This is a genomic window from Lysobacter niastensis, assembly GCF_031457115.1.
GTDB classification, from domain to species: domain Bacteria; phylum Pseudomonadota; class Gammaproteobacteria; order Xanthomonadales; family Xanthomonadaceae; genus Lysobacter_J; species Lysobacter_J niastensis_A.
Genome location: NZ_JAVDVY010000002.1, coordinates 167,769 through 1,071,921, shown reverse-complemented (window position 1 = coordinate 1,071,921; position 904,153 = coordinate 167,769). Strand labels below are relative to the sequence as shown.

Annotated in this window: 844 protein-coding genes, 9 tRNA genes, 1 other RNA gene, 9 pseudogenes and 2 riboswitches (2 of these 865 only partly in view); of the genes and pseudogenes, 543 read left to right on the top strand and 320 right to left on the bottom strand. The window is 66.1% G+C overall.

What is annotated here, in order from left to right; all coding sequences use genetic code 11:
- The 4 genes from J2X06_RS14215 to J2X06_RS14200 form a co-directional block, all read left to right on the top strand.
- On the top strand, window positions 1–792 hold the 3' portion of the coding sequence (locus J2X06_RS14215; protein ID WP_310063456.1) for a two-component system sensor histidine kinase NtrB. It extends 261 nt beyond the left edge of the window; the window shows 792 of its 1,053 coding nt (coding positions 262–1,053); its start codon lies beyond the left edge, outside the window; it ends in the stop codon at window positions 790–792.
- 35 nt (window positions 793–827) lie between these two features.
- Window positions 828–2,252, top strand: a complete 1,425-nt coding sequence (gene ntrC, locus J2X06_RS14210; RefSeq protein ID WP_310063454.1) for a nitrogen regulation protein NR(I) — start codon at window positions 828–830, stop codon at window positions 2,250–2,252.
- Window positions 2,253–2,357: 105 nt separating this feature from the next.
- Window positions 2,358–2,951: a superoxide dismutase family protein gene (locus J2X06_RS14205; RefSeq protein WP_310063452.1), complete on the top strand. Its 594-nt coding sequence runs from the start codon at window positions 2,358–2,360 to the stop codon at window positions 2,949–2,951.
- A gap of 4 nt (window positions 2,952–2,955) precedes the next feature.
- The gene (locus J2X06_RS14200) at window positions 2,956–3,456 is read left to right on the top strand and encodes a GNAT family N-acetyltransferase (protein ID WP_310063450.1); all 501 of its coding nucleotides are present in this window, start codon (window positions 2,956–2,958) and stop codon (window positions 3,454–3,456) included.
- Between the two features lie 7 nt (window positions 3,457–3,463).
- Here the strand turns inward: J2X06_RS14200 and J2X06_RS14195 are convergent, their stop codons facing one another.
- Together J2X06_RS14195 and J2X06_RS14190 are read right to left on the bottom strand one after the other, a co-directional pair.
- A complete protein-coding gene (locus J2X06_RS14195; RefSeq protein WP_310063656.1) occupies window positions 3,464–3,790 on the bottom strand; it encodes a low molecular weight protein tyrosine phosphatase family protein in 327 nt (108 codons plus the stop codon).
- A gap of 28 nt (window positions 3,791–3,818) precedes the next feature.
- Window positions 3,819–4,721, bottom strand: a complete 903-nt coding sequence (locus J2X06_RS14190; protein WP_310063448.1) for a hypothetical protein — start codon at window positions 4,719–4,721, stop codon at window positions 3,819–3,821.
- 109 nt (window positions 4,722–4,830) lie between these two features.
- On the opposite strand from J2X06_RS14190, the gene J2X06_RS14185 reads away from it, so the two are divergent.
- The gene (locus J2X06_RS14185) at window positions 4,831–6,108 is read left to right on the top strand and encodes an acetyl-CoA C-acetyltransferase (protein WP_310063447.1); all 1,278 of its coding nucleotides are present in this window, start codon (window positions 4,831–4,833) and stop codon (window positions 6,106–6,108) included.
- An 80-nt stretch (window positions 6,109–6,188) separates the two neighbouring features.
- Window positions 6,189–6,983 carry a DUF2071 domain-containing protein gene (locus J2X06_RS14180; protein ID WP_310063445.1) on the top strand — a complete coding sequence of 265 codons (795 nt, stop codon included), beginning with the start codon at window positions 6,189–6,191 and terminating at the stop codon, window positions 6,981–6,983.
- A gap of 20 nt (window positions 6,984–7,003) precedes the next feature.
- Here J2X06_RS14180 and J2X06_RS14175 read toward each other — a convergent pair whose 3' ends face one another.
- The 3 genes from J2X06_RS14175 to J2X06_RS14165 are packed head-to-tail and all read right to left on the bottom strand — an operon-like array spanning window position 7,004 to window position 10,057.
- A complete protein-coding gene (locus J2X06_RS14175; protein WP_310063443.1) occupies window positions 7,004–8,254 on the bottom strand; it encodes a heme biosynthesis protein HemY in 1,251 nt (416 codons plus the stop codon).
- A 10-nt stretch (window positions 8,255–8,264) separates the two neighbouring features.
- The gene (locus J2X06_RS14170) at window positions 8,265–9,251 is read right to left on the bottom strand and encodes a uroporphyrinogen-III C-methyltransferase (RefSeq protein ID WP_310063441.1); all 987 of its coding nucleotides are present in this window, start codon (window positions 9,249–9,251) and stop codon (window positions 8,265–8,267) included.
- Between the two features lie 50 nt (window positions 9,252–9,301).
- A complete protein-coding gene (locus J2X06_RS14165) occupies window positions 9,302–10,057 on the bottom strand; it encodes a uroporphyrinogen-III synthase (protein ID WP_310063440.1) in 756 nt (251 codons plus the stop codon).
- Window positions 10,058–10,118: 61 nt separating this feature from the next.
- Here J2X06_RS14165 and J2X06_RS14160 point away from each other — a divergent pair, with 61 nt between their 5' ends.
- The 5 genes from J2X06_RS14160 to J2X06_RS14140 all read left to right on the top strand — a co-directional run bounded on the left by J2X06_RS14160 (window position 10,119) and on the right by J2X06_RS14140 (window position 13,366).
- Window positions 10,119–10,577, top strand: coding sequence for a YiiD C-terminal domain-containing protein (locus tag J2X06_RS14160; protein ID WP_310063438.1), 459 nt, complete (start codon window positions 10,119–10,121; stop codon window positions 10,575–10,577).
- Window positions 10,574–11,056, top strand: a complete 483-nt coding sequence (locus tag J2X06_RS14155) for a hypothetical protein (RefSeq protein ID WP_310063436.1) — start codon at window positions 10,574–10,576, stop codon at window positions 11,054–11,056. The genes J2X06_RS14160 and J2X06_RS14155 overlap by 4 nt, the downstream gene beginning before the upstream one ends.
- A gap of 79 nt (window positions 11,057–11,135) precedes the next feature.
- On the top strand, window positions 11,136–11,573 hold the full coding sequence (locus tag J2X06_RS14150) for a rhodanese-like domain-containing protein (protein WP_310063435.1): 438 nt from the start codon (window positions 11,136–11,138) through the stop codon (window positions 11,571–11,573).
- Window positions 11,574–11,812: 239 nt separating this feature from the next.
- Entirely contained in the window at window positions 11,813–12,325 is a 513-nt protein-coding gene (secB, locus tag J2X06_RS14145) for a protein-export chaperone SecB (RefSeq protein ID WP_310063433.1), read from the top strand.
- Window positions 12,326–12,337: 12 nt separating this feature from the next.
- Window positions 12,338–13,366, top strand: a complete 1,029-nt coding sequence (locus J2X06_RS14140) for an NAD(P)H-dependent glycerol-3-phosphate dehydrogenase (RefSeq protein ID WP_310063431.1) — start codon at window positions 12,338–12,340, stop codon at window positions 13,364–13,366.
- A gap of 420 nt (window positions 13,367–13,786) precedes the next feature.
- On the opposite strand, the gene J2X06_RS14135 is transcribed toward J2X06_RS14140, so the two are convergent.
- The 3 genes from J2X06_RS14135 to J2X06_RS14125 all read right to left on the bottom strand — a co-directional run bounded on the left by J2X06_RS14135 (window position 13,787) and on the right by J2X06_RS14125 (window position 16,582).
- On the bottom strand, window positions 13,787–14,410 hold the full coding sequence (locus J2X06_RS14135) for an outer membrane beta-barrel protein (protein ID WP_310063429.1): 624 nt from the start codon (window positions 14,408–14,410) through the stop codon (window positions 13,787–13,789).
- A gap of 267 nt (window positions 14,411–14,677) precedes the next feature.
- Window positions 14,678–15,277, bottom strand: a complete 600-nt coding sequence (locus tag J2X06_RS14130; protein ID WP_310063428.1) for a diffusible signal factor-reguated Ax21 faimly protein — start codon at window positions 15,275–15,277, stop codon at window positions 14,678–14,680.
- 291 nt (window positions 15,278–15,568) lie between these two features.
- A complete protein-coding gene (locus J2X06_RS14125) occupies window positions 15,569–16,582 on the bottom strand; it encodes a homocysteine S-methyltransferase family protein (protein WP_310063426.1) in 1,014 nt (337 codons plus the stop codon).
- 172 nt (window positions 16,583–16,754) lie between these two features.
- On the opposite strand from J2X06_RS14125, the gene J2X06_RS14120 reads away from it, so the two are divergent.
- Window positions 16,755–18,200 carry an alpha/beta fold hydrolase gene (locus tag J2X06_RS14120; protein ID WP_310063424.1) on the top strand — a complete coding sequence of 482 codons (1,446 nt, stop codon included), beginning with the start codon at window positions 16,755–16,757 and terminating at the stop codon, window positions 18,198–18,200.
- A gap of 14 nt (window positions 18,201–18,214) precedes the next feature.
- Here J2X06_RS14120 and J2X06_RS14115 read toward each other — a convergent pair whose 3' ends face one another.
- Window positions 18,215–18,694, bottom strand: a complete 480-nt coding sequence (locus J2X06_RS14115; RefSeq protein WP_310063422.1) for a tRNA (cytidine(34)-2'-O)-methyltransferase — start codon at window positions 18,692–18,694, stop codon at window positions 18,215–18,217.
- Between the two features lie 21 nt (window positions 18,695–18,715).
- Window positions 18,716–19,441, bottom strand: a complete 726-nt coding sequence (locus tag J2X06_RS14110; protein ID WP_310063421.1) for an SDR family oxidoreductase — start codon at window positions 19,439–19,441, stop codon at window positions 18,716–18,718.
- A 191-nt stretch (window positions 19,442–19,632) separates the two neighbouring features.
- Between J2X06_RS14110 and J2X06_RS14105 the strand changes: the two genes are divergently transcribed.
- The 3 genes and pseudogenes from J2X06_RS14105 to J2X06_RS14095 all read left to right on the top strand — a co-directional run bounded on the left by J2X06_RS14105 (window position 19,633) and on the right by J2X06_RS14095 (window position 24,279).
- The gene (locus tag J2X06_RS14105) at window positions 19,633–22,476 is read left to right on the top strand and encodes a M16 family metallopeptidase (protein WP_310063419.1); all 2,844 of its coding nucleotides are present in this window, start codon (window positions 19,633–19,635) and stop codon (window positions 22,474–22,476) included.
- Between the two features lie 135 nt (window positions 22,477–22,611).
- Window positions 22,612–22,920, top strand: a pseudogene (locus tag J2X06_RS14100) (DUF4156 domain-containing protein); the annotation flags it as partial.
- A gap of 336 nt (window positions 22,921–23,256) precedes the next feature.
- A complete protein-coding gene (locus tag J2X06_RS14095) occupies window positions 23,257–24,279 on the top strand; it encodes a 3-oxoacyl-ACP synthase III (RefSeq protein WP_310063417.1) in 1,023 nt (340 codons plus the stop codon).
- 113 nt (window positions 24,280–24,392) lie between these two features.
- Here the strand turns inward: J2X06_RS14095 and J2X06_RS14090 are convergent, their stop codons facing one another.
- Window positions 24,393–24,710, bottom strand: a complete 318-nt coding sequence (locus J2X06_RS14090; RefSeq protein ID WP_310063416.1) for an antibiotic biosynthesis monooxygenase family protein — start codon at window positions 24,708–24,710, stop codon at window positions 24,393–24,395.
- 68 nt (window positions 24,711–24,778) lie between these two features.
- On the bottom strand, window positions 24,779–25,120 hold the full coding sequence (locus J2X06_RS14085) for a helix-turn-helix domain-containing protein (protein ID WP_310063414.1): 342 nt from the start codon (window positions 25,118–25,120) through the stop codon (window positions 24,779–24,781).
- An 89-nt stretch (window positions 25,121–25,209) separates the two neighbouring features.
- Here J2X06_RS14085 and J2X06_RS14080 point away from each other — a divergent pair, with 89 nt between their 5' ends.
- The 5 genes from J2X06_RS14080 to J2X06_RS14060 all read left to right on the top strand — a co-directional run bounded on the left by J2X06_RS14080 (window position 25,210) and on the right by J2X06_RS14060 (window position 29,110).
- A complete protein-coding gene (locus J2X06_RS14080; RefSeq protein WP_310063413.1) occupies window positions 25,210–25,506 on the top strand; it encodes a hypothetical protein in 297 nt (98 codons plus the stop codon).
- Window positions 25,503–26,420, top strand: a complete 918-nt coding sequence (locus J2X06_RS14075) for an alpha/beta fold hydrolase (protein WP_310063411.1) — start codon at window positions 25,503–25,505, stop codon at window positions 26,418–26,420. Before J2X06_RS14080 ends, J2X06_RS14075 begins: the two co-directional genes overlap by 4 nt.
- Window positions 26,421–26,728: 308 nt before the next feature.
- Entirely contained in the window at window positions 26,729–27,217 is a 489-nt protein-coding gene (locus tag J2X06_RS14070) for a GNAT family N-acetyltransferase (RefSeq protein ID WP_310063409.1), read from the top strand.
- Window positions 27,218–27,433: 216 nt separating this feature from the next.
- Entirely contained in the window at window positions 27,434–27,859 is a 426-nt protein-coding gene (locus J2X06_RS14065) for an EF-hand domain-containing protein (protein WP_310063407.1), read from the top strand.
- 183 nt (window positions 27,860–28,042) lie between these two features.
- The gene (locus J2X06_RS14060; protein ID WP_310063405.1) at window positions 28,043–29,110 is read left to right on the top strand and encodes an HAD family hydrolase; all 1,068 of its coding nucleotides are present in this window, start codon (window positions 28,043–28,045) and stop codon (window positions 29,108–29,110) included.
- Window positions 29,111–29,125: 15 nt separating this feature from the next.
- On the opposite strand, the gene J2X06_RS14055 is transcribed toward J2X06_RS14060, so the two are convergent.
- Window positions 29,126–29,494, bottom strand: a complete 369-nt coding sequence (locus J2X06_RS14055; RefSeq protein ID WP_310063403.1) for a YkgJ family cysteine cluster protein — start codon at window positions 29,492–29,494, stop codon at window positions 29,126–29,128.
- 104 nt (window positions 29,495–29,598) lie between these two features.
- Between J2X06_RS14055 and oleC the strand changes: the two genes are divergently transcribed.
- From oleC to J2X06_RS14025, 7 genes are all read left to right on the top strand, one after another.
- Entirely contained in the window at window positions 29,599–31,281 is a 1,683-nt protein-coding gene (gene oleC / locus J2X06_RS14050; protein WP_310063402.1) for an olefin beta-lactone synthetase, read from the top strand.
- Window positions 31,260–31,499, top strand: a complete 240-nt coding sequence (locus J2X06_RS18080; protein WP_430539586.1) for a DUF559 domain-containing protein — start codon at window positions 31,260–31,262, stop codon at window positions 31,497–31,499. The genes oleC and J2X06_RS18080 overlap by 22 nt, the downstream gene beginning before the upstream one ends.
- A gap of 52 nt (window positions 31,500–31,551) precedes the next feature.
- Complete coding sequence (oleD, locus tag J2X06_RS14045; RefSeq protein ID WP_310063399.1) at window positions 31,552–32,562, top strand: 2-alkyl-3-oxoalkanoate reductase; 1,011 nt, start codon at window positions 31,552–31,554, stop codon at window positions 32,560–32,562.
- 79 nt (window positions 32,563–32,641) lie between these two features.
- Window positions 32,642–32,800 carry a DUF1328 domain-containing protein gene (locus J2X06_RS14040; RefSeq protein WP_194929683.1) on the top strand — a complete coding sequence of 53 codons (159 nt, stop codon included), beginning with the start codon at window positions 32,642–32,644 and terminating at the stop codon, window positions 32,798–32,800.
- A gap of 73 nt (window positions 32,801–32,873) precedes the next feature.
- On the top strand, window positions 32,874–33,524 hold the full coding sequence (locus J2X06_RS14035) for a ubiquinone biosynthesis accessory factor UbiJ (RefSeq protein WP_310063398.1): 651 nt from the start codon (window positions 32,874–32,876) through the stop codon (window positions 33,522–33,524).
- Entirely contained in the window at window positions 33,521–35,197 is a 1,677-nt protein-coding gene (ubiB, locus tag J2X06_RS14030; RefSeq protein ID WP_310063397.1) for a ubiquinone biosynthesis regulatory protein kinase UbiB, read from the top strand. Before J2X06_RS14035 ends, ubiB begins: the two co-directional genes overlap by 4 nt.
- Before the next feature lie 59 nt (window positions 35,198–35,256).
- Window positions 35,257–35,982 carry a pseudouridine synthase gene (locus J2X06_RS14025; protein ID WP_310063655.1) on the top strand — a complete coding sequence of 242 codons (726 nt, stop codon included), beginning with the start codon at window positions 35,257–35,259 and terminating at the stop codon, window positions 35,980–35,982.
- Window positions 35,983–35,987: 5 nt separating this feature from the next.
- Here the strand turns inward: J2X06_RS14025 and J2X06_RS14020 are convergent, their stop codons facing one another.
- Window positions 35,988–36,302 (bottom strand): DUF2059 domain-containing protein, encoded by a 315-nt coding sequence (locus J2X06_RS14020; protein ID WP_310063396.1) that lies wholly within the window; start codon window positions 36,300–36,302, stop codon window positions 35,988–35,990.
- 53 nt (window positions 36,303–36,355) lie between these two features.
- Between J2X06_RS14020 and J2X06_RS14015 the strand changes: the two genes are divergently transcribed.
- The 3 genes from J2X06_RS14015 (at window position 36,356) to J2X06_RS14005 (ending at window position 37,712) form a co-directional block, all read left to right on the top strand.
- A complete protein-coding gene (locus J2X06_RS14015; RefSeq protein ID WP_310063394.1) occupies window positions 36,356–36,607 on the top strand; it encodes a hypothetical protein in 252 nt (83 codons plus the stop codon).
- A gap of 10 nt (window positions 36,608–36,617) precedes the next feature.
- Entirely contained in the window at window positions 36,618–37,037 is a 420-nt protein-coding gene (gene arfB, locus J2X06_RS14010) for an alternative ribosome rescue aminoacyl-tRNA hydrolase ArfB (RefSeq protein WP_310063392.1), read from the top strand.
- 66 nt (window positions 37,038–37,103) lie between these two features.
- Window positions 37,104–37,712 (top strand): lysophospholipid acyltransferase family protein, encoded by a 609-nt coding sequence (locus tag J2X06_RS14005; RefSeq protein WP_310063390.1) that lies wholly within the window; start codon window positions 37,104–37,106, stop codon window positions 37,710–37,712.
- A gap of 290 nt (window positions 37,713–38,002) precedes the next feature.
- Here J2X06_RS14005 and J2X06_RS14000 read toward each other — a convergent pair whose 3' ends face one another.
- Complete coding sequence (locus J2X06_RS14000; protein WP_310063389.1) at window positions 38,003–39,001, bottom strand: tetratricopeptide repeat protein; 999 nt, start codon at window positions 38,999–39,001, stop codon at window positions 38,003–38,005.
- Window positions 39,002–39,148: 147 nt separating this feature from the next.
- On the opposite strand from J2X06_RS14000, the gene J2X06_RS13995 reads away from it, so the two are divergent.
- The 5 genes from J2X06_RS13995 (at window position 39,149) to J2X06_RS13975 (ending at window position 46,426) form a co-directional block, all read left to right on the top strand.
- Window positions 39,149–40,201: a HEAT repeat domain-containing protein gene (locus tag J2X06_RS13995; RefSeq protein ID WP_310063387.1), complete on the top strand. Its 1,053-nt coding sequence runs from the start codon at window positions 39,149–39,151 to the stop codon at window positions 40,199–40,201.
- A complete protein-coding gene (locus J2X06_RS13990; protein ID WP_310063386.1) occupies window positions 40,198–41,664 on the top strand; it encodes a glycosyltransferase family 2 protein in 1,467 nt (488 codons plus the stop codon). The genes J2X06_RS13995 and J2X06_RS13990 overlap by 4 nt, the downstream gene beginning before the upstream one ends.
- A gap of 43 nt (window positions 41,665–41,707) precedes the next feature.
- The gene (locus J2X06_RS13985; RefSeq protein WP_310063384.1) at window positions 41,708–43,003 is read left to right on the top strand and encodes a YaiO family outer membrane beta-barrel protein; all 1,296 of its coding nucleotides are present in this window, start codon (window positions 41,708–41,710) and stop codon (window positions 43,001–43,003) included.
- Window positions 43,004–43,007: 4 nt separating this feature from the next.
- Complete coding sequence (locus J2X06_RS13980) at window positions 43,008–45,377, top strand: LTA synthase family protein (protein WP_310063382.1); 2,370 nt, start codon at window positions 43,008–43,010, stop codon at window positions 45,375–45,377.
- A gap of 71 nt (window positions 45,378–45,448) precedes the next feature.
- Window positions 45,449–46,426: a hypothetical protein gene (locus J2X06_RS13975; protein ID WP_310063380.1), complete on the top strand. Its 978-nt coding sequence runs from the start codon at window positions 45,449–45,451 to the stop codon at window positions 46,424–46,426.
- A gap of 65 nt (window positions 46,427–46,491) precedes the next feature.
- Here the strand turns inward: J2X06_RS13975 and J2X06_RS13970 are convergent, their stop codons facing one another.
- Window positions 46,492–47,460, bottom strand: a complete 969-nt coding sequence (locus tag J2X06_RS13970; RefSeq protein ID WP_310063378.1) for a LysR family transcriptional regulator — start codon at window positions 47,458–47,460, stop codon at window positions 46,492–46,494.
- 121 nt (window positions 47,461–47,581) lie between these two features.
- On the opposite strand from J2X06_RS13970, the gene aceB reads away from it, so the two are divergent.
- The 4 genes from aceB (at window position 47,582) to J2X06_RS13950 (ending at window position 54,489) form a co-directional block, all read left to right on the top strand.
- On the top strand, window positions 47,582–49,219 hold the full coding sequence (aceB, locus tag J2X06_RS13965; protein WP_310063376.1) for a malate synthase A: 1,638 nt from the start codon (window positions 47,582–47,584) through the stop codon (window positions 49,217–49,219).
- A 75-nt stretch (window positions 49,220–49,294) separates the two neighbouring features.
- A complete protein-coding gene (gene aceA, locus J2X06_RS13960; RefSeq protein ID WP_310063375.1) occupies window positions 49,295–50,593 on the top strand; it encodes an isocitrate lyase in 1,299 nt (432 codons plus the stop codon).
- Between the two features lie 224 nt (window positions 50,594–50,817).
- The gene (locus tag J2X06_RS13955) at window positions 50,818–51,873 is read left to right on the top strand and encodes a diguanylate cyclase domain-containing protein (protein WP_430539584.1); all 1,056 of its coding nucleotides are present in this window, start codon (window positions 50,818–50,820) and stop codon (window positions 51,871–51,873) included.
- Between the two features lie 3 nt (window positions 51,874–51,876).
- Complete coding sequence (locus J2X06_RS13950) at window positions 51,877–54,489, top strand: putative peptide modification system cyclase (protein ID WP_310063373.1); 2,613 nt, start codon at window positions 51,877–51,879, stop codon at window positions 54,487–54,489.
- Here the strand turns inward: J2X06_RS13950 and J2X06_RS13945 are convergent.
- Window positions 54,444–54,773, bottom strand: a complete 330-nt coding sequence (locus J2X06_RS13945; RefSeq protein ID WP_310063371.1) for an NHLP-related RiPP peptide — start codon at window positions 54,771–54,773, stop codon at window positions 54,444–54,446. The genes J2X06_RS13950 and J2X06_RS13945 overlap by 46 nt on opposite strands.
- A 192-nt stretch (window positions 54,774–54,965) precedes the next feature.
- Window positions 54,966–55,343: an NHLP-related RiPP peptide gene (locus J2X06_RS13940; protein WP_310063369.1), complete on the bottom strand. Its 378-nt coding sequence runs from the start codon at window positions 55,341–55,343 to the stop codon at window positions 54,966–54,968.
- Between the two features lie 105 nt (window positions 55,344–55,448).
- Here J2X06_RS13940 and J2X06_RS13935 point away from each other — a divergent pair, with 105 nt between their 5' ends.
- The 5 genes from J2X06_RS13935 (at window position 55,449) to J2X06_RS13915 (ending at window position 59,104) form a co-directional block, all read left to right on the top strand.
- Window positions 55,449–56,618: a putative peptide maturation dehydrogenase gene (locus J2X06_RS13935; RefSeq protein ID WP_310063367.1), complete on the top strand. Its 1,170-nt coding sequence runs from the start codon at window positions 55,449–55,451 to the stop codon at window positions 56,616–56,618.
- Window positions 56,619–56,994: 376 nt separating this feature from the next.
- Window positions 56,995–57,450 (top strand): hypothetical protein, encoded by a 456-nt coding sequence (locus J2X06_RS13930; RefSeq protein ID WP_310063365.1) that lies wholly within the window; start codon window positions 56,995–56,997, stop codon window positions 57,448–57,450.
- A 160-nt stretch (window positions 57,451–57,610) separates the two neighbouring features.
- Window positions 57,611–58,072 (top strand): hypothetical protein, encoded by a 462-nt coding sequence (locus tag J2X06_RS13925; protein ID WP_310063363.1) that lies wholly within the window; start codon window positions 57,611–57,613, stop codon window positions 58,070–58,072.
- 46 nt (window positions 58,073–58,118) lie between these two features.
- The gene (locus J2X06_RS13920; protein WP_310063362.1) at window positions 58,119–58,613 is read left to right on the top strand and encodes a hypothetical protein; all 495 of its coding nucleotides are present in this window, start codon (window positions 58,119–58,121) and stop codon (window positions 58,611–58,613) included.
- Between the two features lie 29 nt (window positions 58,614–58,642).
- Window positions 58,643–59,104 (top strand): hypothetical protein, encoded by a 462-nt coding sequence (locus J2X06_RS13915; RefSeq protein ID WP_310063359.1) that lies wholly within the window; start codon window positions 58,643–58,645, stop codon window positions 59,102–59,104.
- Between the two features lie 213 nt (window positions 59,105–59,317).
- Here the strand turns inward: J2X06_RS13915 and J2X06_RS13910 are convergent, their stop codons facing one another.
- The gene (locus J2X06_RS13910; RefSeq protein ID WP_310063357.1) at window positions 59,318–60,835 is read right to left on the bottom strand and encodes a YifB family Mg chelatase-like AAA ATPase; all 1,518 of its coding nucleotides are present in this window, start codon (window positions 60,833–60,835) and stop codon (window positions 59,318–59,320) included.
- Between the two features lie 12 nt (window positions 60,836–60,847).
- Window positions 60,848–61,117 (bottom strand): ubiquinone biosynthesis accessory factor UbiK, encoded by a 270-nt coding sequence (gene ubiK, locus J2X06_RS13905; RefSeq protein ID WP_310063355.1) that lies wholly within the window; start codon window positions 61,115–61,117, stop codon window positions 60,848–60,850.
- 253 nt (window positions 61,118–61,370) lie between these two features.
- Between ubiK and J2X06_RS13900 the strand changes: the two genes are divergently transcribed.
- The gene (locus J2X06_RS13900; RefSeq protein WP_310063354.1) at window positions 61,371–61,709 is read left to right on the top strand and encodes a P-II family nitrogen regulator; all 339 of its coding nucleotides are present in this window, start codon (window positions 61,371–61,373) and stop codon (window positions 61,707–61,709) included.
- A 244-nt stretch (window positions 61,710–61,953) separates the two neighbouring features.
- Window positions 61,954–62,478 carry a DUF421 domain-containing protein gene (locus J2X06_RS13895; protein ID WP_310063352.1) on the top strand — a complete coding sequence of 175 codons (525 nt, stop codon included), beginning with the start codon at window positions 61,954–61,956 and terminating at the stop codon, window positions 62,476–62,478.
- Between the two features lie 3 nt (window positions 62,479–62,481).
- On the opposite strand, the gene hemF is transcribed toward J2X06_RS13895, so the two are convergent.
- Window positions 62,482–63,486 carry an oxygen-dependent coproporphyrinogen oxidase gene (gene hemF / locus J2X06_RS13890; RefSeq protein WP_310063350.1) on the bottom strand — a complete coding sequence of 335 codons (1,005 nt, stop codon included), beginning with the start codon at window positions 63,484–63,486 and terminating at the stop codon, window positions 62,482–62,484.
- 106 nt (window positions 63,487–63,592) lie between these two features.
- On the opposite strand from hemF, the gene J2X06_RS13885 reads away from it, so the two are divergent.
- The 4 genes from J2X06_RS13885 (at window position 63,593) to J2X06_RS13870 (ending at window position 68,607) form a co-directional block, all read left to right on the top strand.
- The gene (locus tag J2X06_RS13885) at window positions 63,593–64,963 is read left to right on the top strand and encodes a DUF3300 domain-containing protein (protein ID WP_310063349.1); all 1,371 of its coding nucleotides are present in this window, start codon (window positions 63,593–63,595) and stop codon (window positions 64,961–64,963) included.
- A gap of 12 nt (window positions 64,964–64,975) precedes the next feature.
- Window positions 64,976–65,875, top strand: coding sequence for a DUF2950 domain-containing protein (locus J2X06_RS13880; protein ID WP_310063348.1), 900 nt, complete (start codon window positions 64,976–64,978; stop codon window positions 65,873–65,875).
- Between the two features lie 181 nt (window positions 65,876–66,056).
- Window positions 66,057–67,685: a DUF3300 domain-containing protein gene (locus J2X06_RS13875; protein ID WP_310063346.1), complete on the top strand. Its 1,629-nt coding sequence runs from the start codon at window positions 66,057–66,059 to the stop codon at window positions 67,683–67,685.
- 10 nt (window positions 67,686–67,695) lie between these two features.
- Window positions 67,696–68,607 carry a DUF2950 domain-containing protein gene (locus J2X06_RS13870; protein WP_310063344.1) on the top strand — a complete coding sequence of 304 codons (912 nt, stop codon included), beginning with the start codon at window positions 67,696–67,698 and terminating at the stop codon, window positions 68,605–68,607.
- Window positions 68,608–68,678: 71 nt separating this feature from the next.
- Here the strand turns inward: J2X06_RS13870 and J2X06_RS13865 are convergent, their stop codons facing one another.
- A complete protein-coding gene (locus J2X06_RS13865; protein WP_430539582.1) occupies window positions 68,679–71,090 on the bottom strand; it encodes a prolyl oligopeptidase family serine peptidase in 2,412 nt (803 codons plus the stop codon).
- Between the two features lie 401 nt (window positions 71,091–71,491).
- Between J2X06_RS13865 and J2X06_RS13860 the strand changes: the two genes are divergently transcribed.
- The 4 genes from J2X06_RS13860 (at window position 71,492) to J2X06_RS13845 (ending at window position 77,684) form a co-directional block, all read left to right on the top strand.
- On the top strand, window positions 71,492–72,904 hold the full coding sequence (locus J2X06_RS13860) for a cytochrome ubiquinol oxidase subunit I (protein ID WP_310063342.1): 1,413 nt from the start codon (window positions 71,492–71,494) through the stop codon (window positions 72,902–72,904).
- Complete coding sequence (gene cydB, locus J2X06_RS13855) at window positions 72,904–73,917, top strand: cytochrome d ubiquinol oxidase subunit II (protein ID WP_310063340.1); 1,014 nt, start codon at window positions 72,904–72,906, stop codon at window positions 73,915–73,917. Before J2X06_RS13860 ends, cydB begins: the two co-directional genes overlap by 1 nt.
- Window positions 73,918–74,116: 199 nt before the next feature.
- The gene (locus tag J2X06_RS13850; protein ID WP_310063338.1) at window positions 74,117–74,386 is read left to right on the top strand and encodes a YcgL domain-containing protein; all 270 of its coding nucleotides are present in this window, start codon (window positions 74,117–74,119) and stop codon (window positions 74,384–74,386) included.
- Complete coding sequence (locus J2X06_RS13845; RefSeq protein WP_430539581.1) at window positions 74,379–77,684, top strand: ankyrin repeat domain-containing protein; 3,306 nt, start codon at window positions 74,379–74,381, stop codon at window positions 77,682–77,684. The genes J2X06_RS13850 and J2X06_RS13845 overlap by 8 nt, the downstream gene beginning before the upstream one ends.
- A gap of 61 nt (window positions 77,685–77,745) precedes the next feature.
- Here the strand turns inward: J2X06_RS13845 and J2X06_RS13840 are convergent, their stop codons facing one another.
- A complete protein-coding gene (locus J2X06_RS13840) occupies window positions 77,746–79,575 on the bottom strand; it encodes a monovalent cation:proton antiporter-2 (CPA2) family protein (protein ID WP_310063336.1) in 1,830 nt (609 codons plus the stop codon).
- A 226-nt stretch (window positions 79,576–79,801) separates the two neighbouring features.
- On the opposite strand from J2X06_RS13840, the gene J2X06_RS13835 reads away from it, so the two are divergent.
- A complete protein-coding gene (locus J2X06_RS13835; RefSeq protein WP_310063334.1) occupies window positions 79,802–80,572 on the top strand; it encodes an energy transducer TonB in 771 nt (256 codons plus the stop codon).
- Window positions 80,573–80,696: 124 nt separating this feature from the next.
- On the top strand, window positions 80,697–81,470 hold the full coding sequence (locus tag J2X06_RS13830; RefSeq protein ID WP_310063332.1) for an energy transducer TonB: 774 nt from the start codon (window positions 80,697–80,699) through the stop codon (window positions 81,468–81,470).
- Between the two features lie 79 nt (window positions 81,471–81,549).
- Here the strand turns inward: J2X06_RS13830 and rho are convergent, their stop codons facing one another.
- Together rho and trxA are read right to left on the bottom strand one after the other, a co-directional pair.
- Window positions 81,550–83,238, bottom strand: coding sequence for a transcription termination factor Rho (gene rho, locus J2X06_RS13825; protein ID WP_310063330.1), 1,689 nt, complete (start codon window positions 83,236–83,238; stop codon window positions 81,550–81,552).
- A gap of 219 nt (window positions 83,239–83,457) precedes the next feature.
- The gene (gene trxA / locus J2X06_RS13820; protein WP_310063329.1) at window positions 83,458–83,784 is read right to left on the bottom strand and encodes a thioredoxin TrxA; all 327 of its coding nucleotides are present in this window, start codon (window positions 83,782–83,784) and stop codon (window positions 83,458–83,460) included.
- A 285-nt stretch (window positions 83,785–84,069) separates the two neighbouring features.
- On the opposite strand from trxA, the gene rhlB reads away from it, so the two are divergent.
- The 6 genes from rhlB (at window position 84,070) to rpoH (ending at window position 90,572) form a co-directional block, all read left to right on the top strand.
- On the top strand, window positions 84,070–85,824 hold the full coding sequence (gene rhlB / locus J2X06_RS13815) for an ATP-dependent RNA helicase RhlB (protein ID WP_310063327.1): 1,755 nt from the start codon (window positions 84,070–84,072) through the stop codon (window positions 85,822–85,824).
- Window positions 85,825–86,257: 433 nt separating this feature from the next.
- A complete protein-coding gene (ftsE, locus tag J2X06_RS13810; protein WP_310063325.1) occupies window positions 86,258–86,944 on the top strand; it encodes a cell division ATP-binding protein FtsE in 687 nt (228 codons plus the stop codon).
- The gene (gene ftsX / locus J2X06_RS13805; RefSeq protein ID WP_310063323.1) at window positions 86,941–87,897 is read left to right on the top strand and encodes a permease-like cell division protein FtsX; all 957 of its coding nucleotides are present in this window, start codon (window positions 86,941–86,943) and stop codon (window positions 87,895–87,897) included. Before ftsE ends, ftsX begins: the two co-directional genes overlap by 4 nt.
- 1 nt (window position 87,898) lies before the next feature.
- Window positions 87,899–88,741, top strand: coding sequence for a response regulator (locus J2X06_RS13800; protein WP_310063321.1), 843 nt, complete (start codon window positions 87,899–87,901; stop codon window positions 88,739–88,741).
- On the top strand, window positions 88,738–89,508 hold the full coding sequence (gene ung / locus J2X06_RS13795; RefSeq protein ID WP_310063319.1) for a uracil-DNA glycosylase: 771 nt from the start codon (window positions 88,738–88,740) through the stop codon (window positions 89,506–89,508). The genes J2X06_RS13800 and ung overlap by 4 nt, the downstream gene beginning before the upstream one ends.
- A 173-nt stretch (window positions 89,509–89,681) precedes the next feature.
- On the top strand, window positions 89,682–90,572 hold the full coding sequence (rpoH, locus tag J2X06_RS13790; protein WP_310063317.1) for an RNA polymerase sigma factor RpoH: 891 nt from the start codon (window positions 89,682–89,684) through the stop codon (window positions 90,570–90,572).
- An 87-nt stretch (window positions 90,573–90,659) separates the two neighbouring features.
- Here rpoH and J2X06_RS13785 read toward each other — a convergent pair whose 3' ends face one another.
- The 4 genes from J2X06_RS13785 to tal all read right to left on the bottom strand — a co-directional run bounded on the left by J2X06_RS13785 (window position 90,660) and on the right by tal (window position 95,432).
- Window positions 90,660–91,925 carry an NAD(P)/FAD-dependent oxidoreductase gene (locus tag J2X06_RS13785; RefSeq protein ID WP_310063315.1) on the bottom strand — a complete coding sequence of 422 codons (1,266 nt, stop codon included), beginning with the start codon at window positions 91,923–91,925 and terminating at the stop codon, window positions 90,660–90,662.
- Window positions 91,926–91,935: 10 nt separating this feature from the next.
- Window positions 91,936–93,003: a hypothetical protein gene (locus tag J2X06_RS13780; RefSeq protein WP_310063313.1), complete on the bottom strand. Its 1,068-nt coding sequence runs from the start codon at window positions 93,001–93,003 to the stop codon at window positions 91,936–91,938.
- Window positions 93,004–93,123: 120 nt separating this feature from the next.
- Entirely contained in the window at window positions 93,124–94,473 is a 1,350-nt protein-coding gene (locus J2X06_RS13775; RefSeq protein WP_310063311.1) for an MFS transporter, read from the bottom strand.
- 5 nt (window positions 94,474–94,478) lie between these two features.
- Window positions 94,479–95,432, bottom strand: coding sequence for a transaldolase (gene tal / locus J2X06_RS13770; RefSeq protein WP_310063309.1), 954 nt, complete (start codon window positions 95,430–95,432; stop codon window positions 94,479–94,481).
- A gap of 159 nt (window positions 95,433–95,591) precedes the next feature.
- Between tal and J2X06_RS13765 the strand changes: the two genes are divergently transcribed.
- From J2X06_RS13765 to J2X06_RS13755, 3 genes are all read left to right on the top strand, one after another.
- Window positions 95,592–96,353, top strand: coding sequence for an NYN domain-containing protein (locus J2X06_RS13765; protein WP_310063307.1), 762 nt, complete (start codon window positions 95,592–95,594; stop codon window positions 96,351–96,353).
- A gap of 123 nt (window positions 96,354–96,476) precedes the next feature.
- The gene (locus tag J2X06_RS13760) at window positions 96,477–97,217 is read left to right on the top strand and encodes a protein-L-isoaspartate(D-aspartate) O-methyltransferase (RefSeq protein ID WP_310063305.1); all 741 of its coding nucleotides are present in this window, start codon (window positions 96,477–96,479) and stop codon (window positions 97,215–97,217) included.
- A 2-nt stretch (window positions 97,218–97,219) separates the two neighbouring features.
- A complete protein-coding gene (locus J2X06_RS13755; protein ID WP_310063304.1) occupies window positions 97,220–99,757 on the top strand; it encodes a hypothetical protein in 2,538 nt (845 codons plus the stop codon).
- On the opposite strand, the gene J2X06_RS13750 is transcribed toward J2X06_RS13755, so the two are convergent.
- Window positions 99,691–101,901, bottom strand: a complete 2,211-nt coding sequence (locus tag J2X06_RS13750) for a primosomal protein N' (protein WP_310063302.1) — start codon at window positions 101,899–101,901, stop codon at window positions 99,691–99,693. The two genes, J2X06_RS13755 and J2X06_RS13750, sit on opposite strands and share 67 nt — an antisense overlap.
- Window positions 101,902–102,341: 440 nt before the next feature.
- Between J2X06_RS13750 and J2X06_RS13745 the strand changes: the two genes are divergently transcribed.
- Together J2X06_RS13745 and J2X06_RS13740 are read left to right on the top strand one after the other, a co-directional pair.
- Window positions 102,342–103,349 (top strand): hypothetical protein, encoded by a 1,008-nt coding sequence (locus tag J2X06_RS13745; protein WP_310063300.1) that lies wholly within the window; start codon window positions 102,342–102,344, stop codon window positions 103,347–103,349.
- Window positions 103,333–103,989 carry a DUF3106 domain-containing protein gene (locus tag J2X06_RS13740; RefSeq protein WP_310063298.1) on the top strand — a complete coding sequence of 219 codons (657 nt, stop codon included), beginning with the start codon at window positions 103,333–103,335 and terminating at the stop codon, window positions 103,987–103,989. The genes J2X06_RS13745 and J2X06_RS13740 overlap by 17 nt, the downstream gene beginning before the upstream one ends.
- 21 nt (window positions 103,990–104,010) lie before the next feature.
- Here J2X06_RS13740 and J2X06_RS13735 read toward each other — a convergent pair whose 3' ends face one another.
- Both J2X06_RS13735 and J2X06_RS13730 read right to left on the bottom strand, forming a co-directional pair.
- Window positions 104,011–104,334, bottom strand: coding sequence for a DUF4286 family protein (locus tag J2X06_RS13735; RefSeq protein WP_310063296.1), 324 nt, complete (start codon window positions 104,332–104,334; stop codon window positions 104,011–104,013).
- Window positions 104,335–104,338: 4 nt separating this feature from the next.
- Window positions 104,339–105,838: a DUF3667 domain-containing protein gene (locus J2X06_RS13730; RefSeq protein WP_310063294.1), complete on the bottom strand. Its 1,500-nt coding sequence runs from the start codon at window positions 105,836–105,838 to the stop codon at window positions 104,339–104,341.
- 225 nt (window positions 105,839–106,063) lie between these two features.
- On the opposite strand from J2X06_RS13730, the gene J2X06_RS13725 reads away from it, so the two are divergent.
- A complete protein-coding gene (locus J2X06_RS13725) occupies window positions 106,064–107,482 on the top strand; it encodes an MATE family efflux transporter (RefSeq protein ID WP_310063292.1) in 1,419 nt (472 codons plus the stop codon).
- A 124-nt stretch (window positions 107,483–107,606) separates the two neighbouring features.
- Window positions 107,607–109,490, top strand: coding sequence for a signal peptide peptidase SppA (sppA, locus tag J2X06_RS13720; protein ID WP_310063290.1), 1,884 nt, complete (start codon window positions 107,607–107,609; stop codon window positions 109,488–109,490).
- Window positions 109,491–109,638: 148 nt separating this feature from the next.
- On the opposite strand, the gene J2X06_RS13715 is transcribed toward sppA, so the two are convergent.
- Window positions 109,639–109,857 (bottom strand): hypothetical protein, encoded by a 219-nt coding sequence (locus J2X06_RS13715; RefSeq protein WP_310063288.1) that lies wholly within the window; start codon window positions 109,855–109,857, stop codon window positions 109,639–109,641.
- A 91-nt stretch (window positions 109,858–109,948) separates the two neighbouring features.
- On the opposite strand from J2X06_RS13715, the gene J2X06_RS13710 reads away from it, so the two are divergent.
- On the top strand, window positions 109,949–110,725 hold the full coding sequence (locus J2X06_RS13710; protein WP_310063286.1) for an SDR family oxidoreductase: 777 nt from the start codon (window positions 109,949–109,951) through the stop codon (window positions 110,723–110,725).
- An 18-nt stretch (window positions 110,726–110,743) separates the two neighbouring features.
- Here J2X06_RS13710 and J2X06_RS13705 read toward each other — a convergent pair whose 3' ends face one another.
- The 11 genes from J2X06_RS13705 to J2X06_RS13655 form a co-directional block, all read right to left on the bottom strand.
- Window positions 110,744–111,415, bottom strand: a complete 672-nt coding sequence (locus tag J2X06_RS13705; protein ID WP_310063284.1) for a TVP38/TMEM64 family protein — start codon at window positions 111,413–111,415, stop codon at window positions 110,744–110,746.
- A gap of 88 nt (window positions 111,416–111,503) precedes the next feature.
- On the bottom strand, window positions 111,504–112,130 hold the full coding sequence (locus J2X06_RS13700) for a DUF4124 domain-containing protein (protein ID WP_310063282.1): 627 nt from the start codon (window positions 112,128–112,130) through the stop codon (window positions 111,504–111,506).
- Entirely contained in the window at window positions 112,130–112,825 is a 696-nt protein-coding gene (locus J2X06_RS13695) for a DUF4124 domain-containing protein (protein ID WP_310063280.1), read from the bottom strand. The genes J2X06_RS13700 and J2X06_RS13695 overlap by 1 nt, the downstream gene beginning before the upstream one ends.
- 107 nt (window positions 112,826–112,932) lie before the next feature.
- Complete coding sequence (locus tag J2X06_RS13690; protein WP_310063278.1) at window positions 112,933–113,532, bottom strand: DUF1579 domain-containing protein; 600 nt, start codon at window positions 113,530–113,532, stop codon at window positions 112,933–112,935.
- A 99-nt stretch (window positions 113,533–113,631) separates the two neighbouring features.
- On the bottom strand, window positions 113,632–114,195 hold the full coding sequence (locus tag J2X06_RS13685; protein ID WP_310063276.1) for a Sua5/YciO/YrdC/YwlC family protein: 564 nt from the start codon (window positions 114,193–114,195) through the stop codon (window positions 113,632–113,634).
- Between the two features lie 87 nt (window positions 114,196–114,282).
- Complete coding sequence (locus J2X06_RS13680) at window positions 114,283–116,796, bottom strand: DNA topoisomerase I (protein WP_310063274.1); 2,514 nt, start codon at window positions 116,794–116,796, stop codon at window positions 114,283–114,285.
- Window positions 116,797–117,004: 208 nt separating this feature from the next.
- Complete coding sequence (locus tag J2X06_RS13675; protein ID WP_310063272.1) at window positions 117,005–117,940, bottom strand: RDD family protein; 936 nt, start codon at window positions 117,938–117,940, stop codon at window positions 117,005–117,007.
- Between the two features lie 37 nt (window positions 117,941–117,977).
- Window positions 117,978–118,712 (bottom strand): GYF domain-containing protein, encoded by a 735-nt coding sequence (locus J2X06_RS13670; RefSeq protein WP_310063271.1) that lies wholly within the window; start codon window positions 118,710–118,712, stop codon window positions 117,978–117,980.
- A 78-nt stretch (window positions 118,713–118,790) separates the two neighbouring features.
- Complete coding sequence (locus J2X06_RS13665) at window positions 118,791–119,279, bottom strand: DUF494 family protein (RefSeq protein ID WP_310063269.1); 489 nt, start codon at window positions 119,277–119,279, stop codon at window positions 118,791–118,793.
- A gap of 63 nt (window positions 119,280–119,342) precedes the next feature.
- The gene (dprA, locus tag J2X06_RS13660) at window positions 119,343–120,476 is read right to left on the bottom strand and encodes a DNA-processing protein DprA (RefSeq protein WP_310063267.1); all 1,134 of its coding nucleotides are present in this window, start codon (window positions 120,474–120,476) and stop codon (window positions 119,343–119,345) included.
- A 78-nt stretch (window positions 120,477–120,554) separates the two neighbouring features.
- The gene (locus J2X06_RS13655) at window positions 120,555–121,706 is read right to left on the bottom strand and encodes a LysM peptidoglycan-binding domain-containing protein (protein ID WP_310063647.1); all 1,152 of its coding nucleotides are present in this window, start codon (window positions 121,704–121,706) and stop codon (window positions 120,555–120,557) included.
- Between the two features lie 154 nt (window positions 121,707–121,860).
- Here J2X06_RS13655 and def point away from each other — a divergent pair, with 154 nt between their 5' ends.
- The 4 genes from def to J2X06_RS13635 all read left to right on the top strand — a co-directional run bounded on the left by def (window position 121,861) and on the right by J2X06_RS13635 (window position 126,675).
- Window positions 121,861–122,376 carry a peptide deformylase gene (def, locus tag J2X06_RS13650; protein ID WP_310063265.1) on the top strand — a complete coding sequence of 172 codons (516 nt, stop codon included), beginning with the start codon at window positions 121,861–121,863 and terminating at the stop codon, window positions 122,374–122,376.
- A 4-nt stretch (window positions 122,377–122,380) separates the two neighbouring features.
- Window positions 122,381–123,310, top strand: coding sequence for a methionyl-tRNA formyltransferase (gene fmt / locus J2X06_RS13645; RefSeq protein ID WP_310063262.1), 930 nt, complete (start codon window positions 122,381–122,383; stop codon window positions 123,308–123,310).
- A gap of 249 nt (window positions 123,311–123,559) precedes the next feature.
- Complete coding sequence (gene rsmB / locus J2X06_RS13640; protein WP_310063260.1) at window positions 123,560–124,855, top strand: 16S rRNA (cytosine(967)-C(5))-methyltransferase RsmB; 1,296 nt, start codon at window positions 123,560–123,562, stop codon at window positions 124,853–124,855.
- A gap of 116 nt (window positions 124,856–124,971) precedes the next feature.
- Window positions 124,972–126,675 (top strand): ArnT family glycosyltransferase, encoded by a 1,704-nt coding sequence (locus tag J2X06_RS13635; protein WP_310063258.1) that lies wholly within the window; start codon window positions 124,972–124,974, stop codon window positions 126,673–126,675.
- A 320-nt stretch (window positions 126,676–126,995) separates the two neighbouring features.
- On the opposite strand, the gene J2X06_RS13630 is transcribed toward J2X06_RS13635, so the two are convergent.
- Window positions 126,996–127,850, bottom strand: a complete 855-nt coding sequence (locus tag J2X06_RS13630) for a glycosyltransferase family 2 protein (RefSeq protein ID WP_310063256.1) — start codon at window positions 127,848–127,850, stop codon at window positions 126,996–126,998.
- Window positions 127,847–128,602, bottom strand: coding sequence for a glycosyltransferase family 2 protein (locus J2X06_RS13625; protein WP_310063645.1), 756 nt, complete (start codon window positions 128,600–128,602; stop codon window positions 127,847–127,849). The genes J2X06_RS13630 and J2X06_RS13625 overlap by 4 nt, the downstream gene beginning before the upstream one ends.
- Before the next feature lie 100 nt (window positions 128,603–128,702).
- Between J2X06_RS13625 and J2X06_RS13620 the strand changes: the two genes are divergently transcribed.
- Window positions 128,703–129,761, top strand: a complete 1,059-nt coding sequence (locus tag J2X06_RS13620; RefSeq protein ID WP_310063643.1) for a CDP-glycerol glycerophosphotransferase family protein — start codon at window positions 128,703–128,705, stop codon at window positions 129,759–129,761.
- 63 nt (window positions 129,762–129,824) lie between these two features.
- Here J2X06_RS13620 and J2X06_RS13615 read toward each other — a convergent pair whose 3' ends face one another.
- The 4 genes from J2X06_RS13615 to J2X06_RS13600 all read right to left on the bottom strand — a co-directional run bounded on the left by J2X06_RS13615 (window position 129,825) and on the right by J2X06_RS13600 (window position 134,299).
- Window positions 129,825–131,264: a PH domain-containing protein gene (locus tag J2X06_RS13615; RefSeq protein ID WP_310063641.1), complete on the bottom strand. Its 1,440-nt coding sequence runs from the start codon at window positions 131,262–131,264 to the stop codon at window positions 129,825–129,827.
- A gap of 85 nt (window positions 131,265–131,349) precedes the next feature.
- Window positions 131,350–131,865 (bottom strand): PH domain-containing protein, encoded by a 516-nt coding sequence (locus J2X06_RS13610; RefSeq protein WP_310063255.1) that lies wholly within the window; start codon window positions 131,863–131,865, stop codon window positions 131,350–131,352.
- Entirely contained in the window at window positions 131,862–133,331 is a 1,470-nt protein-coding gene (locus J2X06_RS13605) for a tetratricopeptide repeat protein (protein ID WP_310063252.1), read from the bottom strand. Before J2X06_RS13605 ends, J2X06_RS13610 begins: the two co-directional genes overlap by 4 nt.
- A gap of 35 nt (window positions 133,332–133,366) precedes the next feature.
- A complete protein-coding gene (locus J2X06_RS13600; protein ID WP_310063250.1) occupies window positions 133,367–134,299 on the bottom strand; it encodes a lauroyl acyltransferase in 933 nt (310 codons plus the stop codon).
- Window positions 134,300–134,379: 80 nt separating this feature from the next.
- Between J2X06_RS13600 and dtd the strand changes: the two genes are divergently transcribed.
- On the top strand, window positions 134,380–134,820 hold the full coding sequence (dtd, locus tag J2X06_RS13595; RefSeq protein ID WP_310063248.1) for a D-aminoacyl-tRNA deacylase: 441 nt from the start codon (window positions 134,380–134,382) through the stop codon (window positions 134,818–134,820).
- 97 nt (window positions 134,821–134,917) lie between these two features.
- Window positions 134,918–136,774 carry an RNA polymerase sigma factor RpoD gene (rpoD, locus tag J2X06_RS13590; protein WP_310063246.1) on the top strand — a complete coding sequence of 619 codons (1,857 nt, stop codon included), beginning with the start codon at window positions 134,918–134,920 and terminating at the stop codon, window positions 136,772–136,774.
- Between the two features lie 193 nt (window positions 136,775–136,967).
- Here the strand turns inward: rpoD and J2X06_RS13585 are convergent, their stop codons facing one another.
- Window positions 136,968–137,339 carry a nuclear transport factor 2 family protein gene (locus J2X06_RS13585; protein ID WP_310063245.1) on the bottom strand — a complete coding sequence of 124 codons (372 nt, stop codon included), beginning with the start codon at window positions 137,337–137,339 and terminating at the stop codon, window positions 136,968–136,970.
- A gap of 167 nt (window positions 137,340–137,506) precedes the next feature.
- Between J2X06_RS13585 and J2X06_RS13580 the strand changes: the two genes are divergently transcribed.
- From J2X06_RS13580 to J2X06_RS13520, 14 genes and pseudogenes are all read left to right on the top strand, one after another.
- A complete protein-coding gene (locus J2X06_RS13580) occupies window positions 137,507–139,894 on the top strand; it encodes a GH92 family glycosyl hydrolase (RefSeq protein ID WP_310063244.1) in 2,388 nt (795 codons plus the stop codon).
- 59 nt (window positions 139,895–139,953) lie between these two features.
- Window positions 139,954–140,029, top strand: a tRNA-Ile gene (locus J2X06_RS13575).
- 472 nt (window positions 140,030–140,501) lie between these two features.
- Window positions 140,502–141,788, top strand: coding sequence for an LssY C-terminal domain-containing protein (locus tag J2X06_RS13570; RefSeq protein WP_310063242.1), 1,287 nt, complete (start codon window positions 140,502–140,504; stop codon window positions 141,786–141,788).
- Window positions 141,785–143,023, top strand: a complete 1,239-nt coding sequence (locus tag J2X06_RS13565) for an LssY C-terminal domain-containing protein (protein ID WP_310063240.1) — start codon at window positions 141,785–141,787, stop codon at window positions 143,021–143,023. Before J2X06_RS13570 ends, J2X06_RS13565 begins: the two co-directional genes overlap by 4 nt.
- Before the next feature lie 49 nt (window positions 143,024–143,072).
- Entirely contained in the window at window positions 143,073–144,140 is a 1,068-nt protein-coding gene (locus J2X06_RS13560) for an esterase/lipase family protein (RefSeq protein WP_310063238.1), read from the top strand.
- A gap of 250 nt (window positions 144,141–144,390) precedes the next feature.
- Complete coding sequence (locus J2X06_RS13555; protein ID WP_310063237.1) at window positions 144,391–144,639, top strand: DUF1272 domain-containing protein; 249 nt, start codon at window positions 144,391–144,393, stop codon at window positions 144,637–144,639.
- A gap of 46 nt (window positions 144,640–144,685) precedes the next feature.
- The gene (locus tag J2X06_RS13550) at window positions 144,686–146,248 is read left to right on the top strand and encodes a sigma-54-dependent Fis family transcriptional regulator (protein WP_310063235.1); all 1,563 of its coding nucleotides are present in this window, start codon (window positions 144,686–144,688) and stop codon (window positions 146,246–146,248) included.
- A 196-nt stretch (window positions 146,249–146,444) separates the two neighbouring features.
- Window positions 146,445–147,278 (top strand): hypothetical protein, encoded by an 834-nt coding sequence (locus J2X06_RS13545; protein WP_310063234.1) that lies wholly within the window; start codon window positions 146,445–146,447, stop codon window positions 147,276–147,278.
- A gap of 29 nt (window positions 147,279–147,307) precedes the next feature.
- Window positions 147,308–148,300: an amidohydrolase family protein gene (locus J2X06_RS13540; protein WP_310063233.1), complete on the top strand. Its 993-nt coding sequence runs from the start codon at window positions 147,308–147,310 to the stop codon at window positions 148,298–148,300.
- A gap of 155 nt (window positions 148,301–148,455) precedes the next feature.
- Window positions 148,456–148,643: pseudogene (locus tag J2X06_RS18075) on the top strand (hypothetical protein); the annotation flags it as partial.
- Window positions 148,644–148,647: 4 nt separating this feature from the next.
- Complete coding sequence (locus J2X06_RS13535) at window positions 148,648–149,013, top strand: cupin domain-containing protein (RefSeq protein WP_310063232.1); 366 nt, start codon at window positions 148,648–148,650, stop codon at window positions 149,011–149,013.
- A 136-nt stretch (window positions 149,014–149,149) separates the two neighbouring features.
- Window positions 149,150–150,634, top strand: coding sequence for a ComEA family DNA-binding protein (locus tag J2X06_RS13530; RefSeq protein WP_310063231.1), 1,485 nt, complete (start codon window positions 149,150–149,152; stop codon window positions 150,632–150,634).
- 16 nt (window positions 150,635–150,650) lie between these two features.
- A complete protein-coding gene (locus J2X06_RS13525) occupies window positions 150,651–151,343 on the top strand; it encodes an aspartate/glutamate racemase family protein (RefSeq protein WP_310063230.1) in 693 nt (230 codons plus the stop codon).
- A gap of 47 nt (window positions 151,344–151,390) precedes the next feature.
- A complete protein-coding gene (locus J2X06_RS13520; RefSeq protein WP_310063229.1) occupies window positions 151,391–152,398 on the top strand; it encodes an NADPH:quinone reductase in 1,008 nt (335 codons plus the stop codon).
- A gap of 176 nt (window positions 152,399–152,574) precedes the next feature.
- On the opposite strand, the gene J2X06_RS13515 is transcribed toward J2X06_RS13520, so the two are convergent.
- Together J2X06_RS13515 and J2X06_RS13510 are read right to left on the bottom strand one after the other, a co-directional pair.
- On the bottom strand, window positions 152,575–152,886 hold the full coding sequence (locus J2X06_RS13515; RefSeq protein ID WP_310063226.1) for a YkgJ family cysteine cluster protein: 312 nt from the start codon (window positions 152,884–152,886) through the stop codon (window positions 152,575–152,577).
- Entirely contained in the window at window positions 152,883–153,734 is an 852-nt protein-coding gene (locus J2X06_RS13510) for a class I SAM-dependent methyltransferase (protein ID WP_310063224.1), read from the bottom strand. The genes J2X06_RS13515 and J2X06_RS13510 overlap by 4 nt, the downstream gene beginning before the upstream one ends.
- 59 nt (window positions 153,735–153,793) lie before the next feature.
- On the opposite strand from J2X06_RS13510, the gene J2X06_RS13505 reads away from it, so the two are divergent.
- The 3 genes from J2X06_RS13505 (at window position 153,794) to J2X06_RS13495 (ending at window position 156,065) form a co-directional block, all read left to right on the top strand.
- Complete coding sequence (locus J2X06_RS13505) at window positions 153,794–154,057, top strand: hypothetical protein (RefSeq protein WP_310063222.1); 264 nt, start codon at window positions 153,794–153,796, stop codon at window positions 154,055–154,057.
- A gap of 23 nt (window positions 154,058–154,080) precedes the next feature.
- The gene (locus J2X06_RS13500; protein ID WP_310063221.1) at window positions 154,081–154,275 is read left to right on the top strand and encodes a hypothetical protein; all 195 of its coding nucleotides are present in this window, start codon (window positions 154,081–154,083) and stop codon (window positions 154,273–154,275) included.
- Between the two features lie 113 nt (window positions 154,276–154,388).
- Entirely contained in the window at window positions 154,389–156,065 is a 1,677-nt protein-coding gene (locus J2X06_RS13495; protein WP_310063219.1) for an ABC1 kinase family protein, read from the top strand.
- Window positions 156,066–156,346: 281 nt separating this feature from the next.
- Here the strand turns inward: J2X06_RS13495 and J2X06_RS13490 are convergent, their stop codons facing one another.
- Window positions 156,347–157,120: a hypothetical protein gene (locus J2X06_RS13490; protein ID WP_310063217.1), complete on the bottom strand. Its 774-nt coding sequence runs from the start codon at window positions 157,118–157,120 to the stop codon at window positions 156,347–156,349.
- A 216-nt stretch (window positions 157,121–157,336) separates the two neighbouring features.
- Here J2X06_RS13490 and J2X06_RS13485 point away from each other — a divergent pair, with 216 nt between their 5' ends.
- Together J2X06_RS13485 and J2X06_RS13480 are read left to right on the top strand one after the other, a co-directional pair.
- Window positions 157,337–157,546 carry a hypothetical protein gene (locus tag J2X06_RS13485; protein ID WP_310063215.1) on the top strand — a complete coding sequence of 70 codons (210 nt, stop codon included), beginning with the start codon at window positions 157,337–157,339 and terminating at the stop codon, window positions 157,544–157,546.
- 385 nt (window positions 157,547–157,931) lie between these two features.
- Entirely contained in the window at window positions 157,932–158,177 is a 246-nt protein-coding gene (locus J2X06_RS13480; protein ID WP_310063214.1) for a hypothetical protein, read from the top strand.
- Between the two features lie 73 nt (window positions 158,178–158,250).
- On the opposite strand, the gene J2X06_RS13475 is transcribed toward J2X06_RS13480, so the two are convergent.
- Both J2X06_RS13475 and J2X06_RS13470 read right to left on the bottom strand, forming a co-directional pair.
- Window positions 158,251–159,015 carry an SDR family oxidoreductase gene (locus J2X06_RS13475; protein ID WP_310063213.1) on the bottom strand — a complete coding sequence of 255 codons (765 nt, stop codon included), beginning with the start codon at window positions 159,013–159,015 and terminating at the stop codon, window positions 158,251–158,253.
- Window positions 159,016–159,025: 10 nt separating this feature from the next.
- Window positions 159,026–159,775: an SDR family oxidoreductase gene (locus J2X06_RS13470; RefSeq protein WP_310063212.1), complete on the bottom strand. Its 750-nt coding sequence runs from the start codon at window positions 159,773–159,775 to the stop codon at window positions 159,026–159,028.
- A 105-nt stretch (window positions 159,776–159,880) separates the two neighbouring features.
- Here J2X06_RS13470 and J2X06_RS13465 point away from each other — a divergent pair, with 105 nt between their 5' ends.
- Both J2X06_RS13465 and J2X06_RS13460 read left to right on the top strand, forming a co-directional pair.
- Window positions 159,881–160,798: a LysR family transcriptional regulator gene (locus J2X06_RS13465; protein WP_310063211.1), complete on the top strand. Its 918-nt coding sequence runs from the start codon at window positions 159,881–159,883 to the stop codon at window positions 160,796–160,798.
- A 103-nt stretch (window positions 160,799–160,901) separates the two neighbouring features.
- A complete protein-coding gene (locus tag J2X06_RS13460) occupies window positions 160,902–161,264 on the top strand; it encodes a hypothetical protein (RefSeq protein ID WP_310063210.1) in 363 nt (120 codons plus the stop codon).
- Here J2X06_RS13460 and J2X06_RS13455 read toward each other — a convergent pair.
- Complete coding sequence (locus J2X06_RS13455; RefSeq protein ID WP_310063209.1) at window positions 161,261–162,697, bottom strand: PLP-dependent aminotransferase family protein; 1,437 nt, start codon at window positions 162,695–162,697, stop codon at window positions 161,261–161,263. The two genes, J2X06_RS13460 and J2X06_RS13455, sit on opposite strands and share 4 nt — an antisense overlap.
- Before the next feature lie 182 nt (window positions 162,698–162,879).
- Between J2X06_RS13455 and J2X06_RS13450 the strand changes: the two genes are divergently transcribed.
- Together J2X06_RS13450 and J2X06_RS13445 are read left to right on the top strand one after the other, a co-directional pair.
- Complete coding sequence (locus tag J2X06_RS13450) at window positions 162,880–163,320, top strand: carboxymuconolactone decarboxylase family protein (protein ID WP_310063208.1); 441 nt, start codon at window positions 162,880–162,882, stop codon at window positions 163,318–163,320.
- Between the two features lie 8 nt (window positions 163,321–163,328).
- The gene (locus J2X06_RS13445) at window positions 163,329–163,757 is read left to right on the top strand and encodes a cupin domain-containing protein (RefSeq protein ID WP_310063207.1); all 429 of its coding nucleotides are present in this window, start codon (window positions 163,329–163,331) and stop codon (window positions 163,755–163,757) included.
- Window positions 163,758–163,794: 37 nt separating this feature from the next.
- Here J2X06_RS13445 and J2X06_RS13440 read toward each other — a convergent pair whose 3' ends face one another.
- Window positions 163,795–164,961: a serine hydrolase domain-containing protein gene (locus J2X06_RS13440; RefSeq protein WP_310063206.1), complete on the bottom strand. Its 1,167-nt coding sequence runs from the start codon at window positions 164,959–164,961 to the stop codon at window positions 163,795–163,797.
- A gap of 313 nt (window positions 164,962–165,274) precedes the next feature.
- Between J2X06_RS13440 and J2X06_RS13435 the strand changes: the two genes are divergently transcribed.
- Window positions 165,275–166,276, top strand: coding sequence for an alpha/beta fold hydrolase (locus tag J2X06_RS13435; RefSeq protein WP_310063204.1), 1,002 nt, complete (start codon window positions 165,275–165,277; stop codon window positions 166,274–166,276).
- A 308-nt stretch (window positions 166,277–166,584) separates the two neighbouring features.
- Window positions 166,585–167,352, top strand: a complete 768-nt coding sequence (gene fnr / locus J2X06_RS13430; protein WP_310063202.1) for a fumarate/nitrate reduction transcriptional regulator Fnr — start codon at window positions 166,585–166,587, stop codon at window positions 167,350–167,352.
- A gap of 30 nt (window positions 167,353–167,382) precedes the next feature.
- Here fnr and J2X06_RS13425 read toward each other — a convergent pair whose 3' ends face one another.
- From J2X06_RS13425 to J2X06_RS13370, 12 genes are all read right to left on the bottom strand, one after another.
- On the bottom strand, window positions 167,383–168,102 hold the full coding sequence (locus J2X06_RS13425) for a sulfite exporter TauE/SafE family protein (protein WP_310063201.1): 720 nt from the start codon (window positions 168,100–168,102) through the stop codon (window positions 167,383–167,385).
- Window positions 168,092–168,346 carry a cbb3-type cytochrome oxidase assembly protein CcoS gene (gene ccoS / locus J2X06_RS13420; RefSeq protein WP_310063199.1) on the bottom strand — a complete coding sequence of 85 codons (255 nt, stop codon included), beginning with the start codon at window positions 168,344–168,346 and terminating at the stop codon, window positions 168,092–168,094. Before ccoS ends, J2X06_RS13425 begins: the two co-directional genes overlap by 11 nt.
- Window positions 168,343–170,739 (bottom strand): heavy metal translocating P-type ATPase, encoded by a 2,397-nt coding sequence (locus J2X06_RS13415; protein WP_310063197.1) that lies wholly within the window; start codon window positions 170,737–170,739, stop codon window positions 168,343–168,345. Before J2X06_RS13415 ends, ccoS begins: the two co-directional genes overlap by 4 nt.
- Before the next feature lie 4 nt (window positions 170,740–170,743).
- Entirely contained in the window at window positions 170,744–171,238 is a 495-nt protein-coding gene (locus J2X06_RS13410) for a FixH family protein (RefSeq protein ID WP_310063196.1), read from the bottom strand.
- A gap of 13 nt (window positions 171,239–171,251) precedes the next feature.
- Complete coding sequence (locus tag J2X06_RS13405; RefSeq protein ID WP_310063195.1) at window positions 171,252–172,787, bottom strand: 4Fe-4S dicluster domain-containing protein; 1,536 nt, start codon at window positions 172,785–172,787, stop codon at window positions 171,252–171,254.
- Window positions 172,788–172,797: 10 nt separating this feature from the next.
- Complete coding sequence (locus J2X06_RS13400; protein ID WP_310063193.1) at window positions 172,798–173,094, bottom strand: hypothetical protein; 297 nt, start codon at window positions 173,092–173,094, stop codon at window positions 172,798–172,800.
- Window positions 173,091–174,038, bottom strand: a complete 948-nt coding sequence (gene ccoP / locus J2X06_RS13395) for a cytochrome-c oxidase, cbb3-type subunit III (RefSeq protein ID WP_310063191.1) — start codon at window positions 174,036–174,038, stop codon at window positions 173,091–173,093. The genes J2X06_RS13400 and ccoP overlap by 4 nt, the downstream gene beginning before the upstream one ends.
- Window positions 174,035–174,187, bottom strand: a complete 153-nt coding sequence (locus J2X06_RS13390; RefSeq protein ID WP_310063189.1) for a cbb3-type cytochrome oxidase subunit 3 — start codon at window positions 174,185–174,187, stop codon at window positions 174,035–174,037. The genes ccoP and J2X06_RS13390 overlap by 4 nt, the downstream gene beginning before the upstream one ends.
- 1 nt (window position 174,188) lies before the next feature.
- Window positions 174,189–174,803 (bottom strand): cytochrome-c oxidase, cbb3-type subunit II, encoded by a 615-nt coding sequence (gene ccoO, locus J2X06_RS13385; protein WP_310063187.1) that lies wholly within the window; start codon window positions 174,801–174,803, stop codon window positions 174,189–174,191.
- A 7-nt stretch (window positions 174,804–174,810) separates the two neighbouring features.
- Complete coding sequence (gene ccoN, locus J2X06_RS13380) at window positions 174,811–176,262, bottom strand: cytochrome-c oxidase, cbb3-type subunit I (RefSeq protein ID WP_310063185.1); 1,452 nt, start codon at window positions 176,260–176,262, stop codon at window positions 174,811–174,813.
- Between the two features lie 182 nt (window positions 176,263–176,444).
- Window positions 176,445–177,836, bottom strand: a complete 1,392-nt coding sequence (gene hemN / locus J2X06_RS13375; protein WP_310063183.1) for an oxygen-independent coproporphyrinogen III oxidase — start codon at window positions 177,834–177,836, stop codon at window positions 176,445–176,447.
- A gap of 202 nt (window positions 177,837–178,038) precedes the next feature.
- Window positions 178,039–178,626, bottom strand: a complete 588-nt coding sequence (locus J2X06_RS13370) for a hypothetical protein (RefSeq protein ID WP_310063182.1) — start codon at window positions 178,624–178,626, stop codon at window positions 178,039–178,041.
- Between the two features lie 202 nt (window positions 178,627–178,828).
- On the opposite strand from J2X06_RS13370, the gene J2X06_RS13365 reads away from it, so the two are divergent.
- From J2X06_RS13365 to J2X06_RS13345, 5 genes are all read left to right on the top strand, one after another.
- Window positions 178,829–179,527 (top strand): alpha/beta hydrolase, encoded by a 699-nt coding sequence (locus J2X06_RS13365; protein WP_310063181.1) that lies wholly within the window; start codon window positions 178,829–178,831, stop codon window positions 179,525–179,527.
- A gap of 2 nt (window positions 179,528–179,529) precedes the next feature.
- Window positions 179,530–180,609, top strand: coding sequence for a histidine kinase (locus J2X06_RS13360; protein ID WP_310063180.1), 1,080 nt, complete (start codon window positions 179,530–179,532; stop codon window positions 180,607–180,609).
- A gap of 25 nt (window positions 180,610–180,634) precedes the next feature.
- A complete protein-coding gene (locus J2X06_RS13355) occupies window positions 180,635–181,363 on the top strand; it encodes a LytR/AlgR family response regulator transcription factor (RefSeq protein ID WP_310063179.1) in 729 nt (242 codons plus the stop codon).
- Between the two features lie 65 nt (window positions 181,364–181,428).
- Window positions 181,429–182,349, top strand: coding sequence for a hydroxymethylbilane synthase (hemC, locus tag J2X06_RS13350; protein WP_310063177.1), 921 nt, complete (start codon window positions 181,429–181,431; stop codon window positions 182,347–182,349).
- Between the two features lie 60 nt (window positions 182,350–182,409).
- Entirely contained in the window at window positions 182,410–182,799 is a 390-nt protein-coding gene (locus J2X06_RS13345) for a YybH family protein (protein ID WP_310063175.1), read from the top strand.
- A 25-nt stretch (window positions 182,800–182,824) separates the two neighbouring features.
- Here J2X06_RS13345 and J2X06_RS13340 read toward each other — a convergent pair whose 3' ends face one another.
- The 6 genes from J2X06_RS13340 to J2X06_RS13315 all read right to left on the bottom strand — a co-directional run bounded on the left by J2X06_RS13340 (window position 182,825) and on the right by J2X06_RS13315 (window position 189,279).
- Entirely contained in the window at window positions 182,825–183,481 is a 657-nt protein-coding gene (locus J2X06_RS13340; protein WP_310063173.1) for a DUF481 domain-containing protein, read from the bottom strand.
- A 109-nt stretch (window positions 183,482–183,590) separates the two neighbouring features.
- Entirely contained in the window at window positions 183,591–184,547 is a 957-nt protein-coding gene (locus J2X06_RS13335) for a dimethyl sulfoxide reductase anchor subunit family protein (protein ID WP_310063172.1), read from the bottom strand.
- A gap of 24 nt (window positions 184,548–184,571) precedes the next feature.
- Window positions 184,572–185,414, bottom strand: coding sequence for a 4Fe-4S dicluster domain-containing protein (locus J2X06_RS13330; protein WP_310063170.1), 843 nt, complete (start codon window positions 185,412–185,414; stop codon window positions 184,572–184,574).
- Between the two features lie 10 nt (window positions 185,415–185,424).
- Complete coding sequence (locus J2X06_RS13325) at window positions 185,425–185,646, bottom strand: hypothetical protein (protein ID WP_310063168.1); 222 nt, start codon at window positions 185,644–185,646, stop codon at window positions 185,425–185,427.
- The gene (locus J2X06_RS13320) at window positions 185,643–188,585 is read right to left on the bottom strand and encodes a molybdopterin oxidoreductase family protein (protein WP_310063166.1); all 2,943 of its coding nucleotides are present in this window, start codon (window positions 188,583–188,585) and stop codon (window positions 185,643–185,645) included. The genes J2X06_RS13325 and J2X06_RS13320 overlap by 4 nt, the downstream gene beginning before the upstream one ends.
- 52 nt (window positions 188,586–188,637) lie before the next feature.
- Window positions 188,638–189,279, bottom strand: a complete 642-nt coding sequence (locus J2X06_RS13315; RefSeq protein WP_310063164.1) for a hypothetical protein — start codon at window positions 189,277–189,279, stop codon at window positions 188,638–188,640.
- A gap of 186 nt (window positions 189,280–189,465) precedes the next feature.
- On the opposite strand from J2X06_RS13315, the gene J2X06_RS13310 reads away from it, so the two are divergent.
- From J2X06_RS13310 to J2X06_RS13255, 12 genes are all read left to right on the top strand, one after another.
- Window positions 189,466–190,434, top strand: coding sequence for a helix-turn-helix transcriptional regulator (locus J2X06_RS13310; protein WP_310063162.1), 969 nt, complete (start codon window positions 189,466–189,468; stop codon window positions 190,432–190,434).
- 164 nt (window positions 190,435–190,598) lie between these two features.
- Window positions 190,599–190,952 carry a hypothetical protein gene (locus J2X06_RS13305; protein ID WP_310063160.1) on the top strand — a complete coding sequence of 118 codons (354 nt, stop codon included), beginning with the start codon at window positions 190,599–190,601 and terminating at the stop codon, window positions 190,950–190,952.
- Between the two features lie 157 nt (window positions 190,953–191,109).
- The gene (locus tag J2X06_RS13300) at window positions 191,110–193,155 is read left to right on the top strand and encodes a prolyl oligopeptidase family serine peptidase (RefSeq protein ID WP_430539579.1); all 2,046 of its coding nucleotides are present in this window, start codon (window positions 191,110–191,112) and stop codon (window positions 193,153–193,155) included.
- Window positions 193,156–193,342: 187 nt separating this feature from the next.
- On the top strand, window positions 193,343–195,520 hold the full coding sequence (locus J2X06_RS13295; RefSeq protein WP_310063158.1) for a S9 family peptidase: 2,178 nt from the start codon (window positions 193,343–193,345) through the stop codon (window positions 195,518–195,520).
- Between the two features lie 253 nt (window positions 195,521–195,773).
- Window positions 195,774–196,196 (top strand): YbaN family protein, encoded by a 423-nt coding sequence (locus J2X06_RS13290; RefSeq protein WP_310063156.1) that lies wholly within the window; start codon window positions 195,774–195,776, stop codon window positions 196,194–196,196.
- Between the two features lie 67 nt (window positions 196,197–196,263).
- Entirely contained in the window at window positions 196,264–196,527 is a 264-nt protein-coding gene (gene lptM / locus J2X06_RS13285) for an LPS translocon maturation chaperone LptM (RefSeq protein WP_310063154.1), read from the top strand.
- Window positions 196,520–197,377, top strand: coding sequence for a diaminopimelate epimerase (gene dapF / locus J2X06_RS13280; RefSeq protein WP_310063152.1), 858 nt, complete (start codon window positions 196,520–196,522; stop codon window positions 197,375–197,377). The genes lptM and dapF overlap by 8 nt, the downstream gene beginning before the upstream one ends.
- Window positions 197,374–198,048 (top strand): DUF484 family protein, encoded by a 675-nt coding sequence (locus tag J2X06_RS13275; RefSeq protein ID WP_310063150.1) that lies wholly within the window; start codon window positions 197,374–197,376, stop codon window positions 198,046–198,048. Before dapF ends, J2X06_RS13275 begins: the two co-directional genes overlap by 4 nt.
- A 144-nt stretch (window positions 198,049–198,192) precedes the next feature.
- Entirely contained in the window at window positions 198,193–199,125 is a 933-nt protein-coding gene (xerC, locus tag J2X06_RS13270; RefSeq protein ID WP_310063148.1) for a tyrosine recombinase XerC, read from the top strand.
- 253 nt (window positions 199,126–199,378) lie between these two features.
- Complete coding sequence (hslV, locus tag J2X06_RS13265; protein WP_310063147.1) at window positions 199,379–199,930, top strand: ATP-dependent protease subunit HslV; 552 nt, start codon at window positions 199,379–199,381, stop codon at window positions 199,928–199,930.
- A 133-nt stretch (window positions 199,931–200,063) separates the two neighbouring features.
- Window positions 200,064–201,434, top strand: a complete 1,371-nt coding sequence (gene hslU, locus J2X06_RS13260; protein ID WP_430539601.1) for an ATP-dependent protease ATPase subunit HslU — start codon at window positions 200,064–200,066, stop codon at window positions 201,432–201,434.
- A 266-nt stretch (window positions 201,435–201,700) separates the two neighbouring features.
- A complete protein-coding gene (locus J2X06_RS13255; protein ID WP_310063145.1) occupies window positions 201,701–204,463 on the top strand; it encodes a TonB-dependent receptor in 2,763 nt (920 codons plus the stop codon).
- Between the two features lie 111 nt (window positions 204,464–204,574).
- On the opposite strand, the gene J2X06_RS13250 is transcribed toward J2X06_RS13255, so the two are convergent.
- The 6 genes and pseudogenes from J2X06_RS13250 to J2X06_RS13225 all read right to left on the bottom strand — a co-directional run.
- Window positions 204,575–205,657: a hypothetical protein gene (locus J2X06_RS13250; protein WP_310063144.1), complete on the bottom strand. Its 1,083-nt coding sequence runs from the start codon at window positions 205,655–205,657 to the stop codon at window positions 204,575–204,577.
- A gap of 41 nt (window positions 205,658–205,698) precedes the next feature.
- Complete coding sequence (locus tag J2X06_RS13245) at window positions 205,699–206,439, bottom strand: AraC family transcriptional regulator (RefSeq protein WP_310063142.1); 741 nt, start codon at window positions 206,437–206,439, stop codon at window positions 205,699–205,701.
- A gap of 30 nt (window positions 206,440–206,469) precedes the next feature.
- Entirely contained in the window at window positions 206,470–206,925 is a 456-nt protein-coding gene (locus J2X06_RS13240; RefSeq protein WP_310063639.1) for a nucleoside deaminase, read from the bottom strand.
- Between the two features lie 103 nt (window positions 206,926–207,028).
- The gene (locus J2X06_RS13235) at window positions 207,029–207,535 is read right to left on the bottom strand and encodes a GNAT family N-acetyltransferase (protein WP_310063140.1); all 507 of its coding nucleotides are present in this window, start codon (window positions 207,533–207,535) and stop codon (window positions 207,029–207,031) included.
- A gap of 107 nt (window positions 207,536–207,642) precedes the next feature.
- A pseudogene (locus J2X06_RS13230) lies at window positions 207,643–208,736 on the bottom strand (HlyD family secretion protein).
- A gap of 49 nt (window positions 208,737–208,785) precedes the next feature.
- A pseudogene (locus J2X06_RS13225) lies at window positions 208,786–210,404 on the bottom strand (MFS transporter); the annotation flags it as partial.
- 90 nt (window positions 210,405–210,494) lie between these two features.
- On the opposite strand from J2X06_RS13225, the gene ubiE reads away from it, so the two are divergent.
- The 6 genes from ubiE (at window position 210,495) to J2X06_RS13195 (ending at window position 216,881) form a co-directional block, all read left to right on the top strand.
- Complete coding sequence (gene ubiE / locus J2X06_RS13220; RefSeq protein WP_310063138.1) at window positions 210,495–211,298, top strand: bifunctional demethylmenaquinone methyltransferase/2-methoxy-6-polyprenyl-1,4-benzoquinol methylase UbiE; 804 nt, start codon at window positions 210,495–210,497, stop codon at window positions 211,296–211,298.
- 183 nt (window positions 211,299–211,481) lie between these two features.
- A complete protein-coding gene (locus J2X06_RS13215; protein WP_310063136.1) occupies window positions 211,482–213,431 on the top strand; it encodes a M1 family metallopeptidase in 1,950 nt (649 codons plus the stop codon).
- A gap of 180 nt (window positions 213,432–213,611) precedes the next feature.
- Window positions 213,612–214,586: an alpha/beta fold hydrolase gene (locus J2X06_RS13210; RefSeq protein ID WP_310063134.1), complete on the top strand. Its 975-nt coding sequence runs from the start codon at window positions 213,612–213,614 to the stop codon at window positions 214,584–214,586.
- The gene (locus J2X06_RS13205; RefSeq protein WP_310063131.1) at window positions 214,583–215,323 is read left to right on the top strand and encodes a hypothetical protein; all 741 of its coding nucleotides are present in this window, start codon (window positions 214,583–214,585) and stop codon (window positions 215,321–215,323) included. Before J2X06_RS13210 ends, J2X06_RS13205 begins: the two co-directional genes overlap by 4 nt.
- 211 nt (window positions 215,324–215,534) lie before the next feature.
- Window positions 215,535–216,002: an aminoacyl-tRNA deacylase gene (locus tag J2X06_RS13200; protein ID WP_310063130.1), complete on the top strand. Its 468-nt coding sequence runs from the start codon at window positions 215,535–215,537 to the stop codon at window positions 216,000–216,002.
- Between the two features lie 141 nt (window positions 216,003–216,143).
- Entirely contained in the window at window positions 216,144–216,881 is a 738-nt protein-coding gene (locus tag J2X06_RS13195) for a glycoside hydrolase family 16 protein (RefSeq protein ID WP_310063129.1), read from the top strand.
- A gap of 82 nt (window positions 216,882–216,963) precedes the next feature.
- On the opposite strand, the gene J2X06_RS13190 is transcribed toward J2X06_RS13195, so the two are convergent.
- Window positions 216,964–217,896, bottom strand: a complete 933-nt coding sequence (locus tag J2X06_RS13190) for a carbohydrate kinase family protein (RefSeq protein ID WP_310063127.1) — start codon at window positions 217,894–217,896, stop codon at window positions 216,964–216,966.
- A gap of 304 nt (window positions 217,897–218,200) precedes the next feature.
- On the opposite strand from J2X06_RS13190, the gene J2X06_RS13185 reads away from it, so the two are divergent.
- The 8 genes from J2X06_RS13185 to J2X06_RS13150 all read left to right on the top strand — a co-directional run bounded on the left by J2X06_RS13185 (window position 218,201) and on the right by J2X06_RS13150 (window position 228,193).
- Window positions 218,201–219,247, top strand: a complete 1,047-nt coding sequence (locus tag J2X06_RS13185; RefSeq protein ID WP_310063125.1) for a rod shape-determining protein — start codon at window positions 218,201–218,203, stop codon at window positions 219,245–219,247.
- A 190-nt stretch (window positions 219,248–219,437) separates the two neighbouring features.
- Window positions 219,438–220,553 carry a rod shape-determining protein MreC gene (gene mreC, locus J2X06_RS13180; protein WP_310063123.1) on the top strand — a complete coding sequence of 372 codons (1,116 nt, stop codon included), beginning with the start codon at window positions 219,438–219,440 and terminating at the stop codon, window positions 220,551–220,553.
- Window positions 220,550–221,038 carry a rod shape-determining protein MreD gene (gene mreD, locus J2X06_RS13175; protein WP_310063121.1) on the top strand — a complete coding sequence of 163 codons (489 nt, stop codon included), beginning with the start codon at window positions 220,550–220,552 and terminating at the stop codon, window positions 221,036–221,038. Before mreC ends, mreD begins: the two co-directional genes overlap by 4 nt.
- Window positions 221,039–221,299: 261 nt before the next feature.
- The gene (gene mrdA, locus J2X06_RS13170; RefSeq protein ID WP_310063119.1) at window positions 221,300–223,330 is read left to right on the top strand and encodes a penicillin-binding protein 2; all 2,031 of its coding nucleotides are present in this window, start codon (window positions 221,300–221,302) and stop codon (window positions 223,328–223,330) included.
- On the top strand, window positions 223,327–224,439 hold the full coding sequence (gene rodA, locus J2X06_RS13165; RefSeq protein WP_310063117.1) for a rod shape-determining protein RodA: 1,113 nt from the start codon (window positions 223,327–223,329) through the stop codon (window positions 224,437–224,439). The genes mrdA and rodA overlap by 4 nt, the downstream gene beginning before the upstream one ends.
- Window positions 224,440–224,561: 122 nt before the next feature.
- Entirely contained in the window at window positions 224,562–225,698 is a 1,137-nt protein-coding gene (gene mltB / locus J2X06_RS13160; protein ID WP_310063637.1) for a lytic murein transglycosylase B, read from the top strand.
- Window positions 225,695–226,921 carry a septal ring lytic transglycosylase RlpA family protein gene (locus tag J2X06_RS13155; protein WP_310063115.1) on the top strand — a complete coding sequence of 409 codons (1,227 nt, stop codon included), beginning with the start codon at window positions 225,695–225,697 and terminating at the stop codon, window positions 226,919–226,921. The genes mltB and J2X06_RS13155 overlap by 4 nt, the downstream gene beginning before the upstream one ends.
- 54 nt (window positions 226,922–226,975) lie before the next feature.
- Entirely contained in the window at window positions 226,976–228,193 is a 1,218-nt protein-coding gene (locus J2X06_RS13150; RefSeq protein WP_310063113.1) for a D-alanyl-D-alanine carboxypeptidase family protein, read from the top strand.
- A 159-nt stretch (window positions 228,194–228,352) separates the two neighbouring features.
- Here the strand turns inward: J2X06_RS13150 and J2X06_RS13145 are convergent, their stop codons facing one another.
- Window positions 228,353–228,556, bottom strand: coding sequence for a hypothetical protein (locus J2X06_RS13145; protein WP_310063111.1), 204 nt, complete (start codon window positions 228,554–228,556; stop codon window positions 228,353–228,355).
- Window positions 228,557–228,651: 95 nt separating this feature from the next.
- On the opposite strand from J2X06_RS13145, the gene J2X06_RS13140 reads away from it, so the two are divergent.
- The 5 genes from J2X06_RS13140 to J2X06_RS13120 all read left to right on the top strand — a co-directional run bounded on the left by J2X06_RS13140 (window position 228,652) and on the right by J2X06_RS13120 (window position 234,205).
- The gene (locus tag J2X06_RS13140) at window positions 228,652–228,930 is read left to right on the top strand and encodes a DUF493 family protein (RefSeq protein WP_310063108.1); all 279 of its coding nucleotides are present in this window, start codon (window positions 228,652–228,654) and stop codon (window positions 228,928–228,930) included.
- On the top strand, window positions 228,918–229,613 hold the full coding sequence (lipB, locus tag J2X06_RS13135; RefSeq protein WP_430539578.1) for a lipoyl(octanoyl) transferase LipB: 696 nt from the start codon (window positions 228,918–228,920) through the stop codon (window positions 229,611–229,613). Before J2X06_RS13140 ends, lipB begins: the two co-directional genes overlap by 13 nt.
- A 109-nt stretch (window positions 229,614–229,722) precedes the next feature.
- Complete coding sequence (gene lipA / locus J2X06_RS13130) at window positions 229,723–230,742, top strand: lipoyl synthase (RefSeq protein WP_310063107.1); 1,020 nt, start codon at window positions 229,723–229,725, stop codon at window positions 230,740–230,742.
- Window positions 230,743–231,012: 270 nt separating this feature from the next.
- A complete protein-coding gene (locus J2X06_RS13125) occupies window positions 231,013–233,193 on the top strand; it encodes a carboxy terminal-processing peptidase (RefSeq protein WP_310063634.1) in 2,181 nt (726 codons plus the stop codon).
- A 181-nt stretch (window positions 233,194–233,374) separates the two neighbouring features.
- The gene (locus tag J2X06_RS13120; protein WP_310063106.1) at window positions 233,375–234,205 is read left to right on the top strand and encodes a methylated-DNA--[protein]-cysteine S-methyltransferase; all 831 of its coding nucleotides are present in this window, start codon (window positions 233,375–233,377) and stop codon (window positions 234,203–234,205) included.
- A gap of 93 nt (window positions 234,206–234,298) precedes the next feature.
- On the opposite strand, the gene J2X06_RS13115 is transcribed toward J2X06_RS13120, so the two are convergent.
- On the bottom strand, window positions 234,299–234,790 hold the full coding sequence (locus tag J2X06_RS13115; protein WP_310063105.1) for an Lrp/AsnC family transcriptional regulator: 492 nt from the start codon (window positions 234,788–234,790) through the stop codon (window positions 234,299–234,301).
- 201 nt (window positions 234,791–234,991) lie between these two features.
- Between J2X06_RS13115 and yedA the strand changes: the two genes are divergently transcribed.
- From yedA to J2X06_RS13100, 3 genes are read left to right on the top strand one after another with little or no spacing between them, the layout of a single operon-like run.
- Window positions 234,992–235,930, top strand: a complete 939-nt coding sequence (yedA, locus tag J2X06_RS13110; protein ID WP_310063104.1) for a drug/metabolite exporter YedA — start codon at window positions 234,992–234,994, stop codon at window positions 235,928–235,930.
- The gene (gene rarD / locus J2X06_RS13105; protein WP_310063103.1) at window positions 235,927–236,844 is read left to right on the top strand and encodes an EamA family transporter RarD; all 918 of its coding nucleotides are present in this window, start codon (window positions 235,927–235,929) and stop codon (window positions 236,842–236,844) included. Before yedA ends, rarD begins: the two co-directional genes overlap by 4 nt.
- Before the next feature lie 21 nt (window positions 236,845–236,865).
- Window positions 236,866–237,411: a DinB family protein gene (locus J2X06_RS13100; protein WP_310063102.1), complete on the top strand. Its 546-nt coding sequence runs from the start codon at window positions 236,866–236,868 to the stop codon at window positions 237,409–237,411.
- Window positions 237,412–237,526: 115 nt separating this feature from the next.
- Here J2X06_RS13100 and J2X06_RS13095 read toward each other — a convergent pair whose 3' ends face one another.
- The 3 genes from J2X06_RS13095 to J2X06_RS13085 all read right to left on the bottom strand — a co-directional run bounded on the left by J2X06_RS13095 (window position 237,527) and on the right by J2X06_RS13085 (window position 240,897).
- Complete coding sequence (locus J2X06_RS13095) at window positions 237,527–238,126, bottom strand: hypothetical protein (protein WP_310063100.1); 600 nt, start codon at window positions 238,124–238,126, stop codon at window positions 237,527–237,529.
- 10 nt (window positions 238,127–238,136) lie between these two features.
- Window positions 238,137–240,335, bottom strand: a complete 2,199-nt coding sequence (locus J2X06_RS13090; RefSeq protein WP_310063099.1) for a xanthine dehydrogenase family protein molybdopterin-binding subunit — start codon at window positions 240,333–240,335, stop codon at window positions 238,137–238,139.
- Window positions 240,336–240,432: 97 nt separating this feature from the next.
- Window positions 240,433–240,897: a (2Fe-2S)-binding protein gene (locus J2X06_RS13085; protein ID WP_310063098.1), complete on the bottom strand. Its 465-nt coding sequence runs from the start codon at window positions 240,895–240,897 to the stop codon at window positions 240,433–240,435.
- A gap of 131 nt (window positions 240,898–241,028) precedes the next feature.
- Here J2X06_RS13085 and J2X06_RS13080 point away from each other — a divergent pair, with 131 nt between their 5' ends.
- Entirely contained in the window at window positions 241,029–242,024 is a 996-nt protein-coding gene (locus J2X06_RS13080; RefSeq protein ID WP_310063097.1) for an XdhC family protein, read from the top strand.
- Window positions 242,021–242,647 carry a nucleotidyltransferase family protein gene (locus tag J2X06_RS13075; protein WP_310063095.1) on the top strand — a complete coding sequence of 209 codons (627 nt, stop codon included), beginning with the start codon at window positions 242,021–242,023 and terminating at the stop codon, window positions 242,645–242,647. The genes J2X06_RS13080 and J2X06_RS13075 overlap by 4 nt, the downstream gene beginning before the upstream one ends.
- A gap of 97 nt (window positions 242,648–242,744) precedes the next feature.
- Here J2X06_RS13075 and J2X06_RS13070 read toward each other — a convergent pair whose 3' ends face one another.
- From J2X06_RS13070 to J2X06_RS13055, 4 genes are all read right to left on the bottom strand, one after another.
- Window positions 242,745–243,923 (bottom strand): ABC transporter permease, encoded by a 1,179-nt coding sequence (locus J2X06_RS13070; protein WP_310063093.1) that lies wholly within the window; start codon window positions 243,921–243,923, stop codon window positions 242,745–242,747.
- Window positions 243,924–243,934: 11 nt separating this feature from the next.
- Window positions 243,935–245,092: an ABC transporter permease gene (locus J2X06_RS13065; RefSeq protein WP_310063091.1), complete on the bottom strand. Its 1,158-nt coding sequence runs from the start codon at window positions 245,090–245,092 to the stop codon at window positions 243,935–243,937.
- 28 nt (window positions 245,093–245,120) lie between these two features.
- The gene (locus J2X06_RS13060; protein ID WP_430539600.1) at window positions 245,121–245,801 is read right to left on the bottom strand and encodes an ABC transporter ATP-binding protein; all 681 of its coding nucleotides are present in this window, start codon (window positions 245,799–245,801) and stop codon (window positions 245,121–245,123) included.
- Between the two features lie 88 nt (window positions 245,802–245,889).
- Window positions 245,890–247,119, bottom strand: a complete 1,230-nt coding sequence (locus tag J2X06_RS13055) for an efflux RND transporter periplasmic adaptor subunit (RefSeq protein WP_310063086.1) — start codon at window positions 247,117–247,119, stop codon at window positions 245,890–245,892.
- Window positions 247,120–247,347: 228 nt separating this feature from the next.
- Here J2X06_RS13055 and J2X06_RS13050 point away from each other — a divergent pair, with 228 nt between their 5' ends.
- The 4 genes from J2X06_RS13050 to J2X06_RS13035 all read left to right on the top strand — a co-directional run bounded on the left by J2X06_RS13050 (window position 247,348) and on the right by J2X06_RS13035 (window position 251,009).
- The gene (locus J2X06_RS13050) at window positions 247,348–248,244 is read left to right on the top strand and encodes an ABC transporter ATP-binding protein (RefSeq protein ID WP_310063084.1); all 897 of its coding nucleotides are present in this window, start codon (window positions 247,348–247,350) and stop codon (window positions 248,242–248,244) included.
- Window positions 248,244–249,026 (top strand): ABC transporter permease, encoded by a 783-nt coding sequence (locus tag J2X06_RS13045; RefSeq protein ID WP_310063082.1) that lies wholly within the window; start codon window positions 248,244–248,246, stop codon window positions 249,024–249,026. The genes J2X06_RS13050 and J2X06_RS13045 overlap by 1 nt, the downstream gene beginning before the upstream one ends.
- 74 nt (window positions 249,027–249,100) lie before the next feature.
- Entirely contained in the window at window positions 249,101–250,327 is a 1,227-nt protein-coding gene (locus tag J2X06_RS13040; protein WP_310063080.1) for a sensor histidine kinase, read from the top strand.
- Window positions 250,328–250,391: 64 nt separating this feature from the next.
- Window positions 250,392–251,009 (top strand): response regulator transcription factor, encoded by a 618-nt coding sequence (locus J2X06_RS13035; protein WP_310063079.1) that lies wholly within the window; start codon window positions 250,392–250,394, stop codon window positions 251,007–251,009.
- Between the two features lie 133 nt (window positions 251,010–251,142).
- On the opposite strand, the gene J2X06_RS13030 is transcribed toward J2X06_RS13035, so the two are convergent.
- The 8 genes from J2X06_RS13030 to J2X06_RS12995 all read right to left on the bottom strand — a co-directional run bounded on the left by J2X06_RS13030 (window position 251,143) and on the right by J2X06_RS12995 (window position 258,179).
- The gene (locus J2X06_RS13030) at window positions 251,143–252,531 is read right to left on the bottom strand and encodes a leucyl aminopeptidase family protein (protein WP_310063077.1); all 1,389 of its coding nucleotides are present in this window, start codon (window positions 252,529–252,531) and stop codon (window positions 251,143–251,145) included.
- Complete coding sequence (locus J2X06_RS13025; RefSeq protein ID WP_310063076.1) at window positions 252,528–253,274, bottom strand: HAD family hydrolase; 747 nt, start codon at window positions 253,272–253,274, stop codon at window positions 252,528–252,530. The genes J2X06_RS13030 and J2X06_RS13025 overlap by 4 nt, the downstream gene beginning before the upstream one ends.
- Window positions 253,275–253,496: 222 nt before the next feature.
- Complete coding sequence (locus J2X06_RS13020) at window positions 253,497–254,612, bottom strand: AI-2E family transporter (RefSeq protein ID WP_430539599.1); 1,116 nt, start codon at window positions 254,610–254,612, stop codon at window positions 253,497–253,499.
- The gene (locus J2X06_RS13015; RefSeq protein WP_310063073.1) at window positions 254,612–255,016 is read right to left on the bottom strand and encodes a hypothetical protein; all 405 of its coding nucleotides are present in this window, start codon (window positions 255,014–255,016) and stop codon (window positions 254,612–254,614) included. The genes J2X06_RS13020 and J2X06_RS13015 overlap by 1 nt, the downstream gene beginning before the upstream one ends.
- Window positions 255,017–255,023: 7 nt before the next feature.
- Window positions 255,024–255,578, bottom strand: coding sequence for a phage holin family protein (locus tag J2X06_RS13010; RefSeq protein ID WP_310063072.1), 555 nt, complete (start codon window positions 255,576–255,578; stop codon window positions 255,024–255,026).
- Between the two features lie 6 nt (window positions 255,579–255,584).
- Complete coding sequence (locus tag J2X06_RS13005; RefSeq protein WP_310063071.1) at window positions 255,585–255,950, bottom strand: hypothetical protein; 366 nt, start codon at window positions 255,948–255,950, stop codon at window positions 255,585–255,587.
- Between the two features lie 43 nt (window positions 255,951–255,993).
- On the bottom strand, window positions 255,994–257,430 hold the full coding sequence (locus tag J2X06_RS13000; protein WP_310063069.1) for a Do family serine endopeptidase: 1,437 nt from the start codon (window positions 257,428–257,430) through the stop codon (window positions 255,994–255,996).
- Between the two features lie 218 nt (window positions 257,431–257,648).
- Window positions 257,649–258,179 (bottom strand): hypothetical protein, encoded by a 531-nt coding sequence (locus tag J2X06_RS12995; protein ID WP_310063067.1) that lies wholly within the window; start codon window positions 258,177–258,179, stop codon window positions 257,649–257,651.
- A gap of 125 nt (window positions 258,180–258,304) precedes the next feature.
- On the opposite strand from J2X06_RS12995, the gene J2X06_RS12990 reads away from it, so the two are divergent.
- Entirely contained in the window at window positions 258,305–260,188 is a 1,884-nt protein-coding gene (locus J2X06_RS12990) for a winged helix-turn-helix domain-containing protein (RefSeq protein ID WP_310063065.1), read from the top strand.
- Between the two features lie 31 nt (window positions 260,189–260,219).
- Here the strand turns inward: J2X06_RS12990 and J2X06_RS12985 are convergent, their stop codons facing one another.
- Window positions 260,220–262,154 (bottom strand): autotransporter outer membrane beta-barrel domain-containing protein, encoded by a 1,935-nt coding sequence (locus tag J2X06_RS12985; protein ID WP_310063063.1) that lies wholly within the window; start codon window positions 262,152–262,154, stop codon window positions 260,220–260,222.
- A 743-nt stretch (window positions 262,155–262,897) separates the two neighbouring features.
- Between J2X06_RS12985 and J2X06_RS12980 the strand changes: the two genes are divergently transcribed.
- The 4 genes from J2X06_RS12980 (at window position 262,898) to J2X06_RS12965 (ending at window position 267,438) form a co-directional block, all read left to right on the top strand.
- Window positions 262,898–265,051, top strand: a complete 2,154-nt coding sequence (locus J2X06_RS12980; protein ID WP_310063061.1) for an adenosylcobalamin-dependent ribonucleoside-diphosphate reductase — start codon at window positions 262,898–262,900, stop codon at window positions 265,049–265,051.
- Between the two features lie 251 nt (window positions 265,052–265,302).
- Complete coding sequence (locus tag J2X06_RS12975) at window positions 265,303–265,839, top strand: hypothetical protein (RefSeq protein ID WP_310063059.1); 537 nt, start codon at window positions 265,303–265,305, stop codon at window positions 265,837–265,839.
- Between the two features lie 126 nt (window positions 265,840–265,965).
- Window positions 265,966–266,763, top strand: coding sequence for an NrdJb (locus J2X06_RS12970; RefSeq protein WP_310063057.1), 798 nt, complete (start codon window positions 265,966–265,968; stop codon window positions 266,761–266,763).
- A 123-nt stretch (window positions 266,764–266,886) separates the two neighbouring features.
- Window positions 266,887–267,438, top strand: a complete 552-nt coding sequence (locus J2X06_RS12965) for a flagellar basal body-associated protein FliL (protein ID WP_310063055.1) — start codon at window positions 266,887–266,889, stop codon at window positions 267,436–267,438.
- 165 nt (window positions 267,439–267,603) lie between these two features.
- Here the strand turns inward: J2X06_RS12965 and J2X06_RS12960 are convergent, their stop codons facing one another.
- Window positions 267,604–269,898: a choice-of-anchor Q domain-containing protein gene (locus tag J2X06_RS12960; RefSeq protein WP_310063053.1), complete on the bottom strand. Its 2,295-nt coding sequence runs from the start codon at window positions 269,896–269,898 to the stop codon at window positions 267,604–267,606.
- Between the two features lie 289 nt (window positions 269,899–270,187).
- A complete protein-coding gene (locus J2X06_RS12955; protein WP_310063051.1) occupies window positions 270,188–270,406 on the bottom strand; it encodes a hypothetical protein in 219 nt (72 codons plus the stop codon).
- Between the two features lie 142 nt (window positions 270,407–270,548).
- On the opposite strand from J2X06_RS12955, the gene J2X06_RS12950 reads away from it, so the two are divergent.
- Together J2X06_RS12950 and J2X06_RS12945 are read left to right on the top strand one after the other, a co-directional pair.
- On the top strand, window positions 270,549–270,863 hold the full coding sequence (locus J2X06_RS12950) for a hypothetical protein (protein WP_310063049.1): 315 nt from the start codon (window positions 270,549–270,551) through the stop codon (window positions 270,861–270,863).
- Window positions 270,864–271,141: 278 nt separating this feature from the next.
- Complete coding sequence (locus tag J2X06_RS12945; RefSeq protein ID WP_310063047.1) at window positions 271,142–271,756, top strand: response regulator transcription factor; 615 nt, start codon at window positions 271,142–271,144, stop codon at window positions 271,754–271,756.
- A gap of 48 nt (window positions 271,757–271,804) precedes the next feature.
- Here the strand turns inward: J2X06_RS12945 and J2X06_RS12940 are convergent, their stop codons facing one another.
- A complete protein-coding gene (locus tag J2X06_RS12940; protein WP_310063045.1) occupies window positions 271,805–272,224 on the bottom strand; it encodes a transposase in 420 nt (139 codons plus the stop codon).
- 310 nt (window positions 272,225–272,534) lie between these two features.
- On the opposite strand from J2X06_RS12940, the gene J2X06_RS12935 reads away from it, so the two are divergent.
- Both J2X06_RS12935 and J2X06_RS12930 read left to right on the top strand, forming a co-directional pair.
- Window positions 272,535–276,842, top strand: coding sequence for a transporter substrate-binding domain-containing protein (locus J2X06_RS12935; RefSeq protein WP_310063044.1), 4,308 nt, complete (start codon window positions 272,535–272,537; stop codon window positions 276,840–276,842).
- Window positions 276,843–277,037: 195 nt separating this feature from the next.
- A complete protein-coding gene (locus J2X06_RS12930; protein ID WP_310063042.1) occupies window positions 277,038–277,436 on the top strand; it encodes a hypothetical protein in 399 nt (132 codons plus the stop codon).
- Window positions 277,437–277,503: 67 nt separating this feature from the next.
- On the opposite strand, the gene J2X06_RS12925 is transcribed toward J2X06_RS12930, so the two are convergent.
- The gene (locus J2X06_RS12925) at window positions 277,504–277,938 is read right to left on the bottom strand and encodes a fasciclin domain-containing protein (protein WP_310063040.1); all 435 of its coding nucleotides are present in this window, start codon (window positions 277,936–277,938) and stop codon (window positions 277,504–277,506) included.
- A 602-nt stretch (window positions 277,939–278,540) separates the two neighbouring features.
- On the opposite strand from J2X06_RS12925, the gene J2X06_RS12920 reads away from it, so the two are divergent.
- Window positions 278,541–278,975, top strand: coding sequence for a hypothetical protein (locus tag J2X06_RS12920; RefSeq protein WP_310063039.1), 435 nt, complete (start codon window positions 278,541–278,543; stop codon window positions 278,973–278,975).
- 127 nt (window positions 278,976–279,102) lie between these two features.
- Here the strand turns inward: J2X06_RS12920 and J2X06_RS12915 are convergent, their stop codons facing one another.
- The 3 genes from J2X06_RS12915 to J2X06_RS12905 all read right to left on the bottom strand — a co-directional run bounded on the left by J2X06_RS12915 (window position 279,103) and on the right by J2X06_RS12905 (window position 282,006).
- Window positions 279,103–280,254, bottom strand: a complete 1,152-nt coding sequence (locus J2X06_RS12915; RefSeq protein ID WP_310063036.1) for an FAD-dependent oxidoreductase — start codon at window positions 280,252–280,254, stop codon at window positions 279,103–279,105.
- A gap of 337 nt (window positions 280,255–280,591) precedes the next feature.
- Window positions 280,592–281,263 carry a hypothetical protein gene (locus J2X06_RS12910; protein WP_310063034.1) on the bottom strand — a complete coding sequence of 224 codons (672 nt, stop codon included), beginning with the start codon at window positions 281,261–281,263 and terminating at the stop codon, window positions 280,592–280,594.
- Between the two features lie 371 nt (window positions 281,264–281,634).
- Complete coding sequence (locus tag J2X06_RS12905) at window positions 281,635–282,006, bottom strand: RcnB family protein (protein ID WP_310063032.1); 372 nt, start codon at window positions 282,004–282,006, stop codon at window positions 281,635–281,637.
- Window positions 282,007–282,328: 322 nt separating this feature from the next.
- On the opposite strand from J2X06_RS12905, the gene J2X06_RS12900 reads away from it, so the two are divergent.
- A complete protein-coding gene (locus J2X06_RS12900) occupies window positions 282,329–284,077 on the top strand; it encodes a GAF domain-containing protein (protein WP_310063030.1) in 1,749 nt (582 codons plus the stop codon).
- Here the strand turns inward: J2X06_RS12900 and J2X06_RS12895 are convergent.
- Window positions 284,074–284,256 (bottom strand): hypothetical protein, encoded by a 183-nt coding sequence (locus J2X06_RS12895; protein WP_310063028.1) that lies wholly within the window; start codon window positions 284,254–284,256, stop codon window positions 284,074–284,076. The two genes, J2X06_RS12900 and J2X06_RS12895, sit on opposite strands and share 4 nt — an antisense overlap.
- Before the next feature lie 88 nt (window positions 284,257–284,344).
- Here J2X06_RS12895 and J2X06_RS12890 point away from each other — a divergent pair.
- Together J2X06_RS12890 and J2X06_RS12885 are read left to right on the top strand one after the other, a co-directional pair.
- Window positions 284,345–284,509: pseudogene (locus J2X06_RS12890) on the top strand (lipid A-modifier LpxR family protein); the annotation flags it as partial.
- 371 nt (window positions 284,510–284,880) lie between these two features.
- The gene (locus tag J2X06_RS12885; RefSeq protein ID WP_310063027.1) at window positions 284,881–285,294 is read left to right on the top strand and encodes a hypothetical protein; all 414 of its coding nucleotides are present in this window, start codon (window positions 284,881–284,883) and stop codon (window positions 285,292–285,294) included.
- Between the two features lie 348 nt (window positions 285,295–285,642).
- Here J2X06_RS12885 and J2X06_RS12880 read toward each other — a convergent pair whose 3' ends face one another.
- Window positions 285,643–285,921: a hypothetical protein gene (locus J2X06_RS12880; protein WP_310063025.1), complete on the bottom strand. Its 279-nt coding sequence runs from the start codon at window positions 285,919–285,921 to the stop codon at window positions 285,643–285,645.
- Window positions 285,922–286,469: 548 nt separating this feature from the next.
- Here J2X06_RS12880 and J2X06_RS12875 point away from each other — a divergent pair.
- Both J2X06_RS12875 and J2X06_RS12870 read left to right on the top strand, forming a co-directional pair.
- On the top strand, window positions 286,470–288,365 hold the full coding sequence (locus J2X06_RS12875) for a putative bifunctional diguanylate cyclase/phosphodiesterase (RefSeq protein ID WP_310063023.1): 1,896 nt from the start codon (window positions 286,470–286,472) through the stop codon (window positions 288,363–288,365).
- 124 nt (window positions 288,366–288,489) lie between these two features.
- A complete protein-coding gene (locus tag J2X06_RS12870) occupies window positions 288,490–288,747 on the top strand; it encodes a hypothetical protein (protein WP_310063022.1) in 258 nt (85 codons plus the stop codon).
- A 112-nt stretch (window positions 288,748–288,859) separates the two neighbouring features.
- Here J2X06_RS12870 and J2X06_RS12865 read toward each other — a convergent pair whose 3' ends face one another.
- Window positions 288,860–289,543, bottom strand: coding sequence for an alpha/beta fold hydrolase (locus J2X06_RS12865; protein WP_310063020.1), 684 nt, complete (start codon window positions 289,541–289,543; stop codon window positions 288,860–288,862).
- A 407-nt stretch (window positions 289,544–289,950) separates the two neighbouring features.
- Between J2X06_RS12865 and J2X06_RS12860 the strand changes: the two genes are divergently transcribed.
- Complete coding sequence (locus J2X06_RS12860) at window positions 289,951–290,316, top strand: hypothetical protein (RefSeq protein ID WP_310063018.1); 366 nt, start codon at window positions 289,951–289,953, stop codon at window positions 290,314–290,316.
- A 45-nt stretch (window positions 290,317–290,361) separates the two neighbouring features.
- Here J2X06_RS12860 and J2X06_RS12855 read toward each other — a convergent pair whose 3' ends face one another.
- Complete coding sequence (locus tag J2X06_RS12855) at window positions 290,362–291,186, bottom strand: S1 family peptidase (RefSeq protein ID WP_310063016.1); 825 nt, start codon at window positions 291,184–291,186, stop codon at window positions 290,362–290,364.
- 632 nt (window positions 291,187–291,818) lie between these two features.
- Here J2X06_RS12855 and J2X06_RS12850 point away from each other — a divergent pair.
- Window positions 291,819–292,028, top strand: a complete 210-nt coding sequence (locus J2X06_RS12850; protein WP_310063015.1) for a hypothetical protein — start codon at window positions 291,819–291,821, stop codon at window positions 292,026–292,028.
- Between the two features lie 69 nt (window positions 292,029–292,097).
- On the opposite strand, the gene J2X06_RS12845 is transcribed toward J2X06_RS12850, so the two are convergent.
- The 7 genes from J2X06_RS12845 to J2X06_RS12815 form a co-directional block, all read right to left on the bottom strand.
- Window positions 292,098–292,313, bottom strand: a complete 216-nt coding sequence (locus J2X06_RS12845) for a hypothetical protein (protein WP_310063013.1) — start codon at window positions 292,311–292,313, stop codon at window positions 292,098–292,100.
- Between the two features lie 267 nt (window positions 292,314–292,580).
- On the bottom strand, window positions 292,581–293,090 hold the full coding sequence (locus J2X06_RS12840; protein ID WP_310063011.1) for a hypothetical protein: 510 nt from the start codon (window positions 293,088–293,090) through the stop codon (window positions 292,581–292,583).
- A 96-nt stretch (window positions 293,091–293,186) separates the two neighbouring features.
- Complete coding sequence (locus J2X06_RS12835) at window positions 293,187–293,462, bottom strand: hypothetical protein (RefSeq protein WP_310063010.1); 276 nt, start codon at window positions 293,460–293,462, stop codon at window positions 293,187–293,189.
- The gene (locus tag J2X06_RS12830) at window positions 293,459–294,706 is read right to left on the bottom strand and encodes an MBL fold metallo-hydrolase (protein ID WP_310063009.1); all 1,248 of its coding nucleotides are present in this window, start codon (window positions 294,704–294,706) and stop codon (window positions 293,459–293,461) included. The genes J2X06_RS12835 and J2X06_RS12830 overlap by 4 nt, the downstream gene beginning before the upstream one ends.
- Window positions 294,699–295,382, bottom strand: a complete 684-nt coding sequence (locus J2X06_RS12825) for an NAD-dependent epimerase/dehydratase family protein (RefSeq protein ID WP_310063007.1) — start codon at window positions 295,380–295,382, stop codon at window positions 294,699–294,701. Before J2X06_RS12825 ends, J2X06_RS12830 begins: the two co-directional genes overlap by 8 nt.
- On the bottom strand, window positions 295,379–295,537 hold the full coding sequence (locus J2X06_RS12820; protein ID WP_310063006.1) for a hypothetical protein: 159 nt from the start codon (window positions 295,535–295,537) through the stop codon (window positions 295,379–295,381). The genes J2X06_RS12825 and J2X06_RS12820 overlap by 4 nt, the downstream gene beginning before the upstream one ends.
- Before the next feature lie 81 nt (window positions 295,538–295,618).
- A complete protein-coding gene (locus J2X06_RS12815) occupies window positions 295,619–296,191 on the bottom strand; it encodes a TetR/AcrR family transcriptional regulator (protein ID WP_310063003.1) in 573 nt (190 codons plus the stop codon).
- 241 nt (window positions 296,192–296,432) lie between these two features.
- On the opposite strand from J2X06_RS12815, the gene J2X06_RS12810 reads away from it, so the two are divergent.
- Together J2X06_RS12810 and J2X06_RS12805 are read left to right on the top strand one after the other, a co-directional pair.
- Window positions 296,433–297,854 carry an MBOAT family O-acyltransferase gene (locus J2X06_RS12810; RefSeq protein WP_310063001.1) on the top strand — a complete coding sequence of 474 codons (1,422 nt, stop codon included), beginning with the start codon at window positions 296,433–296,435 and terminating at the stop codon, window positions 297,852–297,854.
- Window positions 297,829–299,043, top strand: a complete 1,215-nt coding sequence (locus tag J2X06_RS12805; RefSeq protein WP_310063000.1) for a hypothetical protein — start codon at window positions 297,829–297,831, stop codon at window positions 299,041–299,043. The genes J2X06_RS12810 and J2X06_RS12805 overlap by 26 nt, the downstream gene beginning before the upstream one ends.
- Window positions 299,044–299,073: 30 nt before the next feature.
- Here J2X06_RS12805 and J2X06_RS12800 read toward each other — a convergent pair whose 3' ends face one another.
- The 4 genes from J2X06_RS12800 to J2X06_RS12785 form a co-directional block, all read right to left on the bottom strand.
- Window positions 299,074–299,898, bottom strand: a complete 825-nt coding sequence (locus J2X06_RS12800) for a DUF2182 domain-containing protein (RefSeq protein ID WP_310062999.1) — start codon at window positions 299,896–299,898, stop codon at window positions 299,074–299,076.
- 8 nt (window positions 299,899–299,906) lie between these two features.
- On the bottom strand, window positions 299,907–300,539 hold the full coding sequence (locus tag J2X06_RS12795; protein WP_310062997.1) for a DUF1326 domain-containing protein: 633 nt from the start codon (window positions 300,537–300,539) through the stop codon (window positions 299,907–299,909).
- Window positions 300,540–300,664: 125 nt separating this feature from the next.
- Window positions 300,665–300,787 carry a hypothetical protein gene (locus J2X06_RS12790; protein WP_310062995.1) on the bottom strand — a complete coding sequence of 41 codons (123 nt, stop codon included), beginning with the start codon at window positions 300,785–300,787 and terminating at the stop codon, window positions 300,665–300,667.
- Between the two features lie 224 nt (window positions 300,788–301,011).
- Window positions 301,012–301,806 carry a class I SAM-dependent methyltransferase gene (locus tag J2X06_RS12785; RefSeq protein WP_310062993.1) on the bottom strand — a complete coding sequence of 265 codons (795 nt, stop codon included), beginning with the start codon at window positions 301,804–301,806 and terminating at the stop codon, window positions 301,012–301,014.
- Between the two features lie 343 nt (window positions 301,807–302,149).
- Between J2X06_RS12785 and J2X06_RS12780 the strand changes: the two genes are divergently transcribed.
- Window positions 302,150–302,821, top strand: coding sequence for a protocatechuate 3,4-dioxygenase (locus J2X06_RS12780; protein ID WP_310062991.1), 672 nt, complete (start codon window positions 302,150–302,152; stop codon window positions 302,819–302,821).
- A gap of 774 nt (window positions 302,822–303,595) precedes the next feature.
- Here the strand turns inward: J2X06_RS12780 and J2X06_RS12775 are convergent.
- Window positions 303,596–304,579 carry a hypothetical protein gene (locus J2X06_RS12775; RefSeq protein WP_310062989.1) on the bottom strand — a complete coding sequence of 328 codons (984 nt, stop codon included), beginning with the start codon at window positions 304,577–304,579 and terminating at the stop codon, window positions 303,596–303,598.
- A 344-nt stretch (window positions 304,580–304,923) separates the two neighbouring features.
- Here J2X06_RS12775 and J2X06_RS12770 point away from each other — a divergent pair, with 344 nt between their 5' ends.
- From J2X06_RS12770 to J2X06_RS12760, 3 genes are all read left to right on the top strand, one after another.
- Entirely contained in the window at window positions 304,924–305,877 is a 954-nt protein-coding gene (locus tag J2X06_RS12770) for an NmrA/HSCARG family protein (protein ID WP_310062987.1), read from the top strand.
- Between the two features lie 72 nt (window positions 305,878–305,949).
- Window positions 305,950–306,858 (top strand): phosphogluconate dehydrogenase (NAD(+)-dependent, decarboxylating), encoded by a 909-nt coding sequence (gene gnd, locus J2X06_RS12765; RefSeq protein WP_310062985.1) that lies wholly within the window; start codon window positions 305,950–305,952, stop codon window positions 306,856–306,858.
- Window positions 306,859–306,971: 113 nt separating this feature from the next.
- Window positions 306,972–307,478, top strand: coding sequence for a DUF1993 domain-containing protein (locus tag J2X06_RS12760; RefSeq protein WP_310062983.1), 507 nt, complete (start codon window positions 306,972–306,974; stop codon window positions 307,476–307,478).
- A 45-nt stretch (window positions 307,479–307,523) separates the two neighbouring features.
- Here J2X06_RS12760 and J2X06_RS12755 read toward each other — a convergent pair whose 3' ends face one another.
- Window positions 307,524–308,915 carry a short-chain fatty acid transporter gene (locus J2X06_RS12755; protein ID WP_310063632.1) on the bottom strand — a complete coding sequence of 464 codons (1,392 nt, stop codon included), beginning with the start codon at window positions 308,913–308,915 and terminating at the stop codon, window positions 307,524–307,526.
- A 227-nt stretch (window positions 308,916–309,142) separates the two neighbouring features.
- Between J2X06_RS12755 and J2X06_RS12750 the strand changes: the two genes are divergently transcribed.
- Window positions 309,143–309,877, top strand: coding sequence for an N-acetylmuramoyl-L-alanine amidase (locus tag J2X06_RS12750; protein WP_310062981.1), 735 nt, complete (start codon window positions 309,143–309,145; stop codon window positions 309,875–309,877).
- A gap of 235 nt (window positions 309,878–310,112) precedes the next feature.
- Entirely contained in the window at window positions 310,113–310,283 is a 171-nt protein-coding gene (locus J2X06_RS12745) for a hypothetical protein (RefSeq protein ID WP_310062979.1), read from the top strand.
- 128 nt (window positions 310,284–310,411) lie between these two features.
- On the opposite strand, the gene J2X06_RS12740 is transcribed toward J2X06_RS12745, so the two are convergent.
- Genes J2X06_RS12740 through J2X06_RS12715 form a run of 6 tightly spaced genes read right to left on the bottom strand, consistent with a single transcriptional unit; the run spans window position 310,412 to window position 317,097 of the window.
- Window positions 310,412–311,692: a dicarboxylate/amino acid:cation symporter gene (locus J2X06_RS12740; protein WP_310062977.1), complete on the bottom strand. Its 1,281-nt coding sequence runs from the start codon at window positions 311,690–311,692 to the stop codon at window positions 310,412–310,414.
- 36 nt (window positions 311,693–311,728) lie between these two features.
- Entirely contained in the window at window positions 311,729–312,520 is a 792-nt protein-coding gene (locus J2X06_RS12735; protein WP_310062975.1) for a L,D-transpeptidase family protein, read from the bottom strand.
- A gap of 18 nt (window positions 312,521–312,538) precedes the next feature.
- Window positions 312,539–313,387 carry a MurR/RpiR family transcriptional regulator gene (locus J2X06_RS12730; RefSeq protein ID WP_310062974.1) on the bottom strand — a complete coding sequence of 283 codons (849 nt, stop codon included), beginning with the start codon at window positions 313,385–313,387 and terminating at the stop codon, window positions 312,539–312,541.
- 16 nt (window positions 313,388–313,403) lie between these two features.
- Entirely contained in the window at window positions 313,404–314,501 is a 1,098-nt protein-coding gene (locus J2X06_RS12725) for a dipeptide epimerase (RefSeq protein ID WP_310062972.1), read from the bottom strand.
- Between the two features lie 43 nt (window positions 314,502–314,544).
- A complete protein-coding gene (locus J2X06_RS12720) occupies window positions 314,545–315,939 on the bottom strand; it encodes an SH3 domain-containing protein (protein WP_310062970.1) in 1,395 nt (464 codons plus the stop codon).
- A gap of 3 nt (window positions 315,940–315,942) precedes the next feature.
- Window positions 315,943–317,097: a DUF819 domain-containing protein gene (locus tag J2X06_RS12715; protein WP_310062969.1), complete on the bottom strand. Its 1,155-nt coding sequence runs from the start codon at window positions 317,095–317,097 to the stop codon at window positions 315,943–315,945.
- Window positions 317,098–317,355: 258 nt separating this feature from the next.
- On the opposite strand from J2X06_RS12715, the gene J2X06_RS12710 reads away from it, so the two are divergent.
- The 7 genes from J2X06_RS12710 (at window position 317,356) to J2X06_RS12680 (ending at window position 327,033) form a co-directional block, all read left to right on the top strand.
- A complete protein-coding gene (locus J2X06_RS12710; protein WP_310063630.1) occupies window positions 317,356–318,759 on the top strand; it encodes a transglutaminase-like domain-containing protein in 1,404 nt (467 codons plus the stop codon).
- Between the two features lie 47 nt (window positions 318,760–318,806).
- On the top strand, window positions 318,807–321,761 hold the full coding sequence (locus tag J2X06_RS12705) for a TonB-dependent receptor (RefSeq protein WP_310062967.1): 2,955 nt from the start codon (window positions 318,807–318,809) through the stop codon (window positions 321,759–321,761).
- Between the two features lie 108 nt (window positions 321,762–321,869).
- Window positions 321,870–323,129, top strand: coding sequence for a diaminopimelate decarboxylase (gene lysA, locus J2X06_RS12700; RefSeq protein ID WP_310062965.1), 1,260 nt, complete (start codon window positions 321,870–321,872; stop codon window positions 323,127–323,129).
- The gene (locus J2X06_RS12695; protein ID WP_310062964.1) at window positions 323,126–324,697 is read left to right on the top strand and encodes a serine hydrolase domain-containing protein; all 1,572 of its coding nucleotides are present in this window, start codon (window positions 323,126–323,128) and stop codon (window positions 324,695–324,697) included. Before lysA ends, J2X06_RS12695 begins: the two co-directional genes overlap by 4 nt.
- Window positions 324,657–325,409, top strand: a complete 753-nt coding sequence (locus tag J2X06_RS12690) for a M15 family metallopeptidase (protein ID WP_310062962.1) — start codon at window positions 324,657–324,659, stop codon at window positions 325,407–325,409. Before J2X06_RS12695 ends, J2X06_RS12690 begins: the two co-directional genes overlap by 41 nt.
- 107 nt (window positions 325,410–325,516) lie before the next feature.
- Entirely contained in the window at window positions 325,517–326,278 is a 762-nt protein-coding gene (locus J2X06_RS12685) for a lytic transglycosylase domain-containing protein (RefSeq protein ID WP_310063628.1), read from the top strand.
- A gap of 236 nt (window positions 326,279–326,514) precedes the next feature.
- Window positions 326,515–327,033, top strand: coding sequence for a hypothetical protein (locus J2X06_RS12680; protein WP_310062960.1), 519 nt, complete (start codon window positions 326,515–326,517; stop codon window positions 327,031–327,033).
- A 30-nt stretch (window positions 327,034–327,063) separates the two neighbouring features.
- On the opposite strand, the gene J2X06_RS12675 is transcribed toward J2X06_RS12680, so the two are convergent.
- Window positions 327,064–327,564, bottom strand: a complete 501-nt coding sequence (locus J2X06_RS12675) for a hypothetical protein (RefSeq protein WP_310062958.1) — start codon at window positions 327,562–327,564, stop codon at window positions 327,064–327,066.
- 166 nt (window positions 327,565–327,730) lie between these two features.
- Between J2X06_RS12675 and J2X06_RS12670 the strand changes: the two genes are divergently transcribed.
- The 7 genes from J2X06_RS12670 to J2X06_RS12640 all read left to right on the top strand — a co-directional run bounded on the left by J2X06_RS12670 (window position 327,731) and on the right by J2X06_RS12640 (window position 331,842).
- Complete coding sequence (locus J2X06_RS12670; protein WP_310062956.1) at window positions 327,731–328,216, top strand: hypothetical protein; 486 nt, start codon at window positions 327,731–327,733, stop codon at window positions 328,214–328,216.
- Window positions 328,217–328,231: 15 nt separating this feature from the next.
- Entirely contained in the window at window positions 328,232–328,420 is a 189-nt protein-coding gene (locus J2X06_RS12665) for a CPXCG motif-containing cysteine-rich protein (RefSeq protein ID WP_310062954.1), read from the top strand.
- A 279-nt stretch (window positions 328,421–328,699) separates the two neighbouring features.
- A complete protein-coding gene (locus tag J2X06_RS12660; RefSeq protein ID WP_310062952.1) occupies window positions 328,700–329,053 on the top strand; it encodes an EF-hand domain-containing protein in 354 nt (117 codons plus the stop codon).
- Between the two features lie 110 nt (window positions 329,054–329,163).
- The gene (locus J2X06_RS12655; protein ID WP_310062950.1) at window positions 329,164–329,883 is read left to right on the top strand and encodes an HAD family hydrolase; all 720 of its coding nucleotides are present in this window, start codon (window positions 329,164–329,166) and stop codon (window positions 329,881–329,883) included.
- A gap of 161 nt (window positions 329,884–330,044) precedes the next feature.
- The gene (locus J2X06_RS12650; protein WP_310062949.1) at window positions 330,045–330,542 is read left to right on the top strand and encodes a hypothetical protein; all 498 of its coding nucleotides are present in this window, start codon (window positions 330,045–330,047) and stop codon (window positions 330,540–330,542) included.
- Between the two features lie 235 nt (window positions 330,543–330,777).
- Window positions 330,778–331,422, top strand: coding sequence for a hypothetical protein (locus tag J2X06_RS12645; RefSeq protein ID WP_310062948.1), 645 nt, complete (start codon window positions 330,778–330,780; stop codon window positions 331,420–331,422).
- 9 nt (window positions 331,423–331,431) lie between these two features.
- On the top strand, window positions 331,432–331,842 hold the full coding sequence (locus J2X06_RS12640) for a GFA family protein (RefSeq protein ID WP_310062947.1): 411 nt from the start codon (window positions 331,432–331,434) through the stop codon (window positions 331,840–331,842).
- A gap of 45 nt (window positions 331,843–331,887) precedes the next feature.
- Here J2X06_RS12640 and J2X06_RS12635 read toward each other — a convergent pair whose 3' ends face one another.
- Entirely contained in the window at window positions 331,888–334,662 is a 2,775-nt protein-coding gene (locus J2X06_RS12635; protein ID WP_310062946.1) for a galactose oxidase-like domain-containing protein, read from the bottom strand.
- 220 nt (window positions 334,663–334,882) lie between these two features.
- Between J2X06_RS12635 and J2X06_RS12630 the strand changes: the two genes are divergently transcribed.
- From J2X06_RS12630 to J2X06_RS12605, 6 genes are all read left to right on the top strand, one after another.
- Window positions 334,883–335,371, top strand: a complete 489-nt coding sequence (locus tag J2X06_RS12630) for a GNAT family N-acetyltransferase (protein ID WP_310062945.1) — start codon at window positions 334,883–334,885, stop codon at window positions 335,369–335,371.
- A 170-nt stretch (window positions 335,372–335,541) separates the two neighbouring features.
- Window positions 335,542–336,612 (top strand): tRNA dihydrouridine(20/20a) synthase DusA, encoded by a 1,071-nt coding sequence (gene dusA, locus J2X06_RS12625; RefSeq protein WP_310062943.1) that lies wholly within the window; start codon window positions 335,542–335,544, stop codon window positions 336,610–336,612.
- On the top strand, window positions 336,609–337,520 hold the full coding sequence (locus J2X06_RS12620; RefSeq protein WP_310062942.1) for an arginine deiminase-related protein: 912 nt from the start codon (window positions 336,609–336,611) through the stop codon (window positions 337,518–337,520). The genes dusA and J2X06_RS12620 overlap by 4 nt, the downstream gene beginning before the upstream one ends.
- A 153-nt stretch (window positions 337,521–337,673) precedes the next feature.
- On the top strand, window positions 337,674–338,027 hold the full coding sequence (locus J2X06_RS12615) for a PepSY domain-containing protein (protein ID WP_310062941.1): 354 nt from the start codon (window positions 337,674–337,676) through the stop codon (window positions 338,025–338,027).
- Window positions 338,028–338,074: 47 nt separating this feature from the next.
- Entirely contained in the window at window positions 338,075–338,758 is a 684-nt protein-coding gene (locus tag J2X06_RS12610) for a response regulator transcription factor (RefSeq protein WP_310062939.1), read from the top strand.
- Between the two features lie 122 nt (window positions 338,759–338,880).
- Window positions 338,881–340,278 carry an ATP-binding protein gene (locus J2X06_RS12605; RefSeq protein WP_310062937.1) on the top strand — a complete coding sequence of 466 codons (1,398 nt, stop codon included), beginning with the start codon at window positions 338,881–338,883 and terminating at the stop codon, window positions 340,276–340,278.
- 28 nt (window positions 340,279–340,306) lie between these two features.
- On the opposite strand, the gene J2X06_RS12600 is transcribed toward J2X06_RS12605, so the two are convergent.
- Both J2X06_RS12600 and J2X06_RS12595 read right to left on the bottom strand, forming a co-directional pair.
- A complete protein-coding gene (locus tag J2X06_RS12600; RefSeq protein ID WP_310062935.1) occupies window positions 340,307–340,990 on the bottom strand; it encodes a zinc-dependent peptidase in 684 nt (227 codons plus the stop codon).
- 84 nt (window positions 340,991–341,074) lie between these two features.
- A complete protein-coding gene (locus tag J2X06_RS12595) occupies window positions 341,075–341,338 on the bottom strand; it encodes a hypothetical protein (RefSeq protein WP_310062933.1) in 264 nt (87 codons plus the stop codon).
- Window positions 341,339–341,607: 269 nt separating this feature from the next.
- On the opposite strand from J2X06_RS12595, the gene birA reads away from it, so the two are divergent.
- The 8 genes from birA (at window position 341,608) to J2X06_RS12555 (ending at window position 349,113) form a co-directional block, all read left to right on the top strand.
- Window positions 341,608–342,645 carry a bifunctional biotin--[acetyl-CoA-carboxylase] ligase/biotin operon repressor BirA gene (birA, locus tag J2X06_RS12590; protein ID WP_310062931.1) on the top strand — a complete coding sequence of 346 codons (1,038 nt, stop codon included), beginning with the start codon at window positions 341,608–341,610 and terminating at the stop codon, window positions 342,643–342,645.
- Complete coding sequence (locus J2X06_RS12585) at window positions 342,642–343,382, top strand: type III pantothenate kinase (protein WP_310062929.1); 741 nt, start codon at window positions 342,642–342,644, stop codon at window positions 343,380–343,382. Before birA ends, J2X06_RS12585 begins: the two co-directional genes overlap by 4 nt.
- Window positions 343,383–343,391: 9 nt before the next feature.
- Window positions 343,392–344,090, top strand: a complete 699-nt coding sequence (locus tag J2X06_RS12580; RefSeq protein WP_310062927.1) for an SPOR domain-containing protein — start codon at window positions 343,392–343,394, stop codon at window positions 344,088–344,090.
- 41 nt (window positions 344,091–344,131) lie between these two features.
- Window positions 344,132–344,207 (top strand) — tRNA-Thr (locus tag J2X06_RS12575).
- Window positions 344,208–344,380: 173 nt separating this feature from the next.
- Complete coding sequence (locus tag J2X06_RS12570) at window positions 344,381–345,598, top strand: tyrosine-type recombinase/integrase (protein WP_310062925.1); 1,218 nt, start codon at window positions 344,381–344,383, stop codon at window positions 345,596–345,598.
- Between the two features lie 1,476 nt (window positions 345,599–347,074).
- A complete protein-coding gene (locus J2X06_RS12565) occupies window positions 347,075–347,482 on the top strand; it encodes a DUF6088 family protein (RefSeq protein ID WP_310062924.1) in 408 nt (135 codons plus the stop codon).
- Window positions 347,472–348,413 carry a nucleotidyl transferase AbiEii/AbiGii toxin family protein gene (locus tag J2X06_RS12560; RefSeq protein ID WP_310062922.1) on the top strand — a complete coding sequence of 314 codons (942 nt, stop codon included), beginning with the start codon at window positions 347,472–347,474 and terminating at the stop codon, window positions 348,411–348,413. Before J2X06_RS12565 ends, J2X06_RS12560 begins: the two co-directional genes overlap by 11 nt.
- A gap of 16 nt (window positions 348,414–348,429) precedes the next feature.
- On the top strand, window positions 348,430–349,113 hold the full coding sequence (locus tag J2X06_RS12555; RefSeq protein ID WP_310062921.1) for a competence protein CoiA: 684 nt from the start codon (window positions 348,430–348,432) through the stop codon (window positions 349,111–349,113).
- Window positions 349,114–349,458: 345 nt separating this feature from the next.
- On the opposite strand, the gene J2X06_RS12550 is transcribed toward J2X06_RS12555, so the two are convergent.
- From J2X06_RS12550 to J2X06_RS12525, 6 genes are all read right to left on the bottom strand, one after another.
- A complete protein-coding gene (locus tag J2X06_RS12550; RefSeq protein ID WP_310062919.1) occupies window positions 349,459–349,884 on the bottom strand; it encodes a hypothetical protein in 426 nt (141 codons plus the stop codon).
- 357 nt (window positions 349,885–350,241) lie between these two features.
- Window positions 350,242–350,838, bottom strand: coding sequence for a PIN domain-containing protein (locus J2X06_RS12545; protein WP_310062917.1), 597 nt, complete (start codon window positions 350,836–350,838; stop codon window positions 350,242–350,244).
- Window positions 350,839–350,911: 73 nt separating this feature from the next.
- Entirely contained in the window at window positions 350,912–351,355 is a 444-nt protein-coding gene (locus J2X06_RS12540) for an SHOCT domain-containing protein (RefSeq protein WP_310062915.1), read from the bottom strand.
- A 32-nt stretch (window positions 351,356–351,387) separates the two neighbouring features.
- The gene (locus J2X06_RS12535) at window positions 351,388–351,657 is read right to left on the bottom strand and encodes a hypothetical protein (RefSeq protein ID WP_310062914.1); all 270 of its coding nucleotides are present in this window, start codon (window positions 351,655–351,657) and stop codon (window positions 351,388–351,390) included.
- A gap of 598 nt (window positions 351,658–352,255) precedes the next feature.
- Complete coding sequence (locus tag J2X06_RS12530) at window positions 352,256–353,626, bottom strand: alpha/beta hydrolase family protein (protein ID WP_310062913.1); 1,371 nt, start codon at window positions 353,624–353,626, stop codon at window positions 352,256–352,258.
- A gap of 572 nt (window positions 353,627–354,198) precedes the next feature.
- Window positions 354,199–356,310, bottom strand: coding sequence for a catalase (locus tag J2X06_RS12525; protein ID WP_310062912.1), 2,112 nt, complete (start codon window positions 356,308–356,310; stop codon window positions 354,199–354,201).
- Window positions 356,311–356,521: 211 nt separating this feature from the next.
- On the opposite strand from J2X06_RS12525, the gene J2X06_RS12520 reads away from it, so the two are divergent.
- Together J2X06_RS12520 and J2X06_RS12515 are read left to right on the top strand one after the other, a co-directional pair.
- Window positions 356,522–356,713, top strand: coding sequence for a hypothetical protein (locus J2X06_RS12520; protein ID WP_310062910.1), 192 nt, complete (start codon window positions 356,522–356,524; stop codon window positions 356,711–356,713).
- A gap of 459 nt (window positions 356,714–357,172) precedes the next feature.
- Window positions 357,173–358,357 carry a hypothetical protein gene (locus tag J2X06_RS12515; RefSeq protein WP_310062908.1) on the top strand — a complete coding sequence of 395 codons (1,185 nt, stop codon included), beginning with the start codon at window positions 357,173–357,175 and terminating at the stop codon, window positions 358,355–358,357.
- Between the two features lie 105 nt (window positions 358,358–358,462).
- Here J2X06_RS12515 and J2X06_RS12510 read toward each other — a convergent pair whose 3' ends face one another.
- Complete coding sequence (locus J2X06_RS12510; protein ID WP_310062907.1) at window positions 358,463–359,191, bottom strand: aldo/keto reductase; 729 nt, start codon at window positions 359,189–359,191, stop codon at window positions 358,463–358,465.
- On the opposite strand from J2X06_RS12510, the gene J2X06_RS12505 reads away from it, so the two are divergent.
- From J2X06_RS12505 to J2X06_RS12480, 6 genes are all read left to right on the top strand, one after another.
- Window positions 359,123–359,374, top strand: coding sequence for a hypothetical protein (locus J2X06_RS12505; protein ID WP_310063665.1), 252 nt, complete (start codon window positions 359,123–359,125; stop codon window positions 359,372–359,374). The genes J2X06_RS12510 and J2X06_RS12505 overlap by 69 nt on opposite strands.
- 784 nt (window positions 359,375–360,158) lie before the next feature.
- The gene (locus tag J2X06_RS12500) at window positions 360,159–360,398 is read left to right on the top strand and encodes a hypothetical protein (RefSeq protein WP_310062905.1); all 240 of its coding nucleotides are present in this window, start codon (window positions 360,159–360,161) and stop codon (window positions 360,396–360,398) included.
- A gap of 174 nt (window positions 360,399–360,572) precedes the next feature.
- Entirely contained in the window at window positions 360,573–361,103 is a 531-nt protein-coding gene (locus J2X06_RS12495; RefSeq protein ID WP_310062903.1) for a hypothetical protein, read from the top strand.
- 144 nt (window positions 361,104–361,247) lie between these two features.
- A complete protein-coding gene (locus tag J2X06_RS12490; protein ID WP_310062901.1) occupies window positions 361,248–361,628 on the top strand; it encodes a hypothetical protein in 381 nt (126 codons plus the stop codon).
- A gap of 157 nt (window positions 361,629–361,785) precedes the next feature.
- Entirely contained in the window at window positions 361,786–362,220 is a 435-nt protein-coding gene (locus J2X06_RS12485) for a post-PEP-CTERM-1 domain-containing protein (RefSeq protein WP_310062899.1), read from the top strand.
- 1 nt (window position 362,221) lies between these two features.
- Window positions 362,222–363,913: a PA domain-containing protein gene (locus J2X06_RS12480; RefSeq protein ID WP_310062898.1), complete on the top strand. Its 1,692-nt coding sequence runs from the start codon at window positions 362,222–362,224 to the stop codon at window positions 363,911–363,913.
- 857 nt (window positions 363,914–364,770) lie between these two features.
- On the opposite strand, the gene J2X06_RS12475 is transcribed toward J2X06_RS12480, so the two are convergent.
- From J2X06_RS12475 to J2X06_RS12465, 3 genes are read right to left on the bottom strand one after another with little or no spacing between them, the layout of a single operon-like run.
- Window positions 364,771–366,270: a DUF1254 domain-containing protein gene (locus J2X06_RS12475; RefSeq protein WP_310062896.1), complete on the bottom strand. Its 1,500-nt coding sequence runs from the start codon at window positions 366,268–366,270 to the stop codon at window positions 364,771–364,773.
- Entirely contained in the window at window positions 366,267–367,745 is a 1,479-nt protein-coding gene (locus J2X06_RS12470; RefSeq protein ID WP_310062895.1) for a DUF1254 domain-containing protein, read from the bottom strand. The genes J2X06_RS12475 and J2X06_RS12470 overlap by 4 nt, the downstream gene beginning before the upstream one ends.
- Window positions 367,742–368,005, bottom strand: coding sequence for a hypothetical protein (locus J2X06_RS12465; protein WP_310062893.1), 264 nt, complete (start codon window positions 368,003–368,005; stop codon window positions 367,742–367,744). The genes J2X06_RS12470 and J2X06_RS12465 overlap by 4 nt, the downstream gene beginning before the upstream one ends.
- Window positions 368,006–368,490: 485 nt before the next feature.
- Between J2X06_RS12465 and rocF the strand changes: the two genes are divergently transcribed.
- The 4 genes from rocF (at window position 368,491) to J2X06_RS12445 (ending at window position 370,433) form a co-directional block, all read left to right on the top strand.
- The gene (gene rocF / locus J2X06_RS12460) at window positions 368,491–369,414 is read left to right on the top strand and encodes an arginase (RefSeq protein WP_310062892.1); all 924 of its coding nucleotides are present in this window, start codon (window positions 368,491–368,493) and stop codon (window positions 369,412–369,414) included.
- Between the two features lie 163 nt (window positions 369,415–369,577).
- Window positions 369,578–369,712: an entericidin A/B family lipoprotein gene (locus J2X06_RS12455; RefSeq protein ID WP_310062891.1), complete on the top strand. Its 135-nt coding sequence runs from the start codon at window positions 369,578–369,580 to the stop codon at window positions 369,710–369,712.
- Window positions 369,713–369,829: 117 nt separating this feature from the next.
- The gene (locus tag J2X06_RS12450) at window positions 369,830–369,970 is read left to right on the top strand and encodes an entericidin A/B family lipoprotein (RefSeq protein ID WP_310062890.1); all 141 of its coding nucleotides are present in this window, start codon (window positions 369,830–369,832) and stop codon (window positions 369,968–369,970) included.
- Between the two features lie 262 nt (window positions 369,971–370,232).
- A complete protein-coding gene (locus J2X06_RS12445) occupies window positions 370,233–370,433 on the top strand; it encodes a CsbD family protein (RefSeq protein WP_310062889.1) in 201 nt (66 codons plus the stop codon).
- Between the two features lie 130 nt (window positions 370,434–370,563).
- Here the strand turns inward: J2X06_RS12445 and J2X06_RS12440 are convergent, their stop codons facing one another.
- A complete protein-coding gene (locus J2X06_RS12440) occupies window positions 370,564–371,370 on the bottom strand; it encodes a hypothetical protein (protein ID WP_310062887.1) in 807 nt (268 codons plus the stop codon).
- Between the two features lie 96 nt (window positions 371,371–371,466).
- Between J2X06_RS12440 and J2X06_RS12435 the strand changes: the two genes are divergently transcribed.
- On the top strand, window positions 371,467–372,792 hold the full coding sequence (locus J2X06_RS12435) for a tryptophan--tRNA ligase (protein ID WP_310062885.1): 1,326 nt from the start codon (window positions 371,467–371,469) through the stop codon (window positions 372,790–372,792).
- A gap of 198 nt (window positions 372,793–372,990) precedes the next feature.
- A complete protein-coding gene (locus J2X06_RS12430; RefSeq protein ID WP_310062884.1) occupies window positions 372,991–374,082 on the top strand; it encodes a GGDEF domain-containing protein in 1,092 nt (363 codons plus the stop codon).
- Between the two features lie 69 nt (window positions 374,083–374,151).
- On the opposite strand, the gene J2X06_RS12425 is transcribed toward J2X06_RS12430, so the two are convergent.
- The 6 genes from J2X06_RS12425 to J2X06_RS12400 all read right to left on the bottom strand — a co-directional run bounded on the left by J2X06_RS12425 (window position 374,152) and on the right by J2X06_RS12400 (window position 382,382).
- The gene (locus J2X06_RS12425; RefSeq protein WP_310062883.1) at window positions 374,152–374,538 is read right to left on the bottom strand and encodes a VOC family protein; all 387 of its coding nucleotides are present in this window, start codon (window positions 374,536–374,538) and stop codon (window positions 374,152–374,154) included.
- Between the two features lie 61 nt (window positions 374,539–374,599).
- The gene (locus tag J2X06_RS12420; RefSeq protein WP_310062881.1) at window positions 374,600–375,982 is read right to left on the bottom strand and encodes a dihydrolipoamide acetyltransferase family protein; all 1,383 of its coding nucleotides are present in this window, start codon (window positions 375,980–375,982) and stop codon (window positions 374,600–374,602) included.
- Between the two features lie 105 nt (window positions 375,983–376,087).
- On the bottom strand, window positions 376,088–376,441 hold the full coding sequence (locus J2X06_RS12415) for a peptide-binding protein (RefSeq protein WP_310062878.1): 354 nt from the start codon (window positions 376,439–376,441) through the stop codon (window positions 376,088–376,090).
- A gap of 3 nt (window positions 376,442–376,444) precedes the next feature.
- Window positions 376,445–377,476: an alpha-ketoacid dehydrogenase subunit beta gene (locus tag J2X06_RS12410; RefSeq protein ID WP_310062877.1), complete on the bottom strand. Its 1,032-nt coding sequence runs from the start codon at window positions 377,474–377,476 to the stop codon at window positions 376,445–376,447.
- The gene (gene pdhA, locus J2X06_RS12405) at window positions 377,473–378,546 is read right to left on the bottom strand and encodes a pyruvate dehydrogenase (acetyl-transferring) E1 component subunit alpha (protein WP_310062875.1); all 1,074 of its coding nucleotides are present in this window, start codon (window positions 378,544–378,546) and stop codon (window positions 377,473–377,475) included. The genes J2X06_RS12410 and pdhA overlap by 4 nt, the downstream gene beginning before the upstream one ends.
- A gap of 152 nt (window positions 378,547–378,698) precedes the next feature.
- On the bottom strand, window positions 378,699–382,382 hold the full coding sequence (locus J2X06_RS12400; protein WP_310062873.1) for a Calx-beta domain-containing protein: 3,684 nt from the start codon (window positions 382,380–382,382) through the stop codon (window positions 378,699–378,701).
- 175 nt (window positions 382,383–382,557) lie between these two features.
- Between J2X06_RS12400 and J2X06_RS12395 the strand changes: the two genes are divergently transcribed.
- The 3 genes from J2X06_RS12395 (at window position 382,558) to J2X06_RS12385 (ending at window position 385,530) form a co-directional block, all read left to right on the top strand.
- Window positions 382,558–383,439 (top strand): tryptophan 2,3-dioxygenase, encoded by an 882-nt coding sequence (locus tag J2X06_RS12395; RefSeq protein WP_310062871.1) that lies wholly within the window; start codon window positions 382,558–382,560, stop codon window positions 383,437–383,439.
- A 4-nt stretch (window positions 383,440–383,443) separates the two neighbouring features.
- Window positions 383,444–383,860: an NUDIX domain-containing protein gene (locus tag J2X06_RS12390; RefSeq protein WP_310062869.1), complete on the top strand. Its 417-nt coding sequence runs from the start codon at window positions 383,444–383,446 to the stop codon at window positions 383,858–383,860.
- 161 nt (window positions 383,861–384,021) lie between these two features.
- Window positions 384,022–385,530, top strand: a complete 1,509-nt coding sequence (locus tag J2X06_RS12385) for a peptide MFS transporter (protein ID WP_310062867.1) — start codon at window positions 384,022–384,024, stop codon at window positions 385,528–385,530.
- Between the two features lie 223 nt (window positions 385,531–385,753).
- Here the strand turns inward: J2X06_RS12385 and J2X06_RS12380 are convergent, their stop codons facing one another.
- Window positions 385,754–386,236: a MarR family winged helix-turn-helix transcriptional regulator gene (locus J2X06_RS12380; RefSeq protein WP_310062865.1), complete on the bottom strand. Its 483-nt coding sequence runs from the start codon at window positions 386,234–386,236 to the stop codon at window positions 385,754–385,756.
- A 126-nt stretch (window positions 386,237–386,362) separates the two neighbouring features.
- On the opposite strand from J2X06_RS12380, the gene hppD reads away from it, so the two are divergent.
- From hppD to J2X06_RS12345, 7 genes are all read left to right on the top strand, one after another.
- On the top strand, window positions 386,363–387,433 hold the full coding sequence (hppD, locus tag J2X06_RS12375) for a 4-hydroxyphenylpyruvate dioxygenase (RefSeq protein ID WP_430539598.1): 1,071 nt from the start codon (window positions 386,363–386,365) through the stop codon (window positions 387,431–387,433).
- A gap of 53 nt (window positions 387,434–387,486) precedes the next feature.
- Window positions 387,487–387,885, top strand: coding sequence for an endonuclease domain-containing protein (locus J2X06_RS12370; protein ID WP_310062861.1), 399 nt, complete (start codon window positions 387,487–387,489; stop codon window positions 387,883–387,885).
- Between the two features lie 13 nt (window positions 387,886–387,898).
- Window positions 387,899–389,209 (top strand): homogentisate 1,2-dioxygenase, encoded by a 1,311-nt coding sequence (gene hmgA / locus J2X06_RS12365; protein WP_310062859.1) that lies wholly within the window; start codon window positions 387,899–387,901, stop codon window positions 389,207–389,209.
- 127 nt (window positions 389,210–389,336) lie between these two features.
- A complete protein-coding gene (locus tag J2X06_RS12360; protein ID WP_310062858.1) occupies window positions 389,337–389,963 on the top strand; it encodes a hypothetical protein in 627 nt (208 codons plus the stop codon).
- Between the two features lie 97 nt (window positions 389,964–390,060).
- Complete coding sequence (locus J2X06_RS12355; protein WP_310062856.1) at window positions 390,061–391,017, top strand: sodium:calcium antiporter; 957 nt, start codon at window positions 390,061–390,063, stop codon at window positions 391,015–391,017.
- A gap of 50 nt (window positions 391,018–391,067) precedes the next feature.
- Window positions 391,068–392,309 carry a Na+/H+ antiporter NhaA gene (gene nhaA / locus J2X06_RS12350; RefSeq protein ID WP_310062855.1) on the top strand — a complete coding sequence of 414 codons (1,242 nt, stop codon included), beginning with the start codon at window positions 391,068–391,070 and terminating at the stop codon, window positions 392,307–392,309.
- Window positions 392,309–393,199, top strand: coding sequence for an NAD-dependent epimerase/dehydratase family protein (locus J2X06_RS12345; protein WP_310062853.1), 891 nt, complete (start codon window positions 392,309–392,311; stop codon window positions 393,197–393,199). Before nhaA ends, J2X06_RS12345 begins: the two co-directional genes overlap by 1 nt.
- Before the next feature lie 54 nt (window positions 393,200–393,253).
- Here J2X06_RS12345 and J2X06_RS12340 read toward each other — a convergent pair whose 3' ends face one another.
- Entirely contained in the window at window positions 393,254–394,141 is an 888-nt protein-coding gene (locus tag J2X06_RS12340) for a DMT family transporter (RefSeq protein WP_310062852.1), read from the bottom strand.
- 547 nt (window positions 394,142–394,688) lie between these two features.
- Here J2X06_RS12340 and J2X06_RS12335 point away from each other — a divergent pair.
- The 4 genes from J2X06_RS12335 to J2X06_RS12320 all read left to right on the top strand — a co-directional run bounded on the left by J2X06_RS12335 (window position 394,689) and on the right by J2X06_RS12320 (window position 401,177).
- Complete coding sequence (locus J2X06_RS12335; RefSeq protein ID WP_310062850.1) at window positions 394,689–397,457, top strand: hypothetical protein; 2,769 nt, start codon at window positions 394,689–394,691, stop codon at window positions 397,455–397,457.
- A 35-nt stretch (window positions 397,458–397,492) separates the two neighbouring features.
- Window positions 397,493–399,193, top strand: coding sequence for an aspartate:alanine exchanger family transporter (locus tag J2X06_RS12330; RefSeq protein WP_310062849.1), 1,701 nt, complete (start codon window positions 397,493–397,495; stop codon window positions 399,191–399,193).
- Window positions 399,194–399,277: 84 nt separating this feature from the next.
- The gene (locus J2X06_RS12325) at window positions 399,278–400,663 is read left to right on the top strand and encodes an OprD family outer membrane porin (protein WP_310062847.1); all 1,386 of its coding nucleotides are present in this window, start codon (window positions 399,278–399,280) and stop codon (window positions 400,661–400,663) included.
- A gap of 37 nt (window positions 400,664–400,700) precedes the next feature.
- Window positions 400,701–401,177: an FUSC family protein gene (locus J2X06_RS12320; RefSeq protein ID WP_310062845.1), complete on the top strand. Its 477-nt coding sequence runs from the start codon at window positions 400,701–400,703 to the stop codon at window positions 401,175–401,177.
- Between the two features lie 17 nt (window positions 401,178–401,194).
- On the opposite strand, the gene J2X06_RS12315 is transcribed toward J2X06_RS12320, so the two are convergent.
- From J2X06_RS12315 to J2X06_RS12305, 3 genes are all read right to left on the bottom strand, one after another.
- Complete coding sequence (locus tag J2X06_RS12315) at window positions 401,195–401,689, bottom strand: DUF962 domain-containing protein (protein WP_310062843.1); 495 nt, start codon at window positions 401,687–401,689, stop codon at window positions 401,195–401,197.
- A 539-nt stretch (window positions 401,690–402,228) separates the two neighbouring features.
- Window positions 402,229–402,564 (bottom strand): DMT family transporter, encoded by a 336-nt coding sequence (locus J2X06_RS12310; RefSeq protein WP_310062841.1) that lies wholly within the window; start codon window positions 402,562–402,564, stop codon window positions 402,229–402,231.
- 2 nt (window positions 402,565–402,566) lie between these two features.
- Window positions 402,567–403,487: a phosphoribosylaminoimidazolesuccinocarboxamide synthase gene (locus tag J2X06_RS12305; protein ID WP_310062839.1), complete on the bottom strand. Its 921-nt coding sequence runs from the start codon at window positions 403,485–403,487 to the stop codon at window positions 402,567–402,569.
- A gap of 159 nt (window positions 403,488–403,646) precedes the next feature.
- On the opposite strand from J2X06_RS12305, the gene J2X06_RS12300 reads away from it, so the two are divergent.
- The 15 genes from J2X06_RS12300 to J2X06_RS12235 all read left to right on the top strand — a co-directional run bounded on the left by J2X06_RS12300 (window position 403,647) and on the right by J2X06_RS12235 (window position 417,196).
- The gene (locus J2X06_RS12300; protein WP_310062837.1) at window positions 403,647–403,979 is read left to right on the top strand and encodes a J domain-containing protein; all 333 of its coding nucleotides are present in this window, start codon (window positions 403,647–403,649) and stop codon (window positions 403,977–403,979) included.
- An 11-nt stretch (window positions 403,980–403,990) separates the two neighbouring features.
- On the top strand, window positions 403,991–404,665 hold the full coding sequence (gene rpe, locus J2X06_RS12295) for a ribulose-phosphate 3-epimerase (protein ID WP_310062835.1): 675 nt from the start codon (window positions 403,991–403,993) through the stop codon (window positions 404,663–404,665).
- Entirely contained in the window at window positions 404,662–405,135 is a 474-nt protein-coding gene (rraA, locus tag J2X06_RS12290) for a ribonuclease E activity regulator RraA (RefSeq protein ID WP_310062832.1), read from the top strand. Before rpe ends, rraA begins: the two co-directional genes overlap by 4 nt.
- Before the next feature lie 364 nt (window positions 405,136–405,499).
- A complete protein-coding gene (trpE, locus tag J2X06_RS12285; RefSeq protein ID WP_310062830.1) occupies window positions 405,500–406,990 on the top strand; it encodes an anthranilate synthase component I in 1,491 nt (496 codons plus the stop codon).
- A gap of 269 nt (window positions 406,991–407,259) precedes the next feature.
- Window positions 407,260–407,979, top strand: coding sequence for a hypothetical protein (locus J2X06_RS12280; RefSeq protein ID WP_310062828.1), 720 nt, complete (start codon window positions 407,260–407,262; stop codon window positions 407,977–407,979).
- Window positions 407,980–408,186: 207 nt separating this feature from the next.
- Window positions 408,187–408,396, top strand: coding sequence for a hypothetical protein (locus tag J2X06_RS12275; protein ID WP_310062826.1), 210 nt, complete (start codon window positions 408,187–408,189; stop codon window positions 408,394–408,396).
- 185 nt (window positions 408,397–408,581) lie between these two features.
- The gene (locus J2X06_RS12270; protein WP_310062824.1) at window positions 408,582–409,259 is read left to right on the top strand and encodes a response regulator transcription factor; all 678 of its coding nucleotides are present in this window, start codon (window positions 408,582–408,584) and stop codon (window positions 409,257–409,259) included.
- Complete coding sequence (locus J2X06_RS12265; RefSeq protein WP_310062822.1) at window positions 409,256–410,620, top strand: sensor histidine kinase; 1,365 nt, start codon at window positions 409,256–409,258, stop codon at window positions 410,618–410,620. Before J2X06_RS12270 ends, J2X06_RS12265 begins: the two co-directional genes overlap by 4 nt.
- A gap of 521 nt (window positions 410,621–411,141) precedes the next feature.
- A complete protein-coding gene (locus tag J2X06_RS12260; RefSeq protein WP_310062820.1) occupies window positions 411,142–412,443 on the top strand; it encodes a tyrosine-type recombinase/integrase in 1,302 nt (433 codons plus the stop codon).
- 144 nt (window positions 412,444–412,587) lie between these two features.
- Window positions 412,588–412,959, top strand: coding sequence for a hypothetical protein (locus J2X06_RS12255; RefSeq protein ID WP_310062819.1), 372 nt, complete (start codon window positions 412,588–412,590; stop codon window positions 412,957–412,959).
- A 160-nt stretch (window positions 412,960–413,119) separates the two neighbouring features.
- On the top strand, window positions 413,120–414,241 hold the full coding sequence (locus J2X06_RS12250) for a hypothetical protein (protein WP_310062817.1): 1,122 nt from the start codon (window positions 413,120–413,122) through the stop codon (window positions 414,239–414,241).
- A gap of 47 nt (window positions 414,242–414,288) precedes the next feature.
- Window positions 414,289–414,729, top strand: a complete 441-nt coding sequence (locus J2X06_RS12245) for a hypothetical protein (RefSeq protein ID WP_310062815.1) — start codon at window positions 414,289–414,291, stop codon at window positions 414,727–414,729.
- Window positions 414,726–415,130, top strand: a complete 405-nt coding sequence (locus J2X06_RS18070; RefSeq protein ID WP_430539576.1) for a helix-turn-helix domain-containing protein — start codon at window positions 414,726–414,728, stop codon at window positions 415,128–415,130. The genes J2X06_RS12245 and J2X06_RS18070 overlap by 4 nt, the downstream gene beginning before the upstream one ends.
- Before the next feature lie 1,257 nt (window positions 415,131–416,387).
- Entirely contained in the window at window positions 416,388–416,738 is a 351-nt protein-coding gene (locus J2X06_RS12240) for a hypothetical protein (RefSeq protein ID WP_310062813.1), read from the top strand.
- Between the two features lie 17 nt (window positions 416,739–416,755).
- Window positions 416,756–417,196, top strand: coding sequence for a hypothetical protein (locus J2X06_RS12235; protein ID WP_310062811.1), 441 nt, complete (start codon window positions 416,756–416,758; stop codon window positions 417,194–417,196).
- A gap of 191 nt (window positions 417,197–417,387) precedes the next feature.
- On the opposite strand, the gene J2X06_RS12230 is transcribed toward J2X06_RS12235, so the two are convergent.
- Window positions 417,388–418,065, bottom strand: coding sequence for a hypothetical protein (locus J2X06_RS12230; protein WP_310062809.1), 678 nt, complete (start codon window positions 418,063–418,065; stop codon window positions 417,388–417,390).
- 128 nt (window positions 418,066–418,193) lie between these two features.
- On the opposite strand from J2X06_RS12230, the gene J2X06_RS12225 reads away from it, so the two are divergent.
- From J2X06_RS12225 to J2X06_RS12195, 7 genes are all read left to right on the top strand, one after another.
- Window positions 418,194–418,961 carry a hypothetical protein gene (locus tag J2X06_RS12225; RefSeq protein WP_310062807.1) on the top strand — a complete coding sequence of 256 codons (768 nt, stop codon included), beginning with the start codon at window positions 418,194–418,196 and terminating at the stop codon, window positions 418,959–418,961.
- Window positions 418,962–418,975: 14 nt separating this feature from the next.
- Window positions 418,976–419,476, top strand: coding sequence for a type II toxin-antitoxin system VapC family toxin (locus J2X06_RS12220; RefSeq protein WP_310062805.1), 501 nt, complete (start codon window positions 418,976–418,978; stop codon window positions 419,474–419,476).
- A 200-nt stretch (window positions 419,477–419,676) separates the two neighbouring features.
- Window positions 419,677–420,255 (top strand): anthranilate synthase component II, encoded by a 579-nt coding sequence (locus tag J2X06_RS12215; RefSeq protein ID WP_310062803.1) that lies wholly within the window; start codon window positions 419,677–419,679, stop codon window positions 420,253–420,255.
- A 5-nt stretch (window positions 420,256–420,260) separates the two neighbouring features.
- A complete protein-coding gene (trpD, locus tag J2X06_RS12210) occupies window positions 420,261–421,301 on the top strand; it encodes an anthranilate phosphoribosyltransferase (protein ID WP_310062801.1) in 1,041 nt (346 codons plus the stop codon).
- Window position 421,302: 1 nt separating this feature from the next.
- Window positions 421,303–421,704 carry an antibiotic biosynthesis monooxygenase family protein gene (locus tag J2X06_RS12205; RefSeq protein WP_310062799.1) on the top strand — a complete coding sequence of 134 codons (402 nt, stop codon included), beginning with the start codon at window positions 421,303–421,305 and terminating at the stop codon, window positions 421,702–421,704.
- 2 nt (window positions 421,705–421,706) lie between these two features.
- Window positions 421,707–422,498 (top strand): indole-3-glycerol phosphate synthase TrpC, encoded by a 792-nt coding sequence (trpC, locus tag J2X06_RS12200; RefSeq protein WP_310062797.1) that lies wholly within the window; start codon window positions 421,707–421,709, stop codon window positions 422,496–422,498.
- Window positions 422,495–423,238, top strand: coding sequence for a haloacid dehalogenase-like hydrolase (locus J2X06_RS12195; protein ID WP_310062795.1), 744 nt, complete (start codon window positions 422,495–422,497; stop codon window positions 423,236–423,238). The genes trpC and J2X06_RS12195 overlap by 4 nt, the downstream gene beginning before the upstream one ends.
- Before the next feature lie 89 nt (window positions 423,239–423,327).
- On the opposite strand, the gene J2X06_RS12190 is transcribed toward J2X06_RS12195, so the two are convergent.
- Together J2X06_RS12190 and crp are read right to left on the bottom strand one after the other, a co-directional pair.
- A complete protein-coding gene (locus J2X06_RS12190) occupies window positions 423,328–423,789 on the bottom strand; it encodes a GNAT family N-acetyltransferase (protein WP_310062793.1) in 462 nt (153 codons plus the stop codon).
- Window positions 423,790–423,792: 3 nt separating this feature from the next.
- Window positions 423,793–424,452: a cAMP-activated global transcriptional regulator CRP gene (gene crp / locus J2X06_RS12185; protein WP_310063626.1), complete on the bottom strand. Its 660-nt coding sequence runs from the start codon at window positions 424,450–424,452 to the stop codon at window positions 423,793–423,795.
- Between the two features lie 253 nt (window positions 424,453–424,705).
- Between crp and speD the strand changes: the two genes are divergently transcribed.
- Entirely contained in the window at window positions 424,706–425,500 is a 795-nt protein-coding gene (speD, locus tag J2X06_RS12180; RefSeq protein ID WP_310062791.1) for an adenosylmethionine decarboxylase, read from the top strand.
- Window positions 425,501–425,581: 81 nt separating this feature from the next.
- On the opposite strand, the gene coq7 is transcribed toward speD, so the two are convergent.
- Together coq7 and J2X06_RS12170 are read right to left on the bottom strand one after the other, a co-directional pair.
- Window positions 425,582–426,223, bottom strand: a complete 642-nt coding sequence (gene coq7 / locus J2X06_RS12175) for a 2-polyprenyl-3-methyl-6-methoxy-1,4-benzoquinone monooxygenase (RefSeq protein WP_310062788.1) — start codon at window positions 426,221–426,223, stop codon at window positions 425,582–425,584.
- Window positions 426,224–426,232: 9 nt separating this feature from the next.
- Window positions 426,233–427,426 (bottom strand): (Fe-S)-binding protein, encoded by a 1,194-nt coding sequence (locus J2X06_RS12170; protein ID WP_310062786.1) that lies wholly within the window; start codon window positions 427,424–427,426, stop codon window positions 426,233–426,235.
- A gap of 167 nt (window positions 427,427–427,593) precedes the next feature.
- Here J2X06_RS12170 and rplM point away from each other — a divergent pair, with 167 nt between their 5' ends.
- From rplM to maiA, 5 genes are all read left to right on the top strand, one after another.
- Complete coding sequence (rplM, locus tag J2X06_RS12165) at window positions 427,594–428,022, top strand: 50S ribosomal protein L13 (protein ID WP_115859514.1); 429 nt, start codon at window positions 427,594–427,596, stop codon at window positions 428,020–428,022.
- Window positions 428,023–428,031: 9 nt separating this feature from the next.
- Window positions 428,032–428,424 (top strand): 30S ribosomal protein S9, encoded by a 393-nt coding sequence (gene rpsI, locus J2X06_RS12160; protein WP_310062781.1) that lies wholly within the window; start codon window positions 428,032–428,034, stop codon window positions 428,422–428,424.
- 27 nt (window positions 428,425–428,451) lie between these two features.
- A tRNA-Gln gene (locus J2X06_RS12155) sits at window positions 428,452–428,526 on the top strand.
- A gap of 296 nt (window positions 428,527–428,822) precedes the next feature.
- On the top strand, window positions 428,823–429,812 hold the full coding sequence (locus tag J2X06_RS12150; RefSeq protein WP_310062778.1) for a fumarylacetoacetate hydrolase family protein: 990 nt from the start codon (window positions 428,823–428,825) through the stop codon (window positions 429,810–429,812).
- Between the two features lie 62 nt (window positions 429,813–429,874).
- Window positions 429,875–430,537: a maleylacetoacetate isomerase gene (maiA, locus tag J2X06_RS12145; protein ID WP_310062776.1), complete on the top strand. Its 663-nt coding sequence runs from the start codon at window positions 429,875–429,877 to the stop codon at window positions 430,535–430,537.
- Between the two features lie 23 nt (window positions 430,538–430,560).
- On the opposite strand, the gene J2X06_RS12140 is transcribed toward maiA, so the two are convergent.
- The gene (locus J2X06_RS12140) at window positions 430,561–431,682 is read right to left on the bottom strand and encodes a PilT/PilU family type 4a pilus ATPase (protein WP_310062774.1); all 1,122 of its coding nucleotides are present in this window, start codon (window positions 431,680–431,682) and stop codon (window positions 430,561–430,563) included.
- Between the two features lie 172 nt (window positions 431,683–431,854).
- Here J2X06_RS12140 and J2X06_RS12135 point away from each other — a divergent pair, with 172 nt between their 5' ends.
- The 5 genes from J2X06_RS12135 to J2X06_RS12115 all read left to right on the top strand — a co-directional run bounded on the left by J2X06_RS12135 (window position 431,855) and on the right by J2X06_RS12115 (window position 436,083).
- Window positions 431,855–432,157, top strand: coding sequence for a DUF4398 domain-containing protein (locus tag J2X06_RS12135; RefSeq protein WP_310062772.1), 303 nt, complete (start codon window positions 431,855–431,857; stop codon window positions 432,155–432,157).
- Entirely contained in the window at window positions 432,154–433,029 is an 876-nt protein-coding gene (locus J2X06_RS12130; RefSeq protein WP_310062770.1) for an OmpA family protein, read from the top strand. The genes J2X06_RS12135 and J2X06_RS12130 overlap by 4 nt, the downstream gene beginning before the upstream one ends.
- Window positions 433,030–433,367: 338 nt before the next feature.
- Window positions 433,368–433,586 (top strand): YdcH family protein, encoded by a 219-nt coding sequence (locus J2X06_RS12125; protein WP_310062768.1) that lies wholly within the window; start codon window positions 433,368–433,370, stop codon window positions 433,584–433,586.
- Window positions 433,587–433,762: 176 nt separating this feature from the next.
- The gene (locus J2X06_RS12120; protein ID WP_310062766.1) at window positions 433,763–435,139 is read left to right on the top strand and encodes a pyridoxal-phosphate dependent enzyme; all 1,377 of its coding nucleotides are present in this window, start codon (window positions 433,763–433,765) and stop codon (window positions 435,137–435,139) included.
- Entirely contained in the window at window positions 435,139–436,083 is a 945-nt protein-coding gene (locus J2X06_RS12115; protein ID WP_310062764.1) for a 2OG-Fe(II) oxygenase family protein, read from the top strand. Before J2X06_RS12120 ends, J2X06_RS12115 begins: the two co-directional genes overlap by 1 nt.
- A 17-nt stretch (window positions 436,084–436,100) precedes the next feature.
- On the opposite strand, the gene J2X06_RS12110 is transcribed toward J2X06_RS12115, so the two are convergent.
- The gene (locus J2X06_RS12110) at window positions 436,101–437,129 is read right to left on the bottom strand and encodes a hypothetical protein (protein WP_310062762.1); all 1,029 of its coding nucleotides are present in this window, start codon (window positions 437,127–437,129) and stop codon (window positions 436,101–436,103) included.
- A 52-nt stretch (window positions 437,130–437,181) separates the two neighbouring features.
- Between J2X06_RS12110 and J2X06_RS12105 the strand changes: the two genes are divergently transcribed.
- The 11 genes from J2X06_RS12105 to J2X06_RS12055 all read left to right on the top strand — a co-directional run bounded on the left by J2X06_RS12105 (window position 437,182) and on the right by J2X06_RS12055 (window position 450,474).
- On the top strand, window positions 437,182–438,369 hold the full coding sequence (locus J2X06_RS12105) for a cystathionine gamma-synthase (RefSeq protein WP_310062760.1): 1,188 nt from the start codon (window positions 437,182–437,184) through the stop codon (window positions 438,367–438,369).
- Between the two features lie 11 nt (window positions 438,370–438,380).
- Window positions 438,381–439,202: an ABC transporter permease gene (locus tag J2X06_RS12100; RefSeq protein ID WP_310062758.1), complete on the top strand. Its 822-nt coding sequence runs from the start codon at window positions 438,381–438,383 to the stop codon at window positions 439,200–439,202.
- A complete protein-coding gene (locus J2X06_RS12095) occupies window positions 439,192–440,586 on the top strand; it encodes an ABC transporter ATP-binding protein (protein WP_310062756.1) in 1,395 nt (464 codons plus the stop codon). Before J2X06_RS12100 ends, J2X06_RS12095 begins: the two co-directional genes overlap by 11 nt.
- Window positions 440,583–441,167 carry a CatB-related O-acetyltransferase gene (locus tag J2X06_RS12090; protein WP_310062754.1) on the top strand — a complete coding sequence of 195 codons (585 nt, stop codon included), beginning with the start codon at window positions 440,583–440,585 and terminating at the stop codon, window positions 441,165–441,167. Before J2X06_RS12095 ends, J2X06_RS12090 begins: the two co-directional genes overlap by 4 nt.
- A 27-nt stretch (window positions 441,168–441,194) precedes the next feature.
- A complete protein-coding gene (locus J2X06_RS12085) occupies window positions 441,195–443,000 on the top strand; it encodes a class I SAM-dependent methyltransferase (protein WP_310062752.1) in 1,806 nt (601 codons plus the stop codon).
- A gap of 4 nt (window positions 443,001–443,004) precedes the next feature.
- Window positions 443,005–445,626 carry a rhamnan synthesis F family protein gene (locus J2X06_RS12080; protein ID WP_310062750.1) on the top strand — a complete coding sequence of 874 codons (2,622 nt, stop codon included), beginning with the start codon at window positions 443,005–443,007 and terminating at the stop codon, window positions 445,624–445,626.
- A 45-nt stretch (window positions 445,627–445,671) separates the two neighbouring features.
- Window positions 445,672–446,532, top strand: coding sequence for a class I SAM-dependent methyltransferase (locus J2X06_RS12075; protein ID WP_310062748.1), 861 nt, complete (start codon window positions 445,672–445,674; stop codon window positions 446,530–446,532).
- A gap of 192 nt (window positions 446,533–446,724) precedes the next feature.
- Window positions 446,725–447,642, top strand: a complete 918-nt coding sequence (locus J2X06_RS12070) for an NAD-dependent epimerase/dehydratase family protein (RefSeq protein ID WP_310062746.1) — start codon at window positions 446,725–446,727, stop codon at window positions 447,640–447,642.
- Between the two features lie 67 nt (window positions 447,643–447,709).
- Complete coding sequence (locus tag J2X06_RS12065) at window positions 447,710–448,288, top strand: hypothetical protein (protein ID WP_310062744.1); 579 nt, start codon at window positions 447,710–447,712, stop codon at window positions 448,286–448,288.
- A gap of 138 nt (window positions 448,289–448,426) precedes the next feature.
- Window positions 448,427–448,951, top strand: coding sequence for a hypothetical protein (locus J2X06_RS12060; protein WP_310062742.1), 525 nt, complete (start codon window positions 448,427–448,429; stop codon window positions 448,949–448,951).
- Between the two features lie 8 nt (window positions 448,952–448,959).
- A complete protein-coding gene (locus J2X06_RS12055) occupies window positions 448,960–450,474 on the top strand; it encodes an ArnT family glycosyltransferase (protein WP_310062741.1) in 1,515 nt (504 codons plus the stop codon).
- An 18-nt stretch (window positions 450,475–450,492) separates the two neighbouring features.
- Here the strand turns inward: J2X06_RS12055 and J2X06_RS12050 are convergent, their stop codons facing one another.
- The 9 genes from J2X06_RS12050 to J2X06_RS12010 all read right to left on the bottom strand — a co-directional run bounded on the left by J2X06_RS12050 (window position 450,493) and on the right by J2X06_RS12010 (window position 459,134).
- Window positions 450,493–450,891, bottom strand: a complete 399-nt coding sequence (locus J2X06_RS12050; RefSeq protein ID WP_310062738.1) for a GtrA family protein — start codon at window positions 450,889–450,891, stop codon at window positions 450,493–450,495.
- The gene (locus J2X06_RS12045) at window positions 450,888–452,195 is read right to left on the bottom strand and encodes an NAD(P)/FAD-dependent oxidoreductase (protein ID WP_310062736.1); all 1,308 of its coding nucleotides are present in this window, start codon (window positions 452,193–452,195) and stop codon (window positions 450,888–450,890) included. The genes J2X06_RS12050 and J2X06_RS12045 overlap by 4 nt, the downstream gene beginning before the upstream one ends.
- Window positions 452,196–452,214: 19 nt before the next feature.
- Window positions 452,215–453,159, bottom strand: a complete 945-nt coding sequence (locus J2X06_RS12040; protein WP_310062735.1) for an NAD-dependent epimerase/dehydratase family protein — start codon at window positions 453,157–453,159, stop codon at window positions 452,215–452,217.
- 35 nt (window positions 453,160–453,194) lie between these two features.
- Window positions 453,195–453,866, bottom strand: a complete 672-nt coding sequence (locus tag J2X06_RS12035; RefSeq protein WP_310062733.1) for a class I SAM-dependent methyltransferase — start codon at window positions 453,864–453,866, stop codon at window positions 453,195–453,197.
- A 13-nt stretch (window positions 453,867–453,879) separates the two neighbouring features.
- Entirely contained in the window at window positions 453,880–454,611 is a 732-nt protein-coding gene (locus tag J2X06_RS12030; RefSeq protein ID WP_310062731.1) for an SDR family oxidoreductase, read from the bottom strand.
- 3 nt (window positions 454,612–454,614) lie between these two features.
- Window positions 454,615–455,907: an FAD-binding oxidoreductase gene (locus J2X06_RS12025; RefSeq protein ID WP_310062729.1), complete on the bottom strand. Its 1,293-nt coding sequence runs from the start codon at window positions 455,905–455,907 to the stop codon at window positions 454,615–454,617.
- The gene (locus J2X06_RS12020; RefSeq protein ID WP_310062727.1) at window positions 455,907–457,343 is read right to left on the bottom strand and encodes a UbiA family prenyltransferase; all 1,437 of its coding nucleotides are present in this window, start codon (window positions 457,341–457,343) and stop codon (window positions 455,907–455,909) included. Before J2X06_RS12020 ends, J2X06_RS12025 begins: the two co-directional genes overlap by 1 nt.
- A 103-nt stretch (window positions 457,344–457,446) precedes the next feature.
- Window positions 457,447–458,388, bottom strand: a complete 942-nt coding sequence (locus J2X06_RS12015) for an electron transfer flavoprotein subunit alpha/FixB family protein (protein ID WP_310062725.1) — start codon at window positions 458,386–458,388, stop codon at window positions 457,447–457,449.
- Window positions 458,388–459,134, bottom strand: a complete 747-nt coding sequence (locus tag J2X06_RS12010) for an electron transfer flavoprotein subunit beta/FixA family protein (RefSeq protein WP_310062723.1) — start codon at window positions 459,132–459,134, stop codon at window positions 458,388–458,390. The genes J2X06_RS12015 and J2X06_RS12010 overlap by 1 nt, the downstream gene beginning before the upstream one ends.
- A gap of 191 nt (window positions 459,135–459,325) precedes the next feature.
- Between J2X06_RS12010 and J2X06_RS12005 the strand changes: the two genes are divergently transcribed.
- Window positions 459,326–460,738 (top strand): mannose-1-phosphate guanylyltransferase/mannose-6-phosphate isomerase, encoded by a 1,413-nt coding sequence (locus J2X06_RS12005; RefSeq protein WP_310062721.1) that lies wholly within the window; start codon window positions 459,326–459,328, stop codon window positions 460,736–460,738.
- A 32-nt stretch (window positions 460,739–460,770) separates the two neighbouring features.
- Here the strand turns inward: J2X06_RS12005 and J2X06_RS12000 are convergent, their stop codons facing one another.
- Window positions 460,771–461,691: an ATP-grasp domain-containing protein gene (locus tag J2X06_RS12000; RefSeq protein ID WP_310062719.1), complete on the bottom strand. Its 921-nt coding sequence runs from the start codon at window positions 461,689–461,691 to the stop codon at window positions 460,771–460,773.
- Window positions 461,692–461,820: 129 nt separating this feature from the next.
- Between J2X06_RS12000 and J2X06_RS11995 the strand changes: the two genes are divergently transcribed.
- The gene (locus J2X06_RS11995) at window positions 461,821–462,543 is read left to right on the top strand and encodes a CoA transferase subunit A (protein ID WP_310062717.1); all 723 of its coding nucleotides are present in this window, start codon (window positions 461,821–461,823) and stop codon (window positions 462,541–462,543) included.
- Between the two features lie 25 nt (window positions 462,544–462,568).
- Window positions 462,569–463,195: a CoA transferase subunit B gene (locus J2X06_RS11990; protein ID WP_310062715.1), complete on the top strand. Its 627-nt coding sequence runs from the start codon at window positions 462,569–462,571 to the stop codon at window positions 463,193–463,195.
- A 33-nt stretch (window positions 463,196–463,228) separates the two neighbouring features.
- On the opposite strand, the gene J2X06_RS11985 is transcribed toward J2X06_RS11990, so the two are convergent.
- Entirely contained in the window at window positions 463,229–466,069 is a 2,841-nt protein-coding gene (locus J2X06_RS11985; RefSeq protein ID WP_310062713.1) for a rhamnan synthesis F family protein, read from the bottom strand.
- A gap of 32 nt (window positions 466,070–466,101) precedes the next feature.
- Window positions 466,102–467,721 carry an electron transfer flavoprotein-ubiquinone oxidoreductase gene (locus J2X06_RS11980; protein WP_310062711.1) on the bottom strand — a complete coding sequence of 540 codons (1,620 nt, stop codon included), beginning with the start codon at window positions 467,719–467,721 and terminating at the stop codon, window positions 466,102–466,104.
- A 91-nt stretch (window positions 467,722–467,812) separates the two neighbouring features.
- On the opposite strand from J2X06_RS11980, the gene J2X06_RS11975 reads away from it, so the two are divergent.
- On the top strand, window positions 467,813–468,403 hold the full coding sequence (locus J2X06_RS11975) for an alpha-ketoglutarate-dependent dioxygenase AlkB family protein (protein ID WP_310062710.1): 591 nt from the start codon (window positions 467,813–467,815) through the stop codon (window positions 468,401–468,403).
- Window positions 468,404–468,425: 22 nt separating this feature from the next.
- On the opposite strand, the gene J2X06_RS11970 is transcribed toward J2X06_RS11975, so the two are convergent.
- The 4 genes from J2X06_RS11970 to J2X06_RS11955 are packed head-to-tail and all read right to left on the bottom strand — an operon-like array spanning window position 468,426 to window position 471,955.
- Window positions 468,426–469,100 (bottom strand): ABC-type transport auxiliary lipoprotein family protein, encoded by a 675-nt coding sequence (locus J2X06_RS11970; protein WP_310063625.1) that lies wholly within the window; start codon window positions 469,098–469,100, stop codon window positions 468,426–468,428.
- A complete protein-coding gene (locus tag J2X06_RS11965; protein WP_310062708.1) occupies window positions 469,100–470,026 on the bottom strand; it encodes an MlaD family protein in 927 nt (308 codons plus the stop codon). Before J2X06_RS11965 ends, J2X06_RS11970 begins: the two co-directional genes overlap by 1 nt.
- Window position 470,027: 1 nt before the next feature.
- Window positions 470,028–470,834, bottom strand: a complete 807-nt coding sequence (locus J2X06_RS11960; protein ID WP_310062706.1) for an ABC transporter ATP-binding protein — start codon at window positions 470,832–470,834, stop codon at window positions 470,028–470,030.
- Window positions 470,834–471,955 (bottom strand): ABC transporter permease, encoded by a 1,122-nt coding sequence (locus J2X06_RS11955; RefSeq protein ID WP_310062704.1) that lies wholly within the window; start codon window positions 471,953–471,955, stop codon window positions 470,834–470,836. The genes J2X06_RS11960 and J2X06_RS11955 overlap by 1 nt, the downstream gene beginning before the upstream one ends.
- Window positions 471,956–472,074: 119 nt before the next feature.
- Here J2X06_RS11955 and J2X06_RS11950 point away from each other — a divergent pair, with 119 nt between their 5' ends.
- The gene (locus tag J2X06_RS11950; protein ID WP_310062702.1) at window positions 472,075–473,325 is read left to right on the top strand and encodes a threonine/serine ThrE exporter family protein; all 1,251 of its coding nucleotides are present in this window, start codon (window positions 472,075–472,077) and stop codon (window positions 473,323–473,325) included.
- A 411-nt stretch (window positions 473,326–473,736) separates the two neighbouring features.
- Here the strand turns inward: J2X06_RS11950 and J2X06_RS11945 are convergent, their stop codons facing one another.
- The 4 genes from J2X06_RS11945 to J2X06_RS11930 form a co-directional block, all read right to left on the bottom strand.
- Window positions 473,737–474,105: an H-NS histone family protein gene (locus J2X06_RS11945; RefSeq protein WP_310062700.1), complete on the bottom strand. Its 369-nt coding sequence runs from the start codon at window positions 474,103–474,105 to the stop codon at window positions 473,737–473,739.
- 112 nt (window positions 474,106–474,217) lie between these two features.
- Window positions 474,218–475,951: a proline--tRNA ligase gene (locus tag J2X06_RS11940; protein ID WP_310063623.1), complete on the bottom strand. Its 1,734-nt coding sequence runs from the start codon at window positions 475,949–475,951 to the stop codon at window positions 474,218–474,220.
- Between the two features lie 70 nt (window positions 475,952–476,021).
- Window positions 476,022–476,297 carry a DUF4124 domain-containing protein gene (locus tag J2X06_RS11935; protein ID WP_310062699.1) on the bottom strand — a complete coding sequence of 92 codons (276 nt, stop codon included), beginning with the start codon at window positions 476,295–476,297 and terminating at the stop codon, window positions 476,022–476,024.
- A gap of 4 nt (window positions 476,298–476,301) precedes the next feature.
- The gene (locus tag J2X06_RS11930; RefSeq protein WP_310062698.1) at window positions 476,302–476,736 is read right to left on the bottom strand and encodes a DUF4124 domain-containing protein; all 435 of its coding nucleotides are present in this window, start codon (window positions 476,734–476,736) and stop codon (window positions 476,302–476,304) included.
- Window positions 476,737–476,817: 81 nt separating this feature from the next.
- Here J2X06_RS11930 and pssA point away from each other — a divergent pair, with 81 nt between their 5' ends.
- From pssA to J2X06_RS11910, 4 genes are all read left to right on the top strand, one after another.
- Window positions 476,818–477,594 carry a CDP-diacylglycerol--serine O-phosphatidyltransferase gene (gene pssA, locus J2X06_RS11925; RefSeq protein ID WP_310062696.1) on the top strand — a complete coding sequence of 259 codons (777 nt, stop codon included), beginning with the start codon at window positions 476,818–476,820 and terminating at the stop codon, window positions 477,592–477,594.
- The gene (locus tag J2X06_RS11920; protein WP_310062694.1) at window positions 477,591–477,962 is read left to right on the top strand and encodes an alanine acetyltransferase; all 372 of its coding nucleotides are present in this window, start codon (window positions 477,591–477,593) and stop codon (window positions 477,960–477,962) included. Before pssA ends, J2X06_RS11920 begins: the two co-directional genes overlap by 4 nt.
- The gene (rimI, locus tag J2X06_RS11915; RefSeq protein ID WP_310062692.1) at window positions 477,959–478,450 is read left to right on the top strand and encodes a ribosomal protein S18-alanine N-acetyltransferase; all 492 of its coding nucleotides are present in this window, start codon (window positions 477,959–477,961) and stop codon (window positions 478,448–478,450) included. The genes J2X06_RS11920 and rimI overlap by 4 nt, the downstream gene beginning before the upstream one ends.
- 75 nt (window positions 478,451–478,525) lie before the next feature.
- On the top strand, window positions 478,526–478,984 hold the full coding sequence (locus tag J2X06_RS11910; RefSeq protein WP_310062690.1) for a hypothetical protein: 459 nt from the start codon (window positions 478,526–478,528) through the stop codon (window positions 478,982–478,984).
- Window positions 478,985–479,053: 69 nt separating this feature from the next.
- Here J2X06_RS11910 and J2X06_RS11905 read toward each other — a convergent pair whose 3' ends face one another.
- From J2X06_RS11905 to J2X06_RS11895, 3 genes are all read right to left on the bottom strand, one after another.
- Window positions 479,054–481,831 (bottom strand): valine--tRNA ligase, encoded by a 2,778-nt coding sequence (locus J2X06_RS11905; protein ID WP_310062687.1) that lies wholly within the window; start codon window positions 481,829–481,831, stop codon window positions 479,054–479,056.
- A 119-nt stretch (window positions 481,832–481,950) separates the two neighbouring features.
- Window positions 481,951–482,373, bottom strand: coding sequence for a DNA polymerase III subunit chi (locus J2X06_RS11900; protein WP_310062684.1), 423 nt, complete (start codon window positions 482,371–482,373; stop codon window positions 481,951–481,953).
- A 5-nt stretch (window positions 482,374–482,378) separates the two neighbouring features.
- Complete coding sequence (locus J2X06_RS11895) at window positions 482,379–483,857, bottom strand: leucyl aminopeptidase (protein WP_310062681.1); 1,479 nt, start codon at window positions 483,855–483,857, stop codon at window positions 482,379–482,381.
- A gap of 154 nt (window positions 483,858–484,011) precedes the next feature.
- Between J2X06_RS11895 and lptF the strand changes: the two genes are divergently transcribed.
- Entirely contained in the window at window positions 484,012–485,103 is a 1,092-nt protein-coding gene (lptF, locus tag J2X06_RS11890; RefSeq protein WP_310062678.1) for an LPS export ABC transporter permease LptF, read from the top strand.
- On the top strand, window positions 485,100–486,200 hold the full coding sequence (gene lptG, locus J2X06_RS11885; RefSeq protein WP_310062675.1) for an LPS export ABC transporter permease LptG: 1,101 nt from the start codon (window positions 485,100–485,102) through the stop codon (window positions 486,198–486,200). The genes lptF and lptG overlap by 4 nt, the downstream gene beginning before the upstream one ends.
- Window positions 486,201–486,355: 155 nt before the next feature.
- Here lptG and J2X06_RS11880 read toward each other — a convergent pair whose 3' ends face one another.
- Window positions 486,356–486,832, bottom strand: coding sequence for an RDD family protein (locus J2X06_RS11880; RefSeq protein ID WP_310062672.1), 477 nt, complete (start codon window positions 486,830–486,832; stop codon window positions 486,356–486,358).
- A gap of 24 nt (window positions 486,833–486,856) precedes the next feature.
- On the opposite strand from J2X06_RS11880, the gene xerD reads away from it, so the two are divergent.
- From xerD to purL, 3 genes are all read left to right on the top strand, one after another.
- Window positions 486,857–487,810: a site-specific tyrosine recombinase XerD gene (xerD, locus tag J2X06_RS11875; protein ID WP_310062669.1), complete on the top strand. Its 954-nt coding sequence runs from the start codon at window positions 486,857–486,859 to the stop codon at window positions 487,808–487,810.
- 332 nt (window positions 487,811–488,142) lie between these two features.
- Window positions 488,143–489,009: a DsbC family protein gene (locus tag J2X06_RS11870; RefSeq protein WP_310062666.1), complete on the top strand. Its 867-nt coding sequence runs from the start codon at window positions 488,143–488,145 to the stop codon at window positions 489,007–489,009.
- Window positions 489,010–489,164: 155 nt separating this feature from the next.
- Entirely contained in the window at window positions 489,165–493,079 is a 3,915-nt protein-coding gene (purL, locus tag J2X06_RS11865; protein WP_310062662.1) for a phosphoribosylformylglycinamidine synthase, read from the top strand.
- 89 nt (window positions 493,080–493,168) lie between these two features.
- Here purL and J2X06_RS11860 read toward each other — a convergent pair whose 3' ends face one another.
- Both J2X06_RS11860 and J2X06_RS11855 read right to left on the bottom strand, forming a co-directional pair.
- Entirely contained in the window at window positions 493,169–497,392 is a 4,224-nt protein-coding gene (locus J2X06_RS11860; RefSeq protein ID WP_310062660.1) for an HYR domain-containing protein, read from the bottom strand.
- 109 nt (window positions 497,393–497,501) lie between these two features.
- Window positions 497,502–498,173 carry a helix-turn-helix transcriptional regulator gene (locus tag J2X06_RS11855; RefSeq protein ID WP_310062657.1) on the bottom strand — a complete coding sequence of 224 codons (672 nt, stop codon included), beginning with the start codon at window positions 498,171–498,173 and terminating at the stop codon, window positions 497,502–497,504.
- A 214-nt stretch (window positions 498,174–498,387) separates the two neighbouring features.
- Between J2X06_RS11855 and gspE the strand changes: the two genes are divergently transcribed.
- The 13 genes from gspE to J2X06_RS11790 all read left to right on the top strand — a co-directional run bounded on the left by gspE (window position 498,388) and on the right by J2X06_RS11790 (window position 511,302).
- Window positions 498,388–500,106 (top strand): type II secretion system ATPase GspE, encoded by a 1,719-nt coding sequence (gene gspE / locus J2X06_RS11850; RefSeq protein ID WP_310062656.1) that lies wholly within the window; start codon window positions 498,388–498,390, stop codon window positions 500,104–500,106.
- A 105-nt stretch (window positions 500,107–500,211) separates the two neighbouring features.
- On the top strand, window positions 500,212–501,429 hold the full coding sequence (xpsF, locus tag J2X06_RS11845; RefSeq protein WP_310062654.1) for a type II secretion system protein XpsF: 1,218 nt from the start codon (window positions 500,212–500,214) through the stop codon (window positions 501,427–501,429).
- A gap of 278 nt (window positions 501,430–501,707) precedes the next feature.
- Window positions 501,708–502,142, top strand: a complete 435-nt coding sequence (gene gspG / locus J2X06_RS11840) for a type II secretion system major pseudopilin GspG (protein ID WP_310062652.1) — start codon at window positions 501,708–501,710, stop codon at window positions 502,140–502,142.
- Window positions 502,143–502,167: 25 nt separating this feature from the next.
- Complete coding sequence (gene xpsH, locus J2X06_RS11835) at window positions 502,168–502,626, top strand: type II secretion system protein XpsH (RefSeq protein WP_310062649.1); 459 nt, start codon at window positions 502,168–502,170, stop codon at window positions 502,624–502,626.
- Complete coding sequence (gene xpsI / locus J2X06_RS11830; RefSeq protein ID WP_310062646.1) at window positions 502,623–503,069, top strand: type II secretion system protein XpsI; 447 nt, start codon at window positions 502,623–502,625, stop codon at window positions 503,067–503,069. The genes xpsH and xpsI overlap by 4 nt, the downstream gene beginning before the upstream one ends.
- Window positions 503,066–503,731, top strand: coding sequence for a prepilin-type N-terminal cleavage/methylation domain-containing protein (locus J2X06_RS11825; protein WP_430539575.1), 666 nt, complete (start codon window positions 503,066–503,068; stop codon window positions 503,729–503,731). The genes xpsI and J2X06_RS11825 overlap by 4 nt, the downstream gene beginning before the upstream one ends.
- Window positions 503,728–504,636 carry a general secretion pathway protein GspK gene (locus J2X06_RS11820; RefSeq protein ID WP_310062643.1) on the top strand — a complete coding sequence of 303 codons (909 nt, stop codon included), beginning with the start codon at window positions 503,728–503,730 and terminating at the stop codon, window positions 504,634–504,636. Before J2X06_RS11825 ends, J2X06_RS11820 begins: the two co-directional genes overlap by 4 nt.
- Window positions 504,637–504,641: 5 nt before the next feature.
- Window positions 504,642–505,793 carry a PilN domain-containing protein gene (locus J2X06_RS11815; protein WP_310062641.1) on the top strand — a complete coding sequence of 384 codons (1,152 nt, stop codon included), beginning with the start codon at window positions 504,642–504,644 and terminating at the stop codon, window positions 505,791–505,793.
- On the top strand, window positions 505,777–506,397 hold the full coding sequence (gene gspM / locus J2X06_RS11810) for a type II secretion system protein GspM (protein ID WP_310062640.1): 621 nt from the start codon (window positions 505,777–505,779) through the stop codon (window positions 506,395–506,397). Before J2X06_RS11815 ends, gspM begins: the two co-directional genes overlap by 17 nt.
- Entirely contained in the window at window positions 506,387–507,223 is an 837-nt protein-coding gene (locus tag J2X06_RS11805; protein WP_310062638.1) for a hypothetical protein, read from the top strand. The genes gspM and J2X06_RS11805 overlap by 11 nt, the downstream gene beginning before the upstream one ends.
- A 10-nt stretch (window positions 507,224–507,233) precedes the next feature.
- Entirely contained in the window at window positions 507,234–509,489 is a 2,256-nt protein-coding gene (gene gspD / locus J2X06_RS11800) for a type II secretion system secretin GspD (RefSeq protein WP_310062636.1), read from the top strand.
- Window positions 509,490–509,503: 14 nt separating this feature from the next.
- Entirely contained in the window at window positions 509,504–510,361 is an 858-nt protein-coding gene (locus J2X06_RS11795; protein WP_430539597.1) for a glycosyltransferase family 2 protein, read from the top strand.
- 50 nt (window positions 510,362–510,411) lie between these two features.
- Window positions 510,412–511,302, top strand: coding sequence for a glycosyltransferase family 2 protein (locus J2X06_RS11790; RefSeq protein ID WP_310062632.1), 891 nt, complete (start codon window positions 510,412–510,414; stop codon window positions 511,300–511,302).
- Between the two features lie 44 nt (window positions 511,303–511,346).
- Here the strand turns inward: J2X06_RS11790 and pyrF are convergent, their stop codons facing one another.
- The 3 genes from pyrF to ettA are packed head-to-tail and all read right to left on the bottom strand — an operon-like array spanning window position 511,347 to window position 514,233.
- Window positions 511,347–512,162: an orotidine-5'-phosphate decarboxylase gene (gene pyrF / locus J2X06_RS11785; RefSeq protein WP_310062630.1), complete on the bottom strand. Its 816-nt coding sequence runs from the start codon at window positions 512,160–512,162 to the stop codon at window positions 511,347–511,349.
- Window positions 512,159–512,575, bottom strand: a complete 417-nt coding sequence (locus tag J2X06_RS11780; protein WP_310062628.1) for a hypothetical protein — start codon at window positions 512,573–512,575, stop codon at window positions 512,159–512,161. Before J2X06_RS11780 ends, pyrF begins: the two co-directional genes overlap by 4 nt.
- Window positions 512,572–514,233, bottom strand: a complete 1,662-nt coding sequence (ettA, locus tag J2X06_RS11775) for an energy-dependent translational throttle protein EttA (RefSeq protein WP_310062627.1) — start codon at window positions 514,231–514,233, stop codon at window positions 512,572–512,574. The genes J2X06_RS11780 and ettA overlap by 4 nt, the downstream gene beginning before the upstream one ends.
- A gap of 290 nt (window positions 514,234–514,523) precedes the next feature.
- Here ettA and glyA point away from each other — a divergent pair, with 290 nt between their 5' ends.
- The 10 genes from glyA (at window position 514,524) to thiL (ending at window position 523,126) form a co-directional block, all read left to right on the top strand.
- Window positions 514,524–515,777 (top strand): serine hydroxymethyltransferase, encoded by a 1,254-nt coding sequence (gene glyA / locus J2X06_RS11770; RefSeq protein ID WP_310062625.1) that lies wholly within the window; start codon window positions 514,524–514,526, stop codon window positions 515,775–515,777.
- A 42-nt stretch (window positions 515,778–515,819) separates the two neighbouring features.
- Window positions 515,820–516,341 (top strand): transcriptional regulator NrdR, encoded by a 522-nt coding sequence (gene nrdR / locus J2X06_RS11765; RefSeq protein WP_310062623.1) that lies wholly within the window; start codon window positions 515,820–515,822, stop codon window positions 516,339–516,341.
- The gene (gene ribD / locus J2X06_RS11760) at window positions 516,341–517,435 is read left to right on the top strand and encodes a bifunctional diaminohydroxyphosphoribosylaminopyrimidine deaminase/5-amino-6-(5-phosphoribosylamino)uracil reductase RibD (RefSeq protein WP_310062621.1); all 1,095 of its coding nucleotides are present in this window, start codon (window positions 516,341–516,343) and stop codon (window positions 517,433–517,435) included. The genes nrdR and ribD overlap by 1 nt, the downstream gene beginning before the upstream one ends.
- Before the next feature lie 51 nt (window positions 517,436–517,486).
- Window positions 517,487–517,948, top strand: a complete 462-nt coding sequence (locus tag J2X06_RS11755; protein ID WP_310062618.1) for a cupin domain-containing protein — start codon at window positions 517,487–517,489, stop codon at window positions 517,946–517,948.
- Between the two features lie 57 nt (window positions 517,949–518,005).
- Window positions 518,006–518,767: a class I SAM-dependent methyltransferase gene (locus J2X06_RS11750; protein ID WP_310062615.1), complete on the top strand. Its 762-nt coding sequence runs from the start codon at window positions 518,006–518,008 to the stop codon at window positions 518,765–518,767.
- A 98-nt stretch (window positions 518,768–518,865) separates the two neighbouring features.
- Window positions 518,866–519,045, top strand: a riboswitch (FMN riboswitch).
- A 154-nt stretch (window positions 519,046–519,199) separates the two neighbouring features.
- Complete coding sequence (locus J2X06_RS11745) at window positions 519,200–519,805, top strand: riboflavin synthase (RefSeq protein WP_310062614.1); 606 nt, start codon at window positions 519,200–519,202, stop codon at window positions 519,803–519,805.
- Window positions 519,806–519,871: 66 nt separating this feature from the next.
- Window positions 519,872–520,984, top strand: a complete 1,113-nt coding sequence (ribB, locus tag J2X06_RS11740) for a 3,4-dihydroxy-2-butanone-4-phosphate synthase (protein ID WP_310062611.1) — start codon at window positions 519,872–519,874, stop codon at window positions 520,982–520,984.
- Between the two features lie 103 nt (window positions 520,985–521,087).
- A complete protein-coding gene (gene ribH, locus J2X06_RS11735; RefSeq protein ID WP_310062608.1) occupies window positions 521,088–521,555 on the top strand; it encodes a 6,7-dimethyl-8-ribityllumazine synthase in 468 nt (155 codons plus the stop codon).
- Window positions 521,552–522,010: a transcription antitermination factor NusB gene (gene nusB / locus J2X06_RS11730; RefSeq protein WP_310062605.1), complete on the top strand. Its 459-nt coding sequence runs from the start codon at window positions 521,552–521,554 to the stop codon at window positions 522,008–522,010. The genes ribH and nusB overlap by 4 nt, the downstream gene beginning before the upstream one ends.
- Window positions 522,011–522,178: 168 nt before the next feature.
- Entirely contained in the window at window positions 522,179–523,126 is a 948-nt protein-coding gene (gene thiL, locus J2X06_RS11725; RefSeq protein ID WP_310063621.1) for a thiamine-phosphate kinase, read from the top strand.
- Window positions 523,127–523,171: 45 nt separating this feature from the next.
- Here the strand turns inward: thiL and J2X06_RS11720 are convergent, their stop codons facing one another.
- From J2X06_RS11720 to J2X06_RS11705, 4 genes are read right to left on the bottom strand one after another with little or no spacing between them, the layout of a single operon-like run.
- Complete coding sequence (locus J2X06_RS11720) at window positions 523,172–524,557, bottom strand: FAD-binding oxidoreductase (protein ID WP_310062602.1); 1,386 nt, start codon at window positions 524,555–524,557, stop codon at window positions 523,172–523,174.
- Window positions 524,557–525,096, bottom strand: coding sequence for a metal-dependent hydrolase (locus tag J2X06_RS11715; RefSeq protein WP_310062599.1), 540 nt, complete (start codon window positions 525,094–525,096; stop codon window positions 524,557–524,559). The genes J2X06_RS11720 and J2X06_RS11715 overlap by 1 nt, the downstream gene beginning before the upstream one ends.
- Window positions 525,097–525,099: 3 nt before the next feature.
- Window positions 525,100–525,501 carry a YraN family protein gene (locus J2X06_RS11710; RefSeq protein WP_310062597.1) on the bottom strand — a complete coding sequence of 134 codons (402 nt, stop codon included), beginning with the start codon at window positions 525,499–525,501 and terminating at the stop codon, window positions 525,100–525,102.
- A gap of 9 nt (window positions 525,502–525,510) precedes the next feature.
- Window positions 525,511–526,926 carry a penicillin-binding protein activator gene (locus tag J2X06_RS11705; protein WP_430539574.1) on the bottom strand — a complete coding sequence of 472 codons (1,416 nt, stop codon included), beginning with the start codon at window positions 526,924–526,926 and terminating at the stop codon, window positions 525,511–525,513.
- Between the two features lie 70 nt (window positions 526,927–526,996).
- On the opposite strand from J2X06_RS11705, the gene rsmI reads away from it, so the two are divergent.
- Both rsmI and rnpB read left to right on the top strand, forming a co-directional pair.
- Window positions 526,997–527,851, top strand: coding sequence for a 16S rRNA (cytidine(1402)-2'-O)-methyltransferase (gene rsmI, locus J2X06_RS11700; RefSeq protein WP_310062594.1), 855 nt, complete (start codon window positions 526,997–526,999; stop codon window positions 527,849–527,851).
- A 178-nt stretch (window positions 527,852–528,029) separates the two neighbouring features.
- An RNA gene (gene rnpB / locus J2X06_RS11695) (RNase P RNA component class A) lies at window positions 528,030–528,399 on the top strand.
- A 79-nt stretch (window positions 528,400–528,478) separates the two neighbouring features.
- On the opposite strand, the gene J2X06_RS11690 is transcribed toward rnpB, so the two are convergent.
- Window positions 528,479–528,976 (bottom strand): hypothetical protein, encoded by a 498-nt coding sequence (locus J2X06_RS11690; RefSeq protein ID WP_310062591.1) that lies wholly within the window; start codon window positions 528,974–528,976, stop codon window positions 528,479–528,481.
- A gap of 561 nt (window positions 528,977–529,537) precedes the next feature.
- Here J2X06_RS11690 and mraZ point away from each other — a divergent pair.
- The 15 genes from mraZ to lpxC all read left to right on the top strand — a co-directional run bounded on the left by mraZ (window position 529,538) and on the right by lpxC (window position 546,523).
- On the top strand, window positions 529,538–529,984 hold the full coding sequence (gene mraZ / locus J2X06_RS11685; protein WP_310062589.1) for a division/cell wall cluster transcriptional repressor MraZ: 447 nt from the start codon (window positions 529,538–529,540) through the stop codon (window positions 529,982–529,984).
- Window positions 529,981–530,943 carry a 16S rRNA (cytosine(1402)-N(4))-methyltransferase RsmH gene (rsmH, locus tag J2X06_RS11680; protein WP_310062586.1) on the top strand — a complete coding sequence of 321 codons (963 nt, stop codon included), beginning with the start codon at window positions 529,981–529,983 and terminating at the stop codon, window positions 530,941–530,943. The genes mraZ and rsmH overlap by 4 nt, the downstream gene beginning before the upstream one ends.
- Window positions 530,940–531,206, top strand: a complete 267-nt coding sequence (gene ftsL / locus J2X06_RS11675) for a cell division protein FtsL (RefSeq protein ID WP_310062583.1) — start codon at window positions 530,940–530,942, stop codon at window positions 531,204–531,206. Before rsmH ends, ftsL begins: the two co-directional genes overlap by 4 nt.
- On the top strand, window positions 531,203–533,131 hold the full coding sequence (locus tag J2X06_RS11670) for a peptidoglycan D,D-transpeptidase FtsI family protein (protein ID WP_430539573.1): 1,929 nt from the start codon (window positions 531,203–531,205) through the stop codon (window positions 533,129–533,131). Before ftsL ends, J2X06_RS11670 begins: the two co-directional genes overlap by 4 nt.
- Window positions 533,128–534,606: a UDP-N-acetylmuramoyl-L-alanyl-D-glutamate--2,6-diaminopimelate ligase gene (locus tag J2X06_RS11665; protein ID WP_310062580.1), complete on the top strand. Its 1,479-nt coding sequence runs from the start codon at window positions 533,128–533,130 to the stop codon at window positions 534,604–534,606. The genes J2X06_RS11670 and J2X06_RS11665 overlap by 4 nt, the downstream gene beginning before the upstream one ends.
- Window positions 534,603–536,027: a UDP-N-acetylmuramoyl-tripeptide--D-alanyl-D-alanine ligase gene (locus tag J2X06_RS11660; RefSeq protein WP_310062577.1), complete on the top strand. Its 1,425-nt coding sequence runs from the start codon at window positions 534,603–534,605 to the stop codon at window positions 536,025–536,027. Before J2X06_RS11665 ends, J2X06_RS11660 begins: the two co-directional genes overlap by 4 nt.
- Window positions 536,017–537,102, top strand: coding sequence for a phospho-N-acetylmuramoyl-pentapeptide-transferase (mraY, locus tag J2X06_RS11655; RefSeq protein ID WP_310062575.1), 1,086 nt, complete (start codon window positions 536,017–536,019; stop codon window positions 537,100–537,102). Before J2X06_RS11660 ends, mraY begins: the two co-directional genes overlap by 11 nt.
- Window positions 537,102–538,436 carry a putative lipid II flippase FtsW gene (ftsW, locus tag J2X06_RS11650; protein ID WP_310062573.1) on the top strand — a complete coding sequence of 445 codons (1,335 nt, stop codon included), beginning with the start codon at window positions 537,102–537,104 and terminating at the stop codon, window positions 538,434–538,436. Before mraY ends, ftsW begins: the two co-directional genes overlap by 1 nt.
- Window positions 538,433–539,548, top strand: a complete 1,116-nt coding sequence (gene murG, locus J2X06_RS11645) for an undecaprenyldiphospho-muramoylpentapeptide beta-N-acetylglucosaminyltransferase (protein ID WP_310062571.1) — start codon at window positions 538,433–538,435, stop codon at window positions 539,546–539,548. Before ftsW ends, murG begins: the two co-directional genes overlap by 4 nt.
- Complete coding sequence (murC, locus tag J2X06_RS11640; RefSeq protein WP_430539572.1) at window positions 539,545–541,014, top strand: UDP-N-acetylmuramate--L-alanine ligase; 1,470 nt, start codon at window positions 539,545–539,547, stop codon at window positions 541,012–541,014. Before murG ends, murC begins: the two co-directional genes overlap by 4 nt.
- Window positions 541,011–542,009 (top strand): D-alanine--D-alanine ligase, encoded by a 999-nt coding sequence (locus J2X06_RS11635; RefSeq protein ID WP_310062569.1) that lies wholly within the window; start codon window positions 541,011–541,013, stop codon window positions 542,007–542,009. Before murC ends, J2X06_RS11635 begins: the two co-directional genes overlap by 4 nt.
- Window positions 542,006–542,761, top strand: a complete 756-nt coding sequence (locus tag J2X06_RS11630; protein ID WP_310062567.1) for a cell division protein FtsQ/DivIB — start codon at window positions 542,006–542,008, stop codon at window positions 542,759–542,761. Before J2X06_RS11635 ends, J2X06_RS11630 begins: the two co-directional genes overlap by 4 nt.
- Entirely contained in the window at window positions 542,758–544,008 is a 1,251-nt protein-coding gene (gene ftsA / locus J2X06_RS11625) for a cell division protein FtsA (RefSeq protein ID WP_310062565.1), read from the top strand. Before J2X06_RS11630 ends, ftsA begins: the two co-directional genes overlap by 4 nt.
- A gap of 139 nt (window positions 544,009–544,147) precedes the next feature.
- The gene (ftsZ, locus tag J2X06_RS11620) at window positions 544,148–545,365 is read left to right on the top strand and encodes a cell division protein FtsZ (RefSeq protein WP_310062561.1); all 1,218 of its coding nucleotides are present in this window, start codon (window positions 544,148–544,150) and stop codon (window positions 545,363–545,365) included.
- Window positions 545,366–545,614: 249 nt separating this feature from the next.
- Window positions 545,615–546,523 carry a UDP-3-O-acyl-N-acetylglucosamine deacetylase gene (lpxC, locus tag J2X06_RS11615; RefSeq protein ID WP_310062559.1) on the top strand — a complete coding sequence of 303 codons (909 nt, stop codon included), beginning with the start codon at window positions 545,615–545,617 and terminating at the stop codon, window positions 546,521–546,523.
- 251 nt (window positions 546,524–546,774) lie between these two features.
- Here lpxC and J2X06_RS11610 read toward each other — a convergent pair whose 3' ends face one another.
- Window positions 546,775–547,203 (bottom strand): DUF721 domain-containing protein, encoded by a 429-nt coding sequence (locus J2X06_RS11610; protein ID WP_310062556.1) that lies wholly within the window; start codon window positions 547,201–547,203, stop codon window positions 546,775–546,777.
- A gap of 55 nt (window positions 547,204–547,258) precedes the next feature.
- Here J2X06_RS11610 and J2X06_RS11605 point away from each other — a divergent pair, with 55 nt between their 5' ends.
- From J2X06_RS11605 to J2X06_RS11595, 3 genes are all read left to right on the top strand, one after another.
- Complete coding sequence (locus J2X06_RS11605) at window positions 547,259–548,134, top strand: M23 family metallopeptidase (protein WP_310062553.1); 876 nt, start codon at window positions 547,259–547,261, stop codon at window positions 548,132–548,134.
- Between the two features lie 627 nt (window positions 548,135–548,761).
- Entirely contained in the window at window positions 548,762–551,491 is a 2,730-nt protein-coding gene (gene secA / locus J2X06_RS11600; protein WP_310062550.1) for a preprotein translocase subunit SecA, read from the top strand.
- A 177-nt stretch (window positions 551,492–551,668) separates the two neighbouring features.
- Window positions 551,669–552,655 (top strand): Nudix family hydrolase, encoded by a 987-nt coding sequence (locus J2X06_RS11595; RefSeq protein ID WP_310063617.1) that lies wholly within the window; start codon window positions 551,669–551,671, stop codon window positions 552,653–552,655.
- Window positions 552,656–552,778: 123 nt separating this feature from the next.
- Here J2X06_RS11595 and coaE read toward each other — a convergent pair whose 3' ends face one another.
- From coaE to pilB, 4 genes are all read right to left on the bottom strand, one after another.
- Complete coding sequence (gene coaE, locus J2X06_RS11590) at window positions 552,779–553,399, bottom strand: dephospho-CoA kinase (RefSeq protein ID WP_310062547.1); 621 nt, start codon at window positions 553,397–553,399, stop codon at window positions 552,779–552,781.
- A 248-nt stretch (window positions 553,400–553,647) separates the two neighbouring features.
- The gene (locus J2X06_RS11585; RefSeq protein WP_310062544.1) at window positions 553,648–554,511 is read right to left on the bottom strand and encodes a prepilin peptidase; all 864 of its coding nucleotides are present in this window, start codon (window positions 554,509–554,511) and stop codon (window positions 553,648–553,650) included.
- Window positions 554,512–554,530: 19 nt separating this feature from the next.
- Complete coding sequence (locus J2X06_RS11580; protein ID WP_310063615.1) at window positions 554,531–555,730, bottom strand: type II secretion system F family protein; 1,200 nt, start codon at window positions 555,728–555,730, stop codon at window positions 554,531–554,533.
- A gap of 75 nt (window positions 555,731–555,805) precedes the next feature.
- On the bottom strand, window positions 555,806–557,530 hold the full coding sequence (gene pilB / locus J2X06_RS11575; RefSeq protein ID WP_310062541.1) for a type IV-A pilus assembly ATPase PilB: 1,725 nt from the start codon (window positions 557,528–557,530) through the stop codon (window positions 555,806–555,808).
- A gap of 115 nt (window positions 557,531–557,645) precedes the next feature.
- On the opposite strand from pilB, the gene J2X06_RS11570 reads away from it, so the two are divergent.
- Genes J2X06_RS11570 through J2X06_RS11530 form a run of 9 tightly spaced genes read left to right on the top strand, consistent with a single transcriptional unit; the run spans window position 557,646 to window position 567,381 of the window.
- Window positions 557,646–558,506 (top strand): glycosyltransferase family 2 protein, encoded by an 861-nt coding sequence (locus tag J2X06_RS11570; RefSeq protein ID WP_310062539.1) that lies wholly within the window; start codon window positions 557,646–557,648, stop codon window positions 558,504–558,506.
- A 34-nt stretch (window positions 558,507–558,540) separates the two neighbouring features.
- Window positions 558,541–559,623 (top strand): GDP-mannose 4,6-dehydratase, encoded by a 1,083-nt coding sequence (gene gmd / locus J2X06_RS11565; protein WP_310062536.1) that lies wholly within the window; start codon window positions 558,541–558,543, stop codon window positions 559,621–559,623.
- Window positions 559,624–559,628: 5 nt separating this feature from the next.
- On the top strand, window positions 559,629–561,137 hold the full coding sequence (locus J2X06_RS11560) for a lipopolysaccharide biosynthesis protein (RefSeq protein ID WP_310062533.1): 1,509 nt from the start codon (window positions 559,629–559,631) through the stop codon (window positions 561,135–561,137).
- A gap of 35 nt (window positions 561,138–561,172) precedes the next feature.
- On the top strand, window positions 561,173–562,024 hold the full coding sequence (locus J2X06_RS11555) for a hypothetical protein (protein WP_310062529.1): 852 nt from the start codon (window positions 561,173–561,175) through the stop codon (window positions 562,022–562,024).
- A gap of 10 nt (window positions 562,025–562,034) precedes the next feature.
- Window positions 562,035–563,069 carry a glycosyltransferase family 2 protein gene (locus J2X06_RS11550; protein ID WP_310062527.1) on the top strand — a complete coding sequence of 345 codons (1,035 nt, stop codon included), beginning with the start codon at window positions 562,035–562,037 and terminating at the stop codon, window positions 563,067–563,069.
- Window positions 563,069–564,034: a GDP-mannose 4,6-dehydratase gene (locus J2X06_RS11545; protein WP_310062525.1), complete on the top strand. Its 966-nt coding sequence runs from the start codon at window positions 563,069–563,071 to the stop codon at window positions 564,032–564,034. Before J2X06_RS11550 ends, J2X06_RS11545 begins: the two co-directional genes overlap by 1 nt.
- A complete protein-coding gene (locus J2X06_RS11540) occupies window positions 564,031–565,284 on the top strand; it encodes a class I SAM-dependent methyltransferase (protein WP_310062522.1) in 1,254 nt (417 codons plus the stop codon). Before J2X06_RS11545 ends, J2X06_RS11540 begins: the two co-directional genes overlap by 4 nt.
- Window positions 565,285–565,286: 2 nt before the next feature.
- Entirely contained in the window at window positions 565,287–566,474 is a 1,188-nt protein-coding gene (locus J2X06_RS11535) for a glycosyltransferase WbsX family protein (protein WP_310063613.1), read from the top strand.
- A gap of 7 nt (window positions 566,475–566,481) precedes the next feature.
- On the top strand, window positions 566,482–567,381 hold the full coding sequence (locus J2X06_RS11530; RefSeq protein WP_310062520.1) for an FkbM family methyltransferase: 900 nt from the start codon (window positions 566,482–566,484) through the stop codon (window positions 567,379–567,381).
- 33 nt (window positions 567,382–567,414) lie between these two features.
- On the opposite strand, the gene J2X06_RS11525 is transcribed toward J2X06_RS11530, so the two are convergent.
- From J2X06_RS11525 to J2X06_RS11490, 8 genes are all read right to left on the bottom strand, one after another.
- Complete coding sequence (locus tag J2X06_RS11525) at window positions 567,415–568,461, bottom strand: glycosyltransferase family 2 protein (RefSeq protein ID WP_310062517.1); 1,047 nt, start codon at window positions 568,459–568,461, stop codon at window positions 567,415–567,417.
- Window positions 568,434–568,589 carry a hypothetical protein gene (locus J2X06_RS11520; RefSeq protein ID WP_310062514.1) on the bottom strand — a complete coding sequence of 52 codons (156 nt, stop codon included), beginning with the start codon at window positions 568,587–568,589 and terminating at the stop codon, window positions 568,434–568,436. The genes J2X06_RS11525 and J2X06_RS11520 overlap by 28 nt, the downstream gene beginning before the upstream one ends.
- A complete protein-coding gene (locus tag J2X06_RS11515; protein WP_310062512.1) occupies window positions 568,586–569,698 on the bottom strand; it encodes a glycosyltransferase family 4 protein in 1,113 nt (370 codons plus the stop codon). The genes J2X06_RS11520 and J2X06_RS11515 overlap by 4 nt, the downstream gene beginning before the upstream one ends.
- A 20-nt stretch (window positions 569,699–569,718) precedes the next feature.
- Window positions 569,719–571,629: a hypothetical protein gene (locus tag J2X06_RS11510; protein WP_310062508.1), complete on the bottom strand. Its 1,911-nt coding sequence runs from the start codon at window positions 571,627–571,629 to the stop codon at window positions 569,719–569,721.
- A complete protein-coding gene (locus tag J2X06_RS11505; RefSeq protein ID WP_310062505.1) occupies window positions 571,626–573,596 on the bottom strand; it encodes a tetratricopeptide repeat protein in 1,971 nt (656 codons plus the stop codon). Before J2X06_RS11505 ends, J2X06_RS11510 begins: the two co-directional genes overlap by 4 nt.
- 86 nt (window positions 573,597–573,682) lie before the next feature.
- Complete coding sequence (locus tag J2X06_RS11500; RefSeq protein WP_310062501.1) at window positions 573,683–574,123, bottom strand: pilin; 441 nt, start codon at window positions 574,121–574,123, stop codon at window positions 573,683–573,685.
- A gap of 313 nt (window positions 574,124–574,436) precedes the next feature.
- Window positions 574,437–575,855 (bottom strand): sigma-54-dependent transcriptional regulator, encoded by a 1,419-nt coding sequence (locus tag J2X06_RS11495; RefSeq protein WP_310062499.1) that lies wholly within the window; start codon window positions 575,853–575,855, stop codon window positions 574,437–574,439.
- A 61-nt stretch (window positions 575,856–575,916) separates the two neighbouring features.
- On the bottom strand, window positions 575,917–577,512 hold the full coding sequence (locus J2X06_RS11490; protein WP_310063611.1) for a sensor histidine kinase: 1,596 nt from the start codon (window positions 577,510–577,512) through the stop codon (window positions 575,917–575,919).
- A gap of 352 nt (window positions 577,513–577,864) precedes the next feature.
- Between J2X06_RS11490 and sucC the strand changes: the two genes are divergently transcribed.
- The 3 genes from sucC (at window position 577,865) to J2X06_RS11475 (ending at window position 581,769) form a co-directional block, all read left to right on the top strand.
- A complete protein-coding gene (gene sucC / locus J2X06_RS11485; protein ID WP_310062497.1) occupies window positions 577,865–579,031 on the top strand; it encodes an ADP-forming succinate--CoA ligase subunit beta in 1,167 nt (388 codons plus the stop codon).
- A 14-nt stretch (window positions 579,032–579,045) separates the two neighbouring features.
- Window positions 579,046–579,921 (top strand): succinate--CoA ligase subunit alpha, encoded by an 876-nt coding sequence (sucD, locus tag J2X06_RS11480; protein ID WP_310062494.1) that lies wholly within the window; start codon window positions 579,046–579,048, stop codon window positions 579,919–579,921.
- Window positions 579,922–580,134: 213 nt separating this feature from the next.
- The gene (locus J2X06_RS11475) at window positions 580,135–581,769 is read left to right on the top strand and encodes an NAD+ synthase (RefSeq protein WP_310062492.1); all 1,635 of its coding nucleotides are present in this window, start codon (window positions 580,135–580,137) and stop codon (window positions 581,767–581,769) included.
- A 287-nt stretch (window positions 581,770–582,056) separates the two neighbouring features.
- On the opposite strand, the gene J2X06_RS11470 is transcribed toward J2X06_RS11475, so the two are convergent.
- Window positions 582,057–582,902, bottom strand: a complete 846-nt coding sequence (locus J2X06_RS11470) for an outer membrane protein assembly factor BamD (RefSeq protein ID WP_310062489.1) — start codon at window positions 582,900–582,902, stop codon at window positions 582,057–582,059.
- Window positions 582,903–582,982: 80 nt separating this feature from the next.
- Between J2X06_RS11470 and rluD the strand changes: the two genes are divergently transcribed.
- From rluD to J2X06_RS11445, 5 genes are read left to right on the top strand one after another with little or no spacing between them, the layout of a single operon-like run.
- Window positions 582,983–583,957: a 23S rRNA pseudouridine(1911/1915/1917) synthase RluD gene (gene rluD, locus J2X06_RS11465; protein WP_310062486.1), complete on the top strand. Its 975-nt coding sequence runs from the start codon at window positions 582,983–582,985 to the stop codon at window positions 583,955–583,957.
- 3 nt (window positions 583,958–583,960) lie between these two features.
- Window positions 583,961–584,722 (top strand): peptidoglycan editing factor PgeF, encoded by a 762-nt coding sequence (gene pgeF, locus J2X06_RS11460; RefSeq protein WP_310062484.1) that lies wholly within the window; start codon window positions 583,961–583,963, stop codon window positions 584,720–584,722.
- A complete protein-coding gene (locus J2X06_RS11455; protein ID WP_310062482.1) occupies window positions 584,719–585,270 on the top strand; it encodes a DUF4166 domain-containing protein in 552 nt (183 codons plus the stop codon). The genes pgeF and J2X06_RS11455 overlap by 4 nt, the downstream gene beginning before the upstream one ends.
- Window positions 585,260–585,682, top strand: coding sequence for a thiol-disulfide oxidoreductase DCC family protein (locus tag J2X06_RS11450; protein WP_310062479.1), 423 nt, complete (start codon window positions 585,260–585,262; stop codon window positions 585,680–585,682). The genes J2X06_RS11455 and J2X06_RS11450 overlap by 11 nt, the downstream gene beginning before the upstream one ends.
- 14 nt (window positions 585,683–585,696) lie before the next feature.
- Entirely contained in the window at window positions 585,697–586,131 is a 435-nt protein-coding gene (locus J2X06_RS11445) for a DUF3574 domain-containing protein (protein ID WP_430539596.1), read from the top strand.
- Between the two features lie 84 nt (window positions 586,132–586,215).
- Here the strand turns inward: J2X06_RS11445 and J2X06_RS11440 are convergent, their stop codons facing one another.
- Window positions 586,216–587,526 (bottom strand): OmpA family protein, encoded by a 1,311-nt coding sequence (locus J2X06_RS11440; protein WP_310062476.1) that lies wholly within the window; start codon window positions 587,524–587,526, stop codon window positions 586,216–586,218.
- A gap of 338 nt (window positions 587,527–587,864) precedes the next feature.
- Between J2X06_RS11440 and J2X06_RS11435 the strand changes: the two genes are divergently transcribed.
- Window positions 587,865–589,481 (top strand): hypothetical protein, encoded by a 1,617-nt coding sequence (locus tag J2X06_RS11435; RefSeq protein WP_310062473.1) that lies wholly within the window; start codon window positions 587,865–587,867, stop codon window positions 589,479–589,481.
- Between the two features lie 56 nt (window positions 589,482–589,537).
- A complete protein-coding gene (gene gloA / locus J2X06_RS11430) occupies window positions 589,538–590,068 on the top strand; it encodes a lactoylglutathione lyase (RefSeq protein ID WP_310062471.1) in 531 nt (176 codons plus the stop codon).
- A gap of 69 nt (window positions 590,069–590,137) precedes the next feature.
- On the opposite strand, the gene otsA is transcribed toward gloA, so the two are convergent.
- The 3 genes from otsA to otsB all read right to left on the bottom strand — a co-directional run bounded on the left by otsA (window position 590,138) and on the right by otsB (window position 594,170).
- Window positions 590,138–591,502 (bottom strand): alpha,alpha-trehalose-phosphate synthase (UDP-forming), encoded by a 1,365-nt coding sequence (gene otsA, locus J2X06_RS11425; RefSeq protein WP_310062467.1) that lies wholly within the window; start codon window positions 591,500–591,502, stop codon window positions 590,138–590,140.
- A gap of 112 nt (window positions 591,503–591,614) precedes the next feature.
- On the bottom strand, window positions 591,615–593,408 hold the full coding sequence (locus J2X06_RS11420; RefSeq protein WP_310062465.1) for a glycoside hydrolase family 15 protein: 1,794 nt from the start codon (window positions 593,406–593,408) through the stop codon (window positions 591,615–591,617).
- A gap of 9 nt (window positions 593,409–593,417) precedes the next feature.
- Window positions 593,418–594,170: a trehalose-phosphatase gene (gene otsB / locus J2X06_RS11415; RefSeq protein WP_310062462.1), complete on the bottom strand. Its 753-nt coding sequence runs from the start codon at window positions 594,168–594,170 to the stop codon at window positions 593,418–593,420.
- Window positions 594,171–594,299: 129 nt separating this feature from the next.
- Here otsB and clpB point away from each other — a divergent pair, with 129 nt between their 5' ends.
- The gene (gene clpB / locus J2X06_RS11410) at window positions 594,300–596,885 is read left to right on the top strand and encodes an ATP-dependent chaperone ClpB (protein ID WP_310062459.1); all 2,586 of its coding nucleotides are present in this window, start codon (window positions 594,300–594,302) and stop codon (window positions 596,883–596,885) included.
- Window positions 596,886–596,954: 69 nt separating this feature from the next.
- Here clpB and J2X06_RS11405 read toward each other — a convergent pair whose 3' ends face one another.
- Both J2X06_RS11405 and ybaL read right to left on the bottom strand, forming a co-directional pair.
- Window positions 596,955–597,617: a YceH family protein gene (locus J2X06_RS11405; protein WP_310062455.1), complete on the bottom strand. Its 663-nt coding sequence runs from the start codon at window positions 597,615–597,617 to the stop codon at window positions 596,955–596,957.
- Window positions 597,618–597,640: 23 nt separating this feature from the next.
- The gene (ybaL, locus tag J2X06_RS11400; protein WP_310062453.1) at window positions 597,641–599,323 is read right to left on the bottom strand and encodes a YbaL family putative K(+) efflux transporter; all 1,683 of its coding nucleotides are present in this window, start codon (window positions 599,321–599,323) and stop codon (window positions 597,641–597,643) included.
- Between the two features lie 133 nt (window positions 599,324–599,456).
- Between ybaL and J2X06_RS11395 the strand changes: the two genes are divergently transcribed.
- Entirely contained in the window at window positions 599,457–601,313 is a 1,857-nt protein-coding gene (locus J2X06_RS11395) for an ABC-F family ATP-binding cassette domain-containing protein (protein WP_310062450.1), read from the top strand.
- 363 nt (window positions 601,314–601,676) lie between these two features.
- Here J2X06_RS11395 and J2X06_RS11390 read toward each other — a convergent pair whose 3' ends face one another.
- Window positions 601,677–602,582, bottom strand: a complete 906-nt coding sequence (locus J2X06_RS11390; protein ID WP_310062447.1) for a PhzF family phenazine biosynthesis isomerase — start codon at window positions 602,580–602,582, stop codon at window positions 601,677–601,679.
- A gap of 207 nt (window positions 602,583–602,789) precedes the next feature.
- Here J2X06_RS11390 and J2X06_RS11385 point away from each other — a divergent pair, with 207 nt between their 5' ends.
- The 22 genes from J2X06_RS11385 to terL (J2X06_RS11280) all read left to right on the top strand — a co-directional run bounded on the left by J2X06_RS11385 (window position 602,790) and on the right by terL (J2X06_RS11280) (window position 621,182).
- On the top strand, window positions 602,790–603,125 hold the full coding sequence (locus J2X06_RS11385) for an FmdB family zinc ribbon protein (RefSeq protein WP_310062446.1): 336 nt from the start codon (window positions 602,790–602,792) through the stop codon (window positions 603,123–603,125).
- Between the two features lie 308 nt (window positions 603,126–603,433).
- Window positions 603,434–605,212, top strand: coding sequence for an aspartate--tRNA ligase (gene aspS, locus J2X06_RS11380; protein ID WP_310062443.1), 1,779 nt, complete (start codon window positions 603,434–603,436; stop codon window positions 605,210–605,212).
- 23 nt (window positions 605,213–605,235) lie between these two features.
- Complete coding sequence (locus J2X06_RS11375; RefSeq protein ID WP_310062440.1) at window positions 605,236–605,520, top strand: DNA primase; 285 nt, start codon at window positions 605,236–605,238, stop codon at window positions 605,518–605,520.
- Entirely contained in the window at window positions 605,520–606,044 is a 525-nt protein-coding gene (locus J2X06_RS11370) for a GNAT family N-acetyltransferase (protein WP_310063605.1), read from the top strand. Before J2X06_RS11375 ends, J2X06_RS11370 begins: the two co-directional genes overlap by 1 nt.
- Window positions 606,045–606,222: 178 nt before the next feature.
- On the top strand, window positions 606,223–606,858 hold the full coding sequence (locus J2X06_RS11365; RefSeq protein WP_310062437.1) for an esterase/lipase family protein: 636 nt from the start codon (window positions 606,223–606,225) through the stop codon (window positions 606,856–606,858).
- Window positions 606,859–606,936: 78 nt separating this feature from the next.
- Window positions 606,937–607,668 carry a YebC/PmpR family DNA-binding transcriptional regulator gene (locus J2X06_RS11360; protein ID WP_310062434.1) on the top strand — a complete coding sequence of 244 codons (732 nt, stop codon included), beginning with the start codon at window positions 606,937–606,939 and terminating at the stop codon, window positions 607,666–607,668.
- A gap of 18 nt (window positions 607,669–607,686) precedes the next feature.
- The gene (gene ruvC, locus J2X06_RS11355; RefSeq protein WP_310062431.1) at window positions 607,687–608,214 is read left to right on the top strand and encodes a crossover junction endodeoxyribonuclease RuvC; all 528 of its coding nucleotides are present in this window, start codon (window positions 607,687–607,689) and stop codon (window positions 608,212–608,214) included.
- On the top strand, window positions 608,211–608,801 hold the full coding sequence (gene ruvA, locus J2X06_RS11350; protein ID WP_310062428.1) for a Holliday junction branch migration protein RuvA: 591 nt from the start codon (window positions 608,211–608,213) through the stop codon (window positions 608,799–608,801). Before ruvC ends, ruvA begins: the two co-directional genes overlap by 4 nt.
- A 34-nt stretch (window positions 608,802–608,835) precedes the next feature.
- Entirely contained in the window at window positions 608,836–610,770 is a 1,935-nt protein-coding gene (locus J2X06_RS11345) for a potassium transporter Kup (protein WP_310062426.1), read from the top strand.
- 98 nt (window positions 610,771–610,868) lie between these two features.
- Window positions 610,869–611,909 (top strand): Holliday junction branch migration DNA helicase RuvB, encoded by a 1,041-nt coding sequence (gene ruvB, locus J2X06_RS11340; RefSeq protein WP_310062422.1) that lies wholly within the window; start codon window positions 610,869–610,871, stop codon window positions 611,907–611,909.
- Between the two features lie 130 nt (window positions 611,910–612,039).
- Window positions 612,040–612,477, top strand: a complete 438-nt coding sequence (gene ybgC, locus J2X06_RS11335; protein WP_310062419.1) for a tol-pal system-associated acyl-CoA thioesterase — start codon at window positions 612,040–612,042, stop codon at window positions 612,475–612,477.
- Complete coding sequence (gene tolQ, locus J2X06_RS11330; protein ID WP_310062416.1) at window positions 612,474–613,265, top strand: protein TolQ; 792 nt, start codon at window positions 612,474–612,476, stop codon at window positions 613,263–613,265. Before ybgC ends, tolQ begins: the two co-directional genes overlap by 4 nt.
- Before the next feature lie 51 nt (window positions 613,266–613,316).
- Entirely contained in the window at window positions 613,317–613,781 is a 465-nt protein-coding gene (tolR, locus tag J2X06_RS11325) for a protein TolR (protein ID WP_310062413.1), read from the top strand.
- Window positions 613,781–614,731, top strand: coding sequence for a cell envelope integrity protein TolA (locus J2X06_RS11320; protein ID WP_310062411.1), 951 nt, complete (start codon window positions 613,781–613,783; stop codon window positions 614,729–614,731). Before tolR ends, J2X06_RS11320 begins: the two co-directional genes overlap by 1 nt.
- Window positions 614,732–614,826: 95 nt before the next feature.
- Window positions 614,827–616,179, top strand: a complete 1,353-nt coding sequence (gene tolB, locus J2X06_RS11315; RefSeq protein ID WP_310063603.1) for a Tol-Pal system beta propeller repeat protein TolB — start codon at window positions 614,827–614,829, stop codon at window positions 616,177–616,179.
- A 51-nt stretch (window positions 616,180–616,230) separates the two neighbouring features.
- Window positions 616,231–616,743, top strand: coding sequence for a peptidoglycan-associated lipoprotein Pal (pal, locus tag J2X06_RS11310; protein ID WP_310062408.1), 513 nt, complete (start codon window positions 616,231–616,233; stop codon window positions 616,741–616,743).
- An 18-nt stretch (window positions 616,744–616,761) separates the two neighbouring features.
- Window positions 616,762–617,568, top strand: a complete 807-nt coding sequence (gene ybgF / locus J2X06_RS11305; RefSeq protein ID WP_310062405.1) for a tol-pal system protein YbgF — start codon at window positions 616,762–616,764, stop codon at window positions 617,566–617,568.
- A 51-nt stretch (window positions 617,569–617,619) separates the two neighbouring features.
- Complete coding sequence (gene queE, locus J2X06_RS11300; protein WP_310062403.1) at window positions 617,620–618,297, top strand: 7-carboxy-7-deazaguanine synthase QueE; 678 nt, start codon at window positions 617,620–617,622, stop codon at window positions 618,295–618,297.
- 113 nt (window positions 618,298–618,410) lie between these two features.
- A complete protein-coding gene (gene queC / locus J2X06_RS11295; RefSeq protein ID WP_310063602.1) occupies window positions 618,411–619,109 on the top strand; it encodes a 7-cyano-7-deazaguanine synthase QueC in 699 nt (232 codons plus the stop codon).
- Between the two features lie 155 nt (window positions 619,110–619,264).
- A tRNA-Lys gene (locus J2X06_RS11290) sits at window positions 619,265–619,340 on the top strand.
- Between the two features lie 602 nt (window positions 619,341–619,942).
- Complete coding sequence (locus tag J2X06_RS11285) at window positions 619,943–620,602, top strand: hypothetical protein (protein ID WP_310062400.1); 660 nt, start codon at window positions 619,943–619,945, stop codon at window positions 620,600–620,602.
- Window positions 620,562–621,182 carry a phage terminase large subunit gene (terL, locus tag J2X06_RS11280; RefSeq protein WP_310062397.1) on the top strand — a complete coding sequence of 207 codons (621 nt, stop codon included), beginning with the start codon at window positions 620,562–620,564 and terminating at the stop codon, window positions 621,180–621,182. The genes J2X06_RS11285 and terL (J2X06_RS11280) overlap by 41 nt, the downstream gene beginning before the upstream one ends.
- A gap of 321 nt (window positions 621,183–621,503) precedes the next feature.
- On the opposite strand, the gene J2X06_RS11275 is transcribed toward terL (J2X06_RS11280), so the two are convergent.
- The 5 genes from J2X06_RS11275 to J2X06_RS11255 form a co-directional block, all read right to left on the bottom strand.
- Complete coding sequence (locus J2X06_RS11275; protein ID WP_310062395.1) at window positions 621,504–622,064, bottom strand: flavin reductase family protein; 561 nt, start codon at window positions 622,062–622,064, stop codon at window positions 621,504–621,506.
- A 30-nt stretch (window positions 622,065–622,094) separates the two neighbouring features.
- Window positions 622,095–622,403, bottom strand: a complete 309-nt coding sequence (locus tag J2X06_RS11270) for a putative quinol monooxygenase (protein WP_310062392.1) — start codon at window positions 622,401–622,403, stop codon at window positions 622,095–622,097.
- A gap of 72 nt (window positions 622,404–622,475) precedes the next feature.
- On the bottom strand, window positions 622,476–623,222 hold the full coding sequence (locus J2X06_RS11265; protein WP_310062389.1) for an SDR family oxidoreductase: 747 nt from the start codon (window positions 623,220–623,222) through the stop codon (window positions 622,476–622,478).
- Between the two features lie 131 nt (window positions 623,223–623,353).
- Entirely contained in the window at window positions 623,354–624,259 is a 906-nt protein-coding gene (locus J2X06_RS11260; RefSeq protein WP_310062386.1) for a helix-turn-helix domain-containing protein, read from the bottom strand.
- 18 nt (window positions 624,260–624,277) lie between these two features.
- Window positions 624,278–625,246 carry an AraC family transcriptional regulator gene (locus J2X06_RS11255; RefSeq protein WP_310062383.1) on the bottom strand — a complete coding sequence of 323 codons (969 nt, stop codon included), beginning with the start codon at window positions 625,244–625,246 and terminating at the stop codon, window positions 624,278–624,280.
- 307 nt (window positions 625,247–625,553) lie between these two features.
- On the opposite strand from J2X06_RS11255, the gene J2X06_RS11250 reads away from it, so the two are divergent.
- Genes J2X06_RS11250 through J2X06_RS11235 form a run of 4 tightly spaced genes read left to right on the top strand, consistent with a single transcriptional unit; the run spans window position 625,554 to window position 627,434 of the window.
- A complete protein-coding gene (locus tag J2X06_RS11250) occupies window positions 625,554–626,291 on the top strand; it encodes an SDR family oxidoreductase (RefSeq protein ID WP_310062380.1) in 738 nt (245 codons plus the stop codon).
- A 5-nt stretch (window positions 626,292–626,296) separates the two neighbouring features.
- A complete protein-coding gene (locus J2X06_RS11245) occupies window positions 626,297–626,671 on the top strand; it encodes an Atu4866 domain-containing protein (protein ID WP_430539570.1) in 375 nt (124 codons plus the stop codon).
- 39 nt (window positions 626,672–626,710) lie between these two features.
- Entirely contained in the window at window positions 626,711–626,998 is a 288-nt protein-coding gene (locus J2X06_RS11240; protein WP_310062377.1) for a DUF1330 domain-containing protein, read from the top strand.
- Window positions 626,999–627,029: 31 nt separating this feature from the next.
- The gene (locus tag J2X06_RS11235; RefSeq protein WP_310062374.1) at window positions 627,030–627,434 is read left to right on the top strand and encodes a carboxymuconolactone decarboxylase family protein; all 405 of its coding nucleotides are present in this window, start codon (window positions 627,030–627,032) and stop codon (window positions 627,432–627,434) included.
- Between the two features lie 59 nt (window positions 627,435–627,493).
- Here the strand turns inward: J2X06_RS11235 and J2X06_RS11230 are convergent, their stop codons facing one another.
- The 4 genes from J2X06_RS11230 to J2X06_RS11215 all read right to left on the bottom strand — a co-directional run bounded on the left by J2X06_RS11230 (window position 627,494) and on the right by J2X06_RS11215 (window position 630,289).
- Complete coding sequence (locus J2X06_RS11230; RefSeq protein WP_310062371.1) at window positions 627,494–628,282, bottom strand: SDR family NAD(P)-dependent oxidoreductase; 789 nt, start codon at window positions 628,280–628,282, stop codon at window positions 627,494–627,496.
- Window positions 628,283–628,294: 12 nt separating this feature from the next.
- Window positions 628,295–628,888, bottom strand: a complete 594-nt coding sequence (locus tag J2X06_RS11225) for an NADPH-dependent F420 reductase (RefSeq protein ID WP_310062369.1) — start codon at window positions 628,886–628,888, stop codon at window positions 628,295–628,297.
- A 53-nt stretch (window positions 628,889–628,941) separates the two neighbouring features.
- Window positions 628,942–629,361, bottom strand: coding sequence for a DoxX family protein (locus tag J2X06_RS11220; protein ID WP_310062366.1), 420 nt, complete (start codon window positions 629,359–629,361; stop codon window positions 628,942–628,944).
- A 67-nt stretch (window positions 629,362–629,428) separates the two neighbouring features.
- A complete protein-coding gene (locus tag J2X06_RS11215; protein ID WP_310062364.1) occupies window positions 629,429–630,289 on the bottom strand; it encodes a pirin family protein in 861 nt (286 codons plus the stop codon).
- Window positions 630,290–630,384: 95 nt separating this feature from the next.
- On the opposite strand from J2X06_RS11215, the gene J2X06_RS11210 reads away from it, so the two are divergent.
- From J2X06_RS11210 to J2X06_RS11150, 13 genes are all read left to right on the top strand, one after another.
- Window positions 630,385–631,272: a LysR family transcriptional regulator gene (locus J2X06_RS11210; RefSeq protein WP_310062362.1), complete on the top strand. Its 888-nt coding sequence runs from the start codon at window positions 630,385–630,387 to the stop codon at window positions 631,270–631,272.
- 103 nt (window positions 631,273–631,375) lie between these two features.
- Window positions 631,376–634,363: a sensor histidine kinase gene (locus J2X06_RS11205; protein WP_310062359.1), complete on the top strand. Its 2,988-nt coding sequence runs from the start codon at window positions 631,376–631,378 to the stop codon at window positions 634,361–634,363.
- 40 nt (window positions 634,364–634,403) lie between these two features.
- A complete protein-coding gene (locus tag J2X06_RS11200) occupies window positions 634,404–635,069 on the top strand; it encodes a response regulator transcription factor (protein WP_310062356.1) in 666 nt (221 codons plus the stop codon).
- Window positions 635,070–635,219: 150 nt separating this feature from the next.
- A complete protein-coding gene (locus J2X06_RS11195; protein WP_310062353.1) occupies window positions 635,220–635,882 on the top strand; it encodes a hydrolase in 663 nt (220 codons plus the stop codon).
- A gap of 78 nt (window positions 635,883–635,960) precedes the next feature.
- Window positions 635,961–636,560: an NAD(P)H:quinone oxidoreductase gene (wrbA, locus tag J2X06_RS11190; RefSeq protein ID WP_310062350.1), complete on the top strand. Its 600-nt coding sequence runs from the start codon at window positions 635,961–635,963 to the stop codon at window positions 636,558–636,560.
- A 77-nt stretch (window positions 636,561–636,637) separates the two neighbouring features.
- Complete coding sequence (locus J2X06_RS11185) at window positions 636,638–637,072, top strand: ester cyclase (protein ID WP_310062348.1); 435 nt, start codon at window positions 636,638–636,640, stop codon at window positions 637,070–637,072.
- 34 nt (window positions 637,073–637,106) lie between these two features.
- Window positions 637,107–637,661, top strand: coding sequence for an ester cyclase (locus tag J2X06_RS11180; RefSeq protein WP_310062344.1), 555 nt, complete (start codon window positions 637,107–637,109; stop codon window positions 637,659–637,661).
- Entirely contained in the window at window positions 637,658–638,428 is a 771-nt protein-coding gene (locus tag J2X06_RS11175; protein WP_310062342.1) for an SDR family NAD(P)-dependent oxidoreductase, read from the top strand. Before J2X06_RS11180 ends, J2X06_RS11175 begins: the two co-directional genes overlap by 4 nt.
- Before the next feature lie 53 nt (window positions 638,429–638,481).
- Window positions 638,482–638,907, top strand: a complete 426-nt coding sequence (locus tag J2X06_RS11170) for a DoxX family protein (protein ID WP_310062339.1) — start codon at window positions 638,482–638,484, stop codon at window positions 638,905–638,907.
- 193 nt (window positions 638,908–639,100) lie between these two features.
- Entirely contained in the window at window positions 639,101–640,054 is a 954-nt protein-coding gene (locus J2X06_RS11165; RefSeq protein WP_310062337.1) for a quinone oxidoreductase family protein, read from the top strand.
- 259 nt (window positions 640,055–640,313) lie between these two features.
- Complete coding sequence (locus J2X06_RS11160) at window positions 640,314–640,745, top strand: ester cyclase (protein ID WP_310062331.1); 432 nt, start codon at window positions 640,314–640,316, stop codon at window positions 640,743–640,745.
- A 140-nt stretch (window positions 640,746–640,885) separates the two neighbouring features.
- A complete protein-coding gene (locus J2X06_RS11155; protein ID WP_430539595.1) occupies window positions 640,886–641,935 on the top strand; it encodes a lipid A deacylase LpxR family protein in 1,050 nt (349 codons plus the stop codon).
- 406 nt (window positions 641,936–642,341) lie between these two features.
- Window positions 642,342–642,812: a hypothetical protein gene (locus J2X06_RS11150; RefSeq protein WP_310062329.1), complete on the top strand. Its 471-nt coding sequence runs from the start codon at window positions 642,342–642,344 to the stop codon at window positions 642,810–642,812.
- Window positions 642,813–642,830: 18 nt separating this feature from the next.
- On the opposite strand, the gene J2X06_RS11145 is transcribed toward J2X06_RS11150, so the two are convergent.
- A complete protein-coding gene (locus J2X06_RS11145; RefSeq protein WP_310062326.1) occupies window positions 642,831–643,505 on the bottom strand; it encodes a type 1 glutamine amidotransferase domain-containing protein in 675 nt (224 codons plus the stop codon).
- Window positions 643,506–643,568: 63 nt separating this feature from the next.
- Between J2X06_RS11145 and J2X06_RS11140 the strand changes: the two genes are divergently transcribed.
- Window positions 643,569–643,811, top strand: a complete 243-nt coding sequence (locus tag J2X06_RS11140; protein ID WP_310062324.1) for a hypothetical protein — start codon at window positions 643,569–643,571, stop codon at window positions 643,809–643,811.
- 111 nt (window positions 643,812–643,922) lie between these two features.
- Here the strand turns inward: J2X06_RS11140 and J2X06_RS11135 are convergent, their stop codons facing one another.
- The 6 genes from J2X06_RS11135 to J2X06_RS11110 form a co-directional block, all read right to left on the bottom strand.
- The gene (locus tag J2X06_RS11135; RefSeq protein WP_310062320.1) at window positions 643,923–645,284 is read right to left on the bottom strand and encodes an OmpP1/FadL family transporter; all 1,362 of its coding nucleotides are present in this window, start codon (window positions 645,282–645,284) and stop codon (window positions 643,923–643,925) included.
- An 84-nt stretch (window positions 645,285–645,368) separates the two neighbouring features.
- The gene (locus J2X06_RS11130) at window positions 645,369–645,749 is read right to left on the bottom strand and encodes a hypothetical protein (RefSeq protein ID WP_310062318.1); all 381 of its coding nucleotides are present in this window, start codon (window positions 645,747–645,749) and stop codon (window positions 645,369–645,371) included.
- Between the two features lie 252 nt (window positions 645,750–646,001).
- Window positions 646,002–647,003, bottom strand: coding sequence for an NADP-dependent oxidoreductase (locus J2X06_RS11125; protein WP_310062316.1), 1,002 nt, complete (start codon window positions 647,001–647,003; stop codon window positions 646,002–646,004).
- A gap of 44 nt (window positions 647,004–647,047) precedes the next feature.
- Window positions 647,048–647,899, bottom strand: coding sequence for an oxidoreductase (locus J2X06_RS11120; protein WP_310062314.1), 852 nt, complete (start codon window positions 647,897–647,899; stop codon window positions 647,048–647,050).
- Between the two features lie 155 nt (window positions 647,900–648,054).
- Window positions 648,055–648,777 (bottom strand): TetR/AcrR family transcriptional regulator, encoded by a 723-nt coding sequence (locus tag J2X06_RS11115; protein WP_310062312.1) that lies wholly within the window; start codon window positions 648,775–648,777, stop codon window positions 648,055–648,057.
- 174 nt (window positions 648,778–648,951) lie between these two features.
- The gene (locus J2X06_RS11110) at window positions 648,952–649,803 is read right to left on the bottom strand and encodes a right-handed parallel beta-helix repeat-containing protein (protein ID WP_310062311.1); all 852 of its coding nucleotides are present in this window, start codon (window positions 649,801–649,803) and stop codon (window positions 648,952–648,954) included.
- Window positions 649,804–650,488: 685 nt separating this feature from the next.
- Here J2X06_RS11110 and terL (J2X06_RS11105) point away from each other — a divergent pair.
- Window positions 650,489–651,457, top strand: a complete 969-nt coding sequence (gene terL / locus J2X06_RS11105; protein ID WP_310062309.1) for a phage terminase large subunit — start codon at window positions 650,489–650,491, stop codon at window positions 651,455–651,457.
- A 571-nt stretch (window positions 651,458–652,028) separates the two neighbouring features.
- Here terL (J2X06_RS11105) and J2X06_RS11100 read toward each other — a convergent pair.
- From J2X06_RS11100 to J2X06_RS11070, 7 genes and pseudogenes are all read right to left on the bottom strand, one after another.
- Complete coding sequence (locus tag J2X06_RS11100) at window positions 652,029–652,289, bottom strand: DUF6522 family protein (protein WP_310062308.1); 261 nt, start codon at window positions 652,287–652,289, stop codon at window positions 652,029–652,031.
- A 2-nt stretch (window positions 652,290–652,291) separates the two neighbouring features.
- A complete protein-coding gene (locus J2X06_RS11095) occupies window positions 652,292–652,507 on the bottom strand; it encodes a hypothetical protein (RefSeq protein WP_310062306.1) in 216 nt (71 codons plus the stop codon).
- Between the two features lie 175 nt (window positions 652,508–652,682).
- A complete protein-coding gene (locus J2X06_RS11090; RefSeq protein ID WP_310062303.1) occupies window positions 652,683–653,162 on the bottom strand; it encodes a carboxymuconolactone decarboxylase family protein in 480 nt (159 codons plus the stop codon).
- 133 nt (window positions 653,163–653,295) lie between these two features.
- Window positions 653,296–653,709, bottom strand: coding sequence for a cupin domain-containing protein (locus tag J2X06_RS11085; RefSeq protein ID WP_310062301.1), 414 nt, complete (start codon window positions 653,707–653,709; stop codon window positions 653,296–653,298).
- A gap of 232 nt (window positions 653,710–653,941) precedes the next feature.
- Window positions 653,942–655,422 (bottom strand): annotated as a pseudogene (locus tag J2X06_RS11080) (catalase).
- A 138-nt stretch (window positions 655,423–655,560) separates the two neighbouring features.
- Window positions 655,561–656,397: an alpha/beta fold hydrolase gene (locus tag J2X06_RS11075; protein WP_310063598.1), complete on the bottom strand. Its 837-nt coding sequence runs from the start codon at window positions 656,395–656,397 to the stop codon at window positions 655,561–655,563.
- Between the two features lie 231 nt (window positions 656,398–656,628).
- Window positions 656,629–657,420, bottom strand: coding sequence for a cysteine hydrolase (locus J2X06_RS11070; RefSeq protein WP_310062298.1), 792 nt, complete (start codon window positions 657,418–657,420; stop codon window positions 656,629–656,631).
- A gap of 207 nt (window positions 657,421–657,627) precedes the next feature.
- On the opposite strand from J2X06_RS11070, the gene J2X06_RS11065 reads away from it, so the two are divergent.
- The gene (locus tag J2X06_RS11065) at window positions 657,628–658,275 is read left to right on the top strand and encodes an alternative oxidase (RefSeq protein ID WP_310062296.1); all 648 of its coding nucleotides are present in this window, start codon (window positions 657,628–657,630) and stop codon (window positions 658,273–658,275) included.
- A 137-nt stretch (window positions 658,276–658,412) separates the two neighbouring features.
- Complete coding sequence (locus J2X06_RS11060) at window positions 658,413–659,387, top strand: GlxA family transcriptional regulator (RefSeq protein WP_310062293.1); 975 nt, start codon at window positions 658,413–658,415, stop codon at window positions 659,385–659,387.
- A 178-nt stretch (window positions 659,388–659,565) separates the two neighbouring features.
- On the opposite strand, the gene J2X06_RS11055 is transcribed toward J2X06_RS11060, so the two are convergent.
- Together J2X06_RS11055 and J2X06_RS11050 are read right to left on the bottom strand one after the other, a co-directional pair.
- On the bottom strand, window positions 659,566–659,793 hold the full coding sequence (locus J2X06_RS11055; protein ID WP_310062290.1) for a hypothetical protein: 228 nt from the start codon (window positions 659,791–659,793) through the stop codon (window positions 659,566–659,568).
- Window positions 659,794–659,801: 8 nt separating this feature from the next.
- A pseudogene (locus tag J2X06_RS11050) lies at window positions 659,802–660,175 on the bottom strand (transposase); the annotation flags it as partial.
- Window positions 660,176–660,450: 275 nt separating this feature from the next.
- Here J2X06_RS11050 and J2X06_RS11045 point away from each other — a divergent pair.
- The 4 genes from J2X06_RS11045 to J2X06_RS11030 all read left to right on the top strand — a co-directional run bounded on the left by J2X06_RS11045 (window position 660,451) and on the right by J2X06_RS11030 (window position 665,815).
- Window positions 660,451–661,029, top strand: coding sequence for a fimbrial protein (locus J2X06_RS11045; protein WP_310062288.1), 579 nt, complete (start codon window positions 660,451–660,453; stop codon window positions 661,027–661,029).
- A gap of 77 nt (window positions 661,030–661,106) precedes the next feature.
- Window positions 661,107–661,853, top strand: coding sequence for a fimbrial biogenesis chaperone (locus J2X06_RS11040; RefSeq protein WP_310062285.1), 747 nt, complete (start codon window positions 661,107–661,109; stop codon window positions 661,851–661,853).
- A gap of 187 nt (window positions 661,854–662,040) precedes the next feature.
- On the top strand, window positions 662,041–664,653 hold the full coding sequence (locus J2X06_RS11035; RefSeq protein WP_310062283.1) for a fimbria/pilus outer membrane usher protein: 2,613 nt from the start codon (window positions 662,041–662,043) through the stop codon (window positions 664,651–664,653).
- A gap of 7 nt (window positions 664,654–664,660) precedes the next feature.
- Window positions 664,661–665,815 carry a fimbrial protein gene (locus tag J2X06_RS11030; protein WP_310062281.1) on the top strand — a complete coding sequence of 385 codons (1,155 nt, stop codon included), beginning with the start codon at window positions 664,661–664,663 and terminating at the stop codon, window positions 665,813–665,815.
- A 904-nt stretch (window positions 665,816–666,719) separates the two neighbouring features.
- On the opposite strand, the gene J2X06_RS11025 is transcribed toward J2X06_RS11030, so the two are convergent.
- Window positions 666,720–667,088, bottom strand: a complete 369-nt coding sequence (locus tag J2X06_RS11025; RefSeq protein WP_310062278.1) for a hypothetical protein — start codon at window positions 667,086–667,088, stop codon at window positions 666,720–666,722.
- A 567-nt stretch (window positions 667,089–667,655) separates the two neighbouring features.
- On the opposite strand from J2X06_RS11025, the gene J2X06_RS11020 reads away from it, so the two are divergent.
- Both J2X06_RS11020 and J2X06_RS11015 read left to right on the top strand, forming a co-directional pair.
- The gene (locus J2X06_RS11020) at window positions 667,656–668,174 is read left to right on the top strand and encodes a hypothetical protein (RefSeq protein ID WP_310062275.1); all 519 of its coding nucleotides are present in this window, start codon (window positions 667,656–667,658) and stop codon (window positions 668,172–668,174) included.
- Between the two features lie 5 nt (window positions 668,175–668,179).
- Window positions 668,180–668,344, top strand: coding sequence for a hypothetical protein (locus J2X06_RS11015; protein ID WP_310062272.1), 165 nt, complete (start codon window positions 668,180–668,182; stop codon window positions 668,342–668,344).
- A 210-nt stretch (window positions 668,345–668,554) separates the two neighbouring features.
- On the opposite strand, the gene J2X06_RS11010 is transcribed toward J2X06_RS11015, so the two are convergent.
- Window positions 668,555–669,547 carry an AraC family transcriptional regulator gene (locus J2X06_RS11010; protein WP_310062270.1) on the bottom strand — a complete coding sequence of 331 codons (993 nt, stop codon included), beginning with the start codon at window positions 669,545–669,547 and terminating at the stop codon, window positions 668,555–668,557.
- Between the two features lie 779 nt (window positions 669,548–670,326).
- Between J2X06_RS11010 and J2X06_RS11005 the strand changes: the two genes are divergently transcribed.
- Window positions 670,327–670,740 carry a transposase gene (locus J2X06_RS11005; protein ID WP_310062269.1) on the top strand — a complete coding sequence of 138 codons (414 nt, stop codon included), beginning with the start codon at window positions 670,327–670,329 and terminating at the stop codon, window positions 670,738–670,740.
- A 278-nt stretch (window positions 670,741–671,018) separates the two neighbouring features.
- On the opposite strand, the gene J2X06_RS11000 is transcribed toward J2X06_RS11005, so the two are convergent.
- A complete protein-coding gene (locus J2X06_RS11000) occupies window positions 671,019–675,362 on the bottom strand; it encodes an ATP-binding protein (RefSeq protein WP_310062267.1) in 4,344 nt (1,447 codons plus the stop codon).
- 56 nt (window positions 675,363–675,418) lie between these two features.
- Complete coding sequence (locus J2X06_RS10995; protein ID WP_310062265.1) at window positions 675,419–675,577, bottom strand: hypothetical protein; 159 nt, start codon at window positions 675,575–675,577, stop codon at window positions 675,419–675,421.
- Between the two features lie 274 nt (window positions 675,578–675,851).
- Between J2X06_RS10995 and J2X06_RS10990 the strand changes: the two genes are divergently transcribed.
- A complete protein-coding gene (locus J2X06_RS10990; RefSeq protein WP_310062262.1) occupies window positions 675,852–676,493 on the top strand; it encodes a response regulator transcription factor in 642 nt (213 codons plus the stop codon).
- A gap of 293 nt (window positions 676,494–676,786) precedes the next feature.
- Here the strand turns inward: J2X06_RS10990 and J2X06_RS10985 are convergent, their stop codons facing one another.
- Both J2X06_RS10985 and J2X06_RS10980 read right to left on the bottom strand, forming a co-directional pair.
- Window positions 676,787–677,410, bottom strand: a complete 624-nt coding sequence (locus tag J2X06_RS10985; protein ID WP_310062260.1) for an OmpW/AlkL family protein — start codon at window positions 677,408–677,410, stop codon at window positions 676,787–676,789.
- A gap of 266 nt (window positions 677,411–677,676) precedes the next feature.
- Window positions 677,677–677,970, bottom strand: a complete 294-nt coding sequence (locus J2X06_RS10980) for a hypothetical protein (protein ID WP_310062258.1) — start codon at window positions 677,968–677,970, stop codon at window positions 677,677–677,679.
- A gap of 197 nt (window positions 677,971–678,167) precedes the next feature.
- Here J2X06_RS10980 and J2X06_RS10975 point away from each other — a divergent pair, with 197 nt between their 5' ends.
- The 11 genes from J2X06_RS10975 to J2X06_RS10925 all read left to right on the top strand — a co-directional run bounded on the left by J2X06_RS10975 (window position 678,168) and on the right by J2X06_RS10925 (window position 700,765).
- A complete protein-coding gene (locus J2X06_RS10975; protein WP_310062256.1) occupies window positions 678,168–678,683 on the top strand; it encodes a hypothetical protein in 516 nt (171 codons plus the stop codon).
- A 5-nt stretch (window positions 678,684–678,688) separates the two neighbouring features.
- On the top strand, window positions 678,689–680,617 hold the full coding sequence (locus J2X06_RS10970) for a tetratricopeptide repeat protein (RefSeq protein WP_310062255.1): 1,929 nt from the start codon (window positions 678,689–678,691) through the stop codon (window positions 680,615–680,617).
- Complete coding sequence (locus J2X06_RS10965; RefSeq protein WP_310062253.1) at window positions 680,614–683,796, top strand: tetratricopeptide repeat protein; 3,183 nt, start codon at window positions 680,614–680,616, stop codon at window positions 683,794–683,796. Before J2X06_RS10970 ends, J2X06_RS10965 begins: the two co-directional genes overlap by 4 nt.
- Before the next feature lie 76 nt (window positions 683,797–683,872).
- Window positions 683,873–684,427 (top strand): tetratricopeptide repeat protein, encoded by a 555-nt coding sequence (locus J2X06_RS10960; RefSeq protein ID WP_310062251.1) that lies wholly within the window; start codon window positions 683,873–683,875, stop codon window positions 684,425–684,427.
- Window positions 684,427–684,774, top strand: coding sequence for a hypothetical protein (locus tag J2X06_RS10955; RefSeq protein WP_310062248.1), 348 nt, complete (start codon window positions 684,427–684,429; stop codon window positions 684,772–684,774). The genes J2X06_RS10960 and J2X06_RS10955 overlap by 1 nt, the downstream gene beginning before the upstream one ends.
- Window positions 684,775–684,835: 61 nt before the next feature.
- Window positions 684,836–685,513, top strand: a complete 678-nt coding sequence (locus tag J2X06_RS10950; protein ID WP_310062245.1) for a MotA/TolQ/ExbB proton channel family protein — start codon at window positions 684,836–684,838, stop codon at window positions 685,511–685,513.
- A gap of 22 nt (window positions 685,514–685,535) precedes the next feature.
- Window positions 685,536–686,042, top strand: coding sequence for an ExbD/TolR family protein (locus tag J2X06_RS10945; RefSeq protein WP_310062243.1), 507 nt, complete (start codon window positions 685,536–685,538; stop codon window positions 686,040–686,042).
- On the top strand, window positions 686,039–686,545 hold the full coding sequence (locus J2X06_RS10940; RefSeq protein ID WP_310062239.1) for an ExbD/TolR family protein: 507 nt from the start codon (window positions 686,039–686,041) through the stop codon (window positions 686,543–686,545). Before J2X06_RS10945 ends, J2X06_RS10940 begins: the two co-directional genes overlap by 4 nt.
- Before the next feature lie 10 nt (window positions 686,546–686,555).
- Window positions 686,556–687,953: an AgmX/PglI C-terminal domain-containing protein gene (locus J2X06_RS10935; RefSeq protein WP_310062236.1), complete on the top strand. Its 1,398-nt coding sequence runs from the start codon at window positions 686,556–686,558 to the stop codon at window positions 687,951–687,953.
- A 57-nt stretch (window positions 687,954–688,010) separates the two neighbouring features.
- Window positions 688,011–688,100: riboswitch (cyclic di-GMP riboswitch) on the top strand.
- 75 nt (window positions 688,101–688,175) lie between these two features.
- The gene (locus tag J2X06_RS10930; protein WP_310062233.1) at window positions 688,176–695,651 is read left to right on the top strand and encodes an isopeptide-forming domain-containing fimbrial protein; all 7,476 of its coding nucleotides are present in this window, start codon (window positions 688,176–688,178) and stop codon (window positions 695,649–695,651) included.
- Window positions 695,652–695,671: 20 nt separating this feature from the next.
- On the top strand, window positions 695,672–700,765 hold the full coding sequence (locus J2X06_RS10925; RefSeq protein WP_310062230.1) for an OmpA family protein: 5,094 nt from the start codon (window positions 695,672–695,674) through the stop codon (window positions 700,763–700,765).
- Between the two features lie 186 nt (window positions 700,766–700,951).
- Here the strand turns inward: J2X06_RS10925 and J2X06_RS10920 are convergent, their stop codons facing one another.
- Complete coding sequence (locus J2X06_RS10920; protein ID WP_310062227.1) at window positions 700,952–701,578, bottom strand: SOUL family heme-binding protein; 627 nt, start codon at window positions 701,576–701,578, stop codon at window positions 700,952–700,954.
- A 1,055-nt stretch (window positions 701,579–702,633) separates the two neighbouring features.
- On the opposite strand from J2X06_RS10920, the gene J2X06_RS10915 reads away from it, so the two are divergent.
- The gene (locus J2X06_RS10915) at window positions 702,634–703,077 is read left to right on the top strand and encodes a fasciclin domain-containing protein (RefSeq protein WP_310062224.1); all 444 of its coding nucleotides are present in this window, start codon (window positions 702,634–702,636) and stop codon (window positions 703,075–703,077) included.
- 198 nt (window positions 703,078–703,275) lie between these two features.
- On the opposite strand, the gene J2X06_RS10910 is transcribed toward J2X06_RS10915, so the two are convergent.
- Genes J2X06_RS10910 through J2X06_RS10900 form a run of 3 tightly spaced genes read right to left on the bottom strand, consistent with a single transcriptional unit; the run spans window position 703,276 to window position 706,820 of the window.
- Entirely contained in the window at window positions 703,276–704,796 is a 1,521-nt protein-coding gene (locus J2X06_RS10910) for a DHA2 family efflux MFS transporter permease subunit (RefSeq protein ID WP_310062221.1), read from the bottom strand.
- Window positions 704,797–704,846: 50 nt separating this feature from the next.
- On the bottom strand, window positions 704,847–705,956 hold the full coding sequence (locus J2X06_RS10905; protein ID WP_310062218.1) for an HlyD family secretion protein: 1,110 nt from the start codon (window positions 705,954–705,956) through the stop codon (window positions 704,847–704,849).
- Window positions 705,957–706,013: 57 nt separating this feature from the next.
- Entirely contained in the window at window positions 706,014–706,820 is an 807-nt protein-coding gene (locus tag J2X06_RS10900) for an SDR family NAD(P)-dependent oxidoreductase (RefSeq protein ID WP_310062214.1), read from the bottom strand.
- A gap of 108 nt (window positions 706,821–706,928) precedes the next feature.
- On the opposite strand from J2X06_RS10900, the gene J2X06_RS10895 reads away from it, so the two are divergent.
- Together J2X06_RS10895 and J2X06_RS10890 are read left to right on the top strand one after the other, a co-directional pair.
- Window positions 706,929–707,870 (top strand): GlxA family transcriptional regulator, encoded by a 942-nt coding sequence (locus tag J2X06_RS10895; RefSeq protein ID WP_310062211.1) that lies wholly within the window; start codon window positions 706,929–706,931, stop codon window positions 707,868–707,870.
- A 233-nt stretch (window positions 707,871–708,103) separates the two neighbouring features.
- Window positions 708,104–709,072, top strand: coding sequence for a nitrilase-related carbon-nitrogen hydrolase (locus J2X06_RS10890; protein WP_310062208.1), 969 nt, complete (start codon window positions 708,104–708,106; stop codon window positions 709,070–709,072).
- A gap of 61 nt (window positions 709,073–709,133) precedes the next feature.
- Here J2X06_RS10890 and J2X06_RS10885 read toward each other — a convergent pair whose 3' ends face one another.
- On the bottom strand, window positions 709,134–709,625 hold the full coding sequence (locus tag J2X06_RS10885) for a glycosyltransferase (RefSeq protein WP_310062205.1): 492 nt from the start codon (window positions 709,623–709,625) through the stop codon (window positions 709,134–709,136).
- Window positions 709,626–709,819: 194 nt separating this feature from the next.
- On the opposite strand from J2X06_RS10885, the gene J2X06_RS10880 reads away from it, so the two are divergent.
- On the top strand, window positions 709,820–710,083 hold the full coding sequence (locus tag J2X06_RS10880; RefSeq protein WP_310062203.1) for a hypothetical protein: 264 nt from the start codon (window positions 709,820–709,822) through the stop codon (window positions 710,081–710,083).
- A 94-nt stretch (window positions 710,084–710,177) separates the two neighbouring features.
- On the opposite strand, the gene J2X06_RS10875 is transcribed toward J2X06_RS10880, so the two are convergent.
- Window positions 710,178–710,819 (bottom strand): helix-turn-helix domain-containing protein, encoded by a 642-nt coding sequence (locus J2X06_RS10875; protein WP_310062201.1) that lies wholly within the window; start codon window positions 710,817–710,819, stop codon window positions 710,178–710,180.
- A gap of 206 nt (window positions 710,820–711,025) precedes the next feature.
- Here J2X06_RS10875 and J2X06_RS10870 point away from each other — a divergent pair, with 206 nt between their 5' ends.
- From J2X06_RS10870 to J2X06_RS10835, 8 genes are all read left to right on the top strand, one after another.
- Window positions 711,026–713,071 carry a serine hydrolase domain-containing protein gene (locus tag J2X06_RS10870; RefSeq protein WP_310062198.1) on the top strand — a complete coding sequence of 682 codons (2,046 nt, stop codon included), beginning with the start codon at window positions 711,026–711,028 and terminating at the stop codon, window positions 713,069–713,071.
- 55 nt (window positions 713,072–713,126) lie between these two features.
- The gene (locus J2X06_RS10865) at window positions 713,127–714,143 is read left to right on the top strand and encodes a dipeptide epimerase (protein WP_310062195.1); all 1,017 of its coding nucleotides are present in this window, start codon (window positions 713,127–713,129) and stop codon (window positions 714,141–714,143) included.
- The gene (locus J2X06_RS10860; RefSeq protein WP_310062193.1) at window positions 714,140–715,456 is read left to right on the top strand and encodes a peptide MFS transporter; all 1,317 of its coding nucleotides are present in this window, start codon (window positions 714,140–714,142) and stop codon (window positions 715,454–715,456) included. Before J2X06_RS10865 ends, J2X06_RS10860 begins: the two co-directional genes overlap by 4 nt.
- Before the next feature lie 55 nt (window positions 715,457–715,511).
- The gene (locus tag J2X06_RS10855) at window positions 715,512–716,654 is read left to right on the top strand and encodes a dipeptidase (protein WP_310062190.1); all 1,143 of its coding nucleotides are present in this window, start codon (window positions 715,512–715,514) and stop codon (window positions 716,652–716,654) included.
- Window positions 716,655–716,691: 37 nt separating this feature from the next.
- Complete coding sequence (locus J2X06_RS10850) at window positions 716,692–719,043, top strand: TonB-dependent receptor (protein ID WP_310062187.1); 2,352 nt, start codon at window positions 716,692–716,694, stop codon at window positions 719,041–719,043.
- A 180-nt stretch (window positions 719,044–719,223) separates the two neighbouring features.
- Window positions 719,224–720,210, top strand: coding sequence for a DUF1611 domain-containing protein (locus tag J2X06_RS10845; RefSeq protein ID WP_310062184.1), 987 nt, complete (start codon window positions 719,224–719,226; stop codon window positions 720,208–720,210).
- On the top strand, window positions 720,207–721,376 hold the full coding sequence (locus J2X06_RS10840; RefSeq protein WP_310062180.1) for a YkvI family membrane protein: 1,170 nt from the start codon (window positions 720,207–720,209) through the stop codon (window positions 721,374–721,376). The genes J2X06_RS10845 and J2X06_RS10840 overlap by 4 nt, the downstream gene beginning before the upstream one ends.
- Before the next feature lie 2 nt (window positions 721,377–721,378).
- Window positions 721,379–722,968, top strand: a complete 1,590-nt coding sequence (locus tag J2X06_RS10835) for a serine hydrolase (RefSeq protein ID WP_310062178.1) — start codon at window positions 721,379–721,381, stop codon at window positions 722,966–722,968.
- A 65-nt stretch (window positions 722,969–723,033) separates the two neighbouring features.
- Here J2X06_RS10835 and J2X06_RS10830 read toward each other — a convergent pair whose 3' ends face one another.
- Window positions 723,034–723,348: a PilZ domain-containing protein gene (locus tag J2X06_RS10830; RefSeq protein WP_310062175.1), complete on the bottom strand. Its 315-nt coding sequence runs from the start codon at window positions 723,346–723,348 to the stop codon at window positions 723,034–723,036.
- Between the two features lie 96 nt (window positions 723,349–723,444).
- The gene (locus J2X06_RS10825) at window positions 723,445–724,374 is read right to left on the bottom strand and encodes a LysR family transcriptional regulator (RefSeq protein WP_310062172.1); all 930 of its coding nucleotides are present in this window, start codon (window positions 724,372–724,374) and stop codon (window positions 723,445–723,447) included.
- Between the two features lie 118 nt (window positions 724,375–724,492).
- On the opposite strand from J2X06_RS10825, the gene J2X06_RS10820 reads away from it, so the two are divergent.
- Together J2X06_RS10820 and J2X06_RS10815 are read left to right on the top strand one after the other, a co-directional pair.
- Complete coding sequence (locus tag J2X06_RS10820; protein ID WP_310062169.1) at window positions 724,493–725,254, top strand: 3-oxoacyl-ACP reductase family protein; 762 nt, start codon at window positions 724,493–724,495, stop codon at window positions 725,252–725,254.
- A 29-nt stretch (window positions 725,255–725,283) separates the two neighbouring features.
- Window positions 725,284–725,883, top strand: coding sequence for an NADPH-dependent F420 reductase (locus tag J2X06_RS10815; RefSeq protein WP_310062165.1), 600 nt, complete (start codon window positions 725,284–725,286; stop codon window positions 725,881–725,883).
- A gap of 120 nt (window positions 725,884–726,003) precedes the next feature.
- Here J2X06_RS10815 and recQ read toward each other — a convergent pair whose 3' ends face one another.
- Entirely contained in the window at window positions 726,004–727,821 is a 1,818-nt protein-coding gene (gene recQ, locus J2X06_RS10810; protein ID WP_310062161.1) for a DNA helicase RecQ, read from the bottom strand.
- Window positions 727,822–728,024: 203 nt separating this feature from the next.
- On the bottom strand, window positions 728,025–728,567 hold the full coding sequence (locus tag J2X06_RS10805; RefSeq protein ID WP_310062159.1) for a Dps family protein: 543 nt from the start codon (window positions 728,565–728,567) through the stop codon (window positions 728,025–728,027).
- A gap of 95 nt (window positions 728,568–728,662) precedes the next feature.
- On the opposite strand from J2X06_RS10805, the gene hrpA reads away from it, so the two are divergent.
- Window positions 728,663–732,787, top strand: coding sequence for an ATP-dependent RNA helicase HrpA (gene hrpA / locus J2X06_RS10800; RefSeq protein ID WP_310062156.1), 4,125 nt, complete (start codon window positions 728,663–728,665; stop codon window positions 732,785–732,787).
- Window positions 732,788–732,824: 37 nt separating this feature from the next.
- On the opposite strand, the gene J2X06_RS10795 is transcribed toward hrpA, so the two are convergent.
- Both J2X06_RS10795 and J2X06_RS10790 read right to left on the bottom strand, forming a co-directional pair.
- Window positions 732,825–733,304, bottom strand: a complete 480-nt coding sequence (locus J2X06_RS10795; protein WP_310062154.1) for a hypothetical protein — start codon at window positions 733,302–733,304, stop codon at window positions 732,825–732,827.
- Window positions 733,305–733,354: 50 nt separating this feature from the next.
- Window positions 733,355–733,843: a hypothetical protein gene (locus J2X06_RS10790; RefSeq protein ID WP_310062150.1), complete on the bottom strand. Its 489-nt coding sequence runs from the start codon at window positions 733,841–733,843 to the stop codon at window positions 733,355–733,357.
- A gap of 66 nt (window positions 733,844–733,909) precedes the next feature.
- On the opposite strand from J2X06_RS10790, the gene J2X06_RS10785 reads away from it, so the two are divergent.
- On the top strand, window positions 733,910–736,084 hold the full coding sequence (locus J2X06_RS10785; protein WP_310062147.1) for a RelA/SpoT family protein: 2,175 nt from the start codon (window positions 733,910–733,912) through the stop codon (window positions 736,082–736,084).
- 82 nt (window positions 736,085–736,166) lie between these two features.
- On the top strand, window positions 736,167–737,717 hold the full coding sequence (locus J2X06_RS10780) for a hypothetical protein (protein ID WP_310062145.1): 1,551 nt from the start codon (window positions 736,167–736,169) through the stop codon (window positions 737,715–737,717).
- Between the two features lie 5 nt (window positions 737,718–737,722).
- On the opposite strand, the gene J2X06_RS10775 is transcribed toward J2X06_RS10780, so the two are convergent.
- Window positions 737,723–739,825, bottom strand: coding sequence for a glycosyltransferase (locus J2X06_RS10775; protein WP_310062142.1), 2,103 nt, complete (start codon window positions 739,823–739,825; stop codon window positions 737,723–737,725).
- Between the two features lie 128 nt (window positions 739,826–739,953).
- Here J2X06_RS10775 and mrcB point away from each other — a divergent pair, with 128 nt between their 5' ends.
- Genes mrcB through tsaB form a run of 4 tightly spaced genes read left to right on the top strand, consistent with a single transcriptional unit; the run spans window position 739,954 to window position 745,881 of the window.
- Window positions 739,954–742,344, top strand: a complete 2,391-nt coding sequence (mrcB, locus tag J2X06_RS10770) for a penicillin-binding protein 1B (RefSeq protein ID WP_310062138.1) — start codon at window positions 739,954–739,956, stop codon at window positions 742,342–742,344.
- Entirely contained in the window at window positions 742,341–742,919 is a 579-nt protein-coding gene (locus J2X06_RS10765; protein WP_310062136.1) for a tetratricopeptide repeat protein, read from the top strand. Before mrcB ends, J2X06_RS10765 begins: the two co-directional genes overlap by 4 nt.
- A gap of 50 nt (window positions 742,920–742,969) precedes the next feature.
- A complete protein-coding gene (locus tag J2X06_RS10760; RefSeq protein WP_310062134.1) occupies window positions 742,970–745,090 on the top strand; it encodes an ATP-dependent DNA helicase in 2,121 nt (706 codons plus the stop codon).
- Window positions 745,091–745,140: 50 nt separating this feature from the next.
- Window positions 745,141–745,881 (top strand): tRNA (adenosine(37)-N6)-threonylcarbamoyltransferase complex dimerization subunit type 1 TsaB, encoded by a 741-nt coding sequence (tsaB, locus tag J2X06_RS10755; RefSeq protein WP_310062132.1) that lies wholly within the window; start codon window positions 745,141–745,143, stop codon window positions 745,879–745,881.
- Between the two features lie 70 nt (window positions 745,882–745,951).
- Here tsaB and J2X06_RS10750 read toward each other — a convergent pair whose 3' ends face one another.
- Together J2X06_RS10750 and gshB are read right to left on the bottom strand one after the other, a co-directional pair.
- Window positions 745,952–746,845, bottom strand: coding sequence for an energy transducer TonB (locus J2X06_RS10750; RefSeq protein WP_430539568.1), 894 nt, complete (start codon window positions 746,843–746,845; stop codon window positions 745,952–745,954).
- Window positions 746,842–747,798 carry a glutathione synthase gene (gshB, locus tag J2X06_RS10745; RefSeq protein ID WP_310062129.1) on the bottom strand — a complete coding sequence of 319 codons (957 nt, stop codon included), beginning with the start codon at window positions 747,796–747,798 and terminating at the stop codon, window positions 746,842–746,844. Before gshB ends, J2X06_RS10750 begins: the two co-directional genes overlap by 4 nt.
- 296 nt (window positions 747,799–748,094) lie before the next feature.
- Between gshB and pilG the strand changes: the two genes are divergently transcribed.
- The 5 genes and pseudogenes from pilG to J2X06_RS18065 all read left to right on the top strand — a co-directional run.
- Window positions 748,095–748,496, top strand: coding sequence for a twitching motility response regulator PilG (pilG, locus tag J2X06_RS10740; RefSeq protein ID WP_310062127.1), 402 nt, complete (start codon window positions 748,095–748,097; stop codon window positions 748,494–748,496).
- A gap of 18 nt (window positions 748,497–748,514) precedes the next feature.
- Window positions 748,515–748,880, top strand: a complete 366-nt coding sequence (locus J2X06_RS10735) for a response regulator (RefSeq protein ID WP_310062125.1) — start codon at window positions 748,515–748,517, stop codon at window positions 748,878–748,880.
- Window positions 748,881–748,887: 7 nt separating this feature from the next.
- Window positions 748,888–749,448 (top strand): chemotaxis protein CheW, encoded by a 561-nt coding sequence (locus J2X06_RS10730; protein WP_310062122.1) that lies wholly within the window; start codon window positions 748,888–748,890, stop codon window positions 749,446–749,448.
- Window positions 749,449–749,501: 53 nt separating this feature from the next.
- Complete coding sequence (locus J2X06_RS10725; RefSeq protein ID WP_310062119.1) at window positions 749,502–751,523, top strand: methyl-accepting chemotaxis protein; 2,022 nt, start codon at window positions 749,502–749,504, stop codon at window positions 751,521–751,523.
- A gap of 81 nt (window positions 751,524–751,604) precedes the next feature.
- Window positions 751,605–753,815: pseudogene (locus tag J2X06_RS18065) on the top strand (Hpt domain-containing protein); the annotation flags it as partial.
- A 1,057-nt stretch (window positions 753,816–754,872) separates the two neighbouring features.
- On the opposite strand, the gene J2X06_RS18060 reads toward J2X06_RS18065, so the two are convergent.
- Window positions 754,873–755,517 carry a pentapeptide repeat-containing protein gene (locus J2X06_RS18060; RefSeq protein ID WP_430539594.1) on the bottom strand — a complete coding sequence of 215 codons (645 nt, stop codon included), beginning with the start codon at window positions 755,515–755,517 and terminating at the stop codon, window positions 754,873–754,875.
- Between the two features lie 83 nt (window positions 755,518–755,600).
- Here J2X06_RS18060 and J2X06_RS18055 point away from each other — a divergent pair, with 83 nt between their 5' ends.
- The 4 genes from J2X06_RS18055 to J2X06_RS10705 are packed head-to-tail and all read left to right on the top strand — an operon-like array spanning window position 755,601 to window position 761,047.
- A complete protein-coding gene (locus J2X06_RS18055) occupies window positions 755,601–758,009 on the top strand; it encodes a response regulator (protein ID WP_430539593.1) in 2,409 nt (802 codons plus the stop codon).
- Entirely contained in the window at window positions 758,002–759,441 is a 1,440-nt protein-coding gene (locus J2X06_RS10715) for a chemotaxis protein CheB (protein WP_310062113.1), read from the top strand. The genes J2X06_RS18055 and J2X06_RS10715 overlap by 8 nt, the downstream gene beginning before the upstream one ends.
- A gap of 11 nt (window positions 759,442–759,452) precedes the next feature.
- Window positions 759,453–759,929 carry a chemotaxis protein CheW gene (locus J2X06_RS10710; protein ID WP_310062110.1) on the top strand — a complete coding sequence of 159 codons (477 nt, stop codon included), beginning with the start codon at window positions 759,453–759,455 and terminating at the stop codon, window positions 759,927–759,929.
- The gene (locus J2X06_RS10705; RefSeq protein ID WP_310062107.1) at window positions 759,926–761,047 is read left to right on the top strand and encodes an acyltransferase family protein; all 1,122 of its coding nucleotides are present in this window, start codon (window positions 759,926–759,928) and stop codon (window positions 761,045–761,047) included. Before J2X06_RS10710 ends, J2X06_RS10705 begins: the two co-directional genes overlap by 4 nt.
- A gap of 95 nt (window positions 761,048–761,142) precedes the next feature.
- Here J2X06_RS10705 and J2X06_RS10700 read toward each other — a convergent pair whose 3' ends face one another.
- Together J2X06_RS10700 and bioA are read right to left on the bottom strand one after the other, a co-directional pair.
- Window positions 761,143–761,880: a 16S rRNA (uracil(1498)-N(3))-methyltransferase gene (locus J2X06_RS10700; protein WP_310062105.1), complete on the bottom strand. Its 738-nt coding sequence runs from the start codon at window positions 761,878–761,880 to the stop codon at window positions 761,143–761,145.
- On the bottom strand, window positions 761,871–763,322 hold the full coding sequence (bioA, locus tag J2X06_RS10695; RefSeq protein ID WP_310062103.1) for an adenosylmethionine--8-amino-7-oxononanoate transaminase: 1,452 nt from the start codon (window positions 763,320–763,322) through the stop codon (window positions 761,871–761,873). Before bioA ends, J2X06_RS10700 begins: the two co-directional genes overlap by 10 nt.
- A 68-nt stretch (window positions 763,323–763,390) precedes the next feature.
- Between bioA and nudE the strand changes: the two genes are divergently transcribed.
- From nudE to J2X06_RS10675, 4 genes are read left to right on the top strand one after another with little or no spacing between them, the layout of a single operon-like run.
- The gene (gene nudE, locus J2X06_RS10690; protein WP_310062100.1) at window positions 763,391–763,939 is read left to right on the top strand and encodes an ADP compounds hydrolase NudE; all 549 of its coding nucleotides are present in this window, start codon (window positions 763,391–763,393) and stop codon (window positions 763,937–763,939) included.
- The gene (cysQ, locus tag J2X06_RS10685) at window positions 763,936–764,733 is read left to right on the top strand and encodes a 3'(2'),5'-bisphosphate nucleotidase CysQ (protein WP_310062099.1); all 798 of its coding nucleotides are present in this window, start codon (window positions 763,936–763,938) and stop codon (window positions 764,731–764,733) included. Before nudE ends, cysQ begins: the two co-directional genes overlap by 4 nt.
- A gap of 29 nt (window positions 764,734–764,762) precedes the next feature.
- Window positions 764,763–765,590 carry a nucleoside triphosphate pyrophosphohydrolase gene (gene mazG, locus J2X06_RS10680; RefSeq protein WP_310062096.1) on the top strand — a complete coding sequence of 276 codons (828 nt, stop codon included), beginning with the start codon at window positions 764,763–764,765 and terminating at the stop codon, window positions 765,588–765,590.
- 39 nt (window positions 765,591–765,629) lie between these two features.
- Window positions 765,630–765,935, top strand: a complete 306-nt coding sequence (locus J2X06_RS10675) for a DUF962 domain-containing protein (protein ID WP_310062094.1) — start codon at window positions 765,630–765,632, stop codon at window positions 765,933–765,935.
- Between the two features lie 68 nt (window positions 765,936–766,003).
- On the opposite strand, the gene J2X06_RS10670 is transcribed toward J2X06_RS10675, so the two are convergent.
- Window positions 766,004–766,345, bottom strand: a complete 342-nt coding sequence (locus J2X06_RS10670; RefSeq protein WP_310062091.1) for a DMT family protein — start codon at window positions 766,343–766,345, stop codon at window positions 766,004–766,006.
- A 114-nt stretch (window positions 766,346–766,459) separates the two neighbouring features.
- On the opposite strand from J2X06_RS10670, the gene J2X06_RS10665 reads away from it, so the two are divergent.
- From J2X06_RS10665 to J2X06_RS10640, 6 genes are all read left to right on the top strand, one after another.
- The gene (locus J2X06_RS10665) at window positions 766,460–767,170 is read left to right on the top strand and encodes a response regulator transcription factor (RefSeq protein WP_310062088.1); all 711 of its coding nucleotides are present in this window, start codon (window positions 766,460–766,462) and stop codon (window positions 767,168–767,170) included.
- 11 nt (window positions 767,171–767,181) lie between these two features.
- Window positions 767,182–768,456 carry a sensor histidine kinase gene (locus tag J2X06_RS10660; protein ID WP_310062085.1) on the top strand — a complete coding sequence of 425 codons (1,275 nt, stop codon included), beginning with the start codon at window positions 767,182–767,184 and terminating at the stop codon, window positions 768,454–768,456.
- 205 nt (window positions 768,457–768,661) lie between these two features.
- Window positions 768,662–770,143 (top strand): efflux RND transporter periplasmic adaptor subunit, encoded by a 1,482-nt coding sequence (locus J2X06_RS10655; RefSeq protein ID WP_310062082.1) that lies wholly within the window; start codon window positions 768,662–768,664, stop codon window positions 770,141–770,143.
- Window positions 770,140–770,844, top strand: a complete 705-nt coding sequence (locus J2X06_RS10650; RefSeq protein WP_310062080.1) for an ABC transporter ATP-binding protein — start codon at window positions 770,140–770,142, stop codon at window positions 770,842–770,844. The genes J2X06_RS10655 and J2X06_RS10650 overlap by 4 nt, the downstream gene beginning before the upstream one ends.
- Window positions 770,841–772,082 carry an ABC transporter permease gene (locus tag J2X06_RS10645; protein WP_310062077.1) on the top strand — a complete coding sequence of 414 codons (1,242 nt, stop codon included), beginning with the start codon at window positions 770,841–770,843 and terminating at the stop codon, window positions 772,080–772,082. The genes J2X06_RS10650 and J2X06_RS10645 overlap by 4 nt, the downstream gene beginning before the upstream one ends.
- 244 nt (window positions 772,083–772,326) lie before the next feature.
- Window positions 772,327–773,373, top strand: a complete 1,047-nt coding sequence (locus J2X06_RS10640) for an isoaspartyl peptidase/L-asparaginase family protein (protein ID WP_430539567.1) — start codon at window positions 772,327–772,329, stop codon at window positions 773,371–773,373.
- Window positions 773,374–773,418: 45 nt separating this feature from the next.
- On the opposite strand, the gene J2X06_RS10635 is transcribed toward J2X06_RS10640, so the two are convergent.
- Both J2X06_RS10635 and J2X06_RS10630 read right to left on the bottom strand, forming a co-directional pair.
- Window positions 773,419–773,886, bottom strand: a complete 468-nt coding sequence (locus J2X06_RS10635) for a VOC family protein (protein ID WP_310062074.1) — start codon at window positions 773,884–773,886, stop codon at window positions 773,419–773,421.
- A 49-nt stretch (window positions 773,887–773,935) separates the two neighbouring features.
- A complete protein-coding gene (locus J2X06_RS10630) occupies window positions 773,936–774,238 on the bottom strand; it encodes a putative quinol monooxygenase (protein ID WP_310062072.1) in 303 nt (100 codons plus the stop codon).
- A gap of 265 nt (window positions 774,239–774,503) precedes the next feature.
- On the opposite strand from J2X06_RS10630, the gene J2X06_RS10625 reads away from it, so the two are divergent.
- The 8 genes from J2X06_RS10625 to J2X06_RS10590 all read left to right on the top strand — a co-directional run bounded on the left by J2X06_RS10625 (window position 774,504) and on the right by J2X06_RS10590 (window position 780,167).
- Window positions 774,504–774,881 (top strand): diacylglycerol kinase, encoded by a 378-nt coding sequence (locus tag J2X06_RS10625; RefSeq protein ID WP_310062067.1) that lies wholly within the window; start codon window positions 774,504–774,506, stop codon window positions 774,879–774,881.
- Between the two features lie 68 nt (window positions 774,882–774,949).
- Window positions 774,950–775,687 carry a TerC family protein gene (locus J2X06_RS10620; RefSeq protein ID WP_310062064.1) on the top strand — a complete coding sequence of 246 codons (738 nt, stop codon included), beginning with the start codon at window positions 774,950–774,952 and terminating at the stop codon, window positions 775,685–775,687.
- A gap of 84 nt (window positions 775,688–775,771) precedes the next feature.
- Window positions 775,772–776,470: a LemA family protein gene (locus tag J2X06_RS10615; RefSeq protein WP_310062061.1), complete on the top strand. Its 699-nt coding sequence runs from the start codon at window positions 775,772–775,774 to the stop codon at window positions 776,468–776,470.
- 55 nt (window positions 776,471–776,525) lie between these two features.
- The gene (locus J2X06_RS10610) at window positions 776,526–777,377 is read left to right on the top strand and encodes a TPM domain-containing protein (RefSeq protein WP_310063593.1); all 852 of its coding nucleotides are present in this window, start codon (window positions 776,526–776,528) and stop codon (window positions 777,375–777,377) included.
- A 25-nt stretch (window positions 777,378–777,402) separates the two neighbouring features.
- The gene (locus tag J2X06_RS10605) at window positions 777,403–777,891 is read left to right on the top strand and encodes a TPM domain-containing protein (RefSeq protein ID WP_310062058.1); all 489 of its coding nucleotides are present in this window, start codon (window positions 777,403–777,405) and stop codon (window positions 777,889–777,891) included.
- A 100-nt stretch (window positions 777,892–777,991) separates the two neighbouring features.
- Window positions 777,992–778,870 carry a prolipoprotein diacylglyceryl transferase gene (gene lgt, locus J2X06_RS10600; RefSeq protein WP_310062055.1) on the top strand — a complete coding sequence of 293 codons (879 nt, stop codon included), beginning with the start codon at window positions 777,992–777,994 and terminating at the stop codon, window positions 778,868–778,870.
- A 6-nt stretch (window positions 778,871–778,876) separates the two neighbouring features.
- Window positions 778,877–779,671 carry a thymidylate synthase gene (locus J2X06_RS10595; RefSeq protein WP_310062053.1) on the top strand — a complete coding sequence of 265 codons (795 nt, stop codon included), beginning with the start codon at window positions 778,877–778,879 and terminating at the stop codon, window positions 779,669–779,671.
- A gap of 4 nt (window positions 779,672–779,675) precedes the next feature.
- Window positions 779,676–780,167 (top strand): dihydrofolate reductase, encoded by a 492-nt coding sequence (locus J2X06_RS10590; RefSeq protein ID WP_310062051.1) that lies wholly within the window; start codon window positions 779,676–779,678, stop codon window positions 780,165–780,167.
- Window positions 780,168–780,291: 124 nt separating this feature from the next.
- On the opposite strand, the gene J2X06_RS10585 is transcribed toward J2X06_RS10590, so the two are convergent.
- The 9 genes from J2X06_RS10585 to J2X06_RS10545 all read right to left on the bottom strand — a co-directional run bounded on the left by J2X06_RS10585 (window position 780,292) and on the right by J2X06_RS10545 (window position 789,663).
- Window positions 780,292–781,263, bottom strand: coding sequence for a symmetrical bis(5'-nucleosyl)-tetraphosphatase (locus J2X06_RS10585; RefSeq protein WP_310062049.1), 972 nt, complete (start codon window positions 781,261–781,263; stop codon window positions 780,292–780,294).
- A 1-nt stretch (window position 781,264) separates the two neighbouring features.
- Window positions 781,265–781,648, bottom strand: a complete 384-nt coding sequence (gene apaG, locus J2X06_RS10580) for a Co2+/Mg2+ efflux protein ApaG (RefSeq protein ID WP_310062046.1) — start codon at window positions 781,646–781,648, stop codon at window positions 781,265–781,267.
- 82 nt (window positions 781,649–781,730) lie between these two features.
- Window positions 781,731–782,537: a 16S rRNA (adenine(1518)-N(6)/adenine(1519)-N(6))-dimethyltransferase RsmA gene (gene rsmA / locus J2X06_RS10575; protein WP_310062044.1), complete on the bottom strand. Its 807-nt coding sequence runs from the start codon at window positions 782,535–782,537 to the stop codon at window positions 781,731–781,733.
- Window positions 782,534–783,517: a 4-hydroxythreonine-4-phosphate dehydrogenase PdxA gene (gene pdxA / locus J2X06_RS10570; protein WP_310062041.1), complete on the bottom strand. Its 984-nt coding sequence runs from the start codon at window positions 783,515–783,517 to the stop codon at window positions 782,534–782,536. The genes rsmA and pdxA overlap by 4 nt, the downstream gene beginning before the upstream one ends.
- A 1-nt stretch (window position 783,518) precedes the next feature.
- A complete protein-coding gene (locus tag J2X06_RS10565) occupies window positions 783,519–784,874 on the bottom strand; it encodes a peptidylprolyl isomerase (RefSeq protein WP_310062038.1) in 1,356 nt (451 codons plus the stop codon).
- Window positions 784,871–787,315, bottom strand: coding sequence for an LPS assembly protein LptD (gene lptD, locus J2X06_RS10560; protein ID WP_310062035.1), 2,445 nt, complete (start codon window positions 787,313–787,315; stop codon window positions 784,871–784,873). Before lptD ends, J2X06_RS10565 begins: the two co-directional genes overlap by 4 nt.
- Before the next feature lie 185 nt (window positions 787,316–787,500).
- The gene (locus J2X06_RS10555; protein WP_310062032.1) at window positions 787,501–788,424 is read right to left on the bottom strand and encodes a histone deacetylase family protein; all 924 of its coding nucleotides are present in this window, start codon (window positions 788,422–788,424) and stop codon (window positions 787,501–787,503) included.
- Between the two features lie 45 nt (window positions 788,425–788,469).
- Window positions 788,470–789,024 carry a cob(I)yrinic acid a,c-diamide adenosyltransferase gene (locus J2X06_RS10550; RefSeq protein WP_310062029.1) on the bottom strand — a complete coding sequence of 185 codons (555 nt, stop codon included), beginning with the start codon at window positions 789,022–789,024 and terminating at the stop codon, window positions 788,470–788,472.
- 63 nt (window positions 789,025–789,087) lie between these two features.
- On the bottom strand, window positions 789,088–789,663 hold the full coding sequence (locus J2X06_RS10545; protein ID WP_310062027.1) for a DUF6580 family putative transport protein: 576 nt from the start codon (window positions 789,661–789,663) through the stop codon (window positions 789,088–789,090).
- 42 nt (window positions 789,664–789,705) lie between these two features.
- Here J2X06_RS10545 and ubiH point away from each other — a divergent pair, with 42 nt between their 5' ends.
- Complete coding sequence (gene ubiH / locus J2X06_RS10540) at window positions 789,706–790,992, top strand: 2-octaprenyl-6-methoxyphenyl hydroxylase (RefSeq protein ID WP_310062024.1); 1,287 nt, start codon at window positions 789,706–789,708, stop codon at window positions 790,990–790,992.
- Complete coding sequence (locus J2X06_RS10535; RefSeq protein WP_310062021.1) at window positions 790,989–792,221, top strand: FAD-dependent oxidoreductase; 1,233 nt, start codon at window positions 790,989–790,991, stop codon at window positions 792,219–792,221. The genes ubiH and J2X06_RS10535 overlap by 4 nt, the downstream gene beginning before the upstream one ends.
- Before the next feature lie 116 nt (window positions 792,222–792,337).
- On the opposite strand, the gene J2X06_RS10530 is transcribed toward J2X06_RS10535, so the two are convergent.
- The 5 genes from J2X06_RS10530 to J2X06_RS10510 all read right to left on the bottom strand — a co-directional run bounded on the left by J2X06_RS10530 (window position 792,338) and on the right by J2X06_RS10510 (window position 797,133).
- Window positions 792,338–793,096: an EF-hand domain-containing protein gene (locus J2X06_RS10530; protein WP_310062019.1), complete on the bottom strand. Its 759-nt coding sequence runs from the start codon at window positions 793,094–793,096 to the stop codon at window positions 792,338–792,340.
- Between the two features lie 125 nt (window positions 793,097–793,221).
- The gene (rlmM, locus tag J2X06_RS10525) at window positions 793,222–794,292 is read right to left on the bottom strand and encodes a 23S rRNA (cytidine(2498)-2'-O)-methyltransferase RlmM (protein ID WP_310062017.1); all 1,071 of its coding nucleotides are present in this window, start codon (window positions 794,290–794,292) and stop codon (window positions 793,222–793,224) included.
- Between the two features lie 116 nt (window positions 794,293–794,408).
- A complete protein-coding gene (locus J2X06_RS10520) occupies window positions 794,409–794,984 on the bottom strand; it encodes a nucleoside deaminase (RefSeq protein WP_310062014.1) in 576 nt (191 codons plus the stop codon).
- A complete protein-coding gene (locus J2X06_RS10515; RefSeq protein WP_310062012.1) occupies window positions 794,984–795,376 on the bottom strand; it encodes a hypothetical protein in 393 nt (130 codons plus the stop codon). Before J2X06_RS10515 ends, J2X06_RS10520 begins: the two co-directional genes overlap by 1 nt.
- Before the next feature lie 11 nt (window positions 795,377–795,387).
- Complete coding sequence (locus tag J2X06_RS10510; protein ID WP_310062010.1) at window positions 795,388–797,133, bottom strand: glutamine--tRNA ligase/YqeY domain fusion protein; 1,746 nt, start codon at window positions 797,131–797,133, stop codon at window positions 795,388–795,390.
- Window positions 797,134–797,247: 114 nt separating this feature from the next.
- On the opposite strand from J2X06_RS10510, the gene J2X06_RS10505 reads away from it, so the two are divergent.
- The gene (locus tag J2X06_RS10505; protein ID WP_310062007.1) at window positions 797,248–797,517 is read left to right on the top strand and encodes a DUF2007 domain-containing protein; all 270 of its coding nucleotides are present in this window, start codon (window positions 797,248–797,250) and stop codon (window positions 797,515–797,517) included.
- A gap of 118 nt (window positions 797,518–797,635) precedes the next feature.
- On the top strand, window positions 797,636–798,154 hold the full coding sequence (locus J2X06_RS10500; RefSeq protein ID WP_310062004.1) for an adenine phosphoribosyltransferase: 519 nt from the start codon (window positions 797,636–797,638) through the stop codon (window positions 798,152–798,154).
- Between the two features lie 34 nt (window positions 798,155–798,188).
- Here the strand turns inward: J2X06_RS10500 and J2X06_RS10495 are convergent, their stop codons facing one another.
- From J2X06_RS10495 to ahpC, 4 genes are all read right to left on the bottom strand, one after another.
- Window positions 798,189–798,833, bottom strand: coding sequence for a hypothetical protein (locus J2X06_RS10495; protein ID WP_310062001.1), 645 nt, complete (start codon window positions 798,831–798,833; stop codon window positions 798,189–798,191).
- Window positions 798,830–799,765: a LysR substrate-binding domain-containing protein gene (locus tag J2X06_RS10490; RefSeq protein ID WP_310061998.1), complete on the bottom strand. Its 936-nt coding sequence runs from the start codon at window positions 799,763–799,765 to the stop codon at window positions 798,830–798,832. Before J2X06_RS10490 ends, J2X06_RS10495 begins: the two co-directional genes overlap by 4 nt.
- Window positions 799,766–800,000: 235 nt before the next feature.
- Window positions 800,001–801,605, bottom strand: coding sequence for an alkyl hydroperoxide reductase subunit F (ahpF, locus tag J2X06_RS10485; protein ID WP_310061995.1), 1,605 nt, complete (start codon window positions 801,603–801,605; stop codon window positions 800,001–800,003).
- Window positions 801,606–801,803: 198 nt separating this feature from the next.
- The gene (ahpC, locus tag J2X06_RS10480; protein ID WP_310061992.1) at window positions 801,804–802,367 is read right to left on the bottom strand and encodes an alkyl hydroperoxide reductase subunit C; all 564 of its coding nucleotides are present in this window, start codon (window positions 802,365–802,367) and stop codon (window positions 801,804–801,806) included.
- Between the two features lie 209 nt (window positions 802,368–802,576).
- Here ahpC and prmC point away from each other — a divergent pair, with 209 nt between their 5' ends.
- The 3 genes from prmC (at window position 802,577) to J2X06_RS10465 (ending at window position 806,001) form a co-directional block, all read left to right on the top strand.
- Window positions 802,577–803,401, top strand: coding sequence for a peptide chain release factor N(5)-glutamine methyltransferase (prmC, locus tag J2X06_RS10475; protein ID WP_310061989.1), 825 nt, complete (start codon window positions 802,577–802,579; stop codon window positions 803,399–803,401).
- Between the two features lie 92 nt (window positions 803,402–803,493).
- On the top strand, window positions 803,494–804,435 hold the full coding sequence (pip, locus tag J2X06_RS10470) for a prolyl aminopeptidase (RefSeq protein ID WP_310061986.1): 942 nt from the start codon (window positions 803,494–803,496) through the stop codon (window positions 804,433–804,435).
- A gap of 150 nt (window positions 804,436–804,585) precedes the next feature.
- On the top strand, window positions 804,586–806,001 hold the full coding sequence (locus tag J2X06_RS10465; protein WP_310061984.1) for a sugar porter family MFS transporter: 1,416 nt from the start codon (window positions 804,586–804,588) through the stop codon (window positions 805,999–806,001).
- Window positions 806,002–806,069: 68 nt separating this feature from the next.
- On the opposite strand, the gene glpK is transcribed toward J2X06_RS10465, so the two are convergent.
- The 4 genes from glpK to J2X06_RS10445 all read right to left on the bottom strand — a co-directional run bounded on the left by glpK (window position 806,070) and on the right by J2X06_RS10445 (window position 809,963).
- On the bottom strand, window positions 806,070–807,557 hold the full coding sequence (gene glpK / locus J2X06_RS10460) for a glycerol kinase GlpK (RefSeq protein WP_310061982.1): 1,488 nt from the start codon (window positions 807,555–807,557) through the stop codon (window positions 806,070–806,072).
- A 272-nt stretch (window positions 807,558–807,829) separates the two neighbouring features.
- Window positions 807,830–808,384, bottom strand: a complete 555-nt coding sequence (locus J2X06_RS10455; RefSeq protein WP_310061978.1) for an NUDIX hydrolase — start codon at window positions 808,382–808,384, stop codon at window positions 807,830–807,832.
- A 77-nt stretch (window positions 808,385–808,461) separates the two neighbouring features.
- Window positions 808,462–809,394, bottom strand: a complete 933-nt coding sequence (locus J2X06_RS10450; protein WP_310061975.1) for a 5'-3' exonuclease — start codon at window positions 809,392–809,394, stop codon at window positions 808,462–808,464.
- Window positions 809,391–809,963, bottom strand: coding sequence for a nitroreductase family protein (locus tag J2X06_RS10445; protein WP_430539566.1), 573 nt, complete (start codon window positions 809,961–809,963; stop codon window positions 809,391–809,393). The genes J2X06_RS10450 and J2X06_RS10445 overlap by 4 nt, the downstream gene beginning before the upstream one ends.
- Before the next feature lie 140 nt (window positions 809,964–810,103).
- Between J2X06_RS10445 and J2X06_RS10440 the strand changes: the two genes are divergently transcribed.
- Together J2X06_RS10440 and J2X06_RS10435 are read left to right on the top strand one after the other, a co-directional pair.
- On the top strand, window positions 810,104–812,284 hold the full coding sequence (locus tag J2X06_RS10440) for a DUF1631 family protein (protein WP_310061972.1): 2,181 nt from the start codon (window positions 810,104–810,106) through the stop codon (window positions 812,282–812,284).
- Window positions 812,285–812,330: 46 nt separating this feature from the next.
- Window positions 812,331–813,449, top strand: coding sequence for an NAD(P) transhydrogenase subunit alpha (locus tag J2X06_RS10435; RefSeq protein ID WP_310061969.1), 1,119 nt, complete (start codon window positions 812,331–812,333; stop codon window positions 813,447–813,449).
- A 179-nt stretch (window positions 813,450–813,628) separates the two neighbouring features.
- Here the strand turns inward: J2X06_RS10435 and J2X06_RS10430 are convergent, their stop codons facing one another.
- Genes J2X06_RS10430 through J2X06_RS10415 form a run of 4 tightly spaced genes read right to left on the bottom strand, consistent with a single transcriptional unit; the run spans window position 813,629 to window position 815,450 of the window.
- A complete protein-coding gene (locus J2X06_RS10430; RefSeq protein ID WP_310061967.1) occupies window positions 813,629–814,096 on the bottom strand; it encodes a DUF3106 domain-containing protein in 468 nt (155 codons plus the stop codon).
- Window positions 814,097–814,098: 2 nt separating this feature from the next.
- Window positions 814,099–814,473 (bottom strand): hypothetical protein, encoded by a 375-nt coding sequence (locus tag J2X06_RS10425; RefSeq protein WP_310061964.1) that lies wholly within the window; start codon window positions 814,471–814,473, stop codon window positions 814,099–814,101.
- Window positions 814,470–815,045: an RNA polymerase sigma factor gene (locus tag J2X06_RS10420; RefSeq protein WP_430539592.1), complete on the bottom strand. Its 576-nt coding sequence runs from the start codon at window positions 815,043–815,045 to the stop codon at window positions 814,470–814,472. The genes J2X06_RS10425 and J2X06_RS10420 overlap by 4 nt, the downstream gene beginning before the upstream one ends.
- A 45-nt stretch (window positions 815,046–815,090) precedes the next feature.
- Complete coding sequence (locus J2X06_RS10415; protein WP_310061958.1) at window positions 815,091–815,450, bottom strand: hypothetical protein; 360 nt, start codon at window positions 815,448–815,450, stop codon at window positions 815,091–815,093.
- Window positions 815,451–815,578: 128 nt separating this feature from the next.
- On the opposite strand from J2X06_RS10415, the gene J2X06_RS10410 reads away from it, so the two are divergent.
- Together J2X06_RS10410 and J2X06_RS10405 are read left to right on the top strand one after the other, a co-directional pair.
- Window positions 815,579–815,884, top strand: coding sequence for an NAD(P) transhydrogenase subunit alpha (locus J2X06_RS10410; RefSeq protein ID WP_310061956.1), 306 nt, complete (start codon window positions 815,579–815,581; stop codon window positions 815,882–815,884).
- Window positions 815,881–817,272 (top strand): NAD(P)(+) transhydrogenase (Re/Si-specific) subunit beta, encoded by a 1,392-nt coding sequence (locus J2X06_RS10405; RefSeq protein ID WP_310061955.1) that lies wholly within the window; start codon window positions 815,881–815,883, stop codon window positions 817,270–817,272. Before J2X06_RS10410 ends, J2X06_RS10405 begins: the two co-directional genes overlap by 4 nt.
- An 82-nt stretch (window positions 817,273–817,354) precedes the next feature.
- Here the strand turns inward: J2X06_RS10405 and J2X06_RS10400 are convergent, their stop codons facing one another.
- The 3 genes from J2X06_RS10400 to J2X06_RS10390 all read right to left on the bottom strand — a co-directional run bounded on the left by J2X06_RS10400 (window position 817,355) and on the right by J2X06_RS10390 (window position 819,390).
- Window positions 817,355–817,828 (bottom strand): hypothetical protein, encoded by a 474-nt coding sequence (locus J2X06_RS10400; protein WP_310061952.1) that lies wholly within the window; start codon window positions 817,826–817,828, stop codon window positions 817,355–817,357.
- A 109-nt stretch (window positions 817,829–817,937) separates the two neighbouring features.
- A complete protein-coding gene (locus J2X06_RS10395; protein WP_310061949.1) occupies window positions 817,938–818,483 on the bottom strand; it encodes a hypothetical protein in 546 nt (181 codons plus the stop codon).
- A gap of 352 nt (window positions 818,484–818,835) precedes the next feature.
- Complete coding sequence (locus J2X06_RS10390) at window positions 818,836–819,390, bottom strand: hypothetical protein (RefSeq protein ID WP_310061946.1); 555 nt, start codon at window positions 819,388–819,390, stop codon at window positions 818,836–818,838.
- A 142-nt stretch (window positions 819,391–819,532) separates the two neighbouring features.
- Here J2X06_RS10390 and J2X06_RS10385 point away from each other — a divergent pair, with 142 nt between their 5' ends.
- Window positions 819,533–820,966 (top strand): PLP-dependent aminotransferase family protein, encoded by a 1,434-nt coding sequence (locus J2X06_RS10385; protein WP_310061942.1) that lies wholly within the window; start codon window positions 819,533–819,535, stop codon window positions 820,964–820,966.
- An 18-nt stretch (window positions 820,967–820,984) separates the two neighbouring features.
- On the opposite strand, the gene J2X06_RS10380 is transcribed toward J2X06_RS10385, so the two are convergent.
- Window positions 820,985–821,407: a hypothetical protein gene (locus tag J2X06_RS10380; protein WP_310061937.1), complete on the bottom strand. Its 423-nt coding sequence runs from the start codon at window positions 821,405–821,407 to the stop codon at window positions 820,985–820,987.
- A 206-nt stretch (window positions 821,408–821,613) separates the two neighbouring features.
- Here J2X06_RS10380 and sufT point away from each other — a divergent pair, with 206 nt between their 5' ends.
- From sufT to J2X06_RS10365, 3 genes and pseudogenes are all read left to right on the top strand, one after another.
- On the top strand, window positions 821,614–822,171 hold the full coding sequence (gene sufT / locus J2X06_RS10375) for a putative Fe-S cluster assembly protein SufT (RefSeq protein ID WP_310061935.1): 558 nt from the start codon (window positions 821,614–821,616) through the stop codon (window positions 822,169–822,171).
- 553 nt (window positions 822,172–822,724) lie between these two features.
- Window positions 822,725–824,452: pseudogene (locus J2X06_RS10370) on the top strand (S8 family peptidase); the annotation flags it as partial.
- An 87-nt stretch (window positions 824,453–824,539) separates the two neighbouring features.
- The gene (locus tag J2X06_RS10365; RefSeq protein ID WP_310063590.1) at window positions 824,540–824,812 is read left to right on the top strand and encodes a proprotein convertase P-domain-containing protein; all 273 of its coding nucleotides are present in this window, start codon (window positions 824,540–824,542) and stop codon (window positions 824,810–824,812) included.
- Between the two features lie 297 nt (window positions 824,813–825,109).
- Here the strand turns inward: J2X06_RS10365 and J2X06_RS10360 are convergent, their stop codons facing one another.
- The 3 genes from J2X06_RS10360 to wrbA (J2X06_RS10350) all read right to left on the bottom strand — a co-directional run bounded on the left by J2X06_RS10360 (window position 825,110) and on the right by wrbA (J2X06_RS10350) (window position 826,640).
- Window positions 825,110–825,598, bottom strand: a complete 489-nt coding sequence (locus J2X06_RS10360; protein ID WP_310061933.1) for an asparaginase domain-containing protein — start codon at window positions 825,596–825,598, stop codon at window positions 825,110–825,112.
- Between the two features lie 122 nt (window positions 825,599–825,720).
- Window positions 825,721–826,050 (bottom strand): DUF2069 domain-containing protein, encoded by a 330-nt coding sequence (locus J2X06_RS10355; protein ID WP_310061930.1) that lies wholly within the window; start codon window positions 826,048–826,050, stop codon window positions 825,721–825,723.
- On the bottom strand, window positions 826,047–826,640 hold the full coding sequence (gene wrbA / locus J2X06_RS10350; RefSeq protein WP_310061928.1) for an NAD(P)H:quinone oxidoreductase: 594 nt from the start codon (window positions 826,638–826,640) through the stop codon (window positions 826,047–826,049). The genes J2X06_RS10355 and wrbA (J2X06_RS10350) overlap by 4 nt, the downstream gene beginning before the upstream one ends.
- A 270-nt stretch (window positions 826,641–826,910) precedes the next feature.
- Between wrbA (J2X06_RS10350) and J2X06_RS10345 the strand changes: the two genes are divergently transcribed.
- From J2X06_RS10345 to J2X06_RS10335, 3 genes are read left to right on the top strand one after another with little or no spacing between them, the layout of a single operon-like run.
- Window positions 826,911–828,179 (top strand): YihY family inner membrane protein, encoded by a 1,269-nt coding sequence (locus J2X06_RS10345; protein WP_310061926.1) that lies wholly within the window; start codon window positions 826,911–826,913, stop codon window positions 828,177–828,179.
- Window positions 828,180–828,183: 4 nt separating this feature from the next.
- Complete coding sequence (locus J2X06_RS10340) at window positions 828,184–828,798, top strand: TlpA family protein disulfide reductase (protein ID WP_310061924.1); 615 nt, start codon at window positions 828,184–828,186, stop codon at window positions 828,796–828,798.
- Window positions 828,795–829,064, top strand: a complete 270-nt coding sequence (locus J2X06_RS10335) for an acylphosphatase (RefSeq protein ID WP_310061921.1) — start codon at window positions 828,795–828,797, stop codon at window positions 829,062–829,064. The genes J2X06_RS10340 and J2X06_RS10335 overlap by 4 nt, the downstream gene beginning before the upstream one ends.
- 48 nt (window positions 829,065–829,112) lie before the next feature.
- On the opposite strand, the gene ppk2 is transcribed toward J2X06_RS10335, so the two are convergent.
- From ppk2 to hemA, 7 genes are all read right to left on the bottom strand, one after another.
- Window positions 829,113–829,889: a polyphosphate kinase 2 gene (gene ppk2 / locus J2X06_RS10330; protein WP_310061918.1), complete on the bottom strand. Its 777-nt coding sequence runs from the start codon at window positions 829,887–829,889 to the stop codon at window positions 829,113–829,115.
- Window positions 829,886–830,239, bottom strand: coding sequence for a helix-turn-helix domain-containing protein (locus J2X06_RS10325; RefSeq protein WP_310061915.1), 354 nt, complete (start codon window positions 830,237–830,239; stop codon window positions 829,886–829,888). Before J2X06_RS10325 ends, ppk2 begins: the two co-directional genes overlap by 4 nt.
- Window positions 830,240–830,276: 37 nt before the next feature.
- Complete coding sequence (gene moaB / locus J2X06_RS10320; protein ID WP_310061912.1) at window positions 830,277–830,798, bottom strand: molybdenum cofactor biosynthesis protein B; 522 nt, start codon at window positions 830,796–830,798, stop codon at window positions 830,277–830,279.
- Between the two features lie 26 nt (window positions 830,799–830,824).
- The gene (locus J2X06_RS10315; RefSeq protein ID WP_310061909.1) at window positions 830,825–832,567 is read right to left on the bottom strand and encodes a UDP-N-acetylglucosamine-peptide N-acetylglucosaminyltransferase; all 1,743 of its coding nucleotides are present in this window, start codon (window positions 832,565–832,567) and stop codon (window positions 830,825–830,827) included.
- Between the two features lie 4 nt (window positions 832,568–832,571).
- On the bottom strand, window positions 832,572–833,036 hold the full coding sequence (locus J2X06_RS10310; protein ID WP_310061906.1) for a GNAT family N-acetyltransferase: 465 nt from the start codon (window positions 833,034–833,036) through the stop codon (window positions 832,572–832,574).
- 37 nt (window positions 833,037–833,073) lie between these two features.
- Window positions 833,074–834,159 carry a peptide chain release factor 1 gene (gene prfA / locus J2X06_RS10305; protein ID WP_310061903.1) on the bottom strand — a complete coding sequence of 362 codons (1,086 nt, stop codon included), beginning with the start codon at window positions 834,157–834,159 and terminating at the stop codon, window positions 833,074–833,076.
- Between the two features lie 81 nt (window positions 834,160–834,240).
- Window positions 834,241–835,512, bottom strand: a complete 1,272-nt coding sequence (hemA, locus tag J2X06_RS10300) for a glutamyl-tRNA reductase (RefSeq protein ID WP_310061900.1) — start codon at window positions 835,510–835,512, stop codon at window positions 834,241–834,243.
- A gap of 112 nt (window positions 835,513–835,624) precedes the next feature.
- Here hemA and J2X06_RS10295 point away from each other — a divergent pair, with 112 nt between their 5' ends.
- The 54 genes from J2X06_RS10295 (at window position 835,625) to J2X06_RS10030 (ending at window position 878,358) form a co-directional block, all read left to right on the top strand.
- Window positions 835,625–837,346 carry a tetratricopeptide repeat protein gene (locus tag J2X06_RS10295; protein ID WP_430539591.1) on the top strand — a complete coding sequence of 574 codons (1,722 nt, stop codon included), beginning with the start codon at window positions 835,625–835,627 and terminating at the stop codon, window positions 837,344–837,346.
- A 32-nt stretch (window positions 837,347–837,378) separates the two neighbouring features.
- Complete coding sequence (lolB, locus tag J2X06_RS10290) at window positions 837,379–837,972, top strand: lipoprotein insertase outer membrane protein LolB (RefSeq protein WP_430539590.1); 594 nt, start codon at window positions 837,379–837,381, stop codon at window positions 837,970–837,972.
- On the top strand, window positions 837,969–838,844 hold the full coding sequence (gene ispE / locus J2X06_RS10285) for a 4-(cytidine 5'-diphospho)-2-C-methyl-D-erythritol kinase (RefSeq protein ID WP_310061894.1): 876 nt from the start codon (window positions 837,969–837,971) through the stop codon (window positions 838,842–838,844). The genes lolB and ispE overlap by 4 nt, the downstream gene beginning before the upstream one ends.
- A gap of 45 nt (window positions 838,845–838,889) precedes the next feature.
- Window positions 838,890–838,966 (top strand) — tRNA-Gln (locus tag J2X06_RS10280).
- Between the two features lie 83 nt (window positions 838,967–839,049).
- Complete coding sequence (locus J2X06_RS10275; RefSeq protein ID WP_310061891.1) at window positions 839,050–840,009, top strand: ribose-phosphate diphosphokinase; 960 nt, start codon at window positions 839,050–839,052, stop codon at window positions 840,007–840,009.
- Window positions 840,010–840,132: 123 nt separating this feature from the next.
- A complete protein-coding gene (locus J2X06_RS10270; RefSeq protein WP_310061888.1) occupies window positions 840,133–840,786 on the top strand; it encodes a 50S ribosomal protein L25/general stress protein Ctc in 654 nt (217 codons plus the stop codon).
- Between the two features lie 65 nt (window positions 840,787–840,851).
- Window positions 840,852–841,433, top strand: a complete 582-nt coding sequence (pth, locus tag J2X06_RS10265; RefSeq protein WP_310061885.1) for an aminoacyl-tRNA hydrolase — start codon at window positions 840,852–840,854, stop codon at window positions 841,431–841,433.
- Window positions 841,434–841,502: 69 nt separating this feature from the next.
- Entirely contained in the window at window positions 841,503–842,594 is a 1,092-nt protein-coding gene (ychF, locus tag J2X06_RS10260) for a redox-regulated ATPase YchF (protein ID WP_310061883.1), read from the top strand.
- 105 nt (window positions 842,595–842,699) lie between these two features.
- A tRNA-Tyr gene (locus tag J2X06_RS10255) sits at window positions 842,700–842,785 on the top strand.
- A gap of 123 nt (window positions 842,786–842,908) precedes the next feature.
- Window positions 842,909–842,982: transfer RNA gene (locus J2X06_RS10250), tRNA-Gly, on the top strand.
- A gap of 35 nt (window positions 842,983–843,017) precedes the next feature.
- Window positions 843,018–843,093, top strand: a tRNA-Thr gene (locus J2X06_RS10245).
- Between the two features lie 91 nt (window positions 843,094–843,184).
- Window positions 843,185–844,375 carry an elongation factor Tu gene (gene tuf, locus J2X06_RS10240; RefSeq protein WP_310061855.1) on the top strand — a complete coding sequence of 397 codons (1,191 nt, stop codon included), beginning with the start codon at window positions 843,185–843,187 and terminating at the stop codon, window positions 844,373–844,375.
- Window positions 844,376–844,530: 155 nt separating this feature from the next.
- Window positions 844,531–844,606: transfer RNA gene (locus J2X06_RS10235), tRNA-Trp, on the top strand.
- A 90-nt stretch (window positions 844,607–844,696) separates the two neighbouring features.
- A complete protein-coding gene (gene secE, locus J2X06_RS10230; RefSeq protein WP_310061880.1) occupies window positions 844,697–845,068 on the top strand; it encodes a preprotein translocase subunit SecE in 372 nt (123 codons plus the stop codon).
- Window positions 845,069–845,072: 4 nt separating this feature from the next.
- Window positions 845,073–845,642 (top strand): transcription termination/antitermination protein NusG, encoded by a 570-nt coding sequence (nusG, locus tag J2X06_RS10225; protein ID WP_310061877.1) that lies wholly within the window; start codon window positions 845,073–845,075, stop codon window positions 845,640–845,642.
- Between the two features lie 212 nt (window positions 845,643–845,854).
- On the top strand, window positions 845,855–846,283 hold the full coding sequence (gene rplK, locus J2X06_RS10220; protein WP_137835422.1) for a 50S ribosomal protein L11: 429 nt from the start codon (window positions 845,855–845,857) through the stop codon (window positions 846,281–846,283).
- Between the two features lie 3 nt (window positions 846,284–846,286).
- Window positions 846,287–846,985: a 50S ribosomal protein L1 gene (gene rplA / locus J2X06_RS10215; RefSeq protein ID WP_310061874.1), complete on the top strand. Its 699-nt coding sequence runs from the start codon at window positions 846,287–846,289 to the stop codon at window positions 846,983–846,985.
- A gap of 334 nt (window positions 846,986–847,319) precedes the next feature.
- A complete protein-coding gene (gene rplJ, locus J2X06_RS10210; protein WP_310061871.1) occupies window positions 847,320–847,847 on the top strand; it encodes a 50S ribosomal protein L10 in 528 nt (175 codons plus the stop codon).
- Window positions 847,848–847,913: 66 nt separating this feature from the next.
- Window positions 847,914–848,288, top strand: a complete 375-nt coding sequence (rplL, locus tag J2X06_RS10205; RefSeq protein ID WP_310061868.1) for a 50S ribosomal protein L7/L12 — start codon at window positions 847,914–847,916, stop codon at window positions 848,286–848,288.
- Window positions 848,289–848,582: 294 nt separating this feature from the next.
- Entirely contained in the window at window positions 848,583–852,734 is a 4,152-nt protein-coding gene (rpoB, locus tag J2X06_RS10200; protein WP_310061866.1) for a DNA-directed RNA polymerase subunit beta, read from the top strand.
- 90 nt (window positions 852,735–852,824) lie between these two features.
- Window positions 852,825–857,057, top strand: a complete 4,233-nt coding sequence (gene rpoC, locus J2X06_RS10195) for a DNA-directed RNA polymerase subunit beta' (RefSeq protein ID WP_310061863.1) — start codon at window positions 852,825–852,827, stop codon at window positions 857,055–857,057.
- A gap of 266 nt (window positions 857,058–857,323) precedes the next feature.
- A complete protein-coding gene (gene rpsL / locus J2X06_RS10190; protein ID WP_187711356.1) occupies window positions 857,324–857,698 on the top strand; it encodes a 30S ribosomal protein S12 in 375 nt (124 codons plus the stop codon).
- Between the two features lie 56 nt (window positions 857,699–857,754).
- Window positions 857,755–858,222, top strand: a complete 468-nt coding sequence (gene rpsG, locus J2X06_RS10185; protein WP_310061861.1) for a 30S ribosomal protein S7 — start codon at window positions 857,755–857,757, stop codon at window positions 858,220–858,222.
- Window positions 858,223–858,374: 152 nt separating this feature from the next.
- Window positions 858,375–860,465: an elongation factor G gene (fusA, locus tag J2X06_RS10180; protein ID WP_310061858.1), complete on the top strand. Its 2,091-nt coding sequence runs from the start codon at window positions 858,375–858,377 to the stop codon at window positions 860,463–860,465.
- A gap of 85 nt (window positions 860,466–860,550) precedes the next feature.
- Window positions 860,551–861,741 (top strand): elongation factor Tu, encoded by a 1,191-nt coding sequence (gene tuf / locus J2X06_RS10175; protein WP_310061855.1) that lies wholly within the window; start codon window positions 860,551–860,553, stop codon window positions 861,739–861,741.
- A gap of 447 nt (window positions 861,742–862,188) precedes the next feature.
- Window positions 862,189–862,500: a 30S ribosomal protein S10 gene (gene rpsJ, locus J2X06_RS10170; RefSeq protein WP_027070119.1), complete on the top strand. Its 312-nt coding sequence runs from the start codon at window positions 862,189–862,191 to the stop codon at window positions 862,498–862,500.
- A 10-nt stretch (window positions 862,501–862,510) separates the two neighbouring features.
- Entirely contained in the window at window positions 862,511–863,164 is a 654-nt protein-coding gene (gene rplC / locus J2X06_RS10165; RefSeq protein WP_310061853.1) for a 50S ribosomal protein L3, read from the top strand.
- 12 nt (window positions 863,165–863,176) lie between these two features.
- Entirely contained in the window at window positions 863,177–863,782 is a 606-nt protein-coding gene (rplD, locus tag J2X06_RS10160) for a 50S ribosomal protein L4 (RefSeq protein WP_310061850.1), read from the top strand.
- Entirely contained in the window at window positions 863,779–864,075 is a 297-nt protein-coding gene (gene rplW, locus J2X06_RS10155; protein ID WP_310061847.1) for a 50S ribosomal protein L23, read from the top strand. Before rplD ends, rplW begins: the two co-directional genes overlap by 4 nt.
- 10 nt (window positions 864,076–864,085) lie before the next feature.
- Complete coding sequence (gene rplB, locus J2X06_RS10150) at window positions 864,086–864,913, top strand: 50S ribosomal protein L2 (protein ID WP_310061844.1); 828 nt, start codon at window positions 864,086–864,088, stop codon at window positions 864,911–864,913.
- Between the two features lie 6 nt (window positions 864,914–864,919).
- The gene (gene rpsS, locus J2X06_RS10145; protein WP_310061841.1) at window positions 864,920–865,189 is read left to right on the top strand and encodes a 30S ribosomal protein S19; all 270 of its coding nucleotides are present in this window, start codon (window positions 864,920–864,922) and stop codon (window positions 865,187–865,189) included.
- Between the two features lie 10 nt (window positions 865,190–865,199).
- Window positions 865,200–865,535: a 50S ribosomal protein L22 gene (gene rplV, locus J2X06_RS10140; RefSeq protein ID WP_036111801.1), complete on the top strand. Its 336-nt coding sequence runs from the start codon at window positions 865,200–865,202 to the stop codon at window positions 865,533–865,535.
- A 14-nt stretch (window positions 865,536–865,549) separates the two neighbouring features.
- Window positions 865,550–866,293 (top strand): 30S ribosomal protein S3, encoded by a 744-nt coding sequence (rpsC, locus tag J2X06_RS10135; protein WP_310061838.1) that lies wholly within the window; start codon window positions 865,550–865,552, stop codon window positions 866,291–866,293.
- Window positions 866,294–866,299: 6 nt separating this feature from the next.
- Window positions 866,300–866,713 carry a 50S ribosomal protein L16 gene (gene rplP / locus J2X06_RS10130; protein WP_055902334.1) on the top strand — a complete coding sequence of 138 codons (414 nt, stop codon included), beginning with the start codon at window positions 866,300–866,302 and terminating at the stop codon, window positions 866,711–866,713.
- Complete coding sequence (gene rpmC, locus J2X06_RS10125; RefSeq protein WP_310061824.1) at window positions 866,713–866,898, top strand: 50S ribosomal protein L29; 186 nt, start codon at window positions 866,713–866,715, stop codon at window positions 866,896–866,898. The genes rplP and rpmC overlap by 1 nt, the downstream gene beginning before the upstream one ends.
- A gap of 11 nt (window positions 866,899–866,909) precedes the next feature.
- Complete coding sequence (gene rpsQ, locus J2X06_RS10120; RefSeq protein WP_310061819.1) at window positions 866,910–867,179, top strand: 30S ribosomal protein S17; 270 nt, start codon at window positions 866,910–866,912, stop codon at window positions 867,177–867,179.
- Window positions 867,180–867,193: 14 nt separating this feature from the next.
- Window positions 867,194–867,562 (top strand): 50S ribosomal protein L14, encoded by a 369-nt coding sequence (rplN, locus tag J2X06_RS10115; RefSeq protein ID WP_056136003.1) that lies wholly within the window; start codon window positions 867,194–867,196, stop codon window positions 867,560–867,562.
- A gap of 14 nt (window positions 867,563–867,576) precedes the next feature.
- Window positions 867,577–867,891 (top strand): 50S ribosomal protein L24, encoded by a 315-nt coding sequence (gene rplX / locus J2X06_RS10110; protein ID WP_310061816.1) that lies wholly within the window; start codon window positions 867,577–867,579, stop codon window positions 867,889–867,891.
- Between the two features lie 11 nt (window positions 867,892–867,902).
- A complete protein-coding gene (gene rplE, locus J2X06_RS10105) occupies window positions 867,903–868,445 on the top strand; it encodes a 50S ribosomal protein L5 (RefSeq protein ID WP_310061813.1) in 543 nt (180 codons plus the stop codon).
- A gap of 18 nt (window positions 868,446–868,463) precedes the next feature.
- A complete protein-coding gene (gene rpsN / locus J2X06_RS10100; RefSeq protein ID WP_310061810.1) occupies window positions 868,464–868,769 on the top strand; it encodes a 30S ribosomal protein S14 in 306 nt (101 codons plus the stop codon).
- 181 nt (window positions 868,770–868,950) lie between these two features.
- Complete coding sequence (gene rpsH / locus J2X06_RS10095; protein ID WP_310061807.1) at window positions 868,951–869,349, top strand: 30S ribosomal protein S8; 399 nt, start codon at window positions 868,951–868,953, stop codon at window positions 869,347–869,349.
- A gap of 13 nt (window positions 869,350–869,362) precedes the next feature.
- On the top strand, window positions 869,363–869,890 hold the full coding sequence (rplF, locus tag J2X06_RS10090; protein WP_310061805.1) for a 50S ribosomal protein L6: 528 nt from the start codon (window positions 869,363–869,365) through the stop codon (window positions 869,888–869,890).
- 29 nt (window positions 869,891–869,919) lie between these two features.
- Window positions 869,920–870,273, top strand: a complete 354-nt coding sequence (rplR, locus tag J2X06_RS10085; protein ID WP_310061803.1) for a 50S ribosomal protein L18 — start codon at window positions 869,920–869,922, stop codon at window positions 870,271–870,273.
- A gap of 163 nt (window positions 870,274–870,436) precedes the next feature.
- Window positions 870,437–870,976 (top strand): 30S ribosomal protein S5, encoded by a 540-nt coding sequence (rpsE, locus tag J2X06_RS10080; protein WP_310061800.1) that lies wholly within the window; start codon window positions 870,437–870,439, stop codon window positions 870,974–870,976.
- Window positions 870,969–871,169: a 50S ribosomal protein L30 gene (gene rpmD, locus J2X06_RS10075; protein ID WP_310061797.1), complete on the top strand. Its 201-nt coding sequence runs from the start codon at window positions 870,969–870,971 to the stop codon at window positions 871,167–871,169. The genes rpsE and rpmD overlap by 8 nt, the downstream gene beginning before the upstream one ends.
- A 6-nt stretch (window positions 871,170–871,175) precedes the next feature.
- Complete coding sequence (gene rplO / locus J2X06_RS10070) at window positions 871,176–871,613, top strand: 50S ribosomal protein L15 (protein ID WP_310061794.1); 438 nt, start codon at window positions 871,176–871,178, stop codon at window positions 871,611–871,613.
- A 7-nt stretch (window positions 871,614–871,620) separates the two neighbouring features.
- Entirely contained in the window at window positions 871,621–872,982 is a 1,362-nt protein-coding gene (gene secY, locus J2X06_RS10065) for a preprotein translocase subunit SecY (RefSeq protein ID WP_310061792.1), read from the top strand.
- Window positions 872,983–873,216: 234 nt separating this feature from the next.
- Window positions 873,217–873,573, top strand: coding sequence for a 30S ribosomal protein S13 (gene rpsM, locus J2X06_RS10060; protein ID WP_310061789.1), 357 nt, complete (start codon window positions 873,217–873,219; stop codon window positions 873,571–873,573).
- A 12-nt stretch (window positions 873,574–873,585) separates the two neighbouring features.
- Window positions 873,586–873,978, top strand: a complete 393-nt coding sequence (rpsK, locus tag J2X06_RS10055) for a 30S ribosomal protein S11 (RefSeq protein ID WP_310061787.1) — start codon at window positions 873,586–873,588, stop codon at window positions 873,976–873,978.
- A gap of 14 nt (window positions 873,979–873,992) precedes the next feature.
- Window positions 873,993–874,622 carry a 30S ribosomal protein S4 gene (gene rpsD, locus J2X06_RS10050; RefSeq protein WP_194932350.1) on the top strand — a complete coding sequence of 210 codons (630 nt, stop codon included), beginning with the start codon at window positions 873,993–873,995 and terminating at the stop codon, window positions 874,620–874,622.
- An 18-nt stretch (window positions 874,623–874,640) separates the two neighbouring features.
- Complete coding sequence (locus J2X06_RS10045) at window positions 874,641–875,639, top strand: DNA-directed RNA polymerase subunit alpha (RefSeq protein ID WP_310061785.1); 999 nt, start codon at window positions 874,641–874,643, stop codon at window positions 875,637–875,639.
- 205 nt (window positions 875,640–875,844) lie between these two features.
- Window positions 875,845–876,219, top strand: a complete 375-nt coding sequence (gene rplQ / locus J2X06_RS10040) for a 50S ribosomal protein L17 (protein ID WP_194932348.1) — start codon at window positions 875,845–875,847, stop codon at window positions 876,217–876,219.
- Between the two features lie 155 nt (window positions 876,220–876,374).
- Window positions 876,375–876,881, top strand: coding sequence for a disulfide bond formation protein B (locus J2X06_RS10035; RefSeq protein WP_310061780.1), 507 nt, complete (start codon window positions 876,375–876,377; stop codon window positions 876,879–876,881).
- Window positions 876,882–876,969: 88 nt separating this feature from the next.
- Window positions 876,970–878,358: a class II 3-deoxy-7-phosphoheptulonate synthase gene (locus J2X06_RS10030; protein WP_310061777.1), complete on the top strand. Its 1,389-nt coding sequence runs from the start codon at window positions 876,970–876,972 to the stop codon at window positions 878,356–878,358.
- A 63-nt stretch (window positions 878,359–878,421) separates the two neighbouring features.
- Here the strand turns inward: J2X06_RS10030 and J2X06_RS10025 are convergent, their stop codons facing one another.
- Genes J2X06_RS10025 through typA form a run of 3 tightly spaced genes read right to left on the bottom strand, consistent with a single transcriptional unit; the run spans window position 878,422 to window position 882,412 of the window.
- Complete coding sequence (locus J2X06_RS10025) at window positions 878,422–880,026, bottom strand: amidase (RefSeq protein WP_310061775.1); 1,605 nt, start codon at window positions 880,024–880,026, stop codon at window positions 878,422–878,424.
- A 41-nt stretch (window positions 880,027–880,067) separates the two neighbouring features.
- On the bottom strand, window positions 880,068–880,547 hold the full coding sequence (locus J2X06_RS10020) for a DUF2127 domain-containing protein (RefSeq protein WP_310061773.1): 480 nt from the start codon (window positions 880,545–880,547) through the stop codon (window positions 880,068–880,070).
- Window positions 880,548–880,582: 35 nt separating this feature from the next.
- Window positions 880,583–882,412 carry a translational GTPase TypA gene (typA, locus tag J2X06_RS10015; protein ID WP_310061771.1) on the bottom strand — a complete coding sequence of 610 codons (1,830 nt, stop codon included), beginning with the start codon at window positions 882,410–882,412 and terminating at the stop codon, window positions 880,583–880,585.
- A 202-nt stretch (window positions 882,413–882,614) separates the two neighbouring features.
- On the opposite strand from typA, the gene J2X06_RS10010 reads away from it, so the two are divergent.
- The 4 genes from J2X06_RS10010 to prpE all read left to right on the top strand — a co-directional run bounded on the left by J2X06_RS10010 (window position 882,615) and on the right by prpE (window position 887,722).
- Complete coding sequence (locus J2X06_RS10010) at window positions 882,615–883,112, top strand: peptidylprolyl isomerase (RefSeq protein WP_310061768.1); 498 nt, start codon at window positions 882,615–882,617, stop codon at window positions 883,110–883,112.
- Between the two features lie 279 nt (window positions 883,113–883,391).
- On the top strand, window positions 883,392–884,597 hold the full coding sequence (locus J2X06_RS10005) for a pyridoxal phosphate-dependent aminotransferase (RefSeq protein WP_310061765.1): 1,206 nt from the start codon (window positions 883,392–883,394) through the stop codon (window positions 884,595–884,597).
- Window positions 884,598–884,660: 63 nt separating this feature from the next.
- Complete coding sequence (locus tag J2X06_RS10000) at window positions 884,661–885,647, top strand: malate dehydrogenase (RefSeq protein WP_310061763.1); 987 nt, start codon at window positions 884,661–884,663, stop codon at window positions 885,645–885,647.
- A 176-nt stretch (window positions 885,648–885,823) separates the two neighbouring features.
- Window positions 885,824–887,722, top strand: coding sequence for a propionate--CoA ligase (prpE, locus tag J2X06_RS09995; RefSeq protein WP_310061760.1), 1,899 nt, complete (start codon window positions 885,824–885,826; stop codon window positions 887,720–887,722).
- 6 nt (window positions 887,723–887,728) lie between these two features.
- Here the strand turns inward: prpE and J2X06_RS09990 are convergent, their stop codons facing one another.
- The gene (locus tag J2X06_RS09990) at window positions 887,729–888,973 is read right to left on the bottom strand and encodes a citrate synthase family protein (protein ID WP_310061758.1); all 1,245 of its coding nucleotides are present in this window, start codon (window positions 888,971–888,973) and stop codon (window positions 887,729–887,731) included.
- Between the two features lie 60 nt (window positions 888,974–889,033).
- On the opposite strand from J2X06_RS09990, the gene prpB reads away from it, so the two are divergent.
- From prpB to J2X06_RS09975, 3 genes are all read left to right on the top strand, one after another.
- Window positions 889,034–889,915, top strand: coding sequence for a methylisocitrate lyase (prpB, locus tag J2X06_RS09985; RefSeq protein ID WP_310061755.1), 882 nt, complete (start codon window positions 889,034–889,036; stop codon window positions 889,913–889,915).
- 237 nt (window positions 889,916–890,152) lie between these two features.
- Window positions 890,153–891,304 carry a bifunctional 2-methylcitrate synthase/citrate synthase gene (prpC, locus tag J2X06_RS09980; RefSeq protein ID WP_310061752.1) on the top strand — a complete coding sequence of 384 codons (1,152 nt, stop codon included), beginning with the start codon at window positions 890,153–890,155 and terminating at the stop codon, window positions 891,302–891,304.
- A gap of 199 nt (window positions 891,305–891,503) precedes the next feature.
- Window positions 891,504–892,055, top strand: coding sequence for a hypothetical protein (locus J2X06_RS09975; RefSeq protein ID WP_310061750.1), 552 nt, complete (start codon window positions 891,504–891,506; stop codon window positions 892,053–892,055).
- A gap of 229 nt (window positions 892,056–892,284) precedes the next feature.
- Here J2X06_RS09975 and J2X06_RS09970 read toward each other — a convergent pair whose 3' ends face one another.
- The 3 genes from J2X06_RS09970 to J2X06_RS09960 all read right to left on the bottom strand — a co-directional run bounded on the left by J2X06_RS09970 (window position 892,285) and on the right by J2X06_RS09960 (window position 895,845).
- A complete protein-coding gene (locus J2X06_RS09970; protein WP_310061747.1) occupies window positions 892,285–892,896 on the bottom strand; it encodes a glutathione S-transferase N-terminal domain-containing protein in 612 nt (203 codons plus the stop codon).
- Window positions 892,897–892,991: 95 nt separating this feature from the next.
- Entirely contained in the window at window positions 892,992–893,450 is a 459-nt protein-coding gene (locus tag J2X06_RS09965) for a cell wall hydrolase (RefSeq protein WP_310061745.1), read from the bottom strand.
- Window positions 893,451–893,781: 331 nt separating this feature from the next.
- Window positions 893,782–895,845 carry an NADPH-dependent 2,4-dienoyl-CoA reductase gene (locus J2X06_RS09960; protein WP_310061742.1) on the bottom strand — a complete coding sequence of 688 codons (2,064 nt, stop codon included), beginning with the start codon at window positions 895,843–895,845 and terminating at the stop codon, window positions 893,782–893,784.
- A 237-nt stretch (window positions 895,846–896,082) separates the two neighbouring features.
- Between J2X06_RS09960 and J2X06_RS09955 the strand changes: the two genes are divergently transcribed.
- The 3 genes from J2X06_RS09955 to J2X06_RS09945 are packed head-to-tail and all read left to right on the top strand — an operon-like array spanning window position 896,083 to window position 901,071.
- Window positions 896,083–897,540, top strand: coding sequence for a hypothetical protein (locus J2X06_RS09955; RefSeq protein ID WP_310061740.1), 1,458 nt, complete (start codon window positions 896,083–896,085; stop codon window positions 897,538–897,540).
- Entirely contained in the window at window positions 897,537–898,271 is a 735-nt protein-coding gene (locus tag J2X06_RS09950) for a hypothetical protein (RefSeq protein WP_310061737.1), read from the top strand. The genes J2X06_RS09955 and J2X06_RS09950 overlap by 4 nt, the downstream gene beginning before the upstream one ends.
- The gene (locus tag J2X06_RS09945) at window positions 898,264–901,071 is read left to right on the top strand and encodes an AAA family ATPase (RefSeq protein ID WP_310061734.1); all 2,808 of its coding nucleotides are present in this window, start codon (window positions 898,264–898,266) and stop codon (window positions 901,069–901,071) included. Before J2X06_RS09950 ends, J2X06_RS09945 begins: the two co-directional genes overlap by 8 nt.
- Window positions 901,072–901,149: 78 nt before the next feature.
- On the opposite strand, the gene J2X06_RS09940 is transcribed toward J2X06_RS09945, so the two are convergent.
- Together J2X06_RS09940 and J2X06_RS09935 are read right to left on the bottom strand one after the other, a co-directional pair.
- Window positions 901,150–902,175, bottom strand: coding sequence for an aldo/keto reductase (locus J2X06_RS09940; protein WP_310061731.1), 1,026 nt, complete (start codon window positions 902,173–902,175; stop codon window positions 901,150–901,152).
- 31 nt (window positions 902,176–902,206) lie between these two features.
- Entirely contained in the window at window positions 902,207–903,442 is a 1,236-nt protein-coding gene (locus J2X06_RS09935) for an MFS transporter (protein WP_310061729.1), read from the bottom strand.
- 113 nt (window positions 903,443–903,555) lie between these two features.
- On the opposite strand from J2X06_RS09935, the gene J2X06_RS09930 reads away from it, so the two are divergent.
- A protein-coding gene (locus tag J2X06_RS09930) for a LysR family transcriptional regulator (protein WP_310063587.1) crosses the window boundary here: on the top strand, window positions 903,556–904,153 show its 5' portion. It continues 323 nt past the right edge of the window; only the first 598 of its 921 coding nucleotides appear in the window; it begins with the start codon at window positions 903,556–903,558; the stop codon falls past the right edge of the window.

Genomic DNA, 904,153 nt, shown 5'->3' with positions numbered 1-904,153 from the left:
GCCGACCTGTGGCTGAGCCGGCGCGAGGACGGCGGGTGGTTGTTGGAAGCCCATCCGGTCGACGAGTTTCCCGGCGACGATCCGGCGTTGTTGTTGCCGTCGGCGATTTCGGCCTCACTCAAGGGGCTCGCGCACGAATTGCGAAATCCGCTGGCCGGACTCAAGGGCGCCGCGCAGTTGCTGGCGCGCCGCATCGATCCCGATGCCGGCAATGGCAACGCGCGCGAACTTGTTTCCATGATCGGCAGCGAGGTCGAGCGCCTGACCGCCCTGGTCGATCATCTGCTGACACCGGCCCCGCCGCGTCCGCATGCGCGGGTGAACATCCACGCCGTGCTCGAGCGCGTGCTGCGGCTGGCCGAAAGCGAGGCCGGTTGGGCCGTGCGCCTGCTGCGCGACTACGACCCGAGCCTGCCCGAGTTCGACGGCGATGCCGACCGGCTGGTGCAGGCGGTATGGAACCTGGTGCGCAACGCGATCGAGGCCGGCGCCACCCACGTCACGCTGCGCACGCGCGCCGAGCACGCCGTGCGCATCGCCGATGTGGTGCATCCCATCGCGTTGCGTCTGGAGATCAGCGACGACGGGCGTGGCGTGCCCGAGGCATTGGCCGAGCAGCTGTTCCTGCCGCTGGTTTCGGGCCGTGCCGAAGGCAGTGGCCTCGGGTTGGCACTGGCGCAGCAGGTCGCGCGCGAGCATCGCGGTTCGCTGGTGTATCGCTCGCGGCCGGGGCACACCGTGTTCACGCTGCTGCTGCCGATGGCGTTGGAGGAAAGTGCCGATGGCGCTTGATGCTGATATGAACAACCACGCCAGGCGAGGCGATCATGTCCGATAACCCTGCGCGCATCTGGGTGGTCGACGACGACCGCAGCGTGCGCTTCGTGCTCGCCACGGCGCTGCGCGAGGCCGGCTACGACGTCGACGGCTTCGAAAGCGCACACGATGCGCTGGACGCGCTCGACGAACGTGCGGCGCCCGACCTGCTGTTCACCGACGTGCGCATGCCCGGGCAGGACGGTCTGGCGCTGCTCGACCGCATCAAGGCGCGCCTGCCGCGGTTGCCGGTGATCGTGATGAGCGCCTACACCGACGTCGCCAGCACCGCCGGCGCCTTCCGCGGCGGCGCGCACGAATTCCTGTCCAAGCCATTCGATCTTGACGACGCCGTGGCCTTGGCTGCGAGCACGCTCGGCGCGGTCGAACAGGCGCAGGCGCCCGCGCGTGAGGGCGCGGCGACGCAGTCCGATGCACTGATCGGCGACGCCCCGGCGATGCGCACGCTGTTCCGCGCGATCGGACGCCTGGCGCAGGCACCGTTGTCGGTGCTGATCACCGGCGAGACCGGCACCGGCAAGGAACTGGTGGCGCGCGCGCTGCACCGCGAGTCGCCGCGCGCGCGCAAGCCCTTCGTCGCGCTCAACACCGCGGCGATCCCGGCGGAGCTGCTCGAGAGCGAACTGTTCGGCCACGAGGCCGGCGCCTTCACCGGCGCGACGCGTCGCCATGTCGGCCGCTTCGAGCAGGCCGACGGCGGCACGCTGTTCCTCGACGAGATCGGCGACATGCCGCTGCCGTTGCAGACTCGCCTGCTGCGCGTGCTGGCCGAAGGTGAGTTCTTCCGTGTCGGCGGCCGCGAACTGATCCGCGTCGACGTGCGCGTGATCGCGGCCACGCACCAGGACCTGGAAGGACTGGTGGCCGATGGCCGGTTCCGCGCCGACCTGCTGCATCGCCTCGACGTGGTGCGCCTGCGCCTGCCGCCGCTGCGCGAACGTCGCGAGGACATTCCGCGCCTGGCCGAGCGTTTCCTCGCTGCGGCTGCGATCAAGTTCGAAGCGCCCGCCAAGCGTCTGTCGCAGCCGGCGTTGGACCGGTTGCTGGCCTACGACTGGCCTGGCAACGTGCGCCAGCTGGAGAACCTGTGCTGGCGGCTGGCCGCGTTGGCGCCTGCCGACACCGTCACCCGAGCCGACATGGACGATGCGCTCGACACGGCATCCGCGCCTGTGCGCAATGCGAGTGTGTCGGCGGAGGACGATTGGGAAAGCCGCCTGGCGGCCTGGGCCCGCGAACAACTGGCGCTGGGCAACGACGGCCTGCATGCGCAGGCGCGCGAGCGATTCGAGCATGCCCTGTTCGAAGCCGCGCTCGAACACACCGGCGGCCGCCGCAGCGAAGCGGCGGCCCGGCTTGGCCTGGGACGCAATACGCTCACGCGCAAGCTGGGTTCCGGCCGCAAGCGACCCTAGCCAACCCACCACGACATTTCCGTCGTGGGCATTCACCATGATGTTACCCGCGCAGGGCTAGGCTTCGCGCTCGCCATGCAGGAACCAGGTCACAAGGAGACTCAGATGAAGACCCTATTGCTCGCCGCCGCTACCGTCCTGGCTGTTTCCGCCTGCAGTTCCAATCCGACGACGAGTGCGCCGCCGTCTTCGTCTTCGACGTCGAAGACGACATCGGCATCGGCATCGGCATCGGCATCGACCGCAAAGGCCGCCGTCGTCAACCTGGCCTCGGCCTCGGGCAGTCTGGTCAGCGGTCGGCTCAGCGTCACGCCGATGGGCGACGGCGTGCATCTCACCGGTGAGATCGGCGGCTTCACCCCCAACAGCGTGCACGCCATCCACATCCACGAGAAAGGCGATTGCAGCGCGGCCGACGCGAGCAGCGCGGGTGGGCACTTCAATCCGGCCGGCTCGCCGCACGGCAAGGTCGACAGCGGCGCGCACCACGGCGGCGACATGGACAACATCACCGCCAATGGCGAGGGCGTGGCCAAGGTGAGCGTGCACGCTGCCGGCGTCACGCTCGGCGGTGGCGCGGCCAACGACGTGGCCGGCAAGGCGGTGATCGTCCACGCCGCACCGGATGACTACAAGACGCAGCCGACCGGGAATGCCGGTGGCCGGCAGGCTTGTGGGGTCATTACGGTCACGCAGTAGGCCCATGGCCACGCACCTGCGCATCCGCGAAGCCCACGCACGCGATCGCGACCTGCTCGCCGAATGGGCGATCGCCATGGCGTGGGAAACCGAGCACAAGAAGCTTGACCCGGACACCGTGCGCCGCGGCGTCGCGGCCGGCATCGCCGATCCAGCCAAGGCGCGCTACTTCATCGCGATGGACGAGGCCGACGTCGCTGGTCGCGAAACCATCGCCGCACCGGTTGGCACGCTGATGCTCACGCGCGAATGGAGCGACTGGCGCGATGGCGAGTGGTGGTGGATCCAGAGCGTGTACGTGCCGTCGGCGCATCGGCGCAAGGGCGTGTTCGCCGCACTGTACCGACATGTCGAGAAACTGGCGCGCGACAGCGCGGGCATAATCGGGTTGCGACTGTACGTCGAGCGCGAGAATGACAATGCCCGCAAGACGTACGCATCGCTGGGCATGGTCGATGCGGGTTACGCGATCTTCGAGGCGGAATTCGAACGAACCAAACCGTAGCCGCCGGTCAGGGCAGGTGCGGGGGCACCTTGCCTTGCAGCAGCCGGATCAATTCCGGATCCATGAACTCGTAGTTGTCGGGGATGTCGAGGCAGACGATGCGCTTGCCGCCCAGGTGCGTCCGGAAGCGCGCCGAGAGCTTGGAGCGGTGCGCACGTTCCATCACGAAGATCAGGTCCGCCCACTGCAGCAGCTCCGGCGTCAGCGGATTGTCCGCACCGACGTTCAATCCCGCCGACGCCGTTTCGATGCCGGGCCAATCGGCGAAGACCTGCTCCGCCGTCGGGCTGCGCAGGCGGTTCTGGCTGCAGAGGAACAGGACCTTGCGCATGATCGTGTTGCGGACGATCTCGCAGGCCGCGTCAATCCAGGGACTCGCGACCCTCGGCGATCGCATGCACGAAGTTGACCGGAATGCCGTGAGCGCCCAGCACGGCCGCGATCTGTCGCTGCCGCGCCTGGAAATGCTGGTGCTGGCGTTCCAGCTTCTCGCGGCACTCGTCCGTACCGCACGGCGCGTCGGAGGCGTAACGGGCCTTCCAGGCGCGCGGCTCGAACAGCGCGATGCGCGCTTCGCCGCCGACGTAGTGCACCAGCGGCTCCGGCGGCGCGTCCAGCCATTCCTCGCCTTCGGGCTGCAGCAGCGCGGTTTCCAGCAGGGGCCACAACGGCGAGAGGCCGGCGTGGTCGTATTGCATCGCCATCATCGCGGCCAGGTCGTGCACGGTCAGGTAGCGGGCGTGTTCCACGCGCAGGCCGAAGGCCTCCTGCGCGGCCAGCGCGGTATCGGCGCCGGCCATGCCGCGTTCCAGCAGCTCGCGCTCGAACGCCTCGCCCACGCTCGTGGCGATATCGACATCGCCGCCCAGCACGAACGGCACCAGTCGCAGCGGACCGCCGGCGAAATCGGCCGATGGCGCCAACGCACCGGGCAACTGTTCTTCATGCGCGCCGAACGCCACCACCCGCGCTTCGGCCCGGCCCGGCGCCCGCGCGGCCAGCTGGTCCAGTTCACGATGCAGCGGCCAGCCGGGACGCAGCAGCTCGACCGGGTCGTAGTGGGCGCCCACCGTGACCAGTTCCAGCGACGCGGCCTCGGGCGCGAACCCGGACAGGTCGCGCGCGATCAGATCGGCCAGCGCCCCGACCTCGGCCTGCGACAGGGCCTGCCGTGCCACCGGCGCATCGCCGCGTAGCTCCAGGGCGAGGGCCCCAAGCACGTGCAGCGTGGCGGGAGCGGGGGTGGTGTTGTTGGCGAAGCTCATGGATACGGTGGCGTTTGGTCGCACGCGAAGGCGGCGCTACACTGCCCCCATTATGCCCGGCGGTCGTTACGGTCCCGGCAACTCCCCCAGGTTCCATCGAGGTGCACTGATGCGTCCAGCCCGTCCCGTCGCCGTACTTGGCGGCGTCCGCATTCCGTTCTGCCGCCAGAATTCGGCCTACGCGGATGTCGGCAACCTGGGCATGTCGGTCCGGACCCTGGGCGCCCTGGTCGAGAAGTACGGCCTGCACGGCCAGCAACTCGGCGAAGTGGCGATGGGCGCGGTGATCAAGCATTCCAGCGACTGGAACCTGGGCCGCGAGGCCGCGCTGTCCTCCGGCCTGTCGCCGCTGACGCCGGGCATCACGTTGCAGCGCGCCTGCGGCACCTCGCTCGACTCGATCGTCCATATCGGCAACAAGATCGCCGCCGGCCAGATCGAGGTCGGCGTCGGCGGCGGCTCGGATACCACCTCCGACGTACCGATCGTGTACGGCCAGAAGCTGCGCCGCCGTATTCTGGAGGCCGCGCGCGCCAAGACGCCGCGCGACAAGCTCGCGGCGTTCAAGGGTTTCCATTTCCGCGAGCTCAAGCCCGAGTTCCCCGGCGTGGCCGAGCCGCGCACCGGCAAGTCGATGGGCGATCACTGCGAGGACATGGCCAAGCAGTGGAACATCTCGCGCGATTCGCAGGACGAGTGGGCCCTGTCGTCGCACAAGAAGCTCGCCGCGGCCTACGACCGCGGCTTCTTCGATGACCTGGTGGTCAGCTTCCGCGGCGTCTCGCGCGACAACATCCTGCGCGCCGACAGCACGCTGGAGAAGCTGGCGTCGCTGAAGCCGGCGTTCGACAAGACGTCCGGCCGCGGCACGCTGACGGCGGGCAATTCCACGCCGCTGACCGACGGCGCCTCGGCCTGCCTGCTGGCATCGGACGAGTGGGCACGATCGCACGGCCACGAAGTGCTGTGCTACCTGCGCGACGCACACGTCGCCGCGGTCGACTTCGTCCACGGCGAGGGCCTGCTGATGGCGCCGACCGTGGCGGTGCCGGAGATGCTCAAGCGCAACGGCCTGACCCTGCAGGACTTCGACTTCTACGAGATCCACGAGGCGTTTGCGGCGCAGGTGCTGTGCACGCTGCGCGCGTGGGAGAGCGAGGAATACTGCAAGAACCGCCTCGGCCTGGACGCGCCGATGGGCCGCATCGACGTGGCCAAGATCAACCCGAACGGTTCCTCGCTGGCGGCAGGACATCCCTTCGCCGCGACCGGCGCACGCATCGTCGCCACCGCCGCCAAGGAGCTGAAGCAGCGCGGAGGCGGCCGCTGCCTGGTGTCGATCTGCACCGCTGGCGGCATGGGCGTGGTGGCGATACTCGAGCGCTGATCCGCACGCCGCAGCGGATGGGGATCGCACCAGGCAACAGGGAATTTGCCTACCCGCGCACGGGTTGGTGGGGCCATCGGGTGCGACAGATCCTGACCTGCCGCTGGCTGCTGCGCGCTCGGCGGAGGGTCTTCGCGCATCTGCCCTTCATGCCGCTCGTCAGCGACGTGCAAGACGTCGTGTATCTAAATTGGGTGGTTCCCCTGGATCGGGTGCAATCCCTGGTTCCGCCAGGGTTGTGCCCCTGGCAGCGCGATGGCATGACGGTGCTGACCGTGTTGACCTATCGGCATGGACACTTCGGCCCGCCCGTGCCCAAGTGGCTGCGTCGCGTTTTTCCTTCGCCGCTGCAGAGCAATTGGCGCCTGTATCTCGAAGATTCGGCACGGTACAGCGAAGCGGTGTTCTTCATCGACAACGTGATGGACAGCTTGCCGTACACCGCCGGGGCGAGGTTGTTGAGCGATGCGCTGCCCACGCACCTTGCCGACAAGTTTCGCCACACCACGACGGGCGATGTTTATGAAACGCTGATCGTTGCCGGAGAGGGCAGCGCGCCCGACTTTCGTTGCCGCGCCGAACGAGTCGATGCACGGGAATTGCCAGACACCTTGCAGGCCTGGTTCACAAGCTGGGAGGACGCCGTCGCCCGCCTGACGCTGCGTCAATGCGCGATAGCGCGCGTGCCCGACATCCAACGGCTTGCCATCGCCGGCATTGATCTACCGGTCGATGTTGCCCAGGTGTTGCCGCTGACCCTTCAGCCCGGGTCGTTCCACAGCGACGCGCTGCACGCGATCATTGGCGATGCATTGCCGTTCTGCTTCGCCGTGCCCGAAGTAAAGTTCGGGGTCCTGTGGGAACGCCTTCTGTAGTCTGGTGCTGGGCGACGGCGTTAGCCGCGCAGTCGCGGCACGCCGTGCTCGTCGCGTTCCTCGACGACGGCTTCGTCGAAGATCCTCTGGCGCAGATCGCGCCCCGGCAACTCCTGCGTCGCCTCGCCGCGCGAGGCGCGCAGGGCATTGAGGTAGCAAAGACGGGCGTTGGCCTGGTCGCCGGCCTGCGCGAAGCCGTGGCCCAGCTCTTCCCAGGCTTCGCTGTGCGCGCCCTGTGCGAGCGCACGATGCAGGTAGCTTTCCGCCTGCGACCACTGGCCCTGCGCGCGGGCCAGGCGTGCAAGCGTCACCAGCAGTGCGGGGCTGCCCGGATGCGCAGGCAGCCAGCGCTCGGCATTGGCGCGGCGCGATTCCAGCCGACCAATCGGCAGGCGGCCGTAGAGATCGGCAAGCGATTCGTCCCAGCGTGAATCCAGCGCCTGCTCGATGCTGCGGGCCGCCGCTTCTTCCCAACGCATGGCGGCAGCGCGCTCGGCGTATGCCGCGACCGAAGCAGGATCGTTGCGCAGAGGCTTGGGCAACGCTTCCCAGCGGTCGGCCAGGACGTTGGCGTCGGCGGCTTGGCGCAGCGAGGCGGCGGCCCATTGCGCTTCCAGTTCGGACAGGCGCATGGCCGGCAATGCCTGCTGCTGGCGCAGCGCGCCAAGCAATCCGTAGGCTTCGTCGGCACGGCCCAGCGCGACCAGCGTCTGTGCGCGCAGGGCCAGTCCGCGCGGCGGCAGCGGTGCGGCGACGGGCGCATCGAGCGCCGCCAGTGCGTCGGCCGGACGCCCTTTGGCGAGGGCGACTTCGGCGGCGGAGATGGCGTGCGCCGAGGCGGACTCCAGGGCCAACGCGTCGAGTTGGCGCTGCAGTACCGCATCATCGCCGCGGGCCAGCGCGGCCTGCACTGCGGCTGCGCGCGCGACGGTGGCGACATCGTGCTGCGCTGCAGCCAGCGACAGTTGTTTCTCGGCGCGGCTCCAGTGTCCCTGGTGCAGGGCATCCAGGCCGTCGATCAGGCGCGCGCGCGCCTGCTTCTTGCGATGCCGGCGCAGGGCGACGAACGGCAGGCTCAGGACCTTCCACAACACCCACGCCACCGCCGCGGCGGCCAGCACCAATGCGATGGCCTTGGGCACGTTGGTGGTGTAGTCGTTGCCGCCGTAGCGCACCAGCACGTAGCCCGGATCCTGCAGCAGCAACTGCGCGAGCAGCGCGCCGGCCAGCGCCAGTACGATCCAGAACAGCAGGTTACGGAAGAGGTTCATGCGGCCTCCTTCAACTCGATGCACGCAACTGGCGCAGTTGCTGCAGTGTGCTGCCCAGGGTCGGAATCGCCAGTGAAAGCGGCCGCGCCGCGATCGCCTTCAGGCGCGCCCGCTCGCGCTGCAGTTCCGGTGACTCCGGCCATAGGCGGGTCAGCCAGCCGTCGGCGCGGGCGAGCGCAGCGCGAAAACCGGTCGCGTCGCGACGTTCGGCGGCGGCGCGCGCCAGGGAAATCTCCAGTTGCAGGCCGGCGATTGCGGCGAGGCGATCGGCCGGCTGCACCGCGACGGCGCGCTCGCTCGGGCGCACGTCGATCAGGTGGCCGAAAGCGCGGCGCCACCATGGCGCACGCTCCCGGGTGGTTCCGGCCAGCTGCGGCGGCGCGGCGGTCATGGTCTGCGCAAACGCATCCAGCTCGGCCATGGCCTGCAAGCGCGGTTCGATGCCGATCGCCTCCAGCCCGGCGCGCTCCTGTTGCAGCGTCTGGCGCAGGCTCAGGTAGGCCGGATCGTCGATGCCGTCCAGCACCTGGCCGGCCAGCACGTAGGCGCGTCGTGCACCGTCGAGGTCGCCGGCGATGGTCAGTCGCTGCTGGCCCATCGTCAGCAGCAATTCGGTCTCGTCCAGGCGCAATGCCTGTGCGCCGTAGCGGTCAGGATCGGAAAGCTTGGCGACGGTGTCCTCGACCAACGCCGCGCGCTGGCCGATGCCGAGCAGTTCGTCGCGCATGACGCGGTTGGTGGCATCGGCCTGCTGCAGGCGCTGCACCTGCGCGCGCTGGTCGCGGCGGACGGCATCGATGCGGCCGTCGATCGCCGACAATTGCTGCTCGATTTGCGTTTCGGTGCGCTCGCGCTGGCTTCGCGCTTGCCACTGCTTCCACCCGTAGGCGCCGGCACCGGCCAGCAGCAGGATCAGCAGCAACCACCATCCCGCGCCGGAGCGGCGTGCGGGAGTGGCCGGAGCGGGCGCAGAAGTCGGATCGGGCGTCGTGGACACGGCATCACGTGGGGTGCGGGACCGGCCCATGCTACCGGATGCGACCGCGGTCACGTCCGGGCGTCGCCCGCCGCCGCCAGCAGGTCGGCCGGGCGCGGGCCGCGCGCGGTCACGACGTCGTCGAAGCCGCACTCGCGGGCGAAACCGGCGAGCCGTTCGCTGGCGGCGACGATCCGGGCGCGCCGCAGCGCGGCCAGCGCGGTCGCCGGCAAGGTCTCGAGGATCCGCTGCAACGCCTCTCCGCTCGACAGGGCCAGCACGGCAGGGTCGGACAGCGCCTGCAGTTGCGCCACCGCCCTGGACGAGGGGGGGACCGGGACGCGCTCGTACACGTCGGCGCGGAGGATGCGCGCACCCCGGGCCTGCAGTGAAGGCACCAGCACGCCACGGCCGCCGGGTGCGCTGACGAAGCCGACCTCGATGCCCTCCAGTTCGGCAAGTCCAGGCAGCGCCAGCAGGCCTTCGCTGTCCATGCGCTGTGGTGCCTGCACCTGGGCGATGCCGGCCCGACGCAAAGCAGCCGCGGTGCCTGCACCGACGGCGAACCATTGCTGGCGCGGATGCGTGCGCAACGGCTGCAGCGCATTCGCGGCGCGCACCGCAGCCGGACTGGTGAACACGACTTTGGACGCCGCCAGTGCCGCCTTCAGGGCGAGGCGCGCATCGTCGTCCTCACGCAACTTCAGCGACCAGGGCGACAGGGCGATCAGGCCGGCGCCGTGCCGTGCCGCGGCCCGGCGCATGGCATCGTGCCCGCCGCGCGGGCGCAGCGAGATCACGTACCATCCGGGCGGCTGTGTCGGCATGCGGGCCTGCATGCGACCAGCATAGCCGCCCCACGCGGTCCCCCCGAAGCGCAGTAACCGCATGAACCACGAAGACGCACTCGAACGCCTCCAACATCATTACCAGTCGATGCCGCCGGTGGCGGCGATGCAGGTCGAGATCGCCGGCTACGACGGTCACCGCCTGCAACTGCGCGCGCCGCTGGCACTGCACGTCAATGACAAGGGCTGCGCGTTCGGCGGCAGCCTCGCCTCGATGATGACGCTGGCCTCCTGGGGGCTGGTGTCGCTGCACGTGGAGGCCGCCGGCCTGCAAGCCGAGGTGTTCGTCGCCGACAGCCAGATCCGCTACCTGGCGCCCCTGTTCGGGGACCTGGAGGTGCAGGCCGAGCTGGCGCCGGAGTCGAACTGGCCCGGCTTCATCGCCACTTTGCGTGAGCGCGGTCGCGCCCGCACCGGCGTGGTGGCGCGTGCGCTGCTGCCCGATGGCGGCGTTGCGACCGAGTTCACCGCGCGTTACGTGGCCATCGCCAAGTCGTGAGCTACGATGGCGGCATCCTCAAGAATCCGGATGGTCCGATGCGCTTGCTGAGCCCCGTCCAACCCGCACTGCGCAAGCTGCTGGTGATGCTGTGTCTTCTGATGCTGGCGGGCACGGCTGTTGCCAGTCGCAAGTCCGACGCCCTCACCCGCCTCCAGTACGACTTCTCGGGCGCGGTGCGCTGGGGTGATTTCGAGGGGGCGTGGAATCTGGTCGATCCGAAGGTCCGCGACGAGCACCCGGTCACCGACCTGGAGTTCGAGCGCTACAAGCAGGTGCAGATCACCTCGTACCACGACAAGGGCGCAAGCGCCGACCTCAAGGCGGGCACGGCGGTGCGCGAGATCGAGATCGGCGTGGTCAACCGTTACACCCTGGCCGAGCGAACGGTGCGGTACCGCGAAGTCTGGCGCTGGGACGCCGAGGCCAAGACCTGGTGGGTGACCAGCGGCCTGCCGGACCTGTGGGCCGGGCAGTAGGCGGGCTACGGACGGCGACTTTTGCGCCGCCGCGGGCGCTGGGCGACAATCGCGCCCCCGTTTCCGCAGTAGTGACGCCGTGACCTTTCAAGACCTGCTGGCCTTCGCCGAGCGCCATCTCTATCTCTCGCTGGCCCTGGTCGGCCTGACCCTGGCGCTGATCTACACCGAGGTGGCCCGCCTGTTCCGCGGCTACAAGGCGTTGCGCCCGGCCGAACTGACCGGCCTGATCAACCGCGACAATGCGCTGGTGATCGACCTGTCGGCCAGCAATGACTTCGAGAAGGGCCACATCGCCGGCAGCAAGTCGGTCCAGCCCAGCCAGTTCGACCCGGAGAACAAGCTGCTGACCAGCGCCAAGGCATTGCCGGTGGTGGTGGTCTGCCGCAACGGCCAGGCCTCGGCCGACGCCGCCAAGCGCCTGAAGAAGGCCGGCTTCGAGCAGGTCTACTGGCTCGAGGGAGGTGTCCAGGCCTGGCAGCACGCCGACCTTCCGCTGGTGAAGGGCCGCGCGTAAGCGCACACCCGGTTCTCCGCGTCCCGAAGCCGCACGGCGGGTCGTGACCCGCTCACCATTCAAGGCGCGCGGGCCAGCCCGCGCCACAGCCCCTTGATCGCCGCCGCCGCGCCCCAACACCGGAAACAGGGGATGGCAGGCGCGAATGTTGCAGCGGGCTCTTCCCTGCCCTGAACAGCCGGCCGCGCCGAGGGTGCGTGCCATAATCGACTACTTACGTATTTGCCTGGAGTTACGAGATGTCCGAAGAAAACGTCAACGGCGCTGCCGCCTCGTCCGAAGCCACCGGCCCGGCCTTCACCGTCGAGAAGATCTACGTCAAGGACGTTTCCTTCGAGGTGCCGGGCGCTCCGGCCGTGTTCAACGATCAGGTCCAGCCGCAGCTGCAGATGAACCTCAACCAGAGCGTGCAGCGCCTCAATGACAATGCCTATGAAGTCGTGCTCGGCATCACCCTGACCTGCAACGCCGGCGACAAGCCGATGTACCTGGTCGAAGTGAAGCAGGCCGGCGTGTTCGGCCTGGCCGGTTTCGACGCGCAGACCCTCGACGTCATGCTCGGCACGCACTGCCCGAACGTGCTGTATCCGTATGCACGCCAGCTGGTCAGCGACCTGATCCAGTCCGGCGGCTTCCCGCCGTTCTTCCTGCAGCCGATCAACTTCGACGCCCTCTACGCCGAAGGCCTGCGCCAGCGCGCCGCGCAGGGCCAGGACGGCCTGGCCGACGCCGAGACCGCCGGCAACGCCTGATCGCGTCGCGGCATGGAAGCGACTGCACTGGTGAAGGTTGCCGTTCTTGGCGCGGGCTCCTGGGGCACCGCGCTGGCGGCCCTGATCGCGCGGCATGGTCATCCGACCGTGCTGTGGGGCCGCGATGAAAAAATCATCGCGGCCATCGATCAACGCCACGAAAACCCCCGTTATCTGCCGGGCATCGCGTTGCCTGGGTCTTTGCGCGCCACCACCGACCTCGCCGACGCGATGCGTGAGGCCGACCTGGTGCTGGTAGTGGTGCCCTCGCACGCCTTCGCGCAGAGCCTGCGCACGCTCGCCCCGCATAGACCGCCGCATGCCGGTGTCGCCTGGGCGACCAAGGGCTTCGAACCCGGCAGCGGTCGTTTCCTGCACGAAGTCGCCGAGGAAGTGCTGGGCGAATGCGTGCCGCTGGCCGTGGTCACCGGACCCTCGTTCGCCAAGGAGGTCGCGCAGGGCCTGCCCACCGCGCTCACCGTCCACGGCTGTAACGACGATTTCGCCAAGCTTGTCGCCGACGTCTTGCACGGCCCTGCCTTCCGCGCCTACACCGGCAACGACATGCTCGGCGCCGAACTGGGCGGCGCGATGAAGAACGTGCTGGCGGTCGCCACCGGCGTCGCCGATGGCATGCAGTTGGGGCTCAACGCCCGCGCCGGGCTGATCACGCGCGGTCTCAACGAGATGCTGCGGCTCAATCACGCCATCGGCGGCAAGGCTGAGACGCTCATGGGCCTGGCGGGACTTGGCGACCTGGTGCTGACCTGCACCGGCGACCTGTCGCGCAATCGCCGCCTGGGCCTGGCGCTGGGGCGAGGCCAGTCCATCGAAGACGCGGTGCGCGAGATCGGGCAAGTCGTCGAGTCGGTGCAGACCGCCGACGAGGTGATGCGCCAGGCACAACGTCACGGCATCGAACTGCCGATCTCCAGCGCGGTGCAGCAGGTGCTGCACGGCGAGATCACGCCAGCCGAAGGCCTGCGGCTGCTGCTGGCACGCGAGCAGAAGCCCGAATACCCCAGTGGCTTGTTTGGCTGATCCCTGATCGGCGCCTCGCGGGAGAAGGTGGCTTGCCAATGAAAGAGCCCGGCCAAGGCCGGGCTCTTTGTATTTGGGATCGGGCGGTGCCAGATCGCCGGCACAGGCGAAGATCGTATCCGCTTCCGCCTCGCCGACCGCGCCCCGAGTCTCGTTGAACTTTGAACTGGCTGCCGAGTTCGAAGATCGCGTCCGTGCTGTCGGCCAGGGCGAAGTGCGTGCCCAAGCCGAATTGGAACCCTTCCAGGTCGATGCCCGCATCGTAGTCGTCGTTCTCGTCCTGACGTACTGTGCGAACCCGTAGATTCCATGCCGCCTTCAGCCGCGCGAACTTGATGGAGATGCGCCACCAGGAATAAAAAAAGCCCGGTAAAAACCGGGCTTTTCACAACAAGTCAGTTTCGTCGGAAGCTGCTTTTGTCAGAAGCTGGCGCGTGCACCAATCATGAAGGTCGACACGTCGTCGCCGGCTTCGATTTCGCCCACCACGCCCCAGGTCGGGTTGAGCTTGAACTGGCCGCCAATGCTGGCGCTGAAGCTGCCGTCGTAGAAATCGCCGTCGGTGTAGTGGCCCTTGATCCAGCCTTCGAAGCTGTCGGCGAACATGTGGCGCACGCCGACCGAAACGCGGCCGTCATCGCCGTCTTCGCTTTCGCCTTCGACCTCGACATCGGAGTTGATATAGCTGATCTCGGTCACGAGGTCAGTGCGATCATTGATGCTGTGGTGATAGCCCAGGCCGATGTTGAACTGGCTGAGGTCGGTATCGAATTCGTCGCTGCCCACGCCGAGCACGGTGACGCGCACATCGTCACTGCCACTGCGGTAACCGCCGAAGACGTGAAAGGTGTCGCCCAACGCAGCCGAACCGCCGACGAAGAAGCCGGAGGCCTCGATGTCGTCGATGTCGAGGCCTGCTTCCTGTTCTCCATCCTGGTTCAGCTGGGCATAGCCGCCCTCGACGTAGGTGTAGCTGATCTCGTCGGCGGAGGCGGCCAATGGTGCGATGGCCAGCGCGAGCGCCAGCGCAAGGTGCTTCTTCATGTAGTCCCCTAGTGTGTGGTGGCTCGCCTTGAGCGCGTTGCGCGGCACAGGACGGCCGGCCTCGTCGCCGGCGAGCCATTCTGGATCAGTTCGCCACGCCGTGTCTGCGCAGCCGGTCCGGAAAAGTCCAGAAAGCCGGCCGGAAACCCAGGGGATTTGCCCACGCTTCTGGTGCGCACTCGCCCAGTGCAAAAAAAAAAGAGCCCGGCCGAAGCCGGGCTCTTCATCGCGATTCGGGGGAGAGAGAAATCGCGAGGTGACGCGGGATCAGAAGCTGACGCGCGGACCGATGAAGTACTCGGTGGCGCCGTCGGCGAACTTGACGTCGCCGCTGATGCCCCAGGTCGGGTTGAACTTCACCTGCGCGCCGACGCGACCATAGAAGTCGCCATCGATGCCCTGGTCGTAGTCCTCGTAACCGGCCAGTGCATAACCCTCGAAGTTCGGAGTAATGGCGCCGCGCACGCCGGCCTCGACGCTCCAGCCGTCGAAGTCGAAATCATTGCCGGCGTCGAACTTCTCATAGGCGACGCGGGTCAGCAGGTCGATCTGCGAGTTCAGTTCGTGGTTGTAGCCCAGGCCCAGGCGCCACTGATCGTAGTCGACGCTGGTGTCGTCGATTTCCTTGTTGCTGTAACCGCCGAAGACATGGAAATTCGGGGCGATGGCGCCGGAGCCGTTGATAGCCCAGCCATCGGAGTCGATGTCGGCAGGGTTGCCGAACACGTCAACATCGTCGGTGCTCGCGGCTGCGTAGCCACCTTCGACATAGGTATAGGACACGCCATCGGCTGCGGAAGCGGCGAACGGCAGGGCGGCGAGCAGGATCAGGGCGGCAAGCGTGGAACGAGCAGGGGAACGCTTCATCAGGTCTCAGCCTCTTGGTTTTGTTTTTCCGGAGCGGCGCTCTGGGGGATCTAGGCCGTCTCGGTGAGGGCAAGTATCCGGACCTAACCCAAATTTAACCTTAACTCTGAACCGATCAGTACAGGAACTATGCAGATACCGTGAGGTCCGGCTGCGGTTCAGCGGGGTGTTTGTCGTCGTTTGAAATGAGGTGTGCGCTGCCACGCCAGCGCAGAGTGCAGGAGCTTCGCAAGCTCAAGCGACGTCGGCCGCCATGCGCTGCCGACGCCTGCTCCGAGTAACGGGAGACGCTCAATCAACCCAGCTATGGTTGGACCACGGTCTGGGTGCGCTTTCGGTTGACATGGCATGGGCCGCGACGGCACACGCCTTGGCGGTTTGCTCGATGCGCGCGGAAGTGGTGCAGCCACCGAGCACGTTGATCCAGGAGTGATGCTGGAGCAATGAACGGCCTTGTCGCCGCACCAACTCCGACACTTCTTCTTCGGCTCGGCTGCTCGATACCACGCTCAGGCCTCGCACGCGCCGCACCCACTCGGCCTGGGTATCGAGGGCCCGGGCCGCATCGTTGGGATGCTCGCAGCGCACGATGTAATACACCGGGGCACTTCCCGTGGCCGCATCGACCGTGGTGATCGCATCTCCGAGGCTTCGTCCGGTAGGCAGGCGGCCATCGCCGCCAACGTTGAAGGACACTGCCACCGGGATCCCGACCACGCGCGCCGCGCGCACGATGCCGACCGCTTCGTCGCACTGGGCCATCGCGGTCGCGGTGATCATGTCTGCCCGGGCGTGCGCAAACGCGGCGACCTGGCGACCGTGGTATTCCATGGCCTCGACGATGGTCATGTTCGATTGCGTGGTTCGGTCGTCGTGACGGGAGCCGATGCAGCCGCTGGTCACCAGCGTGACCGGTTGCGTCGCGAACTCATCGGCAATGGAACGCGCCAGCTCGACAGCGGCGCTGTTGATCGCGTCGAGTTCGGTCGTGGACACATCGAAATCCCACGCCCAGTCCGGATGGGCGCGCAGCGTAGGAGTCTCGAGGATGAAACCGCTGTCAGTCGACAATGCGGCATTCACGTGGCTGCGGTAGTAGCGCTTGAGCCACTGACGGCCGGAGCGCGTGCGCAACAACATGAACGCGGCGTCGTGGTAGGTGTCGTCCTGCTCCTGGAAAGTGGTCGTCTCCAGGCCACAGTCGGTGAGAAATTCACCGCCGCGCAACTGCGGAAGGTCATCCCTCTTCGATTCATTCGTGCCGTAGACAAAGCTGTCCTTGGGGGTCGTTCCACCAATTGCCATCGTCTGCTCCGCTGGGCTGTTGGAGCGCGAAAGATTAGGTGCCAGGCGTTGTCGCGAGCGTTGTAACCGGCGTTGTAAGCGTCATGATGTGCGTGGAAAATCAGAACACGTGATCGGCCGAATGTTATGGCGATGTTTGTTCGGTCGCGTCCGGTTGAGTCAGGGAGTGGCAATGCCCCCCATTCGTATCCGCCTTTGCGGGGAGCCGGCCATCCTGCGCGGCACGGTCCCCATCGATCTTCCCGCTTCTCGCAAGGCGCGGGCATTGCTGTTCCTGTTGCTGCGTTCGTCACGCCCCTGGCGTCGCGAGCAGTTGTGCGAGATGTTCTGGGACGTGCCCAACGATCCGCGTGCTTCGCTGCGCTGGTCGCTGTCCAAGTTGCGGCAATCGCTGGGCGATCAGGCCGAGCTGCTGGTGGCCAGCCGCGAGCAGGTGTCCTGTGCGCCCGACACCGTCGTCAGCGATCTCGACGAGATGAGCGCGGCGGCCGACGAGAATGTCGAATCGTCGCGATTGCTGCACCTGGCCGAACAGGCATTGCACCCTCCGCTGGCCGGCCTGGACCTTCCGCGCAGTCCGCTGTTCGACACCTGGTTGACCAGCGAGCGACTGGCCGCCGATCGCATCCGCGCGCGCGTGCTGATGCGCGCGGCCGAGCTTCCGGAGACGGCGCCGGATCGCGCCTATCTATATCGCGAGACAGCAGCCCAGATTGCACCGGTACCGCCGTCGCGCACGGCGCGCTCCGGACCCAACGCATCGGCACCGCACGACAATCGCCATGGCCAGACCGTCCGGTACAGGACCACGCCCGACGGCGTCCGCATCGCCTATGCCTGTACAGGTGCCGGCCCGCCCCTGGTCAAGGCGGCGAACTGGTTGAACCATCTCGAGCTGGATTGGCACAGCCCGCTGTGGGGCCTGCTGATCCGGGAGCTGTCCGAACGCCATCAACTGGTCCGCTACGACGAGCGCGGCAACGGTTTGTCGCAATGGGACGTGGAGGACCTGAGCTTCGAGGCATTCGTCCGCGACCTGGAGGTGGTGGTGGACGGACTGGGCCTGGAGCGCTTCCCGCTGATGGGTGTATCGCAGGGTTGTGCGGTGTCGATCGAATACGCCGCGCGTCACCCCGAGCGTGTCAGTGCGCTCATCCTGATCGGTGGCTACGCCAGCGGCTGGCGCATCTGGGGCGATGCGCGCACCGTGGCCGAACGCGAGGCGACGATGACGCTGGTGCGCCACGGCTGGGGCCAGGACAACCCCGCCTATCGGCAGATTTTCTCGCATAGCTTCTTTCCCAGCGGCAACGCGGGAGAGCTGGACTGGTTCAACGAGTTCCAGCGCCGCACCGCTTCGGCAGAGAACGCGGTGCGGTTCCTGGAAGTGTTTTCCACCATCGACGTGCGTCACCGGTTGCCCGACGTCGGTGCGCGCACGCTGGTCATCCACTCGCGCGGCGACCAGCGCGTGGCGCTGGAGCAGGGCGTCGCACTGGCTTCGGGCATCGCCAATTCCGAGCTGGTGACGCTCGCCAGCGACAGCCACCTGCCGCTGGATCGCGAGCCGGCGCACGCCACGATGCTCGCCTGCATCCACCGGTTCCTCGGCGAGTAGGCGATCGGTCCGGCTCAGGCGCCGCCGGCGAATCCGTGTTGGCGCCAGGCCTCGAACACCACCACCGCGACCGCGTTGGACAGGTTTAGGCTGCGGTTGTCCGGACGCATCGGCAAGCGCATTCGCTGCTCCTGCGGCACGCGCTCGAGCACGTCGGCGGGCAGGCCACGTGTTTCGGGCCCGAACAGGAACACATCCCCCGCGGCGTAGCGTGGAGTATCGAAACGCACGGCGCCGCGCGTGCTCAGCGCGAACAAGCGTGGCGGAAGGCCATTCGCCCGCGCGATCGCGGCCAACGCCGCGTCCAGGTCGTCGTGCACCTGCAGCGTGGCGTACTCGTGGTAATCCAATCCGGCGCGCTTGAGCTGGCGGTCCTCCAGCGTGAAGCCGAGCGGGCGCACCAGGTGCAGGCGCGCGCCGGTGTTGGCGCACAGCCTGATCACGTTGCCGGTATTGGGTGGGATCTCGGGCTGGAACAGGACGACGTCGAACATGCGATCAGGGCGCTCCGATGCTCACCACGGCAGCGACTGGCCCTGCCAGTCGATGAAGCGGCCACTGTCGGCAAGCGAGCTGTCGTCGATGACCTGCAACAGCCCGCGCACGGCCTGCTCCGGCGCGACCTGCGCGCCGGTGCCGCCCATGTCGGTCTGCACCCAGCCCGGATGCAGCGCGAGTACGCGGATGCCGCGTTCGGCCAGCGCCCGCGCCAACAGAGCGGTCGCCATGTTCTGCGCGGCCTTGGAGATGGCGTAGCTGGGCGTGTGGAAACCGTCGACCTGCGAGATCGAGCCGAGGATCGACGACAGGTTGGCCACGACCGCGTCGTCGACCAGCTGCGCGGCCAGCGCCTGCGTCAGCAGGAACGGGCCGGTGACGTTGGTGCGCAGCGAGTCGTCCATCTGCGACGCCGGCACGTGCGCGAAGGTCTCGCCAGAATGCAGCACGCCGGCATTGTTGATCAGCACGTCAAGCCGGTGCTCGTCCGGGCCGTCGATCACCAGCGGCAGCTCGCGCGCCAGTTCCGCATGCGATTTGGGGTCGGCCACGTCCAGCGGCAGCACGTGCAGGCGGCCGGGGTGCTCGCCGGCCAGCTGGTTGAGCGCGTGGGCGCGGCCGGGGTGGCGGCAGGTGGCGACGACGTGGTCGCCGCGCGCCAGCAACTGGCGGACGAACTCCAGGCCGATGCCGCGGTTGGCACCGGTGACCAGCACGCAGCGCGATCGGGAGGCGGGGCTCATCGCGATCTCCTTGGCGATGGGGTGAATGTTTCGGGTGTCACAGTGTAAGGACGGAAGCCGCGGGCTGGGCCGGCATTCCAGCACCGGTGGGACTTGTGGCCTAGTGTCCCGGACCCTCGTGCGCGACTAGGATGCAGGTTCGGCCGGGACAAGGCGTGTCCGGGCCTCCAACCCACCACAGGAGTTCCACCATGTCCTTGCTTCGTCCCGCCGTGCTTTCCCTTGCCCTCGCCACTGCGCTGGGCGGAGCGTTCATGCCATCGGCGGGTTGGGCGGCGCCCAAGGCGGCCACGGTCGACATCCCCTACGAGGAATTCACGCTGCCCAACGGCCTGCGCGTGGTCGTGCACACCGACCGCAAGGCGCCGATCGTCGCGGTCAACCTCTGGTACCACGTCGGCAGCAAGGACGAGCCGGCCGGACGCACCGGCTTCGCGCACCTGTTCGAACACCTGATGTTCAACGGTTCGGAGAACCACAAGGGCGAGTTCTTCGAGCCCTTCGAGCTGGTCGGCACCACCGACCAGAACGGCACCACCAACAACGACCGCACCAACTACTTCGAGAACGTCCCGACCACTGCGCTCGACATGGCGTTGTGGATGGAATCCGACCGCATGGGCCACCTGCTCGGCGCGATCGACCAGCAGACACTCGACGAGCAGCGAGGCGTGGTCCAGAACGAGAAGCGCGAAGGCGAGAACCAGCCCTACGGCCAGGTCTGGGACGAACTGGGCAAGGCGCTGTATCCGAAGACGCATCCTTACCATCACAGCACCATCGGCTCGATGGCCGACCTCAATGCCGCGTCGCTGGAGGACGTGAAGGGCTGGTTCCGTACCTGGTACGGGCCCAACAACGCCGTGCTGGTGCTGGCCGGCGACATCGACGCAGCCACCGCGAAGGACAAGGTCGCACGTTACTTCGGCGACATCCCGGCCACGCCGAGCATGGCCCAGCCCAAGGTCGATGTATCGCCGCTGGCCAAGTCCACCCGCGCCACGATGACCGACCAGGTGCCGCAGACGCGCGTCCATCGCGTCTGGAACGTGGCGCAGACCGGCACCACCGACTTCGACAAGCTGCAGCTGTTCGCGCAGGTGCTGGGCGGCAGCCGCTCCTCGCGCCTGGACCGCCGCCTGCTGCACGAGGACAAGCTGGTCGACAACGTGTCCGCTGCTGCCTACGGCATGCAGCTGGGATCCAACTTCATCATCACCGCCGACGTGAAGCAGGGCGTGGATCCGGCCCAGGTCGAGGCGGTGATCGACGAAGAGGTCCGCAAGCTGCTGAAGGACGGGCCGAGCAAGGCCGAACTGGAGCAGGCGCGCACCGTGTTCAAGGCCGGTTTCGTGCGCGGCATCGAGCGCATCGGCGGCTTCGGCGGCAAGGCCGACGCGCTGGCCGAGTGCGCGGTCTACACCGGCGACCCGGGCTGCTTCCGCGACAGCCTCAAGACCATCGAGACTGCGAGCGCTTCCGATATCAAGGCGATCGGCAACGAATGGCTCGGCAAGGGCAGCCACACGCTGGTCGTGGTGCCCGGTCCGCGCACCGCGATTGCCGAAGACCCCTCGGTGACGCCGGCGCCGCTGGTGCTGCCGGTGGTCGATCCCAAGTACACGACCACCGCCAGTACCGTCGACCGCAGCAAGGGCGTACCGCTGACCCGGACCTTCCCGGATCTCAAGTTCCCCGCGTTGCAGCGCGCGACGTTGAAGAACGGCACGCAGGTGATCCTCGCCGAGCGCCACGACATTCCGGTCGTGCAGATGAGCTACGAGTTCAAGGGCGGCTTCAGCGCCGACCAGGGCCACAAGCTCGGCACCTCGAGCTTTGCGATGGGCATGATGGACGAGGGCGCGGGCGGGCTGGATGCACTGGCCTTCGGCGACCGTGCCGAGTCGCTGGGCGCCAATCTCGGTGCCGGCGCCTCGCTCGATGGCGGCAAGGCGTATCTGTCGGCGCTGAAGGAAAACCTGGAGCCGTCGATCGAGCTGTTCTCGTCGATGCTGCGCACGCCGCGCTTCGACCAGAAGGAGATCGATCGCGTCAAGGCGAGCTGGATCGCCGGCATCAAGCAGGAGAAGGCGCGCCCGAACGGAGCCGCGCTGCGCGTGCTGCCGCCGCTGCTGTACGGCGACGGCCACGCTTACGCCATGCCCTTCAGTGGCAGCGGCACCGAGACGTCGATCGGCTCGCTTACGCGCGAGGACCTGGTCGCGTTCCACCACGACTGGGTGCGCCCGCAGAACGCGACGCTGATCGTCGTCGGCGACACCACGCTGAAGGAGATCGTGCCAGTGCTCGACAAGCACCTGGGCGACTGGAAGAGCAATGGCGATGCCCTGGCCAAGCCGCAGATCGGACAGGTGGCTCGCCCGGCCAAGCCGCGCGTGTTCCTGATCGACCAGCCCGGCGCGGTGCAGGCCAACATCTTCGCCGGACAGGTCGTGCCTTCGACCAAGGACGCTGGCGCGGTCAAGTTCGATTTCGCCAACTCGGTGCTCGGCGGTGAGTTCTCCTCGCGTCTCAACATGAACCTGCGCGAGAACAAGCACTGGGCCTACGGCGCCTACAGCTTCACCTCCAACGCGCTCGGCCAGCGTCCGTGGATGGCCTTCGCGCCGGTGCAGATCGACAAGACCGCCGACTCGCTGAAGGAACTGCAGAGCGAGATCGCCGCCTATGCCACCGGCAAGGCGCCGCCGACGCCGGCCGAAGTGGCGAAGATCCAGGCCACCGAAATCCGCGGCCTGCCGGGCTCGTTCGAGACGGCCTCGGCGGTGATGGGGGTCATCAGCGGCATCGTCCGCTACGACCGGCCGGACGACTACGTGTTCAAGCGCAAGGCCGAGGTCGAGGGCCTGACGCCGGAACAGGTCAAAGCGGCGGCCGCCACGATCGACCCGAATGCATTGACCTGGGTCGTGGTCGGCGACCTCAAGCAGATCGAAGCGCCGGTGCGTGCGCTCAAGCTGGGCGAGGTGCAGGTGCTCGACGCCGACGGCAAGGCAGTGGCCGGCAGCCACTGATTGCGCAAACTCAGACGGCATTCACACGCCGTCGTTCAAAACCACGACGGGCGGGGCGACAATCCCGCCCGTCCTTTTTGCAGGCGGACCGCGTGTCCCGCCAAGAACACAACGGGGTAGGTAATGCGTCACTCGATGGGGATCCTGTTTCTCGCTGCCGCGCTTTCGGCGACCGCTGTCGGCTGCACCTGGGTGCACATGGCACCCGGCGCTTCGTCGGTGCGCGTGGTCGACGGCAGCAGCGCACCGGCCGGTTGCGAAAAACGCGGCGAGATCGTGGTGTCGGTGAAGGACAACGTCGCGTTCTATCACCGCAACCAGCTGCGCGTGCGCGAGGAGCTGGAAACGCTGGCCCGCAACGAGGCGCCCGGACTGCAGGCCGACACGATCCAGCCCGTCGCCGAGCCCGCCGACGGCGAGCAACGCTTTTCCGCCTGGCGCTGCGGCGCGGGTCGCGCCAGCGCGGCCGGCAGTGCGGTCGGCGGCACAGCGCAGACGTATCCGTTGGGGCGTTGAGCCGTCCATCCACTCCTTGCTGATGGCGGGGTTTGCGCAAGTCGGGCCTTTTCCGGGTCCTTCGTGCCTGAGACCCGACCCGGCGCACGGGCAACAGGGCACTTCTGTTGGACCCCCTTCATCCGCGGATTGGGCTTTTTCGCTGATTTTCGCTGACGATCGCTGTAGACGCCCATAAGGGAGTGCGAACCACACGCCTGCGTATGGCAGATGTTCGTCATAAAGCGTTAAAATCGCGTGTTCTTTTGTCTCCGGACCGCACCCATGCTGTTCCAACATGTCGCCATCGCTGGCCTGGCTCATATCGACGCGCCGCGGCGACTCACGTCCGACGAGATCAATGCACGCCTGAAGCCCACGCTCGATCGTCTGGGCATCCGGTACAACGTGCTCGAAGAAGTCGCCGGTGTCCGCGAGCGCCGCTTGTGGGATGGCGAGGTCCGCCCCTCCGATGCCGCCACGCTGGCCGGCGTCAAAGCCCTGGCCGATGCCGGCATCGACGCGGACCGTGTCGGATTGCTGGTCAGCACCTCGGTCAGCCGCGACTACCTGGAGCCGTCCACCGCCTCCATCGTGTCGGGCAACCTGCGCCTGCCCGACACCTGCCAGAACTTCGACGTCGCCAACGCCTGTCTGGCGTTCCTCAACGGCATGGACATCGCCAGCCGCATGATCGAGCGCGGCGAGATCGACTACGCCCTGGTCGTCAACGGCGAAACCGCCGATCTGGCCTATGAGAAGACGCTCGACCGCCTCAGCCGCGACGACGTCACCGAAGAGCAGTTCCGCGACGAGATGGCCACGCTGACTCTCGGCAGCGGCGCCGCCGCGATGGTACTGGCGCGCAGCGAACTGGCTCCCGGCGCACCGCGTTACCGTGGCAGCGTTACCCGCTCGGCCACCGAGTGGAACCAACTGTGCATCGGCGACCTGCATCACGACCGCATGGTCGCCGACGGCCGCATGCTGATGATCGAAGGCCTCAAGCTCGGCCAGAAGACCTTCGCCGCCGCCCGCGCTGCGCTGGGCTGGGTGGTCGAGGAACTGGACGAGTTCGTCATCCACCAGGTCAGCAAGGCCCACACCCAGGCCTTCCTCAAGGCGTTCCGCATCGACCCGAAGAAAGTCCTGACGATCTTCGGCGAGCACGGCAACATCGGCCCGGCCTCCGTGCCGATCGTGCTGTCCAAGCTGCGCGACGGCGGTCGCCTGAAGAAGGGCACGCGCATCGCCCTGCTCGGCATCGGATCGGGCCTGAACTGCTCGATGGCGGAAGTGGTCTGGTAAGGCGATTCACGCCCGCATGAACTACACGAAGCCCGGCCATCGCGCCGGGCTTTGTCGTTGTGGGCTTCGCCTTCGAAACCGCCCGGCGGGCTGATGAGGGAGCCGGGTTGCCCTCACGCTGCCGGCGAAGCCTTGGCCACCACGGTGTAGTGCTGCACCTGAGGCTCGAACTCGAGCAGAAAGTGCTCATCCTCCGGGTAGTACTTCGCCTTCAACAGGTCGTCGCCCGCAAACGCGCGGATCGCGTCCTCCGAGGTCCAATGCGTGACGGTCAGAAAGTGCGTCGCATCGCCCTCGTCCCGCCGCAACACCTCCACGTCGAGGTTGCCGGGCACCGACCTGTAGTCGGGAATCGCGCGCTGCTCCAGGAACCGGGCGTACTCATCGGCGTTTTGGCGCGAGGTGCGGCCGTGCCAGATGCGACAGATCATGGGCGGGCTCCTGAGTTTTCGGACAGCGGATGGCGACACGTGCTCGGCGCGCACTCCACTTGCGGAGCTTACTTGTCCGACTTGGAGGCGATCTTCTTTTTGAGTTCCGCCAGCAGCTTGCCCTGGTCGGTCTTCGTCAGCTTGGAGAACGCAAGGATCATCTCGGCCAGTGTGTCGGACTCGGCAAACAAGAAAGCGAGCGGGACGCCGAGTTCCTTGGCGATCCGCGCCGCGGTGTCCATGTCGCATCGGGCTTTCTGCTGTTCGTAACGGTTGATCCGCGTGCTACCCACCTGCTTGCCCAACCCGATGTGATCGCCCAGCTCGCGCTGGGAAAGGCCGCGCGCATGGCGGGCCTGCTTCAGGCGCTTGGCAAAAACGGCAAGGGTGGGAAGCGGAAGCGTGGTCAATTCGGTTCACTGGGTCACGGACTCCACGAGATCATGGCAACTGCGTTCACGACCCGGCAGTCTCTACGTCATACGTAGATCAAAGCAAAATGAATGCGAACTTTTCCGGCAATTTCGTAAAAGTCGAGGTCACCGGCTTCGCGGCTTCCATGCGCAACCATCGGTCGTTGCGCCTGCGTGGATCGGGCTTCGGCATGCTGATGACAGGCGCAACAGCGATACAGGCCCATGACTGCAAGCGCATGCGCTCGAAGCCAAATGCGCATGTCCAGGCGGGTCGGCCGAATCCGGCGCGGCACTTCGGGATACGCCGGCGCCCCTCCACAGCGGATAATGGCGATCTTTGCGCGGCCGACCTGGCCGCGTGCCCGACGAGTCGCCGATGACCCAGCCGCACGCCTTCCCTGACTATCCCTTTGCTCCGCACCGTTTCGAGGTGCGCCCGGGCGTGGCCATGAGCTACCTGGACGAGGGTCCGCGCGAAGGCGAGGTCGTGCTGATGCTGCACGGCAACCCGTCGTGGAGTTACTACTGGCGCAAGCTGGTGCTGGGGCTGCGCGATCGCTACCGCTGCATCGTCCCCGACCATGTCGGCATGGGATTGTCGGACAAGCCGGACGATGCGCCCGGCGCCAGCCCGCGCTACACCTACACGCTGCAATCGCGCATCGACGACGTGTCGACGTTGCTGCGCCATCTGGGCATCACGGGGCCGGTCACGCTGGCCGTACACGACTGGGGCGGCGGCATCGGCTTCGGCTGGGGGTTGTCGCATTCGGACCAGATCCGCCGGCTGGTCGTGCTCAATACCGGCGCGTTCCCGCTGCCGGCGGCCAAGCCGCTGCCCAAGAGCCTCAGGCTCGGTCGCGATTCGACGCTGGGCACCGGCCTGATCCGCGGTCTCAACGCCTTCGCAGGCGTGACCGCGCGCGTAGGGGTCGAGCGGCCCATGCCGGCGGACGTGCGCCGCGCCTATCTCGCGCCCTACGACAACTGGGCCAACCGCATCTCCACCTCGCGATTCGTCCAGGACATTCCGCTGGGCGAGGGCGATGCCGCCTGGCCGCTGGTGCAGGCCATGGGCCGCAAGCTGCCCGAATACGCCGACCGCCCGACTTTCATCGGCTGGGGACTGCGCGACTTTGTCTTCGACCACCATTTCCTGAAGGGCTTCACCGACGCCCTGCCGCAGGCACAGGTGCGGGCCTTCGAGGACGCGGGACACTACGTGCTGGAAGACAAGGCCGACACACTGGTGCCGGCGATCCGCAGTTTCCTGGACAGCCATCCAGCAGCGTAGGTCGGTCCGCCGTGCCGGCATGCCATTGCCGGCGCTGATCGCGATGAGCTATTGATGACGTCGGGCCCATCGCACCGGGAAGACTCGTGATTGCTTTAGCGCTTGCCTCTTTCCTCGGCATCGCCGCGCTGCTTGTGTTCGCGGTATCGCGCCGGCTATCCAGGCGCGACTCCGGGGCATCTGATCGCGGCTACTTCGGCGACAGTTCCCCGTCGTCGGGTACGGAGCCATCCGGCTGCATGGATTCGGCGGACGCCTCCGCTGATTCCAGCGGTTGCGATGGTGGCAGCGATTAAGCAGGGGCCCACATGATCGAACTGACCCATATCGACGTCGACAACCTGCGCCGCCTGGCGGCGCGCGAGCCCGTCGATTTCGGCGACGTCGCGGTGTCCGTGGGCGCGTTGCCGCCGCGCCACGTGGCGGTACGCGCGCTCACGCACCTGGATGCCGGCACGCCACCACTGTGGTGCATGCCGTTCCTGATCATGCCCCGGTCGCACGATGCCATCCTGGGCGGCTGCACCTTCAAGGCCGCGCCCGTCGACGGGCGCGTGGAGATCGGCTATGGCGTTGCTCCTAGCCATCGCGGGCGCGGCATCGCGACGGCGGCGGTGACGCAGCTGCTTTATCTGGCCGCCGCGAGCGGCATCGTGCGACAGGTGATCGCACACGTGCTTCCCGGAAACTTCGCGTCCGCCACGGTCGTGAGCCGGCTGGGATTCGAGATGGGCAGCTCGTTCGTCGATACCGACGACGAAGAGGTCGTGCGCTGGACGTGGCACGTATCCCGTTGATGACGCGATGGCAGGCGGTTCCACGGACCTTGTACAGGTCGCGGGCGAAACAATAAGCGGGATTCTTTCGCCTCGTCCCATGGATGCGGTTGCGCGCCCTGTTCATGCGTAGCCGGACTGCGGGGCACCCATCTTGTGAACAGCGAATTGACATGAGGACTACGGACAGGCGCGCAGTCTCGCCGTGCCCCGACCGCGGGCCAAATGGAGGTTTTCATGAAGATCAGTGAAAAAATCGGCGTCGCGCTGCCCATGGCGACGCTGCTGTCGTTTGCCGCGATGGCCGGCGACCCGCCCAAGGTGGACACCAATGGCGACGGCATGATTTCGGCCAGCGAACACGCTGCCGGATCGCAGAAGATGTTCGACACCATGGATGCCAACAAAGACGGCAACGTGTCGGCTGCCGAGATGGATGCCCACCATCAAACCCGGATGAGCCAAGGAAAGTCGACCATGTCGATGTCCTCGGCCGACAAGATCAAGTCCAAGGACACCAACGGCGATGGCGTGTTGTCGTCGGCCGAAAACGCGGCTGGCGCACAGCGCAACTTCGACGCGATGGACACCGATCACGACGGCAACCTCTCGGCGTCCGAGGTAAAGGCCGGTCACGACGCGATGGTGAGCAAGGACAAGTAACAGCAGTCCGCTTCTTGTCATGAACCTCGGCCGGAGCCGGGGTTGCTGCCACCAGTGCTTGACCATGGACCAGGCACCTGAGGTGCCCGGCTCCTTTGCCGCGCGCAAGACTCACACCTTCTTGACGCTTCTCCGGCGCCAATGGCAGCGCGCAAACGGCCGCGCGCCAACGGAGCATCGTGGATGAAATTCGCTCGCAAGGACTTGCGCATGACGCGGATGCGGATGCGGATGCGGATGGTCGCCACCATCCTGCTATGGATGGCGGCTTGGCCCGTTTTGGCCACCGATGCCCAGGCCACTGATGCCCTTGCTTCCGATGTGCGGGCCGCCGACGCTTTGCCCTCATGGAATGACGGTGCCTCCAAGCGCGCCATCGTGGCGTTCGTCGAGAAGGTCACCACGCAGGGATCGTCCGATTTCGTTCCCGCCTCCGAACGCATCGCGGTGTTCGACAACGACGGCACGCTGTGGGCCGAGAAGCCGGTGCCGTTCGAGTTGTACTTCACCAGCGACCGTATCCGCGCGCTGGCGCCGCAACATCCGGAGTGGAAGACGACCGAGCCGTACCGCTCCGTCATCGCCAACGACACCAAGGGCGTGGCCGCGGCCGGCAAGCAAGGCGTGATGGAGATGCTGGCGGCGACCCATGCCGGCATGAGCACCGATGAGTTCAACCGCATCGTCGGCGAGTGGATCACCACGGCCAGGCATCCGCAGACCGGCAAGCCGTATCCGCAGATGATCTACCAGCCCATGCTGGAGTTGCTGGAATACGTGCGCAGCAAGGGCTTCAAGACCTATATCGTCTCCGGCGGCGGCCAGGAGTTCATGCGCGCCTGGACCGAGCGTGTCTACGGCATCCCGCCGGGGCAGGTCATCGGCAGCAACGGCGAACTGGAATACCGGCTGGTCGACGGCAAACCGACGCTGGTGAAGCTGGCCAAGGTCGCCCTGATCGACGACGGCCCGGGCAAGCCCGTCGGCATCCAGCGTTTCATTGGGCGCCGCCCGATCTTCGCGTTCGGCAATTCCGACGGCGACCGGCAGATGCTGGAATGGACCACGGCCGGCAGCGGCCCGCGTTTCGCCGGGCTGGTCCATCACACCGACAGCAAGCGCGAATACGCCTACGACCGCAAGGACGCGCTGGCCAAGCTCGACAAGGCCTGGGATCAGGCCATGCAGCAGGGCTGGACGGTGGTCGACATGAGCAAGGAGTGGAAGGTGGTCTACCCCGCCACGCCGTAATCGCTGGGTCGGGCGTTACGGCGCGGGCGGCGGTTCCACGCCGATCCAGTCTTCCGGCGTCAGCGCCGGCATGCCGTGAGCGATGCGGGCCTTGTCGCATTGCGGGCTGATCGCGCCGTATTCCCAAGACGCCGGCACCTCGCGGCAGACACTGGGCTTGATCGGATGGATCGAGCACCGCGCCCGCACGCCGATCTCGGCATCAAGGGCCACGCAGCGCGGTGTCTTGGACGAAGTGCCGCGCATCACCACCCGGTGCGAGTCGAATTTCTCGGTCAGTTCCGCGGGCACGGTTCCGCCCAGAGCCGGGTCGGTTTCGGACCAGTGGAAGCTCACTCGGAAGAAGGCGCAGCAGGCGCCGCAGGTCAGGCAGGGGTGTTGCATGAACGGGCCGTCCGCGGGCGGCCTGGGGATTGCGGGGTGGGGGCGAGATTTTGCGCGATTCCGACGATGGCGCAAGTGCGCCCCGGACAGGCGAAAATGAATGGATGAATGCACCCCGCGCCCAAGCACCCTGCAATATCGCCTCCTCGTTGCCGCCGTTGGCGGCGCAGGCGCCCGATCGCGTCGCCATGCGTTGTCCGGGCAGTCGCGGCCCGGATGGCCTGGCGCGGTTCGACGTCGCGCTGACCTACCGCGAGCTGGACGCGCGCAGCGATGCCATCGCCGCCGGGTTGGCCGCGCGTGGCATCGTGCGCGGCACCCGCACCGTGGTGATGGTCAGACCGGGGCCGTCGTTCTTCCTCTTGATGTTTGCCTTGTTCAAGGCCGGTGCGGTGCCGGTGCTGGTCGATCCCGGCATCGACAGGCGCGCGCTGCGGCAGTGCCTGGACGAGGCGCAGCCGGAGGCGTTCATTGGCATCCCGCTGGCGCACGTTGCGCGCGTGGTGCTGGGCTGGGCGAAGTCGGCACGCATCCAAATCACCACCGGTGCGCGCGCATGGCTGTCCGATGCGACGCTGGATCAGGTCGAGCGCGAGGGCGCCGGCGCCGGTTCGCAATTGGCCGATACGCAGCCCGACGACGTCGCCGCGATCCTGTTCACCAGCGGCTCGACCGGCGTGCCCAAGGGCGTGGTGTACCGGCATCGCCACTTCGTCGCGCAGGTGGCGATGCTGCGTGACGCGTTCGGCGTCGCGCCCGGTGGCGTCGATCTGCCCACGTTTCCGCCGTTCGCGTTGTTCGATCCGGCCCTGGGGCTGACTTCGGTCATCCCGGACATGGACCCGACCAAGCCGGCGCTGGCGGATCCTCGCAAGCTGCACGACGCCATCGCGCGGTTCGGCATCGACCAGTTGTTCGGCTCGCCGGCGTTGATGGCCGTGCTGGCCAACTTTGGCGCGCCGTTGCCGACGGTGAAACGCGTGACCTCCGCGGGCGCGCCGGTTCCGGCCGACGTGGTGGCGAAGATGCGCGAGCTGCTGCCCGAAGACGCGCAGTTCTGGACTCCGTATGGCGCGACCGAATGCCTGCCGGTGGCGGTGATCGAAGGCCGCGAATTGCAGGCCACGCGCGCGGCGACAGAAGCCGGCGCCGGCACCTGCGTGGGTCGACCGGTGGCGCCGAACGAGGTCCGCATCATCCGCATCACCGACGAGCCGATCGGGACGTGGGCGGACGAACTGCGTGTCGCCGACGGCGTGGTCGGCGAGATCACCGTGGCCGGGCCGTCCGTGACCGACCTCTACTTCAATCGCGAAGCGCAGACGCGGCTGGCGAAGATCCGTGAGCCGTTTCCCGCTGGCGACGGCGAGACCGGCAGTGAAGGCCGGGTTGTTCATCGGATGGGGGACCTGGGTTACTTCGACGAACACGGCCGGCTTTGGTTCTGCGGGCGCAAGTCGCATCGCGTCGAAACGCGGGAAGGTCCGCTCTACACCGAGCAGGTCGAACCGGTGTTCAACACGCATCGGCAAGTGCGGCGCACCGCGCTGGTGGGTGTGGGTGCATTGGGCGCGCAGCAGCCCGTCCTGTGCGTGGAGCTGGCCCCCGGCATCCATTCGCGTGAGTGGCAGCGCATCGAACGCGAGTTGCGCGCGCTGGGAGCATCGTTCGCGCACACCTCACGCGTCGAACGCTTTCTGCTGCATCCGAAGTTTCCGGTCGACATCCGGCACAACGCCAAGATCGGGCGGGAGAAGCTGGCGGTATGGGCAGCGGGGAGGCTGTAAGGACCATCTGTACGGGGCCGCCCTGCCGACGCGGGGAGATGCCTGTGGCGGGCCTTCGCCGCCGGAATTTCGAAGGCTTCCGCTTTCGCCGCCAAGTTCCGTTGGCTGGTTACGTCGTCGATTTCCTGTGTCTGCAGGCCCGGCTGGTCGTGCAAATGGGTGGCCACGGCCAGGCTCTCGGCGCCGGGTTGCCGCGTACTGCGATACTGGAACGATGATGTGCAACAACAGCAGCACTAGGGTCAGCAGAACCCATCAGGACAGCGACAAATGAAGATCTTGGTAACCGGCGGTGGTGGCTTCCTCGGCCAGGCGCTTTGCCGCGGACTGCGCGAGCGCGGCTTCGAGGTGGTCAGTTTCAATCGCGGCCGCTACCCGGTGCTCGACACGCTGGGCGTGACCCAGGTGCAAGGCGACCTGGCCCAGCGCGATGCCGTCATCGCTGCCGCGCAAGGTTGCGACGCCATCATCCATAACGCCGCCAAGGCCGGGGCGTGGGGCAGTTACCAGAGCTACCACCTGGCCAACGTCGTCGGTACCGACAACGTCATCGCAGCGTGCCGCGCCAACGGCATCGGCAAGCTGGTTCATACCTCGACGCCCAGCGTCACCCATCGCGCCACCCATCCGGTCGAGGGCGGCACTGCCGACACCGTGCCCTATGGTGAGCATCTCAAAGCGCCCTATGCGGCCACCAAGAAGATCGCCGAGCTGGCCGTGCTGGCCGCCAACGACGCCTCCCTGGCCACCGTCGCGCTGCGCCCGCGGCTGATCTGGGGCGTCGGCGACAATCAGTTGTTGCCGCGACTGGTCGAGCGCGCCAAGGCCGGACGCCTGCGTTTCGTCGGCGACGGCGAGAACCGCATCGACACCACCTACGTCGACAACGCCGCGCAGGCGCATTTCGACGCGCTGGCGCACCTCGCGCCAGGCGCGGCCTGCGCCGGCCGCGCGTATTTCATCAGCAACGGCGAACCGATGACGGTTCGCGAGATTGTCAATTCGCTGTTGCAGGCCGCCGGCGCGCCGACCGTCAGCAAGACCATTCCGTTCGGCGTGGCCTATGCCGCGGGCGTGGTGTGCGAAGGCCTCTGGCACGTGTTGCCGCTGCAGGGCGAACCGCCGATGACGCGCTTTCTGGCCGAGCAACTCAGCACCACGCACTGGTACGACATGGGCCCGGCGCGTCGCGATTTCGGTTACGTGCCGCGAGTGAATATTCACGAGGGCCTGATGAGGCTGAAGGCTGCCTGCACGCAAGCGGCGTCCATCACTTCCTAAGCACTGACTGCGCGCGAGGATCGGGATACGCCGGATGTCGGGATGCGCCCGATGCGGCGTCAATGCCAGGAGGTTTCCGATGCTTCACTACGCCGTAATTTTCTTTGTCGTTGCGATCATCGCCGCCGTGCTCGGTTTCAGCGGCATCGCCGGTGCGGCGAGCAACATCGCCTGGATCCTGTTCGTCGTGTTCCTGATCCTGGCCGTCGTGTCGATGCTGCGCGGCCGCCGCGTCTAGCTCCCAACTCCGGCCCGCGCACGCGGGCCGGCCACTGTCCGGTGGCGGCTGGGCGCGAGGCTACAATGAGCGGATGACCACGCCCGCCCCATCGCCACTGTCCGCGTTGAAGCCCCTTGCCGGGCGTGCGCTCGAAGCCGCGCTCAACCGGGCCCTCGCGCTCGATCCCGATACCCGCGACGGCCTGCGTTCCCTCGACGGCAGGCGCCTGGTCCTGCGGCTGGCCTCGCCGCCGTTGGCGCTGCAGATCCGCGTGGCCGCCGAGCGCCTGGAGGTGGGGCCGGTCGAGGAAGCGTCCGAGCCCGACCTGTCGGTGCGAAGCACCCTAGGCGGCCTGCTGTCCCAGCTGCCTTTCCTGCGCAACGACGACGCCCCCCCGGTGGGCAAGCTGCGTATCGAAGGCGATGCCGACCTCGCGCGGCGCCTGCAGAGGCTGGCCGAGCGCTTCGATCCGGACTGGCAGCGACCGTTCGTGCAGGTGTTCGGCGAGGTGGTGGGCGTGCAGGTAGCCGGCGCCTTCGCCGCCGCACTGCGGCACGCGCGCGGTGCGGCCGGTGCCCTGGCCAGCAACGCGGCCGAATACGTCACCGAGGAATCCCGCGACGTGGTCGCGCGCGAGGAGCTCAACGCCTTCCACGACGATGTAGACGCGCTGCGTGACGACGCCGAAAGGCTGGCCGTGCGCGTCAGCCGCCTGCGCGCACGCACCGGAGATGCCGCATGAAGCCGGTCTTCCGCGCGTGGCGCATCGGCCGCGTGCTGTTGAGGTATCGGCTCGACGACCTGCTCGACGACACGCCGGTCGAGCCGTGGCTGGCCTTGGCGCGGCCGTTCGTGCCGCGCGCCTCGGCGCAGATCGCGGCGATGTCGCGCGGCGCGCGCCTGCGCCTGGCGCTGCAGGAACTGGGCCCGATCTTCGTCAAGTTCGGGCAGATCCTGTCCACCCGCCGCGACCTGGTGCCGCCCGACGTGGCCGAGGAACTGGCGCTGCTGCAGGATCGCGTCGCGCCGTTCGATGGCGAAGCCGCCAAGGCGATCGTCGAACGCGCGCTGGAGCGGCCGGTCGGCGAGGCCTTCGTCCAGTTCGACACCACGCCGCTGGCGTCGGCCTCCATCGCGCAGGTGCACGCGGCAACGCTGCCGCCGGACCCCAACGGCGTGTCGCGCGAGGTCGTGGTCAAAGTGCTGCGCCCGGACATCGAGAAGCAGATCGCCGGCGACATCTCCCTGCTCAAGGCCGTGGCAGGTATCGTCGAGCGCACCCATCCCAGCGCCGACAAGATCCGCCCGCGCGAGATCGTGGACGAGATCGAGAACACGCTCGCGGCCGAACTCGACCTGCAGCGTGAGGGCGCCAACGCCAGCGTGCTGCGCCGCTTCTGGGAGGGCAGCGACGACCTGTACGTGCCGGAGGTGATCTGGTCGCATACAGCCGAGCGAGCGCTGACGCTGGAGCGCGTGCGCGGCATTCCGTCCGACGACATCGCTGCGCTGGACGCCGCCGGCATCGACCGCCATGAACTGGCCGCCAAGGGCGTGCGCGTCTTCTACACACAGGTGTTCCGCGACAATTTCTTCCACGCCGATGCGCACGCCGGCAACATCTGGGTTGATAGCGATCCCGCCCGCCGCGCCAACCCGCGTTTCATCGCGCTGGACTTCGGCATCATGGGGCAGCTATCCGACGAGGATCAGTACTACCTCGCCGAGAACTTCATGGCGATCTTCAATCGCGACTACCGCCGCATCGCCGAGCTGCACGTGCGCGCCGGCTGGATGCCATCGCACATCCGCATCGACGAACTCGAAGCGGCAGCGCGCGCGGTGTGCGAGCCGTATTTCACCCGCCCGCTGAGCGAAATCTCGCTGGCCGAGGTCCTGATCAAGCTGTTCCGAATGGCACAGCGCTACGAGCTGACGCTGCAGCCGCAGCTGATCCTGCTGCAGAAGACGCTGCTCAACATCGAGGGCGTGGGGCGACTGCTGGATCCCAAGCTGGATATCTGGGCGGTGGCGCGTCCGGTGCTGTCGAAGATCCTGGTCGAGCGCTACAGCCCGCAGCGCCTGGCCGCCGAGTTCCGCAAGCGACTGCCCGAACTGGTGACGCATGCGCCGGAGATGCCGCGCCTGTTGCACGCCTGGTTGACGCAGCAGGTCGAAGGCCGCCACGAGTTGCATCTGCACTCGCGCGACCTGATCGAACTCAACCGCACCATCCGTTCCGCACAGAAACGCACCGTCGCCGCCATCTTCGGTGTGGGGCTGCTGGTGGTCGCGTCGGTGCTGTACGGGATGCAAGCCGGCGGACCGCGCCTGTTGTCGGTGCCCGCTGCGGCGTGGATCGCCGGAGTCGGTGGCATGTGGGCGCTGTTGGCGGCGTGGCCGCGGCGGCGATAAAAGCTGCGCCGCTTGCCGGAGAAATCCCCGTGACTACGCAATCCCTCCCCGACTCTCCCCTGCAGCTGCAGGCGGAGTCCGCAGCGCTGCCCGCACTCGACGTCCTGTACGCCGATGAAGTCCTTGCTGTGGTCGACAAGCCGGCCGGGCTGATGGTGCACGACAGCGCACTGGCGCGCGGCGAGGTCGACTTCGCCGCCGATCGCCTGCGCGAACAATTCGGGAAGCCCATCTTCCTCGTGCATCGCCTCGATCGCGCCACCAGCGGTTGCTTGCTGCTTGCCTTCGATCGCGATACCGCCTCGGCGCTGGGCAAGGTGCTGATGTCGCGCGAGGTCGAGAAGGACTACTGGGCGATCTGCCGCGGCTGGCCGGAGGAGCGCTTCACCATCGACTATCCGCTGGACGGCGGGCCGGGCAAGCCGTTGAAGAAGCCGGCGGTTACGCACTTCACGCGCATGGCGACGACCGAGCTGGAGTTGCCGTCGGCTGCTTTCGCGACTTCACGCTATGCGTTGCTGTGCGCACAGCCGCAGACCGGGCGCTTTCGCCAGATCCGCCGGCATCTCAAGCACGTCTCGCATCACCTGATCGGCGATACCAGTCACGGCGACGGCCGCCACAACCGCCATTTCCGCATGCTCGGCATCCATCGCATGCTGCTGCATGCGCGGCGGCTGGCGTTCGTGCATCCGGTCAGCGGCGATCGCATCAAGGTCGTCGCGCCGCCGGATTCCGAGTTCGCGCGGGCGCTGGCGCTGTTCGCCGACGCGCCCGCGACCTGACAGGATTACTTCGTTGGGGTGGCCGGAGCTGCGGGCGGGGCCGAAGGAGCGGGAGGTGCCGGCGGAGCCTGCATCTCCGCCGCAACGTCGCGCTGCATCTGCTCGATCATCGGCACGATCACCTTCTGCATGGCGGCCATCGTGTTCTGCATCAGTTGCGGCATCTTGTCGAGCAGCTTCTGGCCGGCGCTGCCGCCGTAGAAATCGATCATTGCGCCCATGTCCTCGCCGGTGAAGGTCTGGCGATAGATGTCCCGATACAGCGGATGCAGCTTGTCCCAGGCCAGCGCTTCGCGCACGCGCCTGGACGAGGTGGACATGATGCGTTCAAGTCCTGGCGCTGCTGGTCCGTAAGCGGCTGGCCAGCCGTCAGTTGCTCCACCATCTGCTGCTGGGAGGCCTCCACCTGCGGCAGCATCGCTTCGACCGTCTGCCGCGCACGCATCACTTCCAGCAGCTTGTCGACCTGCGCGTCGCTGGGCGGCGCGGCGTGGGCAAAGGGTGCGGACAGGGCGAGCAGGGTGGCAAAAACGACATGCTTCATCGGGCTTCCTCCATGAAAGAACCCGCATCGTCGTATGGCATTGGCACGAGGGTCAATGCCGTGAACGAGCGGCATTGGTAAAGTTGTGTCCATGTTGGAAATCAGCCCCACCCTTGCCATTCCCGATGACGAACTGGTCGAGCGCTTCGTACGCTCGTCGGGACCAGGCGGGCAGAACGTCAACAAGGTCGCCACCGCGGTCGAGTTGCGTTTCGACATCGCCCAGTCGCCATCGCTGCCCGAGCCGGTACGCACGCGGCTGCTGGCCAGGCGCGACCGTCGCCTGACCGATGAGGGCGTGCTGGTGATCAACGCGCAGCGCTTCCGCACGCAGGAGCGCAACCGCGAGGACGCGAAGGAACGGCTGGCGGCTTTCGTAGCCGCCGGCCTGGTCGCGCCCAAGCCGCGCATCGCCACGCGGCCCTCGCGCGGATCCAAGGAACGCCGCCTTGGCGCCAAGCGCGAACGCGGTACGATCAAGCGCGGTCGCACGGGCCGTGACTGGGACTAGCGGTGGATATACGGCGCCCATTGGCGCCTGGTTGCGCACCGCCAAGCACGCATAGAAAGGACATCCATGACCGAGCCCGCCGACGACATCGTGCCGACGCTGCCGCCCAACGCGCCGCGGGTCAAGCCGAACGCACTGCTGCGCTGGCTGGGGCGGACGATCCTGCGGATGGGCGGCTGGCGCATGGTCGGCCGCTTCCCGGACATCCCCAAGCTGGTGCTGATCGGCGCGCCGCATTCGTCCAACTGGGACGGCGTGTGGGGGTTCGCCGCCAAGATGGCGATGGGGCTGGACATCAAGATCCTCGGTAAGGATTCGCTGTTCCGCGTGCCGCTGCTGGGCGCCGCGCTGCGGCACCTGGGTGTGATCCCGGTCGATCGCCGCGCCGCACAGGGCGTGGTGGAGCAGGCCGCGGCCATGATCGCGCAGGCGGAAAAATTCTGGTTCGGCCTGGCTCCGGAGGGCACGCGCAAGCCGGTCGACCGCTGGAAGCCGGGCTTCTGGCGCATCGCCAAGGCGGCCGACGTGCCGGTGCTGCCCGCCTATTTCCACTACCCCGAGAAGATCATCGGCATCGGCGAGCCATTCCGGCTCAGTGACGACATGAACGCCGACATCACCCGTATCCGCACTTGGTATCGCCCCTGGCAGGGCAAGCACCACGGCACCCCCTGACCCGGGTGTGCCCCCTTTTTCGGCCAAAATGTGACGCAATCCGCAGATTTGCGTCCACAAGGGACAGCCTTCGGCCCGTAGTGCCGGCGGCTTGAACTCCCGCCGCGGGTCAAAATGTGATGAGTGGCACGGAACCTGCTTCATCCCATATGGGGAGTTCCGGCAAGCCGGCGTCACGTTCTGGACGACGACTGTCTGGCTGGCTCCATAGGGGACGGGGAACGAAGCGCGGCTTCGCCACCCTGTCGGGGAGGGCGGGAGCCGCGCGGGGATGCGCGGTGCCGTAAGGCCTAATCGGCCGTGTGGACAGCTTGTCCCGCGGCACTCACAGGGGCGGATTGGAGTCTTTCCAGCATCTGCCGGGTCTCCGGGTTACCGGGGCTCCTGGCCAACGCACGCTGGAAATACGACCGGGCCTCGGCGGGGTTGCCTTGACGGTATTTCACATGGCCCAGGCCTTCCAGCGCCGCGACGTCCTCGGGAAGTCGGGCCAGGATCTGGTTGAAACGCGCTTGCGCATCGGCCAGGTCGCCGCTGCGCAGCGCGCAGTAGGCCATGCCGCTCATCGCCTCGGTGTCGTCGGGCGAGAGTTCGAGCAGGCGACCGAACTGCTCGCGGGCGGCGTCGATCCGGTCGAGCCGGTAATTCGCCCAGCCCGCCAATTGCATCGACGCGATCGTCGGCTGCTTCATCCGGGCGATTTCGCCCAGCGTGGTTTCGTAGTCGGCCTCGAGAAAGGCGAAGTTCGCGCGATCCAGCCGCTGCGTGTCGACGCTGCGCTCGGTCGCCTGGCTGCCGGCAAAACTGCTGGCGGCATGGAACTGCGTGAGGAGCTTCTGCACGTTCCCGGCCCGATGCAGGCCGAGGTAACAATGGATGTAAGCCGTGCCGTCGGCGTCGATCGCCGCGCGCGCCGCCGCCTCGGAGTTGCGCACGTAGTCGGCGCCGAAGGACTGGCCCAGGATGCTGGCCATCGGAAAGTTCTGCACCTGCATGCCGTGCCGCGCCGCACGTTCGCGTTCCTGTGCAAGCAGCACCTTCTCGTATGGGATGTCGGAATCGAGCAGGCTGATGATCGTGGTCACGCCGCGCTTCTTCAGGGCGACGAAATCCTCCTCGACCGGATAGGGGCCGAAGATCACCTGCTCGGACATCGTCGACTGCTGCGCGCGCCACGGTTGCACCCAGATGCTGGCCGGATGCAGCAAAACCCATACGCCGAAAGCACCGCCCAGGGCGCAAAACAACAGCACGCAAAGAACGACTTTGCGGCTGATCAGCTCCTTCATGGTTTCTCCCCCCGGAACGGTAATTCGCGTCGGCATCCCCTTGCCGCAGACGCCGTTGTTATCGCGTCCGGTCTGTCCGTGTCAATCGCGTGGCGCCGGAATGTGTCGCCGCGAGACCTGTTTGAGGTGAACTGAGTGAACTTCCTGATGGATGCGTCCCCCAAGCTCGTTTTCGTGTTTTGGCTGGGCGTCGTGGTGGTGATCATGACCGTGTTCATGCTCGGCGTGATCCTGGTCATGCGGCAGCGGATGCTGCGCAAGGAGCGCAACCATGTGCGCGCTTCGATGCTCTGGGCGAAGGTGCTGGGCGCGGCGATGCGCGGCGACACCGCGCCGGCGCCGGCGCTGCGCAAGCGCGACGTGTCGGGGTTCATCGATGCATGGAACCGCCTGCACGGCGAGCTGCGCGAGCAGGAAAGCACCGGCATGGCGCGGATCGCGCACGAAGTCGGCCTGGAGCGGCAGCTCTATGGCCTGATCGATCACGGCGGATTCCACAGCCGCCTGATGGCGATCATCGCGCTGGGCTACATGAGGAGCCGCGCGCACTTCGACCGGATCGCGCGTTTCCTCGACGATCGCAGCCCGATCGTGTCGCTGTGCGCGGCGCGCGCGTTGATGCAGATCGACTCCGCGCAGGCGGTCAGCATGTTCGTGCCCCACATCGTCAGCCGCAGCGACTGGTCGCAGGGCAGCGTCGCCGAGATCCTGAAAGTAGGCGAGCCGGGCACGGTGGCGAAGGAACTGGGCGCGGTGGCCTTGCAGGCCAATGCCGAAGTGGCGCCGCGACTGATCCGCTTCCTGGCCGGTGTGAACCCCGACCAGGCGGCGCCGGTGATCCGCAAGATCCTCGCCGACCCACCGGACGACCACCTGATCTCCACGTGTCTGCAGGTGATGGCACATGCAGACGACCTGCCGCTGGTGCGGCCGCTGCTGACGCATCCGCGTTGGCACGTGCGCATGCAGGCAGCCTCGGCGCTCGGACGCATCGGCGAGCCAAGCGATGAATATCTGTTGATGCCGCTGCTGACCGACGAGCAATGGTGGGTGCGCTACCGCGCGGCGAAGGCGCTGACCAAGCTGCCTTCGATCGGCGAGAAGGAGGTGATGAGGATCCGCCATGCGCAGACCGACCGGTTTGCCTGCGACATCCTCGACCAGGTGATGGCCGAACAGAAAATCGGGGTGCAACAATGATCGACGTGACGATTCCTCCGGCGGTCATCGCGCTGCTGGACGGCATGCAGTGGATGTTTTTCGTCTACTTCATCTGCATCAACCTGGCCTACCTCGCGCTGACCTATGTGTCGGTGTTCGCCATCATCCGCTACATGCGCGAGCACGGCGTGCAGTATCTGCCAAAGAATTTCACGGCCTACCAGCCGCCGGTCAGCATCCTGGTGCCGGCGTGCAACGAGGAACAGACCATCGTCTCCTCGATCCGCTCGCTGTTGCGCCTGGGGTATCCGGAGTTTGAGATCGTTGTCATCAACGATGGTTCCACTGACAGAACGCTCGAGGAAGTCATCAAGGCATTCTCGCTGGTCGAGTTCCCGGAGGCCTATCGCAAGCGCCTGAAGACCGCCGATGTGCACAAGGTCTATGCTTCGGCGCAATACCCGAAGGTGCGCCTCGTCGACAAGGTCAACGGTGGCAAGGCCGACGCACTGAACGCCGGCATCAATTGCGCGCGCTATCCGCTGTTCTGCGTCGTGGATGCCGACTGCATCCTGCAGCAGGACAGCCTGGCGCGCGTGGTGCAGCCGTTCCTGGAGGACAAGCAGACGGTGGCCGCCGGTGGCGTCATCCGCCTGGTCAACGGCTGCACGGTCAAGGATGGCTTCCTGACCGGCGTGGATCTGCCGCGCAAGCTGCTGCCGACGATGCAGATCGTCGAGTACCTGCGCGCGTTCCTGTTCGGACGCCTGGGCTGGTCGCCGATGAATGCGCTGCTGATCATCTCCGGCGCATTCGGCGTGTTCTACAAGGAGCGCGTGATCGCGGTCGGCGGTTATCGCAACGACACGGTCGGTGAGGACATGGACCTGGTGGTGCGCTTGCATCGCCAGTTGCGCAGCGAACGCAAGGGCTACCGCATCACCTTCGTGCCCGATCCGATCTGCTGGACCGAAGCGCCGGAGGACCTGGGCTCGCTGAAGAACCAGCGCATGCGCTGGCAGCAGGGCCTGGCGGAAAGCCTGTTGCCGAACTGGCGGATGATGTTCCAGCGCAACGGCGGCGCGGTCGGCTGGCTGGCATTCCCGTTCATGCTGCTGTTCGAATGCATCGGGCCGCTGATCGAAGTGATGGGCTACGTATCGGTGCTGGTGATGTGGTTCGCCGGCCTGCTGTCCGCGGACGCGCTGCTGGTGTTCCTGTTCGCGGCGGTCGGCTTGGGCGTGCTGCTGTCGGTCAACGCGCTGTTTCTCGAAGAACTCTCGTTCCATCTGTATCCGCGTCCCATGCAGCAGCTGAAGCTGTTCCTGGCCGCGATCCTCGAGAACTTCGGCTATCGACAGTTCAATTCGGTATGGCGACTGATGGGCATGGTGCGTTGGGTCGTGCGCCTGCGCGGGCGTTCGCGCTGGGGGCGGATCCGTCGCCATGCGACCTGGCAGCACGAGGGCGATCTTCAACCGCAGGAAGCGAGCGCCGGCTGATAGCTCGACGCCGTTCGACATTCCGGATTCTGGACAGGACCTTATGACCCAATTTCTTGTTTCGCTGGTGCAGGCTGCCACGCTCGCCGCGGTCGGCGCTCCCACGGCTGCGCTTGCTGCCGACGCCGCCGCGGTGCAGGCCGTCGAGACCGTTGCATCGGAAAGCTACGAGCAGCAGATGGCGCGTGCGCGCGAGCTGGCCACGTCCGGCCGGCGCGATGCCGCGGTCGCGCTCTATACCTCGCTGCTCGAGCGTTCGCCCGGCAATTCCGACGTGCTGCTCGGCCGCGGTCGCACCTATGCGTGGATGAAGCAGTGGCCGCAGGCCGAGGCCGACCTGCTGGCGGTGACCACGCGGTCGCCCACCTATGCCGATGCCTGGTCCGCGCTCGGCGACATGTACATGTGGAGCGATCGTCCGGCGCAGGCGGTCGAGGCCTACGGACAGTGGCAGGCGCTCAGTCCGACCAATGCCGAGACCTACATCGCGCGCGGCCGCGCCTATCGCGATGCCGGCGACTATGCGGCGGCCAACGCACAGTTCGATGCGGCGGCCGAGCACGGCGCCGATACCAGGGTCGTCAACGACTACAAGGCGTCGCTGATGCAGGGACTGCGCAAGCCCGATGCGGTGGTGCCGGAAGGCTATCGCTGGTCGGCGCGCCTGGGCGCAGGCACCATCGATTTCAGCCCGGATCGTGGGGACTGGAACGATTACATCCTGTCCATTCGACGTCACTTCGATCGCGGCTCGGTCGCACTCGAACTGCTCCACGCCGATCGCTTCGACACCACCGACAACGCCTGGGCGATCGATGCCTACGTGCCTTTGTGGACGCGCGCCTATGCCAACCTGCGCTATCAGGACGGGCCGTCGGACGGCGTGCTCGCCGACCAGGCCTGGCGCGTGGAAGTGTTCCAGGGCGTCGGCAACGGCTGGGAGCTGTCGGGCAGCTACGACCACCTGGAATTCGATGGCAGCACCGATTTTTATGGCATCGGCATCGGCAAATACACCGGCGACTTCTACCTGCGTTACCGCGCGCTGTACGTCGCCGGCGGCAGCGGCGACCACGACCTGAGCCACCGTGGCCTGGTGCGTTATTACTACGCTGGCAATGCCGACGACTACGTCGAGATCAACGGCGGCACCGGCAGCAACGACCCGCTGACCGACGTGTCCGGCCGCGTGCAAAGCGACAGCCATTCGTCGATCGGCCTGGCGTTCGTCAAGTTCTTCGCGCCGCACTGGGGCATGAAGCTCGACGCCGGCTACGGCGACAACATCGACGGTTTCGACGAAACCGCGTACGGCGCGTCGCTGTACGCGCGTTGGTGAGATCGTGACGGAATCCCCCCAATCGCAACAGGGCCGGGCAGGGTCGAAGTTCTCCGGTGCCGTGACGCGGTTCCTGATGCTGCTGCCGGCGATGATCGTGGCGGCGTTGTGCCTGCGCGGGTGGGGACTGCTCGCCGGCGTTCCGGATGGCGGCTTTCCCGACGCGCCGACCGCGCGCGTGGTGGCGATGGCCTCCGGCTTCGACCTGCTGGTGTTCACCAAGTACCTGCCGGTGCTGTTCGTGCTGTCCTGGCCGTGGCTGTTGATCCGGCGCACGCCATTGCGGGTGCTGGCGTTGGGCGTGTTTTGGTCGCTGCTGCTGGCACTGCAGATCGCGCTGGAGCAGTTCTATCTCGTAGCCCGCGTGCCGCTGGGCGCGGAGCTGTTCGGTTACTCCTGGCAGGAAATACGCACCACCGTGTCGGCCGGCGCGCGCCTGGACGCACTGACGCTGGCCGGTTGGCTGGTGCCGCTGGTTGTGTTGTGGCTCGGTATCGCCACGCAGGCATCGCGCGCGGAGCGCTCGCGCTGGCCGTCGCCGAGGCTGGCGGGCGCCGCGCTGATGCTGTCGCTGCTCGGGCTGTGGTGGCTGCCCTCCCGTCCGGCGAATGGCGCCTTCAGCACCGAAGCGGCCTACGATCTGGCGCTCAACAAGGCCGCCTACTTCGTCGAGGAAAACGCCGGTTACCTGGCGACGCATTCGCAGCAGCGCACCCCCGGATATCCGGATGCGCGGTATCCGTTCCTGCGGCGCGAGCGCACGCCCGACGTGCTCGGTGAGCATTTCGCACACTCGCCGGAAGGGCCGCCGAACCTGGTTTTCATCCTGGTCGAGGGGCTCGGGCGTTCGTTCTCGGGGCCACGCGCCTCGCTGGGCAGCTTCACGCCGTTTCTCGACGAGCTGGCCGGACGCAGCCTGTATTGGGAGAACTTCCTGGCCACGCAGGGGCGCACCTTCGGCGTGCTGCCGTCGGTGTTCGGCTCGTTGCCTCCGGGCGAGCGCGGATTCAACGCGCTGGGCGAAGCCATGCCGCAGCACGACGACCTGCTCGCTGTGCTCAAGCGCAATGGCTATGGCCTGCGCTTCTACAGCGGCTCCGACGTCGGCTTCGACAACCAGCGGCTGTACCTGCAGCGGCAGGGCGTGGACACGATCGTCGGCGTCGGCGACTTCGGCCCGCAGTATCCGCGCAGCCCGGGTGAAGCCAGCTGGGGCTATGCCGACAACGAGCTGGTCTCGCGCACGCTGGCCGGCGAGTCGGCGGCGCCTCGCGGGCCGTTCGTCGCGGTCATGCAGACCATCAGCATGCACACGCCGTACTCGTTCCCGGGACAGGCCGCCTATCACGAGCGCTTCGAGCGTCGTCTCGACGAGATCGGCATCGCCGATGCGGACAAGCCGCGCTATCGCCGGCACGAGAACATCTACACGTCGGTGATGTACACCGACGATGCCTTGCGCCGCTTCTTCGATGAATTCTCGCGCCAGCCGGCCTACGCCAACACGATCTTCGTCATCACCGGCGACCACCGCCTGCCCGAAATCCCGATCGCCAGCCGCGTCGAGCGCTACCACGTCCCGATGATCATCGCTTCGCCGCTGTTGAAGCGGCCGGAGCGGATCCGCTCGGTGTCGTCGCACCTGGACATCGCGCCGTCGCTGCTGGCGTACCTGTCCAACGGATATGGCGTGGCGACGCCCAGGATGGTGACCTGGACGGGCACCGGATTGGACATGGAGCCGTCATTCCGCAACGTGCACGACATCGCGCTCAAGCAGAGCAAGACCATCCTGTCCGATTTCGTGTCCGGCCCGTGGCTGCTCAGCCGCGGTGAACTGTTCGCGTTGGGCGATGGCATGGCGATCGAGCCGGCATCGGACAGTGCGGTAGCGGCGCAACTGGGGCAGCGCTTCGCGCGCTACCGGGCGGCCAACGACCGGTTCGCGCGTGATCGCCTGCTGGCGCCGGTCGATGTCGCGACGAACTGGTCGGGCTATCGCGTCGGCGATCGCGGCGTGACGGCGGCGCCCCGGACCGCCGATCCGTTTGGCGTGCACGAGGTGCTGGCGCCGGAGACGGCGCGGTCAGGCCCGATCGACGTCGAAGTACTGCTCGCCAACGGCGGCACCACCGTGTCGGAGGAGTTCGTGCCGCTGCTGGTACTCAGTGACGAGGCCGGACGCGAACTGGGCGAGTACTACGGCTCTGCCATCCGGCTTATGCCGGGCGCCCGCCAGCAGATGCGGATCCCCGTCGCGGCCGGTGGCCTCGCGCCGGGCCGTTACTACTTAGCCGCCATTGCCTCGCATCCGGTGACTGGCCGGCGTGTGGGCGCTTCACGCTATCGGATCCCGCTGCAGATCCGCGGCTGATCGCCCACGCCGTAACCACGTGGGCGGAACCCGTTCCGCCATGCCCTCCGACTCCCCCGCGGCGGTGCACCATGCGTTTTCAGTTCACGACCCGCCTGGCCCGGGTCTTCCTGGCCCGGTCCACGCTGCTGCTCGGGCTGGTCCTGGCACTTCCCTTCGCACGCGCTGCCGACCGCGCCGTGTGGACCTGGGAGCGCGAGTCGTACGCCATGGTCGGATCGCCGGCCGCCGCGGATGAAGCCCTGCGCTTCCTGCAGGGCAAGCGCGTAACGACCATTTACCTCTATGCCGACGCCTATCGCGGGCGCAACCTGATCGCGCAGCGGCCGGAGTTGTACCGGCGCTTCATCCAGCGTGCGCACGGCGAAGGCTTCAAGGTGTATGCACTGCTCGGCTCGGCCTACCTGCGCACCGAGGAATATGTATTGCCGCAGCGGCGCGCGGCGGCGCTGGCGACGATGCAGCGCGTGCTGTCCTACAACGCGGGCTCCAGGCCCGAAGCACGTTTCGATGGCGTCAACCTCGACATCGAGCCGCACATCCTGGCGCAATGGAAGACGCAGAAGATGGAACTGCTGCGGCAATACCTCGATCTCAGCCAGGCATTCATGACGCTCAAGCGCGCTTCCGGGCAGACGCTGTCCATCGGGCCGGCCATCCCGTTCTGGCTCGATGGCATCGAACTGGAATGGAACGGCGTCACGCGCCCGGTCAGCGAGCACGTGATCGATCTCTACGATTACGTCGCGCTGATGGACTATCGCCATCGTGTCGACGGCAGCGACGGCATCATCGCGCACGCCGCCAACGAGATGGCCTACGCGGCGAAGAAGCGCAAGCGCGTGGTGATCGGCCTGGAAGTAACCCCCAACGAACTGAGCAAGGTCACCTTCAACCACCTGACCGAGATCGACCTGGAGCGCGCGGTGGCGCAGACCGAACGGGCTTACCGGGACAGTCCCGCGTTCGCAGGCTTCGCACTGCACCACTATCGGGGTTACCGCCGTTGGCTGGCCGGGCAGCCCGCCGGGTTGGGCGCCGGAAAGTAGGGCCTCGGTCCGCCTTCCACACTCTTGGTTTTGCCCCAAGCGGCCTTCGAGGCCGTCCACACCGCCTACCGCTCGGATTGCCCGTTGGCGTAATAGTCCTCGCGCTCGAACAGCGCCGGACGTATCAGCTCGGTAAATGCCCGCGCGTGCGGCGACAAATACTTGCCCTTGCGCACCACCACGCCGTAGCTGCGTGACGGGAAATAGCGCGCAAGCGAGCGCGTCGCCAGTCGCTCGCGGTCGGCCTCGGTCAGGCAGATCGAGGTGACGATGCTGATGCCCAATCCCATCGCCACGTACTGTTTGATGACCTCCCAGCCGCCGACTTCCAGTGCCACCGTGTAGGGCACGCGGTTCTGCTGGAACACCAGGTCGACCAGGCGGTAGGTGGTCAGGCGTTGTGGCGGCAGGATCAGGCCGTAAGGCGAGAGATCCTGCAGTTCCAACTCGGCCTTCTGCGCCAGCGGGTGGTTGCGCGGCGTGATCAGCATCGGCTCGAACCGGTACACCGGCTCGTAGCTGAGGTCGGCCGGGACATCCAGCATCGAGCCCACCGCCAGGTCGACCGCGTCCGAACGCAGCAGGTCCAGGCCGCCGGCGCCGGTGACGTTGTGCAGGGTCAGGCGCACCTCGGGGTGGGTGGCGCGGAAGGCTTCGACGATTTTCGGCAGCAGATACAGGATGGTCGAGCTGCCGGCCGCGACGTTCAGCTCGCCGGCGTCCAGTCCGCGTACCCGCTCGCGGAAGGCCCCATCCAGGCCATCGAGACCTTCCACCAGGGGGCGGGCCAGTTCGTACAGCTCCTGACCCTCGCGGGTCAGGCTGATCCGTCGGCCGCTGCGCTCGAGCAGGCGGGCGCCGAATTCCCGCTCCAGCGCCTGCAACTGCAAGGTCACCGCCGGCTGGCTCAGGAACAGCGCCTCGGCCGCGCGCGATATCGAGCCCAGCCGGGCCGTCTGGCAGAAGGCCCGCAGGGGCTTCAGGCGATCCCCCTTGTAGGCAAAACGGGGGCTGGCCGGGACCTTGGCGCTCATTCGTTCTACCAAGTATTAGCTCAGCTAATGATATGCATTGCGAAAACTTGATTGTCAAATACAACACGCCACCGCATGGTGCCAGTCAGGTCCCAAACGGCAATAAGACGGAGCAGCAGGAATGTCGGCAGTGATGACGCAGTGGCCGCAGGAGGCCCACACCCAGACGGGCGCCCAGATCACGGGCCAGGCCGTTGATGGACAAGGCCAGGTCCTGACCCCGGCCGCGCTGGAATTCCTGGCCGGGCTGCACCGCCGCTTCGAGCCCGTCCGCCAGGCTCGCCTGGCCGACCGGCGCCAGCGCCAAGCCTTCTTCGACGCCGGCGGCCTGCCCGACTTCCGCCCCGATACCGCCGCCCTCCGCGCCGGCGACTGGAAGGTGGCGCCGCTGCCGCCGGCCCTGCTCGACCGGCGCGTCGAGATCACCGGCCCGGTGGACCCGAAGATGGTCATCAACGCGCTCAATTCCGGCGCGAAGGTCTACATGGCCGACTTCGAGGACAGTACGTCGCCGACCTGGGCCAACCTGATCGCCGGCCAGCGCACGCTGCAGCAGGCCGTGGCCGGCACGCTGGAATGGACCGCACCCGGTTCCGACGGTGCCCCCGGCAAGCACTACGCGCTCAAGCCCTTCGCGCAGCAGGCCGTGCTGATGGTGCGCCCGCGCGGCTGGCACCTGGACGAAAAACACGTGCTCATCGACGGCGCGCCGATGTCCGGCAGCCTGTTCGACCTGGGCCTGTTCGCTTTCCACAATTCGGACGTGCTCGCCGCGAAGGATCGCGGACCCTATTTCTATCTGCCCAAGCTGCAGTCGATGGAAGAGGCGCAGCTGTGGAACGACGTGCTCGATCACATCGAGCGCGAACTCGGCCTCGCCGCCGGCCAGCTCAAGGTCACCGTGCTGATCGAGACGCTGCCGGCCGTGTTCGAGATGGACGAGATCCTGCATGCGCTGCGCACGCGCATCGCCGGCCTCAACTGCGGGCGTTGGGATTACGTGTTCTCGTACATCAAGACCTTCCGCAGGCATCGCGACAAGGTGCTGCCCGAGCGTGGCCAGGTGACGATGACGCAGCCGTTCCTGCGCTCGTACTGCGAACTGCTGATCCAGACCTGCCACAAGCGCGGCGCGCACGCGATGGGCGGCATGGCCGCGCAGATCCCGATCAGCGGCGACGACGTGGCCAACGAGGCGGCGCTGGCCAAGGTGCGCGCCGACAAGCTGCGCGAGGTCACCGCCGGCCACGACGGCACCTGGGTAGCGCATCCGGCATTGATCCCGCTGGCGCAGCAGATCTTCGACGAGCGTATGCCCACACCCAATCAGCGCCACGTGCTGCGCGAGGACGTGTGGGCCACGCGCGACGACCTGATCAGGCCGTCGCTGGGCACGATCACGCGCGCCGGCTTCGAAGGCAACGTCGAGGTCTGCGTGCGCTATCTCGCCGCGTGGCTCGACGGCAACGGCTGCGTGCCGATCCATTGGCTGATGGAGGACGCCGCCACCGCCGAGATCGCGCGTACGCAGCTGTGGCAATGGCTGCACAGCGAAGGCCTGCACCTGGACGACGGCACGCCGGTCGACTTCGCCCTGCTCGAACGGGCCTTCATCAACCTTCCCGCCCGCCTCGGCGACCGCACGCGCATCCCTGGTGCAAGCCGCATCAACGAGGCGATCGGCGTACTCGACCGCCTGACCCATTCCGACACGCTGGAGGAGTTCCTCACGCTGCCGGGTTACGCGCGCCTCGACTGAGGTCGCGTCGCTTTAGTTCCGCTGTTGCGCAAGTCCGCTGTCTTTCCATACCGATATCGAGAAAGGAACGCCGCCATGAACACCGCACTGCCGACCGCCGAACAACTTCGCCATGAATGGGCCACCAATCCACGCTGGGCCGGCATCGCCCGTCCTTACTGCGCCGACGACGTGGTGCGGCTGCGCGGCACCGTGCCGGTCGAGCACACCATTGCCAAGCTCGGCGCCAGCAAGCTGTGGAACTCGCTGCACAGCGAGCCGTTCGTCAACGCGCTCGGCGCGCTGACCGGCAACCAGGCCATGCAGCAGATCAAGGCCGGCCTCAAGGCCATCTACCTGTCGGGCTGGCAGGTCGCCGCCGACGCCAACATCGCCGGCGAGATGTATCCGGACCAGTCGCTCTATCCGGCCAACTCGGTGCCGCAGGTCGTGCGCCGCATCAACAACACGCTGCTGCGCGCCGACCAGATCCAGTGCGCGGAAGGCTCGGGCGACATCGACTTCCTGCAGCCGATCGTGGCCGACGCCGAAGCCGGCTTCGGCGGCGTGCTCAACGCCTTCGAGCTGATGAAGGGCATGATCGAGGCCGGCGCGTCCGGCGTGCACTTCGAGGACCAGCTTGCCTCTGTGAAGAAGTGCGGCCACATGGGCGGCAAGGTGCTGGTGCCCACACGCGAAGCCGTCGAGAAGCTGGTCGCCGCGCGCCTGGCCGCCGACGTCATGGGCGTGCCGACATTGATCGTCGCGCGCACCGATGCCGAAGCCGCCGACCTCATCACCTCCGACGTCGACGACAACGACAAGCCGTTCACCACCGGCGAGCGCACCGTCGAGGGCTTCTACAAGACCCGCAACGGCCTGGACCAGGCAATCAGCCGCGGCCTGGCCTACGCGCCTTATGCCGACCTGGTGTGGTGCGAGACCGGCAAGCCCGACCTGGAGTTCGCCCGCAAGTTCGCCCAGGCCATCCATGCCAGGTTCCCCGGCAAGCTGCTGGCCTACAACTGCTCGCCGAGCTTCAACTGGAAGAAGAACCTCGACGACGCCACGATCGCCCGCTTCCAGAAGGAACTGGCGACCTACGGCTACAAGTTCCAGTTCATCACCCTGGCCGGCTTCCACAGCCTCAACTACGGCATGTTCAACCTGGCCCACGGCTACGCCCGCCGCCAGATGAGCGCGTTCGTCGAGCTGCAGGAAGCCGAGTTCGCCGCCGCTGAAAAGGGCTTCACCGCGGTCAAGCACCAGCGCGAAGTGGGCACCGGCTATTTCGATGCGGTCACCCAGACCATCCAGGGCGGCCAGTCCTCCACCGTCGCGCTGAAGGGCTCGACCGAGGAAGAGCAGTTCCACGAGCGCGCCGCCGCGGCCTGAGCCGCAACCGCCCGTCATCAAGCCCCTCTTCCGTGTGCGGGAGAGGGGTTGGGGTCAGGGCAGGCGGCCCGCACATCTCTCCCAAGCCGAATAACGGCTTGCACACGGCGCATGCGCTACCGGCACTCACCGCATAACCCGTCCCCGTCCGCTTCTCCATCACCATCCCGTTGCCACGGTGGCCGGTGTATCCTGCCGTTCGCCACGTTTTCCGGGGTCGTGGAATGAAGCAAGCAACCGCGGCCATGCCGGCCATGGACCAAGCGGACCAGAAGACGGCGACCACGCTCGCGCCGTCGCGCGACATCGCGGGCACCGCGCTCACCAGTGAAGAGTTCGACCTGTTCGCCGAACTCGGCCGCATGCGCCGGGTCGATGCCGGGCAGGTGCTGTTCCGCCGCGGCGAACTGGGCACCACCATGTTTGTCATCGCGCAGGGATCGGTCGACCTGGACTTCGGCGACGACCTGGTCAGCAAGCGGCTGGGGCCGAGCGAGTTCTTTGGCGAACTGGGCCTGCTGGTCGGCGACCACGCACGCAGCGCCGACGCCATCGCCGCCAGCGATGGTCTGCTGGTCGAGCTGCGCCATGAGGAGTTCGAACGCCTGGTCGATCGCGACCCCGCGCGCGTCTCGTATTTCCTGCGTCGCGCCATCATGCGCGTGGTCACCAACGAGCAGAGCCTGATCCGCCGCCTGCGTCGCCGCAACCACGACCTGCAGGCCGCGCTCGACAACCTGCGCACCACCACGCACCGCCTCAACCGCACCGAAGAGCTGATCCGCACCGACGAACTCACCGGTCTGTACAACCGCCGCGGCCTGTCGATGTTCCTGCAGGAAACGCGCTTGGTCGGCGGAGTGCCAGGCGGCGGCCTGCTGCTGCTCGACTGCGACCGCTTCAAGCAGGTCAACGACGAACACGGCCACGCGGCCGGCGACCGCGTGTTGCAGAGCGTGGCCAGCATCCTGCGTTCGGTCGCCGGTCCCTACGACCTGGCCTGCCGACTCGGCGGCGACGAGTTCTGCCTGCTGGTCGCGGCCGATCGCCGCGAGGACGTCACCCGTTACATCGACTACATCGTAGGTTCGATGCAGAGCCTGGCCGCCATGCGCCAGGCGCCACCGCTGATCTGTCCGGTCAGCATCGGCGTCTGCCTGCTCGATCCCGATGGCGACTGGGACCAGTGGTACATCCAGGCCGACAGCGCGCTGTACCGTGCCAAGCGCGACGGTGGCGACCGCGTGCACTGGCACGATCCGACGCTGGCCCCGGTGTAAGCGATGAACGAGGCCGCGCAACGCACCATCGCCGATGGCCCGCAGCTGCGCACACTGCTGCTGACCGACCTGTGCGATTCGACCGCACTGGTCGAGCGCATCGGCGACGTCGCCGCCGCCGAACTGTTCCGCGAACACGACGGCCTGGTCCTGCAACTGCAGCAGCAATGGCGCGGCCGTCTGATCGACCGTTCCGATGGATTGCTGCTTCTGTTCGAACGCCCGATCGACGGTCTTGGCTTCGCGCTCGACTACGAGCGCGGCCTGCAGGTGCTCGGGCAGTCGCGCAACCTGCAGCTGCGCGCACGCGCCGGCCTGCACGTCGGCGAAGTGCTGACCTGGCGCAACAGCGACGCTGCCGTACGCCTGGGCTCCAAGCCGCTGGAAGTGGAGGGCCTGGCCAAACCGATGGCGGCGCGGTTGATGTCGATGGCGCGGCCCGGGCAGATCCTGCTGTCGGCCGTCGCCGAACCGCTGGCGCACCGCGCCGCACGCGAGCTCGGCGAACGCGGCCAGCACCTGATCTGGAAACCGCTGGGCCGCTGGCGCTTCAAGGGTGTGCCCGAGTCGCAATACATCTTCGAAGTCGGCGAACCCGGCATCGCCCCGCTGCGTGCACCGCCCAACACGCCCAAGGCCTGGCGCGATACTCCGCTGTGGCGCCGTCCTGCCGCGCTGGCGGCTGAAGTGGCCTTGCTTGCGGCGGTGGGCGTGGGCGTGTGGTTCGTCACCCGCCCGCAGCCGGCCATCGCCTTCAACCAGCGCGACTGGGTGGTGGTCGCCGACCTGCGCAACCTCACCGGCCAGAGCGTGCTCGACGACTCCCTGGAACAGGCCTTCCGCATCAGCCTGGAGCAGTCGCGCTACGTCAATGTGCTGAGCGACCTGAAGGCGCGCGACACGCTGTCGCGCATGAAGCGCTCGCCCGAAACCGCGCTCGATCGCGCCATCGCCTCGGAGATCGCGCTGCGCGATGGTGCACGCGCGGTCATCCTGCCGACGGTGTCGGAGGTGGGGGGCAGAGTGCGCGTCAGTGCCGAGGTGATCGATCCGCATAGTCAGACGACCGTCTATACCGAAACCGCTGACGGTGCCGGGATCGAATCTACGCTGGCCTCAATTGATGAGGTGACTGCCACCCTGCGCGGACGCCTCGGTGAAGCCGTCGCGTCTATCGAAAAGGATTCGGCGCCGTTGCCGCAGGTGACGACCGACAACCTGGATGCGTTGAGGGCATACGCGCTTGCGCAGAAGGCATATGGCAACGGGAAATTTAGCGACGCGCTGAAGTTCTACTCGCGCGCAACCGACCTTGACCCCAGGTTTGCCTTGGCCTGGCTGGGTCAGACGCGCGTCCAGGTCTCCAGCATGCAGTCGCCACGCGGAGTAGACCCGCTGCGTCAGGCGCAAAAGCTGAGACAGCGTCTCCCGACGCGCGAAGGTCTCTATCTGGACGCTTGGGTAGCGGAGTTCGACGCGCCAAGCGCTGCGCTTGATCGTTGGATTGAACTCGCAACGCTCTATCCGGACTTCTGGCCGGGTAACGGCAACGCTGCGGCTGGGCTCAATTGGCAGAACCGCTTGCAGGAGGCACTCCCGTTCGCGATCCGCAACACGTCGCCGCGGAACGATTTGGCTGCCGTCGGGTTTGATGTTCTGGGTCGCGTGCGTCTCGGTCTCGGACAGTACGAACAGGCAGCAGGGGCGTTCGATCAGGCAACAAGCCGAGGATTCAGGAACAGCTTGCGCCGGCGGGCGGATGTCGAGGCCGCGCAACGTCGTTACGCGAATGCCGGGCGCTTGCTGGCCACCATCCCGAAGAGCGACGTTTACGCCCACCTCGATCGTATAAGCCTGGCCATCGACCAAGGTCGCTGGCCTGAGGCGCAACGTCAGGCCAGCGACGCCTTGAAGCTGCTCAATGACCAGGACGGCTTCGACGCGAGGTCGTTCCTGCTCCCGGCAGCGGTTGCGGACTGGCTCGCCGGCAACAGGCAAGCGGCGCTGAGCAAGGCATCAAGGGCTGCTCAAGCCGCATTGTCGGCCCTCGACACGAGCACAGGCGGGGATTCGGTCGGTGACGCGGGGCTGGCGCTGTCTTCGGCGATGTTTGCGCTCAGGATCGGAGATAGGGCCCTAAGTAGCACGGTCATTCAGTTGCTCTCGAAGCACAGCCAGTTGATGCAGCATCCGACGCTGAGCGAACAGATGGCGGTATTGCGGGCCGAGGAGCTCCGCCTCGCTGGAAAGCCCAGGGAAGCCCTGACGATCCTCTTGCCGCTGATCACCGGGCATGAGCGTTACCAGACGAGGGTAGCGCTAATGGAGGCCTACGTGGCGGCACAGGACACACGAAAGGCGCTCGAACAGTTGACGTGGCTCAAGCAACGGCGCGGCCTGGCCTACATAGAGCAAGGATGCGGCCAGTGTGTGCAGGCGCTGAATGTCGCCGATTCGAATCTGGCGGTGCTTCGCGAAGCGGAACTGCTCAAGGCGGCCGGCAATGCCGAAGGCGCATCGCAGGCGGCCGCGAACTTCGACCGGCTGTGGCCGGTCGAAGTTCTCAACGACTACTTCAAGGTTCGACGGTCGTCGCTGGGGCTCGCGTCCAACTGAGGCGTCGTGTGGTTCAGTCCGCTTAGCAACATCCCGCGAATCTCGCCGCGGGCAGCCGCGATGGCTTCCTTCGATGCGAGCTTGTTGACGCAGCAGGTCACGAACAGTTCGGGTTGTGCGGTGCCTTCAGGCCCTTGTGCCGGGCGTTGATACCCGATGGTTTCAAGTGCGGCGACGGGGTCGCGGCTGAAATGTTCTCGGAATGAATCGTCGTTGCTGAGAAGATCCAGCAACTTGTCCGCTACGCGCGCATCAAGAGGCGCGGTTTTTTGCTCGTTTGCCATCCCCTGTTCCCCTGTTTCCGGCTACTCGGCCGAACAGCGGTCGAATCTAACCTTCGAAGGGTTTCGTGACAACAGTCGCGATTTCGTCTGAGGCGCAAGAGGTCAGCGTCGGTAACGCCCCCCGTATGTGACAGCCCCTAGAGCGGCGCGGCAGACGGGCCGCCTCCCGACTGCCGCAGGTCTACTCTTTTTCTACTTCTTTCGGCGGGCCGCCAAGGTTGTCGCTTCAAAGGTGGGGGTGTTATAGGCCAATCCTTGTACAAGAGTGGCCCTCAATGCGCCCCACGCTTCCAGAATTGACTCTTTAGAGGCGAGCACTCCAACCTCGCACAGTGAAAAAGGCTCTGGTTCCGCTTGAGGGACCAGCCCACAGGCAGTCATTTTTCCCCGTTCCGGGGTCTCGTAGCCAATGCTCTTTAGCGCGAGTAGAGGATTGGAGCGAAACTGCTCACGAAATCCGTCATCGGAGCTAAGTTGATGAAGAAGGGTTTCCGCAAGTTGCGCGTTCAAGGGAACGGACTTCTTTTCATTCGCCCGCACTCCCGCTAAGCCATGCCCGACAGCCTTCATGGCATCTCCTGAGTTGGTTGAGTGGAAAGCTCTATGCGGGAGTCTACCCCACCCGCCGAGGCACGATAATCTGGTAACAGGGGGCAAGTCGTCCCGGGGGTGGGCATGCAAGTTCGTCGTTGTGCAGTGCTCTACATGGAGCCTCGCGAGGAAGTCAGTTTCGACCTGGCTGTGTTGCTGGCCGGCGGTGACGGGCTGCGACGTGAGCGTCGTTGGTTGGCCCTGGCGCCTCACGTGGGGGACGAGGTCGAGGTAGATGAGGTCGAGCGCGAGTTCCTCGGTGCGCTCAGTCCCAGCCAATGGGTCGAAGCCGCCACGCTGACCGGGCATCCCGCCCAGACCATCGATCGGCTACTCAAGGAAGGCCTGCTGATCGCCGACGGCAAGCGCCACTCCGCCATGCGCGCCCGCGACGAAGCCCTGCGCGGCACCTACTGGCACCCGTTGGCCGCGACGCTGCACGCCTTCACGCGCTGGAGCGAAGTGGACGCGGTGCAGAACATGAAGGACAGCGGCACCGAGACCGCCGCACAGATGCGTGAGGTGCTCGGCCCGCCTCCGGTCGAGGCGGCGGCATGTAGCGAAGGAGCCGGACACCTGCCCCTGCCGCGCATCGCCCCCAACGATTTCGATCACCTGCTCGCACGCCGCGTCACCTGCCGCAACTTCGACGCCAGCCGCAAGCTGCCGCTCGAGTTGTTCGCGCAACTGCTGCAGCGTGTGTTCGCCGCGCAGGCGGAAGTGCGGGTCAGCGACGACACCGTGTTCCTGAAGAAGAACGTGCCCTCCGGCGGCGGCCTGCATCCGATGGAGTGCTACCTGATCGTCCAGCACGTCGAGGGGGTCGCGCCCGGTTTGTACCACTACCAGGCGCAGCAGCACGCGCTGGAGCCGCTGGCCCTGCCCGACAAACCGCTGCGCGAATTCATGATGGACATGGTCGCGCAGCAGCACTGGTTCGCCGACGCACACGTGATGGTGCTGCTGTCGCCACGCTTCGACCGCACGTTCTGGAAATATCGCCACCACGCCAAGGGCTACCGCGTGGTGGCGCTGGAGGCCGGACACCTGTCGCAGACGCTGTACCTGGCCGCCACCGAAGCCGGGCTGGGTGCCTTCATCACCGGCGCCATCAACGAGGTCGAATTGGAGAGGGCGTTCGGCCTCGATCACGTTCACCAGGGCGCGCTGGCGATCTGCGGTTTCGGCTGGCGCGGCGAGGTGATGGAAACGGCCGAATTGGATCCGGCGGGCGTGGTGTGGGCGCCAGGCTGACCGCAACAAAAAACTCATTTCGCGATGTCACGCTGGTGCCTGTCATTCGGTTCGCAGGCTCGCCAAGTTGTGCGCCTCAACGGGAGCGTTCAACAAAGGATATGCGCCGCCTGTTTTTAACTCGCCTCTAAGTCGCCTCGTTCGGTGGCCGCCGGCCGATACCCGCAAGCCGATCGAAGTCGCGACGGTCGTCGCGCAGCAGCAGATCGCCGTTGGCCCGATCGGCTTTCGCGGGGGGAGAGCTGACGACCGCCGAGAGCGCTCGGCGGTCGTTCTGTTCATGAATGTCAACGCCGTAGGCCATTAGTCCGGTGGACAGGGGGCCCGTCGCCTAGCTACTTTGTGTTCCTCAACGGGGAGCCAGGGGATTGTGAACATGCGTGCTTTGTTTTTCGCTGTGCTGTGCATGGCGTCTTTTTCTGCGGCCGCGGCGGATACGAATGCCCGCCAGCCTCTGCAGGTCGGAGCCGTGGTGGCGCAGCAAATGCAGATCCGCGATGACGTGATGGCCCAGAAGGGACGCTACAAGGACATGTCGCCTGACACGCGGGTCGAGCTGCTGTCGAAGCAGGCCGCGCTGCTGACGATGCTGGAGGGCAAGAAGACCGCCGCCGACCTGACCGCAGAGCAGCAGATGCAGGCGTTCAATACGCTGGAGTGGATCGAAGGGGCGATCAACAACAGCGATGACGAGCGACTGGTGTGCCGTCGGGAGAAACCCCTGGGCAGCACCCGTACGACGCGCGTCTGCCGCACCGTGGCCCAGGAGCGGGAAGCCCAAGAGCGCGCCCGCGAAGAGATGGGCCTCAATCGCGTCCAGAACGGTCGCTAGCGCCGGCTCGCCGGACCGGCGCCCGGTTCTATTCAGAAAAGGGGCGGCCCTCGGGCCTCCCCTTTTTCGTTGGGGGGTAGAAGACGTCCCGGCTTGTGAGCGCCGTTCTCAAGGCGTAATTTGCACCGGGTCACACTTCCCCCCACCCCCCGAGGCTGCCATGAAGACAGGTGCTTTCTTACTTTCGTTGTTGTTGGCGTCGACCGCGGCATTCGCGTCCGCCGACCGTAGCGTGCTGTTGATCGACGATATCCGTACCCAGCAGGCCGAGATCCGCGACGACGTGGAGGCCCGCAAGGCGCCATACGACGACCTGTCCGCCTCGGACCGGAACGAGTTGCTGCAGAAGCAGTCGCGCATGCTGCACATGCTCGAGGGCAAGCAATCCACCAACGACCTCAACGAGCAGCAGAGAACCGAAGTGTTCAACACGCTCGAATGGATCGCGTCCGTCGCCAACAACAGCGCGGACGAGCGCATGGTCTGCGAGCGCCGCCCCGTTCTCGGCAGCAACCGCAAGGAACGCGTCTGCAAGACCGCCGCGCAGTGGCGCCAGGAACGCGATGCCGCGCGCGACATCATGGATTCCGGCAGCATCTGCGCGGATTGCCGCAACGAGTGAATGCCGCCCCGGTCCCTGAGTGACCTGGATGGCGATGGAGGATTACATGAAGAAGTCCGTCGTCGCGTTGTTGGTTGCCTTGTGCGTGGCGCTGCCGGCAGTGGCCAGCGCCGACAAGGTGGTGCAGATTCTTTTGCAGCAGCGTGAGATCCGCAGCCAGTCGGAGAGTTCCACAGGCGCCTATTCGCGCTTCGACCGCGAAGAGCTGGACAGGATGCATGCCGCACAGGACCGCATCTTCGCGCTGCTTGATGGCGTCAGTTCGCTGGATCAACTCAGTGCCAGCGAGCAGGTGGAGGTCTTCAATTCGATCGAGGTGGTCAAGGCCGTCATCTCGGGTAATGAGGCGGACCGGCAGAAGTGCTGGCGCGAGCACAAGCTCGGCTCCACGATCCCCAAGACGCGATGCGCCACGATCGCCGAGATTCAGCAGATCAGTGAAGGCGCGCAGCAATGGAAGGGCGAGGCGTCCATCTGCGGCAACATGGGGGACGGCGTAGATTGCGGCGGAAACGCGCGCGACAGTATTGGTTCGCGTTGACGGATGGCATTCACAACGGAGGGAAGGCCATGAAGCGATTCGCAGTCTGCCTGTCGATGTTGTTGCCCTTGGTGGCGTGGTCGGCGGAACCGGTGTCCGCTGAAGATGGCCTGCAAATGATCCAGACGCAGCAGCAGGAGCTGAAGAGCGACATCGACGCAGGCCGTACGGACGGCTTGACCAAACGTCAGGTCAATGCCATCCGCAAGGCGCAAGTGGAAGTGTTCGCGGTGACCGAAGGCAAAACCCGCCTCGACCAGCTGACGGTCGAGGAACAGGTGCGCCTGGAAAACGCCCTGGAGCGGATCAATGCCGAGGTCCAGAACACCCGGTCGGCACATGACAGCAAGAACGTGTGCTGGCGCGAGCGCGTGTCGGGAACCAAGGTCAACGTGACCCGTTGCGGTACCGAGGCGGAGATGCGCGAAGCCCGCGAAGGCGCCCGCGATTACCTCGAGCGTCCGAAGGTGTGTGCGATCAATTGTGGCTGACGACTGCGGCTGACGACTTTCTGAGCACGTCCCGTCTGGGGCGGGCTCATTGCCGTTGCTTCAGCCGGCGCCGCCGTATCGTGCGATGAGCTCGGCTCGAGCACGGCACTCCATAGCTTCCGAATCACCTGCGGGCGCGCGTCGGGGCTGCGTCGGGGCTGAGGACGTCGGCCCGTCGGCCTGCGGAGAATCGACAGGCTCCCGTCCCACGGTTCAAGCCGCTTGTACGCCGCCCTGATTTCGATCGTTGCGCCGAAAGCCGATGGCTTCGGTCAGGTGATGCGTGAGGATGCCCGCGCTGCCGTCGAGGTCGGCGATGGTGCGGGCGACGCGCAGGATGCGGTGCATCGAGCGCGCCGATAACTGCAGTGCGTCTATCGCACGCTCCAGCAGCGCGTGATCGCGCTCGGAAACGCGGCAGTGCGATGCGGTTTCGGCCTGGTCGAGTCGCGAATTGGGTTTGGATGCGCGCTCGTGCTGACACTGGCGTGCGCGCACGACGCGTTCGCGCACCTGCGCGCTGCTTTCGCCAGGCGTGGCGTCGGGCCGGAGTTCCGCCGGCGGCAGGCGTGGGACATCGATGTGCAGGTCGATGCGGTCGAGCAGCGGTCCGGAAATCCGCGCTCGGTAGCGCCGGATGACATCGTCGGTGCAGCAGCAGCGGCCGCTGTTGTCGCCGGCCCAGCCGCACGGACAAGGATTCATTGCGGCGACCAGTTGGAACCGCGCCGGGAATTCGGCGCTGCGTGCCGCACGCGACACCGTGACGAGGCCCGATTCGAGCGGTTCGCGCAGCACTTCCAGCGCGCGGCGGTCCCATTCGGGTAGTTCGTCGAGGAACAGCACGCCCTGGTGCGCCAGCGAGATCTCGCCGGGACGCGGATCGGCGCCGCCGCCGACCAGCGCCACCGCGCTGGCGGTGTGGTGAGGCGAGCGGAAAGGGCGCTCGCGCCAGCGCGCGGGGTCGATGCCGCGGCCGCTGACCGAGGCGATGGCCGCCGCTTCCAGTGCTTCGTCCTCGGAGGCTTCCGGCAACAGGCCCGGCAGACGCGAGGCCAGCAGTGTCTTGCCGCAGCCGGGAGGTCCGATCAGCAGCAAGTGATGCCCGCCCGCCGCCGCGATTTCGAGCGCGCGCCGCGCATGGGCCTGACCGCGGACGTCGGCGAGGTCAGGCCCGGGCCGCGGCGCGACCCACTGCACTTCGGCGCGGGGCAGTGACCTGCGCCCGTGCAGCAGCGCGCAGACCTCCAGCAGCGTGCGGGCCGTGCTGGCGTCGACACGGCTGGCCAGCGCCGCTTCGGCGCCGTTGCCGGCAGGCACCACCAGGCCGCGCCCGGCCTCGGCCGCAGCAAGCGCCGCGGGGAGCACGCCGTCGATGGCGCGCAGCTCGCCGGTCAGCCCGAGCTCACCGAGGAATTCGTACTGGCCTAGCGGCTCCAGCGGAATCTGCCCGCTGGCGGCGAGGATCCCCAGCGCGATGGCCAGGTCGAATCGCCCGCCATCCTTGGGCAGGTCGGCGGGCGCCAGGTTGACGGTGATGCGCCGCGCCGGGAATTCGAACTGGGAGCACTGGATCGCGGCGCGGACCCGGTCCCGGGCTTCGCGGACCGCCGCCTCCGGCAGGCCGACGATCGACATCGCCGGCAATCCGCCGCCGAGATGGACCTCCACGCGCACCGCAGGCGCGCGGACGCCCGATCGCGCACGGCTGTGCACGAGTGCCAGGTTCATGGGAGGGACGCCTTAGTGGCGCGGCGTCTGGGTGTCGGAGCCGACCCGGGATTCCAGTTCGGCGACCGCGCGCTGCAGTTCTTCCAGCTTCTCGCGGGTGCGCATCAGCACCGCGCGCTGCACGTCGAATTCCTCACGCGTGACCAGATCGAGCTTGGCCAGCCCCGATTGCAGGACGGCCTTGAAGTTCTGCTGCAGTTCCTCGCGGCTCTCGCGGACACCGGGGGGAACCAGGCCGCTGAGGCGGCGGGCAAGCTCGTCGATTTGGGTCAGGTCGATCATGGGCAGTTCTCCGACAGTGGGACCAGCTTGGCGGGGCAGATGTGATGCCGCCGTCGGCGCCAGCCGTGGCCCGGTGTCGGGAAAGTCCTCGGACGTGGGGGCGCAACTCTAGCAGGCCCGGCAAGCCGCGGCCGATCGGCCATCCGCCGCGACGAACGATCCTGGGTCGCGGTCGCTGCTGGAGGCTGCCCTCCGCGGAGATCAGTAGGAGCCCTTCGCGTTATCCTGCTGTGCGGATCCGGGAGACGATGCAATGAAGATGGTCATGGCGGTGATCAAGCCGTTCAAGCTCGACGACGTCCGCGAGGCGCTGGCCGACGCCGGGGTCGCCGGCATCACTGCCACCGAGGTCAAGGGCTTCGGGCGCCAGAAGGGCCATACCGAGCTCTACCGCGGCGCCGAGTACGTGGTCGACTTCCTGCCCAAGATCAAGCTCGAAGTGGCGGTGACCGACGACCAGGCCGAGGCCGTGGTGGAAGCCATCATGAAGGCCGCCGGCACCGGCAAGATCGGCGACGGCAAGATCTTCGTCTGGGACCTGGAGCGCGCGGTGCGCATCCGCACCGGCGAGGTCGATTCGGACGCGCTGTAGAACGCCCCGTAGATATATCACCGGCCGACCTGAATCACCGACACCGTTCGTCCTGAGCGTAGGGCCGCAGGCTCGAAGTCGAAGGAAGCGCTAGCGCGCAGCGCTGAGGGCGAAGGATGGGCGGGCGGCGAACTTTGCGGGCCCGCTCGCCCTTCGACTTGCCTGCGCTACGCTCAGGGCGAACGGATAGATGGCGACCGGCATATCACCATCACCGCGCCCCGTGTGTGGCACGGAGGGAACGATGAGCGCAATGCTGCACATGTCGATGCCGTGGTGGGAGTTCGTGCTGCGCGCGGTCGTGGTCTATGTGGTGCTGCTGGCGATGATCCGCCTGTCCGGCAAGCGCACGATGGGGCAGTTCACCTCGTTTGACATGCTGCTGATCGTGTTGCTCGGCAACGCGGTGCAGAACGCGCTGCTCGGCACCGACACGTCGATGGCCGGCGGACTGCTGCTGGCGGCCACGCTGATGACGCTGAACTGGATGGTCGGCTTCGTCACCGCCCGCAGCCAACGGGCCGAACGCCTGCTCGAAGGCGAGCCGGTGGTGCTGGCCCGCAACGGCCATGTCTATCGCGACGTGCTGCGCCGCGAGCTGGTCAGCCGCGACGACCTGGCCAAGGCCATGCGCGAGGCCGGCTGCAGCGACATCAGCCACGTGCACCTGGCGCTGCTGGAAACCAACGGCCACATCACCATTCTCATGCGTGAGGTCGAAGGCAAAGGCGATCCGGGCCAGGACGACACCCGTCAGGGCGGAGCCTGAAACTCAGCCTTTTGTCGACAGTTCGGCAAGCCAGTCGCGCGGACGCAGATAGTCGGCCAAGCGCGCTTCGGCCGAATCGTTCTCCGGCGTGAAACCGTATTCCCAGCGCACCAGCGGCGGCAGACTCATCAGGATCGACTCGGTGCGGCCGCCCGATTGCAAACCGAACAGCGTGCCGCGGTCGAACACCAGGTTGAACTCGACGTAGCGACCGCGACGGTACAACTGGAACTGCCGCTCGCGCTCGCCGAAGGGCGTATCCCGGCGACGCTCCACGATCGGCAGGTAGGCGTCGAGGAAACCGTCGCCGACGGCGCGCATGTAAGCGAAGTCGCGCTCGAAGTCTTCGTGCAGGTCGTCGAAGAACAGGCCGCCGACGCCGCGCGTCTCGTTGCGATGCTTGAGGAAGAAATACTCGTCGCACCAGTGCTTGTGCTTGTCGTACCGCGCTTGCGCACCAAAGGGCTCGCACAGCTCGCGCGCGGTGCGGTGCCAATGCAGCACGTCCTCGTCGAACGGGTAGAAAGGCGTCAGGTCGAAGCCACCGCCGAACCACCACGCCACGGTTTCGCCGTCCCGGATCGCGCGGAAATGACGCACGTTGGCGTGCGTGGTCGGCAGGTAGGGATTGTGCGGATGGAACACCAGCGACACGCCGACCGCACGCCACGAAGCGCCGGCCAGTTCCGGTCGCGCGGCGGTTGCCGACGGCGGCAGCCTGGTGCCGGACACGTCGGAGAAACCGATGCCGGCCTGCTCGAACACCGCGCCGTCGCGCAGGATGCGGGTGCGGCCGCCGCCACTGGCGAGCGTGGTGCCTTCGGCGCTGGCGCCGTCGGGCGCGCGCTGCCACTGATCCTCGCGGAAACGGGCGCGGCCGTCGGTGCTTTCGATGGCCGCGCAGATGCGGTCCTGCAGGCCGGTCAGGTAGTCACGGACGACGTCGATGTCGGAGCCGGTATCGCTGTCGGTAACGGTGTCGGTGTGGGGCACGGGCGTGTTGGCCATGTGAACAGGCGCGATTCGCGCGAAGCCTATGATAGCCGCCGAAGGCCCGGCGCCATCCCTGATGCGCTGAGCGCGAACCCAGACGTCTTGCGATGGGGGATTCCCAATGCGCATTTCCACGCGTCACTTGCCGATGGTGGCCCTGCTGTTCGTCGCGGCCGCCGGGGCGTCGCCGCAGGCTAGCGCGCCGGCCGCTGCGCCGGCCGCTTCGGCCGCGCAATCCGAAACGACGTTCAAGCGCGAAGAGCTGGACCAGATGATGGCGCCGGTCGCGCTGTACCCGGATTCGCTGCTCGCGCAGGTCATGATGGCCACGACCTACCCCGGCGATGTCGCCGATGCGGTGAAGTGGATGAAGGCACATCCCGATGCCAAGGGCGACGATGCGGTGCGGCAGGTGGCCAACCAGCCCTGGGATCCCAGCGTGCAGTCGCTGGTGGCGTTTCCCCAGGTCCTGGACCTGCTGGGCAAGGACCCGGCCTGGGTGCAGAAGATGGGCGATGCGTTCCTGGCCCAGCCCGAGGCCGTGATGGATTCGGTGCAGCGTCTGCGCCGGCAGGCGCAGGCCGCAGGCAACCTGAAGTCCAACGAACAGCAGAAAGTCACCACGGAGCCGGCAGCGCCGGCCGCTGCAGGGGGCACCACGACGGTGGTCCAACCGGCCGCGCAGACGATCGTCATCGAACCGGCCAACCCCCAGGTCGTGTACGTGCCGAGCTACAACTCGACCACGGTCTACGGCGGCTGGCCGTATCCCTCGTATCCGCCGTACTACTACCCGCCGTCGCCTTATTACTACCCGGGCGGCGCGTTCGTGGCGGGGATGGCCTGGGGCGCCGGCATCGCGATCACCGCATCGCTATGGGGCAACTTCAATTGGGGCCACAGCGACATCGACATCAATGTCGACCGCTACAACAACATCAACAGCAATCGCCAGATCAATCGTTCCGATAACACCTGGCGCCACAACTCGGCCAATCGCGACGGCGTGCCCTACCGCGACCGTGCCAGCCGCGAACAGTACGGCCGCCAGTTGGACGGCGCCGGGCAGCGCGACAATTTCCGCGGCCACGACCCGGCGCGTGCCGCCGACCGCGACCGGGCACGCCAGTCGATGTCGCAGCGCGGCTTCGAAACGCCGGCCACCAGCAACCGCGAAGCGCGCGACCGCGCCGGCCAAGCGTCGCAGCAGATGAACCGGCAGCAGGCGGGCGGACGCGACATGGCGGGCACTGGCGCGCAGCGCAATGCGCAGGCCCGCGACGGCGCGCGTCAGCAGTACTCAGGCAACCGCAGTGGTCAAAGCAACAGCGCCTTCGCCGGCGCGGGCAATCCGGGGCAGTCGCGTGCATCGTCGAACCGCGGACATGGCAGCTATTCCGCGTCGCAGCGGTCGGGTTCACGCAGTGCGGGTCGCCAGATGTCGCGACCGGCGCGTTCCGGTGGCGGGCGTTCCGGTGGCCGGCGTCGTTGAAAGGAGACTCAGATGATCCCCATCGTTCGTTTGTCCGCGCTGGCCTGCCTGGCATCGATGGCAGCGTTGGCCGCCGCGCAGGAGCCCTTCCCGACGCCGGACGCCGCCGCGCAGGCGCTGGTCGCCGCGCTCGGCAGCGAGAAAGCCGATGAGGCACGCCTGGCCGCGATCTTCGGGCCTGACTGGCGCCGATACGTTCCGCTGGACAGTGTCGATCGCGAAGACGTGGACGCCTTCCTCAAGCGCTATCGCGAGCAGCATTCGTTCCAGACCCCAACGGCGGGACGCGCCATCCTCGCCGTGGGCAAGGATGTCTGGACGCTGCCGGCCCCGCTGGTGAAGAAAGACGCGGGATGGGTCTTCGACGTCGAGGCCGGCGAGCCGGAAATCCGCGCGCGCCGGATCGGTCGCAACGAACTGGACGCGGTCCAGGCCGCGCTGGCCTATGACGACGCGCAGATGGACTATGCCGCCGTCGACCGCGACGGCGACGGCGTGCTCGAGTACGCGCAGAAGTTCCTCAGCAGCGACGGCAAGCACGATGGCCTGTACTGGGCCCAAGTGGAGGGTGGCGAGGAAAGTCCGCTTGGCCCGTTGTTCGGCGACGACACGCCCGACGGGCAGTGGCACGGCTACCAATACCGCATCCTGACCGCGCAGGGCCCGTCGGCGTTCCGCGGCGCGTACGACTACAGGATCGGCGACAACATGAGCCGCGGTTTCGCACTGATTGCCTGGCCGGCGAAGTACGCCGACACGGGTGTCATGAGCTTCATGATCAGCCACGACGGGCAGGTGTTCGAGAAGGACTTGGGGCCCGAGAGCGAGAAGCTGGCCAAGGCGATGACGCGCTTCGATCCCGACAGCAGCTGGAAGGAAGTGCCCGAAGGCACGACCCCGGCAGCGCAATGATCGAAGCGTCGCCCGCCTCCCGGGTGCGGGAAGTGGGCGGTGAGCGCCGCGGCAGCATTCGCATGCGGCAATTCGCCTGAATCGACTTCACGGGGACATAGCGGGCACGCCCTGCAAGATAAGCGCCGACCGGGTCCGGCCGTCGTTCAGGTGGTCGGTACGCCCAGCGTTGGAGAAGCCCATGCGCATCCATCGTTTTACGATCGCCCTCATCGTCGTGGCCCTGGCGGCGTGCTCGAAGGAAGAGCCCAAGCCACCGGCCGCGACGCCCGCCGCCACGACGGCCACGCCGCCCGCCCAGCCGGCACCTGCCGCACCGGCACCGGCGCCCGCGCCGACGCCGAGCCAGTCGGTGTTCAGCGTGGCGGAACTCGACCAGATGGTCGCGCCGATCGCGCTTTATCCCGACTCGTTGCTCGCGCAGGTGCTGATGGCTGCGACCTACCCCGGCAACGTGGCCGATGCGGTGACCTGGTCGAAAGCGCATCCGGATGCGAAAGGCGACGAAGCGGTGCGACAGGTGGCCGCGCAGCCGTGGGATCCCAGCGTGCAGTCGCTGGTGGCGTTTCCGCAGGTGATGGCCACGCTGGGCATGGATCCGCCGTGGGTGCAGCGCCTGGGCGATGCATTCCTGGCGCAGCCCGAGGACGTCATGGACGCGGTGCAGCGCCTGCGTCGGCAGGCACAGGCCGCCGGCAACCTGCAGAGCAACGAGTACCAGCGCGTGAGCGAGCAGCCGGCAGTCGCCCCTGAGCCGGCGGCGGCACCGGCCACGGGCGGGACGGTCGAGGAAGTGCAGACGACATCGTCGCCCACCATCATCATCGAGCCGTCCAACCCGGAAACGGTGTACGTGCCCAGCTACAACCCGACCACGGCGTACGGCACGTGGGCGTATCCGTCGTACCCGCCGGCGTATTACCCGCCGCCGTCGTACTACTACCCCGGCAGCGCACTCGTCGCCGGCCTTGCCTTCGGCACCGGCGTGGCGATCACCAGCGCGTTGTGGGGCGACATGGACTGGGGTGGCGGCGACGTCGACATCGACGTCAATAACTACAACAACATCAACTCCAATCGCAGCTTCGAGGGCAATCGCAACAGCTGGCAGCACAACTCGGTGCATCGCGACGGTGTTCCCTATCGCGACAACGCCAGCCGCGAACGCTACGGCCGGCAGATGGAGGGAAGCGCAGGGCGTGACGCGTTCCGCGGCGACGATCCGGCGCGGGCCGCCAATCGCGAACGGGCGCGCCAGTCGATGGAACAGCGCGGTATCCAGGAGCGAGGCGCCGGAAACCGCTCGGCGAGCGAACGCGCGCAGGCGGCGAGCCGCGATGTGCGCGACAACCAGGCGCGCGATCGCGCGCGTGCAACCGCCGACAGGTCGCAGATGCAGGATCGCCAGCGGGCGCAGGCGCAGGACCGCCAGCGAGCCCAGGCCGCGCAGGGGCAGCGCGATCGTTCCCAGGCGGCCAATCGCCAGGCGCAGGCCGGGCAGGGCGCACGCGATCGTCAGCAGGCCGGGCAAGGTTCACGCAACCGGGCGCAGACGCACCAGCAACGGGGGCAAAACAACACCCAGGCGCGCGACGCCGCGCGCAGGCAGCAGTCCCAACGCCAGCCGCCGCGCAACAACGCCGTCGCCGGCGCACGCAACCCGTCGCAGTCGCGAGCGCAGGCCGACCGCGGGCGGGCCAGTCACGCCTCCGCCAGCCGGTCTGGCGCATCGCGCGGCGGTGGTGGCGGTCACCAGGTGGCGCGTCAGTCCCGTCCGCCCCAGCGCTCCGGCGGCGGGCATCGTCGTTGAGGAGGGAACCATGAAGACGAACTCGAAAGCGGCCAAGCTCGCCATCGCATTGGCGCTGGCCACCGTCGTGGTACCGCTGGCGTGGGCGCAGCAGGCGTATCCCAACCAGCAGGCCGCGGCCGATGCGCTGATCGCGGCCCTGGGCACGCAGAAGGCGGATGCGAAGCAGCTGGAGGCGCTGCTTGGCAAGGACTGGCGCGAATACATCCCGACCGAGGGCGTCGACCGCGCCGACGTCGAAGCCTTTCTCAGCGGCTATCGCGCGCGGCATTCGTTCGAATCCGCCGCGGATGGCAAGGCCTTCCTATCCGTCGGCAAGGATGGTTGGAAGTTCCCGATACCGCTGGCGCAGTCGGGGACCGGCTGGGAGTTCGATGTCCGCGCCGGCGCCGAGGAAATCCGTCAGCGCCGCATTGGCCGCAACGAGTTGGCCACGTTGGAGTCCGTGCGCGCATACAACGACGCGCAGATGGACTACGCGCGGGAAGACCACGACGGCGACGGCGTCCTCGAATACGCGCAGAAAGTGGTCAGCACCGACGGCAAGCACGATGGCCTGTACTGGGCCGACGACGACAGCGGGGAGATCAGCCCGCTCGGCCCACTGTTCGCGGACGCCACCCCGGGCAGCGAATGGCACGGCTACCGTTTCCGCCTGCTGACCTCGCAGGGACCGTCGGCGCCGGGCGGCGCGTACAACTACAAGATCGGCGACAACATGAGCCGCGGCTTCGCGGTCATTGCCTGGCCGGCGAAGTACAACGACACCGGCGTCATGAGCTTCATGATCAGCCACGATGGCGAGGTGTTCGAGAAGGACCTGGGCCCAGGCGGCGAGAAGACGGCCAAGGCGATGACGCGATTCGATCCGGACAGCAGCTGGAAGGAAGAGTCGGCGGGGACGACGGCCGCGACGAAGTAACGCGCGAAGCCTGTGTCATCGAGCCCTCTCCCGCGTGCGGGAGAGGGCTTGCTGCTGCGTAACGTCGCTGCTTACTTCAACGTGCGCTGGAACAGCTCATAGATGCGGCGGTACTCGTCGTACCACGCGTCCGGATGGGTGAAGCCGTGGCGCTCCAGCGGGTACGGCGCAATCTCCCACTTGTCCTTGCGCAACTCGATCAGCTTCTGCGTCAGCATCACCGAGTCCTTGAAGAACACGTTGTCGTCGATCATGCCGTGGGCGATCAGCAGGTTGTCCTGCAGCCCGTCGGCATACTCGATCGGCGAGGAGACCTTGTAGGCCTGCGGATCCAGGACCGGCGTGTTGAGGATGTTGCTGGTGTACTCGTGGTTGTACTGCGACCAGTCCACCACCGGACGCAGCGCCGCGCCGGCCTTGAACGTGCCCGGCGAACGGAACAGCGCCATGAACGTCATGAAGCCGCCGTAGCTGCCGCCGTAGATGCCGGCGCGGCCCTTGTCGCCCTGCTTGTTGGCGACCAGCCAGTCCAGGCCGTCCAGGTAATCCTCGAGTTCCGGATGGCCCATGTTGCGGTAGATCGCCGTGCGCCAGTCGCGGCCGTAGCCTTCGCTGGCACGGTAGTCCAGATCGAGCACGATATAACCCTGCTGTACCAGCAGGTTGTGGAACATCTGCTCGCGGAAGTAGTTCGGGTAGCGGTCGCTGACGTTCTGCAGGTAGCCGGCGCCGTGCACGAACATCACAATCGGGTACTTGCGGCCCGGCTCATAAGTCTTCGGTCCGTAGAACTTGCCCCACACCACGCCGGCGCCGTGCTTGCTCGGCACCTGCACGTACTCGGGCTCGATCCACTCGCGGTTCCGGAACTCAGCTTTGCGCGTGTCGGTGAGCTGCACGACGCCGTCGCCGTTGGCGTTCATCACCGCCAGCTGGGGCGGCATGTAGCTGTCGGAATGGCGCACCAGAAGCCGGGTGCCGTCGGGCGAAAGCGAGAAGTCCTCGACGCCGTCGAGCGCGGTGACTTCGCGCACCGATCCGCCCGTGCGGTCGACCGCGCAAACTTCGTAGTCGCCCGGCCACTTCTGGTTGCAGACGAAGTAGAAGGTCTTGCCGTCGGCCGCCAACGCGGGCGCCGACACTTCCCACTTGCCGGAGGTCAGCGCGCGCGTCTTGCCGTTCTCGTTGAGGTACAGGTGCGAGTAGCCGCTGCGCTCGGACAGGAACCACAGTGCGCCGTCGCCGCCGCTGGACGAAGGCACCCAGCCGAACTCGTTGAAGCCCCAGTTGATCCAGGCGTTGTCGGTGAGGCGGTCGCGGGTGACCAGCTTGGCGCCCGCCAGATCGACGCTGGCAAGCCAGCGGTCCTTGTTGTCCACCGCACGCACCAGCACGGCGACATTGCGGCTGTCGTCGCTCCAGTGGATGGCCGGGCCCCCGCCGTTGGCGTCGCTTTCGATGCGCACGTCGCGGTTGCCCTTCAGCGGATCGAGCTTGGCGGCCTTGCGCATCGCCGCCATCGGGTCCTCGCCGATGCCCGGCAACGCGTCGAGCTTGAGTTCGGTGGCCTTGGCGCCGGCCACGTCGACCAGCCACAGCTTGTGCGGCAGCGGCGAATTGCGGCCGACGCGCGTGCGCGCGTCCTCGAATTCCTCGTAGCCCGACTCGGTCACGTACTTGGGCATCTTGCCGGCCTGGCCTTCATCGCCGGCCTTGGCCTGGGTCACCACCAGCAGCCACTTCGCATCCGGCGACAGCGCGCTGTCGACGATCTTGACGTCGTCGCCCAGGTAGGTCGGAGCCGGAGCGCGGGTGGGATCGGCGCGGCGCCAGTCGTTGTCCTGCGTGCGCGCGGCCTCGCGCTGGGCGCGGTCGTTCTTGAGCGTGGCGATCATCGCCAGCTGGCGCTCGCGCAGGTCGTCGGCCTTCGGCGGAGCCGCCGGGTCCTTCTCCCCCTTGACCACGGCGGCCTGGCTCAGGCCCTGGCCGGCGCGCCACTGGTACCAGGCATCGCCGCTGCGCATCACGAGGTTGCCGTCGCGGCTCCACTGCGGCTGCGATTCGGCCTCGTTGCTGCGCGTGACCTGGGTCAGCGCACCGCTGCGCAGGTCGCGCACGAACACGTCGCCGTTGCGGACGAAAGCGGCGCGCGTGCGCGAAGCGTCGTACACCGCGTCGGAGGCATCGAGGTCGGCGCGCGCGGCGCCGTCGAGCCTGGTCGCGGTGCCGCCGGCGATGCCCTGCTGCCAGGTGTCGCGGATCGTCGCGCCCTCGCGCTTGAGCTGGTATTGCACGCGCTGGCCGTCCCAGGCCCACCAGGCCCGTTCGACCGGCGGACCGATCCAGTCCGGATCGGCCATGGCCTGATCGAGGGTGATCGCGCTGGCGGTGGCACTGGCAGCAGCGGGAGTCTGCGCCTGCGCATGCGGGGCCAGCAGCAGGAAGGTAATGGCAAGGGCGGAGGCGATCGGAGTCGGGCGCATGGACAAGTGGACGGGTCCGGTGGTGTCGGGTCGGGAATGGGTAAAACCGTCGCAGCCTAGCAGCCTGCGGGTTTGCCGGATCGGGCCATGCGTCATGGAGGTTCGATGGGCGGGGGCTGCTGGTACGCGACCTCATGCACCTCGTCTGCGCGTCCCGGCTGGCCTCGATGTGGCCGACGATGAGCACACGGCAGCGTTTGTTTTCAAGGAGTTGAAGTCGCTGGATCCCCGCCTCGCGGCGGTGACGATTCCTGAGGACGGGCCGCATGGTTACTGCTACGGACCGGCTGTCCGCCGGGTTGATACGGCAGCTTCGGACAGATCTGAACCTATGCGCCCCGGAGGTGGCGGCGCACAATATCCGGCGCGGCGCCACTGCGCGTGCCGCGGAGGTACGTTGAGTGGATGCCCTTCTGCTGTCGCGGATCCAGTTCGGCTTCGTGATCTCGTTCCACATCCTGTTCCCGGCCTTCACGATCGGCCTGGCGAGTTGGCTGGCTTTCGTCGAATGGCGCTGGCTGCGCACGCGCGACACGCTGTGGCGCGACCTGTTCTTCTTCTGGACCAAGATCTTCGCCGTGTCGTTCGGCATGGGCGTGGTGTCCGGCATCGTCATGAGCTTCCAGTTCGGCACCAACTGGGCGACGCTCAGCGAGCAGGCCGGCAGCATCCTCGGACCGTTGCTCAGCTATGAAGTGCTGACCGCGTTCTTCCTGGAGGCGACCTTCCTCGGCGTGATGCTGTTCGGCTGGGGGCGCGTCAGCGAGAAGATGCACTTCCTGGCGACCTGCATGGTGGCGCTGGGCACGCTGTTCTCGACGTTCTGGATCATCGCCGCCAACAGTTGGATGCAGACGCCGGCCGGCTACAAGATCGTCAACGGTGTGTTCGAGCCCGCCAACTGGTGGGCGATCATCTTCAACCCGTCGTTCCCGTTCCGGCTCACGCACATGGTGCTGGCCGCGTTCATCACGACCTGCTTCGTGATCGGTGGCGTCGGTGCGTCGTACCTGCTGCGCGGCGTCCACATCGAAGCCGGCCGGCGCATGCTCAAGGCGGCGATGATCTTCGCCGCAATCACCGTGCCGACCCAGGTGCTGGTCGGCGACCAGCACGGCCTCAACGCGCTCAAGCACCAGCCGATCAAGGTAGCGGCGATGGAAGGGCACTGGGAGCACATGCCCAAAGGCGAGGGCGTGCCGCTGGTGCTGTTCGCGGTGCCCAACGAAACCGCCGAGCGCAACGACTTCGAGATCGCGTTGCCGCGCCTGGGCAGCGTGATCCTCACCCATACCCTGGATGGCGAGATCGAGCCGCTGAAGTCGGTGCCCGCCAGCGAGCGGCCGCCGGTTAAACCGGTGTTCTACGCGTTCCGGCTGATGGTCGGGCTGGGCACCGCGATGCTGCTGCTGGTGCTGGCCTCGCTGTGGGCGTGGTGGCGTGGACGGATATTCGAATCGCGCGCCGTGCTGACCGGCTGGCGCGTGATGATGCTGTCGGGATTCGTCGCCCTGTTGTCCGGCTGGTACGTGGTCGAGATCGGGCGTCAGCCCTACGTGATCTACGGCCTGCTGCGCACCGCCGACGCGGTCAGCCCGGTGATTGCCGCGGCCAGCGTGATGACCTCGCTGATCGTCTATGCATCGGTCTACGCGATCGTGTTCGGCGCCGGTATCTGGTACCTGCGCCGGCTGGTCGTGCAGGGCCCACATCCGCATGAACCGCCGCAGCATACCGAGCGCGGCGAGAAGACGCCGGCGCGCCCGCTGTCGGCCGCCGACGAAACCGTGGCACCGACCGGGGAGGGCGCGTAATGGACATGGCGACCGTATTGCCGGTGGTGTGGTTCGGCGTGATCGGCTTCGGTGTACTGATGTACGTGCTGCTCGACGGCTTCGTGCTCGGGCTGGGCATCCTCGCGCCGTTCGCCGAGGACGAGCACCAGCTCGACCACATGATGAACACCGCCGCGCCGATCTGGGACGGCAACGAGACCTGGCTGGTGCTGGGCGGCGCGGGATTGCTGGCGGCGTTCCCCAAGGCGTATGCGGTGGTGCTGTCGGCGCTGTACCTGCCGGTGCTGCTGATGCTGATCGCGCTGGTGTTCCGCGGCGTCGCGTTCGAATTCCGCTTCAAGGCACGGCGTGCCAAACCGGCCTGGGGCGCGGCGTTCGCGCTGGGTTCGATGTTCGCCGCGTTCGCGCAGGGCGTGATCCTGGGCGCACTGGTGGAAGGCATGCCGATGCAGGGTGGCAAGTACGTCGGCGGCGCGTTCTCCTGGTTCAGTCCGTTCTCGATGCTGACCGGTGTCGCGGTGCTGTTCGGCTACGCGCTGCTCGGTGCGACCTGGCTGGTGCTCAAGACCGATGGACGCATGCAGCAGGTCGCGCGCGGACTGACGCGGCCGCTGGTGCTGGTGGTGGTCGCGTTCATGGGTCTGGTCAGCGCATGGCTGCCGTTCCTCGATTCGAGGATCATGGCGCGCTGGTTCGAAAGCGGAAATTTCTGGTGGCTCGCGCCGGTCCCTCTGCTGGCATTGCTCAACGCGTTCGCGCTGTGGCGCGCGGCGATGCGGCAGGGCGGCGATGCGGCGCCGTTCGTGCTGACCCTGTGCTTCTTCGCGCTGGGCTTCGCCGGCCTGGTGCTGGGCATCTGGCCCAACATCGTGCCGCCGGCGATGAGCATCTGGGATGCGGCCTCGCCGCCTTCTTCGCAGGGGTTCCTGCTGGTCGGGCTGGTCGTGCTGTTGCCGGCGATCCTGGGCTACACGTTCTGGTCGTACCGCGTGTTCAGGGGCAAGGTCGCGGCCGACGCCGGCTATCACTGACCGGCACTTTGAAGCCCGAGCGGCTGGCCCGATCGGGTGACCTGGCGAAACCGGCCGCAGTGTGATCGCGGTCGCCCGCGGGGCTAGCAGGCGCGGGCGTTCCGCAGCCTGAACATCGATGTGCGCGCGCATCGTCGCGGCGGGTATGCTGTGCGCACTATCACGCTGTGCGCGTGGGACGCCGCCCTCGCTCCGACCGATGCAAGCCTACGTCTACAAGAGCCTTCGCAAGGCCGACACCTACGTCTACCTCGCCACGCGCGACGATTTCGCGCGCCTGCCCGAACCTCTGCGCACGCAGTTGGGCGCGTTGCAGTTCGTGCTGGAAGTGGCGCTGACGCCCGAGCGCAAGCTCGCCCTGGAAGATGCCGGCGTGGTGCGCGAGAACCTGTCCCAACGCGGTTTCCACCTGCAATTCCCGCCGACCGTGGACGACCCGATGAAGGAGGACTGGGGCACCGATGCCTGAGCCGAAGCCGCAGACCACAGGGTCCTCCCGATGGCGTTTGGCGGCGATGTTCGCCGTCGGCCTGGCCCTGACACTGGCCACTGCGGCCGGCCACGCGGTCGCCGCCATCCTCGGCACGCTGGCGCAACCGGTGGTGGCGCTGGCCGTGCGTGCCTGGCGCGACGGAGAGGAATCGTTGCCACGGGATTGGAAGCGCGATGGTCTGGCGCTGGCCGGGCTGTGGGCGCTGGGCGTGGGCGCGTTCGCCGCGATGATCGCCTGGCCGTTGTCGTCGTTGCTCGACAGCGGTTCGCTGATGGCGGCGCTGGGTTTGAGCACGGTGGCCGGACTGGTGTTGCTGGGGTTGTGGCGGGTCTGGCCGCTGTGGCTTGGCCTGGAGCGTGAAGGTGCGCCGCTGCAGGAACACTGGCGTGCGCTGGGCGAACTGGAATTGAGCGCCTGGCGCGGCTTGGGCGTCGCCGCGGCCGTGCTGGCGCTGGCCGCGCTGGTGGTCGTGCTGGCCTGGCCGGGATTGATCGAAGGCGGCGCGCGCTGGCTCGTGGCTGGCCTGTTCGCGGTGGCCACGCCGCTGCTGCACGGATGGCTGCAGCAGACCGATCCGGCCGATCCTCTGCCGGGCTTCGAACCCGAAGCCGCCGATGAAGTCGTCGACGATGTCCCGCTGTATGGCGAAGCGCTCGAACCGGCGCTGTACGCCGCCGCCCGCGCCGGCCGTGTCGAGCGCGCGCTGGAGCTGATCGATGCCGGCGCCGATCTGTCGTCGCCGCCTCCGGTCGAGGAGCGCGACCAGCGCAGCCTCGCCGTGCTCGCCGCTGTGTTGCCGGACCTGCGCCTGCTGCGAGCGCTGATCGCCCACGGCATTGATCTCAATCATTCGTACGCGGGCATGACGCCGCTGCTGGCCGCCACTCGCGACAGCTGGCACGGCCGGCCCGATGCGGTGATGACGCTGTTGGCCAACGGCGCCGATCCGCGCGCGACCGATGGCGACGGCTACACTCCGATGCACCATGCCGCGCGCAGTTCCGATCCCGGCGTGGCAGCGCTGCTGCGTGACGCCGCGGCCGAGCTCGACCCGCTCGGGCGCGACGGCCTGTCCCCGCTGGGCGTGGCCTGTGCAGCAGGCAATTGGCGCCTGGCCAAATTCCTGCTCGAACGCGGTGCGCGCCCCGAGCCCGCCGGCGGTCAGCCGGCTCTGCTCGCCGCATCCGGCGGCGAGGACGACGATCTCGCCGGCGTGCAGTTGCTGCTCAAGCACCGCGCCAAGGTCGACGCACGCGACGGCGAAGGCCGCAGTGCGCTGCACATCGCCGCCTACGCCGGCCACATCGATATTGCCGCGGCGCTGCTCGCCGCTGGCGCCGACGCGGCCACGCTCGACAAGGTCGGTCGCAGTCCGCTGATGGAGGCGGCCCGCGGCGGGCGCCAGGCGATGTTCGAACGCCTGCTCGAGCACCTGCCGCGTGGCGGCGAGGCGCAGGCTGCGATCGTCGATCGCGACGGGCGCAACGCACTGATGCTGGCCTGCATGGCCGAGAGCACCACGCCGACGTTGGTGGAGCGCCTGCTCGACCTCGACCTCGATCCCGACTTGCGCGACCAGGACGGCAAGCGCGCCATCGATCGCGCCGCCGAGGCGGGTCGCTGGTCGCTGGTGGCGGCGCTCGATCGTTCCTACCCTCTGCCGGCCAGCGTGAGCGACGCCGAGGGCGGCGATTCCGCACTTCCCGACCGCGCCCCAGCGGCGCTGCTGCGCGAAGGCCTGCAGGAAGGGCGCGCCACCGAACTGGGCGGGCTGGCGCAGTTGCTTACGCCCGCCGAACGCGGCGCGCTGTTGCACGACGAAGAGACACTGATCGCGCCGGACAGGATGTCGTGGTTGTTGGCGCAAGGCGCCGACGCCGAAGTCCGCGACGCGCACGGCGACACCGTGCTGTTCCATCTGCTCGACCGCGGCGCGGCGGCGATGCCGTCGCTGCAGGTGCTGTTGCGCCGTGGCGTTTCGCCGGCGGGCGCGGGCGGACTGGCGCGGTTTCTTGCCGCCTGCGCGGCCGGCGAACAGGCTGGGCGCGGACTGGAGCAATGCGCGCTGGACCTGCTCGACCGCGGCGCCGATGCGTTCGCGCCGTCCAAGGCTGGCGACCCGTCGCTCTCACTGGCAGTGCGCCTGGGCTGGTCGCGCCTGGTCGATCGTTTGCTGGCGACCGGCACGGACCTCAACCTGCGCGACAGCCATGGCATGAGCGCCTTGCACCTGGCCGCCGCGCTCGGCCGCGAAGGCATGCTCAAGCGGCTGGTTGCGCAGGGCGCTTCCCCGGACCTGTTGGCCACCGATGGCCAGACCCCGCTCGGCGTGGCGCTGGCCTCAGGCCGACGCGACCTGGCCGACTGGCTCGACTGGCGTGGATGGCCGCTGCCGAAACGCCCGCTGCAGCCGCAGGACGTGCCCGCCGCCGCGATCGTCGGCGATGCCGATGCGGTGCGGCGCCTGCTCGATCTGGGCATGCCGGTCGATGCACTCGACAACCAGGGCTGCACGGCATTGCTGCGTGCGGCCGGTGGTGGTCATCGCGCGGTGGTGGACCTGCTGCTGGCCCGAGGCGCGGACCCGCAACGCGCCGCCCATTCCGGCGCGACGCCGCTGTCGGCGGCGGTGAGCATGCGCCACATCGAAATCGTCGACCGCCTGATCGCTGCCGGCGCGTCGCTGGAACAGCGCCTGCCGGGCGACCTGACCGTGCTGATGGTGGCCTGCGCGCTGGGCCTGACCGATCTGGCCGCGCGCCTGCTCGCCGCCGGCGCCGACGTCCAGGCCTGCGATTCGCAGGGCCGGCAGGCACTGCACTGCGCGGCGATGTACGGCTTCACCGCGCGCGATCGCACGCGCCTGGTGGCGCTGCTGGATACGTTGCTGCTGGCCGGTGTCGATGCCGATGTTCCCGCTGCGGGTGCGACACCGTTGCTGCTGTTGTTGGGCGCACGCGCCGAGCCGGGCACCGCCGCCGACGAGGACGTGCTGATCGCCGGCCTGGAACTGCTGCTCGACCACGACGTGCTGCTCGACGCACAGGATCCGCGCGGCTTCGCCCCGCTGCACCTGGCCTCGCTGCACGGCCTGCTGCGCGTGGTGCAGCGCCTGCTGCGCGCCGGTGCCGACCCCGACCAGCGCGACAGTCTCAACCGCACGCCGCGCGAGATCGCGGTGATGCGCGGTTTCGTCGATATCGCGGCCGAGTTCGCGTCGCCGGCGCCGGGCAACAACGTGTCGATGGCGCGTTTCCTGCGCGACCCGCGCTGAGAAAAACGTCAGCGCGGGTCCGAACGGGCTCGCCCGCGTCCGTCATTCCTCTTCGCCGCCGTCATTCCTCTTCACCGCGTTCGGGCGTTGCGGTCGCATCGGCGATTTCGCGGAGCAGGCCTTCGCCGTAGTCGGCCTTGAACAGTTCTTCCAGTTCACGGCGCGCGTCCCTGGTCGACTGCAGCAGCGCATCCTCGTCGTCGCGGATCAGGTACTGCGCGCGCAGCAGGCGACGGTCGTGGTCGCGGAACCGTTCGGCGTGGTCGCGCGCGACCTCCGGCGGAACACCGAGTTCGACCAGCACCTCCTCGCCGAGCTTCAGGCTGGACAGAAAGGTCTCGCGCATCGGCCGTGCGCCAAGATCCATCAGTTCCCAGGCATGGCGACGGTCGCGCGCCCGCGCAAACACCTTGGCCTGCGGATACAGCTTGCGGATCGCGCGCACCGTGCGCAGGTTGTCGTCGACCTTGTCGATGGCGACCACGAACACCTTCACCTGCGCCGCACCGGCCGAACGCAGCAGGTCCGGTCGCGCCGGATCGCCGTAATAGACCGGGCTGCCGAACCGTCGCACGAAATCGACCTGGTCGGCGCTGTGCTCGATGCCGATGAAGGGTGTCTTATGCGCCAGCAGCAGGCGCGCGACGATCTGCCCGAAACGTCCGAAACCCGCGATCAGCACCTGCGGCTGATGGTCGGGAATGGTGTCGTAGGCGCGCACCGGCTTCGCTTCTGGGGCGGCCGCGAGCAGGCGTTCCACGGCCATCACCAGCAACGGCGTCAATGCCATCGACAGGCCGACCACCGCCACCAGCCGGTTGCGCATGTGGTTGTCGATCAGCCCGACGCGCAGCGCTTCCTGGAACACCACGAAACCGAATTCGCCGCCGAGCGCGAGCACCGCGCCCAGGCGTAGCGATTCGCGCCAGTCCAGTCCGCCCGGACGCTGTCCAACGACGAACAGGATGCCGAACTTGACGATGATCAGCGCCGCGACCAGACCCGTGATCAGCAGCGGGTCCGACAGCACGACCTTGAGGTCGATGCTCATGCCCACGGCCATGAAGAACAAGCCGAGCAGCAGGCCCTTGAATGGATCGATCTGCGCTTCGAGCTCGTGCCGGAACTCCGAATCGGCCAGCAGCACGCCGGCGATGAACGCGCCCAGGCCCGCGGACAGTCCTGCCATCTGCATCAGCCACGCCGCGCCCAGCACGCTGAACAGTGCGGCGCCAGTGAATACCTCCGGCATCTGCGTACGCGCCACCACGCGGAACATCTGGCGCAGCAGCAACCGGCCGCCGATCACGAGCAACGCGATCGCGCCGATCGCCATCGCCAACTCGTCCCAGCCCAGTCCGTGGTCGGCCGCGCGTGCCTTGCCCAGCAACGGGATCGCCGCCAGCAGCGGGATCGCCGCGAGGTCCTGGAACAGCAGGATCGCGAAGGCGAGCCGACCGTGCTCGGCGGTCAGCGCCTTGCGCTCGGACAGCAGTTGCAGGCCCACCGCCGTGGACGACAGCGCCAGGCTCAGCCCGACCGCCGCACCGGCTTTCCAGCCGTAGCCCGTCAGCATCGTCAGCACGCCGAGCGCGAGGCCGCACAACACCACCTGCGCGCCGCCGGCACCGAACACCGGCTTGCGCATCACCCTCAGTCGCGCTGGCGACAGCTCCAGGCCGATGACGAACAGCATCATCACCACGCCGATCTCGGACGCGGCCAGCACCGGCTCGGCATTGCGCACCACCTTCAGGCCATAGGGACCCAACGCGACGCCGGCAGTGAGATAGCCCAGCACCGCGCCCAAGCCGAAGCGCCGGAACACCGGCACCGCGATCACCGCGGCCAGCAGGAATACCAGTGCCAGTTCGAGTCCGCCGCCGTGCATGCCTGCCTCCTTGGTCCGATTATGCGTCCTGCCTGTGAAGGCGTGCCTGCGTCACGATCGCATTTGTTGACCCGATCGCAGTTGTCGGGCGATTGCATTTGTGGGGCAAGCGCGATCAGATGCGCGGACTCGACCGACAAGGAAAGTGGATATGGGGGCGAAGGTTTGGATTGGAATGGCGCTCACCGCATGCGCCGGCCTGGCGCTGGCGGGCGGCCCGGGCGCGGTGCGCAAGCAGACCGAGGCGAGCATGCTGGTCACCGGGGCAATCGTCATCGAGCCCGACGGGCATGTCGGCAGTTACCAGGTCGATCAGGCAGAGAAGTTGCCGCCAGCCGCGACGGGGTGGATGGCCAAGGCCGTTTCCGCCTGGAAATTCCAGCCGATCGTCATCGACGGCAAGGCGGTCCGGGCGCGAACCAGGATGAGCGTGCGAATCGTCGCCAAATCCCAGGGCGATGGCCGCTATGAGGTTCGACTCGCCAGTGCCAGCTTTGGCGAGGACGGCGCGCCCGGCGAGTTCGTCAGCAGCAAGGAATTGAAGCCGCCGAGCTATCCGCAGGTCGCCGCGATGAGTGGCGTTCGCGGCACGGTCTATGTGGTGGTGCGGATCGGGCGCGATGGTCGGGTCGAGGATGCGATCGCCGAGCAGGTGAATCTCAAGGTTGTCGACAGCGAAGCCGGCATGACGAGGTGGCGCAACTCGCTGGCCAAGGCGGCGGTGCTGGGCGCGCGCAAATGGACGTTCAATCCGCCGACGCAGGGCGAGGAGGTCGATAAGCCGTTCTGGCTGGCGCGCGTTCCGGTCGATTTCTACCTGAACGATGAAAAGCCCGCGTCGTACGGGCAGTGGGAGGCTTACATACCCGGGCCGCGGCAAAGCACGCCGTGGATGGGCGCCATGGATGCATCGCTGGGGGCCGATGCGGTGGCGGGTGGCGGGATGCATCCCATTGGCGCGGGGCCGAAGCTGCTGACGCCGTTGGATGGGACGTGATGCAGTGCTGGTTGGTGGTTCGTCGAATCGACTTCAAGTGCCGCCCGGCATCGATGCTGGTAATGAACTGTGGGCAGGTCCGGACAACTCCTGCATCCGGACAACTCCTGCATAGGGAAGGATGATGAAATCAGGCAGTGTCAACGCAATGGTTGCGGCGTCTATCTCGTGCCTGGTGGGCATGGGCGCCGTGAAAGCCGCGAACAATGAGCAGCCGGTTCTGGTTCTCACAGAGGCGATGATCGACGTCGACGCCGCCGGCAATGTCAGTTCAATCGAGATAGGCGACAGCAAGCTGCCGCTGCCGCTGCGCGAGCGCGCTGCTGAAGTCGCCAGACAATGGCGCTTCCAGCCGGTGCTCCGCGATGGTCGGGCGGTCGGAGGCCGGACTTACGCACGCATGCACGTTTGCCTGCTGCCCGAAGGCGAGGATCTGCGCGTGGCGGTGGATTACCTAGGCAATGGCCCGGGCATCACTCGCCCACGATCGCCAGCGCCCCCGGTGCTGCCAATGCCCGAACTGATCCGCAAGGGCATCGGAGGGCTGGAGGGCAAGCGGCGTTACCGGATCGGAGCGGACGGGCATGCCACCGTTGAATCCGCCACGCTCGACGATCCGAAATTGCAGAAGCAGTACGGCGACGTCTGGCTGCGCCAGCAGCGCAAGTGGGTCGCCGAGACCCGCTACAAGCCGGAACTGGTGGACGGCGTGGCGGTTTCCACGGTGATGGAAGAGGATTTCGACATCATGTGGCAACGACGCGCCACGAAGCGGGATTTCACGGATGCCATGGCGCGGATGGCCAGGGAATCCCGGGCATGCAGGCAGGCAGAGGGCTTCGAAGCATCACCACCGGTGGCCGTGGACAGTCCCTTCAAGCGGTTGCCGGAAAGCTGAGCAGCCGGCATGCAAAAAAAACGCCCCGCATTGCGGGGCGCTTCTTTTGATGCGGTGATGCTGAAACAGCGATCGCGTTTTAGCGCTTCATCGAACTGAAGAACTCGTCGTTGGACTTGGAGGTCTTCATCTTGTCCAGCAGGAACTCCATCGCGCCGATCTCGTCCATGCCGTGCAGCAGCTTGCGCAGGATCCAGATCTTCTGCAGCAGTTCCGGCTCGATCAGCAGGTCCTCGCGGCGGGTGCCGGAGCGGTTGATGTCGATGGCCGGGTAGACACGCTTTTCGGCAATACGGCGGTTCAGATGGACTTCCGAGTTGCCGGTGCCCTTGAACTCTTCGTAGATCACCTCGTCCATCTTGCTGCCGGTGTCGATCAGCGCGGTGGCGATGATCGTCAGCGAGCCGCCTTCTTCGACATTGCGCGCGGCGCCGAAGAAGCGCTTCGGGCGGTGCAGCGCGTTGGCGTCGACGCCGCCCGACAGGACCTTGCCCGAACTCGGCACGACGTTGTTGTAGGCGCGGGCCAGGCGGGTGATCGAGTCGAGCAGGATCACCACGTCCTTCTTGTGTTCGACCAGGCGCTTGGCACGCTCGATCACCATCTCGGCGACCTGGACGTGGCGCGCGGCCGGTTCATCGAAGGTCGAGGAGACCACTTCGCCGCGCACGGTGCGCTGCATTTCGGTCACTTCTTCCGGGCGCTCGTCGACCAGCAGAACGATCAGGTGCACGTCGGGATGGTTGTGCGTGATCGCGGTGGCGACCTGCTGCATCATCATCGTCTTGCCCGCCTTGGGCGGCGAGACGATCAGCGCGCGCTGGCCTTTGCCCTGCGGCGCCATCAGGTCGAGGATGCGGCCGGTGATGTCTTCGGTCGAACCGTCGCCGCGCTCGAGGCGGAACTTGCGACGCGGGAACAGCGGGGTGAGGTTCTCGAACAGGACCTTGTTCTTCGACGCTTCCAGCGGCTCGCCGTTGATGCTGTCGACCACGGACAGGGCGAAGTAGCGCTCGCCGTCCTTCGGGAAGCGGATGCGGCCCGACAGGTGGTCACCGGTGCGCAGGTTGAAGCGGCGGATCTGGCTGGGCGAGATGTAGGTGTCGTCCGGGCCGGCCAGGTAGCTGGCCTCCGCCGCGCGCAGGAAGCCGAAGCCGTCGGGCAGGATTTCCAGCACGCCGTCGGCGGCGACGCCTTCGCCATGGCGGGTCAGGACCTTGAGCAGGGCGAAGATGACGTCCTGCTTGCGGGCGCGGGCAACGCCTTCCTGGATCTGCAGCTGGTCGGCGATGTCGAGCAGCTTCGGCGCCGGCATGCGCTTGAGGTCGCCAAGCGAGTACTGCGGGAAGCCTTCCGGCACCTGCGGGTGCGGGCGCGGCACGAAATTCTCGCCGTTGCCGCCTTCGTCCTGCATGCCGCCACCGCCGAAACGCTCGCGGTTGCGGTCGCGTCGGTTGCGGAAGCGATCGCGACGGTTGCCGCCGCGGCCGCCTTCGAAATCGCGCTGTTCACGTGGCGGGTTGCCGCCACCTTCGCCGCCGGAGGCTTGGCCTTCGGCGCGAGGAGCCTCGGCGCGGGGTTCGGCCGGAGCCGAGGGCGCCGGTGCAGCCGGAGGCGGAGCAGCCGGAGCCGGAGCGACGGCCTTCGGGCTCGGCGCGCTGGACTCGGAAGAAGTGGATGCGGCGCTTTCGGCGGCCGCCTTGCTGACACGCGTCTTGCGCACGCGCTTTTCGGCGGTGTCGCCAGTGTCGGGGGTGTTATCGGACAAGCAGGGAATCCTCGCTAGGCGGCGAGCGCTCGCAGACGGCGAGCGGGACGTCAGGGACGTGGTTATCGAGAAGGGGTGCGGCGTCAGAACAGCGCCGGGTGAGACGAAACTAGCACTGCCATCGCGCCGCGGCAAGCGCTGCGCGCGCAGGTCGTTCATATGGCCGGAGCTAGGCCCGGCGGCCTCCGCCCGGCAATGGGGGCGGAGGCGGCAGGCGCGTCAGAGCGCCTTGTCGATCATCTGGCTCAGCTGGGCCTTGCCGACCGCGCCGATCTGGGTGGCCTGGACCTGGCCGTTCTTGAACAGCAGCAGCATCGGGATCGAGCGGACGTGGTACTTCATCGCCGTGTTGCGGTTGTGGTCCACGTTGACCTTGGCGATCTTGACCTTGCCGTCGTAGGCCTCGGCCAGCTCGTCCAGGGCCGGGGCGATCATCTTGCACGGACCGCACCATTCGGCCCAGAAATCGACCAGCACGGGTTCGGACGAGTTCAGGACGGCGGCGTCGAAGTCGGCATCGCCGACGTGCAAAATTTTCTCGCTCACGGGGATCTCCTGCGAATTGGTTCAGGTCCGGGCCGGCCTGGGGGCCGAAACCGGTAGGGGCGCGCCCGGCTCGACGCTGCCGGGCCGGGCGTTACGGTAAACTGGGGCGTTTCGCGGCGGCTTCAAGGCCTGCCGGCGACGCGCAATCCGAGCCGACTCGCCCCAATTTCAGCCGCGGGCGAACCGGCCCCGGCAGTCTGCGATGCGGACTGCCACCCACGCAAGCGCACCGATGCAAAGCTGCATGCTGAAAACCGCACGGCGCGCGCGGATACTCCAGAACTAATGAGCGACAAGCCCTTAACCGATATTTCCTTCTCGTCCTTCGACCTGCACCCGAGCCTGCTGGCCGGCCTGGAGGCCGCCGGGTTCACGCGCTGCACGCCGATCCAGGCGCTGACCCTGCCGATCGCATTGACCGGCCGCGACGTCGCCGGCCAGGCCCAGACCGGCACCGGCAAGACGCTGGCGTTCCTGGTCACGGTGATGAACCGCCTGCTGACCCGCCCGGCCCTGGCTGAACGCAAGCCGGAAGATCCGCGCGCGCTGATCCTCGCCCCGACCCGCGAACTGGCGATCCAGATCCACAAGGATGCGGTCAAGTTCGGCTCCGAGCTGGGCCTGAAGTTCGCCCTGGTTTACGGCGGCGTCGACTACGACAAGCAGCGCGCCCTGCTGCAGGAAGGCGCCGACGTCATCATCGCCACGCCCGGCCGCCTGATCGACTACGTCAAGCAGCACAAGGTCGTTTCGCTGCACGCCTGCGAGATGTGCGTGCTGGACGAAGCCGACCGCATGTTCGACCTGGGCTTCATCAAGGACATCCGCTTCCTGCTTCGGCGCATGCCGATCCGCACCGAGCGCCAGACCCTGTTGTTCTCGGCCACGCTGAGCCACCGGGTGCTGGAGTTGGCCTACGAGCACATGAACGAGCCGGAAAAGGTCGTCGTCGAGACCGAGTTCATCACGGCGGCCAAGGTGCGCCAGAAGGTCTATTTCCCGGCCGACGACGAGAAGATCCCGCTGCTGCTGGGCCTGCTGTCGCGCAGCGAGGGCGCGCGCACGATGGTGTTCGTCAACACCAAGGTGTTCGTCGAGCGCGTCGCACGCTCGCTGGAGAGGGGCGGCTACCGCGTCGGCGTGCTGTCCGGCGACGTGCCGCAGAAGAAGCGCGAAACCCTGCTGGCCAAGTTCCAGAAGGGCCAGCTCGAGATCCTGGTCGCGACCGACGTGGCCGCGCGCGGCCTGCACATCGACGGCGTCTCGCACGTCTACAACTACGACCTGCCGTTCGATGCCGAGGACTACGTCCACCGCATCGGGCGCACCGCGCGCCTGGGCGCCGAAGGCGACGCGATCAGCTTCGCCTGCGAGCGCTACGCGATGTCGCTGCCTGACATCGAGAGCTACATCGAGCAGAAGCTGCCGGTGGCGACGGTCGAGGCCGACCTGCTGGTGGCCCTCCCGCGTACCCCGCGCGAACTGCCGGAAGGCACCGAGGGCGAGCAGGAAAGCATCGGCGCGATCTTCAAGGAGGCGCGCGAGCAGCGTGCCGCCGACGAGGAGCGTCGTGGCGGTGGCCGTCGTGCCGGTGGTGCCGGTGGCGGTGCCCGTCGTGCCAGCGGCGAGCGTCGCCCCGAAGGACGCAGCGGCGAGCGTGGCCCGCGCGATGGCACCCCGCGTCCGCCGCGCGAGCGCAAGCCGCGTCCGGAGACGGCCGTTTCCGAGACGCCGACCGCCGCATCCGCGCCGCCGACTGCCGCTTCCGCGCCTGATGCCGCACCGGCCGTCGTTGCCGACACCGAGCGCGCGCCGCGCAAGCGCCGTCGCCGTCGTGGCGGCCGTCGCATCGATGGCAACGGCAACGGCAACGGCGAAGCCGCCGCTCCCGCCATCGCCGCGCAGGGCAAGGCATCGCAGGTGCCGGCTCAGAAGCCTGCAGCACACGCTGCCGCACAGGGCGAACAGGCCGGCCTGCTGCATCGCCTCGGCCGCAAGCTCAAGTCGCTGATCACGCGGGCCCCGCGCTCCCAGCACTGAGCGTGGCGATAGCCTTCAAGCGCCCGGGCTGTCTAGCCGCCCGGGCGTGGAGGCGTCCGGATCGCGGAGCCCGGTAAAGAAGGCAGCCGAAGCAACGAAAAAATGGATCCCGGCTATCGCTGGGATGACGACCGGCGCCGCAGCAGCCTTGGGCGGGGAGCGTTGGTTGCGTTCAGCGGACGGATCGACAGGCCGGTTTCGCGGCGTGGCGATCCTGACACCGGGGGCATGACGACACCGGACCACGCGGTGGCGTCATCGGTGCGATGACCGGTCGTCGGATGCTGCGGCTTCAAGTGATTGAAACGCAAAGGCCGACGCTGTCCGTTCGGCAGACAGGGCTGCGCGAAGCATCCAGGAATGCGCGGCAGGTCCTAGCCATCCTTGTCGTCGCCGCCGATACTGGGGAACAGGGTGAGGGCACCGGTGAGCGATGAGCGTTCTGCGCTTCGACAACGTCAGCAAGCGGTACGGCAACGGCCATGAAGCGCTGAACGAGGTCAGTTTTGCGGTGGCGCCGGGCGAGATGTTGTTCGTCACCGGCCATTCCGGCGCTGGCAAGAGCACGCTGCTCAAGCTGATCCATCTGTCCGAGCGCCCCAGCCGCGGCGCGGTGCTGTTCGGCGAAAAGAACCTGCTCAAGGTGCGCGGCGGGCGCGTCGCGCTGCACCGGCGCGAAGTCGGTGTCGTATTCCAGGACCACAGATTGCTGGCCGATCGCAGCGTCGCAGACAACGTCGCGATGCCGCTGATCCTGCGCGGCGAGCGCCGCGGCGAGATCGGCAAGCGCGTGCGCAGCGTGCTCGACAAGGTGGGCCTGGGTGCTCGCGCCAACGCGTTGCCGTCGCAGTTGTCGGCAGGCGAGCAGCAGCGCGTCGGCATCGCTCGCGCGATCGTCGGCGAGCCGCGCCTGTTGGTGGCCGACGAACCCACGGGCAATCTCGACCCGACCCTGTCGGCCGAAATCATGTCGCTGTTCCAGTCGTTGCCCGAGCGCGGCACCAGCGTGCTGGTCGCCAGCCACGACCTGGCGCTGGTCAAGCGCATGAAGAAGCGCGTGCTGGTGCTGAACCAGGGGCGCCTGGTCGACGACATCGCACCGGAGGACCTGGCGCTGTGAACAAGCAGACGACGGGCAGTCCTTCGCGGTCGCGACTGGGCACGTGGTTCGATCACCACATCTATAGCCTGGTGGCCAGCTTCGGCCGCATGTTGGGCAAGCCGTGGGCGACCGCGCTGACGATCGGCGTGATGGCGGTGGCGATCGCGTTGCCGCTGGGCCTGTGGGCGAGTCTGGCCAATGTCGAGCGCTTCACCGGCAGCGTGCAGCAGTCGCGGCAGATCGGCCTGTTCCTCAAGACTTCCGTGGCGGTCGATCGCGCACGCGCTCTGGCCGATGAGCTGCGCGGTCGCGCCGACGTGGCCGCGGTCGAACTGCGGACGCCCGAGCAGGGTCTGGCAGAGCTGCGCGAACGCGGCGGCCTGGGCGAGGCGATCGACGCGCTGACGAGCGAAGACGGCACCGGCAATCCACTGCCGAGCCTGCTGCTGGTGACGCCGAAGGGCGACGAGGCATTGCTGGCCGACTCGCTCAGGAACATTCCCGAAATCGACGTCCTCCAGCACGACGCCGGCTGGCGCAACCGCCTGGATGGCTGGCTGCGCTTCGGCGTACGGCTGGCATTCGTGCTGGCGGCCCTGCTCGGCCTGGGCGCATTGCTCGTCGTCGGCAATACCGTCCGCCTGGACATCCAGGCACGCCGCGAGGAAATCGGTGTCCTGCAGTTGCTCGGCGCCAGCGACGGCTTCATCCGCCGGCCGTTCCTTTATCTGGGCGCCTGCTATGGGCTGGTCGCCGGCGCGCTGGCGCTGGCGCTGCTGACGGCGGCCGATGTCGCGCTGCGCGCTCCGCTGGCCGAACTGGCCGGCAGCTACGGCAGCGGCTTTGCCCTGCAGGGCTTCGATCCGATTCAATCGCTGGCGATCGTGTTCGGCGCCGGCCTGCTCGGCTGGCTGGGCGCCGGCCTGGTGACCGGCCACTACCTGCGCCAGACCCGGCCGACGACGACCTAGCATGACTTCCCAGGACCTTCGTCACCTCGAAAGCGCCGCGCCCCGCATCATGGTCGTGGACGGCTCCAAGCTGGTGCGCAAGCTGATCGGCGACGTGCTTGCGCGCGAGGTCGCCGATGCGGTGATCGTGCCGTGCGGCAGCATTGCCGAGGCGCGCGCAGCCCTGGCCAACGGCGCCGTCGACCTGGTGACCACCTCGCTGGTGTTGCCCGATGGCGACGGCATCGGCCTGGCCCATGCGGTGCGCGAAACGTCCGGACAGGCCTACGTGCCGGTGATCGTCGTCTCCGGCGATGCGCAATCGCACCTGGAGTCGCGCCGCTTCACCGAGGATGTCACCGACTACTTCGACAAGGCGTTGGGCCACAAAGCGCTGGCCACCTTCATCCGCGGTTATGTGCAGCCGCAGCCGATTCCCGGCGCGCGCGTGCTCTATGTCGAGGACAGCAAGGTCGTGGCGCTGGCGACCAAGCGCATGCTCGAACGCCACGGCCTGCAGGTGCTGCATTTCATCGGCGTCGAAGAGGCGCTCGAGCACCTGGAAGCCCACCGCGGCCAGGAAGACGCCGGCACCGACCTGGTGCTGACCGACGTGTACCTGAAGGGTAAATTGGACGGCAACGATCTGCTGGCGCGCCTGCGCAACGATTTCGGCTATGGCAAGCGCCGCCTGCCCGTGCTGGTGATGACCGGCGATGCCAACGCCGACAACCAGAGCGCGCTGCTGCGCGCCGGCGCCAACGACCTGGTGCTCAAGCCGATCGAAGAAAGGCTGCTGGTGACCAAGACGCTGTTCCAGCTGCGCCTGTCGCGGATGCCGGAACAACGCACGCTCGACGCATGAACCTGGTTTCTCCATCCGACGCTGCCGCCGCGAACGATACCGGCGAGCGCATCCGACTCGAACCGTCGTGGAAGGCCCTCGTCGGCGATCACCTGATGCGACCGGAGATGCAGTCCCTGGCGGCCTTCCTGCGCGATCGACGCGCGGCCGGTGCCCGCATCTATCCGCCCGGGCCGCAGATATTCTCGTCGTTCGACGCCACTCCGTTCGACGCCGTGAAAGTGGTGATCCTCGGCCAGGACCCCTACCACGGTCCCGGCCAGGCGCACGGGCTGTGTTTCTCGGTGCAGCCGGGCGTGGCGGTGCCGCCGTCGCTGGACAACATCTTCAAGGAGATCCAACGCGATCTCGGCATCGCCCGACCGGATCACGGCTGCCTGCTGCCGTGGGCGCGCCAGGGCGTGCTGCTGCTCAACGCCGTGCTGACCGTCGAGGACGGCCGCGCCGGCGCGCACCAGGGCAAGGGCTGGGAAGGCTTCACCGACCACGTCGTCGACACGCTGAACCGCGAACGCGAAGGCCTGGTGTTCCTGTTGTGGGGCGCCTACGCCCAAGCCAAGGGCAAAGTGATCGACCCGCGCAGGCACAAGGTGCTCAAGGCGCCGCATCCTTCGCCGTTGTCGGCCCATCGCGGGTTCCTGGGCTGCGGTCATTTCTCGGCGACGAACGAATATCTCGCTCGCCGAGGACTGGCGCCGATCGACTGGTCGCTGCCGGCCCGGGGGAGTTTGCCGCCCCCTGAAGCCGCGTCGGGGACGCTGCGCTGAATCGATGATTCAGGTTCTTCCCATTCCCTTGACCCATATCTAACGCTTGCTTTGGCAGGCTTCGCGGCTCGTCGCGGGCTGTCGAGGGTCAGGGGTGTTGTTCCAGCAATGAAACACTGCGGAACTTCCCGGGCCTTTAGCAGTCATAGACCCCGACTGCTAAGATGCCTGCCATGACCCAGACTCCCTCCACCGCCCTCATCGCCAACAACTTGCCGGTGCCCGCTTTCACGGGATTGGCCGCGCTCGGCTCGCTGGACGCCTACGTCAACGCGGTGCACCGCATCCCGGTGCTGTCCGCCGAGAACGAACAGGCGCTGGCCCGTCGCTTCCGGGATGGGGAAGACCTCGACGCCGCCCGCGAACTGGTGCACTCGCACCTGCGCTTCGTCGTGCACGTGGCTCGCGGCTACAACGGCTACGGCCTGCAGATGGGCGACCTGATCCAGGAAGGCAACATCGGCCTGATGAAGGCGGTGAAGCGTTTCGACCCGGAGCAGGGCGTGCGCCTGGTGAGCTTCGCGGTGCATTGGATCCGCGCCGAGATGCACGAGTTCATCCTCAAGAACTGGCGCATCGTGAAGGTCGCCACGACCAAGGCCCAGCGCAAGCTGTTCTTCAACCTGCGCAAGTCCAAGACCCGCCTGGGCTGGATGAACGCCGAGGAAGTGCGTCTGGTCGCCCAGGACCTCAACGTCTCCGAGCGCGAAGTGCTGGAGATGGAGTCGCGCCTGTCCGGCCGCGACATCGGCTTCGATGCTCCCGCCGACGAGGACGACGAGCACGCCCCGCCGTCGCCGGCCGCGTACCTGCGCACCGATAGCGAGGATCCCTCGCAGGCCTACGAGCGTGCGGACGAGGAAGGCAGCCAGCTCGGCCTGCTGCGCGAGGGTCTGGCCGGTCTGGACCAGCGTTCACGCGACATCGTCAAGCGCCGCTGGCTGGATGCCGACAGCAAGATCACGTTGCAGGAGCTGGCCGACGAGTACGGCGTCAGCGCCGAGCGCATCCGCCAGATCGAAGCCAATGCGCTGAAGAAGATGCGCGCGCTGTTCGCGGCGTAATCCCTTCGCAGCCGATGTCATGCAAACGGCCCGGGAAACCGGGCCGTTTGCGTTTCACCCGAACCGCCATGCACGGGCCGGCCCGCTCTACGTGCGCGGTTTGTCCTGGCCCAGGATGATCCGCGCGTGGCGCTGGTAGCTCCAGTACGCCCAGGCCCAGTTGATCAGCACCAGCAGTCTGTTGCGGAAGCCGATCAGGAAGAACACGTGCGCGGCCAGCCAGAACCACCATGCGAGCAGACCCGACAGCTTGAAGCCGTGCAGGTCGACCACCGCGGCCATGCGGCCGATCGTGGCGAGGTTGCCGAAGTCGCGATAACGGAACGTCGGCGCCGCCTGTCCGGCGATGCGTGCGCGGATCGCGTGGGCCACGTGCGATCCCATCTGTTTGGCGGCCGGCGCCACACCAGGCACCGGCTTTCCGTCCTGCTGCACGCTGGCCAGATCGCCGGCGACGAAGATCTCGGGGTGCCCCGGCACGCTCAGGTCGGGCGCGACCAGCACGCGACCGGCACGATCGCGCTGTGCATCGAGCAGCGCGCCGAGTCCGGAGGCGGCCACGCCCGCCGCCCACAACACCGTGCGTGCCGGCACGAACGTGTCGCCAAGGGCATAGCCGTGCGCGTCGATCGCGCTGACCGCCGTGCCGGTGACGACCTCGACGCCGAGCCGCTCCAGTTGCTTGCGCGCCTTGTCCGACAGCGATTCGGGAAAGGACGCGAGCACGCGCGGCCCGGCCTCGACCAGCCGCACACGCGCCTGCGACGGATCGATACGGCGGAACTCGTGTTTGAGCGTGTGGCGCGCGATCTCCGCGAGCGTGCCAGCCAACTCCACGCCGGTCGGACCGCCGCCGACGATGGCGAAGCTGAGCCACGCCGCGCGTTCCTCCGGATCGTCGCAGGCTTCCGCGCGCTCGAAGGCGAGCAGCAGCCGGCGTCGAATCGCCAACGCGTCGTCCAGCGTTTTCAGTCCCGGCGCATCGCCGCTCCATTCGTCATGGCCGAAGTAGGCATGGGTCGCGCCGCTCGCCAGCAGCAGGTAGTCGTAGTCGAGCACGCCGCCATCCGCGAGCGTGACCGTGCGCGACGGAGGGTCGATGCCGGTCACCTCTCCCAAGCGCACTTCGACATTGCGCTGCCGCCGCAGGATGTGGCGCAGCGGCGCGGCGATGTCGGGAGATGACAGGCCGGCGGTGGCGACCTGATAGAGCAGAGGCTGGAACAGGTGATGGTTGCGACGATCGATCAGCGTGATGCGCACGTCGTCGCCGGCCAACGCCCGCGTCGCCCACAGACCACCGAAGCCGCCGCCGACGATGATCACGTGCGGTTGGGGTCCGCCTGTCGTCATCGCCATCACCTCATGCCGAAGATGTCGTCGCCTGCGCGGTCGTCGTGACATCGGCGCCGCCGCAGGCGTGGCAGAACCGTGCAAACGCGCTCTTGCGCGTTTCGCAGGCACCGCAACCGTGGAAAAGATTGATGCCGCAATGCGGACAGAAGTCGATTCCGGGGCTCTTCAGCTCCGTCGGCCGCTCGCATCCAGGGCACACGCCCTTGGCCAGTCGTCCGAGCGCGGTGTCGTAGCTCAGTTCGCTGCGTCGCACCGTGTCGGGTTGCGCTTCGGCCTGCCGCTGCCGTTCCAGGTAACGATTGAGGGCCAGGATCGCGTAACGACCCACCAGCACCGTGACCACGATGCCCACGACGTAGCGCACGTAGCCGCCGTAGCTGGGCAGATAAGGCACCAGCTCGACGAAGAATGCGAACAGCGCGAAAAAGATGAAGCCCCAGACGAACGGCCACCAGGTGCTCCGCCTCTTCCTTGCGAACAGCCAGCCCGCGACCACCAGCAACGGCAGCGTGAGCGCAAGGCGATAGCCGAACACGCGCAGCTCGACGCGGCGGTTTTCCGCCTCCATGCGCACCAGCGCCTGATGGTTCAGCACGGACAAGCGCTGCTCCGCCTGTTCTCGTTTCTGTCGGGCATCCAGGGCGATCTGGCGCTGCGCGGCGGCCTTGCCCTCAGCCTCATCTTCCCTGGCCTTGAGCGTGTCCAGGTCCCGCGTGCGTGCGATGAGCTCCTGGTCCTGGTCGGTTTGTGCAGTCACCTGGCGAGTGGCCAGCCAATTGGAGAACGTTTCCCTCGCGGCACGGCTCGCTTGACGGGTCCCTTCCAGTGCGAGCTCGGCCTGCTCGAGGTCGCGTGCGGCCTGGCGCTCGGCCACTTCGCTGGCGTGGATGGTGCTGCGCAGCGGCTCGGCGGCCCGGCGGTCGATGAAATCGTCGAGCTGAAGCCGGTGTTCGACCCGAGGCAGGTCGCCGACGATCGTGCTGCCCAGTCCGATCAGGAAGCTGGCGAATACCAGCGACACCAGCCACAGGCCACGACGGAACCACTTCTCGGACAGGCGCAGGGATTTACTCATCGCAACAGTTCCTTGTTTTGGTTTCGCATGGGAATGACGTCCGCGCGATGGGATCGCCATTACCCCGCATGGTATTCCCGGCGTTCGACCGTTGTCGCCATCGGCTGATGGCTTCGACGATCAGTCCGCGATCGCAGGTGCCGATGTCACATTCCCAGGGAAAGCCTGCTCCAGGACGTCGCGATCGATGCGCGAATAGCGGCGCGTGTCGCGCATCCACAGGTACACCAGCAGCGACACGCCGACGCAGGTGGTCACGTACCAGTAAAAGTACGGCTCGTGGCCGATCTTCTTGAACCACAACGCCAGGTACTCGGCCGTGCCGCCGAACACCGAGACGGTCAACGCATGGGGCAGGCCGACACCGAGCGCGCGGATGTGCGCAGGAAACAGCTCGGCCTTCACAACGGCGTTGATCGAGGTGTAGCCGGTCACGATGACCAGCCCCGTCATCACCCAGGTGAACGCCGTCCAGACGCTGGTCGCGCCGGCAATGCCGCTGAGGATGGTGTAGGACGACAGCGTGCCCAGCACGCCGAAGGCGATCAGGATCGGGCGGCGTCCGATACGGTCGGATAGCGCGCCCACCAGCGGCTGCAGCGGCAGGAAGACCAGCAGCGACGCGGCCGAGATCAACGTCGCATCGGCCTTGCTGAAACCGCCGGTGTTGACCAGGAACTTCTGCGGATAGGTGGTGAAGGTGTAGAACGACAGCGTGCCGCCCATGGTCAGGCCGATGACGGTCAACACCTCACGCGGGTGTTGCAGCAGGACGCGCAGGCTGCCGCGTTGTTTCCCGCACCGCCGCGCCGCCGCGAAGGACTCCGTTTCCTGCATGCCGCGGCGCAGGTACAGCGCCGTCACCGCGCACATCGCGCCGATCACGAAGGCTATGCGCCAGCCCCAGTCCTGCAACTGCTGCTCGCTGAGCAGCCAGCGCTGCAGCACCACCAGCAATGCCAGCGCCAGCAACTGGCCCATCACCAGTGTCACGTACTGGAAGCTCGACCAGAAGCCGCGATGGCGCGAGTCCGCCATCTCGCTGAGGTAGGTCGCCGAGGTGCCGTACTCGCCGCCGACGCTGAGCCCCTGCAGCAGCCGCGCGAACACCAGCAGCGCTGGCGCCGCCAGGCCGATGCTCTGGTATCCCGGCGCCAGCGCGATCATCAGCGAGCCTGCGCACATCAGCAGCACCGACAGCATCAGCGCGGCCTTGCGGCCGTGGCGGTCGGCGTAGATTCCCAACAGCCAGCCGCCGACCGGGCGCATCAGAAAACCGACGGCGAACACCGCCGCGGTATTGAGCAGTTGCGCGGTGGTGTCGCCTTCGGGAAAGAAGTGCGGAGCGAAGTAGATCGCGAACGCCGAGTAGGCGTACCAGTCGTACCACTCCACCAGGTTGCCGACCGAACCGCTGAAGATGCTGCGCAGGCGGCGAACCGGCGTCAGCGTTTTGGCAGCGGTCGTCATCGTGCTCAGCCCTGCATGCGTCCGGCGAGCAGCGCCTCGAGCTTGCGCTGGTCTTCGGCGAAGCGGCGGATGCCGTCGGCCAGCTTGTCGTTCGCCATCGCATCCTCGTTGTGCTGCCAGCGGAAGCTGCGCTCATCGAGCACGGGCAAGGGATCGGCGCGATGGCCCGAGTCGACCAGTGCGCGCGGCACATCGCCTTCCTGCGACGCCAGTTCGGCCAGCAGGTCCGGCGAGATGGTCAGCCGGTCGCAGCCGGCCAGTGCCACCACCTGCCCGGTGTTGCGGAAGCTCGCGCCCATCACCACGGTATTGAAGCCGTGGCGCTTGTAGTGGTTCCAGATGCGCGTGACCGACTGCACGCCCGGATCGTCCTGTGGCGTCGCCGGACGGGCGGCGCCGTTGGCCAGGTACCAGTCGAGGATGCGGCCGACGAAGGGCGAGATCAGGAACACGCCGGCCTCGGCGCAGGCCACGGCCTGTGCGAAGGAGAACAGCAGGGTGAGGTTGCAGTGGATGCCTGCGCGCTCGAGCTGCTCGGCGGCGCGGATGCCTTCCCAGGTCGAGGCGATCTTGATCAGCAGGCGGTCGCGGCCGATGCCCTCGGCCTCGTACAGATCCACCAGCTTGCGCGCCTGCGCCAGCGTGGCGTCGGTGTCGAAGCTCAGGCGCGCATCGACCTCGGTGGAGACGCGGCCCGGGATCAGCTTGAGGATTTCCCGGCCTACGGCCACGGCGAGCCGGTCGCCGGCATCGGCCACGCGGCTCGGCAGGTCGCCGCCGCGCGCCTTGGCAATGGCCGCGTCGATCAGCGGTGCGTAAGCCGGCAGTGAAGTCGCCTTGAGCAGCAGCGAGGGATTGGTGGTGGCATCCAGGGGCTGGAATCGTGCGATGGCTTCGATGTCGCCGGTGTCGGCGACCACGGCCGAGAGGGCCCGGAGCTGTTCGAGCTGGCTGGTCATGGGGGGCTATCGATGGGTTTGGTCCCATTCTAGCCATTGGCGCAATCGCGTTTGTTGAAATGCCGCGTTTGTCGAAATGCGCGTTTGTCGAAATGCCACGTCATGTCGCAATGCCGGCGGCTGCGCTAGGCTCGGCGGGCCCGCAGCGAGGACTCCTGCATGACCAAGCCCAATACCGAAACGCGCATCGCACTTCTAATCGACGCCGACAACGCACCCGCGGCGAAGATCGACGTGATCCTGGCCGAGGTGGCGCGCTACGGCGTGGCCAACGTGCGTCGTGCCTACGGCAACTGGAAGAGCCAGCACCTGAAGGGTTGGGAGGCCACGTTGCACGAGTACGCGATCCGGCCTATCCAGCAGTTCGCCTACAGCAGCGGCAAGAACGCGTCCGACATGGCGATGGTCATCGATGCGATGGACCTGCTGTATGCGCGCAACCTGGACGGCATCGCGATCGTCTCCAGCGATGCCGACTTCACGCCTCTGGTCATGCGGCTGCTGACCGATGGCCTGAAGGTATACGGCTTCGGCGAACAGAAGACGCCCAAGCCGTTCGCCAACGCCTGCTCCAAGTTCACCTACCTGGAGGCACTGGCGCCGCCCAGCAGCAGCGGCGCGGTCGTCGCCGTCACGCAACCCACGCCGGCCAAGGAACTGCGCGGCGACACGCGCCTGGTGCAGATGCTGCGCAGTGCGGTGGAGTCGGCCGCAGGCGATGACGGCTGGTCGCACCTGGGTGCGGTCGGGCACCAGATCAGCAACCAGGCCTCGTTCGACTCTCGCAACTACGGCTACCGCAAGCTCAGCGACTTGATCGAGGCGACGGAGTTGTTCGAGGTCAAACGCGAGAACCAGATCGTGTCGATACGGGACAAGCCAAAAGGCTCGGCCCGGGCCAAGGCCGTCCGGAAGACCTGAGGCCGGGATTGTCCGAAGTTTGCATCCCGCTCGCCGTCGCAGTCGATGCGGGTTGCGAGCGGTCCCTGCAGAACCAAAGGTTGTTGCCAGCGAGCTAACGCGCCCGCCCCTAGACTCCGGCCCATGCGATTGAGTGCCGCCATCACCAGGTACGTGCGCCATGCCGCATGGGCGGCGATGCTGGCCTGTGCCGTCGTCGCGGCGCAGGAGCGCGATCCGTACGCGGCGCCGCGCCGCGCGCTGGTAGCCGAACTGCAGGCGCAGGCGCGCGAGGACACCGGATCGCTGACGCGGATCGATCGCGAGGTGCTGGCGGTGATCGGGCGCGTGCCGCGACACCTCTACGTGCCCAAGGCGGAACTGGCCGATGCCTACGAGAACCGGCCGCTGGGCATCGGCTATGGGCAGACGATCTCGCAGCCCTACATCGTGGCGCTGATGACAGCGCTGGCGCATCCGGGCCCTGGGCAGAAGATCCTCGAAGTCGGTACCGGCTCGGGCTATCAGGCGGCGGTGCTGGCCGAGTTCGGCGCCGATGTCCATACCATCGAAATCATCGCGCCGCTGGCCACGCAGGCGGCGCAACGGCTGCGCCCGTACCGCAACGTCGCCACGCGCACCGGCGATGGCTATTACGGCTGGAAGGAGCAGGCACCGTTCGACGCCATCGTGGTGACCGCGGCGGCCTCGTCGATTCCACCGCCGCTCCTGGCCCAGCTCAAGCCGGGCGGGCGCATGGTGATCCCGGTGGGCAGCAGCTTCTTCACACAGACGCTGCTGCTGGTGCAGAAGGACGAGCAGGGACGGGTGCGCACGCGGCAGATCCTGCCGGTGCGCTTCGTGCCGCTGACCGGCGGGCATTGAACGTGACGGGTCGCAGTCCGTGGCCGCTGGCCTTGGCGATCGGGCTGGTTTCGGCCGCGGCGCTGGCCTACCAGTTGCTGCTGATGCGCTGGCTGGCGATCGAGCACTGGCATCCGTTCGCGGTGATGATCATCAGCCTGGCCTTGCTGGGCCATGGCGCCAGCGGAACCTGGTTGAGCCTGTGGCTGCGCCGCGCGCGGCTGGAGACGACGTTCGATGGAGCATTCGCAGCGTGCGCGCTGCTGTTCGCGGTCACTGCGGCATGTGTGCCGATGCTCGCGCACTGGATTCCGTTCAACGGGCTGGAACTGGTCTGGGATCCGCGCCAATTGCTGTGGCTCAGCGCGCTGTATCTGTTGCTGTCGGTGCCGTTCTTCTTTGCCGCCAGCTGCTTCGGACTGGCGTTCGCCCGCCACGGTTCGCGCATCCCGATGCTGTACGGCGCCGACCTGGCAGGGGCAGGCCTCGGCGCATTGGCGGCGCTGGCCCTGACCTACCTGCCGGAAGGGCGGGGCCTGTTGCTGGCGTCGCTATGCGCGCCGCTGGCGGCGATGCTCGTGGCCACGCACCGCGTCCATCAGCTCGCTGCCGTGCTGGTCGCGGCCGCGCTGGTGCTGATGCCGCTCCAATCGATGGCGCCGCGACCGAATCAGTACAAGGGACTGAGCAAATCGTTGCTGCTGCCGCAGGCGCGCATCCTCGCGCAACGCACCGGACCCTATGGCGCGCTGGCGGTACTCGAAAGTCCGCGCGTTCCGTTGCGGTACGCGCCCGGGCTCAGCCTGGGCTATGCGCTGGAGCCGCCCGTGCAGCTGGGCATGTACACCGATGGCGATGCGCTGTCGGTGATCGTGCGCGACGACGGCACCGCGTGCGCGCGCGACTGGCTCGGCGAGATGGCCTCGGCGTTGCCCTACCGCATGCATGCGCCGCATTCGGTGCTGGTGCTCGGCGCCGGTGGCGGCCTGGACGTGCTGCAGGCCTTGCAACTGGGTGCCGGGCGAGTCGATGCGGTCGAACTCGATCCGCAGCGCATGCAGTTGGTCGGCGACCGGTATTCGGCGTATTCCGGCGGTCTCTACCGCGATCGTCGTGTGCATGCCTACGTGGCCGAGCCGCGCGCATTCGTGCGCGCAAGTCGCGCGCGCTACGACCTGATCGTGCTCGGCGGTGGCGACTCGTTCGCCAGCAGCGGTGCCGGCGTGCAGGCTGCTTCCGAACAATACGCGCTGACGGTCGAGGCGATGCGCGACTACCTGCACAAGCTGACGCCGGACGGCATGGTCGTCGTCACGCGCTGGAACAAGCAGCCACCGCGCGACGAACTCAAGTTGTTCGCCACCGCCATCGAGGCCTTGCGCGCGGAGGGCGTGCGGCAGCCGGGCAGTCACCTGGCGGCGATCCGCAACTGGGACGCCAGCACCTGGGTGATCGCGCGGCAGCCGCTGAGTGAGCAGGCGCTGGCGGCGCTGCGGATCTTCATCGACGAACAAGGATTCGACCCGGTGCACGTCCCCGGCTACCGCATGCCCGCGGCCGACCGTTTCCACGTGCTGGAGCCGCCGACCCTGTTCGATGGCGTCGATGCGCTGCTGTCGCCGAAGGCGCGAGGGTTCGTGCGCGACTACCAGTTCGAGATCGAGCCGGCCACCGACGACCGACCGTACTTCAACCATTTCTTCCGATGGCGCAGCCTGCCGGAACTGTGGCGACTACGCGAGCAGGGCAGTGCGGTGCTGATGGACTCGGGTTATCTGCTGCTGGTCGCGGCGTTGGTGCAGGCGGTCCCGATCGCGCTGCTGCTGGTGTTGCTGCCGCTGGGTGCATTGCGGCCACGGCCGGGTGACCAGGCAGAAGTATCGGCATTGCCGTCGCGGTGGCGGGCTGGGGCCTATTTCCTCGCGCTGGGACTGGCGTTCCTGTTCGTCGAGATCGCCACGCTGTCGCGGCTGACGTTGCTGGTGGGACATCCGTTGCTGGCGGTGAATGCGGGCCTGGCCGCGTTCCTGCTGTGCGCGGGGCTGGGCAGCGGGCAGGCGCAGCGCTGGTTGGGCCACGCCGATGCGGTGTCTGGCGATGCGGTGTCCGACGGGGCCATCGCGCTGAAGATCCGCTGGGCCGTGCGTGCCATCGCGTTCGGTCTGCTGTGGCAGTTCGCGGTGTTCTACACCGCGTTCGCTTATGCCGCCGCCTGGCCGGTGTGGGCGCGTGCGCTGCTCGGGCTGGCCGGCATCGCGCCGCTGGCGTTCGCGATGGGCATGCCGTTCCCGCTGGGGCTGGCACGGCTGGCACGCACGGCGCCGGCGTTGGTGCCGTGGGCGTGGGGCATCAACGGCTGCGCTTCGGTGATCTCGGCGATCGCGGCGTTGTTGTTGGCGATGGCGTTCGGGCTGCGTGCGACCTTGCTGATCGCGCTGGCGCTGTACGTGTTCGCGGCGTGGGTGTGGCGCGGCGGACGCGAGACGAGGGCCGATCAGTACAGGTCGACAGGATCCACATCCAGCGACCAGCGCACCTTGCGCGCCTCCGGCAAGGCGTAGATCGCCGGCAGCGCCGCGTCGAGTGCGCCATGCAGCGCCCGACGGTCGGGCGACGACAACAACAGCTGCGCGCGCTGGAAACCGGCGCGGCGCGGCATCGGTGCCGGCAGCGGTCCATGGAGTTCCAGCGACGGACTCGCCTCGCGCAGCAATTCACGCGCGGCGCGCAACATCGCGTCGCAGGCATCGGCCTGCTTGGCTTCGGCGCGCAGCATCGCCATGTGCGCGAACGGTGGAAAGCCAGCCTCTTCGCGCTGCACCAGTTCGCTTTCGGCGAAAGCACCGTAGCCGCCGGCCAGCAGCGTGCCCAGCAACGGATGCGAAGGGTGGTGCGTCTGCAACAGCACTTCGCCGGCGCGCTCGGCACGGCCGGCGCGTCCCGCCACCTGGATCAGCAACTGCGCGAGCTTCTCCGGCGCGCGGAAGTCGGCCGAGAACAGGCCCTCGTCGATGCCGACCACGGCGACCATCGTCAGGTTGGGCAGGTCGTGGCCCTTGGCCAGCATCTGCGTGCCGACCAGGATGCCGCGCTGCGTGCCGAAGCGCGCCAGGTGCTGTTCGAGGGCATCGCGTCGCTGCGTGGTGCCGCGATCGATGCGCAGCACCGGTACGTCGGTGAAGCGCGCGGCCAGGGTCTCCTCGATGCGCTCGGTGCCGGCGCCCTGCGCCTGCAGCGCCAGCCCGCCACAATCAGGACAGGCATTGGGCACCATCCGGCGCGCGCCGCAGTGGTGGCATTGCAGGCGGCGTCCGCCGGCATGCACGGTCATCGGTGCGTCGCAGCGCTGGCATTGCGCGCTCCAGCCGCAGTCGTGGCACAGCAGCACGGGCGCGTAGCCGCGCCGGTTCTTGAACACCAGCACCTGTCCGTCGGCCTGCAGCGCCTGCTCGATGGCATCCAGCAACTCCGGCGACAGCCCGGCCTCGAGCGGACGCTTGCGCACGTCGAGTACGCGCACACGGGGCGGTTGCGCCGCCCCGGCGCGCGCGCGCAGCCGCAGGTGGGCGTAGCGACCGGCCTGGGCGTTGCGCAGCGATTCCAGCGACGGCGTCGCGCTGCCCAGCAGCACCGGCACGCCCAGCGCCTTACCGCGTACCAGCGCGAAGTCGCGGGCGTGGTAGCGGATGCCGTCGAGCTGCTTGAAGCTGCCGTCGTGCTCCTCGTCGATGATGATCAGCCCGGCCTCGGGCAGCGGCAGGAACACTGCCGAGCGGGTGCCCACCACTACCCGCGCCTCGCCGCGTGCGAAGGCCGCCCAGGTCCGCGCGCGTTCGCCGTCGCTCAGGCCCGAGTGCAGCGCATGTACCGGCACGCCGAGGCGGGCGCGGAAGCGCGCCAGGGTCTGCGGGGTCAGGCCGATCTCGGGCACCAGCACCAGCGCCTGGCGGCCGCGCGCCAGGCAATCGGCGATGGCGTGCAGGTAGACCTCGGTCTTGCCGCTGCCGGTGACGCCGTCGAGCAGCAGCGCCGCGAAACCGTCGCCGGCCGCCGTGACCGCATCGACCGCCGCCTGCTGCTCGGCATTCAACGCAGGCCCCGGCTGCGGTATCGGCGCGCGTGGCACGGCGGGAACGGCCAGGCGTTCGGCCAGGCCGCGCTTGGCCAGGGCGCGGGCGGCGCTGCGCCAGTCGTCGTCGCCCGCCTCATCCAGCAGGTCCTCGTCGCAGGGTCCGCCGGCGAGGCGGTCTGCCAGCCTGCGCGGCCTGCCGTCGCGAAGGCGCTCACGCGCGGTGTGGCCGGCTTCGGTCAGTTGCCAGACCCAGGCGTGAGTGTCGGCCAGCGGTTCCCCGCGCCGCAGCGGCGCCGGCAACGCCGTCGCCAGCACCTCGCCGAGCGGCGCGTGGGTGTAGCGCGCCAGCCAGCGCAAGGACTCCAGCAGCTCGCCGTGGAACAGGGGCTCCGGGTCGAGCAGGGCGAATGCGGTCTTCAGCTCCGGGCTGTCGCTATCGGGCTCGGCGCAGGCCGCGATGACCCCCACCAGCTCGCGCGTGCCGAACGGGACCCGCACGCGTGCGCCGACATCCGATGCCGCGGCCATGACCCCGGAGGGGGGCTGGTAGTCGAACAGGCGGGGCAGGGGCAGCGGCAGCGCGACCTTCCAAACCGGGGTCGGCGAGTTGGGCTGAACGGGGGCCGGGGGCATGCCTGCAGTCTACCGAGGGCGCGCCCTTAGGCGCCTGTACCAGTTGCAACTCATACTTTTGTGTTCTGTGACAAAGCGCACGCAAGTGATTGTGGCAAAAGAAGATTCGTCCTTATCCACACCGACTGTGGATAAGTCTGTGCATGGAGCCGGCGAACATCAGCGCGATATCGCTGTAACAAGCGCTTGGGCCACGATGGCGAAAAAAGTGCCAACGTGGATATTCTCTTATAAATCAACAACATGATTGTGAAACAAAAGTGACGCGCGTCTTCACACGCGAAAACCGAAATGGCTCGTGGACAAGCTTTTACTGCTGTGCACAACCGCTTTCGCCGCGAAAGCCATAACCCACCTGGGGGAGCAGGTTTTCACCGCGTGTCAAGCGGTTTGGCGAGCCCTCGGCATCGCTATGATTCGGGCATGGTGATGCAGTCGCGATGAGTCCTTCCCCCGTTTCGAATCACGTTTCGAACCATTCGTCCTCCGCGGCGCTGGCGGCCTTTTTGCGTGGCGTCGAGCGGCGCGGCGCCGTGCTGGCCGAATTGCAGTCGGGCGATGCCGGCGACGGCGACGTAGCCCTTCACGCGGCCATGCGGCGCTTCCATGACGATGCCGCGACCCTGCCGATGGCCGAGTGGCCGAGCCGTTTCTGGTCGCTGCTGCTGGCCCAGCCGCGGCTGCGCTATCGCAGCCAGGTCGCGCTGCCGCTGGACGCGACCGATCGCCTCGGCGAACTCGGCAGCGGCCCGCGCGCGGCCCTGCTGCTGCGACTGGCGGCGGGCCTGTCCGAGGGCGAGGCCGCCGGCGCACTGGGCGTGAGCCCCGCGGCCTATCGACTGGCCTTGCAGCGCGCGTTGCCGCGCCACGCCGACGGCCGCGCCGACCCTGAGGCCTGGCAGCGCCTGCGCGAGCAGGTCCATCGCCGCATCAAGGCCCTGCCGCCGGAGCGGCTGCTGCGGCTGGCGGGCCTGCGCGAAGCGGTGCTGCGCGGCGACGCCGCGTCGGCGGTGTCTGCGTCGGGAACCGCTGCTGCGCGCCCGCCGTCCCGCCGCCCGCGCTGGCTGATGCCGTTGCTGTGGAGCCTGCTGGCGCTGTGCGCCGCGGCGTTCGCGGCCAGTTTCTGGTGGCCGCCGGGAGGCTTCGGAGGACTGATCGGCAATGCCCGCGGGATCCGCGTGCAACCGCTGCCGCCCTCCGGGGAACCGGCCACCCGCTACGGCGACGAGGCGGCGAGCCTGTCGCACCGCGACTTCGACCTGCTGGCTGACGTCGAAGGCCAGGCCCACGCGCGCGAACTCGACTTCTACAGCTGGCTGGCGGCGCGCGACGCCGGGCTGCGTCCGGCCGCACTGACCGTCACCGAGGCGGCGCCGGCCGCTTTGCCGGATGCCGATGCATCGCATCTGGAAACCAGCGAGGACTCCGACGATGCGTCCGGACTCTGAGTCGCGCGCACGCCTGACGATGCCGGCCCTGCTGCTGGCCTGCCTCGTCGCCGGTCCGGCGTTGTCGACGACGGGTGTGCTGGCCGACTTCGCCGACATCCTGCCCTCGCTACCGGCGGAGGCGCGGCTGGTCCTGCAGTCGCGCGCCGAACGCTGGGTGAAATGGACGCCGGCCGAGCGCGGCGCGTTCGAGAGCAGGCTGAAGACCTGGGAGGCGCAACCGCCGGTCGAACGCGCCGAGCTGCGCGAGCGCTATGCCGCGTGGCGCTCGCTGACGCCGGCGGAACAACAGGAAGTGCAGGCGGCAATGCAGCGCTACGCGGCATTGCCACCCGACCAGCAGCTGGCGCTGCACCAGGAATTCGATGCGATGGACCGCAGCCAGCGGCGCGGTTGGTTGCTCGGCCCCGTGCTGGGCGCCGACTACGCCGCATTGCAGCCGCTGCTGGCGCAACTGCCGCACGACGAGCACCGTTCGATGCTGCAGGTCTTGCGCACGATGACGCCATTGCAGCGCGTCGACCTGTCGGTGCTGGTACAGCGCACCCCGCCGCAGGAACGCGCCGCGCTGCGACGCGAATTGCTGTCCACCGCGCCGATCAATCGCGACGATTGGTTGCGGCAGCGGCTGGCGCGTTGACTCGCGCCGCCGTCGACCGGCCTACGCGGTGTCGATGCGGCGCAGCACCTGCCGCGTGGCGCGGAAGCGCCCGCCGAACCGCGCTTCGCCGTCCGCGCGCATGCGCGGGGCATGCTCACGCAGGTACGTCTCCAACGCCTGCTCGTCGCGCAATGTGTAGTGCACGCTCAGGCACACGCGCCCGCCCTGTGCACGCGGTTCGTCCTGCTCGAACAACTGCGCGCCGGTGAAGCCGGGCAGTGCTGCGATCTCGCGCATGTGCGCCCGCAGCCACGCCAGGTAGTCGTCGATGACGGCGGCATCGACGTCCAGCGCGACCGCGTAGACCACTTCTGGTTGGTTCATGCCATCACATCCGGACGATGCTGGCGATCGCCAGGAACACGGCGGCGAACGTAAGCAGAACGAAGTACAGGTTGCCGATCACCAGATAGCGCAGCAGCGTGACTGGCCAACCATTGCCGTACACGCGCTTTTGCATCAACAGCAGGTAGACCGGCAGCCACAACCACAACAGCGTGCCGATGAGGCCGCTGATCCAGCTGAATCCTGCCCAATGCGGCGCGATGGCATGGTCGATCACGAGCAGCAGGAAGAACGCCAGCATCACCAGGCACAGGTAGGCGTGGCTGTAGAGGGCCACGACCAGGTGTTCCAGGTACAGGCGGCCGGAACCGAGGTAGGCGAGCTTGAGCAGCAGCGCGAAGACGGGCACCAGCAGGAACAGCGCCGACGGCACCGCGCCCACCAGCGCCCGGAAGTACAGGCTCGGATCCTTCTGCGCGCGGGCGATGTTCTCGCGACCGTGCGCGATTTGGCGGTTGAGCCAGCGGTTGACGAACTGAGGCGCCGAACCGAGCGTGACCGGGTTGGCCTCCTCGTCCCACGGCTCAGTGCCGAACATGGTGAAGTCGATGTCGCCGCACTCGTTGTCGCCGTAGACGCGGGCATCGTCAGCGGCCTTGCGCGTGCGCGGCCCTTCGGTCGCGGTGGCGTGCTGGATCTGCAACTGCGCGGCGCGGCAGCCGGCGGTGAGGTTGGTGGAGCGGATCTCGCGCAGCTCCACCTTGCGCGCCGTGACGGCGTCGGCCGGCAGCTTGGCCAGGCGCTCCTGCCGCGGCTTGAGCTTCTCGTCGCGCAGGCGCTCGACATCGGCCAGCGTCGGCGCTGTTTCCAGCAGCGGTTTCTTCGGCGCGCCGCCGGCCTCCACCCGCGCCTGGTCCTTGCGCATGGCGGCGGCTTCGGCCCGGGCCTCGGCCACCTGTTCGGCGCTCAGGTCCTGATCCTTGCGCAGCACCTCCACGCGCTGGTCGGCCTTGCGGTTGATGGCGACGATCGCCGCATCGATGCCCTTGCGCGCCCCAGGCACCGCCGCGGGAACCGTCGCGCGTGCCTGCCCCAGTTCCTTCAGGGTTTCAGCCCGGATCTGCTCCACCTCGGCGATCGTGTCGGCCTGCTGGAATCGCTTGCCTTCATCGCCCGTGGAGTTGTTGTCGTCGAATTGCACTATCGGGTCGGGGCCCGTTCCGGCGTCGGTGCGGATCGCGAACTGCGCGACGAAGAACGTCACCACGCTGAGGATGACGAACAGGCGCAGCGGCGCGACGTAGCGCGCGCGGTGGCCGGCCAGGTAATTGAGGGCGACGCGGCCCGGCGCGATCAGGTCGCGCAGCGTGCGGAAGATTCGCCCGTCCAGATGCCAGAACGACTCGAACACCTCCTCCAGTGCATGGCTGGCGTGGCGGACGGGATTGATCACCGACTGCCCGCAGGCGTAGCAGTACTGGCCGTGTAGCGGCTCGTGGCAGTTCTCGCAATGGGTCGGCGTGGCGTGGTCGCTGGCTGTCATTTCGTTCGTGGCCTCTCCCCGGGGCGCTGCGTGCATTCGAATGCGTGCTCCCACGCGGTCGATCGACCTGCCTTGCATGCCATGTTCGCAAGCCGGCGTTCGATACGGTCGTGAACGCCTGTTCAGATCAGGCGGCTAAGATAGCGGGCCGCCGCGACCCGGCGCCAGCGCCCGACACAGGATGCGGTCGCGCGGCCGCAATCGTGCGCCTGAAGCCTGCTGCAAATGTCTGCCGATTCCTCCAAGTCTGCATCCACCAAGTCCGCATCAACCGCGTCCCCGCCGTCCGCGGCCCGTCCCCGCTTGTCGGACGAAATCCGCACCACCGCCCTGCTGGCCGCGCCGCTGGTGGGCGGGCACGTGTCCACCGGCCTGATCGGTTTTGTCGACAACGTGCTGGCCGGCCATCACGCCACCTCCACGCTGGCGTCGGTGTCCATCGGCACGGCGCTGTGGTACCTGCCGATGATGGTGCCGATCGGCACGTTGCTGTCGGTGCCGCCGTCGGTGTCGCAACTCGATGGTGCCGGTCGCCGCGGCGAGATCGGCGCGCTGTTCCGGCAGGCGCTGTGGCTGGCGCTGGGCCTGGGCGTGCTGCTGTTCGCGTTCCTGAGCTTCATCCCGATGGCGCTGGGGCCGATGGGCATCGCCCCGGAGATCATTCCCGGCGTCACCGACTTCCTGCACGGCATCCGCTGGGGCGTGATGGCGCTGACGCTGTTCTTCACCATGCGCTACCTCAGCGAGGGACTGCATTGGACACTGCCGACGATGCTGCTCAGTGCCGGCGGCCTACTGGTGCTGGCGCCGTTGGGCTACGTGCTGACCTTCGGCCGCTTCGGTTTTCCTGAACTCGGCGCCGGCGGGCTTGGCCTGGCCTCGGCGATCATGCTGTGGCTGCAGGCGATAGGTTTTGCGATCGTGCTGTGGCGCTCGCGCCGCTTCGCCGACCTGCGACTGTTCGAACGTTTCGACGCACCGGACTGGCCCGCGATCCGCGGTCTGCTCGCCACGGGCTTGCCGATCGGCGTGACGATCCTGATGGAGGGCGGCCTGTTCATCGCCACCGCGCTGCTGATCGGGCGGCTGGGCCAGATTCCGGCGGCCGCGCATCAGATCGCCATCAACCTGGCGGCGCTGTGCTTCATGGTGCCGATGGGACTGGCGGAGGCGACCACGGTGCGGGTCGGCCATGCCCTGGGGCGCAGCGACTTCCACGGCGTGCGACGCGCCGCGTGGGCGGGCTACGCCATCGTGCTGGGCACGCAGCTGCTGTCGGGCATCGTGTTGCTGACCTGCAACGACCTGCTGGTCGGGTTCTACACCCGCGACGCGGCGGTGGCGGCGCTGGCGGCCGCCCTGCTGCTGTATGCGGCCGCGTTCCAGTTCCCCGACGGCGTGCAGGTGTTGTCGGCCGGCGCGCTGCGCGGGCTGAAGGACACGCGCATGCCGATGCTGCTCGCCGCGCTGGCGTACTGGGGCATCGGCATGCCGTTGGGCGCCGGGCTGGGCCTGGGCCTGGGCTGGGGGCCGAAGGGCATGTGGATCGGGCTGATCGCCGGCCTGACGGTGGCCGCGCTGCTGCTGGGCCTGCGCTTCGTGCGCTCAAGCCATCCCGACCGGCTGGTGATGCGGGGTCCGTAATCACGGATAGGCGCCGGCGTCGCCATCCGGGCATAACCGAGCGCCAAATAACCGTGTTACGAATGGCGGGTGAATCCGCCACGACCTGCGAGTACGCTGCGGTGGTAGTCAAGGAGCCCTTGCAATGAATGTACCTGCGCGTCGCGGTCCCATCGCCCGTTTCTTCGTCGGTCTTTGGGAGGCGATGAATTTCACAAGGCGACTGGTGCTCAACCTGCTGTTCTTCGCGTTGCTGATCCTGTTCCTGGCCGTGCTCGGCGCCGGCCCGCGCACCAAGCCGCTGCTCGATCGCACCACGCTGGTGATCGCGCCGGAAGGCGACTTGGTGGAGCAGTACAGCCGCGATCCTTTGACCCGCGCGCTGAGCAGCGCGCTGGGTGAACGCGCCGAGGAAGTGCAGCTGCGCGACCTGCTGCGCGCGCTGGACGCGGCCAAGTCCGACAAGCGCATCGAGCGCGTGGTGCTGCGCCTGGACGAGATGCAGGCCAGTGGCATGGCGTCGCTACGCGAGGTCTCCGACGCGATCGCGCGGGTCAAGGCCAGCGGCAAGCAGGTGATCGTGTTCTCGGAGATGATGGACCAGAAGCAGTACCTGCTCGCCGCGCAGGGCAGCGAGGTCTACCTCGATCCGATGGGCGGGCTGCTGCTGGAAGGCCTGGGCCGTTATCGCACCTATTACCGGCAGGCGTTGCAGGACAAGCTCGGCGTCGACGTGCACCTGTTCAAGGTCGGCGAGTACAAATCCGCCGCCGAGCCCTACGTGCTCGACGCCGCCTCGCCGGAAGCCAAGGAAGCCGACCTGTACTGGATGAACGATGTCTGGCAGCGCTACCTCGCCGACATCGCCAAGGCACGCAAGCTCGACGCCGCCCAGCTGGCACAGGGCATCGAACAGTTGCCGTCGGGTATCCAGTCCGTGCAGGGCGACCTGGCCAAGTACGCGCTGCAGGCCAAGCTGGTCGATGGCCTGAAGACGCGCGAGGAAGTCGACGACCTGCTGACCAAGCGCGGCGTCGAGGACACCGATGCCGACGGCGGCTTCCGCCAGGCATCGCTGGACGAATACATCACGCACCTCGACAGCGCGTTGCAGGCGGTCGATCCGCGTCCGCAGGTGGCGGTGGTCGTGGCCGAGGGCGAGATCGTCAGCGGCGAACAGCCGCCGGGTCGGATCGGCGGCATCACCACTGCGGAGCTGCTGCGCGAGGCGCGCGATGACGACAAGGTCAAGGCCGTGGTGTTGCGCGTGGATTCGCCGGGCGGCGAGGTATTCGCCTCCGAGCAGATCCGTCGCGAGATCGTCGGGCTGAAGAAGGCCGGCAAGCCGGTGGCGGTGTCGATGGGCGACCTGGCCGCGTCGGGTGGTTACTGGATCTCGATGAACGCCGACCGCATCTACGCCGATGCTTCGACCATCACCGGTTCGATCGGCATCTTCGGTTTGATCCCGACGCTGCCGCGCGCACTCGACAAGATCGGCGTGCACGCCGACGGCGTCGGCACCACACGCTTTGCCGGCGCGTTCGACATCACCCGTCCGCTGCAGCCGGAGGTCGGGCAGGTGATCCAGTCAGTGATCGACAAGGGTTATCGCGATTTCACCGGACGGGTCGCGTCCGCGCGCAACAAGCCGGTGGAGCAGGTCGACGAGATCGCCCGCGGTCGCGTGTGGAGCGGCGCGCAGGCGAAGGAGCGCGGGCTGGTGGACGAATTGGGCGGCCAGCAGCAGGCGCTCGACTTCGTCGCCAAGCGCGCCAAGCTCGGCAAGGCGGGCGAATACCAGGTGCGTTACATCGAGAAAACGGCGACGCCATTCGAGCGGCTGTTCGCCGGCTTCGTCGGCAGCCGCATCGGCGGCGCGTGGCTGCGCGAGTCGGACATCGCCCAGCGCCTGCTGGCCAAGGCGTCGCCGCAGGCGGCCGCGGACCTGCGTTTCCTCGAAGGCGCGATCACGCCGACGCGTGGCGTGCCAGTGAAGGCGCTGGCGCACTGCTTCTGCGGGTTCTGATCGCACGGCAAGAGCGCCCTCATCCGCCGCCGGATCAAGTCCGGGGCACCTTCTCCCTTGGCAGGGAGAAGGGATCGAACGAATTTTCACTGCGTACCTGATCGAGCCCCTCTCCCGCCTGCGGGGAGGGTTGGGGCGAAGGCAGTGCTTAGCCCCCCTGCGCCTCGATCGCCGCGCGCTGCTGATCGGCGGCTTCCTGCACATCGCCCTCGACCTGCCGGGCCTTTTCGATAGGCGCCTGGATCGCGTCGCGCAGTTGCGTCGCTTGCGGCTCCACGGGGCGATCCTTCTCGGGCGGCTTCGGCTTGGAGCAGCCGACCATCAGTGCCACGACCGCCACGATCCCGCAGATCCACGCACGCGTCATATCAGTCCCCTCGCCTGATCCGACGGCTATGCTACCCCGGCCGCCGTGGGCCAACACGCACCGCGGCCACCTTTCAGCACACGGAGTGGGCATGGATCCGAAGCGTTGGCGTCTCGACGGACAACTCGCGCTGGTCACCGGCGCCAGCGCCGGCATCGGCCGCGCGGTCGCGCGCGAACTGCTCGGCTTCGGCGCCGACGTGCTATTGGTGGCGCGCGACGCCACCGCGCTGGAGTCCACGCGCGCCGAACTGATCGAAGACTATGCCGAGCGCGAAGTGCACACCTTCGTCGCCGACGTCGCCGACGAAGAACAGCGCCGCGAACTGCTCGACTGGGTCGAGGACTTCGGCGAAGGACTGCACATCCTGGTCAACAACGCCGGCGGCAACATCAGCAAGCCCGCGACCGACTACACCGAGGACGAGTGGCGGCAGGTGTTCGAGGTCAACCTGTTCTCCGCATTCGAGCTGTCGCGCTACGCCTATCCGCTGCTGACCCGCCATGCTGCATCGAGCATCGTCAACGTGGGCAGCGTCTCCGGCGCGACCCACGTGCGCACCGGCGCGCCCTACGGCATGAGCAAGGCGGCAATGCACCAGATGACGCGCAATCTTGCCGTCGAATGGGCCGAGGACGGCATCCGCGTGAATGCCGTGGCGCCGTGGTACATCCGCACGCGCCGCACCTCCGACAAGCTGGCCGATCCGGATTACCTGGACGAGGTGCTGCTGCGCACGCCGCTGGGGCGCATCGGCGAGCCGGAGGAAGTCGCCGCGGCCGTGGCGTTCCTGTGCCTGCCGGCGTCGGGCTACATCACGGGCGAGTGCATCGCCGTGGACGGCGGGTTCCTGCGCTACGGGTTCTGATCCAGGGCAGCGCGACGATTACCGGTGTACCCACCGGCGCAGCAGCCAGACCGCTCCCAGGCTCAGGGCCAGCCCCGCCGCGATGGCGGCCATCAACATGCCGGCGCGGCGTTCGATCAGTCCCTGTCCCACCATCACCGTGCCCACCGCATAGGGCAGTTCCGCCAGCACCAGCGCGGAGGCATAGGTGGTGAAGCGCACGCCGAGCAGGCCGCACAGATACCCCGGCACTTCCGATGGCAGCGCCAGTTGCAACACCAGCACCAGCGGGAACTGCGCATTGCGTGGCAGTCGTTCGCCATAGAACAGGACCAGGCGCTCCGCCCGCGCCGACTTGATCAGCGGCCGACGCAACAACCGGCCGATGGCGAACGCGCACGCGCCACCGATCCACCAGCCCAACCACAACAGGATCACGGTCGTGGTGGCGCCCCAGCTGTACACGGCGACGGGTACCAGCAGCGCGCTGGAGAGGAAGGCGAGCATCGCCGACAGGGCCGACACCAGCACGAAAGCCACGCCGCCCCAAACCGGATAGGTCGCGATCACCGGTTCGGCGGTGGCCAGCAGATCCCTGAGCCACAGGTGGATCTGATCGATAGACAACACCAAGACGAGCAGCGCAAAACCCAGCGCGACGGCCAGCGTTCGCCAGGGCAGGAGGGAGCGTCGTGCGACCGAAGGGTGCATGGAGGAGGGCGAAGCGAAACCTGCCGGGCAGTTTGCGCGCCCGGGCGAGAAGACGCGGTATGGAGTCGGGGCGAGCGGATCGGCGGAATCAGCGTCCGCAGGTGCTCTCGCGAACGATGCGCTGCATCCGTTCGACTTCGGCCTGGGCCTGGTCGCGCTGCCCGGCCACGCCGAAGCGCAGTTGCGACTCGGCCTCGCGCAGGCGCTGCTTCCAGTTCACGCACAGCGCGCCGTCGGGGATGCGCTGGCACTGGTCGTCGACCATCTGGCAGGCCGCCGTTGCTCCCGCGCGATCTCCGCCGCCACCGAGGCCCGTGACGCGCAACGGCGCGCAGCGCTGCGGCGGATGACCGTCGTCGCTGAGGTAGATGCCGTTGTCGTAGGTGCGGCATTCGTACAGTGCCGGCGGCGGAAGGCGTTCGGCATCGGGGATGTTCGCGGACTCGACCTTCGCCGGTGAAGGCTGGACGTGCTCCGCGGGTCGCGACGGTGTTGCCGGGGCGGTGGGCCTGGCGGGCGGAGCGAAGACGGGCGGAGGCGAGCCAACCGGCGCTGCTTCGACCACGCGACGCTGCTGCGTGCTGCCCTTGGGGCAGGGCGTGTTGTTCTGGATGGTCAATGCGCCGCTGGCGTCGGTGCAACGGTAGATCACCACCTGGCCGTGCGCAGCCGTCGCCATGCCGAGCAGCAGGGTCGTCATCAGCCAACGTCGCATCAGCGTCCTCCGCATTCGTCGTCCAGGCGTTGCGCGATCAGTTGCTGCTCGTTGTCGATCCGCTGGCGGTCGCCCTGCAATGCACTGTTGTACTGGCGGCCCAGTTCGAAATGGCGGTCGCGCAGGTGCTCGCAGATCTGGTCCGGGCCCAGTTCATAGCACGGATCGCGGATCCAGCTGCCCGGCGTCATCGCCAGGCCGACATCCACCGGCAGGCGCGGCGGACCGGGTCCGGTTTCGGGCGGACGCGGCCTCGGTCCGCCGACGTTGTCGCCCATCGGATTGCGCTGCACGGCCACCGGATAACCCAGCGCCCACAGTTCCACCCAGCGCGGATTACCCTCGGCCGTGTCGCTGAGATAACGCTCGCCTTCGTAGGTCTCGCATTCGTACATCGGGCGCGGTTGATTGACGACGACGTAGTTTGGCGTCGATTCGGCTGGAGCAGGCATCGGTTCCGGTTCCGGTTCCACTGGTGAGGTCGCGATCTTCCGGCGCGGCGGATCGACCGGGCGCTGCATCTCCAGGATCTGCTGGGTTTCGCCTTTCTTGCACGGCGAGTCGCGTAGCGTGAGCTGGCCCTTGCCATCGGTGCAGCGGTAGATGGTGATCTCCGCTGAGTTCGCAGCCGCCGTCATGCCAGCCATCACCAGCAGCAGGGTCAAGGCAGGCAGGCGGAACGGTCGATGCACCATGAGCGGATCTTGCGCCGCTTCAGTCGTGGAATCGACAGTCAGCCGAATCTCGCTCGCGGCGGTTCAGCTGCGGACAGGTCGGTCGCGTGGTCATGAAGTCAGCGCGCCTACTTCTGCCGCGTGTAATCGAGCTGCATCGTCCTCGTTTCCTTGCCATCGCGGGTCTCGTACATCTCGAACACGTGGTGGTCGTTGTCGACGACACGCAGCACCTGCCGGACCGGGATTTTCGCGCCGCCCGCGGCGGCGTCGGCGAACTCGCCCTTGAAGACGTAGCTCTTGCTGGCGGGGTCGTAGTTGCCCTGGGAAACGAACATCCCTGTCGAGCCGCTGTCGATCCAGCTGCTGTAGTACTTGCCGGTGACGTTGTCGTAACCGGTGTAGCCGATGCCCTCGAACGGCTTGCCCATCCACTGGCCGTGATAGTCCTGGCGCAGGTGGCGTCCACCGAGTTCGATCTTGTTGGTTGCCGAACCGGTCTGCACCATCGGTTCGCTCTTGGGGTCCATCCACATCGTCTGCTTGACGTTCCACTTGCCCTGCATCGTGGCCAGTTGCTTGTGCGGCTCGCCCGGCGTTGCGGCCTTCTCCCAGGCCTGCATCATCGCCTGCTGTTCGGCCGTCATCTGCGGCGGCTTGTCCTGAGCCGCCAGCGGCAACGCGATCGCCAGCGCCATCGCGCACAACGAAACCTGCATGAGATTCATGACACCCTCCTCGATAGGCGGCGTTGCCGATCAGCGCCGCGTTGGCGACGCTACGGCCGGGCCTGTTAAGGCGATGTGGGCCGCGTTGCGTCGCGGATATCAGGCGCGCAGCAATGTGCCCGAGCGGGCATCGCGGATATCGGTGGGGGCTGCCAGGCCACCGGTTTCGCCGATGCAGACGCCGTCGATCCGTTCGAGCAGATGCGGATCGAGCGCGGCGCGCTGGAGTGCCGGAGGCTGGCCGCTGAGGTTGGCGCTGGTGGAGACCAGCGGACTGCCGAAGGCCGTGCACAGCGCGACCACGGTCGGATGCGCGCTGACGCGGACGGCCACGCCGTCATGGGCGCCGGTGATCCAGCGCGGCACGCGCGAGGTGGCCGGTACGATCCAGGTGTGTGGGCCAGGCCAACTGCAGAGCACCTCGTCGCGTCGCTCCTGCGGCAGCGACTCCCAGTCGAGCAGGCCTTCGAACTGGTCCACCGCACCGGCGACCAGGATCAGGCCTTTTTCGAGGGGGCGCTCCTTGATCGCGAGCAGGCGCATGACTGCGTTCTCGTCGAACGGATCGCAGCCCAGCCCCCAGACCGCCTCGGTGGGATAGGCGACCACGTCACCGCTCTGCATCCCCCAGGCGGCCTCGATCAGGGACAGGGTCTGGCTCATGGCGACAGGATAGCGGGCGCCGCACGCGATGGGAGCCGCTTGTCGGTGCGGGCGGACCGGACACGGCTCTGCCGTGCCCGGTGACCGTCAGGCCTTGGCTTTCTTGGCGACTTTCTTGACGGCCTTCTTGGCGGTCGTCTTTGCGGTGGTCGTCTTCGCGACCTTCTTGGCCGCCGTCTTCTTCGTGGCTTTCTTCGTCGCCTTTTTGGCCACGGCCTTCTTCGCCGGCGCCTTCGTGGCGGCGGCCTTCTTGGCGACCTTCACCGCCGGCTCCTTCTTCGCCGCCGCCTTCTTGCCGAAGCGGCCGCGCACCGGCTTGCCGGTTTCCTCCAGCAGCCTGGTCACTTCCTCCAGCGTCAGCGAGGCCGGCTCGCGGTCCTTGGGGATGCGGCCGTTGAGCTTGCCGTCGCTGATGTACGGACCGAAGCGGCCGTTCAACACCTGGATGTCGCTGCCTTCGAAGGACTTGATGATGCGGTTGCGCGCAATCTCCTCCTTCTCCTCGATCAGGAACACCGCGCGCGCCAATTCGATGGTGTGCGGGTCGTCTTCCTTCTTCAGCGATGCGTAGGTGGTGCCGCGCTTGGCGAACGGTCCGAAGCGGCCGATGCCGACGGTGACTTCATGTTCGTTGCTGAGGCCGAGCTTGCGCGGCAGCTTGTACAGCTCCAGCGCGTCCGCCAGCGAGATCGTGTGCATGCTCTGGCCCGGACGCAGCGAAGCGAACTCGGGCTTCTCCTCGTCCTCGACGGTGCCGATCTGCACGTACGGTCCGTAGCGACCCAGGCGCACGCTGACCGGCTTGCCGGACTTGGGATCGGTGCCGAGTTCGCGCGCGCCGGTGGCCTCGGAACGGTCGACCGACTCGGTCTTGTCCTCGACCAGTTCCTTGAACGGCCCCCAGAACTTTTCCATCAGCGGCACCCATTCCTCTTCGCCGCGGCTCACCGCATCGAGTTCGTCCTCGAGCTTGGCGGTGAAGTCGTAGTCGACGTACTGGGTGAAGTGGCTGGACAGGAATTTCGATACCGCGCGGCCGACATCGGACGGGCGGAAGCTGCGGCCTTCCATCTCCACGTACTTGCGGAACTGCAGCGTCTGGATGATCGAGGCGTAGGTCGAAGGACGGCCGATGCCGTATTCCTCCAGCGCCTTCACCAGCGCCGCTTCGGTGAAGCGCGGCGGCGGCTGGGTGAAGTGCTGGTCGGCGTGGATGCGTTCCAGCGGCACGCGGTCGCCGATCTTCATCGCCGGTAGCTTGCGGCCTTCGTCTTCGTCCTCGGCGCTCTTGCTGTCCTTGCCTTCCTCATAGACGGCGAGGAAGCCCGGATCGACCACGGTCGTGCCCGAGGCGCGGAAGCTGTGCTCGCTGCCCGCGGCGAGATCGACGCTGACCGTGTTGAGCGTGGCCGGCACCATCTGCGAGGCGACCGCGCGCTTCCAGATCAGTTCGTACAGACGACGCTCGTCGTCGGACAGGTGGCGCGAAACCTGTGCTGGTGTGCGCAGCGCCGAGGTCGGGCGTACCGCCTCGTGCGCTTCCTGCGCGTTCTTGGACTTGGTCTGGTAAGTGTTGGGCTTGTCGGGCAGGGCGCGCGTGCCGAAGTCGCGGGCGATGACGTCGCGCAGTTCGGTCAGCGCCTCGGCGGACAGGCTGACCGAGTCGGTACGCATGTAGCTGATCAAACCGACCGTGCCTTCCTCGCCGCCGATCGCCACACCTTCGTACAGCTTCTGCGCGACCTGCATGGTCTTGCGCGTGGTGAAGCCGAGCTTGCGCGCGGCTTCCTGCTGCAGGGTCGAGGTGGTGAACGGCGGCGCCGGACGGCGTTTGCGCTCTTTGCTGACGACGTCCGTGACGTGCAGGGTGCCGCCGGCGGCGGCCACGATCCGCTTGCGCGCCGCTTCGGCGGTGTCGCCGTCGGTGACGGTGAACTGCTCGAACTTCTTGCCGTCGAGCTTGTTGAGCTTGGCGGTGAAGGCCTGCGTGGCATGCGCGCACTCGGCCTCGATGGACCAGTACTCGCGAGCGATGAAGGCTTCGATCTCTTCTTCGCGTTCGACGATCATGCGCAGGGCCGGCGACTGCACGCGCCCGGCCGACAGCCCGCGCTGCACCTTGCGCCACAGCACCGGCGACAGGTTGAAGCCGACCAGGTAGTCCAGGGCACGGCGCGCCTGCTGCGCATCGACCAGGTCGCTGGCGATGGCGCGCGGCTGGCTCATGGCCTCCTTGATCGCGCGCGGCGTGATCTCGGTGAACACCACCCGCTGCAAGGTCTTGCCTTCCAGCAGGCCGCGCTCCTTCAGGATCTCGGCAATGTGCCAGCTGATCGCCTCGCCCTCGCGGTCCGGGTCAGTCGCAAGGAAAAGCGCGTCGGCACTCTTGGCGGCCTTGGCGATCGCGTCGACGTGCTTTTCGTTCTTGTCGATCAGGTCGTAGCGCATGGCGAAGCCGTTGTCGGGATCGACCGCGCCTTCCTTGGGGACCAGATCGCGGACATGGCCGTAGGAGGCCAGGACGGTGAAGTCCTTGCCCAGGTATTTGTTGATCGTCTTGGCCTTGGCAGGCGACTCGACGATGAGGAGGTTCTTGGCCATGGGGGAGGCTCCGCAGCACCGGGAACCGGGCTGCTGTGGCTGACATCTAAGAAGGCTACGCCCGCGGTTGCGGCCGCGGGCGTTCAGGGTTTCCTTTTTCTATTGGGACCACGCAGCGACCGCGACTGTCAAGCTTGGTCGCGCATTCGTTACGCAGGCCGCGGTTCCGGGCGGCCGGCCGTCGCGGTTTGTTCAGGTTTGCGAAGACTCAGCGGGCCCCCGCCGCGGCCGCCAGACCGACGGCCAGCACGATCAGTGCCAGGTAGGCCAGGGTCAGCAGGCCGCCGATCACCAGGATCACGATGGTGACGGTCCCCAGCTCGGTACGCTGCCGCTCCGAATGCGAGGTATAAGCCCAGCGGTCGACCACCAGGGTGCCCGCGATCATGTCGTGCAGGGCGCGCTTGCGATCGGTGAAGGCGGCCATGATGTAGCCGATGAACAGGATCAGAGCGCTGGGGATCGTGGCGAAATAACGGCCGATGCCACGGGCAAACGAAATGCGCCGGCCGTCGTCGTCCGTGACCTTGATGCCCACGGCCATCTTGCCAAGCGTGGCCTGACTGCCGCCGGCATGGAACATGGCGAAGTAGACCGCCTGCAGTCCGAGGGGGATCAGGTACACCAGCGCGAGCAGTGCGATCGAGCCGCCGCTGGCGAACAGCGAGGCCGGATCGCCGCCCATGCCGACGCCGACACCGAAGAACATCCCCATCAACAGCATCTGCACGATGCCGCCGATGATGCCGACGACGAACGAATCGATGACGACCGCCGCGAAGCGCTTCCAGAAGCCGGCATAGACCACCCAACCGTCGGCGACGTAATCGCCGGCATCGTGCAGTACGGCGCGCGGCGGCGCGTACGGGGAGACAGGCTCGGCGACGGAATAGGGGTTGGCGCCGGCTGCCGCAGGCGCGGCGGCCGAGGCGGTGGCAAAGCTCGCGCTGGCGGCGGCAGGACGGCCCGCCCCCTGGATCACCTCGCCCACGAGCGTGCGCCACGGCTGCCACTGGGGCAGGCCCTCGCGCCAGACCAGCGTGTCGGGAGCGAGTTGACCGTGGGTGTGCAGCTCGGCCAGATCGCCGGCGCTGACCGGGCCATGCCGGTTGCGCTCGTAGTCGCTGTAGTACCACTGGGTCATGGGCGAATTGGTCCGGGGATTTGGAGGAAAGGAAATTTCATTGCGCCCGGCACGAGGCCGGACGGTAGCGGTTGGGCAGGGTGCCGCCGCTGCAATCCCAGGCCATGCCGTCGCCCTCCTGATAGGCCACGTACAGCCAGGTGCTGCCCTCGACGGCGGGCGACATGCCAGCGAGCGTGAACTCGAACGCGCACTGGCCGCTGTCGACGGAGCCGAAAGCCAGTCGCGATTTCGGGTGTAGTCCGGCGAACCGCTGGATCACGGGCGCCATGTCGTCGTTGCCCGGGCAGTGGCCGGTGCGTTCGACGTGCGTGGCCACCTGGCGTTTGATCGCCGAAGCCGCGCCGACCAGGCCGGCGGTCGTCTGCGCGCGCACGGTGTAGTCCTGGTAGGCAGGCACCGCAATGGCGGCGAGGATGCCGACCACCGGAATGGCGAGCGCGCCCAGCACGATGGCGACGATCGCGCAGCCCGAGAGCCCGCGTTGCGGCGCGCTGTGGCGGCGGGCGCCCGCGGCAGGTCGCCCGGTCGAATAGGCCGCAGCCGAAGTAAGAGGCGGTGGCAGTGGCGGCGGCACCGACGCATCGGGCTGCACGCCGGCGAGTTCGAGTTCTTCGGAAAGCCGGTCCAGTGGCTGCCATTCGCGCAGCCCGGCATGCCAGACCAGCGTGTCGCGCTGGATCCTGCGATCACGGTAACGGGCGCGGATTTCCTGGGCCGTATGCGGCCCGACACGACCCTGCGACGGGTCGTGGTAGTACCAATCGGTCACGGATCCCCCTGTCTCGTCCTGAGTAGTGCTCCGCGCGGCTGCCGATGCCTCCCCAGGCCTGGCCGCGCAAACCGGTACTTAATGTACCGGTTCGGGTTCGTCCTCGAACATCTGGGTTTCCATCCAGGCGTACGCCGCCTCGGAGCCCGGCTGGTTGAACAGCACCATCAGCACGACCCATTTGAGGTCGTCCAGATCGAGCTCGTCCTGGTCCAGCGCCATTGCGCGGTCGACCACCAGCTCGCGCTGGCCGGCGTCGAGTACGCCATGTTGCTCGAGGAACAGCAGGAAGCCGCGGCATTCGACATCGAGCTTGTCCAGCTCCGGCCCGGCGAAGACCCGGGTCGGGCCGTCGGCGCGCGGCACGCTGGCGTCCGGACGCTGGTTGGCCAGCGCATCGAGCCATTCGAATGCTTTGTTGATCTCGGCGGGACTGAAACCCGCCTGGCCCAGTTCATCAAACAGGGGGCCGCTTTGTAGAGAGTCACGGTCGCGGACCAGGTCCGCATCGTCGGTGAAGTAATGCTCAAACAGGTACAGCAGGACGTCCAATATGCTCTCTTTCATTTCCCTCGGCCTGCGCCGCATGCGGCGCGGTGGGTCAGAACTTGCAGGCAACCGCCAATAACTTCAACGAATGCGGAAGTACCGGCCGTGCTGTGACGCCACGCGGCCGTCAAGCTCCATGAGCAGCAGCATGGAGGACACTTCGGCAGCCGTCAATCGGGTTCGAGCCACCAATTGATCCATACCGGTGGGGTCGTGACCGAGGCAGTTCCACAAGTTCTGGTAGTCGGGATCAGACCTGGCTGAAGCCGCGATGGCCGCCGCCCGGTCCTCGTGGCCGGTCGATGTGGGGCCGTTCAGGCGTGCACGCAAGTCGCCGACCAGCTCCGCCGCCGCGGCGGCGATCGCCACGGTGATCTCACCGGAGTCCTCGACCAAAGTGGCGCCGTCCCGGATCAGCCGATGACAGCCCCGGGCCATCGGGTTATGGATCGAGCCGGGCAAGGCGAATACTTCGCGTCCGGCTTCCGCCGCCAGGCGTGCCGTGATCAGCGCCCCCGAGCGGGCCGCGGCCTCGATCACCACGGTCGCCAGCGTCAGGCCGGCCAGGATGCGGTTGCGAGTGGGGAAATGCTCCTTGCGAGGACCGGTCCCGGGCAGGTGCTCGCTGACGACGGCGCCGTCGGCGGAGATGCGGGCCAGCAGGGCGGCGTTGGCGCGTGGATAGGGGATATCCGGTCCGGTGCCGAGCACGGCGACGGTCATCCCTCCGGCCTCCAGCGTGGCTTCGTGCGCGGCGGTGTCGATGCCGGCGGCGAGCCCGCTGGCCACGGCCCAGCCGCTGCCCGAGAGGGCGCGCGCGAAACTGCGCGCGTTGTCGCGCCCAGCCGGAGTCGCCGACCGGCTGCCGACCACTGCCACGCCCGGGTGCCACAGGCGCGCGGCATCGCCGGCCACGAACAGCGCCAGCGGCGGATTCGCAACGCGCCGCAGCAGCGGTGGATAGTCGGGGTCGTGCCAGCCGAGCAGATGGTGGTCGGGCTGCTGCAACCAGTGTGTTGCCCGCTGCAGGAGGTCCATGTCGGGGCGCTGTAACGCCGCGATCTGCGCATCATCCAATTCGAAGCTGCGCCAGACGGCAGGACCTGCAGCCATGGCCGCGGCTGGGCTGTGCGCTTCCAGCAACGCCCTGCGCGGCGCGGTCGCGCCTGCGATGGCAACGAGACGGAGCAGGGGATGGAGGTCGGCGTCGAGCATCGACGCAGCGTGCCGCGGAAACGACAGCGGCGCCCTCGGGCGCCGCTGCGGTGAAGCGTAGGAAAGTGCCTTGTGCCGTCAGCGCGTAGCGTCCGGATGCTTGAGCGCGTAGCCCAGGCGGGTCGGGCGGAGGGCGTCCATGACCAGGCCGTAGCTGACGCGGTCGAAGGTGCGGAAGATCAGCACGTGGCCGGAGAACTCGTCCGGCAGCCGCACATGATTGCCGCCGCCGACCGCATCGGGGCTGCGGTCGTAGCCGACCGCGACGCGGTCGACCTCTTCCGAACCGACGCGCCAGGTCGACAGCACGGTGCCGTTGTCGATGCCGTCCTGCGCACCGACCGACAAGGCGATCACGTCACGCGGGCCGCCGGTGGCGACGGCATCGGCCACCGCGATCACGCGGGCCTTGTCGTAGTCCAGCTGCTGGCTGGGCGGGTGCGGCATGAACTGCAGGTCGTAGGGCTGCGCATCGACCGCGATAAGGCGGTCGCCGGCGCGGACCTCGCGGCCCTTCTGGTCGATCAGCAGGGTGCTGACCTCGACGTCGTCGCCTTCGCCACGGCTGATGGTGCCGGTGGTGATCTGCTCAAGCTCGTAGCCGAGGAACTCGCCCTTGCCGTGCGGGATCTGATAGCTCCACAGGCGCTCGACGCCCCAGCTGCGGTGGCCGCGGGCATCCAGCACCTCGGAACGGCGGCCGGAGTTCTCGCAGCAACGGTCGGGGTCGACCGAGCGGTTGAGCTGGTTCGGGCGGACCACCGCATAGCGCTGGCCCGGCTGGGCGTCGGCCAGGCCGCGGACGTAGACGACCTGCCCGTCGACACCACGCAGGCGGTCTTCTTCAAACGCCACCACGTAAGGCAGCTGCTCGAACTCGTCGACCACGCGCAGGTTCTTGAGGAACGGTTCGATCTCCGCCAGCGGGATTGCGTTGATCGGGGCCTCCTCGCGGGGACCCTCCTGCACCGCCACGCGGTCCAGGTAGGCCAGCGACAGCACGTCGCCCGGGTAGATCAGGTGCGGGTTCTTGACCTGCGGGTTGGCCTGCCAGATTTCCGGCCACAGCCACGGTTTTTTCAGGAATCGCCCGGCGATGTCCCAGAGGGTGTCGCCCTTTTTCACCGTATAGGTGTCCGGATGGTCGGCCTGCATTGCAGCAGTGGCGACCCCGTAGGTGGCGACGGTCAAAAGCGCAGCGGTCAGAACCGTGCGGATCGGTTTAAGCATGGTGGCCATCTACTTGATTCCCCTTGCCAGTTTCCCCACAGGCCCGGGCACTATAGCCCAGAAGGCCCGCACGGTTACAAGCATCGTGCGCCAATAACGGCGTTACAATCCAACGTCTGCTTGCGGTTGTGACCGACGCCCCCATTTCGACGCCATGGCACTGCTCCCCATCCTCGAATTCCCCGATCCGCGCCTGCGCACGGTCGCCGCGCCGGTCGAACCTTCGCACATCGCCGAGCCGGTGTTCCAGAAGCTGCTCGACGATATGTTCGAGACCATGTACGAGGCGCCGGGCATCGGACTGGCGGCCAGCCAGGTCGACGTCCACCAGCGCTTCATGGTCATAGACGTGTCCGAGGATCATGACCGGCCGCTGGTGTTCATCAACCCGGAGATCACCGCCCGCGACGGCGAACAGGTCTACCAGGAAGGCTGCCTGTCGGTCCCCGGCATCTTCGCCGACGTGACCCGCGCCAACGAGATCACCGTCAAGGCGCTCGGCCGCGACGGCCAGCCGTTCGAAATGCACGTCGACGGCCTGCTGGCGGTATGCATCCAGCACGAGATGGACCACCTGGCCGGCAAGCTTTTCGTCGATTACCTCTCGCCGCTCAAGCGCGAGATGGTGCGCAAGAAACTGGCCAAGCAGCGTCGCCAGGCCGCGGCCTGACCCGATGGCCCTTCGCATCGTTTTTGCCGGCACGCCGGAGTTCGCCGTGCCGTGCCTGCGTGCGGCTGCACAACACAACGAAGTCGTCGCCGCCTACACCCAGCCCGACCGCCCGGCAGGACGCGGTCGCGAACTGACGCCCTCGCCGGTGAAGCGCGAGGCGCTGCTGCGCGGCATCGAGGTGCTGCAGCCGGAGAACTTCAAGAGCGCGCTTTCGAAGGATGCGCTGCGCGCGCTGCAGCCGGACCTGATGGTCGTGGTCGCCTACGGCCTGATCCTGCCGCAGTCGGTGCTCGACATTCCCACCTATGGTTGCTGGAACGTGCACGCCTCGCTGCTGCCGCGCTGGCGCGGCGCCGCGCCGATCCAGCGCGCGATCGAGGCCGGCGACAGCGAAAGCGGCGTGTGCCTGATGCAGATGGAGAAGGGCCTGGACACCGGTCCTGTGTTGCTGTCGCAGAAGCTCGACATCGGCGAGCACGAGACCGGCGGTCAATTGCACGATCGCCTGTCCACGCTCGGCGCGCAGGTGCTGTCCGATGGCCTGGGCCTGCTGCGCGCGGGCATCCGCCCGGTGCCGCAACCGCAGCCGGAAGAAGGCGTGACCTACGCGCACAAGCTCGACAAGAGCGAGGCCAGGCTCGACTGGTCGCAGCCCGCCCGCGTGCTGGCCGACAAGGTGCGCGCATTCAATCCCTGGCCGATGGCCGAAGCGCAGGTCGCCGGCGAACGCCTGCGGTTGCACGGCGCGGTCGCGCTGGATGACGCGCACCAGGCGCCGCCTGGCACGCTGCTGCGCGCCAGCCGCGACGGTTTGGATGTCGCTGCCGGCGAAGGCGTGCTGCGCATCCGCGTCCTGCAGCGCGAAGGTGGCAAGGCGATCACCCCAGCGGATTACCTCAATGCCAGACGGGATCTGGTGACGGCGCGGTAGCCGGTTGCTGTTGTTCGTCATCCCGGCGAAAGATCCATGTTGCCTTTGCTTTTGCCGTGCCGTTGTCGCCACTTTTGACGTTGTCGCTGCCAAGGAGCAGGGCAACAACAAGATGGATCCCGGCTTTCGCCTGGATGACGCCTGAGACCAGCGGGAAACGGCCTGTGACATTCCCATAGCCACTCCTCGACCTCCCGTAGCTCCGACAACCCATCGTTTCGGCAACCGCTCCCGTATAACAGCCCTTCCATGACCCAAGCCGGCAGCCAACCCCGCGCCATCGCCGCCCGCGTCCTCGACGCCGTGCTGCACCACGGCCACTCGCTCAAGGCCGAGCTGGCGACGGCGTTGCCCAAGTTGGCCGATCCGCGCGACCGCGCCCTGGTCGAGGCGATCTGCTTTGCCGTGCTGCGCCAGCCGGCGCGCTACCAGGCGGCGCTCGAAGCATGGATACCCAAACCGCTGCCGCGACGCGACAGCGAGCTGAAGGCGCTGTTGTTCGTCGGCTTCGCCCAGCTCGATGCGCTGCAATTGGCGCCGCATGCGGCCGTCGCGTCGACGGTCGAGGCCGCGCGCACGCTGGGCCGCAAGCACCAGGCCGGACTCGTCAATGCCCTGTTGCGCCGGGCCCAGCGCGAAGGCTTGCCCGCCGTCGCCGCCCATGCCCATTGGCCGCAATGGCTGCGCGAGCGCATCGCCCGCGACTGGCCGCAGGACGAAGCGGCCGTGCTCGCGGCCAGCGCCGTCGAGCCGCCTATGTGGCTGCGGGTGAATCGTCGTGGGATGTCGCGCGATGACTATCTGAAACAACTGACGGAGGCCGGGATCGATGCGCTGGTCGATGCATCGTTGCCCGACGCGCTGCGCCTGGACACGCCCATGGCGGTCGCCGCGTTGCCGGGGTTCGGTGACGGGGCCGTGTCGGTGCAGGATGCCGCGGCACAACTCGTCGCCGACGCCCTGGCGCCGGCGCCCGGTGCGCGCGTGCTCGACGCCTGCATCGCGCCGGGTGGCAAGGCCGCGCACCTGCTCGAACGCGATGCCTCACTGCGCGTCACCGGCGTCGACATCGACGCGGAGCGACTCGATCGCGTGCGCTCAGGCTTCTCCCGGCTGCGCATCGGCGACGGCGTGCGGCTGCATGCGGCCGACGCCGCCGATCCAGCATCGTGGTGGGACGGCGTGCCCTTCGATGCGGTGTTGCTGGACGCGCCGTGCTCGGCCACCGGCATCGTGCGGCGCCAGCCCGACGTGCTGCTGCATCGTCGCGCGTCCGATCTGGATGCACTGGCCGCCACGCAGGCATGCCTGCTCGATGCGCTGTGGCGCACGCTCGCGCCCGGCGGCGTGCTGTTGTACGCCACCTGCTCGATCCTCAAGGGCGAGAATCAAGCGCAGGTCGACGCCTTCCTCGCGCGCACGCCGGATGCCAAGGCCGAGCCGTTGGACGAGCGCTTTGGCCGCATCAGTGGCGCCGGTCGCCAGCGCCTGCCAGGCGAACACGGCATGGACGGATTCTTCTACGCACGCCTGAGGAAAGAGTAGGGCAGGCCTTGGGCCCAGGCGGTAATTTCCGCCCGTTGTCGTGGAAATCAAGCAAAGGCGGGCCGGGGCCCGCCCTACGACAATTCAGCAACACACGCGACGGCTATCATCCGCGCATGCCCAAGTCCGCCTCATTCCGCCCCAGCTGGCTCAGTGACACCGCGCTGTTCTGGACCCTCGCCCTGCTCGTGCTCGGCGCGGGACTCGGCCTGCGTGATCCGTGGCCCGCCGACGAGCCGCGCTTTGCGCTGGTCGCACGGCACATGGTCGAGAGCGGCGACTGGCTGTTCCCGCATCGCGGCAGCGAGCTGTATTCGGACAAGCCGCCGTTGTTCATGTGGCTGCAGGCTGCGGCCTACACGGTGTTTCGCAACTGGCGTGTCGCGTTCCTGCTGCCGTCGCTGCTGGCCGCGCTGGGCACGCTGTGGTGCGTGGTCGATCTCGGCCGTCGCCTGTGGACGCGTCGCGTCGGTCTGTATGCCGGTTACGCGCTGCTGTTCGCGCTGCAGTTCACCTGGCAGTCCAAGAAGGCGCAGATCGATCCGCTGGTGGTGTTCTGGATCACGCTGGCCAACTACGGACTGCTGCGCCACGTGCTGCATCTCGCGCGCAACCGGGCGCCCGACTGGCCGATGTGGATGCTCGGATGGGCCGCCGCCGCGCTGGGCACGATCAGCAAGGGCGTGGGCATCATCGCGCTGTTGATGCTGATACCGGCCGGCATCGCTTCGCTGCGTGGCTGGGACGTGAAGGTGCACGTGCGCAGCGCGAAGTTCTGGCTCGGGCCACTCGCCTTCGTGCTGGCCGCCTGCGTGTGGCTGGTGCCGATGCTGCTGGCCGCGCAGGGCGAGAACGGCTCGCAGTACACGGCCTACATCAACGACATCCTGGTGCGCCAGACCGCCAAGCGTTACGGCTCATCGTGGGACCACGGCCAGCCGGTCTGGTACTTCCTGGAAGTGATGGCGACGATGTGGTTGCCGACGATCCTGGCATTGCCGTGGGCGATCCCGGCGTGGCGTCGCCGCCTGCGCCGCCGCGATCCGCGTTACCTGCTGCCGCTGGCATGGTGGGCACTGGTGCTGGTGTTCTTCTCCATTCCCGGCGGCAAGCGCGACATGTACATCCTGCCGGCGCTGCCGATGGTCGCGCTGGCGCTGGCGCCGCTGCTGCCGGGCCTGCTGCGCAGGGTGGCGGCGCAGCGCGTGGTGTTCGCCTTCACTGCCGTGTTTGCCGGCGTGATGCTGGCCGCCGGCCTGGCGATGTTCTTCGGCGATCCGGGCTTTGAGCGACGCTTCGTCGCCGAACGCTCGCTGGAAGACGTCTCGCGGTCGCTCGCCGCCAGCATCGCCGCGGTGGGCGGCTGGGGCGTGGCCTGCCTGTTCTGGGCGGGGCGCCGGCGCGCCGTGGCGGCGATGATCGCGACGCTGACCGGACTGTGGGTCGTGTTCGGACTGCTGATGGCGCCGCTGCTCAACGATTCGTCGTCGGCGCGCGGCCTGATGACCGACATCGGGCATCGCATCGGCCCGGATGCCGAGCTGGGCCTGGTGGCTTGGCGCGAGCAGAACCTGCTGATGGCCGACCGGCCGGTCGCCGAGTTCGGCTTCAAGGTCGATTTCGACGAACAGATGCGGCGCGGACTGGCATGGCAGCGGCAATCGCCGGGGACGCGCTGGCTGCTGGTGCAGGACGTGGCGCTGGCGCCGTGCGTCGATGCCTCGCGCAGCGTGCATATGGGCCATGCGAATCGGCGCGGATGGACACTGGTGCCGGGCAGCGCTGCCGCGAACTGCCCGGACCCCGCTACGGCGCGTTGAAGTAAAAAGCCGCATCGCCGGGGCGCGGGGCTGCGGCGGAGCAGAAAACTTCTCCGTCGGCGGCGAAGACGAACTCCATCGATGGTGAAAATTTCACCATCGATGCAGCATCGGACTGCAGCGTCGGAGAAAAAGACCCGGCGACTGGACGGTTGGGCTCCACCGCAGAAGAAAATGTCTTCAGCGATGGAGCGGGCGAGCCGCATCGCCGGTGAAAATTTCACCGGCGCCGAAGCTCCGCAAGGCACCGCTGGAGAAAAAAGCCGCGCCGGTGTGCTGGATGCGCCGGCGGACGGAGAAGCCGCCCGCCCGGCGAGCGGTCATGCCGCCGCGCGCAGATCCGGCAGCGGATGCTGGGCGAACTCCGCGATATGCCGGTCGAGGCCCACGGGACTGCGCACTCGACCGCTGGCCTTGGCATCCGCCAGCAGCGCATCGTTCGGGCTGGCGCCGTCCTCGTGCCGCTCCTGGTGATACAGATGCGTGGCCAAACCGCCGAAGCGCAGCGAGCGGCGCACCAGCCCCGCGTGGAATGCGCGCACGGCCAGATCCTTGTCCTCGCGGCCCCAGCCTTCATAGCGCTCGTCGAAGCCATTGAGCGTCACCAGGTCCTCGCGCCACCAGCCCTGGTTGCAGGTCTTGATGGCGCCGCTGCTCTGCCCGCGCGTGGCGCGCAGCGACAAGGCCGCCAGCGGCGGTATGCGCAGCGTGTGACGGCGGCGGGTCACGCCGCGATCGAAGAACCCGAGCGCCTCGACATCGCGGGACAGCAGGCGGTCGCGGCCCTCGGCGTCGGTCAGCACGCGCATGCCCTGCACGAAGCTGCCGTATTGCGCAGCGGCGAGGTGATCGGCGACGAACATCGGATGCGGCACCATGTCGCCGTCGAGCAGCAACACGTAGTCGCCGCTGGTGGCGGCGATCGCGCGGTTGCGGGCCAGCGACACGCGGAAGCCGCGGTCCTCGATCCAGCTGTGGCGCAACGGCACCGGATAGTCCGCCGCGACGCGTTCGAGCATGGCGCGGGTGTCCTCGCGCGAGCCGTCGTCGGCGACGACGACCTCATGCGGCAGCGTGCGCTGGCGCGCCAGTGCCTGCAGCGCCAGATCCAGCGCCTGCGGCCAGTTGTAGGTGGTGATGACGACGCTGGCGCGTCGCGGGGCAGGAGGCATCATGGCTTGGATGTGGTGATAGGTTGCCCGTTCTGCAACAGCCACAGCATGACCGTCTTCTGCCGCACGTAGTTGGCGCGCACGTAGGCATAGACCAGGCCGTGCCAGCCGTCGAGGAAGCCGCCGCGCAGCACGTACCCGCGCCAGAAGCGCCACGCCGGCGACAGCACCAGCTTGCCCAGGGTGGCCCGCTTGCCGCGGGCGTAGTCGTGCTCGGCCATCATCCGCGCGTAGCGCTGGGTCTTGAGCAACTGCTGCTCGAGCGAACGGTAGGGGTAATGGATCAGGTCGCCGCGCAGCGTGCGCACCGGGCCGTCGACGCTGGCCGCTTCGTGCACCTCGCGCTGGCCGCGCCAGCCACCGCGGCGGCGGTCGAACAGGCGCAGCACGCGGTCGGGATAGGCGTTGCCGTGGCGCAGGAACTTGCCGAAGTAGTCGCTCAGGCGCGCGAAGCGATAGCCGGCCGCGCCTGCGAAACCGCGGGCACGCTCGGCCTCGATGGCGGTGCGCAGCGTGTCATCGACGCGCTCGTCGGCGTCCAGGCAGAGCACCCAGTCGTGGGCCGCCTGCTCGATGGCGAACTGCTTCTGGCTGCGGAAACCGTCGAACGGCCGCTGCAGCACCTTGGCCCCCATCCTCCGGGCGATATCGACCGTGGCGTCGGTCGAATGCGAGTCGACCACCACCACCTCATCGCAAAAGGCCAGCGAGGCGATGCAGTCGCCGATGCGGTCGGCCTCGTTGAACGCGATAATGCAGGCCGAGAGCGGACAGGCTGATGCCGATCGCTCCGTGGGAGCGTGCTCCCCGGGGGCGTGGGCCGCCGGTGACGCAGGCGAGGATGGCGAGGAAGCGTTGATGGCGGATTACCTGTTGTTCGCGAGCGAGCGCTACGCGCTGCCCATCCTGCAACCGCTGGCGCAGGCGCTGCAAGCCGCCGGGCACACCGCGCACGCATGGCTGGTCGATGGCGCGGCCGGGGCCAGCCTGCCCGCGCCGGTGCGCATGGTAAACCTGCGCGAGGCGGTGGCCGTGAAACCGCGCGCCGTGTTCAGTGCCGCCAACTGGGTGCCGCCTTTCGTTTCCGGCGCCAAGGTGCAGCTGTTCCATGGCTTCAACGTCGAGAAGCGTTCGGACGAACGCGGGCATTTCCGGGTGCGTGGTCTGTTCGACCTGTATTGCACGCAGGGTCCCGCGACGACCGCGCCATTCGAGGAACTGGCGGCGCAGGCAGGCCACTTCGCCGTGGTCGAGACCGGCTGGCCCAAGCTCGATCCGCTGTTCCGTGCCGACGACGGCGCCTCCGCCGCCCTTCGTGCACCGGCGAACGGCAGGCCGGTGGTGATGTTCGCCTCGACCTTCACCGAGCGCCTGAGCGCGGCGCCGCATCTGTTCGATGCGATCGCCGCCGAGATCGCGCGTGGCGACCGCTACTGGTTGCTGACGCTGCATCCTAAATGCCCGCCGCAACTGTTCGAGCGATACCGCGCGCTGGCCGGTCCGAATGCGGCGTTCTTCGAGACCGAGCAACTGGTGGCCGCGCAGCGCGCAGCCGACGTGCTGCTGGCCGACACCACCTCGGTGGTCTCGGAGTTCGTGGTGCAGCGCAAGCCGGTGGTGACGTTCCGCAATCGCGCGCCCAAGCCGCACATGCTCGACTTCGACGATCCGGCGCAGTTGCCGGCGATGTTGCAGCGCGCATTCGCACCGTCGGCGGAGCTGCAGGCCGCGATCGACGCCTATGGCGACGCCATCCATCCCTATCGCGATGGGCGATCCTCGGAGCGCGTGCTGGCCGCGACCGAAGCGCTGCTTTCCGGCGAGCTGGGACGGCTGAGGCGCAAGCCGCTGTCCTCGACGTTCCGTGCGCTGCAGATCCGGCGAGAGCTGGGGTACTGGGGCTGGGGCAGCTGAGTCCAGCTCGCGTATTGCGCTATCGCGCTTGCGCCAATAGCGCCGATAGCGCCGGTATCGACCTCACCACCTCAACGGCCGCCTCGCCAGCGTCCTGGCCAACGCCGCGTACAGCGCCTGCGCCTCCGCCTCGGGCAGGAAACGTACCCGCAGCGGCGGCGCCAACGCGCCCGCCCCCGACGTGTCCAGCCATAGCGTCGCGGTGCCGCAACGACGGTCGATCGGAGAGCGAGACAACTGCAGTGCCTGCAGCTTGTCGATCTCGGCGAACCGCCAGTGGCGATTCCACCAGCCCTCGCGCACCGCGACGATGCCGTCGTTGACCGCATACGCGGCGCGACGCATCCGCCGATAGGCGCGATAACCCGACCACGGCAACCACAGCAGTGCCAACAATCCCCACGGCCCCAGGCGCCAGCCCAGTACCGCGGCCGCCAGCAGCGTCGGCAACACCTCGGGCAGCACCATCCGCCACCAACCCGACATCGGCAGCGACTGCCATTCGACGTGCGGCCACATCGCTTTGGGCAGCAGGTGTCCGACCAGTGCATCGCACTGGTCCGGCGTCGCGACCGGCGCGATCTCGCGCAGTGCGCGCTGCTGGTTCTGGTCTTCGGCCACGGCGGTATCGACTTCCAGGGTGCGACGACGCAGCACGCGATGCATCACGCCCTCGCGCAGCGTCCATGCCTGGATGCGCCTGCGCGAGGCGCTGGTGCGCCAGCGCCCGAGCAACCCGCGTTCGACGGTGAGGCGGCGCTCGTGCTCGGTCAGGCGGAAGCCGAAATACTGCAGCAGCGCCAGAAGCACCGACAGCAGTCGCAGCAGCACCACGCACAGCGCCAGCAGGCTCATGGCCGCGATCGCATACTCGGCCGGACCGAAACCGTGTTCGCCGGCATAGCCGAACAGGCGCTCGACGATGGCCTCGAACACATTGGGAATCACGCGCGGGCTGAACTGGGAGACGCCGGCCACGGCCGCGCCGACCAGGATCAGGCCGCGATTGGAGATCAGGCCGACCTTCAGCACTTCGGCCGGCGATAGCGCCAGCAGCGTGTCGGCGGCGACCGCCTCGGGCGTGGATGACTCGCTCACCCCGGTGCCGCCGCGGCGCCGCACCAGCGCTTCCAGCGCCAGGGCGTCCTCCATCTTCAGCACGCGCATCTCGGCTTCCGGCTTGCGGCCGCCCGCGGACTCCAGCCGCACCTCGGCCACGCCGAACATGCGGTGCAGCACCGACTGCTGCAGGGCGACGTTGTGAATGCGCGCGAACGGAATCACGCGCAGGCTGCGTTCGAGCAGGCCGCTGCGCACGATGAGGCTGTCACCGCTGACGCCGTAGCGATAGGTGAAGTACTGCCACAACGACACCAGCACCAGCACGCCGACACCGATCAGCGGCCACAACTCGTTGCGGTCGCCGCGACCGAAGAACAGCAGCGCGAGCAGCGGCACGATGAACTGCTTGAGCTGCTGCAGCAGCACGAACAGCCACGACATCGGATGCAGGCGCCGCTCGGGCAGGGTGGCCGCGGGCAACGGCGGCGGGCTCGAATCGTCGTGGGCGGAACCTTGCGGCGCGATCTCAGGCGTCATCGTCGAGGTCCAGCTGGCGACCCAGGCGGTCGCGCAGGCGCTGCGCGTCGTCCGCATCCAGGTGCGGCAGCGTGACCGCGCTGTGGCGCGTGCCGGCCGTGTGCACGACCAGCGTCGACAGATTGCGCCGCCGCTGCAGTGGGCCGCGCTTGATGTCCAGGTGCTGCACGCGCGTGGCGGGCACGCGCGTTTCGCGCTGCCACATGCGCCCGCGACGGATCGCCAGGCCATCCTCGTCCAGGCGCCAGAAGGTATGGCGGTACTGCTTCAGTCCCAGCCAGAGCGCGAAGCCGACGCCCAGCAATAGTCCAAGCAAGGCGGCCACGACCGACCAGGGCCAAGTGCTGTCCAGCACCTGGCTCAGGACAAACCCAGCGGCGATGACGGGGACCGCAATGGGCAGGCTGCCGAGTACACACAGCGCACGGGCGCGTCGCGGCAGTGGCTGCCAGTCGCCGTTGTCATGGCCGCTGATCGCTTCGGATGGGAAAGTCGTGTCGGTCATAGCGCCGGCAGCTCGTACTGGTCGTAATCCTGCACGAAGGCGTCATGCCGCCGGTACTGGCCAAGACGCTGTTGCATCCGGCGCTTCATCTCGCCCGCGTCGGCGTCGAGTTTGCCGATCGCGCGCTGCTGGTAATCCACGGCCTCGTCGAAACGTCCGGTCGAGGCCAGCGCGGCGGCGACGGTATCCAGTTCGGCCGCGTGCAGTGTGTCGGCCTTGGAGATCATGTGGTCGGCCAGTTGCATAGCGCGGACCGGATCGCGTTGCGCGGCGATCGGGCAGGTCGCCAGGTACCAGACCCGTTCGTTGCGGGCCTGCGCGATGCCGGCGTCCTCGCCGCGCGCGGCCCATTCTTCGGCCTGGGCGCAGTCCCGCTGTACGCCGCCCGCGCCGTTGAAGATGAAATTGCCCAGGGCGACCATCGCCACCGGCACGCCGCCCTCGGCGGCGCGGCGGGTGTGCACCAGCGTCTTGGCCACCAGTTCCGCCGGGATTGGCTTGCCCTTCACCGGGGTGTAGTCCTGCATCAGCGCCATGCTGAACATCGCGGCGGCCTGCACCTGGCCGGCGTCGCTGGCGCGCTCCAGCCACTGCAGTCCGCGTGCAGTGTCCTTGGGGACCAGCGTCGGCATCGCGCCGCTGTACAGCACCGCGCCGAGCGCGAACATCGCCAGGCCGTCGCCGTCCTCGGCCTTCTTCTCCGTCGCCGCCAGACGGGCACGGTAGGTGTCGTCGTACTGCGGCCACGACTCGTTCAGGCGCGTGCGCGCCCCGGCATCGTCGCGCAACGGCCGGTCCAGGTTGGCCAGGGATGGCAGCGTGTCCGGCTCGTCGAGGAAGTCGGCGACCAGGTATTCCAGCATCTGCGTGTCGGTCATTCCCGCGCGCGTGACCTGCTGCTGGATCAGGGTCGAACCGTCAAGCGCGAGCGACTCGGGGCGCACTTTCCACTGACCGCCTTCGCGCACCAGCAGCGGGCCGTACTGGAACTGGGTGCCGGTCGGCGGCCCCATTTCGCCGACGGCGCGGTCGCCCGCGATCACGGTCACGTGCGTCAGCTCCGGCAGGGTTTCGCCTTTCTCGGGAGGCGCCACGCCGTACAGGCCGGCCTTGAAGCAATGCCGGGCCATCGCGGTTGCGTCGAGCGCAAGCAATTGCTCGGGCGTCATCGACGCACGCAACGTGTAAACGACGGCGCGCTCGGACAACGGGATGCGGCGGATCTGTTCGGCCGAGCCGTAAACCGCGGCGTCGCGCAGGAACGCGAAGTAATCCAGGCTGCCTCGGGCCAGCATCGAGGCGCTTTCCGGGTTGTCCCGGCTGCTGAGCTGCGCGTAACGGTCCCAGGCGCGGCTTACCGCGTTCGAAGTGGCCAGCTCGTCGTCTGCCTGCGCCGGCGGCGCGAGCAGCACGGCCCCGAGCAGCGCGCCTCCAAGCAACAGGTCCCGCAACATCCAATGACGCATCGATGCTCCCCTACGTATCGATCAGCAGATATCGATCAGCGATTCCAGTACGGATTCTCTTCCCCCGAACCCGGCGGTCGCAGCGTATAGCGTTTGTAAGTCCACTGGTATTGCGCCGGGTCACGCCGCGCGATGCGCTCGACCGCCGCGTTGAGCGCGGCCACGGCCACCACCGGATCGGGGTTGGCGACGTCGGGCTGTGCCGCTTCGATGTGCAGCGCGAAGCCGGGGCCGTCGCGATGGGTGTCGATGCGCTCGCACCACGCGAACAGCACCGTCGCGCCGGTGCGCGCGGCCAGGCGGCCGAGCAGTGTCATCGTCAGCGCCTGCACGCCGAAGAACGGCGCGAACTCGCCATCGCCGGCCTTGGGTTGCTGATCGGGGAGGATGCCCGCCACGCCGCCGCCGCCCAGCAGCTTGAACAACTGCCGCACCGCCGGACCCTCGGCGCGGATCTGGGTGACGCGGTCGCTGCCGTCGGCCTGGCGGGCATCGGCGCGCACCAGGTTGAGGAAGGCCTCGCCGATGGCCGACTCCGGCGGGCGGTACAGGATCGCCAGCGGCGTGCGCGAGGCCAGCCACTGATTGAGCAGTTCCCAGTTGCCGTGATGCGGCGCGGCCACGATCACGCCGCGGCCGGCGGCAATGGCGGCGTCAAACAACTCAACGCCGTGCTGCTCGCGCAGCATCTGCAGGTTCAGTGCATGCGGTCGGGTCCACAGCCGCAGCGTCTCCATCATCTGCCGGCCGGTGGTGCGCAGGATGGCGCCGCGCCATTGCTCGCGCTGCGCCGGCAGCATGTCGGGGTACGCCAGTTCCAGGTTGCACAGCGCGACCCGGCTTTCGCGCGCGTTCAACCGCAGCCAGGCTGCGCCGATGGCGTCGCCCAGGCGCATCAGCCAGGACCAGGGAAGGCGGCCGACCAGGCCGGCGAGCAGGTACAGGAGGCGGGCGAGCGGTCGCGTCATCCGGCGAAGTCTAACTGGGGCGGTTGACCGCCCCCGCCGCGCCGGTGAGCATCGTCGGCCACGTCGAACGAGGCCCGCCCATGTTGGCTCTGATCCAACGCGTCACCGAAGCGGCCGTGCGAGTCGATGGCGAGGTCGTCGGCGCCATCGGGCCGGGCCTGCTCGCCCTGATCGGCGTCGAACCGGGCGACGGCGAGGCGCAGGTGGCGCGCATGGCCGAACGCCTGCTCGGTTACCGGGTCTTCGCCGACGAGGCCGGCCGCATGAACCTCGGCCTGGGCGATACCGGCGGCGGGCTGCTGCTGGTCAGCCAGTTCACCCTGGCCGCCGATACCCGCAGCGGGATGCGCCCGGGCTTCAGCACGGCCGCCCCGCCGGAACTGGCTGAACCGGTGTTCAACCGTCTGGTCGCCGTCTGCCGGCAAAATCACGCCCCAGGGGTGGAAACCGGCCGCTTCGGCGCCCATATGGTGATCAGCCTGGTCAATGATGGCCCGGTGACCTTCCTGCTGAAGGCCTGATCCAACAGGTTCGACCCAACCCTCGTCTTCAGCCAGGGCCGACCCGTGCCGGGTATAATGCACGGTTCCCCAAGCCTCCAACCCCGGTGCTCTGTCCATGGCCAACGAACGTCAGGCCCCCCAGTCCGACATCAAGCAACTGATCAGCAAGGGCCTGGAGCAGGGCTATCTGACCTATGCCGAGGTCAACGATCACCTGCCCGACGACCTTGTCGATGCCGAGCAGATCGAAGACATCATCGGCATGATCAACGGCATGGGTATCGAGGTGCACGAAGTTGCGCCCGATGCCGAGACCCTGCTGCTCGCCGACGGCGGCACGGGCAACCGTGAAGTCGACGATACCGCTGCCGAAGAGGCCGCTGCCGCGCTGACCGCGCTCGACGGCGAAGGCGGTCGCACCACCGACCCGGTGCGCATGTACATGCGCGAGATGGGCACGGTCGAGCTGCTGACCCGCGAAGGCGAAATCGCCATCGCCAAGCGCATCGAGGAAGGCCTCAATCAGGTCCAGGCCTCGCTGGCTTCGTTCCCGGCGACCATCCAGCTGATCCTGGAGGACTACGAGCAGCACAAGGCCGGCAAGAAGCGCCTGGCCGAAATCATTGTTGGCTTCAACGATCAGGAAGCGGTCGTGGAAGAGCCGGTGCCCGTGATCGCCGAGGTCGCCGATGCCGATGCCGAGGCCGACGAGGAAGAGGTAGAGGCCGCCGAGGAAGAAGCCGACGACACGCCGACCGGCCCGGATCCGGTTGAAGTCGCCAGGCGCATGGAGCTCCTGTCGACCGAGTACGGCAAGTTCGAGAAGGCTTACACGAAGTACGGCGCCTCCCACAAGAGCGTGCTGAAGCTGCGCGAGGACATGGCCGCGGTGTTCGTCACCTTGAAGCTGCCGCTGCCGCTGACCGACGTGCTGGTGCGGAACCTGCGCGACGTGCTGGCCAAGATCAAGGAACACGAGCGCCGCATCCTCGACCTGTCCACGCGCGTTGCCAAGATGCCGCGCAAGGACTTCATCCGCGCCTGGGAAGGCAACCAGACCAATCTGGAATGGGTCGACGAGCTGCTCAAGCGCAAGCAGAAGTGGTCGTCGGGCCTGCGTGACGTCAAGGACCAGATCATCTCCGAGCAGGAGTCCACCATCGCCCTGGAATCGGCGGTGCGCGTGTCACTGCCCGACATCAAGGAAATCAGCCGCGCGATGGCCTATGGCGAAGCCAAGGCGCGCAAGGCCAAGAAGGAGATGGTCGAGGCCAACCTGCGCCTGGTGATCTCCATCGCCAAGAAGTACACCAACCGCGGCCTGCAGTTCCTCGACCTGATCCAGGAAGGCAACATCGGCCTGATGAAGGCGGTCGACAAGTTCGAATACCGCCGCGGTTACAAGTTCTCGACGTATGCGACCTGGTGGATCCGCCAGGCGATCACCCGCTCGATCGCCGACCAGGCGCGCACCATCCGTATCCCGGTGCACATGATCGAGACGATCAACAAGCTCAACCGCATCTCCCGCCAGATGCTCCAGCAGTACGGCCGCGAGGCCACGCCGGAGGAATTGGCCAAGGAGATGGACATGCCCGAGGACAAGATCCGCAAGGTCATGAAGATCGCCAAGGAGCCGATCTCCATGGAGACCCCGATCGGCGACGACGAGGACTCGCACCTGGGCGATTTCATCGAGGACACCAACGTGGAGTCCCCGGTCGAAGCCACCACCAACATCAACCTGTCGGAAACCGTCCGCGACGTGCTCGCCGGACTGACCCCGCGCGAGGCCAAGGTGCTGCGCATGCGCTTCGGCATCGACATGAACACCGACCACACGCTGGAAGAAGTCGGCAAGCAGTTCGACGTCACCCGCGAGCGCATCCGCCAGATCGAAGCCAAGGCGTTGCGCAAGCTGCGTCACCCGAGCCGTTCGGAACAGTTGCGCAGCTTCCTCGATATCGACTGATCGTCGTCGCGCACGCAGTAACGAAAAAAGCCCCGCTTCGGCGGGGCTTTTTTCGTTTGGGGTCAGAGATGTTAGAGATGACAGCTCGCGATCTAGATCCACTGTCGCAATCCAGATCCCGTTCGCCCTGAGAGTAGCGAAGCGAAGTCGAAGGATGAGCGGGCCGGGCCTGCTCACCACCCCGTCCTGCCCCTCACCCCGCGTCGTAGAAAAACTGCTCCCGCACGATCTTGCCTTCATGCACGCGGTAGACGCAGATCTCCTGCATCGCCACACGGCCCATGCCCTTGAACGTGGCGTCCAGGCCCATCGACACGCTGAACCAATTCTCGGCGACGACGGCGTCGCTGCAACTGGCGCTATGGAGGGCTTCGATGCTCTCGCCGAACCTGCGGCCCTTTTCCAGGATCGCGGCCAGCCCTTGGGCGTTGCCCAGCGCGCCCGCCGGCGCCCCTTCGGGCTCGACGCTGACCGCGTCGTCGGCGTACAGCTCGCGCTGCGCTTTTTCGTACTCGCCGGCGCGGCACAGTTCAACCAGTCGCTTGGCTATGGCTTCGGTATTCATGGCGTTCCTTCTGCGTGGGGTGAGCAGTGATCCTACGCCCGCGTGCTGACAGCGTCGTGGCAGCAGGCCGAGTCTGTCCAAAGCAGGGATAGCGTGCCGCCAGCCACTGTCGAAGGTCCGTTCACATGCTAGGTTGCGGCGCGCGGGATCGATCTGGAGCCGATTGGATGAGCAAGGCGATGAGCATGTCGAAGAAGCACAAGATTCAGGGCTGGCTGGGCGTTGCGCTGCTAGCCGCGGCGATAGCGGGCGCCACGGGCGCCGCGACGGCAGCGCCGTCAGCACCCAAAGATGCGCAATCGCGCGCCTACGCCGCAGTCGATCCCTTCATCGGCACCGGCGGCGAAGGCCACACCTTCCCCGGCGCCGTGGTGCCGTTCGGCATGGTGCAGCTCAGCCCCGACACGCAGATCAAGCCGCGCAAGGAAGCCTACGGATGGGCCGCGGGCTACCGCTACGACGACACCACCATCGTCGGCTTCTCGCACACGCACTTCTCCGGCACCGGCCATTCCGATCTGGGCGACGTGCTGGTGATGCCCATCGCCGGCGACGTGAAACTCGAGCGCGGCGATGCCGGCAAGCCGGGTAGCGGCTACACCTCGCGCTTTCGTCACGACGACGAAGTCGCCGAGCCCGGCTACTACGCTGTGACCCTGCAGGACTACGCCATCCGCGCCGAGCTCACCGCCACCGCCCGCGTCGGCGTGCACCGTTACCGCTTCCCCAAGGGCAAGCCCGCGCACGTGCTGGTCGACCTGCGCACCAGCATGTACGACTACCCGGGCAAGGTGCTGTGGTCGCGGCTGCGCCTGCGGCCCGACGGCACCGTCACCGGATTCCGCGAAACGCGCGGCTGGGCACCGGGGCGGCAGCTGTATTTCGCGATGCGCTTCTCGCGGCCCGTCAGCGGCCACCAGTTCCATGACACCGAGCGGGACGTGGTCTACAAGGGCTTCCCGCCGCCGGGCGAGAACAACCCGCGCCAGCGCGCGCAGGTCGAGGGACGCCAACTCGTTGGCGCGCTCGACTTCGCCGACGCCGCCGGGCAGTCGATGATCGTCAAGGTCGCCATCTCGCCGGTCAGCGAGGACAGCGCGATCGCCAACCTCGACGCCGAAGTGCCCGCCTGGGATTTTGACGGCGTTCATCGCGACGCCAAGGCGCAATGGGCGCAGGCGCTCGGTGCGGTCGACATCGACGCCCCGGAGCCGATGCGGCGCAGCTTCTACACCGCGCTGTACCACACACTGATGGGACCGAGCCTGTTCATGGACAGTGACGGCCGCTATCGCGGTCCCGACAACGCCGTGCACCAGGCCGAGGGCTTCACCCACTACTCGACCTTCTCGCTGTGGGACACCTACCGCGCGCTGCATCCGCTGCTGACGCTGGTGCAGCCGCAACAGCGCAACAACGACTTCATCAACTCGCTGCTCGCCTCGCAACGCCACAGCCCGTACGGCACGTTGCCGGTGTGGTCGTTCCACGGTCAGGAGACGTGGTGCATGATCGGTTACCACGCCGTGCCGGTGATCGCCGACGCCTACATGAAGGGCATCCGCGGCTATGACGCCGACGCAGCGTTGCAGGCGATGGTCGCCAGCGCCAGCTACGGCCCGTACGACGGCATCGCCCAGTACATGCAACTGGGTTACGTGCCGATCGACGAGGAAGGCGAGGCGGCATCGAAGACGCTGGAATACGCCTTCGACGACTGGACCATCTCGCGCATGGCCGAAGCGATGGGCCGCAACGACGTGGCCGCGCAGTTCGGCAAGCGCGCGGCGAACTGGCGCAACGCTTTCGACGAGAAGACCGGCTTCATGCGCGCGCGCACCCGCGCCGGCAAGTTCCGCGAGCCGTTCGATCCCAGCGCCAGCGGCTACGGCACCGACTACACCGAAGGCAATGCCTGGCAGTACTCGTGGTACGTGCCGCAGGATGTGGCCGGCCTGGCGACCGCACACGGCGGCGAGGACCAACTGGTCGCCCGCATCGACCAGGTGTTCGACGCCAAGGTCGACCCGAAGATCTTCGAGCACATGGAAGACATCACCGGACTGATCGGCTGGTACGCACACGGCAACGAGCCCAGCCACCACGTCGCCTACCTCTACGCCTACGCCGGCCAGCCCTGGCGTACGCAGCAGCGCCTGGGCCAGATCATGAAGACCCAGTACGCACCGCGCCCGGACGGCCTGGCCGGAAACGACGACCTCGGCCAGATGTCGGCCTGGTACGTGTTCACCGCGCTGGGCTTCTACCCGGTGGCGCCGGCCAGCAACCAGTACATCATCGGCCGCCCGTTCCTGCCGCACGCCACGCTCAACCTGCCCAACGGCAAGCGCTTTACCGTGGTCGCCGACGCCCTGGACGACGCCCACCCATACATCGGCAGCGTCACCCTCAACGGCCAGCCGCTGCAGCGCGCCTTCCTGCGCCACGAGGAAATCATGGCCGGCGGTGAACTGCGCTTCGTCATGCACGCCCAGCCGAACCAGGCCTGGGGCGGCGCGGGGGCGGAGCGGCCGTATTCGATGTCACAGCGCTGAGGCCCAGTCGCCCGTCATGGCAGGCGATGCGGCAACGCCTGATAAAATGCGCCGCACGGGGGCCTATAGCTCAACGGTTAGAGCAGGGGACTCATAATCCCTTGGTTCCAGGTTCGAATCCTGGTGGGCCCACCATGATCATGCACTCAGGTCGACTTTTCAGTCGGCCTTTTTGCGTTTTGGATCGGCTTAAACACGGGTTGGTCACGAACTGTAGATTCCGCAGCTACTCGTGTCCTCGCACTGGTGTCCCTCAGCCAAGCCGAAAGCATCACGACAACAGTCTCCGGCGAAGTCTGTGGCCCCGGATCTTGTCGGAATAATGCTGCCTCTGCGCGAGTTAAAGGATGTGCAACTGTTGCTGGCCTGCGACATGGATCGGCCACCGGTCGCGATCGGCATCGTTCTTGCTTCTCTGCGCGAGCGGAGCGAGGCGGCTGGCCGATGTCCGTCGCCGGCTTGTTGAGGCGTTGATCTATCTGATGGCCGCCTAGCTCAGCTTGAGGCCGCACCAGCGCTGGTATCGCCCCACCTAGCCGCGCGCAAAACAGAGCCGCATCGCGGCCAGCGGATATTTTCTCTCAGCCATGACCTGGTTTCCTGCGACATGAACAGTTGGGTGCGCGGACTCGCGGCCGCGGTCATCTTGACCGCGCTGGCCGGCTGCGCCTCCACGCCGCCACAGGCCACCAATCCGGAATCCGACTACAAGCAGCGGGCCGTTACCCGCAACGACGGCGGTGTGCGGGTTTCCACCGCGGCGCTGTCGGCTGAGGAGAGTGCGCGGGTCTACGGCGTGCCTTTGGCGACGAAGTCGATCCAGCCGGTCTGGATCGAGGTGGAGAACCACGACGATCGCGCCTACTACCTGATGTCGCCGGGCCTGGATCCGAATTTCTTCCCGGCGTCGGAAGCGGCTGAGGCGTTCGCGACGGGCGAATCGCGCGAGCAGGCGGGCGAGCTCGATCGGCGCTTCCGGCAACTTGCCTTCCGCAATCCCGTTCTGCCGGGGACGACAACATCGGGGTTCGTGCTGACCAATCTCGACGAGGGCGGAAAGCTCGTGCAGATCGACCTGGTGGCCAGTGGCCGCGCGAAGTCGTTTTCGATCCTCACGATCATTCCCGGCTTCCGCGCGGATTACCACGTCAGCGGCGTCTTCAGACGCGAGATCCATGCCGATGGGGAGATCGTGGATTTCACCGACGACACCGCCTTCCTGCAGGCGCTCGGGAGTCTTCCCTGCTGCGTCACAAACAAGGACGGCACCAAGAACGGCGATCCCCTCAACCTGGTGGTCGTCGGTGGCTTCGACGATGCGCTGCCGGCGCTCGTGCGGCGTGGTTGGCGCCCGACCGAGCAGAAGTGGTCGGGCTCGATCATGAAGATGATGACCTCCGCGCTATCGGGCGAGCGCTATGCCTATGCGCCGATCAGCGATCTCTACTTGTTTGGTCGCGTCCAGGACTTCGCACTGCAGAAGGCGCGCGACAACATCCACCAACGAAACCACCTGAGGTTGTGGCTGAGCCCGATGCGCTACCAGGGCAAGCAGGTTTGGGTGGGCCAGATCAGTCGCGACATCGGCAGCCGCCTCACCATCCATTCGCCGACGCTCACGACGCACAAGATCGACCCGGACGTGGATGAAGCACGCAACGCGCTGGCCGAGGACATGGCCTACTCGCAGGGACTGAACAAGGTCGGATATGCAAGAGGCGTTGGCGCCGCGCCGAAGGGCTCGCCGCGCGAGAACCTCACCACCGACCCGTACTACACCAACGGACTGCGCCTGGTGCTGGTGTTCGACCGTGCACCGACGTCCCTGGCGGACATTGAGTTCCTGGGTGACGACATCCTCAACGCGCCCCCGTCACAGGGGAGCTCGCCGTGAGTGCATGGTCGCTGCCGCACCGTGTCCTCGCGCATGCGGCGTTGTCGCTCGCGCTGGCAGGCTGCGCGACTTGGCAAGGTCCCGCCGGGATCGACGACTCCGCACTGCGAGCGCGCGCCACGGTAGCGACGGCGAACGGGCAGGACGTGCGCGTTGGTGCGGTCGTCGTGGGCGAGGAAACCAGCCGGAAGATGTTCGGCCCCGACATCGACAAGGCGAACGTGGTGCCTGTCTGGATCGAAGTGGAGAACCGGTCGCCGCAGCCGTTATGGTTGCTGCGGTCGGGCACCGACCCGGACTACTTCTCGCCGCTGGAAGTGGCGTGGTCCATGCACAAGACGCTCGCGGGAGCAACGAATGCGAGCATCGACGAACACATCCAGGAACTCGCGTTCGATAATCCGATCCCGCCCGGCGCGACGCACTCGGGAGTGATCTTCATCAACCCGCAAGGTGGGACGACGCTGGTCAACATCGATCTGTTCGGCAGGAAGACGCTGGTTCCGTTCTCGCTGTTCCTGCATCCGGACGACCACGACGGGCCGCCACCGCTCACGTTCCAGCATCCGCAGGCGCAGGTCACCGACTACCACGACCTCGACGCGTTGCGTTCGGCGCTCGAGCGCTTGCCATGTTGTGCGACCGATGCCAGCGGGTCGGTGCAGGGCGACCCGTTGAATGTCGTTTTCATCGGCACCATGGCCGACCTCGGCGCGGCCAGCATCCGGCGTAACTATCGACGCGATGCCCGTGAGTCCGACACTGCGCAGCGGGTGTTCGGACGGGAGCCGGACATCGTCGCGCGCAAACGGGCGCAGACCGGCGCGCCGGCGACCTGGGTGCGCCTGTGGGCAACGCCGATGCAATTCGACGGCAAGCCGGTCTTCGTCGCGCAGGTCGGGCGGCCGGTCGGCGGCCGCTTCTCGTCCGGCAACACAGCTGGCGTAGTGCTGCACGGCGATGTCGACGAGACCAGGAATCTACTGGTGCAGGACATGATGTATTCGGGCGGGTTGGAAAAGCTCGGGTTCGTCACCGGGGTCGGCGAGGCCGCCGAGGCGTCGCCCAGGAGCGCGTTCGAGGGCGCGCGCTACCACACCGACGGATTGCGCGCGGTCATGTTCTTCGCCGCGCGCCCACTCAGCCTGTCCGACGTGCAGATACTCGACTGGGTGCCGTTCCTGGAGCAACGCGAGGCCGCCGCACGCGAGCGAGGTAGCGATGAACACGAATGACACTGCCACTGGATCGCCGACGGCCGTGGCATCGCGACGCGCGTACCCCATGACGAAGGCTGGCATCGTCCGCGCGGCCGTCGTGGTGGCATGCCTTGCGCTCGGCGCGTGCGCGACGACGTCCGGCGTGCCGTATTCGACCGACATCGCACCGGACACCCAGGCGGGCCTGCAGGACAAGCGTGCCCGTTTCCGCGAGACCTTCTGCGCGGTGCTGGAAGCGCACGGTCACGAACTGCCGGACTACCGACCCTGCGACCAGGCGCTGACCCGCGTCGGCGTCGAACCCGCCGGTACCGGCAAGCCGGTCGAACTCGGCCCGTCGAAGCGGCATCTCGTCGCGGCGCTGGTGCCCGGCATAGGTTACGAATGCTTCGCAAAGTGGCTCCAATCGCCGGGCACTGCCGCAGAGCACGTACGCCGATACGGATACGACATGGTGGCCATCAAGGTCGATGCGCTGTCCGGCATCGAGACCAACGCGCGCCAGATCCGCGACGCGATCATGGCGATGCCGGCCGATGCACAAGCGCCGCGCCTGGTGTTGATCGGGTATTCGAAAGGCGCGCCCGACATCCTGGAGGCGGTGGTCACCTATCCCGAGATCCGCAGCCGCGTGGCGGCGGTGGTCAGCGCCGCGGGCTCGGTGCATGGTTCGGTGCTTGCCGACGACGCCGAGCAGTATCAGGCCGACATGCTGCGGCACTTTCCCGGCGCCACCTGCGAGTCGGGCGACGGCGGCGGCGTGGAGAGCCTTCGACCCGCAACACGCAAGGCGTGGCTCGCGCAACACCCGTTGCCCGATGACGTGCGTTACTACTCGCTGGCGACGTTTCCGCAGCCGGAGCGGATCTCGTCGATCCTGAAATCGAGCTACAAGAAGCTGGCCAAGATAGACGCGCGCAACGACAGCCAGGTGATCTTCTACGACCAGTTCGTGCCGGGCAGCGCGCTCGTCGGCTATCTCAATGCCGACCACTGGGCGGTGGCGGTGCCGATTGCCCGTTCGCACCCCACGATCGGGTCGATGTTCGTTACGCAGAATGCGTATCCGCGGGAGGCGCTGTTGGAAGCGCTGTTGCGCTTCGTGGAAGAGGATCTCGCGACACCGCCGTGATTCGCGAACGTTTCCGGATGTCCTGATTGCTCGGCGCGTCAATTCCCGAGAAGGCCGGTTCCGCTCCACCCCGGCGCAAGCCGGCTTCCAGCGCCATATTCGAAAGCCCAAAGGCACTGGGTCCCCGCCTTCGCGGGGATAACGAGCCGAGGATGACGGGCCGGGAAGACGAGGGATTAATTTTTTTTGAATGGGTAGCGTCCTCTTCGGAGGACAATTGGCCTTCCCCCACGAGAATTTGGAGTTCCCGATGCTGCAGATGCGACCGAACTGCGAATGTTGCGACCGGGACCTGCCGCCGGACTCTGTGGACGCGATGATCTGCTCGTTCGAGTGCACCTTCTGTGCCGGGTGCGTCAGCACGACGCTGGCCGGAAGATGCCCGAATTGCGGCGGCGACCTGATGCCGCGGCCCACCCGCGCCGCGCACCTGCTGGCCAAGAACCCGGCTTCGACGCAGCGGGTGCTCAAGCCCGGGGGCTGCCAGAAAGCCACCTGATATCCGCGCGGGACCGTCGTTGCCGGCCCGGGACTACAATCCGCCCATGACCGCGACACCGCCCAGCGACCACCAGGCCGCACTTGCGGCGGTCGCCCGTGCGATTGCCGATTCGCTCGAAGTCCGGGACATCTGGGACCGTGTCGCCGACGCCTGTCATACGGTCGTGCCGTTCGACGCGATGGGCATCGTGCGGCTTGAAGACGGCGGCATGGTGCGCGCAGTGGCGGCGGCCGGCGAGCCTGAGGTCAAGGCGCTGGAAGGTCAGGTCTTTCCACGCAACGGATATTCGCCTGCGCACTGGCCCAATGCCGATCAGTTCCTGGTGCTGATCGACGACGCGCTGCGCGAGCTCGATCCGTCGTTTCCGCTCGACCGGCTGGCCATCGAGCGCGGCTACCGCTCGGTGTTGCGCGTGCCGCTGGGGCACGCTGGCAAGCCGCTCGGTTCGATCCTTCTGGTCTCGCGCCAGCCGGGTCGTTTCACCGAATCGCACGGCCGCGCATTGATGGTGATCGCCGAGATGGCGGCGCTGGCGCTCGCGCACGAACAACTCGCGGGCAAGCTGGCCGAGGAGACACGACGCAACGCGGCAGCGCAGGAGCGCGCCGAGCGCCTGGAGCGCCGAGTGCAGGAGTTGGCGCAGGAACTGGAAACACTCAGTCACCACCGCGTGCTCGGCGTGTCCCGCCGCTGGCGCGATGTACTGGAGCAGGCCACCAAGGTCGCCCCCACCGACACCACGGTGCTGCTGACCGGCGAATCCGGCAGCGGCAAGGAAGTGGTGGCGCGCTTCATCCACCGTGGCTCGCCGCGCAAGTCCGGTCCGTTCGTCGCGCTGAACTGCGCGGCGCTGCCGGAACAACTGCTGGAGTCGGAGCTGTTCGGCCACGAGCGCGGCGCCTTCACCGGCGCGCAGGCGACGCGATCGGGACGCATCGAACAGGCCAGCGGCGGCGTGCTGTTTCTCGATGAAGTGACCGAGATGAGCCCCGGCGTGCAGGCCAAGTTCCTGCGCGTGCTGCAGGAGCGCGAATACCAGCGCCTGGGCGGCACGCGCACGCTGCGCGCCGACGTGCGCGTGCTGGCGGCGACCAATCGCGACCTGCGGCAGGCGATCGCCCGTGGCACCTTCCGCGAGGACCTGTTCTACCGGCTGGCCGTGTTCGACATCGAGCTTCCGCCGCTGCGCGATCGAGCCGAGGACATTCCGCTGATGGTGGATGCATTCCTCGATGAAGTCGGCCACAGCGTCGGCCGGCCCGCCGCAGGCATCACGCGCGAGGCGAAGGCGCGGCTGGCCGCGTACCACTGGCCCGGCAACGTGCGCGAACTGCGCAACGTGATCGAGCGCGCGGTGATCCTCAGCGAGGGCGGCCTGATCACGGTCGAGCACCTGCCGCTGACGCTTTCGGAGCCCGCGCCGCTGTCGCCAGCCGCGGCGGACGCCGCCAAGCCGCAATCGTTGCCCGATACCGAGCGCGAGATGATCGTGCAGGCGCTGGCGCGTTGCGGCGACAACAAGTCCAAGGCCGCGCGCCTGCTCGGCCTGACCCGCGCCCAGTTGCGCTCGCGCATCGACAAGTACGGATTGATGTCGAAGACCTGAGGTCGTCCGCCACTGCGGCCTTCTCGCCAACATTGGCGATTTCCAGCCACCACCGCTTTGTCCGATTGGCACTGATCAGTCACGACCATCCAATGCAATTGCGCTCCACATCAATCGCTTACCGTTGCTCGCGACCGCGCGAAGGAGTTGGCACGGGTTCTGCTCTGTAGGGGATGTAACCCCTCGGAGCATGCAAGTGAAATCCCCCGAACCAAGACCTGCTTTTCCGGCATGGATGCCGACGACCGCTCTGCTGGGCCTGAGCCTGCTGGCGCCCGGCATCGCATGCGCGCAAACCGACGACGACTGGCAGTACCGCGCCAGCATGTACGCCTTCTTCCCCGAGATCGATGGCCGACTGCGCGCGGCAACCCCCGCCGGTGACCAGCTCACGGTCGACGCCGACACGCTGGTCGACAACCTCCACTTCGCGGCGATGGGCAGCTTCGAGGCGCGCAAGGGCCACTGGGGTCTGCTCGCCGACCTGATCTACATGGACGTGGGCGACTCCATCTCCAATTCGCCGACCCTCGGTCGCGGCACGGTGCCGTTGCCGTCGGGCGTGACCGCTGATGCGTCGCTCGATATCGAAGCGGTGGCGTTCACCCTGGCCGCGACTTACCGCGTCATCGACAGTGCAAGCAACACGCTCGACCTGCTCGGCGGTGCGCGGCTGCTCGACGCCAAGGCCGATCTCGAATGGCAGTTCGACTCGCCGATGGGGCCGCTACCGCCGCCGATGGGGCAGGGCAAAGGCGAGGCGAGCGAAAGCGGATGGGACGCGATCGTCGGACTCAAGGGACAGCACCGCTTCGGCTCGCGCCATCAGTGGTTCGTTCCGTACTACCTCGACGCCGGCACCGGCGCTTCCGATCTCACCTGGCAGGCCGCCACTGGCATCGGCTATTCCGCGCGCTGGGGCGACACCTTCCTGATCTGGCGACACCTCGACTACGACCTGGGTCAGGACCGCAGGTTCGAGGACCTGTCGTTCAGCGGCCCGGCGATCGGCGTCGCCTTCAACTGGTAACAGCACAACCAAATGATTGGAGCATCGACATGAACTACCGTCCGCAACGCATCGACGTCCACCACCACTTCCTGCCGCCTCAATACCTGGCCTGGCTCAAGGCCCAGGGGATCCACTGGACCGGCGGGCCGTTGATTCCCGAGTGGAACCTGGACATCGCCCAGGAAGTGATGGAACGCAATGGCATCGCCCAGGCCATCGCATCGCCGGTTCCGCAGGTGTACTGGGGCGACACCGATGACGCCGCGCGGTGGGCGCGTCATTGCAACGAGTTCTCGGCAAGCATGGTGCAGCAGGCACCCGACCGCTTCGGCGCGTTCGCCACGCTGCCGCTGCCGGACACCAAGGCGGCGCTGAAGGAACTGGAATACGCGCTGGATGCGCTCAAGCTCGACGGCGTGATCATGTTCTCGAGCTTCGGCGACCAGTACCCGGGCGATCCGATGTTCGAGGAGCTGTTCCAGGAGTTGGACAAGCGCAAGGCGGTCGTCCTGATCCATCCGTGCACGGCGCCTCCGGGCGCGATCGTGCCGAAGCTGACGATCCCGTGGGGCATGGTGGAGTTCATCGCCGACACCAGCCGCGCCGTGACCAACCTGCTGCTGAGCGGCACACTGCATCGCTATCCGTCGATCCGCTACATCGTCTCGCATGCCGGCGGCGCGATCCCGTACATCTCGCTGCGGCTGAAATTCAGCGAGGAGATTCCCGGCATCGTCGACAACATCCCGCTCGGCACGATGCACTACCTGCGCAAGCTGTACTACGACACCACGCTGTCGACATCGGAAACCGTGCTGGCCGGCTTGCGCCAATTCGTGCCCACCAGCCAGATGTTGTTCGGCAGCGACTATCCGATGGTGCCGGAGAAGGTGGTGAGCGTCGAAACCTCGATGCTCGAAGCCAGCCGCGTGCTCGACGACGCGACCCGGCAGGCGATCGATCGCGACAACGCGCTGGCGCTGTTTCCGCGCCTGGCCAACCTGCGTCGCGGCGCTAAAGACGCCCTCCAAACCGGCTGAATCCCCCCAGCCGTTTACGCCGGGCTTCGGCTCTCGACCCCTCGGGGCCCGGCGTCTTTTTGCGGGGTACCACCGTCATCGGCCGAAACGATCCGGCCGCCGCGTTGAAGATCACGACGGACGACGTTGTCCCGATTGAAGGCTCGCGCCTGGAAAGCGCCATGTCGGAACTCATCGTGACTTCAGGCCATGGTGTGCAGGGACGCCGGAGGCGATCTTGGAGGTTCGCCGCCTCCTGCATATCGACCTGACAGGCACTATTCCGCCTCATCCGGATGCCTTGGAAATCCAATCAGGCAACGACATCACGCCGTTCGCAGATATCCCACGAGGGATCAATTAATTAAATGAGTTACCAGCCAATACGTTTCGAGGAAAAATTCACCCGGTTCCATGACCATTGGGCGCCGCGGGTGATCGCCGAGATGAACGACTACCAGTTCAAGCTGGTCCGCATCCAGGGCGAGTTTGTCTGGCACCGACACGACGACACCGACGAGGTGTTCATCGTCATCGACGGACGCATGCGCATCGCCTTCCGCGACGGGCACGTCGATCTGGGGTCAGGTGAGATGTTTGTAGTGCCCAAGGGCGTGGAGCACTGCCCATCGGCCGAGGGCGAATGCAGGCTCATGCTGATCGAGCCACGTGGCGTGGTGAATACCGGCGGGGCCGGCGGCACGCTGACCGCGGAAAACGATGTCTGGGTATGAAACGCACGCCTGGTCCGCGGCGCCTCTGGCCGGGCATGCCAACGGTGATGCCAACGCTTTTGCCAACGCTCCTGCCAACGAGCCTTCTGCACGATGGCGAGCGATCTTCAACCCATTCCGTGTACCGAACCCGATGATGCAATCCAGACTGTTGTTCCTCTCGCTCACTCTGCTGGCGGGCCTCGCTTTCCAGGTGCGCAGCGCCGAGCTGGGCGTGCTGGCACCCGTAATGGTCGACGGCAAGCCGCAGGAACGTGCCGCACCCGATGGCGCCATGGTGCCGGTGGTGACCCGCGTGACCTCAGGCCCTCTCTTTGAGAAGTTGCAGCATGAAGCGCGGGAAGGATTCACCGCATCGATGCTGGCGCTGGACGAACGTGCGCAGCGCATGTCCGGCCAGGCGCAGGTGAGCCCGACCTGGCTGTATCTGTCGCTGGAGGACGGCGGATTTCCGCGGTTCGGGTTCTGGTTGCAGGACGGCAAGCAGGTTCGCTTCGTCGGTGAGCACTATGTCGATCTGGTGGTCGACGAGGACACCGTCGCCAACGGCGGCTTCGAGGAGATATTCGCGCATGAACAGGGACACGTGCTGCTGCGCCGCCTGCTGCCGGCGCTGCCCGACGGCTACTCGCGCACGCCGCATGCGGCGTTGGCGGTCACCGATCGCGTCACGGCCTTCGACGAGGGATTCGCGATGCACTTCCAGGCCCTGGCGCGGCTTCTGACGCGCAATGAGCAACTGCGCCTGGAAGACGACGGCCTGACCGGCAAACCCTTCCTCCCGTACTGGGCCAGCCATACCGACCGCACGTGGCGACTGGAGGGCACTCGACGCAACAGTTTCGTGCAGTTGCAGGTGCCGCTGCCCGGGGAGCCCGATGCGATCCTGGCGCGCGACCACAGCACGCTGTTCGATACCGGTCGGTTGAAGTCCGGCGACCAGATGATGGCGTCGGAGGGCGTGGTCTCCACCGTGTGCTACCGCTGGCTTGCGCCGGGCGAAGGCACCACCGCGGCATTGCTCGAACGCTACGGTCAGTTGTTCACCGCCCTGAAGGCGCTCGACAAGACCGCACTGAAGCCGGACTCGCCGGTCCTGATCAACCTGCTCCAGGCCTATGCCGCGCAATATCCGGCGCAGGGCAAGCAGGCGTTGCGCGTGTTCGTCGAAACCACGTACGGCAGCACCGTCGATCCGGCGATGGCGCGGCAGACCGAAGCGCTGGCCGCGCGCGGCATCGTCGGCGACATGGAAGGGTTCGTCACACAGCTCAAGCCCGCGCGTGCGGCGCTGGCCAAACTGATCGAGGACACCACGCCGGCGCGGCTCGACGCGGCGCTGTCGGCGCCGATCTGGCTCTACGGCGATGGACCCGCCGGCAACAGCAAGGACGAAGGCATCGCGTTCGATCTGAATACCGCCGAGCGCGAAGGACTGCAGGTCCTGCCCGGCATCGACGCCGCCACCGCCGAACGCATCGTCGCGGAGCGTCGTGCGCACGGTCCGTATGCCAGCCTGGCCGCGGTGTCCTCGCGTCTGTCGCTGTCGCCAGCGACGACGGCAGCATTGCAGTCGCTGCACGGGGCCGCAGAACGGGCTGGCCCCTACGTCCGCCGCTGACCAGTCAGGAGGCTCCATGAAGACCATCGGACTGATCGGCGGCATGAGCTGGGAATCGACGGTTCCCTACTACCGCACCATCAACGAAACCGTGAAAGAGCAACTCGGTGGCCTGCACTCGGCCAGGCTGGTGCTGTACAGCCTGGACTTCCATGACGTGGAGCGGTTGCAGCACTCGGGACGCTGGCAGGAAAGCGGCGTCGTGCTCGCCGATGCGGCACGCGCGTTGGCTGCGGCCGGCGCGGACTTCCTGGTGGTGTGCACGAACACCATGCACAAGGTGGCCGACGCAATCGAGGCGGCGGTCGACATTCCGCTTCTGCACATCGCCGACCCGACCGCAGAAGCCATCGCGCAGGCCGGGTTCCGCCGCGTGGGCCTGCTCGGTACCCGTTTCACGATGGAAGAGGATTTCTATCGCCAGCGGCTCCAGGCGCAACACGGCATCGAGGCGCTGGTGCCCCCGCAGGGCGACCGCGACGACGTGCACCGGATCATCTACGACGAACTCTGCGTAGGCGTAATCTCGGACGACTCGCGCGAGATCTACCGGCAGGTGATCGCGCGGCTGGTCGAGCGCGGCGCCGAGGCGATCATCCTCGGCTGCACCGAGATCGGCCTGCTGGTCGGCCCGCGAGATTCGTCCGTGCCGCTGTTCGACACCGCCCACCTGCATGCGCGCAGTGCGGCGCTGATGGCGTTGGCCTGAATCTGTCGAAATCGCACCTCTGAAACCACTTCCCCACGAGTATCACCATGAAAGCTGCCGTCTATTCCCGCACCGGTCCCGCCCGGGAGGTGTTGTCCATCGCCGAGAAGGCGCGCCCCGAACCGCAACCCGGCGAGGTTCGCGTCCGCATCGGCTGGTCGGGCGTGAATCCATCCGATGTGAAGAGCCGCGCCGGCACGCGATCGAACGTGCTGCCGTATCCGCAGATCGTCCCGCACAGCGATGGTGCGGGCGTCATCGACGCCATAGGCGAGGGCGTGCCAGCAAGCCGCATTGGCGAGCGCGTGTGGATCTGGAACGGCGCGTGGGCGCGCGCGGATGGGACGGCGGCCGAATGGATCGTCGTGCCGGCGGCGCAGGCGGTTGTGTTGCCGGAGGGCGTTGCGCTCGAAGTCGGTGCCTGCCTGGGCATTCCCGCACTGACGGCGTGCCATGCGGTCAGCGTCGACGGAGGCGTGGCCGGCAAGCGCGTGCTGGTGGCCGGTGGTGCCGGCGCGGTCGGCCATTACGCCGTGCAGATGGCGCGGCTGGCGGGCGCAAGCCAGGTGATCGCCACGGTGAGTTCGAAGGACAAAGCCGCACGCGCGCTTGAGGCCGGAGCTGAAGTGGTGATCGACTATCGCGCCGAGGACCTGGTCGAACGCGTCAGGGAAGAAACGCAGGGCCTGGGTGTTGACTGCATCATCGAAGTGGACTTCGCGGCCAATGTCGAAAAGGACTTCGCGATGATTGCGCCGGAGGGGCGCATCGTCGTGTACGGCAGCGCATCGCCGGAAATCCGGGTGCCGTTCGTGCCGGCGATCCTGAAGAACGTGCGGCTGTCGTTCTTCATCGTCTACAACCTGTCGGGCGCGGACCGGACGACGGCCATTCACCGGCTGCACGGCTGGCTGCACGCCGGCCAGTTGCAGCACGCGATCGCATTGCGGCTGCCGCTGGAGCAGATCGCGCAGGCCCACGAAGCGGTCGAGTCCGGCAGCGCGATGGGCAACGTGGTGCTGGGCGTCGCCGACGAGGCGTCGCTGGCGAAGTAGTGCGCGCGCCTGCCGTCATTCCGCGGAGGGCCGTCACGTTCCGTGCTGAAGCCCACGACGCGTCGAGACGATTTCCAGCGGGCGCCCTGAGCGCTACGTGATCGACCGTGGGCGGTTCGATGCCAAGGTCGCCGCAAAGCAGGCCGCGTGACGGTTGCGCACCGCCACGCCGAAAATCATTGCACCAGGGCCATCTCGATCCGCCGTTCTTCCCGGTATTTCGCCCGTTCGGAACGGCAATACGCGCTGCCCATGGCGAACTTGCGGCAGATCGTCGGCCGTTGGGAGTAGATGCTGCAGCTCATGTTCGAGTGATCCACGGCCGCGCACCAGCCATCCTCGCCGCGCCGCATGACGTCCATGCCACCGTCCATCCGCTCGACCAGATGCCGGGGCACGTCGTCTTCGGGCATCAGGACGACCGTGAGACGGCAGCAGACCGCGTCGCAGCGGCTGCATGAAACCTCCGAGCGCTTTTCCGTGCTCATGCCGGCTGCGCCACCAGTTCGGGCGATCGCCTGAACTTCAACAGTCGAATGCGGAACGGGAAGTCCTCGCGCGTCGGCGTCGTCAACGTCGTGCAGGCGAAACCCTGCGCCTGCATCGCCCGGGTGAAGGGTGCGCTGAATCCTCTTCCCGGATCGGTGATGACAACCTCGGCATTGGGAGCGGCGTGCCTGAGCACCAGGCGGCTCAACAGCGCGCCGTGGTCGCGTTCGTAGAGCACGTCGCTGCCGATGATGAGGTCGAAGTGGCCCATGGCGGGCTCGGGTATGGCCCAGGAAAGATCGCGATAGGTGATCCGCTCGAGCCCGTTAAGCACGGTGTTGTACTCGAGGAATTCCTCGGCCAGTGGATGATGGTCGCTCGCCGTCACGTTGGCGCCGCGCTGCTTCAGCACCAGGCTGGGCAAGCCAAGGCCGCATCCGATTTCCAGGACACGAAGACCGGCGACGGCGAACTGGCTCATGGCCTCGGCCAGCACCCTGGCGGAAGGCCACAGATGGCCGAACAGGCTCCATTGCGCCGAAGAGATTCCGGCACGATCGCCCGCGCCGTCTTCGTCTGAATACTGTTGAAGGTCACTCAGGGCGCGCAGGCGGAATTCATGGGCGCCCACCTTTGCGGTGAGCTTGCAGGTGCTAAAGCCCAAACGGGCGCTCCTCGTTGCCAGCCTGTCGGAGAGGGCCGGGGCGTGTACGGGGCGCAGCGGGCGACAGTAGGTCGTCGGACGAGACGCGAGAGAATGGTGGCGCGAGCCGATACTACTCCGATATCCCGGGAAAAACCGATTTTTCTGGCTAAAAGCGCGGCTTCGGGGCTGCGATATGCGCATCGGTCACGCGTTCATCCCGGTTATGGCGCATACTCGATCTGCATACAACGAGAGTGCCGATGAGCCATCAAGTCGCCGTATTCCGCTTCACCTTGGGCATCGGTCAAAGCATCGGCCCTGCCGCGCTGCGGGAGATCTGGATCCGCGCTTGCCAATCCACCGACGTCACGGTGGGCAGAAGCGGTCGAGGATCCGATGATCGCCCCACTTACACGCTGTTTGCTCCCACCAGCCTCGCCGATCTGCCGAAAGTCGAGCAGCGAGTGCGCGAGTTGCTTGATGGCCGGGGGCTGCGTGCTTCGCTCATCCCCATGAAGCCGTAGCGCCGGGTCGTATCGGAGAAGAAATGAAAACGCAGAAGAACAAGGCACGTCCGCAACGCTCGGACGGGCCTTTGAAGTTCGAAGGCGCCTATGCGAAGCGATTCGCCAGCGACCGGATCGCCGAGGACATCTCGCGATTCAACGCCGAGGGCGGCCACATCGAAGTGCTGGGCACCACCAAGGTGCTGAAGAAGATCGACGGCACGCCGACCGGGTAACGCTTCCGGAGGGCGGCTCGCCGTCCCGTCGCGAACAACACCGGCTTCACGGCCGTCAGGGCAATTTGGTCTTCACGCGAACGGCACATCCGGCGTCGCGGCGAAGAGGGCCCATGAACCCGACCGGCCAACAACTGGCCCGCACCAGTCGCATCCTTCGCTTCCTGGTGAAGTATCGCCATTCGGGGATGTTCACCGGATGGGACCTGCGCGTGCCGCTGGACGTGGCGATCGAGACCGTCGACCATCGGCCCGACCAGTTCGTCGACGACCTGGAGGCGCTGGGTCCCACTTTCGTCAAGCTCGGGCAGGCACTGTCGACCCGGCCCGACCTGGTGCCTCCTGCGTATCTCACCGCGCTGACGCGCATGCAGAGCCAGGTCACGCAGACGCCGTGGCCCGAGATCAGGGCGCAACTCGAAAGTGCGCTGGGGGAATCGGTCGAAGCACGTTTCGCGAGCTTCGACACCGTGCCGCTGGGTTCGGCCTCGCTGGCGCAGGTGCATCGCGCCCGATTGCACGATGGCCGCGTGGTCGCGGTGAAGATCCAGCGGCCGGGCATCGCCGAGGAGGTCAGCCATGACCTGGCGACGCTGGAGTCGATCGCCAGCGGCGTCGACCATACGACCGGCCTGGGACAGCGCGTGCGCTTCACCGACTGGGTGCACGAATTCCGCAGGGCGCTGATCGCCGAGTTGGACTATTGCCTGGAAGCGGCGAACCTCGAGCGCTTCTCCGATCACCTGGCCGAGTACCCCGATCTGCTCGTGCCCAGGCCCGTGTGGGAACTGACGCGGTCGCGGGTTCTGGTGATGGAGTTGATCACCGGCGTGCAGCCCGAGGCCTCGGTACGCGAGCGGCTGCCGAAGTATCTGCTGGAGCGGTTGTGCGAATCGCTGTTGCGCGGCTACGTGGACCAGATGTTCATCCACGGCGAAATCCACGCCGACCCGCATCCCGGCAACATGCTCATAACGGCCGATGGGCGGATGGGGATCTTCGACCTCGGCATGGTCGTGCACGTGCCGCCGCGACAGCGCTTGCGCCTGCTCAAGCTGATGTTCTCGGCGATCGACGGCCGCGGCGACGATGCGGTCGAGGAAGTGATCGCGCTGGGTACGCGCCTGGAGGACTTCGACGAGGAGCGCTACCTGCGCGAGGCCGGCCAGATGATCGCGCGCTATGCCGCGCATGCGGACGTGCAAGGCTATTCGGAAGGTCGCCTGATGCTGGATCTGACCCGGATCGGTGCCGCCTGCGGTTTGCGCTCGCCGCCGGAACTGAGCCTGCTGGGACGCGCGTTGTTGCATCTGGAAGGGGTGTGCCATCTCTTGGCCCCGGAGCTCAGGGTCAGGCCCGTGCTGGAGGATCATTTCCCGCGCGTGGTGAGGGCGCAGATGCAGCGATCGATGTCGTTGCCGTCGCTCGCCGTCGAGGCGGTGGAGTTGCAGGCGCTGATACAGGACGCGCCGCGCAAGGTTTCGGCCGCGCTGTCGTTACTAGCCGAGAACCGCTTGCAGGTGCGCGTGACCGGGCTGCAGGAATCGCGCCTGATGGAAAACCTGCAGAAGATCGCCAACCGCATCGCCGCCGGCGTGGTCATCGCAGCGCTGATCCTGGCCTCCGCACTGCTGCTGCGGGCGCAGCCGGGCGGCCTCATGTCGGGCTACTCGAAACTGGCGATGCTGCTGTTCGTCATTGCCACCGCACTGGGTCTGGGGCTGGTGATCAGCGCGCTGTTCCATGACCGCAAGGCCAAGCCGCCGGAGGAGCGGGGGCCGCGCGGGTAGCGCCAACCGGCCAAGGCTGGAAAGTCGCGGGTGCCGGAGCGCCGGGACCCATGGACGTCATCCCAGCGAAAGCTGGGATCCACTTTGACTTTGCTCGTGTCGGGCGAACTTGAAGGCAACAGCAACAGCAAAATGGATCCCAGCTTTCGCGGGGATGACGGTCGAGATCCGATTCAGCAAAAAGTGAGCGGCGCAGGCCGAAACGGAAACGGGAGCTTGGCGGGCTCCCATTTCCGTACCTCGGTTTGAAACCGAAAAGCCGCAATCCAACGACAGTCGATTCAACGACCGTCGCGGTCGAAATCACCAGGAATGGCGCGCTCGGCGCTATGCCAGGCGTCGCGGGTGGCCTCCCTGGCCTTGTCCCAACCCAGACGCGACTCGCCTTTCACCCGATCCCATCCGCGCGACAGGTCGTTCTCGAGCTCGTCGTCCCAATCGCGGTCGCCGTAGTGGCTCCTGGCGTGCAATCCATAGCGGTACGCCGGGCGATAGTCGTCGAACGTCGCGGACGGATCGCGATAGCTGGCGCGGTCGAAGCTCGACTGGTAGTACCGATCCCCGGTCTCGTAGGCTCGATAGGTACGGTCGCTGCGATCCCACGCATCGCGCACCGCGTCCTCGGCCTGCTCCCAACTCAGCCTCGACTTGGCCTTCGACTTTTCCCAGTCGCGGCGCAGCTCGTTGCGCAAACCATCATCCCAGACGCGGTCGCCGTAGCGGCCGCGCGCGGTGGCGCCATAGGCATATGCGGGACCGTAGTCAGTGTCGTAATCGTATTTCGCGTCATAGTACGGGCGTGTGGCGTAGCTGGTGCGCCAGTACTCGGTTTCCAAGGTGGGGTCGATCGATTCGGCCAGCCCCTTGCCGGCGGCCGCGCCTGCCACGGCGCCGATGCTTCCGCCGATCAGCATGCCGATCGGTCCGCCCAGTGCGCCGATGAAAGCGCCCACTGCCGCGCCGCCGACACCGCCGAGCCCCACACCTACCGGATGGGAGCCCGGCTTGCCGGTGATGGGATCGCGATTGAAGGCTCTGGATTCCGGATTGGCCATGACGTGCTCCTCTTAAGTGGATCGTATGAAGAACGTGGAAGGTTGCGTTCCGCATCGTTAGCGGATCGTGGGGCACGGCGTGAACGTTCTGTTGTACTGATGAATCGTTCAGCAGTGGGTCGAACGCTTAACGGTTCAGTCTCTTTGCTGCGCGAGGGTTGATCCACGCACACAAGCGGGGTAATGGTTGTGTCCGCAACAATGGAGAGACAGACCATGCGCAACACCAGCAACCTTCGCGAAGCGATGCTGTTGGAAGCGGTGCTCGAAATCGCGCGCGATGAATGTCTGCACGGCGAATGGGACGAGATAGAGCCTTTGCTGGCGGAGGCGTGGGAAGAGCTTCGTGGCGACGACACCGTGCCGTGGGCCGGAGTTGCAGATCGCGTGCGTGCCTCGTGCGGGACGAAAGGCAGGCTGCACTGATCCCTCTGGTAAGCGACCAGCCGGGAAGCAGAACGATGGCTTAAGGAAAAGTTACCGCCGAGTCGGCTATCAGTGGCGTAATCGTCACCATTTTGTTAGCCACCATGGCGTAGCGTCGAATCGGGAACGGCTGCATCGCATGCGGGAAGATGTCGCGAAGGATCTGGCGAGTATGGAGCCTGCCCTGCCAAGCTGATCCCCTCGCCCCGTGGAGTCCGGAACCTCCACGGGGCTTTTGCTGTGGGGCCAGCGCACATGTGCATCGAGCTTACCCTCAGTCAAACCATAACTCTTTGTTCGCGTGCGATTCGCGCACGCTTTACCGTGACATCGCGAGCATTGGCCCTCTCATTGGATCGGCCCAGCGTCGTCATTGAACAGCACGATGTTTACCTGGAAGTCCCGCAGCAACACTCCGGCCGCATCGGTCGTCCTCCAGGACGATCTGCAGGCACTGGAGGCCATGCTCCTGTCTATTCTGGATATCGTGCGGCCAACGGAGGCGTGGCCGCACTTCCAGCTGCACGCCGACATCGTCCGCGAGCGGGCCGGGAGCTACTGGCCCGTCGTCGAAGAGGCGATGCAGGAGATGCTGGCCAGGCACGGCGTAGCCAAGCCAGGCGGTTGGTAACCTTGCGCGCTGCATCGGGAGAAACGGACGGTCTGTCGATGCGGACCGTCCGCGTACTGCCCATCTCGCGGAATCAAGTGCGCGTGATGGAGGCGCCGCCGTCGACGAGTGAGGCCGTGCCCGTGACGAAAGACGATTCGTCAGAGGCCAGGTACAGCACCGAACGCGCAAGCTCCTCCGGGGTTGCGACCCGCTTGAGCGCGTGCAACCGGGTCAGGAAGGCCTGCGATTCGGGCGTGTCGTTCATGTCGCGGTACATCGCGGTATCCACGGCGCCCGGTAGCACCGCGTTGACGCGGACGCCCTGCGCGCCGAACTCGGCAGCTAGCGCCTGGGTCAGTCCAATCAACCCCGCTTTACTCGCCGCGTAGGACGCGACGCCGGGAAAAGCGAAGCTGTGGCCTACAAAGGTCGAAGTGAAGATCACCGAGCCGCCGCCATTGACCAGCATCTGCGCGATCTGATGCTTGGCGCCGAGGAACGAACCGGTCAGGTTGATCGCCAGCGCCTCGTTCCAGCCGTCTTCGCTGACGTCGGTGCTGGGACCGGATTCGCCGAGCGTGCCGGCGTTGTTGAAGGCGATGTCGAGCCGGCCGAAGCGCTCCACGGCCAGTGCGACCAGCGCCCTGGCGTAATCCTCGGAGCGGACATCGCCGGCCAGCGCGACGGCCTGTCCGCCTGCGATTCGGATCTCTTCCACCAGGCTGTCCAGTTCGCTGGCACGGCGTGCGCCGACCACGACATGGGCGTCCTCGGCGGCGAAGAGCTTGGCGGTGGCGCGACCGATGCCGGAACTGGCGCCGGTGACGATGGCTACTTTGTTGTCGAGACGTGACATGTCGGTGTCCTCAGAGTTGGCTCATGCCGCCATCGGCGACGATCTCGGTGCCGACGATGAAGCCGGACTCGGGCGAAGACAGATGCAGAACGGTCGCGGCGATCTCGTCGGACGTGCCGAAGCGACCGAGCGGAATCTGGCTCTGGATCTGCGCGGCGGTGGCATCGAGCGCCGCCTTGTCGAGGCCGAGCTTGTCGTACAGCGGCGTGGCGACCGGGCCCGGACTAACGACGTTGACGCGGATGCCGCGCGGCAGCAGTTCCGCCGACAAGGTCTTCGCCAGCGATATCAGCGCGGCCTTGCTGGCGGCGTATACCGATGTGTTGGGCATGCCGATGCGGGCGTTGATGGAGCCGTTGATGACGATCGAGGCTCCGTCGTTCAGTTGCGGTAGCAACGCCTGCAACTGGAAGTACGCACCCTTGACGTTGGTGTTGAACAGCTCGTCCCAGAACGCTTCGCTGGTATCGGCGAACGCCGAGAACTTCGCGCTGCCGGCATTGACGAAGACAGCGTCCAGGCGGATGTCGCGGGCGTTCAGGTCTGCGGCCAGCTTCTTCGCCGAGCCGATGTCGCCGGCGTCGTTGCGAAATGCGATGGCGCCGTTGCCGATGCCGGCGACGGCCTGCTCGAGCGCGGCCGCGTCGCGGCCGGTGATCACCACGCGTGCGCCTTCGGCGGCGAAGGCCCTGGCGGCGGCCCGGCCGATACCGCTGCTGCCGCCGGTGACGAGGATGGTCTTGTGGTTGAAACGGTTCATGAGCTTCTTCCTGGGGGGCGGCGGATTGCCGTTGAAAGCATCGTGCTCCCGACGCTCCGGCTTTCCGTGCCATGATCCCGGCCGACTCGTTCGAAGGCGTCGAACATGTTGTCCCCCGAGGAATTGGCTCTGCTGGAAGCCATACGTGAGAGCGGCAGCCTGTCTCGCGCCGCTGCCAGGCTGGGCAAGGCGCCGTCGACGGTGTCGCACGCCGCGCGCCAGCTGGAGGAGCGGTTCGACGCGTTGTTGTTCGACCGCCGTCGCTATCGCCTGCAACTGACGCCGGCCGGCCTGTTGCTGGCCCAGGAGGCGGCGCGTTTGATGCAGGACGTCGCGCGTCTGACGCAGCGCGTGAAGCAGGTGGCCGGTGGCTGGGAGGACCGGCTGTGGATCGTCACCGACGAGATCCTGGAGTTCGAAACGTTGTTGCCCGTCATCCACGCTTTCGACGCGTTGCAGTCGGGCGTCACCCTGCGCATCACCCATGAGGTGCTCGGCGGCACCTGGGAAGCGCTGCGCGACGGTCGCGCCGACCTGGTCGTCGGTGCCACCAACGAGCCGCCCGTGATCCCCAGCCTGCGCTGGTTCGAGTTGGGCGTGATGGACTGGGCGTTCGCGGTATCGCCCCGCCACTCGCTGGCGAAGGCCGCGGAGCCTTTGCAACGCGCGACGGTGATGGAGCATAGATCGGTCGTCGTCGCCGACACGTCGCGGCGCACCGACGGCCGCGGTTATGGCGTCCTCGGCGGCCAGGCGTCGTTGGCGGTGCCGAGCATGCGCGCGAAGATCCAGGCGCAGTGCGACGGACTCGGCGTGGGCTGGCTGCCGCGCCAGCGCGTCGCCGGTCTGCTGCAACGTGGCGAACTGGTCGAAAAACGCATGGACGACCCGCGCGAACCCAACACGCTGTACGTGGCCTGGCGCGGCGACCACCAGGGCCGGGCGCTGGAGTGGTGGGTCGAGCAGTTCAGGCAGCCGAGGCTGGCCGGGCGACTCGTGTCCGGGATTGAAACCGTGCTCTGATCGCAGAGCGCACCACAACCGCAACGGAAGGCATCCGATGGAGTTCAACCCGTATCAGCCACCGGCACAATCTTTTTCGGAACCCACGATCGAGACGCGGCCATTGGCTCTACCGTACCGCCTGCTCAACGGCGCCTACGCCGTGCTCGCGATCGCTGCGACCTTGCTGCTGATCCTGGATGGCCGATCGGTCTGGTACGACGCGAGTGGGCTGAGGGCGCTGCTGTATTTCCACGCACCGGTTATCGCCTTCGTGCTGACGCGTTACGCCCGCGGGCGCGCGCTGGTCGCCTGCTATGGCGCCTATGCGCTGTTCTTCGTCTGGTTGCTCTACGTCCTGGTTGCGCGCTATCCGGACGTCGACCGCGTCGGCCTCTTCATCACCGCAGTCAACACCGTCGGATTGTTCTGGGGGTTGCAGCAGGCACTGCGGATTGGAGCGTTCGATGAGAGGGAGGCGGCCTAGCCGGCGATCTCCATCAGGATGTCGCGAACCCGGTCCAGCGAAGGATCGATGTCCAGCGACTCGATCGCGCCATACCCCATCAGCAAGCCGGAACGCCTGTTGTCGCCGCGATACAGCTCGTCCAGCGGATACAGCCCCACTTCCACCCGGCGCGCGAGGTGGCACAGCAGTTCCAGGTTGATCGGTCGACGGCACAGGGCGGCCACGTGGAAGCCCGCGACCGACGGCACCAGCTCGAACCACGGTGACAGGTCGGACTGGAAGCGCGCGATGATATGTTCGCGACGCGCGCCGTACACAGAATGGCAGCGCCGGATATGGCGAAGCAGATGGCCGTCGCCGATGAATTTCGCCATCGCCCACTGTACCGTCGTGGTGGTGTGCCAGTCGGTGAGCTGCTTGGCGGTCGTCAAAGCGTGTTGCAACGACGGCGGCGCGATCACGTAGCCGAGGCGAAGCTCCGGAGACAAGGTCTTGGAGAACGTGCCCACGTAGGCCACCAGCCCGTGGCGGTCCAGCGTGTACAGCGGTTCAAGCGGCTGGCCCTCGTACCGGAACTCGCTGTCGTAGTCGTCCTCGATGACGATGGCTTTGAGTTCCCGCGCCCGCTCCAGCAGCGCCTGGCGTCGCGCGCTGCTCATCGGCAGGCCGAGCGGGAACTGGTGCGCTGGCGTGGTGTAGATCAGCCGCGTACCGTCGGGAATGGCGTCGACGACGATGCCCTGAGCATCCACCGGCACCGCGACCACCCGGGCGCGCTGTGCCTCGAACAGGACGTGCGCGAGGGGATAGCCGGGATCCTCGACGGCGACCGTGCAGCCGGGTTCGACCAGCACGCGCGCGATCAGGTCCAGCGCCTGCTGCGCGCCGTTGGTCACCAGGATGTCCTGCGGCGTGCAGGTCACACCGCGCGAAAAGCCGATGTGCCGGCGGATGGCTTCGCGCAGCGCCAACAACCCCTGTGGGTCGGCGTAGAAGCCGTGCAGGTCGGCGGTTCGGCGCAGCGCATGCAGCGAGCACTTGCGCCATTGCTCCTGCGGAAACAAGGCGCGGGCCGTTGCGCCGCCGATGTATTCATAACGCAGGCGCGCATCGGACATCGGGTGCGTGAGCGGCATGTCGATGCGATGCCAGTGTTCGACGATGGCGGCGCCGGCCAGGTCCTCGCGTTGAAGGGCGTGGCCCTGCTGCACCTGGCGTGACGCGACGAAGCTGCCCGATCCGACCAGACCGGTGACCAGCTGGTCGTAGGTGAGTCGCGCGTAGGCTTCCGACACCGTCTTGCGCGAGACGCCGAGCTGTTCTGCCAGCAGGCGCGACGGCGGCAGTTGCTCGCCGGCGGCGAGGCGCCCGGAACGGATCGCTTCGCGGATCTGCCGGTAGATCTGCTCCGCCAGCCCGCGCTTGCCCTCGATGACCACGTGCAGTTCCATTTCGGGTGCATCGCTCGACAGGGGGAGGCGCGGGCATCGTCGGACCGGCCTTCAACGGTGTCAACGGCGGAACGCTCGCCCGGGCGCCGCATTGGACTCCCGAAAACCCCCGGCATTGGTCGCCCAGCGGCGCACGGCCGCCACTAGCCTGTCCCTACACCCCCACACACCACAGGTGATCCATGCAACCGCGTCTGGACTTCTACAAGGCTTCCCCCAATGCCGCCAAGGCGATGCTGGCGCTCGAAGGCGCCGTCAACAAACTGGGACTGGATCCCGGCCTGCTCGACCTGGTCAAACTGCGTGCCTCGCAGATCAACGGCTGCGCCTACTGCGTCGACATGCACAGCAGCGACGCGCGCAAGCGCGGCGAAAGCGAGCGCCGCCTGTATGCGGTCACGGTCTGGCGCGAGACGCCGTTTTTCACTCCGCGCGAACGCGCCGCGCTGGCCTGGACCGAAGCGCTGACCCGCATCGCCGACACCAATGCGCCGGACGCCGACTACGAGCTGCTCAGCAGCGAGTTCAGCGAACAGGAACGTGTCGACCTGACGCTGGCGATCAACGCCATCAACAGCTGGAACCGGCTGGCGATCGGCTTTCGTTCCGTTCCGGCGGCGTGAGGCACTCGATGAACATCATCAAATCAAACGTCTGGCTGCTCGCAGCGCTGTTCGCAACCAGTGTTCCGGCACTGGCGCACGGGCCAGGAGAATCGGGCCAGGAAGAGGTCACGCAGCTGCAGAACATCCGGTTGCCGGATGCGCCCGGCCGCAACGGCGTCATGGTCACGGTCAGCTACAAGCCGGGGCAGGTGTCGATCCCGCACGTGCATTCCGGCTCGGTGTATGCCTACGTGTTGGAGGGAGCAGTGACCTCGCAGCTGCAGGGCGAGGCTCCGGTAACGTATAAGGCCGGTCAGTCGTGGTACGAGAAGCCCGGCATCCCGCATCTGGTGTCGCGCAACGCCAGCCAGGACAAGCCGGCCAAGCTGCTGGTGTGGTTGTTGCTGGAGGAAGGCCGCGACGTGCTCGAACCACTGTCGAAATCGCCGGACTGACAACGCAATCGCATCGCGTCCGTCAGTCGGACACTCGTCATCCCCGCGCAGGCCGGGATCCGGCCCCCGAGGTCTCGCCGGCGCACGCCGGCGATGTCCCGGTCGGGCCGGGCGTGCCCACGCTTTGCACGTACCGGTCCACCAGGTCCTTCAGTTGCGCGAACGCCTCGCGGTGGGTGACCGCGCCGGCGATGGTGTATCCGCTGCCGGGTTCGCGCACCACCAGCGTTCCCCAGAAACCCGAATGCCCCACGGCCGGGATGCCATGGAAGTCGTACATCAACAGGCCGAGACGATAGGGACTTCCTGCGGGCAGGCCAGCGGATGACTCCATCAGCGCCAACGTGTCCTTTTTCTTGAACACGCGGCCTTCGAGCAATGCGTCGAAGAACACGGTCAGGTCCTGCGGCGTCGCGACCAGGCCGCCGCCGCCGAACAGATCCATCGACGGATCCCAGTCATAGGTGTCGATGCCCTCGAAGAACTGATGCGCGCGTTCGCGACCACGCGCGGGCTCCAGGCGCTCCCAATACGTGCCGGGCAGGCCCAGGGGGTCCAGCCCCAGATTCCCGCGCACGGCCTTTGCAAGGTCCTTTCCGGAGACCTGTTCGATGATCGCGCCGAGCAATACATAGCCGGTGTCGGAGTAGGCGTACTTCTCGCCCGGCGTGCCGACCGGGTCAGTCCATTGCACCAATCGCTCGACATCGATGGCACGGGTCCATTGCGTGTTCGAGTCGGCCTTGATCGTGGCGATGAACTGCGGCGCCTGCGCGTGGTCGTTCAGTCCCGAGGTGTGGCTGAGCAGATGTCGCACGGTGATCTGCTGCGGCTTGTAGCCGTCCTTCGCCAGCAGGTCGGTCCACGCCGCAGGCAGGTAGCGTGTGATCGGCGCTTTCAGGTCGAGCTTGCCTTCCTCGACCAGTCGCAGCGCGGTGGCGGCGACGTAGGTCTTGGTGATGCTGGCGATGCGGAAGCCTTCGTTGCCGTCGAGTCGCGTGCCGGCGTCATGGCCGGCCAATACGCGCGTGTCACGCCGTCCGTCGGGTGCGAGCGTCGAGACGACCATCTGCCCGGCTGTCGCCTTGATATCGATGGCAGCTACGGCGCGGTCCAGGCAAGCGTCCTGTGCGCACGCGGCGAAGACGATCGATTGCAGCCACAGGGCGAGGGCGATGCGGCGGGCCATGGGGATCCGGGTCATGCGTCTTCGATCTCACGCCGTGGAAGACCAGCATGTTGATGCGTCTGCGCGCAGCGCGAGCCTGACATTGGTCATGCCGTTCGCGTGCCTGGTGGAACTCCTCGCCGGCCCAAGCGTGCCGCAAGAGCATGCCGAAAATCGCGATAGCCGTTCCGCACCGCCGCGAGTGCCATGCGGTCAGGCGTCAGCCGACCCGGGCCCATGTCCGTGCTGCGCACGCAGGTACACGACACCCGTGGCAGCCGTCCCCACCCTACGGGCCGTGCGGCCTCATCCGCGCACCCGATCGACCCTCATCAAGTGAGGCCATGCCATGCCCCGCAATGAATCCGAGATCGACGAACTACGCCGCGCGCTGCTTGCCGGCGGCGCGGCGGTGATGGCGGTCGGGGTGGTGCTGCCCCTGACCGGCTGCACCGCCCAGTCCCCGCCGGCCGAGACGGCGCAGACGACTCCCACTCCCACCCCCACCGCCCCCCGGAGGCAAACCGTGAGTACTTTCACCACCAAAGAAGGCGTCGAGCTCTACTACAAGGACTGGGGATCGGGCCCGGTCGTCGTGCTCTGCCACGGCTGGCCGCTGTGCTCGGACAGCTGGGAATCGCAGATGATTTTCCTGGCCGACAGCGGGTTTCGCGTGATCGCGCACGACCGTCGTGGCCACGGCCGTTCCAGCCAGCCGTGGGACGGCAACGATATGGACCATTACGCCGACGACCTGGCGCAACTGCTGGACCATCTCGACGTCAAGGATGCCGCGGTGATCGGCTTTTCCACCGGCGGTGGCGAGGCAGCGCGCTACATTGGCCGCCACGGCACCAAACGCGTGAAGAAGGCCGGGCTGATCTCGGCGGTGCCGCCGCTGATGGTCAAGACGCAGGCCAATCCGGGCGGACTACCGATCGAGGTGTTCGACGGCCTGCGCAAGGCGCAGTTGGACAACCGCGCGCAGTTCTACAAGGACGTGCCCAGTGGCCCGTTCTTTGGCTACAACCGTCCCGGCGCGAAGCCGTCGCAGGGCACGATCGACTTCTGGTGGCTGCAGGGCATGATGGGCGGGCACAAGAACACCTACGACTCGATCAAGGCGTTTTCGGAAACCGACTTCACCGAAGACCTGAAGAAGTTCGACGTGCCCACGCTGATCGTCCATGGCGACGACGACCAGATCGTGCCGATCGACGCGTCTGCGCGTGCTTCGGCCAAGCTGATCAAGAACAACAAGCTCATCGTTTATCCGGGCGCGCCGCATGGCATCACCGATACGCACAAAGACAAGCTCAATGCGGATCTGCTGGCGTTCCTGAAGTCTTGAGGGAATCGGCGCGGCGGCTTGGGTCGTCGCGCCGTCCTCGACTGATTCTGGATCCCTGCCCGTCCATCCTTCGACTTCAGCGCTGGCGCGCTTAAGCCCAGGGAAAGACCGTCGTCGCCAGGAAGTGATAGGAATTGTCTGCTCAAGCCTCCGACGCAGCCTCCGCTATCCCCGTTCGTCCTGAGCGTAGGCCGCAGGCCGAAGTCGAAGGATGAAGGAGCCGGGAACCTGAATAACCCGTTGGCCTCGCCCCACACGGCCAGCTCCAGCACGGAACCCTAAATCGCATCCATGGCAAAATATGCGCCATGGGCGAATCGATGGTTCTGGACGTGGCGCGCCTGCGCCGAGGCTGCGCGCAATGCTCGCTGCAGCAGCTATGCCTCCCCGCCGGCATCGGGGCGCAGGACCTGCAGCGCCTGGACGAGATCGTGCGCCGTCGCCGCCCGGTCGAACGCGGCGAACGCCTGTTCCGTCCCGGCGATGCCTTGAGCGCGGTGTACGTGGCCCGCGATGGCGCCTTCAAGACCGTGAGCATCAGCGAGGACGGCGAGGAACAGGTCGTCGGTTTCCACCTGCCGGGCGAGCTGATCGGCCTGGACGCACTCGGCGCAGGCGAACACCGCTGCGAGGCTGTGGCGCTGACCATCGCCAACGTCTGCGAAGTGCCGTTCGACCTGTTGGCCGAGGTCGCCTCGCAGCTGCCGAGCCTGCAACAGCAGCTGCTGCGCGTGATCGGGCAGAGCGTCGGCCGCGACCAGGACCATCTGGGCATGCTGGTGCGGCGCCAGGCGAATGAGCGCATCGCGCTGTTCCTGCACGGCCTGGCCGAGCGTTTCCGCAACATCGGCGAGTCCGGCACACAGTTCAAGTTGCCGATGAGCCGCGAGGACATTGCGCGTTATCTCGGGCTGGCGCTGGAAACCGTCAGCCGCGGGTTCACGCGACTCCAGGACGACGGCGTGATCGCAGTAGTCGGCCGGCGCGTGGAGATACTCGACGCCGAGGAACTTGCTTGTCTCGCGCACGGTGGCGATTCTGACGAGGCGGCGGAGCGCCGCTCGCGCAGGGCCTGATCGCTCAGCGGTAAATCCAATCGCGAGGATTCATGCGGGCAGGCTGCTGCAGCCTAGTGCGTCCAGCAGGCCATGCAACGCCGGCACCTGCATCAGCCACGGTGCGGTCAGCGTCATCAGGCCGGCCGTCAGCACCAGCATCGCCGCGGCGTGGCGCCAGCGCGTCTGCAGCCAGCGACCGAGGCGGGCTCCGCTCCAGGTCAGCGGCAGCATCACCGGCAGCGTGCCCAGGCCGAATGCCAGCATCAGCAACGCGCCGTTCAGTGCGCTGGCCTGCAACCAGGCTGCAGCCAGCAGCGTGGTGCTGAGTCCGCACGGCAGCCAACCCCACAGCACCGCCAGGCCGAGCCGCTTCGTGTGCGTGTCGGCGGGCAGCAACCGTTGCTGCAACGGGCGCAGCGCCTGCCACAGGTGCTGGCCGGGCCGCGACAGGAAGGCCAGGCGACCGCTTCGGTCCAGCAGTCGCAATGCCACCAGGATCAGCACCACGCCGACCAGCATGCGCAACCCGAGCGCGAGACCCTCGATGCGCGCGACCTCGACGATGCCGTGGCCGAAGCCACCGGCGATCGCGCCGGCGATGGTGTAGCCGCCGATCCGGCCGAGGTTGGCTTCCAGCGCAGGCCACGCGGATCCGTTCGAATTCACCGAAAAGCCGGTGGCGATGCCGCCGCACATCGCGGCGCAGTGCACGCCGCCGAGCAGCCCGGCGATCAGCGCGGCACCGAGGGCGAGCCAGTCAACGGGCATCGGTATGACCCTTGTCGCGCCCGCACTCGTCGAGCCTGCCCTTGTCGGGTGTGTTGTTGCCGTTCGCAGTGCCGCCGTCCTGGGCGGACAAAGGGCGCGGGCCGTCGGTGTCCTCGCGCAGGATGTCCAGCGGCGGCGTATCCAGGTCGTCGAACTGCCCGCGCCGCACGGCCCACACGAACGCCCAGATGGCCAGGCCAAGCAGCACCAGGCTGATCGGTACCAACAACAGCAGGATGGTCATGGCGCGCTCCTTCCTGCCGAGGGAACGCGGCACAACCGCAGCGCATTGAGCGTGACCAGCAGCGACGAGGCGGCCATGCCGATGGCGGCGAGCCACGGCGTGACCAGTCCGCTGGCGGCCAATGGCAACGCCAGCAGGTTGTATCCCAGCGCCCACGCCAGGTTCTGGCGCACGATGGCCTGCGTGCGCCGCGCCAGCGCCATCGCCTGCGGGATGCGCAGCAGCGATGGACTGGTGACGACGAAATCCGCCGCGCGCTGCGCCAACGCCGCGCCTTCGGCCATCGCCAGCGATACATCGGCGCCGGCCAGTACCGGCGCATCATTGAGGCCGTCGCCGACCATCGCCACGACGTGCCCGCGTGCCTGCAGTTCGCGCACGTGTTCGAGTTTCTGTTCTGGCGCCAGCCGCGCCCGGGCATCGGCGATGCCCACCGCATGCGCGAAACGCTGCACCGCGGGCGCGGCATCGCCGCTGCACAACTCGACAGTGAGACCGTCTGCCTGCAACGCGGCGACCGCCGCCGCGGCATCGCTGCGCAGCGCCTCGCGAATGCCAAACCGTGCCGCCGCGCGTACGCCGTCGCCGAGCCATAGCCCGCCATCGTCGTCGCGACCGGCGGCAAAGTCGGCGCGGCCGAGTCGCCACGTGCGTCCGTCGATCCGCGCCTCCACGCCCAGTCCGGGCACGGTGCGCGGCGCCACCACGCGAAGCGGTGTTTCCACGCCGGCGAACGCATGCGCCAGCGGATGACGGCTGTCGTGCTCCAGCGCGGCGGCGATCTGCAGGGCCGCGTCGCGGTCGAGCCGGTCGAAGGTCTCCACCGACTCCAGCTCCGGTCGGCCCTGGCTGAGCGTGCCGGTCTTGTCGAACACGACGCGATCCACACACGCCAGCGATGAAAGGGCATCGCCACGCAGCCCGAGCACGCCGATCCGCGCGAGCGCGCCGTGTGCCGCGGTCAGTGCTGCCGGAATCGCCAGGGACAGCGCGCAGGGACAGCTCACCACCAGCACGGCCAGCGTCACTTCGAGCGCACGCGTCGGGTCGTGCTGGTGCCACCACGCGTATACCGCCAATGCGCACAGCAACAACGCGATCACGAAAACGCTGGCGATGCGATCGGCCAGGCGCGCCAACGTCGGGCGTGAACCTTGCGCCTGCTCGACCAGGCGCGTCAGTTGCGAAAGCTGCGTGTCGCTGCCCACGCGCAGGATGCGCAACCGCGCCGGATGCTCGCGGCACACGCTGCCGGCCAGTGCGGTATCGCCGGGGTGGCGACGTACCGGTGCGGATTCGCCGGTGATCAGCGCCTCGTCGAAGGCGGCCGGATGATCCAGCAGCATGCCGTCGGCCGGCACCGTTTCGCCGGCGGCGACCCAGGCGGTATCGCCCGCGCCCAGCTCGCCCAGCGCAATCTGTTCTCGGCCGCCGTCGACGGTCTCGCGCGTGGCCAGCACCGGCCTGGCCCGCGCCAAAGCATCGACCTGCGCGCTGGCGATGCCGCGCGCGCGCTGCTCGAACATGCGCGCCACCAGCAACAACAGCACGAACATCACCGCCGCGTCGTACCAGACGTGCGGCCCGCCGCGAAGCGTCTCGAACAGGCTGGCGAAGTAGGCGAGCAGCGTCGAGCCGGCGATCAGCGTGTCCATGCCAACGCGACGGCCGCGCAGTTCGCGCCACATGCCTTCGAGGAATGGCCAGCCGGAGTAGAACACCACCGGTGTCGACACCAGGAAGGTGATCCAGCGGAAGAAATCGCGCGTGGGCACGGACATCTGCTGCGCGGTGTCCAGGTACAGCGCTTCGGCGAACATCATCGCCTGCACCGCGCCGAGTCCGGCGATGCCGAGCCGGATCAGCCAGCGCCGACGTTCGCGTTTCTGCGCCTGCTCGCGCGCATCGCCGGTCGCCAGCCACGGGCGATAGCCGAGCGCGGCCAGCCGCGACATCAACACGGACAGCGTCACCTGCTGCGGGTCCCAGGCCACGGTGATGCGGCCGGTGACGGCGTTGGCGAGCGCGTCGAGCACACCCGGATGGCGTCGCAGGGCGCGATCGACGAGCCAGGCGCAGGCGGCACAACGCATCGCATCGGTGAGCACGGTGATCTCGCGGCCGCCGGGTACCGCGCGGCTGTGCTCGGCGAGTACCAGGTCGCGATCCCAGGCGCTGAAGTCCGCCGGATCGGCGTCGACCCGGCCGGCGGGTGTGTTGCGCAGCCGGTAGTAGTCGTCGAGCGCCGCCTGGCTGATCCACGCCGACGCGGCGGCGCAACCGTTGCAGCAGTAGGCGTAAGCGCCGTCCAGCACTGCGTCCACCGGCAACGCTTCGCCGCAATGGTGGCAAGCGGAGGCGAGCGGAGCGTCGGCAGCGACGGCGGCGTTCATGACATCACTGCGGCGCCAGCGCGGGGCCCACATGGGCCGCCTGCTGTCCCACCGGCAGTCGCCCACGCAGGCGCCAGCTGCCATCGACCGGCTTCAACAGCAGCAGCCAGTCATGGTCGGCGGGCAGGTCGATCGTCGCGCGCCAGCCCAGTTCGCTGGGCGACAGGGATACGGTGCGATCCTGCGCCGCCTGGCTGGGGTGCGACAGCACCAGCGTCAGCGGCTGGTTGCGGGGGAAGTCGCCGCTGACAGGCAGCAGTTCCACCATGCCCTTGCCGACGCGCAGCACCGCCGACAGCTTCAGCGCGCTGGCGCGCTGGTCCGGACCCAGTTCGGTGATCTGGATCTGTGCGGTGCGTTCCACCGGGTCGATCACCGCATCGACACTGCCGCTGCGCAGCGAGATCACGATCAGCGCTACACCTCCTACCACTGCCGCGATCGGCAGGCCGATCACGAGCCACATCATCGGCATGCGCAACGGATTCCTGTCGCCCATTACATCGTTCCCATCACATCGGTCCGAAGAAAGTGGAGGGCACGTCTTCTCGGGCCTTGCCGTCGACGCGTTCGACCCGGAAGGTCACCGCCTGCTTGCCATGCGCGCCGGCGGGCGCGGACAGCGTCAGCGGCAGGTTCATCACCTCCTCGGCAGGTGCGTCGATGATCCGCTCGCCACCGACCAGCGCAATGCCAGCGGGCGCTTGGACCTTCAGGCGGAAGCGTTGCGGCTTCACGTCCTTGTTGACCAGCTTCAGCGTGTAGCCGTTCTCGATGCGGCCGTCCCCGGCCTCGCGGTACAGCGCGTTGCGGTCGCGCAGGACCTCGGCGATCAGCGGACTGCGGTGGCCCACGCCCCAGGCCCAGCCGGCGCACAACGCGGCCAGCAGCAGGCCGTAGACGAACACGCGCGGGCGCAGCACACGGGTCGGCTTGCCGTCGATGGCGTTCTGCGTGGAATAGCGGATCAGCCCGTGTGGGTAACCCATCTTTTCCATGACCTGGTCGCAGGCGTCGATGCAGGCGCCGCAGGCGATGCACTCGTACTGCAGGCCGTTGCGGATGTCGATGCCGGTCGGGCAGACCTGCACGCACATGGTGCAGTCGATGCAGTCGCCCAGTTCTTCGGGGGCGAATTTCGGCAAAGGCTTCGCCGTCAACCCTGCATCGACGACGGCGCTGGTGCCTTGCGCCTGCACGTGGGCATCGGGCGACTGCGCGAAGCGGAACACGTAGTCGTACGCCTTGACCGCATCGATCAGGCCGCGCGCGCGCTCGAGCACGCTGGGCATGCCGCGCCTGCGCGGTCCGCGGGGCTCTCCGCGCATCGGGTCGTAGGCGATGATCAGCGTGTTGCGGTCGAACATCGCGCTCTGGAAGCGCGCGTACGGGCACATGTACTTGCACACCTGCTCGCGCAGGAAGCCGGCATTGCCCCAGGTCGCCAGCGCGTAGAACAGCACCCAGAACGTCTCCCAGCCACCCCATTGCCATGGCGCACGCGCGGCCAGGTCGGTGATCGGCGTGAAGAATCCGACGAAGGTGAAGCCGGTCCACAGCGCGAACACCAGCCACAACAAGTGCTTGGCGCCCTTGCGCGTGATCTTGTTGCGGTTCCACGGGCCGGCGTCGAGCTTCATGCGCGCGCCGCGATCGCCCTCGGTCCACTGCTCCATCCACAGGAACACTTCGGTCCACACCGTCTGCGGGCAGGCGTAGCCGCACCACAGCCGTCCGGCCAGGGCGGTGAAGAAGAACAAGGCCAGGCCGGCGATCACCAGCAGCATCGCCAGGAACACGAAGTCCTGCGGCCAGAAATTCAGTCCGAACACGTAGAACTTGCGCGCCGGCAGGTCGAACAACACCGCCTGGCGGCCGTCCCAGCGCAGCCACGGGAACACGTAGAACATGCCAAGCAGCACGACCACGGCGATCTTGCGCCAGGTCTGGAAGCGTCCCTCGACGTCGCGCGGGTAGATCTTGCGCTCGCTGACGTAGAGCGCGTTGCCGCCATCGTTCAGCAACTCCAGGGAAATCTTCTTGCTCATTGCCTGGGCCTCATTCCGGCGGCAGCGGCCGGTTGAAGCGGCTCGCCGGACGCAGCAGGATCCAGGTGAACAGGCTAGAGGCGGCGGTGGCCAGCCAGAACATGAAGAAGCCGATGCTGTAGCCGAGCGTGCGCGTCAACGGCAGCTCGGGGAAGGTCATGTCGCGCAGCGCCAGCGGGTCGACGAAGGCGAAGAACACCATCGTCGCCACGCATGCGGCGAAGAAGCTCGGCCACAGGATCGCGCCGATCCGCTGCGCCATGGGGCGCGGCGGATGGTCGAAACGCGGGGCGGTGAAGTCGGTCATTGCTGCTCTGCGGAGGCCTTGCTCGCAGTGGAGCCGGGCTTGTGCGACAGCGACCAGACATAGGCACCGACCAGCCGTGCGCGCGTTTCGCCGAGAATCTGGCGGTGCGCCGGCATGGTGCCGTGGCGGCCGCTGGAGATGGTCTGGCGCAGGCTTTCGGTGCTATTGCCGTACAGCCAATAGTCGTCGGCCAGGCTGGGCGCACCGAGTTCCTGGTTGCCCTTGCCGTCGACGCCGTGGCAGGCCACGCACACGCCGTTGTAGAGGCTCTTGCCCTGCGCGGCCATGAAGTTGTTCTCCATGCTGGCCGGCGCCGACAGCGTGCGCACGTAAGCGATCACGTAGTCCACCGCGTTGTCGCCGCCCATGCCGGTCAGCACCTTGCCCCATTCGGGCATCACGCCTTCGCGGCCGTCTAGCACGGTCTGCAGCACACGGTCGGGAGAACCGCCCCAGTGCCAGATGTCGTCGCTGAGGTTGGGGTAGCCGATCGCGCCCTGCGCCGAGGAACCGTGGCAGGTCGCGCAGGTGTTGTTGAAGATCGAGCGTCCCAGCGCCACCGCCTTGGGATCGCGCGCGATCACATCGATCGACTTGCCGGCATACGGCGCGAACGTCTTCTCCAGCTTCTGGTCGTCGCGCGCCTTGTCGGTGGCGTGTTCCTTTTGCTGGGTCCATTTGGAGACGCCGGCGAACGCACCCAGTCCTGGGTAATAGATCAGGTAGCCGATCGCGAAGACGATGGTGATATAGAACAGGTTGATCCACCACTTCGGCAACGGCTTGTTGTATTCGGTGATGTCGCCGTCCCAGTAGTGACTGGTGTCGGTCGGCTTCGGGTCGCCGGGGCGACGCTTGCCGGTCCACCACAGCAGCCACACGCATCCCACGAGGTTGATCGCGACGATGGCGATCACCCACCAAGACCAGCCCTGGGTCATCATCGTTGCGTCTCCTTGTCTTCCTCGTGCTGGTCCTGCAGCGGCAGTTGCGCGGCCGCGTCGAATTCGGGCTTGCGGCGCGGACTCCACACCAGCAGCCAGCCGACGACGAACAGCACCAGCAGCATTGCGGTCACGATTCCGGACACCATGTCAGCCTCCCCTCGGTGCGTGCTTGCCCAGGCCCTGCAGGTAGGCGACCACGGCATCGAGTTCGCTCTTGCCGGCAACCGCGGCGCGCGCACCCTTGATGTCGGCGTCGGTGTAGGGATCGCCGATGCGCTGGAGCGTGCGCATCTTCGTCTCCACTTCCTCGCCGTCGAGGCGGTTCTGCGCCAGCCACGGGAAGCCGGGCATGTTGGATTCGGGCACGACGTCGCGCGGGTTCATCAGGTGCACGCGGTGCCAGTCGTCGGAATAACGACCGCCGACGCGGGCCAGGTCGGGACCGGTGCGCTTGCTGCCCCACTGGAACGGACGGTCGTAGACCGATTCGCCGGCCAGCGAGTAGTGGCCGTAGCGCTCGGTCTCGAAGCGCAGCGTGCGCACCATCTGCGAATGGCAGTTGTAGCAGCCTTCGCGCACGTACACGTCGCGGCCGGCCAGTTGCAGCGCCGGGTAGGGCTTGACGCCGGGCAAAGGTTCGACCGCCTCGGCCTGGTACATCAGCGGAACGATCTCGGCCAGGCCGCCGAACGACACCGCCACGGCGATCAGGACCGCCATCAGCCCGATGTTGGTTTCGATCTTCTCGTGTGAATGGCTCATTTCGACCTCAGCGCTGGGCGGGGACGGCGAGGGGACCGGTGCCGGGCGAAAGCACCGGCGTCGGAACCAGGTCGCTGGCCTGTTGCCAGGTGCGCACCACGTTCCAGGCCATCACGAACATGCCCGACAGCACGACCACGCCACCGGCGAGCCGGCCCAGGTAGTACGGATAGGTCGCGTTGAGCGCCTCGACGAAGCTGTAGGTGAGGGTGCCGTCGGCGTTGGTGGCGCGCCACATCAGGCCCTGCATGACGCCGGCGATCCACATCGAGGTGATGTAGAGCAGCACGCCGACGGTGTGCAGCCAGAAATGCAGGTCGATCGCCTTGACCGAATACATCCTCTGCTGGCCCAGAAGGCGCGGCAGCATCGAGTAGATCGAGCCGACCGAGATCATCGCCACCCAGCCCAGCGCGCCGGCATGCACGTGGCCGACGGTCCAGTCGGTGTAGTGCGACAGCGAGTTGACGGTCTTGATCGACATCATCGGACCTTCGAAGGTCGCGATCATGTAGAACGAGATGGCGACGATCAGGAACTTGATGATCGGATCGGTGCGCAGTTTTTCCCACGCGCCCGAGAGGGTCATGATGCCGTTGATGGCGCCACCCCAGCTCGGCGCCAGCAGCACCAGCGAGAACACCATGCCCAGCGACTGCGCCCAGTCCGGCAGCGCGGTGTACTGCAGGTGGTGAGGACCGGCCCACATGTAGATGGCGATCAGCGCCCAGAAGTGCACGATCGACAGCCGGTACGAGTACACCGGGCGCCCGGCCTGTTTGGGCACGAAGTAGTACATCATTCCCAGGAAGCCGGCGGTCAGGAAGAAGCCGACCGCGTTATGTCCGTACCACCACTGCGACATCGCGTCGACCGCGCCGGTGTACATCGAATACGACTTGGTCAGGCTGACCGGCATCGCCATGTTGTTGACGATGTGCAGCAGCGCGATGGTGATGATGTAGGCGCCGAAGAACCAGTTGGCGACATAGATGTGCTTGACCCGGCGCTTGACGATCGTGCCGAAGAACACCGCGCCGTACGCGACCCAGACGATGGTGATCAGCAGGTCGATCGGCCATTCCAGCTCGGCGTATTCCTTGCTCTGGGTGATGCCCAGCGGCAACGTGATCGCCGCCAGCACGATCACCGCGTTCCAGCCCCAGAAGGTGAAGGCCGCGAGCTTGTCCGAGAACAGTCGCACGTGGCAGGTGCGCTGCACGACGTGGTAGCTGGTGGCGAACAGCGCGCTGCCGCCGAAGGCGAAGATCACCGCGTTGGTGTGCAGCGGGCGCAGCCTACCGTAGCTCAGCCAGGGCACGTCGAAGTTCAGCGCCGGCCAGTACAGCTGCGCGGCGATGAACACACCCACCGCCATGCCGACGATGCCCCAGACCACGGTCGCTGCCGCAAACTGGCGCACCACTTTGTCGTTATAGGTTTCCGCTATTGCTTGCATCGGATGCCTCTGGCCGTGCCAAGAGAAAATTGCGCGTTGTTCCAAATCCCCGGGATTCCCCGTGCAGGCCTGGAATGGAAGCATCCGGACCGCAGGCACGACAGTAGAGGAGCCGCCCGTGCCCTCGCTTGATGCTGATCAAAAAAGTGTTGCGCCGGCGTGATGGCGCCGTGGATGGCCATTCAGACCGTGCCGGCGAAACGGGGCCGACCGGCCTCGGGCTCCTGTAGGTACCGGTCGAAGCACATGGCGACATTGCGCACCAGCAGGCGACCGGCCGCGGTGACGCGGATGCGGCCGGGCTCGATGTCGACCAGTCCGTCCTCCCGCAGCGGCCGCAGGCGGGCCAGCGCATCGGCGAAATAGCGGTCGAAGTCGATGCCATAGCGGCGCTCGAGGGCCGGGACCGGAATCTCGCCCTGGCACATCAGCGACTGGATCAGGTCCGAGCGGAGCTGGTCGTCCTCGGACAGGCGCAGGCCCCGGAACACCGGCAGGCGTCCCGAGCCGAGGGCGGCCTGCCAGCTCATCAGGTCGCGGTGGTTCTGGCTGTAGCGGTCGCCGATGCGGCTGATCGCACTGACCCCGAACCCGACCAGGTCGCTGTCGGCGTGCGTGGTGTAGCCCATGAAGTTGCGATGCAGGCCGCCGCGCGCCTGTGCCTGGGCCAGCTCATCGTCGGGCAGGGCGAAATGGTCCATGCCGATGTAGACATAGCCGCCCGCCGTCAGGCGCCGGATCGACAACTGCAGCAGCGCGAGTCTGGTTTCGGCATCGGGCAGTTGCGAGGCGTCGATCTGCCGCTGCGGCTTGAACAGCGCCGGCAAGTGCGCGTAGCCGTACACGGCGAGGCGATCGGGACGGATCGCGATGACCTGGTCGAGGGTGCGGTCGAAGCCCTCCAGCGTCTGCAGCGGCAGGCCGTAGATCAAGTCGATGTTGACCGAGCGCAAGCCGCTGGCGCGGCAGGCATCGACCACTGCGCGGGTCTGTTCCACGCTCTGGATCCGATTCACGGCCGCCTGCACCGCCGGGTCGAAGTCCTGCACGCCCAGGCTGGCCCGGTTGAAACCGGCGGCGGCCAGCTCGCCGATCTGTGCCGGGCTCACGAAGCGCGGATCCAGCTCGATGCTGATGTCGCGGTCGCGCGCTTTCGAGAAATTAAAAGACCGACGCAACAATGAGACCACCTCATGCAGTTGCGCCGGACAAAGAAAGTTGGGTGTTCCGCCGCCGAAGTGCAGTTGCACCACTTCGCGGTCGAGGTCGAACAGCGGCGCGACCAGCCCGATCTCGCGGCGCAGGGTGTCCAGGTACTGATCGCCGCGGGCGGGATCGCGGGTGATGACGCGGTTGCAGCCGCAGTAGAAGCAAGGGCTGCTGCAGAACGGCACGTGCACGTACAGCGACAGGCGCTGCGGAATCGGGTCGCCGTTGCTGGCGGCGATGGCCTCGCGCAGTTGCGACTCGCCGAAGCCGTCGTGGAAGCGCGGCGCCGTCGGATACGACGTGTAGCGCGGTCCCGGACGGTCGTAGCGTTGCAGCAGGTCGGCGGAGAGGAGGGGCGAGGCCATGCCCGCAGGCTAGGCGGGGCGGCTTTGGGTTGCCTTGATCCGGATCAAACAGATGAAGCTTCGCGCGACTGGGAGCGCGCTCACCATCGGGCGCCGCAAGCGGGAGAAGGGAACGGCAGGGCTTCTGCTCCCTCTCCCGCAAGCGGGAGAGGGTTGGGGTGAGGGCAGCCCGCGCGACAACGCCGCTCGGTCGCGAGGAGCTTTATTTCCCCTTCGGACGCACCGACACCACCGCGGCTTCGGTAAAGGCCACGCGCAGGATGTCGCCGACCTTGAGCTGGCTCAGCCGCGCCTGCTGCTCGGGCCGCACCACGTCCAGATCGACCACGTTCCCGCGCGGCCCCTTCACGGTGATCGTGTTGTTGGCCGTGTCGATGGCGAGGATCGGCGCCATCACGGTCACGGTCTGCGACATGCCGGCGCGCGGCTTCTCGCCGAGCTTGGCGACGTCCTCGTCCTCCTTGATGTAGGCCCCTGCTTCGGCGCTGCCGGCCGGCTGGATGTCGACCGCGACCGAGCGTTTGTAGTCGATGCTGACAATGTCGCCGACATGGATCTGGTCGAAGTTGCGCACGGTCTCGTCGGCGTGGACCTGGACTTCCTCGTTTTGCTGGTTGCGGATCGTGACAAGGCGGTTGGGCGTGTCGATTGCCGTCACGGTGCCGGTCGCGGTGATCTGGACGGCGGCGACCTCGGTGGGGGTTTCGGCTTTGGGCGCGGTCGAACAGGCGGCGACCGTCGCCACGGCCAGGGCGAGGGACAGGACCAGCGGGGTGCGGGACAGGGACATATTCACTTCGCTCCATGAATGCTGTGAACGAGAGGCCGGCGCATTGCGTCCCGCCAGGGCGCGGATGACGCTCCGTCCGGCAACGAGCCGCGAGGGCGTCGGGCCGTCGCCGCGACGGTAGCGAGGCCACTGCATGAGAATCGTGATGGCGTCGAGGCGGGGGGAGATGACGGCGCGTCGGCGCTGCCGCCACAATGCGGCCATGGACAGTCAGGTTATTGGCAACAGCGGGCAGGCCCTGCTCGACGCGGTCGTACGCGAAACCGGCCCGGCGCCGGCATGGGCCATCGTGTGGCTGCACGGCCTGGGCGCCGACGGTCACGATTTCGAGCCGATCGTGCCCGAACTGGTGCGCCGCGACTGGCCGGCCATCCGCTTTGTCTTCCCGCATGCGCCGGTGCGGCCGGTGACCATCAACAATGGCGTGCGCATGCGCGCCTGGTACGACATCCGCGACATGGACCTGGCCAACCGCGCCGACGAAGCCGGCGTCGAGGAGTCCGTGGCCCAGGTCGAGGCGCTGATCGCCCGCGAGAACGCCCGCGGCATTCCCAACGAGCGGATCGTGCTGGCCGGGTTCTCGCAGGGCGGCGCCATCACCCTGGCCGCCGGGCTGCGTCGCCGCGAACCGCTGGCGGGCCTGGTCGCGCTGTCGACCTACCTGCCCGCGCCGCAGAAGGCCGCCACCCTTTTGCAGGAGGCCGCGCGCTCGCAGCCGCTGTTCTTTGCCCACGGGACCCAGGACCCGGTGGTGCCGTTCCAGGCCGGCCAGTACAGCGCCGCCCTGTTGCAGAAGCTCGGCTTTGCCGTCGACTGGCACAGCTACCCGATGGCCCACCAGGTCTGTGCCGAGGAAATCCGCGATCTCGGCGACTGGCTGTCACGGCGGCTTTCCACCTGAGCATGCAGGCCGCCAACGGCGAACGCGAGGAGCCCTGGCTGCCGGACCTGTGCCGCCTGCCAAGGCTGGCGGTGATGCTGGGCATGGCGGAACTGGTGGTGCTGATCCTGGCGTTGTCGCCGGACGGCGGCCTGTGGGATATCGAACGCTTCGTCACCGCCAGCGGCTTCGCCCTGTGGCTGGCGCTGACCGCCTCGGTACTGCTGTGCGTGTCGCGGCGCCGGCTGTCGTTGCTGCCACCCAGTCTGGGTTCGTCGCTGGCGCTGCTGGGCGGCGCGCTGATCGCCGCGCTCGGCGCGTCGATGATGTACGTGATCGACACCAGCCTCGGCTACGGCCTGGTGCCCAAGGGCGTGAGCGTGTGGCGGTTCGCCTGGGGCGCGGCGGCGGTGACGATGCTGGTCGTCGGCGTGGTGCTGCGCTACCTGTACGTCAACGACGGCTGGAAGGCCCAGGTGCGCGCCAGCGCACGCGCCGAGGCCGACGCGCTGGCGGCGCGGATCAAGCCGCATTTCCTGTTCAACAGCATGAACACCATCGCCGGCCTGGTGCGCAGCGATCCGGTGGTGGCCGAGCGCGCGGTGCTTGACCTGTCGGACCTGTTCCGCGCCGCGCTGGGCGCGGGAGACTCCGATTCGAGCCTGGCCGAGGAGGTCGAACTGGCCGAGCAGTACCTGGCCATCGAGCAACTGCGCCTGGGCGAGCGCCTGCAGATCGCCTGGCGTCGCGCCGAGCCCCTGCCCTGGTCGCAGCCGATGCCGCGGCTGGTGCTGCAGCCGCTGGTGGAGAACGCGGTGCTGCACGGCATCTCGCGCCTGCCCGGCGGCGGCATGATCGAGATCGACCTGGAAAACGATCGTGACGACCTGCTGCTGCGCGTGCGCAACCCCGCACCGCCGCCCCGCGAGCGCGACAGCGGCGGCCCGGAAGGCCACGTCGGCGCGCGCCACGCCCAGCGCAGCATCGGCCAGCGCCTGCGCTACGCCTATGGTCCGCGCGCGAAGATGACGGCTGGCTGGGAGCAGGACTACTATCACTGCGAGCTGCGCATTCCGGTGGGGTTGGGGGCGCTGAACCGATGAAGGCACCGAAGAGGGCCGTGGGCCAATGAAAGTAGTGATCGCCGACGACGAACCGCTGGCGCGCGAGCGCCTGCGCGGGTTGCTGTCCGAGGTGCGGGGGGTGGAGGTGGTGGCCGAGGCCAGCGATGGTCAGCACGTCCTGCACGCCTGCGCCGAGCACCGCCCGGACCTGGTCCTGCTGGATATCGCCATGCCGGGCATCGACGGCCTGGAAACCGCCCGCCACCTGTCCGCCTTCGACCCGCGCCCGGCGGTGGTGTTCTGCACCGCCTACGACGCCCACGCGCTGTCGGCCTTCGAGGCCCAGGCCATCGATTACCTGGTCAAGCCGGTGCGCGCCGAGCGCCTGGTCGCCGCGATCGAGCGCGTGCGCACCTTCGCCGCCGGCCGCGAGCGCAACACCGCCGTGCCCAGCGGGCAGCGCCGCACCCACCTGTGTGCGCGCCTGCGCGGCAGCCTGCGCCTGATCCCGCTGGAGGACGTGCACTACCTCCACGCCGAGGAGAAGTACGTCATCGTCCACCACGCGCGTGGCGAGGACCTGATCGAGGAGTCGCTGAAGTCGCTCGAGGACGAATTCGGCGAGCGCTTCGTGCGCATCCACCGCAACTGCCTGGTGGCCCGGCACGAGATCGTCGAGCTCAAGCGCGGTGCCGACGGCCACGTGCAGGCGCTGCTGCGCCACGGCAAGCTGCCGCTGGAAGTCAGCCGCCGCTGCGTGGCGGGCCTGCGCGACACCCTCAAGCACCTCTGAGGCCGTAGCCTTCCAGCCAGGGGCGTCGGTGGGCGATCGCCGCGGCTTGCGGCGATAATGTCGCCATGAAGACCCTGCGTATCGCCACCCGCAAGAGCCCGCTTGCGCTGTGGCAGACCGAGCACGTCGCCGACGAGCTGCGTGCCGCCCACCCCGGACTCGACGTGTCGCTGGTGCCGATGAGCACCCGCGGCGACGAGGTGCTGGACCGTTCGCTGGCCGCAATCGGCGGCAAAGGCTTGTTCCTGAAGGAGCTGGAGCTGGCGATGCTGCGCGGCGAAGCCGACTGCGCGGTGCATTCGCTCAAGGACGTGCCGATGGAGCTGGAGCCGGGCTTCGCCCTGCCGGCGATCCTGGCCCGTGCCGACTACGCCGACGCCTTCGTCAGCAACCGCTTCGAGAACGTCGCGGCGCTGCCGCAGGGCGCGCGCGTGGGGACCTCGTCGTTGCGCCGCCAGGCGCAGCTGCGCGCGCTGCGCCCGGACCTGGAACTGGTGGACCTGCGCGGCAACGTCAACACGCGCCTGGGCAAGCTCGACGCCGGCGAGTACGACGCCATCGTGCTGGCCTGCGCCGGGTTGGACCGCCTGGGCTTCGGCGCGCGCATCCGCACACGCATGGCCGCGCCGCACTGGCTGCCGGCGCCGGCGCAGGGCGCGATCGCCATCGAATGCCGCGACGACGACATCGCCACGCGCGAGTTGTGCGCCGCCCTGGACGATGTCGCCACCCGCACCTGCGTCGAAGCCGAGCGCGCGATGAACCGTGCGCTGCACGGCAGCTGCCATGTGCCGGTCGCGGCGTTCGCGCAGTTGCAGGGCGAGCACCTGCAACTGGAAGGACTGGTCGGCTCGTCGCAGGACGGGCGCGTCGTGCGCGCGCACGGCGAAGGTCGCGGCGATGCGCCCGAATGCCTGGGCTTGCAGGTCGCGCAGATGCTGATCGATCAGGGCGCGGGCGAGTTCATTGCCGCCAGCCACGGCTAAGCCGGTGGATTCGCGGCGGCCCAGTGCTGGTGAAGTGGGGCGGCGCCAAAGGAGGTTGCAGTGAGCAGCGACGAACAAAGCATCCGTCATCTGATTGCTCAGTGGCACCGGGCTACGGCAGCCGGTGACGTCGACGCAGTCCTTCCCCTTATGGCCACCGACGTTGTGTTTCTGGTGGCTGGGCAGCCCCCGATGGACCGCGATGCTTTTGAAAAGGGGTTGCGCGCCATCCTCAAGACCCATCGCATCGAGTCGACAGGGGATATCCAGGACCTGCAGGTCTCTGGCGACCTCGCCTACTGCTGGAACGTCCTCGAAGTCCGCATGATCCCGTTGGCGGGCGGAGCGTCGACGCAGCGTTCCGGCCACGTCCTGTCGGTATTGCGCAAGGATCAAACTGGGGCCTGGCAGATCGCCAGGGATGCCAATTTGCTGGTGGCCTCGCAATGAGGTCCAACCGCACCGCCATGCAACGCTAGAACCGGCGACGCAGCTCGAGCGAACTTTCCGCCGTCTCGCTGCCGCCGCCGCCGTTCGAGTCGTGGCGGATCGAGAAGTCGGTTTCCAGCGTCCAGTCCGGCCACAGGTTCACGTCGAGGGCGACCTTCTGTTTGACGAACGTGTCGCCGCGGCGCCCGGTTTCGAACTCGAGCCGCTGGCTCCACTGCGCGCGCTCGCCGAATCGGCGGTCGAAGTTGACCGCGCCGCGGAAGATCGGGCCGGCCTGGTTCACGCCGTCGTCGTACAGCGGCGCCAGCCGGTAGCCGGCGCCGAACTGCAGGCCCAGCTGAGTCGGGCCATCGCGCAAGGCCTGCACGCCGTAACGCGTGCCGATGCGCCAGTCGTTGGAGTAGTTGGCACGGTGTTCGCGCGGTACCGCCGGCGCGCTCAGGCCGATGTAGCGCTGGCTGCCCGGCAACTGCAGCGGCTTGCGGCCGGGGGCGCCCGTTACCCGGGCCTCTTCAGGAGCGCCCAGTGCCAGCCGCCATTCCTCATCGCCGCAGCGCGTGGAATAGCAGGGCAGGCGCATCTGGGCCGGATCGCTGGCCAGGGCGATCAGCGCCGGTTCGCCGCCGAAAGCGGGCGTTGGCAGGGTTACGAAGGGTCCGCCGAGCAGGGCGAGCCCGAGCATGCCGAGCATCGTCGTCTGTTATGGCCAGGGAACTGGGGCCGGATGATGCCATGGAACCGGTTACAACACCCTGTTCAGGGATGTCGCCATTCAGCTTCTGGGGGCGGTATCAGTAATACAGCGTGACCAGATGCCGGGCCTGGGCAAAAAACAGCCAGCGCTCGACGAAGGTTCCGGCCAGCGCCGCCAGCGCGGCGGCAGCGAACCATGGGCCGGCGTCCAGGTGCACGAACACCCACACCGGCAGCATCAGCAGTGCCGGCACCAGCGCGAACAGCACCACGGCGACCTGCCGCAGCCGTCGCGCATGCTTGCGTGCCACCACGAACCCCATCTCGCGGGTGAGGTAGTTTTCCTCGGTGTGGGGCCGCTCGAACACCTTGACCTCGCGCCCGGGCATCGCGACCGCTTCGCCGCGGGTGGCCGGCAGCGGCGTGGTGTCGATGGCCTGCCAGTAACGGCGCTTGAGCACCCACAAGGCGAGGGCCAGCCCGACAGCCGCCATCGCCGGCAGATTGCCGGGCGAAGCGCCCGACAGCGATGCCACCGCCGCCAACAGCAATCCGCCGGTCAGCAGTGCGAACAGCAGGTACACCGGCACCACCAGCCGATGCCGCCAGGCGGGAATGGGCTTGAGCGAGGCGTAGATCATCGCCGTGCAGACCACCGTCGCGACTGCGCCGACGATCAGCGCGATGCAGGCGAGCATGCCCCACGCGGACAGCGCGACGGTCGAGCCCGTCTGCGCCGGCGCCAGCATCCCCGGCAGCAACGCCGCGCCAACCAGCACGGCCGGCACGAAGGTCAGCACCGAGGCCACGCCCTCGCGCGACAGCCACGAGCTGCGCCATTGCGAGAACGCCCGCCACGCGCGCTGCGGCTTGCCGAGGTGACCGAGCGAGCTGAGCAGCCCGATCGTCACCAGCACCAGCGCCATCACCAGCGATATCAGCGTCGGCCTGGCCGGCAGCCACTGCGCCAGTGCAGCCAGAGCGCACCAGGTCAGCAGGCCATAGCCGGCGCCCGAAAGGGTGGTGAAGAAGATGACCGAGAGGGCGGGATGCATGTCGGGTAGCGGATTGAAAGAAGGTCAGCGAGACAGCACGCGATCGAGCCAGCGCAGCACCGGCGGCAGCGCGGCGGTATCGAGCGCCTCTTCGGCCTTGGCAGGCGCGGGGGCCGCATCGCCGGCGCGACGCGGACGCGGAGGCAGGTACTTGTTGACCGGCTGGTAGCCCAGCTGCGGCATCAGGTCGAGGCCTCCCCGCGCCGCGACCAGCTTGGACACCTTCGATTCCGGATCGCCCAGGTCGCCGAAGTGGCGCGCGCGGGTCGGGCAGACCTGCACGCAGGCGGGCTCGCGCTCGGCTTCGGGCAGGTTCTCGTTGTAGATGCGGTCGATGCACAGCGTGCATTTCTTCATCACGCCTTCGACATGCGAATACTCGCGCGCGCCGTACGGGCAAGCCCACGAGCACAGCTTGCAGCCGATGCACTTGTCCTCGTCGACCAGCACGATGCCGTCTTCGGCGCGCTTGTAGCTGGCGCCGGTCGGGCACACCGTCACGCAGGCCGGGTTCTCGCAATGCAGGCACGATCGCGGGAAATGCAGCGTCATCGCCGGCTGCATCGCTTCCTGCGCAAGCGTATGGCTGGAACTGCAGGCGCTGGCGGAGGTCGCGATGGCCTGATGCTCGCCCGGATCGAAGGCGGGCGTGGTGAAATCCGTGGCCGCGACCTCGTAGCTGTGCACGCGGTTGAACCACACGCCGCTCGGGTCCTTGCCGTAGGGCTGCTCGTCGGTCAGGGGTGCGGCGAATCCACCCGAGTTCCATTGCTTGCAGCCGACCGCGCAGGCGTGGCAGCCGACGCAGGTGTCCAGGTCGATCACCAGGCCCAGCTTCTTCTTCGACGGCGGCGGCAGGTCGGTCATGTCGTGGCCTTCATCTGCGCTTGGCGGTCGAGATCAGCCACACGCCGACGGCGAAGATGGCGATGCCGAAGCTCACGCTCGGAAGCAGGGCGACCAGCACCGGCGTCATCGAGCTGGCGTGCGCGGCGGCGGCCGTGGTCGGGTCGTACAGGCCCAGCCCGAGCAGTGCCATCACCGCGAAGCCGAGCACGACGCAGAGCCATCCGGCGACCATTCGCGCGGTTCTCTTCATGGATCCTTCCTGTTGGAATTCTTGCGGGAGTTCTCGCGAAAACCGGCGCCGTAGCGCAGCGGACGGTTGTCGGCGCTGCCCATCGCCAGCGGCGCGAACTGGGGTTCGCTGGTCGCGGCCGACTCGGCTGCCGCATCGGCCTTGGCGATGCGCACGCGCAGGTCGAACCACGCCGCCTGGCCCGTGACCGGGTCGGCGTTGGCGTAGTCGCCCTTCGGCGTGATGTCGGAGATCAGGTGGTTGAGCAGGAAGCCCTTGCTGCCTTCGGGCGCATCCTTCGACAGCCGCCAGGCGCCGCGACGCTTGCCGATCGCGTTCCAGGTCCACACCGTGTCGGGTTGCACGTTGCCCGCGAACCGCGCCTGCACGGTGATCGTGCCCTGGTGCGAGGTGACGGTGATCCAGTCCTCCTCGCCGATGCCGTAACGCGCACCGGTGTCCGGATGCAGGTACAGGTAATTGCGCGTGGTGATCTGCCGCAGCCACGCGTTCTGCGAGCCCCAGGCGTGGTACATGAACATCGGCCGCTGCGTGACCGCGCTGAGCGGATAGCGCGCATCGATATCGTCGATCTGCGCGCCTTCGAAAGGCTCGTACCAGATCGGCAGCGGATCGAAATACGTGGCCACACGTTCGCGATGCTCGGCCGGTGGCTGCTGTGCACCATGCCCCTGCGCGGCCAGGCGGAACTTCTGCATGGTCTCGGAATACAGCTGCAGCACGACCGGATCGGCGTGACCCATGAAGCCCATGCGCTGCGCCCAGTCGAGATAACCGCGGTTGGCCATCTTGAAGTAGCGCGCATGCTCGGGCACTTCGCTGCGCCAGAAGCCGCCGTTGTCGATATAGCGCTGCAACTGCTCGGGATTGGGCTGGCCCTTGGCTTCCAGTTCGCCGCGTTCGCCGCGCCAGCCGGCGAGCAGGCCGACGCCGGGCGCGCGCTCGTGGCGCACGATGTAGTCGGCGTAGTCGTTGTACTTCGCCGAGCCGTCCTCGTTGAGCAGGCCCGGCAGGCCGACGCGCGCGCCCAGTTCGATCAGCACCGACTGGAAGCCGCGCACGTCGCGGCCTTCCCTCTGCTTGGCCGGGTCCAGCACCGGATGGCGGATCGCGTCGGCGGCGCCGTCGGCGTCGGAGATCGGGCGGTCGAGCAGCGAGATCGCGTCGAAACGCTCCAGGTAGGTCGTGTCCGGCAGCACCAGGTCGGCGTAGGCGACCATCTCGGAGGCGTAGGCATCTGCGTAGATGATGCGCGGGATGCGGTACTCGCCGTCGGCGCCCTTGTCGGTCAGCCAGCCGATCGTCTGCGTGGTGTTCATCGCCGAGTTCCAGCTCATGTTGGCCATGAACATCATCAGCGTGTCGATCCGGTACGGATCGCCGGCCCAGGCGTTGCGGATCACGGTGTGCATCATCCCGTGCGCCGACAGCGGGTAGGCCCACGAGAAGGCGTGGTCGATGCGGCGCGGCTGTCCCTGCGCATCGACGACGAGGTCTTCGGGCCCGTGCACGAAGCCCAGCGGCGCCGCATCGAGCACGCCGTTGGCCTGGCGCGACTTGCCGGGGCGGTTCGGGGGCGGGATGGGTTTCGGGAATGGCGGCTGGTAGCGGAACGATCCGGGCGTGTCGACCGCGCCCAGCAGCAACTGCAGCAGGTGCAGGGCGCGGCACGTGTGGAAGCCGTTGCTGTGTGCGCTGATGCCGCGCATGGCGTGCATCGACACCGGGCGGCCCGGCATGTCCGCGTGCTCGCGGCCCCAGGCGTCGGTCCAGGCGATGGGCAAGGAAAAGCTGCGGTCGAAAGCGGCTTCGGCCAGCTCGCGCGCGATGCGGCGGATGGTGTCGGCCGGAATGCCGCAGCGCTCGCTGACGGCATCGGGCGAGTACTGCGGATCGAGATAGCGTTCTGCGAGCAGGTGGAACGCAGGCACCGTGCGGCGGCCGTCTTCCAATACGTATTCGCCGACCACCGCAGGAGAGATGCCGATGCCATCGGCGAGCGCTTGCGCCCCCTCCTTTTCGCGCAGCGAAGGGGAGGGCTGAGGAGGGGTGTTTTTGGAGGCAGAAGCATCGCGATCCCAACACAGCGCCCGCCCCTGTGCATCGCGCGCGAACAACCCATCGTCCGCGCCGCCCGGATTGCGCACCACCAGCCAGTGCGCATTGGTGTAGCGCACCAGATAGTCCAGGTCGATGCGATCGGCCTTCAGCAACTCGTGGATCAGCGCGAACGCGAACAATCCGTCGGTGCCGGGCCGGATGCCGATCCACTCGTCGGCGATCGCGCCGTAGCCGCTGCGCACCGGATTGACCGCGACGATCTTGGCGCCGCGCGCCTTGAGCTGGCCCAGGCCGAGCTTGATCGGATTGGAATCGTGGTCTTCGGCCACGCCCCACAGCATCAGGTACTGCGAGTGTTCCCAGTCGGGTTCGCCGAACTCCCAGAAGCTGCCGCCCAGCGTGTACAGCCCGCCGGCGGCCATGTTGACCGAGCAGAAACCGCCATGCGCCGCGTAGTTGACCGTGCCGAACTGCTGCGCCCACCAGCCGGTCAGAGCCTGCGACTGGTCGCGCCCGGTGAAGAACGCCAGTTCGTCGGGATTGCGTTCGCGGATCGGCTTGAGCCACGACGTCGCGAGGTCGAGCGCCTCGTCCCAGGATATCTCGCGGAATTCGCCCGAACCGCGCTCGCCCACGCGCAGCAGCGGCTTGTCCAGCCGCGCCGGGGAGTAGTGCTGCATGATCCCGGCCGAACCCTTCGCGCACAGCACGCCGCGGTTGACAGGGTGTTCCGGGTTGCCCTGCAGGTAGCGGATCTGCCCGTCCTTCAGCCACACCTTGATGCCGCAGCGGCACGCGCACATGTAGCACGTGGTGGTCTTGACCTCGTCGCCGGGCGAGGGCGAGGTGTCGATGACGGGTTCGGCGGGCGCGCGCATGGGCGCATTGTGCTCCCGCAGCCGCCTGAACGTCGAACGCGATGGCGGCTGGCTACGGCCGGCAATATCGCCGCTCGAACTCCAACTCCTGCTGCAGTGCCGCACTATCGCCCTGTGGCGCCAGTTCGGCGATGTTCCGCCGGTTCTGCGGACACGGATCGGCTTCGTAGCCGGCTCCCCCGAACACCTTGCCGATCCTGTCGACGACGACGGCGACCGAAAGCGGTTCGCGGAAGCGGAAGTGTCCGCGGGTCGGCCGGAACTCGTCCGACAACGGATTGGCGCGCTCGAAGGCATCGCCGTGCCCCGCTTCCGATCTTGCCTGCTGCTGCGCCCACTGCCGGGCCTGTCCTATCAGCACCGCCGATAACGCTCCGCTCCGGGTTGGCGGGGACTCAACGTACTCGCGAGGCGGCGGATTGGAAACGCTGGCCGTTGATCGGCGTCGCCGGGGTGTCTCCACACCCGTCGGTGGCGGCATCGCGGTGTCCGGCGGCTGGCGTGGTCGATGGATGAAGTGGATGCGCGTCACGTGAGTGGCGCTCGTCACTTGCGTCGACGTCTCGCCACGCAGCAGGCGCGCCAACCCCCAGGCTGCAACCAGATGGATGATGACCACGATGATCGCCGCGATCAGGTGATCGCCCTGGAACGTCCTTGTCGTGCCCATGCCGGCCCCGTCCTTGTCCGACACGGAGTCTGGCGTGGATGCAGTTAGGAATGGGTTAACCCCGGCGCAGCAGAGTTCGTCCCGACGGCACGCGTTTTTTGTTGGCCGAAGTCGCGTTCCGAGACGGCGCCAGCCACGCCCTGTCATCTGCGGCAAAGCGCATATGCGATGCTAGGCAACCGCAAGCCCCACCGCCGGACCCCGCCTGCCATGGAACGCATCGAACGCATCCACGCCCTGCACCGCATCCTCAGCGCCGCGCGTTATCCGGTCACGGTGCAGCGCCTGCAGGAGGACCTGGAATGCTCGCGCGCCACGGTCTATCGCGACCTGGCGTACCTGCGCGACTACCTGATGGCGCCCGTCGTCGGCAATGGCGAGGCCGGATTCCGCTACGACCACAACGACGGCGAGCGCTTCGAACTGCCCGGCCTGTGGCTGAGTTCGGAAGAGCTGCATTCGTTGCTGGCCGCGCAGCAGTTGCTGGTGCGCAGTGGTGGCGGGGTGCTGTCGACCGCGCTGGCCCCGCTTCAGCACCGCATCGAGAAGCTGCTGGACGAGCATGCCGGCGGCCGTCGCGTGCCGGTCGAGCGCGTCCGCGTCATTCCGCATCGCACCCGCAAGCTCGACGAAACCGCGTTCCGCGTCGTCGCCACCGCCGTGCTGGACCGCAAGCAGCTCAGTTTCGAATACCGCGCGCGTTCCACCGACGAGAAGACGCGGCGCACGGTATCGCCGCAGCGGCTGACGCATTACCGCGAGAACTGGTACCTCGATGCCTGGGACCACGGCCGCGAGGCGCTGCGCAGTTTCGCCGTCGACCGCATCGGCGGGGCCAAGCTGCTGGACGACGCGGTGCGAGACGTGCCCGACGAGGAGCTCGATCGGCAGCTGGCGTCGAGCTATGGCATTTTTTCCGGCGAACCCAAGGGCTGGGCGACCATCGTGTTCAGCGCCAAGGCCGCGCGCTGGGTCGCCGACGAGCACTGGCATTCGCAGCAGCAGGGACGTTTCCTGTCCGACGGGCGTTACGAGCTCAAGGTGCCCTACAGCACCGGGCGCGAGTTGCTGATGGACGTGATGCACTACGGCGCCGACGCCGAGATCCTCGAACCGGCATCGCTGCGCGAGCAGGCGCGCGCGTTGCTGTCGCTGGCGTTGAGCAACTACGACGGCTGAGTCGCTCCCCTCTGCCTCGGCGCTCCGCGCTTTCCTCTCCGACAAGGAGGGAGAGCGTGGTTCCTCCGGCGAGTGTGGTCGGGCAACGCGGCCAGGGAGAGGGCCGTCGCAACCCATGAGATGCCCCCCCGGCAGGCTGGCCCCATCCACCAGGAGCCAGCGCCATGATCCCGTCCCGCCGCGACATCGCCCCCTCGTTGACTGACCGCGCGCCGATCGACCGCACGCCCATCAACCCGACGCTCGAAGGCCTGCTGCACTACGTCATCGCCATCGGCGCGGTGCTGGTCGTCCTGCTCCCCGCCGCCCGCGGCTTCAGCGACACGTTCGGCTGGCTGCCGCTGTGGCTGCTGGCGATGCCGCTTTCGGCCTGGTGGGCGCTGCACCGCTTTCGCCTGCCCGAATCGACTCAGGCGCGGACCATGACGGTGCCGTCGCGCCGCCGTCGCCCCGGCACGCAGGCGCGTCGCCGCGCGATGCCGTCGTCGCGGCGCGACATCGCTTCCCGCGCGGCCTGAATCCGTCATCCGGGAAAGCCGCAACGGGTGGCCCGCCTGACCTCCGGCAGGCGGGGATGCGGACACGCTGTGCTAGCGTCGTCGCTCGCCCTTTCGCCCGGAACCGCGCACGTTTGCCTCGGTCTCCGGCGCCGTTCAACGCCACGGAGGCCCCCACGTGTCCGATGACCCCTATGCCTGGCTCGAGGACGTCACCGGCGAGCGCTCGCTGACCTGGGTTCGCGCGCGCAATGCCGAGTCCGAGACCGAACTGGCGGCCACGCCGCAATTCAGGCAGCTCGAATCCGACATCCGCGCCATCCTCGATTCCGACGCCAAGATCCCCGCCGTCGAGAAGATCGGCGCGTACTACTACAACTTCTGGAAGGACAAACAGCACGAGCGCGGCCTGTGGCGGCGCACCACGCTGGAGGAATACCGCAAGGCCAGCCCACAGTGGGAAACCGTCATCGACCTGGACGCGCTCAACCAGGCCGAAGGCGAGAACTGGGTCTGGCACGGCGCGGACTGGTTGAAGCCGCCGCAGGGTGAGGAACCCGGGCTTTGCCTGATCGCGCTGTCTCGCGGCGGCGCCGACGCCGACGTCACGCGCGAGTTCGACCTGTCGACGAAGTCCTGGGTCGAGGGCGGCTTCTTCCGCGCCGAAGCGAAGGGCGCGCTGGGCTGGATCGACCGCGACGCCGTCTACGTCTTTACCGACTTCGGTCCGGACGCCTCCGGCGCGTCGTCGATGACCAGTTCTGGCTACCCGCGCATCGTCAAGCACTGGAAGCGCGGCACGCCGATCGAATCGGCGACGGTGGTCTACGAAGGCAAGGCCGATGACATGTACATCGCCGCCTACCACGACCACACACCGGGCTTCGAGCGCGACTTCGTCAGTCGCACGCTGGCCTTCTACAACGACGAGCTATACCTGCGCGGCGGCGACGGCGCGCTGGCCAAGGTCGATGCACCCAACTCGGCCAACAAGGCGGTGCACAAGCAGTGGTTGCTGCTGGAGCTGCGCGAACCATACGAGGCCGGCGACAAGACCTGGCCGATCGGCAGCCTGATCGCGGCGCGCTTCGACGATTTCATGGCCGGCAAGCGCGAGTTCACCGCGCTGTTTACACCGACCGAGCGCACCTCGCTGGCCGGCTGCACCTGGACGAAGTCGCACCTGGTGGTCAACGTGCTCGACGACGTCAAGAACCGCCTGTGCGTGATGACGCCCGCGGCGGGACAGTGGACCCGCAGGGAGTTCACCGGCGCACCTTCCTTCGGCACGCTCGACGTGGCCGCCGTGGACCGCGACGACAGCGACGCGGTCTGGCTGACCGCGACCGACTACCTGACGCCGACCACACTGTCGCTGGCACAGCTGGGGCAGGCGCCTGAAGTGCTCAAGACGATGCCGGCGTTCTTCGATGCCAGCGGCAAGGTCATCGAACAGCACTTCACCACGTCCAGGGACGGTACCCGCGTGCCGTACTTCCTGGTGTGTCCGAAGAACCTCACGCTCGACGGCGACACGCCGACGCTGCTGTACGGCTACGGCGGCTTCGAGATCTCGCTGACGCCGGCGTATTCCGGCAGCGTCGGCAAGGGCTGGCTGGAGAAGGGCGGCGTATACGCGGTTGCCAACATCCGTGGCGGCGGCGAATACGGCCCGCGCTGGCACCAGGCCGCGCTGAAGGCCAACCGCCACAAGGCCTACGAAGACTTCGCGGCGGTCGCGCAGGACCTGGTCGCGCGCCGGATCACCTCGGCCCCGCATCTGGGCATCCAGGGCGGCAGCAATGGCGGCCTGCTGACCGGCAACATGCTCACCCGATACCCGGACCTGTTCGGCGCCGTGGTGGTGCAGGTGCCGCTGCTGGACATGAAGCGCTACAGCCACCTGTTGGCCGGCGCCTCGTGGATGGCCGAGTACGGCGACCCCGACAGTGCCGACTGGGAGTACATCCGCACCTTCTCGCCTTACCACCTGTTCGATGCGCAGCGCGACTATCCGCCGGCGATCTTCATGACCTCCACCCGCGACGACCGCGTGCATCCCGGCCACGCCCGCAAGATGGCGGCGAAGATGCTCGAGGCCGGCAAGGACGTGCGCTATTACGAGAACATCGAGGGCGGGCACGGCGGTTCGGCCAACAATGCGCAGGCGGCGCACATGAGCGCGCTGGCTTTCTGCTTTCTGTGGAAGGAGTTGAGCGGCTGAGACGCTGCCTCACCCCCTCCCTGGCCGCTGGCGGCCTGTCCCGCTCCCAAAAAGGGGGTGCCATTGCTTTTCCTTCTCCCCTTGTGGGAGAAGGTGGCCCGAAGGGCCGGAAGAGGTGGCGCGACGAAGCTACGGCACCATCACGCCGCCATAAGCCCCATTGCGTCGTCCAAAACCGGACCCAACTATGAAATCGACCTGTCTCCTGCTTTCGGCCGCCTTCCTGATGACCCTATCCGCCGTTTCCACCGCTGCTTCCCTGTCCACGCCGCCCGACGCCGGCAAGAAGCCGCACGTCGTCAAGGCGCCCTTCGGCGCGCAGCGCGAGGACGAGTACTACTGGCTGCGCGACGACGCCCGCAAGAACGGCGAAATGCTGGCCTACCTCAATGCCGAGAATGCCTACGTCGATGCCGCGATGGCGCCGCTGAAGCCGCTGGAGAACAAGCTGTACGAGGAGATCGTCAGCCGCATCAAGCAGGACGACAGCTCGGTGCCGTATCGCGAGCGCGGCTACTGGTATTACACCCGCTTCGAAACCGGCCAGGACTATCCGATCTACGCGCGCCGCCGGCATTTAGCGGACACGAACGCGATGGATGCCGCCGAGGCCATCCTGCTCGACGTCAACGCGATGGCCAAGGACAAGGACTACTTCAGCGTCGGTGACTGGGCCGTCAGCCAGGACAACCGACTGCTGGCCTGGGCCGAGGACGCGGTGGGCCGGCGCCAGTACACCGTGCGCGTCAAGGACATCGCCACCGGCGAGGTCTTCGCCGACGAGATCAAGGGCGTATCACCCAACCTGGTGTGGGCCGACGACAACCGCACGCTGTTCTACGTCGAGAACGACCCCGAGACCCTGCTCACCGTGCGCGTGAAGAGGCACGTGCTCGGCACGCCGGCTTCGCAGGACGTGCTGGTCTACGAGGAACACGACGACAGCTTCTACATGGGCATCGGCCGCACCCGCGACGACAAGTTCATCTGCATCGGCGTGGAGAGCACCGTATCGAGCGAGACCCGCTGCGCCTCGGCCGCCGATCCGCGCGAGTTCGCCGTGCTGGCCGCGCGGGAGCGCGATGTCGAGTACAGCGCCGACCACCTCGACGGCCGCTGGGTGATCCGCACCAACGCGCCGGGAGCCGACGGCAAGCCCGCGCCGAACTTCAAGATCGTCACCGCCGCCGACGGCGCGCGTTCGCGCAGCGAATGGAAGGAATGGGTCGCGCATCGCGACGACGTCTTCATCGAGGGATTCGAGCTGTTCGACGGCTTCACCGCGGTATCGGAGCGTTCCGACGGCCTCGAACGCCTGCGCCTGCTGCGCAAGGACGGCCGCGAGGAATACGTCAAGGCCGACGAACCGGCCTATGCGATGGGCCTGTCGGTCAACGCCGAGCCCGATACGCCGTGGCTGCGCTACAGCTACACCTCGCTGACCACGCCGATGACCACCTTCGAGGTCAACGTCGAGACCGGCGAGCGCAAGCTGCTCAAGCGCGAACCGGTGCTCGGCTACGACCCGGACAAGTACGTGACCGAGCGGCTGTGGGCGATCGCGCGCGATGGCACCAAGGTGCCGGTGTCGCTGGTCTACAGGAAGGGGTTCGAGAAGAACGGCAAGGCGGCGATGCTGCAGTACGCCTACGGCAGCTATGGCAGTTCGACCGATCCGCGCTTCAACGGTCCGGTGGTGAGCCTGCTCGACCGCGGCATGGTCTACGCGATCGCGCACATCCGCGGCGGCCAGGAGATGGGCCGCAAGTGGTACGACGACGGCAAGCTGTTCAAGAAGAAGAACACCTTCACCGACTTCATCGACGTCACCGACTTCCTGGTCAAACAGGGTTATGCCGCGCCCGATCGCGTCGCCGCCTACGGCGGCAGCGCAGGCGGCCTGCTGATGGGCGCGATCTCGAACCTGGCGCCTGACCGCTATCGCGTGATCCTGTCGCAGGTGCCGTTCGTCGACGTGGTCACCACGATGCTCGATCCGACCATCCCGCTGACCACCAACGAATACGACGAGTGGGGCAACCCGGAAAAGAAGGACTACTACGACTACATGCTGTCGTACTCGCCCTACGACAACCTCAAGGCGCAGGCGTATCCGGCGATGTTCGTCGGCACCGGCCTGTGGGACTCGCAGGTGCAGTACTGGGAGCCGGCCAAGTACGTGGCGCGGCTGCGCGACCTCAACACGTCGAAGGCGCCGGTGCTGTTCCGCACCAACATGGACGCCGGCCACGGCGGCAAGTCGGGCCGCTTCCGTCGCTACCGCGAGCTGTCGGAGATGTATGCGTTCATGCTCGACCAGTTGGGCGTCGGCGGAGCGGGTACCGCGCCGGCTTCGGCAAAGTAAGTGGCGGATAACCCTCTCCCGCAAGCGGGAGAGGGGACAAGAGCTTGGCTAGTCGTCGTGCGCAGTGATCGCCGGCTGTAGCGCTGGCTTTCCATCACGCACCAGCCGCCAGCCGGAAACCGCCCCCTCTCCCGCTTGCGGGAGCGGCTGGGTGCGCACCCGCGACGCCACATGAAGCTCCCTCGCGCTGGCGACCTTCGGAATAAGCACCCCGGCCGCTATGCTGCGCGTGCCGAACCGCACGCCCCCGCCAGTGCCAGAACCCGACTTCCAACGCGCCTCCCCGCCCGCGCCGGCCGACACCGGACGCGTACGCCTGCGCTGGGCCTGGTGGCTGCTGGCCTATGCCGCCCTCGCGCTGGGCCTGGTCGGCATTGTCGTGCCCGGACTGCCCACGGTGCCGTTCGTGCTGCTGTCCGCGTTCGCGGCGGCTCGCGGCTCGCAACGACTGCATGCCTGGCTGCTGGCGCACCGCCAGTTCGGCCCGATGATCCGCGACTGGCAGGCGCACGGTGCCGTCAGCCGCCGAGCCAAGCTCTTGGCCGTGACGATGATGTCGGCCTGCGTGGTGATCCTGTTCCTGACCGCACCGCGAACCTGGATGGCCGCAACCGGCACCGCGATCATGGCCGTGGTCGCGGTCTGGCTGTGGTCGCGTCCCGAACCGCCACGCTGAACACCGTGCCGGCGCGCCTGGTTTCGCGCTCTTCGTTTCGAATGGGGTCGCGGGCTACACTGCGGCCATGAATGCACGCATCGCACTGCTGTTGATCGTGTTGCCGCTGGCGCTGGTAGGATGCGGCAACAAGGGACCTCTGGTACTGCCGCCCAAGCCGGTGACGGTCGATGCGGACACGCTGCCGCCGGAGGGCGCCGAAACGACGCCGACCGAGGTTCCCACCGACACGACCGAACCGCCGCCCAAGGCCGATGAGCCCACCAAGGACGAGCCTCCGACCGACGATCCGGCCACTCCGCCGCCGCCGGCCGATGACGGCGATGGCTGAGCAAACGCGCCCGCTCGTGAAACTGTCTTTCACCAAGATGCATGGCGCCGGCAACGACTTCGTCGTGATCGACCTGCGCAACGGCCAGCCGGCGCCCGATGCCGAACTGTGCCGCGCGATCGGCGACCGCAATACCGGCGTGGGCTACGACCAGTTGCTGACGGTCGAACTGCCGCGCACGCCCGGTGCGGTCGCGAGCTACCGCATCTGGAATTGCGATGGCTCCTCGTCTCAGCAATGTGGCAACGGCGCGCGCTGCATCGCCGCCTGGCTGGTGCGCGATGGATCGGCCACCGGCGATGAGTTCGTGCTGGACAGTCCCGTGGGCGCGCATGCCGTGACCCGGCTGCCCGGCGGGCGATTCCAGGTGGTCATGGGCGTGCCCGATTTCGCGCCGGCGCACGTGCCGATGCAGGGCTACGACGCCGTGCAGGGCGAGTACGTGCTCACCATCGATTCGACCGTGATTGGTTTTGGCGCGGTGTCGATGGGCAACCCGCACGCCGTGATCGAAGTCGAGGACGTGCAGAACGCGCCGGTGGGCATCATCGGCCCGCTGCTGCAGGCGCAGCCGGCGTTCCCGGAGTCGGTCAACGTAGGCTTCGCCCAGGTCGAGTCGCGCCAGCGCGTGCGCCTGCGGGTGTACGAGCGCGGCGCCGGCGAGACCTTGGCGTGCGGCAGTGGCGCCTGTGCGGCCGCTGCGGTGATGATGCGTCGAGGCCATGTCGATCGCGACGTCGTCATCGCGCTGCCCGGCGGCGAATTGCGCATCCAGTGGCCGTCCGACGACGCGCCGCTGTCGATGTCGGGGCCGACCGCATTCGTTTTCGAAGGGGAGTGGACCGCATGAATGAGACCCAGGAAAAGCTCGGCGCGCACGAAATTGCGACCTGGCTGCGCCGGCATCCACGATTTCTGCAGCAGTTCCCCGACCTGGCGCTGAGCCTGGTGGTGCCGCGCGAAGAGGGCTCGGCCTCGTCGCTGGCGAGCTACCAGCTGGAAGTGCTGCGCGACAAGAACCGCGAACTGTCGCGGCGCCTGCAGGAGCTGTTCGGCAACGCGCAGGAGAACGAGCGCCTGTCGGTGCGCACGCACCAGCTCACGCTCGCCCTGATGCGCCAGGCCAGCGCCGCCGACACATTGCGCGCGATGGCCGCCAGCCTGGCCGAGGATTTCAACGGCGACCTGGTGCGGCTGGTGCTGTTCGCGCCGGTCGATGGCCTGGGCGATGCCGATTGGCTGCAGGTCATCGCCGCCGACGATGCGCGCCTGGCGTCGTTCCGTGACTGCATGGCCGACGGCGAGCCGCTGTGCGGCCGCCTGCAACCGGAAAAGCACGCGCTGCTGTACGGCATGCGCGCCGAAGAGGTGCAGTCGACCGCGTTGATGGCGCTGCCCGGGGTTGGCCTGGTCGCCGTCGGAAGCCGCGATCCGAACCGGTTCTTCCCCGGCATGGGCACGCTGTTCCTGCGCATGATGGGCGAGTCGCTGGCCACCGCGCTGAAGAGGTATGCCGGTTAACTGCGCGCCAGACGGTTTCCGTCATTCCAGCGAAAGCTGGACAAGCGCGCTGCGCGCCGATCGTTCCGAAGGAACGACCCGCAGGGCGGGCGCAGCGAGTGATCCATTTTGCTGTTGCTCTTCCGCGTGAAAGACAAGATCAAAATGGATCCTGGCGTTGGCCAGGACGACGCAGACGAAGCGGCTCGCCCGGACGACGGACACAAGGCGATCGCCGACTTCCTCGCCCACATCACCGTCGAACGCCACATGTCGGCGCACACCCTCGACGCGTACCGGCGCGACCTCGGCGCGCTGGCGGAGTGGGCGCACAAACAGGGCGAGGAAGTCGAGGCATTGCACGCCGAGCAGATCCGCGCCTTCGTCGCTGCCGAGCACCGGCGGGGACTGTCGCCCAAGAGCCTGCAGCGCCGGCTTTCGGCGTGTCGCAGCTTCTACGGCTGGCTGGTCCGGCAAGGCCGGCTGGCTTCCAGTCCCGCGGCGGTGATCCGTTCGCCCAAGGCGCCGCGCAAGCTGCCCCAGGTGCTCGATCCGGACGAAGCCAAGGCACTGGTCGAAGTCCCGACCGACGCGCCGCTGGGCCTGCGCGACCGGGCATTGCTGGAACTGTTCTATTCCTCCGGCGTGCGCCTGTCAGAGTTGTGCGCGTTGCGCTGGCGCGACATCGACCTGGCCGACAACCTGGTCAGCGTGCTCGGCAAGGGGCGCAAGCAGCGCAGCGTGCCGGTGGGTTCGCACGCGCGCACGGCATTGTCGGAGTGGCGTGCGGCCAGCGGCGGTGCCAACGACGCGCCGGTGTTCCCCGGCCGCGGCGGCGGCCCGATCACGCCACGCGCGGTGCAGTTGCGCATGCGTCACCTTGCGCAGCAGCAGGGGTTGTTCAAGCGCGTGCATCCGCACCTGCTGCGGCATTCGTTCGCCAGTCACATCCTCGAATCCTCCGGCGACCTGCGCGGCGTGCAGGAATTGCTCGGGCACGCCGACATCGCCACGACGCAGATCTACACGCACCTGGATTACCAGCATCTGGCCAAGGTGTACGACGCGGCGCACCCTCGGGCGAAGCGCAAGCCGTAACCCCTCTCCCTCGGCGCTTCGCGCCTTTCCCTCTCCCGCAAGGGAGAGGGGCTTGTTTTTCTCCCAGTTGCGGGAAGGCAGAAGGAAAGGGCCCGAACGAGGCGAAGGACTTCGCCTTTCCTTCTCCCCCTTGCGGGAGAAGGTGCCCGAAGGCGGAAGAGGGGAACGGCGGTTGCCGTTGCTCCTGCTTCCGAGAACGTCTTGAAGCAGCCGCCGCCGACCCCACTTCTGTTCGGGACACCCCGGAGGTCGCATGGACCCGAGCCAGAATCCCAACGTTTTTCACGCCACCACCATTGTCTCGGTGCGCCGCGACGGCCGCGTGGCCGTGGCCGGCGACGGCCAGGTCACGCTTGGCCACACAGTGATGAAGGCCAATGCACGCAAGGTGCGCCGCCTCGGCCGCGACGGCCAGGTGGTGGCCGGATTCGCCGGTGCCGCCGCCGATGCGTTCACGCTGTTCGAGCTGTTCGAGGCAAAACTGGAGAAGCACGGCCAGCTCACCCGGGCCGCGGTCGAACTGGCCAAGGACTGGCGCACCGAACGTCGCCTCGGAAAGCTGGAGGCGCTGCTCGCGGTCGCCGACAAGGAAACCTCGCTGATCATCAGCGGCACCGGCGATGTCATCGAACCGGAAGACGGGATCATCGCGATCGGCTCCGGCGGCATGTACGCGCTGTCGGCCGCGCGCGCGCTGATCGCGCATACACAGCTCGACGCCAGGGCCATCGCGACCGAGGCGATCAACATCGCCGGCGATGTCTGCATCTACACCAATCGCAACGTCGTCATCGAAGAGCTTTGAGGCGTCATCCCCGCGAAGGCGGGGATCCAGCGACTCCCGCCGCTTACCTGCAAGACACTGGATTCCCGCCTGCGCGGGAAGACGAGCAAGAGCCCATCCAATGCCCAACAAGCCCGACACCAGCAACACCACCATGACGCCGCGCGAGATCGTGCAGGAGCTCGATCGCCACATCATCGGCCAGCAAGCGGCCAAGCGCGCCGTTGCGATCGCCTTGCGCAACCGCTGGCGCCGCATGCAGTTGCCGCTGGAGCTGCGCAACGAGGTAATGCCGAAGAACATCCTGATGATCGGCCCGACCGGCGTCGGCAAGACCGAGATCGCCAGGCGCCTGGCGACGCTGGCCAACGCGCCGTTCGTCAAGGTCGAGGCCACGCGCTTCACCGAGGTCGGCTATGTCGGCAAGGACGTCGAACAGATCGTGCGCGACCTGGCCGACACCGCCGTCAAGCTGTACCGCGAGCAGGCCAAGCAGCGCGTGCGCACGCAGGCCGAGGAGCGCGCCGAGGAGCGCATCCTCGATGCGCTGTTGCCACGCCGCGCGGGCACTGCCAATACGGTGTTCGGTTTCAACCCGACCGAGGCCGCCAGGGACGAACCGTCCGCGCAGGCCAATTCCGCGGAAGCCAATGAAACCCGAGCCAAACTGCGCAAGCAATTGCGCAGCGGCGCGCTGGACGAGCGCGAGATCGAGATCGAAACGGCGGTGAACGTCGGCGTCGACATCATGGCGCCGCCCGGCATGGAGGAAATGGGCCAGCAACTGCGCCAGATGTTCTCGCAGGTCGCCGGCGCCAAGACCCATCGCAAGACGATGACGATCAGCACCGCGCGCGCGCAGCTGACCGAGGAAGAAGCCGGCAAGCTGGTCAACGAGGACGACGTCCGCGAGGCCGCGATCGAAGCCTGCGAGCAGCACGGCATCGTCTTCATCGACGAGATCGACAAGGTCGCCAAGCGCAGCGAAACGATCGGCGGCGGCGATGTCAGCCGCGAAGGCGTGCAGCGCGACCTGCTGCCGCTGGTGGAAGGCTCGACCGTCAGCACCAAGTACGGGCCGGTCAACACCGACCACATCCTGTTCATCGCCTCCGGCGCCTTCCACCTGGCCAAGCCCAGCGATCTGATCCCGGAACTGCAGGGCCGCTTCCCGATCCGCGTGGAACTGGGCGCGCTGAGCAAGGGCGACTTCGTCCGCATCCTTACCGAGCCCAAGGCCGCGTTGATCACGCAGTACATCGAACTGCTGAAGACCGAAGGCGTGACCGTCGAGTTCGGAAGCGATGCCGTCGAGCGGCTCGCCGAGATCGCCGCGCAGGTCAACGAGCGCCAGGAGAACATCGGCGCGCGCCGCCTGCACACCGTGCTGGAGCGCCTGCTCGACGTGCTCAGCTTCGAGGCGCCAGACCGTGGCGGGCAGGCCGTCCGCATCGACAGCGCCTACGTCGACTCGCACCTGGGCGAGTTGGTGAAGGATCCGGACCTGAGCCGCTACATCCTGTAAAGCCGGTCCGATCCCTTTGGAGAAGGCCCGCCACATGGCGGGCCTTCTGGCTTCCGGACCGCCACTCGTGGGAGTTGTCCCGGTCGGCCCGCTGCGCCCTGAGCTGACGGCCCGAACGGGTCGCACCATACGCCCCCACCCCTCCGCGTGTGGATTTCGTTCGGCAGGCATACAGGCTGCCGGCCCCTCTTCAGGGCAAAATAACGAGTTCTTCACACCTCGATCTGCGCGGGTCCGCGCAGTCAACTTTCGGCCTGGGGGCCTTCATGACGTTCCATCCTGTGGCACCGCAACCTGCGGTGCGTTTGTCGTGTGCATCTCCGCGCAAGCGCGGCCTCGTCGTCGCCTGCGGCCTCGCGCTGCTGGCATCCACCGCGGCCCAGGCGCAGGCGCAGGAGGCCCCGACACCGGGTGATGCCGCGACGCTCGACAGGGTCACCGTCACCGGCATCCGCCACAGCATCGAGACCTCGGTGGAGACCAAGAACGAATCGAACTCCATCGTCGAGGCGGTGTCGGCCGAGGACATCGGCAAGCTGCCGGACATCAGCATCGCCGACTCGATCTCGCGCCTTCCGGGCATTGCCACCCAGCGCGTGGACGGCCGCTCGCAGGTCATCAACATCCGCGGCATGTCCGAGCAGTTCGTCGGCACGCTGCTCAACGGCCGCGAACAGGTCAGCACCGGCGACAGCCGCGGTGTCGAGCTCGACCAGTACCCCGCCGAACTGATCAACGCCGTCACCGTATACAAGACCCCGGATGCGGCGCTGGTCGGGCAGGGCCTGTCCGGCACCGTCGACCTGCAGACGATCCGCCCGCTGGAGTACGGTCAGCGCCGCATCGTGGTCAGCGGCAGCGGCGAGAAGAACTCCTTCGGCAAGCTGAGCGACGATGCGAGCGATACCGGCTATCGCGCCAGCGCCTCCTACGTCGACCAGTTCGCCAACAACACCGTCGGCGTCGCTCTCGGCGTTGCACTTCTGGATTCGCCGTTCCAGGAAAAGCATTACAAGGCGTGGTGGTGGGCCGACACCGATGTCTGGGGCGCGCCGCAGCCCGGCAAGCCCGCCGGCGCGGTCGCACTGCAGGGCAGCGAAGGCTGGATCAAGTCGCACGATTTGAACCGCGACGGCGTCATGGGCGTCGTCGAGTTCCAGCCGAACGAGACCTTCCACAGCATGCTCGACCTGTACTACTCCAATTTCGACCAGGAAGAGGTCATGCATGGAGCGATGTGGGGGAACGACCCGTGGTTCAACAACGGGGCGGTCAGCTACGACCAGGTGGCCACGACGAATGTGGACGGCGTTCCGGTCATCACCCACGGCGTGCTCAACGGCGTGCAGCCGGCGGTCCGAAACGACAACAACACCCGCGACGACAAGCTCTATGCAGCCGGCTGGGCGAACACCGTCGACCTGGGCAGCTGGTCGCTGACGGCCGACCTGAATTACTCGAAGGCCGAGCGCGAGCAGTCCACGCTGGAAACCTACGCTGGCCTGCTGGGTCCGCAGAGCATCGGCTTCGACCTGTCCGCGAGCCCGGGCTTCAACCATTACTCGCTGCCTGACCTGTCCAATCCGGGCACGGTCTACCTGTGGGATCCACAGATGTGGGGCCACGACGGTCGCCTGGAGAATTCGCGCCAGGAGGACGAGATCAAGGCCGCGCGACTTCAGCTGACGCATGACATCGAGAGCTCCGACTGGCTGCGCAGTTACGACGTCGGCGTGAACTTCAACCGCCGCACCAAGGAGAAGGTGGCGCAGGTCTATTTCGCGGACCTGCTCAACGACCGTGCGCCGACGACGGTCGATCCTTCGCTGCTCAATGCACCGACCTCACTCGACTTCGTCGGCATGGGGCGCCTGCTCAGCTACAACCCGCGTGACCTGCTGTCGCGCTACTACAACGTCTACATCAGCGAGAGCAACGACGACCTGCGCAAGGATTTCGTGGTCGACGAGGATGTCGACACCTACTATTTCCGCGCCAACCTGGACATGGACGTGACCGACCGCGTGCGCCTGCGCGGCAACGCCGGTGCGCAGTACATCCGCACCGACCAGTCCTCGACCGGATTCAACGCCAACGGCGGCGCCGTGGTCGGCACGCAGACGCTGGGCACGTCCTACGGGGATATCCTGCCCAGCCTGAACCTGGTCGCCGACTTCGGAGACGGCTGGATGGTGCGTTTCGGTGCGGCCAGGGAACTGATGCGCCCACCGATCAACTACCTCAGCGCCGACAGCGACGCCAGCGTCGACCCGATCACGCGCGAATGGCAGGGCAGCGGCGGAAATCCGCTGCTTGAACCGTACCGCGCCAACGCGGTCGACCTGTCGTTCGAGAAGTACATGGGTGCGGCGAGCTATGTCGCCCTCGCGTTGTTCTACAAGGACCTGGACACGTACATCTACGGACAGAACATCCCGTGGGACTTCAGCGGCTACGACGACAATGGCGTCACGCCGGTCTCGAACTTCGGCAATTTCAGCACCTGGGCCAACGGCACCGGCGGGTACATGCGCGGTGTCGAGGTCAGCGCGACGCTTGCCGGCGATCTGTTCACGCCTGCGCTGACGGGCTTCGGAGTGCAGGTCAACGGCTCCTACACCGAGTCGTCGATCGATCCGGACGGCCCGGACCAAGGCAACGGCACCGATACAATCCCGGGCCTGTCCAAGGTCGTCGCCAACGCGGTCGTGTACTACGAGAACCATGGCTTTGCCGCGCGCATCAGCCAGCGTTACCGCGACCCGTATCGTGGCGAGTACGGCTCCCTGTTCGGTACGCGCCAGTACCGCAACACGCTCAGCGAGCGCTCGCTGGACCTGCAGGTGAGCTACGACTTCGCCGAGGAAAGCGGGCTCCCAGGACTGTCGCTGATGTTCCAGGTCAACAACGTCAACAACTATGCTTTCCGCAGCGAGGTCAGCGAGGCCACCGGGACCGGGCTGTTCATGCCTGAGGAGTACACCGAATACGGTCGTCAGTACCTGTTGGGTTTCAGTTACAGGATGTAAGTCCTGCATGGACGAAGGCCGCGCGTGCTGAGGCCCCGTGGCTGCAAGAAAGGCCCGCCATACGGCGGGCCTTTTTACGTCTGCTTGAGGACAAGGATCCGGATCTGATCGCTACGGCGCCGTAGTCGCGGTGTGCGCTCCAGGCTTGCGTCGCTGCGTGTCGGCCAGAAGTTGCGCCCGCGCGGCCTGTTGCAGTTCGTCGATGCTCACCTGGTCCGGCGCGCGTCCCAAACGCGCCGTGAGGTCGGCGACCACGCGCTTGTTGGCATAGGTGTGCGGTGAGTCGATGTCTTCGCTCTGCGCGGTGATCATGTATCCCAGGCGCTTGGCGCTGACTTCGCGCGCTTGCGCCAGCTCGACCAGCTTGGCGCGGTATTCCAGCTCCCATGAAGCCATGCCGGGGAAGGTGTTCTGGTCGGCGAAATGCTGCGTTTCGTGGCCCAGGAACACCACACGGAACGCCTCGCTGTCCAGGCCTTCGGTGTAGCTTGGCACGACGGCGTACAGCATGTCGGCGGTAGCCCAGCCGCCAGCCGATCCGCGCCCGCAGCGTGCGTAGGCGCTCCAGCCGCGACTGACGAAATCATCCAGCAGCTCCACGCGTGCGCGGCGGCGACCCTCAGGAAGGTCGACGTCGTAGTAGCGCGTCTCCTGCTTGCGCCACAGCATCAGTTCGCGCAGTGGCATCGTCCGGCCGAGTTGTGCGTAGTAGCCGCGCTCGAGCAACGCGCTTTGCAGCAGCGGTTCGAGCGCATCCATGTCGGTGGCAGTCCTTGTCCCGGCATCCAGTCGTTGGCGCAGTTGTCCGAACAATGTCGTCTCCAGCGACGCCCGTTGCGACGGATTGTCCAGCGCGTGCCACCAGTACTCCTGGTAGATGCGGAACACGTCGCGGACGAAGGGTTCGCTGACCGCTTCGGTGTCGAACGCAGGCGTGGCGCGCTGGAAGCGTTCGATCATGCAATCGCGGTAACTCGCATCCGCCCCGACGAAGCCTGCTGCCGAGGCTTGCTCCAGCGCGGCAATCGCGCGGTGGCTGTCGCCCTGCAGGATCGCACTGGTGGACTCGGCGATGGCCGCCTTCGCGGCCGCGTCGGATTGGGGTTCCACGGAGGTGGCCGCGAATGCGGTGGTCGTCGCAGCTAGGGAAAGCGCCAGGGTGAGCGAAAGCAGGGGCGGGAGCGGCAAGCGCATGGGGGAAATCCAGGGCGGTTACCGGACCGCCTGTGCCCGCATTAGCGCATCGGTGCAGGTTCGGCGTCTTGAACGCAGTTGATCTGACGGCGCAGGCGTCCTGGCGGCAGCCCGGTCATGGCGCGCACGCTGCGGGTGAGGTGGCTCTGGTCGGCGAAGCCGCTGCGGGCGGCGATATCGGCCAGCGAAGCTTCGCCGGCCAGCAGCGACAGCGCCTGGCGGCCTCGCAACTCGCGCCGTAGCGATTGCGGCGACATGCCGTGCGTGCGCAGGAACATGCGGCTGGCATGCTCGTCGGACACACCGGCACGGCGAGCGATCCGTGCGATCGGCTCATCGTTGTACTGCAGGTCGTGCAGGAACTCGACCTGCCAGCCCTGCAGCGACATCGAACGCGCGCCATTCGAAGCAAGGATCAGCGCGTGCAGGTGCTGTGCGCCGCGCAGGAATACTTCCCCGGCTTCGGCCCGATCGGGCACGCGCAGGACTTGCAGCACCGCCGGCTCGGTGCCTGCCGGCAGCGCCAGGTTGGCCACCCGCGCGCCGCGTCGGCCGAAACGGTTGCCGTGGGCGTGGTAGCGCGGGTGCAGCACCAGGGTTCCGGGCGTGCATTCGACCGGTCCGTCTGCGCTGGCCTCGACGTAGCCGCCTTCCAGTACCAAGGCCGCGTACGCAGGCACGTGCCGGTGCGTGCACAGCGCATCGCCGGCGCTGTGGCGGGTTTCGTGGTCGACGTGGTCGTGCATGCCGTTGATGGTGGAGGTTGCCGGCCGGCGACTCATGGGGCAGAAGTCACCTCCGCATGCAGCCGTTCAGTCCTCGCCGATGTCCTCGTTCCAGACCCCGGGGTGCGACGCGATGTAGTCGCCGAGCATCCCGATGCACTCGCCGTCGTTGAGATCGACGACCTTCACGCCGTTCTCGCGCAGCCAGTCGATGCCGCCGCGGAAGTTCACCGACTCGCCGACCACCACGGTGCCGATGTTGAACTGCCGCACCAGGCCGCTGCAGTACCAGCACGGCGCCAGCGTGGTGACCATGATTGTGTCGCGGTAGCGGCGCTGGCGGCCGGCCTTGCGGAACGCGTCGGTTTCGCCGTGCACCGAGGGGTCGTTTTCCTGGATGCGGCGGTTGTGTCCGCAGCCGAGCAGGCGACCGTCCTGGTGGTACAGCGCCGCGCCGATCGGGATGCCGCCTTCGGCCAGACCCTGACGGGCTTCGGTGACGGCGGTGGCGAGCAGGGCGCGGTAGTCGGGCGTGGCGATCATGGCGATGGCGATGGAGGACTTGTATAGAGTCTGACGCGATGGTGCCGTCGGGTCGATGGCCACGCTGTTGTACGACCCGCCGTCGCGCACCGCCCGCTGGGGTTCAGCGCGGGGACGGTCGCAGCATGTCGACGTGCGGGATGCCGTCTTCGACGTAGGCTTCGGAGGAGACGACAAAGCCGTGTTTGCCGTAGAAGCCCTGCAGGTGTGCCTGCGCGCCTATCTGTACGTCAGTGCCGGGCCAGCGCCGCTCGATTTCGGTCAGCGCCGCATGCAGCATCGGATCGCCCAGGCCACGGCCGCGCCAGGCCGGAGCGGTCAGCACGCGGCCGAAGCTCACCTGCCGATAACTCAACCCGGCGGGCAGGATCCGCAGGTATGCCGCCAATGAGCCGTCCGGCGCCATGCCGAGCAGGTGCACGGTGTCAGGGTGCCGGTCCTTGCCGTCGGGATCGAGATAGACGCAGTTCTGCTCGACGACGAACACTTCCGAGCGCAGCTTGAGCAGCGCGTAGAGCGTGTCGACATCCAGTTCGCGGAACGACCTGGCGACCCATCGGATGTTGACGTCGGCCAGGGAGCCGGAGGCATTCGGATCGGCGGCGTTCATGGCGACATGATGCCAGAGGGTCAAGACGTCATACGGAGAAGGCCGCGTCATCCCCGCGCAGGCGGGGATCCACAATCAAAGGCCAAAGTGTCCTCGAACCTTGCGCATCATTCGCGCGAAGCACCCGATGTATCGATATCGACCACCACCGACATGCCGGGACGCAGGCGCGCGGAGCCCTGCTGTCCGGCGTCGATGGAAATCTTGATCGGAATGCGCTGGGCGATCTTGACGAAGTTGCCGGTGGCATTGTCCGCCGGCAGCACGCTGAACTCCGAGCCGGCAGCGGGCGAGATCTCCTGGACATGGCCGCGCATGCGCCTGCCGCCCAGCGCGTCGACGCTGATGCGCACCGGTTGCCCGATCCGCACGTCGGTCATCTGCGTTTCCTTGAGATTGGCCATGACCCAGAACGTGTCGGGCACCAGCGCCATCAGTTGCGTGCCGTTGGTGACGTAGGCGCCTTCGCGCACCAGTATCTGGCTGAGTTGCCCGTTGCGCGGCGCCTCGATGCGGGTGTGCTCGAGGTTGATCCGCGCCAGCTTCACCGCGGCTTCCGCGCCGGCGACCGAAGCCTCCAGCGCGGCGCGGTTGACGCTGACGCTGCGCACGCTCTGCTCGGCCGCATCCAGTGCGGCACGGGACTGGTTCACCGCGGCCACGGCCTGGGCGTTGGCGGCAAAGGCCGTTTCGAGATCCTGTTCCGACACCAGCTTGCCGCGGGCCAGCTTGTCGGTGCGACGCAACGCCGCTTCGGTTCTGACGTGCAGGGCGTCGTTGCTGGCCATGCCGGCGCGGCCCTGCGCCACGCTGGCGTGGGCGCTGCGCAACTGCTGCGTCCAGTTGTCGAGGCTGGCATGGGCGGCCTGGAGTTGCGCGCTCGCCTGGTCCACCTGCTGGCGGTAGATGCGGTCGTCGATCTGCACCAGCAGGTCGCCCTTGTGCACGTGCTGGAAATCGCGAACGGGAACCTGCATGACGTAGCCGCTGACCTGGGGGCTGATGAGCGTGACCTGGCCGCGCACATAGGCGTTCTCGGTGCTCTGGAGGGCGCTGCGGAAGGGCGGGAGCCGCCACGCGTAAAGCACGATCAGCGCGCCGATCAGGGCCACGGCGGCGAATGCGCCGATTTGCCACAGCGGCCTCGGCGGCGGCGCCGGCGCGGCCGCCGGGCCGGACGCGGCAGGTGCGGATGCGGCAGGTGGAGAAGCGGCGGGGCCAGGCGTGCTCACGGGGTCGCTGCCTCCGCCAGGAGCCGCTGGCGACGGGCTTTCAGGCGCAAGTAGATGCCGACCCAGAACAGCCAGGCAGCCGTCAGCAGGGCGAGGACGGTGATGATCATGTACGTATCGTTAAAGGCCAGCACATTGGCTTCGCGTGAAGCCGCCGCGCCCAGCGCACGCAGGCCCAGCGCATTGCGCAGCGCCGGGTCGGTGACGATCTGCCCCAAGCCCCCCGCACCGGACTGGATGCGCGCCGCGACCTGCGGGTCGAGCAGGGTGAGGTGCTCGACGAGCTGGCTGGAGTGGTACTTCTCGCGCACCACCTGGAAGGTGCCCAGGAACGCAGTGCCACACAGGCTGCCCAGGTTCTGGGCGATGCTGAACATCACGAAGAAGCTGATCAGGTTGCGCGGCTGCGTGATCACGCTGCCGATTCCGGCGATCAGCGCCGGCGCGAGGAAGAACGTGCTGCCGAAGCCGATCAGGAACTGGCTGAGCATCAGTTGCGCGGGTCGGGTCAGGTTGGTGGAGTGCGCGTCCATCCACGCGCCCAGGGCAACGCACAACAGCGCGATGATCGCCGGAACGCGCGTCAGCACCGGCTTCACGGTCATCGCGCTGAGGGCGATGCCGAGCAGGCAGCCGAGCAGGACGACGGAAAACAACCCGTGCATCTGGTCGTTGGTCAGCCCCATCGCCTGCAGGAAGCCCACCGCCCCCACGCTCTGCTCGGTGAGCACCATGCGGATCAGCACGATGGCGATGCCAAGCCGCAGCATCAGGCCGCTGCTGAGCCAACGCGTGTTGATCAGGGGGTTTGCGCGAAAATGTTCGTAGCCCAGCCCGCTGACCACCAGCACGATGGACGCGGCCAACGACCAGCCAATCCACGGCGCCTCGCGCCACCACTCGATGCGGCCGAGTGACAGCACCGCGCACAACAGCGCCATCCCGACCGACAGCAGCGTGACGGAGACGATGTCCTGCCTCTCGAACACCCGCATCCGATCCCCTGGCGGCAGCCGGAGCAGCAGCACGCCCCCCAGCGACAGCAGCGACAGGCCCAGTTCGAACAGGTAAAGGCCGCGCCATTCGCCGAACTCGAGCAGATCCGTGGAGATCACGCGCGCCAGCGGCGGCCCGAGCTGGCTCATGCCGATGCCCACGGCGATGGCGCGCAGGCGATGCTGCGGAGGGAAGGCCTGGATCATGTAGAACAGACCCAGCGCTATCGTCGCGGCACCGGCGATGCCGTTGACCGCACGCACCGTAATCGCCGACGGAAGCGTGTGCACGAACAGGTGGGCGAAGGTCACCAGCACGAACAGCACCAGGACGATCTCGGTGAACAAGCGCAACCCGTACTGCTGGCGGAACTTGATCAGCACCAGGTTGGCCGACACGTTGGTCATGACGTAGGCGGCGGGCAGCCAGGCGATCTCGGCCGCGGTGACGCCGAGGGAACCCTGCAGGTCCGGCAGGTTGGCCGACACCAGGGCGCTACCCAGGCTGCCGGTGATGGCCACCGTGGCGCCAACCACGGCAAAGGCAACGCGCAGCGCGAGCGGGTGCAACGGGGTCGAGGGCGAGCCCGGAAACAGCGGCCGCTCGTGAGGCAGCCATTGGCGCGGCTCGACGCTGCTCATCGGCGGCTGTTGCTCCCTGGGGCCGGTTCCTTGGCGCAACCTGGATCCTCGGCAAGCCCGTGGATTGTACGTTGGTGCGATAATCGCGGCATGAGCGAATCTCCCGATCAGCACGACTCCAAGCCGCAGGAATCCAGGCCGCGCGACACCGGACCCGGTACCACCCACTTCGGTTTCCGCGACGTGCCCACGGGCGAGAAGCAGAAGCTGGTCGGCCAGGTGTTCTCCTCGGTCGCCAGCAAGTACGACCTGATGAACGACCTGATGTCGCTGGGCATCCATCGGGTGTGGAAGCGCTATTTCGTCGGCACCGCGCAGGTCAAGCGCGGCGATCGCGTGCTCGACCTGGCCGGCGGGACCGGTGACATCGCGCTATTGCTGCGCGATCGGGTCGGCGACACCGGCAGCATCGTGCTGGGCGACATCAATGGCGCGATGTTGCGCGTCGGCCGCGACCGCATGACCGACATGGGCAAGGTCGCCGGATTCGAATACGTGCAGATGAACGCCGAGAAGTTGCCATTCCCGGACGGCAGCTTCGACCTGGTGACCATCGCCTTCGGCCTGCGCAACGTCACAGACAAGGACGCCGCGTTGCGCGAGATGTACCGCGTGCTGAAGGTCGGCGGCCAGGCGCGGGTATTGGAGTTCTCGGAAGTGAAGGCCGACTGGTTCAAGCCGATCTACGACTTCCATTCGTTCAAGGTGCTGCCCAAGCTCGGCAGCCTGTTCGCCGGCGACCCCGACAGCTACCAGTACCTGGCTGAGAGCATCCGCAAGCATCCGCCGCAGGACGAGCTCAAGGCGATGATGCAGACCGCGGGGTTTGCGCGTTGCGACTACCGCAATCTGTCGGGCGGGATCGTCGCCATTCATACGGGTTACAAAGTCTGACCTGAGCGGTATGGGGTAGGCCGCTCGCCTGGCCTGGCCAGGGGCCCCAAGGCAACGGGACGGCGTCCGCGGGCCGGTTCCGCCTTGGGTTCTGAGGCCTCCAAGGCAATGGGTCAGGCAAATGCCCGGCCGCAGGCAAGGCGCTAAACTCGACGGCTCACACCGTCCCTTTGGGCCCGCCGTATGCGCTACTCGATCCTGTCCCTCTGCCTGGCCGCCGCGCTTGCCGCCGGTTGTTCCCGCGACGCCGCCCCGCCTGCCGCCACCGCCGACAAGGGGGCCGCCGCCGTGACCACCGCCGACCAGAAGACCCTCGCCGAAGTCGACGAGTACTCCTATGCCGAGCCGGACAAGGTCCGCATCAACGACCTCGCACTGCAGCTGAAGGTCGACTTCGACAAGAAGGAACTGGGTGGCAGCGCCACCTACACGCTGGACTGGGCCGACCCCAAGGCCACCCAGCTGATCCTCGACACCCGCGACATCACCGTCGAAAAGGTCGTCGGTGAGCGCAGCGACGGAAAGTGGGTCGACCTGGCCTACAAGCTCGCGCCGAAGGACAAGGTGCTGGGCAACAAGCTCACCATCGAGTCGCCGACGCGCAATGCGCGCATCCGCGTGACCTACCACACCTCGCCGGACGCCTCCGGCTTGCAGTGGCTGACCCCGGCGATGACCGAGGGCAAGAAGACGCCCTTCATGTTCAGCCAGTCGCAGCAGATCCACGCGCGTTCTTGGGTGCCGCTGCAGGACACGCCGCGCGTACGGTTCACCTACACCGCTCACGTGACGTCGCCGCAGGATGCGATGGTGCTGATGAGCGCCGACAACGATCCCAAGGCGGTGCGCGACGGTGACTACACCTTCAAGATGCCGCAGAAGATCCCGTCGTACCTGCTGGCGATCGCGGCGGGCGACCTGGTGTTCCAGCCGATCAGCGCGCGCGCCGGCGTGTGGGCCGAGCCGACGATGGTGAAGAAGGCGGCCAACGAGTTCGCCGACACCGAGAAGATGATGGTCACGGCCGAGCGCCTGTACGGCCCGTACCGCTGGGAGCGCTACGACATCCTGGTGCTGCCGCCGTCGTTCCCGTATGGCGGCATGGAAAACCCGCGCATGACCTTCGCCACGCCGACCGTGATCGTCGGCGACAAGTCGCTGGTGTCGCTGGTCGCGCATGAGCTGGCGCACAGCTGGTCGGGCAACCTGGTGACGTTCTCCACGCCGAAGGACGGCTGGCTCAACGAAGGCTTCACCAGTTACGTCGAGAACCGCATCGTCGAGGACCTGTACGGCAAGGAAGCGGCCGACATGGAGAAGGTCATCTCGCGCAACGAGCTGGCCGCCGAATACAAGGAGATCGATCCGAAGCTGCAGGTGCTGGCATTGCGTCCTGGCACGCTGGCCAATCCGGACGATGCGAGCAGCTCGACGGTCTACACCAAGGGCGCGTGGTTCCTGCAGTTCCTGGAGGAGCGTTTCGGCCGCGAGGCGTTCGATCCGTTCCTGAAGGAATACTTCAACCACTTCGCGTTCCAGTCGATCCCGACCACGAAGTTCATCGAGTACGCCCAGGCCAACCTGCTCGACAAGTACCCGGGCAAGGTGACCGAAGCCGAGCTCGACGAGTGGATCTACCAGCCGGGCGTACCGGCCAGCGCGCCCAAGACGGTGTCGCCGCGCTTCGACGCGGTCGATGCCGCGCGCAAGGACTGGCTCGACAACGGCACGCTGCCGGACAAGGCGGCCACCGCCAAGTGGACCACGCAGGAATGGGTGCACTTCATCGATGGCATGCCCAGGACGCTCAAGCCCGAGCAGCTCGCCGCGCTCGACGCCGCCTACCACTTCACCGGCACGCCCAACGGCGAGATCGCGCAGCGCTGGTATCCGCTGGCGGTGCGCAGCGGCTACACACAGGCCAACGAAGCGATCGCCGCGTTCCTGTCGAAGATCGGCCGTCGCAAGCTGATCATGCCGACCTACAACGAGCTGGTGAAAACCCCCGAGGGCCTGAAGCTGGCCGAAGGCACCTTCGCCAAGGCCAGGCCGGGTTATCACCCGATCACGACCGGCTCGGTGGAAGAGGCCATCGCCAAGGCGAAGTCGGCACCGGCAGCTCCGGCGAAGTAAAGCGCCTCGCTCAAGTCGGCATTGTGCGGCGCTGCCGCGCCGCGAGTCTCTCTCCCAACCTCCCTCTGCAAGCAGGGGGAGGGCTGAAGCCCGCAGCAGATCACTCCCTCCCCTGCTTGCCGGGGAGGGCCGGGGAGGGGTTAGCTTTCGCCGACCCCTTCCCTGCGCCAGAGCCCCAACGTGCCCCAACGCATCCTGCGCCTGCTGATGCTCGTCTTCGCCATCGCCGTGGTGGCCGGCGCGGTCGTGTTGTGGATCGATCCGTACTCGCTGGTGCGCGCAGAATTTACCCGCCAGCGCCTGGCGGCCGGGTTGTCGAAGACCAGCGTGGTGATCGACGACCATCGCTGGGTCTATGCCTACAGCAATGACGCTCCGGCCGGCGCGCCGACGGTGGTGATGCTGCACGGCTTCACTGGCATGAAGGAGAACTGGTATCCGGTCGCGCATCGTCTGCGCGGGCATTACCGCCTGCTGGTCCCGGACCTGCCCGGCTGGGGCGAGAGCCAGCGCATCGCCGGCGCCGATTACGGCTTCGTCGCGCAAAGTGCGCGCGTGGCGCGTTTCATCGACCAGGTCGCCGGTGCCAAGGGCGGCGTGGTGCTGCTTGGCCATTCGATGGGCGGCGGCATCGCCGCGCTGACCGCGGCGCGGTATCCAGAGGAGGTGGCACGTGTCGGGCTGCTCGACGCTGCCGGCGTGCGCTTTGCCGACAACCGTTTCGGCGAGCAGGTCCTGGCCGGGCACAACCCGTTCGCCGTGCGCGATGCCAGCACCCTGGAGCATTACCTTGGCACCGTGTACTTCGACGTCAAGGCGCAGCCGACGATCCCGTGGCCGGCCGACGGCATCTACATCGCACGCCGCCGGGGCGATGCCGCCTTCGAGCAAGGCGTGCTCGACCGCATCGGTCGCGGCGACGAACGCTTCCTGCCGGGCGAGGAAGCGGCGAAGATCCGCCAGCCGGCGCTGCTGCTGTGGTGCAGGCAGGATGCGGTGATCGACGCCAGTGCGTTGGACCTGTACGCGCGGCGGATCCCGCAGGCCAGCCGCGTGCTGCTCGACGGCTGCGGCCACATGTCGTTGATGGAAAAACCCGACGCGGTCGCGCAGGCCGTGACCACGCTGATCGAACGAGGACAGGCAAGACGATGAATGCCAGGAACAAAACCCTTATTTCGCTGGGCCTCGTACTGGCACTGGCAGCGTGTGGACCGGCGCAGGATCCCAAAGCCGAGGCCGAAGCCAAGCGCGCCGCCACCGAGCAGGCGGCCGGCGAATATGCGACTGCGTTCGAGGCTGAATACGCCAAGCAGAACTGGGAACTCGCCAGCGCCCACGGCGAAGTGCTCAAGGCCAAGTACCCGACGAGCGACGCTGTCGCGCGCCTGCAATCGCAGATCGACGACGCCAAGGCCAAGGCCGCGGCCGCCCGAGAGGAACGACGCCTTGCGGGTCTGTGGACCTACCTGAACACGCCGTTGAAAGGCGGGCCAGTCAAGGGCGGCGTCCAGCTGTCGGCTTCGATCTATTCGAAGGATCCGATCGACGTCGACGGCAGCGGCGCGCGACCGGTGCAGCTGATCTTCCGCGACCATCCGGAATGGGGTCGCAGCAGTTACCTCGTGCTGGAGAAGGGCGACTTCGACTGCTATGGCGGCTGCAAGGTCAAGCTGAAGGTCGACGACGCCGCGCCCAAGCCGGTGGACGCGAGCCGACCCAAGACCGACGAGGCGATCGCGATGTTCATCGAGGACGAGAAGATGCTGTGGCGCACCGTGAAGGACGCCAAGCGCATCGAGATCGAGTTCCCGGTGAAAGCAGGCGGCACGCGCACGGCCGTGTACGAAGTGGCAGGCCTGGATTCGAGCAAGCTGCCGAAGTGGAACTGACCTGCCTCTCCCGCGAGCGGGTGGGGTGAGGGCAGGGCGAGCACTCGTGAATTTGGCGTAACGCCTGCAAGCCCCGCACGAGGAGTAAGCTCCGTGTGCGGCGGCGCGATATCGAAGCGTCGCCTGGCGGCGTGACGCGGGATGCGCACGCCAAGTTCGCCCAGCGGCATCGCCGGCGAGCGGAACGCAACGATGCCGGGCGGAGGTCGCCATGCTCTCGCCTCGCTTGTCAAACCTGCTCGATCAAGGGCAGGCGCCGTACACCACGCTCAACCACTCGCGCACCATCACCGCGCACGACACGGCATCGGTGGCCCACATCGAGCCGGAGCATTTCGCCAAGACCGTGATGATCAAGGCCGATGGCCGGCTGTGCATGGTGGTCATGCCCGCCGCCTACCGGGCCGACCTGCATCGACTCTCGCTCGCCCTCGGCGGTGCGACCGTGGAGTTGGCCGAAGAGGCCGAATTCCGTGGCCAGTTCCCCGATTGCGAACCCGGTGCGATGCCGCCGTTCGGTCATCTCTACGGCATGCCGGTCTACGTCGATTCGCGGCTGGCTCACCAGAAGATGGTCGCCTTCAACGCCGGCAACCACACCGAGATCGTGCGCATGCCGTATTCGGAATTCGAGCGGTTGGCGGCGCCGGAGATGCTCTGGCTCGCGCACATGATGTGATCGCTGGCAGCGAGGTGACGCGTGCGCTTTCGCACGCCACCTCGCTGCGCAGTCGATGCTTGCGGGTGCACTCGCCGTCGTCACATCGACCTCACGCTCTCAGGTGTGTCTTCTGGTCCGTTTCGATCAGCGGAACTGACGATGGACGGTTTATCGAAGTCGTGCGCCACGGCGCTGTTGGCCGTTGCCGCGCTGGGCGTTTCGCCGGTATGCGCGGCCAAGACGCTGTGGTTCTCCGGGATGTCGTGGACGGTCAGGCCGAACGGCGTCGGGGGCCCTGCCAACAACAACTGGTGCGAGAACAACGCCTTCGTCGACGCGAACGGCTACCTGCACCTGCGCATCACCCGAACGAAGGGGAAATGGTGCGCGGCTGAAGTCCTGTCCGACTATCCACTGGGCTACGGCGTGTACCAGTTCCAGGTGGACGGTCGTCCCGACCTGCTCGACCGCAATGCCGTGCTCGGCCTGTTCTCGTATCCGACAGCCGACGTCGGCCCGGACACCACCAACGAGATCGACATCGAGTTCGCCAAGTGGGGGCAGGCCAGTGGTAACGCCCTCAACTACACCGTCTGGCCGGTCAACCTGTCGCTGGATCCGACCACGAGAACCTTTCCGTTGCCGCTCACGGGCAACGCCAGTACGCATCGCTTCATCTGGCAGCGCGAATCGATCCGCTTCCAGTCCACGCACGGCTTCTACGACGACAACCGCTACCCGATCGCCGACTGGACATTCGCCCCGGCCGATTTCGCCCAGCGCATCGCCAGCAAACCGATGCCGCTGCGCATGAACCTGTGGCTGTTCAACAAGCCGCCATCGAACGGCAAGACGGTCGAGGTGATCATCAGGCAGTTCAAGTTCACGCCGTTCTAGGTCATGGTCCGTGTTGGCTCAAGCTCGCGAAAAAAGAAAAACCCCGCCGAAGCGGGGTTTCTTGAATCGCTGATGCAGCCGCTTACAGCGCGTAACCGAACTGTTGCTTGAACTGCTCGGCGAACTCGTCGTAATCGAAGCGCTGGTTCTGCGTGCCCGGGTGCTCGACCTTCAGCGCGCCCATCAGGTTGCCCATGCGGCCGATGGTCAGCCAGTCGTAGCCCTTCTCGATGCCGAAGATCAGGCCGGCGCGGAACGCGTCGCCGCAGCCGGTCGGATCGGTGACGCGACGCTCGTGCGCCGGCGGGATGTCGTAGGTCTTTTCCTGGGTGTGGATCTGCGAGCCGTGCGGGCCGCGCGTGGTGACGTAGGCCTTCACGCGCTGGACGATGTCGTTCTCGCTCCAGCCGGTGCGTTCCTGCAGCAGGTTGGACTCGTAGTCGTTGACGGTGACGTAGTCGGCCTGTTCGATGAATGCGCGCAGCTCGGCGCCGTTGAACAGCGGCATCGCCTGGCCCGGATCGAAGATGAAGGGAATGCCAGCCTCGGCGAATTCCTGTGCGTTCTGCAGCATGCCCTCGCGGCCGTCGGGGCTGACGATGCCGAAGGTGACGCCCTTGACGTCGCGCACGTGGTTCTCGAACGAACGCATCATCGCGCCCGGATGGAACGCGGTGATCTGGTTGTTGTCGTGGTCGGTGGTGATGAACGCCTGCGGCGTGAACAGCTCTTCGATCACCTTGACCTGGTCGAGGCGGATGCCCTGTTCCTCGAAGTGGGCACGGTACGGACCGAAGTCGGTGCCGACGGTGGCCATCGGGATCGGATCGCCGCCCAGCAGCTTGAGGTTGTAGGCGATGTTGCCGGCGCAGCCGCCGAACTCGCGACGCATGCGCGGCACCAGGAACGAGACGTTCAGGATGTGCACCTTGTCCGGCAGGATGTGGTTCTTGAACTGGTCCGGGAACACCATGATGGTGTCGTAGGCCAGCGAGCCGCAGATCAGTGCAGACATCGGTATTCGTCCTGGTTATTGGAAAGCCGCGAGTGGCGTGCGCGGGCTGTTGCGAGGGGCTCGCGGGCGCGCGACGCCTGCCGCGCGGCGCGTAGGGTAGCCGCTGGGCGGTCGCCCTACCAGTTTTTTGCGACCCGCGTCCTGAATCGGGGGCGCCTTCGTCGTTAGGCTGTTCGCTTGCCAGGCAGTTGCCCTCCAGCGACCAAAACCGCCGCGGAATGCAGGTTTTTCCTTGCTCGCAAGGGGGGCGGTTGCTAGGCTAGCGGGCCCTGTGCGCCCCCCTCTTTTGACGGCCTATCCCTCGATGTTCAAGAAGTTTCGCGGCATGTTTTCCAATGATCTGTCCATCGACCTGGGGACGGCGAACACCCTCATTTATGTCCGCGGGCAGGGAATCGTGCTGAACGAGCCATCGGTGGTCGCCGTGCGCCAGGACCGCCTGATCGGCGGCACCCGCACCGTCGCCGCGGTCGGCAGCGAGGCCAAGCAGATGCTCGGCCGCACCCCGGGGCACATCACCACGATCCGGCCGATGAAGGACGGCGTCATCGCCGACTTCACCTACACCGAGGAGATGCTCAAGCATTTCATCCGCAAGGTGCACAAGTCGCGCTTCCTGCGCCCGAGCCCGCGCGTGCTGGTGTGCGTGCCGTGCGGCTCGACCCAGGTCGAGCGTCGCGCGATCAAGGAATCGGCCGAAGAGGCCGGCGCCCGTGAGGTCTACCTGATCGAGGAGCCGATGGCGGCCGCGATCGGCGCCGGCATGCCGGTGACCGAGGCGCGCGGCTCGATGGTCGTGGACATCGGCGGCGGCACCACCGAGGTCGCGGTGATCGCGCTCAACGGCATCGTCTACTCGGCCTCGGTCCGCATCGGCGGCGACCGTTTCGACGAGTCGATCATCAATTACGTGCGCCGCACCTACGGCACCCTGATCGGCGAGGCCACCGCCGAGCGCATCAAGCTCGAGATCGGCTGCGCCTACCCGCAGCAGAAGGCGACCTCGATCGAGGTCTCCGGCCGCAACCTCGCCGAGGGCGTGCCGAAGATGATCGCGATCAACTCCAACGAGGTGCTCGACGCCCTGCGCGAGCCGCTGGCCGGCATCGTCTCGGCGATCAAGCTGGCGCTGGAGCAGACCCCGCCGGAACTGTGCGCCGACGTCGCCGAGCGCGGCATCGTCCTGACCGGCGGCGGCGCGCTGCTGCGCGATCTGGACCGCCTGATCAGCGAGGAAACCGGCCTGCACGTTCAGGTCGCCGACGACCCGCTGACCTGCGTGGCCCGTGGCGGCGGTCGCGCGCTGGAGCTGGTCGACATGCACGGCAACGAGTTCTTTGCGCCGGAGTAAACCGCGGCGCAAAGCGGGAATGGGGAATGGGGCATAGGGAACGATGGACGACCAGGGGCTGCGGCTACACGGGGCACCGTGTCTGTTTGGCATGAAAGATCTCCGCCTGGCCCCGTTGTGCCCTCGTTCGCGATTGCTCCTTGTTCCCGCCCTAAATTCCCTATTCCCCCTTACCGGCTCCTGATCCATCGTGCCCCCTTACGCCGGTCCACCCACTGCCGCACGCACCGGTGAAGTTGCCGGAACCCTCCGGCTGCTGGCGTATCTGGCGCTGTCGGTAGTGCTGATCCTGCTCGATCATCGCGGCGGCTGGCTCAGCCAGGCGCGCCAGCAGGCCGCGCTGATGGTGCAGCCGCTGTGGATGCTGGCCGGCTTGCCCGGGCGCATCGCCGAACGCATCAGCGACGACGCCGGCACGCTCGGCCAGCTGACCGTCGAGAACCGCCGCCTGCGCGAGGAACTGCTGCTCAACCAGGCCCGGATGGCGCGCCTGCAGACCCTGGCGGCCGACAATGCGCGCCTGCGCGGCCTGCTCGATGCGGCCGGGCGCGGCAATCTCGACGTGATATTGGCGCCGGTACTGGACATTGACCTGGACCCGACCCGCCAGCGCCTGGTGCTCGACGCCGGCAACCGCGACCGCGTTCAGGTGGGCCAGAGCGTGATCGACAACGGCGGCCTGCTTGGCCAGATCATCGGCACCACGCCGATGCACGCCAACGTACTGCTGATCACAGACCCCTCGCACGCGGTGCCGGTGGCGATCGCACGCAACGGCGTGCGCCTGGTCGCCTACGGCGAGGGTCGCAGCGACGTGCTGCGGTTGTCGAGCGTGCCGCTGTCGAGCGACGTCAAGGTCGGCGACGTGCTGGTCACTTCGGGGCTGGGCGGGCGTTTCCCGGCCGGGTTCCCGGTCGGCACGATCACCCGCCTGCATCCCGACGACAGCCGCGCCTTCCTCGAGGGCGACGTGCGCCCGGCGGCGAAGTTCGACCGCGGCCGCGAAGTGCTGGTGCTGTTGTCGGCACCGGTGGCGCAGGAAGTGGCACCGTTCGATTCGAGTCAGCCGACGGGTGCGGCCGCTGGCGCCACGGTCGGCACCGCTGTGACCGCGCCGACTGGGGCTTCCACCGTCCCAGCCGTCACGCCGGCCAAGCCCATGCCGTCGAAGCCGGCAGCTTCCGCACCGGCCGGCAAGCCACCGATCGCGCCGAAAACCGTCCCGTCGCCAGCCGTTCAGTCGCCGGCGACCACCCAGCCGACCACGCCGAAGGCACCACCCACCACCGGCGAGGAGCGTCGATGAGCCGCTCGAATGCCTACTGGGCGCTGCCCGTCAGCCTGCTTGCCGCGCTGATATTGGGTTTGCTCCCATTACCGGTGGCGCTGCAGCCGCTGCGGCCGTACTGGCTGGCGCTGGTGCTGGCCTACTGGCTGATCGAGGATCCGGACCGCGTCGGCCTGGGCGTGGCCTTCAGCGTCGGCCTGCTGGCCGACCTGACCTTCGGCACGCTGTTCGGCGAGCAGGCGCTGCGCCTGGTGGTGATGGCCTTCATCCTGCAGCGGTTCCGCGCGCGCCTGCGCTTCTTCCCGATGTCGCAGCAGGCGCTGGCCATCGGCGGATTGCTGCTCAATGACCGCATCGTCGCCGCGGTGATCCATTTCGTGCTCGGCCAGCCGTCGCCACCGCGCGAGTTCTGGCTGGCGCCGCTGCTGGGCATGCTGTTGTGGCCGCTGGTGTTCGTCGCCATGGATGCGATACGACTGGGGCAGTGGCGGAGAAGATCCTGATGGCCCGTATGGCGCAGGTCGCGTTGCTTCCCAATGGCCGTCAGATGGTGGCTCGAGACGCCGCGCCTTGCTGCCTGCAAGGTCAAGTCGCGCGCCGCCGCATGGCGGCCATTGGGAAGCAACCCGAAGGGCCGGGGCTGAGGCCGCACGGCGCGGCGTCATCGCTCGGTCGTGTATCGACATGCACTCCTTCGCTCTTCCTTGCTCCGCACGCCCTCAGCCCCGGCGCGACCTGCGCCATACGGGCCATCGGGATCTGAGATGGGTCCGCGTCGTCGCATCCTGAAGAACACGGCCGCCGAGGCCGAGCAGTTTCGCAGTCGCGCTGCGATCGCCTTCCTGGGCGTTTTGCTGGCGCTGGTCGGGCTGGGGCTGTGGTACTTCCGCCTGCAGGTGTGGGAGCACGCCGACTACGCCACGCGCTCGGAAGCCAATCGCATCAAGCTGCGACCGGTGGTGCCGGGTCGCGGACTGATCCTGGACCGCAAGGGCCGCGTGCTGGCCGACAACGTGCCGGCCTACCGCATCGAGGTGACGCCTTTCGAGGCCGGCAAGACCGAGGCCTGGCTGCCGGCGCTGTCGAAGATCATCGCGCTGACGCCGGAAGATCTTGCGCGCTTCGAGGACGAGCGCCGCGCCTCGCGTGGCTTCAAGCCGATCCCGCTGAAGCTGCGCGTGACCGAGGAAGAGGTCGCGCGCTTCGCCGTCGATCGCTGGCGTTATCCGGGCATCGAGCTGGTGTCCTACCTCAACCGCCGCTACCCCTACGGCGACGTGTTCTCGCATGTGATCGGCTACGTCGGCCGCATCGATGCCAAGGACCTGGAGACGATGGCCGAGGGCAATGCCGCGCTGACGCACATCGGCAAGACCGGGCTGGAGCGCTATTACGAAGAGGCGCTGCGCGGCAAGGTCGGCTATGAGCAGATCGAGACCAACGTCGACGGCCGTCCGATGCGCCAGGTCGGCCACGTCCCGGCGACGCCGGGCGCCGACCTGCGCCTGTCGATCGACCTGGACCTGCAGCAGGCGATGGTCACCGCCTTTGGCGACATGGACGGTTCGGCGGTGGCGATGGACCCGCGCACCGGCGAGATTCTCGGCATGGTCAGCCTGCCGGGCTACGACACCAACCTGTTCGTCAACGGCATCTCCAACGCCGATTACCGTGCGCTGATGGACAACCCGTCGCGGCCGCTGTTCAACCGCAACGTGCTCGGTGGCGGTCCCCCGGGCTCGACGGTGAAGCCGCTGATCGGCCTGGCGGGACTGGACAGCGGCCTGCGCACGCCCGAGTACAAGGTGTTCTCGACCGGCACGTTCTACATCCCCGGCCAGCGCCGCGGTTGGCGCGACGCGCACGGCGGCGCCGGCTGGACCGATCTGCGCAAGTCGATCTCGGCCTCGGTCAACTTCTACTACTACAAGCTCGCCTACGACATGGGCATCGAGCGCTTCGATCAGTACATGCGCAAATATGGCTTTGGGCAGCCCACCGGCATCGACCTGGCCGGCGAGAACAAGGGCGTGGTGCCGTCGCCGGAATGGAAGCGCAAGCGCAGCAAGGAGCCGTGGTACGCCGGCGAGACCGTCAACGCCGGCATCGGCCAGGGCTACTGGATCGCCACGGTGTTGCAGTTGGTGCGCGGCACGTCGGCGATCGCCAATGGCGGCAACCTGGTTCGTCCGCATCTGGTGGCCGCGCGCCGCGACGGTTATGAAGCGCCGTGGACGCCGCTGCCGCAGCCGGCGCCATCGCGGATCACCGACAACGCGAGCAACCTGCGCGCGGTGCAGGAGGGCATGATCGCGACGATCCACGGCGGTGGTACCGGCGCGGCGATGGCCCGCGGCGCGCCGTACATGATGGCCGGCAAGACCGGCACCGCGCAGAAGATCAGCCGCAAGGGCAGTGTCAGCTTCGATCCGCACAACCTGCCGTACAACCTGCGCCACCAGGCGCTGTTCGTCGGTTATGCGCCGGCGGACAACCCGACCATCGCGGTGGCGGTCTCGGTCGAGCACGGCGGCTTCGGCGGCAGTACGGCCGCGCCGATCGCGCGCAAGATCTTCGACGCCTACCTGCTGGGCAAGATGCCCGAGCCGGTGGAATCCGATCCCAAGAGCGTCCGTCCGCGGGCGCCGGACGCGGCGCCGCCCGACGAAGAAGATGCGCCGCCGGTGCCTGTCACGGCCCCGGCCGGCGTGAAGGCCGCAGCGATGCAGCCGCCTGCCGTGCCTGTGCAGAGCCCGGCCGCCCCTCGCCAGGCCACGCCGGAGCCGACCCGATGAGACTGATCCTGCGCTGGCTGCTCGACCTGCTGCTGCGCTTCATGCGCACGATCGACCTGCCGTTGCTGGGCGCCTTGCTGGCGTTGATGGTGATCGCGCTGGCCGTGCTCTACAGCGCCGCCGACCATGCGATGGGGCTGGTGGTGCGGCAGGGCGCGTTCTTCGCTGCCGGCCTGGGCGTGATGTGGGCGTTGTCGCGGGTGCCGCCCAACCAGTTGCGAAACTGGTCGCCGCTGGTGTTCGCCGCCTCGCTGGTGCCGTTGCTGCTGGTGCTGGTGATCGGCACCGGCAAGCACGGACGCCACTGGATCAACCTGGGCGTGGTGTACGTACAGCCTGCGGAACTGCTCAAGCTGAGCCTGCCGATGATGGTGGCCTGGTACCTGGACCGCCGGCCGTTGCCGCCGCGCCTGAGCACCGTACTGGCCGCCGGATTGCTGATCGCGGTGCCCACTGGGCTGATCCTGCTGCAGCCGGACTTCGGCACGGCCATGCTGGTCGCCACCAGCGGCGCCTTCGCGTTGTACCTGGCCGGGCTGCCGTGGTGGTGGTTCGGCATGGCCTTCAGCGCGGTCGCGGCGATCGCGCCCGTGGCGTGGTTCTGGTTGCTGCGTCCGTACCAGAAGGACCGCATCCTGACGTTCCTCAACCCCGAGTCCGATCCGCTCGGCACCGGCTGGAACATCATCCAGTCCAAGATCGCGATCGGCGCCGGCGGCCTGACCGGCAAGGGTTGGGGCCAGGGTTCGCAGTCGCACCTGAACTACCTGCCCGAGCACACCACCGACTTCATCTTCGCCGTGCTCAGCGAGGAATTCGGCTGGCTAGGCGTGGCCACCGTGCTGGCGTTGTACATGTTCGTGATCGGGCGTTGCCTGTGGATCGCCAGTGAGGCCCGCGACGGCTATTCGCGCCTGATCGCCGGCGCGCTGGGACTGGCGTTCTGCGTCTACGTGATCGTGAACGGGGGCATGATCGCCGGCATGCTGCCCGTGGTCGGCGTGCCGATGCCGCTGCTGAGCTACGGCGGCACCTCGGCGGTGTCGCTGCTGGCCGGCCTGGGCGTGGTGATGGCAGTGCGGGCGCACCGGCCGGTGCACGCGCGATGAGGCCGCCGGCGCGGCCGCAAGCTGACTGGCCATTCACGAACGCGAAAACCGCGGGTTCTTGCCCTCAGAACCTGCGTGATACCCTCGCGGCGATGACACGACGCCCAACCGCCCGTCGCGCCCTGATCCGCGCAACCACACTCGCCTTGGCCCTCACGCTGGCGGCCTGCGCCACCACCCAGGCGCCGTCGACCACCGGCACTCCAGCGCCGCCCGCCGCCAAGCCCCAGCCTCCCGTCCCGAGCCCGCCGCCGGCTCCGGTCGTCCAGCCCGTGGTGACCGAGCAGGCCCGCGCCGAGTTCGCGCGCGAAACCGCGGCGAAGTACAGCGTCGATCCGGCATATATCGAGTCGGTGCTGTCGCGCGCCGAAATCCGCGACTCCATCATCACGGCGATGTCGCGACCGGCCGAAGCCAAGCCGTGGCGCGACTACCGCCCGATCTTCATCACCCAGGCGCGCATCGACGGCGGGCAGGCGTTCCTCGCGCAGCACCGCGACGCACTCGCCCGGGTCCAGGGACGGTACGGCGTGCCGCCCGAGATCATCGTCTCGATCATCGGCGTGGAAACCAACTACGGCACCAACACCGGCAAGTACCCGGTGGTGGATGCGCTGTACACGCTGGCCTTCGCCTACCCGCGCACCGGCGACCCGGCCAAGGTCGATCGCGAGAACAGCCGCCAGGCCTTCTTCCGCAGCGAGCTGGCGCAGTTGTTCGCGCTGGGCAAGGAAACCGGGCTGGACATCACCACGCTCACCGGCAGCTACGCCGGCGCGATGGGCTGGGGCCAGTTCATGCCCTCGAGCTATCGCGACTACGCCGTAGACGGCAATGGCGACGGCAAGCGCGACCTGTTCAACAGTACCGACGACGTCTTCGCCTCGATCGCCAACTACTTCGTCAAGAAGGGTGGCTGGGTGCGCGGTGGCACGGTCACGGTGCGCGCCAACCGCGCCGTCGACGCGCAGGACGTGCCCGATTCGCTCGATCCGACCTTCACGCTGGGCGACCTCGCCGCGCGCGGCTACCGTCCGCTCGTCGACGTGCCACCGAACCAGACCGCGACGCTGGTCAGCCTCGACGGCGCCAGCGGGCCGGAATACTGGCTGGGCTTCCGCAACTTCTACGCGATCACCCGCTACAACATCTCCAAGCACTATGCGATGGCGGTGTACCAGCTGAGCGAAGCGATCGCCGGACGCGCCCAGGAGACCACACCGGTGGCCGCGACCGAACCCGGACAACCGTCGGCATGAGCCGCTCGCCGACCGCCCCGGCATTGCTGCGGCTGACCGCCGCGCTGTTGCCGCTGGCCCTCGTCGCCTGCGCCAGCGCGCCGAAGAAATCAGCCTCGGAAGCCGTCGCCGTGCCCGACAACGGCGGCGTGCACGGCGCGCCGCTGTCGCACGGCAAGAAGAAATCCCCGTACGCGCCGGCGCAGGAAGATCCCAGCAAGCGCGGCGAATACACCGCCGGCGGCCTGTTCCGTCCGGGCCAGTCCGACAGCACGCCCGACCACGTGCCCGACGTCGACGCGATCCCGGAGCCCGAGGTCACGCAGGAGCCGCGTTCGAAGGTCGGTAACCGTCCGCTCTATGCGGTGCTCGGCAAGAAGTACCGCGTGCTCGACGATCCCGAGGGCTACGTCGAGAAGGGCACCGCCTCGTACTACGGCCAGAAATTCCATGGTCGCCGCACCTCCAACCTGGAGGTGTACGACATGTACGCCTTCACCGCCGCGCACAAGACGCTGCCGCTGCCCAGCTTCGCCCGCGTCACCAACCTGGACAACGGCAAGTCGGTGGTCGTGCGCGTCAACGACCGCGGCCCGTTCCACGAAGGACGCCTGATCGACCTCAGCTACGCCGCGGCGGTGAAGCTCGGCATCACCCAGCGCGGCACCGGCCGCGTCGAGGTGCGGGCATTGGCGCCAGGCGACGACGACAAGCGTTACGCCAGTGCGGACGCCCCGGCCCGCCCCGCAAAACCGGCGACGCCCAGTGCGATGGACACGCTGGTCGCGGCCATGCCCGCGTCGGCAACCGCCAACACCGAACGCCGCTTCGACATGGCGCAGAACGGCAAGCCGATGACCGCTGCCGAATTCGACGCGTGGATGAAGGCGCGCCGGATCAACGTCGCCACCGGCAAGCCCGCCACCGTGAAGGACGGACCGGTCGTGCCGACGGCGGTCGCATCCAGCGCCGAACCGGGCGTTGCGGTGGCCAATACCGAAAGCGCGCGCGGGGACGAAGTCGTCCTGCAGATCGCCAGCTTCGCTGCACGCGACAACGCCGATCGCGCGCTGTCGATCCTGCGTGGCGCCGGCATCGACGAAGCACGCGTGCTAGATGGCAGCGCCAACGGCCAGAAAGTGTGGCGCCTGCGCGTCGGTCCTTTGCAGGCCGACGCCGCGCCAGCCCTGGCAGCGCGCATCGCGGGCCTGGGCTTCGGCCAGCCGCAGCGAGTGCGCGACTAGAAATCCACCCTTGACCCTGGCCGGAACGACACCGGCAACCGGAGCAGTAGAACGATGAAAGCCAGCTTCACCCGCAAGGCCATGGCCTTTGCCGCGCTGACCACCTTCGCGGTCGGTCTCGCCGTCGCCCAGACGCCGGCGCCGCAGCCCGCGACCGCGCAGCCGCCGGCCAGCGATTCCTTGCCGGTGCCGCCGCCGCCGGCGATCACCGGCACCGCGTGGGTGCTGATGGATGCCGCCAGCGGCAACATCCTGGCAGGCGAGAACTACGACCAGCGCCTGGAACCGGCCAGCATCACCAAGGTCATGACCAGCTACGTGATCGCCGCCGAAATGGCCGGCGGCAAGGTCAAGGGCGACGACCAGGTGATGATGACCGAGAACGCCTGGCGTGCCGGCGGCGCGGGTACCGACGGCAGCTACTCCGGCTTCGAGGTCAACAAGACCGCGCCGCTGCTGGAGATGGAAAAGGGCATGGTGGTGCAGTCCGGCAACGACGCCGCGATCGCCCTGGCCGAGCACGTGGCCGGCAGCACCGATGCCTTCGCTTCGCTGATGAACCAGTACGCCGCGCGCATCGGCATGAAGAACTCGCACTTCGTCAATCCGCACGGGCTGTCGGCGGAAGGGCACTACTCGACCGCACATGACCTCGCGCTGCTCGGTCGCGCGCTGTCGCGCGACTATCCGGTCGCGTACTCGTACAACAAGATCAAGGAATTTACGGTCGGCCCGATCACGCAGCCGAACCGCAACCTGCTGCTGTGGCGTGATCCGTCGGTCGACGGCATCAAGACCGGCCACCATTCCGGCGCCGGCTACTGCCTGATGGCCTCGGCCAAGCGCGCCGACCAGCGCCTGATCTCGGTGGTGATGGGCTCGAGCTCCGAGAAGCAGCGCGCCGACGACAGCCAGGCGCTGCTGAACTGGGGTTTCCGCTTCTTCGAGACGCACAAGCTCTACGACGTGGGCAAGGTCATCGCCCAGCAGAAGGTCTGGAAGGGCGCCGTCGACCAGGTGCAGCTGGGCGTGGCCCAGCCGATGCTGGTGACCGTGCCGCGCGGCAAGTACAACCAGCTCAAGCCGATGATGGACGTGCCCAAGCAGCTGATCGCGCCGTTCGCCAAGGGTCAGAAGATCGGCACCGTGAAGGTGATGCTCGACGGCAAGGTCGTGGCGCAGAGCCCGCTCGTCGCGATCGGCGCGGTGGAGCAGGGCGGCTTCTTCAAGCGCCTGTGGGACGAGTTCTGGATGTGGTGGGAGTCCGAGTGATCCGGCGGTTTACCTGATTTGTCTGAAAGGCCGGCGCAAGCCGGCCTTTTTTCTTTGTTTGGAATTGAGCGCAGTCGGTATCGAGTGGTCATCCCGATGCCCGAATCGTCATCCCGGCTTTCGTTGGGGGGACGGTCGAAGGCATCGTGGCGCGTGGCCCTACAGCCGCACGAAATACGGAACGGCCATCAGCGCCGCACCCACCAGCACCATCGCCCACGAATTCGACACGAAATAGGGAAACACCATCAGCCCGATCCCGCACACCAGCGGGACCGGTGCCCCCTGGCGCTTGCCGTAGATGAAGTAGCCCAGCCCGATCGAACTGAACAACACTCCCCACAACAATGGAGCCAGGTTCATCGGTCGATCCCCTCGTCACGGATTCCGGCGCATCCTACGCCTCCCGCGTCGCCCCAACCTTGGGTTCCCCCGGCCCCGTACCCATAATCGCCCCCATGGAAATCAAATCCGACAACCCCGAGCATGGCTTCCAGTTTCCAGGCACCTTCGAGCTCTCGGCGATGGGCGCTGCCGACCAGGACCTGGAAACCGTTCTGCCGGCGCTGCTGCTCGATGCAGGCATCGAAGTCCTGCACGAGTCGGTGAGCTGGAAGCATTCCTCCAACGGCCGCTACGTCTCGGTACGGATCAGCTTCCGCGCCGAAAGCCGCGAGCAGTTCGACCTTGCCCACCAGGTCCTGCGCGATCATCCGGAAGTGAAGTGGACGCTGTGACCGAAGCCTGCCCGGTCGCCGCGGCGCCCGAGACGCCGCGCGCCGTGCCGGTCGCGCAGCTTCGCGATCTTGGTCGCCAACCGTACGAGCCGGTCTGGCGCGCCATGCAGGCCTTCACCGACGCCCGCGGCGAGGACACGCCCGACGAGCTGTGGCTGGTCGAGCACGATCCCGTGTTCACGCTGGGCCAGGCCGGCAAGGACGAACACGTGCTGTTCGCCGGCGATATCCCCGTGTTGCACGTCGATCGCGGCGGCCAGGTGACCTACCACGGCCCTGGCCAGATCGTGCTGTATCCGCTGCTGGACCTGCGCCGGCTGAAGATTGGCGTGAAGGAATATGTCTGCCGGATCGAGCAGGCGATGATCGACACCCTGGCCGACTGGAACATCCACGCCGAACGTCGCGATGGTGCCCCCGGCGTGTACGTGAACGACGCCAAGATCGGCGCGCTGGGTATCCGCGTGCGCCGCGGCTGCACGTTCCACGGTCTGGCCTTCAACATCGCGATGGACCTGGAGCCGTTCCAGCGCATCAACCCCTGCGGTTACCAGGGGTTGAAAGTGACCTCGATGCTAGACTTGGGCGGCCCGTCCGGCCTGGATGCGGTCAAGCCGGTCCTGGTCGCGCACATCGCCCGCCTGTTCGGGTTGACGGTCGAACAGGCCCCGCCGCTGTCGTGATTCTTCCCGCAAGGACGGATGAGGGCGCTTTCTGCGAAGCGCGCGCCCTTTCCCCAGCCCTCTCCCGCCAGCGGGAGAGTGGGCCAAACGCAAAAGAGCCATTAGCCACATGACCGAGTCCGCCGCCTCCAAGACCATCCCGCTCGCCGTCGTGAGCGCCGACGCCGCGCCGGCGTCGTTGCGGCCCGGGGTGAAGCAGCTGGCCGGCGACAAGATCAATCGCTCGCCGGTGCAGTTCGCCGACGCGCCGGTGCTGCGCAAGCCGTCCTGGATCCGCGTGCGCATCCCCTCGGGCAACTCGGTGCAGCAGCTCAAGGCCAAGCTGCGCGAGAACCGCCTGGTCACGGTCTGCGAAGAGGCCAGCTGCCCGAACATCCACGAGTGCTTCAGCCACGGCACCGCCACGTTCATGATCCTGGGCGAGGTCTGCACGCGCCGCTGCTCGTTCTGCGACGTCGCCCACGGCCGCCCGAAGCCGCCGGATCCCGCCGAGCCCCTGCACCTGGCGACCACCGTCGCCGACATGGGGTTGAAGTACGTCGTGGTCACCAGCGTCGATCGCGACGACCTGCGCGACGGCGGTGCCCAGCACTTCGTCGACTGCATCGCAGCGATCCGGGAGCACAGCCCGCGCACCAAAATCGAGATACTGACCCCGGACTTCCGTGGCAAGGGCCGCATGGAGCGCGCGCTGGAGATCCTGGCGGCCAGCCCGCCCGACGTGTTCAACCACAACGTCGAGACCGTGCCGGACCTGTACCGCAACGTGCGTCCGGGCGCGGATTACCAGTGGTCGCTGACACTGCTGCAGAAGTTCAAGGCACAGCATCCGGCGGTGGCGACCAAGTCCGGCATCATGCTCGGCCTGGGCGAGACCATGGAGCAGGTGCAGGCGACGCTGCGCGACCTGCGCGCGCACGACGTCGACATGATCACCATCGGCCAGTACCTGCAGCCATCGCCGCACCATCATCCGGTGCTGCGCTACTGGACGCCGGACGAGTTCAAGCAACTGGAGGAGTACGGCATGTCGCTGGGCTTCACCCACGTCGCCTCCGGTCCGCTGGTCCGGTCGTCCTACCACGCCGACCGTTCGGCGATCGAAGCCGGCGTCGTGGCTCTCGCCTGATCGCATATTTCTCGCGAAATCGTCGCGCGTGGCACGGCCGTCTCTTGCGCCGGTTGCCGTCTCTAATAACGCCAAGCTAACGGCTTGCGCTCCAAAAGCTGAACGCTGGTCGCTGAATCGGCCAATGCGCGGTGAGTGACACGCTATTTCCCATTGGATAGGCGTGACAGCGGCCGCAACTTTCGGCACTGTGGGGCGGTCGAAGGTCGGCACATGCTGCACCGACTCCACACCAAAGATCAGGCCGCCTGCGGCCGCGAAGCCTCCGCGATGAATGCCAAGACCCCCCTGCTTGCGTTGTTGCTCACCGCGCCCCTGGCTCTGCTGGCCCGGGCCGACGGCGGAACCAGCGCGCTTCCCAACGCGCCCACCGCCGACCAGGCCCTGGCCGCCAAGTACGTCTACGGCCTGCTGTCCGACAGCCGCTACGCCTACCGGCCGCGCGCGCTGGACGATGCGCTGTCGCAGGACATGTACAAGCGCTACCTCGAATCGCTCGACCCGGCCAAGCAGTTCTTCACCGCGCAGGACATCGCCCGGTTCGATGCCTACAAGAACAAGCTGGACGATGCGATCAAGAGCGGCGAGCTGGATCCGGCCTACGCGATCTTCGCCACCTTCCAGCAGCGCGTGAACGAGCGCGTGAAGTTCGCCCGCGCGCTGCTCGACCAGGACATCTTCGTTTTCACCGGCACCGACCGCTACGAGTACGACCGCGAGGACGTGCCGTGGTCGGCCGACAACGCCGCGCTGGACACGCTGTGGAAGCAGTCGGTGCGCAACGACTGGCTGCGCCTGAAGCTGGCCGGCAAGAAGCCCGATGAAATACGCAAGACGCTCGACAAGCGTTACAACAACATGGGCAAGGGCTTCGCCGAGCTGAAGGGCGAGGACGTGTTCCAGGCGTTCGTCAACAGCTACGCCAACGCGATCGATCCGCACACCGACTACTTCACGCCGCGCGCGGCGGAGAACTTCAACCAGTCGATGTCGCTGTCGCTGGAAGGCATTGGCGCGCAACTGCAGAAGCAGGACGACGTGGTCGCGATCCGCGAGATCATTCCCGGCGGGCCCGCTTCGCGCAGCAACAAGCTCCAGCCGGGCGACCGCATCGTGGCCGTCGGCCAGGGCGAGAGCGGCGCGATGGAGGACGTCATCGGCTGGCGCATCGACGACGTCGTCGCCAAGATCCGCGGCACCAAGGGCTCCAAGGTGCGGCTCGATGTCGTGCCGGTCGAGGCTGGCATCGACAGCAAGCCCAACCGCATCGTGCTGACGCGCGACAAGATCAAGCTCGAGGAGCAGGCCGCCAAGTCCAAGGTCCTGACGATCCCGGCCGGCAACGGCGCGCCGGCCAAGCGCATCGGCGTGATCGAGCTGCCCGGCTTCTACCAGGATTTCGAAGGTCGCCGGAAGAATGCCGACGACTACGCTTCGGCCACGCGCGACGTTTCGCGGCTGCTCACCCAGCTCACCGCGCAGAAGGTCGATGGCGTGGTGCTCGACCTGCGCAACAATGGCGGCGGCTCGCTGACCGAGGCGATCGAGTTGACCGGTCTGTTCATCGACCGCGGCCCGGTGGTGCAGGTGCGCGAATCCGGCGGCCGCGTCAGTGTCGAAGGCGACAGCGACAGCGGCATCGCCTGGGAAGGCCCGCTGGCCGTGCTGATCAACCGCGGTTCGGCGTCGGCGTCGGAGATCTTCGCCGGCGCGATCCAGGACTACGGCCGTGGCCTGATCATCGGCGAGACCAGCTTCGGCAAGGGCACCGTGCAGAACCTGGTCGATCTGGACCGCTGGCCGGCCAATGAGGAACCGCGCTTTGGCCAGGTCAAGCTGACCATCGCCCAGTTCTTCCGCGTCAGCGGCGGCTCCACGCAGAACAAGGGCGTCGTGCCGGACATCTCGTTCCCGGCGTCGGTTGATGCCAGCGAGTTCGGCGAGAGCACCTACGACAACGCGCTGCCATGGACGCGGATCGCGTCGGTACCGCACACCAGCTACGGCAACTTCGCACCGCTGCTGCCCAAGCTGGAGACGCTGCACACCACGCGCGTGGCCAACGACAAGGAATTCCAGTGGTGGTCCGACGACGTCGCGCAGTTCCGTGCCGAGCGCGCCAAGAAGTCTATCTCGCTCAACGAGAACGAGCGCCGCGCCGAGCGCGACACCGAGGACGCCAAGCGCAAGCAGCGCCAGGCCGAGCGCAAGGCGCTGGGTCTGGACCTGGATCCGCTCGCCGATGACGACATCGACGACGGCCTGGCCGCCAGCGAGCGCGACATTGCCAAGGACGCCGCCCGCGAGAAACTGGCCGAGAATCGTCCGGACCCGCTGCTGCGCGAATCGGCCTCGATCCTGGCCGACGCGGTGCGCCTGCTCGACAACGATGGCAAGCTCTCGGCGCAGGTGCTGCCGACGGCGATCCAGCCGGGCCATTGGGCGGACTGATGGCATTTCCCAGGCTGGGCCTGGGAAACCCCAAAGTTTGCTCGTGCAAACTTTGGGCCCCGCCAGGCGCTGCCACACCCCCATTCGCGCCTACGGCGCGAATCGCCCCCTGACTCAGGGGCCGTGCGAAGCGCAAGAATCGGATAGCGGGCGCCTTCGGGCGCCCGTTACGCTTTGGCCCATGAACACAGTACGCGCCATCCGCGACAAGCTCGACCACGCCCGCCAGCTGCTGGACGCCGGCGAGCCGACCCTGCCCGAACTGGCCGCGGCCACCGGCCTGAGCGCCTCGCACCTGCAGCGGCAGTTCAATGCCCGCTTCGGCCTGAGTCCGGCGCAGTACCTCGCCCAACGCAAGCTCGGCACGCTGCGCTCGGCGCTGCGCGAAGGCAGCGACGTGAGTGCCGCGCTGTACGACGCCGGTTACGGATCTCCGTCGCGGATCTACGAAAGTGGCGCGGCGAAGCTCGGCATGACGCCTGCGCGTTACCGCGCGGGCGGCGAGGGCGAACAGATCCGCTGGAGCATCGCCGACACCGCGCTCGGCCAGGCGCTGGTCGCCACCACCGAACGCGGCGTATGCATGATCGAACTCGGCGAGGATGCCGATGCGCTGGAGGCGAAACTGCGCGACGAATTCCCCAGGGCGGCGCTGGAGCGCGTGGATGTGGGCCGCGACGAATTCCTCGCGCCGCGCGTGCGCGAGGTGGCCGATGCGCTCGCGGGCAAGCAGGTGCATGTTCCGGTCGATCTGATCGGCACGGCGTTCCAGAAGAAGGTCTGGGATGCACTGATGAAGATCCCGCGCGGCCAGACCCGCAGTTATTCACAGATCGCCGTCGAGCTGGGCGCGCCGCAAGGCGCGCGCGCCGTGGCCAGCGCCTGTGCGCACAACCGGGTCGCGGTCGTGGTGCCCTGCCATCGTGTTGTGCGCAGCGATGGCTCGCTGGGCGGTTATCGCTGGGGACTGCCGATGAAGCAGCGGGTGCTGGAGCGCGAGCGCGCGGCGTAAGGTTCGCGCCAATCAGCCATCAGTCTCGCTGGATTATTTCCTTCCCTTGAAGCGCCCGCTCTCCCGCAAGCGGTAAGGGCAGGTCAGAGGACCTCACTTCCTGCGTCGCTGTGGCGCTCGCGTCGGCAACGCCAACCCCAGCTTGATCGGCTCGAACACCATCCGCGTCTCATAACGCTTGAGGTTGTCGTCGCTGCCGAACAACCGGTCGGCGACCTCGCGGCAATGGGCGACGCCGGTGGTGGCCAGGATCACCAGGTAATCCCACTCGCCGGCGAGCGTGTAGCACTGCTGCACTTCCGGTGCGGCACGCATGCGCGTATGGAAAGCGGCGTGGTGCTTGGCGGATTCGCGTTCCATCGTCACCAGTACCGTCGCGAGGGTGATGCCGCCCAGCAGGACGGGGTCGAGTACCGCCACCTGGCGCAACAGTCCGCTTTTGCGATAGCGCATGATCCGGCGCTGCACCGCGCTGGCCGACAGGCCGACGGCTTCGCCGAGCGCGGTCAGCGTGGCCCCGGCATCGCGCTGCAGCAGTTCGAGCAGGCGGTGGTCGAATTCATCGAGCGAAACAGGCGTGGCCATGCAAAATTTTTGCGTTAATGCGCACTATTTATCAACCCCGTCTCGGGGCCTGCGGCTACGCTTTAATGGACCCGAACGCTCCGAGCACCGGCAGCGCGAGTGCTGCGATCCTCCTCGTCGGCAGCCCGCGCCGCCCGTGCCCGTGGCCTCGGGTCGGCCGTGCCGTTGTTGCAGCCCCCATCCTCCACGCCTGGAATACGCATGAGCACCGCTGCCCCCACCGCCGCCCGGGCCATTCCCGGTGGTGTCGCCGTCGCCTTTGCGCTGGCTTCCGTTTACATCCTCTGGGGATCGACGTACCTGGCGATCCGCTTCGCCCTGGAGAGCTACCCGCCGTTCCTGCTGGGCGCGTTCCGCATGTTCCTGGCGGGGGCGATCATGTATGCCGTGCTGCGCTGGCGCGGCGTCAAGCCGCCGACCGGCAGGCAGTGGCGCACGCTGTGGGTGCTGTCGATCTGGATGGTGCTGCTGTCCAACGGCCTGGTGAACCTGGCCGAGACGCAAGTCGGCTCCGGCCTGGCCGCGATCGCGGTGGCGTCGATGCCGCTGTTCGCCGGCGTGTTCGCGATGTTGCGCGGGCGTCACCCGTCGAAAATCGAATGGGTCGGACTGGTGATCGGCTTCCTCGGCGTGCTCTGGCTCAACGCCGGCAGCGAGCTGTCGTCCTCGATGCTCGGCCTGATCTGCCTGGTCATCGCGCCGATCGCCTGGGCATGGGGCTCGATCTGGAGCCGCGACCAGGACCTGCCGCAGCCCTTCATGTCGGCCGCGGGCCAGATGCTGGCCGGCAGCGTGTGGATGCTGCTGGCGGCGGGCCTGCACGGCGAGCGCCTTACCGCGATGCCGACGATGGGCGCGACCGCGGCCATGTTCTACCTGGTCGTGGCCGGCTCGATCTTCGGCTTCACCGCCTACATCTGGCTGCTGCATCACGTGCGTCCGGCCCTGGCGACCAGCTACGCCTATGTCAATCCGCCGATCGCGGTGCTGTTCGGCGCATTGCTCGGGGGCGAGCGCTTCACCGCGCACGACATCGGCGCGATGGCGGTCATCCTGCTCGGCGTGGTGATCATCACGCTGTCGAAGGCGCGCGCCAGCAAGCCAGCGGTGCCGGCCACGCCGAGCGAGCCCGCGGCATGAGCAACGCTTCGGCTGAATCCCGCGCGGGGTTGTGGGTCGCCGCCGCTTCGTTCGTGCTGTGGGGCCTGATGCCGTTGTACTGGCACCTGCTCAAGGCGGTGCCGTCGCTGCAGATCGTCGTGCATCGCATCGTCTGGAGCGCGGTGCTGGTATCGGCGTGGCTGCTGTGGGACCAGGGCCGCGGATGGCTGCGCGCGACGCTGGCGCGCCCGCGCGCGGCGTGGATGCTGGGCCTGAGTGGCCTGCTGATCGCCTTCAACTGGGGCCTGTACATCTGGGCGGTCAATGCCGGGCACGTGGTCGAGAGCAGCCTGGGCTATTTCATCAACCCGCTGGTCAACGTGGTGCTGGGCGTGGCCTTCCTGCACGAGCGGCTCAACCGCGTGCAGTGGATTTCCGTGGCCATCGCCACGCTGGGCGTGGCGTGGCTGACCTGGCAACTGGGCCAGCCGCCGTGGATCGCGATCGGGCTGGCGCTGTCGTTCGGGTTGTACGGTTTGATCCGCAAGCTGGTGGCGGTCGACGCGGTCAGCGGGCTCGGCGTGGAGAGCGTGTACTTGTTCCTGCCGGCGCTGGTGGTGCTGCTGTGGGGCGAGGCGCACGGCAGCGGCGGCTTCCTGCCTGCCGAAGGCTGGGGCTGGGGCGTGGATGCACTGCTGGTCATCGCCGGCGCGCTGACGGCATTGCCGCTGATCGGTTTCGCCTTTGCGGTGCGTCGCGTGCCGCTGTCGGTGGTCGGGCTGATGCAGTACATCGCGCCGACGCTGCAATTCCTGCTCGGCGTGCTGTTCTTCGGCGAAGCCTTCGACGAAAGCCGCGCGATCGGCTTCATTTTCATCTGGATCGCACTGGCCGTCTTCGCCAGCGACGGGCTGTGGCGTGCGCGACGCCAGGCCGTTTTGGCTGCAGGCTGATCCACATCACGGACGATCCATATGAACAAGACCACGTTGAACGCATTGGCGCTGTTTCCCCTCCAGTTGGAGACGCATTACGCCGCCATCCCGCAGGAGTTCCGGCATTGGGCGCCGCCGAGTTGGGACGGCGTTCCGAGCGAGCCGTTCACGGCGATCGAGCAGATCTGCCACGTGCGCGACATCGAGATCGACGGATACCAGGAGCGGTTCCGGCGCACGCTGCATGAAGAGCATCCGCTGCTGCCCTCGATCGACAGCGAAACGCTGGCCGTGGAACGCGACTACGCCCGTGCGGATGCGGATGAGGTCCTGAGCGCGTTCCACGAAGCGCGTGCACGGACGGTGGCGATGATCTCCGCGCTGGGCAAGGGCGATCTGTCGCGCACGGCCGAGTTCGAAGGCTACGGCGTGGTGACGTTGCGCAGCCTGGTGCATTACCTGTGCAGCCATGACCAGCAGCACCTGGCGGGATTGCAGTGGTTGTTGGGGAAGATCGAGGCCGTGCGCGCGGCAGCCGTCATTCCCGCGAAGGCGGGAAACCATCGTTCCGTGGCCTCGGAGTAACAGCAACTGCCGAAGCTTCCGTCCACCCTGCGGGCGGCCAGGATCAGGACGCTGCTGTGGCGGCGCAGTGTCGGTGAAGTGGATTCCCGCCTTCGCGGGAATGACGGGCTCAGACCTAACCCGGGCAAGCCCCTCCACCATCGACCCACGTCTTGAACGCCGCCACGAACTGATCGTGCGGCACCGGCACCGGCGCGCGATTGCCGCCCGGATCCCAGCCCCACAGCACCAGCTTGTCCTCGGCGACGTGCTTGGTGAGCGCGGCGAAATCGCGGTTCCCGTTGCGTTTCTTGTCCTTGATCATTTCGCACAGCTGCGCCGCGGGCAGCCCGATCCACGCCATCTTCCGGTCCGGCGGCGGGAGCCCCCAATGCGGCGCGCCCGGCGGCGAGTTCGGCCCGTAGCTGGCGGGCAGGTTCTTCTCGCCATGGCAGGCCGAGCAGGGCAGTCCCTCGGCGCCGTGGCCCTCCTTGCCGCGCACCACACCCATCGCATGCGGACTTTGCTGGTCGAACTGCAATGGCTGGTCGCCGGGAATGTGGCAGTTGCTGCATCGCGGATGCTGGAAGACCTTTTCGACCGTGGCGAATGCCTCGATGGCGGCTTTTTCCTTTTCCGGGCTGACGCGTTCACCGCAGGCGCCCAGCAGGAACATGAGAGCCGCGGCAGCAAGCAGGCGCGTGCCGGCCAACTTACCTTCGACGTGGATGCGCATGGTGGTCTCCTCAGGCCGTCGCCGGGGCCGATGGCGCTGCCAGTTGCAGCGGCAACTCGCGCAGGCGTTGCCCGGTCAGGGCGAACACCGCGTTGGCCACCGCCGGCGCGATCGGCGGCACGCCGGTCTCGCCGATGCCGCCCGGTTTCTCCGTGCTCGGCACGATGTGCACCTCGACCTGCGGCATCTCGTTGAGGCGCAGCACCTGGTAGTCGTGGTAGTTCGACTGCTGCACACGACCATCCTTCAGGCTGAGCCTGCTGTGCAGCGTCGCGCCCAAGCCGAAGGCGATCCCCGATTCCATCTGCGCGCGGATGGTCTCGGGATTGACGGCGATGCCGCAATCGACCGCGCAGACCACGCGGTGAACGCGCACGGCCGGTCCCGTCGGCGTGTCCTCCACCGACACTTCCGCGACCTGCGCCACCCAGCTGCCAAAGGACTCGTGCACCGCCACGCCGCGCGAACGGCCTTTGCCGAGTGGCGTCGTCCAGCCGGCCTTCTCGACGGCGAGGTTCAGCACTCCCAGATGGCGTGGATGGTTCTTCAGCAATGCGCGACGGTACTCGACAGGATCCTTGCCGGCGGCATGCGCGAGCTCGTCGATCAGGCTCTCCACCACGAACGCGGTATGGCTGTGGCCCACCGAACGCCACCACAGCACCGGGATCGGTGTCTTCGGCGAGTGCAGTCCTACGCGATGATTCGGGATCTCTTTCAGGTACGGCGAGTCGGACACGCCCTCCACCGAGGTCGCGTCGATGCCGCCCTTCACCATGGCCGCCTCGAACGGCGTGCCGGCCAGGATCGACTGCCCTGCGATGCCGTGCTGCCAAGCCACCGGCATGCCCTGCGCGTCCACGCCGATGCGTGCGTCGTGCACGTACGCCGGACGGTAGTAGCCGCCGTGCACGTCGTCCTCGCGCGACCACACCGTCTTGACCGGTACGCCGGCCGCCTTGGCTACGTGTACCGCTTCGTTGACGAAATCCGAAGTCGGCGTCGCGCGCCGGCCGAAGCCGCCACCGAGGAACATCGTGTGGATCTGGATCTGCTCGGGCTTGAGGCCGGTGATCTTCGCGGCCACGCCCTGGTCGATGGTCTGGAACTGCGTGCCGGTCCAGATCTCGCAGCTGTCGGGTCCGATCTTCACCGTGCAGTTGAGCGGCTCCATCGGCGCATGCGCCAGGTACGGCACGGCGTAGACCGCATTGATCGACTTGGTGGCCTTGGCCAGCGCGCCGGCGACGTCGCCGGCATGCACGACCTGCATACCCGGCGTGGCGGCCAGTTGGGTGAACTGTGTACGCAGCTGGTCGCTGTCGGCCGTAGCGAAGTCGCCCAGGTCCCAGTCGACCTTCAGCGCGTCGCGGCCGAGCTTGGCCGCCCAGTAGTGGTCGGCGATCACCGCCACGCCCGACGGCACCTGCACCACGTTGCGTACGCCGGGCACCGCCTTGGCCGCGGTAGCGTCGAACGATCTGACCGTGCCGCCGAACACCGGCGCGCGCGCGACCAAGGCGGTCATCAGTCCGGGGAACTGAACGTCCATGCCGAACTTCGCCCGCCCGGTGATCTTCTCCGGCGTGTCCAGGCGCCTGGTCGGCTTGCCGATGATCTTCCAGTCCTTGGGGTCTTTCAGTTTCAGAGAGGCGGGATCAGGCGCTTTCAGCTTGCCCGCGTCATCGGCGAGCGCGCCATAGCGTGCGCGCTGGTCGCCGGCGATCACTTCGCCGTTCTCGGTGCGCACCTGTTCCAGTGGCACGTTGAAGCGTTGAGCAGCGGCCTGCATCAGCATCATCCGCGCGGCGGCGCCGGCGCGGCGGTAGCGCTCGAACTCCGACCACGTCGACGACGAACCGCCGGTCATCTGCATGCCGTACGCGGTATGCGCGTACGCGGCCGCGGCGGGTGCGTGCTCGACCTTGATCTTCGACCAGTCCGCGTCGAGTTCTTCGGCGATCAGCATCGGCAGCGCGGTCCAGATGCCCTGGCCCATTTCCGAATGGCTGATCAGCACGGTCACGCTGTCGTCGTTGCCGATGCGCAGGAAGGCGTTGGGTACCATGCCGGTCGCAGCGGTGGCCGTGGGATCGGCCAGGGCGAAGCGTCCCGCGACCGGGACCAGGAAGCCGATCACCAGTCCGCCGCCGATGAGGGCAGAGGACTTGAGGAATCGGCGTCGGGAAGACTGCATCACGGCGTTCACGGTTATCCTCCGTAGAACCTTCATGTCTTGGCGACCTGCCAAAAGCGTCGTTGCCACGCATCGCAAGCCGCGGGCGCGGCCTCAGCGCCAAGGCGCTTCAGGTGCGTCGTGGGCCGCCGAGCTCGGCCGCGCGATGCACTGCGGCGCGGATGCGCGGATAGGTGCCGCAACGGCAGATGTTGCCGGACAGCGCCTGGTCGATGTCGGCATCGCTGGGTGCAGGGATCTTCGCCAGCAAGGCTGCGGCCGACATGATCTGGCCGGATTGGCAGTAGCCGCACTGCACCACGTCCAGCTCGGCCCAGGCCCGCTGCACGGGATGGCTGGCATCCTGGGACAGGCCTTCGATCGTGGTGATCTTCTTGCCGACGACGGTTTCGACCGGCGTGACGCAGGCGCGTCGCGGCGCGCCGTCGACATGCACGGTGCAGGCGCCGCATTGCGCGATGCCGCAACCGAACTTGGTGCCGGTCAGTCCCATCAGGTCGCGCAGTACCCACAGCAGCGGCATGTCGGGGGTCGCCGTCACCTCGTGCTCGGCGCCATTGACGTGCAGTTTCATGGCCGCACCTCGTCGAACGGAGAGTCAACGAAGCCTACTACCGCCCGTAGTGACGTGCGTGTATCCGGCGCGGCCGGGGCGTCGGGGCTTAGACTCGCCTCCGGATCTCCCGAATTGCCAACGGGATCGCGATGGACACCCTGACCGCCGCCCGCTCGTCATTACCCGCTGCGCCCGGCGGCGTTCGCGCCGTGCTCGAGGCGGCGGCGCGGGGCGGTGCCGACGCGACGCTCGCACTGGTGGTCGAGACGGAGGGCTCCACCTACGTGCGCCCCGGCGCGGTCGCGCTGTTCGGCGCAGAGGGGGGAGCGGAGCAGGTGGGCTGGCTCAGCGGTGGCTGTCTCGAACCGGAGATCGCACGACGCGCAGCGGAGGCGGCTGCCAAGGGCCGCATCGAATGGCTGGATATCGATACGCGCGACGATGAGGACCTGTTCGCCGGCTCGGCCGTGGGCTGTCGCGGCCGGCTGCACCTGGCGCTGCTGCCGCTGGCCGCCATGTCCGGCTGGCAAGCACTGCTGCCGGCCTGGCGCGAGGGCGCGGGCGCGTTGCGCTGGGACATCGATACCGATGGCGTGGTGGCATGCACCGTGGCGGGCGCATCGCGGCATTGGCGGCTTGCCACGTCACGACGCGAAGACCCGGAGCACCGCGCCTGGCAGCGGGAGCTGCCATCGCCACCGGCCGTGCTGGTGTTCGGCGCAGGGCCGGAGACGCCGACGCTGGTGCCCTGGCTGCGCCGCATGGGCTGGATGACCACTGTGGTCGAGCGACGTCCGCGCTGGAGCGCATTGGCAGCACTGGCCGATACGCCGGTCAGCGAATCGCCGCAGGCGGCACTGTCCGGCCAGATACGGCGTTTCGATGCCGCGCTGGTGATGCATCACCATTTCGAACTGGACCGCGAGGCGCTGCAGGCGCTGGCAGGTTCGGACATCGGTTACATCGGCCTGCTCGGTCCGGCGCGACGGCGTGAAGACCTGTTCCGCGTGTTGCCCGGCACCACGCGCGCGGCATTTCAGTCGCGCCTGCACTCTCCGGTCGGACTCGACCTGGGCGGGCAGGGGCCGGAGGCCATCGCGCTGAGCATCGTCGCGCAGTTGCATGCGTATCGGCAGCAGCCATGACATATCTGACGGGCGCACATGCCGCGATCGTGTTGGCGGCCGGCGGAAGTCTTCGCCTTGGACGGCCGAAACAGCTGCTGGTCCGCGACGGCGAAACACTGATCCATCGCGCTGTGCGCCTGGCCACGGACACCACGCCGGTGCGGCTGGTGGTGGTGCTGGGCGCGCACCGGGCTGTCATCAGCGCAAGCTGCGCCGACCTGCACGCGGAATACCTGCACAACACCCAATGGCGCAGCGGTCTGGCTGGCAGTCTGCGCCGCGCCGCCGCCGCGTTGGCCGATCATGCCGGTCCGGTGCTGGTACTGGCTTGCGACCAGCCAGCACTGGAGCTGGCGCACCTGCGCCGCCTGCTCGACGGCGCCGCCATCGCCGGATCGCGGTGTGCGGCGACGCGGCAGGGCGAGGTGTTCGGCATTCCGGCGGTCATCACCTCGACCATGCTGCAGCGGGCAGGAGAACTCAGCGGCAACCTCGGATTTGGCCGCCAGCTGCGCGCGCTGCCGGCCAGCGAGTTGTCGTCGCTGGATGCGCCGGAGCTGCAGTTAGATGTCGATTCGGAAGACGACGTGCGTGAGGCGATCGCGCGCGGATGGCTGGATGCTTCGAACGTGGCGTCGTGATCGACCGGCGTCGTGATCGACTTGAACCCCGCCAGGAAAACAGGCCGCGATCGCTCGCGGCCTGTTCGACGACACCTGCAAGAGACTGCCTTGTCGCCTATCCCGCGCGCAGGGCCGTCGTCACCGGCATGCGCGCGGCGCGCCAGGCCGGAAGCAAACCACCGAAGAAACCGATGACCAACGCGATCACCAGTCCCATGATCACCAGCGCCGGCGTGACCTTGAAGGCGAATACCACCTGGGTGAAGTTCTCGCCCAGCGTGGATACCGAGAAGTTGTTGAACAGCAGATAGGCGATCACTGCGCCCAGAATGCCGCCGACCAGTGCCAGGAACAGCGACTCGATCATCACCGACACCAGCACGGGCATGCCGCCAAACCCGATCGCCCGCAGCGTGGCGATCTCCTTGCTGCGCGTGGCCACCGCGGCGTACATGGTGTTGAGCGCGGCGAAGATCGCACCCAGCGCCATGATCAGGGTGACGACACCGGCGAGGAAACCGATCTGCTTGCGGAAGTTCTTGGTCTGCCCGCTGAAGTACTCCAGTTGGCTCTTCACGTCCACGGTCAGGCGCGGATCGGACTTCAGGTTGTCCTGCAGCGTCTTCAGGCCGTTGGCGCCGTCCAGTCCGACCAGCACGGAGCTGTAGCCGCCGCGGTTGAACGTCGACTGCGCGACCTCCGCATCCGTCCACAGTTCGCTGTCGTAGGCATCGCCGGATTCGAACACGCCGACCACGGTCCAGTCCGAGCCACGCATGCGCACGATCTTGCCCAGTTCCGCGCCCTGGAACTGGCGGGTGACGCCACGGCCGACGATCAGCTCGCGCAGGCCGGTCTGGAACTTGCGGCCCCCGACGATCTTCAGTTGCGGACGCAGGGCGAACGCATTGGGTTCGACGCCGCGCACGGTGATGTTGGCGCCGTTCTTCTCATCGCCCTGGCGCACCAGTTCCGCGATCACGATCATCTCGGCCGATGCCAGCGGCCTGCCGTCGGCGCCCTTGCGGATTCCCGGTGCCTGCTTGATCAGTGTGGCCGAATCGCGGCCGAGGCCGGAGTTGAGTTCGGCGTCCGAACCGCCGCGCAGGACGATTGCGTTGTCGGGCCTGCCGGTGGACGCGAGCGTTTTCTCGAAACCGGTGGCCATCGCCAGCAGCGCGGTGAACACGGCGACCACGCCGGCGAGGCCGACGACGATCACCAGCGACGAGGCCCAGCGTTCGGGGATGCTCTTGAGGTTCAGGCCGGTAATGGCGGTGATTTGACTCAGCATGGTGGTTCTCCTCAGCGTCCGGCCAGTGCGTCGACGATCTTCAGGCGGCGCGCGCGCAGCGCCGGCAGCAGGCCTACGGCCAGGCTCATCAGCACGATCGCGATCAGGCCGGTCGTCCACACCCAACCGTTCACGCTCAGCGCGAATTGCCCGCCCGTGCCCTTCGACACCATCGCCCCCAGCAGGGTGGCGATGCTCATGCCGACCACGCCGCCAAACAGGCACAGCGCCGCGGCTTCAGCCAGGACGAAACCGAGCACGGTGCCGTCGGAGAAGCCCAGGGTCTTGAGCACCGCCAGTTCGGGAATGCGTTCGCGCACGCTCTGCGCCATGGTGTTTCCGACCACGAGCAGCAGGGTGAAGAACACCGCGAACAGGATCCAGCGAACGATCATGCCGATGTCGCCGATCTGCTTGATGAAGCCGACGTTGAAGTCCTTCTCGGTCTGGGTCTTGGTCTCGTCCGGTGAGTTTTCGAACATCTTGTCGACGGTGCTGCTGATCTTCGCGCCGTCCGCCCCGCTGGCGAGCTCGAGCATGAAGAAGTTGGTGCGGCCGCTGCTGAACTGGTTGGCCTCGTCGAAATAGTCGTGGCTGATGAAGACCGTGTTGGTCTGCTTCTGCCAGTTCTCGTCGCTGCCGTCGTAGATGCCGACCAGGTCGAAGGCCCAGGCCTTGCTGCCGTTCTTCTGCGGGTAGATGTTGGAGCGGATCGGGATCTTCTGCCCGATCTTCCAGCCGTACTGGTTGGCGACGTTGCGGCCGGCGATCATCGCGGTGCGGGTGTTGGCGAAGGCCTTCCATTGCGCCTCGGGCATCACCCACTCGGGGTAGACGTCGTGCTGGCGCTGCGGATCGACGGCGAAGACGAACAGGGGCGTGTTCTCCTGCCAAACGCCTCCGAACCACTGCATGTGCGCCACGCGCGCCACGCCGGGAACTGCTTCCAGCTTGGGCAGCATGCTCAGCGGCAGGGGCTGGGTGAACGACACGCGCGCCTGGGTCACCAGACGGGTCGCGCCGATGAAGTCGGCGCCGGCATCGAAGATGTGGTTCACCGACTGCAGCAGGCCGAACAGCAGGAAGGCCATGATCACCGACAGCAACGTCAGGATCGTGCGGGTCTTCTTGCGGAACAGGTTGGCGAAAACGAATCCGGTCTTGGTCATGGAATGATCCTCCGGCGACGGGCGCGCATCACGCGCTCACGGCCTGTTCGGCGAGGCGGCCCTTGTCCAGATGCAGGGTTCGCTTGGCGTACCCGGCGGCGAGCGGATCGTGGGTGACCATGACGATGGTCTTCCCGTGCTCGCGATTCAGCGCCTGGAGCAGCTTGAGGATCTCGTCGGCGGTCGTGCGATCCAGGTCGCCCGTCGGCTCGTCGCAAACCAGCAGGTTGGGATCGGAGACGATCGCGCGGGCGATCGCCACACGCTGTTCCTGGCCGCCGGAAAGTTCGCGCGGCTTGTGCTTGGCGCGATCGGCCAGGCCCACGACCTGCAGCGCGACCTGCACGCTCTTCTTGCGCTGCGCCGACGACAGCTTGGTCAGCAGCAGCGGCAGTTCGACATTGCCCTCGGCGGTGAGCACCGGCATGAGGTTGTAGAACTGGAACACAAAGCCGACGTTGTGGCTGCGCCAGCGGGCAAGCTGCCCGCCGTGCATGTGGTCGATGCGCTCGCCGCCCACGCTGATCTCGCCGGAAGACGGTGTGTCCAACCCACCGATCAGATTGAGCAACGTGGTCTTTCCGGAACCGGAAGGGCCCATCAGCGCGACGAAATCGCCCTGCGGAACGTCGAGGCTCAAACCATGCAGGACTTCGACCTTCTGCTTGCCGCGCTCGTACGACTTGGTGACGTTGCGGATCTGGATCATGGCGTTATCGCTCATCGCTGGCCTCGTTAGGGGGTCCGTGGTGCGCTGGGGTGTTTGAAAAGGACGGCGCTTGTTCCTGCCTGCCGCATCACTTGCTCTCGGCCACGCGCACGGTGTCGCCGTCTTTCAGCGTGGGAGGGGCTTCGACAATGACCTGCTCGCCGGCGCTTACGCCGGCAAGGACCTGGCGGTTCTCGCCCATGGCCGGGCCGAGGCGGACCGCCCGGCGTTCGGCCTTGTCCTCGCGCAACGCGAAGACGATGTCCTGTTCCCCGTCCTTGCGCAGCGCCGCGACCGGGACCTGCGTCCTCGGCGCGGCCTGTTCGGCGACGGGCTTGCCCTGCTCGAGGAAGGAGACGCGAACCCCCATGTCCGGCACGATGCGCGGATCGCGGGACTTCAGCGCGATGCGCACCTTGACCGTGGCCTTGGCCCGATCGGCGGTGGGGATGATCGCGATGACCTCGGCCGGAATCCGCCAGTCCGGATAAGCGTTCAACACGGCTTCCACCGGCATCTTGGACTGGACGCGTCCGATATACGCCTCGCTCACGTCGACCTCGATCTCCAGCGAATCCATGTCGACAATGGTGCCGATGCCGGTGCGCGTGAAACCACCGGTGGCCAGCGGCGAGACGATTTCGCCCGGCTGCGCGGCCTTGGCGGTGACCACGCCGGCGAACGGCGCGCGCACGATGGTGTTGTCGACGCCCAGTTCGGCGATGTGCAGGCGATTGCCGGCGACCTTTGCGTTGCGCTGCGAGGTGATGAGCTGCGCACGCAGCGAATCGCGCGCGGCCACCGCTTCGTCGTACTGTGCCTTGGACACCAGTTGCTGCGCGACCAGCTGGGAGAGACGCGAGGCGTTGGCTTCGGCCTCGGACAGTTGCGCGCGCACGCTCTCGACCTGGCTGGACGCGGCGCCTTCCTGGGCGGTGGCGAGCGAGCGCTCGGCATCGGCATCGATCGGATCGAGCGTGGCCATGACCTGGCCGGCCTCGACCTTCTGGCCTTCCTCGATCATCACCTCGCGCACCTTGCCGGTGATCTTGGCCGACACCGTGGCCATGCGCCGCGCGACGACATAGCCGGTCGCGTCGAGCACGGATGCGCTGGAGCCACCGTTGCCGATGGTCGTCACCGGGGCGGTCTTGACTTCCAGCGCGCTGTCGCGCCCGAACAACGCCCAGCCGGCAACGCCCAGCAACACGGCCGCGCCGATACTGGCCAGCGCAATCCACAGCCCGCGCCGCGACGGCGTCTCGGGCGGGGCCTTGCGGTCGATGCGGAGTTCCTTCAGCAGATCAGAGTTGTTCATCGACATCCGAGACGATGGAAAGGGGGAGAAGTGTGGCCGGGGGTTGAAGCGGCGGGTGGCCGGAACTCACTGTCAACGCCAGATCCGGCACAGCGACAGGGCAAAGCGTATGCCATCGCCCCCGCCCGGTCACCTGATGCTTGTCATGTGAAGGGCCTGACGCCTGCTACTGCCCCGCCGCACGATGGAAACCGAAGATCGCTCCACCGATCACGATGGAGCGAGGCGATGAGCGTTGAGCATGCAGTGCTGGCGAGGTTGGACCGGGTACGCAAGTCCTATGGAAAGGTCGAGGCACTCGCGGGCGTGGAGCTCAAGGTGCGCGGCGGGCAGATGCTGGCCCTGCTGGGCCCCAACGGCGCGGGCAAGAGCACGGCGATCGGGCTGCTGCTAGGCCTGGACCACGCGGATGCCGGCGCCGTGTCGCTGTTCGGCCAGTCGCCCCACGCGTTGCAGGCGCGCCGTCGGATCGGCGTGATGCTGCAGAGTGCCGGCATTCCCGAGACGCTCAAGGTATCGGAGTTACTGGAGTTGACCCGCAGCTACTACCCGCAGCCGCGCAGCGTCGCCGACTGCGTGGCGCTGGCCGGCCTGGACGGGCTGCTCGGCCGGCGCTACGGCCAGCTTTCCGGCGGCCAGCAACGACGGGTGCAGTTCGCGCTCGCGCTGTGCGGGCGCCCGGACCTGTTGTTCCTCGACGAACCCACCACCGGCCTCGACATCGAGGCGCGCCAGACCCTGTGGCGTGCAATACGCGAGCTGGTCGCGCAAGGCTGCGGCGTGCTGCTGACGACGCATTACCTGGAAGAAGCCGAAGCGCTGGCCGACCGCGTCGTGGTGCTCAACCGCGGTCGCGTGATCGCGGAAGGCTCCGTCGACCAGATCCGCAACCACCTGGCGCAACGGCGCATTCGCTGCGTCAGCGCGCTGACACCCGAGCAGATCGGCATGTGGCCGCACGTGCGTACCGCGCAGCGCGTCGCCGACCGCATCGAGATCGTCGCCGACAGCGCCGAGGCCGTCGTGCGCCGCCTGCTTGCCGAAGACGCCGGCCTGAGCGAGCTGGAAGTCCAGCGCGCCGGGCTGGCGGACGCCTTCATCGAACTCACCCGCGAGGCCGCCTGATGAACGCCACCGTCGCCACTTCTTCTTCGTCGTCGCATTCGCCGCTGCGCAGCTACCTGTTGGAGACGCGTTGCGAGTTCATGCGCATGTTGCGCACGCCATCGTTCTCAATCCCCACGTTGGCTTTCCCCGTGCTGTTCTACCTGCTGTTCGGCGTGCTGCTGGGTTCGCGCGGCGGCGCACAGGCCGGTACCTACCTGTTCGCCAGCTACGGCGTGTTCGGTGTGATGGCGCCCGGGCTGTTCGGCTTTGGTGTCGGTATCGCGATGGATCGCGAGCGCGGCTTCATGAAGCTCAAGCAGGCCATGCCCGCACCTCCCGGGGCCACGCTGATGGCGCGCATGCTCATGGCGATCGTGTTCGCCGCGCTCATCGTCGCCGAGGTCACCGTCATCGCCTTGTCGCTGGGCGGCGTGCAGCTGAGCGTGGCGCAGGTGGCGCTGCTGTTCGTGGTCGACGTGCTCGGCGTGTTGCCGTTCTGCGCGATCGGCTTGTGGGTGGGGAGCCTGGCGGGCGGCCAGGGCGCGCCCGCGCTGGTCAACCTGATCTACCTGCCGATGGCGTTCCTGTCCGGGTTGTGGATGCCCTTGCATGTGCTGCCGCCGATCTTCGCCAAGATCGCGCCGGTGTGGCCGGCCTGGCACCTGGGCCAGCTCGCGCTGAAGGTGGTCGGTCGCGACTCCGGCGGTGCGGCGTGGATGCACGTGCTGGTGCTGGCCGCGATGGCGGTGGTCTTCTTCCTGCTCGCTCGTCGACGCCTGGCCGCGGGAGCGCATGCATGAATCCGCGCGTAGGCAAGTCTCTGGCAACGCCGCGCTCGGGTACAGTGTCGGCGACGCGCCCCGGAGGCAACGCCATGTGGCGATTCCTTAAGCCAAAGTTGTTGCGCTGGCGAGCCCGGCTGATCCCGGACTCGCTGGGCCTGGGCTGGACACCGATCTACACGCTGGGTTACCTGGTATTCCTGTTCCTGCCCGCGATGCTGAGCTGGCTGGGCGATGTCCAAGGTGCGTGGAACGGACCGCCGGCGCTGCTGTGGCCGACGATCCTGTCTGTCGTGGTGTTCCTGCCGCTGTATTTCGTCGGTTATCGCGACGCCGGGCTGCGCCAGCTGGCCTGCATGCTGGGCATCGCGGCTGTCGGTTACGCGCTGCTGCCGTTCAATCCCTTCGCCAACACCTACCTGATCTACGCGGCGGGGTTTGCCGCGACGCTGGGCGGGCCTCTGTGGAGGCGGATGGCGTGGTTGTCGGCGATGCTGGGCGTGATGCTGCTGGAAGTCCTGCTGCTGCGCTATCCGGTGTTCGTGTTCCTGATCACTGTGATCGTCGCGGTGGCGGTGTTCTTCGGCAACCACCACTTCCTGGAAAGCACGCGCAAGCGCGCCGAGCTCAAGCTCTCGCACGACGAGATCCGTCGCCTGGCCGCGCTGGCCGAGCGCGAGCGCATCGGCCGCGACCTGCACGACCTGCTCGGCCACACGCTGTCGTTGGTGGCGTTGAAGTCCGAACTGGCCGGCAAGCTGGTCGACCGCGATCCGGCCGCCGCGCGCCGCGAACTGTTCGAGGTGTCCCGCGTGGCGCGCGAAGCGCTGCACCAGGTGCGCAGCGCGGTCACCGGCATCCGTGCCGCCGGCCTGGCCGCCGAACTGGCTTCGGCACGGCTGCTGCTGGAATCGGACGGCGTGTTGTTCGAGTACGAGCTGGCGCCGGTGGTATTGCCGCCAACGGTCGAGACGGTGCTGGCGATGACGCTGCGCGAAGCGGTGACCAACATCCAGCGCCACGCCCGTGCCCGCAACGCCCGCACGCGGCTGTCCGTCGAGGAGGACGAGGCGGTGTTGCGGATCGAGGACGATGGCCGCGGCGGTGCGATCGCGCCGGGCAATGGCCTGTCCGGCATGCGCGAACGCATCGAGGCGCTGGGCGGCCGGTTGCGCGTGGATTCGACGCCCGGTCGCGGCACCTGCCTGCAGGCGCATCTGCCGATGCATGTGGAATCGTCAAGGCAGGACGCGCCGGCGCCGGGAACGCAGACGGACGAAGCGGCACCGCGCGTGTCCGTGCCGCCCGCGGCGGCGTGAGCCGGCGCCCTGTCGGCGCGCCGGGTGCTAACGTGTCCGCGGCGTCGTACCGGGATGATGGGTGATGATCGGAGTGCTGCTGGCGGAAGACCAGGCGATGGTGCTCGGCGCACTGTCGGCGCTGCTCAAGCTGGAGTCCGACATCGACGTGCTCGGCACGGCCGCCGACGGCGAGAGCGCCTGGCGCGAACTGCAGCGCCTGGGCAACGACGGCCGCACTCCCGACGTGCTGGTCACCGACATCGAGATGCCGGGCCTGAGCGGCCTGGAACTGGCGCAGCGCGTGCAGCGCCACGGCCTGCCGACGCGGGTCATCATCGTCACCACCTTCGCGCGTGCCGGCTTCCTGCGCCGCGCTCTGGAAGCGGGGGCGTGCGGCTATCTGCTCAAGGATTCGCCGGCCGAGCAGCTGGCCGAGGCGATCCGCCAGGTGCATCGCGGCGGCCGCGCCATCGATCCGCAACTCGCGCTCGATGCCTGGGGCGAAGCCGATCCACTCAACGATCGTGAGCGACAGGTGTTGCGCCTTGCCGGCGAGGGACTGACCGCGGGCGAGATCGCCGCGCAACTGAACCTGTCGCAGGGAACGGTGCGCAATTACCTGTCCGAGTCGATCGGCAAGCTCGGCGTGGGCAACCGCATCGAGGCGTATCGTCTGGCGCGGCAGAAGGGCTGGTTGTAGCGGACATCGCATTGCCGGCCGCATGAGCCGTCATCCCCGCAGGCGGGGACACCTGCGGGGCGCGACATTCAAACGGACGGGCGGTTTCCCGCCTTCGCGGGAATGAAGATCAACCCTTCTTCGCCGGAGACGATCAAGCCCCGGCTTGTGCCTTCAGCAGCGCATACGCCGAGCGCAGTCCCTGCGCCTCGCCGCCCACCGGACGGCCCGGGCGGTCGTTGTCGTTCCACGCATAGACGTCCAGGTGCGCCCAACTCTGATCCGAGGGGACGAAGCCTTCCAGGTAGATCGCGGCGGTGATGCTGCCCGCCATCCGCGACGGGCCGCCGTTGGCGATGTCCGCGACGGTGCTGGTGAGATAACGCAGGTACGGACGCCACAGCGGCATGCGCCACAGCGGGTCGCGCAGCTGCACGCCGGCTTCGAGCCAGCGCAGAGCGACGGACTCGTCGTTGCTGTACAGCGCCGGCAGATCGGGGCCGAGCGCGATGCGCGCCGCGCCGGTCAGCGTGGCGAAGTCGAGGAGCAGCGCCGGCTTCTGCTCGGCGGCGTAGGTCAGCGCGTCGCACAGGATCACGCGGCCTTCGGCATCGGTGTTGTCGATCTCCACCGACAGGCCCTGGCGGGTGGCGACCACTTCGCCGGGCCGGAACGCGTTGGGACCGATGGCGTTTTCGACGGCGGGCACCAGCAGCGTGATGCGCAGCGGCAGCTTGCGCTCCATCACCAGCTCGGCCAGCGCGATCGCATGCGCGGCGCCGCCCATGTCCTTCTTCATGTTGCGCATGCCATCGGCCGGCTTGATGTCCAGGCCGCCGGTGTCGAAGCACACGCCCTTGCCGACGATGGCGACGTGCGGGTGTGCGTCATCGCCCCAATGCAGCGCGATCAGGCGCGGCGCGCGATGGCTGGCGCGGCCGACCGCGTGGATCGCCGGGAAGTTGTGCGTGAGCAGGTCATCGCCGCTCACGACATCGATCCTGGCGCCGAAGCGCTCGGCAATCTCGCACACCACCTGTTCGAGCTGGTCTGGCCCCATGTGCTCGGTCGGCGTGTTGACCAGGTCGCGCACGCGCAGGCTGGCCGACAGCTGCGCGAGCATGTCGTCGTCGAAGCTGGCCAGTTGCAGTTGCGCCGGTGCGCGCAGCGGCTGCCGGTAGCGGTTGAAGCGATAGCTGCCCAGACCCCAGCCGAGCTGCAGCGCCGCCAATTCGTCGGCGGAGAGCGTCGCGGCCGGCGTCCACGTGCGCGCGGGCAATGCGTACGGGGCATGTCCGTAGGAATACGGGTCGAGTGGGTCGGCCACGCCGATCACCGCCGCGGCGGCCCCGCTGTCGCCGGGCAGCATCAGCGCCGTGACGGGTGAGCCATCGAAGCCGTGCGCATCGATCCAGGCCTGCAGGGTGCTGCCCTGCGCCGCGCGCCAGTCGGCGAAGCTCGCTCGGGTGACCACGTGCAGCGGCAGGGCATCGGTGGCGTTGACGATCAGGCCAGGCGGCAGGCTTCGGGGTGGCAGGCTCATGCGGCGGCGGTATCCGGTTGGACGTTGCTGTGCAGGTGGTTGGCTGGATCGGCCGCATCCAGCCAGTCGGCCAGCGCGCCAAGGGTGGTGAATTCGAGATCGGGACGGATCGAGTCGTGAGGCCAGGCGTGGCCTTCGCGGTTGAGCCAGCAACTGCGCAGGCCAGCGCGATGGGCGCCGAGCACGTCCATGTCGATGTCGTCGCCGACGTGCAGGACATCAGCCGGGCTCATCGCCAGCTGCGTGCAGGCCGCATGGAAGATGCTCGCGGCGGGCTTGGGCGTGCCGTGCTCGCGCGCGCCGAGCTGGAAGGCGAAGTGGTGGTGCACGCCGATGCGCGCCAGGTCGGCGTTGCCGTTGCTGATCGCCGCCAGCTGCACGCGCGCGGCCAGTCGCTCCAGGGCGGGCAGGGCGTCGGGGTAGAACTCGACGCGGTTGCGTTCGGCATAGAAGGTTTCAAACGCGGCCTCGGCGTGCAGCAGCGGGTCGTCGCCGCTGAGTTCCATCGCCCGCACCAGGCTCAGCCTGCGCAACTGGCTGAAGTCGTGCGACAGGTCGGGGCGCTCGGTGTAGACGGCTTCGCGCAGGGCGCGCATCGCTTCGATCGGAAACCGCTGCGCCGTACGCGGGCAGTGTTGCAGCAGCCAGTCGTGCAGCACCTGTTCGACCCGGGCCCCGATCGGCGCAAAGGGCCACAAGGTGTCGTCGAGGTCGAGGGTGATGGCGCGTATGGGGAAATACATCGCGGCATTTTAGCGGGTTTCGGGGGATGGCTCGGGTTGACGGCCTTCACAGCCGGTAGGCCCGCGAAGGTGTGAATTCACCTTGCTGAGCCTGAAGGGTCTTGATCGTCATTCCGGCGAAGGCGGGAATCCATCGATACGGAGGGCTGTGAGGCAACAACAGGATCCCGGCTTTCGCCGGGATGACGGTGAGGGACGGTGACCTTTTCGGGCAGGTGCCGATCACTCCAGCAGCCGCGCCCACCCGTCCATGCCTTCCAGCCGCGCCAGCACCAGCTTCACGCACACCAGCAACGGCACTGCCAGCAGCAGTCCGATGATGCCCCACAACCAGCCGAACACCATCAGCGCCAGGATCAGCACCAGCGGCGACAGGCGCATCTGTCGACCCAGCACGATCGGCGTGATCAACTGCCCCTCGATGGTGTGCAGCAGCAGGTACACGCCGGCCGGCAACACCGAAGGCAACAACTCGTCGAAGGTGACGAAGCCCATCAGCAGCATGATCAGGATGCCGATAAGCGGGCCGACATAGGGCGCGAAGTTGAGGATCGCCGCCATCGTGCCCCACAGCAGCGCCTCCTGCACCGGCACGCCCAGCCAGTACAGCGCGCCGGCCAGCGCCAGGCCCAGCAGTGTGTTGATGATGGTGATGGTCAGCACGTAGCGCGAGATCTCGCGCTCGATCGAATACAGGATGTCCACGGTCAGCTTCTTCTGCTGGCGCGTGGGAAACAGCGCGATCGCGTTGCGCTGCAGCGACTCGCCATAAACCATGAAGAAGAACGTCAGCAGCACCACCGCCAGCACCGAGGCGATGCGCCGCGGCGTCGCGGTCAGCGCCTTGTAAGGTTCGTTGACCTCGGTGCGCACCACCTGCACCGGCTTGCTGCTGGTTTCGCCTCCGGCGGCGCGGGCGATGTTCTGCGCCGCGCGGTTGGCGTCCTGCATCGGCTTGGTCATCTCGCGCAGCTTCGGCGCGACCTGTTTCATCTCGCGCGGCACCTGCCGGATCCATTCGCCGGCCGGCTCGACCAGCTGGCTGCCCAGTAATCCGCCGGCCGCCAGTCCACCGGCCAGCACCAGCACCGCGCCGAGGTAGCGCGGCACCCACACCCGCTGCAGGCCGCGGATGATCGGGTTGCCGACCAGGGCGAAGAACATCGCCAGCAGGATCGGCAGCACCAGCGCCTGCGCGGCCCACAGCGTGTAGACGACGGCCAGCGTGGCCATCAGCACCATGGCGGTACTGGCGCGGGGCCGTGGCGTGGTCGTCGGCGCCGGTTCGTCGCCGCTCGTGTCGCGGTCGGGGAGGTCTTCGTGGGGGCGTGGTTCGATCAAGGCTCGATCGGTTCGGAAGCGGCGGCGCGTGCAGCTTGCATCTCCCGCTCCGCGCGCGCCAGCGCTTCGGCGTCGGGATCGGCCACCTGCGCTGCCTGTTGTGCGCTGCCTGCGGCCTGCTCGGCCTGGCTGGCGGCGGCTTGCGCGCTGCCGCCGGCGAACAGGCCCGACACCATCGACACCAGTTGCATCAGGCCGCCGCTCTTGCCGACGGCACGCAGCGGCTCGGCGCGACCGATCATGAAACCGCTCACCAGTCCGGCGATGACGATGCGACCGGGCGTCCAGGCGTCCAGCCACGAACGTTTGAGCTGGCGCAGGTCGGCGGCCACGCTGCGTTCGTGTGCTTCCAGCGCGGTCTCGGCCTGTTTCACCTTGGCAATGAGCTGCTCGAAGCGCATGCCGTGCTCAGGGCGGAGTGATGTCGACGCCGCGCCGGTCCTTCGGCGGCCCGTGGTTCTCGCTGCGGTCGCGCTCTTCGTGCGCGGCACGGCGCGCCGATTCGGCCGAATCGGCGCTGGGCATGAAGTCGGACAGCTCGCCGATGCCCAGCCGGGCCAGTTGTCGCCGCGTCGCCTTCAGCCGGGTGTAGTCGAAGTAATGCACCGCGCGCCACCCGGCATATGCGGTGACGGCCAGGCTGAGCGCCGCGCCGACCAGGATCGACGCCTGCCACGACAGCCCAACACTGTTGAGCACGATCACCAGCGTCGCCACCAGCAGCAGCCAGGCCGAAGCGCCGGCGGCGATCGCCACGCCGACGAAGGCGAGCGTGCGCCCCATCGCGCTGCGGGCCAGCGACATGTCCGCGGCCAGCAGGCTGCGCAGCGACTTGGCGGCGTCGGCGGCGGCCGCCACGCTGGCGCGCCCGGCCGCGCTGACTTCGCGCACCGAATCGGCGAGGTCCGGCGTGGGCCGCGGCTTGTCGGCCCGGTCGTCGTGGTCGCCTTCTGGCGGGCTCATGTCGGCTTATTCGCTGCTGCTGCCGCGGGTGAGCTTGGCGATGATCCAGCCGGCGGCGAAGGCGACGCCGAAAGATGCCAGCGGACGTTCGCGAATGAGGTCGGCCGCGCTCTCGACCAGGTCGCGGCCCTTGTCCATCAGCGCATCGACCTGCTCGCGCGCCACGCCTCCGGCCGATTCGGCCGCGGCGATGCCCGACAGCGCGCTGTCGGCCAGATCGGCTTTGACATTGGCCCTGCCGATCTTGAGTTCTTCGCCTGCCGCCGCCGCCGCGCCGCGCACGGCGTCGCCGGCGTCACTGGCGGCCTGCTTGAGATGTCCGCCGGCCTCGCCGAGGTGGGTCTTCATGCCGTCGCTGGGGGTGGGATTCATCAGGATTCCTCCGGTGGTGTCGATTGCGGCGGCAGGGTACTGGTTATTGCATGGTCAGGTCGCCCCGCCGGTTAGCGCCACGCATCACGCGCAGGACCAACTGTGCCGGAGCCTGCGTGAAGCTAGCGCGGAAGCCCGGCAAGTCCTCGAAGTTGCCGGAACTGGCGGCGATCACCACGTCATCCTTCTGAAGGCCGTTACGTGAGGCGCGGCTGCCGCGGGCCACCGACTCCACCAGCACGCCCGAATAGCCCGATTGGCGCAGGCGTTCGGGCAGTTCGGCAAACACCGCGCCGTCAAGGCGCGGGTCCAGCTCCACGCCCGCGAACGAGCGCGGCTGCTCGCGCAGCGTGGTGGATAGCTGCAGCGGTTTGCCGTCGCGGCGCACGTCGAGCGCGACACGGCTGCCGACGGGCTGCAGCCCTTCGAAGTTGCGCAGCGAATCGCGCCCGTCGATGCGCTCCCCGTTGGCGGCCACGACCACGTCGCCCACGCGCAGCCCCGCGCCGGCCGCAGCGCTGCCCTTGAACACCTGCGTGACCAGTGCGCCGCGCGCCTCGTCCAGGCCCAGCGCCTTGGCCAGCGGCGCGGTCACGTCCTGAGATTCCAGGCCCAGCGCGCCGCGAACCACCACGCCGTTGTGGGCAAGCTGGTTGACGACATTGCGCGCCAGGCTGGTCGGGATGGCGAAGCCCAGGCCGATGTTGCCCGCCGCGCTGCCGCGCGGGTTGAAGCTGGCGGTGTTGATGCCGACCAGCTCGCCGTTGAGGTTGACCAGCGCGCCGCCGGAATTGCCCGGATTGATCGAGGCATCGGTCTGGATGAAGTTCTGGAAGCCCAGCCCGCGCAGGCCCGTGCGGCCGACCGCGGAGACGATGCCCGAGGTCACCGTCTGGCCGATGCCGAACGGGTTGCCGACCGCGACCACGAAATCGCCCACCCGCAGCGCATCCGAATCGCCCAGCGGCAGTGCGCTGAGGTTCTGCGCCGGAATCCTCATCAGCGCGATGTCGGTGTCGGCATCGGAGCCGAGGAACTCGGCCGGCAGCGTGCGTCCATCGCTGAGCGTGATCGACACCGCGTCGGCGCCTTCGATCACATGGTGGTTGGTGATCACGTAGCCGCGCTGCGCGTCGATGATCACGCCCGAGCCCAGCGATTCGTTGATGCGCTCCTGGGTCAGCTCGGGAAACATGCGCCGGAACATCGGGTCGTCGCCGAACGGACTGACACTGACGCGCTGCTTGGTGTGCACGCTGACCACGGCGGGGGTCACCCGCGCCAGCATCGGCGCCAGCGACGGCAGCGGCGTGGTGCCGACGGCGGCGGGCAGGGCGGCGACGGCCGGTGCGGCCGCGGCGGCCACGGGCGCGGCCTGGGCCGGCGTCTCCAACCCGTCGCGGATCGCGGTGGCGGCAAAGCCACCGAAGGCGGCGGCCAGGGACAACGTCAGCAGGGTGGTGGTGGCCTTCGGGCGCATCGGGTTCCTCGGTGATTCGGCACCTGCGCCTTATGGGGCGTGCCCGTGCTCGTGCTCGGCGCAAGGTGAATTCGTCACTCTCGCGCCCGCACGTTGAATCACCCGTGAAACGAATCACCCGTGAAACCCACCATGCAACGGGGCGGTCATCGGCGCGTGGGGGAGTCCGCTGCATGGCGGACGATCCCCACGGCCGACGCCCGCCCTCGCGGGACTGCTCAGAAGCGCTCGCCGGTCTGCGTGCCGCAGAACTCGAGAGCCTTGCTGTGGGTCTGCGTCGCTGGGTCGTAGATCCAGCGTTCGGCCTGGATGGGGCCGGTGTAGCTCATGCCGTCGGGCGCCAGGGCGACCACGATCGGGCCGACCTGCTGGTAGCCGTGGTAGAGGTCGTTGACGAACCAGAAGAAGCGGATCCAGTAGGTGTAACGGTCGGTCTTGCGGTCGTACTCCCAGGTGCCGTATCCGGGGCCGCGCTTGGACAGTCCCCAGGGGCTGGGAGCGCCGGTGAGCGGGAAGGTGTTGGTTTCCGACAGCGTGCCGCCGGCATGGAAGACCACGGTGGCCAGGATCGGTGAGGGCGTGGCCGACACGCCGCACGGGGCGACCGCGCCCTGCACGTTCCACGTGCCGACGATGATGTTGGCGGGTGTCGGCAGGGCGCCGGTGTCGGAGGGGCCGAAGGCGGGCGCGCCGGGGGCGCAGGAAAGCAGCGCGCCGAGCAGGGTGATGCGAACGAGGGCGGTGGACATCGTCATGCTCCTGGAGGGTGGAATGCCGCGTGCGGACCACCCGCCGCGGTTCCCAGATGCTGCTCAGGCAATGGCCTGAAATTCCTGCAAAACCCGCTGAAACTTTCTGAAACCAGCGAGGCGACATGTCCAACGCATCCGGTCGCTATGCGTTTGAGGGCTTCCGCGTCGACATGCACGCGCGCCAGGTGCTGGACGCCGCGGGCCAGCCGCTGCCGCTGACCGCCAAGGCGTTCGATGTGCTGATGCACCTCATCGAGCACCGCGATCGCGTGGTCGGCAAGGACGAGCTGATGGCGCAGGTCTGGAGCGGACGCGTCGTCGAGGAAAACAACCTGAACCAGGCCGTCTCCGCGTTGCGGCGCGCGTTCGGCACCGGCGTGGGCGACCACCGCTACATCGTCACCGTGCCGGGGCACGGTTATCGCTTCGTCGCCGAAGTCGACGATTGGATCGAAGGCGTGCCGCCCTCGCCGACGCCGGAGGTGGCGGCGGCAGATGCGCGAACCGCAACGCACCGGCGCGGCTGGATCCTGGCCGCGGTGGCAGCGGTCCCGCTGTTGCTGGCGGCCTTGCTGTTCTGGCCGCGGCCGGCGCATTCCCCGCCGACCGCCGCCAACACGGCGGCACTGGCGGTGCTGCCATTCCGTGCACTTCCATCCGGGACGAGCGACGAGCTGCTGGAGCTGGGCATGGCCGAGACGCTGATCGCGCGGCTCAGCCAGGGTGGCGCGTTGCAAGTGCGATCGCTCGATGCGTCGCGGCGTTTGCGCAGCCAGGACCCGATGGAGGCCGGCCGGCAACTGCGGGTGGCGTATGTCGTCGCTGGCTCCACCCAGCGGCAGGGCGGACGCATGCGCGTGACGGTGCGACTGGTGCACGTCCCGGACGGGCGCACGCTGTGGGCCGGGACGTTCGATGAGCAGCGCGATCGCGTGTTCGCCCTGCAGGACGCCATCGCCGAGGCCGTGGCGGGCGCACTCACGGTGAAGGTTGTCCGCACCGCGCAGCGCCACAGCCCTTGCGACGGCGACAACGTCGAGGCCTATCGCGCGTACCTGTCCGGCCGCTACATGATGAACCGCCCGACCGTTGAGCGCCTGTCCGAGGCCGAGGCCGCTCTCGGCCGGGCGATCGAACTGGACCCGACCTGCGCCCGCGCCCATGCGGCGCGGGCGCAATTGCGCCTGCAGCAGATCAGCCTCACCGAGCATGATCCCGTCGAGCAGTACCGTCTGGCATGGGCGGACGTGAATCGCGCGCTGGAGCTGGATCCGCGGTTGGCCGACGCGTATGTCGCGCGCGGACTGATCGAAGTCGGGCATTACTGGGATGCCACACAGGCCGAGGCGTCATTGGCCCGCGCGCTGGAGCTCGATCCGGGCTCGGCCGCCGTCCACGCCGCCTACGCCGACGTGCTGGCGACCGCCGGCCGCGACGACGAGGCCGCCCTGCACCTGTGGCGGGCGCACGAACTCGACCCCCTGTCCCCCGAGGCCACGCTCAACGCCGCGGCCTGGCTCCAACGGATCGATCCCGTGGCCGCACAGGCCCTGGTGGCGCGCACGCTGGAGGCCGAACCCGGCTTCTGGTCGGCCCACTGGTATCGCGCGGCATGGGCGCGGCAACAGGGACGCCTGGCCGAAGCCATTGCCGACCTGGAGGTGGCGGCACGCAACTCAGGTCGCAACAGCCGGGTGCTGTCCTCGTTGGCCAGGACCTACGTGGCCGCGGGGCAGCCCGAACGTGCCCGTGAGCTGCTGCAGGAGATGAAGCAGCGCCAACGCGAGGGCTACGTCCATCCGTCGGCACTGGCGATCACTTATTACGAGTTGGGCGACGATGCGCATGCCATCGACCAGCTCGAACTGGCGTACACACAGCGTGACCTGCGAATTGCCAACCTCGGCGACGACCCCTACTGGCAACGGCTGCACGCCAACCCGCGTTTCCAGGCACTGGCCCAAAAGGCGGTCCTGAAGTCAGACAGGCCGGCCGCGCGCAACTGAAATGCGCGAACCGATGGAGCGTGTCGGGTGCTCAGAAGTCGCGCTGCAAGCCGAGCCACCAGCCGGCATCGGGAACATCCGCGCTGAACTGGCGGGTATGGTCCAGAGTCCCGGTCCATTCGCCGATGCCGGCGAGCAGCCCCAGGCTCACGCTGCCGCTGTCCTGCTGTTGGGGCCACGCCGGCAGATCGAACCGAACTTCGGGGATGGCGGCGAATGCCGCCCGTGGCGTCGTGCCATGGTCGGCGAGGCGATGCCGATAGCGCGCGTCGAGGTCGAACTGCAGCCAGCCCTTTGCGCCCAAGCGCCAGTCGCGGGCGTAGCGGGCACCGGCCGTGCCGTGCATGAAGCTGGCGGAGGTCGGATCGGCGATCAGCTCCAGACCGGTCTCGCCCTGTTCGACGAAGCCGTCGTCGCGCGACCCGGCGTAATCCAGGCCCAAGAACGGAGACAGCCGCCCGCGCCCGACCTGGAAACGTCGGCCGATCTCGCCCTGCATGTACGCCTGTCCGATCCTCCGTTGCGAGTACGCCGTATGCACGCCCGCGTCGCCCAGGTCGATGCCGCGCTGGATCCGCAATGAAGCGTCGGTCATCCCGAGCATGCCTGTGGCGTACCAGCGGCCGCCGGCATCGCGGTATTGGGCGTACAGGTTGGCGCTGGGCGACGGGCCGTCGGCCTGTCCGCCCAGCGAATCGAACTGCATCCACGAGCTGCCGAGAGCGACGCTGCCGCCGACCAGCCAGTTTGGGCCGAACCATGCGTCATGGCCGCCGATATGGCCGGCGCCGCCAGCGCCCTGGGCGCGGTACTCCATCGGTGCCGACCAGGCGCCGGCTGTGGCTGGCGTCAGGCGCTCCAGATGCGCATCGAGTTGGCGGGCGTGGGCAGAGGCCTGGTGGCCGATGGCCTCTGGCATCTGCGCGTGGATACGACCGCCGAGGCTGTCGAGCGTGCGCAGCGCCTGGTCGTGGTCGCGGATGTGCTGGATCGAGGCGGCCGAATCGAGGAAGCGCTGCTGCGCCTGGTTCAGTGCACTCGGCGGCAATCGGGCGAAGCGGTCGGCCTGCTCGAAGGCGCGGTCGAGGTTGTCGGCGCTGGCGAGCTCGACCGGTCCGGCGACGCCTGCCGTCGACATCGCCGAGGCCACCGAGATGCGGGTCGCGTCGAAGAAGACATCATTGGCGGTGTAGCGCAGCGCGCCTTCGAGGAACAGGCCCTGCGCTGCCCACTCGTCGAATTGCCCGGTTACGCCCTCGGCCGCGTGCAACAGCAGCACGCTGGAAGCCGATGGCAGCACGTAGGACTGCGAGGTGCCCTTGATCAGCCTCAACTTGCCGTCGAGCGCGGCGCTGCCGGTGATCTGCAGGTCCCAGCCCAGCACCAGTTCCAGGGTGCCCCAAGCGACCTGGCTGTAGTCGCCTTCGATGCGGCTGTGCCGGTCTTCCGCGCAGACGGACAAGCCGGTGCCGCACTTGTGGCGCGTGCTGAGGAGGTTGCGGTTATCGACGTCGCCGCGCACGGTGCCGGTCAGCCACAACGTTCCACCCGGTGAGAATCCGGTGTCGAAGATCTTGACGTCGGACACCAGCGTGTCCCACACCACCAGCTCGCCGCCGGCAATCTGGGTGCCGCCGCCGAAGCGGTATTCGCCATCGACCAGGTTTAGCCAGCCGGTGCCGTCGACGATCAACGCGTGATCGCTCTGGCGCCCGCCGGTCATCTTGATCTCGTTCCAGGTGAGCGTGTAGTCCACCTTGACGTAGCAGTCCGCGGTGATCGGCGACGGGCAGAGCGCGGTGGGCGACGGTTGTGGCGGCGGCGGCGGAGGCGGTGGTGCCGGGGGTGGCGCTACCACCGCTGGGACGGGATCGCTGCGCACCGCCTGGCCGCCGCCACCGCACGCAGCCAGCAGGAGCATGCCGGCCAGTCCGGCGAGCCGGGTCCAATGCAATAACGGGTTCATGAGGAACCTCCGTGAGAGTCCCTTCGCAATCCCCGTTCATGGCCGATCGATCTACCGAAGGAGAATTCGTCCGTCGGGTCGACAGTGGCGTCGCGCGGTTCGGTGCCGTCCGCGATGAAAAGCCAAGCGCATGCGGTGCCCAGGTTGGGACCGCGACGCGATGTTGTCAGGGAACGCGGCCCGGCTGCCCAGTCGGCCAGGGCAAGCGAGCGATCAAGATGAACAGGTGGCGGGCGAGTACCCCCCAACCTGGGTGTTGGAGATCCCCCTCAAATGAACGATGAAGTTCCCATCCGCCATGCCTTGAACGCCTCCGCGCGGCGCCCAAGAACGCATTGCGGCGGCGGTCAAGGACATCGCTAACACCGACTTCACGACTGGCATCACAAGACGTGACTGCCATCAAAAAAGCGTTGACACATTTCGGGGCCGGGGGTAGTTTGAGTTCTCGCCGCCGACACTACATCTTGTGGTTGAGGTGGCGAAGGAAGCCCAAAACTAGGGTTTTTCTTGATTTAGCTGCATAACGGGACGCGCTATCGGGGGACGGCGTGGGACGGGAGCAAAATGGCCCAGATGTTGGTCCAAACCGTAAAGAAAACCCAGGCTCACGCGGCGCACAGATGCGATCGCGGGCGTAGCCGTCGGCGGCCTTTGGAAGGGACGCAGACGGAGCGGTACACACCATAAGAATCCATAGGCGCGGGTTCACCCGTCGCCAGTAACGAGGAGACAGGACAGGCATGAGCACAGTGCGCCTCGAGGCGGTCAAGACAGCCGCGGCTGAGCGGGAGATCCCGATGCAGCCCGCCTCCCAGGACATCTGGGACAAGAAGTACCGGCTGAAGACCAAGACCGGCCAGGCCGTCGATGCCGACATCGATGGAACCTACCAGCGCGTCGCCAAGGCGCTGGCCGAGGCCGAGCCTACGCCTGAGAAGCAGCTGTACTGGAACGAGCGCTTCGTCTGGGCGCTGCGCCGCGGTGCCATCCCCGCCGGCCGCATCACGTCCAATGCCGGCGCGCTGGAGCACAAGCCCGCCACCTCGACCATCAACTGCACCGTGTCGGGCACCATCGAGGATTCGATGGACGGCATCCTCGACAAGGTCCACGAGGCCGGCCTGACCCTGAAGGCCGGCTGCGGCATCGGCTACGAGTTCTCGACGCTGCGCCCGCGCGGCGCGTTTGTCGCCGGCGCCGGCGCCTACACGTCGGGCCCGATGTCCTTCATGGATATCTACGACAAGATGTGCTTCACCGTGTCCTCGGCCGGTGGCCGCCGCGGCGCGCAGATGGGCACGTTCGACGTCTCCCACCCGGACGTGAAGGACTTCATCCGCGCCAAGCGCGAAGACGGCCGCCTGCGTCAGTTCAACCTGTCGCTGCTGATCACCGACGGCTTCATGGAGGCGGTCCATGACGACGCCGACTGGCCGCTGGTGTTCCCGGTCAACATGAAGGAAAAGGGCGACCTCGACCTCGACGACGCCAGCCAGGTCGTCTGGCGCGACTGGCCGAGCCACCGCAACTACGTCGTCCGCGACGACGGCTTGGTCGCCTGCAAGATCTACGGCCACATCCGTGCCCGTCATCTGTGGGACATGATCATGGTCTCGACGTACGACTACGCCGAGCCGGGTTTCATCCTGATCGATCGCGTCAACGAGATGAACAACAACTGGTGGTGCGAGTCCATCCGCGCCACCAACCCCTGCGGCGAGCAGCCGTTGCCGCCGTACGGCGCCTGCCTGCTGGGCTCGGTCAACCTGACCAAGTTCGTGCGCGACCCGTTCACCGAGCAGGCCTCCTTCGACTGGGAGGAATACAAGGAAGTCGTGCGCGTGTTCACCCGCATGCTCGACAACGTGGTCGAAGTGAACGGCCTGCCGCTGGAGCAGCAGCGCAACGAGATCATGCGCAAGCGCCGCCACGGCATGGGCTTCCTCGGCCTGGGCAGCACCGTGACCATGCTGCAGATGAAGTACGGCTCCAAGGAGTCGTGCGAGTTCACCGAGCGCGTCTCCCGCGAGATGGCCGTGGCCGGCTGGGAGATGGGCCTGGCGCTGGCGAAGGAAAAGGGCGCCGCGCCGATCATGGAAGAGCGCTTCGAAGTCACCGCCGAGATGCTGCGCAAGCGCCCGGAGATGGTGAAGGACGGCTGGAAGATCGGCCAGGAAATCGAAGGCAAGGTCCTGCACGCCCGCTACAGCCGCTACATGCAGCGCGTGGCCTCGGTATCGCCGGAGCTGGTGGACGAGCTGGCCGAAGTCGGCTCGCGCTTCACCCACCACAGCTCCATCGCCCCGACCGGCACCATCTCGCTGTCGCTGGCCAACAACGCCTCCAACGGCATCGAGCCGTCGTTCGCGCACCACTACAGCCGCAACGTGATCCGCGAAGGCAAGAAGTCCAAGGAAAAGGTCGACGTCTACTCGTTCGAGCTGCTCGCCTACCGCGAGCTGGTCAACGCCAAGGCCATGCCGTTCGCCGAGGACGAGGCCGGCAAGCTGCCGGACTACTTCATCTCCGCCGACGACATCTCGCCGAAGGAGCACGTCGACGTGCAGGCCGCCGCGCAGAAGTGGGTGGACAGCTCGATCTCCAAGACCGCCAACGTCCCGACGGATTACCCGTACGAGGACTTCAAGGACATCTACCGCTACGCCCACGAGCAGGGCCTGAAGGGTTGCACCACGTTCCGTTTCAACCCGGCCGCCTTCCAGGGCGTGCTGGTCAAGGAAGCGGACCTGGAGAACACGACCTACCGCTTCGAGCTGGAAGACGGCACGGTGCTGGAGGTCAAGGGCAACGAGCAGATCGAATACGACGGCGAGATGCACACCGCCGCCAACCTGTTCGACGCCCTGAAAGAAGGCTATTACGGCAAGTTCTGACCCTGGCATTCCCCTCCTTGAAAACAAGGAGGGGAGGCGAGGGGATTGGATTCCAGGCGCGGCTCCGGGCCAACCGCGTTCATGTTCCCGGCCCCGCGCAGGCACCGTTGTCTTGTGCCTTGCGCGCGCTGCAGGTATAGCATCGCTCCCGTAACACCGTGATTAGAACCACCCAATTAGATCGCCCCGATTACTCATTGATTAGCTACCGACCGATCAGCACCACGATCTGACGCCCGTCAGGAGGGCACATGAGCAATGGCAACGGAGTGACGTCGACCTTGTCGCAGGCCGCCGAAAGCGTAAAAGAAACTGCTTCGAACCTCGGCGGCGCCATCGTGCACCGCGCCGAGGGCGCCGTGGAAACCGTCAAGGCCACCGCCACCAAGGCGACCAAGGCCGCCAAGAAGGCCGTAGGCACCGCCAAGAAGAAGCTGGCCAAGGTCAGCGCGAAGGCCAAGAAAGAGGCCACCGCGCTGAAGGCCAAGGCCGGGAAGAAGACCGCCAAGCGCGCGACGAAGAAGGCCGCGAAGAAGGCCGTGAAGAAGCAGGCCGCCACCAAGAAGGCGGTCAAGAAGGCAGTGAAGAAAGCCGTGCGTCGCGCCAAGGTCAAGAAGGCCGTCAAGAAGGTCGCCGTGAAGCGGGCCGTCAAGAAGGCCGTCAAGAAAGCCGCCGCCAAAAAAACAGTAAAGAAGGCCCCGGCCCGGAAGGCCGTCGCCAAGAAGGCGGCAACTAAGGCAGCCAAGCGTCCCGCCAAGAAGGTCGCGAAGAAAGCTGCCAGGAAGTAACGCAAGCCCCGATTGGTCGCCGCGCCCACGCGGCGCGGCGACCGCTTGAGCAACACCCTCTGCAACACCCAAACGCATTACTCAATAGAACACCGCATCAGCGCATCGTCTTCAGGAGCGTGGCCCATGGCCGTCAAGATCGAAAAGAAAATCAAGGGCTACAGCGTCGTCACCCCGGAAGACAAGGCGAAGGAGGCCAGCAAGGCCGCGGCGCCGTTATCCGTGGTCGCAGACCTGCCCACGGCCGACGTCATCCAGATGCACGAGCGCATCGAGCGCCCCGAGATGCTGGTCGGCTCCACCTACAAGATCAAGTCGCCGCTGTTCGAGCACGCGCTGTACGTCACCATCAACGACATCGTGCTCAACGCCGGCACCGAGCACGAGCTGCGCCGTCCCTTCGAGATCTTCATCAACTCGAAGAACATGGACCACTTCCAGTGGATCGTCGCGCTGACCCGCATCATGTCCGCCGTGTTCCGCAAGGGCGGCGACGTCACCTTCCTGGTCGACGAGATGAAGGCCGTGTTCGACCCCAAGGGCGGCTACTGGAAGCCGGGCGGCGTGTACATGCCGTCGCTGGTCGCCGAACTGGGCAGCATCGTCGAAGATCACCTCAAGTCGATCGGCCTGATGCACGACCCCGACATGAGCGACGCCCAGCGCGCCCTCATCGCCGAAAAGCGCGCCGCCTACGCGCAGCTGTCAAAAAAAAACTCTGACGTAACCGGCAACGCGGCCGGCGACCTGTTCCCCGAGCCGCGCACCAGCGACACCCCGCGCAGCGAAGACGTCGAAATCACCGGCGAAGGCGTCGCCTTCCCGCCGAGCGCCACCATGTGCCACAAGTGCAGCGCGAAGGCGGTGGTGATCATGGACGGGTGTGCGACTTGCTTGAATTGTGGATATAGCAAGTGCGGTTGAAAGAATAGAAAAACAAAGGGTCAGGTTTCAGAAATGAACCTGGCCCTTTTTCTTGGGTGTTTCAAGTACGGATGTTCGCGGACGACGCTGCCTTGACGTCGTCCGCACGAGCCTCCGGCAAGAATGGGTCACCCACACGGCCCGCTCTCGATGCCGAAATCCGCCACCGTGCTGCTCATCCGCCACGCCGAGAAGTCGGGCGACCCGGACGACCCTGAGCTGACGTCGGCGGGACAGGCGCGCGCGCAGGCGTACGTCGCCTACTTCCAGACGCTCGACCTCGACTCGGCGCGGATCGCGGCGCCGGCGTGGCTCATCGCCAAGGCCGACGATGCGGAAAGCCGACGCGGGCGCCTGACGCTGGAGCCGCTGGCGGCCGCGCTGCGCCTGCCGATCGACACCGCCCTGGACGAAGCCAGCGTCGGGCGGCTGGCCCAACGCCTGCTCGAGGATGCGCGCTACGACGATGCCACTACGCTGGTGTGCTGGTCCCATAAGCACCTGCCGGCGCTGGCCAAAGCGCTGGGTGCGCCGAAGTCGTTGCTGCCGGACGGATGGCCGGAGGACGTATTCGGCTGGCTGCTGCGCCTGGACTACGACGCCACCGGCGCGCTCGTCGCGGCAACGCGGCACGAGCAACGGTTGATGTTCGGCGATTGCGGCACTTCGTCATGACGCATGAGCGGGTCGAATAGAACAGAGGCCAGAATGCGTTTTGCGATGGGCGCTCTGATCTATGCAGCAACCAGTTGCGCGCTGCAGAAAAGGGGCAGGCTCATTGTCCAGTGCCGAAAAAAAGAGTGCCCGGTTTCCCGGGCACTCTGAGGTGGATCGCGGTGCTTACTTGACCTGGAAGGTCGCGCTCGCCGCAGCCGTGGCGGTGCCGCTGGTGGTGACGGCGTTGGCCTTGTAGGTACCGATCGAGCTCGAACCGGTGCCACTCACGAAGCTCCACTTGGCGTAGCCGCTGGCGTCGGTGGTCACGGTGCCGACGATCTTGTCGATGCCGTTGGGCTTGACCGCCTCGAAGCGGACACTCGCGCCGCGGACCGGCAGGCCGGCCTTGAGCACGCGCGCCGTCATCGAGACCTTGGTACCGGCGTTGTAGACCGACTGGCTGGGCGTCAGCGTCTCGGTCAGCGTCGCCGGGGCCGGCGCAACGGGCGCAGCAACCGTGTAGATGGTCGAGGCGCTGGCGGTGTGCGTGGAGCCCGCGACGCTGCTGACGCCGGTGCCGATGCCGTAGGCGCGCGCGGCGGCCGAGGCCGGCGAGGTCACCTGCAGCGTGGCCGAGCCCGAGGCACCCGGGGCCAGCGCGACGCTGGAGGTCGAGAGCGTGCCGGTCCAGCCAGTCGGCACCGTGCGGGCCAGGGCGAAGCTGGTGTTGGCACAGGAGGCGCTGTCGTTGTTGCGGACGTTGACGGTGTAGGTGATGGCGGTGCCTGCGGCGACGGCGGCGGTGTTTCCGGACAGGCTCACCGTCGGCGCGGCGTGGGTGCACACCGGAGCCGGAGCCGGAGCCGGAGGCGGCGTCGTGCCACCCATCTGGACCTCATAGGCACCGATGTCAGCCTGTGCACCCGACGGACGCGGAGCCATCACGAAATCCGTGGTCACGCCGCTGATGACCGGCACCTTGTCGATCACCGGGCTGCCGGCGAGCGGTTCGGCATCGAACGCGCTCAGGCTCATGTTGGCGAGCTTCGGATCCTGGCAGACGCTGCCGGACGGGCACTGGCCGTTCTTGACGTTCCAGAACAGGTTGCCCGAGTAGCTCACGGTCGCCGTGCTGTTGTACACGATGTGGCCAATGGACAACGCGCTCGGAGCCAGATAGTACGGCTTGCCGATGATGGCGTTGTTCTGGATCGTGAGCTTGGCCGAGGCGGTGCCGCCGGTGCTCATGATCGCGCCCTGGCCTTCGCTGATGATCGTGTTGTGACGCACGTTGACGACGTTGCCATCCTTCATCGAGATCGACAGCGCATTGCCGTTGGCACGGCACATGTCGCCGGCCTGCATGTAGTCCTTGCCGGAGAAGTAGCTGCAGTAGCCGTCCAGGACCGAGTTCTCGATCGTGGCGTTGCCGTTGGTCTTGAGCTGGTTGCCGGCATTCGCATACGAGTGCAGGCGACGCACGGTCAGGGTCGTGCCGGCGGCACCGTCGAGGTACAGCAGGTCGACACCGTCGGAGACGTTGTGGTGGACGTCGGAGTCCTCGATCAGCCACTGGCCACCGGTGTAGTAGGTGCCCATGCCGTCGCCGTAACCGCCGGCCTTCTGCGCCCAGCAGTTGATCTTCTCGCCGGTCTGCCAGTTCTCGGCACAACCGTTCCACGCGATCTCGACCTGGCGCAGGATCATCTGGCCGCTGTTGCTGCTGGACGACTCGCCGACGTTGCCGTCCCAGCCGGCCCAGCCGTTGGCGTTCATCTTGACGCGCTCCATGGTCCAGTTGGACAGGCCACCGGCGTTCATCGCGTAGCCCGCCAGACCGTGGATGTTGAGGTCATGCAGCCACACGTTGCTGGACGCGCTGGCCTGGATGCCGGCGCGGGCCCAGTTGCCGTACGGAGCGGAGGTCTTGTTGCACGCGGCCGAGGCGGTGCTGTGGCTGGAGATACAGTTGCTCTTGTCGGTGATCTCGAGATAACCGACTTCAACGTTGTTGCTGCCAACCAGGTTCAGCACGCTGTTGGTGCGCTCGGCGCCCCACAGCTTGGGCGCGGTGGTGCCGTTGCCGAGGATGCGGGTCGGGGCCGACGCGGTACCGCTCGGGATCTTGCCGAGCGCGCACGCGCTGCGGTCGCCGGAGGCGCAGGTGCCGGCCATGCCGGGCGCGCCGTAACCGATCATGTATTCGCCCGAGCCGATCATCAGCGTGTCACCGCCGGCAATGCGCGCGGTGCCGCTGCTCGGCAGGGCGTAGTAAGGATGCTTCCACGCGCAGTTCTGCGCGGTGCCGCTGCCGGAATACGGGGCGTCGGCGCGGCCGTTGCACTGGGTGGCATCGCCACCGTCGGTACGGACGTAGAAGTTGGTGGCAGCCTGCGCCGAGCCGATGGCGAATCCGGCCGGCACGATCAACAGCGAGAGGATGGACTGGGTGAGGGCACGACGTGAAACAAGCGACATGGGGGCAATTCCTAGGTGAGTTCGATGGCGTGGCTCACTCCCCTGTCGAGCCGCGGCGCATCCTAGGAATCGGTCGGAACTCAATTTGCGTGACGCGTCACACTTTCTGCGCCACAGGAATCGATCGCGGGAAAACCCGCAATTCAGCGATGGAAACGTTCAGAAATCGCACCCGTGCTTCGTCATGCGCGTTTCGCTTCAATAAGAATCGTCTGAAAAAAACGCCCGTTTTGACGACTCGAAAAGCGCACTGCGCAAACTTTGCATGGACTTTCTTCGGATCGCGCGCCTACGAAACAGCCCCCACGACCGCTAGAAATGTCTGTCGCTGGCCGCAATGGGCGGCCTGCGCGGTATGACGGTCTTGATGGTGTTCGCAATCGGATTCAACAGCCCCATTGCGGACGAAGCGGCCAATCCACAGGTTGATCGGGTCGCCGAGGTCCTGGAGGTTGCCGCCGGGGAACGCGTCGGTCGGTGAACCGATATTGCTGCAATTCTCGGCCATCAAAACTAGCCGGATTCTCGGACGATTCCGATTCAAATCGGGCCTGCTCGAGGCCAGTCTTGGTGCCCATTGGAGCGTGCGAACTTGGATCGGTTCATCACGAAGCTGATCTATGAGCGTTTGCGGGAAACTTTTGCTTCAGATGACAAGAATCGACGATTTCTATTTCAATCATGCAGGCGACTGCGCACTTGCGAACTGGGTTATTCCGTCGGCCTGTGCAGGCAGCCTGGTGGGTCCGATCGCCGAAAGCCTGCGCGCGGTGTGCGCCTCGGACGGAGGCGTGACGTTCAACCTGATGGCGACGGCCATAGACCAGTACATCGCCCATAGTCTGAAACCGAAGGAAAGTCGTCGTCCGTTGGACGATGCGCTCGATGGGATCCTGATGATGATCGCGCTGGAGTTGAACGAGAATATCGTTATGTCCGCGCGAACCGAATCCGTCGGGCGATAGTTCGCGCCCATGCTCGCCAGCGGGCGGCGGCATCCGAGTGCATCATCAAGCGCACTGGTCAGGCCCATTCGAGGGAGCCACGCTGCTTGCCGGGCGGCGAACCGGGCGTTCCGGGCACATGATCCCGGATGGGGCCTATTGCGACCCCGGAGTAGGCCGAAGGCCACTCCGGTAAGTCTGGCGACCGCGAGCGGGCTCAGCCCCCAAGGGTGCCCGGGCGGAATAGGATATGCCGTTGGTATAAAGTCGCGCCGTTGGCAACCCGGAACGGAAATCTCATGAGCTTCCGAATCGTTTTGGCTGACGATCATCCCATCGTATCCAGTGGCGTCCGCCAGCTTCTGGAGCACGATCGCTCGCTCAGCGTTGTTGCCGTGGTCACGTCGCCCGATGAGTTGCTGAGCACGCTAGACAACACGCCATGCGATCTCCTGATCACGGACTTCAACATGCCGGGGGAGCAAGCGTCCGACGGCCTTGGATTGCTGGGATTGATCCAGAGAAAGCATCCGACGTTGCCCGTGATCGTCCTCACCATGATCACTAATACGGCCGTCCTCCGTTCGGTGCTGGGTGTTGGGGTTCGAGGCCTGATCAGCAAGGCGGATACGCTCACCGAGTTGCCGCTTGCTGTCAGTGTCGTGGCCAAGGGGCGCAACTACGTCAGCATATCGATGAAGGGATACCTGGAAGCCGAAACTGCGAAGCTCTCGCCCCGCGAGACCGAGGTGTTGCGATTGTTCGCCTCCGGCTACACGGTTTCCCAGATCGCGCTTCAGCTCAACCGGAGCGTCAAGACTGTCAGCTCCCAGAAGATGGAAGCCATGAACAAGCTCGGCATAAAGAGCGATCTGGGAATCTATGCGTACGCGCGAGAGCATGGGCTCTTGTGAGCGTTGCGCGCGCCTGGATGCAGGGCAACTGGAGCCAAGCCAGCGGCATCACCACCGCATTTCCCTGGCTGCATGAGGTCGCCATTCACGGGATGTGGGGCCATGCGTCCCGACACGGCGCGAAGCCCTGCTTCGTCTGGCTCTTGCTGACAGGCCCGCTCGAATGGCCAAACCCTGCGCTGGGCGCGTGTTGCTGCCGAGGGCTTCGGTAACGGTTCCCCACACACCGGCGATATTCCAGCGCACGAAGCGAACGTAGGTCGCCCTCCACGAGCCGTACCGATCCGGTAGTTCGTGCCATGGAGAGTCCGTGGCAGCAATCCAAAGAACGCCTTCGATGAAATTGCGGTAGGCAACGTCGTGATTGCGCACGCGGGCGCGCAGCGACCCGGGCAATGCTTCGATGATCCGGAGCCATTGCCGTTCACCAATCGCCATGGAAGCCAAAGGTTGTTCGTCGATCAACATAATCCCCACTTCTTGTGTCGTGCTCTGTTGTCGGGCGACACGTCAGAAGCCAAGTCGTGGCTTGTCCATCACGACAGGCCAGACGCATCCCCGGTGGCGACATTCGCGTCTGCCTTCGATGGCCTGAATAAGAACTTTCCGAAAAGCCGGGAGCACCGGGTACCCGTGCTCAACAATGCGAGGGGCGCACAGTTCCGGATTCGCGGCTGGGGCGCCGCCTCCGCGGTTCGGACTATTCCGATGGGGAGTCCGTGCCGTCCGGCTTAGGCTGGTATACGCTGTTCCCCAGCGCGCAGCCTCTGAGTAGTCCATGCGCCGTTTCTTTGCCCTTCGCCCCATTGCCCTCCGCCGTTGCCTGGTAGCGGGCGCCACGGTGCTCATGATTCTTTGCGCCGGTTTCCATCCGGCGTCGGCTCAGGAAAGCCGAGCACCGGCACTGACTCCCTCGGAAGAAAGCTGGCGACGCGAACACCCGGTGGTTCATGTCGGCGTGTTCACCGGCGATCACATGCCTCTGGAAACCTGGTTGGGCGGGCATCCGGAGGGACTGGGCGTCGACTACGCACGCCTGCTGGCTGCACGCGTCGGCCTGCGCCTGGAGTTTCACCCGTACACGGACTGGGGGGGAATGGCGTTTGGCGACTCCAAGGCCGCTTACGACCTGCTGGTCGCTCAGCCTGTCACGCCCGAGAGGCTGAAGCGGTTCCATCTGCTGCGCCCTTACCTGTCGGGTTATCCCATGCTGGTGGCGCGCAAGGGTGATCCGCGGATACGCGACGATAGCGACCTGACCCGTGCGCGCATCGTGACGGAACGCCGCTTCAGGCACGGTGCCATCGAAATCGCGCGACGCTATCCGAAGGCGACGCTGGTATATGCCGACGATGGTCGCGAAGCGCTGGACATGGTCGCAAGCGGCGAAGGCGATGCCTATGTCGGGATCACCGCGTCACGCACGCTGGCCCTGCTGCATCGCCGACAGGCCGACGATCTGAGCATGCTCGGACCGCTGGACATGCCGAAGGTCGACATCGCCCCTGCGGTTCGTCGTGATCGCGACATGCTCGCGCAGTTGCTTCGGAAGGCGGAAACAACCATCACCTTGAACGAGCTGGCGCAGCTTCGCATGCGTTGGGGCATCGCCAGCGAGGAGAATCCTTCTGTCGCCTCCTCGGGAACCCTGGGCGCAACGGACCGTGCCTGGTTGAACAAGCTGCCAGCGCTGCGAATGGGATACGAAATCGACCGCTATCCCTACAGCTTTGCGGACGGGCAGGGTGAGTTCGACGGACTGGCGGCCGACTACGTGAAGATACTGCGCGAGAAGCTCGGCTTGCGCTTGCAGATGGTGCCGGCAAAGGACTGGGGCAGCCTCCAGCGCATGGTGCGCGCCAACGAAGTCGACCTGATCGCGGCCGGCATGACGGCCGACTTCAGCGCCGAAGACATGAGCTTCAGCGTGCCCTACGAGTACTTCCCGGAAGTGATCGTGGCCAGGCTGTATGGCCCGCCGATCGCCAAGCCCAGCGACCTGGCCGGCAAGACCGTGGCCGTGCGCGAAGAGACCGACCTGGTGGCCCGCCTGCGCACATTGCTGGGCCGCAGCAAGCTCGTCCCGGTGGGCAGCAACGAGCAGGGACTGGCGATGGTGGCCAGGGAGCAGGCCGACGCCTACATAGGCACGCTCCCTGCAATCGATGCGCTGATTCGAAGCCGATATGCGGGCGAGCTTCGGATCGTGGCGCCGGCAGGGCTTGACCAGGAACTGGCCATCGGCGTGCGTCCCGAGTACAGCGCCTTGTTGCCGATGATCAGCGGACAGCTGAACAATCTCGACGAAGGCGAGAAGCAGGCCATCCGCAGTCGATGGCTGACCGCCGACTACAGCTACGGTGTGCCGTGGCGATGGGTGTTGCTGGGCCTGGCAGCCACCGCGCTGATCCTCGGTAGCATCGCGTTCGCCTATGTGCGGCTGCATCGGGCGTCGCGGGCGCGGGCCGTCGCCGAGCGTGCATTGGGCGAGCAACTGGATTTCCAGCAGGCTCTACTGGAGAACATCCCCTATCCCGTGTTCGTCAAGGACGCCGGTGGACGCTACGTGGCCGTCAACCGTGCATACGAAACGATGTTCGGCTGCGAGCGTGACGACCTGATGGGGCGCCCCATTTCAGACACCAGGCACGTGTATGGAACCGATCCAGATGCACTGCATGAAGCCGATATGGCTCTGGTGAGCGGAGGCGAGAATGCTCGCCGTGAACTGCGGATTCCATTGGCGGGAGACGGAGGGCGGCTTCACAGCATCATCCTCTGGCTGCACCCTTTCGCCATTGAGTCGGATGGTCGCGGATTGTTGGGTACCGTGGTCGACGTAAGCGACATCCGTGCGGCGGAAGCGCGGGCGCGCGCGTCAGAGCAGCGACTGTCCGATATCACCCAGGCGATGCCGGCCACGGTGTTCCAGATCAGGATCGGCCCGGGTGGAGACCGCCAGTTCACCTATGTGGCAGGCGATGTCATGGGCATGCTGGGAATGTCCGCCGAACAATTGACCGCCGACGAGCCAGCCTTGTTTGCGCGCCTCCATCCAGACGACCAGGGGCTGGTCGCGCGCAACGTGGAGACCGCGGCAACCACGCTGCGTTCCATGCCGGCTTTCGATTTTCGAGTGCGGGTGAATGGGCAATGGCGTTGGCTTCGTACCGAAGGGGGAACACCGCGCCTCCTGCCGGATGGTCCGGTCGAGTGGAGTGGCTATTGGATAGACACCACCCAGGTGCATGCGCAAGCGCAAGCGTTGGCCGAGGCCAAGACGCAGGCCGAAGCCGCCGCGACAGCCAAGAGTGCGTTCCTCGCCATGATGAGTCATGAGATCCGCACGCCCATGGCCGGAGTGCTGGGCCTGATCGAGTTGCTGACGCGAACCAGGCTGGATCGCGAGCAGTCCCAGATGCTGGACATGGCGCAGGATTCGGCCAAGTCGCTGTTGCAGATTCTCGACGACACGCTCGACTATTCGCGCATAGAGTCGGGTCGGCTAAGTGTCGAAGCGGCCCCGTTCGACATGCGCACGCTGGTGGACAGCGTGGTCGGGTTGTTCTCGGCCCGTGCCAAGGAAAACAACATCCGCCTCTATTCCATTCTGGATTGGAGGCTGGCGATGATGTTCAACGGCGACGCGGTACGCGTCCGGCAGGTAATCACCAACCTTCTGAGCAACGCCATCAAGTTCACAGAGCACGGACACGTGGTCCTACAGGTGAAACTCATCGGCGAGTCGCAGGGCGACCAGCACTTGCGCATCACCCTGGAAGACACCGGGATCGGGATTGAGCCAGACGATCTGGTGCGCCTGTTTCAGCCATTCACGCAAGCGGAGGATTCCACTGCCCGCCGCTTTGGCGGTACCGGTCTCGGGCTGACAATCAGTCGCCGCCTGGCCGAGTTGATGGGTGGTGAGCTTTCACTGGAAAGTACCCCGGGCGTTGGAACGCGCGCCATCTTCGATCTGTGCTTGCCGGTGATGCGCAACCTGCACCCGTTGCCAGAGTTCGAAGGCAAGACTGTCGCCCTGTGCGTGGCCAATGACCTGCGCGAAAGGGAACTGTCCAATTCGCTGGTGGCGCTGGGCTTCAATCTGGTCGAAGTCGTGCCGACCGGTCTCGTCGAATTTGAAGCGACGGATCTGGATCTATTGGTGATCGATGCGGATATCGATTCGTCCGGGCTGGTTCGGGGCAAGCCCCACCTGCGCGTCGCCGATCCTTCCGACGTCCAGGGTTACCCATCGGATCAGGCCACGGGAATCCTGCACGGAAATCCGCAGTTGTGGCACTCCGTTCTGGATAGCTGCCGAGCCGCGTTTGCCGTGGAGCCTGTGGGTTCCTTGGCGAGCAAGAGGGCATCGGCGAAGCGGCATGACGTCCGGATCATGGTCGCCGAGGATCACCCAAGCCATCGGGCGGTCATTGCGCGCCAGTTGGACCACCTCGGCTACCCCTTCGTACTGGCCGAGGATGGCGAAAAGGCGCTGGCAGAACTCTGCGATGGCCACTACGACCTGCTCATCACGGATTGCCACATGCCGTTGATGGACGGTTTCACCCTGACCCGCGAGCTGCGATCCAGGGAGGGCAACGGTGTCCATCTGCCTGTCATTGCGCTATCGGCCAGCGCGCTTCCAGAGCAGATTCAACGCTGTCGCGAGGCTGGAATGGATGACTTCCTGGCCAAGCCCACGCAACTGGATTCGCTTGCGGCGAAGTTGTCCGCTTACCTGGGGACTGGTGTCGACGGCGACCTGATCGAGCCTGTGCCGGTGGACGGTTCTCAACCTTTGTTGCACAGGTTGTTGGCGGCTTACGGCGATATTGGGCAGGTGAAGGAGTTGCTACGCGATCTGGTCGAAGTAACCCGAAGCGACTTGGACATGCTTGACCGCCTTGGTCAACCCGGTGAAACGCCTAAGCATCGGGAATTGCTTCATCGCATTGAAGGTGCGCTCAGCCTGATCGATCTTCCCGAGCGGGATCAAGAACAGGGAGACGATTCGGCGGCGCGACGGAATGCCATTCTTCGCAGGCTTGAGAACATCGAATCTTTGCTGGCAAAGATCTGAAGATTATGGGGCGGGCATTCCTCGACGGGCCAACCCATCGTTCTGACCGCTCCCGTGTTCGTTGACGCCGCTGCAGCGCCCCATAAGCCATGGCGAAGCCGGGTTTGGCTTGTTCTCTTCACGGCCGCTTACCGAATTCAACCTCATCCTCGCGGTGCTTCCAAGGCGTAGCGTCGCCATGTCATGGAACCCGGCTTGCTCATCGATCGGTCTGGAAAGTTCGGCATCTGTCGTCCCGATGCCGATCTGACGCTGGATGCCGTCACCAACGTGGTCAAGCTGGCGATTCGCAGGGCGAAGCGACTGGCGCTGGACGGGTTGGTGGTAGCCATGCCGGAGGTGCAAGGATTCCCTCCGCCAACCGTGGGTGAGCGGCGGGAACTGGCCACGGAAGTGGCCGAGAGTGCGCGGGACGAAATGATCAAGGAATGGGCCCGCATGGCCGCAAACCGCGTCAGGCTGGTGATCGTGCTTCCCGAAAACTACATCCATCGCGAGCGGATCGGCGCTGCCCTGGCCACCGCCAAGGGCCTGGCCTGCAATGTGTTCGCCACGGAGCGCGAAGCGATCGACTGGCTGGTCGGTTCGCACTGATTCCCAAGCTTGCATTGAAACGGCGGGGCATGAAGCCCCGCCGCCAAATCAGACGCTGGAATGACAATTACATCTTGGTCGGAATATTGACCTTGTCGATGCCGTGGAGGACGCCGTTGCTCGAACCGATATCGGCCGAGGTGACCAGCGCGCCATCGATGCTGACCTTGTCGTTGGTCATCGTGATCGGGGCAGGCTGGCCGTTGACGGTCCTGGCCGCTTCCCATTTACCGACGTCGGCGATGGACTTGCGGCCGCTGACGAGGTGGTAGTTCAGAAGCGAAACGAGTTCATCCTTGTTCTCTGGCTTGAACAGATTGTCGAGCTGTCCGGCGGGCAGTTTCTCGAACGCCGCATCGGTCGGCGCAAAGATGGTGAACGGGCCGGCGCCGCGCAGCGTGTCGCTCATACCAGCATGTTCGATGGCCTTGCCGAAGGTCTTGAACGAACCGTCGGCGGCGGCGGTATCGACAAGGTTCTTGATGCTGATGGTATTGGTCATGGTGCTCATAAAGATGATTGCCTTCAAAAGTACGATCCGCGCAGGTGTGCGAAATCGAGGACGGCCGAAACCGGGCTCCTGTCGGTGACAGGGGCGATAGGCTCAGTGCGGATGGGGGGGTAAGAAAATGCAGCGCGGCTGAGTGGCCGTTACGACATTGCGTCGTAGTGCCAAAGCAGCATGCGCCATCAACCGTTACTTATCCGTGATCTGACGAACCGCTTCGAGGTGTGTCACGTTGTGTCCAGGGTGTAGAAGATGCTCATCCAGAGTTATCTGAGGTGAACACGATTGCTCAGGAAAGGGCACGACACCCAAAAGAGGTCCATAGTGGGTCGCACCACGACGCAATGTCGTTACCGCTTCAGGGGCGCCCGTTTCGTCCCCGCTGCGGAGCGTCCGCCAGCATCGCCAATGCCGTCATGGCGCGATCACGTTGTTCAAAAGCACGCCTGCGCCGGCACGCGTGCGACTTCATATGCGTCCATCCGAGAGACAATCGCCATGTCCATCAAGAATCATCGAGTAGTCCGCGACATGACGGATGGATCAACATTCTTCATTCGCCCGGATGCTGCTATCGAGGTGGCTGAGAACGAGGGATGGCCGCCGCGATCTCAGGCGGCGTCTCTGCCAAGCCCCGCTCACCCCTGGATGGGCGGGCGCGTTTCGCGCGAGCGATCTTGGGAAAGACCCGAGACCTGCTCATGACACCGACGGGCATCGCATTCGGACTTTTTAGCCTGGCCGTGGTGCTGGAAAGTGCGGTCTGGGCGACGTGTCTGTACCGACTGAAGTCCAGGCACCCCCATCAGTGGCAGCACGCCGAGCAACCACTGCTCTGGCAGGGTCGAACCCTGCTTAGCGCTCGCCGCACGATGGTCTACTTCCAAGACCAAACCTACCTCTCCAGCCTGGATGAAGGTGGCATGCGGTTCTGCAACCGCAATCGCACCATGATGCTGGGCGCATACTGGTTGACGGTCATGGCAGGGGCGGCTTTGGTCGTCACGTTGGCTGTCAGCGGCTGGGGTTAGGCCGGTCCGAGCAGGATCACTTGCGGCGGAGTACTGCTGAAAAGACCGCGGGCGACCGGTTTCGACCCCAAACCGGACAAGCCCCCGTAGCTGGCGATCCGATCAAAAGCTGACCGGTAGCCGCACTTCAGTGAACCTCGCGCTTCTGCACGTCCTGCTTGGTGGCCAGGCTGAAGCGTGGTTCGGCCGGCGCGTCCTTGAGCATGCGCTCGACCAGGTACGCGCCCACCGCCGGGCCGTGCTTGAAGCCGTGGCCGGAGCCCCCGCCGGCAATCCAGACGTTGTCGAAGGCCGGATGGCGATCGATGACGAAGTCACCGTTCCAGGTATTTTCGTATTGGCATACTTCGGCACGCAGCAGCGGTGCCGCGGCCAACGCGGGAAAGCGCCGGCCCAGGAATTCGCGTGCGTGTGCGATTCGCTCCGGGCTGGGCAGACGCTTGAGCGTGTCGGGATCGAAGGCTTCGCCGTGAGCATCGTGGGCGAGCTTGAAGCCACGACCATCGATATCGGGGAAACCGTAGTAGTCGCGCCCGAAGTCGAGCCAGATGGGCAGAGTGGGCGAGGAAAAACGGTGGTCACCCGGAGCAGAACCGAAATAGAACACTTCCTGGCGAGTGGGAAAGATGCGCCCGCCGAGCACGTCGGGCAAGACCGTGCCCAGCCACGGGCCGCATGCAAACACGAAGCGATCGGCTCGGATCGTTTCGCCCGCATCAGTACTGATTTCCGCAAGGTGCGTGTCGCCGACCGGAGCACTGACCGCAGCGAGGCAAAGCTCGGCCCCGGCACGCAGATTGTCTTCGACGACGGCCTGCACGGCGCGACGCGCCAACAGGGCGCCGCTATCCGGCTCGAAGATGGCCCAGCCGCCGGGCGGAATCACGATCTGCGGATAGCGCCGCGCGAGGTCGTCGTGATCGAGCACTTGGTGTCGGATGCAATTGCGGGCCAGAACTGCGGCCGATTTCGCGGCTGACGCGTCTCCTGCGGCTGCCAGCCACAGCACACCGGTGTTTCGGAATAACCCGGGGTTCGTGATCCGTGCGAAAAGCCCCTTCCAGTCGAGCAGCGACTGCTGCGACATCCGGGTGTAGATCTCGTCCGGCCCATAGGCCATGCGGATCACGCGAGTTTCTCCACCCGAACTGGCGCGTGCGCTTGCCGGTCCATATTTGTCGACCATCAGCACCCGCTGACCGGCGCGCAGCAGGTGCCAGGCGGTCCATGCGCCGAAGACGCCTGCGCCAACCACCACAGTGTCGAAGGTTTTGCTCATGGTGGGGAATGCCTTCTGACGAGAACGGCGGCGCCACAATGGTAGCGAGTGGCGAGGCCGTAGGTACCCTGCGGTGCCGCGCCATGGAGTGGCCAAAAGCATGCCTCCGGGAAGGAGGCAGAGGTTATCGACTGGCACCTTTCGACCCTGAGCGGACATCAGCGTTATCCCCGCCGTCCGTCCTTTGGGGTGCTGTGGCTGGCTCCGATTTCCCACACCGCCGGCCACCCCGCAAACAGTGTCGGCGTTTCGCTGTTCGGCAGACGGCGACTCAACCCAAAAAAAAGGCCCAGCGGGTGCCGGGCCTTTCGCATGGATGCACTCGCCGCCGCGCACGTCAGAAGCTGGCGCGCAAACCGAGCGTGTACTGCGAGTAGTCACTCCCGGCCTCGAACTCGCCGGTGATGCCGAAAGTCTGGTTGAAGCGGACCTGCATGCCGACGCTGCCGCTGACTTCAGACTGGTAGAAGTCGCCGTCGGTGTAATGGCCCTTGCCCCAGATCTCGATCGCATCGGTCAGCGCCGAGCGCGCCCCGAACGACACGCGCGGGTCGATGCCGTCGTCGTAGTCGTCTCGCCCCGCGCCCTCGATGTCCAGCGTGGAATTGAGCAAAGAGACCTCGGCCAGCAGGTCCGTACTCTCCGACAGCCCGTAGTGGTAGCCGATGCCGACGTTGAGGCGCGAAGTCGTGACGTCGGCCTCGTACGTGAACGACGCTTGATTAAACATATAGTCGATGGCCTGCACCTCCACGGTGTCCGAGCCGCGGCGGTAGTTGGCGAAACCGTAGAACGATTCGCCGATCGCCGCCGAGCCGCCGACGAAGAATCCGTCGCTTTTCACATCGCCGGGCGTTGCCAAGACAAATCTCGAGTAACCGAAACTCCGGATGTCGTCCTGTGCCAAGTGCGCGTAACCGGCTTCGACATATGTGTAGCTCAGCGCGCCGGCCGAGGCGGCAAACGGTGCCGTCACCAGCGTTGCTGCCAGTGCGAGTTGCTTCTTCATTATTTCCCCTTGTTGTGGATCCATCCATGCCGCGATGCGGCGAGCGACAGTACCGCGATCTGCGGCCGGGGGGTGAGGCACTGGTCGCACTGCCACGCAGGGGCCCCCGGCAGGCGCAGGTTTGGTCGGCCCGAGCGGAGAAGCAACGCGCAACTGGCAGGCAATGTCCAGGACGAGAGCGTCCGCTTCTGATGAAAGACATCGTCCTGCTGGCGGTCTCGATCTATCCGCTAAAGGAAGACGTGCAGGGGCTGCAGGCGAAAGCCAACCCATGAAGCACGATCCTTCGCATCGGCGCGATCGTCACGCCGCAGCCAAAAAATAGCCCCGCACGAGCGGGGCCATTTCGGCGCTGCGGAAAACCTGCGACGTCAATGGTGCAGCAGGATGTCGGCGATGATGCCCGACGCCACGGCGATCAGGATGTATCTGCCGTCCGGGCTGCGCACCCAGCGGTGTCCATAGGGCGGCGGAGCCAGGTCGTAGTCGCGGTAATCGTCGACATAGACGCGCCTTTCGACGTAGACGACGCCGCGACGATAATCGTGTCGGCGGTAGCCCTCATGCCTGCGGTAGTAACGACGGTCGTCATAGTCGTCATCATCATAGTAATAGCGATCGTAACCGTGATCGTGATCGTGATGACGATCATGATGATGGTCGTGGTGCTTGTTCTTGGCGGCGACCGCCATCGGCGAGAGGAAAACGAAGCCGAGCAACACGGCGGACAGCAGGCGTTTCATGGATCCCCCAAGATTTTCGGTTGGCGTTGCGATCCTATGACGCCGCCGACGTTTGTCCTGACCGCAATGAAGAAACATTGACGGCCATCGCTGTTCTTCGATGAGGTCCTTCATCCGGCCTTTAGGAAAGCCCTTATGGGGCAGAAAAGCTGTCGCCCGAGGATGCGCCTGCGGACACGCAAAGAAAGCGACAGTTGGGCTGCCCGGGAAGCTGTTTTGCCCGCTATGCGTATCCGGCTGGCCCTTGTACCTGCGCTAATACCGTTCCGGGTAGATGTGCCCGTTGGCAGGTGGGCCGCGGATTCTGCGCAGGAGGATGGACATGAACCGCTTGCTGGTCCGGGTGGCGATCACCGTGCTGGTGGTGGGGTTCTGGGCCGCGCTGCTTTGGCGGGGCTACGGGGGAACCTGGGGTATCGGCGATGCCCCGATAGAAGGACTGCCGTACATGGGATCGGTCGCCCCCGACCCGCTGTCTCCGGCTCCCATGCCCGCCGGCCTTGAGCCAGGGGATCGGTTCGATCGCCGGGACATTCCCGTCAGGCAGCGCATCGAACTGGCTCTGGCCACCCCGGAGGTCGGGAGCAGGTTGCACCTGAAGCTGCGACGCGGCGAAGAAACCAAGGAGGTCACGCTAGTGGCCGCACCTGTGCCTGCGTTGCGAACGCTCGATTGGGTGGTGCTGGCGGCACAGGCGCTCTACACGTTGCTGGGGCTGGTGCTGCTGTGGCGCGGACGGAACTGGCTGGCCTGGGGACTGGCGGTGTTCGCACTGGGCTTCGCGATGAAAGACGTGGTCGGCTACGTGTTGCCGGTCGAAGCAAGAATAGGGGCGGTGGTTGCCCTGAGAGCGGTGCGGGATATCGGCCTGTACGTGGCAGCACGGAGGCTGGCGAGCACCGTGCTGTCGCCCCGGGAAGCCAGCGTTTCACTATGGGCCATGCTCGGCGTGGTGCTGATGTACGCAGCAGCGATGCTGTACAGCTACCTGGGCTACGTGCTTTTCGCCCGCCATTCCATGCTGGCTGCGAACCTCGGCGAGTACCTGCTGACCGTAGCGCCTGCAATCTGTGTGGCGACGATGGCCATCGGCTATGGAAGATCGGACGAATCCGCGCGATTGCGAATCCGTTGGATCCTGGTCGCGACACTCCTGCACGCCGTGGCCTTTTTTCTTTGGAATTTGACCCCGCTCTGGATACCGGTCGTGCTGACGGTATCGGCCACGTTCTGTTTTGCCTACGCGGCGCTGCGAAGCCACTTGGTAGATCTGTCCTTTGTCATCAGCCGCACCCTGGTCTATGGCGCGGTGGTGGCGCTCGTGGTCGGAGTGTTCGCGATCGTCGAGCATGCCATCGCGGCAATGGCGTTGGGCGAGGAGGCGGGCATCGTCTTGCATCTGCTGGTGCCGCTGGTGCTGGGCATCACCCTGCACAAACTGCGCGAACGCATCGAGCACGTGATCGAACGCCTGTTCTTTCGTCGGCAGTTCAATGCGGAGCGGGCCCTGCAGCGCCTGGCGCACGAGAGCGCCTACATGGAGCGGGAGGATGCCCTGATCGCCCGCACATTCGGCGACATCGCCGAGCATGTGGGGCCGAATGCCTTGGCGATCTACCGGCGTGCCGATGGTGGCTACGAATGCGCGGCACGGGCAGGCCAGCACGAATGGCCGGACCGGATCGACGCGGACGATGCGGCTTTCGTCGCACTGCGCTCCGGCGCCGGGGAGCAGGCGCTGTCCGCTGTGCATAGCGCGTTGGGAGGTGGCGGCATCGCCTTCCCGATGTTCGTCGCTGGACGGCTGCAGGGCGCGCTGGTGTGCGGCGATCGCGCGCAGCAATACACGCCTGATGAGCGTCAGTCGCTGAAGGCAGTGGCGCACGAGGTAGGTGCGGCGCTGTACTCCATGAAGGCCCGCGAGAGCGAAAGAATGCTGGAAGCGCTCGCGCACGGGAAGCTCTCGCTCCGGGATGTGCGCGAGCATGTCCTCGGAATTCCGGTCGACGCTCCTGCTCAACCTTCCGCCTCTCGCGATCGAGGCGATGCGCCCGAAAGCGCCGGGGTCTAGAGATTCATCGGATCGATCTGGGCCGTCGGCCGGGGCCTGCGGTTCTTGTTGACCCTGACGAACACGTCGGCGATGTCGTGCGCCTCGTTTGCCAGAGTTTCGATCAGACGGGTGTCGCGCTCGTCGTGCTGACTGACGAGGCTGGCGAACACGGCCAGTGCTACCTGATTGACATCCATGACGTGCCTCCCTCGGGGATGTGGTGGACAGATCATCCTCAGGCGGAAACGCCAATTCAAGTAAACAAAAGAAGGGGCGGGTTCAGCTATTCGGGGCAAGGCAATCGCTCGGAACACCTTCCGCGACAGCCACAGCGTCGACAAGCGCCACGCCGTCGCCAACATCGGACACGGCGTGGCCTTGATGCGGCATCGCAGGAAGTTCGCGTTGGCGCGCTGCCACCGAACGCGTGAGTTCGACGGTCAGCGCGAGGTTCACCTCAGCCCGCGTTCTGAAGCGCCGGACTCTGAACGAAACCGCGCATCGATCCAACAGGGGTCGAAGACCGTTTCGACTCATTGGATAGTCCGGTGCGCATGCGGGCGATCCTGCGCAGGGGATTGAAATCCCCTTCAATTCGAGCCGGAAGGCAGCTTTTGAGTCAGTGACAGAGCTTATGCGTGGGTACCCTCAGATCGAGAACCAGTCGGCCGCCCTTGACCCCGCGCTAACGCGCCGACGGATACTTTGCGGGTTCGCGGGCAGATGGCTGCTTGACCTTTTTGCCGCGCCGCTGCCCTGAAACGGCTGCCAGTAGGCGGACACCTCTCCTGGGGTCTACCGGGAATTAGTGAGGAACGTCGATGAAGACGAAGATCCACACCTTGATGCTCTCTCTTGTTGTCGCATGCGTCGCCCTCATGGGCGCCGTGGGCAGCGCCAGCGCCGCTGACCAATGGTTTGTGCTCGGCGAGAAAGCGCTCAAGTCCACCGATCCCAGCACGGAGATCAAGAGTACCGGCGGCCGATGGGAAAAGGATGTCAAACAGGTGAAGCTCTCTGTCGAGGGCGCTGACGTGCAGATCACGTCGCTCGTCCTCCACTGGGACAATCGCCCCGACGACACGATGAAGGATGTCGGAGTCCTGAAGGCAGGGGGACAAACGGCTCCGAACAACGCCCCGGGAATGAAGGCGCGCCTGAAGTCGGTGACGGTCCAGTACAAGATCATGGGCGGTGCGCAGACGGCCACCCTGAAGGTCTGGGGATTCGACTGAGCGGGTAGCTGACCGGTCATTGCACAGGAAGGCCCGGCATTGCCGGGCTTTCTGCGTTGGAGGTCTGTGGTTCGCGATGCCCGGCGGATATTTATCTAATTCAGGTTGAGGTTCCAGGTGATGCAGCCTTCGAATGGATCGGTGCTCGTCGGATAGCGCCTCGCTCGAGATCGTTCTCCACGGGGAAGGCGATGCGCTGGCCAAGAAGCGCGGTGCCACGAAGGAAGGTTACGTCGGACGCCGTGCGCAACGCATGGCCAGGGCGCCGAGGTTCGCAACGATACCCAAGGCATAAGCCAGCACGCGGTCAGCGGCTCGTGAAAGCACCGCGCATACACGCGCATCCACTCACTGAATGGTGAAGTCCTTCCTGCCGACGCTCACGCCGTCCAGGAATACTTCGACGTGGTAGGACCCGAGTGGCCAGGTGCGCGGGTTCTCGATGGTGAAGACCGAACGCCCTTCGCCGTCGAAGAACATCTCGGCGACATCGGTCTTGAGCGATCGCAGCGTCTCGCCCTCTCCGTACGTCCACCAGATGCCGATCGTCGCAGAACGGGCGGCGCCGGGCGACACCACGGTGGTGATGCACAGCGAAATCGTGTCCTCGGGGCGGAAGGTCGTCATCGGCACGGCGATGCGCTTGCCCTGGTCACGTACATCCCCAAGGTCAGATCGGTAACGGCCACGCCACGTCTGGCGTCGTATCGGTCGGCCCCGTGGCCGCCGCCTTCGTGGCCTCCTGCGCAATCGCAGCTGCCGGAACCAACGCGAGCAGGGCCGCCGGCAGCAGGGCGGGCGTGACGGGCATCGGCCTCATGTTATCTACCACCGTCTCCGCCGACCATCGTCTTGGCACGGCCCGTTCGCGTGCACTCTCCACCACGCGGATGGTCCTGGGGCTCGGCCAGCCGCAGAGAACGGCCGCGCGAGTTTCAGTTCGCTGTTCTTGCAGGACGAGCGATGCAGCCGGGCCAAGGCCAATCCCACGCCCGAGTATTGGTGCGTCCATTGCGTATAGGAGATCGGCCCGCTTCCTCGGTCAAATTGAGGTGCACCCGACGGCTATAGGAGAGCACCAGCGCCTTTACAGCCCCGACACAGTGCGGTGCTAGAGTGCCTTCCCGGGCCGTCGCCGGTTGTATCGGCGGCGGCAGTCCCGCGCGGAGGCTGCAATGTCCGCCATCCCCAGTCGCGATGCGCCGCTGCCCGAAACCCCGGGCACGCGTTACACGCGCGCGCTGGTCGATCTGACCCGGGCGGTCTGGCGCCCCGACTGCACGCTGCAGGACGCGCTCGCAATGATCTGCGAGACCGGGGCGCGCGCGCTACAGGTCGAGCGTGCAAATGTCTGGCGCCTGCTGCCTGATCCGCTGCGCCTGGAATGCATCCACGCCTACAACCTCGCCACCGGCGATCATGCGCCGCCCGAGGCGCTGGAATTCCTGCCGTTGGACGGGGAGTACCTCGATTTCCTGCAGGTCGTGCGCGCGATAGACGCCGCGGATGTCGAAGTCGACCCGAGCGTCGCCACCTCGCATGGTGCGCTGCGCGATTACCTTCACCGGCACGGCATCTGTTCGCTGCTCGATGCCCCGGTGCGCATGGAAGGCGCACTCGTCGGCGTGATCTGCCACGAACAGGTCGGCAAGACGCGCGCATGGACGCCGGAAGAAGTGGCCTTTGCCGGCAGCATGGGCGACTACGTGGCGATGGCGGTCGAGATCGACCGTCGCCACCTTGCCGAGAAACAACTGGCGCACCTGCGCCTGCACGATCCGGTGACAGACCTGCCCAATCGCGACTATCTGGTAGCAAGCGTACGCGAGCGCCTGGCCACGCCGCATGACGCGCGGGAGGCGACTGCGGTGGTGCATGTCCACGTCGGCCTCCCGTACGTTGCCGCCATGCCGGCCGACGCACCGACGGCGGAGGACGTGATGGCCGAACTGGCCTCCAGGCTGCGCCAGGCCGTGAGGGGGCAAGGCACGCTGGCGCGCGTGCGCGCCGACGGTTTCGCGGTCCTGGTCCATCGCGGCGTAAAGGAGCGTGGGGTGATCGGCATCGCCGAGCGTTGCGTCGAGGCCGTGCGCAGCATGTCCGGTTGGCGCGGCGCGGAAACGAGCGCCGCCGTCGGCGTCGCGTTCGCGCGCGACCTCGAGGAGGGTGATCCGCGCGTGCTCATGCGCAACGCCGAACTGGCGAGCGAGCGCGCAGCCACGTACGGCCGCCATCAGTACGAAGTGTTCGATATCGACCAGCACCGCGCGCTGGTCGAACGCCTGCGGATGGAGCAGGCGCTGCGTGACGCATTGGCACACGGCGATTTCCTGGTCCAGTACCAGCCGGAGTTCGACGTCCACCTGGGCCGCTGGGTCGGCGCCGAAGCACTGGTGCGCTGGCGCCAGCCAGAGCGGCTGCTGGCCGCGGGCGAGTTCATCGACGTCGCCGAACAGTCCGGCCTGATCCTGCCGATCGGCCGCTATGTGTTGCTGCAGGCCTGCCGCGACGCGTGCGAGTGGCCGGCGCAGCATCCGCCGCTGACGCTGCGCGTCAACGTGTCGGCGCAGCAGTTCGAAGCCCCTGGCCTGGTGGATGATGTGGCCACCGCGCTGGAGATCTGCGGGCTCGATCCCGGGCGGCTTTGCCTGGAGGTTACCGAGACCACGCTGATGCACGACACCCACGACGCGCTGCGCACGATGGAGCGGCTCAAGGCTGTGGGTGTGGAGCTGGCGGTCGACGACTTCGGTACGGGCTATTCGTCGCTGGCGTACCTCAAGACCTTCCCGATCGACGCGGTCAAGGTCGATCGCAGTTTCATTGCCGGGCTGCCGGACGAACGCTTTGACGTCGCCCTGGTGACCGCAATCCGCGAACTGGCCCGGGCGCTGGAAATCGACGTGGTCGCCGAAGGCGTGGAGCGCACCGAGCAGCGCGACGCTCTTCGCGCACTCGGCGTCTGCCGCATCCAGGGCTGGCTGTACGCACCGTCGCTGGACCAGGACGTGCTGCTGGAAACCCTGTCGCGGCCGCCAGTGGGAGAGCGTCCGCGGCACGCCCCGCATTAAGCCCGTCCGTCGGTGATTGATCGCCGGAAAAGCCCCGTCCGTCGCCTGGAAAATGTGACCTGTTGCCCATTGGCACCCAACAGGAGTAGCGTGAAGCCACGTTCATAGGCTTGGGGAGAAGGCTATGTATCTGGGCTTGCGCGTCGTGCGCGGTATCGTCGGTTTCATCGCACTGTGGCAGGTCCTGAGCCTGCTTCCCGTCATCACCTGGATCGCCACCCCGGGGTCCATCACCAGCACGATGGTCCTGGTCGTATCGGTCAAGGCGATCCTTCTCGTCCTGTTTGCAGCGACCTACTTCGCGATGCGGGACCTGATCAACAAGCTCCACGCCAAGACCGGGTCGCGGCATCCTGTCCTGAGCTCGCAGTGGTCGCTGTGACGAAGGTTACGCGTCGCCGAACCTGGTGACGTAATAAATACGGCCCGCAGATGCGGGCCGTTTTTTTTATGACGCGGGCAGTGGGCGGTCGCGCATCAGGCCGCTATCGTGGCTACCGGGACAGCCAGGTAGTGACCGCATCGATCACGATGTCGACCTTCTCACGGTGAGGCACATGCCCGCACTGCGGCAAAAGCACACACGTCGAGTGCCCGGCCGTCAGCTGTGCAATCCGTTCGGGATGACGCGCTGACCCGAACTCGTCGCCGTCGCCGTGGATGGCAAGCACCGGGCACCGCACGCGGCGCAGGTCTTCATCCAGGTTCCAATCGGCGAAACCGGGAGCCAACCACGTATCCACCCACGCGCTCAGCACCCAGACCGCTTTGTCGCCGTGATACTTCTGCAAGCGATCGATTTGGCCTGGCTGCTCGAATGTGCGCGCAGCATCGCCGATTCCCTGAATCGTGCGGTCTTCGACGAACGCTTGAGCGGACTCGGTTATCAGGGCGCGGCAATCGGCCGGGTAGGCTGCGGCGCAGGCGACGGCCATGCCGCCGCCGACGCTGTGCCCGAATCCGACGAAGCCACCGATCTCCAGTTGCTCGCGAAGGGCACGGAAGCCTCCCTGGGCTTCCTCACGGACGAACCGCGCATCCAACCTGCCCGGATGCGGGTCCGACCGGCCGAACCCGAGCCGGTCATAGGCGATGACGTCTCTCCCGGTAGCCAGCGCCAGGTGTGCAGGGAAGTCGCGCCACAACTCCACGCAGCCGAGCGAGTCGTGGAAAAGCACGATGGGCGCCGGGCCGTTCTGCGATGGCGCGAGGCTCCAACGCTTTGCGAAGATTCGGCCTGGAGGGGTGTCTATCCAGGATTCCCGGATGAGAACGGAAGGCATCGAAGGTGTGGCGCGTGTTCGGTTTCGGAATCTTAGCGTCTGCGGCCGAGCCTGCCGTTGCAGTGGCATGCGAAAACTGCCGCCAACGACGCGTCTGCATCGACGCGGCCACCACGCGCTGCCCAGTAATCTGTCAGCGAGCGAGGCTTCCTGCCCCGCGCCCGCGCACGACAGTACGGGAGGGGCGCGACGTGCACCGCATTCCGGGAACGACGATCTCCACGGGTATTTGCCTGGCATGCCTTGCCGCCGCGATGTCGCTTGCGGGTTGTCGGTCGACGCCACCGCAGGCTGAGCCGGTCGTGTTGGACACGTCGCCAGCCAGCCCGGAGAAACCAGCGAAGAGCCGCGGAGAATTCACCGTCCCCGCAAGCACGCTCGACACCTGGAACGCGGTCGGCCAGGTGCTGGTGCGCCTGGACGGAGTGACCTATGAAGGTCGCGCGCAGATGTTGGGGCTGTATGCAGTGCAGTACCGCGGCGAGAGGTTCCTGATCCTGACGCGCGGTCTGGTGGTGACTGCCGAACGCCAGACCCTGGCCACCGAGGTCAGCGCGCGCCTTCTCGACGGCAAGCCGCACGGCAGTGATGCGGCGGTCGAACTGTTGGGCTTGCTGCAGCGACGGTTGCCGGGCGAGATCGCCCGCATTACCGCAAGCAAGAGGTAGCCCATCGAGCGCGTTGTCAGCAGGGCAAGCCTTGTGCCTTGGCGCTCACGGGTTCTCCGCCAGTACGCGGGTCAAAAAGTCCAACGCCTCGTCGGTATCCGTCCTGGCAGCGACATTGGTCGAGTAGCACGGAATGTCGCCGGTGCTGGTAACGCCCACCACATAGTTGGTTCCGCCGATCTGGAGAAGGCTGGGCCCACCCGAATCGCCGTTGCAGGCGCCGTCTTCGCCTTTGTTTACGAGCTGGCTCTGGTGGATGAAGCGCTTGTCCAGCGCGGAGAACCCCAACAGGCCAACACGACGCTCTCCGGTGAACTGGCTCACCCATCGGCCTTTGGGCTTCTCGACGATGCCGTATCCAAGCACCGCAAAGGTGGCCTGCTGAAGGTACTTGCTGGCCTTGAGCTCGTCGAGGATGTTCGTTGGCGGAAGCGCGGGAAACGCATCGGCGGGGACGTCGATCGGCGATGCGAGCACCATCGCCGACACATCATGGTCGTACCCATTGCGATAAGCGGGATTCAACACGATGCTGGCAGCAGCCGAGACCTTGATCAGCGTTGATATAGGCAGCCATCCGGCGCTGTCTTGTTGAAGCTGTGAGTCGTTGGTTGCGAGGATCTGCGAACCCGACTGCTGAAAGAACAGGGCCGCTTGCAAGCAGTGGCTGGCGGTCAAAACGACCTTTCCCGTCAGCAGGATCCCCGAGCAGAAGGGCCTGGCCCAATAACCGTCTGACCTCAGCAACGCCACGACGGCGGGATGCCCGTCGCCATCGGCGGGAGTTCCGTTGGTCATCGCCAAGGCAGGGGCGGCCGATCCAACGCCCAATGCCACCAACAGGAGAGCGGACAATCCGGACAGCTTCATGGCGATCTCCATGGTATGGGAGTGTGGAGGGCGTGAGGTTTGATAACAGCGCCGATCAGCGAACGGTCGATAGCTTCGCTTTCGCCAACTCGCACGTCGGACAACGATGGCAGCATCTTTCGACGGCCAGAAAAACGCCTTGTCTTGTTGCTTCGCATTGGGGTCTACCCATTAGGGTGATACCTGATGGATAGACGATCATCGAGCGGATGGGGCTGAGTCTGCTCGTGCAATTGCGTTGCCACGCGATTCCTCCACATCGGGCGAATGAATGTTTGTCGTTCGTCGATCAATCATTTGACATGATTTCAACGGCACCATCGCCAAGCCAGGAAGCTTGCATTCGCCGGCATTAGCGCGCACCGTGCCCATAGGAAACACCTGTGAGGAGCGCACAGGTCCTTCGTTTGGCGCTATGTGCGCTACCGAACACTAGATCCCGCCGCGATCACCGCCTTTGCACCTGCGACCGAGAATGGCCCGTTCGAGCGGCATAAGTTCTTCGTGCAACTCGGCGATCCGGATGGATGTCATCGTCTGCAAGGCCGGACAGACGGACTGCCGTGCGCGCCGGATCAGAACGGCTTTTGGGCGGACTCACTCGCCCAACACAGCGCAGATCGAGCAGTGCCATGAGACTCGTCGACATGTCGGTAGAAGACCAGGAACTGCTCCTGGCATTGATCGAGATTGCCCGGGAAGAGGGGAATGCTGACCGCGATTGGGACGAGATCGAACCAATCCTGGCGTCATGCTGGAAAGAGGCTCATCTCGGCGGCTCGGAACTCAAATGGGATGAAGTCGTGCGTTACGTGCGCATGGCTTGCACCCGACCCGCCTAGCCCCCCGCAATGATGAGCAGGACCGATCGAACCGATCGGTCCTGCCAATTCTCTCTATCGGTGCCGCCGCTAGCCTTGCAGGTCAGCCAATGCCTGCGCAACGTCGTTGCGCATCCTTTTCAGGCGATTGCGCGCCTCGCCTGGGGCGTAAGTCATTTCCTCGTTCCTGAGGACACACCACAACTGCCGCAGCGCCAGCCAATCGTTCGTTTCCTTCGCGCTGCTCACGAGCCGCTTCGCGCGGTTCTCCGCGCCATCAAGGTTCGAAAGAGGAAAGTTAAGCATTGTGACAACCCTCAACTACACCAGATCCAGTACTTCGCCGGCAGGCAGTCGTACGCTTGCCGGCTCTTCAGTGGGTAGGCAGTCTCGAGTCCTGTCGGCTGGCTCCTCCAACAGCTCATCTATCACGGCGCAGGGAATCTAAGAATTCCGACGCAAAGGCGGAGTGAATGAACGGGCGCATGGGCCGCCTCGAAGATCAGCCTTTTTCCGATTGTTCAGCGATGTTCGCAACGCATAAAGCCGTGCGCGCGTGGCAGCCGATGGCAATCAACCTGTTGCCGCACCGATGCTTGCGCGGGCGCCGTCCACTTGGCTGGCACCGCGTTTGACGGCCAGCAGGCTTACTGCCGCGGCGTGGGCGAGTTGCCCCCGCGAACGCAGCGAGCGAGGTTCCCGGGCAGAACTCGCGATGGCGTCTGCAAGCGCCCTGGCGGCGGCGCCATCACCCGAAAGGGGAAGTTGCTCGAAGTAAGCCCGCAGAGCCGAAAAGAACGCATGCAGGTGACCGAGATCCCCGCGATCCAGGATCGATTGGACCGCGTCCAGTACGGCAATGCGCTCCGAATTTTCCTCGGCATGGCGATGCAGCAGCAACTGGACAATGTCCACGAGGGGCTCGCCATCGACGATGGCCCGCTCGATCATCTCGAAGATATCGACCTGGCAGGCATGCACGGACGAAAAAGCCGAGTACAGGCGCGTGATCGAGGTGCGAGGATTCACTCCCTTGGCTAGTACCGACATTTCGCCCAGCAGGGTGACGACTGAATCGAGCACGGCGGTTCTCCTTTTCCTGGCCGGCATCTGGAATTTGGTAACGGCACCGCGTTGCTACGTCGGCCAAAAAAAGTTCAGTGCCCGGCCGCCATCGCTTTACATGTTCGTGAGCATGCTCGTAGCCCAGCTGGGACGCATGACGGAGCGTGGCCTCTCGTTCACTGAAGCCACGCGACAACCCAGTGCCTTGATGGCATCGATGACGTCGTCCTTCCAGAAGCGGCCTTCGATGGAAACACTCATGTGCTCCATATCGATGTTGATTCGCGCGCCCAGGTCGACACGAAGCAGGGCGCGCAGGATTTCGCTCTTGTCGGTGCCCGGATGGGCGAGCGTGAGTTCCAGATGCGAATCGGGTTTGGTGGGGGTCATTGCGAGGGCTCCCGCGACCGCACGGCGGCCGTTGCAGAACAGGTCGGAAGTTGGAATCGATCGCCGGCCGCTCCGTTGCGTGTCGCAGCGACGGGTCGTTCGACGGCCGTATGCCAGGGCAGCGCAGGCCACCATTTCGTCGGTGCCTTGTCCGCGCCGAGGTCCAGCGGCAGCCCCGGCGGCGGGATCGCGACCTTCACACCGCGACATGCGGCCGCAGCGCTCACGCGCTCCGCCGGTTCCGTCCAGGTGTGGTGGGCGAGCTTCAGCAAGGCCCAGTGCACCGGAATCAGCACTTCGGCTCGCACCAGGCGGCTGGCCTCGACCGCCTGTTCCGGGCCGAGGTGCCAGTCCGGCCAATCCGGGTCGTATTGGCCCGCCTCGATCATGGCGGCGTCGAACGGCCCCAGGCGCGACCCGATGTCGGCCAGGCCGGGAAAGAATCCCGTGTCGCCCGAGTAGTACACACGGTGACTGGGACCCACCAGGGCATAACCGGCCCACAAGGTCTTGTCGCTCTGCGGCGAAAGCCGACCGGTATGGTGCCGCGACGGAGTGGCGTGGATGGCGAGGTCGCCCACACGCGTGGATTCCCACCAGTCGAGTTCCTTGATGCGCGAATTCGGAATGCCCCAACTGGCCAGGTGCGCACCCATCCCCAGTGGCACGACGAACACCGTCTTCCAGCCGCGCATCGCCTGTATCGTGGCGCGGTCGAGGTGATCGTAGTGATCGTGGGAGATCACGACCGCATCGATGCGTGGCAGGTCCGACAGTGCGATCGGCGGGGCATACCAGCGCTTTGGACCGATCCAGGCCAGTGGCGACGGTCGATCGCTCCAGAGTGGATCGGTCAGCACGTTCACACCATCTATCTGGACCAGCGTGCTGGAGTGGCCGAACCAGGTGATGCGCAACCCGCGCGTCGATGCCGTGGCCAGTTGCATCGGATCAGTGCGCACGACCGGTACCGGTGTGTCAGGCACGTCGCCGGGCACGCGCTCGAACATGCGAGACAAGGCGCGTCCCGTATCGCCCCACGTGCCCTGCGGATTGACGAACGTTCCGTCGCGCCATTGTGGGGATTGCTGCAAGCGCGCCAGTCGCATGCCTTTCGCCGATGCGCCCAGCGACGACCAGCCACTCAGCAAAGCAACGGACACGACGCCGGTGAGCAACAGGCCCGCGATCGTCCAGCCCGCGCGCCGGCGATCAGGTGGCCGTGCTGCAGGTTCCTCAGCCATGACGTGCGTCCTCGCGCGAGCGTTCTTCGATATCACGACTTTCCAGCACAGGCCGATCGGCGCCGCTTCGCGCCACCGCGAGCATGGCCCGGCCGATGCTTTCGGTGGTCAGGACGGTATGCGGCAGCAGCCTGCGGGCCACCGACAGCAGCGGACCGGTAAGTGTGTAGAAGCGTTGTGTCCAGACGGTCTTGGAGCGGATGCCGTGCAGTGGCTGGATGATGCCGGGCCGGAACAGGTAGACCGCCTTGAACGGCAGGCGCTGCAACTCGTTCTCGGTGCGCCCTTTGACGCGTGCCCACATGCTGCGACCGAGCTCGCTGCTGTCGGTGCCGGCGCCCGTTACGTAGACGAAGGTCATCGCAGGATTGAGGCGGGCGAGTGTCCGCGCCGCCGCCACGGTGAAGTCGTAGGTCAGACGCGTGTAGTCGGCTTCCGTCAGTCCCACCGAAGAGACGCCCATGCAGAAGAAGCAGGCGTCGAAGCCCTCCAGCTCCGCTTCGATGGTCCGGTAGTCCAGGAAATCGCGATGGATAAGTTCGTGGAGCTTGGGGTGGGCACGGCCGCTGGCCGTTCGTCCGACGCTCTGCACGAAGGTGACGTCGTCGGCGTTCAAGCATTCGCGAAGCACGCCCTGGCCGACCATGCCGGTTGCGCCAAAGATCAGGATCCTCACCAGGCATTCTCCGGCGCGAAGCCTCGCGCGCCGGTCGCCGCGCCGGCTCGATCAACCGGTGCATCGATGGAGAGAAGATCGCGGGCGCCTTGAGTCGGCCCGCTTCTGGCAATGAGGCTTCGCAAATCGCATGCGTTGCTGGAAATCAAACCCATGTTCGACACGTGCACTGCTCCGGAATGGGGGTGGTATTGCTGAGTGCCCACGCACTCATTAAGTGGTCAAAAATGAGGGGCCTAGCTTGTGGCTACGGCCCGCCAGAACGCCTCGAAGCCGGCCGTGCGGTACTGCTCGGCCGCAGCAGGCTCCTTGCCCATGAAGTCCATCGTGGTTTCCGCCACCGCGACGAGGATGGCGCCCACGAACGCCGGCGGATGGTTGCGCAACACGCCTTTCGCCATGCTCTCCTCGACCATCGCGTTGAACTCGGAGAAGGCCCCGGCCGACACGGCCTTGCTGCCCGCGGTGATGCGATCGGACACCGCCAGTTGGGCGACCACCTTGCGCTTGTGCGGATTGGCGATGCCCCAGTCGATGTAGGAGAGCCATACATGACGGGCACGCTGCTTGACGTCAGCCGCACGGGGATAGCTGGAAAGCATGGCACCGCGCAGTTCGCTCTTCAGATCCAGATAGAGCTGGTTGAGCAGCTCGTCCTTGTTGCTGAAGTAGGTGAACAGCGTGCCTTCGGCGACACCGGCGGCCTTGGCGATCCGAGCGGTGGGCGCATTGATCCCGTCGTCCGCAAACACCTGGGTGGCGGCGGCTAGCAGGGCATTGCGTTTGTCTTCGCTGCGGGGGCGGGCCATCGATGGCGGAATTACTGAGTGCGTACTCAATCATATTCCCCGACCGCGGGCCGCGCAACCCCGGCTGGCTTCCTGAGCGAACTGGCGGCGCTAGCGCCTAAGGTCGGCGCAACGCGGCGCCCACGGATCATCCGTCGCAACGGCGCGGCATCACCAGTTTCATCACGCTGTCCTCACGGTCCGCCCGACCGCGTTACGGCCTTCATAGGGCCTGACGGCTCGCCCAGGGGGAGCTGGGTCAATGGTGTTCAACTCGCTGACCTTCGCGGTCTTCTTCGCGTGCGTGCTGGTGCTGCACAACCTGCCGCTGGGCTGGACCACGAAGAAGATCAACCTGCTCATCGCCAGCTACCTGTTCTATGCGGCGTGGAATCCGCCGTTCGTGGTGCTGTTGTGGATCTCCACCGCCGTGGACTGGTGGGCGGCCAAGAAGCTGGTGAACGCCGAGAATCCGCACGCGCGCCGCGCTTGGATGCTGCTGTCGGTGGTGGTCAACCTGGGCATGCTGGGCTACTTCAAGTACGGCGGGTTCCTGATGGAAAACTTCGCCGCGCTGATGCAATCGCTTGGCGTGGTGTACCAGCCCCCCGGGCTCGACATCGTCCTGCCGGTTGGCATCTCGTTCTATACCTTCGCCACGCTGTCCTACACGCTGGACGTGTACCTGCGCCGCTCCAAGCCGGCGAACGACTTCCTCGACTACGCCTTGTTCGTGACGTTCTTCCCGCACCTGGTCGCCGGCCCGATCATGCGCCCGACCGAACTGGTGCCCCAGTTCGAACACCCGCATCGCGCGACGGCGGCGCAACTGCGCTTCGGTCTGGCACTGATGGTGCTGGGCCTGTTCCAGAAGATCGTCCTGGCCGACGGCTTCCTCGCGCCGGCGGCGGAAGCGGTGTACGACGCGCCGCCGGGCACGCTGCCCGGGGCGCTGGATGCATGGATGGGTACGCTGGCCTTCAGCGGACAGATCTTCTGCGACTTCGCCGGCTACTCGACGACCGCCATCGGCGCGGCGATGTGCCTGGGCTTTGCGATGCCCGACAACTTCCGCTTTCCGTATGCGGCGGTGGGTTTCTCCGATTTCTGGCGGCGCTGGCACATCACCTTGTCGGCGTGGCTGCGCGATTACCTCTACATTCCGCTGGGTGGCAACCGCCATGGTTCCGCGCGTACTTACTTCGCGTTGATGGCCACGATGCTGCTCGGCGGCCTGTGGCATGGCGCGAGCTGGACGTTCGTGGTGTGGGGCGGATTGCACGGCCTGTATCTCGCAGTCGAGCGCACGCTTCGTTCGCGCTTTGCCGGCTACGTGCCAGGACCATTGGCGCTGTTCGGCCTGGGTTTGCTGACCTATGCACTGGTGAACATCACCTGGGTGTTCTTCCGCTCCAGGGGGTTCGGGCAGGCGTGGTCGGTACTGCAAGGAATGTTCGGCGGCAATGCCGAGGCGGGGCCGATCCTGTCCACGGCGCACCTGACCATGGTGGCGCTGATCGTCGCCGGCATCGTCGCGGCGCACTGGCTGATGCGCGCCCGCACGCTGGAGGCGATGCTCGCAGACCGACATCCGGTTCCGCTGTCGGCGGCCTTGGGCGTGATGGCGTTCGCGATCGTGGCAGCACAGGGAGCAGGCAATGCCTTCATCTATTTCCAGTTCTGACTTGCCGCTCGCCGCCGCTGCCGAAGGGGTCACCGTGCCGGAACGCTTCGAGCGTCCGGGCTTCGTGCGCCTGACCGCCGCCGATCGCCCGGGCGTCGCGCAGCCGGTGCCCGAGCGCGACATTCCGCCGCAGCCGTGGGGCAGGATACTGCTCAGTGCGCTGGCCTTGTTCGTATTGCTGATGGTCGTGTGGGAATGGCATTGGCGCGCGTTTGGCGCGACGCCGGGTTACCGCGCAAGCAACGGCTCTTGGGCGGAGCAACGGCGGCGCATCGACCAGGGCGATGGCGGCAAGACGGTGCTGATCGGTTCCTCGCGCGTGCTGTTCGACGTGCAGTTGCCCGAATGGGAAACCGTCACCGGCGAGCGTCCCATCCAGCTTGCGATGGAGGGCACCACGCCGGTGCCGATGCTCGAGGACCTGGCGAGCGACCCTGAGTTCACCGGCCGCTTGCTGGTGGGCGTTGCGCCGGACCTGTTCTTCAGCGGCTTCGCCTATCGCGGCGAAGTGATCGCGTATTACCAGAAGCAGGGACCGTCCCAACGCAGTGGTCACTGGTTGTCCAAGAAGCTGCTTGAACCGTACTTCGCTTTCTACGATCCGGATTTCGCGCTGACCACTGTGCTGATGCGCCAGGACTGGCCACGGCGTCCCGGCCTTCGTAAGAACACGCAGGTGCGCAAGCTGCGCGAACAGGACGTGGATCGCAACACGTATCTGTGGCGCAAGGTCGAAGTCGATCCCGCCTATCGAGCGCTGGCGCGCAGCATATGGGCCGAGCATTTCGACGGGCCGCCGCCACCGCCGATGAGCACTCCCGAGAAGGCGCGCAAAGTGTTCGACGAACAGATCGAGCGTGCGACGAAGGCGATCGCCGTGTTGCGCCAGCGTGGCGTGCGCGTGGTGTTCGTGCGGCCGCCCAGCGACGGCCCGTACTACGCATTCGAGCGCAAGGCGTTGCCACGCGAGGCGACCTGGGACGTGCTGCTGCAGCGAACCGGAACCCCGGGCATCCACTTCGAGGATTACCCGCAACTGCAGGGCTACGATCTGCCGGAGTGGTCGCACCTGAGCCACGCCGATGCGAAGCGCTTCACCCTGGCATTGGCGCCCCTGGTCGAGGGCGAGTTCAAGCGACAGGAACTCGTGCAGCGAACCGGCACGCCGGCGGCCGCGGACCAGCGCTGAATTCCCGAAAGCATCGAACACCGGACGGCGTCACCCCAGCAGGATCGCCGCGCCCCACGCGATCAATACGACGCCGGCGGCGCGGCCCACCCAACGGCCCACCGCCAGGACCTTCTCGGCCAGCACCAGCAGCGACAGCGCCGCGATCCACGCCAGATTCATCACGCCGCCCACGAACAACAGCGCCATCAACATCCAGCAGCAGCCGATGCAGTACGCGCCGTGCAGGATGCCCAGCCGCAATGCGCCGACCCTGCCCGGTCGCCAATGGCGGGATAGAAATGCCGCCGGCGCCCGGCAATGGGACAGGCAGGCGTTCTTCAACGGAGACAACTGGTACAGGCCGGTGACGATCAGTGCCGCGCCCGACACCCAACGCACCTGCGCGCCCATCGTCGCCGCCGAAACGATACCGGCACGCTGTAATGCCAGTTGCAATGCGGCGGCGGCGAAGGAGAAGAGCAGCCACATCACGAAGTAGCCGGCCGCGAACGTGGCGGTGGAGGCGTGCCTCGCGGGTCCGGCGCCCTGCGCCACGGCGTGGCGATGAACCTGCGCGTACAGCAGGATCGTCGGCGCAGCGCTGGGCGTCATCATCGCGATCATCATCGTCCACCACATGCCGATCATCAGGAGCCAGTACCGGACTCCCCAGCTCATCGGCGTCATGGCGCCCATGCCGGACGAGCCGGCCGCGTGCTGTTGCGGCAGCAACGCCATCGTGGTCATGTCCCACGCGCTCATGCCGAGCCCGGCGCCCGCGGCGATGTACATCCAGGTGAGAGCGCACAGCACGAACAACCCGACGGCCGTGACCGCACCGTCGCGTTTGAGAAGGCGTTCCAGCGCAGGCACGGCGCGACTCAGGCGCGAACGACACCGTGATTGTTCAGGTGCAGCCGGGCGAACTGCCCGTAGGTGTCGGTCAGCGACACCTCCAGTGGACCGGTGGTCCGGCTCGTTGCGCTGCCGATTTCGGCCACGGAATATTCGAAGCCTTCAGGCAGCACGATCTGCGCACGCGATTCGGCGCCGGTGACCTTGTTGAGGATCGGCGTGCCGACAGTGTCGATGTAATTCTTGACGAAGATGCGTCCCTTCCTGGCGTCGACGTCGATCTGCAGATCGATATCGGTGAACACTGGTTCGTTCATCGTGGTCACCGTAGACGCATAGACGGCGAACATGGTCGCGAACGGATCGGTGTCCTGCCCGGTCATGATCTTCAGCAACGCCTCGCGCTGCTTCGCGTCGGCCTTGGCGTCCACGAACGCAATGGCTTCGCCATTGCCCTCATGGATCGGGCCGGGCCATTTGAAGATCGCGGCGATCCGCAACCCATCGAGCGGCGTGTCGCCGTGATGGCCGTGTTCGATCTGGATGCCCGCGACCGCGTGGCAGTGACCCTTGTCCGGCAGTGCATTGAACTGACAGTTGCAGCCGTACTCGCAGCTGCAATTGACCAGCTCGCGCCCTTTGATTTCCCAGGTAGTCATGGCACGCTTCCAGGACGGCTCGTGCCACGGATCGTACTACTCGGCCGGGGGCCGTCAATCGCCCGGGTGCCGGAGGGGGCGGTGCCGCTTCGCGGCTGGTTCCGGTGTAGGGAGGGCTTTGCCTGTCAGCCTGGCATCACGGCCCATAGCACGGCGGCGACCAGGGCGGCGCCCATCATGCTGCGTTCGATGCGTTCGAGTTTGTCGGAGTATTTCGATACGGCGGACTTCGGTGCTGCGGACTTCATCGTGCGTGGTACCTGGTACTGCGGTGGAGGGGCATGATGAAACCCTCATCGGCCGACCCAAACCGGGAGCGGCGTCACACCGCGGCCCATGCGGGCTGCTTCCGATAAGCAACATTCATTGTGAATCGCCGGCTCTGTATGGGGCCGTAAAAGACTTGTTCGATACAGCTTATGGAAGCGTTATTCAGGGAGGCGGTGCGTGCGCGCATTCAGTTCGATACAGCTCATCGAACTCGCTGGGCGGCACGGGCCATGGCGAGCAGCGGCGCCGGCCCCGCCAAGCCTCTCGATGCGTTGAGCATGCTCGTTCCCCAGAACATGCCGCATCGCAGTTCGCCGACGTGGAGGAATGCCCGCCACGTCCAGGGGATGTGCTTTTGACTGTCCGACTCGTATTCGAGGGAATCGATCCCCGCGCTGCTCAGTATTCGTTGCCAGCCAGCCCTCGACTGGAAACACACGCCCACTCGGGCGGTATTGGCGCCAAGGCGGTGGATCAGTGGCGCAATCGCCTTGGCGGAAGTCAAGCCGAAAATGATGCGACTGGGAGCGTTTCCTACGATCAACCCATCGTAGATGTTCTCGAAGACCGAAATGCGGCCACGCGAAGTAAGCAGCCCCGTCGCTGCGCGCAAGGCATGGTCGATATGGGCCAGCGATTGGCGATAGTCGTCGCCGACGAGATGGTGCAATACCCAGTTGAAGAACACCAGGTCGTAGCGGCGATCGATCCGGATCAGGTGCTCGGCCGAGTCTTCGATCAGGCGCTTGCGTGCGTGGGGAGTGTTCTTTCCCAGCAGAAGGGGGGAGTTGTCGAGGATGGTGCCATGAGCTTGCGGATACGCGGCGAGCAGGCGGTCGGTGAACCTACCGCTGCCGCCACCCACATCAAGGAAACGGATATCGCCGTGCGGAAAGGCGGCATCAATGCGGCGTGTCAGGCCTCTCCACAGTAATGGCGTCACGTACTCCGTGTCGAAGTGCGCCAATTGCGCATCGGATAACCGCTTGATCGGCATGTCAGTTCCCGCTTGGCATCGTTTGTGCCTCGTACGAACGAGGCGTTATGGGCTGTTGCGGAGGACTACGCCCGCCTATGCATCGAAGCGCGACGACAGCGACCTGCTGCGCATGCGCCGGAATTCGGGACGCGAACTACAAGGATGGGGTCGAATCGTGTCATCCCTAGGGGCACCCTGATGGGTGACGATTTCTGGCATGGTTCCAGAAACGTACCAGCACGACGTCCGATCACCCGCGAAGAGTCTCGGATGCGCCGGAACGTTGGCGGTTCACTTTCAGTTGACCTGTCATGCACAAACATCGTGTTGCAGCCGTTGAAGTGATCACCGGGCACCGGGCATGCGTACGAACCAGCAGGACATCACGCGACGCAAGGTGCTGAAAGCGGTGCTCGGTCTGGGCGGCATGGTGCTGCGCGTGCCCGGGCTGGCAGCAAAAACAGCCAATCAGCGGTCCACGCCGCCGATGACGCGGGGCCCTTTCTATCCGCAAATCAAGCCGTTGGACCAGGACGCTGATCTGACCGCGCTGTCCGGCTCACGTCAGCACGCCCAAGGTCAGACCGTGCATCTCACCGGCCGCATCCTCGACCTGGATGGCAAACCGGTCTCGGGCGCCAGGGTCGCGATCTGGCAGGCCGATGCTCATGGGCACTACCACCATCCCAATGATCGGCAGCCGACCGCAGTGGATGGGAACTTCCAGGGGTTCGGCGTGCAGACGACCGATGCGCAGGGTCGCTATCGCTTCAAGACGATCAAGCCGGGCGCGTATCCGCTGATGGCCGGCTTGCGCACGCCGCACATCCACTTCGAGATAGAAGGTCGCAATGCTCGTGTGGTGACGCAGATGTTCTTCCCGGACGAAGCGCTCAACGCCAACGACGGTCTGCTGCAGGCACTTCAACCGGCACAACGCGAACTGGTGATGGCCAAGCGGATGCCCGCCATCGCAGGCATGGATCCTCGCGCAACGCATCTGGCCTGGGACATCATCCTGATGTCGGGGTAAATCCCCTTTGTGGAGCACGCGCGAAACACGCACCAGCTTGCGGTCGGCGCGCCGACAACCCCTTCACAAGTGCCAGCACGGCCGCTGCCACTCAGGGGTCGGCGCAGCCGAGGACGTTCAGAGCGGACATCCGTACTGGACCATCAAGAACGGCCTGATGATCGCGTTCGCACCGTTGCTCGATGTTCTTGCCGCGATACGGAAAAGACCGCATCCGCTGTCGCACGCTGTTCGCTTTCGAACAACTGAGGTGCGCCCACGTCGCTTTGATCTCGATGAACGAAAAAGTTAATAGTCGGCAACAGGAGGAAGATCGTCACATCGTGTTGCGTCGATTATCACGTCGCTTTGAAATCGCGCGGAGTACGCTCCCGCCCACGATGAAGCAATCAGACGATGAAGCAATCAGGATCGTTTCACCAGATATGTAGCTTCATCACGAGTCGAGGGCATGGCGTAACTCACTGGCGAAGCCCTCCCGCCAGGCGGATCGGTCGCCCCGGAGGCGAAGCCGCCTGGCGGCAAGCAAACGGAAGTGCGGTGAGACGAATAGCCGACGAGGAGTTGAGGGCAGTCGCGACCCTATCGATTCACTAGCAATCGCAACGGTCGACGAAGCCCTCCCCGCCAGGCGGACAGGTCGCCATCCAGGGCGAAGCCGCCTGGCGGAAAGGCAAAGGGATTCTTCTTCCGCGCGGAGAGGGCGCGCGCATTGTGGGCGTCCCTGCGTCATGCAAATCATCCGCAGTCAGTGAACTGCATCGTGCGTTGACGTCACCGTGCGTGCCGCGCAAAGCGGCGGTCAAGGTATTCGTCGAGACGAAGGCGCAGTTGCGGGGGATCGTCAAGGAACTGGCAAACGAGTTGGAACAGTGGGAACCGGTCGCTCGCGAATGGCCTGTGTGCACGGACCATGGCCAGGGTGTGCACGCCCTCGGTACGGATGTTCGCGCCCGACGCGGCCAGGCAGTCGGTGCGGCCGACGGCCAGGTCCGCGCCGATGCGTCGGTGGTGCGACGACGCGCCCGTGGCGGACGCCACCAGATCGCCCAGGCCTGCGAGTGTGTAAGCGGTCTTGGCGCGCCCGCCCATCGTCTCGATGATGTCAGCCAGCTCGCGCAGCATGTCGGTGATCAGGCACCCTCGCAGGTTGTCACCCAACGCCAGCGCGTCGGCCGCGCCGATCAGCGGAACGTAGACGTTCTTCAGGATCGCCGCCCAAGCCGCGCCGTGCGGATCGTCGAGCAGGTCCAGATGCAGCGGCGTGCCCTGGAACAGGGCGATCAATTGCTCGCCGGCCCGCGGCTGTGTCGTGGCGACCATGGCGAAACCCGCCAGCCCGGCCTGCAGTTCGCGCGCCAGCATCGGTCCGTACACCAGCGCCCAACCGATGCGCGTGCCGAAATGGTGGTCGAAGATCTCGGCCGGCGTGCGGCCGTGCTGGTCCAGCCCCTTCGCGATGGACAGGCACAGCGCATCGCCGTCGAGGCAGGAGGCCAGGCGTCCGGCCAGCTCGTCGTGGGGCTGGGTGGGCAGGGCGAAGATCACCACGTCGCGTTGCTGCGCAGCGTCTTCCAATGGCTGCGTCTCGACCCATGTCTGCAGATCGCGATCCCAGACCACCACGTCATGGCGGGCCGACAACAGCAACTCGAAGGCGCGGCCCATGGCGCCGTGGCCCAGGATCAGCACACGTCTGCCCAGGACGCGGTTGGTGGCGATCGGCTGACCCAGGACCTGCTTGGCGTCGCCCGGCATGATCGGCTCCCCGAGATTGCTGGCCTCAGATTAGCCTCGATCGGGGTGAATGAACCGAGAGGGCCGAACGGCGCCGGCGATCCTGAGCGATTGGCTGCGGCTTACGCTCGGCCTTCGTCCCGGCGGCGACGTCGGCACGTTCATCGCGGCGCGGATCGGCGCGTGATCCTGTTGTCTATCGTCGGCTTGGCCGAGCGAGCCTGAACGAGCGCCACGACAAGAAACCAAGGTCATTCGTCTCCGCCCTCGCCCGGGCACCTCCTGGGCTTTATTGGCCGCAACACTGCATCGATCACGTTGATTGTTCGTGTCGCGCAGTGGGCGTGACGCTGGGGGTTCAAAGCGTGAACGACAAGAAAGTCATCGCCGTGGTCGGTGCGACCGGGGCGCAGGGCGGCGGCCTGGTACGGGCCATTCTCGATGATCCCAACGGCGGATTCGCAGCGCGTGCGCTCACGCGCAATGTGCAGTCGGACAACGCCAGCGCGCTGGCGACGCGTGGCGCCGAAGTGGTCGCCGCCGACAGCGACGACGAGGCGAGCCTGGAACGCGCGCTGCAGGGCGCTTATGGCGCGTATTTCGTGACCAACTTCTGGGAGCATTTCGATCCCGAACGGGAAAAAGCACAGGCTCGCAACATGGTCGAGGCCGCCAAGGCCGCCGGATTGCAGCATGTGATCTGGTCGACGCTGGACGACACGCGCCTGCGTTTGCCGCTGGACGACGAGCGCATGCCCACGCTGCTGGAGCAGTACAAGGTTCCTCACTTCGATGCGAAAGGCGAGTCCGACGTGTACTTCCTCGAGGCGCGCCTGCCTGTGACGCTGCTGAAGACCTCCTTCTACTGGGACAACCTGATCCACTTCGGCATGGGCCCCAGGCCAGGAAGCGACGGCGTGCTGGAACTGGTGCTGCCGATGGGAGAGGCGAAGCTGCCGGGTATCGCCGCCGAAGACATCGGCCGCGCCGCCTACGGTCTTTTCCAGGCCGGCGAGGCGTACATCGGCAAGCGTGTCGGCATTGCCGGCGAACACCTGACCGGAGCGGAAATGGCGCAGGCGCTGACCACATCGCTCGGCCGGGAGGTGCGCTATCGGGCGGTGACGCCGGCGCAGTATCGCGCCCTCGGTTTCCCGGGCGCGGAAGACCTTGGCAACATGTTCCAGTACAAGCGCGATTTCGAGGCTGCCTATTGCGCCGCGCGCGACGTCGACATCTCGCGCGTGCTCAATCCGCGCCTGCAGACCTTCGCGCAATGGCTTCAGGACAACGCCGGGCGCATTCCGCTGGAAGCCTAGCCGCGGTCCATGCACCGTCTTCAGGACCCGCGTGAGAACATCGCGCCCTCACGCAACGACTGAGGCAGCGCTATGGAACTGGGCATGGTCGGTCTGGGCCGCATGGGCGCCAACATGGCGGAGCGGCTGGTGGGCCACGGACATCACGTGGTCGGGTTCGACCCCGGTGAAAGGGCGCGCGATGCCGCGTCGTCGCGGCGGATCGTGACGGCGCCATCGCTGGTGGAGCTGGTCGCGCAGTTGTTGCCGCAACGCGTGCTGTGGCTGATGGTGCCGGCGGGCGAAGCCGTCGACAGCACCCTGGCCGAATTGCTGCCGCTGCTGTCGGAGGGCGACGTGCTGATCGACGGCGGCAACTCGAACTACAAGGACACCATGCGCCGCGCCGCGATGCTGGCCGGGCATGGCATCCATTATCTCGACTGCGGTACCAGTGGCGGCATCTGGGGACTGAAGGAGGGCTACAGCCTGATGATCGGTGGCGACGAGGCGGTGGTCGAGCGCCTGCGTCCGCTGTTCGCCGCGTTGGCGCCCGATCCCGACAGCGGCTGGGGGCGTGTGGGACCGAGCGGAGCCGGGCATTTCACCAAGATGGTCCACAACGGCATCGAGTACGGGATGATGCAGGCCTACGCCGAGGGCTTCGCGATCATGCAGCGCAAGTCCGAGTTCGCGCTGGACCTGCATCAGGTCGCGCAGATCTGGCGACATGGCAGCGTGGTGAGATCGTGGTTGCTCGATATCACGGCCAATGCGATCGAGCACAACCCGCGCCTGGAGGGGGTTGCACCCTTCGTCGCCGATTCCGGCGAAGGACGCTGGACCGTGGCCGAAGCCATCGACCTGGACGTGTCGGCGCCGGTGATCACGCTGTCGTTGCTGGAGCGGCTGCGTTCGCGCGAGAGCGATTCCTACGCCGACAAGCTGCTGGCGGCGATGCGCAACGAGTTCGGCGGACACGCGGTCAAGCGCAGCGAGTAGGGTCACGCGATTGGACCGGATACGGGACAGGGTTTCCCCGCGGATGGGACTAATCGCGGCGCGATGCCGCCGTTAGGCTGACGTGGTTCCTCCCCCTACGTCGGAATCGCCCCATGTCCCTGTCGATGTACCAGGCCACCGTGCCCATGTTTGTCCGCTCGCTGCAGAACCTGCGCCATGTGCTGGAAAAGGGCGAGGCCCACGCCAAGGCCGTCAACATCGCGCCGCAAGCGTTGCTTGAGTCGCGCCTGATCGACGACATGCTGCCGCTGGTTCGCAACGTGCAGATCGCCACCGACATGGCCAAGAACGGCAGTGCGCGCCTGGCCGCGGTGGAGCCGTTGAAGTTCGAGGACAACGAGACGACGTTCGCCGAACTCTATGCCCGCATCGATCGCGCGATCGACTATGTCAACACCTTCGCGCCGGTGCTGATCGACGGCAGCGAGACCCGCAAGATCACCTTCCGGTCAGGGTCTGGCGAACTGAACTACCAGGGCAAGGCCTATCTCACCGAGTTCCTGTTGCCGAACTTCTTCTTCCACTGCACCACCAGCTACGCCATTTTGCGCAAGGCCGGCGTGGGCCTTGGCAAGAAGGATTTCCTGGGCCTGCAGTGATCGGGCGACGCCACCTCCGCGCGAACGCAGAGGTGGCGGGCTCGACTAGGTCATGACCGGCGGCTGGTAGGTCAGGGTGTTGCCCAGCAGCCACAACAGGCCCAGCACGAGCGGGATGTGCACCAGCAACTGCATGAAGGTGAAGCCGACGATGTCGCGCGCCTTCAGGCCCAGCACGCCGAGCAGCGGCAGCATCCAGAACGGGTTGATCAGGTTGGGCAGGGCCTCGGCGGCGTTGTAGACCTGCACCGCCCAGCCCAGGTGCACCTTGAGTTCGTTGGCGGCCTGCATGACGTAGGGCGCCTCGATGATCCACTTGCCGCCGCCCGAGGGCACGAAGAAACCCAGCACCGCCGAGTAGGCACCCATCACCACGGCGAAGCTGTCGGTGGATGCGACGTGCACGAACGCGCTGGACAGGCGATGGGCCAGCGTCTGGCCGCCGTCGCCGGTCGCGGCGGTCAGCATCATCGCGATGCCGCCGTACAGCGGGAACTGGATCAGCACGCCAGTAGTGCCCGGCACGGCGCGGGCCACGGCATCGAGAAAGCTGCGTGGACGCCAATGCAGCAGCAGGCCCAACGCGAGGAACAGGAAGTTGTAGGTGTTGAGGCTGGCGATGGCGCTGACGGCGGGCTTGCTGGCGAATTCGCGTGCCAGCCAGCCGAAGGCGAGCAGGGACAGCAAAATCGTCAACACCGGGCTGTATTCCAGCCATTCGCCCGGCCGGCTGCGTGGCGGTATCGCGGGCGTCGCGACCTGCGTGGTGTCGATGAACTCGCGTGCGGTGCGCGCCGAAGCGCCCCGCGGCGCCGTCCACCAGCACATCGCCAGCGAAACGACGATCAGGCTCGCGGTGAGCGCGATCGACTGCCACAGCAGGATCGTCTGCGTGAACGGCAATACGCCGGTGATCTCGATCAGTCCCGGCGGCATGCTGGCGGGATTGGCCTGCAACTGTGCGGCCGACGAACTCAGGCCCATCGCCCACACGGCGCCGAGGCCGAGATAGGCAGCGGCACCGGCAGCGCGGTAGTCCATGTCGAGGTCATCACGCCGCCCGAGTGCGCGCACCAGCAGGCCGGCGAACACCAGCGAGAAGCCCCAGCTGACCAGCGAGCTGAGCATGCCTACCAGTGCAACGAAGCAGACCGCGCCGCGTCCGCTGCGCGGGAAGCGGGCCAGCGCATCGATCAGCCGCGCCACCACCGGCGCAGTGGCCACCACATAGCCGCCGATGACCACGAATACCATCTGCATGGTGAAAGGGATGAGCGTCCAGAAGCCGTCGCCGAACGCGCCGACCGTCGCCTGCGCAGTAGCGCCGTGGGCCAGGGCCGACACGGCGACGACGATCACGCCCAGCACCGCGAACACATAGGCATCGGGAAACCAGCGTTCGGCCCAGGCGGCGCAGCGCAGCGCAGCGCGGGCCATCCAACCCTCGCGCAACGGGGGCGTGGTCGCGACTGGCGTCGGCGTGTGAGTCGGCATGGCGGTCCCGGCTGGGTGAAGGCCGCGCCATTGTCGCCGGCTGAGAGCAGGTTGGAAGGCCCACCCCTGGGCATGCCATCGCTTCGGGCTGTGGAAGAATGCAGGCTGCACTGGCGACAGCAGGTCGAGCGATGTCCGGAAAATGGCAGGGAGTCTGCAGGTGCGTGGCGATGGCCGCGATGCTGGGCGCGCTCGCCGCCTGCGCCAGCGTGCCGCAGGCCGCACGCAACCCGCTGGCCGACTGGCGACCTTCGCCCAACCATAACCAGCGCAAGGCGCAGCTGATCGTGCTGCACCACACCGAGATGGAGAGCGCGTCGGCGGCCCTGCTGACGCTGCAGACGCGCAATTCCGGCGGGCCCGTCAGCGCGCACTACCTGATCGGCAACGATGGCCATCTCTACCAGCTGGTGGCCGAAAGCGAACGCGCCTGGCATGCGGGCGCCGCGCGCTGGGGCGGCATCGCCGACCTCAACTCCGCCTCGATCGGCATCGAGCTGGACAACGATGGCCAGTCGCCCTTCAGCGAGGCGCAGATCGCGGCGTTGCTGGTGCTGCTGGACGACATCACCCGTCGGCTCGACATACCGCGCCACCTCATCGTCGGCCATGGCGACATCGCGCCGATTCGCAAGAACGACCCGAGCGTGTTGTTTCCCTGGCAGCGCCTGGCAGAAGCCGGTTTTGGGCTGTGGCCGCACGCGCAACCTGCTGCGGCGCCGGTCGGGTTCGACCCGTGGTCGGCGATGCGCCTGATCGGTTACGACCTGAGTGATCGGCCCGCCGCCGCACGTGCCTTCCATCGTCACTACCGTGGACATGAAGGTGAGCAGTGGGAAGCGGGCGACGCCGATCTCCTCTACGACCTGCAGCAACAATTGATGGATCTGTCGACTGCACCGTAAATCGGATGTGCTGTTACTCGTTGTGTTGCATTCAGCCGCGTCATTTGGCAGAGCGTGCATGCGGTCGCGATTCGAATCCGACGCGGCTCACGTCGTGCGGCGCAGCTAGCGGGTTTGTCGGCGCATGTGGTTAAGGCGGCGTCGACGACGCATGTCGCGCAGGTGCTGCGGTTCATCGCGCGGCGGGCAGTGTGCGTTTCGCCCAACGACGGGCGCACATGACAAGAGAGAAGGCATGAAGATCACTGCTCGAAACGCAACCCTGGCGCTGCTCGTGGTGGGCACGTTGACGCTGGCGGCGTGCGCCAGCCAGAAGCAGGCCGCCGAAGAAGCGCCCGCGGCGCAGGCTGCGCCGGCGGATGCCGAGGCGCCTGCTGCGGATTCGGGCTCGTCGGCCACGCCCTGACGGTACAAGCCGCAGCGATCGTACGCGGCGAACCAGCAGCCTTACCGGTTGCCATCACGCCCCGCAGAGGGCGGAACTTCGAGTGTGTGGTGCGAAGGGCGGCTTCGGTCGCCCTTCGCTTTGCAGCCTCAGCCAACCGAGGTTTCGCTGAAGGTCTCATCATTCGTGTCGTCCGCCGACCCGTTGCGTGCCTCACGCCCGGCCACCACCCCGGTGGCGGTGATATCGGCAGTGACATTGCCGACCGTGGCGAACACGTCCGGAATCGTATCGATCGCCAACAGCAGGCCCAGCGGCTCCACTGGCAGCCCGGCCGCCTGCACCACCGGCATGTTGGTGGCCATGAAGCTGACCTGTCCTGGCAGCCCGACCGAGCCCAGGCTGATCACCACCGCCAGCGCCGCGCATCCGGCAAGTTGGGCCGCGCCCAGGTCGATGCCGTAGATCCACGCCACGAATGCGGTCACGCCGATGTACTGCACCGGACTGGTGATGCGGAACAGTGAAACCGCCATTGGCAGCACCAGCGAGGCGATCTCAAGCGGATAACCCAATCGCACGCGGGCACTTTCGACCATCGCCGGCAGCGAGGCCAGCGAGGATTGCGTGCTGGCGGCGATGGTCTGCGCCGGCAACACGCCGGCGGCGAAGCGCCTCAGCGGCGTGCCGGCAGCTTGCGCGACCAGGTACAGCATCAGCGTGACCGCGATGTACAGCGCGCACTGCAGGACGATGTAGTAGCCGAACGCGCCGAGCATGCCCACGCCCACGCGGGCGCACACGGCGAACATCAGCGCGAACACGCCCAGCGGGGCGATCCACAGCAGCCAGCGCACGATCACGATCATCGCGTCGGCGATGGCCTGGAAAAGCTCCACCAGACGGTCGCGTCGCGCCGGCTCGATGCGTGTCAGCGCGAAGCCGAAGAACAGCGCGAACACCACCAGCGGCAGCATCGCGCTGGCGGCCGCGGCAGCGATGACGTTGCTCGGGATGACCGCGGCGAACCAGTCGGCCAGTGCGGGCGGCGTAGTCACCGCGTGCGGCGCGGCCGTAGCAGCGCGGAACGACTGTACCAGCGCGTCATCGCGCGGCAGTAGCGACAGCAGGGCGGGGGCGGCGATGGCGGCGAACGCGGCGCCGGCGCTGAGCAGCACGATGAAGACCAGCATCGCCCGGCGCGCTGTGCGCCCAGAGGCCGCGGCGTCATTGGCCGAGGTCACGCCGATCACCACCAGCGACACCACCAGCGGCACCACGGTCATCTGCAAGGCATTGAGCCAGAGCCGGCCGATCGGCTGCATGAACGCGGCGGCCGTGTCGGCCGTCGCGGGGGAAATCGCGACCAGGACCAGGCCGGCAACAGCGCCGGCGATCAGGGCCAGCAGGACACGCGTGGTCATCGACATGGGCGGCAGGTTTCTCGAATACGCAATGGAGTGAGCTTACGGGGCCGGAAGCCGCCAGTCGCGCTGCAGGCGCTGGTACTCGGCCGACGGCAGCAGCACGAATACAGGATGGCGCTCGGGTCGCAGCCACGCCAGCAGCTGCTGCATGACCGGCTCGGCCATCGCGGTGCAGCCGGCGGTCGGCTCGCCGGGTGCCTTCCACAGGTGCGCGAAGATGCAGCTGCCCGCGCCAGGGGTGTTCTGCGGGTTGTGATCGATCACGAAACCGAGCTTGTAGCGCTGGTCGCCTCCGGCATGCAGGTCGCGACGCATCGGCTCGGTCGAATCCCTGACGGCATCGTCGCCGACGACGCCTGCATCGACGATGCGGTTGTACAGCGGCGATGCATTGACGTCGATGCAATAGTCCGAGGCCGTCATCGCCTGATACGGCATTGCCGTGGCGGTGGCGTCGGCATAACCGAACACGGTGCCGATGGCGAACACGCCGGCGGGCGCGCGACCGTCGCCTTCCCGCTTTTCGGGACCATTGCCCTGCGGGCTGCCCGATTGCGCCGGGTGCAGGCCGATGCCCCAGGCGCTGCCGTTGCGCCCGACGGTGATCGGTGCCGCGGTGCCGACCTCACGCCAGGCGTCGCCATCGCGCTCGAAGCGGCGCAAGCGGCCTTGGTTCGCGTTCCAGCCGGCAGTGGTGACGAGCACCAGCTGCCCGGCGTTGCTCCACGCGGCGACCGGCGAAGGCGGCGGCCCCGACGCGCACGAGGCCAGGGCCAACACGGCAGACAGTGGCAGGGCTTTGCGCCAGATGGATCTGAAAATCGGCAACATGTGTGTCCTGTCGTGACCTCAGGTATCCAACAGATCCTGCATGCGCTCGAGATTGAGGTCGAGCTGGCGGCGGCGACCCTCGCTGGTGTCGCACAGCAGCAGGAAGATCAGGTCGAGCAGGTGTTGCAGCGCCGACTGGTACAGCAACGGTTCGACGTGCCGGCGCTCGTCGTGCGCCGACACCAGCAGCGACGCGTCGGCATACGCACGCAGCGGGTTGGGCGTGTGGCGGGTCACCGTGACCACCTTGCCGACACGCTCGCGGAACACACGGCTGATCTGGCACAACGCCGGCTGGCGGCCGTGCTCGGAAAACACCATCAGCACGTCGCCTGGACCCGCGCTCGACACGCCGGCCTGCATCAGCACGGCATCGACGTAGTGCACGGTGACGATGCCCAGCATCGACAGGCGCGTGGCGAATGCGCGCGCCGGAATGCCGTCCTCGCCCAGGCCGATGACATACACCTTGCCCGCCTGCTGCAGCAGTGCGGCGATGGCGTCGATGCGCTCGCCGGGATTGATCAGCTGTGTCTCCGCCTCGGCCTGCGCCTTCAGCTGCCACAGGTGCTCGGCCAGCAGGGCGCGCGGGTCGTCGACCGTGGCGACCGCGGCAACGCCTTCGTCGCCACCGCCGCTGCGGGCGACCGCCTGGCCGATGGAGTACTTGAGGTCCGGATAGCCCTTGAACCCGAGTTTCTGGCTGAACTTGACCACGCTGGACTGGCTGATGCCGAGCGCGTCGGCCAACTGCTGCGAGGAATAGTCGCGCAGCAGGTGGGCGTTATCGAGCAGGAAGTCGGCGATGCGGCGTTCGATGGCGGACATCTGGTCTCGTTCGGCGCGGATTTTCAGCAACGACGACATGACTGGGTCCCTCGGCTCAGCCGGGCAGCAGTTCGAGGCCGCGGATCTCGCGGATGCCCAGGCCCGGGGCGTCGGTGACGGAGATTTCCGACTCGTTGAAGATCACGCCACCATCGACCGGGTTGAACGCACACAGCGACGGTCCGTCCAGGTCCACCTTGGTGATGACGTTGGCCTTGGCCACGGCGACGTGGACGGCGGCGGCGACGCTGATGCTGGTCTCGATCATGCAGCCGATCATGCACTCGATTCCGTACAGCGCGGCGATGTCGGCGATGCGGATGGCATTGGAGATGCCCCCGGTCTTCATCAGCTTGATGTTGATGATGTCGGCCGCGCGCATGCGGATCAGCTCGATGACCTCGGTAGGACCGAACACGCTCTCGTCGGCCATGATCGGCGTGTTCACGCGTTCGGTGACGTACTTCATGCCGTCGAGGTCCCTGGCCTTGACCGGCTGCTCGACCAGCTCCAGGCGCACGCCGGCGTCTTCGAGCTGCCGGATGGCGAAGACCGCCTGCTTGGCAGTCCAGCCCTGGTTGGCGTCCAGCCTCAGCAGGGCGCGGCCCTCGACCGCGGCGTAGATCGCCTTGACCCGCTCGATGTCGACGCCGATGTCCTTGCCGACCTTGATCTTCAACGACTCGAAGCCGCGATCCACGGCACTGAGCGAGTCCGACACCATCTTGTCGATGTAATCGACGCTGATGGTGATGTCGGTGGTGATCACGGGGTCTCCACCGCCGAGCATCTGATAGAGAGGGGCGCCGTAAAGCTGGCCCCACAGGTCGTAGATCGCGATCTCGACGGCGGCCTTGGCGCTGGTGTTCTTCTCCAGCGCTGTCTGGATCAGCTGGGTGATGCGGTTGAGGTCGGCGATCTCCTGGCCGACCAGGCGCGGGGCGATGTACCGGCGGATCGCCTCGATGATCGAACCGTGCGTATCGCCAGTGATCACCGCCGTGGCGGCCGCTTCGCCGTAGCCGACATGGCCGGTGTCGGTGTGAACCGACACGACGATGTCCTCGACCGTGTCGACCGTGCGCAGAGCGGTCTTGAACGGCGTCTTCAGCGGGACGCGAATCATGCCGAAGCGGATTTCGGTGATTTTCATGCAGTAGGGGCCGGGGAAAAGAGTGGCGAGGGAAAGGCGTCGGTCACGGTCGGATGCGCTGGATGTTGGTGGCGCGGTCGATATAGGTCTGGGTGGCGTTGAACATCAGCGGCAGCAGCGGCGAAACGGTCACGCCATTGGTCCTGGCGCGGGCGATGTTGCCGTCGCGGCCGCGGTAGCTCAGGCCCGTGGTGTCATGGATGACGTAAGGCTCACCGTCGATCTGGCCGATGACCATCATCACGTGGCCGGGGATGTAGACCAGGTCGCCGACCTGCAGCTCGCGGGCGATGGCCACGCGCTGGTCGCGGCTGTCCTTTTCGCCGAGCGCCAGCCGGTTCAGCGCCGGGCTGACGGCCTGATCGCTGGTGTTGCGCGGCAGTTGCACGCCCATGCTGCGGTAGACCTCGGACACGAAACCGCTGCAGTCGCGGGCGTTGTAACCATGGCCCCAGCCGTAGCGCTCGCCGAGGAAGCGGAAGCCCTGTTCGATGACGTGGCGCTTGCTCAGCGTGAGGTACTGATCCGCGGTGGCGTCGCGACGCGGGAGCAGCGCGGGGGCGAAGCGCAGGCTGCCGTCGTCGTTGCGTACCGGCAGTTCGATCACGTACGACGTGTAAGGATGCTGGCCGTTGACCGGCTTGTCCGCCGGCCAGTCCGCCAGCACCGGCACGCGCACGCCCATGTCGAGCTGCAGGTCCGAGACGCCTGGTTCTTCCGGGGTGTACAGCGTGTGCGCCATGGCGCCGGTGACGATGCGATACGGTGCCTTGCGCGTGTAGCCCAGTACGTCGGCGGCCTTGCCCATCGCAACGTGGCGCTTTTCGATCCAGGCGGCGTAACGGGGGCTCACCACGAACCACCATTGGCCGTCGCGACTCTCGTGCACGATCGCGACCGGATCGCCCGGGAAGAGCGCGCTCTCCTGGAAACGGTCGATGTCGTGGTCGTCGCTGGAGGTGAACACGCGCAGACGAGTCGGAAATGCCCGCAGGTCGGCGCGATGCACCACCAGTCCGTAGCGGGTCGATTGTTGCGCCGGGATCGCGTCGAGGTTGGCGTCGGCGACGGTATCGTCGATGGTCGCAGCCGGCACCGGCTGCCCGCGCTCGTCGAACAGCGGCTTGGTCGGGTGCCTGGAGATTCCGCTGACCCACCCGCCGACCTGCTCGCGATTCAATGTGGCAGGCAGCGCATCCAGGTCGTGCATGCTGCGGTCGAGTCGTTGCAGGCGGGCGTTCTGCGCCGCGATCGCGTCGCGATCGAGCACGACCCGGTCGGCGTCGGCCAATCGCTCCACCCAGAAAGCCGGATCGAGTTGTGCGTCCTCGACGCCGATGACGCCGTGCGCGGGGATTGGCCAATCGCGTGCCGTCGACGGCTGTGCGGCGACGGCCGAAAACAGCAGGGCAGTGGTGAGGGAAAGGAGCAGTCTCATTGATCATCCCACCGGGGAAAGACCGGACAACACGCCGGCCATGAACAGTCCGATGCCGGTGCCCAGCACCAGCCCGAGCATCGCCAGCAGCACCGCCGCCGGCACCAGCGCGCGGGAGTACGTGGCGGCCAGCACCGGCGCCGTCGCCACGCCGCCGATCTGCGCCAGCGAGGAGATGCCGCACAGGTACAGGTCGAAGCGGAACAGGCGCGCGGCCACCAGGAACAGCGCGATGTGCATCAGCAGCACGCTCAGACCGACCAGCACAAACAGCGGCGCCTGCGCCATGCCGGCGAAATTGCTCTGCGACGCCAGCGTCGCCACCAGGCACGCCAGCATCGCACTGGCCAGAGGCGAGGGCACGGGCGAGGTCGCCAGCGGCGTGCGCGCCAGCACCAGGCCGACGACGGTGGCAATCAGCACGGTCCACGCCGTGGTCGTCAGAAAGCCGTTGCTGGGAAGCGCCGCGGCCAGCGCCGCCGCGCCGTTGCCGACCAGCAAGGCGATGCCCAGCCACAGCAGGACGCCGCCTGCGCTGGCTTCTCCGCTCGTGTTCGGCGCCGATGCCACGGGCAACGGCCGCGCGTCGGCGCGCGTCCAGCGATTGAAGGTCGGCGCGAACCGCACCGCCGAGAACAGCACCACGACCCACAGCGAATAGCACAGCGCGTCGGCCAGAAGGACCGGCGGCAGCAGGTTGTCGGGAAGCCCGATCGACTGTTTGACCGCGACCAGGTTGGCCGAGCCGCCCGTCCAGGTGGCGCTCAACGCGGCCAGCATCTTCCAGCCGTCGGCCGGCAGCCAATGGCGGAAGATCAGGTAGGCGAGCACGATCGCGGCCAGGATGCTGCCCATCGCGCAGGCGAACACGGCCAGCATGCGCGGCCCCAGGCGCAGGATCGCGCGCAGGTCGCAACCGACCATCAGCAGGAACAGCAACGCCGGCAGAAGTTGCGCGATCAATGACTTCTGCGTGGCTTCGATGTCGGGCGTGGTCCGCCACAGGCCACCCACGGCCAATGCGGTGACGAACAGATAGGTCAGCACGATGGGCGGGAGCACCGAGAACAGACGCCAGCCATAGCGCTTCTCCAGCGAAGGAAACAGGCCGGCCGCCAGCAGCACCACCGCCAGATAAGGCCAAACCGTCTGGATCATTGCTCCCCCTCGCCAGCGCCGGTCGGGAGACCCCGCCGGCCGCTAGGAATACATACTTCACTATATGATTTTGTCAAGAATAAATTATTGACCATCCCTTCCAGCCATGTTACACAGCCGTTACTGGGGTCCTCAGGTGCTCGGCTGCACGTGGACGTTTCTATTCTTCCGCTCGAATCTCGACCGCAAGAACCGGCCATCCGTCCCGGTCGAGGCTGGCGTGTGGGTGCGCGTGCCGGGCTGTGCGCAGTACTGCTGATGGTGAGCACCGCTGGCGTCGCGGATTCGCCCGAGGCCGGGCTGCCAACCCGCGTGATCGCACTGGTCGATGCCGGCGATTTCCGTGCCGCGCAGCAGCAGATCGATGCCGCGATAGCTGCGGCTGACACCGGTGTCGATACGCTCACCGCCCTGGAGTTCCAGCGCGAGCGCATGCGTCGCATCCGCTTGGACTTCCCGCTCACCGAAGCCGAAGCCAAGCGCAAGCTGCGCGAGCGCATCCCGGACCTGCGCGACGACGAATTCGACGCGTGGAAGCAGGCCGATCAGCTCGAACACGTGGTCATCGACGGCCAGCCGTACTACTTCAACCGCTCGATCTCCAACCTGTTCCGGCTCAGTCCGCAGGCGGCGGCGCGCCTGCCCAAGCCCGTGGTGCGCAACGACGGGCCGATGGAGCAGGCCAACGCCTATCACGACGAGGCGCTGCGGCAGGCGCGCGACACCGGCAAGACCAGCGTCGCGCCGCGGCGCGTGCGGGTCACGCAGTCGATCATCGTCAATGCCGACGCCGTGCCCGCAGGCGAGACCGTCCGGGCTTGGATCCCGTACCCGCGCGCGCTGCCGGACCAGCAGGAAGGCATCGCTTTCGTCGCCAGCCAGCCGGCCCGCCACACGATCGCGCCGGAATCGACGATGCAGCGCACCGTCTATCTGGAGAAGCCCGCGCAGGCCGGCCAGCCGACCGAGTTCTCGATCACCTACGAGTTGACGGTGTTCGGACAGGTCCATCGCATCGACCCGGACAAGGTCGTCGCGGTCGGCAATCGCCCGGATCTCGCTCCGTACCTGGGCGAGCGACCGCCGCACATCGTCTTCACCGACGACATGCGCCGGTTCTCGCGCGAGGTGGTGGGTGACGAGACCAATCCCTATCGCATCGCGCGGAAGCTCTACGCCGCCGTCGACCGCACACCGTGGGCCGGCGCGCGCGAGTACTCCACGCTGTCCAACATCAGCGACTACGCGCTGCACGCCGGCCATGCCGACTGCGGACAGCAGACGCTGCTGCTGATGACGCTGCTGCGCCTCAACGGAATCCCGGCGCGCTGGCAGTCGGGCATGGTCTATTCCGACGGCGACTACGACAACCTGCACGACTGGGGCTGGCTGTACCTGGCGCCCTACGGCTGGGTGCCGATGGACGTCACCACCGGGCAGTTCAAGGACGCGAAGGATCCGGGCATCGAGTGGTTCTACCTGGGCGGACTCGACGCCTATCGCATTGCCTTCAACGACGACTACGGCACCGAGCTGGTGCCGGCCAAGCGTCATTTCCGGTCGGAAACCGTGGATTCGCAACGCGGCGAAGTGGAGTGGTCCGGGGGGAACCTCTACTTCGATCAATGGGATTACAGGTTCGAAGCAAAAGTCTTGCCATGATTCGCCGCGGCCGGAGACGGTTGAGGCTCACAACGAGGGGAGGGGACATGAACGGTAAGGGGTTGCGCAAGTCCGCGCTGTGTATCGCTTTGGGAATGTGCCTGTCATCGGCGCTCTCCCTGCAGAGCGCACACGCCGCCAATAACGATGGTTCGCTGGTCGGGCGCACGACTCCCGGCGCGCAGGTGACCGTGACCAGCCCGGACACCGGCTTCACCCGCACGGTCACCGCGGATGAGCAGGGCAACTACCGCTTCCCGTTCCTGCCGGTGGGCAACTACAACGTCGCGGTCAGCAGCGACGGTGCCGCAGTCGGTGAGGCGCGCACGGTGACCATCAGTCTGGGCAACGCGACCAATCTCACGGTCGCAAGCGCGACCGACCTGGCGGCCGTACAGGTGCTGGGCAGTCGGGTGATCAGTCCGATCGACGTCACTTCGACCGAGTCGGCGACCAACATCACCCGGCAGGAAGTGGCGCGGCTGCCGGTGCAGCGCGACATCACCGATGTCGCCACGCTGGCGCCCGGCGTCAATCGCGGCGAGTTCGGCGGGATCTCGTTCGGTGGCTCGTCGGTCGCGGAAAACTCGGTCTACATCAACGGCCTCAACGTCACCGACTTCTACAACCGTGTCGGCTTTTCCTCGCTGCCGTTCTCGTTCCTGCAGGAATTCCAGATCAAGACCGGCGGCTACTCGGTCGAGTTCGGCCGCACCACCGGCGGCGTGATCAATGCGGTCACCCGCTCGGGCTCCAATGAGTTCCATGCCGGTGCGGATCTGGTATTCGACGGCCTGATGCAGTCCGAGGCGAAAGACCATACCGGCCTGATCTCGCGCTACGACGAAACCGAGGAAAACAACTACGCCGTCTGGGCGTCGGGTCCGATCATCAAGGACCGATTATTCTTCTTCGGCATCTACGAGAAACGCGACCTCGATGGCCAGAACACCAACGACGGCGGCACGCGGTTCTTCAAAACCGACGGCAACAACGACTTCTGGGGCGCAAAGCTCGATTGGCAGATCAACGACAGCAACCTGCTCGAACTTCTGGCGTTTTCCGACAAGAACGACACCACCCAGGACAGCTATCCTTTCGATCACACCACGGGCGATCGCGGCGAACGCGACAATCGGACGTTCAACAAGAATGGCGGCGACAACTGGGCGCTGACCTATACCGGCTACCTCACCGACGCCTTGTCGATGAAGGTGCTGTACGGTGAGAACGAACGCAACGCCTCGGTCAACAGCCTCAACGATGCCGCGTGCAACCTCGTCCAGGACCGCCGTGTCAGCGCGGACTTCATCGGTTGCACCAGCAACACCGCGGTGATCGACCGCACCGACACGCGCGAAGCGGCACGCATCGACTTTGAATGGTCGCTGGGCGAACACCTGCTGCGCTTCGGCGCGGACCATGAGAACAACACGTCAGACTACTCCAGCGTCTATCCGGGCAACGGATTGCGCTACGAGGTCAGCAACATTCCCGCCAGCCGCCGGGTGAACGGCGTCATCGTTCCGGATCCCACCGCCACTGCCTACGTTCGCACCCGCCAAGTGGCCAACAACGGCACCTTCGAAACGGAGAACGAGGCTTACTACGTCGAGGACAACTGGTCGGTCACACCCAACCTGGTGCTGAACCTCGGTCTGCGCTGGGAGGCGTTCGACAACAAGGATGCCGAAGGGCGCAGCTACATCGAAATGGACGACATGATCGCCCCGCGCTTCGGATTCTCGTGGGACTTCAACGGCGACGGTCGCGCCAAGATCTTCGGTAACGCGGGGCGCTATTACCTGCCCGTGGCCAACGTCATCAACATCAAGCAGGCCGGCCCGTTCCTCGACGCACGCCGGTTCTTCGTCTTCCAGGGTTTCGGCACGTTCACCAATCCGTCCACCGGCATCACCTATCCCGATCCGATACTCGGCCAGGAGATTGGCACGGTTGACGACTCGCAGGGCGACGGCACCGTCGGCGACCTGACCGGCGAAGTCGACCAGGACATGGATCCGGTGTACCAGGACGAGTACATCCTCGGCTTCCAGCAGATGCTGGGCGAGACATGGTCGTGGGGCGTGCGCGGCATCTATCGCAAGTTGCACGACGCCATCGACGACATGGAGATTACCTACAATGGATTCTGTGAAGTCGACACGTTCGTCATGGCCAATCCGGGCAAGGACCTGACGTTCTTCACGGACACCGACCCCGACTGCGACGGCGACAACGACGCAATGGTCACGATCGACACCTCCAGCCAGGGTTGGGCGCTGTACAACGACGACGGCGACCTGGTCGGTCAGCGCGGCTGGGGCCAAGCCAAGCGCACCTATCGCGCGCTCGAGTTCGTGCTCGACCGTGCGTGGGACGACAAGTGGGCGTTCAACGCGTCCTACACGCTGTCCTACAGCAAGGGCAATGCCGAAGGCCCGGTCAACTCGGATACCGACTTCGCCGACTCCGGCCGTACCGAGGCGTTCGACAATCCGTTTGTGAACCTGGACGGCTACGGCTACCTGCCCAATGACCACCGTCATCAGTTCAAGTTCCGCGCCTCCTATGCGCTCGCCGATAATTGGCTGCTGGGCGGCACGCTGGACGCGCAGTCGGGCCGCCCGGTCAGCGAATTCGGTGCCGGAAATCCGATCGACTCGACCGAGTTCCTCAGCCACTACATCTGCGAGTTCAACTGCACCGAGGAATTCGAGCCGTCCGAGCGCATCTATCGCCTGTCGCCGCGTGGCGCCTATGACCGACTGCCGTGGGCATACTCGCTGGGGGCGAGCATCGCGTACAACCGGGATTTCGGCAGGGTCAAGATGAATGCCAAGTTCGCGATATACAACATCACCAACGAGCAGACGGTGACCGAAGTCAACGAGACCCGCGAGGAGCAGGACGGCATCGGTACGCCGAACCCATTCTTCTTCCAGGGCACCGGCTACCAGGCGCCGCGCTACGCGCAGTTCATCCTGTCCATCAACTACTAACCCCCTCGGGCGACCCGTGCGAGCGGGTCGCCCATTTTTTTGGGGCGGAATTCGGAGCGGCATTCCCTCGCCACTTCCCGCCCCGCATTCCTGGAAGCAGATGCCCAGATGGTGATCATGGAAGGAAAAGGGCGTCTTGACGGAGTCGATCTGCGCGAGTTGGTGTCGACGGTTCCGACGCCGTTCTACGCGTATTCGGCATCGGCCATACGGCATCGCGTCGGTGCGCTGCAGACGGCCTTGGGTGGAATGAATGCACGCATCTGCTACGCGGTAAAGGCCAACGGCAACCTCGCCGTGCTGCGGCTGATGGCCGGGCTCGGAATCGGCGCCGACATCGTGTCGGCCGGCGAAATGCACCGCGCATTGCACGCCGGGATCCCCGCCGGAAACATCGTCTTCTCAGGAGTGGGCAAGACCGCCGACGAGATGGCCCAGGCGTTGGCGGCCGGCGTCTGGCGCTTCAATATCGAGTCTCGCGACGAGCTGCATACCTTGCAGACAGTTGCGGCCGAGCAGGACGTGGTCGCGCTCGCGGCGGTGCGAATCAATCCCGACGTCGACGCCGGCACGCATGCAAAGATCTCGACCGGAAAAGCAGAAAACAAGTTTGGTGTGACAATGGACGAGGCGCGGGACTGGTTCTCGCAGTCGGATGCGTTTCCGAACGTCCGCCTGGACGGCCTGCATGTCCACATCGGCTCGCAGATCCTCACGCTGCAACCCTTCCGCTTGGCGATGCAGCAGGTGGCCGCCTTTGCTGCGCAGCTCGCCGCATCGGGCCACCCCATCAACAGCATCGACGTCGGCGGAGGGCTGGGCGTGCGATACCGGCATGGTCACGACGTACCGGTATGCGTCAACGAATACGCCGCCATGCTGCGCGCGACGTTCGCCGATTTCGACGGCACGATCGTCCTTGAGCCAGGCCGCTACCTGGTAGCCGAGGCGGGCGTGCTGATCACCCGCGTGGTTCGCATCAAGGCCGGCGCCAGCCGGGAGTTCCTGGTGGTCGATGCGGCCATGAACGACCTGCAGCGTCCGGCGCTTTACGATGCATGGCACGAGATCATTCCCCTGCATGATCGCGGCGGAGGAGATGTGCGTTACGACGTGGTCGGTCCGGTGTGCGAAACCGGGGATACCTTCGCCGTGCAGCGATCGATGCCACGATGCCAGGCCGGTGACCTGTTGTTGATCGCCAACGCCGGCGCGTATGGTGCCTCGATGTCTTCCAATTACAACTCGCGCCCATTGACGGCCGAACTCATGCTCGACCGCGGCCGCCATGCCGTGGTGCGACGACGGCAGAGCTTCGAGGAAATGGTCGCAGGGGAATCACTGGCGGCGGAGTGGTTGACGGCATGAAGCGCTTGCGATGGCTTCCTTTTGCGCTGTACGTGCTGGTCCTTGCACCGGCCCTGGTCGCACGGCCGGCCCAAACAGAGAGTCCGCGCCCCGTCATCGACGCCGCATTCGACGATGTCGTCGCCCGATACCATTTGCCCGGGCTCGCAGTAGGCGTGGTCGAGGACGGCAAGGTCACCTATGTGCGCACGACCGGCGAGCGCATCGCCGGCAGCGGCGAGCCGATCGATGCCGACACGCTTTTCAAGGTCGCCTCCAACACCAAGTCCATGACCACGGCGTTGCTGGCACGACTGGTCGACCAGGGCAAGCTGCGCTGGGACGATCCGGTCACACGTCACCTGCCGCAGTTCCGGATGCACGATGACTGGGTGACGCGCGAGATGCAGGTGCGCGACCTGCTGGTCCACAACAGCGGCCTGCGCGCCGGTGCCGGCGATCTGATGCTGTGGCCGGAGCCCAACGACTTCACCCGCGCCGACATCATCCGCGGCCTGGCGTACCTCAAGCCGGTCTACAGCTTCCGTTCGCGCTACGCCTACGACAACCTGTTGTACATCGTGGCAGGCGAGGTCGCGGCGGCCGCCGGCGGGGCGCCCTACGAAACGCTGTTGCGACGTGAGGTCTTCCAGCCGCTGGGCATGGCGCGTTGCCAGATCGGCGCGTGGAACCGCGCCGAGGTCGGCAACGTGGCCCAGCCGCACATGCGCCAGGGCGAGCGCAACGTGCCGGTGCGCGCCGACAGCGATGCGATACCCGCCAGCACCATGGACCCGGCCGGCGGCGTGCGCTGCAGCCTCAACGACATGCTGCGCTGGATGCAGGCCTGGCTGCGTACCGAGCCGGCGCAATCGCCGTGGCTGTCGCGCGACCAGCGCCGCGCGCTGTGGTTGCCGCAGATGCCGATGCCGCTGTCGGACCGGCAACGCGCGTGGGACGACAGCCATTTCAGCGCCTACGGCTACGGCTGGCGACTGGCCGATGTCGACGGGGTGTTCAAGGTCGCGCACACCGGCACGCTGATGGGCATGTACTCGGCGGTCACGTTGCTGCCGGACCGCAACGTAGGGTTCGTCATCCTCGCCAACGGCGAGGCCGACGACGCGCGCACCGTGCTGACCGAAGTATTGGTCAAGCACTTCACCGCGCCGGCGCAGCGGCGCACGGTGGCCCACTATGCCGATGAACTCGACCGCGAACGCGCGGCCCTGCCTGCAACGCGACGCCCGCCCGACACCTCCGCCCGGCGGCCGGCCGAGGTCGCGTCGATGCGGCGCTGGCTTGGCGTGTACCGCGATCCGTGGTTCGGTGAAGTGGCGCTGTGTGCCAGCCTGGAGCGCGTGCGCTTCGCGTCGCGCAAGTCGCCGATGCTGGCCGGCGTGGTGCAACGCGTCGGCGAGCGATGGCTGGTGGACTGGGACGACGATAGCGTCGATACCGAAGCCTGGCTCGACTTCGCCGGGACGGACGGTGCGGTTTCGCTGACGATGGCCAAGGTCGATCCCGAGGCGGACTTCAGCTACGACTATGAAGATCTCGCATTCAAGCGCACGGGCGCCTGCCCGTAGCCTCGCCGCGCCGGTCGCGCTGACGGCGGCGTGGCTGCTTGCGGCCTGTGCCGCCACCGGCGACACGGCGGACGCGTCGCCCGCGCGCACCCCCGCCGAGGCCGGTCTGGTCGACGTGCAGGCGCTGGTGCCCGACGTCGACCTGGACATCCGCTATGCCGGGTACAACAACTTCGTCGGTGCGCCCATCGACGGCTATGAGGCGCCGCGTTGCTACCTGCTCGACCCCGCGGCCCGTGCGCTGGCGCGCGTGGAGGCGGAACTGCGCGCGAGGCAGATGCGGCTGCGGGTGTTCGACTGCTACCGGCCGGTACGCGCGGTGCATCGCTTCGTCGCCTGGGCACGCGATCTGGACGACGAGCGCAGCAAGGCGCAGTACTACCCCAACGTGGACAAGACCGCGCTGGTGCCCGACTACATCGCCGATCACTCCGGCCACAGCCGCGGCGCGACGGTCGACCTGACGCTGATGCAATGCGACCCCCAAGACGCGCAATGCGAGCCGCTCGACATGGGCACCGCGTTCGATTTCTTCGATGAACGCGCCCACACCGATGCGCCTGCCGTGAGCGAACTCCAGCGCTCGAACCGGCAACTGCTCAGGCAGGCCATGGAGCGGCACGGTTTTCGCAACTATCCGCTTGAATGGTGGCATTACACGTTGCAGATCGAGCCCGCACCGACGGCCGCGTACGACGTGCCCGTGAAATAGCCCTTCACGCTACGTTAGCCAAGCGACGGGGAACCAGGGCCTAGAATCGCCCGATGTTCCGTATACACCCGCCAGCCCGCAACCGGGCCGCCCGCGTGGCCTTCCTGATGGCGCTGTTTGTTCTGGGCGCCGGCTTCGACGCGCACGCGCGCACCGTCTATCGCTGCGTCCAGGGCGGCACGGTCAGCCTGGCGACCGCGCCGGAGCCAGGCTCACGCTGCACGCCGCGCGAGATCGACGACAACGCGGTGAAGCTGCCCAACCTGTGGGGCGCGATGGGCGTCGTCAACGGCACGCTGTACGAGCGCTTGCAGGACGGCAAGACCGTGTACAGCACGCGCAAGTTGCCGGGTTCGGTGAAAGTGCTGGCGTTCACCGTGCGCACGCCGCCTGGCGAGCCGGCGCACGCGGGACTGGGCCGCATCGGTCGTCCGCAACTGGACCGGTATCCCGCGCAATTCCGGGCAGCAGCGAAGGCGACCGGCGTTGATGACACCTGGCTGCGGGCGATCGCCCATGCCGAAAGCGGCTTCGATGCCGCCGCGGTGTCGCCGAAGGGTGCCATCGGCGTGATGCAGCTGATGCCGGAGACCAGCCGGCAGTACGGCGTCACCGATCCATTCTCGTCGGACCAGTCGATTCGCGCGGGTGCCCGGCACCTGGAATCGCTGATGCGCCGCTATGGCGACAATCTGGTGCTGGTCGCCGCCGCCTACAATGCCGGCATCGGGGCGGTGACACGCTACGGCGGCGTGCCTCCGTATGCCGAGACGCAGGCTTACGTCGCCAAGGTGCAGGTGTTGCAGGTCCGCTACCGCGAGGCGCTGGAGCGCTTGCCGCGCGGGCGAACGAGGACGTCAGCGCCCTGACGCAGACGGGTTGTGCCGCGCGACGTCATGACGCATGGCAGCAAGCGCAGATCGCGCAAAGCGGATGAACAGGCGCAGGCGATAAGCGCGCGACACGGCGGAATGAAGGCCCCGTTAGCCGGGGCCGCGTTGCCGCCCATACAGTCGCCAGGTTCGATGCTCGCCTCGAGGTCAAGCGGGCTTGTGCCCGTTTCCGAGGCCCGCTGCCGGCCGCATCGGCAGCCAAGGAGCCGCCCATGAGAGCCACCGTCCCAACCGTTGCCCAGGCGCGTCACAAGCGTATGTTGCGGATCGCGCTGGGCGCTTCCCTGATTCCGTTGCTGATGGCGATTGCGCCGCGCCTGGATGCGCGCCCGAGCGGTGGCGCGCAGAACGTCGAAGGCGGCGCACCCCAGCAGACCGTACCGCCACCGGAAGTCGAGCATGCCGCCGATGCGGTGGATCACGCCCGCGACGGTTTGCCGCCGCCGCAATTGGGCGACGAAGACCCGATGACATCGCAGAAGCCGCCGCCGACGCAGCTGCCGCCGACGCAATCGCAGGGCATGGCGGCGACACCGCCGCCGGCCAAGCCCTTGCTGTGGACGCAGTTGGACGCCAACGTCGATGGCAGGATCAGTGCCAGCGAAGCCCGCGCCAATGCCGATTTCAGTACGCGCTTCGCGACCATCGACACCGATCGCGACGGGTTTGTCGACGAGACCGAATACCGCTCCCACGACAAGACCATGGATCAGAGCGAGGAGAAACCGTAGTCGACTGGAGTTGCCCGGAGGCGCTGGTGCTCAGCGCACCAGCGCCGTGGTCTGTTCGTACGGAAGAGGCGTTGCGCCGGCACGCAATATCGACGGCTCCGCCGCGTCGAGCTCTTCCTTCTCCGCGTCGATCACCACCAGGATGCTTCCGGCCTGGATCTCGGCATCGAACTTGCGCCGGATCGGGTCCGGCAGCGAGGAGCCGACCAGCGCCGAGGCCCAGCAACCCACCACCGCCCCGGCCACGGCCGCTGCCGCGGCGCCTGCAAGCGTCAGGCCAATGGGCGTGAGCACGATGGCCGCCAGTCCGGCCAGCAGGCCAGCGGCACCGCCATACCCGGCACCGCGCAAAGCGGCGGGGATCAGGTCGGTGTCGGCTTCCTTGTGCTCGTTGGGAATCTCATCCAGTTCGATGTCCGAGCGCGCCGCCAGCAGGATGTCGTTCGAGACGATGCCGGCGTCGTGCGCAGCCGTCATGACGTTGCGGGCGGTGTCGATGTCGGGGGTGCTGAATACATGGCGCACTTTCATCGTATATGTCTCCTGGCCAACCGGGAGTCCGCCGCGAACGCGGTACCAGGCGCTGCGGCCGCAGTCTTCCTCAGGCAGCTTTGCGCCGCGAAGGTTACTGGCGCGTGATGGTGAAGAGGCCGCCTGCAAGCAGTGCTAATGTGCGGCGCAGTCTTCGGAGGATCCCATGAACCGTCGTATTTTCCGTGCCCGCCTCGCGTCTGCCCCGCTGCTCGCGTTGCTTTGTTTGATGGGCTGCAAGGGTGCCGACACCGCACAGCAGGCGGCACCCGAGGTCGCCGCCGCGACCGCGCCGACGCCGTCGGCCGTCGCGGAACCCCCCGCTTCCAGCGCGACTGCCAAAGTGGATCGCATGCAGTTCGCCGACCGGGTCTGGCGCGTGAAGGAGTCCTCGACGGTGGCGGCCGGAACCACGTATGCCTTCCTCGCCGACGGCACGCTGGTGATCGACTCCCCCGGTGGCACGCCGTTGTACGGGCAATGGCGTTTCGACGACGGCGCGCTGACGCTGGTCGAGGAGGGGCAGGCGTATCCGACCGAAATCCTGGAGCACGGCAAGGATTCCATGCGGATCCGCAGCCACAACCCGGGTACGCCGGTCGATATCCTGCTGGTGGCGGCGCCCGAGGTGACGCTGCCGCAGGCCAGATAGCATCAGGAGCTCGCCATGCTGCCCTTTGCCACCATCGCGTGCCCGTATTGCGGCGAATACATCGATATCGCGATCGATGCCTCGACCGGTGGCCAGACCTACGTCGAGGATTGCCAGGTCTGTTGCCGCCCGATTGTCGTGGTGGTGGGCATCGATGAAGAAGGAGAGCCGACTGTGTCGGCGATGCGCGAGGACGACGTTTGAAGCTCGATTCGAAGTGCCAGAAGCCAGCGTCGTTCGTAAAGGTTGTGTTGGATTCAGCCTGGGATATTGGGCGAAACGGCGGACGCATCACGCTTCTGCCGTGATGCGGCACGTGTTGCGCGGCGTGCCTAACGGCATTGATCGATGCAGTGGTTAAAGCACCGTTAGCGACGCCGACGATGGCGCGAGCAAGGTTCATGTAGGCGTGGGCATGGTGCGGTCGTGCGGTCGCAGGGCATGGCGGTCCGCGCCACACACTTCCCAATCCGGAGCACATGCATGAATCAGTTCAAGCCTTCGCGCAAACCCATGATCGGTGTCTTTGCCCTGCTTGCATCGCTGTCGGCGCCACTGGCATTCGCGCAATCGACGGACGCGGCCGCACCTCAGGCTGCGCCGCCCGCCGAGCAGGCGGCTGCAGCTCCGGCAGCGGCGCCCCAAAAGAAGAGTTGGTCCGATGTCGATCTGGACAAGGACGGCAAACTGACCAAGACCGAGGCCGCGGCCGTGCCGGCGCTGGGCAAGGTCTTCGACCAGGCCGACGGCAATGCCGACGGAGCTTTGACCACCGACGAGTACAAGAACTACGTCGTCCAGGTCCAGGCTCGCAAGGGCAGCGCGGGCGGCGGCTGATCGAAGCGCCTCCGCAACGAAACACCTCCCCCGCAGTGGATCGGAGAAGGGGCGGCCCGTCGGGCCGCCCCTTTCTTTATGCCGGTTCGGCGACAGGCGATACTAGGCACATGGCAAAGTTTGAACTGGTCGGCTTCGACGCCGACGACACACTCTGGCGCAGCCAGGACTATTTCGATGAAGCCCAGCGCGAGTTCGAGCGCATCGTCGGCCACTACGTCGACCTGCGCGACGCGCGCGTGCATGAGCGCCTGTACGAGGTGGAGAAGGGCAACATCGCCCTGTTCGGCTATGGCGTGAAGGGCATGGTGCTGTCGATGGTGGAGGCCGCCGTGGACATCACCCAGGCGCGCGTCAGCGCCGTGGACCTGCATCGCATCGTCGGCCTAGGCAAGGACCTGCTGCGGCATCCGGTCGAACTGCTGCCCGGCATCCCGGAAGCAGTGGAGGCGATCGCGGCCGACCACGCGATCGTGCTGATCACCAAGGGCGACCTGTTCCACCAGGAGGCGAAGGTGAAGCAGTGCGGCCTGGCCGACCTGTTCCGCCGCATCGAGATCGTCAGCGAAAAGGACGCGGCGACCTACTCGCGCGTGCTGGGAGAGTTCGACTTGGCGCCGGAGCGGTTCGTGATGATCGGCAACTCGTTGCGTTCCGACATCGCGCCGGTGCTGGAGTTGGGCGGCTGGGGCATCCACATGCCTTATCACACCACCTGGGTGCACGACACCGAGGCCGACGTCGCCGACGATGCGCCCAGGCTGCGCCGGGTCGATGGCGCGCATGCGCTGCCTGCGGCCGTGCGCGAACTCGCCGAAAGCCGGGCCTGAGGCGCGGCGAGTAAACCCAACGCCGGCTGAGCATCTTCTCCGCGCTCCCGGCGTATTAAAAAATGGTTCACCGGGACGGCCGCATCGTCATCGTGACGCCGGACGAGACCGAAGCCTGTCGGGGTGACAGGTGGATCGGCTGGTGAACCAGGAGAACTTCCATGTCCAATGTCCTGTCCCGCTGGGTGGCTCCGGTTGTGCTGGCAGCCGGCTTCGGCGTGGCCGGCTTGTCGCCAGCCCAGGTGCGTGCGGCCGAGGGCGACGATCTGGTGCGCGTGATGGTCGATGTCGCCGATGTGATCTTCCAAAGCGGGAATCCGTACTACCGCTACGGCAACGGTTACGGCTACGACAACCGACTGACCGTGGTGCCCGACCGTTACGGCCGCCCGGTCTATTACCGCGTCGTACCGCGCTATCAGTCCGGCCCGCCCTACGGCAATGCTTATGGCTACTACCAGAACCGTCCTGTCCGTAACGGGCACTGCAACAAGCATGGCAAGTGCAAGGTCGAGTACTACGACTCCCGCTACGATCGGCGCTATTACGGCTATGACCGCTACGATCGCGACGACCGCTACTACCAGCACGACACCCGCTTTGGCTACGGCGATCGCTACTGGGACAACTATCGTCGTCACGATCGCGACGACGATTGAGGCTGGCGACTCCGGTGTGGCATCCGACGGCACGCGACTCCCGAGGTCGCGCGCCGTCTTTCGTTGTGGTCCGCACCGCGCGACCTGCGGCCGACCCGTATGTCTAAACTGTTCCGGAAGGCCAGTCGCGGCCGCCTCTATTTTTCAGAACGAGTTCATTGCCCCGACGCGAGCATGACCGGGCCGCGTCAGTCCCCGCGGATGGTCCCCGTTCGATGGAGAACAACCGATGCACATGAAATCCCAGACCCGCCTGATGGCCCTGACGACGGCGCTGGCCGCGCTGCTCGGAGCCGGAACGGCCTCGGCCCAGGACTACACCTTCGGCTGGGATCCTCGCAGCGGCGACGTCTGGGTCGACACCTGGCTCGGCGACATGAACCGGTATGGGTCGCGCTATCGCGACCCGTTCGTCGACGAGATGGTGCGTTACTACGGCGCGCCGCGCGACCTGGTCACCGACCTGCTGGTGACCCGCCATTGGGCCCCTGGCGACGTCTATTACGCCTGTGCGCTGGCTTCGGTCATCGGCCGCCCGTGCCGCTACGTGGTGGACACCTGGGAGCGCGACCATGACCAGGGCTGGGGCAACGTCGCCAGGAACCTCGGCATCAAGCCGGGCTCGGCGGAGTTCCACCGACTCAAGAAGGGCTTCGTGCCGACCTACGACCGCTGGGCGCGCCCGATCGCGATCGACGCCGATCTCGAGCGGGATTTCCCGGGCCGCTCCAAGGGGCCGGACGTGGCAAAGGGTAGCAAGGGCAAGGCGGCACAGGCCGCTCCAAAGGGCAAAGCCAAGTCCGCGCAACACGGTGCCCAGGAAAAATCCAAGCCCAGCCAAGCGCAAGGAAAGGGCAAGGACGGCAACGGCAAGGGCTAAACTTCGCCGGTGAGTACGCCCGCGGATGCCACCCATGTCATCCATCGCGGCGGCTGCCATTGCCGCCGCGTTCGTTTCGAGGTCGAGGCTCCGGCCGAGGTCGAAGCGCTCGACTGCAACTGCTCGATATGTCGCATGACCGGCTACCTGCACCTGATCGTGCCGGCCGCGCGCTTCCGCCTGTTGTCCGGGGCGGAATACCTGGTCGAATACACGTTCAATACCGGCGCGGCGAAGCACCGGTTCTGCCGGCACTGCGGCATCAAGAGTTTCTATGTGCCGCGATCGCATCCGGACGGCATCGACGTCAATGTCCGCTGCCTCGATCCCGGCACGGTCACGCATTTGACCGTCACGCCGTTTGACGACAACGAGCGTGACGCGCAGACCGCCGCCATCGCCCATCTGACGAAGCTTTAGGCCGCGCGCCTTTCGCGGGCGCGAGAAATGCGTCCAGCCGTTCCATCATCTTGCGGTCAGCCGTACATCGTCGACGAGCGCGCCACCCACATCGGTGTCGATCTCCTTGAACCAAAGGCGATCGTTGCCGGTGCCCGTCACCACGAAGTTGGCGCGCTGCCAATCGGCGTTGGTCAGGACCAGGCCATCGCGTGCGAACGAGCCGAGCAACGTGCCGTTCCAGTACGCCTCGAAGCGGTTGGACTTGGAGCCGAATCCAGGCCGTGGCGACTGCAGGAAGGACAGGTCGTACGTGGTGCCGGCCACGGTAGCGATGTCCTGATAGACCGAGTTCGGCACTGTGATCACTGCATCGATCTCCATGTTCGACAGGCCGGAGCCGGCGACCAGTCCGTTGCGCCCCTTCCACAGCTTGACCGGGCCGGCGGTATTGGCCCAGCCCAGCAAGCCTGTGACCAGCGCCGCCGTGCCCGGTGCGAGGCTGTTGACCTCGAAGTCGCCGTTGGCGATCAGGTTGGTGGTTCCAGAGGCGATATCGTTGTTGGTGATGGTGCAGGTCGCGCTAGCGCCGGAAGCCAGCGTGATGCCGCTGCAGCCCGAGTAGGTGGTCGCGTAACCGCTCGCGGCCGGTTCGGTGACGTTGTACGTGCCGGCCGCGACGGTCAGCACGTTGCTGCCGTCGGCCTCGAATGCCGTCGCCGCCGCACCGTTTACGGAGAAGCTGAAGTCCGGGGCGACCTTGTTGCCGCCGCTGTCGTTGACCACGATCTTGCGCACGGTCAGCGTCGCGGAAGTCGCCAGGTCGTTGTTGGTGATCGTGCAGGTCGCACTGCCGCCCGCCGCCAGCACCACGTTGCTGCATCCGGACAGGCTGGCCGCATAGTTGGCCACGGCCGGCTCGGTGATCGAATAGGTGCCCGCCGCCACGGTCAGCACGTTGGTGCCGTCGGCTTCGAAGGCCACGGGCGCGGCGCCGTTCACCGAGAAGCTGAAGTTCGACGCGGTCTTGGTACCGCCGTTGTCGTTGACGACCACCTTCCTGACGGTCAGCGTCGCGGTCGAGGGTGCCTGGCCCGCCACGTTGATCCGCATCATCGCGGCTTCCGAAGGCACGCCCTGGCTGTTGATCGCGAACAGCAGGTAGAAGCCGGGCGGCGTCTCGAACGTGTTCGCCGGCAGCGTGGCCTCGAGCTCGCCGCCAACCACCGTGAAGGGCAGTTGCAGGAAACGCTGGTCCATGTCGAACGAGTGGGTGACCGAACCGGACTTGATCAGCGTGATGCGTGAAATCGCGGAAGGGGTCGGCGTGCCGATGCGGATCTTCGTCGCGGGCGCCACCGACATCGGCGCGGAACTGATGATGGGTCGGTTGGCCGGGGTGCCATTGGCGTTGAAAAGGTAGGGCGGAAAGTAGACCTCCGCGTTGAGGTTCAGTTGCGGGCCCGGGTTTCCGCCGCCCAGCGCGCCGCCGCCGAGCGTCAGCACCGTGGCATCGGGTAGCAGCAATGACGTGGAGTGATACAGCCGCATCCGCTGCGCCGTCGCGCCCAGCGACCAGGTGTTGGTCGCCGGATTGAAGATCTCGCTCGTGTAGGCCACGCCGTTGACGGGGTTGTTGTTGGCGGTGCTGCCGCCGGAAAGGAACACGCGGCCGTCGGCCAGGACGGTGGCGTTGGGCCAGTGACGCCGGTAAGTGACGGGCGGAAGCGCGGTGATGATCGGTGAGCCGGAATTGATGTCGATGATGCTGGCGTTGAGGCTGGCCAGTGAGTCATCAATGCCGCCGCCGACCTGCAGGATCCTGCCGGGCCGGAACATCACGGCGGTCGAGCTGCCGCCCGTATTGCCGCTGGTGAACTTGCCCATGCGTGTGAGCGTGCCGGTACCGCTCGGGTCGACCCGGAACATCTGGGTGTAGGCGATGCCGAAAATCTTGCCGTCGGGGGTGACGAAGTTGCGCGGGTAGTAGGACGCCAGGTAGTTGGTGTCGGCATTGGTCAGCAGGCGGAACGTGCCGTTGTTCGTACGCACTTCGGGCCGATCCTTGCCGCCGTCACCGCCCTGGATATAGACCTCGCCGCTTGGCAGGATCGTGGCCGAGGCATACCAGCGTTTGCGGTTCATTTTTCCCGTGCGGATCAGACTGTCGTCGGCCCCGCGGAACAGATTGGTGTCGTCGGTGGGCAGGTTGCTGGAGAAATCCTGGGGTACGCGCAGGATGTCGCCGCCATACATCTCGATATCGCCGCTGGGAAGCAGTTGCTGTGCGTTGCAGAACAGGTCGACCGCGGTGGTATTGGGCAGCGTCGTGTGCGCATTCTGGCCCAGTCCCAGCTGCGGGTCCCACAGGTCGTAGACGTAGTAGCCGGTCTGGATGCCGTTGGTCTTGGTGCCGTAGCTCAACACCCGGCCGTCAGCGGTAAGCACGGCATGGAGCCCGACCAGTGGCCAGGACCCGACCGGCGAAAACGTGCCCCGGACCGGGTCGCCGGAGACGGGAAGGGCGGTCAGGGCGCCGATCGGTTGGGTCACCGCGAATCCCGCCACGGCGTCCTGGTCGCCATGCGAGATCGGGCCCCGGGCCGGAGTCGTCATAGCGAAGTAGAAGCTGGTGTCGCCTTCGTTCTGCCGGATCGAATCGCGCTTGCGCTCTGCCCAGCTGTCACGCGCAGCGCCTTGCGCCGCGCCGCCGCCTGTTTCGGTGGCACTGTCGGCCGGGGGAGCGAGCGGTGTCGCGGCCCAGACCAGCGTCCCGATGAAAGCCGCGAGCGTGCCCAGCGCGATGCCTGATCGCGCGGATGCGATGGAGGAACTTTTCATGGCAATGGCTCTGTCGCCCCGTGCGAGTCATCCAGCAGGGCTTTGATGGCATGCATAAAGTAGAACGTTGACGCTGCCTGCACATGGACATATGCGCGCGTTTCAAACTGGATACATGCGCTCGCGCGTTGGCACGTAGATTGTCTGCGTTCCTGTTGCGGCGGTAACGCATCGACTCCTTCACGGGCCTCGGTTGCAGCTTTCCCGTTAACATCTGCGCATGAATTCAACGATCACAGACATCCGTGTCATCGACTATTGCGCGCGCTGGCGAGACGACTTCGCCCGCTTGAACCTGGAATGGCTGGAGCGATGGTTCACCGTCGAACCGATCGACCGTGAGGTGCTCGGCGATCCCGAGACCCACATCCTCGCCGGTGGCGGACATGTGTTGTTCGCCGTGGATGGCGAAGGCCATGCGGTCGGCACGGTGGCGCTCAAGCACGAAGGCGAAGGGGTGTTCGAACTGACCAAGATGGCGGTGGCGCCTCAACTGCGCGGCGCCGGCGTCGGCCGCCTGTTGATGCAGGGCGCATTGGAGGCGTTCCAGGCGCGCGGTGGCCGTGAGCTGTACCTGGAGTCAAGCAGCAAGCTCGGCCCCGCCCTGGCGTTGTACGAGAGCGTCGGCTTCCGCCATCGCCCGGCGCCGCGTCCCGGGTCGCATTACGCCCGAGCGGACGTCTACATGGTGTGGGAGCCCGGCGACTGAGTCAGTCCCGTCGGCCCCGTCCCGATCGGCCGACATCGCCCAGCACAGGATATGGAACAGCTCATCGAACTGTTCGGTACTGCTCGCCGCGCACGCTCAGAATGCCCATGAAGGCATCCAAGGTCATGGCGCGGCCCTTTCAGGCACGGTCTCGGGCACCGCCCCGTACAATGACGGCGATGACCGTCTCTCCTGCCATCCCGCCTTCGCAATTGCGCCTATCGGTCGCTCCGATGATGGACTGGACCGACACGCACTGCCGTGTGTTCCACCGCCATCTTGCGCCGCATGCCCGGCTGTACACCGAGATGGTGCATGCCAATGCGGTGATCCACGGCGATCGTTCACGGCTGCTGGCGCTGGATCCGGTCGAACATCCCGTCGCGCTGCAACTGGGCGGCAGTGAGCCCGGACTGCTCGCGCAGGCCGCGCAGATCGGCACCGCGCACGGCTTCGACGAGATCAACCTCAACTGCGGCTGTCCGTCAGACCGGGTGCAGGCCGGACGTTTCGGTGCCTGCCTGATGCGCGAGCCGCAACTGGTGGCCGATAGCGTCGCGGCGATGGTGGCGGCGCTCGAGGATCGTGGTGTCGACGTGCCGGTGACGATCAAATGCCGGCTCGGCGTCGACGACGATCACGACTGGGGTCATTTCCTCGCTTTCATCGATACGGTCGCGGCCGCGGGTTGCCGCATGTTCGTGATCCATGCGCGCAATGCCTGGCTGCAAGGGCTCAGCCCGAAGGAAAACCGCGAGGTGCCGCCGCTGCGCTACGACTGGGCCTACCAGCTCAAGCGCGAACGCCCGCAGTTGCAGATCATCGTCAACGGCGGCATCGCCACGCACGAAGAGGCAACGCAGCACCTCGAGCATGCCGACGGCGCCATGCTCGGACGCGCCGCCTATCACGATCCCTACCTGCTGCATCGTCTCGACGTGGCCTGGTTCGGCGGCGCACTGAAGACGCGTGGGGAACTGCTACGTGGCCTGCGTCCCTATATCGAATCGCAACTGGCGCGGGGCGTGCATCTGAAGCACATCACCCGACACCTGCTCGGCCTGTTCGCCGGCGAACGCGGCGGCCGTGCGTTCCGTCAGGTGCTCAGCGAGGGCGCGCACAAGAGCGGGGCGGACTGGTCGCTGATCGAGCAGGCGCTTTCGTTGACCGAATCGTCCCAGGACATGCGCGACGAGCCTGCGCTGGGACAGACGCTGGGCTCAGGACAAGCCCGGGCATGATCACCCGCCATATCGACGAGTTCCTCGCGGCTGCCCGCCAGCTTGCGCCCGATTTCGGCCCTGCGACGGCGCGCGCCGCCTTTCTGGTCGCGCCCGACGGTTTCCGGCTTGCCGAGCAGTCCGCTGCCGACAATCGCTACATGGCGCAAGCGGCGGGATTCGATGCGAGTCGTGCTTCGCAGCAGCACCGCGCGCTGCATCGCGCCCTGGCCGAAGTGCTGCCGACGGTGTGCTTCGCCGGCGACCCGCAGACGCCGGACGCGCTGTTTCCCAACAACGTCTTTGCCACCGCCGCCGGACGCTACGTAGTCGGGCGCATGCGCCATCCGGTCCGACAGCGCGAGGCCGAGCGGGCCGACATCCGCGGCTTCTTCGGCGGCGTGCTGGATTACGCCGAAATCGACCTGTCGACGCAGCCGCATCCGTGCGAACTCACCGGTGCACTGGTGATCGACCGGGCGCGCGGTCTGGGCTTTTGCGGATTGTCCGAACGTTGCGACGAAGAGGGCGCGCGACTGATGCACCAGGCATTGGGGCTTCGCGCGACCCTGATGTTCGACCTGGCGGCCGGCGAGTACCACACCAACGTCGTGCTCGCCGTGCTGGCCGGGCGTGCCGCGCTGATCTGCCCCGGCGGTTTCGCCGATCCGGCGACCGTGGAGGCGATCGCCGACTTCTATGCGCCCCATGCGGTGCTGCTGTCACCGGCCGAGCACGCCACCTTTGCCGGCAACGCCATCGCCCTGTCCGCGGATGTGGTGTGGATGAGCCAGAGGGCGGCCGACTCGCTCACATCGGCCAGCCGCCAGGCCCTGGCGGGCGCCGGGTTTGATGTTCGCGCGATCGAACTCGATGCGATCGAGGCCGGTGGCGGTTCGCTGCGCTGCTGCATCGGAGAAGTCTTCTGAGCGCTCGGCGGGGCCTCGGACTGAACCGCGGCCATGTTCGTGAAGGAAAAGTTCAGACCGGATTCACCGCTTCGTTCTGAAAATGGCCCTCACTGAATAGCGGTGCGATATTGTCAGCACTGGCTTCGCACCTGGAACCCCGGCCGTCGGCCCATGAAGAACCCCTCCCTGCTCCTCTTGTCCCTGCTCGTTCTGGCCGGTTCCGGCCCGGTCGATGCGTGGGCGCAGCAGGGGCAGGGACAAGGGCAGCCGGGGCGGGGTCCAGAAGCCGCGCGCGGCCATGATCGCGGCGGCGAAGATCACCGCGCCCTGTCCGATGCCGTCCGCCGGGTCGAACGCCAGACCAAGGGGCAGGTTCTCAGCGCCGAACGGGTGCCCTATGACGGCCGCGACGTCAGTCGGGTCAAAGTGGTCGATTCCAGCGGCCGGGTACGCATCTATATGGACGACCCGCAGTCCAAGGGCGATGGCCCGCGTACACGCCGTGACGACAACGACAACGACTAACCTGCACGCCACGGTCCACGACCGAAACGCCTAAGGACGGAGTCCACATGCGCATTTTGCTGGTTGAAGACGAAGCCCCGCTCCGTGAAACCCTTGCTGCGCGCCTGAAGCGTGAGGGCTTTGCGGTCGACGCGGCCCAGGACGGCGAGGAAGGCCTCTACATGGGGCGCGAGGTTCCTTTCGACCTCGGCATCATCGACCTCGGCCTGCCCAAGATGTCGGGCATGGAGCTGATCAAGGCCCTGCGCGACGAAGGCAAGAAATTCCCCGTGCTGATCCTGACCGCCCGTTCGAGCTGGCAGGACAAGGTCGAAGGACTCAAGCAGGGCGCCGACGATTACCTGGTCAAGCCCTTCCACGTCGAGGAACTGCTTGCCCGCCTCAATGCGCTGGTGCGCCGCGCCGCCGGCTGGAGCAAGCCGACGCTGGAGTGTGGTCCGGTCATGCTCGACCTCGCCGCGCAGACGGTCAGCGTCAGCGGCAGCAACGTTGATCTGACCAGCTACGAGTACAAGGTGCTCGAGTACCTGATGATGCATGCCGGCGAGCTGGTCTCGAAGGCAGACCTGACCGAGCACATCTACCAGCAGGACTTCGACCGCGATTCCAACGTGCTCGAGGTCTTCATCGGCCGCCTGCGCAAGAAGCTGGACCCGGACGGAGCGATGAAGCCGATCGAGACCGTGCGCGGCCGCGGCTACCGCTTCGCGATCCCGCGCACCGGAGACTGATGTCCAGACCCACTGCCGGATCCACGCCGGAAGTGGCCTGAGGGATCCCAGACGGTGCCAACCCCGTTAATCTGGCGGCGTATGCCGTCGTTCGCCGCGCCCGTCCCGGCAGGTTCCGCTCCATGAGCTGGCACCAGCCCCGTTCACTCCAGGCCCGCCAGCTGCTGGCGGCAAGCCTGGGCTTGCTCGCGTTCCTGGCGCTGGCCGGGTACGCACTGGACCGGGCCTTCCTCGAAACCGCCGAGAGCAGCCTGCGCCAGCGGCTCAAGAGCTACGCGCTGGCGTACGCGGCCAAGGGCGAGTTCGCCCGCAACGGCGAGTTCATACCTCCTTACGAATCGGTCGACCCGCGCTTCGAGATGCCTGGCAGTGGCCTGTATGCCGAGGTCGCGTTTCCGCGCGGGCACTGGGATTCGCCGTCGGCGGTCGGACCTGAGTTGCCCGACGGCCAGATGCTGTCGGCTGGGGCAGAGACCTTCGAAGGCCCGCTGTCGATCATCGAGCTCGATGGCTCGGCCGGCGAAGCCTACCGCTATGGCTATGGCGTCATCTGGGGCGCCGATGGCGATGCCCGGGCCGAATTCCCGTACACCATCTACATCCTTGAGAACACCACGCAACTGGGGCGCCAGGTCGCGGTGTTCCGCGAAGCGTTGTGGCGATATCTTGGCGGCGCCGGCGCGATCCTGGTGTTGATGCAGGCGCTGATCATGCGCTGGAGCCTGCGTCCGCTGCGGTTCGTGATCGATGAGCTCAAGCGCGTCCAGCGCGGATTGGCGTCGCGCATGAGCGGACGTCACCCGCGCGAGCTCGAGCCGCTGACCGAAAGCATCAATGCCTTCATCGAAAGCGAGCGCGAGAACCTCGACCGCCAGCGCAACACCCTGGCCGACCTGGCGCACAGCTTGAAGACGCCGTTGGCCGTGCTGCGCGCGCGCCTGGACGACCACGCCTCGGACGGCGAGTTGCGCGAGGAAGTCGACACGCAGATCCGGCGCATGAACGACATGGTGTCCTACCAGCTGGCGCGGGCCGCCTCGGGCGGCCATGCGCTGTTCGCCGCGCCCATCGCGATCGAGCCGCATGCCGAGCAGATCGTGCGCGGACTGGAGAAGGTCTACGCCTACAAGGGCGTCCTGTGCGAATTCGATATCGCCGACGGCGTGCAGTTCTATGGCGAACCGGGCGATCTGCAGGAGTTGCTGGGCAACCTGCTGGAGAATGCGTTCAAGTGGGCGCGCTCGCGTGTGCTGCTGACGGTGAAGCTCGGTGAGATGGCTACGGGCCGCCGGCCCGGACTGTTGATCGCGGTGGACGACGATGGCCCCGGCATTCCGCCGGAGAAGGTGGCCGTGGTGCTGCAGCGTGGCGTGCGCGGCGACGAGCGCGTGCACGGCCACGGCATCGGCCTGTCGATCGTGCAGGACCTGGTGCGCGGCTATCGCGGCACGCTCGACGTGCAGAAGTCTGAGGAGCTGGGCGGCGCGCGTTTCGAAGTGCAGTTGCCGCCGGGACTGTAAGCCGCGCGACGTCGCGGCGAAAACGCGGCTAGGCGAACGGCGATGCGCCGTAGAATCGTTCCAGGTGCGCTGCAACCTTAGGCATGGTCTGGCGCAGCAGCGTCGGATCGCTGAAGTGGTACTCGGTGACCACCGCAAAAAATTCCTCGGGCGCTTCGGCGGCATAGCCGTCTATCAAGGTGTCACGACCGGCATCGACCTGTTGGGCCAGTTCATCGTACGCGGCCTGGAAGTCCCGCGCCCACTCGCGCTGCCAGGGGCGCGGCAACGGCGGCGTGCCGTCGAGCGCGCCATCGAGCACGTCGAGCTTGTGCGCCATCTCATGGCTGGCGACGCAGAACCCCGCGCCCGGATCCTCGCAATCGGCCATCACGTCGGCCCATGACAGGATCATCGGGCCCAGCTCCCACGCTTCTCCGATCAGCTCGTCTTCCCACTCGTGCAGCACGCCGGCAGCGTCCACGTGCGTGCGGTTCACGCGAAAGGCATCGGGATAGACGATCAGTTGCGACCAGCCGCGCAGGCCTTCCGTGCCGAACTCCAGCAACGGCAGGCAGCACAGGGCCGCGAGCATGCAACGCTGCGCTTCGTCGAGCGTCAGTCCGCCGACCGGGCTGATGGTCTTCTCGTGCAGGAAATGCGCGGCCAGATCGCGCAGGCGGGCGTCGCGCGCTTCATCCAGTGCGGTCACCCACGGCACTACTGAGCGCACGGCGCTCCATAACGGTGCAGGGATCGGATCGGGTTGGCGTCGCAGACGCCTGAGCAGGCCGAACAAGCGCGAAGCGGCTGCGTGTCAGCGGAACATGCCGGGCAGGAAGCTGTGCCAACGCGGCGACTGCTGACGGCTGTTGCCGACATCGCTCGGGATGCCTGGCTTGGTCTTGCTGTCGCGGACCGGTGCCGGCGAACGCGGTGCCGCACGGGCCTGGTCCTTACCGCTGGCCACGACCATGTTGTCGGGGCAGCTTCCGCTGTTTGCGTCGCTCAACTTGATCTCGCGTGCAGCAACCGTCGCGCTGGCGAAGGCGATCAGCAGGCAAAGGCAGGTCCTGAGCATGGCGGCATCCTCGGGCCGGTCGGCCTCGGGCAGGTATTGACTATAACGCGAAACGGTGCCCCCTGCCCGGCAGGCCGGGGCTCCGGCGCTCACCGCGCCCGGGGCACTTTCGGCCGCAACACGGAGATCCGACGGGGAGCTTGGGTCGCGCATAATTCGATAGATGCGTGCCGAGTCCAAACCGTTGCAATGGGTCTTCGTTTTTACGGGCAGTCCGGACAGACGGCCTGTCGTCGTTCCATTTGAGCCGCTGAACGGGATGCAGGGGCATGGATGACCGCGCCCAGTTGGAACGCGAGCTGCTGGAGCGGCTGATGGCCGGCCCGGCTACCGGCGACTCGCTGGCGCAGGCGTCCGGACAGACCCGGGCGGCGATCTGGAAGCGGATCGAGCACCTGCGAGAGGCGGGGGTGGCGATCGAGGCCAAGCCGGGTCGCGGCTACGCCCTGGCCCAGCCGCTGGACCTGCTCGATGCCGATGCCGTGCGCGTCGCCCTGTCGGTTGCCGCCCGGGCGCGCCTGTCGGCGATGGAAGTCGCCTGGTCCATCGACTCGACCAACAGCGAGCTGCTGCGGCGGGAGGCGCCGGCACAAGGTGTCGTCGTGCTGCTGGCCGAACGCCAGACCGGCGGCCGCGGCCGCCGGGGTCGAGTATGGGCGTCACCGCTGGCCGCGCACCTGTACCTGTCACTGTCACGTCAGTTCGGCGGAGGACTGGCGCGACTGGGCGGCCTCAGCCTGGTGGCAGGCATCGCCACGGCGGAGGCATTGCGCGAACAGGGATATGCCGGAGTCGGCCTGAAGTGGCCCAACGACGTGGTCGTGACGGGCGCGGAGGGATTGCGCAAGCTCGGCGGGCTGCTGGTCGAAGGCGGCGGCGAGCACGCCGGACCCGTGCGGGCGGTGATCGGCCTGGGGCTCAATGTGCGCATGCCGGCTGCCGCCGCCGCGGCGATCGACCAGCCGTGGTGCGACCTTGCGTCCCTGGCCTCGATCGCCCCCTCGCGGAACGCCATCGTGGCGACCGTGCTGGAGCGCCTGCTGGACGCGCTGGACGAGTTCGACCGCGACGGACTGGCGCCGTTCCTGCCACGCTATGCCGTGCTCGACGCCTTGGCCGGGAAGCGCGTTCGCATTGAGGGGCCCGTGACGGACTGCGATGGAACTGCCTTGGGACTGGCCGTCGATGGCGCGCTGCGCGTGCGTCTGGACGACGGCAGCGAGCGGAACTTCCATTCGGGCGAGGTCAGCGTGCGTGCGGGCACGAACGGTGCAACCGGGACAACATCGGCAAGGGAGCGCGGATGAGCGCGTGGCTGTTCGATCTGGGCAACACGCGATTGAAATGCGCGCCCCTGGGCTCCGATGGTCGCCCTGGCCAAACCATTGCCCTACCGCATCGCGAGGAGGACGTAGCCGCGGCGCTTGCAGATGCGTTGCCGGCCCGCGTCGATGTCGCCTACCTGGCCAGCGTGGCCAGTCCGGGCCTGCGGGTAGCCGTTCTCGATGCGCTGACCGCGCGTTGCAGCCGCATTTCCGTCGCGCGGACGCAGTCCCGCTTCGGGCCGGTGCGCATCGCCTACGCGCAGCCGCATAAGCTCGGCGTGGATCGCTTTCTGGCGCTGCTGGCCGTGCATGCGCAGGGCGGTGGCGATGCGCTGGTCTGTGGCGTGGGCACGGCGTTGACCATCGACCTGATCGACCGCGACGGCCGCCATCTCGGCGGTCGCATCGCTCCGTCGCCGACGCTGATGCGCGAAGTGCTGCATGCACGCGCGCCGCAACTGCCCGAAGCCGGCGGAACGTATGTCAACTTCGCTGCCGACACCGAGGACGCGTTGGCGTCGGGCTGCGACGGCGCCGCGTTGGCGCTGATCGAGCGCAGCCTCGATGCTGCGCGCGGCGCGCTGGGTCGCACGCCTCGGTTGCTCCTTCACGGAGGCGGCTCGGAGTCCCTGGCGGCGCAGCTGTCTAACGCGACACAGGTCGCAACGCTGGTGCTCGACGGGCTGGCCATCTGGGCCGGCGCGGAATCGGCGACATAGAATCCACGCATGTTCGTCCGTGCCGTCGTCATCCTGTTGCTGGTGCTCAACCTGGGCGTCGCCGCCTGGTGGGCGCTGCATTCGCAGGCGCCGGCACCGGCGGCAGAGGAACCGCCGCTGGGAGTCGCGCGACTGCAACTGCTGCGCGAGGCCGGCCGGCCGCCGGTGGCCACTGTGCACGAACCGAGTGCAGCGGCGGTCGAGCCCGCTCCGCCGCCGCAACCCCCGGCTCCGGTGGCAACGACGCTGCAGTGCTTCAGCTTCGGACCGTTTTCAGACACCGCGGCGACGAACGCAGCCCGCGCGCGCCTGAAACCGCTGGTCGTCCGCAGCGCGGTGCGCGAGCAACGCCCGGCGGTTCCTGGAAAGGGCTGGCGAGTGTACCTGCCGCCCCAGGCTTCACCGGCCGATGCCCAGGCCATGGCACAACGGGTCACTGCGGCGGGCTTCAACGATCTGTTCGTGGTGCGCGATGGGGCCGAAGCCAACTCGATCGCGTTGGGTCGCTACAAGTCCGAGGACACCGCGCGGCGACGTGCCGAGGCATTGACCGCTGCCGGTTTCCCCGCACGCGCCGAGCCGTTGGGCGATGCGCGGGTCGTTTCCTGGATCGACGTCGCTGCAGGCAGCGACTTCGACGCAGCAGGCGCGCAGAAGGCAGCTGGCGCCGCGCAGCGAAATGACATCCAGTGCGCGTCGGTGCGATAGGTACCCGCCCGGACCCGCGCGCAAGCTAGAATGTCCCTCTCGCCGGCATAGCTCAGTTGGTAGAGCAACCGCCTTGTAAGCGGTAGGTCGTCAGTTCGATTCTGACTGCCGGCACCATAGACCGGTTTCAGACGGTTCCAGTACATCCCGGCGATGACACGAAACCCTGCAAAACGCGGGGTTTTTTGTTTCATAACGTTCCTGGGCATCCCATTGAAGCCTGTCGGGCGTGGGGGTATCGTTGGGGTACATGGCCCCGTGTGGGGGTACAAATCCCGGGGGCTGGGGAAATGGCGGCGGATACCGGGAAGCTCACTGCGCTGGCGATCAAGTCGGCCAAGCCGGGGAAGCACTTTGACGGCGGCGGCTTGTATCTCGACGTGCGCGCCAATGGTTCGCGCTACTGGCGTATGAAGTACCGCCACGGCGGCAAAGAGCGCGTGTTGGCATTCGGGGTGTACCCCGAGGTTTCGCTATCCGAAGCACGCCAGCGACGCGACGCGGCGCGGAGGGAGAGGCGCGACGGCCTGGACCCCGCCAACGTGAAACGAGCGCGCAAGGTCGCGGCCCGCATGGCGGCGGTCAATAGCTTTGAGGCCATCTCCCGCGAATGGATGGCAACGCAGAAAAGGAAGCTGGCCCCGGCGACGTTCGCCAAGTCGCAATGGTTGCTGGATCAGGTCCTGCCGTGGCTGGGGTCGCGTCCTATCGCCGAGATTGATCCCCCCGAGTTATTGGGCGCACTGAAACGCATTGAGGCCAGAGGGGCGCACGAAACCGCCCACCGCACGAAAGAGAAGTGCGGGCAGGTATTCCGGTACGCCATCGCTCACGGCACGGCGACCCGTGATCCGTCCGCCGATCTGCGCGGGGCGCTGGCTCCCATAGTGCGCACGTCGCGTGCTGCGATAACCGATCCGGCGAAGATGGGGATGCTACTGCGGGCCATTGATGGCTACGGCGGTCGGCATGTCACGCGCTGCGCGCTGCGACTTGCGCCCCTGCTATTTGTGCGGCCTGGCGAACTACGGGCGATGGAGTGGGCCGAGCTTGACTTGGGCGCGGCCGAATGGCGTATCCCAGCGCAGCGGATGAAGATGCGAGAGGCTCACGTCGTCCCGTTGTCGTTGCAGGCCGTAGCGATTCTGCGAGAGCTTGAGCCGCTGACTGGACGCGGCCGATATTGCTTCCCGAGTTTGCGTACGGCGAACGCGCCAATGAGCGAGAACACCGTGAACGCCGCGCTACGGTCGCTGGGCTATGACAAGGACACCATGACCGGTCACGGCTTCCGCGCGATGGCTAGCACGCGTCTCAATGAGCTTGGATGGCAACCCGATGTGATCGAACGCCAGCTAGCCCACGCTGAACGCAACAAGGTTCGGGCCGCCTACAACCGCGCCCAGTACATGGCCGATCGCCTGAAGATGATGCAGGCATGGGCGGATTATCTCGACGGCTTGCGGATGGGAGCTGAGATCATTCCGATCAAACGCAAGGCGAAGTGACCGAACAGCCGCGCCTAGCCCGACGGGGCAAAAACGCCGTTACCCTGCGGCGCTGGCGCGGCTTCTATATTTGGGGGCACACATAGGGTCGTGTGATGGGAGCCAGCTTTATCGAGTGGAGCGCCAAGGCCAAGGAACTTGGCGCAACTGAATCTAGCTTGCGAGCGCGTGTGCTGAGCGGCGGCATTGATTGTTACGCCTACTTGCGCGAGCGCGTCCAGGGCACTCAGGAAGAATTTCTACCCGAGTGGAGTCGTTCAAAGTACCCCAACGTCCATTGGCGTGACCTGGGTACTTCCTACGATATTTTTCGACGTGCCCAGCCGACTTTGCAGACTTGGCGTACGTCATCTGGATCCAAGCATGGACGTGAACATAGATCGACTGGCGGCGTACCGACGAGGCATCAATCTGCCAAATCGCATCATCCGTCATGCCCGATAGCACCCAATCAGCCGCCGGGCAAACCGATGGCACCGCCAGCAATACAGCAAGCAACGCAGATCGCATTTGGTTGTCCCCCTTCCCCTATGCGGCATCTTCCGAAAATCGACGACCACTATCAACCGTCTACAGGCGTCATCGGGACGGCCTGGTCTGGGGCTCTATTGCCCGATCAATCGCATACTGGGGCGGGCCATGAGAGCCACTCTGTACACTTCGGTGCGAACTGGCGGGTGATTACTCACTGCTCTTTGCGAATGCTTGGCACCCCTCCAAGAAGGATCGCGAGGTGCCCCTGCAATCCTCGGGATCGGTGATTCCCTTCCGCTTTGCCCAGTCCCAGCCCGCCTGATGCCCAGAACAATCATCGGTGCATTCGTAGCCTTCAAAAGTGCGGCTGATTGGCTGTCCATCGTGGTAGTAGTCGTCTGATTCGGCTATCTCAGGCTCACCCGACTTCCTGATTGGTGGCGAAATCGCTGCCTCGGTCGCTGGCTTGAACTCAGTTCGCTTCGATTGGAACTTAACCCGACAAGCCTCAATGATTGCCTTAGACGCAGCAGTGCTCTGCCCCCTGCCCAGCTTCGAGAGGACACAGTCTTCATAACTTGCATACTCAACGCGAACCGGCTGATCCGCCTGTGACCCGCATGCAGCTACAACGAGGCAGCATCCCAACTTCAAGGCACGCATGGCATTCCCCTTGACCAGCCCCTTAACCAGCTTACCTGAAGCCCCTAGATCCTTGCCGCGTTGAAGGGAGACGAAGTCCAGGTCGGCGCCAGCGCTGGCCATGGCAACGGGGGAGGGGGCAGCTCCCGCGCGTCGAGCCTTAAGTAGCGGTCTCAATGGTCCTTGCGACGAGTCTCAGTTAAGTTTTATGAACAAATGTATAAAAAATCTTAATAAACAGTATGTTATAGAAATATAGTGTCGTATTTTTGCATTCGAGCTATGTCGTGTTTTTGCATAGCAATTTGTCGTGTTTTTGCATAAGATTGCGTCCGAGTCTTTAGCCGTTGGAGCCAAGTCATGGCCACGACACTGCGAACGAAGGTTGAGCAGCGAATCGCTCGTAAGAAGAGCGACGTATTTCTGCCGAAGGAATTCCGTGATCTCGGGGGCAACGATCAAGTCCTACGGGTCTTGCGCGAACTCACCCGAGAGCGTCGCTTGGTGCGACTGGGATACGGAGTCTACGCACGAGCGAAGATCTCAAAGATTTCAGGCAGAGCAATGCTCGCCAGCCCAAACGGATTCAATGGCGTCGCACGCCAAGCGCTGAATAAATTGGGTGTTAAGTGGGAGCCGACTGATGCGGAACGAGCATATAACGAAGGTCGTTCAACACAAATTCCGGTGAACGCGGTTGTTAACATCAAAGGCCGATTCTCTAGGCAGCTTCGCTATGGCACGAGTGAGCTAGTGCTTGGTCGCTGATCTTGATGCGGAGACCCTTGCCGAAGTCCAAGAGTACTTTGGGCTTCCTGATCCTTCGCTAGTAGAAAAGGACTATTGGGTTGCAAAGGCCCTGGCGGCGATAGTTGGGTTGGAGCTTGAGGGTGTCCAATTGGTATTCAGTGGCGGAACTGCCCTGGGCAGGGCGCACCGCTTAATAAGGAGAATGTCTGAGGACATCGACCTTAAGATCATTTCAGACAAGGTGCTTTCGCGCTCCGAACTGCGCTCCATTCGCGAGCGGGTTACTGAGCGACTGGTCGGGGCCGGCTTCCAGTTTGATCCAAATTCAGAGGAGTTCTTGCTTTCGCGAAACGCGAGCAAGTTCACGCAGTATCGGCTCCCCTATCCCTCCGCTCTCGATGCGTCGAAAGGGCTGCGTGCAGGGATTCAGATTGAGTTGACGGTTTCTGAGCTGAGGCTGCCGGCAGTTGTGCTTCCGGTGAGTTCATTTGTGGCTGAGGCACTTGGGCGTGAACCGGAAGTTGCGGCAATTCCATGCGCCACAATCGCCCAAACGGCGGCCGAAAAATTCGTTGCACTGACTCGACGGATTGGCGAAGAGCGCTCAAGAGGCGACGGTCGGGACGACACGCTCCTGCGGCATGTCTACGATCTGCATGTAATCAGACCGCACTACAACCATCCAGAAGTAAATGCAATGATCCCCAAGATCATGGTGGCAGATGCCATCGCTTTTGGGGGAAGGTATCGCAGCTATGCTGAAGATCCTCATGCGGAGACGCTAAGGGTGATTGCAGCGTTGCGAGAAGACTCTTCATACGGCGAGCGTTTCCGCCAGTTCCACCAGAGCATGGTCTACGGAGAAGTAGTTTCTTTTGACGCTGGTCTCGCCACTCTCGATGAGATGGCGGGAGCCATCGCGACGGTGAACGTAGCCGCCTTTCGCTAGGGGTTTCTTCTAAGCAATGCTCTTTGCCCTCGCCGATGGAGTGAAGCGGCAACCCCTATGCGCGGGTGAGCGCGCCATATGCCCCCACTGCGACTCAGAAGTCGTAGCCGTGCTCCCCTCGCTAAGCGTTTGGCATTGGAGACATAAGGCAAACGATTGCGACCCGTGGAGCGAGCCTGAGGGCGAATGGCACTTTGGTTGGAAAGAGAGGTTCGAGCCCGCTTGGCGGGAGGTGTCCCTTATCGACCACGCAACCAATGAGAAGCATCGCGCTGACATTTTTTGCGAGCAGAGCGGCAGCCCAACCGTAGTCGAATTGCAGCACTCACCTATCGTCGAGGAAGAGCGGTTAGCCAGAGAGCGCTTCTATGCGCGAGGGCGGCGAATGTTCTGGCTGCTGCATCTACACGATGAGCGTAGCTTACGAGGAACGCATTTCGCACTCTCCCTCAACTACGGCCTCCCTGTTGACCATCACGGGCGCACGTTTTACCTCATGCGCTGGGGCGGTAGTAGCACGCGGTTCATCGAGCGATGGAAGCAATCGAAGGTTCACGTATTCTTCGACTTCAGAGGGCAACTGTTTTATTTGGCCACGGCCCACCCCAAGCTCAGCTTTCCCTGGCCTTGGGCGAAGGGATGGTTCGCAGTTTGCCCGCTATCTACGGAGCAGTTCATTTCGGCAGTGTCAGGCCATTAGCCGAGTCATGCTGCTGCCCGTGGGCGGGCTATGCTGGCCTTACCAAATCAGCCAGGGTGGACTACCGTGACTTCCTGGGGTCAAGCCTGACCAGTTGGACCATTTAGCGATCAGCGGCGACGCGTGGACCGCGTGTCTCTCATGCCTCGCTGATGCATTCAACCGTTCTGACAAGACCGCTCCGGCGGGCATTTTTGTGCGTCGTGTATTCGCAGATCACTCACTATGAGTGATCAGGCAGGCGCCCTAGACGTGGCGTCTGACTTCTGAGTAGTGCCGCGCACTGTGTGAGAACAAAAGTAAGCCCGCCGTAGCGGGCTTATAACCGTTAGGTAAGCGGCTTCGCTATTTCTCGGACGTATAGCCGACAACCGTGCAGCCCGTGCCCGGAATCTCAGTGAACTCCGTCCCGCCATTGGCGGTCGGGCAACTATAAATGACGTTGTTCGTTGGGTTAGGGCGCTGCTGTTCAACATAAGACTGCCGTTGGCGAATCTCACCGGCTTGCTGCAGAGCCGTTCTAGACTCCTGCTCCCCTCGCTCATTTCTAGGGCAGCCGCCACCATTGAGGTCCCAGCGTTCCACGTAGTCAGAGCGAAGCGTAAAGGATATGCGACAGGTGGTTGGTGCCCCTGTCATGGCGTCGCTTGTGGCATATCTGTATGTGTAGACCTTTATCTGATCGTTGACCTGCACGATGTCTATGGATGCGGTCGGATATCCCCATACCGAAACCAGTTCGTTTTTGCTGGCCCCTAGCCAGGGGTTCATCACAGTGTCCCCGTAGGATGCGCATGCCGATAGAGCCAAGGGCAACAAGCACGCTGCAAGAGGAGAGTGCATCGATCGAATATTCATCAGTTGCTTCCGTTGAGTGCTAGGCGTTACGGCATTACAAGTCTTCGAACGATTCGTGCCGCCCGAGCACCGCGACCCTGAGCAAAAGAAAGCCGCAAAGGGGGATTGATGCCAAGAACACTGCTGAAGCTATCCAAGAATAGTGGCTAAGTAGCGCGGCCGTGGTGGCCAAAAGCCGACGTACTGAAGATCGCTATTCTTCACTGAACTCTCCGATGAACTAAGCCGAGCCAGCGGCACGGCGTCGGGTTGAATGATTTGTTGGCAGCGCTACTCGGGTAGCGAATACGCGACCTTTGTGCCGGATATCGCAACGAGACCATGCTTCTCCATGAGCTTGAGAAGTGCAGCCAACTCATCTTCTTGGAGCGCCTTTTGGAATAAAGAGCTTATTGTGCTCGAGAGCGTCTTGACCGTCCTGGGCTTGGCTGCACCTCGTTGCTTTAGGTTGGAGACAACAACAGCCAGTTTCTCGGATGGACTCTTGGAGTTCGCCGCTTTGACAATTGGCATATCACTGACCGCGCGAGAGCGGCAGGCGAGAATTTTCTTGGCTCTTAGGTGAGCGATGAGCGGGTCGAACCCGGTGTCTTTGGAGATGATGTGGAAGTACGCGTCTGGGTCCGATGCCGCAAGTTGGCCCATGTAGTAAGCAACGTGAAAGTCGAGTGCGTTTGATCCGTTCCCGGAAATTTTGACGTAGCTCGCATTGGGGCCCAGGCGTTGAAGCGACGCTGCAACATCGAAATTTACCTTGGCCTGACTGGCGCCGACAAAGACGATGACTTTGAAGTGCTCCTTTTCAAGCACGGAGAGGGTATCCGGCTGCACATTCTCGTAATCGATGAGTACGTAGTTCGTCCGCACGATGGCCTCAATATGAGCTGCTAACGCCTGAACTAAGCCGAGCCGCGAAGCGCTCGGCTTGAGGTTTGTGCTTTTACTGAGTCAGGAGTTTCTGCTTCTGTGCGTCATACTCTTCTTGAGTGATCGCTCCTGAATCGAGTAAAGCCTTGAGCTTGGGAAGCTCGGTGTAGATATCGCTTTTTTCGACGGAGGCAGTCTTAGACTCAGGTTGATTACAGCGGAAGTAGATAGTGCCTGTAGCCCCTTGCGCCGGACGCTGCAGCTTGCCGCTATTGTTAATCTGTCCAGGAACAGCTTCGGCGCCATCGCTTCCAAGGAGATAAGCCTCCTGGCCTGTCTTCTCTTGGCAGAACTCTTGTGCTTGCTTGGCCAACTTTGCAACGATCTTGTCAGCGCTACCGAAGATCGTGAAGTTTTGATCTGTGAGCATGTACTGACCTTGTCCCATGGCAGTCGGCTCCTTTGCTTGCGCGCCGGCGGATACAGCCAGAAGAAGTAGTATTGCTGCTGCTCTCATATTCTTCTCCTCCCTAGGAGATTCTATTGGCCTCAGTCGCACCAGACATCGCAGACTTTGTGGGTACGCATGTTGAGCAATTTCCCCGATGCACAAGCTCCGTAAGGACTGCCTTCAAGAAAGATCACGCGATCCCCTTCCTCCATGTTGAAGCAGTAAGTCTTTGCCTCGTACTTCTCGCCGTTGATGATGAACAGTTCATCGTTATGCGAGACCTCAATCTCGTACTCTGTTGCGGCGAAAACCGAAGTTGCGATGGCGAGCAAGACGACGCTCAGACCCAGACGGGTTGCCTTTCTCATGTCCCTACCTTCCCCTAGTTGTGCCTGACACCGGAACTAAATGGCCCCGCAGATGGGCGCTCGCGAGACCCGGGCACCAGGTACAGAGCGCGGATAGCAATGGCCACAGGGCCGCAACGGAAGCGACCCCCTGAAATAGGCTTTCGACATGGTGGCTCTCCCCCCGGAGCAAGGGACAGCATAACGAGGCCCACGCGCCAGCGGCGAACAGGTGGCGCCGGCGGCGGTCTAAACTGGAGCCATATAGATCGCCCACCGGTCCGTTAGATCGCCCACCGGTCCGCAATAGGTGAAACGCGGGGATATTTCTGGGGGTACAAGAGCAATTGCATGGATATGCAAGGTAATTAAATCAATTGCTTATGTCGGCATTGCGGTGCCGACTGCCGACCGGTTTCACAGCATTCCAAGTCATCGCTGTAATCCACCAAAAGCCCCGCATAAAGAATTCCCGCCGGGGGATGCCACCATCGATTTCGCTGTGCGCTAGCAGCGCGAGGGGCGGACGGGGACTTCCTGCTGGGTTCCTGGCGAATGGTGGGGCCCGGGACCGGACGTCCGCTTCTGGCCGGAAGCGGTCACGCTCTCTGCGCGTCATTCAACTGCCTCGCGCCCGCGCCATCACCACGGCATCCCCATACGGCCCGCTGCCCAACTGGCCCTCCCGAAGCCAATCAACAAGCATCTGGAAGTACCCCTCCGCGACCCGCGTCTCCACCCGCTGCCCATCAGCCGCCACGTCGAACTTGATGATCCCGTGGTCCGTCCCCGGGAACTCCACCACGGTGGCGTTCGCCTTCCCTCGCGCCACCGCCATCAACCGCCGCCGTGTCTCCTCCGGTGGGGCTTCGCGGTCGGCGCCGGCGATGATCCACAGCAGCGGTTGCTTCACCGACTGCAGCACGGGCATCGGTTGGTACTCCCATGAGGTGCCTTCGTCGTGCAGCGGGCCGAACAGGCGCAGGGCGATGGGCGGGTAGCGGACGAGGTCGCCGGTGTATTCGCCCTTCATGTCCTTCCACCAGGGCTCGTGGGCGTACTTGGCCTTCACCGCGTCGAGGCGCTCGTAGCCGCCCTTGAAGCGGGCAACCATCACCGCGGCGGTGGCGTCGGTGACTTCGCGCGCCTTGGCCAGCACGTCGGGGCCGCGGCCCGCGGCGATGAGGTCGAGCTGCACCTGGTCGCGGTCTTCGGCGAGTGGGGTATCGGCCAGGCCGTAGGCGACGGCGGCGAAGTCGGCATCGCTCCGGTTCGCGGCCAGCGGGATGATCCAGCCAGCCTGGCTGCCGCCGCTGAAGCCGACGCGGCCGGCGCGCGCGCCGGCCAGGCGGCGCGCTTCCTTCAATGCGGCGACGGCGTCGTCGGCGAGCAAGTGGAAGTCCTGGCTGTACTTGCCCGTGCTGTCGCCGGTGCCGCGCTTGTCGTAGACGAACACGCCGATGCCGTTGGCCGGGAGCAGGCGCTGGAAGTAGTTGAACGTGCGCGCCGAGTACGCCTCCGAGCCGTGCACCAGCACCGCGATCGGCACCGGGCCGTCACCCGGCGGCATCACGAGCTTGCCGGCGAGGGTTTCGCCGTGGCCGCGGAAGCGCGTTTCGGTTGCCGCAAACGACAGGCGCTGGCCGCGGTGGCCTTCGAACGTCATCGCCGATTGCTCGCAGGTGCCCAGTTGCACGTCGGTGGGGTCGGGGCGGTCGCTCCAGCCGACGGTGCCGCTCCACTTGCCGGCCTGGTCCTGCTGCAGCTTGCCGGTGCGGCCGTCCATCGCGCGCCAGCGCAGGCCATCGTCGGTGAGCGGCGCGATATCAACCAGGCGGCCGTCGTCGAGCCGGTAGGCGGCGACGTGGCAGGCCATGCGCGGGTCGACGGGTTTGTTCGTTTCCGGACGCATCCACCAGAAGCCGAGAGCCGCGGCCGCGGCGACGGCGAACAACGAAATGATCAGGACCTTCCGGGATCGGGTTCGCATGTGTCGTTCCTTGGCAGAGCTGACGGCAACGGTAGCGAATGTGTGCGGGGCGACGAGTGCCGATGGTCAGGCATCGGTGCACTTCATTGGACCTCGTCTGCACGCTGGGACCGGGTTCCGTACCACGCGTGCGAGCATGGGGCCAGGTTCAATCGATCGAAGCATCCGGAGGGGCATGACGACGAGCAAGGCGAGGCTGATTGCAGTACTGGGCGTGATCGTCCCGTTACTCGGTGTCGCTTTGCACCTGCATATCGCCGCCTGGGCGCAAGGCGGCTTCAGCGCGTTCGTGCTGGGCCTTCTGGTCTGGTCATCGTTTCCGTATCTGCGCTGCATTACGACTGCACGCTTCGCAGTTCGACCCGCCCACGGGGGGCGGCCTTCGTATCGCCCACCAGCTCGACCGCGGCTTGGAGCTCCTGCTCACCCCGCTCGCGAACCTCGTCATTGCCGCTCCGGCCGGGTTCATCACCACCGCGTTGGCGCTGCGAGTGCGCAAGGCACTTTTGAGGTAAGCCCCGCAGCCTACTGGCAGCGACGAACACGCCATCCGACGATTCGGGCGGTCCAAGTCACGCGAGCGTCCGCACCCTGGGTTCACGATCCCATTGCCTCTTCGCGGCGGCCTTCAGGAATGCAACGGTGTCGGAGGCGGCCACGACGCCGTCATCCTTCTCAACCCCCGCCATCTCTGTCACCGCCTGCGCTCCGTCATCGGCGGCGATCGCCTTGAGATGCCCGAAGGCATCGCGGACGAAGTCGATGGCGGCCGCTTCCTTGGCCAGGCGCGCACCGCCGGCGGCCGACAGCACCAGGGCTACGGCATCGAAGACGATCGAAGGCGTACCGGCGAGCTGACCGTCGGCGGGTAGGCGTTTACCATCGCTCAACGTCGCGCCGCCCAGCTTTAGCGCCACGATCTTGACGGTTGCGCCGGCACCTTCGATGGCCTTGCGCAAAGCCCGCACCGTGCCGGCGTCGGAACCGTCGTGCACGAGGATGCCCACGGCGCGGCCTTCCAGCGTGGCTTTCATCTTGCCGATGATCTGCAGGGCCGGCGAAGGCGACATGTCTTGCGGCTTCACCGCGGCAGGAGGAGCGGGGGGCATCCCCTCCATGCCGAGGCCATCGGCCACGCGTTTGGCCAGGTCGGCATCGATGTGCCGCAAGTGCCCCACCATCGCTTCCCGCACGTGCGCGGTTTCGACTTTGGATAGCTCAAACACCAGGGCCGAGGCGAGATGGGCCTGCTCGGGCGCGCTCTGGCTCCGATAGAACAGGCGCGGCTGCGTGTAGTGATCGGCAAAACTCTCGGCCCGGATGCGTCCCTTCGTTCCTTCCTCGGCCGGCTCCGCGGTACTGCCGAAGCCGCGGGCGGTTTCGCGCGGTGAGTCCTGCTGCAGGCTGCTGGGATCGTAGTTGACGCGTCCGCGCGGGATCTGCATCTGCATGTGGCCGTCGCGCTGCAGGTTGGCGAACGGACATTTGGGCGCGTTGACCGGTATCTGATGAAAGTTCGGTCCACCCAGGCGGATCAGCTGCGTATCCAGGTATGAAAACAGCCGGCCCTGCAAAAGCGGATCGTTGCTGAAATCGATGCCGGGTACGATGTTGGCGGGACAGTAAGCGACCTGCTCGGTCTCTGCGAAGAAGTTGTCCGGCCAGCGATCCAGCACCATGCGTCCAATGACCGTCAGCGGCACCATCTCTTCGGGAATGAGCTTGGTGGCATCCAGGTGATCGAACGGCAGCGCGTCGGCTTGTTCCTGTGTGAACAATTGCACCGCCAGATCCCATTCCGGAAAAGCGCCGCTCTGGATCGCATTGAACAAGTCGCGCCTGTGGAAGTCGGGATCGGCGCCGGCCAGTTTCACCGCCTCGTCCCAGAGCGTCGACTGAAGCCCGAGACGCGGACGCCAATGAAACTTCACGAAAGTGCTGTGGCCACGGTCGTTGATCAGGCGGAAGCTGTGGACCCCAAAACCTTCGATCATGCGCAGCGAACGTGGAAGCGTCCGGTCCGACATCGCCCACATGATCATGTGCAGCGCTTCGGGTGTCAGCGATATGAAATCCCAGAAGGTATCGTGCGCACTGGCCGACTGGGGGAAGCCCCGGTCCGGCTCCATCTTCACCGAGTGGACGACATCGGGAAACTTGATGGCATCCTGGATGAAGAAGACGGGGATGTTGTTGCCCACGAGGTCCCAGTTTCCATCCTGGGTATAGAACTTCACCGCAAAACCACGAACGTCACGCGGAGTGTCGACCGAACCGGCACCGCCGGCCACCGTCGAGAACCGGCAGAAGACAGGCGTGCGCTCGCCGACTTCAGACAGCACGCGGGCCGTCGTGTACTTCTTGAGCGACTTGGTAAGTTCGAAATAGCCGTGCGCCGCCGAGCCGCGCGCGTGAACGATCCTTTCGGGAATCCGCTCATGATCGAAGTGGGTGATCTTCTCGCGAAGGATGAAGTCTTCGAGCAAGGTCGGCCCGCGTGGCGTGGCGCGAAGGGAGTTCTGATTGTCTGCGACCGGGATTCCTTGCTGGGTCGTCAACGGCGGATGCGTGCCGCCGGACTGCTGATGCAGCTCGTCAGCTGCGCCGCGCAGATCCTTCGATGCGGAGCGCACCGGAGTACGCGTTGACTTGGAGGGAGCGCTCTTGGACTTCCTGGTAGCCATGCATCGACTCCATAACCACTTTTGGCGAGGGACGCATGCTGCGCCAGAGCCGGTGAAAGTTTCGTCTCATTACGCGAAAGAATCAGTACAGCCCGGGCGACGCCAGCGATCCGGCCGGAAGCGGACGGTTGCACCGGCCGCGGCTGCGACTGTCGAGGGCAGCACGAGGCGGGGGCGTAGCATGGCCCCACGGTCCCCCAAGGAGAGTGCCATGCACGGCAAGTGTCCGAAGTGTGAACAGCCGGTACTCACGGCAAAGATCAGCATCATCCAGGCAAGCGTCCCAATGGGAAAGCAATGGAAGACCATCGCGTTCTGTTGCGAGTCGTGCCTGACAGTCTTGGGAGTGCAGATCGATCCGATCGCGATCCGTACTGACCTGATCAGCGCCCTGAAGCAGTGAGTCCAGGTGTACTCGGTCGTCCGATGGGTATCGACACAAATATCCCTGTTTAGATCGGTGCGGCCTTCTTTCCTCTGCACCGCACACACAGGATGTACGACTGAATCGTTAAGGCGATTAGCGCCCCGTGCACATCGCCACGGCGTGCGAATAACCCTGCAAAGCCTACCCTGACCGTCGCTCTTGGCAGCAGTGGTAGGTCCTCATCAAGAGTCCAATGTGGAATGCCTGGCGACGAGGGTCATCCCGCAGCCGCCCGAACCAGGCAACTGACTAGGCCGAAAAGCCGGAGCGTGCGCTGTACTCGGATCGCGCTGAAAACCGATAGATGCAAGCAAGGCCGAACGCCTTAGACGTTGTTCGCGCATAACCCGACAGGGCGAACTGTCATCACGAAGCAACGACGAGTTGCTTGCGTAAGCGTTCGATTTCTCAAATCACAGAAACGGGGCTGCGAGCATGGCAAAGCGCGGCAATGTCGATATGACTCCGGCGATCGCAGTCGGGAGTGGTTACACGGGACTGGGCACGCTGCGCTCGTTGGCGGAAGCCGGTATTCCGGCGTACTCCGCATGCCCATCCGATGACGTCTCGACGCGGTCGCGCTGGTACCGACCGACGCCGGGCCCGGTACCGTGGAACGGGTCGATAGGCCATGAGGCGCTGCGAATCCTGGAGGACATGCCGCTGGCGAAGGCCGTCCTGATTCCCGGGGCGGACGATGCAGCACTGTGGCTGTCGCAGATTCCGAACAGTGCCCTATCCGAACGCTACAAGGTGTCATCCAGCAGCCGCGAGTCACTGCAGATACTGCAGGACAAGGCGCGATTTGGCGAGTTCCTGGCACAGACCGGCATTCCGCATCCGCGCACTTTCACCATAAAGTCGTTCGACGATATCGCCGCGATCCCGTTCGCCGAACTCGGCCGGGTCTTCATCAAGCCAGCCAACTCGCAATCGTTTAGCCGCGTCGTCGGGGAGAAAGGCGTTTGGGCGAAGGATCGGTCGAAGTTCATGGAGGCTTGGCACCAACTGGATGAGAAAGGGTTCAAGCTGATTGCGCAGGAATACGTGCCCGGCAGCGGGGCCGATCATTACCTGATCGATGGCTTCCGCGACGGGGATGGCGCGTTGCCGGGCCTGTTTGCCCGTCGTCGCGAGCGGCTATACCCGCCCGATTTCGGCAACACCACCTACTCCTGGAGCATTCCACTGTCCGAAGTGGGAAGCGCGCTGGAAAGCCTGACCATGCTCCTTGAAAAGCTGCAGTACCGGGGCATCTTCAGCGCGGAATTCAAGCGCGACGCCAGGGACGGGGAGTTCCGGCTGCTCGAGGTCAACACGCGGGCATGGTGGTACGTGGAATTCGCCACGCGTTGCGGCGTCAATGTCTGCAAGATGGCCTACGAGGACTCGCTCGGCCTGCCGGTCGCACCGGCGTCCCGCAATTACCCGGTGGGCAAGAGTTGCGCGAACCTGGTGTCGGATATCAAGTCGGTGCTTGCGCAGGATCCGGCTGCCCGCAGTCCGCTGCTGACGACCCTGGGCCAATGGACCCGCTGCTACTACCACGTCTTCCGCATTGACGATCCAGGGCCGGGGCTGCTGACGTCGTGGAGGCTGCTGCGTCGGCGGCTCGCCTGAATGATGCGTCACCCGAACTGGCTGCCGGCGCCGTTGGCCTGGCGGACGGCTGCCTCCGACCCAAAGCGGACTATAAGTCCGCAGTGGGAAGTGGCTTCTTGAACCCTAGCGGACGGCGTTCCGGGGCCGGTCGATCAAGTCCAACTTTCCGCCTGCGAGTGCTGGTGCCGTCTCAGCGACGACGTCGTGCGGGAATCCGAGCTTGATGGCGCTCACCTGATCGAGGTGTTGGATCTGCTCCATCGTCAGCTTCACGTCGTGCGAAGCGAGGTTGTCGACGAGTTGTTCGTGCGTCCGCGGCCCGATGATTGGCAGGATGCCCTTGGCGAGCACCCAGGCGTTCGCCACCTGTCCGGGCGATACACCGATCTCGTCGGCGATGGCGAGGACCGCATCGACCGTCGCGGTCTTGCGTGAGTCACTCTCGCCGTGAATGACTACGCCCAAGCCTTGCGCTCGGCCAGTCTCGCCGCGGCGATACTTCCCGGTCAGCAAGCCGCCACCCAGTGGCGACCAGGCCACGGCGCCGAGTTGAAGCCTGCCGACATAGACAGTAGTTCCCGCTCGGCCGAAACGTTCGACCAGGCTGTACTCCACCTGCACTGCTGCGACCGGCGACCAGCCGCGAACTTCGGCTAGCGTGGCTGCGGCAGCGACGCGCCATGCTGGGAAGTCGGAAAGTCCGGCGTAGAGGATTTTGCCACTGCGCACCAGATCGTCGAGCGCGCGGGCGATCTCATCGATCGGCGTCACGCCGTCGGGCATATGGACCCAGAGCAGGTCGACACGATCAGTGTTGAGGCGCTTCAAGCTGGCTTCCACCGAGCGCAGCATCGGAAGATCGGGACCCTCGGCTTCGCTGTTTATAGCGGCGAGGCGTTTCGTGGAGTCGATCGCAAAGAATGGAAGACGCTGCTGTGGCTGGCGTTTCCGCGTGAGTTCGCCTGGCTGGCCGAAATGAAATGGCTCGAGCAGATGCGGCCGGAGCGCGTGATCCGCTCATTTGCGAAACATTGATCTTGGCATTCTGGGCGCCGAAGCATCACCTTCGTTTCGGACTGTTTTTGGATATGAAGACCTCTCCGAGGTGTGCCAGCACGAGTGCAAGCCCTTCTTCGCTGTCCATGGCACAGTCATAGGCGCGCTCGTTATTGAGCTTTCCGTCACGGCGCCACACCTCGGCGTCACGGCCATAGGCCAAGTCCGAAGCGGCCACCAACGTCCGATTTCGTGGGCGGTAAGGAAGGCCGGGAGGAAATCCTCGGAGCCTTGGAGGATTGCCTGGGAAGGCGTCCCCGGGACGTGCTCGCCGCTGGCCAGCCGCGGAGCCACGGCCAGCAGCAGATGGGCCGTGTCGGTGGCCAAGTTGACGCGCTCCTTCGTCGTGCGGCCAGTGTCGACGCCAAGAAGCGTGGCGGCCCGGCACTGGCAAGCCGAATACAGGTCGCTCGGGGGCATGCCCTGGAAGCGGTTGGTAGCATCGCGGCTCGGCATGGTGCCCACCTTAGGCGCCCGATTTCGCCCCGGTTGAGAATGATCTCTTCCCGAAGGGAACACATAAAAAACCGCCAGCCGGGCGGCGACCTGGCTGGCGGTCGATGGTGGTTCCCCCACCGTCTACTTCAGGAGCTATTCCGCGCGCCGGAGTGGGCCGCCGAGTGCGCCTTTCTACCCAAGGCGGGCGAATCCTACGCGCACCCCGGGAAGCCCGGATGACGTCCGGGACGGCGCCCGTCGACGCGGGCGTAACGATCGCAGGGGTTCACAACGAGTTGAGGCAGTTGCTGCTAGAAGGCGCAGGATGTTCGCGAGTAAATCTCAGCGCGTGCGAAAAACGATCGGCATCACCCTAGCCGGCGACCTCGAAGCATTGGACGGCACGATTCGGGCGATTCTCAACACCGTCCCGCCTTGCGATGCCTGGCTTTACTTGCAACCGCACACGGACCGCGTTTTGGAGCGGGCGGGCGGCTTGTGGCCCCTGGCCGAAGAAGAGATTGCGGAAATGCTGGCGAAGCATGGAGTCACCCGATCGGGGTAAGTCGCGTGCTTTATGCGTCCGCGCAAGCATCTTGTCGTCGGCCGCACGCATGCCGGGCATTGCAGTGGCTGCGGCCCGATGCGTCCGCACAGATCGCTATGCAGCGGCTTCGGTTGCTGACCGGCGGACCGCCTGGCCGCCGTTAGGGCAGATACCACCAGCGGTGCAGCAGCCGTGCTCGACTCAGTGATCAGCCTGTTGGATGAAGCCGCATTGCTCGTCAAGTCGCGAGGGCTTGGCGCTCCCCCTGATCGATTGTATGAAGCGTTCAAGCTAGTGCACTCAAGCCAGATTGATAGATTGGAGATGGTGGGTCGGGCCATCTCCGATGGCGAGTCGATGAAGGAAGTATTGCGCCGGCTGAGCCATCGTCGTGTCGAAGAAGACACCGAACGTACGGCGCTCCTCGGCGCTGTTCGATCAGCCCTGGATAACAAAGAGTTGTCCGCAATGCATGCTTTTTTTTGGGGTCTTCAAAGTTATTTTGAGCTATTGCCTCTTACCGGCAGCGGCCCTGCGGCCGAGGTAATGGAGCACGCGATCGCGCGTGCCGTCAGGGAGCCAGAATCCCTTCGCGCGCGAGGGGAGATGGCCCATGCTGCCGTTCTGAATCTGCGCGCGGTGCGGCGAGCAGCTCGGCTGATCGCCAACGAATATGCGTCCATCCACTACGTGGGATTAGTGCGGCGACGATCCATCGGCTAGAACGGAAAAGTGCACTCTGACCCCGGTTTCCGAGGCGGGCAGATAAAAAGCGGCCGTGCACGCCTACCACTGTCCTAAAGCGCCGTCGCGCGCCGTTGTTCTGTTCCAGACGTCTGGCGCGCCGCGCTTAGCGAGGAATCCATCATGCATCGGCACGGCGACGCTGGCATTGGGTGCGCGACGTCCGCGCCGCCCGAGGTCAATGCGGATGCCCAGCTGGATGCGATGGTGCAGCGTGCCCAGCCCTACAAGGCCGACGCGGCGAAGGCCCCGGACAGCCCGTCCCCGGAGCGCAAGGCCGAATTGCAGCAACTGGCCAGCGACGCCCGCGCGCGGCAGGCGGGGACCGGGCGGAACGACATCCGGGTGACAGACAAGCGAGTGACGACGGCCCGGCGCGCGGACGACGGCGGTGGCGACACGGGGAATTCGCGGATTGCCCCTTCTACAGGCTCTCCGGCGACTCGATCTGCTTCCTCAAGAAGTCCGAATGCCCGACCGACGAGGGAGACGAAGGCGACCTGACCTTCGGGACGATCTGCATCTACAGCTGCATCTCGATGTCGAGCGAATAGGCGGGCAAAAACAAGGGGCAGAGTGCCTCGACGGTTTCCAGTCCGATTTCTTAAATCGGTGTGTCCACGGGCGCCGGCTCGCCGGCCCCATCCAAGGGATTCATTCAATGAAGAAGACCATCAAAGCCGGGGCCTGCTCGGCGGCAATAGTTCTTGCGCTGTTTGCCGGGGTAGCCGTCGCCGATGAACCTGTGGCAGGCGATAAACCTGCAGTAGCCGATGAACCTGCGACAGTCTCTGATTCGCAAAGCGGCCTTCGCGCCCACATCGATCCCACGACCGGCAAGTTGCGCGAGGCCACGGCCGCGGAGCGGGCAGCGGAAGCGCGCGCAGCCGCGGCAGAGCGTAAAGCACACCCCAAGCGCATGCCCAAGGTCATCAAGCGGGCCGATGGAATCCTGCAGGCGGTGGATACGGACGGCTACTTTGCCGAGGACGTGGTCGCAACGATCGGCCCGGACGGCAAGTTGATTATCAGCTATGAAAACGAGGGACAGCCAACCACCCACGCCGCTCCCGCCGTCTCGCTGGAGGAGAAATGATATGCGCGCCTCGACCCGCAACTCCCTTTCAGTGCTGGCCCTCGGTATTGCCTGCGCGCTGCTGCCGCTCGCGGCTTCAGCCGACGCAACCATCGTGATCAATAACACTAACGCGCCAGGTGTCGGCTTCAATGACCCCACGCCCGCCGCGCCGGTGGGCGGAAATACCGGAACCACGCTTGGGCAGCAGCGCCTGATCGCTTTCTCGCATGCCGCGAATATTTGGGGCTCGACGTTGGACAGCGCCGTGCCCATCACGATCAACGCCCGCTTTACCCCGCTGACTTGCACCGCCACCGGCGCCGTCCTCGGCAGCGCCGGCGCCACTTCCGTATATGGCCAAGCTCCGGGCATGCCCTTTCAGGATAGCTGGTACGGCTCGGCGCTAGCCAATCGCCTCTACGGAGCTGATCTGGATCCCACCATTGCCGATATCAACGCCAACTTCAATTCCAATCTGGGCAACGTGGGCTGCCTGACCGGTACTTTCTTTTACCTGGGCCTGGACGGAAACCACGGGGCGAACATCGACTTCGTTGTCACCCTCCTGCATGAAATGGGCCACGGCCTCGGCTTCCAGACCTTTACCAACGGTTCGACGGGCGTTCCATTTGCCGGAGTCCTCAGCGCGGCCGACCATTTCCTGCTCGATAACAGCACGGCCAAGACCTGGTACCAGATGACCAATGCCGAACGGGTCGCCTCGGCCGTCGGCGTTAACAAACTGGTCTGGAACGGGACCCACGTCACGGCATCCGTGCCCGAAGTGCTCAGCGGCACGCCGCGGTTGCTCGTCAACAGCCCTGCCGCCATTGCCGGGACTTACGCCGTGGGAACCGCTGACTTTGGGCCGGCCCTGAGTGCGTCCGGCCTGGCGGGAGATGTCGTACTGGGCGTGGATTCGGGCGGCGGGGGATTGACCGACGGCTGCGCGCCGATCAGCAATGTCGTGGCCGGCAAGATCGCCCTGGTCGATCGCGGCGTCTGCACTTTCACGATCAAGGTGAAGAACGCCCAGAACGCTGGCGCCATCGGTGTCCTTGTCGCTGACAACGTTGCCGCCCCGGTGACCGGATTGGGTGGCGCCGATGCAACCATCACCATCCCCTCCGTACGCATTTCCCTGGCTTCGGGTAACGTGATCAAGGCGGCATTGGCGGGCAACACGGTCAACGCCACGCTGGGCGTGGACACAAACGTCCGTGCCGGCGCCGACGCACAAGACCGCGCACTGATGTATACGCCCGCGATCTTTGCAGGAGGATCGAGCGTGTCGCATTGGGATACCACTGCGACCCGGAACCAGCTGATGGAACCGTCGATCAGCGCCGACCTGACCCACAGCGTGGACGTACCGCAAGACCTGACCCTGGCCCAGATGCGTGACATGGGCTGGTACCCGGACGGCGACCTGGACGGCGTGCCAGATGACGAAGGGGACGCTTGCCCCGACACGAGGATCCGCGGCGGCAACGTGGTGATCGACAGCTGCAACTCGGGCGTGGCCAATGCTCTGTTCCCGAATGGCTGTTCGATCATGGATGAAGTGGCGAAGTGCGAAGCGGCGGCGGTGACCCATGAGGGCTTTACCGCGTGCGTAACCCAGTACACCAGCACGTTGCGCAAGGGCTTGATCAGCAACAAGGACAAGGCCAGCATCCAGCGCTGCGCCGCCAAGGCAGCCATTCCCTGAAAATCGCTGCATAGCAACAGCAATCGATGTGCTTCAGGCCGGCGGGGGAAACCCCGCCGGCCTTTTTCGTTGCGACAGGCAATTACGCGAAAAAAAAGTCCTGATCGCACCCTCCTTGGGAAAGGCGCATTCTCAGACCGAGCGACGCTAGTCACTCAAGGTGGCGCCATGCCAAAGCGCGAATCAGACACCAACCGATTCCAAGGCCTTTCCCTGGGCGCCTTATACGAGCATGCCAAACTCGAGCGGCCACCCTCTTGGGTCTCGACAGTTCGACACGGGAGCGGGCCAACCTCGCCCGGGACACAGGGCACCTGCTGCTGGCGGTGGCACCGACGCTAGCCAGCGGCGAGCACATCCCCGGCACGCCTGCGCAAGCGATCCTGCAAGGCTCCGAGGACTTTCTTCCGGCGCTACTTACTGCGCATGAGGTCGAGCTACGCCAAGTCCGTCCCGTTGCATCCAGTCCGGTGCGGGCCGTCATTGGGGCCATAACGGGGGGCACCAGAAGCCGGTCCCCGGCCGCACTCGGCTGCTGGCCCTGGCCGCCGATCTTGTGCACAGCAGGACGATGTCGGGACCGATGGACCTCTTGCCTGATCCGAGACTGCCGTCGTATCGAAGACGACGGCCGGCCCGAATCCTAACTCGATGGCAGCACCGGTGTAGTACCCCTGCACGAACAGGTCCCCGACGCCGCTCTTGTCGAGCGGAAATTCGTTCGAAAGCAGCGGCAGGATCGGACGCAGGAGGAACTTGCCGTGCTCCCCGACAAAGGGAATCACCGGCTGGATCTTGAGGAACTGGTTATGCGATCAGACACAGCGGCGAAGGCTTTCCGATGACTCCCTCTCGGCCTAGATCTGTTCGAAGTCCGGCAACGGCCAGGACCGATCGAAGTAGGCCTCGGTCGGCTGGTAGAACCGGAAATACGCGAACCAGTTCCTGCCAGGTACGGTGGGAATCCAGTTCTGCTCGAAGCCGGCCGGTGCCTTCGGCCCGACATGGATGTCCACCGAGCCGTCTACGTTCCTGCGCAGGTCCATGCGCGACGAGCGGTCCGCGATCTTCTGCTCGTTGAGGATGAGTGCGCGCGTGTCGAGGTCGTACAGGGTGACCGACCAGAACAGTTTGATCGGGGCATTGGGCGGAACGCGCAGCCGATACGAGGTGCCGCCATCCAGCCACTTGCCGGCTTTGTCCTTGTACGCGCTCAGGTACGCCGACGACGGACCGGGGCGCTTGGGTGCCATCGCCGGCCCGGCGCCGACGGCCTCGTAGAACCAGGAGGCGCGTTCGTCGAGCAGGTTCCAGTAGGCGGCGGGATTGTCGGCGTCCAACTGCAGTGCGAAGTCCCAGTGCGCATCGGGGCGATATTTCACTCCCGCGAAGCGGCGGTCCGCGGTGTTGGCTTTTGCCATGGCCTCGCCGACCAGCGCGGCGTCGGTCAATATCTTCGTCTGCCGCGCATCCGGCTTGAAGGGCTTGCCCTTTTCCAGGCCGAGCGGCCGCAACATCGCTTGGAAGAAGATGTCGCGCGGCTCGAGCGGCTCACGCTGGATCACCTCATCGAGCCGCTGCCAGTACTCCATGCCGCGCGGCGGCAGACCGCTCCATGCCTTCGTTCCCGAATCCAGGATCTCCATCTTCGGCGGATTGCCGCGTTGCGCATAGGGATACACCTGCAACTGCGCCAGGGCCTGCTTCGCACGCTCCGGATCGGTGTCGGTCAGTCGCACGCCGAGGAAGATGTTGAACGTCGGCGAGTGACGCACGGCGTAGCCGACGACGTCTGCCGGCGCCTTCTGGCCCGGCCCCAGCAGCAGATACTTCGCGGGTGCTTCCGAATCCGGAATGTTGTTCTGCCAGGCGTCTGAAATGCCGCCTTGCACGCCGCTGGCCGGCATCTGCATCACCAACGGCCCAGAGGAGAGATCGGCAAACCCCAGGTAGTACGGCGTCGTTGCGTTGGCGGTCAGGATGCCGCGCCTGGCCTCGTAGGACAGGATCGCGACGATCTGTCCGTTCCCGGCCCCGAGCCCTTGGGTGATGCCGCGCTGCCACGATGCAAACGAGACTGCCGGAAGGGACCAGAGATAGGCCTGGCAGGCGCGTTGGAAATCGCGCTCGTCATAGAGCTTCTCGACGGTGGCGTCGGTCGGATAGCCGTTGGCGAAGTCGTGGGTGAACTCGAGCGGGCCGATGCGGGTCTCGATCGCTTGCGGACCGGTCGTTCGTGGCGCCTGGTCGCGAGCGGAGCTTTGAGGTGCAACAGCGGTCGGCTTGGGCGCGTCGGCTTGTTGTGTACAGGCAACAGTCGAAACCAGCACGACTATGGCAAGAGCCATTAGCTTCATGGCACTTCCTCGATGTCCGGCAGTTTCCAGGTCTTGTCGTACAGCGGCTTCTCTGGACCGTAGAAGCGGGCCAGGACTTCGAATTGTCCGTTCGGCTTCGTCGGAACCCAGTTTGCTTCGCCCACGGCGGGCGCCTTCGGACCGAAGTACACATCGACGGAACCATCCGCGTTCTTCTTCGATCCCGGCGTCTGCGACGAGCGGCTCGACCAAGGAAGATCGCGGATCAGCGCATGCGTCGCGCGGTCGTAAGCGGTGGCCGACCAGTACTGCGTGACCGGTGCATTCGCCGGAACACTCAGGCGATAGGTCTTGCCGCCGTCGAGGAAACGCCCCTGTTTGTCCTTGATGGTCATCAGGTAGTACTGGCCGGCGCCGAAATGCTTCGCGCTGAAGAACGCATAGGCATAGGTGACACCGCGGGGATCGATCGGATAGCTGTCCGGGTCGGCGTAGTTGCTCTGCAGGCCCTTGGACAGTTCCGGCTGCACGGGAACCGCCCATTGCGCGCCCTCGTAATACGGCTGCGAAAACAGCGTCACGTATCGCGCTTCGATCCAGTCATGCGCCTCTTTCGCAGCGGCATCGAAGGTGGCCTGCAACTGCGCATCGGGCGTGAAGGGTATTCCCTTGTGGATGCCGATCGACCGCAATGGATCGATCATGGCCTTGTCGCGCTCCAGGAACGGTTCGGTCTGGATCATGCGATCCAGCGACGTGAAGAAACGCCGGTCGTACGGAATCGTGGCGTCGAAGACGGCATCGATCGCATCGACGAAGGTCGTGCCCGGTGGGTTCGCCGCTTGCGACAGGGGATACAGCTTGATGCGCTTCGCATAGGCCACGGCCTTGGCGACATCCTCTTCGCTGCCGCTTTCTAGGATCGAACGCAATAGCGCGTAGCCCTGATAGTTGCCGGAGGCCAGCGCGATGTAGCCGGCCGGCACCGGGTCTTTGTGGTGCGGCGGCAGGATCAGGTACTTGCCACCCTTGCCCTTGTCCACGCCGGCGGGTCCGACATCTTCCAGCGCCGTTTGCCAGCAATCCATGATCGATCCCGTGATCGATCCTTCATCCGCGGGGGGAATCTCGAGCACGACCGGCCCGACGTCCTTCGTGTTGAAAAAGGGCATCAGGTAGATGGAATCGGGATTGGGAGTGAGGGTCTGGTTCTTCCAGTCGGGAAGGCGTGACCAATAGACGATCTGGTTGTCGCGCCCCCCCACCTTGACCATCGCCTGGTACATGAGGTCGAAATTGACCGCCGGCATCCCCCAGTTGACGGCCTCGACAGCGCGGCGATGTATGGTGCGTTGCGTGATCTGTTCCGGGGCCAGTTCCGGTGCGGCCTTCCTGTCGGATTGCGTGGTCGCAGCAGGCCGGCTGGGTGCGGGCGGCTGAGTTTCCTGCCGTTGGCAAGCTACGCTCCCCAGTGTGAGAGCCAGCGCGAAATAAGAGGTTGCGACCCGCTTCATGACCAGCTCCTCACCAAGCTGCACGAATCGAATCGATGTACGCGCGCCACCGGGGCACGTACCACTGCGGGATGGCGGCCGGCGATGAGGGCGATCAGGATCGCGGCGAAGGCCAGCGATGCCTCGGCGGTAAGAAATGCATGCGGCAGCAGTGAAACGACGCCGACCGCGATGCCGACCGCGATGCCGGTGAGGATCGGTCGGCGCGAAAACGGCGACGATTGCGCGTGCTCGTTTACATGGGTGGGGGCGGCGGACATGACGGGAATACCGGGATGCGGCAGTGGGTAAGGCTGCCATCGGGGAATGCTGGGCGAAGTGAAATCACCGCCTGTTGCCGTCGCTATCGGGAGCGGAGTCCGGCCCCTTGGCGTAGGGCCGAGTGGGGAATCGACCGACCTCTCTGATCGCCAGGTGTCATGGCGTCCGGGTTAGACCAAGGCTTGAATCTTCGAGATCCACACGTCCTATTCGAAGCAGACCGCTCTCATTTCAAATCGGCGGGCGACTGAGAGGGCCTGCGTCGCGCGGATGATATGGCGCTGTGGCTATCGATGGCCGGCCGCATCCCGGCGGCGACCGCGCAGGTAAACTTGAGCCATGTCGATGCCCCATCGCCGCACGCCAGGGACGCAACGGGGGATACTTTGGGGGCGCAACTCCACCCCTGATGAGAAAGGCAAGCATATTCAGCCACCTAAGTCGGTATTTCGGTCCCGACTGCCGTACCACTCGAGGAATCCGCATGACCCGCATCAATCCCCCGGTTTCGCTGATCGGAGCGCCGACCGATGTCGGTGCCGGTCACCGCGGCGCGCGGCTCGGACCGGAGGCGCTGCGCATTGCCGGTCTCGGCGAAGCCCTGGCCAAGCGTGGCGTCGACGTGGCCGATCGCGGCAACCTCGATGGTCCGCGCAACCCGTGGCAAAAGCCGGTCGCGGGCTATCGGCACCTGCCGGAAGTGGTCGAATGGAACCGTTTGGTGATGGAAGCCATCACCGCCGAACTGCGCGAAGGCCGCTTGCCCATCCTGCTGGGCGGCGACCACTGCCTCGGCCTGGGCTCGATCACCGCCGTCGCCCGGCATTGCCGCGAAAGTGGCAAGCAACTGCGCGTGCTGTGGCTCGATGCGCATGCCGACTTCAACACCAGCCAGGTGACGCCTTCCGGTAACGTCCACGGCATGCCGGTGGCCTGCCTGTGCGGTCTCGGACCGCAGGCCTTGACCCATCTGGGGGGAGACGCCCCGGCGATCCGCCCGGACCAGATCCGCCAGATCGGCATCCGCTCGGTCGACGAGGGCGAGAAGCGGCTGGTCAAGGAGTACGGCCTGGACGTCTACGACATGCGCTACATCGACGAGGTCGGCATGAAGGGGGCGATGGAGGAGGCGTTGGAAGGCGTCGACGAGAACACCCACCTGCACGTCAGCTTCGATGTGGACTTCCTCGACCCGAGCATCGCACCGGGCGTCGGCACCACGGTGCCGGGCGGCCCCAACTACCGCGAGGCGCAGCTGGTGATGGAGATGATCGCCGACAGCGGGCGCATGGGCTCGCTCGACATCGTCGAGCTCAATCCGGTGCTCGACAAGCGCAACCGCACCGCCAGGCTGGCGGTGGACCTGGTCGAGAGCCTGTTCGGCAAGTCCACGCTGATGCGTGACTGACAGCACAACTGGCACTGAATCCCGGCTGACATGGCCCGGGCTCGGGCTTGCCCGACTGGCGCGCCCGGCCGGGATCGGCCACCCTTTTGCCCAGGCGGCGACAGGGGGCTCCAGAGCCGGCGCCCCCCTTCGCCAAACCCTTCAATACTTACCGGAGAACCCCATGAAGCGAACCATTGCCCTGCTGCTGCTGGCCCTTGTCACGATCGGCGGCCTGTCCGCCTGCAACACCGTCGAGGGCTTCGGCAAGGACGTGCAGAAGGTCGGCGAGAAGATGGAGAGCGGCGCCAAGAACTGAACCCCAGCCAGCGGGGTGCCTGGCGGTGCACGCCGATTTCACACAGCAGGCGGTGTGATGGCATGGCGGATACGGCCCGTCGGGTCGCGTCCCCGCCACCGTCCAAGGAGACGATCCATGAAGCGTTCGATTGCTTTGATGCTGTTGGTACTGTTCTCGCTGAGCGTCCTCTCCGCCTGCAATACCATGGCCGGCGCAGGAAAGGACGTACAGAAGGCCGGCGAGAAGGTCGAGGATGCAGCGGACAAGGACAACTGACGCGGCCGACAGCCTGATAAAAGAAAAAGCCGGAGTTTCTCCGGCTTTTCTTTTTGTCTTTCCTGCTTGTCGAGCTGCATTGCTTCAACATCAGTGAACTGATTGCGACGATGAAAAAACGCTGAATTGTTCACCCGCGCCGCCGTGCATTCACGCTGATCAAGGCGCGCCTAACATCATGCTGACCTTCCACGAATGCGCGAGACGCAATCATTCCCGGTGCGACATCGATGAGTCGCGCCAGAGAGTGAGGATGTATCAGATGAACAAAGACATGATTGCGGGCAAGTGGCACCAGCTGAAGGGTCAGATGCATGCCAAGTGGGGCGATCTGACGGACGACGACATCGATGTGGCGCAGGGCAATGCCGAATACCTCGCCGGTCGCCTTCAGGAACGCTATGGATGGGAGCGCGAACGCGCAGAGCGCGAAGTGCGCGACTTCGAGAAGAGCCTGCACTGAATCGTCCTTGCCTGCGCAGCGCGCCGGCATGGGGTCGGCAGGGGCCGACCGGGACGCGCTTCGCGGGCGGTAACCGACGGGCCGGTCAATGCGACCGGCCCGTCGCCGTATGCGGTCCGCCCATGCGACGTCAGTAGTCGCCGGGTGGGTCGGCGACGAATCCCTCGGGGAAGGCATGCGGGCGATCGCGCCAGCGATACCGCGGATAGGGGCGCAACACGCCGCGCGCGACGAGCGCATCGTGGTCGTCGTAACGCAGTTCGCTGATCTGGACAGGCGCACGCGATGCCCGTTCGAAGCCGGTGCGCGAGGCCTGCGACCATTCGCGCGCGCCGTGGCCAGTGCCTATCGACTGTGCCGCCGCCTCGGAGTCCGCTGATCGAGACTCCGCCGCAGGGGAGGCCGATTTGGCTGCGTTGCGCTCGCTGCGCGTGCCGTCCTCGCGTCCCATGGATTCGCGAGCGATGGGAACCGGGTACTCGTCGTACCACCGCCGTGCCTCCTCGAACACCGCCACGCCGATCACGCCGACATCGTCGGGGCGTCCGGTGCGTGCGGCGTAACTGTCGGGCAGGTCGGTGAACACGAACTGCGCGACCTCGTCCAGCGACTTGCGCCATCCCTGGATCTCACTGCTCTGCCAGGGGCCGAGCACATAACCGGTCTGCTCGGGATGCGCGGTCTGTCCGGTCACCGCATTGACGCCATCGACCGACAACACGACCAGCACGCGGCGGCCGGTGGTGTTGGTCAGGCGGACCGAGTAGCGATGGCCGGGCGTACCGGCGATCCAGCGCTGGCCTGCATGCCGGACCGGATCGAGCCATTGGCCGGTATCGCGATCGACGACGGCCATCTCGACCAGCGGGCGGGCTTCCAGCGGGACACAGGCCACGGCGGCCAGCGCGGCGAGGAGGACGAAAAGGGTGCGCAACATGACGGCGTCTCCGGAGGGGTCGCCGGGTTGAACGTGCCGGGGCCGGTCGCGGGGTTGGGTACACTGTGAGGCCGTTTTCCCAAGCGTCAGCGTTCGATGAGCCTTACCCGCGTCCTTACCGGCATCACCACCTCGGGCACCCCGCACCTGGGCAACTACGTCGGCGCGATCCGCCCCGCCGTGGCCGCCAGCCACGCGCCCGGCGTGGAGAGTTTCTACTTCCTGGCCGACTACCACGCCCTGATCAAGGTGCAGGACCCGGCGCGCGTGCAGCGCTCCACGCTCGAGATCGCCGCGACCTGGCTGGCCTGCGGACTGGAGCCGGACAAGGTGTGGTTCTATCGGCAGAGCGACATCCCCGAGACCAACGAACTGACGTGGCTGCTGACCTGCGTCGCCGGCAAGGGCATCCTCAACCGCGCCCACGCCTACAAGGCCGCCGTCGACAAGAACCGGATCGACGGCGAGGACGACGACGCCGGCATCACCGCGGGACTTTTCATGTACCCGGTGCTGATGGCGGCCGACATCCTGCTGTTCAACGCCAACCAGGTGCCGGTCGGTCGCGACCAGATCCAGCACATCGAGATGGCGCGCGATTTCGGCCAGCGCTTCAACCATCTGTATGGGGAACACTTCGCGCTGCCCGAGGCGGCGATCGAGGAGAACGTGGCGACCTTGCCCGGCCTGGACGGCCGCAAGATGAGCAAGAGCTACGACAACACGATCCCGCTGTTCGCGCCGCGCGAAACGCTGAAGAAGCTGATCTATTCGATCGTCACCGATTCGCGCGCGCCGGGCGAGACGAAGGATGCCGACAACTCCAACGTGTTCCAGCTCTACCAGGCCTTCGCGTCGAAGCAGGAAACCGAAGCGATGCGCCGCGCGTTTGCCGACGGCATCGCTTGGGGCGAGGCCAAGCAAGCGCTGTTCGAGCGCATCGATGCCGAGATCGCGCCGCAGCGCGAGAAGTACGAAGCGCTGATCGCACGTCCTGCCGATATCGAGGCGGTGTTGCGCGACGGCGCCAAGCGCCTGCGCGAGCGTTACGCCGTCCCGACGCTGCAAGCACTGCGCACGGCGGTTGGCCTGCGCGATCTGTCGCAGGTGACTGCCGGTGGTGCCAGGAAAGCGGCGAAGACTGCGCTGCCGAACTTCAAGCAGTATCGCGAAAGCGACGGGCGCTTCTACTTCAAGCTCGTCGATGGCGATCGCCTGCTGTTGCAGAGCGTCGGTCACGACTCGGCACGCACGGCTGGCCAACTCATCGGTCGCCTGAAGCAGGAAGGCGGCGCGGCGCTGCATCACGCCGGAAACGCGGCGGTGCACCTGGGCGAGGATCTGATCGGCCATCTGCACGAGGGCGTGGAGCTCACCGAGGTGGTGGAGGCACTGGCCCAGTTCGCCGCCGAGGACGCTTGAACCGGCTGGACCTGACGCGGGCCTTCCGGCGCCCCTCCGGTTCATCCGTTGCCTGAATAGCCAGCCGAACCCTTTTTGGCTGAACCGCAAGCCCCGCAGGCGTTGCCGCCTCGCAGCGTATGGTCCCCCTGTGCGGAGGGTCACATGTTCAGGCTCGAGGGAAGGATAGCCTGACGCCCCCTGAAGTCCCCCTGTCCGATGTCCGCCGTACTGTCCCTGCCACTGCCGGATGAAGTCAGCCGCCAGGCCGCGCTCGACGCCTATGCCGTGGTCGACACCGTGCCCGAGCAGGCGTACGACGACATCGTCCGGCTTGCGATGAGCCTGTGCGACGCGCCGGCCGCGGCGATTTCGCTGGTCGATCACGACCGCCAGTGGTTCAAGGCGCAGATCGGCCTGGATGTGCGGCAGACGCCGCGCAGCGAGGCCATCTGCGATCGCGCCATCCGCCAGCCGGGACATGCGCTGGTCATCCACGACCTGGAGGCGCAATCGCTGTATCCGCGGACTTCGATGCGGATCGACGGACAACCGCTGCGCTTCTACGCCGGCGTACCGCTACTGAGTCCCGATGGCCATGCGCTCGGCACCGTGTGCGTCATGGACGTGCGGCCGCGCCGCCTGCGTCAGGGCCAGCGCGAAGGCCTGGAAGTGCTGGCGCGCCAGACCCAGCACCTGCTCGAGCTGCGCCGTTACGCCCTGGAACAGCGTCGGCTGTTGTCGGAACGCGAGGCGTTGGCCAAGCGCCTGGAAGACGCGCGCGCCGACCTGCAACGGCGCAACGACCAGCTCGAACACAGCGCCACGCACGATGCGCTGACCGGCCTGCTCAATCGTGCCGCGCTGTCACAACTGCGCGAGAACCCGGCGGCGATGGCCAAGCTGCAGCACGCGCCCTACACGCTGATGCTGCTCGACGTCGATCACTTCAAGCAGGTCAACGACCGCCATGGGCACCTGCTCGGCGATCGCGCGCTGCGAGCGGTCGCCGATGCCGTGGCCGGGTCGATCCGGCACGACGACGTCGCGGTGCGCTACGGCGGCGAAGAATTCCTGATCCTGTTGCCCGACACCCGCCTGGCCAGCGCGACGCAGGTAGCCGAGCGCATCCGCCAGCACATCGCGCGCGCCGCGTTGCCGTTTCCACTGACCGTGTCGATTGGACTGGCGGCGGGCGAGCCCACCCGCGACTGGTCCGAACGCGTGTTCGATCGCGCCGACCAGGCGCTGTATCGCGCCAAGGCGACCGGTCGCAACCGGATCGTGGCTGACGACACCTGGCGCGGCTGAGCGCGCGTTTGTTCGCGCTGTTGTCGAGCCTCATCGACTCGATGATGCGTAAGCGGCATCGCCGCTCGATCAATCCCAATGGTTGGGCGTACTGCCGCGCTCGGGATGACGCATGCGGATGACGCAGAAGCGCTGGCCGGTCGGCGCTTCCATTACCCACCAGCGTTTGATGAACTCGATCTTCTTCGCGCCCAGTGTCTCCAGGCGCGCCACCTCGGCCTCGATGTCGTCGGCTTCGATGTCCAGGTGCACGCGCGAGGGGTGATCGACCTTCTGCACTTCGATGGCCAGCTCGGCCGGTGTTTCGCCGAAATTCACGTAGGTGCCCGGCTCGTCGCCGGCGTCGGGATCGGCGACTGTCATGCCCAGCGCCCTGCTCCAGAACGAGGCGGCGGCGTCGAGGTCATCGGTCTGGCAATCGATGATGAAACCGGCAAGGCGACTGCGATGTGCCATGAGGGTTCTCCATGGGGCGGGCCATGGGCCCGCCGTTGGGCTTTCGAAGCGTCGCGGACTCTCAGTTCGGCAACGACATGTCGTCCAGCAACGCCTTGAGGAAACGCGCCGCTTCGCCGCCAGTGCAGGCGCGGTGGTCGAACGTCAGCGAGATCGGCATGCGGCGATGCACCTCGATGCCACCGATCACCGCGACCACGTCATGGCTGAGCTTGCCGGCGCCGATGATGGCCACGCAAGGCGGCACCACCACCGGCGTCGCATAGCGGCCGGCGAACATGCCGAAGTTGGACAGCGAGATCGTGTAGCCGCTCAGTTCGCTGGCCGGGATCGAACGGTCCTCGACCTGCGTGCGCAGACGCTGGATCGCGGTGCGGATGCCGGTGCCGTCGAGCATGTCGGCGTTGCGCAGCGCCGGCACGAACAGGCCATCCTCGGTGTCGACCGCGATGCCGATATCGACCTGCGGATGCAGGGTGCGGCTGAGGTTATCGCCGTCGAACCAGGCATTGAGCGCCGGGACGGTCTTGCAGGCGGTGACGATCGCGCGCACCAGGCGCGCGGTGATGTCCTGCTTTCCGATCCAGGCGTGCAGGTCGGCGTCGTCGACCAGCGTGGTCGGCACGACCTTGCTGTGCGCATCGGCCATCACGCGCGCCATGTTGCGGCGCACGCCCTTGAGTTGCTCGGGCTGGCCGCTGGCGCTCACGCCCGGCGGCTGCGTGCGCATCGGCTTGCCGGCTTGCGACAGCGTGCTGCGCGCCGCCGGTGCGGCCGCAGGCGCGGGAGCGGCGCCGGCGCGGTCGGCGGCACGCGCGACCGGCGCGGCGCCGGCCTTGGCCGAACCATCGGCCGCCGCACGCTTGACGTCGTCCATCGTCACCACGCCTTCGCCACCGGTGGCGCGCACGCGGGTGAGGTCGACGCCGAGCTTGCGCGCCAGTGCGCGCACCGCCGGCATCGCCTTGACGCCGCCGACGGCGACCGCCTGCTCGCTGCGCACGGCATCGGAGGTCTGCATCGCACCGACCACGGTGCCGGCGTCATCGCGCTTGTCGGCCTGCGGCTGGGGCGTGCCGGCGGCGCTGATGGTGCCGCCGTCGTCGGAAGCGATGACCTTGTCGCCGTCGCTGGGCACGTGGCTGCCGGCGCCGTGATGGTGGCCGGTGTCCTGGCCTTCGGCGCGCTGCGGCATCGAGGGGTCGACCTCGAACTCGGCCAGCATCTTGCCGGTGACGATCACGTCGCCCGGACCGCCAGCGAGCTTGAGTACCTTGCCCGACACCGGCGACGGCACTTCGACCACGGCCTTGGCGGTCTCCATCGACACCAGGTTGTCGTCCAGCCGGATCGTGTCGCCCACCTTCACGAACCACTCGACGATCGTCGCGTCAGGCAGGCCCTCGCCGAGGTCGGGAAGCAGGAAGGTCTTGGTTTGGCTCATAACGCTTCTCTTGTAGGGCGGGCCATGGCCCGCCGGGTGATGGTGGAAAGCCGGTGTCTGGAATGCGTTTGCAAAGGTGGCAGAAGCGGCGGGCCGAGGCCTGCCCTACGGGTCGTCGACTTCGAGGAATTCCAGCGCACGCGCCGGAATCCAGCCCTGCAGTCCCTTGGAATTCTCGGCCCACCACCACTGCGCAAGCTCGTAGTGCAGGACCAGGATCTCGTCGGAGTCGGCGTCGAGCTCGCGCGTGTCGTAGTCCGAAAGCGCCATGGCAGGGCCATGGTCCGCGTCGAAGATCGCCGCGGGCATCCAGCCGCCGTGGCCCTCGGCAATCGTGGTCCACACGAACTGCGGCCAGTCGCGGTCGCGATCGCCCAGCGTCACCGCCTCGCCACGCGCCACCTGGATCGCCGGGCGATCCGGGGCGCGGTGCGAAACAACGACGCGGGCGCGGCGCATGCCTCAGCCCGCCGCCAGCGTCCGCTTGGCTGCGGCGACGATGCGATCGACGCTGGGCAAGTACTTCATCTCCAGGCGGAACAGCGGGATGTGCGTGTCATAGCCGGTGACGCGTTCGACCGGTGCGAGCAGGTCGTACATCGACTCCTCGGCCAGGCGTGCGGCGACCTCGGCGCCGAAGCCCGCGGTTTTCGGCGCTTCGTGCACGATCACGCAGCGGCCGGTACGGCTGACCGATTCGGCAATCGTGGCGAAGTCGAGCGGGCGCAGCGTGGCGACGTCGATGACTTCGGCGCTGATGCCTTCGCCGGCCAGCTTCTCGGCCGCTTCCAGCGTTTCTTTCACCTGTGCGCCCCAGGTCACGAGGGTCACGTCGGTGCCATCTCGCAGCACGTAGCACACGTCCAGCGGCAGCGCTTCGCCGTCGTCGGGCACCACTTCCTTGTACTGGCGATAGATGCGCTTGGGTTCCATGAAGATCACCGGATCCGGGTCGCGGATCGCGGCGAGCAGCAGGCCGTAGGCGCGCGCCGGCGAGGACGGCATCACCACGCGCAGGCCGGGCACGTTGGTGAAGATCGCCTCGTTGGCCTCGCTGTGGTGTTCCGGCGCGCGGATGCCACCGCCCCACGGCACGCGCAGCACCATCGGGCAGGTCAGGCGGCCGCGCGTACGGTACCGAAAGCGCGCGGCGTGGCAGATGATGTGGTCGACCATCGGATACACGAAGCCGTCGAACTGCGATTCGGCCACCGGCTTCATGCCCTGCGAAGCAAGACCGACGGTGAGGCCGGCGATGGTGGTCTCGTCCAGCGGCGTGTCGAGGACGCGTTCCGGACCGAACTGCTGCTGCAGGCCGGCCGTGGCGCGGAACACGCCGCCGTTGACGCCCACATCCTCGCCGAGCACCAGCACGGTGTCGTCGGCGCGCATCTCGTAGGCGAGCGCCTGGGTGATGGCCTCGATCAGGGTGATCGCGGCCGGCGCGGCGGTGTTCTTGCCGGCGTCGGCCTTGGTTGCGTTCTCGGCGTTCATCGGCGGCCCTCCAGGGCGAGCGCGAACGCGCGTTGCGCCAGCAAGTCCGGCGGCGGATCCGCATAGAGGTAATCGAACATCGCCTCGACCGGCTGCACCGGCGTTTCGAGGTAGGCGTTGATTTCCTCGTCGACGCGCTTGCCGCATTCCTCGGCCCACGCCTTTTCTTCCGCTTCGCTCCACACGCCCTGCGCGGTCAGGTAGTTGCGCAGGCGCATGATCGGCTCGCGCGTCCAGGCGGCTTTCACTTCGTCCTCGTTGCGGTAACGGCGGGCGTCGTCGGCGGTGGTGTGGTCGTGCAGGCGGTAGGTCAGGAATTCGATCACGCTGCCGCCTTCGCCGTTGCGAGCGCGCTCGGAGGCGCGGCGCATGCCTTCGAGCACGGCGATCAGGTCATTGCCGTCGACCTGCAGGCAGTGCAGGCCGCCGGCCAAACCTTTCTGCGCCAGCGTCTTGGCGCCGGTCTGGGCAGAGCGAGGCACCGAGATCGCCCAACCGTTGTTGATCACGCACAACACCAGCGGCAGCTGGTAGGCGCCGGCGGAATTGAGCGCGGCGTAGAAGTCGGTCTTCGATGAGCCGCCGTCGCCGCAGCAGGCTACGGCCAGCTGCGGCAGCTTGCGCAGCTTGAAGTTGAGCGCGGCGCCGGCGGCGTGCAGGCACTGCGTGGAGATCGGAACGCACCAGGAGTAGTCGTGCTTCGGTCCGGAGAAATCGTTGCCGCGTTCGTCGCCGCCCCAGTACAGCAGCACCTCGCGTGGCTTCACGCCGCGCATGAACTGCGCGCCGTACTCGCGGTAGCTGGGTGCGAACACGTCATCGGGCTGCATCGAGCCGCCGATGCCGACGTGGGTGGCCTCGTGGCCGAGGCAACTGGCATAGGTGCCCAGCTTGCCGGTGCGTTGCAGCGCGATGGCCTTGGTGTCGAAGGTGCGCACGAACAGCATCTGCTTGAACAGCGGCAGCAGCGCCTTGGCATCGCGGAAGGCCGGCGGCAGCTCGGCGACCGGCTTGCCGTCGGGGCCGAGGTATTGCAGGTACTCGATTTCGAACGTTGCAGCGACGCTCATCGCGTGGAAATCCTGGCGGTCAGACGAACCGAAGATGATACCCGCGGGGCGTAAATGTCCCGTTGCGCGCTGCGGCAAAGCGGCGGCGTACGGTCAAAAAAAAGAGCGCGGCCGAAGCCGCGCTCTGTCAGGTAGGGGTCTGGAGTTGCCGATCAGGGCACGCCGACGACCCTGTTTGCATAACCGGCCGAGTTGTCGGCGGCCGCGGCATCGGGCGTGGCCGCGGCGGTCGTCGCCCGCAGCGTCAGGAACCGGGTGCTGTCGGGACGCGCTGGAATGCGGATGCTGGCGTCGAAGCCCGCGCTGACACCGCTGGCCAGCGGCCCGTCGAGCCGGCAGGCAGCCTCGAAGCGGACGGCGTCGCCGTTCACCGCGCAGGCCCAGCCGGCAGGTGCATCGATGGCGACGTTCGCCGCCGGCGCGTCGCCGATCAACGTTACGACCGGCTGCCAGGCTGCGTCGGGACCGGCGTTGCGCAGCGTCACCGGGAATGCCTCGACCAGGCCGTAATGCAGCTTCTTGGCCGGACCGGCGAGGGTCACCGCCAGGTCGGCCTGGCCGGTGACGCCGATCGTGGCATTGGCCTGGTTGTTGCCCGGGGCCGGATCCAGCGACTGGGCCTGAGTCGCCACCGCCAGCGTCACGGCGCCATTGACCAGCGCAGGCGGCACGACGGCCTGCACGGTAAACGCCGCCGACGCATCGTGGGCGAGGGTGCTGGCGCTGCAGGCGACCGAGGTCGTGCCGTTGCCGACCTGCGCGGCGTCGCAGGTCCAGCTCGACGGTGCGGCCACGGTCATCGTCGGCAGCTGCGCATCGAGCGCGAAACCGATGCCCGGGTGGTCCGCGGCGTCCGGACCGTGATTGGCCAGCGTCGCGGCGAATTGCAGCGGCTGGTCGATCCGCACCGTGGCGGTGCCGGCCTGCGCGGCGACGGCCAGATCGGCACGTGCACGCGGAGCGAAGTAGGCCACCACCGGGTCGTGGTCGGCCAGTCGCGTCAGCGTGCCGTTGCGGTCGGTCTCGGGGAAGTCGGCGTTGATGCGCGCGTGGTCGATTTCGGCGACGGTGGTGTTGAGCACCAGTTCCTCGTTGACCAGCACGTGGTCGAGCGTCTGCGCGTTGCCGTCGAAGACGAACGAGTAGCGCTCCTGCGGCGGCGCGAGTTCGCCCAGGTTGACCGGGTCGGTTTCGAGCAGATCGACGCCGTCGCCCGGCACCACGGTCTGGTCGTCCGGCGTCGGGGTGCCGCTGACGACGTTCATCGCATCGACCAGGCCGTCGTTGAAGGCGAATGCGTTGAAGTCGCCCAGCACCACCAGGCGCGTCTGCGGCGAAACCTTCTGGCGTTCATCGATCACCGTGGCGAGGTACTCGGCCTGGCGCTGGCGCTTCAGGCGCACGCGCTGGCCGGTGGCATCGTCGAGTTCGGCATCGTTGAGCGAGCGCTGGTGCACCGCCATCACGCTGAGCGGCCAGGCACGGCCGTCGGCGTAGTGCGCCACGGCTTCCAGCAGCAGCGGCGGACGGTCGTTGAGCGTGGCCAGCGTGCCGTCGGGCTGCTGCCACTGCAGGTCCTTGCCGATCTGCGTGACCGCGACCACTTCCATGCGGGCAATGCCCGTCGCCACTTCGGCGTTCTTGACCAGGAAACCGACATCGATGCCGCCGATGTCGTTGCCTTCCTGCAGGTAGGCGACGTACTGCGGATCCGGTTGTCCCGCCGCGAGTGCATCGCTGCCGATGCGCTGAGCGAGCGTCTGCAGCGTCGACAGGTTTTCCATCTCCACCACGGCGACGATGTCCGGCGAGTGCAGGTACTCGCGGATGCCGAGCGAGGCCTTGGCCAGGCGGCGCTCGAACGCGGCCGGCGTCAGCACGGTTTCGCTGACGGCCGGGTCGTTGACGGTGTCGAAGAAGCGTTCGAGGTTGTAGGCGGCGACTGTGACTTCGTCCTCTCGCGGAAGTCGTGCGGCGCGCGGCAACGGCAGCGGCGACAGCGCGATCGGAACCGCCGGGTCGCGCAGCAGCGTGTAGCGGCGGAAGCCGAAGTCGAGCGGGCCGGTGAGGTTATCGATCACCGTGCCGGCGGGCAGGTTGAGCGTGTAGCCCGAGCCGCCGAGCGCATCGCTGTCGACGCTGATCAGCTCGGGGTTGAAGTCCCAGCGCGGGATCGGTGGAGTAACTGCACCGCCCGGAGGCATGTCCGGCGCCTGGATGCCGGGTTCGCGGAACGGCCGCGCCACGCCACTGACGACGCCGTGGAAGTTGCCGTTGCTGGTCGCATTGGCGTTGACCTCCAGGTTACCGCTCTTGGTGCCGCTGGTGGGAGCGGTGACGGTGAAACTGGCCACGGTCACGCGCATGCCTTCGACGCGTTCGAGCTGATCGAGCGCTCCGTTCGGGTCGGGGAAAGTCGCATCCAGCGGAATCGGCGCGGGCAGGGCGTTGCCGGTCGACAACGCGGTCACCGTCGGCGAGCCGCCGATCTCGGTCAGCGGTGCCTGCCCCGGGTCCTGCGGCGGCACGAACTCGACCACCGTGCCGCGCACGCGCACGAGATTGCCAACCGCTGCAGCGGCCGGAGGCGTGCCACCGGTGAAGACGAACACCGCTTCGGAGGTCGCCGGGTCGGCATCGGCTTGCGTGTCGCTGGCCTGCAGGAAGAAGCCGCTGCTCTTGCGCCCGGTGACGATGCCGGTGGTGGTGACGAACTCGTTCGCGTACGGCGAGGCCGCTGCGTTGCCCTGGATGTCGTGGATGGCGGTGACCACGAAGTCGTCGTTGACGATCGTGCCCAAGCCCAGCGCATCGGCCACGGTCGCACCGGTGGCGTCGCCGAGCTGAAGCGTCAGCGTCTCGTCGCCTTCGGGCACGGTGTCGCCACGCACGATGACGAACACGTCGGCCTGGCTCTGGCCTGGCGCGACCCGCGCGGTCATGTCGAGCGCGTCGAAGTCGCCACCGGCTACCGAGGCGGTGCCATCGGCCGTGGTCACGCGCACGCTGACGCCATCGGGACCGGCCGCGCGCGACAGGCTCAGCGTGAAGTGCAGCGAAGTGGTGCCGCCGTCGCCTTCCGAGACGCTGGCGTCGTCGACGGACAACACCGGCAGGCCGCCGCCGGCGCCTCGTGCCGTCAACTGGACGTCGTCGACGGCCAGACCGTCGTCGGCGCCGCTGGCATCCAGGTCGGTCCAGCGGATCCACACGGTGGCGCCGGCCGGAATCGACAGCTGGCCGATGTTCGCGGCCAGCGCGGCGCGGTTTCCGGCTGCGTTGCCATCGAGTGCCCCAGTGACGGCGCGCGGCGTGGACGCGAAATCGAGCGCGTCGGCGTCGATCCAGGTGCCGGACACCAGGCTGATTGCGTCGAGGCTGTACTGGAAGTCGAGCCGGTCGCTGCGCGAAATGGTGCCGGTGCGCCATTGCTCGCCGTTGTAGGCGATGTCCAGCGCGGTGACGGGCGCGCCGGTGTTGTTGGTGTAGCAGGCGCCGAAGATCGGGATCAGCGAACCGCTGCGTAGTCCGCCGAGGGCGCGCTCGCCGCTGCCGCTGCTGCCGTAGCTGATCGTGTCGCCGGTATTGCCGCTGCCGGTGTCGGCGGCGTAGAGCTCGTTGTCGCGGGCGCCGCCGCCGCTTTCGGTCAGCTGCCAGCCCGTCAGGGCCAGCGCGTTGGCGGTGCCGCTGGTGGCCAGCGTGTCGAAGTTCTCGACGGCGGCGACATCCACGGCGTTGAGACTGATGCAGGCCTGCGCATGCGCGGCCTCCGTTGCGAGCAGTGTTGCGGGCAACAGCACGGCGACCAACGCCGCGCGACGCAGGACTGGCTTCATGGCTTTCCTTTCCCCTGAAGATCGCGCGGGACGGACGTCGGGCGCGGGCAAGATGGTGCCGCAATCCTGCCCGCCGCGCATGACATCCGGGTGACGCCCCGGGGGCTGGGGCCGGCCCGATGCGTTAATCTTTGTGCCCCGCCGCAATGCCCGCCCGCGCCTTCGCGCAAGACCGATGACCGTCGAGAAGAACGAGCGCGAGCTCGAAACCGGTATCCACACCGACCTGACCGGCCGGATGACCTATTCCGGATACCTGCAGCTGGACACGCTGCTGTCCGCGCAACAGCGCCTGTCGAACCCGCCGCACCACGACGAGATGCTGTTCATCGTTCAGCACCAGGTTTCCGAGCTGTGGATGAAGCTGATGATCCACGAGCTCAAGGCGGCGGTCGTGCACCTGCGCGAGGACCGCCTCGGCGAGTGCCAGAAGATCTTCGCGCGCTGCAAGAACATCCTGCGCCAGCTCACCGAGATGTGGTCCGTGCTGGAGACGCTGACGCCGTCGGAATACATGGAGTTCCGCGAGATCCTCGGGCCGTCCTCGGGTTTCCAGTCGCTGCAGTACCGCACCATCGAGTTCCTGCTGGGCAACAAGAACGCGGCGATGCTCAAGGTGTTCTCGCACGATGCGGCCGCCGAGGCGAGCCTGCGCGAAGTGCTGGAAGCGCCCGGCCTGTACGACGAGGTGCTGCGCTACCTGGCCCGTCACGGCCACGCGGTGCCGGCGCAGCACGTCCAGCGCGACTGGTCGCAGGCGCACGTGTCCGACCCGGCGCTGCTGCCGGTGTTCGGCCGCATCTACGAGGACACCGATGCGCACTGGGAGGCCTACCACCTGTGCGAGGACCTGGTCGACCTGGAAAGCCAGTTCCAGCTGTGGCGCTTCCGCCACATGCGCACGGTGATGCGCATCATCGGCTTCAAGCGCGGCACCGGCGGCTCCAGCGGCGTGGGCTTCCTCAAGCAGGCACTGGAACTGACCTTCTTCCCGGAGCTGTTCGAGGTGCGCACCAGCATCGGCACCGGCGGCGACTACGGCGCCACGCCGGGGTGATGCCATGACGGCGCGCGTGCACGACTGTGTCGGCGCGTTCGTCGTGAAGGAGGGCCGGGTGCTGCTCGGCCAACGTAGCGACGATTGCGACTGGCTGGCGGGCGCGTGGGACGTGTTCGGCGGCCATGTCGAAGCGGGCGAGAGCGCCGAACAGGCGCTGCTGCGCGAGCTGGACGAGGAGCTGGGCATCGTCGCCACGCAGCTGCAGTACATGGACTGCATCGATGGCGAGGCGCCGGAGCCGTGGCGATTGCGCTTGTATCGGGTGACCCGATGGCAAGGCGAGCCCGAAGCTCGCCAGGAGCATGCGCAACTGCGCTGGTGTTCGCTGGAAGAGGCGCAGCAGCGGCTGGCAGGCGCGCATGCCCGTTTCCCTGAGTTGTTGGGCCGAGCGTTGGCAGCCGCGGGCACGCGCACCTGAACAGGGAGGCCGGCGCCCGACCCGGCAAATGCTGCGACGCAGCAACATGGATCGGCCTTCACACAAGTTTGACGTGACGGTGATCACCCGGTAAATCTCCCGGGTCCCGTGCCGCAGGCGTGGGCTTTCCATTCAGTATTCGAACCACCAGGGGACACCGCATGAGCGGAACCGCGACACCTATGCACGGCCAGCCCGCGCCGATTCCGGAATTCAAGCAGGTCATGGGGCATCCCAAGCCGCTTTGGATGCTCTTCATGACGGAGTTCTGGGAGCGCTTCGCGTTCTACGGCATCCGCTGGGCACTGGCCCTGTACATCGTCGCGCAGTTCTATGACGGTTCCGGCACGGGCGAGCAGCCCGCCAACAAGTTGTACGGCGCGTACCTGGCGCTGGTCTACGCCGCGGCGATCTTCGGCGGCTATGTGGCCGACCGGGTCCTGGGGTACCAACGCTCGATCCTGCTGGGCGCGGTGATCATGGCGGTGGGCCTGTTCCTGATCGCCATGCCCGACCAGACGATGTTCAAGCTGGGCCTGTCCACGGTGATCGCGGGCAACGGCCTGTTCAAGCCGAACATCTCGACGATGGTGGGCAAGCTTTATCCGGTAGGCGACGAGCGCCGCGACTCGGGCTTCACCATCTTCTACATGGGCATCAACCTCGGCGCGATGGTCGCGCCGCTGCTCACCGGCTGGCTGGCCGAACAGGTGTTCGGAACGCCGGAAATGCCGTCCTACAAGGTGGTGTTCATGACCGCCGGCGTCGGCATGCTGATCAGCCTGGTGTGGTTCTGGTTCGGCCGTCGCGAGCTCGGAGGCATCGGTCGTCCCAACGTGGGCGGCGAGCATAAGGGCCGCGTGCTGGCCACGCTGATCGGCGCGCTGGCTGCGATCCCGGCGATCTTCTACCTGCTGACCATCGACGCCGAGACGCTTAACTGGTGGGTGCTGACCCCGATGTTCATCGCCCTGTGTGTGCTGATCCTGGTGGAAGGCGTCCGCGAAGGCGCCGTCCAGCGCGACCGCGCGATCGCGATGCTGATCATCTTCGTGTTCAACATCCTTTTCTGGATGTTCTTCGAACAGGCGGGCAGCTCGTTCAACTTCCTCGCCGACAAGATCGTCGACCGCACCTTCGGCGACTGGACGTTCCCGGTCGCGTGGTTCCAGTCCGTGAACTCGGTGGCGATCATCGCCTTCGCGCCGATCCTGGCGTGGCTGTGGGTCCGCCTTGGCAAGGCGAATCCGTCGATCCCGCGCAAGTTCGGCCTGGGCCTGATCTTCAACGGCCTGGCCTTCCTGCTGCTGATGTTCGCGCTGACCAGCCTGCTCGGCGCCGACAGCAAGATCCCGTTCTGGACCCTCTTCATGGTCTACGTGATCCAGTCGATCGGCGAGCTGTGCCTGTCCCCGATCGGTCTGTCGATGGTGACCAAGCTCGCGCCGCTGCGCCTGGTCGGTTTCGGCATGGGTGGCTGGTTCCTGTCGACCGGCATCGGCAACAACCTGTCGGGCATCTTTGCCGGCTACGTCAGCGGCGAAACCGGCATGACCGCGGCCTCAGCGCTCGACGGTTACACCTTCGGATTCTGGCTGCTGCTCGGCGCCGGCGTGCTGTTGTTCCTGATCGCCCCGCTGATCCAGAAACTGATGCATGGCGTGAAGTAACGTTTCGGCCCGCTCGCGCACGAGCGCGAGCGACTTTGCCGATGCGTCATCCCCGCGAAGGCGGGGATCCATCTCGCAGCCCCTTGGCCCCGTTGGAGCCAGGGCAAAGGCAAAAATGGATTTCCGGCTTTCGCTGGAATGACGAACAAAAACGGCGGCCTGCGGGCCGCCGTTTTTTTGCCGGATCGTCATCCCCGCGACCGCAGTGGCGGGCCAAGGTCGCCTACGGCGAGTCGGGCGACTCCAGTTCGGCGCGCAGCTCCAACTCGTCCAGCCGGTCGAGCAGGCGGAACAGCAGGGCCCGCTCGTTCTCGTCGATGCCGTCGAGCACGCGCCGCTCGAACGCCAACGCCATCGGGGCCACTTCGTCGTAAATCTTGTAGCCGCCCTCCGACAGGCGCAGCACCGAACGGCGACGGTCGTCGCCGTGGATCTCGCGCATCAGGCGCCCGGCATCGAGCAGGCGCGCCACCGCGCGGCTGACCGCCACCTTGTCCATGGCCGTGCGCTGCGCGACCTCGTTGGCGGACAGGTCCGGGTAGCGGCCCAGCACGGCCATCACCCGCCACTCGGTGATGCTCAGGGCGAATCGCTCCGTATAGATGCGGGCGATCATGCTGCTGAGCCGGTTGCTCAATACCGACAGGCGGTAGGGCAGGAAATGCTCCAGGTCGAGTTCGGCATGGCCTGGGCGGAGCTGATTCATGTCGCAAAGACCCTTGATTATGGTTTCAATTGAAACTATAACGACCGTTACCGATTCCAAGGCCGTCCCCAGCGGACGCTGCCGCCACCTGAGAACAATGCCATGAATGCGCAGCCCAACCTCGGCATGCAAGTCACCACGTTCGAGAACCCGCTGGGGATCGACGGCTTCGAGTTCGTCGAATTCGCCGCGCCGGCGGGCCAGGGCGAATTGCTGCACAACTACTTCCGCAAGATGGGCTTCACCGCCGCCCTGCACCACAAGACCCGTCCGATCACCGTATACCGCCAGGGCGGCGTGAACTTCCTGGTCAACGAGGACCCGGACAGCTTCGCCGCCGATTTTGCTGCCAAACACGGCCCCAGTGCCTGCGGCTTCGCGATCCGCTTCAAGAAGCCGGCCGGCGTGGTGTTCGACACCGTCGTCAACAACGGCGGCGAGGCGATCACCGACAAGGCCGATAGCCGCGCCGTCGACGCTCCGGTGGTGAAGGGCATCGGCGACTGCATGCTGTACCTGGTCGACCGTTACGGCAGCGCCGGCTCCATGTACGACGCCGACTATTTGCCGGTGCAGGGCGCGGACCAGAACCCGACCGGGTTCGGCCTGACCTTCATCGACCATCTCACGCACAACCTCTACTTCGGCAACATGCAGAAGTGGTCGGACTACTACGAGCGCTTGTTCAACTTCCGCGAGATCCGCTACTTCGACATCAAGGGCGCCAAGACCGGTCTGGTGTCCAAGGCGATGACCGCGCCGGACGGCATCGTGCGCATTCCGCTCAACGAGTCCAGCGATCCCAAGTCGCAGATCAACGAATACCTCGACGCGTACCAGGGCGAGGGCATCCAGCACATCGCCTGCTTCACCGACAACATCTACGAGACCGTCGAGGCCATGCGCGCGCAGGGCGTCGAGTTCCTCGACACGCCCGACACCTATTTCGACGTGATCGACCAGCGCGTGCCCGACCACGGCGAGGACGTCGCGCGCCTGGCGAAGAACAAGATCCTGATCGACGCCGATCCGGAAACGCACAAGCGCAAGCTGCTGCAGATATTCACCCAGAACGCGATCGGCCCGATCTTCTTCGAGATCATCCAGCGCAAGGGCAACGAAGGTTTCGGCGAAGGCAACTTCCAGGCGCTGTTCGAGAGCATCGAGCGCGACCAGATGCGGCGCGGCGTGCTGTAATCAGGATTGAGCCCCTCTCCCTCCGGGAGAGGGGTTGGGGTGAGGGGTGGAGCATGGGATACCGTCAGAGGGCAAGGCTGCCCACCAATACGCTGGAAGCGGCGCGATCCTTGAGAAAGGAGATGACCGACGCCGAGCGAAAGATCTGGCGCCATCTCCGAGACGGGCAACTGGCAGGCATGAAGTTCCGCCGTCAGCATCCGCTGCCACCCTATGTCGTGGATTTCTGTTGCCTTGACGCCGGGCTGGTGATCGAACTCGACGGGTCACAACACACACAAAACTCCGATGCAGTCCGCACGCGGTTTCTTGAGGCCAAGGGTTACAAGGTGCTTCGTCTCTGGAACAACGATGTACTGCTTAAGACCGATGCGGTCATCGAGGCGATCTGGAACGCCGTCGGCCGCCGGCCCCTCATCCCAACCCCTCTCCCGATGGGAGAGGGGCTTTAAGAGCGATGTCTGCATGATCCTCAGCACTGGCTACCAATCCGGCTTCGGCAACGAGTTCGCTACCGAGGCGGTTCCCGGCACGCTGCCGATCGGGCGCAACTCGCCGCAGCGCGTCGCCCACGGCCTGTACGCCGAACAACTGTCGGGCACGGCGTTCACGGCACCGCGCCACGCCAACCACCGCAGCTGGCTGTACCGGATCCGTCCGGCGGCGATGCACGGAACGTTCGAGCCTTACGTGCCGGCTTCAGGGCCGAGCTTCCACAACGATTTCGGCGATGGCCCGGTCACGCCCGACCAGTTGCGCTGGAATCCGTTGCCGATGCCGACCTCGCCGGTCGATTTCGTCGATGGCCTTTTCACGATGGCCGGCAACGGTTCGCCGGCCGCGCAGAACGGCGTCGCCATCCATCTCTACGCCGCCAACCGCGACATGCAGGGGCGCTACTTCTACGACGCCGACGGCGAGCTGCTGATCGTGCCGCAGCAGGGTCGGCTGCACATCGCCACCGAACTGGGCGTGCTGGAAGTCGAGCCGCAGCAGATCGCGGCGATCCCGCGCGGTGTCCGCTTCGCGGTGTCGCTGCCCGACGGCGGGGCACGCGGCTATGTCTGCGAGAACTTCGGCGCGATGTTGCGCCTGCCCGATCTCGGTCCGATCGGCAGCAACGGCCTGGCCAATCCGCGCGACTTCCTCACGCCGAATGCGGCCTTCGAGGATGTCGAAGGCGAGTTCGAACTGATCGGCAAGTTCCAGGGCCATCTGTGGCGCGCCGACATCGGCCATTCGCCGCTGGACGTGGTCGGCTGGCACGGCAACTACGCGCCGTACCTGTACGACCTGCGCCGCTTCAATACGATCGGTTCGATCAGTTACGACCATCCCGATCCGAGCATCTTCCTGGTGCTGCATTCGCCCAGCGACACGCCGGGCACCAGCAACATGGATTTCGTGATCTTCCCGCCGCGCTGGCTGGTGGCGCAGGACACGTTCCGCCCGCCGTGGTTCCACCGCAACATCGCCAGCGAGTTCATGGGCCTGGTGCACGGCGCCTACGATGCCAAGGCCGAGGGCTTCTCCCCGGGCGGTGCGTCGCTGCACAACTCGATGACCGGACACGGCCCGGACTCGGCGACCTTCGAGAAGGCCAGTGCGGCCGACCTCGCCAGGCCGGACGTCATTGGCGACACGATGGCCTTCATGTTCGAGACGCGCGCGGTGATCCGGCCGACGCGCCAGGCGCTGGAAGCCGCGCATCGCCAGCGCGAATACCAGGCTTGCTGGGCGGGACTGAAGAAGCATTACGCCGCGCCCAAGGGCTGACGCCCGACCGATCAGCCGAAGCGCATGAAACGAGCGGGCCGAAAGGCCCGTTCTGCGTTGATGGCGTATGCATCGCGTTCACCGCGCGCGGTTAGGCTCCATCGGATTACGACGAGGAGATGGCCGGATGAGGCCCAGCCTGCTGCTGCCGCTCGTGCTGATGATCGCGGCCTGCGGCGAGCGGTCCCCCGAACCCGCCGTGGTGCCCGCGCCGCCGGCCGGGAGTGATCAGCCAACGGTCGACGTGCCGCCCGCGACCGCGCCGACCCCCACCACCGCCATGGCCTCGATGCCTGCACCGGACGCCATCGGGTTCGGTGGCTTCGGGCCGGCGCGCTTTGGCAGCAACGAGGAGCAGGTGCGCATGGCCTGGGGCGCCGATCTCGGCGATGCCAGGCCGGCCGAGGCGGGCGGCTGCTACCAGTTGGTGCCGCAACCGCGCGGGGCGTCGGGATACCGCATCGCCTTCATGTTCGAAGGCGGCAAGTTCGCGCGGATCGATGTCGACGCGCCGGATATCGAGGGGCCCGGAGGCGGAAAGGTCGGCATGAGCGCGCAGGAGATCGGCCGACGTTACGCCGGTCGCGTGCAGGAGCAAAAGCACAAGTACGTCGAAGGCGGCCACTACCTGCGCATCGGTGCGCCGGATGCGGGCGCCGGCGTGCTGCTGTTCGAGACCGATGCGGCCGGTCGGGTCACGTCCTGGCGCATCGGGTTGCCGCCGCAGGTCGACTACGTCGAAGGCTGCTCTTGAAGCGCGGGATCGCAAACGATATCGAAACCGCGCACTGCTGCTGGACAGGCTGCGCCGGCGGGCGCATAGAATCGCCGGACCGCAGGGAGGGATCACGATGCTAGAGGCCGTCGGTTTGTTCGTGTTTGGCCTGGTGCTGCTGGCACTGGGAGGCGACTCCATCGTCAAGGGCGCATCCGGTCTTGCGCTGCGGATCGGCGCATCGCCGTTCGTGGCCGGCCTGTTGCTGGTCGCGTTCGGTACGTCGCTTCCGGAACTGGCGGTCAATCTCCAGGCGATCATGCGCGGGCAAGGCGCGCTGGCGCTGGGCAACGCAGTCGGCAGCAACGTGGTCAACTTCGGCCTGACGCTGGGCGCGGCCGCCGTGGCGGCGCCGCTGCTGGTGCGCTGGCGCGCGCTGTCACCGCTGCTGCTCGTGTTGCTGGCCGGCACGCTGGCGCTGATCGTGCTGGGGCTGGATGGCCGGCTGACGCGCATCGAAGGTGTCGGCCTGATCGTGGCCTTCGTGGCGGTCGTCGCCTTCGCCATGGCGCGTACGCGCCGCGAGTCTCCGGAAGTGCAGGGCGCGATCGCCGCGTTCGCCGAGACTCGAACCGATCTCACGCTCAACGTGCTGCGTTTCGTGATCGCGGCGGTATTGCTGTACTTCGGCTCCAAACTGGTCGTGGGCAGTGCTCCCGACATCGGCCAGGCGCTGGGCATGACGCCGCTGGTCACCGGCCTGCTGCCGGTGGCGATCGGCACCGCGTTGCCCGAGATGGCGGCCGCCGTGGCGGCGGCGCGGCGCGGCCGCGGTGACATGGTGGTCGGCCACGTGATCGGGTCGAGCCTGTTCAACCTGCTGGTGATCGTCGGCGGCATGGCGGTGATCCACGGCGCGTTGCCGATCCCTGCCTCGTTCGTGCGTTACGAGCTGCCGGCCGCCGGCGTATTCGCGCTGATGATGATCCCGATGCTGCGCGGCGACCTGCGCATCAGCAGGAAGGAAGGCGCGGTGATGCTGCTCGCGTTGCTGGTGTGGATCGTGTTCGAGCTGTTGATGCTCCAGCGCTGACGACATCACCAGCAAGGCGGGTCCGAAACGACGGTCGGTATACTCGCCCGATGGACAAAGCAGACCGGACCGGGACGGCTTCGCCCGCATTTTCGCGGCGCGCGCTGCAATCCCTGAGCGAGTTTTTCCGCCTCGAAGCCGCCGGCGGCATCATGCTGATCGCCGCGGCGGCGCTGGCCATGGTCGCGGCCAACTCGCCGTTGTCGCAGGCCTACGAAGCGTTCCGGGGATTGCCCGTGCACGTGCGCTTCGGCGACCTGGAGATCGCCAAGCCGCTGTTGCTGTGGATCAACGACGGCCTGATGGCGGTGTTCTTCCTGCTGGTGGCGCTGGAGATCAAGCGCGAGACGCTGAGCGGGCAGTTGTCCAGTCGCGACCAGCTCATTCTTCCGATGGTCTGCGCCTTCGCGGGCGTGGTCGTACCGGCGCTGCTGTTCGTCGCGTTCAATCGCGGCAATGGAGAGGCGATGCGCGGCTGGGCGGTGCCCACCGCGACCGACATCGCCTTCGCGCTCGGCGTGCTGGCGCTGCTCGGCTCGCGCGTGCCCAGCGGCATGAAGCTGCTGCTGTCGACGATCGCCGTGGTCGACGACCTGATCGCAATCCTGATCATCGCGCTGTTCTATTCGCACGGCCTGTCGATGACGGCGCTGGCGTGGGCGGGGGCGGCGATCGCGGGCATGGTGCTGCTCAACCGGCTGGGCGTGAAGCGCCTGGCGCCCTACATCGTGTTGGGCGTGGTGTTGTGGGTGTGCGTGCTCAAGTCCGGCGTGCACGCGACGCTGGCCGGCGTGGCCACCGGCCTGATGATTCCCCATGTCGATCGCCACAACGCCATCGCGGATGAGCACGAACATTCGCCACTGGAGTCGCTGGAGCACGCGCTGCACCCGTGGGTGGCCTACGCGATCCTGCCGTTGTTCGCGTTCGCCAACGCCGGCCTCGCGCTGGCCGGATTGAGCCTGGGCGACATGCTCACGCCACTGCCGATGGGCGTGGTGATCGGCCTGGTGATCGGCAAGCCGGTCGGCATCGTCGGTGCCGCCTTGCTGATGCGCGCGCTGGGCTGGACGCGCTTCCCGACCGGCATGGGCGTGAGCGCCATGCTGGGCCTGGGGCTGATGTGCGGCATCGGCTTCACGATGAGCCTGTTCATTGCCTCGCTGGCCTATCAGGTGCCGGCGCATTACGAGGAAGCCGTGCTCGGCGTGCTCGTCGCGTCGGTGGTGTCGGCCATCGTGGGCTACGCATGGCTGCGCGCGACCATGCCGGCACGAGTCGGAGGAAACTGATGCGGCATGCACTGGTATTCGGCGGCAGCGGCCAGATCGGCCATCCGCTGCTCGGTCTGCTGAGCCGCGACGGCTGGCGCATCACCGCGGTGTCGCGCCAGATGCAGTCCGACCGGCCCGGACTGCATTGGCTTCAGGGTGGCCTGGGGCATGCCGAAGGTATTCCCGGGCACGTCGATGCCATCTTCAGTTGCGGTCCGCTCGACGCCTTCGCCGGCTGGTACCGGCAGTCGGCGATCGATTGTCCCCGCGTGGTCGCGTTCGGCTCCACCAGCGTCGACACCAAGCGCGGCTCGGCCGATGCCGCCGAGCGCGATGTCGCGCGGCGCCTGCGCGAGGGCGAAGCCGGACTGTTCGAAAAGGCGGCCTTGCGTGGCGCGGCCGCGACGGTGCTGCGCCCGACGCTGGTCTACGGTGCCGGACGCGATACCACGCTCACGCGCATCGCGCAGCTGGCCAGCCGCTGGGGCCGCTTTCCGCTGCCTCGCCATGCGGACGGACTGCGCCAGCCGGTGCATGTCGACGATCTGGCGGCAGCAGCATTCGCGTGCGTCGGCAATGCCGCCGCGCATGGACAGGCCTACGCGCTGCCGGGCGGCGAGACGTTGACCTACCGCGACATGGTCGCGCGCGTGCTGGCGTCGCTGCACCCGGCAGCGAAACTGGTCGAGCTGCCGTCGCCGTTGTTCAGTCTGGCCTTGTTTGCGGCGCAAGTTGCGGGCCGCGCCACCGGTCTGGGCGAGGCCGCGGTACGACGCATGCGCAGCGACCTGGTGTTCGACCTGTCGCCTGCGCAGCGCGATTTCGGATATGCGCCGCGGCCGTTCCGTCCACGAGCCGACATGTTCTTGCCGCGCGAGGAGTTGGGCGGGCCTTGGCCCGTCACGTGAGCGTTCGACAGGTTCTCGACAGATCCCGGATCTGCGCGGCGCCTTGAGCCCGTCCTACAGGTCTTCGGCCGGTGGCGCCGTGCGGGCCTTGCTCAATGCGCGCAACGCGATGATCAGCACGCCTCCCAGCACCATGGCGCCGCCCAGCAGCAGGCGCGGGCCGGGGCGATCGCCCCAGAACGCGATGCCAAGGCCCATCGCCAGCACCGGCACCAGCAGCAGCCACGGCGTCACCTGCGCCACCGGATGCCGTTGCACCAGCACGTAGTACAGCCCATGGCCGAGCAGCGAAGAGACGAACGCCGCGTACAGCGCGCCGCCCCATGCGACCCAGCTCACCGAGGGCAGTTGCGCCATCGCGCCGGGCTCGAGGATCGCGCTGATCGCCAGCAGCGGCAGCACGCTGAACAATGCCGTCCAGCCCTGCACGCTGTAGACATCCAGGCCGCGCAGGCCCTTCATCAGCACGGTGCCCACCGCCAGGAACGCGGCCGAGATCAGCATCAGCACCAGCGCCATCGGCCGGTCCAGCACCAGCGGATCGAACCCCAGCACCAGCACGCCGGCAAAACTCACCGCGATGGCCAGCACGGTGCGCCAGGCGAAGCGCTCGCCCAGCCACCACCACGCCAGCAATGTGGTCATCGGCACGTAGCTCTGCATGACGATCGCCGGTGACGACAGGTCGCCCGCCATCTTCAGCGCGGTGAAGCTGAGCCCGAAATGCAGCACGCCGATCAGCAGGCACAACCCGATCAGTCGTGGCCATTGCCCGGGAGCGGGGCGCTTGACCACGAACACCAGCGGCAGCGCCAGCAGCGCGAACCGCAAGCCGGTAAACAGGAACGGCGGTATCTCACGCATTGCCAGCGCGGAGGTCAGGAAGTTGCCGGCCCAGGCGATGACGATGATCAGGACCAGGACGATGTCGCGGGTGGGCATGGGCGAGGGGCTTGCAAGAGTGGGTGGCACGCGCATCCCGCCTGTCGCCGGGCAGCCGCGCTGTCCGGGCAAGACGTGGTACGTGCTTATCAGGCGCAAGTGTGGCGTGCGGACGACGCGCGATCCACCTCCACGCAAGGCTGCTGCGTTGCACGAGGTTCCCAGGCGCCTCGCATGAATCATTCAGGGAGCCCTGCGCGGATTTGCCCGGGCAAACGAACGTAAAACCCGAGCCTCACGCATCGCTTCGGGCAGATGGCGGAGCGTCGGGTTTCCCCGAAGTGGTCATGGCAGCCGCCGATCGATGGATGCCATCTACGAAGGGGTTGCAGTTCCCTTTGAACATGAAGGCCCTCGACCCGGAACTACGGCCGCGACGCGTTGACTTCGGCCGGCCTCCGCGGCCCCACGACACCTTTTGGGTGCCCCCAGCAAGCGGGATGAATTTGGCACGGCCGGTGCCACCGCTGTGCGCCGTTGTTTGAACGTCGGGGTAAGGCCGCCTGGGGAGCGTGCTGAATCCAGTTTTCACATGAGGATCATGTAAATGAACACGGGCGCCCCCAAGCAGCAAGCCGAGTCCCTCACCGCCGTGCTGTCGGTCTCCGCAACACGCACCGACAAGTGGCGCCACCTCAACGCCATCGCGCGGACCTGGGCCAACCTCAGCGACAAGGCCACGCAGGGATCGAACCTGCGCGCGGATGCGGCGAAGTTGCTGGACACGATCATGCAGCTGGAGCACTGCTGGGCCTATCCCGGCCCGCGCCTGCTCGGCGCCATCTCCGACGCGCTGGAGGCCAACGATGCATCGACGTCGGCGCGACTGGTGCAGAAGGTCTCCGGAGCACTGCTTTCCGGCGATTTCCGCCGCGACGAATTCGTATGGGATGTGTCGGCGGAAGGCGAAGGCCGGACGCTGGATGTGCTGCCCCCGGACGTCATGGAGGGTGGGATTGGCAAGCCGTACTTCGAGGTGCTGGTGGTCACGCCCTCGCCTGCGTCGACGTGGATGCGCTCGCGCGACGAAATGGCGCGCATGCGTCGTCCCGACGACCAGTTCCACTACAGCGTGGTCCACGTGGGCAGCTTCGAGGACGCGGCGCTGGCGATGATGGTCAACGACGACCTGCAGGCGGTCGTGATCATCGACGGGTTCCAGTACGCGACGCGGCATGACGTTCCGGGCCTGCACGCGTACCTGGAGCGCCACATCAAGGTCGATCCCGACTCGGTGGTGCCGGGCGAAATGGCGACCACGCTGGCGCGCGGCATCCATACCTACCGCCCGGAGCTGGACATCTACCTGCTGTCCGACCGCGCGCCCGAAAGCCTGGCCGGCAGCGACGAGGCGGCGCCGATCCGGCGCCTGTTCCACCATGTCGAGGAGCCGATGGAGCTGCACCTGTCGATCCTCGACGGCGTCAAGGACCGATTCGACACGCCGTACTTCGACAACCTCAAGAAATACGCACTGCGCCCGATCGGCACGTTCCACGCGCTGCCGATCGCGCGCGGCAAGTCGGTGTTCCCGTCCAACTGGATCCGCGACATGGGCCAGTTCTACGGCACCAACATCCTGTTCGCCGAATCCTCGGCCACCACCGGCGGCCTCGACAGCCTGCTGGAGCCCACCGGCAACATCAAGAAGATGCAGGACCTCACTGCGCGCGCGTTCGGCGCCAAGCGCGCGTACCTGGGCACTAACGGCACCTCGACCTCCAACAAGATCGTCGTGCAGGCGATATGCAAGCCAGGCGACATCGTCATCGTCGACCGCAATTGCCACAAGTCGCACCATTACGGGATGGTGCTAAGTGGCGCGCAACCGTACTACGTCGAAGCGTTCCCGCTGACCGAGTTCTCGATGTACGGCGCGGTGCCGCTGCGCACGATCAAGCAGGCGCTGCTGGACTGCATGGCCGAGGGCCAGCTCGACCGGGTCAAGGTCATCGACCTGACCAACTGCACCTTCGACGGCCACATGTACAACCCGCGCCGGGTGATGGAAGAGTGCCTGGCGATCAAGCCCGACCTGGTCTTCCTGTGGGACGAGGCGTGGTTCGGCTTTGCGCGTTTCAATCCGTTCCACCGTCGCCGCACCGCGATGGGCGCGGCCGCGGCGCTGACCGAGCGCTTCCGCTCCAAGGAGTATCGCGACGAGTACGCGGCCTGGGCCAAGGAACATCCCAAGCTCGACCCGGGCGACAAGTCGCTGCTCGACGCGCGCCTGCTGCCGGACCCGGACAAGGTGCGCATCCGCGTCTACCAGACCAACTCCACCCACAAGTCGATGTCGGCGTTCCGCCAGGGCTCGATGATGCTGGTGTGGGACGAGGACTTCCATCAGGTCGAAGGCCCGTTCGAGGAGGCTTTCTTTGCCCACACCTCGACCTCGCCCAACCTGCAGCTGATCGCATCGCTCGACCTGGCGCGCCGGCAGATGGAACTGGAAGGCTATGCGATGACGATGCGCATGACCGACCTGGCGGTGCGCCTGCGCCGCGCGATCAACACGCATCCGCTGATCTCCAAGTACTTCCGCGTCGCGAGCCCTGAGGAAATGATCCCGGCCGAGTTCCGCTCGTCTGGAATCAAGGATTACGGCCCGCCGAACGCGAACTGGTCCGACACCCTGAAGGCCTGGGACGAGGACGAGTTCGCGCTCGATCCGACCCGCCTGACGCTGGTCTGCGGCGCGGCCGGCTTCGACGGTACCCAGTTCAAGGGAATACTTGCCGAGCGCTTCGACATCCAGATCAACAAGACCTCGCGCAACTCCATCCTGGTCCAGACCAACATCAACAACACGCACAGCGATGCGGCGCTGCTGATCAAGGCGTTGGCCGACCTCTCGCGCGAGATCGACTCGCGACTGGCGCAGGAGGGAGCCGGTGGACAGAACGTGTTCAAGGCGCGGGTCAAGTCGCTGATGACCGATGTGCCTGACCTGCCGAACTTCAGCCGTTTCCACGACGCGTTCCGCGACAACGCGAAGAGCCGCAGCAACGAGGGTCACATGCGGCCGGCGTTCTTCATGGCCTACGACGAGTCGAACTGCGAGTTCATCAGGCTCGCCAGCGACGAAATCGACAAGCGCCTCAAGGACGGTCCCGAGATGGTTTCGGCGAACTTCGTCATCCCGTATCCGCCGGGCTTCCCGATCATGGTGCCAGGCCAGGTGATACAGGCCGACACCATCGCCTACATGCGCAAGCTGGACGTCAAGGAAATCCACGGCTACCACGCCGCGCAGGGGCTGAAGCTGATCAAGCCCTCCGCACTCGCCGGCCTCAAGGCCGGATCCGATCGTTGACCGACTGACCTTCGCCCATCCCGGGAGCAACCGCCATGCAAGCGTTCTTCCAGTTTCTCGCAGACAACCCATACATCCTGCTGTTCTTCACGGTAGGCATGGCGGTATGGGTCGGCAAGTTCGCAGTCAAGGGCTACGGCTTGGGCATGGTCGCGGCGGCGGTGGTGGTCGGCGCGGCGCTGGCGACATGGGCGTCGACGTACGGCGTCAAGCTGCAGCTCGACAACTTCGCCAAGTCGCTCTTCTATTACCTGTTCATGTACGGGGTCGGCCTGCGCGTCGGTCCCGCGTTCTTCAACAGCCTCAAGAAGGACGGCATCACCTTCACCATCCTCGCCGTGGTCTGCGCCTTCCTCGGCCTGGGCCTGGTGGTGCTCATGAGCAAGATCCTGGAGCTTCCGGCCGGCGCGGCCGGCGGCGTGCTGGCCGGTTCGCAGACCATGTCGGCGGCCATCGGCACCGCGGAAATGGCGGTCGAACAGGGCGCCTACAAGCTTCCCGCCGGCACGACCGCCGAGCAGGTGACCGCCATGATCGCGCTGGGTTATGGCGTGACCTACATCTGGGGCACGGTCGGCATCATCCTGATCTGCAAGTACCTGCCGCGCTGGTGGGGCATCGATGCGAAGGCGGCGGCCGCCCAGTACGAGGCCGAGCACGGCGTCAAGAACGTCGACGACGCCGCCGTCACCGGCTATCGCGCCGGCGGGCTGCGCGCCTATCGGCTCGACAACGCCGCGGTCGCCGGCAAGAGCATCCACGACTTCCGGCAGGGCTATCCCCAATACCGCATCGTCAACGTGGTGCGAGGCGACGAGGCGCTCGGCGCCTCACCCGACCTGGTGCTGCAGAAGGGCGATGTGATCGCACTGGGCGGGCATCTGGAAGAACTGACCGCCAACCTGGGCCTGATCGGCGCGGAGGTGCCGGATGCCAAGGTGCTGAACATTCCGCTCGACCAGGCCGAGATCCTGGTGACCGAGAAGGAAGCCGACGGCAAGGTGCTCAAGTCGTTCGCGAAGGAGGACTTCGCCGGACACCTGCAGATCACGCGCATCGAGCGCATGGGCGAGCCGATTCCGCTCGGCACCGAGACCGAGCTCAAGCGCTGGGACGTGATGTACGTGGCCGGCCTCAAGGGCACGATCGACAAGGTCGCGGCGAAGCTGGGCCGGATCGCCCGCCCGAGCACGTCGACCGACCTGCTGACTCTGTCGGCAGGCATGGTGCTGGGCCTGTTGATCGGCAAGATCACCGTGCCGGTGGGCGACTTCTCGGTTGGCCTGGGCAATGCCGGTGGCCTGCTGCTGTCGGGCATCCTCGTCTCGTCGCTGGTGTCGCGGCTGCGGTTCTTCGGCAGCACGCCGAATGCGGCGCGCAACATCCTAGAGGACCTGGGCCTGGTGACGTTCATCGCCATCGTCGGCATCAACGCCGGCGCGACCCTGCTCGAACAACTGACGGGCGCGATCGCGGTGAAGATCTTCGTCGCCGGCTTCGTCGCCAGCACGATCCCGCCGTTCATCACCTGGGCGATCGGACTGTACGTCTTCAAGATCAATCCGGCCGTGCTGATGGGCGGCGTCGCCGGTTCGCGTTCGCACTCCGGTCCGGCGCGCGAGGCGGCCAAGGAAACCGGCACCAGCGTGCCGTGGGTCGGCTTCCCGGTGGGCTATGCGGTGTCCGGCGTGCTGTACACGGTGTTCGGCTACTTCGCGATGCTGCTGTCGCAATAGGGCGCCAAAGGAAACGGCGCACGTTACTGCAACGCGAGTCGCCACGCCGTTCGCGTGGAGACTCGCCAAGTGGATGGATGACCCATGAACCAGTACGCCACTACGAAAACCGTCATGCGACAGGCTCCCCCTGTCGCCCTCCTCGCCACCGCCTTGTGCCTGGCCGGCCTGATGGCCGTGGGCGATGCGGCGGCCCAGTCGGCGACCCCGGAACGGGACCAGCAGGAACGGGACGCGGAGGAGAGTTCCGTCGAACAGGGCCAGACGCCGCTGGACGAGTCCTTCGGCGTGCGCGACCACCGCGAATGGGTACGCGAGACGCGGCGCAAGGCGTGGGCGGACACCGCGTGGGATGTCCAGTTCCGCACCTTTTACCTGGACCGGGACAAGTTCGACGACACCAAGAGCGAGTCGTGGGCCATTGGTGGATCGGCCGGATTCAAGACCGGCTATTTCCGCGAGCGCTTCGCCTTTGGCGCGACCGGATACACCTCGCAGCGCCTGCATGGCGACGTGGACGAGGACGGCGCCCTGCTGCTTGAGCCGGGCCAGAAGGGCTACACGGTGCTCGGCCAGTTGTACGGCGAGTTCCTGTTCAACGAGGACACCCACCTGAACTTCGGGCGTCTGAGCATCGATACGCCGTACATCAATCGCAACGACGTGCGCATGACGCCCAACACCTTCGAGGCCATCACCGTGCAGGGACTGTACGGCGGCGATGAAGGCGGGTCCGAATGGCGCGTCGGCGCGGGCTACTTCGACGAGATCAAGGAACGCAACTCCGACGAATTCGTATCGATGTCGGTGGACGCCGGCGCTTCGGTCGAGCGCGGCGTCTATGCCGCCGGCGCCAACTACAAGAAGGGACCCTTCTCGCTCGGTGCGATCGACTATTACAGCAACGACATCATCAACATCTTCTACACCGAGGCCAAATACGACATACCGCTGGCCGAGAAGAAGAAGCTGAAGTTCTCGTTGCAGTATTCCGATCAGGACAGCACCGGCGACGACCTGCTGAAGGGAACCAGCTTCTCGTCCCACCAGTGGGGCGGCAAGGGCGAGCTCGAGGCTGGCGGCGGATTGTTCACGTTGGCCTATACCAGCACCGACGGCGACGCCAACATGCAGAACCCGTGGAGCGGCTATCCGGGCTACACCAGCGTGCAGGTCGAGGATTTCAACCGCGATGGCGAGGATGCCTGGCTTGCGCGCGCCAGCTACAACTTCAAGTCGCTCAAGGGGCTGAGCGTGTATGGGCTGTATGTCGACGGTTCGAGCCCCGACGATCCGACCCAGTTCGCCAAGGAGGAGTACGACCTCAACCTGCAGTTCGCGCCGCCCGAGGGTGTGTTGAAGGGGCTGTTGGTGCGGGTGCGCTATGCGAACGTGCAGCAGGATGACCCCACCGGATCGGAGCTGAGCGATCTGCGCTTCATGATCTATTACGACCCGCCATCGCTCTGAGGAGTGGCCCGCTCCGGGCGGTCCGGGTGGAGGCCTCATGAAGCCCTGGCCGATCAAGCTCTTCGACCTCCAGCTGGCCCTTCGCGCCGCGCTGGCGTCGGGGCTGTCTGTGGCAGTCGCCGAGCTGATGTCGCTGCAGTATCCGATCTACGCCATGATCTCGGCCGTCCTGGTCACCGACCTGGTGCCCGCGCAATCGCGCAAGCTCGCGGTGCCGCGGCTGGCCGCCACGGTGCTGGGGACGCTGATGGGCGCTTCCATCAATTCCGTGCTGCCGACCAACGTGTGGACGCTGCTGTTCGGCATCCTGAGCGCCATGCTGCTGAGCGATCTGCTCAGGCTCCGGCACGCGGCCAAGGTGGCCGGGTATATCTGCGGCGTCGTCCTGCTCGACCATGGCGATCAGCCCTGGTTCTATGCCTTCGTGCGCATGGTCGAGACGCTGCTGGGTATCGCAGCGGCCGTGCTGGTGAGCCTGCTGCCGAAACTTGTTCCGCACGACCGGTCTTCGTGACCGGTCTTCGTGGTGCGTCAGTAAGACCAGCCCAGCTTCCGGTACAGCTTGGCCAGCACCCAGGCCGGTCCGATCAACAGGTAGGTGAGGTCGGTGAAGAAGCTGGGGCGCTTGCCCTCGTACAGCTTGCTGTGGCCGATGAACTGTCCGATCCACGCGACGACGAACACGCCGATGCCCAGCGCCAGCAGCGTGCGCGTGCCGTAGCTGTCGTGCAGCCAGCGTGTCAGCAGGCCCATCAGCATGAAGACGACGACCATGCCCAGGCCCAGCTTGCGCGAGGCGCGGTAGTAGAACAGCGCGGTGGCCAGCATCGCCATGCCGGCCCAGAAGCCGGCGCGGAACCACGTGCCCGGCGCCGGGATGCACCACAGCAGCGCGATCACGCTCCACAGGATCGCCGGCACGCAGATCACGTGGATCAGCTGGTTGGTGGCGTTGCGATGGTCGCCGGAGTAGTGGGCGAACCAGCGATCGATCGGACGCTGCGACGAATCGGCGAAGGAGTTCATGGCGGGCTCCGAAAGCGGAAGGCGGAAGGCGGAAGGCGGGATGGCTGGGCCTACTTTATCGCCGTTCGTACGAACCGGCTGCGCCCCGTTCCTGCCTGTCGGCGTTGCGTTGCTCATGAGATTCCGCGCCGACTTCACCGGTCCGCGCGCGAACCCCGATGGCTCGAACCGTCCACCTTGGAGGCCCGACGCTCCGACCTGCCGGGGTCCGAGCGTCGACCTAGAAAGCCCTGCGCTTCGACCCGAAAGCGCCGTCGTTCGAGCTGCAGGGGTGCAAGGGCCGACCTTCGCCGGTCGAGGCGTCCACCTGAAGGGGTGCGAGCGTCGACCTTCGCAGGTTCGGGCTTCGACCTTCGCAGGTTCGGGCGTCGACCTCCAGCCTCCACGCTCCGAGCTCCGGGGGCTCGAGCGCCAGCCTCGAAAGCTCGACGCGAGCACCCGCGCGGGTGCGCGCTCCAGCCTCCAGGGTGCAAAAGGTCCGGCCGGCCAGGCAGGCACCTGCCCGACAGGGCCGGTAACGTCACAACGTGGGGCTGGGCTCAGTGCGCCGAAGCCTTCGAGAACAACTGGATCACCAGCACGCCGGCCACGATCAGGGCGATGCCGAGCAGCGCCGGTGCATCGAGTGGCTGCTTGAGCACCGCCCAGCCGATCAGCGCGATCAGCACCACGCCGATGCCCGACCAGATGGCATAGGCGATGCCGACCGGAATGGTCCGCAGTGTCAGCGACAGCAGGTAGAAGGCCACGCCGTAGCCGAGTGCGACGACCAACGAAGGCCACAGCCGGGTGAATCCTTCCGAGGCCTTCAGCGCGCTGGTGGCGACCACCTCGGCGGCGATCGCCCCGGCCAGGAACAGCAGGCCGCGGGGCATGCTCAGTCCACCGAAATGCCGGCCAGCTTCTGCAGCGCCTCGGCGTACTTGGCGCGCGTGCGCTCGATCACTTCGGCGGGAAGCTTCGGACCCGGCGGCGTCTTGTCCCAGGCCAGCGTCTCCAGGTAGTCGCGAACGAACTGCTTGTCGTAGCTCGGCGGGCTGGTGCCGACTTCGTACTGGTCGGCCGGCCAGTAGCGCGAGGAGTCGGGCGTCAGCATCTCGTCCATCACGAACAGGCGACCGTCGGCGTCCAGGCCGAACTCGAACTTGGTGTCGGCCAGGATGATGCCGCGTTCGGCGGCGTAATCGCGGGCGAACTTGTACAGGCGCAGCGTGGCGTCGCGCACCTGCTCGGCGAGGTCGGCGCCGACCGTGTGCACGGCGGTGTCGAAGTCGATGTTCTCGTCGTGGTCGCCGACGGCGGCCTTCGTCGACGGCGTGAAGATCGGCTCGGGCAACTGCTCGGCCTGGCGCAGGCTGTCGGGCAGGGCGATGCCGCTGACCCGGCCGGTGCGCTGGTAGTCCTTCCAACCGCTGCCGATCAGGTAGCCGCGGGCGATGCATTCGATCGGCACCGGCTTCAGGCGCTTGGTGACCACGGCGCGCCTGGCATAGAGCCCGGCGTCGACGCCGTCGGACAGCACCGAGGCCACGTCGATGCCGGTCAGGTGGTTGCGGACGATGTGGTCGGTCTTGCCGAACCAGAAGTTGCTGATCTGGCAGAGCATCTCGCCCTTGCCGGGGATCGGGTCGGGCAGCACCACGTCGAATGCGGAGAGACGATCGGTGGCGACCATCAGCAGGCAATCGCCGGCGCTGGCGGGCAGGCGCTCGGCCGGGATGTCGAAGACGTCGCGGACCTTGCCGCGATGGCGCAGGGACAGACCGGGCAGGTCGGACTGGAGCAGAGTCGTGGACAACGCAGAACCCTCGAGGTGTGCACGGAACTCCCCACCGTGGCGCGCCTGGGCTGGCGCGCACGCGCGACAGGGCCGGCCAGTGTACGCCGGGCGGGCGCGACGTGCAGGTACACTGTCGCCGGACATGTGAACGCGGCCGTTGCGGCAGTGGGAAGGACGATGAAACGCTGGTACGGCAAGCTGCTGGGGTTCTTTGCCGGCGCCGCCCTGATGCGCGGCAACCCCTTGTTCGGCGCCCTGGTGGGGCTGCTGATCGGCCATGCCTTCGACATCGACTGGTTCAAACTGCGCCGCGACAACCCCTATGCCACGCTGGGCCTGACCTCCGACGCCAGCGACGCCGAGATCGACCAGGCCTACCGCCGGCTGATCTCGCAGTACCACCCCGACAAGCTGTCCGGCGCCGCCACAGAGCTGCGCCAGCAAGCCGAAGCCAAGGCGCGCGAGATCAACAGCGCTTACGACCGCATCAAAGCCCTGCGCAACAAGTGAGCCCCCGCACCATGCAATCCACCGTCATCGCCCCGTCCATCCTGTCGGCCAACTTCGCCAAGCTGGGCGAGGAGGTCGACCACGTCCTGAAGTCCGGCGCCGACTGGGTCCACTTCGACGTGATGGACAACCACTACGTGCCCAACCTGACCATCGGCCCGATGGTCTGCGAGGCCTTGCGCAAGCACGGCGTGACGGCACCGATCGACGTGCACCTGATGGTGGAGCCGGTCGATCGCATCGTCCCGGACTTCGCCAAGGCCGGCGCCAGCCTGATCAGCTTCCATCCCGAGGCCAGCGCGCACGTGCACCGCACCGTGCAGCTGATCAAGTCGCATGGCTGCCAGGCCGGCCTGGTGCTCAATCCGGCGACCCCGGTTGACGTGCTGGAGTGGGTACTGGAAGACCTGGACCTGGTGCTGCTGATGTCGGTCAATCCGGGATTCGGCGGGCAGAGTTTCATTCCTTCCGCGCTCGACAAGCTGCGCCGCGTGCGCCAGATGATCGACCGCAGCGGCAAGGCCATCCGTCTTGAGATCGACGGCGGCGTCAAGGCCGACAACATCGGCGAGATCGCAGCGGCCGGTGCCGACACGTTCGTCGCGGGCTCGGCGATCTTCAATGCTCCCGACTACGCCGACGTGATCGGCAAGATGAAGGCGGCGGTGGCCGCGGTGCGGGGGTGAATACCTGCGACCTGTGCGATCTGCATGATGCACAGGTGCGTGTGCTCGACCTGCCGTTGCGCGATTACGGCGGGCGCCTGTCCTTCAACGGCCTGGTCAGCACGATCCGCGCATTCGAGGACAACTCGCGTGTGCGCGAAGCGGTGGACGAGCCGGGGCAGGGCCGCGTGCTGGTGATCGACGGTGGCGGCTCCACCCGGCGCGCGATGCTGGGCGACCTGCTGGCGGCCAAGGCGACCGAGAACGGCTGGGCCGGCGTGATCGTGTTCGGCGTGATCCGCGACTGTGGCGAGATCGGCGCGCTCGAGCTGGGCGTCAAGGCGCTGGGCACCTGCCCTCGCAAGACCGACAAGCTCGGTGCGGGCGAGCGCGATGTCGACGTGGAGTTCGGCGGCGTGCGCATCCGGCCCGGCGACTGGCTGTGCGCCGACGAGGACGGCGTGGTGGTGGCGGATACGGATCTGCGCTGAGGGTTTGGCTGTCCGAATCGCTGTTGCGTGCGTCGCGATTCCAAGTGCGCACTGTGCCGCTTTGATACCGACTTGCCAAAAAAGCAAAGCGGCAAGCCATCACTGGCTTGCCGCTGAAGATTGGAGGCAATCCCGCCTCCGCCTGTCGTCCCTGCTATGGCCTCCCATCTTCCGGATGGACGATGACGACCGTGTGACATGGCCACGTTCCTGCCCTGGGCGCTTCGCCTCGCCCGCACCGAGCCGCTACAGTAGGCCCATGACATCCCCCGCGACCCCGCACTTCCTTGATGCCCGAACGGCCTGGCGATGGCGCCTTTGACGACCACCGTCCGTTCCCATCCGCATCCCAAGGAAAGCCCGCGTGACCTCCCCCGAACTGTTCCAGCAGCAGGCCGCTGAAGGCCATACCCACATTCCCGTCGTGCGCGAGGTCCCGTCCGATCTCGACACGCCCCTGTCGGTCTATCTGAAACTCGCCGACGGCCCGCACACCTACCTGTTCGAATCGGTCGAAGGCGGCGAGCGCTTCGGGCGCTACTCGATCATCGGCTTGCCGGCGCGGCGGGTGTATGCCTTTGCCGGCCATACGCTGTTCGTGACCGAGGACGGCGAGCTGATCGAAAGCCGCGTCGTCGAGGATCCCTTCGCCGAAGTCGAGCGCCTGCGCGCCGCGCACAGCGTGCCGAAGATCCCGGGCCTGCCGGGGTTCACCGGTGGACTGGTCGGCTGGTTCGGCTTCGAATGCATCCAGTACATCGAACCGCGCCTGGCCGGCGCGCAGCCCGACGGCACGCACAAGCCCGACGAGCTCGGCACGCCCGACATCCTGCTGATGCAGAGCGACGAGCTGGCGGTGTTCGACAACCTCAAGGGTCGCCTGTACCTGATCGTGCACGCCGATCCGCGCGAGCCGCGCGCACTGGCGCGCGCCAACCGGCGCCTGGACGAACTGGTGCATCGCCTGCGCCAGGGCGGGCCGGGATATCCGGAGACCCTCGAAGGGCGCGTGCTGGACGAGTCCGATTTCGTCTCCGGCTTCACCCGCGAGGGCTTCATCGCCGCGGTGGAAAAGTCCAAGGACTACATCCGTGCCGGCGACATCTTCCAGGTGGTGCTGAGCCAGCGCCTGTCGGTGCCGTTCCAGGCGCGCCCGGTCGATGTCTATCGCGCATTGCGGGCACTCAACCCGTCGCCCTACATGTACTTCCTCGACGTCGGCGGCACACAGGTCGTGGGCAGCTCGCCGGAGATCCTGGTGCGACTGGAGGACGGCCGCGTCACCGTGCGCCCCATCGCCGGCACGCGCCCGCGCGGCGCAACGCCTGAAGAAGACGCCGCACTCGAAGCCGAACTGCTGGCCGATCCGAAGGAGCGGGCCGAGCACCTGATGCTGATCGACCTCGGCCGCAACGATGTCGGCCGCGTGTCCGAGCCCGGCACGGTGGAGGTGGGCGAGCAGTTCGTCATCGAGCGCTACAGCCACGTCATGCACATCGTCAGCGAGGTCACCGGCACGTTGAAGCCGGGCCTGAGCTACGCCGACGTGCTGCGCGCGACGTTCCCCGCCGGCACCGTCAGCGGCGCGCCGAAGATCCGCGCGCTGGAAGTGATCCGCGAGCTTGAGCCAATACGCCGCAACGTCTACGCCGGGAGCATCGGTTACCTCGGCTGGAACGGCGATGCCGACACCGCCATCGCCATCCGCACCGCCGTCATCCAGGACGGCCGCCTCTACGTGCAGGCCGGCGCGGGCGTGGTCTACGACTCCGATCCAGTGAAGGAATGGGAGGAGACGATGAACAAGGGTCGCGCCCTGTTCCGCGCCGTGGCCGAGGCCGCCAAGGGGCTTTGATCGCCCCTCGCGTCGATTCGCGGCCATGTCCGGACGTCGACCGACCAGCGGATCGCTGGAGCCGACCAGCGAGCCGTATCGCCGAATGAAGGGCGACAACCGTCACGAATCGACGTGCAAACGCTTATCGTCGCGGCCTCCGGACGCCATCCTCGTTGGCCTGAGCCGGTCTGCCGCAACGTTTCATTCACAAGTGGCGGGGTATCCACAGAGTGCATGGACCCTCGGTGGGGAAAGGCAATAGCGAGTCCAGTGGGGAGGAAACGGCGATGCAACTCGTCAAAGACGAACACGTCCAGTCCCGGTTTTCGAACACGTTTCCGCGCACCGTGGAAATGGTCTGCCCGTTCTGCCTGAAGGAGGCGGTGTTCGAGACCGGCACCTGGCAGGAGCACGGTCGGCAGGTCGCCGCCAGCGAGCTGACCTGCGCGCGCTGCGAGGAAGAGATTCTGTTCGTGCAGTTGCTGCAGTCGGACGGCACGCGCAAGGAAGGCGGGCTGTACTGCTATCCCAAGTCCGGCGGCCGTGAGCCGATGCCTGGCGTCGAATACCTGCAGCCGTTGTCGGCGCCGCTGGCGCGCAGTTACGACTCGGCGCTGAAGCTCTACAACCGGGCCGAGTGGGGCGCTGCCGCGCTGACGGTCCGGCACGTGATCGCAGGGCTGGCCAACCGGCTGCTGGGCGACGACAAACGCGACATGGCGCTGCCGCGCAGGCTCGAAGCGCTGGCCCAGGACGTCGACCTGGCGCGGCCGCTGCAGGATGTTGCCCAGTTGCTCGCGCCCGGCGGAACGTTTGGTCGCCAGTTCGAGGACGAAGCGGCGATCGACAAGGTCACCGCCGAGCTGCTGCTGGAACTGGCCGAGCAGATGATCACTTACCTGGTGGTGCTGCCGGGCACGATGTCCGATCTCAAGAGCCGCATCGCCACGGCGCCCGTGCCGTTGCGGCGGGGCAGCAGTAGCGGAAGCGGTAGCGGCGCTGCTTGAGCTGGCCCACCGTTCGATTGACTCACAGGGCGCCACCTTCGGGTGGCGCTTCTTTTTTGACGAAACGCGTTGGCGAAATGCGCCGGCGACATTACCGATTGTTCATGACGCGGAAAGGCTCCGGTGAGGGCAGCGAGTCCAATCTGTCTCTGCGATGGGGATGCGCCCCACCGGCAACCAAAGTCATCTCGTCATCTGGAGCCCACCATGAACATTCGCAAGACCCTGTTCGCCGTCGCCCTCAGCGCGCTCGCCGGTTCCGCGCTGGCGGCGCCACCGGCCACCAACACGTCGGCCCCGAACCCGCCGGCCAAGACCACCGTCGCCAAGCACCAGCACCAGGACAAGACCAAGAAGGCCGAAGCCAAGAAGGCCGAAAGCAAGGCTTCGATGTCTTCGGAGAGCAAGAAGTCCTGACCCGGGAGAACTGATTGGAAGGGCCGGCTCAATAGGGCCGGCTCTGAGAGAACGATCCCCAGGAGCCGACGAACCGCCCCGAAACGTCGATTCCTCCCTCTCCCCGGAGCCCGCATGCGAGCGGGCGGATACCCCGCCGAGCCACCCCTTCGGCGGGGTATCCTTTTTTGCAGAAGGGAGCTGACATGCGCGTCCTGCTGGTCGAAGACGATCCCCACACCGCGGCCTTCATCGTCAAGGGTCTGCGCGAGGACGGGCACACGGTCGATCATGCCGGCGACGGCAAGCAGGGCCTGTTCCTGGCCACCACCGAAAGCTTCGACGCGATCGTGCTCGATCGCATGCTGCCCGGCCTCGACGGCCTGGTGGTGTTGCAGACGCTGCGTGGCGCGGGCAATCGCACGCCGTTGATGCTGCTGACGGCGCTGGGCGAGGTCGACCATCGCGTGGAGGGCCTGCGTGCCGGCGCCGACGACTACCTGGTCAAGCCGTTCGCGTACTCCGAACTCAGTGCGCGCCTGGACGGCATCGTGCGCCGGGCCCGGGCAGGCGACGAACGCGAACCCACGCGCCTGCGGGTCGGCGACCTGGAACTGGACCTGCTCAGCCGAGAAGCGCGTCGCGGCGACAAGCGCATCGAGCTGCAGCCGCGCGAGTTCCGATTGCTCGAATACCTGATGCGCCAGGCCGAACGCGTAGTCACCCGGACCATGTTGCTGGAGGCGGTCTGGGATTATCACTTCGACCCGCAGACCAACGTCATCGACGTGCACATCAGCCGGCTGCGGCAGAAGATCGATCACGGATTTCCGCGGCCGCTGCTGCACACCGTGCGCGGCGCCGGTTACCGGCTCGGCGAATGAAGCTGACGCCGCGCTCGACCAGCACGCGCCTGGCGCTGGCGGTGATGGCTTCGCTGCTGCTGGCCTTCGTGCTGCTCGGCGCGGGCGTGTACTACGCCGTCTCGACGCTGCTGCTGCAGGATGCGCGCGAACTGGTGCGCACCGATTCGGCCGGCCTGGTGGACCTGTATCGCGAGAACGGCCGCGCCGAACTGGTCGAGGAACTGCGCCGTCGCGTCGATGCGCCAGAAGATCCCGATGCGGTCTACATGCTGGCCAAGCCGGATGGGGCGGTGATCGTGGGCACCTATCCGGCGCTGCCGTCGCACCGTCCCGGCGCGCGCTGGATCGAGTTCACGGAGGACGCGCGGGCCGGGCCGCGTCGGAACGGCAACGACCCGCGCGTGGTCGCGCACCTGCAGCCGTTGGCTGATGGCAGCACGCTGCTGACCGGCTTGCGCCTGCGCTCGCAGGAGCGCTTCCTCGCGCTGATGCAGCGCACCGCGCTGGTCGCGCTGGTGGTCGCGGCCACGCTGGGCGCGCTGATCGGCTGGCTGACCTCGCGCTGGGTGTCGCATCGCCTGAGCAGCCTGGACGCGACCGCCGAGCGCGTGGGCGGCGGCGAACTGGCGCTGCGTGTGCCGCTGGACGGAAGCGACGATGCCTTCGACCGGCTCGCACGCCGCTTCAACGGCATGCTCGATCGCATCGAGGACCTGCTCGGCGGCGTACGCCATGCCACCGACCACATCGCCCACGACCTGCGCACGCCGCTGACGCGCCTGCGCAATCGGCTGGAGGAGCTGCGGCGACGACCCGACGCTGCCGGACGCGACGTCGAGCTGGATGCGGCCGTGGCGGAAACCGACCAGCTGCTGCAATCCTTCGGCGCGCTGCTGCGCCTGGCGCGCATCGAAGCCCAGGCGCCGGCGCAAGGCGAGCCGGCGCTGGACCTGGCATCGCTGGTCGGCGACGCAGTCGATCTTTACCTGCCCAGCGCCGCGGATCGCATGATCGACCTGCGCGCACAACTGCAGCCATGCCAGGTGCATGGCGATGGAGACCAGTTGTTCCAGTTGCTGGTGAATCTGTTGGACAACGCGATCAAGTACGCACCGGCCGGCAGCGAGGTCGACGTGACGTTGCAGGCGGTGGCCGGCGAGGCCGTATTGCACATCGACGATCGCGGCCCGGGCATTCCCGAGGCGGACCGTGAACGCGTGTTCGACCGCTTCCAGCGCCTGGAGGCACACCGTGGATCGGCGGGTGTCGGTCTCGGCCTGAGCCTGGTGCGGGCCATCGTGCACCGCCACGGCGGCCACGTCCTGCTGCTCGACCGCGCGCCGGGGCTGCGCGTACGGGTGGTGCTGCCGCTGGCGTGAGTGACGTCGCACCGCGATCGTCGAAGAACCCACAGGCCTGGTTCCGCCTTGTTCGGGATGCCGCGGAGCCGTCCGCCAGCTGAACGGCTTGCGGTTTTGCCTCCTCCGTCGCTGCGCATCCCCGGAATGAGCCCCGGACGTCGACTCGCGCCTCGAATCTTCGACGACTGCAGGGCCCTGCAAGCCTCTGGTGTCCGCCGTCGGCGCGTCGCCGGTATCATCTTGGGGGCCGGGCGCGGCCGGATGCGTTTGAATCAGGGGCGTCGAAGCGGCATTGCCGCCTCCGTCCCTCCCGGAATCGCTGACATACAAGGGTTAGAGCGCGGCATGCTGTTGATGATCGATCATCAACATATGCAGAAAGGGGATATCTAGGAATCGGCGGAAATGCCTTTAAATCCAGGGGAATTATCGTCTTGGATTGATAGGGAATGGTGTCGTATATCAGGGGTTGCTTGAGTCGCGTCGGTATACAACCAGGTATATCCTGAAGGGGCCCGTCTCGCTTATGGAGGCTTGCCGTGACCCACGTCGCCACCCCGCTAACAGACAAAGCCATTAAGGCTCTGAAGCCTAGGGAGAAGCCCTACACGCGGAATCTCGGAGCGGGCCTTGTCCTTTGGGTCTATCCCAACGGAAAGAAGTACTGGCGCTACCGTTTCGTGCTGGAGGGGAAGCAGACGCTGAAGGGGCTTGGGGTCTACCCAGACGTGTCATTGGCCGATGCCCGCAAGACCCATGCGGAAGCCCGCGCGCTGGTGTTAAAGGGCATCAATCCAGTACAGCAATCGAAGGCGGCCAAGAAGGCTAAGAAAGAAGCCGCTACGAACACCTTTGAAGCGGTCGCCCGCGAATGGGTGATGTTGAACAAGCCGCACTGGTCCGCCTATTACTTAAAGCAGGTCGAGACCGTCCTTGGGCGTGACTTGTTTCCTGCAGTAGGGGCGATGCCAATTAGGGACATCAGAGCCGCGCACTTGCGGCCCCTTTTGAAGGAGGTTGCCTCCCGGAAAAGTGTGCCGGGCTCCAAACGAGTGCGGAAGCGGGGTGCGGCCACTGTGGCAATTCTGATTCGCCAGTGGTGCGGGGCGATCTTCAATTTCGCGGCAGCGGAGGGCCGGGTAGATGAAGACCGCAACCCCGCGCAGGTACTGAAGGGGCTGATCAAACGGCCCAAGGTTCAGCACCACAAGCACCTGGCCCGCGCAGACCTGCCCAAATTCATGGCAGACCTGCGCGCACTGAATCATCCCGAGGATCCTAAGTTAACGGAGTCGGTGAAGATCGCGGTGGAGTTGTTGGCGCTCCTATGGGTGCGGACTGCAGAACTCCGAAACGCCGACAAGGTGGAGTTTGATCTGGAGGGGGTAGCCGATCTCGGTCCGGTGTGGAGGATCCCTGGGCACAAAATGAAAATGGGGATCTCCCATTACGTGCCACTTCCTCCTCGTGCCTTGCAATTGATTGCACGGCAATTCGTGCTTTCGGGCGATTCTCCGCATCTTTTCCCCAACCAGCGCACCGCTGGGAAGGTCATGTCAGCAACAACGATCAACCGAGCCCTGGGGAAGATGGGGTGGGGTGGACGATTGACTGGCCATGGTTTTAGGGGGACTGCCTCAACTGCACTGCATGAAGCCAACTTCAACCATGCGGCAATAGAAAAGCAGTTGGCGCATGCGGAGCGCAACAAGGTGGCGGCGAGCTACAACCATGCAGAGTATTGGGAAGATCGCAGAGAACTCATGTATTTTTGGGAGAATCTTCTGCTTTCTGGCGGAGCCAACGTGGTGTCTATCGGTGAGGCAAAAAAGGTTGCCTGAAACAGCTTGTTAGCAGGTCTTTCAAGCAGTAGCATTCCTTTTCATGCGGCGACCTCGGCCGCTGACAACTAAGCCCGCAATGGAGTGGAGCCTGAATTCAGGCCACGACGTTGCGGGCTTTTTGCTTTTCCAGGAGACAGGAAAATGGCCGTGACGTTCAAAGTAGAAGCCATGGCAGCCCAGTGCTCGCCAGATTCCGAGAAGTCGAAGCGGATGCGTACGTACAATCCAGATGCTTACAAGGCAGTGCCGCCATCGGCTCCGCTTACCGTGTCGCAGTTGCTCAGGATCAAAAACCTTCAGGCGATCTACAACGCGTCCCATGCCACGATCCGAAAGCGATCCAAGTTTGGTCTGCTTCCAAAGCCGGACGGCTATGACATCTCAATGGGTGACAAGGGGAAGCGCGGGCGGCCCTATTGGTATTCGGAAACTATCCGCGAGCACCTAGAGGCCATGAAGGCCAAGGACGCAGAGGCAAATCAGCTGCGAGCTAATGGCTCACCCGGTCCGTAGCCAGAGTTGCAACCTCGCCCGGGACTGCGGGCAGGCCTTGGCCAAGAGCCGAGAGCGGCACTGAAAAATGTCTCCACCAAGGCGACAAGCCTGTCTCCAGATGGCGACATGGCGACAAGGTATGGCGGCAGTCCCAACGATAGCGCTTAGCAAAAAAAACATGCTGGAGAGCCATAAAATGGGCGCGCAAGGCCTGCATACCCTATTGAATCAAAGCCTGGGATCGGCACCTAGCACGACAGGGGATGTCCAATGGAAGGAAAAGAATCGCGCGCCATCAAAGGAGCCAGCTTGCTTCAAGGCAGCGGTGCAGGAGTCCGCACAGGTCAAGGCAAGTCTCAAGGCTGATATCTACGCGAAGCGGTACGCTGAACTGCAACGCGACGTGGAGACCTTGCCAAAAGGCAAGCTTTACCAAAGGTATGCTAGTGAGTTCAGCTCGTGGAAGCGGGCGATGTACAGCCGCCAAGACGGTGTTTCATTCGACAAGGCCGCCTTAGGCGACTTCCGCAACTGGCTGCTACACCTTGGCCCGCGACCACGGGGGCGGAGGACTCGCGACTACACCGCTGACCGGGTAGACCTACGAAAGGGTTATGAACCAGGGAACCTTCGGTGGGCTTCGATAGCAGAGCAGAATCGGAATCGCAGAATCGCCAAGTGGATTGATTGGAGCGGGAATCGCTATTCCCGAAGGGGTTTCGCGAAGCTCCTAGGCGTTCCATATAAGCGGATTTGCAAACAGCTTGAACGGAACTGGCCAATCTCCCGCATCGTGGAAGCTGCGGGAGGCGACCCTGACCCTGTGCTGGGCTTTCGATTTCCGGAGGGCGCAGCTGAACTCCTGGAGCGGGAGTATCGCAGGCGCATGGAACGGTCGAGTTCTTATTACACGCTTAATCGCCTTGATTGGCTCCCCCTGTTCTACGAGGACCAATGGAAGGCGGAAAGTAGGCCGGCCGCCCGAAGCAAGTTCAAGGCCCTGTGGGAGGAGGCCAAGCGAGAGCGGGAAAGGCGTTATGCCGCGAGGGAGGCGCTAGAGGCGTCCAAGCGGGACGAATTGCTATTGCGGGTTGCTCCACCAGATCCGAGTACCGCGCCCCTTTCACTCACAGAACCTGCCTTGAGCGGTGAACGGGCGAGGGGCTGCAATCAATTGCAAAAGTCGACGGCGGTGAGCAAACCTGAGTCGATCTCCAAGGAAGACCGCGAACGACAGCGAGAGATGATCCGGCTATGGCTTGTTGAGCACCGGCCGAAGTCCTTCACGGAAAAACGTTAGGTAGTAGGAGAGCACTTTAAGCTGTCTGAAACAGTGTGGAGCAGCCCATGCCCATCGATATCAAACCTCTCAGGTCACCTCTGCGCGGTGCTCGAACCTATCTCAACAAGAAGGGGCCGGGCTTTCAGGAAATACTCAGGGCGGCACCAAAAGGTCAGGGAAAGCGAGTTTTTGAACCTGCAACGGCCGTGAAGTCACTCAGGGCTATGGCCTTGTCACGAGACGCAGCGGCGGGGGACTCTCGTGCGTACGCGGTGAACGCAGAAAACCTTGACAGGCTCTTGGCACAAGCCCGCCGGGATGGTCAAGCCGAGGCATGGAATGACCGCCGTAGTGCACTCCAGCGCCAAGGCTTTACCTATCGGGCCGCCAAGGACGATGCACCAGTGAGCTTTGGCATGAGCGCACATGCCGTGCGAATGCAACAGCCTGCCTTCCCGTCACTGCCAAGCGCCGGATTGAACCTATCTGAAGGTTTCCGAAGGTGAGCGACCTCAGTCCGAAGCAGCGCCACGCGGGCCAGCTAATTGCCGCAGGTCATACCCACAGACAGGTCGCGAAAACGGTAGGGGTGACCCCGCAGACAGTAAGCGAGTGGGTAAGCCGTCCTGAGCTTCGGGACTATGTGGATGCCATGCTATTGGCAGCACAGCAGGAGACCGCGCAAACCCTTGCAGGACTTCGACTCCGAGCCGTTGAGCGCTTGGGAGGACTCCTGGAGCACGAAGCTCCGGGGATTGCCCTCCGCGCGATTGAAACGGCACTAGACCTAACAGCCCCTCGTACTCAGTCGACGTCCATTCCCATGCCTTCAGACAACGGAGCATGGGGCGCGATCATCGCAAAGCTCAACGCCCATGAAGTCACGAAATCTGCCAAGCCAAATTGACCTGGAGGCCGCTCGCGAGGCGTGGCGGTTACGGGAACTGGGATGCCAAGGGGGGGCTCAAGTTCAAGCGGTCATGCTCTACGCTGTGGCAAGGGCGATCAATCGGCCTATAGAGGCGATGCCGCCATTCGGTGATGGGGGAAAGTTGTGGGAGGCCTTCAGGGCTGCAATCAATTGCAAGGCGATCTCACTGTTGGAACTGCCATTATCCATGCTGTCTCCTGGCGAACGTTTCGCCCTCGTCGCGGGGACACTATTCAATAGTCCGCATTTGCCGCATGGCGAAACACTCCTTGAGCTCATGGGCAGCGCCACGGACTGCGGAACCGAGGAGATCGGTGAGCTCGTACTTTCGTCTACGCTACGGTTACGGGCCGTGCAGGCTGTACTCCCAGCCGAAACCTTGCGCTTTCTTGGCGTAGAAGAGCCCTCCGATGAGTGTTCCAGCGAAGAGCTCCCCGACCAGCGGATTACTTCGATGGGCTTGTAGACCAGGGTTTCCGGCTTCTACTGCCAGCTACAGCCTCTTGTGGATATCAGCCATCGCGGATGGAAACGAATGGCCGCTTCCGACCCAAAGCGGCCCTTGAGTGTTTCATCCGATCCGACCCGCTGGGTCCGGTTATACGCCGGCTTGTTAGCCGGACCCAGCTTGCATAAGCTCAAGCCGAATCAGGGGGTTACAGCCCATTCGCTGGGGTGTGGCGTCAGACGTATAACCGGACCCACGGGTCCGTCTATTAGGTAGTTAGCCGTGCACCCAAAGTCTCGCGATCTTCAAAGGCTACTTGTGGTTGCTCTTGTCAGTGCATTGGCTGGCTGTACTCCTCAGATCTTCCAGTTAAGTCCTGAGATCAATGGGAAGTTCAGTGTCAGCGGCGCGCCCCAACAAGGCATCAGCGTTCTGGCTGGCGAGTTGCCCGCCGGCAGTGACTCATGCAAGGGTTTGCCAGTTGTCGCCACAACTGACTCGGAAGGCGTTTTCCATATCCCTGCTGTAACTCGCAAAGCCTACTTGTACAGGTCCGCTGATGCCATGAGCAGCACTGTCATCTGCTTCAGGTACGGCGGGAGAGATATAGCAGGCACAATGCTGGTCACCTACCAGCGTGAGGACGAACCGTTCAACTTGCTTTGTCGGATTCCGACACGCCCAAAGAACGAGTACGGTGGCGGCCGCGTTTGCATTAGCACGGCTAACAATTCATTCAAGCCGAAGCCGCTTCGCGGCTCGGCTTAATTCAGGCGTTAGGCGCTATGACACGCATCGCGGCCATGCTCGCAATCTGCCTGGTTGGAAGCCTGTCCGGCTGCGACAAGCCGGTGCAGATTTCCGGTGACACTTTCCTCAAGGAGATCTGCCAAGGCGGCGGAGCCAAGAACAGCTACTGGAGCGCCGAGTTTTCCGGCATCAAGGATGGCTACGCGTATCTTCGTTACTGGAGCGCCGCTCCTGGCTCCTCCGCAGGCAGCGAGGTCATCCACTTCACTCCCATAGGCCAGCTTCCGCCCGGATTCTCAGCCAACAATCCAATGGGCGTTTGCCAAGGCTCCACGGCGGCGCCTAACAATTCATTCAAGCCGAAGCCGCTTCGCGGCTCGGCTTAATTCAGGCGTTAGCGGGCATGCCAAGATTCTTCCAGATTGCGCTCACGTCTCTGGTATCGCTGGCAATAGCGGGCTGCTTTTTGGAAACCATGGACGCGTCCTATGCCACAGCGCAGGAAGTGATCAGCAGCGGATATCTGGAGAAGGGTTGGATTCCCAAGTGGCTGCCCAGTAGCGCCACAGACATCCGCGAGACCCATAACATCGACTCAAACGTGAGTGAGTTGTCGTTCTCTGTTCCTGACCGCAGCTCGATTGCGCTTCCCGAGGATTGCAAGCCAGTTGGATACGCAGGTACCGTTCAAGCCTATATCCGGCGCCGCTGGTGGCCGAGCGAACAAGAGCTGGCGACCTCCTATTTATTCTTTCAGTGCCCGGCTGACGCTGCGGATTACGCCTTCGTTGGCATCAGCAAGTCCGGCAAGAGAGTTCTGCACTGGCGGACCTATGCCCGCTAACAATTCATTCAAGCCGAAGCCGCTTCGCGGCTCGGCTTAATTCAGGCGTTGGCCAATGTCCGCTTCTGGCCGATAGCGGCCATTGAGGCGAGCCGGTCGTCCTTGGGCCCTCAGTGACCGCTACCGGCCCCAAAGGGGCGCTCGCGTCGACGCGGTGATGGGCGCGCTGACGCGATGCATGCGGGCCGTTATTAAAGTTTAGGTGCTGCGGCCTTCGCCTCCTCGCGCTTGGCTTCCGCAACCGCATTAGCTTTTGGCGTGGAAATCTCGATGATTCCCCAATCAATGGTTGATCCCATGCCTACGAACGTAATAGTCAGGTCACTGAACTTCCACGTGGCGTCGACTTGATTAAACTCGGCCCCCATGCGGTTTTGAACCTTGGAATGATTGAGGGTCGTGGGACTGCCGTACTTTTCAGTAAGTAACTCTAGTAGGCCTTCTTGGGACTTCAGGCCGTAGGTTCCCGCTGACACGTTCTCAATGCGCCCATCGATAACCTTCACATCGATGGAATCCTGTCGAAGCCCAGCAGGAAGAGGATCAATCATGACTTCGAGAGACGCGTAACTCTTGTCCAATACGAAACCCGGCTTAGGCGCGTAGCCTTGCTGGAAACACGGCATCGAGCCTGTCATTTCATGGGCATACTTGTACCTGGGGCCGACATAGCGGCTCAGGGCAGGGTCAATTGGGCACTCTGGCAACGTGAACTCCGCCCCCAGCCTGAGACCGAGAACGTCAAGGCTTGGGGAGGATTGGATTGCCGGAACCTTCGGTTTGGTGGCCGGCTTGGCGTTCGGGGTAGCGGCTGTGACAACCCCCGTCAGAGCGGACAGAACGGATGCAACCAGAACCCTGCGAAACATAGCTCCCCCATGAGCAACCAAGTTGTGGGGTGAATCCTAACCCGCCGTCGCAGTTTAGGAGACCGGCCGGGCGCAGGCTTCCGGGTCCTTGTTGTGCCGCCGCTCTCCGACGGCTAGGCTGATCTGTCATGGCAAAGCTACTGTTCTCTGTGTCCGACCGGGCCGAAGGTCACGAGGTGACCCCGGAGGCGGTCCCGCTTGGCTTGCTGAAAGAGTTTGTCAAAGACGTTGCGACGTTCATTCGCGGTGACGATAAGGAGATAGACACCTCGGATCTGATTGTCTCCGTGGTGACGGGCTCGCTGGCACTTCAGTCCCATGAAGAGTTGTCGGAAGGGCTATCTATATGGCACGACATTGAGCGCCTAGCAAACGGACGCCTAGATGGTATTGATCCGAAGCGGGCATCCGTCGCCGAGAAGTGGCGAGTGGAGGCGATGAAGAGGCCGACCCGCACCTTTCGCATTTCCGACGTTGCGAATGTCCGAGTTGTCGCGATTAACGCCAACACGTTTTTTACTCGTGAGCTTCAGTCGAATTGGGTTTTGGTCGAACGGTATCTGACGGGTGTCGTTGAGGACTTCGGTGGGGCAACAGCGGCGAATATTCACTTGCGCCTCGAAGATGGCTCCAGCATGAAGATCGATGCCACGCGCGATCAAATCCGCGAGCAGGAACTTAATCCCGTCTATCACACGGTGGTGATGCGCGTAGAGCTTGAGGAGGATCTGGTGACCGGGGAAAAGAGGGGCGCCCGGTTCCTGGGTTTTGCCGACTACGATCCGCGCATTGATGACGACGAGTACAACGAGGCGATAGAGGCCGGTCGAGTCGCATGGAAAGACGTTGGGGACGCGGCCGATTGGGTTAGGAAGATTCGAGGGGGTAGGGAGTGACCACACGCCCTGTAGTGCTCGATACCAGTTTTCTTATAGCGTACGCCGACCCGGAGCGGGAACACCATGCGGTCGCGAAGGCCTACTTTCGCGAAGCGATCCGCCTTAATTTGCCGTTGCTGCTCTCCACTCTTGTCGTTGCTGAGTTTGAGCGTAGGCAACCGTTGAGCCAGCTTGGCCTACATAATTTCCGAGTCCTCCCCTTTAATTTCGATGACGGACAGGAAGCGGCGCGCCTTGCGGAGGAGTTGTTCCCTAAGGACGCCGAGAACGACCGCGTATGCCTCGTGGCAGATGTAAAGATCCTGGCACAGGCAAAGCGGGCTGGCGCGAGGGTCATCCTGACGGAAGACCACAAGAGCATGGCCAAATACGTTGATGGCTTGCGGCAGAAGGGCCTTATCGACTGCTATCCCGTCTTAACCAAAGACGGATTCGATGCAGGAAAGCTGATCGATCCGGCAACTCCCGGCTTGCCGTTCCCACTCCCGGCTGCGGGACCCGTGAAGACCTAAGCCGGACGGCAAAACCGACCAAGGATCAAACTGCTCGGTTTCGGCGGAAGAAGGGCGAACTTCTCACCGGGCGCCTAGGGCAAAATGAAAGCCTCCGAACAGGGAAGGCGTCGCCCCAAATCCTGTTGGTATATGAATCCGTATATTAGCCCAGCGGATAGGAAATAAATGCCTAGTAAATCAATAGTTTAGGATCACTTATGGTCCTCATGATCGACAACTACGACTCCTTTACCTACAACCTCGTGCAGTACCTGCAGGCACTGGGGGCGGAAGTGAAGGTGGTCCGCAACGACGAGCTGTCGCTGGCACAGATCGAGGCGCTGGCGCCCGAGCGCATCGTGATTTCGCCCGGTCCCTGCACGCCGCATGAGGCGGGCGTGTCGGTGGATGTCATCCGGCAGCTGGGCGAGCGCATCCCCACTTTCGGCGTGTGCCTGGGTCACCAGAGCCTGGGCCAGGCGTACGGCGGCGACGTCGTCCGCGCCAAGACCATCATGCACGGCAAGACCTCGCGCATCCGCCACGAAGGCAAGGGTGTGTTCGCAGGCCTGCCGGACGCCTACGAGGCCACGCGCTACCACTCGCTCGTGGTCTCGCGCGAGACGCTGCCCGATTGCCTGGAGATCACCGCCTGGACCGACAATGAGGACGGCACCTTCGATGAGATCATGGGCCTGCGCCACCGCGAGCATCCGGTAGAGGGCGTGCAGTTCCACCCCGAGTCGATCCTGACCGAGCACGGCCACGCGCTGCTGAAGAATTTCCTGGAACGCTGACGGCCATGCCCATCACCCCCCAAGAAGCCCTGCAGCGCACGATCGAGCATCGCGAGATCTTCCACGACGAGATGGTCGAGCTGATGCGCATGATCATGCGCGGCGAGGTGTCGCCGACGATGACCGCGGCGATCCTCACCGGCCTGCGCGTGAAAAAGGAAACCGTCGGCGAGATCGCCGGCGCCGCCACGGTGCTGCGCGAATTCGCGCGGCCGGTGGTGGTGGCCGACCGCACGAACCTGGTCGACATCGTCGGCACCGGCGGCGACGGCGCGCATACCTTCAACATCTCCACCGCCAGCATGTTCGTGGTGGCCGCGGCGGGCGCCAAGGTCGCCAAGCATGGCAACCGCAGCGTGTCGTCCAAGTCCGGCAGTGCCGACGTGCTGGAGGCGCTGGGCGCGGCGATCGAGCTGGAGCCGGAGCAGGTCGCGCGCTGCATCGACGAGTGCGGCATCGGTTTCATGTTCGCACCGGTGCACCATCCGGCGATGAAAGTGGTCGCGCCGGTGCGCCGCGAAATGGCCGTGCGCACGATCTTCAACATCCTCGGGCCACTGACCAATCCGGCCGACGCGCCGAGCATCCTGATGGGCGTGTTCCATCCCGATCTGGTCGGCATCCAGGTGCGCGTGCTGCAGGAACTGGGCGCGCAGCGCGCGCTGGTGGTCTGGGGCCGCGATGGCATGGACGAATTGTCGCTGGGCGCCGGCAGCCTGGTCGGCGAGCTGCGCGACGGCGTGGTGCGCGAATACGAAGTGCATCCGGAGGACTTCGGCATCGCCATGGCCGCCAGCCGCAACCTGCGCGTCAACGACGCGGTCGAGTCGAAGGCGCTGGTGGTGCAGGCGCTGGGCAACCAGCCCGGCCTGCCGCGCGAGATCGTCGCGCTCAACGCCGGTGCGGCGATCTACGTGGCCGGTGTCGCCGACAGCATCGCCGAGGGCATCGAGCGGGCGCGCGCCGCGCTGGCATCCGGTGCCGCGCTGGCGAAGATGGAGGAGTTCGTCGCACTGTCGCGACGGCTCGCCGCCGTGGAGGCCTGAAATGGACGACGCCTTCGCGAAGTTGCCGCAGCCGCCTTATTACGCCGTGATCTTTTCCTCGCGACGCAACGGCGAGGACGATGCCGGCTACGGGCAGGCCGCGCAGCACATGGTGGACCTGGCGTCGCAGCAGCCGGGCTTCCTCGGCGTGGAGTCCACGCGCGGCGAGGACGGTTTCGGCATTACCGTCTCGTACTGGGAAAGCGAGGCGGCCATCGCCGCCTGGCGCCAGCACGCCGAGCACGCCGCCACGCGCGCCTACGGTCGCACCCATTGGTACCAGCATTACGAATTGCGCGTGGCCAAGGTCGAACGGGCCTACGGAAAGCGCATCGGACAACAGCACATCACACAAGAGCGCGCCGATCAAAGGCGTGCCGACGAAGAACCTACCAGTACCTGAGCATGAGCGACATCCTCAACCGCATCCTCGCCCGCAAGGCCGAGGAGATCGAACAGCGCAGCCGCGTGCGTCCCCTCGACGAACTGCGTGCGCGTGCGTTGCAGCAGCCGCCGACGCGCGGTTTCATCGAGGCGATCCGCCGCAAGCACGCCGCCGGCGAGGCCGCGGTCATTGCCGAGGTCAAGAAAGCCAGCCCGTCGAAGGGCCTGATCCGCAAGGATTTCAACCCGGCGCAGATTGCGCGCAGCTACGAGGCCGGCGGTGCCGCTTGCCTGTCGGTATTGACCGACGTCGATTTCTTCCAGGGCAGCAACCTGTACCTGGGCGAGGCGCGCGCGGCCTGTTCGCTGCCGGTGCTGCGCAAGGACTTCACCATCGATCCCTACCAGGTGTACGAGGCACGCGTGATCGGGGCCGACTGCATCCTGCTGATCGTCGCCGCACTCGAGGACGGCCCGATGGTGGAGATGGCCAACCTGGCGATGGAGCTGGGCATGGACGTGCTGGTCGAGGTGCATGACATCGACGAGCTGGAGCGCGCGCTGCAGACCGATTGCGAGCTGATCGGCGTCAACAACCGCAACCTGCGCAGCTTCGAGGTGTCGCTGGACACCACGCTGGCGCTGAAGGACGCGGTGCCGCGCGATCGCACGCTGGTCACCGAGAGCGGCATCGCCACCGGCGCCGACGTGGCGAAGATGCGCGAGGCCGGGGTCGAGACGTTCCTGATCGGCGAATCGTTCATGCGCGAGCCCGACCCGGGCGCGGCGCTGCGCCGGTTGTTCGCGGCATGAGCGAGCGGCACTGGAACGCGCCGCTCGACGGCTCGCGGCCCTATCGGCCACTGGTGGTGTTCGATTTCGACCACACCCTCTACAACGGCGATTCCGGCAGCCACCTGGTGCTGTGGCTGATCCAGCGCCATTGGCTGCGGCAGGTGGCCGCGATCGCGCTGTCGACCGTGCTGCTGCCGATGATCGCGTGGCTGCCGACGCGACGTTGGGCGATTTCGGGCTACCTGTGGATCGGCACGGTCGGCACCCACCGGCGCCGCGACATGGACCGGCTGATCGACCAGTACGTGAAGCTCCATGCCGAGCAGATCCGCCGTCGGCTGTTGCCGATCGCGCTGAAGGTGCTGCAGCGCCATCGCGATGCCGGCGACCGCGTCATCATCGCCACGGGGGCCTCGCCCGAACTGGCCCGCGCGATCCTCGACTTCGTTGCCCACGAGGACCTGCCGGTCATCGGCAGCCAGGGCGGTCCATTCCTCGGCGGCATGATCACCACCCAGCACTGCCATCACGAGAACAAGATGCGCATGATCTGGGACGCCGGCTACGACCAGATCGCGGTCGCCTATTCGGACAGCAGCGCCGACCTGCCGTTGCTGAAGGCCGCGCGCAGTCCGGTGGTGGTCAATCCCAAGCGCAGCTGCGTGGCGATGTTCCAGCGCGTGTTGCCGGAAGGCACGCCGATCCTCAACTGGGGCGTCAAGGGCCGCGGCGGCGAACCGGTGACCAGCGACGCCTAGGGCGGGCCTCGGCCCAGGCCTGCGTCACACGCGCTCGATCCGTTACGAGAATGCACTTCGTGCAATCCGTGCAGCGTCCTCGCCCGTGATCAGTCTCCGAGCATTTTGACGAATCGAAGCGAACTGTCGCTGTAGCCACAGCCGCGATAGAAGTCATGGGCTTCGACGCGCAGGGCATTGCTGGTGACATCCAGGCAGGTGACGCCGGCCCGACGGGCGCGGGCCTCGACCTCTCGCAGCAGACGCTTGCCGATGCCCTGGCGCTGGCAGGCCGGGGCGACGACGAGGGCGGTGATCTGGGTGACTTCCGAGCCGCGGCTGAACGCGTAGCGGGTGTAGGTCGCGATCAGGCCGCAGACGTTTCCGTCGATCTCGGCCAGCAGCAGGTGCTGGCGAGGATCATGGCGGACGATGGAGATGCGCTCGACGGCCTCCTCGCGATTGCTGGGATATCCCAGATCGGTCAGCAGCCGGGCGACGTCGCTGGCATCCCCCAGCTCCGCCGTTCGCACGCGTAGCGTGGTGTCGGAGGAGCTGGCGGCGCGTCCCATGGCTCAGCCGCGGGTGCCGTAGAGGACGACGGTCTTGCCGCGGGCGTGCAGCTTGCCGTCCGCCTGCAGCTTCTTGAGCACGCGGCCTGCCATTTCGCGCGAGCAGCCGACCAGGCGCGAGAGTTCCTGGCGGGACACGCGCAACTGCGTGCCCTGCGGATGGCTCATCGCCTCCGGTTCCTTGGCCAGATCGTGCAGGGCGCGGACGATGCGGTCGGTCACGTCGAGGAAGGCCAGGCGGCCGGCCTTGCGACTGGTGTCGAGCAGGCGACGCGAGATCTGCGCGGCGATGGCGTACAGCAGCTTGGGCGCGTCCAGCGACAGGCGGGTCAGCAGCAGGTCGTAGAGACGCTCGTGGCCGATTTCGGCCATCTCGCAGGCGGTGCGCGTGCGCAGGATCACCTCGCGGTGGTCGCTGTTGATGAACAGGCCCAGTTCGCCGACGAATTCGCCGGGCCCGAAGTAGCCCAGGACCAGCTCACGGCCGTCCTCTTCCTCGGCGATGATGCTGACTGAGCCGGAAATCACATAGTAGAGGGTGCTGGCCGGGTCGCCGGGGCGGAACACGTCGGTGCGCGACGGGTAGCGGCGGCGATGGCAGTGGGCGAGGAAACGCTCGATCGTGGGGCCATCCGGCATCAGCGGGCTGGCGGCACGGCGCATTGCGGGCAGAGGGGTAACCGGGTTGGCGGACATGGTGTCGTGAAGAATGTGTGATTCAGGTGAGCTTAGGGCGAACTAACGCAATGGGCAAATTCCCGACCTTCAGCGTCACCTTTCCGGGCTGGGCCGCCTCCCGATGGTCTTCTCCGTTCAGATCGGGGCGGTTCGGCCGCCACGCGACGAACTGCGTTCCCCCAGGGGGGTAATTGCCTCATAATCGCGGCCCTCGCCGCCCTACCGGGATCTCACTGCCGTGGTCAAGCCGTTGCCTCGCCTGAGGTTGCAAGGTTTCAACAACCTCACCAAGGCCCTCTCGTTCAATATCTACGACGTGTGCTTCGCCGCGTCCGAGGACGAGCGCCGTCGCTACATCGAGTACATCGACGAGGCTTACAACGCCGACCGCTTGACCCAGATCCTGACGGACGTGGCGGAGATCATCGGCGCCAACATCCTGAACATCGCCCGCCAGGACTACGACCCGCAGGGCGCCTCGGTGACCATCCTCATCTCCGAGGAGCCGGTGATCGACAAGAAGGACGCAGGCAGGGAGATCATCTCCGACGCCGTGGTCGCGCACATGGACAAGTCGCACATCACGGTGCACACGTATCCGGAGACCCACCCCGACAACGGCATCGCGACCTTCCGCGCCGACATCGACGTGGCGACCTGCGGCGTGATCTCGCCGCTGAAGGCCCTGAACTACCTGATCGAGAGCTTCGAGTCCGACATCGTGGTGATGGACTACCGCGTGCGCGGTTTCACCCGCGACATCAAGGGCAAGAAGCACTACATCGACCACAAGATCAACTCGATCCAGGACTACCTGGCCAAGAACATCAAGTCGCGCTACGAGATGATCGACGTCAACGTCTACCAGGAAAACATCTTCCATTCGAAGATGCACCTGAAGGAGTTCGACCTCGACACCTACTTGTTCGAGGAGAAGGCCAAGAACCTCTCGTTCAAGGATCGCATGAAGATCGAGGCGCGCCTGAAGCGCGAGATCGAAGAGCTCTACCACGGCCGCAACCTGTCCGACTGAGTTTCGACCGCATCGCAAAAAAGGCCGGCATTGCCGGCCTTTTTTATTGCCTCTCCGGATCGCGGCGGGCCAAGGCCGGCCCTACAGCCGGTATGCGACCGCCTTCATCAGGTTCGACGCCATCGCCATCAGGCCCGGCACCGGTGGGGGCAGCACGCGCGCGCCCGCGGCTTCGGCATTGTCCGCATGGCGCGCCTCATCGGCCTTCATCACCTCCAGGATTGCGCGGCTGCGCGCATCGGCGGCCGGCAGTGAATCCAGATGTTCGTCGATATGCGCCTCGACCTGGCGCTCGGTCTCGACCACGAAGCCGAGGTTCCAGCCGTCGCCGCGCAAACCCGCCAGCGCGCCGATCGCGAAACTGCCGGCGTACCACAGCGGATTGAGCAGGCTCGGGCGGCTGTCCAGCTCACGCAGCCGGTCCGCGCACCAGGCCAGGTGGTCGGTCTCTTCCTGGGCCGCTTCCAGCAGGTGCTGCCGCGTGACCTCGTCGCGCGCGACGGCGGCCTGCCCGCAGTACAGCGCCTGTGCGCAGACTTCGCCGACGTGATTGATGCGCATCAGTCCCGCGGCGTGCAGGCGTTCGGTCTCGTCCAGTTCGATCTGCGCGATGTCCGCGGCCGGATTGGCGCGGATCGCTCCCGGTGCGCCGAACACGGTGTCGAGAGCGCGCTGGGTGTCGGCAAGGAAACGGTCTATCGGAGTCAGGTCGCGGGCGATCATGGCGGCAGTTTAAGCGGGGCGATGAGGAGTGGACGGTGAAGGTTCCGGATCCGGAACTGTCGGTTGCAGCAGTTCGGCCAGGAATTCGATCGGGTGCTGCACCGGCACGGCGGACGCTTGGGCGAAGTGGAGTCGGCAGCCGATATTGGCACTGAGCAGGCGCGTCGCCTTGCTCTGGATCAATTGCTGCAGCAATGGCTCGCGAAAACGGTTCGCGCGCTCCGGATCGTCGAGCATCTGCATCCCGGCGGCGCCGCAGCAACCGTAACCCGCGTCGAGTTCGATCACAGTAAGGCCGGGCACCTGCGCCAGCAGGCGGCGCAATGCCGGCGTCGAACGGACCACGTTGCGCTGGGTGCAGGGAAGGTGCAGGGCGATCCGCTCCTCGCAGCGGCGCAGGTGCAGTGACGGCGCGCGTTCGGCGAGGTAGTCGATCGCGTCGATGGTGCGCGTTCTGGTCCCGTCCAAGGCCTGCGCGACCGCGTCATGGCAGCCACTGGCCAGGGTGAGCACGGTGTCGGCACCGGTGAAGGCGCCCCGATTGCGCGCGGCGAGCTGCTCCGCCTGCCGGGCGTTACCGCCATGGGCGTGCAAGGTGCCACAGCAGGTCTGGCCTGGAGGCTCGGAGACGGAGATATGGAGTTCCGACAGGCAGCGGGCGAGCGCCGTGCGCAGGCTGGCCTCGTAAGTGTCGGCGACACAACCGACGAAAATCGCGACCTGGCTGTCGCCAGGTAGCGACGCGGGGCGGGACGTTGACGGCCGGTGGGGCGCGGGCGGCAGTGGCCGCCACGATGCAGGAAGCCACCGGTAGGCCAGACCATAGAAGTGCAGAACGAGGGAGAGCAGCCGAGGGCGAGCGACGAGATGCTCGATGGCCCGCGTACGCCATTCCGGCGTCCGCCGCGCGCGCTGCTGCTCGCGGGCGGCGACCAGCAGGGCCCCATACTCGACGCCGGCCGGGCAGACCGCCTCGCAACTGCGGCAGCCCAGGCAGTGGTCCAGATGGGCATCGCCGGGCCGGGTGGCCTCGATGGTATCCAGGGCCCAGGCCCGGGCGAGCGCGATCCGTCCACGCGGGGATTCAGCTTCCAGCCGGTCCAGGCCGTAGGTGGGGCAGGCGGGCAGGCACAACCCGCACTGGACGCAGCGGTCGGCCAGCACCACCAGCGGGTCGGCGGAGGGCAGGGGGGCTGCGGGCATGGCGGGATCCTAGCATCGGCCTGCCCTGACTTGCGGTGTCCCCCGGGGGCCGCTATCATTCCGCCTCTTTCGTTCCACCTTCACAACGCGAGGCGAATTTCCGTCGGACGTCCCTGTCGGGATGGATACGGAATCAGCCCGACCACGCACCCCTATAAAGAGTTGTCATGAAGACTTTCACCGCCAAGAACGAGACCGTCCAGCGCGACTGGTACGTCGTCGATGCGTCGGGCAAAACGCTCGGCCGCTTGTGCTCCGAACTCGCGCGTCGTCTGCGCGGCAAGCACAAGCCTGTCTATACCCCCCATGTCGATACCGGCGATTACCTCGTGGTGATCAACGCCGAGAAGATCGCGGTTACGGGCAACAAGCTCCAGGACAAGATGTACCACCGGTTCACCGGTTACGTCGGCAACCTGAAGAGCGAGACCCTCGGTCAGGCGCTCGAGCGCCATCCGGAGCGCGTCATCGAAATCGGCGTGAAGGGCATGCTGCCGAAGAATCCGCTCGGCCGTGCCATGTATCGCAAGCTCAAGGTCTACAAGGGCTCCGAGCATCCGCACACCGCCCAGCAGCCGCAGCCGCTGGACATCTAAGGTACGAACATGGCTATCCAGCAGAATTACGGCACCGGCCGCCGCAAGTCCTCCACCGCCCGCGTGTTCCTGCGCAAGGGCGAGGGCAAGATCACCATCAACCAGCGTTCGATCGAAGACTTCTTCGGTCGCGAAACGGCCCGCATGATCGTGCGCCAGCCGCTGGAGCTGACCCAGTCGAGCGACAAGTTCGACGTCAACGTCACGGTCGCCGGCGGCGGCATCACCGGCCAGGCCGGTGCGATCCGCCTGGGCATCGCCCGTGCGCTGGTCGAGTACGACGAGTCGCTGAAGTCCGAGCTGCGCAAGGCCGGCTTCATGACCCGCGACGCGCGTGAAGTCGAGCGTAAGAAGGTCGGTCTGCACAAGGCCCGCCGCGCTACGCAGTTCTCGAAGCGCTAATAATTTTCGGGTTACAATTTGTTCCATAGCCCCGTCGCCAAGCGGTAAGGCACCTGACTCTGACTCAGGCATTCGGTGGTTCGAATCCATCCGGGGCTGCCAGACAAAACAAGAAACCCGCCGCAAGGCGGGTTTTTTGTTGTCGGCCCGCCACTGCGCCAAAGCCGGTCTAGGTGATGACGCGCCGCGGCTGGGAAGTGCACGTTTTGTCTCGACGCAGGCCGCTCGCTACGTGTCCGCGTATGGATGTCGCGGCTGTGCGTTCGCTCACCATCCCGCCACCACGCCGAGCGCGATATCGTGCGCGGTCGACCTGCGTCAAGCGAAGCAAAGAAACGCAGGCCGGCAAGCAGTTACAATTGCAACCATCTCACTCGGGCAAGAGCCACGGACCACCGATGAAGCTTGGATCGTTGAAGGAAGGCGGCCGCGACGGCACGCTGATCGTCGTCTCGCGCGACCTGACCCGCGCCGTGCGCGCCACCGGCATCGCCGACACGCTGCAGCGTGCGCTCGAAGACTGGTCCAATACGGCGCCACGCCTGAACGCACTGTCCGATGCGCTCAACGCCGGCACCGCCGATGGCGCTTTCGATCTGGACATGAACGCCCTCGCCGCGCCGCTGCCGCGCGCCTATGAATTCGTCGATGGCTCGGCCTATCTGCCGCACGTCGAGCGCGTGCGCCGCGCGCGCGGCGCCGACGTGCCGGAAAGCTTCTACGTCGATCCGCTGATGTACCAGGCAGTCAGTGCCGGCTTCTACGGGCCGCGCGACCCCGTTCGCGTGCCGAGCGAGGACTACGGCATCGACCTGGAAGCCGAAGTCGTGATCGTGACCGACGACGTGCCGATGGCGGCCACGCCGGAACAGGCCGCCTCGCACATTCAACTGGTGGGCCTGGTCAACGACGTGTCACTGCGCAACCTGATTCCGGGCGAGCTGGCCAAGGGCTTCGGCTTCCTGCAGTCCAAGCCGCGCTCGGCGCTGAGCCCGGTGTTCGTCACACCGGACGAACTCGGAGACGTCTGGAACGACAGCAAGGTGCACCGGCCGCTGCTCACCCACATCAACGGCGAATGGTTCGGCGCGCCCGAAGCGGGCGTGGACATGCAGTTCAACTTCGCCCAGCTCGTCGCGCACGCGGCCAAGACGCGTCCGCTGTCGGCGGGCACGATCGTCGGTTCGGGCACCGTGGCCAACGAGGACACTTCACTTGGCGCGTCGTGCTTCGCCGAGAAGCGCACGGTCGAGACGCTCGAGCACGGCAAGCCGCTGACACCGTTCATGAAGTACGGCGACACGGTGCGTATCGAGATGCTCGACCAGGAGGGTCGCAGCATCTTCGGCGCCATCGAGCAGCGCATCGAGCGGCATACGGCAAACTGAGCTGACAAGCACCAAGGCCCGCGAGAGGCGGGCCCGGGTCACACGGATCGGGAGCGCGGAGCATGGGCGGGCAACTGCAGCTGTATTCGTACTGGCGCTCGAGCGCGGCGTATCGCGTGCGCATCGGCCTCAACCTGAAAGGCCTGGCCTACGAGACGTTGCCGGTGCACCTGCTCCGGGGTGGTGGCGAGCAGCACGGCGAGTCGTTCCGCCGGGCCAATCCGCAAGGTCTTGTCCCGGTGCTGAAGCACGGCGATCTGCTGATCCGACAGTCGCTGGCGGCCCTGGAATACCTCGACGAGGCCTTCCCAGGCCATTCGCTGTTGCCGCAAGCGGCGCAAGACCGCCAGCGCGTGCGCTCGATCGCGCTGGCGATCGCCTGCGACATCCATCCGCTCAACAACCTGCGCGTGCTGCAGTACTTCGAGCGCAGTTGGGGCGTGCCGCAGCCCGGCCGCGACGGCTGGGTGCGTCACTGGATCGAAGAAGGGTTCGCGGCGCTCGAAGCGATGCTGGTCGACGATCCGACGACCGGCCGTTACTGCTTCGGCGATACGCCGGGCATGGCCGACTGCTGCCTGGTGCCGCAGATCTACAACGCCCGCCGATTCCATGTCGACATGGCGGCGTATCCCACGCTGCTTCGCATCGATGAAGCCTGCCAGGCGCTACCAGCCTTCGGGGCCGCAGGCCCGGAGCGGCAGCCGGACGCGCCGCCGGAATAGACCGGCAGCGCCAGGCGCACGGCTCAATGCGCGTGCGCGTCGTCCTCGGTGAACACGTCGGCGTAAGGGTCGTGTTCGCCGCTGCTGCCTTCCGAGAGGCGGAACTTCAGGGCCAGGCCGTCGCGCGAGTCGGCGGCGCGCAGTGCCTCCTCCATCTCGATCTTGCCGGTCTTGTGCAGGCGGAACAGGCACTGGTCGAAGCTCTCCATGCCGTCTTCCAGCGATTCTTCCATCGCCTGCTTGATCTCGTGGACCTGGCCGCGGCGCATGAGGTCGCGGATCATCGGCGTGTTGATCAGCACCTCGGTCGCGGGCAGGCGGCGACCATCGACACCCACGACCAGTCGCTGCGAGATCACCGCGCGCAGGTTCAGCGCGAGGTTCATCAGTACGTTCTTGTGCGCCGACTCGTTGAAGAAGTTGAGGATGCGTTCCAGCGTCTGGTCGGCGTTGTTGGAGTGCAGCGTCGCCAGGCACAGGTGACCGGTTTCGGCGAAGGCGATCGCCGCCTCCATCGTGGTCGCGTCCAGGATTTCGCCGATCAGGATGACGTCCGGCGCCTCACGCATCGCATTCTTCAGCGCGTTGTGGAAGGCGTGGGTGTCCAGCCCGACCTCGCGCTGGTTGACGATCGATTTCTTGTGCTTGTGCAGGTATTCGATCGGGTCCTCGATCGTGAGGATATGGCCCGATGTATTGCTGTTGCGGTGGTCGATCATCGAGGCCAGCGTGGTCGACTTGCCCGAACCGGTCGAGCCGACGATCAGCACCAGGCCGCGCGGGGCCATGATGATGTCCTTCAGCACCTGCGGCAGCTGCAGCTCCTCGATCGAGGGGATCGCGCTGCGGATCGCGCGGATGACCATGCCGACTTCGCCACGCTGCTTGAACACGTTGATGCGGAAGCGTCCGGCCTCCTGCAGGGCCAGCGCCATGTTCAACTCCAGCTCGCGCTCGAAGATCGGCACCTGGCCCTCGTCCATCAGGGAGTAGGCAATCTTCTTGACCATGCCCGGCGGCAGGCCGGTGTTGCCCAACGGGTGCAGTTTGCCCTCGACCTTGATATAGACGGGCGCGCCGGTAGTCAGGAACATGTCCGAAGCGTTCTTGTCCGTCATCAGCTTCAGGAAATAGCCGATGTCCATGTATCCGACCCTCAATTACGGCGGCGTACCGTTGCAAGCGCGCCGCAGGCTTCCGACAATGGCCGCGCGCTACCCCAAACGTCACGGCACCCCTATGCGTACAAGCTTCGCACAAATCCGATTGCTGCTGCTGGCCCTGGTTCTCGCTTTGGCCTCGGCCGGATGCGCATCGATGCCACCCCCCACCGGGGAGCTCGCGACTGCGCAACAGGCGGTCACGCGCGCCGACGGCGCCGATGCGGACCAGTATGCTGCCCCGGAGATCGGCGCCGCCCGCAGTGAGCTTGGACAGGCGCAGGCCGCCATGGCGGACGGTCGCGAGGACGATGCGCGCCGCCTGGCCCTGGCCGCTGCCGCCGATGCCGACCTGGCCTACGCCAAGAGCCGCGATGCCCTGGTCACCGCCGAACTCAACCACCGCCGCAGCGAAGTCGCCGAGCTGCGTCAGCGCCTGCAGACCGGAGACGATCGATGAGCTTCCGCAAGATCCTGCCGGCGCTGCTGTTGGTCGCCGCCTTCGCGGCGCAGGCGGCCGACGACGTCGATGTAGCCCGCCTCAGCCAACGGCTGTCCGCGGTGGAGGCCGACCCGCAGCTCAACACGTTCGCTTCGTACGAACGCCTGCAGGCGCGGCAGGCCATCGATGCGCTGGCGCAGGCCGGCAGGCGCGAACGCGCTCCCGCCCTCTACCTGGCCGAGCGCCGCGTGCAGATCGCCGAGATCAGCGCCCGCAGCCAGTCTGCCCAGCGCGAGGTCGACCGTCTCGACCGCGAACGCAGCGAACTGCTGATCGAAGCCAGCCGCCGCGACGCCGAGGTGGCCCGTGCCGAAAGCGAGCGCCTGCGCTTGCAGGCCCAGATGCAGGCCGAAGAAGCCGAACGCCTGCGCCTGCAATCGGAAGCCGATGCCGTGGCGATGGCCGATGTCGAAACCGCGCTGAAGGGAGTGGCCGGTGCACAGACCGCGCGTTTGAACGCCGCCCGCGAGCGTGAGGCCGCCCTGGCGCGCCAGGAAGCCGAGCTGATGACCGGCGGGAAGTTGCCGCCGTCCAAGCGCGATGGACGTGGCGAGGTGTTCACGCTGGCAAAGAATTCATTCGCCTCCGGCAAGACCGCCCTGAGCGATAGCGCCGGCAGCACGGTCGCCACGCTGGCCGCCTATGTGCAGGCCACTCAGGCCGGTTCGGTGAAGGTCGAGGCGCAGGCGGCCGATGCCAAGCTCGCACAGCGTCGCGCCGAAGCCGTGCGCGATGCGCTCGTCGCCGGTGGCGTGGCGAGTTCCCGAATTCAGGTTTCAGGACGCAGCGGGAAGGGTGATCGCGTCGAAGCCGTTGTCGGCTCAAAATAACGAATAAATTCAAAATGTTGCATCAAAGCCAGTCGCAACGCCGAAGAGCCGCCTCGCGCCATAGCGATGTGCTAACGCCGCTCGTCGCCGCGCCTTTCGACGGCCTTGCCGGCCCCCACGGGGAGGAGTAGGGTCGAATACCCAAGCGGCCTGATTTCCGCTTGGCGATGAGCCAGGTCGATGACGCAGATTCAGATTTCGCAGGAGCCCGACGCCGATCGCTGGATCGCCGCGGGCCTGCGTAATCCAGGCCTGCTGACCTTGGCGCCCCTGACGACTTTCCCCGCAACGCCTCGGCCTTGGCCGGGGCGTTTGCATTTGTCCTGAAGGAGGCTTTCATGTTCGAAGAACGACCGCAGCCAGAGATCGACGCGCTGATCAAGTCCAATCCGGAATTCAAGCAGCTCTACCAGCGCCACAAGGATCTCGACAAGAAGGTGATGGATGCCGAACTCGGCGTATTGCCGATCGACGACATCACTCTGGGACAGATGAAGCGCGAGAAGCTGGCTGCCAAGGACCGCCTGGTCCGGCTGTACGACGCAACACCGCATTGACCATTTTCCCGCCGCGGGCAGCGGCAGCCTCCTCGTCGGCTGCCGCTGCCCGCGTTGCCTGGGAACCCCCGCGCGACGATGGCCGCCGCCGCAACGGCGGCAGACGGAATGGCCCGTCCGGCTAGAATGGCCGGGTCCCGCCGCGGAACCGCGGCTTCCGGAACCCGCGCAACCGCATGGCCATCCACAATTCCGTACTCGAACTGATCGGCGCCACGCCGATCATCAAGGCACAGCGCCTGGATACTGGCGTCTGCGAGCTCTACCTCAAGCTTGAATCGCAGAACCCGGGTGGCTCGATCAAGGACCGCATCGGTCTGTCGATGATCGAGGCCGCCGAGAAGGCGGGCAAAATCAAGCCGGGCGACACCCTGGTCGAAGGCACCGCCGGCAACACCGGCATTGGCCTGGCGCTGGTTGCACAGCAAAAAGGCTACAAGCTGCTGCTGGTCGTGCCCGACAAGATGAGCCGCGAGAAGATCTTCAACCTCAAGGCGATGGGCGCGCAGGTGGTGCTGACGCGTTCGGACGTGGCCAAGGGCCATCCCGACTACTACCAGGACATGGCCGACCGCATCGCCCGCGAAACCCCGGGTGCTTACTTCATCAATCAGTTCGGCAACCCCGACAACCCGGCCGCACACGAGTTCGGCACCGGTCCGGAAATTCTGCAGCAGATGGCCGAAGCGGGCGGGATCGATGCGATCGTTTTCGGCTGTGGCAGCTCCGGCACCATGACCGGCTTGTCGCGCTGCTTTGCATCGAAGTCCCCGCACACCGAGCTGGTCCTGGCCGATCCCGTCGGCTCGATCCTCGAGGAATACATCAATCGCGGCACGCTGTCGGATAAGTCGGCGAGCTGGATGGTCGAGGGCATCGGCGAGGATTTCCTCCCGCCGATCTCCGACTTCACCCGCGTCAAAAAGGCCTATGCGATCAGCGACAAGGAAAGTTTCCTTACCGCGCGCGAGCTCCTGGAGAAGGAAGGCATCCTCGGCGGTTCCTCGACCGGCACGCTGCTGGCCGCGGCGCTGAAATATTGTCGAGAGCAGACCACGCCGAAGAAGGTGCTGACGCTGGTTCCCGACACCGGCAACAAGTACATCTCGAAGATGTACAACGACTACTGGATGCTGGACAACGGCTTCCTGGAGCGCAAGTCGACCGGCGACCTGCGCGACCTGATCCTGCGCCCCTACTCGCAGCGCGACACGATCGTGGTGGCCCCGAACGACCTGCTGGTCACCGCCTACCAGCGCATGAAGCTGTACGACGTGTCGCAGCTGCCGGTGATGGATGGCGACGCCATCGTCGGCATCGTCGACGAGAGCGACGTGCTGCTGCACGTGTATGGCGACGAAGCCCGCTTCCGCGATCCGGTGTCCACCGCGATGGTCAGCAAGCTCGACAAGATCGACGTGAGCTCGCCGATCGAGTCGCTGTTGCCGGTGTTCGATCGAGGACACGTCGCCATCGTCGTCGAAGGGGAGCGCTTCATCGGCCTGATCACCCGCATCGACCTGCTGAATTACCTGCGTCGGCGCGTGCAGTGATGAACGCCTCCGTGGCCGAACATTGGTTGCCGGGCGATCGCCTGCCCAATGTCCGGCTGCGCGCAGGCAGCGGCGAGAGCATGACCCTGCATGCCGAGTTCGCCGGTGCGCCGCTGTGGCTGGCCACGCCATCGACTGAGGTTGCCGCCACGGGCCTGCCCGAACCGCCGCCTGGCGTGACGGCCCTTTGCGTCGGTGCTTCGGCGCCGTCCGGAGCGCCTTCGCCTTGGCAGTCCTTCGCTGCCGACCCGCGCTGGTGCGCCGCGCTAGGCTCTGGCGTGCTGTGGCGAGCGGATGCGAACCTGCGACTGCAGGAGCGTCATGCGCTGCCGTTGTCTGGAGCACTGCTGCAACCGGTCGCCGTCGCTGCCATGGACGCCATGCAGACCCTGCAGGTGGCGCCCGTGCTGCAGATTCCGGATGTGTTCGAGCCCGACCTGTGCGCGGCCCTGATCCGCCACTTCGAAGTGGACTGTGCCGGTGGTGACGTGTCGGCGGTGCTTGTGCTGGAAGGTGGAGAGCAGAAGTTGCAGGTCGACCCGTCGATCAAGCAGCGGCGCGAGACCTTTCCCCGCGATCCCGCGATCGAAGCGCGCATGCATGAGCGCCTGATGAGGCGCGCGCTGCCCGAGATCTCGCGGGTGTTCAATTTCGACGTGAGCCGGCGCGATCCACTCAAGCTGCTCGCCTATCCGGAAAGCGCCGGTTACTTCCGCCCACATCGCGACAACGAGACCCCGGACGTCGCCCACCGGCGCTTCGCGCTCTCGGTCAACCTCAACCAGGGCGAATACGTCGGCGGAGAGTTCCGTTATCCGGAATTCGGCCCGCACCGGTTTTCTCCGCCCACGGGGGCCGCACTGGTGTTCTCGTGCTCGATCCTGCACGAAGTATTGCCGGTCGAGCGCGGCACCCGCTATGCGATGACGACGTTCCTCGCATAGAAGACTGAACCGTCGGCTCAATCCGACGTGGGGCGGGAACCGCGACGAAGTCTTCCCGCCAATACCGGCAGATCCAAGCGATCGATGGCGGCCTCGGCCCAGCGCAGCCCCTCGGCGATGGCGCTCGCGTGACGGTCGGCGGCGGCCGCCAGCTCGCGCTCGCGGGTCTGCGCATCGAACTGTTGCGCATCGTCCTTGGCGTAGCGGGTGAGCAGTCCCGAGTCTTCGATGCGCCGGGCCCAGTCGGCCGGGACCTCCAGTCCGTAATGAGCTGCCAACCTGGCACTGACGGCGGCCGGGTCGGCGAGCAGGCTCGCGAAGTCCAGGTCCATCAGGCGTGGTGCCAGGGCGGGATCGGTCATCAGCTGTTGCCAGCGCATCTGCTCCGCCAGCCAGACGCGGCTCAATCGAGGCCCATCGGAGAGCGGGTCCCGATCCAGCCCGGAACCCGCCAGACGCCAGTCCTCGTTGTCGAACACCGCGTCGGTCAGGTCCTTCTCGCGCAGCATCGTGGCCAGCCAGGTCTGCAGATCAACCCACAGCAGGCAGCCCTTGCCCGACCCGTGCAGCAACTCGCCCGCCAAGGTGGTGACCAGGCTGGTGGGTTTGACGATCACGGCACGGGTGTCGTCGAAACCGCGCGTCAGCAGGTGCAGGACGATGTCTCGCCAGGACTGTGTCGCGATGTCGCCGCGCGAACCCGCCAAAGTCAGCAAAGGCAGCGGCTCGCGTACCCCCAGCACGCCCGGCAGCAGGTCCATAAGACGGCTGGCCAGGGTCGAACCGCAGTGGCCGATATGGAACAGCCAGTGGAGGCGATCCGGTGCGGGCGGCAAGTCGAGCCCGGCGGCCAGCTCGGCCCGGGAGACCACCCATCCCGGGATATCGCGGTGATGCAGCGCGCGTTGGTCGAGGAAGCTGGCGCGGCGGTAATCCTCGGGCCGAAAATGCAGCACCCAGGCGCGGTCCTGAGCCGGATCGAACGCGAATAGCGGATAGGCTGCACTGCGACTGAAGTCACCGGGAAGGCGCCGGGGAGTGGTCATGGGCGATGCTAGAATCGGCGGCTGCCCATGCTAGCGGAATTGGACGAACGCAATGACTGAACGACACGCCGACAAAGGGGCGCGGAAGCCGGGCCTGGGCACCCTCGCCATCCACGCCGGGCAATCGCCGGACCCGACCACCGGGGCGGTGATGACGCCAATCTACGCGACCTCGACCTACGCACAGTCCAGTCCGGGCGTGCATCAGGGGTTCGAGTATTCGCGCAGCCATAACCCGACCCGTTTCGCCTACGAGCGCTGCGTCGCCGGGCTGGAAGGCGGGTCGCGCGGCTTCGCCTTCGCTTCAGGCCTGGCGGCAACCTCGACCATCCTCGAGCTGCTGGACTCCGGCAGCCATGTCATCGCGATGGACGATGTCTACGGCGGCACCTACCGCCTGTTCGAGCGCGTGCGCCGCCGCTCTGCCGGTCTGGATTTCAGCTGGGTCGACCTGAGCGACGCCGCGGCCTTCGAGGCCGCGATCCGGCCCGAGACGAAGATGGTCTGGATCGAGACTCCGACCAACCCTCTGCTCAAACTGGTCGACATCGCCCAGATCGCCGCGATCGCGCGCAAGCGCGGACTGATCGTGGTGGTCGACAACACCTTCAGCTCGCCGATCCTGCAGCGTCCGCTTGAGCTGGGCGCGCACATCGTCATGCACTCGGCAACCAAGTACCTCAACGGCCACTCCGACATCGTCGGCGGCATGGCCGTGGTCGGCGACGACGCCGAGCTCGCCGAAAAGATGGGCTTCCTGCAGAACGCCATCGGCGGAGTGCAGGGGCCGTTCGACAGCTTCCTGGCGCTGCGTGGCCTGAAGACCCTGCATCTGCGCATGAAGGCGCATTGCGAGAATGCTCAGGCGCTGGCCGAATGGCTGCAGACCCATCCGGCGATCGAGAAGGTGATCTATCCGGGGCTGAAGTCGCATCCGCAGCATGAGCTGGCGAAGCGGCAGATGGATGGCTTCGGCGGCATGGTAAGCGTCTACGTCAAGGGTGGCCTAGAAGCGGCCAAGCGCCTGTGCGAACGTACCGAGCTGTTCGCGCTTGCCGAATCGCTGGGCGGCGTCGAGAGCTTGGTCAACCATCCGGCGATCATGACTCACGCGTCAATCCCCGCGGATCGACGGGCCGCGCTCGGTGTCGGTGACAATCTCGTGCGCTTCAGTGTCGGCGTTGAAGACGAGCGTGACCTGCGTGCCGACATTTCGAGCGCTCTCGCGGGACGGGAGTAGGCATGGTTAGCATGTTTGCCCCTATTGCAAGGTCGCCAGGCGCAGCAATCAGGAGTCTGTGGGTCAACCGGAGCCTGATTTACCAGCTCACAAAGCGCGAAGTCATCAGCCGCTACCGCGGCTCGATGCTGGGCTTGGCGTGGTCGTTTTTCAATCCCTTGCTGATGCTTGCCGTGTACACGTTCGTCTTTTCGACCGTGTTCAATGCGCGCTGGGGCGGGAGCAGTGAAAGCAAGACCGACTTTGCCATCATTTTATTCGTCGGTCTCCTGGTTCACGGGATACTTGCAGAGTGCGTCAATCGCGCTCCCGGATTGATTCTGGCCAATGTCAGTTACGTAAAGCGCGTCGTCTTTCCATTGGAGACCCTGCCTTGGGTCGCAATGGGTACTGCAGGCTTCCACGCTCTGATCAGCCTCGTCGTGCTGCTCGCCGCGCAGTTGCTGTTAAGGGGCGAAGTTCCTTGGCAGGCCATCTACTTCCCGATCGTGATTGTTCCCTTGGTTCTGGCGACCATGGGCGCAGCATGGATGCTTGCCGCGGCCGGGGTGTTTGTTCGGGACATAGGGCAGATCACCGGCATCTTCACCACGATCCTTCTATTCCTGTCTCCGATCTTCTACCCGGTCACGGCGCTGCCAGAGGAGTTCCGCAAGTGGATTTATCTGAACCCGCTGACTTTTGTCATCGAGCAGTCGCGCGCCGTCTTGATCTGGGGGAATTCCCCTGACTGGAAGGGGCTGGCCACGTACTTCGCCGTCAGCTTGCTGGTCGCTTGGTTTGGATTCTGGATCTTCCAGAAGATGAGAAGAGGTTTTGCGGATGTCATCTGAACAGTGGATCGCCGTCGACAAGGCAGAAATCCCGGCCGCATCGAAGGGTGACATCGCCATCCGGGTGAGCCACGTATCGAAATGCTTCCAGATCTACGAGCAGCCTTTCGATCGAATCAAGCAAGCGCTGATGCCGCGGCTGAAACGGCACGTTGGCACGAACGCTCATAACTACTTTCGCGAGTTCTGGGCGCTCAACGACGTCTCTTTCGAAGTGAAGCGGGGCGATACCGTGGGCATCATCGGGCGGAATGGCTCGGGTAAGTCCACCTTGCTGCAAACCATCTGTGGAACACTTGAGCCGACCACGGGCGAAATTGAGGTGCACGGCCGGATTGCGGCTTTGCTGGAGTTAGGCGCTGGTTTCAATCCCGAGTTCACCGGGCGCGAAAACGTCTACATGAGTGCGTCTATCCTCGGGCTCACCAAAGCAGAGATAGATGCGAAGTACGACGACATCGTCGCGTTCGCCGACATTGGCGACTTTCTGGACCAGCCAGTCAAGGCTTACTCCAGCGGCATGTATGTCCGTCTGGCGTTTGCCGTCATCGCCCACGTCGAGGCGGACATCCTCGTGATCGATGAGGCGTTAGCCGTGGGCGATGCGATCTTTGTGCAGAAGTGCATGCGTTTCCTGCGAGCTTTCCGGGAGCGCGGCACGCTGCTCTTTGTAAGTCATGACACATCCACAGTCCTCAACTTCTGCCAATCCGCAATTTGGTTGGACAAAGGGCGTGTCCGCATGCATGGGACTGCCCAGGATACGAGCAATGCATACCTGGAGTTCTGCCAGCAAGAGATCTACGGCGATGCGATCAGGTCTCGCTCGGCCGGGGGGCGCGACCTTCCGACTGTGTCGAAGGATCAACCCCTGAAGGTCGATGACTCAACAAGGGTGTACCTCTTCGACAACATCTCCAACTCTGAAGGCTGGAATACTGGTAAAGCCAGTATTCGTTCGGTTGAGCTGTCGGGTGAAGATGGCCAGTTGCTAACTTCATTTGCCGGTGGCGATCGTGTCGTGCTGAGGATTCGCGCGCAGGCCAATGAGCGACTGGAAAGCCCAATCATCGGTTTTTTCGTAAAGGATCGACTGGGTCAATCCTTATTTGGCGAGCATACGTTCACCTATGTCCAGCCGCCAATGGAGGCAATGGCCGGGGACGAGTTGGAGGCCACCTTCGTTTTCAGTCTTCCATTACTTCCGAACGGCGACTATTCGATGACGGTATCCATCGCCGACGGGGATCCGTTGAACCATACCCAACACGAATGGCTGCATGACGCGGTCCTGATCAAGGTGTCCTCGCCGACGTTGCGGTACGGGCTCGTAGGCATCCCGTTCGAGGCGGTTTCGATGCGGCGGGTGGGTGGTGCGCAATGAGCGAATGCAATATTCCTCCGCTGGTGAGTGACGATCCGAGGGTGTCCATTGGTCGTTACACCTATGGCAACGCCACGTTCAAGCTCTGGCTGGAGGAAGAGTCTGTCCGCATAGGCTCTTTCTGCTCGATAGCGGACGACGTTTTGATCTTCGGCGGCGGCGAACACAGGCCCGACTGGGTCACGACATATCCGCTGCGAATCGCATTTGGGGATCCCCTTGCCGGACTGGACGGGCACCCGGCCACTAAGGGTCCAACGGTGATAGGTAACGATGTATGGATCGGTCACGGCGCCCGGATCCTTTCTGGCGTGGTAATCGGAGATGGTGCCTGCATTGGCGCCGGCGCGGTCGTCACGAAACCGGTCCCTGCCTATGCCGTCGTGGCCGGTAACCCCGCCGAGGTCAAGCGCTTGCGGTTCTCCCCACCCCAAGTGGAGCAGTTGTTGCGCATCCGGTGGTGGGATTGGCCTATAGAAGCGATCCGCGACCATACCCCGCTGCTCTGTTCATCAGACATCGACGCCTTCATCGCCCAAGCAAATGCTGCGTGTCTGGTCGATCAAGATCGCAGTCGCTGAGTACAACAGCCTTATTCGAGTTGATAAATGAACCAGTTTCAATTGAACAAAACGATGTTCATGAGGCCGCGCCACCTGCCTCCTAGTGCCTGGACGGGCCATTTGCCGTTTGCCGGCTGGATCATCGAGGAACATAAGCCGCAAGTGTTCGTTGAACTTGGGACTCATTGCGGGACGTCGTTCCTGGGGTTCTGCCAAGCAGTCAAAGAAAACGACCTGGCGACCAAGTGTTTCGCGGTTGATACCTGGGAAGGTGACGAGCACGCCGGTACTTACGGCAACGAGATCTACGATCAGTTGCGCGGAATGCATGACCCGCACTACGTCGGATTCTCGCAGCTGCTGCGCATGACGTTCGACGACGCACTCGCTTATTTTTCCGATGGAAGTGTCGACCTTCTGCACATCGATGGTTTGCACACGTATGAAGCTGTCCGGCACGATTTCGACACATGGCGTCCCAAGCTTTCCGACAAAGGGATAGTTCTGTTCCATGACACCATGGTGAAGGAGCGCAACTTCGGTGTCTGGAAGCTCTGGGAGGAGTTGACGCAGCAGTACCCGAGTTTCGAGTTCCAGCATGCCCACGGTTTGGGTGTCCTGCTCGTCGGAGAGCGAATCCCCGAAAGCGTCTTGGAACTGGCACATCGCTCAGATCCGACGGATAAGGCGGTGGCGCTGCGTCTTTTTGAAAGTCTGGCAGCGAGAATTGATCAGTTCGCCCGTGAAGACGACGCTGTCGTCGAGCGAGTCGTCGATGAACAGCTTCGTCAGTCGCTCGAAGACCAGCTCGCCACAGCGCAGGCGATGCTTGCCGAAGCCAATAGCCAACTCGGGCGTGCAGACGCATACGCCCGTATGCAAATGGCGCAGATGGACCATGTTTCACATGAGCTGGCACAACGCAATGTGGAGTTGGCCGAACTGCATCAGCATCTGGCGCAACTGACTTCCCAGGACGATGAGGCGCGTCCGGAGGGGGGCGGCGAAGGAGCGCGTCGCATCTTGGAGAAGCAGCTTGCAGAGTTGCAGGCAATGTACGCAAACGCCAATAACCAGCTCGGCCAGGCGGATGCCTACGCCAAGACGCAGTTGGCACGCACCGAGCAGCTTGCCAATGAACTGGCACAGAGGATCTCGGAGTTGCATTCGGCGCAGGAGCGGCTGGAGAACTGCAATCGTGAGTTGCTTGCCAGCCGCGCCGATGCTGCGCGGCTAGAGGTGCATCTAGCCGCGCGCGCTGAAGGCGCACCCGGAGACGGATCTCATCGTCTCCTGGAGAGGCAGGTTGAAGAGTTGCAGGCAATGTACGCAAATGCCAGTAACCAGCTCGGTCAGGCGGACGCCTACGCCAAGACGCAGTCGGCACGCACAGAGCAGGTTACCAATGAGCTGGCGCAGAGAATTTCGGAGTTGCACTCGGCGCAGGAGCAACTGGAGAATTGCAATCGCGAATTGCTTGCCAGCCGTACCGAGACTGCGCAACTGAGAGTGCATCTTGCTTCGCGAGAAGGAGAGGCAAAGTCGCTGGCCGACCAGGCAGGTCAACTCAATTCGACCAAGTCGCAACTGTCCGAGCTTGGATTGCAGCTTGCGACAATTCAGGGCGAGCTTGCCGTGCTCAATCAGGCTGTTGTCAGCAGCACGGAATCGTCCGCCCGCTTGGACGAAGCGAATCGCGAACTTGAAACGCTGCGGACGCGTGCGGCCGACCTGTCCCGAGAGCTACAGGTCATACTGGGTTCGAGGAGTTGGCGCTGGACGGCTGCTCTGCGAGGGTTTACTAAAAAGGAAGCGGGCCGGCATTCCGATGCCGAACAAGGAAAAGGCTAAGTAAATGATTGACCGTAACTCGCCAAGGCGTTTTAACGCGCGTTGGTACCTGGAGCGCTATCCGGACGTTGCCCGCAGTGGGATGGATCCACGGGAGCATTACCGTCTTTTCGGGAAGCCTGAAGGGCGACTGCCCGGCCCGGAGCCGACTTGGAAGCGGACGCTCCACGAGTTTCACAAGCTGTGGACCACGGCGATCGCGGTTGTCCGTCATGCAGGTGGAGTTCGTCCCGCCATCGGCAAGGCCATGCAGGTGGCGCAGCGCACGGGGTGGTATGAGCCTGAGTTCGACGAGGCGTTTTACCTGCAGCAGTACCCAGATGTCTTGCATTCGGGTGTCGATCCCTACCAGCACTTCATCGAGCACGGTAGAGCCGAGGGGCGCATTGCGGTCAGGCCTAAGCTCGCGCGTGTAGAGGGCGGCGCCGTTCCGAACCCTGACAGGCCGACGGTCCTGGTCGTCAGCCACGAAGCGTCGCTGACGGGAGCCCCGATCCTGAGCCTGAATGTCGTGCGTGGTTTGCGCGACAAGTACAATGTCGTGACCTTGCTGCTTGGCGAAGGTCCGTTGGAGCCGGTATTCCGTGAGGAATCTGTCGTTGTGGCCGGGCCTGTCAAGCTGCGGCACAGTGCTCCGATCGTTGCCGACGCAATAGCGCAACTGGTTGAAGGCCACTCGTTTGCTTTTGCGATAGTCAATAGCATCGAATCGGTGATGGCGCTGGAGCCGCTGGCGCGCCGTTCCGTTCCTACGGTTACGCTGATCCACGAGTTCGCAACCTACACGCGCCCACGGTCGGCGTTCAGGAATGCCTTCTTCTGGGCGGACGAGGTGGTGTTCTCCACTCGCCTTACGCACGCGGACGCGTTGGCGAACCATTCCGAGCTCGCTGAGAAGCGCTGCCACATCCTGCCGCAGGGACGCTGCTCGGTATTCACGGATTCGTCTGTGGACCCCGCTGAGCGCACTGACGAGCTCACACGCGTCCGGAAATTCATGAGGCCCGAGGCCGAGTCGGGCGATTTCCTGCTCGTCGTTGGCATAGGCTCGGTCCATATCCGCAAGGGTGTCGAGTATTTCATCGAGTGTGCCGCGCAGGTCATGAAGGCGCAGGCGGCGCGTCAGTGTCGGTTTGTCTGGGTGGGCAAGGGCTATGATCCGGAACAGGACATGGCTTATTCGATTTACCTGGCCGACCAGATCCGTCGTTCCGGGCTGGAAGGTCATATCGATTTCATGGGCGACACGCGCGAGATTGACGAGGTATACGCTTCGTGCGATCTGCTGTTGCTGACTTCGCGCCTGGATCCGTTGCCTAACGTCGCCATCGACGCGATGACTCATGCCGTCCCAGTGTTGTGCTTTGATCAGACGACGGGCATTGCCGAGATATTGGCCGATAACGGCATGCGGGAGCACTGCGTAGCCGAGTATCTGGATACGGTGGACATGGCTGCCAAAGTTGTCGCCTTCGCCAATTCGGAGGAGTTGCGGCGCAACATCGGTACGCGGCTGCAGGAAATCGCCAGCGACACGTTTGACATGGAATCGTACATACAGGCATTGGATGGAATCGCAGGGGAGGCCCGCGCGCGAGTCGCCCGCGAGCAGGAAAATGCCCGCGAGATTCACAAGTCTGCCCTCATGCATGAAGACTATGTCGTGGCCAGGGATGGCGAATTTGACGTCGAAGCCATTCGCTGGGACTACCTGCGTCCATGGTCGTCTGGCATCCTGCCGCGCAAGCCTTTCCCGGGCTTCCACCCTGGGGTATTCAGCGAGCATCATGCCGACGTATTGACCAGTGACCCTCTGGTGCATTATCTGCGGGCCGGCCGACCGTCGGGCCAGTGGCAGCTCGACGTAATCACTGCAGAGGAACCAGCGCAGGCGCTTCCCAGCAACGCCCGTGTAGCGTTGCACCTGCATGTTTACTACCCCGAGTTGTTGACTGAAATGCTTAAGCGACTCGGCGTCAATCGCGTGCGCCCTGATCTGTTGATCAGTGTGCCCAACGAAGGGGCGCGTGACCACGTCGCTAATGAGTTGCAGCGATATGCAGCCAAGTACGTGATCGAGATCGTGCCTAATCGGGGCCGAGATATCGGTCCGTTCCTGACGGGATTCGGGCCGATGATCATGAACGACTACGACTTCGTCGGTCACCTGCATACGAAGAAAACCGCGGATGTGGCTGATGCATCCATGGCGGAACAGTGGCGCGGGTTCTTGTTTGAGAATCTGCTTGGCGGCAAGGCTCCCATGGCCGACATCATCTTGGGGCGGATGGCCGCCGACGCCACAATCGGGATGGTATTTCCCGATGACCCGCACGCGGTGGGGTGGGGCAGCAATCTCTCGCACGCGAGGACCCTTGCGCGCCGTCTGGGTTTGACCGATACGCTGCCACGTCAGTTCGTGTTCCCCATTGGTACCATGTTCTGGGCCCGGGTGGATGCCCTACGGCCGCTTTTTGATCTAGGCTTGGAATGGGGGGACTATCCGTCCGAACCGCTTCCATATGACGGTTCCATGCTGCATGCACTGGAGCGGTTACTGCCGTTCGTGGTTTCCGAGCGGGGAGCGCGCAATGTGTTGACCAATGTGGCTGGAATTACGCGATGAAACTCGCGGCAGACTAACTGAACTAATTTAGGGGCGGGGGTCACGATGGATTACTCTTTGGGCTGTCAATTGTCGGTTGCCGAGTGGGCACAGCTGAATCGGATCGGCGCTCTACCGGGGAGCGAACTTCGCAAATACATCGGTCCTTTCCCGCCTGCTGAACTGATGCAGAATACGACCGGGCTGACCAGCGAAGTCGATTTTGCAGCGCACGGCGCGGATTTCTGGGTTGCACTTTCAGAGGCGGCACCGAAGCCCCTGCAAGATTATTCCAGTGTTCTCGATTTCGGTTGTGGATGCGGGCGTTTGGCGCGGATGTTCAAAGGCCACACGGGACGAATCGTGGGCTGCGACATTGATCGTCGTCATGTCGAGTGGTGCTCCGCCGCGCTGGACTACATGGAGGCGAAGTTGTCGACCGTGGTGCCGCCGATTCCGTTCGACGCCGGCGAATTTGAGTTGATAATTTCCATTTCCATATTTACCCACCTCACTGAGCGAAGCCAGGACCAGTTTCTGGAAGCGCTGGCTACGGTGTGCCGCCCTGACGGCGTATTGCTGCTGACCGTGCATGGCGCGCGCGCGCTGACTCGTGCGGTCAACGAGCCACGGATCCGCGCGATGATCGAAGTGGACGAAGGGCGTTTTCAGGCGGCAAGGGAGAGGTTTGCCCAGGGCCAGCATGCCTTCATTCTTCAGCACGGCCACCTGACTACTCTCGGGGAAGACGGCGTACTAGCCGAAGGCAAGGCGGTATCGGAACCTTTCGAGTACGGCATAACTTTTGTGCCTGAAGACTACGTGCGCACTCATTGGTCGAAGTGGTTCGAGATCGTCGATTATCGTGAGGGAGCACTTCACGATTTCCAGGACATCGTAGTGCTGAAGCCTCGACAAAGAGCATGAGGGCGGTAAGTTTTTGTCTGAGTTTTGTCGACGTAGTTTCCCCGGAATGAGTGCCTTGGCGTGGTCTGCACGTTGCCGTGAAAAGCGATTTTTTGCGGCAATGACGGAAATCACACTTGTCGGTAACAATGGCAGCGCCGATGCCAATTGGCTAATATTCTCTGCAAAATGACTCATCGAGAATCCAAGAAGATGCGTTGCCTGGTATTGGGCGGAGCGGGCTTTATCGGCTCGCACCTGGTTGATGGACTGGTATCGCAGGGGCATCAGGTCAGAGTGTTCGATCGGCCGCAAATGTCCCGTGACAACCTGGCTGACCATCCACTGGTCGAGATAATCGAGGGCGACTTCGCGAACTCGGGGGAGATGGCGGATGCGATTCGCGGCTGCGATGTGTGCTATCACCTGATCTCCACAACGTTGCCAAAGTCGTCGAATGCGGATCCCGTCTTCGATCTGGAAAGCAACCTGGTCGCGACGGTGCGCATGTTGGGTCACGCCGTGGAGGCCGGTGTACGCAAGGTTGTGTTTCTCTCGTCGGGGGGCACCGTTTATGGCACGCCCCAGCATGTGCCGATCGAAGAGGGTCATCCAACGACCCCTATCTGCTCTTATGGAATCACCAAGCTGGCGATCGAGAAGTATCTCGAGCTGTTCCGGCACCTGCATGGACTGGATTACACGGTTCTGCGCTTATCCAATCCCTACGGTGAGCGCCAGCGAATTAATGCCAGCCAAGGCGCCGTCGCGGTATTTCTCGGCAAGGTGCTGCATGACGAGAGCGTCGAGATCTGGGGCGATGGATCCGTTGTCCGGGATTACATCCATATCTCGGACGTCGTCTCCGCGATGCTGCGCTGCATTGATCGCGCGCCCGGCTCGGTGCTTAACATCGGATCGGGCGCGGGCCTGAGCCTGAATGAGGTACTTGACGCAATAGAGCGCGTCACCGGGCGCACGGCGGTGCGTGCGTACAAGCCCGGGCGTGCCTTCGACGTGCCGGTGAGCATCCTTGACATCGGCAGTGCTCGGCGCGAGCTGGATTGGCAGCCTGTCGTCGAGTTCGATCAGGGAATCGCGCGGATGGCGCGTTGGCTCCAAACTAATTAGTATCGCGCGCTATTTGGCGCGCCACCCCTTGTTTGATGCTCCACTCACATTGTTTGAAGGACTGGTAATGAAGAACCACCTCTTGGCCTCCGGGCTGTTTTCCGTTGCCGCTATTCTGGCTGGTTGCAACCAGCAGCAACCCGAGGCCGCCCCCGTAGCCGCACCGGCGGAAACCGCCGCGGCCAGCACCCCCCCCGTTGTCTCTGCAAAGGTTGATCCGACGGCCCCTGCGGACCTCAAGGCGGGCCTGGAGATCATGCAGCCGAGGCTGTTGTCCACCGTGGATGCGCTCAACAAGATCGATGTATTGCCGACATCCCGCTACTTCATGCATCCCACGATGGACAAGGACGCTTCGGCTGAGTTCAACGTGAAAGGCCTGTCCTCGGTCACCTTGTCTCCCTTCATTAGCGACCTCGGTGTGAGCAAGGACTGCTACGATCGACCAGAAGCGGGTGTTGTGGCTTTCACTTGGGCGCTAGACAACGGCCAGACGGGCAAAGTTACGGTCGACCGCAACTACGTGGAATCGGTCGCGGTGGATACGAGCGCTGCAAAGACGCTCAAGCTTGTCGTCAACCAGGGCAACGACTCCACCACCTGCGACTGGTTCAGTGTTGGCTTCCTGAACGTCAAGAGCAAGTAATCTCCATAGGCCGGCGGCAAAACTGCCGGCCCTAGCTTTCAGCTGAATCACGAAGTCGAACGAGCACGCATGAAGATGTGCCATGCCGGAACGACCTGCGCAAGTTGCCGAGCATCCGGCTAGAGACCCTGGGGTAACATGAGTTTTCGATCCTTCTTGCCGCCGGCGGCGACGGCAGTTGCCGTGGCCATGGCATTGGTCGCGTGCAACGAACCGGCGATCCAAGTGCCGGAAGTCTCCACCGCGGTGGCCGCACTGGCCTCAGCCGATCTGGCCGCGCCCTTGGAGCCAGCTCCGGGCAGCTGCAATATCGAGGCCGTCGATGGTGTCGCCTTCGGGGACGTTCCGCTGCAAACGGTTCGCCAGACGGTAGTGATTGGAGGCTGGCTACATTCGGAGTACTCCCACGGATCCGACATCCAGGCGTCATTGCGCCTGGTCGGCGCGGATGGCGCTCAAACCTGGTCCCGGGAGATCGTCGCGTGGTCGGCCCGTCCGGACGTGATGGCCGCGCGTGGTGAGGATTATCGGTCGCTCCCGGGTTTCCAGCAGGCGATGGACTTGGGCCCTCTGGCGCCCGGCAAGTACCGGCTGGTCGTGGTGTTTTCCGACTCCGGCAGTACATATGTTTGCGACAAAGGCCGTGAGGTGCAGCTTCAATGAAGGGGCGGGTGGGGATAATCGCGGGTCTGGTGCTGCTGGCTTATGGCATGGTCATGGCGGGCTACCTCACGGCCATGAGTTGGTCGCAGCCGATACTCGACTCCTTCGCCTTTCGGCAGACACAGACCGCGGTGTCGGCCTACTGGCTGCTGCGTGGCGGCCCGATGCTGGCTTACCAGACGCCGGTGATTGGGTTCCCCTGGTCGATCCCGTTTGAGCTGCCGATGTACCAGTGGCTGGTTGCCGGCCTGAGCCATGTACTGCAACTGAGTGTCGATCATTCCGGACGCATCGTCAGTCTGGGCTTCTTCGCCGGTTCGGCGGTGTTGATCTACCGTACCGCGATGGCGCTCACGCGGGAACGCCCGTTGGCCTTGGCGTGCGCGGCGATGCTGCTGTGTTCGCCGCTAATGCTGTTCTGGAGCCGCGCGGTCATGATCGAATCGACCGCGCTGTTCTTTAGTCTTGCATTCGTCTGGTCGATGGCCGAATACCTGCGCTCGTTCCGGATGGGCTGGGCTGTCTTCGCCACGGTATCGGCCGTGCTGGCAGCCCTGGTCAAGGTGACCACGTTCTTCGGATTCGCGTTCGTAGTGTTCTGCGGCCTGCTGTGGCTTTGGTACAGCGGCCGAAAAGAGGCCGGCTACGCGCGGAATCTCCGCGTCACCGCAGTGGCGGGTGTCGCCGTCCTGTTCTCGCTGGTGTGCCTGAAGCTTTGGCTGCATGTGACCGACGGTCTGAAGATGCAGACGATGTGGGGTGAGGAATTGACCTCGTCCGCGCTGGGCGCATGGAACTATGGAACGCTGGCCCAGCGGATGGATCCTAAATTCTGGATCGATGTAGTGTTCGGGCGTTCGCTGTTGGATGGGTTGGGGTCGGCGGCGGTATTCCTGACCGCGGTCGCGGTAGCGCTGACATCGCGCACGACCCGCGCCGCCGCAGTGATCCTGCTGGCAGGCTATCTGGCGCCTTTTCTGGTGTTCACCAACCTGCACTTCGTGCACGACTACTACCAGTACGCGAACATGGCCTGCGCCACCACGCTGGTGGGCGTAGCGATCTGGTCGTTGATGCAGCGGCTACCCGGGGCACGCTACGTGCCGCTGATGGCGGTCCTGGTGGTGATCGCGTTCTCCTGGGGCAGGGTCGGATCGCATTTCGCCCCCATGATTCGCCAGGACATGGCCAACGGCCGCACGCTTCAGTTGGCCCGCCATCTGCGTGCGAACACGGCACCGGAATCGGCCGTCCTGATCATTGGTCTGGATTGGGCGTCCGACGTTCCTTATTACGCCGAGCGCAAGGCAGTGATGCTTCCGGATTGGCTGTCCTCTGACGTGATAGCCAAGGTTGTGGACACCCGCGCTGCATTTGGTCCTACTCAGGTCGGGGCATTGGTCCTCTGCCCGAGCACGCTGAAGAAAGATGTCGCCAAGCGCGCGTCGCTGGAGCGGGTCACCGAGGTCTACGCGACCGGCAGGCGCCGCAGCCTGGTCGCGGGATGCGAGGTCTACGACTGAGCGGATAAGCCGCCCATGTCAGCCGCGCGATCGGAAGGAAATGTGCTTGTGGCCCAGGTAGCTGGTGAAGACCGGCACTGCGACACCAAGCGCGTGCGCGACCGTCTCCGGATGGAAGCTCATGCCGACGGCCGGGAACACCCAGCGTGCGAACAGCACGCTCATCGCGATAGTCTGCACCACGGCGGCCAGGTTCACGAGCACGAACCACGTTGCCTGGTGCCCCATCGAACCTCCCGAGTCGTCGAAGACGAAAAGGCGATTGAGCATAAAGGCCGTCGTCATTCCGATGCAGTACGCCCCCGCGATGGCAGGCACGTAAGGCATGACTTGGCTGAGCGCGATGCGGGACCCGAAGTTGAACACGGCGGCAACGCCGCCGGCGGCAAGAAACCGGATGAATCGTGTGCTGATCACGGCTGCAGGGCTTCCAGCGCCAGTTTATATCCGACTTCGACGCTTTCCGAAATGGACCTGTCCTCCGGATAGTAGTACGCCGTGTCGGCCATAAAGAATCCTTCGACCGGTGTGCGCATCGGCGGCAACATCGCCTGGAACCCTGGCGGACAGATCGTCTGGGCGAAATCGTATCGGTGGCAGTGGCTGGCAAGCACCCATTCGCGGGAGAACTCCGGGTTGAGCCTGCCGAGATAGCCAATCACCTCATCGATCAGCTGCTGGTTGGTGTTCGACCATTTTGGATGCGTCTTTGGCATGTAGAACGGCGCATAGAGAACATGCTCGCCGTCATTAGTGCCTGGATTGAGATTGGAATACTCGATGACACCGGGGATCGCGATGTTCTCATCGCTGATATTCATCCAGAAGTTCCCGGTCAGAGCGTGCTTCAGCTTGAGGATCACGCATGCCACGGGGATGTTCTCCACTGCGCGCACTTGCTGAGCGAACGCGGCCGGAAGGTCGGGAACCATTGCCGGCACGTATTGGATGGGCGCCGTCGACAGGACCGCGTCCATCGACCGCGTCTCTCCGCCGGCGAGCACGCCGGTGACGCGCCCGTTCTTGACGACCACCCGGTCGATGCCTGCGCGCAGATGGATGCGGCCGCCGAGTTGTCGGATTCGCTGTTCCATCGCCTCGAGCAGCGTTTCCGAACCCCCCTCGATATAACCCAGGCTCTCGTTGAACAGATTGCGGCGGGACAGGGCTATTCGCTTTATGCGCGTACCGATCCAGGACGCGGAAAGGTTGTCCGTATACTCGAAGAACTTGAGGTGGAAGGTGCGTTTCCAAAGTACTTCGTAGCCGCGTTGCCCGAGCCACTTGCGTAGCCACGTGGTGGCATTCTCCTTGTCCAGCGCGGTCCAGTCGCGGATGCGCTTGGTGGTCATCACGTGCACGGCGTAGCGGAGCTTGCTGACCAGGTCCAGCTTCGGGAAGGAGAGTAGGGCGAACGGCGTGCCCCACTTGTAGAGCTTTCCTTGGTAGAAGTAGCCCATTCGCGTGTCGGTCCACTTGAGTTTGTCGTGGATACCGAGGGACTGCATCAGCGTGAACAGTGGGTAATCGGTCTTGCAGACGAAGTGGTAGTAGCGCTCGATCTTGAGCCCGTCGAAATCGAAGCTGGCCGACATGCCACCAATGCGGTCGTCGCGTTCGAAGATGTCGACGCTATGCCCCCGTTCCAGCAGGTGCAGGGCGGCCATCAAGCCCATTGGGCCGGCGCCGACGATGGCGAAATTCTTACTGTAATTGGTCATGGACTGCCTGGATGAAGATTCAGCGCTTGAGCACGATGTGGCCGTAGGTGGGATCGCAATAACTTTCACGCACAGCAGCCTCGAATGCATGCTGCTTTACGCCGAACACCGCAGCGGTGTCCACCCCCTTGAAGTCGTCTCCGGCCGATAGCGCCTTGAGCTGGTCGGCGGTGAAAGGGGGCTTTCTGCTGAACAGCCCAAACACGCGAAGCAGGAAGGCGAAGAATCCGATCGGGATGTGCACGATCAGGGTGCGATGGCCCTTTACGCGCTTGATCGTCTTGATGATGTCCACGTAGTCGATCCGCGTGTCGCCCACGATGTCGTACACCTCGCCTTCGGGTTCTTTTTCGATGCACTTGACGATGCAGCGGCAGAAGTCGCGTTCGTACAATGGCTGACGCATGAACTTGCCATCGCCCGGGATCGGAAAAACCGGCGTGCGCGCCATGAAGCGCGACAGCCAGCCCAGGTGCTTGGGATCGAACCAACCGAACATGAGGGTAGGACGTAGCACGCAGTGACGCAGTCCGCTTTCCACCACCATCGCTTCCTGGATCTTCTTGGTATCGGTGTAGTCGTCGGTCGCGATCGAGTTCACCACTGACGAGCTGATGTGGACAAGGTAGGGCACCTGATGGTGCTTGCAGGCCGCGAGCACCAGTCGGGTAGCGTCGATGTTGTTGCGGTCGAACAGGGAACGGGTTTTGCCGGTGATCTGCGCGTGCAGCTGGACGACGCAGGCCGCACCGGCGAAGGAGGCCTCCCAGTCGCCAGGCTCGGCCAGGTCGGCGTGGATCGTCTCAACGTCCGGATGTAGGCGCTTGAGGATCTCCAGGTTGTGGGCGTGCTTGTCGATGGCGACGAGGTGCGTGTGGCCGCGCTCCTTCATCTCGACGATCAGGTTCTGGCCGACCAGGCCAGCGGCGCCGGTCAGCACGATCTTGTCGTTCTTGTGGGTCATGGGGGCTTGGTGGGTTGCGCGTACGCGAGTCGTGGTTATCGTGGCTTGCGCGCCACGACGAGGGCCTGTTTTCCCAGCACGCGCCATACCAGCGGGATGCGCAGGTAGAGCGAGACGAGCCAGGGAGCCTGTGGCAGCCGGCTCTTGGTGGTGTAGGGAAGAAAGCGAGGCACCACCTCCTCGGGTTCCAGTCCGGCGAGGACGACAGCTTCGACGAGGCTGCGGTCGGTCAGGGGCGTGTGGTGGTCGAAGTAGTCCCAGTACTCGCCCGGCAGGAAGCGGATGTTGGGCTGGAGGATGATCGCGCGTCCGCCCGGGCGCAGCATGCGGGCGGTTTCGCGCAGCGTATCCAGGACGAGTTGCTTGGACGGCAGGTGTTCGAGGAAGTTGCTCATGAATACGGCGTCGACACTGTCGCTGGGAACGGACGCGACGTTCGTGCAGGATTCGTTGATCACCCGAACGCCAGGCGCGGCAAACCGCATCGTGTCCGGATTCAGGTCGATTGCGATCTTGTCGGTTGCATCTATGTGGTTGATGAATTCGCAGTAGCCCGCGCCGAGGTCGACAACGCGCGCGTCCGCCGGAACGAACTTGCTGAAGTACTGCCGACACAACACCTGCCAGATGCGCTTCTTGCTTGCAACTTCACTGTCCGAGAAGCGATGGCGGTACAAGCGGTCGAGGCTGGTGTTGATGTGTTCCATGTCGGCTCCGTGATTAAAGCTTCAAACGGCGGAATATCGTCTCGGGGATATGTCGGATGACTAGCATGATCCAAGACCAGAACCAAGGCAGATACGCCACGGAGCGGCCACGGTCGATGGCCGACGCGATGCCCCTGGCCACCGCGTCGGGCTTTGCCCACAGCGCCCCCTTTTTGAACGCCGCGGTCATGGGAGTATCCACGAAGCCTGGCTTCACCGTGAGGACGTTCACCCCGCGGCCGTTCTGGGCCTGGCGCAGGCCGCTGATGAACGTGGTCACCGCGGCCTTTGCGCTACCGTACAGGTAGTTGCTGGCGCGGCCCCGGTCGCCGGCGACGGAGGAGATCACAGCCAGCGTGCCCCCGCGCTCGAGGCGTGGTGCGATGGCTATGGCCAGGGCGATCGTGGACGTGCCGTTGGTGGTGAACTCGTGCAGGGCGTAGGCGACAGAGGCCTCGCAGCGGGCCTGATCGGGCAGGGTGCCGTGTGCGATCAACACGATGTCCACGCCACCCAGCTCGGACCAGGCGTGATCGAGCGCAGCGGCATGCGCAGCGTCGTCATTGACGTTGAGCGTGCCAACGCTAGCGGCAGCCGCGCCGCGAACCCGGAGGTCTGCGGCGATCTGTTCCAGGCGCGCGTCATTGCGCCCGACAAGGTGCAACGCGGCACCGCGCGCGGCATAGACCCGCGCGGTAGCCTCGGCGATCGCCGATGTCGCGCCGATGACAAGGACTCGCTGCATGCGTTACTCCATTACCCGGCGCCAGAAGCCGGACGAGAATCGTGGGTCGGCGAGGCGGGAGAATTCCTCCCACCGCGGGAATGCTTGGCGGAACAGCTCGCCCGACATGCGTGCGTCCTTGGCCGGATAGATCGCGCCACCCGCCTGCGCGACAACGCGGTCGAGACGGTTGAGCAACCGGAAGGTTCCCTCCCCATCATTCGGGAAGTCCAGCGCCAGCGTGGTGCCGGGTCTGGCGAAGGACAGCATGCCGGGCGACGGGCGGCCACCAAACTCTTTCAGCACGGCGAGGAACGAACCGGTACCGCTGCGTGCGATCTCAACGAGTATTTCCGCGACTGCCGTGCGCGCGGTCGCCGGCGGCAGCGCGCACTGGTGCTGGAGGAAGCCGCGCGGGCCGTACATGCGGTTCCAGTTCGCGACGCCGTCGAGCGGATAGAAATACGGCGCGTAGTGCGTGAAGTCGCGGCGGTGCGTCTGCCGTTGGCGATGATAGTAGAGCCAGTTGAACGGTCGCAGGCTCAGCTTGTTCACCAGCGACACCGGCGGAACGAAGGGCATGACCAGGTGCGAGGGCTTCGGCACCGGACGATGGTCGCCGGCAGCATGGTCCGCGCGCAGGAAGTGGCCGCGCCCGAGCGCCTTGCCGCGTGCAATGCAGTCGATCCAGGCGACGGTGTACTCGTACAACGGGGCAGACTGCTTCGACCAGTGGAAAAACTCGTCGAGGTTGTCGAAACGGATCGACTCGACTTCCATCCACGGGCCCGGCACGCGACGCAACTGCAGGCTGGCCCAGGTGATCACCCCTGTCAGTCCCAGGCCGGCGACAGTCGCCTCGAACAACGGGGCGCCCGGTGCAAGCAAGTGCCGTTGGCCGTCGCTGCGCAGCAGTTCCATCGCCAGTACGTGGTGGCCGAACGTGCCAGCACAGTGGTGGTTCTTTCCATGCACGTCGTTGGCGATGGCACCGCCCACCGTGACGTATCGCGTGCCGGGTGTGACCGGCAGGAACCAGCCCTGCGGCAGGGTCAGGTCGATGATCTCCGAGAGCGTGGTGCCCGCCTCGCAGCGCAGCACGCCGGTGGCTGGATCGAATTCGATGAAGCGATCCAGCCTGCGCGTGCGCAAAATCGTGCCGCCTGGATTGAGGCAGCTGTCGCCATAGCTGCGGCCGTTTCCGTAAGGCAGCGCGGTGCCTTCGAAAGCGGGCAGCGGCGCGTGGCGATCGAACAGGTCGAGGCCGCGCTGGCCTGGAACGGCGGGATACCTGCCCCAGGATGTGCCCGACGCCATCAGATGGCTCCGAGGACCAGCAGGCCGCACAGGACGATCAAGATCTGGCTCACACGGTCGGTGACAGCGAACACCACCGGATCGTCGTTCATCAAGCCGCGGTGCGACTTGATCCAGGCACGGCTGATCCAATACAGCAGCATCGGGCAGATCAGCCACAGCACCTGCGGATGACGGTAGAGCTCCAGGCTCTCCGGGCTGTTGATGTACAGCGAGAACACCAGCACCGCGCAGTAGCCGCTTGCCGCACCCAAGGATTGGATCAGTGGCAGGTCGTCCACCTCATAGCCGCGACCGCTCGCTTTGTCACGGCCGCTGGCGAGCATCGCCGCCAGTTCAGTGTAGCGCTTGAGCATGGCGAGGCTGAGGAAGATGAACATCGAGAACGCGAGCAGCCAGAACGACAGGCCCGAGTGGATTGCCGCGGCGCCTCCGATGATCCGGATCGTGTAAAGGCCTGCCAGCATGACCACGTCGACCATCACCACGCGCTTGAGACGCAGCGAGTATCCCAGCGTCATCAGGTAGTAACCGGCCAGCACGAGCGCGAACAGTGGCCCCACCAGCCAAGCCAGCAAAAAGCCCGCCAGTGTCAGCGCAGGCGCGGCTAACAGCCCGTGCAGCAGCGGCAGCGTGCCGGCAGCGAACGGACGCAGGCGCTTGCGCGGATGGTGACGGTCCGAAGGCAGATCGAGCAGGTCGTTGAGCAAGTAGACGCCGGACGCGCAGACCCCGAATGCCAGGAACGCCACGACCGAAGAGGTGAGGGCGCCGACGTCGAGGAAGCGATGAGACGCCAGCAGCGGCACGAACACCAGCAGGTTCTTCAACCACTGGTGGATGCGGATGGCCTTGATCCAGGTCTTCAGTCCGCCGCGTGCCGCGGGCAGGTGTCGGTCGACCTGGGTAACTTCCGACGCGCTCTGCGCGAGCGAGCTAGAGCCATTGATCACCCATGCCCCGCGGGCGCGCGACCAGACGTCCAGGTCGACGGTTTCGTTGCCTGCGTAATCGAAGCCGCGCTCGCCGAAGCGATCAACCAGGGCGGAAGCCTTGCGAGCCCCCGAGAGATTGAGTCGGTCGTCGCTCGCCAACACCTGGTCGAACACGCCCAGGTGCTCCGCGATGCTATGCGCGAACTTGGCGTTGGTCGCTGTGCACAGGACACGCGGGCGCACCGGCGTTTCCTTCAGCAGGGCGACCAGCCGTTCGTCGTAGGGCAGCGTTGCCGGGTCGAGTTCGACGCGCGATGCGATTTCGTGCTTGAGCGCGGCCTTGCCCTTGAACAGCCATAACGGGAGCAGGATCAGGTAGAGCGGATTCGCACTCAGGAGCACCAGCAGGGATTCGTACAACACGTCAGACTTCAACAATGTGCCGTCGAGGTCGACGCACAGTGCCACGCTTTCGGGACGCGGGTGGTCACCGTGTTCCATTATCTGCACTCCCCCAGCCCTATCTGGCCAATCGCTGCTGAACTCTATCAAGCCCTTCGAGGGGGCGATGGTGGGCCATGCCCACCACAACTTTGCGTACCCGTCAGGCCAGTGCCTTCTCCAGTTCCGGCAGCAGAGCGAACAAATCCCCCACCAGCCCGATATCCGCAATCTCGAAAATCGGCGCATCCCCGTCCTTGTTGATCGCTACGATCGTACCGGCGTCCTTGATGCCGGTCAGATGCTGGATCGCGCCGGAAATGCCGACGGCGATGTACAGCTCCGGAGCGATGATCTTGCCGGTCTGTCCGACCTGCAGCTCGTTCGGTACGTAGCCGGCATCCACCGCGGCGCGCGAGGCGCCAACCGCCGCACCGAGTTTGTCGGCGAGCGCGTAGATGACCTTGAAGTTCTCCGCCGAGCCGACACCGCGACCGCCGGAGACGACGCGCCTGGCGCTCTGCAGGTCGGGGCGGTCGGACTTGCCGGCGGCCAGTTCCACATAGCGAGTGTGCGACGGCAGCGCGGCATCGACCGACACGGCTTCCACGGCGGCGCTGCCGCCCTTTGCCGCTTCCGGCCACGAAGCCGTGCGCACGGTGGCGACCACAGCATGATCGGCCGGCGCTTCGACGGTGATGATGGCGTTGCCGGCGTAGATCGGGCGCTTGAACGTGTGGCTGCCTTCCACGGTCATCACGTCCGACACCTGGGCCACGCCGAGCAGCGCGGCCACGCAGGGCATCAGGTCCTTGCCGAACGTGGTGCTGGGGCCGAACACATGGCTGTAGCCGGCGGCCAGCTTGGCGACCTGCGGTGCCAGTACTTGCGCAATGGCGTTGGCGTTGGCCGGATTGGCAACGGTCCGCACCTTCGCCACGCCGGCGATCTGCGCCGCTTCGGCGGCGATCGCAGCCGGATCGGCGGCCAGAACGACAATGTCGATGGACTCGGGCTTGAGTGCCTGCGCAGCGGACACGCACTTGGCGGTGGACGCGTTGAGCTTGCCGTCCAGGTGTTCGGCAACGATCAGTACCTTGCTCATCACAGCAGCCCCTTTGCCTTGAGTGCGGCGACCAGTTCGGCCGCGTCCTTCACCATCACGCCCTTGCTGCGCTTGGCCGGCGCCGCGTAATGCGTGTTCTTGAGCGTGTCGCCGGTGTCGACGCCAAGGTCGGCAAAGGCGATGGTCTCCAGCGGCTTGCTCTTGGCTTTCATGATGTCCGGCAGCTTGATGAAGCGCGGTTCGTTGAGGCGCAGGTCGGTGGTGACCACGGCCGGCAGGTCGACTTCCAGCGTCTCCAGTCCGGCGTCGACCTCGCGGGTGACGGTGGCCTTGCCGTCGGCGACCTCGAGCTTGGACGCGAACGTGGCCTGCGGACGGCCCCACAGCGTCGCCAGCATCTGGCCGGTCTGATTGGCGTCGTCGTCGATGGCCTGCTTGCCCAGGATGACCAGGTCCGGCTGCTCCTTCTCGATCAGCTTGAGCAGCGTGCGGGCGGCAGTCAGCGGCTGGATCGGCTGGTCGGACACGACATGGATGGCGCGGTTGGCGCCCATGGCCAGGCCATTGCGCAGGTGGGCCTGGGCGTCGGCCGGCGCGATCGTGGCGACTACGACCTCGGTGGCGATGCCCTTGTCGCGCAGGCGCAGAGCCTCTTCCAGGGCGATTTCGTCAAACGGGTTGGGCGACAGCTTGACACCGTCGGTGACCACGCCGGAGCCGTCCGGCTTGACCTGGATGCGGACATTGAAGTCCACCACGCGCTTGTAACCGACGAGGATCTTCATCGTTCGGGAGTTCCTATGGGATGCCGTGTGGGGTTGCGCGGCCGACAAGGCCGAGAACCGCCAATTCTAGCCGAGAGGCGCTCCCTACGCAGGGGCATTGGCAAGCTGAATTGCCCCTCGCGGGCGTACTTTTGGGTGGAAACCAGGGCAATCCGGTACCCTTGCGCCCGCAATCCCCAAGCGGAGTCCAGATGCTTCACCCGGTCATACTCAGCGGCGGTAGCGGCACCCGGCTCTGGCCGCTGTCGCGACAGAACCAGCCCAAGCAGTTCCTGAAGCTGATGGGCGACCACTCGCTGTATCAGGAGACCGTGCTGCGCGCCAGCAAGTTGCCCTCGGCGCAGGTGCCGGTCACGGTATGCAGCGAAGAACACCGCTTCATGGTCGGCGAGCAATTGCAGGCGATTGGGATCGCCAGCGGCGGAATCCTGCTGGAGCCGGTGGCCCGCAGCACAGCGCCGGCGATTGCGTTGGCGGCGCTGCACGTGTTGGCCAACGACCCACAGGCCACGTTGCTGGTGATGCCGGCCGACCACCTGATCGCGGACGAAGCGGCGTTCCGTGCGGCCGTGAGGTCGGCGACGAAACTGGCGGTGGAAGGCTGGTTGGTGACCTTCGGTATCACCCCCGACTACGCCGAGACCGGCTACGGCTACATCCTGCGCGGCGACGGACTGGGCGATGGCGGCTACCGCGTGCAGCGTTTCGTCGAGAAGCCCGACGTCGCCGCGGCCGAGCATTACGTGGCGGAGGGCACCTACGCATGGAACTCGGGCATGTTCCTGTTCCAGGCGCGGCGTTACCTGGACGAACTGGCGAAGTACGCGCCCGCCATCCTGCAGGCGGCGCAGGCGTCGTATGCCTCGGCCAAGGCGGACCTCGACTTCATGCGCATCGATCGCGAAGCGTTCGCGGCCAGTCCCAGCGACTCGATCGACTATGCCGTCATGGAGAAGACTCAACGCGCGGCGGTCGTTCCTGTCAGTTGTGGTTGGAGCGATATCGGTTCGTGGTCGTCGCTGTGGTCGGTGGCCGAGCGCGACGATGACGGCAATCGTTACGAAGGCGATGTGATCGCGGTCGATACGCGCGACAGCCTGGTGCGCGCCTCGGATCGGCGCATGATCGCCACCATCGGAGTCGAGGACCTGGTTATCGTCGATACTGCCGATGCCACGCTGGTCGCGCGCAAGGACCGCGTGCAGGACGTCAAGGCGGTGGTCGACCGGCTCAAGGCGGCCGGACGCACCGAGCACCTGTTTCATCGCAAGGTCTACCGGCCTTGGGGAAGTTACGACTCCATCGGTGTCGGGCCGCGTTTCCAGGTCAAGAAGATCGTGGTCAAGCCGGGTGCGGCGTTGAGCCTGCAGAGGCACGCGCATCGTGCCGAGCACTGGATCGTCGTCTCGGGAGTCGCGGAGGTCACCTGCGACGACAGGGTGTTCGACCTGCACGAGAATGAAAGCACCTACATTCCGCTGGGCAGCGTGCATCGGCTGCGCAACCGAGGCACGGAGCCGGTCGAGCTGATCGAGGTGCAGTCGGGCAGTTACCTGGGCGAGGACGATATCGTCCGTCTCGAGGACGTGTACGGGCGCTCCTGACGGGCGCTCGCTACTGACGGTGCACTGACGAATCAGGCGGCGGATGTGTTCGCGGCGAGCGCATCCGCCAGCAGCGCCGCAAGACGATCGGCGCTGCCTTCGGCGTGAACCAGGAACAACGACGGCTCGCACAACTCGAGCTCCAGCAGGCGCGGGCTGCCGTCGCTTTCGCGGATCAGGTCGACGCGGGCGTAAGGAAGTGGTCGATCGAGTTGCAGGCACGCCGCGGTGGCCGCAAGCACGCGCGCAGCGAGAGTCAGTTCTTCCTCGCCCGGCGTGCGTGGCGTAATGGCCTCTGCTGCAAACAGATGCGGAGTGGGGCCCTCGTCGCGCCGCAGCAGTGGGCCCTTGCGGATCGCGTGGCTGAACGTGCCAGCGAAGTACATCAGGGCGGTTTCGCCATCTTGGTCGACCGACGCCATATAAGGCTGCAGCATCACGCTGCGGTCGGCGTCCAAAAGGCGTGCAATGTGGTTGGCGGCGGCGAACTCCTGTTCGCGCGCATAGCGCTGGGCATCGCGCGAGCCCGCACCCACCGCAGGCTTGACCACGAACTCCACGACCTGCGCATGCGCGGCGAGGAAGGCCTGCAGCGCGGGCAGGGGCTCCATGTCGGGTTCGACGAAGCCGGTCGCCACCACGTCGACGCCGTGTGCGGCCAGATCGGCCAGATAATGCTTGTCGGTGTTCCAGAGCACGACGGGCAGCGGGTTGATCAGGCGCGTCTGCGTCGACACGAGCGCGCACCAGTCCAGGAATTCGCGTAGCCGGTCGGTGTAGTCCCAGGTCGAGCGCAATAGCACCGCGTCGAAACGGCCCCATGCGACGCTCGGATCGTCCCAGGCACGCACCTGGGTATCGATGCCGGCGCGGGTGCAGGCATCGAGGAGTGGGGAAAGATCGTCGTCCAGGCCTGCGGCGGCGATCGCGGTGGCTAGAGCGAGGCGAGGCATGTCGGGAGTCTAGGGGCTGCCGGCGGTTCATGCAGTCGACCACGTCACCATGCCCGAAAGTACGGTGCGGCGCGTCATTGCGACGGAGTAAACTGCCCGTCTCGCAACGATCTCCCGACGGAGCCGACCATGGCCGAGGCCGCGACGCGCGCCAAGACAAAGTTATTCCCCAGCGCCGCCGACGCACTGAAGGGCGTGGTGGCCGACGGCCAGACGCTCGCGGTGGGCGGTTTCGGCCTGTGCGGCATCCCCGAGGCGCTGATCGAGGCGCTGCGGGATTCCGGGGTGAAGGGGCTGACCGCCATTTCCAACAACGCCGGCGTCGACGGTTTCGGCCTCGGCCTACTGCTGGGGACGCGCCAGATCCGCAAGATGATTTCGTCCTACGTGGGCGAGAACAAGGAATTCGAACGCCAGTACCTGTCCGGCGAACTCGAGCTGGAGTTCAACCCGCAGGGCACGCTGGCCGAGCGCCTGCGGGCCGGCGGCGCCGGGATCCCGGCGTTCTTCACCCGCACCGGCTTCGGCACCATCGTCGCCGACGGCAAGGAGACGCGCGAGTTCGACGGCCACCACTACGTGCTGGAAACCGCGCTCAAGGCCGATGTGTCGCTGGTGAAGGCGTGGAAGGCCGACCAGGCCGGCAACCTCGTGTTCCGCAAGACGGCGCGCAACTTCAATCCGGCCTGCGCGATGGCGGGTGCGGTGTGCATCGCCGAAGTCGAGCAGCTCGTCGAGGTCGGCGACATCGATCCGGATCACGTGCACCTTCCGGGCATCTACGTGGATCGCATCGTCCACAACCCGGCGCCCGAAAAGCGCATCGAGCAGCGCACCGTGCGCGCCGGCTGACCACACGACTACAGGACCCGACACCATGGCTTGGACCCGCGACCAGATGGCGCAGCGCGCCGCCCGCGAACTCACCGACGGCGCCTACGTGAACCTCGGCATCGGCCTGCCGACGCTGGTGGCCAACTTCATTCCGGATGGGATGGACGTCTGGCTCCAGTCGGAGAACGGCCTGCTCGGTATCGGCCCGTTCCCGACCGAAGCCGACGTCGACGCCGACCTGATCAATGCCGGCAAGCAGACCGTCACGGCGCGGGCCGGTGCGAGCTACTTCGGTAGCCACGATTCCTTCGCGATGATCCGCGGCGGCCATATCGACCTGGCCATCCTCGGCGCGATGCAGGTGACCGAGCGGGGCGACCTCGCCAACTGGATGGTGCCCGGCAAGATGGTCAAGGGCATGGGCGGCGCGATGGATCTGGTCGCCGGCGTCAAGCGCGTGGTCGTGCTGATGGAGCACACCGCCAAGAGCGGCGAGCACAAGATCCTTCCCGAATGCACGTTGCCGCTCACCGGCGTCGGTGTCGTCAACCGGATCATCACGGAGTTGGCGGTGATGGACGTGACCGACGGCGGTCTCAAGCTGGTCGAACTCGCGCCGGACGTCAGCGAAGACGAATTGCGCGCCAAAACTGGCGTGCCATTCGCTTAAGGCCGCCGCTGGGCTCAATGGATGGGGCGCGGGCTAACCGGGAGCGGTTCGTTCGATCGCAACGGCTCCGCGCCCGGTGTAGTGATCGTCCACAAGCAGATCGTGGTACCAGGCGCCGGCACGCCATTGGCCGGCTCCCAGGCAATGCAGCGGCTGCTGCACCAGCGCCGGATCGAACTCCATATGCAATGCGTCCGATCCCACCACGTTGCCGACATCCCGGATGAAGGCTTCGACGCCCTTGTGGACCCGTGATACATGGGCGAAAGAGCGTCGCCCTTCACCCACATAATGTGGTCGCAATCCGTCGCTGTCGGCCTTGAAGTGAGAGAACTGCGCTGTTGGCGCGGTCAGTATGGATTCCAGCAGAAGGTCGTAACGCAATACAGCGCACGACTCGCCAGGCTGATGCCGTTGGTCATGGAACCGCGCACGGGCCTGCCCCCCATGCAAGCCTGTCTGACCGGCTTGCGCGTTGAGGGCGAAGTAGGCGCCAGACAAGGTGAGCCCAGTCAGTCGTGCCAGGTGGGTCTGGATGGTGCCTGCGTATCCAACATCAGACAGGATCACGCGCGACTGGCCGACCTGGCTTGACCAGTACGCGAGATAGGCCTCGCGTTCGATGTTCGCAAGGCCGAGGATGCGACTTGCGGCAGGCCGAAGCATTCCGATGACTGCCGCTCTCATTTCCGGCAGGAAGACTTCCGTTCGCGCGGCTTCCTCTCCGAGGACGACCGTCACCGCTTCGGCGATCTGCTGTCCCATTCGTGCGCTTACGAGTTGGTGCAATGAGCCGGTGAAGGTTCCACCCAGGATGTGGTCCACATCATCGATGCTGCGCAGCGTCGCCGTGCCGACCGCGCGACGAGAGGCCAACAGATACGTCCCTTCCAAAGAAGCTGCCGCAGGAATATATGGCTGCAATGCCTTGAAGGCCTGGTGTAGCAAATAGCCTTCACGGCTCAGGAACAGGATCTTTTCGGCTCCCTGCTCCAAGGCCAGTCGGGTTGTCCAGGTCAGGTAATCCAGGATCAGCGGTCCAAAGACGGCATATCCCAGCATCTCGGGTTCATCCAGTCGGATGGTGTCGCTGAAAGCATCCGGAGCCAGGTCCGCCAACTGGCTGAAACGGTTGGCCAGCAGGCCAAGCCACAGCTGCTCGGGCCACCGTGCCGCTTGTTCCGCTGTCGGCCGCAGGAGCCGCAATGCCGGAACTACTTCCAGAAGCGAAGACGGTCGTAGTACATGGACGGGGGGCAGAAACCCGAGATCGTGCGGGATCTGTTTGTCCGAGTGCTCGTTGTCGCCTACATGGAGCCACGCCCCGGTGTGCTCGCCGAGGTTGGCCGGCAGCTGCTTCCAGGCTTCGCCAGTATCCTTGCGCCAGCCGGTGTCGCACGAGACGTAAATCCGCTCCATCGCCTCGCTTACGGAGGTGGGGAGCAGATCCCGCAAGGTCGCTTCGCTCAGATACATGTCGGAGACGGCGACGACTCGTTTCCCTTCGCGGGCTGCGCGCGCGGCACATTCGCTGATTGCCGCCCTGGCACGGAGCTGGTTCCGCTCCAGGTCAAGTTCCATTTGTTGGAGAGCGGCAGCGTCCAGTTCCTTGGCTTCCGGGAGTTCGGCAAGCGTTGCGTAGATGGTCGCCAGGCTGACGTCGACGCCAGCGCGTGCTCTGGCCCGCGATTCGGCTCGCGTGCGCAGCAACGCGAAACCGTCGACTCCAAAGCGCTGCCTTACGCGATGCTCCAGATACGCGAGCGATCCGGCAGGTGTCAGGAAGGGGCGCACGACCAGCGTGTCGAAAACATCGAACGAAACCACATCAGCATCTATTGAGCGCGCGACTATCTGCTCGCCGACCGGAGTATCGAAATAGGCGTGCCAATTCCTCGCGCCTTCGGTGCGAGGCTCAAGGTCGCCGTTTGCGGGGAGGATGCCGAGCAACATCTTCCGATGCCTGACCATCTGCGCCAGCATGCGCTCGATGGCATGTTGCAAGGTGCCGTCGTTCTGTCCGGCTTCTTCGGGGAAGCTCGAAAGCGTCAGGCCGAGTTCGAAAAGCGGTCGAATGCCATCGACCCGAGCCCAGAACATGGAGCCGGCCGCGAAGTCCAGATATTCGCTGGGGTTGATGGCAATGCCGAGGCGATCCCCGATCTCTCGCGCGCGCTCTGCATTGCTGAGCCATGTATGCGCCGCAAGGGAGACCGACCGGAAGCTTTCAGGATAGACCATGCCCAACTCCGGCATGGCTTGGAATAATCCGATGATCCAGCCAACGCGACTTGGCGTGCCGAGCAGGGACTGCAGCAGATAGCGGCGCCAGTTCTCCTGTTCATTGCCGGTATAGAGCGATTTCTTGGTGTGGATATGACAGACCAGGTCCAGCGCCAGGATTTCGTCGCGGAATGTCACCAGCATCGGCGCGATATCGCGTCCACGGTTGGGAACGATGCGGATGTGCAGGGCAGAAACCTGGCTGAGCCGCGAGAACCGCGCTTCCGCCTTGTCCCTGGCATCCTGATCCATGACGGAGACCATCAGCACGAAGGGGACGGGAATGTGCTGCAGATACTCGGCGAATTCTTCGATGAGGTCGGGATAGAAGACGTGGGCCATCACCCCGGTCTTCAGCGTGACCTGTTCGATCGGAGCCGGTCGCGGAAAGGCAACATCCGGCAAAGGCGCAGGCGGCGCCGATGTACGGATGGCCGCCCCGCCGACGCGTCGCAGGAGGCCCCGCAAGCCCAACGCACGAAAGACCTTGTAGCTCCTTCGCAAGACTGCACAGGTTCCGGACCAGCCCCCGCCGTGCCGGTCGATGGCACCGCGCGCGGCCGTGATTACGTTGCCAAGTGATCTGGCCATTCAGAGTGACGCTTTAACGAAGGTAAGGACTGTCAAAGGTTCTGGTAGTTCGGTCCCGACCCACCCTCCGGCGTCACCCAGTCGATGATCTCGTACGGGTCCTTGATGTCGCAGGTCTTGCAATGCACGCAGTTGGCCGCGTTGATCTGCAGCCGCTTGCCCGATTCGTCGGCGACAATTTCGTAGACGGCGGCAGGGCAGAAGCGCGTGCAGGGGTTGTCGTACTCCTCGGCGCAGCGGGTCACGCAGATCGAGGTGTCGCGCACCCTCAGGTGCACGGGCTGGTCCTCATCGTGCTCGGTTGCGGCGAAATACACGCCTTGCAGACGATCGCGTGGGGCCAAGGTCCGAACGAGATAGTCGCGCTTGGGTTGCTCGTACTCGCCGGCCTTGTTCAACGTCGACCAGTCCGCCTTGTTCTTCAGCGTCCACGGCGACAGGCCGGCGGTGATGGTTTCCCATGCGGCGTTGAGCATGCCGAACCACAGCCCGCGCTTGAAACCGGGCTTGATGTTGCGGACCTTCTTCAACTCGGCCATCGCATCGGAGGCGCGCAGCCTGGCGTCGAAGCCCTCGGGCGCCAACTGCGAGGCGACCAGGTGTTCGGCGGCGAGCATGCCCGAGCGGATCGCCTGATGCGTGCCCTTGATCTTGGGCACGTTGAGCAGGCCGGCTGTGTCGCCGATCAGCAGTGCGCCGGGCATCTCGACCTTGGGCAGCGACTGCCAGCCGCCGGTGACGATGGCGCGTGCGCCGGCCGAGAGGATGCTGCCGCCTTCGAGCAGCGGCTTGTTGAGCGGGTGGTTCTTCCACTGCTGGAAGGCTTCCCACGGCTTGTAATCCGGATCCTTGTAATCCAGGCCGCTGACATAGCCCAGGGCGACGCGGCCCTTGTCGAGGTGATACACGAAGCCGCCGGCGTACACCTGGCTGTCCGCGGGCCAGCCGAAGCTGTGCACGATCTTGCCGGGCTGCACCCGGTCCTCGGGCACCTGCCACAGCTCCTTGATGCCGATCGAGTAGCCCTGCGGGTCGCTGTCGGCATCGAGCTTGAATTGCTTGACCAGGCGCTTGGTCAGGTGGCCGCGTGCGCCCTCGGCGAGCACGGTGACCTTGGCGCGGATGTCGATGCCCGGGGTGTAGCCGGGCTTGTGGGATCCGTCCTTGGCCACGCCCATGTCGCCGATGCGCACGCCGACGACCTTGCCGGTCTCGTCGTGCAGCGTCTCGGACGCGGCAAAGCCCGGATAGATCTCCACGCCAAGCGCCTCGGCCTGTGGCGCCAGCCATGCGCACATTGCGCCCAGGCTGACGATGAAGTTGCCTTCGTTGTGCATACCCGGAGGGATCGGCAGGCGGCGGTGGCCCGAATGGGTGAGCAGCCAGAACTCGTCATCCTTTGCCGGCACACAGATCGGCGGCGGATTGTCGCGCCAGCCCGGCAGCAGTGCGTCCAGCGGGCCGGGCTCGATCACCGCGCCCGAAAGGATATGGGCGCCAATCGTCGAGGCCTTCTCGATCACGCAGACCGAGATCTCCGGATTCAGTTGCTTGAGCCGGATGGCGAACGACAAGCCGGCGGGACCGGCACCGACGGTGACGACGTCGTATTCCATGACGTCGCGTTCGATCGCGCTGTCCTGCTGGCTCATGTGGCGACTCCGCTTGCGGCTGACTGACTACAAGATGGGATTGTCGCGGGTTTGCGGCAGGTGCGGCAAATCCGCGTGCTAGCGTGCCCCCATGGCCCTGTCCGCGTTGCCATTGGCCGATGCCGAACTTGCTTTCGACCCCCACTGGCTGGGGGTGGACGAGGCCGACGCGCTGTTCATCGCACTGCGGGAGCAGGTCGCGTGGGAGGTCCATCGCATCCGGCTGTTCGGCCGCGAGGTCGACTCCCCCCGGCTGAGCTGCTGGATCGGCGATCCGGAGGCCAGCTACCGCTACTCGGGCGTCCGTTTCGAACCCCGGCCATGGCCCGATGCCCTCCGGCCGGTACGCCTTCGTCTGGTGCAGGCGCTGGGGCAGGGCTTCAACAGCGTGCTGGCCAACCTCTACCGCGACGGCCGCGATGCGATGGGCTGGCACAGCGACGCCGAACCCGAGCTGGGGGCACAACCGGTCATCGCCTCGATCAGCCTGGGCGCGGCGCGGCGCTTCGCCTTCCGGCACCGCCAGCAGCCGGAACGGAGGCTGTCATTGGAGCTCCCGCACGGCTCGCTGCTGGTAATGGCGGGGGATACCCAGCGTTTTTACCGCCACTGCCTGCCGCGCACGGTCAAGCCGGTGGGTGAACGCATCAACCTGACATTCCGCCGGATCCTGCCCGGTTAGTGCCCGGGAATTGCGGGTCCTGCTAACGGGCGGGGGCGCCCGCCGGACTCGCGCCGTTGGTCAGCGTCCAGCCGGCCAGGCCGCGGGTGATCGAGGCCAGCGACTGCTCGAACGCCGCCACCACATCCGGTACCCCCGTGCTGGCGGCCGGCGTGGCCTCCAGGAAGGTACGCGAGGCGACCACTTTCTGGGACCGGGCATCCATCAGTTTGGCCGACACTTCGATCGTGGCCGCCGGTACGGAAGCCTGTGCGTAGTCGGATTCGAAGCGGCGCAGATCGAGCACCAGCTTGTAGTCGGGATCGATCCCGCTGCCCTGGCGGGCCACGGCCGCGATCCGGCCCGAGTCCTCGAGCGTGCGCAGCAGGGCATCCTCGAGCATTGTCGTGGGCGACTTGGCCCAGCGCGCGCCCTTGTAGATCTGCATTTCGTTGGGACTGGGCCTGACGGCGATGCGCAGGCTGTCTATCGGCCGTGGCGCGGTGGGCGAGGCGATCATCAGTTGCCAGGGCACCGTTGGCCAGGCGGGATCGGCCTGCACGCGGGGGTCGGGCGCATAGATCGTGCTCGGGTCGCGTGGCTTGTCGCTGATCAGCAGCGAGGTGCAGCCGCAGGCCAGCGCCACCAGCGCTACGCCGAAACCCAGGCGCAGCACGCGCAACGTGCGTCGGATACCGGATGTGGACGATCGCAGCATCATTGCGGTTCGAACTCCTTGGGCGTGTCGCGTCCGAGCAGGTAGCGGGTGGGGTTGTTGTCGAGGCGGTCGCTGATCCTGCGCAGGTCGTGCACGAGGGCGCGCAACTCGGTAAGGGTCGGGCCGAGTTGGCCCAGGCCATCGGTAGTGAAGTTGCGGATGGCGGCGCGGTTGTCGGTGAGGATGCCATTGGCGCCATCGGCGGTCGAATCGAGCTTGCCGAGCGTGCTGTCGAGCTTGGCGATGAGGCCGGGCAGCTTGTCGACCAGTTCGCGATCGACGTCCTCGATGGCGCGATTGGTCGTGGTCAGCGTCTTGCTGAGTTGCTCGCTCGACTGGCGCGCATTGGCGATCAACGCGCGCAGGTCCTCGCGCTGGGCCGCAATCGAGCCAGTCAGCGCCTCAATGTTCTCCAGCGTGGCGGACACGTGCCGGACGTTCTCGTCGCTGAGCACCTGGTCCATGCGCGCGACCAGGCGGTTGGCGGTGTCGGCGATGTTCTGCAGGGCGGAAGCCTCGGTCTGGATCACCGGGATCTCGCGACGATCGACATCGGACAGGGCCGGACTGCCCGGGCTGCCGCCGGTGAGCTGGATGATCGGCGTGGCGGTGATGCTCGGGATCGAGATCTTGGCGCGGGTGTCGGCCTTGACCGGCGTGTTGGCCTGCAGGCGCAACTGGGCCAGCACGCGACGCGGGTCGTCGGGTGCCAGGCGAAGGGTCTCCACGGTTCCGACCGAGATGCCGTTGTACTGGACCGAGCTGCCTTCCGACAGGCCGGTGACCGGCTCGTTGAAGATCACCGCGTACTGGCGCCATTCCTTTTCAGACGAATACTTGGCGGCCCACAGCGCGAACAGCAGCAGCAACAGCGTCACGATCAGCGTGAACGCACCGATGAGGACGTAATTGGCCTTGGTTTCCATGTCAGCTGCCCTCGCGAGCGTCGCGCGCGGCTCGCGCGCGTGGTCCGTGGAAGTACTCCTGTATCCACGGGTGATCGATCTGTTCGACCTCGTGCAGCGGCGCGCAGGCGATGACCTTGCGGTCGGCCAGCACGGCGATGCGGTCGCAGATAGCGTACAGGGTGTCCAGATCGTGCGTGATCAGGAACACCGTCAGACCCAGTGCCTGCTGCAGCGTGCGGATAAGGCGGTCGAAGGCGGCCGCGCCGATCGGGTCGAGCCCGGCGGTGGGCTCGTCCAGGAACAGCAGCGGTGGATCCAGCGCCAGCGCACGCGCCAGGCCGGCGCGCTTGCGCATGCCTCCGGACAGTTGCGAGGGCAGCTTGTTGATCGCATCGGCGGGAAGCCCCGCCAGTTTCACCTTCAGCAGCGCCAGTTCGTAGCGCCAGCTGTCGGGCAGATCGGCGTGGTACTCCTTGAGGGGGACCTGCACGTTCTCGCCGACGGTCAGCGAGGAGAACAGGGCGCCGTCCTGGAACAGCACGCCGGTGTTGCGCTCGATCATGCGCCGCAGCTCCGGATCGTCGCTGCGCGCATCCAGGCCCAATACTTCGATCTCTCCCGCATCGGGCGTGCGCAGGGCCAGGATCGAACGCATCAGCACCGACTTGCCCGAGCCGGACCCGCCCACCACGCCGAGGATCTCGCCGGGCCGCACATCCAGGTCGAGGTCTTCGTGCACGACCTGCTCGCCGAAGCGGTTGGTAAGGCCGCGCACGCGCACGATCGGGGCTGCGGGCTCGTTGGCGGGGGAAAGCTGCGCGGCCATCAGAAGCCCATCTCCATGAACCAGATCGCCGCGAATGCGTCGATCGCGATCACGATCGAGATGGCCTGCACCACGCTCGACGTGGTGCGCTCGCCGACCGATTGCGCGGTGCCTTCCACCTGCAGGCCTTCCAGGCAGCCGATCAGGCTTATGACCAGCGCGAAGAACGGCGCCTTGGCGAGGCCGACCAGGAAGTGGCGCAGTTCCATCGTGTCGTGCATGCGTGCCAGGTATTGCTGGGGCGGGATGTCCAGGCCGTAGGCGCCGACCACCAGGCCGCCGAGCAGGCCGAAGACCATGGCCACGAAGGTCAGCAGCGGCAGCATGATCAGCAGCGCCAGCACGCGCGGGATCACCAGCAGGTCGATCGGGTCCATGCCGAGCGTGCGGATCGCATCGACCTCCTCGCGGCTCACCATCGCGCCGATCTGCGCGGTGAACGCGCTGGCGGTGCGTCCGGCCAGGATGATCGCGGTCAGCAGGCCGCCGAACTCGCGCAGGAAGGCGATGCTGACCAGTTCCACGACGTAGATCGTGGCGCCGAAGTCGCGAAGGATGTTGGAGCCCAGGAAGGCCACCACCGCGCCGACCAGGAAGCACAGCAGCGCCACCAGCGGCACCGCATCGAGGCCTACCTGCTCCATGTGGAAGACCGTCGCGGTCGGACGGAACCGGGTCGGCTCGCGGAACATCCGGATCAGCTTCATCAGCACCTCGCCGAAGAAGCCGATCAGCGCCCGCGCCTCGTTCCAGTCGTCCTTGACGGCGTAGCCCAGGCGGGCCAGTGCGGCCGACACGCCATATTCACGCCGCCCTTTGGGCCGGTCGTCGGCGACGTCCTCGATCGCTTCCACCAGGGCGCGGTGCGAGTCGTGGAAGGTGAAGTCGGTGAAATCGAGTTCGCGGCGCCTGGCGAAGCGCAGCAACTGCAATACGGCAGCCGTATCCAGGCGATCGACGCCGGTCGCGTCGATGATGGCCGCTTCGCGCGGCGCACTCGCCAGCAGATCGCCGATGGCGAGGGCGTGCTCGAGGGTCCAGCTTCCGCTCAATCGCAACCGCGACGGCGGTTGGCCGTCGAGGGCGATCTGCGGTGGCGTAGTCGCTGAGGTAACGGTCATCGGGGCCTCGGGATGCAGGATACAGGCTCGCCCCTGCTTCGTGAGCATCGCGTGGGTGCCGCGGGGATCGCGCCGCGCCACCTGTCATGGCCATGTGCGCGCGTGCGATGCTTCGCGCCATGCAAAGCCCCGCACCCCTGAGTTCCGTCAGTTACGCCGACAGGATCAACTTCGTCGTCGAGTTGGCCGAGCGCCTGCACGCGTACGGCACGACCGCGCAACGCCTTGAAGGCGCGGTGACCGCGGTCGCGCATCGGCTGAAGCTGGAATGCGAACCCTGGTCCAATCCGACGGGGATGATCCTGACCTTCAGCGATCCGAAGCGGCCCCTCGGCGACAGCGACACCACGCGCGTGATCCGGCTACCGCCCGGGGAGACCGATCTCTACCGGCTGGCCGAAACCGATCGCATCGCCGAGGACGTGATGGCCGGGCAGCTGGGCCTGGCCGAGGCGCATGCGCAGATGAACGCGCTGGATCGGCCGCCATCGCGGCGCCACCGTGCCATGCAGGTCCTGGGCTTCGGACTGGCGGCGACGGGCATCGCCGGCGTGTTGCGGTTGCCCTGGCTCGATATCGGCGTGGCCGGCCTCAACGGGCTGCTGATCGGGCTGTTCGTGCAGTTGTCCGAGTCGCGGCCCACCGTCAAGGAGGCACTCGAGGCGGTCACCGCCATGATCGCGGCCAGCGTGACGTTGCTGGTCGCATCCCTGGTCGCGCCGCTCAACCAGAACACGGTGATCATCGCATCGCTGATCGTGCTGCTGCCGGGCCTGTCGTTGACCAACGCGATGAACGAGTTGACCAGCCAGCACCTGGTGTCCGGCACCGCACGTTTTGCCGGCGCGGTCACGACCGTGCTCAAGATGGCGATCGGTACCGCGATCACGCTGTACGTCGCCGACCTGATCGGCCTGCATCCGCAGGTGCGCGCATCCAGGCCGCAGGACCAGTGGGTGGAATGGGTGTCGCTGGCGATCGCCGCGTTCGCTTTCGCCGTGCTGTTCCGCGCGCATCGGCGCGACTATCCGAAAGTGATGGCCGCCGCTGCGGGGGGGTACCTGATTTCGCGCTTCGGCGGACAGGCATTTGGCAGCCCCGCCGGCATCTTCCTCGCCGCGCTGGTGGTGACCGCGGCCGGCAATGCCTATGCGCGTTGGTGGCATCGTCCGGGCGCGATCATCCGTGTGCCCGGCATCATCATGCTGGTGCCGGGCAGCGTCAGCCTGCGCGGTTTGTTGACCTTGATCCAGCAACAGGATGTCGATGCGGGGCAGGACGCGTTGCTGGCGGTGCTGAACATCCTGCTGGCGCTGATCGCGGGATTGCTGCTGGGCAATCTGCTGTTGCCGGCGCGACGGAATCTTTAGGCGGGGTGTTGAGTAGGCTGCGGCTGTGCGCGTTCCGGAGATTTTTCGGCTCGCCCTCGCGCCATCGTTCCGATGGCCAAGGCCGTCATCCAGAGAAAGCTGGGATCCACTTTTGCCGTTGCTCGTGCATTTGGAGTTAACGGCCAGCTTTGGTCCGCTGCCGGTGCTGGGTCACTGTTCATTGCTGGCCAAAGAAAGTAATCAAAAGAAACGGCCCGTCGACAAATCAACCCGAGACCGGAAAGGGAAAGGGGATTTTTCGACTCGCCATCCATGGTTCGGTCGAAAAACGGCGCACGTCCCATGTGCGACGGCTGTTCAAGCCAGAGATAAAACAAAACTTGGTCCCAGAAAAAACGCCGGCCCAAGGCCGGCGTTTTGACTCTTTACTGGAGCACTGGAGCAATCCCGTCACTTGATCAGGAAATCCTCGAGCTTGCGCCCGGCGGCGGTATGGGCCGCCAGCCAGCGCGGCTGCTTGCCGCGGCCGGTCCAGGTTTCGCCGGGGTTGGCCGGGTTGCGGTACTTCGCGGCGACCTTGCCCAGCGCCTTGCCCGGCTTGCGCCCCGCGCTCCTGGCAGCCGCCGGGGCCTTGGCCGCGCGGCCGCCACCCCCGAACAATTCGGCGATGCTGTAGCCCTCGGCCTTGGCCAGCTGGGTCAGCTTGTTGCGCACCACGGCGACCGGCTTGCGCTTGCTCAGCGTGGTCTTGCGCTTCTTCGCCTGGCTGATCAGCGAGTCGAGCTCTTTCGGGGACAGCGAGTTGAGATCGATCGACATGAAACCTCCGGGAATATGGCAAGGATTATGGGCCGATCCGTGGCCGACCGCCGGATCATAATCCGGCCCTATATTCCCGTAAATCCCGGAGTAAATACTTCGATGTCCGCCGTCACGGTTTTGGCGCGAGCCGGGCGAATACCGCGGCGCGGTCGAGATTCTCGGCTTCGCTGGCCAGGCGATGGCGATATTCGAAACTCCCAGCCGCCAGTCCGCGCTCCGATACCACGATGCGGTGTGGGATGCCGATCAGCTCGATATCCGCGAACATCGCCCCTGGGCGCAGGCCGCGGTCGTCGAGCGCGGTTTCCACGCCGGCCGCGTTGAGTTCCGCATACAGCGCCAACGCGGCTTCGGCCACGGCGGCATCGTTCTTCGGGTTGATCACGCACACCACGGCGTTCCACGGCGCCATCGCTTCGGGCCAGGCGATGCCGTTGTCGTCGTGGTTCTGCTCGATCGCCGCTGCCACTATCCGCGAGACACCGATGCCGTAGCAGCCCATCGCCGGCGTGGCCGCCTTGCCGTTTGCATCGAGCACGGTCAGCTTCATCGCCTCGGCGTACTTGCGGCCGAGCTGGAACACATGGCCGACCTCGATGCCGCGGGCGATGCCCAGCGTGCCATGGCCATCCGGCGAGGCATCGCCTTCGACCACGTTGCGGATGTCGGCGACGTCGTGCGGTTCGGGCAGGTCGCGGCCCCAGTTGACGCCAGCAAGATGGAACCCCTTCTCGTTGGCACCGACCACGAAGTCGGCCATCGCCGCGACGCTGCGATCGGCGACAACGCGGATCGCCTTCTTCGGAGCGACCGGGCCCAGGAATCCGGGCTCGCTGCCCAGGTGCTGGTCGATTTCCTCTTCGGTCGCCAGTCGATACTCGCCCAGGCCGGCCAGCTTGGACAACTTGATCTCGTTGACGACATGGTCGCCGCGCACCAGCGCCAGCACGAACTGACTGCCTTCATCAGTCTTGCCGCCTTCGGTATCCACGCCCATCAGCGCCACCGATTTGACCGTGCGCTGCAGCGCGATGCCCATCAGCGCGGCGACGTCCTCGCAGGTCTTCTGCGTCGGTGTATCGATCTTGCGCATCCCTTCCTGCGCAGCCGGACGCGCGCCTGGCGAGACCGCTTCGGCCAGTTCGATGTTGGCGGCGTAATCCGAACCACTGGAGAAGGCGATCGCGTCCTCGCCCGAATCGGCCAGCACGTGGAACTCATGCGAAACCGCGCCGCCGATCGCGCCCGAATCGGCCGCCACGGCGCGGAACTTCAGGCCCAGGCGGGTGAAGATTCGGCCGTAGGTGTCGTACATGTTGCGGTACTCGAGTCCAAGGTCCTCGTCGGTGAGGTGGAACGAGTAGGAGTCCTTCATCAGGAATTCGCGCGCGCGCATCACGCCGAAACGCGGGCGGATCTCGTCGCGGAACTTGGTCTGGATCTGATAGAAGTTGACCGGCAACTGCTTGTAGCTGGCCAGCTCGTTGCGGGCGAAGTCGGTGATGACTTCCTCGTGCGTGGGGCCATAGCAGTACCAGGCTTCCTTGCGGTCCTGGATCTTCAGCAACTGGCCGCCGAACTTCTCCCAGCGTCCGGTCTCCTCCCACAGTTCCTTCGGCTGTACCGAGGGCATCAGCACCTCGATGGCGCCGGCAGCGTTCATCTCCTCGCGCACCGCGCGTTCGACCTTGCGCAGCACCCGCAGGCCCAGCGGCGACCAGGTGTAGAGGCCGGCGGCGAGCTTGCGGATCATGCCGGCCTTCAGCATCAGCTTGTGGCTGACGATCTCGGCTTCGGCGGGGGTTTCCTTGCTGGTGTGGAGATGGAACTGCGACAGGCGCATCGGCGGCACTTCGGGGCGTAGGGAAGCGGCCATTTTGCCGTGCCGGGGGCGCCGGCGCGAACTCACGCGGTCAGAGGTGGCCGCCGTCGATCTCGACGCCGGGGCGGGGCTCGCGGTCGATGCGCTCGTAGCGGCCGGTCTTGGGCGGCTGTTCGGCCACGTGCAGGCGGCCCTGCGCATCGCGCCAGCGGTACAGCGACGGCCGCGCGTCCTCCGCCTGGGCGGCGCGCGCGGCGGCGGCTCGCAGTTGCTTGCGCTGGGTGTCCTCGGCGGTGTCCCGCGTCGACCACCACGCCAGCCCGCCACCCAGGGCGATACCGGCGACGATGGCCCAGGTCAGCCGCATGCGGTTACGGCTTGACGGCGACCGTCGGGGTGCACCAGGCCTTGATGCCGGCCTCGGCCAGCTGGACCTGGGCGGCGCGCTGTCCGGCGTCCATTTCGGCGTCGGGCTTGCCGTCGTTGTTGGCATCCAGGCCCACCGGAGCGTTGCTCTTGAGGCGGTCCAGGTTCTGTCGCGCCATCACGCACTGCGAGCTGTCGGCCGGCCTGGAATCGGCCGGCTTGGCTGCGGCGGCCGCCTCCGGTGGCGCGGGCGCATCGCTTCGCACGGAACGGTTGCGGTAATCGGCTTTGTTGGGAGGCGGCGAGTCCGAGTAGTGGGTGACCCCCTTGGCGTCCTTCCACTGGTAGACCTCGCCGGCGATCGCCGGGCACGCGACGGCGAGCAGGGCGGCGGCCAGCAGGGGCAGCGCGCGCGATTGCGAAGCACGAGGACGGGACATGGAGCAGCTCCGGATGGGAGGGACACCGAGATCCGATTGCAGCACCGCCGCGTCGGCGAGGCAAGCCGTTAAACTGTAAAGATGGACCAGACGCAACAAACGCCCCGACCGCGGGGGCGCGGCATCTATCTGCTGCCCAACCTGTTCACCACCGGCGGCCTGTTCGCCGGCTTCTACGCGATCATCGCCGCCACCCAGGGCCGTTTCGACGACGCCTGCATCGCCGTGTTCATCGCCGCCATCCTGGACGGCGTGGACGGCCGCGTCGCGCGCCTGACCAACACCCAGAGCGAGTTCGGCATGCAGTACGACTCGCTCGCCGACCTGATCAGCTTCGGCCTGGCGCCGGCGTTGGTGACCTATCACTGGGCCCTGTCGTCGATGAAACTCGACGGCCCGATACCGGGCAAGATCGGCTGGATCGCCGCATTCCTGTACGCCGCTTGCGCCGCGCTACGGCTGGCGCGGTTCAACTCGCAGGTCGGGCAGGTCGACAAGCGCTGGTTCATCGGCCTGGCCAGCCCGGCTGCGGCCGGCATGGTGGCCGCTTTCGTCTGGACCTGCCACGACCTGGGCTACACCGGCGAGCACTTGCGCTATGCCGCACTCGCCGTGACGGTGACGGCAGGCCTGTTGATGGTCAGCCGGATCCGCTACTTCAGCTTCAAGGGCGCTGGCCCGCGCCACGATCGCGTCCCGTTCCTGGCGATCATCGTGGTGTTGGCGACGGTGGTCGCCATCGCGATCGACCCGCCCAGCGTGCTGCTGACCATCGGCGTGGCATATGCGCTGTCGGGGCCGCTCCATGCCGCCTACCGCCGCCTGCGCCGCAGCCCTGCCAACGGGATCGTGCCATGAGCACGCCGTGGAGCGCCGAGCAGACGCAATGGTTGCAGGCCATGGGGCACCAGGTCTGGACCTTGGCGGCAGCGGACGCTCCTTCGGCGGAGGCCACGACTCCGATCCACGAGGCCGCGGCGCTGCTGAAGCCGGCGACGCCCGAGCGTACAGAGCGGCCGCGTCAGGTCTCGGCGCCGCGCGCTCCTGCGGCCACGGCGCAGGAGCGCCTCATGCAGGCGATCCTGCGCGCCGCCAACCGCGCCGCCGGCGATGTCGCCGTGTCGGCGCTGTTGCCCGATCCGTCGGCGCTGCGCGGCAACGCCGTAGCCAAGCGTGCGCTGTGGCCGCAACTGCGCCGGCTGCGCCGGCCGCTGGAGGGAGAATGAGCGCCCTGGCGGCCGATTCTCGTCCGCTGGCGGCGCCGACGGCGCTGCGGCCGATGCGCGAGGAAGACCTCGACGCGGTGCATGCGGTCGAAGTGCGCTCTTACGAGTTCCCCTGGTCGGTGGGCATCTTCCGCGACTGCCTGCGCGCCGACTATCCGGCCTGGGTGCTGCTGCAGGACGGCCGCATCGTCGGCTACTTCCTGATGAGCATCGCCGCCGGCGAGGCCCATGTGCTCAATGTCTGCGTCGACCCGGGCGTGCAGGGTCGCGGCCTTGGCCGGCACCTGTTGCGCGCGCTGCTGCACATCGCGCGCGGCCGCCATGCCGAGCGCGTATTCCTCGAAGTGCGGCCATCCAATGGCGGAGCGATCGCCCTCTACTATTCCGAGGGCTTCAACGAGATCGGACGCCGCCCGCGCTACTACCCGGCACGCGACGGCCGCGAGGATGCGCTGGTGATGGCGATCGAATTGCTGCCGCCCGAGTAGGGCCATTGCCACGCGATGTCCGCGCGCGCGACACTCGAACGCGCCGCCCATCCCGCAAAAGGAACCTGCATGCGCTTGGCACCGACCCTCTGGCTGATGTGTGCGTTCGCCTTGACCGCGCCGCTGCACGCCGCCGAAGCGATGGACGTACCGGTTTTGTGGGAGTCGCCGGGGTGCGACCACGAGAAGCTGGGATCGGTCGAGATCGACGCCGGCTCACGCGTGAACGAGAGCACCGCCGACATCAACGTGCCGCTCGTGGACTACGGCCGGGCGATGACGAAGCTGGCCAATGCCGGCCTCGCGCAAGGCGCCAATGCGGTAGTGCTGCGCTCGCATCAGGGCGTGTACTTCACGCGAAACGGCAAGCAGAGCCGCAAACCCGTGTACGTGAAACTTCGCGGCGCGGCGATCCGTCTGGTCGAACCGGGGCAATGCCAGCTCGTGTTCGTCGATGTGGAGGAACTCGAAGCGCGTTCGCGCAGCGGCAAGCCGGTCGAAGTGTCCTCACGCGAGGCGTTCGAGGGCGAATGAGGTTTTGAAACCCCTCCCACCTTCGGACACCCTTTCGGGCGCCGCAGGCGGGAGGGCCAACCGAGTGGTTCAGCCCAGCTTCGCGCGCTGCGCGGCCAATGCTTCGCGCTGCAGGTTCCAGTCGGCCAGGCGCTTGCGCTCCTGCTCCACCACCGCAGGCGGAGCGTTGGCGACGAACGTCTCGCTGGCCAGCTTGTTGTGGCACTTGGCGATCTCGCCTTCGACGCGCTTGAGTTCCTTGTCCAGGCGCGTGCGCTCGGCGCTCAGGTCCACCAGGCCTTCCAGCGGCACCAGCAACTTGAGCTCTCCGACCACCGCCGTCGCGGCCGCCGGGGCGGCGTGTGCGTCGGCCAGCACTTCGATGGCCTCCAGGCGCGTCAGGAAGCGCAGCTGCGAGTCGAAGCGTGCGGCGCGGTCGCGATCGGCAGCGCTGGCATCGACCAGCAGCAGCGGCACGGTCTTCGACGGCGTGACATTGAGTTCGCTGCGGATCTTGCGCAATGCGGTGACCATCGCCTTGAGCCATTCGATGTCGGTTTCGGCGGCAGCGTAATCCTGCCCGGCGAAATCGCCGGCCAGCGGATACGGGCGCAGCATCAGCGTCGCCTCGGCCAGATCCAGGCGCGGCGAGACGGCCAACCACAGTTCCTCGGTGACGAACGGGATCAGAGGGTGCAACAGCGACAACAGGCGTTCGAGCACGTACAACAACGTGTGGCGCGTGCTGTCGGCCGCCGCGGCGTCGTCGCCGTTGAGGGCAGGCTTGGCCAGCTCGACGAACCAGTCGCAGAAATCGTTCCACGCGAACTCGTACAGCGACTGCGCCAGCAGGTCGAAGCGGTAGGAAGCGAAATGCTGCGCCGCTTCGGCCGTGGTCTTCGCCAGCTGTGCGAGGATCCAGCGTTCGGCGTCGGTGCGCGGTGCCGGAGCACCTTGAGCGACGAAACCTTCGGTGTTCATCAGTACGAAGCGCGTCGCGTTCCACAGTTTGTTGCAGAAGTTCTTGTAGCCTTCGGCGCGGCCGAGGTCGAACCGGATGTCGCGTCCGTGCGTGGCCAGCGCGGCGATGGTGAAGCGCAGCGCGTCGGCGCCGAAGGCCGGGATGCCCTCCGGGAACTCCTTGCGCGTGGCCTTCTCGATCTTCTCGGCCATCTTCGGCTGCATCAGGCCGGTGGTGCGCTTGGACAACAGGTCCTCAAGCGAGATGCCGTCGATCAGATCGAGCGGATCGAGGATGTTGCCCTTGGACTTGGACATCTTCTGGCCGTCCTTGTCGCGGACGAGACCTGTGATGTAGACGTCGTTGAACGGCACGCGTCCGGTGAAGTGGTCGGTCGCCATGATCATGCGCGCGACCCAGAAGAAGATGATGTCGAAGCCCGTGACCAGCACGCTCGACGGCAGGTAGCGGTCATAGCCGCGCTCATCCATGCGCTGCTGGTCGGGCCAGCCCATGGTCGAGAACGGCCACAACTGCGACGAGAACCAGGTCTCCAGCACATCGCTGTCCTGCGACAGCGCCACTTCGTGGCCGAGGTCGTGCTTCTCGCGCACTTCGGCTTCGCTGCGGCCGACGTAGATGTGGCCGTCGTCGTCGTACCACGCCGGGATGCGATGGCCCCACCAGAGCTGACGGCTGATGCACCAGTCCTGGATGTTTTCCATCCAGTGGCGGTAGGTGTTGATCCAGTTCGAAGGAACGAGCTTCACGTCGCCGCTCTCGACGAGTTCCAGGCCGCGCTTGGCCAAACCGTCCATCTTCACGAACCACTGGTCGGTCAGGTACGGCTCGATCACCTGGCCGGTGCGGTCGCCGCGCGGCACCTGCAACTTGTGCGGCTTGGTCTCGACCAGGCGGCCTTCAGCCTCCAGGTCGGCGAGCACGACCTTGCGCGCCGCATAGCGGTCCAGGCCGCGGTATTTCTCAGGCGCGTTGTCGTTCACCGCCGCGACCCGGGTGAAGATGTTGATCAGCGGCAAGCCATGGCGCTGTCCGACGGCGTAATCGTTGAAGTCGTGCGCCGGGGTGACCTTGACCACGCCGGTGCCGAACTCGCGCTCGACGTAGTCGTCGGCGATGACCGGAATCTCGCGCCCGCTCAGGGGCAGCGCCACGGTCTTGCCGATCAAGTGCGTGTAGCGCTCGTCCTGCGGATGCACCATCACCGCGACGTCGCCTAGCATGGTTTCCGGGCGCGTGGTGGCGACGACCAGTTCGCCGCTGCCGTCGCTCAGCGGGTAGCTGATCGACCACAGAAAGCCGTCTTCTTCCTCGTTGACCACTTCCAGGTCCGAGATCGCCGTCTTCAGCACCGGATCCCAGTTGACCAGGCGCTGGCCCCGATAGATCAGGCCCTGTGCGTGCAGGCGCACGAAGGACTCGACCACGGCCTGTGCGGCCATCGGGTCCATCGTGAAGACGCTGCGCGTCCAGTCGCCCGACGTGCCCAGGCGGCGCATCTGCCGCTCGATGGTGTCGCCGGAATGCTGCTTCCACTCCCAGACCTTGGCGATGAAGCCGTCGCGACCCAGTTCGTCGCGGGTGATGCCCTCGCGCCCGAGGTTGCGCGCCACCACCATCTCGGTGGCGATGCCGGCGTGGTCGGTGCCCATCTGCCACAACGTGTCGTAGCCACGCATGCGGTGGTAGCGGATCAGCGCGTCCTGCAACGTGTGCTGGAACGCATGGCCCATGTGCAGCGTGCCGGTGACGTTCGGCGGCGGCAGCAGGATGGTGTAGGGCTCGCCCTTGCCGCTGGGCTGGAATACGCCGCTGCGCTCCCACTCCTCGTAGAGGCGGGCTTCGAACTGCTTGGGGTCGTAGCTGGGGGCGAGGGTGTGGGTCATGGGGGGTCCGGACTCAGTGCTGGTCCGTCATCCCGGCAAAAGCCGGGATCCATTTTGTCTTTGCCGTGAGAGCAACAGCAAAATGGACTCCTGCTATCGCAGGAATGACGACATCAGGGTTACATGTCGTATTTCTTCAGTTCCAGGCCACGCGCCTGGTACTGCTTCCAGCGCTCGCGCAGCGGACCGCGTGCGGAATCGTCGGCCGGCACGACTTCAAGCACGCGGTCGAAGCTTCCCGATACCGGCTCGTCGCGCAGGTTGATGACCAGTGCACGCATCGGCGTATCGACGTCGGGCGAGGCGATCAGCACGGGCGTGAGCTCGTCCTCCTGGTCGCCAGCGATCTGGTGCGGGATGTAGGCCTCGTCGTCGAACGCCCACAGCAACTCGTCGAGTTGCTCGGCCTGCTCGGCATCGCGGGTCAGCACCAGCGTCCACAGGTTGGCGTCGTGCGCCTTGCGGGCGAGCTCGCAGACGAGCAGCAGCGGTTCCTCGCGGAACCGCTCCTTCTGGATCAGATAGAAGTCGGCGCGGGGCACCGGACTCAGGCCGCGCGATCCAGCAGCCACTGGCTCAGCAGGCCGACCGGACGTCCGGTGGCCATGCCGCGCTTGCCTTCATCGCTGGCGCTGCCGGCGATATCCAGGTGCGCCCAGCGCTGGCCCTCGGTGAAGCGCGCGAGGAAGCAGCCTGCGGTGATGGCGCCGGCCCAACGGCCGCCGATGTTGTAGACGTCGGCGAAGCTGGATTCCAGCAGGGTCTGGTACTCGTCCCACAGCGGCAGGCGCCAGGCACGGTCGAAGACGTTCTCGCCGGCATCCAGCAGCTCGGCCGCCAGGTCGTCGTGCTTGCTCATCAGGCCGGAGGCGAACTTGCCAAGCGCGATCATGCAGGCGCCGGTGAGCGTGGCGACATTGACCAGCGCCTGCGGCTCGAAGCGCTGCGAGTAGGTCAGCGCGTCGCACAGGATCAGTCGGCCTTCGGCGTCGGTATTGCCGACCTCGATGGTCTTGCCGGACATGCTGGTCAGTACGTCGGAGGGGCGGTAGGCATCGGCGTCGGGCATGTTCTCCACGGCCGGCACCACCACCACCAGGTTGATCGGCAACTGCATGCCAACCGCGGCGACGAAGGTACCCATGACGGTGGCGCCACCGCACATGTCGTACTTCATCTCCTCGATCCCGCCCTGGGTCTTGAGGTTGATGCCGCCGGTGTCGAAGGTGATGCCCTTGCCGACCAGCACGTAGGGCTTGGCATCGCCACCGTTGCTGTACTTCAGCACGATCAGCTTGGGCGGGTTGGCCGAGCCGCGGCCGACCGCGAGCAGCGAGCCCATGCCCAGTTCGGTCATCTGCGCCACGTCCAGCACCTCGCACGAGGTGGTCGGGAAGCGACTGGCGAATTCCTGCGCCTGCTGCGCCAGGTAAGCCGGGTTGCAGATGTTCGGCGGCAGGTTGCCCAGCTCGCGGGCGAACTGCACGCCGGCGGCGATCGCCTGGCCTTGTGCCTGGGCCAGCTTGTCATCGCCGAGGATGGACAGCTTGCGCAGGCCAGCCTCGTCCTTCTTGCGGGCGGCGGCGCCCAGCGTGGCGGTGTAGCGATAGCAGGCGTGGTCGGCGGCGATCACGGCCTGGCGGATCGCCCAGGCCGTGTCGCGGCCGGCGACCGGCACTTCCGACAACGTGAACAGCGCATTGGCGATCGGCCCGCTCCTGAGCGTACGCGCGACATCGCCGACGGCCTTGAGGTACTGCGGCACGCCGAACTTGCCGGCATCGCCCAAGCCCACCACCAGCAGGCGCGGCGCCGTGACGCCCGGCAGGTCGTGCAGCAGGGCGATCTTGCCGGTCTTGCCGCTGATGTCGCCGCGCTCCAGCAGGGTACGCAGGCGGCCACCGCTGACCTCGTCCAGGGCCTGCGCCGTCGGCGTCAGGCTGTTGTCGGCAAAGGCGCCAACGACGATGCAATCGGTTTGCGCGGCATGGGGGGTGTCGCGGTTCAGGTCGAATTCGAGGGCCATCCAACAGATTCCCGGCAGATAAAAAGGAAGAGTTCCGTACAATCGGGCGGCTGAGTAGGGGCGCAACACCCCCTGGCCGCGCCCGGCGCAGCCAACTCACGCCCTCGGGACGAACCCCCGAGTTTAATGCACCCCGCCCGGAAGCCGAAGCCTGATGCCCAAGCTGGACCGTTATCTGCTGAGCGAGCTCGCCCAGAGTGTCCTTGCGACCCTGGTCGTGCTGCTGATCGTCTGCCTGGGCGGCGTCTTCGTCGACGTGCTCACGGACATCACCCGGGGGCGGGTCCCGCCTGGGTTGATGCTGATGCAGTTCGGCCTGGTGCTGCTGCAGTGGCTGCCTCGCATCCTGCCGCTGGCGCTGATGCTGGGGTTGATGCTGGGGATGGGCCGCCTGTACCGGGACTCGGAGATGCCGGTCCTGGCATCGATCGGCGTCGGACCCCGGCGGATGCTCAAGCCGCTGATGCTGGTGGTGTTGCCGCTGGTGGCGGTGGTGGCCGCCTGCTCACTGTGGCTGGCGCCATGGGCCGAACGCGTGTCCAAGCAGATGATCAACGAGGCCAACCGCAACCTGCTGGTGGCGGGCCTGGAGCCCGGGCGCTTCACCGAGCTGCCCGCCGGCAGCGGCCAGGGCGGCGTGATCTACATCGGCAGCATGTCCAACGACGGCAGCCGGTTCAGCCGGGTGTTTGTCTATCGGCAGACCGAGGACCGGCGCGTGGTCACCACGTCCGATGACGGGCAACTGAGCGTCGATGCCAATGGCGATCGCTACCTGAGTCTCAACAAGGGCTTCGAGGTCGAGGGGCCGCGGGCGGCAGGGCTGGACTACAACCTGCTGCGCTATGCCCGCAACGACGTGCTGCTACCGGCCATTGAGAGGAAGTACGACCCGAATTCGCCCGAGCTGATGCCGACGACCCGGCTGTTCGGCGATTCGCGGCCCGAGGCCAACGCGCAGCTGCATTACCGCATTGCCCCGCCGCTGCTGGCGTTCGCGTTCGCGCTGATGGCGATACCGCTGGCGCGCAGTTCGCCGCGGGAGGCGCGCTACGGCCACATGCTGATGGGCTTCCTGGCCTACCTGATCGGCATGAACCTGATGATGGCCGGCCAGGGCTGGCTGGAAGACGGCAAGATCGCCGCCGTGCTCGGCCTGTGGTGGCTGGTGTTGCCGACCCTGGCGATCGGCCTGTGGGTGTATTTCGCCGACGGCCGCCTGCGCCGCCGGAAAGGATGGCTATGAGGCTGATGCCAAAAATCCACGACCTGTATGTCGGCAAGGTCGTGCTCGGCACGGTCCTGCTGACCTGGGCCGTGCTGCTCGGCCTGGACGTAATGCTCGGTTTCGTCACCGAGTTCAGCGACGTCGGCGAGGGCAACTACGGGCTGCTGCAGGCGGTGACGGTGATGGCGTTGTCGGTGCCGCGCCGCGCCTACACGCTGTTCCCCCATGCTGCTGTGATCGGCTCGCTGATGGCGCTGGGACAGCTGGCGGCCAGTTCAGAGCTGACGGCGCTGCGCGCGCTGGGCCTGTCGCGCCGACGCCTGAGTCTCAGCGTGGCCGCCGCGCTCGCCCTGCTGACCGGGCTGATGGTCATCAATGGCGAGACGCTCGGCCCCGCCGGGCAGCGTCGCGCGGACTCGCTCAAGGCGTCGGCCAAGTCCAAGAACATGATCGTCGCGCAGTACTCCGGGCTGTGGGCGCGCGAGGGCAACGTGATCCTCAACGCCAACGGCGGTCAGGAGCGTGAGAAGGACGGCGACCGCTGGTTGGAGCTGCGCGACGTCTTTCTTTACGAATTCAGCGACGACGGACGCCTGAAGTCGACCGCGACCGTGGGCCAGGCCGAGCATCGCCCCGGCGGCTGGCTGCTGCGCAACGTGACGCGCATCCATTTCACCGACCGCTCCGTGCACGAGACCCACGTGGGCGAGGAGCGCTGGAATTCCAAGCTCGATGCGGTGGCATTGACCGCGGGCCTGGAGAAGCCGCGCTACCTCACCGCCGGCCAGTTGCACGACGCGACCAACTACCGCCTGCGCAACAATCTGGACGCCAGCGAATTGCAGGAACATTACTGGGGGCGCTGGTTCTATCCGATCAATGCGCTGGCGCTGTGCCTGGCGGCGATTCCGTTCGCGTTCGGCACCTTGCGCAGCGGCAGCATGGGCAAGCGCCTGTTCATCGGCATCATCTTCGCGCTGAGCTTCTGGCTACTGCAGACGCAGTTCGTGCGCCTGGCCGGCGTGTTCAAGTTCGACTATCGCGTGGCGTATCTGTTGCCGACACTGATCATGCTGGGCGTATCGGCGGCGCTGTTCAAACGGCGCTCCGGCTGAGGACGTCACATGGGCGCGCCTCAGCGCGCTTCGCACTACGCGTTACCGGGCCCGTTTTGGTACCCGCACCATTCGGGTTCCGCTGGCAAGGTCGTGCCGCGCCACGACTGATCTGGTAAGCCTGTGCAAATGAGCGCGCCGCAGCGCGTGTGGCTCTACACGTTGCCGGGATGCTTCTTGGGTACCCGCATCATCCGGGTTCCGCTGGCGCGGTCGTGCCACGTCAACCGATCGGGATCCCACCACGCCCACCAGAACCCCAGGCCGCCGAGCAGCAGCGAGGCCGTCCCGATGGTGTAGCGAATCCACAGCCGGGACCACGCCGGCTTTTCGGCGCTGGCCGGGAGCACACGCAAGCGCCAAGGCCGCATGCCCAGGGTTTGCCCGCCGCGACGCCAACTCAGCGTGGCGTAGAGCCCTGTAATCAACCACAGGGCGAATAGCTCCAGCCAACCCGCGAGCGTGTCGCCGTAGATGGGTTCGCCGCCATGGATCAGCATGGCGGCGGCGCCCGTTGCGAACCACAACCCCAATGCCGGAAAAAAGTCGTAGAGCAAGGAAAGCATGCGCCAGCCGACCAATGCGGCTGGTTTGGATACGGTTGGCTCGGCGGCGCTATCGGTGGCAGTCATTGCATCAGCATATAAGCTTGCCGCATGAGTCCGCACACCCCCGCCGAACGACGTACGGTTGCCATGGCATTGCCGGCGTTGCCGCAAGCCGACGCGACGGCTGTCAACGCCTTCCTCGACGCGATCTGGGCCGAGAACGGCCTGGCGCAGCAGACGCTGGACAGTTACCGGCGCGATCTCGAACTGCTCGCGCGGTGGCGAGACGGGCGCGGCGGCGGCCTGGTCGCGGCGGATCGCGCGGCGTTGTTCGATTACCTGGCGTGGCGCGCGAAGCAGGGCTACTCGCCGCGCAGCAATGCGCGCCTGCTATCGGCATTGCGCGCGTTCTATGCCTGGTGCGTGCGACGGGGCACCCGCAGCGACGACCCGACGGCGCTGCTGGAGCCGCCCAAGCTGCCGCGTTCGCTGCCGAAAGCCTTGGCGGAAAGCCAGATCGAGGCGCTGCTGGCGGCGCCGGATATCGCGCAGCCGCTGGGGCTGCGCGATCGCGCGATGCTCGAATTGATGTACGCCGCGGGCCTGCGCGTGAGCGAACTGGTCAACCTGCCATCGACTGGGGTCAACCTGCGGCAAGGCGTGCTGCGGGTGATGGGCAAGGGCAGCAAGGAGCGCCTGGTGCCGCTGGGAGAGGAGGCGCAGCACTGGCTGGAGCGTTATCTGGCCAACGCGCGGCCGCTGCTGGCGGGCAAGCGCGCGCTGGCGCCGCTGTTCATCGGGACCACCGGCGAAGCGCCGACCCGGCAGCAGTTCTGGCTGCTGGTGAAACGCTATGCCGCCGTGGCCGGCGTCGATCCGGACAAGATCAGTCCGCACGGACTGCGCCACAGTTTCGCCACCCATCTGCTGAACCACGGCGCGGACCTGCGCGCGCTGCAGATGCTGCTGGGCCACAGCTCGCTATCGACCACCCAGATCTACACGCTGGTGGCGCGCGAGCAGCTCAAGCAACTGCACGCAAAGCATCATCCCAGGGGATAAGGCAGGTCGCTTGTGCGGCACTGCCTGACGCTTACCGAATGCCCCGGCTAATGGCCGGGCCAAGCGATCCAGAGACGCTCAGTCGCGCCATGGACGAAGATGCAATCGAAGACGCGCTCCGCGGCACTGCCGCGCGGCCTGCCCAACGCCCGGCCATGGAGGCAGCGACAGGCAGCCCGGCCGCTCGCCCCGGTGCCGCACGTATCACGGTGGACTTACCAACGCGCCAAGGACCGGGACCGACGGCACTGGCCGGTTCAGGCGGTCATGCCACAATCCGCGAACCTCCCCCATCGTCAGCGGTCCCAAGCGGGCCGATGTCAGGACACCACATGAAGCGCACTCTCTTCGCCCTCGTTGGCGCCATCAGCCTCTCTGCCTGCGCCCAGGCCCCGGATCCGGCCAAAGCGCCAGGTGCGATGGCGAGCAGCGCCAACAGCGCCCCCAAGGCGCCTGCCAGCGCTGCGCCAAAGGCCGGCACGCCGGAGGCGAGGGCGGTGGAGGCCATCGCCAGGCTCAACCCGCAGGTCAAGGCAGACAAGGTGGGCGCGGCGCCGATTCCCGGCTTCCAGGAGGCCATCGTGGCCGGCCAGGTGGTCTATGTCAGCAACGACGGCCGCTACCTGTTCCTGCCGGGTTCCGGTGGCGCACTGTTCGACGTCGATGCGCGCAAGAACCTCAGCGAGGGCGCGCTGGCCTCGATGCGCAAGGAGCTGCTGAAGACCATTCCGGTCAGTGAGCGCATCGTGTTCGCGCCGGCCAATCCCAAGTACACCGTCAGCGTCTTCACCGACGTGGAATGCGGCTATTGCCGCAAGTTCCACAGTGAAATCGCCGAGTACAACCGCCAGGGCATTGCCGTGCAGTACCTCGCGTTCCCGCGCATGGGCCTGGGCAGCGACGACTACAAGAAGATGGTGTCGGTGTGGTGCGCGCCGGATCGCCGCAAGGCGCTGACCGACGCCAAGGCCGACCACCAGGTGCAGAGCCGGTCGTGCAAGACCAGCGTCAACCAGCAGTACGACGTCGGCCAGCGCGCAGGTCTGACCGGCACGCCGATGATCCTGGCCGCCGACGGCACCCAGCTGGGCGGCTACATCCCGCCGGCGGCGCTTCGCGCCACGCTCGACAAGCTGGCCGCCGAGTCGGCCAAGGCCGCCCAGGCCGGTCCTCCGGGCGGCGCGGCCGGCAGCCGCTAAGCCCCGCAAAGCTTGCCCAGAAGCCGCCGGCCTGGCCGGCGGCGGACCTGCCGGGCGGCCGCGAGCCGTCCCGACGGCAGTTCCGATCCCCCCGGACGCGCCGCGGCCCGTCGTTCGTTACAATGGCCGGCCCGACGTTGCACGGTTCCCCGGACATGATCGTCCTCGAGGGCGCATCCGCCCTGTCGCCGTTCCGCCGCGAGCGGCTCCAAGCCCGCCTGCAAGCCCTCCATCCGTCCGTCCGCCTGCTCGGCGCATGGCCTGTCTATTGGGTCGAGCCCGAACCGGGCCAGACGCCGGACGTCGAACCTTTGCGGCGCATTCTGCAGGCCGAACCGGCCGAGGCCGCGCGCGAAGCCGACGCCATTTCGCGCTACGTCACTCCGCGCCTGGGCACGCTGTCGCCATGGGCCAGCAAGGCCACCGAGCTGCTGCATGGGGCCGGACTGCCGGTGAAGCGCGTCGAGCGCGGCACGCGTTACGACCTGACCGGCTGGCCGACCGATGCGGCGACGCAGGGCACGCTGGCCAAGGTGCTGCACGATCCGATGACGCAGTCGCTGCTGGAAGCGCGCGACGATGCGGCGGCGTTGTTCGCCGTGCCCGCGCGCGGCGGTCTGGAGCGCGTGCCGCTGGCCGATCTGGAAAACGCCAATGTCCGCCTCGGCCTGGCCCTGGCCGACGACGAGATCGCCTACCTGCGCGAGCGCTACGCCGCGCTTGGGCGCGAGCCGGCGGACGTCGAACTGATGATGTTCGCGCAGGCCAATTCCGAGCACTGCCGCCACAAGATCTTCAACGCGTCGTGGACCATCAACGGTCGTGAGCAACTGCACAACGGCGGGCCGCAGTCGTTGTTCAAGATGATCAAGAACACGCACGCGACCACGCCCGAGCACACGCTCTCGGCGTACAGCGACAATGCCGCGGTGGTCGAAGGCTACGCCAGCCGCCGTTTCCGTCCGGATCCCGGCAGCCGTGCGTATCGCGCCGAGGCGCAGGTCGATTCGGCGTTCGCGATCAAGGTCGAGACGCACAATCATCCGACCGCGATCGCGCCGTTCCCCGGCGCATCCACCGGCAACGGTGGCGAGATCCGCGACGAGGGCGCGACCGGCCGCGGTGGCCGTCCCAAGGCCGGCCTGTGCGGCTTCAGCGTGTCGCACCTGCGCATCCCGACGCTGCCGCAACCGTGGGAGACCGAGCGCAAGCTCAACCCGCGCATGGCACCGGCGCTGGAGATCATGCTCGATGGCCCGATCGGCGCGGCGGCGTTCAACAACGAGTTCGGCCGTCCCAACCTGACCGGCTACTTCCGCAGTTTCGAGCTCGACGAAGGCACCCATGCGCGCGCCTACGACAAGCCGATCATGCTGGCCGGCGGCCTCGGCGCGATCGATCGCGTGCAGGTGAAGAAGCTCGGCATGAAGCCGGGTGATGCGGTGGTGGTGCTCGGCGGTCCGGCAATGCTGATCGGCCTGGGCGGCGGCGCGGCCAGTTCGGTCGCCTCCGGCGATAGCCACGAGGACCTCGATTTCGCCAGCGTGCAGCGCGACAACCCGGAGATGGAGCGCCGCTGCCAGGAAGTCATCGACCGCTGCGTTGCGCGCGGCGCAGACAATCCGATCGCCACCGCGCACGACGTCGGCGCCGGCGGATTGTCGAACGGCATTCCCGAGTTGCTGCACGACTCCGGCCTGGGCGGCGTCATCGACCTGGCCAAGGTGCCGAGCGACGACCCGTCGCTGTCGCCGATGCAACTGTGGTGCAACGAGTCGCAGGAGCGCTACGTGCTCGGCGTGCCCGCTGACCGCATCGCCGAGTTCGCCACCATCTGCGAGCGCGAGCGTTGCCCGTTCGCGGTGGTGGGGCATGCGACGGCCGAAGAACATCTGGTCGTCGGTTACGGCGCGACGGTCGACAACGCCCGCGAAGCCGGTCGCGACTGGCCCATCGATCTGCCGATGGACGTGTTGTTCGGCAAGGCGCCGAAGATGCATCGCGATACCCGCCATCCGCCTGCAGCGCCGTGGCCGGAGCTGGAGTGGCACGACCTGGATCTGCGCGAGGCCGCGCTGCGCGTGCTGGCGCATCCGACGGTGGCGTCCAAGAACTTCCTGGTCACGATTGGTGATCGCACCGTCGGCGGCCTCACCGCGCGCGACCAGATGATCGGTCCGTGGCAGTTGCCCTTGGCCGATTGCGCGATCACGTTGTCGGGCTTCGACGGCGTGGTCGGCGAGGCCATGGCGATCGGCGAGCGCACGCCGCTGGCGCTGCTCGATGCCGCCGCCGCTGCGCGCATGGCAGTGGGCGAGGCGATCACCAACCTGTGCGCCGCGCCGGTGGAATCGCTGGCGCGCATCAAGCTGTCGGCCAACTGGATGGCAGCGGCCGGCCACCCCGGCGAGGACGCGCTGTTGTTCGACGCGGTCAAGGCCGTGGGCATGGAACTGTGCCCGGAGCTGGAGCTGAGCATCCCGGTCGGCAAGGACTCGCTGTCGATGCAGGCGCAGTGGCACAACGACGGCGCCGCGCACAAGTCGGTGTCGCCGGTCTCGCTGATCGTCAGCGCGTTCGCGCCGGTGCTGGACGTGCGTCGCCAGCTCACGCCGCTGCTCGTGCGCGAGGAGGAATCCGAGCTGTGGCTGATCGGCCTGGGTGCCGGCAAGCAGCGCCTCGGCGGCTCGGTGCTGGCGCAGTGCTTCCCCGAGGCCAATGGCAACAGCCCGCTGCCGGCCTTCGCCGGTGGCGTGCCCGACCTCGACGACCCGCAGCGGCTGCGCGATTTCTTCGAACTGATCCGCGATGCCCGCGAGGCCGGCCTGCTGCAGGCGTACCACGACCGCTCTGACGGCGGCGCGTTCGCTGCGTTGTGCGAAATGGCGTTCTGCTCGCGCCTGGGCCTGGACATCAACCTCGATGGATGGGGGGATGATCCGTTCCGCACGCTGTTCAACGAGGAGTTGGGCGCCATCGTCCAGGTCTCGACCGAGGACCGTGCCGAGTTCGCCGACCTGGTGGCCCGCCACGGCCTGATCGACTGCGCGCAGCGCATCGCCAGGCCGACCACGGCGCCGGTCGTACGCGTCCGCGAAGAGGGCAACACCCTGGTCGAGTGGCGCTGGGACGAGCTGTTCGATGCCTGGTGGGCGACCAGCCACGCGCTGCAGAAGCTGCGCGACAACCCCGAGTGCGCCGACGAAGAGCGCGCTGTCGCACGCGACTTCAATGCTCCGGGCGTGAAGCCGAAGCTCGGTTTCGATCCGGCGCACGATATCGCCGCGCCGTTCATCAACACCGGCGTGCGACCGAAGGTGGCGATCCTGCGCGAACAGGGCGTCAACGGCCAGATCGAGATGGCGGCGGCGTTCGACCGCGCCGGCTTCGAGGCCTTCGACGTGCACATGAGCGACCTGATCAGCGGACGCTTCGCACTGGCGGACTTCAAGGGCCTGGCGGCCTGCGGCGGCTTCAGCTACGGCGACGTGCTCGGCGCCGGCCGCGGCTGGGCGACCTCGGTGCTGGAGCGCAGTGCGCTGCGCGACGCGTTCGCCGCGTTCTTCGCGCGGTCGGACAGCTTCTCGCTGGGCGTGTGCAATGGTTGCCAGATGCTCTCGCAGCTCAAGCCGATCATCCCCGGCGCCACGCACTGGCCGAAGTTCCTGCGCAATCGCAGCGAGCAGTTCGAAGCGCGATTGGGTCTGCTGGAAGTGGTCGAGTCGCCGTCGCTGTTCTTCCGCGACATGGCCGGCTCGCGCATTCCGGTGGCGGTGGCGCACGGCGAAGGCCGCGCCGAGTTCGACAGCACGCTCGACCAGAGCGCCGCGCACGTCTCGCTGCGCTACGTCGACGGCAACGGCCAGCCGGCCACGCGCTATCCGCTCAATCCCAACGGATCGCCCGACGGCATCACCGGCCTTACCACTGACGACGGCCGCGCGACGATCCTGATGCCGCACCCGGAGCGCACGCTGCGCAGCGTCAACCTGAGCTGGGCACCGCGCGATTGGAGCGATGACTCGCCGTGGATGCGCATGTTCCGCAATGCGCGGGCGTGGGTGGGGTGAGTGGCGTGATCATGTGACGCGCCAGGCGATATTCGGCGCATGAAAAAGCCGGGCCCGAAGGCCCGGCTTTTTTGTTGGCGACGCGGCGCTTACTTGAACGAGAAGTTGGCGGTATGCACGCTGCCGTCGCTGAGCTTCACCTGGATCTGCCGGCACGTTCCGGCCCACGACTTCTCGCTCTTCCAGACATAGATGTACTGGTTGGCGCTGGCGTCGTATTGCAGGCTGCTCTGCCCGGCGGTGACGGTCTCCAGCAGCGGATCCTCGAGTGCGCCGCCGCAGGTCATCGGTGCCGACTTCGGATAGCCCGCCGCCATGATCGCCATCCCCTGGTTGCCGCCGAGGCCGAACTTCAGCGGTATCGCGCTACCCGCCTTGGAGCTGTTGAGCATCGGCGCCATGTCGACCGGGCGGAAGAATCCGTTCCAGGCGTAGCTGACATTGACCTTGAACGAGCCCGAGGCCGTGTTGCCGTGGTTGTCGGTGGCACTGCAGGCGACGGTGTTGGTGCCCACCGGGAACGTGCTGCCCGAGGCCGGCGAGCAGTTCACCGTAACTGCGCCGTCGACGATGTCCCACGCGGTCGGCTGGGTGTAGGTCACCACCGCGGACGAGTTGCTTCCGGCGAACGCGCTGACGTCACCGGAGTAGTAGATCTGCGGGGCGGTCTTGTCCTGCACGGTCACGGTGAAGCTGGCCGTGCCCGTGTTGCCGGAACCATCGGTGGCCGAGCAGGTCACGGTCGTCGCCTGGATCGCGAACGTGCTGCCGGAAGCCGGCGAGCAGGTGGTGGTGACGGCGCCCCACACCAGGTCGCTGGCGCTCGCGGTGAAGGTCACGACGGAACCGGCCGCCGAGGCCGCTTCGGTGAGGATGTTCGCGGGCACGGACACCGTGGGCTCGGTCGTGTCGACAACGGTGACGGTGAAGCTCGCGTGGCCGGTGTTGTTGTGGCCGTCGGTGGCGGAGCAGGTCACCGTCGTCGAGCCCAGGGCGAATGTGCTGCCCGAAGCGGGTGCGCAGGTGGTGCCGACATTACCGTCGACGAGGTCGACTGCGCTGGCGCTGAAACTCGCGACCGCGCCGCTGGCCGAAGTCGCCTCGCGCACGATGGTGGCGGGCACCGAGACCGCGGGAGCGGTTGTGTCGGTGACGGTCACCGTGCTCGTGGCGGTGCCTGTGTTACCAGCGGCGTCCTTGGCCGACCAAGTGATCGTCGTGATGCCGACCGGGAATTGTGTCGGCGCATCGCTGGTGATCAAGACCACGCCGACGGCGTCGGTGGCGGTCGCATCGTCGTGGGTGACCGTGGTGAGCGGGCTGGTAGCTTCCGTCGTTACGTCAGCGGGCGGAGTGACGACGGGCGCGATAGTGTCCCGCACCGTGACGGTGAAGCTGGCGTGGCCGGTGTTATTCGATCCGTCGGTGGCCGAGCAGTTCACCGGCGTCGACGTGATCGCGAACGTGCTGCCCGAGGGCGGCACGCACGAAACGTCAACGTTGCCCCAGACCAGGTCGACCGCCGTGGCGGCGAAGGTCACGCTGGCGCCCGCGGCCGAGGTCGCTTCCTCGACGACTTCGGTGGGTACGGACAGTGTCGGCTCGGTGGTGTCGACTACCGTGATCGTGAAGGTCACCGGATCGGCCATGTTGCCGTGGGCGTCTTTCGCGTTACAGGTCACGAGGTTGTTGCCTAGGCCGAACGTCGAGCCCGAGGTGGGTGCGCAGGTGGCCGCGCCGACACCATCGACGATGTCGTGCGTCGCAGGGCTGGCGTAATCCACCGGAGCACCATTCGGGCCGGTGGCTTCGACGCCGGGAATGTCGGCGTGCGGATCGATCGTCGGCGGGGTCTTGTCCACCACCGTGACCGTGAAGGTCACGGGGCTGGCCGGGTTGCTGTGGGCGTCCGTTGCCGAGCAGGTCACCGGAGTGGTGCCTAGCACGAACGTCGAGCCGGACGCCGGCGCGCAACTCGCGGTGCCGTCGCCGTCGACCAGGTCGTGGGTGGCGGGGCTGGTGTAGCTGACCGGAGCGCCGTTAGGGCCGGTGGCTTCGATGTTGGCGATGTCGGCGTGCGGCTCGATCGTCGGCGGCGTCGTGTCGACCACGGTGACCGAGAACGTGACCGGCAGGGCCGCGTTGTTGTGCGCGTCCTTCGCCGTGCAGGTCACCAGGTCGCTGCCGAGGCCGAAGATCGAAGGCGAGACCGGCAGGCAACTGGCGGTGCCCGGCCCGTCGACGGCGTCGCTGGTCGCGGGGCTGTTGTAGAAGATCATGGCGCCGTAGGCACCCGTCGCCTCGATGGGGCCGACGTCGCCGGGAGTGGCGATGGTCGGCGCGGTCGTATCGACCACGTGGACGGTGAAGGTGACCGGTGCGGCCGCGTTGCCGGCACCGTCGTTCGCGGAGCAGGTCACCGTCGAGTCACCGAAGGCGAACTGCGAGCCTGACGCCGGTGCGCAGGTTGCCGTGCCGACGCCTTCGACAATGTCGTGCGTGGCCGGGCTCTGGAAGTTCACGCTCGCGCCCAGTGCACTGGTCGCTTCCTCCGTGACGTCATCGTGCATGTCGATCGTCGGCGCGGTCTTGTCCTGCACCGTGACGGTGAAGCTGCCGGTGCCCTTGTTGTTGTGCGAGTCGGTGGCCTGGCAGTTCACCGTGGTCGTGCCGAGCGCGAACGTCTCGCCGGAGTTGCGATCGCAGGTAGCCGGCGCGTTGCTGCCGTCAACGATGTCGTTGGCGCTAACGGAGAACGTGGCCACGGCGCCGGCGGTGGAGGTGGCCTCCAGCGTCATTGGCGATGGCAGCGTCAGCGTTGGTGCCGTCGTATCCAGCACGTGGATGGCGATGTTCACCGGCGTCGCAGCATTGCCGTGGCTGTCGGTGGCGTTGCAGGCCACCGTCGAATCGCCGACCACGAAGTTGCTGCCGGACGCCGGAACACAGGTTGCATTGCCTGCGCCGTCGACGGCGTCGGTGGTCGTCGCCGCGAACGTCACTGCGGCGCCGCCCGGCCCGGTGGCCTCCACGCCGACTGAAAGCGGCGCGGTGATGACGGGTGCGATGGTGTCGGCGACCGTGACCTTGAAGGCGGCGCTGGCGGGGTTCTGCGCCGAGTCCTTCACGCTGCAGCCGACATTGGTTGCGCCGAAGGGGAACAGGCCCGAGGGAGGCGTGCACGCGAGCAGGAAGCTCAGGTCGCCGTCGACGGCATCGAAGGCCGACGTGCCGAGGTTCACTGTGGCGCCGGCGGCGGACGTCGCCTCGATGGTCCTGTCCTGCGCGCCGGAGATGATCGGCGGGGTGATGTCATGGATGAAGACCCAACAGGTCGCGGAACTGGAGGCGCTGTTCGTGTCCGTTACGGTCAGCTGGAAGCGCACCAAGCCCGTCTGCTGGAAACCCAACGAGGGTGTATTTAAGGTAACCGAGGCGGTGTTCCAGGCGGATACGCCGGAGACCAGCGGCAGGCCGTCCAGTTGTTGCCAGCGGTAGGACACTATGCCGCCGTCACTGTCGGACGACGCATTGCCGTTGAGGGTGACAGAGGCGCGCTCATTGACGTCGAGTGGGCAGCTCAAGACCGCTGTCGGGGCGTCGTTGGTCCACTGTACGTTGACCAGCGTGTCCGCCGAGTTCTGTAGGCTTCCGTCGGAAACGGTGAGGCGGAAGGTCAGGGTCGTGGTCGCCGCCACGTTGGGCGCAAGGAATGACGCCTGCGCCTGGCTCGAATTGGCCAGGACGACCACCGGTCCCGTTCCCACCTGCGCCCAACTGTAGGTCAGGGGATTGTTGTCGGGATCCGAGGACGAGCCACCATTGAGCGTGACCAGTTGGCCCTCGGTCGAGGAGGACGGCGAGGCCGAAGCGACGGCATGCGGCGCCTGATTGGGAGCAATGACAGTGTCTTTGATGTTGATGTTGACTTCTTCAAAGTCGGAGCCGGAGCAATTGCCGCCGGGTCCGGTAACGGTCAGTCGCAGCACTGCGCTTTCGCCAAGCGGGCCCACATCGGGGACCGTGACCGTCACGGTGGGCGTATTGGCGTTGGTCAGCGTGATCTGGGCGCCGCTGACTCGGGTCCACTGGAACGTGCCGCCTGTGCTCGGTTTGGAATTGCTGCTGCCGAGAGTCTGCGTCGTCCTGACCCAGCCGTTTTGGGTCTGCGTGTAGTCGAACAAGCTGACGTTTTTGGACCCGTCGATCTTGGCTTGAGGACAGGGGTCGGCCAATGCGGGCCCGCTGGCCAGCGCGAGCAATGCGGTGCAGACAAGCAAAGCCCGGCGACCGGGCGTCGAGAAGCGCTTCATGATGTCCCCCTGTGATCCCCTCGGCACCCCATAGGGGCCGGTTTCGGACAACGCTAGGAGCCGGTTTCGGGCGAGTCATCACCCACGTGGGTGAACCCCCACGAGCGGATCAGCTGCCCAGACGGGCGGCTACCAGCGCGACCAGGCCGGCCTGTGTGTGCGTCGAGGTCTTCTGCATCGCCGCCTTGATCTGGCTGCGCACGGTATGGATCGACTTGCCGGCGCAGCGCGCGAATTCGTCGAGCGAGCCCATGGCGTAGAGCCCGATCGCGCATTCGGCTTCCTTGCGGGTCAGCAGGTACTCGTTGCACAGCCGCTGCAGGCCGCGTTCGACCGGCGCCTTCTCGTGCACTTCCAGCAGCAGCACCTCCGATACCGGCAGGTCGGGGCTGACGCCGAAATCCAGCACCTGGACCTGCAGAGTCGCGGCCGTCCGGCCGTCGGTGCCGACGAGTTCGACCGTCTGTGGATGTGCTGGCCCCAGCGACCGCGCCCGACGCACCGCCGCGCCGAAATACTGGTCGTGGGCCGGGTCGGCGAACAACAGGCGGCTGTCGCGCATCCTCACCAGTCCCTCTCCGGTGAATTGCACACGTGCGGCGGCATTGGCATGCCAGACCCGGAGCGTGGCGTCCGGCACCAGCAGCACGATGGATTGCGACAGCAGGTCCAGGGTCGCCGCCAGGCAGCGCGCCTGGGCGATCCAGAGCAGTTGCTCGGGACGTTCCTCCCGATGCACGCGACGCTCGGTCGTGCGGCGCGGCAGGCCGTTATCCGCCATGAACGGGCTCCCCTCCCCAGGTGCAATCAACATAGCCATGTCGCCGGGCACTCGGCCGTGAAGGGAAAGTGGGTACCGGACGAATGGCCCCGGACGGCCGGTGAATGGGCGTAATCGCGTTGCTGCCGGGACGGATGCCGCGAGGGCGGGTCGCGCGCATTCGGGGGAGCCTCATCACCGAACTGGTAAAGTCGGACGCAAACAGGAGGGCGATGTGAACGCAGTCGTCAACGACATCGGAGTCGAGGGCAGCGCCGACGAGCGCATCGTCGCAGCACTGCTCGCCAAGGGCCGGCTCAAGGATGCCGACCTCGCCCGCGCGCGCCGCCTGCAGGAGGAAACCGGTGGCAACCTGCTCACGCTGCTGGCGCGGCTGGGCCTGGTGTCCGAGCGCGACCACGCCGAAGCCGCCGCGGCGGTACTGGACCTGCCGCTGGTGAGCGCCAAGGACGCCCCTGAGCTGCCTCCCGAAGGCGTGGCCCTGACCCCGAAGTTCATGAAGCAGTTCGCGGTCTGCCCCGTCGGAGAGAGCGACAGGGCGGTCGACGTGCTGATGGCCGACCCGCAGGACGCCTACACGCTCGATGCCCTGCGCCTGGCAACCCAGCGCGAGGTGCGTCCGGCGGTGGCCCTGCGCTCGGAGATCGACGACCTGATCGAGCGCTGGTACGGCCAGGGCCGCAGCGCCATGGGCGCGATCATCGAAACCGCGGAAGGCGAGGGCGGCGGCGACCTGGAGGATGTCGAACACCTGCGCGACCTCGCTTCCGAGGCGCCGGTGATCCGCCTGGTCAACCTGATCATCCAGCGCGCGGTCGAACTACGTGCGTCGGACATCCATATCGAGCCATTCGAGAACCGTCTGAAGGTGCGCTACCGCGTCGACGGCGTGCTCAACGAAGGCGAGAGCCCGCCGGTCAACCTCACAGCCGCCGTGATCAGCCGCATCAAGATCATGGCCAAGCTCAACATCGCCGAGCGCCGCCTGCCGCAGGACGGCCGCATCATGCTGCGCGTCCAGGGCAAGGAGCTGGACCTGCGCGTGAGCACCATGCCGACCTCGCACGGCGAAAGCGTGGTGATGCGCCTGCTCGACCGCGAGACGGTGGTGTTCGACTTCAAACGGCTGGGTTTCACCGACCAGTTCCTGCCGCAATTCCAGAGGGTCCTCGAACAGCCGCACGGCATCTTGCTGGTGACCGGCCCGACCGGTTCGGGCAAGACGACCACGCTGTACACCGCGCTGAGCAAGCTCAACACGCCCGACGTCAAGATCATCACCGTCGAGGATCCGGTCGAGTACCAGATCGAAGGCATCAACCAGATACAGGCCAAGCCGCAGATCGGCCTGGATTTCGCCCATGCGCTGCGTTCGATCGTCCGCCAGGACCCGGACATCATCATGATCGGCGAGATGCGCGACCTGGAGACCGCGCGCATCGCGATCCAGTCCGCGCTCACCGGCCACCTGGTGCTGTCGACGCTGCACACCAACAATGCCGCAGGTGGCATCACGCGCCTTCTGGACATGGGCGTGGAGGACTACCTGCTCACCTCGACCATCAACGGCATCCTCGCCCAGCGCCTGGTGCGCCGGCTCGAACCGGTGCATGCCGAGCGTTACCTCGCCAGCCCGGAGGAAATCGAGAAGTTCGCGTTGCGCCGCTATCAGCCGCACGGCGACATCTACCTCTATCGCGCGCGTGGTTCGGCGATCGCGCCTACCGGCTACCTCGGCCGCACCACGATCATGGAATTCCTGGTGATGAACGACGAGCTGCGCCGCGCGGTGATGCGCCACGCCGGCATGGGCGAGGTCGAGCAGCTCGCGCGCGACGCGGGCATGCGCACGATGTACGAGGACGGTATCGCCAAGGCGCTGGCAGGCGAGACGACGATCGAGGAAGTGCTGCGGGTGACGGAAGACGCATAGCCGGCTCTTCACCGCGCATCGGTGCAGATGCCGAAAGCCACGTCCTTGGATTCCCGCCTGGCGGGGGAATGACGAGTAACGATAGTTCGCAAACACGGTCACCCGATGCCCCTCTACCACTACAAAGCCCTCAACAACCGCGGCGAGCTGCTCGATGGCCAGATGGAGGCCGCCAGCAATGCCGAGGTCGTCGCGCGATTGCAGGATCAGGGGCATCTGCCAGTCGAGGCCAAGCTGGCCAGCGAGGTGTCGGGGGTCTCGTTCTGGAAGGGATTGTTCAAGGCCAAGGCATTCTCCGGGCCGCGGCTGGTGCAGTTCACCCAGCAGTTGGCGACGCTTCTGGGAGCCGGGCAGCCGCTGGACCGCGCGCTGACCATCCTGCTGGAGTTGCCGGAAGACGAAACGGCGCGCCGCACCATCGCCGACGTGCGCGACGCCGTGCGTGGCGGCAGTTCGCTGTCGGCGGCGATGGAGCGCCAGCACGGCACGTTCTCGCGTCTGTACATCAACATGGTGCGCGCCGGCGAGGCGGGCGGCAGCCTGCAGGAAACGCTGGCGCGCCTGGCCGATTACATGGAGCGCGCTCGCGCCTTGCAGGGCAAGGTGGTCAATGCGCTGATCTATCCGGCGATCCTGCTGGTGATGGTCGGGCTGAGCCTGCTGTTCCTGCTCGGCTACGTGGTGCCGCAGTTCGCGGCGATGTACGAAAGCCTGGATGCCGAACTGCCGTTGTTCACCCAGATCGTGCTGGGCGTGGGGCTGTTCGTGCGCGACTGGTGGGTCCTGCTGCTGGTGGTGCCCGCGCTGGCGGCATGGTGGTTCGACCGCAAGCGCCGCGACCCGGCGTTCCGCGACCGATTCGATGCGTGGTTGCTGCAACGGCGTTTTGTCGGCCCGTTGATCGCGAAAGTGGAGACCGCGCGCCTGGCGCGTACGCTCGGCACGCTGGTGCGAAACGGCGTGCCGCTGATGTCGGCGCTCGGGATCGGTCGCAACGTGCTGGGCAATCGTGTGCTGGCGGCCGATGTCGAGGCCGCCGCGAACGAGGTCAAGAACGGTGTCTCGCTGTCGAGCGCGCTGAGCCGCGGCAAGCGTTTCCCCCGGCTCGCGCTGCAGATGATCCAGGTCGGCGAGGAGTCCGGCGCGCTCGACGCGATGCTGGTCAAGACCGCCGAGACCTTCGAGCAGGAAACGGCGCTGGCGCTGGATCGCATGCTGGCGGCGTTGGTGCCGGTGGTAACGATCGTGTTGGCCGCCGTGGTCGGCATGGTCGTTCTGGCGGTGCTGACGCCGCTATACGACCTGACCAATGCGATTGGGTGAGGGTGAGGCAGGGCGCTTGCGCGGCACTGCCGCGCGGCCTGCCCGAACGCCCGGCCATGGATGGCCGGGCAGGACGACCCGAAGCCGGTAACGTGACGCCATGGATGGCAGCGGAATGTTGCGGCAATAAAGCCCTGGTTGGATCACCTCGGCTGTGATCGAAACAGCACGCCGCACCGATTCACCCACACGGTCATGGAACTGAACACCAGCCGCCACAGTCAGTCCATTGGTCACCGAATTCAGGTAAACATCGTTTTTTCGACAGGAAGCCCGTCATGCGCAATCGCCGTTCGATCAATCGTTCCCCTTCCGTCGCCGCCCAGCGCGGCATGAGCCTGATCGAGATCATCATCGTGATCGTGCTGATCGGCGCGGTGCTGGCATTCGTCGGCAGTCGCGTGCTCGGCGGCAAGGATCGCGGCGACTACAACATCGCCAAGGCCCAGGTGCAGACGCTGGCGGGCAAGGTCGAGTCTTTCCAGATGGACACCGGTCGCCTGCCGGCCAACCTGCAGGAACTGGTCACGCAGCCGTCCGACGCGAGTGGCTGGCTCGGGCCGTATGCCAAGGAAGCCGAGCTCAAGGATCCGTGGGGCCATCCGATCGAGTACCGCACGCCCGGCGAAAGCGGCGCGTTTGACCTGGTGATCCTGGGCAAGGACGGCAAGATTGGCGGCACCAGCGTCGACGCCGACATCAAGTACCAATAACGGTTGGATGACCGGGAGGGCGGTCATGCGGTCTCGGGTTGCGGGGACATCGCTGCTGGAAATGCTGCTGGTGATCGCATTGATCGCCGCGCTCGGCGTGCTCGCGGCCGCGGCGCTGGGCGGCGGCTTCGCCGGCATGCAGCTTCGCTCCAACGCCAAGCAGATCGCCGCGCAGCTTCGCTACACGCGGACCCAGGCGATCACGACGGGACGCCCCCAGCGCTTCACAGTCGATCCACGCGCGCACGCCTGGACCGCGCCGAACGATCGCCGCGGCGAGATCCCGCCATCGCTGGGCGTGCGCTTCATCGGCGCGCGCGAGGTGCAGCCGACTGCAGGCGAGGGCGCGATCGTGTTCTTCGCCGATGGCGCATCCACCGGCGGGCGCGTGCAGTTGCAGGCCAAGCAGACAGCCTGGAACATCGACGTCGCCTGGCTGACCGGTGAGGTGCGGATGCACCGCGTCGAGGTCGGCGCACGATGATCCTCGCGCGTACTCCCTCCATACGACGACGCCAGGGCGGTTACACGCTGATCGAGGTGATCATCGCCTTCGCCTTGCTGGCGCTGGGCCTGAGCCTGCTGCTGGGCACGTTGTCCGGCGCGGCACGACAGGTCCGCTGGTCGGGCGATGCCGGACGCGCCGCACTGTATGCGCAGTCGTTGCTCGACCAGGTCGGTGTCGGCGAGGAGTTGCAGCCGGGCCGGACCGAAGGCGACGTGGACGGCGGCCGCTATCACTGGTCGTTGTCCATCTCGCCCTGGGTCGATGCCACGGCGCCTGCTTCCACGCAGCCGCGCAACCTGCAGGGGCCGCGCATGCTCGAACTGGTCATGACGATGCAGTGGGGTGAGGACGGTCGTCAGCGCCTGCAGTTGCGCACGTTGCGCGCGGCACCTGCCGACACGGGGGGCTCGTTGCCATGACGTCCATGCCTTCCCACTCGCGGCCCCTTGGCTTCACCCTGATTGAAGTGATGCTGGCCACGGTGTTGCTGGCCGCCGGCCTGGCGCTGGCGTTCGCCACGCTGTCGGCGGCCACGCGCACCGCGACACGCGGCGAGGCCATGGCGCAGCGCAACGAGCGCGAGCGCTCGGTCGAGACCTTCCTGCGCAAGCGCCTCACTGCGATACGCCCGGTCCCGTTCGCGGTCGACAACAGCAGCGGGCTGCCGCAACGCTTCATCGGCGAGCCCACGCGCATGCGTTTCGTCTCCGATCTTCCGGATTATCTCGGTCGCGGTGGCCCCTACCTGCATGAGCTGGCCATCGAAGACGACGGCCGACTGACGCTGGCGCTGACCATGGTGTTGGCCGGCGCGACGGTGGAGGAACCCGATCCGCGTCCGCCGGAGATGCTGGCCGAGGGACTGAAATCGGCGCAGTTCCGCTATCGCGCCATGGGAGACGACGGCGCCATGGGCGATTGGGAGGACAACTGGAAGGCCACCGACCAGTTGCCGATGCTGATCGAAGTGACGATGACCGATGTCGACGGGCGTGAGTGGCCACCGCTGGTGGTGGCGTTGCCGTTGTCGACGGCTTCGGTGGGCGCGATCGCCGCTCCGTTTCAGGAGACCCAGCAATGAACCCGGACGGGCGGAACCACTCACGCCAACGCGGCGCGGCGTTGTTGCTGGTGCTGTGGCTGATCGCGCTGATGACGGCGCTGGTGGGCGGCTTCGCCCTGGCCGCGCGCGTTGAGAACCTGCAAGGCCAGGTGATGTCGCGCGGCCTGGTGGCTTCCAACGCCGCGCGCGCGGGCCTGGAGTACGCATTGATCCGCGTGGAGGACCAGGATCCGCGTCGGCAGTGGCGTCCCGATGGCAGCCCCAATCGCTGGTCCTATGCGGGTGCCGAGATCGAGGTCCGATTGATAGACGAGAATGGCAAGGTCGACCTCAACCAGGCCGACGCGTCATTGTTGACGGCTCTGCTGGTCCGCGTCGGCGAAGGCCAGGTCGGGCAGGAGCAGGCGGCCCGTTTCGCGGCGGCCATCGTCGACTGGCGCGATCCCGACCAGTTGACGCAACCGGCCGGTGGCGCTGAGGATCAGGACTACGAGGGAGCGGAGCGTCCCTATGGGGCCAAGGACGCGGAATTCGAAAGCGTGGCCGAACTGGAGCAGGTGCTGGGGTTCACTCCGGAGCTTTTTGCCAAGGTCGAACCGTTCGTGACGGTCTACAGCGGCCGCATGCGCCCCGATCCAGCGTTCGCTTCGGCGGAAGTGCTGGATGCTTTGGGGTTGAACGGGTCGGATGTGGTCGCGCAGCGGCAAGGGTGGAACCCGGAGGCGGGCCTGCCGGCGCCGGGACTACCTGGAGGGGAGTCGCTCGTGGGAGAACGCAGCGGAACCTATAGTATCGACAGTCGCGCGAAGCTCGCGGACGGGCGCGAGTCGTTGTTGCGCGCCGTCGTGCGTCTTGGCTCGGCTTCCACGCCGGGCAAGATCTACACCCCGTTGCGCTGGGAAGAGGGAGCTCCACCCAGATGAGTTCAATGGCAGACCGCCCCGGCGGATTGCGTTTGCTTGACCGCCTGCCGCAGGTCGGGCGCTGGCGCTATGGCGCCGGCGGTTTCCTGGCCTGGTGGGGGCGCTCGCTGGCGGCGTGGCTGCCCGCGCGCCTGCGCCTGGCGCTCGGCCTGGACCGCGGCCGCCTGCTGCTGCAGACCGGAAACGAGGAAGTGCAACTGCGCCTGCAGCAGGGCGACCACCTGCAGGATCTGGCCGTGGTGCCCGCGGACGGCAGCTTCGACGACGCCACCGCCACGCGCCTGCTGGGTTCGCGGCTGTCCGATTTGCCGCGCTGGCTGATCCTGCCGGCGGCGACCGCACTGCGCCGGCGCCTGGTATTGCCGGCAGCGGCGGCCGATCGCCTGCGCGACGTGGTCGGTTTCGAGATCGACCGGCAGACACCTTTCACCATGGACGCGGTCGCCTACGACGCGCGCGTGCTCGGGCAACGCGAGAGCGACGGGCAACTCGATGTCGAGCTGGTGGCCGTGCCGCGCATGGCGATCGATCCGGCGCTGGGTGCGCTCGGCCCGCTGGCGCCCGGACTGGCCGGCATCGACGTGGCCGCCGGCAACGGCGCGCCGCTGGGCGTGAACCTGCTCGATCCTGCGCAGCGACACCGCCAGAGCGATCCGTGGCAACGCTGGAACCTGGCCCTGCTCGCCGTGGCGCTGCTGGCGCTGGCGGCGACGATGGCGCAATTGCTCGACAACCGCCGTGCGGCCGCCGATGAGCTGGAGCAACGCATCGCGCGCAATGCCCAGGCGGCCAGGCTGGCCGCGACACAGCGCCAGCGCCTGAGCGACCTGGTCGAGGGCCAGGCATTCCTCGATCGCACCCGCGCCGCGCGCCCCATGGCGGTGGCGGTGATCGATGAGCTGACCCGTCGCCTGCCGGATACCACCTACCTCGAAAAGCTGTCGATCGAGGACGATCGCCTGACCCTGATCGGCCTCAGTCGGGAAGCGCCCGCGCTGATCGGTCGCCTGCAGGGCTCGCGCCTGTGGAGCTCGCCGGCGCTTACCGGTGCGCTGCAGCCCGATCCGGCCAGCGGCCGCGATCGCTTCACCCTCACCGCAGAACTTGTCGGCGCCGCGCCGGCACGCACGGAGCCCGCTGATGCCGCAAGCCGCTGATCGCGATCGCTGGCTGGCGCTGGCCCTGCTGCTGGGCGTACTGGCGGTGGCGTACGTCGTGCTCGTCCATCCGTGGTGGACCGTGCCGCTGCGCGAGGCCAACACGCGCGTGCAGGCGATGCAGGAGCGCGAAGTGCGCCAGCGCATGCAACTGCAGCAGGCGCCGATGGTGGCGCAGCGGCTGCGGCAGGCGCGCGATCCGGGATTCCTGCCCGAGGCGAGTGCGGAACTGGCCACCGCCGCCCTGGTGCAGCGCCTGGAAACCATCGTCAGCCAGGCCAGCCCCGGCAATCGCAGTTGCGCGATCACCAACCGCTCGCCGATGTCGGAGCCGCGCCGCGACCGCTTCGCCCGGGTCGTGGTGCAGGTGAGACTGCGTTGCGGTACTCCGGAACTGGCCGCGGTGCTGCATTCGATCGAAAGCGGCACGCCGCGGTTGTTCGTCGGCAACCTCAACGTGCTGGCGCAGCGTTTCTTCTTCTCGCCCGGCACGGGTGCCACCGCCGCGCAGCGCGAAGGTGGCCTGGACGTCAGCTTCGACCTTTACGGCTACCTGGCGGCGTCGGCGGCTGCGCCCGCCTCGGAGGTGCGCCGTGCGCGTTGATACCGCCACGCCCCGCACCTGGTTGCTGGCCGCGGTGGCCGGCTGGGCCGTGCTGGCCTGGCTGCTGTCGATCGCCGGCATGGGCCGCCATGCCAGTGCGCTGGACGTCGATACTTCGCCGTTGCCGCCGTTGCCGCAACCTCGCGCCAGCGTCGCGACCCCCGCCGGTCCGTTGTCCCAGTTCGACCAGATCGGCGCGCGTCCGCTGTTCTCGGACGATCGCAAGCCCAAGCCCTTCTCGCTGCAGGGCGAGGGCGGTGCGGAGTCGGCGCAGGCCTTCGATTTCGTCCTGAGCAGCGTGCTGATCACGCCCGGGCTCAAGCTCGCCATCCTGCAGTCACCGGACCGCAGCAAATCGTTGCGCGTAAAGCTTGGTGAGTCGCCCGAATCGCAACCGTCGTGGCGGTTGACGGAGCTGACCCCGCGCAACGCGGTGTTCGAGGGCCCGGAAGGCAGGCGCTCGATGGACCTGCGCACGTTCGATGGCACCGGCGGCGAGCCGCCCACGGCCATCGCGCACCCCGGCGCCGCGCCGGTGGGTCAGAGCGTGCGCCAGCCGCAGCAACCGCAGCCGCAGCCCGTCGCGCCCTCCGCATCTCCCGCCTCGCGCGCCGCAGCCGCGCCGACGAACGGGGCGGAGCGCCCGGGGCCGCAGGGTCCGGCCGTCGTCGCAGAGCCCGGGAGCAGTGCGCAAGCGCAAACCACCGAGCAGCAGATGGAAGCGATCCGCAAGCGCATCGAAGCGCGCCGCGCGCAGTTGCGCCAGCAGCAGCAACAGCAGCAGCAACAAAAGCAGCAGCCTCAGCCGCCGGCCAAGAATCAATAAGAGTGACCGTATGAACCTTCGACACCGCGTCCACGCGCACCTCACTCCTACGCTGCTGGCGGTCACGGTCGGCGTGATACTCGCCGGCTGCGCCGGAGTGCCGACGCCCAAGGTGCGGCGCGATGCCGATCCGGGAGCGCTGAAGGCGCCCTCCACGACGGCAGGCGGTTCAGCGACCACCACCACCGGCCCCGGAGGCGTGCAGACGCAGACGCTGCCGGCCGACAAGGGCGACGCCCGCCCGCAGATCCGTCGCGGCACCGGCCAGGTCATCAACCGCGGCGCGGCCTCGTCGCCACCGCCGAACCTGGGCGGCAGCACCGGCGAGGCCACGTTCAATTTCGAGGGCGAATCGCTGCACGCCGTGGTCAAGGCGATCCTCGGCGACATGCTCGGGCAGAACTACGTCATCGCGCCGGGCGTGCAGGGCACGGTGACCCTGGCCACGCCCAAGCCGGTTAGCCCGGCCGATGCGCTGAGCTTGCTGGAGATGGTGCTGGGCTGGAACAACGCCCGGCTGGTGTACAGCGGCGGGCGCTACAACATCGTGGCCGCCGACCAGGCGCTGGTGGGCACCGTCGCCCCGCGTACCGGCCCCGCGTCGAACGCGCGCGGCTTCGAGGTGCGCACGGTGCCGCTGCGTTACGTCTCGGCCACCGAGATGGAGAAGATCCTCAAGCCCTACGCGCGTCCCAACGCGATCGTCGGCACCGACAATGCCCGCAACGTCATCACCGTCGGCGGTAGCAAGGCCGAGCTGGAAAACTACCTGCGCACGATCGAGATCTTCGACGTCGACTGGCTCTCGGGCATGTCGGTCGGCGTGTTCCCGCTGCAGTCGGGCAAGGCCAGCACCGTCGTGACCGACCTGGAGAAAGTGTTCGGCGAGCAGAGCAAGTCGCCGGTCGCCGGCATGTTCCGTTTCATGCCGCTCGAAGGCGCCAACGCGGTGCTGGTCATCACGCCGCAGGCCAGTTACCTCGACAGCATCCAGCAGTGGCTGGACCGCATCGACAGCGCCGGCGGCGCCATGCAGCTGTTTTCGTACGAACTCAAGTACATCAAGGCGCGTGAACTGGCCGAGCGGTTGTCCGACGTGTTCGGCAGCGGTCGGCGCAGCAGCGGCGGGACCGCCGGCGCACCATCGTTGATGCCGGGCCTGGAATCGGTCGAACTGCAGGACAACACCGGTGGCGGCAGCACCGCCACGATCGGCAACCAGGGCACCGACTACGGCGGCAACGGAACCTCCGGCGGCATGGGCGAGGGTACCTTGTCGCTGCCCGCAGACCAGGGCGGCGACGCCAGCGTCACCTTCGATGTCGACGGCGATCGCGTCGGCGTCTCGGCCGTGGAGGAAACCAATTCGATCATCGTGCGCAGCAGCCCGGCGGCGTGGAAGTCGATCAGGGACGTGATCGAACGGCTCGACGTGATGCCGATGCAGGTGCACATCGAAGCGCAGGTCGTGGAAGTGCAACTGCAGGGCGACCTGCGCTACGGCGTCAACTGGTACTTCGAGCGCGCCGTCACCGATGCCGGCCTGCCCAGCGCGGTCGGCCGCGACACCTGGAGCACGCTGGCCGGCAGCATCCTGCCGGCCACGGGCAATCCGGCCGGTCTGTCATGGACGTTCCTCGGCCGCAATGCCGCGGCGGTGATCAGCGCGCTGGATGCGGTCACCGACCTGCAACTGCTGCAGACGCCGTCGGTAGTGGTGCGCAACAACGCCGAAGCCACGCTCAACGTGGGTAGCCGCATTCCGATCTCCTCGGTCACCGTCAATCCCAGCACGGCCGCCGAAACCACCTACAGCCAGGTGCAGTACCTCGACACCGGCACCATCCTCAAGGTGCGGCCGCGCGTGGCCAAGGACGGCATGGTCTTCCTCGACATCGTCCAGGAAGTCAGCACGCCAGGACCTCCCGCCAGCGCCGATCCCAACGGCAACGTGCGCATCGACACCCGCAAGCTCAAGACCGAGGCCGCGGTGCAGAGCGGCGATACCGTGCTGCTGGCGGGCCTGATCAGCGACGGCGCCGAGCGCGGTTCGTCGGGCTTCCCCGGCCTCAGCCGCATTCCGGTGATCGGCGGCCTGTTCGGCACGCAGCGTTCGCGACAATCGCGCAACGAGGTGATCATCCTGATCACGCCGACCATCGTGCGTAACCCGCAGGAAGCGCGCGATCTCACCGACGAATACAGCCGGCGTTTCCGCGCGATGGAGCCGTTGCAGTCCAAGCCCAGGACACCGGGCCAGCAGTGACGGCAGTCCCGGAGTTGCCCATCGTCGTGGTGCCGGTCGGCCCCGACGACGATGGACTCGACGCCTGCCTGGCCGCACTGGATGCCGGCACTCCGCCGGAAACGCGCGTGTGGCTGGCCGATGATGCCCAGGTCGGGCCGCGCGGCTACGCCATCATCGAGCGCTGGATGAAGCGCACGCGGTTGCGCGCCGACTACACCCGCCGCCAGCGCAGCCTCGGCGAGGTCGCGCACCTGGACCAGGTGCTGTCCGCCTGCGGCGAGTCGGACGTGGCGGTACTGGCTGCCGATGCGGTGCCTTTGCCCGGCTGGCTGACGCGCATGAGCGCCAGTCTCGCCGCCGACGGCGCGATCGCCACCGCCACGCCATGGTGCAACTCCGGCGAGGCGGCGGCCTGGCCGCGCATCGGCGAGATCGCTCCGATGCCGGAAGACCCGGAACACCTGGCGCGGGCGGTGGCGGCGATGCCGGCGGTCCATCCCGAGTTGCCGTCCGCGATCGGCCATGCCGTGGTCCTGCGTGGCAGCGCGCGTCGGCGCGCGGGCGGACTCGATGCCAGCAGCTACGGTTCCTGGTATGCCGCGCTGATCGACCTGTCGTTGCGGCTGGCCGGCCTGGGCTGGCGCAACGTGTTGTGCGATACGGCCTTCGTGGCTCGTCGCGACGAAGGGCTGCCCGCCGAAGGCGACATGGACGCGCTGGCGGTGCGCTGGCCTGACTGGCATGCGCGACTGGCCGGCTTCCTGATGCAGGATCCGCTGCGTGCATCGCGGGTGCAGTTGAGCACTCTGCTCGAAAGTCTTGGACCGCCGCAAGCGCAACGCGATCTCTTCCAATATCCTTCACCGCACATGGGACACGAGGACAGGTGAGGGCCGGCGAACCGGCCTTCTCCACCGCGGGAAGATTTCAGGGTGAAGGAATGAGTGAGGCGAACGCTTCCGATGCGGGATCCAGTGCCGCGCAGTCGATCGCGGCGATCGTGGTGACCTACCGCAGCGCGGAAACCATCGACGACTGCCTGCAGCGGTTGCGCGCAGCTGCCGGCGTCGTCGCGATCCGCGTGATCGACAATGGTTCCGAGGACGGCACGCTGGAGATCGTGCAGCGCCACGCCACCGGCGATGCGCGCGTGCGGTTCATCGCCAATCCCGACAACCCGGGCTTTGCCGTCGCCTGCAACCAGGGCGCCAGGGACGTGGGCGCCGGCGCGCACTGGCTCGCCTTCGTCAATCCCGATTGCCTGGTCGATGCCGACACACTCGCGCGGCTACGGGTCCTGGCTGCGACGCGGGGCGATTGCCTGCTCGGCGCCGACCTGGTCGACGAACAGGGCGCGCGCGACGGCGCGGCACGCCGTAATGATCCGGATTTTGCCGCCATGCTGGCGGACGTGCTGAAGGGCACCTCGCCGACGGCGAAGTTGGATGTCATCGCGGACGATGACAATGAGTTGCAGCCCGTCGAAGCGGTGTCCGGTGCGCTGATGCTGATGCCGCGCGCGCTGTTCGAACGCATTGGCGGCTTCGACGAGGGCTATCGCCTGCATGCCGAAGACCTGGACCTGTGCCGGCGCGCGCGCGAGGCGGGCGCGCTGGTCGCCGTGGCCAATTCCGTGCGCGTTCTGCACGTGCGCGGCGTGTCGAGCCGCTCGCGCCCGTGGTTCGTGGAGTGGCACAAGCACCGCGGGCTTTGGCGTTATTTCCGCAAGTTCGAGGCGCCGCGGCGGGGTTTAAGCACGCGGGCGGCCGTGTTTGCGGCGATCTGGCTGCGCTTTCCGCTGGCACTCGCGCGGGCCTGGAGCAGGCGCTGAACGATTCCATCCGCCGGGCGGCCTCACGCCATGGCGAAGCCCTGTCAGCGGTAGCGGTTGATCTCGTCGCGCAGGCGGCGCGCTTCAGCGGCGGCGGCCTGCGCATAGTCGTCGCCGGTCGAGGCGTACAGCACCGCGCGTGAGCTGCTGACGATCAGGCCGGTGCCGTCCGCGGTTTTCGCATTCGACACCACGGCTTCGACGTCGCCGCCCTGCGCGCCGACGCCCGGCACCAGGAACGGCACCTCGCCGACGATCGCGCGCACCTCTTTCAACTGCGCGGGCCAGGTCGCGCCGACGACCAGCGCGCAGTTGCCATGGCCGTTCCAGTCGCGGGCGACCTTCTCGGCGACGTGCTGGTAGAGCGGACGGCCGTCTACGACGAGGTCCTGCAGGTCGCCGGCGCCGGGGTTGGAGGTGCGGCACAGGATCACCACGCCCCGGTCGGCGCGGTCGAGGAACGGCTGCACCGAGTCGCGGCCGAGGTAGGGGTTGGCGGTCACCGCATCGGCGGCAAAACGCTCAAAGGCTTCCGTCGCGTAGTGCTGGGCCGTGCTGCCGATGTCGCCTCGCTTGCTGTCCAGGATCACCGGGATGCCCGGATGCGAGGCGTGGATGTAAGCGATCAGTCGTTGCAGCGCGTCCTCCGCGCCGAGCGCGGCGAAGTGGGCGATCTGCGGCTTGAACGCGCACACGTACGGCGCGGTGGCGTCGACGATGTCGCGGCAGAAGGCGAACACGGCGTCGGAATCATCGCGGAACTTCGCCGGAAACTTCGAGGGCTCGGGGTCGAGGCCCACGCAGACCAGGGAGTCGGCCTGGGTCCAGCGCTGTTTCAGTGCGGCAATGAAGTCGGTCACGGTTTGTCCTTGGTATCCGGACTGGAACAGTTCGGCGGTTCCGTCGCGGGAGTGGGCTCTGGTGGCTTCGGCCGATCTGTCAGCTGTATGACGATCGGTTTGGCGTCCTCGCGTTCCAGCGCATCGTGCGTAGTGGTGTATCGACCTATGCCGAAATCGGGATGGATCGCCACCAGTTCGATCGGAAAATCGCAGGGGCAATCCAGCCGGTGAAGCTCGAAGCGCCCCTGCTTGTCGGTCCAAAGCAGCGGGTCGTACTCGTCGGCGCGATCGCCTTTGAAGAAATAGACAGGAACCTTGCCCATTGGAGTGCCGGCAGGGTCCAGCACTTGTCCTGAAAACCGTAAACCGCCATCGCAGCCTGCCGTGGTGAGGCAGGCTGCGATCAGGAACCCGAAACGGGTTCGCGTCACTTCAGCGCCTTGAACCGCAGGCGGTGCGGCTTCGCGCCTTCCTCGCCCATGCGACGCTTCTTGTCTTCCTCGTACTCGCGATAGTTGCCCTGGAAGAACTCCACGTGCGAGTCGCCCTCGAAGGCGAGGATGTGCGTGGCGATGCGGTCCAGGAACCAGCGATCGTGCGAAATCACGAACGTGTTGCCCGGGAATTCCAGCAGCGCATCTTCCAGCGCACGCAGGGTTTCGATGTCCAGGTCGTTGGACGGTTCGTCGAGCAGCAGCACGTTGCCACCCTGCAGCAGCGTCTTGGCCATGTGCAGGCGACCGCGTTCGCCGCCCGACAACGCGCCGACCATCTTCTGCTGGTCCTGGCCCTTGAAGTTGAAGCGGCCGATGTAGGCGCGCGACTGGATCTCGATCCCGTTGATGTTGAGGATGTCGAGGCCGCCGGACACTTCCTGGAACACGTTGTGGTTGCCGGTCAGCGCGTCGCGGCTCTGGTCGACGTAGGCCAGCTTCACGGTCTGCCCGGTCTCGATCGTGCCGCTGTCCGGTGCTTCCTTGCCGATGATCATCTTGAACAGCGTCGACTTGCCGGCGCCGTTGGGGCCGATGATGCCGACGATCGCGCCCGGCGGCACGCTGAAGCTGAGGTCGTCGATCAGCAGGCGGTCGCCGAACTTCTTGCTGACGTTCTTGAACTCGATGACCTTGTTGCCCAGGCGCTCGCCCGGCGGGATGAAGATTTCATTGGTCTCGTTGCGGCGCTGGTAGTCGACCGACTGCAGTTCCTCGATGCGCGCAAGACGGGCCTTGCCCTTGGAGCGACCGCCCTTGGCGTTCTGGCGCGCCCACTCCAGTTCCTTGTGGATCGCCTTCTGGCGCGCCTTTTCCTGGTTCTCTTCCTGCTTGAGGCGCTCTTCCTTCTGCATCAGCCAGTCGGTGTAGTTGCCCTTCCACGGAATGCCACGGCCGCGGTCGAGTTCGAGGATCCACTCGGCGGCGTTGTCGAGGAAGTAGCGATCGTGGGTGACGGCCACCACGGTACCGGTGTAGCGGGCGAGGAACTGTTCCAGCCATTCGACCGATTCGGCGTCGAGGTGGTTGGTCGGTTCGTCGAGCAGCAGCATGTCGGGCTTTTGCAGCAGAAGCTGGCACAACGCGACGCGGCGCTTCTCGCCGCCCGACAGGTTGCCGATCACGGCTTCCCACGGCGGCAGGCGCAGCGCATCGGCAGCGACTTCCAGCTGGTTTTCCAGCGTGTGCGCGTCACCGGCGGCGAGGATCGCTTCCAGGCGCTGCTGCTCGGCGGCGAGCTTGTCGAAGTCGGCGTCTTCTTCCGCGTAAGCGGCGTAGACGGCATCGAGCGCGGCCTGCGCGTTGATGATTTCTCCCAGGCCCACTTCCACGGCCTGGCGCACGGTGTGCGCCGGGTCGAGTTGCGGTTCCTGCGCCAGGTAACCGACCTTGATGCCCGGCTGCGGACGCGCCTCGCCGGCGAAATCGGTATCGACGCCGGCCATGATCCTCAGCACCGTCGACTTGCCCGCGCCGTTGAGACCGAGCAGGCCGATCTTGGCGCCCGGGAAGAACGACAGCGAGATGTCCTTGATGATCTGGCGCTTCGGCGGCACGACCTTGCTGACGCCGTTCATGGTGTAGATGTATTGCATGGGGACTCCGGAACCGGGACGCGCCGAGCCGGGCCGGATGGCCTGGGGCAGGGCGGGGAAGCCGGGATTATCCCGCACGCGGAGGGCGCGTTCCAGCGCAATCCATCAGCGGGGGAGATGCCACCGGCCCGCGGCGGGCCGCCATTCAGATCCGGACGGCCTGGCTGAGCGCAAGCCCAAGGGGCCTGTGTCCGCAGGCTGTTGCTGGCCGCATATGGAGCCCTGGGCTACCATCGACGCTGACTGCGACACTCCCTCCCAGGCTTTTTTACCCGTTCGAGGTCTTGCGAATGTTCCCCAGCTCTGCCCGTATCGCCGGTTACGACGATGAACTCGCCCAGGCGATCGCCCACGAGGCGCGCCGCCAGGAAGACCACGTCGAGCTGATCGCCTCGGAGAACTACGCCAGTCCGCGGGTGATGGAAGCGCAGGGCAGCGTGCTGACCAACAAGTACGCCGAAGGCTATCCGGGCAAGCGCTACTACGGTGGCTGCGAGTACGTCGACATCGCCGAGCAGTTGGCGATCGACCGACTCAAGAAGCTGTTCGGCGCCGACTACGCGAATGTGCAGCCGCATTCGGGCTCGCAGGCCAACCAGGCGGTGTACTTCGCGCTGCTGAATCCGGGCGACACCATCCTGGGCATGTCGCTGGCCCACGGTGGCCACCTGACCCACGGCGCCAAGGTCAACATCTCCGGCAAGCTGCTCAACGCCGTGCAGTACGGCGTCAACGAGCAGGGCCTGATCGACTACGACGAAGTCGAGCGCCTGGCGGTCGAGCACAAGCCGAAGATGGTCGTGGCCGGCTTCAGCGCGTACTCGCAGAAGATCGATTGGGCGCGCTTCCGCGCCATCGCCGACAAGGTCGGCGCCTACCTGTTCGTCGACATGGCACACGTCGCCGGCCTGGTCGCCGCCGGCGTGTATCCGGACCCGCTGCCGCACGCGCACGTGGTCACCTCGACCACGCACAAGACCCTGCGCGGCCCGCGCGGCGGCATCATCGTCGCCAAGGGCGCGTCCGAGGACCTGGTCAAGAAGCTGCAGAGCATCGTCTTCCCGGGAATCCAGGGCGGTCCGCTGATGCACGTGATCGCGGCCAAGGCCGTCGCCTTCAAGGAGGCGTTGGAGCCGGAATTCACCGCCTACCAGCAGCAGGTCGTCAAGAACGCGCAGGCGATGGCGCAGACGATCATTGCCCGCGGCTACAAGATCGTTTCCGGCGGTACCCAGAACCACCTGATGCTGGTCGACATGATCGGCAAGGGCGTCACCGGCAAGGACGCGGAAGCCGCGCTCGGCAAGGCCCACATCACCGTCAACAAGAACGCCGTGCCGAACGACCCGCAGAAGCCGTTCGTGACCTCGGGCCTGCGCATCGGCACCCCGGCGGTGACCACGCGCGGCTACAAGGAAGCCGACTGCGTCGCGCTGGCCAACTGGATCTGCGACGTGCTCGACCACCCGAACGACGAGAAGGTCATCGCCGGCGTGCGCGAGAACGTGACCAAGCAGTGCCGGCAGTTCCCGGTCTATGGTTGAGCCGTAGGGCGGGCCTCGGCCCGCCCCTGACGCCCGCCCTGCATGCACTGCCCCTTCTGCCAGCACAACGACACCCGCGTGATCGACTCGCGCGTCTCCGATGACGGCGCGACGATCCGTCGCCGTCGCGTCTGCGAAGCCTGCGGCGAGCGCTTCTCCACGCTGGAAACCATCGAGCTCAAGCTGCCGCTGATCATCAAGAGCGACGGACGTCGCGAGGCCTTCGACGCGCGCAAGCTGCGCGTGGGCTTCGACCGCGCGCTGCAGAAGCGCCCGGTGTCGGAAGAGCAGATCGAAGCGGCAGTGCGTGCGGTGGTGCACCAGTTGCGCATGACCGCCGAACGCGAGCTGCCGTCGCGCCGCATCGGCGAGTTCGTCATGGCCGAGTTGCGCAAGCTCGACCACGTCGCCTATGTCCGCTTCGCCTCGGTGTACCGCTCGTTCGAGGACGTGGCCGACTTCCGCGAGGAGCTCGACCGCCTGGAGAGCGACAACGCCGGCGAAGGCCAGTTGCCGCTGCTCGATGAGGAACCCGAACCCGCGGGCCGCCACAGGAAACGCTGATGCCGTTCACCGCCACCGACCACGCGATGATGGCGCGCGCGCTGCGTCTTGCCGAGCGCGGTCTCTACACGACCCGGCCCAACCCGATGGTCGGTTGCGTGATGGCGCAGGGCGAACAGATTGTCGGCGAAGGCTGGCACCAGCGCGCCGGCGAGCCGCACGCGGAAGTGTTCGCGCTGCAGGCGGCCGGAGATCGCGCACGGGGCGCGACGGCCTATGTCTCGCTTGAACCCTGTGCCCACACCGGCCGCACCGCTCCGTGCGCCGATGCGCTGATCGCCGCTGGCGTGGCGCGCGTGGTGGCGGCGATGAGAGATCCGTTCCCGCAGGTCGACGGCGCGGGTTTCGACAAACTCCGCGCCGCCGGCATCGCCGTGGAATCGGGATTGATGGAAGCGCAGGCGCGCGCACTCAACCGCGGTTTCATCTCGCGCGTGGAGCGCGGTCGGCCGTGGCTGCGGGTGAAGCTGGCCACCAGCCTGGATGGCCGCAGCGCCTTGGCGAATGGCGAATCCAAATGGATCAGTGGCGAGGCCTCGCGACTGGACGTGCAGCACTGGCGTGCGCGTGCCGGCGCTATCGTGACCGGCGCCGGCACCGTGCTTGCCGACGATCCCTCGCTGACGGTGCGGCTGGAGGACGACACACCGTTCGTCCCGCCGCTGCGCGTGGTGCTCGATCCCGGCCTGGCGACGGTCGCGCGCGGCCGCGTGCGCGAAGGCGACGCGCCGACGCTCTACATCCATGCGCCCGACGCCAAGCCGCCGCGGGGCATCAATGCGCAGTTGGCTTCGGTGCCGGTGCGTGAGGGCCGCTTCGACCTGCAGGCCGTATTGCGGTTGCTGGCCGAGCGCGACGTCAACGAGATCCAGCTCGAAGCCGGCGCGACGCTGGCCGGCGCGTTCGTGTCGGCGGGGCTGGTCGACGAGGTGCTGCTGTACGTGGCCCCGGTGCTGCTCGGCGAGCGGGCGCGCCCGATGTTCGACGGCCTGGCCATCGACACGATGGCGCAGAAATTGAAGATGACGATCGTCGAGTCGCGCTACATCGGCCAGGACGTGCGGCTGCTGCTGCGCCCGGAGTCGGCCGGCTGACGAAGCCGCCCGCGTTGTGCAGGGTGCAACCCTCGCCGCTGGAGGCATCCGATGCGCACGGCACTCCCACTGGGCTTCGCCATCCTGCTCGCGCTGACCGGCCAATTCGCCCTGACCGCGGCGCTGGCCACGGAGCCGGCCCTGGCGCTGGCGTTCAACGACGCCCAACTCAAATGGGGCCCCTGTCCGTCCTTCATGCCTGAGGGCTGTGAAACCGCGGTCCTTCACGGCGACCCGGCGAAGAAGAACGCGGACGTGCTGTTCAAGGTGCCGGCGGGCGCCGTCATTCCTCGCCACTGGCACACATCGGCCGAGCGGATGGTGTTGCTGTCCGGGGAGCTGCAGGTCATTTACGACGGCCAGTCCGCCGCGACACTCACTCCCGGCATGTATGCCTACGGTCCGGCGAAGCTGCCCCACAAGGCCACCTGCAACAAGGGCGCATCCTGCGTCCTCTTCATCGCATTCGAGTCTCCGGTCGACGCCACGCCTGACAGCGGCATCGCCAAGTAGGATGCGAGTGCCGTCGCCCGGTCCGAACCGGTCGTCGCCGGAACCGGGAGCAGGCGCATGAGCGATACGGACTTCAAGGACCACTTTTCCGGTTTGGCCGATGCCTACGCCGAAGCGCGGCCGGAATATCCCGATGCGCTGTTCGATGCGATCGCGGCGGTGGTCCCGGCGACGGCACGGGTGTGGGAACCGGGCTGCGGCAGCGGCCAGGCCACGCGTGGACTGGCGCAGCGCTTCGCCCACGTGCATGCGACCGAGGCGAGTGCGAAGCAACTGGCGCGGCATTGGGCGCAGCAGGCGCCGGGCAACGTCACGCTGGCGGTGGAGCCGGGCGAGCGGACCGCGTTGCCCGATGCCAGCGTGCAGCTGGTGGCGGTCGCTCAGGCCCTGCACTGGTTCGATCGCGAGCGGTTCTTCAAGGAATGCGCGCGCGTGCTCACGCCGGGCGGCGTCCTGGCGGCCTGGGGATACGGCGACTTCGTCGCGCCCGAGGGCATGATCGAGCCGGTGGAGGCTTTCCGCGCGACGATCCACCCGTACTGGCCGCCCGAGCGAGCGTACGTGGACGCCCGGTATTCCGACTTCCCGTGGCCATTCCCGCCACTGCCGGCGCCTGAACTCTGGCTCGAAGCCGAGTGGCGCCTGGCGCACTTCCTGCGCTACCTGGCCAGCATGTCGGCGGTCGGGCGTTGCCGGGTCGAGACCGGGGAGGATCCGGTTGCGCGCCATGCCCCGGCACTGGCGGCGGCATGGGGCGATCCCGAAGAAGTGCGTGTAATCCAATGGCCCCTGTTCCTGCACCTGCGCCGCAAGACGTAGGCGGCGAGGCCAGGCCCGTCCCCGGAACACTGTGTCCGGCCGGGGGCGGCGACCCCCGGTGCTAGAATGCCGCGGCCGGTTCGCCGGCATTAACCACACGACGTCTTCAGGGCGGGGCGAAATTCCCCACCGGCGGTAGGTGCAGGCAAGCCATCAAGGCGAGGCCCGCACGAGCCCGCGAGCGCCTCCGGCGACCGCATTGCGCGGAAACCGGAGGGTCAGCAGATCCGGTCCGATGCCGGAGCCGACGGTCACAGTCCGGATGAAAGAAGACGGCGGCGCATGGCTGCGGAGCAATCCGCAGGGCCCATTGCCGGGCCGCGCCATGCCTGCCTCATGCCTTGAGGCGTTTTTCGCTCATCAACGCGGGAAACGTTTCATGTCCATTGCCACTCCATCCATTGCGGCGGCCTCCATGCAGGAGGCGCGCTGATGTTCACTGGCATCATCGAGGGCGTCGGCCGCCTGTCCGCCATCGAAAACCGCGGCGGCGATGCGCGCCTGATCGTGGACGTCGGCTCGCTGCCGTTCGATGCGGTCCAACTCGGCGAGAGCATCGCCGTCAACGGCGTATGCCTGACCGTGGTCGAGTTCGATGCCATGTCCTTCGCCGCCGATGCCTCCAACGAGACGCTGTCGTTGACCACCCTGGGTGGTTTGTCCGTCGACGCGCGCCTCAACCTGGAGCGCGCGATGCGCCCGACCGATCGCCTCGGCGGTCACCTGGTCAGCGGCCATGTCGACGGCGTTGGCAGCGTGCTCGACATCCAGCCCGATGCGCGCGCGCAGCGTTGGCGCTTCGCGGCGCCGCAGGCACTGCTGCGCTACATCGCCAAGAAGGGTTCGATCTGCGTCGACGGCGTCAGCCTGACGGTCAACGAGGTGGACGACACCGGCTTCGAGGTCGCGCTGATTCCGCACACGGTGGCCAACACGGCGTTTGCCACGACCCGGATCGGCGACCCGGTCAATCTGGAAATCGACCTCGTCGCCCGCTACGTCGAACGGCTGCTGGCCGGGCGCAGCGACGGAAACTGAACAATGATCCGTCATCCCACGTTCGCCGGGATGACGGCAACAGCAACAGCTTTGATTGGAAAGACAATGGCCTTCAGCCCCATCCCCGAACTGCTGGAAGAAATCCGCGCCGGCCGCATGGTCGTCATCGTCGACGACGAGGACCGCGAGAACGAAGGCGACCTGATCATGGCCGCCGAACTGGTGCGGCCGCAGGACATCAACTTCATGGTCACGCACGCGCGCGGCCTGGTGTGCCTGTCGCTGACGCGCGAGCGCTGCCGCCAGCTCGGCCTGCCGCCGATGGTGCGCGACAACACCTCGCCGCATCACACCAACTTCACCGTCAGCATCGAGGCGGCCGAGGGCGTCACCACCGGCATCTCGGCCTACGACCGCGCCCATACCATCCGCACCGCCGTGCGCCCGGATGCCGCGCCCAGCGACCTGTCGCAGCCAGGCCACATTTTCCCGCTGATGGCGCAGCCCGGCGGCGTGCTCAATCGCGCCGGCCACACCGAAGCGGCGGCCGACCTGGCCCTGCTGGCGGGAATGGAGCCGTCCGGCGTGCTGGTCGAGATCCTCAATCCCGACGGCAGCATGGCGCGACGCCCTGAGCTGGAGGCCTTCGCCGCCGAGCACGGCCTCAAGATCGGTTCGATCGAGGAGCTGATCCGCTACCGCCTGGCTACCGAGCACACGGTCGAGCGCGTCGATGCGCGGGAGATCGAGACCGAGCACGGACCGTTCCAGCTGTTCACCTACCGCGACCGGTTGAGCCACGCGCTGCACTTCGCCTTGTTGCGCGGGCAGGCCGACCCGGCCACGCCCACGCTGGTGCGCGTGCATGTGCAAAACCCGCTGGCCGATGCGCTGCACTGGCGGCGTGCGGACTTCGGCCCGGCGGTGGGAGACGTGCTGGCCCGGATCGTCGCCGAAGGGCGTGGCGCTCTGGTGCTGCTGGCCGACACCGCCGATGCCCAGGCGCTGCTGTCGCGCATTCGCGGGCCGCAGCATGCCGAGGAAGCCACTGCCGCGCAGGGCCATGCTCTCGCCGAATGGCGACGCAACGGCGCCGGCGGCCAGATCCTGGCCGATATGGGCCTGGGCCGGTTGCGCGTGCTCGGCACGCCACGCAAGCAGATCGGACTGGCCGGCTTCGGCCTGGAAGTGGTCGAGTACGTCGACTCCACGCATTGACAACCCACGCATTGACTACCCAGGCATTGACCGCTGCTTTCCCCCATCGCGGGGAAGGCCCCCTCCCCGGGTTAAAATGCCCGACCGTCCCGAAGAACGCCCCATGACCCACTACGAAGGCGACCTGCGCAGCCCCGAAGGCGCGCGGTTCGCGATCATCGCCAGCCGCTGGAACCCGCGCATCACCGATACGCTGGTCGCGGGGGCGCGCAGGACGTTCGCCGACAATGGCGTCACCGAAGACGCCGTCGACGTGATCCGCGTGCCCGGCGCGTGGGAGATCCCGCTGACGGCGGCGCGGCTGGCCGCGGCCGGCCGGCACGCGGCGGTGGTGGCGCTGGGCTGCGTCGTGCGCGGCGACACCCGACACTACGAACAGGTCGCCGACGGGTGTTCCGACGGCCTGATGCGCGTGGCGCTGGATTACGGCATCCCGGTCGCCAATGGCGTGCTGGCCGTCGAACGCCACGAGGACGCCGAAGCGCGTGCCGGTGGCAGCCACGGCAACAAGGGCGAGGAGGCGGCGCTGGCCGCATTGGAAATGAGTCATCTGCTGGGGCAATTGCCATGAACCGCCGTCGTCAGGATGGAATCGATCCCGTTGCCCGTTCGCGCGCGCGTCGCCGCGCGTTGCAGGCCGTCTATGCGTGGCAGATGTCGGGCTCCAGCGCGCGCGACGTGATCGCGCAGTTCGCGCACGAGCAGGCGCATGAAGTCGCCGACCTCGAGTATTTCGAGGACCTGGTGCGCGGCGTCGATGCGAATTGCAACGACCTGGACCAGGCATTGCAGCCGTTCCTCGACCGCGACATCGAACAGGTCGATGCGGTCGAGCGCGCCGCCCTGCGCATCGCCGCCTATGAGCTGCGCCTGCGTCCGGACGTGCCGTATCGCGTGGTCATCAACGAGGCGATCGAGTCGGTCAAGCGTTTCGGCGCCGAACATGGCCACACCTACGTCAACGGCGTGCTGGACCATGCCGCCGCGGCCTGGCGTGCGACGGAAGTGCAGGCGCCGCGCCGCTGACAGGCGCATGACCCGGGCGCGCGCAGGCTACCCGGGTGCAGTGAACGGCCGGCCTGATGCCCATCGCGAAGCGATCTCCGGTAACTCGCCACGTCACGAAGTCGCAAGTGGATGTCTGTCACGCGCTGCGGCGCGCTGGAGATCATGGTGACTGGAACACACCACGACGTGGCCGAATTCGCCCTCATCGACCGCATACGCGCCCGCGTCGCCAACCGCGGGGACGTGATTCTCGGCATCGGCGACGATGCCGCTCTATTGCAGGTGCCCGCAGGCAAGCACCTGGTGGTCGCCACCGATACGTTGAACGCCGGCGTGCACTTTCCGCACGACACCGCGCCAGCCGACATCGGTTGGAAGTCGCTTGCCGTCAACCTCTCCGACCTGGCCGCGATGGCGGCGGAGCCGGCCTGGTGCACGCTGTCGCTGTCGCTGCCGGAAAGCGATACGGGTTGGCTGGATGGCTTTCTCGACGGCTTCCTCGCCCTGGCCGCGCAGCATCGCGTCGCGCTGGTCGGCGGCGACACCACGCGCGGACCGCTCTCGGTGTGCGTGACCGTGCACGGCTTCGTCGAGCCGGGACGCGCGCTGCTGCGCACCACCGCGCGTGCGGGTGACGACGTCTGGGTCAGCGGCACGCTCGGCGATGCGGCGGCGGCGCTGGATCATTGGCGACTGGGCACGGCGCACGACGAGGTCCTGCGCGCGCGACTGGACCGGCCGACACCGCGTGTGGCGCTCGGTCTGGCGCTGGCCGGCACCGCGCATGCCTGCATCGATATCTCCGACGGGCTGATGGCCGATCTCGGGCACGTGTGCCGCGCCAGCGGTGTCGCCGCCGAACTCGATCTGGAGGCGCTGCCGGCCTCCGAGGCGTTGCGTGCGGCGTATGAAGGCGAGCAACGCCATGCACTTCAGGCCGCGGGCGGCGACGATTACGAGCTTTGCTTCACCGCGCCCGCCGGTTCGCTGGACGACATCGCGCGCCTGGCGGCACAGGCGGGTACCGCGGTGACGTGGATCGGCCGCATCGTGGCGGGCGAGGGCGTGCAGGTGTTCGACGCGGACGGGCAGGCCTGGTTACCGTCGAAGGTGGGGTATGAGCACTTTGGATGAGTGAGCGACGGTGGTTCTCGTCTCCCAACGCCCGATGTCATCGCCTCAATCCGGCAACAACTTCCCGGGGTTGAGAATCCCCTCAGGATCGAACGTCGCCTTCACTGCGCGCATCAAGGCCAGCGTCGGCGCGTCGATCGCCTGGGGCATGAATTCGCGCTTGGCCAGGCCGATGCCATGCTCGCCTGACAGCGTGCCGCCCAGCGACAGCGTCAGCGTGAACACCCGTGCCATCGCCGCTTCGGCGCGGGCACGCTGCGCGGCGTCGGCCGGGTCGTAGAGCAGGTTCACGTGCAGGTTGCCGTTGCCGGCGTGTCCGAAGCAGACGATCGGCAGGGCGAACTCGCGCGACAAGCCCTGCACGCCATCGACCAGCGACGGAATGCGCGACACCGGCACCACCACGTCCTCGTTGATCTTGCCCGGCGCCAGCGTGCGCAGCGATGGCGACAGGGCCTTGCGCGCGGCCCACAGGCGCTCGCGCGCGATCTCGTCGGCGGCATCGTCGAGCGATACCAGGCCATCGACCGTCGCGGCGACCATCAGCGTCTCGATCGCGTGCGGCAATGTGTCCTCGTCGCCGTCGGCTTCGATCATCAGCAGCGCGCCCGCTTCGCGCGGCAGGTCGGCGCCGCCGACGTCGCGCGCCAATCGCACCGCGTCGGCGTCCATGAATTCCAGCATCGACGGCGTCAACGGCTGCGCCATCAGTTGCGCGACGGCGCGCGCTGCGCTGGCGACATCGCGGTAGATCGCACGCAACGCACGTCGCGCCTTGGGCGTGGGCGTCAGGCGCAGGCTGGCTTCGACGATCAATGCGAGCGTGCCTTCGCTGCCGACCAGCAGGCGTTGCAGGTCGTAACCGGTGGCGCCTTTGGTGGTGGCCGTGCCGCAATGCACGAGCTCGCCGGCGCCCGTCACTGCGGTCAACGCCAATACGTTGTCGCGGCTGGCGCCGTACTTCACCGCGCGCGGACCGCCGGCATTGCAGGCCAGGTTGCCGCCGACCGTGCTGTAGGCGGCGCTGGTCGGGTCCGGCGGCCAGAACAATCCATGCGGTTTGAGCGCCGATTGCAGGTCGCCGTTGAGCACGCCGGGTTCGACCACCGCGCAGCGGTCGCCCGGGCGGATATCGAGGATGCGGTTCATGCGCTCGAACGACACCACCACGCCGCCGGCCACCGGCACCGCGGCGCCGGTCGTGTTGGTGCCACGGCCGCGCGCGATCACCGGCACGCGCTGGGCGCGGCACGCGCGCACCAGCGCGACGACCTGCTCGCGCGTGGTCGGCAACGCGACTGCGTCGGGCATCGATTGCCGGCGCGAGTTGTCGTAGGCGTAGGCCAGCCGCTCGCTGGGATCGGTGAGCCAGCCCTCGCCGAGCTGTGCGGCCAGCTCGGCTTGCAGGCTCGAAGGCAGGGCAGCTTTCATCAATGCGAGGATAGCGCGGCCGCCGTGCGGCGCACGGTGTAGCCCAGCGCCGCCAGCGCGGCCATCGGCAGCCATATCCAGCGCACTTCCGACAGCAGGACCTCCAAACCGCGCCGCCCGAAGAAACCGACGCCGATCGGAGACACCTCGATCGGTCGCCACGGTGCGAACAGGCGGACGTCTGACCAGGGCCAGAACAGCGCAACCCCCAGGCCTCCGTCGGTGAAAGCGTCCAGCAACGGGTGCGAAGCGGCGCAGGCGAACAGCCAGAGCCACGTTCGCCAAACGTCGGCATGCAGCCTGCGATGCAACAGCGCGCCCAACGAGGCGACGATGACGGCGAACAACAGCGAGTGGCTGGCGCCGCGATGGCCAAACGCATCGGCATAAGGAATGCCGATCGCAAACGCGAGGACGTCGGCATCGGGGACCATCGAAGCGATCATCCCAGCCACGACCAGGCGCGACGGCAGCCGTCTCGAACCCAATGCAATTCCGGCCGCCAGCGGCACGATGGCATGGGTGAGGATGGTCGGCATGGCTCAGGCGTCGTCGGCGCGGAAGGCATCGCGCAGCCAGTGCAGGCGCGGCGCATCCGGGTCGCCATCGGCCTCGATCACGTCGAAGCGGCAGGGTGCGTCGCGGTATTCGCGGTGCGCCACGAGGAAGGCCTGCGCGGCGCGCACCAGCTTGCGACGCTTGTTGAAATCGACCGACGCCGCTCCGCCGCCGAAGCGCGCATCGCGCCGGTAACGCACTTCGATGAACACCAGCGTGCCGGTGCTCCGTGTCCCGTCGTACTCCAGCATCACCAGGTCGAGTTCGCCAAAGCGGTAGCTCGCATTGGCCGCGACTTCACGCAGTCCGGCGCGCAACAAGTAGGCGCGCGCCGCCGCTTCCACCGCCGTTCCGCGTTCGCGCCGTCCTTGCGCCTGGGTGGTCATCCGCTGCGGTCAGCGCCGGTCGCCCTGCGGCAACGGCATGGCGACGCCGCTGCGGAAGGTCGACCACGCCGGCACGCGCAGCACGTTGCCGAAGCCGTCCAGGCGCAGCGTGCCGGTCGCGCCCTCGATGCGCGCGTTGTTGGCCGTGGCCAGGTATTCGAGATACGCGCTGATCTGCCAGGCGTCGTAGCCGAACGCGAACAGGCGCGCGGCCGCTCCCTTGGCGGTCGGCAGCATCATGCCGGCGCTGGCCGGCGAGGGCAGGCCTCGCGCGCCACGCGTGGCCCAGGCCTCGCTCGGGAAGGCGATGCCGTCGAGCACCGCATCCTCGGTGGGCTTGCCCGTGCCCGACAGTAATTGCGAGGTCGCCACGCGCGGCTTGCCGACCAGGCCCGCAGCGGCCAGGCGCGGCATCAGCATGCGCGCGGAGGGGCCGCGCACGGCCAGGAACACCGCGTCGACGCCGCCATCCTTGCTCGCATACGGAACGAAGTCGGAGGTGCCTTCGCTGGCGACGTCGGTGACGACCGCGCCGCGTTCGCCCAGCCGTCCGCGCAGGGCGGCGACGGCGCGGCGCTGTGTCTCGTCGGCGCCGCCGACCACCAGCACGCGCTTGGCGTTGAGGTCGAGCAGGTACTCGGCTGCGGCCAGTCCTTCGTCTTCCGGCGACAGCGAGAAGCTGGCATTGCCCGACGGCGGCTCGGTACCGATACGATTGAGTGCCAGCACCGGCACCGGCAGCGTGCCCTTGCCGTACAGCGCGGCGACTTCGTCGCGACCCAGCGGGCCGACGACGAAGTCGCTGCCTTCGGTCACGGCCTTGTCGTAGGCGGCGAGCGTGCCGTCGGCGGTACCGACGGTGTCGTAGAACACGACGTCGGGGCGACGGCGCTGTTCGCCGTAATAACCGGCCAGCAGGCCATCACGCACCGGCGAGGCGGCGACGGCGAGATTGCCCGACAGGGGCAGCAGCACCGCCAGCTTCACCGGCGGACGGTAGCCATCGCTTTCGGCCGGCGGACGCTCACCGGCATTGAACTTCCATGCCGTGCGGTCGAACGGGCGCGGCAGCGGAAGGCCGCGGCGCAGCAGCGCGCGGCCTGCATAGTTGTAGAGGGGCTCGCCGACCGGCAGCGCGGCGGCTTCGCGGCTAAGCGAGGCATCGTCGAGCTGCGACAGCAGGCGGTCGATCTCGTTGTCGTTGGCCTGCCGCGCGGCGCCGGACAGCGTGGCGCCGCTGCGTGCCAGCTGCGCGGCCTGCGCCACCGCGGGATTGGCGGTGGCAACCGTGCCGGAGTGGGGGGCGACCGTACTGCAGGCGCTCAATGTGGCCGCGAGCACCAGCGCCGCGATCATTCCCTTGAGGACGGTCCGGTGCAGGGACCGGGCGCGGGCGGCGTGCTTCGTGTGAACCATCATCGGCATGCATTGCGCCGCGGCGCGGCGTTCCTGGGGGACCGGTTACGATTCTACCCGGCCCCCACTCGGACGCACGATGCAATCAGGCTCGACCCCCGCCGGCGCGGCACGCCCGCCCGGCACGCTCCATGTCGTTGCCACGCCGATCGGCAACCTCGGCGATCTGTCGCCGCGCGCGCTGGAAACGCTGCGCAACGTCGCGGCCGTCTGCGCCGAGGACACGCGCCACACACGCCAGCTGCTCGCGCATTTCGGGCTGGAAAGGCCGCTGCTGGCGCTGCACCAGCACAACGAGGATGCCCAGGCCGCGCAACTGGTGGCGCGCCTGCTGGGTGGCGAATCGCTGGCGCTGGTGTCCGATGCCGGCACGCCGCTGGTCAGCGACCCCGGTTTCCGCGTGGTTCGCGCCGCGCGGGCCGCCGGCATCCGCGTCTCGCCGGTGCCGGGCGCCTGCGCTGCGATCGCGGCGCTGAGCGTGGCGGGCCTGCCCAGCGACCGCTTCGTCTTCGAAGGCTTCCTTCCCGCCAAGGCCTCGGCGCGCCGCGAACGCCTGGCGCGACTGGTGTCCGAGCCGCGCACGCTGATCTTCTACGAGTCGGCCCATCGCATCGACGAGGCTCTGGACGACATGGCCGCAGCCTTTGGAGACGACCGTCCTGTAGTGCTCGCACGCGAGCTGACCAAGTTGTTCGAAACGGTGCTGGACGGTCCGTTGAGCGAGGTTCGCGGCAAGGTCGCGACCGATGCCAACCAGCGCAAGGGCGAATTCGTGGTCATGGTCGAGGGCGCCGGCGACGATGCCGATGCCCAGGTAACCGAAGGGCGACGCCTGTACGCGAAGCTGGTCGAGCATTTGAAGCCATCGCAGGCGGCCAAACTGGCCGCCGAACTGAGCGGCGCGCCACGCAAGGCGCTCTACGGCGGGGAATAGGCGCTTTTCCGGCCCGATGCCGGAGGATGCCAGTCGATAAAAGATGTATCGATGCCAATAGCCCCCTTAGTAAGGGGCGACACAACAGCGGGCGGAATTGGCGTCAACTGAGCGGGGCCCAAGGTTTGCGCAGCAAACTTTGGGGTATTCGAAGGCGAAGCCGTAGAATACGCACGGCGGAGTCGGCCAGGCAGTCGCGTCATTCGAATCCATTTCGGTGGAAACGAGTGCCGAGGAAAGTCCGGGCTCCACAGGGCACGGTGCCAGGTAACGCCTGGGCGGCGCGAGCCGACGGAAAGTGCAACAGAGAGCAGACCGCCGAACGGCGTCGAAAGACGTGCGTGGCAAGGGTGAAACGGTGCGGTAAGAGCGCACCGCGAGTCCGGCAACGGACCGGCACGGCAAACCCCACCGGGAGCAAGGCCAAATAGGGAGACAATGCCGCGGCCCGCGGTGTCTCCGGGTAGGCTGCTTGAGCGTAGCGGTGACGCTGCGCCTAGAGGAATGACTGTCTACGACAGAACCCGGCTTATCGGCCGGCTCCGCCGCTTTATTCGTCGTTGGAGCGGTCGTACGGCCGCTCCAACGCAGATCAACGACTACGGGTTGAAAGAATTCGGTAGACAGTTATGGGCATACCGAACCGGAGATGCTCAGCGAGGATGGAGTGGCGGCGGCGACGACGTTATTGGTGGTATCCGCCAAGGCGACATTCGTGTAGCTCACGGATACCAGTTTCAGGCGCTGGTTGCCGGGGCAGGTCAATGTGGCCGGCGGCGGTTCCACGGTCAGGCTGGCGGTGATGGAGCCGTTCTTGCCGGAAGCGAAGGTGCCTGAGGCGAAGACCGGGCCAAATACTTGCTGTTTGTTGGCGGCTGCCGGGCAATTGCCGCCGCGGTTCACGCACTGATACGTGGCATTGGCGTCGGCGCTGGCCTCGTAATCGACGGACACGGTGTCGCCCAGGCCGGCTTCCTTCCAGCTGATGGTGAGGTTGCCATCGTTGTCGATGGAAGCGCTCGGGCCGCGTACGAAATGAGGGCTGGCCGCAATCGCGACCGTGGTACCGCCGAGCAGGGCCAAGGCGATCCAGGCCAGGCGGACGCGAGGAGAGACTAGTTTCATGGCGTGACTCCAACCGGGTGCCTGCACACGGAGTCGCCACCGCTCCCCAGCGGCGCTTGCGAGGACGGGCCCAGGCACGCGGTCCCTGGTTCGCCGGCCGACAGGCCGAGGCGCGCAACGATCGCCTGGGTTCGAGAGGCTACGCGGACGTTTCGATCCAGGATGGATCTCACCCAACGTGGGTACCCCCCGCGGGTGAGGTGCCTCTGCCGCCGAGTCCGGATCGACGGCGGGTGGCGGTCCCAACAGCCCCCATCGCGGGGACGGCCGGTTGCTGCGTTGCAGCAAGTCTGCGCCGAGCCTCATGTTTCATAGGGAGGGCGCCCGGGAGCTCGCCAAAATCTCAAAATATGAGACTAAACAAGGGTTAGTGGATAAGTCTTGAATAAGACTCTGAAGTTCGTCGCAACTCATTGATGCGACAAGTGAAATTGCTCCAGAAAAGTTGTTGACAACCCTGTGCACCGTGCCTAAGGTGGGCATCCGAGGGAAAACCGGGTTTTTTGTGGTTTTTCAGCGTCCTAAGCCGCCCGGTAGAGGTGGCCACAACACAGGTGCGGAATGTTCCAGGGCGAGACCGCCATCACGATTGACGACAAGGGCCGGCTGGCGGTACCCACCGCCTACCGTGACCTCGTCGCGCGTGAATGCGACAACCGCCTGGTCATCACCTACAACCCGTTCGAGTCCGGCTCCCTCTACATCTACCCCCATGCGGCCTGGGAGCGTCTGCGCGACCAGGTCAATGCGTTGCCGAAGGTCAAGGCGGTCAATCGCAGCATGCAGCTGAAGCTGGTCGGCGCTGCGGCGTTCGTCGAACTCGACGGCAACGGCCGCGTCAGCATCCCCGCCAGCCATCGGGCCGCTGTCGGCATCGAGAAGAAAGCGGTGCTGCTGGGCATGGGCGACAAGTTCGAGTTGTGGAGCGAGCAGGCGCACCACGCGCAGATCCGTCAGACGATCTCTGACGAGGATCTGAGCGAGGAGCTGCTCGGCCTGCAGCTATGACGGTCGGTGGCATGGAGCGCGGCGCGCCCGGCCACCTTCCCGTGATGTACGCGCAGGTGCTGGAAAGCCTGCGTATCACCGGGAATGGAACGTACCTGGATGGCACGTTCGGGCGTGGCGGTCATGCGCGTGGCGTGCTGCAACAACTCGGCCCCGGAGGCCGGCTGCTGGTCATGGACAAGGATCCCGAAGCGATCGCCGTCGCCGAACGCGAGTTCGGCACGGACCCGCGCGTGGCGATCTACCGGGGCAGCTTCGCGCAGCTGGCGCATTGGAATGAAACCGCCGGCGGACTCGACGGCATCCTGTTCGACCTGGGCGTGTCCTCGCCGCAGCTCGACGTGGCCGAACGCGGTTTCAGCTTCGGCAAGGACGGCCCGCTCGACATGCGCATGGATCCGGACAGCGGTCTCAGCGCCGCGCAGTGGCTCGCGCAGGCCGATGATCGCGAGATCGCCGACGTGTTGTGGACCTACGGCGAGGAGCGCCAGAGCCGTCGCATCGCCCGCGCCATCGTCGCCCGTCGCGGCGACCAGCCGATCGTGCGCACCGCGCAACTGGCCGAACTGATCGCGCAGGTGATGCCGCGCGGCGACAGCAAGATCCATCCGGCGACCCGCAGCTTCCAGGCGATCCGCATCTTCATCAACCGCGAGCTGGCCGATCTTGAAACCGGCCTCGACGCCGCGCTGGAGCGGCTCAAGCCCGGCGGCCGGCTGGCGGTGATCAGCTTCCACTCGCTGGAAGACCGCATCGTCAAGCAGTTCATCGCCCGCCACAGCAAGGCGCCGCCGGCCAACCGCCGCATGCCGGTGGAAGTGGCGTTCACGCCGACGCTGCTGGCAATCGGTGGGGCGCAGAAGGGGGACGAGGCCGAAACCTCGGCCAACCCGCGCGCCCGCAGCGCGGTGCTGCGCGTGGCCGAAAAACTCGCCGTCGACGGCAGGGAGGGCGCATGACGCTGCGCCTGCTGCTGACCGTGCTGGTGGTGGCCAACCTCGTCTCGGCACTGGCGGTGGTGCACGCGCGCCACCAGCATCGCCAGTTCTTCGTGCAGCTCAGCCGCCTGGAGCGCGCGCGCGACGAACTCAACATCGAATTCGGCCGGTTGCAGTTGGAGCAGGCCACCTGGGCCGAGAGCAACCGCATCGACCAGGTCGCGCGCGACCGGCTCGGCATGAAGTTCCCCGAAGGCGCCGAAACCGTGGTTATCCGGCCATGAGCGACCGGATCGCACGCAATCGCAACGGCAAGAAGGACGGCGGCAGTCGCCCCTCGCTGAAGTCGCTGCTGGCGCACCTGCGCGGCGGCCACGACGATGCGCCGCGTTCGCGCAACCGCGCCAGTGCGTTCAATCTGCGCAACCGGCTGCTGCTGGTCGGCGGCGCGCTGGGCCTGTGCTCGCTGGCGCTGGTTGGCCGCGCCTTCACGCTGCAGGTGGTCAACGACGACTTCTATCGCCAGCAGGGCGATGCCCGCTTCATCCGCGAGATTCCGATTCCGACCTCGCGCGGCATGATTACCGACCGCAACGGCGAGCCCCTGGCCGTGTCCACGCCGGTCGAGTCGGTCTGGGGCAATCCGCAGGAACTGCTGAAGAACCCGGCGCGCATCCCCGAGCTGGCGCGTGCGCTGGGTGTGCCGCCGGACTACCTGATGCGCAAGCTCAGCCAGCGCGCCGACAAGGAATTCCTGTACCTCAAGCGCCGCATCAACCCCGACCAGGCGCGCAAGATCCTCGCCCACAACATCCCGGGCGTGTTCTCGCAGCGCGAGTTCCGTCGCTTCTACCCGCAGGGTGAAGCGATGGCGCACATCCTGGGGTTCACCAATATCGACGACCGCGGCCAGGAAGGACTGGAGCTGGCGTTCGACGACTGGCTGCGCGGCAACGCCGGCGCCAAGCGCGTGATCCGCGACCGCCAGGGGCGCATCGTCGAGAGCATCGACCTGGTACGCGCGGCCGAACCTGGCCACGACCTGACCCTGACCATCGACCGCCGCATCCAGTACCTGGCGTTCCGCGAACTGCGCGCGCAGTTGCTCAGCACCGGCGCCAGCAGCGGTTCGGCCGTGGTGCTCGACGTCGCCACCGGCGAGGTGCTGGCGATGGCCAACCTGCCGGCCTACAACCCCAATGCCGTGGGCCTGGGCAATCCCGACACCCATCGCAACCGCGCGGTCACCGATGTGATCGAGCCGGGTTCGACGATGAAGCCGCTGACCGTGGCCGCCGCGCTGGAAGCCGGCGTGATCACGACGAACACGATCTTCGACACCAATCCGGGCTGGATGCCCAACGGCCGTTACCGCACCACCGACCACCACAACTATGGTGTGCTCAACACCACCGGCGTGATCACCAAGAGCTCCAACGTCGGCGTGGCCAAGATCGTCGCCAAGCTGCCGAGCCAGGGGTACTACGATTTCCTGCGTCGCTTCGGTTATGGCCGCAGCACGCACAGCGGCTTCCCGGGCGAGTCTTCCGGCGTGCTGATGCCGCCCAGTCGCTGGAGCGGCACCACCAAGCAGACCATGTCCTACGGCTACGGCCTGTCGGCCACGCCGCTGCAGATCGCGCAGGCTTATGCCGCGCTCGGCAACGGCGGCAAGCTGATCACGCCGACTTTCGTGAAGGGCGAGCGCCACGAGCCCAAGCAGGTGCTCGACCCGGCGATCACGCATGAAATCATGCGCATGATGCAGACCGTGACCGAGCCCGGCGGCACGGCCACGCAGGCGGCGATCCTGGGCTACCACGTCGCCGGCAAGACCGGCACCGCGCGCAAGTTCAACGACACGGGCGGTTATTCGCGCCGTTACGTCTCGTTCTTCGCCGGCGTCGTGCCGGTACAGAACCCGCGCTTCTCGATGGTGGTGGTGGTCAACGATCCCGATCCGGAGAAGGGCTACTTCGGCGGCCTGGTCTCGGCTCCGGTGTTCAAGAACGTCATGGACGGCGCGCTGCGCCTGATGGACGTGGCGCCGGACGACATCGACACCTGGCTGGCCGCGCAGGCTGCTGCCGAGGCCAAGCGCAACAAGGCCAACGGCGGCAAGCCGACCGGCCCGGTGCTGCCGGCCGTGGTGGCGGCCAATAGCGCCTCGTTGCCGTTGCCAGCGCCGACGCAGGGAGGTGTGCAGTGAGCCGCCGCATGCTGCTGGCCGAACTGCTGCCCGACGTGCCGGGGGTTCCGGCCGACCTGTCGGTGACCGGCCTGGTGATGGACAGTCGCGTGGTGCGCCCGGGCGATGCCTTCGTGGCCATCGCCGGATTCGGCGCGCACGGGCTCGGCTTCGTCGAGCAGGCGCGTGCCGCTGGCGCCAGCGCGATCCTGTTCGAGCCGCCGGCGCCGGAGGCGTTGCCCGCCCCCGCCGACGCCATCGCCGTGCCGAACCTGCGCGCACGCCTGGGCGAGGTGGCCGATCGTTTCCACGGTCGCGTCACCGCGGACATGGCAGTGGTCGGCGTCACCGGCACCAACGGCAAGACTTCGACCGTGCAATTGCTGGCGCAGGCGTGGACGCTGCTGGGCACCACCTGCGGCACTATCGGCACGCTCGGCGCAGGCCTGTACGGACAGATCGTGCCGACCGGTTTCACCACGCCGCTGGTGCTGCCGCTGCACGCGCTGCTGGCCGACCTGCACGATGCAGGCGCCCGCGCGATCGCAATGGAAGTGAGCTCGCACGCCCTCGACCAGGGCCGCGTGGACGGCGTGCATTTCGACGTCGCCGTGTTCACCAACCTCACCCGCGATCACCTGGACTACCACGGCGACATGGACAGCTACGGCGCGGCCAAGTCGCGCCTGTTCGCGTGGCCGGGATTGCAGGCGGCGGTGATCAATCTCGACGACGCCTATGGCCGCGATCTGATTGGCCATTTGCCGCGGGACGTGCGTGCGGTGGGCGTGAGTTCCCGCGGCGATGACGCGGCGGCGCTGCACGCGCAGGCGCTGCAGTTCGACAACGCCGGCATTGCGTTCGACTTGGTGTTCGGCGGCGATGCGGCAACGCATCCGGTGCGCTCGCCGCTGCTCGGGCGGTTCAACGTCGACAACCTGCTGGCCGTGGGCGGCGCCTTGCTGGCCCAGGATGTCGCACCGGCGCAGATCGCACGGACACTGTCGCAACTGCAGCCCATCCACGGCCGCATGAACCGCCTCGGCGGCGACGGTTCGCAGCCGCTGGTGGTCATCGACTACGCGCACACGCCCGACGCGCTGGAACAGGCCCTGACCTCGCTGCGCTCGCACGCCAAGGCGCGCCTGATCTGCGTGTTCGGTTGCGGCGGTGAACGCGACCGTGGCAAGCGTCCGCAGATGGCCGCCATCGCCGAGCGCCATGCCGACGCGGTCATCGTCACCGACGACAACCCGCGCCACGAGAATGGCGACGCGATCGTGGCCGACATCATGGCCGGATTCGGCCGTCGCGAGCACGTCACCGTGCAGCGCGACCGCGGTGCCGCGATCGCCCACGCGATCGCGGACGCCGGTCCCCAGGACATCGTGCTGGTGGCGGGCAAGGGTCACGAGCCTTACCAGGACATCGACGGCGTGCAGCATCCCTTCGACGACACGCAGGTCGCGCGCGCGGCCCTGGGAGGACGCGCATGAAGCCGCTGCGCCTGTCCGACATCGCGCGCATGACCTCCGGGCGCCTGCATGGCGAAGACCGGACGGTCGATGCCGTCGCCACCGATAGCCGTGCATTGCCGCAGGGCGGTGCCGCGCTGTTCGTTGCACTCAAGGGCGAGCGTTTCGACGGTCACGATCACGTCGCCAGGGCGGCGCAAGCTGGTGTCGTGGCGGCGCTGGTGTCGCGTGAAGTCGACGCGGCTGTCGCGCAGGTGGTCGTCGCCGATACCGAGCGCGCGCTGGCCGACCTCGCAACCGCGGTGCAGCGCGGCCGTATCGATGAGGGCAGCGCCGGCAAGGTCGTGGCGATCACCGGCAGCAACGGCAAGACCAGCGTCAAGGCATTGACCCAGTCGATCCTGGAACGCGCCGGGCGCACCTACGCCACGCCGGGCAACCGCAACAACGAGATCGGCATGCCGCTGGCGGTGCTGGACGCGCCCGAGGACACGCAGTACGCCATCTACGAGATGGGCACCGGCAAGCCGGGCGACATCGCCTACCTCACCGCCATCGCGCGGCCGGACATCGGCGTGGTCAACAACGTGGCGCCCGCGCACATCGAGCGCATGGGCAGCCTGTTGGCCATCGCCGACACCAAGGCGGCGGTGTATGACGACCTGGCGGTCGACGGCGTCGCGGTGATCAATGCCGACGATGCCTTCGCACCGTATTTCGCCGAACGTGCGCATGGCCGCCGGCTGATCCATTTCGGGCTGGACCACAGCGCCGACGTCACCGCGCGTGACATCGCGCTTGCCGACACCGGCTCGCGCTTCACGCTGGTGACGCCGGTCGGGGATGTCGCGGTCGAGATCGCGATGCCGGGCCGCCACAACGTGCGCAATGCGTTGGCCGCCGCTTCGGTGGCGCTGGGCGCAGGGGTGCCGCTGGCGATCATTGCGGAAGGGCTGGCCGCGGCGCAGCCGGTGGCCGGACGCCTGGTCACGCATCGCCTCACTACCGGTGCGCGCCTGATCGACGACAGCTACAACGCCAATCCCGGCTCTCTGGTCGCCGCCATCGACACGTTGGCCGACGCCGGCCGTGCCACTGGCGACAGTGCCTGGCTGGTGCTGGGCGACATGCGCGAGTTGGGCGAGGACGCCGCGGCGATGCATGCCGAAGTCGGCCGTCGCGCGAAATCCGCCGGCATCGCCCGGCTGTTCGCGCTGGGGCCGCTGAGCGCGCACACCGCGCAGGCCTTCGGCGATGGCGCCACGCATTTCGATACGCACGAGGCACTCGCCGCGGCGTTGCGCGAAGGGATCGCGAGCGCAGGGGCGCAGTTGCGCGTGCTGGTGAAGGGGTCGCGCGGCAGCGCGATGGACAAGATCGTCACAGCGCTGATGTCGGCCCAAACGCCGGGCGCAGGAGAAGGGGGCACCGATGCTGCTTGAACTCACGCGCTGGTTGGAGCAGCTGCAGAGCCTGTTCGGCCTGTTCGGCTACCTGACCTTCCGCGGCATCCTCAGTGCGCTGACCGCGCTGGCCCTGTCGCTGTGGTGGGGCCCGGCGGTGATCCGCCGGCTCGGCCAGCTCAAGGGCGGCCAGCCGATCCGCAAGGAAGGACCGCAATCGCACTTCTCCAAGGCCGGCACGCCGACCATGGGCGGCGCGCTGATCCTGCTCACGGTGATGGCCTCGGTGCTGCTGTGGGGCGACCTGCGCAATAAATACGTATGGGTGGTGCTGCTGGTGATGCTGACCTTCGGCGCCATCGGCTGGTACGACGACTGGATCAAGATCGTCCGCCGCGATCCCAACGGCCTGAAGTCGCGCTGGAAGTACCTGGCGCAGTCGGTCTTCGGCCTCGCTGCTGGCGTGTACCTGTACGCCTATGCCGACGTGCCGGCGGCGACCACCTTCTACGTGCCGTTCTTCAAGTCGATCGCGCTGCCACTGGCCGGTATCGGCTTCATCGCCATCGCCTACTTCTGGATCGTCGGCTTCTCCAATGCGGTCAACCTGACCGACGGCCTCGACGGCCTGGCGATCATGCCGACCGTACTGGTCGCCTGCGCGCTGGGCATCTTCGCCTACGCCTCGGGCAACGCGGTGTTCTCCGAATACCTGCAGATCCCCGCGGTGCCGGGCGCCGGTGAACTGGTGATCATCTGCGCGGCCATCGCCGGAGCCGGCCTGGGCTTTTTGTGGTTCAACACCTACCCGGCGATGGTGTTCATGGGCGACATCGGCGCGCTGTCGCTCGGCGCCGTGCTCGGCACCATCGCCGTGATCGTGCGCCAGGAACTGGTGCTGGTGGTGATGGGCGGCATATTCGTGATCGAGACGCTGTCGGTGATGATCCAGGTGGGCTCGTTCAAGCTCACCGGCAAGCGCGTGTTCCGCATGGCGCCGATCCACCACCACTTCGAACTCAAGGGCTGGCCGGAGCCGCGCGTGATCGTGCGCTTCTGGATCATCTCCGTCGTGCTCGTCCTTGTCGGCCTGGCGACCTTGAAGGTGCGCTGATGAACGACCTGACCACCCCATCCAAGACAGCGAGCCAGGCGACACGGCTCGATGCCATCGGCGGCCGCTTCGATCCGTGGCTGCTTGGCATCGCCTGCACGCTGGCGAGCCTGGGGGTGGTGATGGTCGGTTCGGCTTCGATCGGCGTCGCCGACGGACTGCACGTGGGCCCGTTCTATTTCCTGACCCGGCATCTCGTGTTCCTCGCCGGCGGCATCGTGCTGGCGGCCTGGCTGATGCGCACCGAGTTGAAACTGATCGAGCAGCACAACCAGTGGCTGTTGCTGGTGTGCTTCATGCTGTTGCTGCTGGTGTTCGTGCCGGGCATCGGCCGCAGCGTCAACGGCGCACGCCGCTGGCTCAACCTGGGCTTCTCCAACTTCCAGGCGGTGGAAGCGGTCAAGCTGCTCTATATCGTGTGGCTGGCGAGCTACCTCAAGCGCTACAGCGAGGAGGTCACCGCCACCTGGTCGGCGATGCTCAAGCCACTGGGTGTCGCAGTGATGCTGGTGGTCATGCTGCTGCTGCAGCCAGACTTCGGCTCGTCCTCGCTGCTGCTGGCGATCACCGCCGGCATGCTCGTGCTGGGCGGCGTCAACATGCCGCGCATGTTCGGGCCGGTGCTGGTCGGTCTCCCGCTGCTGGCCATCGTCGCGATCGCCGAGCCGTACCGCATGCGCCGCATCACCTCGTTCACCGATCCGTTTGCCGATCCGTTCGGTTCGGGCTACCAGTTGGCCAATGCGCTGATGGCGATCGGTCGTGGCGAGTGGCTGGGCGTCGGCCTGGGCGCGTCGGTGCAGAAGCTGTCCTACCTGCCGGAAGCGCACACCGACTTCATCCTCGCGGTGATCGGCGAGGAGCTGGGGTTCGCGGGCATCTGCCTGGTCATCGCGCTTTACGGCGGTCTGGTCGGGCGGGCGCTGTGGCTGGGCTTGAAGTGCGTGGAGATGCGGCGCCACTTCGCCGGTTACTGCGCGTTCGGTATCGCGCTGTGGATCGGATTGCAGAGCTTCGTCTCGATCGGCGTGAACCTGGGCCTGCTGCCGACCAAGGGCCTGACCTTGCCGCTGATCTCTTCCGGTGGTTCCAGCGTGCTGATGACCTGCGCCGCGATCGGTCTGTTGCTGCGCGTAAGCTACGAACTCGACCGTGCCCAGCGCCAGGTCGCGCGCCTGCGCGGCGAGGCGCAGCAGCCGTCGATGGGCGTGCCGGCCATGGCCAATCCGGTGCCGGCGGTGGGTGCAGTGAGCGCTGCGCGCACCAGCGATGCGGCGCGCGGCACGAGCCGGTTGCGCCAGCGCGTCGAGCCTGTTCTCGGGAGGACCGGATGAGGGTCGAGTTGGCCAGCACGGACTCCGATCTGCATCCGGTGATGATCCTCGCTGGCGGCACGGGCGGGCATATCTTCCCGGGCCTGGCGGTGGCGCATGCGCTGCAAGCGCGCGGCGAGCCGGTGATGTGGCTCGGCGCCGACGGGGGCATGGAAACGCGGCTGGTGCCGAAGCACGGCATCGCCATCGACACCATCGCCGTCAGCGGCATGCGCGGCAAGGGCCTGCGCACGCTGCTGGCCGCGCCTTTCAAGCTCATAGGTTCGGTGCGCGCCGCGCGCCAGACGTTGCGTGAGCGCCAGCCGCGCGCGGTGATCAGCTTCGGCGGTTTCGCCGCGGGCCCCGGCGGGCTGGCAGCGAAACTGGCCGGCATCCCGTTGATCGTGCATGAGCAGAACCGCGCGCCGGGCCTGACCAACCGGGTGCTGGCGCGGATGGCCAAGCACGTGCTGACCGGATTTCCCGATACCTTCCCGGGCAACCGCGAGGAAGTCGTTGGCAACCCCGTGCGTACCGAGATCGCCGCACTGCCGCCGCCGGAACAACGTTTTTCCGGTCGCGAGGGCGCGTTGCGCCTGCTCGTGCTGGGCGGCAGCCAGGGCGCCCGTGCATTGAACGCCGCCGTGCCGAAGGCATTGAAGGCGTTGCGCGGCACGCTGCATTTCGACGTGCGCCACCAGTGCGGCGAGAAGATGCGCGACGATGCGATCAAGGCCTACGCCGATACCGGTGTCGAGGCCTCTGTCGAACCTTTCATCGCCGACATGGCCGCGGCTTACGCCTGGGCCGACGTGGTGATCTGCCGCTCCGGCGCGTTGACGCTGGCGGAGCTGTGCGCGGCCGGCGTCGGCAGCCTGCTGGTACCGTTCCCGCAGGCGGTGGACGACCATCAGACGAAGAATGCGCAGTACCTGGTCGATCGCGGCGCGGCGCACCTGCTGCCGCAGGGCGAGAGCCTGGCCGAGCGCATCAGCGCCACCCTCGAAATCCTCGGTGAGCGCGAGCTCCTGCTGCCATTGGCGCAGGCCGCGCGCACGCTCGCCAAACCCGATGCGGCCGACCGTGTCGCCGCGATAGTCCTGGAGTCCACTTCAATGAAGGAACCGGCATGAGCGCCGCCCTGCGCCGCCGACTGCAACATACCGGCGATCTCGCCAAGGCTTTCCCGCGCGTGCATTTCGTCGGCATCGGCGGCGTCGGCATGAGCGGCATTGCCGAGGTGATGTGCACGCTGGGTTACCAGGTGTCGGGCTCGGACAATGCCGACAACGCCGTCACCCGCCGGTTGGCCTCGCTCGGCATCGATGTGAGGCGCGGCCATGCGGCCGCGAACGTGTTGGGCGCCGACTGCGTGGTGGTGTCCAGTGCGATCCGTCCGGAGAACCCGGAGCTGATGGAAGCGCATGCGCAGCGCATCCCGGTGGTGCCGCGCGCGGAAATGCTGGCCGAGCTGATGCGCTTCAAGCGTGGTATCGCGGTGGCCGGCACCCACGGCAAGACGACCACCACCTCGCTGGCCGCCAGCGTGCTGGGCGAGGGCGGCATCGATCCGACCTTCGTCATCGGTGGCCAGTTGCTGGCTGCCGGCGCGAACGCGCGCCTGGGCAAGGGCGACTGGCTGGTGGCCGAGGCCGACGAGAGCGACGGCAGCTTCCTGCGCCTGAACCCGCAGATCGCCATCGTCACCAACATCGACGCCGACCATCTTGAAAACTACGGCGGCGATTTCGCCAACGTGCAGGCGGCGTTCGAGGAATTCATGCATCGCCTGCCGTTCTACGGCCTGGCGGTGTTGTGCATCGACGATCCGGAAGTGGCCGCGCTGGCCATGAACACGCCGCGCCACGTCATGACCTACGGTCTCAGCGAAGTCGCCGACGTGCGCGCCGAGAACGTGGAGCAGAGCGGTGGCTGCATGCGCTTCACGCTGTGCCTGCCCGACGCTACACGCACGCAGGTCGAACTCGCGCTGCCGGGCAACCACAACGTGCTCAACGCGCTGGCGGCCGCCTCGGTGGGCTGGCAGCTGGGCGTGAGCGTCGACGCGATCGCGCGGGCGCTCAAGCAGTTCGCCGGCGTGGGCCGTCGTTTCAACCTGCTGGCCACGCCGACCACCGCCAAGGGTGCGCGCGTGCAACTGGTGGACGACTACGGACACCATCCAAAGGAACTGGAGGCGGTGTTCGCCGCAGCGCGCGGCGGTTGGCCGGACAAGCGCCTGGTCGTGGCCTTCCAGCCGCACCGCTACAGCCGTACGCGCGACCTGTTCGACGAGTTCGCGGCGGTGCTGTCGAGCGTCGACGTGCTCGTGCTGACGGAGGTCTATCCGGCCGGCGAGGCGCCGATCGCCGGTGCCGACGCCAAGTCGCTGGCGCGCGCGATCCGTGCGCGCGGCCGCATCGATCCGGTCGTGGTCGGCGGCGCCGGCGAACTGAGCGGCGTGCTGTCCGACATCCTCAACGACGGCGACCTGCTGCTGATGATGGGCGCCGGCGACATCGGCCATGCCGCGCAGCAGATCGCTGCGCATGGATTCAACGGTGCACCCAACGGTGCATCCAACGGAGAGCGCAAGTGAGCGTCAAGGTTGCACCGCCGCGAGTGAACGATCCCGCCGTGTTCGGCCGCGTCGCCGTCCTGATGGGCGGCACCAGCGCCGAGCGCGAGGTGTCGCTCGATTCCGGTCGCAACGTGCTCGAAGCCTTGCTGTCTCGTGGCGTCGACGCGTTCGCGGTCGATGGCATCCCGGCCCTGATCGATGCGATCCGCGCGGGCAGTGTCGACCGCGTCTTCAACATCCTCCACGGCAACAAGGGCGGTGGCGAGGACGGCGTGTTGCAGGGTCTGTGCGAAGCGCTGGGCGTGCCGTATACCGGCTCCGGCGTGCTCGGCTCGGCGCTGACGATGGACAAGATCCGCACCAAGCAGGTCTGGCTCAGCGAGGGTATGCCGACGCCGCGTTACGCACGCCTGGCACCCGGTGCCGACGTGCATGCGGCGGCCAGCGAACTGGGCCTGCCGGTGTTCATCAAGCCTTCGAGTGAAGGCTCGAGCGTCGGTGTCTCGCGAGTGCTGGTCGAAGCCGATCTGGACGCCGCCGTCGAGCACGCCTCGCGCTACCCCGGCGAATTGCTGATGGAGCAGCTGATCTCCGGCGAGGAGCTGACCGTGCCGGTGCTCCTCACCGCCGACGGCCACGTTGCGCTGCCGTCGATCCGCATCGTCCCCAAGGGCGAGTGGTACGACTACAACGCGAAGTACATCGCCGACGACACCCAGTATCTGTGCCCGGGCCTGGAAGGCACCGACGAGGACGAGATTCGCCGCATCGCGCGCGCCGCCTTCGTCTCCGCCGGCTGCAATGGCTGGGGCCGCGTCGACTTCATGCGCGACCGCGCGACCGGCCAGCTCTACCTGCTGGAGGTCAACACCGCGCCGGGCATGACCAGCCACTCGCTGGTGCCCAAGGCGGCGCGCCAGGTGGGAATCGAATTCGAGGAGTTGTGCTGGCGCGTGCTCGAATCGAGCCTGGACCAGGCTGGCGTGCGGACCGCGGGAGGTGCGACGGCGTGAACGCCATGCTGCGCCTCGTCGGGTGGATCCTTGCGCTGGCCCTGGTCGCGCTGCCGGTCGTCGCCGTGCTCAACGGCTGGATCGGCGCCAACCAGTGGCCGCTGAAGAAGCTGCAGGTCACCGGCGAGTTCGAGCGCGTGGATGCGGCGCTGTTGCAGAAGACACTGATGCCTTACGCGCAGCGCGGGTTCTTCGCGGTTGACCTGGCCGCCGCGCGCAACGCGGTAGCGCAGTTGCCCTGGGTGGAGCATGCCGAAGTAAGCAAGCGCTGGCCCGACGTGCTGCAGGTGCAGGTGGTCGAGCACCGGCCGTTCGCGCGCTGGGGCAACGAACGACTGTTGTCGGAGCAGGGAAAGCTGTTTCCGGCGAAGGGAATTGTGGTGCCCAGGGGCCTGCCCCAGTTCGCCGGTCCCGATGCGCGCGTGTCCGACGTGGTCGAGCTCTACAACGAATCACGCGCCATGTTCACGCCGATTGGCCTGGGCGTGCGCGAAGTCCAGCTCGACCCGCGCGGCAGCTGGACGCTCGGTCTCGACAATGGCGCGCAGGTGGTGGTCGGTCGCAGCGAGGCGCGCGCCCGGCTGGGCCGCTTCGTGCGCCTGATGCCGCAACTGATGTCGCAGCAATCGCAGGCGCTCAAGCGTGCGGACCTTCGCTACACCAACGGATTTGCCCTGACGTGGGTGCCGATGCCGGCATCGGCGGCCGCGGCAACGGCAACGGCAGCAATCAACACTAATGGCTCCATATGAATCGCAAGGGTGACAAGTCGCTGATCGTCGGGCTCGATATCGGCACCTCGAAAGTGGTGGCGCTGGTCGGCGAGTACACGCCCGATAACGGCCGGCCCGGTAACCCGATCGAGGTGATCGGCATCGGCTCGCACGAATCGCGCGGACTCAAGCGCGGCGTGGTCGTGGACATCGAGTCGACGGTGCAGTCGATCCAGCGCGCGATCGAGGAGGCCGAGCTGATGGCCGGCTGCGAGATCCGCTCGGTGTACGCCTCGATCTCCGGTAACCACGTGCAATGCCGCAACTCGCAGGGCATCGCGCCGATCCGCGACGGCGAGGTGACCTACGGCGACCTCGACCGTGTGCTGGAGGCGGCCAAGGCCGTGGCCATCCCGGCCGACCAGAAGATCCTGCACGCCATCCCGCGCGACTACGTGCTCGACGATTCGCAGGAAGGCATCCGCAACCCGGTCGGCATGACCGGTGTGCGCCTGGAGGTGCATGCGCACCTGGTGGTGTGCGCGCAGTCGGCCGCGGCCAACATCAGCAAGTGCGTGCAGCGCTGCGGCCTGCAGGTCGACGACCTGGTGTTGAGCGTGCTGGCTTCCAGCCAGGCCGTGTTGACCAGCGACGAGCGCGAGCTTGGCGTGGTGCTGGTCGACCTCGGCGCCGGCACCACCGACATCGCGGTGTTCGTGCAGGGCGCGATCGCGCACAGCGCGAGCCTGCCGATCGCCGGCGACAAGGTAACCGAGGACATCGCGCACATGCTGCGCACACCGACGCCGGAAGCCGAGCAGATCAAGGTCCGCTATGCCTGTGCGCTGGCGCAGATGGCGACGGCCGAAGAAAGCATCCAGGTCCCGTCCGTGGGGGATCGCCCGCCGCGGCGCATGCCGCGCGCCTCGCTGGCCCAGGCCGTGCAGGCGCGCTACGAGGAGATCTTCGAGATGGTGCAGGCCGAGTTGCGTCGCAGCGGCTTCGAGCACCACGTGCGCGCCGGCATGGTGTTGACCGGCGGCGCCGCAAAGATGGAAGGGGTGGTTGAGCTGGCCGAGGAAATGCTGCAGATGCCGGTGCGCGTGGGCATCCCGCAGCACGTGACCGGCCTGGGCGAAGTGGTGGGCAACCCGGTGCATGCCACCGGCGTCGGCCTGCTGCTGATGGGCAGCCAGATCGAGCATCCACGTCGTCCGGTGATCTCCACCGGCCGCGCCGGCACGTTCCTGAGCAAGCTCAAGAACTGGTATCGCGGAGAGTTCTGACAGAGCACGAGAGCGGGAATGAAAAGCCGTAGGAACTCTTCATTCACGCTTTTGCAGCAAGTGGCAACGGCAGTAACGAAAGCCCTGATCGATAACTAGCAAGCATCGATAACTAGCAATACATAACGAGGACGACGACATGGCACATTTCGAACTGGTTGAAAAAATGGCCCCGAACGCGGTCATCAAGGTGGTTGGCGTGGGCGGCGGCGGCGGCAACGCCGTGGCGCACATGGTCAACGGCAGCGTGGATGGCGTGGAGTTCATCACCGCCAACACCGACGCGCAGGCCATCAAGAACTGCGGCGCCAAGCTGCAACTGCAGCTGGGCAGCAACGTCACCAAGGGCCTGGGCGCGGGCGCGAATCCGGAAGTCGGCCGCCAGGCCGCGCTGGAAGACCGCGAGCGCATCATGGACGCCCTGACCGGCGCCGACATGGTGTTCATCACCGCCGGCATGGGCGGCGGCACCGGCACCGGTGCAGCGCCGGTCGTGGCGCAGCTGGCCAAGGAGATGGGCATCCTGACCGTGGCCGTGGTCACCAAGCCGTTCCCGTTCGAAGGCCGTCGCCGCATGCAGGTCGCGCTGAAGGGCATCGAGGAGCTGAGCCATCACTGCGACTCGCTGATCACCATCCCCAACGAAAAGCTGATCACCGTGCTCGGCCGCAACGCCACGATGATCCAGGCCTTCCGCGCCGCCAACGACGTGCTGCTCGGCGCGGTGCAGGGCATCGCCGACCTGATCGTGCGTCCGGGCCTGATCAACGTCGACTTCGCCGACGTGCGCACCGTCATGTCCGAGATGGGCCTGGCGATGATGGGTACGGGCTCTGCCCGCGGCGACGACCGCGCCCAGGCCGCGGCTGAATCGGCGATCCAGAATCCGCTGCTGGACGACGTCAACCTGTCCGGCGCCAACGGCATCCTGGTCAACATCACCGCTGGTCCGGACTTCACGATGGCCGAGTTCGACGAAGTCGGCCGTACGATCGAGAACTTCGCCTCCGAAGACGCGACCGTGGTCATCGGCACCGTGCTGGACCCGGACATGCAGGACGAGGTCAAGGTCACCGTGGTCGCGACGGGCCTCAACCGTGCCGTCTCTCGCCAGTCGGTGCGCGGCAGCGAGCGCGAGCAGAACCGTGCGCCGATCCAGTTGGTGCGCAATGCCACCACCGGCCAGCCCGAGTTCTCGTCGATGGACGCGATGGCCCCGACGCCGAGCTTCGGCGGCAGCCTGCGCGGCAGCGCCGGCCTGCGTTCGTCCGAGCCGGCGGCGCCGGCCGTGGCGGATTTCGGCAGCGACAGCAGCTACCTGGACATCCCGGCGTTCCTGCGTCGCCAGGCCGACTGATAGGGTCGACTGATCACGCATCACCCATGCACGTCCTCCAGCCCCGGGCGTCATCCCGGGGCATTGGGTCGGTTGGCTCATGCCGACCGGCCGGTTTCAGGCGCTTTCGTCGGAATTCGGGCCGGATCGTTGCGCGGAAGCTGTGACGGTTTCCGTTAAGATTCAGCGAACCGGGTGGTATTCTTCCCGGCCGATTCAGGCGGCCGATGCCACGGGCGCCTGCACCACTACTGGGTTTCCTGCTTCCCCATGTTGCGTCAGCGCACCCTCAAGAACGTGATCCGCGCCACCGGCGTAGGCCTGCACAGCGGAGAGAAGGTCTATCTCACGCTGCGTCCGGCTCCGGTCGATGCCGGCATCGTGTTCCGCCGCGTCGATCTGGACCCGGTGGTGGAAGTGCCTGCGCAGGCCGAACTGGTCACCGAGACCACGCTGTGCACCGGCCTGAGTTGCGGTCCCGCCAAGATCCAGACGGTCGAGCACCTGCTTTCCGCGCTGGCGGGACTGGGCATCGACAATGTCTACGTCGAACTGTCGGCCCCTGAAGTGCCGATCATGGACGGCTCCTCGGGCCCGTTCGTGTTCCTGCTGCAGTCGGCGGGCATCGCCGAGCAGGAAGCGCCCAAGCGCTTCATCCGCATCCGCAAGCCCGTGGAAGTGCGCGACGGCGACAAGATCGCCCGTTTCGAGCCTTTCGATGGCTTCCGCCTGGACTTCACCGTCCAGTTCGACCACCCGGCCATCCCGACGGCGCAGTCGCGGGCCCAGGTCGAGTTCTCGACCGCCAACTACATCAAGGAAGTCAGCCGCGCCCGTACCTTCGGGTTCATGCGCGACCTGGAGTACATGCGCGAGCGCAACCTCGGCCTCGGCGGCTCGATGGACAATGCGATCGTGCTCGATGAGTTCCGCGTCCTTAACGACGACGGGCTGCGTTACGCGGACGAGTTCGTCCGCCACAAGATCCTCGATGCGATCGGAGACCTGTACCTGGCCGGTCACCCGATCGTCGGTACCTATGTCGGCTACAAGTCCGGCCACGCGCTCAACAACAAGCTCGTGCGCGCCCTACTGGCCGAGCAATCGGCATGGGACGAGGTGACCTTCACCGACCCGGATTTCGTCCCGGTCGCCTACGGCGTTCCTGCTGCCGTCTGACGCTTTTCCGTTCGTCGGAATGCGATTCCCCATTCGTAGGGGACCGTCACCAGAAAAACGTGCCCCTGTCACAGACGTGAACGTCAGGTGATGGTTTAACGTTTTTATAACGATTTATTACCGGTTTTTTAGCCCTTGCTTAACAAATACAAGGGTTTACGCAAGTAGCATGCCCCCGGCCAGGCTTCTAGCCGGCGCGCGGGGTTTTCGGTCCGCCGTCGTTCAGACGTCAGGTGGTGTCCTTCGGGGTCTTACGACTCCGGGTCTTTCAGGGACGCCAAGGCCGCTTGCAGCGCCTGCTGTGCAGCGGCCGACAGGGGTGTGGCTTTCCGGATCGGTTGTGTGGCTGCCGCCAAAGGGGCGGTGGTCGTTTTCACTACCAGTTCGGTCGCATCCAGTCCGATGGAGCGGGCAGCGTTGAGCAGTTCCGGGGCGGCGAGCCGAAGTTTGGCGCGCCACACCGGAGTATCGACGACAAACACGAGCCTGCCGTTGTCGAAGTTGGCCAGTCGCGCATGCGCGGCCAGCGGGTGGGGCAGGTGGGGGTTCAGCCGTCGGTCCAGTTCGTCGAGCCAAAGGGCACGCCGGATGGGACCGCCTGCAGGCTCCGCGAGCAGCGCATCGAGCGCGGCTTTCGGAGTCGAAGGGGGGCGATTGGACCTGGGCTTGGAATCAGACATCGGACACATGACCTATTTCGCTATCGTAAACAAATCGCGGGCCCAGCTGGCGAACATGCTCCAGCACGCTGGTCACCACGGCGGCCGCCGCCCGGCCATCGCCATTGCCCTGCTGCTGTGCGCGGGCATCGCGATCGGCGCCGGCGCCGGCGTCGCCGACAATGCCCTGCTTCGCAGCAAGGTCCAGACCCAGCAGGCGCAGTTGGACCTGGCCCGTCGCGATGCGCAGCGCGAGGTCAACGCGCTGGCCGCGCGTCTGGGCGAGCTCCAGGCCGAGGCCAACCGTCTCAATGCGCTGGGCGAACGGCTGACCCGCATCGGCCAACTGCAGGACGGGGAATTCGATTTCGACAAGCCGGTCGGCGTCGGTGGCGCCGGCCCGGTGCGCGACATGTCCAAGGCCGAGCTCGACGGCGGGCTGGCCCACCTGGGCGCCCAGTTCAAGGCATCCGGCGAGCAGCTGTCGGTACTGGAGGCGCTGCTGTTCAACCGCCAGCTCGACATGAACGCCGTGCCCTCGCGCGAGCCGATCGCCAACAGCTACATCACCTCCGGCTTCGGCGGCCGCGCCGACCCGATCGTCGGCGGCAAGCAGTTCCACAAGGGCATCGATTTCGAGGCCGACGTCGGCGACCCGGTGCTGGCCGTGGCCGATGGCGTGGTCAGTTATTCGGGTGTGCGTTCTGGCTACGGCAACGTGATCGAGGTCGACCACGGCAACGGCTACGTGACCCGTTACGCGCATAACTCGCGCCTGACCCGCAAGGTCGGCGAACTGGTCCGTGCCGGGCAGGAGGTCGCCAAGGCGGGCTCGACCGGCCGCTCGACCGGCGCGCACGTGCATTTCGAGGTGTGGGAGCGTGGGCGCGTGGTCAATCCGCGCAACTTCCTGAGCCAGCAGTCGCCGTTGCAGTTGAAGATCAAGGGCTGATCTCCCCGCGAGATCGGCTTGATCGAGGGCGCAGGCCGCAAGCCTGCGCCCTTGTTTTTTTTTGAGCCCTCTCCCGCTTGCGAAAGAGGGAGGGGGCGAGGGGGCAGGCGCGACTCCTTAGGGAGCGAAGAGCGCCCTTCATCCGGCCCTGCGGGCCACCCTCTGCCCTTGGTCCGACCCGGCAGCCGTAGGCCTCCGGGCGCCTCGGTACAAGCCTGCGGCTTGTGAGCACCGAGACTCGGTCCGGCCCTACGCCGCGGGCTTCGGGCGCCAGCCACGTACAAGCCGATGGCTTGTGAGCACGCTTCGGTCCGGCCCTGCGGTCGCAGGCCTCCGGGCGCTCGCCTCGGTACAAGCCTTCGGCTCGTGAGCACCGGGACTCGGTCCGGCCCTACGCCATAGGCTTCGGGCGCTCAGCCACGTACAAGCCGATGGCTTGTGAGCACGTGGCTTCGCCCCCACGCTAGAATGGGCGTGGCCACAGACCAGGCTCGACACGATCGGGGCGCACGTCGCTCCGATTTCGTTTCTGGTCCCCAATTTCCGGATTACCGGGGAACTTGCCGGCGGCTCCGCGTTCATAACGCGGCTTCGCCCGGTTTCCCGCCCAGCTTCTCGGACCCGTACATGCTCAACAGTTTGCTTACCCGCGTTTTCGGCAGCCGCAACGAGCGCCTGCTGCGCCAGCTGCAGCGTTCCGTCACCAGGATCAATGCGCTCGAGCCGGAGATGCAGAAGCTCTCCGACGCGGAGCTCCAGGCCAAGACTCCCGAGTTCCAGAAGCGCATCGCCGACGGCGAAGCGCTGGACAAGCTGCTGCCGGAGGCCTTTGCGGTCTGCCGCGAGGCGTCCCTGCGCGTGCTGGGCATGCGCCACTACGACGTGCAGCTGATCGGCGGCATGGTGCTGCACCTGGGCAAGATTGCCGAGATGCGCACCGGCGAAGGCAAGACCCTGGTCGCGACGCTGCCGGTTTACCTCAATGCCCTGGAAGGCAAGGGCGTGCACGTGGTCACCGTCAACGACTACCTGGCGCGTCGCGACTCGGCCTGGATGGGCAAGGTCTACAACTGGCTCGGCCTCAGCGTTGGCGTGGTCTACCCCGGCATGCCGCACAGCGACAAGCACGCTGCGTATTCGGCCGACATCACCTACGGCACCAACAACGAATTCGGCTTCGACTACCTGCGCGACAACATGGCGCTGTCGAAGGACGACCGCTTCCAGCGCGGCCTGCACTACGCGATCGTCGACGAGGTCGACTCGATCCTGATCGACGAGGCGCGCACGCCGCTGATCATCTCCGGCCCGGCCGACGAATCGCCGGAGCTGTACATCAAGGTCAACCGCATCGTTCCCAAGCTTACCCGGCAGCAGACCGAGGAAGGCGAGGGCGACTACTGGGTCGACGAGAAGAGCAAGCAGGTGCACCTGTCCGAGATCGGCCAGGAAAATGCCGAGGAACTGCTGCGCCAGGCCGGCATCCTGCATGGCGAAGAGGACGGCCTGTACTCCGGCCAGAACATCGGCGTAGTCCACCACCTCAACGCCGCGCTGCGTGCGCACGCGATCTACCAGCGCGACGTCGATTACATCGTCCGCGACGGCGAGGTTGTGATCGTCGACGAGTTCACCGGCCGCACGCTGCCGGGCCGTCGCTGGTCCGATGGCCTGCACCAGGCCGTGGAAGCGAAGGAAGGCGTGCCGGTCCAGCGCGAGAACCAGACGCTGGCCAGCATCACCTTCCAGAACCTGTTCCGCATGTACAAGAAGCTGTCCGGCATGACCGGTACGGCCGATACCGAGGCGTACGAGTTCCAGAGCATCTACGGCCTGGAAGTGATCGTGATCCCGCCGAACATGCCGGTGCAGCGAAAGGACCATCCGGATGCGGTGTTCCTCAATCGCGCCGGCAAGTACCGCGCGGTGGTGAACGAGATCAAGGACGCCAACGCGCGCCAGCAGCCGGTGCTGGTCGGCACGACCTCGATCGAAGTATCGGAGATGCTGAGCCAGCAGCTGACCGAAGCCGGCATCACGCACGAGGTGCTCAACGCCAAGCAGCACGAGCGCGAGGCGCACATCGTTGCCCAGGCCGGTCGCCCGGGCGCGATCACCATCGCCACCAACATGGCCGGTCGCGGTACCGACATCGTGCTCGGCGGTTCGCTCGAGTCCGAGCTGGCCGCATTGGAAGCGCAGAACGGCGCCGAAGTCGATGAGGTCACCAAGGCCCGCCTGAAGTCGGAGTGGCTGCAGCGCCACGAGGCGGTCAAATCCGCCGGCGGCCTGCACATCGTCGGCACCGAGCGCCACGAGAGCCGCCGCATCGACAACCAGCTGCGCGGCCGCGCCGGTCGCCAGGGCGACCCGGGCTCCTCGCGCTTCTACCTGTCGCTCGAAGACAACCTGATGCGCATCTTCGCGGCCGACTGGGTGCAGCGCGTGATGGCGCGCATGGGCCTGAAGGAAGACGACATCATCGAAAGCCCGCTGGTGACCAAGCAGATCGCCAACGCGCAGCGCAAGGTCGAGGCCCACAACTTCGACATCCGCAAGAACCTGCTCGACTTCGACGACGTCAACAACGACCAGCGCAAGGTCATCTACGGCCAGCGCGACGAGCTGCTCGAGGCCGAGAGCGTGGAGGAGAACGTCGAGGGCATCCGTGACGACGTGGTGGCCGACATCGTCGCCCGCTTCGTGCCGGCGAATTCGATCGACGAGCAGTGGGACCTGCCGGGCCTGGAAGCGGCGCTGGTGGAGGACTTCGGCGTGCAGGTGCCGCTGGTGGCGATGGCGCAGCAGAGCGAGGAGCTCGACGCCGAGACCATCGAGGAGCGCGTGCAGGAAGCCATCCGCAACCACTTTGAGCAGCGTGAGACCCAGCTGGGCGCCGATACCATGCGCATGCTGGAGAAGCACATCATGCTCAACGTGCTCGACCAGAACTGGAAGGAGCACTTGGCGCGCATGGACTACCTGCGCCAGGGCATCCATCTGCGCGGCTACGCGCAGAAGCAGCCGAAGCAGGAATACAAGAAGGAAGCCTTCGAGCTGTTCAGCGACATGCTCGAGAAGGTCAAGCGCGAGGTCGTCACGCTGCTGGCGCGCGTGCGCATCCGCAGCGAGGAAGAAATCGCCCTGATGGAAGCGCAGGAGCGCGCCGCCGCCGAGGCGCAGGCGCGGCAGATGCAGTTCCAGCACGCCGAAGTCGGCGGCCTGGGTGCCGACGAGGAGGCCGCGCAGGTGCAGGCCGCGCGCAACCCCGATGCCTTCGCCAACGTCGGACGCAACGATCCGTGCCCGTGCGGCAGCGGCAAGAAGTACAAGCACTGCCATGGACAGCTGGCCTGAGCCAGCCCGACTTCACGAGCCACGCCAGGGTGGCGGCGGGGCATTGAAGCGGGCCCGGACGGCCCTCCATCGGGTCCCGGGCGCGCGGCCTTGCCGCAATCCCGAAAGCGATCCGCAACCCGGATCAAACCCCCTCTCCCGCAACGCGAGAGAGGGCTGGGGTGAGGGCCGCTCTTGCTGAAAGACTCCGCCCAAGGCAATACGCCCCCGGCTGGCGAGCGTAGCGATTACGTCGAAGTCGTCGCCGGCGTGATCCGCGACGCGCGCGGCCGCATCTTGCTTGCACGCCGCACCGAAGGACGCGATCTGGCGGGCCTGTGGGAATTCCCGGGCGGCAAGCACGAGCCCGGCGAATCGCCCGAGGCCGCCCTCGCACGCGAGTTGCATGAAGAGCTCGGCATCGACGTCGAGGTGGGCGCGCCGCTGATCACCGTGCCGCAGGCCTATCCCCACAAGCGCCTGCGGCTGGACGTGCGCGAGGTGAAGGCATGGCGCGGCGCCGTCCGCGGCCGCGAGGGCCAGGCGCTGGCCTGGGTTCCGCTGGCGCAGTTGGCCCGCTACGCGATGCCGCCTGCCGACGTGCCGGTGGTCGCGGCCTTGCAGCAGCCGGATCGCTATCTGGTCACGCCGGACCCGGGCGACGACGATGCGGCCTGGCTGTCGGCCCTGGAGCGTGCGCTGGCTTCCGGTGTACGCCGAGTGCAGTTGCGGGCGCCGGATTGCGAGCGAGCGCGCTGGGAGCAGCTTGTCGATGCCGCCGTTGTGCGTTGTCGCGCTGCAGACGCGCAGGTGCTGGTCAATGGCGACATCGAGCTGGCGGTGCGGCATGAGGCAGGCGTGCATCTGCGTGCGTCGCAACTGGCCGCGCTCACGGCACGTCCTCTGCCGGAAGGGATGCTGGTAGCGGCCTCATGCCATGACGTGCACGAGCTGCGGATGGCGCAGGCGTTGGGGTGTGATTTTGCGGTGGTCGGCACCGTGCAGCCGACGCCGAGCCATCCGGGTTCACCCACTTTAGGTTGGGATGGCTTTGCCGCGCTGCGCGAGTCGGTTTCCCTGCCGCTCTATGCCATCGGAGGCCTCGGGCTGGACGATATGACCCAAGCGCGTCGCCACGGCGCGCAGGGCATTGCCGCGATCCGCGGGCTCTGGCCGGGCGACTGACAAACCGCCCATTTCCGGCGCGCCCCGGCTTTTGTCGAAAGAGCGAATAGTCCAATGACTGGGGTTGGATCTGCCTGATCCCGCGGGGTGGCACGGAAGACTCACCCCGCTGGACGTCTTGCCTCAACCGCCCGCGGCGTCCCCGGCCAGCAGACGGTAGCGCCGGTCCAGCGCGGCGACGTGGGCATCCAGGGCATCGAGGGCGCCATCGTTGACGATCACATCGTCCGCAATGGCCAGGCGCCTCTGACGGCTGGCCTGTGCGGCGATCATGTGATCGGCGAGGGCGGCATCGATGCCATCGCGACGTATCAGGCGCGCGCGCTGCACGTCGGGGTGCACATCGACGACCAGCACGCGTTCCAGCCAGGGATAGGCATCACGGCCGCCCTCGGTGAGCAGCGGAATGGCGGCGATGGCATAAGCGCCCGCGGCGGCCAGGCATTGCGCCTGCATCTGCGCGCGGACACGGGGATGGATGATGGCTTCGAGCTTGCGTCGCGCCGGTTCGTCCTGGAACACGCGGGCCCGCATCGCGGCGCGATCGAGGCCGCCATTGGCATCCAGCACGCCAGCTCCGAATGCCTGTACGACTTCATCCAATCCCGGGGAGCCGGCGGCCACGGCATTGCGCGCCGCCACGTCGGCGTCGGCGACGAACACGCCCAGATCCTGGAAGCGACGGGTGACCTCGCTCTTGCCCGAGGCCACGCCTCCGGTCACGCCGACGATGAAGTTGCTCATGAAGGGGCGCGGGAGGCCTTGCGAATGATCGGGCTAGGGTAACGGAATGCCCATCGGAGCCAAAGAGCGCGCCCTCCTCCGGCCCTGCCCACTGTGTCGTCATCCCCGCGAAGGCGGGGATCCAGCGACTTGAACGCCGCAAAGGCACTGGATTCCCGCCTCCGCGGGAATGACGCAGGGAGGCGTCACGGTCTCACGCAAGCTCCCGCTCGCGGCAGAGGATTGGAGTGAGGGCCCTCCGCCCCGCATCAATTGATCCCAGCCACCCGGAAGTGGGCGCCGATCAAATCTTCGCCCCAGAAGAAGACGATCCAACCGGCAATCGCCAGATACGGCCCGAACGGAATCGGCGTCGCCTTGTCCCGTCCCTTCGCCGCCAGCCAGATCGACCCGATGATCGCGCCGACCAGCGAAGACAGCAGGACGGTCGGCAGGACTCCCTTCAACCCGACCCAGGCACCGATCGCCGCCAGCAGCTTGAAGTCGCCATGGCCCATGCCTTCCTTGCCGGTGAGCTGCTTGAACAGCCACCACACGATCCACAGGCTCAGATACCCCGCGACGGCGCCTAGAAGCGCCGGCTTGACCGGGAAATACAGATTGTCAGAGGCAGCGATCAAGCCCAACCACATCAATGGCAACGTCAGCTGGTCAGGCAGCAACTGGGTCCGCAGGTCGATGCCGGACAGCGTGATCAGGAAGCCGGTGAACACCATCGCACCAAAGCCCTGCCAGCCGAAGCCGAAGCGCCAGACGCAGGCCACCATCAGCAGCATCGTCAACAGCTCGACCAGCGGGTACTGCGGCGAGATCTTCGTGCCGCAGTGGCGGCACTTCCCGCGCAGGGCGAGGTAGCTGAAGACCGGGATGTTCTCGTACCAGCTGAGCTGGTGTTTGCAATGTGGGCAATGCGAGCGCTCGATCACGATGCCGGGTGGCGGCGGATCGTAGGTCTCGGGTTCGCCGAGCATCTCGCGGCTGTCGCGCTGCCACTGCCACTCCAGGCGGCGGGGCAGGCGCAGGATCACCACATTGAGGAAACTGCCGAGCAGCAGGCCGAAACCGGCCGCGAGCGGATAGCCGAGGCCGGGGTTCTGGTCGAGAAATGCCATTCAGTAAGCGCTGCCCGGGTCAGATCGCCGCGGCGAGCTTGAAGATCGGCAGGTACATGCCCACCACCATGCCGCCCACGACCACGCCAAGGAAGATCATGATCATTGGCTCGAGCAGGCTGGCCAGCGCATCGACCGCGTTGTTGACCTCCTGCTCGTAGAACTCGGCGATCTTGAACAGCATCGCATCGAGTGCGCCGGCCTCTTCGCCGATCGCCACCATCTGGATGACCATGTTCGGGAACAGGTTGACCTGTTTCATGGCCATGTTGACCTGGTAGCCGACCGAGACGTCGTCGCGGATGCGGTGGACCGCCTGCTCGTACACGACGTTGCCGGTGGCGCCTGCGACGGTTTCCAGTGCTTCCACCAGTGGCACGCCGGCCTTGAACGTCACCGCCAACGTGCGCGAGAACCGCGCGATGGCGCCGTCATGCAACACCTTCCCGACCACAGGGATTTTGAGGATCATGCGGTCAAGGAAATGCGCGAATTTCGGCGAGCGATTCTTCGCCATGATGAAAGCAACGGCTGCACCCACCGTTGTCATCAGCATCAACCACCAGTAGCTGATCATGAATTCGCTAGCCGCGATGATCATCATGGTGAAAGCGGGCAGATCGGCGCCGAAGCTCTGGAAGACCTGCTGGAACTGCGGCACCACGAAGATCAGCAGGATCGCGCTGACCAGGATGGCCACGGCCACGACCGTCGCCGGGTAGAACATGGCCTTCTTGATCTTGCCCTTCAGGCTTTCGATGTTTTCCTTGTAGGTCGCAACCGTATCCAGCACGGTGTCGAGCACACCGGCCGATTCTCCGGCCTTGACCAGGTTGCGGTACAGCTCGTCAAACTGGACGGGATGCTTGCTGAGCGCTTCGTGCATGGAAGAGCCGCTCTCGATGTCGGCGCGGACCGCATTGATCAGCGTCTTCATCTTCGGATTCTTCTGGCCTCCGGAAATGATTTCCAGCGACGTGACAATAGGCACGCCGGATTTCATCATCGTGGCGATCTGGCGGCTGAACACCGCGATGTCGCCCGGTTTGATGCGCTTGCCCGCACTGCCGAACAGCGGCTTGGGCTTGACCTTGACTACCTGCGGCGTGATGCCTTGCCGGCGCAGATCGGCACGGACCAGGTTGACGTTTTTGGCGGGCTGCTCGCCCTTCATCTTGACGCCGCGCTTGTCGGTGCCTTCCCAGACGAAGATAGGCATCGCGTCGGGGCGACGGGCAGTGGACGGGGCCTGTTTGGTGGCGGTGCGGGTCGCGGTACGGGTCGCGGACATGGCTTAGTCCTTGGTGACGCGGTTGATTTCGGCGAGGCTGGTAACGCCGTTCTTGACTTTGAGCAGGGCCGACTGGCGCAGGTCGCGTACGCCGGCGCGCTCGGCGGCCTCGGCGATCTGCATGGCGCCTCCACCGGCCAGCACGATCGACTGGATCTCTTCGCTCATCGGCATGACCTGGTAGATGCCGGTACGGCCCTTGTAGCCTTCGGTGCAATCCGGGCAGCCGACGGCGTCGTAGATCTTGAGGCCGCCGACGATTTCCTCGTGGGTGAAGCCCTCGGCCAGCAACGCATGCTCTGGCAGCGTGACCTCGCGCTTGCAGTCGTGCAGGCGCCGCGCCAGGCGCTGGGCAATCACCAGTGTGACCGACGAGGTGATGTTGAACGGTGCCACGCCCATGTTCATCAGGCGCGCGATGGTCTGCGGCGCGTCGTTGGTGTGCAGCGTGGACAAGACCATGTGACCTGTCTGCGCGGCCTTGACGCCGATCTCGGCGGTCTCCAGGTCGCGGATTTCGCCGACCATGATCACGTCCGGGTCCTGGCGCAGGAAGCTGCGCAGCGCGGCGGCGAAGGTCATGCCGCGCTTGATGTTCATCTGCACCTGGTTGATGCCGGGCACTCGGATTTCGACCGGGTCCTCGACGGTGGAGATGTTGCGGTGCTCGTCGTTGAGGATGTTCAGCGCGGTGTACAGCGACACCGTCTTGCCGGAGCCGGTGGGGCCGGTGACCAGCACCATGCCGTAGGGCTTGAGCACGGCTTCGACGAACAGCTTTTTCTGGTCTTCCTCGTAGCCCAGCTTGTCGACGCCGAGCTTGGCTGCGCTGCCGTCGAGGATACGCAGCACGACCTTCTCGCCGAACAGGGTCGGCAGCGTGCTGACGCGGAAGTCGATCTGCTTGGTCTTGCTGAGGTTGAGCTTGATGCGGCCGTCCTGCGGCACGCGCTTCTCGGCAATGTCCAACTGCGCCATTACCTTCAGGCGCGCGGCGATGCGCGCCTGAAGCTTGACCGGCACCTTGGCGACCTGCTTGAGCAGGCCGTCGATGCGCAGGCGCACCCGGTATTCAGTTTCGTAGGGCTCGAAGTGGATGTCCGAGGCGCCGCGACGGATCGCGTCGACGAGCACCTTGTTGATGAACTTGACGACCGGGGTGTCATCGCCCTTGGCGTCGATGCCGGAGTCGCCGCCGAGTTCCTCATCGCCGGCGCTGACATCCAGATTGTCCAGCCCGTCGCCATCGCCCATGGTCTCGTTGAGGGCGTCGGCCGTGGCCAGCCACTGGTCGATCGTGCGGCGGATGCGGTCCTCGTCGACCAGCACCGCCTCGACCACCAGGTTGGTCTGGAACTTGATCTCGTCCAGCGCCTGGGTATTGGTCGGGTCGGCAATGCCGATGAACAGGCGATTGCCGCGCCTGAACAGCGGCAGGGCGTCGTGCTTGCGGACCAGTTCCTCGCTGACCAGCTTGATCGCGGACTGGTGGGGATCCAGCGCGCCCACGTCGAAGACCGGGACGCCGAACTCGACGGAATGGGCAGCGGCCAACTGGGCAGTGGTGACGAGGCGCTTCTCCGCCAGGTAGGCCGCCATCGGGCGACGCTCCGCGGAGGCCGCCGCCATCGCCTCACGGGCCGGCTGTTCCTCCAGCACCCCGTCAAGGACCAGGCGCCGGGCGATGCCGGTGATTCCCACCAGATTGGCCGTGGCCACGCTGCTCAACTTGTTCCCCTTACGTGCTTCCCCTGGGGGACTTTACCCCATTCCGGGACCGTGGCGCATTGCGTCCGGTCCGCCTTTTTCGCAATCTAGGCCCCGCACCGGGCAGGGGAATTAGATGCGCATCACAGTAGTGCTTCCCGCTAAGAACGAGGAAGCCGGATTGGAACGGACGTTGCCGAAGCTGAAGGCAGGGCTGCCCGATGCCGAGGTCATCGTCGTCGACGACGGTTCCACGGACCGGACAGCCAGTATTGCAACCACCCACGGTGCCCGGGTGCTGTCGTCACCGTACTCCATGGGCAATGGCGCGGCCATCAAGCGTGGAGCCAGGGCTGCGTCGGGCGACGTCATCGTGTTCATGGATGCCGACGGCCAGCACGACCCGGCACTGATCCATCGCCTTGTGGACAAGCTCGCCGAGGGCTACGACATGGTGGTCGGGGCGCGCGACGTCTCCGGCCAAGCCAATGTCGGCCGGGGTGCGGCCAATGCGTTCTACAACCGGCTGGCGACCTGGATGACGGGGCATCGCATCGCCGACCTGACATCCGGCTTCCGTGCCGTGCGCGCCGAGAAGTTCCGCGAGTTCCTGCACCTGTTGCCCAACGGGTTCAGCTACCCTACGACCAGCACGATGGCGTTCTTTCGCAGCGCCTATCCGGTTGCCTACGTGCCGATTCCGGTCACCAAGCGTGTTGGCACCAACAGTCATATTCGCCCGTTTCGCGACGGCATCCGGTTTTTGCTGATCATTTTCAAAATTGCGACTCTCTATTCGCCGCTCAAATTGTTCGCGCCGACTGCAATCGGGTTCAGCCTGGTCGGGCTGGCGTACTACGCGTACACATATCTCACCATGGGCCGCTTCACGAACATGAGCGTCCTCCTGTTCAGTGCATCGGTGATCATCTTCCTGATCGGCTTGGTGTCCGAGCAGATCACCGCACTCACCTATCTGCGGAGTCGCGACGAATGATCCAACGCCCATTCCAAGGTTCAGGGTGGCGGGCTTGAAGCGCGCGCTGATTACCGGAGTCACCGGGCAGGATGGTGCGTATCTCGCCGAATTCCTGCTCAGCAAGGGCTACGAAGTCCATGGTGTCAAGCGTCGCGCCTCCTCCTTCAATACCAAGCGGATTGACCATCTGTATCGCGACCCGCACGAGGAGGGCGTACGGTTTTTCCTTCATCATGGCGACCTGACTGACTCGTCGAGCCTGATCCGCATCATGCAGCAGGTGCAGCCGGACGAGGTCTACAACCTCGCCGCGCAAAGCCACGTCGCCGTGTCGTTCGAACAGCCCGAATACACCGCGGATACCAATGCGCTTGGCACGCTGCGCCTGCTCGAGGCGATCCGCATCCTCGGCATGCAGAAGCGCACGCGCTTCTACCAGGCCTCCACGTCCGAGATGTACGGCATGGTGCAGGAAGTCCCGCAGCGCGAGACGACGCCGTTCTACCCGCGTTCGCCGTACGCGGCCGCCAAGCTGTACGCGTACTGGATCACCGTGAACTACCGCGAGTCCTACGGCATCCACGCGAGCAACGGCATCCTGTTCAACCATGAATCGCCGGTGCGTGGTGAAAATTTCGTCACCCGCAAGATCACCCGCGGCCTGGCACGCATCAAGCTGGGTCTGCAGTCCTGCCTGTACCTCGGCAACCTTGATGCGCGCCGCGACTGGGGCCATGCGCGCGACTACGTGCTTGCGCAATGGCTGATCCTGCAGCAGGACCAGCCGGGCGACTACGTCATCGCCTCCGGCAGTCAGCACAGCGTGCGCGACTTCGTCTCCGCGGTCGCCAATGAGATGGAGATTCCGATCACCTGGCGCGGCACCGGCCTGGACGAGCAGGGCGTGGACGCCGACGGCCGCGTGCTTGTCGCCGTCGATCCCCGCTACTTCCGGCCGTCGGAAGTCGACACGCTGCTCGGCGATGCCTCGAAGGCCAAGCGCGAACTGGGCTGGGAAGCGACCATCGGCTTTGACGAGCTCGTGCGCGAGATGGCCGAGGCCGACCTCAACGCCGCGAAGCGCGATGCCCTGATCACCGAGCACGGCTACCGCGCCGACGACTTCAACGAGTGACGCGCATGCGCCTTGCGCGGAACATGGCGGCGGCGATGACCAACTCGGTCGTCCTGGTCCTGATCAATCTCATGGCACTGCCGTTCTACCTCCGCTTCCTGGGGATGGAGGCCTACGGCCTCATCGGCTTCTACGCGACGCTGCAGACGATCCTGCAGGTGCTGGACCTGGGCCTCGCGCCCACGGTCAGCCGCGAAATCGCGCACAACGCGGAGCTCGGGCAGCAGCGGCGTTCGGCTTCGTTGCTGCGGACGCTGGGGCGCGTCTACCTCGGCGTCGCCGTCGCGATCGCGGCCCTCGTCGCACTCGCGTCCTCGTGGATCGCGACGCACTGGTTGCACGCTCAGACACTTCCGGACGCCACCGTCGCGCAGGCTATCGCCCTGATGGGCATCAACCTCGCGTGCCGCTGGCCGATCAGCCTGTACCACAACGCGTTGGTGGGGTCGCATCGCCTGGCGTTGTCCAGCGCGGTGAGCATGACGGTGAATATCAACGCGGCCATCACATCGGTCCTCGTGCTGGCCTACGGCGTGCGTTCGATCCAGGTGTTCTTCATCGTGCAGGCGTGCTTCGGGTTGTTGCACGCGGGCGTGCTGCGCGTCGTTGCGCGGCGGATCGTGGGGGAACGCGATGCGCCGGCGGACATGAGCGAGCTGCGGCGCGTGTGGGGGTTCTCGGCGTGGATGGGCGGGATTGCGCTGACGGCGCTGTGCCTGACCCAGATCGACAAGATCGTGTTGAGCAAAGTCGTCCCCTTGGGGTCGTTCGGGCAGTACATGCTCGCAGCGCTGGTCGTCAGCGGCGTGCAAGTGTTGGCCGGTCCTGCGTTCAATACGATGTATCCGAAGTTTTCTGCGTTACTGGCTCGCGGTGACATGCCGTCACTCCGCCACCTCTACGCATCTGCGACACGCCTGTACGCGACCGCGTTGTTGGCACTCGTCTTTGGTCTGGTATTCCATGCAGGCGCGCTGGTCATGCTGTGGCTTGACAGTGCAGCCATCGCCGCTACTGTCGCGCCAATCATTGCCGGACTAGCAATCGGTTCCGGCCTCAACTCCCTGATGTACTTCCCGTATGCGCTGCAACTCGCCTCAGGTCAGCCTCGATTGGCCTTCACCATTGGGATCGCCCTGCTGGCCCTGACGCTGCCCCTGACGGTGCTGCTGGCGATCCGGTTCGGAGCCTTGGGCGGGGCCATCGCGTGGGCATCGGTAAACGTTGCCTATGTGCTGCTTGGCACATGGCTCACCGGGCGCCATGTCCAGGATTTTGCAGGATGGGCATGGTTGCGCCGCGACGTCGCAATTCCACTCCTCGCCACGCTCCTGCCCGCATTGCTTGGGGCGTGGATATGCCGCACGCTCGCGGCGGGGCCGTGGGTGGCCGTGGGCATCGGGGGCATCGCCGCCGTCGCGGGCATGGCGCTCGGCGTCGCGGCGAGCTTCGAGCGGCGCGAATTCCGCCAGCTCATCGCGATGGCGCTGGGTCGCCCCGCGGCGTCCCCCTGATCACCCGAAACGAACGAAGCAAGCTGGAGCAAACAATGCTGGGCAGGGCCATCGATTACCTGATCGACTACAAGGACAGGCAGCGCATCGCGATCGCGCTGGCGAAGGGCGGCGCATCGATGCTCTCGCGCGAAGTCGACCTGCGCGATCCGCAGTCCTGGGAATTCTCGGGTTTCAGCCAGAACGGCGAAGACGGGATCATCGACGTGCTGCGTCGCCAGCTGTCGACGTCGAATCGCTATGTCGTGGAAATCGGCGCTGCCGATGGCACCGAAAACAACAGCAGCTGGCTGCTGATGGCCGAACGCTTCGAAGGCCTGATGATCGAAGGCGACCCGCGGCAGTCGGCGCGCGCGCGCCGCAACGTGGCGCGTTACAGCATCGGCAGCGAATGCCTGTCGATGTTCGTCACGCTCGGCACCGTCGACCGCATCATCCTGCAGAAGATCCATCACCCCGACGCGGACGTGTTCTCGCTCGATATCGACGGCAACGATTACCACATCGCGAAACAGCTCTTCTCGCAGGGATTCCGCCCGAAGATCGTCTCGGTCGAATACAACTCCGCGTTCGGCCCCGAGCGCAGCATCGCCTCCGTATACCGGGACGATTTCAGCCGCGCGAGCGGCCATCCCTCGCAGCTGTACTACGGTGTGTCGATCGCCGCGTGGAAACGCTTCTTCGCCGAACGCGGCTATCGCTTCGTCACGGTCGACAGCAAGGGCGTGAATGCGTTCTTCGTGGATCCGGTGCACTTCGATGCCGGCTTCCTCGACGGCGTGCGCGGCTTGGCCTTCGAAGAGAACCGCTACCAGCTTCGCCACTACGGCAAGGACCATGCGGGGCAGTTCGCGGCGATCGCCGACCAGCCGTTCGAGCAGGTGTGAGCGGCGCGCCGTGAACGCTGACGTTCCCAAGCTCTCGATCTGCATCGCCACGCTCAATCGGGCGGCGTTCATCGCGGAGACGCTCGACACCATCGTGCCGCAGTTGCGGCACGACACCGAGCTCGTGATCGTGGATGGCGCCTCGACGGATGGTACCGACGGCGTCATTGCGCCGTATGCCGCCGCCGATGCGCGCGTGCGCTACGTCCGACTCGAAAGGAATTCCGGCGTCGACCAGGACTACGACATCGCCGTCTCGCAGGCGCGTGGCGACTACTGCTGGCTGATGACCGACGACGACCTGCTCAAGCCCGGCGCCGTCGACCGCGTGCTCGCCGCGCTCGACGGTTCCCGCGACATGGTCGTGGTGAATACCGAGGTCCGCACGGTCGATTTTTCCGGCGCCCTGAGCGCCGGGCTGGTGGGCACGCGCCATGACGTGGAATACGCGGCCGAAGACCGTGATCGCCTGCTGCGGGAGACCGCGCACGCCCTGAGCTTCATCGGGTGCGTCGTGATCCGCAGGGCGTTCTGGATGTCGCGCGACCGTGCGCGTTACTACGGCTCGCTGTTCGTGCACGTGGGCGTCATCTTCCAGGCGGAAGCGCCGCGCACCCTCGTGATCGGCGAGCCGTTGATCTCGATCCGTTACGGCAACGCCATGTGGACGGCGCGCGGCTTCGAAATCTGGATGTTCAAGTGGCCCGGCTTGATCTGGTCGTTCCCGAACCTCGAGGACGCCAGCAAATCACGCATCTGCGCCCGTGAACCCTGGCGCCAGCTGCGCAAGCTGTGGCTCTATCGCAGCATCGGCGGATACGCGCCCGACCAGTACCGCCGATTCCTCGCGCCCCAACCGATGACCGCCTGGTCCCGCACGCTTTCGCGTGGGATTGCCGCCGTGCCGCCTGCTCTCGCGAATGCGGTGTCGAGCGCATACTGCTTCCTGGTCGCGCGCCACGCGCGCATGAACATTTACGACCTCGCGCGCAGTGCGAACGCCTCGTTCGTGTCGCGCGCCGTCGCCAAAGCGGTAGGCTTCTGATGACAACGGCCTTCATCACCGGCATCACCGGACAGGACGGGTCCTACCTGGCCGAGCGATTGCTGGCTGACGGCCAGCGCGTGGTCGGGCTGGCCCCGCCCAGCCGTGCAGGCGCCAGACCGCTCGTTGCCGGCGCCGAGCTGGCGCAATGGGATTTCGCTGACGTCGACGCGCTGCGCAACCTGCTGCGTCGCCATGCGCCTGCGACGTTCTACAACTTTGCGGCTTATTCCACCGGCGTCGGCATGTACGACGATCCAGTCGGCATCGGGGAGCTGAACGGCATCGCGGCGGCGCGCATGCTGCAGGCGATCGCCGACACGGCGCCGGAAGTCCGCTTCCTCCAGGCCTCCAGCAGCGAGATGTTCGGCGATCCCGTGCAGGTGCCGCAGACGGAGGCCACGGCATTTCGCCCCGTCAGTCCCTACGGTGCGGCGAAGCTGTTTGCGCATGCCGCTGTCGGGACCTTCCGGGCGCGTCACGGCCTGTTCGCCTGCTCGGCCATTCTCTACAACCACGAAAGTCCGCGTCGCGGCATGGCGTTCGTGACGCGAAAGATTGCGCACGGCGTCGCGCGCATCCGTCGCGGACTCGACCATGAATTGCGCCTGGGGAACCTCGATGCGCGCCGTGACTGGGGCTACGCCCCCGACTTCATGCGTGCGGCCCGGGCCATGCTCGAAGCCGAGACGCCCGACGATTTCGTGATCGCGACGGGCGCGACCCATTCGGTCCGGGAATTCTGCGAGGCGGCCTTCGGCCACGCTGGTCTGGATTACCGCGACCACGTCAAGGACAACGCCGACGGCCTGCGGCAGGATGGCCGCGCCCAACTGGTGGGGGATGCGACGAAAATCCGCACTGCCCTCGGCTGGACGCCGGAGGTCGATTTCCGCACGCTGGTGCGGCTCATGGTCGACGCGGAACTCGCGGCGATCGATGCAATGGATTCCAGGACCCCATGACGCTCGCCATCTCCCGCTGTCGCATCTGCACCGGCACCCAGCTCGCCCCCATCCTCGACCTCGGCGAGCAGATGCTCACGGGCGTGTTCCCGCGCACGCGGGACGCGCAGGTCACGACCGGGCCGTTGCGGCTCATGAAGTGCATGGGCGAGGGCGGTTGCGGGCTGGTGCAGCTCGCGCATTCCTACGACCTCGGCGAGATGTACGGGGACAACTACGGCTATCGCTCCGGGCTCAATGCGAGCATGGTGCGGCACCTGTACGCCAAGGTGGCGCGCGTGCTGTCACGCGTGGCACTGCGGCCGGGCGACCTGGTGGTCGACGTGGGCGCCAACGACGGCACGACGCTCGGCGCGTACCCGGAAGCAGCGTGCGCGGACCTGTTGGGCATCGATCCCACCGCCGCCAAGTTCCGTCAGTACTACCAGCCGCACGTGGACCTGTGCGCGGATTTCTTCTCCGCCGAAACGCTGCGCAAGGTCCGCCCCGGCAAGCAGGTGCGTATCCTCACCTCGTTCTCGATGTTCTACGACCTCGAAGCGCCGATGGCCTTCATGCAGGATGTGCATGACGTGCTCGCGGACGACGGCGTGTGGGTGTTCGAACAGAGCTACATGCCGGCGATGCTCGACGCGCTGTCCTACGACACCGTCTGCCATGAACACCTGGAGTACTACGCACTCAAGCAGGTGAAGTGGATGGCCGACCGCGTCGGCTTCACGATCGTCGACATCGAATTCAACGACGTCAACGGCGGCAGCTTCTCGATCACCGCCGCCAAATCGACCTCGGGCATGGCGGAAAGCCCGGACGTCGCGCGCATCCTCGCGGACGAAGCCGTGGCGGGGTACGACACGCTCGCGCCGTTCGAAAACTTCGCTGCGCGCACGGCGCAATCGCGCCGGGGCCTGCGCACTTTCCTGGCCGACGCCCGCGCGGCAGGCAAGCGCGTGGCCGCGCTCGGTGCCTCGACCAAGGGCAACGTGCTGCTCCAGTACTGCAACGCCACGACGGATGACATCGCCGTCGTCGGCGAAGTGAATCCCGACAAGTTCGGCGCGTTCACACCGGGCACTTGGCTGCCGATCCGCCCCGAGGCCGACGTGCTGGCGGAAGGCTACGACTACCTGCTCGTCCTCCCGTGGCATTTCCGCAAGCACTTCCTCGCCAATCCCGCGTATGCGGGACGCACGCTGGTGTTCCCGTTGCCGGCGCTCGAAGTCGTGCCGGTGGATGCCGTCGCCGCGTGACCATGCATGCGCCCACGCCGGCAACCGATGACGCGCTGACACCGCTTGCGCGCGCCATCGCGTTCTACCTGCCGCAGTTCCACCCGATCCCCGAAAACGATCGCTGGTGGGGCCAGGGTTTTACCGAATGGACGAACGTCGTCCTCGGTCGCCCGCGCTTCGAAGGGCATTACCAGCCGCACCTGCCTGCGGACCTGGGGTTCTACGATCTGCGCGTGGAAGAGACGCGCATCCAGCAGGCCGAGCTGGCACGCCAGCACGGGATCGAAGGGTTCTGCTACTACCACTACTGGTTCGGCGGCACCCGACTGCTCGGACGTCCGCTCGACGACCTGCGGTCTTCTGGCAAACCCGACTTTCCGTTCGCGCTGTGCTGGGCGAACGAAAGTTGGGCGCGCACCTGGAGTGGGCGCGACCACGATGTGCTGATGCAGCAGTCGTATTCGGTCGAGGATCATCGCGCGCATATCGAATGGCTTGCGCCGGTGCTGTCGGATGTGCGTTACATCCGCGTGGACGGTCGCCCGCTCCTGCTGATCTACCGTCCCGACGCGATTGCGGACCTCGCGCGGATGGTCGACACGTGGAAGACGCATTGCCGCCATGTGCTCGGCGCTGAACCGTGGCTTGTCGGCGTGCGCACGGGCTTTTCGGTCGGCAGCACGTCGGTATGGGCCGCTGCGGGTTTCGACGGCGTCGTCGATTTCCAGCCGAGTCGACACCATTTCCCGCCCGCGCGCAGCAATGCGGGGCGCGCCGTCGCGATCGCTCGCAAACTGTTGCCGGAGCGGTGGTACGACGCCTTGCGCAACAACGCGTGGTTGGGCGAACGCGAACTCAACAACATCGTGGACTACCGCGCGTACGTCGAGGGTTGGATCAACGACGTGCCCGCTCCCTGGCTTCCGCACTATCCCTGTGTGTTCCCTTCGTGGGACAACAGCGTGCGACGCACCGCGGCGACCATCATCGAGAATCATGACCCCGAGTTGTATGCGCGCTGGCTCGCAGCGGCCGTCGAACGTGTCGCCGATCGGCCCTTGGACCAGCGCCTCGTCTTCCTCAATGCCTGGAACGAGTGGGCGGAAGGGTGCCATCTCGAACCGGACAAGCGGCATGGCTTGTCGTTCCTTGAGGCTACGGCGTCCGCATTGATGCGGCGTTCCATTTCATTTTCCGAGAAAGGTTGATTCGAGAATGTCACTGATTGCCTGGGTGAAACGACAGGCCAACAAGTCACGAGTGATCAAGCGCGCTTATGCGTGGACTCGCTGGAAAATGCACGTGTTACGCGACGGATGGGGTGCGGTTATCTGGACGCGCGCACGCGAAGTCGAAACGCCGCTGGGCTTCAAGCTCACCGCCGGCTTGCACCCGGCGTACGACCAGATGCGCAACGGCACGTTCGAGCCGGAGGAAACGATGTTGATCGCGCGCCTGTTGGAGCGTGCGGATCGATTCGTGGACATCGGGGCAAACCTTGGCTATTACACATGCCTCGCGCTTCAGGCTGGCCGCGGTGTGCTCGCGATCGAACCGCAACCGCGCAACCTCAAGAGCCTCTATCGCAACCTGCTTAGCAACGGCTGGCAGGATCGCGCCGAGGTGATGCCTATTGCACTTAGCGATGCACCTGGTCTGCTCACCCTCTACGGCGCATCGGGTCCCTCTGCTTCACTGTTGCGCAACTGGGCGGGGTACTCGCCACGTTTCAGCCAGGTCGTCGCGGTGTCGACGCTCGACAACCTTCTGGCTGGTCGGTTCGACAGTGAACGCCTGCTCATCAAGATCGACGTGGAGGGGGCGGAATATGCTGTGCTGTGTGGCGCGCGGGCCACGCTGAATCGTGGTGTTCGTCCCGTGTGGCTGCTCGAGGTATGTCTGCACGAATTCCATCCCGACGGCTTCAACCCGGATTTTCTCGGGGTGTTCGAGTTGTTCTGGTCGCACGGCTATGAGGCGTGGACCGCTGAAGCGCGCCCACGCCTGGTGCCGCGTCAGGACGTGAAACGTTGGTGGGAAGCGCGTCGTACAGACTCTGGCACCTTCAATTACATTTTCGCACTGCCCGACGCGCTCGAAGGACTGACCGCCTGACGTCCGGATTGCGCCGACGTCGCCGGCCTCCACTCAGCGGATGTCCGGCGTTCCATGCCGCATCAGCAGCATCAACTTCCGCAACTGCCAGCGCGTCGTCGCGAACCACTGGTTCGCCTTGATCGTTCGCGTCGCCTGCACCTCGCGGCGCAATTCGGACAGCATCGTGTCCTCGAGCGCCGGCACAGAAATCGCCGGCCAGTACACGTCCTGCCACAGGTCCCGGTCGCGCTTGACGAGGCTCAGCACGAAGCCTTCGAGCACCAGCAGCAACAGGTGCGTGGCCAGTAGCGGCCACATGCCGTTGCCTGGCGTGAGGATTTCCAGTGCGCGCGTCTTGTTGCGTTCGCTGAGGCGACGGCGTTTCTTCGACGTGCGCAGCCCCGCTTCGCCCGCGCGGTTGCCGCCGAAGGTCGCGCCCTGGCGATGGCGATAGCCGCTCGTGCACAGCGCGCGCACGGGCATGCCGCGCAGGCGCGCAAGTCCGCAGAGGTAGAGGTCCTCGCCGATCGACTCCATCCACTCGGGAAATCCGCCGAGCGATTGCCACGCCGTACGCGGACACCACAGGCAGGCGCCGATGACATACGCGACGTCGTCGCGCGCCGGGTCCAGGTTCGGCACCGGGTTGAAGAACGGATCGAGGAGGCACCCGCGATCCACCAGCGCACCCGTGTCCCAGTCGTATTGCGGCAGCGTCAGGATCGCGGGGCCATTCTTGCGTTCGGCCTCGGCCAGCAACTGGCGGATCGCGTCTGGCTGCAGCGCGGCGTCGTTGTTCAGCAGCAGCACGAATTCACCCGCCGCAGCAGCCACCATGCGGTTGTTGCCGACGCAGAAGCCGACGTTCTCCTCCGAAGCGATCACGTGGACCTGCGGCCAGTGCGTGCGCAGCAGTTCGACGGAACGATCGCGCGAGGCGTCGTCGTGCACGAGGATTTCGATCGCGGCGTCGGTGTCCTGTGCCAGGACCGATGCGATGCAGTCCGGCAGCAGCGCCTCGCCATCGAAGTTGGCGATGCACACCGAGACGCGCGGCTGGACCGGCGCGCCTAGGCCCGGGTGGATAACCATTGCCATGCGCCGGCTAGTCCGTCGTCGAGGGAGGTTGCGGCTACCCACCCGAAGGTCGCGCGGGCCGCGGCGGTGTCGGCGGTGATGCTGTGTATGAAGCCGCTCGCGCCGAGGAGGAAGATCGCATCGCTCATCGGTGCGCTTGTTCCTGCAGGTGGCGATAGAGCGACATGTAACGCTCGGCGCAATCGTTCCAGGTGCCCATGTCGGCCTGCATGCGCGCACGGCCGCGCAAGCCGAGCGCGCGATTGGCAGCGGGATTGGCGAGCGCGTCCAGAGCGGCCTGCACCGCTTCGGGCGAATCGCACAGCACGCCGCCGTCGCCGCCGGCGAGCAGGTCGTCGTGCGCGGGGAGGCGCGAGGCGACGATCGGCAAGCCCGACGCGAGCGCTTCGAGCATCACTTGCGGTCGGCCTTCCGCATGCTGGCTCAGTGTGATCAGGCCATGCGCTTGCGGGAACCACGACTCGCACAGGACCTCAGGCGACGCAGGCCCGTGCCAGTGCACCCAAGAGGGAAGCGCGAGCTGTTCCTGCATCGGGCCGAACAAATGCAGTTCCGCGCGGCCGTTCGCAAACAACGGCGCGGTCCAGTCGAACAGCGGGCCGATCTTGTTCGCGGTTAGGCGCGACACGCACAACCACTTCGGCGTCGCGTTTGTTTCGAAGCTGCGCTCTAGCGCATACCAGCGCGGGTCGATGCCAAAGGACACGAGGCGCACTGTCGCGAGGTCGCCGAACGCGGCCTCGAGTTCTGGCAGCATCCAGTCGGCATTCGGGCAGATAACGACGGGACGGCCGCGGAACGCGCGACGCAGCAGCGTACGCATGCCGGGCAGGCGCAGCAGCTGCATGTCGCTGCCGAGCACGGTCACCAACAGCGGCTGCGCGTCGCGCGGCAAGGGCAGGGCGTTCTGCAGCCAGTTGACGTGGAAGACGTCGATGTCCGCGTTGCGTCGATACACGCCGCGCAATGCGCGCAGCAGCTGCATCGCCGCGACCACGCCGCGCAGGCCGCTACGGCGCACGAGGTGCGCGATGCCGCCTTCCGCCATCAGTCGCCGTAACCACCGCTCCTCATCGGTCGTCGCCGCATAGGACACGCTTGCTGGAACGTCACCGGGCGGTGACCACAGCCGAAGCGCCACGTCGTCGCGGCGCGCCAGGGCATCGACCATGTGACGGATGAACAGGCCGCGCCAATCGGACAGGTCGATGGGATAGGTGCTGCTCACCATCAGCATGCGGAGCGGCGGGTGTGCGTTCAACGGGGCGGCCTCGCAGCAGCGGCGAGCCGATCGAGCTCACGCGCTTCGTCCTCGTGCTGCCCGAGCTTGCCCAAGCGGCGCAGCGCCTCGATCTGGGGTGCCGCCTCGTCGCCACGATCCATTGCGATCAGCAGCTTGGCGACCGAGATTCGGTATTGCGCGACGGTGGGTGCATGTTGCGTGGCCTCCACCCAGAGCGCGAGTGCGGCAGACGGGTCGCCGAGGATGTTCAGGGCGTAATTCCCCCGCACGCTGAGGACATCGGCAAGCGGAGGATCGCGGCGGGCGGCCGCGAACACGGCCTCCATCTCCGGGCGGGGGAAGCTGCAGGCGCCGTCGATCTGGCATTGCGCAAGGTGGGCGAGTGCGCCGGTTTCCTGCGGACCGATCGGGCGCTCGCGGAGCTTGCGCTCAACCCCGTTCCACCAACGCGGATGCAACGCGCGGCCGGTGCGTGCAGCCAGCACCAGCGCCGTCGATTCGGGCAAAGGGCTGGAACCCGGCGCTGCCATGGCCTGCTCGAGCGCGGCCATCGCCTTGTCGATGTACGGCGAGTCGGCGCGATATCCGGTCAGCACGACATAATTGCGGGCGAGGTCGTAGGTGGCTCGAGGCGACTGCGGATGGCGCGTCGCTTCGGCCAGCGAGTGTTGCAGCGGGTTGCGCCAGTCGTTCACGCGCGCGGCCGTCATGCCCGCGTACAGCAGGAGCAGCACGCCGGCAAACACCGCTCCCAACTGACGACCTTTCGGGTTGTTCGGGGCGCGCAGGCAGAGATCGCCCAGCACCAGACACAATCCCAGCGAAGCGAAATAATTGCGGTGCTCGAACATCAGTTCCAGCGGGATCACGGTCGCGGTGATCAATTGCGCCAGCAGGAACCAGGCAATGCCCAGCGAGGCCAAGGGGCGGTGGCGGCGCAGCTTGAGCATCAGCACTACCAGCAGCGTCAGCAGCAGGAGCGAGACCACTGTCGACGGCGGAGAGAACAACCCCTGCGAAAGCTGGATATTGTCGTGATACAGGCCCATCGCCCGGAGATCGGGCGCCAGCGTCCAGTGCAGGTAATCGGCCACGACCCGGCTTTCAGTGAGCATGCGCTGCCCGGGGCCGAACAAGCGCCCGGCGTAGGCCGCGCCCGTCACGCGCGGCAGCACCCACGCAAGCCCGATCAGGCCGGGCAATACCAAGGTCAGTCCGAACGTGCCCAGCACGCGCCGTTCGTGGAGACGATTCCGCTGGCTGCGGTCGAACAGCATCCATTCGATCGCCAGCGCGTACACCGGCAGCAGCACAGCCGACTCCTTGGCCAGAGCACCGGCCAGCGTACCGCCGACCAGGCCGCCGAGCAGCGGCAACCAGCCGCGGCCGTTCGCAAGCAGGCGCGCGCGTCCCACCAGGTAGAGCCACAGGCCCGCGAACACGAAGGTGTGCGACAGGCTCTCCATCCGCTGCACGATGTAGAGCACCGCGGTGAGGTTGATCGGATTGAGCGCCCAGGCTGCCGCGACCCAGAGTGCGATCCGAGGGTTGCGGTCGGAGGTGGGATCAAGCGCCGCCAGCAGACGCCGGCACAGGCCGTAGACCAACGCCGTGTTGAGCGCATGGATGCCCACATTGGTGAGCTTCATCCAATATGGATCCAACCCGGTCAGCGCGTGGTTGACGGCGAATGTGAGCATCGCCAGCGGCCGCTGCAGCTCGCTGGAGGGTGAGGAGAACATTGCCGCCAGCCAAGCGCGCCAGCCCGAGTGCCAGGACACGTGGAGGGGCGTGTTGTTGACCAGGTTGGGGAAATCATCGAATACCATGCCCCCCGTTAAGCCCGGCCAGTACACCAGGAACACGAGGCCGAGCAGCGCGGACAGCGCCAGCCACTGCAATTGCGATAAACGGACGGGACTCATTGCCGGGAGGCCGTATCGGAGGCGAGCTGGTGTCGCATCAGGGAAAATTCGCGCCGGTAGTAGCCATAGTGCTCGAGCAGCCAGTTGTGCAGGCTCGCGGCGTCGCGCACCGCCGTGCCGGGCTGCGCCGCGTGCAGGCGCTCGTAGCGATCGAGGTGCTGCTGGGCGAGCTGCGGCTCGCCGACGTTGCCGAGCGCGGCCGCCTGCACCAGCGCGTACTCCGGGTCGTGCGTGAGGTCGAGCACGGCGTCGAACCAGCGCAGCGCCTCCTGCGGCTGGTTGTTCGCCAGCGCAAGCTGCCCGCGTACGTGCCACAGGTCGCGCCTGCGCAGCGGCGCCGCGCTGCGCGGGTTGCGCTCGGCGGCGTCCAGCAACACGCTCAGTCCGTCCATGCCGAAGCCCCGGCATGCGCGCAGGGCGTGGTCCCGCGCCGCCGCCTGCAGCCAGTCGTACAGGTTGTAGTTCCAGATGGCGACGGTGGCCAGCGTAGTGCGCGCGCGTGCCAGCGTGTCCGCAGCCAGGGCGCCGGTGGTCGCGCACTCGATGCCGATCGCATTGATCGCCAGGTCCACCGATTCCGGATGCGCGCGTTGCGCGGCCAGGATCCGCACGCGGCCGGCCGTGGCAGCGCCGCGCGAGACCTCGGCATTGGCCGCGTCTGCCTGCGAACGTGCGGAGCCGGCCTCGTAGCGCGCGGACAGCGCGCCAAGGAGCGCGTGGTCGCCCCAGGCCTGCGCGCGCTGGTGGGTAACGAGCAGCAGCGCCACCAGCAGCAATACCGCAAGTGACGCGCGGTAGCGCGGATAGCCGCCAGGCCGCAGCAGCGCATGAGCGACCGGCCAGCCGAGGAACAGAGCAGGCAGGTAGTTGCGGTGTTCGAAGTACAACTCCAGCGGCACCACCGTGCCCTCAAGCAAGTGGCCGCAGAGGAAGAACAGCCAGGCGTAGGCCAGCACCGGCACGCGGTCGCGCCATGCGATAGCCGCCACGGCGCTGCCCAGTAGCGCCAACAACGCCGGCAGCGTCGTAGCCGGGTGCCACCAGTCGCGCGACACCGGGAAATCCTCGACGAACACGCCGCCGCCGCCCGCGCGCGGCAGGACGAGATGCGTGACGTAGTCCCAGAAAGCCCGCGGTTCGCTCAGGAGTCGCTGTGCCAGACTCCAGTCGCGTCCATGGATCTGCGCCTGCGACCACAGCGGCCACGCCAGCCACGCGATCCAAGTGGCGAGCAGCGCCGTTGGCAGCGCCAGGCACAGCCAGGCGGCGGCATCGGCGCGCTTGGGCGTCGTGCTTGGCGCGCGCAGGCAGCACAGGTAGGCGACGCCCACGAGCAGCGGCGCCAGCAGGCCGTTGGCTTTGGACAAGGTCGCAAGCGCGGCGGCGCCGCCGAAACCGAGGATCGACCAGCACCATCCCGCGCGCGCGCGACCGCCTTCGAATGCCAGCACGGCACGGTCCCAGGCCAGTAGCGCGAGCATCACGAAGGTCGCCGGCAGCATCGCCTGGCGCTGGACCACGTACAGCGTGGTGGAAACGAGGAAGGGGTGCGCGGCCCACAACGCGGCCGCGACCACCGGCGTCCACGCGGACGCGCGAAAGGCTGGATCGCGGCGCTGCATGCCCGCCTGCAACCGCGCCACGGTCCAGACCAGCAGCGCGGTGTTGATGAGGTGCAGGATCAGGTTGGTGCGCTTGAACGGCCAGGGATCGGCTGGCCAAGTGCGCGCATCGAGCAGGAAGGTGAGCAGCGATAGCGGCCGACCGATCGGATCGGCGCGGCCAGAGGTGAGGTAGTACCCGAGTTCCGGCCAGCGATCGAGCCGGCCAAAGCGGCCGAGCACGTCGAGGTTGCCGAAGTCGTCGAACAGGAACGGGCCGGACAGGCCAGGCCAGTAGGCCCAAGCGATCAGTGCGAGCAGCAGACAAGCCGCCACATAGGGTGCAATGCGGGCGGAGGGGGGCATCGGCGACCGGTTCTGGAGCAGGTGCTGGCGATAAAAAAAGGGAGGGCCGCGCAGGGCGGCCCTCTCCATGAAGCGGTGACGCTGGATCAGTTGCGGCACTCGGACGGCAGGTAGCGGGTGTCGACGGTGTTCTTCTTGCAGGTCCACTTGACCGAACCAGCGGCGGTGTACGCCGACAGCTGCAGGACCTTGCCGCTGATCTTTTGCTCGACGGCATTGAAGGTGATGTCGATGACGCCGGCTGCCGAGCCGTCGCTGCCGGTGCCCACCGAGGTCACGTACTTGCCGTTGATCGAGGCCTTGGGGGGAACGCCAGCCGAGACGTTGCTGGGCGGGTAGATGCCGGACGACGAGTAGGTTTCGGCGATGGCGAGCTTGGTGGCGCCGGCGAGGTTGATACCTTCCGAGACCTTCGCGCGGACCGCGTAGTCCTGGTAGGCCGGGATGGCGATGGCCATCAGGATGCCGAGGATCGCGATGACGATCATCAGCTCGATCAGGGTGAAGCCTTGCATGTTCTTCTTCATTGCGATTTCCCCTAGGAGTGATTGGTACTTCACGTGCCTGCAGGGCCGGCATCCCCGGTCCGTCGGCTTTGCCGTGCTAGCTGCACGTGCAGGTAAGAGCTTACGCATAAGGCGTGCCAATAGCCGAAATGCGGGATCAAAAGTTGAAAACTGGATAAACGGTCACGGATGTGAGGCGGTACGGGAGTTGCGGGTGACGGGGTTGGTCAGTCCCGAAGCAGGGAAGGTGACATTTTGTGTCAGGTTTGGTGGGCGGGACCAAGTATCTGGCTGTGCACGTCCCGGCTTCCCTCACCCCAACCCCTCTCCGGGGTCAGTCGATCCCCAGCTTCTTCAGCTTGTACCGCAGCGCCCGGAAGGTGATGCCCAGGGCCGCCGCGGTGCGGGTCTTGTTGTAGCGGTTTTCCTGCAGGGCCTGCTGGATCGCGTTGCGCTCGATCTCCTCTATATAAGAGGGCAGCGGGCTGCTGGCCGTGTCGCGCGGGCTTAGGGTGCGCGGGTCGATGCCGCTGACCACGGCCGGGGCCGATTGCGCCATCGGGGCCGGAGAGTGGTTCGGAGCCGGGGCCGCCGACGAAGCGGCCGGCCGGATCAGGCGCAGGTCGGCGGCGGTCAAGAGGTCACCATCCGACAGGGCCAGGGCGCGCTCGAGGATGTTCTCCAGTTCGCGCACGTTGCCAGGGAACGGGTAGGCGCGCAGCGCTTCGACTGCGTCGGCGGCAAGCGTCGGCACCGGGCGGCCCTGGTGGGTGGCCAGGCGGGCGAGGATCTTCGCCGACAGGCCGGGCAGGTCTTCCAGGCGCTCGCGCAGCGGCGGCACGCGCAACTCGATCACGTTGATGCGGTAGTACAGGTCTTGGCGGAAGCGGCCGTCGGCCACCAGCGCCTCCAGGTTCTTATGGGTCGCCGACAGGATGCGGACGTCGACGTTGACCTCGGCATTGGCGCCGACCGGACGGATCGACTTCTCCTGGATGGCGCGCAGCAGCTTGACCTGCATGGCCAGCGGCAGTTCGGCGATCTCGTCCAGGAACAGCGTGCCGCCGTCGGCGGTCTGGAACAGGCCGGGTTTGTCGACATGGGCACCGGTGAAGCTGCCCTTCTTGTGGCCGAAGAACTCGCTCTCCATCAGCTCGGCCGGGATCGCGCCGCAGTTGACCGGCACGAACGGGCCGCTGGAACGGCCGCTTTCGGAGTGAATGGTGCGGGCGACCAGCTCCTTGCCGACGCCGGACTCGCCGCCGATGTAGACCGGCGCCTGGCTGCGGGCGACCTTGGCGATGGTCCCGCGCAGCGTCGCCATCGCCGGCGACTCGCCGTAGAGGCGAGTGGCCACGGTGTCAGCGCTGCTACGGCGCCCTTCGTGCAGTTCCAGCGCATGCCGGACCAGGTCGCGCAACACCACCAGGTCGACGGGTTTGGCGACGAAGTCGAACGCGCCGGCCTTCAGCGCTTCGACCGCGGCCTCGACGTTGCCGAAGGCCGTGATCATCGCCACCGGGGTGTTCGGGCAACGGGTGGTGATCTCGCCGACCAGCTCGATGCCCGAGCCATCGGGCAGGCGCATGTCGGTCAGGCAAAGCTCATAGGTGTTGCGCTGCAGCTGGCTGCGCGCTTCGGCTAGGGTTGAGGCGGTGTCGCAACGCAGGCCCATGCGGCCCAATGCCATGACGAGCAGTTCGCGGATATCGCGCTCGTCGTCGACTACCAGTGCACTACGATTTTCGGCCATCAGTCCTCCCCTGCGTCACGATATCCGATGCCTATGGCCGCGGCCAAGCGCGGCCCCCTGTTCAGGCAGTCAGCAGTGCATTTACGCCAGGCAGTCGGATGCGAAAACAGCCGCCGCCGCCAGGAAGTGAGACGTAGTCGAGGGTCGCCTGGTTGGCGCGGCACAGCTCGCGGGCGATGTAGAGACCCAGGCCGGTGCCGTGTCCGGAGGTGGTGAAGAACGGCCGGAACAACTGCGACGCGACCGACGGGGGGATGCCTGGGCCGCGGTCGAGCACCTCGATCACCGGCGCGTTGCTGGCGTCGACGCTCACGTGCAGGGTGACGCGCGCCGGTTGGCCAGGCATGCGCCCGTAGGTCAGCGCGTTGTGCACCAGGGCGGTCAGCACCTGGTGCAGGTGGCGCGGATCAGCCAGCGCGGCCACGCGGGGTAGCGTGCCGCTCGCGCGCAGCGTGTCCTGCTCCAGCGGGTGGCTGGCGGCGTATTCGTCGATAAACTGGTGGGCGAAGCCGATCAGTTCGACGCTCTCGGCCTGGGCGGGTTCGCGGCGGGCCAGGCCGAGCACGTTCTCGACGATGCCGTTCATGCGCACGCCCTGCTGGCGGATGATTTCCAGCAGGCGTCGGTCCGAGGTCGGCAATTCGTGCGACTCCTCCAGCAGCTGCACCGCGTAATTGATCGCCGCCAGCGGGTTGCGGATCTCGTGGGCGAGGCTGGCCGAGAAGCGTCCCAGCGTGGCTAGCGTCATCGATTCGGCGCGTCGCGATACCAGCGAGGTGTCGTCCAGAAAGATCAGCGTCTGGTCGCTGCCCGCACGCAGTCGGGCGAAGCGCGGCACCACCTCGGGCATGCCCGGCACGAGCTGCAGCGGGGTTTCGTCCGGCAGGCCCTGGCTGCGCCAGCGCTCCAGGCGCCTGGCAAGTTCCGGCGCATCGACGGAGATGTTGCGATGGCCTTCGGGGTGGTCCCCGGTATCGCCGAGCAGCAGCATGGCCGCCTCGTTGGCCAGGCGCAGGCCGTTATCGGCGTCTACCAGCAGCACGCCCGTGCGCATGCGCCGGATGATCAGCTCGCTGGTCTCGGCCATGCCGGCGACTTCCATCCCGCGGCGCTCGGCCAGGGCCTGGCTGGCGCGCATCTGGCGCCCGACGAAATTGGTGAGCAGGGCGATCGCGACGAAGCCGAGCGTGAACATCACCGGCTCGACGGGCTTGCGGCCATCGCCGCCACCTGTCAGGTCGGACCACACGAACTCGCCGATGACCGCCAGCGCGGCGGCGATCGCGGCGCCCAGGCCCAGCGGAAGCGGCAACAGCAGCGCCGCCGAAGCGATATTGAACATCAGCATCAACGCGATGCCGGTGCCGACCCCCGGAATGGCGTGCATGGCCAGCACGCCGAAGGCGATATCGCAGATCACGCCCAGCAGCGCCTGCGTGCGCAGATCGCCGCGGCGCCCGGTGAGGAACAGGCCGCAGGCCACCGTGAGGTACGCGGGGGCGATCACCTGGGCCAGAAGCGGGTGGCGCGGCGCCTCGATGAAGCCCGCCACCGGGCCGAAGATCAGCAGCGCCAGCAGTGCGGCTTCCAGCAGGCGGTAGAGGGTGAAGAAATGGAGTTCGCGCCGCAGGGCCTGGTCGGCCTCGGTGCTGTCGATGGCGTCGTATGGTGCGGCGAATCGGCTCGGCAAGCGGGGCGTCTGGTGGCGGTGGATGGGGCGAGTATAGGGACAGGCGGCGATAACGTGACTTGCGCTGGAGCCCAGGTTGGTGGCGTGCGGGGAGCGCTCTCGCCCCAACCCTCTCACCTGTGGACACTCTACGGGCGCTGCAGGTCCGAAGAGGGGCTTTGCCGCGCGAGGCCTTTGAGCCCCTCTTCGCCTGCGGGAGAGGGTTGGGGTGAGGGCCGGTTTTGCCCGCGCCGCGCCGATGGGCGACAATACGGCCCCCTCGCGCTCGGCCGGTCCTTGTCCTGACCGCGGGGATTCTTTTCATTCCCCTCGGTGACGCATGAATTTTCACGAATATCAGGCCAAGCAGCTGTTTGCCGACTACGGCATCGCGGTGCCGGCCGGGCGCGTAGCGCGCACTCCGGAAGAAGCAGTCGATGCCGCCAAGGCCATCGGCGGCGATTTCTGGGTGGTCAAGGCCCAGATCCACGCGGGCGGCCGCGGCAAGGCCGGTGGCGTCAAGCTGGCCAAGACCTACGACGAAGTCCGCGACTACGCCAAGGGCATGCTCGGCACCAAGATGGCGACCTACCAGACGGCCGGCATTGAACTGCCCGTCGACAGCGTGCTTATCACCCAGGCCACCGACATCGCCAAGGAGCTGTACCTGTCGGTGCTGGTCGACCGCGACACCCGCTCGATCACCTTCATCGCGTCGGCCGAAGGCGGCATGGACATCGAGCAGGTCGCGCACGAGAAGCCCGAAGCGATCAAGACCCTCAACGTCAACTACGTGCAGGGCCTGCAGCCGTACGAATGCCGCAACCTCGGCTTCGCGCTGGGCCTGAATGCCAAGCAGGTCGGCCAGCTGACCAAGATCATGCTGGGCCTGTACAAGCTGTTCAACGACAAGGACCTGGCGCTGGTCGAGCTCAACCCGCTCGCCATCATGACCAGCGGCGACCTCGCCGTGCTCGACGGCAAGATCAACTCCGACGACAACGCGACGTTCCGTCATCCGGAACTGGCCGCGATGCGCGACATCCGCCAGGAAGACGAGACCGAGGTCAAGGCCAGCCAGCACGACCTCAACTACGTCACGATGGACGGCAACATCGGCTGCATGGTCAACGGTGCCGGCCTGGCGATGGCGACGATGGACGTTATCTCGCTCAATGGCGGTTCGCCGGCCAACTTCCTCGACGTCGGCGGCGGCGCCACCAAGGAGCGCGTGACCGAGGCGTTCAAGCTGATCCTGTCGAGCGACAAGGTCAAGGCGATCTTCGTCAACATCTTCGGCGGCATCGTCCGTTGCGACATGATCGCCGAGGGCATCATCGGTGCGGTCAAGGAAGTCGACGTCAAGGTGCCGGTGATCGTGCGCCTGGAAGGCACGAACGTCGAAGCCGGCAAGGAACTGCTGAAGAATTCGGGTCTGGCCATCACTCCGGCCGACGACATCAACGACGGCGCGAAGAAGGCGGTTGCCGCCGTCGCCGGCAAGTAAGGAACGACGATCCCATGTCTGTTTTGATCAACAAGAATACGAAGGTGATCGTCCAGGGCTTCACCGGCTCGCAGGGCACCTTCCACGCCGAGCAGATGCTCGAGTACGGCACCAAGGTCGTCGGTGGCGTGACCCCGGGCAAGGGCGGCACCCAGCATCTCGGCCTGCCGGTGTTCAACACCGTCGCCGAAGCCGTCGACGAAACCGGCGCCGATGCCTCCGTCATCTACGTGCCGCCGCCGTTCGCGGCCGACGCGATCCTCGAAGCGGCCGACGCCGGCATCAAGGTCATCGTCTGCATCACCGAGGGCATCCCGGTGCTGGACATGCTGCGCGTGAAGAACGTGCTCAACGGTTACGACGACGTCGTGCTGGTCGGTCCGAACTGCCCCGGCGTGATCACGCCGGGCGAGTGCAAGATCGGCATCATGCCGGGCCACATCCACATGCCGGGCAAGATCGGCATCGTGTCGCGTTCGGGCACGCTGACCTATGAAGCGGTCAAGCAGACCACCGACGTGGGCCTGGGCCAGTCGACCTGCATCGGCATCGGCGGCGACCCGATCAACGGCACCAACTTCATCGATGCGCTGAAGTGGTTCCAGGACGATCCGCAGACCGAAGGCATCATCATGGTCGGCGAGATCGGCGGTTCGGCCGAGGAAGAAGCGGCGGAGTTCATCTCCCAGTACGTCACCAAGCCGGTGGTCGGCTTCATCGCCGGCGCTTCGGCCCCGAAGGGCAAGCGCATGGGCCATGCCGGCGCGATCGCCTCGGGCGGCTCGGGCACGGCGGAAGGCAAGTTCGCGGCGATGGAGAAGGCCGGCGTCACCACGGTGAAGTCGCCGGGCGACCTCGGTGCTGCGATCGCCAAGCGTCTGGCCAAGTAAGCGCGCTTGAGCTGTGATGCGGAAAGGCCACCTTCGGGTGGCCTTTTTGCTTTGTGGCGAAAAGCGGCCCTCACTACCGTGTCCTCGGATTCTGGAACAATGACGTCCTGACGCAGACCGAGGCGGTGCTCGCGGCGATACATCCCGAATTCGCCCGTGGCCGCCCCACCCCAGCCCTCTCCCGAGAACGGGAGAGGGGTTTAGAGGCTGACGATGTCCAACCCCCTACGCATTGCCCTTGCCCAGTTTGATTTCCCGGTCGGCGCCGTTCACCAGAATGCCGAACGGATCGCGGAAATGATCACCCAGGCGCGCGACGAATACGGCGCGGACGTCGTGCTGTTTCCGGAGCTGGCGCTGAGCGGTTACCCGCCTGAGGACCTGCTGCTGCGTCCCGGTTTCCTCTCCGATTGCGAGCAGGCCTTGCAGCGAATCGCGGCAGGCACGCGTGGCATCGTCGCCGTGGTCGGCTGGCCGCAGGCGGCCGGCAGCGTCGTCTACAACGCCGCCAGCGTATTGCGCGACGGCCACGTCTCGCACACCTACCGCAAGCGTGAGCTGCCCAACTACGCCGTGTTCGACGAACGCCGCTACTTCGACGTCGATCCCGACCGCGAGGACTGCGTGTTCGATGTCGATGGCGTGCAGGTCGGTCTGATCATCTGTGAGGACCTGTGGTTCGCCGAACCGTTGGCCAGCACCGCGGCCAGGGGCGCCGAACTGGTGCTGGTGCCCAATGCCTCGCCGTTCGAGCGCGACAAGCACCTGCAGCGCGATGCGCTGCTGGCCCAGCGCGTGCAGGAAACCGGCGTTGCGCTGGCCTATCTCAATGTCGTGGGTGGCCAGGACGCGCTGGTGTTCGACGGTGCGTCCGTCGTGGCCGATGGCGACGGCACCGTGCATCCTGCCGCTGCCGCGTTTACCGACCAGTGGCTGGTGGTCGAGTTCGACCCGGACTCGCGCCGGTTCACGCCGCTGGAGTGGATGGAGGACGGCGACGAGAGCCGCGACGGCCTGGCCTGGCGCGCGGTGGTGCGCGGCACCCAGGACTATTGCCGCAAGAACGGTTTCGAGAAGGTCTGGCTGGGCCTGTCCGGCGGCATCGACTCCTCGCTGGTGCTCGCCATCGCGGTCGATGCATTAGGTGCTGACAACGTCACCGCGGTGCGGATGCCCTCGCGCTATACCGCCGGCCTGTCCAACGACCTGGCTGCCGAGCAATGCAAGATACAGGGCGTGCGGCTGTTGACGCTGCCGATCGAGAAGCCGTTCCAAGGGTATCTGGATGCACTGGCCGAGCATTTCGGCGATCGGCCGGTCGATACCACCGAAGAGAATCTGCAGTCGCGTACCCGCGGCGCGCTGCTGATGGCGATGAGCAACAAGTTCGGCGGTCTGCTGCTGACCACCGGCAACAAGAGCGAGTACGCGGTCGGTTACGCCACCATCTACGGTGACATGTGCGGCGGTTATGCGCCGCTGAAGGACCTGTACAAGACCGAGGTGTTCGCGCTGGCGCGCTGGCGCAACACCGTCGGCGACCGCGTCATCCCGCAGGCCGTGATCGATCGGCCGCCCTCGGCCGAGTTGCGCGAGAACCAGAAGGATCAGGATTCGCTGCCGCCCTACGACGTGCTCGACGCGATCCTGCTGCGCTACGTCGACCAGGAACAGTCGCGCGACGAGATCGTGGCCGCCGGTTTTGACGCGGCTACGGTGGACAAAGTGCTGCGGCTGGTGCGGATCAGCGAGTGGAAGCGGCATCAGTCCGCGCCGGGGCCGAAAGTGTCGCGGCGCGCATTCGGCCGCGAGCGGCGGTATCCGATCAGCAATGGGTATCGCGGCTGAGGCCATTCCCGCAAGCGGGAGCGGGCAAGCCTCCAAGTCGTCATCCCAGCGAAAGCTGGGATGACGGTCGGAGGGAGGCGCATTTTGCTGTTGCTCCAAGGGCGGGCGACAACGGAAAAATGGATCCAGTTTTCGCTGGGATGACGGCTCGGGAGTCGAGAGGACGGTTGCCGCCGCCGCTACTGCCAGAAGGGAGTTCTGCCGTCACGGGCAAGCGATCGCCCGGAGCGCACAAACAAAAACGCCGCCTGATGGCGGCGTTTTCGTCAGCGGACGATTGAGTGCGCTCAGTCGTTATCCAGCGCCGACTTCTCACCCGCAAACGGGTTGATCTTGCGCCAGTTGCTCGGGTAGTCCGGCCACTTGCCGGCCAGGTACGGATGGTCCGGCTGGTTCTGCTGCAGCACGCGCTTGGCGTCTGCGGCCAGGGTTTCGTTGCCCAGACCTTCATAAGCGGCGGCCAGGGTGGCGACGGCGTCGTTCTGGTACTGGCTCTGCGGGTAGGTCTCAAGTAGGAACTTGGCGCGGTTGGCCGCGGCCACGTAGGCGGTGCGGCGCAGGTAGTACAGCGCGGTGTCGAGCTCGTGGCGGGCGAACATGTCGCGCAGGCCGCGCATGCGATTGCGCGCGTCGTCGGCGTAGCGGCTGTTGGGGTAGCGGTCGGCGACGATGGAGAAGTCGTTGAACGCCTGCAACGGCGTGGCCAGGTCGCGGCGGCTGGCGTCCAGACTCCAGACCTGCTGCAGGAACACCGTGTCGCGGTTGGAGTTGGACAGGCCGCGCAGGTAGTACATGTACGCGATGTTCTTGTGGGTCGGGTAAGTGCGGATGAAGCGGTCGATGCTGCTGATCGCGTCGTCCTGCTTGCCGGACTTGTACTGGGCGTAGGCGGTCTCGACCAGAGCCTGCTCGGTGTACGGGCCGTAGGGGTACTGGGCGACCAGGCGCTTGAAGGTGCCCTCGGCCGACGACCAGTTGCCCTGGGTCATCGACTTGTGGGCCTTCTCGTAGAGCTGCTCGACCGGCACGCCCTCGTCCGCGTCCTTCTTGGAGAATTTGCTGCAACCGGCGCCGGCGAAGGCAATGGCGAGGAACAGGATCAACAGGCGCAAAGAGGCGGAGCGTAGGGTCATGGCTGGGTCGACGGGCGCCGAAGGTACGAACGCCGGATAATAGCAGTCCCGAGGCCCCCGCCCTGAACCCCGCCCCTCCGATGACCCCCACTACCGCACCCATGCAGGCCACCGTTCCGGACAGCGCCGCCGGACGCCGCTTCGATGCGGTCCTGGCCGAACTGTTCCCCGACTTCTCGCGTTCCCGGCTGGCGAGCTGGATCAAATCCGGCGATGCCCGCCTGGACGGCCGCGAGGTCCGGCCGCGCGACCCTGTGCGCGGCGGCGAGACCGTCACGCTCAACGCCGAGCTCGAGGTGCAGACGCACTCGGAGCCGGAAGACATCGCCCTGGACGTGCTGTACGAGGACGAGCACGTCATCGTCATCAACAAGCCGCCGGGCCTGGTCGTCCACCCCGGCGCCGGCAATCCGGCCGGCACGCTGGTCAATGCGCTGCTGCATCGCGATCCCTCGCTCAACACGCTGCCGCGCGCCGGCATCGTGCACCGGCTGGACAAGGACACCTCCGGCGTCATGGTCGTGGCGCGTACCCTTCAGGCCCACACCGCGCTGATCGAGCAGTTGTCCTCGCGCGAAGTGCATCGCCAGTACCTGGCGGTGGTGGTCGGTTCGCTGGTGTCGGGCGGCACGGCCAATGCGCCGATCGACCGTCATCCGCGCGATCGCATCCGCATGTCCGTGCGCGACGATGGTCGCGATGCGGTCACGCACTTCCGCCTGCGCGAACGCTTCCGTGCGCACACCTTGCTCGAATGCCGGCTGGAAACGGGACGCACCCACCAGATTCGCGTGCACATGCAGCACCTCAAGCATCCGATCGTCGGCGATCCGCTGTACGGCGGTCCGCTGAAGCTGCCCAAGGGCGCGACCGAGGAACTGATTGCCGGATTGCGCGGCTTCAAGCGCCAGGCATTGCATGCGGAAACGCTGGAGTTCATCCATCCGGTCAGCGGCGAGCCGGTGCGTTGCAGCGCGCCGGTGCCGGATGATCTGCAGCGCCTGATCCGGGTGCTGCACGACGACACCCGCGCCGCCGCCGAGCGGGAGCGCTGAGGCGTGGCCGCGGCCTGGCTTCCCGCGCAATGGTCCGCACCGGCGACCGTCCGCGGGTTCACCACGCTGCGCCACGGCTTGGGCGTATCGCCGGCGCCGTTCGACAGTTTCAATCTCGGCCTGCGTGCCGGCGACGATGCCGACGCGGTGTTGCGCAACCGCGAGCTGCTGGTCGGGCATGCATCGCTGCCGTCGCCGCCGCGTTGGTTGCGACAGGTGCACGGCGTGCAGGTGCAGCGCTTCGATGACGGTGCCGCGGCCGTCGACGAGCCCGAAGCCGACGCCTCGGTGACCGCCACGCCGGGCACGGTGCTGGCGATCCTCACCGCCGACTGCATGCCGGTGCTGTTCTCTGCCGATGACGGCAGCGAGGTGGGCGCGGCGCACGCCGGCTGGCGCGGTCTTGCCGCCGGCGTGCTGGAGAACACCGTGGCGGCGATGCGGACAGCGCCGGAGCGCTTGCAGGTGTGGCTTGGCCCGGCCGCGGGACCGCAGCATTACGAGATCGGCGAAGAGGTCTACGACGCCTTCGTTGCGCGCGACTGGGGCGCCGGCGCGGCGTTCGTCACCACGCGCCCGCACCACTGGCGCGTCGACTTGTATGCGCTGGCGCGGCGCAGATTGCAGGCGATGGGCGTCGCCGCCGAGCGCATCCACGGCGGCGGCCTGTGCACCATCGCCGATGCGCAGCGTTTCTTCTCGCACCGTCGCGACCAGCGCACCGGCCGCATGGCCTCGCTGGTGTGGATCGAGCCAGCCCGATGAGCGCGCCCGTGTCGATTCCGCTGTACCGGCAACTGCTGGCAGCGCAGTTCGACACGCTGCCGCCCAAGGTGCGTGCGCTGCACGAACGCAGCGGCCTGCGTCGTTACCACGGCAAGGTCGAGGTCGAGCGCGGCGGCGGCTGGGCCTCGCGCCTGTGCGCCTGGGCCACGCGCCTGCCGCGCGCAGGCAAGGGCGCGCTGCGCGTGGAGATCGATGCGGACGAGGGCGGCGAGCGCTGGGCGCGGGTGATCGCGGGCAAGCCGATGCGTTCGCGGCTTTGGGCTCGCGACGCGCTGCTGCGCGAACAACTGGGGCTGGTGCGGTTCGCTTTCCGGCTCGAGGTCGAGGACCTGCCCGGCGCCGGTCGCGCCGTGATCTGGCGCGTGGCGCAGGTACGCGCACTCGGACTGCCATTGCCGGCGCGCTGGTTCGCGCGGGTCAGCGCCCGCGAGTACGAGCGCGAGCACCGCTATCGCTTCGACGTGACCGCATCACTGCCGCGCATCGGCCTGCTGGTGCATTACCGGGGTTGGCTCGATGTCGACTGAACACGAAGGGCAGGCGACAACTACCGTCGTGTTCGACGGCGTGTGCGTGCTGTGCAACGGCTGGGTGCATTTCCTGCTGCGCCACGACCGGCACGGGCGTTTCCGGTTCGCGGCGATGCAGGCGCCGGCAGGCCGCCGGCTGCTGGGCGCGCACGGACTGGATCCGGACGACCCGGTGTCGTTCCTGCTGGTCGAGGACGGTTACGCCTGGACCGACACCGACGCGATCGTGCGAGTGCTGTCGGGGCTGGGCGGTGCCTGGAAGATTCCTTCCCGCGCCATCGCCCTGTGCCCGCGCGCGCTGCGCGATCGCCTGTATCGCCTGGGGGCGCGCAACCGTTACCGCTGGTTCGGGCGCCACGAACGCTGCCTGATGCCGACGCCGGAGCAGGCGTCGCGCTTCCTGACGTGAGCCTCGTGCACGGCATGCGCGCTTGCGGCCTGGCTGTGCTGCTGGGCGTGCTCGGCGGTTGTGCGAGCGCACCGGTGTCCGTGCCGGCGATGTCCGGCGATGCCGCGCGACCGGCGCAGGCGTCGGGCTGGATCCGCAGCGAGCTGTACTTCGCCGTCGGCAACGAGGACGGCAGCGACCGCATCGACGAGGCGCGCTGGCGCGAGTTCCTCGACCACGAGGTGACGCAACGTTTCCCCGATGGACTGACCGTGATCGACGGCTATGGACAGTGGCGTTTCCGGGAGGAGGGGCGGCTGGTGCGCCAGCGCTGCAAGATCCTGGTGGTGCTGCACGAAGACCGCGCGCAGCATCGGGCAGACATCGAGGCGATCCGCCAGGCGTGGAAGCAGGCGACCGGGCACGAGTCGGTGCTCTGGTCGCGGCAGCCGGTCGAGGTGTCGTTCTGACCACGAAGTCGGCAATACAACGGCAATACAAAAGGGAAGCCGGCCATTCGGGCCGGCTTCCCTGGGCAACGCAGGTAAAACCCGTCATTTCAGGACGTTGAACTCGATCCTGCGATTCCTGGCTCGCCCTTCCTCGGTGTTGTTGTCGGCGATCGGCTTGTCCTGCCCGTAGCCCTTGGCGGTCAGCATCGCGCTGGACACGCCCAACTCGGCCAACTTCGCCATCACCGCGTCGGCGCGCTGCTGGCTCAGCGTGACGTTACTGGCGGCATCGCCGGTGTTGTCGGTGTGTCCGCCGATCTCGATGCGCGTGCCTGACGGCGCGGCCTTGATCGCATCGGCCGCGCGCTGCAGGACCTCCATGCTGTCGGCGGTGATCTTCGCCGAGTCGGTCTCGAAGTAGATGTTCATCAGGTTCAGCGCCTTGACCAGGTCGCCGGCACTGAAACCAGACTTCAATCCCGCCAGTGCCGCAGTCGCGCGATCCCACAGGCCGGTGATCGCATAGCCGCCAAACACCTTGCGCAGCTTTTCGGTAATGGCGAAACGCTGGTCTTCCGGCAATCCGGAGGTGTCGATGGTCAGCTTGTCGCCATCGAATCCGAACTTCAGGCCGTCGGCCTTCAGGTCGGGCAGCACGGAGATAAGCTTGTCGATCCAGCCTGCCGGCAGGGTGTTGGCGTCGACGGTGATGTCGCCGCTGACGTTGCCCGCGCCGAACGCCGCGGTCAGCGCGTCAATCAGGCGCTGGCGATCGGCGTCACTGGCCAGTTGGCCACTGACCCCGACCTTGCCCGCCGTGTTATCGAAGCCAAAGCGCGCGTTCGCTTGCACCACGGGAGCCGGCGGCGCCGGTGTCGTCGCTGCGGGCGGCGGTGGCGGGGGCGGTGCTTCGTGCTTGCAGCTGCGGAACGCCAGGAACAGGCCCAGCAGGATCAGCAGCGGTATGACCCATTTCAGCCAGCCGGGCATGCCCGAGGACGGCGCGCGCCCGGTGGTTCGTGGCGCGGGGCCGATCAGCGATGCGAACTCAGGCGGAATGGCGGTCGGAATACGGCCTCCGGGAGTCAGCATGGCGATCAGCTTCGGCAGGATGGCGGCGCCAGCCAGGTTGATGGTGGCCGCGGGAACGCCCAGCGCGTTGGCGAAGCGGCTGATCTCATGCTGGCCGAAAGCGGCATTGAACTGATCGGGCGCAAGCGCATTGTCGCCCGGTGTTCCGCCGATCCACGACTGCAGGAGGCTGCCGAGCCCGGCCTGTTCGAAGCGCTGGCTGAAACCCGAAAAACCACCCGGGCGGCCGCTGAAGATGGCGTCGACGAGCAGGCCGATAAAGCGCGCGGCATTGCTGCCAAGGCCCAGTTTTTCGGCCTGACGGATGAGTGCGTCTAGCATGGCAACCTCCGGTATTGGGGCGCAATTTCCGTGGGATATCCCGGGTCTAGAGCCTCGCGCTGTACGCAGGTCGCAACGAAGCGTGAGGACGGCCGCCCGACTCGGGGGTTGCAGGCAGGGACGCTGGAGGCAACCGGCGAGATTGTGATGGCGGGAGCCTTAGTTCGCCGTGATTTTCCAGGCGGGGCATCGCCGCGGCCGACGATGCCACAAGCGGCAACCGGACTGGCAATGAATTTATTTGTGTGTGAAGACTCTTTCTGTATCGTCTGACGCACTGCAACCCCTGGCACTGCAATCCAATCAACGCCGTGCATGCGGCAGTGGAGCGCTACAAGATGGCTACGGCTTCCTCGCGGCGCTGGTTCGTCGCCGGCGACCTCAACGGTTTCTTCGGTCTGGTCGTCGACAACCTGTCGATCCTCGGTTTCATCGCCGCGGCGCTTATCGGGATCTTCGGTTTTCCGGCCGACATGGTGTACACGCGCATGTTCCCAGGCACCGCCTTCGGCGTGCTGGTAGGCAACCTGATCTACACGTGGATGGCGCATCGCCTCGCGACCAGCAGCGGTCGCGATGATGTCACGGCGATGCCGCTTGGCCTGGACGCGCCGACCAGCATCGGCATGGCGCTGCTGGTGCTGGGGCCGTCGTTCGTTGCCTTCAAGCAGCAGGGCTTGGACGAGCAGGCCGCGGCCGTCGCGACCTGGCAGCTCGGCATGGCGTCGCTGATCGTGATGGGCACGTTGAAGCTGGTGCTGTCGTTCTTCGGCGATGCCATCACCCGCGCGGTGCCGCGCGCGGCACTGCTCGGTTCGATCGGTGGCGCGGCGCTGGCGCTGCTCGGCTTTCTGCCGTTGATCGAAACGCTGCGCTCGCCAGTGGTGGGCTTCGTCACCTTCGGCCTGCTGCTCTACGTGCTGGTGGCCAAAGGCAAGCTGCCCGTGCGGATGCCCGGCGTGCTGCTGGCCTTCATCGTCGGCACGGCGCTGTACTACGGCCTGGGTCTGGCGGGTCTGGGTACGCCCGGGTTCAAGATGCCCGATGCGGCGCCACTGAATTTCACGCTGCCGTTGCCGACCCTGGGATTCCTCGAAGGCCTGCCGCACACGGTGCCGTACCTGCCGCTGCTGCTGCCGTTTGGCCTGCTGATGGTGGTCGGCGGAATCAACGTCAGCGAGAGCGCTCGTGCCGCCGGCGACGACTACCGGACCCGCGACGTGCTGCTCGCCGAGGCCGTGTCGACACTGGTGGCCGGCTTCTGCGGCGGCGTCGCGCAGACCACGCCCTACATCGGCCAGCCCGCGTACAAGCACATGGGCGCACGCATGGGCTACACGCTGCTGACGGGGCTTTTCATCGGCCTGGGCGGCGTGTTCGGCTACGTCTCGGGCCTGGTGCAGTGGCTGCCGATCGCGGTGCTGGCTCCGATCATCGTCTACGTCGGCATGGACATCACCGTGCAGGCTTTCCACGACAGCCCGCGCAGGCATGCGCCGGCGGTCGCGCTGGCGTTCCTGCCATCGATCGCCTACCTGCTGGTGATCAAGCTGGGCAATCCGGCGTGGATCGAGCCGGCGCGCTTCGCCGCGCTTTACAGCGACGTGGACGGCCATGGCCTGCCGGACCTGGCGGCTATCGTTACGCTCGGCAACGGCTTCATCATCACCGCCATGATCTGGTCGAGCGCGCTGGTGGCGATGATCGACCAGCGCTTTCGCCGTGCCGCGGTGGTGCTGCTGGCGGGCGCGGCGTTGACGCTGTTCGGCTTCATCCACTCGGTCGATCCGCGCGGCGGCATCTACCTGCCGTGGACGCTGGAAGGCCTGCCTCGGGTGATCTGCTGGCAGTTCGCCGGCGCCTACGTGGCGCTCGCAGTGCTGCTGGGGCTGCTGTCGTTGCAGCGGCATGCCGATCCTGTCGGGAATCCCGCCAACAGCGGCCCGGCGCATTGATCCGCGCACGATAGGCCGCATCTGATCGGTTGGACCTACCCCCACAGGTGATCGCGATGTCCCTGCAAGCCCAGCTCAATGCCAACCCTGGCGTAACCGCCGACCGCGACGACGCCACCCACGGCTTCGTGTTCAACCACACCATGCTGCGCGTCAGGGACGTGCGCCAAGCGCTGGACTTCTATACGCGTGTGCTCGGCTTCACGCTGGTGCGCCGGCGCGATTTCGACGAGGCGAAGTTCAGCCTCTACTTCCTGGTCCTGGTCGACGACCCGTCGGTGATCCCGGCCGAGGAGCCGGCGCGCGGCGAATGGCTGCTCAGCCAGCGCGGTGTGCTGGAGCTGACCTACAACCATGGCACCGAGAACGATCCCGCCTTTGCCTACCACGACGGCAACAGCGAACCGCGCGGCTTCGGCCACATCTGCGTTTCGGTACCCGATGTCGAGGCCGCGTGCGCGCGTTTCGAGCAGCTGGGCGTGCCGTTCCAGAAGCGTCTCGCCGACGGGCGCATGAAGAACATCGCATTCATCAAGGACCCGGACGGCTACTGGGTGGAAATCCTGCAGCCGACAGCGCGGGTGTGAGTCGACGTCGCGCGCTTGCAGTCGAGTCGTCATCCCCGCGGTGGCGGGCCTCGAACTACCCAGGCGTTTTCAGATCCCGCGCAGCGCCATCAGGTAATTGCGCCGCCATGTGGTGATGTCGTTGGCCTGCAGCAACGTCATCATCGCCTGCCAGCGCTCACGCCGTTCTTCCAATGGCATCGCCAGCGCCACCGCGATCGCATCGGCGACGCCGTCTAGGTCGTAGGGATTCACCAGCAGCGCGCTGTCCAGTTCGCGCGCCGCGCCGGCGAAACTCGACAGCACCAGCACGCCGGGGTCTTCCGCATCCTGCGCGGCGACGAACTCCTTGGCGACCAGGTTCATGCCATCGCGCAACGGAGTCACCAGGCCGATGCGGGCCAGCCGGTAGTAGCCGGTCAGCAGCGGATGCGGGTAGTTGCGGTTGACGTAACGCACCGGCGTCCAGTCCGGCTCGGCGTGCACGCCATTGATGTGGCCGGCCAGTTGCTCCAGTTCATGGCGAAGATGCTGGTACTCGGCCACTTCACCGCGCGAGACGGGCGCGATCTGCAGGAACGTCAGCTTGCCGCGTTGTCCGGAATGACGCTTGAGGAAGCGTTCGAAGGCGCGAAAGCGTTCCGGCAACCCTTTCGAGTAGTCCAGGCGATCCACGCCGATCGCCAATGCGCGCCCGGACAGACTGGAGGCCAGTCGTTTGACACCGGGCCTGTTGGCCGACGCGGCCGCCTGCTTGACGATGTGCGCGGTGTCGATGCTGATCGGAAACGCGCCGGCTCGCAGCCGCCTGCCCTTGGTTTCCAGTACGCCGTGCTCGATCACGCGGCCACGACCGAACAGGCGCACGTAGTCCTGGAATCGCTCCAGGTCGCGCTCGGTCTGGAAGCCGATCAGGTCGTACGACGAAAGTCCTTCGAACAGCCGCTCGTGCTGGGGCAACGCCGCGAGCAGGTCGGAGGAGGGCATCGGCACGTGCAGGAAGAAACCGATCCGGCTGCGCACGCCGAATTCGCGCAGCACCTTCGCCATGGGGATCAGGTGGTAGTCGTGCACCCAGATCAGGTCGTCCTCGCGTAGCAAGGGCGCGAGCTTTTCCGCAAACAGTGCGTTGACGCGGCGGTAGCCGGCGTAGGTCTCGCGGCTGTAGTCGACCAGGTCGACGCGGAAGTGAAGCAGTGGCCACAGCGTGCGGTTGGCGAAGCCGTTGTAGTAGTCGTCGTGATCGCGCTTGGAAAGATCGACCGTGACGTAGCGGATGTTGCCCTCGGTCCGGTCATGCAGGCGACCGGATTCGACCGGGTCGATGTTGCCGCTCCAGCCGAACCAGAGCCCCCCGGTTTCCTCCAATGCCGCCTGCAGCGCCACGGCCAGTCCACCTGCGCTGGGAACGCCGGGGAGGGCGACGCGATTGGACACGATAACGAGGCGGCTCATGACGAAACGTCGAATCCCTTCTTTTCGCCTTTGACGATCGACGAATGGCGCGCGCCACCGGCGATCGCGCTATCCACCGGCGCGCTATTGGCGAGCGCGCCATTGACGGGCATTACGTCGCGTCCTGCCACGGACGCGACAGGCGCATGGCGGCGTTGATCAGTCCGACGTGCGAATAGGTCTGCGGGAAATTCCCCCAGCCCTCGCCTTCGCCGAATTCGAGGTCCTCCGAAAGCAGGCCGAGCGGATTGCGCCGCTTGAGGATGCGTTCGAACAGCGATCTGGCTTCCTCGCGCCGGCCGATCGTGGCCAATGCGTCGATGTACCAGAACGTGCAGATAGTGAAGCTGGTCTCCGGCGACCCGAAGTCGTCCGGGGCGACATAGCGGAACAACGCGTCGCCACGCTTGAGGCCCAGTCCGATGGCTTCGACGGTGCGCACGAACCGCGGGTCGTCCGGCTTGACGAAGCCCAGGTCGGCCAGCAGCAGCAGCGAGGCATCCAGGCGATTGCCGTCGAGCGCCTCGACGAAGTACCCGAGTTCCTCGTTGTAGGCATGCTCGATGATGCGGGCGTGCATTTCGTCGGCGCGATTTCGCCAGTACTTGACCCGGTCGGGAAGCTTGAGATGCACGGCGATCCTTGCCAGCCGGTCGCAGGCCGCCCAGCACATCACGCTGGAGTAGGTGTGGACCTCGGCGCGTCCGCGGAACTCCCACAGCCCGGCATCGGGCTGGTCGTGCAATGCGTACGCGCGCTCGCCCAGCGGTTCCACGCGGGAGAAGATGGCGGCATCGCCGCGCAACAGGCGCTGGTCGAAAAACAACTGGGTCGCGGCGAGCACGACACTGCCATAGACGTCGTGCTGCTGCTGCAGCCAGGCCAGGTTGCCGCGCCGCACCGGCCCCATGCCGCGGTATCCGGCCAGCGACGACACTTCCTCCTCGGCCAGTTCCTTCTCGAAACCGATGCCATACAGCGGCTGCAGCACGCCCTCGGCGGAGGCGACGTTGGCGACGTAGCGCAGGTATTCCTCCATGGTGCGTGTCGCGCCCAGTCGGTTGAGGGCGCGCACCACGAAGGCCGAATCGCGCAGCCAGCAGAAGCGGTAGTCCCAGTTGCGCACGGTGTTGGCCGCTTCGGGAATGGAGGTGGTGATCGCGGCGACTATCGCGCCGGTCTCGTCGTATTGGCTCAGCTTGAGCGTGATCGCGCTGCGGATGACCGGATCCTGCCATTCCAGCGGAATCGACAGGTTGCGCACCCAGTCGCGCCAATAGCCGATCGTCTTTTCCTCGGACTGGCGTACGAAGGACGAAACCGGCTGGGTGAGTGTTTCGTCAGGGCCCAGGACCAGGTGCAGCTCCCGGTTGAGCAGGAACGGCAGGCCTTCGCGCACCATGCGCACGGGCACGTCGCTGGTCAGGCGCAGGATGAAGCCGGGCACCAGATAGCGGACATGGTTGCTGCCCCAGGTGATCTCGGGCTTGCTGGCGCCGTACTCGGAAAGCGGCCGCAGCACGACGCGAATGCGGGGGAGGCCCGCGATGGGCCGCACGCGGCGCAACAGCATCACCGGACGGTAGAAGCGATCATGCTGGTGCCAGCGCGGCGCGAAGTCGGTGATCTCCACGACGCCGCCATGGCCGTCGCGCAGCACCGTGCGCAGCACGGCGGTGTTGGGAAGGTACTCCTGCTCGGAAGACACCATGTCTTCCAGCTCGATCGCGTAGTCGCCGCCTTCGTGCAGGCGGGGCGAGAGCAGGGCGCAGAAGACGGGATCGCCGTCGAAGGCCGGCACGCACCCCCAGACGATGCGTCCACGGGCATCGACCAGGGCCGCGATGGCGCCGTTGCCGATGAGGCCGAGGTCGAGGCTGGACTGGGTATTGGCGGCGTGGATCATCCCGTCTCCTTATTCAGTGATGGCAATGGCATCGTCCAGCCAGGCCCGCACCGCCATCGGATCGTGCAGGGCATAGCGCGCCGCACTGGGTTGGCGCCGGCCGACCAGCACGCCGAAGCCACCGTGGCAGGTCACGGCCGTGAAGCCGTGCTCGTCGGTGAGGTCGTCGCCGACGAACACCGGGCGGCGTCCGTGGAACGGCGGTTTCGCAAGCAGCGACAACACCGCGGCTCCCTTGTGCGCGCCGTCGGGACGCAATTCGATGACGCGATTGCCCGGCTGCAGGTGATAGCCGGGCAGATCGATCAGCGCCGAGGTTGCAAACTCGTGAATCGGTTCTTCCGCGGCCGGGGCGCCGCGCCAGTGCAGTGCGATGGCGGTGCCCTTGTCTTCGGTCAGGGCGCCCGGGTATTTCGAGGTCAGCGCGAGCGCGGCAGCCAGCACGTCGTCCAGCGCCGGCGCGCGGTGATGGATGTCCAGGTGGCCGTCATCGCGTCGTTCCAGCCCGTGCAGGCCCACCGCCGGCAACTGCAACGGCGCGAACAGGGCGTCCAGCTGCATCAGCCTGCGTCCGCTGACCAGCGCCAGCGCACCGTCCAGGCGGCCGTGCAGGACGGCCAGCGTGTCGACCAGGCCCGGCTCGACGTGGACGTCGCCGGGCGTATCGGCGAAATCCAGCAGCGTCCCGTCCACATCGAGAAACAGCGCCCAATCGGGCGCGACTGCGGGCGGCAGCGGAAGCGGTCGGGTTTCGGCGGCCATCCACGCATTCTGAACATGCCCATGTAAGCATCAGGTGGACGCCGCCGGACGGCGCTTGAAACATGGCCCCGGGACCGCAATTTCCAGTGCATTGCGGCCAGGGCCGCCACGGCACCCGAAGGTATCTCCATGCGGATGGATAAACTCACCTCGCGCTTCCAGCAGGCCATCGCCGACGCGCAATCGCTGGCGGTCGGGCGCGACCACAACGTCATCGAACCCGCGCACCTGCTGACCGCGCTGCTCGACCAGGGCGGCGGCAGCACGCGCCCGTTGCTGGCACAGGCCGGCGTCAACGTGCCGCTGCTGCGCGAGCGCCTGGGCGAGGCGCTGGAGAAGCTGCCCAGGGTCACCGGCCAGGCGGGCAACATCAGCCTCGGCAACGACCTGGCGCGCCTGCTCAACGTCACCGACAAGCTGGCCCAGCAGCGCGGCGACGCGTTCATCGCCAGCGAACTGTTCCTGCTGGCGGCGCTGGACGATGGCGGCGAAGTCGGGCGCGCGCTCAAGGCGACGGGCGCGAACAGGCAGAAACTCGAAGCGGCGATCGAAAAGCTGCGCGGAGGCGAAACCGTGCAAACGGAAAACGCGGAAGACCAGCGCCAGGCGCTGGAGAAATACACCATCGACCTGACCGCGCGCGCCGAGTCCGGCAAGCTCGACCCGGTGATCGGCCGCGACGAGGAGATCCGCCGCACCATCCAGGTGCTGCAGCGCCGCACCAAGAACAATCCGGTGCTCATCGGCGAACCCGGCGTGGGCAAGACCGCGATCGTGGAAGGGCTGGCCCAGCGCATCATCAACGGCGAAGTGCCGGAGGGCTTGCGCGGCAAGCGGGTGCTGTCGCTCGACATGGGCGCGCTGATCGCCGGCGCAAAGTTCCGCGGCGAGTTCGAGGAGCGCCTGAAGGGCGTGCTCAACGACCTGGCCAAGAACGAAGGCCAGATCATCCTGTTCATCGACGAATTGCACACGATGGTCGGCGCCGGCAAGGCCGAGGGCGCGATGGACGCCGGCAACATGCTCAAACCGGCGCTGGCGCGCGGCGAACTGCATTGCATCGGCGCCACCACGCTCAACGAGTATCGCCAGTACATCGAGAAGGACGCCGCGCTGGAGCGCCGCTTCCAGAAGGTCTACGTCGGCGAGCCCAGCGTGGAGGACACCATCGCGATCCTGCGCGGCCTGAAGGAGAAATACGCCGTGCACCACGGCGTGGAGATCACCGATCCCGCCATCGTCGCTGCGGCCACGCTGTCGCACCGCTACATCACCGACCGCCAGCTGCCCGACAAGGCGATCGACCTGATGGACGAGGCCGCTTCGCGCATCCGCATGGAGATCGACTCCAAACCGGAAGAGCTCGATCGCAAGGAGCGCCGCCTGATCCAGCTCAAGATCCAGCGCGAGGCGCTGAAGAAGGAGAAGGACGAGGCGAGCAAGCAACGCCTGGCGGACCTGGAAAGCGAGATATCCACGCTCGAGCGTGAATACAACGACCTGGAGGAAATCTGGAAGGCCGAGAAGGCCACGCTGCAGGGCGCCACCAAGATCAAGGAGCAGATCGAGGCGGCCCGGCTGGATCTGGAAGCGGCCCAGCGCAAGCAGGACTATGCGCGCATGAGCGAGATCCAGTATGGGTTGCTGCCGGAACTGGACAAGCAGCTCAAGGCCGCGCAGGAAGCCGAGACCAAGGGCTTCAGGCTGCTGCAGGACAAGGTCACCGAAGAGGAAATCGCCGAGGTCGTGTCGCGCTGGACGGGCATTCCGGTCAGCAAGATGCTCGAAGGCGAGCGCGAGAAGCTGCTGCGCATGGAGGAGCAATTGCACACGCGCGTGGTCGGGCAGGACGAGGCGATCAAGGTCGTGTCCGATGCGGTGCGGCGTTCGCGCGCGGGCCTGGCCGATCCAAACCGTCCGTCGGGCTCGTTCCTGTTCCTGGGGCCGACCGGCGTGGGCAAGACCGAACTGTGCAAGGCGCTGGCCGAGTTCCTGTTTGACTCGCCCGATGCGATGGTGCGCATCGACATGAGCGAGTTCATGGAGCGGCATGCGGTCAGCCGGCTGGTCGGCGCGCCTCCGGGCTATGTCGGCTACGAGGAGGGCGGCTACCTCACCGAGGCGGTGCGTCGTCGCCCCTACAGCGTGATCCTGCTCGACGAGGTCGAGAAAGCGCACCCGGATGTGTTCAACATCCTGCTGCAGGTGCTCGACGACGGTCGCCTCACCGACGGACAGGGACGCACGGTCGACTTCCGAAACACCGTGATCGTGATGACGTCCAACCTCGGCAGCCAGATGATCCAGGACATGGCCGGCGACGATTCACCGGAAGCCTACGTGCAGATGAAGGCCGCGGTGATGGGCGTGGTGCAGTCGCACTTCCGGCCGGAGTTCATCAACCGGCTCGACGACATCGTCGTGTTCCACCCGCTCGACAAGGCGCAGATCCGCCAGATCGCCGGCATCCAGCTCAAGGGCCTGGAGAAGCGACTGACCGAGCGCGGATTGCGATTGGTGGTGTCCGACAAGGCGCTGGAGCTGCTGGGCAATGTCGGCTTCGACCCGGTTTACGGTGCCCGCCCGCTCAAGCGGGCGATCCAGCAGCAACTGGAAAATCCGCTGGCGCACAGGATCCTGTCCGGCGATTTCGTCAGCGGCGATGCCGTGCAGGTCGAAGCGGAAGGCGGGCACTTGATATTTCGCAAGGGCTGAACGCGTTATCCATCCCTTCTCCCGCTCGCGGGAGAGGGCTGGGGTGAGGGGGCTTTTGAAGGTGCAGTCTCAGGATTCTTCCGAATCCTTGTCGCCACCTTCGCCGACAAGCCGCGCCAGTTGCGCTTCGAGGTCAGCCACGCGCGATTCCAGCGCTTCGACGCGACTGTCCAGCGACGATGCCGTCGACGCGGCACGCGCGCTGGCGACGGGAATTACCGGCTCGCCGCTGAGCAGGTGCGCATAGCGGTCCTCGCGCTGCCCGCCCTGGCGCGGAATCTCGCGCACCAGCGCCCGGTCGCGTTGCGCCAGCCGGCCGAGCGCATGCTGCACGTCCTCAACGCCATCGAAACTCGCCATCCGCTCGCTGCGCGTCAGCAGTTCGTATGCGGTCTGCGGGCCTCGCAGCATCATCAGGGCCAGCAGCGCCGCCTGCGGGCGGGTGATGCCGAGCTGCGTATCGAACCGGTGTTCGTAGCGGTCGGCGCGGCCGCCGTGCTGGGCCTTGACCCAGCCGCGGCCTTCGAGCTGGCGCAGGGCATGTCCGACTTCGCCGGGATCCAGCTGCATCGTCGGTTCGCGCGCGGTCTTCTGGTTGCACGCGAGCACGATGGCGTTGAGCGTCAATGGATAGACGTCGGGCGTGGTCGCCTGCTTTTCGATCAGGCTGGCGACGACCCGCGCTTCGATGGGGCTCAACTGCGGCGGCTGGGTGACTTCTGGGTCGCTCATGGTGGGTGTCCGCGGAGGAAAGTTCAGACGGCAGCGGGCGGCAGGTGTCGAGCGCCGCGATAGGGAGGCGTTGCCAGCACCATTTCGGCCAGGCTGTGGGCCAGTTCGCGCTCGGCCATCACCGTGGCGTCGGCGCCGTGTTCGAGCAGGTGGCGCACTTCGGTGTCGCTGTGCGCGCGCGCCACGATGGTCAGCGACGGATTGACCGCGCGCAGCTTGGCGATGATCTCTCCGGCCTCCAGCGCATTGGGGATAGCCAGCATGGCGGTATGCGCGCGTTCCGGCACGGCTTCCCTCAGCGCGCGCTCGTCGGCCGCATGGCCGCGTACGGTCGGGATACCCGCGGCGCGCGCGCGATCGACGCGGTCGTCCTCTTCCTCGATCACCACCAGCGGCACGCCATGGTCGGTCAGCAGGCGCCCCAACACGCTGCCCACGCGGCCGTAGCCGATCAGTATCACGTGATCGCGCACGTCGTCGGGAATCTGCGGGGCCTCATGATCCTCGGCGGTCCGCTTGGCGGCGAGTTCCCGCGCCTCGCGCCGGTCCAGCACGGCGAACAGCAGCGGATTGACGATGATCGACAGCAGAGCGCCGGCCAGGATCAGGTCGTGGCCTTCCTTCGGCAGCACTTTCAGTTCCATGCCCAGGCCGGCGAGGATGAAGGAGAACTCGCCGATCTGGGCCAGGCTGGCGGAAATCAGCAGCGCGGTGGAGTTGGGCTTGCCGAACGCGCGCACGATGGCGTACGCCGCGATCGATTTGCCCAGCACGATGATCGCGAAGGTCGCCAGCACCGGCAGCGGATGCTCGACCAGGATCATCGGGTCGAACAGCATGCCGACCGAGACGAAGAACAGCACCGCGAAGGCATCGCGCAGCGGCAGCGTCTCGGTGGCGGCCTGGTGGCTGAATTCCGATTCGTTGAGCAGCATGCCGGCGAAGAACGCGCCCAGCGCGAACGACACGCCGAACATCGCCGCCGAGCCGAATGCCACGCCCAGTGCGATCGCCAGCACGCACAGCGTGAACAGTTCGCGCGAGCCGGTGCCGGCGACACGCTCGAGCATCCACGGGATCACGCGTCGACCGACGATCAGCATCACCGCGATGAACGCGCCGACCTTGGCGAAGGTCTTGAACAGGGCGGTCCAGACCTGCACCGGGTTGCCCGCATCCCCCCGCAGCACGTCGGCCAGTGCCGGCAGCAGCACCAGCGCCAGCACCATCGCCAGGTCCTCGACGATCAGCCAGCCCACGGCAATGCGGCCGCGGGTGGTGTCGATCAGTCGCCTGTCCTCGAACGCGCGCAGCAGCACCACCGTGCTGGCGACCGACAGGGCAAGGCCGAACACGATCCCGGCGCCGTGCGGCCACCCGTACAGCCGCGCCAGGCCCCAGCCCAACACGGTGGCCACCGCGATCTGCACGATGGCGCCGGGCAGGGCGATGGCCTTCACGGCCAGCAGGTCGCGCATCGAGAAATGCAGGCCGACGCCGAACATCAGCAGGATCACGCCAATCTCGGCCAACTGCGGCGCCAGCGTCTGGTCACCGACGAATCCCGGGGTGAACGGCCCCGCGACCACGCCGGCCAGCAGATAGCCGACCAGCGGCGACAGCCGCAGGCGCTGGGCGAGCGAGCCGAACAGGAACGCCAGCACGAAGCCGGCCACCAGGATCGCGATCAGGGACGTGTGATGCATTGGCTCTCCGGTGGCGATCTCCGTTCAGGATGTGGGCCGATAGGGGTGGATGCAACCCGCGGCGGGTTTCCAGCCGCATTCGGCATCAGTCTGCCAGCACCAGTCCGCGGGGCGAGGCACGTACAATGGCCACATGATCTCTTTACGTAATTTCGCCCTGCGCCGGGGCGAGCGCCTGCTGCTGTCCAATGTAGACCTCACCCTTCACGCTGGCTGGCGCGTGGGCGTCATCGGCCGCAACGGCACCGGCAAGTCGTCGTTGTTTGCCGCGGTCCAGGGCCAGGTGGAAGCCGACAAGGGCGACATCGACGTCCCGACTCGCGTGCGCATCGCCAGCGTCGCCCAGGAAACCCCGGCACTCGACGATCCCGCGCTCGACTTCGTCCTGTCCGGCGATGCCCTGGTGTACGCCGCGATCGTCGCCGAACGCGAGGCGGTCGAGCGCGAGGACTGGGAGGCGGTGGCAGAAGCGCACCACCGCCTGGAAGAACTCAACGGCTACGACGCCACCGCCCGCGCCGGCAAGCTGCTGCACGGCCTGGGCTTCTCACCCGACACCCACGAGCGCGCCGTCAAGGAATTCTCCGGCGGCTGGCGCGTGCGCCTGAATCTGGCCCGCGCACTGATGACGCCGAGCGACCTGCTGCTGCTCGACGAGCCGACCAACCACCTCGACCTCGACGCGGTGCTGTGGCTGGAGCAGTGGCTGCTCAGGTACCCGGGCACGCTGCTGCTGATCTCGCACGACCGTGAGTTCCTCGACGAGATCACCACCCACACGCTGCATCTGCACGACGGCAAGGCCAAGCTCTACACGGGCGACTACACGGCGTTCGAGCGCCAGCGCGCCGAGCATCTGCGCCTGCAGCAGATCACCCACGAAAAGGTGCAGGCCGAGCGCGCGCACCTGCAGAGCTTCATCGACCGCTTCAGCGCAAGCGCGGCCAAGGCCAAGCAGGCGCAGTCGCGTGTCAAACGCCTGGCCAAGATGGCCGACACCGAGGCGGTGCGCGTGGAGCGCGCGCTGCGGATCGAGTTCCCGGCGCCGGCGAAGCTGCCGCACGCGTTGCTGCGCGTGACCCACGCCGATTGCGGTTACGGCGAGCACACGGTGCTGCACCAGATCGGTTTCATCCTCGAAGCCGGCGATCGCGTCGCACTGCTCGGACCCAACGGCGCCGGCAAGTCGACCCTGGTGAAGTCGCTGGTCGGCGAGTTGCCACTGCTGAGCGGCGAGCGCGGTGGCCATCCTGACCTGCGCATCGGTTACTTCGCCCAGCACACGGTGGAGTCGCTGCGCGAAGGCACGACCGCGATCGACCACCTGGCCGACATCGCGCCGGGCGTGGCCACACAGCAGTTGCGCGACTTCCTGGGCAAGTGGAATTTCCCGGGTGACCGTGCGTTCGAGAAGGTCGATGTATTCTCCGGCGGCGAGCGCGCGCGCCTGGCGCTGGCGTTGATCGCCTGGCGCAAGCCGAACGTGCTGCTGCTCGACGAACCGACCAACCACCTCGATCTCGACATGCGCGAGGCCCTTGCCGAAGCGCTGAGCATCTTCGAAGGCGCGATCGTGCTGGTCAGCCATGACCGCCATCTGATCGGCCTGGTCTGCGACACGTTCTGGCGCGTCGCCGACGGCGTGGCCCAGCCGTTCGACGGCGACCTCGATGCCTATGCGGCGTGGTTGCGCACGCGCGACAGCAGCGGCGACGGCAAGGTGCCAGTCAAGGCCGCCGCAGCGCCGGTGCCGGCGGCCAAGCCGGCAGCCAAGGCGGTCAAGGTCAACGCGCACAAGCTGGCGCAGGCCGAGGCGCGCGTGGCCGAACTGGAATCGAAGCTGCATACGCTCGACATGGACCTGGCCGATCCCGATCAGTACGCGGGTGGCGGCACCGATGCGGCCGAGCTTGCGCGCAAGCGCGATCAGGTCGCCGCGCTACTGGCCGAAGCGGAAGAAGCGCTGCTGGCGATATACGAAACGGCGTGACGCGTAGCCCGCGTAGCCATCACCGTTCGTCCTGAGCGTAGTGCCGCAAGGCCCGAAGTCGAAGGAAGCGTAAGCGCGCAGCGCTGAAGTCGAAGGATGAAGGGGGCGGGAAGCTTCCGGGCCCGCCCTTCGACTTCGCTACGCTACGCTCAGTGCAAACGGGGTCTCGGCGGAGCGCGCAGTGCACTGGCTGGCGATGTACGAAGCAGCGTCAAACTCGCAGCAGCGCATACCATCACCGTTCGTCCTGAGCGTAAGCGCGCAGCGCTGAAGTCGAAGGTTGAACGGGTTGGGAAGCTTCGCCGCACGCTCGGGGCGAACGGGGTCAGGAAAAAACCTCGCTCCGGCGTTCGGACTACGCGGTTATCCGCGCTCGCGTTCGATGCTGTCGGCCAGCACCGCGCGGCCTTCGATCGTCACGCCCACCGGTTCGCCGTTTTCGACCTTCACGCTGACGTCGACATAGCCGTGGCGGCCGTTGCCTGCCTGTTGGCGTCCCCGAAAACGCGCCATGCCGTCGGCCGCTTCGAGCAGACCGTGGCGCACCAGGTAGGCGCCCAGCGGGCCATTGGCGTTGCCGGTCACCGGATCCTCGTCCACGCCGATCGCGGGCGCGAACATGCGTCCGTGGGTCAGCGCGTCGTCGCCCGCTTCGACATCGAGCGTGAAAACGAAATAGCCGTTGCTGCCCACGCGGGGCCCCAACTCCACCAGATGCGCGAGATCGGGCTCCAGCTCGCGCAGGCGATCTCGACGGGTGATCGCGACCAGCAGCTTGCCGTGCCCGGTGCTGACGAACTGTGGCGGGCAGCGTGGATCGAGATCGTCGTTTTCCAGGCTCAGGGCAACCAGCAGCTCATCCACGAGTTCGGGCGCCAGCGGGTCGGCGAACGAAGGCCGGTTCTGCTGGATGCGGATGGCGAAATCGTCGTTGCACCAACGGGTTTCTACGGTCTGGACCCCGGCGCCCGTCAATTGCCGACGGATGCCCATGGGGCCTCCCTCCAGCGCCAGCGCGTAATGGGCGGCTACGGTGGCATGGCCGCATACCGGCACTTCGGTAGCCGGCGTGAAGAAGCGGACATGCACGTGATGGCTGGGGTCCTGCGCGGGCAGCACGAACGCGGTTTCCGAGTGCCCCAGTTCGTGGGCGATCGCCTGCATCTGCGCCTCGTCGAGGTCGACGGCATTGGTCACCACGCCAGCGGTGTTGCCATGACCGCGCTCGGTGGTGAAGGCGTCGATCCGGTAGATGCGCAGGGCTTCCATCAATCGCTTGGGGGATGGCGGGCAGCTCAGTGTAGACAGGAACTCCGCCGCCAGCGACTGGCTTTCATGACGATGATCGCAGTGGTCGACGACCGGGTACGAGGAATGGCAGCGGGTGCCAGGGCCAGAGCCTGAACAGGCGCCGCCCTTGATTTGCGTGGCGGCGCCTCCAGAATGCCTGCCTGTCCTTAGATATTGCGTCGTGCCATGCCGATCTATGCTTTCGAGTGCGCCGCCTGCGGCCATCGTTTCGACCGACTGCAGAAGCTTTCCGATGCGGATCCGGCTCAATGCCCGGCTTGCGGCGAGTCGCAGGTCCGTCGCCAGCTCACCGCTCCGCAGTTCCGACTGGCCGGTGGCGGCTGGTACGAGACCGACTTCAAGAAGGACGGCGACAAAAAGCGCAACCTGGCCGGCGATGGTGGATCGTCGTCGGGCGGAGGGGGGAAGGCCACCGAGTCGAAGCCGGCGGATTCCAAGTCGGCCGAGTCGAAGCCGGCCGAAAAGAAGGCAGAGCCGGCCGCGGGCAAGCCTGCTGCCTGAGGCTGGAAGCGGGCCTCTCAGACTTACGCGTACCGCTCGTGGCCCCGCCAGTCGCGGATCGATGAAGAAATCTGGGTGACATTGGCCATCTCAGGCTCGGCGGGCTCAAACACGCCCAGCCATCCCGCCATGCGAGCGTCTGGAGCAGTCGGTCCACGCCTGTTTCCTTGGCAGACTGGGGGCCGCGAGGCGTAGCCGGCCACGCCCGGCGAGGTTCCGGGCAAGTAACCCGCCAGTGCCGCTAAAATGCCGTGTTCTCAAAAATATAAGCTTCCGGCCCAGGCCGGACCGTTAGCTCCGGAGCCCCCATGCGTACCCATTTTTGCGGCCTCGTCGACGAGGCCCTGATCGGCCAGACCGTGACTCTTTGCGGCTGGGCCGACGTTGCCCGCAACCTCGGCGGCTTGTGCTTCATCGACCTGCGCGACCACGAAGGCATCGTCCAGATCGTCGCGGAGCCGTCCGACGCCGAAGGCAACGCGCAGGTGCTCGCCGCTGCCGCGCAAGTGGGCTACGAGGACTGCCTGCGCATCACCGGCATCGTGCGCGCGCGCCATGCGGTCAACGACAAGATCCGCACCGGCAAGGTCGAGGTCGTGGCGACGAAGATCGAGCTGCTCAACAAGGCCGAGCCGCTGCCGTTCCACGCCCACGAGAATCCGGGCGAGGACATCCGCCTGAAGTACCGCTACCTCGACCTGCGCCGCCCGGAGATGCAGCAGAAGATGCGCACCCGCATCAGGCTGGTGCAGGCGCTGCGCCGCTGGCTCGACGGCCGCGGCTTCCAGGACATCGAGACGCCGATCCTGACCAAGGCGACGCCGGAAGGCGCGCGCGACTTCCTGGTGCCGGCGCGCATGCACGAGGGCGAGTTCTACGCGCTGCCCCAGTCGCCGCAGTTGTTCAAGCAGATCCTGATGATGGCGGGCTTCGACCGCTACTATCAAATCGCTCGATGCTTCCGCGACGAAGCGTTGCGCGCCGACCGCCAGCTCGAGTTCACCCAGCTCGACATGGAGTTCGCGTGGGTGTCCGAGCGCGACGTGCAGGACACGGTCGAGGTGATGATCCGCGACGTGTTCCGCGAGGTGATGGGCGTCGAGTTGGCTAACCCGTTCCCGCGCATGACCTACGCCGAGGCGATGCGTCGCTTCGGGTCGGACAAGCCGGACCTGCGCTTTTCGATGGAGTTCACGGACATCGCCGAGCTGGTGAAGCACTGCGAGTTCAAGGTGTTCACCGACTGGGCCAACCACGAGGACGGTCGCGTTGTCGCGCTGCGCGTGCCGGGCGCCGCCACGCTCAGCCGCAAGCAGATCGACGACTACGCCGCCCACGCCGCCAAGCACGGCGCCAAGGGCCTGGCGTGGATGAAGGTCGAGGATGCGGGCAAGGGACGCGACGGCATCAATTCCCCGATCGCGAAGTTCCTCGACGACGCCACGCTGGCCGCGATCGTGCAGGCCGCCGCCGCGACCACGGGCGACCTGATCTTCTTCGGCGCGGCGACCTACAAGACCGCGTCCGACTTCATGGGCGCGCTGCGCCTGAAGCTGGGCAAGGACCTGGGCATGGTGTCGGAAGGCTGGGCGCCGCTGTGGGTCACCGATTTCCCGATGTTCGAGTGGGACGAAGAGGAAAGCCGCTTCGTCGCCCTGCATCATCCGTTCACCGCGCCGGCGGTGGACGACATCGCCGATTTGCGCGCGAACGCGAAGACGGCGGTGTCGCGCGGTTACGACATGGTGCTCAACGGCGCCGAGATCGGCGGTGGTTCGATCCGCATCCACAGCTCGGCGATGCAGAGCGCGGTGTTCGACCTGCTCGGCATCGGCGCCGAAGAAGCGGAGCTGAAGTTCGGCTTCCTGCTCGACGCGCTGAAGTACGGCGCGCCGCCGCATGGCGGCATCGCCTTCGGCATCGATCGCATCGCCGCGCTGATGGCCGGCACCGAGTCGATCCGCGATGTCATCGCTTTCCCGAAGACCACCACCGCGCAGTGCCTGATGACCGGCGCGCCGTCGCCGATCCCGGACGCACAGTTGGCCGAAGTGCACGTCGCCGTGCGCCCCAAGGCCAAGGCCTGAACCTTTAAGGAGTTTGTAAACGGATGACCGAGCATGCATTTGCACTGGAATGGGAAAGGCTGGGCAATGAGGGCGCCGACGCCGGTCTGGTGACCGAGCGCGCCCGCGTCTTCGGCGGCTGGCTGGTGCGCGTCGGTCACGCGCCCAATGCCATGGCCCTGACCTTCGTGCCGGATGGCGAGGGCCGCTGGGACGGCGAGGACTTCGGCGAAGACGATTACGAGTACGAAGAAGGCGAGGAAGGCGACGAGGACGGAGAAGAGGACGTCGAGGAAGAGGACGAGGACGCCGAGGAAGAAGAGGCGTAATCGTGCTCATCCGACGTGCCGGGTCCGGCGATGCACAGACCTTGTCCCGCATCGCTTCGCGCACCTTCACCGACACCTTCGGCCATCTGTATCCGCCGCAGGACCTGCAGGCGTTCCTGTCCGAGAGCTATTCGCTCGAAGCCTGCGAGCGCGTGCTGGCGGATGACGCCTGCGCGGTGTGGCTGCTGGAGGATGGCGGTGTTGCGGTGGGCCACGCGCTTGCCGGGCCATGCACGCTGCCGCATGCCGAAGTGGCGCCGGGCGATGGTGAGTTGAAGCGGCTCTACGTGCTGCTCGATCACCAGAACGGCGGCTGGGGCGGACGGCTGTTCCGCACCGCGCTGGAGTGGCTTGAGCGCGACGGCCCGCGCACGCTCTGGATTGGCGTGTGGTCGGAGAACCATGGCGCGCAACGGCTGTATGCGCGGCATGGCTTCGAGCATGTCGGCGATTACGACTTCATTGTCGGCGACATCCGCGACCATGAATTCATCCTGCGCAGGCGGGCGCAGTCTCCAGGCTGACGCCCTTGCCCTCGGGGGCAAGGCGATCGCAACCTTTCTTCCCATAGGCGCGAAGGGCGGGCATCTGGATCGTTGCTTTTCCCTTCTCATGCGTAGGAGAAGGGGGCCCGAGGGCGGATGAGGGCGCTTTTGCCTCCCGCTTTGGCAAAGTGTCTCCAACCACCCGAACACACCGCCCATGACCAATCGCGTCATCCTGCTGCACGGCCTGTGGATGAACCGCCTGTCGATGCAGTCCATGGCGGCGCGGCTGCGCCGTGCCGGATTCCGCCCCGAGATCTTCGGTTACGCCACGGTCCTGGGCGGCCCGGACGCGGCGATCCCGCGCCTGGTGCAGCGACTGCGCGAGGAGCCCGGTCACCTGCTGGCCCACAGCCTGGGTGGGCTGGTGGCGCTCAGCGCCCTGCAGCGGCATCCCGAATTACCCGTGCCGCGCGTCGTTTGCCTGGGCTCACCGTTGTGCGGGAGCGCCGCGGCCGGCGGCATGGCCGGCCGCATCTGGACCGCCGCCTCGCTCGGACGCAGCGCCGACCTGCTGCGGCGCGGCTGCGAGCCCTGGAGCGGCCCGGCCGAGGTCGGCATGATCGCCGGGCGCGCGCCTTACGGGCTGGGGCGCTTTGTCGGCCGCATCGAGGACGAAAACGATGGCACCGTCCGTGTCGCCGAAACCCGGCTGTCGGGCCTGGCCGACCACACGGTGATCCAGACCAGCCATTCCGGCCTGCTGTTCTCGGCCGAGGTCGCACGGCTGGCGGTGGCCTTCCTCCGGTACGGGCGCTTCGATGCGGGCCCCCCGCATCGAAAGCCCGAATAAATGTGACCGCTTCCGGCGAAAGGGGCCCGATAGAAGTAAAATCGCCACCTTCTTCAAAGCGACAATCCGGAAAGCACCATGGGTAGAGGCCCGTCGATCGAAGCCCGCAAGAACGCCGTAGACGCCCAGCGCGGGAAGATCTTCACCAAGGTCATCCGCGAGATCGGCGTGGCCGCGCGCGCCGGTGGCGGCGATCCTGCCGCCAACCCGCGCCTGCGCACGGCCATCGACAAGGGCCTGGCCGTGAACATGTCCAAGGACGTGATCGAACGCGCCATCAAGAAGGCCACCGGCGAACTGGAAGGCGTCGAGTACGAGGAAATCCGCTACGAGGGCTATGCCCCCGGCGGTGTCGCGGTGATCGTCGACTGCCTGACCGACAACCGGGTCCGCACCGTCGCCGACGTGCGCCACGCGTTCGGCAAGTTCGGCGGCAACCTCGGCACCGAAGGCTCGGTGTCCTTCATGTTCAAGAAGCTCGGCGTGCTGTCGTTCGCCTCCGGCGCGAACGAGGAAAAAATCACGGAAGTCGCGATCGATGCCGGCGCCGACGACGTGGTCGTGTATCCGGATGACGGTTCCATCGACGTGGTGACCGCTCCGGACGCCTTCGAGCAGGTCAAGGCCGCGATGGAAAGCGCGGGCCTGAAGGCCGACCTGGCCGAGGTGACCATGCGCGCCGACAACGACATTGCCGTCACAGGCGAGCCCGCACAGCAGGTCGTCAAGCTGCTGCGCTGGCTGGAGGACATGGACGATGTCCAGAATGTTTACTCCAACGCCGACCTCGGACAGGACGCCTACGCCTGATCGGCGTACGCTGACGACGTGATCCGAATCCTGGGAATCGACCCCGGCTCGCAGCGGACCGGCATCGGCGTCATTGACGTCGCCGCCGACGGCCGCTGCAGCTATGTGCACGCGCAGGCGCTCACGCTGCTCGACGCGGAGGATTTTCCCGCGCGCCTGGGCCTGCTGTGCGACGGGCTGGAGGCGCTGCTGGACCGGTGGCAGCCGCAGCAGATCGCGATCGAGACGGTGTTCATGGCCAAGTCGGCGTCCTCGGCGCTGAAGCTCGGCCAGGCCCGCGGCGCGGCGTTGGCGACCGTGGTGCGCCGGCGCCTGCCGATCTGCGAGTACTCGCCGCGTGTGGTCAAGCAGTCGCTGGTCGGTCGCGGGTCTGCGGAGAAGGAGCAGGTGCAGCACATGGTCCGGCTGCTGCTCAACCTGCCCGACGCGAAGATGCAGGCCGACGCGGCCGACGCGCTGGCGATCGCACTGACCCATGCCCACATGAGCGCCACCGTGGCGCGCACGGGCGTATCTGCGCAATTGCTGCGGAGACGTAACACATGATCGGACGCCTCAAGGGCACGCTGGTGATGAAGCAGCCGCCGTGGCTGGTGGTCGACGTCAACGGCGTCGGCTACGAACTGGAGGCGCCGATGAGCACCTTCTACGACCTGCCCGACCTCGGTCGCGAAGTCTCGCTTTTCACCCATTACGCGCAGAAGGAAGACAGCGTGTCGCTGTACGGCTTCCTGCGCGAGGCCGAACGGCGCCTGTTCCGGGACGTGCAGCGGGTATCCGGCATCGGCGCGAAGATCGCGCTGGCGGTGCTGTCGGGCGTGCCGGTCGAGGAGTTCGCGCGGCTGGTTCAGGCCGGCGACGTCACCGCGCTGACGCGCATCCCCGGCATCGGCAAGAAGACTGCCGAACGCATGGTGGTGGAGCTGCGCGACCGCGCGGCCGACCTGGCCGGCGCCGGCGCGACGATCTCCGGCCCCGGTGGCGCGGCCGATCCGCTGAGCGAGGCGATCATCGCCCTGCAGCAACTGGGTTACAAACCCGCCGAAGCCTCGCGCATGGCGCGCGATGCCGCCGCGGCCGGCGACGACGCAGCCACCATCATCCGCAAAGCGCTAAAGTCCGCGCTTCGTTGAGCCACGGCGGTTCTCCGCCCCAGCAGACGCAACCATGTCCCCTTCCGTACCTTCCTCCACCGCGTCCGGTCCCGCGCACGCCGACAATCACGGCGGCCACGGTCGGCAAGGCCTGTTCGGCCTGGTCATCGGCGCGATCGGGGTGGTGTTCGGCGACATCGGCACCAGCCCGCTGTACACGCTGAAAGAGGCGTTCTCGCCGCACTTCGGCCTGGCCGGCAACCACGACACCGTGCTCGGCATCCTGTCGCTGATCTTCTGGGCGCTGATGATCGTGGTGACGCTGAAGTACGTCACCATCATCATGCGCGCCGACAACGAGGGCGAGGGCGGCATCATGGCGCTGATGACCCTGGCCCAGCGCACGCTGGCCAAGGGATCGCGCTCTGCCTACATCGTCGGCATCCTCGGCATCTTCGGCGCGTCGCTGTTCTTCGGCGACAGCGTGATCACCCCGGCCATCACCGTGCTCGGCGCGGTCGAGGGCCTGGAGGTCGCGGCCCCCGGGCTGCATCGCTTCATCGTCCCGATTTCGATCGTGATCCTGGTGATGGTGTTTCTGGCGCAGCGCTTCGGCACCGAGAAGGTCGGCCGCGTCTTCGGCCCGGTCACCGTGTTGTGGTTCATCTCGCTGGCCCTGATCGGCATCCACAACATCGTGCAGGCGCCGGAAGTGCTCAAGGCGCTCAATCCGATGTGGGGCGCGCGCTTTTTTATCTCGCACGGCTCGCACTCGGTGCTGATCCTGGGCGTGGTGGTGCTGGCGGTGACCGGCGGCGAGGCGCTGTACGCGGACATGGGCCATTTCGGCGCCAAGCCCATCCGCTACGCGTGGTACACGATGGTGCTGCCCTGCCTGATGCTGAACTACCTGGGGCAGGGCGCGTTCGTGCTCGGCCATCCGGCTGCGGTCACCAACCCGTTCTTCGAGGCGGTGCCGCAGTGGGCGCTGTATCCGATGATCGTGCTGGCGACGATGGCCGCGATCATCGCCTCGCAGGCGGTGATCACCGGAGCCTATTCGGTTTCGCGCCAGGCGATGCAACTGGGCTATATCCCGCGCATGCAGGTCAAGCACACCTCGCACGCGACCATCGGCCAGATCTACGTGCCCTACATCAACTGGGCGCTGATGATCGCGGTGCTGACGGTGGTGCTGATGTTCCGCAGCTCCACCGCGCTGGCATCGGCTTACGGCATCTCGGTGTCGGCGACGATGTTGATCGACACGCTGCTGCTGGCACTGGTGGCCAACGCGCTGTGGCCGCGCTGGCGCCTGTGGGTGCTGCCGGCGTGCATCGTCTTCTTCATCGTCGACGCCGGTTTCGTCATCGCCAACGGCGCCAAGTTCTTCGACGGAGCCTGGTTCCCGGTGATGCTCGGCCTGATCGTGTTCACGCTGCTGCGCACCTGGCGCCGCGGCCGCGAGCTGCTGCATGAGGAGGTCCGCAAGGAGGGCATCCAGATCGACACGTTCCTGCCCGGGCTGATGCTGGCGCCGCCGGCGCGGGTGCCGGGCACCGCGGTGTTCATGACCGCCGACAAGGGCGTTGTCCCGCATGCGCTGCTGCACAACCTCAAGCACAACAAGGTGCTGCACGAGCGCAACGTGTTCCTGACCGTGGACACCTTGAACGTGCCTTACGCCCCCCGTGACAAGCGGCTGAAGATCGAAACGATCGGCGGCGCGGACTTCTACCGCGTGGTGGTGCGCTTCGGTTTCATGGAAATGCCCGACGTGCCGCTGGCGCTGATGCGTTCGTGCGATGCCGGCGGCATCTATTTCGACCCGATGGACACCACCTATTTCGCCAGCCGCGAAACGGTGGTCGCCAGCCGCCACCGCGGCATGCCGATCTGGCGCGACAAGCTGTTCGCCTTCATGCACCGCAACGCGGCGCCGGCCACCGGGTTCTTCCGCATTCCGGGCAACCGGCTGGTGGAACTGGGGGCGCAGGTAGAGATCTAGCGCACACCGCACCTTCTGTACGCGGGAGAAGGTGCGTTCCCTGTCTTTTTGGGCAGGCGCCGCCATGGGAAGCGGGAAGGGGATGACATAATGCCCCCATGAACGATCCCCGCATCATCGCCGCCGGCGCGACCCGCGAGGACGAGGCCATCGAGGCCTCGATCCGCCCCAAGCGCCTGGACGAGTACCTCGGCCAGCAGCCGGTGCGCGAGCAGATGAAGATCTATATCGAAGCGGCCAAGGGCCGAGGCGAAGCCCTCGACCACGTGCTGATCTTCGGACCGCCCGGCCTGGGCAAGACCACGCTCAGCCACGTCATCGCCAACGAGCTCGGCGTCAATCTGCGGCAAACTTCCGGCCCGGTGATCGAGAAGGCCGGCGACCTGGCGGCGCTGCTGACCAACCTGCAGCCGCACGACGTGCTGTTCGTCGACGAGATCCACCGTCTTTCGCCGGTCGTCGAGGAGGTCCTGTATCCAGCGATGGAGGACTACCAGATCGATATCATGATCGGCGAGGGTCCTGCCGCGCGCTCGATCAAGCTCGACCTGCCGCCTTTCACGCTGATCGGCGCCACCACCCGCGCCGGCCTGCTGACCGCGCCGCTGCGCGACCGCTTCGGCATCGTCCAGCGCCTGGAGTTCTACAGCGCCGAGGAACTGACCCGCATCGTGCGCCGCTCGGCGCAGATCCTGGGCATCCACTGCGAACCCGAAGGCGCGGCCGAGATCGCCCGCCGCTCGCGCGGCACCCCGCGCATCGCCAACCGCCTGCTGCGCCGCGTGCGCGATTACGCGCAGGTGCGCGCCGACGGCGCCATCACCCGCGAGACCGCCGACGCGGCGATGGCCATGCTGAAAGTCGACCCGCAAGGCTTCGACGACCTCGACCGGCGCCTGCTGAGCATCATCATCGACTCCTTCGACGGCGGTCCGGTCGGCGTGGAATCGCTGGCGGCGGCGCTGAGCGAGGAGCGCGGCACCCTGGAGGACGTGATCGAGCCGTACCTGATCCAGCAGGGGTATCTCATGCGCTCCGCGCGCGGCCGCATGGCCACGCCCAAGGCCTATCGACACCTGGGCCTGGCCGTGCGCGGCCGCGATGGCAGCCTGTTCGATACGGCGGGCGAGGGCGGATGACCGTTTCCGCCAGACCGTGACCGCGGTCATGCACACACGTTCCCCGCATGGGGCCCTGGCACGTTGCGACGATGGCGCAAGTCACGGGCCAGCCTACGATTTCTCTCCTTCCACTTCCATTTCTTAACGAATGTTCAGCCTACCGGTACGCATTTATTGGGAAGATACCGACGCTGGCGGCGTGGTCTACCACGCGCAGTACCTGGCGTTCCTGGAGCGGGCCCGCACCGAATGGATGCGGTCGCAGGGCTACGGCCAGGAACTGCTCCGGCTTGATTACGATCTGGTGTTCGCCGTTCGCGCGATGACGTTGGATTTCCTCAAGCCGGCGCGGCTGGACGATGCGCTGGCGGTCACCGTGCAGCTGGTCGAGTGCCGCCGCGCCAGCGCGGTGTTCGCGCAGTCGATCATGCGCGGCGACGAGGTGCTGCTGACCGCACGCGTGCGGGTGGCGGCGCTTGATGCCGGCGGGTTCCGGCCGCGCGGGATGCCGCAACCGTTGTACGACGAATTGAAAGCCCTGGAACAAGCAACGCCCGTGGCACCGGGCACGGAGAAACAAGCATGACGGCATTGTTGACTGCGCTGCAGGTGGCGACGACTTCGTCGCCGACGGTTGAAGCCCTGCCCGAGGAGGCCGTCAGCGCGGCTGCCGCGGTCGCACCGGCCGCCGCCGGCAACAGCCTCAACCTGTTGAGCCTGGTCCTGCACGCCAGTATTCCGGTGCAGTTGGTGATGTTGCTGCTGCTGTTCGGCTCGGTGGCGTCGTGGGTAATCATCTTCCGCAAGAAGCGCGTGCTCGACCGCGCCGCGCGCGAAGCCGACACGTTCGAGGAGCGCTTCTGGTCCGGCGCCGAGCTGTCCAAGCTCTATGCCGGCAGCACCGAGCGCAATCGCGACATCGGCGGCCTGGAGGCGATCTTCGAAGCCGGCTTCCGCGAGTTCGGCCGGTTGCGCCAGCGTCGCGGCGCCGACAGTCGCATGCAGCTGGAAGGCGCGCAGCGCGCCATGCGCGCGACCGGTTCGCGCGAGATCGACGGCCTGGAGCACAACCTCGAATTCCTCGCCAACGTCGGTTCGATCAGCCCGTACGTGGGTCTGTTCGGCACGGTGTGGGGCATCATGATTTCGTTCCAGGGCCTGGCCAACATGAAGGAAGCGACCATCGCCACGGTCGCGCCGGGCATCTCCGAAGCGCTGGTCGCCACCGCGATGGGCCTGTTCGCGGCGATCCCGGCGGTGTGGGCCTACAACCGCTTCGCGACCAAGGTCGAGCGACTGAGCGTGCGCTACGACGCGTTCTCGGAAGAGTTCTCGTCGATCCTGCAGCGCCAGGCCAACCTCGACGAGCAGTAACCCGCATGGCCCGTCTCGGGCGTTGAAGCAGTTGAATACGAGAGAACAGCCATGACCGGCATCGCCGCGCGCCGACATCGCAAGCGCAAGCTCAAGGCCGAGATCAACGTCGTGCCGTACATCGACGTGATGCTCGTGCTGCTGATCATCTTCATGGTGACGGCGCCGCTGTTGAACCTGGGCGTCGACATCGACCTGCCTCAGTCCAACGCCAAGTCGATCCAGGAGAAAAAAGACCCGGTGGTCGTCAGCGTCGATCCGGAAGGCCACTACTTCCTGGCCGTGAAAGCGGGCAGCAACGAGCCGGTCACCGCCGAGACGCTGCAGGCCAAGGTCGCCGCGATCGTCGCGCAGAACCCGGACGTGGCCGTGTTCGTGGCCGGCGATGCCAAGGCCAACTACCAGAAGGTGATGGACGCGCTGGTGCTGCTGCAGAGCGCGAACGTCAAGAAGGTCGGCCTGATGAGCCAGCCCGACCAGGCCTCGCAAGGGCAGGCCGGCAAGGGCGGCCGCTGATGCGGGAGTCGCGCGCTGACACCGCGCAGGCGATCGTATGGGCGCTGCTGCTGCATGCGGTGCTGTTCGCGCTGATGTTCCTCGGTCTGCAGTGGACCCGCGACAACGCGCCGGTGTCGGCCGCCGGTTCGCCGGTGGCCGCCGAGCTGGTCGACGCCAACGCACTGACGCCGGCGATGCAGAGCACGCTGCGCAAGCGGCCCAAGCCGATCGAGGAAACCCAGCCCCAGCCACAGCCGGAAGAGACCGCGCCACTGCCGCAGCCGTTGCCCGAGCCGGTGCCCGAGGAGGCTCCGACCCCGCCGCAGGCCAAGCCGCAGGATTTCATTCCGGTGCCCGACGCGAGCAACCAGGAGGCCGTGGTCGACCAGCCCACGCCGATGCCGGCCACCGAGGACAAGGTGCAGGAAGAAAAGCGCCGCCAGGAGCAGATCGACCTGACCGAGCGCGAGCGTCAGCAGGAAGTCGAGCGCAAGCAGCGCCTGGCGCAGATGGAGGCCGAGCGGCTCAAGCAGCTGGAAGACATCCGCAAGCAGCGCGCCAAGGCCTCGCGCGAGGCGCAACTGGCCGAGCAGCGCCTGCAGCAGATCGCCGACGCCCGCGCCGTGCAGTCGTCCACGGCCAGTGCCTCGGCCAGCGCGCCACCGGGCAACAATGGCGCCGACACGGGCTTGCAGGCGCGCTACGCTGCTGCGCTGCAGGAGGCGATCCTGGCCAAGTGGACCCGTCCGGAAACCGTGCCGATCGGCGCGCGCTGCCGTCTGCTGATCCACCAGCTGCCGGGCGGGCAGGTAATGAGCGCGGAAGTGTCATCGCCTTGCGCCTACGATGAGCAGGGCCGTCGGTCGATCGAGGCCGCCGTGCTCAAGGCCCAGCCTTTGCCGTATGCCGGCTTCGAATCGGTGTTCCAGCGCAACCTCACGCTCAACTTCACCGCGCAGGACCAATGAGCCGGGTCGAAGCCATCCTTGAGGCGGCATTCACCAACCTGCTGTTAAGTATCCCAGGCTGTACCGACGAAACGAGTAATGGAGTGCCGATGAACATGCCGACGAAAGTGCCGACGAAAGTAACGAAGACTCGCCGACATCTGACCTGGCTGGTGGCGCTGCTGTCGCTGCTGCTTCCGTTGGCCGCTGCTGCCCAGCAACAGGGCTTGGAGATCGACATCGTCGGCGGCAATGCCGCGGCGCTGCCCATCGCCGTCGTGCCAATGCCCTACCAGGGCAGCTCCACCGCTCCGCCGACCGACGTCTCCGAAGTGATCACCGCCGACCTCAACCGCTCCGGCCAGTTCCGCGGCCTGCCACTGGCGCAGATCATCGAGAAGCCCACCCGCGGCGCCGAGGTCAACTATCCGACCTGGCGCGCGCTCAATCAGGATTACCTGCTTGTCGGTCGCGTGCTCGATGCCGGCGCCGGCAGCTACCGGGTCGAATACGAGTTGTTCGACGTCGCCAAGCAGGAACGCCTGCTCGGCTTCGCCCTGACCGCCCGCGCCAACGCCATGCGCGACGTCGCCCACCAGATCGCCGATGCGGTCTACGAGAAGATCCTCGGCGTGCGCGGCGCATTCTTCACCCGCATCGCCTACGTCACCGCCACCGGCACCGGCAAGGGCGCGCAGTACGCGTTGATGGTCGCCGACTCCGACGGTTTCAACCCACAGACCGTGGTGCGTTCGCCCGAGCCGCTTCTGTCGCCGTCCTGGAGCCCGGACGGCAACCGCCTGGCCTATGTCAGCTTCGAGGGCGGCAGCTCCTCGATCTACATCCAGAACATCGGCAGCGGCGCACGCGAGCTGATTGCCAAGTTCCGCGGCATCAACGGCGCGCCGGCGTTCTCGCCGGACGGCCGCCGGCTGGCACTGACGCTGTCGCGCAGTGGCAACCCCGAGATCTACGTGATGGACCTGGGCAGCCGCGCGCTGACCCAGCTGACCAACCATTTCAGCATCGACACCGAGCCGACCTGGAGCGCCGACGGCAGCATCATCTACTTCACCTCCGACCGTGGCGGCAAGCCGCAGATCTACCAGGTCGCGGCTGGCGGCGGCAGCGCCACCCGGGTCACGTTCCAGGGGAGCTACAACGCCAGCGCCAGCGTGTCGGCCGACGGCAAGAAGATCGCCACCGCCCAGGGAGCCGGCAACAACTACCGCATTGCCATGATGGACAGCACACTCGGATCTGCGCGCTGGAGCACATTGTCGCCAGGTTCGCTCGACGAATCGCCCAGCTTTGCCCCGAATGGCGCAATGATCATTTATGCTGCGCGCGAAGGCCGCCGCGGCGTCCTTTATGCCGTGTCCGCCGATGCCAGAGTGCGCCAGCGCCTGGTGCTCGCCGATGGCGACGTGCGCGAACCGGCTTGGGGACCCTACCGTTTGCCGCGCTGAGCCGAAGCATTTGCCACCCCTTAAGCTCCGAATAAAGACCAAGGAATGACCATGAACACCACTACCCGCATCCTGCTCACCGCCGTGCTGTGCACCGCGGCTGTCGCCTGCTCGAAGAAGGTCAAGGAAACCCCGCCGCCGGCCGAACCGACCCCGAGCGCGCCGGTCACCGAAGCCCCGGCCACCTCCGGCCTGTACGGTCCGGAAGACCTCGACACCGACGCCTGCCTGCGCCAGCGCGTGGTGTACTTCGACTTTGATCAGGACGCCCTGCGTCCGGAGTTCCAGAACGTCGTCGCCTGCCACGCCAAGTACCTGCGTGACCGTCCGTCCTCGCGCATGACGCTGGAAGGCAATGCCGACGAGCGCGGCAGCCGCGAGTACAACGTCGGCCTCGGCGAGCGCCGTGGCAACGCCGTGTCCTCGGCGGTCCAGGCCAACGGTGGTTCGAGTGGCCAGATCACCGTCACCAGCTACGGCGAAGAGCGTCCGGTCTGCACCGACTCGAACGAGGATTGCTGGGCCAAGAACCGTCGCGTCGAGATCATCTACACCGCCAAGTAAGGCGGCGTCGGCAGATCGATGCGCAAGTTCGTACTACCTGTAGCGTTCGCGGCGGCCCTGGTGGCCGCCGCGCCCGCGTTCGCGCAACGCGTGAGCCTGGCCGATCGCGTCGCCGCTCTCGAGCAGCGTGCCGGAGACAACCAGGCCAACGTCGACCTGCTCAACCAGGTCAACCAACTCAAGTCCGAGATCCAGGCCCTGCGTTCGCAGGTCGAGGAACTGCAGCAGCTCAACGAGCAACTGCAGCAGAGCTCGAAGGCGCAATACCTGGACCTGGACGGCCGTCTCAACCGGATCGAAGGGGGCGCCGTCGCGCCGCCGCCGACCACCGGAGCCGCGGCCCCAGCCGGCAAACCGGCGACGCCGGCACCATCGGCATCAAGCAAGGACCGCGCGCCCGCGGTCTACGGTGACAAGGGCGCTCTGGCCAAGGATGCCGGCGAACGCGCCGCTTACGACACCGCCTTCAACGCCATGAAGGCCGGCCAGTACGCCGAGTCGGCGCGCCTGTTCCAGGCCTTCGTCGAGGCCTACCCGAACGGGACCTACACGCCCAACGCGTTGTATTGGCTGGGCGAGAGCTACTACGTCACCCAGAACTACCAGATGGCGCAGGTGCAGTTCCAGGCACTGTTGGACCGCTATCCCACCCACGACAAGGCGCCGGGCGCGATGCTCAAGGTCGGCCTGTCGCAGATCGGCCTCAAACAGGTAGAGGCCGCCGAGCGGACCCTCGCCGAAGTCTCCACCCGCTATCCCGGCAGCGATGCCGCGCGTACCGCCACAGACCGCCTCAACGCGATCCAGTTGGGCCGGCTGCGCTGAGGGCTGCGGCGTTTTCAGTTCCTCCCGGCCGCATCCGGTAAAATTCCTCCCATGAACGCCGTCCCCGCCGAAGCGGCCGCAGCGTCGCTGGAGCGGCTGCGGATCACCGAGATTTTCCTGTCCCTGCAGGGCGAAGCCCGCAGCATCGGCTGGCCGACCGTGTTCGTGCGCCTCACCGGCTGCCCGCTGCGTTGCCAGTACTGCGATACCGCCTACGCCTTCCACGGTGGAGAGTGGCGGCAGATCGACGACATCCTGGCAGAGGTCGCCCGCCACGGCGCCCGCCACGTCTGCGTCACCGGCGGCGAGCCGCTCGCGCAGAAGCGCTGCATCGGCCTGCTGCACCGCTTGTGCGACGCCGGCTACGAAGTCTCGCTGGAAACCTCCGGCGCGATCGACATCTCCGAGGTCGACCAGCGCGTCTCGCGCGTGCTCGACATCAAGACGCCGGGGTCGATGGAGGTCCACCGCAACCTGTGGTCCAACTTGCCGCTGCTCACCCCGAACGACCAGGTCAAGTTCGTGATCTGCTCGCGCGAGGACTACGACTGGTCCAAGGACGTCGTCGCCGAGCATCGCCTGACCGAGGTCTGCGACGTGCTGTTCTCGCCGAGCTTCACCCAGGTCAAGCCGAGCGACCTGGCCGACTGGATCGTCGCCGACAAGCTGCCGGTGCGCTTCCAGTTGCAGTTGCACAAGATCCTGTGGAACGACGAACCGGGGCGCTGAAAGCCTTGAACGTCATCCCCGCGAAGGCGGGGAGCCAGCTCTGCGCCCCACCTGTTTTTCGATGCCTGCGAACGCGGGGATGACGAACCCAACCCATGTCCAGCCAGCCGACCATGAAGAAAGCCGTCGTTCTCGTCTCCGGAGGCATGGACTCCGCCGTCGTCATCGCGATCGCGCGCGCGCAGGGTTACGACGTCCACGCGCTGAGCGTGCGCTACGGCCAGCGCCACACTTCCGAGCTCGATGCGGCCGATCTCGTCTCGCGCAAGCTCGGCGCGGTCGAGCACAAGACGGTCAACGTCGACCTGCGCAGCATCGGCGGCTCGGCACTCACCGACGAGGCGATCTCGGTGCCGACCGACGCCGACGGCCATGCGGTCGGGCAGGCCGCGGCCAAGGACGCGATCCCCGTCACCTATGTGCCGGCACGCAACACCATCATGCTGTCGGTCGCGCTCGGCTGGGCCGAAGTGCTCGGCGCCGCCGACATCTTCTGCGGCGTCAATGCGGTGGATTATTCTGGCTACCCGGATTGCCGGCCGGAGTTCATCGCCGCGTTCCAGAGTTTGGCCAACCTGGCCACGAAGGCCGGCGTCGAGGGCGCGGGCCTGCGCGTCCACGCCCCGCTGCAGTTCATGAGCAAGGCCGACATCGTGCGCGAGGGCATCCGCCTGGGCGTGGACTTCGCCGATACCGTGTCGTGCTACCAGGCCGACGAGCAGGGCCGAGCCTGCGGCCATTGCGATGCCTGCCGCCTGCGCGCGGAAGGCTTCGCCGCAGCGGGCGTGGCCGATCCGACCCGATACTTCTGACCGGGATGGCGCAGGCGTGAGGCAGGGTCGTGACGCCCAGCTCACAGGCGCCTGCCGCGTCCACATCGTGTTTGCTAGAATGCTCGCCCCGACGCAATGCCGGGACTGCGCTCAAGAGTTCCTGCAATCCACGAGCGCGCAGCAGCAATAAACGTGGGCCGTTAGCTCAGTCGGTAGAGCATCGGACTTTTAATCCGCTGGTCGATGGTTCGAATCCATCACGGCCCACCATCTAGTCCACACCCCTCTTTTCTCTCTGCCACATCTGCGCAGAAGGCCTTGAAAAGTCAAAGGCTTGGACACTCTCCTTTCGCCAAAGAGAGCGTTGGGGAAGGCGTATGCAGCCGCGCAATCGCTCCCTTTCTCCGATGTGACTTCCGGCCGACCAATATTCCTAGTTCCTTTCGATGTTCGCCCCCCCGCGGAGTCGGCTTCATTCGGCAAGAACGGGGGCGCTCGGCAGCCGATCGGGCTCCATCGATCAATAGCTCTGGAGATGGGGCCTACTTGATCCCCGCGCTTGAGGTGTCAGATTGCGACTGCCCGTCGCTAGACAGGCCGATCAGAATTCCACGACTATTCGACCGGGGCTGAGAGCAAACAGGAAGAGGGGCACATGCGCGCCAAGGACGTTTTCACGCCAGGTGGCTTTCCGCAGTACACGCTCGTCGATGAGCACCTGAGGGACAAGGAGAAGGCGCTGCGACAGGCGATGGATATGGGGAACGTTGTGGTTTCCCTGTCGGGCCCATCGAAGTCTGGCAAGACCGTGTTTGTCCAGAACATCATCGGGAAGGGGAGCATCATCCACGTCAGTTGCCTTTCCGGCCTGGGTGCTGGGTCGGGATCCCTCCAAGCGGATCATCTGCGCCAGCTACGGCCAGGAGCTCTCCAACAAGCTCGCCCGCGATACCTCGGCGGTGATGTGGTCGGAGTGGTATCTGCGGGCTTTTGCGACCCGGCTGGCGCAGCGTACGGCCGCCGCGGACTTTGAGACGACCCAGCGCGGCGGCCGCATGGCGACCTCCGTCGGCGGCGTGCTGACCGGCCGTGGCGGCGACATCGTGATCATCGACGATCCAGTCAAACCCGATGAGGCCCTATCTGAGGCTCAGCGGCAGGCCGCCAACGACTGGTTCGACAACACCCTCTACACCCGCCTCAACGACAAGCGCACCGGCGCCATCGTGATCATCATGCAGCGCCTGCACCTGGACGACCTGGTCGGGCACGTCCTGGAGAAGGAGGCCTGGGAGGTGATCAACCTGCCGGCGATCGCCCAAGAAGACGAGGTCTGGGACTACGCCACCGTGCTCGGGCCCACCCAGTATGTGCGCCAGAGCGGGGAGTTGTTGCACCCTGAGCGTGAGCCACAGGATGTGCTGGATGGAGTACGCGCTGCGCTCGGGGAATACAGCTTCTCAGCCCAATACCTGCAGGCGCCTGTGCCGCTTGGCGGCGGCGGGCTGGCTGGCGTACTACACCCCCGATGAGACGCCGGAATACTTCGACACTATCGTCCAGAGCTGGGATACGGCCAACAAGGAAAGCGAGTTGGCCGACTACAGCGTGTGCACCACGTGGGGTGTGAAGGGCAAGAAGAGTTACCTCCTCCACGTCCTGCGCAAGCGCATGGCGTACCCCGATCTCAAGCGGGCAGTTATCGCCCAAGCGGAGGCCTGGAAAGCTCGGACGATCCTCATCGAGGACAAGGCCTCGGGCATCCAACTGGTCCAAGAGCTGCGGGGCACCGTGTCAGGCATCAAGGGCATCAAGTGCGAAGGCGACAAGATCATGCGGATGCTGGCGCAGACGCCGGAAATCGAGAACGGTCATGTCCTCCTGCCGAAGCAGGCCCCCTGGTTGCCAGACTATGTGCAGGAGCTGACCACCTTCCCGAAGGGGAAGTATGACGACCAGGTCGACTCGACGGCACAGGCGTTGAAGTGGATCACCGTCGAGGGTCGGGAGCCGGGGATCATCACCTACTACAAGCAATTGATTGCGAAACAGCGGGGCTTGACGATGGATGAGGTAGAGAATCAGTTGCGGGCCGGTCGAACCGCTTTGTAACGTGGCGATAGCCTGCATCCGATGAGTTCAGTCACGACTGGAGCCGCGTACGCGGCCTCAGTCGTGAGGGCTCCAGACTCGACGGCCGTGCGTCATATCCACCGCCGCCATCGGGCAACCAGCAGGCTGGCAACCGCGACGACCAGCATCGTCGTGACGGCACCAGTAACCCGCGGACTCCGGTCTTGAAGAAGAGGTTTCAAAGTCCATGTCGAGCACCCGGCAATTACCGCCTTTGCGGGCGTCGCCTCCAAGAAACTTCGTTTTCCCGGTTAGGAAGAACGCTAATGCGCAGGGGAAGGGATGGATGTGACTCTGTCCTCACAGGTTCTGGGGCTTAAACTTGCTGCGCCGACTGATGTGGCCGCCGGATGTCATGAATTCAGCGTCGCCTCGGTAATGCAATGTCTCCGGGCGCTTTGGTGATGGCGCGACGTGGGCTTTCACTACCTCCCAGATGAAGAGACCGTACTCGTCGATCTGTCGATCGTCAGCCAACTTGCACTCGAAGTTTGCGTGGCATTCGGCAATGAGTTGAGCATCCACATATCGTCCAGGCCGCGCCGTAAGGCCGAACTTCGCGAACTTATCGATTCGTTCGGATCCACTGCAGTTGCCGATCCCCACAACCGTATCGACCATGTCGGCTGTCGGAAGGTTGATGACACATTCTCGGCTACGCCGGATCAGCTCAAAGCTGTGGTTTCCTTCCCAGATGTAGCATCCAAACATGGCAGGAGAAAACCCCAGCATCATGTGCCATCCCATGACCATGATGTTGGTCTCGTCTTTCCAGCAGGAGCTGACTAGTACGATGGGGCCTGGTTCGAGATAGCGCCGGATATCGGTTAGCGGGAAGTCGTGTTTCTCAGGGATTTTCATAGCGTTTCTCCTGGATGGCGTCTCAGAGCTCTAACGGCAATCAGTCGATGAACGTTTTTGGTAGCTTCGAATATCCGGTTCGCCATCGCACAGCGCCGGTACTTGACCCAGGAAAGCCTGAACGTAATCGGTTGTCATGTGGAAGTCGAAGTCTGCCGCCGAGCGCCAATCTTCAACCACGATCCACAAGCCATCATCGCTGGTGTCTTGAAAGATCTCGTAGCGAAGATTGCCTGGCTCGCTGCGGGACGACGGGACCAGGCCCATCAACTGATGGCCTAGACGAGCCTCCTCGCCACGTTTGGCCGCGAAGAATGCCACCTTGCTGATTGGGTCCATGAGAGATCTCCTGAGGGCGGTCGGCGCGAGTCTCGCGCCGACCGCTGCGAAGGGGCGTCGGCCCACTGTGAATTACCAGGGCTGATCCGTCGGAAGCACGAACAACTCGGCGACGTTGACGTAATCCGGCGCCTGCAGGGCGAACAGGATGGTGTCGGCGATGTCGCCAGCCTTCAGGAACGCCATCTGATCACGCAGGCCTTCCATTTGATCCCGATAACCCTTGTCCGTGACGTGCTCGAACAGTTCAGTGTCCACTGCGCCCGGCTGGATGCAGGTAACGCGGATGTTGTGCTTCTTGCCGACTTCCAGACGCAGACCTTCGGAGAATGCGGTAACGGCATGCTTGGTGGCGCAGTACACAGACAGGCCCGGGAATACCTTGCGGCCGGCAATGGACGAGGTGTTGAAGATATGACCGTAGCTTTGCTTCTGCATGTAAGGCAGAACAGCGGCGGTGCTGTTGAGCAGACCCTTGATGTTGACATCGACCATGCGGTGCCACTCGTCGGTCTTCAGCGTTTCGATGTCCGAGATCGGCATCAGGCCAGCATTGTTGAAAAGGATGTCGATCGTTCCGTAGGTATCGACCAACTTCTGGACGCCGGCCTGCACCGAGGTCGGGTCGACTACGTCCATTTCGATGGCAAGGGCTTCACCGCCGGATGCCTTGATCTGGTTCACCAGAGCTTGCAGGCGGTCGATTCGGCGCGCAGCCAAGCCGACCTTCACACCTTGCGCTGCGAGCTTGAGGGCCGTAGCCGCGCCAATGCCGCTGGATGCGCCCGTGACGAGAGCAATTTTTCCGTTGAGTTTCATGAGATTCACCTTGGGGTTGGGAGCCGTGCTGCCGATGCGAAGTGGGCATCGGCTCGAGCACGGGGCGCAGATTGCGCTTCTCCCGAAGGTGTCTCTCTTGGGATCTTGCCCCGGCTGTCGGGGTTTTGCGGTCAGGTATCGCCGCGGTAGTCACTGGGAGCAACGCCGGTCTCGCGACGAAAGACCTGTGCGAAATGGCTGGCGCTTGTGTAGCCGACCTCCAGACCAATCTCAATGATGGGTCGCGACGTCTCCCGTAGGAGCTGGCGGGCCCGCTCCATGCGAAGGCGAATGACATAGCGCGACGGCGCGAAGCCGGTGCTCTGCTTGAACGCGCGGCCGAAATGGAACTCGCTGAGCCCGGCTTCACGTGCAAGTGGCGCGAGGTGGAACTCACGGTCCAGCTGTGACTCCATCAGTTCGATTACACGGCGCAACTTGAATGCGGGCAATCCCCCGCGAGGTCGCCGCTTGCCTGTCGCCGCGGCGCCATACTGACGTACGAGGTGAACAGCCAGGCTCTGCGCGAGGCCCTGAACGAACAGCGCGCTCGGGCCGTGCGCGGACAAGAGTTCGGCACGCAATGGTTCGAGCAGCCCCGACAGCACTGCGTCGCGCTCGCCCGACACATCACGCAATTCCAACTCGCGCGCATCGCCCAACACTTCCACGGTGGCGCGCTTGAGCAATGGCAGCCCCAGGTGCAGATGCATGACCTCGAACGGCGACGATTCGTCTGCCGTCCAGCGAAGCTCGTACGGATCCTGAGCGTTGGTCAGAAAGAAATCGCCTGCGGACACGCGATTGGCGTGCCACGGGCCGTCCAGCTCACGTTCCTCGACGACCGCGGCACCGGACAGCACCCACACGACCAAGGGCTCCGGTACGGCGGGGATCAGCAGGCATTCCTGGTGCGGCTCACGCTGGTAGAGCTGCACCAGCAGGTCTTTCCATGCTCGCCCACGGCTGGCGGCGATGCGCGTCCCGGGCACCCGATCATCGAGCGCTTCGGCGGAGCTGTGGGCAGTGTCGGCCATGGCGCAGGGACGACCGTCTTACGAGGCCAGCACACGCTGCTCGGCTGCCACGTGTCGTACGGGCGGCGCCAGGTTGAGCACATCTTTGAGATGCCGCGCCTCCTCGATCGGACTGCGTCCGAACATGCGCTTGAACTCACGGCTGAACTGCGATGCGCTCTCGTAGCCCACCCGTTCGGATGCCGTGACTGCGGTCAAGCCGTTGCGAATCATCAGAAGTCGAGCCTGGTGCAGGCGCATGGCCTTGATGTACTGGATCGGCGAGGTTGCGGTGACCGTCTTGAAGTGCGCGTGAAATGCAGGGACGCTCATATTTGCCTCACCGGCCAATGTCGTTACATCCAGCTCGTGGTCGTACTGCGAATGAATCCGACGCAACGCCTTGGCGATGCGCCCGAAGTGACCGCCTTGGGTCAGAGCGGCGCGCAGGCTGCCGCCCTGGTCGCCGGTGAGCACGCGATAGGTCATCTCGCGCACGATGGCCGGGCCCAGCAGCTTGGCTTCGCCGGGATTCGCCAACGCCTCGAGCAGGCGCACGGTGGCATCCCCGAAGCGCTCGTCGACCGGCGTGGCGAACATCGTGCGTGGCCGCACGTCGAAATGCGGCTGGGTTTCGTCGACCGACAGAGCCAGTTCGGCGGTCATGGTCGGATCGATGCGCAGTGCGATACCCAGCATGGGCTCCTGCGGACTGGCCTCGGTCTCGATCTCGAATGGCAAGGGCACGGCCAGCACCAGGTAATGCTGCGCGTCGTAGACGTACGTGTTCCCGCCATGGAAGCCGCGCTTCCGCCCCTGCGCCACGATCACGATGCTTGGCTCGTACAGGGCGGGAGTGCGCACGAGCGGGTGATTCGCGCGCATCAAGGTGACTCCGTCGAGCAGCGATTGCGTGTAGCCCTCGTCCGGAGCCAGCCGGTCGATCAGATCGACCATCCGAGCCTGACGTGAGGCGGCAATCGTGGGCGTTTGGGCGCGCGTGGCCATGGGGCTGGTCCGGTGCTGAATAGAGGAACAGGCTATATATCACCACGAAATGCACCCATGTGGACGGCCCGAAATAGGAATAGGCAATACGCCTAGACGTTCCGGTCTTAGCGCGGGGCCCCGGTGTTCCTAGCATGGCTTCCACCTGGAGAGGCACCGCCAGGCCCACCGTCCCCGCCGGGACCTGCCTCTGGAGGCCCTCATGCACCGCTTCGGAATCCTGCTTGCCGTCCTCGCCTTCTTCGCGCTCGTGCTCCGTGCCGAAGCTGCCGAACACCTCTGAACCCCTGATCCTGGAACCCCACCCATGAACACTCAACAGACTTCGAAAGTCATCCTAGTCACCGGCGCCAGCAGCGGTATCGGCGAAGCCACCGCGACCCGTCTTGTCCGCCAGGGCCATCGCGTCGTGCTCGGTGCGCGCCGGACCGAACGCCTGCAGGCGCTGGCCGAACGACTACGCGACGAAGGCGGCCAAGTCGCCTACCGGGCGCTGGACGTCACTCGTCTGAACGACATGCAGGACTTCGTGGCGTTCGCCGAAGCAACGTTCGGTCCGGTTGATGTTGTCATCAACAACGCTGGCGTCATGCCGCTGTCGCCCCTGAACGCGCTCAAGGTTGATGAATGGGACCGCATGATCGACGTTAACGTCCGCGGTGTCCTGCACGGCATCGCCGCCGTCTTGCCGAGCATGGAGGCGCGCGGACAGGGCCATGTGATCAATGTGTCCTCGATCGGCGGACACGCGGTGTCGCCCTCGGCGGCGGTGTACTGCGCGACCAAGTACGCGGTGCGCGCAATCTCCGATGGTCTACGTCAGGAAACCGACAGCATCCGCGTGACGGTGGTGTCACCGGGCGTGGTCGAGTCGGAACTGGCCGACACCATCTCCGATACCACGGCGCGCGACGCGATGAAGGCCTTCCGCCGTATCGCTCTGCAGCCCGACGCCATTGCCCGTGCGATCGCCTATGCCGTCGAACAGCCGAATGACGTCGATGTTAGCGAGCTGATCGTGCGCCCGACGGCGAGCCCCTACTGATTCCCGTGCGTCGCGCCGCTCGCTCGTTCGCCGTTCCGGTCGTGGCGTGCGCCATTGCCCTGACTGCAGTTACTACCTCGGTCGCGCTGTCCGCGTCAGCGCAGCCGAAGTCCACATCCGCGCCCCAGGAGACTTCCAACATGAACGCCCATCCCTATCTCGGCATGTGGGTCACAGCCGACGGCCATATCCGCCACGAACTGCTGCCCAACGGCCGCTATGACGAAGCCCGTGGTCGTCGCAGCAGCGCCTATCAAGGCAACTACACCGTCAACGGCGATCACATCGATTACGTCGATGACACGGGCTTCACCGCCGATGGTGATTTCGTTGACGGAGTCCTCTACCACGCCGGCATGGTCCTTTTCCGCGAGCTCTAACCTGGCCCGCACCTCACATGACGCACACAGGAGATTGAAATGTCCGCCTACCTCATTGGCAATGTCGAAATCCGCGACGCCAACGCGATCGCCGAGTACCGCCGACAGGCGCTACCGCTGGTCGAGAAGTTCGGTGGCAGGGCTCTGGTCATCGATGGCGCCGCCGAGTTTTTCGAAGGCAACTGGCTTCCGCGCAACATGATCCTGCTGGAGTTTCCCAACATCGAGGCGATCCAGGGCCTGCTGTCGTCGCCGGAGTACGCGCCGTTGGTCGCCATGCGCCGGGCCAACGCGCATACCGACTTGGTCGCCTTCGAGACCGCGTAGTGCCGCTTCCTTTCCGACTGGAGTCAATGTCATGTCAACTTCCAACACCGATCGCCATGCCGCGGGACTGGTCACGCTGAAGAGCATTACCGGTAGCAGCGGCGAGGCTGTGGTAGACAGCCTGAAAGACATCGCTCCGGACTTCGCGGACTGGATTGTGGCGTTCGCCTACGGCGACGTGATGGCGAGGCCGGGTCTGGACAAGTCGACCCGGCAGATCGCCACCATCGCCGCGCTGACGGCGCTGGGGACGGCCTCGGCGCAGCTCAAGGTGCACATCAATGGCGCTTTGAACGTCGGGTGCACGCCTCTACAGGTCACCGAGGCGATCCTGCAGATGGCCGTGTATGCGGGTTTTCCGGCGGCCATCAACGGCTTGGTCGCGGCGCGGGAGGTCTTCCTTGAGCGTGGCGTCTCGCCGCTGTCACCGCAGTAGCCGCGATGGCTATGTTCGAAAGGCTGCTGGCGCAGCCGTTCGATTGAGGTGATGCGTGACTACAGCTCAAATCCTCCAATTGTCATACCGCCGTCAACCACCAGCAGGTGACCAAACAAGTAGCTGGCATCGGCCGAGCACAGCCAGATCGCCGCTGCGGCAATTTCCGATGGTTGTGCGCCGCGCTTGGCCGGAATGGCCTTCTTGGCCAGCTCGGCGAATCCGGGGTTCTGAACGCTGTTCGCGACGACCATCGGTGTTTCCGTCCACCCCGGAGCGATTGCGTTGACGCGAATGCCGTGAGCGGCGTTCTCCATCGCCGCCACGCGGGTTAAACCATGCACGCCGTGCTTTGACGCGGCATAGGCCGACATGCCGCCGGGTCCAGTCAGCGCGGCTACCGACGCCGTGTTGACGATGGCGCCTCCGCCACTACGGAGCATCAGCGGAAGCTCGTACTTCATGCCTAGAAAGACGCTCTTGAGGTTAACGCTCAGTACGCGCTCGAAGTCTGCCGTTGGGTACTCTTCGATGCGGTGCGTACCACCGGTGATGCCGGCGTTATTGAATGCCGCATCCAGACGCCCGGCGTCGCTTTCGATGCGGGCAAGAAGGCCAGCCACCTGCGCCTCGTCCGACACATCGACGTGCGCCGTACGCACGCTACCGTCGAACTGTTCGCTCAGTGCAAGTGTCTCTGCCAATCCGCGATCATCTACATCGATTGCGTAGACCAAGGCGCCACGACGGGCGAACCCGAGTGCCGCCTCCCGACCGATGCCAGAACCGGCTCCGGTTACGAGAGCTACCTTACCGATGAAGTCACGCCTCTGTTCATCTGTAGCCATTTTTGCGCGCCCTTAATACTTGATCAAGTTATGGACCATCAAGGGTCTGCCGAAATGCTGGAGCCGCCCGCCCTGGTCGATCGGACCAAGATCAATCGCGCTGAAGCCGAGGGCTTCAATCAGCGCTGCGATCTTGATGTTCGCGTCGGTGTGATCTCCCGACAGGAAGAGGGTGCGGCGCCCACCTTGCTTGCGCGGGTCCGAGGCAAGAATGGCGGCGGGCAAAGTGTTGAAGGCCTTGACGATGCGGGCGCCGGGTGCAAATTCGCCGATCACTTGACTGGATAAGCGCCCCGCAAGGTCAATTGGACGAAATGAGGGGGATTCCACGGCATTGGTGGCGTCCACCAAAATGCGATCCTGCCAATTCCCCGTACCGGCAAGCGCGGCGGGAGCGGAGGCGAAGGGCACCGCAAGGAAGACGACGTCGGCCCGCAACGCTTGCTCAAGAACGGTCGGCTTAATGCGATGCCCCAGCTTGCTTGCCAGTTCCTGCAGGGAGGCCGGACCTCGGGAGTTCGCTACTTGAACGTCAAGGCCGGCGCGGGCGAACTGAGTTGCGATGGCGCTGCCGATGGCGCCAGAACCGATGATTGCGTATGTCATAACTAGGCTCGGGTGAGGCGCCGGCCGTCTGCCGACGCCTATGGTCGGTGGAGTTACTTCGCGGACTTGGCGTCGATGCTGAAGGCGCCCGCGCCGTTGGCCACGAGCATCAGGAATGCGCCCGTGATGGAGACATTCTTCAAGAACATGATCATCTGCATCTGGTCGGCGAAGTTGTTATGGAAGAGCAGGCCCGTTGCCAAGGTGAAGCCGGCCAGCACTGCCGCCACGACGCGGGTCTTCAAGCCCAGGATGATGGCGGCGGCACCCAAAACTTCCAGAGCAATCACCCCTGGCAGCGCGATGCTCGGTACGCCCATCGATGCCATGTAACCAGCGGTCGCGTCGTAGGCGCTGATCTTGCCTAAGCCGGAGATGAGGAAGAGAACGACGAGAAGAACGCGTCCGAAAAATTCAGCGCTATTGCGGGCGACGCTGGTCGGGGCGGATGCGGTGGACACGATAGTAGACATGGGAAATCTCCGGATGTGGATTGATAGGTAGGTGAAGCAATGGGTGCTGCGGGGATGCGCGCCGGATTTAGCGAAGACGTCCGGTTTTGCTGAGGATTTGGCCAATGCGTTTGATCTCGGCCTCGCCTCGCTCCAACGCGTCAGCGTTGGTGTGAACCGAGTAGTAGCCAGTCACGAGGTCGTGTGGGTGCTTGATTGCAGTGCCAATCACGAAGGAGGTCGGTCCTTGCGCCGTGAACTCGAGTGCCGCGTCGGACTCGTCAAACACCGCAATCTCGCCAGCGGCAACGGCGTCCGGCGTTTTGGCCACGCCCTCGTAGACCGCAATCCAACCTACGGTGTGTCCGTGCGGCGGCTGGTAACGCCACGTCTCGCCCGCCTGCAGGCGAACATGGAAATAGTTGATGTCTTCGGGGGCGCGGATTGGGCTGCGCGCTTGGCCATAACGGCCCAAGACGACCGTGACCGGCCCATCTCTTTCGACCTGCTCGGGCGGGATGTACTGCCCTTCCGCCGGTGAGTTCTCCAGGTCCGCCGGCAAGGCCAACCAGAGTTGGAAGAATTTCAGGGGCTCGGCGGTATAGACGCGGCCGTCATGCCAGGCTCCCGCGCCCGCCTTCATCCATTCCAGACCACCCGCGGGCACCCGACCGGACTGACCGGTCGTATCTTCGTATTGCAAGCCACCACTGAGTGCGATCGTCAGCGTGGCGATGCCAGAGTGCGGGTGAATACCGAAGAAGGTGTCGCCGGTCGGCGGCAGTTCGCCGTGGTCCAGGAACACGAACGGCTTGATCAGTTGGCCTAGGTCAGAAGGGTTGACCAGACGAGTAATGGGGCCCCGCGTGGTGCCGCGTCCTTGAACGACAATGCGGCGGGCGGGGGTCAGCGTTTCCGGCTGCACGGGCTTGCGAGATAGGCGGGTCACGGCGGCATCTCTGTGGAGGTGCGGACACGATAGGTTTGCGGCATGTATCTTGGTAGCCTATATTTCTAGATGATATCCATCGAAGGGATAGATATATGCTGGACGGTGTCACGCTGGACCAAATCCGGACCTTTATCGCAGCCGCAGAGGAAGGCAGTTTTTCCGCCGCGGGCCGCAAGTTGCGGCGTGCTCAATCGGTCGTCAGCCACACGCTTGCGAATCTAGAAGCGCAGCTTGGCGTCTCCTTGTTCACGCGCAGCGGACGCTATCCGCAGCTGACCGAGGAAGGGCAGTCACTGCTGCGCGATGCGCGTGCCGTGGCCGACCACATGGATGATTTCAAGGCGCGGGCCCGTTCCATTCGCGAAGGCCTGGAGCCAGAGCTGTCTGCGGCAATGGATGTGATGTATCCCATGCCGGCCATCACCCATGCAGTAGGCCAGTGCCGAGAACTCTTTCCAACGACTCCGTTGCGGCTCTACGTAGAGGCGCTGGGCGGTGTCGTTCAGCCCGTTTTGGATGGCTCCTGTCGCATCGGCGTGATCGGATCGCTTCCCACCGTGCCGGATGAACTAGTAGCTGAGCCTTTGGTGTTGGTGCCATTCGCCACCGTCGTATCGCCTCAGCATCCCCTGGCGAAAACGCGAAAGCCACTCTCAAATGGAGAGCTGAGCAAGCATGTCCAACTAGTGCTGACGGACCGCACGCCATTGTCGTCAGGACGCCACTTTGGCGTCATATCACCCCTGACTTGGCGGCTGGCGGATTTGGGCGCCAAACACGCCTTTTTGCGCGCCGGTTTTGGTTGGGGACATATGCCGGTGCATATGGTCCAACAGGAGCTGGATCAAGGGCAATTGGTGGAAATCCGCACGCACGCCAACGCGAAGACGCGTGCCAGTTTGGAAATGCAAGCGGTATATCGCAAAGATGCGCCGCCCGGACCGGTAGGACGTGCCTTCATTGAAGCCTTGAGGCACTGATGGCGATGCATTCGTATTCAAGCCAGGGGACGGACGGCCTAGTTGTAAGGTTCTACAAATGAGTAGTTGCAGTCGCAAATCGTCGCTTGGTTACTTCCTCCTGATGACGTTGCTCCTGGCTGCGCTTCCGTACCGCGTCGTCGCGCAACAAGCCTCGGTTGTGTTTGGTCGTTACAAGGTCGATACCTGGCGCTCGCATGAAGAGGTGAAGCTGGTATTCACCTCCAACCTCGTGCAGACCCGAGATGGGTATCTCTGGCTATCTTCGCAGTCGGGCTTGGTGAGATTCGATGGCGTACGGTTCAAGGCCTTTACGGCCGACAATTCACCTGCATTGCGCGGGCGCACGCGGCTTATCACCATTCCACTCGCGCAAGACCGCGAGGGTGGGCTGTGGGTCGGCAGTGGCAGCGGACTTTTCCGCGTAGTCGGCGATCAGGTCGACCTGATCGCAACCAACGAATCGTTTAAGGCGGACATCATCAATGCGGCGGCTGTCGATCCTGAGGATCGACTGTGGGCAGTTACACGAAGTGGCCGTGTATTTGTCATTGATCGTGGTGGTCACCAGCGCGAGCTTCGCGGAACCCTGGTGAGCTACTCCGGCAGCAGCATGACAGTGGACAACAACGGTGACATCTGGATCGCCGCTGGAGAAGGCGCCGTCTACCGCATACGCGGCGGGCACCTGACCCGGATTGCTCTGCCCAAGGGCGCCGATGTGCGGGCCCCGAGTCGCGTGTATGCGACTCGCGACGGGTCGATCTGGTTTGGCACTCAGACGGCCATTGCCCGGTGGAAAGACGGACAGATCCAACATTTTGCTCTGCCGGCCACCAGGGGATTCGGTGCCGTGACGGCGATGGCCGAAGATGCCAAAGGAACGTTGTGGGTGGGCTCGTATGGTGCGGGCCTTCACTGGTTCGACGGCAAACAATTCCGGTCATTCACCCGCGCCGATGGACTGTCGGATGACCGGGTCATCGACATCTTGCCGGACCAGCAGGGCAACATGTGGGTCGCCACGCGCGACGGTCTAAATCGGTTCCGACCGCTGCAGGTGGAAGCGTTCACTGCGCGGACTGGCCTGCCCAGCGACATGCCAGGCGGAATGCTGCGGGACGCAGGCGGGGGAGTGTGGTTAGCGCCTCCAACGGGCGGCTTGTTTTACGGCCATATCAATACCGCGGGATCGTCGTTTCAACGAGTGGGTGATAGCCCGGCTGAGTTGGTGCTTTCACTGGCGCCAGCGCGGCAGGGAGGCGTATGGGTGGGGCGGCCGAACGGCGTTGTGTCGCGCTTTGCCGCTGGACAGGCCGCCGCAGAGGCCAGCTATGAAGGGCTGCCTCCTGTCACCGATCTGCTCGAAGACCCGGCGGGCACCTTATGGATAGCGACTTGGCGAGGACTCTTTCGCGGCCGCGATGGACGGCTTGAACGCGTCAAGCAAAAAGACGATTTCATCTTCCGCTTGTTCAAAGACTCCAGCGGAGCGGTGTGGATCGCGAGCCTGACGGGCGTCACCCGCATCGGTTCTGCCGGAGATCAGACGTTCATACGATGGCCCACACCGCAGCAAACCGGCATCAGACCCAACGTACTGTTTGAAGCACCCAAGGGAACTGTATGGGTGGGGTCTGACGAAGGACTGGTTCGAGTCGGTGGCGGCCGTGCCGGCATCGTCGCAATGAAGGACGGCTTGCCGGAAAGTTGGGTAGGCGCGGGCGAAGTGGATAACGCGGGAAGGCTCTGGCTAGGGCAGCTGGGCGGGCTCACTCGCATTCGCCTCGCAGAACTGACGGCCGTCGCCGATGGCAAGCTTGCAGGCTTGGTGGATGTGGGCAGTTTCAAGCCTCTGGACGGTTTGCCAGGGGGCGACCCCGCGGCCTGGCCCCATCCATGGTCCTATCAGGAGCCAAGCGGAAAGCTCTGGTTTGCCATGGGGCACGGCATTGTCTCCGTAAATCCCGCTACGGCCCGACCCGTCGGCGCCGCGCCGAAGGTCTACATCGATGAGGTCATCACCGATGGCGTGCGGCGCTCTGACCTGCATAAGGTGGTCATCGAGCCGGCGACTCGCCGCATCGATATCCGCTATACCGGGGTAGACCTGTCTCACGGCCCCGATGTGCGTTTCCGATACCGCTTGGACGGGTTTGACCCAGATTGGATCGACGCGGGCACTCAGCGTGTGGCGTCTTACACACGTTTGGCACCGGGAACCTACCGGTTTCGCGTGTCGGCCCGTGACGTGCGAGGGCAGTGGTCCCCGCAGGAGTCCGACATCACCCTGCGGGTGTTGGCGCCGTTCTATCTCGAGGCTTGGTTTATCGCCCTGGTGATACTGACCCTCACGTTCGTGCTGTGGATGTACCACCGTGCAGCCCTTCGCATTCGCGGTGCTGCCATTCTTGATGAGCGCACCCGCCTTGCGCGCGATATCCACGACTCGCTGTTGCAAGGGTTCGGTGGCATTGCCCTTCAATTGCACGCGGTCGATCAGCGTATGGGTCCTCAGTCTCCGGAGAGGGCGAGTCTGGATAGGATCCTGACCGTGGTGGATCGCACGTTGACCGACGCACGCAAGGTGGTGTGGGACATTCGGCTGCCGACCGAGGCAGACGATTTTGCTGCCTCTATCCAACTCAGCGCCCATCGCATTCTGGCGGACACCGGCACGGCAGTGAAGGTTGTATGTGCCCCAGGCGCGACTTTCGAGCTTCCCGGCGACGTAAGGAGTCAGTGTCGCTCGATCGTGGAAGAAATCCTTGTCAACGTGCGCAAGCATGCGCATGCCTCCACAGTCATTGTCCAATTTGAATACACGTGGAGCAGCCTGCGCATCACCGTACGCGACGATGGACGTGGGTTTGACGCTGCCGTGGTCGCGAAGCGTCTAGGGCATTGGGGACTCCAGGGAATCCGGGAGCGCGCCAAGTGCATTGGGGCGTGCGTTGCCCTACACAGCCAACCCGGAGCCGGGACGGAAGTGCGCCTCCGGGTGCCTCGTTGGCGCTGGATGAGGTGGATCCCGGCTCTCGCCCCCCGGGCACGCCGGCTGCGCGCGCGAATCGCGAAGATTAGCCAATAGGTGGATTGTCGAAGGTCCCCAACAGGAACACCATCGAACCATGTCCGTCATAAAAAAGCAGCCACTGGCCGTCAACGGAAAGACCCAGCGGATTCGCGTGCTGGCGGTCGACGACCATCCTATTTACCGGGATGGCCTCGCTGCTGTCTTGGCGCTGCACTCTGATCTGGAGCTGGTGGCCGAAGCAGGCGATGGCGCATCGGCCCTGGAGGCGTATCGCACCCACCTGCCCGACGTGACCTTGATGGACTTGAGCATGCCCGTCATGGGCGGCGTGGAGGCCATCGCGAAGATCGTCGAGGAGTTCCCCACCGCACGGATCATTGCGCTTACGACGTTCCAAGGGGATACCGACATCCACCGAGCTCTGGAGGCCGGTGCACGCGGTTACCTTCTCAAGGATGTACTTCGCAACGAGGTCGCCGACGCGATACGCGCTGTTTGGCGGCAAGGCTGGATATTGCCCGATGCCGTGGCGCGCCGATTGGCCGAATACGTTCCGCGCGTCGAACTCACCGACCGCGAACTGGAAGTTCTCCAATTGATGGCCGCTGGGCTTCGAAACAAAGAGATCGCCGCACAAATTCACAGAACAGAGGCGACTGTAAAGGTCCATGTTCTCCATGTGCTAAGCAAGCTTCAAGCACAGGACCGAACTGAAGCGGTTGTGATCGCACTCAAGCGCGGCATCATTCGCTTGAATTGAGGCTCGCTTACGCGAGTTCCATATACATCAGGCAGCGCATTGGTTAGCAACTAACCAAAAGATGTAGGAACAATCTACGCCGACGACGGATTCCGGATGACGGATCTGCACCGTAACGTGACCCTCACTCACTAACGAACGAGGGCATGTATGAGCAATCCCACAACAGGCAAGGTCGGCAAGGACGCCCTCATCACTCCTGACAACTGCGTGCTTTTGCTGATTGACCATCAGCCCTTCCAGTTCAGTGGGGTCAAGAACATCGACGCCGCTCTACTGATGAACAATGTGGTGGCCCTCGCTAAGACCGCAAAGGTCTTTGATGTGCCTACGCTGCTCACCAGCGTGGTGGAGGACCGTGGCGGATACATCGTGAAGCCGCTACTGGATGTCTTTCCCGATCAGAAGCCGATCAATCGAACGACGATCAACACCTGGGAAGACCCGGCGTGCGTTGAATGGGTGAAGCGCACTGGTCGCAAGAAGGTCGTGATTGCGGCCCTGTGGACCGAAGTGTGCTTGGCGTTTCCGGTGATCCATGCGTTGGGTGACGGCTACGAGGTGTACTTCGTGACCGACGCTTCGGGCGGTACGAGCGTGGAGGCCCACGAGATGGGCATCGCTCGCATGATCCAAGCCGGCGCAGTCCCCATGACCTGGATCGTTTTCGCGTCGGAGCTGCAGCGCGATTGGGCGCGCGAAGAATCCGCGGCCAAGCTGATCCCCGCGCTGCTCGAGCACGGCGGCGCGACCGCAACGAACCTGGCTTGGGAATTCCAGCTGCTCGCCGGCAAATCCGGTCCCGGCGTCTAACGCCCGCTTTCTGATCACGCGATTGGACGCAGTGGGCGTCCGTCGGCGCCACCACGACAAACATACTCGGAGACTCTCGTGGCCAAGGTTCTGGTTTTGTACTACTCCTCTTATGGGCACATCGAAAAGATGGCCGAGGCGGTCGCGGAGGGCGCGCGCAACGCCGGCGCAACGGTAGATATCCGCCGTGTTGCGGAGACGGTTCCGGAAGAGATCGCGCGTAAGAGCTACTACAAGCTCGATCAGCAGGCGCCGATCGCCACCGTCGCAGAGCTCGAGAGCTATGACGCCATCGTGATCGGAACCGGTACCCGTTACGGACGACTCACCTCCCAGATGGCCGCCTTCCTGGATCAAACCGGCGGCCTGTGGGCGCGTGGTGCACTCAATGGAAAAGTCGGCGCGGCCTTCACTTCGACGGCGACGCAGCATGGCGGACAAGAAGCCACACTGTTTTCGATCATCACCAATCTGCTCCATTTCGGCATGACGATCGTCGGGCTGCCCTACAGCCATCAGGGACAGATGAGCGTCGATGAGATCGTGGGGGGCGCCCCCTATGGCGCCACCACGGTTGCCGGTGGTGACGGTTCCCGGCAGCCCACCGAAATCGATCTAGCAGGTGCCCGCCATCAGGGCGAACTGGTCGCGCGTACTGCGGCCAAGCTGTTCGATTAACCGCTCTGGGCCGGCGCGGACCCGACCTCCCCCCTCATTGAGCGTCCGTCGACGGCCCCTTTTTCTTGGAGTTAGCCATGACTAGCAACACAACCTCTGAAGCGGCCAAGAAAATTGTCCGCACGAATACCGAACAGGTGCAGGGACAGGGCGACTTTGCCTTGTTCGAAAAGCTGTTCGCCGACGATTTCGTCGACCACACGCCGCAGCCTGGTACCACGCCCGACAAGGACGGCGTTCGTGTCCTCTACCACCGCCTGCGAGAAGCGTTTCCCGACTTCAACCCGGTCATTCACTGGCAGACCGTAGACGGCGATGTAGTGACGACCTTCAAGACCTATCACGGCACGCACCGCGGCACGCTCTTCGGAATTGCTCCGACCGGACGAAAGATCCAATTCGAAACCGTCGATGCGATGCGTGTGCGCGACGGAAAGATCACCGATCACTGGGGCGTAGCGAATCTGTTCTCGCTGATGCAGCAGCTCGGCGGCCTCCCGCCGGTTTCCTAACCCGACTGTCCTTGAAGACAAGGAAAAACTCTCCATGAAAACCCCCGCATTCACTATTCGTCTGGCCTTCATGGTCTTGCTCATGTCGGCGGCCCTTCAGCCGGTCTTGGCAAAGCAGCCCGACACTGACATCGAGGCCAACAAGGCCGTAGTTCGCCGTTACTTCGATGCTTTCAATCGCGCCGACTTCAGCCATCTGGATGAAATCGTTACGGCCGACTACTGCGACCGCCTCGAAGGGCAGACGCCCGGCATCCATGTCATCCGCAGCTACCTCGAAGGCCTGAAGGCCAGCTTCCCCGACTTCACCTGGACGATCGAGCAAATCGTCGCCGAGGGCAACCGCGTCGCCGTGATGAATCGTGTCTCCGGCACTCAGCTACACGACTTCGGAGGTTTGAAGGCGACGGGCAACAAGGTGGACTTCCGTGCCTTCCAGATCTATCGCATTGAAGGCGGAAAGCTGGCTGAGCACTGGGAGGTCGCCGACTTTGCAACCTTCCAGTCGCAGTTGACGGCAAAGCCTAAAGAGTCAGCCTTCCAGTCTTTCCAGAAGGATCTGGATCCGAAGGAAGGTAAGAAGAAATGAGCGATCTACTGTCGGGAAAAGTGGTCGTGGTCACCGGCGCCGCTAGCGGCATTGGACGCGCGATCGCGATTGGGGCCGCCCAGCATGGCGCCAAGGCCGTTATCGTATCCGACGTCGTGGAGGCCCCTCGCGAAGGTGGGCCGAACACGACGAGCGAGATCGAAGCCCTCGGAGTGGCGACCCGGTTTGTGCGCACCAACGTTAGCAAGCGCGACGAGGTCGATGCTCTGGTTGCTGCGACCGAGGAGTTCGGCGGCGTGGACGTCATGGTCTGTAATGCCGGCATCACTCTGCGCTCGGACGGTGCTGGTGTCGCGGAAGACGACTATCGCCGCCTCATGTCGGTCAACCTGGACGGCGTCCTGTTCTGTGCCCAGGCAGCTGCGCGCCAGATGCAGGCGCTTTCCAAGCCCGGAAGCATCGTGTTGATGGCCAGCATGGGCGGCATCGCCGGCGCGGGCATGACGGTCGCCTATTCCACAAGCAAGGGCGGCGTCGTGTTGATGGCCAAGGCCATGGCCGATGCGCTAGGACCGTCCGGCATTCGGGTCAACTCCGTCTGCCCCGGAACCATCGATACAGCGCTGCTGCGCAACACGCCCGGCGTCGCGGAAGCCTCCGAAGGCTTCCGGCAGCGAACGCCGTTGCGTCGCCTGGGCAAGCCCTCGGAGATCGCCGACGCCGTGGTGTGGCTCGGCTCGGACATGTCGAGCTACGTGACGGGTATCCCGCTGCTTGTTGATGGTGGATTGCTGTCAGTGCTGTAACCGCCGGCTGCGCGCGTGAGCACGCAGCGTGCCCAACCTTACGGAGAACTGCTATGGCTACCTTGTCGATTACCGATCGTGCTCCCGACGCAACCGGCTTTGCTTCGTTTCTCGGCCTGCTGGGCCGGCTACTGATGGCGGCAATCTTCCTGATATCGGGCATCGGCAAGGTGACCGCGCCAGCAGCAACCATGGGATACATCGCGTCAGCCGGGCTGCCGCTGCCCGAGATCGCCTTTCTAATAGCAATCCTCGTGGAGATCGTCGGAGGCATTGCACTGGTGATCGGATACCGCACCCGGTTCGTCGCGGCGGTGCTGGGTCTCTTTTGCTTGGCAACCGCGTTCACCTTCCATGCGCAATTCTCTGACCAGAACCAATTCATCCACTTCTTTAAAAACGTAACCATGGCGGGCGGGTTCTTGCAGATCGTCGCCTTCGGTGCCGGCCGCTACAGCCTGGACGCCCGACGCGGGTAGGGAATACGCCGGACAGACGACGCCACCATAAAGCCAAAGCAGCCACATGGGTCATCGGAAGCGTCATCGGAAGCCGTATGTATCCATGAAACCGATGGTTCAGATCGAAAGATATGAGCTTCTTTAAGGGGTGTTCGCAGCCTAGGCTGACCCTATTCCCTCAAAACCTTGCCCAGCAACCAGGAGCGCCCTGATGACCATGACCATTCGCTTCCACCAATACGGCGCTCCCGACGTCCTTGTGCCCGAGGACGAGCAGGTCGGCTTACCCGGTACGGGGCAAGTTCGCCTGCGCCAGGAAGCCATCGGCGTGAACTTCATCGACACCGCTTTTCGCCAAGGGATCTTCCCCATGCCGTTGCCGGGCGTCACCGGCGTTGAAGGCGCTGGTATGGTCGAAGCGGTTGGCACGGGCGTTGACGGCATCCGTGTCGGCGACAGGATGGCGTACTTCCTAGCGCCGGGCAGCTATGCCGAAGTGCGCCTGGTGAATGCGGCCGATTTGATCCGCACTCCGGACGATCTGTCGTCGGCTGAGGTGGCCACCGTACTGACGAAGGGCCTGACCGCCTGGGCCGGGTTGAACGGGTTCTACCATTTGAAGGCCGGTGAGACGGTACTGGTCCAAGGCGCATCCAGCAACGTTGGACTGCTGCTTTCGCGATGGGCCAAGACCCGCGGCGCGGTGGTCATTGGAACGGCAGGTTCGGAGGCCAAGCGCGCCGCCCTTCAAGGAGCGGTCGACCACGCCCTGTTGTCGGATAGCGACCACTTGGCTGAGCAGGTTCGTGAGCTCGTGCCCAACGGTGCGGATGTTGTGTACGAGTTTGTCGGCAAGGCCACTTTCGCGGCCTCGCTGGCTGCGGTGCGCGACGGCGGAACGATCGTCACGATCGGCGCGGCATCCGGGGCCCCTGTGGTGGACCAAGCGATACTGACTTCGCGCCACGTTCGCATGGTGGGCGGTCCGATGGCGCAGCACCTGCAGGGCAAGGTGATGCAAGCGAGCAGCGATGTGTTCAACGCCTACCGCGAGGGCATCTTCGGCGAGTTCAGTGCCACAGCGTATCCCTTGGCGAACGCCGCCGTGGCCCACGCCGATATTGCCTCACGGCGCAAGTCCGGTCCGATGATTCTGGTTCCGTAAACGCCAGGCCGGAGGCGTCTGCCGCGGAGCTTCACGATGATTCCGCGACCGTGTCAGGTGAAATCTGTATCGGGGCCGAGCTGCCTGTCCCTTCGCCACCGGACCACGCCGGGTGCTGTCAACTTGTATGACACAGAGGATTCGGCAATACCGGGACATGAATTGGCATTAGCGCGGGCAGCGTAGGCGCCTACGATCTCATCACGGCCTTAGTTCAAAGGGCCGGCTCGCAACACCCCCTCCACGTAGGAGCACGCAAATGATCAACCAAGAGAACGAAAAGTTGATTCGCGGCCTGTACGACGCCGTAAATCGAAAAGACTTGAAAACGATTGCGGACTTCGGCGCCCCGGAAAGCGAGTGGCTGGATGTGCCGTTTGACTTCACCACCCAGGGTGTCAACGCCATCATCGATCCGTGGAAGAGTTGGTTCAACATATTTCCGGATGCGACCTGCGAGGTTCGCAGCCTAGTGGCGATTGATGACTATGTGATTGCTCAGGGCATCGGTCGGGGTACGCATCGCGGAGTGTTCAACTCGCCGGCCGGCGAGCTGCAGCCGAGCGGTAACACCATGCAGGTCAACTTCTGCGATGTTTATCGCATCAAGAACGGAAAGATAATTCGCGCCGACTCATACTTTGACTTCTACGGCCTTCTCAAGCAGCTGGCGCCGAACAAGGTTGTCTGACGGAAGTGATGCGTAACTCAGTTGGTCGGCAAGGCGTCTAATAGCCCAACAACAGCGGCGTTGCGCTAGCGCATTCGAAGCAATGGCCCGAGCCCAAAGCGCGCACGGGCCTTCATATCCAGGAAAGTATGCGTTCCCGTATCCTTGGTCAGTGGCTGCTTGCGGCCGCTACGCTCTCCTTTTGCGTTGTCAACACCGCCCACGCACACGGCCGTGAAGAATGCATCCACGGCCGCACTAGGCTGCCTCCCATCGTCAACCTGCGCGTCGACAATGACATGCTCGGAGGGCAGGACCAGGGCTACAGCAATGGCGTGCAATTGACGCTGGTGTCGCCCAACCTGCGCGACTACACGAACGATCCCTGCATTCCGCGCCTCGCCCGATGGGTGAATACCCACCTGGGTGCGCTGCAGTCGAAGACGTTCGAGCAACAGAACATGATCGCGACTTTCGCCCAAGGCATCTACACGCCGACCGATTTCAGTCGCAGCGACCTCATCGAGGACGACCGGCCGTATGCCGCCGCGCTGCTGGTGGGGCTGGGCTACAACGCACGCGAAGGCGACCAGCTGCGCACCACGCAACTGCAGTTCGGCATCGTCGGGCCGGCGGCGCTGGGCAAGCAGGCGCAAAATGGCGTGCATCAGCTGGTCGGCGCAGACAAGTTCCGCGGTTGGGATAACCAGCTGGAGAACGAACCGGTCTTCCGCCTTATCCACGAGCGCATGCGCCGTTTCTCCTCTAGTAACGGTGCGCACGGCTGGGGCTGGGACACGATCGCCCACTACGGCGGCAGCTTCGGCAACCTGGCGACTTACCTCAATGCCGGTGCAGAGTTCCGCTTTGGGGCGAACCTTCCCGACGATTTCGGCAGTACGCCACTGCGCCCGGCTGGCGAAAACACGGCCCCGACGCGCGAGCCCCAGAGCCAGTACGTGCCCGGTGCGCACTTGTTCGTGACGTTGGATACGCGCTGGGTGTTCCACGACATCACGCTGGACGGGAATACCTTCCGGGATAGCCACAGCGTCGACAAGCGCCGAGGTGTCGCCAACATCGGATACGGCGTGGCCTTGATGCGGCACCGCTGGAAGTTCGCGTTGGCTCGCTATCACGGCACGCGCGAGTTCGATGGCCAACGGGAGACGCCAGTGTTCGGAAGCTTCACCATCAGCCGTGCGTTCTGACGGCACGCCAGTATGGACTTGGTCGCCAATATCGCCTGCCATGGCGTTATCGACAGGCTGGCTGCTCGCGCGGCCGATCTAGAGGACTGCGGGCTGCGCTGACGGCTCGGTCGAGGACGCGGCACCAGCTTCGGCGTTTCGGTGACTGACAGGTGGCCCATGTCGCAAGATTTCTTCCCCATCCGTAGGCACGCTTGGAGCCGCAGATGGGGGACGTTAGAGATTCTTGCTTGTAAGCAACTCTTGCCCAGCTACATACAAGAACGCTTGCTCAGGAAACGTATGTCGCGCCATCCGTACTAACTCCAAATGGCTGCAAGTGGAACTAACCAAGTCGAACTGGCCGAAGCATTGAGAGCGCTTCGTTCCCATATTGGCGACTAGTCGACTAAGGCGGAGTGTTCCGATGAACAGATGTTTGATGTTTTCGGGCGTGGTTCTCGCGGCGATGGCGGGGCCGGCCCTCTCGGAAGTCGTCATAAACAATACCTATGACTACAGCTTCCTAACGTTCGTCCCTTGCGCCAACGGTGGTAACGGGGAACTCGTGTTGTTGGAAGGGCCACGACACGAGCAGTTCCGCCTCAACATCAACGGAGGCCAGGTCCGCAGCGGCTTCCACGTGAACATGCATGACGTCACTGGCATGGGATTGACCACGGGCGACATGTACAGGGCCACTGGAGGCTTGAACGCCCAAGTGAAGGGTGACCTTCAGGAAGGTCATGATTTCAACGCTACGACCGTAGGCAACTTCCACGTCATCGGGCCGGGGCCCGATAACAACTTCCTGGTCCGCGAGGTGTTCCACCTGAGGATCAATTCTGACGGGACCGTTACCTCGAACGCCCACCACGATTTTGAGAAGTGCCACTAACCGTCCGTGCACGGTGACTCAGTGCAGGACGCCCAGTAGCGCCTTCGCCGTGGCTTCCGACGACGACGGGTTCTGGCCGGTGATGAGGCGACCGTCTACGATCGCCAGGCTCTGCCAGTCGTCCACCTTCTCGAATTTTCCGCCCAGACGCTTGAGTTCGTCCTCGACCAGGAACGGCACGACGTTGGTCAGCTGCACGGCTTCTTCTTCGGAATTAGTGAACCCCGTGACGCGCTTGCCCTTCACGATGGGCTCGCCTTTGAACTTCACGTGGCGCAGTACCGCCGGGGCGTGGCAGACCGCCGCGACAGGCTTTCCATCGCCATAGAAGTTCTCGATCAGCTTGATCGACGCGGGATCTTCGGCCAGATCCCACAGGGGACCATGGCCACCGGGATAGAACACCGCGTCATAGTCCGCAGCCCTCACACCAGTCAGTTGAATGGTGTTGGCCAGAACCGATTGCGCCGTGGAGTCTGCCTTGAATCGATCCTGTGCCTTGGTCTGGTTGGCTGGATCGTCGCTCTTGGGATCTATCGGAGGCTGGCCGCCCTTGGGCGATGCCACGGTGACGTCCACGCCCGCATCCTTGAAGACGTAGTAGGGGGATGCGAATTCTTCGAGCCAGAAGCCGGTCTTTTCGCCGGTGTTGCCGAGCTTGTCGTGGGAAGTAAGGACCATGAGGATCTTCACGTTCGTTCTCCTGTGGGTGTCCCCTAGGGTTCGATTCTCGGCAGGTTTCGTTATGAAGCGGTGATGTACAAGTTGCGTGCCGAAACGTCCCAGGCGGATACGTTGCGACGCAAATTTCACGCCGAAGGGCACATCGAACATACAGGTGTGCTTGCGCCGGAACTGATTTCCGACTTGTACCCCGACATGCGCAATATCGCGGTCGGCGTTGCTACCAGCTGGGGCGAGCAGATCGCAGGACGCGTGGAGCATGCCCACCAGGCCGACTATCTTCGGGACAACGGTGTGCGCTATGGGCAGGGCTAGTGCGTTCCCGTGACTGAACGGTGGCGCTTCGTCCTGGGTGTCGATGATAGCGGCCGCTTCCGACCCAAAGCGGTCATTGGTGGCCTTGTCGCGTGCACTAGCAGGGTCGCCCTAAAACGCCAGCTTTGCCGAGACGCCGTATAGATTTGTACTGGCGTCGTACTCGCCGGCCAGGTGATGGCCTTGGCCGTCTACCAGTTCAACGCTTGGCGTATCCAGATCAATATAGGTGTATGCGAAGTTCACCTCGAGGCTCGGAGTCGCTTGCCAGCTCGCTCCGACCGCGTACCACTTGCGATCTTCGTCCGGCAGGCGTGGCGTGCGCGCGGCCAAGGTGGCCGGGGTTTCGTCATACGCGTACCCCGCCCGGAAAGTCCACGCATCATTGAACGCGTACTCTCCGCCGATCGACATGAAGCGGGTGTCATCCCAACCGAACTCCTCGACTGAGTTCGGATCTGGATTTTCGAAGTCGATGTTGATCTGCTGCAACGACCTCCAACCGGTCTCGGTGTAGTCGGCCAACATCATGAACTTGTCGGTGAACTGGTACGAAATGCTCACGGTGGTGACTGACGGAGTGGTCAGGTCGGCAGTCAGACCGCCGTCTCGGAACAGTGCGCTGGTTTGGGGGCGGCCATCGAGGGTCGCCCGGACCGGAGCCGGAACACTCCAGACCGAGTCGCCGCGAAACTCATGATCGATCTCTGAACGATACGACAGACCGATCGCCAGCTTGTCGGTAGGATGCACATTGACGCCCACGATCCAGCCCAAGCCCGTATCGTCGCCTGCAACCTCGACATGCCCATCCGCCCCTTGTGGGCGCGCGAACGACGGCGCGAACGGGCGCTGGGCGGCCGGCAACTGGCTAAACAAAAGGGTGCCGAAGTCGACGTAGCGAGAAAGAGTCACGTCGGCCTTCTCGTACACAACGCCGGCGCCGATCGAGAGCCGCTCAGGAATGACATCCAGTGCGGCCGACAGGGTCAGGTCGATGGTCTCAAGGTCAGACTTGTCGGCCCAGTAGCGCCCCACCCAATCGGCCTCGTAGTCGGTCCTCAGCCCAAACGGCGCGCTGACCTGGGCCCCGACGGATAGTCCGGTACTCTCGAACTTGTGGATGAAGGACATCGCCGGGACAGGGATCAAATCACCGGCGTCGCCACCGTCGCCGCCGGTTAGCGGACGGCCTAGTGCATCGGTACCGCTTCCTTTGAACTCGAATCCGAGATCGATGGCCGTCACGTCGGCTTGGAAGCTTGTGCCTTCGAACCGCGCCATGGCCGCCGGGTTGTTCGAGACGACCGAAGCATCGCCAGGCGCGACGCCGGAGCCGGCGAACGCACGGCCCTGCGCCTTAACACTGTTTTCCTTGATCTGGAAACCAGAGGCGCGAGCCTCCGTGTATGCCAGCACGCTGGTGATAGCCACTGCCAGCGTGGCCAGACGCGCCAGTTGATGGTTGATCATGCATTACCCCTGTTAGTTGGTATGGGCCTCGCGTAGCGGCACCACGCGCCGGCCGTTGCTTTGACTGCGGCTGTGGTGGGCCGATCAATACGCGAGGTCTGGTTTGAGGCTGTTGTCGACCTCAGCCCTTAGCAGCCTTCGGATGCCAGGCCAGTCCCGCTCGCATAGGAGTGACGAATGCGATCCAATGGTCCGGCTGTGCTTGGGCAGTAACCATTGGCCGAGCTCATGCCCCATCCATGGAACTTCGAGCTTTACCTCGTCGCAGCCCATCGATTCGAACGCATGGGTCAGCAGCAGCAGTGCCGTCTCGAATGCAATGTGCTTGGCCCTTGGCACGCACCACCCGTGCCCGATCTCCAGACGTTTGTCGCTCAGATCGATGTATCGCGCTGAGCCGACGATCGTTCCCATTGAGTCTCGCAGCGCAAAAGGCACCGAGAGTCCATTGGCGTGATCGATCAAGGCCCCTCCCACATAGGCGCGCACATTCGCCGGCGGAGGTACGTTTTCGTCTACCGCGGCCGCGGAATCGGCCCGAAGTGTTTCCTCCAATGGCTGGATGTGAAGCTCGGATAATGGCTCGATGCCAACGTACCTGCCACGGAGCAGGGCGCTTCCGCTCGACCAGTCCACCCTAGTGCTGTGGCATAGACTCACGACGTACCTCCAGCTATGGAACCGCTCTCGATGAGCTTGTGACTGAGAAGAGAGCTTCTATCGAACCTTGACGACAACCTTGCCCTTCGCCCGTCCCGTGTCTACGTAGGCCATGGCTTCGCCTATGGATTCGAAAGGGAACACGCGGTCCACGACGGGCCGGATGATTCCAGCATCTATCAGGGCACTGATCTCGCGCAGTTGGTCGCCGCTCTCTTTCATAAAGAGGAACGAATAGTTCACGCCACGGCGCTTGGCCTGCTTCCGGATGCGATGGCTCAGTAGGTGCATGGCCTGCCGCAGGAACCAGGACGCGCCGATCGCCTTCGCGAAGTCGGGATCGGGCGGGCCAGAGATCGAGATGAGCTTCCCGCCGGGTTTTAGCACTCGTAGCGACTTATCGAGCACGTCTCCGCCAAGACTGTTCACCACAACGTCGTACTCCCGCAGGGCGGCTGCAAAATCGTCCTTGCGGTAGTCGATGACGACGTCAGCGCCGAGGCTCTTCACCAACTCCACATTGGCCGTGCTCGTCGTAGTGGCCACGAACGCCCCCAGATGCTTTGCAAGCTGGATGGCCAAAGTGCCAACGCCTCCCGACCCAGCGTGGATAAGGACTTTCTGGCCCTTTTTCACCTTCGCCCTGTCGACCAGGACCTGCCAGGCGGTCAGGGCTACCAGCGGGATAGACGCCGCTTCTACCATGCTAAGTGCCTTGGGCTTGATCGTCACCGCGGCTTCGCTCATCGCGATTCGCTCGGCAAACGCACCCATTCGGAAGGTGTCCGGCCGTGCATAGACCTCATCGCCGGGCTTGAAGCGCCGCACCCGGGATCCGACGCTGACTACGACGCCTGCAACGTCATTGCCAAGGACGAGGGGCAGGCGATACGGAAGGAGGAGTTTGAACTCGCCGTTGCGGATCTTGGAATCCAGGACGTTCACACCGGCGGCGTGCACTTGGACGAGGACGTCGTCGTCACGCATCTCCGGCTCCGGCATGTCGCCGATCCGTGCGCCACCGGTTTTTCCATAGCGATCGAGGATGAAGGCTTTCACAATGTGTTCTCTTCCGGTTCTGCCGAGGAATGGCGCTTGCACTATCAGTCGAACGCCGGAGTGCGCGTTGACGGCGCGGACAGCGCAGCGAGTCGCAGGTTCTTTCTGATCCCGTCGTCCACCAGCGCGGCGGGCGCAAATCTCCGCAGCAGCTGTAGCCGGCTCGCACGCGCGCCAGCGGGATAACGAAGTTTGGGGCGGGTCGCAATGGCCGCTTTCAGCACGGTATCGGCCACAATGTTCGGGTGATCCGCAGTCTCGATCAGTTCTTTCAGTCTCGCCCCCACGGTCGCGCGCACCTCGCGATACGTATCAAGCTTCGCGTCGGGCTCCAGCAGATTCGCGTCGAACTGCGTATTCGTATTCGCCGGTTCGATGACCGAAACGCGGATGCCTTGACCGCGAAGCTCGTGGTCGAGCGATTCCGAATAGCCTTCGACCGCGTGTTTGGTGGCGGCGTAGAGCGCCATGTACGGCATCGGTAGGAAGCCGAATACGGAGCCGATGTTGATGATGCGACCACCCCCTTGGCGCCGCATGTGCGGCACGACGGCGCGGGTCATCCTCACGATGCCAAAGAAGTTCGTTTCGAAGATGGATTGAGCCTGTTCGATGGAACTCTCTTCTGCTCCGGCGGGCGCGACACTGTATCCGGCGTTGTTCACCAGCAAGTCGATGCGGCCTTCCAACCGCATCAGGTGGCCGACCGCGGCTTCGACCGATTCGTCGATGGTCACGTCGAGCGGCAGCATCGCGAACGATCTTGGACCTGGCTGCGCACTACGCCTGCTGGTGCCATATACCGTGTAGCCCGCCCCCGCGAGTCGGTCCGCCGTGGCGCGGCCGATGCCGGATGAGGCGCCCGTGACGAGGGCGATGAGCGGGGCGGTTTTCATGGGAATGCCTTCGATGGGGGCGACGGACACGATCTGTGCTGAGTCATCGCCTGTCAGATGGATCAGCGGCCAGGTCCCGATCCACTGGCGTGACTGATATGATGCGCATCATATTTATACTCGATAAAAAGCAACGTCGCGCGTCCACGCAAACGTCAGTCCTGAGTGGGAAACAGGTGGTTCAACGCCGCCTCGCGCAGCGCATCGGAGAGCCTCGGATCATCGACGGCGCGTGCGAGTACGAGTGTGCCCACCATCGTGGAGACGGTCGCGAGTGCACGCTCGTGCGCGTCGGGCTGCCCCCAGTCGGGCATATGGCGGGAGACCAGGTCGATCATCTCCTTGATTCGACGCGTAGCCGCGCGCCGCACCTCGGGCGCCTGGCGTGGCATTTCCGAGCCAAGCGCTGCGGTTGCGCATCCGGTCTCGACGCTTTCCAGATGCTCTTTCGAGAGATAGGCGTGCGCCATCGCTTGCAGCGTCTTGTCAGGCTGAGTGGTCGCCGCAATCCCTTGCATCATTTCGACGGCCTCGCGGCCGGCTCGGTCGGCCGCCTCGGCCAGCATGGCCTCGCGCGAGGGGAAGTGGGCATAGAAGCCGCCATGGGTTAGCCCGGCCGCCTTCATGATGTCGGCGACGCCGGTGCCGTTGTAGCCGCTGCGGCGGATAGCGCGCGCGGCGGCATCAACAATGCGGTCGTGCGTGGCTTCCTTGGATTTGTTGGCGGCTTGCCTCATATGATGAGCATCATATTTAATTTGCGCATCGGATGCAAGCTCGCCTCCATCCCCGGCTTTTGTCGCTCGGCGGCATAGGGCGCCAGCGTCCGCTTCTGGCCGATAGCGGACATTGAGTGGCGGGCGCGGCTGGTCGGCCATGAACGACTGCTTTCGACCCGAAGCGGACAGTTCGCAGCCCATGCCCCTTGAGACACGGATTCGCCATGTGGTCGCAAGCGATGTCAGCTCGCGGGATGGCGTCGGTGTTGCAAGCCACAGCAGGGCTGAGCGCGCGAGAACCGGGGCGGACGGCTCCGCCCGCCCCGAGTTGGATCACGGGATATCGGTGGTGTCGAAGCTGGTCAGGCAGCCGGAAAACGCGCCCGGAAGGCCGACCGAGACGTTGCCGCGGCACAGCTGCGGCTGGCCCCAGATTCCGCCCATGCCCGGCACCCGCGAGGTGACGGTGTTGTTGATCATCTCCACGCCCGTGGTGGTCGCGCCTTGGGCCCAATTCATCAGCCAGAACGCAACCGAGAACGAGGTCTCGTTGTTGCCCTCGATGTCGATGATGTGGTTGTTGGTGATGCGCGGAGCGGTGGAACCGCCGATCGCGATGCCGGTGTTGATCTGGCCGCCGTAGACGTTGGCGATCACGTTGTTGATCACTTCCTGCCCCGTCGCCGACACCTCCGGCGACTGCGGGACCAGGTAGATGCCGGTCGGCTGCTGGCCGTGGATGTTGGTGATGCGGTTGTTGGCAATGCGGATGTCGTTGCCGCCGGCCTGGATGCCGTTGGAAATGGCGCCGTCGACGTGGTTGTTCAGCACCGAGATATTGCCGCCGCTGGAGAACACCGAAATGCCGCGGTCGAAGTCTCGCACCGTGCAGCCCTGCACGGTAACGTTGCGCGTGCCTTGGAATACGGCGATGCCGTCAGAGCCCTGGCTGCGCGAGGTGTTGGTGATGGTCTTGCCGCGGCAGTTCAGCACGACGTCGTCGGACAGGATCTGGATCGACATCACGTCGGTTTGTAGGTTCTGCTTCAGGCAGTAGTAGCCCGGCGCGCTGATGGTGTACGGCAACGAGGTGATGAAGGTGCCGCAGGTCGGCGCCGTCTCCTGGGCCGGCGCGGAAAGGGAAGCCAGGGCGAGCCCGGCGGCAGCGATGATTCGAGCGAACATGGAGATCCTTTTCAATGTCGAAGATCTGCGCGGGGCACGCAGGTGCAACGCGACCTTCCGTCGCGTCGTGTGGATGGTGGTGAATGTCCCCGGGCCGATTGTGCGCGCTCGCCGGCTCGAGGACGACCCCGTTGTGTGACCGCCATCACCCGTACATTCGGACGGCGACGCCCGGCGGACGGCCAAGGCCTGTCAGGGGCAGCCTTGCCGATGATGCGACCGCGACATCATGCGCGTCGGGTTCGAGGACTGGCGGGTCGCCATCGCCCAGGGGAATTTGGCAAGAATGCGCATTAGCGAAGTGCGCCTCAGATCCACAGACGACCTCGCCCTTTGAACGACCGCTTCTGGCCGTTAGCGGCCATTCCATCCCTGCTGGTTTCCCTGATCCGGTTCCCTGTTCGGACGCGGCCTCTACTCTGCGGAAACCCGCTGGTCGAAGTGGCTAAGTCGATAGGGCGGCCCAAAAATGGGCATTTTTCTCTGTTGCTTTCCCTGAAATAGGGAATTGTGGCCTGAGAGACGTTCGCCCATGACTGCGTCCACCACCATCTAGTCCAAACCTCTCGTTTCTCTTTGCCAACGCTGCGTGGAAGGCCTTGATAAGTCAAAGGCTTGGATGCTCTCTTTTCGTCCGAGAGAGCGTTAGGGAAAGAGAGGGCTGTCGCGCATCATCGATGACCCGGTGAAACCGGACGAAGCGTTGTCCGAGGCCCAGCGGCAGGCCGCCAACGATTGGTTCGACAACACCCTCTACACCCGCCTCAACGACAAACGCACCGGGGCCATCGTGATCATCATGCAGCGCCTGCACCTGGACGACCTGGTCGGGCACGTCCTGGAGAAGGAGCACTGGGAGGTGATCAATCTGCCTGCCATCGCCCAGGACGACGAGGTCTGGGATTACCGCACGTTCCTAGGCCCGGCCCGGTACGCTCGTTCCGCTGGCGAACTGCTGCATCCGGAGCGGGAGCCGCAAGAGGTGCTGGATGGCGTACGCGCCGCATTGGGGGAGTACAGCTTCTCAGCCCAGTACCTGCAGGCACCGGTGCCGTTGGGTGGCGGCATCGTCAAGGCGGAATGGCTGTCCTACTACGGCCCAGAGGAAAAGCCGGAGAAGTTCGACACGATCGTGCAGAGCAGGGATACGGCGAACAAGGAAAGCGAGCTGGCCGACTACAGCGTGTGCACCACCTGGGGCGTCAAGGGCAAAGAGGTGTATCTGCTCCACGTGCTGCGCAAGCGGATGCAGTACCCGGAGCTCAAGCGCGCAGTCGTCAGCCAGGCCGAGGCGTGGAGTGCACGGGCCGTGCTGATCGAGGACAAGGCCTCAGGCACCCAGCTGATTCAGGAGCTCAAGCAAACCACGTCCCGTGTCAAAGGAATCAAGTCGGAGGGGGACAAGGTGATGCGCATGTTGGCGCAGACTCCGGAAATCGAGAACGGCAACGTGCTTCTGCCATCAAAGGCTCATTGGCTGCCAGATTATGTCCAGGAACTGACGGCCTTCCCGAAGGCCAAGTACGATGACCAAGTCGACTCGACAGCCCAGGCACTGAAGTGGATCACCGGCGAAGGCAGGGAGCCTGGGATCCTGGTGTACTACCGCCAGGAATGTGAGCGATTGGGAATTCGGATTCCAGGGGGCGACTAACTCGTTGCTCCCGCATTTCAGCAATCGGATCGGGCCGCGATTTCGCGGCCTTGTCCTTTTCAAGATGGACTTGTAACGATTGTCGGCTATCGGACGATTGAATCCGCCACCCAAACCGGTCGTTCGAAGTGGAGGTTCCCTCCTTGGGGGGGGCGCGCGCCGGGAGCTAGAGCCTGTCCAACGGACTGACCGTTCGGCGAATCGCCTGGTGGACATGCGTGTAGATCATCGTGGTCTTCAGGTTCCGGTGAGATCATTGGCAGGGATCGAGACGGCGTAACCGAGCAACAGCCACAGTCTTGGCGCCGGCCAATCCCTCGTCTTACCGGCTGGCGTCATCCATCGTGGGCGACCCAGCGGATCCAGCGCACGGCGGGCACTGGCGCTCATTCTGCATGATGCCGCGCGCCCGGCCAGCCGCGATTTAGATTTAGATAAACCGCCGCCACTGGTTCCGTGTAAGGCTGCCATCTAACAATTCATTCAAGCCGAAGCCGTTTCGCGGCTCGGCCTATATGATGCAGGTCTAGCGCCGACGAATCCTGCACCGACTTGGCGCCGGCAATGTCACTCAATCCGGAGCCGCGGCAGCGATTGGACGCCCGTCGCTGTCCACGACGAGGCGTGCGCATCGCTTGCCGTGGTAGAAACTGGCGCGGTATGTCCCGGAGTCCTCTCCGATGCCACGCTCGCACAGCACGGCGATCTTCCTTTGCTCCATCAAGCGTCGGAACTCGGCGACGTCCAGTTGCAGTTGATTCGCCACCAGCGCAGCCTCAATCTCCAAGGAGATCGGCGATGCGCGGCTGTGGCCTTCGATGACGTCGGCCACTCCTAGAACCCCATCCCGGAGAGGGTTTCGGGGAGAATTACCTCATAATCGCTGGCCGCCTCTGCAAACCGGCTCGCGGCGTCATCACGCTCCACGGGGTCTTGGCCCCAGGCGTCGAATTCATAGCTGGAGAAATCCGAGTTCGCGTTCATGCTTCTGCCTCCATCGGAGGCAACATCATCGTGATTATTTGCGACCAGCCACTTGATCCATGTCATGGTCATCGCCGATCTGGCATGCGCGCCAGCGGCCGCGGTGATAGCGAAGTCCTTGAAGCGGCTAGCCGCCCAGCCATATGGGATCGCTTCGAACGTCCGGCCTTGGCCGAGAGCGATCACTGGCCCAGGGCGAACGGCTGGGAGTGCGAGGCTACCGCATCGGGACAGCTCGGCTTTAGGACAGCCCGGCCTTGTCCAAGCCATAGGCCTTGTCGCCGGTCCCCGGCACGGAGCGGAAACCGACGCTGATGCGGTTCCAAGCGTTGATCGCCATGATGTCGTACGTCAGGTCGACGATCTCCTTCTCGGACAGCTGCGTGCGCACGCGCTCGTAGATGTCGTCCGGCACTCCCTTCGCAGGCAGCTGCGTCAGCACTTCGGTCCACTCCAGGGCCGCGCGTTCACGGGGGTTGAACAGCTGCGACTCGTGCCAGATGGCGACGTGGTGCAGGCGCAGGGGGCGCTCGCCGTGGATGGTGGCCTCCTTGATGTGCATGTCGACGCAAAACGCGCAGCCGTTCATCTGCGAGGCGCGGATGTTCACCAGGTCGCGGATCGACTGTTCGATCGAAGACTTGTGGGTCAGCAGGCTGAACTCGACGAGCTTCTTCAACAGTTCCGGGGATTGTTTCTGGTAATCGAGGCGTTGGCTCATGACGAATTCTCTGTTCATGGTCGGGGAGGCTGGCCGCCCTGTAAGCGTGCGGTCGTCAGGATCGGGCGATGACATAGGTCGGACTGTGACGAAGGCGGGCGCAATGGCCAGTCAACGCCGTCACCGTTGCGTGTCACGGGCCTGGGATCACCGCGGGCTTGCCGATATCCTTCAGCATGAACACGACGAACTTCGCGGGCTTCGTCTGGCTGGCGTTGCGCGAGACCGTGTGCACGTCACCGGGCTTTTCACCCCAGCTTTGCCCCGGCATCAACGTAACCTCCTTGCCGCCTTTGACGGCCATCACGACGGAGCCTTCAAGCACATAGACGTATGTGTGTGCGTCGTGGTGATGGAGAGGAGAAGCTCCGCCCGGCGGATAGTCGACGGTGAGGACGAGTGCCTCCTTGCCCGGGTAGTCGGGCAGCGCCTCGGTCATGACCGGTTTGACGACTGGGTGAGGGGCGTCGCGACCCTGCGGGCCCTGGGCGGCGAGCGTGCCAGACCACAGCAGGGCGGCCACGGTCAATAGATGGTTTATGCGCATGGGATGTCTCCTGTGGTAGGCGGGCGTGAGGGATGCGCTAGTGGGTGCAGGGAGCTGGGCTTTTTTTGGGGCAACCCGGTCTCGTCCAGACCGAGGGCCTTGTCGGCGGCCCCAGGCTGCCGCATGCCGAACTGTCCGTGCATGGCGGGGTACGGGCCGGCAGGGAGACGCGGTTCGGCTTGCGGGCCATATAAACAACGCCGCGACGCACCGGTAAATCACCCATCGGACGTTATGGTTCGATTCGACGGGCGTCGTGCTGCATGATTGCCCTGGCCACGCCTGCACCGTAGGCCGGATCGGCCTTGGTGCAGTTGAGGATGTGGCGACTCTTAATGAAGGCGGGCGCGTCGCCCATCGCACGCGCGGTATTGTCGAATAGTACCTGCTGCTGCGCTGACGTCATCAGCCTGAACAGATCGCCTGGCTGCTTGTAGTGGTCGTCATCGTCCTCGCGAAAGTTCCAGAAGTCGGCATGCCCTGGAGCTTGAGCGGCGGATCGCGGTACTCCGGCTGCTCCCGCCACTGCTCGTAGCTATTGGGTTCGTAGTGCAGCGTGCCGCCGTAGTTGCCATCCACGCGCATTGCACCATCGCGGTGATTGCTGTGGACCGGGCAACGTGCGGAATTGACCGGGATCTGGTGGTGGTTGACGCCCAGGCGGTAACGTTGCGCATCGGAGTAAGCGAACAGACGCGCCTGCAGTACCTTGTCCGGCGACACGCTGATGCCGGGCACGAGGTTGTTGGGGGCGAAGGCACTCTGTTCGACATCGGCATAGAAGTTTGCCGGGTTGCGGTTGAGCTCCACCACGCCGACTTCGATCAGCGGGTAGTCCTTCTTCGGCCATATTTTGGTGAGGTCGAACGGGTGGTACGGCACCTTCTGTGCGTCCAGCTCCGGCATGACCTGGATGTACATGGTCCACTTCGGGAAGTCGCCGCGCTCGATGGCCTCGAACAGATCGCGCTGGTGACTTTCACGGTCGCGACCGATCAGCCCCTGCGCCTCGGCGTCGGTCAGGTTCTTGATGCCCTGCTGGGTACGGATATGGAACTTGACCCAGAATCGCTCGTTGTCCTCGTTGACGAAGCTGTAGGTGTGCGAGCCGAACCCGTGCATGTGGCGGTAGCTGGCCGGGATGCCTCGATCGCTCATGACGATGGTGACCTGGTGCAAGGCCTCGGGCAGGCCGGTCCAGAAATCCCAGTTGTTGCGGGCGCTTCGCAGGTTGGTGCGCGGGTCACGCTTGACCGCCTTGTTGAGGTCCGGGAACTTCCGAGGATCGCGCACGAAGAACACCGGTGTGTTGTTACCCACCAGGTCCCAGTTGCCTTCCTCGGTATAGAACTTCAGTGCGAATCCGCGGATGTCGCGCTCGGCATCGGCCGCGCCGCGCTCACCAGCCACGGCGGTGAAGCGGGCGAACATCCCGGTCTTCTTGCCCACCGCGCTGAAGACCTTCGCGCGAGTGAATCGGGTGATGTCGTTGGTGACGGTGAACGTGCCGAATGCCCCGGAGCCTTTGGCATGCATGCGGCGCTCGGGGATGATCTCGCGGTTGAGGTTGGCCAGCTTCTCGATCAGCCAGACATCCTGCACCAGCAGCGGCCCGCGTGGGCCGGCGGTCATGCTGTTCTGGTTGTCGGCGACGGGCGCGCCGAAGGCAGTGGTTAGTGGCGTCTTGTCAGGCTTATGGGGGGATTGGCTCATGGTGCGGTCTGCATTGGGGCTGGATAGCTTCGAACGAGGATGGCGGCGCCCGAAGCGGTGACGGCATGGTCGTGGCGCGTAGGGGCAGGGCGGTAGCCATGGCCCTGCGCTTCGGGCAGGGCGCATGGCTTGTACAAGTCAGCCGCGAATGAACTTCAGTAGATCCTGATTGACCACGTCGGCCTGTGTCGTGCACATCCCGTGCGGGTACTTCGGATACACCTTCAGGACTCCATTCTTCAGGAGCTTGCTCGACAGCAGTGCCGAGTCGGCGATGGGAACGATCTGGTCGTCGTCACCGTGCATGACCAGGGTGGGTACGGTGATGGATTTCAGGTCGTCGGTGAAATCGGTCTCGGAGAAGGCCTTGATGCAGTCGTAGTGAGCCTTCGCACTGCCGGCCATGCCCTGTCGCCACCAGTTCTGGATGATGCCCTGCGAAACGGTGGCACCTGGGCGATTGAACCCATAGAACGGGCCACTCGCGACATCCAGGTAAAACTGCGACCTGTTGGCCGCCAGTTGCTTGCGGAAGCCGTCGAAGACCTCGAGGGGAAGGCCGCCTGGGTTCGCCGGGGTCTTGACCATGATCGGCGGTACCGCGCCGATCAAGATCAGCATGGCCACGCGGCCATGCTTCTGTCCGTGCTTGGCAACGTAGCGGGTTGCCTCTCCGCCACCGGTCGAGTGGCCGATATGTACGACATTGCGCAGATCAAGATGGTCCACCACCTCCGCAACGTCGGCAGCGTAATGGTCCATGTCGTGGCCGTCGCTCACCTGCGAGGAACGACCGTGGCCGCGCCGATCGTGCGCAATCACGCGGTAGCCTTGGCTAACGAAGAACAGGGCTTGGTTGTCCCAGTCGTCGCTGCTGAGCGGCCAGCCATGGTGGAACATGATGGGTTGGGCGTCCTTCGGACCCCAGTCCTTGTAGAAGATCTCAGCGCCGTCGCGCGTGGTTACTTTGCTCATGGTTAAGGTTCCGTGTTTGATGGGAGGAGAGTGGATGGAAGAAAACGAAGCGAAGGGAACCGCAGTAACGGCGACCAGCGCTGCGGCGCTCAACCCGAGCGCTAGAAAATCTCGCCGGTGCGGACTGGCGGGCCCGAAGTCTTTGGTAGTGCTCATGCGTGACTCCGGGTCAGTCGGCCACGCATACGACAGGACTTGCGTGTCCAATCGGGAGGTGGGTCATGCCCATGGTCAAAGCCCCTCCAGCTTGGCCACGACCTCGTCGGTGGTCACCAGGTCGTTGGCGATATAGCGGAAGTCGACCAGCGCACTCCCGTAGCCATCGCCATCGGGGAGCTTCGGGCCGGCGATGGCGTCACGTACGACTACCACCTCGAAACCACGCTCGAGAAACTCGCGAAGGTGCGATTGGACGCACAGGTTGGAGGCCATTCCGACCAGGATGATCTTGTCGACCCGCTGCTTGTTCAGTTGCAGCATCACGTCGTTGCTTTGGGGGCCATAGAGCTTGTGCGGCGAAGCAATGATGGTCTTGCCGTCTTCGATGTAGGGTTTGAACTCGGGCATGAAATCGGCCCCCGAGTTGCGGAAACCATCGAGCGTCAAGGCACCCTTGCGATCGAAGAGGCCCAGCTTGTGCTGAACGGTTTCCGCCGGCGCCTCGTAGCCCCATTTATGGTCGTGGGGATAGTAGTAGTGCGGCGAGATGGCGACCGTCGTTCCGGACTTCTTGAACGCCGCGAGTAGTCGCTGCAGATTCGGCACCAGATTCTGTTCGGTGACGCTCTCACCGAAGATCGGCCAGCCCGCGCCCTGGGGGCTCATAAAGTCGATCTGCGGATCAATCACGACCAGGGCGGTTCGACTCAGATCCCATTGGAAGGTTGAGGCCGGGAGTGCCGGCTTGACGGGATCGGCGTAGGGGTTCTCGGTTGCGAAGCCGACGAGGGGTGCCCCCAGGGTGGCACCCATCAGGGCTACGGCGGTGACAAGAGTTTTCGGAAGAGTAATCTTGAAGGCCATTGTTAGGTCCTCGAAGTGGAGAGCGCGGCTAAAGTACGGCGCGTCGAGCTTCGGAAAAGGACATTGATCCTTGGATTTCGGACGTGGGCATTGCCGCAGTGGGTTATTGGTGCCCTCTGCTCAACAACAAGTTCCACAGAGGGGCGCCTAGCAGCCTGCGGCAGCCGTCCCCATGTTGATGGCCAACTACCCGTCAGACCAATCACCATGAACGCCCACGCTACGATTCCGATCGAGCTCCACCATCCGGTCGGCAACCTGTCCGACCGCGTTGCCCTTGGCACCACGCTCGCCCTTCGCTTCTTCGCCGACACCCTGTTCGCTAAGCGCTACGGCAACCGCGCCATCGTCCTGGAAACAGTCGCGGCCGTGCCCGGCATGGTCGGCGGTGCACTCCTGCATATGCGCTGTCTTCGCTGGATGCGGAATGACGAGGGCTGGATCCGTACGTTGCTGGACGAGGCCGACAACGAGCGGATGCATCTGATGACGTTCATGGAGATTGCACGCCCTAGCTGGTTCGAACGCATGATGGTATTACTCGCGCAGGCGCTGTTCTTGACCTTCTACTTCGTCCTGTATGTGGTCTCCTCGCGTACCGCTCATCGACTGGTCGGCTACTTCGAGGAAGAGGCGGTGGTGAGCTATACGCGCTATCTGGACGAGATCGACTCCGGCCGCATTGACAACGTGCCGGCTCCGCCAATCGCCATCGAGTACTGGAAGCTACCGACTGACGCCCGCCTGCGCGAGGTCGTGATCGCGGTCCGCCAGGACGAAGCGGGTCATCGCGACGTGAACCACGCGATCGCCAGCCAAACGGCGAGCACGGTACCCCAGACCCACGCGTTGTGAGCGGTATCCATTGGAATCGCGTCCTGATCGATCGCGAGCGCCCTTGCCGGGCAAACAGAGCCCGCCCAGGCCTTGTTGACCGTCCTGATGGGAGGGGCTTCTAATGGTCGCTCAGCCGCCCGCGGGTCGTTTCGACCATGTCTCGCCACGTTTGTTTCGTGGTTTACTCAGGCTTCGTCCTGTTGGATCTGAGTGGCCCACTTGAGGCCTTCTCAAACGCTAATCGCGTGAGCCCTTCGGGCTATCGATTTACGGTCGCCTCGATGGAAGGAGGACTGATCCGAGCGTCGAGCGGACTGGAGGTTGCCACCGAAGCATTGGACGTCGTCAACACGCTCGACACCCTCATCATCGTCGGCGCGCCAGCGGTTCCGACCGGTCCTTGGGTGATGCCGATGGCGACCGCGATTCGGAGAATGTCCTCGCGCTCTCGCCGCACTGCCAGCGTATGTACGGGAGCCTTTGTGCTAGCCGAGAGCGGTCTGCTTGACGGTCGCGTCGCGACCACGCACTGGAACTACGCACCTCAGTTGCAAGCACGCTACCCGTCGTTGCGCGTAGACGGAGATCGGATCTGGACAGAAGACGGGAATGTCTGGACGTCCGCCGGCATGTCGGCTGGCATCGACATGGCCTTGGCCATGATCGAGCAGGACCTTGGCAAGGAAGTTGCGCGCACTGTTGCGCGCATGCTGGTTGTCTACTATCGCCGACCTGGCGGCCAGCATCAGTTCTCGTCGCTACTGGACTTCGATCCAGGCTCTGATCGCATCCGCACGGCGCTAAGCTATGCGAGAGAGCACCTCCGAGATGATCTTTCGGTTGAGCGTTTGGCAGACGTCGCTCATATGAGCGTACGCCAGTTTGGGCGCGTTTTCGCTGAGGCGATCGGGGTGACTCCCGCGAAAGCTATCGAACGCCTTCGTATCGAGGCGGCGCGGCCGCTAGTGGAGGATGGCCATCAATCGTTCGAGGAGATCGCCAGGAGTTGCGGATTCGGCGATGCCGATCACATGTTGCGGTCCTTTCTACGCGTCTTTGGACGCACGCCGAAAGAAGTGCGTCGCATCGCTCGCCAAGTGGAAGGAAATGACAAGTCTGGCCGTAGATAGTTCACTCGCACTATAGGAAGAAGGCCCAACCAGTCGCTTGCGCCGGCCATTTCCACTAGCGCAAACAACTCCACCGCCTTACCCCGAGCACGCACGGGTCGAAGGTGCGCCAGGCCCGGTCAGCCCGGCGCACCTCCCTTAACCCGCCATGCAAATCCGCAGCGGCGTCAGGTCGCTATCAATAGGCGGCCAGCACCGACACACCGCCGGAAGCGGCGTTTGCCTGCACGCGCACGTAATAGACCCCCGCTGCGGGCTTGTTGAGCACCAGTGCTTCAGTGGTGCCTGGCCTGTTGGAAGCCGCGGCGTAGCTGGAGGCCTTGCTCGGTGGATCGCGGCGGGATATCCGCGGAAAACGACAGAGGGCTTCCAGGATATCGGCCTCGCCCTGGTCGCGACCCGTCATCCCTCCCGCCGCGAGGCGTAGTGCAGCACGCTGCGCGACAGCCCCGGCAAACGGCAGGCGCGGCGCCCGGAGAGTGGAGTCCTGGCCGTACGGCCGCCACGGTATTGCGCTGCGCCTGCGGCCACAGAATTTTTCCCGCGCGACGACCTTCAGGCCTTCGATGTCCAGCATCGCTTAGCATTCTCTGGAGCTTGGCGTTTTCCGCCTCCAGTGACTTCAGGCGCTTGGCGCCCCCATGTCCCATGCCGCCGAACTTCCGGCACCACAGGTAAAACCACGCGTCGCTGAAGCCGTACTTGCGGCACTACAACTTGATCGGAGTGCCGGCCGACGCCTGCTTCAGTAAGTCGATGATCTGCTCGTCGGTGAGTCGCTTCTTCATGTCCGTTCCTTTGTCTCGGAACAGACTCCACTCGAATCAGGTTGGCCCTGAAACCTCGCGGATTCGCACGCAGCACAGCTTCGGCGAAATAGCTGAATGCGCATATATGGCCGCTGTTCTTTGGGAAGATCCCTATTTTTTAGGCGCCGAGCGACGAGCATTCTTTCATCGTCGCAAAGGATCGCAACATCGCCGGCAATCTGGAGGCAATGATCGTAGGCCTTATGTGACGTCCACGCTCTCTTCCTTCAAAGCAAAATATGCAAGGACTCTCAATGAACAAGACTCTTCTGTCCGCCGCACTGGTGGCCGCGACCGGCCTTGCCGCCATGGCTCCGCATTCGGCGTTCGCGTCCGACGGCAAGATCACCTTTACCGGTGAAATCACGGACGTCACGTGCACCATCCACCCAGGTGATGGCACCACGCCGGGCGCCGGCAACGACTTCACCGTCGCGCTCGACCCGGTGGGTAAAGGCTCCCTGCCGTTGGGCGCGTCCGCCAAGACCAAGGCGTTCTTCGTGACGCTGGGCGCCCCCGGCGAGACCGGCTGCACCAACGGCAAGACCGCTTGGCTGACCTTCGACTACAACCCGACCGTCGTGGATTCCGTCACGGGCGCGCTGGAGAACCAGACGGCGGGCGGCAGCAATGTCCAGGTGCGTCTGAAGAACAAGAACGGCGGCGTGATCAACCTGGCGGCGGACACCGGCAACAAGAAGCTCGATTCGGGCGTGGTGATCGCCGGCAACACCGCGCTGCTGGAATACGCGGCCGAGTACTACGCCGCCAAGGCCGCCGCAACGCCGGGCCTGGTGAGCACCTGGGTCACGTACTCCGTGGCCTACAACTGATCGCGTAGATGGAATGTCCGGGGTCTGCGCTCGCCGGCCCCGGACCCAATTGGTTCGAACCTGGTAGCAGCTCCCTCATGAACATCATTGCGCGCGCCACGTGCGTGCTTGCCCTCGTCGCTTTGGCCGTGCTGGGTGCAATCTCGCCCGCCCACGCCGGCGTCCAGATTGTCGGGACACGAGTGATCTACTCGGCCCAGGAGCGGGAGGTCACGGTCAACCTGCTCAACAACGGCAACTCGCCCCGCCTCCTGCAGGTATGGGCCGACAGTGGCGACCCGAAGGAAGCGGCCGAGACCACGAAGGCGCCGTTCCTCGTTACGCCACCGATGTCGCGCATCGAGCCGGGCAAGGGCCAGGCCTTGCGCCTGATGTTCACTGGCGCCGACCTGCCGCAGGATCGCGAATCGGTGTTCTGGCTCAACGTGCTGGAAATTCCGCCGGCCCCCAAAGCCGGCACCGACGGCGAGGCGCGGAATTTCCTGCAGTTCGCCGTACGCACGCGCATCAAGATTTTCTACCGCCCCAAGACCTTGAAGGGAGATCCGGTGGGTTCGCTGGACTTGCTCACCTGGCGGTTGGTCCGCAAGGGTGCCGGCTACGCGCTCGAATGCACCAATGCAACGGACTACAACGTGTCGTTCAGCGATGTCCGACTGAAGGGAGTGGCTGAGTCCCAGGGCAAGGTCACCGGCGGCGGCATGTGCCCGGCGAAGGGGCGACAGAGCTTCGAAGTCGACGGCCAGGGCAACGGCACGCTGGTCTACAGCGCGATCAACGACTTCGGCGGTTTTGTCGAGCGCGAGGTCCCTTACTCGCATTGATGGATTGACGCGCCACGGAATCCAGCAGGTTCCGCAGCGCGCTCGATCAGCTTCCCCCCAACGATCTTTTTGAACACACCAGCGGCCCGCAACGCGGTCCGTAGTGGGGCGGTTTGTCCCAGATCCGGGCTCATGGAATCGAGCGCGGTGTTCCGGTAGCCAGTCCCTAACGGCGAGGCAAGACCACATGTCCAACTTTTTTCACAAGCTGAATCGCGACAAGCGCAATGCGCTCGGTCTGCGTCGCAAGCGCATCGTGCTGTCCATTCTTGTGGCGATCGGCCAGCTGCCGCTCGCGACGCTGGCCGCGCCGGACCCCTCGCCATCCCCTGCACCTGACCCCTCCCCCCAGCAGGTGGAATTCAGTTCGTCGTTCCTCGGTGCTGGCGCAAGCAATTACGACGTCACGCGTTTCGAGCGCGGCAATCCGGTCCTGCCAGGTGACTATCGCGTCGACCTGTACGTCAACCAGAACCTCGTCAGCCGCGAGCAGGTGTCTTTCCGCGAAGTGGTCGCAGGCGGCGAAGCCAGGGCATGCTTCAACCGTCGATTGCTGGTCACCATGGGCGTGGACACGGCCAAGCTGGAAGCGGCCGGCACCAATCTGGACAATCCCTGCATCGACCTCGCCGCCCTCATTGCCGACGCGAGCGTGCAGTTCGACACGAGCGAGTTGCGGCTGGATGTGTCGATTCCGCAGGTCGCGCTGAACCGTAACGCGCGCGGCTACGTCGATCCCAAACTGTGGGATCGCGGCATGAATGCCTTCACCCTGGGCTACAACTTCAACGCCTCCCAGGCCGATCGCGATCTTGGGGCCGGCAGCGAACAGGCGTACCTCGGTCTCAACGCCGGTCTGAACCTGGGCGGCTGGCGCATTCGCAACCAGTCGAACTACCGGTGGAACCACGATGGCGGTTCGGACTTCCAGAACATCAGCACCTACGCCCAGCACGACGTCACCAGATGGCAGTCGCAACTGACCGTGGGCGATGCGTTCACGACCGGTGAGCTGTTCGACTCCGTCGGCTTCCGAGGTGTGAACCTGGCGACCGACAACCGCATGCGCCCGGAATCGATGAATGGCTATGCGCCGATCGTGCGCGGCACTGCGGACACCCACGCCAAGGTCGAGATCCGCCAGAACGGCTATGTCATCTACGAAACCACGGTGGCGCCCGGCGCATTCGAGATCGACGACCTCTACGCCACCGGCTACGGCGGCGACCTCGAAGTGACCGTGACCGAGGCCGACGGCCGTCAACGCAGCTTCTCCGTGCCGTACGCGGCGGTGCCGCAACTGCTACGCCCCGGCACCTGGCGCTATTCGGCATCGGCCGGGCGATTGCGCGCCGATGCGTTCGAGATCGACGCGCCGTACTTCATCGAAGGCACCTACCAACGCGGCTTCAACAACTGGCTGACCGGATACGTTGGGTCGCAGATCACCGACGCCGGCCTGTATCGCAATCTGCTGCTGGGCGCGGCGTTCAGCACGCCGGTGGGCGCGGTATCGGTGGACCTCACCGGCTCGCAGACCCATTTCAGCCTGGACGGTGGCGACCAGAGCGGCTACAGCGCCCGCGTCACCTACAGCAAGAGCATTCCCTCCACCCGCACCGACTTCGCTTTGGCGGCATACCGCTACTCGAGCAAGGGCTTTCTGAGCCTCAACGACGCAGCCACACTGGACGACGCCGTGCGCAGCGGTCCGCTGGCGGGCGGGGTGGTCGAAGGCGCCGGCAGCCAGCGCAGCCGTTTCCAGTTCACGCTCAGCCAGAATCTTGGTTCACGCGCGGGCTCGTTGCACATCAGTGGTTCGCGCAACGATTACTGGGACGGCTTCCGCCCGGTCGACACCAGCTATCAGGTGGGCTGGAACAACCGTTATCGCGACCTGTCCTACGGTCTCAGCGCGAGTCGCAGCCGGGTCGTGGGCGGCGACTACGACAACCGCTATTTCCTCACCCTGTCGTTCCCATTTGGCAACAACAATCAGCGCAGTCGCGCGCCGCAGTTCACCCTCGGTGCGACCCATGCGCCGGAAGGAAATACCGTCCAGGCCGGTGTCACCGGCACAGCGGGCGATCACGGGCAGTACAACTATGGCGTAAACGGCAACTTTGGCAACGACAACCACGGCAGCATCGGGGTGGGCGCGGGCTGGCGTGCCGCGTACGCCAACCTGGGCGCATCCTACAGCTACGCCCAGAACAGTCGGCAAGTGTCGTACACCGCCAACGGCGGCCTGGTGATCCACCGCGGCGGCATCACGTTTGCGTCGCAGCTGGGCGACACCATCGGTGTGATCGAGGCCAAGGGTGCCAGCGGTGCCCGCCTGAGCAGCGACGGCGCCAGCAAGGTTGACGGTCGCGGCTACGCCGTTGCCAGCAGCCTGATGCCATACCGCATCAACGACGTGATGCTCGACCCCAAGGGTACGTCGTTGGACGTGGAACTGCAGACCTCACGCGTGCAGGCCATCCCACGCGCAGGTGCGGTGGTGCCGTTGAAGTTCGACACCGTCACTGGCCATGCCGTGCTGCTCCAGGCCCGCTTGCAGGACGGCAGCGTGGTGCCCTTCGGTGCCCAGGTGCTCGATGCGCAGGGCAACGATGTAGGCATCGTCGGGCAGGGTGGGCAGGTGTTCGTGCGTTACCCGGACGAGAACCGCGGGCAACTGAAGGTCAATTGGGGCGGCGGCCAGGGCAACCAGCAGTGCACGCTCGACTACCAGCCGTCGGCCGACGCGAAAGGCACGAACGACGTGGCCGTCGTGAAATCGGTCTGCCGTGGCTGAGGCATACATGCAATCGCAGCACATTGACAACGCTTCGCTGCAAGGCATTTGCAGTGACGAATCCAGTAAAGGTATCCAGATGAGTGACGTTGCGAACGCTAGGAATCAAATGCACCGTCTGTCGCGTCGGCTCGATGAGAATTGCCGCCTGCCGACGCGCATTCACCTGCTGATACTTGTCCTTGCCAGCGCGGTTTCCTTGCCGGCAATCGGCGCCAGCTGCAGTACCCCCGGAGGAGGCAACTACAACCTTCCCGTTGGTGCCAGAACTATCGGTCGCGATGTCATACCCGGGACACAGGCGATTCCCAAGGTCGGTGGGCAGCCCTCCGTGGGGTACCAAGTGTCATGCCCCGGTGACAGCACCGCAGATCGTGAGGCCTATATAACGTTCTCGGTTCAATCCACTCCCGTTTCTGGGTACGTCGATGTCTATCCGACCAATATCGATGGCCTGGGAGCGAAATATCACTTCGCGACCAATTCAGGCGACGGCTGCAATATCCCGTTCGACCAGACCATCCCGAACTCCGCTTACACAATCACCTGTCAGATCCCCAGAGGAACAACGCATACCTGGTCCTGGGGCACATCCGTCGAGTTCATCAAGACGGGACCGATCGCGCCGGGCCCGCTGACGTCGGTACCGGCGGTGACGATGTCCTATGCACTCAACAATCAGGCGGGGTCCTGGCCGCTCACCACCATGTACTCCGGGGCGATGACAGGGTCGGTGTACATCGCGTCCTGCACTACACCGGATATCGCCGTCGATCTTGGCACGCACCAGAGCACCAGCTTCGTCGGTATCGGCACCAAGGTGGGCACGAAGGACTTCGCGATCGCCGTCAACAGCTGCCCCCCAGGGATGAACACAGTCAAGTACCAACTGGATCCAGCGCCCGAGATCTCCATTGTCAATGCGACACAGGCGGTGGTTGGGCTGGGCTCGGGCTCCACGGTCACTGGCGTGGGCGTGCAGATCACCGATCGTAGCAACGTGCCAATGACTTACGGCACCATGCGAGCCACCACGGGGTACAGCAAAACCACTGGCGGCAGCTTTTCCATTCCGTTGCGGGCCTCCTACTACCAGACAGCGGCCGCGGTGAATGGTGGGCCAGCCAACAGCGCGGTCGTGTTCACCATGAGCTACGAATGAGGCTCTGGGCACGGCCGCGAGCGGATCGCGGGCGCATCCTGTCAATTCGAACGCCGCGCGATGATGGACGAGGCGCTCGACGAGATACTGATTTCGCTGGAACAGAACACGGGCACAGAGACGCAGGCGTAGCCGCCATGGCCTGGGGCCGCGGGCGATATTTCGTAGAGCCGATCAAGCCACAACGGATTTGGGGGCCGGATCGCAGCCATTTCCGAAACGCGGTCGGCCCAGGCTTGTCGCTTGATCGAGAGCAGCAAGCCGCCCAGCCCGCCGACCTGACCGGTCAGTGCGGCGCGGTGCGGGCGCTGGTCAGCGTCTCGAAGGGGCCATGCCGACCTGACCGCAGCGACTGGTCAATGAGCCTTACTTGTGGAATTGTGATTCTCTGCATCGCATCGGCACTGGTCGGCATCGCCTGCAGCTCCGACGAATCGCATAAAGCCTTCAAAGTGCCCTCCGCCCCAATCTGGTCGTCAAGCTCGCGGCCGATCTCCCACGCGTTCTCGCAGCGTGCCGTGTCCTGTGATGAATACGCTCGGGTAACTGACACTCAAGCGCCAGGCGAACGGTGCCGGAAAAAAACCGTTGGTCGTCGCTGGATAGGTGCGTATGTACCGGCAGCTAGACACAAGCTGACACTCTTAGGGGAGTTTTTATTTGCACCAGCCCCTGTCGCCTCACGGCGAGGATCCTGGGCTGTTCGCACGACGACTCAACGGTACTGCAGGACACATTTCATGACTGCAATTCAATTTAGCCTCATCTGTGGCAGGGATTGAATGGGAATTTTCCTAGGCGCGAGAGGCGGGCGGCACGGGTCGCGCGCCCAGCGACGCCGGTGCGACTTTCCTGCCATATCGCCGGTGGAGTAACGGCTGATGGCGATGGCTGGCCGCTTCCGTCAGTCGCGCCGTTCGGGCCTGCTCACTGGCTCGGACAGGGGATTTGCCAGGATCAGCGGGAGGCAGACAACGAACGGCAGGACCAGAACGCCGGCGTCCTTGCTACCGAAGCCTAGAACCGTCAGACGAAGATCGATCAATGATTCCAGTTGCGTGAGTGCAATGATGACGCCGGTGACGGTAGGGACCGGGAGACCACCATGAACAGTCAGCACCAACGTCGGGCATAGCGAAGCCGCCAAAGCCGAGATGGTCCAGCGGTAACCCACGGCGTGGCTGGTGAATCGAGCGCGTTGCCATCGCAAGGCGATCACTGCCAGCAAGACGAGAACGGTGAAGAATAGTGGGAACGCCGAGACATTGAGCATGCGCGATCCGTGCGGATATGGAGGAACGCCTGACAGGCTTACCGGTTCATCCCTTCGACTGTTGGCTGGAAGTGGGCCTCCGCAGGCCGCCACTCGCAGCACTAGTGGCCCATCCGATGATCCCGGGTGGAGTGCGCTAGTTCCATGGGAAATTGCCCACTCTCGCGCGGTCGCATGATCGGCGATACTCACTTCCTTTCGTCGGAAGCGGCCGCGCGTCTCGCGTGGGTCGCGCAACGCCAGATCGGGGCAGGCGAAGGAGTCGTGCAACTGCGCCATCGAGATGGTTAGCCGTTTTTTGAGGTTAATCCCATGGGGGCGCCACCGTGAGCGCTCCATCATCGCCGGAGCCTCAAAACTCTTCGCGCTGATGTCCAGATCCTTTCTCGGCAGCCCGGCCATTGGGCTGGTCTTTCTGCTTGCCTTCGTACTTGGCGTCCTCGGCCAGCAGGGAGACGGCCATCGAATACTGGTTCTGCTGGCCGCGATCCTCGGTGTGCTGGGCGTTTGGCTAATAGCACTTCGCCAGTACCTAAGGGAGCGACGCCGAACATGAGACGGCGCGCGATGCGCTGGGACGTGAATCCCTCACGTGATGCGGACCGTCCGGAGGGGACTTCTGACGCTCGATCGGCATTGCCTTCTGCTGTGATGAGCGGGCTTGGCGGCAAGCTCTTCTACGACGTGCAGGCCGACGAGATCCTGTTCGTGTTCGATGGCCTCGGCACGGCCATCACCATTCCCAGGATATGGCAGGAAGGCGACGTGAGCATCGAGCCAGTGGGAGCGAGCGCGGCGTCATCGCGCGCGTATGCCGCACGGTTCCAGCCTATCGGAGCACGGGATTCGAGTGCGCACGATCTGGCCGTGATTCGTGTGTACGCCGAACCGGTCTGGAACGGCTTGAAGGACACGGAGCGAATGGGAGAGATTGTGCTGACCCGCCTCGACGGTTGGGTGTATTCCTACGCCATCGTCCAAGCCAATCCATTGCCTGATGGCACGGCGGAGTCGAAGCGGTTTGATGAGCTGATGGTGTCGTATGCGGACGCTTTCGACCCGCTGCTTCTGAAGAAGCATCCTTGACTCTCATGGACGATATCGACCCTGCCACCCTGGTCAATGCCGCCTTGCGGTTCGCGCAGATGAAGATGGTAGTTGCGCAGGTGCGCAGGTGCGCGGGTGCGCTATGGCAGCGTGCCGGTGCGGTGCGGGACATGACCGAGGCCAAGGTGTTCGACAGCACCGTGGGCTGAACGTCACCGGGCACTGGGCACCGTGAGGGGGCGACGCTGGTCGGCAGTGAGCTGTTTTAGCAACTGCGGTAGCACTCTGTTCCTTCCTGGCACCTACGCAGTGGTGTCGTTTGGAAGTACTCACAGAACCGTGCGCGTGGGCGTAGCCGCACCTTCTTGCTTCGCACGAAGAGGATTTATGGTCGTCGGTGACATTGCACCCGCCAGACCCTATTTTTCTAGCTGCGCGGACGACAGCGAACTCTCTGGCCCGAGATCGCTGCCGGCGCGCTGATGCCTGCGCAGGCTCAGTTCCAAGGCCTTCGATGGTGCGATGCCGAAATACTGCCGGTACTGGCTCGCGAAGCGACCAAGATCCCAGACGCCGTAGTGCGCGCAGATGGTCGATACGGTGTCCGAAGGGTCGGCGTTTCGAATCGCCCGGTAAACTGCATGCAGTCGCAACAGCATCAGATACCGGTGTGGGCTGACGCCGAACTGTTCGGCAAACACGTTCTGCAGCGTGGCGACGTGTACTTCGGTCAGCGCGCAGAAGTCACTGACCCGTATAGGCTGGTCGATGAATTCCTCCGCGAAGTCGAGGACGCGTTTGAGTAACTTTGTGCGGCTGATCCTGGGGCGACCTTTTGGTGGATCCCGCCCCGGCCTAATCGAACGGACGACATCGAGCGTCGCATCCAGGAGTTGCTGGCGTAGCGCATCCCGCAGGTCGCTTGGGGCGTTGGCTACCACGCTCATCGTGCTCTGGACCAGTGTTTCAAGACGCCGGATGCTCGGATGGCTGGCATGCCCCCAATGCAGTTCCGTGGCGCGCTCGTCAAGCAGGCCGGCATCGACCCAGTGGCGTACATACGACTCATTGACCACGACGCACAACCAGTTGAATCCGGCCGATGCGGGGACACTGAATTCTTCGGCGGGCGGCATCCAGCACGCTGTGCACTGCCCCAGCGCATTGCCGTTGAACTTCAACCCATCGAATTGCGATATCGGCACGAGCAGACCGTACTGGCGAGGTAAGCACGCACCACGGTACACAGAAGGGGCGCCGTTTCGGCCAACCATCATCGCCAATCCGGTCAGGTCAAGGACGTCGATGATCCAGTGAAGCCGGCTACGATCTAGGAGGATGTAGTGGCCGTCGAGACCCAGCATGGCGTCCTCGAACTCGTCGAAATGGAAAGTACAAACGGTGCGGGTCATGGGGAGGCTGCACATTCCAAATCGTCGGATGTGACCCGTATCGATTCGCTTCACCGGTCGGAAGCGACGGAGTGTTTTTTTCAGGTTCTACACAAAGCGGGCGTCATGGACTGACGCGTCATTGTCGAAATCCATCGGGAGTTCGAACCAGCTTGTCGTTGGGGTTACCTAGTTTCTGGCATTGCGGTTCGTATAGGTTTGGGATGTGCCCTATGGGCGGCGACGCCATGTGGTTGCAGCGCGAGAACCGACGGCGTGCCTTGCCGGGGGGGGGGCTGCGCCCGATTTGGCTACGCAGTCGCGGAGGCAACAACGCCCAAGCGTATAGCCAGAACAGCATAGCTATGGGTGCTGGCGCGGAAATGATCGCAATCGGCCGCGGCGCCCAAGCGCTGTCGGATCGCTCGACGGTCAGCGGCTCCGGTGTCAATGCACTGGCTTGCACTGCGCATTCGGTCGTGGTGGGGATGGCGCCATGTCCGCCCACCTCAAGTGCGGCTTCTCATCGACGGCCGGAGTGAAATCCCGCCACACCCGAGGATGGCAGGTTTCGGACCACGCGGCCACAGAGCTTAGGACTTTTCCTATGGATTCCCACCTATCGCACCGAAAGAATCCCTAGGTCAGTTTTTCTGACAATCAATTCAAGCAAGGTCGCCGACGCACACGCGAGCTGAATCCGATCGAAAGACCGAGATTCCGGCCATGAAAGTGGGTGGGTCAAATCGCTGATCGCATGCGCGATGGTAAATCAGGCCGTAGAGGAGCTCTTAATAGTCATGCCAATAGATCAAGCCACGCTTGCATTGAACCGAGTCGAGACCCCTGAGTCGATACCTGTTCAAAGGATTGACGACCGTCGCTGGGAGGACATCATCAGATCTCTTCCAGGCCAACTACAGGTGCGCGCGCGCAATCGAAACAAGGTGTATCGAGACTTTGTGGAGGGCGTGTTGTGGGTGGTGAGCGAGGATCAGTGCTGGAGCGAACTTCCGAAACGCTTTGGCCGCTGGCGAGCGCTCTATGTGCGTTTCCTGCGTTGGAACAACCTTGGCATCTGGCGCGACGTCGCGGACGTAATAGGGCGTGACACGCTGATGGGAAGATCGCTATTGCAGCGCGTGGACCAGCATACGGCCGTTGTGCGTCGTCGGCAGCTCCGTAACGTGCGGCGCTGGATGTTGGAAGGCTAGCTAAGTTCCCCTGGTGCCACTGGTTCCTTGGGGCGTCGTCGGTTCGTGTTGAATCGTCGACAACTACGCCATGCCGCGGATGCCAGAGAATTTGCCAGACAACGGCCGCTCTTGCTCGCCACTATCGTTTGAGCGACTGCGTGCGCACTGATTGCGGTTGGCTAGGCACGCATCGTTGTCATTCTAATCGCGCGCGTGCTGTGGATGTCGCGAGCATTGACCGACTAAGCGTCGGTGATATGGTGGTTTAGGGGCCGCCGTCCAAGCGGCGACGCATCTCAGCTGCTGACTAACCCATCCAGGTCTAAGAGCATCTGTTCAAGTCTATCGACGAGTTGCGCAAGTCGATGATATTGCGCAACTGGATTGTCATCGTGACCGAGGGAAAGATCATCCAGGCTGGCGTTGTTGAGGAGCGCGAGTGCCCCTTCGATTCGGTGCGTCAGGTTTTGTTGCTCGTCAATCGACCCGGTCCGTATTGCCTTATTCAGGTCGGTGAGGTCGTGTCGGCAACTGTCGTGCAGATCTCGTAGAAGTTGATGGACCGTATACGGATCATCGTAGATGGTCAGGAGGTAGCCGATCTCTGGGCTGTGCTCGGCGAGCTTGGGCGTCGCCCGTGTTCCATGAGATGTGCCAAGCCAGGTGGCGAGTTTGTCCGAAAGCGTATCCAGTTGGACTGGCTTGGCAAGGAAGTCGTCCATTCCAGCTTCGCGGCACTGCGCAATCTGCTCTTTTGAGGTGCTCGCGGATAATGCGATAACCGGCAGGTGCTGCCTGCCGGGTTCCTCGCTAGCACGTATGCGCCTGGTCAGATGATAGCCGTCAAGATTCGGCATGTGGCAGTCGGTGAGCAGCAGATCGAACTGCGCCTCTGCCAACGCAGACAATGCCTGTTCACCATCTTCGACAAGTGTATATGGATACCCGAGTCGATCCAGTTGCCGCGCCAGCACGGATCGGTTGATCGGGTGATCCTCGGCGACCAGGATGTTCTCGCAATGCGTAAGCTCGGGCCGGCGTTTCGTTGGAATGGCAGTGGATGCGCCTGCGCGAAGCGCCGCTTGGCACGCATCGAGTACCGCATGCCATAGCTGCGGATTGCAGCGTAGCGTCACGCAGCCGTGCTCGACGGGGCGGTGAAGTTGAGGTGAGTCAATCAGGCGTATGCAACGCGACGAGAAAGGGGATGCGCCGCTTTCAGCCAAAAGGTCATCGACTACGAAGAGGTCGACATCCGCCTCAAGTTCGGCGAGGTCGTCCGCATCTGCCGATATCACGTTGAATCCGAGCGCAGAGAGGGCATTGGACAACTCACGTTCGCGCCACTCATCGACGGTGATCAGCGCCGCGGTCAGGCCGTCGAATGCTGGCTCCGGCACGATAGGGGAATCTACCTCAAGTTCGAGTTCAAAGGTTGCTCGCGTCCCCAAGGCGGGCTCGCTCTCCAGGAGCAGTTCTCCCCCCATCATTCGCGCAAGCTGGTGGCTGATGGTCAGCCCGAGGCCGGTGCCGCCATAGCGACGGGTGGTCGATGCTTCCGCCTGCGTGAACGGTTGGAAGAGGTGTGTCAGATGTTCCGCCGCGATGCCAATACCGGTGTCGACGACTGCAATGCGCAGGAGTTGCCGACCGCCATGCTCGCCAATCAGCTCGACATGCAATGCAACGTGGCCGCTGTCGGTGAACTTGAGGGCATTGCTGAGCAGATTGGTGATCACCTGCCGAATACGCATGGCGTCACCGCGCAGTTGCGAGGCCAGTCGCCAGTCGAGGATCGAGTAGAGACGCAGTCCCTTCTCGTGAGCGCCCGCGGCAAACAGGCCGATCACACTGTCGATAAGTGCGCGCATGTCGAACGGTGAATCTTCGAGCTCGACGCGGCCAGACTCGATGCGCGAGTAGTCGAGTATGTCGTCGAGGATCCTGAGCAGCGATCGCGCGGAGTCCTGTGCCATGGATACCATGTCGGCCTGATCGTGGTCCAGGCGCGTGCATGCGATCAGTTCGATCAGGCTCACGACACCGACCATGGGCGTGCGGATCTCGTGGCTCATCGTCGCCAGGAAGGCTCCCTTGGCGGCGGTGGCCGCATCGGCCAATAGCTTGGCCTCCGCGAGCGCCTCAGCTTGCGCGTGACTTTCCGTGACGTCGACCCAATAGCCGCTCCATTCCGCGCCACTATCATCCGTCCGGCGCGGAACACCCCCGGCAGTACGCAGCCAGCGCCATCCGCCTTCTGTGCGCACACGGAAGTCGAACGCCGGCATCGGCTGCAGCATGTCGGCAGCGCTCTGAACAAGGCGCTCGGTCAATGGCTGGTCGTCCGGGTGCAACCGGACGAACGCCGTTGGCTCGCTCATCAGCAACTGCTCCTGCGTCAGGCCGATAGTGGCGGCTAGATCACCGGCGGCGAAGGTAAACTCGCGTCTGCCGTCTGGGTGCACGTGCAGCTGGAATACCGCGGCAGGCAGAGCCTCGGTGATGTCGGATAGCCGTTGTTCCGAGGATCGCGCGCGAGCTTCAGCGGAACGGATGTCGCTTACATCGACCACTGTCCCCAGTAGCCCCGCAACTTCCCCCATCGGATCGTGGAAACTCCGCAGCCACAAGATGACGCTGTATGCATCGCCATTGGGCATCGGGATTTGGAGTTCGCGGCGTTCGTTGCGGTCGGTCTCGAGCGCGGCCATGTCGGCGCGGTGCAGCTCATCGGAATCAAGCGCAAGCACGTGCCGTGTTTGTGCGATCGTTTGGCCAATCAATGTACTGCGCGAGCAGTTGAACATTGTTTCATAGGCTTGATTGACCGACAGGTAGCGACCCTGTGTGTCCTTGACGAACACGGGGTACGGAATGGTCTCCAGAAGAGCCTGTTGGAATACAAGTTGCGACGCCAATGCGCGTTCGGCGGACGCTTGTGCGTGCGATGCGCGGCGCAGGCGAAGGTAAGCGAGCGTGATGGCACCGATCACGGCGAGCGTGGTCGCCAAGCCTGCCAGTACCAATCCCCACGGAACGCCGTAGCGATATTCGGTAGCCAGCCATCGGGCGCGAATTGTCCGTCGCTCGGCTTCCGGAAGGTTCGCCAGAACGCGATCCATCAATGGAAGCAACGCGTCGTGCTCGCGGCGAACGCCGATCGACAACTCGTGTTCAAATCCAACCGGGCCGACTACTCGCAGTTGGGCCGGGAAATGATTGCGAATCAAGGCGTCAACGGCCGGGAGCGTGCCAATGAACGCGTCGGCGCGTCCTTCGGCTACGTACGTCAATCCGGACTCATTGCTGACGACCGGCAGAAACCGTCCGTAGTCCACGAACGGGCGCAACCGGCGCATGAGCCCGGGCTCGTCCCGTATGGCGATCGTTCTTCCGGCAAGATCGCGTGCACTGACGATAGAAGATCCGTGAGCGCGGGCGACGATGACTTCCGGGAGTCGCTCATATGGACGACTGAACGCCATTTCGCTTTCGTCGAGATCGCCGGGCATCGCAGCTGCGATCAGGTCGATCTCATAGGCTCGCGCCATCCGCTGCAGGTCGTCCCAGTCGCGTGCTGGCACCATCTGCAACCGCAGCCCCAGTGCCTTGCGAAGAATCTCGACATAGTCTGATGCGACGCCAGCGGACTCGCCCTCGCCGTCGATGAAGCTGTAGGGGAAGCGGTCGACTTCGTAGCCCACACGCAGCACGGGTAAGCCGCTGAGCCAAGCGCGCTCCTTCGCACTGAGGTCGGCGGCTAGCGGAGCGGTGGGGGCCTCGTCCTGAATGCCCCAGCGCTGGCGCAGTTGGGTCAGCTCACTTGGTGCGACCGTCGCTTCGGCCTTGCGCAGGAGTCGAACCAGCATTGAATTGTCGCGGCGTACTGCCAAACCGATTCTGACGGGCGGGAGGTCGAGAGGTGAAAGCATGCGCACATCGTCGCGTGACCTACGCCTCAGCAGCGCGAGCGTGCGATAGGGAGTGATGCCTGCGTAAGCATCGGCCTCGCCATGCGCGACCATGTCCAGCGCCTGCCGTCCGTCGTCTGCGAACAGCAATTTAGCTACAGGGTAGTGTGCGGCCAGTTCGACCGACTGTTGGGCGAAGCGCCGCTCGATCACGATACGTGCCCGGGTCAGGTCATCGCCGTTGCGAAACACTGGATCGCCCTTGCGTGCAACCATCATCACTCTTCCGGTCAGAAAGGGGCGCAGCGGTAGGAAATGCGCTTGCCTGGCTTCGCCATGTCCGAGTAGCAGGTCGAACGGTGCGGAGCGTGATGAATCAGCAGACGCAACTGTTGCCAAATTCGTAAACGGATGGAATTCGAGACGCAACCCGACTCGTTCGGCGAGCACGCGCGCGTATTCAACGCCAAGTCCTGTGGGTTGGCCGCCTTCCCAGCTTTCAACGGGCGCATGATCGCCGGCCATAACCCCAACCTTCACCACTGGGTGCTCGCCGCGCCAATCGATCTCTTCCTGTGTAAGCGCCGGTGCGTTGGCGGGCTGTGCAGGCGCAAGATTCGCGAAGAGAACAGATAGCCAGAAGCCGAGAAATTGGCGTAGTGCCCGCGAAGTGAGTGTCGATCCGCGCACGCGTACCTGCCAGAGCAAAGTGCCAAATGCCTTGATCACAGACTAAGTGCATGTCGTTCGGTAGTCCATTGGTGTCAGATGCAGAGAGTCGAAAGTTATTTGAGGCACATCAAGCGAATCGCTGGTGGCGAGACAGAGTTTTTCTCGGTTTTACGTTGCGCCTTGGTGTGATCGAGATCAGAATTTGGGTGTGAAAAATGGCTGTGTAACGTGCCACTGATCTGTTTGATCAAGATCAGGATCGCCTTGGCCATGCACGTATATCCAAAACGCACGAGCTGCTGCGTCGATAGGGTGGCTATGCGGAGTGGCTGGCCCATTCGCGGGAAAAGCGGGGGCTATACGCTGGTGCAGTCGCGTGCGCGGCGAACAGGATTTCGCGGTATCAGGGCGCTTTGTGCGGCTCGCTGCGGGGAATGTGCATGAAGATCTACTGCTGATGCGCTTTGCATCGGCGGCATCTACGCTTGCAACGGAGGATGTCGGACCTGTATGCCACTAATGGAAACGGACTGCCTTGGGGAAGTCATGACGATGCGAATCATATTGGCAGACGACCATCCGATCATTGCCAATGGTGTCAGGCAATTCATTGAGCAGGAAAGCTCTCGAAAGATTGTCGCCATTGCCGCATCGACGGATGAGTTGATCAGTGTGCTTGAAGGCACACCGTGCGATCTACTGATTACAGACTTCAGCATGCCGGGCCGTGAAGTTCCAGATGGGCTGCCATTGTTAAGCAGGATTCGGAAATCGTGGCCAGGTCTCCCGATCATTGTCCTCACGCGAATATCGAATCCAGCGATTCTTCGCTCGATCCGGGATGTCGGAGTGCGTGGGCTCATCAGTAAGTCGGACGCGATGCCCGAGCTGTTGCAGGCGATCCATTCGGCGATGCGTGGGGGCGACTACCTGGGAAAGGCCACAAAAGCATTGCTCGAAACGGCAAGAGTCGGGCTGAAAACGGAGTCGTTGGCCGCACTATCTCCGCGCGAGGCCGAAGTTCTGAGGCTGCTTGCCTCGGGCATGAACATCAAGCAAATATCGAGGCGGCTCAATCGAAGTCCGAAAACCATCAGCAACCAGAAGTTGGCGGCGATGGACAAGCTTGGTATCAGGACTGATCTAGAAATATACGCGTACGTGTCGCAGCACGGCATGATGTCGTGATGTAGATCGGCTGCAAGGCTTGAGAGGAACTCGTCACTCCCAGGGGCTACCGGCACCGGGAGCTGGAGCCTGTTGAAGGGACTGGACCATCGACGAATCGCCCGGTGGACGTGCGTATAGATCTTCATGGTCTTCGGATTCCTATGACCACCAGGCCAATCCCCAGAATGAGCCGTGCCTTTCTCGAGAAATGTTCTTCTGGTGGCTGGCCCGCTGCGCCGTTGCCGCGCTGCAAGGGACGAGCCGCTGGGTGGCGCCTCGGCCCTTCTTCACGGCGAGAGTGGCAACGATTGTCAGAACTTCATGACATACGCCGCGCCGTAGACGATCGGGTCGATCGCCACGGTGCCCAGCTTTGCGCCATCGAGCGAGACGTCGGTATCGATGTCGATCCAACGTGCGTCGATGCGGATCGCGCCGCGCTGGCCAACCGCGAAGTCGACGCCTGCGTGCGCGGCCAAGCCCCAGGAGTCACCGAGCTTCAGCTTGCTGCCTTCGAGGGCGCCCCGGGTGTCCTCGCTGAAGAACGCGGTGTAGTTGATGCCGGCTCCCAAGAACGGCGAGACTCGGTCCTGTCCGTTGAAGTGGTACTGCAGCGAGACCGTCGGCGGCAACTGCTTCGTATCGCCGACCCGGCCCAGTCCGGCGATTTGGATGTCGTGCTGGAACGGCCATGCTGCGAGGACTTCTACGCCCAGCTTGTCGTGCACGAAGTACTCGACGGTCAAAGTGGGCTTGATGTCGCGATCGACGCCGACGTCGAGCGTCCCGCCGGCCACGCGGCCGTTGTCGGACTTGGGGTCGACGACGTGTACACCAGCGCCGAGGGTCCAGTCGCCCGCGGACTGTGCTGCGGCGGGCAGAGTGGCGGCGCCGAGAGCGATGGCGACGGCGTAGGAAAGCAGGGGCTTGTGCATGGCGGGGAGCCTCATGGGGAGAGGGCTCCAGTGTCGGCAGGGGCCGTCGAAGGCGCTTGATCATGATCAAATGCGATCAACGGCGGCCAGCCGGGTTACCAACGCCATCGAAGCCCACATCTGCCCGCAATTGCCTTGGCAGCAATGCGCAGGCAAATGGGCGCAGTTGTCCTCGCCCCGTCGTGACGATGGCGACGGCGAAGCGATGGATTGTCGCGTTCCCCGAATGCCCACCTGTCGCGACTTACCCGCTCGTGGCTTGACCCTCAGATCAGATCCGGGTCGCACAGCTCGCCACATTGGACTTGATTGGCCGTGATCGAATGCGCCGCATCAAACAAGGTGGCCTTGGTTGGTGGCGCGCGATACCAGCAGGTATCACCGCTCCTGAAGCCGGGCATGTTGCTCCGCATCGAGCTGGAATCGTGATGCTCGACAATGGATGGCTCAAGTTTCGACACATCGAATATCCGCATCACATTTCTCCTGAGAAATTGCGTCGGCTTCTGACAAATATCCGCAATTTCCGCCCTGGTGTTGCCGGGATCTGCAATGAGCATCTCACTGCTCAGGACTTTCGGCCTGATCTAATCGCCGCGCATTCAACCGGCTGAGACAAGTGCAAGGCAATCGAAAGATTGCCTCGCAAAGTCGCCGGTCAAGGGGACAACACGAGCGCGACCACTGCATTGCGGCCCGTTGCGGGGCTGCACGGGGTGCTGCGTCTTCGTGGCCAGGGAACTGTGAGGGGGATTGCATGAAGAAGATTTTCCCGTGGGTGGCTATGCCGTTCCTGCTTGCCGTTGCCTGCACGCCGGCGTGGGCGCAGGACGGTTATCGCGAGCAGATGAAGGGCCTGGACGAGCAGGTGCAGGAGGTCAAGTCCGACGCTCTGTCCATCGCAGCCGAGCTCAGCCAGCTTGAAGAGAAGCTGCTGTACCCGTCAGACACCCACTTCGCGATCTTCGTGCAGCTCGCCAAGGGCGACACGCTGCGCCTGGATTCCGTGGACGTGCAGGTCGATGGCCAGCCGGCGGCGCACTACATCTACAGCTTCAAGGAGCTCGAAGCCCTGCAGAAGGGAGGTGTGCAACGCCTGTACACCGGCAACATCGCCGGTGGGCAGCACCAGATCGCGGTGACGGTGAGCGGCAAACTCGCCAATGGCCAGGAGTACAGCCGCAGCGACACGGTCGCGTTCACCAAGGAGGTCAAGCCCAAGCTGATTGGCCTGGCCGTGTCCGGCGATTCGATCAGCGTCACGGATTGGTAAGAGCGATGCGGTTCGCGTCCATCATCGTGTTGGGATTTGCCCTGGTCGTGCTCCCGGGGGTTCGCCCCTGCATGGCCGCCGATGCGAAGCCGGACGCGGGTGCGCAGGATCCCTACTTCGGCGAAGCGTTGTTCAACGCCTACCAGGGACGCTGGTTCGAGGCGTTGCAGCGGCTCGACAGCGAGTTGGCCCAGCACTACCGCGTGGACGAACAGACGCTGGACTCCCTGTACCCGCTGATCGGTCACGCCGAGTTCTCGGTCGGCGATTTTGAGCTGAACTACCGCATGCACCTTCGGGCCGGGCGCGCGATCAAGGCGGTACTGGAGGCGGACGTGGACGATCTGGTGCGCAATGAGGCGGCCTTCCGCCTGGCGCGCATCCACTTCCAGAAGGGCCAGCCGCAGGATGCGATGCATGCGCTGGAGCGCATCCGCGGGGAGGTGCCTGAGGACATCCGCGACGAGATCGAGTTCCTGCGCGCCAACGTCTACCTCGCCATGGGCCAGCCTGCCGAAGCGGCGGCCGTATTGAAGAAGCTGCAGGGCGCGGAGGGGCTGGAGGGTTTTGCCGGATACAACTACGGCATTGCGCTGCTGCAGGACGGCAAGACGAGCGAAGGCCAGCAGCAGTTGGCGAGGGCCGGCGAGCCCAGTCGCAACGATTCGACGGCCGTCGTCGGGATCCGCGACAAGGCCAACATGGTGCTTGGGCGGTTGATGCTCGAGTCCAACGATTTCGGCAATGCACAGCGCTACTTCGATCGGGTCAGCCTCGAAGGGCCGTATTCCGACCAGGCGTTGCTCAGTGCCGGCTGGGCCGATGCGATGGCCGGAAATTATGAGCGCGCGCTCGTGCCGTGGAAGATCCTGGCCGCGCGCGACGCCACCGACAGTGCGGTGCAGGAGGCGAAGCTGGCGTTGCCCCATGCCTACGCCAAGATGAAGTTGCACGGCCGCGCAGCGGTTCTGTACGACGAAGCATTGACCTCCTTCGGGGCAGAGCTGGAGAAGCTGGACGCATCGACGCGCAGCGTGCGCGACGGCTACTTCCTCAAAGCGCTGGTGCGCGAGGAGGTCAATCAGGACGCGTTGTGGGTGGTGAAGCTCCGCGAGCTTCCGGACGCACCCGAAACGTTCTACCTGACCAAGCTGATGGCCTCGCACGACTTCCAGACGGCGTTGCAGAATTATCTCGATCTCGAAGACCTGCGCCGCAAGCTGGAGTCCTGGCAGACCAGCTTTGATGCCTATGACGACCTGATCCGCCAGCGCAGGGATTACTACGAGCCGTTGTTGCCCGGGATCGACGCGCAGTTCCGCGAACTGGATGCGCAGTACAAGCTTCGACGGGAGCAGCGCAACCTCCTGGCGCGACGCCTCAATGACCAGCTGACCGCGCCGAGGCCGGAGCTGCTTGCGACGGCTGACGAGCGCATCGCGCTTGATCGCATCCACGCGACGGAAGCGGCCGTCGCGCGCCTTCCTCAAGCGAACCGAAGCGAGCACGCGCAGCGGCTCGAGCGTCTGCGCGGCGTGATTACCTGGCAGTTGCGCACAGAATATGCGGATCGACTGACCGTGGCACATGAGCATCTGGAGGAGCTGGACGCGGACCTCGCCTCGCTGCAGGACCGTTACCAGGCCTTCGTCCGTGCGCGGCAGGCGAGCGTGCACAGTTACACCGGTTACGACGACGGCATCCGGGACCAGCGCAACCGCGTGCGCGATTCGCTGCAACGTGTGGGCCAGTTGCAGGAGCAGCAGGGCTCCCTGATCGAGGCGGTGGCCATCACCGAACTCACCGCGCGCACGGAGCGCCTGAAGGCGTACCAGACCCAGGCGCGCTATGCCGTTGCGGACAGCTATGACCGCGCCAGTCAGGCGCAGGGCGGGGCTGCGTCGCCGGACGCACCGGCCGGGGAGGGCAAATGAGGTTTCGTCTTCGCCATGGCGTGGTGGCGGTGCAGCTCGCGCTGCTGGCGGCTTGCGCCCATACCGAACGGGCCGGCACCCTGGCCTCTTTGCGCAAAGTGCAACCGGATACCACGGATGTCCGCGTCGACAACGGCCTGGAAAAGGCCGTGGACGGGTACCGCCACTTCCTGCAGGAAACCCCGGCCAGCGAGCTGACGCCAGAGGCGATGCGCCGCCTCGCCGACCTGCAGTTGGAAAAGGAATACGGCGTTCGCGGCACGACCGCGATCGTGGTGGATCGCGTGCCCACGTCGACGTCCGCCGCGACGTCCGCGACGGTCGCGCCGGCTGCCGGGTCGTCGAAGTTGGTGCAGTTGGCCGCGCCTGAAGCGGTCACGAAGATCTCCGCGGTCGCCAGGTCCTCGGACAAGGGCGCCGCAGCCGGCGCCGGTGCGCCTGCCGACATCGAGCGGCAGATCGAGCAGCGCGCAGCGCAGGGGCAGGCCATCGCCACCGCGGCCACCGCCGGTGTCGCATCGGCGGAGTCCGGCCCGCTCGAGTCGATCCAGCTGTACGACAAGTTGCTCGCCGAGTTCCCGAACTACGCTTACCGCGACCAGGTGCTTTACCAGAAGGCCCGTGCCTATGACGAGCTTGGTCGGCCCGACGACGCGATGGCGGTGATGGAGCAGCTCGTCACCACAGACCCGGATTCCAAGCTCGTCGACGAAGTGCAGTTCCGCCGGGGTGAGAGCTTCTTCGCCCAGCGCAAGTACCGTGATGCCGAGAACGCCTACCAGAGCGTCGCGGCCAAGGGGGCGGCGTCGGAGTTCTACGAGCCCGCACTTTTCAAGCTTGGCTGGTCGTTCTACAAGCAGGGTGCGTTCGAGGAGGCGTTGCACCGGTATTTCGCCCTGATCGATCACAAGGTGGCCAAGGGCTACGTCCTGGGCGCGAAGCACACGGCGGCCGAGGATCGCCGCGTCGAGGACACCTTCAATGTCATCGCGCTGTCCTTCTCCAACCTCGGCGGGCCGGAGGCCATTGGCGAGTATTTCGCCGGGTTTGGCCACCGCCCCTACGAGGACCACGCGTATCGCTACCTGGGCGAGTTCTACCTGTCCAAGCAGCGATACCAGGACGCTGCCACGGTCTACAAGGACTTCGTCGGGCTCTATCCGTTCCATGCCGCGTCGCCGGACTTCGGCCTGCGCATCATCGGCATCTACGAGACAGGCGGCTTCCCGCAACTCGTGGTGGAGGCAAAGCGAGAGTTTGCATCCAACTACGGCCTGAAGGCCGAGTACTGGAAGCACCAGCCCATCGGTGAGCGGCCGGAGGTGGTGGCAGCCGTCAAGTCCAACCTGATGGACCTGGCGAACTACTACCACGCGCGCTACCAGGACCCGAGCCTGGCCAAGGAGAAGCAGCAGAGTTTCGCCGAAGCCGCACGCTGGTATGGCGACTTCCTCGATTCCTTCCACGACGACCCGGCGGCACCCGGGGCGAACTACCAGTTCGCGGACCTGCTGCGTGAAAACGGCGACTTCCGCGGTGCGGCGACGCAGTACGAGCGCACCGCCTACGGGTATCCGGCCCACGAGAAGGCCGCCGCTGCCGGTTACGCGGCGATCTTCGCGCACCGCGAGAACCTCAAGGTGGTAGCTGCATCGCAGGAGAATGAGGCCAGGCGCGCAACCGTGGACAGCTCGCTGCGCTTTTCCGACACATTCCCCCAGCACGAGCAGGCACCGATCGTGCTCGTGGCCGCGGCGCAGGATTTGTACGACCTGAAGGACTACGCCGCCGCGCGTAATGCCGGACGCAAACTGCTGGAAAAATTCACGTCCGCGACGCGGGAACTGCAGCGCACGGCGTGGACGGTGGTGGCGCACTCGTCCTTCGAGTTGGCGGAGTTCCCGGTGGCAGAGCAGGCCTACGTGCAGGTTCTGGCAGCGACGCCGGCAGGCGATGGGTCCCGCCCCGACCTGGTCGAGAACCTCGCGGCTTCGATCTACAAGCAGGGCGAGGCGGCCAATGCCGCAGGCGATTACCGCACCGCCGCAAACCACTTCCTGCGCATCAAGGAAGCGGCGCCGTCCTCGAAGATCCGTGCCGGCGCCCAGTACGACGCGGGCGCTGCGCTGATGCGCTTGCAGGACTGGAAGGCCGCTGCTCAGGTATTGGACGAGTTCCGTCGCGACAATCCGACCCACGAGCTGGTGAAGGACGCGACCAAACAGATCGCCAACGCCTTCCAGCAGGCCGGCGACCTTGGCGGTGCGGCCGGCGAATACGAGCGTGTCGCCAACGAGGCCACCGATCCGGCACTGCGCGCAGAGGCGCTGCTGTTGGCGGGTAAGCTGCACGAAGATGCGAAGGACATGGATCGCGCGCTGGCGGTTTACACCCGCTACGTCAGCGAGTTCCCCAAGCCCCTCGGCGACGCGCTGGAAGCGCATCAGCGCATGGCGGAGATCCACAAGGCGCGTGGCAATGATGCGCGCTACCGCGCCGAACTGGAGAGCGTGGTGCAGGCCGACGCCAGGGCCGGGGCCGAGCGCACCAGTCGCACGCGCACGCTGGCCGGACGCGCCGCCCTGGTGCTTGTTGAGCCGCTGTATGGCCGCTTCGCGTCGATCGAACTCAAGCAGCCGTTCGAGAAGAGCATGGCTGCCAAGCAGAAGGCGATGTCGGAGGCCATCAAGGGCTTCAACACGCTGGTGCCCTACGAAGTGGCCGATGTCACTGCCGCCGCCACCTTCTACATGGCGCAGGTGTACGCCAGCTTCAGTCGATCGCTCAACGAATCCGAACGGCCGACCGGCCTCGATGGCACCGACCTGCAGGACTACAACGACCAGCTCGACGAAATGGCGTTCCCGTTCGAGGAAAAGGCCATCGGCCTGCACGAGAAGAACATCGAGCTGATGGCGGCTGGCGTTCACAGCCCCTGGATCGAGAAGAGCCTGGTGAGCCTGGCCCAGTTGGTGCCGGCCCGCTATGCGCGTCCCGAGGCGAGCAGTGGCTTCCTCGCCCAGGCGGATCGATACGAGTACATCCGGCCAGCGGCGCAGGTTGCGCAAGCCGCGCCTGCCCAGGCAGCGCCTGCCGAGGCGGATGGAACCAGCACCGTCGAAAGCGCTGCGCCTGCCACCCCTGTCAACAACGGAGACGCCGATGTCAGCGGGCAATAAACACAACTACCGACGGGCAGTTCGCCACGCCGCTCGCCTCGGCGCGCTATTGCTGGTCTACGTTGCGGCCACGGCCATGGCGGCGCGCAAGGAGTCCGCTGGCGTGCAAGTGACCGACACCGGGTTCACCATCGTGGAGTCAGCCAAGATCGATGGCGCAACACGCTCCGACTATGCCCGTGCAGCTGGCCTGCTCGCCCAGGAGCGCTATGCCGACGGCATCGCCCTGTTGCAGTCGATTACGGCGAAGCAGCCCAAGCTGACCGCCGCTTACGTGGACCTGGGCATCGCGTACGCCAAGACCAATGAGTTGGACCAGGCCGAGGCGAGCCTGAAGCAAGCGCTCGAACTGCAACCAAAGCATCCGATCGCCTGGAACGAACTGGGCCTGGTACAGCGCCGGCAAGGCAAGTTGGGCGAGGCGCGCGCTTCCTACGAGAAGTCGCTTGCCGCCGCGCCGGGGTTCCATTTTGCAAGGCTCAACCTTGCGGTGCTTTGCGACTTGTACATCGCGGACGCCGCCTGCGCGCTCGACAACTACCTCATCTACCAGCAGGCCGTCCCTGACGACAAGCAGGTGGCCGGTTGGATCGCCAACGCCCGTGCTCGGGCCGATAAGGGGGTGAAGTGATGCTGCGCGCAACCGTGTGCATGTGTTTGTCGCTGGTGACGATGGCGGCGTTCGCCGCCGAGCCCGCGCCGCACAAGGCCAAGAGCGAACCTCAAGCCACCACGACCGGCGCAGCAAAACAGGAGGTCGCGCCCGGGGTCGATGTGGTGTTGTCCGGCTTGTCCATCGTCGGCAATGACGAGACGCCAAAGGAACTGGTCATCGTGCCCTGGAAGAGCTCGCAGCTGGCCGATGCGCCGGGTATATCGCGCCTGCTCGACGACAGCACGCAGCCTGTCGACAAGGACGTGTTCATGCGCGAGCTCGCGTTCTACGGACTCAGATCTTCCGACGCGGACGACGACTGAGTCGACGCTTCAACCACGTTTTTTTCCGCATCTCCAACGAATTTCCAGTGAGGGCAGTGACATGGGTTTCTTTCATTCGATAGCGCAGTTCTTCGAGGCCGGCGGCAAGATGATGTTGCCGATTCTGCTCATCGGCCTGGTCGGCCTGGCCATCGCCATCGAGCGCTGGGTGACCATCGCCCGCGCGCAGGCGCAGACCAAGCGCATGTGGGCGCGGGTCGAGCCCTCGCTGGGCGAAGGCGACTTCGACAAGGCCCGCGAGATTGTCGGCGCGGACAACACGCCGCTGGGCCGGCTGCTCGGCGCCGGCCTGGCCATGCAGGGAGCGGTTCGCCGTCGCGATGACGTCGAGAAGGCCATGCAGGAAGGCATCATGGAAATCGTGCCGCGCCTGGAAAAGCGGACGCACTACCTCGGCACCTTCGCAAACCTCGCGACCTTGGTCGGCCTGCTCGGCACCGTCTCCGGCCTCATCGGCGCGTTCAGTGCCGTGGCGACGGCCAACCCGGCGGAGAAGGCCAACATGCTGTCGGCCAGCATCTCCGAGGCGATGAACTGCACGGCGTTCGGTCTCGGCACCGCGGTGCCGCTGTTGTTCCTGCATGCCTTCCTGACTTCGAGGACGCAGAACCTGGTCGAGAGCCTGGAGATGGCCGCGATCAAGTACCTGAACGTTCTTTCGCTGCGCACGAGTCGCGCCGCCCAGCAGGCCACGGTCCAGAACATCCGGGCAGCCTGAGAACAAGGACAGGAGAAACACCATGGGCCTGATGCCACGTCGCAAGCCGCCGGCAAAGCCGGTCGAGCTGATGCTCGTGCCGATGATCGACATCTTCAGCGTGATGATCACCTTTCTGCTGATGACGGCGGTGTTCTCGCGCATTTCGATCATCCAGCTCGACCTGCCGAGCGCCGCCGGCGGCGCACCCACGGAGCCCGCCTTCCGCCTTGAAGTGATGGTGCGCAAGGAGGGCCTGGAGCTGACCAATGGTCGCGACACGATTGCGGCGTTGCCCGTGGAGAACGGGGCCTATCCGCTCAAGCAACTGACGCTGCTCGCCGCCAATCTCAAGGGCCAGCATGTGGAAGTCGATACGGCCTCGGTGCTGATGGCTCCGGACGTGGCGTACGACCACCTGGTGCAGGTGATGGACGCCATCCGGAGCACGGACGCGACCACTGCTGCCAGCAATGGGTTCACTGGCACGCCCGATGAGCGCGGCCGCATTTCAATGTTCCCGAAGATCGCCGTGGGAGATGCACCATGAGGATGTCGCTGAACCCGTTCCGTGGCGCGCGCAAGAAGCACGAAGATCCGCAGCTCAACCTGATCCCCATGATCGACATCATGTCGGTGATGGTGGCGTTCCTGTTGATCTACTCGACCGAAGTCGAAGTGGTCCAGAACGCCAAGGGTGTGGAGATCCCGCTATCCACCGCCGAGGCCAAGCCCGCCGAGACGGTGGTGGTGACGATCACCAGGGACATGCTGCTTGTGCAGGGCGATGCTATCGCCACGATGGACGAGATCCGCGACCCAAAGGCTGCGCTGATCGAGCCGTTGCGCGAGTACCTCTCGCGTCCATTGACCACCAGGAGCGGCGCCGCCCAACAGTCTGCGCTCGCCCATCGCGAGATCACCGTGCTGGCCGACAGGGGCTTGCCCTACGAGGTGATCCGCAAGGTGATGACGACCTGCACGGCGGCCGCCTACGACAAGTTGTCGCTCGCCGTGCTCGAGCAGGGCGGTAGCGCGCCGAACGGCGGCTGAGGCAGGACACGTGACCGATACCAACACCATGGAACCCGAAACCATCCAGGACGCCAATGCCCCGGGTTCGCTCGACGAGCGGATTGCGCAGGCGCGTGCGCGACTCGATGAACTTGCGCGCGATCTCGCCGCTATCGATGACGAGCTCGAAACCTTCGCTGGCGAACGCGTCCGGCACAAGTTGCTCGAACAGGCGTGCCACGCGCTGGAGGAGCTGAACCACGCGGGCGGCGCAGACCTGTTCTGGCGCGGTCTTGCCGGGAACGGCGAGTCGGCCGGGCACATTGCCCGTGCGCGCGGCCGCACCGAGTCCTTGCGTGCCCGCATCGACGAAATCGAGACGCGCCGCAGCGACATGGTGGGGAGGATAGGCGAGCAGAACGAACAGCTTTTCCTGCTCGAGGACGAAGCGTTCGAGCATCAGGAGGAAATGGAGCGCCAACGCAATGAATGGATCGTCGAGCGCGAGCTCCAGGCCGATCGCGTTCGCCCGCACCTCATGTTGTGGATGCGCGGGGAGGAGGATCAGCGTTCGCGCAAGGGTCTGGTCATCGCGCTGTGCGTCTGGCTGGTATTCGCCCTCGTTTTTCCTTTCATCAAGATTCCCGAGAGGCCCGTGCTCGCGGCCGAGAAGTTGCCGGAGCGCGTGGTCACCGTCATTCCGGAGGCCAGGAAGCTGGAGCAGGCGCCGCCACCGCCGCCGGAGCTCACCCGGCCGGTTGAAAGGAAGGTCGAGCGCAAGCCGACGCCGACCCGGGCCACGGCGAAGGTCGAACCGCGGCCTGTGCCGACACCGCAGCCCACGGCCAAGCCGCAGGGCATCCTGGCATTCAAGAACAGCCTGGCCGTCGACGACATGCCCGCGGTGGCCGAGCTCGGCAAGGCGGCCAAGCTCAGTAACGACACCGGCGCGGCGCGTCCGGAGCGCGCCATGCTGACCAGCAACGCGCCGGGTGGCAGCAGTGGCATCAACCTCTCCTCGGAGAGTCGCAGCTTCGGCAAGGGCGGCGGCGGTGAGCGGGCCGCCATCAAGGGCGTCGCAACGACCAGGGCCACGAGCGGAATCAACGCGATCGCCGCCGCAGACACCGCCGCCAATGGTGCTGCGCGGCGCGGGGGGCGCTCCGACGAGGAGATCCAGATCGTCTTCGATCGCCACAAGTCCGCGTTGTACCGGCTCTACCAACGCGAGCTGCGCAACGACGCGACATTGCAGGGCAAGGTCATCCTGCGCCTGACCATCGAGCCGGACGGCAGCGTGTCGATGGCCCAGGTGAAGTCCTCGGAAATGGATGCGCCCGGCCTGACCGCGGACATCGTGGCGCGCGTGAGGGGCTTCAACTTCGGCGCGAAGGACGTGCCGGCGGTAACGATCGTGTATCCGATGAACTTCCTGCCGGCAGGTTGATGACATGGCGTCGCATCGCGACGCATCAAGGCAACACGCTCTAGGCAACAAGCAACAAAACGACAAAGGCAAAACCACCGAAAGGTGGCGACGCAAAGTCACCGGCCTGTCGGGCGCAACGCGCCCCATGGTAGCGGGACCGCCGGAATCAGCGCCCCGATGTTGGGAGGCGCTTCCTCGGTCCATTGGTGGCTTGCGCGCACACGAATGGAGTGAGGCTGTATGAGTCTGGGGTTCGCACGCACCGCTGGGGCAGGGAAGAGCTGGATACGCATCCAGCTGTTCGCCTTCTTGATGCTGTTTGGCACGGCGTTCGGCGCGTACGCGGCGGATTGCGTCGCCGATTTCGGCGGCGTGGTCGACGGGAACGTGGTCAATCCCGCGCCCTCAAACCTGAACATCGATGGCAACTGCATCATCAGGAACTTCCAGCAGCCGAACCCGCTCGACACCAACATCAGCTTCTTCACGCAGCCTGGCCAGACGGACGCCCGATGGCTGGTGGTGTTCGACAACGTCGATTTCACCCTGGGCAACATCGCGTGCGACGCCGTGCACCAGCACAAGATCTGGTTCGTCAACGGCTCGCTGCACAGCCTCAGGCCGAACTGCCAGAACTTCCTGGTTCCCGTCGAGTCGATCAACAAGCAGGGGCCTGCCTATGCCGCCGTGGGGGTCCCTTTCACCTACAGGTTGCGGGTTCCGATCCTGATCGACCCGTCCACCGGCACCGAAGTGCTCAACGGCGTTTCACAGAATGATCTGCACGGGATCACGCTCTACGACAACATCGGTGCCGATCCGGTCACCGTGTACGTCAACGGACTGGACGACAACGACCCAAGCACGCCTCCGGTACAGCTTCCCGTCGAGATTCCCGGTACGGGAGTCGATCTGAGCCTGGTGGGGACGCCGAGCGTGCGTTGGTGCGTGGATCTGGCCTGCCAGACGCTCGGCGCGGCCGTGAACCCGACGATCGTCGCCAATCCGAACGGATTGATCGAGTTCAAATTCGCGCCCGGCTTCATCATCCCCCAAGGTGGACGCCTTGCGATCGACATCACGGTGGTCCTCGACGACAACTCGTCGTCCAATGTCCTGGGCAAGGCCTTCGTCAACACGGCGATATGGCAGTTCGGGCGCCTGATCGACGGCACTTTCTATAACCCGCTCCCTGGCGAGAACGGTGTTTCCGCCCCGACGGTGATCGCTGGACCGAACCTGGTCGTCAACAAGACCGGCACGGCGGTGCTCGGTGGATCGACGCTCAATCTCGGCGAGTGGGGCGAGTTCACGGTCGACGCGGTGAATACGGGCCAGTTCGACGCGTGGAACGTCACGCTGCTGGACCGTTTGCCTGATGGCCCCACTGGCGGCATGTGCGACATGACGCCGGAGATCACTGGAGTCCAGCTCGGCGGTACTCTGTTGACACAGGGCGTGCACTACACCCTGTCCTATACCGGCGCGCCCACCTGCGAACTGAGCCTCACGCTGCTCGATGCAGCCGGTTCCATTGCGCCGGGCGAGCACCTGGTGCTCGAGTACCGCACCAAGCTGGATGCCGACACACAGAACGGCGCAACCATTACGAACGTCGCCGGTGCGACGCGCTGGTACAACGACAGCAGCGTCAACCCCGCGCGCGTCGAGGTGACCCGTGCACTCACCAACGGTACGGTGGGCACGGACGATCATGAGGACGCGCATTCGCTCGCGGTCCTGCTGTCGGGCTACTTCTACGAAAAAACCGTGCGCAACGTCACCACCGGTGAGAGCCCGGCGGCGACTGCAGCGCCCGGCGACGTGCTGCATTACACCCTGCGCCTGCAGGCGACGGATTCCGGGTTCGACGACGTCATTTTCCGTGACCAGTTGCCACCGGACTTCGTGGCCGGGTCGCTCGTGTTCACCTCGCTCCCGGCCGGGGCGGTCAACAACAGCAATCCGGCCACCGGCTTCATCGATATCCGCGGCCTGGATGTGCCGGCGGGCGGTGACGTGCGCGTCGAGTTCAACGTGACGCTGCTCTCGACGCTTGCCAACGCTCACATGGTCGTGAACCAGGCGCAATTACTCAGCAGCTCTGAAGCGTTCCTCGCGGACAGCGACGATCCGAACGTCAACGGACAGGCCGATCCCGACCCCGCGGTCGATGACGAGGATCCCACCCGCGTGCGCATCGGCGCGCCGCCCAGCCCGCCCACGAAGGTGCTCGTATCGCCGACCAATGGCGAGGCAACGATTGGCGAGGAACTCGTCTATCGCATTGCCGTGCCCGGCCAGCCGCGCAGTTCGCCGATGTACGACGTGCAGGTCACCGACGCGCTGAGCGCCAACCTCGAGTACGTCAGCGCGACGGCAACGGTGGGAGGCGTGGTCAATGGACCGGGCGTCGTCAATTCGAGCACCGCATCGCAGGTGGCCATCGCCATCGACCAGGTCCCGGCGGGGCTGCAGGCGTTCGTTGACGTTCGCGTGCGCGTCCGAAACGTGCTCGGCGCCCAGCAGGGTGTCGACGTGGGCAACACGGCCTCGTTCACGTACTCGGAGTCCGATGGTGGCGCCCGCGAGCCGGCGCTCGCGACGAATCAGGTGTTCTTCAACATCGTCGAGCCGACCGTGACGATCGCCAAGGCGGCGAATCGGACCACGGCGGCTGCCAATGACCTCATTCGCTACACCGTTACGCTCACGGCGGCCAGCGGCAATGACGCCTCGGGCGCATTGGATGTGTCGCTGACCGATACGCTTGGCGTGGGCCTGCAATACGCTGGCAATCCGGTTGTCACCGGCACCGGCAATACGATCGGCGCGCCTGTCGTCACGGGCGATGGCAGCGCCGGCGCACCGCAGACACTGGTGTGGAGCCTGGGCGACGGCAATGCCGATATCGACATCGCCGAGGGAGAGTCGATCCAGGTTTCCTACGACGTCCGCGTGCGCAGCGATGTGCTTGCCGACCAGGACCTGACCAATACCGCCGTCGCACGCTGGACCGGCATCGACGGCGCCAATGCCGGAGAGCGCACGGGCGCGGACGGCCCGGGACAGCTCAATGACTATGTGACGGCCCCGGCCTCGACCACGGTGACCACGCCGGGCGCGCGACCGTCGAAGCAACTGAGCTCGCCAGCGACGGGCGGGGCGACGATCGGCCAGGAAGTGACCTATACGATCCTGGTACCGAGCGCGCCGAGCAGCGCCACGCTGTTCGACGTGGCGGTGACCGACGCGCTTGACGCCAACCTCGAGCTGGCTGCCGTCACCGTGACCGGTGTCGCCGGTGCCACGACCGGGAGCAGCACGGCCTCGCAGATGAACGTCCTGATCCCGCAGATCCCGGCGGGACAGCAGGCGACGATCGAACTTCGCGCACGCGTGCGCAACATCCTATCCGCCCAGCAGGGCGTGCAGGTCAGCAACACGGCTTCGTACACCTACGCCGTCAGCCCGGGTGGCACTGTGGTGGCGCCACTGGCCAGCGCCGCGGCGACGTTCACGATCGTCGAGCCGGCCGTGGCCGTCGCCAAGACCGGAGACAAGACCGGCGCAAACGGCGGTGACATCGTGCGTTACACGGTGACCGTGACTGCTGCCGGTGATGCGAACGCCAGCGATGCCTTCGACCTGCGCCTGGTCGACACGCTTGCATCCGGCCTTACCTACGTCGGCAACCCGACTGTCACCGGAATCGGCAACAGCATTGGCGCACCGCTCATCACGGGTGATGGCAGTGCGGGCAATCCGTATGTGCTGAGCTGGAGCACGGCGGCCGGCAACGCCGCGATCAATGTGGCGAAAGCCGCTTCGGTGCAGGTCAGCTACGACGTACGCGTGAACAATGGTGTCGCGGCCCTGACGACGCTGGCCAACAGCGTGCTGGTCGAGTGGAGCGGCATCGCCGGCGTCAGCGCCTTCGAACGCAACGGCGCCGGCTGCCCGACGGTCGCGGCACCGAATGATTATTGCGCCGGTCCCGCGAGCCACTCGGTGCTCACCAATCCACCCAGGCTCAACTTCACCAAGACCGTCGTCAGCCAGACGCCTGCGCATCCGGGCGATGTGGTGCAGTACCGCCTGCAACTGAGCAACCTCAGTGACGTCAGTGCCGCCGGCATCTCGCTGGTCGACGAACTCGACGCGCTCAATGATCCGGCGAAGTTCGTTCCGGGCACGCTGGCGCTGGTAGGCACGCTGCCGGTCGGCGCGGTAAACAACAGCAACGCCAGCGGCGGCGCGAAGGGCACAGGCCGGATCGACATCGGCAACCTCACGCTCGGCGCCGCGGGTTCCGGCTCCGAAACCGTGGTCGTCGAGTACCGCGTGCAACTGGTGCCGGTGATTGCAAATGGCACCGTTGTCCTCAACCAGGCCCGTGCGCAGTTCGGCAACACGCTGCTGGCGCTCAGCGACGATCCAACCGTCAACGGGCAGGCCAATCCGGATGTCTCCGGCGACGAAGATCCGACCCGGCTGCCGATCGAATCGGCGCCGCAACTGGTGGTCGAGAAGGTCTCGGCATATCTGGGCACGAACCCGAACGTGCTGATGGCCGGCGATACGCTGCGCTACACAATCACCGTGCGCAACATTGGTAACGACCATGCGCACGGCGTGATCCTGCGCGACCTGGTGCCGGCCAACACCGCCTACGTGGCGGGCAGCACCGCGCTCAACGGCGTGGCGGCGGCCGATGGTCCCAACGGCTCTCCGCTGATCAATGGCATCACGGTCAGTTCGCCGGCCGAGACGACTGCGGGCGTGGTCCGCGCCGACAACCCGGCCAATGCCGCGGCCAACGTCGCCACGATCACCTTCAATGTCATCGTCGACCCGAATGCGGCCGACGGCACCATCGTCGCCAACCAGGCCTTTGTGATGGCCACCGACCTGGGCAACGAAGCGCCTTCGGACGATCCACGCACACCGGTCGCGAACGACCCGACCCGTGACGTGGTAGGCAACGCACCGCTGCTGTATGCCGAGAAGGCGGTGGCGCTGCGCATCGACAACACCTCGCCCGGCGTGATCGATCCGCTCGACACGCTTCGCTACACCATCCGCATTTACAACAACGGCCGCGCGGCCGCCACGCAGTTGATGCTGCGCGACAACGTGCCGCAGCACACCAGTTGGGTCGCCGATTCGCTCACCTTGAACGGCCAGCCCGTCGGCCAGCCGGATGGCGGCGTCTCGCCGCTGATCGCCGGCATCAACGTCGGCACGATCAATCCAGGCCAATCAGTGGTGGTGCAGTTCGACGTACAGGTCAATGCCGGTACCGCCGGCGGCACGCTGATCGCGAACCAGGCGACGGTCGCAGGCGCCGGGCTGGCGCCGCTGCTGACCGATGGCGACGGCAATCCCTCCACCGGCCCCGAACCGACTGTCGTAGTGGTCGGTGCGGCACAGGCCATGACCATCAACAAGCAGGTGGCGGTGGTCGGCGGCGGTGCCGCGCTCCCGGGTGCTGGGCTCGAGTACGTGGTGATCGTGCGCAATGTCTCGCCGGTGCCCGCCACCCTCGTGCGGATCGTCGACGACCTTGCGGCATCTGCGGCGGGCCAACTCGTCTACGTCGCTGGGTCAGCCACTCTCAATGGCAGCAGCGCCGGCATCACGGTGTCGGGCGCGACGATCGTCGCCGATTACTTCGGCAGCCACGGCGATCTCGCCCCGGGCGCGTCGGCCACATTGCGCTTCCGCGCCACCATTGCCTCCGGCCTCGCGTCAGGCACGCGCGTGACCAACACCGGCGTGGTGAGCTGGAGCGATCCGGCACAGACCGCGAGCGCGAGCGTCGCCTTCGATGTCGGCGGCATGATCGGCGTCGGTGTGTTCAGCGGCCGCGCCTGGCATGACGCCAACTTCAATAGGACCGCGGACGCGGGTGAGCGCGTGCTCGCAGGTTGGAGCGTCCAGCTGTATCGCAACGGCCAGCTGGAACGCACCACCACCACCGACGCCGATGGTGAATGGCGGATCTCGGGTGTGGCCCCGAACGACGCCTCGTCCGATGCGTTGGAGGTGCGCTTCACCGCGCCCGGTGCCACCGCCAGCACGGCCAAGCTCGGTTATGCGCACTCGGTGTTCGGCAACGATCTGCAACGCATCCATGCCATCGCCGTGCAACCCGGCAGCAACCTGCTGAACTTGAACCTGCCGATCGAGCCCAACGGCGTGATCTATGAGGCGATGAACCGCGTGGCCATTGCCGGCGCGCGCCTGCGCCTGCTCGATGCGGCTGGTGTTTCGTCACTGCCTGCCACCTGCTTCGCCGACCCGGCGCAGCAGGGCCAGGTCACACAGCAGGGTGGCTTCTACCGCTTCGACTTGAACTTCACCGACCCGGCGTGCCCATCCGGCGGCAGCTACCTGATCGAAGTGGCGCCGCCGTCGGCGGATTATCTGGCCGGGCCCTCGGGCCTGATGCCGCCGAGCACGGGCGCGAACAATGCGGCGTTCTCCGTGCCCAATTGCCCGGCGGGTGCGAGCGATGCCATTCCAGGCACGACCGAGCGCTGCGAGGCGCAGGTGTCCGAGCTGGCGCCGCCAACCTCGGTCCCGGCGCGCTCGGCCGGTACTACCTACTACCTGCACCTGCGCATGGACGACACGTTCATGCCTGGCAGCAGCCAGATCTTCAACAACCACATCCCGCTCGACCTCGACCTGGGCCAAGCGCTGGCCATCAGCAAGACCACGCCGATGAAGAACGTCACGCGCGGCCAGTTGGTGCCCTACACCATTACGCTGCGCAACCTCTCGGGCCTGTCGTTGCGCGACGTGCGTGCCGTCGACTCCTACCCGGCGGGCTTCAAGTATGTGCCGGGTTCGGCGCGCATCGATAACGTGCCGACGGAGCCAGGCCAGAGCGGTCGCCAGCTGACATGGAGTGGCCTGGAGTTCCGTGCCACCGACGAACACGTGATCACCCTGCTGTTGGCCGTTGGCGCGGGCGTGGGCGAGGGCGAGTTCGTGAATCGCGCGCGCGTCTGGAACGGTCTCTCCGACCGCCCGCTTTCCGGCGAGGCCACCGCCACCGTGCGTGTGGTGCCGGACCCGACCTTCGACTGCACCGACATCATCGGCAAGGTGTTCGACGACGCCAACCGAAACGGGCACCAGGATGAAGGCGAAGGCGGTCTGGGTGGCGTGCGCCTGGTGAGCGCGCGCGGTTTGGCGGCGACCACCGACGCGAACGGCCGTTACCACCTGACCTGTGCGGTGGTGCCGAACGAGGACCGCGGCAGCAACTTCGTATTGAAGCTGGACGACCGGACCCTGCCCAGTGGCTACCGTCCCTCCACCCGGCAGACGGTGATCGCGCGCGCCACGCGCGGCAAGGCGCTGAGCATCGACTTCGGCGCTTCGGTCTTCCGCGTGGTGAGCCTTGACCTCAGCGATGAGGTGTTCGAGCGCGGAGGCACGCAGCTGCGCCGCCAATGGCAGCCGCGCGTGCAGACGCTGCTCGATGAGCTGGTGAAGGAGCCGGCGGTACTGCGCCTGTCCTATCTGGCCGACCTCGAGGACCCGGACCTGGTCGAAGCACGGCTGGCCGCGATCAAGGCGCAAGTCACGCAGGCCTGGCCGTCAGCCGGCGCCAGCTACCCGCTCACAGTGGAGCAACAGACCTTCTGGCGACGCGGCGCGCCGGTGCAACGCCCCGTGGGCAACGAGGGGGCGCGCAAGTGAACACCAGGTTGAAGAAGAACATGTTGACGAAACACATTCGACTGCCGCTGCTGGTCCTGTGCCTGATGACCGCCACGGCGGTGGCACAGACGGCCGAGGATCAGGCGGCGAATGACCAGGCCACTAAGGACGTGCCGATGGGCGCATCCGTCGAGCGCCACCTGCCCGGTGACCAGGAGTTTCGTCCGCTGGTGCGCGACCCGGGCGTGCTCCAGCACGTGACCGGCGACCGGATGGAGAAGCAGCAGGTCGATGGCCAGGTAATGGAGACGGTGAAGCTGAGCGGCATCATCGCGCCGCTGCACTTCGATTCGGGCGCGATCACCATCCGCGACGAGGACATCGAGAAGATCCGGCGTGCGCTGGAATCGGTGCGCGGCAAGGCCAACGTGCGCCTGCACCTGGTCGGCCATGCCGACAACCAGCGCCTTTCGACCGAGCTGTCCGCGCGTTATGGCGACAACCAGGGCCTGGCGCGTGAGCGCGCCGGCGAGGTGGCGGAGTTGCTGCAACGGGCGCTGACGCTGCCACCGGAGGCCATCGCCTTCGAGGGCATGGGCGATACCCGTCCGGTGGCGAGCAACGCAACGGCCGCAGGTCGCTCGCAGAACCGACGCGTGGAAGTGGAAGTCTGGTACGACGAACCCAAGGCTGTGACTACCGAGCAGGAGGTTCTCGTGAAGGAGGAGTTCCGCCAGATCAAGGTCTGTCGCGTGCAGGAGCTTTGCCAGATGCGTTTCCAGGACGGAGCCGCGCGTCGAACTCGGGTGAACAACCTGGTGTCCGCACTGCACTTCGGCGAGGAGGGCGTGGAGGTCACGCCGACGTTCATCGAGCAGGTGCGCAAGGCATTTGCCAACTTGCAGGGAAAGCAGAACGTGACCGCCAAGTTCATCGGCTATGCCGATGACATGGCCTTGTCGGATCGCAACGCGCGCATCTACGGCGATGGGGTCGCATTGTCGAAGGCGCGCGCGCATCGAGCCGCCCTCGCGGTGCAGCAGGCATTGGGCCTGCCTGCCGCAGCGTTGCAGAGCGACGGCCGCGGCGCCACGACGTTCCTCGCCCCGAACGACACCCCGCAGGGCCGCGCGCTGAACCGCCGCATCGAGGTGCAGTTCTGGTACGACGACCCGTTGCAGGAACTGCCCGAAGAGCCGCAGATGTGCCCGGCCGATGCAGGCAAGGAGATCATCACCCGCATCTACCAGCCCACGGGGGGACCCATTCCGGTGCTGCTGCTGGAGTCAGGCGAGGCGATCATCCCGGCCGGATTCACCGAACGCCTGCGCAGTGCCCTGGATGAAGTCAAGGATCGCGAGAACGCGCGCCTGCGTTTCATCGGCTACACCGGCAACGAGCGCCTGGACCGACGTACCACCTCCGTGTACGAGGATGACATCGGTCTGTCCGCGGCGCGCGCGGGCCGGACGATGGAAACCGTCCGCACGCAGATGCAGCTTGGGCCGGAGCAGGTCGAGCACGAGGGCCACGGTTTCGTGCAGTCCGCAGACCTGCCGAACGAGGGCTTCATCCAGGGCGCGGATTCCTACATCGAAGTGCAGGTGGTGTACGACGAGCCTGCGGTGCGCGACGACTACGAAGGCGTGGACATCACACGGCTCAACCGCGAGCTGGCGCCGGGCAATGCCTTCGGTCTCAACCCGATGCACATCTCGGTGGACGGCAAGCCCCTCGACGACCCGGGCCGCAGCTCGGCCGACGTGCAGCGATGCACCGACGTGGCACTGGACCAGGCCGGCATCCGTTTCCAGTTCGACGACCTGAACGCCGAACCACGCCTGACCGTGTCCGCCTCGCCGCAGTTGGCGGTGGTGGGCGAGCCCGTGCGCTTCCGGATGTACTCGAACTACACCGGCTTCATCCACCGCGCCGAGGTGCGCATCCACGAGAAGGGGCAGTCCACGCAGGCCACGCCACTGGCGATCGTGGCGCTGGACGCGAACGGCGATGCCGAATGGCAGCCGGCCTTCGAGGGCATCCCGGCCAGCGGGCGCGAGTTGCAGTACCTGTTGCGCATCTACGACGAGCAGGGCAGGTTCGACGAGACCAGCCTGCGCCCGTTGTGGCTGGTCAACGCCAATGGCGATGGCAGCGCCGCGGAAGTTCCCACGATGGCAGCGGGTGAAGGCGCGCCGCCGATGGCCGGTTACGGCGAGAGCCATCTGGCTACGCGCAACATCCGCATCGGTGCGAACACCGTCGCGGTGCGCGGCGGTGGCATCCCGGACGGGCACACGGTGTGGGTGGCCGGCCGTCCCGTGCCGGTGGACGCCAAGGGTGACTTCATCGCCGAGGAGATCCTGCCCGATGGGCTGCACACCGTGGAGGTGGCGGTGCTGGACGCGGAGGGCAACGGTCAGCTCTACCTGCGCGACCTGGAACTGCGCCAGCGCGACCGCTTCTTCGTGGGCATCGCCGACCTGACCGTGGCCAAGGACCGCACCAGCGGCCCGGCCGATCTGCTGGAGGGTGAGAACACGGCCTTCGAACGCAGCGAGTCGTTCTACGGCCGGCTGGCCTTCTTCGGCACCGAGAAGTTCGGCAATGGGTGGCGCCTGACGGCCAGTGCCGACACGCGCGAGGGTCCGGTGCAGGATTTGTTCGGCAACCTCCTGGACAAGGCCCCCGACGCGCTGTTCCGCCGCATCGATCCGGACTACCACTATCCCACCTTCGGCGATGACGGCATCGTCGAGGAGATGGCGCCGACCCTGGGCAAGTTCTACCTGCGAGCGGAGCGTGACGACGACTACGCGATGTGGGGCAACTTCCAGACCGACTACGCGGGCAACGAACTGGCCCAGGTCGATCGCGGGCTGTACGGTGCCAACGCGGAGTGGAAGGCGGATGCGACCACGGCGTTCGGCGAACACCGTGCCAGCGTCAGCGGCTTCGCCGCCGAGCCCGGCACGATCGCCGGCCGCGACGAGTTCCGCGGCACCGGTGGCTCGCTGCTCTACCTGCGCAACCAGGACATCCTCACCGGTTCGGAGCGCCTGCGCATCGAGATGCGCGACAAGGACTCGGGGCTGGTCACCGGCACGGTGGACCTGCGCCCGGGCCTGGATTACGACATCGACTACCTGCAGGGCCGCATCCTGCTTTCCGAGCCGCTGTCGTCCACCGGCAGCGACAATATGCTGGTGCGCAGCGGCGGTCTCTCCGGAGACGAGGCCTGGCTGGTGGCGCGCTACGAGTACGCCCCGGGTTTCGACGAGATCGACACGCTGACCACCGGCGGACGGGCCCATGTCTGGATCAACGACCATGTCGGCGTCGGCCTCACGGGCAGCCGCAGCAGCGGCGACGTCGAGGACAACGACATGCTCGGCGCGGACCTCACGCTTCGCAAGAGCACCGAGACATGGTTGAAGGTGCAAAGTGGCCGCACCCGGGGCCTGGCGTCGCACTCGCTCTTTTCGAATGACGGCGGCTTCGACTTCACTGGCAGCGATCCAACGCAATTCAACGATGCACAGGCCGACGGCTACCGCGCCGATCTCAGTGCCGGCATCGGCGACCTGCTGAAGAACGGCAAGGGCAGACTGACCCTGTACACGCAGGAACAAGGTGCCGGCTACTCGGCGCCGGGCCAGGCGACGCTGACCGACCGCATGTACTACGGCGGCACGATGGACCTGCCGATCGGCGAGAAGCTCAGCGTCGTCGGCAAGGCCGATCATCGGGAACAAGGTGCGGGCCTGACGCTTGACGCGGCGGAGCTGGACATCAAGTACCAGTTGAACGATCGCTGGAGCGTGGCCACGGGCTTGCGCAGCGACAAGCGCGAAGACCAGCGCGTCGTAGTGCCGCTGACCCAGGAGCAGGGTGAGCGAACCGATGCGGTGGTGCAGGCGGCCTACGATTCTGCGAACGACTGGAACGCTTGGGCCTTTGCCCAGCAGACCCTGTCGAAGGATGGCGACCGCCAGGACAACGGCCGGATGGGCGCCGGCGCCGCGCTGCGCATCAGCGAGAAGCTGCGCCTGGAAGTCGAGGCCTCGGCCGGCGATCTGGGCCCGGGCGGGCGGCTGGGGACCACCTACATGGTGTCCGACAAGACCAGCCTGTACTTGAACTACGCGCTGGAAAACGAGAGCGGCGACGTCCTCGACGGCACCAACCTGAGCAGCCAGCGCGGCAGCCTGGTTGGAGGCATGAAACGGCGCCTGTCGGACAGCAGCAGCGTCTATGCCGAAGAGCGCTATCAGGACGTCAACGAGGCCACGGGCCTGACCCATGCCGCCGGCATGTCGCTGAACCTGGGTGAGGGTTGGACCGTGGGCGCGAATGCCGAGGTGGGCACCTTGCAGAACAGCGAGACCGCCGCCGAGACGGAGCGCCGCGCCGGCGGCGTGCGCGTGGCCTACAGCAACGGCCCGACCCGGATCTCCAGCGGCATCGAGTACCGCGCCGACGACGCCGAGCAGCCCGACACCTCGTTCGTGGAGCGAACCACCTGGCTGTTCCGCAACAACTTCAAGTACCAGTTGTCGCCCGACTGGCGCCTGGTCGGCAAGCTCGACCGCTCCATCAGCGAAAGCTCGCAGGGCCAGTTCTACGACGGCGACTTCACCGAGGGCGTGGTGGGCTTCGGCTACCGTCCGATACTCAACAACCGTTTGAACGCGCTGGCCAAGTACACGTACTTCTACAACATGCCCACCACCGGCCAGGTGACGCCCACCGGCACCGCAGCGCAATTCATCCAGAAGAGCCACATCGCCTCGCTGGACGGCAGCTATGAACTGACCCCGTCGTGGTCGTTGGGTGGCAAGTACGCCTACCGCCTGGGGTCGGTGAGCCTGGATCGCGAGAACCCGGAGTTCTTCGACAACCGCGCGCAACTGGTCATCCTGCGCACCGACCTGCGCCTGTTCGAAAAGTGGGAGGGACTGGTGGAGGCCCGCAGGCTGCACCTTCCGGACCTGGATGAATCACGCAGCGGCATGCTGCTTGGCGTGTACCGCTACTTTGGCGAGTACGTGAAGGCCGGCGTGGGCTACAACTTCACCGACTTCTCGGAAAACCTGACCGACCTGAGCTACCGCCACCGCGGTGTGTTCATGAACATCGTCGGCGCGATGTAGCGCCGACCAACCCTGGGGGAGCGTGGTACGGAACGCTTGGTATACGGGCGCTAGGCGGGGTTGGTGTGATCCAATCCAGACTTATTGCGGTACGGCCTTGGGGGCAGGTCACACCTTGATCCTATTCGCGGTCTGGCGGAAGCGATCGTATGCCCACCAACGTCGGGATGCGCGGTGCTCGGCTAGCTAGGGCGATCTTGCCACAGGGGCATGAGCCTCATTTCTCTTAAGGAATGGGATCGCGAATGGCTGGTCATAGCTCGCCCAGTAGACCTGATCGTCTAAATCCCACATTGATCCTGACAGCGTCTGGATCAACTCTCTCTTTGCGATGGAACGCTGCTGTTCCGTGTTGTTCCCGCCGTATCGGAGAGTCGCGACAAGCATTTCGGGAGACTCAACAATGCTGATCGCCGGATCATCTGGAAGCGGCGCCTCGCCTGGATCCAGATTGTTCGAAAGGAAGAACGCAACCGTCCAGCCGCCCGAAGCCCCGTGTTTAGGCGGCGGCACGGAGAACATCTTTGACTCACCATCCGTTTGGAATGTTGGCGACGTCATCTCCATCTTCTCTCGACTCTCGTTGTCGCCATATATGTAATCAGTCAGTTTCCCCTGAGCCGCATCTACAGCAATATCGTGGTCTCCGTCAGTGGACACCTGAGCCAGTAGTGCCGGCGCGTATCGCCTGATCTCAACCCGCCCTACGATTCCCTCCATGTGGTAGGCAGGCTCGGCATCAACACGAATACCGAAAAACCCTGGTATCGATTTGAGGATGTCGGTGAACAAGGGTCTTGTTGAACTGCTCATGATCATCTCCAACTAACCACTGCCTATTGGGCTTCTTGGTCAGTTATCTCGGGGCGCTTCACTCTCCGCCTATTCCAGAACTGGATTCGCGGTGGCGCGTAGGCCACTGCGGTTTTGTCGCGACCGCATCAGAGATGCGCTATCGGAACCCAACGGCATGTGCAGCGCTTGCCATCAAATCGAGCAGGCCACGCCTGGATGGTACGAACACTCCAGATCCGTCCATGGCTGACAGTATCTCGTTCTCCAAAGCTGCATCTTCCGTGCGGACGGAACCCACGAAGACGTAAGGCCCGGCCGCACCAACCGCCCCCGGGGGCAGGAATATCTCGGGCAAGGCGACAATCGACGCATCGGTACGCCTATAGAGCGATAGCTTCATGCATGAGTCCGTCAGTACGAGCTGCACGGAGGCCCAGGCACGGAATGTTCGCCGAATGCCAAACCAACGTATTCCCTTTTGGAGTGCATGTCCACTGGAGTGCATGTCCACTGAACCGTCTTTGCCTTCGGTGTGCATTCCTTCCCGGTCCGAACTGGACAGGCACTCCCGATGGTGCAAGTAGAGCATCGTGCTCCGCGCACTCAGTGCGATCCTGGCCTGCCATGTGGGTGGCTGCGCGGCATGCAGCCACTGTCCAGTGGCGTCGAATCTTCAAGCGCGCCCTTGATGTCAGCTATCGGCTGATAATTGTTCCGGCGCAGCTTCGGCTTCGAGCTTTCCTACTCGGCAACCGATGTTTCGGCGAGGCTTGATGGATGCGAGGAATCTCTTCGTCGCGAGGAGCCAATATCTCGTGGTACACGGCAGCGATACACAACGTCAGGTGACCGCGCCCCCATGCAGCTTGGTCCAGATAACATCTAAGTAACAACATAAGGCGCACCCTGCGATGGCACTACGACGCAAGGTCGTAACGGCCACTCAGCCGCGCTGCATTTCCCCTCCTTTCTCCGCACTGAGCCTCGCGTCCCTGCCATCGGCAGGGGCCACGGCTTCGGCCGCTCTCGATTTCGCAACTCCGCGAATCACACTCCAAAGGCACTCATTACCTATGAACACCGTGACCAATACCCCCAGCACCAAGAACCTCGTCGATACCGCTGCCGCCAACGGGTCGTTCAAGACCTTCGGCAAGGCCATCGATCGCGCCGGCATGAGCGAAACTCTGCGTGGCACTGGCCCATTCACCATCTTTGCCCCGACCGATGCCGCGTTCGACAAGCTGCCGGCCGGCAAGCTGGAGAACCTGTTCAAGCCCGAGAATAAGGAAGAACTCGTTTCGCTGCTTAACTACCACGTCGTCAGTGGCCGCAAGCTCGTGGCCGACATCGGCAAATGGGATACGGCCAAGACGGTCAATGGCCAGTCCGCCCCGATCAAGATGACCGACGACAAGGTCAGCATCGACGGCGCTCTGGTCACTTCGGCCGACATCGCCTCGAGCAATGGCGTCATCCACGGCATCGACAAGGTCAATGTTCCGACCAAGCAGTAATGTCGCTAGGGTGATGTACGAAACGGCGGGGCTATTGCCTCGCCGTTTTTTTAGGACGAGCACGCCTCTGCTTCCGCCAGCATCACGCAATTGCGACCTGCCGCCTTGCCCCCGGGTCCGGTAGAGCGCCTTGTCCGCGCGTCGTAGCAGCGAGCTTTCGCTTTCGCCTGGCACTGCAATACCGCTGTCGCAGCGGAATCAATGGGAGTCAGCAGACGGGGCACTGGGCGGCGCCACCTTGCGCATGAGCGGCACCATGAGCACGGTCAGGATGAAGGCGGCCATGATCACCAGGAATGCGTCCGAGTACGCCTGGGTCTGCGCCTCGCGGAAGGTGGCCTGCCAGAGCGGTCGCAAGACGGCCTCGTCGGCCGTGGTTCCCAGACGTGCGGCGGCGCCGGTCATCCAGAGGGCTAGGCTTTCGTTCGTGCTGTTGAGATGCTCGGCCAGGCGCTGGAAATGCAGGTTCGTGCGGTCGTTGAGGATCGTCGCGCATGCCGCGATGCCGATCGCGCCGCCCAGGTTGCGCATCAGGTTGAACAGGCCGGAGGCCAGCTTCAGGCGCGCAGGTGCAAGACCGCCGAGGGTCAGCGTGACAACCGGTGGCACCGCCAGTTGTTGCGCCATGCCGCGCAGTGCCTGGGGGAACAGCAGCTCGCGCGCGCCCCAGTCGTGGGTGATCGGAGCGAACTCCCACATCGAGATCGCGAACAGGGCCATGCCGACCATCAGGATCCAGCGAAGATCGAAGCGCCGCGCCAGCCACGCGTACAGCGGGACCGTAAGAATCTGGAACATGCCGGTAGACAAAACCGCCTCGCCGATCTGCAGTGCGCTGTAGCCGCGTACGCGGCCAAGGAACAGCGGCGTCAGATAGATCGTGGCGAACAACCCCACGCCGGTCACGAACGAGAACAGGCTGCCCAATGCGAAATTGCGATCGCGCAATGCACGCAGGTCGACAAGAGGCTGGGCGTAAGTCAGGGTCCGCAAGACGAACCCGATGCCGCTCAACCCTGCGATCCAGGCCGTCGTCAGGATGGTCCGGTCGCCGAACCAGTCCCAGCGTGGGCCCTCTTCGAGCGTGTATTGCAGGCAACCCAGGAACAACGCCAGCAGCACCATGCCCAGATAGTCGGCGCCACGCAGCAGCGACAGGTCCGCCTTGTCGATGTTGACCAGCCTGAAAGTCAGGATCGCCACCAGCGGCCCAGGGACCAGGTTGACGAAGAACAGCCAATGCCAGGACGCGTGTTCGGTGATCCAGCCGCCGAGCGCGGGCCCAAGGGTTGGTGCGAGGGAGGCGAGGGCGCCGATGGTCGACGCGGCGATCACGCGCTGCTTCCCGTCGAAGAAGATGAAGGCGGCCGTGAAGACCATCGGGATCATCGATCCGCCCAGGAAACCCTGCAGGGCGCGGAAGGCGATCATGCTGTTGATGTCCCAGGCCAACCCGCACAGCAGGCTGGCCAGGGTGAACCCGACGGCGGATGCGGAGAACAGCCAGCGCGTCGAGAACACCCGCGACAACCAGCCCGACAACGGGATGACGACGATCTCGGCGATGAGGTAGCTGGTCTGGACCCAGACGGTTTCATCCGCACCAGCGGAGAGTCCGCCGCCGATATCGCGCAGCGAGGCCGACACGATCTGGATGTCCAGCAGCGCGATGAACATGCCTACGCACATGCTGGCGAAAGCCAGCAGCTTCTGGGTCATGCTGAGCGATCCGAGCGCGCCGGGTTGTCCGCGCCCGGGGGCCTGAGCGTTCACGGGGCGCTCTTCTTGTGTCCGCCACGCGTATCGACCTCGGCGACGACGGACAGGCCCGGACGCAACAGTCCAAGCGTCCCGTCCTTCGGATCGAGCACGATCCGTACCGGCACGCGCTGAACGATCTTGGTGAAGTTGCCGGTCGCATTTTCGATCGGCAGGATGCTGAACTGCGCTCCGGTGGCCGGCGCGAGACTGGACAGATGGCCATGGAAGACCTTGCCACGCAGGATGTCGGCGCGGATCTCCACCGGCGCACCTTCACGCATGCGCGCCAACTGGTCTTCCTTGAAATTGGCATCGACCCACAGGCCGCGCGAAGGGACGATGGCCAGCAACTGTCCGCCGGCGGCGGCGTAGGCGCCGAGTCGGGCACGGCGGTTACCGACCACGCCGTCGACCGGCGCCCGCACCTGCGCATAACCGACGAGCAGTTGCGCGGCATCGCGCTCGGCCTTCGCCTGGTCGAGGGCCGCTTCGGCCTGTCGCCTCTGCGAGGCGATCACTTCGATCTGGCGTTGCGCGGCGACCAGGCCCGCTTGCGCATGCTCGGTGTTCGCCACTGCGGTCAGGTACGTTGCCTGGGCGCGCTGCGCGCTCTCCAGGGAAACGGCCTGCTGCTGCGCCAGCGTGTTGTAGCGCAGCTGGTCGTCACGGGAACGCACGGTTTCGGCATGGGCGGCGCCGACGCCGGCCCGTGCCTGGTGGATGACCGCGTCCTGCAGCCGCGCGGTCGCGTCGAGGTTCGCCAGCAGTGCCTCCTGCGCGGCGACCGCGCCGTCCGCCTTGGCCAGTGCCGCGCGGAAGTCGCGGTCGTCGATCCGGAACAGCAGGTCGCCCTTGCTGACGCGCTGGTTGTCGTGCACCACCAGTTCGACGATGTAGCCCGACACGCGGGGCGCGATCACGGTGACGTCGCCGCCCACGTAGGCGTCATCGGTTTCTTCGACGAAGCGGCCGGCGCGCCACCAGTGCGCCGCATAAAGGCCGCCCGCAACCAGCGCAATGGCGGTGAGCAGTCCGACGAACATGCGTCGGCGGTTCCGTGGCGGACTCGCGATCTCCATGTTGTCCTGGAGGGTAGGTGCGGCGGATAGGTTGCTCATGGCGATACTCGTATTCGTCAACCGGCGGCGGTCCGGAACGCGGGCCGCCGCCATCGATCACTCAGCGCCCACGGCGAAGCGGGGGGCCGGCACGGAGCGGGACAGCCCAGGGGCGAGCGCTTTTCGCGCCTGCTCGAAGGCATTCCAGTCGGCCACGTCGGGCAGGGCCGGGATGGTCACCTGCTCGCCCAGCGCCAAACCCGCCAGCGCGGCATCGACCATGTCATGCACCGACATCACGATCTGTTGAGGGAGGTGCGCGACCGGAGTGCCGGCGGCATCCCAGAAGTCGGTGGCGGTGGCGCCCGGCAGTACCGCCTGCACGCGCACGCCCTTGTCGGCCAACTCGTGCTGCAGCGACTGCGAGAACGCGAGCACGAAGGCCTTGCTGCCGCCGTACACGCCGTTGAGCAGTTCGGGAGCCAATGCAACGACCGAAGCGATGTTGACGATCGTGCCTTCGCCGCGCGCGACGAACGCCGGGGCGGCAGCATAGGCAAGGCGCATCAGCACGTTGACGTTGAGCGTGATCATGCGATCCATGTCAGCGACGTCGGACTGGAGCAGCGGAGCCGTCGAACCGACGCCGGCGTTGTTGACGAGCAGGGTGATGCTGGCGTCGGTCCTGAGCACCGACTCGACCTTGGCCAATTCGGTCGGCTGAGTCAGGTCGGCCGCGATCGTTTCGACCGAGCGGCCGGTTTTCGTCGTCAGTTCGGTGGCGAGCGAGCGCAGGTTGTCGGCGCGGCGGGCGACCAGGATCAGGTCGTACCCGGCCCGGGCCAGACGGTCGGCATAGACCGCGCCAATGCCGGACGACGCGCCGGTGATGAGCGCGGTTCCTTTGTGGATGCGGGTGTTCATGGAAACTCCGAGGTTTCGGCAGGTGCCGGGTGCCGGAAAATCTAGAGATCCTTGACTATGGCGTAAATGTCGTATAAACCTCGTTTTAGGTCACGCGAGGTCTTGCCCATGCTCACCATCGGCTTTGTGGTGCCGTCGGGCTTCCAGATCATGGGGTTGGCGGCCGCGTCGGCATTCGAGCTGGCCAATGCCACGGCAAAACAGCGTCTGTACGACATCCGGCTGCTGTCAGAGGAGGGCGGGACGGTCCCCAATTCATTGGGAATGTCCGTCGAGACGCGCGCCTTGTCCCGACAGAAAGTGGACACACTCATTGTTACCGGGTTGCTGCACCCGGCATCGTCGAGTCCTGGTTTGGTCAGGCTCGTTCGTAAGGCAGCTGAATCCGCCAGGCGAACCGCATCGGTGTGTACCGGAGCCTTCATCCTGGGCGAGGCCGGCCTGCTGGAGGGCAGGCGTGTCACCACGCATTGGGTCCATGCGCGCGCGTTGCAGAAGCAGTTTCCGAAGGCCCACGTGGAAGAGGACCGGATCTTCATCATCGACGGTCCGATCTGGACGTCGGCGGGGATGAGCGCCGGCATCGATCTGGCCTTGGGCATGATCGAGAAGGATTTCGGCGCCGAGCTCGCCCGGACCGTGGCGCAGAAGCTCGTGGTCTACCATCGCCGCGCGGGTGGCCAGTCGCAGCATTCGGCGCTGCTGGAAATGGATGCGAAATCCGACCGGATACAGAGCGCGCTCGAGTATGCCCGGCGAAACCTGCGTGCGCCTTTGACGGTCGAGGAATTGGCCGAGGCCGCGCATCTGAGTCCGCGCCAGTTCAGTCGTGCATTCCGTGCGGAGACCGGCCAATCGCCGGCCAAGGCGGTCGAGAACCTGCGCGTGGAAGCGGCGCGGGTGATGATCGAACAAAGTCGGCACACGATCGACGAGGTGGCCGTTGAAACTGGGTTCGTCGATCCGGAAAGGATGCGTCGCGCGTTCCTGCGGGCGTTTGGGCAACCGCCGCAAGTGGTGCGGCGCAACGCCCGCATGGCCACGATGTGAGAGCCCAATAGCTGCGCGGATCGCGCTCGCTGCCGGGATCGCCCGTAGAGGCTGCACTATCGCGCCCTTCACTCAATGACCTTGATGATCGGTCGCCAAATGCGGACATCGAGGGCTGCCTGGCGTATGACCTAAAACGAGGTACATACGACATTTACGACATAGGCTGTCGGCCCTACATTCTGTCCCGTAGCCCGGCATCGTGTCGGAAGCGACATTCGTAGGAGTCCCCCATGGCCATCGTCAAAGCCGCCGCCGTTCAAATCAGTCCGGTGCTGTACAGCCGAGCTGGTACCGTCGAAAAAGTCGTAAGGAAAATTCGACAATTAGGCGAACAAGGCGTCCAGTTCGCCACGTTCCCCGAGACGGTCATCCCCTATTACCCTTACTTCTCGTTCGTGCAGGCGCCCTTCGTCATGGGCAAGGAGCACCTGCGCCTGCTCAACGAAGCAGTCACCGTCCCCTCTGCCGAAACCGACGCCATCGGCGCGGCCGCACGCGAAGCGAACATGGTGGTCTCCATTGGAGTCAACGAACGGGACGGTCACTCCCTCTACAACACCCAGCTTCTGTTCGACTCTGACGGAACGCTCATCCAGCGCAGGCGCAAACTGACGCCGACCTACCATGAGCGGATGGTGTGGGGGCAGGGCGATGCTTCGGACCTGCGCGCCGTCGACAGTGCGGTGGGCCGCATCGGACAACTCGCCTGCTGGGAGCACTACATGCCACTGGCGCGATATGCACTGATGGCCGACGGCGAGCAGATCCATTCCGCGATGTATCCAGGATCGTTTGCCGGCCCGCTGTTCGCCGAGCAGATGGAAATCAACGTCCGCCAGCACGCTCTCGAATCGGCTTGCTTCGTCGTCAACGCCACCGCATGGCTCGATGCCGATCAGCAGGCGCAGATTGCCAAGGACACCGGCGCTCCCATCGGGCCGATTTCGGGTGGTTGCTTCACCGCCATCATCGATCCGGAAGGCAAGATCATCGGCGGGCCGCTCACGAGCGGAGAAGGCGAGGTCATTGCGGATCTCGACCTGTCGCTGATCGAGGCCCGCAAGCGCCTGGTGGATACCCGCGGTCACTACAGCCGTCCGGAACTTCTCAGCCTCAGGATCGATCGTACGAAGACGGCTCATGTGCATGAGCGTGGCGCCGGGACAGGTGACGATTCGCGGGCCGTGGAATCCCTGTAACACGCCAAAAACGAGTGGTGGCCGGCGGACTCGCGCCGGCCATTACGCTCCGCGATCGCGCTCAGGACGCCACGTATACGCCAAGCGCCCGCTGCGTGAGGATCGAGGCGTCCCAGCGTTGCGCATCGGCCGGTCCAGCCTCGGACAGCGCCGTTCGCAGGCGCGGCTGGCGGAGCACGCTGGCGACATGTTCGGCGAACCGATCGACGTCGGGCTCGCTGGTTACCGCGCTGCGGGTTCCCCGCAGCACGGTGGCCGTTCCCATCACGGCAGTGGACACGATGGGGACGCCCAGGGCCATCGCCTCGATCAATACCAGGCCCTGTGTCTCGGTCGGCGAGGCGAACACGAAGACGTTCGCGGCGCGATAGCAGTCGAGCAGCGCACTGCGTCGATCGAGATTGCCGAAGAAGCGGGTGTTCCGCTCCAGGCCCAGCGTGGTCGACAGCGCCTTGAGTCGGCTGGCATCGGGGCAGCACGTGCATGGGCAGGCTCGAAGGGGCGGGTCCCCGGCGCGAATGATTGCGACCTTTGCGTGACAGGCGGATGTCACCCTGGCGCGGACCAGGCGTCGAAGCCGCCCGATGCATGGTTCGCGTGAAGGCGGCACCGCGAGGCGATCGCAACTCGCCGCTCATGGCGCCTTGCCAATTCCTTCACAAAGAACGGGGGCTTTCCGCCGTCGTTACATGGGCGGCCAGCTTTGCGGGGGTACCCTCAATGGCACCTTGCAGGAAGGAGGCCGTCATGACCGCGGAAACCAAGACCGCTTTTGATCATGTAAACGACACGGTGACCCAGCTCAAGGAGATGCGGCACTACTCCAAGAACTACGTGGAACTGCTGACCACGCAGTGGCTGCTGTTCGATGGTGAGCTTTCGAAGTTGAAGCAGGCGGGGAAGATCGAGGACCTGATGACCCGTCAGGGCGAGTTTCACGACGCGCTGGATGCGGTGATCGCCGAACTGGAGGCGTTGTCGGTGAAGCTGCAGCCACCGCCGGAGGAATGAGGCGGCACCACGCGAGGCGTCGAATCGACTGCGACGCGCTCGCCTTCCATCGTATATGTCGCCGCCGGATTGCCAGGCAACCGGCGGCTCGCGCTCACTTCGCCGCGACTTTGCCGCTCTCGCCGTGCATGTGCAGCAGCGACTCCATCAGCTGGTCGTCGGCGCTGGAGCACACGCCCAGCAGCACGACCTCCTCACACCCTTCCGCCGCGATGTAGGCGTGGCCCATGTTGGAGTCGATGTAGACCGACTGGCCGGCCTCGAGGACGATCGGGTCGTAGAACTCGGTATGCACCTCGGCGCGACCTTCGAGCACGTGGATGTACTCCTCGCCGGAGTGGTGCACCAGTTCGCCGAATTCCTCGATGCTCTTGGCGCGCACCCGCGTCACCACCGGGATCATGCGCTTACGGCGCAATTCGGGGCACAGGTAGAAATAGTCGTAGTTGGGCGTGGTGACCCGCACCGCGTCCTCGACTCGGCCGATGCTGCGACGCGCCGTCACCGCCGGCTCGGAAACGTTGTCGTGCTCGGCGAACAGTTCCGACATGCGGATGTTCAGGCGCTGGCTGATCTGCAGCAGCTTGTCGTAGGTCAGGCTCAGGCGGTCGTGTTCGACCTTGGACAGGGTCGACAGCGGGATGCCGCAGCGCTGGCTCATTTCCTTGAGCGTCCAGTCGTTGCGGGCGCGCAGGGCGCGCAAAAGGCTGCCGATGGTCGGGTGCTGCGATGTCATGCCGTGATGCTCCTGCAAGGGCCGGGGTGGGGGTTCCCGGTTCCGGGCGGCCTCAAGACCGTCTGCTGCCTATTCTAGGTGGAAACGACCGGAACAGGTTGACAATTCTCTAATCAGGATCATTATTTCGAAAAAGGTCGGTCAGTCTCTGCGCGTGGTGCCAGCCTGGCACCGATTCCGTGTCCACTGCCTTAGGGGGAAGTCCATTGAAGAAGCATCCAATCCGCTGGCGTCCGATGTGTTCGGCATTGCTGGCGATGGTCCTGGCCATTCCGGCAGTGGCTGCCGAGCCATCCGGCGTAGCGCCGGCCGGCCAAGGCCCTGCGGTAACGCCCACCCAGGTGCCCGTTCCGACGGCTCCGGCGGCCTCGGTAGCGCCGCCGGTCACCGCCGCTGACCGCCTGAGCGCGGCCGACCTGGAAGCCTGGCTCGACGGCTTCATGCCGTACGCGCTGGAGCAGACCGACGTGGCCGGCTCGGTCGTCGTCGTGGTGAAGGACGGCAAGGTGCTGCTGCAGAAGGGCTACGGCTACTCCGACCTGGCCAAGCGCGCGCCGGTCGATCCGGCTGGCACGCTCTTCCGCCCGGGCTCGGTGTCCAAGCTGTTCACCTGGACCGCCGTGATGCAGCTCGTCGAGCAGGGCAAGTTGAACCTCGACGAGGACGTCAACAAGTACATCGACTTCAAGATCCCGCCCTACCAGGGCAAGCCGGTCACGCTGCGCAACATCATGACCCACACCTCGGGCATGGAAGAGGTGATCCGCGGCCTGATCGCGAACAGCGAGAAGGAAATCGCACCGCTCGACGCGACCCTCAAGCACTGGGTCCCGGAGCGCGTGTACGCGGCGGGCTCCACGCCCGCGTACTCCAACTACGCCACGGCGGTCGCGGGCTACATCGTCGAGCGCACGTCGGGCCAGCCGTTCGACCAGTACATCGCGCAGCACATCTTCGCGCCGCTGGGCATGCAGCACTCCACCTTCAGCCAGCCGATCCAGAAGAACCTGCTGGCGATGACGTCGAAGGGCTACAAGAGGGCGTCGGAAGGCAAGGAGCAGCCGTACGAGTACATCAACCTCGCGCCCGCAGGCAGCCTGGCGTCGACTGGCGCCGACATGGGCAACTTCATGATCGCGCACCTGCAGCACGGCGCGTTCGGCGACCAGCGCATCCTGCGCGACGAGACCGCGCGCGAGATGCACGGGACCGGGCAGACCTCGGTCGGCCCGCTCAACAAGATGATGCTCGGCTTCTACGAAACCACCGCAAACGGCCACCGCGCGATCGCGCACGGCGGCGATACGCAGTGGTTCCACAGCGACCTGCAGTTGTTCCTCGACGACAACATCGGCATCTACGTCTCGACCAACAGCAGCGGCAAGGACGGCAGCGCCCGCCTGATCCGCGACGGCCTGGTCACCGGTTTCGTAAACCGCTACCTGCCGGGCCCGCCGAACGAAGCAAAGGGCATCGACGCCGCTACCGCCAAGCAGCACGCGCAGCTGCTCGCCGGCAGCTACAACAGCAGCCGCCGCGCCGATTCGAACTTCATGAACCTCGTGTACACCCTCGGCCAGACCAAGGTCAGCGTGAACGAGGACGGCACGATCAGCGTGCCGATGCTCGCCGGCTACAGCGGCGCGCCGAAGAAGTGGCGTGAGATCGCGCCGTTCGTGTGGCAGGACACCAACAGCGGCGACCGCCTTGCCGCCGACGTCGTCGACGGCCGCGTGACCCGCTTCAGCGCCGAGCCCATTGCCTCGATCATGGTGTTCCAGCGCGCCGCGTGGTGGCAGACCCCGGTCGTGTTCATGACGCTGCTGTTCGGCAGCCTCGCCGCGCTGCTGCTGACCGTGCTCGCCTGGCCGGCGTCGGCCCTGGTGCGCCGCCACTACGGCGTGCGCTATCCGCTGTCGGGCGTCGATGCGCGCGCGCACCGCTGGAGCCGCATCGCCTCGCTCGCCGTGCTGGTGTCGGTGGGCGGCATGGTCGCGATGATTTTCACGATGATGTCGGACCTGGCGATGATGTCGCCGAGCAAGGATGGCATGGTCATCGCCGTGCGCGTCCTGACCACGCTCCTCCTGCCGATCGGCGCCGCCATCGCGTTGTGGAACGCGTGGACCGTGCTGCGCAGCAAGCGTTCGTGGTGGGCCAAGCTGTGGGCCATCGTGCTCGCCGCGGCGTCCCTGGCACTGCTGTTCATCGGCATCGCCTGCCACTTGGTCGGCTTCAACGCGAACTACTGACCGTCCTTCCCGCGCGGCGGCCTTGCGCCGCCGCGCGTTTTCCGGAAAACAGCCTGTGATCAAGATCGACCGCGTCGAGCTCGCGCTGCGGAATGAGCTGCTGCGCTTGTCCGCTCCCTTCCGCATCTCCGGACACGTCTTCGAAGCGTCGCCGGTCACCATCGTCACCCTGCGCCAGGGCGATCACATCGGCCGCGGCGAAGCCGCCGGCGTGTACTACCAGCACGACGAACCGGCGGACATGCTGGTCAAGCTGGAATCCCTGCGCGATCGCATCGAGTCGGGCATCACGCGCGAGGAGTTGCGCATGCTGCTGCCACCCGGCGGCGCCCGCAATGCGGTCGACTGCGCACTGTGGGAACTCGAAGCCAAGATCGCCGGCGTTCCGGCCTGGCATCTGGCGGACATGGAGCGGCCGCGGCCGCTGCTCACCACATTCACGGTGGGCGCCGACGATCCCGACGTGATGGCGCAACGCGCGCTGGCCTACACGCATGCGCGCGCCATCAAACTCAAGTTGACCGGTGAGGTCGATCTGGACATCGAACGCGTGCGCGCGGTGCGCAAGGTGCGTCCGGATGTGTGGATCGGCGTCGACGCCAACCAGGGCTACGAGGCTGCCACGCTGTCACGGTTGTTGCCGGTGCTCGTTGCCGAAAGCGTGTCGCTGCTCGAACAGCCGGTCCGGCGCGGCCGCGAGGCGGAACTGGAGGGTATCGATCACGTCGTGCCGATCGCCGCCGACGAAAGCATCCTGCACCTGGGCGAACTCGAGACCCTGGGCCGGTATTTCGATGTGGTCAACATCAAGCTGGACAAGTGTGGTGGCCTCACCGAAGGCCTGCTGATGGCCCGGCGTGCGCGGGAGATGGGCCTGAAGGTCATGGTCGGCAACATGGTCGGCACCAGCCTCGCCATGGCGCCGGCGTTCCTGCTCGGCCAGTACTGCGATGTCGTGGACCTGGACGGTCCGGTGTTCCTGGTGCAGGACCGCGTGCCAGGGGTCGTCTACGCCGACGGCCATGTCGATTGCCCCGCCACGGTCTGGGGCACGCCGGACTCGGTGGTGTGAACGTGATCGCCGCGCCGCGCGCCATCGCCCGTTCGCACTGGTTCAACCAGCCGCCGGGCCTGGCGATCCTGTTCCTCACGCAGATGTGGGAGATCTTCTCCTACTACGGGATGCGCACGCTGCTCGTCTACTACATGACGAAGCAGTTGTTGTTCGGCCAGCAGCATGCATCGCTGGTCTACGGCGTGTACGTGGCGACGTTCTACTTCACGCCGATCGTCGGCGGCGTCATCTCCGATCGCTGGCTGGGGCGCAAGCGCTCGGTCATCATCGGCGCCGCGATCATGTCCATCGGGCACTTCCTGATGGCCTCGGAATCGCTGCTCTATTTCGCCTTGGCGGCGATCGCGCTGGGCAACGGCCTGTTCCTGCCCAGCCTGCCGAGCCAGATCGACGATCTGTACGCGAAGGACGATCCGCGTCGCGGCTCGGCGTACAACTTCTATTACGTGGGCATCAACGTCGGCGGCCTGCTGGCACCGCTCGTCTGCGGCACGCTCGGCGAGCTGTATGGCTGGCACTGGGGCTTCGGCGCGGCGGGCATCGGCATGTTGCTGGGCCTCGTGATCTATACGCTCGGTGCGCGCTGGTTGCCGCCGGAGCGGCCGAAGGCGCGCGACATCGAGCCAACGGCGCGCATGCCGCGCGATGCGATGCGCAAACGCATTCTCGCGCTGCTGGCGATCGGCCTGTGCGTCATGGTGTTCCGCGGCGCGTACGAACAGTCGGGCAACACGATCGCGTTGTGGGCCGACGTCGGCCTGGACCGCGCGGCCGGGGCCTTCACGATTCCGATGACGTGGTTCCAGGCGCTCAATCCGCTGCTGGTGATCTTTCTCACGCCGCTGCTCGTCATGCGGTGGACCAAGCAGGCGAGCGGCGGCCGCGAACCTTCGCCGGCGAAGAAGATGGCGATGGGCGCGTTCGTCGTCGCGTCCGCGTTCGCGATGCTCGCGTTCGTCGATGCGAGCGCGAGCGGGCATGCGCACTGGATCTGGCTCGCCGGGTTCTTCCTGCTGTTCACCGTCGGCGAACTGTTCATCCTGCCGATCGGCCTGGGCTTGTTTGCGCGCCTTGCCCCGGCGGGGCATGCGGCGACCACGATCGCCGCCTGGTACTTCGCCTCTTTCGGAGGAAACCTTCTGGCCGGCGCCCTGGGCACCTTGTGGAGCGCGATGGGGCACGCGGCCTTCTTCGGCGTGATGGCGGGGGTGGCGGCGACCGCCGGTTGCCTGCTGCGCCTGCTCGACGGTCCGGTGCTCCGGGCCGAGGCCACCAATGGCACGTCTTCTCCTGAGGCTGCCCACGCGTGATTGACAATTTTCCAATTAGGATGTTTACATCCTAATCAGGATAAGTGGAGCGGGCATGGCACTGGGTTTTTCCAGCATCGGGCGGCGACAGTGGATCAAGGCATTGGCCAGCTCGGCCATGGCTGCGGCCCTGCCGGTCCCGGTGCTGGCCGGGGCCGGAGTCCCGGTAATGCGCTATTCCGCTCGCACGCGCCGGCTGGTCGAGCGCAGCCTGGTAATCGACATGCTGGCGCCGCTCAAGCTGGATTTCCGGCCCGAGGCCTTCGCGCTGCGGCTCAGTGCCGATGACGCCGCGCAGTACCGCCGCTCCGGCATCACCGGTTTCCACCATTCCGTGGGCGTCAGCGGTCCCAATGCCCACGAGGACGTGCTCGCCTATCTGGCGGCGTGGCAGGGCTACGCTGGCCGCAATCCGGACACGTTCCGCCTGGTCGACACCGCTGCGGACCTCGACCGTGCCAAGGCGCATGGACGGGTCGCGCTGATGATGGGCGTGCAGAACTCCGAGCACTTCCGCACCGCCGCCGACGTCAAGACCTTCCACCAGCTCGGCCAGCGCTGCTCGCAGCTGACCTACAACGCGCAGAACCTGCTGGGTACTGGCGGCACCGAGCGTGTCGACAGCGGCCTGAGCGACTACGGCGTCGAGATCGTCAAGGCGATGAACGAGGTCGGCATGCTGGTGGACGTGTCGCATTGCGGCGACCGCACCACGCTGGATGCGATCGAAGTGTCGGCCAAGTCCATCGCCATCACCCATTCCAACTGCCGCGCGCTGAACAACCATCCACGCCTGAAGACCGACGAGGCGATCCGCAAGCTCGCGGCGAAGGGCGGTGTCATCGGCATCACCGGCGTGCGCAACTTCGTTCGCGACCAGGAACCGACCACGGTGGAGCACATGGTCGACCACATCGACCACGTCGCCAGGCTGGTGGGCATCGAACACGTCGGCATCGGTTCCGATGCCGACCTCCACGGTTACGACGACATGCCGGCCGACCAGCTCAAGACGCTGCGCGGCCTGTACAAGTCCAGCTACGCCTTCCGCGACAAGCTGGATACCGATGGTTTCGACCATCCGCAAAAGATCTACGAACTGACCGGGGCGCTGATCCGTCGCGGTTATTCCGATACCGACATCGGGCTGGTGCTGGGAGGCAACTTCCGGCGCTTGCTCGGTGATGTTCTTGGCTGACACACGCCGATCAACGGCGAACCTTTGGGAGAGGGGCATGCATAAGCACCACACGCGCGAACGGGCACCGATGCGCCGTTCGTTGACCACCGCGATCTCGTTCACCCTGGCGCTGTGCATGGCCGGGCCGACGCTTGCGCAGCAAGCCCCGGCCGAGTCGGCGGGAGATGCGGCTGCCGCGGATCCCGTGACGCTTGAGGAGGTCGTGGTCACCGCCAACAAACGCGTCGAGAACATCCGCGACGTGCCTTCGTCGATCAGCGTGATCGGCGAAGAGAAGATCGACAATTTCCACTCCACCCAGCTCAGCGATTTCCAGGCCTCGGTGCCCGGACTGGCCATCAGCAGCAACGGCGCACCGGGCAAGACGGCGGTGTCGCTGCGCGGTGTGTCGGCCCTGTCGTCCAGCGCCACCGTCGGCACCTACCTCGACGAAACCCCGCTGGGCTCCAGCGGCGTGTACCAGGCGGCCAACTTCTTCGCGCTCGACCTGCTGCCGTACGACATCCAGCGCATCGAAGTGCTGCGCGGACCGCAGGGCACCCTGTACGGCGCCAGCACGATGGGCGGCCTGATCAAGTACGTCACGGTCGAACCGGATCTTTCCCGCACCGAGTTCCGCGTCGGCGGCGGGCTGTCCAGCGTCAAGAGCGCGGGTGACCTGGGCTGGGATGCGCGCGTGGGCGCCAACCTGCCGCTGGTCACCGATCGCGTCGGACTGCGGGTGAGCTACGCCCGCAACGAATTGCCGGGCTACATCGACAACAGCGTCACCGGCCAGAAGGACATCAACGACGGCGACCAGACCAGCGCTCGCGCCGCCCTGCGCTGGCAGGAAGAAGCGTTCAGTCTGGACCTGGTCGCGATGCGCCAGACCATCGACAGCGACAACAACGCTCTCGTGGCACTGGACCCGGAGAGCCAGCAGCCGCTGTTCGGCGACCTGACCAACAGCGTGTTTGTGGACGAGCCGTTCAACAAGGACGTCGATTACTACTCGGCGACCGTGAACTGGGACATGGGCTGGGCCGATTTCGTCTCGGCCACGGGCTATTCCGAAACCAACAGCTTCATCCGCCAGGACTCGACCGTGCAGTTCGGCGAGGTCGCCAACCTCCTCCTGGGCCTGCCTGATCCGGGCGCGTCCAACTTCGATATCGGCCTGGACCTGGACAAGTTCACCCAGGAATTCCGCGTGGTGTCCAAGGCCGACGGCGCGTTCGAGTGGATGGCCGGCGTGTTCTACACCAAGGAAGACGCCGTCCAGACCCAGCGTGCCCAGCTGTACCAGCTCGATGGCTCGCCGTTGCCGGCGCCATTCGACAGCGTCGCCGGCACCCTGACGCTGCTGACGATTCCGAGCACCTACGAGGAAACGGCGGTCTTCGCCAACGGTTCGTACAAGTTCAACGACGTCTTCAAGATCGATGCCGGCATCCGCTATGCCGAGAACGATCAGGATTTCTCGCAGATCGTCACCGAGGGCATCCTGATACCGATCGGCACCACGTCCAACAGCTCGTCCGAGGACGTGTTCACCTGGAGCGTGAGCCCCCAGGTCAAGCTCAGCGAAGAAGCCATGATCTATGCCCGCGTCGCCACCGGCTACCAGCCGGGCGGCCCGAACGTGCTGGTGCCGGGCCTGCCCTCGCAGGTGGATTCGTCGACACTGACCAACTACGAGCTCGGCCTGAAGTCGCAGCTGTTCGACAACCGCGTGCTGTTTGACCTGACCGGCTTCTATATCGACTGGGAAGACATCCAGGTGGCTACGGTCGTGAACGGCATCTCCGGCCTGGTCAACGCCGGCAAGGCCAGCAGCACGGGCATCGAGTTGACCACGGTGTTCCATGCCACCGACCGCCTCGACCTGGGCCTCAACGGCGCCTACACCGATTCCAAGCTGGAGGAAAACTTCCCGGTGATCTCGGTACGGCAGGGAGCGGCCCTGGTGCAGATCACCAGCGGCCTGGAGGGCGACGCGCTGCCGTACGTGCCGGAATGGAGCTGGTCCGGTACCGCCGACTACACCATGCCGCTCAACAGCGACTGGACCGCGCACTTCGGTGGCGCGGTGCGCTTCGTCGATGAGACCGAGAACGGCACGACCAATCTCCAGGAAGTCTTCAACGCAACGACCACGCCGCCGACCCTGTTGCAGTCGACGAGGACCGAGCCGCTGCGGGTCGACGACTACTGGTCGCTGGATCTGAACGCCTACGTCAGCAACGACAACTGGACGTTCCGCGCCTACGCCAAGAACGTCACCGACGAGCGCGCATACCAGAGAATCAACGATGTCACCGCGTTGAGTGGTGGGGTGGACAACCTCGCCGCCGCGCCGATACAGCCGCGGACCGTCGGCATCGAGGTCGATTACAGGTTCTGAGTTCCGGCGCCGTGGATCCACGGCATCCAGGCCCCGCTGGCGCTTTGTGCGCCAGCGGGAGCCAGCACCGCCAAAGCAGGTATTTGAAGTTCAATGCCCCAGACCTCATCAAGCACGCCATCCTCGACCACGTCATCCTCAAGCGCGCCACCCCCGGTCGAAGCCCTGCCCGGACCCTACTTGCTGTTCCTGGGCGACACGACCGAGCCGGGATACGCCAAGACCGCCTTCGGCCTGCGGGACTGGGCCCGCGACCGCTGCGTGGGAGAACATGTCCTCGCCGGTGCGATGGTCAGCACGGGGCTCCCATCGCTGTCGCCTGCGCAGGCATATGCGCGTGGCGCGCGAGCGATGGTCATCGGCGTGGCGAATTCCGGCGGCTTCATCCCGGAGCACTGGGTCCCCGCGCTGGTGCAGGCGATGGAGGCCGGCCTCGACATCATCAGCGGCATGCATGCGCGGCTGCGCGACATCAACGGCCTGCGTGAAACCGCCGATCGTCTTGGTCGCCGCCTGATCGACGTGCGCCAGCCGCCTGCCGGCATACCGATCGCTTCGGGCCTGCCGCGCCAGGGCAAGCGCCTGCTGACGCTGGGCACCGACTGCGCGCTCGGCAAGAAATACACCGCACTGGCGTTGGCCCGTGCGTTCAACGCGCGCGGCGTCGATGCGACTTTCCGCGCCACCGGCCAGACCGGCATCCTCATCGCCGGCGGCGGCATTCCGATGGACGCGGTGGTCGCCGACTTCGCCGCCGGTGCCGCCGAGATGCTCTCACCCGACGCACCGGCCGATCATTGGGATGTTATCGAAGGGCAGGGCTCGCTGTTCCATCCGGCCTACGCCGGTGTTTCGCTGGCGCTGCTGCATGGCAGCCAGCCGGACGTGATCGTGGTCTGCCACGAGCCCGGACGCGAGTACATGCTCGGCCATCCGCGCTTCGCCGTGCCCAGCATCACCGACACCATCGAGCTGGCATTGCAGTTGGGCGCGCGCACGCGGCCGGGCATCCGATGCGCCGGTGTCAGCCTCAATACCTCGCGCCTGGACGAGGACATGGCCAATCGGCTGCTGGCGTGGGAAACCGATCGCCTGGGCATGCCGGTGGCCGATCCGATGCGCAGTGGCGCGTCCTTCGATCGTCTGGTCGAGGCCTGCCTGGCATGAGCGGCACCGCCGTGGGTGGCCCCGCTTCGAGTGGCACGTCGAGCTGGTTCCAGCGCCTGCTGTTGCCGGGATTCGCCTTCAAGGCGGCGGTGATCGGCGGCGGCTATGCCACCGGGCGGGAGCTGGCCGAGTACTTCATTCCCAGCGGCCCCCAGGGCGGCGTGATGGCGATAGCGGTCGCGATGGTGTGTTGGAGCGTGCTGTGCGCACTCACCTTCGCCCTGGCGCAGGCCACGCGCAGCTTCGACTACCTGAGTTTCTTCAACACGCTGCTCGGACCGTTCGCTTTCGTGTTCGAGATCGCCTACGTGGTGTTCATGGTGCTGATCCTGGCCGTGTTCGGCGCGGCGGCCGGCGCGATCGGACAGGCGATGTTCGGCTGGCCGGCGCTGGTCGGCACGCTGCTGTTGATGGCCGGCATCGGCGCCTTCACCGCGTTCGGCAACCGTTCGGTCGAGCGGTTGTTCCAGTGGGTCTCGTTCTTCCTGTATGGCGTGTACGTGCTGTTCTTCGTGTTCGTGCTGGCCGGCTTCGGCGGCCAGGCCATGGACCATTTCAGCACGCCCGTGCCGACCGACGGCTGGCTGTCGGGCGGCCTGACCTATGCCGGGTACAACATCGTCGGCGCGGTGATGGTCCTGCCGCTGGCGCGGCACTTCCGGTCGCGACGCGACGCGGTCGTGGCCGGCGTGCTGGCCGGCCCGCTGGCGATGCTGCCGGGCCTGCTGTTCTTCATCTGCATGATCGCCTGGTATCCGCAGATCGGCGAGCAGGCGCTGCCGTCGGACTACATCCTGCGCCAGCTGAACATGCCGGTGTTCCATCTGTTGTTCCAGATGATGATCTTCAGTGCGCTATTGGAAAGCGGCGCCGCCGCGGTGCATGCCGCCAACGAGCGCGTCGCCGCGACCTGGCGCGCGCGACGCGGTGTCGAGCTTCCCATTGGCGGGCGCTTCGCCATCGCCGTGGCGCTGCTGGTCGGTTCGATCTTCATCGCCGACCGATTCGGTCTGGTGACGCTGATCGCCAGCGGTTACCGCGCGCTGGCCTACCTGTTCCTGGCGGTCTACGTGCTGCCGGTGCTGACGATCGGCGTGTGGCGGCTGTTGCGGGCTTCGCCGCAGCCGGCCGTGGCCGCGCAACCCCATTCCTTGCAAGGAGATTGAACATGACCAGACGTTGTTTCGCGCTGCTGGCATCGACGTTGTTGACGAGTGCCGCATTCGCCGCGCCGCCTGCGGACCTGGATGCGCGCGTCGACGCCGCGATGCGGGCACACGGCGTGCCGGGCATGTCGATCGCGATCGTCGAGGGCGGCAAGCCCACGCTGACCAAGGGCTACGGCGTGCGCCGCCTCGGTTCGCCCGAGCGCGTGGACGCCGACACGATCTTCCCCACCGGCTCGACCGGCAAGGCGATCACCGCCGCCGCGCTCGCCGTGCTCGTCGACGACGGCAAGATCAAGTGGGACGACAAGGTCATCGACCACATGCCGTGGTTCCGCATGTACGACCCGTGGGTCACCAACGAGATCACGGTTCGCGACCTGCTCGTGCACCGCAGCGGCCTGGGCCTGGGTGCGGGCGACCTGATGTTCATCCCGACCTCGTCGCGCAGCCGCGCCGACACCGTGCGTGCCCTGCGCTACATCAAGCCCGCGACCAGCTTCCGCAGCGGCTATGCGTACGACAACGTGCTGTACTCCGTCGCGGGCCAGCTCATCGAGGAAGTCACCGGCCAGACGTGGGAAGTTTTCGTGCGCGAGCGCGTCCTCAAGCCCGCCGGCATGACGAGCTCGGTGACCGAGCAGTCCGCGCGCTTCGCCAATCCCAATCGCGCATGGCCGCATGCGCGCACCAACGGCCGCGTGCGCGGCATGGGCGAACAGGCGGTACTCGACGAACGCAAGACGCTCGGCGACAACGGGGCGCCGGCAGGCGGGTTGTCATCGAGCGCGAACGATCTCGCGCACTGGATGCAGGTGCAGCTCGGCCACGGCGCGTGGACCAACGAGGCCGGCAAGGAAGTGCGTGTGTTCAGTGAGCAGTCCGCGCAGCAGATGTGGACGCCCGTCGTGCCCACGCCCACGCCGAAGTACCCGGGCAAGCTGGCCGGAGCTGCGCCGAAGTTCTCCTCCTATGCACTGGGGTGGAGCGTGCGCGACTATCGCGGCGAGAAGGTCATCGAGCACGGCGGCGCGATCTTCGGCGTCTACACGTACATCGCGCTGTTCCCGGATCGCGACTTCGGCGTCGCGTTCCAGATGAACTCCGAGGACGTGCAGGTGATGCGTGGCGTGGCACTCGAGGTCATCGACCACTATCTCGGCGCGCCGAAGACCGACTGGGTCGCCGCGTTCGACGAGTTCCTGGACATGCGCACCGACGGCGGCCTGGCTGCACTCGACGCCGCCGCAAAGGCGACGCCCGCCGCGCAGGGCAAGCCGACGCTCGCGCAAGCCAGCTATGCGGGTCGTTATGCGGACCCGTGGTACGGCCCCATCACCATCACCAACGACAAGGGCGCGCTGCGCGTGAACTTCCTGCAGACGCCGGGCCTCACCGGCCGCCTGGAGCACGTGCGGTACGACACCTTCCGCACGGTGTGGGACAACCCGGAGTACGAACAGGCATACGTGAATTTCGGCCTGAATGCCGAGGGCAAGGTCGAGCGCATCACGATGAAAGCGATCTCGCCGATCGCCGACTTCAGCTGGGACTTCCAGGACCTGCTGTTCACGCCGTCGCCGAAATCTTGAGGGTGGAGGCGGGGGAGGTCGCAATCGAGCCGGGCTGGTAGCGCAATCGGGCCGGTTGTGCCGCCTCAGTGAGGCAGCGTCCGCTCCAGAAGGTCGCGGATGCGCGTGGCTTGCCCCGGATCGAAGGCCAGTCCCATGTGATCCACGGCGATACGGGCCACATGGGCTTCGACCACGATCGACTCGTCGTTGTCCATCTGGAAAAGCAGCTTCAACGGCGCGCCGTCGCCCGGGGTCCAGTCGTTGGACAGGGCCACGCAAGCGCCGCCTCGGGAAAGATTGAGCACCGTGGCATCGTGCTGGGTCCCGTTGGGAGTGATCATGGTCGCCAGCCGCACTTCATGTCGCGGCTGACGACGTCTGTCGGTGCCCGTGCTCATGCCGGCATGCTAGCGCCGATGATGGGCCGGAGCCGGGCTGTCATGCTCCCAGAGCACGCTTTCCGACCAACGGCGTGCGCGAACGTTTCGTTCACATCAAGCCAGGCTGCCCGCAAACCGCTCCGCCAACCGCTCGCGCTGGAACGCATCGACGACGTGGTCGACGAACACCCGTGTCTTCGCCGGAAGCAGGGTGCGGCTGGCGTAGTAGATGGAGATCGGTCCGGCATCGGCGTACCACCTCGGCGCCAGGCGAACGAGAGCGCCGGATTCCAGGTGCGGCAGTGCATCGGGCACGGCCACCAGCGTGACGCCCAGGCCGAGCAGCGCGGCGCGCGTCATCGCCGCGGGATCGTTGAACACCAGGTGCTCGCGCAGTTCCACCGTCTGCTCGCGCCCGACGGCATTGCGCATCGTCCAGGTGCGGACGCGACCCGTGCGTGCGGAACGCATCACGATGCCGTCCAGTTCGCGCAGTGCGGTCGGATCGTTCGGCTTCCTGCGGCCTTCCATGTAGCGGGGCGATGCCACGGCGATGATGTGCGCCGGCGCCAGCGGGCGCGACACCACGCCGGGAGAAAGTTCGAATCCGCCACCGATGGCCGCATCGAAACCTTCCGCGATCAGGTCGACCTGGCGGCTTTCGAAGTGCCAGTCGATGCGGATACCGGGATGGCGTGACAGCAGTGAAGGCGCCAACGGCAACAGGTATTCGATGCCGAAATTCAGCGCCGTGCTGACTTTCAGCACGCCGGAGGCCTCGCCGCGTTCCGACGCGACATTGGCGATCGCCGCCTGCAGCCCTTCGAGGTTGCCTCGGACCGACAGCAGGAACCGCTCGCCGGCCTCGGTCAGCGTCAGCTTGCGCGTGCTGCGATGGAACAGGCGCACGCCGAGGTTGCGCTCCAGCATGGCGACGTTGCGGCTGACCGCGGCTGGGGTCAGTCCCAGTTGCCGGGCGGCGGGAGAGAAGCCGCCCTGTTCGGCGCTGCGCACGAACGATTCGAGATTGGCCAGGGTTTCCATGACTGCTCTTCAAGCGATGCTTGAAATTGATTCTAGTGATTAACCGCTACCGGCGGGGTAGTGGGGCTTCCATAGTTCGTCCCACGCAATCCCTTTCCCTTCCGGTTCGGAGTCCCCCATGTCCAACAATGAAGCCACCCTCAAGCCCCTGTCCGGCAAGACCGCCCTGGTCACCGGCGGCTCCCGCAGCATCGGCGCGGCCGTTGCGCGCCGCCTGGCGGCCGATGGCGCCGCCGTTGCGATCACCTACAGCGCTTCGCCCGACAAGGCACGCCAGGTCGTCGCCGACATCGAAGCCGCCGGTGGCCGCGCCATCGCCATCGAAGCCGATGCAGGCAGCCCGGAGGCCGTGCGCGCCGCGGTAACCCGGACGGTCACTGCCTTCGGCGCCGTCGACATCCTGGTCAACAACGCCGGCATCGCGCTCGGCGGCCCGATCGACGAGATCCGTTTCGAAGACTACGAACGCATGATCGCGGTCAACGTCACCGGCGTATTCGTCGCCACGCAGGAAGCCGTACGCCACATGCCTTCGGGCGGACGCGTGATCCACATCGGCAGCTCGATGACGCGCTATGCGGCGTTTCCGACCGCGTCGTTGTACACGTTGACCAAGGGCGCCGTGACCGGCTTCAACCGCAGTCTGGTGCGCGACCTGGGCCCGCGCGGCATCACCGTCAACACCGTGCATCCGGGGCCGACCGACACCGACATGAATCCCGACGGCGGCCCGGTCAGCCAGATCGTCGGCCCGGGCATGGCGATCGGGCGCTACGGCAAGCCGGAGGAAGTGGCTCACGTCGTGGCCTTTCTGGCCGGCCCGCAGGCCGCTTTCGTCACCGGCGCCGACGTCGTCGCCGACGGCGGCTTCACCGCCTGACCCGTCACTCTATTTCCTGGAGAAACATCATGAGCATTGGCATCATCGGCGCCGGCCAGATCGGCAGCGCCTTCGCCCGCGCGCTGGCCCGGCACGGTATTCCGGCCGTCATCGCCAATCGTCGCGGTCCTGATTCGCTGGCGTCGCTGGTGAAGGAACTCGGACCGTCGATCCGCGCGGTCACGCTCGAGGAAGCCGCCCGCGCCGACATCGTGCTGGTCGCGGTCAACTGGTCGAAACTGCCGGCTGCGCTCGAGGGGTTGCCCGACTGGGACGGACGCATCGTCATCGATGCCAACAATCCCATCGAGGCACCTCTGTTCCAGCCGGTCGACTTGAACGGTCGTGCTTCGAGCGAGGTTTTCGCCGCGCTGGTTCCCGGTGCGCGCGTGGTGAAGGCGTTCAACCACCTGCCGGCTCCGCTGGTGTCGGCCGACCCGCGCGCCGAGGGTGGCCGTCGCGTGTTGTTCTACTCGGGCGACGACGAGCAGGCGAAGGGCGAGGTCGGTTCACTCATCGAGAAGCTCGGATTCTTCGGCGTGGACCTGGGGTCGCTCGCGATCGGCGGCCGCTTGGTGCAGTTCCCGGGTGGCCCGCTACCGGTGCACAACCTGGTGAAGTTCGGTTGATTCGACGCCGCATGCGGCATGAAGTGCAGGGCGGGCCTCGGCCCGCCTTTGCATCGCTGTCCCGGAGGCGGCCGAGGCCCATCCTGCGCTGATCCGTAGTCGTCGACGAAGACGGCAGGATCAGGGAACGTGGTCGAACAGGTGCTGCAATACCGCCTCGCCGTAGCGATCGAGCTTGCTCGCGCCGATGCCAGGGATGCGGGAGAGCTCGACCATATCGTCCGGCGCCGCTTCCGCGATCGCCCTCAACGTGCTGTCGTGGAAGATTACGTAGGCCGGGACGTTCTGCTCGCGCGCGGTGGTCGCGCGCCACTGGCGCAGCGCATCGAACCGGATCTGCGAGTCCATGTCCAGTTCGATGGCCGGGCTGGTCGTGCCGCCGCCGCGCGATTTGCGTCCACGCGGCGGCTTGGCCGCTTCGCTGCGGAACATCAGCGCCCGTTCGCCGCGCAGCACCGGTCCGCTCAACGCGGTCAGGCGCAACGCGCCGTGGTGTTCGACATCGGCTTCCAGCACGCCACCGGCGACCAGTTGGCGGAACACGCCACGCCATTGCCGCTCGTCGAGGTCGCTGCCTATCGTCCAGGTGCTCAGCCGCTCGTGGCCGTACTGCTTCACCTTGTCGGTGGCGATGCCGCGCAGCACGTCGATCAGATGCCCCGCGCCGAAGCGCTGGCCGGTGCGGTACACGCACGACAGCGCCTTGCGCGCCGCTTCGGTGCCGTCCCAGCTGCGTGGCGGTTCCAGGCAGTTGTCGCAATTGCCGCAGGCGCCGGCATGCGGTTCGCCGAACCAGCCCAGCAGTGCCTGCCGGCGACATTGCGTGGACTCGCAATAGCCCAGCAGCGCATCGAGCTTGCCCAGTTCAAGCCGCTTGCGGTCCTCGCCGGCCTCGCCCTGCTGGATCATCGTGCGCAGGTTGACCATGTCGCCTAACCCATAGCTCAGCCACAGTTCGGCCGGTTCGCCGTCGCGGCCGGCGCGGCCGGTTTCCTGGTAGTAGCCCTCGATCGACTTGGGCAGGTCGACATGGGCGACGAAGCGCACGTCGGGTTTGTCGATGCCCATGCCGAAGGCGATCGTCGCCACCATCACCACGCCGTCTTCCTGCAGGAAGCGGCGCTGGTTGCCGGCGCGCAGCTTCGCGTCCATGCCAGCATGGTAGGGCAGGGCCTTGATGCCCGCGGCCTGCAGTTGCTCGGCGACGGCCTCCACGCGCTTGCGCGAGAACGCATAGACGATGCCGCTTTCGCCACGATGGCCGGCCAGGAAATCCAGCAGCTGGCGTACGCCGGCGCCGTCCTTGTGGACGACGCGGTAGCGCAGGTTGGGGCGATCGAACGAGCTGACGAACTGGCGTGCGTCCTCCAGCGCCAGGCGCTCGGCGATCTCGCGCCGGGTCGGCGCGTCGGCGGTGGCGGTCAGGGCGATGCGCGGGATGTCGGGCCAGCGCTCGTGCAGCACGGTGAGCTGGCGGTACTCCGGGCGGAAGTCGTGCCCCCACTGCGAGACGCAGTGGGCCTCGTCGATGGCGAACAGGGCGATCCGCGCACGGTCCAGCAGCGAAAGGAACCGACCGGTCAGCAGCCGTTCCGGCGCGACGTAGAGCAGGTCGAGTTCGCCGGTCAGCAGTTGCTGCTCGACCTGTGCGGCGGCCGCGGCATCGAGCGTGGAATTGAGGTAGGCCGCGCGCACGCCGACCTGGCGCAGCGCTTCGACCTGGTCCTGCATCAGCGCGATCAGCGGCGAGACGACCAGGCCGCAGCCCTCGCGCAGCAGCGCCGGCAACTGGTAGCACAGCGACTTGCCGCCGCCGGTGGGCATCAGGACCAGGGCATCGCCGCCGTCGGCCACGTGCTCGACGATCTGCGCCTGTTCGCCGCGGAAGCCGGTATGGCCGAAGATTCGGCGGAGCAGGTCGAGAGCGTTTTCGGACATGCGCACAGTTTAACGGCGGCGCGTCGCGGGACCTGCGGAAACCACCGGGGGAGGGATGGGGCTTTTACGCGGGGAGCAACCGGCAGGTTCGCCCCCATGAACGGCGGAAAGGGTGTCGCGGCATCAGCCAAAGCGGGTGTGGCCCGATCCCTCTCCCCTTGTGGGAGAGGGACAGCCGCCGCAGGCGGCAGGGAGAGGGGCGCTCACTCCAGCAGCGAACGCAGCATCCACGCGTACTTCTCGTGCGTCTGCAGCCGCTGGGTCATCAGGTCGACGGTCGGGTCGTCGCCGGCCTCATCGGCCGTCTTCAACACCTTGCGCGCAGTGCGGGCCACCGCCTCGTTGCCGACGGTGAGCTGGCGTACCATCTCGCGCCAGTCCAGGGTGTCGGTCAGGCCCGGTTCCTCCGCGATCGAGCTCAGGCGGATGAACTCGGCATACGAGCCCGGCGCGTTGTAGCCCAGGGCGCGGATGCGCTCGGCGGTCTCGTCCAGCGCATTCCACTGCTCGGTGTATTGCCCCTCGAACATCACGTGCAGGCTGTTGAACATCGGCCCGGTGACGTTCCAGTGGAAGTTGTGGGTCTTCAGGTACAGCGTGAAGCTGTCGGACAGGAAGCGCGACAGACCCTCGGCGATCTTCTTGCGGTCGTCCTTGCCGATCCCGATATCGATGACAGGCGAGGTGTCGCTGCCGGCCGGGGCCGGTTGGTCGTTGCTGGACTTGGCGGACTTGTGTTTGGCCACTGGCCATCTCCTCTGGGTCGGTATTGCGGCGACAATAGGGATTGCCTACCGCGATTTGAAATGGTTTTTTTCTTGCAGTGCGATCGATGAAACCTATGGCGCAGTCTAGTCACGCCGATGTCAGCGTTGCGTTACGCCAGGCCCGGCGCGCCATCGATGGCGCGTTGAGTCGCGACCGTGGACGCCTGCATGGCCTGTGGTCGCGCTGGAGCGGCAAGCCCGACGATGGCCGTGCGCGCGAGGCCTTCGCGCAGGCGCTGGCGGCATCGGTGGCGCAACGCGAGGCGCGCATGGCCGCCCTGCCCAAGGCGGAAGTCGAGCCGACTTTGCCGATTGCGGCCGAAGGAGATCGCATCGTCGAGTTGATCCGCGCCCATCCCGTGGTCGTCATCGCCGGCGAGACCGGTTCGGGCAAGACCACGCAGCTTCCCAAGCTGTGCCTGGCCGCAGGTCGCGGCGCGGCCGGCATGATCGGCTGCACCCAGCCGCGCCGCATCGCCGCACGCGCGGTCGCCCGCCGGGTCGCCGAGGAGTTGCAGACGACGCTCGGCGGCGCAGTCGGCTACCAGGTGCGTTTCACCGAGAACGTCGGCGAGCAGACCGCGGTGAAGTTCATGACCGACGGCATCCTGCTCGCCGAGATCCAGTCGGATCGCTGGCTGTCGCAATACGACACGTTGCTGATCGACGAGGCGCACGAGCGCAGCCTCAACATCGACTTCCTGCTCGGCTACCTCAAGCAGTTGCTGACCAAGCGCCATGACCTGAAGGTCATCGTGACCTCGGCCACCATCGACACCGAGCGCTTCTCCGCGCATTTCGGCGACGCGCCGGTGGTGAGCGTGGAGGGTCGCGGCTATCCGGTGTCGGTGCGCTACCGGCCGTTGGAAGCCAGCCTGGAGCATGACGCGCAAGCGCGGACTCGAGAAGGCGGAGGCGAACGGCGCGCCAATCCACGTGCTGCCGAGGACGATCGCGGCGGCGAGCGGACCGTCAACGACGGCATCGTCGGCGCCTGTGACGAGATCACCCGCGAGGATCCTCGCGGCGACGTGCTGATCTTCCTGCCGGGCGAACGCGAGATCCGCGACGCGCACCAGGCATTGGAGCGCCGCAAGTACCGCGAGACCGAAGTATTGCCACTGTATGCGCGGTTGTCGGTGCGCGACCAGGACCGCGTGTTCAATCCCGGCCCGAAGCGTCGCATCGTGCTGGCGACCAATGTCGCCGAGACGTCGTTGACGGTGCCACGCATCCGCTACGTGGTCGATCCGGGCATGGCGCGGGTCAAACGTTACAGCCCGCGCGGCAAGCTCGACCGCCTGCACATCGAGCCGATCAGCCAGGCCAGCGCCGACCAGCGCAAGGGTCGTTGCGGCCGCATCAGTGAGGGCACCTGCTACCGGCTCTATTCGGAAGCCGACTTCGATTCGCGCCCGCGCTACACCGATCCGGAAATACGTCGCGCTGCACTGGCGGGCGTCATCCTGCGCATGCTGTCGCTGGGACTGGGGCGGATAGAGGATTTTCCGTTCCTGGAACCGCCCGATCCGCGCGCCATTGCCGATGGCTGGCAGCAGCTGGCCGAACTGGGCGCCGTCGACGTCAGTACCGATGACGGCCGGCGCAAGCTCACCGCGACCGGCAAGCTGATGGGGCGACTGCCTGTCGACGTCAAGCTGGCGCGCATGCTGGTCGCCGCCCATCAACACGGCGTGGTGCGCGAGATGCTGGTCATCGCGTCGTTCCTCGGCATCCAGGACCCGCGCGAGCGCCCGGCCGACCAGCGCGCTGCTGCCGACAATGCACACGCCGAGTTCGCGGATCCAAAGTCGGAGTTCGTCGGCATCCTCAAGCTGTGGGAGGCCTACCAGGCCGCGCATGAGGAATTGACCCAGTCCAAGCTGCGCGGTTGGTGCGAGAAACATTTCGTCGGCTTCCTGCGCATGCGCGAATGGCGTGAGTTGCATCGGCAGCTCAAGCTGATGGCGGAAGAGCTGGGATGGGACAGCGCGGTTGTCGCTCCAGTGAAAAAGGCGGGCGGGGATTCGCCTCGAGTTCCCGGCAAGAAAAACCAAATCTCCCTCGGTCCTGCCTCTGCGAAGGGTGAAGACCAGCGGGTGTTGCCTGATGCCGCCGAGTACGCGCAACTGCACCGCGCATTGATTGCCGGCTTGCCGACGCAGATCGGCTTTCGTGGCGACCGCGGCCTCTACGACGGCCCGCGCAGCCGCAAGTTCCAGCTGTTTCCCGGTTCGCCGCTGTCGAAGAAGCCGCCGCCGTGGGTGTTGTCGGCGACGCTGCTCGATACCGAGCGTGTGTGGTCGCTGACCAACGCCGCGATCGAACCGGACTGGGCGATCACCGAGTTGCCGCACCTGCTGGCGCGCCGCCAGCACGACCCGCGCTGGTCGCGCTCGCAGGGGCGTGTCGTAGGCAGCGAGCAGATCAGCCTGTTCGGGCTGGTGCTGGCGCCCAAGCGCCCGGTGCACTACGGCGCGTTGTTCCCCGAGGAAGGCCGGGCGATCTTCGCTCGCGATGCGCTGGTGACCGGCGAGATCAATACGCGGTGCGCGTTCCTGCCGCGCAACCTGGCCACGCTGGCCAAAGCCCGCGACGAGGAAGCCAAGCAGCGGCGCAGCGGCCTGGTCGTCGACGAGGACTGGATGGCGCAGTGGTACCTGGACCGGCTGCCGGCGCAGGTCCACAACGCGCAGGCGCTGGATGCCTGGTACGGCAAGCTGTCGGACATAGAAAAGGCGTCACTGGAATGGTCGCTGTCGGACCTGATGATTGGCGACGAGAGCGATGCGCTGCGTTTCCCGCCCTACCTCACGCTGGGCAACGCGCGGCTGGCGGTGAAATACCGTTTCGAGCCGGGTGCGCCGGACGACGGCATGACGCTGGCGGTGCCGCTGCACCTGCTCAATGCGCTCGATCCGGCGCGCCTGTCGTGGCTGGCGCCGGGCTTCGTCGCCGACAAGGCGGCGGCGCTGATCAAGTCGCTGCCCAAGATCCTGCGCCGCAACTTCGTGCCAGCGCCGGATTTCGCGCGTGCTTTCCATGAGGCGCACCCACAGCCCAGCGCGGACTCGCTGGTGGGCGAGTTGGCGCGCTTCCTGCAGAAGCTCACCGGCGTGGCCGTGTCGGCCCTCGACTTCGACGAGGCGTCGCTGGAACCGCATCTGCGCATGAACCTGCAACTGCTCGAATCTCCGTCGGGGAAGGGCGGGCATGTGCTGGCCGAATCCCGCGACCTGGACGAACTGCGCAAGCGTTTCGGCGAGCGCGCGGCTGCGGCATTCGCGGCGCGGGCGGCCGAAGGACTGGCGCAGCAGGGATTGCACGCATTCCCGGACACGCCCATCCCGGTGTCCGTGCCGGGTGCCGGCGGCGTGCCGGCCTACCCGGCGTTGCACGATGACGGCGACAGCGTGTCGCTGCGCGTGCATGCCGAGCGCGACGTGGCGCGGCGCGAACATCCGCGCGGCGTCCGGCGATTGTTGGCGATGGCGCTGGCCGACAAGCTCAAGCAGGCGCGCAAGCAGTTGCCGGTCACACCGAAGACCGGCCTGCTCTATGCATCGATCGAATCAGCCGCGCCGAGGCGCGGCGACGATGGCCTGCCCTTGAGGGAAGGCGACCGCCTGCGCGCCGATCTGCTCGACGGCGCGTTCGCGTCATTGACCAGCGAGGGACTGGAAGAAATCCGCGACCCTGCCGCCTTCGCAACTCGCCGCGACGCGGTGGTCAAGCAGCTGTTCCCGGAAGCGATGGAGCGCCTGCGCCAGGCGGAGAGCATCCTCGCCGCCGTCGCCGAGGCGCGTTCCAAGCTGGAATCGCCGCTGATGGGATGGGCCAGCGGCAACCTCGACGACATGCGCGCGCACCTGGCGTCGCTGACACCGCCGGGATTCCTGCGCCATGTTCCGGGCGAAGTGCTGCGCGAGTATCCGCGTTACCTCAAGGCATTGGCGCTGCGCGGCGAGCGCGCGCTGCGCGATCCGGTGCGCGACCAGGCCCGGATGCTTGAGCTCAAGCCGTTTGCCGATGCACTGGCGCAAGCGGTGGCCGAGGGGAACGCCGATACGCCGGAATGGCAGGCGTTGCGCTGGGACCTGGAAGAGTTGCGGGTTTCGTTGTTCGCGCAGGAGTTGGGTGCGCGCGGTGGCGTCTCGCCCAAGAAGCTGGCGCAGCGGCTGGATTCACTGCGCCGCTGATGCGGCGCCGGACGTGACCAGCGCCGCGTGCTCCGCCTCACTGCACGCGCTGGACCTTCAGTCGCGGGGTCTTGCCGTCCACCTGCATGTACCACGCACCGAATGCGCCTGGCGCGATGGTCACCTTGCGGCTGCCGGTGGCCTTGCCGAGATAGAGCTCGCCTTCAACGACGCGCCAGCGCTGGCCGTTGTCGAGTTCCACGACGTCGCCCTTGGACCAGCCTCGGGCGTCGCCCTTTGCCGTCGCGCTTACCGGCTCCGCTTCGACGCGCTTCTCGCGCAGGCCGACTCCGTCTTGCGCCTGGTCACGGGTGTGGGCCGCCTGTTCGTCGCTAAGCAGGCGGTTGAGCGTCGCCAGTTGTTCCGAGGAAAGCGTGTCCAGGCCGGCGGCATGCAGTTGTTCCGGGCTCAGGCGCTTTTCGATCGCGACATACGGTTGCGCAGCCATGGCGGGAACCTGGAACAGCGCGGCGGTGAGAAACAATGCAAGAGCGGATGTACGCGAAAGCTGAAGCATGGAGTGGAATTCCGTGGGCAGTATCGGGCGGGACGGGATGGCGGGGGCGATTACTTGACGCGCTGGACCTTGGCGCGCGTATTGAATCCCTCGACGGCGAGGTACCAGCTGTTGCCGACGATGGTCGGGGTGATCTTTACCTGTGGATTGGTCAAGTGCGCACCGGCCAGCCGGGCGTCATCGACCTGCTCCCAGACCTGGCCGTTGTCGAGCGTGTACGTGCGGCCCTTGCCGAAACCGCGGAAATCGCCGCTGATGCGATCCGTGATCGGATCGGTGGAGCCGAACGTGGCGAAGCCGCGGTTTTCCTTCACGACTTCCTGCTTGGCGGTTTTGGCGGCCTTGGCGGTTTCGATCTCGAGTTTGCCGTTCAGCCAGGCGTTGAGATTGGCCAGCTGTTCGGGGCTCAGGCGATCCAGTCCCGTGGCCTTGAACTGCTCCGGCGACATCTGCTGTTCGATCTGCTGTTGCGCCGCTGCACAGGGGGCAAGGGCCAACACGATGACGGCGGCGAGCAGGCGGGTTCGGATCGGGAGCATGCGCTGTTCCTTGGGGCTTTTGGCGGCTAGTGTAGACCGTCCCCCGTGTCCGCCATTGTTCCGTCCATGGCAATACCGCCTTCCACGTCTGCCCCTGTGCTGTCGCATCCCGCTGTCGCGGCGATCGCGGCACCGCTGCGGCGCGTACTGGAGCAGGCGGCCGCGGCGGCCCCGAACGTCGACGACGCCACCGATTCGCCGCAGACGGTAGCGAGCATGCTCGATGCGCTGTCCCTGCTGGGCGACGATGGCGACACCGTGGCTGCGGCGATCCTGTCCACCTATCCCGGCTGGCTGGCCCACCTGGGCCCGGGTTTCGAGCGCGAATTCGCGTCGGTGGCGGTGCTTCTGGAAGGGCAGCGCGCCGCCGCGCAGGTCTGGGCCCTGCACGCCGAGCGCCATGGCCAGGCCGGCAACGAAGGCCTGCGGCGGCTGCTGCTGGCGATCGTGCGCGACCTGCGCGTGGTGCCGATCCTGCTGGCCCGCCAGCTGGCGCGCATGCGTCATGCCGAAGCCTTGCCGGAGAACGAACGCCGCGCGCTGGCGGCGCTGACCCGCGACATCCACGCGCCTTTGGCCAACCGGCTGGGCATCTGGCAGTTGAAGTGGGAGCTGGAGGACCTGGCGTTCCGCTACCTCGAGCCGGGCACTTATCAGCAGATCGCGCGCCTGCTCGACGAGAAGCGCGTCGACCGCGAGCGTTACATCGTGAAGGTCAAGCGCACGTTGCGTGATGCGATGGCGGCGCAGGGCGTCCAGGCCGAGATCGCCGGGCGGCCCAAGCACATCTACAGCATCTGGAAGAAGATGCAGCGCAAGAACGTGCCGATCGGCGAGCTCTACGACTTACGGGCTGTGAGGGTGCTCGTCGACAGCCTCGCCGACTGCTACGCCGCCCTGGGCGTGGTGCACGCGACCTGGGCGCCGATTCCCAGCGAGTTCGACGATTACATCGCGCGGCCCAAGCGCAACGACTACCGCTCGCTGCACACGGCCGTGGTCGGACCGGAAGGCAAGACGCTGGAAGTGCAGATCCGCACCCACGACATGCACCGGCAGGCCGAACTGGGCGTGGCCGCGCACTGGAAATACAAGGAAGTCGGCAGCCACAGCGCCGATGCCGCTTTCGATCGCAAGATCGCCTGGATGCGCAAGCTGCTGGAGACGTCGATCGAATCCGGGCGCGAGGATGGTTCGCTGGCCGGCGAGTTCGATACCGAACTGGTCGAGGATCGCATCTACGTGCTCACGCCCAAGGGCGAGGTGATCGACCTGCCGGCCGGCGCGACGCCGCTGGATTTCGCGTATCACGTGCACACCGAGGTGGGCCACCGCTGCCGTGGCGCGAAAGTTGACGGCCGCATCGTGCCGTTGGACCACAAGCTGCACAGCGGCGACCGGGTCGAGATACTCACCGCCAAGACCGGCGAGCCGCGGCGCGACTGGCTGGTGGCGGCCAATGGTTTCCTGGCCAGCAGCCGTTCGCGCGACAAGGTCCGTGCCTGGTTCCACAAGCTCGATCGCGCACGCAACGAAACGGCCGGCAAGGAACTGCTCGACAAGGAGTTGCGTCGCCTCGGCCTGCTCGGCGCAGACCTGGCGCCGGCACGCGAGAAGTTCAACCTGGCCAGCGACAGCGAGGTCTACGTGCAGGTCGCCCTGGGCGACATAGGCCCGCATCAGGTCGGCCGCGCGCTGCTGGAGCACGATCGCGCGGCGGCCAACGCGGCGCCGGCGGCTGCCGCCAGCAGCGGCACGATCACCACGCCGCCCGCGCCGCGCCGCGTCCCGCGCAAGACCACGGACTTCACCGTCGAAGGCGTCGGCAACCTGCTGGTGCAGCTGGCGCGCTGCTGCCAGCCGCTGCCGGGCGAGCCCATCGTCGGTTACCTCACCCGTGGGCGCGGCGTCAGCGTGCACCGGCCAGGATGCAGTGCGTTCGAGCGCCTGGCTGCCGCCCAACCCCAGCGCGTGCTTCCGGTGGAGTGGGGCCGCGCCGGCAGTGGCTACGAGGTCGATGTCGAAGTGCTGGCGCTCGACCGCAAGTGGCTCCTCAAGGAGGTCACCAACCTGATCGCCCAGGGCAACGCCCACGTGGTCAGCATCAGCAGCGCGGTCGAGCGTAATGGCGCCCGCGTGAGGCTGCGCCTGCGCCTGCGGGTGGCCGACTATGGGCAGTTGTCCACGCTGCTGGGCAAGCTGTCGTCGCTGCCGGGCGTGGAGCAGGCGCAGCGACAATGAACCGGCCTTCATGCCGGCCGGCCCGCCGCGCATTTATGCTGGTGGCCGACATGAACGACGGCCAGACAGCGAGCGCGGTTCCATGAAGGCGCGGCCCCGGCTCGAGCCCCGGCTCGGCCACATCGAGCAATTGCAATTCCGCAAAGACCAGGAGCATGCCGCGCAGGGCCGGTCATTCACGGCTGCGCGCTGGTTCGTCGTGGCCGTGGTGGCGATCGTGTTACTGCTGCTGGTACGGGAGCCGCTGTCCAACTGGCTGTGGCCGGACACTCGCGCCCAGCAGTTGCGCGCCGATGCCGCGAGCGCACTGGCCGAAGGACGACTGACATCACCCGACGGAAAGGGTGCGCGCGAACTCTACGAGGCGGCACTGGCGCTGGATCCGGATCGCATGGATGCCCGCCAGGGCCTGGCCCGCGTTGGCCAGGCCGCACTCGCGCAGGGGCGCGATGCGGTCGTGGCGGGGCACTATGCCGATGCGCATCGCTCTCTGGCCCTGGCACAGGAACTGGCCGTGCCGCGGGCGCAGACCGAGATGCTGGCGAAAGAACTGCGTGCGCGCGAAGCCGTCGATTCGGGTGGCGACGAATGGCTGGCCCGAGCGGCCCAGGCGCGTCGGGATGGCCGGCTCGAAGGCGACGCGAATGCGGCCCTGCCGATGTACCAGCGCGTGCTCACGTTGCAGCCCAACAATGTGCAGGCATTGGAAGGACGCGAGGACACGCTGGCGGACCTGCTGCAGGCCGCGCGAAAGGTCCTGGCCCGGGGCGACCTGGCCGCGGCCGCGGCGCAGATACATCGTGTCCAGCAGGCCGATCCGGGCCATGTCGACCTGCCCGATGCGCTGGCCGAACTCGCGCGCCAGGCCAACAAGCGGCATCGCCAGGCCGACGAAGACCTTCGCCGCGGCAGGTTGCCGGCCGCACTGGAGGGATACCGCGGTCTGCTCGCAGCCAACCCCGAGGACAGCGAGGCGGAGCGGGGCGTGTCGCAGGTGGCCGATGCGTACGCGGCCCGCAGCGAAAAGCTGGCGTCCGATTTCCGCTTCCAGGAGGCGCAGGCCGCGCTGCGTGAAGCCGAAGCCATCTCGCCGGACGCCGCTTCGGTCGGCGAAGCGCGCCGGCACATGGCGCGCTCGCGCCAGTCGCAACAGCGCTACGGCAGTTCACTCCCGCCAGCCGAGCGGCAGCGGCGCCTGCAGCAGATGCTCGACGATGCCGCCGCCGCCGAAGCGCGTGGCGATCTGCTGACGCCCCCTGGCGACAGCGCCTACGACAAGTTGAGTGTCGCGCGTTCGATGGCGCCCGGCGATGCGCGGGTGCAGGCGGCCTCCATGCGCCTGCTGCCCGCGGCCAAGCGCTGTTTCGAAACCGAGCTGCGCGCCAATCGGCTCACCCGTGCCAGCGCCTGCCTCGACGCATGGCGGGTGCTGGAGGGCCCTAGCGCCGTCCACGCCGATGCGCAGCGGCGTCTGGCGCAACGCTGGATCGCGGTTGGCTATGAGCGTCTGGGCGCCGGCGAGCTGCAGGCGGCCAACTCCGCGCTGACGGCGGCGCGCTCGCTGGACCCGGGAGCGACCGGACTGGCGGAATTCGCCAACCGCGTGCGCGCGGCCTCCGCCGCACGCCAATAAATCGCTCAGCGATGTGGTAGCAACTGTCGACGCACCACGTCGCGCGCGGCGTCGAGCGAGAAATGCGCCTGCACGTTGCGAAGGCCGTTGTCCGCCAGGCGCTGCCAGAGCGCGGCATCGTCGTAGGCGCGCAGCACGGCCTGCGCGAAGGCTTCGGGATCGTCGGCCACCAGCACGTCGTCGCCATCGCGCAGGTGCATGCCTTCGACGGCGCAGGCCGTGGCGACCACCGGCTGGCCATGCGCCATGCTGAGGTTGACCTTCCCCTTCACGCCCGCGCCGTAGCGCAGCGGCGCAACGGCCAGGCGTACACCGTCCATGTACGGGTCCAGATCGGGCACGTGGCCGTGCACGACCACGCCGGGCCGCGTCGACAACGCCTCGATCTGCGCCGTCGTGTCGCCACCGATGCAGTGGAACGACAGGTCCGGGCGTCGAGCGTGGATGCGCGGCCACACCTCCTCGACGAACCACAGCACCGCGTCGACGTTGGGCGGATGGCGGAAGCCGCCGACGAAAACGATGTCGCGACGTTCGTCGAAGGGACGGCCGGCGCCCTGGACGTGGTGGAGATTGGACAGGATTTCCACCTGTGCCTGCGGCGCATCCTGCGACAGCAACTGGAGCTCCACTTCGCTGACTACCAGGGTCGCATCGCTGCGCGCGATGATGTCCAGTTCCAGCTCGCGCGTGCGCTGCGCGGCACGAGCCAGTGCACGGTCGTTGGCAAGTTCAGCGCCACGCCGCTCACGCAGGTAGTGCAGGTCGACGCTGTCGAACACCACGCGGGCTTGCGGCGCATGCCGGCGCAGCAGCGGCAACCATTCGCGCATGACGTGGTGGCGGCAGACCACGACGCTATCGAAGCGGTGGCCGTGTTCGCGCACCCAGGTCGGCGGAGGCTCGGCATACGGCGCATACCAGACTTCCACGCCCAGTTGCTGCAGCGCGCCCGTGTAGGCGCCGACGTGACCGAGGTCGGTTGGGAAAAACACGACATGCGCGCCTTCCTCCCGCAACAGCCGCATCAGGTTGAAAAGCCGCAAGGAGGCCGAGTCCCGATCCGGGCGGGGCGTGTAGGCGTCGACCACCAGGATCGAATGGCGGCGTGCGGCCAGGGCAGCGGTATCCAGGGTGGCGGAAACCGGCGGTTGGGTCTTCAGGGCGTCGTGCCACTTCTCGGCAAAAACGCTGCGATTGCGTATCTGATACGCCTTGATGCCCTGCTTGGGGTCGGTGCCCGACGTGATGCCTTCCATGTGCAGCACGCGCGATGCGGGCTGGTACAGCACCCTGAGGCCAGCCGCGCGCACCGCGAAACCCAGGTCGGTGTCCTCGTAATACGCCGGTGCGTAGCGCGTATCGAAACCGCCCAGCCTGGAGAACAGCGTGCGCGCAATGGCGATCGCCGCGCCCGAACAGTAGTCCGCCTCGCGCAGGTAGGTGTATCGCGGATCGTCGGGCGCGCCAAAGCGGCCGTAGTTGCTGCCACCACCGTCGGCGAACACGATGCCGCCGGCTTCCTGCAGCCGCCCATCCGGATAGATCAGTTGCGCGCCGGCCAGGCCGGTGTCGGGATGCTGGACGAAGGTGTCCAGCAGCGCATCCAGCCAACCCGGTTGCGGCACGGTGTCGTTGTTGAGGAATACCAGATATTCGCCGCGCGCCAGCGAGGCGCCGTCGTTGCAGGCCGCAATGAAACCGCCGTTGACCACGCGCCGGTGGTAGCGCAGGCCTTGGACCTGGAGGAGGGATGCCTCGGTTTCGTCGGAGGAACCATCGTCGACCACGATGATTTCGATGGTCGACTGAGGCGGGTGCTCGGCCAACGCGCGCAGGCAGTTCAGCGTGTGGGCAAACTGGTTGTAGACCGGAATGACGATGCTGGCACGGGGCGCGGCGTCATGGGGCACGGCGAATGGGGTGAACGCGGCCGGCTCGGGCAGGTACAGCGCCATTCGCTGGGACATCGGAACCCGATGGAACTGCTTCAGCACGCGCTGCCAGGTGGCTTGGAGGCCGCGGGTGCGCAGGCTGGTCATGCCGCGCTGGGCCAGTCCCGTGCCCCGGTCCATCAGGAACCGGAAATCGGCCCAGGTCATGCCCATCGATTCATTGCCATGCTGAAGGAACTCCGTATTGCAAATGCCCGTATCGCTCCGCGCGCGGGGTGGGCGCCGGCCGGCTGCGCTAGACTCGCCGACACGAGGGCGCAGCCCTGTCATTGTCCCATGCCGTGGCTCAAATCGATTACGACGAAGACGAAACCAGCGAAGACAGCGAACATCCGCAGTGGCGTCGCCGCCTGGTCACCTGGGTGCTGGCCGCGATCGGTCTGGGCCTCGGGTTCCTGATTCCCTACACGCTGTATCTCAACCATGAGGTCAGCGAGCGCTTCGGCCAGCTTAGGTGGCAGATCCCGACCCGCGTCTATGCGCGCCCCCTGCAGCTGGCGCCCGGGTTGACCATCGACGCCACCACGCTGAAGACCGAGCTGGACGCCGCCGCCTACCACGCCGGCGACGGCGCCCGCCCGGGCACCTATGCCCGCAACGGCGGACGCTGGCTGATCTCCAGCCGCGGCTTCAACGACGTCGACGGCGCCGTGGCCGCGCGCCGGATCGAGCTCGTGCTGTCGGGCGGCCGCGTCGCCTCGCTGCGCGAGGCCGGGCGTCGCCAGTCGCTGAAATCGGCGCGGCTGGATCCGGCCCGCATCGCCACCCTGTATGGCCAGAAGCAGGAAGAACGCCGCCTGGTCCGCATCGAGGAAGTGCCCGAACTGCTGGTGACCGGCCTGCAGGCGGTCGAGGACCGCGACTTCAACCATCATTTCGGCATCGACGTCACCGGCATGGTGCGCGCGGCCTTCAAGACCGCCACCGGCACCAAGCAGGGCGCCAGCACGCTGACCCAGCAGCTGGCGCGCAGCGGCCTGCTCGGCATCGGCCGCGAGCAGACGCTGACCCGCAAGGGCAAGGAGATTCTCTACGCCCTGCTGATCGACGCACGCTACGACAAGCGCACGATCCTGGAGGCCTACCTCAACCAGGTCTACCTGGGGCAGCGCGGCGCGCAGGCGATCCACGGCGTCGCCGCCGGTTCGGAGTTCTGGTTCGGCCGCGACCTGCGCGACCTGAGCACCGAGCAGGTCGCGCTGCTGGTGGGCATCGTGCGTGGTCCGTCGTATTACGACCCGCGCCGCAATCCGGAGCGTGCGCTGGAGCGCCGCAACTTCGCCCTGGGTGAATTCCACGAGACCGGCCTGATCGACGACGCCGAATACCAGCGCGCGCTGAAGGCGCCGCTCGGCATCACCCAGACGCCGGGCAGCGTCGCCGCCAACCGCTTCCCGGCCTACGTCGACCTGGTCCGCCGGCAGCTCGCCCGCGACTATCCGGCCGATGCCCTGTCCGGCGCCGGCCTGAGCGTGATGAGCGGCATGCAGCCCTCGGCGCAGGGGCTGGCCGAGGCGGCGGTGTCGCGCACGCTCAAGAGCCTGGACCACAAGACCCGCCCGCCGTTGCAGTCGGGTCTGATCGTGACCGACGTGCACAACGGCGAGGTCGTGGCAGTGGTGGGAAGCCGCAGCTTCGACGAGCACGGCTTCAACCGCGCGGTCGAAGCGCAGCGTCCGGTCGGCTCGCTGCTCAAGCCGTTCGTGTACCTGCTGGCGTTGGCGCAGCCCGGCAAATATTCGTTGGCGACCTGGGTGGACGATTCGCCGGTCACCGTCGCGCTGGGCAAGGGCAAGAACTGGAACCCCGGCAATTCCGACGGCCGCAGCCACGGCAGCGTGCACCTGGTCGATGCACTGGCGATGTCCTACAACCAGGCGACCGTGCGCGTGGGCATGCAGGTTGACCCGGAGCGCGTCGCCACCCTCATCCGCACGCTGGCCGGCATCGAGGCCGAGCCGAATCCTTCGCTGATCCTCGGCGCGGTCGACCAGAGCCCGTACGCGATGGCACAGCTGTACCAGTTCCTCGCCTCGGGCGGCGAGATCCAGCCGCTGCACGCGGTGCGCGGCGTGCTCGACGCCAACGGCAAGGCCGTCAACCGCTACGACAAGGCCCCGGCGCCGGCCCAGGAAGGCGACGCCATCGCCGCGCGCCTGATCACCGTCGCGTTGCAGCAAGCCGTGTCCAACGGCACCGGCACTCAGCTGATCCGCGACGGTCTCGGCCGCCTGTCGCCGGCCGGCAAGACCGGCACCAGCAACGACGGCCGTGACAGCTGGTTCGCCGGCTGGACCGGAGACCACCTCGCCGTGATCTGGGTCGGCAACGACCAGAACAAGGAAACCGGCCTGTACGGCGCCACCGGTGCGATGCGCGTGTGGTCGGCGATCTTCTCGCGCCTGCCGACCGCACCGCTGAAGGTCGGCGACAAGGGCCTGGACTGGCAGTGGGTGGCCGGCACGCACACCACCGACGCCGACTGCGCCGGCGCACGCCGCTTCGCATTCGTCGCCGGCTTTGCGCCGTCGTACGCGCCTTGCCCCGCGCCGCAGCCGGTCGCGGAGGAAGAAGGCGGCTGGCGCGAGTGGTTCGGCTTCGGCAAGCGCGAGGACGAAGCACCCGCGGAAGCCCAGCCGTCCACGCCCGCCTCGAAGGATGACGCGCCTTGATCGCGCGGCGTTCGCTGCTGCTGGCGATAGGCCTGACGTTGCTGGCGGCGTGCAGTTCGACGCCGCCTGCGCCGCCCGTGCCCGCGTTCGATGCGCGCGCCGCAGTCGCGGCGATCCGTGCCACAGGCGGCGCTGCTTCCAGCGAACTGGACGTACAGCCGCTGCGCGACACGCAGGCCGAAGACCTGCGTGAGGACGCGCAACGATTGGAGCGTGAGGGCAAGGTTCCCGAGGCGGCGACTGCGCTGGACCAGGCACTGGCCATCACCCCAGACGACCCGGCATTGCTGCAGGAACGCGCCGAAGCCTCGCTGCTGCTGCAGCAGCCCGACAGCGCCGAGCAGTTCGCGCGTCGCGCGATCGCGCTGGGCGCCCAGGTCGGTCCGCTGTGCCGGCGCCATTGGGAAACGGTGGCGCAGGCCACGCAGATGCGCGGCCACTACGCGCAGGCCGCAGGCCGTGGCGAAGAAGCTGCGGCCCAGGCGGCCGCGGAAGCCTCCGCACGCAAGACGACCATCGACCAGGCGCGCCAGAAGCGCGATGCCTGCACGGTCGCCGCTCCACCGCGTTATTGAAGCGCGGCTTGTCGAGCGCGACTTATTGAAGCCCGCCACGGAGCACCCACATGACCGGTAGCCGCCTCAGCGAGGCCAGCCGCACGGCATTGGCCGACGGCGGCGATCTCGCCCGCAACATTCCCGGCTTCACGGTGCGCACCGCGCAGCAGGACCTGGCCGGCGCGATCAGCGATGCCGTCGACAGCCGCGGAACGCTGCTGGCCGAGGCCGGCACCGGCACCGGAAAGACTTTCGCGTACCTCGTGCCGGCGTTGCTGTCGGGCAAGAAGACGATCGTCTCCACCGGCACGCGTGCATTGCAGGACCAGCTCTATCACCGCGACCTGCCGCGCGTGCGCGATGCTCTCGGCATCGGCCTGAAGACCGCGCTGCTGAAAGGCCGTGCCAATTACCTGTGCCACTACCGCATGCGCCAGGCGCAGGGCGAGCCGCGCTTTACCTCGCGCGAACTGGCGGCGCAGTTCCAGCGCATCGTCGCCTGGTCTGGCCGTACGCGCATGGGCGACCTGGCCGAACTCGATGCGCTGCCGGACGACTCGCCGTTGCTGCCGATGGTCACCAGCACCGCCGAGAACTGCCTGGGTAGCGAGTGCCCGTTCTTCGCAGACTGCTTTGTCGTGCAGGCGCGCCAGCGCGCGCAGGCCGCCGACCTGGTCGTGGTCAATCATCACCTGCTGCTTGCCGACCTGGCACTGAAGCAGGAGGGCTTCGGCGAGATCCTGCCGGGTGCGCAGACCTTCGTCGTCGACGAGGCGCATCAATTGCCGGAGTTGGCCGCGCAGTTCTTCGGCGAAGCCCTGAGCGCGCGGCCACTGGTCGAATTGGCGCGCGATGCCCTGACCGAATGCCGCCAGGTGCCCTCGGCACTGGCTGCCGTGCAGGACCCAGCACGCGCGCTGGAGCAGGCCGTGCGCGCGCTGCGTGCCGCGATGGACGAACTGCCGGTGCGTGGCACGCGTCGCCGCGCAGCGGAAGTGCCGGCGGTCGAGGACGCCTTCGATGAGCTGGAGCATGCGCTGCACCAGATGCACGCGGTGCTGCAGCCGTTGGCTTCGGCCTCGCCGGGCTTCGATGCCTGCGCGGCCAGGGCCGTGGAGTTCGAAGGACGGCTGCGGCGCTGGCGTGACGATTCCGTGGCGGATGCGGCGGATGATGACGACGGATTCGGTGACGACTTCGCTGAAATCGACGCGCAGGCATCGGAGCGTGCTGGCGATGCCGATGCCGGGAAAAAGGGGGGCGGCAAGAAAGATCGCGACGACAGCGTGCTCTGGTACGAACTGACCGCGCGAGGCTTCCGGCTCAGCCGCACGCCGCTGGATGTCGCCGGTCCCCTGGCCCAGCACCGCGCGCGTTCGCAGGCGGCCTGGGTGTTCACCTCCGCGACGCTCGCCGTCGGCGGCCGCTTCGAGCATTTCGCGATCAAGCTCGGCTTGTTCCTCAAGGGCGACGATCCGCCGCAGACGCTGCTGGTGCCCAGCCCGTTCGACTGGCAGAAACAGGCGCTGTGCTACATGCCGCGCGGCCTGCCCGATCCGGTCGTGCGCCATTACAACGAGAGCATGGTCGAGAAGTTGCGGCCCGTGCTGGAAGCTTCCGGTGGCCGCGCCTTCGTCCTGTTTGCCTCGCACCGCGCGCTGCGCGAGGCCGCCGAACTGCTGAAGGGCGGCCCGTGGCCGCTGTTCGTGCAGGGCGAGGCGCCGCGCCCGGTGCTGCTGGAGCGGTTCCGCGCGTCCGGCAACGGCGTGCTGCTGGGCGCCGCCAGCTTCCGCGAAGGCGTTGATGTCGCCGGCGAGGCGCTGAGCGTGGTGGTGATCGACAAGCTGCCGTTCGCCGCGCCGGACGATCCGGTGTTCGAGGCAAGGCTGGACGCGATCCGACGCAACGGCGGCAATCCGTTCCGCGACGAACAACTTCCGCAGGCGGTGATCGCGCTGAAGCAGGGCGCCGGCCGGCTGATCCGCAACGAGAGCGACCGCGGCGTGCTGGTGCTGTGCGACCCGCGCCTTACCAGCAAGACTTACGGCAGCGTGTTCCTCAATTCGCTGCCGCCGCTGCCGAAGACCCGGCGTATCGAGGACGTGGCGGCGTTTTTCGGCAGCGGGCAGGGGGAAGAAGGAATGGACGGCAATGGCGAGCAGGAACGGGCGGACACGGGCTTGCTGTGACAGCGCGTTAAACTGCCCCCCTGTTCCGCCCCCACATTTGGCTGCCCGCCATGAACCTCCTCGCTTTCGAGACCTCCACCGAGGCGCTGTCGGTCGCCGTGTCGATCGACGGGCAGGTGCGCGAGCGTTTCGAGTTGGCGCCGCGTCGCCACGCGGAACTGGCCTTGCCTTGGGCGGAGCAACTGCTGGCGCAAGCCGGCATCGCCCGCTCGCAGCTCGACGTGATTGCGGTGGGGCGCGGCCCGGGTGCATTCACGGGCGTGAGACTCGCCATCGCATTGGCACAGGGCATCGCACTCGCGCTGGACAGGCCCGTGGTGCCCGTCTCCACGCTGGCCGCCCTGGCGATGCGCGCCTCCATGCTCCCTCTCCCGCCCGCGGGAGAGGGTGGGAATGAGGCCCAGCGCGTGCTGGCGGCGATCGACGCGCGCATGGGCGAGGTCTATGCCGCCGCCTTCGCCCTGCGACCTGACGGCATCCACTCGCTTGGCGACGAAGTGGTGATGGCCCCTGATCAGGTCGCCTTGCCTGACGATGGAAGCGGATGGATCGGCGTGGGCACGGGCTTCGCTGCGGCCGATGGCGTGCTCGCGCAGCGGCTGGCATCGCGCTTCAGCGCGATCGACGCCACCGCATTGCCGCATGCCGCCGATGTCGCGCGCCTGGCGGCGCAGGCCTTTGCGCGTGGCGAAGCGGTCGCAGCCGAACTCGTCGAGCCCGCCTACCTGCGCAACAACGTCGCGCTGACGATCGAGGAGCAGCGCGCGCTGCGTCAGTCGCGCGGATCGTAGCCCTGGACCTTGAAACTCTTTGCTTGCCGGATCGAGCCACCACTCTCCCGATCCTGGCTGAGAAGACCGACTACTCGTCGATCAACTGCCCACCCGGCAGGAAATTCCAAGTGCGGGTGACATGCAGGATGTCCGGATTCTCGTCCGTGCGCGGCAGCGGCGGGTAGGGTTCGGCCAGCTTGGCGATGCGCAGCGCGGAGGCGTCCAGCAGCGGAATGCCGCTGCTCTTGATGATGTCGGCGCGCTCGACCGAACCGTTGCGGCGGATCGCCACGCTGATCACTACCTGGCCCGCCAGGCGACGACGCCGTGCCTCGTCGGGATAGTTGAGGTTGCCGACGCGTTCGACGCGGTCGACCCACTCGCGCAGGTAGCCGGCCCACGAATATTCCTGCGTGCTCGCTGAAACGAACTTGCGCGACGGCCGCTTGGCGTATCGCTCCGAACGCAGATGGATCTCGGCGGCCAGGCGCGCCATCTCCACGTCACGCTCGATCTTCTCCTGGCCCTGAGGCAGCGGCCGCTCGCTCGGGGTCGGCGTGGCGCGCGGCGTAGGCGTGGTGGTTTCGCCGCGAATGCTGCTGGCCACGCGCGTCTGCGGCGCCGGTTGCGGCGCGGGCGACTGCGCGCGCAACTGCCGAGGCGCGATGCCGGAAGCGGCCTGCGGCAACGGTCCGGATTGTGCTTCGCGCGGACGCGTGCTCTTGTCGTGCTCGCCACCGCCCTGGTTGTTGGCCTGGGCCAGGAAATCGGCCTGTTTTGGCGTCAGCGCGGAGGTGGTCTGGGTCAGGATCACGTCCAGCGTCGGCATCACCGGCGCGGCGTTCTCCAGAGTCCAGCCGACCCCGAGCAGCAACATGCCGTGCGCCAGCAACGACAGCACGAACGTTGCGCTGACGCGACCGTTCTCACCGACGCCTTGCGGTGCGGGCGTTGCCACCGCGTCGATAGTCACTGCGCTCATGCGATGACTGCAATACGGGATTCGATCGCCTCGAACAAGGTCGCGGCGATGTTGATGCCGTATTGCGCGTCCAGTTCGCGGATGCACGTCGGGCTGGTGACGTTCACTTCGGTCAGGTAATCGCCGATCACGTCCAGGCCGACGAACAGCATGCCGCGCCGCTTCATTTCAGGGCCGACCTGGGCCGCGATCCAGCGGTCGCGCTCGCTCAGCGGGCGGCCTTCGCCACGGCCGCCGGCGGCGAGGTTGCCGCGGAATTCGTCGCCTTGCGGAATGCGCGCCAGGCAGTAGTCCACCGCCACGCCATCGACCAGCAGGATGCGCTTGTCGCCTTGCGTGATCTCGGGAATGAAGCGCTGCGCCATCGCCAGGTGACGCCCGCTTTCGGTCAGCGTTTCCAGGATCACGTTGGTGTTGGGGTCGCCGGCGCGCGCGCGGAATATCGAGCGCCCACCCATGCCATCGAGCGTCTTCAACACGGCGTCGCCATGTTCGGCGATGAAGGCCTTCAGTTCTCCCGCATGCCGGCTGACCAGCGTGGGCGGGCAGCATTGCGGGAACTCCAGCGCCGTCAGTTTCTCGTTCATGTCGCGCAGGCCGCGCGGATCGTTGACGATCAGCGCGCCCGCGGACTGGGCCAGGCTGAGAATCTGCGTGTCGTGGACGTAGGCCGGATCGACCGGCGGGTCCTTGCGCATCAGCACGATCTGGCCCCGGCCGAAGCGCAGGGTCGACCAGTCGCCGAGCTCGAACCAGCCCGCCTTGTCGTCCTTGACCCGCAGCGGGGCGACACGCGCCTGCGCCACACCGTCGCGTATGGTCAGCCCGCCGGGTTGCACGTAATGGGGCCGGTGGCCGCGTCGCTGCGCTTCCAGCAGCATGGCGAAGGTCGAGTCCTTGGCGATCTTGATCGACCCGATCGGGTCCATCACGACGATGATGTCGAGCGGCATGGGGATGGCGGGCAGGGTAGTGTGGCGATGGTAGCAGCGCTGCCGGATCGGGAGACGTCCCCGGGCGCGGCGCGGCTCTTGCCCTGTCAGGAAAGTGACCGGGGACCCGGATCGGCGGCCTGCGTCTGGCCGGGGCGGCCAGCCCCGAGTCATGCTGGTCAAAGCCGGTCGACCTGCGTTTTTTCCACGCATTCAGCCGGTCTCGCCGAAATTTGTCGCTTGACAGCCCATACGCGGGTTGGAATAAAGTCACTTTCGCGGTGTGCCCAAGCGCACTACCGCACGGGGGAATACGAATGCTTGAAGAGGTCAGAAGCGGCAGCCTCGACGGTCTGAAGGTCATGGTCATCGATGATTCGAAGACCATCCGTCGAACCGCCGAAACGTTGCTGAAGCGCGAGGGCTGCGAGGTAGTCACGGCTACCGACGGGTTCGAGGCGTTGGCGAAGATCGCCGACCAGCAGCCACAGATCATCTTCGTGGACATCATGATGCCGCGGCTGGACGGCTATCAGACCTGCGCCCTGATCAAGAACAATCAACTGTTCAAGGCCACGCCGGTCATCATGCTGTCGTCCAAGGATGGCCTGTTCGACAAGGCGCGCGGACGTATCGTCGGGTCCGAGCAATACCTCACCAAGCCATTCACGCGCGAGGAACTCCTCGACGCCATCCGAAAGCACGTCAACAACGCCTGACCGGGGGGTAAGGCAGCCATGGCACGAATTCTTCTTATCGAGGACTCGCCGACCGACACGGCGGTTCTCACCCAATTGCTCGAGCGCAACGGCCACCAGGTGCTGGCATCGGGCAGCGCCGAGGACGGCATCGAGGTTTGCCGCCGCGAGCGCCCCGACCTGGTGCTGATGGACGTCGTGCTGCCAGGCATGAACGGCTTCCAGGCGACCCGCGCGCTGTCGCGCGATGTCGACACCAAGGCGATCCCGGTGCTGATCGTCAGCACCAAGGGCATGGACACCGACAAGGCCTGGGGCATGCGTCAGGGGGCCAAGGATTACATCGTCAAGCCGCCGCGCGAGGACGAGCTGATCGCCCGGATCAACGACCTGATCGGTGTCTGAGCCCGCGATGAGCAAGCACGCCGCCCTGTCGCCCTTCGACGTACTGGCCGACTACGAGCGCCGCAGCCTGGCGCACGTAGCGGGTCTGCCCGAGCAGCTCGACGCGCCCGGCCTGTGGCGCGGCGTCGGTTACCGCATTGGCACCCGCCGCCTGGCGTCGGGGTTCGGCGAAGTGCTGGAAATCCTGCCGATCCCGCAGATCACCCCCGTCCCCGGCGCGCAGCCGTGGATGCTGGGCGTGGCCAACGTGCGCGGCAACCTGCTGCCGATCGTCGACCTCAAGCAATTCCTGGAAGGCGAACGCACGGTCCTGCACGAAGGCCAGCGCATCCTGCTGGTGCGCCAGCCGGGCGGCGACGTGGCGGTGCTGATCGACGAGCTCTACGGCCAGCGCAGCTTCAACGAACAACAGCAACTCAACGACGAGGAGGCCCAGGCGGCCCAGCTCGTCGAAGGTCGCTACGCCCATTTCATCGACCGGGCTTACCGCCTGGGCGACCATCCATGGGGGATCTTCAGCCTGGAACGGCTGGCCCGGACCCCCGAATTCCGACAAGCCGCGGCCTAGCCGTCAACCAATACGTCTGCCGCAAAAAGCAGCAATACATTCGAGGCTGAACCATGAGCACTGTGATGGATTCCGTGGCCGGCAAGGGCCGTAACGTCGGCGTCAATACCTGGCTGGTCGTGCTGGGCTTGTCGGTGCTCGTCTTCGGCGTGAACACCGGCTACGCGACCTGGAAAGCCGCACGACTAGGCGGCGCCAGTTCGGCGGCCTCGGACTTGCGCGTGCTCTCGCAGCAGCTGGCGGTGCAGGGCCAGGAGGCGGTCAGCGGCGACGCCAAGATGTTCGAGACGTTCAAGTCCACCAAGGGCGAGATCGACAACAACGTCTCCCAGCTCAACAAGAACTTCGGCACCACCGCCGGCGTGTCGGGCCCGATCGAGACCGTGTCCTCCACCTGGAGCACGCTGGGCCAGAGCGCCGACCAGGTGATCGCCAGCGAACAGGCGGTGCTGGGCCTGGCCGGCAAGGCCGACAGCTTCGCCAGCCGCGTGCCGCAGATGCAGGCGCGCCTGGACGAGCTGGTGCGCGCGATGTCGGCCTCCGGCTCGCCGTCCTCGCAGGTCTACATCGCCCTGCGCCAGGTCGTGCTGTCGGGAACGATGGCCCGCCGCATCACTGAAATCCGTGCCGGCGGCAGCGGCGCCGCGCTGGCCGGTGAAGCGCTGGGTCGCGACGCTGCGGTGTTCGGCAACGTCCTGATCGGCCTGCGCAAGGGCGACGCCGCCTTCGGCGTGACCCCGCTCGGCAACAGCAGCGCGCTGGCCGCGCTCACCCAGGCCGAAACGCTGTGGCTGGATATGAAGAAGGACCTCGACGCCATCCTGTCCAGCTCGCAGAACCTGTTCCGCGCGCAGTCGGCGGCCGCCTCGATCACCACCGGCTCCAACAAGCTGCTGGCCGACAGCCAGAACCTCTTCCGCGCCTTCACCGCCTTCGGCTCGCTGAAGGACACCAGCGTGATGGGCAACATCTGGCTGTCGATCCTGTCCGGTATCGCCGCTCTGATCGCCATCGCCGGCTTGCTGATCTCGCTCAACAGCGCGCAGAAGAAGCGCTACGAAAGCACCAAGGAACTCAACGACCGCAACCAGGAGGCGATCATGCGCCTGCTGGACGAAATGGGTTCGCTCGCAGAAGGCGACCTGACGGTGAAGGCGACGGTCACCGAGGACATGACCGGCGCGATCGCCGACTCGATCAACTTCGCCGTCGAGCAGCTGCGCAGCCTGGTGCAAACCATTACCGACACCTCGGTGCAGGTGGCATCCAGCGCCCAGGAGACGCAGGCCACCGCCATGCACCTGGCCGAGGCCGCCGAGCACCAGGCGCAGGAGATCAACTCCGCCTCCGACCGCATCAGCGAAATCGCGGCGAGCATCAACCAGGTGTCGCGCAACTCGGCCGAATCGGCGGACGTGGCGCAACGCTCGGTGCAGATCGCGACCAAGGGCGCGGGCGTGGTGCGCCAGACGATCGCCGGCATGGACAGCATCCGCGACCAGATCCAGGAAACCTCCAAGCGAATCAAGCGACTGGGCGAAAGCTCCCAGGAAATCGGCTCGATCGTGGAACTGATCAACGACATCTCGGAACAGACCAACATCCTGGCGCTGAACGCGGCCATCCAGGCGGCCTCGGCGGGTGAAGCGGGCCGCGGGTTCGCGGTCGTGGCCGACGAAGTGCAGCGACTGGCAGAACGCGCATCGAACGCTACCAAGCGAATCGAAACGCTGGTGCAAACGATTCAGTCCGACACCAACGAAGCGGTCAGCTCGATGGAGCAGACGACCTCGGAAGTGGTCGCCGGTGCGCGACTGGCCGAGGACGCGGGTACCGCGCTGGGCGAGATCGAAAAGGTCTCGTCCGACCTGTCCAACCTCATTCAGGGCATCTCCAGCGCGGCGCAGCAGCAGTCCAGCGCTGCAACGAACATCACCGCGACGATGAACACGATCCAGTCGATTACCGCTCAGACGTCGCAAGGCGCCAACCAGACCGCGGCATCGATTGGAAACCTGGCACAGCTCGCCGCCGACCTGCGTCGCTCGGTCGCCGACTTCAAGCTGCCGGCCTGAGGACGGGATAGCACCGCGGATGAACAGCTTCCTGACCGGCCGGCACCACCGATGCGGCCCCGATGACATGCGGGGCCTACGATGACGGTGATGCGCGACGCGATCGACACCACCACGCTCGGCTGGATCAAGCCGGAACTGGACGAGACCCTGCGCCAGGCGCGCCAGGAGATCGAGACCTACGCCGAGAATCCGGGCGACACCAGCCGCATGCGCGCCTGCGCCAGCCACCTGCACCAGGTGCACGGCACGCTGCGCATGGTCGAGCTGTACGCCCCGGCGATGGTCGCCGAGGAGATGGAGCGCCTGTCGCTGGCGTTGCAGCTGGGCCAGGTCGCAGACCGAGACGACGCCTGCGCGGCGCTGATGCGCGGCGTGGTGCTGCTGCCTGATTACCTGGAACGCCTGCAGGGCGGCCATCGCGACATTCCGATCGTGCTGCTGCCGCTGCTCAACGAACTGCGCGCCGCGCGCGGCGAGCCGGGCCTCAACGAAAGCGTGCTGTTCTCGCCAGATCTCGACCGGCCGCTGCCGCAGGACCTGCCGGTTCCGGCGACTACCTCGCCCAAGGCGGTACGCAACTCGGCGGCGCCGCATCTGGCCGCGCTGCGCGAAGCGCTGACCGCGTGGCCCGAGGACAGCACGCCGATCGATCCGGCGCGCCTGGCCAATGCGATCGACGGCCTGCTCGGCGACGTCGTGTTCGAGCCCGTGCGTCGCATGTTGTGGGTGGCCTCGTCGGTCGCCGGCGCGTTGCGCGATGGCGCACTGCCGCCGACGCGTTCGCTGCGCCAGGCCTTCGCCGGTGTCGAGCGCGAAGCCCGCCAGATCCTGTCCGACAACGACTTCAGCGCCCCGCGCAGCGAACCCGCCGCGGAGCCGACCCGTCAGTTGCTGTACCACGTCGCCCACAGCGACGGCCGCCATCCGGCCCTGGACCACCTGCGCGAGACCTTCGAGCTCGACGCGCACCTGCCCAGCGAATCGGAGCTGGAGCACGCCCGCGGCAGCCTGAGCGGCCGCAACCGTGCGTTGCTCGACACGGTATCGGCGGCGATCAAGGAAGACCTGCTGCGGGTCAAGGACACGCTCGACCTGCACCTTCGCACCGGCCAGACCGATGTTGCCGACCTGCAGCCGCAGGTCGAGGCGCTCGGCCGCGTCGGTGACACGCTGGGCATGATGGGCCTGGGTGTTGCACGCAACGTCGTGCTGCAACAACGCGATGCGATGCGCGAGATCGTCAGCGGCGACCGTCCCGCCGACGAGGGCGCGCTGCTCGACGTCGCCGGTGCGCTGCTCTATGTCGATGCCTCGCTCGACGATCAGGTCAGCCGCCTCGGACTGCCTGACGACAAGGCCGACGAGGACCTGCTGGCCAGCGAGTCGCGCAAGGTGCTCGACGTGGTCGTGCGCGAAGCCATCGCCAACTTCGGCGATGCTCGCCAGTCCTTCGTCGCCTTCGTGGAAACCAGCTGGGACCACGCCGAACTGGTCGAAGTGCCGCGCCTGCTCGATGAAGTCTCCGGCGCCCTGCGTATCCTTGATCTCGACCTGCCGGCTAGTTACCTGGTCGCCATCAAGCGCTTCACCGAAGTCGAGCTGATCGAACGCCGGCGCGTGCCCAACGGCCAGCAGCTCGATACGCTAGCCGATGCGCTGTCGAGCCTGGAGTACTACCTCGAGGCGCTGCGTTCGCAACGCCCGAACCGCGACAACATCCTGGAGATTGCGCGCCAGAGCCTGGAGCTGCTGAACTACTGGCCGGTGCCGGACGCGACCTTTGCGCCTTCGCCGATCACGGCCGACGACCTGGCGCGGGCGCCGCGCTTCGAAGCGGATGAGCGCGCGACACCGGCCTACTCGGTCGACAGGACGATCCACGAGGCCAAGCCGATGGCGTCGCAGCCATCGTCGCCGACCGCGCCCAAGGCGCCCGAAGCGGCACCCGCGATGTCGACGCCTTCCATTTCGGCACCTGCACCGGTGGCAACCACGGCGGCCGGCGTGGCCGCCGGTGGCTTCGAGCACAGCGACGATATCGACGACGAAATCCGCGAAGTCTTCCTGGAAGAACTCGAGGAAGAGATCGGCCACCTCGGCGAGTTGCTGCCGCCGTGGCGCGAGACGCCCGACGACAGCGAGAAGCTGCGTCCGATCCGCCGCGTCTTCCATACCCTCAAGGGCAGTGGCCGCCTGGTCGGCGCCAAGACACTGGGCGAGTTCAGCTGGAAGATCGAGAACATGCTCAACCGCGTGCTCGATGGCACGCGTCCGGCAAGCCCGGCCGTCATCGGCATGGTCGAGCACGCCTATGCGGTGCTGCCGCAGTTGCACGATGCATTGCGCAACCAGGGTGCGATCACAGCCGATCTGGCCGGCATGCAGGCGCATGCCGACCGCCTGGCCGCGGGCGAGGAAGTGGCGTACGTGCCTTCCGACGCGCGCGCCGAAGCGGTGGTAGAGACGATCGCGGAAGCGCCGCAGGTCGAAGAGCCCGCCGTCGCCGAAATCGCCGAAACGATATCGGTCGAAGTCGCGCCAATCGAGTTTGCCGAAGCAGTTGCCGAACCGGCCGGCGTGCCGGCCTCGATCGACCAGGTGCTGCTGGAGATCCTCGGCATCGAGGTGACCGGTCATCTGGCCACCATCGACCAGTGGCTGATCGCCGCGAATGCCGCGCCCATCCCGGCTGACGACGGCCTGCAGCGTGCGATCCACACGCTCAACGGCGCCTTCGCGATGACCGAAGTGCCGGTGATCACCGAGATCACCACGCCGACCGAAGCCTATATCAAGCGCCTGTTGGCCTCGGCTGCGCCCGCCAGCGCGGAAGGACTGTCGGCACTGGCGGCCGTGGTGCTCGCGATCCGGCAGACGCTCAGCGCGCTGCAATCCGAGCAGCCGCGCGTTCCGTTGTTTGCCGGGCTGGCAGAACGCATGGTGGCGCTGCGCGACAGCCTGCCGGATGCGCGCATGCCGATGCCGGTCGAGCCGGTCGAGGTGGAACCGGCCGAGTCCGCGTCCGTCGTCGAGGAGTTGACCCCCGAAGGGTTCGTCGCGGAGGAACTCGCCGCCGAGGAGCAGGAATACGCTGCGCTCGATCTCAGTGCGTTCGTGGGAATGGTCGAAACCGAGGAAGCGGAAGAACCGACCCGGATCGTGTTCGACGCCGGCGAACTGGAAGACGCGGCGACCACCGAAATCCTGCCGATGCAGTTCAGCGACGAAGCGGCGGCCGTCGGCGACCATTTCGTCGTCGACGCGCGCTGGATGTCGGCGACCATGCTCACATCGGAAGCCGACGGCGACTTGGCGCTGGCCGAGGCCGAAGTCGACACCCTCGAGGTCAACCTGCTCGAAGGCGAGCGCCTGGAAACCGAGCGCCGGGAAGCCGAGCGCCTGGAGGCCGAACGTCTTGCAGAACGGCTCGAAGTCGAGCGCCTGGAAGCGGAGCGTGCCGAAGTCGAACGTCTCGAAGGCGAACGCCTTGAGGCCGAGCGTCTTGAAGCCGGACGTATCGAGGCAGAGCTTGCCGAGGCCAATCGCCTGGAAGCCGAGCGTGTCGAAGCCGAACGCCTGGACGCGGAGCATGCCGAATTCCAGCGCCTCGAAGCCGAGCGCCTTGAAGTGGAACGCCTGGAAGCGGAACGTTCCGAAGCCGAGCGTCTTGAAGCCGAACGTCTGGCAGTCGAGCGCCTCGAAGGCGAGCGTCTCGCAGTCGAGCGTGTGGAGGCCGAACGCCTCGAAGCCGAACGACTCGAAGCCGAACGACTCGAAGCCGAACGCCTCGAAGCCGAACGCCTCGAAGCCGAACGACTCGAAGCCGAACGTCTGGAAGCCGAACGTCTCGAAGCCGAACGTCTCGAAGCCGAACGTCTCGAAGCCGAGCGTCTTGAAGCGGAGCGTCTCGAAGCCGAGCGCCTGGCCGAAGAGGAGCGTGAATACGCCCTCCTCGAGGCCGAGTATGCGCAGGCCGACGCCGCAGCGGCACAAGCTTCGAACGAAGTCGAGCCCGAGCAGGCGCACGCGCCCACGCCGGCGGCTGTCGAAGACGAGGAGCCTGCAGTCGCCGAATTGATCGCCCAGGCGGTCGCTGTCAGCGAGGATCCGGACGAAGCACTGGACCTGACCGGGCTTGACCCGGAACTGGTCGACATCTTCGTCGAGGAAGGCGTCGATCTGCTCGACCATTCCGACGGTCTGCTCGCGCGCCTGCGCCAGACGCCGGAAGACCGCGAACTGCTGGCAGGCCTGCAGCGCGACCTGCACACCCTCAAGGGTGGTGCGCGCATGGCCGGCATCATGGCCGTGGGCGAACTCGGCCACGTGATGGAGTCCCTGCTCGAGGCGGTGGTCGATCGCCGCGGCGAGCTTGGACGCGACGGCGTGCCGTTGCTCGAACGCGGATTCGACCGCCTGCACGGCATGATCACCCGCGTCGGCGAGCGCCGCGCCATCGCGATGCCGCACGCCCTGATCGCCGAGTTCGATGCGCGTTCGCGCGGCGAGACGGTGGCCCAGGCGCTGGCGCGGGTCGATTCGGCGGAGTCGGCCGAAACGTCCGTCGCAGCACCGAAGGTGGAACTCAAGCCGCTGTCGGCCCCGATCTCCGAGGCGCCCCTCGGCGAAGAGGACGATATCGGCGCCCGCGCTCCGCAGGAACAGGTGCGCATCCGCGCCGACCTGCTCGACCGTCTGGTGAACTACGCCGGTGAGGTCGCGATCTATCGCGCCCGACTGGAACAGCAGTTGGGTGCATTCCGCGGCGCCATCGCGGAAATGGCTGCGACCAACATCCGTATGCGCGACCAGTTGCGCCGACTGGAAATCGAAACCGAGGCGCAGATCATCGCGCGCTATCAGCGCGAACACGAAAGCACCGACTCGACCTTCGATCCGCTCGAACTCGACCGCTTTTCGACCCTGCAACAGCTGTCACGCGCACTGGCCGAATCGGCCGCCGACCAGGTCAGCCTGCAGACCACGCTCGACGACCTGACGCGCCAGTACGAAACCCTGCTGATGCAGCAGTCGCGCGTGAGCTCGGAACTGCAGGAAGGCCTGATGCGCACCCGCACGGTGCCGTTCGAGGTCCTGCAGCCGCGCCTGCGCCGTGTCGTGCGCCAGGCCTCGGCGGAACTGGGCAAGCAGGTCCAGCTGAAGCTGGACGGTGGACAGGGCGAACTCGATCGCAACGTGCTCGACCGCATGACCGCGCCGCTGGAGCACATGCTGCGCAACTCGGTCGCGCATGGCCTGGAAAAGCCGGACAAGCGCAAGAAGGCCGGCAAGCCGGAAGAGGGCACGATCCGCATCGCGGTGCGTCGCGAAGGTTCGGAAGTGGTGCTGGAAGTCAGCGACGACGGTGCCGGCCTCGACCGCGCCGCGATCCGCCGTCGCGCGGAAGCGCGCGGCCTGGTCCGCAGCGATGCCGTGCTCAGCGATGCCGATCTCGACGCGCTGATCCTCGAACCGGGTTTCTCCACCGCCGACGAGGTCAGCCGCCTGGCCGGCCGCGGTGTCGGCATGGACGTGGTCGCCAGCGAAGTCCGCCAGCTCGGCGGCACGCTCGACATCCACTCCACGCCAGGACGTGGCGTCACCTTCACGCTGCGCCTGCCGCAGACGCTGGCGGTTACCGATGCAGTGTTCGTGCGCATCGGCGAGACCACGTTCGCCGTGCCGATCGCCTCGGTGCGCGGCGTCGGCCGCATCGCCCGCGACCAGATCGACAATGTTGACGCGAACTACCGCTACGGCGGCGAGGACTACGCAGTGCACGACCTGGGCAACCTGGTCGGCCAGGCGCCGGCCAAGGCCGAAGGCCACCTGCAGATGCCGCTGCTGCTGATCCGCGCCGGCGACCTGCGCGCCGCGGTCTGCGTCGACCAGGTCGTGGGCAACCGCGAAATCGTGGTGAAGCCGGTCGGTCCCCAGGTGGCCTCGCTGCCGGGCATCTTCGGCGCCACCATCATGGGCGACGGCCGCGTCGTGGTGATCCTCGACGTCGCACCGCTGGTTCGCCGCCAGGCGCTGCTGCCGCGCGATCAGGTCGTCGTGCCTGCGCCCGTCGTCGAGACGCGCCACGTGCCGCTGGTCATGGTGGTCGACGACTCGGTCACGATGCGCAAGGTCACCGGCCGCGTGCTGGAGCGCCACAACTTCGAGGTGGCCACCGCGAAGGACGGCCTCGACGCGCTCGAGCGCATGGTCGACGTGGTTCCGGACCTGATGCTGCTCGACATCGAGATGCCGCGCATGGACGGTTACGAGCTGGCATCGGCGATGAAGGCCGACCCGCGCCTGCGCAACGTGCCGATCATCATGATCACCTCGCGTACCGGCGATAAGCATCGCCAGCGCGCGTTCGAGATCGGCGTCGAGCGCTACCTCGGCAAGCCGTACCAGGAACACGAGCTGCTGCGCAACGTGTTCGAACTGCTGGCACAGCAGCGCGCCGACGACGGATATCGCCATGACTGAACCGCGCCGCGTGGCATTGCTGGCCCGTCCCGGAGCTGCGCTCGATCGCATGCGCGGGGCGCTCGGCGATGCCGGCGCGCGGATCGTGCTCGAGGCCGATCCGACGCGGATCGAGCCGGCGGTGCTCAGCGATGCCTCGGCGGAGGTAGTGCTGGTCGTACTGGACCCGGTCACCGAGGAAGCGATCGACCGTTTCGACAGCGTCCTGGGCGATCCGTCGATCGAAGTCATTTTCGAGGAAGCCGAGCTCGCGCTCGCGCGTGAAGGCTGGGATGCGGCGCGTTGGGTCCGCCACCTCGCCGCCAAGTTGTACCGTCATGCCGACGTGTTGCCGCCACGCCGCGATGACGCGGCGTGGGAGTCGGCCGTAGCCCCGTTCACCGCGGAAGGCGGGCTGGCGCTGGCCGAGCTGACGCCCGTGGTGATCGACGAAGCGGCCGCAGCGTTGGATGACATCAGACTCGATGACATCGTGCTGGCCGACGTCGCGTTCGATGACCTGGCACGGGGTAGCGCTGGACACGACGACGTTGCGCTCGAAGACATCGCGCTTGACGGCGTCGCGCTCGACGACATTTCGCTGGGTGGCACCGCGTCAGACGACATCGCCCTTGAAGGCATGGCGCTCGACGACATTTCGCTGGGCGGAACCGCACTGGAAGGTTTCGGCAGCGATTTGACGCTGGAAGTCTCGGAGATGGAGCTGGTCGCGCCGCAATACGATGCGGGCGAGCTTGCCGGTTCCGACGAAACGGCCGACGAACTGACCTTCACCTTGCCGGACTTCGAGACCGCCGCTCCGACCATCGCCGACAGCCACGGCGAAAGCGATCGTTTTCGCCGCGACCTGGACGACCTGGAACGCCGCATCGCTTCGATGGGACTGGTCGATGACCGTGCGGTACAGGGCCCGGCCACCGGCGCCGTGCTGGTGATGGCCGGCATCGGTGGCCCCGATGCCGTGCGCCAGTTGCTGGGCGCGCTTCCCGCCGGATTCCCGCGGCCGGTGCTGGTGCAGCAGCGGCTCGATGGCGGCCGTTACGACCGACTGGTCACGCAGATGCAGCGTGCGACCACGCTGCCGGTGAAACTGGCCGAGCCGGGCATGCGTGCGTCGGGCGGCGAAATCTACATCCTGGCCGCCGAAGTCGGCGTCTCGGGCGGCGGCGACGGCATCGTCTTCAACGACCGGCCAGCCGAGGTGCTGTCCTCGCTGCCGACCGCGGACTCGGCCGTGCTGCTGCTGAGCGGCGCCGACGCCGCCGTCGTCGATGCCGTACTCAACCAATCCTGGTCCGGTGCGCTGGTTGCGGGACAGTCGCCCGAAGGCTGCTACGACGCGGCCGCGACCAACGCGCTGATCGCCCGTGGCGGCACTGCCGGACAGCCTGCCGAACTGGCCCGTCGACTGGTCGAACGCTGGCCGGCCTGAGGAACTGCGTGATGAAGCAACATACTCAAGAATCCGATATCCGCGGCGTGCTGATCCAGGTCGCCGCCGCGCGCCTGCTGCTGCCCAACGCGACCATCGCCGAGGTGATGTCCTACGCCGAACCCGAGCCGGTCGAAAACGCACCGGACTGGTTGCTCGGCCGCATCCGCTGGCGCGGCTGGCAGTTGCCGCTGGTGGCGTTCGCGCGGATGGCCGGCCTGGCCGAGGAAAAGGGCGGCCTGGGCAGCAAGGTGGTGGTGCTCAAGGCGCTCGGCAACAATTCGAAGGCGCCGTATTTCGCGATGCTGACGCAGGGCTTCCCGCGCCTGGTGACGGTGTCGCGCGACGGCCTGCTGGTGGATGCCGACGGCGACGCATTGCCGGCAGGCGTGCTGGCAAAGGTGCGACTCAACGAGGATTCCGCTTTCGTGCCCGACCTGAAGGTCGTGGAAACGCTGATCGGCGACGCGTTGGCGCAGGCGGCTTGAGCCCCGCGCCAGCGGCCCAGGTCGCTACGGGCCGCCTTGCAACGGCGGGCCTTGCAACGGACCGCTTCTCTTCCGTCGATGCGCTGCGCGGCCTCACCGTCGCGGCGATGCTGCTGGTCAACAATCCAGGCGACTGGAGCCACGTCTACGCGCCGCTGCTGCACGCGCAGTGGCACGGGTGTGCGCCCACCGACCTGATCTTCCCGATGTTCCTGTTCATCGTCGGCGTCTCGATCGCGTTGGCGCTGTTGCCGCGGGTGGAGCGGGGCGATGCTTCCGCGTCTTTGACCGGCACCGTGCTCAAGCGCGCTGCGCGCATCGCCGGCCTGGGGCTGCTGCTGCACCTGTGCGCGCTATGGGCGTTCGACCTGCCGCACTACCGGATCATGGGCGTGCTGCAACGCATCGGCTTGTGCTTCGCCGGCGCCGGATTGCTGGCGCTTCATGCACGTGCGCGTACGCAATGGGTGGCGCTCGCCGGGTTGCTGCTGGGCTACGGCGTGCTGCTGGCCAGTGGTGGGAGCTACGCGCCCTTGGAGAACATTGCCAGTCGTTTCGATCATGCCGTGCTGGGCGTGCATGTCTATCAACTCGATCCCGTCACTGGCCGAGGGCACGATCCGGAAGGCCTTCTCAGCACGCTCGGCGCGCTGGCCACGACGTTGCTCGGCTTGCGTGCGGGCGACTGGCTGCGCCGCGGGCGTCTTCGCGCGCTGTGGATCGCCGGGGCCGTGGCGCTGTTGGCCGGCTATGCGGCTTCGTACTGGCAGCCTCTCAACAAGAACCTGTGGACGCCGTCGTATGTGCTGTGGACCGGCGGCATCGCCTGCTGGTTGCTGGCGAGCTTCCACCTGCTCATCGACAAGCGGGGTTGGCCGGCGTGGGGGCGCGCATTCGGCGTCAATGCGATCGCGGCCTATGCCGGCTCGGCCCTCATGCTGTATGCGCTGGCCGCCGCGGGCTGGCTGGAGCCGCTGTATCGCCACGCTTTCGCCGACTGGATGACGCCGCGGTTCGGCCCCTACTTGCCGTCGCTGGCCTACGCGCTGGCATTCGTCGCGGTGTGGTGGGGCGTGGTGCGCTGGCTCGATGCGCGGCGGATCTATTTCAAGATCTGACGACCGGCAGGCCGTAAATCCAAACCTGAGCGTAGGCGTGCAACGCCGAATGCCTGCCCTGAGCCGGTCGAAGGGTCGAAGGTGGGCGCTCCGGGTTATCTGAAATCCCCGAACCCCGCCTGCAGCGCCGCAATCGCGGCCAGCCCTGCCGTTTCCGTGCGCAGGATGCGCGGTCCCAGCCGCAGCCCCCGGAATCCCGCCGCACGCAATTGCTCGCGATCGTTATCCGACCAGCCGCCTTCCGGCCCGATCGCGAGGTAGACAGGAGCGCAGGCTTCGACCGAAAGCGTGGAGAACGACAGCTCGCCCTCCGGATCCAGGATCAGGCGCAGTCCTCCCGTCGGCAGCGCGGCAAGCACCGCACCCAGAGCGAGCGGCGCGCTCACCACGGGCACTTCGGCCCGGCCGCTCTGCTCGCACGCCGAGGCCACCACGTTGCGCCAGTGCGCCAGGCGCTTTTCGGCACGCGACTCGTCCAGCTTCACTTCGCTGCGCTGCGACCATAGCGGATGGAATCCGGCGGCTCCAAGTTCGGTCGCCTTCTGCAGGATCAGGTCCATCTTCTCGCCGCGCGCCACGCCCTGCAGCAGCTCCAGCTGCAGCGGGGATTCGCGCACTACCGGCGCAACCGAATCGATGGACGCGCGCACTTCGCGCTTGCCGATCGCCGCGATGCGCGCGGCGTAGTCGTGGCCATCGCCATTGAACAGCACGCAGGCGTCGCCGACGCCCAGTCGCAGCACGCGGGTCAGGTGCGCGGCGGCGCTATCGGGCAGCGCGATCTCGGCGCCAACGGACAGTGGCTGATCGACGTGGACGCGGGTCAGGCGCATGCGCCGGCCTCCTCGATGGCGTGGTCGATGGCGGCACGTGTGGTCGTCGCGAGCAACAGCAGCGCTTCCTCGTCGATGCAGTAGGGCGGCATCCAGTACAGCACGTCGCCGAGCGGGCGCAGCAGTACGCCCCGCTCCAACGCAGCGCGATAGGCACGCAGGCCGATGCGCGCCGCCGAATCGAACGCAGTGGCCTTGTTGCCGTTACGGGTCAGCTCGAACGCTACGATCATGCCGGCCTGGCGCACCTCGGCGACGTGCGGATGCGCGGCAAAAGGCGCGGCGAGGGCCGCCATGCGTTGCGAGGTGACGCGGTTGCGCGCGATCACGTCGTCGCTGGCGAAGATGTCCAGCGTCGCCAGCGCGGCGGCGCAGGCCAGCGGGTTTCCGGTATAGCTGTGCGAGTGCAGGAAGGCTTTCTCGCGCGATTCGTCGAGGAAACCATCGTAGATCGACTGCGTGGCCAGCACGGCCGCCAGCGGCAGGGCGCCGCCGGTCAGGCCCTTGGACAGGCACAGCAGGTCCGGCTGTACGCCTGCCTGTTCCGAGGCGAACAGCGTGCCGGTGCGGCCGAAGCCCACCGCGATCTCGTCGGCGATCAGGAATACGCCGTGCGCATCGCACAGCTCGCGCACCAGCTTCAGATACAGCGGGTCGTGCATGCGCATGCCGCCGGCGCACTGCACGCGAGGCTCCAGTATCAGCGCGCAGACTTCATCGGCGTGGCGCTCCAGCAATGCGCGCAGGCCATCGGCGGCGCGGCGGGCACGGTCGGCCGGGGTTTCGCCCGGCTCGCACAGGTAGGCATCCGGGGAGGGGGCGAACAGGGCTTCGGCGAGCAGCGGTGCGTAGACGCGCCGATACAGCGGAATGTCGCCCACCGCGAGCGCGCCCAAGGTCTCGCCGTGATAGCCGTTGTCGAGCGCGATGAACTTGGTGCGTCCTTCCACGCCGCGGTTGCGGAACCAGTGGAACGCCATCTTCAGCGCCACTTCGACGCCGGCCGAACCGTTGTCGGCGAAGAACACCTTGGTCAGAGGCTGACGACCCGCCTCGCGCGGCGCGATGCCGAGCAGCCGTTCGGCCAGTTCGACCGCTGGCGCATGCGAGCAACCGGCCAGGATCACGTGTTCCAGCGTCGACGCCTGGCGGGCGATGGCTGCGGCGATGCGCGGCTCGGCATGGCCGAACAGGTTGGTCCACCAGCTCGATATCGCATCCAGGTAGCGACGCCCGTCGCGACCGATCAGCCATGGCCCCTCGCCGCGGGCGATGGGCAGCAGCGGCAGGGTATGGGGGTGCTCACTCATCTGCGTGCACGGGTGCCACAGCACGGCCAGGTCGCGCTTGCGCCAGCTGTCCGCGTCGCCCGCGTCAGCGCCCGTCATCGGGCCGACCTCGGCCTCTGTTAGCATCCCGCCATCGTGAGTCGTCTTGTGCATCCCACCATTATCCCGTCTAAGTGCATGCCGCGCAGTGCCGGCGCTGGCGCCCCATGCGGAGCCGCGCGATGAGCCGGCGGCTGCCCATCATCCACCGCATCACCGAGCACGACGCCGGCCCATACCGGCTCGAGCGCCTCGACCTGGAGTTCGCCAACGGCGAGCGTCGCCATTACGAGCGCCTGCATGGCCGCGGCCATGGCGCCGTGGTGGTGGTGCCGATGCTCGATGACGACACCGTGCTGCTGGTGCGCGAGTACGCGGCCGGGGTCCATCGCTATGAACTGGGGCTGGTCAAGGGCCGCATCGACGCCGGCGAGACGCCCGAGCAGGCCGCCGACCGCGAGCTGAAAGAGGAGGCCGGCTACGGCGCCCGCTCGCTGACCGTGCTGCGCGCCCTGACACTGGCGCCGACCTACATGAGCCACCAGGCGCACCTGGTGCTGGCCCGCGATCTCTATCCCGAGCGCCTGCCGGGTGACGAACCGGAGGAACTGGAAGTCGTGCCGTGGAAGCTCGATGACCTGCACAAGTTGATCCTGTGCGAGGACTTCTCCGAGGGACGCAGCATCGCGGCCCTGTTCATTGCCCGCGAGTGGCTGAGGACGCAAGCATGATTTCCCAAGAACTGCGCGAGGGCGTCATCGCGCTGGCGCAGGATGCCGCCGCGGCGATCCTGGGCATCTACGACAGCGAGTTCGCCGTCGAGCACAAGGACGACGATTCGCCGCTGACCGCGGCCGATCTCGCCGCGCACCGCTGCATCGTCGACGGCCTGGCGCGCCTGACGCCGGACATCCCGGTGCTGTCGGAAGAATCCGCGCACGAGGTGTCCACCGCGCAGCGTCGGCAATGGTCGCGGTTGTGGATGGTCGACCCGCTCGACGGCACGCGCGAGTTCGTCAAGCGCAACGGCGAGTTCACCGTCAACATCGCCCTGATCGAAGACGGCGTGGCCGTGTTCGGCGTGGTGCAAGCGCCGGTGACCGGCGGACTGTGGCATGGCGGCGCGACCCTGGGCGCATTCCACCGCAACGGCGGGAACGAAGTGCCGGTTCGCGTGCGCGCGCCGGCGACGGCTCCGCTGCGGGTGGCGGCCAGCCGCTCGCATCGCGACACGCGCACCGAGGCATTCATAGCGCGCATGGGCGAAGTCGAGCCGCTCGGCCTGGGTTCGTCGCTGAAATTCTGCAAGCTTGCCGAAGGCGGTCTGGATGTCTATCCGCGCTTCGGACCGACCAGCGAATGGGACACGGCCGCCGGCCAATGCGTGCTGGAAGGCGCTGGCGGCGCCGTGCTCGATACGCAGGGCCGACCGTTCCGCTACAACCAGCGCGATCGCATCCTCAATGGCGATTTCATCGCGCTGGGCGACACCGCGCTGCCGTGGAAAGACTGGCTGGGCGGCTGAAGCACTCCGACAAGAGAAAAACGCTGCCCATGTCCGACCCTGCTGCATCGTCAATCGACCGCCTCATCGACATCATGGCGCGCCTGCGCGATCCGCAGGGCGGCTGCCCGTGGGACGTCAAACAGACCTTCGCCACGATCGCCCCGTACACGATCGAGGAGGCCTACGAAGTGGCCGACGCGATCGACCGCGGCGACCTGGGCGAGTTGAAGGACGAACTGGGCGACCTGCTGTTGCAGGTCGTGTTCCATGCGCGCATGGCACAGGAACAGGGGGCGTTCGCCTTCGACGACGTGGTCGCGGCGATCAGCGACAAGATGGTGCGGCGACATCCGCACGTCTTCGGCGATGCCTCCGTGGCCGACGCCGAGGCGCAGACCGTTGCCTGGGAAGAGCAGAAGCGGCGCGAACGCGAGGACAACGGCCACCAGGACCGTTCCGCGCTGGCCGGCATCGCCCGCGGCCTGCCGGAATGGCAGCGCGCGGTGAAGCTGCAGAAACGCGCCGCCCGCGTCGGCTTCGACTGGCCGGACGTGACGCCGGTGTTCGCCAAGCTGCACGAGGAGATCGACGAGGTGCGTGCCGAGTTCGCCGCGCTGGAGGCCGACCCGGCCGACGCCGCCGCGCGCGACCGTCTCGAGGACGAGATCGGCGACGTGCTGTTCGTCTGCGCCAACCTGGCCCGCCACGCGCAGGTCGATGTCGGCGCGGCGCTGCGTCGGGCCAACCTGAAATTCGAACGCCGGTTCCGGGCGATGGAGGCGCTGGCCGAAGCCGAGGCCGGTGGCCTTGCCGGGCTGTCGCTGCAGGAGCAGGATCGTTACTGGGATCGCGCCAAGGCCGAAGAGAAGCGCTAGCTTCCGGGTGCTTCAGTCCGAAAAACCACAGGAGTAGTCATGTCGCGGCAGTTCCAGAGCTTCCGTGAGTTTTACCCGTTCTATCTGAGCGAACACAGCAACCGCACCAGTCGTCGACTGCATTTCATCGGCAGTTGCGGCGTGCTGGTGCTGCTGCTCGTCGCGGTGGCACAGCGCAATGCGTGGTGGCTGCTGGCGGCGCTGGCCTGTGGCTATGGGTTCGCCTGGGTGGGGCATTTCTTCTTCGAGAAGAACCGGCCTGCGACCTTCCGTTATCCGTTCTATTCGTTCGTCGGCGACTGGGTCATGTTCCGCGACATCATCGCCGGCCGGATCAAGTTCTGACCGTAGGCGGGCCTTGGCCCGCCATTGGCGAATATCCGGCGGGACTCAAGCCCGCTCTATCCGGGAGATCACTCCAGGAAGATCAGCCACGCCGCCACCGCGATCAGCGCGAAGCCGGCCCAGTGGTTCCACTTCAGCGGTTCCCCCAGGTACCAGGCCGAGAAGCCGGCGAACACCAGCAAGGTGATGACCTCCTGCATGCCCTTGAGCTGCGGGGCCGAATAGACGGCGCTGCCGATCCGGTTCGCCGGCACCATCAACGTGTACTCGAACAGGGCGATGCCCCAGCTGGCGACGATGGCCATCGCCAGCGGCGCCGACCGGTATTTGAGGTGGCCGTACCAGGCGAAGGTCATGAAGACGTTGGAGGCCAGCAGGAGCAGGACGGGGGCGTAGCGGTCGAATGGCATGGATGGGCGGCCGGATGAATGGCAAATTACGGCGGGATCGGCGTAGCCTATCGTCTTCACAAGACCTCTACCCGCAAAACGGCAGCCTTCACAAAACTGAAGGAGGAGTGGCCCATGCAAGGTGGCAGAGACGGTGGTCTGGTCCTGATCGTCGAAGACAACCGGAACATCTCCGAGATGGTTGGCGAATACCTCGAAAGCCGGGGCTTCGAGGTGGACTACGCCTCAGACGGTGTCGACGGCTACAGGCTGGCGGCCGAGAACAATTACGACGTGGTGGTACTGGACCTGATGCTGCCGCGCATGGACGGCATCGAGGTCTGCAAGAAGCTGCGTGAAGAAGCCCGCAAGTCCACGCCGGTACTGATGCTGACGTCGCGCGATACGCTCGACGAGAAGCTCACGGGCCTCGGCGCCGGCGCCGACGATTACCTGACCAAGCCGTTCGCGATCCAGGAGCTTGAAGCGCGCCTGCGCGCCCTGATCCGCCGCGAGCGCCGCCAGGTCGGAGGCGAAGTGCTCAAGGTCGCCGACCTGGTGCTCGATCCGGCCAGCCTGCGCGTCACGCGCGGCGGCAGCGAATTGCAGCTTTCGCCTATCGGCCTGCGCCTGCTGACCATCCTGATGCGCGAATCGCCGCGCGTGGTCAGCCGCCAGGAGATCGAGCGCGAGATCTGGGGTAACGGCCTGCCGGATTCGGATACGTTGCGCAGCCATCTGTACAACCTGCGCAAGACCATCGACAAGCCATTCGACAAGCAGCTGCTGCATACGGTGCAAAGCGCCGGTTATCGCGTGGCGGACATATCGCAACCACCGGACTGACGCAGTTTTTCATGCCACAGGGGCTTCCGCGCAGGATCAAGCTTGCGTTCGTCACGCAGGCCTTGATCGGCAGCATCGTGATCACGTTGGGCATCGTGCTCGCGGCCGTGGTCGTGCGTCATTCGGTAATCGAACAGCGCGTGCGCAGCGAGGCCGAGGCCTTCTGGCAGGCGCGCAGCGCCGAGCCGGATCACCGCCTGCCGGCGTCATCGACGATGTCGAGCTATCTGGTGCCCAAAGGCGGCTCGGAGTCCGACTTGCCCGAATCGCTGCGCGGCCTGGCACCCGGCCTGCATTCCTTCCCCGAACCCGGCCGCATGGCGTACGTAAGCATCAAGCCGCAGGGCACGTTGTACCTGGTGTTTTCGGCATGGATGGCCGACCAGTCGGTGCTGCTGACCGGCCTGGTGTCGCTGTTGCTGTCGCTGCTGACCAGTGGCGTGCTGATCTGGCTGACGTACCGCACCTCCAAGCGCCTGGTGACGCCGGTGAGCTGGCTGGCCAACCAGGTGACGCAGTGGGATCCGCGCGATCCCGATGCCAGCGCGATCACTCCTGGTCGCCTGCCCACCGACGCCGGCGTGGAAGTGCGCAAGCTGTCGCGGGCACTGGGCGGTCTTGCCAAGAGATTGAACGAGTTCGTCCAGCGCGAGCGCGATTTCACCCGTGACGCCAGCCATGAACTGCGCACGCCACTGACGGTGATCCGCGTCGCCACCGACCTGATGCTGGCCGAACCAGACCTCCCGCCACGCATGCAGCGCTCGCTCAACCGCGTGAAGGACGCTGGACGCGACATGGAAGCGGTGATCGACGCTTTCCTGATCCTGGCGCGCGAATCCGACGTGGCACCGGTCAGCGAGGAGTTCGACGTGCGCGACATCGTCGAGGCCGAGGTCGCGAAGGTGAAGCCGGCACTGGCCGGCAAGCCGGTCGAGCTGAACGTTCGCGACGAGGGCGCTCCGCACCTGACCGCGCCGCGGCACGTGTTGAGCGTCATGGTCGGCAACCTGCTCGACAATGCGGTGCGCTATACGGACCAGGGGCACATCGAGCTGCTTCTGGCCGGCGATCGGATCGAGATCCGCGACAGCGGCATCGGGATGACGCCAGATACCCTGGCCAAGGCATTCGATCCGTTCTTCCGCGCGGACCGCCAGCGTGCCGATGGCCGTGGCATGGGGTTGTCGATCGTGCGCCGGCTGGGCGAACGTTTTGGCTGGCCGGTCACGCTCAGCAGCGAGCCCGGGCAGGGCACCCGGGCGGTGATCCGGTTCGAGCACTAGCCAGCGGTTTCGCCGCTTTGCGCGGCGTCGCGCTTATTTCACGATACCCGGCTGAACGATTCCCGGCGGACGTTGTCAACCGCGTGCCACCGCGCGCGTTTGCGTCGGCATAACCCTCCAAGCGAGCCTCATGAGCGCAGCACGCACGCCCCCTGTTCCCCGCAAGTCCCCGTGGATCAAGTCTTCCTGGAGCCGGAATGGCCTGATGGCCTTCATCGTGCTCGCCGTGGCCGGCGGTGGCCTGTACTTCTACCGCCAGCGCGAGGCGATGGCATCGACCGGCGCTTACCGCACCGCGAAGGTCGAGCGCGGCGACATACGCGTCGCGATCTCATCCACCGGCACGCTCAGCGCCATCTCCACGGTGACCGTCGGCAGCCAGGTCTCGGGGCAGGTGACGCAGGTACTGGCCGACTACAACGACAAGGTGCGCAAGGGCCAGGTGATCGCGCGCATCGACCCGAAGACGTACGAAGCCCAGATCGCGCAGGGCAACGCCCAGGTCGCCAACGCGCAGGCGACGTTGTCGCAGGCCAGGGCGACGCTGCTCAACGCCGAGCTCGATTACCAGCGCAAGGCCGACCTTGGCGCGCGTCAACTGGTGGCGCGCAGCGACGTCGACCTGGCCCGGGCGGCGCTCGACCAGGCGCGTGCGCAGGTCAGTGCCGCGCAGGCGCAGATCAGCCAGCAGACCGCCTCGACGCAGACCACGCAGGTCAACCTCGACCGCACCGTAATCCGTTCGCCGGTGGATGGCGTCGTGCTGACACGCAGCATCGAGCCGGGCCAGACCGTCGCCGCGAGCCTGCAGGCGCCGGAGTTGTTCACCATCGCCGAGGACCTGGGCCAGATGCAGATCGTGCTGGCGGTGGACGAAGCCGACATCGGCCAGGTCCGCACCGGACAGAACGTGGCCTTCACCGTCGATGCCTTCCCGGATCGACAGTTCCGCGGCACCGTCGAGCAGGTGCGCCTGGCGGCGACGACCACCAACAACGTCGTCAGCTATCCGGTGGTCGTGACCGTGGACAACCGCGACGGCACGCTGCTTCCCGGCCTGACGGTCAATGCCGAGATCGAAGTCAGCCAGCGCGATGACGTGCTCAAGCTGCCCAACGCGGCGTTGCGCTACAAGCCGGCCGGCAACGGCAACGCGTCGCAGCCATTGATGATGGGTCGAGGCGGCGGCAGCGGCGTCATCGACGATCTGGCGCGCAGCGCGGCCGCGCTGCACCTCAACGCACCGCAGCAGTCCGCCTTCGATGCCGCGGCTGCGACGGTGCGCCAGCGCCAGGCGGCGCGACAGGCGCAGGCCACGCAGGAGGGAGGCAACCGGCTGTTCGCCGGTGGCGGTGGCCGCGGTGGTCCGCAGGGCGTCACGGTCGTTGCCGGCGGCGCAGCGGGCGGCAACGTGCAGGCGCAGATCCGTCAGCGCATGGCCGAGCGCTTCAGGGAGGATTTCGGTGCGTTCCGCGCCACGCTCGACGAGACGCAACGGCAGCGGTGGGATGCCGCGCTCAATGCATTGCTTAGCGCAAAGCGCGCGACGGTCTACGGCCTCGTCGACGGCCAGCCTCAGCCGCTGATGGCGCGCATCGGCGCCAGCGACGGCAGCAGCACGGAGGTTTCCGGCGGCGGTCTGAAGGAAGGCGACGCCATCATCACCGGCGAGCGGGCGAAGGAATGAGCGCGTCCGCCACCTCGCCCGCAGCCATCCATGCTGCCGGGCTGTCCAAGACCTATTCCGCGGGTACGCAGGCGCAGGTCATGGCGCTGCGCGGCGTCGACCTGCGCATCGATCGCGGCGAGTTCGTCGCGATCATGGGTCCGTCGGGTTCGGGCAAGTCGACCCTGATGAACCTGATCGGTTGCCTGGACACACCCACCGACGGCACCTACGAGTGCGACGGCATCGACGTGTCCACGCTCGATGCCGAACAACTGGCGGCACTGCGGCGCGACAAGATCGGCTTCGTGTTCCAGAGCTTCAACCTGCTGCCGCGGATGAGCGCGCTGGAGAATGTCGCCATGCCGCTGGGCTATTCCCAGGTGCCTGCACAGGAACGGCTGGAGCGTGCCCGCGCGACGCTGGTGTCGGTGGGGCTGGGCGACCGTGTCGACCACCGTCCCACCGAGTTGTCCGGCGGCCAGCAGCAGCGCGTGGCGATCGCCCGCGCGTTGATCAACCGGCCGCCGATCCTGCTGGCCGACGAGCCCACCGGTGCGCTGGACAGCAGGACCGGCGAGGAGATCCTGGCGCTGTTCAAACGCCTGCGCGACGACGACCACACTGTCGTGCTGATCACCCACGATGCCGGCGTGGCCGCGCATGCCGACCGCATCTTCGTGATGCACGACGGCGAACTCCACGAGCAGGAGCCGGCATGACCTTCTCCGACATCCTGCGCACCGCGATCTTCGCCCTGCGCGGCAACTGGTTGCGCAGCGCACTGACGTCGCTGGGCGTGATCATCGGGATAGCGGCAGTGATCGTGATGGTGTCGGTCGGGCAGGGCACCCAGGCCGAGATCGACAAGATGGTTTCCGGGCTGGGCTCGCAGCGCCTGGACATCGGCTCCGGCGCCGGACGTGGCCCGGGCGGCGGTGGCGCGCGGATGAGCGCGGCGAGCTTCTTCACCCTCAATGATGGCGACGTCGAGGCGATCCGCAACGAGATTCCCGAAGTGCAGTACGTAGCCGGCGCGCTACGCGGCAACACGCAGGTGGTTTATGCCGAGAACAACGCCTCCACCGGTTGGCAGGGCGTGCAGCCGGAGTTCTTCGACATCAACGGCTGGACCATCGCCGATGGAGAGGGTTTCGACACGCAGGACTACACCAGTGCCGGCAAGGTGGTGATCCTGGGCGACACGGTGCGACGCACGCTGTTCGGGGACGACTCCGGCATCGGCCAGACCATCCGCCTCGGGCGCGTGCCGTTCACCGTGGTCGCCACGCTCAAGCCCAAGGGGCAGGGCGGCTTCGGCCAGGACCAGGACGACGTGGTGATGGTGCCGCTGGAAACCGCGCGCCGCCGCCTGATGGGCGCGATGGGCCTGCCCGCTGGCGCGGTGATGCAGATCGCGTTGACGGTGGGCGATGCCAAGGACCTGGGCTACGCGCAGGGCGAGGTCGAGGCGCTGCTGCGCCAGCGCCATCGCATCAATCCGGGCGAGGACGACGACTTCAACGTGCGCAACATTTCCGAGATCGTCGCCACGCGCACGCAGACCACGCGGTTGATGTCGTTGCTGCTGGGCGCGGTGGCGACCATTTCGCTGATCGTCGGCGGCATCGGCATCATGAACATCATGCTGGTGTCGGTGACCGAACGGATCCGCGAGATCGGCCTGCGCATGGCGGTAGGCGCCGGACCGTCTGACGTGCGGCGCCAGTTCCTGGCCGAGGCGATGCTGATCTCGTTGATCGGCGGCGTACTGGGCATTGCCATCGGTGTGGTGGGCGCGCTGCTGGTCGGCAAGTTCGGTTCGTTGCCGGTGGCCTTGAACGGACAGGTGATCGCGCTGGCGGCGAGCTTCTCGATCATGACCGGGTTGTTCTTCGGTTATTACCCGGCGCGCAAGGCCTCGCAGCTGGATCCGATCGAGGCGTTGCGGCAGCAATAACTTTCCTTGGCGAAGGCTGCCCCACCGAAAGCCGGGATGCCACGCGCGCGCGTTCGCACGGCGCACATCCATGGGCGACGCCATTCGGGTCTAGGGAATTGATCGGCTGCCAGGTCAAAGCGACCACCCGATCAGGTCCGTCAGCGCGTTGGACTAAGAGTCGTAGGTACTGCGCCGACCACGCACAGCCACCGTCCCACCAACCGCGATATGCTCAGGAAGAAAAAACCGCCGGAAACCCACCATGCGCTACCGCATCCTCATCCCACTGCTCGCCCTCGCCACGATGAACGCCTACGCCGCAGACAAGCCCGCCCCGCCGAAGACGGCGCTGGTCATCCATGGCGGTGCCGGCTTCGTGCCCAAGGACTCCATCAGCGATGACGAGCGTCGTGCCTACCACGCCGCGCTCAATCGTGCGCTCGACGCCGGCAACAGGATCCTGAGCAGTGGCGGCAGCGCGCTCGACGCCGTCACCGCGGCCGTCGTCGTGCTCGAGGATGCGCCGCAGTTCAACGCCGGCAAGGGCGCGGTGTTCAACGCCAAGGGCGGCCACGAACTCGATGCCGCGATCATGGAAGGGCATACCCGTCGCGCCGGTGCGATCGCGGGGGTGACCACGATCAAGAACCCGATCAAGCTGGCGCGCACGGTGATGGAGGACAGCCCGCACGTGATGCTGGCCGGCGCCGGCGCCGAAGCGTTCGCCGACACGCGTCCGGAGATCGAGCGCGTGCCCAACAGCTGGTTCGACACCGACAAGCGCCGCAAGCAGTTGGAGAAGGCGCAGCAGGAGGAGGCCGCCAAAGGCAAGCGCGAGGCGCGCACGACCGATGGCGATGCGCCGACCTATTTCGGCACCGTCGGCGCGGTCGCGCTCGACGCGCAGGGCCACATCGCCGCCGCCACCAGCACCGGTGGAATGACCAACAAGAAGTGGGGCCGCGTGGGCGATGCGCCGATCATCGGTGCCGGCACCTGGGCCGACTCGGGGTGCGGCGTTTCAGGCACCGGCTGGGGTGAGTTCTACATCCGTAACGCTGTCGCGCACGACATCTGCGCGCGCGTGGCCTATCGCGGCGATTCGCTGCAGGCCGCCGCCGAGGAAGTGGTCAACAAGATCGTGCCGGCCGCAGGCGGCGATGGCGGTGCGATCGCCATGGACAGCCAGGGCAATATCGCCATGCCGTTCAACAGCGGCAGCATGTTCCGCGGCTGGATCAGGCCGGATGGCAGCCGCGGCACGGCGATCCATGAAGAAGAAACCGCAGAGGCGGCAGGCAAGAAGTAATCGCATGCGCCGGCGAGCGGGTGCCTCGCCGGCGTCGAGTTGGCCTCAACCGCCTTGCTGGCTCGCCCAGGCATCCATGCGTTTCTTCATTTCCTCCGGCGACACGTCCTCGACGTGGCTGCCGAAGCTCCACTTGTGGCCGAACGGATCGGTCACCGAGCCCATGCGATCGCCCCAGAACTGGTTCTCGACCGGCTTGTCGACCTTCGCGCCGGCTTTCACCGCGCGATCGAACGCCTTGTCTGCATCCTCGACGTAGAGCACGAAGGACGAGGTGGCGCCGCCTCGCGTCTTCGGGCCGAGCGCGCCCATGTCCGGCCATTCGTCCGACAGCATCACCATCGAGTTGCCGATCCTGATCTCGGCGTGACCGATCTTTCCTCCCATCGGCAGGCGCACCGTTTCTTCGGCGCCCAGGGCCTCGCGGTAGAACTTCAGCGCCGCCTCGGCGTCGTCGACGATCAGGTAAGGCGTCACGCTGTGGTAGCCGTCCGGAATGGGGTTCACTCTCATGGGCAGGTCTCCGAATCGATCGGTGGCGGAAGAAAACAGTGGTCGGGGATCAGTGCGGCAACTTGCTGGCCAGCAGGTCGAGGCGGTCGATCTGCGGCGGTTTGGCAAGCAGTTCCTCCGAGCGCGACATCAGCGCGGCGGCGATTGGTCCGTCCAGGTGCGCCTGAAGGCCGGCCTCGGTGTCGAATGTGTCGTAGATGCCGAAGCTGCTGGGGCCGAAGCGCAGCGCGAACCAGGTGCGGGTTCCCGGCTCGGCTTCGGCCAGGGGCAGGGCGCTCTTGAGGAATTGCTCCAGTTGTTCTTCCTTGCCGGGCTTGGCTTCCAGCCGGGCGAGCAGGGCGCAGCGGGACATGGCGGCTCTCCGCGATGGGTCGGATCAGGCTAGGCCGGGGGGCGCTAACGCCATGCGAAAACACCGCTAGCGGTGCTGTGCAGGAGCCGTCGGTCGGCGTGCGCACACGGCGGGTAAGCGGGGCTTGTGGCAAAATCGGCCCTTCGCCGCGGCCATCCACCCGCGGTCGGTGGTCAGACCCCGTCCCATGTCGATCTTCGAGCAGTCCCTGTCCAGGCCCGTGCAGCCGTATTCCGCATCCTGCTTCGTGCCGGCCTGACTCCTCATGGCAGACGAGTTCGGACATCTTCCGCGGGGGCCCGCGCGCATCTTCAAGGCCGCAAGGTGGTCGATGCAGGGCCTGCGTGCGGCTTGGCTGCATGAATCCTCGTTCCGGCTGGAGGTCTACCTGTTCGTCGTGCTGGCCCCGGTGGGCTGGTGGGCCGGACAGACCCCGGTCGAACGGGTGCTGCTGGTCGGCTCGATGCTGCTGGTGCTGAGCATGGAATTGCTCAATTCGGCGGTCGAGGCCGTGATCGAGCGCTACGGCCCCGAGTACCACGAGCTGGCCGGCCGCGCCAAGGACATGGGCTCGGCGGCGGTGTTCGTGCTGATGATGAACGTATTGCTGACGTGGGGCGCGATCCTGCTGCCCCGGATCTGACCGGCCCTGGAAACACGCGATCCGTCGCGACCGGCCGCTGTTGAAAATCAAGTTAGGAAGCCAAGCAAGTGATTGTTGAAATGCTGACCGATCCGCAGACGTGGATCACCCTGGTGACCTTGAGCGCGATCGAGATCGTGCTCGGTATCGACAACCTGGTGTTCATCTCTATCGCCGTCAGCAAGCTGCCTTACACGCAGCGCGAGCGGGCGCGCAAGTTCGGCATCGCGGTGGCCTGCATCACTCGTATCGCGCTGCTGCTGACGCTGGCCTGGCTGGCCGGCCTCACCCAGGACCTGTTCTCGCTGTTCGGCCAGGGCATCTCGGTGCGCGACCTGGTGCTGATCCTCGGCGGCGCGTTCCTGCTGGTGAAGGGCACGATGGAGATCAAGGATCTGATCATCGGCGAGCCCGAGTCCGAGGACGTGCACACCAAGCCGGCGGTGTCGTTCATGGGTGTGATCGCGCAGATCGCGGTCATCGACATCGTGTTCTCGCTCGACTCGGTGATCGCCGCCGTGGGCATGGCCAACCAGACGGCGGTCATGGTGGCCGCGATCCTCGCCGCGGTGGCGGTGATGCTGCTGGCCGCCAAGCCGCTGGGCCAGTTCATCGACCACAACCCGACCATCAAGATGCTGGCGCTGGCCTTCATCGTGCTGGTGGGCGTGTACCTGATCGCCGACGGCTTCGAGCTGCATATCCCGAAGGGCTACATCTACGGCGCGATGGGCTTCTCGGCGCTGGTCGAGTGCCTGAACCTGTGGGCCAAGCGCCGCGCCCAGAGCCGTCTGCAGCCTGAGTGACGAGTGGCTGGGGAGGGCGCGCTCCATTGCGCGCCGTCCCGGTGGGTGTTGCAATGCCGGCAATGTCACGGAAGGAGTCGCGTCATGTCACGTTTCCCCCACGCCCGCCTTGCCCAGGCCTTCGTGCTTTCCTGCCTGGTCGCGCTGCTCAGCGGCTGCGGTTACAACTCCATCCAGCAGAAGGACGAGGCGGTGACCGCCGCCTGGTCGCAGGTGCTGAACGTCTACAAGCGCCGCGCCGACCTGGTGCCCAACCTGGTCAACACCGTGCGCGGCTACGCCAGCCATGAGCAGCAGGTGCTGACCCAGGTAACCGAAGCGCGCTCGAAGGTCGGCAGCATCAACGTCAACGCCAACGATCCGGCGTCCCTGGCGCAGTTCCAGCAGGCACAGGGCGAACTGCAGAGCGCGATCGGTCGCCTGCTGGTAGTCAGCGAGAACTACCCGCAGCTCAAGGCCGACCAGAACTTCCTGCAGCTGCAGGCGCAGCTGGAAGGCACCGAAAACCGCATCACCGTCGAGCGCCAGCGCTACATCGGCACGGTGCAGGACTTCAACACCTACATCCGCCAGTTCCCGGTCAACCTGACGGCGATGGTGTTCGGCTACAAGCCAAAGCCCAACTTCACCGTCGACAACGCCACGCAGATCCAGGAACCGCCCAAGGTCGATTTCGGCCAGCCGCCGGCGCAGCCGCAGCCACCCCAGCAGCAGCCTCAGCCGCAGCAGCAACCGCCGGCACAACAACCGCCGACGCAGCAACCGGCGCCGGCGAACGGCTGATCCCGCTCGGTATCCGGCCGTGATCTGGCGGCGCATCGTTGCGCTGATCGTGTTGATGCTCGCCTGCGCGCTCGCGCAGGCGCAACAGCTCGCGCCGATTCCGCCGCTGACCTCGCCGGTGGTCGACACCACCGGCACGATCGACGCGGCCACGCGGCAGAAACTCGAGGCCCAGGCGCTCGCGCTGCAGCAGCGCAAGGGTAGCCAGTTGCAGGTGCTGGTCGTGCCGACCACGCAACCGGAAGACATCGCGCAGTACGGCGTGCGTGCGTTCGAGCAATGGAAGATCGGGCGCAAGGGCGTCGATGACGGCCTGATAGTGATCGTCGCCAAGGACGATCGCCGCGTCCGTATCGAAGTTGGTTATGGGCTCGAAGGCGCGATCCCCGACGCGACCTCGGCGCGGGTGATCCAGGAATACATGGTGCCCAAGTTCCGGGCCGGCGATTACGCCGGCGGCATCAGCGACGCCACCGGCGTGCTGGTCAAGCTGATCGACGGCGAACCCTTGCCGGCGCCGATGGCCGACCACCGCAGCGAGCGCCGCGGACGCGGCGGCGGCAACTGGGTGTTCGCCTTGTTCGTCGCCTTCATCGTCGCCCAGGTGGCGCGCGGCATCTTCAGTCGTGCACCGTCGCTGGTGCGTGGTGTGATCGCCGGCGGCGCCGCCGGCGCCATCGCTTGGCTGGTCTCGTCGATGGTGCTGGTCGGCGGCATCGGCGCGCTGATCGGCTTCTTCATGAGCCTGGCCACGGTGCCGACCGGCCGCTATGCCCGCGACCGGGGGTGGGGCGGATGGGGCGGTGGCGGTGGTTTCGGCGGCGGCGGCTTCGGCGGCGGCGGTGGCGGCGGCTGGGGTGGCGGCGGTGGCATGAGCGGAGGCGGTGGCGCCTCCGGCAGCTGGTGAGCCCGCACCGATGAGGACCTGACCGATGCGCCTGCTCAAACACCTGTTTCCTCCGTCGGCCAAGCGCCTGTTCCCGGGCGAGAGCCTGCAGCGCATCGCCCAGGCGATCGCCGAGAGCGAGCGGCTCCACACCGGCGAGATCTGCTTCGCCGTCGAGCCGGCCCTGCATCCGCGTGCGGTGCTGGGCGGGCGCGATGCGCGATCACGCGCGCATGAGGTGTTCGCGCAGTTGCGGGTCTGGGACACGCAGGCCAACAACGGTGTGTTGCTGTACCTGCTGCTGGCCGACCATCGCATCGAGATCGTCGCCGACCGCGGCTTCCAGGGCCTTGTCAGCGACGAGCAGTGGCGTGGCGTGTGCCAGCTGATCGAGGAGCGCTTGCGCGCAGGTGAGCCCGAAGCGGCCGTGCTGGGGGGCGTGCAGGCGCTTTCCGGGTTGGTGGTCGAGCACTTCCCGCGTGGCGATGGCGATCACGACGTCAACGAGTTGCAGGACCTTCCTTACGTCCTGTAGCGGCGACGGACTGTAGCGGTGGCGAAGACGATGAGCTGCCGCCCCTGCGACAGGCGCGCTCGGGCACAATAAGGCCAACACCGACCCGCCTCGGAACCGCATGACCTTCCTGCACCAGATCGACCCGATCGCTTTTCATCTCGGCCCGCTTCAGGTGCACTGGTACGGGATCATGTACCTGCTGGGCTTCGGCCTGGCGTGGTGGCTTGGCCAGCGTCGCGTGCGCGCCGGCCGCCTGCCGGGTGTCGGCGAGCAGGCCTATGGCGACCTGCTGTTCTACGCGATGCTCGGTGTCGTGCTCGGCGGACGCCTGGGCTACGTCTTCTTCTACTCCTTCGGCGACCTGCTGAAGGATCCGCTGATGCTGTTCCGCATCTGGGAAGGCGGCATGAGCTTCCACGGCGGGCTGATCGGCGTGGTCGCCGCGGCCTGGTATTGGTCGCACCGCCACCGGCTGCACCTGTTCGACACCATGGACTTCGTCGCGCCGCTGGTGCCGCCGGGCTTGGGCTTTGGCCGTATCGGCAACTACATCGGTGGCGAACTGTTCGGAAAGTTCACCGACGCCGGCTGGGGCGTGGTGTTCCCGCGGGCGCCGGAATTCAGCGGCTGGTCGATGGAGCAGATCCATGCGCAGTTCGCGACCGGTGCGCTCGACCGTTTCGCGCGCCATCCCTCGCAGCTGTACCAGGCCTTCCTCGAGGGTCTGGTGATGTTTGCGGCGCTGTGGTGGTTCTCGCGCAAGCCGCGGCCGCGTTATGCGGTGTCGGGACTGTTCGCCTTGTTGTACGGCTGCTTCCGCTTCCTGGTCGAGTTCGTACGCGTGCCGGACCAGCAGATCGGCGACCACGGCTACCTCGCGTTCGGATGGCTGACGATGGGCCAGGTGCTGAGTCTGCCCCTGATCGCCCTCGGCCTGTACCTGTTCTGGCTGTCGCGCCGCTCGCCGGTGCTGCAGCCGTTGCCGGCCAAGGGGTAAGCCGCGATGAAGCAATACCTCGACCTGTTGCGCCATGTGCTGGAACACGGCACCGACAAGGCCGACCGGACCGGCACCGGCACGCGAAGCGTGTTCGGCTGGCAGATGCGGTTCGACCTGGGCCAGGGCTTCCCGCTGGTCACGACCAAGAAGCTGCACCTGCGCTCGATCGTGCACGAGTTGCTGTGGTTCCTGCAGGGCGAAACCAACATCGCCTACCTCAAGGACAACAAGGTCAGCATCTGGGACGAGTGGGCCGACGCGCAGGGCGAGCTGGGCCCGGTGTACGGCAAGCAGTGGCGGCGCTGGGCCGGCGCGGACGGCATCGAGATCGACCAGATCCGCTGGGTGGTGGATGAGATCAAGCGCAATCCCGACTCGCGCAGGCTGATCGTCTCGGCCTGGAACGTCTCCGATCTGCCGAAGATGGCGCTGATGCCGTGCCACACGATGTTCCAGTTCTATGTGGCCGACGGAAAGCTCAGCTGCCAGCTGTACCAGCGCAGCGGCGACATCTTCCTCGGCGTGCCGTTCAACATCGCCAGCTACGCGCTGCTGACGCACATGGTGGCGCAGGTGTGCGGGCTGGGCGTGGGCGATTTCGTCCACACGCTGGGCGATGCGCACCTGTACACCAACCATTTCGAACAGGCGCGCGAGCAGCTTTCGCGCACGCCGCGGCCGTTGCCGACGCTGCGCCTGAACCCCGAAGTGCGCGACATCTTCGGTTTCCGCTACGACGACATCGCCATCGAGCACTACGACCCGCTGCCGGCGATCAAGGCGCCGGTGGCGGTCTGACCCGATGGAACTGGTGCTGATCGCCGCGCTGGACCGGCATGGCGCCATCGGGCGCGACAACGACCTGCCGTGGCGCCTGCCCGACGACCTCAAGCGCTTCAAGGCGCTGACGCTGGGCAAACCGGTGTTGATGGGGCGCAAGACCGCGCAGTCGCTCGGGCGCGCGCTGCCGGGGCGGCGCAACCTGGTGCTGACGCGTTCGGGACAGGTGCCCTACGAGGGCATGCAAGCAGTGGCTTCGGTCGAGGAGGCGTTGCGCGAGGCCGCCAACGACGGTGCGCAAGCGCTGTGCGTGATCGGCGGCGGAGAGGTTTACGCGCTGTGCTTGCCGATGGCCACGCGAATGCACCTGACGCATGTCGACACGTTGGTCGAAGGCGCCGATGCGTTCTTTCCCGCGTTCGATGCCGGGCAATGGCGGGTTACCGGGCGTGAGGCGCATGCCGCCGATGCGAAGCATGCGTTCGCGTTCGAGTTTGTCGATTACGCGCGCTGACGACGCCGACATCTGCTTAGAGCGGCCTTCACGTATCGCCCGGTGTCAGCTGCGACGTCATTCTCGTGCAGGCGGGAACCCATTCAACCGACGCCGAAAGCGCCGGGTGAGGGGACGCTCTTGATTATTCCTTTTCGGCTTCCGCACGCGGCGCTTGCCGTTCCTGCGAGGCATTGCGATTGCCATTGCGCTGCTGTCCGCCGCTCTGACGCGGCCGACGGTCGCCCTGGCGATCGCCCGGGTGATGCGGCGGACGCGGCCGCGGCGGCGTAGCGGGCACGTCACGACCCGGCACCTGCACGATCCGCAGCTCGTCCGTGTCCAGCTGCAACGCGGTGAGCTTGCCGCCCCATACCGCACCGGTGTCGATCGCATGCACGCCGTGGCCGATGAACAACCCCAGCGTCGACCAGTGCCCGCAGACGATCTTGAGGTCGCGCTCGGCGCGTCCGGGCACCTCGTACCAGGGATACAGCCCGATGGGCTGCGTGCCCGGGCTGCCCTTGTCCTCGAACGAGATACGGCCGCGCGGCGAGCAGTAACGCAGGCGCGTCAGGATGTTGATGATCGCGCGGTGGCGATCGATGCCGGCCAGCTTCGGATGCCAGACAGGGCCATCGCCGTACATGTTCTTCAGCAGGCGCCGGTACTGGTCGCCGTGCAGGCGCTCCTCGACCTCGCGCGCATGGCGTTCGGCCATGGCCACGGTCCACTTCGGCGCCAGGCCGGCATGCACCATCATCCAGCCGAGCTGGCGGTCGACGTGCAGCATTTTCTGCAGGCGCAGCCAGTCGAGCAGTTCGTCGCGGTCCGGCGCCAGGACGATGCGCTGCAGGTCCGGGTTGACCTTGCGCTGCTCGTCCTCGCGGCGCTCGCCGATGGCCAGCAGCGACAGGTCGTGGTTGCCGAGCACCACGACGCTGTTGGCGCGCAGCGAATGCACCAGCCGCAGTGTCTCCAGCGACTGCCCGCCGCGGTTGACCAGGTCGCCGCAGAACCACAGCTTGTCACGCGCAGGATCGAAGCCGATCCGCTCCAGCAGACGCTGGGTCGGGTCGTAGCAGCCCTGCAAGTCGCCGATCGCCCAGACCGCCATGTCAGTGCAGCGTGCGGGGCACGGTCAGGGTGAAAGCGGGAATCGGCGCGTCGAACTGCGTGCCGTCGTCAGCGAGCATGTCGTAGCGGCCCTCCATGGTGCCCAGGCTGGTCTCGAGCACCGCGCCCGAGGTGTATTCGAAGTCTTCGCCGGGACGTAGCCACGGCTGCTCGCCGACCACGCCCTCGCCATGCACTTCCTGCACCTTGCCATTGGCGTCGGTGATCAGCCAGTGGCGGCCCAGCAGGCGGGCGGGGACCTCGCCACTGTTGCGGATGTGGATGGTGTAGGCGAACACGTAGCGGTCCTGCTCCGGCTCGGACTGGTCGTCGAGATACCGGGTCGCGACGGAAATATCGAATGAGTAGTGGGTACGGCGTTCCATGCCGACAGTGTAGGGCGTGATGCGCTGAATAGGTCAACGCATCGTGCACAACGCGTTGCCAACGATGAACCGGAGGCGTGCGCTACTGCGAGGCCGCAAGATGGTTGGCAAGGCGAACGAAATCGGCGACTTCGATCTGCTCCGCGCGCGCATCGGGCCGGATACCGGCGGCCTCGATGGCCGCGGCATCGCACAGTTTGGACAGTGCATTGCGCAGCGTCTTGCGGCGCTGGCCGAAGGCATCGCGCACGACCGCCGAGTATTTTTCCGGATCGGCAATCCCGATGGTTTCCGGCGATCGCGGCACCAGCCGCACCACGGCCGAGTCGACCTTCGGCGGCGGCCGGAACGCGCCCGGCGGCACATTGAACAGTGGCGTGACATGGCAGTACGCCTGCAGCATCACGCCCAGGCGGCCGTAGACCTTGCTGCCGGGCCCGGCGGCCATGCGGTCGACGACTTCCTTCTGCAGCATGAAGTGCATGTCGCGGATTGCCGCAGCGTGTTCGAGCGCGTGGAAGAGGATCGGTGAGGACAGGTTGTAGGGCAGGTTGCCGACCAGCCGGATCTGGCCTTCGCCGCCGGTCAGCGCAGTGAAGTCGACGCTGAGCACGTCGCGATGGATCACCTCGAGCGTGCCGTGCGCGCGCGCGGCCTCGGTCAGCGGGAAGATCAGGTCGCGGTCGAACTCGATGACAGTCAGTTCGCCATGGCGGTCGAGCAGCGGGAAGGTGATCGCGCCCTGACCGGGCCCGATCTCGACCAGGCGATCGCCCGGCTTGGGATCCACTGCCTGCACGATCTTGTTGATGATCCCGCGCTCGTGCAGGAAGTGCTGGCCCAGGTGCTTCTTTGCGGGCTCGGTGAAGGCGTGCGTGCGGGTGCTCATGCGGATAGTGTGCGGCGAAGACGGGCCATGCGCGCGCAGGTGTCGGCGGCGGCGAACAGACTGGAAGGATCGGCCAGGCCCTTGCCCGCCAAGTCCAGGGCGGTGCCGTGGTCGACGGCGACGCGCGGATAGGGCAATCCGAGGGTCAGGTTCACGGCCTGCTCGAAGCCGCTGTACTTGAGAACCGGCAGGCCCTGGTCGTGGTACATCGCGACCACCGCATCGAAGCCGCTCAATCTGGCAGGCAGGAACGCGGTGTCGGCCGGCACGGGCCCGATCAGACGCAGGCCTTCCCCTCGCAGGCGAACCAGCAGCGGCTCGATGACGTCGATCTCCTCACGACCCAGATGCCCGCCCTCGCCAGCATGAGGGTTGAGTCCGAGCACGGCGATCACCGGCTCGGCGATGCCGAAGTCGGTCCGCAGCGCGGCATGGGTGATGCGCAGCGTCCGCTCCAGCGCCGGCGCGGTGATTGCATCGGCGACGGCCCGAAGCGGCAGGTGGGTCGTCGCCAGGGCCACGCGGACCACGTCGTTGGCCAGCATCATGACCACTTCGCGCCCGGCCTGTTCGGCGAGCAGCTCGGTGGTGCCGCTGTAAGGGATGCCGCCTTCGTTGATCACGGCCTTGTGCACCGGTCCGGTCACCAGTCCATCGAAACGGCCATCCAGGCAGGCCGCGGCCGCGTCCCGGAGGGCGCCGATCACGGCGGGGGCATTGCGCGGGTCCGGCGTGCCGAAGGCCGCGCGGACGGGATTGGGGATGACGACCAGGCCAAGATCGCCGGGCTGCGTGGCCGGGTTATCGGGAGGCAGCAGGCGCAGAGGCAGGCCAAGCACGTCGGCGGCGGCCCGCAGGGTATCGGCATCGGCGAACGCGACCAGGTCATGGTCGCGCGGCCGCTGCGCCAGTCGCACGCACAACTCCGGCCCGACGCCGGCCGGCTCGCCCGGCACCAGCGCGAGCCGGATCGCCGTCATCTCAGCCGCCGGTGGCGGGCGCCGGTTCGGTGCCCGGGGCCGCCTCGGGAGTCTTGCCGCGGACGTCGACGTAGGCCTCGCCGCGCATCTCGCGCAGGTACCGGTTCCATTCGTCTTCCAGCTTGCGACGGCCGATGGTCTCGCGCACCTGGGCGCGGCGGTTGTCGTCGCCCACGTCGGTCTGGCGGGTGCCCAGGCGTTCGACGATGTGCCAGCCGGCCTGGGTACGGATCGGCTGCGAAAGCTGGCCGTCTTCCAGTGCCACGACCTGTCCACCGAAGTCGGGGCCGTACTGGTCCTGGGTGAACCAGCCCAGGTCGCCGCCCTTGCCCTGCGAGCTCGGATCCTGGGAGCTTTCCCTGGCTATCTCGGCGAAGTTGGCGCCACCGGCGATGCGGGCACGCAGCGTCTCGGCCGTGGCCCTGGCCTGCGTGTCGGGGGTGGTGTCGTCGACGCGGATCAGGATATGGCGCGCGTGATATTGCGTGACCATGCTGGGGGCGGCCTGCGAGGCATCGCGCACCTCGACCAGCTTGAGCAACTGGAAGCCGCTGGGGCCGCGGACCGGCGCGGTGACCTGTCCGGGGCTCATCGCGCGCATCAGTTCAGAGAAGGCGCTGGGAATCTCGTTCATGCTGCGCCAGCCCAGGTCGCCGCCTTCCAGCGCATTGGGGCTGTCGGAATAGCGGACAGCGGCCGCGGAGAAATCCATCTCGCCGCTGTCGATCAGGGATTTGACGCCCTGGATCTTCTTTTGCGCCGTGGTGATCTGCTCCGGCGTGGCGCCTTCGGGCAGGGAGACCAGGATGTGGGCGAGGTGGTACTGCGTGCCCGAGTTCTGCTGAGCGCTGAGCGCGGCGTCGACTTCGGCTTCGCTGACCGAGATCCGGGTCTGCGCGAAGCGCTGGCGCAGGCGCTGGATCAGCAGCTCTTCCCGGATCGAATTGCGGAACTCGGGGTAGGACGTGCCGTCGCGGGTGACCTGCTGGCGAAGCTGTTCGGGGGTGGCCCCGTTCTGCTGGGCAATGGAGGCGATGGCCTGGTCGATTTCCTGGTCGGTGACCCGCACGCCGGTGTCCTGCGCGCGTCCGACCTGCAACTTGACCAGGATCAGGCGTTCCATCACCTGACGCTCGAGCACCTCACGCGGGGGCAACTGGCCCTCGCGCCCGGCGTACTGGGCCAGGATGTTGTTGACCGCACGATCGAGCTCGCTGCGCAGGATGACGCTTTCGTCGACCACCGCGGCGATGCGGTCGATAGGCTGCAACTCCTGGGCGGTTGCGGTGGCGCCGAGCAGGGGTGCCGAAGCGTACAGCGCGCCGGCTGCGAGGACACACGCAAGTAGTTTCTTCATAGGGCCGGATCAGGGGTGGTATTGGCGGCGTCGCCGCTGTTGTTTAACCGCTGCACCGAGGACGGCGGGACGAGGTAGAGGTCGTCGCGGTCATAACCGAGGATAGCACGGCGCAAAACGCGCTCCGTGTCCTGGCCGATCGAGCTCAGACCCTTCAGTTCGAACTCCACCTGCAGCGAATTGTTCAGGTCGCCGCTGCGGTCGTTCAGGTACCGGCGGGCCACCAGGCGCACGGCCAGGCAGCAGCTCTCCCACTGGACGCCGGCCAGGCTTTCCAGCGTCTTCTCGTCCAGGAACGAGTAGTAGTAGCGCCCGACCACGCTCCAGGTGTTGTTGATCGGGTACAGGAACGAGAAGTCCGCCTGCTCGGTGAGGTCGCGCCGGTAGCGGTAGCCGAGGTTGACGATGCCCGAATCCTTCAGCAGGTAGCGCACCCGCAGGCTGGACAGTTCCTCCTGGCCGAACTTGGGATCCCACTGGTAGGCCGCGCTGATGTTCCATCGGTCGGTGGGCGAAAAGCTGGCATCGGCCACCCAGGCCGACTTGCCCTGTTCCACCGGGGGCTCGCCGGGGATGGTGACCCGGCTGGAGTCGAGGTAATGGATCTGGCCGATGCTTCCCGACAGGCGCTCGCGGCCGTCCTCCTCGTTGATCAGGCGCGTGCTGAGCGCGACGGTGATCTGGTTGGCGTCGGTCTGCCGGTCCGCGCCGGAGTAGCGGTTGTCACGGAACAGCTGCCCCCAGCTGAACGTCATCGTATTGGTGTCGAACAGCGGGATCGCGTCCTGGTTGCGGAAGGGCGCGTTGAGGTAATAGATCCGCGGCTCCAGCGTATGCAGGTAGTGGTCGCCGCGGATCGTGGTCTTGCGATCGAAGTACAGCCCGGCATCGAGCGAGGCGATCGGCAGGCTGCGGGTCGGCGTGCGGTCGTAGAACTGCGCATCCAGCGCCGGCGTGTAGACGATGCCGTTGTCGGTGGCGAACTGCTGCGCGCGCGAGGTGGCCACCGTGGCCGCGATGTCGCTGTCGAGCTGGTAGCCGGTGTAGCGCCAGGCCAGTTTGGGCAGCAGGAACCAGCTCGCGCCTTCCAGCGGCATGCTGATGTAGGGCTTCAGGTCGAGGCGGCTGCCGCCGCCCTTCTCGTCGTGCTGGAAGCGCACGGCTTCGCTGTCGACGCCCGCTTCCAGCCAGGTCGCGAGAGGCTGCGCCCAGCGAGCGTAGGCGCGCGGCAGGCGGTCGTATGGCAGGTTGGCTTCGGTCAGGGTGTAGTCGGCGAGCTGGTAGTGGTCGGCCATCAGGCCGGCAGTCCAGTAGCGGCCGCGGCCGTAGAGGCCGGCATCGCTGTGTACCGAATAGGCCGATATGCCGTAGAGGCTGTTGCTGAAGTCCTGCAGGTAATAGACGTCGCTGATCCAGCCGAGGTTGGCGTTGGCGTACCACTTCGAGTTGATGTTGTGCGTGGCGTTGAGCACGAACTGGCCGCGGTCCTTGTCGGGCATCTGGTCGCGGGGGATCACCACGCCGTTCGCGTCGGTGTAACGGCTCGGGTCGTGGTCCGGCAGGTCGTCGGTCGGCATCCAGTTGCCCGACATCTGGCCGCTGCCGTTCTCGTACAGCCAGCGGAACTCGCCGCCCAGCGACTCTCCGCGATCGGTCATGATGCGCGGGACCAGCGTGGCGTCGTAGTTCGGCGCGAGGTTGAGGTAGATCGGCTGCTTGTAGTCGAAGCCGTTGCGGCCGCTGAGGGAGAGGCCCGGATAGAGCAGGCCGCTGCGGCGCCGGTCATCGACCGGGAACATGAACCAGGGCATGTACATGACCGGCACCTTGCCCAGGCGCAACGTCGCCCCGCGCGCGACACCGAAGCCCTCGGCCGAGTCGACATCGATACGCCGGGCCCGCAGTTCCCACGCCCGCTCCGATGGCGAGCAGGTGGAATAGGTCGAGTGGACCAGCGTGCCCTGGTCGCCCTTGAGCTCGATGCGCTCGGCACCGCCGTTGCCGCGGCGCTCGGTCAACTGATAGCGCACGTCCTCGATGGTGTGGGTGTCGTTCTTCTGGCTGCCTTCGGCGCGCTCGGCGATGACGCGCATTGCCGAGTCCTGGTAATGCACGTTGCCTTCGGCGACGTAGGTTTCCGTTTCGGCGCTGTAGATCAGCTTGTCGGTGTGCAGCAGCTGGTCGCCCCGGTTGAGCGAGACGTTGCCCTGGAAGATCGCCTCGGTGCCCTGGTTGGCCTCGAGCGTGTCGCCTTCGATGTCGGTGGGCTGGACGGCCCGCTGTTCGACGCTCCCGGTGGGAGCCGGGGCGGCACCGGCGAAGGGAGGCACCACGTCCTCGATCGGGCACAGGCGCCAATCCTCGTTCTCATCGGCGGCCTGGGCCGGCATGGCCAGGGCGATGCAGAGCGGCAACGGGAGGAGGCGGAGGCGATTTCGCACGCAGACGTCCGTGATACGGGGATGTTCGTCTCAACATCGGGCCGCTAGATTGCCGCATCCCTTGCAAGCGGGCAATGAAAGTACCGCCGGATAGTTCAGATTGTCGGTTGCATTGACTGGAGACCGCCTCCGCCCGGGATCATTTTTTCCCGTCGGTCCGCGGCGAACGAGGGTGGGCGGTCTGGCTAGGCCTCGTCGGTGTCGAGCAGGGCGCCGACGTGCGCCACGCTGCACTCGCGCAGCGCGGCCAGGTCGTAGCCGCCCTCCAGCATCGACACGATGCGCCCGTGGGCGTGCCGTGCGGCGATGGCGACCAGCTCGGTCGTGAGCCAGCGGAAGTCGTCGGCGTCCAGTTCCAGTTGCGCCAGCGGATCGTTGCGGTGCGCGTCGAAGCCGGCGGAGATGAAAAGCAGTTGTGGGCGGAACGACTCCAGCGTCGGCAGCAGCCGCTCGCGCCAGGTCCTGCGGAACTCCGGACTGCCGCAGCCAGGCGGCAGCGGGGCATTGAGGACGTTGCCGATGCCACGCTCATTGGCATATCCGGTATCCGGATACAGCGGCATCTGGTGCGAGCTCAGGTACATCACCCGCGGATCGGTATCGAAGATCGCCTGGGTGCCGTTGCCGTGGTGCACGTCGAAGTCGACCACCGCGACCCGTGGCAAGCCGTGCTTGTCGCAGGCGTGGGCGGCAGCCACGGCGATGTTGTTGAAAAGGCAGAACCCCATCGCGGCCGTGCCGGTGGCGTGGTGGCCCGGGGGGCGCACCGCGCAGAACGCTCGTCGCGTATCGCCATGCAGGATGGAGTCGACCGCGGCGATGCCTGCGCCGGCGGCGCGTAGTGCCGCCTCGGCCGAGCCGGGCGCCAGCACCGTGTCCGGATCGAGCGCCATCGGGCCATCCACCGGGGTATCCAGTACCAATGCGAGCAGCGCGTCGTCGTGCACGCGCAGCAACTGGCCACGGCTGGCGCGAGGCGCTTCCCGCCAGTCGAGCCCGGCGAAGGCATCGCGCAGCGCTTCGGTCACCGCCACCAGGCGCAGCGGCCGCTCGGCATGGCCGGGGCCGGGATCGTGGCGCGTGCAGGCGTTGTGCGTGTAGATGCGCATGTCACCGACCGATATGGCTGGCCATGTCGGTGCGGCTGGAGCCGCTCAGCCCTTGCGGCGCTCGTGCTGCCACAGCACTTCGCCATGGCCGCTGGCGCGCGCCAGCACGCGGGCCAGCACGAACAGCAGGTCGGACAGGCGATTGAGGTAGCGGATCGCTTCCGGCCGCACCGTTTCCAGTCGCGACAGCGCGACCGTCTCGCGTTCGGCGCGGCGCACGACCGTGCGGGCGATGTGGCAACGCGCGGCCGCCTCGCCGCCGCCCGGCAGGATGAAGTCCTTCAGCGGGGGCAAGGCTTCGTTGAAGGCGTCCAGGTGCTGCTCCAGCCGTTCGACGTCCGCATCGAGGATCGCGGCGTGGCCGGGGATGCACAGCTCGCCGCCGAGGTCGAACATCTGATGCTGGACGGCGGTGAGCAGCGTGCGGATGTCCTGCGGGACCTCCGCGGACAACACCAGCCCGATGCACGAATTGGCTTCGTCGACCGTGCCGTAGGCGGCGACGCGGGCCGAGTCCTTGGCGACGCGGCTGCCATCGCCGAGACCGGTCGTGCCGTCGTCGCCGGTCCTGGTGTAGATCTTGGAAAGACGGTTGCCCATGGGACCAGAGCGGGAAGGGGGCCGGAACGGTGTTCTATTCCCTGCCCCTGCTTCCCGACGTCATCACACCGTCTGAGCGTGCAGCGCCGGCACGCGGCGGCGCAACAGCGCGAAACCGCCGAACAGCGCCGCCGAGTAGAACAGCGTGCCGAGCACGGTCCACTGGAAGAACGGGATGCCGGCGACGTAGGCCGCCATCAGGCCGGCCGCCGTCTTGGGATAGGAGGGATCGGACATCCAGGCACCGAAGTTGGTGACCAGGAAGAACAGCACCGAGCCGACCAGCGAGTAGCCGAGCACGCGCGCGCCGCTGACGCGGCCGCGCAGGTTCAGGCCGAGCGCGGTGGTCAGCGCGATGCACAGGTATACCAGCCAGATGCCGGCGCCTGAGAACCAGGTCGCGTAGGTGCCGCCGTTGATCGCGGCCAGCGCGACGTCGGAGACGAACAGCCCTGCCAGCGGCACGAAGAAGGCCCACCGCTTGGACGCGAAGTAGGCGCCGCCGAACAGCGCGACCGCTTCGACCGGCGAGAAGTTCGGCGGATGCGGCAGCAGGCGGGTCAGCGCGGCGATGACGATCAGGCCGGCGAGCACCAGCGGGCCGGGAGCGAGAAACGAATCGGAGGCGGGGCGGTTCATCGTGAGCGAGTACGGTCCTTCAGGAACCGTTAGCATAACGCAATGCCTGTCGCGGCCCCTTCATCCCCCAACTCCGCCGGCTCCAACGCCCACGCGGCCCTTCATGACGTGCTGATCGTCGGCGGCGGTCTGGTCGGCGCCAGCCTGGCGATCGCGCTGGACCGCATCGGCGTCGATGTCGGGCTGGTCGAGGCCACTGGCGCCGGCACGCTGCCTGCCGTATTCGACGAGCGCAACCTCAGCTTCGCCGAGGCGACCGTCAATGCCCTGACCGCACTGGGCGTGATGCAGAAGCTTCGCGCCGCGACCGGAGCGATCGAGCGCATCCATATCAGCCGCAGCGGCGACTTTGGTCGCAGCGTGCTCGATGCGGCGCGCTATGGCCGGAGCGAGTTCGGTCGCGTCGTGGTCGCGCGCGACTTCGGTGAAGCGCTGGAGGCCAGGCTGGTCGAACTGCCGCGGCTGACCCGCTATCGCCCGGCGCGATTCGTCGGGCTCGATGGCGACGACGGCACCTTCCGCGCCGTGCGCGTGGCCGCGGACGGGGCCGAGCATGTGTTGCGCGCGCGGCTGCTGGTCGCGGCCGACGGCACGCGCAGCGGCGTTCGCGAGGCGTTGGGGATCGGATCGCAGGAGCACGATTACCAGCAGTCGCTGTTCGTTACGCGCGTGCGTGGCACGCGTGCTCCCGATGGCACCGCCTACGAACGCCTCACCGCGCACGGCCCGACCGCGCTGCTGCCACGCGGCGACCGGCATTACGGATTGATCCATGGCGTCGCCCGCGATCAGACCGATGCGGTCGCCTCGCTGGATGACGCGGCGTTCCTTGCGCGCGTACAGGACGCCTTCGGCTGGCGGGCCGGACGTCTGCTCGCCTGCGGCACTCGCAGCGTGTACCCGGCGATCCGCGTGCTGGCTCGCAACATCGTCGCCCCGCGCGCCGTGCTGGTCGGCAATGCCGCGCAGACCCTGCACCCGATCGGCGCGCAGGGCTTCAACCTCGGTTTGCGCGATGCGCTGACGCTGGCCGAACTGATCGAGCAGGCGCGTGCGCGCGGCACCGACGACTGCGGCGCCGACGAGTTGCTGGCCGCGTATGCGCAGCGCCGGCGCGAGGACCGCGATCGCACGCTGGCGTTCTCCGACGGGCTGGCAAGGCTCACCGCCAACGATGCGCCGCTGCTGCGCCCGCTGCGCAGCCTGGGATTGTTCGCCACCGATCGGATGCCGTCGTTGCAGGCGGCCCTGGTCGGCGGTGCGATGGGATATCGCGGCGATGTGCCGATGTTGTGCCGCGGTAGTGCGTCATTGGAGCGGCAGGCATGAGCCGGCGCGGGGCACTGGACGTGATAGTGGTCGGCGCCGGTGTGGTCGGCGCCGCGGCGGCGCTCGCGTTCGCGCGTGACGGCTGGTCGGTGGCGCTGGTGGAGGCGCGCGAGCCCGCGCGCTGGACGCCCGAACCGGTCTACCAGGGGCGGGTCGACCTGCGCGTTTACGCGTTCGCACCCGACAACGCCGATCTGCTCGATGAACTGGGCGTGTGGCGTGAGATCCGTCAGGCGCGCGCGCAGCCCTATCGCGCGATGCGGGTCTGGGACGCCGCCGGTGGTGGCGAACTGGCATTCGATGCCGATGCCTTCGGACAGCGCGAACTGGGCTGGATCGTCGAACACGCCCTGTTGGTGGATCGCCTTTGGGCAGCACTGCCGCAGGCGGGCGTGAAGCTGCATTGTCCCGACAGCGTGGTCGCAATGGAGCAGGACGAAGACAGCGCGAGCCTGGAGCTCGACAGCGGCACGCGCCTGCGTTCGCGACTGGTGGTCGCGGCCGACGGCGCCGGTTCGAAGTTGCGCACCCTGGCCGGCATTGACACTGCCGCGCACGACTACCACCAACGCGGCCTGGTCGCGTTCGTCGAAAGCGAACAACCGCACCAGGCCACCTGCTGGCAGCGTTTCCTGCCGACCGGGCCACTGGCGTTCCTGCCGTTCGCGGATGACGCCGGCGGCTCTCGCGACGGACACACCAGTTCGATCGTGTGGACGCTGCCAGAAGCCGAGGCCGAGCGGCTGCTTCACGTCGATGAAAGTGCATTCCTTCGCGAGCTTGAAACCGCTTTTGCCGGCACGCTGGGTGCGCTCAAGGCCGTCTCCGCACGCGCGGCGTTTCCGCTTCGCCGGCAACTGGCGCAGGCCTACGTGTCCGGTCGCGTGGTGGTGGCCGGAGATGCCGCGCATGTCGTGCACCCGTTGGCGGGGCAGGGCGTCAACCTGGGTCTGCGCGATGTCTCCACATTGCGGCGGGTGCTGCATCAAGCGCGCTCACGGCAGGTCGACCCGCGACAGGTCGATCCGGGAGCCCCGCAACGGCTGGCGCGATGGGCGCGACAGCAGCGCAGCGACAATGCGTTGGCGGCATACGCGTTCGATGGTCTCAATCGCCTGTTCTCGAACGATGCCGTCGCTGCGACGTTGTTGCGCGGTCCGCTGCTGGGTCTTGTCGGACGCTTGCCACCCCTGACGCATGCCTTCTGGCGTCACGCTGCGGGACGCTGAAGCGCTGATCGGGCCCGTTGCGCCAATGCGACGCAGCCCTGCGTGCATCGATGCGCCACATAAAGGAGCGCCCCGATTTGCGGGGCGCTCCAGTCCATCACGGTGTATTGCGGCCGCTACTTGCCGCCGGCCAGCTCCCGCTTGCTGATCTGTCCATTGTGATCGGCGTCGATGGCCGCGAAACTGCTGGTCAATTCGACGTCCGGAGCCACTTCCCGGCGACTGAGCATGCCGTCGTGGTTGCCGTCCAACGCATCGAAATCAACCTTGTTGGCCAACGTCGAATTCGGCTCGCTGGAGGTGATCGTCACCGGCTGTTGCGCGGGCGCGGTAGCGGCCGGCGACTGGGCCGGCATCGGTTGCTGCGCAGGCATCGGATCCTGTGCCGTCGTAGCCTGGACCGTGGCTTCCGAGGCGGCCTGCGCGCGTGCGCTGGCATCGGCCGAAGCCGCGCTGGCGTTGCGTGCCGCGTTGGCCGATTCACGCGCCTCGGAGGCTGCCGCGACCGGGTTGGCGCCGGTGGCGGCGGCGCCCTGCGCGGCCTGCGTGGCCTGCGCCGCGCTCGCCGCGTCGTGCGCCGACGACTGTGCGGCACTTGAAGACTGTTGTGCCGAGTAAGCCTGGTAGTTGGCGTTGGCAGCGCCGGTAGGAGAGGCCGCGCTGTTGCTGTCGCGGGTCATCGCGGCACTGCGTGCGGCTTCCTGTGCCTCGGTAGCGCTTTTACGCGCTGCGTTGGCCTCATTCACCGCCGACTTTGCCTCGAGGTCGGCGGCGTGCCTGGCGTCGACTTGCGACTGAGTTTGCGCTATCGCTCCGCCGGCCGCACCCAACGCGATCGTCACTGCGATCGCCAGCATCGTGTTCCTGCTGTTCATCGAAACGTCCTCCGTTCTTTGGGGCCTTCTGGACCCTAATCCGGTGACGTTCAACCGCTGGTAAATCCCCCAGCCCCGGGCGAAACCTCTGCTAAACCGGCATCTTCACGTCGCGACCACATCGCTCAACGCGGCGTGGCGAACACCGTGATCTCCTCGCGGTCGTGATAGAGCTGCCGCGCGCGGATCAGCAGCGGCTTTTGCGCCTGTTGTTCGAACAGATCCAGGCACAGGCGGGTTTCGTCCCAGCGCTTTTTCATCGGCAGCTTGAGATTGAAGATGGTGTGACGGCACCAGCCTTCGCGCAGCCAGGTCGCCATGCGTTCGGCGACGCGGCGCGGCTGCTCGACCATGTCGCAGACCATCCAGTCCAGTGGCGCCTTCGGCTGCCACTGGAAGCCGTCTGCGCGCAGATGATCGACGCGGCCGCTGTCGAGCAGGTGCTGGCGCAGCGGGCCGTTGTCGATGGAAGTCACGTGAAGTCCCTGGCGCATCAGCACCCAGGTCCATCCGCCAGGCGCCGCGCCCAGGTCGGCGCCGCGCATGCCATCGCGTAGCAGGCGTGCCCGTTCGTCGTCGTCGAGCAGCGTCAGGATGGCTTCTTCGAGCTTCAGTGCGGAACGGCTTGGCGCGTCGGCATGCATGCGCAAGCGTGGGATGCCGAGCGGCCAGGGCGAGCTGTCGCGCACGCCGCTCTGGGCGAGCATGGCGTGATCGCCGTCTAGGAACACGACATGCAGCCGCGGGCGGCGTGTGTCGTCGCTGCGGGTCAGCCAACCGGCCTTGCGCAAGGCCGGACGCAACGCATTGCCGAAACTGCGTGCGAGTCCCGCCAGCGGCTTGGCCTCGTCGGAGTCGGGATGCTCCACCCACAGGTCGCCATAGGGCGGCGCGGCATTCCCGTCGGGGAAAGCGGCTTCCAGCGCCGCCACGATCGGCGTGATGCGGTCTTTCGGATCGAGATGGCGCAGGTCCGCCAGGCGCAGCAACTTCTGCCTGGCGAAGATCAACGAAGACAACGGCAGCGCCCGCGACAGCGCCGCCGCGTCGGTGCCGAGAAATTCGACCAGGCCGCTGTTGCGCTCGGTGCGCGCATAGCCGGATAGGCCGCACAGCGCGGCACGTTCGGTCAGTTCGGCGGCCAGCTCAGGCTCGAAGCCGGCGCGGCAATAGCAAAGCAGGGCGTCGGCGTTCATGGGGTCCGTGTGATGGGGGAAGCGGCTGGTTGTGTCGCAAGAGCAATGGAAGCGGGTGTGTCGTGATCCCCGCCCTACTTCGCGGGCTCATGGGCAGCCCTGGTGCATCATCGGTATCAGTAGCGCTCGCCGCCGCTTTCGCCGTACGTACGCAACACCGCGCGCGCATCCTCGCGGCGCAGGTCGCGGGTCACGGCGATGCCGCGTTGTTCGAGTTCCCCGATCCAGTCGGCCGGCAACGGGCCTTCATCGAATTCGGTGAGCTCCTCGACATCGTCGCTGCGCGCGCCGATCAGCAGCCGGTCGATGCCGGCCCAGATCGTCGCGCCGTAGCACTGGCAACAAGGTTGCGACGAGGTGGCCAGGGTAATGGGCCCGACGCGGTTGCCGGCACCATCCTCGTTGAGGCGCGCGCGCTGGGTGCGCTGCTGGGCGAGCATGTAGGTCATGGTCTCGGCATGCGCCAGCGAGCAGGTGTGCGGCAGCACGCGGTTGACGCCGACGGCGATGATGCGATCGTCGGGTCCGAACAGCGCCGCGCCGAATGGACCGCCGCTGCGGGCTTCGATGTTCCGGCGCGACAGTTCGATCGCCAGCGCGACCTTGGCCTCGTCGCCGGCATAGGTACGCGAGGTGTCGACCGAATCGTGCACCCACGCCGGCAGGGTCAGGTGGACCTGTGCGTACAGCATCAGCGCACCTCGACCGGGATCGCGCCTTCGTTCCCGCCACGATCCTGGCACTGGCCCTGCACGCACTGGCAACCCTGTATCTGGCGGAAGCCACATACCGACATGCGACCCGTGCGCGCGCATTCGGCCTGCACGCCGGCCGGATCGGTCGGGCTGTTGACGTTGACGCAGGCCGGGAATTCGCCGCAGCAGTTGCCGACGTTCTTGATCGCGCAGTCGGCATCGCTTCGACAGGTGCTGTCGATCTTCACCTTGGCCGGTACGGCCGACACCGATGCAGGCGGAGAGGTCTGCGACTGCGCCGACTGACCAGAACCACCGGCCGGCGCGGCCGCGCACGCCGCCAACGCCAACAGCGACAACGTGATCAGCACCAGGCGTAGTCGACGCATGCCAGTGTTCCTCAGGCCTTGCCGGCCCAGGTGTCGCGAAGGGTAACGCTGCGGTTGAACACAGGTGCGTCGCTGCGGTGGTCGCGGCGGTCGGCGACGAAGTAGCCGATGCGCTCGAACTGGAATGACTGCTCCGGTTCGGCGCGGGCTGCGGCCGGCTCGACGTAACCGGTCACGGTGCGACGCGAATCCGGGTTGAGGTAATCCTGGTAGGTCTTGCCGCCTTCGTCATTGTCCGGGTCGGGCACCATGAAGAGTCGGTCGTACAGGCGCACTTCCGCCTTCACCGCATGCTTCGCGCTGACCCAGTGGATGGTGCCCTTGATCTTGCGGTCGGCGCCGGCCATGCCGGGACGCGACTGGAGGTCCAGTTCGCCGCGGATCTCGACCACGCGGTCGCCGTCCTTGATCACCTCGTCGCAGCGGAAGATGCCGGCGCCGCGCAGGCGCACTTCGCCGCCCTGAATCAGGCGCTTGAAGCCCTTCGGCGGCACTTCCTCGAAGTCCTCGCGCTCGATCCACAGCTCGTTCGAGAACGGAATGCTGCGCGACCCGAAATTCTCGTCCTTCGGATGGTTCGAGAAGGTCAGCGATTCCTCGTGGCCGGCCGGCAGGTTGGTGATGACCAGCTTGAGCGGATCGATCACCGCCATGCGGCGCGGCGCGGCGGCGTCCAGGTCGTCGCGCAGCGCGCCTTCGAGGATGGAGATGTCCAGCAGCGAGTTCTGCTTGCTGATGCCGACACGGTCGACCATCAGGCGCAGCGCAGAAGGCGTGTAGCCGCGCCGACGGATGCCCTGCAGCGTCGGCATGCGCGGGTCGTCCCAGCCGTCGACCAGGCCTTCCTGCACCAGCGCCATCAGCTTGCGCTTGCTCATGACGAGGTAGTTGAAGTTCAGGCGCGAGAACTCGATCTGTCGCGGCTTACTGGCTTCGAACGGAAGGCCCTTGTCGGTGAGCGGCTTGACCAGTTCCGGCGAGTTCGCCAGGTCGACCTTGTCCACGCACCAGTCGTACAGCGGGCGATGGTCCTCGAACTCCAGCGTGCACAGCGAATGGGTGATGCCCTCGACGGCGTCGCTGAGCGAATGGGCGAAGTCGTACATCGGGTAGATCGGCCAGTCGTTGCCGGTGTTCTGGTGCTCGACGTGCTTGATGCGATACAGCGCCGGGTCGCGCAGGTTGATGTTGCCGGCGGCCATGTCGATCTTGGCGCGCAGCGTGCGCGCGCCGTCCGGGAATTCGCCGGCGCGCATGCGGCCGAACAGGTCGAGGTTCTCCTCGACGCTGCGGTCGCGGTAGGGCGAATTGCGACCGGGCTCGGTCAGCGTGCCGCGGTAGGCACGCACTTCATCGGCGCTGAGGTCGCAGACGAACGCATCGCCCTGGCGGATCAGTTTCTCCGCGGCGCGGTACAGCACCTCGAAGTAATCCGAGGCATGGCGAAGGTCGTGCCACTCGAAGCCGAGCCAGTGCACGTCGTCCTGGATGGCGCGGACGTACTCGGGGTCTTCCTTGGCCGGGTTGGTGTCGTCCAGGCGCAGGTTGCACTCGCCGCCGAACTCGCGGGCGATGCCGAAGTCCAGGCAGATCGCCTTGGCGTGGCCGATGTGCAGGTAGCCGTTGGGCTCGGGCGGGAACCGGGTCTTGATGGCCTGGTGCTTGCCGCTGGCCACGTCCTCGCGAACGATCTGCCGGATGAAGTCGGTCTTTTCCGGCGTGGAGGCAGCAGCGGTGGTGTCGGGCGTGGCGGACATGCGGGAAGGCACAGGCGTGGGAGACCGCCAAGTTTAGCCGCTGGCGCCTGCACACGCCGTTTCCATTGGAACGTGAGGGCGTATTCTGGGTCCAAAGCAGTAAGGAGCGCGCCAATGAAAGTTGTCTACGAAGCCGCCAACCTGATCGACGCCCACCTGGTCCGGCACGCGCTGGAAGCCGAGGAGATCCCCGTGTTCCTGAAGGGCGAGGCCCTGCTGGGGGGCATGGGCGAGCTGCCGCTGTTCGGCACCATCCTGGTGTGCGTGCCGGACGTGGTCTGGCCCGAGGCCAGCGACATCGTCGCCGCTTTGCCGCTGAACCAGCCGCCGGAACCCGTGGACGAAGAAGCGCCGGAGCTGCCCCCGGGCTGGCTGCCGGCCTGAGCGGATCAAACGGCGGCTGGCTGGTCAGCCTTGAGCCCCCGCCCGGCGCACGGTCGGGCTGAAGCCCTGTCTCGGACCGCTCGGGTATTGTGGCCGGCCCGGTCCTGACCCCTGCGCCATGTCTTCCTTCGAATCCCTGATCCGCTCCGTGCCCGACTTTCCCAAGCCAGGCGTGGTGTTCCGCGACATCACCCCACTGCTGGCCGATGCCGGCGGTTTCGCGCGTTGCATCGACGCGTTGGCCGAGCCGTGGCAGGGCAGCCAGGTGCAGGCGGTGTGCGGCATCGAGTCGCGGGGATTCATCTTCGGGGCGGCGCTGGCGCAGAAGCTGCACGCCGGCTTCGTGCCGCTGCGCAAGCCGGGCAAGCTGCCGCCGCCCTTGGTCGAGGTCGACTACCAGCTCGAGTACGGTATCGACCGGCTGCAGGCGCGCAGCGACGCGCTCAAGCCAGGCGAACGCACGCTGATCGTCGACGACGTCCTGGCCACCGGGGGAACGCTGGCGGCCGCGCGTGAACTTGTCGGACGTCTCGGTGCCGAACTGGTTGGGGCAAGCGTGCTGATCGAGCTGGATGCTTTGCAGGGCCGGACGAGGTGGCCCGGCGGCTTACGGCTGCATTCGCTGCTGCACTACTGAGCGTCGACGGCGGGCCAAGGCCCGTCCAAAGTTGCTATTGCCGCTCGATGGAGCAGACGTAGATCACTTCGCACGCGCCCGCACCGCTGTCTTCGCGTGTGGTGGAACTGCGCCAGCGCCAGCCGTCACCAGCCTCGGCTTCGACCAGCCAACCGTCGATGCGCACGCGATCGTCCTTGCGCACGCGGCGCAGTGCCTCGGCCGCGGCCTCGTTAGCCGGAATCAGGTGCATGTTGGCGCTGGAGCGCACGATTTCCGGCGGCGGCAGTGGCGGCTGGTCCGCCCAGCGGTAGCTGTAGAAACGGCCGCCCTGGGAGATGTCCAGGCGCGAGAGCACGTCGTCGTCGCGCATGCGGCCCCAGCCCAGCGCCAGGTCGGTGGGGGAAAGGTCGGCCTCGCGGCCGACGCTGTAGTCCTCGCGCGACAGCACGCGCGCTTCGACGCTGAAACCTGCCAGCGGTTTCAGCGTTGCCGCCTGCAGGCGGAATGGCGCCAGCGAGGCCGGCACATCCGTCTGTCGTGGCGAATCACCTGGACTGACAAGCGGTGGCAATCGGCATTCGATCGATGTGCCGGCAACATGGGCAGGCACAGGCGCCGCACGCGGCGATGACGGCGAGAACCACCAGCCGATCACACCGATGACCATGCCCAGCGCAAGCCAGGCGCGCAGACTCATGCGCGCGCCTCGCGCGGGAGTACTGGCTTGGGCGGCTGCAGCAGCTGCGCCGGCAGCTTGCGAAACTCATTGGCCAGCTGCATGAGGAAATCCCCCATCGCCGAGCTGCGCCGCCAGACCATGCCGATCTGCCGGTGCGGCGCATCGCCGCGGAAGCTCAGCAGGTGCAGGTCGGGCGAGGCCGGCACGGGCGGCTGCACCGCCAATACCGGCAGTAACGTGATGCCGACGCCGGCGGCGACCATCTGCCGCAGCGTCTCAAGACTGGTGGCGCGGAAGCCGTCGCGCTCGTCGGCGCCGGACATGCGGCATACGTCGAGCGCCTGGTCGCGCAGGCAATGTCCTTCCTCAAGCAGCAGCAGGTGCTGGTCGTCCAGTTCGTGCAGGTCGAGGCTGTCCTGACCGGCCATCGGATGCTGCTGAGGAACCGCCAGCAGGAAGGGTTCGTCGAATAGCGGCTCCACGTGCAGCTGGTCGTCGTGGATCGGCAAGGCGAGCAGTCCGGCATCCAGTCGCCCGTCGCGCAGGCGCGAGAGGATCTGATCGGTCTTCTCCTCCACCAGCAGCAGTTCCAGTCGCGGGAAGCGCTGGCGCAGGCTGGGCACGACGTGCGGAAGCAGGTAGGGGCCGAGCGTCGGGAACAGGCCCAGGCGCACGGTGCCTGCTTCCGGATCCTGGCTGCGGCGCGCGATCTCTCCCATCTGTTCGACTTCGCCGATCACCTTGCGCGCGCGCTCGGCGATCTCGCGCCCGACTGGCGTCAGCATCACCCGCCGCGGCGCGCGCTCGACGAGGGAGACACCGAGTTCGTCCTCGAGCTTCTTGATCTGGGTCGACAGCGTCGGCTGGCTGACGAAGCTGGCCGCAGCGGCGCGACCGAAATGCTTGTGGTCAGCCAGGGCCACCAGGTATTTGAGGTCGCGCAGGTTCAAGGGGTTTCTCCACGCGGTGGTCGCACCGGCCGGAAGGCCCTGATCGCGGCCCTTGCGATCGATCTTAAACGAGCTTGAGGGTTTGCGAGCGCCCCTCACCCCAGCCCTCTCCCGCACGCGGGAGAGGGGGGCAAGAGCGCACTTCGCGGAAGACTCACGGATCCCAACCAGTTCCCGCCTCGGGAATCGAGCCTCTCCACCGAGCGCGAGAGGTTGGTGAGGGCGCGCCTCCGGCTCAGGCCATCTCCACCGCAGCGACTTCGACCGGTGCGCTGGTGCGGATCAGGTGATCGAACGCACTCAGCGCCGCCTTGCTGCCTTCGCCCATCGCGATGACGATCTGCTTGTACGGCACTGTCGTGACATCGCCGGCCGCGAACACGCCCGGCACCGACGTGCGGCCGTAGTGGTCGACCTCGATCTCGCCGCGCGGCGACAGCGCCAAGGTGCCCTTCAACCATTCGGAGTTGGGCAGCAGGCCGATCTGCACGAACACGCCTTCCAGTTCGACGCGATGCGAGTCGCCGCCGATGCGGTCCCGGTAGACCAGCGCGGTGACCTTCTGGCCGTCGCCAATCACTTCGGTGGTCTGGCCGCTGGTGACCACGGTGACGTTGTCCAGGCTGCGCAGCTTGCGCTGCAGCACGTCGTCGGCGCGCAGCTGGCTGTCGAACTCGATCAGCGTGACGTGGCTGACGATGCCGGTCAGATCGATCGCTGCCTCCACGCCGGAGTTGCCGCCGCCGATCACTGCCACGCGCTTGCCCTTGAACAGCGGGCCGTCGCAGTGCGGGCAGTAGGCCACACCCTTGTTGCGGAATTGGTCCTCGCCCGGCACGTTCATCTGCCGCCAGCGTGCGCCGGTGGAGATCACCACGGAGCGCGACTTCAGCGACGCGCCGTTGGCCAGTTGCACTTCGATCAGGCCGCCGGGCTCGCTGGCCGGGATCAGCTTCTGCGCGCGCTGCAGGTTCATGATGTCCACGTCGTAGTGGCGCACGTGCTGCTCCAGCGCCGTGGCCATCTTCGGACCTTCGGTGTGTTCGACCGAGATGAAGTTCTCGATGGCCATCGTGTCGAGCACCTGGCCGCCGAAGCGTTCGGCGGCGATGCCGGTGCGGATGCCCTTGCGCGCGGCGTAGATCGCCGCCGCCGCGCCGGCGGGCCCTCCGCCGATCACGAGCACGTCGAACGCGGACTTGGCCTTGATCTTCCCGGCTTCGCGATCGGCGGCGCCGGTGTCGAGCCGGGCAACGATCTGCTCCAGGCTCATGCGGCCGGAGTCGAACAGCTCGCCGTTGAGGTACACGGTCGGCACCGCCATCACTTGGCGTGCCTCGACCTCGTCCTGGAACAGCGCGCCGTCGATGGCGACATGCTGGATGTTGGGGTTGAGCACGCTCATCAGGTTCAGCGCCTGCACCACGTCCGGGCAGTTCTGGCACGACAGCGAGAAATACGTCTCAAAGCGCAGCACGCCGTCGGGGCCGGAGCCCTGCAGGTTGCGCACCTGTTCGATCACGTCCTGGCTGGCCTTGGACGGATGGCCGCCGACCTGCAGCAGCGCCAGCACCAGCGAGGTGAACTCATGGCCCATCGGAATGCCGGCGAAGCGCACGCTCACGTCGGCGCCGACGCGGTTGATCGCGAACGACGGCTTGCGCGCGTCGTCGTCGGCGCGGATGTAGCCGATCTTGCCGGACAGCGAGGCGATGTCCTTCAGCAGCGCTTCGAGTTCGCGCGACTTGTCGCCATTGTCGAGCGAGGCGACCAGTTCGATCGGCTGCGTGACCTTTTCGAGGTAGGCCTTCAACTGGTTCCTGAGATCGGCATCCAACATGGCGACGGCTCCAATGGCTTGTCTTGGGGTGAACGCCGCGAGCGCCCGGGCCGGGAGGGGGAGAGAGAAGCCCGGGCGTCGCGACATTCGTTGAAGGGGCGGGACCTGGCGGACGGCCAGGTCCCGGGCGGTGGCGCGATTCCGCACACCGCGATGCTCGTCGGAGCGATGAGCGGCGCTACGCCGCTCGGGCACTACTTAGATCTTGCCGACCAGGTCCAGCGACGGCTTGAGGGTCTTCTCGCCTTCCTGCCACTTGGCCGGGCACACCTCGCCCGGATGGGCGGCGACGTACTGGGCGGCCTTGACCTTGCGCAGCAGTTCAGCGGCGTCGCGGCCGATGCCGCCGGCACTGATCTCGACGCTCTGGATCTTGCCGTTGGGGTCGATCACGAAGGTGCCACGGTCGGCCAGGCCGGCTTCCTCGATCATCACTTCGAAGTTGCGGGTGATGTTGCCGGTCGGATCGCCGACCAGCGGGTACTGGATCTTCTTGATCGTGTCGGAGGTGTCGTGCCAGGCCTTGTGGGTGAAGTGGGTGTCGGTCGACACGCCGTAGATCTCCACGCCCAGCTTCTCGAATGCGGCGTAATTGTCGGCCAAGTCGCCCAGTTCGGTCGGGCAGACGAAAGTGAAGTCGGCCGGGTAGAAGAACACCACCGACCACTTGCCCTTCAGGCTGTCCTGCGTGACTTCGATGAACTCGCCATTGTGGTAGGCGGTGGCCTTGAACGGCTTGACTTCGGTGTTGATCAACGACATCGGGTGGTCCTTTATAGGAGGGGTGGGTAAAAACGTTGCGCAAGGTTAGAAGCTGCGCATTCATCGATCAAGTTGATTGATAGTATCGCTGCGATAGTCAATGCCTATTTAATTGGGCCTGTCGGGTGTTCAAACAAGCCTGGCCCAAGAAACCGAGCCGCCAATCGCTAGGATGGCGCCCCCGCGCGAGGCCACCGGGACAAGGTGAGATGGAACGGATCGACGCTGTACTGAGGAATGCCCGTCCCCGGCTAGGTCCCGGCGAGGCGGAGCTGTTGCTGGCGCACGCGCTGCAACGTCCGCGTACCTGGCTGTTCGCGCATGCCGACGACCCGATCCCCGAGGACGCCGCCGGCCGCTTCGCCGCGCTGGTCGAGCGGCGCGAGGCGGGCGAGCCGGTCGCTTATCTCACCGGGCGACGGGGTTTCTGGCGCTTCGACCTGCGTGTCACGCAGGCGACGCTGATTCCCCGTCCCGAAACCGAGCGGCTGGTCGAACTGGCGCTGGAACGGATTCCGTCGGATGCCGACATAACCTTGGCCGACCTGGGCACCGGTAGCGGCGCCATCGCATTGGCGTTGGCCAGCGAGCGCCCGCGCGCGCGCATGGTCGCCACCGACGCGAGCGCCGAGGCGCTCGCCGTGGCCGAAAGCAATGCCGCCGAAATCGGGCTGCGCAACGTCGAGTTTCGCCTGGGCGACTGGCTGGCGCCGTTGAAGGGCGAGCGCTTCGCGTTGATCGCCAGCAACCCGCCCTACATCGCTCGGGATGATGCCCATCTCGGACAAGGCGACCTGCGCCATGAGCCTCTCAGTGCATTGGCCTCAGGCATCGATGGACTCGATGCGATCCGGATCATCGCCCGCGATGCGCTCGCCCACCTTCACCCCGGCGGTTGGCTGCTGCTGGAGCACGGCTGGGAGCAGGGCGAGGCGGTGCGCGGGATTCTGGATGCCGCCGGATGGCTGGAAGTGGCGACGCACGGTGATCTGGAAGACCGCGATCGCGTGACACTGGGTCGCGCGCCGGAATAAGCCGTTTTCGACCGGCCACATGATCGAAGTTCTTTACCGCGCGACGACGTTGCGCCTTTAGACTTTCCCGCTTATCCCCCCGAGGCCCCGCGATGCGCACGCTCTATCCCGAGATCGAACCCTTCGACACCGGCACGTTGAAGGTGGACGATCGCCACACGCTGTACTACGAGCAGTGCGGCAATCCGCAAGGCAAGCCGGTGGTGATCCTGCACGGCGGACCGGGTGGCGGATGCAGCCCGAAGATGCGTCGTTTCCACGATCCGGCCAAGTACCGCATCGTGTTGTTCGACCAGCGCGGCAGCGGTCGCTCCACGCCGCACGCCGACCTCGTCGACAACACCACCTGGGATCTGGTCGCCGATATCGAGACGCTGCGCACGAAGCTCGGCATCGAGCGCTGGCAGGTGTTCGGCGGCTCCTGGGGCTCCACGCTGGCGCTGGCCTATGCACAGAAGCACCCGGAGCATGTCGCCGAACTGGTGTTGCGCGGCATCTTCATGCTGCGCCGCTGGGAGCTGGAGTGGTTCTACCAGGAAGGCGCGAACCGCCTGTTCCCCGACGCCTGGGAGCACTACATCAACGCGATCCCGCCGGACGAACGCCACGACCTGATCGACGCGTTCCATCGCCGCCTGGTGTCCGACGACGAAGCCACGCAACTGGCCGCGGCCAAGGCCTGGAGCGTGTGGGAAGGCGCGACCAGCTTCCTGCACATCGATCCGGAATTCGCCGCCAGTCATGAGGATCCGTACTTCGCCCTCGCGTTCGCCCGCATCGAGAACCATTACTTCGTCAACGGCGGCTTCTTCGAAGTCGAAGACCAACTGCTGCGTGATGCCCCCCGCATCGCTGACATCCCCGGCGTGATCGTGCACGGTCGCTATGACGTGGTCTGTCCGGTGCAGAACGCGTGGGATCTGAAGAAGGCGTGGCCCAAGGGTGAGCTGGTCATCACCCCGGCTTCGGGGCACTCGGCGTTCGAGCCGGAGAACATCGACGCGCTGATAAGTGCGACCGACCGTTTCGCCTGATCTCCCGGTTTTGCCCCTCTCCCGCTCGCGGGAGAGGGTTGGGTGAGGCAGGCTGCATACGTATTCAAGCCGCCGACGCCAGGGCCGCCACGCACAATCGATCGCACAAGGCACCGGCATGCAGCCGGCGCCCACCTTGGGAGGGGTGCGATGAGCATGGTGACCGAGTTCGAGCAACAGCAGCACGCGACGTCGCGTGTGGTGTTCATTTCGTTGGCGGCCGCGATGGGCGGCTTCCTGTTCGGCTTCGATACCGCCGTGATCAACGGCGCGGTCGATGCGGTGCGCGGCAGCTTCAGCCTGGATGCGGCGCGGATCGGCTTCGCGGTGTCGGTCGCATTGCTGGGTTCGGCCCTGGGCGCCTGGTATGCCGGGCCCCTGGCCGATCGCTGGGGCCGTGTGCGGGCGATGCAGGTCGCGGCGACCGTGCTGGCGGTCAGCGCGATCGGCTCCGGTCTGGTGGTGGGCGTGTGGGACCTGATGCTGTGGCGCCTGATCGGCGGCATCGGCGTCGGCGTGGCGTCGGTCATCGCGCCGGCCTACATCGCCGAAATCTCTCCCGCGCACGTGCGCGGCCGGCTGGGTTCATTGCAGCAATTGGCGATCGTGCTCGGCATCTTCATGGCGCTGCTCAGCGATGCCTGGCTGGCCGGCGTGGCCGGCGGCGCGGCCAAATCGCTGTGGCTGGGCCTGGAGGCCTGGCGCTGGATGTTCCTGGTCGCCACGATCCCGGCACTGATCTACGGAGCGCTGGTGTTCGGCATGCCCGAGTCGCCGCGCCACCTGGTGGCGAAGGGCCGGCTGGAAGAAGCAGGCAACGTGCTGCGCCAGGTGCTGGGCCTGCGCAGTGACGTCGCCGTGGAGCAGAAGGTCAATGACATCGCCCACAGCCTGCGCAGCGAGTACCAGCCGAAGCTGCGCGACCTGCGTGGTCCGCGCGGCCTGCTGCCGGTGGTGTGGGTCGGCATCCTGCTGTCGGTGTTCCAGCAGGCGGTCGGCATCAACGTCATCTTCTACTACTCCTCGACGCTGTGGCACTCGGTCGGCTTCAGCGAGGCGGACTCTTTCACCATCACCGTGGTGACCTCGGTGGTGAACGTGCTGGTCACGCTGCTGGCGATCGCGTTGGTCGACAAGGTCGGCCGCAAACCATTGCTGGCCATCGGTTCGGCCGGCATGACGGTGACGCTGGGCCTGATGGCGCTGTGTTTCTCGAAGGCCACCGGCAGCGGCGCGGCGCTGACCATGCCTGAACCCTGGGGTATGGTGGCTCTCGTTGCGGCCAATGCGTACGTGGTCTTCTTCGGCCTGAGCTGGGGTCCGATGGTGTGGGTGCTGCTGGGCGAGATGTTCCCCAACCGCATCCGCGCGATCGCGCTGGCGGTGGCGGCCTCGGCGCAGTGGCTGGCCAACTTCGCAATCACCAGCAGCTTCCCGTCGTTGGCCGAGATCGGCCTGACGTTCGCCTATGGCCTGTACGCGACGTTTGCGTTGCTGTCGCTGGGCTTCGTCCTGTACGCGGTGCGGGAGACCAAAGGGGTCGAGCTGGAAGACATGACGGACTGACCGCGATCTGGCGAAGCTGTCGCAGCCTGATGCAAATGTCCTCGGCGCCGATGCCAGCGGCGCCGAGGTCAATCGTGCTTTCTGACGCGCTCAACAGCATCCAGCCAACCGCGATATAACTCCGCCTGTTTTTGGGCGTCCATGTTGGGGGAGAAGGATCGCTCGCAGCGCCATAGCGATTCGATATCGTTGAGATTGCGGAACACGCCCTGCTTCAGGCCGGCGAGGTAGGCCGCCCCGAGCGCGGTGGTTTCCGTGACCTGCGGACGGTCGACGGTCACGCCGAGCACGTTGGCCAGCGCCTGCGCCATCCAGTTGTTGTTGACCATGCCGCCGTCGATTCGCAGTGTTGCGGTGGGGCTGGTGCCGTCGGCAGTCATTGCCTCCAGCAGGTCGCGGGTCTGGAAGCACGCCGATTGAAGACCCGCCGCGACGATTTCGGCGATGCCGGTCTCGCGGGTCAGGCCGAATATTGCACCGCGCGCCTTGGGGTCCCAGTACGGGGCGCCAAGACCGGTGAAGGCAGGGACGAGGTACACGCCACAACTTTCGCCTGCCTGGCCTGCGAGGGCCTCGGTTTCGCCGGCGTGATGGATCAGCTTCAGTCCATCGCGAAGCCACTGGATGGCTGCGCCTGCGACAAAGATGCTTCCTTCGAGTGCGTAGGTGGTCTGGCCATTCAACCGATAGCCCACGGTGGTGATCAGGCGGTTGCTGGAGCGGATGGGTGTCGAACCGGTATTCATCATGACGAAGCAGCCGGTTCCGTAGGTGCTCTTGGCCATTCCCGGATGAAAGCAAGCCTGGCCGATCATGGCGGCCTGTTGGTCGCCTGCCACGCCGTTGATCGGTATCGCGCCGCCAAGCAACTGCGGTTGGGTCGTTCCGAAGTCCGCAGCGGAATCGAGCACTTCCGGAAGGAGCGAGGCTGGGATGTCGAACAGTGAAAGCAGCTCTGGATCCCAGCGCTGCGTGTGGATGTTGAACAACAGCGTCCTGGATGCGTTGGTTGCATCGGTGCGATGCACCTTGCCGCCTGTCAGGCGCCAAAGCAGGAAGCTGTCGACGGTTCCAAAGCGCAGCTTGCCTTGCTCCGCACGTTGGCGCGCGCCTGGAACGTTCTGCAGCAACCAGTGCAGCTTGGTGGCCGAGAAGTATGGGTCGAGCAGCAATCCGGATTTACTGACGATTGCGGGTTCGTATCCCGCGAACTTCAGTTGGGTGCAGTAGTCGGCTGTCCGGCGGTCTTGCCACACGATCGCGCGATGCAGCAGGTCGCCGCTGTCGGCATCCCAGAGCAGTGTCGTCTCGCGCTGGTTGGTGATGCCGATGGCAAGGATGTCCCCGGCGCCGACGCCAGCGGCGGAAATCGCATTCCTGCACGCATCGACCGTACTCGACCAGATCTCCTCGCCATCCTGCTCGACCCAGCCATCATCAGGAAAATACTGACGGATCTCGCGCTGCGAAGAGGCCATTATCTGGCCAGCCGTGTCGAACACGATGGCCCGGGTACTGGTGGTTCCATTGTCGATGGCAAGCAGGAATCCGGGCATTGATCGATGGCCTTTTGGCGTTGACCACTGGTCCCGCGGATAGGAACTTGCTTCGCAATATAGCCGACCGGTTGCCGAAGTCTCACAACGCGTCGTGTCGAGCGGAAGCGTGGCTTATGTGCCGGGAGGAGTCATAGCTTGCCTGTTGGGTCGCCTGGCTTCCTTGCGCGGCGGTGATCGATGGGAACACGATCCGATCGTCGCCATGGCGACGCATCACCTCCGGGCGCGCCGGTGGTTGTTCTGGTACGTGTGCGGCTGGACGCGAAGCCTCAATCGGCCTTCGAACCGTCCGGGTTGTGCTCGATCATCCACAGCCCGGCCCAGAGCTTGAGATCCAGCTCGAAGCCCTCGCGCTGTTTCTGCATCAGCCAGGCCGGGGCCTGCGCGCGCGGGACTGCGTGGACGATGATGTCCTCGTTGTCCACGCCGCCACCTTCGCCGACCTTGGTCAGTTCGCGCGCGCGGACGAAGGCGATGCGCTCGTTGCTCATGCCGGCGGAGGTCGGGCCGATCAGCAGCATTTCGACGCGTCCGGCCGACCAGCCCGTCTCTTCTATCAGCTCGCGGCGGGCAGCCGCCTCGGGCGTGTCGCCGGCGTGGTCGTCACCGACCAGGCCCGCCGGCATTTCGATGGTGCGCGCGCCCAGCGGGATGCGGTACTGCTCGACGAACAGTACGTCGTCATCCGGCGTCACGGCGATGACGATCACGGCCATGCCGTCGCCGTGGGTGCGCTCGACGTATTCCCAGCGCCCGCGCCGGATCATGCGCAGCCAAGGACCGTCGTAGAGCATTTCCATCGTTTCGTCGGCGTGGTGATTCATTTGGACTGGCAATCCGATTTGAAGAAGCGTTCCGATCCTACGACGAAGTGATGACGCCGCGAATTAATGCGGCCTGCTCATCCGGGCAGGGCGATGCCGGCGGCCTCATGCAGCCGCCGGCGCGTCATCGGGCCGAAGCGCAGCGACTCGCACAGCGTGGCCAGGCTGGCGCCATCGGCGGTGCCGCGAACGAAGCGGCTCGAGGCCTGGTCCAGCGGCGCGTCCAGTGCGATGGTGGTCAGCTGCCGGCAGAGCAGGGCCTGATCGCGGTGCTGGCGCAGCTTGGCGGCCGCGCTGGCGGCGCCGCGCAGGCGCAGGAACGGCACTTCCTCGACCCGCGCCAGCAGCGCGTCCAGCGTGCCGAAATGGCCTAGCAGGGCGGCTGCCGTCTTGGCGCCGATGCCGGGCACGCCGGGAATGTTGTCGATCGCATCGCCGGTCAGCGCCAGGTAGTCGGCGATCTGGCGCGCCTCCACGCCGTGACGCTCGGGCACGCCCGAAGCCCCCCAGCGCTGGCCGCGGGCGTAGTCCCATTGCTCGTCGTGATCGCCCAGCAGTTGCGACAGGTCCTTGTCGGCCGAAACGATGACCGACCGGAATCCCTGCGGGCGCGTGGCGTGGACCGCGCTGCCGATCAGGTCGTCGGCCTCGTACTGGCTGTGCGCCAGCACGCTCAGGCCGAGCGCGCGGCACAGTGTTCGACAATGCACGAACTGGCGCTTGAGCTCTTCCGGCGCCGATTCGCGGTTGGCCTTGTAGGCCGGGTAGATGGCATTGCGGAAGCAACTGTCGAGCGCTTCGTCGAAGGCGATCGCGATGTGTTGCGGTCTGGTACGTTCGAGCAGTTCGAGCAGGAAGCGGGCGAAGCCGTGCACCGCATTGGTGGGCCAGCCCTCCGTGTCGTGGAACTCGTTGGGCATCGAATGCCAGGCGCGAAACACGTAGAGGCTGGCGTCGACCAGGAACAGCGTTTGCGCGGGGCGCACGGTGGGCGGGGTGCCGTCGCTCATGATGCGCTCCATTCGCTCAGCAGTTCGGCGGGATCGGGGCGTTCGCGTTCGGGCGCGTCCAGCTTGGGCGTGCCGATGTGTATGAAGCCGACCACGCGCTCGTGGGGTTGCAGGTTCATCCAGCCGGCCACCTGCGCGTCGTAGGCCAGCCAACCGGTCAGCCAGATCGCGCCGAAGCCCAACGCCTGCGCAGCCTGCAGCAGGGCGAAGCAGACGCACGACGCGCTGGAGAAGCGCTCGGACTCTGGGATCTTCTCGTCGGGGCCGAGCCTGGCGATCACCGCGACCACCAGCGGGGCATGCGAGAAGCGCATGCGGTCTTTCTCGATCACCGCCTCGCTGGCGCCCGGGTCGCGCTGCAGGGCGCGAGCGGCCAGGCGTTCGCCGAAGTCGTGCCGGGCTTGGCCGCGGAAGCTGAGGAAGCGCCAGGGCACGCGCTTGCCATGGTCGGGCACGCGCACGGCCGAGCGCAGCATGCGCATCAAGGTGGCGTCGTCGGGGCCGGGTTCGCCCAGTTGCTTGGGCGGGATCGAGCGGCGTGCATCCAGGTAGGAGAGTGCTTCGTTCACGGAGTTCAGCTGGCGTCCAAAATTTTGGGTGATACTCGTCACAGAATTTTATTTTGCGTACAAAAACTGACCTATCTTGCCACTATGCTGCAGGCGCAGTCGGAAAGCGCTCAAGCGCGTCACTCATGGGGACATTGACAGTGTCAGGCTTACCGCTCGGCGCCATTCACGCCACGCGCACCGAACCGTTGCGCGTCCTTGAAGAGATTAAGCGACTCGCCGTCGAGCAGCTCGGCGCGATCCCGAGCGGTCTGTACACCCCCATCGAGCATGCGCTCAACGAGTCGGCCATCCGCGCCGGCATCCCGGGCGCGCGCCGCACCGAGCTGGCCTCATTGTTGACGCTGCGCCAGCATAGCGCCACCTACGTCATGCGTTTCCGCCAGCAGGTGGCGCAGGGCTTCGACGACTTCCGCGCCCTGCGCATCCGCCATCGCGGCGACCTGCCGATGGGGCTGGTGGCCGAGAACCAGCTGGAGTTCCATCTGTCCGGCCAGCGCCTGGCCGAGGCGATCGGGCAGCGCTACTCCAAACCATTGGAAATGATGGAGGGACGCCTGGAGGCCCTGGCCACCGCACTGGACGTGCCGGCCAGTTCCAATCCGATCGGTGCAGGCCGCCTGGCCGGCGCCTTCATCGAAACCTATCGGGACGCGGAGCTGACCGAATCGCTGCGGCCCATGGTGTTCCGCCAGTACGAGCAGGAATTGGCCCGCGTTCTGGGCGACCTGTATGGCCGCGTCAACACGCTGCTGGCCACGGCCGGCTACGGCATCGCCGCACCTCGCGTGAAGCCGGCGCTAGCGCCGCAGGCCGAGCGCGTCCCGGCGCCGGCTCCCGGTGGTACGGGTTACGGTGAGGGCAGTGCTTCCGATGCCGACATCCTGGCCGAGTTCGACCAGTTGCGCGACATGCTGCACGTCTGGCGCGAAGGCCTGATCCAGGGTGAGCCGCTCAACGCCGAGCATGCCCCGCAGCGCACGCTGCCGCCGCGGCGCGAGCTGCGCGTGGACGAGGTGCTCAGCGTCGCCTCGCTGCTGCAGTCCGAACCGCCGGACGTCTTTGCCCGCGCGCTGGCGGGTACCGGCATGCTGGGCAACGCGATCCGCGACCACCTCAGCGATGGCGCGCGCCGCCTCGGCATCAATCCCGACCAGACCCGCCTCAGCGAGGCCGGAGAGGATGCGATCGACCTGGTGGCGATGCTGTTCGAATCGCTGTTCAACACGCATTCGTTGCTTGACCGCGCGCGTCGGCTGTACGCGCGGCTGGTCCTGCCGTACGTCAAGGTCGCGCTGACCGATCAATCGCTTTTCGCATCGCGCGAGCACCCTGCGCGCCGCCTGCTCGACTCGATTACCGAGGCCTGCGAGGGCAACAGCGCGGCCACGCCGCAGGATCGCGAACTGCTCGAGCGCGCGGCGGCCGTGGCCCAGCGCATCGTGGCCGACTACAACGAGGACATCGCCATCTTCGAGGTGGCCCACGTCGAATTGGACGCGCTGCTGACGCAGCAACGCCGTCGCGTGGAACTGCAGGAAGAGCGCGCCGCCAAGGCAGCCTACGGCCGCGAGCGTCTCGCCGATGCCCGGGGCAAGGCCGATGAGATCGTCAGGCACCGACTGGGCGCGCAGCCGCTGACGCAGTCCGTCGCCGATTTCCTGGCGATGCCATGGCGTCACCACCTGGTACAGACGCTGCTGCGCGAAGGCCAGGAGGCCGAGCGTCACGCCGAAGCGCTGACGCTGGGCGATGCGCTGGTGGTGGTGGACGAGTTCGCCTCGGAGAACCGTGGTCGCCAGGTCGCTGATCGCCTGTTGGTGTTGCAATCGGCCATCGTGCAGTGTCTGGCCAGCTCGGGTCTCGACGACAGCGCGTCCGAGCACGGCTTGGCGGGGCTGGTGCGTTCGCTGGCCTGGCCGGACGCGGCGCGGCGCACGCATGCGCTGGCGCCCGTGCAACCGCCCCACGACGACGAGACGGGCGAAGAGCGCAAGCTGTGGCTGGCCGGTGGAACCGCGACCGTGCCGCACGATCCGGCCGTGGCCGACCGCATGCGTCGCCTGCTGCCTGGCGATTGGGTTCGTATCTCCGATTCCCAGGCTGAGGCGGTCGCCGCCAAGGTCGCCTGGGTCAGCCCGCTGACCTCGCGCCTGCTGCTGGTCAATCGCCGTGGCATCCGCGTGCTGGTGGCCTCCGCCGAGGAGCTGGCCGCGTTGGCGGGCGAGGGGCGCCTGACCGTGAGCGCCGAGCGCACGCCGTTCGACGAAGCCATGAGGGAAGTCCGCCATCAACTGGGGCGCGTCGCCGGGCAGCGCTGAAGCCGCGCATTCGCTAGGATGCGATGAACCGGTCGCGGAGCTGAGCATGGCGGGAATCACCGTGGGAGTGGCGTGCGAGACCGCGCCGGGCGAACGGCGCGTCGCGATGACGCCGGAAACCTGCAAGAAGCTGGTCGCCCGTGGCGCGCGCGTGCTGATGCAGCGCGACGCCGGCCGGCAGGCCGCTTTCAGCGACCAGGCTTACGCCGAGGCCGGCGCCAGCATTGTCGAAGGCGCCCAGGAAGTGCTTTCCGCCGCCGACCTGTTGCTGTGCGTGCAACCGCCCGATGCCGCCGCCTTGCAACGCATGCGCGAAGGCGCGGCGTTGGTGGGGTTGCTGGCGCCGCAAGCCGATGCCGCGCGCGGCGAGGCGATCATGGCGCGCAAGCTGGTGGCCTTCCCGTTGGAGCGTCTGCCGCGCACCACGCGGGCGCAGGCCATGGACGTGCTCAGTTCGCAAGCCGGCATGGCCGGCTACAAGGCCGTACTGATCGCCGCCACGCTGGCGCCGCGTTTCTTCCCGATGTTGACCACGGCGGCCGGCACGATCCGGCCGTCCAAGGTGCTGATCGTCGGTGCCGGCGTGGCCGGCCTGCAGGCCATCGCCACCGCCAAGCGGCTGGGCGCACAGGTCGAGGGCTTCGACGTGCGGCCGGAGACTCGCGAGCAGATCGAATCACTGGGCGGCCGCTTTCTCGACCTGGGTGTCAGTGCGGCCGGTGAGGGCGGCTATGCGCGGCAGCTTACCGAGGAGGAGAGTGCCGAGCAGCAGCGGCGGCTCGGTGAACATCTCAAAGGCATCGACGTCATCGTCTGCACGGCCGCCGTCCCGGGGCGTCCCGCACCCAAGATCATCAGAGCGGCAATGGTGGCCGGGATGAAGCCCGGCAGCGTGATCGTCGACCTGGCCGCGGAGACCGGCGGCAACTGCGAGCTGACGCAGCCGGGCCAGACCATCGAAGCCCACGGCGTCACCGTGGCCGGTCCGCTCAATCTCGCCAGCCAGGGTGCGGTGCATGCCAGCGAGATGTACGCGCGCAACGTGCTCAATTTCGTCAGCCTGCTGCTCGATGAGAAGGCAGCGGAGACGGGTGCGCTGACCTATGACTGGAGCGACGACCTTCTGTCGCGGACGGTCTGGCCGGAACGCGCAACAGCCAGTTGATGTTTTTTTTCCCTTCTCCCGGAAGCGGGAGAAGGGCGCGCAGGGCGGTGGGGGCTGCTTCTGGCACTGACGCTCCGCTTGCCCTCACCCCAACCGCCCTACCGCAGGCGGGAGAGGGCTCCTGATTCCCTTCTCCCGCTGGCGGCGACGGCCTGTCCTCGGAGCGTATTTCTCAACGATCAGTGATGCGCTTCGGCCGGCGCTCGGGTGTCCGGCGGCGCCGGATTGGCCTTCACCCACTCACTGCGCTGCTCCGGCGTCATCTGTCTCCAACGTTCCTTCAGCGCCTGCCGCTCCGCGGGAGGCAGCGTGCGCATCTTTCCGTAGAGAGCGCGCATCTGATCGCGCTGCTCCGGGGTCATGTGCTCCCAGTGCTTCATGCCGCGATGGGCCCGTTCGCGCTGCTCGGGCGTCATCTGCTTCCAGCGCTGCGCGCGATCGAGCATGCGCTGGCGTTGCTCCGGTTCGCTGTTCCAGCGTTCCCGGATCGGAGCGATCAGTTGCTCGCGCTGCGCCGGCGTCAATTGCTCCCAGGCCGGAAGCGCCGCAGGCGTGGGCTGCTCGGCCAGGACCGGCAGCGCCGCGGTCAGCAGGACGAGCAATGCCAGGGCACGAAGCGGGCGGATGGAGGAAGTCGGCAAACGCATGGTCATTGCTCCGCAGCCGGCAGCGCGTCGTCGTTGGACGCCAGCCAGAGGTAAAGATCGGGGTTTTCGTCGAGGGCGGCCACGGCGGTGTCGGCGTCGTAAGTCGCGGACACCTCCGTCAAGGGTGGGGCGTCAGGCTGCGAGGCCGGACGAGGTTGCAACTGCAAGGCAATGGCCAGCGCAAAGACCGCGGCGCAGCCGCTGGCAAGTAGCCAGCCGTAGCGTCGCCGCGATTCGTGCGCGGCAGTCGCGCGGTGCCGGGCGGCGCGCAGTCGGGCGCGCGTGGGGGGCGACACCTGGGCCACGGCCTGCGCATGCAGTTCGTGCATGGCCTGGTCGAAGCGCTCGTCGTCGCCTTGTGGATGGTTGGGGTTCATCGCCAGTCCTCGAGTTGCCGCTGCAGCGCTTCGCGCGCCCGCGACAGGTGTGTCTTCACCGCGCCTTCGCTACATCCCATCGCCCGCGCGGTCGTGGCGACGTCGAGTTCTTCCAGTACGCGCAGGCTGAAGGCCTCGCGTTGCCGGCGTGGCAGTGCGGCCAGCGCGTCGGCGAGCTTGCCGTAGGCTTCGCGGCCGTCGAACGCACGGGCCGGGTCGGGCGCGTCGTCGGCCCAGTCGAGCACGGTGTCGTCGCGCTCGGGCGCCGGCAACAGCCAGCGCAGGCGGAACGTGCGCCGTCGCTGGATGTCGACGATCCGGCTGCGCAGGATGCTCCAGAACAGCGGCGTCCATTCCTCGGCCGGGCGATCGCGGTAGGCCAGCATCTTCATCATCGCGTCCTGCACCGCGTCGAGTGAATCGTCGCGGTTCCGCAGGCCCACTTCGGCGAAGCGGAACGCCCGCGTGCCGAGGTCGGCCAGGAATTGCTCCAGCGAGGCAGGGGTGCGCGCGACCGCCTCCGCAGGGGAGGCGGCGCGGACATGGGCCTGCGCCGCGGTAGCGGCAGGCACGTCGTCGGCTTCGCGGCTCACGGGTCGCAGCATACGGGGGCGGGCTTAATGCCGGCGGTCCCAGTGGCGGTCGAAGCGGTCGCCGCGACGATCCCAGCGTGCGTCGGCGAGGTCGCCGCGACGATCCAGCCGTCGATCGATACCCTCGCCCTTGTAATCCAGGCGGGCGGCCCGGCGATCATGGCCCAGCCCATATTGATAGGTCGCGCGGCGGTCCAGCCGCCGGTCGATGCGGTCGCCCTTGTGATCCAGTCGCGTGTCGATCCGGTCGCCGCGATGGTCGAGGCGGCGGTCCACGCGGTCGCCGCGGTCATCCGCCGACGCGGTGACGGCCACCGACATCAGCGCCATCGCCAGCACCGCCCCCCAAGTCCGCTTCGCTACCGTTCCCTTCGTCGTTTCCATTGCCATCTCCGAAGCTGGCAGGACGACCCTGCGCTGGGGAGAACGCCTGTCACGGCCGCAGGTTGACAGCGCTGGCGCCTGATTCAGGGACGGTTATGATGCAGGCGACATCGAGATGAGGAAGGATGATGGGCGACGGGTTCGTGGCGCTGTACATCTTCATGCTGGCGGGCATCGCCGGCCACGTCATCATTTCGCGGGTGCCGGTGATCCTGCACACGCCGCTTATGTCCGGCTCCAACTTCATCCACGGCATCGTCCTGATCGGCGCGATGGTCGTCCTCGGCCATGCCGACACCACGCTGGAGAAAGCGATCGGCTTCATCGCCGTGCTGCTCGGCGCGGGCAACGCGGCTGGCGGTTACGTGGTCACCGAGCGAATGCTCGAGCTGTTCAAGTCCAGCAAGAAGCCGGCGGCCGGGGGCAAGGCATGAGCGTCCTGGCCTGGATCGCCTCGGTCAGCTATTTCGTCGCCGCCACGCTGTTCCTGCTGGGCCTGCAGCGCATGGCCTCGCCGGTCACCGCGCGCAGCGGCATCCGCTGGGCCGGCATGGGCATGGTGATCGCCACCGTGGCGACATTCCTGTTGCCGGGCCTGCATAACCTGGCGTTGATCGTGCTCGCGCTGGGTATCGGCACGGTGCTGGCGTGGGTGTCCGGCAAGAAGGTCGCCATCACCGACATGCCGCAGATGGTCGCGCTGTACAACGGCATGGGCGGCGGCTCGGCGGCGGCGATCGGCGCGGTCGAGTTGCTGCGGTTCTCCGGCGAAGGGCGCGCGCCTTCGAGCATCTCGCTGGTGCTGGGCGTCATCGGTGCGGCGATCGGTTCGGTCTCGCTGTCCGGCTCGGTGATCGCCTGGGCCAAACTCGACGGCCGCCTCGACAAACGCGTGACCTTCCCAGGCCAGCAACTGTTCAACCTCGTCGTGTTCCTGGCGGTGGTGGTGCTCGGCGGCATCGTCGTGAATTCATTGGGCACCACGGCGATCATTGCCTTCTTCGCGCTCGCCCTGGCGCTCGGCGTGCTGATGACGTTGCCGATCGGCGGCGCCGACATGCCGGTGGTGATCTCGCTGTACAACGCATTGACCGGACTGGCCGTGGCCTTCGAAGGCTACGTGCTCGGCAACGAGGCCCTGATCATCGCCGGCACCATGGTCGGCGCGGCCGGTACGCTGCTGACCCAGTTGATGGCCAAGGCGATGAACCGCCCGATCCGCAACGTGCTGTTCTCCAACTTCGGCGGCGGCGGGCAGGCGCAGGAAATCAGCGGCGCGCAGAAACCCATCGAGGCCGGCGATGTCGCCGCGATGATGGCCTATGCCGAGCGCGTGGTGATCGTGCCCGGTTACGGCATGGCCGTGGCCCAGGCGCAGCACAAGATCTGGGAGTTGACGCAGAAGCTGATCGAGCGCGGGGTGAAGGTGAAGTTCGCCATCCATCCGGTCGCCGGTCGCATGCCAGGGCACATGAACGTGCTGTTGGCCGAGGCGGGCGTGCCCTACGACCTGATCGCCGACATGGACGACATCAACCCCGAGTTCCCGAACACCGACGTGTCGCTGGTGATCGGTGCCAACGACGTGGTCAACCCCGTGGCCAAGACCGATCCGGCATCGCCGATCTACGGCATGCCGATCCTCGACGTGAACCAGTCGCGGAACACCATCGTCATCAAGCGCGGCAAGGGCACCGGCTTTGCTGGTATCGAAAACGCGCTCTTCTACGCCGATAACACCCGCATGCTCTACGGTGACGGCGCGGAAATGGCCAGCGCGCTGGTCAGCGAGCTCAAGGCCCTGGATGGTGGCGGGCACTGAAGCCGCCGGACGAAGATAAAGAGCCCCTCTTCCGCATGCGGGAAGAGGGGGAGTTGGGGGCGGGGTTCAACGGCGACTGTGCTCACTGCGGATAGCAGATCTCGCCATCGACGAAGGTGGTGACCATGCCGCCGCTCTTGTGTCCGCTGACGAAGACATAGCCCGTAGCGCCGGCGTACTGACCGGTGGCATCGACGATCTGCTGATACGCGGTGACCACGCCCTCGGGGCCGCTGGTGGTGACGCCGGTCTCACGCATGGTGATGTTGCCGTTGGCGGTGCGGTACTCGAACGGCCCGCTGTACGAGATGAAGGTGGGCGACGTCGCCGGGCCTGCACGCGCGCTGTCGGCGGCGAAATGCGTGGTGCCGCGCAGGCCGTGGTTGCCGTCGACCTCGCCGAGGAAGCACGAAGCCAGCCCAGGGTTGCAACCTTGCGTTGCGCTGACCTCGACGAGGTCGGCGTGGATCTTCTTGCATTCGTCGGCGCTCGCCGGTGCGGAGGCCAGGGCGAGCGCGACGATGAGACTCAGAGGCGCGATGTTCACGATGTTCATGACGTTCTCCATTGCGTGGGAAACCAGTGCGCGGGCTGGCTCCCTGCGATGCCCCCATCGAAGCGCGCGAGGCGTGGACCTTGCGAGTGGATCGGTGCCCCGTGCGGGCTCACTGCATGCCGCCGGCCAATACCTTCCGTGAGCGCGTAACACCCCGCTCGAGGAACGCGCGGCGTGCGAACCAGGCGCAGGGCCAGCCCACCAGCACCACGTGGGCGAGCACACTGCATGCGATCCACAGCCGGTTGCCTGCGCCGCCTGCGGGCGCGGCCGAGAAGGGGACGACGACGTAGGTCATCACCGCGTACAGCAGCAGGCCGTAGAGCGCGCCGCAACGCCACGGATGACTCAGCAATGCGACCAGGCGTCGCGCCGGCAGCGCATAGCCCAGCGACATCGTCATCGCGATCAGGTAATGCAGCGCCACGCCCAACAGCGCGGTCGCGGTGCCGCCATCGAAGCTGGCTTTGCCGAGCAGCCCGGCGGCCACGCTCTGCCACACGCGCTGCGGCGCGATGCCCTGGAGTGCCCAGAAACCCGTGGCAAAGGCGAAATCGAGCGCGCCCGCCACGCAGCCGCCGAACAACACCCAGCCCAACGCGGTGCGCGTCAGGGGCGCTGTCGCAGATGAAATCGCTGGATGGTGCGTGGCCATGACCGACAGGTCTCGTGTTTGCCGAGTGGCCCCAAAACTAGCGGGCCTTTCGAAAAACAGGAGCACCAATCCGGTCGCGTCCGGCGGAGCCAATCGCACATAAAAATTGCCCGGGAACTGAGTCCCGGGCAGGTCCGCGGACGGAGGTGGGCTGTTCCTTGATCTGGATTACGCGGAACGAGCCGTCGACCTTGCTGCTGGAGAGAGAGAGATGAGCACCGCAGACGGCTTCAGCTTGCGCCGCCAATTGTTATCGCGGTGTGGGTAACCGGGCCCCGGCGCAGACCGTCTGTCCGGTTCTCTCGGACGGCTGTCGAAACGGGTCAGATCGCAAGCGTCGGCCGCGCGTCTGCTACCAGCTACGAAGTTGTCCCGCGTGCCATTGCCGCGCGAACAGCGCCGCAGGGATGCCGATCAACACCGCGTATGCGGCGATGCAGGCCAAGGTCCATGCGAGCGGCTCGGGTCGCGAAGGTGCTGCGGACCAGTGCGGCACGATGAGCTGGAACAGCAATGCATACATCAGCACGCCGTATACCGCGCCCATCGTCAGCGGACGTCGCTGCAGCAACGGAAACCGGCCTGCGAGCAGGTGATAGCCGGTGACCATCGCGGTGGTCAGGTAGTAGTACAGCGCCGCGCCAAGCAATGCGGTCGCCATGCCGCCGGATATCGCCGCATCACGACCGAGCACCCACGAGGCGATCGACTGCGGAATGCGTATCGGCGCCACACCGGAACGCAGCGACCAGAACCCCGCAGCGAAGGCCAGATCGAGTGTCCCCACCAGCACGCCGCCGAACAGCAGCCAGGACCAGAGAGGTAACGCCCGGGTGTCCGCCATGGTGCCGCCCTGGGCGGGACGGGTTGGCAGGAGGTCGCTGCGCAGGGGGTGGTTCGCTTTCATCTCGGGCTCCGGCTCGCAGGGGAGGGCTTGCGGGAATGGCTCCATCAGAAGGGCTAGGATTGGCACTGGCAAGGTCCAATTGACAGGGATCGAATAGGGCCATTCCAGGCCATTCCCTTCTGGCCATTCCACGGAGGCGGCCATGCATCTCCAACTCGACGGTCGCGGACCGCTGCACGCCCAGCTCACCCGCGCGCTGAAAACGGCGGTGTTTGCCGGCCGGGTCCACCAGGGGTCACGGCTGCCGGCTACCCGGCAATTGGCGCGCGAACTCGGAGTCTCGCGCAATACGGTGCTGGCCGCTTACGAACAACTGCGCGCAGAAGGCTTCGTCGACGGCCGCGTTGGCTCTGGCAGCTATGTGACCCCGCCGCTGCAGGCATTGCGAACGATGCATGCGGTGAACGCGACGTTGGCGCCGCAATCCGAGTTCGCCCGCCGCGGCCGCCTGTACCACGACCACCTGCGCATTCCGGGGCGCCGCATCGAGGGCGTGCGTTATTCCTTCCAATACGGCGTGCCACTGACCAACCCCGCCTTGACCAGCAGTTGGGCTCGCGAACTGGCCCACGCCGCCGCCTACACCGCGCCCAACTACCCGATGACGCAGGGCCTGCCGGCGCTGCGCGAAGCGGTTTGCGATTACCTCGCGCGACGCCGTGGCGTACAGGCCCAGCCGGAGGACGTGATCATCGTCGACGGCACCCAGCAGGCGGTGGCGCTGGCGGCGCGCGTGCTGCTCGACATCGACGATACCGCCGTCATCGAGGAGCCTCATTACTCATCGATCCGCGAAGCGCTGCTGATCCATGGCGCGAAGCTGCACACAGTGGGCGTCGACGAGGAAGGATTGCAGTGCGAGGCCCTGCCGGAGCAGGGCGCCAAGCTGGTATGCGTGACGCCGTCGCACCAGTTCCCTACCGGCGTCGTCATGTCGCTGGCGCGGCGACTGGAACTGCTGGACTACGCGCACCGACACGGCAGCTGGATACTCGAGGACGACTACGACGGCGAATTCCGCTACGACGCGCAGCCGCTGGCCGCGTTGCGCTCGCTGGACGAATACGGCCGCGTGATCTACGTGGGCACCTTCTCCAAGGTGATGTTCCCTTCGCTGCGGCTGGGCTACATGGTGGTGCCCGCGGGATTGCGCGGCGACTTCGTCAACGCCAAGTGGCAGGACGATTTCGGTTCGCCCGGCATCGAGCAGGCCGCCCTGGCGCGTTTCATGGCCGATGGCGGCTTCGAGCGGCATCTGCGCCGCACCTGGAAGACGCTGAAGGAACGTCGATCGGCATTGCTGGACGGACTGCGTCGCTGCAGCGCAGGCCGCCTGCAGATCAACGACTCGCACGCCGGCATGCACCTGGTGGTGTGGCTGAAGGACCGGACCCGCGCCGAAGGCGAGGCCTTCATCGCGCGGGCGCGCAGCCTCGGCCTGGGCCTGTATCCGATCACCCCGTACTACCTGGATCCTCCGGACCGGGCGGGGTTGCTGCTCGGTTATTGCGGCCTGTCGGTCGCCGAGATCGACGAAGCGGTGGAACGATTCGCCACCTGCCTGGACGAGTCGTGATGGTGGCGGGCGACGGGGTCAGCGCGCCGCGATGACGGCTACCACGAGCGCGATGGCGTACAACACCAGGTCCGTGGCGCCATTGGCCAGCTGGAACAGCGTCCACGCCAGGTTTGGCCCCAGCTTTATCGCCGACTCCCAAGGCTGCAATCCCAATACCAGCCCGAGCTGCGAGGCGATGATGCCCCAGTTGGCCAGGGCCACGATCGCGGCGGTGGCGATCAGCGCCAGCGTCATCCGGCGGGGGCCGGCCGGATAGCGCCCCAGGCGCAGCATCCAGGCCACGTCGAGGGCGCCGAGCACCGCCATCCAGCTGTTCTGGGCGTCGTTGAACAGGCTCAGCACGATCCAGATCGCGGCGAAACCGGCAGTGCCGAGCAACAGGAGCATCCACGACAGCCAGAAGGCACTGCGGGCGGGCGGCGGGGTCGGGGACGTCATTCGGCGCGGGTCGGGAGCGGCAGGCAATCCGCACAGCATAGCGGGCGCCGGCTCCTGAAGGTTTCCGCGCATTGTCCGGACGCCGGCAGTTTCAGTGGTCGTGGCACCAGCGGACTCGTCCGGCATGGCCAAAAACGGTCCTCCATGGGCCTCAGGCCCTAGAATGGCCGCCTTGTGCTGCGCCGCGGCACCCATATTTATCCAGCATGTATTCCCGCAGCAGCGAACCCGTCCGTTTCGAGCGCGATTGCGCCGTAGTCCTCGTGCCGCAGGGCGAGCAGGTGACCCTGCCCGCGGGCAGCGTCGGCTATATCACCCAGGCGCTCGGCGGCAGCTACACCGTCTTCGTCGAGGGCAACCTGTTCCGTGTCGCCGGCCGCGATGCCGATGCTATCGGCAAGGAGGCGCCCGAGCCGCTGGAACTGCCCGAGGGCGCCGACGACGAGGCGGTCGAGCAACTGGTGTGGCGCCAATTGCGCACCTGTTTCGATCCGGAGATCCCGATCAACGTCGTGGACCTGGGTCTGGTCTACGAGGCCAGCATCCACGAGCACCCGGAAAAGGCGGGCGAGCGTCGCGTCGAAGTGCGCATGACCCTGACCGCCCCGGCGTGCGGCATGGGCGACATCCTGGTGTCGGACGTGCGCGACAAGCTGGAGATGATCCCGACCGTGGCCGAGGCCGATGTCGAACTGGTGTTCGACCCGCCGTGGAACCGCAACATGATGTCGGAAGCGGCGCGCCTGGAAACGGGCATGTTCTGAGTCGTGCAGGCCTGACCTGGCGATAAAAAAAACCGGCTTCGGCCGGTTTTTTCATTGCTGCCCGCCGTCGGTGAAATGGCAGGAAAGGCTCGGCCTTCCCCCAGGCCCTCTGCCGGGGCTTTTTGGGCGATTACCGCCCGCCGCATTGCGCACGTGGCAGACCTTTTGTCGGGGCGCACAGGTGCCCTGCCGGTCGTCTGCGCATGGTCCGCGAAGCGCTGTTTCTGGCCGCCGTTCGCGCCATCCGCGGGTCCGCCGAGCTCGTGCGCATTTCGCACATTCAGGCGACTGACTTTGCCGAGTTTGGCTGTTCAGCAACGTGGGAGCTTTGTTAATTTGAGACGCAATCCTCATTTTTATTGACGATTCAGGTTGAAACCCCGTTGTTGCCCGACAGGCGGTCGTCTAGCGTCACCCGGCGGACATTCTTTGACAGTCCGCGCATCCGCGCAGAACGCCGGGTGCGGATCGGCCAAGGCTGGCCGCACGAACGGGGTCTGACGCTTCTCTTTGCCGCGCACTGCGGCTTTTCACTGTTTCGGGGGTTAACCAGATGTCTCAGTACCAATCGCGTGGCCTGCGGGCCAACGCTCTGGCTGTTGCTACGTCGCTCGTCCTCTCGTCCGCGCTGTTCGCTGCACCGGCCTTCGCCGCCGGTCGCGTCGACCTCAGCGGACTGCAGTCCACCGAAAAGTACGACCGCTTCATCGTGAAATACCGTGACGGCAGCGCCGAACAGGGCAGCTCCGCCACGATGCAGCGCTCCCTGAATGCCGCGGCCGTCTCCGCCGGTGCCGGCAAGAAGCTGGGCGTGAACCACGTGCGTCGCATCGCCACCGGTGCCGATGTGGTCCGCGCCGATCGCAAGCTCGATCGCGCCGAAGCCGAAACGCTGATGCGCCAGATCGCGGCTGATGCGAACGTCGAGTACGTCGAAGTCGACAAGCTCAACAAGCCGCTGCTGACCCCGAACGACACCAGCTACAGCCAGCAGTGGGGCTACTCCGGCACATACGGCATCCGCGCCGACCAGGCCTGGGACGTCACCAACGGCAGCGGCGCCGTGGTCGCCGTGCTCGACACCGGCATCACCAACCACAGCGACCTCAACGCCAACATCCTGCCGGGCTACGACTTCATCGGCGACACCGCCGTGTCGAACGACGGCAACGGCCGCGACAGCGACCCGAGCGATCCGGGCGACTGGGTGGCCGCCAACCAGTGCGGCGGCACGCACGCTGCGCAGAATTCGAGCTGGCACGGCACGCACGTCGCCGGCACGATCGCCGCGGTGACCAACAACGCCAAAGGCGTGGCAGGCGTCGCGCACGGCGCCAGGATCGTCCCGGCGCGCGTGCTCGGCACCTGCGGCGGCTACGACTCCGACATCGCCGACGCGATCATCTGGGCGTCGGGCGGCACCGTCAGCGGCGTGCCCGCCAACGCCAACCCGGCCGAGGTCATCAACCTCAGCCTCGGCGGCAGCGGCGCCTGCGGCACGACCACGCAGAACGCGATCAATGGCGCGGTCGGCCGCGGCACCACGCTGGTCATCGCCGCCGGCAACGACAACGTCAACGTGTCCAACGCCTCGCCGGCCAATTGCAACAACGTCATCGCGGTGGCCTCGATCACCAGCACCGGCGCGCGTTCGAGCTTCTCCAACTACGGTGCGCTGATCGACATCGCCGCGCCGGGCTCGAACATCCTGTCCACGATGAACGCCGGCACCACTACGCCGGGCGCCGAGACCTACGTGTCCTACAACGGCACGTCGATGGCGACCCCACACGTGGCCGGCGTCGTCGCGCTGATCCAGTCGGTGGCGACCACGCCGAAGACGCCGGCGCAGGTGGAGGCATTGATCAAGGGCAACGTCACCGCGTTCCCGTCGACGCCGTCGCAGCCGATCGGCCCGGGCATCCTCAACGCCAAGGCCGTGGTCGATGCCACCAACGGCACCACGCCGCCGCCGGGCGGCACGCTGACCAAGGGCGTGGCCGCAACCAACCTGTCGGCCGCGACCGGTGCGTACGTGAAGTACACGATGGCGGTGCCGGCCGGCGCGACCAACCTGACCTTCACCACCTCCGGCGGCACCGGCGATTCGGACATGTACGTCAAGTTCGGCAGCGAGCCGACCGACACCGTGTACGACTGCCGTCCGTACCTGTCGGGCAATGCGGAGACCTGCACGATCGCAGCACCGCAGGCCGGCACGTACTACATCAACCTGAAGGCCTACGCGGCGTTCTCGGGCGTCAGCCTGGTCGGCGACTACAGCACCGGTGGCGGCGGAACGCAGACCTACAGCAACACCGCCGACTACACGATCAGCGACAACGTCACGGTCGACAGCCCGATCACGGTGTCCGGCCGTAGCGGTAATGCGCCGAGCAACGCATCGGTGTCGGTCAACATCGTGCACACCTACCAGGGCGACCTGAAGGTGGACCTGGTCGCGCCCGATGGCAGCCTCTACAACATCCACAACCGCACCGGCAGCGGCACCGACAACGTGATCAAGACGGTGACGCTGAACCTCTCCACCGAAGCGCTCAACGGCACGTGGAAGCTGCGCGTCAACGACAACGCGGCGGGCGATACCGGCTACATCAACAGCTGGAGCGTCACGTTCTGATCGGGTCGACGCCGCAAGGCGGATGACTCTCTCTCGACCCCGGCCTCGGGCCGGGGTTTTTTTTCAGGTCGCGTCCCGAACCCGTGCGCCTTGTCGGCGGCCGGTCTAGCGTCGGCCGGCCGTTGACTTGTGGGTGTCAGGGGGCCATCCGCGCGATGCCACTGCCCATCGCCAAAGCGACGGGGAAGCAGTGAGGATGCACAAAACGGAAGTGCGCGGTTGCCAGTGGTTGTCGACGCCTCGTTGGCGCGACGATGCGCGTGCGCCTTGCTGATGCCGCGCGACCGCAGCCGGCGGTCAGCCGGCGGGTTCGAAGCGGTTGGCGGCGACGTTCTTGCGCACCTTGGACGGGTCCCAGATGCGGCCGTTCATGGCGATGTATACGCCCGGCGGTAGCGCCTGCACCGCGCCGACCGCGCAGCCGATGTTGAATTCGGCGTCCGATCCGCGAAAGCGCGCCGGGCTCAGCGCCCCGGTGAGCACGATGGTCTTGTCGGTCAGGCTCGCCAGCACCTTGGCCGTTTCCACCATCGTGTCGGTGCCGTGGGTGACCAGCACGTGCCGTGCCGGCTGGGCGGCGATGGTGGCGCGGATCAGTTCGCGGTCATCGGCGCTGATGTGCAGCGAGTCCTTGCGCAGGATCGGGATCACCGTGAACTCGAAGCCCACGCCCAGTTCACGCAGCATGCTGCCGATCTGCGGTTCGCCGATCTGGTAGTCCGACTTGTCGTCGAAGTAGATCTTGTCGATCGTGCCGCCGGTGGTGACGATGCAGAGCTGGTCCATCGTGATGTCGCGCGCTGGGAAACGCCGCAATTATACGGGCAGGGCGGGCCTTGGCCCGCACTCGATGGACTTCTGCCGATGTGTGTCGCGACGGAACCGCGCAACGCGGGCCTAGGCCCGCCCTACGGTTTTTTGGCGAAGCGGGCGCGCAGGCCGGGCAGGCTGGCGGCGAGCACGATGGCCACCGCCAGGACGATTTCCGCAATCGCGAAGCCGCGCTCCGGCGCACGCGTGTAGGCCACCATGACCCCGTGGCTGAACCATCCCAACGCCAGCACGCCCGCCCAGAACGCCGCCTTCCGGCGACCGTGCAGGGCCGCGGCCGCCAGCGCCAGCGGCGGCAACGCGAACACGACCAGCGCCGCCAGCGGCGAGGGCTGCGGGCCGAACCACGCAATGAACAGTCCGCTCAGCGCCAGCAGCGCGATCACCATCACCTGCCGGATGTTCATGCCGCCACCTTTGCCACCAGCGTGGCCAGCCTGCGCCCGAGTGCGCGCGCAAGTTGCGCTTCCTCGTCGCTCAGTTGTGGGTCGTCCTGGCTGCCGGACACGTGGCTGGCCCCATAGGGCGTCCCGCCGCTGCGGGTGCTGGTGAGCGCAGGTTCGGTGTACGGGATGCCCATCAGCACGCAGCCGTGGTGCAGCAGCGGGACCATCATCGTCAGCAGGGTGGCTTCCTGGCCGCCGTGCATGGTCGCGGTGGAAGTGAACACCGCCGCCGGCATGCCGACCAGCGTGCCGCTGGCCCACTCCGCGCCCAGGCCATCGAACCAATGCTTGATCGGCGCGGCCATGTTGCCGAAGCGGGTGGGACTGCCGAGCGCCAGGCCGGCGCATTCGACCAGGTCGCGCGGTTCGACATAGGGCGCGCCCTCGTCGGGCACCGGCGGTGCCGCGGTCTGGGTCACTGCCGCCACGGGCGGTACGGTCCGGATGCGCGCGCTGACACCTTCGACCTCGCCGATGCCGCGCGCGACCTGTCGCGCCAGTCGCGCCACCGATCCGCCGCGGCTGTAATAGAGCACCAGAACTTCGGTCATCGCATTCTCCCAATGGCGTGGAAGGATAGTGGATGCGGCCCGTGGACGCAGCGGAGGAGCGAAGGCGCCACTTGATCAGCCGCCTGGATCTCCTCGTCATTCCGGCGAAAGTCGCAATCCATTTTGCTGTTCTTGCTTCCAGCTCGCCTCGCGATGGGTGCCGACAAGGTCAAGCCCAGGATGAAGGGCTGACCCCCGCCACAACCGTGCCCATATCGACGCCAAGGCCCATGCTCCCGCCAGCACCCCCCATCGGTTACGCTCCGCCCGATGGAACCGTTGGACTCCTTGAATCGCTGGAGCGAGCGCATGCGCGACCGCGCGCGCGTCGGCACGTTCTTCCGCTTCGTTGCGCGCCGGTTCCTCGAGGATGATCTGTTCCAGGCCGCGGGCGCGCTGGCCTACACCACGATATTCGCGCTGGTGCCGCTGTCGATGGTGGTGTTCGGCGTGCTGTCGGCGTTCCCGGTGTTCAACGAGTGGAGCGACCGGCTCAGCGATTACATCTTCTCCAATTTCGTACCGACCGCTGCGCGCTCCGTGCAGGCCTACCTCAAGCAGTTCTCCGCCAATGCCGGCCAGCTCACCACCGCCGGCGTGATAGCGCTCGTCGTATCGCTGCTGATCACGGTCTACGGCGTGGAATCGGCGTTCAACCGGATCTGGCGGGTCAAATCGGCCCGGCCCCGGCTGGGCCGCTTCCTCGTCTATTGGACGGTGTTGACCCTGGGCGCGTTGATGGCGGCGGCCAGTCTGGCGATCTCGGCCAAGTTCTTCGCCATGTCGCTGTTCGAGACCCAATCCGGACGCGCGCTGCAGACCCTCATGCTTCGCGCAGCGCCGATGGTCATCGAACTGGTGGCCATCACCGCGATCTACCGCGTGGTGCCGCATCGCACGATCCAATGGCGCCATGCGTTCGCCGGCGCGCTGCTGGCGACGCTGTTGTTCGAAGCGGTGAAGTGGGGGCTCGGCCTGTACCTGGGCAGCTTCAATTCCTATTCGAAGATCTATGGTCCTTTGGCCGCCGTGCCGATCCTGCTGTTGTGGATCTATCTGAGCTGGGTGGCGGTGCTGTTGGGCGCGTCGCTGGCGTCGTCGATGTCCGAGTTCCGTTACCAGCCGGCCTCGATGCGCCTGCCGCTGGGCTTCGAGATGTATGGCCTGCTGCGCCTGCTGGCCCGGTTCAACGAGGTGCGCAAGGAAGGGCGCGGCCTGCACAGCGACGAGATCGAGCGGTTGGAGCCGATGTTGACCGACGCGCTGGTGCAGCAGATGCTGGCCCAGCTGTGCGAGATCAACGTCGTCCGGCGGGCCGAAACCGGCGAATGGCTGCTTTCGCGCGATCTCGACGAGTTGACCCTTGCCGAACTCTACGAGGCGTGTCAGTTGCGTATCCCGATAGCGGAGGCGCGCTTGCCCTGCCACGACGATTCGCTCGGACGCTCGGCGGTCGCCATCATGGACGAGCTGCGATTGCCCCTGCGCGAGCTGCTCAAGCGCCGCGTTTCCTCCATCCATGCCGAACCCGAGAGTTGAACCGATGCCTCATTACCGCCATGTCCTGATGCCCATCCTCGCCACGGCGGTCGTGCTGCTTGGCGCGTGCCAGAAGCCCGCGCCGCAACCGGAAGCCGCGCAACCGGCCCAGCAGGCGCCCGCTGCTGCGACACCCGAAGCGCCGGCTCCCGCCGAAAAGCCGGCATCGGCCGATACCGCGACCCCCACGCTGAAGATTGCGACCACCGACGGCCGTCAATACGACCTCGCCGAGCATCGCGGCAAGTGGGTAGTGGTGAACTTCTGGGCCACCTGGTGCAAGCCGTGCCTGAAGGAAATGCCGGACCTGTCCGCGCTGGACACCATGCGCGAGCACGTCGAGGTGATCGGACTGGCCTACGAGGAAATCGAGCCGGCCGACATGCAGGCGTTCCTGAAGAAACATCCGGTGGCCTATCCGATCGCCATCGTCGATACCTATTCGCCGCCTGCCGATTTCGATACGCCGCGCGGATTGCCGATGACTTATCTGATCGGCCCCGACGGCAAGATCGCTGACAAGTTTTTGGGACCTGTGACGGCACATGACATCGAATCGGCCATCGCCAAGGCCGGTGGCCCGGCGGCGGCACCGGCCAAACCGGGAGAGAAGTCATGAAAGCGGCGCGCTTCATCGTCAGCGGCCAGGTGCAGGGGGTGTGGTTTCGTGCGTCCGCCCGTGACCAGGCGCAGGCGCTGGGGTTGCGCGGCTATGCGAAGAACCTGCCCGACGGCCGGGTCGAGGTGCTGGCCGTCGGCGACGCCGCCGCCATCGACACGCTGGCGGCGTGGCTGCGACAGGGGCCCGAGCTCGCACACGTGGAGGACCTCGAGCGCCTGGACGCGCACGAGGACGAAGCCGGAGAGGGCTTCGTCACCATTTGAGTCCGTTATTGCGCGTTGGCCGCTGCGCGGCCTGGCGGCGCTGAAGCCTTACACCTTGAAGTTCTTTATCGGCTTGAGCGCGCCGTAGCGTTCCTTCTTCGGCTTGCCCGGCAACTTCGGGAACTTGAACTTCTTTTCCGGCACTTCCTTGTCGGGAATGCGCGACAGCAGGTGGCGGATCAGGGTGAGTCGGCCGATTTTCTGGTCGTTGAAATCGACCAGCGTCCACGGCGCATGGCGTGTGTGCGTGGCCTTGAGCATTGCTTCGCGAGCGCGGGTGTAGGCCTCGTAATGCCGGCGTGCTTCCTCGTCGATCGGCGAGAGCTTCCAGCGCTTGAGCGGATCCTGGAGCCGCTCGGCGAAGCGCTCCTCCTGCTGGTCCTGGTCGCAGCACAGCCAATACTTGAACAACACGATGCCGTCGTTGACGAGCATCCGCTCGAATGCCGGCGCTTCCGCCAGGAACGTCTTGACCTGCGCGTCGGTGGCGAAGCCCATGACCTTCTCGACACCGGCGCGGTTGTACCAGCTGCGATCGAACAGCACGATCTCTCCGGCGGCGGGCAGGTGCGGCACGTAGCGCTGGAAATACCACTGCGTGGCTTCGCGGTCGTTGGGCTTGGGCAGGGCGACGACACGGCATTGACGCGGATTGAGATGCTCGGCGATGGCCTGGATCGCGCCGCCCTTGCCGGCGGTGTCGCGGCCTTCGAAGAGCACCACCATTCTGCAGCCGGAATGCTGCACCCAGCGCGCCATGTCCACCAGCTCCAGCTGCATGGGCTCCAGCAGATCTTCGTACTCCTTGCGCTTGAGCTCGCTCATCGCGGTGTCTTCCTGCTGCGCGTGGTCCGGTGTGAACCGGACATCGACCTGGCCACTTCGAGCAAGGCGCCCTGTTGCCGGCTGTTGAGTGCGCGATAGGCGGCGAGCAGGTCGTGCTCGCCCTGCGTGCGTGCGGGATCGAGCGTGCTGGCCAGTTCGGCCAGCAACGCGCCGACGGGCACGCCGAACGTGCGCGCCAGCGCGTCGAGTTGTTCCTTGCCGGGCATCTTCTCGCCGCGCAGCCAGGCGCTGACCGTGGCCACGCCGGCACGCGGGATGGCGGTGGCGATGTCGGCCGTGGTCAGGCCGCGGGCTTTGGCGAGCAATCGCAACGTGGTGTCCAACGACATCGGGTCACTCTCCGTTTTCAGGGCTGGCGCTTGAGGCCTAGCGCTCCTTCAGGCGCGGGCGCAGCGTGGCGAGATTGCACGGACGCGTGCGCGCATCGAGCTGGCTGACGATGATCTTTTCCCAGGCGGTGCGGCAGGCCGAGGTCGAGCCGGGCAGGGCGAACACGAACGTCCCGTTGGCCAGCCCGGCGAATGCACGCGACTGCAGCGTGGACGTGCCGATCTCGTCGAAGCTGATCGCGCGGAACAGTTCGCCGAAGCCGGGCATCTCCTTGTCGAGCAGCGGCAGCAGCGCTTCCGGTGTCGAGTCGCGACCGGTGAAGCCGGTGCCGCCGGTGACCAGGATGCCGTCGACGTTGTCGTCGGCGATCCACAGCGACACCGTGGCGCGCAATTTGTACCGGTCATCAGGCAGCAGGTTGCGGTCGGCGAGGCGGTGGCCGGCATCGCGCAGCGCCTGCACGAGGTAGTCGCCCGAGCTGTCCTCGGCCAGCGTGCGTGAGTCCGATACGGTCAGCACGCACAGGTTCAGCGGTATCAAATCGCGTTCGGCAGTCATGGCGCGCAGCCTACCGCATCGCGGGTTCAGCCGGTGCCCAGCGATGCCGGCGGCAGCCCCTGCCGATGACGTAGCGACATTTGCCTGACAACAGCGGCAAAGTCGGCGGCGAAGCCGGCCATGTCGAACAGTCCGCTGTCGCTGCGACGCTGTGCCAGTTCCTGCTTGAGCGCGGCCAGCGCCTGCGGGTTTCGAGCCCATTCGATGGCGCGCTTCACGAACGTCGTATCGTCGCTGACGTTCATCGAGGTCATGCGCAGGTGATGGTTGAGGCTGCCGGCCACGCGCGCCGCGAACGTGCTGCCGGGTCGCGTCAGGACCGGGCATCCCGCCCATAGCGCATCGGAGGCCGTGGTGTGTGCGTTGTAGGGCTCGGTGTCGAGGAACAGATCAGCCAGCTGCAGGCGCGCCAGGTACTCGGCATGCGGCTGCTTGCCCATGAACACCAGTCGATGCGGATCGACGCCCTGGCTCTGCGCGAATGCGCGCAGGCGCCGGTCGGCCTGGCCCGGTCCGGACAGCAGCCACAGCACGCTGTCGGGCACTTCGCGCAACACGGCCAGAGCCCGCGTCATGCTGCGTGGGTTGAGCTTGTAGCTGTTGTTGAAACAGCAGAACACGATGCCGCGCCCGTCATCGCCGCGCTCGGGCAGTCCGCATGCGGTGCGCGAAGGGGCCGGTGGCACGACCCGGGCGGTGTCGGTCGGCTGGAAACAGCGCGGCAGCCAGGCCACCGATTCGCTGAAGTCGCTCGCCATCGATTGCGGGACCACGAAGCGGTCGGCCAGCACATAGTCGATCCACGGCGCACCCGACGTGCCCGGGTAGGCCAGCCAATTCACCTGCACCGGAGCGGGACGCGTCGCCAGCACTTCCGGCACGCCGCCACCGCCCCAGCCGCGCAAGTCGAACAGCACTTCGATGCCGGCATTGCGGATCGCTGACGCGACCTGCGCATGCGCGCGCATCGAGACGTCGTGCAGCGTGTGCGCGGCCGCCTGAAGTCGCTGGCGGATGGCGCTGCCGTCGTCCCGGTTGAGCGCGAACAGGTGGATCTCGAAGTCGGGCTGCTGGCGCAGATGCTCGAACAGCGCCACGGTCAACAGGCCCGTGGGGTGGGCGCCGAACCCGTTGGAGAGGAAGCCCACGCGCACCAGGGGCACATCGATGGCGACCGGCGGCGGCGGCAACGGTCGCACCGCGATGGCGCCGGCGCGCAACCGCGCGCAACGCAGCTGTTCCGCCGCGCTGGCGTCCTCGCTCAAAAACGCGAACGGCTCCACCGCCGCACGTCCGGCGTTCACCGCATCACGCACCTGCGCCGCCAGCTTGTCGAGGTCGCGCCAGTCGCACAGCTTGCGTCGCCATGCCAGCAGGTACGCCGCCAGTTGCGGTTCGTCCGGCGCCAGCGCGTACGCATGGGCGTAGGCCTCAAGCGCCGCTTCGGCCTCGCCGGTGTCCTCCAGCGCATGCGCCAGCCAGACCGCGATGCCGGGATGGTGGGGTGCGTTGTTGGCAGCCGCGCGCAGGCTTGTTACGGCCTCCTTGCGCAGGCCCTGCATCCACTGCGCACGTCCGAGCCTGGCCAATGCCTCCGGATGCCCGGGTTGCAGCGTCAGTGCACGCCGCGCCGCCTCCTCGCCGGCTCGCGCGTCGCCACTGTCGAGTTCGTGCTCGGCCAGCAGGATCCACGCGAACGCATCGCCTGGATTGCGTTCCAGCGCGTGGCGCAGTTCGATGCGCGGGTCGGCTTGAGGGGATGGGTTCACGGCGTCAGGCCAGCGGCAGGTGATAGCGCAGCGTGTCGTCGTAACGCTGCCAGCCAACGGCTTCGTACAGCGTCTGCGCGATGCGGTTGTCGGGCATGGTTTCCAGTTCCAGGCGGATCGCGCCGTCGTGGCGTGCGAAGCCGGCCGCGGCCTCGATCAGCGCCTGCGCGACGCCATGGCGGCGCGCGTCCTGCACGACGAACAGGTCGTTGAGCACCCACACGCGTGCGGCGCGCACCGACGAGAACGTCGGGTAGAGCTGGGTGAAGCCGGCCGGGCGACCGTCCAGGCGTGCGATGAACACCACCGACTCGTTGCGTTCGAGCCGTTGCGAGAGGAAACGCCGTGCCAGCGCCACGTCCGAGGGCTGGTGGTAGAAACCGCGATACTGGTCGAACAGCGGTGCCAGCGCGTCGAGGTCATCGAGGCCGGCGCGTTGGACGGTCGGAACGCTCACTGCCTCGTTCATGCTGCCTCCCGGGTGATGGTCGCTGCTGCTGGTTGACTCAGGCCGACGCGGTCAATCGCGCCAGCTCGTCGGCCTGGTGCTCATGCTGCAGGCGGCCGATCAACGTGTCGAGATCGCCCTGGATGATGTTGGGCAGGTCGTAGAGCGTCAGCCCCTCGACGCGATGGTCGGTGATGCGGCCCTGCGGGAAGTTGTAGGTGCGGATGCGCTGGCTGCGGTCGCCGCTGCCGACCTGCAGCTTGCGCGTTTGAGCCTGCGCAGCCGCCGCCTTGGCTTCCTGCGCTTCGGCCAGCATCGCGCCCAGGCGTTTCATCGCCTTGTCGCGGTTGGCGTGCTGGCTGCGCTCAGTCTGGCTCTCGACCACTATTCCGCTGGGCACGTGGGTGATGCGGATCGCCGACTCGGTCTTGTTGACGTGCTGGCCGCCGGCGCCGCTGGATCGGAACGTGTCGACTTTCAGGTCGGCAGGATTGATCTCGATCGGCTCGCCTTCGGCCTCGACCGGGATGATCGCCACGGTCGCCGCCGAGGTGTGGATGCGGCCCTGCGATTCGGTCTCTGGCACGCGTTGCACGCGGTGCGTGCCGGATTCGAACTTCAGGCGCGAATACGCGCCGCGTCCTTCCACGCGCGCGATGACTTCCTTGAAGCCGCCATGTTCGCCCGGGCTGCCCGATTCGACCTCGACCCTCCAGCCCTGTCGCTCCGCATAGCGCGCGTACATGCGGAAAAGGTCTCCGGCGAAGATCGCCGCCTCGTCGCCACCAGTGCCGGCGCGCACTTCCAGGTAGATGTCGCCTTCGTCGCGCGGGTCCTTGGGGATCAGGTGCGAAAGCAACTCGGCATCGAGTTGCTCCAGCCTTGCGCCGGCCGCGGCGATCTCCTCCTCGGCCAGTTCGCGCAGTTCCGGGTCGCCGCGCATCGCCTCGGCGGCGGCCAGATCCTGCTTGGCCTGCTGCTCGGCAGCCAGCGCGTTGGCGACAGGCTCCAACTGGGCGAACTCGCGCGAGAACTTGCGAAAGCGCCCGACGTCGCCGATCACGCCGGGGTCGGACAACAGCCGTTCGAGTTCCTCGCGTCGTTCGACCAGGGCTTCGAGTTTGCGGCGCAGGGAAGGAGTCATCGACAGGAGAGAGAAGGAGGGGATTGAACTGGCCGAGCGATCATCCCGGACCGTGCCGGAACGACAGTATCCGCCAGGACGCTACCCGGCCGTCTCGTCGTCCTGGCCTTCGTGCGCCGGGAACAGTTTGTCGGCGGCGCGCGCCAGGTCGTTGTTCCCCGTCAGTGCGGCTTCGCGCAATGCCACGGTCGGCGCGTGCAGCAAGCGATTGGTGAGCGTGTGGGCGAGGAAGTTCAGCACTTCCTCCGGGTCCTGGCCCGACGCCAGTTGCTGGCGGGCCTTGGCCAGCACTTCGGCCTTCGCCGATTCGCCGTGCGCGCGCAGGCGCTTGAGCGGAGCGGTGCGCGTGCTGGCCGCGAGCGTTTCGGTGAAGCGCGCGACCTGCAGCTCGACGATGGCTTCCGCCTCGGCGGCGGCTTCGCGACGGCTGCGCCGGTTGTCCTCGATCGCGCGTTCGAGATCGTCGACGGTGTAGAGGAACACGTCCCGCAGTTCGGCCACGTCCGCGGCGATGTCGCGCGGCACGGCCAGATCGAGCAGCAGCATCGGACGGTGCCGGCGCGTGGCCAGCGCGGCGGCGACCTGCGGCTTGCGCAGGATCGGATCGCGGCTGGCAGTGGCGCAGATCACCACGTCGGCCTCACCCAGGTGCTTGTCGAGTTCGTTCAACGGCAGGGCGAAACCGCCGTGGCGGCTGGCCAGTTCCTGCGCATGGGCGAGCGTGCGGTTGGCGACCAGCAGGCGCTTGGCCCGCGCCTGGACGAGATGGCGCGCGGCCAGTTCGATGGTCTCGCCGGCGCCGACCAGCAGGACGGTGGAGTCCTCCAGGCGGGCGAAAGATTCCTGCGCAAGTCGCACCGCTGCGGAGGCCACCGACACCGGATTGGCGCCGATGCGCGTATCGGTGCGGGCGCGCTTGGCGGTGGTGAAGGCGTGCTGGAATAGACGGTCGAGCTGACCGCCCAAGCTGCCGGCGTTGCGCGCGGTCGCCCAGGCGTCCTTGACCTGACCCAGGATCTGAGGCTCGCCCAGCACCAGCGAATCCAGGCCGGTGGCGACGCGGAACAAATGACGAACGGCATCGGCATCGCGATGGCGGTACAGATAGGCGTGCAGGTCGCCGATCTCTTCCGGATGCGTCGCCAGCCAGTCGGCCAGCGCCTGGCCGTCGTCGTCGGCGACGGCATACAGCTCGGTGCGGTTGCACGTCGACAGCAGGGCCACCTCATGCACCTGCGGCAATGCGCGCAGTGCGTCGAGCGCGGCCGGCACGGTGTCGGCTGAAAACGCGACGCGCTCGCGCAGGCTGACCGGCGCGGTCTCATGGTTGATGCCTAGGACGAACAAACTCATTACATCAAACTCATCTACGCCGGGCTCGTACGTTCAGGTGCTTGCGATAAGCTGCTGGCTGCTGAAGGCCGCCATTCTACCGGCCCTGACTTCGACCAGCTTGAAGCTTTCGATACCCGCAGCGTTCCGTCTGTCGACCCTTCCCAGCGTCACGGTGCTGGCCCTGGCTCTGCTGGGGGCGGTGTCGTCCGTGCCCGCGGCTGAACGGGCTGCCGCACCCAAGCAGGCCGACCCGACGACCGCTTCGATCGAGCCACTGCTGGCCGGCGAGTTTGCCCTGCAGTCGGGGCGGCTCGACGAAGCGGCGCACTGGTACCTGCAGGCGGCGAAGGCCTCCGGCGACGTCGCCCTGGCCGAACGCGCGACCCGCATCGCGCTGCTGGCCAAGAACGACAAGCTGGCCGGCGAAGCCCTCGCGCTGTGGCGCAAGCAGGGTGGCGACAGCGCCTCGCTGCAGGCGGCGGAAGCCACTGTGGCGCTGCGACGCGGCTCCGACCGCCAGGCTCGCAAGCACCTGGTGGCGCTGATGCAGCGGTCGGGCGACGAAGGCTGGCGGCAGGCATTCGGCGTACTGCTGACCGGCGACCCGCAGCAGTCGGCCAAATTGCTGGAGCGACTGGTCGACGACGGAGAGATTCCGCACCGGCTGCAGGCCTGGCTGGCGTTCGGCGGCCTGGCGCAGAAGCTCGAGCAGCCGCAGTTGGCCGAGCGAATCGTCGCCGAGGTGGTGCGGCAGTTTCCGGGCGAGCCGCGCGTGGCCCTGCTGCGTGCCAGCCAGTTGCGCGAGGCCGGCAAGCCCGACGAGGCGCGCCAGGTGCTGGCGCCGCTGGCCGAGCAGGCCGGCAACGACCCGGAATTGCGCCTGGCCATCGCCAGTGAGTACGACGCCCTGGGCGACCAGAAGGCGGCGGCTGCCGCGTTGGCGCGCGGACCGCAGGACGACCAGACCTATGCGTTGCGCGCCTCGCTGCTGGCCCGGGCCGAAGACAAGACCACTCTCACCGCGCTGTACGACGAGCTTCGCGGCACCGCCAGTCGGCCCGATCCGGGGCGTCGCATGCTGCTGGGGCAGTTGGCGGAATTCCTGGAGCGCTACGAAGAGGCGCTGGACTGGTACCGCGGCGTTCCCGGTGGCCCGCAGCGCTGGCAGGCACGCCTGCGCGCGGCCAACGTCATGCATGAACTCAAGCGCGACAAGGAGGCTTATGCCGAGCTGGCGGCCATCCAGTCCGACGTGACCGCCGATGACGAAGCGCGACGCGATGCGTATCTGTTGGAGGCGGCGCTGCGCCAGGAGGACAAGAACAGTGCCGGCGAACTGGACGCCTATGCGCGGGGTCTGGCGGCTTTCCCGGACGATCCCGACATCCTCTATGCGCGTGCGCTGGGATGGGAGCGGCGCGACGACATCCCCCGCGCCGAAGCGGACTTCCGCAAGATCCTGGTCTCCGATCCCGACAGCGTCGCGGCCTTGAACGCGCTGGGCTACACCCTGGCCGACCGCACCACTCGTTACCGCGAGGCGCTGGAGCTGATCGATCGCGCCCGCGCCGCCGAGCCGGACAACGCGGCGATCATCGACAGCTACGGCTGGGTGCTCTATCGCCTCGGTCGCAAGCAGGACGCGCTGGTCGAACTGCGGCGCGCGTTCGCCCTGCAGAAGGACGCCGAGATCGCCGCCCACCTGGCCGAAGTGCTCTGGGAGCTGGGCAAGCAGGATGAAGCGCGGAAGTATTTCGACGAAGCGGCCAAGCTCGACCCCGACAACCGCTCGCTGAAACGGGCGCTCGAACGGACAGGTGCGTCCGGAGTCGCGGCGGGGGCGAACAAGTGACCGTGCGGGCTTTGCTGGTGGCCGCCGTGGTAATGGGGCTGGCGGCTTGCAGCGCCACCGCGCCGCGGCCGACCCTTCCGCCCGAGCGCATCGCCTCGGCCGAAACGGAGCAACTGGCGCGCGAGCAGGCCCTGCGCAAGCAGTCGACCTGGTCGCTGCAGGGGCGGATCGCCGTGGCCAACCAGGGCAAAGGCGGCAGTGGCCGCATCGACTGGCAGCAGGATGGTCCGCGGTATCAGGTAGCGCTCAGCGCCCCCGTTACCCGGCAAAGCTGGCGTCTGAGCGGCGACGATGCCAGTGCACGGCTGGACGGCATCGAAGGCGGGCCCCGCGAGGGACGCGATGCCGCGCAACTGCTGCGCGAGACGACCGGGTGGGAAATTCCGGTGGTCGCCCTGGCCGAATGGGTCCGGGGCGTCCGCGCGCAGGCGTTGGGACCGGCTCGCGTCGCCTATGGCGAAGACGGCCGGCTGGCGCGCATCGAGCAGGGCGGCTGGGCGATCGATTACGTCTGGAATGCCGCGATGCCGGCCGGGTCGGCGCTGCCGGCGCGCCTCACCGCGCGCCGCGGCGAGGCCCAGGTGCGCCTGATCATCGACCAGTGGGGCGACGGCGTACCCGAATGAATCCGCGTTCAGACGAAGCCGGCTGGTCGTCCTGGCCGGCGCCGGCCAAACTCAACCTGTTCCTGCGGATCACTGGTCGCCGCCAGGACGGCTATCACCTGCTGCAGACGGTTTTCCGGCTGCTCGATTGGGGCGACACGATCCGGCTGCGGGTCCGTGAGGACGGACAGGTGCGCCGCCTCGGGCCGTCGGTCGCCGGAGTGGAGGAGGCCGAGGATCTCACCGTCCGCGCCGCAAAATTGCTGCAATCTGCGGCGAAAATTCAGCCTGGTGTCGACATTTCCCTGGAAAAGCGCATTCCAGCCGGTGGCGGCTTCGGCGGCGGGTCTTCGGATGCGGCTACCGTCCTTGTGGCGCTCGATGCGCTTTGGCAGGCGCATCTGGGTGTGGATCGCCTGGCCGAGCTGGCGCTGCAGCTCGGGGCCGACGTACCGGTCTTCGTGCGGGGCGAGAATGCCTGGGCCGAAGGGGTGGGGGAGAGCCTGACGCCGATCGTGCTGCCCCCCTCGTGGTACCTGCTGGCCGACCCCGGCGTGCACGCTCCGACCGCCGCGCTTTTCCAATCCTCTGAATTGACGCGGGATGCCTCGCCCGCGACAATATCCGACTTCGTTTCGGGTGTACCGCTCGGGAATGCGTTCGAGCCGGTACTGCGCGCGCGCGAGGCGGCCGTAGAGGCCGTTTTTGCTGCGTTGTCGCAGGTCGGATCGCCGCGCCTGACCGGGTCCGGCAGCGGCTGTTTCGTCGAATTCGCCTCGCGCGAATCCGCCGAGGCGGCGGTGGCAGCGTTGCCTGCGGGACTGCAGGTCTGGCTGGCGGCCGGTGCGGCACGTTCACCGCTGCACGCCGCGCTCGAAGCTTATCGCCCCTGAATCAGGCTCCTGAAGCCAGTGCACGGGGTGGTGCAAACCATCCGCAGGGGCGTCGCCAAGTGGCCCAAGGCACCGGGTTTTGATCCCGGCATTCGTAGGTTCGAATCCTACCGCCCCTGCCATTTCATCCACGGGACTGGCCCTGCAGCAACGGGCCGGACAGGAAGTCACCCCGCCCAAGGTCAGAGCGAAAGCGGAGAGCACAGTGCAGAACGATCGCAACCTGCTGGTATTCAGCGGCAACGCCAACCGCCCGCTCGCCGAGGCGGTGTGCAAGGAATTGGGCATCCGCCTGGGCAAGGCCCTGGTCAGCCGCTTCTCCGACGGCGAGGTGCAGGTCGAGATCGAGGAGAACGTGCGCCGGCAGGAAGTGTTCGTGATCCAGCCGACGAACGCGCCGAGCGCCGAGAATCTGGTGGAGCTGCTGGTCCTGATCGACGCGCTCAAGCGCGCCTCGGTCAGCAGCGTCACCGCGGTGGTGCCGTACTTCGGCTACGCCCGCCAGGACCGCCGCCCGCGCTCCTCGCGCGTGCCGATCACGGCCAAGGTCGCGGCCAAGATGTTCAGCGCAGTGGGCGCCGACCGCGTGCTGACGGTCGACCTGCACGCCGACCAGATCCAGGGCTTCTTCGATATCCCGGTCGACAACGTGTACGCCTCGCCGCTGCTGCTCGCCGACATCTGGCGCGCACACGGCACCGACAACCTGATCGTGGTCTCGCCGGATGTCGGCGGCGTGGTGCGCGCCCGGGCGATCGCCAAGCGCCTGGACGATGCCGACCTGGCCATCATCGACAAGCGCCGTCCGCGCGCGAACGTGGCCACGGTGATGAACATCATCGGTGACGTCTCCGGCAAGACCTGCGTGCTGGTCGACGACATCGTCGACACCGCCGGCACCCTGTGCGCCGCGGCCAATGCGCTCAAGGCGCAGGGCGCGACCAAGGTGGTGGCGTACTGCACGCACCCGGTACTGTCGGGCGCGGCGATGGACAACGTGACCAAGTCGCAGCTCGACGAGTTGGTGGTGACCGACACCATTCCGTTGTCGGAAGCGGCCAGGGCCTGCGGCAAAATCCGCCAGCTCAGCGTCGCCGAGCTGCTGGCCGAGACGATCCGTCGCGTCGCGTTCGGTGAGTCGGTCAGTTCGTTGTACGTCGACTGATTCAAGAAATCTGCGGCGGCGGTGATTCCTTCATCCGTCGCTGCAATCGCCGCTCACCTGGTCGCGGGTGAGCGTTTCAACCCGCCGCGAGGCGGGTCCATGCAAGCCAAGTGAGTCAATCCAATGTCCGAACATATCCTCAAGGCCACGAGCCGCAACGTCGAAGGGAAGGGTGCGAGCCGCCGCCTTCGTCATGCCGCCTCGATCCCGGCCATCGTCTACGGCGGCAAGTCCGCGCCGCAGCCCGTCCAGCTCGACCACGAGAAAGTGTGGTTGGCCCAGCAGAATGAGTGGTTCTACTCCTCGATCCTCACCCTCGACATTGACGGCAAGGTCGAGAACGTGCTGCTGCGTGACATGCAGCGCCACCCGTTCAAGCAGATCATCATGCACCTGGACTTCCAGCGCGTGGACGCCAACCAGGCCCTGCGCGTGAAGGTGCCGCTGCACTTCCTCAACCAGGAGAAGTCGCCGGCGGGCAAGACCGCAGGCATCGTGATCCTGCACGAGCTCAACGAAGTCGAGATCAGCTGCCTGCCGAAGGACCTGCCGGAGTTCGTCGACGTCGACCTGGCCGGCCTGAAGGTCGGCGACATCGTCCATCTGTCGGAGCTCAAGCTGCCGAAGGGCGTCGAGATCCCCGAGCTGAAGCTCGGCAAGGAACACGACATCGCCGTCGTCATCGCCAAGCACGGCAGGGAAGAGGTCGAGGCTCCGGCCGACGAAGCCGCTGCCGAAGTGCCGGCCGCCAAGGTCAGCAAGAAGGAAGAGAAGTAATCGCGACGCTCCGGTCCTCCCGTCGGGCGGACCGGAGCGGCGTATTGCTTCGCGACGCGACCTGAATGACAGGCCTGCGCCTTATCGTCGGACTGGGCAATCCCGGACCCGAGCACGCCCGGACCCGGCACAACGCCGGGTTCTGGCTTGTTGACGTCCTGGCGGACCGTCTCGGCGGCCGCTTCGGCCTGGAATCCAAGCTGTTTGGCGAGACCGCCAAGGTCGACATCGCCGGACGTCCGGTCTGGCTCCTGAAGCCGGCCACTTACATGAACCTGTCCGGCAAGTCGGTCAGTGCGGCGCTGCGCTACTGGAAGATCGAGCCGGAGGAAATGCTGGTCGTGCACGATGAACTCGACCTCCCCACCGGTACCGCACGCCTGAAATTTGACGGAGGCGCCGGCGGCCAGAACGGCCTGCGCGACATCACCCGTCTGCTCGGACACGGCAAATACCACCGGCTGCGGATTGGCATTGGCCACCCCGGCCACAAGGACAAGGTCACGCCTTGGGTGCTCGGTCGCCCCGGCCGCGATGACGAGGCGTCGATCCTGCGCGCCATCGCTGACGCCGAGGACGTGTTGCCGCTGGCCGTAGCCGGCGACGTCAACGAGGCCATGAAGCGGCTGCATACGCCGCGGGCCTGAGTTTTACCGTTCCATCCCCTTTTCACGGCGTCGGCCCGGCCGGCGTCGCACCAGAGCGAGTACAGCGTCATGGGCATCAAATGCGGCATCGTCGGTCTGCCCAACGTCGGCAAGTCGACCCTTTTCAACGCCCTGACCAAGGCCGGCATCGCTGCTGCCAACTTCCCGTTCTGCACGATCGAGCCCAACGTCGGCGTGGTGCCGGTGCCCGATCCGCGCCTGAATGCGCTGGCCGAGATCGTCAAGCCGCAGAAGTGCATCCCGACCGCGGTCGAGTTCGTCGACATCGCCGGCCTCGTCGCCGGCGCCGCCAGTGGCGAGGGCCTGGGCAACAAGTTCCTGGCCCATATCCGCGAGGTCGACGCCATCACCCACGTGGTGCGCTGCTTCGAGAACCCGGACGTCATCCACGTCAATAACCTGATCGATCCGATCGCCGACATCGAGACCATCGATACCGAATTGGCCCTGGCTGACCTGGAGTCGGTTGAGAAAGCCCTTCAGCGTGCCGAGCGCTCGGCCAAGACCGGCGACAAGGACGCCAAGGCCCGCGCCGAGGTGCTCGGCCGCGTCCGTGCCGGCCTGGATGCCGGCAAGCCGGCCCGCGCGCTGGGCCTGTCGGACGACGACAAGCTGCTGCTGCGCGACCTGTTCCTGTTGACCCTGAAGCCGGTGATGTACGTCGCCAACGTCCTGGAGGACGGCTTCGAGAACAATCCGCACTTGGACGTCGTGCGCGCCCGCGCCGTCACCGAGGGTGCCGAAGTAGTGCCGGTGTGCGCCGCCATCGAGGAAGAGCTGAGCCAGCTCGACGATGCCGATCGCGACACCTTCCTCCACGACCTTGGACTGGACGAGCCCGGGCTGAACCGGGTCATCCGCGCCGGTTACAAGCTGCTCGGCCTGCAGACCTACTTCACCGCGGGCGTGAAGGAAGTGCGTGCCTGGACGGTCAAGGGCGGATCGACCGCGCCGCAGGCCGCGGCGGTGATCCATACCGACTTCGAGAAGGGCTTCATCCGCGCCGAAACCATCGCCTATGACGACTTCATCAAGTACAGGGGCGAGTCCGGTGCGCGCGATGCCGGCCGCCTGCGCCTGGAAGGCAAGGAATACCGGGTTCAGGAAGGCGACGTGCTGCACTTCCGCTTCAACGTCTGACGCCTTTTGGAGTCGTTCGGGCCTCGCGGAACCGTCAATCGCAATTCAGAAGTTCAAAACGCGTTGACAACCTTAAAGACGGGCGCCAGAATTGCGGGCTCTTTTGGAGGGATACCCAAGCGGCCAACGGGGGCAGACTGTAAATCTGCTGGCTCACGCCTTCGGTGGTTCGAATCCACCTCCCTCCACCAGTTTCACCAGTCGAAAGGCTGGACCGGTCGCAAGACGGGTAGCAGTAACAGTAGAATCCGATGGCTTTACCAACCATCGGCGCAGTACCAAGCAGACGGCAAGACCCAAGCAAGTTTTTCGGCGCGGGAGTAGTTCAATGGTAGAACCTCAGCCTTCCAAGCTGATTGTGCGGGTTCGATTCCCGTCTCCCGCTCCATTGAAGACGCAACGCCAGTCTGTTTGAAAAGTTTCGCTCACGTAGCTCAGTCGGTAGAGCACCTCCTTGGTAAGGAGGAGGTCGCTGGTTCGATTCCAGTCGTGAGCACCACATTGCAACAACCGCAGTTCCGGTCGCGGCAGTCGCCGCGAGCCACCGGCGGCGATCCACCCAAGTAATCCTCTAGCGAGAAGCGACTGTCATGGCCAAGGGTAAGTTTGAGCGCACCAAGCCGCACGTAAACGTGGGCACGATCGGTCACGTCGACCACGGCAAGACCACGCTGACGGCAGCGCTGACGAAGGTGGGCGCCGAACGTTTCGGCGGTGAGTTCAAGGCATACGACGCGATCGACGCGGCGCCGGAAGAGAAGGCGCGCGGCATCACGATCTCGACGGCGCACGTCGAGTACGAAAGCCCGAACCGCCACTACGCACACGTGGACTGCCCGGGCCACGCCGACTACGTGAAGAACATGATCACGGGTGCGGCGCAGATGGACGGCGCGATCCTGGTGTGTTCGGCCGCGGACGGCCCGATGCCGCAGACGCGCGAGCACATCCTGCTGTCGCGCCAGGTCGGCGTGCCGTACATCGTCGTGTTCCTGAACAAGGCCGACATGGTCGACGACGCCGAGCTGCTCGAGCTGGTCGAGATGGAAGTGCGTGAGCTGCTGAGCAAGTACGAGTTCCCGGGCGACGACACCCCGATCATCCACGGCTCGGCCCGTCTGGCGCTGGAAGGCGACCAGTCGGAGATCGGCGTGCCGTCGATCCTGAAGCTGGTGGAAGCGCTGGACACGTTCATCCCGCTGCCGGAGCGCGCGATCGACAAGCCGTTCCTGATGCCGGTGGAAGACGTGTTCTCGATCTCGGGCCGCGGCACCGTGGTGACCGGTCGTATCGAGCGCGGCATCATCAAGGTGGGCGACGAAATCGAAATCGTCGGCATCCGTCCGACCCAGAAGACCACGGTCACTGGCGTCGAGATGTTCCGCAAGCTGCTCGACCAGGGCCAGGCAGGCGACAACGCCGGTCTGCTGCTGCGCGGCACCAAGCGTGACGACGTCGAGCGCGGCCAGGTGCTGGCCAAGCCGGGTTCGATCACCCCGCACACGTCGTTCGAAGCCGAGGTGTACGTGCTGTCGAAGGACGAGGGCGGCCGCCACACGCCGTTCTTCAAGGGCTACCGTCCGCAGTTCTACTTCCGCACGACCGACATCACCGGCGCGGTGACCCTGCCGGAAGGCGTGGAGATGGTGATGCCGGGCGACAACATCAAGATGGTCGTCGAGCTGATCAACCCGGTGGCGATGGACGAAGGCCTGCGTTTCGCGATCCGCGAAGGCGGCCGTACCGTCGGCGCCGGCGTGGTGGCCAAGATCATCAAGTAAGATCGTCGCCACGGCAGCTCGCTGCCGTGGCAACTTTCCGGCGCGGCGGCGGTCTCATGGCTGCGCGGTGCCGGATAAGGTGACCTTAGGCGGGCGAGTCGGCGACGGCTCGCCGTCGCTGTCTAAGGAAAGCCGGTTCTAGAGTTCAAAAATGTACGCCAGTAGCTCAATTGGCAGAGCAGCGGTCTCCAAAACCGCAGGTTGGGGGTTCGAGTCCCTCCTGGCGTGCCACCTGTCGTGCGGATCCTCCCGCAAAAGACCGGTCCTGAATGGCCGGGCTTTCAAACAACAGACGCGACCCGGCGTCGCGTGATGGATCGGATGAATAGCAAGGTCGAGCAAACCGCCTCTGCAGGCGATATCGTCAAGTACGCCGTAGCGTTGCTGCTGGTGGCCGCCGGCGTGTTCGCCTACATCTACTTCGACCAGTGGGCCGGTCCGATCCGCGCGCTGGCCGTGGCCGCCGGCCTGGTAGCGGGCGCATTCGTGTTCCTGGCCACCGGCAAGGGCTTGCAGACCCGCGAATTCCTTTCCGAGTCGCGCTTCGAGCTGCGCAAGGTGGTCTGGCCGACCCGTCAGGAAGCCATGCGCACCACCTGGGTCGTGATGATCGCCGTGGCAGTGCTGAGTCTGATCCTGGCAGGCTTCGACCTGATCATCCAATTCCTGGTCAAGGCCATCTTGGGGCAATAAGCAAATGACCGAAGTGCAGAAACGCTGGTACGTCGTCCACGCCTACTCGGGCTTCGAAAAGTCCGTGGCGCAGGCGCTGCGCGACCGCATCGTGCGCGACGGGATGCAGGACAGGTTCGGTGAGGTGCTGGTCCCGACCGAAGAAGTCGTGGAAATGCGCTCCGGCCAGAAACGCCGCTCCGAGCGCAAGTTCTTCCCGGGCTACGTGCTGGTGCAGATCGCCACCCATGACGAAGCGGGCATCCCGCGCATGGACAACGAAAGCTGGCACCTGGTGAAGGAGACCCCGAAGGTGATGGGGTTCATCGGCGGCACCGCCGATCGTCCGTTGCCTATCGCCGACTATGAGGCCGATGCCATCCTGCAGCGCGTTCAGGAAGGCGTCGAGAAGCCCAAGCCCAAGGTCCTGTTCGAGCCGGGCGAAATGGTCCGCGTCATCGACGGCCCGTTCAACGACTTCAATGGCGTGGTCGAAGAGATCAACTACGAGAAGAGCCGCCTGCGCGTGGCCGTGCTCATCTTCGGTCGCTCGACCCCGGTCGAGCTGGAGTTCGGCCAGGTCGAAAAGGCCTGAGCCGGCCCTCCCGGCATCTTCCCGGGACGGTCTCAAAAGCTGATACACTAGCGGGCTTGCTCCCTCGGGAGCCCGAGAGCAAGGAACGCAGCCGCCGCGAGGCGGCTGTCTGCGCAACAGAATTCGCAACAGACGTGATGTCGGGACACGTGATTTTCCCGGCGCGATGGGGAGCCTGAAGTCCAGGCGCTAGCACCCGGAGAGCAATCAAAATGGCTAAGAAAGTAGTCGGTTACATCAAGCTTCAGGTCAAGGCCGGCCAGGCCAACCCGTCGCCGCCGGTGGGTCCCGCCCTCGGTCAGCGCGGCCTGAACATCATGGAGTTCTGCAAGGCGTTCAACGCCGCGACCTCCAAGCTCGAGCCGGGTCTGCCGACCCCGGTCATCATCACGGCCTACTCGGACCGTACCTTCACCTTCGTGACCAAGAGCACCCCGGCTTCGGTGCTGCTGAAGAAGGCCGCTGGCATCGCCTCCGGCTCCAAGCGCCCGAACACCGAGAAGGTGGGCAAGGTCACCCGCGCCCAGCTCGAAGCCATCGCCAAGCAGAAGGAAGCCGACCTGACGGCGGCCGATCTTGACGCAGCGGTGAAGACGATTGCGGGTTCGGCCCGCAGCATGGGTCTCGTGGTGGAGGGCTAAGAGATGGCAATGAACAAGCGTGAGAAGGCCATCAAGGCCGCGGTTGTCCCGGGCAAGGCGTACGCCATCGACGAGGCAATCAAGATCATCAAGACCGCGACCAAGGCCAAGTTCGTCGAGTCCGTCGACGTGGCCGTGCGTTTGGGTGTGGATGCGAAGAAGTCCGACCAGCAGGTGCGCGGCTCGACCGTGCTGCCGGCCGGTACCGGCAAGACCGTGCGCGTGGCCGTGTTCGCCCCGGCCGGTGCCAAGGCCGACGAGGCCCTGGCCGCTGGCGCCGAGGCCGTCGGCATGGACGACCTGGCCGAGAAGATGATGGCCGGCGATCTGAACTACGACGTCGTCATCGCCACCCCGGACGCCATGCGCGTCGTCGGTAAGCTGGGCCAGGTGCTCGGTCCGCGTGGCCTGATGCCGAACCCGAAGGTCGGCACCGTGTCGCCGAACCCGGCCGAAGCCGTCAAGAACGCCAAGGGCGGCCAGGTGCGTTACCGCACCGACAAGGCCGGCATCATCCACTGCACCATCGGCAAGGCCTCGTTCGAAGACGCCTCGCTGAAGGACAACCTGCACGCCCTACTGCTGGACCTGATCAAGGCCAAGCCGGCCACGGCCAAGGGCCAGTACCTGCAGAAGGTGTCGATTAGTTCGACCATGGGCCCCGGCGTGACCGTGGACCAGGCTTCGCTGACCCTGAAGTAATTCGTTTCAAGGCCGGCGGCGTTCGCGCCGCCGGCTGCAAGTTTTGAGGGCGTCGCCATGGTCAAACGTGGCGGCAGCCGTCAAAGACCGCAGGTGCGGTCAGCGCCTACCGGCGACGGGCATGGATGCTCGACATGGCATGGATTCGCCGTCGGTGGAAGCGGGGCTGCTTAATCCGGACCCGTCCGGTCGGCCTGCGTAGATGGTGCCTTCTGGAAATTTTTCTGGAGTGGCCACCACCGGGATGTTTCGACATCCCCGGCGCCAAGGATCCGGTGCCGCCCTGGACCGCAAGCGGCAGGAGCCGTGAGCGGAGTTCATTTGGAGGAGTGCAATGGCTCTCAATCTGTCCCAGAAGCAAGAAGTAGTCGCCGAACTGGCGGAAGTGGCTTCGAAGGCACACTCCTTGGTTGCTGCCGAGTACGCAGGCACCACGGTCAGTCAGATGACCGCGATGCGCAAGAAGGCTCGCGAATCCGGCGTGTTCTTGAAGGTTGTCAAGAACACCCTGGCCGCGCGCGCCGTCGAAGGTACCGACTTCGAGTGCACGAAGGATGCACTGGTCGGTCCGCTGCTGTACGCGTTTTCGGCTGAAGACCCCGGTGCTGCCGGGCGTCTGATCAAGGAATTCGCCAAGACCAACGACAAGCTGCAGGCGAAGGTCGTCTCTATCGACGGCAAGCTCTTCCCGGGCTCGCATGTCGAAGTGCTGGCCTCGCTGCCGACCCGCGAACAGGCCCTGGCCATGCTGGCCCGCGTCCTGGCCGAGCCGGTCACCATGTTCGGTCGTGCCGTCAAGGCCGTGGCCGACAAGCAGGGTGGCGGCGAAGCAACCGAAGAGGCTGCGGCAGAGACGGTCTGACCGTCCCGTTGACGCGACGCTACTGAACCGATTCGTACGTTCAAAAAATTTCCAGAGGTTAACAACATGTCCCTTTCCAACGAACAGATCGTCGACGCCGTTGCCGGCATGACCATCAGCCAGGTCATGGACCTGGTCAAGGCTATTGAAGACAAGTTCGGCGTGTCCGCCGCTGCCCCGGTCATGATGTCCGCCGGCCCGGCCGCTGCCGCTGCCCCGGTCGAAGAGCAGACCGAATTCACCGTCATCCTGAAGGCTGCCGGCGAGAAGAAGGTCGAAGTCATCAAGGCTGTCCGCGCCATCACCGGCCTGGGCCTGAAGGAAGCGAAGGACCTCGTCGAGGGTGCCCCGCAGACCGTGAAGGAAGCCGCATCGAAGGACGACGCCGCGAAGTTCAAGAAGGACCTCGAGGCCGCCGGCGCCACCGTCGAGCTGAAGTAAGCCGTAATTGCGTCGCCGGGCTTTCACTGGCGACCACTGAAGGCTGGGGGCGAAAGCCCCCGGCCTTTGGCCGTTGATGGAGATTCGTCTCCGGACGCGTCCGGGCAACACCGCAACACCCATCGAGTTGACAGTCGGAAGTAGCGGGAGAAGGCGTGCTGGTGCCGGCAATACCAGCGACTTCCCACTGGCAATTCATCGTTCCCCTGGGCCCGGGCCGCGGACGCGCGGCCTACCCGGAAAGCCGCGAAGCGGCCTTCCAAGCCCACTAGTTAACCGAGGCGGTAGATCACCATGACGTACTCGTTCACCGAAAAGAAGCGCATCCGCAAGGACTTCGGCAAGCGCCGTTCGATCCTCGAAGTGCCCTTCCTGCTGGCCATCCAGGTCGATTCCTATCGCGAATTCCTTCAGGAAAACGTCGACCCGGCCAAGCGTGAGGACCGCGGCCTGCACGCAGCCCTGAAGTCGGTGTTCCCGATCTCCAGCTATTCCGGCAACGCCGCTCTCGAATACGTCGGCTACAAGCTCGGCGATCCGGCATTCGATGAGCGCGAGTGCCGCAACCGTGGCCTGTCCTACGGTGCCCCACTGCGCGTGACCGTGCGCCTGGTCATCTACGACCGCGAGTCGTCGACCAAGGCCATCAAGTACGTGAAGGAGCAGGAGGTCTACATGGGCGAAATCCCGCTCATGACCGACAACGGCACCTTCATCGTCAACGGCACCGAGCGCGTCATCGTCTCGCAGCTGCATCGCAGCCCAGGCGTGTTCTTCGACCACGACCGCGGCAAGACCCACAGCTCGGGCAAGCTGCTGTACAGCGCCCGCATCATTCCTTACCGCGGCTCCTGGCTGGACTTCGAGTTCGACCCGAAGGACGCGCTGTTCACCCGTATCGATCGTCGCCGCAAGCTGCCGGTGACCGTGCTGCTGCGCGCCCTCGGTTACAACAACGAGGAGATGCTGGCCGAGTTCTTCGAGATCAACACCTTCCACATCGATCCGAAGGAAGGCGTCCAGCTCGAACTCGTCCCGGAGCGCCTGCGCGGCGAAACGCTGAACTTCGACCTGGCCGATGGCGAAAAGGTCATCGTCGAGGCCGGCCGCCGCATCACCGCGCGCCACGTCAAGCAGCTCGAGCAGTCGGGAATTTCCGCGCTGGCCGTGCCGGACGAGTATCTGATTGGCCGCATCCTGTCTCATGACGTCGTCGACGCGAATACGGGCGAACTGCTGGGCACCGCCAACGACGAGATCAGCGAAGAGCAACTGGCCAAGCTGCGAAAGGCCGGCATCGAGTCGATCGGCACGCTGTGGGTCAACGACCTGGATCGTGGCGCCTACCTGTCGCATACGCTGCGCATCGACGCGACCCGCACCCAGCTCGAAGCGCTGGTCGAGATCTACCGCATGATGCGTCCGGGCGAGCCGCCCACCAAGGACGCCGCGCAGAACCTGTTCCACAACCTGTTCTTCACCTTCGAGCGCTACGACCTGTCGGGCGTGGGCCGCATGAAGTTCAACCGCCGCCTCGGTCGCAAGGAAACCGAAGGCGCGTCGGTGCTTTACGACGCCAAGTACTTCGCAGAGCGCAAGGACGAAGAGTCGGTCCGCCTGCGCGAGCGGTTCCGTGGCATGTCCGACATCCTGGACGTGATCAAGGTGTTGACCGAGATCCGCAACGGACGCGGCACCGTCGATGACATCGACCACCTGGGCAACCGTCGTGTGCGTTCGGTCGGCGAAATGGCCGAGAACGTGTTCCGCGTCGGCCTGGTCCGCGTCGAGCGCGCCGTCAAGGAGCGCCTGTCGATGGCCGAGTCCGAGGGCCTGACCCCGCAGGAGCTGATCAACGCCAAGCCGGTGGCCGCCGCGATCAAGGAGTTCTTCGGCTCCTCGCAGCTGTCGCAGTTCATGGACCAGAACAACCCGCTGTCGGAAGTGACGCACAAGCGTCGCGTCTCCGCGCTGGGCCCGGGCGGCCTGACGCGCGAGCGCGCCGGTTTCGAAGTGCGCGACGTGCACCCGACCCACTACGGCCGCGTCTGCACCATCGAGACGCCGGAAGGCCCGAACATCGGCCTGATCAACTCGCTGGCCGTATTCGCCCGCACCAACAAGTACGGCTTCCTCGAGACGCCGTACCGCCGGGTCGTGGATGGTCGCGTGACCGACGATGTCGATTACCTGTCGGCGATCGAAGAGAACGAGTACGTCATCGCGCAGGCCAACGCGCCGCAGGACGACAAGGGCCACATCACCGCCCAGTTCGTCGCCTGCCGTTACCAGGGCGAGTCGCTGCTGAAGCCGCCGGCCGAGATCCACTTCATGGACGTCTCGCCGATGCAGACCGTGTCGGTCGCGGCTGCGCTCGTCCCGTTCCTCGAGCACGACGACGCCAACCGCGCACTGATGGGCGCCAACATGCAGCGCCAGGCCGTGCCGACGCTGCGGGCGCAGAAGCCGCTGGTCGGCACCGGCATCGAGCGCGCCGTGGCGCGCGACTCGGGCGTTACCGTGAACGCGCTGCGTGGCGGCGTGATCGAGCAGATCGACGCCGGTCGCATCGTGGTCAAGGTCAACGAGAACGAGATTTCCGGCGAAACCGATGCCGGCGTCGACATCTACAACCTGATCAAGTACACGCGTTCGAACCAGAACACCTGCATCAACCAGACTCCGCTGGTGAAGGTGGGCAACGTGGTTGCGCGCGGCGATGTGCTGGCCGACGGTCCCTCGACCGATATCGGCGAGCTCGCGCTGGGCCAGAACATGCTCATCGCGTTCATGCCGTGGAACGGCTACAACTTCGAAGACTCGATCCTCCTCTCCGAGCGGGTGGTCGAAGAGGATCGCTACACCACGATCCACATCGAAGAGCTGACCTGCGTCGCGCGCGACACCAAGCTGGGACCGGAGGAGATCTCCGCCGACATCCCGAACGTCTCCGAACAGGCACTTAACCGCCTCGACGAGTCCGGCGTGGTGTACATCGGTGCGGAAGTCCGCGCCGGCGACATCATGGTCGGCAAGGTCACGCCGAAGGGCGAGAGCCAGCTGACCCCGGAAGAGAAGCTGCTGCGCGCGATCTTCGGCGAGAAGGCGTCCGACGTTAAGGACAGCTCGCTGCGTGTTCCGCCGGGCATGGACGGCACCGTCATCGACGTGCAGGTCTTCACCCGCGACGGCATCGAGAAGGACAAGCGCGCCCGCCAGATCGAAGAATCGGAAATCCGTCGCGTCAAGAAGGACTTCGACGACCAGTTCCGCATCCTCGAAGCCGCGATCTACGACCGCCTGCGCTCGCAGCTGGTCGGCAAGACCGCCAATGGTGGCGCCGGCCTGAAGAAGGGCGACACCGTCACCAGCCTGGTGCTCGACAGCCTGTCGAAGAAGGACTGGTTCAGTCTGCGCATGAAGGACGAGGACGCGGTCGAAGCCATCGAGCGCGCCCAGAAGCAGATCGACGTCCACAAGGAAGAGTTCGAGAAGCGTTTCGCCGACAAGCGCAACAAGATCACCCAGGGCGACGACCTCGCTCCGGGCGTTCTTAAGATGGTGAAGGTCTTCCTGGCCGTTAAGCGCCGCATCCAGCCGGGCGACAAGATGGCCGGCCGCCACGGCAACAAGGGTGTCGTGTCGACCATCGTGCCGGTGCAGGACATGCCGTACATGGCCGACGGCCAGACCGTCGACATCGTGCTGAACCCGCTGGGCGTGCCTTCGCGTATGAACATCGGTCAGGTGCTCGAAGTCCATCTGGGCTGGGCTGCCAAGGGCCTGGGCCAGAAGATCGACCGCATGCTGCAGGCGCAAGCCAAGGTTGCCGATCTGCGCAAGTTCCTCGACGAGATCTACAACCACGATCGCACCACGCACGAGGAGCGCGTCGACCTCAAGCAGTTCAGCGATGCCGAGCTGCTGGCGCTGGCGCAGAACCTGGTCGACGGCGTGCCGATGGCCACGCCGGTGTTCGACGGCGCGGCCGAGGCCGAGATCAAGAAGATGCTCGAACTCGCCGAACTGCCGCTGAGCGGCCAGACCGTGCTGCACGACGGTCGTACCGGCGAGGCCTTCGAGCGTCCGGTCACGGTTGGCTACATGCACATGCTGAAGCTGAACCACCTGGTCGACGACAAGATGCACGCGCGTTCGACCGGTCCGTACTCGCTCGTCACCCAGCAGCCGCTGGGCGGCAAGGCGCAGTTCGGCGGCCAGCGTTTCGGCGAAATGGAAGTCTGGGCGCTGGAAGCCTACGGCGCGGCCTACACCCTGCAGGAAATGCTGACGGTGAAGTCCGACGACGTGCAGGGCCGCAACCAGATGTACAAGAACATCGTCGACGGCGAGTACGAGATGGTGGCCGGCATGCCGGAATCCTTCAACGTGTTGGTGAAGGAGATCCGCTCGCTCGCGATCAACATGGAGCTGGAAGAGCACTGAGGTTCCGGAAGGGAGCGCCGCGGATCGCGCGCTCCCGTTCCGCCGAAGTGAACTACAGCCCTCGACGAATTACTCCGATTGGAGAATGAAATGAAAGACCTGCTCAATCTGTTCAACCAGCAGCGACCGGCGATCGACTTCGATGCCATCAAGATCGCGCTGGCCTCGCCGGACCTGATCCGTTCGTGGTCGTACGGCGAAGTGAAGAAGCCGGAAACCATCAACTACCGCACCTTCAAGCCGGAGCGCGACGGCCTGTTCTGCGCCGCCATCTTCGGTCCGATCAAGGACTACGAGTGCCTGTGCGGCAAGTACAAGCGCATGAAGCACCGCGGCGTGGTCTGCGAGAAGTGCGGCACCGAAGTGACGCTGGCCAAGGTGCGCCGTGAGCGCATGGGCCACATCGACCTGGCCTCGCCGGTCGCGCACATCTGGTTCCTGAAGTCGCTGCCGTCGCGCATCGGTCTGATGCTGGACATGACGCTGCGCGACATCGAGCGCATCCTGTACTTCGAAGCCTACGTCGTCACCGAGCCGGGCCTGACCCCGCTCGAGCGCGGCATGCTGCTGACCGAAGAGCAGTTCCTGCAGGCGCGCCAGGAGCACGGCGACGACTTCGAGGCCGCGATGGGCGCCGAGGCCGTCTACGACCTGCTGCGCACGATCGACCTGCAGTCCGAGATGATCACGCTGAAGGAAGAGATCGCTTCGACCAACAGCGAGACCAAGCTCAAGCGCCTGACCAAGCGCATCAAGCTGGTCGAGGCCTTCCTCGAGTCGGGCAACCGTCCGGAGTGGATGGTCATGACGGTGCTGCCGGTGCTGCCGCCGGACCTGCGTCCGCTGGTTCCACTGGACGGCGGCCGCTTCGCGACCTCCGACCTCAACGATCTGTACCGTCGCGTCATCAACCGCAACAACCGCCTGCGTCGCCTGCTTGAACTCAATGCGCCCGACATCATCGTGCGCAACGAGAAGCGCATGCTGCAGGAATCGGTCGACGCGCTGATGGACAACGGCCGTCGCGGCCGTGCCATCACCGGCACCAACAAGCGCCCGCTCAAGTCGCTGGCCGACATGATCAAGGGCAAGCAGGGCCGGTTCCGCCAGAACCTGCTCGGCAAGCGCGTGGACTACTCGGGCCGTTCGGTCATCGTGGTCGGTCCGACCCTGCGCCTGCACGAGTGCGGCCTGCCGAAGAAGATGGCGCTGGAGCTGTTCAAGCCCTTCATCTTCGCCAAGCTGCAGCGTCGTGGCCTGGCCACGACCATCAAGGCCGCCAAGAAGCTGGTCGAGCGTGAAGAGCCGGAAGTGTGGGACATCCTCGAAGAGGTGATCCGCGAGCATCCGGTGCTGCTCAACCGTGCCCCAACCCTGCACCGCCTGGGCATCCAGGCGTTCGAGCCGGTGCTGATCGAAGGCAAGGCGATCCAGCTGCACCCGCTGGTCTGCACCGCGTTCAACGCCGACTTCGACGGTGACCAGATGGCCGTGCACGTGCCGCTCTCGCTGGAAGCCCAGCTGGAAGCGCGCGCGCTGATGATGGCGTCCAACAACATCCTGTCGCCGGCCAACGGCGAGCCGATCATCGTGCCGTCGCAGGACGTCGTGCTCGGCCTGTACTACATGACCCGCGCCCTGGAGAACAAGGCGGGCGAGGGCATGGCGTTCGCCAACGTCGCCGAAGTCAAGCGCGCGTACGACAACCGCGCCGTCCAGCTGCACGCCAAGTGCAAGGTGCGCATCACCGAAACCGTCAAGAACGAGGACGGCACCAGCGAGCAGAAGACCTCGATCGTCGACACCACCGTCGGTCGTGCGCTGCTGCGTGAGGTCCTGCCGGAAGGCCTGCCGTTCGCGCTGGCCAACGTCGAGTTGACCAAGAAGAACATCAGCCGCCTGATCAACTCGAGCTACCGCATGCTCGGTCTGAAGGACACGGTCGTGTTCGCCGACAAGCTGATGTACACCGGCTTCGCTTACGCGACGCGCGCCGGCGTTTCCATCGGCATCGACGACATGCTGATCCCGGTCGAGAAGAAGGGCATCCTCGACGAAGCCGAAGCTGAAGTGCTGGAGATCCAGGAGCAGTACCAGTCGGGTCTGGTGACCGCTGGCGAGCGCTACAACAAGGTCGTCGACATCTGGTCGCGCACCAACGAGCGCGTGGCCAAGGCGATGATGGACGCGATCGGCACCGACACGGTGATCAACGCCAAGGGCGATCGGGTCCCGCAGAAGTCGATGAACTCGATCTACATCATGGCCGACTCCGGCGCGCGTGGTTCGCAGGCGCAGATCCGTCAGCTGGCCGGTATGCGCGGCCTGATGGCCAAGCCGGATGGCTCGATCATCGAGACGCCGATCACCGCGAACTTCCGCGAAGGCCTGAACGTTCTTCAGTACTTCATCTCGACCCACGGTGCCCGTAAGGGTCTGGCCGATACCGCGCTGAAGACGGCGAACTCGGGTTATCTGACCCGTCGTCTCGTCGACGTGGCGCAGGACGTGGTGATCACCGAGACCGACTGCGGCACCGAGGAGGGTCTGATGATGACCCCGATCGTCGAAGGCGGCGACGTGGTCGAACCGCTGCGCGACCGCGTGCTGGGCCGCATGGTGGCTGAGGACGTGTTCCTGCCGGGCAACGACGACGAGCCGATCGTCACGCGCAACACCCTGCTCGACGAAGGCTGGGTGGCCAAGCTCGAAGACGCCGGCGTGCAGTCGATCAAGGTCCGTTCGACCATTACCTGCCGAAGCGCGTTCGGCGTTTGCGCACACTGCTACGGTCGCGACCTGGGCCGCGGTCACCTGGTCAACCACGGCGAAGCGGTCGGCGTTGTCGCCGCGCAGTCGATCGGCGAGCCGGGTACCCAGCTGACCATGCGTACGTTCCACATCGGTGGTGCGGCCTCGCGTGCTGCCGCCATCGACAACGTCACGGTCAAGACCACCGGTACGATCAAGTTCAACAACCTCAAGCACGTCGATCACGCAGCCGGCCATCTGGTCGCGGTGTCGCGCTCGGGCGAGCTGTCGGTGCTGGACAACCACGGCCGCGAGCGCGAGCGCTACAAGCTGCCGTACGGTGCCACCATCAGCGTCAAGGACGGTGCCGATATCAAGGCCGGCCAGCAGGTCGCCAACTGGGATCCGCATAACCACCCGATCGTCTCGGAAGTAGCCGGTTTCGTGCGCTTCATCGACTTCGTCGACGGCGTCACCGTCATCGAGAAGACCGACGAACTGACCGGCCTGGCCTCGCGCGAGATCACCGATCCGAAGCGTCGCGGCTCGATGGGCAAGGACCTGCGTCCGATCGTGCGCATCGTCGACAAGAACGGCAAGGACCTGAACATCCCGGGTACCGACCTGCCGGCGCAGTATCTGCTGCCGCCGCGCTCGATCGTCAACCTGCAGGACGGCGCCCCGGTGGGCGTGGGCGACGTGGTCGCCAAGATCCCGCAGGAAGCATCGAAGACCCGCGACATCACCGGTGGTCTGCCGCGTGTGGCCGACCTGTTCGAAGCCCGCAAGCCGAAGGATCCGGCGGTGCTGGCCGAGCGTTCAGGCATCGTCTCCTTCGGTAAGGACACCAAGGGCAAGCAGCGCCTGATCATCAAGGACACCGACGGCAACGAGCACGAAGAGCTGATTCCGAAGTACCGCCAGATCATCGTGTTCGAAGGCGAGCACGTGGAGAAGGGCGAGACCGTGGTGGACGGCGAGCCGACCCCGCAGGACATCCTGCGTCTGCTGGGTGTCGAGCCGCTGGCCGTGTACCTGACCAAGGAAATCCAGGACGTCTACCGCCTGCAGGGCGTGAAGATCAACGACAAGCACATCGAGGTAATCGTTCGCCAGATGCTGCGCAAGGTCGAGATCATCGACCAGGGCGACAGCAAGTTCCTCAATGGCGAGCAGGTCGAGCGTCAGCGTCTGGTCGAGGAGAACGCCCGTCTGGCTGCGCGCAACGAGATCCTGGCCAAGGTCGAGCCGGTCCTGCTGGGCATCACCAAGGCCTCGCTGGCGACCGAGTCGTTCATCTCGGCCGCCTCGTTCCAGGAGACCACCCGTGTGCTGACCGAGGCCGCCGTGCGCGGTACCCGCGACGGCCTGCGCGGTCTCAAGGAGAACGTGATCGTCGGACGCCTGATCCCGGCCGGTACCGGCCTGGCGTACCACACGCTGCGTCGCCGCAACGCCTCGGGCCTGACCGAGTCGGAGATGGAGACCCTGTCCGGTACGACGACCGCGGCTCCGGCCGAAGCGACGACGGAGGCCGCCGAGGCCGACGTCGACACTTCGAGCGCTTCCTAAGTTACAATTCCGCAATTCGACGGCCTCTTCGGAGGCTGTCCAGATCACGAAATGAGGCGCAGGGAGCGCCTCGTGTTCGGCCCAGGAGGGCGGGATCGCAGCTAGCTCCGGATTGGCCCCTGGGCCAGTCCGGGCACAGGTTTAGTCCGCGTTGACCGAGAGGTCTGACGCGGGCTATACTTTTTCGTCTCGGTAAGCTGGGTTGCCCCGGCTTGCCGTTCGTTTTCACGCAAGGGCCATCCCGGTCCTTAATCAAAGAGTTCCAGATGGCGACGATCAATCAGTTGGTGCGCAAGCCGCGCAGCCCTGAAACCTACAAGAGCGCCTCGCCGGCGCTTGCGAACTGCCCGCAGCGTCGTGGCGTTTGCACCCGCGTGTACACCACCACCCCGAAGAAGCCGAACTCGGCTCTGCGCAAGGTGGCCAAGGTGCGCCTGACCAATGGTTACGAGGTCATCTCGTACATCGGCGGCGAAGGCCACAATCTGCAGGAGCACTCGGTCGTGCTGATCCGCGGCGGTCGCGTCAAGGACCTGCCGGGCGTGCGCTACCACACCGTGCGTGGCTCGCTCGACGCCGCCGGTGTCACCAAGCGTCGCCAGAGCCGCTCCAAGTACGGCGCCAAGCGTCCGAAGTCCTAATCCGGTCGGCCGGTCATCCGGTCGCCGTACAAGAATCACGAATATAGGTACGCACCATGTCGCGTAAAGGCTCCACTCCGCAGCGTTCGGTCCTGCCCGATCCCAAGCACGGCAGCGAAACGATCGCGCGTTTCATCAATATGGTCATGCAGAGCGGCAAGAAGTCGGTCGCCGAAAAGATCGTCTACGGCGCAATGGACGTGATCGGGGAAAAGAACCCGAACGCCCTTGAGCTCGTCGAGAAGGCGCTTGGCAACGTGTCACCGGCCGTCGAGGTCAAGTCGCGTCGCGTCGGTGGCGCCACTTACCAGGTGCCCGTCGAAGTCCGTACCTCGCGCCGCATGGCGCTGGCAATGCGTTGGCTGATCGAATCCGCCCGCAAGCGTGGCGAAAACACCATGCCGCGTAAGCTGGCGGCTGAACTGATCGATGCCTCGGAGAACCGTGGCGGCGCGATCAAGAAGCGCGAAGAAACCCACCGCATGGCGGAAGCGAACAAGGCGTTCGCCCACTACCGCTGGTGATCTGAGCGTCCCGCGGGCGCCTGACTGGGCGCCTAGGGCCTCAGCAGCACGTAGGTGCTGCCGCGGCGGCGAGAAAGCCGCCATGCGAACCGGAGGCCGCCCCAGAGGCGGCGTCCGGCCATCTGGAATTTGAAAACTTACGAGAGGGTCCCGTGGCTCGCACCACTCCCATCGAGCGTTACCGCAACTTCGGCATCATGGCCCACATCGATGCCGGCAAGACCACCACGTCTGAGCGCATCCTGTTCTACACCGGCGTCAGCCACAAGATCGGCGAAGTGCACGAAGGTGCCGCGACGATGGACTGGATGGAGCAGGAGCAGGAACGCGGCATCACCATCACGTCGGCCGCGACGACCGCGTTCTGGAAGGGCATGGACAAGTCCCTGCCTGAGCACCGCTTCAACATCATCGACACCCCCGGCCACGTCGACTTCACCATCGAGGTGGAGCGTTCGCTGCGCGTGCTCGACGGCGCGGTGTTCGTGCTGTGCGCCGTCGGTGGCGTGCAGCCGCAGTCCGAGACCGTGTGGCGCCAGGCCAACAAGTACTCGGTGCCGCGCATGGCGTTCGTCAACAAGATGGACCGTACCGGTGCCAACTTCGACAAGGTCGTCGAGCAGCTGAAGTCGCGTCTGGGCGCTTACGCCGTGCCGATGCAGGTGCCGATCGGCGCCGAAGACGGCTTCGAGGGCGTGGTCGACCTGATCAAGATGAAGGCCATCCATTGGGATGTCGCCTCGCAGGGCACCAAGTTCGAGTACCGCGAGATCCCGGCCGAGCTGCAGAGCAAGGCTGACGAAGCGCGCAGCTTCATGATCGAAGCCGCTGCCGAAGCCTCCGAAGACCTGATGGACAAGTACCTCAACGAAGGCGAGCTGAGCGAAGCCGAGATCCTCTCGGGTCTGCGCGAGCGCACCCTGCGCGTTGAGATCGTGCCGGTCTTCTGCGGTTCTGCGTTCAAGAACAAGGGCGTGCAGGCCATGCTCGACGGCGTGATCCAGTTGCTGCCGTCGCCGGCCGACCGTCCGCCGGTGCAGGGCATCGACGAGAACGACAAGGAAGACACCCGCAAGGCGTCCGACTCCGAGCCGTTCTCGGCGCTGGCGTTCAAGATCATGACCGACCCGTTCGTCGGTTCGCTGACCTTCTTCCGCGTCTACTCGGGCGTACTCAACTCCGGCGACCAGGTCTACAGCCCGGTCAAGTCGAAGAAAGAGCGCGTGGGCCGCATCCTGCAGATGCACGCCAACCAGCGCGACGAGATCAAGGAAGTCCGCGCCGGCGACATCGCCGCGGCCGTGGGTCTGAAGGACGTGACCACCGGCGACACCCTGTGCGCCATGGACCACATCATCACCCTCGAGCGCATGGTGTTCCCGGAGCCCGTCATCTCGATGGCGGTCGAGCCGAAGACCAAGTCGGACCAGGAAAAGATGGGTATCGCCCTCGGCCGTCTGGCCCAGGAAGATCCCTCCTTCCGCGTGCGTACCGACGAAGAGTCCGGTCAGACAATCATCGCCGGCATGGGCGAGCTGCACTTGGACATCCTCGTCGACCGCATGAAGCGCGAGTTCAACGTCGAAGCCAACGTCGGCAAGCCGCAGGTCGCCTACCGCGAGACCATCCGCAAGCCGGTCAAGGTCGAAGGCAAGTACGCGCGCCAGACCGGCGGTAAGGGTCAGTTCGGCCACGTCTGGATCGAACTGTCGCCGAACGAGCAGGGCAAGGGCTACGAGTTCGAGAATGCGATCGTCGGCGGTGTGATTCCGAAGGAATACATCCCGGCCGTCGACAAGGGCATCAAGGAAGCCGTCAACAACGGCGTGCTCGCCGGATACCCGATCGTCGACGTCAAGGTCAAGCTGATCGACGGTTCGTACCACGAAGTCGACTCGTCGGAAATGGCGTTCAAGATCGCCGGCTCCATGGCGTTCAAGGAAGGCTTCATGAAGGCCAGCCCGGCACTGCTGGAGCCGATGATGAAGGTCGAGATCGTCAGCCCCGAGGATTACCTGGGCGACGTGATGGGCGACGTCAGCCGTCGTCGCGGCATCCTGCAGGGTCAGGACGACAGCCCGTCGGGCAAGATCATCAACGCGATGATCCCGCTGGGCGAGATGTTCGGCTATGCGACCACGCTGCGTTCGATGTCGCAGGGTCGCGCGACCTTCACGATGGAATTCGATCACTATGCCGAAGCGCCGACCAACATCGCCGAGTCCGTGATCAAGAAGTCCTGAGCATGACACCCCGCGAGGCGCCGGCTGCCGCCGGCCCTCGCGACAAAGCACGATCAACAAGCAATTAATTTAAAGAGAGACAACCATGGCCAAGGGTAAGTTTGAGCGCACCAAGCCGCACGTAAACGTGGGCACGATCGGTCACGTCGACCACGGCAAGACCACGCTGACGGCAGCGCTGACGAAGGTGGGCGCCGAACGTTTCGGCGGTGAGTTCAAGGCATACGACGCGATCGACGCGGCGCCGGAAGAGAAGGCGCGCGGCATCACGATCTCGACGGCGCACGTCGAGTACGAAAGCCCGAACCGCCACTACGCACACGTGGACTGCCCGGGCCACGCCGACTACGTGAAGAACATGATCACGGGTGCGGCGCAGATGGACGGCGCGATCCTGGTGTGTTCGGCCGCGGACGGCCCGATGCCGCAGACGCGCGAGCACATCCTGCTGTCGCGCCAGGTCGGCGTGCCGTACATCGTCGTGTTCCTGAACAAGGCCGACATGGTCGACGACGCCGAGCTGCTCGAGCTGGTCGAGATGGAAGTGCGTGAGCTGCTGAGCAAGTACGAGTTCCCGGGCGACGACACCCCGATCATCCACGGCTCGGCCCGTCTGGCGCTGGAAGGCGACCAGTCGGAGATCGGCGTGCCGTCGATCCTGAAGCTGGTGGAAGCGCTGGACACGTTCATCCCGCTGCCGGAGCGCGCGATCGACAAGCCGTTCCTGATGCCGGTGGAAGACGTGTTCTCGATCTCGGGCCGCGGCACCGTGGTGACCGGTCGTATCGAGCGCGGCATCATCAAGGTGGGCGACGAAATCGAAATCGTCGGCATCCGTCCGACCCAGAAGACCACGGTCACTGGCGTCGAGATGTTCCGCAAGCTGCTCGACCAGGGCCAGGCAGGCGACAACGCCGGTCTGCTGCTGCGCGGCACCAAGCGTGACGACGTCGAGCGCGGCCAGGTGCTGGCCAAGCCGGGTTCGATCACCCCGCACACGTCGTTCGAAGCCGAGGTGTACGTGCTGTCGAAGGACGAGGGCGGCCGCCACACGCCGTTCTTCAAGGGCTACCGTCCGCAGTTCTACTTCCGCACGACCGACATCACCGGCGCGGTGACCCTGCCGGAAGGCGTGGAGATGGTGATGCCGGGCGACAACATCAAGATGGTCGTCGAGCTGATCAACCCGGTGGCGATGGACGAAGGCCTGCGTTTCGCGATCCGCGAAGGCGGCCGTACCGTCGGCGCCGGCGTGGTGGCCAAGATCATCAAGTAAGAAGGTGGCTTCGGGTCCGGATACGGCCCCGAACGCCCGGTCGTGGCCCTTCCCATCCAGGGCAGGGCGCTCAGACTGATCGGTCCCGGCGGACGCGCTTGCGCCCGCTGTGGATATACGGTTAGAATGCTCGACCACTGCGGTGCTTCGCCTTTGGCGGGCGCCGTAACCAGCGAAATGAGGTGCAGGAAGCGCCTCGTATTCGCCAGACAGGGACATGTCGCACGGCAGCGCTCCGTACGTTCCGGGCCCTCGGGCTTCCAAGGAACGCTAAACGGGGCCCTTCGTGCGTTCTACCTCCGTCTGGGCGGGCCGGGTAACCGGCCTGCCTTGTTTTTCAGGCAAGGATGCTCCGGGGTGAGGTGTAGTCCCGGAGTGTTGGCGTTTTTATGGGGTTCGGCACACCCAGAGGCCGGCCCGTCGCTCTTTTAACCAAGGAACACCGTCATGGCGGACCAAAAAATCCGAATCCGGCTCAAAGCGTACGATCATCGTCTGATCGACCGCTCGGCCAGCGAGATCGTCGAGACGGCAAAGCGGACTGGCGCGCAAGTGCGCGGCCCGATCCCGCTGCCGACCAAGATCGAGCGTTACACCATTCTCGTTTCCCCGCACGTCGACAAGGACGCGCGTGACCAGTACGAGACCCGCACGCACAAGCGCGTGCTCGACATCGTCGACCCCAACGACAAGACCGTGGACGCGCTGATGAAGCTCGAACTCGCGGCTGGCGTTGACGTCCAGATCAAGCTGACCTGAGGCAACCACCATGACCGCGAAGAAATATTCGTTGGGCATCGTCGGTCGCAAGGCCGGCATGAGCCGTTTCTTCACTGAAGACGGCAAGTCGGTTCCCGTGACCCTGATCGAGGCCACTCCGAACCGCATTACCCAGATCAAGACCACGGAATCCGACGGCTACAGCGCCGTGCAGGTAACCGTGGGCGTGCGCCGCGCCGCGCTCGTCAACAAGCCCGAAGCTGGTCACCTCGCCAAGGCGAAGGTCGAAGCCGGTCGTGGCCTGTGGGAGCTGCGCGTGGAGGCCGACCAGATCGGCGGTTTCGAAATCGGCGGCGAGATCAAGGCCGACATCTTCGAGGCCGGCCAGCTGGTCGACGTCCAGGGCGTGACCAAGGGCAAGGGCTTCCAGGGCACGATCAAGCGCTGGAACTTCCGAATGGGCGACGCCACCCACGGTAACTCGCTGTCGCACCGCTCGCCGGGTTCTATCGGCCAGCGCCAGACGCCGGGTCGAGTGTTCCCGGGCAAGAAGATGGCCGGCCACATGGGTGCGGTTAACCAGAGCACGCAGCGCCTGGAAGTGGTCAAGGTCGACGCCGAGCGCGGCCTGATCGCAATCAAGGGTGCCGTGCCTGGTGCGCCGGGTGGCGATGTCATCGTGCGTCCCTCGAGCAAGGCATAAGGAGAGATGACGATGGAACTCGCCATTACCAATAGCAGCAAGACGCTGTCGGTTTCCGACGCGATCTTCGGCCGCGAATTCAGCGAAGACCTGGTCCACCAGGTGGTCGTTGCCTACCGCAATGCCGGCCGCGCCGGTACCAAGGCCCAGAAGACCCGTTCGGAAGTCAACGGCACGACCAAGAAGTCGAAGAAGCAGAAGGGCGGCGGTGCGCGTCATGGCGCGCTGACGGCTCCGATCTTCGTCGGCGGCGGCGTGACCTTCGCGGCCAAGCCGCGCAGCTTCGCGCAGAAGGTCAACCGCAAGATGTACCGCGCCGCGATGGCCGCGATCCTGTCCGAGCTGAACCGCCAGGGCCGCATCATGGTCGTCGAATCGTTCGATCTCGACGCACCGAAGACCTCCGGTCTGGTGTCCAAGCTCAAGAGCCTGGAAGTCGGTCGCCGTCCGCTGATCGTCACCGAAGATGCCACCGAGAACCTGTACCTCTCGGCGCGCAACCTGCCGTACGTCGAAGTGCGTGACGTCCAGGGCCTGGATCCGGTTGCCCTCGTCGGCGCCGACTCGGTCGTGGTCACCGCCGACGCGGTCAAGAAGATCGAGGAGTGGCTGGCATGAACGACGCCAAGCTCTACAGCATCATCCGTGCGCCGCGCGTGTCCGAAAAGACCGCTCGTCTGCAGGAAGTTTCCAACCAATACGTCTTCGAAGTCGCGACGGACGCTACCAAGGCCGACATCAAGGTCGCCGTGGAAAAGCTGTTCGACGTTAAGGTCGAGGCGGTGAATGTGGTCAACGTGAAGGGCAAGAACAAGGCCTTCCGTAACCGCATGGGCCGTCGCGGTGACTGGCGCAAGGCGTACGTGAAGCTGGCCGAAGGCCAGTCGATCGACGTGATGGCCAAGGCCTGAGGAAAGACCCATGGCATTGATGACTTTCAAGCCCACCTCCCCCGGCCGCCGCAGCGCGGTTCGTGTGGTGACCCCGGGCCTGCACAAGGGCGCGCCGCACGCGGCGCTCGTCGAAAAGCAGGGCAAGACCGGTGGCCGTAACCACCACGGCCGCATCACCACCCGTCATGTGGGTGGTGGTCACAAGCAGCATTACCGCCTCATCGACTTCAAGCGCGACAAGGAAGGCATCCCGGCACGCGTGGAGCGCATCGAGTACGACCCGAACCGCACCGCCCACATTGCGCTGCTGTGCTACGTCGACGGTGAGCGCCGTTACATCATCGCCCCCAAGGGCCTGAAGAACGGCGACCAGGTGATCGCGGGTCGCGACGCCCCGATCCGCGTCGGCAACACGCTGCCGCTGACCAACATCCCGGTCGGTTCGACGGTGCACTGCATCGAGATGAAGCCGGGCAAGGGTGCCCAGTTGGCCCGCGCCGCTGGCGCTGGCGTCCAGCTGATCGCTCGCGAGCAGGGCTACGCCACGCTGCGCCTGCGCTCGGGTGAGATGCGCAAGGTGCCGGCCGAGTGCCGCGCCACCATCGGCGAAGTCGGCAACGACGAGCACAACCTCGAGAAGCTGGGTAAGGCCGGTGCCAAGCGTTGGCGCGGCGTCCGCCCGACCGTTCGCGGTGCGGCCATGAACCCGGTCGACCATCCGCACGGCGGTGGTGAGGCCAAGGCTGGCCAGGGCAACCCGCATCCGGTCACCCCGTGGGGTGTTCCGACCAAGGGTTACAAGACCCGCAAGAACAAGCGCACCCAGCAGTTCATCGTGCGCGATCGCAGGAGCTAATCGGCCATGGCACGTTCACTCAAGAAAGGCCCGTTCATCGATCACCACCTCGCCAAGAAGGTGGAGACCGCGGGTAACAACAAGAAGCCGATCAAGACCTGGTCGCGTCGCTCGATGGTGATGCCGGAGATGGTGGGTTTCACCCTCGCCATCCACAACGGCAAGAACCACATCCCGGTGCTGGTCAACGAGAACATGGTTGGCCACAAGCTTGGCGAATTCGCCCTGACCCGTACCTTCAAGGGTCACGGCGGCGACAAGAAGTCGGGTAAGTAAGGAGATGACCATGGAAGCGAAAGCCATCCTGCGCACCGCGCGCATCTCCCCGCAGAAAGCCCGCCTGGTCGCCGACCAGGTGCGTGGTCTGTCGGCCGAGCGCGCCGTCAACCTGCTGAAGTTCTCGGACAAGAAGGCTGCTGCACTGATCCGCAAGGTCGTGGAGTCCGCCATCGCCAACGCCGAGAACAACCAGGGCGCCGACATCGACGAGCTCAAGGTCACGACCATCATGGTGGACGAGGGTCCCGCACTGAAGCGCTTTATGGCTCGTGCGAAAGGCCGCGGCACCCGCATCCTCAAGCGCACCAGCCACATCACTGTGGTTGTGGGCGCGGGCAAGTAAGGCGGAGTCAGACAATGGGTCATAAAGTTCATCCGACCGGCATCCGTCTTGGCATCGCCAAGGACTGGAATTCCAAGTGGTTTGCCAACAAGAAACAGTACGCCGAGTTCCTGGCGGCTGACCTCAAGGTCCGCGACATGCTTCGCAAGAAGCTGGCGCAGGCCGGCATCTCGAAGATCTTCATCGAGCGTCCGGCCAACAACGCCCGCGTCACGATCCACACCGCCCGTCCGGGCGTGGTGATCGGCAAGCGTGGCGAGGACATTGAGAAGCTGCGTAAGGAAGTCAGCCAGCTGATGGGCGTCCCGGCGCACATCAACGTGACCGAGGTCCGCAAGCCGGAGCTCGACGCGCAGCTGGTTGCCGAGTCGATCGCTCAGCAGCTCGAGCGCCGCATCATGTTCCGTCGCGCGATGAAGCGCGCCGTGGGCAATGCGATGCGCCTGGGCGCCCTGGGCATCAAGGTCAATGTCGCCGGCCGCCTGAACGGCGCCGAGATCGCACGTTCGGAGTGGTACCGCGAAGGTCGCGTTCCGCTCCACACGCTGCGCGCCGACATCGATTACGGCTTCGCTGAAGCCAAGACGACCTACGGCATCATCGGCATCAAGGTCTGGGTCTACAAGGGCGAGGTCTTCGACTTCTCTCAGGTCGGCCAGGAAAAGCAGGACGACACGCCGCGTAGCGATCGCGGTGACCGTGGTGACCGCGGTGATCGCAGCGACCGTCCGGGCCGTGGCGCCCGCGAACAGAGGTAATCGACCATGTTGCAACCCAAGCGAACTAAGTACCGCAAGGTACACAAGGGCCGCAATGAGGGCCTGAGCTGGAACGGCAACGCCGTCAGCTTCGGCGAGTACGGCCTTAAGGCGACGGCACACGGTCAGCTGACCGCGCGCCAGATCGAGGCAGCGCGTCGTTCCATCAGCCGCTACGTCAAGCGCGGCGGCAAGATGTGGATCCGCGTGTTCCCCGATAAGCCGATCACCAAGAAGCCGATCGAAGTCCGAATGGGCTCCGGTAAGGGCAACGTCGAGTACTGGGTGGCCCAGATCCAGCCCGGCCGGATGATCTATGAGATCGAAGGCGTGGCTGAAGACGTGGCGCGTGAAGCGTTCCGTCTGGCCGCCGCCAAGCTCTCGGTCACCACCACATTCGTTACCCGGACGGTGCGCTAATGGAACTCAAGCAGCTGCGCGAAAAGTCGGCTGACGAGCTGAAGGCCCATCTGGTCGAACTGCACAAGGAGGGTTTCGCCCTCCGCATGCAGAAGGCCACCGGCCAGCTTGCCAAGACCCACGAGGCCCGTCGTGTCCGTCGCGAGATCGCTCGCGTCAACACGCTCATCGGCCAGAAGAAGTAAGGATCCGAACCATGACCGACAACAATACAGAGAAGGCGTTGCGCACGGTTGAAGGCCGGGTCGTCAGCAACAAGATGGACAAGACCGTCACCGTCCTCATCGAGCGCCAGGTCAAGCACGCGCTGTACGGCAAGTACATCCGTCGCTCGACCAAGCTCCACGCCCACGATGCCGATAACGCCTGCAAGGAAGGCGATATCGTCCGCGTGAAGGAGATCGCTCCGATGTCCAAGACCAAGAACTGGAGCGTGGTTGAGATCGTCAGCCGCGCCGCGGAATAAGAGGAGAGCTAACCATGATCCAGATGCAAAGCTACCTCGACGTGGCCGACAATTCCGGTGCCAAGGAAGTGATGTGCATTAAGGTGCTCGGCGGCTCCAAGCGCCGTTACGCCGGCATCGGCGACATCATCAAGGTCACCGTGAAGGACGCGATCCCGCGTGGCAAGGTCAAGAAGGGCGACGTCTATGACGCCGTCGTGGTGCGTACCCGCAAGGGTGTGCGCCGTCCGGACGGTTCGCTGATCCGCTTCGACGGCAATGCCGCCGTGCTCCTGAACAACAAGCAGGAACCGATTGGTACTCGCATCTTCGGGCCTGTGACCCGCGAGCTGCGTACCGAGAAGTTCATGAAGATCGTCTCGCTCGCTCCTGAAGTGCTCTGAGCGGAGGAATAGATATGAACCGTATCCGCAAGGGCGATCAGGTGATCGTCACCGCCGGCAAGGACAAGGGCAAGAAGGGTGAAGTTGTGCGCGTCGCTGGCGACAAGGTCGTCGTGTCGAACATCAACGTCATCAAGCGCCACACCAAGCCGAACCCGCAGGCTGGCCAGCCGGGCGGCGTGATCGAGCGCGAAGCTCCGATCCACATTTCCAACGTGATGTTGTTCAACCCGGCCTCTGGCAAGGGTGAGCGCGTTGCTTTCAAGGTGCTGGAGGATGGACGCAAGTTGCGTGTGTTCCGCTCCAGCGGTGAGGCGGTTGACGCCTGAGGAATGCTGAAATGACCACCCGTCTCGAAAAGTTCTACAAGGACGAAGTCGTCCCGGCGCTGACCAAGAAGTTCGGTTACTCGAACCCGATGGAAGTGCCGCGACTGTCCAAGATCACGATCAACATGGGCGTGGGCGAAGCTGCCACGAACAAGAAGATCCTGGAAAACGCCGTTGCCGATCTGACCAAGATCGCCGGCCAGAAGCCGATCGTGACCAAGTCCCGCGTGTCGGTGGCTTCGTTCAAGATCCGCGACGGCTGGCCGATCGGCTGCAAGGTCACGCTGCGTCGTGGCCAGATGTTCGAGTTCCTGGACCGCCTGATCAACATCTCGCTGCCCCGCGTGCGTGACTTCCGCGGTGTGTCGGGTCGTTCGTTCGACGGCCGTGGCAACTACAACATGGGCGTGAAGGAACAGATCATCTTCCCGGAAATCGACTTCGACCAGGTCGACGCCCTGCGCGGCATGGACATCGCGATCACCACGACCGCGAAGACCGACGCCGAAGCCAAGGCACTGCTCGAAGCATTCCGCTTCCCGTTCCGCAACTGATACTCGAGGACTGACACAATGGCCAAGACCTCCATGGTCAACCGCGAGATCAAGCGGGCCAAGCTTGCCAAGCAGCACGGCGACAAGCGTATTGCGCTGAAGAAGATCATCTCCAGCCAGACCGCTTCGTACGAAGAGAAGATGGAAGCCGCCGTCAAGCTGCAGAAGCTGCCGCGCGATTCCTCGCCGAGCCGCCAGCGCAACCGTTGCGAACTGTCGGGCCGTCCGCGTGGCGTGTACCGCAAGTTCGGCTTGGGCCGCAACATGCTCCGCAAGGCGACCATGAACGGCGACGTTCCGGGCCTGCGCAAGGCCAGCTGGTAATCCAGCCGGCTGCTGAGATGTAACAAGTGTGCCGGCAAGTCTGCTAGACTTGCCGGCTCGCTCGTTTCAGGCCCTGGCCCGAAAGGGCGGGGTCGCCTCCTGAGCCTCGTTGGCTTTGAGAGGCACTACAACTGAATTCGCAATCCCGCGGATATCGGTGCTACTCATAGGTGCATTACACATGAGCATGACTGATCCCATTGCCGACATGCTGGTCCGCATCAAGAATGCGGCGGCTGTCCGGAAGCAGACGGTGAAGATGCCGTCTTCGAAGATCAAGGTGGCCATCGCCAAGGTTCTCAAGGACGAAGGCTACATCCTGGACTCGCGCGTGACGGAAATCGGTGCCGGCAAGTCCGAACTCGAAATCTCGCTGAAGTACTACGAAGGCAAGCCGGTGATCGAGCGCCTCCAGCGCTACTCCCGTTCGGGCCTGCGCCAGTACCGTGGCAAGGACGAGCTGCCCAAGGTCCTCGGTGGCCTCGGCGTCGCCATCATCTCCACCTCGAAGGGCATCATGACCGATGCGCAGGCGCGCCAGCAGGGCGTCGGCGGTGAAGTCCTGTGCTTCGTGGCCTAAGGGAGGAATAGACATGTCCCGAGTTGCCAAGAAGCCGGTTGCCCTCGCCAAGGGCGTCGAACTGAACGTCCAGGCCGATTCGATCAGCGCCAAGGGCCCGAAGGGCACGCTGAGCATTGCCAAGCCTGCCGGTATCGCGGTCAAGGTCGAAGACGGCCATGCCGTGTTCTCGACCGAAGACGCGGCGCTGATCCCCCTGACCGGCACCCTGCGCGCGATCCTGGCCAACATGGTCAAGGGCGTCTCCGAAGGCTTTGAGCGCAAGCTCGAGCTGGTCGGCGTCGGTTACCGCGCCTCGATGCAGGGCAAGGACCTGAACCTGTCGCTGGGTTTCTCGCATCCGGTGCTGTTCCAGGCTCCGGAAGGCATCACCATCGCTACCCCGACCCAGACCGAAATCGTGGTCCAGGGCACGGACAAGCAGCGCGTGGGTGAGGTTGCAGCCAAGATCCGTGGCTTCCGTCCGCCGGAGCCTTACAAGGGCAAGGGTGTGAAGTACGCCGGTGAAGTGATCATTCGTAAGGAAGCCAAGAAGGCCTAATCGGCTTTCAGCTTTCGAGGACAGAAACCATGAGCAAGAACATCGCCCGCCTACGCCGCGCCAAGTCGACCCGCGCGCACATTCGCGAACTCGGCGTGCCGCGCCTGACCGTGCTGCGCACGGGTCAGCACCTGTACGCCCAGGTCTTCACCGCCGACGGCTCCAAGGTCCTGGCCGCCGCCTCGACCGTGCAGGCCGACGTCAAGGAAGGCCTGAAGAACGGCAAGAACGCCGAAGCCGCGACCAAGGTCGGCCTGGCCATCGCTGCCAAGGCCAAGGCCGCCGGCATCGAGAAGGTCGCCTTCGACCGTTCGGGCTACCGCTACCACGGTCGCATCAAGGCGCTCGCCGATGCGGCCCGCGAAGGCGGTCTGCAGTTCTAAGGCTTGAAGGCGTGGGGATTCGCCCCCACGCCTGACTGCATTCCTGCCGGCACAGGTGGTGCCGGGCGTTGCCGGGAATTGTCCGCGGCAGCGAAACACCCGATGTAGACCACAACCATAAGCGGCCAAGCCGCAAATCCCTTTAATCATCAGGAATTTGGAAATGGCAGAAGAACGTGCACCGCGGGGTCGTGATCGCGACCGTAACCGCGAAGAGATGGACGACGGCATGATCGAGAAGCTGATCGCGGTCAACCGCGTCAGCAAGACGGTCAAGGGCGGTCGCCAGTTCACCTTCACCGCGCTGACCGTGGTCGGCGACGGCGACGGTAAGGTCGGCTTCGGCTATGGCAAGGCGCGCGAAGTGCCGGTCGCCATCCAGAAGTCGATGGAATATGCCCGCAAGAGCATGGTCAACGTTGACCTGAACAATGGCACCCTGTGGCACGCCGTCAAGTCGGGCCACGGCGCTGCTCGCGTGTTCATGCAGCCCGCCTCGGAAGGTACCGGCGTGATCGCCGGCGGCGCGATGCGCGCTGTGCTGGAAGCAGTCGGCGTCAAGAACGTGTTGGCCAAGGCCGTGGGTTCGCGTAACCCGATCAACCTGGTTCGCGCCACGCTGAAGGGCCTGGGCGAGATGCACTCGCCGGCCAAGATCGCGGCCAAGCGCGGCAAGAAGGTGGAGGACCTGAACCATGGCTAAGAAGGAAGCAGCCGCTGGCGGCACCGTGAAGGTGCGCCTTGTCAAGGGTCTCCGTGGCACCCAGTCGCGTCACCGCCTGTCGGTGAAGGCCCTGGGCCTGAACAAGCTCAACGATGTGCGTGAACTGAAGGACAGCCCGCAGGTGCGTGGCCTGATCAATCAGTTGCACTACCTCGTTCGCGTCGAGGAGTAATCAATCATGCGTCTCAATACTCTCCAGCCCGCTGACGGCGCCCGCAAGGAGCGCACCCGCGTCGGTCGTGGTATCGGTTCGGGCCTCGGCAAGACCGCTGGTCGCGGCCACAAGGGTTCGTTCGCGCGTTCGGGCAAGGGCAAGATCAAGGCCGGCTTCGAAGGCGGCCAGATGCCCATGCAGCGTCGCCTGCCGAAGATCGGCTTCCGTTCCAAGATCGCCAAGGACACGGCCGAAGTGCTGCTGTACCAGCTGGAAAAGCTGGACGTGACCGAGGTCGACTTCGCCGCTCTGAAGGCTGCCAAGCTGGTGCCGAGCACCGCCAAGCAGGCCAAGATCGTGAAGAAGGGCGAGCTGACCAAGAAGTTCGTGCTCAAGGGCGTGCTAGCCACGGCCGGCGCCAAGGCCGCTATCGAAGCGGCCGGCGGCAAGGTCGAGGAGTAAGGCAAGCATGGCGCAGAGCGGCAACGCGATGGCCGGCATGGGCGGCGGGCTCGGTAAGTTCACCGAGCTCCGTCAGCGCCTGCTGTTCGTAGTCGGCGCTTTGATCGTCTACCGCATCGGGTGTTACATCCCGGTGCCGGGCGTCAATCCGGAAGCGATGCTCCGGCTGATGGAGACGCAGAAGGGCACCATCGTGGACATGTTCAACATGTTCTCCGGTGGTGCGCTTCACCGCTTCAGCCTGTTCGCGCTGAACGTGATGCCGTACATCTCGGCGTCGATCATCGTGCAGCTGCTGGTGCAGATCGTGCCCAGCCTGAAGGCCATCCAGAAGGAAGGCGAGTCGGGCCGTCGCAAGATCAACCAGTGGTCGCGCATGGGCGCCATCCCGCTGGCCGTGTTCCAGGCCTGGGGCATCGCCACGGCCCTGCAGGCCGGTGGCGCCAGCCAAGGCATCGCGGTGGTTTACAACCCGGGTCCGGGCTTCATCGTGACCGCGGTGATCGCGCTGACCGCCGGCACCATGTTCCTGATGTGGCTGGGCGAGCAGGTGACCGAGCGCGGCATCGGCAACGGCGTCTCGCTGATCATCTTCTCTGGCATCGTCGCGGGCCTGCCTGCGGCCGTGATCGGCATGTTCGAGCAGATCCGCAACGGCGACATGAATGCGCTGACCGCCATCGCGGTGGTAGGCATCGTGCTGGTCTTCACCTACCTGGTGGTGTTCGTCGAGCGCGGGCAACGCCGGATCACGGTGAACTACGCCCGCCGTCAGGGTGGCCGCAGCGCCTACCTGAACCAGTCGTCGTTCCTGCCGCTCAAGCTCAACATGTCGGGCGTGATCCCGGCGATCTTCGCCTCGAGCATCGTCATGTTCCCGGCGACCGCCGCGACCTGGTTCAGCCAGGCCGGTTCGGTCTCCTGGCTCCAGCGCGTCAGCCAATGGCTGAATCCGGGCGAGCCGCTGCATATGATCCTGTACGCCGGGCTGATCATCGGGTTCGCGTTCTTCTATACGGCCCTGGTATTCAACTCGCAGGAAACCGCGGATAATCTCAAGAAGTCGGGCGCGCTGATCCCGGGCATCCGTCCCGGCAAGGCGACCGCAGAATATATCGATGGCGTGCTGACCCGTTTGACCGCGGCCGGCGCCATCTACCTGGTGGCGGTGTGTCTCCTCCCGGAGATCATGCGCACCAAGATGGGCACCTCGTTCTACTTCGGCGGCACCTCGCTGCTGATCGTGGTCGTGGTGGTCATGGATTTCATCGCCCAGATCCAGGCTCATCTGATGTCGCATCAGTACGAGAGCCTGCTGAAGAAGGCGAACTTGAAGGGCGGCTCGCGCGGCGGTCTCGCGCGCGGGTGAACCCGGACCATTCCTGCGCGCCAGAGTAGCGCGCGGGGTTGGGCAGGGCGGCTTGCCGTCAGGTCCAGCCAGTCCGGATTCGTCGCCGGAGCATGGGCACACTCCCCATGCCGGGCACCGCGGCGCCTTAGGGCACCGCGGGGCTTTCTATTAACCCGAGACCTTGATACAATTTCCAGTTCACTCCGCCGGGATTAATCCGTCCTGGCCGCCAAATCAGTTGGAGATCGCGTTATGGCGCGTATTGCGGGCGTCAATTTGCCTGCCCAGAAGCATGTCTGGGTTGGGCTCCAGAGTATCTACGGCATCGGCCGTACCCGTTCCAAGAAGGTCTGTGAAGCCGCTGGCGTCACCTCGACCACCAAGATCCGTGACCTGTCCGAGCCCGAAGTCGAGCGCCTGCGCGCCGAAGTCGGCAAGTACGTGGTCGAAGGCGACCTGCGCCGTGAAGTCGGCATCGCCATCAAGCGTCTGATGGACCTGGGCTGCTACCGCGGCCTGCGTCACCGCCGCGGCTTGCCGCTACGCGGTCAGCGCACCCGGACCAATGCCCGTACCCGTAAGGGTCCGCGCAAGGCCATCAGGAAGTAAGGGGATCTCATCATGGCCAAGCCAGCAGCTGCCAAGCCGAAGAAGAAGATCAAGCGCGTCGTCACCGACGGCATCGCCCACGTCCACGCTTCTTTCAACAACACCATCATCACGATCACCGACCGCCAGGGCAACGCGCTCTCGTGGGCGACCTCGGGCGGCGCGGGTTTCCGCGGTTCCCGCAAGTCGACCCCGTTCGCTGCGCAGGTAGCCGCCGAAAAGGCGGGCCGCGCTGCGCTCGACTACGGCGTCAAGTCGCTGGAAGTCCGCATCAAGGGCCCGGGTCCGGGTCGTGAGTCGGCCGTACGTTCGCTCAACAACGTCGGCTACAAGATCATCAACATCATCGACGTGACGCCCATCCCGCACAACGGGTGCCGTCCGCCGAAAAAGCGTCGCGTCTGAGGAGCTGAAAGAACATGGCTCGTTATATCGGTCCCACCTGTAAGCTCGCTCGTCGCGAAGGCGCAGACCTTGGCCTGAAGTCGTCGGCTCGCGCCCTCGACTCCAAGTGCAAGCTCGAGCAGAAGCCCGGCCAGCATGGCCCTACCGCCCGCAAGGGCAAGCTGTCCGACTACGCCACCCAGCTGCGCGAGAAGCAGAAGGTCAAGCGCATCTACGGTCTGCTGGAGCGCCAGTTCCGCAACTACTACAAGAAGGCCTCGACCAAGAAGGGCAACACGGGTGAAAACCTGCTGCAGCTCCTCGAGACCCGTCTTGACAACGTCGTCTATCGCATGGGTTTCGCGGTGACCCGTCCGGCCGCCCGCCAGCTGGTCTCGCACCGCGGCGTCACGGTCAACGGCAAGCCCGTCAACCTGCCGTCCTACCAGGTCAAGGCCGGTGACGCGATCGCGCTCGCCGAGCGCGCCCAGAAGCAGCTTCGCGTCCAGGAATCCCTGACCGTGTCGCAGCAGATGGACCTCTCGCCGTCGTGGGTTGAAGTCGACAGCAAGAAGTTCAGTGGCGTGTTCAAGGCTGTTCCTGATCGTGCAGACCTGCCGGCCGACATCAACGAAGCGCTGATCGTCGAGCTGTACTCGAAGTAATCCAGGAGACGCCAGAACATGACGGTAACCGCAAACCAGGTGCTGCGTCCGCGCGGCCCTCAGATCGAGCGCCTTACGGGCAACCGTGCCAAGGTCGTGATCGAACCGCTGGAGCGTGGCTACGGCCACACGCTCGGCAATGCGCTGCGCCGCGTGCTGCTGTCGTCGATCCCGGGCTTCGCAATCACGGAAGTCGAGATCGATGGCGTGCTGCACGAGTACACCACGGTCGAAGGCCTGGAGGAGGATGTCCTCGAGGTTCTGCTGAACCTCAAGGATGTCGCCATCCGCATGCACACCGGCGAGTCCTCGACGCTGTCGCTGGCCAAGCAGGGCCCGGGCATCGTCACCGCCGGTGACATCAAGACCGACCACAACGTCGAGATCCTCAATCCGGAGCACGTGATCGCGCACCTGACCAAGGACACCGCGCTCAACATGCGTCTGAAGATCGAGCGTGGCTTCGGCTATCAGCCGGCCGCCGCGCGTCGTCGTCCGGACGAGGAAACCCGCACCATCGGTCGTCTGATGCTGGACGCCAGCTTCTCGCCGGTCCGCCGCGTGGCGTACGCCGTCGAAGCGGCCCGCGTCGAGCAGCGCACCGACCTCGACAAGCTGGTCCTGGACATCGAGACCAACGGTACGATCGACGCTGAGGAAGCTGTCCGCACCGCGGCCGACATCCTCACCGACCAGCTGTCGGTGTTCGGCGACTTCACCCACCGCGATCGCGGTGCGGCGAAGCCGGCCACCAGCGGCATCGACCCGATCCTGCTGCGTCCGATCGACGACCTCGAGCTGACCGTGCGTTCGGCCAACTGCCTCAAGGCGGAGAGCATCTACTACGTCGGCGATCTGATCCAGAAGACCGAAGTGGAGCTGCTCAAGACGCCGAACCTCGGCAAGAAGTCGCTCACCGAGATCAAGGAAGTGCTCGCCCAGCGCGGTCTCTCCCTTGGCATGAAGCTCGAAAACTGGCCGCCCGCAGGCATCGCTTCGCACGGCATGATGGGCTGAGCCTCGCGCTCAACCCATACGCGAACGCGCCTTCGGGCGCGTCCGCGTTTCAGAAGTAATCAGGCAACACATCGCCGACGGGCCAAGAAGCCCGCGGCACGCCGGCCACGGAGGGTCGGTTCGGGCCACCCGCAGTCCAATGTTCCAACGCCTGGATGGCGACAGCGAAGTACAACGGTTTCAACATTCAACAGGAATCACTGCCATGCGCCACCAGAAATCCGGCCGTAAGTTCAGCCGCACCAGTGCCCATCGCGATGCCATGTTCACCAACATGGCCGCCTCGCTGATCAAGCACGGCCTCATCCGTACCACGCTGCCCAAGGCCAAGGAGCTGCGTCGCGTCGCCGAGCCGCTCATCACCTTGGCCAAGGTCGACGGCGTCGCCAACCGCCGCCTCGCTTTCTCGCGCCTGCGCGACAAGGAAGCCGTGGGCACGCTGTTCACGACCCTCGGCCCGCGTTACCAGTCCCGTCCGGGCGGCTACCTGCGCATCCTCAAGTGCGGTTTCCGCGCTGGCGACAATGCGCCGATGGCCTACGTCGAACTGGTCGACCGGCCGGAAGCCGCGACGGAGTAATCCGACACGCGCATAGCCCGACGGCGACGTCGGGAAAGCAAAGCCCTGGCTTCGGTCGGGGCTTTTGCTTTTCCGGCTCGCGTGCTTTCCGGCTCGCGCTGGCTGCATCGTGAAGCTCGCGTGCAGGCGCTCGGCAACCCCGTTAAGCTTGGCCTATGACGACGACACTTCTTCGCGGTTCCTTCCGCACCCATTTTCTGCTGGGCTTCGCGATCTGCGCGGCGCTGTTGGGCTACGCGTTCTATTCGCAGTTGCACGACGGGCTGGAGCCGTGCCCGCTGTGCATCTTCCAGCGCGTGGCCTTCTTCGCCCTTGGCGTGGCCTTCCTGATCGGGGGCCTGCACGCTCCAAAGAGCATCGGCGGGCGTCGCGGCTACGGCGTGCTCGCGCTGCTTGCTGCGGTGGCGGGCATTGCCGTCGCCGGTAATCACGTGCGCCTGCAACACCTTCCGCCGGACCAGGTGCCGGCCTGTGGTCCCGGCCTGGACTACATGCTCGATGCGATGCCGATCTCGGGCGTCATCCGCAAGGTGATGACCGGCTCGGGTGAGTGCGCCAACGTGGACTGGACGTTCCTGGGTCTGTCGATGCCGGCGTGGAGCCTGATCTGGTTCGTGCTGCTCGCGCTATGGGCCGGATACGCCGCGTTCCGTCGACGCTGAACGGCCCGTCACGGTTGCCGTTGTAACGGTTGCAGCATCGCAGGCGAGCGCCCATGATCATTCGCCGCACTGCAGCATCGTCCGTGTCATGCCCACATCCGATCGCAACCTTCGTGCCGTGAACCTGCCCAAAGACTGGTCTCCCCAGTCCTGGCGCAGCTTTCCTGCGATGCAGTTGCCGACCTATCCGGATGCCCAGGCACTGTCCACGGCGCTGATCGAATTGCGCTCGCTGCCACCGCTGGTGACCTCGTGGGAGATCCTGTCGCTCAAGCAGCAGTTGGCTGAGGCACAGGAAGGCAAGCGCTTCCTGCTGCAGGGCGGCGATTGCGCCGAGAGCTTCGACGCGTGCAGCTCGGAGGTGATCTCCAACCGGCTCAAGGTGCTGTTGCAGATGAGCCTGGTGCTGGTGCATGGCATGCGCAAGCCTGTGGTGCGTGTCGGCCGCTTTGCCGGCCAGTACGCCAAGCCGCGCTCGACCGACACCGAAACGATCGGCGAGATGACACTGCCAAGCTACCGCGGCGACATGGTCAACGCACCGGAGTTCAGCGAGGCCGCGCGCGCACCGGACCCGCGCCGCATGATCAAGGCGCACGCGCGTTCGGCGATGACGATGAACTTCGTCCGTGCGCTGATCGACGGCGGCTTCGCCGACCTGCACCACCCCGAATACTGGAACCTGAGCTGGGTCGGTCATTCGCCGCTGGCCGACGAATACAGCCGCATGGTCAATGCCATCGGCGATGCCGTGCGCTTCATGGAGACGCTGTCGGGCTCGGAAGTCCACAACCTCAACCGCGTCGAGTTCTACACCTCGCACGAAGCGCTGCTGCTGCCATACGAGGAATCGCTGACGCGGCAGGTGCCGCGCCACTGGGGCTGGTTCAACCTCAGCACGCACTACCCGTGGATCGGCATGCGTACCGCTGCCGTGGATGGCGCCCACGCCGAATACTTCCGTGGCATCCGCAATCCGATCGCGTTGAAGGTCGGGCCGTCGGTGACGCCCGACCAGTTGCTGCGCACGATCGAGCTGCTCAACCCCGAGGACGAGCCCGGGCGCCTGACCTTCATCCACCGCATGGGTGCCAGCGGCATCGCCGAGAAACTGCCGCCGCTGCTCGACGCCATGCGTCGCGATGGCCGGCGCGTGCTGTGGGTTTGCGATCCGATGCACGGCAACACCGAGAGCACCAGCAACGGCTTCAAGACCCGGCGGTTCCGCAACATCCGCAGCGAGCTGGAGCAGGCATTCGAGCTGCATGCCGCCGCGGGTACGCGACTGGGCGGCGTGCATCTGGAGCTCACCGGCGAGGATGTCACCGAGTGCCTGGGCGGCGCGCGTGAACTCACCGAGAGCGATCTGGAGCGCGCGTACAAGTCGACGGTCGATCCGCGCCTGAACTACGAGCAGGCGCTGGAGATCGCGATGCTCATCGTGCGCAAGCAGGCGCAGATCGCGACGCCGGCCTGATCGAGGCGAGCCTGCAGGCGAGGTCGCGAGGTCATCGCCTGCAAGGTCGGGCCGTCAGTTGCCTCAGCGCTTTTTTGAACCTACTGCCGCGGTCGCCAGGAACTGAGGCGGCTTGCGTGCCTTGCTGAGCTGCTCGAAGGCAAAGCCCAGTTCGATCAGGCGCGGCTCGCTCCAGGCGGTGCCCATGAAGACGATGCCCAGCGGCAATCCCTGCTTCTCGCCCATGGGAACGGTCAGGCTTGGGTATCCCGCCACCGCCGCGGCGCCGTAGCCCGAGGGCACACGCGGGTCGCCGTTGGTCATGTCGGCCTTCCATGCCGCCGCCGTCGCCGGTGCGATCAGCGCGTCCAGCTGTTGTGCCTGGAGCGCGGCATCGATGCCTTGCTCGCCGGCCAGCTTGCGGATGGTGCTGCGCGTCTCGATGTAAAGCGGGTCGTTCAGCGGGCCCTTGGCGGCCGCCTGGTCGAACAGGTCCTGGCCGAAGTACGACATCTCGTCGCCGGCATGGCGCCGGTTGAAGTCCATGATCTGCGCCAGCGAGCCCATCGGGGCGCCGCGCGTGGTCAGGTAGTGCTCCAGGCCGGACCGGAACTCCCAGGTCAGGACGTCCAGTTCGCCGGCATCCCATTGGCCCTCTGTCGGGATCTGCGCATCCACGACCACCGCTCCCGCGCGCCGCATGGTGGCGATGGCACGCTCCATCGTCGCGTCGACGGCCGGGTCGCTGCCCATCTTCCCGCGCAGCACGCCGATGCGCGCGCCGCGCAGGCCATTGGCGTTCAGATGCAGCGGGTAGTCAAACACCGCGCGTCCCACGCTGTTGGCGGTCACCCGGTCGTTCTCGTCGCGTCCGACCATCGCCGCCAGCAGGACGGCCGCGTCGGCGACGCTGCGTGTCATCGGGCCTGCGGTGTCCTGGCTGCTGGAGATCGGGATGATGCCGTTGCGGCTGACCAGTCCGACCGTCGGCTTCAGTCCGACCAGACCGGTGACCGACGAGGGGCAGATGATGCTGCCGTTGGTTTCGGTGCCGATGCCGGCGGCGGCCAGACTGGCGGCGATCGCGCTGCCGGAGCCCGAGCTCGAGCCGCAGGCGCTGCGATCGAGCACGTAGGGATTGCGGGTCAGGCCACCGCGTCCGCTCCAGCCCGACACGGAATGGAGCGAGCGGAAATTGGCCCATTCGCTCAGGTTGGTCTTGCCCAGGATCACCGCGCCGGCATCACGCAGGCGCTGGATCACGAAGGCGTCCTGCTTGGGGCGATGATTCGCCAGCGCCAGCGACCCTGCGGAGTTCACCATCGGCGTGGCGTCGATATTGTCTTTGACCAACACCGGAATGCCGTGCATCGGACCGCGCACGCGGCCGGCCTGCCGCTCGGCGTCGCGCGCATCGGCCTCCTTGATCGCGTCCGGGTTCAACTCGATCACGGCATTGAGTCTGGGGCCGGCGTCGTCGATGGCGGCGATGCGATCCAGGTAGGCCTGCGTCAAGGCGTGGCTGCTCAGCGCGCCCTGCTTCATGCGGGCCTGCAGCTCGGCGATGCCGATTTCGGAATAGGCGAAATCGGTGGTCGCCGACGAAGCGTTGGACGCCGTGGCGTCGGCGTCGCGCTGGCACGCCGGTAGCAGGGCGAGCAGCGTCGCCACGAAGAGTAAGGAGCGCATGCGATTCCCCGGTCGCGGATGGCCGCCCGGAGCATAAGCGATCAGTAGCGGCGGTTTGCCAGGTCGCGTGCCAACACTGCGACGACGATCAAATTGACGACCAGGACAATCGACGAAAGCCAGCCCGGATGGTGAAAAAGGGCATAGACGTCCAGCGGCAGGTAGATCGCCGCGCTGATGCAGCCCAGCCACGAGGCCCAGGCCTTGACCCGCCACAGGCCCCACGCCTCCAACATGCGCAGCAGGCCGTAGGCGAGCACGACGGCGGCGGCCGTATGCACGCCATCGGGATTGATCGCCTGGGTCAGCCAGGCGATCGCGCCGTGGCCGGGATCGAGTTGAAAGCGGTTGATCAGCTCATGCAGCCAGCGCTGCAGTGGCGCCGGGCCGAGGATTTCCAGCCCGCTCGCGGCCATCAGCGCCAACAGGCCCTTGGCCGCCTCGAACACCGCGATCACATGCAGGCCCGGGTGGGCATGCGGGTCGGGGTTGTAATGCGGGTGATGGTGGGCGTCGGTCATGGCGATACGACGCCCACTGTCGCAGGTGCGATGGCTCAAGCAGCGCGAGATGCGCGCTTGCGATCGCTTTCCGTCAGGAACTTCTTGCGCAGACGGATTTCCTTCGGGGTGACTTCGACCAGCTCGTCGTCCTCGATGAAGTCCAGTGCCTGTTCCAGCGAGTACTTGATCGCCGGCGTCAGTTTGATGGCGTCGTCCTTGCCCGAGGCGCGCATGTTGGTCAGCGGCTTGGGCTTGATGGCATTGACCGTCAGGTCGTTGTCCTTGGAGTGGATGCCGACCAGCTGGCCTTCGTACACCTGGTCGCCTTCGGCGGCGAACAGGCGGCCGCGCTCTTCCAGCGGTCCGAGCGAGTAGGCCGGGGTGGTGCCGGCGGCATTGGCGATCATCACGCCGTTGATGCGCTTGGCGATCGTGCCGGTTTCCTTCGGACCGTAATGGTCGAACACATGGAACAGCAGGCCCGAACCCTGGGTGAGGGTGCGGAACTCGTTCTGGAATCCGATCAGGCCACGGGCCGGAATCATGTAATCCAGACGCACGCGTCCCTTGCCGTCGGACTCCATGTTCTTCAGCTGGCCCTTGCGGGTGCCAAGCTTCTCCATGACGCCGCCCTGATGCTGTTCCTCGATGTCGACCACCAGCTGCTCGACTGGTTCCATCAGCTGGCCGTCGATTTGCTTGATGATGACTTCCGGACGCGACACGGCCAGTTCGAAGCCTTCGCGACGCATGTTCTCGATCAGCACCGACAGGTGCAGTTCGCCACGACCCGAGACCAGGAACTTGTCCGGATCGGAGCCTTCCTCGACCTTCAGCGCCACGTTGTGCAGCGTTTCGCGCTCCAGGCGCTCGCGCAGCTGGCGGCTGGTGAGGAACTTGCCACCGCTGAGCTCTTTGTGGCCGGCGAACGGCGAGTTGTTCACCTGGAAGGTCATGCTGATGGTCGGCTCGTCCACGGTCAGCGCGGGCAGGGCTTCCGGCGCATCCAGTGCGCAGACGGTGTCGGAGATGGACAGGTCCGCGACGCCGGAGATGGCGACGATATCGCCGGCCTCGGCTTCCTCGGTCTCCAGTCGCTCAAGGCCCATGAAGCCGAGCACCTGCAGCACCTTGCCCTGGCGCTTCTTGCCTTCACGGTCGATCACGCTGACCGGCATGTTGCGGCGAACCTTGCCGCGCTGGATGCGGCCGATGCCGATCAGGCCGACGAAGTTGCTGTAATCCAGCTGGCTGATGCGCATCTGGAACGGGCCGTCGAGGTCGACTTCCGGCGGCGGGACATGCTTCATGATCGCTTCGTAGAGCGGGGTCATGTCGCCTGAACGCGCGGCGTCGTCCAGGCTGGCATAGCCGTGCAGCGCCGAGGCGTAGACGATCGGGAAGTCGAGCTGCTCATTGGTCGCGCCGAGCTTGTCGAACAGGTCGAACACCTGGTCGATGACCCAGTCCGGACGGGCGCCCGGACGGTCGATCTTGTTGACGACCACGATCGGCTTGAAGCCCATCGCGAACGCCTTCTGGGTCACGAAGCGGGTCTGCGGCATCGGACCGTCCATCGCGTCGACCAGGATCAGCACCGAGTCGACCATCGACAGCACGCGCTCGACCTCGCCGCCGAAGTCGGCGTGGCCTGGGGTGTCGACGATGTTGATGCGGTTGCCCTGCCAGGTAATGGCCGTGTTCTTGGCCAGGATCGTGATGCCACGTTCCTTTTCCTGGTCGTTGCTGTCCATCGCGCGCTCGGCCAGCACGGTGCGCTCGGAGAGCGTGCCGGATTGCTTGAGCAAGCAGTCGACGAGAGTGGTCTTGCCGTGGTCGACGTGGGCGACGATGGCGATATTGCGGAGGCGTTCAATGGACATGCGGAGAGGGCGCCCGAACGACGCGCATATGTTAAGAGGAAGCCGAACATTATACCTGCCCAGACGCCCGCAATGCTCCGTCCAGTCTGAACGGGTGGAGTAACCTTGTGGTTCGCCCGTCCCGCCACCAGATAGCTTGCCGACCTCTGGACGCTCGGCCAGACGGACATCCTCCCCATGAATACGTCCAGGAGACGATTAAATGAGCCTGATCGCCACTTTCGACACCGACCGCGGCCCGATCCGCGTCGAACTCGCCGCCGACAAAGCGCCGCTGACCGTCGCCAACTTCGTCAACCTGGCCCAGCGCGGCTTCTATGACGGCCTGAACTTCCACCGCGTCATCAACGATTTCATGGTCCAGGGCGGCTGCCCGCTGGGTACCGGCACCGGCGGTCCGGGCTACCGCTTCGAGGACGAGACCCGCACCGGCCTGTCCCACGAGCGCGGCGTCCTGTCGATGGCCAATGCCGGCCCGGGCACCAACGGCAGCCAGTTCTTCATCACCCACGTGCCGTGCCCGTGGCTGGACGGCAAGCACACGGTGTTTGGCAAGGTGATCTCCGGCCTGGAGATCGTCGACAGCGTCAAGCAGGGCGACACCATCAAGTCGGTGAAGATCGAGGGCGACACCGCCGCCGTGCTGGCCGCCAAGGCAGACCGCGTCGCCGAGTGGAACAAGACGCTCGACGCGCGGTAATCCGGCGGTGCCGGTCACCCCAACAGTTTGCGCAGCAACCTTCGGGGTCCGCGCATGTAGGCTTCCAAAACCCGCGCTCCCACGCGGCCCCTTTACTAAAGGGGCTTGGGGGTAGGGAATGCCCTGCGTTCGACGCCCGCTCCGGCCTTGCCGGGGCGGGCGTTTCGTTTTCGCCCGCCCGGCCATTGCGGGCGGCCGTGCTAACATTTCGAGGCTCGACGCGCTGCTTTTTTCGCGCCGGAGCAGTCACCCCACATCGACTCCTCACGAGGTTCCGCGATGCCCCAGCTTGCCCGGCGCATCGGTCGCGCCAAGCCCAGCGCGATCATGCAGGTTGCCGAGAAGGCCAAGCGGCTCAAGGCCGAAGGCCACGACATCATCAGTTTCTCGATCGGTGTTCCCAACTTCCTGCCCGGCGAGCACGTCTACGCCGCCGCGCGCGATGCGCTGGCGAAAGACAGCGGCCAGTACGGCAGCAATCGCGGCGCCGATGCACTGCTCGACGCCTTCATCGAGCACATGGCCAAGATCGGCCTGACCGGCTACGGCCGCGTCAACGTCGCTACCGGCATCGGCGCCAAGCACGTCATCTACAACCTGGCCGAGGCGCTGCTGGACGAAGGCGACACCATCGTTTTCCCGACGCCGTACTGGACCAGCTATCTCGACATCGCCGAGATCGTCAACGCCAAGATCGACCTGCTGCCGTGCCCGGCGTCGCAGGACTACAAGCTCACGCCGGCGCAGCTCGACATCGCGCTGGCGAAGAAGCCGAAGGTGTTCCTGTTCAACAATCCGTCGAATCCGACCGGCATGGTCTATTCGAAGGAAGAGGTCAGCGCGCTGGCCGACGTGCTGGTGAAGTATCCCGACACGTGGGTCATCACCGACGACATCTACAACCGCATGGTGTTCGACGGCCTGGGTTACCACAATTTCGTGCATGCCCGTCCGGAACTGCGTAACCGGGTGATCTTCATCGACTCGCTGTCCAAGACCTACGGCATGCCGGGTTGGCGCGTGGGTTTCATGGCCGGTCCGGAATCGGTCGCGCAGGCGATCGCGACGATGAACTCCAACCACATCACCAACATCCCGGAGATCGTCAACGCCGCGGCGGTTGCCGCGCTGTGCGGTCCGCAGGACGTGCCGGTGCAGAAGTGCGCGGAGTTCCAGGCCAAGCGCGACCAGGTGATGGCGGTGATGAACTCGATCCCGGGCCTGATCTGCCCGCGTCCGCAGGGCGCGTTCTACGTGTTCCCGGACATCAGCGTCGCTTTCGGCAAGACCCACGGACCGACCGGCACGAAGATCGCCAACGACGTGGACTTCTGCAACGCGTTGCTGGAATCCAAGGGCGTTGCCTGCGTGCCGGGTTCGGCCTTCGGCGAGCCGCGCAGCCTGCGCATCAGCTACACCTGCCCGACGCCGCAGCTCGCTCCGGGCCTGCAGCGCTTCCAGGAATTCTTCGCCGAGCTGTCCTGATCCATTTCAACAGAACCAACGCGGGGCGCATGACGCCCCGCTTTTTCATCCAGGAGTTACCCCATGAAGACCCCCGTCCGCGTTGCCGTCACCGGTGCTGCCGGCCAGATCGGCTACTCGCTGCTGTTCCGCATCGCTTCCGGCGAAATGCTCGGCAAGGACCAGCCCGTCATCCTGCAGATGCTCGAATTGCCGATGGAGAAGGCCCAGGCCGCGCTCAAGGGCGTGATGATGGAACTGGAAGACTGCGCGTTCCCGCTGCTGGCCGGCATGGTTGGCACCGATGACGCCGAGGTCGCGTTCAAGGACGCCGACATCGCCCTGCTGGTCGGCGCGCGTCCGCGCGGCCCGGGCATGGAGCGCAAGGACCTGCTGCTGGAAAACGCCAAGATCTTCACCGCCCAGGGCGCCGCGCTGAACAAGGTTGCCTCGCGCAACGTGAAGGTGCTGGTGGTCGGCAACCCGGCCAACACCAATGCCTACATCGCCATGAAGTCGGCGCCGGACCTGCCGGCCAAGAACTTCACCGCGATGCTGCGCCTGGACCACAACCGCGCGCTGTCGCAGCTGGCCAACAAGGCCGGCGTCGCCGTGGGCGACATCGACAAGCTGATCGTGTGGGGCAACCACAGCCCGACCATGTACCCGGACTACCGTTTCGCCACCGTCGACGGCCAGTCGCTGAAGGACAAGATCAACGACGCCGACTGGAACGCCAACACCTTCATCCCGCAGGTCGGCAAGCGCGGCGCGGCGATCATCGAGGCCCGCGGCCTGTCCTCGGCCGCTTCGGCCGCCAATGCCGCCATCGACCACATCCACGACTGGGTGCTGGGCACCAACGGCAAGTGGGTGACGATGGGCGTGCCGTCGGACGGCAGCTACGGTATCCCGGAAGGCGTGATGTACGGCGTGCCGGTGACCTGCGCCAACGGCGAGTACACCCGCATCGAAGGCCTGGCGGTCGACGACTTCAGCCGTGCGGCCATGGACAAGACCCTGGCCGAGCTCGAGGAAGAGCGCGCGGGTGTGGCGCATCTGCTGGGCTGATTCATCGCTTTGATGCGAATGGAAACGGGGCGGCCTTGGCCGCCCCGTTTTTTTTTGGCAAATCCCCTCGATCTTCCTTTTTCAAAAGGGGGAAGAAGCCTGCTTCGATCAAGCTCGTAACGCTTCCTTCCCTTCACAGGTCTAGCCTCAACACAAACTGATGCTGAGGGGACGTCATGTGTTACGAGGATTTCTACCGTCGCTCGATCGACGAACCCGAGGCCTTCTGGGCTGAGCAGGCGAAGGCGATCCATTGGCACAAGGCGCCCGCGCGCATCCTCGACTATTCCAATCCGCCGTTCCGCAAGTGGTTTTGCGGTGGCGAAACCAACCTCTGCTACAACGCGGTCGACCGGCATCTGGACGAACGTGGCGATCAGATCGCACTCGTCGTGGTATCCACCGAGACAGATACGACCCGCGAGATCTCCTATCGCGAACTTCATCGCGAGGTAAACACGTTCGCCGCCGTGTTGAAATCAATGGGCGTCGATCGCGGTGACCGTGTCGTGATCTACATGCCCAACATGGCCGAAGCCGTGTTCGCGATGCTGGCCTGCGCGCGCCTCGGCGCGGTGCACTCGGTGGTGTTCGGAGGCTTCGCCTCGCACAACCTGGCACTGCGCATCGACGACGCCAAACCGAAACTGCTGATCTGCGCCGATGCCGGCATGCGCGGAGGCAAGGTGATTGCGTACAAGCCACTGGTCGATGCCGCCTGCGACGAAGCGCAGTCGCCGCCTCCCCATGTGCTGGTCGTCAGTCGCGGCCTCGATCCGCAGTGCACGCTCATCGAAGGGCGCGATGTCGACTTCGCCACGATGCGCTCGCAACACGAAGGCGAGCTTGTCGATGTGCAGTGGTTGGAATCCAACGAGCCAAGCTATCTGCTCTACACCTCGGGCACCACCGGCAAGCCCAAGGGCGTCCAGCGTGACGTCGGCGGCTACGCGGTCGCGCTGGCGCTATCGATGTGGTCGATATACGACGTGCGCGCGGGGCAGGTGATGTTCTCGACCTCCGATGTCGGCTGGGCCGTGGGTCATTCGTACAACGTGTACGGACCATTGATCGCCGGTGCGACCTCGGTGCTTTACGAGGGGCTGCCGACGAGTCCGGACCCCGGCATCTGGTGGAGCATCTGCGAGCGCTACGGCGTGCGCACGATGTTCTCCTCGCCGACCGGCATCCGCGTGCTGAAGAAACAGGACGCGTCGTGGCTGAAGAAGCACGACCTGTCGAAGCTGCAATGGCTGTTCCTTGCCGGCGAGCCGCTCGACGAACCCACCGCGCACTGGATCACCGACGGCATCGGCAAGACCGTCATCGACAACTACTGGCAGACCGAAACCGGCTGGCCGGTGCTGGCGCTGATGCCGGGGTTGGACATGAAGCCGGTGAAGTTCGGTTCGCCGGGTTTGCCGACACCCGGCTACAAGCTGCGCGTCATCGACGATGGCACCGGTGAAGACGTGGCGCCGGGAAAGAAGGGTGTGCTGGTGATCGAGCCGCCACTTCCGCCCGGCTGCCTGACCACGATCTGGAACGACGACGCACGCTTCCTGTCGAGCTACTTCAGTCATTTCAAACCGCTCGTGTACAGCTCGCTGGACTGGGCGATCCGCGACGAGGACGGCTACACCTTCATCCTCGGCCGCACCGACGACGTGATCAACGTCGCCGGTCATCGCCTGGGCACGCGCGAGATCGAGGAGTCCTGCGCCACCTGCCCCAGCGTGGCCGAAGCGGCGGTGATCGGCGTGCACGACGAACTGAAGGGACAGGTGCCGGTCGTGTTCGCCACGCTCAAGCAGGCCGGGCACGACGAGACTCCGGCGCAGGCGGCGGCGCACATGCGCCAGCAAGTGGTCGAGCAGTTGGGTGCGGTGGCGCGGCCGGCGCGAGTCTATGTCGTCAATGCATTGCCCAAGACACGCTCGGGAAAACTGCTGCGACGCTCGCTGCAGGCTCTGGCGGAGAGTCGCGATCCGGGCGACCTGTCCACGCTCGACGATCCCGGTGCGCTTGACGAGGTGCGCCGCGCGCTGGAGCGCGGGCCCGATACAGGCGCCTGAGCGGCGCTATTCCTGCGTCGCGGGCGGCGCGCCGGCGTAGCGGGCGCGCGGCCGGATCAGTCCACCTTGCGCCTGCTGTTCCAGCGCATGCGCCAGCCATCCTGCGAGACGGCCCGCCGCGAACATCACCAGCGCCGGCGTTGCAGGCAGCCGGTGTGCATGGCAAATGGCCGCGAGCATGAAGTCGATGTTCGGTCGCTGGCCGCTGATCTCCTCCGTCGTCTCGACGATCGCGTCGAGGGCGCGCAGCGTCGCGGCGTCGGGTGCATGCGTGCGCAGGCGTTCGAGTAGTTCTGCTGCACGCGGATCGCCGTGCGGATAGAGCGCGTGGCGGAAGCCCGGGAGGTCGTCGCCGCGCTGCCAGCGAGCGGCGATCGAGTCGCGCGGCGAGGCCGCCTGCAGGGTTTCGGCAATGAGCGCGTAGGCGCGCGCCGTCGCTCCGCCATGGCGCGGTCCCGACAGCGCGGCCAGGCCGCTGCAGACCGTGGCGTGCAGGTGCGCACCCGTCGAAGCCACCACGCGCGCGGCGAAGGCCGAGACGTTGAGTTCGTGGTCGGCGCAAAGCACCAGCGCCGCGCGCACGAGATCCTCGAAGGCTTCGTCGCCCGGACGCCAGGTGTGCGCCAACAAACGATGCACTGGCCACGGCGAGGGAGGCTGCGCCACGAGCAGTGCCGCGTTCTGGCGCAGCAGCGTCCCGGCCACGCGGTGCCGCACCTGCGGCGCGGAGTTGAAGGAATGGCGTTCCTGCAGGGCAAGCAGCGGAATCGCCGCCATCGTGCGCTCCAGCGGAGGCAGGTCGGCGTTGCCCGCGATGGCCGCAACCGGGTCGGGCCAGGCCGACAGCGGCATCGTGAACGGATCATCCTCACCGCAATCCCACAGCAGGCGGGCGATGTCCTCCAGACTGGCGCCGGCCCGCACTTCTTCGATGGCCGAGCGGCCCCGGTAATACGGGCCATCCGGACGGATCAACGAGATCCGCGTCTCCAGCACGGGCAGGCCGCGGTCCAGGCTTTGCGCCGCGCCCCGCGCCTCACCGCGACCGGCCTGTTTGCGCTGCGCCAGGCGTTCGACGTCCTGTCGCAGGTAGAGCCTGCTGCGATGGTCAGGGCCGGGACGGGATTCGAGCAGGCCACGGCTGACGTACGCGTACAGCGTGGCCCGGCTGATGCCCAGCAGGTGGCAGGTGTCGCGGGCGGAGAGGAAGTCGGGCATGCCGGTCGAGAACTGGTTGATCGAGATGATCAAGATTGATCAACCCGTGCGATGGTGCCAGATTGGCGGCCGCAGTAGTCAGGAGCCCCACCCATGAGTTCAGCCTCCGCTGGCGCACGTTTCCGCGCCGCCCTTTCTGAAGAAACCCCACTGCAGGTGATGGGCGCCATCACCGCGTACGCCGGCCTGATGGCCAAGCGCACCGGCTACAAGGCGCTGTACCTGTCCGGCGGCGGCGTCGCCGCCAACTCGCTGGGCGTGCCGGACCTGGGCATCAGCACGATGGAAGACGTGCTGACCGATGCCCGGCGTATCGTCGATGCAACGCAGATGCCGCTGCTGGTCGACATCGACACCGGCTGGGGTGGCGCGTTCAACATCGGCCGCACCATTCGTTCCTTCATCAACGTCGGCGTCGCCGCCGTGCACATGGAAGACCAGGTGGGGCAGAAGCGCTGCGGCCACCGTCCGGGCAAGGAAGTGGTGCCGACCAACGAGATGGTCGATCGCGTCAAGGCCGCTGTGGACGCGCGCACCGACAGCAGCTTCGTGATCATGGCGCGCACCGACGCCGCCGCGGTGGAAGGCATTGATTCGGCGATCGAGCGCGCCTGTGCGTACGTCGAGGCCGGCGCCGACATGATCTTCCCCGAAGCGATGAACACGCTCGACGACTACCGCCGCTTCAAGGCCGCGGTGAAGGTGCCGATCCTGGCGAACCTGACCGAGTTCGGCTCGACGCCGTTTTTCACCACCGACGAACTGCGTTCGGCCGGCGTCGACATCGCGCTTTACTGCTGTGGCGCCTACCGCGCCATGAACAAGGCGGCGCTGAATTTCTACGAGACCGTGCGCCGCGAAGGCACACAGAAGAGCACCATCGCCACGTTGCAGACCCGAGCCGAGTTGTACGACTTCCTTGGCTATCACGCCTATGAAGACAAGCTCGACGCGCTGTTTGCGCGTGAGAAATAAAATGAAGATGGTCGGCCGATGGAGCGTACAGGACCTCGCGATACTGGAGTCCACCTGTCCCTGCTCCACCGGCCCGTCCGTCCGCCCTACGACCGCGGCGAGCGCGATACTGGCCCGCCACGGTCGTCTGCGACATGCCAGTCGCAACCAGGCTAATCCCTGCATCTGAAAACGACGCGCCCCGGCGGGACCGGACAAAGAATTCCCGACGCGGCCAACTCCGAGGAGAACATTCAAATGACTGACACCGCCCAGGTCCTGCCCAAGGCCAAGAAATCCGTTGCACTCAGTGGTACGGCGGCCGGCAACACCGCGCTGTGCACCGTCGGTCGCAGCGGCAACGACCTGCATTACCGCGGCTACGACATTCAAGATCTGGCGACGAAGTCGACCTTCGAGGAAGTCGCGCACCTGTTGGTCCACGGCGTGTTGCCGACCGTGTCGCAGCTGAAGGCCTACAAGGCCAAGCTCAAGCGCCTGCGCGGCCTGCCGGCGATCGTCCAGGAAGCACTGGAACTGGTGCCGGCCAACGCGCATCCGATGGATGTGCTGCGTACTGGCTGCTCGGTGCTGGGCACGGTGTTGCCGGAGCGTGAAGGCCACCCGGCCTCGGAAGCACGCGACATTGCCGACAAGCTGATCGCCAGCTTCGGCTCGATGCTGCTGTACTGGTGGCACTTCACCCGCAACGGCCGTCGCATCGACGTGGAAACCGATGACGATTCGGTCGCCGCGCACTTCCTGCACCTGCTGCACGGCGAGCATCCGAGCCACCTGCACGCGCAGTCGCTGGATCGCTCGCTCGTCCTGTACGCCGAGCACGAATTCAACGCCTCCACGTTCACCGCGCGCGTGATCGCCGGCACCGGTTCGGACCTGCATTCGTGCATCACCGGCGCGATCGGCGCCCTGCGTGGGCCCAAGCATGGCGGCGCCAACGAAGTGGCGATGGACATCATCAGCCGCTATGGCACGGCGGATGAGGCGGAAGCCGATATCCGCGCACGCATGGAACGCAAGGAAATCGTCATCGGCTTCGGCCATCCGGTGTACACCATTGGCGATCCGCGCAATCCGATCATCAAGGAAATCTCGCGCAAGCTGTGCAAGGACGGCGGCAACCAGATGCTGTTCGACGTATCCGAGCGCATCGAGAACCTGATGATGGACACCAAGAAGATGTTCCCGAACCTCGATTGGTACAGCGCATCGGCCTATCACATGATGGGCATCCCGACCCCGATGTTCACGCCGCTGTTCGTCATCGCCCGCACCACCGGCTGGAGCGCGCACGTCATCGAGCAGCGCGAGGACGGCAAGATCATCCGCCCGAGTGCCAACTACATCGGGCCGGAAGACCGCGAGTACGTCGAGATCGACAAGCGCTGATCGGCGGCCCCGCCTTCATGGGAAAGCCGCGCCTTTTGGCGCGGCTTTTTTTGGTGATGGCGGGAGTTGGATCGCCGGACGGGGGAGGCGGCCTTGCCCGCACGGTCTTTTCGTCGAAAGACGGACCGGTGACCTGAAAAAAAACCGGCGGCGTGGCATAGTCGTCCGGCCTTTGTGCCAATGGTTCCGGGGGGAAGCCATGCGCGAGAACGAAGTGCCCAGCAAGACCGATGCCGGGCGGGATGAAATCCAGAACCGCACACGCAAGTTGCCGATGGGGCTGCGGTCGATCCTGTTGATGGTCGATGGCCAGCGCAGCGTGCGCGAACTGCGCGGCGCGACCGCGGGCCTGCGCGGGGCGGAGGATGCACTGGAGCAATTGCGCGCGATGGGCCTGATCTCGGTGCCCATGAGCCTGGCTGCCGCAGCGGCGGCGACCATTCCGATGTCTTCGGCATCGGTGTCGCCGATACCCGTGCCGGCGGCGGCCAATGACGCCGCAGAGCCGGCCCATGCCAATGAACGCAGGTTCGCGGACGCTTACGCGCTGCTGTCTTCGAGGATGTCGCAGACGGTGCGTGAACACCTGGGCATGCGCGGCTACTTCCTGCAATTGAAGATCGACGACTGCACTGAAGTTGCCGAGTTGTTGGCGTTGTTGCCGGAGCTCAGCTCGGCACTGGGCCATGTCCGCGATCAGGGCTTCGCCAGTGATGTCGAACGCCGCCTGCGTGAGGTTGCTCAGGCGTAGCAGGGGGTGCTACAGGCTCCCTGATCCCGGCTGCCGGTGATGCGTCATTCCCGCGAAGTGGGCCCCGCTTTACCTCGTGGCAGCCGAGCATCCACTCAGGGCGATGCCTGCCTTTCCGGAGAGGTAGATCCATGCCTTCGCGGGGATGACGGACCCTTCGGGGCCTGCTCATGCGTAGGCCTGGCCCCGTCAGTGCGAGCCCGGCCGGCGGGCCGAGGCCCGCCCTAGCTCAGGCCAGCCCTTCGGCCTTCAGCGCCGCCTGCACGCCGCGGTCGGCTTCCATGCGCTGCTGGAAGGCAGCCAGGTTGTCCAGGCCGCTGAGGTCGACCTTGAAGGCGTGCGCCCAGCGCAGGGTGATGTAGAGATACGGGTCGGCGACGCTGCGGAAGCCGGCCAGCCATTGCCTGCCGGCCAACTGTTTGTCCGCGATCTCGAACAGGCTGCGCAGGCGCTTGAGCGAGCCGGCCTTCAGGACCGTTTGCTGATCCGGATCGGGTATGAAGGCCGCGGGGCCGAACATGGGCTTGAACGCCGGATGCAGGTCGGAGTTGACGAAGGACAACCAGCGCATCGCTTCGGCGCGTTGCCGCACGCTGCCGTCGCCGGTCAGGCCGGCCTCGGGATAGGTGTCGGCGATGTAGCCCATGATCGCCGCGTTCTGGGTCAGCACGAAGTCGCCGTCGACGACTGCCGGCACAGCGCCGGAAGGATTGATCGCCAGGTACGCCGGTGCCTTCATCGTGTCCTTGTCGAGCACCTCGACTTCGAAGGGCTGTCCTGTCCACTGCAGCGCGATGTGGTCGGCGGTCGAGCAGGCGCCGGGCTTGGTGTAGAGCTTCATGCGGGTCTCCGTGATGATGCGGCAGGCGGGCGACTATCGCCCACCCGCGGGCCGATCCTCAACGATGGAGACGTAACGCTGCGTTACGTAGCGCGCTACGAGCGACGCGGCTTGAGCGACTGCACCTTATAGAACGTGTGGTCGCCGATGGTCGCGACCTGGTAGGCGCTGCGCCAGGTCGGGCTGGCGATGGCATGCGCGGCGAAGTGGCTCGCGCCGGGCACGATCTCCTTGCGCTGGCCGGGCGGAAGGGCCCAGTTGCGCTCGGCCTCCAGCGCGATGGTCACCGCTTCGGCCCAGGCCTCGGTGTTGCTCAGGCGGGTGGACGGGGACACCAGCGTCGGGGCGAACTGCTTGCGGGCCGTGACCACGTCACAGACCGTATTGCCCCACAGGCCGCTGTCGCGGCGGCGCAGGGCGACCTCCGCCACCGCCTTCTGGCCGCGCACGGACTGGTCGCGGGCCTCGAGGTAGACGGTGGTGGTCAGGCACAGCGAGTCGGCGGTTTGCGGTGGCAGCACGGAAGCCAACCACAGGATCCAGGCCAGTTTCATTTCTCGTACTCCTTGCTCCGTTGCGCCAGCCCGATCGTGGCAACCGTCCCCTGAGGGTGCGGCAACGACGAACCGGTCCGGCATGGCGTACTGGGGAGGGCAGCGGGCTCTTCGGCACGCTTTTGCCCCTTCACCTAAACCGCGCAACAGCGCGGGCGGTGTGGGTCGCCACCAAAGGGGTGGCTGGAAAGTGGGCGCACGGTAGCCGCGTTAATATAAACGTCAGCTGAATGGCTAAAGCGTAACCATCGGATTCTGTTGGCTTTTTTTTCGCCACAGGTGGCTGGAAAGCCTGCCGCAGCAGGCTTTCCAGTTCAGCTGCGGCGCCTGTTCACAGCGTCGCGGCCAGTCGGCTGCCTTGGGAAATTGCTCGCTTGGCATCGAGTTCGGCGGCCACGTCGGCACCCCCGATCACATGAATCGGGAGCCCCGAGGCGGCGAGCTCGGAGTGCAGGGGCTTGAATGGCTCCTGACCGGCGCAGATCACCACGTGGTCGACTGGCAGGGTCTGGTCGCTGCCGTCGACACGGACATGCAGCCCTTCGTCATCGACGCCGAGGTACTCCACTCCGCCGAGCATCCGCACCCGCTTGGCCTTGAGCGTGGCGCGATGGATCCAGCCAGTGGTCTTGCCCAGGCGTGCCCCGGGCTTGCCGGGGCTGCGCTGCAGCAGCCAGACCTCGCGGGCCGGCGGTTCCGGCCGGGGCGGGGCGAGACCGCCGCGGTTGCCGTCGTAGCCCAGGTCCACCCCCCATTCGACGCGCCAGCGAGCAGCGTCGAGGCTGCTGCCATCGTCGCCATGCACCAGGAACTCGGCCACGTCGAAGCCGATGCCGCCGGCGCCGATGATGGCGACCTTGCGGCCTGGCACGACGCGGCCGGAGAGCACGTCCAGATACCCCACCACCTTGGGATGGTCGGAGCCCAGCAGATCGACCGCGCGCGGCTGGATGCCGGTCGCCAGCACCACCGCATCGAATCCGGACAGCGCGGCGGCATCGGCGCGAGTACGCAGTCGCAGATCCACGCCCGTCTGTTCGATGCGCCGGCCGAAGTAGCGCAGCGTCTCGTGGAACTCCTCCTTGCCGGGGATGCGCTTGGCCAGGTTGAACTGGCCGCCGATGACGTCGCCGGCCTCGAACAGGGTCACGCGGTGGCCGCGCTCGGCCGCGACCGTCGCGCAGGCCATGCCGGCTGGGCCTGCGCCGACCACGGCGATGCGCCTGGGAGTCGCGGTGGGCCCGTAGTTCAGTTCGGTCTCGGCGCAGGCGCGCGGGTTGACCAGGCAACTGGCGGTCTTGTTCTCGAACACATGGTCCAGGCACGCCTGGTTGCAGGCGATGCAGGTATTGATGTCGGCCGCGCGTTGCTCGCGGGCCTTGTTGACCCACTGCGGATCGGCCAGCAGCGGCCGCGCCATCGACACCATGTCCGCTTCGCCGGCAGCGAGGATGCGTTCGGCGACGTCGGGCATGTTGATGCGGTTGGTGGTGACCAGCGGCAGCGACACGTGCGGTTTCAGTCGCGCGGTGATGCCGGTGAAGGCCGCGCGCGGCACCGAGGTGGCGATGGTCGGAATGCGCGCCTCGTGCCAGCCGATGCCGGTGTTGATCAGCGTCGCGCCGGCCGCCTCGATGGCCTGGCCCTGCTGCACCACTTCGTCCCACGCCAGGCCGTCGTCGACCAGGTCCAGCATCGACAGGCGGTAGACGATGATGAAATCCGGTCCGCAGGCCTCGCGGACGCGGCGCACGATCTCTACCGCGAAGCGCATCCGCTTGGCGGCGTCACCACCCCAGCCGTCGCTGCGCCGGTTGGTGCGCGGCGCGGTGAACTGGTTGAGCAGGTAGCCCTCCGAGCCCATCACCTCGACGCCGTCGTAGCCGGCCTCGCGGGCAAGCTGGGCGGTGCGGACGAACGCACGGATCTGCCGCTCGACCCCGCCGGCCGACAGGGCGCGCGGAGTGAAGGGATTGATTGGTGCCTTCAACTTGCTCGGCGCCACCTGCAGTGGGCTGTAGCCGTAGCGGCCGGCATGCAGGATCTGCAGGCAGATGCGGCCGCCGTGTGCATGCACCGCGCCGGTGACCTGGCGATGGCGACTCACTTCCCACGGCCAGCGCAGGGTGCCGCCAAAGGGCTTGAGCCAGCCGGCCAGATTGGGCGAGAAGCCGCCGGTGACGATCAGGCCCACGCCTCCTGCCGCGCGTTCGGCGAAGTAGGCCGCCAGCTTCGGGAAGTCGGCCGCCTTGTCCTCCAGGCCGGTATGCATCGACCCCATAAGCACGCGGTTGCGCAGCGTGCAGAAGCCGAGGTCGAGCGGCTCGAACAGCTTGGGATATTGGGGATGAGGCGTGGCGGGACGGGTGAAGCTGAGAGGGCTGGCGGCCGTCATGCGGAAATACGCTGGCGTACGGAAGCCGCACGATGCCGGGAAAGGCGTCGGGCTTCAAGGGTGGGCCTGTCGCCGTCCCCGCGAAGGCGGGGCTCCACCACTCCGGAACCCGTGCATTTCCGCCTGGGCGCGGATGACGGGCCATGGTTTTTCCGCCCCTAAAAACCCCCGCAGATCAAGAGTTGTCACCCGCGCAGGCCTCGTCGAACATGGCTGACCCGTAGTTGCCGGTCCGCCATGGACGACGCTTCCTTATCCCTGCAGGACTACCTGCGCGACGGCACCGTCGCGGCCGATCTTCCCGACCTGCATCCGCTGCTTGGCGCCCGCGACCTGCTGCGCGCGTTCTCGACGCTGTTCCATGGCGGCGAGGAGAGCGTGATGGTGCGCCTGCTGGTGCTGCGCGCGATCGGCGAGCGCGGCCAGGCCCCGGACTGGTCGCCGCAGGAGCTGCGCGAACACTTCGCCTATCTCGACGCGGTCAAGTTCGACACCGTGCTCGGCCGCCTGCGCGAGAACGACCTGCTGCTGTGGGACGGGGCGACCCAGCGCTACCGGATCAGCCCGGTCGGTCGCCAGGCGCTGGCGTCGATCGGCATGCTGCTGCAGTTCAATCGCGAAGGCGACGAGCTGGCCTACGTCACCGCGCAGCTCGCCGCTGGCCACGCGGTCGGGCGCGTGCGCGGCGACGACCTGCAACATCTGCTGTCGCGCCTGAACGAACTGCGCGAGGACTTCGACCAGGCTGTGCTCAGTGGTTCGGAGCACCGCATCGAGCGTGCCGCATCGACGTTGCAATCGGTGTGGAAGTGGGTCGAGAAGGGCACGCAGATCGTCAAGGAGATCGCCGCCGATCCCGAGCTCGACGCCGCCACGCACCGCATCGCGCAGCAGATCGGCCGCGCGCAGAGCGCGATGCTGCGGCAGACATCGGTGTTCCAGCGCGCGCTCAACCAGCTCGACCGCCATCGCGTGCACCTGGGCGCGAGCGGCCTGTCCTCGTCGGACGTCAACCGCTACCTGCGCGCGCTCGACATCGAGGCACTGGCCGATCTGTCCGAAGGCGTGATCGCACGAGCACTCGCGCCGGCATTCGCGCTGGCGCCGATCGCGCTGGATATCGCCGAATACGAACTGGTGGAGCGCGAACGCGAGGCGCATGAGGACCAGTCGTTGCCGCCGGCGCAAAGCGCGCCGCAGGGCACGCAGGCGCCGGTGGCGGCCAACGACTATCACCATGCCGAAGACTGGCTGCGCGAACTCGTGCAACTCCAAACCGGCGGCACGCTGGCCGAACTGGTGCCGCAGGAAGGCTTTGCCATCAGCGCCTATCGCATGTCGCTGCTCGGACTGATCGGCGATCCCGGTGCGGAGAACCGCAACGGGGTCAGTGCCGAGATGGCGCAGTTGCCCTTGCACTGGCGCGTGGAGCCGGTGTTCGAGCCGGTAGCGCGCTGCGGCGTGGCGTACATGAGCCGCAGCCGGTTGGAGCCGCGCGTGGTGGCGTCGGGGGATGCCGGGGAGATCGCGGAGACATCCGGCGACCCCGTGCCGTCTTCCCCGCGAAGGCGCGGAACAGTCAGGAAGGCAAATGCCAAGCCACTGGATGCCCGTCTTCGCGGTGACGAGCAAAAGCAATCCAGCCAGATCCAATCCAAGCGCAACACCACCCGCAAGACCACCGAGCCTGCATGACCGATCCCATCGCCACCCTCATCGCGCGGCTGTTGGCCGAACGCTGGCTGCCGCGCGAAGACCGCGCCGTGCGCCAGATCCTGACCGACGCCGAACTGCGCGACGACCTGGACCGCCGTCTCGCCGCGGCCGGCCTGCGCCTGCTCGAGCATCCTTACGCCGCGCACGTCGCCGTCGGCGTGGCGCGAGCGCAGGAGAACGACGTGTTCGGCAGTGCGCGAGCCTGGGCGGCGAGCAACCTGCAGCTGGACCGCGACGCGATGGCGCTGCTGGTGGTCCTGTGGGCGCTGCTGGTGCTGCCCAAGCGCCAGCGCCAGATCGCGCGCCAGGAAAACGAACGCCAGCAGGAACAGGAGCAGATGTTCGCCGATCTCAAGCCGGTGCCGGTCGGCGCTGAAATGGTCGAGCCAATCAACGAACGCACGCTGCTGGCCGACTACGGCGACAAGCTCGGCGGCAAGACACGCATCCACCTCAATCTCGGCGCGTTGGCGCGGCAGGGCTTCATCGTCCGCCGCAAGGAACGCATCCATGAAGGCCCGCTGCTCGACCTCGCATTCGACTACGAGCGCATCGCCAGCCGTGTAATGGATGGCGCGCTGTCGTACGTCGTCGCCCAGGCGCGCGCTGTACAGGCCGCATCGGCGGACGCGGTCGACGAAGGCTACGACGAGATCCCCGAAGAATTCGACAGCGAAGACACCCGCGAAGAGGCACAGGCCGATGTTTGAATTCCGCAGCCTCGAAGTCGTGCATTGGGACTACTGGCAGCGCTACCAGCTGCCGCTCGACGCCTCGGTGATCACCGTGGTCGGTCCCAACGGTTCGGGCAAGACCACGCTGCTCGATGCGCTGCGCACGCTGCTGGCGATCGAAGACCGCGACACCGCGCGCGACTACAAGACCTACCTGCGCCACAACGGAAAGGGTTACGCCTGGTTGCGCGCGGTGGTGAGCAACCGTCCCGACCGCCGCGGCGGCCGGCCGTTCTTCCCGATCAAGGACGAGCAGGTCACGCTGGCCTGCCGCATCCGCAAGCGCGGCGGTGACTGGTCGCGCGACTACCAGATCGTCGCCGGCGACACACCGATAGAAGTGCTGGAACAGGGCGGTGAATGGCTCGGCGTGCGCGACTATCGCGTGCGCCTGGCCGGCGCCGGGCTGACCCGCGCGATCTGCCGCGTGCTGACGCTGGAGCAGGGCGCCACCGACAAGCTCTGCCAGTATTCGCCGCGAGAGCTCTTGCAACTGATCTTCGACGTGTTCGAGGACAAGGCCGTGCTGGACGACTACCAGCGCGCACGCAACGAACAGTTCGACGTCGAGAAGGAAATCCACCAGCTCGGCCAGGACCTTGCCGGCTTGCACCTGCGCATGGAGTCGGCGAAGGCCGACGTGCGTTCGTTCGAGGAAGGCCTGGCGCTGCACAACCAGCGCCAGCGGCTGCAAGCCGAGATCGCGCCGAAGGTGGAGTTGGCCGACCTGCGCGCCGCCATCGACGGCGCCAAGCCGCGCCTGACCGGATTGCGCCGCGCGCTGCGCGAACGCGAACGCGTGCATGGCCAACTGCAGTCGCAGGACGTCGGTGCCGCCGCTTCGCACCACGCCATGCTGGATTCGCTGGCCGATGCGCGCCAGCGCGTGGCCACATGCGAAGGCGAGTTCACGCGCGCGCGCGATTGGGCCCGCGACGCCGAGATGCTGGTCAAGCGTCATGACGAACTGGCAAGGCTGCAGGCGCAGCGCGGTGCGGTCGACGTCGATGCCTTGAGCACCGCCATCGAGAATGGGCGCCGTCGCCAGGCCGAGCTCAGGCTCGAAGCCGAACGCGACCGGGCGCGCGGCGGCGAAATCACTGCGCAGGTCGCTGCGCTGAGCAGCGGCAAGCTGCCTGTCGAGAAGTTCGAGAGCGACTTCCGCACGGCACTGGACCGTCAGGACATCTCCCACCGTGTGCTGACCGAGCTGGTCGACATCGTCGATCCGCAGTGGGCGGTGGCGGTCGAAGCCGTGCTGGCGCCATATCGTCACCTGCTGGTACTGGAGCATCCGAAGGACGCCCGGGCCGCGTGGAAGCTTGGCGAACAGATGCAGTACCGTCACTTCGTCGTCGCCGACCGTGCGCCGGTGCCGAAGGCGAGCGCGGGTTCGCTGCTGGAGGTCGTGCGGTTCTCCGCCGATCCCCCGGCGTGGCTGCCGCGCCAGCTCGATCGCATCCGCCGTGTCGTCGACATTGACGCAGGCAGCAAGCTGCCCAGTGGACAGGACTGGATCACCGCCAAGGGCTACCTGCGGGAGCATCGCGGCGGGCGTCATATCGGCGGTAGCCAGCAACACTTCGGCACCGGCGCGCGCCAGTCGCGGCTGGTGGAGTTGCGCGCTGAGCAAGCCGAAATCAGCCAGCGCGCGCAGGCGCGCGAGGCCGAACTGCATGAGCTGAGCCATCGCGTCGACGCGGATCAATCGCGCCTGCTCGGCCTCGATGCAACGCAGGAACTGGTCACCCGCGCGACCGAGTTCGCCGACGCGCAGGCACGCCTGCCCGAACTGGCCGACGCCGCTGCAGACGCCGCCGCCGAACTGGCGCGGGCGCGCGCCGCCGTCGATGCCGTGGCCGAACGCGACAAGGAGGAGGGCATCGCCGCCGCCAAGCGCCAGGGCCAGATCGATGCGCTGGCCCGCGAGCTCCGTGAACGCAGCCAGCAGATTGGCCAGGAACGGCAGGGGCTGATCCAGCGCATCCTCGACTACCGCAGGCGCCGTGCGCAGATGCCGCCGGCCTGGCGTTCGCATGCGGCGTTGCGGGCCGCACGCGACGAGTACGAGAGCGCGTCGGCCGTGCGCCGCGAGCTGGAGCGCATCGACGAGCGCATCGCCCGTGGCGGTTTTGTCCAGGACGAAGCCTGCGTGCCGATGCGCGACAAGATCGCCGCCGACCATGGCGAGCTCGAAGCGACCATCGGCAAACGCGAGGCGCACCTGCATCGCGCCAAGCGCATCACCGAGGAGGCGCGCGGCGCTTACATCAACGTGCTGCGCGCCACCGTACGGCGGTACAAGAAGAATCTGGTCTCGCTCGGCGAGTTGGCCGGTATCGGCGTCGACGTCGAGATGCCGGAACTCGTCAACGAGGACGTCGCGCTCGCCCAGGCCGGCCTGACGGTGCGTTTCGACTTCGACCGCAAGGGCTGGATCGGCCTGGACGACGGCGAGGCGTCCGGTGGCCAGCAGGTGATGAAGTCGTTGCTGCTGCTGGTCGCGCTGTTGCGCGACGAGGACCAGCCGGGCGGCTTTGTCTTCATCGACGAACCATTCGCGCACCTGGACGTGTTCAACATCGAGAAGGTCGGCCGCTTCCTGCGCTCGACCGACGCGCAGTACATCCTGACCACGCCGATCACGCACAACCTCAACGTGTTCGAGCCGTCCGACCTGGTGCTGGCGACCAGCAAGCGCCGCGCCGGCAACGCCTGGGCCGAGCCGGTGGCGGTGCTCAAGCGCGACCGCAGCCAGGACGAACAGGCGGCGTGAGAAAAACCCGCGTGCCTTGGAGGCTCGGCGTGCGCCGAGCATCCAAGGTGAGCATGCCAGGCAGCTTTCGGAAGTGGATCAAACCGGCCCGGGATTGCGCTCGCCGAAACCGCGCTGATGCCAGTAGGGATAAGCCGCGGTCACGGCACTGGCCTCATCCAGCACGGCCACCTGCTGGGGCGTGAGGTTCCAGCCGACGGCGCCGAGGTTCTGCCGCAACTGTTCCTCGTTGCGTGCGCCGATGACGACGGTCGACACGGTCGGGCGTTGCAGCAGCCAGTTCAGCGCGACCTGCGGCACGGTCTTGCCGGTTTCGGCCGCCACCTGGTCCAGCGCATCGACCACGCAATACAGATGCTCGTCGTCCACCGGCGGCCCGTGCTCGGCACTGCCCGGCAGGCGGCTCACTTCCGGTCTCGGTTGTCCCCGACGGATCTTGCCGGTCAGTCGGCCCCATCCCAGCGGACTCCACACCACCGCGCCCACGCCCTGGTCCTGTGCCAGCGGCATCAGTTCCCATTCGTAGTCGCGACCGATCAGCGAGTAGTAGGCCTGGTGGGCGACGTAGCGCGACCAGCCGTAGCGGTCGGCGACGGCCAATGACTTCATCAAATGCCAGCCCGAGAAGTTGGACACGCCCAGGTAGCGGATCTTGCCGGCCCGCACGAGGTCGTCGAGCGTGGACAGGGTTTCCTCCACGGGTGTCTTCGCGTCGAAACCGTGCAACTGGAACAGGTCGATGTAGTCGGTGCCCAGGCGCCTGAGCGCGGCCTCGACGGTATTGATCAGATGGAACCGCGACGAGCCGACATTGTTGGGGCCGTCATCGAAGCGGAACGTGGCCTTGGTCGAGATCAGCACCTGGTCGCGGCGGCCCTTGATCGCCGCACCGAGAATGCTCTCGGCCACGCCGCCGGAATAGACGTCGGCGCTGTCGAACATCGTCAGCCCCGCGTCGAGGCAGATGTCGACCAGGCGACGGGCTTCGTCGGCATCGGTGTTGCCCCACGCGCCGAACAACTGGCCTTTGCCTCCGAAGGTGCCGGTGCCGAAGCTCAACACGGGTACGCGGAAGCCGGATTTGCCGAGAAAGCGGTATTCCATTGCGAAAGGTCCTGTAAGGAAGGGGGAGGGGTCAGGAATGTTCCGGCACGCAGCCGGCAGGCAGCGTGATGCCGCGTTCGCGCCGCTCCAGGCGCACGCTCCACAGAGCGACGACCAGTCCGGCGACCGTCACAAGTGCGGCGGTCCAGGTGACGGCCCCCAGTCCGGGGCCGCGCTCGATCACCACGCCACCGAGCCACGCACCCATCGCGTTGCCAAGATTGAACGCGGCGATGTTGAAGCTCGACGCCAGGTTCTGACCGGCGCCGTTGGCGTGATGCAGTACACGCAACTGCAGCGGCGATACCGTGGCGAACGCTGCGACGCCCAGCAGTGCGACGAAGGCGACCATCGCGATCGGGCTGCGCAGCGCGAATGTCATCGCGCCGAGCACCAGCGCCAGTGCGGCCAACGTGGCCAGCAATGCAGGCGTCGGCTTGCGATCGGCGAAGCGACCACCGAGCAGGTTGCCGACCACCATGCCGCCGCCGAACAGCAGCAGGATCGGCGACACCGCCCCTTCGCCGAAGCCGGTCAGTCGCGTCAGCAGCGGCTGGAGGTAGGTGATCACCACGAACACGCCGGCGAAGCCGAGCATCGTCATCAGCAGGCCGAGCAGCACCTGCGGACGCACCACGGTCTTGAGTTCGTCGCGCAGCGGCACCGATGCGCTGTCGTCGCGGCTGTTAGGCACCAGCGCGGCGATGATCAGGAACGACACCACGCCGACCACGGTCATCGCCCAGAAGGTGGAACGCCAGCCCAGATGCAGGCCGAGCCAGGCGCCGGCCGGCATCCCGAGCAGCGTCGCCAGCGTCAGCCCCGAGAACATCACCGAGATGGCCGAAGCGCGACGCTCGCGCGGCACCAGCCCGGTCGCCACCACCGCGCCGACGCCGAAGAAAGTGCCGTGGGTGAGCGAGGTCAGCACGCGCGCCGCCATCAGCGTGGTGTAGTCCGGCGCCAGCGCACAGGCCGCGTTGCCGACCGTGTAGATGACCATCAGCGCCATCAGCACCGCCTTGCGCGGCATGCGTCGTGTCAGCAGCGTCAGCACCGGTGCGCCGACGAACACGCCCAGCGCGTAACCCGACACCAGCATGCCCGCGGCGGCGATCGACACGTGCAGATCGGCGGCGACCTGCAACAGCAGGCCCATGATCACGAACTCGGCGCAGCCGATGCCGAACGAGCCCGCGGTCAGTGCATAAAGCGCGAGCGGCATCCGCCGGGAGGAAGCGGTAGAGGTCGGGGGGAGCGAGGACATGCCGTGCCGGTCTGCCTGGATGGGGGAGCGCGCAGCCTAGGCGGTTGCATCTTCAGCGGAAACCGTCAGGATGACGAAGCAGTTTCAATGAATATTTGATAATCGGAGCGGATCTGGACCGGATCGACGACATCGGCCTGTTCCTGCGGGTGCTGGACCTGGGCTCCATCAGCGCAGCCGCGCGCAGCCTCGACCTGTCGGTGGCGGTGGCCAGCCAGCGACTGAAGCGCCTGGAGCGCGACCTGGGCGTACGTCTGCTGCACAGGACCACGCGTCGCCTGCACGCGACCCCGGAGGGCGCGGTGCTGGCCGAGCAGGGGCGGGTGCTGATCGAGGACCTGGAGGCGCTGACCTCAGGTCTGCGCCAGAGCGGCACCGAGGCCGCGGGAACGCTGCGGGTGACCACGTCCGCGTCGTTCGGACGCCTCTACATATCGCCACTGCTGCCGCAGTTCCTGGCGTTGCATCCGCGCATCAAGCTCAGCCTGAATCTCACCGACCTGAAGCTCGATCTGGTCAGCGCCGGCTTCGACCTGGCGATCCGCATCGGCGCGATGGCCGATTCCAACCTCGTCGCGCGCCGGCTGGCGCCGAACCGTCGCGTGCTGTGCGCTGCCCCTGACTACCTGCGGCGCCACGGCATGCCGCGCACGCCGCAGGAGTTGTCCAAACACGAATGCGTGCTGCTGGTCGGCAGCGAGGGTCGGCAGG

Coding starts and splice junctions, on each gene's coding strand:
- lysA (WP_310062965.1), top strand. CDS start 321,870: ATGGTGATCATGGAAGGAAAAGGGCGTCTTGACGGAGTCGATCTGCGC.
- J2X06_RS11825 (WP_430539575.1), top strand. CDS start 503,066: ATGACGTCCATGCCTTCCCACTCGCGGCCCCTTGGCTTCACCCTGATT.
- pdhA (WP_310062875.1), bottom strand. CDS start 378,546: ATGAGCGTCGCTGCAACGTTCGAAATCGAGTACCTGCAATACCTCGGC.
- J2X06_RS11790 (WP_310062632.1), top strand. CDS start 510,412: ATGAGTGAGGCGAACGCTTCCGATGCGGGATCCAGTGCCGCGCAGTCG.
- J2X06_RS12605 (WP_310062937.1), top strand. CDS start 338,881: ATGAGCTGGCACCAGCCCCGTTCACTCCAGGCCCGCCAGCTGCTGGCG.
- J2X06_RS12960 (WP_310063053.1), bottom strand. CDS start 269,898: ATGTCGCTTGTTTCACGTCGTGCCCTCACCCAGTCCATCCTCTCGCTG.
- J2X06_RS12320 (WP_310062845.1), top strand. CDS start 400,701: ATGAAGCCCTGGCCGATCAAGCTCTTCGACCTCCAGCTGGCCCTTCGC.
- J2X06_RS12510 (WP_310062907.1), bottom strand. CDS start 359,191: ATGCTGCGCTCGGTGGAAGCCAGCTTGAAGCGCCTCAACACTGATCGT.
- J2X06_RS11240 (WP_310062377.1), top strand. CDS start 626,711: ATGTCCGCCTACCTCATTGGCAATGTCGAAATCCGCGACGCCAACGCG.
- J2X06_RS10710 (WP_310062110.1), top strand. CDS start 759,453: ATGAAGCAACATACTCAAGAATCCGATATCCGCGGCGTGCTGATCCAG.
- J2X06_RS13900 (WP_310063354.1), top strand. CDS start 61,371: ATGAAGATGGTCATGGCGGTGATCAAGCCGTTCAAGCTCGACGACGTC.
- rplA (WP_310061874.1), top strand. CDS start 846,287: ATGGCAATGAACAAGCGTGAGAAGGCCATCAAGGCCGCGGTTGTCCCG.
- J2X06_RS13760 (WP_310063305.1), top strand. CDS start 96,477: ATGCGATTGAGTGCCGCCATCACCAGGTACGTGCGCCATGCCGCATGG.
- J2X06_RS12065 (WP_310062744.1), top strand. CDS start 447,710: ATGAAGAACCACCTCTTGGCCTCCGGGCTGTTTTCCGTTGCCGCTATT.
- J2X06_RS12315 (WP_310062843.1), bottom strand. CDS start 401,689: ATGAACTCCTTCGCCGATTCGTCGCAGCGTCCGATCGATCGCTGGTTC.
- J2X06_RS14140 (WP_310063431.1), top strand. CDS start 12,338: ATGGAAGCGACTGCACTGGTGAAGGTTGCCGTTCTTGGCGCGGGCTCC.
- J2X06_RS12020 (WP_310062727.1), bottom strand. CDS start 457,343: ATGGAACACGGTGACCACCCGCGTCCCGAAAGCGTGGCACTGTGCGTC.
- J2X06_RS13045 (WP_310063082.1), top strand. CDS start 248,244: ATGAACGCCACCGTCGCCACTTCTTCTTCGTCGTCGCATTCGCCGCTG.
- dprA (WP_310063267.1), bottom strand. CDS start 120,476: ATGCTCGACGCCGACCTCCATCCCCTGCTCCGTCTCGTTGCCATCGCA.
- J2X06_RS11535 (WP_310063613.1), top strand. CDS start 565,287: ATGCATGCGCCCACGCCGGCAACCGATGACGCGCTGACACCGCTTGCG.
- J2X06_RS13155 (WP_310063115.1), top strand. CDS start 225,695: ATGAGCCGCTCGCCGACCGCCCCGGCATTGCTGCGGCTGACCGCCGCG.
- J2X06_RS14035 (WP_310063398.1), top strand. CDS start 32,874: ATGACCACGCCCGCCCCATCGCCACTGTCCGCGTTGAAGCCCCTTGCC.
- J2X06_RS13785 (WP_310063315.1), bottom strand. CDS start 91,925: ATGACGACAGGCGGACCCCAACCGCACGTGATCATCGTCGGCGGCGGC.
- J2X06_RS12895 (WP_310063028.1), bottom strand. CDS start 284,256: ATGGATGTCAATCAGGTAGCACTGGCCGTGTTCGCCAGCCTCGTCAGT.
- J2X06_RS12955 (WP_310063051.1), bottom strand. CDS start 270,406: ATGGCCGAGAATTGCAGCAATATCGGTTCACCGACCGACGCGTTCCCC.
- J2X06_RS12650 (WP_310062949.1), top strand. CDS start 330,045: ATGTCCAATGTCCTGTCCCGCTGGGTGGCTCCGGTTGTGCTGGCAGCC.
- tuf (WP_310061855.1), top strand. CDS start 843,185: ATGGCCAAGGGTAAGTTTGAGCGCACCAAGCCGCACGTAAACGTGGGC.
- rplE (WP_310061813.1), top strand. CDS start 867,903: ATGACCACCCGTCTCGAAAAGTTCTACAAGGACGAAGTCGTCCCGGCG.
- J2X06_RS13305 (WP_310063160.1), top strand. CDS start 190,599: ATGATCCCGTCCCGCCGCGACATCGCCCCCTCGTTGACTGACCGCGCG.
- J2X06_RS10335 (WP_310061921.1), top strand. CDS start 828,795: ATGAAAGCGGCGCGCTTCATCGTCAGCGGCCAGGTGCAGGGGGTGTGG.
- prmC (WP_310061989.1), top strand. CDS start 802,577: ATGGAACGGATCGACGCTGTACTGAGGAATGCCCGTCCCCGGCTAGGT.
- clpB (WP_310062459.1), top strand. CDS start 594,300: ATGCGGATGGATAAACTCACCTCGCGCTTCCAGCAGGCCATCGCCGAC.
- nusG (WP_310061877.1), top strand. CDS start 845,073: ATGACCGAAGTGCAGAAACGCTGGTACGTCGTCCACGCCTACTCGGGC.
- J2X06_RS13325 (WP_310063168.1), bottom strand. CDS start 185,646: ATGAAGAGAACCGCGCGAATGGTCGCCGGATGGCTCTGCGTCGTGCTC.
- xpsF (WP_310062654.1), top strand. CDS start 500,212: ATGCCCCTCTACCACTACAAAGCCCTCAACAACCGCGGCGAGCTGCTC.
- J2X06_RS10325 (WP_310061915.1), bottom strand. CDS start 830,239: ATGTCGTTGGACACCACGTTGCGATTGCTCGCCAAAGCCCGCGGCCTG.
- J2X06_RS10975 (WP_310062256.1), top strand. CDS start 678,168: ATGAAGAAGATTTTCCCGTGGGTGGCTATGCCGTTCCTGCTTGCCGTT.
- J2X06_RS14205 (WP_310063452.1), top strand. CDS start 2,358: ATGAAGACCCTATTGCTCGCCGCCGCTACCGTCCTGGCTGTTTCCGCC.
- J2X06_RS12935 (WP_310063044.1), top strand. CDS start 272,535: ATGCGCCGTTTCTTTGCCCTTCGCCCCATTGCCCTCCGCCGTTGCCTG.
- J2X06_RS11710 (WP_310062597.1), bottom strand. CDS start 525,501: ATGACCACCCAGGCGCAAGGACGGCGCGAACGCGGAACGGCGGTGGAA.
- rpsC (WP_310061838.1), top strand. CDS start 865,550: ATGGGTCATAAAGTTCATCCGACCGGCATCCGTCTTGGCATCGCCAAG.
- J2X06_RS11750 (WP_310062615.1), top strand. CDS start 518,006: ATGAGCGATACGGACTTCAAGGACCACTTTTCCGGTTTGGCCGATGCC.
- J2X06_RS13365 (WP_310063181.1), top strand. CDS start 178,829: ATGGACAGTCAGGTTATTGGCAACAGCGGGCAGGCCCTGCTCGACGCG.
- rpe (WP_310062835.1), top strand. CDS start 403,991: ATGCAATCCACCGTCATCGCCCCGTCCATCCTGTCGGCCAACTTCGCC.
- J2X06_RS10020 (WP_310061773.1), bottom strand. CDS start 880,547: ATGACCGACGCCCACCATCACCCGCATTACAACCCCGACCCGCATGCC.
- J2X06_RS10835 (WP_310062178.1), top strand. CDS start 721,379: ATGACCAGACGTTGTTTCGCGCTGCTGGCATCGACGTTGTTGACGAGT.
- J2X06_RS12535 (WP_310062914.1), bottom strand. CDS start 351,657: ATGAGAAAGGCAACCCGTCTGGGTCTGAGCGTCGTCTTGCTCGCCATC.
- J2X06_RS13320 (WP_310063166.1), bottom strand. CDS start 188,585: ATGCGCGCGCCCGCCGAACCCGTCATCGACACCTCGCCCTCGCCCGGC.
- dapF (WP_310063152.1), top strand. CDS start 196,520: ATGGCTGAGCAAACGCGCCCGCTCGTGAAACTGTCTTTCACCAAGATG.
- oleD (WP_310063399.1), top strand. CDS start 31,552: ATGAAGATCTTGGTAACCGGCGGTGGTGGCTTCCTCGGCCAGGCGCTT.
- J2X06_RS12980 (WP_310063061.1), top strand. CDS start 262,898: ATGAGCACAGTGCGCCTCGAGGCGGTCAAGACAGCCGCGGCTGAGCGG.
- J2X06_RS12870 (WP_310063022.1), top strand. CDS start 288,490: ATGTATCTGGGCTTGCGCGTCGTGCGCGGTATCGTCGGTTTCATCGCA.
- J2X06_RS12995 (WP_310063067.1), bottom strand. CDS start 258,179: ATGTCCACCGCCCTCGTTCGCATCACCCTGCTCGGCGCGCTGCTTTCC.
- rodA (WP_310063117.1), top strand. CDS start 223,327: ATGAGACTGATCCTGCGCTGGCTGCTCGACCTGCTGCTGCGCTTCATG.
- J2X06_RS11090 (WP_310062303.1), bottom strand. CDS start 653,162: ATGAGCCAACGCCTCGATTACCAGAAACAATCCCCGGAACTGTTGAAG.
- J2X06_RS10010 (WP_310061768.1), top strand. CDS start 882,615: ATGAGCCTGATCGCCACTTTCGACACCGACCGCGGCCCGATCCGCGTC.
- J2X06_RS12105 (WP_310062760.1), top strand. CDS start 437,182: ATGACTGAACGACACGCCGACAAAGGGGCGCGGAAGCCGGGCCTGGGC.
- rsmI (WP_310062594.1), top strand. CDS start 526,997: ATGCAATCAGGCTCGACCCCCGCCGGCGCGGCACGCCCGCCCGGCACG.
- J2X06_RS13050 (WP_310063084.1), top strand. CDS start 247,348: ATGAGCGTTGAGCATGCAGTGCTGGCGAGGTTGGACCGGGTACGCAAG.
- J2X06_RS12580 (WP_310062927.1), top strand. CDS start 343,392: ATGTTCGTCCGTGCCGTCGTCATCCTGTTGCTGGTGCTCAACCTGGGC.
- J2X06_RS11505 (WP_310062505.1), bottom strand. CDS start 573,596: ATGCCCCCCTCCGCCCGCATTGCACCCTATGTGGCGGCTTGTCTGCTG.
- J2X06_RS09975 (WP_310061750.1), top strand. CDS start 891,504: ATGCGCGAGAACGAAGTGCCCAGCAAGACCGATGCCGGGCGGGATGAA.
- J2X06_RS11450 (WP_310062479.1), top strand. CDS start 585,260: ATGTCGACTGAACACGAAGGGCAGGCGACAACTACCGTCGTGTTCGAC.
- J2X06_RS10585 (WP_310062049.1), bottom strand. CDS start 781,263: ATGGCGGTCTGGGCGATCGGCGACTTGCAGGGCTGCTACGACCCGACC.
- J2X06_RS13585 (WP_310063245.1), bottom strand. CDS start 137,339: ATGAATACCGAAGCCATAGCCAAGCGACTGGTTGAACTGTGCCGCGCC.
- rpsD (WP_194932350.1), top strand. CDS start 873,993: ATGGCTCGTTATATCGGTCCCACCTGTAAGCTCGCTCGTCGCGAAGGC.
- J2X06_RS11705 (WP_430539574.1), bottom strand. CDS start 526,926: ATGCCGATGATGGTTCACACGAAGCACGCCGCCCGCGCCCGGTCCCTG.
- J2X06_RS13370 (WP_310063182.1), bottom strand. CDS start 178,626: ATGTCCCTGTCCCGCACCCCGCTGGTCCTGTCCCTCGCCCTGGCCGTG.
- J2X06_RS13505 (WP_310063222.1), top strand. CDS start 153,794: ATGAGCCATCAAGTCGCCGTATTCCGCTTCACCTTGGGCATCGGTCAA.
- J2X06_RS12540 (WP_310062915.1), bottom strand. CDS start 351,355: ATGAGAGCAGCAGCAATACTACTTCTTCTGGCTGTATCCGCCGGCGCG.
- J2X06_RS11175 (WP_310062342.1), top strand. CDS start 637,658: ATGAGCGATCTACTGTCGGGAAAAGTGGTCGTGGTCACCGGCGCCGCT.
- J2X06_RS11980 (WP_310062711.1), bottom strand. CDS start 467,721: ATGAGCCAGCAGGACAGCGCGATCGAACGCGACGTCATGGAATACGAC.
- rimI (WP_310062692.1), top strand. CDS start 477,959: ATGAGCGCCCTGGCGGCCGATTCTCGTCCGCTGGCGGCGCCGACGGCG.
- J2X06_RS13450 (WP_310063208.1), top strand. CDS start 162,880: ATGCAACCGCGTCTGGACTTCTACAAGGCTTCCCCCAATGCCGCCAAG.
- pip (WP_310061986.1), top strand. CDS start 803,494: ATGCGCACGCTCTATCCCGAGATCGAACCCTTCGACACCGGCACGTTG.
- J2X06_RS10780 (WP_310062145.1), top strand. CDS start 736,167: ATGAAGGCGCGGCCCCGGCTCGAGCCCCGGCTCGGCCACATCGAGCAA.
- J2X06_RS11205 (WP_310062359.1), top strand. CDS start 631,376: ATGACGTTGCTCCTGGCTGCGCTTCCGTACCGCGTCGTCGCGCAACAA.
- J2X06_RS13200 (WP_310063130.1), top strand. CDS start 215,535: ATGCTCTCGCCTCGCTTGTCAAACCTGCTCGATCAAGGGCAGGCGCCG.
- J2X06_RS13035 (WP_310063079.1), top strand. CDS start 250,392: ATGATCGGAGTGCTGCTGGCGGAAGACCAGGCGATGGTGCTCGGCGCA.
- ybgF (WP_310062405.1), top strand. CDS start 616,762: ATGCGCAAGTTCGTACTACCTGTAGCGTTCGCGGCGGCCCTGGTGGCC.
- J2X06_RS10400 (WP_310061952.1), bottom strand. CDS start 817,828: ATGAACATCGTGAACATCGCGCCTCTGAGTCTCATCGTCGCGCTCGCC.
- gnd (WP_310062985.1), top strand. CDS start 305,950: ATGGAACTGGGCATGGTCGGTCTGGGCCGCATGGGCGCCAACATGGCG.
- lipA (WP_310063107.1), top strand. CDS start 229,723: ATGACCGAGTCCGCCGCCTCCAAGACCATCCCGCTCGCCGTCGTGAGC.
- J2X06_RS10635 (WP_310062074.1), bottom strand. CDS start 773,886: ATGAGAGTGAACCCCATTCCGGACGGCTACCACAGCGTGACGCCTTAC.
- J2X06_RS12455 (WP_310062891.1), top strand. CDS start 369,578: ATGAAGCGAACCATTGCCCTGCTGCTGCTGGCCCTTGTCACGATCGGC.
- J2X06_RS10815 (WP_310062165.1), top strand. CDS start 725,284: ATGAGCATTGGCATCATCGGCGCCGGCCAGATCGGCAGCGCCTTCGCC.
- rpsH (WP_310061807.1), top strand. CDS start 868,951: ATGAGCATGACTGATCCCATTGCCGACATGCTGGTCCGCATCAAGAAT.
- J2X06_RS11045 (WP_310062288.1), top strand. CDS start 660,451: ATGAACAAGACTCTTCTGTCCGCCGCACTGGTGGCCGCGACCGGCCTT.
- rplQ (WP_194932348.1), top strand. CDS start 875,845: ATGCGCCACCAGAAATCCGGCCGTAAGTTCAGCCGCACCAGTGCCCAT.
- J2X06_RS14065 (WP_310063407.1), top strand. CDS start 27,434: ATGAAGATCAGTGAAAAAATCGGCGTCGCGCTGCCCATGGCGACGCTG.
- J2X06_RS11260 (WP_310062386.1), bottom strand. CDS start 624,259: ATGGCCGACACTGCCCACAGCTCCGCCGAAGCGCTCGATGATCGGGTG.
- tal (WP_310063309.1), bottom strand. CDS start 95,432: ATGACCAGCCAGCTCGAACAGCTCCGGGCCCTCTCGGCCGTGGTCGCC.
- J2X06_RS12805 (WP_310063000.1), top strand. CDS start 297,829: ATGCCTTCATCTATTTCCAGTTCTGACTTGCCGCTCGCCGCCGCTGCC.
- J2X06_RS10530 (WP_310062019.1), bottom strand. CDS start 793,096: ATGAACAGCAGGAACACGATGCTGGCGATCGCAGTGACGATCGCGTTG.
- rhlB (WP_310063327.1), top strand. CDS start 84,070: ATGAGCGACAAGCCCTTAACCGATATTTCCTTCTCGTCCTTCGACCTG.
- J2X06_RS12010 (WP_310062723.1), bottom strand. CDS start 459,134: ATGAAGATCCTCGTCGGTTACAAGCGCGTGGTGGACTTCAATGTCCGC.
- J2X06_RS13495 (WP_310063219.1), top strand. CDS start 154,389: ATGAACCCGACCGGCCAACAACTGGCCCGCACCAGTCGCATCCTTCGC.
- J2X06_RS11610 (WP_310062556.1), bottom strand. CDS start 547,203: ATGTCTGATTCCAAGCCCAGGTCCAATCGCCCCCCTTCGACTCCGAAA.
- J2X06_RS12005 (WP_310062721.1), top strand. CDS start 459,326: ATGCTTCACCCGGTCATACTCAGCGGCGGTAGCGGCACCCGGCTCTGG.
- J2X06_RS12035 (WP_310062733.1), bottom strand. CDS start 453,866: ATGGAACACATCAACACCAGCCTCGACCGCTTGTACCGCCATCGCTTC.
- mazG (WP_310062096.1), top strand. CDS start 764,763: ATGTCCGACCCTGCTGCATCGTCAATCGACCGCCTCATCGACATCATG.
- J2X06_RS10855 (WP_310062190.1), top strand. CDS start 715,512: ATGGCACTGGGTTTTTCCAGCATCGGGCGGCGACAGTGGATCAAGGCA.
- J2X06_RS10030 (WP_310061777.1), top strand. CDS start 876,970: ATGCCCACATCCGATCGCAACCTTCGTGCCGTGAACCTGCCCAAAGAC.
- prpB (WP_310061755.1), top strand. CDS start 889,034: ATGAGTTCAGCCTCCGCTGGCGCACGTTTCCGCGCCGCCCTTTCTGAA.
- J2X06_RS12490 (WP_310062901.1), top strand. CDS start 361,248: ATGCATCGGCACGGCGACGCTGGCATTGGGTGCGCGACGTCCGCGCCG.
- J2X06_RS13510 (WP_310063224.1), bottom strand. CDS start 153,734: ATGCGCATATCGCAGCCCCGAAGCCGCGCTTTTAGCCAGAAAAATCGG.
- J2X06_RS10725 (WP_310062119.1), top strand. CDS start 749,502: ATGAGCACTGTGATGGATTCCGTGGCCGGCAAGGGCCGTAACGTCGGC.
- ccoO (WP_310063187.1), bottom strand. CDS start 174,803: ATGAGCCATTCACACGAGAAGATCGAAACCAACATCGGGCTGATGGCG.
- J2X06_RS12000 (WP_310062719.1), bottom strand. CDS start 461,691: ATGCCTCGCCTCGCTCTAGCCACCGCGATCGCCGCCGCAGGCCTGGAC.
- J2X06_RS12420 (WP_310062881.1), bottom strand. CDS start 375,982: ATGAGCCAAACCAAGACCTTCCTGCTTCCCGACCTCGGCGAGGGCCTG.
- J2X06_RS13485 (WP_310063215.1), top strand. CDS start 157,337: ATGCGCAACACCAGCAACCTTCGCGAAGCGATGCTGTTGGAAGCGGTG.
- J2X06_RS12655 (WP_310062950.1), top strand. CDS start 329,164: ATGGCAAAGTTTGAACTGGTCGGCTTCGACGCCGACGACACACTCTGG.
- rpoD (WP_310063246.1), top strand. CDS start 134,918: ATGGCCAACGAACGTCAGGCCCCCCAGTCCGACATCAAGCAACTGATC.
- J2X06_RS10715 (WP_310062113.1), top strand. CDS start 758,002: ATGACTGAACCGCGCCGCGTGGCATTGCTGGCCCGTCCCGGAGCTGCG.
- J2X06_RS10545 (WP_310062027.1), bottom strand. CDS start 789,663: ATGAACCGCCCCGCCTCCGATTCGTTTCTCGCTCCCGGCCCGCTGGTG.
- J2X06_RS12970 (WP_310063057.1), top strand. CDS start 265,966: ATGGCCGTCAAGATCGAAAAGAAAATCAAGGGCTACAGCGTCGTCACC.
- rsmH (WP_310062586.1), top strand. CDS start 529,981: ATGACGGTCGGTGGCATGGAGCGCGGCGCGCCCGGCCACCTTCCCGTG.
- J2X06_RS12045 (WP_310062736.1), bottom strand. CDS start 452,195: ATGACCAATTACAGTAAGAATTTCGCCATCGTCGGCGCCGGCCCAATG.
- J2X06_RS10005 (WP_310061765.1), top strand. CDS start 883,392: ATGCCCCAGCTTGCCCGGCGCATCGGTCGCGCCAAGCCCAGCGCGATC.
- J2X06_RS13040 (WP_310063080.1), top strand. CDS start 249,101: ATGTGGCGATTCCTTAAGCCAAAGTTGTTGCGCTGGCGAGCCCGGCTG.
- J2X06_RS11395 (WP_310062450.1), top strand. CDS start 599,457: ATGATCTCTTTACGTAATTTCGCCCTGCGCCGGGGCGAGCGCCTGCTG.
- J2X06_RS11135 (WP_310062320.1), bottom strand. CDS start 645,284: ATGATCAACCATCAACTGGCGCGTCTGGCCACGCTGGCAGTGGCTATC.
- J2X06_RS12195 (WP_310062795.1), top strand. CDS start 422,495: ATGAGCGAGCGGCACTGGAACGCGCCGCTCGACGGCTCGCGGCCCTAT.
- dusA (WP_310062943.1), top strand. CDS start 335,542: ATGACGGCGATGACCGTCTCTCCTGCCATCCCGCCTTCGCAATTGCGC.
- mrdA (WP_310063119.1), top strand. CDS start 221,300: ATGGGTCCGCGTCGTCGCATCCTGAAGAACACGGCCGCCGAGGCCGAG.
- J2X06_RS12940 (WP_310063045.1), bottom strand. CDS start 272,224: ATGTTGATCGACGAACAACCTTTGGCTTCCATGGCGATTGGTGAACGG.
- J2X06_RS09960 (WP_310061742.1), bottom strand. CDS start 895,845: ATGACGGCCGCCAGCCCTCTCAGCTTCACCCGTCCCGCCACGCCTCAT.
- J2X06_RS13765 (WP_310063307.1), top strand. CDS start 95,592: ATGACCAAGCCCAATACCGAAACGCGCATCGCACTTCTAATCGACGCC.
- tolR (WP_310062413.1), top strand. CDS start 613,317: ATGACCGGCATCGCCGCGCGCCGACATCGCAAGCGCAAGCTCAAGGCC.
- ccoN (WP_310063185.1), bottom strand. CDS start 176,262: ATGCAAGCAATAGCGGAAACCTATAACGACAAAGTGGTGCGCCAGTTT.
- ccoP (WP_310063191.1), bottom strand. CDS start 174,038: ATGATGACCCAGGGCTGGTCTTGGTGGGTGATCGCCATCGTCGCGATC.
- gloA (WP_310062471.1), top strand. CDS start 589,538: ATGTCCCTGCAAGCCCAGCTCAATGCCAACCCTGGCGTAACCGCCGAC.
- secB (WP_310063433.1), top strand. CDS start 11,813: ATGTCCGAAGAAAACGTCAACGGCGCTGCCGCCTCGTCCGAAGCCACC.
- J2X06_RS12815 (WP_310063003.1), bottom strand. CDS start 296,191: ATGGCCCGCCCCCGCAGCGAAGACAAACGCAATGCCCTGCTAGCCGCC.
- rplB (WP_310061844.1), top strand. CDS start 864,086: ATGGCATTGATGACTTTCAAGCCCACCTCCCCCGGCCGCCGCAGCGCG.
- J2X06_RS13615 (WP_310063641.1), bottom strand. CDS start 131,264: ATGTCGTGGCTGTTCGTGCTGCTGCAGCAGCTCAAGCAGTTCATCGTG.
- J2X06_RS11060 (WP_310062293.1), top strand. CDS start 658,413: ATGTCTCGCCACGTTTGTTTCGTGGTTTACTCAGGCTTCGTCCTGTTG.
- J2X06_RS11970 (WP_310063625.1), bottom strand. CDS start 469,100: ATGCTGCGATCGTCCACATCCGGTATCCGACGCACGTTGCGCGTGCTG.
- J2X06_RS10655 (WP_310062082.1), top strand. CDS start 768,662: ATGGCCTTCATCGTGCTCGCCGTGGCCGGCGGTGGCCTGTACTTCTAC.
- lptM (WP_310063154.1), top strand. CDS start 196,264: ATGAATGCACGCATCGCACTGCTGTTGATCGTGTTGCCGCTGGCGCTG.
- J2X06_RS10615 (WP_310062061.1), top strand. CDS start 775,772: ATGTCACGTTTCCCCCACGCCCGCCTTGCCCAGGCCTTCGTGCTTTCC.
- J2X06_RS13540 (WP_310063233.1), top strand. CDS start 147,308: ATGAACTACCGTCCGCAACGCATCGACGTCCACCACCACTTCCTGCCG.
- J2X06_RS12255 (WP_310062819.1), top strand. CDS start 412,588: ATGGCCGTGACGTTCAAAGTAGAAGCCATGGCAGCCCAGTGCTCGCCA.
- rplC (WP_310061853.1), top strand. CDS start 862,511: ATGACCGCGAAGAAATATTCGTTGGGCATCGTCGGTCGCAAGGCCGGC.
- J2X06_RS11320 (WP_310062411.1), top strand. CDS start 613,781: ATGCGGGAGTCGCGCGCTGACACCGCGCAGGCGATCGTATGGGCGCTG.
- J2X06_RS10775 (WP_310062142.1), bottom strand. CDS start 739,825: ATGGGCATGACCTGGGCCGATTTCCGGTTCCTGATGGACCGGGGCACG.
- J2X06_RS12925 (WP_310063040.1), bottom strand. CDS start 277,938: ATGACCAATACCATCAGCATCAAGAACCTTGTCGATACCGCCGCCGCC.
- J2X06_RS12720 (WP_310062970.1), bottom strand. CDS start 315,939: ATGAGACTGCTCCTTTCCCTCACCACTGCCCTGCTGTTTTCGGCCGTC.
- J2X06_RS12680 (WP_310062960.1), top strand. CDS start 326,515: ATGAGAGCCACCGTCCCAACCGTTGCCCAGGCGCGTCACAAGCGTATG.
- queC (WP_310063602.1), top strand. CDS start 618,411: ATGAAGAAAGCCGTCGTTCTCGTCTCCGGAGGCATGGACTCCGCCGTC.
- pilG (WP_310062127.1), top strand. CDS start 748,095: ATGCTTGAAGAGGTCAGAAGCGGCAGCCTCGACGGTCTGAAGGTCATG.
- J2X06_RS12795 (WP_310062997.1), bottom strand. CDS start 300,539: ATGACTACCTGGGAAATCAAAGGGCGCGAGCTGGTCAATTGCAGCTGC.
- J2X06_RS11010 (WP_310062270.1), bottom strand. CDS start 669,547: ATGACCCGCACCGTTTGTACTTTCCATTTCGACGAGTTCGAGGACGCC.
- J2X06_RS12190 (WP_310062793.1), bottom strand. CDS start 423,789: ATGGGACGCGCCGCCAGCTCCTCCGACACCACGCTACGCGTGCGAACG.
- J2X06_RS12015 (WP_310062725.1), bottom strand. CDS start 458,388: ATGAGCAAGGTACTGATCGTTGCCGAACACCTGGACGGCAAGCTCAAC.
- aceB (WP_310063376.1), top strand. CDS start 47,582: ATGTCGGCAGTGATGACGCAGTGGCCGCAGGAGGCCCACACCCAGACG.
- J2X06_RS13705 (WP_310063284.1), bottom strand. CDS start 111,415: ATGCACCCTTCGGTCGCACGACGCTCCCTCCTGCCCTGGCGAACGCTG.
- J2X06_RS13500 (WP_310063221.1), top strand. CDS start 154,081: ATGAAAACGCAGAAGAACAAGGCACGTCCGCAACGCTCGGACGGGCCT.
- J2X06_RS11755 (WP_310062618.1), top strand. CDS start 517,487: ATGCGCACGGCACTCCCACTGGGCTTCGCCATCCTGCTCGCGCTGACC.
- J2X06_RS10910 (WP_310062221.1), bottom strand. CDS start 704,796: ATGACCCAGAAGCTGCTGGCTTTCGCCAGCATGTGCGTAGGCATGTTC.
- J2X06_RS10520 (WP_310062014.1), bottom strand. CDS start 794,984: ATGCTGTACGCACAGGTCCACCTGACCCTGCCGGCGTGGGTGCACGAT.
- J2X06_RS13240 (WP_310063639.1), bottom strand. CDS start 206,925: ATGATCGCCACGCCCGACTACCGCGCCCTGCTCGCCACCGCCGTCACC.
- hemN (WP_310063183.1), bottom strand. CDS start 177,836: ATGGCCTCGCCCCTCCTCTCCGCCGACCTGCTGCAACGCTACGACCGT.
- J2X06_RS12140 (WP_310062774.1), bottom strand. CDS start 431,682: ATGGACATCGGCTATTTCCTGAAGCTGATGACGGACAAGAACGCTTCG.
- J2X06_RS11435 (WP_310062473.1), top strand. CDS start 587,865: ATGGCTACGGCTTCCTCGCGGCGCTGGTTCGTCGCCGGCGACCTCAAC.
- J2X06_RS11265 (WP_310062389.1), bottom strand. CDS start 623,222: ATGAAACTCAACGGAAAAATTGCTCTCGTCACGGGCGCATCCAGCGGC.
- J2X06_RS11365 (WP_310062437.1), top strand. CDS start 606,223: ATGACCAATCGCGTCATCCTGCTGCACGGCCTGTGGATGAACCGCCTG.
- J2X06_RS13925 (WP_310063363.1), top strand. CDS start 57,611: ATGAAGACAGGTGCTTTCTTACTTTCGTTGTTGTTGGCGTCGACCGCG.
- secY (WP_310061792.1), top strand. CDS start 871,621: ATGGCGCAGAGCGGCAACGCGATGGCCGGCATGGGCGGCGGGCTCGGT.
- J2X06_RS13915 (WP_310063359.1), top strand. CDS start 58,643: ATGAAGCGATTCGCAGTCTGCCTGTCGATGTTGTTGCCCTTGGTGGCG.
- J2X06_RS10760 (WP_310062134.1), top strand. CDS start 742,970: ATGACCGGTAGCCGCCTCAGCGAGGCCAGCCGCACGGCATTGGCCGAC.
- J2X06_RS10415 (WP_310061958.1), bottom strand. CDS start 815,450: ATGGAAACGACGAAGGGAACGGTAGCGAAGCGGACTTGGGGGGCGGTG.
- J2X06_RS11545 (WP_310062525.1), top strand. CDS start 563,069: ATGACAACGGCCTTCATCACCGGCATCACCGGACAGGACGGGTCCTAC.
- J2X06_RS12555 (WP_310062921.1), top strand. CDS start 348,430: ATGCTCTTTGCCCTCGCCGATGGAGTGAAGCGGCAACCCCTATGCGCG.
- rpoB (WP_310061866.1), top strand. CDS start 848,583: ATGACGTACTCGTTCACCGAAAAGAAGCGCATCCGCAAGGACTTCGGC.
- J2X06_RS11150 (WP_310062329.1), top strand. CDS start 642,342: ATGAACAGATGTTTGATGTTTTCGGGCGTGGTTCTCGCGGCGATGGCG.
- rplO (WP_310061794.1), top strand. CDS start 871,176: ATGCGTCTCAATACTCTCCAGCCCGCTGACGGCGCCCGCAAGGAGCGC.
- J2X06_RS13895 (WP_310063352.1), top strand. CDS start 61,954: ATGAGCGCAATGCTGCACATGTCGATGCCGTGGTGGGAGTTCGTGCTG.
- J2X06_RS11360 (WP_310062434.1), top strand. CDS start 606,937: ATGGGTAGAGGCCCGTCGATCGAAGCCCGCAAGAACGCCGTAGACGCC.
- J2X06_RS11860 (WP_310062660.1), bottom strand. CDS start 497,392: ATGAAGCGCTTCTCGACGCCCGGTCGCCGGGCTTTGCTTGTCTGCACC.
- ntrC (WP_310063454.1), top strand. CDS start 828: ATGTCCGATAACCCTGCGCGCATCTGGGTGGTCGACGACGACCGCAGC.
- ftsE (WP_310063325.1), top strand. CDS start 86,258: ATGAGCGTTCTGCGCTTCGACAACGTCAGCAAGCGGTACGGCAACGGC.
- J2X06_RS12135 (WP_310062772.1), top strand. CDS start 431,855: ATGCCACCCCCCACCGGGGAGCTCGCGACTGCGCAACAGGCGGTCACG.
- J2X06_RS11560 (WP_310062533.1), top strand. CDS start 559,629: ATGCGCCTTGCGCGGAACATGGCGGCGGCGATGACCAACTCGGTCGTC.
- J2X06_RS11035 (WP_310062283.1), top strand. CDS start 662,041: ATGTCCAACTTTTTTCACAAGCTGAATCGCGACAAGCGCAATGCGCTC.
- J2X06_RS11570 (WP_310062539.1), top strand. CDS start 557,646: ATGCGCATCACAGTAGTGCTTCCCGCTAAGAACGAGGAAGCCGGATTG.
- J2X06_RS10505 (WP_310062007.1), top strand. CDS start 797,248: ATGAAAGTTGTCTACGAAGCCGCCAACCTGATCGACGCCCACCTGGTC.
- J2X06_RS14005 (WP_310063390.1), top strand. CDS start 37,104: ATGACCGAGCCCGCCGACGACATCGTGCCGACGCTGCCGCCCAACGCG.
- ftsL (WP_310062583.1), top strand. CDS start 530,940: ATGACGCTGCGCCTGCTGCTGACCGTGCTGGTGGTGGCCAACCTCGTC.
- ribH (WP_310062608.1), top strand. CDS start 521,088: ATGACCCACTACGAAGGCGACCTGCGCAGCCCCGAAGGCGCGCGGTTC.
- J2X06_RS11920 (WP_310062694.1), top strand. CDS start 477,591: ATGAGCACGCCGTGGAGCGCCGAGCAGACGCAATGGTTGCAGGCCATG.
- J2X06_RS13740 (WP_310063298.1), top strand. CDS start 103,333: ATGCGTCCGGACTCTGAGTCGCGCGCACGCCTGACGATGCCGGCCCTG.
- rplL (WP_310061868.1), top strand. CDS start 847,914: ATGTCCCTTTCCAACGAACAGATCGTCGACGCCGTTGCCGGCATGACC.
- gshB (WP_310062129.1), bottom strand. CDS start 747,798: ATGCCGCTCGACATCATCGTCGTGATGGACCCGATCGGGTCGATCAAG.
- lptF (WP_310062678.1), top strand. CDS start 484,012: ATGCCCAAGCTGGACCGTTATCTGCTGAGCGAGCTCGCCCAGAGTGTC.
- J2X06_RS12225 (WP_310062807.1), top strand. CDS start 418,194: ATGGCAAAGCTACTGTTCTCTGTGTCCGACCGGGCCGAAGGTCACGAG.
- J2X06_RS11530 (WP_310062520.1), top strand. CDS start 566,482: ATGTCACTGATTGCCTGGGTGAAACGACAGGCCAACAAGTCACGAGTG.
- J2X06_RS09935 (WP_310061729.1), bottom strand. CDS start 903,442: ATGTCCTCGCTCCCCCCGACCTCTACCGCTTCCTCCCGGCGGATGCCG.
- J2X06_RS12735 (WP_310062975.1), bottom strand. CDS start 312,520: ATGTTGCCGATTTTCAGATCCATCTGGCGCAAAGCCCTGCCACTGTCT.
- nrdR (WP_310062623.1), top strand. CDS start 515,820: ATGCACTGCCCCTTCTGCCAGCACAACGACACCCGCGTGATCGACTCG.
- ubiB (WP_310063397.1), top strand. CDS start 33,521: ATGAAGCCGGTCTTCCGCGCGTGGCGCATCGGCCGCGTGCTGTTGAGG.
- J2X06_RS12740 (WP_310062977.1), bottom strand. CDS start 311,692: ATGTCGATGACCACGCGTGTCCTGCTGGCCCTGATCGCCGGCGCTGTT.
- J2X06_RS13930 (WP_310063365.1), top strand. CDS start 56,995: ATGCGTGCTTTGTTTTTCGCTGTGCTGTGCATGGCGTCTTTTTCTGCG.
- J2X06_RS12040 (WP_310062735.1), bottom strand. CDS start 453,159: ATGACCCACAAGAACGACAAGATCGTGCTGACCGGCGCCGCTGGCCTG.
- J2X06_RS12820 (WP_310063006.1), bottom strand. CDS start 295,537: ATGGGTTTGATTTCCAGCAACGCATGCGATTTGCGAAGCCTCATTGCC.
- gspD (WP_310062636.1), top strand. CDS start 507,234: ATGAACCTTCGACACCGCGTCCACGCGCACCTCACTCCTACGCTGCTG.
- J2X06_RS11250 (WP_310062380.1), top strand. CDS start 625,554: ATGAACACTCAACAGACTTCGAAAGTCATCCTAGTCACCGGCGCCAGC.
- J2X06_RS13745 (WP_310063300.1), top strand. CDS start 102,342: ATGAGTCCTTCCCCCGTTTCGAATCACGTTTCGAACCATTCGTCCTCC.
- J2X06_RS10595 (WP_310062053.1), top strand. CDS start 778,877: ATGAAGCAATACCTCGACCTGTTGCGCCATGTGCTGGAACACGGCACC.
- J2X06_RS12530 (WP_310062913.1), bottom strand. CDS start 353,626: ATGCGAACCCGATCCCGGAAGGTCCTGATCATTTCGTTGTTCGCCGTC.
- J2X06_RS12685 (WP_310063628.1), top strand. CDS start 325,517: ATGGCGCTGTTTGTTCTGGGCGCCGGCTTCGACGCGCACGCGCGCACC.
- J2X06_RS12755 (WP_310063632.1), bottom strand. CDS start 308,915: ATGGCCCGCGCTGCGCTGCGCTGCGCCGCCTGGGCCGAACGCTGGTTT.
- J2X06_RS13665 (WP_310063269.1), bottom strand. CDS start 119,279: ATGAAAGAGAGCATATTGGACGTCCTGCTGTACCTGTTTGAGCATTAC.
- J2X06_RS11255 (WP_310062383.1), bottom strand. CDS start 625,246: ATGGCCACGCGCGCCCAAACGCCCACGATTGCCGCCTCACGTCAGGCT.
- J2X06_RS12360 (WP_310062858.1), top strand. CDS start 389,337: ATGAGGCCCAGCCTGCTGCTGCCGCTCGTGCTGATGATCGCGGCCTGC.
- J2X06_RS13995 (WP_310063387.1), top strand. CDS start 39,149: ATGGATGCGTCCCCCAAGCTCGTTTTCGTGTTTTGGCTGGGCGTCGTG.
- J2X06_RS10425 (WP_310061964.1), bottom strand. CDS start 814,473: ATGAACCCCAACCATCCACAAGGCGACGACGAGCGCTTCGACCAGGCC.
- J2X06_RS12715 (WP_310062969.1), bottom strand. CDS start 317,097: ATGATCCAGACGGTTTGGCCTTATCTGGCGGTGGTGCTGCTGGCGGCC.
- J2X06_RS11525 (WP_310062517.1), bottom strand. CDS start 568,461: ATGGCAATGGTTATCCACCCGGGCCTAGGCGCGCCGGTCCAGCCGCGC.
- J2X06_RS13600 (WP_310063250.1), bottom strand. CDS start 134,299: ATGACGCGACCGCTCGCCCGCCTCCTGTACCTGCTCGCCGGCCTGGTC.
- J2X06_RS12480 (WP_310062898.1), top strand. CDS start 362,222: ATGCGCGCCTCGACCCGCAACTCCCTTTCAGTGCTGGCCCTCGGTATT.
- J2X06_RS10360 (WP_310061933.1), bottom strand. CDS start 825,598: ATGGACCAGCTCTGCATCGTCACCACCGGCGGCACGATCGACAAGATC.
- J2X06_RS11660 (WP_310062577.1), top strand. CDS start 534,603: ATGAAGCCGCTGCGCCTGTCCGACATCGCGCGCATGACCTCCGGGCGC.
- J2X06_RS11140 (WP_310062324.1), top strand. CDS start 643,569: ATGTACAAGTTGCGTGCCGAAACGTCCCAGGCGGATACGTTGCGACGC.
- J2X06_RS11495 (WP_310062499.1), bottom strand. CDS start 575,855: ATGGCCGAAAATCGTAGTGCACTGGTAGTCGACGACGAGCGCGATATC.
- J2X06_RS11420 (WP_310062465.1), bottom strand. CDS start 593,408: ATGATCCACGCCGCCAATACCCAGTCCAGCCTCGACCTCGGCCTCATC.
- J2X06_RS10270 (WP_310061888.1), top strand. CDS start 840,133: ATGTCCGAACATATCCTCAAGGCCACGAGCCGCAACGTCGAAGGGAAG.
- J2X06_RS11040 (WP_310062285.1), top strand. CDS start 661,107: ATGAACATCATTGCGCGCGCCACGTGCGTGCTTGCCCTCGTCGCTTTG.
- mraY (WP_310062575.1), top strand. CDS start 536,017: ATGCTGCTTGAACTCACGCGCTGGTTGGAGCAGCTGCAGAGCCTGTTC.
- J2X06_RS13145 (WP_310063111.1), bottom strand. CDS start 228,556: ATGAACCTGGCTCCATTGTTGTGGGGAGTGTTGTTCAGTTCGATCGGG.
- J2X06_RS13465 (WP_310063211.1), top strand. CDS start 159,881: ATGTTGTCCCCCGAGGAATTGGCTCTGCTGGAAGCCATACGTGAGAGC.
- J2X06_RS13215 (WP_310063136.1), top strand. CDS start 211,482: ATGCGCTACTCGATCCTGTCCCTCTGCCTGGCCGCCGCGCTTGCCGCC.
- J2X06_RS10630 (WP_310062072.1), bottom strand. CDS start 774,238: ATGTCCCGCTGCGCCCTGCTCGCCCGGCTGGAAGCCAAGCCCGGCAAG.
- sufT (WP_310061935.1), top strand. CDS start 821,614: ATGTATTCCCGCAGCAGCGAACCCGTCCGTTTCGAGCGCGATTGCGCC.
- J2X06_RS12345 (WP_310062853.1), top strand. CDS start 392,309: ATGCGGCATGCACTGGTATTCGGCGGCAGCGGCCAGATCGGCCATCCG.
- J2X06_RS12240 (WP_310062813.1), top strand. CDS start 416,388: ATGACACGCATCGCGGCCATGCTCGCAATCTGCCTGGTTGGAAGCCTG.
- J2X06_RS10605 (WP_310062058.1), top strand. CDS start 777,403: ATGCGCCTGCTCAAACACCTGTTTCCTCCGTCGGCCAAGCGCCTGTTC.
- J2X06_RS13435 (WP_310063204.1), top strand. CDS start 165,275: ATGCCCCGCAATGAATCCGAGATCGACGAACTACGCCGCGCGCTGCTT.
- rpsJ (WP_027070119.1), top strand. CDS start 862,189: ATGGCGGACCAAAAAATCCGAATCCGGCTCAAAGCGTACGATCATCGT.
- rpsN (WP_310061810.1), top strand. CDS start 868,464: ATGGCCAAGACCTCCATGGTCAACCGCGAGATCAAGCGGGCCAAGCTT.
- J2X06_RS12610 (WP_310062939.1), top strand. CDS start 338,075: ATGCGCATTTTGCTGGTTGAAGACGAAGCCCCGCTCCGTGAAACCCTT.
- J2X06_RS10970 (WP_310062255.1), top strand. CDS start 678,689: ATGCGGTTCGCGTCCATCATCGTGTTGGGATTTGCCCTGGTCGTGCTC.
- fnr (WP_310063202.1), top strand. CDS start 166,585: ATGGGCGAATCGATGGTTCTGGACGTGGCGCGCCTGCGCCGAGGCTGC.
- ettA (WP_310062627.1), bottom strand. CDS start 514,233: ATGCAATACATCTACACCATGAACGGCGTCAGCAAGGTCGTGCCGCCG.
- J2X06_RS13000 (WP_310063069.1), bottom strand. CDS start 257,430: ATGCGCCCGAAGGCCACCACCACCCTGCTGACGTTGTCCCTGGCCGCC.
- J2X06_RS12950 (WP_310063049.1), top strand. CDS start 270,549: ATGACAAGAATCGACGATTTCTATTTCAATCATGCAGGCGACTGCGCA.
- glyA (WP_310062625.1), top strand. CDS start 514,524: ATGTTCCCCAGCTCTGCCCGTATCGCCGGTTACGACGATGAACTCGCC.
- J2X06_RS11095 (WP_310062306.1), bottom strand. CDS start 652,507: ATGACATGGATCAAGTGGCTGGTCGCAAATAATCACGATGATGTTGCC.
- J2X06_RS10535 (WP_310062021.1), top strand. CDS start 790,989: ATGAGCCGGCGCGGGGCACTGGACGTGATAGTGGTCGGCGCCGGTGTG.
- J2X06_RS13490 (WP_310063217.1), bottom strand. CDS start 157,120: ATGGCCAATCCGGAATCCAGAGCCTTCAATCGCGATCCCATCACCGGC.
- J2X06_RS11230 (WP_310062371.1), bottom strand. CDS start 628,282: ATGGCTACAGATGAACAGAGGCGTGACTTCATCGGTAAGGTAGCTCTC.
- J2X06_RS10980 (WP_310062258.1), bottom strand. CDS start 677,970: ATGCTCATTGCAGATCCCGGCAACACCAGGGCGGAAATTGCGGATATT.
- J2X06_RS12130 (WP_310062770.1), top strand. CDS start 432,154: ATGAGCTTCCGCAAGATCCTGCCGGCGCTGCTGTTGGTCGCCGCCTTC.
- J2X06_RS11510 (WP_310062508.1), bottom strand. CDS start 571,629: ATGAGTCCCGTCCGTTTATCGCAATTGCAGTGGCTGGCGCTGTCCGCG.
- J2X06_RS10950 (WP_310062245.1), top strand. CDS start 684,836: ATGGGTTTCTTTCATTCGATAGCGCAGTTCTTCGAGGCCGGCGGCAAG.
- rplV (WP_036111801.1), top strand. CDS start 865,200: ATGGAAGCGAAAGCCATCCTGCGCACCGCGCGCATCTCCCCGCAGAAA.
- J2X06_RS12690 (WP_310062962.1), top strand. CDS start 324,657: ATGAAGATCTCGCATTCAAGCGCACGGGCGCCTGCCCGTAGCCTCGCC.
- J2X06_RS12300 (WP_310062837.1), top strand. CDS start 403,647: ATGAAACGCTGGTACGGCAAGCTGCTGGGGTTCTTTGCCGGCGCCGCC.
- J2X06_RS13025 (WP_310063076.1), bottom strand. CDS start 253,274: ATGTATTTCCCCATACGCGCCATCACCCTCGACCTCGACGACACCTTG.
- J2X06_RS11120 (WP_310062314.1), bottom strand. CDS start 647,899: ATGAAAACCGCCCCGCTCATCGCCCTCGTCACGGGCGCCTCATCCGGC.
- J2X06_RS12425 (WP_310062883.1), bottom strand. CDS start 374,538: ATGGCACATCGCAGTCGCCTTGCCGGTTTCATCATCGATTGCCAGACC.
- J2X06_RS13115 (WP_310063105.1), bottom strand. CDS start 234,790: ATGGCCACGCCTGTTTCGCTCGATGAATTCGACCACCGCCTGCTCGAA.
- J2X06_RS09965 (WP_310061745.1), bottom strand. CDS start 893,450: ATGAAACTGGCCTGGATCCTGTGGTTGGCTTCCGTGCTGCCACCGCAA.
- J2X06_RS13550 (WP_310063235.1), top strand. CDS start 144,686: ATGACCGCGACACCGCCCAGCGACCACCAGGCCGCACTTGCGGCGGTC.
- J2X06_RS13235 (WP_310063140.1), bottom strand. CDS start 207,535: ATGAACGCCGCCGATCCGAATGCCTCCGGCTCCCTGGCCGACGTCAAC.
- oleC (WP_310063402.1), top strand. CDS start 29,599: ATGAATGCACCCCGCGCCCAAGCACCCTGCAATATCGCCTCCTCGTTG.
- J2X06_RS12270 (WP_310062824.1), top strand. CDS start 408,582: ATGCGCGTCCTGCTGGTCGAAGACGATCCCCACACCGCGGCCTTCATC.
- J2X06_RS10355 (WP_310061930.1), bottom strand. CDS start 826,050: ATGAACATCCGGCAGGTGATGGTGATCGCGCTGCTGGCGCTGAGCGGA.
- J2X06_RS13055 (WP_310063086.1), bottom strand. CDS start 247,119: ATGAACAACTCTGATCTGCTGAAGGAACTCCGCATCGACCGCAAGGCC.
- J2X06_RS11235 (WP_310062374.1), top strand. CDS start 627,030: ATGTCAACTTCCAACACCGATCGCCATGCCGCGGGACTGGTCACGCTG.
- J2X06_RS13335 (WP_310063172.1), bottom strand. CDS start 184,547: ATGCATCCCGCCCTCTCGGTCATCTTCTTCACCACCCTTTCGGGCGCC.
- J2X06_RS11855 (WP_310062657.1), bottom strand. CDS start 498,173: ATGGCGGATAACGGCCTGCCGCGCCGCACGACCGAGCGTCGCGTGCAT.
- J2X06_RS11945 (WP_310062700.1), bottom strand. CDS start 474,105: ATGTCGATCGATCTCAACTCGCTGTCCCCGAAAGAGCTCGACTCGCTG.
- J2X06_RS12915 (WP_310063036.1), bottom strand. CDS start 280,254: ATGAGCAAAACCTTCGACACTGTGGTGGTTGGCGCAGGCGTCTTCGGC.
- J2X06_RS12230 (WP_310062809.1), bottom strand. CDS start 418,065: ATGTTTCGCAGGGTTCTGGTTGCATCCGTTCTGTCCGCTCTGACGGGG.
- J2X06_RS12400 (WP_310062873.1), bottom strand. CDS start 382,382: ATGAAGCCAGTCCTGCGTCGCGCGGCGTTGGTCGCCGTGCTGTTGCCC.
- rluD (WP_310062486.1), top strand. CDS start 582,983: ATGACCCCCACTACCGCACCCATGCAGGCCACCGTTCCGGACAGCGCC.
- nudE (WP_310062100.1), top strand. CDS start 763,391: ATGAGCCGGCGGCTGCCCATCATCCACCGCATCACCGAGCACGACGCC.
- J2X06_RS10985 (WP_310062260.1), bottom strand. CDS start 677,410: ATGCACAAGCCCCTGCTTTCCTACGCCGTCGCCATCGCTCTCGGCGCC.
- J2X06_RS14105 (WP_310063419.1), top strand. CDS start 19,633: ATGTCCTTGCTTCGTCCCGCCGTGCTTTCCCTTGCCCTCGCCACTGCG.
- J2X06_RS13880 (WP_310063348.1), top strand. CDS start 64,976: ATGATCCCCATCGTTCGTTTGTCCGCGCTGGCCTGCCTGGCATCGATG.
- J2X06_RS12500 (WP_310062905.1), top strand. CDS start 360,159: ATGTTCGCGAGTAAATCTCAGCGCGTGCGAAAAACGATCGGCATCACC.
- J2X06_RS10025 (WP_310061775.1), bottom strand. CDS start 880,026: ATGCGCTCCTTACTCTTCGTGGCGACGCTGCTCGCCCTGCTACCGGCG.
- J2X06_RS12635 (WP_310062946.1), bottom strand. CDS start 334,662: ATGAAAAGTTCCTCCATCGCATCCGCGCGATCAGGCATCGCGCTGGGC.
- prfA (WP_310061903.1), bottom strand. CDS start 834,159: ATGACTCCTTCCCTGCGCCGCAAACTCGAAGCCCTGGTCGAACGACGC.
- J2X06_RS14000 (WP_310063389.1), bottom strand. CDS start 39,001: ATGAAGGAGCTGATCAGCCGCAAAGTCGTTCTTTGCGTGCTGTTGTTT.
- J2X06_RS13480 (WP_310063214.1), top strand. CDS start 157,932: ATGTTTACCTGGAAGTCCCGCAGCAACACTCCGGCCGCATCGGTCGTC.
- J2X06_RS11995 (WP_310062717.1), top strand. CDS start 461,821: ATGGCCGAGGCCGCGACGCGCGCCAAGACAAAGTTATTCCCCAGCGCC.
- J2X06_RS11895 (WP_310062681.1), bottom strand. CDS start 483,857: ATGGCCCTCGAATTCGACCTGAACCGCGACACCCCCCATGCCGCGCAA.
- hmgA (WP_310062859.1), top strand. CDS start 387,899: ATGATCCTCAGCACTGGCTACCAATCCGGCTTCGGCAACGAGTTCGCT.
- J2X06_RS13520 (WP_310063229.1), top strand. CDS start 151,391: ATGAAAGCTGCCGTCTATTCCCGCACCGGTCCCGCCCGGGAGGTGTTG.
- J2X06_RS11030 (WP_310062281.1), top strand. CDS start 664,661: ATGCAATCGCAGCACATTGACAACGCTTCGCTGCAAGGCATTTGCAGT.
- J2X06_RS13950 (WP_310063373.1), top strand. CDS start 51,877: ATGAACGAGGCCGCGCAACGCACCATCGCCGATGGCCCGCAGCTGCGC.
- J2X06_RS12440 (WP_310062887.1), bottom strand. CDS start 371,370: ATGTTGCGCACCCTTTTCGTCCTCCTCGCCGCGCTGGCCGCCGTGGCC.
- J2X06_RS09955 (WP_310061740.1), top strand. CDS start 896,083: ATGGACGACGCTTCCTTATCCCTGCAGGACTACCTGCGCGACGGCACC.
- wrbA (WP_310061928.1), bottom strand. CDS start 826,640: ATGACCGAAGTTCTGGTGCTCTATTACAGCCGCGGCGGATCGGTGGCG.
- moaB (WP_310061912.1), bottom strand. CDS start 830,798: ATGACTGCCGAACGCGATTTGATACCGCTGAACCTGTGCGTGCTGACC.
- J2X06_RS12120 (WP_310062766.1), top strand. CDS start 433,763: ATGGCCATCCACAATTCCGTACTCGAACTGATCGGCGCCACGCCGATC.
- J2X06_RS10410 (WP_310061956.1), top strand. CDS start 815,579: ATGGGCGACGGGTTCGTGGCGCTGTACATCTTCATGCTGGCGGGCATC.
- J2X06_RS10455 (WP_310061978.1), bottom strand. CDS start 808,384: ATGAATCACCACGCCGACGAAACGATGGAAATGCTCTACGACGGTCCT.
- hslV (WP_310063147.1), top strand. CDS start 199,379: ATGGACCCGAGCCAGAATCCCAACGTTTTTCACGCCACCACCATTGTC.
- J2X06_RS10565 (WP_310062038.1), bottom strand. CDS start 784,874: ATGAAGAAACTACTTGCGTGTGTCCTCGCAGCCGGCGCGCTGTACGCT.
- J2X06_RS09945 (WP_310061734.1), top strand. CDS start 898,264: ATGTTTGAATTCCGCAGCCTCGAAGTCGTGCATTGGGACTACTGGCAG.
- J2X06_RS11025 (WP_310062278.1), bottom strand. CDS start 667,088: ATGCTCAATGTCTCGGCGTTCCCACTATTCTTCACCGTTCTCGTCTTG.
- yedA (WP_310063104.1), top strand. CDS start 234,992: ATGAGCACCGCTGCCCCCACCGCCGCCCGGGCCATTCCCGGTGGTGTC.
- purL (WP_310062662.1), top strand. CDS start 489,165: ATGATCGTCCTCGAGGGCGCATCCGCCCTGTCGCCGTTCCGCCGCGAG.
- J2X06_RS13845 (WP_430539581.1), top strand. CDS start 74,379: ATGCCTGAGCCGAAGCCGCAGACCACAGGGTCCTCCCGATGGCGTTTG.
- J2X06_RS11180 (WP_310062344.1), top strand. CDS start 637,107: ATGAAAACCCCCGCATTCACTATTCGTCTGGCCTTCATGGTCTTGCTC.
- pth (WP_310061885.1), top strand. CDS start 840,852: ATGACAGGCCTGCGCCTTATCGTCGGACTGGGCAATCCCGGACCCGAG.
- J2X06_RS10665 (WP_310062088.1), top strand. CDS start 766,460: ATGCAAGGTGGCAGAGACGGTGGTCTGGTCCTGATCGTCGAAGACAAC.
- J2X06_RS13245 (WP_310063142.1), bottom strand. CDS start 206,439: ATGAGTCGCCGGCCGGCAACCTCCACCATCAACGGCATGCACGACCAC.
- J2X06_RS12615 (WP_310062941.1), top strand. CDS start 337,674: ATGAAGAACCCCTCCCTGCTCCTCTTGTCCCTGCTCGTTCTGGCCGGT.
- gspM (WP_310062640.1), top strand. CDS start 505,777: ATGCCGCAAGCCGCTGATCGCGATCGCTGGCTGGCGCTGGCCCTGCTG.
- J2X06_RS13870 (WP_310063344.1), top strand. CDS start 67,696: ATGAAGACGAACTCGAAAGCGGCCAAGCTCGCCATCGCATTGGCGCTG.
- J2X06_RS13060 (WP_430539600.1), bottom strand. CDS start 245,801: ATGATCCAGATCCGCAACGTCACCAAGTCGTACGAGCGCGGCAAGCAG.
- J2X06_RS12380 (WP_310062865.1), bottom strand. CDS start 386,236: ATGAATCAGCTCCGCCCAGGCCATGCCGAACTCGACCTGGAGCATTTC.
- J2X06_RS14080 (WP_310063413.1), top strand. CDS start 25,210: ATGAATGCGAACTTTTCCGGCAATTTCGTAAAAGTCGAGGTCACCGGC.
- J2X06_RS12780 (WP_310062991.1), top strand. CDS start 302,150: ATGCGTACGAACCAGCAGGACATCACGCGACGCAAGGTGCTGAAAGCG.
- gspG (WP_310062652.1), top strand. CDS start 501,708: ATGCGCAATCGCCGTTCGATCAATCGTTCCCCTTCCGTCGCCGCCCAG.
- ftsZ (WP_310062561.1), top strand. CDS start 544,148: ATGGCACATTTCGAACTGGTTGAAAAAATGGCCCCGAACGCGGTCATC.
- xpsI (WP_310062646.1), top strand. CDS start 502,623: ATGATCCTCGCGCGTACTCCCTCCATACGACGACGCCAGGGCGGTTAC.
- J2X06_RS14135 (WP_310063429.1), bottom strand. CDS start 14,410: ATGAAGAAGCACCTTGCGCTGGCGCTCGCGCTGGCCATCGCACCATTG.
- J2X06_RS13945 (WP_310063371.1), bottom strand. CDS start 54,773: ATGGCAAACGAGCAAAAAACCGCGCCTCTTGATGCGCGCGTAGCGGAC.
- J2X06_RS12660 (WP_310062952.1), top strand. CDS start 328,700: ATGAATCAGTTCAAGCCTTCGCGCAAACCCATGATCGGTGTCTTTGCC.
- J2X06_RS11930 (WP_310062698.1), bottom strand. CDS start 476,736: ATGTCCCGTCCTCGTGCTTCGCAATCGCGCGCGCTGCCCCTGCTGGCC.
- J2X06_RS10925 (WP_310062230.1), top strand. CDS start 695,672: ATGTTGACGAAACACATTCGACTGCCGCTGCTGGTCCTGTGCCTGATG.
- xpsH (WP_310062649.1), top strand. CDS start 502,168: ATGCGGTCTCGGGTTGCGGGGACATCGCTGCTGGAAATGCTGCTGGTG.
- J2X06_RS12095 (WP_310062756.1), top strand. CDS start 439,192: ATGTCATCTGAACAGTGGATCGCCGTCGACAAGGCAGAAATCCCGGCC.
- ruvB (WP_310062422.1), top strand. CDS start 610,869: ATGAACGATCCCCGCATCATCGCCGCCGGCGCGACCCGCGAGGACGAG.
- J2X06_RS10795 (WP_310062154.1), bottom strand. CDS start 733,304: ATGCTTCAGCTTTCGCGTACATCCGCTCTTGCATTGTTTCTCACCGCC.
- J2X06_RS13535 (WP_310063232.1), top strand. CDS start 148,648: ATGAGTTACCAGCCAATACGTTTCGAGGAAAAATTCACCCGGTTCCAT.
- J2X06_RS12855 (WP_310063016.1), bottom strand. CDS start 291,186: ATGAAGCTGTCCGGATTGTCCGCTCTCCTGTTGGTGGCATTGGGCGTT.
- J2X06_RS13080 (WP_310063097.1), top strand. CDS start 241,029: ATGGACACCCTGACCGCCGCCCGCTCGTCATTACCCGCTGCGCCCGGC.
- J2X06_RS10380 (WP_310061937.1), bottom strand. CDS start 821,407: ATGACGTCCCCGACCCCGCCGCCCGCCCGCAGTGCCTTCTGGCTGTCG.
- J2X06_RS13360 (WP_310063180.1), top strand. CDS start 179,530: ATGCAGGCCGCCAACGGCGAACGCGAGGAGCCCTGGCTGCCGGACCTG.
- J2X06_RS13935 (WP_310063367.1), top strand. CDS start 55,449: ATGCAAGTTCGTCGTTGTGCAGTGCTCTACATGGAGCCTCGCGAGGAA.
- J2X06_RS10000 (WP_310061763.1), top strand. CDS start 884,661: ATGAAGACCCCCGTCCGCGTTGCCGTCACCGGTGCTGCCGGCCAGATC.
- tolB (WP_310063603.1), top strand. CDS start 614,827: ATGCCGACGAAAGTGCCGACGAAAGTAACGAAGACTCGCCGACATCTG.
- ccoS (WP_310063199.1), bottom strand. CDS start 168,346: ATGACCATCCTGCTGTTGTTGGTACCGATCAGCCTGGTGCTGCTTGGC.
- J2X06_RS12725 (WP_310062972.1), bottom strand. CDS start 314,501: ATGAAAATCACCGAAATCCGCTTCGGCATGATTCGCGTCCCGCTGAAG.
- J2X06_RS11055 (WP_310062290.1), bottom strand. CDS start 659,793: ATGACGGGTCGCGACCAGGGCGAGGCCGATATCCTGGAAGCCCTCTGT.
- J2X06_RS10995 (WP_310062265.1), bottom strand. CDS start 675,577: ATGGCCAAGGCGATCCTGATCTTGATCAAACAGATCAGTGGCACGTTA.
- J2X06_RS12475 (WP_310062896.1), bottom strand. CDS start 366,270: ATGAAGCTAATGGCTCTTGCCATAGTCGTGCTGGTTTCGACTGTTGCC.
- J2X06_RS12450 (WP_310062890.1), top strand. CDS start 369,830: ATGAAGCGTTCGATTGCTTTGATGCTGTTGGTACTGTTCTCGCTGAGC.
- J2X06_RS11745 (WP_310062614.1), top strand. CDS start 519,200: ATGTTCACTGGCATCATCGAGGGCGTCGGCCGCCTGTCCGCCATCGAA.
- J2X06_RS10450 (WP_310061975.1), bottom strand. CDS start 809,394: ATGAGCGACGGCACCCCGCCCACCGTGCGCCCCGCGCAAACGCTGTTC.
- J2X06_RS10035 (WP_310061780.1), top strand. CDS start 876,375: ATGACGACGACACTTCTTCGCGGTTCCTTCCGCACCCATTTTCTGCTG.
- queE (WP_310062403.1), top strand. CDS start 617,620: ATGAACGCCGTCCCCGCCGAAGCGGCCGCAGCGTCGCTGGAGCGGCTG.
- aspS (WP_310062443.1), top strand. CDS start 603,434: ATGCGTACCCATTTTTGCGGCCTCGTCGACGAGGCCCTGATCGGCCAG.
- J2X06_RS13330 (WP_310063170.1), bottom strand. CDS start 185,414: ATGACCGACCTGCCGCCGCCGTCGAAGAAGAAGCTGGGCCTGGTGATC.
- xerD (WP_310062669.1), top strand. CDS start 486,857: ATGAGTCCGCACACCCCCGCCGAACGACGTACGGTTGCCATGGCATTG.
- J2X06_RS10625 (WP_310062067.1), top strand. CDS start 774,504: ATGGCAGACGAGTTCGGACATCTTCCGCGGGGGCCCGCGCGCATCTTC.
- J2X06_RS12085 (WP_310062752.1), top strand. CDS start 441,195: ATGAACCAGTTTCAATTGAACAAAACGATGTTCATGAGGCCGCGCCAC.
- J2X06_RS12945 (WP_310063047.1), top strand. CDS start 271,142: ATGAGCTTCCGAATCGTTTTGGCTGACGATCATCCCATCGTATCCAGT.
- J2X06_RS11160 (WP_310062331.1), top strand. CDS start 640,314: ATGATCAACCAAGAGAACGAAAAGTTGATTCGCGGCCTGTACGACGCC.
- J2X06_RS11605 (WP_310062553.1), top strand. CDS start 547,259: ATGCTCCAGCACGCTGGTCACCACGGCGGCCGCCGCCCGGCCATCGCC.
- J2X06_RS13410 (WP_310063196.1), bottom strand. CDS start 171,238: ATGGGCGACAGGAATCCGTTGCGCATGCCGATGATGTGGCTCGTGATC.
- J2X06_RS10465 (WP_310061984.1), top strand. CDS start 804,586: ATGAGCATGGTGACCGAGTTCGAGCAACAGCAGCACGCGACGTCGCGT.
- rplM (WP_115859514.1), top strand. CDS start 427,594: ATGAAGACTTTCACCGCCAAGAACGAGACCGTCCAGCGCGACTGGTAC.
- J2X06_RS13875 (WP_310063346.1), top strand. CDS start 66,057: ATGCGCATCCATCGTTTTACGATCGCCCTCATCGTCGTGGCCCTGGCG.
- J2X06_RS11170 (WP_310062339.1), top strand. CDS start 638,482: ATGGCTACCTTGTCGATTACCGATCGTGCTCCCGACGCAACCGGCTTT.
- J2X06_RS14190 (WP_310063448.1), bottom strand. CDS start 4,721: ATGAGCTTCGCCAACAACACCACCCCCGCTCCCGCCACGCTGCACGTG.
- J2X06_RS13525 (WP_310063230.1), top strand. CDS start 150,651: ATGAAGACCATCGGACTGATCGGCGGCATGAGCTGGGAATCGACGGTT.
- sucC (WP_310062497.1), top strand. CDS start 577,865: ATGAATTTTCACGAATATCAGGCCAAGCAGCTGTTTGCCGACTACGGC.
- typA (WP_310061771.1), bottom strand. CDS start 882,412: ATGTCCATTGAACGCCTCCGCAATATCGCCATCGTCGCCCACGTCGAC.
- J2X06_RS13970 (WP_310063378.1), bottom strand. CDS start 47,460: ATGAGCGCCAAGGTCCCGGCCAGCCCCCGTTTTGCCTACAAGGGGGAT.
- J2X06_RS13850 (WP_310063338.1), top strand. CDS start 74,117: ATGCAAGCCTACGTCTACAAGAGCCTTCGCAAGGCCGACACCTACGTC.
- fmt (WP_310063262.1), top strand. CDS start 122,381: ATGGCCCTTCGCATCGTTTTTGCCGGCACGCCGGAGTTCGCCGTGCCG.
- J2X06_RS14110 (WP_310063421.1), bottom strand. CDS start 19,441: ATGAGCCCCGCCTCCCGATCGCGCTGCGTGCTGGTCACCGGTGCCAAC.
- J2X06_RS12410 (WP_310062877.1), bottom strand. CDS start 377,476: ATGAACGCCGAGAACGCAACCAAGGCCGACGCCGGCAAGAACACCGCC.
- J2X06_RS11580 (WP_310063615.1), bottom strand. CDS start 555,730: ATGCCTATCTTCGTCTGGGAAGGCACCGACAAGCGCGGCGTCAAGATG.
- J2X06_RS11065 (WP_310062296.1), top strand. CDS start 657,628: ATGAACGCCCACGCTACGATTCCGATCGAGCTCCACCATCCGGTCGGC.
- J2X06_RS14130 (WP_310063428.1), bottom strand. CDS start 15,277: ATGAAGCGTTCCCCTGCTCGTTCCACGCTTGCCGCCCTGATCCTGCTC.
- J2X06_RS12695 (WP_310062964.1), top strand. CDS start 323,126: ATGAAGCGCTTGCGATGGCTTCCTTTTGCGCTGTACGTGCTGGTCCTT.
- J2X06_RS13470 (WP_310063212.1), bottom strand. CDS start 159,775: ATGAACCGTTTCAACCACAAGACCATCCTCGTCACCGGCGGCAGCAGC.
- J2X06_RS12905 (WP_310063032.1), bottom strand. CDS start 282,006: ATGAAACGCCTGCTGTCCGCCGTGTTGCTCGGCTTCGTTTTCCTCTCG.
- J2X06_RS10675 (WP_310062094.1), top strand. CDS start 765,630: ATGTCGCGGCAGTTCCAGAGCTTCCGTGAGTTTTACCCGTTCTATCTG.
- J2X06_RS12885 (WP_310063027.1), top strand. CDS start 284,881: ATGAAGACGAAGATCCACACCTTGATGCTCTCTCTTGTTGTCGCATGC.
- J2X06_RS12110 (WP_310062762.1), bottom strand. CDS start 437,129: ATGACCACTCCCCGGCGCCTTCCCGGTGACTTCAGTCGCAGTGCAGCC.
- rplF (WP_310061805.1), top strand. CDS start 869,363: ATGTCCCGAGTTGCCAAGAAGCCGGTTGCCCTCGCCAAGGGCGTCGAA.
- J2X06_RS11195 (WP_310062353.1), top strand. CDS start 635,220: ATGAGCAATCCCACAACAGGCAAGGTCGGCAAGGACGCCCTCATCACT.
- J2X06_RS12670 (WP_310062956.1), top strand. CDS start 327,731: ATGAACCGTCGTATTTTCCGTGCCCGCCTCGCGTCTGCCCCGCTGCTC.
- J2X06_RS10840 (WP_310062180.1), top strand. CDS start 720,207: ATGAGCGGCACCGCCGTGGGTGGCCCCGCTTCGAGTGGCACGTCGAGC.
- J2X06_RS11475 (WP_310062492.1), top strand. CDS start 580,135: ATGTCCAACCCCCTACGCATTGCCCTTGCCCAGTTTGATTTCCCGGTC.
- secA (WP_310062550.1), top strand. CDS start 548,762: ATGCTCAACAGTTTGCTTACCCGCGTTTTCGGCAGCCGCAACGAGCGC.
- J2X06_RS10730 (WP_310062122.1), top strand. CDS start 748,888: ATGAGCAAGCACGCCGCCCTGTCGCCCTTCGACGTACTGGCCGACTAC.
- secE (WP_310061880.1), top strand. CDS start 844,697: ATGAATAGCAAGGTCGAGCAAACCGCCTCTGCAGGCGATATCGTCAAG.
- ppk2 (WP_310061918.1), bottom strand. CDS start 829,889: ATGAGCGAGCTCAAGCGCAAGGAGTACGAAGATCTGCTGGAGCCCATG.
- J2X06_RS11715 (WP_310062599.1), bottom strand. CDS start 525,096: ATGCCGACCATCCTCACCCATGCCATCGTGCCGCTGGCGGCCGGAATT.
- J2X06_RS18080 (WP_430539586.1), top strand. CDS start 31,260: ATGGGCAGCGGGGAGGCTGTAAGGACCATCTGTACGGGGCCGCCCTGC.
- J2X06_RS12810 (WP_310063001.1), top strand. CDS start 296,433: ATGGTGTTCAACTCGCTGACCTTCGCGGTCTTCTTCGCGTGCGTGCTG.
- hrpA (WP_310062156.1), top strand. CDS start 728,663: ATGGCGCAGTCTAGTCACGCCGATGTCAGCGTTGCGTTACGCCAGGCC.
- J2X06_RS14040 (WP_194929683.1), top strand. CDS start 32,642: ATGCTTCACTACGCCGTAATTTTCTTTGTCGTTGCGATCATCGCCGCC.
- J2X06_RS11555 (WP_310062529.1), top strand. CDS start 561,173: ATGCTGGGCAGGGCCATCGATTACCTGATCGACTACAAGGACAGGCAG.
- J2X06_RS10590 (WP_310062051.1), top strand. CDS start 779,676: ATGGAACTGGTGCTGATCGCCGCGCTGGACCGGCATGGCGCCATCGGG.
- J2X06_RS12875 (WP_310063023.1), top strand. CDS start 286,470: ATGTCCGCCATCCCCAGTCGCGATGCGCCGCTGCCCGAAACCCCGGGC.
- J2X06_RS12990 (WP_310063065.1), top strand. CDS start 258,305: ATGTCCAACGCATCCGGTCGCTATGCGTTTGAGGGCTTCCGCGTCGAC.
- xerC (WP_310063148.1), top strand. CDS start 198,193: ATGGATCCTGGCGTTGGCCAGGACGACGCAGACGAAGCGGCTCGCCCG.
- J2X06_RS12080 (WP_310062750.1), top strand. CDS start 443,005: ATGATTGACCGTAACTCGCCAAGGCGTTTTAACGCGCGTTGGTACCTG.
- J2X06_RS13390 (WP_310063189.1), bottom strand. CDS start 174,187: ATGGTGTCCGGAATCGTGACCGCAATGCTGCTGGTGCTGTTCGTCGTC.
- J2X06_RS10700 (WP_310062105.1), bottom strand. CDS start 761,880: ATGCGCCTGACCCGCGTCCACGTCGATCAGCCACTGTCCGTTGGCGCC.
- prpC (WP_310061752.1), top strand. CDS start 890,153: ATGACTGACACCGCCCAGGTCCTGCCCAAGGCCAAGAAATCCGTTGCA.
- J2X06_RS12920 (WP_310063039.1), top strand. CDS start 278,541: ATGGCCGCCGCGATCTCAGGCGGCGTCTCTGCCAAGCCCCGCTCACCC.
- J2X06_RS13405 (WP_310063195.1), bottom strand. CDS start 172,787: ATGAGCAAGAAGATTTCCCTGGAGTTGCTGAACGATGGCGGCAACGCG.
- J2X06_RS13780 (WP_310063313.1), bottom strand. CDS start 93,003: ATGAGTAAATCCCTGCGCCTGTCCGAGAAGTGGTTCCGTCGTGGCCTG.
- J2X06_RS12975 (WP_310063059.1), top strand. CDS start 265,303: ATGAGCAATGGCAACGGAGTGACGTCGACCTTGTCGCAGGCCGCCGAA.
- J2X06_RS13580 (WP_310063244.1), top strand. CDS start 137,507: ATGAGCAAGGCGATGAGCATGTCGAAGAAGCACAAGATTCAGGGCTGG.
- crp (WP_310063626.1), bottom strand. CDS start 424,452: ATGCGCCGTGCCGCCAGCCCGCTGATGCCGGATGGCCCCACGATCGAG.
- J2X06_RS10650 (WP_310062080.1), top strand. CDS start 770,140: ATGAGCGCGTCCGCCACCTCGCCCGCAGCCATCCATGCTGCCGGGCTG.
- J2X06_RS13310 (WP_310063162.1), top strand. CDS start 189,466: ATGGAACGCATCGAACGCATCCACGCCCTGCACCGCATCCTCAGCGCC.
- J2X06_RS14095 (WP_310063417.1), top strand. CDS start 23,257: ATGCTGTTCCAACATGTCGCCATCGCTGGCCTGGCTCATATCGACGCG.
- ftsW (WP_310062573.1), top strand. CDS start 537,102: ATGAACGACCTGACCACCCCATCCAAGACAGCGAGCCAGGCGACACGG.
- J2X06_RS12745 (WP_310062979.1), top strand. CDS start 310,113: ATGAAGATCACTGCTCGAAACGCAACCCTGGCGCTGCTCGTGGTGGGC.
- J2X06_RS13125 (WP_310063634.1), top strand. CDS start 231,013: ATGAATGCCAAGACCCCCCTGCTTGCGTTGTTGCTCACCGCGCCCCTG.
- J2X06_RS10510 (WP_310062010.1), bottom strand. CDS start 797,133: ATGTCCGCCACGCCCGACACCACCGCTGCTGCCTCCACGCCGGAAAAG.
- bioA (WP_310062103.1), bottom strand. CDS start 763,322: ATGCACAAGACGACTCACGATGGCGGGATGCTAACAGAGGCCGAGGTC.
- J2X06_RS10820 (WP_310062169.1), top strand. CDS start 724,493: ATGTCCAACAATGAAGCCACCCTCAAGCCCCTGTCCGGCAAGACCGCC.
- J2X06_RS13700 (WP_310063282.1), bottom strand. CDS start 112,130: ATGCGACGTTGGCTGATGACGACCCTGCTGCTCGGCATGGCGACGGCT.
- J2X06_RS12900 (WP_310063030.1), top strand. CDS start 282,329: ATGAACCGCTTGCTGGTCCGGGTGGCGATCACCGTGCTGGTGGTGGGG.
- J2X06_RS13975 (WP_310063380.1), top strand. CDS start 45,449: ATGCGTTTTCAGTTCACGACCCGCCTGGCCCGGGTCTTCCTGGCCCGG.
- J2X06_RS14060 (WP_310063405.1), top strand. CDS start 28,043: ATGAAATTCGCTCGCAAGGACTTGCGCATGACGCGGATGCGGATGCGG.
- rplX (WP_310061816.1), top strand. CDS start 867,577: ATGAACCGTATCCGCAAGGGCGATCAGGTGATCGTCACCGCCGGCAAG.
- J2X06_RS13840 (WP_310063336.1), bottom strand. CDS start 79,575: ATGCACGGCGGCGGACTCGAACTGGCACTGGTATTCCTGCTGGCCGCG.
- J2X06_RS12710 (WP_310063630.1), top strand. CDS start 317,356: ATGGTGAGCACCGCTGGCGTCGCGGATTCGCCCGAGGCCGGGCTGCCA.
- J2X06_RS13515 (WP_310063226.1), bottom strand. CDS start 152,886: ATGAGCACGGAAAAGCGCTCGGAGGTTTCATGCAGCCGCTGCGACGCG.
- J2X06_RS10940 (WP_310062239.1), top strand. CDS start 686,039: ATGAGGATGTCGCTGAACCCGTTCCGTGGCGCGCGCAAGAAGCACGAA.
- J2X06_RS10890 (WP_310062208.1), top strand. CDS start 708,104: ATGGCCATCGTCAAAGCCGCCGCCGTTCAAATCAGTCCGGTGCTGTAC.
- J2X06_RS13455 (WP_310063209.1), bottom strand. CDS start 162,697: ATGGAACTGCACGTGGTCATCGAGGGCAAGCGCGGGCTGGCGGAGCAG.
- J2X06_RS13100 (WP_310063102.1), top strand. CDS start 236,866: ATGAACAAGACCACGTTGAACGCATTGGCGCTGTTTCCCCTCCAGTTG.
- J2X06_RS12335 (WP_310062850.1), top strand. CDS start 394,689: ATGAACACGGGCGCCCCCAAGCAGCAAGCCGAGTCCCTCACCGCCGTG.
- J2X06_RS13085 (WP_310063098.1), bottom strand. CDS start 240,897: ATGAAACTGCACGTCAATGGCGCCGAGCACGAGGTGACGGCGACCCCC.
- J2X06_RS12060 (WP_310062742.1), top strand. CDS start 448,427: ATGAGTTTTCGATCCTTCTTGCCGCCGGCGGCGACGGCAGTTGCCGTG.
- J2X06_RS11500 (WP_310062501.1), bottom strand. CDS start 574,123: ATGAAGAAGAACATGCAAGGCTTCACCCTGATCGAGCTGATGATCGTC.
- J2X06_RS10515 (WP_310062012.1), bottom strand. CDS start 795,376: ATGCGTCGACTACGCCTGGTGCTGATCACGTTGTCGCTGTTGGCGTTG.
- J2X06_RS10785 (WP_310062147.1), top strand. CDS start 733,910: ATGGCAATACCGCCTTCCACGTCTGCCCCTGTGCTGTCGCATCCCGCT.
- ybgC (WP_310062419.1), top strand. CDS start 612,040: ATGTTCAGCCTACCGGTACGCATTTATTGGGAAGATACCGACGCTGGC.
- J2X06_RS10875 (WP_310062201.1), bottom strand. CDS start 710,819: ATGACATCGCAGCACCCGACCATCGGCAGCCTTTTGCGCGCCCTGCGC.
- J2X06_RS13955 (WP_430539584.1), top strand. CDS start 50,818: ATGAAGCAAGCAACCGCGGCCATGCCGGCCATGGACCAAGCGGACCAG.
- J2X06_RS12435 (WP_310062885.1), top strand. CDS start 371,467: ATGAGCCTTACCCGCGTCCTTACCGGCATCACCACCTCGGGCACCCCG.
- rplR (WP_310061803.1), top strand. CDS start 869,920: ATGAGCAAGAACATCGCCCGCCTACGCCGCGCCAAGTCGACCCGCGCG.
- ruvA (WP_310062428.1), top strand. CDS start 608,211: ATGATCGGACGCCTCAAGGGCACGCTGGTGATGAAGCAGCCGCCGTGG.
- J2X06_RS13070 (WP_310063093.1), bottom strand. CDS start 243,923: ATGCTGAGTCAAATCACCGCCATTACCGGCCTGAACCTCAAGAGCATC.
- ychF (WP_310061883.1), top strand. CDS start 841,503: ATGGGCATCAAATGCGGCATCGTCGGTCTGCCCAACGTCGGCAAGTCG.
- ribB (WP_310062611.1), top strand. CDS start 519,872: ATGGCCTTCAGCCCCATCCCCGAACTGCTGGAAGAAATCCGCGCCGGC.
- J2X06_RS13355 (WP_310063179.1), top strand. CDS start 180,635: ATGAAAGTAGTGATCGCCGACGACGAACCGCTGGCGCGCGAGCGCCTG.
- J2X06_RS11965 (WP_310062708.1), bottom strand. CDS start 470,026: ATGGAAACCAAGGCCAATTACGTCCTCATCGGTGCGTTCACGCTGATC.
- J2X06_RS13730 (WP_310063294.1), bottom strand. CDS start 105,838: ATGACAGCCAGCGACCACGCCACGCCGACCCATTGCGAGAACTGCCAC.
- J2X06_RS10880 (WP_310062203.1), top strand. CDS start 709,820: ATGACCGCGGAAACCAAGACCGCTTTTGATCATGTAAACGACACGGTG.
- J2X06_RS10390 (WP_310061946.1), bottom strand. CDS start 819,390: ATGAAAGCGAACCACCCCCTGCGCAGCGACCTCCTGCCAACCCGTCCC.
- J2X06_RS11375 (WP_310062440.1), top strand. CDS start 605,236: ATGACCGAGCATGCATTTGCACTGGAATGGGAAAGGCTGGGCAATGAG.
- rpsL (WP_187711356.1), top strand. CDS start 857,324: ATGGCGACGATCAATCAGTTGGTGCGCAAGCCGCGCAGCCCTGAAACC.
- J2X06_RS09970 (WP_310061747.1), bottom strand. CDS start 892,896: ATGAAGCTCTACACCAAGCCCGGCGCCTGCTCGACCGCCGACCACATC.
- J2X06_RS11075 (WP_310063598.1), bottom strand. CDS start 656,397: ATGAGCAAAGTAACCACGCGCGACGGCGCTGAGATCTTCTACAAGGAC.
- J2X06_RS12550 (WP_310062919.1), bottom strand. CDS start 349,884: ATGAACCCCTGGCTAGGGGCCAGCAAAAACGAACTGGTTTCGGTATGG.
- J2X06_RS11540 (WP_310062522.1), top strand. CDS start 564,031: ATGACGCTCGCCATCTCCCGCTGTCGCATCTGCACCGGCACCCAGCTC.
- rpsE (WP_310061800.1), top strand. CDS start 870,437: ATGGCAGAAGAACGTGCACCGCGGGGTCGTGATCGCGACCGTAACCGC.
- J2X06_RS11110 (WP_310062311.1), bottom strand. CDS start 649,803: ATGTTCGCTCGAATCATCGCTGCCGCCGGGCTCGCCCTGGCTTCCCTT.
- J2X06_RS13190 (WP_310063127.1), bottom strand. CDS start 217,896: ATGTCTGCACTGATCTGCGGCTCGCTGGCCTACGACACCATCATGGTG.
- J2X06_RS12280 (WP_310062828.1), top strand. CDS start 407,260: ATGCAACTCGTCAAAGACGAACACGTCCAGTCCCGGTTTTCGAACACG.
- J2X06_RS12465 (WP_310062893.1), bottom strand. CDS start 368,005: ATGTCCGCCGCCCCCACCCATGTAAACGAGCACGCGCAATCGTCGCCG.
- J2X06_RS13560 (WP_310063238.1), top strand. CDS start 143,073: ATGACGAAGGCTGGCATCGTCCGCGCGGCCGTCGTGGTGGCATGCCTT.
- J2X06_RS12150 (WP_310062778.1), top strand. CDS start 428,823: ATGAAGCTTGGATCGTTGAAGGAAGGCGGCCGCGACGGCACGCTGATC.
- rpmC (WP_310061824.1), top strand. CDS start 866,713: ATGGAACTCAAGCAGCTGCGCGAAAAGTCGGCTGACGAGCTGAAGGCC.
- J2X06_RS11985 (WP_310062713.1), bottom strand. CDS start 466,069: ATGGCCAGATCACTTGGCAACGTAATCACGGCCGCGCGCGGTGCCATC.
- J2X06_RS13710 (WP_310063286.1), top strand. CDS start 109,949: ATGGATCCGAAGCGTTGGCGTCTCGACGGACAACTCGCGCTGGTCACC.
- J2X06_RS12525 (WP_310062912.1), bottom strand. CDS start 356,310: ATGGCTACCAGGAAGTCCAAGAGCGCTCCCTCCAAGTCAACGCGTACT.
- rsmB (WP_310063260.1), top strand. CDS start 123,560: ATGACCCAAGCCGGCAGCCAACCCCGCGCCATCGCCGCCCGCGTCCTC.
- J2X06_RS12775 (WP_310062989.1), bottom strand. CDS start 304,579: ATGCCGGGCGACGCCAAGCAGGTCCTGGGTCAGCCGATCGCCACCAAC.
- J2X06_RS12250 (WP_310062817.1), top strand. CDS start 413,120: ATGCTGGAGAGCCATAAAATGGGCGCGCAAGGCCTGCATACCCTATTG.
- rpsG (WP_310061861.1), top strand. CDS start 857,755: ATGTCGCGTAAAGGCTCCACTCCGCAGCGTTCGGTCCTGCCCGATCCC.
- J2X06_RS11990 (WP_310062715.1), top strand. CDS start 462,569: ATGGCTTGGACCCGCGACCAGATGGCGCAGCGCGCCGCCCGCGAACTC.
- lgt (WP_310062055.1), top strand. CDS start 777,992: ATGACCTTCCTGCACCAGATCGACCCGATCGCTTTTCATCTCGGCCCG.
- J2X06_RS10955 (WP_310062248.1), top strand. CDS start 684,427: ATGCTGCGCGCAACCGTGTGCATGTGTTTGTCGCTGGTGACGATGGCG.
- hemA (WP_310061900.1), bottom strand. CDS start 835,512: ATGAGTTTGTTCGTCCTAGGCATCAACCATGAGACCGCGCCGGTCAGC.
- J2X06_RS12785 (WP_310062993.1), bottom strand. CDS start 301,806: ATGCCGATCAAGCGGTTATCCGATGCGCAATTGGCGCACTTCGACACG.
- J2X06_RS11210 (WP_310062362.1), top strand. CDS start 630,385: ATGCTGGACGGTGTCACGCTGGACCAAATCCGGACCTTTATCGCAGCC.
- J2X06_RS10385 (WP_310061942.1), top strand. CDS start 819,533: ATGCATCTCCAACTCGACGGTCGCGGACCGCTGCACGCCCAGCTCACC.
- lpxC (WP_310062559.1), top strand. CDS start 545,615: ATGTTGCGTCAGCGCACCCTCAAGAACGTGATCCGCGCCACCGGCGTA.
- J2X06_RS09940 (WP_310061731.1), bottom strand. CDS start 902,175: ATGGAATACCGCTTTCTCGGCAAATCCGGCTTCCGCGTACCCGTGTTG.
- J2X06_RS10990 (WP_310062262.1), top strand. CDS start 675,852: ATGACGATGCGAATCATATTGGCAGACGACCATCCGATCATTGCCAAT.
- J2X06_RS14070 (WP_310063409.1), top strand. CDS start 26,729: ATGATCGAACTGACCCATATCGACGTCGACAACCTGCGCCGCCTGGCG.
- J2X06_RS13735 (WP_310063296.1), bottom strand. CDS start 104,334: ATGAACCAACCAGAAGTGGTCTACGCGGTCGCGCTGGACGTCGATGCC.
- J2X06_RS12115 (WP_310062764.1), top strand. CDS start 435,139: ATGAACGCCTCCGTGGCCGAACATTGGTTGCCGGGCGATCGCCTGCCC.
- J2X06_RS10495 (WP_310062001.1), bottom strand. CDS start 798,833: ATGAGTCTGCGCGCCTGGCTTGCGCTGGGCATGGTCATCGGTGTGATC.
- J2X06_RS11020 (WP_310062275.1), top strand. CDS start 667,656: ATGCGCTGGGACGTGAATCCCTCACGTGATGCGGACCGTCCGGAGGGG.
- J2X06_RS13570 (WP_310063242.1), top strand. CDS start 140,502: ATGAACAGTTGGGTGCGCGGACTCGCGGCCGCGGTCATCTTGACCGCG.
- J2X06_RS12385 (WP_310062867.1), top strand. CDS start 384,022: ATGAGCGGAACCGCGACACCTATGCACGGCCAGCCCGCGCCGATTCCG.
- J2X06_RS10735 (WP_310062125.1), top strand. CDS start 748,515: ATGGCACGAATTCTTCTTATCGAGGACTCGCCGACCGACACGGCGGTT.
- J2X06_RS12485 (WP_310062899.1), top strand. CDS start 361,786: ATGAAGAAGACCATCAAAGCCGGGGCCTGCTCGGCGGCAATAGTTCTT.
- J2X06_RS11115 (WP_310062312.1), bottom strand. CDS start 648,777: ATGGCCGACCAGCCGCGCCCGCCACTCAATGTCCGCTATCGGCCAGAA.
- J2X06_RS13150 (WP_310063113.1), top strand. CDS start 226,976: ATGAAAGCCAGCTTCACCCGCAAGGCCATGGCCTTTGCCGCGCTGACC.
- J2X06_RS14175 (WP_310063443.1), bottom strand. CDS start 8,254: ATGAACCTCTTCCGTAACCTGCTGTTCTGGATCGTACTGGCGCTGGCC.
- J2X06_RS12645 (WP_310062948.1), top strand. CDS start 330,778: ATGAAATCCCAGACCCGCCTGATGGCCCTGACGACGGCGCTGGCCGCG.
- J2X06_RS14055 (WP_310063403.1), bottom strand. CDS start 29,494: ATGCAACACCCCTGCCTGACCTGCGGCGCCTGCTGCGCCTTCTTCCGA.
- hppD (WP_430539598.1), top strand. CDS start 386,363: ATGCAAGTCACCACGTTCGAGAACCCGCTGGGGATCGACGGCTTCGAG.
- ubiE (WP_310063138.1), top strand. CDS start 210,495: ATGAGCGAATCTCCCGATCAGCACGACTCCAAGCCGCAGGAATCCAGG.
- J2X06_RS10345 (WP_310061926.1), top strand. CDS start 826,911: ATGGAACCGTTGGACTCCTTGAATCGCTGGAGCGAGCGCATGCGCGAC.
- otsB (WP_310062462.1), bottom strand. CDS start 594,170: ATGGCCGCCGAAACCCGACCGCTTCCGCTGCCGCCCGCAGTCGCGCCC.
- J2X06_RS11870 (WP_310062666.1), top strand. CDS start 488,143: ATGAAGCGCACTCTCTTCGCCCTCGTTGGCGCCATCAGCCTCTCTGCC.
- J2X06_RS10340 (WP_310061924.1), top strand. CDS start 828,184: ATGCCTCATTACCGCCATGTCCTGATGCCCATCCTCGCCACGGCGGTC.
- J2X06_RS10750 (WP_430539568.1), bottom strand. CDS start 746,845: ATGAGCGCAGTGACTATCGACGCGGTGGCAACGCCCGCACCGCAAGGC.
- ahpF (WP_310061995.1), bottom strand. CDS start 801,605: ATGTTGGATGCCGATCTCAGGAACCAGTTGAAGGCCTACCTCGAAAAG.
- J2X06_RS13555 (WP_310063237.1), top strand. CDS start 144,391: ATGCTGCAGATGCGACCGAACTGCGAATGTTGCGACCGGGACCTGCCG.
- J2X06_RS10430 (WP_310061967.1), bottom strand. CDS start 814,096: ATGCGTTTGCCGACTTCCTCCATCCGCCCGCTTCGTGCCCTGGCATTG.
- J2X06_RS12025 (WP_310062729.1), bottom strand. CDS start 455,907: ATGGCGTCGGGCACATCCTGGGGCAGGTATCCCGCCGTTCCAGGCCAG.
- J2X06_RS11975 (WP_310062710.1), top strand. CDS start 467,813: ATGGCCCTGTCCGCGTTGCCATTGGCCGATGCCGAACTTGCTTTCGAC.
- J2X06_RS12215 (WP_310062803.1), top strand. CDS start 419,677: ATGGTCCTCATGATCGACAACTACGACTCCTTTACCTACAACCTCGTG.
- J2X06_RS11345 (WP_310062426.1), top strand. CDS start 608,836: ATGTCCCCTTCCGTACCTTCCTCCACCGCGTCCGGTCCCGCGCACGCC.
- J2X06_RS12245 (WP_310062815.1), top strand. CDS start 414,289: ATGCCCATCGATATCAAACCTCTCAGGTCACCTCTGCGCGGTGCTCGA.
- J2X06_RS11960 (WP_310062706.1), bottom strand. CDS start 470,834: ATGGCCGCGCAGCTTTCCCCCGCCAACGAGCCCGCAGCCCCGATCGTG.
- lolB (WP_430539590.1), top strand. CDS start 837,379: ATGGGGCTGGCGGCTTGCAGCGCCACCGCGCCGCGGCCGACCCTTCCG.
- rplJ (WP_310061871.1), top strand. CDS start 847,320: ATGGCTCTCAATCTGTCCCAGAAGCAAGAAGTAGTCGCCGAACTGGCG.
- J2X06_RS12430 (WP_310062884.1), top strand. CDS start 372,991: ATGTCCGCCGTACTGTCCCTGCCACTGCCGGATGAAGTCAGCCGCCAG.
- J2X06_RS13015 (WP_310063073.1), bottom strand. CDS start 255,016: ATGCGCTTCGAGCAGCTCATTGCCAAGGTGAAACAGGCCGAGACCGCG.
- J2X06_RS12395 (WP_310062871.1), top strand. CDS start 382,558: ATGACCGTCGAGAAGAACGAGCGCGAGCTCGAAACCGGTATCCACACC.
- J2X06_RS13295 (WP_310063158.1), top strand. CDS start 193,343: ATGAAATCGACCTGTCTCCTGCTTTCGGCCGCCTTCCTGATGACCCTA.
- apaG (WP_310062046.1), bottom strand. CDS start 781,648: ATGGAACGCCGTACCCACTACTCATTCGATATTTCCGTCGCGACCCGG.
- coaE (WP_310062547.1), bottom strand. CDS start 553,399: ATGAGCAACTTCATCGTCGGCGTGACCGGAGGCGTGGCCTCGGGCAAG.
- trpC (WP_310062797.1), top strand. CDS start 421,707: ATGAGCGACATCCTCAACCGCATCCTCGCCCGCAAGGCCGAGGAGATC.
- J2X06_RS14115 (WP_310063422.1), bottom strand. CDS start 18,694: ATGTTCGACGTCGTCCTGTTCCAGCCCGAGATCCCACCCAATACCGGC.
- J2X06_RS10610 (WP_310063593.1), top strand. CDS start 776,526: ATGCTCGCCTGCGCGCTCGCGCAGGCGCAACAGCTCGCGCCGATTCCG.
- J2X06_RS14075 (WP_310063411.1), top strand. CDS start 25,503: ATGACCCAGCCGCACGCCTTCCCTGACTATCCCTTTGCTCCGCACCGT.
- J2X06_RS13885 (WP_310063349.1), top strand. CDS start 63,593: ATGCGCATTTCCACGCGTCACTTGCCGATGGTGGCCCTGCTGTTCGTC.
- murG (WP_310062571.1), top strand. CDS start 538,433: ATGAGGGTCGAGTTGGCCAGCACGGACTCCGATCTGCATCCGGTGATG.
- ubiH (WP_310062024.1), top strand. CDS start 789,706: ATGCCTGTCGCGGCCCCTTCATCCCCCAACTCCGCCGGCTCCAACGCC.
- J2X06_RS12170 (WP_310062786.1), bottom strand. CDS start 427,426: ATGCCCGCAGCCCCCCTGCCCTCCGCCGACCCGCTGGTGGTGCTGGCC.
- J2X06_RS12620 (WP_310062942.1), top strand. CDS start 336,609: ATGATCACCCGCCATATCGACGAGTTCCTCGCGGCTGCCCGCCAGCTT.
- rplK (WP_137835422.1), top strand. CDS start 845,855: ATGGCTAAGAAAGTAGTCGGTTACATCAAGCTTCAGGTCAAGGCCGGC.
- tuf (WP_310061855.1), top strand. CDS start 860,551: ATGGCCAAGGGTAAGTTTGAGCGCACCAAGCCGCACGTAAACGTGGGC.
- J2X06_RS11385 (WP_310062446.1), top strand. CDS start 602,790: ATGCCGATCTATGCTTTCGAGTGCGCCGCCTGCGGCCATCGTTTCGAC.
- J2X06_RS11165 (WP_310062337.1), top strand. CDS start 639,101: ATGACCATGACCATTCGCTTCCACCAATACGGCGCTCCCGACGTCCTT.
- ybaL (WP_310062453.1), bottom strand. CDS start 599,323: ATGCATCACACGTCCCTGATCGCGATCCTGGTGGCCGGCTTCGTGCTG.
- J2X06_RS13800 (WP_310063321.1), top strand. CDS start 87,899: ATGACTTCCCAGGACCTTCGTCACCTCGAAAGCGCCGCGCCCCGCATC.
- J2X06_RS11690 (WP_310062591.1), bottom strand. CDS start 528,976: ATGAAACTAGTCTCTCCTCGCGTCCGCCTGGCCTGGATCGCCTTGGCC.
- J2X06_RS11585 (WP_310062544.1), bottom strand. CDS start 554,511: ATGGCATTTCTCGACCAGAACCCCGGCCTCGGCTATCCGCTCGCGGCC.
- ftsA (WP_310062565.1), top strand. CDS start 542,758: ATGAATCGCAAGGGTGACAAGTCGCTGATCGTCGGGCTCGATATCGGC.
- J2X06_RS11405 (WP_310062455.1), bottom strand. CDS start 597,617: ATGAGCGACCCAGAAGTCACCCAGCCGCCGCAGTTGAGCCCCATCGAA.
- J2X06_RS13610 (WP_310063255.1), bottom strand. CDS start 131,865: ATGACCGACACGACTTTCCCATCCGAAGCGATCAGCGGCCATGACAAC.
- J2X06_RS10945 (WP_310062243.1), top strand. CDS start 685,536: ATGGGCCTGATGCCACGTCGCAAGCCGCCGGCAAAGCCGGTCGAGCTG.
- ubiK (WP_310063355.1), bottom strand. CDS start 61,117: ATGATCGACCTGACCCAAATCGACGAGCTTGCCCGCCGCCTCAGCGGC.
- J2X06_RS11005 (WP_310062269.1), top strand. CDS start 670,327: ATGCCAATAGATCAAGCCACGCTTGCATTGAACCGAGTCGAGACCCCT.
- J2X06_RS12845 (WP_310063013.1), bottom strand. CDS start 292,313: ATGCTTAACTTTCCTCTTTCGAACCTTGATGGCGCGGAGAACCGCGCG.
- J2X06_RS14185 (WP_310063447.1), top strand. CDS start 4,831: ATGCGTCCAGCCCGTCCCGTCGCCGTACTTGGCGGCGTCCGCATTCCG.
- ahpC (WP_310061992.1), bottom strand. CDS start 802,367: ATGTCGTTGATCAACACCGAAGTCAAGCCGTTCAAGGCCACCGCCTAC.
- J2X06_RS13635 (WP_310063258.1), top strand. CDS start 124,972: ATGCCCAAGTCCGCCTCATTCCGCCCCAGCTGGCTCAGTGACACCGCG.
- rpsS (WP_310061841.1), top strand. CDS start 864,920: ATGGCACGTTCACTCAAGAAAGGCCCGTTCATCGATCACCACCTCGCC.
- J2X06_RS10915 (WP_310062224.1), top strand. CDS start 702,634: ATGAACACCGTGACCAATACCCCCAGCACCAAGAACCTCGTCGATACC.
- J2X06_RS13865 (WP_430539582.1), bottom strand. CDS start 71,090: ATGCGCCCGACTCCGATCGCCTCCGCCCTTGCCATTACCTTCCTGCTG.
- arfB (WP_310063392.1), top strand. CDS start 36,618: ATGTTGGAAATCAGCCCCACCCTTGCCATTCCCGATGACGAACTGGTC.
- J2X06_RS11940 (WP_310063623.1), bottom strand. CDS start 475,951: ATGCGCCTGTCGCAGTTCCATCTCCACACCAGCAAGGAAACCCCCGCC.
- ispE (WP_310061894.1), top strand. CDS start 837,969: ATGAATCCGCGTTCAGACGAAGCCGGCTGGTCGTCCTGGCCGGCGCCG.
- rplW (WP_310061847.1), top strand. CDS start 863,779: ATGAACGACGCCAAGCTCTACAGCATCATCCGTGCGCCGCGCGTGTCC.
- J2X06_RS12520 (WP_310062910.1), top strand. CDS start 356,522: ATGCACGGCAAGTGTCCGAAGTGTGAACAGCCGGTACTCACGGCAAAG.
- J2X06_RS12570 (WP_310062925.1), top strand. CDS start 344,381: ATGGCGGCGGATACCGGGAAGCTCACTGCGCTGGCGATCAAGTCGGCC.
- J2X06_RS10825 (WP_310062172.1), bottom strand. CDS start 724,374: ATGGAAACCCTGGCCAATCTCGAATCGTTCGTGCGCAGCGCCGAACAG.
- J2X06_RS12830 (WP_310063009.1), bottom strand. CDS start 294,706: ATGGCTGAGGAACCTGCAGCACGGCCACCTGATCGCCGGCGCGCGGGC.
- J2X06_RS11015 (WP_310062272.1), top strand. CDS start 668,180: ATGGACGATATCGACCCTGCCACCCTGGTCAATGCCGCCTTGCGGTTC.
- rpsM (WP_310061789.1), top strand. CDS start 873,217: ATGGCGCGTATTGCGGGCGTCAATTTGCCTGCCCAGAAGCATGTCTGG.
- J2X06_RS13630 (WP_310063256.1), bottom strand. CDS start 127,850: ATGATGCCTCCTGCCCCGCGACGCGCCAGCGTCGTCATCACCACCTAC.
- J2X06_RS12390 (WP_310062869.1), top strand. CDS start 383,444: ATGACGGCGCGCGTGCACGACTGTGTCGGCGCGTTCGTCGTGAAGGAG.
- J2X06_RS11200 (WP_310062356.1), top strand. CDS start 634,404: ATGTCCGTCATAAAAAAGCAGCCACTGGCCGTCAACGGAAAGACCCAG.
- J2X06_RS13205 (WP_310063131.1), top strand. CDS start 214,583: ATGAATGCCAGGAACAAAACCCTTATTTCGCTGGGCCTCGTACTGGCA.
- J2X06_RS13440 (WP_310063206.1), bottom strand. CDS start 164,961: ATGACCCGGATCCCCATGGCCCGCCGCATCGCCCTCGCCCTGTGGCTG.
- J2X06_RS11270 (WP_310062392.1), bottom strand. CDS start 622,403: ATGGACCCAATCAGCAAGGTGGCATTCTTCGCGGCCAAACGTGGCGAG.
- J2X06_RS12675 (WP_310062958.1), bottom strand. CDS start 327,564: ATGAAAGTGCGCCATGTATTCAGCACCCCCGACATCGACACCGCCCGC.
- J2X06_RS12030 (WP_310062731.1), bottom strand. CDS start 454,611: ATGCAGCGAGTCCTTGTCATCGGCGCGACATCGGCGATCGCCGAGGCT.
- pssA (WP_310062696.1), top strand. CDS start 476,818: ATGGACCAGACGCAACAAACGCCCCGACCGCGGGGGCGCGGCATCTAT.
- J2X06_RS11390 (WP_310062447.1), bottom strand. CDS start 602,582: ATGGAAGCCCTGCGCATCTACCGGATCGACGCCTTCACCACCGAGCGC.
- rpmD (WP_310061797.1), top strand. CDS start 870,969: ATGGCTAAGAAGGAAGCAGCCGCTGGCGGCACCGTGAAGGTGCGCCTT.
- J2X06_RS11950 (WP_310062702.1), top strand. CDS start 472,075: ATGCAAAGCCCCGCACCCCTGAGTTCCGTCAGTTACGCCGACAGGATC.
- J2X06_RS13655 (WP_310063647.1), bottom strand. CDS start 121,706: ATGCTTAAACCGATCCGCACGGTTCTGACCGCTGCGCTTTTGACCGTC.
- J2X06_RS12880 (WP_310063025.1), bottom strand. CDS start 285,921: ATGACGACCTTCCGCCCCGAGGACACGATTTCGCTGTGCATCACCACC.
- J2X06_RS11905 (WP_310062687.1), bottom strand. CDS start 481,831: ATGACCCACACCCTCGCCCCCAGCTACGACCCCAAGCAGTTCGAAGCC.
- J2X06_RS13005 (WP_310063071.1), bottom strand. CDS start 255,950: ATGAATCCCACCCCCAGCGACGGCATGAAGACCCACCTCGGCGAGGCC.
- J2X06_RS10895 (WP_310062211.1), top strand. CDS start 706,929: ATGCTCACCATCGGCTTTGTGGTGCCGTCGGGCTTCCAGATCATGGGG.
- J2X06_RS10960 (WP_310062251.1), top strand. CDS start 683,873: ATGGCGGCGCGCAAGGAGTCCGCTGGCGTGCAAGTGACCGACACCGGG.
- rpoH (WP_310063317.1), top strand. CDS start 89,682: ATGACCCAGACTCCCTCCACCGCCCTCATCGCCAACAACTTGCCGGTG.
- J2X06_RS13445 (WP_310063207.1), top strand. CDS start 163,329: ATGAACATCATCAAATCAAACGTCTGGCTGCTCGCAGCGCTGTTCGCA.
- J2X06_RS12750 (WP_310062981.1), top strand. CDS start 309,143: ATGGCCGCGATGCTGGGCGCGCTCGCCGCCTGCGCCAGCGTGCCGCAG.
- J2X06_RS12235 (WP_310062811.1), top strand. CDS start 416,756: ATGCCAAGATTCTTCCAGATTGCGCTCACGTCTCTGGTATCGCTGGCA.
- J2X06_RS13605 (WP_310063252.1), bottom strand. CDS start 133,331: ATGCGTCATTGGATGTTGCGGGACCTGTTGCTTGGAGGCGCGCTGCTC.
- pal (WP_310062408.1), top strand. CDS start 616,231: ATGAACACCACTACCCGCATCCTGCTCACCGCCGTGCTGTGCACCGCG.
- mraZ (WP_310062589.1), top strand. CDS start 529,538: ATGTTCCAGGGCGAGACCGCCATCACGATTGACGACAAGGGCCGGCTG.
- J2X06_RS10435 (WP_310061969.1), top strand. CDS start 812,331: ATGGCGGGAATCACCGTGGGAGTGGCGTGCGAGACCGCGCCGGGCGAA.
- J2X06_RS13675 (WP_310063272.1), bottom strand. CDS start 117,940: ATGACCCAGTGGTACTACAGCGACTACGAGCGCAACCGGCATGGCCCG.
- J2X06_RS14125 (WP_310063426.1), bottom strand. CDS start 16,582: ATGGCAATTGGTGGAACGACCCCCAAGGACAGCTTTGTCTACGGCACG.
- J2X06_RS13010 (WP_310063072.1), bottom strand. CDS start 255,578: ATGAGCCCGCCAGAAGGCGACCACGACGACCGGGCCGACAAGCCGCGG.
- nhaA (WP_310062855.1), top strand. CDS start 391,068: ATGGACAAAGCAGACCGGACCGGGACGGCTTCGCCCGCATTTTCGCGG.
- J2X06_RS10550 (WP_310062029.1), bottom strand. CDS start 789,024: ATGGGCAACCGTCTTTCCAAGATCTACACCAGGACCGGCGACGACGGC.
- J2X06_RS12985 (WP_310063063.1), bottom strand. CDS start 262,154: ATGAACCCGTTATTGCATTGGACCCGGCTCGCCGGACTGGCCGGCATG.
- J2X06_RS10640 (WP_430539567.1), top strand. CDS start 772,327: ATGCGCTACCGCATCCTCATCCCACTGCTCGCCCTCGCCACGATGAAC.
- def (WP_310063265.1), top strand. CDS start 121,861: ATGGCACTGCTCCCCATCCTCGAATTCCCCGATCCGCGCCTGCGCACG.
- hemF (WP_310063350.1), bottom strand. CDS start 63,486: ATGGCCAACACGCCCGTGCCCCACACCGACACCGTTACCGACAGCGAT.
- J2X06_RS11455 (WP_310062482.1), top strand. CDS start 584,719: ATGAGCGCGCCCGTGTCGATTCCGCTGTACCGGCAACTGCTGGCAGCG.
- J2X06_RS12595 (WP_310062933.1), bottom strand. CDS start 341,338: ATGCTCAGGACCTGCCTTTGCCTGCTGATCGCCTTCGCCAGCGCGACG.
- J2X06_RS12100 (WP_310062758.1), top strand. CDS start 438,381: ATGTTTGCCCCTATTGCAAGGTCGCCAGGCGCAGCAATCAGGAGTCTG.
- J2X06_RS13185 (WP_310063125.1), top strand. CDS start 218,201: ATGTTCAAGAAGTTTCGCGGCATGTTTTCCAATGATCTGTCCATCGAC.
- J2X06_RS12730 (WP_310062974.1), bottom strand. CDS start 313,387: ATGTCGTCGTTGCTGAAAATCCGCGCCGAACGAGACCAGATGTCCGCC.
- J2X06_RS10900 (WP_310062214.1), bottom strand. CDS start 706,820: ATGAACACCCGCATCCACAAAGGAACCGCGCTCATCACCGGCGCGTCG.
- ung (WP_310063319.1), top strand. CDS start 88,738: ATGAACCTGGTTTCTCCATCCGACGCTGCCGCCGCGAACGATACCGGC.
- J2X06_RS13690 (WP_310063278.1), bottom strand. CDS start 113,532: ATGAATCTCATGCAGGTTTCGTTGTGCGCGATGGCGCTGGCGATCGCG.
- J2X06_RS11515 (WP_310062512.1), bottom strand. CDS start 569,698: ATGCTGATGGTGAGCAGCACCTATCCCATCGACCTGTCCGATTGGCGC.
- J2X06_RS12850 (WP_310063015.1), top strand. CDS start 291,819: ATGAGACTCGTCGACATGTCGGTAGAAGACCAGGAACTGCTCCTGGCA.
- glpK (WP_310061982.1), bottom strand. CDS start 807,557: ATGCCCGGATTCCTGCTTGCCATCGACAATGGAACCACCAGTACCCGG.
- J2X06_RS11225 (WP_310062369.1), bottom strand. CDS start 628,888: ATGACATACGCAATCATCGGTTCTGGCGCCATCGGCAGCGCCATCGCA.
- J2X06_RS13990 (WP_310063386.1), top strand. CDS start 40,198: ATGATCGACGTGACGATTCCTCCGGCGGTCATCGCGCTGCTGGACGGC.
- prpE (WP_310061760.1), top strand. CDS start 885,824: ATGTGTTACGAGGATTTCTACCGTCGCTCGATCGACGAACCCGAGGCC.
- lptG (WP_310062675.1), top strand. CDS start 485,100: ATGAGGCTGATGCCAAAAATCCACGACCTGTATGTCGGCAAGGTCGTG.
- cysQ (WP_310062099.1), top strand. CDS start 763,936: ATGATTTCCCAAGAACTGCGCGAGGGCGTCATCGCGCTGGCGCAGGAT.
- J2X06_RS13065 (WP_310063091.1), bottom strand. CDS start 245,092: ATGACCAAGACCGGATTCGTTTTCGCCAACCTGTTCCGCAAGAAGACC.
- J2X06_RS11815 (WP_310062641.1), top strand. CDS start 504,642: ATGGCAGACCGCCCCGGCGGATTGCGTTTGCTTGACCGCCTGCCGCAG.
- rplP (WP_055902334.1), top strand. CDS start 866,300: ATGTTGCAACCCAAGCGAACTAAGTACCGCAAGGTACACAAGGGCCGC.
- J2X06_RS10905 (WP_310062218.1), bottom strand. CDS start 705,956: ATGAGCAACCTATCCGCCGCACCTACCCTCCAGGACAACATGGAGATC.
- J2X06_RS10790 (WP_310062150.1), bottom strand. CDS start 733,843: ATGCTCCCGATCCGAACCCGCCTGCTCGCCGCCGTCATCGTGTTGGCC.
- J2X06_RS12565 (WP_310062924.1), top strand. CDS start 347,075: ATGGCCACGACACTGCGAACGAAGGTTGAGCAGCGAATCGCTCGTAAG.
- J2X06_RS13695 (WP_310063280.1), bottom strand. CDS start 112,825: ATGGTGCATCGACCGTTCCGCCTGCCTGCCTTGACCCTGCTGCTGGTG.
- J2X06_RS13715 (WP_310063288.1), bottom strand. CDS start 109,857: ATGACGCGTGCGTGGATCTGCGGGATCGTGGCGGTCGTGGCACTGATG.
- J2X06_RS12075 (WP_310062748.1), top strand. CDS start 445,672: ATGGATTACTCTTTGGGCTGTCAATTGTCGGTTGCCGAGTGGGCACAG.
- J2X06_RS13255 (WP_310063145.1), top strand. CDS start 201,701: ATGACGTTCCATCCTGTGGCACCGCAACCTGCGGTGCGTTTGTCGTGT.
- J2X06_RS13120 (WP_310063106.1), top strand. CDS start 233,375: ATGAACACAGTACGCGCCATCCGCGACAAGCTCGACCACGCCCGCCAG.
- hemC (WP_310063177.1), top strand. CDS start 181,429: ATGAAGACCCTGCGTATCGCCACCCGCAAGAGCCCGCTTGCGCTGTGG.
- sppA (WP_310063290.1), top strand. CDS start 107,607: ATGAATGTACCTGCGCGTCGCGGTCCCATCGCCCGTTTCTTCGTCGGT.
- rplD (WP_310061850.1), top strand. CDS start 863,177: ATGGAACTCGCCATTACCAATAGCAGCAAGACGCTGTCGGTTTCCGAC.
- ribD (WP_310062621.1), top strand. CDS start 516,341: ATGCCGTTCACCGCCACCGACCACGCGATGATGGCGCGCGCGCTGCGT.
- J2X06_RS13340 (WP_310063173.1), bottom strand. CDS start 183,481: ATGCTCGGGCTCGCCCTGCTCGGCGGACCCTTCGTAACCCTGCCAACG.
- J2X06_RS11880 (WP_310062672.1), bottom strand. CDS start 486,832: ATGACTGCCACCGATAGCGCCGCCGAGCCAACCGTATCCAAACCAGCC.
- dtd (WP_310063248.1), top strand. CDS start 134,380: ATGTTGGCTCTGATCCAACGCGTCACCGAAGCGGCCGTGCGAGTCGAT.
- sucD (WP_310062494.1), top strand. CDS start 579,046: ATGTCTGTTTTGATCAACAAGAATACGAAGGTGATCGTCCAGGGCTTC.
- J2X06_RS09950 (WP_310061737.1), top strand. CDS start 897,537: ATGACCGATCCCATCGCCACCCTCATCGCGCGGCTGTTGGCCGAACGC.
- J2X06_RS13940 (WP_310063369.1), bottom strand. CDS start 55,343: ATGAAGGCTGTCGGGCATGGCTTAGCGGGAGTGCGGGCGAATGAAAAG.
- J2X06_RS12835 (WP_310063010.1), bottom strand. CDS start 293,462: ATGACCCCCACCAAACCCGATTCGCATCTGGAACTCACGCTCGCCCAT.
- J2X06_RS14165 (WP_310063440.1), bottom strand. CDS start 10,057: ATGCCGACACAGCCGCCCGGATGGTACGTGATCTCGCTGCGCCCGCGC.
- J2X06_RS11220 (WP_310062366.1), bottom strand. CDS start 629,361: ATGTCTACTATCGTGTCCACCGCATCCGCCCCGACCAGCGTCGCCCGC.
- J2X06_RS13250 (WP_310063144.1), bottom strand. CDS start 205,657: ATGCGCTTGCCGCTCCCGCCCCTGCTTTCGCTCACCCTGGCGCTTTCC.
- J2X06_RS12910 (WP_310063034.1), bottom strand. CDS start 281,263: ATGAAGAAGCAACTCGCACTGGCAGCAACGCTGGTGACGGCACCGTTT.
- J2X06_RS11275 (WP_310062395.1), bottom strand. CDS start 622,064: ATGAAAATCCCTGAGAAACACGACTTCCCGCTAACCGATATCCGGCGC.
- J2X06_RS10500 (WP_310062004.1), top strand. CDS start 797,636: ATGTCTTCCTTCGAATCCCTGATCCGCTCCGTGCCCGACTTTCCCAAG.
- J2X06_RS11470 (WP_310062489.1), bottom strand. CDS start 582,902: ATGACCCTACGCTCCGCCTCTTTGCGCCTGTTGATCCTGTTCCTCGCC.
- J2X06_RS13920 (WP_310063362.1), top strand. CDS start 58,119: ATGAAGAAGTCCGTCGTCGCGTTGTTGGTTGCCTTGTGCGTGGCGCTG.
- cydB (WP_310063340.1), top strand. CDS start 72,904: ATGGACATGGCGACCGTATTGCCGGTGGTGTGGTTCGGCGTGATCGGC.
- J2X06_RS13415 (WP_310063197.1), bottom strand. CDS start 170,739: ATGAACGCCGCCGTCGCTGCCGACGCTCCGCTCGCCTCCGCTTGCCAC.
- rarD (WP_310063103.1), top strand. CDS start 235,927: ATGAGCAACGCTTCGGCTGAATCCCGCGCGGGGTTGTGGGTCGCCGCC.
- rpsI (WP_310062781.1), top strand. CDS start 428,032: ATGGCTATCCAGCAGAATTACGGCACCGGCCGCCGCAAGTCCTCCACC.
- J2X06_RS10830 (WP_310062175.1), bottom strand. CDS start 723,348: ATGAGCACGGGCACCGACAGACGTCGTCAGCCGCGACATGAAGTGCGG.
- pdxA (WP_310062041.1), bottom strand. CDS start 783,517: ATGACGGCGATCCGGCTCGCGCTGGTGCCGGGCGAGCCGGCCGGCGTC.
- J2X06_RS12705 (WP_310062967.1), top strand. CDS start 318,807: ATGAACGGTAAGGGGTTGCGCAAGTCCGCGCTGTGTATCGCTTTGGGA.
- J2X06_RS10965 (WP_310062253.1), top strand. CDS start 680,614: ATGAGGTTTCGTCTTCGCCATGGCGTGGTGGCGGTGCAGCTCGCGCTG.
- J2X06_RS12090 (WP_310062754.1), top strand. CDS start 440,583: ATGAGCGAATGCAATATTCCTCCGCTGGTGAGTGACGATCCGAGGGTG.
- tsaB (WP_310062132.1), top strand. CDS start 745,141: ATGAACCTCCTCGCTTTCGAGACCTCCACCGAGGCGCTGTCGGTCGCC.
- J2X06_RS12585 (WP_310062929.1), top strand. CDS start 342,642: ATGAGCGCGTGGCTGTTCGATCTGGGCAACACGCGATTGAAATGCGCG.
- J2X06_RS14160 (WP_310063438.1), top strand. CDS start 10,119: ATGAACCACGAAGACGCACTCGAACGCCTCCAACATCATTACCAGTCG.
- nusB (WP_310062605.1), top strand. CDS start 521,552: ATGAACCGCCGTCGTCAGGATGGAATCGATCCCGTTGCCCGTTCGCGC.
- hslU (WP_430539601.1), top strand. CDS start 200,064: ATGACGCCGCGCGAGATCGTGCAGGAGCTCGATCGCCACATCATCGGC.
- J2X06_RS13725 (WP_310063292.1), top strand. CDS start 106,064: ATGTCTGCCGATTCCTCCAAGTCTGCATCCACCAAGTCCGCATCAACC.
- J2X06_RS12325 (WP_310062847.1), top strand. CDS start 399,278: ATGAACCAGTACGCCACTACGAAAACCGTCATGCGACAGGCTCCCCCT.
- J2X06_RS11440 (WP_310062476.1), bottom strand. CDS start 587,526: ATGCTAGACGCACTCATCCGTCAGGCCGAAAAACTGGGCCTTGGCAGC.
- rsmA (WP_310062044.1), bottom strand. CDS start 782,537: ATGAGCACCCGCACGCACGCCTTCACCGAGCCCGCAAAGAAGCACCTG.
- rpoC (WP_310061863.1), top strand. CDS start 852,825: ATGAAAGACCTGCTCAATCTGTTCAACCAGCAGCGACCGGCGATCGAC.
- J2X06_RS12370 (WP_310062861.1), top strand. CDS start 387,487: ATGGGATACCGTCAGAGGGCAAGGCTGCCCACCAATACGCTGGAAGCG.
- J2X06_RS10670 (WP_310062091.1), bottom strand. CDS start 766,345: ATGCCATTCGACCGCTACGCCCCCGTCCTGCTCCTGCTGGCCTCCAAC.
- J2X06_RS11185 (WP_310062348.1), top strand. CDS start 636,638: ATGACTAGCAACACAACCTCTGAAGCGGCCAAGAAAATTGTCCGCACG.
- J2X06_RS13140 (WP_310063108.1), top strand. CDS start 228,652: ATGGAAATCAAATCCGACAACCCCGAGCATGGCTTCCAGTTTCCAGGC.
- mreD (WP_310063121.1), top strand. CDS start 220,550: ATGAGCCGCTCGAATGCCTACTGGGCGCTGCCCGTCAGCCTGCTTGCC.
- J2X06_RS11085 (WP_310062301.1), bottom strand. CDS start 653,709: ATGCGCATAAACCATCTATTGACCGTGGCCGCCCTGCTGTGGTCTGGC.
- otsA (WP_310062467.1), bottom strand. CDS start 591,502: ATGAGCCGCCTCGTTATCGTGTCCAATCGCGTCGCCCTCCCCGGCGTT.
- J2X06_RS13275 (WP_310063150.1), top strand. CDS start 197,374: ATGAATGAGACCCAGGAAAAGCTCGGCGCGCACGAAATTGCGACCTGG.
- J2X06_RS12515 (WP_310062908.1), top strand. CDS start 357,173: ATGGCAAAGCGCGGCAATGTCGATATGACTCCGGCGATCGCAGTCGGG.
- J2X06_RS13680 (WP_310063274.1), bottom strand. CDS start 116,796: ATGGCCAAGAACCTCCTCATCGTCGAGTCGCCTGCCAAGGCCAAGACG.
- J2X06_RS11935 (WP_310062699.1), bottom strand. CDS start 476,297: ATGCGGCTGACCTGGGCCATCGTCGCCGGTATCGCCCTGGGTGGCGGG.
- J2X06_RS12630 (WP_310062945.1), top strand. CDS start 334,883: ATGAATTCAACGATCACAGACATCCGTGTCATCGACTATTGCGCGCGC.
- J2X06_RS11445 (WP_430539596.1), top strand. CDS start 585,697: ATGCGCGCTTGCGGCCTGGCTGTGCTGCTGGGCGTGCTCGGCGGTTGT.
- J2X06_RS10310 (WP_310061906.1), bottom strand. CDS start 833,036: ATGAACGAGGCAGTGAGCGTTCCGACCGTCCAACGCGCCGGCCTCGAT.
- J2X06_RS12505 (WP_310063665.1), top strand. CDS start 359,123: ATGGACCCAGAGCAGGTCGACACGATCAGTGTTGAGGCGCTTCAAGCT.
- maiA (WP_310062776.1), top strand. CDS start 429,875: ATGGGCGGGCAACTGCAGCTGTATTCGTACTGGCGCTCGAGCGCGGCG.
- J2X06_RS10395 (WP_310061949.1), bottom strand. CDS start 818,483: ATGGCCACGCACCATCCAGCGATTTCATCTGCGACAGCGCCCCTGACG.
- J2X06_RS12760 (WP_310062983.1), top strand. CDS start 306,972: ATGTCCCTGTCGATGTACCAGGCCACCGTGCCCATGTTTGTCCGCTCG.
- J2X06_RS13195 (WP_310063129.1), top strand. CDS start 216,144: ATGGACGGTTTATCGAAGTCGTGCGCCACGGCGCTGTTGGCCGTTGCC.
- J2X06_RS10920 (WP_310062227.1), bottom strand. CDS start 701,578: ATGAGCAGTTCAACAAGACCCTTGTTCACCGACATCCTCAAATCGATA.
- murC (WP_430539572.1), top strand. CDS start 539,545: ATGAGCGCCGCCCTGCGCCGCCGACTGCAACATACCGGCGATCTCGCC.
- J2X06_RS12355 (WP_310062856.1), top strand. CDS start 390,061: ATGCTAGAGGCCGTCGGTTTGTTCGTGTTTGGCCTGGTGCTGCTGGCA.
- J2X06_RS12330 (WP_310062849.1), top strand. CDS start 397,493: ATGCAAGCGTTCTTCCAGTTTCTCGCAGACAACCCATACATCCTGCTG.
- J2X06_RS10660 (WP_310062085.1), top strand. CDS start 767,182: ATGCCACAGGGGCTTCCGCGCAGGATCAAGCTTGCGTTCGTCACGCAG.
- rocF (WP_310062892.1), top strand. CDS start 368,491: ATGACCCGCATCAATCCCCCGGTTTCGCTGATCGGAGCGCCGACCGAT.
- J2X06_RS13095 (WP_310063100.1), bottom strand. CDS start 238,126: ATGCGCATCCACGTCGAAGGTAAGTTGGCCGGCACGCGCCTGCTTGCT.
- J2X06_RS13830 (WP_310063332.1), top strand. CDS start 80,697: ATGAAATCAGGCAGTGTCAACGCAATGGTTGCGGCGTCTATCTCGTGC.
- J2X06_RS12445 (WP_310062889.1), top strand. CDS start 370,233: ATGAACAAAGACATGATTGCGGGCAAGTGGCACCAGCTGAAGGGTCAG.
- J2X06_RS13400 (WP_310063193.1), bottom strand. CDS start 173,094: ATGACCGACTTCACCGCCCCGCGTTTCGACCATCCGCCGCGCCCCATG.
- birA (WP_310062931.1), top strand. CDS start 341,608: ATGGATGACCGCGCCCAGTTGGAACGCGAGCTGCTGGAGCGGCTGATG.
- J2X06_RS12665 (WP_310062954.1), top strand. CDS start 328,232: ATGCTGCCCTTTGCCACCATCGCGTGCCCGTATTGCGGCGAATACATC.
- J2X06_RS12470 (WP_310062895.1), bottom strand. CDS start 367,745: ATGAAGCGGGTCGCAACCTCTTATTTCGCGCTGGCTCTCACACTGGGG.
- J2X06_RS12125 (WP_310062768.1), top strand. CDS start 433,368: ATGTTCGAAGAACGACCGCAGCCAGAGATCGACGCGCTGATCAAGTCC.
- J2X06_RS11520 (WP_310062514.1), bottom strand. CDS start 568,589: ATGAGCGATGCGATCTTCCTCCTCGGCGCGAGCGGCTTCATACACAGC.
- J2X06_RS13475 (WP_310063213.1), bottom strand. CDS start 159,015: ATGTCACGTCTCGACAACAAAGTAGCCATCGTCACCGGCGCCAGTTCC.
- J2X06_RS12265 (WP_310062822.1), top strand. CDS start 409,256: ATGAAGCTGACGCCGCGCTCGACCAGCACGCGCCTGGCGCTGGCGGTG.
- J2X06_RS13685 (WP_310063276.1), bottom strand. CDS start 114,195: ATGAGCCAGACCCTGTCCCTGATCGAGGCCGCCTGGGGGATGCAGAGC.
- tolQ (WP_310062416.1), top strand. CDS start 612,474: ATGACGGCATTGTTGACTGCGCTGCAGGTGGCGACGACTTCGTCGCCG.
- J2X06_RS12415 (WP_310062878.1), bottom strand. CDS start 376,441: ATGCGCCGCGCCCGCGTCGTTGTTTCGCACCGCGCCCCGGATCGCCCG.
- J2X06_RS12205 (WP_310062799.1), top strand. CDS start 421,303: ATGGACGACGCCTTCGCGAAGTTGCCGCAGCCGCCTTATTACGCCGTG.
- J2X06_RS10850 (WP_310062187.1), top strand. CDS start 716,692: ATGCATAAGCACCACACGCGCGAACGGGCACCGATGCGCCGTTCGTTG.
- J2X06_RS12070 (WP_310062746.1), top strand. CDS start 446,725: ATGCGTTGCCTGGTATTGGGCGGAGCGGGCTTTATCGGCTCGCACCTG.
- J2X06_RS10555 (WP_310062032.1), bottom strand. CDS start 788,424: ATGCGCATCTACACGCACAACGCCTGCACGCGCCACGATCCCGGCCCC.
- coq7 (WP_310062788.1), bottom strand. CDS start 426,223: ATGATCGCCCGCGACCTGACTCCGATAGACCGTTTCCTTGCCGACACC.
- J2X06_RS13030 (WP_310063077.1), bottom strand. CDS start 252,531: ATGAGCCTGCCACCCCGAAGCCTGCCGCCTGGCCTGATCGTCAACGCC.
- J2X06_RS12340 (WP_310062852.1), bottom strand. CDS start 394,141: ATGCCCACCCGCGACATCGTCCTGGTCCTGATCATCGTCATCGCCTGG.
- J2X06_RS13075 (WP_310063095.1), top strand. CDS start 242,021: ATGACATATCTGACGGGCGCACATGCCGCGATCGTGTTGGCGGCCGGC.
- J2X06_RS14200 (WP_310063450.1), top strand. CDS start 2,956: ATGGCCACGCACCTGCGCATCCGCGAAGCCCACGCACGCGATCGCGAC.
- J2X06_RS11955 (WP_310062704.1), bottom strand. CDS start 471,955: ATGACCGTTACCTCAGCGACTACGCCACCGCAGATCGCCCTCGACGGC.
- J2X06_RS14020 (WP_310063396.1), bottom strand. CDS start 36,302: ATGTCCACCTCGTCCAGGCGCGTGCGCGAAGCGCTGGCCTGGGACAAG.
- rpsK (WP_310061787.1), top strand. CDS start 873,586: ATGGCCAAGCCAGCAGCTGCCAAGCCGAAGAAGAAGATCAAGCGCGTC.
- J2X06_RS13985 (WP_310063384.1), top strand. CDS start 41,708: ATGACCCAATTTCTTGTTTCGCTGGTGCAGGCTGCCACGCTCGCCGCG.
- J2X06_RS11070 (WP_310062298.1), bottom strand. CDS start 657,420: ATGGCCTTCAAGATTACTCTTCCGAAAACTCTTGTCACCGCCGTAGCC.
- J2X06_RS13775 (WP_310063311.1), bottom strand. CDS start 94,473: ATGACGACCGCTGCCAAAACGCTGACGCCGGTTCGCCGCCTGCGCAGC.
- J2X06_RS10930 (WP_310062233.1), top strand. CDS start 688,176: ATGAGTCTGGGGTTCGCACGCACCGCTGGGGCAGGGAAGAGCTGGATA.
- J2X06_RS10045 (WP_310061785.1), top strand. CDS start 874,641: ATGACGGTAACCGCAAACCAGGTGCTGCGTCCGCGCGGCCCTCAGATC.
- J2X06_RS12275 (WP_310062826.1), top strand. CDS start 408,187: ATGAACATTCGCAAGACCCTGTTCGCCGTCGCCCTCAGCGCGCTCGCC.
- rpsQ (WP_310061819.1), top strand. CDS start 866,910: ATGACCGACAACAATACAGAGAAGGCGTTGCGCACGGTTGAAGGCCGG.
- J2X06_RS14120 (WP_310063424.1), top strand. CDS start 16,755: ATGCCCCCCATTCGTATCCGCCTTTGCGGGGAGCCGGCCATCCTGCGC.
- J2X06_RS10405 (WP_310061955.1), top strand. CDS start 815,881: ATGAGCGTCCTGGCCTGGATCGCCTCGGTCAGCTATTTCGTCGCCGCC.
- J2X06_RS14090 (WP_310063416.1), bottom strand. CDS start 24,710: ATGATCTGTCGCATCTGGCACGGCCGCACCTCGCGCCAAAACGCCGAT.
- J2X06_RS11820 (WP_310062643.1), top strand. CDS start 503,728: ATGAACCCGGACGGGCGGAACCACTCACGCCAACGCGGCGCGGCGTTG.
- rlmM (WP_310062017.1), bottom strand. CDS start 794,292: ATGAACGCCGACGCCCTGCTTTGCTATTGCCGCGCCGGCTTCGAGCCT.
- J2X06_RS11670 (WP_430539573.1), top strand. CDS start 531,203: ATGAGCGACCGGATCGCACGCAATCGCAACGGCAAGAAGGACGGCGGC.
- J2X06_RS13425 (WP_310063201.1), bottom strand. CDS start 168,102: ATGCCCGTTGACTGGCTCGCCCTCGGTGCCGCGCTGATCGCCGGGCTG.
- J2X06_RS12965 (WP_310063055.1), top strand. CDS start 266,887: ATGGGTCACCCACACGGCCCGCTCTCGATGCCGAAATCCGCCACCGTG.
- J2X06_RS13530 (WP_310063231.1), top strand. CDS start 149,150: ATGCAATCCAGACTGTTGTTCCTCTCGCTCACTCTGCTGGCGGGCCTC.
- J2X06_RS10645 (WP_310062077.1), top strand. CDS start 770,841: ATGACCTTCTCCGACATCCTGCGCACCGCGATCTTCGCCCTGCGCGGC.
- J2X06_RS13910 (WP_310063357.1), bottom strand. CDS start 60,835: ATGAACCTGGCACTCGTGCACAGCCGTGCGCGATCGGGCGTCCGCGCG.
- J2X06_RS11720 (WP_310062602.1), bottom strand. CDS start 524,557: ATGAAAGCTGCCCTGCCTTCGAGCCTGCAAGCCGAGCTGGCCGCACAG.
- aceA (WP_310063375.1), top strand. CDS start 49,295: ATGAACACCGCACTGCCGACCGCCGAACAACTTCGCCATGAATGGGCC.
- J2X06_RS13750 (WP_310063302.1), bottom strand. CDS start 101,901: ATGCCCCCGGCCCCCGTTCAGCCCAACTCGCCGACCCCGGTTTGGAAG.
- J2X06_RS12790 (WP_310062995.1), bottom strand. CDS start 300,787: ATGAAGTCCGCAGCACCGAAGTCCGCCGTATCGAAATACTCCGACAAA.
- recQ (WP_310062161.1), bottom strand. CDS start 727,821: ATGTCCGAAAACGCTCTCGACCTGCTCCGCCGAATCTTCGGCCATACC.
- rplN (WP_056136003.1), top strand. CDS start 867,194: ATGATCCAGATGCAAAGCTACCTCGACGTGGCCGACAATTCCGGTGCC.
- J2X06_RS12310 (WP_310062841.1), bottom strand. CDS start 402,564: ATGCCCCGCGGCCTGCTGTTCCTGGCCGGGGCGATCGCCGCCGAGGTG.
- trpD (WP_310062801.1), top strand. CDS start 420,261: ATGCCCATCACCCCCCAAGAAGCCCTGCAGCGCACGATCGAGCATCGC.